The 843,029-nt window shown below is 66.8% G+C and carries 741 protein-coding genes, 7 tRNA genes and 14 pseudogenes (1 of these 762 only partly in view); 334 read left to right on the forward strand and 428 right to left on the reverse strand.

The genetic code is table 11. From position 1 onward, the window contains the following. The 4 genes in view from KB874_RS00560 to KB874_RS00575 are tightly spaced (at most 51 nt apart) and all read right to left on the reverse strand, a layout consistent with a single transcriptional unit that may run on beyond the window. Positions 1-233: the beginning of an amino acid ABC transporter permease gene (locus KB874_RS00560; RefSeq protein WP_212534586.1), read on the reverse strand. The gene continues 424 nt to the left of window position 1, outside the view; the window shows 233 of its 657 coding nt (coding positions 1-233); it begins with the start codon at positions 231-233; its stop codon lies beyond the left edge, outside the window. Between the two features lie 18 nt (positions 234-251). Continuing rightward, positions 252-899 (reverse strand): amino acid ABC transporter permease, encoded by a 648-nt coding sequence (locus KB874_RS00565; protein ID WP_212534587.1) that lies wholly within the window; start codon positions 897-899, stop codon positions 252-254. A gap of 9 nt (positions 900-908) precedes the next feature. Continuing rightward, positions 909-1,700 (reverse strand): creatininase family protein, encoded by a 792-nt coding sequence (locus KB874_RS00570; protein WP_212534588.1) that lies wholly within the window; start codon positions 1,698-1,700, stop codon positions 909-911. 51 nt (positions 1,701-1,751) lie between these two features. Then, the gene (locus KB874_RS00575; protein WP_212534589.1) at positions 1,752-2,537 is read right to left on the reverse strand and encodes a transporter substrate-binding domain-containing protein; all 786 of its coding nucleotides are present in this window, start codon (positions 2,535-2,537) and stop codon (positions 1,752-1,754) included. A 140-nt stretch (positions 2,538-2,677) separates the two neighbouring features. Between KB874_RS00575 and KB874_RS00580 the strand changes: the two genes are divergently transcribed. Continuing rightward, positions 2,678-3,634, forward strand: coding sequence for a LysR family transcriptional regulator (locus KB874_RS00580; RefSeq protein WP_212534590.1), 957 nt, complete (start codon positions 2,678-2,680; stop codon positions 3,632-3,634). A gap of 352 nt (positions 3,635-3,986) precedes the next feature. On the opposite strand, the gene KB874_RS00585 is transcribed toward KB874_RS00580, so the two are convergent. From KB874_RS00585 to KB874_RS00615, 7 genes are all read right to left on the reverse strand, one after another. Next, complete coding sequence (locus KB874_RS00585; RefSeq protein ID WP_212534591.1) at positions 3,987-4,238, reverse strand: hypothetical protein; 252 nt, start codon at positions 4,236-4,238, stop codon at positions 3,987-3,989. Positions 4,239-4,454: 216 nt separating this feature from the next. After that, positions 4,455-5,603, reverse strand: a complete 1,149-nt coding sequence (locus tag KB874_RS00590; RefSeq protein ID WP_249200200.1) for an alpha-hydroxy acid oxidase — start codon at positions 5,601-5,603, stop codon at positions 4,455-4,457. Beyond that, the gene (locus tag KB874_RS00595) at positions 5,603-6,346 is read right to left on the reverse strand and encodes an SDR family oxidoreductase (RefSeq protein ID WP_212534593.1); all 744 of its coding nucleotides are present in this window, start codon (positions 6,344-6,346) and stop codon (positions 5,603-5,605) included. Before KB874_RS00595 ends, KB874_RS00590 begins: the two co-directional genes overlap by 1 nt. 9 nt (positions 6,347-6,355) lie before the next feature. Next, positions 6,356-7,120 carry an SDR family oxidoreductase gene (locus KB874_RS00600; protein WP_212534594.1) on the reverse strand — a complete coding sequence of 255 codons (765 nt, stop codon included), beginning with the start codon at positions 7,118-7,120 and terminating at the stop codon, positions 6,356-6,358. Between the two features lie 2 nt (positions 7,121-7,122). Next, positions 7,123-8,421 (reverse strand): M24 family metallopeptidase, encoded by a 1,299-nt coding sequence (locus KB874_RS00605; protein WP_212534595.1) that lies wholly within the window; start codon positions 8,419-8,421, stop codon positions 7,123-7,125. Positions 8,422-8,491: 70 nt separating this feature from the next. Continuing rightward, positions 8,492-9,301, reverse strand: coding sequence for an SDR family NAD(P)-dependent oxidoreductase (locus tag KB874_RS00610; protein ID WP_212534596.1), 810 nt, complete (start codon positions 9,299-9,301; stop codon positions 8,492-8,494). Positions 9,302-9,317: 16 nt separating this feature from the next. Beyond that, positions 9,318-11,066 (reverse strand): ABC transporter substrate-binding protein, encoded by a 1,749-nt coding sequence (locus KB874_RS00615; protein ID WP_212535298.1) that lies wholly within the window; start codon positions 11,064-11,066, stop codon positions 9,318-9,320. A 306-nt stretch (positions 11,067-11,372) separates the two neighbouring features. On the opposite strand from KB874_RS00615, the gene KB874_RS00620 reads away from it, so the two are divergent. From KB874_RS00620 to KB874_RS00645, 6 genes are all read left to right on the forward strand, one after another. Beyond that, the gene (locus tag KB874_RS00620) at positions 11,373-12,323 is read left to right on the forward strand and encodes a sugar ABC transporter substrate-binding protein (RefSeq protein ID WP_212534597.1); all 951 of its coding nucleotides are present in this window, start codon (positions 11,373-11,375) and stop codon (positions 12,321-12,323) included. Between the two features lie 79 nt (positions 12,324-12,402). After that, positions 12,403-13,200 (forward strand): SDR family oxidoreductase, encoded by a 798-nt coding sequence (locus tag KB874_RS00625; protein ID WP_212534598.1) that lies wholly within the window; start codon positions 12,403-12,405, stop codon positions 13,198-13,200. Positions 13,201-13,264: 64 nt separating this feature from the next. Beyond that, positions 13,265-14,239, forward strand: coding sequence for an ABC transporter permease (locus tag KB874_RS00630; protein WP_212534599.1), 975 nt, complete (start codon positions 13,265-13,267; stop codon positions 14,237-14,239). A 13-nt stretch (positions 14,240-14,252) separates the two neighbouring features. Continuing rightward, on the forward strand, positions 14,253-15,254 hold the full coding sequence (locus KB874_RS00635) for an ABC transporter permease (protein ID WP_212534600.1): 1,002 nt from the start codon (positions 14,253-14,255) through the stop codon (positions 15,252-15,254). After that, positions 15,251-16,756 (forward strand): sugar ABC transporter ATP-binding protein, encoded by a 1,506-nt coding sequence (locus KB874_RS00640; protein WP_212534601.1) that lies wholly within the window; start codon positions 15,251-15,253, stop codon positions 16,754-16,756. Before KB874_RS00635 ends, KB874_RS00640 begins: the two co-directional genes overlap by 4 nt. Before the next feature lie 62 nt (positions 16,757-16,818). Continuing rightward, positions 16,819-17,676: a fumarylacetoacetate hydrolase family protein gene (locus KB874_RS00645; RefSeq protein WP_212534602.1), complete on the forward strand. Its 858-nt coding sequence runs from the start codon at positions 16,819-16,821 to the stop codon at positions 17,674-17,676. A gap of 224 nt (positions 17,677-17,900) precedes the next feature. Here the strand turns inward: KB874_RS00645 and KB874_RS00650 are convergent, their stop codons facing one another. Then, complete coding sequence (locus KB874_RS00650; RefSeq protein WP_212534603.1) at positions 17,901-18,524, reverse strand: recombinase family protein; 624 nt, start codon at positions 18,522-18,524, stop codon at positions 17,901-17,903. A gap of 99 nt (positions 18,525-18,623) precedes the next feature. Here KB874_RS00650 and KB874_RS00655 point away from each other — a divergent pair, with 99 nt between their 5' ends. Continuing rightward, positions 18,624-20,414, forward strand: a complete 1,791-nt coding sequence (locus KB874_RS00655) for an inositol monophosphatase family protein (protein WP_212534604.1) — start codon at positions 18,624-18,626, stop codon at positions 20,412-20,414. A 301-nt stretch (positions 20,415-20,715) separates the two neighbouring features. On the opposite strand, the gene KB874_RS00660 is transcribed toward KB874_RS00655, so the two are convergent. The 10 genes from KB874_RS00660 to KB874_RS00705 all read right to left on the reverse strand — a co-directional run bounded on the left by KB874_RS00660 (position 20,716) and on the right by KB874_RS00705 (position 33,374). Then, positions 20,716-20,940: a hypothetical protein gene (locus tag KB874_RS00660; RefSeq protein ID WP_212534605.1), complete on the reverse strand. Its 225-nt coding sequence runs from the start codon at positions 20,938-20,940 to the stop codon at positions 20,716-20,718. Between the two features lie 454 nt (positions 20,941-21,394). Continuing rightward, entirely contained in the window at positions 21,395-22,081 is a 687-nt protein-coding gene (locus KB874_RS00665) for a hypothetical protein (protein ID WP_212534606.1), read from the reverse strand. Next, the gene (locus KB874_RS00670; RefSeq protein ID WP_212534607.1) at positions 22,078-23,523 is read right to left on the reverse strand and encodes a PucC family protein; all 1,446 of its coding nucleotides are present in this window, start codon (positions 23,521-23,523) and stop codon (positions 22,078-22,080) included. The genes KB874_RS00665 and KB874_RS00670 overlap by 4 nt, the downstream gene beginning before the upstream one ends. Positions 23,524-23,623: 100 nt before the next feature. Then, on the reverse strand, positions 23,624-23,980 hold the full coding sequence (locus KB874_RS00675) for a light-harvesting protein (RefSeq protein ID WP_212534608.1): 357 nt from the start codon (positions 23,978-23,980) through the stop codon (positions 23,624-23,626). A gap of 12 nt (positions 23,981-23,992) precedes the next feature. Further along, entirely contained in the window at positions 23,993-24,148 is a 156-nt protein-coding gene (pufB, locus tag KB874_RS00680; RefSeq protein WP_212534609.1) for a light-harvesting antenna LH1, beta subunit, read from the reverse strand. 385 nt (positions 24,149-24,533) lie between these two features. After that, entirely contained in the window at positions 24,534-27,749 is a 3,216-nt protein-coding gene (locus tag KB874_RS00685) for an efflux RND transporter permease subunit (protein ID WP_212534610.1), read from the reverse strand. Next, a complete protein-coding gene (locus KB874_RS00690; protein ID WP_212534611.1) occupies positions 27,742-28,719 on the reverse strand; it encodes an efflux RND transporter periplasmic adaptor subunit in 978 nt (325 codons plus the stop codon). Before KB874_RS00690 ends, KB874_RS00685 begins: the two co-directional genes overlap by 8 nt. A gap of 119 nt (positions 28,720-28,838) precedes the next feature. Further along, positions 28,839-30,833: a CAP domain-containing protein gene (locus KB874_RS00695; protein WP_212534612.1), complete on the reverse strand. Its 1,995-nt coding sequence runs from the start codon at positions 30,831-30,833 to the stop codon at positions 28,839-28,841. Positions 30,834-31,021: 188 nt separating this feature from the next. After that, complete coding sequence (locus KB874_RS22770; RefSeq protein ID WP_249200234.1) at positions 31,022-32,746, reverse strand: methyl-accepting chemotaxis protein; 1,725 nt, start codon at positions 32,744-32,746, stop codon at positions 31,022-31,024. 55 nt (positions 32,747-32,801) lie between these two features. Then, positions 32,802-33,374 (reverse strand): hypothetical protein, encoded by a 573-nt coding sequence (locus tag KB874_RS00705; RefSeq protein ID WP_212534613.1) that lies wholly within the window; start codon positions 33,372-33,374, stop codon positions 32,802-32,804. A gap of 185 nt (positions 33,375-33,559) precedes the next feature. On the opposite strand from KB874_RS00705, the gene KB874_RS00710 reads away from it, so the two are divergent. Both KB874_RS00710 and KB874_RS00715 read left to right on the forward strand, forming a co-directional pair. Next, complete coding sequence (locus KB874_RS00710; protein WP_212534614.1) at positions 33,560-35,098, forward strand: trimethylamine methyltransferase family protein; 1,539 nt, start codon at positions 33,560-33,562, stop codon at positions 35,096-35,098. Between the two features lie 78 nt (positions 35,099-35,176). Beyond that, positions 35,177-35,506, forward strand: a complete 330-nt coding sequence (locus KB874_RS00715; protein WP_212534615.1) for an SMR family transporter — start codon at positions 35,177-35,179, stop codon at positions 35,504-35,506. A gap of 58 nt (positions 35,507-35,564) precedes the next feature. Here the strand turns inward: KB874_RS00715 and KB874_RS00720 are convergent, their stop codons facing one another. Then, on the reverse strand, positions 35,565-36,149 hold the full coding sequence (locus KB874_RS00720; protein WP_212534616.1) for an outer membrane protein: 585 nt from the start codon (positions 36,147-36,149) through the stop codon (positions 35,565-35,567). Between the two features lie 315 nt (positions 36,150-36,464). On the opposite strand from KB874_RS00720, the gene typA reads away from it, so the two are divergent. Together typA and KB874_RS00730 are read left to right on the forward strand one after the other, a co-directional pair. Next, positions 36,465-38,282, forward strand: coding sequence for a translational GTPase TypA (typA, locus tag KB874_RS00725; protein WP_212534617.1), 1,818 nt, complete (start codon positions 36,465-36,467; stop codon positions 38,280-38,282). 8 nt (positions 38,283-38,290) lie between these two features. Further along, positions 38,291-39,073, forward strand: a complete 783-nt coding sequence (locus KB874_RS00730; protein WP_212534618.1) for a DUF6639 family protein — start codon at positions 38,291-38,293, stop codon at positions 39,071-39,073. Positions 39,074-39,107: 34 nt separating this feature from the next. On the opposite strand, the gene KB874_RS00735 is transcribed toward KB874_RS00730, so the two are convergent. From KB874_RS00735 to recA, 3 genes are all read right to left on the reverse strand, one after another. Continuing rightward, positions 39,108-39,395 carry a DUF1330 domain-containing protein gene (locus KB874_RS00735; RefSeq protein WP_212534619.1) on the reverse strand — a complete coding sequence of 96 codons (288 nt, stop codon included), beginning with the start codon at positions 39,393-39,395 and terminating at the stop codon, positions 39,108-39,110. A 5-nt stretch (positions 39,396-39,400) separates the two neighbouring features. Next, positions 39,401-42,076: an alanine--tRNA ligase gene (alaS, locus tag KB874_RS00740; RefSeq protein ID WP_212534620.1), complete on the reverse strand. Its 2,676-nt coding sequence runs from the start codon at positions 42,074-42,076 to the stop codon at positions 39,401-39,403. A gap of 173 nt (positions 42,077-42,249) precedes the next feature. Beyond that, a complete protein-coding gene (recA, locus tag KB874_RS00745; protein ID WP_212534621.1) occupies positions 42,250-43,320 on the reverse strand; it encodes a recombinase RecA in 1,071 nt (356 codons plus the stop codon). 176 nt (positions 43,321-43,496) lie between these two features. Between recA and KB874_RS00750 the strand changes: the two genes are divergently transcribed. After that, positions 43,497-44,093 carry a gamma-glutamyl kinase gene (locus KB874_RS00750; protein WP_212534622.1) on the forward strand — a complete coding sequence of 199 codons (597 nt, stop codon included), beginning with the start codon at positions 43,497-43,499 and terminating at the stop codon, positions 44,091-44,093. Positions 44,094-44,096: 3 nt separating this feature from the next. On the opposite strand, the gene KB874_RS00755 is transcribed toward KB874_RS00750, so the two are convergent. The 8 genes from KB874_RS00755 to KB874_RS00790 all read right to left on the reverse strand — a co-directional run bounded on the left by KB874_RS00755 (position 44,097) and on the right by KB874_RS00790 (position 93,496). Further along, positions 44,097-46,370, reverse strand: a complete 2,274-nt coding sequence (locus tag KB874_RS00755) for an ATP-binding response regulator (RefSeq protein ID WP_249200235.1) — start codon at positions 46,368-46,370, stop codon at positions 44,097-44,099. Positions 46,371-46,494: 124 nt separating this feature from the next. Then, positions 46,495-47,646 carry an RsmB/NOP family class I SAM-dependent RNA methyltransferase gene (locus KB874_RS00760; protein ID WP_212534623.1) on the reverse strand — a complete coding sequence of 384 codons (1,152 nt, stop codon included), beginning with the start codon at positions 47,644-47,646 and terminating at the stop codon, positions 46,495-46,497. Continuing rightward, entirely contained in the window at positions 47,643-48,425 is a 783-nt protein-coding gene (locus KB874_RS00765; RefSeq protein ID WP_212534624.1) for an MBL fold metallo-hydrolase, read from the reverse strand. The genes KB874_RS00760 and KB874_RS00765 overlap by 4 nt, the downstream gene beginning before the upstream one ends. 218 nt (positions 48,426-48,643) lie before the next feature. Beyond that, positions 48,644-50,635, reverse strand: a complete 1,992-nt coding sequence (locus tag KB874_RS00770; protein WP_212534625.1) for a preprotein translocase subunit SecA — start codon at positions 50,633-50,635, stop codon at positions 48,644-48,646. Beyond that, positions 50,628-52,778 (reverse strand): PqqD family protein, encoded by a 2,151-nt coding sequence (locus tag KB874_RS00775; protein WP_212534626.1) that lies wholly within the window; start codon positions 52,776-52,778, stop codon positions 50,628-50,630. The genes KB874_RS00770 and KB874_RS00775 overlap by 8 nt, the downstream gene beginning before the upstream one ends. 1 nt (position 52,779) lies before the next feature. Next, positions 52,780-54,654 (reverse strand): efflux RND transporter periplasmic adaptor subunit, encoded by a 1,875-nt coding sequence (locus KB874_RS00780; RefSeq protein ID WP_212534627.1) that lies wholly within the window; start codon positions 54,652-54,654, stop codon positions 52,780-52,782. Between the two features lie 15 nt (positions 54,655-54,669). After that, a complete protein-coding gene (locus KB874_RS00785) occupies positions 54,670-55,002 on the reverse strand; it encodes a DUF3467 domain-containing protein (protein WP_212534628.1) in 333 nt (110 codons plus the stop codon). 34 nt (positions 55,003-55,036) lie between these two features. Beyond that, complete coding sequence (locus KB874_RS00790) at positions 55,037-93,496, reverse strand: putative Ig domain-containing protein (protein WP_212534629.1); 38,460 nt, start codon at positions 93,494-93,496, stop codon at positions 55,037-55,039. A 238-nt stretch (positions 93,497-93,734) separates the two neighbouring features. On the opposite strand from KB874_RS00790, the gene KB874_RS00795 reads away from it, so the two are divergent. Next, the gene (locus KB874_RS00795) at positions 93,735-94,463 is read left to right on the forward strand and encodes an efflux RND transporter periplasmic adaptor subunit (RefSeq protein WP_212534630.1); all 729 of its coding nucleotides are present in this window, start codon (positions 93,735-93,737) and stop codon (positions 94,461-94,463) included. Positions 94,464-94,521: 58 nt separating this feature from the next. On the opposite strand, the gene guaB is transcribed toward KB874_RS00795, so the two are convergent. Continuing rightward, positions 94,522-95,970, reverse strand: a complete 1,449-nt coding sequence (gene guaB, locus KB874_RS00800) for an IMP dehydrogenase (RefSeq protein ID WP_212534631.1) — start codon at positions 95,968-95,970, stop codon at positions 94,522-94,524. Positions 95,971-96,048: 78 nt separating this feature from the next. Further along, on the reverse strand, positions 96,049-96,342 hold the full coding sequence (locus KB874_RS00805) for a Dabb family protein (RefSeq protein ID WP_212534632.1): 294 nt from the start codon (positions 96,340-96,342) through the stop codon (positions 96,049-96,051). Positions 96,343-96,520: 178 nt separating this feature from the next. Here KB874_RS00805 and speB point away from each other — a divergent pair, with 178 nt between their 5' ends. The 3 genes from speB to KB874_RS00820 all read left to right on the forward strand — a co-directional run bounded on the left by speB (position 96,521) and on the right by KB874_RS00820 (position 99,229). Continuing rightward, on the forward strand, positions 96,521-97,474 hold the full coding sequence (gene speB, locus KB874_RS00810) for an agmatinase (RefSeq protein ID WP_212534633.1): 954 nt from the start codon (positions 96,521-96,523) through the stop codon (positions 97,472-97,474). Positions 97,475-97,583: 109 nt separating this feature from the next. Next, the gene (locus KB874_RS00815) at positions 97,584-98,738 is read left to right on the forward strand and encodes a CaiB/BaiF CoA transferase family protein (protein WP_212534634.1); all 1,155 of its coding nucleotides are present in this window, start codon (positions 97,584-97,586) and stop codon (positions 98,736-98,738) included. A gap of 71 nt (positions 98,739-98,809) precedes the next feature. Beyond that, a complete protein-coding gene (locus tag KB874_RS00820; protein ID WP_212534635.1) occupies positions 98,810-99,229 on the forward strand; it encodes an ester cyclase in 420 nt (139 codons plus the stop codon). A 25-nt stretch (positions 99,230-99,254) separates the two neighbouring features. Here the strand turns inward: KB874_RS00820 and KB874_RS00825 are convergent, their stop codons facing one another. Beyond that, complete coding sequence (locus KB874_RS00825; RefSeq protein WP_212534636.1) at positions 99,255-99,665, reverse strand: SufE family protein; 411 nt, start codon at positions 99,663-99,665, stop codon at positions 99,255-99,257. A 120-nt stretch (positions 99,666-99,785) separates the two neighbouring features. On the opposite strand from KB874_RS00825, the gene KB874_RS00830 reads away from it, so the two are divergent. The 4 genes from KB874_RS00830 (at position 99,786) to grxD (ending at position 101,212) form a co-directional block, all read left to right on the forward strand. Continuing rightward, a complete protein-coding gene (locus KB874_RS00830; RefSeq protein ID WP_212534637.1) occupies positions 99,786-100,289 on the forward strand; it encodes a hypothetical protein in 504 nt (167 codons plus the stop codon). A 64-nt stretch (positions 100,290-100,353) separates the two neighbouring features. Continuing rightward, positions 100,354-100,590, forward strand: a complete 237-nt coding sequence (locus tag KB874_RS00835; protein ID WP_212534638.1) for a BolA/IbaG family iron-sulfur metabolism protein — start codon at positions 100,354-100,356, stop codon at positions 100,588-100,590. Continuing rightward, entirely contained in the window at positions 100,590-100,838 is a 249-nt protein-coding gene (locus tag KB874_RS00840; RefSeq protein ID WP_212534639.1) for a hypothetical protein, read from the forward strand. Before KB874_RS00835 ends, KB874_RS00840 begins: the two co-directional genes overlap by 1 nt. After that, a complete protein-coding gene (gene grxD, locus KB874_RS00845) occupies positions 100,838-101,212 on the forward strand; it encodes a Grx4 family monothiol glutaredoxin (RefSeq protein ID WP_212534640.1) in 375 nt (124 codons plus the stop codon). Before KB874_RS00840 ends, grxD begins: the two co-directional genes overlap by 1 nt. A gap of 81 nt (positions 101,213-101,293) precedes the next feature. Here grxD and KB874_RS00850 read toward each other — a convergent pair whose 3' ends face one another. Beyond that, a complete protein-coding gene (locus KB874_RS00850; RefSeq protein ID WP_212534641.1) occupies positions 101,294-101,695 on the reverse strand; it encodes a cell division protein ZapA in 402 nt (133 codons plus the stop codon). Continuing rightward, the gene (locus KB874_RS00855) at positions 101,695-102,246 is read right to left on the reverse strand and encodes a hypothetical protein (protein WP_212534642.1); all 552 of its coding nucleotides are present in this window, start codon (positions 102,244-102,246) and stop codon (positions 101,695-101,697) included. Before KB874_RS00855 ends, KB874_RS00850 begins: the two co-directional genes overlap by 1 nt. A 260-nt stretch (positions 102,247-102,506) precedes the next feature. Here KB874_RS00855 and tkt point away from each other — a divergent pair, with 260 nt between their 5' ends. After that, positions 102,507-104,555, forward strand: coding sequence for a transketolase (tkt, locus tag KB874_RS00860; protein ID WP_212534643.1), 2,049 nt, complete (start codon positions 102,507-102,509; stop codon positions 104,553-104,555). Positions 104,556-104,707: 152 nt separating this feature from the next. On the opposite strand, the gene KB874_RS00865 is transcribed toward tkt, so the two are convergent. After that, on the reverse strand, positions 104,708-105,661 hold the full coding sequence (locus KB874_RS00865; protein ID WP_212534644.1) for a DUF808 domain-containing protein: 954 nt from the start codon (positions 105,659-105,661) through the stop codon (positions 104,708-104,710). A gap of 392 nt (positions 105,662-106,053) precedes the next feature. Between KB874_RS00865 and KB874_RS00870 the strand changes: the two genes are divergently transcribed. Continuing rightward, the gene (locus KB874_RS00870) at positions 106,054-106,866 is read left to right on the forward strand and encodes a calcium-binding protein (protein WP_212534645.1); all 813 of its coding nucleotides are present in this window, start codon (positions 106,054-106,056) and stop codon (positions 106,864-106,866) included. Positions 106,867-107,043: 177 nt separating this feature from the next. Then, positions 107,044-108,048: a type I glyceraldehyde-3-phosphate dehydrogenase gene (gap, locus tag KB874_RS00875; RefSeq protein ID WP_212534646.1), complete on the forward strand. Its 1,005-nt coding sequence runs from the start codon at positions 107,044-107,046 to the stop codon at positions 108,046-108,048. A 59-nt stretch (positions 108,049-108,107) separates the two neighbouring features. Here the strand turns inward: gap and KB874_RS00880 are convergent, their stop codons facing one another. The 7 genes from KB874_RS00880 to purC form a co-directional block, all read right to left on the reverse strand. Continuing rightward, complete coding sequence (locus tag KB874_RS00880; RefSeq protein ID WP_346346495.1) at positions 108,108-108,866, reverse strand: sulfite exporter TauE/SafE family protein; 759 nt, start codon at positions 108,864-108,866, stop codon at positions 108,108-108,110. 63 nt (positions 108,867-108,929) lie between these two features. Then, a complete protein-coding gene (gene pepT / locus KB874_RS00885) occupies positions 108,930-110,171 on the reverse strand; it encodes a peptidase T (RefSeq protein WP_212534647.1) in 1,242 nt (413 codons plus the stop codon). 110 nt (positions 110,172-110,281) lie between these two features. After that, positions 110,282-111,616, reverse strand: coding sequence for a sigma-54-dependent transcriptional regulator (locus KB874_RS00890; protein ID WP_212534648.1), 1,335 nt, complete (start codon positions 111,614-111,616; stop codon positions 110,282-110,284). A 4-nt stretch (positions 111,617-111,620) separates the two neighbouring features. Next, on the reverse strand, positions 111,621-113,399 hold the full coding sequence (locus KB874_RS00895; protein WP_212534649.1) for a sensor histidine kinase: 1,779 nt from the start codon (positions 113,397-113,399) through the stop codon (positions 111,621-111,623). Between the two features lie 37 nt (positions 113,400-113,436). Next, positions 113,437-114,102: a phosphoribosylformylglycinamidine synthase subunit PurQ gene (purQ, locus tag KB874_RS00900; protein ID WP_212534650.1), complete on the reverse strand. Its 666-nt coding sequence runs from the start codon at positions 114,100-114,102 to the stop codon at positions 113,437-113,439. Continuing rightward, a complete protein-coding gene (gene purS / locus KB874_RS00905; RefSeq protein WP_212534651.1) occupies positions 114,102-114,332 on the reverse strand; it encodes a phosphoribosylformylglycinamidine synthase subunit PurS in 231 nt (76 codons plus the stop codon). The genes purQ and purS overlap by 1 nt, the downstream gene beginning before the upstream one ends. A 61-nt stretch (positions 114,333-114,393) precedes the next feature. Further along, positions 114,394-115,155 (reverse strand): phosphoribosylaminoimidazolesuccinocarboxamide synthase, encoded by a 762-nt coding sequence (gene purC, locus KB874_RS00910; protein ID WP_212534652.1) that lies wholly within the window; start codon positions 115,153-115,155, stop codon positions 114,394-114,396. A 202-nt stretch (positions 115,156-115,357) separates the two neighbouring features. On the opposite strand from purC, the gene KB874_RS00915 reads away from it, so the two are divergent. The 5 genes from KB874_RS00915 (at position 115,358) to KB874_RS00935 (ending at position 120,813) form a co-directional block, all read left to right on the forward strand. Beyond that, complete coding sequence (locus KB874_RS00915) at positions 115,358-115,672, forward strand: DUF1476 domain-containing protein (RefSeq protein ID WP_212534653.1); 315 nt, start codon at positions 115,358-115,360, stop codon at positions 115,670-115,672. A gap of 164 nt (positions 115,673-115,836) precedes the next feature. After that, entirely contained in the window at positions 115,837-117,693 is a 1,857-nt protein-coding gene (locus tag KB874_RS00920; protein ID WP_212534654.1) for a phosphatidylglycerol lysyltransferase domain-containing protein, read from the forward strand. A gap of 58 nt (positions 117,694-117,751) precedes the next feature. Next, positions 117,752-118,630, forward strand: a complete 879-nt coding sequence (locus tag KB874_RS00925) for a DMT family transporter (protein ID WP_212534655.1) — start codon at positions 117,752-117,754, stop codon at positions 118,628-118,630. A gap of 111 nt (positions 118,631-118,741) precedes the next feature. Further along, complete coding sequence (locus KB874_RS00930) at positions 118,742-120,055, forward strand: outer membrane protein transport protein (RefSeq protein ID WP_212534656.1); 1,314 nt, start codon at positions 118,742-118,744, stop codon at positions 120,053-120,055. 137 nt (positions 120,056-120,192) lie between these two features. Next, positions 120,193-120,813: a nucleotidyltransferase family protein gene (locus tag KB874_RS00935; protein ID WP_212534657.1), complete on the forward strand. Its 621-nt coding sequence runs from the start codon at positions 120,193-120,195 to the stop codon at positions 120,811-120,813. Positions 120,814-120,970: 157 nt separating this feature from the next. Here the strand turns inward: KB874_RS00935 and KB874_RS00940 are convergent, their stop codons facing one another. From KB874_RS00940 to KB874_RS01045, 22 genes are all read right to left on the reverse strand, one after another. Then, positions 120,971-124,159: an Ig-like domain-containing protein gene (locus KB874_RS00940; protein WP_212534658.1), complete on the reverse strand. Its 3,189-nt coding sequence runs from the start codon at positions 124,157-124,159 to the stop codon at positions 120,971-120,973. 677 nt (positions 124,160-124,836) lie between these two features. Continuing rightward, on the reverse strand, positions 124,837-125,754 hold the full coding sequence (locus KB874_RS00945; protein ID WP_212534659.1) for a LysR substrate-binding domain-containing protein: 918 nt from the start codon (positions 125,752-125,754) through the stop codon (positions 124,837-124,839). Positions 125,755-125,758: 4 nt separating this feature from the next. Beyond that, on the reverse strand, positions 125,759-126,409 hold the full coding sequence (locus tag KB874_RS00950) for an aspartate/glutamate racemase family protein (RefSeq protein WP_212534660.1): 651 nt from the start codon (positions 126,407-126,409) through the stop codon (positions 125,759-125,761). Beyond that, positions 126,409-127,854 carry a dihydropyrimidinase gene (gene hydA, locus KB874_RS00955; protein ID WP_212534661.1) on the reverse strand — a complete coding sequence of 482 codons (1,446 nt, stop codon included), beginning with the start codon at positions 127,852-127,854 and terminating at the stop codon, positions 126,409-126,411. Before hydA (KB874_RS00955) ends, KB874_RS00950 begins: the two co-directional genes overlap by 1 nt. Positions 127,855-127,865: 11 nt before the next feature. Next, a complete protein-coding gene (locus tag KB874_RS00960; RefSeq protein ID WP_212534662.1) occupies positions 127,866-128,654 on the reverse strand; it encodes an SDR family oxidoreductase in 789 nt (262 codons plus the stop codon). Next, entirely contained in the window at positions 128,654-129,589 is a 936-nt protein-coding gene (locus KB874_RS00965) for a dihydrodipicolinate synthase family protein (protein ID WP_212534663.1), read from the reverse strand. The genes KB874_RS00960 and KB874_RS00965 overlap by 1 nt, the downstream gene beginning before the upstream one ends. 16 nt (positions 129,590-129,605) lie before the next feature. After that, a complete protein-coding gene (locus tag KB874_RS00970) occupies positions 129,606-130,220 on the reverse strand; it encodes a flavin reductase family protein (RefSeq protein ID WP_212534664.1) in 615 nt (204 codons plus the stop codon). After that, entirely contained in the window at positions 130,220-131,146 is a 927-nt protein-coding gene (locus tag KB874_RS00975; protein ID WP_212534665.1) for an N-carbamoyl-D-amino-acid hydrolase, read from the reverse strand. The genes KB874_RS00970 and KB874_RS00975 overlap by 1 nt, the downstream gene beginning before the upstream one ends. A 19-nt stretch (positions 131,147-131,165) precedes the next feature. After that, positions 131,166-131,831: an amino acid ABC transporter permease gene (locus KB874_RS00980; RefSeq protein WP_212534666.1), complete on the reverse strand. Its 666-nt coding sequence runs from the start codon at positions 131,829-131,831 to the stop codon at positions 131,166-131,168. A 3-nt stretch (positions 131,832-131,834) separates the two neighbouring features. Then, on the reverse strand, positions 131,835-132,518 hold the full coding sequence (locus tag KB874_RS00985; RefSeq protein WP_212534667.1) for an amino acid ABC transporter permease: 684 nt from the start codon (positions 132,516-132,518) through the stop codon (positions 131,835-131,837). Position 132,519: 1 nt separating this feature from the next. Next, positions 132,520-133,284 (reverse strand): amino acid ABC transporter ATP-binding protein, encoded by a 765-nt coding sequence (locus tag KB874_RS00990; RefSeq protein WP_212534668.1) that lies wholly within the window; start codon positions 133,282-133,284, stop codon positions 132,520-132,522. A gap of 72 nt (positions 133,285-133,356) precedes the next feature. Continuing rightward, entirely contained in the window at positions 133,357-134,190 is an 834-nt protein-coding gene (locus KB874_RS00995; RefSeq protein WP_212534669.1) for a transporter substrate-binding domain-containing protein, read from the reverse strand. A 147-nt stretch (positions 134,191-134,337) separates the two neighbouring features. Next, positions 134,338-135,267: a CobW family GTP-binding protein gene (locus tag KB874_RS01000; RefSeq protein ID WP_212534670.1), complete on the reverse strand. Its 930-nt coding sequence runs from the start codon at positions 135,265-135,267 to the stop codon at positions 134,338-134,340. After that, positions 135,260-135,553: a hypothetical protein gene (locus tag KB874_RS01005; protein ID WP_212534671.1), complete on the reverse strand. Its 294-nt coding sequence runs from the start codon at positions 135,551-135,553 to the stop codon at positions 135,260-135,262. The genes KB874_RS01000 and KB874_RS01005 overlap by 8 nt, the downstream gene beginning before the upstream one ends. Positions 135,554-135,556: 3 nt before the next feature. Continuing rightward, positions 135,557-136,459 (reverse strand): polysaccharide deacetylase family protein, encoded by a 903-nt coding sequence (locus KB874_RS01010; protein WP_212534672.1) that lies wholly within the window; start codon positions 136,457-136,459, stop codon positions 135,557-135,559. Positions 136,460-136,487: 28 nt separating this feature from the next. Next, the gene (hydA, locus tag KB874_RS01015; RefSeq protein ID WP_212534673.1) at positions 136,488-137,945 is read right to left on the reverse strand and encodes a dihydropyrimidinase; all 1,458 of its coding nucleotides are present in this window, start codon (positions 137,943-137,945) and stop codon (positions 136,488-136,490) included. 19 nt (positions 137,946-137,964) lie between these two features. After that, positions 137,965-138,903 carry an N-carbamoyl-D-amino-acid hydrolase gene (locus KB874_RS01020; protein ID WP_212534674.1) on the reverse strand — a complete coding sequence of 313 codons (939 nt, stop codon included), beginning with the start codon at positions 138,901-138,903 and terminating at the stop codon, positions 137,965-137,967. After that, positions 138,888-139,586, reverse strand: a complete 699-nt coding sequence (locus KB874_RS01025) for an aspartate/glutamate racemase family protein (protein WP_212534675.1) — start codon at positions 139,584-139,586, stop codon at positions 138,888-138,890. Before KB874_RS01025 ends, KB874_RS01020 begins: the two co-directional genes overlap by 16 nt. Before the next feature lie 3 nt (positions 139,587-139,589). Next, the gene (locus KB874_RS01030; protein ID WP_212534676.1) at positions 139,590-140,432 is read right to left on the reverse strand and encodes an ABC transporter permease; all 843 of its coding nucleotides are present in this window, start codon (positions 140,430-140,432) and stop codon (positions 139,590-139,592) included. A gap of 1 nt (position 140,433) precedes the next feature. Next, complete coding sequence (locus KB874_RS01035) at positions 140,434-141,378, reverse strand: ABC transporter permease (RefSeq protein ID WP_212534677.1); 945 nt, start codon at positions 141,376-141,378, stop codon at positions 140,434-140,436. A gap of 10 nt (positions 141,379-141,388) precedes the next feature. Beyond that, positions 141,389-142,669, reverse strand: coding sequence for an ABC transporter substrate-binding protein (locus KB874_RS01040; RefSeq protein ID WP_212534678.1), 1,281 nt, complete (start codon positions 142,667-142,669; stop codon positions 141,389-141,391). A gap of 65 nt (positions 142,670-142,734) precedes the next feature. After that, on the reverse strand, positions 142,735-143,718 hold the full coding sequence (locus tag KB874_RS01045) for an ABC transporter ATP-binding protein (protein ID WP_212534679.1): 984 nt from the start codon (positions 143,716-143,718) through the stop codon (positions 142,735-142,737). 314 nt (positions 143,719-144,032) lie between these two features. Here KB874_RS01045 and KB874_RS01050 point away from each other — a divergent pair, with 314 nt between their 5' ends. Together KB874_RS01050 and KB874_RS01055 are read left to right on the forward strand one after the other, a co-directional pair. Further along, the gene (locus KB874_RS01050; RefSeq protein WP_212534680.1) at positions 144,033-146,111 is read left to right on the forward strand and encodes a hydantoinase/oxoprolinase family protein; all 2,079 of its coding nucleotides are present in this window, start codon (positions 144,033-144,035) and stop codon (positions 146,109-146,111) included. Further along, positions 146,108-147,895 carry a hydantoinase B/oxoprolinase family protein gene (locus tag KB874_RS01055; protein WP_212534681.1) on the forward strand — a complete coding sequence of 596 codons (1,788 nt, stop codon included), beginning with the start codon at positions 146,108-146,110 and terminating at the stop codon, positions 147,893-147,895. The genes KB874_RS01050 and KB874_RS01055 overlap by 4 nt, the downstream gene beginning before the upstream one ends. A gap of 55 nt (positions 147,896-147,950) precedes the next feature. On the opposite strand, the gene KB874_RS01060 is transcribed toward KB874_RS01055, so the two are convergent. Further along, on the reverse strand, positions 147,951-148,931 hold the full coding sequence (locus KB874_RS01060; protein ID WP_212534682.1) for a zinc-binding dehydrogenase: 981 nt from the start codon (positions 148,929-148,931) through the stop codon (positions 147,951-147,953). Between the two features lie 225 nt (positions 148,932-149,156). On the opposite strand from KB874_RS01060, the gene KB874_RS01065 reads away from it, so the two are divergent. After that, positions 149,157-149,387 carry a hypothetical protein gene (locus KB874_RS01065; protein WP_212534683.1) on the forward strand — a complete coding sequence of 77 codons (231 nt, stop codon included), beginning with the start codon at positions 149,157-149,159 and terminating at the stop codon, positions 149,385-149,387. Positions 149,388-149,518: 131 nt separating this feature from the next. Here KB874_RS01065 and KB874_RS01070 read toward each other — a convergent pair whose 3' ends face one another. Continuing rightward, a complete protein-coding gene (locus KB874_RS01070) occupies positions 149,519-152,650 on the reverse strand; it encodes a beta strand repeat-containing protein (RefSeq protein WP_212534684.1) in 3,132 nt (1,043 codons plus the stop codon). 238 nt (positions 152,651-152,888) lie between these two features. Continuing rightward, positions 152,889-152,972 (reverse strand) — tRNA-Leu (locus KB874_RS01075). A 98-nt stretch (positions 152,973-153,070) separates the two neighbouring features. Here KB874_RS01075 and KB874_RS01080 point away from each other — a divergent pair. Both KB874_RS01080 and KB874_RS01085 read left to right on the forward strand, forming a co-directional pair. Continuing rightward, positions 153,071-153,649 carry a YqaA family protein gene (locus KB874_RS01080; RefSeq protein WP_212534685.1) on the forward strand — a complete coding sequence of 193 codons (579 nt, stop codon included), beginning with the start codon at positions 153,071-153,073 and terminating at the stop codon, positions 153,647-153,649. Then, positions 153,646-154,110, forward strand: a complete 465-nt coding sequence (locus tag KB874_RS01085; protein WP_212534686.1) for a disulfide bond formation protein B — start codon at positions 153,646-153,648, stop codon at positions 154,108-154,110. The genes KB874_RS01080 and KB874_RS01085 overlap by 4 nt, the downstream gene beginning before the upstream one ends. A gap of 3 nt (positions 154,111-154,113) precedes the next feature. On the opposite strand, the gene KB874_RS01090 is transcribed toward KB874_RS01085, so the two are convergent. Then, positions 154,114-154,314: a hypothetical protein gene (locus KB874_RS01090; protein ID WP_212534687.1), complete on the reverse strand. Its 201-nt coding sequence runs from the start codon at positions 154,312-154,314 to the stop codon at positions 154,114-154,116. A gap of 390 nt (positions 154,315-154,704) precedes the next feature. On the opposite strand from KB874_RS01090, the gene KB874_RS01095 reads away from it, so the two are divergent. Beyond that, positions 154,705-156,459: an acetolactate synthase 3 large subunit gene (locus KB874_RS01095; protein WP_212534688.1), complete on the forward strand. Its 1,755-nt coding sequence runs from the start codon at positions 154,705-154,707 to the stop codon at positions 156,457-156,459. A 113-nt stretch (positions 156,460-156,572) separates the two neighbouring features. Further along, positions 156,573-157,133: an acetolactate synthase small subunit gene (ilvN, locus tag KB874_RS01100; protein WP_212534689.1), complete on the forward strand. Its 561-nt coding sequence runs from the start codon at positions 156,573-156,575 to the stop codon at positions 157,131-157,133. A 78-nt stretch (positions 157,134-157,211) separates the two neighbouring features. Here ilvN and KB874_RS01105 read toward each other — a convergent pair whose 3' ends face one another. Then, complete coding sequence (locus tag KB874_RS01105; protein ID WP_212534690.1) at positions 157,212-157,523, reverse strand: hypothetical protein; 312 nt, start codon at positions 157,521-157,523, stop codon at positions 157,212-157,214. Positions 157,524-157,806: 283 nt separating this feature from the next. Here KB874_RS01105 and KB874_RS01110 point away from each other — a divergent pair, with 283 nt between their 5' ends. Then, positions 157,807-158,568: a helix-turn-helix domain-containing protein gene (locus KB874_RS01110; protein ID WP_212534691.1), complete on the forward strand. Its 762-nt coding sequence runs from the start codon at positions 157,807-157,809 to the stop codon at positions 158,566-158,568. Positions 158,569-158,623: 55 nt separating this feature from the next. Here the strand turns inward: KB874_RS01110 and KB874_RS01115 are convergent, their stop codons facing one another. From KB874_RS01115 to KB874_RS01125, 3 genes are all read right to left on the reverse strand, one after another. Further along, entirely contained in the window at positions 158,624-159,019 is a 396-nt protein-coding gene (locus KB874_RS01115) for a c-type cytochrome (protein WP_212534692.1), read from the reverse strand. 113 nt (positions 159,020-159,132) lie between these two features. After that, a complete protein-coding gene (locus KB874_RS01120) occupies positions 159,133-159,939 on the reverse strand; it encodes a DUF2189 domain-containing protein (RefSeq protein WP_212534693.1) in 807 nt (268 codons plus the stop codon). A 78-nt stretch (positions 159,940-160,017) separates the two neighbouring features. Beyond that, the gene (locus tag KB874_RS01125; protein WP_212534694.1) at positions 160,018-162,384 is read right to left on the reverse strand and encodes a calcium-binding protein; all 2,367 of its coding nucleotides are present in this window, start codon (positions 162,382-162,384) and stop codon (positions 160,018-160,020) included. A 328-nt stretch (positions 162,385-162,712) separates the two neighbouring features. Between KB874_RS01125 and KB874_RS01130 the strand changes: the two genes are divergently transcribed. Next, complete coding sequence (locus KB874_RS01130) at positions 162,713-164,113, forward strand: selenium-binding protein SBP56-related protein (protein WP_212534695.1); 1,401 nt, start codon at positions 162,713-162,715, stop codon at positions 164,111-164,113. A gap of 12 nt (positions 164,114-164,125) precedes the next feature. Next, positions 164,126-164,776 carry a hypothetical protein gene (locus tag KB874_RS01135; RefSeq protein WP_212534696.1) on the forward strand — a complete coding sequence of 217 codons (651 nt, stop codon included), beginning with the start codon at positions 164,126-164,128 and terminating at the stop codon, positions 164,774-164,776. A gap of 3 nt (positions 164,777-164,779) precedes the next feature. Here the strand turns inward: KB874_RS01135 and prfB are convergent, their stop codons facing one another. From prfB to KB874_RS01155, 5 genes are all read right to left on the reverse strand, one after another. Next, a complete protein-coding gene (prfB, locus tag KB874_RS01140; RefSeq protein WP_212534697.1) occupies positions 164,780-165,904 on the reverse strand; it encodes a peptide chain release factor 2 in 1,125 nt (374 codons plus the stop codon). Positions 165,905-166,027: 123 nt separating this feature from the next. Beyond that, positions 166,028-168,559 carry a penicillin-binding protein 1A gene (locus KB874_RS01145; RefSeq protein ID WP_212534698.1) on the reverse strand — a complete coding sequence of 844 codons (2,532 nt, stop codon included), beginning with the start codon at positions 168,557-168,559 and terminating at the stop codon, positions 166,028-166,030. 505 nt (positions 168,560-169,064) lie between these two features. Then, positions 169,065-169,187, reverse strand: coding sequence for a hypothetical protein (locus KB874_RS23085; protein WP_283053290.1), 123 nt, complete (start codon positions 169,185-169,187; stop codon positions 169,065-169,067). A gap of 223 nt (positions 169,188-169,410) precedes the next feature. Beyond that, the gene (locus KB874_RS01150) at positions 169,411-170,616 is read right to left on the reverse strand and encodes an N-acetylmuramoyl-L-alanine amidase (RefSeq protein ID WP_212534699.1); all 1,206 of its coding nucleotides are present in this window, start codon (positions 170,614-170,616) and stop codon (positions 169,411-169,413) included. A gap of 97 nt (positions 170,617-170,713) precedes the next feature. Then, positions 170,714-171,868, reverse strand: coding sequence for a pyridoxal phosphate-dependent aminotransferase (locus KB874_RS01155; protein ID WP_212534700.1), 1,155 nt, complete (start codon positions 171,866-171,868; stop codon positions 170,714-170,716). A gap of 54 nt (positions 171,869-171,922) precedes the next feature. Between KB874_RS01155 and KB874_RS01160 the strand changes: the two genes are divergently transcribed. From KB874_RS01160 to KB874_RS01170, 3 genes are read left to right on the forward strand one after another with little or no spacing between them, the layout of a single operon-like run. Beyond that, complete coding sequence (locus KB874_RS01160; RefSeq protein WP_212534701.1) at positions 171,923-173,236, forward strand: M48 family metalloprotease; 1,314 nt, start codon at positions 171,923-171,925, stop codon at positions 173,234-173,236. 35 nt (positions 173,237-173,271) lie between these two features. Then, a complete protein-coding gene (locus tag KB874_RS01165) occupies positions 173,272-174,051 on the forward strand; it encodes a DsbA family protein (RefSeq protein WP_212534702.1) in 780 nt (259 codons plus the stop codon). Then, positions 174,048-174,524 carry a hypothetical protein gene (locus tag KB874_RS01170; protein ID WP_212534703.1) on the forward strand — a complete coding sequence of 159 codons (477 nt, stop codon included), beginning with the start codon at positions 174,048-174,050 and terminating at the stop codon, positions 174,522-174,524. The genes KB874_RS01165 and KB874_RS01170 overlap by 4 nt, the downstream gene beginning before the upstream one ends. Before the next feature lie 13 nt (positions 174,525-174,537). Here KB874_RS01170 and KB874_RS23250 read toward each other — a convergent pair whose 3' ends face one another. The 4 genes from KB874_RS23250 to hemA all read right to left on the reverse strand — a co-directional run bounded on the left by KB874_RS23250 (position 174,538) and on the right by hemA (position 180,055). Next, on the reverse strand, positions 174,538-175,866 hold the full coding sequence (locus KB874_RS23250) for a sensor histidine kinase (protein WP_212534704.1): 1,329 nt from the start codon (positions 175,864-175,866) through the stop codon (positions 174,538-174,540). Position 175,867: 1 nt separating this feature from the next. Further along, positions 175,868-177,001 carry a flavodoxin-dependent (E)-4-hydroxy-3-methylbut-2-enyl-diphosphate synthase gene (ispG, locus tag KB874_RS01180; protein WP_212534705.1) on the reverse strand — a complete coding sequence of 378 codons (1,134 nt, stop codon included), beginning with the start codon at positions 176,999-177,001 and terminating at the stop codon, positions 175,868-175,870. Between the two features lie 94 nt (positions 177,002-177,095). Next, positions 177,096-178,703 (reverse strand): helix-turn-helix domain-containing protein, encoded by a 1,608-nt coding sequence (locus KB874_RS01185; protein ID WP_212534706.1) that lies wholly within the window; start codon positions 178,701-178,703, stop codon positions 177,096-177,098. A gap of 122 nt (positions 178,704-178,825) precedes the next feature. Continuing rightward, complete coding sequence (gene hemA, locus KB874_RS01190) at positions 178,826-180,055, reverse strand: 5-aminolevulinate synthase (protein ID WP_212534707.1); 1,230 nt, start codon at positions 180,053-180,055, stop codon at positions 178,826-178,828. A 306-nt stretch (positions 180,056-180,361) separates the two neighbouring features. Here hemA and KB874_RS01195 point away from each other — a divergent pair, with 306 nt between their 5' ends. From KB874_RS01195 to KB874_RS01215, 5 genes are all read left to right on the forward strand, one after another. Beyond that, a complete protein-coding gene (locus tag KB874_RS01195; RefSeq protein WP_212534708.1) occupies positions 180,362-180,694 on the forward strand; it encodes a 5-aminolevulinate synthase in 333 nt (110 codons plus the stop codon). A gap of 150 nt (positions 180,695-180,844) precedes the next feature. Continuing rightward, complete coding sequence (locus tag KB874_RS01200; RefSeq protein WP_212534709.1) at positions 180,845-181,138, forward strand: hypothetical protein; 294 nt, start codon at positions 180,845-180,847, stop codon at positions 181,136-181,138. A 98-nt stretch (positions 181,139-181,236) separates the two neighbouring features. Then, positions 181,237-182,610, forward strand: a complete 1,374-nt coding sequence (locus tag KB874_RS01205) for a M20/M25/M40 family metallo-hydrolase (RefSeq protein WP_212534710.1) — start codon at positions 181,237-181,239, stop codon at positions 182,608-182,610. Positions 182,611-182,854: 244 nt separating this feature from the next. Next, positions 182,855-183,385 carry a hypothetical protein gene (locus KB874_RS01210; RefSeq protein ID WP_212534711.1) on the forward strand — a complete coding sequence of 177 codons (531 nt, stop codon included), beginning with the start codon at positions 182,855-182,857 and terminating at the stop codon, positions 183,383-183,385. Continuing rightward, positions 183,382-184,269 (forward strand): alpha/beta fold hydrolase, encoded by an 888-nt coding sequence (locus KB874_RS01215; protein ID WP_212534712.1) that lies wholly within the window; start codon positions 183,382-183,384, stop codon positions 184,267-184,269. Before KB874_RS01210 ends, KB874_RS01215 begins: the two co-directional genes overlap by 4 nt. Here the strand turns inward: KB874_RS01215 and KB874_RS01220 are convergent. Continuing rightward, positions 184,254-185,126: a glycosyltransferase family 2 protein gene (locus tag KB874_RS01220; protein ID WP_212534713.1), complete on the reverse strand. Its 873-nt coding sequence runs from the start codon at positions 185,124-185,126 to the stop codon at positions 184,254-184,256. The genes KB874_RS01215 and KB874_RS01220 overlap by 16 nt on opposite strands. A 98-nt stretch (positions 185,127-185,224) precedes the next feature. Here KB874_RS01220 and KB874_RS01225 point away from each other — a divergent pair, with 98 nt between their 5' ends. Beyond that, positions 185,225-185,968, forward strand: a complete 744-nt coding sequence (locus KB874_RS01225; RefSeq protein ID WP_212534714.1) for a hypothetical protein — start codon at positions 185,225-185,227, stop codon at positions 185,966-185,968. Here KB874_RS01225 and KB874_RS01230 read toward each other — a convergent pair. Genes KB874_RS01230 through KB874_RS01240 form a run of 3 tightly spaced genes read right to left on the reverse strand, consistent with a single transcriptional unit; the run spans position 185,959 to position 188,434 of the window. Next, entirely contained in the window at positions 185,959-187,371 is a 1,413-nt protein-coding gene (locus KB874_RS01230; protein ID WP_212534715.1) for a carnitine 3-dehydrogenase, read from the reverse strand. The two genes, KB874_RS01225 and KB874_RS01230, sit on opposite strands and share 10 nt — an antisense overlap. Next, complete coding sequence (locus KB874_RS01235; protein ID WP_212534716.1) at positions 187,368-187,811, reverse strand: lipocalin/fatty acid-binding family protein; 444 nt, start codon at positions 187,809-187,811, stop codon at positions 187,368-187,370. Before KB874_RS01235 ends, KB874_RS01230 begins: the two co-directional genes overlap by 4 nt. Then, the gene (locus tag KB874_RS01240; protein WP_212534717.1) at positions 187,808-188,434 is read right to left on the reverse strand and encodes a GDSL-type esterase/lipase family protein; all 627 of its coding nucleotides are present in this window, start codon (positions 188,432-188,434) and stop codon (positions 187,808-187,810) included. Before KB874_RS01240 ends, KB874_RS01235 begins: the two co-directional genes overlap by 4 nt. A 142-nt stretch (positions 188,435-188,576) precedes the next feature. On the opposite strand from KB874_RS01240, the gene KB874_RS01245 reads away from it, so the two are divergent. Continuing rightward, positions 188,577-188,759: a hypothetical protein gene (locus tag KB874_RS01245; RefSeq protein WP_212534718.1), complete on the forward strand. Its 183-nt coding sequence runs from the start codon at positions 188,577-188,579 to the stop codon at positions 188,757-188,759. On the opposite strand, the gene KB874_RS01250 is transcribed toward KB874_RS01245, so the two are convergent. The 3 genes from KB874_RS01250 to KB874_RS01260 form a co-directional block, all read right to left on the reverse strand. Then, positions 188,756-189,466 carry an RlmE family RNA methyltransferase gene (locus KB874_RS01250; RefSeq protein WP_212534719.1) on the reverse strand — a complete coding sequence of 237 codons (711 nt, stop codon included), beginning with the start codon at positions 189,464-189,466 and terminating at the stop codon, positions 188,756-188,758. The genes KB874_RS01245 and KB874_RS01250 overlap by 4 nt on opposite strands. A 77-nt stretch (positions 189,467-189,543) precedes the next feature. Next, positions 189,544-190,656, reverse strand: coding sequence for a Ppx/GppA phosphatase family protein (locus KB874_RS01255; protein WP_212534720.1), 1,113 nt, complete (start codon positions 190,654-190,656; stop codon positions 189,544-189,546). Between the two features lie 37 nt (positions 190,657-190,693). Continuing rightward, on the reverse strand, positions 190,694-191,386 hold the full coding sequence (locus KB874_RS01260; protein ID WP_212534721.1) for a sulfotransferase family 2 domain-containing protein: 693 nt from the start codon (positions 191,384-191,386) through the stop codon (positions 190,694-190,696). 215 nt (positions 191,387-191,601) lie between these two features. Between KB874_RS01260 and KB874_RS01265 the strand changes: the two genes are divergently transcribed. The 5 genes from KB874_RS01265 (at position 191,602) to KB874_RS01285 (ending at position 196,638) form a co-directional block, all read left to right on the forward strand. Further along, on the forward strand, positions 191,602-191,898 hold the full coding sequence (locus tag KB874_RS01265; RefSeq protein ID WP_212534722.1) for a virulence factor: 297 nt from the start codon (positions 191,602-191,604) through the stop codon (positions 191,896-191,898). Positions 191,899-191,932: 34 nt separating this feature from the next. Continuing rightward, positions 191,933-192,859, forward strand: coding sequence for a methylenetetrahydrofolate reductase (locus KB874_RS01270; protein ID WP_212534723.1), 927 nt, complete (start codon positions 191,933-191,935; stop codon positions 192,857-192,859). After that, a complete protein-coding gene (locus tag KB874_RS01275) occupies positions 192,856-193,518 on the forward strand; it encodes an HAD family hydrolase (protein ID WP_212534724.1) in 663 nt (220 codons plus the stop codon). The genes KB874_RS01270 and KB874_RS01275 overlap by 4 nt, the downstream gene beginning before the upstream one ends. Then, complete coding sequence (locus tag KB874_RS01280; RefSeq protein WP_212534725.1) at positions 193,515-194,597, forward strand: methyltetrahydrofolate cobalamin methyltransferase; 1,083 nt, start codon at positions 193,515-193,517, stop codon at positions 194,595-194,597. Before KB874_RS01275 ends, KB874_RS01280 begins: the two co-directional genes overlap by 4 nt. Positions 194,598-194,691: 94 nt before the next feature. Next, entirely contained in the window at positions 194,692-196,638 is a 1,947-nt protein-coding gene (locus tag KB874_RS01285) for a calcium-binding protein (protein WP_212534726.1), read from the forward strand. A gap of 4 nt (positions 196,639-196,642) precedes the next feature. Here KB874_RS01285 and mfd read toward each other — a convergent pair whose 3' ends face one another. Beyond that, positions 196,643-200,113, reverse strand: a complete 3,471-nt coding sequence (gene mfd / locus KB874_RS01290; RefSeq protein WP_212534727.1) for a transcription-repair coupling factor — start codon at positions 200,111-200,113, stop codon at positions 196,643-196,645. A gap of 52 nt (positions 200,114-200,165) precedes the next feature. Next, positions 200,166-200,786, reverse strand: a complete 621-nt coding sequence (locus KB874_RS01295) for a helix-turn-helix domain-containing protein (RefSeq protein WP_212534728.1) — start codon at positions 200,784-200,786, stop codon at positions 200,166-200,168. A gap of 69 nt (positions 200,787-200,855) precedes the next feature. On the opposite strand from KB874_RS01295, the gene KB874_RS01300 reads away from it, so the two are divergent. The 4 genes from KB874_RS01300 to KB874_RS01315 all read left to right on the forward strand — a co-directional run bounded on the left by KB874_RS01300 (position 200,856) and on the right by KB874_RS01315 (position 204,771). After that, entirely contained in the window at positions 200,856-202,373 is a 1,518-nt protein-coding gene (locus KB874_RS01300) for a class I adenylate-forming enzyme family protein (protein WP_212534729.1), read from the forward strand. Positions 202,374-202,442: 69 nt separating this feature from the next. Continuing rightward, positions 202,443-203,087, forward strand: coding sequence for a DsbA family oxidoreductase (locus KB874_RS01305; protein WP_212534730.1), 645 nt, complete (start codon positions 202,443-202,445; stop codon positions 203,085-203,087). After that, positions 203,084-203,443: a potassium channel family protein gene (locus KB874_RS01310; RefSeq protein WP_212534731.1), complete on the forward strand. Its 360-nt coding sequence runs from the start codon at positions 203,084-203,086 to the stop codon at positions 203,441-203,443. Before KB874_RS01305 ends, KB874_RS01310 begins: the two co-directional genes overlap by 4 nt. A gap of 101 nt (positions 203,444-203,544) precedes the next feature. Further along, positions 203,545-204,771: a Bcr/CflA family efflux MFS transporter gene (locus KB874_RS01315; RefSeq protein WP_249200201.1), complete on the forward strand. Its 1,227-nt coding sequence runs from the start codon at positions 203,545-203,547 to the stop codon at positions 204,769-204,771. Between the two features lie 15 nt (positions 204,772-204,786). On the opposite strand, the gene KB874_RS01320 is transcribed toward KB874_RS01315, so the two are convergent. Together KB874_RS01320 and KB874_RS01325 are read right to left on the reverse strand one after the other, a co-directional pair. Beyond that, positions 204,787-206,331, reverse strand: coding sequence for a methyl-accepting chemotaxis protein (locus tag KB874_RS01320; RefSeq protein ID WP_212534733.1), 1,545 nt, complete (start codon positions 206,329-206,331; stop codon positions 204,787-204,789). Continuing rightward, positions 206,328-206,636: a hypothetical protein gene (locus KB874_RS01325; protein WP_212534734.1), complete on the reverse strand. Its 309-nt coding sequence runs from the start codon at positions 206,634-206,636 to the stop codon at positions 206,328-206,330. Before KB874_RS01325 ends, KB874_RS01320 begins: the two co-directional genes overlap by 4 nt. A gap of 198 nt (positions 206,637-206,834) precedes the next feature. Here KB874_RS01325 and KB874_RS01330 point away from each other — a divergent pair, with 198 nt between their 5' ends. Beyond that, positions 206,835-207,455 carry a YitT family protein gene (locus KB874_RS01330; RefSeq protein ID WP_212534735.1) on the forward strand — a complete coding sequence of 207 codons (621 nt, stop codon included), beginning with the start codon at positions 206,835-206,837 and terminating at the stop codon, positions 207,453-207,455. Here the strand turns inward: KB874_RS01330 and KB874_RS01335 are convergent. The 6 genes from KB874_RS01335 to pdxH all read right to left on the reverse strand — a co-directional run bounded on the left by KB874_RS01335 (position 207,452) and on the right by pdxH (position 214,745). Further along, the gene (locus KB874_RS01335; protein WP_212534736.1) at positions 207,452-208,321 is read right to left on the reverse strand and encodes a glycosyltransferase family 2 protein; all 870 of its coding nucleotides are present in this window, start codon (positions 208,319-208,321) and stop codon (positions 207,452-207,454) included. The two genes, KB874_RS01330 and KB874_RS01335, sit on opposite strands and share 4 nt — an antisense overlap. A 400-nt stretch (positions 208,322-208,721) precedes the next feature. Then, positions 208,722-212,378 (reverse strand): vitamin B12-dependent ribonucleotide reductase, encoded by a 3,657-nt coding sequence (locus tag KB874_RS01340; protein WP_212534737.1) that lies wholly within the window; start codon positions 212,376-212,378, stop codon positions 208,722-208,724. Positions 212,379-212,914: 536 nt separating this feature from the next. Further along, positions 212,915-212,991, reverse strand: a tRNA-Pro gene (locus KB874_RS01345). A gap of 43 nt (positions 212,992-213,034) precedes the next feature. Next, positions 213,035-213,499 carry a DUF192 domain-containing protein gene (locus KB874_RS01350; RefSeq protein ID WP_212534738.1) on the reverse strand — a complete coding sequence of 155 codons (465 nt, stop codon included), beginning with the start codon at positions 213,497-213,499 and terminating at the stop codon, positions 213,035-213,037. Next, positions 213,475-214,002: a cold-shock protein gene (locus KB874_RS01355; protein WP_212534739.1), complete on the reverse strand. Its 528-nt coding sequence runs from the start codon at positions 214,000-214,002 to the stop codon at positions 213,475-213,477. The genes KB874_RS01350 and KB874_RS01355 overlap by 25 nt, the downstream gene beginning before the upstream one ends. A 140-nt stretch (positions 214,003-214,142) precedes the next feature. Then, complete coding sequence (gene pdxH / locus KB874_RS01360) at positions 214,143-214,745, reverse strand: pyridoxamine 5'-phosphate oxidase (protein ID WP_212534740.1); 603 nt, start codon at positions 214,743-214,745, stop codon at positions 214,143-214,145. Positions 214,746-214,878: 133 nt separating this feature from the next. On the opposite strand from pdxH, the gene fabI reads away from it, so the two are divergent. From fabI to KB874_RS01405, 9 genes are all read left to right on the forward strand, one after another. After that, entirely contained in the window at positions 214,879-215,685 is an 807-nt protein-coding gene (gene fabI, locus KB874_RS01365; protein ID WP_212534741.1) for an enoyl-ACP reductase FabI, read from the forward strand. A 120-nt stretch (positions 215,686-215,805) separates the two neighbouring features. Continuing rightward, positions 215,806-216,408, forward strand: a complete 603-nt coding sequence (locus KB874_RS01370) for a LysE family translocator (protein ID WP_212534742.1) — start codon at positions 215,806-215,808, stop codon at positions 216,406-216,408. Positions 216,409-216,476: 68 nt separating this feature from the next. Beyond that, positions 216,477-216,980, forward strand: coding sequence for a xanthine phosphoribosyltransferase (gpt, locus tag KB874_RS01375; RefSeq protein WP_212534743.1), 504 nt, complete (start codon positions 216,477-216,479; stop codon positions 216,978-216,980). A gap of 5 nt (positions 216,981-216,985) precedes the next feature. Further along, a complete protein-coding gene (locus KB874_RS01380; RefSeq protein ID WP_212534744.1) occupies positions 216,986-217,447 on the forward strand; it encodes a DUF2127 domain-containing protein in 462 nt (153 codons plus the stop codon). A gap of 58 nt (positions 217,448-217,505) precedes the next feature. After that, a complete protein-coding gene (locus tag KB874_RS01385) occupies positions 217,506-218,702 on the forward strand; it encodes an aminotransferase (protein ID WP_212534745.1) in 1,197 nt (398 codons plus the stop codon). Between the two features lie 34 nt (positions 218,703-218,736). Further along, a complete protein-coding gene (locus KB874_RS01390; RefSeq protein WP_212534746.1) occupies positions 218,737-220,578 on the forward strand; it encodes a SurA N-terminal domain-containing protein in 1,842 nt (613 codons plus the stop codon). A 5-nt stretch (positions 220,579-220,583) separates the two neighbouring features. Further along, complete coding sequence (gene trpE / locus KB874_RS01395; RefSeq protein ID WP_212534747.1) at positions 220,584-222,098, forward strand: anthranilate synthase component I; 1,515 nt, start codon at positions 220,584-220,586, stop codon at positions 222,096-222,098. Positions 222,099-222,267: 169 nt separating this feature from the next. Beyond that, entirely contained in the window at positions 222,268-224,313 is a 2,046-nt protein-coding gene (locus tag KB874_RS01400; RefSeq protein ID WP_212534748.1) for an ASKHA domain-containing protein, read from the forward strand. 43 nt (positions 224,314-224,356) lie between these two features. After that, positions 224,357-224,430: transfer RNA gene (locus KB874_RS01405), tRNA-Gly, on the forward strand. Between the two features lie 5 nt (positions 224,431-224,435). On the opposite strand, the gene KB874_RS01410 is transcribed toward KB874_RS01405, so the two are convergent. Beyond that, positions 224,436-225,536, reverse strand: coding sequence for an acetoin utilization protein AcuC (locus tag KB874_RS01410; protein ID WP_212534749.1), 1,101 nt, complete (start codon positions 225,534-225,536; stop codon positions 224,436-224,438). 76 nt (positions 225,537-225,612) lie between these two features. Between KB874_RS01410 and KB874_RS01415 the strand changes: the two genes are divergently transcribed. Beyond that, entirely contained in the window at positions 225,613-226,686 is a 1,074-nt protein-coding gene (locus KB874_RS01415) for an AbrB family transcriptional regulator (RefSeq protein WP_212534750.1), read from the forward strand. Positions 226,687-226,770: 84 nt separating this feature from the next. Here KB874_RS01415 and KB874_RS01420 read toward each other — a convergent pair whose 3' ends face one another. The 3 genes from KB874_RS01420 to KB874_RS01430 form a co-directional block, all read right to left on the reverse strand. Further along, positions 226,771-228,600, reverse strand: a complete 1,830-nt coding sequence (locus tag KB874_RS01420) for an ABC-F family ATP-binding cassette domain-containing protein (RefSeq protein ID WP_212534751.1) — start codon at positions 228,598-228,600, stop codon at positions 226,771-226,773. A gap of 90 nt (positions 228,601-228,690) precedes the next feature. Beyond that, positions 228,691-229,425: a GNAT family N-acetyltransferase gene (locus KB874_RS01425; RefSeq protein WP_212534752.1), complete on the reverse strand. Its 735-nt coding sequence runs from the start codon at positions 229,423-229,425 to the stop codon at positions 228,691-228,693. A gap of 64 nt (positions 229,426-229,489) precedes the next feature. After that, on the reverse strand, positions 229,490-229,945 hold the full coding sequence (locus KB874_RS01430) for an outer membrane protein assembly factor BamE (protein ID WP_212534753.1): 456 nt from the start codon (positions 229,943-229,945) through the stop codon (positions 229,490-229,492). 85 nt (positions 229,946-230,030) lie between these two features. Here KB874_RS01430 and KB874_RS01435 point away from each other — a divergent pair, with 85 nt between their 5' ends. The 8 genes from KB874_RS01435 to KB874_RS01470 all read left to right on the forward strand — a co-directional run bounded on the left by KB874_RS01435 (position 230,031) and on the right by KB874_RS01470 (position 236,176). Further along, positions 230,031-230,597, forward strand: a complete 567-nt coding sequence (locus KB874_RS01435) for a YceD family protein (RefSeq protein WP_212534754.1) — start codon at positions 230,031-230,033, stop codon at positions 230,595-230,597. Positions 230,598-230,746: 149 nt separating this feature from the next. Then, entirely contained in the window at positions 230,747-230,953 is a 207-nt protein-coding gene (gene rpmF / locus KB874_RS01440; RefSeq protein ID WP_212534755.1) for a 50S ribosomal protein L32, read from the forward strand. A gap of 23 nt (positions 230,954-230,976) precedes the next feature. Continuing rightward, positions 230,977-232,083, forward strand: a complete 1,107-nt coding sequence (gene plsX / locus KB874_RS01445) for a phosphate acyltransferase PlsX (protein ID WP_212534756.1) — start codon at positions 230,977-230,979, stop codon at positions 232,081-232,083. Beyond that, positions 232,080-233,051 carry a beta-ketoacyl-ACP synthase III gene (locus tag KB874_RS01450; protein ID WP_212534757.1) on the forward strand — a complete coding sequence of 324 codons (972 nt, stop codon included), beginning with the start codon at positions 232,080-232,082 and terminating at the stop codon, positions 233,049-233,051. Before plsX ends, KB874_RS01450 begins: the two co-directional genes overlap by 4 nt. A 97-nt stretch (positions 233,052-233,148) precedes the next feature. Then, a complete protein-coding gene (gene ihfA / locus KB874_RS01455) occupies positions 233,149-233,451 on the forward strand; it encodes an integration host factor subunit alpha (RefSeq protein WP_212534758.1) in 303 nt (100 codons plus the stop codon). 4 nt (positions 233,452-233,455) lie between these two features. Further along, entirely contained in the window at positions 233,456-234,802 is a 1,347-nt protein-coding gene (locus KB874_RS01460) for a MerR family transcriptional regulator (RefSeq protein ID WP_212534759.1), read from the forward strand. A gap of 72 nt (positions 234,803-234,874) precedes the next feature. Beyond that, positions 234,875-234,951 (forward strand) — tRNA-Pro (locus KB874_RS01465). A gap of 145 nt (positions 234,952-235,096) precedes the next feature. Beyond that, a complete protein-coding gene (locus KB874_RS01470; protein ID WP_212534760.1) occupies positions 235,097-236,176 on the forward strand; it encodes a 2'-deoxycytidine 5'-triphosphate deaminase in 1,080 nt (359 codons plus the stop codon). A 3-nt stretch (positions 236,177-236,179) separates the two neighbouring features. Here the strand turns inward: KB874_RS01470 and scpB are convergent, their stop codons facing one another. The 8 genes from scpB to KB874_RS01510 form a co-directional block, all read right to left on the reverse strand. Next, complete coding sequence (gene scpB / locus KB874_RS01475) at positions 236,180-236,857, reverse strand: SMC-Scp complex subunit ScpB (protein ID WP_212534761.1); 678 nt, start codon at positions 236,855-236,857, stop codon at positions 236,180-236,182. Further along, positions 236,854-237,654 carry a segregation and condensation protein A gene (locus KB874_RS01480; protein ID WP_212534762.1) on the reverse strand — a complete coding sequence of 267 codons (801 nt, stop codon included), beginning with the start codon at positions 237,652-237,654 and terminating at the stop codon, positions 236,854-236,856. Before KB874_RS01480 ends, scpB begins: the two co-directional genes overlap by 4 nt. Then, entirely contained in the window at positions 237,654-238,655 is a 1,002-nt protein-coding gene (locus tag KB874_RS01485; RefSeq protein WP_212534763.1) for a glycoside hydrolase family 3 protein, read from the reverse strand. Before KB874_RS01485 ends, KB874_RS01480 begins: the two co-directional genes overlap by 1 nt. Further along, positions 238,652-239,599 carry an SPOR domain-containing protein gene (locus KB874_RS01490; protein ID WP_212534764.1) on the reverse strand — a complete coding sequence of 316 codons (948 nt, stop codon included), beginning with the start codon at positions 239,597-239,599 and terminating at the stop codon, positions 238,652-238,654. The genes KB874_RS01485 and KB874_RS01490 overlap by 4 nt, the downstream gene beginning before the upstream one ends. Before the next feature lie 103 nt (positions 239,600-239,702). After that, positions 239,703-241,445, reverse strand: a complete 1,743-nt coding sequence (argS, locus tag KB874_RS01495) for an arginine--tRNA ligase (RefSeq protein WP_212534765.1) — start codon at positions 241,443-241,445, stop codon at positions 239,703-239,705. An 83-nt stretch (positions 241,446-241,528) separates the two neighbouring features. Next, positions 241,529-243,367 (reverse strand): cation:proton antiporter, encoded by a 1,839-nt coding sequence (locus KB874_RS01500; RefSeq protein WP_212534766.1) that lies wholly within the window; start codon positions 243,365-243,367, stop codon positions 241,529-241,531. Between the two features lie 5 nt (positions 243,368-243,372). Then, complete coding sequence (locus tag KB874_RS01505) at positions 243,373-244,038, reverse strand: hypothetical protein (RefSeq protein ID WP_212534767.1); 666 nt, start codon at positions 244,036-244,038, stop codon at positions 243,373-243,375. A gap of 46 nt (positions 244,039-244,084) precedes the next feature. Continuing rightward, positions 244,085-245,272, reverse strand: a complete 1,188-nt coding sequence (locus tag KB874_RS01510; protein WP_212534768.1) for a deoxyguanosinetriphosphate triphosphohydrolase — start codon at positions 245,270-245,272, stop codon at positions 244,085-244,087. 78 nt (positions 245,273-245,350) lie between these two features. Between KB874_RS01510 and KB874_RS01515 the strand changes: the two genes are divergently transcribed. Then, the gene (locus KB874_RS01515) at positions 245,351-245,674 is read left to right on the forward strand and encodes a HesB/IscA family protein (RefSeq protein WP_212534769.1); all 324 of its coding nucleotides are present in this window, start codon (positions 245,351-245,353) and stop codon (positions 245,672-245,674) included. 61 nt (positions 245,675-245,735) lie between these two features. Here KB874_RS01515 and KB874_RS01520 read toward each other — a convergent pair whose 3' ends face one another. The 3 genes from KB874_RS01520 to KB874_RS01530 form a co-directional block, all read right to left on the reverse strand. Beyond that, entirely contained in the window at positions 245,736-246,605 is an 870-nt protein-coding gene (locus KB874_RS01520; RefSeq protein ID WP_212534770.1) for a DMT family transporter, read from the reverse strand. After that, on the reverse strand, positions 246,602-247,660 hold the full coding sequence (locus KB874_RS01525) for a DUF6902 family protein (RefSeq protein ID WP_212534771.1): 1,059 nt from the start codon (positions 247,658-247,660) through the stop codon (positions 246,602-246,604). The genes KB874_RS01520 and KB874_RS01525 overlap by 4 nt, the downstream gene beginning before the upstream one ends. 64 nt (positions 247,661-247,724) lie before the next feature. After that, the gene (locus KB874_RS01530) at positions 247,725-248,207 is read right to left on the reverse strand and encodes a DUF6749 family protein (protein ID WP_212534772.1); all 483 of its coding nucleotides are present in this window, start codon (positions 248,205-248,207) and stop codon (positions 247,725-247,727) included. Positions 248,208-248,509: 302 nt separating this feature from the next. On the opposite strand from KB874_RS01530, the gene xth reads away from it, so the two are divergent. Next, on the forward strand, positions 248,510-249,292 hold the full coding sequence (gene xth / locus KB874_RS01535; protein ID WP_212534773.1) for an exodeoxyribonuclease III: 783 nt from the start codon (positions 248,510-248,512) through the stop codon (positions 249,290-249,292). Positions 249,293-249,351: 59 nt separating this feature from the next. Here xth and rnd read toward each other — a convergent pair whose 3' ends face one another. From rnd to purM, 3 genes are all read right to left on the reverse strand, one after another. Further along, a complete protein-coding gene (gene rnd, locus KB874_RS01540; protein WP_212534774.1) occupies positions 249,352-250,509 on the reverse strand; it encodes a ribonuclease D in 1,158 nt (385 codons plus the stop codon). A gap of 84 nt (positions 250,510-250,593) precedes the next feature. Then, the gene (gene purN, locus KB874_RS01545; protein WP_212534775.1) at positions 250,594-251,184 is read right to left on the reverse strand and encodes a phosphoribosylglycinamide formyltransferase; all 591 of its coding nucleotides are present in this window, start codon (positions 251,182-251,184) and stop codon (positions 250,594-250,596) included. Continuing rightward, positions 251,181-252,227 (reverse strand): phosphoribosylformylglycinamidine cyclo-ligase, encoded by a 1,047-nt coding sequence (purM, locus tag KB874_RS01550; RefSeq protein ID WP_212534776.1) that lies wholly within the window; start codon positions 252,225-252,227, stop codon positions 251,181-251,183. The genes purN and purM overlap by 4 nt, the downstream gene beginning before the upstream one ends. Before the next feature lie 117 nt (positions 252,228-252,344). Here purM and KB874_RS01555 point away from each other — a divergent pair, with 117 nt between their 5' ends. Beyond that, a complete protein-coding gene (locus KB874_RS01555) occupies positions 252,345-253,019 on the forward strand; it encodes a hypothetical protein (RefSeq protein ID WP_212534777.1) in 675 nt (224 codons plus the stop codon). Positions 253,020-253,055: 36 nt separating this feature from the next. Beyond that, positions 253,056-253,132: transfer RNA gene (locus KB874_RS01560), tRNA-Ile, on the forward strand. A 293-nt stretch (positions 253,133-253,425) separates the two neighbouring features. On the opposite strand, the pseudogene KB874_RS01565 reads toward KB874_RS01560, so the two are convergent. Further along, positions 253,426-253,557: pseudogene (locus KB874_RS01565) on the reverse strand (integrase core domain-containing protein); the annotation flags it as partial. Positions 253,558-253,620: 63 nt separating this feature from the next. On the opposite strand from KB874_RS01565, the gene KB874_RS01570 reads away from it, so the two are divergent. Next, the gene (locus tag KB874_RS01570) at positions 253,621-254,028 is read left to right on the forward strand and encodes a hypothetical protein (RefSeq protein WP_212534778.1); all 408 of its coding nucleotides are present in this window, start codon (positions 253,621-253,623) and stop codon (positions 254,026-254,028) included. A gap of 923 nt (positions 254,029-254,951) precedes the next feature. Here the strand turns inward: KB874_RS01570 and KB874_RS01575 are convergent. The 14 genes from KB874_RS01575 to KB874_RS01640 form a co-directional block, all read right to left on the reverse strand. Further along, a complete protein-coding gene (locus KB874_RS01575; RefSeq protein ID WP_212534779.1) occupies positions 254,952-255,959 on the reverse strand; it encodes an IS110 family RNA-guided transposase in 1,008 nt (335 codons plus the stop codon). A gap of 186 nt (positions 255,960-256,145) precedes the next feature. Beyond that, positions 256,146-256,481 (reverse strand): carboxymuconolactone decarboxylase family protein, encoded by a 336-nt coding sequence (locus tag KB874_RS01580; RefSeq protein ID WP_212534780.1) that lies wholly within the window; start codon positions 256,479-256,481, stop codon positions 256,146-256,148. 45 nt (positions 256,482-256,526) lie between these two features. Beyond that, positions 256,527-257,462: an HAD-IIA family hydrolase gene (locus KB874_RS01585; RefSeq protein ID WP_249200202.1), complete on the reverse strand. Its 936-nt coding sequence runs from the start codon at positions 257,460-257,462 to the stop codon at positions 256,527-256,529. Then, a complete protein-coding gene (locus KB874_RS01590) occupies positions 257,449-258,966 on the reverse strand; it encodes a xylulokinase (RefSeq protein WP_212534781.1) in 1,518 nt (505 codons plus the stop codon). Before KB874_RS01590 ends, KB874_RS01585 begins: the two co-directional genes overlap by 14 nt. After that, positions 258,966-260,432 (reverse strand): iron-containing alcohol dehydrogenase, encoded by a 1,467-nt coding sequence (locus tag KB874_RS01595; RefSeq protein WP_212534782.1) that lies wholly within the window; start codon positions 260,430-260,432, stop codon positions 258,966-258,968. The genes KB874_RS01590 and KB874_RS01595 overlap by 1 nt, the downstream gene beginning before the upstream one ends. A 30-nt stretch (positions 260,433-260,462) precedes the next feature. Next, the gene (locus KB874_RS01600; RefSeq protein WP_212534783.1) at positions 260,463-261,473 is read right to left on the reverse strand and encodes an ABC transporter permease; all 1,011 of its coding nucleotides are present in this window, start codon (positions 261,471-261,473) and stop codon (positions 260,463-260,465) included. Between the two features lie 12 nt (positions 261,474-261,485). Beyond that, the gene (locus KB874_RS01605) at positions 261,486-263,015 is read right to left on the reverse strand and encodes a sugar ABC transporter ATP-binding protein (protein ID WP_212534784.1); all 1,530 of its coding nucleotides are present in this window, start codon (positions 263,013-263,015) and stop codon (positions 261,486-261,488) included. Between the two features lie 74 nt (positions 263,016-263,089). Then, the gene (locus KB874_RS01610) at positions 263,090-264,073 is read right to left on the reverse strand and encodes a substrate-binding domain-containing protein (RefSeq protein ID WP_212534785.1); all 984 of its coding nucleotides are present in this window, start codon (positions 264,071-264,073) and stop codon (positions 263,090-263,092) included. A gap of 66 nt (positions 264,074-264,139) precedes the next feature. Beyond that, complete coding sequence (locus KB874_RS01615; protein ID WP_212534786.1) at positions 264,140-264,814, reverse strand: 2-oxo acid dehydrogenase subunit E2; 675 nt, start codon at positions 264,812-264,814, stop codon at positions 264,140-264,142. 12 nt (positions 264,815-264,826) lie between these two features. Then, complete coding sequence (locus KB874_RS01620; protein WP_212534787.1) at positions 264,827-265,690, reverse strand: class II fructose-bisphosphate aldolase; 864 nt, start codon at positions 265,688-265,690, stop codon at positions 264,827-264,829. Between the two features lie 28 nt (positions 265,691-265,718). Continuing rightward, positions 265,719-267,383 carry a glycerol-3-phosphate dehydrogenase gene (gene glpD / locus KB874_RS01625; RefSeq protein WP_212534788.1) on the reverse strand — a complete coding sequence of 555 codons (1,665 nt, stop codon included), beginning with the start codon at positions 267,381-267,383 and terminating at the stop codon, positions 265,719-265,721. A gap of 70 nt (positions 267,384-267,453) precedes the next feature. Further along, positions 267,454-267,696, reverse strand: a complete 243-nt coding sequence (locus KB874_RS01630; protein ID WP_212534789.1) for a biotin/lipoyl-containing protein — start codon at positions 267,694-267,696, stop codon at positions 267,454-267,456. Then, positions 267,696-268,715 (reverse strand): alpha-ketoacid dehydrogenase subunit beta, encoded by a 1,020-nt coding sequence (locus KB874_RS01635; protein WP_249200250.1) that lies wholly within the window; start codon positions 268,713-268,715, stop codon positions 267,696-267,698. Before KB874_RS01635 ends, KB874_RS01630 begins: the two co-directional genes overlap by 1 nt. Before the next feature lie 5 nt (positions 268,716-268,720). Continuing rightward, positions 268,721-269,725: a thiamine pyrophosphate-dependent dehydrogenase E1 component subunit alpha gene (locus KB874_RS01640; protein ID WP_212534791.1), complete on the reverse strand. Its 1,005-nt coding sequence runs from the start codon at positions 269,723-269,725 to the stop codon at positions 268,721-268,723. Between the two features lie 262 nt (positions 269,726-269,987). On the opposite strand from KB874_RS01640, the gene KB874_RS01645 reads away from it, so the two are divergent. The 4 genes from KB874_RS01645 to KB874_RS01660 all read left to right on the forward strand — a co-directional run bounded on the left by KB874_RS01645 (position 269,988) and on the right by KB874_RS01660 (position 273,945). Further along, positions 269,988-270,956 (forward strand): sugar-binding transcriptional regulator, encoded by a 969-nt coding sequence (locus tag KB874_RS01645; RefSeq protein ID WP_212534792.1) that lies wholly within the window; start codon positions 269,988-269,990, stop codon positions 270,954-270,956. Between the two features lie 94 nt (positions 270,957-271,050). Then, positions 271,051-272,559 carry an FGGY-family carbohydrate kinase gene (locus KB874_RS01650; protein WP_212534793.1) on the forward strand — a complete coding sequence of 503 codons (1,509 nt, stop codon included), beginning with the start codon at positions 271,051-271,053 and terminating at the stop codon, positions 272,557-272,559. Beyond that, entirely contained in the window at positions 272,519-273,472 is a 954-nt protein-coding gene (lipA, locus tag KB874_RS01655; RefSeq protein WP_212534794.1) for a lipoyl synthase, read from the forward strand. Before KB874_RS01650 ends, lipA (KB874_RS01655) begins: the two co-directional genes overlap by 41 nt. A gap of 26 nt (positions 273,473-273,498) precedes the next feature. Next, the gene (locus tag KB874_RS01660; protein WP_212534795.1) at positions 273,499-273,945 is read left to right on the forward strand and encodes a 6,7-dimethyl-8-ribityllumazine synthase; all 447 of its coding nucleotides are present in this window, start codon (positions 273,499-273,501) and stop codon (positions 273,943-273,945) included. A gap of 71 nt (positions 273,946-274,016) precedes the next feature. Here KB874_RS01660 and KB874_RS01665 read toward each other — a convergent pair whose 3' ends face one another. The 8 genes from KB874_RS01665 to KB874_RS01700 all read right to left on the reverse strand — a co-directional run bounded on the left by KB874_RS01665 (position 274,017) and on the right by KB874_RS01700 (position 284,347). Next, on the reverse strand, positions 274,017-274,970 hold the full coding sequence (locus KB874_RS01665; protein WP_212534796.1) for an ABC transporter permease: 954 nt from the start codon (positions 274,968-274,970) through the stop codon (positions 274,017-274,019). Positions 274,971-275,035: 65 nt separating this feature from the next. Further along, on the reverse strand, positions 275,036-276,565 hold the full coding sequence (locus KB874_RS01670) for a sugar ABC transporter ATP-binding protein (protein ID WP_212534797.1): 1,530 nt from the start codon (positions 276,563-276,565) through the stop codon (positions 275,036-275,038). After that, on the reverse strand, positions 276,562-277,533 hold the full coding sequence (locus KB874_RS01675) for an ABC transporter permease (protein WP_212534798.1): 972 nt from the start codon (positions 277,531-277,533) through the stop codon (positions 276,562-276,564). The genes KB874_RS01670 and KB874_RS01675 overlap by 4 nt, the downstream gene beginning before the upstream one ends. A 92-nt stretch (positions 277,534-277,625) precedes the next feature. After that, a complete protein-coding gene (locus KB874_RS01680; RefSeq protein WP_212534799.1) occupies positions 277,626-278,774 on the reverse strand; it encodes a sugar ABC transporter substrate-binding protein in 1,149 nt (382 codons plus the stop codon). Positions 278,775-278,811: 37 nt separating this feature from the next. After that, positions 278,812-280,047: an epoxide hydrolase family protein gene (locus tag KB874_RS01685; protein ID WP_212534800.1), complete on the reverse strand. Its 1,236-nt coding sequence runs from the start codon at positions 280,045-280,047 to the stop codon at positions 278,812-278,814. 86 nt (positions 280,048-280,133) lie between these two features. Then, the gene (gene pepD, locus KB874_RS01690) at positions 280,134-281,600 is read right to left on the reverse strand and encodes a beta-Ala-His dipeptidase (RefSeq protein WP_212534801.1); all 1,467 of its coding nucleotides are present in this window, start codon (positions 281,598-281,600) and stop codon (positions 280,134-280,136) included. Between the two features lie 1,128 nt (positions 281,601-282,728). Further along, complete coding sequence (locus KB874_RS01695) at positions 282,729-283,094, reverse strand: RES family NAD+ phosphorylase (protein WP_212534802.1); 366 nt, start codon at positions 283,092-283,094, stop codon at positions 282,729-282,731. 482 nt (positions 283,095-283,576) lie between these two features. Beyond that, positions 283,577-284,347: an ABC transporter permease gene (locus KB874_RS01700; protein WP_212534803.1), complete on the reverse strand. Its 771-nt coding sequence runs from the start codon at positions 284,345-284,347 to the stop codon at positions 283,577-283,579. Positions 284,348-284,458: 111 nt separating this feature from the next. On the opposite strand from KB874_RS01700, the gene KB874_RS01705 reads away from it, so the two are divergent. Together KB874_RS01705 and KB874_RS01710 are read left to right on the forward strand one after the other, a co-directional pair. After that, positions 284,459-286,564 carry a 4Fe-4S binding protein gene (locus KB874_RS01705; RefSeq protein ID WP_428849220.1) on the forward strand — a complete coding sequence of 702 codons (2,106 nt, stop codon included), beginning with the start codon at positions 284,459-284,461 and terminating at the stop codon, positions 286,562-286,564. After that, entirely contained in the window at positions 286,561-287,430 is an 870-nt protein-coding gene (locus KB874_RS01710; protein WP_212534805.1) for an FAD:protein FMN transferase, read from the forward strand. Before KB874_RS01705 ends, KB874_RS01710 begins: the two co-directional genes overlap by 4 nt. A gap of 176 nt (positions 287,431-287,606) precedes the next feature. On the opposite strand, the gene KB874_RS01715 is transcribed toward KB874_RS01710, so the two are convergent. From KB874_RS01715 to pedF, 6 genes are all read right to left on the reverse strand, one after another. Further along, positions 287,607-288,398: an FAD binding domain-containing protein gene (locus tag KB874_RS01715; RefSeq protein ID WP_212534806.1), complete on the reverse strand. Its 792-nt coding sequence runs from the start codon at positions 288,396-288,398 to the stop codon at positions 287,607-287,609. A 99-nt stretch (positions 288,399-288,497) separates the two neighbouring features. Further along, positions 288,498-290,861, reverse strand: coding sequence for a xanthine dehydrogenase family protein molybdopterin-binding subunit (locus tag KB874_RS01720; RefSeq protein ID WP_212534807.1), 2,364 nt, complete (start codon positions 290,859-290,861; stop codon positions 288,498-288,500). Between the two features lie 99 nt (positions 290,862-290,960). After that, on the reverse strand, positions 290,961-291,446 hold the full coding sequence (locus KB874_RS01725) for a (2Fe-2S)-binding protein (protein ID WP_212534808.1): 486 nt from the start codon (positions 291,444-291,446) through the stop codon (positions 290,961-290,963). 73 nt (positions 291,447-291,519) lie between these two features. Beyond that, entirely contained in the window at positions 291,520-292,044 is a 525-nt protein-coding gene (locus tag KB874_RS01730; RefSeq protein WP_212534809.1) for an SRPBCC family protein, read from the reverse strand. A gap of 85 nt (positions 292,045-292,129) precedes the next feature. Then, positions 292,130-293,047, reverse strand: coding sequence for a substrate-binding periplasmic protein (locus KB874_RS01735; protein WP_428849226.1), 918 nt, complete (start codon positions 293,045-293,047; stop codon positions 292,130-292,132). Positions 293,048-293,082: 35 nt separating this feature from the next. Further along, positions 293,083-293,772, reverse strand: a complete 690-nt coding sequence (pedF, locus tag KB874_RS01740; RefSeq protein WP_212534810.1) for a cytochrome c-550 PedF — start codon at positions 293,770-293,772, stop codon at positions 293,083-293,085. 175 nt (positions 293,773-293,947) lie between these two features. Between pedF and KB874_RS01745 the strand changes: the two genes are divergently transcribed. The 6 genes from KB874_RS01745 (at position 293,948) to KB874_RS01770 (ending at position 298,880) form a co-directional block, all read left to right on the forward strand. Continuing rightward, complete coding sequence (locus KB874_RS01745; protein ID WP_212534811.1) at positions 293,948-295,120, forward strand: ABC transporter substrate-binding protein; 1,173 nt, start codon at positions 293,948-293,950, stop codon at positions 295,118-295,120. Positions 295,121-295,195: 75 nt separating this feature from the next. After that, a complete protein-coding gene (locus KB874_RS01750) occupies positions 295,196-296,158 on the forward strand; it encodes a YVTN family beta-propeller repeat protein (protein ID WP_212534812.1) in 963 nt (320 codons plus the stop codon). 26 nt (positions 296,159-296,184) lie between these two features. Then, the gene (locus KB874_RS01755; RefSeq protein ID WP_212534813.1) at positions 296,185-296,649 is read left to right on the forward strand and encodes a hypothetical protein; all 465 of its coding nucleotides are present in this window, start codon (positions 296,185-296,187) and stop codon (positions 296,647-296,649) included. A gap of 129 nt (positions 296,650-296,778) precedes the next feature. After that, on the forward strand, positions 296,779-297,492 hold the full coding sequence (locus KB874_RS01760) for an ABC transporter ATP-binding protein (protein WP_212534814.1): 714 nt from the start codon (positions 296,779-296,781) through the stop codon (positions 297,490-297,492). After that, a complete protein-coding gene (locus tag KB874_RS01765; protein WP_212534815.1) occupies positions 297,489-298,280 on the forward strand; it encodes an ABC transporter permease in 792 nt (263 codons plus the stop codon). Before KB874_RS01760 ends, KB874_RS01765 begins: the two co-directional genes overlap by 4 nt. Positions 298,281-298,349: 69 nt before the next feature. After that, positions 298,350-298,880 (forward strand): tetratricopeptide repeat protein, encoded by a 531-nt coding sequence (locus tag KB874_RS01770; RefSeq protein ID WP_212534816.1) that lies wholly within the window; start codon positions 298,350-298,352, stop codon positions 298,878-298,880. Between the two features lie 18 nt (positions 298,881-298,898). Here the strand turns inward: KB874_RS01770 and KB874_RS01775 are convergent, their stop codons facing one another. After that, entirely contained in the window at positions 298,899-299,552 is a 654-nt protein-coding gene (locus KB874_RS01775) for an ABC transporter ATP-binding protein (protein ID WP_212534817.1), read from the reverse strand. A gap of 3 nt (positions 299,553-299,555) precedes the next feature. Then, positions 299,556-300,521, reverse strand: a complete 966-nt coding sequence (locus KB874_RS01780; protein ID WP_212535304.1) for an ABC transporter substrate-binding protein — start codon at positions 300,519-300,521, stop codon at positions 299,556-299,558. 159 nt (positions 300,522-300,680) lie between these two features. Between KB874_RS01780 and KB874_RS01785 the strand changes: the two genes are divergently transcribed. The 5 genes and pseudogenes from KB874_RS01785 to KB874_RS01805 all read left to right on the forward strand — a co-directional run. After that, positions 300,681-301,082: a c-type cytochrome gene (locus KB874_RS01785; protein ID WP_212534818.1), complete on the forward strand. Its 402-nt coding sequence runs from the start codon at positions 300,681-300,683 to the stop codon at positions 301,080-301,082. A gap of 200 nt (positions 301,083-301,282) precedes the next feature. Further along, entirely contained in the window at positions 301,283-301,768 is a 486-nt protein-coding gene (locus tag KB874_RS01790) for a hypothetical protein (protein ID WP_212534819.1), read from the forward strand. A gap of 118 nt (positions 301,769-301,886) precedes the next feature. After that, on the forward strand, positions 301,887-303,653 hold the full coding sequence (locus tag KB874_RS01795; RefSeq protein ID WP_212534820.1) for a PQQ-dependent methanol/ethanol family dehydrogenase: 1,767 nt from the start codon (positions 301,887-301,889) through the stop codon (positions 303,651-303,653). 321 nt (positions 303,654-303,974) lie between these two features. After that, entirely contained in the window at positions 303,975-305,099 is a 1,125-nt protein-coding gene (locus KB874_RS01800; RefSeq protein ID WP_212534821.1) for a DUF6623 family protein, read from the forward strand. A gap of 33 nt (positions 305,100-305,132) precedes the next feature. Continuing rightward, positions 305,133-305,456, forward strand: a pseudogene (locus KB874_RS01805) (DUF6623 family protein); the annotation flags it as partial. Positions 305,457-305,684: 228 nt separating this feature from the next. Here KB874_RS01805 and KB874_RS01810 read toward each other — a convergent pair. Next, the gene (locus KB874_RS01810) at positions 305,685-307,229 is read right to left on the reverse strand and encodes a helicase HerA-like domain-containing protein (RefSeq protein WP_212534823.1); all 1,545 of its coding nucleotides are present in this window, start codon (positions 307,227-307,229) and stop codon (positions 305,685-305,687) included. A gap of 478 nt (positions 307,230-307,707) precedes the next feature. Between KB874_RS01810 and KB874_RS01815 the strand changes: the two genes are divergently transcribed. Beyond that, positions 307,708-308,346: an invasion associated locus B family protein gene (locus KB874_RS01815; protein WP_212534824.1), complete on the forward strand. Its 639-nt coding sequence runs from the start codon at positions 307,708-307,710 to the stop codon at positions 308,344-308,346. A 64-nt stretch (positions 308,347-308,410) separates the two neighbouring features. On the opposite strand, the gene lpxB is transcribed toward KB874_RS01815, so the two are convergent. The 11 genes from lpxB to uppS form a co-directional block, all read right to left on the reverse strand. Further along, the gene (gene lpxB / locus KB874_RS01820; RefSeq protein ID WP_212534825.1) at positions 308,411-309,568 is read right to left on the reverse strand and encodes a lipid-A-disaccharide synthase; all 1,158 of its coding nucleotides are present in this window, start codon (positions 309,566-309,568) and stop codon (positions 308,411-308,413) included. Then, positions 309,568-310,446 (reverse strand): LpxI family protein, encoded by an 879-nt coding sequence (locus KB874_RS01825; protein WP_212534826.1) that lies wholly within the window; start codon positions 310,444-310,446, stop codon positions 309,568-309,570. Before KB874_RS01825 ends, lpxB begins: the two co-directional genes overlap by 1 nt. 31 nt (positions 310,447-310,477) lie before the next feature. Continuing rightward, positions 310,478-311,266 carry an acyl-ACP--UDP-N-acetylglucosamine O-acyltransferase gene (gene lpxA / locus KB874_RS01830; RefSeq protein ID WP_212534827.1) on the reverse strand — a complete coding sequence of 263 codons (789 nt, stop codon included), beginning with the start codon at positions 311,264-311,266 and terminating at the stop codon, positions 310,478-310,480. Beyond that, positions 311,263-311,724: a 3-hydroxyacyl-ACP dehydratase FabZ gene (fabZ, locus tag KB874_RS01835; RefSeq protein WP_212534828.1), complete on the reverse strand. Its 462-nt coding sequence runs from the start codon at positions 311,722-311,724 to the stop codon at positions 311,263-311,265. The genes lpxA and fabZ overlap by 4 nt, the downstream gene beginning before the upstream one ends. A 72-nt stretch (positions 311,725-311,796) precedes the next feature. Then, positions 311,797-312,438 (reverse strand): OmpH/Skp family outer membrane protein, encoded by a 642-nt coding sequence (locus KB874_RS01840; RefSeq protein WP_212534829.1) that lies wholly within the window; start codon positions 312,436-312,438, stop codon positions 311,797-311,799. Continuing rightward, complete coding sequence (bamA, locus tag KB874_RS01845; protein WP_212534830.1) at positions 312,438-314,825, reverse strand: outer membrane protein assembly factor BamA; 2,388 nt, start codon at positions 314,823-314,825, stop codon at positions 312,438-312,440. Before bamA ends, KB874_RS01840 begins: the two co-directional genes overlap by 1 nt. Positions 314,826-314,929: 104 nt before the next feature. After that, a complete protein-coding gene (locus KB874_RS23090; RefSeq protein ID WP_283053411.1) occupies positions 314,930-315,061 on the reverse strand; it encodes a hypothetical protein in 132 nt (43 codons plus the stop codon). Positions 315,062-315,205: 144 nt separating this feature from the next. Further along, the gene (rseP, locus tag KB874_RS01850) at positions 315,206-316,552 is read right to left on the reverse strand and encodes an RIP metalloprotease RseP (protein WP_212534831.1); all 1,347 of its coding nucleotides are present in this window, start codon (positions 316,550-316,552) and stop codon (positions 315,206-315,208) included. Positions 316,553-316,597: 45 nt separating this feature from the next. Beyond that, positions 316,598-317,770: a 1-deoxy-D-xylulose-5-phosphate reductoisomerase gene (gene dxr / locus KB874_RS01855; RefSeq protein WP_212534832.1), complete on the reverse strand. Its 1,173-nt coding sequence runs from the start codon at positions 317,768-317,770 to the stop codon at positions 316,598-316,600. Continuing rightward, positions 317,767-318,555, reverse strand: coding sequence for a phosphatidate cytidylyltransferase (locus tag KB874_RS01860; RefSeq protein WP_212534833.1), 789 nt, complete (start codon positions 318,553-318,555; stop codon positions 317,767-317,769). Before KB874_RS01860 ends, dxr begins: the two co-directional genes overlap by 4 nt. Continuing rightward, positions 318,552-319,277: an undecaprenyl pyrophosphate synthase gene (uppS, locus tag KB874_RS01865; RefSeq protein WP_212534834.1), complete on the reverse strand. Its 726-nt coding sequence runs from the start codon at positions 319,275-319,277 to the stop codon at positions 318,552-318,554. The genes KB874_RS01860 and uppS overlap by 4 nt, the downstream gene beginning before the upstream one ends. A 121-nt stretch (positions 319,278-319,398) precedes the next feature. Between uppS and KB874_RS01870 the strand changes: the two genes are divergently transcribed. Then, positions 319,399-320,085: a M48 family metallopeptidase gene (locus KB874_RS01870; protein WP_212534835.1), complete on the forward strand. Its 687-nt coding sequence runs from the start codon at positions 319,399-319,401 to the stop codon at positions 320,083-320,085. Between the two features lie 7 nt (positions 320,086-320,092). Here KB874_RS01870 and KB874_RS01875 read toward each other — a convergent pair whose 3' ends face one another. The 3 genes from KB874_RS01875 to KB874_RS01885 all read right to left on the reverse strand — a co-directional run bounded on the left by KB874_RS01875 (position 320,093) and on the right by KB874_RS01885 (position 322,972). Then, positions 320,093-321,244: a hypothetical protein gene (locus tag KB874_RS01875; protein WP_212534836.1), complete on the reverse strand. Its 1,152-nt coding sequence runs from the start codon at positions 321,242-321,244 to the stop codon at positions 320,093-320,095. A 28-nt stretch (positions 321,245-321,272) separates the two neighbouring features. Next, the gene (locus tag KB874_RS01880; protein ID WP_212534837.1) at positions 321,273-322,082 is read right to left on the reverse strand and encodes a cobalamin B12-binding domain-containing protein; all 810 of its coding nucleotides are present in this window, start codon (positions 322,080-322,082) and stop codon (positions 321,273-321,275) included. Positions 322,083-322,192: 110 nt separating this feature from the next. Next, positions 322,193-322,972, reverse strand: coding sequence for an SDR family oxidoreductase (locus tag KB874_RS01885; RefSeq protein ID WP_212534838.1), 780 nt, complete (start codon positions 322,970-322,972; stop codon positions 322,193-322,195). Between the two features lie 127 nt (positions 322,973-323,099). Here KB874_RS01885 and KB874_RS01890 point away from each other — a divergent pair, with 127 nt between their 5' ends. Beyond that, positions 323,100-324,128 (forward strand): Hint domain-containing protein, encoded by a 1,029-nt coding sequence (locus KB874_RS01890; RefSeq protein ID WP_212534839.1) that lies wholly within the window; start codon positions 323,100-323,102, stop codon positions 324,126-324,128. Between the two features lie 76 nt (positions 324,129-324,204). Further along, a complete protein-coding gene (locus KB874_RS01895; protein WP_212534840.1) occupies positions 324,205-325,044 on the forward strand; it encodes a universal stress protein in 840 nt (279 codons plus the stop codon). On the opposite strand, the gene KB874_RS01900 is transcribed toward KB874_RS01895, so the two are convergent. Together KB874_RS01900 and KB874_RS01905 are read right to left on the reverse strand one after the other, a co-directional pair. Then, positions 325,038-325,292, reverse strand: a complete 255-nt coding sequence (locus tag KB874_RS01900) for a DUF7218 family protein (protein ID WP_212534841.1) — start codon at positions 325,290-325,292, stop codon at positions 325,038-325,040. The two genes, KB874_RS01895 and KB874_RS01900, sit on opposite strands and share 7 nt — an antisense overlap. 53 nt (positions 325,293-325,345) lie before the next feature. Continuing rightward, entirely contained in the window at positions 325,346-325,714 is a 369-nt protein-coding gene (locus KB874_RS01905) for a nuclear transport factor 2 family protein (protein WP_212534842.1), read from the reverse strand. Between the two features lie 126 nt (positions 325,715-325,840). Between KB874_RS01905 and KB874_RS01910 the strand changes: the two genes are divergently transcribed. Together KB874_RS01910 and KB874_RS01915 are read left to right on the forward strand one after the other, a co-directional pair. Next, complete coding sequence (locus KB874_RS01910; protein WP_212534843.1) at positions 325,841-327,448, forward strand: peptide chain release factor 3; 1,608 nt, start codon at positions 325,841-325,843, stop codon at positions 327,446-327,448. 46 nt (positions 327,449-327,494) lie between these two features. Continuing rightward, positions 327,495-328,163: a DUF6639 family protein gene (locus KB874_RS01915; protein WP_212534844.1), complete on the forward strand. Its 669-nt coding sequence runs from the start codon at positions 327,495-327,497 to the stop codon at positions 328,161-328,163. A gap of 6 nt (positions 328,164-328,169) precedes the next feature. On the opposite strand, the gene KB874_RS01920 is transcribed toward KB874_RS01915, so the two are convergent. Beyond that, a complete protein-coding gene (locus KB874_RS01920; RefSeq protein ID WP_212534845.1) occupies positions 328,170-329,420 on the reverse strand; it encodes a vWA domain-containing protein in 1,251 nt (416 codons plus the stop codon). Between the two features lie 77 nt (positions 329,421-329,497). Then, positions 329,498-330,406, reverse strand: coding sequence for an AAA family ATPase (locus KB874_RS01925; RefSeq protein ID WP_212534846.1), 909 nt, complete (start codon positions 330,404-330,406; stop codon positions 329,498-329,500). 191 nt (positions 330,407-330,597) lie between these two features. Here KB874_RS01925 and KB874_RS01930 point away from each other — a divergent pair, with 191 nt between their 5' ends. From KB874_RS01930 to pyrC, 7 genes are all read left to right on the forward strand, one after another. Continuing rightward, on the forward strand, positions 330,598-331,617 hold the full coding sequence (locus KB874_RS01930) for a glycosyltransferase family 2 protein (protein ID WP_212535305.1): 1,020 nt from the start codon (positions 330,598-330,600) through the stop codon (positions 331,615-331,617). Continuing rightward, positions 331,614-332,252: a sulfotransferase family protein gene (locus KB874_RS01935; protein ID WP_212534847.1), complete on the forward strand. Its 639-nt coding sequence runs from the start codon at positions 331,614-331,616 to the stop codon at positions 332,250-332,252. The genes KB874_RS01930 and KB874_RS01935 overlap by 4 nt, the downstream gene beginning before the upstream one ends. Continuing rightward, complete coding sequence (locus tag KB874_RS01940) at positions 332,252-334,597, forward strand: glycosyltransferase family 2 protein (RefSeq protein WP_212534848.1); 2,346 nt, start codon at positions 332,252-332,254, stop codon at positions 334,595-334,597. The genes KB874_RS01935 and KB874_RS01940 overlap by 1 nt, the downstream gene beginning before the upstream one ends. Position 334,598: 1 nt before the next feature. Beyond that, positions 334,599-335,279 carry an FkbM family methyltransferase gene (locus KB874_RS01945; protein WP_212534849.1) on the forward strand — a complete coding sequence of 227 codons (681 nt, stop codon included), beginning with the start codon at positions 334,599-334,601 and terminating at the stop codon, positions 335,277-335,279. Beyond that, entirely contained in the window at positions 335,279-336,322 is a 1,044-nt protein-coding gene (locus tag KB874_RS01950) for a glycosyltransferase family 2 protein (RefSeq protein ID WP_212534850.1), read from the forward strand. Before KB874_RS01945 ends, KB874_RS01950 begins: the two co-directional genes overlap by 1 nt. 100 nt (positions 336,323-336,422) lie before the next feature. After that, positions 336,423-337,361 carry a phosphoadenosine phosphosulfate reductase gene (locus KB874_RS01955; RefSeq protein ID WP_212534851.1) on the forward strand — a complete coding sequence of 313 codons (939 nt, stop codon included), beginning with the start codon at positions 336,423-336,425 and terminating at the stop codon, positions 337,359-337,361. Between the two features lie 141 nt (positions 337,362-337,502). Continuing rightward, on the forward strand, positions 337,503-338,540 hold the full coding sequence (gene pyrC / locus KB874_RS01960; protein WP_212534852.1) for a dihydroorotase: 1,038 nt from the start codon (positions 337,503-337,505) through the stop codon (positions 338,538-338,540). Here the strand turns inward: pyrC and KB874_RS01965 are convergent. Further along, positions 338,491-340,170 carry a winged helix-turn-helix domain-containing protein gene (locus tag KB874_RS01965; protein ID WP_212534853.1) on the reverse strand — a complete coding sequence of 560 codons (1,680 nt, stop codon included), beginning with the start codon at positions 340,168-340,170 and terminating at the stop codon, positions 338,491-338,493. The two genes, pyrC and KB874_RS01965, sit on opposite strands and share 50 nt — an antisense overlap. 123 nt (positions 340,171-340,293) lie before the next feature. Between KB874_RS01965 and KB874_RS01970 the strand changes: the two genes are divergently transcribed. The 3 genes from KB874_RS01970 to KB874_RS01980 all read left to right on the forward strand — a co-directional run bounded on the left by KB874_RS01970 (position 340,294) and on the right by KB874_RS01980 (position 343,257). Beyond that, entirely contained in the window at positions 340,294-340,764 is a 471-nt protein-coding gene (locus KB874_RS01970; RefSeq protein ID WP_212534854.1) for a DUF6647 family protein, read from the forward strand. Positions 340,765-340,871: 107 nt separating this feature from the next. Next, positions 340,872-341,546: an orotate phosphoribosyltransferase gene (locus KB874_RS01975; RefSeq protein ID WP_212534855.1), complete on the forward strand. Its 675-nt coding sequence runs from the start codon at positions 340,872-340,874 to the stop codon at positions 341,544-341,546. Positions 341,547-341,757: 211 nt separating this feature from the next. After that, positions 341,758-343,257 carry a replicative DNA helicase gene (locus KB874_RS01980; protein WP_212534856.1) on the forward strand — a complete coding sequence of 500 codons (1,500 nt, stop codon included), beginning with the start codon at positions 341,758-341,760 and terminating at the stop codon, positions 343,255-343,257. Positions 343,258-343,261: 4 nt separating this feature from the next. Here KB874_RS01980 and KB874_RS01985 read toward each other — a convergent pair whose 3' ends face one another. The 3 genes from KB874_RS01985 to KB874_RS01995 are packed head-to-tail and all read right to left on the reverse strand — an operon-like array spanning position 343,262 to position 345,515. Next, positions 343,262-343,765: a histidine phosphatase family protein gene (locus KB874_RS01985; RefSeq protein WP_212534857.1), complete on the reverse strand. Its 504-nt coding sequence runs from the start codon at positions 343,763-343,765 to the stop codon at positions 343,262-343,264. Continuing rightward, positions 343,756-344,523, reverse strand: coding sequence for an adenosylcobinamide-GDP ribazoletransferase (locus KB874_RS01990; protein WP_212534858.1), 768 nt, complete (start codon positions 344,521-344,523; stop codon positions 343,756-343,758). Before KB874_RS01990 ends, KB874_RS01985 begins: the two co-directional genes overlap by 10 nt. Further along, positions 344,520-345,515 carry a nicotinate-nucleotide--dimethylbenzimidazole phosphoribosyltransferase gene (locus KB874_RS01995; RefSeq protein WP_212534859.1) on the reverse strand — a complete coding sequence of 332 codons (996 nt, stop codon included), beginning with the start codon at positions 345,513-345,515 and terminating at the stop codon, positions 344,520-344,522. The genes KB874_RS01990 and KB874_RS01995 overlap by 4 nt, the downstream gene beginning before the upstream one ends. Before the next feature lie 124 nt (positions 345,516-345,639). Between KB874_RS01995 and alr the strand changes: the two genes are divergently transcribed. The 7 genes from alr to KB874_RS02030 are packed head-to-tail and all read left to right on the forward strand — an operon-like array spanning position 345,640 to position 351,099. Next, a complete protein-coding gene (alr, locus tag KB874_RS02000; protein WP_212534860.1) occupies positions 345,640-346,677 on the forward strand; it encodes an alanine racemase in 1,038 nt (345 codons plus the stop codon). Further along, a complete protein-coding gene (locus KB874_RS02005) occupies positions 346,674-347,456 on the forward strand; it encodes an MlaE family ABC transporter permease (protein WP_212534861.1) in 783 nt (260 codons plus the stop codon). The genes alr and KB874_RS02005 overlap by 4 nt, the downstream gene beginning before the upstream one ends. Then, positions 347,453-348,199, forward strand: coding sequence for an ABC transporter ATP-binding protein (locus tag KB874_RS02010; RefSeq protein ID WP_212534862.1), 747 nt, complete (start codon positions 347,453-347,455; stop codon positions 348,197-348,199). The genes KB874_RS02005 and KB874_RS02010 overlap by 4 nt, the downstream gene beginning before the upstream one ends. Next, positions 348,196-348,582, forward strand: coding sequence for a hypothetical protein (locus KB874_RS02015; protein ID WP_212534863.1), 387 nt, complete (start codon positions 348,196-348,198; stop codon positions 348,580-348,582). Before KB874_RS02010 ends, KB874_RS02015 begins: the two co-directional genes overlap by 4 nt. A gap of 34 nt (positions 348,583-348,616) precedes the next feature. Then, entirely contained in the window at positions 348,617-349,048 is a 432-nt protein-coding gene (locus tag KB874_RS02020; protein WP_212534864.1) for a paraquat-inducible protein A, read from the forward strand. Between the two features lie 53 nt (positions 349,049-349,101). Then, positions 349,102-350,466, forward strand: coding sequence for a DNA repair protein RadA (gene radA / locus KB874_RS02025; protein ID WP_212534865.1), 1,365 nt, complete (start codon positions 349,102-349,104; stop codon positions 350,464-350,466). Between the two features lie 60 nt (positions 350,467-350,526). Further along, the gene (locus KB874_RS02030) at positions 350,527-351,099 is read left to right on the forward strand and encodes a CvpA family protein (protein ID WP_212534866.1); all 573 of its coding nucleotides are present in this window, start codon (positions 350,527-350,529) and stop codon (positions 351,097-351,099) included. A 2-nt stretch (positions 351,100-351,101) separates the two neighbouring features. On the opposite strand, the gene KB874_RS02035 is transcribed toward KB874_RS02030, so the two are convergent. Continuing rightward, positions 351,102-351,449 (reverse strand): hypothetical protein, encoded by a 348-nt coding sequence (locus tag KB874_RS02035; RefSeq protein WP_212534867.1) that lies wholly within the window; start codon positions 351,447-351,449, stop codon positions 351,102-351,104. A 178-nt stretch (positions 351,450-351,627) separates the two neighbouring features. On the opposite strand from KB874_RS02035, the gene purF reads away from it, so the two are divergent. The 8 genes from purF to KB874_RS02075 all read left to right on the forward strand — a co-directional run bounded on the left by purF (position 351,628) and on the right by KB874_RS02075 (position 359,055). Then, entirely contained in the window at positions 351,628-353,106 is a 1,479-nt protein-coding gene (gene purF / locus KB874_RS02040) for an amidophosphoribosyltransferase (protein WP_212535306.1), read from the forward strand. 132 nt (positions 353,107-353,238) lie between these two features. Continuing rightward, positions 353,239-353,592, forward strand: coding sequence for an amidophosphoribosyltransferase (locus KB874_RS02045; protein WP_212534868.1), 354 nt, complete (start codon positions 353,239-353,241; stop codon positions 353,590-353,592). Positions 353,593-353,719: 127 nt separating this feature from the next. Continuing rightward, positions 353,720-354,181, forward strand: a complete 462-nt coding sequence (locus KB874_RS02050) for a YHS domain-containing (seleno)protein (protein WP_212534869.1) — start codon at positions 353,720-353,722, stop codon at positions 354,179-354,181. A gap of 8 nt (positions 354,182-354,189) precedes the next feature. Further along, positions 354,190-354,876, forward strand: a complete 687-nt coding sequence (locus tag KB874_RS02055) for an SDR family NAD(P)-dependent oxidoreductase (protein WP_428849221.1) — start codon at positions 354,190-354,192, stop codon at positions 354,874-354,876. Between the two features lie 96 nt (positions 354,877-354,972). After that, entirely contained in the window at positions 354,973-355,758 is a 786-nt protein-coding gene (surE, locus tag KB874_RS02060) for a 5'/3'-nucleotidase SurE (protein WP_212534870.1), read from the forward strand. Continuing rightward, the gene (locus KB874_RS02065) at positions 355,755-356,396 is read left to right on the forward strand and encodes a protein-L-isoaspartate(D-aspartate) O-methyltransferase (protein WP_212534871.1); all 642 of its coding nucleotides are present in this window, start codon (positions 355,755-355,757) and stop codon (positions 356,394-356,396) included. The genes surE and KB874_RS02065 overlap by 4 nt, the downstream gene beginning before the upstream one ends. 77 nt (positions 356,397-356,473) lie before the next feature. Then, on the forward strand, positions 356,474-357,655 hold the full coding sequence (locus KB874_RS02070) for a peptidoglycan DD-metalloendopeptidase family protein (RefSeq protein ID WP_212534872.1): 1,182 nt from the start codon (positions 356,474-356,476) through the stop codon (positions 357,653-357,655). Positions 357,656-357,741: 86 nt separating this feature from the next. Further along, the gene (locus KB874_RS02075) at positions 357,742-359,055 is read left to right on the forward strand and encodes an FAD-dependent oxidoreductase (protein ID WP_212534873.1); all 1,314 of its coding nucleotides are present in this window, start codon (positions 357,742-357,744) and stop codon (positions 359,053-359,055) included. Positions 359,056-359,064: 9 nt separating this feature from the next. On the opposite strand, the gene KB874_RS02080 is transcribed toward KB874_RS02075, so the two are convergent. Genes KB874_RS02080 through KB874_RS02095 form a run of 4 tightly spaced genes read right to left on the reverse strand, consistent with a single transcriptional unit; the run spans position 359,065 to position 361,543 of the window. After that, positions 359,065-359,901, reverse strand: a complete 837-nt coding sequence (locus tag KB874_RS02080) for an ATP-binding protein (protein WP_212534874.1) — start codon at positions 359,899-359,901, stop codon at positions 359,065-359,067. Beyond that, on the reverse strand, positions 359,898-360,869 hold the full coding sequence (gene tatC / locus KB874_RS02085; RefSeq protein ID WP_212534875.1) for a twin-arginine translocase subunit TatC: 972 nt from the start codon (positions 360,867-360,869) through the stop codon (positions 359,898-359,900). Before tatC ends, KB874_RS02080 begins: the two co-directional genes overlap by 4 nt. Continuing rightward, a complete protein-coding gene (gene tatB, locus KB874_RS02090; RefSeq protein WP_212534876.1) occupies positions 360,866-361,318 on the reverse strand; it encodes a Sec-independent protein translocase protein TatB in 453 nt (150 codons plus the stop codon). Before tatB ends, tatC begins: the two co-directional genes overlap by 4 nt. A gap of 6 nt (positions 361,319-361,324) precedes the next feature. Beyond that, positions 361,325-361,543 (reverse strand): twin-arginine translocase TatA/TatE family subunit, encoded by a 219-nt coding sequence (locus KB874_RS02095; RefSeq protein ID WP_212534877.1) that lies wholly within the window; start codon positions 361,541-361,543, stop codon positions 361,325-361,327. A gap of 159 nt (positions 361,544-361,702) precedes the next feature. On the opposite strand from KB874_RS02095, the gene KB874_RS02100 reads away from it, so the two are divergent. Next, entirely contained in the window at positions 361,703-362,353 is a 651-nt protein-coding gene (locus KB874_RS02100) for a helix-turn-helix transcriptional regulator (protein WP_212534878.1), read from the forward strand. 126 nt (positions 362,354-362,479) lie between these two features. Here KB874_RS02100 and KB874_RS02105 read toward each other — a convergent pair whose 3' ends face one another. The 5 genes from KB874_RS02105 to KB874_RS02125 all read right to left on the reverse strand — a co-directional run bounded on the left by KB874_RS02105 (position 362,480) and on the right by KB874_RS02125 (position 368,882). Then, on the reverse strand, positions 362,480-363,382 hold the full coding sequence (locus tag KB874_RS02105; protein ID WP_212534879.1) for a fructose bisphosphate aldolase: 903 nt from the start codon (positions 363,380-363,382) through the stop codon (positions 362,480-362,482). A gap of 90 nt (positions 363,383-363,472) precedes the next feature. After that, positions 363,473-364,825, reverse strand: a complete 1,353-nt coding sequence (locus tag KB874_RS02110) for a cytochrome P450 (protein ID WP_212534880.1) — start codon at positions 364,823-364,825, stop codon at positions 363,473-363,475. Next, a complete protein-coding gene (locus tag KB874_RS02115) occupies positions 364,822-366,060 on the reverse strand; it encodes a hypothetical protein (RefSeq protein ID WP_212534881.1) in 1,239 nt (412 codons plus the stop codon). Before KB874_RS02115 ends, KB874_RS02110 begins: the two co-directional genes overlap by 4 nt. Before the next feature lie 59 nt (positions 366,061-366,119). Continuing rightward, entirely contained in the window at positions 366,120-367,898 is a 1,779-nt protein-coding gene (locus KB874_RS02120) for an SLC13 family permease (protein WP_212534882.1), read from the reverse strand. Positions 367,899-368,129: 231 nt separating this feature from the next. Further along, positions 368,130-368,882: a cytochrome c biogenesis CcdA family protein gene (locus KB874_RS02125; protein WP_212535308.1), complete on the reverse strand. Its 753-nt coding sequence runs from the start codon at positions 368,880-368,882 to the stop codon at positions 368,130-368,132. 116 nt (positions 368,883-368,998) lie between these two features. Here KB874_RS02125 and KB874_RS02130 point away from each other — a divergent pair, with 116 nt between their 5' ends. After that, positions 368,999-369,229 (forward strand): sulfurtransferase TusA family protein, encoded by a 231-nt coding sequence (locus tag KB874_RS02130; protein WP_212534883.1) that lies wholly within the window; start codon positions 368,999-369,001, stop codon positions 369,227-369,229. An 81-nt stretch (positions 369,230-369,310) separates the two neighbouring features. Here the strand turns inward: KB874_RS02130 and KB874_RS02135 are convergent, their stop codons facing one another. Then, on the reverse strand, positions 369,311-372,190 hold the full coding sequence (locus tag KB874_RS02135) for an Rne/Rng family ribonuclease (RefSeq protein WP_212534884.1): 2,880 nt from the start codon (positions 372,188-372,190) through the stop codon (positions 369,311-369,313). Positions 372,191-372,579: 389 nt separating this feature from the next. Next, a complete protein-coding gene (pyrH, locus tag KB874_RS02140; protein ID WP_212534885.1) occupies positions 372,580-373,311 on the reverse strand; it encodes a UMP kinase in 732 nt (243 codons plus the stop codon). Between the two features lie 67 nt (positions 373,312-373,378). On the opposite strand from pyrH, the gene miaA reads away from it, so the two are divergent. The 8 genes from miaA to KB874_RS02180 all read left to right on the forward strand — a co-directional run bounded on the left by miaA (position 373,379) and on the right by KB874_RS02180 (position 383,101). Continuing rightward, the gene (gene miaA, locus KB874_RS02145) at positions 373,379-374,272 is read left to right on the forward strand and encodes a tRNA (adenosine(37)-N6)-dimethylallyltransferase MiaA (protein WP_212534886.1); all 894 of its coding nucleotides are present in this window, start codon (positions 373,379-373,381) and stop codon (positions 374,270-374,272) included. Further along, the gene (locus KB874_RS02150; protein ID WP_212534887.1) at positions 374,269-375,117 is read left to right on the forward strand and encodes a helix-turn-helix transcriptional regulator; all 849 of its coding nucleotides are present in this window, start codon (positions 374,269-374,271) and stop codon (positions 375,115-375,117) included. The genes miaA and KB874_RS02150 overlap by 4 nt, the downstream gene beginning before the upstream one ends. 231 nt (positions 375,118-375,348) lie before the next feature. Then, entirely contained in the window at positions 375,349-377,004 is a 1,656-nt protein-coding gene (locus tag KB874_RS02155; RefSeq protein ID WP_212534888.1) for an ABC transporter substrate-binding protein, read from the forward strand. A 108-nt stretch (positions 377,005-377,112) separates the two neighbouring features. Then, on the forward strand, positions 377,113-378,159 hold the full coding sequence (locus KB874_RS02160; protein ID WP_212534889.1) for an ABC transporter permease: 1,047 nt from the start codon (positions 377,113-377,115) through the stop codon (positions 378,157-378,159). Positions 378,160-378,172: 13 nt separating this feature from the next. After that, the gene (locus KB874_RS02165) at positions 378,173-379,615 is read left to right on the forward strand and encodes an ABC transporter permease (protein WP_212534890.1); all 1,443 of its coding nucleotides are present in this window, start codon (positions 378,173-378,175) and stop codon (positions 379,613-379,615) included. 97 nt (positions 379,616-379,712) lie between these two features. Next, the gene (locus KB874_RS02170) at positions 379,713-381,797 is read left to right on the forward strand and encodes a dipeptide ABC transporter ATP-binding protein (protein ID WP_212534891.1); all 2,085 of its coding nucleotides are present in this window, start codon (positions 379,713-379,715) and stop codon (positions 381,795-381,797) included. Between the two features lie 80 nt (positions 381,798-381,877). Continuing rightward, on the forward strand, positions 381,878-382,642 hold the full coding sequence (locus KB874_RS02175; RefSeq protein ID WP_212534892.1) for a bestrophin-like domain: 765 nt from the start codon (positions 381,878-381,880) through the stop codon (positions 382,640-382,642). A 240-nt stretch (positions 382,643-382,882) separates the two neighbouring features. Then, positions 382,883-383,101 (forward strand): hypothetical protein, encoded by a 219-nt coding sequence (locus KB874_RS02180; protein WP_212534893.1) that lies wholly within the window; start codon positions 382,883-382,885, stop codon positions 383,099-383,101. Positions 383,102-383,107: 6 nt separating this feature from the next. Here KB874_RS02180 and KB874_RS02185 read toward each other — a convergent pair whose 3' ends face one another. Further along, positions 383,108-383,713, reverse strand: coding sequence for a lytic transglycosylase domain-containing protein (locus KB874_RS02185; RefSeq protein ID WP_212534894.1), 606 nt, complete (start codon positions 383,711-383,713; stop codon positions 383,108-383,110). A 147-nt stretch (positions 383,714-383,860) separates the two neighbouring features. Between KB874_RS02185 and ssb the strand changes: the two genes are divergently transcribed. The 4 genes from ssb (at position 383,861) to KB874_RS02205 (ending at position 386,973) form a co-directional block, all read left to right on the forward strand. Beyond that, complete coding sequence (gene ssb / locus KB874_RS02190; RefSeq protein ID WP_212534895.1) at positions 383,861-384,388, forward strand: single-stranded DNA-binding protein; 528 nt, start codon at positions 383,861-383,863, stop codon at positions 384,386-384,388. Positions 384,389-384,483: 95 nt separating this feature from the next. Further along, complete coding sequence (locus KB874_RS02195) at positions 384,484-385,545, forward strand: site-2 protease family protein (protein WP_212534896.1); 1,062 nt, start codon at positions 384,484-384,486, stop codon at positions 385,543-385,545. Positions 385,546-385,639: 94 nt separating this feature from the next. After that, positions 385,640-386,296: a dienelactone hydrolase family protein gene (locus tag KB874_RS02200; protein WP_212534897.1), complete on the forward strand. Its 657-nt coding sequence runs from the start codon at positions 385,640-385,642 to the stop codon at positions 386,294-386,296. Continuing rightward, the gene (locus tag KB874_RS02205; protein WP_212534898.1) at positions 386,293-386,973 is read left to right on the forward strand and encodes a phosphoribosyltransferase; all 681 of its coding nucleotides are present in this window, start codon (positions 386,293-386,295) and stop codon (positions 386,971-386,973) included. The genes KB874_RS02200 and KB874_RS02205 overlap by 4 nt, the downstream gene beginning before the upstream one ends. Positions 386,974-387,048: 75 nt before the next feature. Here the strand turns inward: KB874_RS02205 and aroB are convergent, their stop codons facing one another. Both aroB and KB874_RS02215 read right to left on the reverse strand, forming a co-directional pair. Further along, the gene (gene aroB, locus KB874_RS02210; RefSeq protein ID WP_212534899.1) at positions 387,049-388,155 is read right to left on the reverse strand and encodes a 3-dehydroquinate synthase; all 1,107 of its coding nucleotides are present in this window, start codon (positions 388,153-388,155) and stop codon (positions 387,049-387,051) included. Continuing rightward, the gene (locus tag KB874_RS02215; RefSeq protein WP_212534900.1) at positions 388,152-388,724 is read right to left on the reverse strand and encodes a shikimate kinase; all 573 of its coding nucleotides are present in this window, start codon (positions 388,722-388,724) and stop codon (positions 388,152-388,154) included. The genes aroB and KB874_RS02215 overlap by 4 nt, the downstream gene beginning before the upstream one ends. A 101-nt stretch (positions 388,725-388,825) precedes the next feature. On the opposite strand from KB874_RS02215, the gene KB874_RS02220 reads away from it, so the two are divergent. Genes KB874_RS02220 through KB874_RS02230 form a run of 3 tightly spaced genes read left to right on the forward strand, consistent with a single transcriptional unit; the run spans position 388,826 to position 391,354 of the window. Beyond that, a complete protein-coding gene (locus KB874_RS02220; RefSeq protein WP_212534901.1) occupies positions 388,826-388,975 on the forward strand; it encodes a hypothetical protein in 150 nt (49 codons plus the stop codon). Continuing rightward, positions 388,965-390,425 carry a hypothetical protein gene (locus KB874_RS02225; RefSeq protein ID WP_212534902.1) on the forward strand — a complete coding sequence of 487 codons (1,461 nt, stop codon included), beginning with the start codon at positions 388,965-388,967 and terminating at the stop codon, positions 390,423-390,425. The genes KB874_RS02220 and KB874_RS02225 overlap by 11 nt, the downstream gene beginning before the upstream one ends. After that, a complete protein-coding gene (locus KB874_RS02230; RefSeq protein ID WP_212534903.1) occupies positions 390,422-391,354 on the forward strand; it encodes a site-specific tyrosine recombinase XerD in 933 nt (310 codons plus the stop codon). Before KB874_RS02225 ends, KB874_RS02230 begins: the two co-directional genes overlap by 4 nt. Before the next feature lie 130 nt (positions 391,355-391,484). Here the strand turns inward: KB874_RS02230 and KB874_RS02235 are convergent, their stop codons facing one another. Further along, positions 391,485-392,291 (reverse strand): metallophosphoesterase family protein, encoded by an 807-nt coding sequence (locus KB874_RS02235; RefSeq protein WP_212534904.1) that lies wholly within the window; start codon positions 392,289-392,291, stop codon positions 391,485-391,487. A 71-nt stretch (positions 392,292-392,362) separates the two neighbouring features. Between KB874_RS02235 and KB874_RS02240 the strand changes: the two genes are divergently transcribed. Further along, complete coding sequence (locus KB874_RS02240; protein ID WP_212534905.1) at positions 392,363-393,685, forward strand: HlyC/CorC family transporter; 1,323 nt, start codon at positions 392,363-392,365, stop codon at positions 393,683-393,685. Positions 393,686-393,706: 21 nt separating this feature from the next. On the opposite strand, the gene KB874_RS02245 is transcribed toward KB874_RS02240, so the two are convergent. Both KB874_RS02245 and KB874_RS02250 read right to left on the reverse strand, forming a co-directional pair. Next, positions 393,707-394,804, reverse strand: a complete 1,098-nt coding sequence (locus KB874_RS02245; protein WP_212534906.1) for a sensor histidine kinase — start codon at positions 394,802-394,804, stop codon at positions 393,707-393,709. Positions 394,805-394,874: 70 nt separating this feature from the next. Next, positions 394,875-396,086 carry a DUF2254 domain-containing protein gene (locus KB874_RS02250; protein WP_212534907.1) on the reverse strand — a complete coding sequence of 404 codons (1,212 nt, stop codon included), beginning with the start codon at positions 396,084-396,086 and terminating at the stop codon, positions 394,875-394,877. An 80-nt stretch (positions 396,087-396,166) separates the two neighbouring features. Between KB874_RS02250 and KB874_RS02255 the strand changes: the two genes are divergently transcribed. After that, positions 396,167-396,817 (forward strand): aldolase/citrate lyase family protein, encoded by a 651-nt coding sequence (locus KB874_RS02255; protein ID WP_212534908.1) that lies wholly within the window; start codon positions 396,167-396,169, stop codon positions 396,815-396,817. 98 nt (positions 396,818-396,915) lie between these two features. Next, positions 396,916-399,315 (forward strand): GcvT family protein, encoded by a 2,400-nt coding sequence (locus KB874_RS02260; RefSeq protein ID WP_212534909.1) that lies wholly within the window; start codon positions 396,916-396,918, stop codon positions 399,313-399,315. A gap of 180 nt (positions 399,316-399,495) precedes the next feature. On the opposite strand, the gene KB874_RS02265 is transcribed toward KB874_RS02260, so the two are convergent. Both KB874_RS02265 and KB874_RS02270 read right to left on the reverse strand, forming a co-directional pair. Beyond that, positions 399,496-400,467, reverse strand: coding sequence for an alpha/beta fold hydrolase (locus tag KB874_RS02265; RefSeq protein WP_212534910.1), 972 nt, complete (start codon positions 400,465-400,467; stop codon positions 399,496-399,498). A 1-nt stretch (position 400,468) separates the two neighbouring features. Then, a complete protein-coding gene (locus KB874_RS02270) occupies positions 400,469-401,410 on the reverse strand; it encodes a homoserine O-succinyltransferase (protein WP_212534911.1) in 942 nt (313 codons plus the stop codon). Between the two features lie 124 nt (positions 401,411-401,534). Between KB874_RS02270 and KB874_RS02275 the strand changes: the two genes are divergently transcribed. Beyond that, complete coding sequence (locus tag KB874_RS02275) at positions 401,535-402,119, forward strand: hypothetical protein (protein WP_212534912.1); 585 nt, start codon at positions 401,535-401,537, stop codon at positions 402,117-402,119. A gap of 148 nt (positions 402,120-402,267) precedes the next feature. Here the strand turns inward: KB874_RS02275 and KB874_RS02280 are convergent, their stop codons facing one another. Further along, positions 402,268-403,122, reverse strand: coding sequence for an ATPase (locus tag KB874_RS02280; protein WP_212534913.1), 855 nt, complete (start codon positions 403,120-403,122; stop codon positions 402,268-402,270). Positions 403,123-403,176: 54 nt separating this feature from the next. After that, the gene (locus KB874_RS02285; RefSeq protein ID WP_249200203.1) at positions 403,177-404,070 is read right to left on the reverse strand and encodes a DMT family transporter; all 894 of its coding nucleotides are present in this window, start codon (positions 404,068-404,070) and stop codon (positions 403,177-403,179) included. Between the two features lie 111 nt (positions 404,071-404,181). Here KB874_RS02285 and ppk2 point away from each other — a divergent pair, with 111 nt between their 5' ends. After that, entirely contained in the window at positions 404,182-405,051 is an 870-nt protein-coding gene (ppk2, locus tag KB874_RS02290) for a polyphosphate kinase 2 (protein ID WP_212534915.1), read from the forward strand. 29 nt (positions 405,052-405,080) lie between these two features. Further along, positions 405,081-405,698 carry a TetR/AcrR family transcriptional regulator gene (locus KB874_RS02295; protein ID WP_212534916.1) on the forward strand — a complete coding sequence of 206 codons (618 nt, stop codon included), beginning with the start codon at positions 405,081-405,083 and terminating at the stop codon, positions 405,696-405,698. Between the two features lie 51 nt (positions 405,699-405,749). Here the strand turns inward: KB874_RS02295 and KB874_RS02300 are convergent, their stop codons facing one another. From KB874_RS02300 to KB874_RS02320, 5 genes are all read right to left on the reverse strand, one after another. Continuing rightward, positions 405,750-406,571, reverse strand: coding sequence for a polyphosphate polymerase domain-containing protein (locus KB874_RS02300; protein ID WP_212534917.1), 822 nt, complete (start codon positions 406,569-406,571; stop codon positions 405,750-405,752). Next, positions 406,568-407,161 carry a DUF4956 domain-containing protein gene (locus KB874_RS02305; protein WP_212534918.1) on the reverse strand — a complete coding sequence of 198 codons (594 nt, stop codon included), beginning with the start codon at positions 407,159-407,161 and terminating at the stop codon, positions 406,568-406,570. Before KB874_RS02305 ends, KB874_RS02300 begins: the two co-directional genes overlap by 4 nt. Before the next feature lie 438 nt (positions 407,162-407,599). Next, positions 407,600-408,088 carry a 30S ribosomal protein S9 gene (rpsI, locus tag KB874_RS02310; RefSeq protein ID WP_212534919.1) on the reverse strand — a complete coding sequence of 163 codons (489 nt, stop codon included), beginning with the start codon at positions 408,086-408,088 and terminating at the stop codon, positions 407,600-407,602. Positions 408,089-408,090: 2 nt separating this feature from the next. Then, positions 408,091-408,549, reverse strand: a complete 459-nt coding sequence (gene rplM, locus KB874_RS02315; protein ID WP_212534920.1) for a 50S ribosomal protein L13 — start codon at positions 408,547-408,549, stop codon at positions 408,091-408,093. Positions 408,550-408,709: 160 nt separating this feature from the next. Further along, positions 408,710-410,113 (reverse strand): aminotransferase-like domain-containing protein, encoded by a 1,404-nt coding sequence (locus tag KB874_RS02320; RefSeq protein WP_212534921.1) that lies wholly within the window; start codon positions 410,111-410,113, stop codon positions 408,710-408,712. A gap of 96 nt (positions 410,114-410,209) precedes the next feature. Between KB874_RS02320 and KB874_RS02325 the strand changes: the two genes are divergently transcribed. The 4 genes from KB874_RS02325 to KB874_RS02340 all read left to right on the forward strand — a co-directional run bounded on the left by KB874_RS02325 (position 410,210) and on the right by KB874_RS02340 (position 412,973). Beyond that, positions 410,210-410,437, forward strand: coding sequence for a DUF1127 domain-containing protein (locus tag KB874_RS02325; protein WP_212534922.1), 228 nt, complete (start codon positions 410,210-410,212; stop codon positions 410,435-410,437). A 228-nt stretch (positions 410,438-410,665) separates the two neighbouring features. Beyond that, on the forward strand, positions 410,666-411,193 hold the full coding sequence (speD, locus tag KB874_RS02330; RefSeq protein ID WP_212534923.1) for an adenosylmethionine decarboxylase: 528 nt from the start codon (positions 410,666-410,668) through the stop codon (positions 411,191-411,193). A 63-nt stretch (positions 411,194-411,256) separates the two neighbouring features. Further along, positions 411,257-412,102, forward strand: a complete 846-nt coding sequence (gene speE, locus KB874_RS02335; RefSeq protein ID WP_212534924.1) for a polyamine aminopropyltransferase — start codon at positions 411,257-411,259, stop codon at positions 412,100-412,102. 76 nt (positions 412,103-412,178) lie between these two features. Next, on the forward strand, positions 412,179-412,973 hold the full coding sequence (locus KB874_RS02340) for a crotonase/enoyl-CoA hydratase family protein (RefSeq protein ID WP_212534925.1): 795 nt from the start codon (positions 412,179-412,181) through the stop codon (positions 412,971-412,973). 66 nt (positions 412,974-413,039) lie between these two features. Here KB874_RS02340 and KB874_RS02345 read toward each other — a convergent pair whose 3' ends face one another. After that, positions 413,040-413,462 (reverse strand): PaaI family thioesterase, encoded by a 423-nt coding sequence (locus KB874_RS02345; protein ID WP_212534926.1) that lies wholly within the window; start codon positions 413,460-413,462, stop codon positions 413,040-413,042. Between the two features lie 57 nt (positions 413,463-413,519). Between KB874_RS02345 and KB874_RS02350 the strand changes: the two genes are divergently transcribed. The 3 genes from KB874_RS02350 (at position 413,520) to KB874_RS02360 (ending at position 415,892) form a co-directional block, all read left to right on the forward strand. Next, positions 413,520-414,302, forward strand: coding sequence for an enoyl-CoA hydratase (locus tag KB874_RS02350; RefSeq protein ID WP_212534927.1), 783 nt, complete (start codon positions 413,520-413,522; stop codon positions 414,300-414,302). A gap of 327 nt (positions 414,303-414,629) precedes the next feature. Further along, positions 414,630-415,163 (forward strand): hypothetical protein, encoded by a 534-nt coding sequence (locus KB874_RS02355; protein WP_212534928.1) that lies wholly within the window; start codon positions 414,630-414,632, stop codon positions 415,161-415,163. A gap of 339 nt (positions 415,164-415,502) precedes the next feature. Beyond that, positions 415,503-415,892 (forward strand): hypothetical protein, encoded by a 390-nt coding sequence (locus KB874_RS02360; RefSeq protein ID WP_212534929.1) that lies wholly within the window; start codon positions 415,503-415,505, stop codon positions 415,890-415,892. A 33-nt stretch (positions 415,893-415,925) separates the two neighbouring features. On the opposite strand, the gene KB874_RS02365 is transcribed toward KB874_RS02360, so the two are convergent. Beyond that, positions 415,926-417,218, reverse strand: coding sequence for a PQQ-dependent sugar dehydrogenase (locus KB874_RS02365; RefSeq protein WP_212534930.1), 1,293 nt, complete (start codon positions 417,216-417,218; stop codon positions 415,926-415,928). Between the two features lie 191 nt (positions 417,219-417,409). Then, entirely contained in the window at positions 417,410-417,784 is a 375-nt protein-coding gene (locus KB874_RS02370; protein ID WP_212534931.1) for a c-type cytochrome, read from the reverse strand. Positions 417,785-417,961: 177 nt separating this feature from the next. On the opposite strand from KB874_RS02370, the gene trmFO reads away from it, so the two are divergent. After that, positions 417,962-419,335 (forward strand): methylenetetrahydrofolate--tRNA-(uracil(54)-C(5))-methyltransferase (FADH(2)-oxidizing) TrmFO, encoded by a 1,374-nt coding sequence (gene trmFO, locus KB874_RS02375; RefSeq protein ID WP_212534932.1) that lies wholly within the window; start codon positions 417,962-417,964, stop codon positions 419,333-419,335. A 16-nt stretch (positions 419,336-419,351) separates the two neighbouring features. Further along, positions 419,352-420,269, forward strand: coding sequence for a tRNA glutamyl-Q(34) synthetase GluQRS (gluQRS, locus tag KB874_RS02380; RefSeq protein ID WP_212534933.1), 918 nt, complete (start codon positions 419,352-419,354; stop codon positions 420,267-420,269). Positions 420,270-420,329: 60 nt separating this feature from the next. On the opposite strand, the gene hisI is transcribed toward gluQRS, so the two are convergent. Beyond that, on the reverse strand, positions 420,330-420,689 hold the full coding sequence (hisI, locus tag KB874_RS02385; RefSeq protein WP_212534934.1) for a phosphoribosyl-AMP cyclohydrolase: 360 nt from the start codon (positions 420,687-420,689) through the stop codon (positions 420,330-420,332). Positions 420,690-420,757: 68 nt separating this feature from the next. Between hisI and KB874_RS02390 the strand changes: the two genes are divergently transcribed. Further along, on the forward strand, positions 420,758-421,210 hold the full coding sequence (locus KB874_RS02390) for an iron-sulfur cluster assembly scaffold protein (protein WP_212534935.1): 453 nt from the start codon (positions 420,758-420,760) through the stop codon (positions 421,208-421,210). A 54-nt stretch (positions 421,211-421,264) separates the two neighbouring features. Further along, positions 421,265-422,668 carry a methyl-accepting chemotaxis protein gene (locus KB874_RS02395; protein WP_212534936.1) on the forward strand — a complete coding sequence of 468 codons (1,404 nt, stop codon included), beginning with the start codon at positions 421,265-421,267 and terminating at the stop codon, positions 422,666-422,668. Positions 422,669-422,812: 144 nt separating this feature from the next. Here KB874_RS02395 and KB874_RS23095 read toward each other — a convergent pair whose 3' ends face one another. The 5 genes from KB874_RS23095 to sciP form a co-directional block, all read right to left on the reverse strand. Further along, a complete protein-coding gene (locus KB874_RS23095) occupies positions 422,813-422,935 on the reverse strand; it encodes a hypothetical protein (protein ID WP_283053496.1) in 123 nt (40 codons plus the stop codon). A 146-nt stretch (positions 422,936-423,081) separates the two neighbouring features. Next, entirely contained in the window at positions 423,082-425,172 is a 2,091-nt protein-coding gene (gene recG, locus KB874_RS02400) for an ATP-dependent DNA helicase RecG (protein WP_212534937.1), read from the reverse strand. After that, positions 425,169-427,283, reverse strand: coding sequence for an NAD-dependent DNA ligase LigA (ligA, locus tag KB874_RS02405; protein WP_212534938.1), 2,115 nt, complete (start codon positions 427,281-427,283; stop codon positions 425,169-425,171). The genes recG and ligA overlap by 4 nt, the downstream gene beginning before the upstream one ends. Positions 427,284-427,344: 61 nt before the next feature. After that, positions 427,345-428,064 carry a response regulator transcription factor CtrA gene (gene ctrA / locus KB874_RS02410; protein WP_212534939.1) on the reverse strand — a complete coding sequence of 240 codons (720 nt, stop codon included), beginning with the start codon at positions 428,062-428,064 and terminating at the stop codon, positions 427,345-427,347. Positions 428,065-428,158: 94 nt separating this feature from the next. Then, positions 428,159-428,437, reverse strand: coding sequence for a CtrA inhibitor SciP (sciP, locus tag KB874_RS02415; protein ID WP_212534940.1), 279 nt, complete (start codon positions 428,435-428,437; stop codon positions 428,159-428,161). Between the two features lie 119 nt (positions 428,438-428,556). On the opposite strand from sciP, the gene mnmA reads away from it, so the two are divergent. Beyond that, positions 428,557-429,699 (forward strand): tRNA 2-thiouridine(34) synthase MnmA, encoded by a 1,143-nt coding sequence (gene mnmA, locus KB874_RS02420; protein WP_212534941.1) that lies wholly within the window; start codon positions 428,557-428,559, stop codon positions 429,697-429,699. Between the two features lie 45 nt (positions 429,700-429,744). Here the strand turns inward: mnmA and ccmE are convergent, their stop codons facing one another. From ccmE to KB874_RS02445, 5 genes are all read right to left on the reverse strand, one after another. Beyond that, a complete protein-coding gene (gene ccmE / locus KB874_RS02425; protein WP_212534942.1) occupies positions 429,745-430,194 on the reverse strand; it encodes a cytochrome c maturation protein CcmE in 450 nt (149 codons plus the stop codon). 77 nt (positions 430,195-430,271) lie between these two features. Further along, positions 430,272-431,300: an N-acetyl-gamma-glutamyl-phosphate reductase gene (argC, locus tag KB874_RS02430; protein WP_212534943.1), complete on the reverse strand. Its 1,029-nt coding sequence runs from the start codon at positions 431,298-431,300 to the stop codon at positions 430,272-430,274. A gap of 27 nt (positions 431,301-431,327) precedes the next feature. Then, positions 431,328-432,140: a glutamate racemase gene (murI, locus tag KB874_RS02435; RefSeq protein WP_212534944.1), complete on the reverse strand. Its 813-nt coding sequence runs from the start codon at positions 432,138-432,140 to the stop codon at positions 431,328-431,330. Positions 432,141-432,154: 14 nt separating this feature from the next. Next, positions 432,155-433,063 carry a lysophospholipid acyltransferase family protein gene (locus KB874_RS02440; protein WP_212534945.1) on the reverse strand — a complete coding sequence of 303 codons (909 nt, stop codon included), beginning with the start codon at positions 433,061-433,063 and terminating at the stop codon, positions 432,155-432,157. Positions 433,064-433,156: 93 nt separating this feature from the next. Beyond that, positions 433,157-436,573 (reverse strand): indolepyruvate ferredoxin oxidoreductase family protein, encoded by a 3,417-nt coding sequence (locus KB874_RS02445; RefSeq protein ID WP_212534946.1) that lies wholly within the window; start codon positions 436,571-436,573, stop codon positions 433,157-433,159. A gap of 165 nt (positions 436,574-436,738) precedes the next feature. Between KB874_RS02445 and KB874_RS02450 the strand changes: the two genes are divergently transcribed. Continuing rightward, a complete protein-coding gene (locus tag KB874_RS02450) occupies positions 436,739-437,644 on the forward strand; it encodes a LysR family transcriptional regulator (protein WP_212534947.1) in 906 nt (301 codons plus the stop codon). A 295-nt stretch (positions 437,645-437,939) separates the two neighbouring features. Here the strand turns inward: KB874_RS02450 and KB874_RS02455 are convergent, their stop codons facing one another. Both KB874_RS02455 and KB874_RS02460 read right to left on the reverse strand, forming a co-directional pair. Beyond that, complete coding sequence (locus KB874_RS02455) at positions 437,940-438,113, reverse strand: hypothetical protein (protein ID WP_212535333.1); 174 nt, start codon at positions 438,111-438,113, stop codon at positions 437,940-437,942. Between the two features lie 136 nt (positions 438,114-438,249). Further along, positions 438,250-438,504: a hypothetical protein gene (locus tag KB874_RS02460; RefSeq protein WP_212534948.1), complete on the reverse strand. Its 255-nt coding sequence runs from the start codon at positions 438,502-438,504 to the stop codon at positions 438,250-438,252. Between the two features lie 119 nt (positions 438,505-438,623). Here KB874_RS02460 and purL point away from each other — a divergent pair, with 119 nt between their 5' ends. Continuing rightward, entirely contained in the window at positions 438,624-440,783 is a 2,160-nt protein-coding gene (gene purL, locus KB874_RS02465) for a phosphoribosylformylglycinamidine synthase subunit PurL (protein WP_212534949.1), read from the forward strand. Between the two features lie 75 nt (positions 440,784-440,858). Here the strand turns inward: purL and frr are convergent, their stop codons facing one another. Beyond that, positions 440,859-441,425: a ribosome recycling factor gene (gene frr / locus KB874_RS02470; RefSeq protein WP_212534950.1), complete on the reverse strand. Its 567-nt coding sequence runs from the start codon at positions 441,423-441,425 to the stop codon at positions 440,859-440,861. A 341-nt stretch (positions 441,426-441,766) separates the two neighbouring features. On the opposite strand from frr, the gene KB874_RS02475 reads away from it, so the two are divergent. Next, positions 441,767-442,684, forward strand: coding sequence for a GlxA family transcriptional regulator (locus tag KB874_RS02475; RefSeq protein ID WP_212534951.1), 918 nt, complete (start codon positions 441,767-441,769; stop codon positions 442,682-442,684). 60 nt (positions 442,685-442,744) lie between these two features. Here the strand turns inward: KB874_RS02475 and KB874_RS02480 are convergent, their stop codons facing one another. Further along, positions 442,745-443,617: an NAD(P)-dependent oxidoreductase gene (locus KB874_RS02480; RefSeq protein WP_212534952.1), complete on the reverse strand. Its 873-nt coding sequence runs from the start codon at positions 443,615-443,617 to the stop codon at positions 442,745-442,747. A 104-nt stretch (positions 443,618-443,721) separates the two neighbouring features. Here KB874_RS02480 and KB874_RS02485 point away from each other — a divergent pair, with 104 nt between their 5' ends. Then, on the forward strand, positions 443,722-446,187 hold the full coding sequence (locus KB874_RS02485; protein ID WP_212534953.1) for a penicillin acylase family protein: 2,466 nt from the start codon (positions 443,722-443,724) through the stop codon (positions 446,185-446,187). A gap of 65 nt (positions 446,188-446,252) precedes the next feature. Here the strand turns inward: KB874_RS02485 and hflX are convergent, their stop codons facing one another. From hflX to dusB, 10 genes are all read right to left on the reverse strand, one after another. Next, complete coding sequence (gene hflX / locus KB874_RS02490; RefSeq protein WP_212534954.1) at positions 446,253-447,476, reverse strand: GTPase HflX; 1,224 nt, start codon at positions 447,474-447,476, stop codon at positions 446,253-446,255. Between the two features lie 47 nt (positions 447,477-447,523). Then, positions 447,524-447,763 carry an RNA chaperone Hfq gene (gene hfq, locus KB874_RS02495; protein ID WP_212534955.1) on the reverse strand — a complete coding sequence of 80 codons (240 nt, stop codon included), beginning with the start codon at positions 447,761-447,763 and terminating at the stop codon, positions 447,524-447,526. A 223-nt stretch (positions 447,764-447,986) separates the two neighbouring features. Further along, positions 447,987-449,501 carry a TrkH family potassium uptake protein gene (locus KB874_RS02500; RefSeq protein WP_212534956.1) on the reverse strand — a complete coding sequence of 505 codons (1,515 nt, stop codon included), beginning with the start codon at positions 449,499-449,501 and terminating at the stop codon, positions 447,987-447,989. Positions 449,502-449,504: 3 nt separating this feature from the next. After that, entirely contained in the window at positions 449,505-450,881 is a 1,377-nt protein-coding gene (gene trkA / locus KB874_RS02505) for a Trk system potassium transporter TrkA (RefSeq protein ID WP_212534957.1), read from the reverse strand. Between the two features lie 81 nt (positions 450,882-450,962). Beyond that, positions 450,963-451,595 (reverse strand): hypothetical protein, encoded by a 633-nt coding sequence (locus KB874_RS02510; RefSeq protein ID WP_249200204.1) that lies wholly within the window; start codon positions 451,593-451,595, stop codon positions 450,963-450,965. Next, on the reverse strand, positions 451,570-452,982 hold the full coding sequence (gene ntrX / locus KB874_RS02515; RefSeq protein ID WP_212534958.1) for a nitrogen assimilation response regulator NtrX: 1,413 nt from the start codon (positions 452,980-452,982) through the stop codon (positions 451,570-451,572). The genes KB874_RS02510 and ntrX overlap by 26 nt, the downstream gene beginning before the upstream one ends. A gap of 18 nt (positions 452,983-453,000) precedes the next feature. Beyond that, positions 453,001-455,295, reverse strand: coding sequence for a sensor histidine kinase (locus tag KB874_RS02520; RefSeq protein ID WP_212534959.1), 2,295 nt, complete (start codon positions 455,293-455,295; stop codon positions 453,001-453,003). A 92-nt stretch (positions 455,296-455,387) separates the two neighbouring features. Beyond that, positions 455,388-456,758, reverse strand: coding sequence for a response regulator (locus KB874_RS02525; protein WP_212534960.1), 1,371 nt, complete (start codon positions 456,756-456,758; stop codon positions 455,388-455,390). Next, complete coding sequence (locus KB874_RS02530; protein ID WP_212534961.1) at positions 456,758-457,843, reverse strand: two-component system sensor histidine kinase NtrB; 1,086 nt, start codon at positions 457,841-457,843, stop codon at positions 456,758-456,760. The genes KB874_RS02525 and KB874_RS02530 overlap by 1 nt, the downstream gene beginning before the upstream one ends. Beyond that, on the reverse strand, positions 457,840-458,829 hold the full coding sequence (dusB, locus tag KB874_RS02535) for a tRNA dihydrouridine synthase DusB (RefSeq protein WP_249200205.1): 990 nt from the start codon (positions 458,827-458,829) through the stop codon (positions 457,840-457,842). The genes KB874_RS02530 and dusB overlap by 4 nt, the downstream gene beginning before the upstream one ends. A 172-nt stretch (positions 458,830-459,001) precedes the next feature. Between dusB and KB874_RS02540 the strand changes: the two genes are divergently transcribed. The 4 genes from KB874_RS02540 (at position 459,002) to KB874_RS02555 (ending at position 462,436) form a co-directional block, all read left to right on the forward strand. Continuing rightward, on the forward strand, positions 459,002-460,132 hold the full coding sequence (locus KB874_RS02540) for a bifunctional 2-C-methyl-D-erythritol 4-phosphate cytidylyltransferase/2-C-methyl-D-erythritol 2,4-cyclodiphosphate synthase (protein WP_212534963.1): 1,131 nt from the start codon (positions 459,002-459,004) through the stop codon (positions 460,130-460,132). Further along, entirely contained in the window at positions 460,129-460,614 is a 486-nt protein-coding gene (locus tag KB874_RS02545) for a phosphatidylglycerophosphatase A family protein (protein ID WP_212534964.1), read from the forward strand. The genes KB874_RS02540 and KB874_RS02545 overlap by 4 nt, the downstream gene beginning before the upstream one ends. Further along, positions 460,611-461,084, forward strand: coding sequence for a CinA family protein (locus tag KB874_RS02550; protein ID WP_212534965.1), 474 nt, complete (start codon positions 460,611-460,613; stop codon positions 461,082-461,084). The genes KB874_RS02545 and KB874_RS02550 overlap by 4 nt, the downstream gene beginning before the upstream one ends. 170 nt (positions 461,085-461,254) lie before the next feature. Then, positions 461,255-462,436 (forward strand): ammonium transporter, encoded by a 1,182-nt coding sequence (locus tag KB874_RS02555; protein ID WP_212534966.1) that lies wholly within the window; start codon positions 461,255-461,257, stop codon positions 462,434-462,436. A 6-nt stretch (positions 462,437-462,442) separates the two neighbouring features. On the opposite strand, the gene KB874_RS02560 is transcribed toward KB874_RS02555, so the two are convergent. Both KB874_RS02560 and KB874_RS02565 read right to left on the reverse strand, forming a co-directional pair. Then, complete coding sequence (locus tag KB874_RS02560) at positions 462,443-462,616, reverse strand: hypothetical protein (protein WP_212534967.1); 174 nt, start codon at positions 462,614-462,616, stop codon at positions 462,443-462,445. 111 nt (positions 462,617-462,727) lie between these two features. Continuing rightward, positions 462,728-463,171 (reverse strand): type II toxin-antitoxin system RatA family toxin, encoded by a 444-nt coding sequence (locus KB874_RS02565; RefSeq protein ID WP_212534968.1) that lies wholly within the window; start codon positions 463,169-463,171, stop codon positions 462,728-462,730. Between the two features lie 81 nt (positions 463,172-463,252). Here KB874_RS02565 and hpt point away from each other — a divergent pair, with 81 nt between their 5' ends. Next, positions 463,253-463,792 carry a hypoxanthine phosphoribosyltransferase gene (gene hpt, locus KB874_RS02570; RefSeq protein ID WP_212534969.1) on the forward strand — a complete coding sequence of 180 codons (540 nt, stop codon included), beginning with the start codon at positions 463,253-463,255 and terminating at the stop codon, positions 463,790-463,792. Here hpt and KB874_RS02575 read toward each other — a convergent pair. Continuing rightward, positions 463,789-464,640 (reverse strand): LysR family transcriptional regulator, encoded by an 852-nt coding sequence (locus KB874_RS02575; protein ID WP_346346504.1) that lies wholly within the window; start codon positions 464,638-464,640, stop codon positions 463,789-463,791. The genes hpt and KB874_RS02575 overlap by 4 nt on opposite strands. Before the next feature lie 100 nt (positions 464,641-464,740). On the opposite strand from KB874_RS02575, the gene KB874_RS02580 reads away from it, so the two are divergent. Further along, complete coding sequence (locus KB874_RS02580) at positions 464,741-465,193, forward strand: c-type cytochrome (RefSeq protein ID WP_212534971.1); 453 nt, start codon at positions 464,741-464,743, stop codon at positions 465,191-465,193. A gap of 3 nt (positions 465,194-465,196) precedes the next feature. Next, entirely contained in the window at positions 465,197-466,069 is an 873-nt protein-coding gene (locus KB874_RS02585) for a cytochrome c (protein ID WP_212534972.1), read from the forward strand. Positions 466,070-466,132: 63 nt separating this feature from the next. Here the strand turns inward: KB874_RS02585 and lipA (KB874_RS02590) are convergent, their stop codons facing one another. The 3 genes from lipA (KB874_RS02590) to KB874_RS02600 form a co-directional block, all read right to left on the reverse strand. Beyond that, complete coding sequence (gene lipA / locus KB874_RS02590) at positions 466,133-467,083, reverse strand: lipoyl synthase (protein ID WP_212534973.1); 951 nt, start codon at positions 467,081-467,083, stop codon at positions 466,133-466,135. Between the two features lie 212 nt (positions 467,084-467,295). After that, on the reverse strand, positions 467,296-468,201 hold the full coding sequence (locus KB874_RS02595; RefSeq protein ID WP_212534974.1) for a LysR substrate-binding domain-containing protein: 906 nt from the start codon (positions 468,199-468,201) through the stop codon (positions 467,296-467,298). Between the two features lie 51 nt (positions 468,202-468,252). After that, complete coding sequence (locus tag KB874_RS02600; RefSeq protein WP_212534975.1) at positions 468,253-469,374, reverse strand: DUF6456 domain-containing protein; 1,122 nt, start codon at positions 469,372-469,374, stop codon at positions 468,253-468,255. Between the two features lie 238 nt (positions 469,375-469,612). On the opposite strand from KB874_RS02600, the gene KB874_RS02605 reads away from it, so the two are divergent. Beyond that, the gene (locus tag KB874_RS02605; RefSeq protein WP_212534976.1) at positions 469,613-469,918 is read left to right on the forward strand and encodes a DUF6477 family protein; all 306 of its coding nucleotides are present in this window, start codon (positions 469,613-469,615) and stop codon (positions 469,916-469,918) included. Here KB874_RS02605 and KB874_RS02610 read toward each other — a convergent pair. Beyond that, entirely contained in the window at positions 469,911-471,458 is a 1,548-nt protein-coding gene (locus KB874_RS02610) for a trimethylamine methyltransferase family protein (RefSeq protein ID WP_212534977.1), read from the reverse strand. The two genes, KB874_RS02605 and KB874_RS02610, sit on opposite strands and share 8 nt — an antisense overlap. Positions 471,459-471,777: 319 nt before the next feature. Here KB874_RS02610 and KB874_RS02615 point away from each other — a divergent pair, with 319 nt between their 5' ends. The 5 genes from KB874_RS02615 to bmt all read left to right on the forward strand — a co-directional run bounded on the left by KB874_RS02615 (position 471,778) and on the right by bmt (position 476,703). Further along, complete coding sequence (locus KB874_RS02615; RefSeq protein WP_212534978.1) at positions 471,778-473,037, forward strand: OmpP1/FadL family transporter; 1,260 nt, start codon at positions 471,778-471,780, stop codon at positions 473,035-473,037. 87 nt (positions 473,038-473,124) lie between these two features. Continuing rightward, complete coding sequence (locus tag KB874_RS02620; RefSeq protein WP_212534979.1) at positions 473,125-473,295, forward strand: hypothetical protein; 171 nt, start codon at positions 473,125-473,127, stop codon at positions 473,293-473,295. 51 nt (positions 473,296-473,346) lie between these two features. Next, positions 473,347-474,900: a glutamine-hydrolyzing GMP synthase gene (gene guaA, locus KB874_RS02625; RefSeq protein ID WP_212534980.1), complete on the forward strand. Its 1,554-nt coding sequence runs from the start codon at positions 473,347-473,349 to the stop codon at positions 474,898-474,900. Then, positions 474,897-475,526: a YdcF family protein gene (locus KB874_RS02630; RefSeq protein ID WP_212534981.1), complete on the forward strand. Its 630-nt coding sequence runs from the start codon at positions 474,897-474,899 to the stop codon at positions 475,524-475,526. Before guaA ends, KB874_RS02630 begins: the two co-directional genes overlap by 4 nt. Positions 475,527-475,686: 160 nt before the next feature. After that, a complete protein-coding gene (gene bmt / locus KB874_RS02635) occupies positions 475,687-476,703 on the forward strand; it encodes a betaine--homocysteine S-methyltransferase (protein WP_212534982.1) in 1,017 nt (338 codons plus the stop codon). Between the two features lie 9 nt (positions 476,704-476,712). On the opposite strand, the gene KB874_RS02640 is transcribed toward bmt, so the two are convergent. Then, positions 476,713-477,798: a PA0069 family radical SAM protein gene (locus KB874_RS02640; protein ID WP_212534983.1), complete on the reverse strand. Its 1,086-nt coding sequence runs from the start codon at positions 477,796-477,798 to the stop codon at positions 476,713-476,715. 178 nt (positions 477,799-477,976) lie between these two features. Here KB874_RS02640 and KB874_RS02645 point away from each other — a divergent pair, with 178 nt between their 5' ends. The 3 genes from KB874_RS02645 to KB874_RS02655 all read left to right on the forward strand — a co-directional run bounded on the left by KB874_RS02645 (position 477,977) and on the right by KB874_RS02655 (position 479,590). Continuing rightward, positions 477,977-478,678 (forward strand): corrinoid protein, encoded by a 702-nt coding sequence (locus KB874_RS02645; protein WP_212534984.1) that lies wholly within the window; start codon positions 477,977-477,979, stop codon positions 478,676-478,678. A gap of 101 nt (positions 478,679-478,779) precedes the next feature. Continuing rightward, positions 478,780-478,956 (forward strand): hypothetical protein, encoded by a 177-nt coding sequence (locus tag KB874_RS02650; protein ID WP_212534985.1) that lies wholly within the window; start codon positions 478,780-478,782, stop codon positions 478,954-478,956. Continuing rightward, positions 478,934-479,590, forward strand: a complete 657-nt coding sequence (locus KB874_RS02655) for a DUF1638 domain-containing protein (RefSeq protein WP_212534986.1) — start codon at positions 478,934-478,936, stop codon at positions 479,588-479,590. Before KB874_RS02650 ends, KB874_RS02655 begins: the two co-directional genes overlap by 23 nt. Positions 479,591-479,612: 22 nt before the next feature. On the opposite strand, the gene KB874_RS23100 is transcribed toward KB874_RS02655, so the two are convergent. Next, positions 479,613-481,217, reverse strand: a complete 1,605-nt coding sequence (locus tag KB874_RS23100; protein ID WP_212534987.1) for a divergent polysaccharide deacetylase family protein — start codon at positions 481,215-481,217, stop codon at positions 479,613-479,615. Positions 481,218-481,344: 127 nt separating this feature from the next. Here KB874_RS23100 and KB874_RS02665 point away from each other — a divergent pair, with 127 nt between their 5' ends. The 7 genes from KB874_RS02665 to lexA all read left to right on the forward strand — a co-directional run bounded on the left by KB874_RS02665 (position 481,345) and on the right by lexA (position 486,785). Then, positions 481,345-481,926 carry an anthranilate synthase component II gene (locus KB874_RS02665; RefSeq protein WP_212534988.1) on the forward strand — a complete coding sequence of 194 codons (582 nt, stop codon included), beginning with the start codon at positions 481,345-481,347 and terminating at the stop codon, positions 481,924-481,926. Further along, entirely contained in the window at positions 481,923-482,942 is a 1,020-nt protein-coding gene (gene trpD / locus KB874_RS02670) for an anthranilate phosphoribosyltransferase (protein WP_212534989.1), read from the forward strand. The genes KB874_RS02665 and trpD overlap by 4 nt, the downstream gene beginning before the upstream one ends. Next, positions 482,939-483,580 (forward strand): uracil-DNA glycosylase, encoded by a 642-nt coding sequence (locus tag KB874_RS02675; protein ID WP_212534990.1) that lies wholly within the window; start codon positions 482,939-482,941, stop codon positions 483,578-483,580. The genes trpD and KB874_RS02675 overlap by 4 nt, the downstream gene beginning before the upstream one ends. Then, complete coding sequence (gene trpC, locus KB874_RS02680) at positions 483,577-484,380, forward strand: indole-3-glycerol phosphate synthase TrpC (RefSeq protein ID WP_212534991.1); 804 nt, start codon at positions 483,577-483,579, stop codon at positions 484,378-484,380. The genes KB874_RS02675 and trpC overlap by 4 nt, the downstream gene beginning before the upstream one ends. After that, positions 484,377-484,850, forward strand: a complete 474-nt coding sequence (gene moaC, locus KB874_RS02685) for a cyclic pyranopterin monophosphate synthase MoaC (protein ID WP_212534992.1) — start codon at positions 484,377-484,379, stop codon at positions 484,848-484,850. Before trpC ends, moaC begins: the two co-directional genes overlap by 4 nt. Next, positions 484,847-486,013 carry a molybdopterin molybdotransferase MoeA gene (locus tag KB874_RS02690; RefSeq protein ID WP_212534993.1) on the forward strand — a complete coding sequence of 389 codons (1,167 nt, stop codon included), beginning with the start codon at positions 484,847-484,849 and terminating at the stop codon, positions 486,011-486,013. The genes moaC and KB874_RS02690 overlap by 4 nt, the downstream gene beginning before the upstream one ends. Positions 486,014-486,089: 76 nt before the next feature. Continuing rightward, positions 486,090-486,785 (forward strand): transcriptional repressor LexA, encoded by a 696-nt coding sequence (gene lexA, locus KB874_RS02695; RefSeq protein WP_212534994.1) that lies wholly within the window; start codon positions 486,090-486,092, stop codon positions 486,783-486,785. On the opposite strand, the gene KB874_RS02700 is transcribed toward lexA, so the two are convergent. Next, complete coding sequence (locus tag KB874_RS02700) at positions 486,779-488,872, reverse strand: ComEC/Rec2 family competence protein (RefSeq protein ID WP_212534995.1); 2,094 nt, start codon at positions 488,870-488,872, stop codon at positions 486,779-486,781. The genes lexA and KB874_RS02700 overlap by 7 nt on opposite strands. A 73-nt stretch (positions 488,873-488,945) precedes the next feature. Here KB874_RS02700 and gltX point away from each other — a divergent pair, with 73 nt between their 5' ends. Continuing rightward, a complete protein-coding gene (gene gltX / locus KB874_RS02705) occupies positions 488,946-490,361 on the forward strand; it encodes a glutamate--tRNA ligase (protein WP_212534996.1) in 1,416 nt (471 codons plus the stop codon). A gap of 94 nt (positions 490,362-490,455) precedes the next feature. After that, a complete protein-coding gene (gltA, locus tag KB874_RS02710) occupies positions 490,456-491,751 on the forward strand; it encodes a citrate synthase (protein WP_212534997.1) in 1,296 nt (431 codons plus the stop codon). Positions 491,752-491,896: 145 nt separating this feature from the next. Here gltA and KB874_RS02715 read toward each other — a convergent pair whose 3' ends face one another. From KB874_RS02715 to KB874_RS02735, 5 genes are all read right to left on the reverse strand, one after another. After that, positions 491,897-492,673, reverse strand: coding sequence for an enoyl-CoA hydratase-related protein (locus KB874_RS02715; RefSeq protein WP_212534998.1), 777 nt, complete (start codon positions 492,671-492,673; stop codon positions 491,897-491,899). 162 nt (positions 492,674-492,835) lie between these two features. Beyond that, positions 492,836-493,324, reverse strand: a complete 489-nt coding sequence (locus KB874_RS02720) for a cytochrome c-type biogenesis protein (protein WP_212534999.1) — start codon at positions 493,322-493,324, stop codon at positions 492,836-492,838. After that, the gene (locus KB874_RS02725) at positions 493,321-495,288 is read right to left on the reverse strand and encodes a heme lyase CcmF/NrfE family subunit (protein WP_212535000.1); all 1,968 of its coding nucleotides are present in this window, start codon (positions 495,286-495,288) and stop codon (positions 493,321-493,323) included. Before KB874_RS02725 ends, KB874_RS02720 begins: the two co-directional genes overlap by 4 nt. Before the next feature lie 94 nt (positions 495,289-495,382). Beyond that, positions 495,383-495,943, reverse strand: coding sequence for a holin family protein (locus tag KB874_RS02730; RefSeq protein ID WP_212535001.1), 561 nt, complete (start codon positions 495,941-495,943; stop codon positions 495,383-495,385). Further along, a complete protein-coding gene (locus KB874_RS02735) occupies positions 495,934-496,551 on the reverse strand; it encodes a holin-associated N-acetylmuramidase (protein ID WP_249200206.1) in 618 nt (205 codons plus the stop codon). The genes KB874_RS02730 and KB874_RS02735 overlap by 10 nt, the downstream gene beginning before the upstream one ends. 83 nt (positions 496,552-496,634) lie before the next feature. Between KB874_RS02735 and KB874_RS02740 the strand changes: the two genes are divergently transcribed. Beyond that, positions 496,635-497,051: a cupin domain-containing protein gene (locus KB874_RS02740; RefSeq protein WP_212535311.1), complete on the forward strand. Its 417-nt coding sequence runs from the start codon at positions 496,635-496,637 to the stop codon at positions 497,049-497,051. A 179-nt stretch (positions 497,052-497,230) separates the two neighbouring features. Here KB874_RS02740 and pgi read toward each other — a convergent pair whose 3' ends face one another. Genes pgi through zwf form a run of 3 tightly spaced genes read right to left on the reverse strand, consistent with a single transcriptional unit; the run spans position 497,231 to position 500,948 of the window. Further along, complete coding sequence (pgi, locus tag KB874_RS02745) at positions 497,231-498,814, reverse strand: glucose-6-phosphate isomerase (protein ID WP_212535002.1); 1,584 nt, start codon at positions 498,812-498,814, stop codon at positions 497,231-497,233. 5 nt (positions 498,815-498,819) lie between these two features. Further along, positions 498,820-499,497, reverse strand: coding sequence for a 6-phosphogluconolactonase (gene pgl / locus KB874_RS02750; protein ID WP_212535003.1), 678 nt, complete (start codon positions 499,495-499,497; stop codon positions 498,820-498,822). Continuing rightward, positions 499,494-500,948, reverse strand: a complete 1,455-nt coding sequence (gene zwf, locus KB874_RS02755; protein WP_212535004.1) for a glucose-6-phosphate dehydrogenase — start codon at positions 500,946-500,948, stop codon at positions 499,494-499,496. Before zwf ends, pgl begins: the two co-directional genes overlap by 4 nt. Before the next feature lie 203 nt (positions 500,949-501,151). Between zwf and KB874_RS02760 the strand changes: the two genes are divergently transcribed. The 6 genes from KB874_RS02760 to KB874_RS02785 all read left to right on the forward strand — a co-directional run bounded on the left by KB874_RS02760 (position 501,152) and on the right by KB874_RS02785 (position 505,893). Next, positions 501,152-502,093, forward strand: a complete 942-nt coding sequence (locus tag KB874_RS02760) for a radical SAM protein (RefSeq protein WP_212535005.1) — start codon at positions 501,152-501,154, stop codon at positions 502,091-502,093. Between the two features lie 65 nt (positions 502,094-502,158). Next, positions 502,159-502,518, forward strand: coding sequence for a YybH family protein (locus tag KB874_RS02765; protein WP_212535006.1), 360 nt, complete (start codon positions 502,159-502,161; stop codon positions 502,516-502,518). A gap of 95 nt (positions 502,519-502,613) precedes the next feature. Then, a complete protein-coding gene (locus KB874_RS02770; RefSeq protein ID WP_212535007.1) occupies positions 502,614-503,555 on the forward strand; it encodes a nucleoside hydrolase in 942 nt (313 codons plus the stop codon). Then, positions 503,552-503,998 carry a GNAT family N-acetyltransferase gene (locus KB874_RS02775; protein ID WP_212535008.1) on the forward strand — a complete coding sequence of 149 codons (447 nt, stop codon included), beginning with the start codon at positions 503,552-503,554 and terminating at the stop codon, positions 503,996-503,998. Before KB874_RS02770 ends, KB874_RS02775 begins: the two co-directional genes overlap by 4 nt. Further along, positions 503,995-504,465 (forward strand): GNAT family N-acetyltransferase, encoded by a 471-nt coding sequence (locus KB874_RS02780; RefSeq protein WP_212535009.1) that lies wholly within the window; start codon positions 503,995-503,997, stop codon positions 504,463-504,465. Before KB874_RS02775 ends, KB874_RS02780 begins: the two co-directional genes overlap by 4 nt. A gap of 9 nt (positions 504,466-504,474) precedes the next feature. After that, a complete protein-coding gene (locus KB874_RS02785) occupies positions 504,475-505,893 on the forward strand; it encodes a protein adenylyltransferase SelO (protein WP_212535010.1) in 1,419 nt (472 codons plus the stop codon). Positions 505,894-505,904: 11 nt separating this feature from the next. Here KB874_RS02785 and KB874_RS02790 read toward each other — a convergent pair whose 3' ends face one another. Further along, a complete protein-coding gene (locus KB874_RS02790; protein ID WP_212535312.1) occupies positions 505,905-506,822 on the reverse strand; it encodes a DMT family transporter in 918 nt (305 codons plus the stop codon). Positions 506,823-506,918: 96 nt separating this feature from the next. On the opposite strand from KB874_RS02790, the gene KB874_RS02795 reads away from it, so the two are divergent. From KB874_RS02795 to KB874_RS02805, 3 genes are read left to right on the forward strand one after another with little or no spacing between them, the layout of a single operon-like run. Beyond that, positions 506,919-507,797: a DUF533 domain-containing protein gene (locus KB874_RS02795; protein ID WP_212535011.1), complete on the forward strand. Its 879-nt coding sequence runs from the start codon at positions 506,919-506,921 to the stop codon at positions 507,795-507,797. Between the two features lie 3 nt (positions 507,798-507,800). Further along, a complete protein-coding gene (locus KB874_RS02800; protein WP_212535012.1) occupies positions 507,801-508,661 on the forward strand; it encodes a DMT family transporter in 861 nt (286 codons plus the stop codon). A gap of 57 nt (positions 508,662-508,718) precedes the next feature. Beyond that, on the forward strand, positions 508,719-509,132 hold the full coding sequence (locus KB874_RS02805) for a Fur family transcriptional regulator (RefSeq protein WP_212535013.1): 414 nt from the start codon (positions 508,719-508,721) through the stop codon (positions 509,130-509,132). A 7-nt stretch (positions 509,133-509,139) separates the two neighbouring features. Here the strand turns inward: KB874_RS02805 and KB874_RS02810 are convergent, their stop codons facing one another. The 8 genes from KB874_RS02810 to KB874_RS02845 all read right to left on the reverse strand — a co-directional run bounded on the left by KB874_RS02810 (position 509,140) and on the right by KB874_RS02845 (position 519,062). Further along, positions 509,140-509,856: an alanyl-tRNA editing protein gene (locus KB874_RS02810; protein ID WP_212535014.1), complete on the reverse strand. Its 717-nt coding sequence runs from the start codon at positions 509,854-509,856 to the stop codon at positions 509,140-509,142. Next, a complete protein-coding gene (locus KB874_RS02815) occupies positions 509,853-512,330 on the reverse strand; it encodes a DUF3772 domain-containing protein (RefSeq protein WP_212535015.1) in 2,478 nt (825 codons plus the stop codon). The genes KB874_RS02810 and KB874_RS02815 overlap by 4 nt, the downstream gene beginning before the upstream one ends. A 5-nt stretch (positions 512,331-512,335) precedes the next feature. After that, positions 512,336-513,361: a cysteine synthase A gene (locus tag KB874_RS02820; RefSeq protein WP_212535016.1), complete on the reverse strand. Its 1,026-nt coding sequence runs from the start codon at positions 513,359-513,361 to the stop codon at positions 512,336-512,338. 52 nt (positions 513,362-513,413) lie between these two features. Beyond that, positions 513,414-514,544, reverse strand: coding sequence for an NUDIX domain-containing protein (locus tag KB874_RS02825; protein WP_212535017.1), 1,131 nt, complete (start codon positions 514,542-514,544; stop codon positions 513,414-513,416). Then, positions 514,541-514,981, reverse strand: coding sequence for a TrgA family protein (locus KB874_RS02830; protein WP_212535018.1), 441 nt, complete (start codon positions 514,979-514,981; stop codon positions 514,541-514,543). The genes KB874_RS02825 and KB874_RS02830 overlap by 4 nt, the downstream gene beginning before the upstream one ends. A 3-nt stretch (positions 514,982-514,984) precedes the next feature. Continuing rightward, complete coding sequence (locus KB874_RS02835; RefSeq protein WP_212535019.1) at positions 514,985-516,193, reverse strand: SAM-dependent methyltransferase; 1,209 nt, start codon at positions 516,191-516,193, stop codon at positions 514,985-514,987. Positions 516,194-516,281: 88 nt separating this feature from the next. Then, a complete protein-coding gene (locus KB874_RS02840; RefSeq protein ID WP_212535020.1) occupies positions 516,282-517,703 on the reverse strand; it encodes a cryptochrome/photolyase family protein in 1,422 nt (473 codons plus the stop codon). Between the two features lie 159 nt (positions 517,704-517,862). Then, entirely contained in the window at positions 517,863-519,062 is a 1,200-nt protein-coding gene (locus KB874_RS02845; protein WP_212535021.1) for an aminotransferase class V-fold PLP-dependent enzyme, read from the reverse strand. Between the two features lie 551 nt (positions 519,063-519,613). On the opposite strand from KB874_RS02845, the gene KB874_RS02850 reads away from it, so the two are divergent. Then, positions 519,614-519,829, forward strand: a complete 216-nt coding sequence (locus KB874_RS02850) for a hypothetical protein (protein WP_212535022.1) — start codon at positions 519,614-519,616, stop codon at positions 519,827-519,829. Between the two features lie 26 nt (positions 519,830-519,855). On the opposite strand, the gene acuI is transcribed toward KB874_RS02850, so the two are convergent. The 6 genes from acuI to KB874_RS02880 all read right to left on the reverse strand — a co-directional run bounded on the left by acuI (position 519,856) and on the right by KB874_RS02880 (position 525,725). Next, positions 519,856-520,848, reverse strand: coding sequence for an acryloyl-CoA reductase (gene acuI, locus KB874_RS02855; protein ID WP_212535023.1), 993 nt, complete (start codon positions 520,846-520,848; stop codon positions 519,856-519,858). Positions 520,849-520,923: 75 nt separating this feature from the next. Further along, on the reverse strand, positions 520,924-522,030 hold the full coding sequence (locus KB874_RS02860; protein ID WP_212535024.1) for a dimethylsulfoniopropionate demethylase: 1,107 nt from the start codon (positions 522,028-522,030) through the stop codon (positions 520,924-520,926). Positions 522,031-522,073: 43 nt separating this feature from the next. Next, the gene (locus KB874_RS02865; protein ID WP_212535025.1) at positions 522,074-522,589 is read right to left on the reverse strand and encodes a DinB family protein; all 516 of its coding nucleotides are present in this window, start codon (positions 522,587-522,589) and stop codon (positions 522,074-522,076) included. Beyond that, complete coding sequence (locus tag KB874_RS02870; protein ID WP_212535026.1) at positions 522,586-523,293, reverse strand: DUF1326 domain-containing protein; 708 nt, start codon at positions 523,291-523,293, stop codon at positions 522,586-522,588. Before KB874_RS02870 ends, KB874_RS02865 begins: the two co-directional genes overlap by 4 nt. A 3-nt stretch (positions 523,294-523,296) precedes the next feature. Continuing rightward, the gene (locus KB874_RS02875) at positions 523,297-524,064 is read right to left on the reverse strand and encodes a DUF2182 domain-containing protein (protein ID WP_212535027.1); all 768 of its coding nucleotides are present in this window, start codon (positions 524,062-524,064) and stop codon (positions 523,297-523,299) included. Further along, the gene (locus KB874_RS02880) at positions 524,061-525,725 is read right to left on the reverse strand and encodes a thiamine pyrophosphate-dependent enzyme (protein WP_212535028.1); all 1,665 of its coding nucleotides are present in this window, start codon (positions 525,723-525,725) and stop codon (positions 524,061-524,063) included. Before KB874_RS02880 ends, KB874_RS02875 begins: the two co-directional genes overlap by 4 nt. A gap of 281 nt (positions 525,726-526,006) precedes the next feature. On the opposite strand from KB874_RS02880, the gene KB874_RS02885 reads away from it, so the two are divergent. Beyond that, complete coding sequence (locus tag KB874_RS02885) at positions 526,007-528,298, forward strand: arginine/lysine/ornithine decarboxylase (RefSeq protein ID WP_212535029.1); 2,292 nt, start codon at positions 526,007-526,009, stop codon at positions 528,296-528,298. Between the two features lie 104 nt (positions 528,299-528,402). Here KB874_RS02885 and katG read toward each other — a convergent pair whose 3' ends face one another. The 14 genes from katG to KB874_RS02955 all read right to left on the reverse strand — a co-directional run bounded on the left by katG (position 528,403) and on the right by KB874_RS02955 (position 543,124). Beyond that, positions 528,403-530,568 carry a catalase/peroxidase HPI gene (katG, locus tag KB874_RS02890; RefSeq protein WP_212535030.1) on the reverse strand — a complete coding sequence of 722 codons (2,166 nt, stop codon included), beginning with the start codon at positions 530,566-530,568 and terminating at the stop codon, positions 528,403-528,405. Between the two features lie 296 nt (positions 530,569-530,864). Continuing rightward, entirely contained in the window at positions 530,865-532,169 is a 1,305-nt protein-coding gene (locus KB874_RS02895) for a branched-chain amino acid ABC transporter permease (protein ID WP_212535031.1), read from the reverse strand. After that, positions 532,166-533,176, reverse strand: coding sequence for a branched-chain amino acid ABC transporter permease (locus tag KB874_RS02900; protein ID WP_212535313.1), 1,011 nt, complete (start codon positions 533,174-533,176; stop codon positions 532,166-532,168). Before KB874_RS02900 ends, KB874_RS02895 begins: the two co-directional genes overlap by 4 nt. Continuing rightward, positions 533,176-533,649 (reverse strand): hypothetical protein, encoded by a 474-nt coding sequence (locus KB874_RS02905; RefSeq protein WP_212535032.1) that lies wholly within the window; start codon positions 533,647-533,649, stop codon positions 533,176-533,178. Before KB874_RS02905 ends, KB874_RS02900 begins: the two co-directional genes overlap by 1 nt. A 4-nt stretch (positions 533,650-533,653) precedes the next feature. Further along, on the reverse strand, positions 533,654-534,487 hold the full coding sequence (locus KB874_RS02910) for an ABC transporter ATP-binding protein (RefSeq protein ID WP_212535033.1): 834 nt from the start codon (positions 534,485-534,487) through the stop codon (positions 533,654-533,656). Positions 534,488-534,667: 180 nt separating this feature from the next. Continuing rightward, complete coding sequence (locus KB874_RS02915; protein ID WP_212535034.1) at positions 534,668-535,447, reverse strand: ABC transporter ATP-binding protein; 780 nt, start codon at positions 535,445-535,447, stop codon at positions 534,668-534,670. A 70-nt stretch (positions 535,448-535,517) separates the two neighbouring features. Beyond that, a complete protein-coding gene (locus KB874_RS02920; protein WP_212535035.1) occupies positions 535,518-536,714 on the reverse strand; it encodes an ABC transporter substrate-binding protein in 1,197 nt (398 codons plus the stop codon). A 109-nt stretch (positions 536,715-536,823) separates the two neighbouring features. Beyond that, positions 536,824-538,065 (reverse strand): aminopeptidase, encoded by a 1,242-nt coding sequence (locus KB874_RS02925; protein WP_212535036.1) that lies wholly within the window; start codon positions 538,063-538,065, stop codon positions 536,824-536,826. Between the two features lie 124 nt (positions 538,066-538,189). Further along, positions 538,190-539,587 (reverse strand): pyridoxal phosphate-dependent decarboxylase family protein, encoded by a 1,398-nt coding sequence (locus KB874_RS02930; RefSeq protein ID WP_212535037.1) that lies wholly within the window; start codon positions 539,585-539,587, stop codon positions 538,190-538,192. A 59-nt stretch (positions 539,588-539,646) separates the two neighbouring features. After that, positions 539,647-539,892: a hypothetical protein gene (locus KB874_RS02935; RefSeq protein ID WP_212535038.1), complete on the reverse strand. Its 246-nt coding sequence runs from the start codon at positions 539,890-539,892 to the stop codon at positions 539,647-539,649. Between the two features lie 53 nt (positions 539,893-539,945). After that, positions 539,946-541,091: an amidohydrolase gene (locus KB874_RS02940; protein WP_212535039.1), complete on the reverse strand. Its 1,146-nt coding sequence runs from the start codon at positions 541,089-541,091 to the stop codon at positions 539,946-539,948. Beyond that, on the reverse strand, positions 541,088-541,885 hold the full coding sequence (locus KB874_RS02945; protein WP_212535040.1) for a metal ABC transporter permease: 798 nt from the start codon (positions 541,883-541,885) through the stop codon (positions 541,088-541,090). Before KB874_RS02945 ends, KB874_RS02940 begins: the two co-directional genes overlap by 4 nt. Next, positions 541,875-542,648, reverse strand: a complete 774-nt coding sequence (locus KB874_RS02950) for a metal ABC transporter ATP-binding protein (protein WP_212535041.1) — start codon at positions 542,646-542,648, stop codon at positions 541,875-541,877. Before KB874_RS02950 ends, KB874_RS02945 begins: the two co-directional genes overlap by 11 nt. Then, a complete protein-coding gene (locus tag KB874_RS02955; RefSeq protein ID WP_212535042.1) occupies positions 542,645-543,124 on the reverse strand; it encodes a Fur family transcriptional regulator in 480 nt (159 codons plus the stop codon). Before KB874_RS02955 ends, KB874_RS02950 begins: the two co-directional genes overlap by 4 nt. A 98-nt stretch (positions 543,125-543,222) precedes the next feature. On the opposite strand from KB874_RS02955, the gene KB874_RS02960 reads away from it, so the two are divergent. Continuing rightward, positions 543,223-544,188 carry a zinc ABC transporter substrate-binding protein gene (locus KB874_RS02960; protein WP_212535043.1) on the forward strand — a complete coding sequence of 322 codons (966 nt, stop codon included), beginning with the start codon at positions 543,223-543,225 and terminating at the stop codon, positions 544,186-544,188. A gap of 19 nt (positions 544,189-544,207) precedes the next feature. Here KB874_RS02960 and KB874_RS02965 read toward each other — a convergent pair whose 3' ends face one another. From KB874_RS02965 to KB874_RS03015, 11 genes are all read right to left on the reverse strand, one after another. Then, positions 544,208-544,996: a LamB/YcsF family protein gene (locus KB874_RS02965; protein WP_212535044.1), complete on the reverse strand. Its 789-nt coding sequence runs from the start codon at positions 544,994-544,996 to the stop codon at positions 544,208-544,210. 27 nt (positions 544,997-545,023) lie between these two features. After that, on the reverse strand, positions 545,024-546,268 hold the full coding sequence (locus tag KB874_RS02970; protein WP_212535045.1) for an aminotransferase class V-fold PLP-dependent enzyme: 1,245 nt from the start codon (positions 546,266-546,268) through the stop codon (positions 545,024-545,026). After that, a complete protein-coding gene (locus KB874_RS02975) occupies positions 546,268-546,471 on the reverse strand; it encodes a DNA gyrase inhibitor YacG (RefSeq protein ID WP_212535046.1) in 204 nt (67 codons plus the stop codon). The genes KB874_RS02970 and KB874_RS02975 overlap by 1 nt, the downstream gene beginning before the upstream one ends. After that, on the reverse strand, positions 546,468-547,502 hold the full coding sequence (locus tag KB874_RS02980; RefSeq protein ID WP_212535047.1) for a ribonuclease E/G: 1,035 nt from the start codon (positions 547,500-547,502) through the stop codon (positions 546,468-546,470). The genes KB874_RS02975 and KB874_RS02980 overlap by 4 nt, the downstream gene beginning before the upstream one ends. Then, on the reverse strand, positions 547,499-548,092 hold the full coding sequence (locus KB874_RS02985) for a Maf family protein (protein WP_212535048.1): 594 nt from the start codon (positions 548,090-548,092) through the stop codon (positions 547,499-547,501). The genes KB874_RS02980 and KB874_RS02985 overlap by 4 nt, the downstream gene beginning before the upstream one ends. 88 nt (positions 548,093-548,180) lie before the next feature. Beyond that, on the reverse strand, positions 548,181-548,399 hold the full coding sequence (gene infA, locus KB874_RS02990) for a translation initiation factor IF-1 (RefSeq protein ID WP_005978431.1): 219 nt from the start codon (positions 548,397-548,399) through the stop codon (positions 548,181-548,183). Between the two features lie 83 nt (positions 548,400-548,482). After that, positions 548,483-549,367, reverse strand: a complete 885-nt coding sequence (locus KB874_RS02995) for a carbon-nitrogen hydrolase family protein (protein ID WP_212535049.1) — start codon at positions 549,365-549,367, stop codon at positions 548,483-548,485. Positions 549,368-549,471: 104 nt separating this feature from the next. Then, positions 549,472-550,053 (reverse strand): GNAT family N-acetyltransferase, encoded by a 582-nt coding sequence (locus KB874_RS03000; RefSeq protein WP_212535050.1) that lies wholly within the window; start codon positions 550,051-550,053, stop codon positions 549,472-549,474. Further along, positions 550,050-550,445: a ketosteroid isomerase-related protein gene (locus KB874_RS03005; protein ID WP_212535051.1), complete on the reverse strand. Its 396-nt coding sequence runs from the start codon at positions 550,443-550,445 to the stop codon at positions 550,050-550,052. Before KB874_RS03005 ends, KB874_RS03000 begins: the two co-directional genes overlap by 4 nt. Then, entirely contained in the window at positions 550,442-550,888 is a 447-nt protein-coding gene (locus tag KB874_RS03010; protein WP_212535052.1) for an arsenate-mycothiol transferase ArsC, read from the reverse strand. Before KB874_RS03010 ends, KB874_RS03005 begins: the two co-directional genes overlap by 4 nt. A gap of 4 nt (positions 550,889-550,892) precedes the next feature. Continuing rightward, entirely contained in the window at positions 550,893-551,372 is a 480-nt protein-coding gene (locus KB874_RS03015; protein WP_212535053.1) for a UPF0262 family protein, read from the reverse strand. 178 nt (positions 551,373-551,550) lie between these two features. On the opposite strand from KB874_RS03015, the gene KB874_RS03020 reads away from it, so the two are divergent. From KB874_RS03020 to KB874_RS03030, 3 genes are all read left to right on the forward strand, one after another. Continuing rightward, entirely contained in the window at positions 551,551-551,922 is a 372-nt protein-coding gene (locus tag KB874_RS03020) for a hypothetical protein (protein ID WP_212535054.1), read from the forward strand. Positions 551,923-552,066: 144 nt separating this feature from the next. After that, positions 552,067-552,684, forward strand: a complete 618-nt coding sequence (locus tag KB874_RS03025; RefSeq protein WP_212535055.1) for a helix-turn-helix transcriptional regulator — start codon at positions 552,067-552,069, stop codon at positions 552,682-552,684. A 62-nt stretch (positions 552,685-552,746) separates the two neighbouring features. Continuing rightward, positions 552,747-553,337: a rhodanese-like domain-containing protein gene (locus KB874_RS03030; protein ID WP_212535056.1), complete on the forward strand. Its 591-nt coding sequence runs from the start codon at positions 552,747-552,749 to the stop codon at positions 553,335-553,337. 130 nt (positions 553,338-553,467) lie between these two features. Here the strand turns inward: KB874_RS03030 and hisD are convergent, their stop codons facing one another. Next, positions 553,468-554,769: a histidinol dehydrogenase gene (hisD, locus tag KB874_RS03035; RefSeq protein WP_212535057.1), complete on the reverse strand. Its 1,302-nt coding sequence runs from the start codon at positions 554,767-554,769 to the stop codon at positions 553,468-553,470. 167 nt (positions 554,770-554,936) lie between these two features. Between hisD and KB874_RS03040 the strand changes: the two genes are divergently transcribed. Continuing rightward, entirely contained in the window at positions 554,937-558,128 is a 3,192-nt protein-coding gene (locus tag KB874_RS03040; RefSeq protein ID WP_212535058.1) for a 4Fe-4S double cluster binding domain-containing protein, read from the forward strand. 2 nt (positions 558,129-558,130) lie between these two features. Here the strand turns inward: KB874_RS03040 and KB874_RS03045 are convergent, their stop codons facing one another. The 4 genes from KB874_RS03045 to KB874_RS03060 all read right to left on the reverse strand — a co-directional run bounded on the left by KB874_RS03045 (position 558,131) and on the right by KB874_RS03060 (position 560,639). Further along, positions 558,131-558,571, reverse strand: a complete 441-nt coding sequence (locus KB874_RS03045) for a hypothetical protein (protein ID WP_212535059.1) — start codon at positions 558,569-558,571, stop codon at positions 558,131-558,133. Positions 558,572-558,742: 171 nt separating this feature from the next. Continuing rightward, positions 558,743-559,204 carry a DUF2948 family protein gene (locus KB874_RS03050; RefSeq protein ID WP_212535060.1) on the reverse strand — a complete coding sequence of 154 codons (462 nt, stop codon included), beginning with the start codon at positions 559,202-559,204 and terminating at the stop codon, positions 558,743-558,745. Then, on the reverse strand, positions 559,201-560,472 hold the full coding sequence (gene murA, locus KB874_RS03055) for a UDP-N-acetylglucosamine 1-carboxyvinyltransferase (protein WP_212535061.1): 1,272 nt from the start codon (positions 560,470-560,472) through the stop codon (positions 559,201-559,203). Before murA ends, KB874_RS03050 begins: the two co-directional genes overlap by 4 nt. A gap of 5 nt (positions 560,473-560,477) precedes the next feature. Continuing rightward, on the reverse strand, positions 560,478-560,639 hold the full coding sequence (locus tag KB874_RS03060) for a hypothetical protein (protein ID WP_212535062.1): 162 nt from the start codon (positions 560,637-560,639) through the stop codon (positions 560,478-560,480). 92 nt (positions 560,640-560,731) lie between these two features. Here KB874_RS03060 and KB874_RS03065 point away from each other — a divergent pair. From KB874_RS03065 to KB874_RS03115, 11 genes are all read left to right on the forward strand, one after another. Next, positions 560,732-560,806 (forward strand) — tRNA-Thr (locus KB874_RS03065). A 260-nt stretch (positions 560,807-561,066) separates the two neighbouring features. Beyond that, positions 561,067-561,264 (forward strand): hypothetical protein, encoded by a 198-nt coding sequence (locus KB874_RS03070; protein WP_212535063.1) that lies wholly within the window; start codon positions 561,067-561,069, stop codon positions 561,262-561,264. Positions 561,265-561,273: 9 nt separating this feature from the next. Next, positions 561,274-562,485 carry a tyrosine-type recombinase/integrase gene (locus KB874_RS03075; protein ID WP_212535064.1) on the forward strand — a complete coding sequence of 404 codons (1,212 nt, stop codon included), beginning with the start codon at positions 561,274-561,276 and terminating at the stop codon, positions 562,483-562,485. Between the two features lie 216 nt (positions 562,486-562,701). Continuing rightward, the gene (locus tag KB874_RS23355; protein ID WP_428849227.1) at positions 562,702-562,956 is read left to right on the forward strand and encodes a helix-turn-helix domain-containing protein; all 255 of its coding nucleotides are present in this window, start codon (positions 562,702-562,704) and stop codon (positions 562,954-562,956) included. Beyond that, positions 562,937-563,386: a hypothetical protein gene (locus KB874_RS03085; protein WP_212535066.1), complete on the forward strand. Its 450-nt coding sequence runs from the start codon at positions 562,937-562,939 to the stop codon at positions 563,384-563,386. Before KB874_RS23355 ends, KB874_RS03085 begins: the two co-directional genes overlap by 20 nt. A gap of 291 nt (positions 563,387-563,677) precedes the next feature. Next, positions 563,678-564,928, forward strand: coding sequence for an urea ABC transporter substrate-binding protein (locus KB874_RS03090; protein ID WP_212535067.1), 1,251 nt, complete (start codon positions 563,678-563,680; stop codon positions 564,926-564,928). A 68-nt stretch (positions 564,929-564,996) separates the two neighbouring features. Then, a complete protein-coding gene (gene urtB / locus KB874_RS03095; protein ID WP_212535068.1) occupies positions 564,997-566,622 on the forward strand; it encodes an urea ABC transporter permease subunit UrtB in 1,626 nt (541 codons plus the stop codon). After that, on the forward strand, positions 566,622-567,743 hold the full coding sequence (urtC, locus tag KB874_RS03100; protein WP_212535069.1) for an urea ABC transporter permease subunit UrtC: 1,122 nt from the start codon (positions 566,622-566,624) through the stop codon (positions 567,741-567,743). The genes urtB and urtC overlap by 1 nt, the downstream gene beginning before the upstream one ends. After that, positions 567,740-568,510, forward strand: a complete 771-nt coding sequence (gene urtD / locus KB874_RS03105) for an urea ABC transporter ATP-binding protein UrtD (RefSeq protein WP_249200207.1) — start codon at positions 567,740-567,742, stop codon at positions 568,508-568,510. The genes urtC and urtD overlap by 4 nt, the downstream gene beginning before the upstream one ends. A 3-nt stretch (positions 568,511-568,513) precedes the next feature. After that, positions 568,514-569,209 (forward strand): urea ABC transporter ATP-binding subunit UrtE, encoded by a 696-nt coding sequence (gene urtE / locus KB874_RS03110; RefSeq protein WP_212535070.1) that lies wholly within the window; start codon positions 568,514-568,516, stop codon positions 569,207-569,209. A 25-nt stretch (positions 569,210-569,234) separates the two neighbouring features. Continuing rightward, positions 569,235-570,185, forward strand: a complete 951-nt coding sequence (locus KB874_RS03115; protein WP_212535071.1) for an acetamidase/formamidase family protein — start codon at positions 569,235-569,237, stop codon at positions 570,183-570,185. A gap of 436 nt (positions 570,186-570,621) precedes the next feature. Here KB874_RS03115 and KB874_RS03120 read toward each other — a convergent pair whose 3' ends face one another. Continuing rightward, positions 570,622-572,175, reverse strand: coding sequence for a bifunctional aminoglycoside phosphotransferase/ATP-binding protein (locus KB874_RS03120; RefSeq protein ID WP_212535072.1), 1,554 nt, complete (start codon positions 572,173-572,175; stop codon positions 570,622-570,624). A gap of 414 nt (positions 572,176-572,589) precedes the next feature. Here KB874_RS03120 and KB874_RS03125 point away from each other — a divergent pair, with 414 nt between their 5' ends. Continuing rightward, positions 572,590-573,009, forward strand: coding sequence for a helix-turn-helix domain-containing protein (locus KB874_RS03125; RefSeq protein ID WP_212535073.1), 420 nt, complete (start codon positions 572,590-572,592; stop codon positions 573,007-573,009). A gap of 553 nt (positions 573,010-573,562) precedes the next feature. Here the strand turns inward: KB874_RS03125 and KB874_RS03130 are convergent. The 7 genes and pseudogenes from KB874_RS03130 to KB874_RS03165 form a co-directional block, all read right to left on the reverse strand. Beyond that, the gene (locus tag KB874_RS03130; protein ID WP_212535074.1) at positions 573,563-574,795 is read right to left on the reverse strand and encodes a vWA domain-containing protein; all 1,233 of its coding nucleotides are present in this window, start codon (positions 574,793-574,795) and stop codon (positions 573,563-573,565) included. Further along, on the reverse strand, positions 574,792-575,889 hold the full coding sequence (locus tag KB874_RS03135) for an AAA family ATPase (protein WP_212535075.1): 1,098 nt from the start codon (positions 575,887-575,889) through the stop codon (positions 574,792-574,794). The genes KB874_RS03130 and KB874_RS03135 overlap by 4 nt, the downstream gene beginning before the upstream one ends. Continuing rightward, positions 575,886-576,578, reverse strand: coding sequence for a hypothetical protein (locus KB874_RS03140; RefSeq protein WP_212535076.1), 693 nt, complete (start codon positions 576,576-576,578; stop codon positions 575,886-575,888). Before KB874_RS03140 ends, KB874_RS03135 begins: the two co-directional genes overlap by 4 nt. A 201-nt stretch (positions 576,579-576,779) precedes the next feature. Continuing rightward, a pseudogene (locus tag KB874_RS03145) lies at positions 576,780-577,514 on the reverse strand (DUF6880 family protein). Between the two features lie 301 nt (positions 577,515-577,815). Next, the gene (locus KB874_RS03155; protein WP_212535079.1) at positions 577,816-588,540 is read right to left on the reverse strand and encodes an Ig-like domain-containing protein; all 10,725 of its coding nucleotides are present in this window, start codon (positions 588,538-588,540) and stop codon (positions 577,816-577,818) included. A 132-nt stretch (positions 588,541-588,672) separates the two neighbouring features. Further along, the gene (locus KB874_RS03160; RefSeq protein ID WP_212535080.1) at positions 588,673-589,746 is read right to left on the reverse strand and encodes a TIGR03032 family protein; all 1,074 of its coding nucleotides are present in this window, start codon (positions 589,744-589,746) and stop codon (positions 588,673-588,675) included. Between the two features lie 334 nt (positions 589,747-590,080). Continuing rightward, complete coding sequence (locus tag KB874_RS03165; protein WP_212535081.1) at positions 590,081-591,640, reverse strand: calcium-binding protein; 1,560 nt, start codon at positions 591,638-591,640, stop codon at positions 590,081-590,083. Between the two features lie 321 nt (positions 591,641-591,961). On the opposite strand from KB874_RS03165, the gene KB874_RS03170 reads away from it, so the two are divergent. From KB874_RS03170 to ptsP, 9 genes are all read left to right on the forward strand, one after another. Further along, the gene (locus tag KB874_RS03170; protein WP_212535082.1) at positions 591,962-593,602 is read left to right on the forward strand and encodes an AfsR/SARP family transcriptional regulator; all 1,641 of its coding nucleotides are present in this window, start codon (positions 591,962-591,964) and stop codon (positions 593,600-593,602) included. A 33-nt stretch (positions 593,603-593,635) separates the two neighbouring features. After that, positions 593,636-594,745 carry a phosphatase PAP2 family protein gene (locus KB874_RS03175; RefSeq protein ID WP_212535083.1) on the forward strand — a complete coding sequence of 370 codons (1,110 nt, stop codon included), beginning with the start codon at positions 593,636-593,638 and terminating at the stop codon, positions 594,743-594,745. A gap of 1 nt (position 594,746) precedes the next feature. After that, on the forward strand, positions 594,747-596,738 hold the full coding sequence (locus tag KB874_RS03180) for a S8/S53 family peptidase (protein WP_212535084.1): 1,992 nt from the start codon (positions 594,747-594,749) through the stop codon (positions 596,736-596,738). A gap of 657 nt (positions 596,739-597,395) precedes the next feature. Beyond that, positions 597,396-603,869, forward strand: a complete 6,474-nt coding sequence (locus tag KB874_RS03185; RefSeq protein ID WP_212535085.1) for a M10 family metallopeptidase C-terminal domain-containing protein — start codon at positions 597,396-597,398, stop codon at positions 603,867-603,869. A gap of 70 nt (positions 603,870-603,939) precedes the next feature. After that, positions 603,940-605,175 (forward strand): 3-deoxy-D-manno-octulosonic acid transferase, encoded by a 1,236-nt coding sequence (locus KB874_RS03190; protein ID WP_212535086.1) that lies wholly within the window; start codon positions 603,940-603,942, stop codon positions 605,173-605,175. 51 nt (positions 605,176-605,226) lie between these two features. Continuing rightward, the gene (locus KB874_RS03195) at positions 605,227-605,652 is read left to right on the forward strand and encodes a DUF1178 family protein (RefSeq protein ID WP_212535087.1); all 426 of its coding nucleotides are present in this window, start codon (positions 605,227-605,229) and stop codon (positions 605,650-605,652) included. A gap of 65 nt (positions 605,653-605,717) precedes the next feature. Further along, a complete protein-coding gene (locus KB874_RS03200; RefSeq protein ID WP_212535088.1) occupies positions 605,718-606,356 on the forward strand; it encodes an SDR family NAD(P)-dependent oxidoreductase in 639 nt (212 codons plus the stop codon). 123 nt (positions 606,357-606,479) lie between these two features. Then, the gene (locus tag KB874_RS03205) at positions 606,480-607,718 is read left to right on the forward strand and encodes an aspartate kinase (RefSeq protein WP_212535089.1); all 1,239 of its coding nucleotides are present in this window, start codon (positions 606,480-606,482) and stop codon (positions 607,716-607,718) included. A gap of 166 nt (positions 607,719-607,884) precedes the next feature. Then, entirely contained in the window at positions 607,885-610,125 is a 2,241-nt protein-coding gene (gene ptsP, locus KB874_RS03210) for a phosphoenolpyruvate--protein phosphotransferase (RefSeq protein ID WP_212535090.1), read from the forward strand. A 273-nt stretch (positions 610,126-610,398) separates the two neighbouring features. Here ptsP and KB874_RS03215 read toward each other — a convergent pair whose 3' ends face one another. Beyond that, on the reverse strand, positions 610,399-611,169 hold the full coding sequence (locus KB874_RS03215; RefSeq protein WP_212535091.1) for an EcsC family protein: 771 nt from the start codon (positions 611,167-611,169) through the stop codon (positions 610,399-610,401). Positions 611,170-611,224: 55 nt separating this feature from the next. Beyond that, complete coding sequence (locus KB874_RS03220; protein WP_428849222.1) at positions 611,225-611,761, reverse strand: GNAT family N-acetyltransferase; 537 nt, start codon at positions 611,759-611,761, stop codon at positions 611,225-611,227. 36 nt (positions 611,762-611,797) lie between these two features. On the opposite strand from KB874_RS03220, the gene KB874_RS03225 reads away from it, so the two are divergent. Continuing rightward, positions 611,798-612,403, forward strand: coding sequence for a flavin reductase family protein (locus KB874_RS03225; protein WP_212535092.1), 606 nt, complete (start codon positions 611,798-611,800; stop codon positions 612,401-612,403). 120 nt (positions 612,404-612,523) lie between these two features. Further along, positions 612,524-613,174 carry a CatB-related O-acetyltransferase gene (locus KB874_RS03230; RefSeq protein ID WP_212535093.1) on the forward strand — a complete coding sequence of 217 codons (651 nt, stop codon included), beginning with the start codon at positions 612,524-612,526 and terminating at the stop codon, positions 613,172-613,174. A 191-nt stretch (positions 613,175-613,365) separates the two neighbouring features. Here the strand turns inward: KB874_RS03230 and KB874_RS03235 are convergent, their stop codons facing one another. After that, positions 613,366-614,994, reverse strand: coding sequence for a SulP family inorganic anion transporter (locus KB874_RS03235; RefSeq protein WP_212535094.1), 1,629 nt, complete (start codon positions 614,992-614,994; stop codon positions 613,366-613,368). Positions 614,995-615,177: 183 nt separating this feature from the next. On the opposite strand from KB874_RS03235, the gene KB874_RS03240 reads away from it, so the two are divergent. Then, complete coding sequence (locus tag KB874_RS03240; protein WP_212535095.1) at positions 615,178-616,143, forward strand: calcium-binding protein; 966 nt, start codon at positions 615,178-615,180, stop codon at positions 616,141-616,143. A 45-nt stretch (positions 616,144-616,188) separates the two neighbouring features. Here KB874_RS03240 and kynU read toward each other — a convergent pair whose 3' ends face one another. The 4 genes from kynU to ccmA form a co-directional block, all read right to left on the reverse strand. Beyond that, positions 616,189-617,376, reverse strand: coding sequence for a kynureninase (kynU, locus tag KB874_RS03245; protein WP_212535096.1), 1,188 nt, complete (start codon positions 617,374-617,376; stop codon positions 616,189-616,191). After that, a complete protein-coding gene (locus tag KB874_RS03250; protein ID WP_212535097.1) occupies positions 617,373-618,206 on the reverse strand; it encodes a tryptophan 2,3-dioxygenase in 834 nt (277 codons plus the stop codon). The genes kynU and KB874_RS03250 overlap by 4 nt, the downstream gene beginning before the upstream one ends. 152 nt (positions 618,207-618,358) lie before the next feature. Continuing rightward, positions 618,359-619,015 carry a heme exporter protein CcmB gene (ccmB, locus tag KB874_RS03255; protein ID WP_212535098.1) on the reverse strand — a complete coding sequence of 219 codons (657 nt, stop codon included), beginning with the start codon at positions 619,013-619,015 and terminating at the stop codon, positions 618,359-618,361. Continuing rightward, positions 619,012-619,626, reverse strand: a complete 615-nt coding sequence (ccmA, locus tag KB874_RS03260; RefSeq protein ID WP_212535099.1) for a heme ABC exporter ATP-binding protein CcmA — start codon at positions 619,624-619,626, stop codon at positions 619,012-619,014. The genes ccmB and ccmA overlap by 4 nt, the downstream gene beginning before the upstream one ends. Positions 619,627-619,730: 104 nt before the next feature. On the opposite strand from ccmA, the gene der reads away from it, so the two are divergent. Next, positions 619,731-621,212, forward strand: coding sequence for a ribosome biogenesis GTPase Der (gene der / locus KB874_RS03265; protein ID WP_212535100.1), 1,482 nt, complete (start codon positions 619,731-619,733; stop codon positions 621,210-621,212). Between the two features lie 119 nt (positions 621,213-621,331). On the opposite strand, the gene KB874_RS03270 is transcribed toward der, so the two are convergent. The 4 genes from KB874_RS03270 to KB874_RS03285 form a co-directional block, all read right to left on the reverse strand. Next, positions 621,332-622,033 (reverse strand): hypothetical protein, encoded by a 702-nt coding sequence (locus KB874_RS03270; RefSeq protein WP_212535101.1) that lies wholly within the window; start codon positions 622,031-622,033, stop codon positions 621,332-621,334. After that, positions 622,030-623,322 carry a serine--tRNA ligase gene (gene serS, locus KB874_RS03275; RefSeq protein ID WP_212535102.1) on the reverse strand — a complete coding sequence of 431 codons (1,293 nt, stop codon included), beginning with the start codon at positions 623,320-623,322 and terminating at the stop codon, positions 622,030-622,032. The genes KB874_RS03270 and serS overlap by 4 nt, the downstream gene beginning before the upstream one ends. 71 nt (positions 623,323-623,393) lie before the next feature. Then, positions 623,394-624,029 carry a trypsin-like serine peptidase gene (locus tag KB874_RS03280; protein WP_249200208.1) on the reverse strand — a complete coding sequence of 212 codons (636 nt, stop codon included), beginning with the start codon at positions 624,027-624,029 and terminating at the stop codon, positions 623,394-623,396. Between the two features lie 68 nt (positions 624,030-624,097). After that, complete coding sequence (locus KB874_RS03285; protein ID WP_212535104.1) at positions 624,098-625,474, reverse strand: pentapeptide repeat-containing protein; 1,377 nt, start codon at positions 625,472-625,474, stop codon at positions 624,098-624,100. Between the two features lie 212 nt (positions 625,475-625,686). On the opposite strand from KB874_RS03285, the gene yajC reads away from it, so the two are divergent. The 5 genes from yajC to KB874_RS03310 are packed head-to-tail and all read left to right on the forward strand — an operon-like array spanning position 625,687 to position 629,741. Then, the gene (yajC, locus tag KB874_RS03290) at positions 625,687-625,974 is read left to right on the forward strand and encodes a preprotein translocase subunit YajC (RefSeq protein WP_212535105.1); all 288 of its coding nucleotides are present in this window, start codon (positions 625,687-625,689) and stop codon (positions 625,972-625,974) included. A gap of 6 nt (positions 625,975-625,980) precedes the next feature. Then, complete coding sequence (secD, locus tag KB874_RS03295) at positions 625,981-627,642, forward strand: protein translocase subunit SecD (protein ID WP_212535106.1); 1,662 nt, start codon at positions 625,981-625,983, stop codon at positions 627,640-627,642. Position 627,643: 1 nt separating this feature from the next. Beyond that, positions 627,644-628,612: a protein translocase subunit SecF gene (secF, locus tag KB874_RS03300; RefSeq protein ID WP_212535107.1), complete on the forward strand. Its 969-nt coding sequence runs from the start codon at positions 627,644-627,646 to the stop codon at positions 628,610-628,612. After that, positions 628,605-629,357 carry a sulfite exporter TauE/SafE family protein gene (locus KB874_RS03305; protein WP_212535108.1) on the forward strand — a complete coding sequence of 251 codons (753 nt, stop codon included), beginning with the start codon at positions 628,605-628,607 and terminating at the stop codon, positions 629,355-629,357. Before secF ends, KB874_RS03305 begins: the two co-directional genes overlap by 8 nt. A gap of 30 nt (positions 629,358-629,387) precedes the next feature. Next, positions 629,388-629,741, forward strand: a complete 354-nt coding sequence (locus KB874_RS03310) for an Mth938-like domain-containing protein (RefSeq protein ID WP_212535109.1) — start codon at positions 629,388-629,390, stop codon at positions 629,739-629,741. Positions 629,742-629,826: 85 nt separating this feature from the next. On the opposite strand, the gene KB874_RS03315 is transcribed toward KB874_RS03310, so the two are convergent. Next, the gene (locus KB874_RS03315) at positions 629,827-631,161 is read right to left on the reverse strand and encodes an outer membrane protein assembly factor BamB family protein (RefSeq protein WP_212535110.1); all 1,335 of its coding nucleotides are present in this window, start codon (positions 631,159-631,161) and stop codon (positions 629,827-629,829) included. A gap of 26 nt (positions 631,162-631,187) precedes the next feature. Further along, positions 631,188-631,844, reverse strand: a complete 657-nt coding sequence (locus KB874_RS03320; protein WP_212535111.1) for a hypothetical protein — start codon at positions 631,842-631,844, stop codon at positions 631,188-631,190. 335 nt (positions 631,845-632,179) lie between these two features. Between KB874_RS03320 and KB874_RS03325 the strand changes: the two genes are divergently transcribed. After that, positions 632,180-633,778: an efflux RND transporter periplasmic adaptor subunit gene (locus KB874_RS03325; protein ID WP_212535112.1), complete on the forward strand. Its 1,599-nt coding sequence runs from the start codon at positions 632,180-632,182 to the stop codon at positions 633,776-633,778. Beyond that, positions 633,775-637,512: an efflux RND transporter permease subunit gene (locus tag KB874_RS03330; RefSeq protein ID WP_212535113.1), complete on the forward strand. Its 3,738-nt coding sequence runs from the start codon at positions 633,775-633,777 to the stop codon at positions 637,510-637,512. Before KB874_RS03325 ends, KB874_RS03330 begins: the two co-directional genes overlap by 4 nt. Before the next feature lie 128 nt (positions 637,513-637,640). On the opposite strand, the gene KB874_RS03335 is transcribed toward KB874_RS03330, so the two are convergent. Next, positions 637,641-637,781, reverse strand: a complete 141-nt coding sequence (locus KB874_RS03335) for a DUF2256 domain-containing protein (protein ID WP_346346498.1) — start codon at positions 637,779-637,781, stop codon at positions 637,641-637,643. A gap of 11 nt (positions 637,782-637,792) precedes the next feature. After that, positions 637,793-639,292, reverse strand: a complete 1,500-nt coding sequence (locus KB874_RS03340) for an FAD-binding domain-containing protein (RefSeq protein WP_212535115.1) — start codon at positions 639,290-639,292, stop codon at positions 637,793-637,795. A gap of 85 nt (positions 639,293-639,377) precedes the next feature. Between KB874_RS03340 and pepN the strand changes: the two genes are divergently transcribed. From pepN to KB874_RS03360, 4 genes are all read left to right on the forward strand, one after another. Then, on the forward strand, positions 639,378-641,927 hold the full coding sequence (gene pepN / locus KB874_RS03345) for an aminopeptidase N (RefSeq protein WP_212535116.1): 2,550 nt from the start codon (positions 639,378-639,380) through the stop codon (positions 641,925-641,927). Next, the gene (locus KB874_RS03350) at positions 641,924-642,670 is read left to right on the forward strand and encodes an SDR family oxidoreductase (protein WP_212535117.1); all 747 of its coding nucleotides are present in this window, start codon (positions 641,924-641,926) and stop codon (positions 642,668-642,670) included. Before pepN ends, KB874_RS03350 begins: the two co-directional genes overlap by 4 nt. Further along, entirely contained in the window at positions 642,667-643,095 is a 429-nt protein-coding gene (locus KB874_RS03355; protein ID WP_212535118.1) for a hypothetical protein, read from the forward strand. The genes KB874_RS03350 and KB874_RS03355 overlap by 4 nt, the downstream gene beginning before the upstream one ends. Before the next feature lie 139 nt (positions 643,096-643,234). After that, complete coding sequence (locus KB874_RS03360) at positions 643,235-644,098, forward strand: lysophospholipid acyltransferase family protein (protein WP_212535119.1); 864 nt, start codon at positions 643,235-643,237, stop codon at positions 644,096-644,098. Between the two features lie 3 nt (positions 644,099-644,101). Here the strand turns inward: KB874_RS03360 and KB874_RS03365 are convergent, their stop codons facing one another. Beyond that, entirely contained in the window at positions 644,102-644,878 is a 777-nt protein-coding gene (locus KB874_RS03365; protein WP_212535120.1) for a transglycosylase SLT domain-containing protein, read from the reverse strand. Positions 644,879-645,143: 265 nt separating this feature from the next. Here KB874_RS03365 and KB874_RS03370 point away from each other — a divergent pair, with 265 nt between their 5' ends. The 4 genes from KB874_RS03370 (at position 645,144) to KB874_RS03380 (ending at position 648,954) form a co-directional block, all read left to right on the forward strand. Then, positions 645,144-646,358 carry a hypothetical protein gene (locus tag KB874_RS03370; protein WP_212535121.1) on the forward strand — a complete coding sequence of 405 codons (1,215 nt, stop codon included), beginning with the start codon at positions 645,144-645,146 and terminating at the stop codon, positions 646,356-646,358. 71 nt (positions 646,359-646,429) lie between these two features. Continuing rightward, complete coding sequence (gatB, locus tag KB874_RS03375) at positions 646,430-647,944, forward strand: Asp-tRNA(Asn)/Glu-tRNA(Gln) amidotransferase subunit GatB (RefSeq protein ID WP_212535122.1); 1,515 nt, start codon at positions 646,430-646,432, stop codon at positions 647,942-647,944. A 79-nt stretch (positions 647,945-648,023) separates the two neighbouring features. After that, positions 648,024-648,155: a hypothetical protein gene (locus tag KB874_RS23105; RefSeq protein ID WP_283053647.1), complete on the forward strand. Its 132-nt coding sequence runs from the start codon at positions 648,024-648,026 to the stop codon at positions 648,153-648,155. Between the two features lie 400 nt (positions 648,156-648,555). Further along, the gene (locus KB874_RS03380) at positions 648,556-648,954 is read left to right on the forward strand and encodes a DUF4177 domain-containing protein (RefSeq protein ID WP_212535123.1); all 399 of its coding nucleotides are present in this window, start codon (positions 648,556-648,558) and stop codon (positions 648,952-648,954) included. A gap of 3 nt (positions 648,955-648,957) precedes the next feature. On the opposite strand, the gene KB874_RS03385 is transcribed toward KB874_RS03380, so the two are convergent. After that, the gene (locus tag KB874_RS03385; protein WP_212535124.1) at positions 648,958-649,215 is read right to left on the reverse strand and encodes a BolA family protein; all 258 of its coding nucleotides are present in this window, start codon (positions 649,213-649,215) and stop codon (positions 648,958-648,960) included. A gap of 75 nt (positions 649,216-649,290) precedes the next feature. Between KB874_RS03385 and KB874_RS03390 the strand changes: the two genes are divergently transcribed. Further along, entirely contained in the window at positions 649,291-649,914 is a 624-nt protein-coding gene (locus KB874_RS03390; protein WP_212535125.1) for a J domain-containing protein, read from the forward strand. A 72-nt stretch (positions 649,915-649,986) separates the two neighbouring features. Here the strand turns inward: KB874_RS03390 and msrB are convergent, their stop codons facing one another. The 4 genes from msrB to KB874_RS03410 form a co-directional block, all read right to left on the reverse strand. Continuing rightward, the gene (gene msrB, locus KB874_RS03395; protein WP_212535126.1) at positions 649,987-650,454 is read right to left on the reverse strand and encodes a peptide-methionine (R)-S-oxide reductase MsrB; all 468 of its coding nucleotides are present in this window, start codon (positions 650,452-650,454) and stop codon (positions 649,987-649,989) included. A 147-nt stretch (positions 650,455-650,601) separates the two neighbouring features. Beyond that, a complete protein-coding gene (locus KB874_RS03400; protein ID WP_428849223.1) occupies positions 650,602-651,159 on the reverse strand; it encodes a fasciclin domain-containing protein in 558 nt (185 codons plus the stop codon). Between the two features lie 114 nt (positions 651,160-651,273). Continuing rightward, positions 651,274-651,966, reverse strand: coding sequence for an anti-sigma factor (locus KB874_RS03405; RefSeq protein ID WP_212535127.1), 693 nt, complete (start codon positions 651,964-651,966; stop codon positions 651,274-651,276). Further along, entirely contained in the window at positions 651,963-652,511 is a 549-nt protein-coding gene (locus tag KB874_RS03410; protein WP_346346499.1) for a sigma-70 family RNA polymerase sigma factor, read from the reverse strand. Before KB874_RS03410 ends, KB874_RS03405 begins: the two co-directional genes overlap by 4 nt. Positions 652,512-652,598: 87 nt before the next feature. On the opposite strand from KB874_RS03410, the gene cobS reads away from it, so the two are divergent. The 3 genes from cobS to KB874_RS03425 all read left to right on the forward strand — a co-directional run bounded on the left by cobS (position 652,599) and on the right by KB874_RS03425 (position 654,556). After that, positions 652,599-653,585 carry a cobaltochelatase subunit CobS gene (gene cobS, locus KB874_RS03415; RefSeq protein WP_212535128.1) on the forward strand — a complete coding sequence of 329 codons (987 nt, stop codon included), beginning with the start codon at positions 652,599-652,601 and terminating at the stop codon, positions 653,583-653,585. Between the two features lie 87 nt (positions 653,586-653,672). Then, on the forward strand, positions 653,673-654,080 hold the full coding sequence (locus tag KB874_RS03420; protein ID WP_212535129.1) for a hypothetical protein: 408 nt from the start codon (positions 653,673-653,675) through the stop codon (positions 654,078-654,080). Positions 654,081-654,187: 107 nt separating this feature from the next. Next, positions 654,188-654,556 (forward strand): hypothetical protein, encoded by a 369-nt coding sequence (locus tag KB874_RS03425; RefSeq protein WP_212535130.1) that lies wholly within the window; start codon positions 654,188-654,190, stop codon positions 654,554-654,556. Here the strand turns inward: KB874_RS03425 and KB874_RS03430 are convergent. Continuing rightward, complete coding sequence (locus tag KB874_RS03430; protein WP_212535131.1) at positions 654,553-654,759, reverse strand: hypothetical protein; 207 nt, start codon at positions 654,757-654,759, stop codon at positions 654,553-654,555. The two genes, KB874_RS03425 and KB874_RS03430, sit on opposite strands and share 4 nt — an antisense overlap. Before the next feature lie 472 nt (positions 654,760-655,231). Here KB874_RS03430 and cobT point away from each other — a divergent pair, with 472 nt between their 5' ends. Next, positions 655,232-657,106, forward strand: a complete 1,875-nt coding sequence (gene cobT, locus KB874_RS03435) for a cobaltochelatase subunit CobT (protein ID WP_212535132.1) — start codon at positions 655,232-655,234, stop codon at positions 657,104-657,106. Here cobT and KB874_RS03440 read toward each other — a convergent pair. Further along, positions 657,090-657,284, reverse strand: a complete 195-nt coding sequence (locus KB874_RS03440) for a hypothetical protein (RefSeq protein WP_212535133.1) — start codon at positions 657,282-657,284, stop codon at positions 657,090-657,092. The genes cobT and KB874_RS03440 overlap by 17 nt on opposite strands. Positions 657,285-657,477: 193 nt before the next feature. On the opposite strand from KB874_RS03440, the gene KB874_RS03445 reads away from it, so the two are divergent. From KB874_RS03445 to KB874_RS03475, 7 genes are all read left to right on the forward strand, one after another. Next, the gene (locus KB874_RS03445) at positions 657,478-658,638 is read left to right on the forward strand and encodes an alpha/beta hydrolase (protein WP_283053766.1); all 1,161 of its coding nucleotides are present in this window, start codon (positions 657,478-657,480) and stop codon (positions 658,636-658,638) included. Positions 658,639-658,644: 6 nt separating this feature from the next. Beyond that, positions 658,645-659,844 carry an alpha/beta hydrolase gene (locus KB874_RS03450; RefSeq protein WP_212535135.1) on the forward strand — a complete coding sequence of 400 codons (1,200 nt, stop codon included), beginning with the start codon at positions 658,645-658,647 and terminating at the stop codon, positions 659,842-659,844. 1 nt (position 659,845) lies between these two features. Beyond that, positions 659,846-661,054, forward strand: coding sequence for an alpha/beta hydrolase (locus KB874_RS03455; protein ID WP_212535136.1), 1,209 nt, complete (start codon positions 659,846-659,848; stop codon positions 661,052-661,054). A 1-nt stretch (position 661,055) separates the two neighbouring features. Continuing rightward, complete coding sequence (locus KB874_RS03460) at positions 661,056-662,231, forward strand: alpha/beta hydrolase (protein WP_212535137.1); 1,176 nt, start codon at positions 661,056-661,058, stop codon at positions 662,229-662,231. A gap of 138 nt (positions 662,232-662,369) precedes the next feature. Continuing rightward, a complete protein-coding gene (locus KB874_RS03465) occupies positions 662,370-664,142 on the forward strand; it encodes an aminopeptidase P family protein (protein ID WP_212535138.1) in 1,773 nt (590 codons plus the stop codon). 54 nt (positions 664,143-664,196) lie between these two features. After that, positions 664,197-664,538, forward strand: a complete 342-nt coding sequence (locus tag KB874_RS03470) for a DUF427 domain-containing protein (RefSeq protein ID WP_212535139.1) — start codon at positions 664,197-664,199, stop codon at positions 664,536-664,538. Positions 664,539-664,674: 136 nt separating this feature from the next. After that, complete coding sequence (locus KB874_RS03475; RefSeq protein WP_212535140.1) at positions 664,675-665,229, forward strand: GAF domain-containing protein; 555 nt, start codon at positions 664,675-664,677, stop codon at positions 665,227-665,229. A gap of 3 nt (positions 665,230-665,232) precedes the next feature. Here KB874_RS03475 and KB874_RS03480 read toward each other — a convergent pair whose 3' ends face one another. Continuing rightward, entirely contained in the window at positions 665,233-666,912 is a 1,680-nt protein-coding gene (locus KB874_RS03480) for a chloride channel protein (protein ID WP_212535141.1), read from the reverse strand. A 71-nt stretch (positions 666,913-666,983) separates the two neighbouring features. Between KB874_RS03480 and KB874_RS03485 the strand changes: the two genes are divergently transcribed. After that, positions 666,984-668,360, forward strand: coding sequence for an FAD-binding oxidoreductase (locus tag KB874_RS03485; protein ID WP_212535142.1), 1,377 nt, complete (start codon positions 666,984-666,986; stop codon positions 668,358-668,360). A 148-nt stretch (positions 668,361-668,508) separates the two neighbouring features. Here KB874_RS03485 and recN read toward each other — a convergent pair whose 3' ends face one another. From recN to ftsW, 13 genes are all read right to left on the reverse strand, one after another. Then, on the reverse strand, positions 668,509-670,161 hold the full coding sequence (gene recN, locus KB874_RS03490) for a DNA repair protein RecN (protein WP_212535143.1): 1,653 nt from the start codon (positions 670,159-670,161) through the stop codon (positions 668,509-668,511). Positions 670,162-670,203: 42 nt separating this feature from the next. Then, entirely contained in the window at positions 670,204-671,058 is an 855-nt protein-coding gene (locus tag KB874_RS03495; protein ID WP_212535144.1) for an outer membrane protein assembly factor BamD, read from the reverse strand. 144 nt (positions 671,059-671,202) lie between these two features. Next, a complete protein-coding gene (gene lpxC, locus KB874_RS03500; protein ID WP_212535145.1) occupies positions 671,203-672,123 on the reverse strand; it encodes a UDP-3-O-acyl-N-acetylglucosamine deacetylase in 921 nt (306 codons plus the stop codon). Between the two features lie 255 nt (positions 672,124-672,378). Continuing rightward, positions 672,379-674,004 carry a cell division protein FtsZ gene (gene ftsZ / locus KB874_RS03505; RefSeq protein WP_212535146.1) on the reverse strand — a complete coding sequence of 542 codons (1,626 nt, stop codon included), beginning with the start codon at positions 674,002-674,004 and terminating at the stop codon, positions 672,379-672,381. Positions 674,005-674,261: 257 nt separating this feature from the next. Next, complete coding sequence (ftsA, locus tag KB874_RS03510) at positions 674,262-675,590, reverse strand: cell division protein FtsA (protein ID WP_212535147.1); 1,329 nt, start codon at positions 675,588-675,590, stop codon at positions 674,262-674,264. Further along, a complete protein-coding gene (locus tag KB874_RS03515; protein ID WP_212535148.1) occupies positions 675,587-676,486 on the reverse strand; it encodes a cell division protein FtsQ/DivIB in 900 nt (299 codons plus the stop codon). Before KB874_RS03515 ends, ftsA begins: the two co-directional genes overlap by 4 nt. Continuing rightward, positions 676,474-677,385, reverse strand: a complete 912-nt coding sequence (locus KB874_RS03520) for a D-alanine--D-alanine ligase (protein WP_212535149.1) — start codon at positions 677,383-677,385, stop codon at positions 676,474-676,476. The genes KB874_RS03515 and KB874_RS03520 overlap by 13 nt, the downstream gene beginning before the upstream one ends. 105 nt (positions 677,386-677,490) lie before the next feature. Further along, positions 677,491-678,450: a UDP-N-acetylmuramate dehydrogenase gene (gene murB / locus KB874_RS03525; RefSeq protein ID WP_249200210.1), complete on the reverse strand. Its 960-nt coding sequence runs from the start codon at positions 678,448-678,450 to the stop codon at positions 677,491-677,493. 14 nt (positions 678,451-678,464) lie between these two features. Further along, positions 678,465-678,605: a hypothetical protein gene (locus KB874_RS03530; RefSeq protein WP_212535150.1), complete on the reverse strand. Its 141-nt coding sequence runs from the start codon at positions 678,603-678,605 to the stop codon at positions 678,465-678,467. Positions 678,606-678,756: 151 nt separating this feature from the next. Further along, positions 678,757-679,011, reverse strand: a complete 255-nt coding sequence (locus KB874_RS03535) for a DUF2484 family protein (RefSeq protein ID WP_212535151.1) — start codon at positions 679,009-679,011, stop codon at positions 678,757-678,759. 205 nt (positions 679,012-679,216) lie between these two features. Then, entirely contained in the window at positions 679,217-680,647 is a 1,431-nt protein-coding gene (murC, locus tag KB874_RS03540; RefSeq protein WP_249200211.1) for a UDP-N-acetylmuramate--L-alanine ligase, read from the reverse strand. A gap of 16 nt (positions 680,648-680,663) precedes the next feature. Beyond that, the gene (gene murG, locus KB874_RS03545) at positions 680,664-681,761 is read right to left on the reverse strand and encodes an undecaprenyldiphospho-muramoylpentapeptide beta-N-acetylglucosaminyltransferase (protein ID WP_212535152.1); all 1,098 of its coding nucleotides are present in this window, start codon (positions 681,759-681,761) and stop codon (positions 680,664-680,666) included. Positions 681,762-681,909: 148 nt separating this feature from the next. Then, positions 681,910-683,076 (reverse strand): putative lipid II flippase FtsW, encoded by a 1,167-nt coding sequence (gene ftsW / locus KB874_RS03550; protein ID WP_212535153.1) that lies wholly within the window; start codon positions 683,074-683,076, stop codon positions 681,910-681,912. 230 nt (positions 683,077-683,306) lie between these two features. On the opposite strand from ftsW, the gene KB874_RS03555 reads away from it, so the two are divergent. Then, on the forward strand, positions 683,307-684,488 hold the full coding sequence (locus KB874_RS03555) for a BaiN/RdsA family NAD(P)/FAD-dependent oxidoreductase (RefSeq protein ID WP_212535320.1): 1,182 nt from the start codon (positions 683,307-683,309) through the stop codon (positions 684,486-684,488). 7 nt (positions 684,489-684,495) lie between these two features. Here KB874_RS03555 and murD read toward each other — a convergent pair whose 3' ends face one another. From murD to mraZ, 9 genes are all read right to left on the reverse strand, one after another. Further along, the gene (gene murD, locus KB874_RS03560) at positions 684,496-685,905 is read right to left on the reverse strand and encodes a UDP-N-acetylmuramoyl-L-alanine--D-glutamate ligase (protein WP_212535154.1); all 1,410 of its coding nucleotides are present in this window, start codon (positions 685,903-685,905) and stop codon (positions 684,496-684,498) included. 123 nt (positions 685,906-686,028) lie between these two features. Further along, positions 686,029-687,249 carry a Coenzyme F420 hydrogenase/dehydrogenase, beta subunit C-terminal domain gene (locus KB874_RS03565; protein WP_212535155.1) on the reverse strand — a complete coding sequence of 407 codons (1,221 nt, stop codon included), beginning with the start codon at positions 687,247-687,249 and terminating at the stop codon, positions 686,029-686,031. A 221-nt stretch (positions 687,250-687,470) separates the two neighbouring features. After that, on the reverse strand, positions 687,471-688,553 hold the full coding sequence (gene mraY, locus KB874_RS03570; protein ID WP_212535156.1) for a phospho-N-acetylmuramoyl-pentapeptide-transferase: 1,083 nt from the start codon (positions 688,551-688,553) through the stop codon (positions 687,471-687,473). Between the two features lie 10 nt (positions 688,554-688,563). After that, a complete protein-coding gene (locus KB874_RS03575) occupies positions 688,564-690,000 on the reverse strand; it encodes a UDP-N-acetylmuramoyl-tripeptide--D-alanyl-D-alanine ligase (RefSeq protein ID WP_212535157.1) in 1,437 nt (478 codons plus the stop codon). Beyond that, positions 689,997-691,499 (reverse strand): UDP-N-acetylmuramoyl-L-alanyl-D-glutamate--2,6-diaminopimelate ligase, encoded by a 1,503-nt coding sequence (locus tag KB874_RS03580; RefSeq protein ID WP_212535158.1) that lies wholly within the window; start codon positions 691,497-691,499, stop codon positions 689,997-689,999. Before KB874_RS03580 ends, KB874_RS03575 begins: the two co-directional genes overlap by 4 nt. A 66-nt stretch (positions 691,500-691,565) precedes the next feature. After that, complete coding sequence (locus tag KB874_RS03585) at positions 691,566-693,353, reverse strand: peptidoglycan D,D-transpeptidase FtsI family protein (protein ID WP_212535159.1); 1,788 nt, start codon at positions 693,351-693,353, stop codon at positions 691,566-691,568. Beyond that, on the reverse strand, positions 693,350-693,694 hold the full coding sequence (gene ftsL, locus KB874_RS03590) for a cell division protein FtsL (protein ID WP_212535160.1): 345 nt from the start codon (positions 693,692-693,694) through the stop codon (positions 693,350-693,352). Before ftsL ends, KB874_RS03585 begins: the two co-directional genes overlap by 4 nt. Before the next feature lie 34 nt (positions 693,695-693,728). Continuing rightward, positions 693,729-694,706: a 16S rRNA (cytosine(1402)-N(4))-methyltransferase RsmH gene (gene rsmH, locus KB874_RS03595; RefSeq protein ID WP_212535161.1), complete on the reverse strand. Its 978-nt coding sequence runs from the start codon at positions 694,704-694,706 to the stop codon at positions 693,729-693,731. Beyond that, positions 694,707-695,216 (reverse strand): division/cell wall cluster transcriptional repressor MraZ, encoded by a 510-nt coding sequence (mraZ, locus tag KB874_RS03600; protein ID WP_212535162.1) that lies wholly within the window; start codon positions 695,214-695,216, stop codon positions 694,707-694,709. It lies immediately after the preceding gene. A 696-nt stretch (positions 695,217-695,912) separates the two neighbouring features. Between mraZ and KB874_RS03605 the strand changes: the two genes are divergently transcribed. The 4 genes from KB874_RS03605 to KB874_RS03620 all read left to right on the forward strand — a co-directional run bounded on the left by KB874_RS03605 (position 695,913) and on the right by KB874_RS03620 (position 699,616). Continuing rightward, positions 695,913-696,710: a TatD family hydrolase gene (locus KB874_RS03605; protein ID WP_212535163.1), complete on the forward strand. Its 798-nt coding sequence runs from the start codon at positions 695,913-695,915 to the stop codon at positions 696,708-696,710. Continuing rightward, positions 696,707-697,507 carry an MBL fold metallo-hydrolase gene (locus KB874_RS03610; RefSeq protein ID WP_212535164.1) on the forward strand — a complete coding sequence of 267 codons (801 nt, stop codon included), beginning with the start codon at positions 696,707-696,709 and terminating at the stop codon, positions 697,505-697,507. Before KB874_RS03605 ends, KB874_RS03610 begins: the two co-directional genes overlap by 4 nt. A gap of 185 nt (positions 697,508-697,692) precedes the next feature. Beyond that, positions 697,693-698,628, forward strand: a complete 936-nt coding sequence (locus tag KB874_RS03615) for an AEC family transporter (RefSeq protein ID WP_212535165.1) — start codon at positions 697,693-697,695, stop codon at positions 698,626-698,628. Positions 698,629-698,677: 49 nt separating this feature from the next. Next, complete coding sequence (locus KB874_RS03620; RefSeq protein ID WP_249200212.1) at positions 698,678-699,616, forward strand: DMT family transporter; 939 nt, start codon at positions 698,678-698,680, stop codon at positions 699,614-699,616. Here the strand turns inward: KB874_RS03620 and KB874_RS03625 are convergent. Next, positions 699,613-700,299, reverse strand: a complete 687-nt coding sequence (locus tag KB874_RS03625; RefSeq protein WP_212535166.1) for a thiamine diphosphokinase — start codon at positions 700,297-700,299, stop codon at positions 699,613-699,615. The genes KB874_RS03620 and KB874_RS03625 overlap by 4 nt on opposite strands. 139 nt (positions 700,300-700,438) lie before the next feature. On the opposite strand from KB874_RS03625, the gene KB874_RS03630 reads away from it, so the two are divergent. Continuing rightward, on the forward strand, positions 700,439-702,853 hold the full coding sequence (locus tag KB874_RS03630) for a prolipoprotein diacylglyceryl transferase (RefSeq protein ID WP_212535167.1): 2,415 nt from the start codon (positions 700,439-700,441) through the stop codon (positions 702,851-702,853). 125 nt (positions 702,854-702,978) lie between these two features. Here KB874_RS03630 and KB874_RS03635 read toward each other — a convergent pair whose 3' ends face one another. Then, entirely contained in the window at positions 702,979-703,200 is a 222-nt protein-coding gene (locus KB874_RS03635) for a DUF2842 domain-containing protein (protein ID WP_212535168.1), read from the reverse strand. A gap of 9 nt (positions 703,201-703,209) precedes the next feature. Continuing rightward, positions 703,210-704,505: an adenylosuccinate synthase gene (locus KB874_RS03640; RefSeq protein WP_212535169.1), complete on the reverse strand. Its 1,296-nt coding sequence runs from the start codon at positions 704,503-704,505 to the stop codon at positions 703,210-703,212. A gap of 137 nt (positions 704,506-704,642) precedes the next feature. On the opposite strand from KB874_RS03640, the gene KB874_RS03645 reads away from it, so the two are divergent. Further along, positions 704,643-705,041 carry a DUF6524 family protein gene (locus tag KB874_RS03645; protein WP_212535170.1) on the forward strand — a complete coding sequence of 133 codons (399 nt, stop codon included), beginning with the start codon at positions 704,643-704,645 and terminating at the stop codon, positions 705,039-705,041. Positions 705,042-705,066: 25 nt separating this feature from the next. On the opposite strand, the gene KB874_RS03650 is transcribed toward KB874_RS03645, so the two are convergent. From KB874_RS03650 to nthA, 3 genes are read right to left on the reverse strand one after another with little or no spacing between them, the layout of a single operon-like run. Next, complete coding sequence (locus tag KB874_RS03650) at positions 705,067-705,393, reverse strand: nitrile hydratase accessory protein (RefSeq protein WP_346346501.1); 327 nt, start codon at positions 705,391-705,393, stop codon at positions 705,067-705,069. Then, on the reverse strand, positions 705,390-706,067 hold the full coding sequence (gene nthB, locus KB874_RS03655; RefSeq protein WP_212535172.1) for a nitrile hydratase subunit beta: 678 nt from the start codon (positions 706,065-706,067) through the stop codon (positions 705,390-705,392). Before nthB ends, KB874_RS03650 begins: the two co-directional genes overlap by 4 nt. Next, complete coding sequence (gene nthA / locus KB874_RS03660; RefSeq protein ID WP_212535173.1) at positions 706,064-706,678, reverse strand: nitrile hydratase subunit alpha; 615 nt, start codon at positions 706,676-706,678, stop codon at positions 706,064-706,066. Before nthA ends, nthB begins: the two co-directional genes overlap by 4 nt. Before the next feature lie 117 nt (positions 706,679-706,795). Between nthA and secG the strand changes: the two genes are divergently transcribed. Together secG and pyrG are read left to right on the forward strand one after the other, a co-directional pair. Continuing rightward, a complete protein-coding gene (secG, locus tag KB874_RS03665) occupies positions 706,796-707,161 on the forward strand; it encodes a preprotein translocase subunit SecG (RefSeq protein WP_212535174.1) in 366 nt (121 codons plus the stop codon). Positions 707,162-707,328: 167 nt separating this feature from the next. Further along, positions 707,329-708,972 carry a CTP synthase gene (pyrG, locus tag KB874_RS03670; protein WP_212535175.1) on the forward strand — a complete coding sequence of 548 codons (1,644 nt, stop codon included), beginning with the start codon at positions 707,329-707,331 and terminating at the stop codon, positions 708,970-708,972. A 9-nt stretch (positions 708,973-708,981) separates the two neighbouring features. On the opposite strand, the gene KB874_RS03675 is transcribed toward pyrG, so the two are convergent. Beyond that, the gene (locus tag KB874_RS03675; RefSeq protein WP_212535176.1) at positions 708,982-710,250 is read right to left on the reverse strand and encodes a hypothetical protein; all 1,269 of its coding nucleotides are present in this window, start codon (positions 710,248-710,250) and stop codon (positions 708,982-708,984) included. A 312-nt stretch (positions 710,251-710,562) separates the two neighbouring features. Here KB874_RS03675 and KB874_RS03680 point away from each other — a divergent pair, with 312 nt between their 5' ends. From KB874_RS03680 to KB874_RS03715, 8 genes are all read left to right on the forward strand, one after another. After that, entirely contained in the window at positions 710,563-711,375 is an 813-nt protein-coding gene (locus KB874_RS03680) for a 23S rRNA (adenine(2030)-N(6))-methyltransferase RlmJ (RefSeq protein WP_212535177.1), read from the forward strand. A 21-nt stretch (positions 711,376-711,396) separates the two neighbouring features. Next, positions 711,397-711,840 (forward strand): tellurite resistance TerB family protein, encoded by a 444-nt coding sequence (locus KB874_RS03685; RefSeq protein ID WP_212535178.1) that lies wholly within the window; start codon positions 711,397-711,399, stop codon positions 711,838-711,840. 83 nt (positions 711,841-711,923) lie between these two features. Continuing rightward, complete coding sequence (locus tag KB874_RS03690) at positions 711,924-712,361, forward strand: tellurite resistance TerB family protein (protein ID WP_212535179.1); 438 nt, start codon at positions 711,924-711,926, stop codon at positions 712,359-712,361. Next, positions 712,358-713,101, forward strand: coding sequence for a phosphate/phosphite/phosphonate ABC transporter substrate-binding protein (locus tag KB874_RS03695; RefSeq protein ID WP_212535180.1), 744 nt, complete (start codon positions 712,358-712,360; stop codon positions 713,099-713,101). Before KB874_RS03690 ends, KB874_RS03695 begins: the two co-directional genes overlap by 4 nt. Positions 713,102-713,178: 77 nt before the next feature. Continuing rightward, the gene (locus KB874_RS03700; RefSeq protein WP_212535181.1) at positions 713,179-713,952 is read left to right on the forward strand and encodes an ABC transporter ATP-binding protein; all 774 of its coding nucleotides are present in this window, start codon (positions 713,179-713,181) and stop codon (positions 713,950-713,952) included. Between the two features lie 93 nt (positions 713,953-714,045). Next, complete coding sequence (locus tag KB874_RS03705) at positions 714,046-714,771, forward strand: transporter substrate-binding domain-containing protein (RefSeq protein ID WP_212535182.1); 726 nt, start codon at positions 714,046-714,048, stop codon at positions 714,769-714,771. A 47-nt stretch (positions 714,772-714,818) separates the two neighbouring features. Beyond that, positions 714,819-715,700 (forward strand): ABC transporter permease, encoded by an 882-nt coding sequence (locus KB874_RS03710; protein WP_212535183.1) that lies wholly within the window; start codon positions 714,819-714,821, stop codon positions 715,698-715,700. Then, positions 715,700-716,506 (forward strand): ABC transporter permease, encoded by an 807-nt coding sequence (locus KB874_RS03715; protein ID WP_212535184.1) that lies wholly within the window; start codon positions 715,700-715,702, stop codon positions 716,504-716,506. Before KB874_RS03710 ends, KB874_RS03715 begins: the two co-directional genes overlap by 1 nt. A gap of 4 nt (positions 716,507-716,510) precedes the next feature. Here the strand turns inward: KB874_RS03715 and KB874_RS03720 are convergent, their stop codons facing one another. Further along, on the reverse strand, positions 716,511-717,770 hold the full coding sequence (locus tag KB874_RS03720; RefSeq protein ID WP_212535185.1) for a SulP family inorganic anion transporter: 1,260 nt from the start codon (positions 717,768-717,770) through the stop codon (positions 716,511-716,513). A gap of 147 nt (positions 717,771-717,917) precedes the next feature. Between KB874_RS03720 and KB874_RS03725 the strand changes: the two genes are divergently transcribed. The 8 genes from KB874_RS03725 (at position 717,918) to KB874_RS03760 (ending at position 726,061) form a co-directional block, all read left to right on the forward strand. Continuing rightward, positions 717,918-719,264 (forward strand): glutamine synthetase family protein, encoded by a 1,347-nt coding sequence (locus KB874_RS03725; protein ID WP_212535186.1) that lies wholly within the window; start codon positions 717,918-717,920, stop codon positions 719,262-719,264. Positions 719,265-719,326: 62 nt separating this feature from the next. Further along, positions 719,327-720,010 (forward strand): type 1 glutamine amidotransferase, encoded by a 684-nt coding sequence (locus tag KB874_RS03730; RefSeq protein ID WP_212535187.1) that lies wholly within the window; start codon positions 719,327-719,329, stop codon positions 720,008-720,010. Beyond that, the gene (locus KB874_RS03735) at positions 720,007-721,368 is read left to right on the forward strand and encodes a glutamine synthetase family protein (RefSeq protein ID WP_212535188.1); all 1,362 of its coding nucleotides are present in this window, start codon (positions 720,007-720,009) and stop codon (positions 721,366-721,368) included. Before KB874_RS03730 ends, KB874_RS03735 begins: the two co-directional genes overlap by 4 nt. An 83-nt stretch (positions 721,369-721,451) precedes the next feature. Beyond that, positions 721,452-722,753 carry an NAD(P)/FAD-dependent oxidoreductase gene (locus KB874_RS03740; protein WP_212535189.1) on the forward strand — a complete coding sequence of 434 codons (1,302 nt, stop codon included), beginning with the start codon at positions 721,452-721,454 and terminating at the stop codon, positions 722,751-722,753. An 87-nt stretch (positions 722,754-722,840) separates the two neighbouring features. After that, positions 722,841-723,659 (forward strand): methyltransferase family protein, encoded by an 819-nt coding sequence (locus tag KB874_RS03745; protein WP_212535190.1) that lies wholly within the window; start codon positions 722,841-722,843, stop codon positions 723,657-723,659. Further along, the gene (ubiG, locus tag KB874_RS03750; protein WP_212535191.1) at positions 723,637-724,353 is read left to right on the forward strand and encodes a bifunctional 2-polyprenyl-6-hydroxyphenol methylase/3-demethylubiquinol 3-O-methyltransferase UbiG; all 717 of its coding nucleotides are present in this window, start codon (positions 723,637-723,639) and stop codon (positions 724,351-724,353) included. The genes KB874_RS03745 and ubiG overlap by 23 nt, the downstream gene beginning before the upstream one ends. Further along, complete coding sequence (locus KB874_RS03755) at positions 724,353-724,760, forward strand: DUF4149 domain-containing protein (RefSeq protein ID WP_249200213.1); 408 nt, start codon at positions 724,353-724,355, stop codon at positions 724,758-724,760. Before ubiG ends, KB874_RS03755 begins: the two co-directional genes overlap by 1 nt. A gap of 101 nt (positions 724,761-724,861) precedes the next feature. Next, a complete protein-coding gene (locus KB874_RS03760) occupies positions 724,862-726,061 on the forward strand; it encodes a DegT/DnrJ/EryC1/StrS family aminotransferase (protein ID WP_249200214.1) in 1,200 nt (399 codons plus the stop codon). A 61-nt stretch (positions 726,062-726,122) separates the two neighbouring features. On the opposite strand, the gene phaR is transcribed toward KB874_RS03760, so the two are convergent. The 7 genes from phaR to KB874_RS03795 all read right to left on the reverse strand — a co-directional run bounded on the left by phaR (position 726,123) and on the right by KB874_RS03795 (position 733,451). Continuing rightward, positions 726,123-726,683, reverse strand: coding sequence for a polyhydroxyalkanoate synthesis repressor PhaR (gene phaR / locus KB874_RS03765; RefSeq protein ID WP_212535193.1), 561 nt, complete (start codon positions 726,681-726,683; stop codon positions 726,123-726,125). Positions 726,684-726,777: 94 nt separating this feature from the next. Then, on the reverse strand, positions 726,778-728,319 hold the full coding sequence (gene xseA / locus KB874_RS03770; RefSeq protein ID WP_212535194.1) for an exodeoxyribonuclease VII large subunit: 1,542 nt from the start codon (positions 728,317-728,319) through the stop codon (positions 726,778-726,780). A gap of 79 nt (positions 728,320-728,398) precedes the next feature. Then, entirely contained in the window at positions 728,399-730,336 is a 1,938-nt protein-coding gene (locus tag KB874_RS03775; protein ID WP_212535323.1) for a beta-galactosidase, read from the reverse strand. A 10-nt stretch (positions 730,337-730,346) separates the two neighbouring features. Next, a complete protein-coding gene (locus KB874_RS03780) occupies positions 730,347-731,192 on the reverse strand; it encodes an SMP-30/gluconolactonase/LRE family protein (protein WP_212535195.1) in 846 nt (281 codons plus the stop codon). Then, a complete protein-coding gene (locus tag KB874_RS03785) occupies positions 731,189-731,794 on the reverse strand; it encodes a 2-dehydro-3-deoxy-6-phosphogalactonate aldolase (RefSeq protein ID WP_212535196.1) in 606 nt (201 codons plus the stop codon). The genes KB874_RS03780 and KB874_RS03785 overlap by 4 nt, the downstream gene beginning before the upstream one ends. Beyond that, positions 731,791-732,684 (reverse strand): 2-dehydro-3-deoxygalactonokinase, encoded by an 894-nt coding sequence (locus KB874_RS03790; RefSeq protein ID WP_212535197.1) that lies wholly within the window; start codon positions 732,682-732,684, stop codon positions 731,791-731,793. Before KB874_RS03790 ends, KB874_RS03785 begins: the two co-directional genes overlap by 4 nt. Beyond that, a complete protein-coding gene (locus KB874_RS03795) occupies positions 732,681-733,451 on the reverse strand; it encodes an SDR family NAD(P)-dependent oxidoreductase (RefSeq protein ID WP_212535198.1) in 771 nt (256 codons plus the stop codon). The genes KB874_RS03790 and KB874_RS03795 overlap by 4 nt, the downstream gene beginning before the upstream one ends. A gap of 179 nt (positions 733,452-733,630) precedes the next feature. Here KB874_RS03795 and KB874_RS03800 point away from each other — a divergent pair, with 179 nt between their 5' ends. After that, positions 733,631-733,867 (forward strand): Lrp/AsnC ligand binding domain-containing protein, encoded by a 237-nt coding sequence (locus KB874_RS03800; RefSeq protein WP_212535199.1) that lies wholly within the window; start codon positions 733,631-733,633, stop codon positions 733,865-733,867. Between the two features lie 150 nt (positions 733,868-734,017). Continuing rightward, positions 734,018-738,451 carry an ExeM/NucH family extracellular endonuclease gene (locus tag KB874_RS03805; RefSeq protein WP_212535200.1) on the forward strand — a complete coding sequence of 1,478 codons (4,434 nt, stop codon included), beginning with the start codon at positions 734,018-734,020 and terminating at the stop codon, positions 738,449-738,451. A 64-nt stretch (positions 738,452-738,515) separates the two neighbouring features. Here the strand turns inward: KB874_RS03805 and glgX are convergent, their stop codons facing one another. The 6 genes from glgX to KB874_RS03835 all read right to left on the reverse strand — a co-directional run bounded on the left by glgX (position 738,516) and on the right by KB874_RS03835 (position 748,228). Then, the gene (gene glgX, locus KB874_RS03810; protein WP_212535201.1) at positions 738,516-740,588 is read right to left on the reverse strand and encodes a glycogen debranching protein GlgX; all 2,073 of its coding nucleotides are present in this window, start codon (positions 740,586-740,588) and stop codon (positions 738,516-738,518) included. After that, on the reverse strand, positions 740,585-742,036 hold the full coding sequence (gene glgA / locus KB874_RS03815; protein WP_249200215.1) for a glycogen synthase GlgA: 1,452 nt from the start codon (positions 742,034-742,036) through the stop codon (positions 740,585-740,587). The genes glgX and glgA overlap by 4 nt, the downstream gene beginning before the upstream one ends. Beyond that, the gene (glgC, locus tag KB874_RS03820) at positions 742,018-743,268 is read right to left on the reverse strand and encodes a glucose-1-phosphate adenylyltransferase (protein WP_212535202.1); all 1,251 of its coding nucleotides are present in this window, start codon (positions 743,266-743,268) and stop codon (positions 742,018-742,020) included. The genes glgA and glgC overlap by 19 nt, the downstream gene beginning before the upstream one ends. Before the next feature lie 31 nt (positions 743,269-743,299). Further along, positions 743,300-745,474, reverse strand: a complete 2,175-nt coding sequence (gene glgB / locus KB874_RS03825) for a 1,4-alpha-glucan branching protein GlgB (RefSeq protein WP_212535325.1) — start codon at positions 745,472-745,474, stop codon at positions 743,300-743,302. A gap of 116 nt (positions 745,475-745,590) precedes the next feature. Continuing rightward, a complete protein-coding gene (locus tag KB874_RS03830; protein ID WP_212535203.1) occupies positions 745,591-747,204 on the reverse strand; it encodes an alpha-amylase family glycosyl hydrolase in 1,614 nt (537 codons plus the stop codon). 142 nt (positions 747,205-747,346) lie between these two features. Then, complete coding sequence (locus KB874_RS03835; RefSeq protein ID WP_212535204.1) at positions 747,347-748,228, reverse strand: hypothetical protein; 882 nt, start codon at positions 748,226-748,228, stop codon at positions 747,347-747,349. A gap of 74 nt (positions 748,229-748,302) precedes the next feature. Between KB874_RS03835 and KB874_RS03840 the strand changes: the two genes are divergently transcribed. Further along, a complete protein-coding gene (locus tag KB874_RS03840) occupies positions 748,303-749,955 on the forward strand; it encodes an ABC transporter permease (RefSeq protein WP_212535205.1) in 1,653 nt (550 codons plus the stop codon). Between the two features lie 65 nt (positions 749,956-750,020). Then, positions 750,021-750,096: transfer RNA gene (locus tag KB874_RS03845), tRNA-Thr, on the forward strand. Between the two features lie 80 nt (positions 750,097-750,176). Here the strand turns inward: KB874_RS03845 and KB874_RS03850 are convergent. The 27 genes and pseudogenes from KB874_RS03850 to KB874_RS03975 form a co-directional block, all read right to left on the reverse strand. After that, positions 750,177-750,440, reverse strand: coding sequence for a site-specific integrase (locus KB874_RS03850; RefSeq protein WP_212535334.1), 264 nt, complete (start codon positions 750,438-750,440; stop codon positions 750,177-750,179). A 103-nt stretch (positions 750,441-750,543) separates the two neighbouring features. Then, positions 750,544-750,726, reverse strand: coding sequence for a transposase domain-containing protein (locus tag KB874_RS23360; protein ID WP_212535206.1), 183 nt, complete (start codon positions 750,724-750,726; stop codon positions 750,544-750,546). Positions 750,727-750,871: 145 nt separating this feature from the next. Continuing rightward, positions 750,872-751,087: pseudogene (locus KB874_RS23365) on the reverse strand (hypothetical protein); the annotation flags it as partial. A 65-nt stretch (positions 751,088-751,152) separates the two neighbouring features. After that, positions 751,153-751,815 (reverse strand): annotated as a pseudogene (locus tag KB874_RS23260) (gamma-glutamylcyclotransferase); the annotation flags it as partial. Continuing rightward, on the reverse strand, positions 751,815-752,879 hold the full coding sequence (locus KB874_RS03865; RefSeq protein WP_212535208.1) for a dipeptidase: 1,065 nt from the start codon (positions 752,877-752,879) through the stop codon (positions 751,815-751,817). The gene KB874_RS03865 and the pseudogene KB874_RS23260, both read right to left, overlap by 1 nt. Next, positions 752,876-753,634, reverse strand: a complete 759-nt coding sequence (locus tag KB874_RS03870) for a gamma-glutamylcyclotransferase (RefSeq protein ID WP_212535209.1) — start codon at positions 753,632-753,634, stop codon at positions 752,876-752,878. The genes KB874_RS03865 and KB874_RS03870 overlap by 4 nt, the downstream gene beginning before the upstream one ends. After that, the gene (locus KB874_RS03875; protein ID WP_212535210.1) at positions 753,597-754,139 is read right to left on the reverse strand and encodes a GNAT family N-acetyltransferase; all 543 of its coding nucleotides are present in this window, start codon (positions 754,137-754,139) and stop codon (positions 753,597-753,599) included. The genes KB874_RS03870 and KB874_RS03875 overlap by 38 nt, the downstream gene beginning before the upstream one ends. 28 nt (positions 754,140-754,167) lie before the next feature. Then, the gene (locus KB874_RS03880) at positions 754,168-754,506 is read right to left on the reverse strand and encodes a cupin domain-containing protein (RefSeq protein WP_212535211.1); all 339 of its coding nucleotides are present in this window, start codon (positions 754,504-754,506) and stop codon (positions 754,168-754,170) included. A gap of 22 nt (positions 754,507-754,528) precedes the next feature. After that, on the reverse strand, positions 754,529-754,855 hold the full coding sequence (locus KB874_RS03885) for an ester cyclase (protein WP_212535212.1): 327 nt from the start codon (positions 754,853-754,855) through the stop codon (positions 754,529-754,531). Positions 754,856-754,956: 101 nt separating this feature from the next. Next, a complete protein-coding gene (locus KB874_RS03890; RefSeq protein ID WP_212535213.1) occupies positions 754,957-755,373 on the reverse strand; it encodes a cupin domain-containing protein in 417 nt (138 codons plus the stop codon). Between the two features lie 60 nt (positions 755,374-755,433). Beyond that, the gene (locus KB874_RS03895; RefSeq protein ID WP_212535214.1) at positions 755,434-756,240 is read right to left on the reverse strand and encodes a methyltransferase domain-containing protein; all 807 of its coding nucleotides are present in this window, start codon (positions 756,238-756,240) and stop codon (positions 755,434-755,436) included. Next, positions 756,237-756,620, reverse strand: coding sequence for an ester cyclase (locus KB874_RS03900; RefSeq protein ID WP_212535215.1), 384 nt, complete (start codon positions 756,618-756,620; stop codon positions 756,237-756,239). The genes KB874_RS03895 and KB874_RS03900 overlap by 4 nt, the downstream gene beginning before the upstream one ends. 1 nt (position 756,621) lies before the next feature. Continuing rightward, positions 756,622-757,395, reverse strand: a complete 774-nt coding sequence (locus tag KB874_RS03905; protein WP_249200216.1) for a sulfotransferase family protein — start codon at positions 757,393-757,395, stop codon at positions 756,622-756,624. Between the two features lie 183 nt (positions 757,396-757,578). Beyond that, entirely contained in the window at positions 757,579-758,004 is a 426-nt protein-coding gene (locus KB874_RS03910; RefSeq protein WP_249200217.1) for an ester cyclase, read from the reverse strand. Between the two features lie 223 nt (positions 758,005-758,227). Then, a complete protein-coding gene (locus KB874_RS03915; RefSeq protein WP_212535216.1) occupies positions 758,228-758,560 on the reverse strand; it encodes a GYD domain-containing protein in 333 nt (110 codons plus the stop codon). A gap of 130 nt (positions 758,561-758,690) precedes the next feature. Continuing rightward, on the reverse strand, positions 758,691-760,238 hold the full coding sequence (locus tag KB874_RS03920) for a winged helix-turn-helix domain-containing protein (RefSeq protein WP_212535217.1): 1,548 nt from the start codon (positions 760,236-760,238) through the stop codon (positions 758,691-758,693). Between the two features lie 225 nt (positions 760,239-760,463). Further along, a complete protein-coding gene (locus KB874_RS03925; RefSeq protein WP_212535218.1) occupies positions 760,464-761,861 on the reverse strand; it encodes a serine hydrolase domain-containing protein in 1,398 nt (465 codons plus the stop codon). 79 nt (positions 761,862-761,940) lie between these two features. Further along, the gene (locus KB874_RS03930) at positions 761,941-763,083 is read right to left on the reverse strand and encodes an alpha/beta fold hydrolase (protein WP_212535219.1); all 1,143 of its coding nucleotides are present in this window, start codon (positions 763,081-763,083) and stop codon (positions 761,941-761,943) included. 31 nt (positions 763,084-763,114) lie between these two features. Then, the gene (locus KB874_RS03935; RefSeq protein ID WP_212535220.1) at positions 763,115-764,542 is read right to left on the reverse strand and encodes an amidohydrolase family protein; all 1,428 of its coding nucleotides are present in this window, start codon (positions 764,540-764,542) and stop codon (positions 763,115-763,117) included. Next, entirely contained in the window at positions 764,539-765,549 is a 1,011-nt protein-coding gene (locus KB874_RS03940; protein WP_212535221.1) for a medium chain dehydrogenase/reductase family protein, read from the reverse strand. The genes KB874_RS03935 and KB874_RS03940 overlap by 4 nt, the downstream gene beginning before the upstream one ends. Before the next feature lie 19 nt (positions 765,550-765,568). Further along, positions 765,569-766,531, reverse strand: coding sequence for an alpha/beta fold hydrolase (locus KB874_RS03945; RefSeq protein ID WP_212535222.1), 963 nt, complete (start codon positions 766,529-766,531; stop codon positions 765,569-765,571). Further along, the gene (locus KB874_RS03950) at positions 766,531-767,685 is read right to left on the reverse strand and encodes a serine hydrolase domain-containing protein (protein ID WP_212535223.1); all 1,155 of its coding nucleotides are present in this window, start codon (positions 767,683-767,685) and stop codon (positions 766,531-766,533) included. The genes KB874_RS03945 and KB874_RS03950 overlap by 1 nt, the downstream gene beginning before the upstream one ends. Before the next feature lie 4 nt (positions 767,686-767,689). Continuing rightward, the gene (locus KB874_RS03955) at positions 767,690-768,541 is read right to left on the reverse strand and encodes a CPBP family intramembrane glutamic endopeptidase (RefSeq protein WP_212535224.1); all 852 of its coding nucleotides are present in this window, start codon (positions 768,539-768,541) and stop codon (positions 767,690-767,692) included. A gap of 201 nt (positions 768,542-768,742) precedes the next feature. Then, positions 768,743-769,045: a CPBP family glutamic-type intramembrane protease gene (locus KB874_RS23370; protein ID WP_212535225.1), complete on the reverse strand. Its 303-nt coding sequence runs from the start codon at positions 769,043-769,045 to the stop codon at positions 768,743-768,745. Between the two features lie 571 nt (positions 769,046-769,616). Further along, on the reverse strand, positions 769,617-770,294 hold the full coding sequence (locus KB874_RS03965) for a hypothetical protein (protein WP_212535226.1): 678 nt from the start codon (positions 770,292-770,294) through the stop codon (positions 769,617-769,619). A 73-nt stretch (positions 770,295-770,367) separates the two neighbouring features. Further along, the gene (locus tag KB874_RS03970) at positions 770,368-770,910 is read right to left on the reverse strand and encodes a sigma-70 family RNA polymerase sigma factor (protein ID WP_212535227.1); all 543 of its coding nucleotides are present in this window, start codon (positions 770,908-770,910) and stop codon (positions 770,368-770,370) included. A 37-nt stretch (positions 770,911-770,947) separates the two neighbouring features. Continuing rightward, a complete protein-coding gene (locus tag KB874_RS03975; RefSeq protein WP_212535228.1) occupies positions 770,948-772,108 on the reverse strand; it encodes a 2OG-Fe(II) oxygenase in 1,161 nt (386 codons plus the stop codon). Between the two features lie 244 nt (positions 772,109-772,352). On the opposite strand from KB874_RS03975, the pseudogene KB874_RS03980 reads away from it, so the two are divergent. The 4 genes and pseudogenes from KB874_RS03980 to KB874_RS03995 all read left to right on the forward strand — a co-directional run. Continuing rightward, a pseudogene (locus KB874_RS03980) lies at positions 772,353-772,607 on the forward strand (exopolysaccharide biosynthesis protein); the annotation flags it as partial. A gap of 4 nt (positions 772,608-772,611) precedes the next feature. Beyond that, positions 772,612-773,595, forward strand: a pseudogene (locus KB874_RS03985) (isocitrate/isopropylmalate dehydrogenase family protein); the annotation flags it as partial. Continuing rightward, entirely contained in the window at positions 773,592-774,647 is a 1,056-nt protein-coding gene (locus KB874_RS03990) for a Gfo/Idh/MocA family protein (RefSeq protein WP_212535229.1), read from the forward strand. The pseudogene KB874_RS03985 and the gene KB874_RS03990, both read left to right, overlap by 4 nt. Continuing rightward, a complete protein-coding gene (locus KB874_RS03995; RefSeq protein WP_249200218.1) occupies positions 774,644-775,324 on the forward strand; it encodes a GntR family transcriptional regulator in 681 nt (226 codons plus the stop codon). The genes KB874_RS03990 and KB874_RS03995 overlap by 4 nt, the downstream gene beginning before the upstream one ends. Positions 775,325-775,348: 24 nt before the next feature. Here the strand turns inward: KB874_RS03995 and KB874_RS04000 are convergent, their stop codons facing one another. The 6 genes from KB874_RS04000 to KB874_RS04025 all read right to left on the reverse strand — a co-directional run bounded on the left by KB874_RS04000 (position 775,349) and on the right by KB874_RS04025 (position 782,340). Beyond that, complete coding sequence (locus KB874_RS04000; RefSeq protein WP_212535230.1) at positions 775,349-776,494, reverse strand: iron-containing alcohol dehydrogenase; 1,146 nt, start codon at positions 776,492-776,494, stop codon at positions 775,349-775,351. Further along, positions 776,491-777,879 (reverse strand): aldehyde dehydrogenase family protein, encoded by a 1,389-nt coding sequence (locus tag KB874_RS04005; RefSeq protein ID WP_212535231.1) that lies wholly within the window; start codon positions 777,877-777,879, stop codon positions 776,491-776,493. Before KB874_RS04005 ends, KB874_RS04000 begins: the two co-directional genes overlap by 4 nt. Positions 777,880-777,907: 28 nt before the next feature. Further along, positions 777,908-779,272 (reverse strand): glutamine synthetase family protein, encoded by a 1,365-nt coding sequence (locus tag KB874_RS04010; protein WP_212535232.1) that lies wholly within the window; start codon positions 779,270-779,272, stop codon positions 777,908-777,910. A 75-nt stretch (positions 779,273-779,347) separates the two neighbouring features. Further along, positions 779,348-780,433 (reverse strand): twin-arginine translocation signal domain-containing protein, encoded by a 1,086-nt coding sequence (locus tag KB874_RS04015; RefSeq protein ID WP_212535233.1) that lies wholly within the window; start codon positions 780,431-780,433, stop codon positions 779,348-779,350. Positions 780,434-780,490: 57 nt separating this feature from the next. Further along, entirely contained in the window at positions 780,491-781,828 is a 1,338-nt protein-coding gene (locus tag KB874_RS04020; protein ID WP_212535234.1) for a TRAP transporter large permease, read from the reverse strand. Continuing rightward, positions 781,825-782,340: a TRAP transporter small permease subunit gene (locus KB874_RS04025; RefSeq protein ID WP_212535235.1), complete on the reverse strand. Its 516-nt coding sequence runs from the start codon at positions 782,338-782,340 to the stop codon at positions 781,825-781,827. The genes KB874_RS04020 and KB874_RS04025 overlap by 4 nt, the downstream gene beginning before the upstream one ends. Positions 782,341-782,621: 281 nt before the next feature. On the opposite strand from KB874_RS04025, the gene KB874_RS04030 reads away from it, so the two are divergent. From KB874_RS04030 to KB874_RS04040, 3 genes are read left to right on the forward strand one after another with little or no spacing between them, the layout of a single operon-like run. Beyond that, complete coding sequence (locus tag KB874_RS04030; protein WP_212535236.1) at positions 782,622-784,019, forward strand: NAD(P)/FAD-dependent oxidoreductase; 1,398 nt, start codon at positions 782,622-782,624, stop codon at positions 784,017-784,019. Continuing rightward, positions 784,016-785,221, forward strand: a complete 1,206-nt coding sequence (locus KB874_RS04035) for an NAD(P)/FAD-dependent oxidoreductase (protein ID WP_212535237.1) — start codon at positions 784,016-784,018, stop codon at positions 785,219-785,221. The genes KB874_RS04030 and KB874_RS04035 overlap by 4 nt, the downstream gene beginning before the upstream one ends. Further along, positions 785,218-786,681 (forward strand): FGGY-family carbohydrate kinase, encoded by a 1,464-nt coding sequence (locus tag KB874_RS04040; RefSeq protein ID WP_212535238.1) that lies wholly within the window; start codon positions 785,218-785,220, stop codon positions 786,679-786,681. The genes KB874_RS04035 and KB874_RS04040 overlap by 4 nt, the downstream gene beginning before the upstream one ends. Here KB874_RS04040 and KB874_RS04045 read toward each other — a convergent pair. The 4 genes from KB874_RS04045 to KB874_RS04060 all read right to left on the reverse strand — a co-directional run bounded on the left by KB874_RS04045 (position 786,630) and on the right by KB874_RS04060 (position 790,527). After that, positions 786,630-787,688 carry an ABC transporter ATP-binding protein gene (locus KB874_RS04045; protein WP_212535239.1) on the reverse strand — a complete coding sequence of 353 codons (1,059 nt, stop codon included), beginning with the start codon at positions 787,686-787,688 and terminating at the stop codon, positions 786,630-786,632. The two genes, KB874_RS04040 and KB874_RS04045, sit on opposite strands and share 52 nt — an antisense overlap. Beyond that, positions 787,688-788,470 carry an ABC transporter permease gene (locus KB874_RS04050; RefSeq protein WP_212535240.1) on the reverse strand — a complete coding sequence of 261 codons (783 nt, stop codon included), beginning with the start codon at positions 788,468-788,470 and terminating at the stop codon, positions 787,688-787,690. The genes KB874_RS04045 and KB874_RS04050 overlap by 1 nt, the downstream gene beginning before the upstream one ends. After that, a complete protein-coding gene (locus tag KB874_RS04055) occupies positions 788,467-789,333 on the reverse strand; it encodes an ABC transporter permease (protein ID WP_428849224.1) in 867 nt (288 codons plus the stop codon). The genes KB874_RS04050 and KB874_RS04055 overlap by 4 nt, the downstream gene beginning before the upstream one ends. 90 nt (positions 789,334-789,423) lie before the next feature. After that, on the reverse strand, positions 789,424-790,527 hold the full coding sequence (locus tag KB874_RS04060; protein WP_212535242.1) for an ABC transporter substrate-binding protein: 1,104 nt from the start codon (positions 790,525-790,527) through the stop codon (positions 789,424-789,426). 280 nt (positions 790,528-790,807) lie between these two features. Here KB874_RS04060 and KB874_RS04065 point away from each other — a divergent pair, with 280 nt between their 5' ends. The 6 genes from KB874_RS04065 to KB874_RS04090 all read left to right on the forward strand — a co-directional run bounded on the left by KB874_RS04065 (position 790,808) and on the right by KB874_RS04090 (position 797,229). Then, positions 790,808-791,713, forward strand: a complete 906-nt coding sequence (locus KB874_RS04065; RefSeq protein WP_212535243.1) for a LysR family transcriptional regulator — start codon at positions 790,808-790,810, stop codon at positions 791,711-791,713. 139 nt (positions 791,714-791,852) lie between these two features. Continuing rightward, complete coding sequence (locus tag KB874_RS04070) at positions 791,853-793,004, forward strand: ABC transporter substrate-binding protein (RefSeq protein WP_212535244.1); 1,152 nt, start codon at positions 791,853-791,855, stop codon at positions 793,002-793,004. Between the two features lie 66 nt (positions 793,005-793,070). Further along, on the forward strand, positions 793,071-794,063 hold the full coding sequence (locus tag KB874_RS04075; protein ID WP_212535245.1) for an ABC transporter ATP-binding protein: 993 nt from the start codon (positions 793,071-793,073) through the stop codon (positions 794,061-794,063). Continuing rightward, entirely contained in the window at positions 794,063-794,986 is a 924-nt protein-coding gene (locus KB874_RS04080) for an ABC transporter permease (protein WP_212535246.1), read from the forward strand. Before KB874_RS04075 ends, KB874_RS04080 begins: the two co-directional genes overlap by 1 nt. Beyond that, positions 794,976-795,782: an ABC transporter permease gene (locus KB874_RS04085; protein WP_212535247.1), complete on the forward strand. Its 807-nt coding sequence runs from the start codon at positions 794,976-794,978 to the stop codon at positions 795,780-795,782. The genes KB874_RS04080 and KB874_RS04085 overlap by 11 nt, the downstream gene beginning before the upstream one ends. A 22-nt stretch (positions 795,783-795,804) precedes the next feature. After that, entirely contained in the window at positions 795,805-797,229 is a 1,425-nt protein-coding gene (locus tag KB874_RS04090) for a gamma-aminobutyraldehyde dehydrogenase (RefSeq protein ID WP_212535248.1), read from the forward strand. 123 nt (positions 797,230-797,352) lie between these two features. Here the strand turns inward: KB874_RS04090 and KB874_RS04095 are convergent. Further along, positions 797,353-797,577: pseudogene (locus tag KB874_RS04095) on the reverse strand (integrase core domain-containing protein); the annotation flags it as partial. Between KB874_RS04095 and KB874_RS04100 the strand changes: the two are divergent. Further along, a pseudogene (locus tag KB874_RS04100) lies at positions 797,570-797,887 on the forward strand (IS21 family transposase); the annotation flags it as partial. The pseudogenes KB874_RS04095 and KB874_RS04100 overlap by 8 nt on opposite strands. A 215-nt stretch (positions 797,888-798,102) precedes the next feature. Here KB874_RS04100 and KB874_RS04105 read toward each other — a convergent pair. Then, positions 798,103-799,311, reverse strand: coding sequence for an MFS transporter (locus KB874_RS04105; RefSeq protein ID WP_212535249.1), 1,209 nt, complete (start codon positions 799,309-799,311; stop codon positions 798,103-798,105). A gap of 148 nt (positions 799,312-799,459) precedes the next feature. On the opposite strand from KB874_RS04105, the pseudogene KB874_RS04110 reads away from it, so the two are divergent. From KB874_RS04110 to KB874_RS04120, 4 genes and pseudogenes are all read left to right on the forward strand, one after another. Further along, positions 799,460-799,753: pseudogene (locus KB874_RS04110) on the forward strand (acyl-CoA transferase); the annotation flags it as partial. Between the two features lie 88 nt (positions 799,754-799,841). After that, a pseudogene (locus tag KB874_RS23375) lies at positions 799,842-800,004 on the forward strand (IS6 family transposase); the annotation flags it as partial. A gap of 305 nt (positions 800,005-800,309) precedes the next feature. Then, a complete protein-coding gene (locus KB874_RS04115; protein WP_212535250.1) occupies positions 800,310-800,510 on the forward strand; it encodes a hypothetical protein in 201 nt (66 codons plus the stop codon). A gap of 109 nt (positions 800,511-800,619) precedes the next feature. Continuing rightward, positions 800,620-801,924, forward strand: coding sequence for a DUF2254 domain-containing protein (locus KB874_RS04120; protein WP_283053772.1), 1,305 nt, complete (start codon positions 800,620-800,622; stop codon positions 801,922-801,924). Between the two features lie 10 nt (positions 801,925-801,934). Here the strand turns inward: KB874_RS04120 and KB874_RS04125 are convergent, their stop codons facing one another. From KB874_RS04125 to KB874_RS04135, 3 genes are all read right to left on the reverse strand, one after another. Next, positions 801,935-803,185, reverse strand: a complete 1,251-nt coding sequence (locus tag KB874_RS04125) for a cation:proton antiporter (protein ID WP_212535252.1) — start codon at positions 803,183-803,185, stop codon at positions 801,935-801,937. 6 nt (positions 803,186-803,191) lie between these two features. Continuing rightward, a complete protein-coding gene (locus tag KB874_RS04130; protein ID WP_212535253.1) occupies positions 803,192-803,536 on the reverse strand; it encodes a hypothetical protein in 345 nt (114 codons plus the stop codon). A gap of 86 nt (positions 803,537-803,622) precedes the next feature. After that, entirely contained in the window at positions 803,623-803,859 is a 237-nt protein-coding gene (locus tag KB874_RS04135) for a hypothetical protein (RefSeq protein ID WP_212535254.1), read from the reverse strand. Between the two features lie 151 nt (positions 803,860-804,010). On the opposite strand from KB874_RS04135, the gene KB874_RS04140 reads away from it, so the two are divergent. Continuing rightward, the gene (locus KB874_RS04140) at positions 804,011-804,739 is read left to right on the forward strand and encodes a Crp/Fnr family transcriptional regulator (RefSeq protein WP_212535330.1); all 729 of its coding nucleotides are present in this window, start codon (positions 804,011-804,013) and stop codon (positions 804,737-804,739) included. A 23-nt stretch (positions 804,740-804,762) separates the two neighbouring features. On the opposite strand, the gene KB874_RS04145 is transcribed toward KB874_RS04140, so the two are convergent. The 12 genes from KB874_RS04145 to KB874_RS04200 form a co-directional block, all read right to left on the reverse strand. After that, positions 804,763-804,927 (reverse strand): DUF3309 family protein, encoded by a 165-nt coding sequence (locus KB874_RS04145; protein ID WP_212535255.1) that lies wholly within the window; start codon positions 804,925-804,927, stop codon positions 804,763-804,765. Positions 804,928-805,005: 78 nt separating this feature from the next. Next, complete coding sequence (locus KB874_RS04150) at positions 805,006-805,146, reverse strand: hypothetical protein (RefSeq protein WP_212535256.1); 141 nt, start codon at positions 805,144-805,146, stop codon at positions 805,006-805,008. A gap of 114 nt (positions 805,147-805,260) precedes the next feature. After that, entirely contained in the window at positions 805,261-805,434 is a 174-nt protein-coding gene (locus tag KB874_RS04155) for a CsbD family protein (RefSeq protein ID WP_212535257.1), read from the reverse strand. Positions 805,435-805,526: 92 nt separating this feature from the next. Beyond that, complete coding sequence (locus KB874_RS04160) at positions 805,527-806,162, reverse strand: YiaD family glycine zipper/OmpA-like lipoprotein (protein WP_212535258.1); 636 nt, start codon at positions 806,160-806,162, stop codon at positions 805,527-805,529. A 375-nt stretch (positions 806,163-806,537) separates the two neighbouring features. Next, a complete protein-coding gene (locus tag KB874_RS04165) occupies positions 806,538-806,735 on the reverse strand; it encodes a hypothetical protein (protein ID WP_212535259.1) in 198 nt (65 codons plus the stop codon). Positions 806,736-806,861: 126 nt separating this feature from the next. Then, the gene (gene arcC / locus KB874_RS04170; protein WP_212535260.1) at positions 806,862-807,878 is read right to left on the reverse strand and encodes a carbamate kinase; all 1,017 of its coding nucleotides are present in this window, start codon (positions 807,876-807,878) and stop codon (positions 806,862-806,864) included. 1 nt (position 807,879) lies between these two features. After that, complete coding sequence (gene argF, locus KB874_RS04175) at positions 807,880-808,881, reverse strand: ornithine carbamoyltransferase (protein ID WP_212535261.1); 1,002 nt, start codon at positions 808,879-808,881, stop codon at positions 807,880-807,882. Positions 808,882-808,891: 10 nt separating this feature from the next. Then, positions 808,892-810,112: an arginine deiminase gene (locus tag KB874_RS04180; protein ID WP_212535262.1), complete on the reverse strand. Its 1,221-nt coding sequence runs from the start codon at positions 810,110-810,112 to the stop codon at positions 808,892-808,894. Beyond that, a complete protein-coding gene (locus tag KB874_RS04185) occupies positions 810,109-811,560 on the reverse strand; it encodes a YfcC family protein (RefSeq protein WP_212535263.1) in 1,452 nt (483 codons plus the stop codon). Before KB874_RS04185 ends, KB874_RS04180 begins: the two co-directional genes overlap by 4 nt. Before the next feature lie 276 nt (positions 811,561-811,836). Further along, positions 811,837-813,258, reverse strand: a complete 1,422-nt coding sequence (locus tag KB874_RS04190; protein WP_212535264.1) for a mechanosensitive ion channel family protein — start codon at positions 813,256-813,258, stop codon at positions 811,837-811,839. Between the two features lie 263 nt (positions 813,259-813,521). Further along, positions 813,522-813,884, reverse strand: coding sequence for a hypothetical protein (locus KB874_RS04195; RefSeq protein WP_212535265.1), 363 nt, complete (start codon positions 813,882-813,884; stop codon positions 813,522-813,524). A gap of 62 nt (positions 813,885-813,946) precedes the next feature. After that, complete coding sequence (locus KB874_RS04200; protein WP_212535266.1) at positions 813,947-814,363, reverse strand: hypothetical protein; 417 nt, start codon at positions 814,361-814,363, stop codon at positions 813,947-813,949. A 351-nt stretch (positions 814,364-814,714) separates the two neighbouring features. Here KB874_RS04200 and KB874_RS04205 point away from each other — a divergent pair, with 351 nt between their 5' ends. The 4 genes and pseudogenes from KB874_RS04205 to KB874_RS22795 all read left to right on the forward strand — a co-directional run. After that, positions 814,715-815,134, forward strand: a complete 420-nt coding sequence (locus KB874_RS04205) for a cupin domain-containing protein (protein WP_212535267.1) — start codon at positions 814,715-814,717, stop codon at positions 815,132-815,134. A 91-nt stretch (positions 815,135-815,225) separates the two neighbouring features. After that, positions 815,226-815,537: a DUF883 family protein gene (locus KB874_RS04210; protein ID WP_212535268.1), complete on the forward strand. Its 312-nt coding sequence runs from the start codon at positions 815,226-815,228 to the stop codon at positions 815,535-815,537. Between the two features lie 47 nt (positions 815,538-815,584). After that, entirely contained in the window at positions 815,585-815,926 is a 342-nt protein-coding gene (locus tag KB874_RS04215) for a phage holin family protein (protein ID WP_249200222.1), read from the forward strand. A 140-nt stretch (positions 815,927-816,066) separates the two neighbouring features. Further along, positions 816,067-816,362 (forward strand): annotated as a pseudogene (locus tag KB874_RS22795) (IS6 family transposase); the annotation flags it as partial. Between the two features lie 139 nt (positions 816,363-816,501). On the opposite strand, the gene KB874_RS04220 reads toward KB874_RS22795, so the two are convergent. From KB874_RS04220 to KB874_RS04235, 4 genes are all read right to left on the reverse strand, one after another. Further along, positions 816,502-818,373, reverse strand: a complete 1,872-nt coding sequence (locus tag KB874_RS04220) for a sensor domain-containing protein (RefSeq protein ID WP_212535270.1) — start codon at positions 818,371-818,373, stop codon at positions 816,502-816,504. Between the two features lie 280 nt (positions 818,374-818,653). Beyond that, positions 818,654-819,331 (reverse strand): ABC transporter ATP-binding protein, encoded by a 678-nt coding sequence (locus KB874_RS04225; protein ID WP_212535271.1) that lies wholly within the window; start codon positions 819,329-819,331, stop codon positions 818,654-818,656. After that, entirely contained in the window at positions 819,328-820,533 is a 1,206-nt protein-coding gene (locus KB874_RS04230; RefSeq protein ID WP_212535272.1) for an ABC transporter permease, read from the reverse strand. Before KB874_RS04230 ends, KB874_RS04225 begins: the two co-directional genes overlap by 4 nt. Next, complete coding sequence (locus KB874_RS04235) at positions 820,533-821,702, reverse strand: efflux RND transporter periplasmic adaptor subunit (protein ID WP_249200223.1); 1,170 nt, start codon at positions 821,700-821,702, stop codon at positions 820,533-820,535. Before KB874_RS04235 ends, KB874_RS04230 begins: the two co-directional genes overlap by 1 nt. Positions 821,703-821,910: 208 nt before the next feature. Here KB874_RS04235 and KB874_RS04240 point away from each other — a divergent pair, with 208 nt between their 5' ends. From KB874_RS04240 to KB874_RS04250, 3 genes are all read left to right on the forward strand, one after another. After that, on the forward strand, positions 821,911-822,855 hold the full coding sequence (locus KB874_RS04240; protein WP_212535274.1) for a DnaJ C-terminal domain-containing protein: 945 nt from the start codon (positions 821,911-821,913) through the stop codon (positions 822,853-822,855). Beyond that, positions 822,852-823,181 (forward strand): chaperone modulator CbpM, encoded by a 330-nt coding sequence (locus KB874_RS04245; RefSeq protein ID WP_212535275.1) that lies wholly within the window; start codon positions 822,852-822,854, stop codon positions 823,179-823,181. Before KB874_RS04240 ends, KB874_RS04245 begins: the two co-directional genes overlap by 4 nt. A 337-nt stretch (positions 823,182-823,518) precedes the next feature. Beyond that, a complete protein-coding gene (locus tag KB874_RS04250; protein ID WP_212535276.1) occupies positions 823,519-824,220 on the forward strand; it encodes a VIT1/CCC1 transporter family protein in 702 nt (233 codons plus the stop codon). Positions 824,221-824,381: 161 nt separating this feature from the next. On the opposite strand, the gene KB874_RS04255 is transcribed toward KB874_RS04250, so the two are convergent. Further along, a complete protein-coding gene (locus KB874_RS04255; RefSeq protein ID WP_212535277.1) occupies positions 824,382-826,325 on the reverse strand; it encodes an OmpA family protein in 1,944 nt (647 codons plus the stop codon). Between the two features lie 521 nt (positions 826,326-826,846). Between KB874_RS04255 and KB874_RS04260 the strand changes: the two genes are divergently transcribed. The 5 genes from KB874_RS04260 (at position 826,847) to KB874_RS04280 (ending at position 830,600) form a co-directional block, all read left to right on the forward strand. Beyond that, positions 826,847-827,326 (forward strand): hypothetical protein, encoded by a 480-nt coding sequence (locus KB874_RS04260; RefSeq protein ID WP_249200224.1) that lies wholly within the window; start codon positions 826,847-826,849, stop codon positions 827,324-827,326. Between the two features lie 361 nt (positions 827,327-827,687). Next, positions 827,688-828,494 (forward strand): transglutaminase-like domain-containing protein, encoded by an 807-nt coding sequence (locus tag KB874_RS04265; RefSeq protein ID WP_212535332.1) that lies wholly within the window; start codon positions 827,688-827,690, stop codon positions 828,492-828,494. A 132-nt stretch (positions 828,495-828,626) separates the two neighbouring features. Then, positions 828,627-828,764: a hypothetical protein gene (locus tag KB874_RS04270; RefSeq protein WP_212535278.1), complete on the forward strand. Its 138-nt coding sequence runs from the start codon at positions 828,627-828,629 to the stop codon at positions 828,762-828,764. Between the two features lie 76 nt (positions 828,765-828,840). Then, positions 828,841-829,374 (forward strand): hypothetical protein, encoded by a 534-nt coding sequence (locus KB874_RS04275; protein ID WP_212535279.1) that lies wholly within the window; start codon positions 828,841-828,843, stop codon positions 829,372-829,374. 257 nt (positions 829,375-829,631) lie between these two features. After that, complete coding sequence (locus KB874_RS04280; RefSeq protein ID WP_212535280.1) at positions 829,632-830,600, forward strand: transglutaminase family protein; 969 nt, start codon at positions 829,632-829,634, stop codon at positions 830,598-830,600. A 176-nt stretch (positions 830,601-830,776) separates the two neighbouring features. On the opposite strand, the pseudogene KB874_RS04285 reads toward KB874_RS04280, so the two are convergent. After that, a pseudogene (locus KB874_RS04285) lies at positions 830,777-831,553 on the reverse strand (tyrosine-type recombinase/integrase); the annotation flags it as partial. Between the two features lie 115 nt (positions 831,554-831,668). Here KB874_RS04285 and KB874_RS04290 point away from each other — a divergent pair. From KB874_RS04290 to KB874_RS04335, 10 genes and pseudogenes are all read left to right on the forward strand, one after another. Continuing rightward, positions 831,669-831,926 carry a helix-turn-helix transcriptional regulator gene (locus KB874_RS04290; RefSeq protein ID WP_212535281.1) on the forward strand — a complete coding sequence of 86 codons (258 nt, stop codon included), beginning with the start codon at positions 831,669-831,671 and terminating at the stop codon, positions 831,924-831,926. Beyond that, positions 831,926-832,165 carry a hypothetical protein gene (locus tag KB874_RS04295; RefSeq protein WP_212535282.1) on the forward strand — a complete coding sequence of 80 codons (240 nt, stop codon included), beginning with the start codon at positions 831,926-831,928 and terminating at the stop codon, positions 832,163-832,165. The genes KB874_RS04290 and KB874_RS04295 overlap by 1 nt, the downstream gene beginning before the upstream one ends. After that, positions 832,162-832,562 (forward strand): annotated as a pseudogene (locus KB874_RS04300) (VRR-NUC domain-containing protein). Before KB874_RS04295 ends, KB874_RS04300 begins: the two are co-directional and overlap by 4 nt. Continuing rightward, positions 832,559-833,578 (forward strand): helix-turn-helix domain-containing protein, encoded by a 1,020-nt coding sequence (locus tag KB874_RS04305; protein WP_212535283.1) that lies wholly within the window; start codon positions 832,559-832,561, stop codon positions 833,576-833,578. The pseudogene KB874_RS04300 and the gene KB874_RS04305 overlap by 4 nt, the downstream one beginning before the upstream one ends. Beyond that, on the forward strand, positions 833,575-834,246 hold the full coding sequence (locus KB874_RS04310) for a hypothetical protein (RefSeq protein WP_212535284.1): 672 nt from the start codon (positions 833,575-833,577) through the stop codon (positions 834,244-834,246). The genes KB874_RS04305 and KB874_RS04310 overlap by 4 nt, the downstream gene beginning before the upstream one ends. A gap of 58 nt (positions 834,247-834,304) precedes the next feature. Then, positions 834,305-834,718, forward strand: a complete 414-nt coding sequence (locus KB874_RS04315) for an MbcA/ParS/Xre antitoxin family protein (protein WP_212535285.1) — start codon at positions 834,305-834,307, stop codon at positions 834,716-834,718. Beyond that, entirely contained in the window at positions 834,715-835,404 is a 690-nt protein-coding gene (locus KB874_RS04320) for an RES family NAD+ phosphorylase (RefSeq protein ID WP_212535286.1), read from the forward strand. Before KB874_RS04315 ends, KB874_RS04320 begins: the two co-directional genes overlap by 4 nt. A gap of 108 nt (positions 835,405-835,512) precedes the next feature. After that, positions 835,513-838,461 carry a site-specific DNA-methyltransferase gene (locus tag KB874_RS04325; RefSeq protein ID WP_212535287.1) on the forward strand — a complete coding sequence of 983 codons (2,949 nt, stop codon included), beginning with the start codon at positions 835,513-835,515 and terminating at the stop codon, positions 838,459-838,461. Continuing rightward, the gene (locus tag KB874_RS04330; RefSeq protein ID WP_212535288.1) at positions 838,461-842,006 is read left to right on the forward strand and encodes a BPTD_3080 family restriction endonuclease; all 3,546 of its coding nucleotides are present in this window, start codon (positions 838,461-838,463) and stop codon (positions 842,004-842,006) included. Before KB874_RS04325 ends, KB874_RS04330 begins: the two co-directional genes overlap by 1 nt. 41 nt (positions 842,007-842,047) lie before the next feature. Beyond that, a complete protein-coding gene (locus KB874_RS04335) occupies positions 842,048-842,626 on the forward strand; it encodes a hypothetical protein (RefSeq protein WP_212535289.1) in 579 nt (192 codons plus the stop codon). Positions 842,627-843,029 lie beyond the last annotated feature (403 nt).

Genomic DNA, 843,029 nt, shown 5'->3' on the forward strand with positions numbered 1-843,029 from the left:
AGGCCGAAATAGATCAGGAAGAGCTGCAACAACAGCGGCGTTCCCATGAACAGCCACTCGAAGGCGCGGAAGGGCAGCCGCACGAACCACGGCGCATAAAGCGCTATGATTGCAAAGAAGATGCCGACGAAGAAACTCAGCACCGAGGCGCCGAGGGTGATCAGGATCGTCCAAAGTACGCCAAGCAGGATGACGTCGAGGAACTGGGGCACGACGGTGAAGTCAAGCGACATGATCGACCCTTTCCGGCATCACGTGATCCGCGCCCGGCGGTCGAGCCAAGCGATCCCGCGGCCGGTGGCGTAGATGATGATCATGTAAAGCGTCCCCGACAGCAGGAACATCTCGAAGGGTTTGTAGGTCGACCCGATATAGCGTTGCGCGGTATAGGTCAGCTCGACGACCGAGATCGCGGCTACCAGCGCCGTGCCCTTGATCAGTGCGTTGATGTTCACGCCCAAGGGCCGGATCATCAGCCGCGCGGCCTGCGGAAGAACGACGTATCTCATGCTCTGCCAACGGCTCAGGCCCAGGGTGCGCGAGGCCTCGGTCTGGCCACGGTCGATGGCGATGATCGCGCCACGGATCGTTTCGGTCATGTAGGCACCGATATTGACGCCCAGGCCGATCACCCCGGCCTCGAAGGCGTCCAGTTGAATGCCGATCTGCGGCCCGCCGAAATAGAGGATGAACAGCTGGATCAGCGCCGGCGTGCCGCGGAACAGGCTGACATAGACGGCGCCGATGATCCGGAAGATGCGCAGCCTCGACAGCCGCGCCGCCGCCCCGAGCGATCCGCAGGCGAGGCCCAGAACCGCCGTCAGCACGGACAGCTGGATCGTGACCCAGGCGGCCTGCAGGAAGAAGGGATAGACCCTGAGGATGAGATCGACGTCCAAGACCGGCCCCTAATGGTGATCCTTGCGCTGCAGGATCGGCAGCGCCCGGATTTCGCGAACCAGCGCCGCGGTTTCCTCGATTGCGGCCTGCAGGAACTTCGCCCCCGTTCCGGCATCCGCAACGGTCGGGTCGCCCATCGTGCCGTCGGGCGACACCTCGGACCACCAGCGCATCAGCATCGCCTTGCCGCCGCCCCGCGCGAGGTCGAGGTTGAAGAAGCGGCTGCCCGGATCATGCACGACCTGTGGCGTGGCCTTGCCCAGATCGACAAGGTCGGGATGCAGGTGCATGTAGATCGCGGCCTCGAACTCGCAGGCATGGGCGATCCCGCCCGTTTCGGACTTGCGGTGTTCGTTGATGCGGTCCGCGCAGAGGTTCCAGTACGAGGCCGAGACGCAGATCGCGCCGGTCTCGATCACCGTCTTGCGCGCCGCCAGGTCGAGGACCGAATGGTTCGACCCATGCGAATTCAGCAGCAGCATCCGCCGGAACCCGTGATGCGCCAGCGACTTGGTGATGTCGGTTACGAAGGCGATCAGCGTTTCGGGTTGGATCCAGATGACGCCGGGGAAATCCTTGTGATGCTCATTGAAGCCATAGGCGACCGGCGGCATCACGAAGACCTCGTCGGGCATCCGCTCGGCCACGCCATTCGCCACCGCCATGCCCAGCACCGTATCGGTATCCAGCGGCATGTGCCGGCCGTGATCCTCGGTGGCCGAGACGTTGAGGATGACGACACGATCCTTGTCGGCGTCGCGCACCTCTTCCCAGGTGAGTTTTCCGTAGTCGGTGGTCATGTCATCCCCGCGCGGCAAGGGCCCGCGCCGGGGCGCGGGCCGGTCTGCATGTCAGCGGATGTCGCCGCCCACCCATTCCTCGGCGATCTTCAGGTAGGTGCCGTCTTCCATCATGGCGTCCAGCGCAGCCTGCATTTCGGCCATGAGTTGTGGGTTGCCCTCGCGGATCGCGATGCCGGCACCGATCACGTCCGTCTCGAGATCGGGCACCATCACGAAGTCGTAGCCGATTTCCTTCATGGCCAGGATCGCGGCGATCGAGTCGTTGACGATCGCATCGACGCGGCCATTCTCGAGTTCGAGCAGAAGTTCGGGCAGCCCCTTGTAGGTCCGGATGGAATAGCCTTGCTCACGCGCCCATTGCTCGTGCGTCTCGCCCAGCGTCACGCCGACCCGCGCATCCCCAAGTTGCGACACGCTGGTGATGGGAGAGCCGCTCTTGGTAAAGACCGCGCGCTTGGTCGTGTAGTAGGGCCCGACGAAGTCGACGACCTTGTCCCGTTCCTCGGTGATCGACATCGAGCCGACGATGGCGTCGTACTTGTTGGCCAGCAGCCCGCCGATGATGCCGTCCCAGGCCGTGGTCACGATCTCGACCTCCAGCCCCATCCGCTTTGCGATCTCGGTTCCGACCGCCGGGTCGAAACCCACGACCTGGTTCTGCTCGTTGACGAAGTTGAACGGAGGATAGGCGCCGCTCATGGCGATGCGGATGACGCCCTTCTCGCGGATCGTGTCCAGCTCTTCGGCAGACGCGGCGGACGGCACGACGGATATCGTACCCAAGACGGTTCCGGCGGCCAAGGCCGCCATCAGCAGTGCTCTGCGCTTCAACATGGCTTACTCCCTGCGTTTTGATTGTTTGTGCGATGCAGGCCCCGGCCTGGACACCTGCGCGTTGAATTCCATGGAAAACTTGCAATGCGCAGCAGCATCATGCAAATAAATAATGGTAATCATCAATATAGACTTAGTCAATGCTACGCCCCTACGAACAGCGGTTTCCCTGGAACCTCGACTGGAACCTCCTGCGCACCTTCATGGTGATCGTCGAGCAGCGCAGCGTCACGCGTGCCGCGAACTTCCTCGGCCTCAAACAGCCGACCATCAGCAGTGCGCTGCGGCGACTGGAAGAGGCCGTCGGGCATCAATTGGTGATCCGCAAGCCGAACGAGTTCCTAGTCACTCCCTCGGGAAAAATGCTGTATGACCAGTGTCTTTCGGTTTTCGGCACCGTCGCGAAACTGCCCTCCATCCTCAATGCCGAGGAAGAGGCGCTGAACGGGCACATCAACCTCACGCTGGCCAGCCACGTCGTGTCGCCGCATTTCGACACGGTTCTGCACGACTTCGGCGCGCGCCATCCCCGGGTCACGTTCTCGATCTCGATCGCCGAGAGCGCCGAGGTGGTGAACCGCGTGCGGCAAAGCCGCGCCAGCCTTGGCATCTGCCTGATCGACCGCAGGCCCGCCGGGCTGGACCTTGAGCTGCTGTTCCGAGAGTCGTTCGGCCTGTTCTGCGGCCCCGCTCACCGGCTTTTCGGGCGCCGCGACATCCGGCTGGTCGATCTTGAAGGCGAGCCTTCGGTTTCGTTCCAGACCGAAACCGAAGGCGGGCCGCTCGACGCCGTCGCAAGGCTGCGCGCCCGCGCGCATCTCGCGCCTGGGCCGCGCGGCATCTCGTCCAACCTGACCGAAGTGCGCCGCATGATCGTCAGCGGCCTCGGCATCGGCGCCCTGCCGCTGCACGTGGCCAAACGGGATGTCGAGGAGGGCAGGCTCTGGCAGATCGCGCCCTATTCCAACCTGCCCTCGATCGACATCTACCTCGTGACCAACCCAAAGCGCCAGGCAACGGCGCCCGAAACAGAGTTCCTGTCTCTCTGCCGCGAGATGATTTCCCGCACGCCGATCGAGGAGCGAACTTATCTGTAGGACCGGTTCACGGCGAAGCAGTGCCACGTTTGCCCGATTGGCTGCAGGTGCGAGACATCGGGCGTTTTCCGATCCGGCTTCCAGTCCGGCTCGGAACACCGAGCAGCAACCGCGCCGCCCATGAAGCGTAACTTGTCCAGGCGATCGCGCAGCGCGTCACGGCCAGCCTTCGCACTTGTGACGCCTGTCCCGGCTGGTGGCGCTGGCGCCCAGGTTTCGACGGGATTACGGGAGCAGGACGGGAAAGAGAGCGGGGTGCCTGGAAATCCGTTTCTCTGATTGGGTCCACGTGTTGTCAGGTTCTGTACGGCGTCGAAACATCCCGCGAGCACGATGACCCGCTTTAACCGCGTCACATGGCATGCCGGACGGCGCGACCGGCCTTTTCGAAGTCGTGGCTGAACAGGAAGATCGGCTTCTTGCCGGCCTCATCGATGGGGAGGCAGGCCGTGGTCTTCGGCGCGTTCCTCAACACGTGGTTCGACGGCTCCACGCCATTTGTGGTGTGAATGAACTTTCGGAACGCCACGCCGCGCCTTTGGAACGATTTGACCTCGACGCAGTCCCGGCGCCAGGCCAGCTTGAACGAGGGGTCTTGTCCCACCTGCTTCCTCGAACGTGTCCATCAGGCGAGCAACCATCCGGGTGTCTCGTGCCGGGAAACCTGTGGCTGAGGCCACGGATCGTATCCACCACACGATCGATCGCATGGTCGCAACCAAGGCACAGGTCATTGGATCCGGTCAGCCGCACTCCGCCAGCCGGTCGAACCGCACTGATGCAGGCCAACCGGGTCGAAAGTCAGGCGACCCGCAGCTTGTCAGAACCCCGGCGCGCGCGCGGTCAGTTGGGACGGCCCGACGGCCTCGAAATCCGGGACGCCCAGCTGGCCAAGGGCGCGAACCAGCTCAAGCTTGAGGATCTCCATCGCGCGGTTGGCGCCGGCGCGCCCTCCGGCGCCGACGCCATAGGCCAACGCCCGACCGGCAAGGGCGAAATCCGCGCCAAGCGCCTTGGCCCGAAGCAGGTCCACGCCGCGCCTCACCCCGCTGTCGACGATGATCGCCATGCGTCCCTGCACCGCCTCGGCAATGGCCGGCAGCGCCTCGATCGTGGGCGGGCCAAAGGCGACCTGTCGCCCGCCGTGGTTCGATACCACGATCCCATCGCAGCCCATATCGGCGCATTGCACCGCGTCCTGCGGATGCAGGATGCCCTTGACCAGCAGCCTGCCCTTCCAGCGGTCGCGCAGGCGTTGCAGATCCTCCCAGGTGAAGCCCGGAGTGATCAGGGTCTTCTGCACATCGGCATAAGATGTCGCGGCCTTCAGCAGGTCGGCATAGTTGGCGATGTTGGGCTTGCCGTGACACAGCGTCTCCAGCGACCAGCGCGGGTGCAGCGCCAGTTGCAGCAGCACCTCGGGCGTGATCCGGAACGGCACGGCCAACTGGTTGCGGATGTCGCGGTCGCGCTTGCCTGCCGCCGGCACATCCGCCGTCACCATCATCACCTTGTAGTCGGCGGCCTCGGCGCGCGCGACAAGACCCTCGGTCACCTTGGGGTCACCCGAGACATAAAGCTGGAACCAGCCGTTGCCGTCCGCGGCCTCGGCCAGTTCTTCCAGCGTGGTCGAGGCGGCGGAACTGGCGACATAGGGGATGTTTTCGCGCTTGCAGAGCCGCGCGAGGGTCAGGTCGGCATCCGGCCAGAAGGCGTTCAGCATCCCGATCGGCGCCATGCCGAAGGGCGCGTCGAAATTCTGGCCAAGGACGGTTGCCCGCGTGTCGATCTTCGAGACATCGACCATGTAGCGGGGCGTTAGCGTCACCTCTTCGAAAGCCTCGGAATTGCGCCGCAGGTTGCGTTCCGATTCCGCCCCGCCATCGACAAGGTCGAAGGCGAAGCGCGGGATGCGGCGGCGGGCCATGCGCCGCAGGTCGTCGATCGAGGCCGCGCGGTCCAGTCCCATCAGGTCGACCACCCGCCATCGACGGCAAAGGCCTGTCCGGTAGTAAAGGCCGACAGGTCGCCCGCGAGGTAGCAGACCATCTCGGCGATCTCCTCGGGCTGGCCCAGGCGGCCCATGGGCTGGCGCGCCTGGAACGCGGCCAGAGCCGCATCGAAATCGCCGGTCGCCGCAAGCCGGTCGTTCAGCGAGGGGCTTTGCACCGTGCCGGGGCAGATCGCATTGCAGCGGATGCCGTCCTTCACGAAATCGGCGGCGATCGCCTTGGTCATGCCGATGATGGCGGCCTTGGATGCGCCATAGGCAAACCGGCGTGGCGCGCCTTTCAGGCTGGACACGATCGAGGCGATGTTGACGATCGACCCGCTGCCCTGCTCCAGCATGCCGGGCAGGACCGCACGGGTCAGCCGGAACATCGCCTTGGCATTGAGGTCGAATGACCGGTCCCAGGCCGCGTCGTCGCAGTCGAGTATGGTTCCGTCATGCACCCAGCCGGCGCAGTTCACCAGTATGTCGAGCGGCGGCAGCGAGGCGACCAGCGCCTCCACCGCCGCTGCGTCAAGCACGTCCAGCCGGTGCGCGGTGATGCCGGCGGTTCCGGCGGCGACGGCCTCGACCGCCGCGCCGTCGATGTCCGTGGCGATGACGGTCGCGCCCAACCGGGCCAATCCCTCTGCCGAGGCGCGGCCGATGCCGTTCGCGGCAGCGGTGACGAGGGCGGTCTTGCCTTCAAGGGTCTGTGTCATGGATCCTCCTCAGCGGGCCAGCCAGCCGCCATCCACGGCCAGGACGCTGCCATGGCAGTAGGCAGCAGCGTCGGAGGCGAGGAAGACGGCGGCGCCCGCGATTTCCGATGGGTCCGCAAAGCGGCCCGCGGGGATGCGTTCGAGCAGCGCGCGGGATCGTTCCGGATCGTCGCGCAGCGCCTGGGTGTTGTCGGTGGCGGTATAGCCGGGGGCGATGGCGTTGACGTTCACGCCCTGCCCCGCCCATTCGTTGCAAAGCGCCCGGGTCAGGCCGATCACGGCATGTTTGCTGGAGGCATAGGCGGGCACGCGCAAGCCGCCCTGCGAGCCCAGCACCGAGGACACGATCACGATCTTGCCCGATCCCTGCGCCACCATGCGCCGCCCAGCGGCCTGCGACAGCAGCCAGACGGAATCGAGGTTGACCGACAGCACGCGCCGCCAGTCATCCAGCGCCATCCTGGTCGACTCCTCGCGGTGGATGATGCCCGCGTTGTTCACCAGGATGTCGAGACCGCCCAGGGCGTCCGAGGCAAAACCGATCACCTTGTCCGCGGCGGCCTCGTCCATGCCGGCGAAATCCGCCTGCACGGCGGCGGCCTTGCGGCCCATGGCCCTGATTTTTTCAAGCGTCTCCTCGGGCTGGTGGCTGCGGCAGGTCAATGCCACGTCGGCACCGGCGGCGGCAAGGGCAAGGGCAATGCCCTCGCCGATGCCGGTCGCGCCGCCCGTCACCAGCGCCTTGCGGCCGGTCAGGTCGAACGGATTGGACATCGTCAGTACCGGTTCGCGATGGGCAGGTCCTCGGCCGGGAACAGGCTGATGACCTCGCAGCCGGTTTCGGTCACGACGACCTCTTCCTCGATCCGCGCGGCGGAATAGCCGTCCGTCGCCGGGCAGTAGGTTTCCAGCGCAAAGACCATGCCTGTCTTGATCTCCATCGGGTGATCCAGACTGATGGCACGGCTGATGATCGGGCGTTCGTGCAGGGCAAGGCCCAGACCATGGCCGAATTGCAGACCAAAGGCCGCATCCTCGTTCGGAAAACCAAGGCTTTCGGCAGTGGGCCAGACCTCGGCCACCTTGTCGGTGGTCACGCCGGGCTTGATCATCGCGATCGACGCGTCGATCCATTCGCGCGCCTTCACATAGGCGTCGTTCTGCGACGGCGTCGCACGACCCACGTTGAAGGTGCGGTAATAGCAGGTGCGGTAGCCCTGATAGCTTTGCAGGATGTCGAAGAACGCCTGATCGCCGGGGCGGATCAGCCGGTCGGTAAAGTTGTGCGGATGCGGGTTGCAGCGCTCGCCCGAGATCGCGTTGATCGCCTCGACGTCGTCCGAGCCCATCTCGTAGAGCATCTTGTTGGACAGGGCGACGATATCGTTCTCGCGCACGCCGGGTTTCAGTTCCTCGTAGATCATGTGGTAGACGCCATCGACCATGGCGGCCGCCTGGGTCAGCAGCTGGATCTCGTCCCAGTTCTTGATCTCGCGCGCCGCCAGCATGATCTGCTGGCCGTCCACGACATTGATCCCCTCTTCCTTGAGCGCATGGAACATCGCGGTTTCGGCATAGTCCACGCCGACTGGCATGTTGGCCATGCCCGCATCCTTGATCAGCTGGGCGATCATCTTGGCGTATTTCTGCATCAGGCCGAAGTCGGGCGGGATCGTGCCGCGCATCCCGACGACACCGGCAAGGCAGTGGTCCGGTTCCAGCCAGTCGGAATGCCGCTTGTGGTGGATCGCGGCCGATCCGAAATCCCAGACATAGGGACTGTCATCGCCGGTCAGCAGGCAGAAGCGGCACATCTTGTCCCGTTCCCATTCGCCGATCTTGGTGGCGGTGACGTAACGGATGTTGTTGACGTCGAACAGAAGCAGCGACCCGGCGTTCGAGTTCTGCAGCGACTGCCGGGTGCGCGCCAAACGGTAGCGGCGCAGGCGGTCATGGTCGATCCGACGTTCGAAATCCACCGATGTGTGACCCCAGGCGGGCAGGCGTTCACGCCATTCCCAGTTGGGTTCGAGGTCTTTCGGGGTAAGCAGGTTGGGCATCAAGGCGCGTGACATGGTGGTCTCCTTCGGATCGCGATGGCGACCCGTTGATTGTGCGTGACATGAAAAAGGGGCGGCCGTGGCGCTACTGGATGCACCAGCCGCCGTCGATATGGACCATCTGGCCGGTCATGTAGTCGCTGTCGTCGCTGGCGAGGAACGACGCGGTGCCGACGATATCCTTCGGGTAGGACACCCGCTTGATCTGGAGCGCGTCGCGCACGATGTCGTCATAGGCCTGCCCTTCGCGCTCCTTGAAGCCGATATCGACCAGATCCTTGTCCAGTTGTTCCCAGAGCGGCGTCACCACGACGCCCGGCGCATAGCCGTTAACGGTGATGTTATGCTCGGCCAGGCCGATCGCGCCGCAGTGGGTAAGCGCCAGACAGCCGTATTTCGAGGTGCAATAGACCGTCACATCCACCAGCGGCTTGCGCGAGGCGATGGAGCCAACGTTGATCAGCTTGTAGGGATGATCCTCCATCGGGCCCTGCGCGATCATCTGGCGGGCGGTTTCCTGCATGCCCAGCCACATCGCCTTGGTGTTGACGTTCATGATCATGTCCCAGTTGTCTTCGTCGATATCCATGAAGAACCGGGGCTTGTTGAGGCCGGCATTGAAAAGGCCCACGTTGATCGAGCCGAAGGCTGCGACCGTGGCGGCCACGGCGGCGGCGTTGTCGGCGCGTTTGGTCACGTCCATCTTGACCGCGATGGCGCGGCCGTTGCCCTTGGCGTTGATCGCGTCGGCCACCTTTTGCGCCTCGGCCTGATCGAGGTCGCCCAGGCACACGTTCGCGCCCTGCGCCGCAAAGGCTTCGGCATTGGCCGCGCCCATGCCGCGGGCGGCGCCGGTGATCAGGATGTTCTTTCCCTTCAGGCGGTTGGGGTCCATGGTCTCTCCTCCTCGTTCACGGTTTTCCGTCTGGTCGTATCAGCGCGTCGGCCCGTTTCTGGGCGGTGCGCAAGGCCTCGCGCGGGGACGTGATCCCGCGCAGCATGTCGTGGAATTCCTCGCCGCAGATGCGGATGATGTTGCAGATCTCGGGCACCGGCGGGCGGGGCCAGAATTGCAATTCGTCGCGCCATGACATGGCATCGACCGCCTCGAAGATCGTCGAGGCGCGGCGCACCTCTGGGTCTGCCCCGACCGAATAGCGCGGATTGGTCCGGCTGCCGTTCTGCACGAACAGCTTCTGCGCCTCGGGCGAGGTGAAGACGCACAGCGCCTCGACCGCGGCCGGAATGCGCTCGGGCGCGAGGTTGGCGGGGATGCCCATGACATAGCCGCCCACCGGCGCGACCTGGGCCGCGCCCTGCCCCGCCGGATGCGGCAGATAGCCTGTCTGGCCATAGGCGGGCGAGCTTTCGTCCATCTCGAAATACGGCGCCAGCAGGGTGTAGCCATAGGCCATCGCCACGGTTCCGGCGGCATAGGGGCGGACACGCTCGTACCAGGACATCGACAGGATGTCGGGGGGCGAGTATTGCAGCAGGTCCAACAGGAACTCGGCGGCGTAAAGGCCCGCCTCGGTGTCGATGGTCACGCGGTAGCCGCCCTGCGCCAGGTGATCCGTGCCAAAGCCGCCGGCGATGACGGGCAGGTCCAGGATCGGCTGGCCGAAATCGGCAAAGGCCATCAGCACCGTGTGCCCCAGCGCAGTGCCGCGCGCGGCGTTCCAGGCGATGCCGTGGCGGCCACGTTGCGGCTGGTGCAGCGTCCGGGCGGCGCGCAGCAGCGCGTCGGTGGTCGCGGGCGGTTCAAGCCCGGCCTCGGCGAACAGGTCGCGTCGGTAAAACAGCAGTTCGGGCGTGGTCTGGGCCGGGACGCCATAGGCGCGCCCGCCCCAATGCGCCGCCTGCCAGCCGGCCGTGTGGAAATCCGCCGGGTCCAGCCGGGCCAGGTCCATCACCTGGTCGAGCGGCATCAACACGTCGCGTTCGGCGAATTCGCCGATCCATGGCAGGTCCACCGCGACGATGTCGTAACGGCTGGTCTCGCGCGCCGCGTTGCGCAGCGCCTCTTCGCGCAGGCGGTCGATGGAAAAGGCGCGCTGGCTGATCTCGGTGCCGATGACCTGCTCGAACTGGCGCTTGAGATTGTCCATCACCATGAAGGTCGGGTCGCCATGCACCAGCACTCGGATGCCGCCCGGCACCTTGAGCGGTTCGCGGCGCACCCGTAGCGGCGGGATCGACTGCGCCGCCGCATAGCTGCCGCCGTAGTAGTAATCCTGGGTGTCCTGGCCCTTGGCCTCGCCGCCGAAATGGCCCTCGGCGAGGCGCCGCAGGCGGCCTGACAACTGCACCCAGCGCGCCAGCAGCGCATCGCTGGGATGCATCGAGAACGTCTTGCCCGTTCGGGTGCGCGGGCGTTGTTCGATCAGCCCGGCCTCGACCATCTCCTTGAGGCGGCGGTTCGCCGTGGCGTAGGGCACGCGACTGGCGCTGATAAGCGAGGTCGGCGTGACGGTCTTGGCATCGAGATGCCCGCGCATCAGATGCAGCGCCATGCGCAGATGCGCATTCGGCACCAGGATATCCAGCGCGTCCTCCAGCTCGTCGGTGAATTCCTCGAGAAAGGACAGAACCTCGAGCGTCTCGGTCTTCGCCTGTGGCGAAACCGGGCTGCCTTGGTTATGTCCTCTCATGGCGTTCATCGTGCCCGTGTGCCTTTTCACTTGCTGGTGCTTGCGCGGCTGTGCGGTGGTATCCGTTTTGGATGAGTTGGATTCGCTCACGGCTGCTGACCTCTAAAATGTCCAGAGTGGTGTTCAACGCGTATCGCAAAAATATCTGATCTGGATATTATAATATTCATTATGGATATTATTGTCGCGGTCCGATTGCCTGGAACACGGCACAGTGTCGTTCAATCGTTCGGTGCGCCGAGTGATCTGTCGGCGTCCTCGACGGGACGCCACTAAGAACCGAAGAAGACCAACACCATCGGGGAGGAGACCCACATGAAACTTCGCAACACCCTTGCAGCATCGACCGCCCTTCTGGCGCTCGCCGGCGTCGCGTCGGCCGAGACCATGAAGATCGGCATCACCCAGAACAATGTCGGCGTCGACAGCTACCAGACCACCTATGAAAAGGCCTTCATCGCGGCCGCAGAGGCCAATGCCGATGTCGAGGCCGTGGTGCTGGACGCCGGCGGCGACGTGGCACGCCAGATCGCGCAGATGGAGGACCTGATCCAGCAGGAAGTCGACGCCATCATCATCTGGCCGACCAACGGCGAAGCGGTGATCCCCGCAGTGCGCAAGGCCAAGCAGGCCGGCATTCCGGTTATCGTGACCAACTCGAACATCGCCGAGGCGGGCTTCGACTTTGTCGCGTCCTTCTCGGGCCCCGACAATATCACCCAGGGCGCGCGCTCGGCCGAGATCATGTGCGACAAGTTCAAGGAGATGGGCATCGAGAACGAAGCCCAGGTCGTGCACATCACCGGCCAGCCCGGCTATACCACCGCGATCGAGCGCGCCAAGGGTTTCGAGGATCGCCTGCCCGAGGTCTGCCCGGACGTCACCGTGGTCGATACCCAGCCGGGCGACTGGAACCGCGAGAAGTCGCAGCAGGTGATGGAAGCGTTCCTGGTCAAATATGACGACATCGACGGCGTCTATGCCGGCGACGACAACATGGGCGTGGGCGCCCTGAACGCCGCCAAGGCCGCGGGCCGCGAGGGCATCATCTTCGTCGGTGCCACCAACTTCGCCGTCGGCTACGAGGCGATGGCGGCGGGCGACTACTGGGGCTCGATCTACCAGTCGCCGGTCGATGACGCCGAGGCCGCGCTGAAGACGGCCATCGACGTGCTCGAGGGCAAGGACGTGCCGTTCCTGAACTACTTCGACACGCCGAAGATCACCCAGGATAACATGGCCGACTTCACCAAGCCGGTGTTCTGAGGCCTCCTCCCGGTGCGGGGCGCGGAACTTCTGCGCCCCGTGCATCGTTAATGTAATCGACTGTCAGGGGGGACGCGCCATGGGACGTGTTTCTGAACGCGTCTGCATCGTGACCGGCGCGGCGCAAGGCATCGGCCGCGCCATCGCCGAGGCGTTGCTGGATGAAGGGGCAAGGGTCTGCCTTGCCGACATCAACGGCGACAAGGTCGCCGAGACCGCCGACGCGCTGCGCAGCCGCCTGAACGGCCGGGCGCGCGACGTGACCTCGGCCCGGGTCGACGTGACAGACCGCGACCAGGTGCGGGCGATGATCGCCCACACGGTCGAAACCTTTGGCAGGCTGGACGTCAAGTTCAACAATGCCGGCGTGAACAAGCCGATGAACTTCATGGACGTGACCGAGAAGAACTGGCACTTCATCATGGATGTCAACGGCCTGGGCTGCCTGATCGGCATGCAGGAGGCCGCGCGCCAGATGATCGCGCAAGGCGGTGGCGGCAAGATCATCAACACCGCCTCGGTCGCCAGCCGTCAGGGCTTTGACAACGTCGCGCCCTACTGCGCCTCGAAATGGGCCGTGGTCTCGCTGACCCAGTCGGGCGCGCGCGATCTGGCCAGGCACGACATCACGGTGACGGGCTTTGCCCCCGGGGTGGTTGCCACCGAGATGTGGGAACAGGTCGACAAGGACCTGATGGAGATCGGCGCCGCCGATCGGCCCGGACAGGCGATGGAGGAATTCTCGGCCGAGATCCTCCGGGGCCGCGTGGCCAAACCGTCGGACATCACCGGGACGACGACCTTCCTTGCTTCGAAGGACAGCGACTACATGACCGGCCAGATCGTCATGATCGACGGAGGCATGACATTGGTCTGACGTCGAGGAGGAGGAACACGTGTCGGACGCATCGCGGAACGCCAGCGACCTTAGGGAGGGGATCATGGCAACACTCAGCAGGCAACAGGTCGGGGCCATACTGGCCCGGCAGGGCATCCTGATCGCCTTTGCGGTCTTCATGATCGCTTTCACCCTCGCCAATCCCAAGTTCCTGACTCCCGACAACGTGCTGAGCGTCGTGCGCTCGTCCGCGATCATCGGTGTCATGGCGCTGGGAGTGACCTTTGTGGTCATCAGCGGCAATCTCGACCTGTCGGTCGGCTCGATGATGTCCTTCTCGACCATCGTGGTTCTGGACCTGCATGACAAGATGGGGCCGCTGCTTGCCATACCGGCCATGTTCGCCATGACGCTGTGCCTGGGCGCCTTCATCGGGTTCCTCGTGGGATACCTGAGGCTCAACTCGCTGATCGTGACGCTGGGGATGCTTTCAGCGATCCATGGCCTGACGCTGACCTATTCCGGCGGGCAGAACATGGACATCGCCGACAAGGAGGGCACCTGGTTCAGCATCTTCGGCCAGGGCACGGCGCTGGGTATCCCGGTGCCGATCCTGATCTTCGTCGCGCTGGCCGCACTCCTGGGCCTGGCGCTGGCCAAGACACCCTTTGGCCGCAAGGTCTATGCGGTGGGCGGCAATGGCACGGCAGCCACCTTCTCGGGCATTCCGAGGGCGCGCACAGTGTTCACCTGCTACCTGATCTCGGCGGCCTGCGTCGCCACGGCAGGGCTCATCCAGGCCAGCCGGTCGCTAGGCTCGCAGAACACCGTCGGCCAGGGGCTGGAGCTCGAGGTGCTGGCCGCCGTCATCCTGGGCGGCGCCTCGCTGCTGGGCGGCTCGGGGACGATATTCAAGACCGTGATCGGCGTGCTGATCCTCGGCTTCATCCAGAACGGCCTGCTGCTGGTCGGCCTGCAATTCTACGTCCAGTTCGTCGTGACCTGGGTCATCATCATCCTTGCGGTCTGGCTGGATATTGCAGCCAAGCGCGGCAAGCTCTGGTCGCCGATCGCGTAAGGGAGGAAAAGCCATGCAACCGGGTGCACTGTCCAAGGCGCTGAAAAGCGGCGCGATCTGGGGCTTCATCGTGCTGGAACTGGCGTTCTTCAGCATCGCGGGCGAATTCCTGTCGCTCTCCGACAAGGCCTTCATGGACTGGGAAAACATGCTGCTGCTGCTCAAGCAGTCGGCGCCGATCGGGATCATCGCGATGGGTATGACGCTGGTCATGGTGAACGGCAACATCGACCTGTCGGTGGGCGCCACCTTCGCCATCGCCGCCATCGTGCTGCTGGACAGCATGACCTGGCCGATCTTTGCGGGCCTCGGCGACTGGGTGATCCCAGTGGCCTGGCTGCTGGCGCTGGCGGTCGGAACGCTTCTGGGCGCGCTCAACGGGCTGATCGTCTGGAAGACCGGCGTCGACGCGTTCATCGTGACGCTGGGCTCGATGCTGGGCTTTCGCGGTATCGTCTTCATGTTCAACGGCGAGAACCCGACCAGCCACCTCAACTGGACGCTGGTGGATTTCGCCGAGGCGCAATTCCTGGGCCTGCACACCGCGACGTGGTTCCTGCTGGGCGTGACGCTGGCGCTGTGGTTTGTGATGGCGCGCACCGTGCATGGCCGCAATGCCTATGCCATCGGCGACAACCGCGAGGCGGCGGTCAATGCCGGTATCCGCGTGGGTCCGCACATGATGATCAACTTCGCCATCATCGGCTTTCTCGCGGCGCTGTCGGCGGTGGTCTTCTATTCGGAAAGCGGCTCGGTGAACCCCAATGACGGGCAGCTCTACGAGTTGTGGGTGATCACGGCGGTCGTTCTGGGCGGCACCAAGATCACCGGCGGCGCGGGTAACGTGATCGGGACCTTCGGTGGCGTCATCGCCATCCAGTTGCTGCGCAAGGGGCTGGGCCATATCGGCGCGGACACGTCGACGGTGAACCTGGTGATCGGCCTGATCCTGATCGCCGTGCTGATCCTGGACCGCCAGCTCAACATCAAGGGCAAAGAGGAGTTGAAGGTATGACCGACCCGGTTCTTCGTCTCGAAAACATCGTCAAGACCTTCCCCGGCGTGCGCGCCCTCGACGGTGTCTCCTTCTCGGTCATGCCCGGCGAGGTGCACGCCCTGATGGGCGAGAACGGCGCCGGGAAATCCACCCTGATGAAGGTTCTGGGCGGCATCCACCAGCCCGATGGCGGCGCGATCGTCATGGGCGATACCCCGGTCGTGATGGCCGGCCCGCTAGAAGCAAAGGCCAAGGGGATCGTCTTCATCCACCAGGAACTGAGCCTGGCCGAGGAACTGTCCGTGGCCGAGAACATCTACCTGGGCGAGTTGCCGCGCAAGAGTTTCGGCCGCGTCGACTGGGCTCGGCTTGCCGAGCGGACAAACAGCATCCTGAAAAAGCTGAACGTGGGGTTCGACGCGCGGACCCGCGTGGGCGACCTGTCCATCGCCAACCAGCAGATGGTCGAGATCGCCCGCGCGCTGACGGTGGATGCCAAGGCGGTGATCTTCGACGAGCCCACCGCCTCGCTGACCGACGCGGAAAAGGTCGTGCTGTTCGACGTGATCGCCGACCTGAAGGCCAGCGGTGTCGGGATCATCTACATCTCGCACCGGATGGAGGAGATCTTCAAGATCACCGACCGCATCTCGATCCTGCGCGACGGGCAATACCAGGGCACCGTGAACACCGCCGAGACAACCGAAGAGGCCGTCACGCAGATGATGATCGGGCGCAAGCTGGACCTCAGCCGCAACGCGTCGCACCACGAACTGGGCAACGTCGCGCTGCAGGTGCGCGGGCTGAGTTGCGGCAAGCTTTACAGCGATGTCAGCTTCGAGGTGCGCCGGGGCGAGGTGCTGGGCTTCTACGGGCTGGTCGGGGCCGGCCGGACCGAGATCGCCGAGACCCTGTTCGGCCTGCGCGACCCGTCCTCGGGCCAGATCCTGCTGGACGGAGAGGAGGTGCGCATATCCTCGCCCGCCGACGCCATCGCGCGAGGCATCAGCCTTGTCCCCGAGGATCGCAAGGGCCAGGGCCTGGTGCTTGGAATGAACTGCCGGGACAATATGACCCTGCCCCAGGTCGACGACCTGAAGGCCGGCCCCTTCATGGCCGAGGGGGCCGAGGTCGCGATCTTCGACCAGTATCGCGACAAGCTGGACATCCGCACCCCGGGCTGGAAGCAGCGGGTCGGCAACCTGTCGGGCGGCAATCAGCAGAAGATCGTCATCGGAAAATGGCTGTCGATGCATCCCAACGTGCTGATCGTGGACGAACCCACGCGCGGCATCGATGTCGGCAGCAAGTCCGAGATCCACAAGCTGTTGCGCGACCTGGCCGCCCAGGGCTATGCGGTGATCGTCATCAGCTCGGAAATGCCGGAGGTTCTGCATGTCTCGGATCGGATCGTGGCCATGTATTCGGGCCGCATCATGCGCACCTTCACCTCCGAGGAAGTCACCGAGGACAGCCTGATCCAGGCCATCTCGGGCCTTGGCGGCGACAAGGCCGCCTGATGCGCCCGGCCGACCATGACCCGGCAGCCCTGCAATTCCAACAGACCTGAACTGGAGATCACATGAAACTTCTGCGCCATGGTGCCCCCGGAGCCGAGAAACCGGGGCTACTGGACGCCCAGGGCCGCGTCCGCGACCTGTCCGGCGTGGTGCCCGACATCGCCGGTGAGACGTTGCGCCCCGACGGGCTGCGCGCCCTGCGCGATCTCGATCCCGAAACCCTGCCGCTGGTCGAGGGCGTTCCGCAGCAGGACCTGCGTCTGGGCCCCTGCGTGGGTTCCGTGGGCAAGTTCATCTGCATCGGTCTGAACTATGCCGACCACGCGGCAGAAGCGGGCATGCCGATCCCGCCCGAACCGGTGATCTTCAACAAGTGGACCTCGGCCATCTGCGGACCCAACGACCCGATCCGGATTCCGCGCGGCTCGGTCAAGACGGATTGGGAGGTCGAACTGGGTATCGTGATCGGCGAGCCCGGCGTCTATATCGACGAGGCCGACGCCATGTCCCATGTCGCGGGCTTCTGCGTCATCAACGACGTATCCGAGCGGGAATACCAGTTGGAACGCGCCGGGACCTGGGACAAGGGCAAGGGATGCGACACGTTCGGCCCGACCGGCCCCTGGCTGGTGACACCGGACGAGATCGCCGATGTCGACGACCTGTCGATGTGGCTCGACGTCGACGGACAGCGGATGCAGTCCGGCTCGACCGCGACGCTGATCTTCAAGGTGCCGCATATCATCAGCTATTGCAGCCGCTTCATGAGCCTCCAGCCCGGCGACGTCATCTCGACCGGCACGCCCCCCGGCGTCGGCATGGGCCAGAAACCACCGCGCTACCTGAAGGGCGGAGAGGTCGTGTCGCTCGGCATCGCCGGCCTGGGCGAGCAGCGTTCGGCGGTCGTCGCGCCGTCCTGACCGGACAAGACTAAGACCGCGCGCCCGGGCAGGCAGGCAAGTTGTCTTGTCGCAGGCCTGGACGCCGGCGAACCGCCTTGCCGAAACCAGATTGGTGCGCCCTGCCGCCCCCAATGGGCTCGTCATTCAAATCACTGGTTACCGGGATCACAGCGGCAGGACGCAGATTCGGGTCTACCAGCCGTAGGTGACAAAAGCTGACAGGGGTTAGCAGCCGACGACCCTCACGGCGCCTTCTGTGGCCGCAGTTTCCGCACGGTTTCGGCGGTCCAGGGCTTGCCTGTCGCGCTGCGAATATCCCGGGCATTCAGCGCCTCGGCAATGTCCCTGTTGGTCAGCCCGTCGACGGAAAGCCGCTCGATGGCCGCGCGCGCCGTGGCGAGGCGATCCGCCTTGCCCTCGGACCACTCCCGCTGCCGCGCCCGCCAGTCCGAGAAATGCGCATGCGGGTCGAATACCTGGCTGTCGATCACGATCTCGCCGGGAAACACCGTCTCGACCCGGATACCGTGTTCGTCGGCCCAGTCCGCCAAGGGCGCCATGCTGCGCCAACCCTGCACTCTGGCGAAATCGACGTGGAGAAGGATCGCTTCCTCGGCCTGGCAGAGCGCCTTCAGCGGCTTGAGCACATCGAACACAGCCCTGCTGCTCCGGTCCGGCGCGATTTCCAGGAACACCTTTTCCGCCACCAACGCCAGTTTGTTCTCCTTCGCAAAGCGGCGGATGACCTCGCGCTGGTAGCGGATCGTGCGGCTGGCCTTCGCGGCGGCGTCGATATCCTCGGGCAGCGTGGTAAAGCGCGCCCAGGGCACGGGCAGCGTCCAGTAGAAGCCGATCGCCTTCTGCATTCCCATCCTCCGATCCGGGCCCAAGCGGAAAATCCCGAGCGATCCGCAGGGACACCGCTGGGACTGTATTCAGCGGACATGGAAGCAAAGGAGAATGCCATGATCCAGTCCCAAATCGCCCCCGCGACCCTGCTGCCCGCCGTCCTCGATGCGGTGGCCGACGCTGGCGCCCTGATCCGGGCCGAGTTTCACTGCCCCGGCGGCCCGCGCGGCCGCGGCGGCAAGGCCGCCGTCGACATCGAGGTCGAGACCCTGCTCAAGTCCCGGTTGTTGGCCCTGCACAGCTGCGGGTTTCTCGGCGAAGAAACCGCGCCGCGCCGCGCCGCGGGCGACGACCTTTGGGTGGTGGATCCGCAGGACGGCACCAGCGATTTCCTCGCCGGGCACCGGGGCTCGGCGGTCTCGGTCGCGCTGCTGCGACGGGAACGGCCGGTGCTGGGCGTGGTGTTTGCACCGCTTGCGCCTGACGATGGCGGCGACCTGATCGCCTGGGCAAAAGGCGCGGCGCTGACGCGCAATGGCCAGCCGGTGCGGCGCGCCGGACAGGGCGACCCCATCACCGTCGCGCTGAACGCTCAGGCCGCGGATTACGCGCGGCACAATCATGCCACCCTGCCCGGCCTGCGAATCCGCGCCCTGCCCAGCCCGGCCTACCGACTGGCGCTCGCCGCGGTGGGCGAGGTCGATGCGGCGGTCAGCCTGACGCAGGGTCTTGCGCCCTGGGACATCGCCGGGGGTCATGCGCTGCTGCTCGGCGCCGGCTGCACGCTGGTCGACCTCGCGGGCCGTCCGGTCGATGACGCGCGCGGAACGGCCAACGGCGTGATCGGCGGCGATCCCGTCACCGTGGCAAGGCTGGTGGCGCTGGCGCCCCGGCCCGGCCCGCGCGAGACGCGGCATGGCGCGCGGCCAAAGGCCCGCAGCGCCGATGCCGGGCGCCTGGCGCGGGCGCAGGGCTGCCTGCTGGGGCAACTGTCGGGCGACGCGCTGGGCTCGGCGGTGGAGTTCGGCTCGGCCGCCTCGATAGCCCGCAGCCACAAGCAGGGCGTGACACGCCTCGTCGATGGCGGCACCTGGAACCTGATCGCGGGCCAGCCCACCGACGACAGCGAGATGGCGCTGGCGCTCGCCCGCGCGCTGGTAGCGAAGGGCGGCTTCGACGCCGCGACCGTCGCGCAGGCCTATATCCGCTGGAGGGACTCTGCCCCTTTCGACATCGGCATGACCACCAGCGCCGGGATCGCGGCCCTTGCACGGGGCGCGGCAGCGCGCCCGGACAGCCAGTCGAACGGTGCGCTGATGCGCGTCAGCCCGGTCGGCATCCTCGCCGCAGGCGACCCGGCGCTGGCCGCGCGATTGGGGGCAGAGGATGCAAGCCTAACCCATCCGCATCCGGTCTGCGTCTCGGCCAGCGCCGCCCTTGCCGCCGCCATCGCCGTCGGCGTCGCAGGTGGCACGGCGGAACAGATGATGCAGGCGGCCGAGGCCCATGCCGGCGAAAGTGACGGCGCGGCAGCGGTCCGCGAACGGCTGGCCCTTGCCCGCCGCGCACCGCCCGCCGAGTTCCAGCGGCAGATGGGTTGGGTGCTGACCGCCTTGCAGAACGCGTTTTTCCACCTGCTGCGCGGCACACCCCTGCCCCAAGCCCTGCCCCAAGCCCTGACCGAGACCGTCGGACAAGGCGGCGACACCGACACCAACGCGGCGATCTGCGGCGCGCTGCTGGGCGCGGCTCAGGGGCGCGAGGCGATCCCGCTGCAATGGCGCAACGCGGTGCTGACCTGCCGCCCCATCAAGGGGCCGGGCATCCGTCACCCGCGCCCGCGCGAATATTGGCCGGACGACGCGCTCGACCTCGCCGAGGCGCTGCTGACGGCTCGCAACGCCTGAGGCCATCGAAGGCGCCTGCGGATGACGGGATCTGTCGCCAAGCGCGCTTGCGTTTGGCGACACCGGCACGACACCCTTCGAAAAACCACAGCCACAACCCGTTACCCCGACGGCCTGCCTGTCGTCGTGAGGATTGAAGCGATGCCTGCCGCGACAGGCGCCGCACGGTTCGTCGCATCACGCCATCGTCGCGCAGATCGCGGCGCCGGGCATGGGAACTCTCGCAGGATGCTGTTCAGAAAAGCAGGTGCGAGTCCTGTCGCCTAACCTGCCGGTCCCGCCGTCCCGAGCAAGGCCAGGATCAAGCCCGCATGTCCAGGCACTCGAAGCCGACGACCTCAAGCGATCCGGCATCCAGCAAGGGCTGGAAATGGACGGTGAATTCGTTGGCCTGCAGGCCGCGCATGACATCTTCGGCGATCAGCGCAGTGGCGACACTGTGCTCTCGCATCGATGGTTCAAATTCCACCACCGTGTTGCGGCCCCGTCCCTTGCTGGCGTTGAGCGCGACGTCGGCTTCCTGCATTGCCTCCTCGAGGCCGCGCAGGTCTCCGGACCGCCATTGGGCGACGCGGATGCTGGCGCCGATCCGGCAGACCTGCCCGTCGAAGGATACAGGCTTGGCGATCGCCTCGCGCAGCCGGTCGGCCGGCCGCAGCGGCGCCGCCAGCGTCCGGCAAAGGAGTCCCCCGGCCCCGCAGCGCGTCGATATGCGCGAAGGTCTCGGTATCGAACAGGTCGGCCAGGTAGCACAAGTGCAAGGTTTCGAGGTCGAGGTTGTCCAGTGCGCGGCGGTTCGCGTGAGGGAGTCGCCCGCTGTCCGGATCGATGCTCAGCACCTCGCAGGACGAGGCATCGAGGCTTGTCCCGCAAAGCTCATGAGAGAAACCAACACTCCCTTCACCGCCCAGATTGTCTGGAGGAAGATCGCAAGGGTTTCTTGCTCCGTCGTCCGTGCAGGATGGCGTGCGAGGCGACGCTCAGCGCCGCCGGATCACCGTGGGCCAGCCAAAGGCTTGCGACAACGGCAGCGCACCGCCCTGGATGACTGAGGGCCGTTTCGCCCGCGGCATCAGCAGGGGCATCGGCCAGAAAAAGCGCGACATGAACCGCGTCCCCGGCAGGACCGACCGCGACGCGCGATGCCGCACGACATGGGGCATCGGCCAGAACATCCGCGAAACAAGCGCCCCGCCCCGGATGACCGAATGCCGACCATGCCGGTCGATCAGCAGCGGAAGTCCGAGCCCGCCGGTGATCGGGCCGCGCGGCATGTCGCCGGGCCGCGGCGGCATGGTCAGGAAGCGCCGGTGGGCGATCCCCGCGCCAGTGCCCGTGCCGGGAGGCTCTTCCTTGACCTTGAATTCCTGCACGCTCTCGTCCAGCGGCAGAGTGTTGCTCTCGGCCACGATCTCGCGCGTGATGCGTGCGGCCCCCAGCGGCCGGTAGGTCGCCTGCACCACCAGCAACGCCTTTTCCGTGCCCATCGCCTTGACCAGCGCCTGCGCCCCGGCCTCGGGAACCAGCAGACGGGTGAGGGCCGCGGCTTCCACCCCGCCCGTGATCACGTGCACGGCACGCGGCGGAAGCCCCGCCTGCCGAACCTTCGCCGCGACCGCGCGGGCCGCCTCCTCCGTGGCGTAAAGCCGCGTGATGACGTTCGTCATGATACCTCCACCGGGTTGCGTTCCGTTGTCGTTGCCTGCGAGCGGATCTTGAGGTCATGGCGCCCTCCGCGCCAGGCCAGCGGCAGCAGAACAGCGCAAGCCAGCGCCAGAAAGACCATCTCGATCCCGAAGACTACAGTATAGGGCACGTGCACCGCCATGCCATCCATCGCGGGCCGTGCCAGGATGGCGTCGCGCACGATCCCCGCCAGCGCCACGCCGAGGCCGGCGGCGGTGGCCTGCACCGCGCCCCAGGTTCCCAGCGCAAGGCCGATCCCGTCGCGCGGCGCGGACCGGATGCTGGCGGTCAGTGTCGCATGGCCGAACAGGCCCGCGCCGATCCCCGTCAGCAGGGTTCCCGCGAGGAACACCGGCGCGCCGCCACCCAGCGAGGACAGGATGATCGCGGCAAAGCCCGGAATGCCGATCCCGGCACCCAGCAGGCCCAGGCGTTCTGCCGATCCGCCTGCCCCGAGAGTGCGCGAGGCATATGCGAAGCCGACCAGCGTGCCCCCGGCCAGCAGCGCGGTAAGCTTGGTCGTGTCGGCCACGCTCAAACCTAGCGCCTGCCCGCCATAAGGTTCCAGCAGCACGTCGGCCGACCCGAAACCCAGCGTGCCAAGCGCGATAACCGCCAGCAGCCAGGGCTTGCCCGGCGTGCGGATCAGCCGTGCCCAGGCAACGCGGAACGGCTCTGGCCGCGTCGTCATCATCCGGCGCGCCACGTCGCGATTGCGCGCCTCCTGCTTCCACAAGGCCAGCAGGTTCAGCGCAACCGTCACCACTGCCGCGCCCTGGATCACCCGCACCAGACGACCCGGCGAATAGGGCTCCAGCAGGGCGCCAAACACCAGCGCGCTGACGACCATGCCTGCCAGCAGCATGACATACATCAGGCCCACGACCTTGGGCTGATCCTCTTCGGCGACCAGGTCGGTCGCCAAGGCCAGGCCCACGGTCTGCACCATGTGCACCCCCGCGCCCACCAGCAGAAAGGCCAGCGCCCCCGAGGTCAGGCCGATCCAGCGCGGCGCGTCCACCGCCTCGCCAAAGCCCGACAGCACCAGGAGCGCGAAAGGCATGATCGCGAAGCCGCCGAACTGGTACAGCGTGCCTTTCCAGATATAGGGCACCCGGCGCCAGCCCAGCGCCGACACATGCACGTCCGACCGGTGGCCGATCAGCACACGAAGCGGTGCGAACAGCAGCGGCAGCGCCAGCATCCCCGCGACCAGCGTCGCAGGGACGGACAATTCCACGATCATCACGCGGTTCAGCGTCCCCACCAGCAGGACCACCGCCATCCCGACCGTGACCTGGAACAGCGACAGCCGCAGCAGGCGCGACAGCGGCACCTCGGCCGTCGCCACGTCGGCGAAGGGCAGATAGCGCGGCCCGATCGCCGCCAGCTTGCGCAAGGCATAGGTGCGATAGTCGAACATGAACCCAGCCCCTGTCCGGTTGTGGCCGATCCCGCAGGCCGGTCGCCCGCGGGTCTGCGAGTGCGAGGGACGGCAGCCGGCGCACCGGCCGCCGCGCCGCTCAGTTCTGGACGAGCTTGCCCGCAGGCGCTGACGCCGAGGCCAGCAACGCGCCGGGCGGTTGCAGCACCGCCGTCGCCGTGGTGCCGTCCGGCATGACGACCAGAACCTGTTGGCCACCGTCGGGCATCGGCATCGTGTAGGCTGCCTTGGCGCTGTCCGTATCCGGCAGCATCCGCGCGGCAGCCTCTTGGGTGTCGCCGGCGCCCAGCGGCTGGCCGCTGAGATAATCGTTATACCACGACACCTTGCTGAGGACCGCGACATGCACGGCAAAGGATCCCACCGCGACGGCCCCGAGGAAGATCGGGACACCGACAGAGGGCGAAACGACGAGCCACATCTTGGCGTTGTTCATGTCAGCCTCCCGTTATCCAAGCCACGGTGTCGAGACCGCGACGAGGAAATGCGCGACCAGCGCGATCGCCCCAAAGACGCGCGTGCCATCGATCAGATAGCTGTGCACCTCCTCGGCCTCCTGAAGGGTCAGGCCGGTCGGCCAAACCTTGTCTGGATCATCGGTCATGTGAAATCTCCTCTCATGCAGCGTTTCAAGCGAAGCACAGCGGCCGCGTCCGAAACCGAGGGTCGGAGCAACCCTGCAAATCAACGGTTCCGGCAGGTCTGGCACGGACCGTACCTCGATACTGTCAGATTAATTTGACATGACAACTGTAATCTATAGCTTACATTCAGACTCCGCTTTGCACCCTTTTGGGCAAACCCCGCAAAGTTTCGAAACGCCAATCGGTTAGGGCATTCCGACCCATCCTGGCCAGAGCCCGCATGAAACGGGAAAGCCGCCCGCTGCGGCGCGACACGCGGCGAAACAGGGTGAACGGAATGCAGATTGCGACGAATCAACGCGGCCAGGACCGGGCGCGGCCGATAACGCCGCGCCCGGTCGTCGCTCAGGTCTTGAACACCCGGTAGATCGCCGGGATCACCAGAACCGTGAGCACGGTGGACGAGATCAGGCCGAACAGCAGCGAAATGGCGAGCCCTTGAAAGATCGGGTCCGCCAGGATCACCACGGCGCCGATCATCGCCGCCAGCGCGGTCAGAACGATGGGCTTGAAGCGCGTGGCACCCGCCTCGATCAGCACGTCGATCGTCACCGCGCCGTCGGGCCGCGCGTGGCGGATGAAATCCACCAGCAGGATCGAGTTGCGCACGATGATGCCCGCAAGCGCGATGAAGCCGATCATCGACGTAGCCGAGAACGGCGCGGCAAACAGCCAGTGTCCCACCATGATCCCGAGAAAGGTCAACGGCACCGGCGTCAGCACCACCAGCGGCAGGCGGAACGATCCGAACTGCGCAACCACCAGGATGTAGATGCCCAGCAGCGCCACGCCAAAGGCCGCACCCATGTCGCGGAACGTGACCCAGGTGACCTCCCATTCGCCATCCCAGAGCAGCACCGGTCGATCGGTTTCGGCGGGCTGGCCGTTCAGGCGGATCTCGGGCTTGGGCACGGCCTCGGTCCAGGTCATGGCGTCCAGCGCCTCGGCCACGGCGAGCATACCGTAAAGCGGCGCCTCGAAATCGCCCGCGAGTTCGCCCGTCACCATCACAACGTCATAGCCGTTGTGGCGAAAGACCGGCCACGAGGCGCGCTCCTCGCTGACCCGGATCACGTCGCCAAGCTCGACCACGCCGCGCTCGCCGGGAATCGCGTTCGCCGGCACCGGGATCGACAGCGCGCGCTCGTCCATCCGGCGGTCGCCCTTGTCACGGGCGATGACGATGGGGATGGGCCGGCGCCCATCGCCGCGATGAGAATAGCCCACCGTGGTCGTGCCGTTCAGCAGGCGCAACGTCTGGAGCACGTCCGCCTCCTGCACGCGGTAGAAATCGAGGTCGCTGGGTGAAAGCTCGGCGCGCAGGCGGCGCGGCTGCTGTCCCAGGCTGTCGTCCACGTCGACGACAAAGGGCACGCCCTCGAACGCCTCGCGCACCCTCGCCGCGACCGCATGCCGGGTCTCGGCGTCGGGTCCGTAGATCTCGGCCAGCAGCGTCGCGATGACGGGCGGTCCGGGCGGCGGTTCCACCACCTTGATGACCGCGCCCTCGGGCAGGTCCAGCGCGCGCAGCCGCTCGCGCAGGTCCAGCGCGATCTCGTGGCTGCTGCGCTCGCGTTCCTCCTTGCCGGCGAGGTTCAGCTGCACCTCGCCCAGTTCCGGCGACTGCCGGAGGAAATAATGCCGGACGAGACCGTTGAAATTGAAGGCCGCGGCCGTGCCCGCGTGGGTCTGCGCCGAGTGCACCTCGGGCAGGTCCAGCGCGACATGCGCGGCGGCGCTCGCCACGGCGTCCGTCGCCTCGACCGAGGCGCCCTCGGGCATGTCGATCACGATGGCCAGTTCCGACTTGTTGTCGAAGGGCAGCAGTTTGACCGTGACGTCCTTGGTATAAAGCGCCCCGAGCGAGCCAAAGGACAGCACGAAGGCGACGATCAGGAACAGGCCCGACACCGCCTTGTTCGCCAGAAGCGGCCGCGCCACAGCGGCAAAGAGCCGTCCCAGCCAGCCGCCCTGCGCATGATCTCCATGAGCATGGGCGGCATGCGCCCGGCCCGCGATGCGCAGCATCAGCCAGGGCGTGATCATCACGGCGACGAAAAAGGAAAAGATCATTGCCGCCGAGGCATTGGCGGGGATCGGGCTCATGTAGGGGCCCATCAGCCCGGAAACGAAAAGCATCGGCAGCAGCGCCACGACGACTGTCAGCGTGGCGACGATAGTGGGGTTGCCGACCTCGGCCACGGCGGCCACGGCGGCATCCTGCGGGCCGCGCCCGCCGATCCGGCCGGCCCAGTGCCGCGCGATGTTCTCGATCACCACGATGGCGTCGTCGACCAGGATTCCGATGGAAAAGATCAGCGCGAAGAGCGAAACGCGGTTCAGCGTATAACCCATGATCCAGGCGGCAAACAGCGTCAGCAGGATGGTGACCGGGATGACCAGCGCCACCACGACCGCCTCGCGCCAGCCGATGGCGACCAGCACCAGCGCCACGATCGACACGGTGGCGAGGCCAAGGTGGAACAGCAGTTCATTGGCCTTCTCGTCGGCGGTTTCGCCATAGTCACGGGTGATTTCGACCGACACGCTGTCGGGGATCAGCCCGCCCTGCATCGCCTCGACCCGGTGCAGGATCTCCTCGGCCACCAGCACCGCATTGGCCCCGGCGCGCTTGGCCACGGCCAGCGTCACGGCCGGGCGGCGATGCACCGTTCCCGCCTCGTCGCGGTGAAAGCTGGAAACGCGGTGTTCCTCGAGATCGTCGGCCAGGCCCACGGTCGCCACGTCGCGGACATAGACGGTGCGTCCGTCCCGCGTGGTCAGTTCCAGGTTGGCGATCTCCTCGGGGGTGGCCAGCGTCTTACCGATCACCAGTCCCACCTGCTCACCGCCGTCCCGCAACAGGCCCGCTGGCGCCGCGCTGTTGGCGCCCTGCACCTTGCCGGCCAGTTGTTGCAGCGTGACGCCATACAGCGCCAGCTTTTCCGGGTCAGGGGCGACGCGCAAGGCCTCGTCCGTCTCGCCCACCAGGTAGGTGAGGCCGACATCGTCGATCCTGGCGAGTTCCACCTGCACCTCGCGCACGATGCGCGTGAGTGCCGCCGCTCCGATCCCGTCCTCGCCCGCAACCGGGGAAAAGGTCAGCGAAACGATGGCCACGTCATTGATGCCCCGCCCCACCACCAGCGGTTCGGGGATGCCGACCGGGATGCGGTCGAGATTGGCCATCAGCTTGTCGCGGACCCGCAGGATGGCGGTGTCGGCGGGAATGCCAACCTTGAACCGGGCCGTGACCATCACCCGGTCGTCGCGCGTGTCGGAATAGACATGCTCGACCTCGTCGATGGCCTTGACGACGGTTTCCAGCGGTTCGGTGATCAGCTTGACCGCGTCCTCGGCCCGCAGCCCGTCGGCCTGCACGTGGATGTCAACCAGCGGGACGGAAATCTGCGGCTCTTCCTCGCGGGGCAGGCTGACCAGGGCGATCATGCCCACGGCCAGCGAGGCCAGCAGCAACAGGGGGGTCAGCGGCGAGGCGATGAAGGCGCGGGTCAGGCGGCCAGCCAGACCCAGCGCTGTTGCGGGATTGCCTTCACTCATGGCCGATCACCACGGTCTCGCCGGGTTCAAGCCCGGTCAGGATCTCCAGCCAGATGGCGCCGTCGCGGGTGACGCTGCCGCCAGGTACAACGGCACGGGTGCGAGGGCCCGCCTCGGTCTCGACCGTCACGAGGTCGAGTCCGCCATGCCGGGTCAGCGCCGCCTCCGGCACGAGGATCGCATCGCGGCTGCCCACGGGCAGGCGCACAGGCACGCGACGCCCGACGAAACGCCCATCAAGCCCCGCGACCTCGACATCCGCCTGCACGCGGCCGCCCTCGATCTGCGGGTAGAGCTTGACCAGCGTGCCGCTGCCGCCGTCACCGATCTCGATCGCGTTGCCCTCGGCCAGGTCGCCGGCATGGCGTTCGGGGATCGACAGGCGCAGAAAGACGCCGCCCCCCGCGACCACGGCCGCAGCCTCGCCGGGATTGACCACCGAGCCGCGCGAGATCGGGACCGAGATCACGATGCCGTCGCCCGGCGACAGGATCGCGCCCTCGGCGATCTGCTGTTCGACCACCAGGCGCTCGGCGCCCAGGCTGCTGATCTGCCCCTCGATCACGTCCACCGCGGTCTGGAGCTGGTCCAGCCGCTGCGTCGTGATGACCCCGCGCTCGATCAAGGTGCGGCCGCGTTCCAGGTCTGCCGTCGCGGTCTCGCGCTGGGCGTTCAGGGAGGACAACTGGGCATCGAGCGCGTTGATGCGGAATTGCAGCTTGTCGTCCACCACTAGCGCGACGCGTTGACCGGCGGTGACGCTGTCACCCTCGGTCACGTCAAGCGCGACAACCGTGCCGCCGATCCGCGCCCGCGCGGGCACCCGGTCCCGCGCCTCGACCTGGCCAAAGACCGCCTTCCATTCGACGATCGGAGCGGCGGTCACGGTGACGGTTTCCGCCAGGATACCCTGCCCGGCGGCGATCAACCAGGCCAGCAGGAACAGGAAATGTGGCGTGCCGATGCGCATGGTGTCCTCCGGGGTGTTTCGCGTGTGTCCACGCCTTATCGGCCAACCCGGCGGCGCCTGCGTTGATGAAGATCAACAAACGGAACAGGTCTTGCGGACAGGGCGCTGTCCCGTCGACCTCAGACGAGGATGATGTCGTCCAGCAACCCGGTCGTGCTGGTCAGCCCCTCGAAGGTGAGGCTGTGACCATCCCCGAAGTCCAGCACGAGGCTGCCCGAGGACAGGTTGGACAATGCATCGAGCCGCGCCTGGCTCAATGCGCCGCCCCACAGTGTCGTGTCGATCTGGAGCGCGTCGATACCGACCTGGTAATCGGTGATCCGGTCGGCGTCGATCGCATCGGCGAAGATGAACACATCCGCCCCGGTGCCACCCGCTGCAGTATCGTTGCCGCCGCCCATGCGGATCGTGTCATTGCCGGAGCCGCCCACCACGAAGTCGTCGCCGAACCGGGTCTGGTCGTTGTCGAACCACTGGTCGTCACCGTCCCCCAGGAAGGCACGGTCGCGGCCGTTGCCCCCGGCAACCGTATCATTGCCGGCACCGGCGTTCAGCGTGTCGTTCTGGTCGCCGCCGAACAGCCGGTCGTTGCCCAGGCGCCCCAGGATCAGGTCCTTGCCGTGCTCACCAAAGAAGACGTCGTCGCCCGCGCCGCCGCCGATCGTGTCGTTGCCGACATTGCCGTACACGGTATCCCGGCCGTTCACGCCGCCCTGGGCATTGTCGACGAACAGGTCATCACCAATGCCCATGTAGACAAGGTCGCGGCCGTTGCCGGCAGTGACGGTGTCCGCGCCATCGCCAGCCTGCACGGTGTCAGACCCGGCACCGCCGAAAATCCCGTCGTCACCGTCGCCGCCAGAGATGCTGTCGGCCCCGTTCTGGCCATAGAAGACGTCGTTGCCGTGGCCGCCCAGGATCGTATCGTTGCCGCCATTGCCGAGCAGGATATCGTCGTCGTCGCCGCCCAGCAGCAGGTCGTCGCCGTCGCCCCCGGTCAGCGTGTCGCTGCCGCCAAGGCCGGTCAGCGTATCGGCGCCGTTGCCGCGCCCGGTCAGGCGGTTGGCGCCGTCATTGCCGGTGAGGGTCGCGTCCATTCCCAGCCCTGCGGTCAGGTCGCCATCGCCGGATCCCAACAGGACGGCCCGGGTGATCGGCATCGTTGCCGAGCCGCCCTCCGGCGTGCCGAAGGTCAGGCTGGTGGAGCTGCGCAGGATCCAGCCGTCTGACAGCCGGACGAAATCCAGCTTGGCATTCTCGCCGGCCATGTCGAGTGTCACCTGAACGCCACCGGCCAGGCCGGGCAGCGTTGCGGTAAAGGTGGTCGGGCCGGTTTCCTGTGTCGGGCGGAACTGGTAGCCACCGGACGACCAGCCATCGATCGTTCCGACCTCGGTCGCAAGACTGACGCCGCCCTGCCCTTCGCCCGACGTATACTGCCCGTCGCCATTGGCATCGGCAAAGACCACGCCGACGACCTGCGCCTTGTAGCTCCAGGTCGTGCCGAAGTTCTGTGTCACTACCCAGGGGCCGACCGACGTGCGCGCGTCGGTTTCGGCGATGACGGACATGCCGATTTCGGTATAGGTTGCGCTGAGCATCGAGTTGCGGTGGCCGGCGGGATCCTGCATGCCGTCACCGAGGCTGGCCCAGTTCGTGCGCAGCGTGTTGTTGGAAAAGTCGGTCGAATCATAACCCCAGTCGACATAGAACCCAGCATGGGCATGCAGCGGCGACTGGGAAAAGGCATAGACGTTCTCGCCGAGGGCGCTCCAGGTATAGCCGGCGGCCGTCACCCGGTTGCCAAGGGACGCTTCGCCCGGAACCTGGTGGCTTTGCAGATCTGCGTCAATCATCGCCGCGGTGTGGCCAGCAGCCGCGTCGGCCAGGCGATCGTTCCAGGCCAGTGGGGCCACGGCTGCATAGCTGTCGAGTTGCGCGCGAAAGGAGTCGAGATCGACACCGAAATAGCGCAGGGCCGTGGTGATGTCCCGGGTCGCGCCGGTGACGCTGGCCTCATCTGTTACCAGGAAGTCAAACTCACCTGCGGGGTCAAGCCTTGCACGGTTCAGAAGTTCCAGCATCTCTTGCTCGAAATTCGTCGGGCTGGGCATGGGTCTGGACTCCGTTCTGCGTGCGTCTGCGTCCCTGCAATGAGCATGGAATTCGGCCGATCTCGTGGCATTGAACCGGCGAAAAAAGGAAGAAACAACCGCAACCGGGTATCATCTGCGCGTGATTTCGCTCAAATGCGATCCGCTTTCGGTTGCGGCGCCGTTGCCCTCGGCAGGACCGGAGGAGATCACGCCGCCCGGGTCATCGCGGATGGCGCGGCCTCCGTCCCGGAAGAGAGTTCAAACCGCTCGACCTGACCGGACAGCCCCTCGGCCTGCTGACGCAGCATATGGGCTGCGGCGGTCGCCTCTTCGACCATCGCGGCATTCTGCTGCGTCACCTGGTCCAGGCTGGCGACGCCGGCATTGATCTGCGACAGGCCTTGCGCCTGTTCGTTTGCCGCCTTGGCGATGCCGGAAACCAGCTGCGAGATGTCGGCGACCTCGCGCACCACATCCTCGAGCGCCGCACCCGCGCGTTGGACAAGGTCGACCCCGCTCTTGACCTGCTCGGACGAGCCTGAGATCAGGTCCTTGATCTGGCGGGCCGCGTCGGAACTGCGCTGGGCCAGCGCGCGGACCTCGGAGGCGACCACGGCAAAGCCCTTGCCTGACTCGCCGGCGCGGGCGGCCTCGACACCGGCGTTCAGCGCCAGGAGGTTGGTCTGGAAGGCGATGTCGTCGATCACCGAGATGATCTCTCCGATCTGGCCCGAGGACGTCTCGATCGCGCTCATCGCGCTCATCGCCTGGCGCATGACCTCGTCGTTGCGCGCGGCCTTTTCTCGGGCGGTCTGGACGGCGCGATCGGCGTCATCGGCATTGGTGGCGGTCACCCGCACGCTCGACGACAGTTCGTCCAGGGCCGCGGCGGTCTGTTCCAGCGTCGCGGCCTGGGTTTCGGTCCGGCGCGACAGATCGTCCGAGGCCGCCGCGATCTCGTCCGAGCCGCTACGGATCGAGGAGGCGGTCTCGCCCACGGCGCGAATGGCGTCGCCGACGCTTGTCAGGGCGCGATTGAAATTGTCCCGCAGGGTTTCATACTCGGGCGGGAAGATGTCGGTGATGCGGCGCGACAGCAATCCATGCGACAGCGCGTCGAGCCCCTGCGCCAGGCGTTCGACCACCTGGGCCTGATCCTGGTGCGCGGCGGCCTGCGCCGCTTCAAGACTGCGCGCCTTCTTCAGTCCTTCGACCAGCTGCGCGAGATCGGCTGCGATACCTCCGATCTCGTCCCGGCGGTCCTGCATCGGAACGGGCTGATCATAGTCGCCCCGCGCAACGGCATCGACAGAGGCGCGCAGGGTCGCAAGCGGCCGCCCCAGTTGACGGCGCAGCAACCAAAGCACCGCCAGCGACACGATCCCGAGCACGGCGATTGCCTCGATGATGACCTGCCGATGCTCGGCCAGGGCCATCTCGACCGCGGTGTCGTCGCTCCAGGCCATGGCGACGATGCCGACTGCAGGCCCCTCGGGCGCGGCCAGAACCGGCACCGCAAGGCTGAGACCGCCATCGGCCACCGTGTTGCCAGCCTGCGACAGGCCCGAACGGGCGAGTTCGGTCAACGCGCCGAGCATGCCTTGGGCACCCTCGGCCGCGGCCGAGGACAGAACCGTGCCCTCTGCATCCAGCACCACGGCGGCAAGGCCCGAACTGCCAGCGGATTTCATCGCCGTATCCACGACGCCCTCGATCTGCGGCAGCGCCTTGAACCGGATCGGCTTGACGAGTTCCTCAGCCTTCAGCGTGACGGTGCGGTCCGCGGCATCGACGACCCGCTGGCTGGCAAGGCTGACGACAAGCCGGCCCGCCTCGAACGCGAGAACCCCGGCGACGAGTACCGTGGCCAGCACCATGACGGCGGCTGTCCGGACAAAGACGGAATGCCTGACGGTTCCGATCCAATGCATCGCTTTCACGTTTCTCTCCTCCTGGTCGCGATCGATCCTGCGGGCCGGGACGCGCTTACATCAGCGCTTCGGCGTCCACGCCGACGGTCATCGCGCCGATCGCTGCGCCGGTGGCGGGATCGACGATGGTGAACGAGATCTGCGCCTGGTAGCTCTGGCTGGATTCGTCGAATTCCACCTCGCTGATATGGACGGCGCCGACGCCCTTGCCGAAGGTTTCCTGGAACTTCGCCTCATCCCCCTGCCAGTAGTCGGAGGTCACGTCGGAGGCGGCAACGTTCAGGCCCAGATTGTCCATCACGAAGACCTCGGTGATGGCACCGCCGGTCGCGGCGACCTGCGTGCGCAGGAAATCGGCCGCGGCGTTAGCCAGAACGGAATCGACGTGCGGTGTCGCGGCGGTGCCGACCTCGGCCCGCCAGGCCTGGTCCAGCGCCTCGATGGCGGCGGCATCCAGACCGGTGTGTTTGACATTCTGCGCCTGGATCGCCTGGATCAGGACAGGATCCTGTGCCCAGGGCATGATCTGCGCGTCGAGATAGGACTGCATCGAGGATTTCACGTCGACGGCATGGGCGGCGGGGGCCATCAGTGCGACGGCGGCGGCGGCAAGAAGAAGACGGGGCATTGCAGACTCCGATTGTTTCAGAACTGCCCGCAGCCTAGGCACCGGTCTGCTTACAGGTGGTTAAGAACACCCGTTTCGCTCGCATTCGAAACAGTTTCCAGAAAGCGAATCCGGTGTCGCTTTCGGGCAAGACCGCACGCCACCCGCTGTCCGACACTTGCACGACAAGCAGATGGGAGGCCGCCATGACCGAAACGACCCTGCGCCGCTCGGGCGGCCGTGCCGCGCGCCTGAGTGCGCGCGCCTCCGTGGCGGAACCCGCGATGCGCCCGATCAGGCCCGGCTTGCGGGGTGGACAGTATCGCCCCCTCAGCGACGCGGACGTGCAACGCATCCACGAGGCCGCCCTGCGCGCATTGTTCGAGATCGGCCTGGCCGACGCGCCCGAAAGCGGCATCGCGGCGATGACGGCGGCGGGTGCGATCCTGGGCACGGACCGGCGGTTGCGGTTTCCGCCCGCGATGGTCGAGGACGCGCTGGCGCGGACGCGGCGCGACCTGGTGCTGTTCGGCCGCAGCCCCGAGAACGACCTCGACCTGTCGGGAACCCGCGTGCATTTCGGCACGGCCGGCGCCGCGGTGCACATGGTCGACGTCGAGACCGATCGCTATCGCGAAAGCACGGTCGCCGACCTGCATGACGCGGCCCGCATCGCCGATGTTCTGGACAACATCCATTTCGTGCAGCGCCCGATGGTCTGCCGCGACATTCCCGACAACCTGGAAATGGACCTCAACACGATCTATGCCTGCTGCACCGGCACGCTGAAACACGTGGGCACATCCTTTACCGACCCGGATTTCGTCGATGATGCGCTGGAACTGCTGCACATGATCGCCGGGTCCGAGGCAGCGTGGCGCGACCGGCCCTTCGTCTCGAACTCAAACTGTTTCGTCGTGCCGCCGATGAAATTCGCCACCGAAAGCTGCAAGGTGATGGAGGCCTGCATCCGCGGCGGAATGCCGGTGCTGCTGCTCAGCGCGGGCCAGGCTGGCGCGACCGCACCCGTCACCATCGCCGGCGCCATCGTGCAGGCGGTGGCGGAATGCCTCGCGGGCCTGTGCTATGTCGACGCGCTCGCGCCGGGGCATCCGGTGATCTTCGGCACCTGGCCCTTTGTCAGCGACCTGCGCACCGGCGCGATGTCCGGCGGTTCGGGCGAGCAGGCGCTGCTGACGGCGGGCTGCGCGCAGATGCATGCCTTCTACGGGCTGCCGGGCGGTGCCGCCGCGGGCATCGCCGACAGCAAACGTCCCGACATGCAGGCCGGGTGGGAGCAGATGTGCTCGAACGTCATGGCGGGGCTTGCGGGGCTGAACATGGTCTACGAGGCGGCGGGGATGCACGCCTCACTGCTGGGCTTCTGCCATGAAAGCCTGATCCTGGGCGACGACCTGATCGGACAGGCGCTGCGCTGCGTGCGCGGCATCGAGGTGGACGACGACACGCTGGCGCTGGACGCCATCCGCGACGCGTGCATCGGCGGCGTGGGCCATTACCTCGGGTCCAGTCAGACGCTGGCGCGGATGCAGCGGGACTATGTCTATCCCGCGCTCGGCGACCGGTCATCGCCGAAGGAATGGGAGGAACGCGGCAAGCCCGACCTGCTGGCGCAAACCACGGCGCGCAAGATGGCGATCCTGGCCACCACGCCCCGCGCAAGGCTGGACCCCGCCACTGACAAGGCTATCCGGGCGCGCTTCCGCATTCACCTGCCGGCCTGACCCAAGGGCGCGCATCGAGGGGGCTTCCCGGGACTCACCGGAACGGGTAGTGTCCCGGCCTCAACGAAAGCCTCCACCATGCCCTACATGATCCTTGCCCTCGCGGTCCTGGCCGAGACCATCGGCACGACTGCCCTTCAGGCCAGCCAGCAGTTCACCCGCCCCGGACCGAGCGTCGTCGTCGTCCTCGCCTATGGCGCCGCCTTCTACCTTCTGTCGATGGCGCTCAATCACTTCCCGGTTGGCATCGCCTATGCGATCTGGTCCGGCCTTGGCATCATGCTGATCGCGCTGATCGGCTGGACCGTCTTTGGCCAGCGGCTGGACTGGCCCGCAATCCTCGGCATGGGCATGATCCTGGGTGGAATCCTGGTGATCAACCTGTTCTCCTCGGCAACCCATCCCTGAAGGGAAAACCCCCGGCGGAAAGCGCCGGGGGTCCGTGCCTTGCAGGAGGGATCGCGCGTCAGAAGCGCAGGGTTCCACGCAGCGAATAGCTCTGCGCCTCCGCGTCGATGCCCGAACCGCCGATGTCGTCAAACCGGTGCATCAAGGCCTCGCTGCCGATCGAGAACCGGTCTGTCAGGCGGTACTCGACACCAACACCGCCGACCGGGCCGTTGGCCGTGCCCAGCGACGTATCGATGCGCGCCGCACCGGCGGTGCCGTAGATCAGCGTGCGGCCAGCGTCATAGCCCGCGCGCAGCTTGATACGCGCGACGTTGTCCACGTCGACGCCACCGATGTCATAGTCGTTGCCGGCCTGGACCTCGGCCTCGCCGCCCAGGACGAAGGCGCCAAAGTCGTAGTCATAGCCTGCATGAAGGCCGTAGACGCCGCCCGTCTCGGACGTGCCCGCGGCCTGGGTGTCGAGTCGGCCGAGGCTCAGGCCCGCGTAACCGCCGGTCCAGTCGCCACCCAGAGGTGCGGCGACCGGGGCCACCGGCGCCATCGGAACCGGATCGACCGGTGCGGCGTCGATGCTGCCGGCCATTGCGGGGGCTGCGGCCATTGCGGTTGCGGCCGCTAGGGCAAGAATGCTCGATTTCATGACTGTCTCCTTTATTGACTGTCTCCGCGCCCCCCTCGGGTTGCGCGGTCACGGGATACATGTGGCGACCCGTTGCAGCCGTTCAACCGGTTGAGCCACCCGCTGTTTCCCGCCCGGCCCCTGCCCCGGCGTCACCGGCCAAAGCCTGCCGGGCCTTGCTATCCCAACCGGCCGAAACCCGCCGGTTCCCGCAACCGCTCGCACGCTCGTGAAGCGTCGCCGGCTTGCAACAGCCGGTCGCCCGCCACATTTGCGCTGGTCTTTTCAGCCGGTCCCGGCTAGGTCCGCGCCAACTCCGATCAAAGGAACGATCCCATGGATTTGCGCAACGTCGCGATCATCGCTCACGTTGACCACGGCAAGACGACGCTGGTGGACGAACTGCTGAAACAATCCGGCGCATTCCGCGCCAACCAGGCCGTGGCCGAGCGGGCAATGGACTCGAACGACCTCGAGCGCGAACGCGGCATCACCATCCTCGCCAAGTGCACCTCGGTGGAGTGGAAGGGCACGCGGATCAACATAGTCGACACGCCCGGCCACGCCGATTTCGGCGGCGAGGTCGAGCGCATCCTGAGCATGGTGGACGGTGTGGTTCTGCTGGTCGACGCCGCGGAAGGGCCGATGCCGCAGACCAAGTTCGTGACCTCCAAAGCGCTGGCGCTTGGCCTGCGCCCGATCGTGGTGCTGAACAAGGTCGACAAGCCCGACGCCGAGCCCGACCGCGCGCTGGACGAGTGCTTTGACCTGTTCGCCAATCTCGACGCCGACGAGGACCAGCTGGATTTCCCGCATCTCTACGCCTCGGGCCGTGCCGGCTGGGCCGATACCGAGTTGGACGGGTCGCGCAAGAATCTCGACCCGCTGTTCAAGCTGATCGTGAACCACGTTCCCGCGCCCAAGCAGATCAAGCACCAGAACGAGGATTTCCGGATGCTGGCGACAACGCTGGGCGCCGATCCCTTTGTCGGGCGGCTCCTGACCGGACGGGTGGAATCCGGCAAGCTGAAGGTCGGCGCGACGGTGCAGGCGCTGTCGCGCATCGGCCAGAAGATAGAGCAGTTCCGCGTGACCAAGATCCAGGCCTTTCGCGGTCTCCAGATGCGGGACATCGAAGAGGCTCAGGCCGGCGACATCGTCAGCCTGGCCGGCATGTCCAAGGCGACCGTGGCAGATACGATCTGCGCGCTGGCGGTGGACAAACCGCTAAAGGCGCAGCCGATCGACCCGCCGACCATCACCGTGACCTTCGGCATCAACGACAGCCCGCTGGCTGGCCGTGACGGCAAGAAGGTGCAGTCGCGGGTGATCCGGGACCGCCTCTACAAGGAGGCGGAATCCAACGTCGCGATCAAGATCAAGGACACGCCCGGCGGCGAGGCCTTCGAGGTATCGGGGCGCGGCGAACTCCAGATGGGCGTGCTGATCGAGAACATGCGCCGCGAAGGGTTCGAACTGTCGATCTCGCGGCCGCAGGTCATCCTGAAGGAGACCGACGAAGGCATGATGGAGCCGATCGAAGAGGTCACGATCGACGTCGACGACGACTATTCCGGCGCGGTGATCGAGAAGGTGACCGGCGCGCGCAAGGGTGAACTGGTCGAGATGCGACCCTCGGGTGTCGGCAAGACGCGGATCATCGCGCATGTGCCGTCACGCGGTCTGATCGGCTATCACGGCGAGTTCCTGACCGACACGCGCGGCACCGGCGTGCTGAACCGCGTGTTCCACGGCTGGGCGCCGCACAAGGGTCCGATCCCGGGGCGGCGCGCGGGCGTGCTGATCTCGATGGAGAACGGCGAAGCGGTGGCCTATGCGCTGTGGAACCTCGAAGAGCGCGGACGCATGTTCGTCGAGCCGCAGGAGCAGGTCTATACCGGCATGATCATCGGCGAGCATTCGCGCGACAACGATCTCGAGGTGAACCCGCTCAAGGGCAAGAAGCTGACCAACGTGCGCGCCTCTGGCACCGACGAGGCGGTGCGCCTGACGCCCGTCAGCCGCATGACGCTGGAACAGGCCATCGCCTATATCAACGACGATGAACTGGTCGAGGTGACGCCGAACGCGATCCGGCTGCGCAAGCGCTACCTGGACCCGCATGAGCGCAAGCGGATGTCGAAATCTCTCTAAGATGGCGGATGGGCGCCCTGCCCCCGTTTGCTTTCGCGACTCTCCCAGCGGTTTCCGGGCAAGATGAAGCGGGGGGCCGGCGACATCCCGTCAGGTTGCGCCCGGCCGCGCGCCGGGTCACTCTGGCCGGCATGCGCCTGATCCCCCTCTTCGCCATACTCGCCGCTGGATCGCTATCGGCGGAACCTCAGCTTTGCGACAACCGGCTGTTCACGGTCGAGGCCGGGGATGCCGGGCTGCGGCGACAAATCTGCGAACAATCCGACAGCGCATTGACCGTTCTGGCTGATTGCGGCTTGCCAAAGCCCGATCCGGTCCGGGTTCGCGTCGTAGAGGCGTTCGAAACGGATTGCGTCGGGCTTTTCCACTGCGGCGTGGGCTTGATCGAAGTGCTGGCACCGGAACCGATGACGGAGCGGCAAGCGGATTTCGCCATCTTCGCCGAAATCCCGCCACGGGATTTCCAGGCGAGCATCCTGATGCACGAGGTCGCGCATGCGGTTCTGGAAAAGACGCCCTGTCCGGACCGCAATTGCCTCGTGACGGAGGAGTATTTCGCCTACATGCTGCAAATCCTGTCATTGCCGGATGCCGACCGCGACCGGCTTTCGACGATGCTGCAAGGCAAAGGCGTCGATCACGGCGCCTATCTGAACGAATTCATCCTGCTGATGGCGCCCGAGAAATTCATTCTGCACGCGTGGGCTCACCTGAGCAGCCGCCCGGATCCCTGCGCCCATTTGCGCCGGATCGCGGCGGGCGACTTGTCGTTCGACCAAGACGACAATTGACTGTCACGCAAGGGCCCCGCGCCCCGGCGACGCTTTACTCGGCGATTTCGACCACCATCAACTCGCGCTCGGATGCGCCGCGGGCGTGGTTTAGCGCGGCCTGGTAGGCGTCGGACTTGTAGCACTCCACCGCCGCCTCGAGCGAGGGGAAGCGCGCCACCACATTGCGCGGGCGTTCCTTGCCCTCGAGCTGCACGAAGCGCGCGCCGCGGGCGATGAAGGTGCCGCCATGCGCCGCGATGGCCGGGCCCGCAAGTTCGGCATATTTGCCGTAGGCCTCGGGGTCGGTGACGGTGACATGAGCGATCCAGAGTGCGGGCATGGGTGTTATCCTTCGATGATGGCTTCGGCGGCCTTGATCGCGGCATCGGCGCGGGTCGGGTCGCTGCCGCCGCCCTGCGCCATGTCCGGGCGACCGCCGCCGCCCTTGCCGCCCAGTTCGGCGACCGCCGCCTTGACGATGTCGACCGCCGAGATGCGCGCCGTCAGATCCTCTGTCACGCCTGCCGCCACGGCGGCCTTGCCGCCGGCATCGGCGATCAGCAGCACGACACCCGAGCCGATGCGCGCCTTGTGCTCGTCGATCAGCGCGGGCAGGTCCTTGCCAGAGACGCCGCTCAGCGCCTGCGCCATAAATTGCACGCCCCCGACGTCGCGCGCAGCGGCGCTGCCGCCTTGTCCCGCGCCGCCGCTCATCGCCAGTTCGCGGCGCAGTTGCGCAACCTCGTTTTCCAGCTTCTTCCGATCGTCGAGCAGGGCGCGGACACGCTCTACCGCGTTCTCTCCGCCAGCTTTCAGCAGGCTCTCGATCGCAGACAGCGTCTTGTCGCGGCCGCGCAGTTCAGCCATCGCCGCCTGCCCGGTCAGCGCCTCGATCCGGCGGACCCCGGCGCTGGACGCGGATTCAGCCAGCAGCGCGAATGTGCCGATATCGCCGGTCTGCGCCACATGCGTGCCGCCGCAGAGTTCCAGCGAATAGGTCTGGCCATCGCTCCCCTTGCCCGATCCGGTCAGCCGGCCCATCGACACGACACGCACCTCGTCGCCGTATTTCTCGCCGAACAGGGCCTGCGCCCCGATCGCGCGCGCGTCGTCCGGCGTCATGATGCGGGTGGAGACTGGCGCGTTCTGCCGGATGAAGGCGTTCACCTCGGCCTCAACCTGGGCGATTTCCGCATGTGTCAGCGCCTTGGCGTGGCTGAAGTCAAAGCGCAGCCGGTCCGGCGCGTTCAGCGAGCCGCGCTGGGCGACGTGATCGCCAAGCGCGCGGCGCAGGGCCTCATGCAGCAGGTGTGTCGCAGAATGGTTCGCACGGATCGCCCCGCGGCGGCCATGATCGACCTCGAGCGCCAGCGCGTCGCCCTTGGTGAATGTCCCACGTTGCACCGTCACCTGGTGGGCGAAGATACGGCCATTGGCCATCTTGTGCGTATCGGTGACCTGGGCCTGGTCGTCCTCGTCCTCGATCCGGCGAAGCCAACCGGTATCGCCGACCTGGCCGCCAGATTCGGCATAGAACGGCGTCTGGTTCACCACGATCCAGCCGCTTTCGCCTTCTTTCAGGGCATCGGTTTCCGCACCATCGCGGATCAGCGCGACGACCTGGCCCTCGGCGGCCTCGGTGTCATAGCCGAGGAATTCCGTCGCGCCCGCGCGTTCGGCGATGTCGAACCAGATGGCGAGGTCCGCCGCCTCGCCGGAACCGGACCAGGCGGCGCGGGCCTTGGCCTTCTGCTCGGCCATGGCGGCGTCGAAGCCCTTGGTGTCGACCGTCCGGCTCTTCTCGCGCAGCGCGTCCTGCGTCAGGTCCAGCGGGAAGCCGTAGGTGTCATACAGCTTGAACGCCGTCTCGCCCGGCAAGGTCGCATCCTCGGGCAGCGCCGAAAGCTCGTCATCCAGCAGGCGCAGGCCACGCTCCAGCGTCTGCTTGAAGCGCGTCTCTTCCAGCCGCAGCGTCTCTTCGATCAGCGACTGGGCGCGGGACAGTTCGCCGTAGTGCCCACTCATCTGGCGCACCAGCGCGGGAACAAGGCGATGCATGACCGGGTCCTTGGCGCCCAGCATGTGGGCGTGCCGCATGGCACGGCGCATGATCCGGCGCAGGACATAGCCGCGCCCGTCATTCGAGGGCATCACGCCATCCGCGATCAGGAACGAAGTCGAGCGCAGGTGATCGGCGATCACCCGGTGATGCATCTTGCCCGGGCCGTCCGGATCGGCGCCGGTCGCATCGGCGCTGGCCTCGATCAGGGCGCGCATCACGTCGGTGTCGTAATTGTCGTGCTTGCCCTGCAACAGCGCGCCGATCCGCTCCAGCCCCATGCCGGTGTCGATCGACTGCATGTCGAGCGCGCGCATCGAGCCGTCCTCGAACTGCTCGTTCTGCATGAAGACGACGTTCCAGATCTCGATGAACCGGTCGCCGTCCTCTTCGGGGCTGCCCGGCGGGCCGCCCCAAATGTGGTCGCCGTGATCGTAGAAGATCTCGGTGCAGGGGCCGCAGGGACCGGTCGGGCCCATCTGCCAGAAATTGTCCGACGTCGCGATGCGGATGATCCGGCTTTCGGGGATGCCGACCTTCTTCCAGATCTCGAAGGCCTCGTCATCGGTGTGGTAGACCGTGGTGTAAAGCCGGTCGCTGGGGATGTCGAAACCCTTGGTGATCAACTCGTAGGCAAACGGGATCGCCTCGGTCTTGAAGTAGTCGCCAAAGCTGAAATTCCCCAGCATCTCGAAGAACGTGTGATGCCGGGCGGTGTAGCCCACGTTGTCGAGGTCATTGTGCTTGCCGCCGGCGCGCACGCATTTCTGCGAGGTAGTGGCGCGCTTGTAGTCGCGCGTCTCGACCCCGGTGAACAGGTTCTTGAACTGCACCATGCCCGAGTTCGTGAACATCAGCGTGGGGTCGTTGCGCGGCACCAGCGGGCTGGAGGCGACGACCTCGTGCCCCTGCTTGGCGAAGTAATCGAGAAAGGTCGACCGGATGTCGTTCAGGCTGGGCATGGCGGGGGCCTCATGATCGTGTTCGGCGCATCATGTATCGCCGGGTTGACGCGGTGTCCATAAGCGGGAACGAGAACGGGGCGCCGCGTCCGACGCCCCGTCCCCGGGTATTCTCGGCCGCCCGTCGGCGACCGTGGGGGGCTGCTGTCCCCGTCAGCGGCTTTCGGGGGGCATCAGCCCTCCATCACCTCTTCGCCATCATCGTCACCCATGTGGAAGTCGAGCCCATGCGCGGCACGGATCTTGTCCTCGATCTCCATCGCGATCTGGGTGTTTTCCTTGAGATAGGTCTTGGCATTCTCGCGGCCCTGGCCGATCCGCTCGTCGCCATAGGAATACCAGGCGCCGGATTTCTCGACCACGCCCGCCTTGACGCCAAGATCCAGCAATTCGCCGGTCTTGGAAATACCCTCGCCATACATGATGTCGAATTCGACCTGCTTGAACGGCGGGGCGACCTTGTTCTTGACCACCTTGACGCGCGTGGCGTTGCCCACCACCTCGTCGCGGTCCTTGATCGAGCCGATGCGGCGGATGTCGAGACGCACCGAGCTGTAGAACTTCAGCGCGTTGCCACCCGTCGTGGTTTCCGGGCTGCCGAACATCACCCCGATCTTCATCCGGATCTGGTTGATGAAGATCACCATGCAGTTCGAACGGCTGATCGAGCCGGTCAGCTTGCGCATGGCCTGGCTCATCAGGCGGGCCTGGACGCCCACGTTGCTGTCGCCCATATCGCCTTCGAGTTCCGATTTCGGGGTCAGCGCGGCGACCGAATCGACCACCACCATGCTGACCGCACCCGAGCGCACCAGCGTGTCGGTGATCTCCAGCGCCTGTTCGCCGGTGTCGGGCTGCGAGATCAGCAGCTCGCTCAGGTCGATACCCAGCTTCTTGGCGTATTGCGGGTCCAGCGCGTGTTCGGCGTCGACAAAGGCGCAGACACCACCCTTCTTCTGTTCCTCGGCGATGCAATGCAGCGTCAGCGTGGTCTTGCCGGAAGATTCGGGGCCGTAGATCTCAATGATGCGGCCCTTGGGCAGGCCGCCGATCCCCAGCGCGATGTCGAGACCCAAGGAGCCGGTCGAGGTCGCCTCGATGTCCTTCATGGTGTGCTCGCCACCCAGCTTCATGATCGAGCCCTTGCCGAACTGCCGTTCGATCTGGGCCAAGGCGCTGTCGAGCGCCTTCTGCTTGTCTGCGTTGCGCTTGTTGTCCATGCTCAGAAGATCTGCCGTTGCCATGTTTCCAGCCCTTATTCCACACGCCGCCGGGCGCGTCCATTGCGGTTTTGTTCGCTTCTTGTTCTTCGCCCTGTATGAGATCAAAAAGAGAACATTTCAAGTCAAATCTGTTCTTTCCCAGAGTGGCGCAGCTTGGTTAAACAAAGGTTGACGAAGATGCGGGTGGAGGCTGGGCGATGATGATTTTCTGGAAGGCGAGGCTTGTCTTCCTCGCCGTGCCCAAGACCGGCACCACGGCCTACCAGGCGGCGCTGGGCCCACTGGCGGCGATCACGGTCGCGGACCCGCCCGAGCTGAAACACGCACCGGTCTATCGTTACAACCGCTTCTTCCGCCCCATGATGGAGAAGATGGGCGCGGATGACATGGACATCCTCGCCGTGATCAGAGAGCCCGTGTCCTGGCTGGGTTCGTGGTATCGCTATCGCCAGCGGTCCTTCCTGGATGGCAAGGCCGTCTCGACCCGCGATATCAGCTTTGACGATTTCTGCCGCGCCTGGGCAGGCGAGCGGCGGCCAGCCTTCGCGGACGTGGGCGACCAGTCGAAATTCGTCGAGGCGCGGCCCAACGGTGTCGCCGTGACCCACCTGTTCCAATACGAGGATCAGGCCCGCCTGCTGGGTTTTCTCGAGGAGCGGCTGTGCACCCGGATCGACCTGCCGCGCGAGAACGTTTCGCCCCGCCGCGACCTGGCGCTGACACCGGAAACGGAGGCGCTTCTGCACAAGACCCGCGCAGCGGAGTTCGAGCTGTGGCTGCGCGCCGGGGCGTGACGGTCAGTTCAGCTGGCTGTGCACGGTTTCCGTGAGTTCCGACAGCGAAAACGGCTTCGGCAGGAAGACCGAGTTCGGGATCGCCTCGCGCCCCTCGCCAAAGGCGTCCTCGGCATAACCCGAGACGAAGACCACGCGCACGTCGGGCCGGGTCAGCCGCGCCTTGCGCACCCAGGTGGGGCCATCCATGCCGGGCATCACCACGTCGGTCACGAAGACATCGACCGCCATCCCGTCATCGTCGAGCATCGCCAGCGCCTCTTCGGCGGTCTCGGCCTCGATCACCGTATAGCCGCGCAGGCGTAGCGCGCGGGCGGCAAAGGCGCGCACCGGCGCCTCGTCCTCGACCAGCAGGACAACGCCGGACCCTTTCTCGGGCAGCTTGCGCGCCTGTTCCTGGCGCACCGCGACCTCCGCCGAGGCCTGCTTTTCATGCGCCGGGAAGAACAAGGTGAAACAGGTGCCCTGCCCCAGCACGCTGTCGACAAAGACATAGCCGCCGGATTGCTTGACGATGCCGTAGACGGTGGACAGGCCAAGGCCGGTGCCCTCGCCGGTGTTCTTGGTGGTGAAGAACGGCTCGAACACCTTTTGCAGCTTGTCGGGCGGGATGCCGATGCCCTCGTCGCTGACGCGGACGCAGACATAGGTGCCCGGCGGCACCACGGCGCGATCGCGCGCGAGACGCTCGCGCAGAACCCGCCGCTCTGTCTCGATCACGATCTCGCCGCCTTCGGGCATGGCGTCACGGGCGTTCACAACAAGGTTCATCATCACCTGTTCCAGCTGCCGCCGGTCGCCCCGCACGGGAGGCAGGATCGGGTCGTGGCGCAGGGTCAGGCGCACCTTTTCGCCCACCAGCCGGTTCAGCAGATGGGTCAGGTCCGACAGCGTGTCACGCAGGTCGAGGATCTCGGGCCGCATCGTCTGCTTGCGGGAGAAGGCCAGAAGTTGGCCGACCAACGCGGCGGCGCGATTGGCGTTCTGGTTGATCTGCACCAGATCGCCATAGTCCGGATCGCCCTGGTCGTGGCGCAGCAACAACAGGTCGCAATGCCCTGAAATCGCGGTCAGAAGGTTGTTGAAGTCATGCGCTACACCGCCGGCCAGCTGGCCGATCGCCTGCATCTTCTGGCTTTGCACGAATTGCGCCTCGAGCGTCTTGAGCTCGGTCGCATCGTTCAGCACCGCGATCAGCGCCGGCGTGCCATCCTCGACGATGCGGTTCAACGTGACCTGGACAAACACCTCGCGGTCGGGCCGGGTCAGGCGCAGGAATTCGGACTTGTGCTGGCCGCGGCCCTCGGCCGCGTCCTCGAGCCAGCTGTGCAGCGCGCGGCCAAGCCCCTCCATGTAGTCGGCCAGGTTGGCGTCCTTGTCCTCGGCCAGGTCCAGCAGGCGGCGGGCCTGAGGATTGGCGCGCAACACCGTGCCATCGGAGGAAACCTTGACCAGCGGGACCGGAAGCGTGTCGAACCCGCCCTCGGCGCCATTGTCCGGCCCGTCAGCCTCGATCCGCGACAACACGATCTCCTGCCGGCCCGCACCGATGTCGGAGGCATGGACAAGCACGCGACGCGGCGCACCGCCATCCGCCGCCAGCAGATGCACGCCACCGGGGCGCAGCGGCATGTCCGTGATCACCTCGGACAGGTTGCGCACCCGCCCGCCAAGAAGCGCGCGGGCATCGGCGTTCATATAGAGGATCGCGCCATTGCGCCCGGTGGTCAGCGTCGGGTGATCACTGCGTCGCGTCGCGCCACGGCGGATCGCCTCGGGCTCCAGCCGCCAGAGCAGCAGGCCATGGGGCAAGCGGCGAACATGCACGCGGAACCCCTCGGCATGGCTGGTGATGTCCTCGAAAACCGGTTCGCCGGCGAGGCTTTTCTGCTGCAGGCGGAACACCACCCCCTCGGCATTTGCGAAGATTGCGCGCAGAAGCTCCGAGAGGGTCTGGCTGGACCCGGGGGCAAAACGATCCTGCGCAGCGCGGTTGACGTGCAGCAACCGGCCGGACTCATCGGCGAAGAAGCAATAGCCAGGGTCGTTTTCCATGATCGCCACGGCCAGCGCGCGCAGACCTCGGCGACGGCTGGCCTGCACAATGGCGATCACCGCCCAGCCCAGGCCCATCGCGCCAAGCGCCCCGGCACTGGACAGCGCCGCAATGCGCAGCCCCGGATCGGGCAGGAGCAGCGCCAACAGCGTCGCTGCCATGGCGAGCACGAACAGGAAAGCGGCCCCACGCCCGCCTGCCCGACGCTCGCCCGAAGGCATGCTTGCGATGGTCCGTTGCAACGATATCCCCTGACCGCGATCCGAATCCTTCGCGATTATGGTGCGCACAGTCCTTAAACAATGGTTAACCGAAATCGGCGCCGCAACCATTAGTTGTGCTCGTTTACGTTTCCCGGCGCAGAACCGCCACATATAGGCCATCGCCCTCGTCGGAGGGCAGGAACTGCCGGTCGTTGTCCACCGACCAACCCGTCACGCGGTCCAGAAACCCGTCGACCTGCGCCCCGTTCTCGTCTCGCAGGACGGAACAGGTCGCATAGGCCAGCGCGCCACCCGGTGCGACAAGGGCCGCGCAGGTGTCGAGAATCTCCGCCTGAACCGCCATAAGCCGCGTGAGGTCCACGGGCGTCAGGCGCCACTTGGCCTCGGGCGCGCGGCGCCACGCCCCGCTGCCGGAACAGGGAACATCGCAAAGCACCAGGTCGTATCCAGACGCTGGCGATGCGACGATGCGAATGTCGGCTTCGGCACGAAGGGCGCGCTGCGGCAGGTCGGCCATGCGACGGGGATCGGCATCGTGGGCCTCGACCGGGGCAAGCGTCCGTGCGGCCATGGCCAGGGCCTTGCCGCCGCCGCCGGCGCAATAGTCGAGCACACGCATCCCCGGCCCCAATGGAAGGGCATCGACCACCGCCTGGCTGGCGGCGTCCTGCAATTCGACCAGGCCCTCGGCATAGGCACGGCTGCCGGACAGGCGGCGCGCGCCCTCGACGACCCGCAGCGCGGTACCGGACAGCGCCGAGACCTGGGTCTCGATCCCTTCGGCGGCCAGCGCGGCGCGGGCCGCATCGCGGCCGCCGCGCAGCAGGTTGACGCGCAGGAAGACTGGCGCGCGGTGGCGCAGCGCCTCGGCCACGGCCCGTGGATCGTCGAGCGAGGCGGCAAGGCGGTCGAACAGCCAGTCGGGCAGGTCCAGCGCGCTGGCGCCCTGCGGCTCGATCCCGCCTGCCCGTTCCTCGACCGACAGCGGCGCGGGCGCATGGCCCTCGCCTGTGAACAGCGTGTCGGGGTCGGTTTCCTGCTGCCGCAACAGGCCGAGCATGCGTCCCCGCCCGGTCTCGGCGCCGCCCTGCGCGGCGGTGCTGCGCCAGCGCCGCAGCACATCGAACACGTGGTCCCGTACTGCGGCGCGATCCTTGGACCCGGCAAAGCGCGAGGCGCGCGCCCAGTTGGTCAGCGCGCGCTCGGCGGCGTCTCCGGCGGCAATGCGGTCGAGGATCTCGATGGCGGCCTGGATGCGGGCGCCGGGGGTCATGCGGGCACCGTCCGAAAGCCCCGGCCGTCGCGCTGTGCCCGAAGGAACCGCGCACCGATGCCATGGCTGCCGGACCAGACCGCGCCGGTGTCCGCCAGCCAGTCCAGCGCGGCGCGGCGGCTTTGGGCGGCCTGTGCCGCATCGACGTCGAACCTCGGGCCCAGACCGGGGTCCGGAAGTTGCACGGCAAAGCTGTGCAGGATGTCGGCCACGAGGGCGAACCCGTCTCCGATGTGCAGGCCGCAATGGCCCGGCGTGTGCCCGGGCAGGTGCCAGACGCGCAGGCCACCCGGCAGGATGTGGCCATCGGTCATCGGGGTGATGCGCCCGGCATAGGCGTTCAACATGACGGAAGCGGGCCCTTCGCCCGCGCCGAAATGCGCGATATCGGCGGGATGGACAAGGACCTGCGCGTTCGGAAAGGCGGGCTTGCCGTCCAGCACCGCACCGCCACAATGATCGCCATGCAGGTGGGTGAAGATTAGGGTGCGCACATGCTCCGCCGCGACACCCAGATCGGCCATCCGCGCGGGAAGATGCCCTGCGCCCGCGCCGAACAGCGTTCCACAGCCTGCATCGACCAGGTCCACCGCCCCGTCCGGGTGGCGCAGCAGGTAGACGTTGAAAGCCGTGTCCATCGTCTGCAGCCCCGCCGCCGCAAGCCGCGCCGCCCGCGTGGCGTCGTCGAGCGCCGGAAAGGTCGCGGCGTCAAAGCTCTTGGTGCCGTCCTCGAGGCACCAGACCTCGATCCCTTCGGCGATGAACCGCTGTGCCTGCATGAGACGATCCCGTGTTCTCGGCCCCGTGCGGGCGGTCCGCGCATCTGGCGCGGATCCCCTTGCCGATGGCCCCTGGTTTCCTTCAGCCTGTCGCCCGGCTCGCCTCGGTCGATGCCGGGTTCACGGCATCTGAGGCAGGGCGGTAGTCACCCCGGCTGTATCCGGCGCTGCCACGCAGGGTCAAGGATCTTGCCCCGGGTCGACGGGCCCGGCGCGGATCATTCCGTCGGGCCGGAAAAGGCGAGCGCGCGTTCCAGCTGGCGGTCGAGCGCGGTCTGTTCGCGCCGGGTCAGCGCGTGTTCCGCCTCGGCGCGTCCCTGCGCCCGCGCCCGCAGCGCCCACAGCACCGGCCGAACCGGCACCCGCAGCGCAAGGCGGCGAAGCCAGGGGGTAAAGCGGGTGAACAGCTCGTCGGACAAGGCGACGATCGCCTCGGTGCTGCCGGGATTGCCCTGCCGCCCGGTCCGTCCGAACAGCTGTCGGTCGATTCGGGCGCTTTCGTGGAACTCCGTCAGGATCACGTGCAACCCGCCAAGGGCCAGCACGTCTGCGCCGGGAATGATGTCGGTGCCCCGACCGGCGATGTTTGTCGCGACGGTGATTGCGCCGCGGCGTCCGGCCTCGGCCACGATCTCGGCCTCGGCCCGGTCCTGGGTAGCGTTCAGCACCTCGTGCGGCAGACCGCGCGCCTCTAGCACCGCCGCGCAGCGTTGCGACGCCTCGACCGAGCGGGTGCCGATCAGGACGGGCCGCCCGGCGCCATGCAGCGCCGCCACGCGCTCTGCCACGGCCTGCCATTTCGCCGGCTCGTCCCGGACAAAGGTCGCGCCCAGTTGTCGGGTCTTCAGCGGGCGGTGGCGCGGGATCCGCACCGTGGTCAGGTCGAACGTGTCGCGGAACTCGGCGGCCAATTCCATTCCGGTGCCGGTCATGCCCGACAGCCGCATGTAGCGGCGAAAGAAGCGTTGGTAAGTGATCCGCGCCAGTGTCTCCTTGCGGCCCGTGACCTCGACCGCTTCGCGCGCCTCGATCATCTGGTGCAGCCCGCCCTGCCAGCTGCGGTCGGGCATGATGCGGCCGGTGAACTCGTCCACGATCTGCACCTTGCCCTCGCGCACCACGTATTCGCGCCCCGACTCGAACAGGTGCAGCGCCGACAGCGCCTGCCGCGCCAGTTCCTCGCGCGCCAGCCGGATCGCCCAGAGGCCGGACAGCCGCGCGGCCCGCGCCCGTTCGGTCAGCCGCCGCTTGCCGGCCTCGGTCAGTTCCACCTGGCGGTTCATGCGGTCGATGCGAAAATCCGCGGGCTCGGTCAGCGACCGCGCCAAGGCCAGCGCGTCCGCGTAAAGCTGCGCGGCCTCGGGGTCGTCGGCGGTGGTCGACAGGATCAGCGGCGTGCGCGCCTCGTCGACGAAGACGCTGTCGGCCTCGTCGACGATGGCAAAGGCCAGACCCCGCAGCATCAGCGGCTGCCCTGCCCCGCCGCGCGTCAGCGCCAGCGCGCGGTGCCGCGCCTGTCCGCGCCGCGCCTTCAACGCGATCCGGTCGCGCAGGTAGTCGAAGGTCAGATTCGCGTTCGAGACATAGGTGATGTCGCAGCGATAGGCGTCGCGGCGTTGTTCGGGGTCCATGTCGCTGTCGATCACCCCGACCGTCAAGCCGAAGAAGCCGTAAAGCGGCCGTGTCTCCTCGGCATCGCGGGCGGCGAGGTAGTCGTTCACCGTCACCACGTGCACCGGGTCGCCCGCCAGCGCCGCGACAACCGCCGCCGGCGTGGCGGTCAGGGTCTTGCCCTCGCCGGTCGCCATCTCGACCATGCGGCCCTCGTAAAGCCCCAGCGCGCCCATCACCTGCACCTTGTAGTGCCGCTTGCCCAGCACCCGGTCCGAGGCCTCTCGAACCGCGGCAAAGGCCCGCACCAACGCCTCGACATCGCCGCGCCGTCGCGCCAGAAGGCGGGGCCGCAGCGCCTGCGCCGCGGCGCGCAGGGCATCGTCGGACAGGGCACGAAATTCCGGTTCCAGCGCCATTACCTGGTCCGCGCGGCGCAACAGGCGCCGGCGCAGCAGCGGGGCGCGCGCCTCGAGCCAGCCCAGCCGGCGTTCCAGCCACAGGTCCACGGCATTGCCGCGCGGGTCGCTGCGCTCGGCATAGGGTGCGATGCCGCGGGATGGGCGGCCAAAGCCCAGGAGGCCTTGCACCTCAGGCATTGAACTGCCGCAAGAAGAGCTGCCGCACCCGCCGCCAGATCTGCCAGCCCGCCGGCTCGAACCCGTGATCGAAGCGCACCAGGACCCGCATGCCAAAGGGCGCGTCGGCCAAGGCCTCGGGCAGCGCCAGGTCATAGAGAAAAGCCTGGCTCAGCAGCGTCGCGCCCTCGGGGTCCGCCGGGTCGGTCTGGAACCGGCCGCCCGCCACCTCGCCAAGCGCCGCCGCCGGCAGGACGGCAGTCGCCTGCGGCACGCTGCGCGCGAGGCTCGCCTCGTGGCGCTGATCCATCCGGCCCAGCAGACGCACTTCGACCGCGCGCGTCCGTTCCCGAACCAGCGCGATGTCTTCCTGCGGGACCAGAAGGCGCGCCACTTCAGCCCGGGGCGGCAGAACGTGGCCAACGATGTCACCTTCGCCGACCCAACGCCCGGCCATGTCGGAAATCGGGATCGCCGGGCGAAAGCGCCCCGCAACGCCGGCATGCAGGGTCTGACGCAGGCGCCGCTCGCGTTCGCGCTGCCATTGCGCCTCGGCTTCTGCCAGTTGCACGCGCGCCGCGGCGATTTCGCTCCGGTCCTCGGCCTCGGCCCGTTGCAGGCGTCGCCTGGCCTCGTCGACGCGGGCGGCGAAAACGACCACGCGTGTCTCGACAGGCGGATCGTCGAGCCGGGCAAGGATGGCGCCCCGGGCGACCTCGGCGCCTTCGGCGACCGGCAGATCGGCGATGAACCCACCTGATCCGGCGCGCACCACGGCGTCCTCGGGCAGCCAGATCACGCCCTCGGTATCGGTGCGCAGCGGCAGCGGCACCAACAGCAGCGCCAGAGCCAGCACCGCGATGCCGCCAAAGGTCAGGCCGACCGCGCGCTTGCGCACCTTGCGCAGGCTGGGCGAGGTCACGACATGGCGCAGGTGTTTGGCGATCGGCTTGACCACCGAATTGAACACCGACCAGATCGCCAGCAGCACGCCGAGGATGAAAAAACGCTGCGCCACCAGCAGGGCAATGCCGACCATGACAACCATCCGGTAGGCCCAGGCGGCGGGCGCATAGAACGCGAACCAAGCCTTTTCACCCGGCGTGGCCGGATCGGCCTTCAGCGTGCGGGCGTTGAACAGATAGCGCTGAACGACATGGCCCCACCACTTGTTCGCCCGCTGCGCCAGGTTCGGGATCTCGACCAGGTCGGTCAGCACGTAATAGCCGTCGAACTTCAGCAGCGGATTGCCGTTGATGGCCAGCGTCGACATGCCGCCGATCAGCACGAGGTTGAAGGCGATGGCGCGGACGAAACCGGGTTCTGCCGCGGCCCAGACCATGACCGCCACGGCGGCGACGAAAGTTTCGGCAAAGATACCGCCCGCCGACACCGCCGCGCGGTGCCATTTCGACCGGAACGCGGCTGCTGCCGAGGCATCGACGTACGGCACCGGGAAGAACACGAGGAACATGATCCCCATCTCGCGCACCTCGCCGCCGCGCGCGCGGGTCAGGTAACCATGGGTCAGTTCGTGGAATGCCTTGAGCAGCGGATAGGTCACCAGGCTGATGACCAGGTTCTGCGCCGCAAAGACCCGCTCGGCCAGGTTGCCGGTCAGCGCCGGCCAGTGCACCGCAGCCGTCGCCAGCCCCGCGACGACCACCGCCAGCCACAGGCAGAACCCCGCCCAGCCCGTCAGCCAGCGCACCGCCGGCAGGGTCCGGCGCAGAAAGGCGTCCGGGTCCCAGAGCGGGATGCGAAAGCTCATCGGGTTGGTCAGGTTCTGCTTGATGATCTGCCGCGCATTGCGCTCGTGCCGCTCCAGCAGGTCGGCCACGTCGGGACTGCCCTGGTAGCGGATCAGGTCGTTCTGGTGCAGCTGAGACAGCAGCCGGATCACGTCGTCCTGACCCGGCGCATGGTTGTCCTGCACATCAGCCAGCGCGCGCCAGATCTCGTCCACGCTGCGGCTGCCGTCGAACTGGCCAATCAGCATCCAGGCGCCTGGCGTGAACCGGTGGACCCGCCCCGAGGCGTGGTCGTGCAGCACGTACCAGGGTTGGCCACGATAGCGGTGGCGATGCACGCTGACATGCGGGCGCAGCCTGGGTTTCAGCCCTGCAACCCGATACCACAGCGTCGACAGGAAGCTTTCGGCCATCTCAGGGCTGCCATGTCCAGAGAGTCTCGCGCGCCCAGTCGATCAGGCGCCGCGACCAGACCCACGACACTAGCGCCTGCCCGGCATCCAGCTTGGCCACGCCCTGCATGCCGGGGCGCAGACCGCTGGCCACGGCGTCCAATGCGGCCTCGACCCGAAAGGTGTTGGCCCCGTTGCGCGCCTCGGCCATCGGCGTGATCCGCGTCACCGCCAGCGGCAACCCCTGGCTCGGTTGACCGGCCAGCGCCAGCCGTCCGGGCGTCCCCTCGGTGACGTAGCGCAGGTCGCGTTCGTCCACGAAGATGTCAACGCGGTAACGGTCGAGCGGCGCGACTTCGAACAGCACTTCGCCCAGCTGCACCGGCGCGCCGAGTTTCTGGCTCAGATCGCCCGAGACGATTACCCCGTCGATCGGTGCGCGCAGCTCGGCGCGCGCCAGTTGCGCCTCGGCCAGGTCGGCCTGCGCCCGCGCCTGCGCCACCTGCGCCTCCAGCAACGCGACCTGCGCCCGGTCCTTCTGCGCGAGTGCATCGCGCGACTGGCTGGCCAGCCGGTCCATCTCGGAGCGCCAGCGCAGCGCCTCGAGTTGCAGGTCGGCCTGGTCCAGCCGCACCAGGATATCACCGGCGGAGACCGTATCGCCGGCACGCAGCGGCGCCTCGGCGATGAAGCCCGCAAAGGGTGCGACCACGGCGCGATTGATCTCGCCGCGCAGGACGGCATCCGCCTGCACCCGGAACGGGCCGGTCACTGTCAGCGCGCCGGCCACCAGCCCCGCCAGCACCAGCGCCAGCAGCTTCCACGACAGCCGCCGCGGCCCCAGCAGGATCCCCAGCACATGCAGCGTTCCGTCGACAAGCCGCCCGCCGATCCAGCGGCGGTTGCGCCGCTTCAATTCGAGCGCGGGGCCGACAAGGGCGGCAATCGCCTCGGCCAACGACAGGTCCTCGTCCCCAAAGGGCTTGTCCTCGCGCCGCTCGAAGGTCATCGCCCCCACGGGACCGGAGGCATCCGACAGCGGCACGGTCAGGATATGCCGGGTGCGCGATCCCTTGACATGGTCGGCATGGGCGACTGCGATGGCGCGCGCCGTCGCCGTCAGGGCGGGCACCGCGACCGGCGCCACCTGGTCGAAACACTCCTCCATCGCCGTTTCCAGCGTCTCGGCCAGGGACGACCGGCGCCGGAACCAGGCGGCATGGGACAGGGCCAGCAGGCGGATCCGCGGGCTGGATGCCCGCCCCCGCACCATCCCGATCGAGGCCTGGTCCGCCGCCAGCGCCGCCTGCGCCTCGGCCAGGATCGCCATCGCCGCCGCCTCTGGCTTGGCATGCTCGGCGGTCACGGCGAGGATATCCAGCGCGATCTCGGCCCGCTTCAGGCGCTGTGCGGCATCGGTGGCCCGTTCGTCCGCCAGCCGCGCGGCGATCCAGCCGCTGGCCCAGTGCACCTCCTGGAGGGCGGCCTGCGCCGCGGCCTCGTCGGCGCCGGGCATGTCCAGCACGATCACCGCGGCGACCTGTGGGCCGGCATCGGGGCCGATCAGCACAGGGTAGCCGACATGGCGCCCGCCCTCGACCACCGGCACCGCCGGGCGGCCCGAACTCAGCACGCGTTCCGCCGTGGGCGCAAAGGCCGACAGGTCGCGGCGCGGGTCGGGCACCACGGCGACCGGCTGGAACACCCCCTCCTCGAGGTTGCGCTCCAGCACCACGCCCAGCGTCGCGCCGCGGCACCGCGCCACCAGCAGCGCCAGCCAGGCGGCCAGCCGCCCGGTTTCCGACCGCGCCCCGGCAAAGGCCGACCAAAGGCCCCGGTCCATGGTCGCAGGGGTCGCGCCCGGTTGCGACGGCTCGGGTCTGGCGGAGATCGTCATGGGGTCACGCCCGTGTCAGTCCCCCAGCTTGCCATAGCGCGTCTCGTGCTCGTCGATCAGCCGGTTCATCATGTCGCGCAGCCGCCTGGCCGCATGGGGCGACATGACGATGCGGTGATGCAGGTGAACCTTGAGCTTTTCGGTGCCCATGTCCCAGCTGTCGTTCACCCCGAAATTGATCACTACCTCCTCGCGGGTCGAGGTGCCGTTGCACACGTTGCAATAGCTGGATTTCAGCTGCGCGGTGTCGAACTGCACCTGGCTGGGCGGCACCGTGGCCGCCCTTGTGCGCGGCGCGGCCTTTTCGGCTCCGGTTTCCGGCGCGGCAGCTTTGGGGTCTTTCGCCATCGACAATCCTTCCCTGTCGGCGGTGCTGCCCGGCTCAGCGCTCGGGCATGTTGAGGCGCTCCGGCAGGGCGAAGGGAATCTTCAACCCGTTGGCCGAGCCGCCTTGCGTCAGAGTATAGGACTGCACCGGCGCGTCCATCCAGTCCGCGATCTCGTCGTCCAGCGGCACGTCCGCGCCGTCGATCACCAGTTTCTTCAGCTTGACCGTCCCGGTGCCGCGTCCAGTGCCCAACGGCCGGGCAAAGCCGACACAGGCCAGCACCGCCAGGTCAGCCAGCAGGCTGGGCAGGTTCGACACGCGGACCTCGACCTCGGACTGTTCCGGGCGATCCTCGACCGCCAACTCGCCGGATTCCAGCGTCGCCAGCCCGCCGATGGGCCGCAGCGCGGCGCCGTCATAGCCCAGGATCATCCGCACCTCGGAGGCCGAGGACAGGCCCGACATGCGCAGCCCGACATAGCCGCCCGACAGCGCGTCGGGATCGATCAGCAGCGGCCCCTGCACGCTGGCGCCAAAGCCGCCCAGGGCGATGTCGACACTGGCCGGCGGCAGGTCCGGCAGGGACAGCCCGACCCCGAGGTCGATCCGCACCGGGCCCTTGCCGCCATTGTCGGGCGTGACGACCGGCGCATCCGTCACCGGCTCGCCGTTGATCGTGACCGTCCTCACCTGCAACCCGGCGCCCGCGATCACGTCGCCCCGCAGCACGCGGATGCGGAACAGGTCGATGACCCCGGCGGGCAGCGGCTGCTCGCTGAAGACGCGGATCCGCATCACCGGGTTTTCGCCGTCGGGGTCGGTGATCGTGCTGTCGACGCTGACCCCGAACGGCAGACAGACCCCCAGCACCGCATCGAGCATCGACAGCTTGCCGGCCCGGTGGGTGACCTCCAGTTCGATCTCGCGCACGCCGCCCTCGGACTGGAACAGGACCGGGATCAGGTGCACACCGCTGCCGAAGGACGTGCCGCCGAAACGGGCGAAGGTGATCGGGTATTCCGGCAGGGTCGCGCGGGTCAGCCGGATCGGCGGCAGATCGACCTCGATCGGCGGCGACACCGGCCGGCTGCCGCCTCGACCGACGACCGGCAGGCGCGGGCCGCCCTCGATTTCCGGCGCGGCGATCCTGATCTGGACCGTCGCCTCATCGATCAGGCCGTCGGCATCCATGACCTCCAGCCGGGCCGTCACTGGCCCGAACCGGCCCGCGGTATTGCCCGTCAGGGTCTGCTTGGCCGGATCGAAGGCGATCCAGTCGGGCGCATCCAGCAGGCGCCAGGTCAGCGCGTCGGGCGACCCGTCGTCATCCTCGGCCTCCAGCGTGATCGACAGCGGCCGGCCCGCCAGCAGCGTCACCGTCCTGTCCCGCGCCACCGGCGGCGCGTTGACGTCCAGCAAGAACGACGCCTCGGCCGTCAGCCCGTCCGCATCGGTGACGGAGATCCGGACAATCGTCTCGCCGGCCTGCCCGGTGCTGTCGCCGGTGATGCGGCCCGTGGCCGGATCGACCACGATCCAGGCCGGGCCGGACAGCAGGCGGAAGGTCAGGCCGGAGGCCGGGGTATCGGCATCCGTCGCGTCGACCGCATGGGACAGCGCATCGCCCCGGACCAGAGTCACGTCCGCAACCGCAAGGGTCGGACGGGCATTGACGTCGATGGTCAGCGTCACCTCGTCGCTCAACCCGTCAGGGTCGGTGACGCGGAAGGTCGCGGAAACCGCGCCGGAATGGCCGGTGCTGTCACCGGTGACAAGACCCGTGACCGGATCGATGGCGATCCAGGCCGGGCCCGACACGATCGCAAAGGTCAGCGCGCCCGAGCCGAGATCGGCATCGCGGGCCGACAGCGGCAGCGACAGCGCCTGGCCTTCGACCAGGGTCACGCCGCTTCCGGACAGAACCGGTCGGGAATTGACATCGATAGAGACATCAGCCTCGTCCGACAAGCCGTTGGAATCGGTGACAGAAATTCGAACCGCAGTCTCACCCGGCGCTCCGGTCGAATCGCCGCGCAGGCGCCCGGTCGCCGGATCGACGGTGACCCAGTCCGGGCCGCTCATCTTGGCAAAGACAAGCTGCGCTGCCGGAGTATCGGCATCGCTCACCGAGGGCGTGAAGGCCAGCGCTTCGCCCTCGACCAGGGTCACCGACCCGCCCACAAGCACCGGCACGGCCAGCACGCGAATGGTCATCGTGGCGCGGGTCGCAAGGCCATCCGCGTCGACCGCCTCGACCACGACCGTGTGCCGACCGACCACCCCGGCGCTGTCGCCCGACAGCCGCCCGGTCAGCGGATCGACCGTGATCCAGTCCGGCCCCGAGATCGCCCGGAACCGCAGATCCTCGTCCGGCGCGTCGGGATCGGTTGCGCCAATGTCGAAATCCAGACCCTCGCCTTCGACAAGGATTGCCGTCCTGTCGGAAAGTTGCGGCGGGGCGTTCACGTCCAGCGTGAAGCTGGCCCGCGTTGTCAGGCCCTGCGCATCCGTTACGGCCACGGTCACCGTGACTTCGCCCGGCTGGTCGTTGCTGTCGCCTGTGATCCGGCCGGTCAGCGCATCCACCGAAACCCAGTCCGGCCCGCTCACCTTGGCAAAGCGCAGCGCGCTGGCCGGGCCGTCGGGATCCCCGGCGGTGACCGGGTGCGAAAGGGCCTCGCCCATGACCAGCGTGACATCGGCGATGGCCAGCGTCGGTCGGCCCTGCACGGTGATGCGCGCCTCGGCCTCGTCCGCGTTGCCCTCGGCGTCCGTCACGCGGATGCGGATCGTCGTCACGCCGACCTGACCAGTGCTGTCGCCAGCGATGCGGCCCGTTGCCGGGTCGACCGTGATCCAGTCCGGGCCCGCGACCTTGGCAAAGGTCAGCCTGTCGGCCGGGCTGTCCGCATCGCTGACGGCCGGTTCCAAAACCAGGCCCGCGCCCTCGGTCAGCGTGGTGTCGGCCAGCGAAAGGACGGGCACGCCCAGGACGCGCACGGTGAAATCGCCCTCGGAGGACAGGCCGTCGGGATCCTCGACCTTGACCGTAACGGTAAAGCGGCCGACCTGGCCGAGGCTGTCGCTGGTCACTGCACCGGTGACCGGATCGACGGTGATCCAGTCGGGGCCAGCCAGCTTTTCAAAGCGCAGGCTGGCGCGCGGGCTGTCCGCGTCGGTCGCATCGACGGAATGCACCAGCGCGGCGCCCTCGACCAGGACCGTGTCGGTCGCCAGCAGGACCGGACGCGCCCGGACGGTGACGGTGACCTCTGCCACCGCCGACAGGCCCGCCTCGTCCGTGACCCGGATCGAGAAGGTCGTCGGCCCCACCTGCCCGGTGGTGTCCCCGCTGACGATGCCGGTCGCCGGATCGATCGACAGCCAGGACGGCGCGCCGGGTTCCAGCGCAAAGACCAGGTCGGCTGGATCGGAATCGGGGTCGGTCACCACCGGCTCCAGCGCCAGCGCATCGCCCTCGACCACGATCAGCGCCCCGGCGGTGATGGCGGGCGGCACATTGACGTCCACGACAAAGCTGGCGGTATCGCTGAGCCCGTCCGGGTCGGTGACACGCACGCTCACCGTGGCCTCGCCCATCCGGCCGGTCGAGTCGCCGGTCACGGCGCCGGTCACGGCATCGACCAGGATCCAGTCGGGTCCGTCGATTTTCTCGAACACCAGGCCCGCCGCGCTGTCCTCGTCCGTTGCCGAAACCGCGTGGGACAGGGCCGTGCCCTGGACGACGGCGACGTTGTCGGCCGTCAGCACCGGCGCGGTGCGCACCCGCAACGTGAAGGTCGTCTCGCCAAAAGCGCCCTCGCCGTCCGTCGCGCGCAGGGTGAAGGACTGGTCGCCCAGCGTGGCGGGCGTCCAGGACAACCGGCCGGTTTCGGGATCGACGGTTGCATCCGCCGGGCCGGAAACCAGCGCAAAGACCAGTTCGCCCGGTGCGGCATCGGGATCGCGCGCCACCGGCGTCAGCGTCACCTCGGCCCCGCGCGGCACCGTCCGGTCGTCCAGCGGGTCGAAGACGGGGGCGTCGTTGACCGCCGAGATCGTGATGGTCAGATCCACCACATCGGACCGGTCGACGCCGTCGAACAGCCGGTAACGCACTACCGCCTCGCCGCTCACGTCGGGCGCGGGCGTGTAGCGGAAGACGCCGTTGCCCAAGGCGACCAGCGTCGCGCCGCCCAGGTCGCCGACAACCTCGAGGATCAGCGGATCGTTTTCGGCGTCGCTGTCATTGGCCAGCAGGTCGATGTCAACCGGCGTATCCTCGACCGTCGTGGCGGTCTCGCCGACCGCGACGGGGGCGGTGTTCGGCTCGGTGCCGAGCAGGCGCACGGTGCTGACCGTGACCTCGGCGCCCAGGGCCCCCATGCCGATCAGGTCGAAAGCCAGCGTCACGCCATCGGGCCGCGTGGCAAGACCGGTCAGGTCCAGAGTCACGATCAGGTCGCCGCCGATTTCAACCACCGAGACCGCCGAGGAGGCGAAGCGCGAACCATCAGCCTGGAAGTTCAGCACCGCGTCGGTGCCGCCCAGGCCCTCGATGGCGGGCAGAACCATCGCGCCCGTGCTCGCGTCGAACAGCGCCGCCTCGAACGCATCCGGTGCCGCGTTGCCGCCAGACCCCAGCGACAGGCCCGAGACCCGGAACTGGATCGCCGTAACCTCTGCGGGCAAGGCGAATGTCTGGCTGAGACCGGACATCGCGCCCCGCGTCTCGTGCAGGCGCGCGCCCGCGGCTGTGACGGTGACGTCGCCCACGGTCGTCCAGCCCGACAGGCCGCCCGAGAAGCCCCCGTTGGTGAAATCGGACGGCGTGCCACCCGACAGAGCCGCGGTTGCGCCTCCGGCAGAAGCGGATGCTGACCCGCCCGAGGTGGCCGCCCGGTTCATCACCAGCGGCCGCGCCTCCGGCCCTGCGACGGGCGGCGACAGGTCGCCGACATCCTCGGCCATTGGCAGGCGACGCAGGCCGGTGTCGAGGATGCTCGACATCACGTATCCGGGCGCGGTCGGGTCGATCAGGTCGGGCAGACCCATGACGTTGCCCATCTCGTGCAACAGCACGGTCAGCAGGTCGACCCGCCCATCCGCCGCACCGCCGGCAATCGCGCGGTAGACATGCGGCGCGCCATCGACGGGTTCGAATTCCTCCGCCTGCCCCGGCGTCGCGTCGATGAACCAGCCATTGCCGGCCGCATCGAGGTCGAGCGTGATGATCCGGCCCTCGGAATAGGCCAGCGCCTCGCCATCCAGATCCGCCACCCGCAGCTCGAACCCGTCGAGATAGTCGGCCGCCCCGCCCCAGAGTTCGGAGTCGATCCAGATGCCTTCTGCCACCTCGGCCAGCGCCTGTGCCTCGAACAGGCGCAGCTCTCCGACACCCCCCGCACCGATACCGGCGGCGGTCTGGTTCGAGCCGGGCTTCGCAAAGCGGATGTCGTCGACGACCATCAGAACCGACACACCGTCACCAAGGCCCAGCAATTGAACGCTTTCGAGGAAGTTCAGCACCGCCTCGCTGGGTGTCGCGGCAGCCGCACGTTCGAGGCCGATGTTCCTGATCGTGACGTTCGCCACGCGACCCTTTACCTCGGACGGGATGGTGAAGGTCGCCGTCTGGCTCGAGAAAAGGCCCGGCTGGAAGGCGAAATAGGGTGTGGTTACCGTCTGGCCGGTCTTGGGCGACTTGTAGGTGGCGTTGGCGGTGTAGGTCTGTCCGTCGATGGTGGTAAAGATCGCCTCGGCCCGGAAATCGTCGTTGAAGTTGACCGGGATGAAGGCGTCGAATTTCAGCGTTTCCATGGTCGGCGGGACGTAAAGGCGGTTATGCGTCAGCTTGTCCAGCTGCCCGACCTGGTCGATGAAGTCGATCATCGCCTGGCCCGGGTCGAAGTGACCCAGGAAGGGAACGCTAAAGCCGCCTTCGGGCGTGAAGGTCTTGATCAGTTCCTTCAGCGCCTGGCTGCCGCCCATCAGCAGGCCGTAATCGGGTTTCACGTCGACATTCGGGAACAGCTGCGACAGCAGCACGCCCAGGTTCTTCTGGATGATTGCCGTCACCTTGCCGATATCGGCCAGGCGAGAGTCGCGGTCGGCATTCTCGTTGGCGACGCTGTCGGTGCGGATCGGACGCCCGATGATCCAGGCCAGCGGGCCGATGCCCCCCGACAGCGAGAAGGCGGTGATGTCGAAGACAACGGCATTCGGATCCTTGGCCTTGGCGGCGTCGCTCTGCGCCTTGACGTCGGCGAGGAACGCCTTCACCTCGGGTTGTTCGATGATGTACTTGATCGTTTCGTCGATCACCTTGACCAGCAGGTCGACGATCACGCCGTCATCCACCAGGAAATTCACCAGCGAGCCGGACAGGCTTTCGAGTTGACCGGGTGTGAACAGGACCTTTGTCGGGTCATTGGCATCCACCACCGACAGGATCGGGCTGCCATCCGCGTTGGTTCCGGTCTGCTTGAGGACGCCGTCATTCGCCGTGGCGATGTTCTGCTTGGCACGGGCCGCCTTTTCGTCCGGGTTCAGGCCGGTATCCCAGGCCGGGTTGCGGAAGCGTTCGACGATGTTGTCCAGCACCCGGTCGATCAGCGGCTTGGCCACGCGGCCGACCACGTCCAGCAACTCGCCGATCCAGTTCTGGTTCACCAGGAACCGCCCGGTGATGTCGATGGGGCTGTTGAAGCCCCAGCTTTCGTCGAGCACATTCTTGAAGATGTCAAGGGTAAAGCTGACGCCCTCGTCGGTGAAATCCCCCGCACCGTGATCGATGCCGCCATGCATCGACCAGCCGGGGAGGTCGTAGCTGAGCGGAAAGCGGCCCAGTTCGGGCGGCAGGTCGGGGATCGAATCGATGGCCGATCCGATGGATTTCTTGGCGCTGGCGAAGATACCGCTGGCCGTGAGTTTCTCGGTCGCGTCCTTGACGGCCGCTTCCTTGGCCTCCTGGATGTTCAGCGTGTTCGCCAAATACTTGTTGTAGGCGCTGTCCAGCAGCCACTTGACGTAATCCGTCATGGCGTGACGCGTGCCGTGGCTGAAATCGCCGTTGAAGATGCTCGGCACCGCCGGATAGGCTTGGTCGATCTGCTGGGTCGGATTGTTTGGATCCTGGATCTTGGCCAGCTTGGGACGGTCGACCTCGGTGTTGTCGAAATCGAGCGAGGTGCGCGTCTTGCCAGTCACAGCCGACAGGATCTCGGGATCGCCCGCCACGGCGGAGAAGTAGAACCCGACGCCGACCGCCTCGTTTCGCAGCGAATTCGCGCTGGTGCCGTTGATCGGGTTGAAACCGGCGAACTCGAAATACTTGTCCAACTGACCCTTGATGCCCGACCAGTTGCCGTTGTTGAACGCGGACAGGTTGACGCCATACCAGGGCTGCTTGGTGAAGTTCTCGCCAAAGATGGCGCCGACCTGCTGGATCGCGCTGGGCATGGCAGAAGTGCCGACCACGATGCCCTGGTCGCCGGCGGTCCGCCAGACCGTCTCGCCGCCCATGAACAGCGCGTTCACATCCGCCGTGCCGAGATACCAGTTGGTGATCCGCGAATGCGGCGTCGCCATGATGTCGTCGCTGATGAAGCCCGGCACGTTCAGCGGCGACCCGCCCGCCGACTTGGTAAAGCTGATCTGGACGTCCGGCACGCCCTTGGGGCTGGGCACCTTGTCCGCGCCGTCATTCGTCGTCGGGATCGCCGTACCGTTTGGCGTGGTGGTCTGGGTGAAGGTGCCGACGATGCCGCTGAACAGGTTCGACACCGCCCCGCCGACGCTGCCGCTGCTGGTCGGCGGCTTGACAGTCTCCTGGTAGTAGTTGTCGGCGAAATCGACATTCGACCAGACCTGGACGTTCGGGTCCTTGAAATCGTCCCACGGGATTTCCGCCGCCTGAAGGCCAAGCAGACCGCCGACCTTGAAGAACAGCTTGGAGATGTCCTCCATGAAGCCGGCGATCTTCTGCAGGCCCGAGCCGATCATCGGGCCGGGCGGCGGAGCCAGCGAAATCAGGATGCCGGCAAGCTTGATGGCCTTGATGTAACTTTCGACCAGCGATTTCAGCGCGACCTTCAGCGAATCCTGCTTGAAGTCGTGCGGATCCAGCGTGGTCATGTGGATGTTCATGTCCTTGCCCTGCGGCACCTCGATCAGGGTGCCGAGGCGCTGGATGATCTCGGAGTTGACCACGGTGCCACGGCTGTGGCCGACGAAATGCATCGGGCTGTCAAAGATCCCGCCGACCCGGTCGAGTTCGACCAGAGAGGCAAAGAAGGCGTCGGCGGCGGCCTCGGAATATCCCGAATCCGAGATGTCGCTCTCACGATACCAGTCCATGACGAGGGTCAGCGCCTTGCCCTTGGGCAGGTCACTTGCGGTGATGGGCACGCCGCTGATCCGGTAACCCTCGACCTTGACGGGGTCGTATTCGTGGAACTTGCCGGTCTGTCGGTTGTAGACCGCGATCAGGCCGCCGCCTGCCGCCTCGTTCAGCACCTCGGCATTGGCCAGCCAGGCTGCCAGCGTCGCCTCGTTCAGCGGCGTATTGGGCGAGTCCGGCATCAAGGCGATCTGGAACCCGTGCGTGACGACCTGCACCGTGGCAAAGCCGTTGGGATTGGCCACGATCGGCGGCGTCTCGAAGGTCGCGTCGGCATAGATCGGGCCACCGCCGCGTGCTACGGCGACACCCCAGAAATAGTCCTGCCCGCCGGTCAGGACGCGGCTGAGCCCCTCGGCCACCTCGATGACCACCGCGTGTTTCAGCTGGACCCCGCCGTTGATGTCGGCCGCGGTCAGCGCGCGCTCTTCCTTGATCGACCCATCCGGCCCCAGCAGGTAGTAGTTGCCACTCTCAAAGGCATAGGTGCCGGCGGTCTGGCGGCTGTTGATCAGTCGCCACGGGTTATAGTCGCTGGTCTTTTCGGGATCGTTCGACGGGAAGTAGCGGGTGCGGAAGTCGTCGTTCGGGAACAGGCCCTCGCCCGCCTTCTGGGTGGACATGAACAGGTCCATCATGAAGGTCGACTGGCCGATCTTGCGCGGGTCGAGGTGCACCTCGAAGCGCAGCGGCTGCTTGCCCGTGCCGTTGACCTGGGTCACGCCGCTGGGCCGGATCAGCTCGACCAGTGCCTCGCCCTGGATATCGAGGCCGCGGCCCCAGAATTGCACGTCTAAGCCCGGCCCGTAGACGTTCTCGCGGTTGCCGGGTGCGATGGCGGTCTTGAGGCTCCAGTAGGGATAGTCGAGGTCGATCGGCACCTCGCGGTTGACCTGCCCCACCTTGCCGTTCGAGATGCCCTTTTCGGCTTCCTTGATTGCCTCGTCGACCCGCAGAGTGACGATGACACCGGCTTTGCGGAAATTCGCCAGCACCTGCGACCCGTCGGGCCGCATCGCCAGTTCGGTCAGATACTGGTCGGGGATCGGGCTGGTTGCGCCGACCAGGCCGGCGGTGCCCCACATGTGCTCGATCTCGGCCTTATCCCAATCCGCCTGCGATAGGTCGAACGGGTTGCGGATCAGGCCGATCTTGTTTCCAAGCTCATGATATTGCTCGATGTAATAGGCCAGTTCGGCATCGTTCATCGTCAGGTAGCGCGACAGGTCGTAGTCGGCGACGAAGGCATAGGACAGGTCCGGCGCGATCTCGACCGCGACCGGATAGCGGATGTCGAGGTCGTAGCGCTGGCTGGTGCCGCGAACGTAGCGATCAAAGATGTAGGGACCGAAGACGAAGGGGTCGTAGCGGACCTGGATCGGCTTCAGGTTCAGTTCCAGAGAGCGGCGCGTGTCGGATGCGCCATCGCTCAGCGTCGGCAACTTGGAAACCGTCGCAGCATAGCTGTCCGGGTTCGGGTCCGTGACACGGATCGTGTAGAAGCCCGAGCGGTTTTCACCGCGTGCCACGAAGACGAGCCGGTTCGGATCCGAGGTTGCGTCAATGTCATAAGGATCGACACCGGCATCGAGGATCTTGATGATCTGGTGGAAGGACGGCTTGCCCCGGTCGGCGGGATCCACGTTGATGACGACGATCTTGCCCTTCTTGGCGCTCAGCGGGCTGCGCGCCCAGCCGTCCTGTCCGAACATCGGCGCCAGCGGCACCGCGACATAGAGTTTCGACCCGTCCGAGGACAGTTCGATATCGTTGATCTTGCCCGCCAATCCGGGCAGGTCAAACTCTGCCGGCAGGGAAATCTGTTCGGCCTGGAGATAGGTGGACGATCCCGGACGCATGTCGATGACAAAGATCTTCCCGGTGCCGGCCGCATACAGGAAGCTGCCATCGCCGCTGATCGTCAGTTTCTGGACGTTGCCACCGGGAACCTTGATGATGTCGGCTCCGGGCGAGTCCGCGTCAGTGTCGTATTGGCGCAGCAGCGTCATGTCGACCACCGCGATACCGCTGGTCGTGGCGACAAAGGCCGCCGACAGGTCGGGCGCCATCAGAACGTCGTTGGGCCAGCCGCGCAGGTCGGTCAAACCGTCCTTGAGCAACACGTTTGCCACGAGCTCGGTACTTTCCGCGTCAGCGTCCGCGGTCGCGCCCTCGGCCAGCACGTCGAAGATTTGCAGCATGGTGTTGCCGGCCGCGTCCGACGCGCCCATGCCGCCGTAACCACGGGTGTTCTTGACCTGGATCGGCGTCGATTCCACCGCGCGCGTGCCATAGGACCAACCGTCCAGATCCCCGCCGGCGCCACCCGGTTGCGGCCGTTCAAAGGTTATGCGCGCGCGTCCCAGCAGGATGCCCTCGGGCGCGTCGATCACGAAGGTCGCCTTGCCCGAGGAGGCGTTGACAGAGCCGACGTCGAATGCGGCGCCGGTGACGTAGTGAAGGTTATTGCCGATGGCGAACTTGACCCGCGTGTCCTCGATATCCGATCCGAAGGCGCCGAACGCCGGCGAGTCGGTGCCGTAGATCGCGTTCTCGACGGTGAACTCGATGCGCACCTTACCGCCCTCGATCGTCGGCTTGGCGGAGCTGATATAGGGCGCGGCGCCGGCGGCGGGCGGGACGGAACCGGACGGGCGGGTGACGCTGAGCGTGACCTTTTCGGCGGGGTCGCCCGCGGGGATGTCGCGCTCCAGCGCCTTTTCCCAGTCCTTGCCGTCGAGATACTTCTTGTAGATCACCACGCGGTCGGCCTGGCTCTTGAGCAGGAACGCCGTGCCGACGCCCACCAGGCTCAGCCCTGCGACCGCCCCTAACAGGCCGCCGGTGGTGGCAAAGGCAATGCCGAGCCCGATCGACACGATCCCCGCCGCGGCCGCCAGGTCACTGCCCCAATCGAATGCCTGGCGCGTCGGCTGGTTGGCCTTGGCCACCAGGATCGAACCCTTCTCGGTCAGGCCCGGGAAGGGCGGCGAGGCGGTGCGCGCAATGCCGTTCTCGTCGACATAGCCGGTGTCGACCAGCCGCCAGATCTTGCCGAACTCGCCGCCCGATATCTCGGTGAAATCGTCGGCCACGAGGAACATCACCTGCTCGCCCGGGGCCGCGACCGAGGGATCGACCCGCGCGCCCATCTGGATCGGCCCGCCCAGCGTGCCGCCGATGATCTCGAGATCCGCCGCCGCGAGGAAGGTCAGCGCCTCGGGCACGACGATGTCGAGGTCCTGTTCAGCCACCGCCGTCACGGTCACGGTGGCGTCGCCGCCGGCGATCTGCCCGGCGCCAAAGGCGAATTCCATACCGTCAGCGGTGCGCAGGGCACCGCCCGCCGCGCCGATGGTGGCGGTGTTGCCCTCGACCGGCGGGGCGACCGTGACCTCCAGCACCTCCTCGGCGCCGCGATAGATCACCGTGACGGTGGTCACGCCGGGCGCCACCGCCTCGATCAGGCCATCGGCGGTGACGGTGACGACAGACTCGTTGCCCGAGATATAGACCACGCCCTGCTCGCCGCCGATGTAGTCCTGGAGGCCAGAACCCAGTTCCGTCACGATCTGGCGCCGGCCGCCCTCGGGCAGGATCGTGACCGTGTCGGGATAGGCATCGATGCCGAAGATCTGCGCAATCGCCCCGTCGCCGTCATCGGCGATGCCCACCGCCGCCGCGGTGGCGGCCGCAACCGCGCCGCGGCGCGCGATGACATAGGTGTCGCCTTCGCCGATTGCCGTCACGAGGCCGGTATCGGCCACGCGGATGACCGACGGATCGGCAGACAGGACGTCGACATAGTCGAAGGGCAGGATCACGTCGGCCTGGTCCTCGAACTGGCCAACGAGAACCATGCCCGAGACCTCGCCCGGCGCGTCGAACAGGTAGCGGCGCATCAGGAAGTCCATCTGCGTCAGCGCCGCGTCCGACACCGTCACGTCGATGGTGATCTCGGAGGTTGCCGCATAGCCGTCATCGGCCACCACCGTGACCGACCCGGCGCCGTGATAGCCATCCACCGGCCGCACGCGCAGGAACTGTCCATCCGGCGTGAAGGTGGCCGTCACGTTCTCGGTCGAGGCGATCCGGAAGAACACCGTGTCGCCATCGGGATCGGTGGCGATCTCGTCCAGACGCAGCAGGTAGGGCAGCTCGACATGGGTAAAGACCACAGGCAGCGTCGCCGCAACGGTTGGCGCCGCGTTCCGGCGCACCCCGAAGTTGACGTTCAGAACCTGCCGGTCCTGGGCATCGACGGCGCCATTGCCGTCGATATCCGTCCCCGCCCCGGCGTCGCGCAGCAACGCGCTGTCCGTGCCATCGACCGACCCGTCCGCGTTCAGGTCGCCGGCAAGGCCGACCGTCAGGACAAAGTCACCGGCCCCGGCCACGTTCAGCCGGTGCAGGCCGCCCGCCTCGAAGCTGTAAAGCGCCACGGACCCGTTCGAGCCCTGTTGGAGGCTCAGAAGGGCGGCGCCCTCGATGCTGGGCACTTGGGTCGCGGAATCGGTGGCGATCCGCAGGATCAACCGCCCGCCGGCCGCGCCGGCCACCTCGCTGTCGCGGATGGTCAGGGCATAGGTTGCGGGCCCGGTGCCAAGGATCATGCGCCCGGTGAAGTTGCCCACGCCGCCCAGGTCCTCGACGATGGGAACGAGGCGGGTGCTGCCGTCGGGGAGGTATTCGATGGCGTCACCGGCGCCACCGATCTCGGCGGCGATGCTCAGCCGGCCCTCGGAATCGTAGCCGTAGCGAACGCCGCTGCCATCCTGGAGCTGGCGTACCCCGGTCAGGCGGCCCGCGTCGTCATAGGTGTAGATCAGCGTGCGCCCGTCCGGCGCCGTGGCGCGAACGATCCGCCCTGCTTCGTCGCGCAGGAAGGACAGCACGTCGCCATTGGTCGCGGTGATGCCGCTCTGGCCGATGAACAGGCGCTCTCCGGCGACGCGGATCTCCTGCACTTCGCCCCCGGCGTTCAGCACGTATTGCGTGCCGCCCGGCGCGGTCAGCAGGAAAGGCTGCACGCCGCCAGACTGAGGATCGGTCGGGTTGTAGGGCAGCCCGTCCGAGGCGGCATAGAACCGCCCGCCGGTCTTGCGCAGGATCATGTCCGACGAGGCCAGCGTCCAGTCGCCCTGGTCGGCGACCCATTGTGGCCGCCAGAAGGTCGCCGGGCCCACCATCTGTTCGACCGGCGCAAAGGTGAAGCCCATGCGCACGCCCGTGGGCAGCGTCAGGTACAACCGGCTGCCGGCCTGAAGCGCGCTGTAGATGCCAAAGGATTCCCGCCCGGTGCGCGGCAGGTTCAGCGCGAGATCGGTGTCGAACCCGGCCGACCAGGTGCCGAAATCCGCATCCGCACCGGACAGCGCGTCGTAGCGGCGATCGAGGACAAGGCCGATGCCACCCAGCGTCACGGCCAGGTCGCTGCGGCGGTCGGTATGGCCGGTCAGCTTGTCCTGCCCGTTGATCTCGATCGTCAGGTCCGACCGGCTGGAGCGGCCGCCGATGTCGATGGCGCTCAGCCGCAGACGGTAGAAGCCGTTTTGCAAGCTCCGCGTGTCCAGCTGCGCCAGCACGCCGCCGGCCACGGCATCGCCCGAGGCCAGGCTGCGCAGGACGGCGCTGCCATCGGCGCGCATCAGGTCCAGCGTCCAGGTGTCGATATTGGCATCCGCCACGATCCCGGCGATGTCGACCACCCCGGACAGTTGCCGCGCCCGCAGGTCGTCATCGAAGAAGACCATCGGCGCCGACCGGTCGGCCGGATCGCGCACCTTGAGCGGCAGGTCCGCCACGCCCTCGATCCCGTCGGCATCCACGGCGACGGCGCGCAGCGCGACCTTGCCCGGCACGGTCGGCGTGATCGTCGCCCGCCCGCGCGCATCCAGCGCCGTTTCGACCCCGTCGACGAAGAACCGGATCCCGGTGATGTCGGCCAGGCTGTCTGCGACCACCGTCACCAGAACCGGCTGGCCCGGCGCAACCGGGAAGGAGGGGGTCAGCTCGATCCGCACATCGGGTTTCACTGGCTCCAGCGTCGCCCGCATCACGATGGTCTGCCGCGCGCTGCGCGCCCCGTCGGAGGCGATGAAGGTGACGTAGTATTCGCCCACCTGCCCCGGCCCCGGTGTCCAGGCGACCTCACCGGTCGTGGCGTCCAGCGTGGCCCCTTCCGGCAAGTTCAGCGCCTCGAAGGTCAGCGCCTGACCATCCGGGTCAGAGGCCTCGAGGGTAAAGCGCTTTTCCTCGCCCACGAGGAAGGCGCGGTCAGACGCTACCAGCTCTGGCACGCGATTGACGTTGGCGATGTCGATATCGACCGACAGGCGCGTGACAAGGCCGGTCGGGTCGGTCGCGGCGAAGGTCACGGTATAGGTGCCCGCCTGCTCGAAGCCGGGCAGCCAGACGAATTCGCCCCTTTCCACAGAGAAGGCCGCACCCTGGGGCAGGCCCGACACGACCGACAGTTTCACCGGATCGCCATCGGGATCGTCAGCGATCACGGAAAAGCGGATCTCGGCCCGCTCGCGGCCCAGTTGCGTCAGCATCGGCACGAAGACCGGCGCCCGGTTCTGCGGGTCGATGCGGATCTCGACCTTTTCGGTCGAACTGCGATTGCCGTCCGAAACCGTCAGCCCGATCGTGTAGCTGCCCGCCTGCGCGGCGTTCGGCGTCCAGTCGAGCCGCCCGGTGGCACGGTCGAACCGCGCGCCCAGCGGCAGGCCCTCGACGCTGAAGGTCAGCGCGTCGTCATCGTCGTCCGTGGCGCCGAAGGTGACGGTCAGCGGCGTGTCCTCGACCCCGGTGATCTGGCCAACCGGATTCAGGACCGGCGCCGCGTTGGCAGCGCGCACGGTGATACCCAGGGCCACGTCGGTCGTCGCGGGCGCGGTCTTGCCATCCGCCCCGGTATCGGTCGCGCGGATCGTCGCGGTATAGCTGCCCGCCTGCGAGGCGGTCGGCGTCCATTCCAGCAGCGCCCGTCCATAGACCAGCGGATCGGCGGTCAGCACGGCGCCGGCCGGCAGGCCAGTCAGCGCATAGGTCAGCGCGTCCTGGTCGAGGTCGCGCGCGGTCAGCGTCAGGCTCAGCCTTTCGCCGATCACCGCCACCACGTCGGACTGGTAGACCCATTGCGGCGGCTCGTTATCGGCCTCGACCTCGACCACGAAAGTGTGGAAATCGCCGCGCGGCAGGCCCTGCGCGCCACCATCGTCGGTCGCCACCAGCGTCAGCGCATGGGCGCCCCGGTCGCCGACCTGCGGCGCAAGCCGGATCGTCCCGGTGCCGTCACCATTGTCGGTGAAACTGACGAAGTCCGGCAGTGGAAAGCCCGGCTGTTCGTTCACCAGTTGCAGCGTGATCGGGTCGCCGTCGGGATCGACGGCGTTGACGGCGATCTCCTGCACGTCGCCCCGCGCCAGCGTGATCGTCGGCACATCCGCCACCACCGGCGCGAGGTTCAGTTCGCGCACCGTCAGGGTGAAGGTTTCCGTCACCGACAGCGGCACGCCGGTATCGACGCCATCATCGGTCGCCCGGACGGTGAAATCGTAGCTGCCCGCCTGGGTCGGACCGGGCGTCCACAGCAGCTGCCATGTCTCGGCATCGAAACTCGCACCCTCGGGAAGGTCGCCCAGCATCTCGACAGTGACGCTCTTGGGGATGTCGCCGCTTTCGACGAAATCGCCGTCGAGGTTGCGGTAGCCCGGTTCATAGAACGGGTTGTCCGGATCGAAGGCAAAGACACGCAGCGCGAACTGCTGACCCTCGTAGACCTGAAGCCCGTCGAACTCGTCGAAGACCGGCGCGCCATTGCTGGCCAGCACTTCGATCTCCATGCGCTGCACGGCGACGCCGGTGCCATCGGACACGGCAAAGAAGATCTCGTAGGTGTCGGCCTGAGTATAGCCCGGAATCCATTCGAATTCGCCGGTGGCCGCGTTCAGCGTCGCGCCGAAGGGCAGCGTCTGGTTGACCACGCCGAAATCCAGCGTCGCGCCCGGTTCCGCCTCGGCCCTCAGGACAAAGCGGATGCGGTCGCCCTCGGATGCGGTGATCCTGGCCGGAACCTGGAGCGTGACCGGGCGCAGCGCCTCGGCGACACGGATCTCGACCTCGGTCGCTGCCTCGCGGCGGCCGTCAGAGGCGCGCAGAACCACCTTATAAGTACCGGCCTGGCCATAGCCCGGCCCCCAGGTGAACTGGCGGGTCTGCGGATCATAGCTGGCCCCCTGCGGCAGGCCGTCGACCCAGGTGATGACCGCATCGGCATCGGGGTCCGAGGCTATCACGTCGAACTGGATCAACCCGCCCTCGCGGGCATCGACCGTCGCGGGCACGCCGGTAAACACCGGCGCCCGGTTGCCGCCCGTCACCGACAGGACGAAGCGTTGCAGCGAGACCGCGCCACGTGCGTCGAAGACCTGCACCGTCACCGGGGTTTCGGCGTTGGCGCCGGTCAGCGGCGTCCAGGTGATCAGGCCACTGGACGCATCGATTTCCATGCCATTCGGGGCCGACAGCAGCGAATAGACCACCACCTCGCCATCGGGATCCTCGACATCGACATCGTAGACAAAGGGCTGGCCAAGCTCGGCAATGGTCGGCGGCACGGTCAGGAAGACCGGCGCCGCGTTCGGCCCGGAGGATGCCGCGACGCCTGCGGTGAACTCGACCCGCAAGCGGTTCGGGGTGACGATGGCGACGGTCACGCCGGTGGTCGTCTCGCCTGCCCCCAGACGGCCGCCCGGCGGCAGGCTGTCGGTCAGGTCGATCAGCCACAGCCCGTCATCGGTGCGCCCATTGGCGGCGCTCGGCACGCCCTCGTAGCCCTGTGAGGGATCGAGCAGCAGCAGAACCGGCAGGACGATGTCGCGGTCGGTCTTGTTGGTCAGGCGCACCTCGTAGCTGACCGTCCCCGACGCTCGGTCATAGCGGGTGCGGAAGAATTCCACGTCGACCAGCGCCGACAGGTCGTCCAGCGCCTTGAAGGTCGTGACATGATCCGCCCCCATGCGGATCCCCTGGAGCGAGGTCAGCGCCGCCTTGACCGTCACGGTATAGTCGCCCTGGATCAGCCCGTCGGTGCGCAGCAGCGTGGTGCGGCTGGCGATGTCGTAGACCACCGCCGTTGGCGTCACGCGGGTGCCTTCGGCATCCGTGATGACGTAGTTTTCCGGGTTGATGACAGATGCGGGCTGATCCGCCGCGCCGACATACATGTCCTGGTCAAAGCGGATCGCCATGACCGGCATCGGCAGCGGCACCACCGCGTCGGCAGCGGGGTTGGTGAACACCACGCTGGGCGCATAGGCCGGCGAGATCACGTCGACCTGCCCGCTCTGGCTGACCAGGATGCGCCCATCGGCGGTGGCGATCACCACGTCGCCGCGGCTGCCGCCGGTGGCCAGCTCGATGCGGTTCAGCGTCTCGAGATCGACCATCGTCAGCGCCGAGCCTTCCGACGCCTCGCCGGTGCCCGAAACACGGCCCGTATTGGCCGAGACGAACAGCAGGTCCTCGAGGATGGTGCCCTGCTGGCCGAAAGCGATCGAGTCGATCTGGCTGTCGAACTTCAGCATCGTTTCGGCGCGCTGCCGGTCGGTAAAGCGCACGACCTGCGCGCGGTCGGGCCATGTCACCGCCCACAGGACTCCGCGCTGGTCGAAGGCCAGCGATCCGACACGCAGGTTCTCGTCCCGGCTCCACTGGGTGAACTGGCCGGTCTCGGGATCGAAGATCGAGACGCCCGCATTGGTGCCGACATAGATCAGGCCGGTCGCCGCCTCGACCGCAAGCCCCATCGTCAGGCCGTCGCCATGCCGTTCCAGCACCGCGCCGGTCAGCGGATCGAGGCGCAGCAGCGCGCCTCCACCGGTGGTGGCCCAGACCCGCCCCTCGGCATCCTGCGCAAGGTTGAAGATCGGATCGTCGAGCTCGGCCAGCAGCGTTTCCGCACCGGCCTCGCCGCCGAACGTGCCGAACCGGTAGAGCGATCCGCGATTGGCCCCGCCCGACACCAGGATCGACCCGTCAGCAAGTTCGAGGATCGCCATCGGGCCGATGCCGGCGTTTGACTGCACGAAACCGGTGGCAAAGGCGGACCCCGCCATCGGGCTGAGAACGCGTGTGTAGTCCGGCTGGTTGACCAGCGGATCGGCCGCCGGGACGTTCTGCGACGCCAGGCGGAACAATTCGTTGGTGGATGGCAGGTCGACCGGCGCGGGCGGCTGACCGAAATTCGGCGCCGTGGTCTGGTCAACCGTTGGCGTGCCGCCCAGGTTCACCGCCTGCCCGTCCGATGTGGTCACCGAGCCGTCGCGCGGCGCCTCGCGGTTGCCCGCGACATCCGTGGCGAGGGCGAGGAATTCATAGGCCTTGCCCGCAGCGCCGTCGAAGGTGGCAAGGCCCGATGTGCCCGCGACCCGGCGCTGCCAGATGCGGAAATCGCCGCCATCCTCGGCGACATAGACGGTGACATGCTTGACCCCCGACGCACCGGGATCGTCCGTCGCGCTCCAGCGCACGTCATAGCTGTCGGTCCCGGCGATCCGCTGCACGGTCAACGACGTCGTGGGTGCAGCCCCGTCCACCACCTGCACCAGTTCGTTGGTGGATTCCGGCGCGGCGGTATCGAACAGCACTCGTGCCGACGAGGTGATGCGCGTGCCGGTCTCGACGTCCTGCCGCGGCTTCACCGTCCAGGACACGAAGCCCGCGCCGATGTCTCCGGCCGTGTTCGGCGGCAGCAGGCCGCGAGTCACGTCCTGCAACACCTCGCCGGTCAGCGGGTCGACCGCCTGCAACACCCAACGCGCCGAGGCCGGGTCCTGGAACAGGTCGATGCCCGCGGAGACACGCAGGCGGAAGCCATGGCTCTGGCTGAAGTCGATCTCGTCCTGGTAGAACCAGCGCCCGTCCGGCACGTCGATCGTGATGTCGCCGATCTTGATGTCGCCCAGTTGGAAGCTGCGCGGATCGAGATCGGGATCGAGCTGCGTGACGATCTCGATCTGGTTGGCGTGGACTGGCGAATTCGCGTCGTTCTCGAATTTAACCGAAAAGGGCAGTTGCTCGCGCGCGGGCAGCCAGCCCATCGTCTCGAGCGTCTGCGGACCGGACAGGGATGCCAGCCCCGCCACGTTCGCCGGGTCGGCGAAGTAGCGCGAGAAATCCAGCGCCTCGAACTCGTCGCCATCGACCGGGGCGACGCCGTTGTTCATGAAGTCCGCCGGCAGCGCGGCGCCACGAAACTCGAACGGCACCCAGGGCGAATAGATGCGCACCGCCTCGAAATGGGTCTGGTTCGTCAGGCCGAGGTCGTAATCCTCGAACACCGGCAGTTGCGGCACCGGGATCTCGCCCTCGTAGCAGTCCGATTGGCGCGGATCGTAGTATTCGATGTCGGCCATCAGGTTCGGATCGTGGCCATACAGCGTGCGCAGCTGCTCGAAGAAGCCAAGGATGTCGCCGTCCGAGCGGATGTCCTGCCCCGCCGGGCCGAACAGGATGCCCGAGGCCAGCGTCGTCATCAGCGACAGGATTTCCTGGTGCGTCCGGATCGGCGGGATCGCGTCCTCGGCGCGCAGGATGCCCGCCTGTTCGAGGCCCGCCATGAAGATATCCACCCAGAGATCCGGATCGGCAACGATGGCAACCAGCGGCGCGGGCGCATCGTCGGAGGCGAGGATCGCATCGCGCAGCGCCAGCGCCTCGCGCGTCTGGAAGGCGATGAACTCGTCCCGCGTCATCGAGGTCGCGGCGGCGTAGATGTGGAAACGGAACGGGATGAACGGGATCTCGCACTCGCCCGGCTTGGCCACGTTCTGCTTGTAGAGTTCTTCAAAGGGGAAGGCAGACAGGGCCGCGCCCAGGCCGGCGCTGATCTCGGTCGCCTTCTCGGTCAGCGCGTCGAACCATTCGCCGATCTTGCCTTCGCCGCCTTCGAGAATGCCGTCGAGTTCGGGCAGGACATTCGCCATGCGCTTGCGGAACCCGTCGAACGCCTCGTCGGCCAGTTCCTTGAGGCCCGGATAGGCCGAGATGTTGAAGGTAAAGCCTGCGAAACCGTCGGCGGGCAGGTCGTAAAGGAAACCGCGCGTGGCCAGCTGGCCGTCCTTGTTGACGATGCTTTCCAAACCGTTCCAGAAGATGTCCGCGTTCGCGCTGCCGGCGGCGCCGTCCGGCGTGCCGCGCACGTTGGTGAAGAACTCCAGGAACGGCAGGCCGTAGACCCAGGGGTTGAGGTGCAACTCGGGAACGCCGACCTCGAAATAGGTATAGGGCGCATCCAGGTTGCCGAGGTTCTGAAGCGCGACGGAATAGGTCTCGGTCTCGCCGGGCAGGACGATGCGGCTGCCACCGATGCCGATGGTCACGTCGCCCTCGATGCTGCGTTCGATCAGAAAGCGGTAAGGGCTTATCGCCGCCGCGCCCGAGGGGTTGGTGACCAGCACGTCATACAGGCCGTGCGGCGCGTCGCCCAGGTCGAAGGTGGCGATGATGGTGCGGCTGTCGACCACCCGCCAGTCGACCGGGGCGAATTCGGCGATGCCCGGGCGGACCAGTTTCACCGTGGCAGCGTCCGAGAACTGCGCACCCGAGATCCTGGTCGTGACGAAGTTCGACGACCCGCCGCGATCCGTCTGCACGTCGGTGATGACCAGCGGCAGAAGCTCGGCCAGAACGGTCAGGTCGGTGCCCTCGGGCTTGCCCGAGAAGTTGCGCAGCGAGACGTAGTAGACTCCCGGCTCTGTCGACGGCACGAAGGCCACGAGGTCGGACGACAGCGCGCCCTCATAGGTCGCGTCAAAGGCGTTTGGCGTCGGCAGCGCGTCGTGGCGCAGGAATATCTCGTTCGAGGCCGTAGGGTCAGAGGACACGACCGTCACGCGCATCGTCTCGTCCGGCGGCACCTCGATCCGCCAAAGCTTTTCGCCCTTGGGCGTCAGCGTGACGGTTGTGGGCGTGCCGATCAGCAACTCGTCCACGGTGGTCTGCAACACGTCGGCCGAGGCGGTGGTGTTGTTGGCCTCCTGCACGCCCTCGTGGATCTGGTTGAAGATGTCGGTGCGCACGATCACCCGATACCCGCCCGGCGTCGCGGCCGGCATCGTGGTGACCAGCGTCAACGTGCGGCTTTCACCCGGATTCAGCGGGCCTTGCGTCGAGACCCGCCCGATCGGCACGTCGCGCAAATCCCAGATGCCGTCATCGGACAGGAAGACGCTGTCCGACCAGCGGCCCTCGGCCACCACGTCGTCGGACTGGTTGGTGACCGTCCAGCTGATGGTGATCGGCTCGCCCGCCCGCGCATTGGCCGGCAGGCTGATCGACGTCACCTCCAGATCGGTCGGCGGCGGCAGTTCGACGATCATCGGCGTCGCGGGCGAGGCCGCGTTGTTGCGGTCGTCCGCCTCGAAGATCGCGCCGCGCCCGCCGCCCTTGGGTGGGTCGGTCACGACGAAGACGTAATACGCCTCGGTCGCCAGGTCCGTGGGCACGGTGAAGCTGCGCGTGACGTCATAGCTTTCGCCCGTCGCTAGCGATTCCGTGCGTTGGATCGACCCAATGAAGCGGTCGGCCGTCAAGTCGAGGAACGGATCGCGGCTGAGATACACGAGGTCGTCCCAGCGGGCCTGCTGGAACGGGATCGGACCACCAAGGTTGGTGACGGTATAGCTGAGGTCGAACGCCTGCCCGCGCGTCGCGCGTTCCGATACCTCGATGCGCGAGACGGTCAGGTCGGGGGCGTTGTAGGGATCGACCGTGACCTTCTTGAAGGTCGTGTTGTTTCCCTCGCCCTGGAATTCCCGCACCACCCCGCCCGCGGCACCCGCCACACCGGCTAGGCGCGGCGAGATCGTGCTGCGCGAATAATAGCTGTCGCCAAGGTCGCTGTCGGCCACGGCGAGGATGTGGTAATCGCCTGTGACCTCAAAAGGCAGCGTGACCCGCACGGTCGCAAGATAGCTTTCGCCCGCCGCCAGCACGCCCCGCCGCACGTGCTCGGCCTTGATCTCGCGCCCGCCCTCCTCTCGCCGCAGCAGGAAGTCGCCACCGTCGAGCGAGCTGTCGAGCGACAGGTAGACCCGGTCCACCCAGACTTCCTCGCGCGTGGCGCGGGTGCCCACATTCGTCACCTCGAAGGTGATGTCGACGGTCTGCCCGGCTTGCAGCCCGTCGGGCACCGTGACCGCCGTCACCTGGAGGTCGGGCTCGTCGTATATGACCGGCAAGTCCGCCCGAAGCATCGTGCCCTCGGGATGCTCGAAGGCATAGCGGTTATGGAATGCGGCGTTGGCGGCGTTGTTGCCGTTCAACTCTGGCCAGGTCCGCTGTGCCTCGGTCAGGCCGCCATTGGTGTTGGTGAACACGTAGATGTAATAGTCGCCGTCGATGCCCGGCGGCAGAGTGGCCTCGAACGACCGTGTATAGGCGGCGCCGGCATCCAGCCCCGCGTCGTTCGCGATGGTCAGGGTTCCCAGCTGCACCGCGCGGTCGCGGATGAACTCGGGGTCGCGGCTGAACCAGACTTCGTCCTTCCACCAAGCGGTGTCGGCCCAGATCGCCGTGTCGCTGTCATTCTCGACCGTGTAGCTGATCGTGACCTTCTCGCCGGACCGCGCCTCGGGCGGCAGGACGATCTGCTTGACCCGCAGGTTCGGTTCGGGCGAGCGCACACGGGTTTCGGCGGTATCCAGGTTGTCGGTGCTATCGGAGTCCTGGAAGACCGTCACGATCCCGGACAGATAGGCCCCATCCAGCCCCGGAGCCAGCTTGACCACCTGGGTAAAGCTGCGGCTGGCGCCGACCGCGATGCTGTCGCCACTGTAGCGGCCGATCAACCAGCGTTCCTGCCCCGGCACGTTCAACCCCGGGGTCGAACTCAGGATCAGTTCGACGGAATAGCCCTCGGCGTCCTTGTCTCCCTTGTTGGTCAGGGTATAGCGGACCTCGAATTCGTTCTGTCCGTCCACTCCGGCGACCGCCTCGGCGGTCACGGCATCGATGGTGATGCCCAGGTCGGGGCGTGTCAGGTCGGGCGGGTTGCCGATGATCTGCAAGGCCCGGCCGGCACCGATGATGTCGCCGCCACCCGCCTTCCAGTTGCTGGAATTCAGCTCGGTCGGGTCGTCGGGGTTGACGTTCACCGCCAGCGCATCCTCGAGCACCGTGCCGTAGGGATCGACATAGGGCGTGATGTAGTAGGTGCCCGACACAACCGCATCCGGCAGCTTGACGGTCACCGTGCGATCATAGCCCTCGCCCACGTCCAGGACGCCGCCATTGTATTGCAGCGTGGTCAGCAGGATGTCACCCTGCCCCGGATGCGGGCGGTTCTTGTCTGTAGTCAGCCAGATCTGCTCGGCCCAGTTGCCGATGTTGCTGGCCCCGGCACCGCGGTTGGTGATCGAATAGGTGACCGTGACCTCGTTCCCCTCGAAGCTCTGCGAGGGTGTCACCACGTCATGCACGACGAGGTCGGCGAAGGGGATCGGCGTGATGTCGATCTCCTGCACCCAGAGGTTGTTGTTCTCGTTCGGCCATTCCTCGACCGCGTTGCCGCTGTCGGTCTTGACCAGCAGGAAGGCGGTGCCGCGGAAACGTTCGGGAATGCGGAAGCTGGCCTCGCGGCTGAGATATTCCTCCCCCGTGCCAAGCGCGGATTCGTTCTGGAAAGAGCCCAGCACGATGTCGTCCGAGGTGATCTTGTCATCCAGCGACAGGTAGACCGTGTCGGTCCAGTTCGGCACCGTGGTCGCCACGGGGCCCTGATTGATGACGGTCCAGCGCAGGCTGCCCGTCGCGCCCGAGGTATAGGTCGCACCGGTCTCGACCCCCGATACCTGGAGGTCGGGGCGCGGCAGGCGGCTGACGGTGATTTCCTGCGCGCCGCCGGATTCGTTGTCCCCCTCCTTCGTGTGCTCGTAGACGGCGTTACCGAAATCCGTCACCACGATCAGGTCGTAGCGGTCGTTGGTCTGGACCGGCAGCTTGATCTGTTCGCGGCGGGTATAGCTGGTCCCGGCCTGAAGCGGCCCGGTATAGCTGAAGGTGCCGATGGCGATATCGGGCGTCAGGCCGCCCGCCTTGCGCAGAAAGACGCGGTCCGTCCAGGTGCCTTCGGCCGGGCCGGTGCCGGTGTTTGACACGGTCCAGGTCACGTCGATGGACGATCCCTCGGGGGCGCTGGCGGGCGCACTGACGGCGGTCACGACCAGGTTTGGCGGCGGCGAGAGGGTGACGTTGGTCTCGGCCGAAGCCCCCTCGTTGCCCGCATCGGTAAAGACGAACTCGTAGGGCGTGGTGGAGCGGTGGTTGCCGCTGCCCGGCACCTTCACGAAGAAATAGGCCGGCCCTTCCCAGCCGTCGGGCAGGCGCACCGTCGCCTCGCGGTCATAGCTGCCCCCCGGCGCAAGGAATCCTAGGTGGTCGAAACTGCCGACCCGCACGCGGCCGGTGCCGGCGGCATTGTCGGCGATGAACACCTCGTCGAACCAGCGGCTGACCTGGGTCAGGCCGATGCCCTCGTTCGCCACCGTCCAGCGCAGCACCAGCTCGTCGCCAGACTGAGCCTCGGCCGGTGCGGTGACGGACGTCACCACCAGGTCGGCATAGGGGATCGGCGAGACGTCGAAGACGCCCGCAAGCGCGCGGGTGTTGTCTGCCTCCTGACCGTTCTCGAACACCGCCCCCGCCGAATCCGTGGTGACGTAGAGCGTGAAACGCCCGGTCAGCGCCGGCGGCAGCAGGAAGCTTTCGGTGCGGGTATACTCGGCATCCTTGTCCAACCCGTCGACATGGGTGAAGACCGCCAGCTGGATGTCGTCGGCATTGCCGCGAATGCCATCGCGGTCCAGCCAGACGCGATCGACCCAGGTCTCGGTGATGCCGCGCCCGGTGCCCGTGTTCGCCACCGTCCAGCTGATGTCCAGCCGCGCGGGGTCGTCGACCAGCAGGTTCGGGGCGCTGACCTCGGTCACTTCGAGATCGGCATAGGGCGCCAGCGTCACGTCCAGTGCGGCGAAGCCCAGGTTGTCGTCCTCGGCGCCGGGTTCGGACACCGACAGGCCGGCATCGACTCCGACCAGGATGAACCACGCCCCCGAGGCCGAGATCGGGATCGTCACGTCGGCAAAGGCGACGCCCGAGGCGCCTGCGGCCAGCCCGTCGCCAACCACCGTCTCGCCCAGCAGGATATCGGACGGATCGAGCGCGCCGTCGCGGCTCAGCCAGATCCGGTCGGTGCGGTCGCCGGTCGCGGCGCCCAGCCCCGCGTTCAGCGTTTCCCACGTCACGCGCAGGCTCTCGCCCGAGACCAGCGCTGCACGGTCAAGCGCAAGGTCGCTGACCGTCAGGTTTGGATGCAGCAGCCCCAGGTCGCCGGTCGCGCCGCTGTTGTTGCCGTCGCGGCCGCCCTCGAAGACCTGGGCGCGGAAGTCGCTGCGCACCTCGATCCGGTAATCGCCTTCTCCCACCGTCGGAATGGTCACGGCAAGGCTGGCGGAATACTCTGCCCCGACAGCAAGATCGAAGGTGCGGACAAGCTCACCAAGGAAGCGCCCGCCGCCCAGGCCCGGACCCACCATGTAGACCCCGTCCGACCACGGCCCGCGCGCCACGGCCTCGCCGCTGTTGCGCACGGTCCAGGCGACGGTTTCGGTCACGCCGGGCACCAGCGCGGCCGGGCCGTCGACATCCGTCACCACGAGGTCGGCCGAGGGCGCCGCCGCGATCGACAGGCTGCCTGCGGCCGCGCGGGCGTTGTTGGTCGCCGCGCCGCGCTCATAGACGCCGCCCGTGGCGTTCGTCTCGACGATCACCCGGTAAGAGCCGACAAAGCCCGGCGGCAGCGTCACCGTGGCCGACCGGCTGTAGCTGGCGCCCACCGCCAGCGGGCCGGAGCGGGGCAGTTCGGTCAGCAGGTAGTCTCCCGCGCCGACCGCGTCATCCGCCGACAACCAGACCCGGTCGATCCATCGCGCCGCAGTGCTCACCGGGTCAGGGCCAAGGTTGGCGACGCGCCACAGCACCTCGACCTGCTGGTTCGCGGTGAAAGAGCCCGACGGCGCCGTGACCGCCTGCACCGCCATGTCGGCAAAGGGCGAGGACAGCGTCAGCGCCGCATTGGTCTGGTTCGAGCCGCGGGTGTCGGGCTCCAGCACGGCCTGGGCCGCATCCGCGACGACGATGATCCGCACGTCGCCCTCGATGCCGGCAGGCAGCGTGATCGTGGCCAAACCGTCATAGAAGGCGCCGACACCCAGCGCGCCGCTGCGCGCCACCTCGGCCAGCAGCGTGTCCGACCCGTCCAGAACGCCGTCGCGCGACAGGTAGACCCGGTCCACCCAGGCCGCCGCGCCGGTGCCGGTCGCGCCGCGGTTCTCGACCCGCCAACCCACCGTGCCGGTCTCGCCGCCACGCGCGTCCGACGGCACGCTGGTGATCGTCGTCACCAGGTCGGCATAGGGGCGCGCGACGCTGCTGACCAGCGCCTGCGCGTAGTTGTTGTTCTCGGCCGAGACCCCGTCGCGGGCCTCGTTCAGGGCCGACCGGCCGCTGGTGTCGCTGTCGGCGCGGATCTCGGCGCGCAGGGTTCCGACCCCGGCGAGACCGTCGGGAACCGTGAAGGTGACGCTGCGCGTGACCTCCTGTCCCGGCTCCAGGCGCTGGCCCGGCCCGGCTACCGCGACCGAGTGGATCACCGTGCCCCGCGTCTGGTTGACCAGGCGCACCCAGTCGGTCCAGTCGCCCGGGGTCGCAGCGGTGCCCTCGTTGCGCAATGTCCAGGTCACGGTGACGGTGCCGCCCGCCGTGGCCTCGGCCACGTCGAAGACGACATCGCTCACCACCAGGTCGGGCGCCGATGCGATACGGCGGGTGGCGGCGTTGTTGCTTTCGCCGGTGCCGTCGATATTGGCCTCGGCGATCTCTCCGAGGGCATCCACCGTGACGGCGAAATCGTATTCGCCGGTCGACTCGATCCCTTCGGGCCAGCCGAACTCGATCCTTCGGTCGCGCGTCCCGTCCGCCGCGAGACCCGCGTCGCGTTCGCGGATGTCCTCGGCATAGACGATCCGTCCGGTCGCGCGGTTGGTGACGACCAGTCGCTCTGTCCAGGGCGCCGCGGCCAGCTTGCGCCCCTCGTTGGCGACGGTCCAGGTGACCGCGACCGTCTGGCCGGGCGTCCAGCCGACCGCGGGATCGGGGGCCAGGTCGCGCACCACCAGGTCGGGTTGCGCGGCCAGCACCGCCGTGACCGGCAGCACGACGCTGTTGTTGGTCTCGGCCGTGCCGGCATCGTTCTGCTCGTCGACCTCGTTGTTGGCATCGAGCCGCAAGGTGACGGTCAGCGCCCCGACCGAACGCGAGCCGACCGGCAACCGCAGGCTGGCCGTCTGCACCGCGTTGCCGCCTTGCGCGAGGGTTCCATCGAACGGCACGACAAGGTCGGCGAGGATCTCGTTGGTGTCGGCGCGCCGGATCGTGACACGGTTGCTGAACGCGCCGGTGAAATCAAGGTCGCCGGCGTTTCGCACCGTCCATGTGAGGGGCACCAACCCGCCGGACTCGATATCCTCAGCGGTGTCCAGCGTGAAGCTGTCGATCACGAAGTCGGGCGCGGGCACGTCCTCCAGCGTCAGCTTGACCGGCGCGGTGATCGGGTTGGCAAAGACGTTGAAGACAAAGTCGCGCGTGCCCGGATCGTAGATCCGTCCCTCGACCAGAAGCAGGTAGGTCCCGGTGTCCAGCAGTTCGATCGTGTCGATATCCTGGGCCGAGGTGTCGAAGACCTCGCGCCCGTACGGGTCGATCAGCCGCCATTGCGTGCGGGAATCCCCGGTGACGAGGTTGAAGAAATATCGGTCCCCGGCAACGGCATCAAAGCTGTAAAGCTTGGTTTCCGATCCCGGCGCCAACTGGTCGGATTCGGTTGTGCCAAGGGTCAGCGCCTTGGCCTTGCCGGCGTCGAGCAGGGCAAAGGAATAGTCCCCCGTCACCCCGTTCTGCGGCGCGATGGTCAGCACGTAGTCGCCCGCCACCAGGTCGAACAGCGGCGGCGTGCCCGTGTCGCGGCTGTCGGACTGGGTGAAGGCCCGGCTGGAGACCTGACCGCGCGGGCCGGTCAGCGTCCAGCGCCAGTTGCCGTCGGCCGGGGCCAGCACGTCGACGAACAGCGTCGTGTCCGCCGCCAGCGTGAAGGTGTGGTTGACCTGCTGACCGGGCAGCGCGACCGTGCCTTCCACCGTCTCGTCCAGCGCCGTCGCCACCTGGGCGCCGGTCAGCGGCACCAGGCGGAAGGCCGTCGACGGTGTGCCGGACTCGTAGGCATAGGGATCGAGGATCACGTAATGCGGGCCCGACGCGGTCAGGGTCAGGCCGGGCATGTCGGTGCGGATATAGGTGTGGTCGCCGGTCCGCTGACCGTATTGGTTGACCACCTTCCAGTACCCGTTCGGCGCCCCTTCGAGGAAATCGAGATAGAATTGATCGCCCGCCTGTCCGTCGAAACGGTAGATCTTCTGCGCCGGGCCGGGATCGAAGGTGTAGTCGACCCGTGTCGACAGCGGCAGCGCCTCGGCCGAGGCCAGGTCGCGCAGGGCAAAGCTGTAGCCGCCCGTCGCCGCGCCGCTGCCCGAGATCACCATGCGATAGCGGCCGGGCGCCAGCGTCAGCACCGCCGCATCGCCGCGCCAGTTGGAATCCACCCGCCGGATCCGGTCGGAATACAGCGTGCCGCCCTGCCCTTCGAGCGCCAGGAACAGGTCGTCGCGGTCGGTCAGCGTGTCGATCACGACCTGCCGCGTCTCGGTCACGGTAAAGGTATGCGCGACGCGATCCCCGATCCCCGCGAGGCTGCCGGTCACGATTGTGTCGAGGTCCAGCGCCGTCTCGGTCAGCGACGGCCGGTAGACCGTGACAGCCACTGTCGTGGGGGCCGTCTGTTCGACCTGGCCGTCATAGACCAGGTAATAGGTCCCCGCCTGCCCCAGCCGGTCGAGGCTGCTGTGGGTGCCGTCGTTCCTCTGCTGGAAATAGACCGTGCCATCCGGCCCGATCAGCCGGTAATAGCTGGTCGCGCCGCCCGTCCGCGCCGTGGCGATGTAGACCGGAGTATCGCCACCCGGCCAGTCGAACGCCAAGACCTGCTGGCGGTTGGCCGGGTCCAGAGTCACGACCGTCTCGACACCCAGGTCCAGCGTGGTCGCGTCCGCGACGTCGCGCAGCGCAAGCTGGTAGCTGCCCGTCGAGGTGTTGGCGAAATAGACCGCGACCTCGTAGGTGCCGGCGGGCAGGTCCCGGAACGGGGTGCCCCCGACGAAAAATCCGTCGGTCGAGGTAAAGCTGGTCGCCCCGATTCCGACCGGGCCGCTCAGGCTCCAGCGCAGGGAGCTGTTGTTGGTCAGTGAATCGAACGTCACCCGCGCCGCTTCGGTGAGCACGATCTGCCAGCGATCCACCGCGCCCGGCTGAGTCAGGTCGCCGGTCAGAACGTCGCCCGGCGCCGCGGATTTCGCGCTGCCCGCCGCGGTCGTGGCGATGGAGACGTCGTCGATCGCCAGCCCCATCGTGTTCGCCGATCCGTTCTCGGCATGGATCACCAGCCGCCGGTCGGCGAGTTCGAGCCCGCCGATGAAACGGCCATCGACCACCGTCACGGGGCCCGCGCCCATGTCGATGGTCACCGTCACCATCGCGCCACCGTCGACCCGCTGGGCAGACAGCGCGATCCGGCCGGCGCCGACCGCGTCAAGCCCGAGATCGCCCAGAGGCACCTCGACCAGTTCCGAGCCGAAATGCAGCGACAGGTGCGGCACCGCTCCGTCGCCCGAGGTCTGGACCAGGTCGATGCTGGCCGCCAGCACGTCCGGGACATTCGGCTCGAGCCCGAAGGAGGGCACCGCGCCCCAGCGCCCATAGACCGCCGTCGGCACCAGCAGCAGCGCGAACCCGTTCCCCGGAGCGCCCACCCCGGGCGCCGTCAGGTCAAAGTCGAACCCGGCCTGCAAGGTCTCGTAGCGGCCCGCGGCGGTCGCGCCGAAGGCTATGGTGTTGCGCATTCCCGCCGACAGAGGATCAAGCAGGCGCAAGCGGCTGTCACCGGCGCCGACCGGTTCCTCGGCCGCCGCGTTGCCGGCATGGTTGACCAGCACATGCGGAATGTGCGGCCCGGTCCCGAAGGCCTCTGTCGTCGCACCGCTGGCATCGATCGGGTTCGGCGAGACGAGGTTGAACCGGTACTGATTGGAATTGGCGGCATCCGCCACGCTGCCTTCCAGCAGCAGCAGGTAATCGCCGGTTTCCGGCAGCACGAACCCGCCCTCGTCATTCAGGCTCCGCACCCCGATCACCTGGGCGCCCGAAGGCCCGATCAGCCGCCAGGCGGTGTTTCCGCCGGGCCGCTGGATCATGTCCATGTCGAAGGCGCGGTGCCGCTCGCCGTTCAGCCGGAACACCGCCGTTCCCAGGCCGGTTGCGGGCAGATTGCCGATCTGCTCGTCGTTGAAGACGATTTCGGTCGCCGCCGCGTCGGCGTCGAACAGGCGGAAATCAACCGCGCCGGTGAAATCGCCGGTCGCCCAGACGGTCAGGGTGTAGTCGCCCGCGCCGAGGTCGATCAGAGGGTTGCCAGAGAACTGGCGCGCATCGGTCTGGTCGAACCGCCGCTCGTCCACGATGGTGCCCGAGGCGCCGGTCAGCGACCAGCGCAGGTCGGACCGGTTGTCGAACACGTCCATCAGCAGGCGCGCCGGGTCGCTCAGCGTGAACGCGAAGCTCCGGCGCTGGCCGGGCGTTTCGATATCGACCGTGGTGCGCGCCCCGGGAGTCAGCGCCTGCGGCGCGGGTGGCGTCTGGTCATGGATCGTGAAGGCATAACGCGAGTCCCCGCCCCAGTAATACAGCCCCTCGACCAGGAAGGTGTAGGTGCCGTCGATCGGCAAGGTCACGTCGCCCCGGTCCGCCGGGCTGGTCGAACCCAGCGTGACGCGGCCCAGCGGGTCGATCAGCCGCCAGCGCATGCCTCCATCGGTTGCCAGCGCGTCGAGATAGAGCGATTGCCCCGCGGCGCCGTCGAACCTGTAGGCCGCGGTCCGCAGCGAGGGCAGCAACTGCCCGTCGACCCGCGTTCCCAGCGTCAGGGGCGCAGCCTCGGCCAGGTCGAACAGCCGGAAGTTGTAATTGCCGCGCGCATCACCCGCGCCCTGCACCAGCAGCTCGTAATCGCCAGAGGGAAAGTCCAGCACCGGGTTGGGCATGCCCTCGGAATCGACCTGGGCGAAATGGCGGTCCAGCACGGTGCCCGCGGGGCCGCGCAGCAGCAGCCGGATGTCGCTGCGCTCTGTCAGGCTGTCGAGGTAGAGCTTTTTCGCGCTGTCCAGCGTGAACGTATAGATGACTTCCTGTCCGACGCCGCCGATCGTGCCGCTGATGCCGCCCGTCCCGGTGCCGTCCACATGCTGCGCGGCCAGACCGGCGGGCCCGGCATCGCCGGTCGTGCCATCGGCGGCAAAGGCGTCCAGCGGCAGGTAGAACGCCAGGCCATCCTCGGTGCCGGCAAGCGCCGACAGGTGCCCGTCGGCGATCTCGGCGCCGCTGCGCGCCACGGACCAGAGCCGAAGGTCGTCTATCGCGCCTTCGAACCCTCCGTAATTGCTGGAGTTCTCGCTGCCCTGCCCGATCAGCAGCGCCCCGCCCAGGTCGCGGCCGACCTGCGTGCCCATGCTTTCTTCGCGCAACAGGGTGCCGTTCACGTAGATGCGCTGCTGCCCGGCGCCGCGGTCATGGACGACCGCCAGATGCGCCCATTCGCCCGCCACCAGCGCGCCCGCCGCCGTCTGGATCGAGTCGACCCCGCCGTCGAACCGCACCGCCGAGGCATAGATCGACCCGTTGCCGTTGATCCAGATGTCGTGGTCGGCCTTGCCACCGTCGGGGTTGCTCTTGGACAGGAGCGGCATCCAGGTATCGCCGAAGCGGTCTATGCGCACCCAGGCCTCGACGGTGATGCTGCCGGTCCGGTTCAGGGCGGCATCCTGCGCAACGAGCCATTCCGCGCCGCGCAGGACCACCCCCTGTCCCGCAATGCCGCCCTCGGTCGTCAGCGGCCCGGCGGCAGGGTTCTGCCCGCCAAGGGTGATTGCGATGGGATCGGTATTCACCTTGTAGACGCCGAAGCGGTAGGGAACCGTGGCCATCGGGGTCTGTTGCCGGTCGCTTTCGAGTACCAGCGTGTAGGATCCGGCGACACCCAGTTCGAACGCGTCCACATCGCCGGCATTGGCGATCAGGATCTGCTGTCCGAAAGGATCGAACAGTCGCCACTGCGCCGAACTGCTCGACACGCCCAGCGACTCGACGTCGATGTAAATGCGGTCGCCGGCGGCCACGTCGAAGGTAAAGGCCCGCGCCGACCGGCGCATGTCGAGACTGCCGTCGACGACATCGCCCAGGGCCAGCGCCTCGACCGTGTCGAGCGTCATCAGGCGCAAACCATAGGCCGCCTGCACCGCGCCGTTGCCGTCCAGCGACAGGGTATACTCCCCGGCGGGCGCCAGGAAAAGCGGGCTGGTCCCGTTGCCGGTATCGCCCGTGTCGGTCAGCGCCCGGTCGATCCGGATGCCGTCCGGCCCGGTCAGCCGCGCCCTTATGTCGGACCGGTTCGACAGCGTGTCCCAGTAGAGCCAGGTCGGCGCATCCAGCGTGAAGCTGTAGACGTCGACCTCGCCCGCCTTCTCGATCCGTCCCTTGAAGACGCCGCCGAGTGCGCCCGAGAAATCGCGCACTACGGCGTCACGGCCGTTCGACCCGGCCAGCGCCGCCGATCCGGCCGCGTCGGTCATGGCAAGGTCAATGACGGGCACCGGCACAAGGCTGCCGTCGCTGTGCAACGCGGCGGCGTCCGCCTCGTCCAGGGCGGCGCCGAACAGGCGGAACCCGGCCATCGCGCCCTCGAACCCGATGGTGTCCTCCAGCGAGCGGCCAAGCAACAGCGGGCTGTCGATGGTCACGCTGGGCGCATCGCGAAGCGCCCCGGTCTGGACCAGCGCGCCGTTCAGGTAGAGCCGCAGTTCCTGGCCGGTGCGGTCGATCACGCCTGTCACATGGGTCCACTCATCCCAGGTGATCGAGCCCGAGGGCGAGTTGATCGAGATCTGCCCCGAGCTGTCGGCGCTGGTCAGGTGCAGGTAGCCGGAAGAGTTCAGCCACAGCGTATATTGCCGCGTCGCGACGCTGCCCGCCGCCTTGTAGACAAGCGGCTGCCAGGTCGCCTGCGGCTGATCTGCCTTGAACCAGAGGTCAAAGCTGACATCACCGGTGATCGCCGTCTCGGGCTGCGCCAGTTCGAGATATTCGTAACCGGTGAAGCCCTGCGCAGGCCCGTCTTCGGGCCCGATCGCCGCCACCAGCCCCGACCCGAGGCTGCCGGTCGCAAGATCCGTCGCAACGCTGTTCACGATGGCCGGTTGCAGGGTGAAACCGTAGGTGATGACGCCGGCCTCGGCCTCGCGTGTGCGGCCCTCGACCAGCAGCGTGTAGGTGCCCGTGCGCCGCAGGGTCCGCAGGTCGCCGTCCGACAGGCGGGTCGGGCCTATCTCCTGCGCGCCGGACGGGTCGATAAGGCGCCAGTAGACCCCTGTGGAATCGCCGTCCTCGCGCAGCACATCCATCAGGAAACTGTCGCCGACGCTGGCGTCGAAGCGGTAAACATCGGTTTCCCGAGCCGGATCGAGCGTCCCTGCGATGGCCTGGCCCAGTGTGATCGCCGTCGAATCCGCGCTGTCGCGCAGCGCGAAGGCATAAGGGCCTTGCGCACCGTTCACGCCGTAGACGGTCACTGTGTAGGTGCCGGCGCGCGCCGCGAAGACGGAATTGGCGTTGAAATCGGCGCTGTCGGCATCACGGAAATTGTAGGTGCGGTCCACGCCGCCCGGCCCCTGGATGCGGATCCGCAGGTTCGGGTCGCTGGTGAAACTGTCGAGGAACAGCCGCGCATCTGCCGCGACGGTCATGGTCATCCGGTGCACCTGGCCCGCGCGCAGCACCGCTCCGCTGACCCGATCACCCACCGCAATGGCGCGCACCGCCGGATCCTGCGGAGTCTCTAGGGTGAACCCGTAGTCGATGACCCGGTCGGTTCCCTCGTAGATCCGGCCCTCGACCAGAAGGATGTAATCGCCGTCGCGCGGCAGTTGCACCGGCTCCGACGCCTGGAGATAGCGCGGCGCCATGATCTGGGTGCCATGCTGGTCCAGGATCCGGACATAGGCGTTGTAGCTGCCGCCCGTGTTGGTCACAGCGGTGAAGGACACGCTGGTGCCCGCCGCGCCGGTGAACCGGTAGGCATGGGTGCCCCGCGACGGGTCGAGCCGCCCGGTCACCGCCGTGTCGAGGTCCAGCGCCTGCGCCAGCGCATCCAGATCGGACAGCATGAAGGAATAGGACGGCACCGTATTCCCGTTGCCCCGCACCACCAGTTCGTAATCGCCAGCAGGCAGGCGCTGGAACGGCGGGGTCGAGGTCTCGGCACTGTCCGAGGTCTGCACCCGGAAATCGCGCAGCAGCAGGCCGTTCCGGGTCAGCGCAACATAGGCGTCATTGCCATAGGCCAGCGAATCCCAGACCAGGTCGGTCTCTTCGGCCAGCGAAAAGCGATAGCGGTCCCGACCGTAGGCTGTGCCGATGGTGCCCGTCACCGTGTCGCCGACGGCGATGTCTGCGGTCGTGTCCGCCACCTCGGTCAGCGTGAACGCATAGGACGAGGTCGCCGAGGCACTGTCGTAGATCCGGCCTTCGACGATCATCGTCCAGGTGCCGGCCACGGGGATGTCGATCACGCCGGAATCGGTCAGGTTGACGTGCCGCCGCGACTCGCGCCCGAACGGATCGATGAAGCGGACCGACAGGCCGTAGGACAGGTTGGACCAGCTTGCCCGGTCCAGCACCAGCCGGTCGCCCGCCTCGGCGGCAAAGCTGTAGACCGCGCTGGCCCGGCGCGGATCCAGCGTGCCGGTTTCCTCGACGCCGAGGGTCAGCGCCTCGCCCTGCGACAGGTCCAGGACCCGGAAACTGAACGCACCGGTCACGCTGGCATCCTTCGAGATGCGCAGGCGGTAGGTGCCGGCGGTCAGCGTCAGGGCCGCGTTGGTGTTGAGTTCGTAGGAATCCGAGGAATAGAAGTTGCGGTTGACCACCTCTTGCCCGTGCGGGCCGACCAGCGTCCAGTAGGTGTTCTGCTCCTGCGTCTCGAGCGCGTCGAAATAGATCCGCCTGGTGTCCGTCAGGGTAAAGACGTAATCCTCGGTCTCGCCCGCGGTGCCGATGCTGCCGCCGACGGTAGGCCCCAGCGTGATCGCCGTTCCCGTCAGGCTGGCCAGCGGCACCTGGTCGTCGAGCCTGACGGTGACGCTGCCAGTGGCGCTGCCGGTGGCGGCCTGCGGATAGCCTTCGACCAGCAGCAGATAGGTGCCGCTTGCCTGTAGCGTGGTGCTGATGCCGCTGAAGAACTGGTTGGGCGCGATGATCTGGCGCCCGAACGGGTCGATCAGCCGGCCATAGGCGCCCACGCCGAACCCTTCGATCGAGATGACGTCGCCGCCCTCGGCGACAAATCGGTAGGCCGCCGTTGCCGACAGCGGATTCAGCGTCACCGGCGCGGCGGTGTCATAGTCGATCAGCGTGGCATCCGCAGGCGAGAACAGGCGGAACGCATAGTCGCCGGCCGCAACCCCGACCCCGTCGACGATCAGGGTATAGTCGCCGGCCGGCAGTGTCAGCGCGGTGTTGGCGTAGTTGCCGTAGCTGTCGGTCTGGTCGAAGCGCCGCGACGACACCTCGACCCCGCGCGGGCCGACCAGCGTCCAGGTGATGTCGGAGCGGTTGGAACTGAGCGTATCCATGAACAGCTGCGTCGGCCCGCCTAGCGTGAAGGCATAGGCGTCGGCCTCGCCCGCGGCGCTCAGCGTTCCGTCCACCCGCGAGCCGACCGACAGGCTCAGGGTCTGGCGGACCTCCGGCACCAGCAGCAGGCTGTAGGCGACGGCGCGGGACTCGAACGGATAGCCTTCGACCGAGACCATGTATTCGCCGGTCTCGGGCAGCACGAAGGGGTCGATCACGTTTGGATAAGACGGCCCATGGATCGTCTGCCCGGTCGGCGACAGGATCCGGATCTGGGCGTTGGCGTTCTGCGACAGGCCGAACACCAGCCGCTCGCCGGCGGCGCCGTCGAACCGATAAAGCCGGGTTTCCGTGCCCGGGCCGAGGGTCATCGTCCCGTTGCGCCCATTACCCGAGATGTCGGGCACCGCCCGCGTGTCGGTGGCGTCAAAGCCGAAGGCCAGTTCCAGCCCGCTTGCCGCACCGGCTTGCAAACGGTCGACACCGGCGGCGATCTCGGCGGCGTTCAGCGCGCGGCTCCAGAGGCGCAACTCGTCCATCTGGCCGTTGAAGATGTAGCTTCCGTTGGAGAATTGCCCGACATGCAGCGCCGTATCGGCATGGGCGATCGGCGTGGAAAGGGCCCGTTCCTCGGCCAGCGCTCCATTGACGAACAGGCGCAACGCCGCGCCGTCATAGGTCGCGGCAACATGCGTCCACGTCCCGGCCGTCAGCGCGGCGGACACCCGGTGCGCATCAGAAAACCATTCGTTGACGGCGAAATAGACCCGCCCCGACGAAGCATAGAGGCCGTAGCCGCCGCTGAACTGCCCGTCCTGGCTCTTGGCGGCCAGAACCTCGAAGGCGTTGGGATTGTCCGACCGGATCCAGGCCTCGAAGGTCAGGCTCTCCGGTTTCAGCCCGGCCGCGTCGGCGACGACGATCTTGGGCGACGATCCGTTAAAGAGCTGCGCGAGGCCCGCATCCGGCGACAGGCCGGCGCCCGACGGCACGCGGTATCCCGCGGCAAAGGCGCCCTGGTCATCCAACATCTCGTTGACCTGTGCGCCGCGCTCCAGTTGCACGGACGAGGCGCGCGTCAGCAGTTGCAGCGCATAGGAGCCCACGCCGCCTGAAATCCCCTCGACGATCAGCGTGTAATCACCCGCGATCAGGCGCACCGGCTCGCCATAGGCCCAGTCCGAATAGCGCAGCTGGTCCGTGGCGATCTCGATGCCACGCGGCCCTTCCAGGCGAAAGTTCAACGGCGACGCGGTCAGCGTGTCCATCCAGACCGTCGTCGCCTCGGTCAGCGAGAAGGTCAGGTTGTGGCGCTGCGCCGGCGCGTCGATGCGGCCCTCGATCACGCTGTCCAGCGCGATCGCGCGGGTCTGGTCGCTGACCTGGTTCACCGTGAAGGCATAGGAATAGTCCGAGCTGTTGTAGAGATACCCCTCCAGCAACAGCGTATAGGTGCCGTTCTGCGGCACCACGAAGCGGGCCGGATCGCTCGACGGGTTGAAATTGGTCGGTCCGAAGATCGTGGATCCGTCCGGCCCGACAAGCTGCCAGTAGGCAGTGCCACCGGACGCCGAGGTGGCGTCCAGGAACAGTTCCTGCCCCTCGACCGCCTCGAACTGGAACAGGTCGCTTTCGCGGCCAGAGCTTTCCAGCACGCCCGACACAGCGTCGCCGGTCGCGATCACGTCGGCATTGGCGATGTTGATCAGGCGGAACTGATATTCGCCGGTGACATCACCATCGGCGTCGATCGCCATGCGGTATGTCCCCGCCTCCAGCGCGATCAACTCGCCACCCTGCGCGGCGTCGGAACTGCTGAACGCGGTCGGGGCGATCAATTGCCCCCCGGCGCCCTCCAGCGACCAGGTGAACCGCGAATCCGGCGTCAGCGCATCGAACAGGATCGTGCGTTCCTCGGCCAGCTCGAACGTGTAGAAATCGGTCTCGCCGGGAACCTCGATGCTGCCCGCAACCGGGATGAGGTCGGCCGACAGCAGCAGCCTTGGTTCGAACGTTTCGGCATGCAGTCCGCGGGCCAGGGCGGTCCCGCCTTTCAGGGCGCCGATCCGGGCCCGAAGCGCAGCGTCCGGGACGTTGTCCCTGCGATGTCCAGGGACGCGCAGGCCATGTCCCGTTACCGCCCGATCGTCCCTCTCCAGAACTCGGCCAGACCACTTGGATAAACCCAGAACCTTCATAGCGGCTTCCCGAAAAAAACGAGACGCATCTCAAAACGGGGCGGAATAGCTCAAAAAATCTTGCGTACCCTCGTATCCTAACACACCATGATCACGCAAAATCAACGCAATTTTGATCATTCGAGGGGCTGACATGCTCTTGCGCTCCTTAGGCGATAAATCCCGGAGAATCGCACAACTGTCGATTGCCGCCGCTTGGCTCTTGGCAGGTTCGGCAGCGGCAGAATCACTGGCGCCGGTGTCCTGCCTGATCGAACCGCGCGAGGTCGTCCGCCTGTCGACACCCGTTGCCGGAATCGTGTCGGATGTCGCGGTGGATCGCGGCGACGTGGTGGCCGCGGGCGACCCCATTGCGCGACTCGACAGCCGGGTGGAGGAAATCCAGCGCGATCTTGCCGCGACACGCGCGCAGGACCAGTCCGGGATTCTCGGGCTCGAGGCGCGGATCGCCTTCCTGACGGAACAGGCGGACCGCACAGAGACGCTGGCCAAGCGGAACGCGGTTTCCGACACCACCGCGCGCGAGGCCGCGCTGGAAGCCGAGGTCGCGCGGCAGGAACTGGCGGAGGCCCGGGTCGCGCATGTGCTGGCCGGGCTGGAGCTGACCCAGGCAGAGGAACTGTTGCGGCAAAAACAGCTTGTGTCGCCGGTCGCGGGCGTCGTCACTGAACGCCTGCTCAATCCCGGCGAATACCGCGACGGACAGGCGCATATCGCCACCATCGCGCGCATCGACATCCTGCGGGTCGAGGCTTTTGCCCCGATCGCCTATTTCCCCCATGTGCAACTGGGCCAGCAGGTCCTGGTGACACCCGAGGCGCCGCTGGATACGCCACGCACCGCCACGATCCGCGTGATCGACCGGGTGTTCGACGCCGCGACGGCGACATTCGGCCTGCGGATGGAGATCGAGAATGCCGACCTGTCCCTGCCAGCCGGCCTGCGCTGCACGCTGAGTTTTCCCTGAAGCGGCGAGCGGAACCGCACGGCCGGATCGCCTGGACCCGGCCGCGGCCAGAGACCTGTCAGCCGATCCGGTAGTTCGGCGACTCGCGGGTGATCTGCACGTCGTGCACGTGGCTTTCCTTGAGCCCCGCGCCGGTGATCTTCACGAAATGGCAGTTGCGCCGCATCTCTTCGACCGTGGCGTTACCGGTATAGCCCATGGCGGCGCGCAGGCCGCCCACCAGTTGGTGGATCACCGTGCCGGCCGGCCCCTTGTAGGGCACCTGCCCCTCGATCCCCTCGGGCACCAGCTTGTCGCTGGCCGCGTCCTTCTGGAAATAGCGGTCGGCTGACCCGCGCGCCATGGCGCCAAGACTGCCCATCCCACGATACGCCTTGAAGCTGCGGCCCTGGTAGAGGATCACCTCGCCGGGGGACTCGTCGGTTCCGGCGATCATGCTGCCCACCATCGCGCAGGAGGCCCCCGCCGCGATGGCCTTGGCGAAGTCACCCGAGAACTTGATGCCGCCATCGGCGATCACCGGCACGTCGCCCGCCGCCTGCGCGCAATCCATGATCGCGGTCAGTTGCGGCACGCCGACGCCCGCCACCATCCGCGTGGTGCAGATGCTGCCCGGCCCGATCCCTACCTTGACCGCATCGGCGCCCGCGTCGATCAGCGCGCGCGTGGCCTCGGCCGTCGCCACGTTGCCCGCGATCACCTGCACGCCGTTCGACAGGCGCTTGACCCGCCGGACGGCCTCGATAACGCCAGAGCTGTGGCCATGCGCGGTGTCGATCACGACGATATCCACCTGCGCCTCGATCAGCGCCTCGGAGCGCTCGAACCCCGAGTCGCCCACACCGGTCGCCGCAGCCACCCGCAGGCGGCCCAGGTCGTCCTTGCAGGCCGAGGGATGCACCACCGCCTGCTGCGTGTCCTTCAGCGTCAGAAGGCCGGTCAGCTTGCCCCCCTTGTCGGTCACCAGCAGCTTCTCGATGCGACGCTGCTTCATCAGGCCGATGGCCTCGCCCCGGTCAGCCGGCTCCTGCAGGATGGCGAGGTTGGCGTGGGTCATCATCGCGTGCACCGGCGTGTCGTCGCGCTCGGCGAAACGCATGTCGCGGTTGGTCACGATGCCGACAACGCGGTGCTGGTCGTCCACCACCGGAAATCCGGTAAAGCCGTAGCGTTCCGTCAATGCCTTGGCATCGGCCAGGGTCTGGTCGGGGCGGAGCGTGACGGGGTTGTACACGATGCCCGATTCGAACCGCTTGACCCGGCGGACCTGGCGGGCCTGCTCGTCGATCGACAGGTTCTTGTGGATCACCCCGATGCCGCCGGCCTGCGCCATGGTGATGGCCATGCGCGACTCGGTCACCGTGTCCATTGCGGAGGACAGCAGCGGGATGTTCAGCGCGATGGAGCGCGTCACGCGGGTGCGGGTGTCGGCGGTGGAGGGAAGCACGCTCGATGCGCCCGGAACCAGAAGGACGTCATCGAAGGTCAGGGCCTCGCGAATCTCCATGGGGGCACTCCTTGGGAAGGTTCGGTTGGCGCGTCCCTATTGCATGGGGGAAGGGAAAAGGAAAGGGCGCGCCGTGCCTCAGTGCTCGTGCTGGATCGCGGCGATCCTGTCGACCACGTGGCGCGCGTGATCCGCGACATAGGCGCGGTGCATGTCCCCGTCGACATATCGGCGAAAGCTGGCAATGTCGGCGAAATCCGCCACCAGTGCCGCGTCGTGATGGTTCGGCCCGCTGCCGACGTTCATGCCCAGGGTATGGGACAGGACCTCGGGGCTGGTCTCGCAGAGGCCGGTGACGGCCTCGCGCCACGCCTCTCGCGCCTCGGCGCAGGCGGTCGGCTTGAAGGTCACGAGAACGATATGGCGCAGCATGGATCACCTCCGGTGGGTCACGGGATCGCAAGAGCCCGACGCCGGGAACGGTACAGGCCGCGCCGGTGCCGCCGCTCTTACCAGACGCCTTTTCCGACGGCAGCGCAACGAATAGTTCCGACGCCCCTTGTTGCCCGCGCAAGGCCCGATAGTCTGGCCTCACGCAAGGAGACGCCCCATGACCCACGGATACCAGACCGGCCGCCTGAACCTGCCTTTCACGGGCATCTGCACCTTTGCCAAGGCACCCCATGTCGCCGACTGGGACGCAATCGACGCCGACGTGGCGGTGCTGGGCGCGCCCTTCGACGCCGGAACGCAATGGCGGGCCGGCGCGCGCTTTGGCCCGCGCGGCGTGCGCGAGGCCTCGACACTCTTCAGCTTCGGCCATGCCGGGGCCTATGACCACGAGGACGACGCGGTCTACCTCGACGGCGTGCGGATCGTCGACATGGGCGATGCCGACATCGTCCACACCGATACGCTGAAAAGCCATGCCAACATCCGCGCGGGCGTCGAAGCCGCGCTGAAGGCGGGCGCCCTGCCCGTCACCATCGGCGGCGATCATTCCGTCAACATCCCCTGCATCGAGGCCTACGAGGGCCACGCGCCCTTCCACATCCTGCAGATCGATGCGCACCTGGATTTCGTGGACGAGCGCCACGGCGTGACGCGCGGTCATGGCAACCCGATGCGCCGCGCCTCGGAAAAGCCCTGGGTCAGCGGGTTGACGCAGGTGGGCATCCGCAACGTGTCGTCCACCGCCCGAGAGGGCTATGAGGATGCTCGCGCGCGCGGATCCGACATCCTGTCGGTGCGCCAGATGCGCAAGCTGGGGCCCGAGGCGACGGCGGCGCGCATCCCGGCGGGCGTGCCGGTCTACATCACCATCGACATCGACGCCTTCTGCCCGTCCATCGCGCCGGGAACCGGCACGCCCAGCCACGGCGGCTTCCTGTATTACGACGTGCTGGAACTGTTGCAGCACACCGTGCGCGCGCATGAGGTTGTGGGCATCGACCTGGTCGAGGTGGCGCCCGACTATGACCCCACCGGCTCCACGTCGATCCTGGCCGCGCAGGTTCTGCTGAACCTGCTGGGATTCATCTTTCACGCCCGAAAGACAGGCTGAGCGCCTGCCGTCGCGGCAGCAAGCCGCCTATTCCGCACTGCGGCACTGGACGTCACGCGCCGGACACGGTCCTGTTGTCTTCGAGCAGAAAAACAGCGGAATCGCACCCATGACCCAGCCCCTGGCCGGATACATCATCCTTGACCTGACCCACGTCCTGGCGGGTCCTTTCTGCACCATGACGCTGCTGGATCTCGGCGCCCGCGTCATCAAGGTGGAAAAGCCCGGCAGCGGCGACGACACCCGCGCCTTTCCGCCCTTCAAGGACGGCAAATCGGCCTATTTCGCAGCGCTGAACCACGGCAAGGCCTCGATCGCGCTGGACCTGAAGAAGGAAGAGGACTGCAAGACCTTCGAGGCGCTGCTGACGCGTGTCGACGTGATCGTCGAGAACTTCCGCCCCGGCGTGATGGACAAGCTTGGCTATGGCTGGGACGACCTGCACGCGGCCTTTCCCAAGCTGATCTATGGTTCAGTGTCGGGATTCGGCCATACGGGTCCGGATGCCAGGAAACCCGCCTATGACATGGTCGTGCAGGCGCGCGGCGGGGTCATGTCGATCACCGGCGAAAAGGGCCGCGACCCGGTGCGGGTGGGCGCCAGCATCGGCGACATCGTGGCGGGCATGTTCCTGGCGCAGGGCATCCTTGCCGCGCTGGTCGACCGCGAGCGCGGCGCCAAGGGGCGCAAGGTGGACGTGTCCATGCTGGACAGCCAATTGGCGATCCTGGAACACGCGGTGGCGATCACCACCGTCACCGGCAAGCCGCCCGGGCCCAGCGGCGCGCGCCATCCTTCGATCACCCCGTTCGAGACCTTCCACGCCTCCGACGGGCTGTTCGTGATCGCGGCCGGCAACGACAAGCTGTTCGAAAAGCTCTGCATCACGCTGGACCTGCCGATCTCGGACGATGCGCGCTTTGCCAGCAATGCCGCGCGCTGCGACAACGCGCGGCTGCTGAAACGCCTGATCGAGGCGGTGACGCTGGAACACACCCGCGCGCACTGGATCGCGAAACTGAGCGCGGCAGGCGTGCCCACCGGGCCGATCCAGACCGTTGCCGAGGCGCTGAAGGATCCGCAGATCCTGGCGCGCAACATGGTGGTGGACGTGCTGGACAAGAACGGGCGCGCGGCCTTCAAGGCAGCGGGCAACCCGATCAAGCTGTCCGACATGACCGACCCGACCACGCGCCGCCCGGCACCCGACCTGGACGGCAGCCGGGGCGAGATCCTGCGCTGGCTGGAGAACGGCCGGACATGAGGCTGGCGGATGTCTGTTGACGGCCAGGTGTCGGGACCCCACGCTCAGGATAACAAAGTGGAGGGCCCGTCATGCGCAAGACCGAAGAGATCGTTCGCCAGTTCCATGAATCCTGGGACCTGCGCGATCCGGAACGCAGCGTCGCCGTGATCGCCGAGGATTGCCAGTTCGAGGATGTGGCGCGCAGCGAACGCCAGATTGGACCCGATGGCTACCGGATGGACTATGAACGCTGGCGCAAGGCCTTCCCGGACGGAGAGGTCAAGGTGACGAACGTGATCGTCGACGGCGACCGGGCCGTGGTGGAATTCGTCAACCGCGGGACCCATACCGGGCCGCTGCAATCGTCGCTCGGCACCTTCGAACCCACTGGACGCCGACAGGAGCCGCGGTATTGCAGCGTGATGCGGGTCAAGGACGGCAAGGTCGTCGAAGGGCGCGACTATTATGACGCCACCACGATCGCCCGGCAACTCGGCTTGCTGGACTGAACCCCGCTTCGCCGCTCGGGCGCGCTCAGGCCGCTGCGGCGGCCTCTGCCCTGATCCGTTCGATCATCGCGCGCAGGCCGTTGCTGCGCTGGGCGGAGAGGTGATCGTGCAGGCCCAGCCGGCCTAGTTCGGCGCGGGCATCCACCCCGCCGACCTCGGCCAGCGGCAGGCCGTCATACAGCCGGTGCAGCAGCGCGATAAGACCCTTGACGATCAGCGCGTCGCTGTCGCCCTGGAAATGGAACGCACCGCCCTCGGGCGTCATGTGCAGCCAGACCTGGCTGGCGCAGCCCTCGACCTTTGTTGCCGGCACCTTCAGCGCGTCGGGCAGCGGCTCCATCGCCTTGCCCATCTCGATCACCATGCGATAGCGGTCTTCCCAGTCTTCGAGGAACTCGAAATCCTCGACCACCTCTTCGAAGGCTGCCTGTGCCATGCCACACCTCTCTTTCCGCTGTCGAGTTAGGCGCTGTGCGCGTGAAGGTCCAGCACCTCGCACGCTTTTCAAGCGCGACGGAATGGGTTAACCCAAGGCACAGGCAGGAAAGGCGACCTCATGGGCAGAGCGGCTCTCATCCTCATTCTTTCGGGCGCACTGGTGGCGGGCTGCGGCGGCTTTGGCGAGTCGCGGTTCAATCCGATGAACTGGTTCGGCCGCAGCGTGTCGACGCCGGTCGATCCCAACGCGACAGTCAACCCGCTGATTCCCCAGCGCAGCGAGTCGGTCCTGCGGCGGCCAAGGCAGGACGCGGCCTATGCCGGATCGCTGGTCGGCGAGGTGACAGAGTTGCTGGTCGAACGGCGGCCGGGCGGCGCGATCATCCGCACGACAGGTGTGGCCGACTACCAGGGCCCCTTCGAGCTGCGCATGGTCCCGGTCGAGGACGCCGGCGACGGCGTGCTGGCCTACGAGTTCCGCGCCTACCAGGCGCCCGGCCCACGCGGCACCGACCTGTCGCGCACCGTGACCGCGGCGGTCTGGGTGACCGACTCGGAGCTTGCCGGAATCCGCACGATCAGCGTCAAGGGCGCCCGCAACGAGCGCACATCGCGCCGCTGATCGTCTTGCAGCCCCGGCTGCGCGGCACTAGATTTCCTGCAAGACCACCAGCGGAGACCCGTTCATGCCGATGCAAGCCCAGCAAATCGAAGACCTCCTGCGCGAGAGCTTTCCCAATGCCCGCATCGTCGTCGAGGGAGACGACGGTGTGCACATGTCGGCGATGGTGGTGGACGAAAGCTTTCGTGGCCTGAACCGCGTGCAGCAGCAGCGCGCCGTCTATGCCGCGCTCAAGGGCAAGATGGACGGCCCGGCCGGCGAGCTGCACGCGCTGGCCCTGACCACCAAGGCGCCCGACTGATGGGTTCCCTGACCGGCATCGTGATCCTCTGCGCGCTGATCCTGGTCGTGGCCGGGCTGCGCGCGGTGCAGGCCGTGCGCGACGACCGCGAACGCGGCACGCGCGGATCCGAGCCGGGCAAGGGCTTTCACGTGATCGACGCCTCCTATCATTCCGGCGGCAGCGGGGGCGGGCATTCGACACAATATCGCGTGCCCCGCGATCCGCAGGACTACGCCCGCCTTTTCATTCCGAAGGACAAAAGCTGATGACCGACACCGCAACCGATGCCAAGACCAAGATCGATGAAACCGTGAAGTCGCATGACGTGGTGCTTTACATGAAAGGCACCAAATCCATGCCGCAATGCGGCTTTTCCAGCCGCGTGGCGGGTGTTCTGAACTACATGGGCGTCGAATTCCACGACGTGAACGTGCTGGCCGACGAGTCGCTCCGCCAAGGGATCAAGGACTATTCCGACTGGCCGACCATCCCTCAACTCTACGTCAAGGGCGAGTTCGTGGGCGGCTGCGACATCATCACCGAGATGACCCTGTCGGGCGAGCTTGACGCGCTGTTCGAACAGAACGGCGTGACCTATGACAAGGCGGCGGCGGAGAAGATCCGCGAAGCCAACGCCTGAGTTCGGACGACGGAAACTAGATACGGGCGGGAGAGATCCCGCCCGTTTCCTTTTGCCCCCATGCCGGCCGCGCGAGGCCGGTCAGACCGACAGCTTTTCCTCGATCGTCTCGGCCAGCGCCTCGGCGCGTGCGGTCAGTTCGGCCAGCGCGTCTGTCACGTCGTCGGGGATCACCGGCACCTCGACGCGCTCGGGTTCGGGCGGCGGCGCGTCGCGCAGCGCGCGCAGTTCCGCCGACAGCGCCGACAGCCGGTCCTCGGCCTCGCGCAGCCGTTCCTCCAGCCCGGCGGTCTTGTCCGCCAGCATCAGCCCCGCCATCAGCAGCATCCGCGCCTCGGGCATCCGCCCGATCTGCTCCACCAGCACCTGTGCCTCGGCGTCCAGCAGGCCGGCGGCGGCCTGGAGATAGGGTTCCTCGCCCTGCTGGCAGGCCACCTCGAAGGTGCGGTTGCCGATGGCGATCTCGACTTCGATCTGGGACATCAGACACTCTCCTCTTGGCCGTGGGATCCGGCGGCCTCGGCCAGGATCGGGGTCAGCGCACTCATCAGCGCCTGCGCCTCGGCGGCATCAACCGCGCGCGCGGCGCGCAGCGAGTCGAGTTCGGCCAGGATCGCCTTGTTGATCAGGTGCGGCTCGCCCACGCCCTTGGCATTGGCCTCGCGCAGCGCCTGGCTGACCTCGCGCAGGGCGTCGTTGGCCTGACGCAAGCGCTGCATTTCGGCATCCAGCCCCGCCACGGCCTCGCGCTGCGCGGCAATCTGTTCGCGCAACGCGGCGGTGTCTCCGCCCTCGCCGGTGCGGGCCTTGAGCAGGCGCACACGCTCTTCCAACTGAGCATTGGCGAGACGTTCCTCGTCCAGCGCCTCCTGCAAGGCGCGCAGTTCCTCCGGGTCGGCCTCGGGCGCGGCCGCGGGTGGCGGCTCTGCCACCGGCATCGGCGCGGCCCCCGGCGGCTCATACCCTTCCACCGTGCGGCCGATGCGTTCCAGCGCCTGCGCCAGTCGCGTTTGCAAGTTTTCGATGCTGCTCACATCCACCCCTTTCCGCGCCCCGCCGATGCGGCCGGGCGGCCTGTTCCCGCCTGTCCGGGGCCCTCGCCTGCGAATCGCCCCGTTCCTCTCTGGAAAAAAGTTTACCAAGCGCCGCCGGAAATTGCGCCCCCTTGCGTTCCAATGCCTTACGGCGCGGCTTTCACACGCCATCGGGGCGGACCCGCGCCACGCGCTTGCAACTGCGCGTCACGCTGGTATTGAGCCTGCACATCGCCATGCTGCCAGAGGATCCGCCTGTCATGGATATCCAAGCCCTCCGCTCCAAGAACCCCGATCACTGGATGCGCGCCACCGCGATCCGCGCGCTTGCGCTGGATGCCGTCGCGGCCGCCAACTCGGGCCATTCCGGCATGCCGATCGGCATGGCCGACGTGGCGACGGTGCTGTGGTCGAAACACCTGAAATTTGACGCCAAACGCCCCGACTGGCATGACCGCGACCGGTTCATCCTGTCGGCGGGCCATGGTTCGATGCTGCTTTACGGGCTGCTCTACCTGTCGGGCGATCCCGAGATCACCCTGGACGAGGTGAAGAACTTTCGCCAGTGGGGCGCGCGCACCGCGGGCCATCCCGAAAACTTCCACGCCAAGGCGATCGAGACCACGACCGGCCCGCTGGGCCAGGGCCTCTCGAACGCCGTGGGTTTCGCTATGGCCGAGGAAATGCTGCGCGCCCGCTTCGGCGCCAAGCTGGTCGATCACCACACCTATGTGGTCGCCGGCGACGGCTGCCTGATGGAGGGCATCAGCCACGAGGCGATCGGGCTTGCGGGCCGCTATGAGCTGGGACGCCTCGTCGTGTTCTGGGACAACAACGGGATCACCATCGACGGCAAGGTGAGCCTGTCGGACCGCACCGACCAGGTCGCGCGCTTCAACGCCGCGGGCTGGCACGTGCAGGAGATCGACGGCCATGACCCCGAGGCGATCGACGCCGCCATCGCGGCCGCCAAGAAGGACAAGCGTCCCTCGATGATCGCCTGCAAGACGCATATCGCGCTGGGCCACGCCGCGCAGGACACGTCGAAAGGTCACGGCGCGCTGACCAACGCCGATCAGAACGCGGCGGCGAAGCAGGGCTGGGGCTGGACCTCGGCCCCCTTCGACGTGCCGGCCGAGATCAAGTCCTGGTGGGAAACCATCGGGTCGCGCGGTTCAGCGGATCGCGAGGCCTGGGAGGCGCGGCTGGCCGCGACCTCTGGCGCACGGCAGGCGGAATTCGCCCGCACCATGGCGGGCGAGGCCCCCAAGAAGCTGTCGGCCACGATCAAGGCGCTGAAGAAGCAGATCAGCGACAGCCGCCCCAAGGTTGCAACGCGGAAATCCTCGGAAATGGTGCTGGAGGTGGTCAACCCGATCATGCCCGAGACCTGCGGCGGTTCGGCTGACCTGACCGGCTCGAACAACACGTTGACCGGCGACATGGGCGTGTTCGATGTCGACAACCGCAAGGGGCGTTACGTCTACTGGGGTATCCGCGAGCATGGCATGGCCGCGGCGATGAACGGCATGGCGCTGCATGGCGGCATCCGCCCCTATGGCGGCACCTTCATGGCCTTCACCGATTATGCCCGCCCGGCGATGCGCCTGGCTGCGCTGATGCGCATTCCGACGGTCTTTGTCATGACGCATGACAGCATCGGCCTCGGCGAGGACGGCCCGACGCACCAGCCGGTCGAGCACCTGGCGATCAGCCGAGCCACGCCCAACACGCTGGTCTTCCGGCCCGCCGACACGGTCGAGACGGCCGAGGCCTGGGAAATCGCGCTGCGCCAGACCGGGACACCGTCGGTGCTGTCGCTGACACGCCAGAACGTGCCCACGGTGCGCGTCGACCACAAGACCGCGAACCTGGTCGAGAAAGGCGCCTATGTGCTGGCCGAGGCCGAGGGCAAGCGGCAGGTCATCCTGATGGCCACCGGCTCGGAGGTCGAGATCGCGATGGCGGCAAGGACGCAGTTGCAGGCCCAAGGGATCGGCACGCGGGTCGTGTCCATGCCGTGCTGGGAGCTGTTCGAACAGCAGGATGAAAGCTATCGCCGCCGTGTGCTGCCAGCCGGCCCAGTGCGGGTCGCGGTCGAGGCGGGCATGCGCTTTGGCTGGGATCGCTGGCTGTTCGGCGAGCGCGGCCGCCGCGAGAAGGCCGGTTTCGTCGGTATGCACGGGTTCGGTGCCTCGGCCCCGGCGGAGGTGCTGTACGAGAAATTCGGCATCACCGCGGATGCGGTGACGCAGAAGGCCACCGACCTGGTTCTGGGCCGCTGGCAGCCCGATCCGCGCGTGGACTGATCCAGCGGCGTCGCTGACGCGACACAGGATACGCGGCCCTGTCGGGCCGCCGCGGGCGCCCGGTTCATCCCGAGGCGCCCGTTTCCTTGGGTCGCCCGGTTTTCGAGGTCACAGGGGGCCCTGCCCCCGCGCTGTTTGGAAACTAGCGACGGTCAGTGCGCAGCGTTCTTTCCGCCGAAAAGCGGCATGAGGATACGGGTGGCCAGCGGCACCAGAACCAGGCCAAGGGCCAGGCCGAGGATACCGTCGATCACCGCCTTGGCGATCCAGTCGCCCGCCGGGCTGCCGCCGCCGACCGTGTGGGCGAGATTGTGGATGGTGTCCTCGGGCCAGTGAAAGCCCATCTGGTGCAGCGAGTGCACGATGATCGACCCGCCGACCCAGAGCATGGCCGCGGTGCCTACGATGGAGAGCGCCTTGAGCAGCCAGGGCATGAAGCGCACGATGCCACGGCCCAAAGCGCGTGTCATTCCAAGGCGCCCGACCTTGGTCAACCAGAGGCCCACATCGTCCATCTTGACGATGATCGCAACCGCTCCGTAGACCGCCGCCGTGATCAGGATGCCGACCACCGCCAGCGTCACGCCCTGGATCCAGATCACGTCCGTCTCGATCACAGACAGGGCAAGCGTCATGATCTCGGCGGACAGGATGAAGTCCGTCTTGATCGCGCCCTTGACCTTCTGTTCCTCGAGATGGGCCGGATCGCCCACGTCATGCGAGCCGTCGGGGCCGCCGCTGTGGTCGTCATGCGGACCCATTGCATGCAGAACCTTTTCCGCCCCCTCGAAACACAGGTAGGCGCCGCCCAAGATCAGCAACGGGGGAACGAGCCAAGGTGCAAAGGCCGCCATCAGCATCGCGGCGGGCAGAAGGAACACCAACTTGTTCACCAGAGAGCCGCGCGCTATGCGCCAGATCATCGGCAATTCGCGGGCTGGCTCGAACCCCGTCACGTATTTCGGTGTGACGGCGGCGTCGTCGATTACCACGCCCGCCGCCTTGGAGCCGGCCTTGGCCGCGTTCGCAGCGATGTCGTCAACCGAGGCAGCAGCCAGCTTGGCGATGGCCGCCACGTCGTCGAGAAGTGCCAGAAGTCCGCTCATGCCCTACCCGTTTCCGCGATGTCCCGGCGCAAGGATAGCGCCTCGAAAGTGACGCTCAACCCCAATCGCGGCTGATCGCCAAACCCGTCCCCGTCGTCGTGATTACCGTAGGTGGGTGCCCGGGACCAGTGTAAGCTGGACCCATTCGGAACTTGCACCTTTCCGCACGGAATTGCGCCATGCCGATCGTTTCGTTCTGTCTGATCTACGAAATCCAGCCTGCCGCCGGGCCGCAGCACGACCATCCCTTCATGTCGCGGATCATGGACGTGTTCGGGGACAGCATGCCGTAACACTATTGGGATCAGTTCGGCAATCATTACCACGTCGTCGGCAGCGGCAATGCCCATATCGTCAGCGACCATATCCGGTCGATCTATGTCACCCGGACGGTGATCGCGGACGCGATCTCGGCCCCGGCATCGGGCATCACGGCCGGTTCCGGGTCGTTGCAGACCCAGGGCGGAACCGCTTCTGACGCATGGGACGCAGCGTTGCAGGCCGCCATCGACCAGACGGCGCTGGACATAGGCACCGCGGCCGAAACCGCGGCGGCGCTGTTCCTGTGCAGCGTGCTGGCCTCGGCGCCAGACCGCGCCGGTGTGGTGACCGAGCGCCTCTTGGGGGGCAGCGCCGATCTGGTCGGCGCCGACCTGGCCGACACGGCGCGCGGCGGCATCCTCCCCGACCGGTTCCTCCCGCTGGACGGGAACGAATTTGCCTATTCGGGGTTTGGCAACGATACCGTCGATGACGGCAAGGGCCATGACGCGTTGCTTGGCGGGCGCGGCCGCGACCTGCTGCTCGGCGGGCAAGGCAACGACCTGCTCGACGGCGACGACACGCTGCATGGTGGCAACGGCAATGACCGGATGCGCGGCTCCAACGGCAAGAACATCTTGTTCGGCCGCCAGGGCAACGACACGATGGAGGGAGGTGCAGGCAACGACACCCTGGCCGGCGGATGGGGAGCCGATGTCTTCGTCCTTGGCACAGGCACCGATCAGGTCACGGATTTCGGACTGGCCGCAGACCGGATCGCCGTATCGGGGCTCGGCGTTTCCGCCGTCTCGAACCTGGCGCTGCACCAGATGAACTGGGGGACCCTGCTGATGCATGACATCGATGGCAACGGCAGCACGGACCGCCTCAAGCTTCTGGGTATCGCGGCGATCGATCTGGACGAAACGCATTTCCTGTTCTGACCTGGGCCCGGCGTCTCAGGTCGCCGATCCGGGCGATTGTCCCGCGCTAACATGCCGGGCATTTCCGATCCAGGTTGAAGTTTATCGCTAACACATTGCCATACCACATGTTTTCGGCTTTGCAGTTGCAGCATACGCCGGTATACCGCAAGCAGATTAATATTTTAGGAGCCCGCCATGACCGTCACCGTCGGCATCAACGGATTCGGCCGGATCGGCCGCTGCACGCTGGCCCATATCGCCGAAAGCGCGCGCAACGATGTCCAGGTGGTGCGGATCAACGCGCCCGGCCCACTGGACACCCATGCCCACCTGCTGCGCTACGACAGCGTGCATGGCCGCTTTCCGGGCCAGGTAAAGGTGACGGACAATGCGATCGATCTCGGCCGCGGCCCGATCGACGTGATGTCGAGCTACGAGCTGGACGAACTGGACTGGGGCGGCTGCGACGTGGTCCTCGAATGCACCGGCCAGTTCAACGACGGGCTGAAGGCGGATGCGCATATCCGCAACGGCGCGAAATCGGTGCTGATCTCGGCCCCGGCGAAGAACGTGCAGCGCACCGTGGTCTACGGCGTCAACCATCGTGACCTGGTGCCCGGCGACACGATGATCTCGAACGGGTCCTGCACGACGAATTGCCTGGCGCCGCTGGCCAAGGTTCTGGACGAGGCGATCGGCATCGAGAGCGGGATCATGACCACGATCCACTCCTATACCGGCGACCAGCCGACGCTGGACCGCCGCCACAAGGACCTCTATCGCGCACGCGCCGCGGCCATGGCGATGATCCCGACCTCGACCGGCGCGGCCAAGGCGCTGGGCGAGGTGCTGCCGAACCTCAAGGGCAAGCTTGATGGCTCGGCCGTTCGGGTGCCGACGCCGAATGTCTCGGCGGTCGACCTGACCTTCTACGCCAGGAAGGACGTGACCGTAGCCGATGTGAACGAAGTGGTGGCCGAGGCTGCGGCGGGACGCATGGGCACGGTGCTGGCCTACGACCCCGAGCCCAAGGTCTCGATCGACTTCAACCACACGACGCAGTCCTCGATCTTCGCGCCGGACCAGACAAAGGTCGTCGGCGGTCGCATGGTCCGCGTGCTGGCCTGGTATGACAACGAATGGGGATTCTCGGCGCGCATGGCCGATGTGGCCGCCGCGATGGGCCGCCTGCTGCACTGATCTCGTCCAGCAAGAAAACGCGGAACGCCCGGCGCCGGTTGGCCCGGGCGTCTTGCGTTTCACGTCATCGCGTCAAAAACCAGCTTGACCGCCAGCACGCTCAGAAGCGCAAGGATCGCCCGGTCGAAGACCTGCGGCGGCCAGCGCCGCGCCAGCGCGGCACCCAGCGGCATCCCCGCCAGCAAGGGCGCAAGCGCCGCCACGGACCCCGCAACCCGTTCCGGCGTCAGCAACCCATACCAGAGCATCGTCGGCGCCTGCGCCAGAGTCATCGCCAGGAAAAAGACAGAGATCGTCGCCACGAAAACCGGCCGCGCCAGCCGCATCGCGTTGAGAAAGGTGATCGAGACCGGCGCGCTGACACCCGTTGCCCCTTGCAGCACACCTGCCACGCCCGCCACGGGCAACACGATCCGGCCGGCCAGTGCAGGGTCCAAGGCCCAGCCCGGCCGCGCCAGGCGAAAGCCGACATACAGGAACACCACCCCGGCCACCATCGCCAGCAGCAGCGACGGCGACACATGCGCCAGCATCAGCGTGCCGATCCAGGCGCCCAGCAGGCCGCCGCTGGCAAACAGCCAGGGAAAGGCACCGCGCGGCAGGTGCGACCAGAAGCTGCGCAGCTGGACAAGGTTTGTGGCGAAACTTGGCAGCACCATCACGACGACCGCCGTGGGCACGTCGAAATGCAACGCTATGACGGGCACCGCGACGATCGGCGCGCCCGCGCCCGTCGCCCCTTTCAGGACGCCGCCCAGCACCAGCGCCAGCGCCGTCCAGACCAGCCCGGCCAGATGCCCTTCTGCAAAGTGAATCACGAAACCCCTCCCTGTCGCACGGGCACCTTCGCCCCGAACGGCAGGGCGGACAAGGCCGCGCGCTCACGCGCGCTCGGCCGCCAGTTCGGACAGCGCCAGCATCAGCTCCGCGCCCTTGGCCATGTCCTGAACGGACACCCATTCCAGCGGTCCGTGCACGTTCTGCATGCCGCAGAACAGGTTGGGCGTGGGAACTCCCATCTCGGTCAGCTTCGACCCGTCGGTGCCGCCCCGGATCGGGGTCGAGACCGGCTCCACTCCGATGCGCCGCGCCGCCTCGAAGGCGAGGTCGACCGGCGTCATGTCCTCTTCAAGCCAGTAGCGCATGTTGCGGTATTGCGGCGCGATGGTGCAGGTCACCTGCGCGCGCGGCTCGGTGGCCTGAACCGCCTCGCAGATGGCGCGCAACATGGCGCCCTTGGCCGCCAGGCCCTCGCGTTCGAAATCGCGCAGGATCAGCGTGATCTCCATCCGGTCGGCATCGCCACTCATCCCCGTCACATGCACGAACCCGTCGCGCCCGGCGGTGGTCTCGGGCGCCATGGTCGCATGCGGCAGCATCGAGACGATCTTCGAGGCCAGCGTGGTCGCGTTCACCAGCTTGCCGGTCGCCCAGCCGGGATGGATCGAGACCCCCTTGACGACCACCTTGGCGCCATCCGCCGAGAAACTCTCGTAGGTCAGCTCGCCGACGTCGCCGCCATCGAACGTATAGGCGAAATCGCAACCCAGGTCGCTCGGCAGGTCGGCGTGCACGCCGCGCGCGATCTCCTCGTCGGGGGTGAAGGCGACGCGCACCGGCCCGTGCTTCAGCCCCGGCGTGGTCAGCATGTGCCGCGCGGCGGTCATCACGATACTGATCCCCGCCTTGTCATCCGCCCCCAGCAGCGTGGTGCCCGAGGCGGTCACGATGTCATGCCCGACCTTGCCTGCGAGATAGGGGAATTCCTCCGGTGACAACACCAGCTCAGGCGCGTCGGGAAAGGTGATGTCGCCGCCGTTGTATCCCTTGATGACGCGCGGCCTCACGCCGGTCGCGTTGAACTGCGGCGCGGTATCCACGTGGGCGAGAAATCCCACGGTCGGCCCCGCGACCGTGCCGGGGATCGTCGCCAGCACCGCGCCATACTCGGTTAGCACAACGTCCCGGGCGCCCATCGCCTCCAGCTCGGCCTTCAGCATCCACGACAGATCCAGCTGGCAGGCGGTGCTGGGCGTGCCGGGCTGCTCCGCGTCGCTCTGGGTGTCCACCGCCGCGTAGCGCACCAGGCGCTCTTCGAGTTCCTGGTCGAATTGGGTTTTCATGCAATGTCCCCTAGAGAGCGCGGCGCACCATGCCGCCCCTTCATCTGGCCCCTAAACTCCGAGGGTGTGGGGGCTGGCCCCCACATCCGTCCCGGCCACGGGCACAGATGTCAGAGATAATCCGCGCGCTGCAAGCCGTATTTTGCCATCTTCTCGTTCAGCGTCCGGCGCGGTAGGCAGAGCTCGTCCATCACCGCGCTGATGGAACCCTTGTGGCGCCGCATCGTGTTGTCGATAAGCATCCGCTCGAACGCCTCGACATATTCCTTCAGCGGCTTGCCCTCGGTGGTCATCACCGGCTGCATCTGGTCATGGTCGCTCATCAGCAGCGAGGCGATGGTCCCCTGTCCCCGGCGCGATTGCAGCACGGCGCGTTCTGCCATGTTGATCAGCTGGCGGATGTTGCCCGGCCAGGGCGCCTGCAAGAGCTGCGCCGCCTCCTGTGCCGAGACCTTGGGCGCCTCGCAGCCGTATTCGTCTGCAAACTGTTCCGACAGGCGGGTGAACAGCGTCAGGATGTCCTCGCCGCGCGCCCGGAGCGGCGGCACCACGATGCGCAGCGCGGCGAGGCGATAGAACAGGTCGGGCCGCATCGTGCTTTCGCAGGTCCGCCCCTCGTCCTGGAGGTTGCAGATCGCGATGATGCGGGTCTCGGGCGGGTTGCCCATGTCGTTGATCACCGATAGCAGGCGCGCCTGCGCGGCGTCGCTCAGCGTCTCGATATCCTCCAGAACCAGCGTGCCGCCACGCGCCTCTTCCATGGCGGGCAGGCGTGGGTCCTCGGGCTGGCTGGGGCCGAACAGGCGGCGCGTCAGCGCCTCTTCGTCGAAGGCCGCGCAGGAGACCAGCGTGAACTTCTTCCCCGCCTTGGCCCCCACCGCATGCAGCGCATGCGCCACCAGCGTCTTGCCGGTGCCGGTCTCGCCCTCGATCAGCACGTGTCCCTCGGCCTGGCCGAGGTCGAGGATATCCTCGCGCAGCCGTTCCATCGCGGGCGATGTGCCGATCAGCTTTTCCATGATCTGGCCGCCCTCGGCCAGGTCGCGGCGCAGCGCGCGGGTATCCAGCGTCAGCCGGCGCGCATTGGTCGCCTTCTTGGCCAGTTCCGACATGCGGTCGGGATTGAACGGCTTTTCGAGAAAGTCGAAGGCGCCGATCCGCATGGCCTCGACCGCCATGGGCACGTCACCATGGCCGGTGATCATGATGACCGGCAGCGCCGAATCCGCGCCCATCAGCTTCTTCAGCAACTGGATTCCGTCCATGCCCGGCATCTTGATGTCCGAGATCACGATGCCCGGGTAATCCGCACCGACCCGCCCGAGGGCTTCTTCGCCGCTGGAAAACGTTTCGGTGTCGTAGCCCGACAGCGCCAGCCACTGGCTGATCGACTGCCGCATGTCCTTCTCGTCGTCGACGATCGCGATTTTCATTGCCTTGGCCATGCGTTCACTCTGCCGCCTCTATCGTGTCGTTCGCCCCGGTGCCCTCGTTCAGCACCGGCAGCTGGATTTCGAACACCGCACCGCCATGCTCGCCATTGCGCGCGGTCAACCGCCCACCCAGTTCGGTAACGATCCCCGACGAGATCGCCAGCCCCAGCCCCACCCCGTCGCCGGGCGCCTTGGTGGTGTAGAAAGGCTCGAACAGCAGTTCGAGATCCTCGATCCCCTCGCCATTGTCGCGCACCGACACGGTGGCGGTCTCTCCGGCGGCGAGGATGATCTCGATCTCTGGGTGCTCCACGGACTTGGTGGCATCTAGCGCGTTTCGCAACAGGTTGACCAGCACCTGTTCCAGCCGCATCCGGTCTCCCATGATGCGCACGGGCTCGTCCGGCAGGATCTTGCTGATCCGCACGCGCCGCGCCTTCAGTTGCGGCTCCATCATCGACAGGCTCGAGGCCAGCGCGTCGCCCATGTTGACCGGGCTGAACTCGGCCTGCCCCTTGCGGGCATAGGATTTCAGCTGCTGGGTGATGGCGCCCATGCGTTCGATCAGGTCGTCGATGCGGTGGAAGGCGGTCAGCGCCTCTTCGGGGCGGTTGCGCCGCAGCAGCAGCCGCGCGCCAGCCAGGTAGGTTTTCATCGCGGCCAGAGGCTGGTTCAGCTCGTGGCTGACGGCGGCTGACATCTCGCCCAACGCAGCCAGTTTCGAGCTTTGCGCAAGGCTCTGTTCCGCCACGGCCAGAGTCTTCTGCACCCGCTCGCGTTCCGCGATCTCGCGTTGCAGCCGGGCGTTCAGCGCGCGCAGTTCCGCCGATTCCCGTTGGAACAGCGCCATGCGCAGCGCGGTCTTGCGGCTGAGCGCGTAGAAGGCCAGCGCCGCCAGCAAGGCAAAGCCCATGATCTCGAGCGCGAGGACCGCGTTCACCTTTTCGCGCACGCTGGCATAGGTGGTGAAAGTGGTCATCGTCCAGCCGCGGAACGGGATGCGCCCGTCGATCCGCATCACGGCCTCGCCGCGGATATAGGCGTCGGGCGGCTGCGCCGTCCAGTCGGCGGTGGCCTGTATGGCGCGCTCGATCGCGCCCGAGGCGGGTTGCGCCTGCAACGCCTCCTCGCGCGTCAGGCTGCGCCAGCGCGGCTCGGTCGCGAGGATGATGATGCCCTCGGAATTGGTCACCAGCACCGCGTCGGAAATGCCCGCCCAGGCGCGCTCGAACTTGGCGAGGTCGACCTCGACCACGATCACGCCGACCGTGTTGGACTGGCTTTCCACCCGCCGCGCATAGGTAAAGCTGAAACCGCCCGCCTCGCGCTGCATCACCGTGAACACGGTCGAGGCGCTGCGCACCGCGTCGACGAAATAGGGCGCGGTGCGGTGCGTCTCGCCCAAGCGGTTGCGGTCGGTGGCGGCCACGGTGCGCCCGTCGATGTCCAGCAGCATCAGCGAGGCCGCACCGATTTCCTCTACGAAGGAAATCAGGCGCTGCGACGACTGGCTGTAATCGGCCGAATTCAGCGCCCCGATCAGCGCCGGGTCGCGCGCCAGCAGTTGCGGCACGATGGCGTTGCGGCGCAGTTCGGACACCAGGTTGCCGGAATAGAGCGCAAGCCGCAGCTCGGCGCGGTTGCGAGTCGTCTCGGTAAAGCGATCGGTCAGCAGGCGGTTCGTGACCCAGACCGTCGCCACCGCCACAAGAAGCAGAAGCGCCAGTGCGGCGCGGACGCGCCAGCCCAGCGGGCCCGTGCGCCGTTGGCGCGATATGGTGCGGGGGGTTGCCATGGCCGACAGGATAGGCCCCCGCCCGCCCGCGCTCAAGTCACGCGGCCGTCAAGGCCGTCGTCAGATGCGCGAAAAGACGCGCACCGTCGGTATTGCCATGGGCGGGTTCCGCCGCCCTCTCGGGATGCGGCATCATGCCAAGCACGCGACGGTTCTCCGACAGGATGCCCGCGATGTCGCGGGCCGAGCCGTTGGGGTTGTCGGTATAGCGGACGGCGACGCGCCCCTCGCCCTCGAGCGTATCCAGCGTCGCGGGATCGGCAAAGTAGTTGCCGTCATGGTGCGCGATCGGCAGCGCGATCTCGGTCCCCGCGCCGTAGCCGTCGGTATAGACCGAGGCGCCCTCGACCCGCAGGCCCACCGTGCGGCAGATGTATTTCAGCCCGGCATTGCGCAGCAGCGCGCCCGGCAGCAGTCCCGCTTCGGTCAGCACCTGGAAGCCGTTGCAAACCCCTAGGACGTACCCGCCGCGCGCCGCGTGATCGCGCAGCGCACCCGAGATCGGCGCATTGGCGGCGATCGCCCCGCAGCGCAGGTAGTCGCCAAAGGAAAAGCCGCCGGGCACGCCGACGATGTCGATGCCCGCGGGCAGCGTCGTGTCCTTGTGCCAGACCCGCGTGACGTCCAGGCCCGCCCGCGCAAAGGCCACTTCCATGTCCCTGTCGCAGTTCGAGCCGGGATAGACGATGACGGCCGCGCGCATCAGAGCGTCTCGATCCGGTAGCTTTCGATGACCGTGTTCGCCAGCAGCTTTTCGCACATGGCGGCAATCTGGTCCTCGGTGGTGCCGTCGGCGAGGTCAAGCTCGATCACCTTCCCCTGGCGCACGCCGTTCACCCCCTCGAAACCGAGAGAGCCGAGCGCGTGGCGCACCGCTTCGCCCTGAGGGTCCAGCACCCCGTCCTTCAGCATCACATGCACCCGTGCCTTCATGGCGCCCTCCGATTGTCTTTCCCGGATTTGCGGAAACCGCCGCCCGTTGCCGGGCGGACGGTCAGTTGATCAGTTTCGGCTTGGCGATATGCGTCGCCTGCTTGGGCATGACGCCCAGCCGCCGCGCCACCTCGGTATAGGCGTCGGTCAGGTCGCCGAGGTCGCGGCGGAACACGTCCTTGTCCAGCTTGCGGCCGGTCTCGATGTCCCACAGGCGCATCGAATCCGGGCTGATCTCGTCGGCGACGATCAGGCGCTGGAAGTCGCCGTCATAGACGCGGCCGATCTCGATCTTGAAATCGACCAGCCGGATGCCGACGCCATACATCAGGCCCGTGAGAAAGTCGTTGACCCGCAGCGCCAGGGCCACGATGTCATCCATGTCGTGCTGGCTGGCCCAGCCGAAGGCGGCGATGTGTTCCTCGGTGACCAGCGGATCGCCCAGCTTGTCGTCCTTGTAGCAGTATTCCACGATCGGGCGCGGCAGTTGCGTGCCTTCCTCGATCCCCAGCCGCGTGGCCAGCGAGCCGGCGGCATAGTTGCGCACGATGATTTCCAGCGGCACGATCTCGCAGGCGCGCACCAGTTGCTCGCGCATGTTGAGACGGCGGATGAAATGCGTTGGCACGCCGATGGTGTTGAGGCCGGTCATGAAGAATTCGCTCAGGCGGTTGTTCAGCACGCCCTTGCCTTCGATCGTGGCCTTCTTCTGCGCGTTGAAGGCTGTGGCGTCGTCCTTGAAATACTGGACGATGGTGCCGGGCTCGGGGCCTTCATACAGGATCTTGGCCTTGCCTTCGTAGATTTTCTTGCGCCGTGCCATGCCAGCCCTTTCGAAACACCAAAGCCGCGCCTCCGGTTCGGGGCGCGGGTTTGGCGCCGTCATAGTGGAAGCCCGCCTCGCCCGCAAGCGCCGCAGCAGTGTCGGGGCGGGCGACGTTGCCGCAGATCGCCGCTTTGGCTTGCGCCGGGACGCGCGGGGCGGCATATCGAAAGAAACCCAACGCCATGACGGAGCGCCAACCATGTCCACTTTCGACGATCGCGAAAGCGCCTTCGAGAACAAGTTCGCCCATGACGAAGAGATGAAGTTCCGCGCCGAGGCGCGCGCCAACAAGCTGCTCGGCCTCTGGGCCGCGGCCCTCATGGGCAAGAGCGGCGACGAGGCCGACGCCTATGCCAAGGCGGTGATCAAGGCCGATTTCGAGGAAGCCGGCCACGAGGACGTGGTGCGCAAGGTGGCCGGCGATCTCGGCGACAAGTCCAACCCTGACGAGATCCGCGCCAAGCGCTCGGAAATGCTGGCGCAGGCCAAGGCCCAGCTGATGAAGGAAGTCTGACCCGGCACGGCATGACCGGACAGGTCGAGGGGCGCGCCCATGTGGCGCGCCCTTTGTTCACCTGCCGGATGGGCACAATTCTTCGCATTCCCCAACTGGGCCATTAACCCGCGGGCCACAAACGTCATGCGACGCTGCGCATGGGGTTTCGGCGGGAGAACGGCATGCAGGACAGGATCCCGGCGCGGATGCGCGCCGCGTCGCAAAGGGCGTTTCCCGTCCTCCTGGGCGCCGTCTGCGCCTGGCTGCTGATGCGCCAGGCCGGGACGCTGGACTGGTCCTCGGTCGGCGCGGCGATCCAGGCGATTCCGCCCGGCCGCTGGGCGTTGGCGCTGCTGGCGACGGCGGGCAGTTTCTGGGCGCTGGCGCAGTATGACGCGGTGGCGCATCGCCACCTTGAAACCGGCGCGCCCGACGGACCTGCGCGGCGCGCGGGCGCTGCCTCGATCGCGCTGGGCCAGGTGATCGGGTTCGGTCCTGCGGTGGGCGCCGCGGTGCGCTGGCGGTTGATGCCATCGCTCGGGCACGGCGCGATCCTGCGGCTGACCGGCTTTGTCACCCTGTCCTTCTTTGCCGCCTGGGGCGTGTGGGTGCTGGGGCTGGCGCTGCCGATGGTGGGCGGGGCGGCCTGGCTTGCGCTGCCCGTGCTGCCGGCGCTGGGCCTTGGCGGGGCCCTGGCCCTGTGGCGCTTCCCGGTGTTGCGGCTGGGCCGGGTGGCGCTGCGCCTGCCCTCCATCCCCGCCGCGGCCCGCCTGCTGGCGCTCTGCCTGCTGGACCTGGTCTGCGCGGGCCTCGCGCTGTGGCTGCTGCTGCCCGCCGGGACGGCCCCCGCGTTGCCGGTCTTTGTCGCGGCCTATGCGCTGGCGATGGGCGCGGGGCTGGTCGGCGGCACGCCGGGCGGCGTCGGTCCGTTCGAGCTGGCGCTTCTGGCGCTGCTGCCGATGGTCGATCCGGTGGCGCTGGCCGCGGCGATCCTCGGCTACAGGCTGGTCTACTACGCGGTTCCCGCGGTTCTGGGCGCGGTCTATGCCACCCTCGCGCGCCCGCTGGCGATGTTGCCGCAGCCCCGATCGGCGCCGGTGCACCTGTCCGGGCCGCGGGCCGAGGCGGCGGTCGCCGCGCAGGCCAGCGTTCAGGCCCTGCGCAGCGCGACGGCAGGCGCCTGCCTGCTGCGCACGCCGCACAGCCTGACGCTGTTCCTGGGTGCACAGCACGGACCGATCTCTGACCTGCTGGCACCCCTGCGGGCCGAGGCACGGCGGCAGAATCGCGTCGCCTGCCTCTACAAGGTTACTGCCCGCGACGCCGCCGCCGCGCGCCGCGCCGGATGGATCGCGGCCCCGCACAGCACCGAGGCGGTGCTGGACCCGCGCGCCTTCGATCTCGACGCGCCCGACCGGCGCCAGTTGCGCCGCGCGCTGCGCAAGGCCGACAGGGCTGGCGTCTCGGTCGAGCGGATGACCGCCCCGGACTGGCCCGCGCTGGCCGAGGTCAACACCGCCTGGGCGCAGGCCCATGGCGGTGAACGCGGCCTGACCATGGGCCGCTTCTGCTCCAGCTACCTGCGCGACAAGCCGTTGTTCGTCGCCCGGCATCAGGGCCGCATCGTGGGATTCGTCACCGCCGTCGCCGCACCCGGCGAACGCTGCCTCGACCTGATGCGGCACCGCCCCGAAGCGCCCGCCGGAACGATGCACGCGCTGGTCCATGCGTTGATCCGCAGCGCCGCGCGCGAAGGCTGCCACGAGGTCTGCCTCGCTGCCCTGCCCGCACCGCGCCTGATGCGCTTTGCGCCGGGCTCCGAGGGGCTGGCCCGGTTCAAGTCCAGCTTCGCGCCTTCCTGGCGCCCGCTCTACATTGCAGCGCCTGGCCGCACCGCGCTGCTGCTGGCCGCGCTCGACCTGTGGCGCGCGGTCTGCCGGCCAGAGCCCTTGCCGCCTCCCGCCCCATCCACCAGTGACTGGACCGGGCCACAGGCACCGGCGCAGGACGCGGACAGCGCAGTGCGCCTCGCGGGCTGAGCCCCCTTGCCATTTACCCGACCCATGGGCCAGATGCCGCCGAACCGGAGGATGACCCATGTCCGATACCCTGCGCGGCTGCCTGTGGATGCTGGGAGCCATCGTGTCCTTTACTGCCATGGCCATCGCCGGGCGGGCGGTCAGCCTCGACCTCGACACGTTCGAGATCATGCTCTACCGCTCGTTGATCGGCATCGCCATCGTCGTCGCCATCGCCCGGCTGGCCGGAACGCTGCCGCAGGTGCGCGCGCAGAAGATGGGCTGGCATTTCAGCCGCAACATCTTTCACTTCGCCGGCCAGAACATGTGGTTCTACGCGATCACCGTGATCCCGCTTGCGCAGGTCTTTGCGCTGGAGTTCACCTCACCGCTCTGGGTCATGGTTCTGGCTCCGTTCATCCTCGGCGAGCGGATGACGGTAAACCGCCTGATCGCTGCGGCGGTGGGGTTCGTCGGCATCCTGATCGTCGCGCGGCCCAGCCCCGAGACTTTTCACATCGGCCTCGTCGCCGCGGCGCTGGCGGCCGTGGGCTTTGCCGGTTCGGCTGTGTTCACCCGTCGCCTTACGCGAACGGAAAGCATCACGTCGATCCTCTTCTGGTTGACTGTCATGCAGGCCGCCTTCGGCCTGATCTGCGCCGGGATCGACGGCGACATCGCCCTGCCCGCGTCCTCCAGCTGGCCCTGGGTCATCGTCATCGCCTGCGCCGGACTCGTTGCGCATTTCTGCCTGACGACCGCACTCAGCCTCGCCCCGGCGACCGTCGTGATGCCGATCGATTTCGCCCGCCTTCCGGTGATCGCCCTTGTGGGCATGGCGCTTTACGCCGAACCGCTGGACGCACTCGTGCTGATCGGCGCCGCGATCATCTTTGGCGCAAACTATGCCAATATCCTGATCGAGACCCGCCGTCCGACCGCTGTTACAAAAACGTGACGCTACGTTCCGGGCAGGTCGTGTGACGTATGGTCAAAGATTGACCCGATTGCCCCACCGGCCATAGCGTGCAGGCAGGAGACAACCCCACACGCAGGGATTGAGGGACACATGAAAACCTATCTGATGAACGGGGCAGCCGCGCTGGCCCTGACGGCTGGCGCCGTGTCTGCTGGCGGCCTCGACCGCTCGGGCCAGAGCGTGATGTCCGTGTTCTCGCCGGACAACACCGTGACCACCACGGTGGGCGTCGTCATTCCCAGCTTCACCGGCTCGGACGTGGCCGGCTCAGGCGGCAGCGGCAGCTACGACGTGGGCGAAACCTATACCCAGTATGGGCTCAGCTACACCAACGCGCTGAACGACCGGTTCAACTATTCGGTCATCCTCGACCAGCCCTTTGGCGCGGACATCGACTACAACGGCAACCCGCTGACCGACAACCTCGCCGGCACCTCGGCCGACCTGAACAGCACCGCGCTGAGCCTTGTCGCCCGCTACCGCCTCGGCGACCGCATCAGCGTGTTCGGTGGCATCAGCGCGCAACGCATCAATGCCGACGTGACGCTGAACGGCCGCTCCTACACCGCGGCGATCGGCGCGCCGCTGGCGCTGAGCGGCGTTGCCCGCCAATTGAGCGCGCAGACCAGCAGCACGATCACCGCGCAGACGCTTGCCGGCGCGCTGGCCGGTCAGACCACGCTTGACGGCGTCTTCGGTGGCCTTGCCGGAGGCAACGTGGCGGCGGGCCGCAACGCCGTTCAGACGCAGGTCAACAACGTGCAGAACGCATTCGCCACCGGCGGTGGCTATGCGTTCAACCTCGAGAACTCGACCAAGCCGAACTACTTCATCGGCGCGGCCTACGAGATCCCGGAAATCGCCCTGCGCATCGCCGGCACCTACCGGTTCGAAACGACGCACAAGGCGGATTACTCCGAAAATTTCGGTGGCGGCCTACTGACCAGCAGCGGCTCGATGGAATTCAAGACGCCGGCCAGCTTCAACCTCGAGGCACAGACCGGCATCGCCAAGGACACGCTGCTGACCTTCAGCTATCGCTGGACGGATTTCTCGGCGGTCAACATCATCCCGGCGACGCTGGGCAGCGACCTGGTGAACCTCGACGATGCAGAGCGCTACACGCTGGGCGTGGCGCGCCGGTTCAGTGACAAGCTGGCGGGATCGTTCACCCTGTCCTACGAGCCGAAAGGTGACAAGCTGGTGTCGCCGCTGGGCCCGACCAACGGCCTGTTCGGCGTGTCGATCGGCGGTCAATACACCGAGGGCAACCTGAAGATCTCGGGCGGGATCAACTATACCCGCGTGGGTGACGCGGTCGCCGAAGTCGCCAGTGTGGGTGTCGCGAACTTCAAGAACAACCACCTGGTCGGCGTCGGCATCAAAGCCGAGATCAGCTTCTGATAGCACGCGCCCGTCATGACGGATTAAAGGGCCCGGGCACAACGCCCGGGCCCTTTTTTCTTGGGCTCGACGGCGGATTTCAACCAGAGGGCGAAAGGATTTTACCCGAAGGCCGCATTTTCGGCTATTCTCGCCGCATGCAGGATATCGCGATTCTCTTTCCGGCCGCCGGGGCCAGCCGCCGGATGCGTGGCACCGACAAGCTTCTGGAGCCTGTCGATGGCCTGCCGCTGTTGCGGCGGCAGGTGCAACGCGCCTTGTCGACAGGCGCGCATGTCGCCGTATCCATCCCCGATCACGACCACCCCAGGTCCGCGGCGCTGGCCGGCCTGCCGGTGCAACTGGTTGCAGTGCCGGATTCGGGCCTGGGCATGTCGGCCTCGCTGCGTCGCGGGATCGGGATGCTTCCGCGGGGCATGAAGGCGGCGATCATCCTGCCCGCCGACATGCCCGAGATCACAACGGCCGACCTGGCGACGCTGATCGCCGCGTTCCGTGCCCTGTCGATCCCGGTTCTGCTGCGCGGCTGCGCGGCGGACGGGACACCGGGCCATCCCGTGCTGTTTCCGGCCGACTGCTTTTCGGCTCTGCAACACCTGCAGGGCGACCAGGGGGCCCGCGACGTGTTGCGGGCGAATGCGCACCGCACCCGCCTCGTGCCCTTGCCGGACAACCACGCGCTGACCGACCTCGACACGCCCGAGGCATGGCAAGCCTGGCGGGCAGGCGCGCTGTCGGACCCAACCCCGGCCGAGTAAAACCGCCACATCAACAAAATCTCGCAACCAATTGAAAAAACGGAAAGGCTTTCACCTTTCCGTTTATGACCAACCCTGTGACAGGCGGGCTTCGCTGCATATTCCTTGGTCGGGCGGCCCTTCCGTCAGCCCACGGAATAATGGGCCGCCCACGATTTCATCCGACCAGAAGCTGCGCCTCGTGCCGCTTCAGCGACCGGCGCGCCGCCCCGTAGGCGCGCAGGCCTTCGGCCTGTTCCAGTTCCGGGAACAGCTCGAGGATTTCCTGCCGTTGGGCGTTACCGATGCCCTTCAGCGTGTAGTCGCCGGGCTGGAAGCTTTCGGTCCAGGCGCCGTTCGACAGGACGACCTCGTGCTGGTCGAACATGAAGTGGATATAGGCCACGCCGTTCGCCTCGACCGCGTCGACACCGTCGAGCCCGGTCAGGTGCTTGGCCGCGACCAGCACCTCGCGCTCTTCGAAGTAGAGGGCGGTCTTGTCGTTGGCCACCAGCACCCGGTGGTTCGGCGACACCAGCATGTCATGCTCGGGCAGGTTGTTCCCCAGCGCGCCCTTGCGGATCAGGACCGGGTTCATGTGCGGCTTGCGCGCCAGGTCGTGTCCGGTCAGGTCCTTGCGGCCGATCCAGCGGACTTGCTGGATTCCGTTATCGCGGGTGATCACACGGTCGCCGATCTTCAGATCCTCGACAAGGCGCTCACCCTGCGGCGTGGCAATCAGCGTGCCGGGGGTGAAGCAGGGCACGATCTCCTCGATCTCGAAGAAGTCGAAACCACCGGTCACCCCGCCGTCGCCATCGAGGAACTCGATGGTGCCGTCGATGCCGTTGCCGTTGCTGTCCGGGCGGTCGTTCACGATACGCCAGTCCACGTCCTTCTCGCCCGAGCCGGTCAGGTCGAGGATGTCGTAATCGTCACCCTCGGACCCGCCATCGACGGTGTCATCGTCGCCTTCGCGCAGGCCAGCCACCTGGATCACGTCACGATCCGCACCGCCCGAGACGCTGTCGGCACCGTCACCGCCATTCAGCGTGTCAGCTCCCTGCCCGCCGATCAACGTGTCGTCATCGCCGCCACCCAGCAGAAGGTCCTCGTCGATGCCGCCATCCAGCAGGTCGTTGCCCGACCCGCCGATCAGCGTGTCGTCATCGTCGCCACCGATCAGCGTGTCGTTGCCGAGCGCACCGGTGATGTAGTCGCGGTCGTTCTCCGGCACCGTGTCGATGTCGTCGGTAAGTTCCAGCGACGGGATGTTCGAGCCGTCGATGAAATCGTCGCCCTGCCCGCCATCCAGCGTGTCCGAACCGTGGCCGCCGATGATCGAGTCATCGCCCTGACCACCGAACACGAGGTCGTCGTCAATGCCCGCGTCGATCGTGTCGTTCTCGCCACCGCCGTCGATCGTGTCGCGGTCGTCGCCGGTAAAGATCAGGTCGTTGCCCCGGTTGCCCTGGATGCTGTCGCGGCCGTCTTCCTTGTTCGGGTCGCTGGTGAAACCAAGGATCGGCAGGTTCGGGTCGTCGCCCTCGTAATCCGAGAACGTGTCGATGCCGGCCAGGATCGTGTCATCGCCCGAGCCGCCCAGGATCGTGTCCGAGCCCTGCACGTCGAAGACACTGTCATTGCCGCCGCCCAACTCGACATAGTCGTCGTCGATGCCGGGGCGCACCACGTCGTCGCCGCCGCTCGCGATGATCGTGTCGCGGTCATCGCCCGTCTCGATCGTGTCGGCGCCCGAGGTGCCGTCGATGCTGTCGCGGTCATCCTCGGGATCGGGGTCTTCGTCGAGACCGTTCAGCGGGTCCAGCGGTTGCAGTTCCGGCGAGACGGGGAAGACATCGGTATCGATGCGCCCTTCGCCACCGTTGGTATCGTCACCCACCGTCACGGTGACGATGGCGCTGTCGCTCAGATCGCCGTCGGTGATGGTGTAGCCGATTGTCGCCTCGCCGGTGAAACCGTCGTCCGGCGTGAAGGTCACGGTGCCGTCGGGGTTGACCGTTGCGATGCCGTTCGTGGCGATTGCTGTCTCGACCGTAATCGGATCGCCATCCGGATCTGAATCGTTGGCCAGAACCGGAATGACGACCGGCGTGTTGACCGTGGTCGTGGCGGTGTCGTCCACCGCATCCGGCGCGGCGTTGTCGTCGCCGTCAGGCGTCACGGTGACGATGATCTCGCCGGTGTCTGTGCCGCCATTGCCGTCATCGACGGTGTAGGGAATCGTGTCCTCACCGGTAAAGCCGGTGTCGGGGGTATAGGTCACCGTCCCGTCCGGGTTCAGCGTGGCGGTGCCGTTGGTCGGCGTGCCGATGCTGGTCACAGTCAGCGGATCGCCGTCCACGTCGGTGTCATTGTCCGAGGGATCGGGAATGACGATGGCGGTATCCTCGGGTGTGGTCGCCGTATCCGGGTTTGCCACCGGGTCGTCGTTCACCGGCTCGACGGTCACCGCGACCTCGCCCGTGGCGCTGTTTCCGGCGGGGTCCTCGATCGTGTAGGTGATGGTTGCGGGCCCGTTGTAGTCGGCCGGCGGCACGTAGCGCAGCGTGTTGTCCGGATTCACGGTGACGGTGCCGATGTCGACGGTCGCCCCGGTCACGGTCAGCGCGTCGCCATCCGGGTCGCTGTCGTTCGACAGAACGTCGATGACGACGGCGGTGTCCTCGGGCGTGGTGGCAGAGTCATCCTCGGCCACCGGGGGGGCGTCCTCGATATCGACGGTCGAGAAGTTGATATCCGAGATGGTCACGCCCTGCTGGGCGAGGTCGCCATTCGCGTAGGAGATCTCGATGCGCGAGACCGGGCCCGCGATGGTCACAAGGACAGAGCCCGCGGCATCGGTGAAGGTCGTCTCGGAGGTGCCGGTCGCGGTGGCGCCGGTGACCGAGGGGCCGCCAGCCTCGGGCGTGATGGTCACGGGCACGGCATTGCCGTCTGCGTCGAAGGCCAGGATCGTCACGATGTCCTGAAAGCCCGAGGCGGCAGCCTCACCCAGGTCTCCGCCGGTGGCGGACATGTCGATGTCGTTCATCCGGAACGAGACGTTCTGGACCGAGTCCGCGTAGAGTTCGGTGTTGGACGCGCGGAAATCCAGCGTCGCCGAGGCAGTCCCCGGTTCGCCGTCATCGTTGACGTCGTCGAACAGCTTGAACCACGAGTTCGGGTTCAGGTTGTCCTCTGGCTCGACATAGCCGTCGGCGGCAAAGGTGAACGCGGTTGCGTAGGCATCCAGCGCCGAGAAATTCACGTCGACCGCGACACCGCCGGTCTCGATCGTCACCGACGCGCCATCGTCCAGCGTGGTAGGGGCGATATCCCGCCAGTTCAGAAGAAGATCTGCCATCTCAATCGACCCTTTTCACTCATGCGGCACGGACGTCCGCGCGTCAGACGACAGAGCCTCAGGCAATGCCGGTTTGCTCAATCTCGAGCCGTGCCTGCAAATATGCGAAAGGTTCGCGCCCCGCCGCCCACATCTGTAGTGGGCGAAGAATACCAAAGCGGCCGGGCGTTGTTCATCGCCCTCGCGTCCCTCGCATCCCGCGGGATGCACGACAGTTCAGCGGCCGCCCCCGTGGCCAATAGTCTTCGCCCATGGTGGGCTTGCGTGAATTCTTACTGCCCTTGGTCCGCTGCTCAAAGGAGAAAATGGCGGAAAGGGGGCGCAGGTTGGCCCTCAAACGTCCGAAATTGCGCCATTTTTCAGTTAATGCAGGTGGACGAAACGGGCGATTGTTTCAGGTTTTGTCACGACATTCCGGAAATTCATCAAGAATCTGCCCGTTTGTCCCCGCGTGCTGCAACCAGGGAGCGAAGCGTGCCCTGGCATTGTTCACGATTCGTGAACAAAGGCGATCGGCACAATTGCTCGGTTCGACCCGCGCGGCCTCGCCAGAATATGGCGAGTTTTGTTCAAACACGTGGATCAATCGCGGAAACTCCGCCGGGTTTGTTCACCGGTCTGCAAGAAGCCGGGGCGAATCGTGGCGCTGGACCGAGTGAACCGGCCACAGGGGTCGTTCAGCGCGGATCACCCTCGTGCAGCGCCGCCTCGAAGGCCTCGACAAAACCGGCCGCCAGCCGCGACAGGGGCACGTCGCGCCGGATCAGCAGGCAGGCGCCGATCTCGATCCGCGGCAGGAAGGGGCGCGCCACCAGCCCCTGGTCTCCCATGAAATCGGCGGTATGGCGGTCGACGATGGCGATCCCCATGCCGGCATTGGCCAGCACCGCCGAGGTATGGCAGTAGCGCACGACCACCCGTGGCAGGTAGGGCACCCCGGCGGCGTCAAAGGCGTTGCGCAGCAGCATCCCCAGGCGCGAGGCCTGGTCCAGCCCGATATGGTCATGCTCGAGGCAATCCTGCGGCGTCACCGCCTCGGCCCCGGCCAACGGATGTCCGGCCGGCACCAGCGCGACCATCGCGTCAAAGTTCAGCCGGCGCACTTCGACCGCCGGGTGGCTGTCCAGCGCCAGCACGATGCCCAGTTCGGCCGAACCGATCTCGACCTCCTGGATGACGTTCTCCATCCGGCGCACGTCATACTGGATCGTCACGCGCGGCCGGTCGGCCAGGAACCGGCGCAGCGCACGCGGCACAACGGAATGGCCCAGCGGCGGCGTCGCCATGATCCGCAGCTTGCCCGCCGTGCCCTTGCGCAGGTCGCCCACATGGCTTTCGACAGAGCGCAGTTGCAGCAGGATCGGCTCGATCTGGGCAAAGAGGCTGCGCGCCTCCTCGGTGGGCTGAAGCCGCTGGCTGCGACGCTCGAACAGGGAAAAGCCGATCTGGCTTTCCAGCTGTTTCAGCGCCAGCGATACGGCGGGCTGGCTGATCCCAAGCTCGTAGGCCGCGTCCACCGTGGTCTGGTGCAGCATCACCGCGCCGAAGATCTCCAGCAGGCGCAGCGACAGGTCGTTCTTGCGGTTGACCTTCATGGCGCTAGCCCGCCAGCAGCGTGCCCATCGCCATGGCGACCGCCGCCTGCGTCGGGTCGATGACGGGCACGCCGAGTTCCGCCTCCAGCCCCGGCCGGTGCCGCGCCATGCCGGCGCAGCCCAGGATCACCGCCCCCGCACCGCGCGCCTTCAGCGCGCCGCCGACTTCGACCAGCCGTTCGAACGTCTTCTCGCCGCGGGCGGATTCGTCGACGCTCATGTTCAGGGGAATTTCTGCCGCCAGCCGCCCCAGCACGCCCATGCGCGCCATGAACCGGCGGTGCCGCGCGACCGAGGCCTCGGCGATGGCGATGATCCCGAACAGGTCGGCCCGCGCCAGCGCGGTCAGCACGCCGCTTTCCTGGATGCCGAAAACCGGACGTTTCGTGACCGACCGGCAGGCGTCGAGGCCAGGATCGGAATAGCAGGCTATGACGAAGGCACCCGCGTCCGGGCGCCCCTGCACCAGCCGTGCCAGCGGCAACACCACGCTGTCGGAATCAAGCTGGCTTTCGATGCCGAACGGCCCCTCGGCAAGCGTCAGGCACTCGATCCCCGGACCGCCCGGCAAGCGGAACGCTTCCAGTGCCGCGTCCAGACCGTCCGTCACGGCCTGGTTCGAGTTCGGGTTGATGACGACGATGGGGCCGGGCATCACAGGATCTCCGCGCCGAAGTTGGTCGCCGGGTCGGTTTCCGGCAACCGCGTGCCGGTAAGCCCCGTCAGGTCCGTCCGCCCCCGCGCGACAAAGGCCCCGTCGCCCGGTTTCGCCACCAATTCCCCCCTGTCGATCACGCGCCGACCGCGCGTCAGAACGGTGACGGGCCAGCCGGTGATCTCCATCCCATCGAACGGGTTGTAGTCCATCGCGTCGTGCATCTTGCCCGCAACTCGGGTCTCGGTCGGGTCCCAGATGGCGATGTCGGCATCGGCGCCGATGGCGAGCGTCCCCTTCTTCGGGTGCATACCGTAAAGCCGCGCTGCGTTGGTCGAGGAGAGCGCGACGAACTGGTTCAAGCCGATCCGCCCCTTCACCACCCCTTCCGAGAACATCATCGGCAGGCGCATCTCGATCCCCGGCATGCCGTTGGCGATCTTGCGGAAATCGACATCGCGCCCCGAGGCGAACTTGCCCGTCTCGTCATAGCGGTAGGGCGCGTGATCCGAGGACACGACGCTAAAGGTGCCCGCCGCGATGTGGCGCCACAGCACGGCCTGCGTCGCGGCGTCCCGCACCGGCGGCGAGCAGATGTATTTCGCGCCCTCCATGCCCGGGCGGTTCAGGTCCTCGCGGGTCAGGAACAGGTATTGCGGACAGGTCTCGCCAAAGACATACGCGCCCTCGTGACGGGCCTTCGACACAAGCGAGGCACCGCCCGGGGTCGAGACATGCACGATCATCAGCGGCGCATCGACAAGCCGTGCGAGGCTGATGGCGCGGTTGATCGCCTCTTCCTCGGCTAGCGCGGGGCGTGCGGGCGCGTGGTAGCGGGGCTCGACATATCCGCCCTCGGCCAGTTTCGTAGCCATGTAGGTCAGCATGTCGTGGTTTTCCGCATGCACCATGGTCAGCCCGCCATGCCGCTGCGCGACCGCCAGGATATCCAGGAACTGCGCATCGCTGACCCGCGTCGCGTAGGTCATGAAGACCTTGAAACTGGTGATGCCGCGGTCGAACACGCCCGGCAGCTCCTCGAGCACCGACGGGTTCGGGTCGGTCAGGATCAGGTGATAGGAATAGTCGATCACCGATTTCGGCGCCGCCCGCCCGTCATAGGTGGCCAGCGTGTCGGCGACGCTTTGCCCCTTCTTCTGCGCGGCGAAGGGGACAAAGCAGGAATTGCCGCCGAACGCCGCCGAGATCGAGCCAGACTCATAGTCGTCGGCGGTCATCAGGCCCATGCCGCTTTCCTGCGCGATATGGCAATGCGCCTCGATCCCACCGGGCAGGACCAGTTTGCCGGTGGCATCGATCACGTCCTCGCCCGACAGGTCCTCGCCCAGCGTGACGATGCGGCCGTCGCGGATGCCGATATCGGCCGCGAAGGTTTCCGAGGCGGTGGCCAGCGTGCCGCCGCGAATGACGAGGTCGTGTTTCATGCCTGCCTCCCTCAGATGGACCGGATCAGCCCGCCGTCGCAGCGGACGAGACTGCCGGTGACGTAAGCGGCGGGAACGCTGCACAGGAAGGCCGCGACGGCGGCAAATTCCTCGACATCACCATAGCGGCCGGCGGGGATCGTGGCGATGCTGGCGGCGCGCGCGGCTTCGGGCGTGGTGCCGGTGCGTTTCGCCGCCGCCGCGTCGAGTTCGTCGACGCGCTCGGTATGGATGCGGCCGGGCAGCAGCATGTTCACGGTGATGCCGTCGGGGGCGAGGTCGTTCGACATGGACTTGGCCCAGCCCACCAGCGCCGAGCGCACGAGGTTCGACAGGCCGAGGTTGGGGATCGGCTGCACCACGCCCGAGGACCCGATGGCGACGATCCGGCCCCAGCCCTGCGCCCGCATGTGCGGCAGCAGCCGGTCTGTGACCTGCGCCACGCGCAGCACCATCGCCTCGAAATGCGCGGTCAGTTTCGACAGGTCGACCTCGGACATCTTGCCCGGCGGCGGGCCGCCGGTGTTGGCGATCAGGATGTCGGCGCCGCCCAGCTTGTCGGCCACGGCAGACGCCAACGCATCGACGCAAGCGGGATCGGCGAGATCGGCGCAGACATAGTCCGCCCGCCCTGCCCCTTTGGTGTTGATCGCATCGGCGACCTCGCGCAGCCGGTCCTCGCTCCGCCCGGTCAGCAGCACGTCGCAGCCCTCGGCCGCCAGCGCATGCGCAATGCCCGCGCCGAGGCCACGGCTGGACGACATGACCAGCGCCTTCTTGCCCTTCAGTCCGAAATCCATCAGCCCATCTCCCCCAGTTTCTTGTCCAGTCGGCTCATCAGGCGCGTCAGTTCCGCATGATCCGCCTTTGTCAGCGAAGGTCCCGGCGCGCGCACCTTGGGCGCGGCCAGCACGCCGCGACGGTGCAGGATTTCCTTGCGGATGGCGAGCCCGATGCCCAGCTGCTGTTCATAGCGCACCATCGGCAAGTAGGCGTCGAACAGGTCCTCGGCCCCGTCCACGTCGCCCGCCTTGTGGCGCTCGACCACCTGCACCAGCATCTCGGGATAGGCGAACCCTGTCATCGCGCCGTCCGCCCCGCGCTGCAATTCCTGCGGCAGGAACAGCGCCGCGTTGCCGACTAGGATCGACAGGCGCGGCATGTCGCCGGTGCCGGTTTCGGCGCGCACGCGCGACAGTTTGTTCAGGCCAGGCCAATCCTCGTGTTTCAGCATGACGACCTGCGGGTTCGCGCGGGCGATGTCGAGGATGGTTTCCACACTGAACTGCACGCCGGTGGTCTGCGGATAATCCTGCAGGCAGATCGGCACGTCCGGCCCCAGCGCGCCGCAGACCTGCGCGAAATAGCCCTTGAGCTTGGTTTCCGTCAGCAGGCCCGGCATCGGCGCCACCATGACGCCCGCCGCGCCCATGTCCATCACCGAGTGCGACAGCCGCGCCATGTTGTCGAGCCCGGCGCCCGAGACGCCCACGATGACCGGCACGCGGCCCGCGACGCGGTCCAGCACCCGGCGGGCGAAGACCTGCGATTCCTCGCCCGACAGCTTGGGCGCCTCGCCCATGATGCCGAGGATGGTCATGCCCGTCACGCCGCAGTCGAGGTAGAAATCGACCATGCGGTCCGTGCTGTCTAGGTCGAGCGCGCCATCCCCCGCAAAGGGCGTGGCGGCGATGATGAAGACGCCATCGGAGTGGCGGTGGATCAGGGTGCTCATTGTGTGTTCACCGATGTCATGGTCGCTTGGGTTGCGGGATCGCGTGGCGTGCGATCTCTTCGAGTCTTGCGTAGCGGTCCGCGAACAGGCGCGCGACAGGAAAATCGCCGCCCCAGTCCAGCCTCAGCGTGTCCGGGTCGACAAGCCCCTCGCGGCAGGACAGGGCCACCGCGCGTCCCAGCATGATCGAGCGTTCGGCACTCAACGACAGCGCCATCATGCGCACGCATTCGATGGCGACCGGGGCCTGCGCGAGGCGCGGTGGTGCGACCTTGGCTGATGGCGCGAGGTCGAGCCCCAGCGCCTCGGGTTCACTTTCGTCCGGGCCATAGGCGGCGGCGGTGCCCACCATCGCCTCGACCAGGTCGGGCGTCGCGATGTTGACCACGAATTCGCCGGTTTCGTCGATGTTGCGGGTCGTGTCCTTGGGCGAGCCGTCGGCGCGGTGTTCGAGGCCAAGGATGATCACCGCCGGGTCCTGCCCGAAGACGTTGAAGAAGGAATAGGGCGCGGCGTTCACCAGCCCCTGCGCGTTGACGGTCGTCACCCAGGCCACCGGGCGCGGGATGACCACCGCCGTCAGCAGCTTGTAGCGGTCCTTGGGCGGCAGCGCGTCGAGATCGATCTGCATCACGCGGACCGCTCGACGCCGGTCTGCGAACAGATGCGGCCGTAATGCTCGATCCGGCGGTGGCGGGCAAAGTCGAAGATCGTCGACTTGCCGAAGTTGCAGGCATCCATGTCGCAGGCATGCACGATCAGCTCGTCGCCTTCGCCCGCCGCGCGGGCCACGACATAACCGTTCGGGTCGACGATGATGCTGCCCCCCATCAGCGGGTGCCCATCCTCGTCCCCCGCCTTGGCGACACCGACGACCCAGGTCGAATTCTGGTAGGCCCCGGCGGTCATCGACAGGTCGGAATGATACAGCCGCTTTTCCAGCCCTTCATCGGCCATCTGGCTGTTCACAGAGGGCGTGTTGTAGCCCAGCATGACCAGCTCGACCCCTTGCAGGCCCATGACACGGTAGACCTCGGGCCAGCGGCGGTCGTTGCAGATGCACATGCCCATCAGCGCATCCATGTTGCGCCAGACCGGGAAACCCAGGTCGCCGGGCAGGAAGTAGCGCTTTTCGAGGTGCTGGAAGGCGCGCTCGGTGTCGAATTCCGAATGGCCCGGCAAATGCACCTTGCGATACTTGCCGACGATGTTGCCCTCGCGGTCGGTCAGGATCGAGGTGTTGAAGTGCTGGCCCTCGGGCGTGAGTTCGGCATAGCCGAAGCTGATGGCGATCCCCGCCTGTTTCGCCGCGTCGAAGAGCGGTTTCGTCGCGCCGTTCGGCATCTCGCGCTCGAACCAGAAATCGACCTCGGCCGGGTCTTCCATGTACCAGCGCGGGAAGAAGGTGGTCAGGCACAGCTCCGGGAAGACCACGAGGTCACAGCCCGCCCCCTTCGCCTGCTTCAGCAGGGCGATCATCCGCTCGACCACCGCCTCGCGGCTGTCGGCCTTCTGGATCGGCCCCATCTGGGCCCCGCCGATCACGATTTCCCGCATGTTGAACCTCCCTTTTCCGTCATGCGCCAAGACCCCGGCCAAAGCGGCTTACAAGCCGTACGAAGGGCCAGAGCAGAATGAGATAGACCAGCGCCGCCAGCACGATGGGCGACGCGTTGTAGGTGACAGACCGCGCCATATCGGCGGCATGCAGCAATTCACCTAGCGACACGACCGAGGCCAGCGAGGTCAGCTTGACCACCTCGATCGTGTTCGACAGCAGGTCGGGCAACACGTTGCGCACCGCCTGCGGCAGCACCACATGCGCCAGCGTTTGCGTGGCCGTCAGGCCGGTCGAGCGCGCGGCCTCGGTCTGGCCAAAGCCGACCGACTGGATGCCGGCGCGAAAGATCTCGCCGTAATAGGCCGAGTTGTTCAGGAAGAACCCGATAACCACGGCCGTGAAGGGCGAGATGCGCAAGCCCGCAAAGGGCAGGCCGGCATAGATGAAGATCAGCAGCACCAGCGGCGGCACCGCGCGGAAGAAATCCACGAAGAAGATCGTCGGCAGACGCACCCAGCGCGACCGCGCCAGCGACCCCAGCGCCGCCAGCAAGCCCCCCGCCAGCCCCAGTGGGATCACCGCAAGGCACAACAGCAGCGTCACGCCCAGCCCGTCCAGCAGCATCGGCCAAGCGGCGATCATGATTTCGACATTGAAGAATTGCTGGATGATCCGGTCCATCGCCTACGCCTTTCGCCAGGCAAAGCGGTTTTCCAGCCAGCGCGACAGGATCACCAGTGGCAGGAACAGAGCGACATAGACCACCGCCGCCAGCATCAGTGGCGAGGCGTTGCCGGAAAAGGATTGCGCCGTGGTCGCCTGGTTGAGGATGTCGGGCACGCCGATCACCGTCCCCAGCGCGGTCATCTTGGTGATCGCGATGGCGCGATTGGTCAGTGGCGGGATACCCATCCGCAGTGCCTGCGGCAGCACGACAAAGGCCAGCGACTGGCCGAAGCCAAGGCCGGTGGAGCGCGCGGCCTCCCACTGGCCCTTGTCGACCGAGGTGATGCCCGCCCAGACGATCTCCTCGGCGAAAGCGGCCAGCACCAGCGCCAGCACCACGAACAGCACGAAGAAGCTGGACAAGAAGATGCCCGCGTTGGGCAGGCCGAAGAAGACGATCAGGATTAGCACCAGCGGGGGCACCGCACGCATCACGTCGGCAAAGACCACGATCGCGAAGGAGGCCAGCCGCCAGCCGAAGGACCGGATCACCGCAAGCGCGACGCCCAGCCCGATCCCCGCCAGCACGATCAGCACCGAAAGCCAGACCGTCACCCACACGCCTTGCAGGATCGCGGGCGTGTATTTCGCCAGCACCGCGGCGTTGAAGAAGGTGTCGAGAAAACGCTCCCACTGGGTCATGTCAGTCGCCGGTCACGCGGGACAGAAAGGCGCGGGTGCGGTCGTGTTCGGGCGCCCCAAAGATTCGTTCGGGCGGACCCTGTTCCACGATGCGGCCCTGGTCCATGAAGATCACGCGGTCGGCCGCCTCGCGGGCGAATTTCATCTCGTGGCTGACGACCAGCATCGTCATGCCCGCCGCCTTGACCTCGCGCATGACGGCCAGCACGTCGCCCACCAGTTCCGGGTCCAGCGCCGAGGTGGGTTCATCGAACAGCATCACCTGCGGCTCCAGCGCCAGCGCCCGGGCGATGGCGACACGCTGCTGCTGCCCGCCTGATAGTTCGCTGGGATGGTTTTCCGACTTGTCGGCGAGGCCGACACGGGTCAGCGCCTCCATCGCGCGCGCATCGGCCTCGTCCCGGCTCATGCCGCGCACCTTGCGCAGCGCCAGCGTCACGTTCTTGCGGGCGTTGAGATGTGGGTAGAGGTTGAACGCCTGGAACACCATGCCAATGCGCTGCCGGATCGCGTTCAGGTTCACGCCCTTGCCGGTGACGGGATCCCCCTCGAGCAGGATCAGGCCGGAATCCGGTTCTTCGAGCCGGTTGCAGCAGCGCAGCATGGTGGACTTGCCCGATCCCGAAGGCCCCAGGACGAACACCATCTCGCGGTGCGCCACCGTCAGGTCGACACCCTTCAGCACCTCGACCGTCCCGAAGGACTTGTGCAGGCCGCGCACCTCGAGCGACGGGGTCGCCTGCGCCGCTTCAACGTCAGCAGTCATCGGAAGGCTCCGGTCAGAAAGGCCGGGCCGGGGCGGTTGCCCGCGCCCGACCCGGCCCATGTCAGTGTCGGATCAGCAGGACGGCTCGTGGCCGTTGTCCTCGTAGCCGTCAAAGCCCGGCTGGCCGAAGCCCGCGACCGGCGTAACGGCGGCGGAACCCGCGGCGGGCGCCACGCCGAACCACTTTTCATGCATCGCGGCGATGGTGCCGTCGATCTTCATGCACTCAATGACGCTTTCGACCTTGGCGCGCAGCTCCTCGTCACCCTTGCGGAAGGGCATGCCCCAGACGAGGCCGGTCGAGTAGAGATAGCTGAGCTTGATGTTCGGGTTCTGCTTGGCTGCCCAGGCTGCCACGGTGTTGCCTGCCACGTTGGCAAAGGCGCGACCCGAGATGACCGCCTGCACCGCGTCGGTGTTGGTGCCGTAGCTTTCCACGGTCCAGCCGATCTCGGCCTCGCGCTCGCGCGCCCAGCTGTCATAGGCCGAGCCCTTGTTGACCGCGATCACCTTGCCCGCGAACTCCTTCATGTCGGTGATGTCGGGCGCGTCGTTGGCTACGACGAACTGGAAGTCGGTGTTCAGGTAACCTTCGGAAAACAGGTAGTTGGCCGCACGTTCTGCGTTGATCGTGGTCGGCGCCACGACGAAATCGTAGGTGCCCGCCTGCAGGCCCGGCAGGATGCCCGAGAACTGCGTCGCGACGATGTCCATTTCCACGCCCAGCCGCTCGCCGATCGTGTTGGCGAGATCGACGTTGAACCCCTCGATGCCGCCGCCGAGCTTCGGCATGGCATGGGGTGCGAAAGTGCCGTCCAGTGCGACCGTGTACTTGTCCTGCGCGATGGCCGCGCCGCCGGCCAGAAGTGCTGCGCAGGACAGGCCCGCTGCGATGATCTTCCTCATGAGTGATCCCCCGTGTCGATGTTGTTCCTGCACCGAGGGTATAAGTCACACGATGGATCGCAAGGAAAACCGGGGGTGCTACTTATGAAATTGCTGATACCGGGATAAGTCAGGTGAATAAGCGGGCACATCCCGCGCCCGACGCAATCAGACCAGCTTTTGCAGCGACCGCCGCACCCGGTCGGCATCGATGTCGCGGCCGATCAGCACCAGCGTGTCGTCAGTCGGCGCGCCCGGGTCCGGCAGGATTTCCGGCGATTGCACGGTGCGCCGCACCCCTTGCAGCAAGAGCCGCCCTGCGGGGGTGCGCACCACGCCCTTTACCCGCACGATCCGGTCGCCATGCACGTGCAGCAGTGCCGACAGCCAGACGCTGAACGGGCTCCAGTCCATCCCTTCGGGCAGGGCTACGGGCACCGGCACCGGTGGCGCGACGTCGCCGGTCTCGACCAGATCCATCGGCAGTACGCCCGCGGGCAGCGGCGGCAGCGGCCAGTCGACGCCATGTGCCGCGGCGGTGACCTCGGCGCCCGGGTTGAGCCGCGCCAGCGTGGCGCGCAAGCGGTTCAGGTCAGGCGCGGCGTCCGGCTTGGTCAGGATCAGGCGGTCAGCCGCCTCGATCTGGTGTCGGCCCAGCGGGTCACTGGCCAGTTGTGCCGCGCCATGCAGCCCGTCCACCAGCACGATGATCTCGTCCAGCAGGATGTGGCGGGTCAGAACCGGATCGGCGCGGATCGCCTCGGCGATGGGCGCCGGATCGGCCAGCCCGCTGGTTTCCAGCACCACGGTATCCAGCCGCACCGCCCCTGCCCGGCTGCGCGCATCGCAAAGCCCGCGCAGCGCGGCGATCAGGTCGGCCCTTGCCGTGCAGCATACGCAGCCGCCCGCCAGCACGGTGACCTCCCCGGAACTGCGCAGGAAGGCGTCGTCGACCGGGATTTCCGCCGCCTCGTTTACGATGACATGCGCCTTGCCGAACCGCCCCTCGTAAAGCGCGTGGCGCAGCCAGGTCGTCTTGCCCGCGCCCAGATAGCCGCCAAGGATGGTCAGCCGCAGCCGGCCCTCGGCCTCAGTCATCGGCAAGGAAACGGTCGCCCAGCGGATCGACCGGTGTTCCGGTCATGCGTTCGGCAGCGGACCAGAGCGCGGCGAGGTCCGGCACGATCTCGCGCGCGCCGGTGCGCGAGGCCAGCTGGACACCGGGGATCACCCCGTCGTCATGGGCTGCCAGGCCATAGGGGCCCAGCAGCGTGTTCAGGGCCTTGACCCGCTGGAACCGCACCCGAAGCCGATCGCCGGGGCTGGCCGCCCCGGCATCCGTCCAGTGCCCCGGCGCCGCCGGATATCCGCAGGCAGAGCACATGGCTCAGATCACCTCGGGCCGCTTGTCGCTGTCGAAGGGATAGCGCTTGCGGAAATCGGCGGCGATGTCCTCGAAGGTCATCCACTCGACGCCCTCGTGCCCGCTGATGTATTCGATCAGCCTTTCCAGCATCAGCAGAACCTGCGGCCGGCCCGACACGTCAGGGTGAATGGTGAATGCGAAGACCGCGTAATCCATCTCGCGATAGACCCAGTCGAACTGGTCCTTCCACATCTGCTCGATGTCGCGCGGGCTGACGAAGCCGTGGCTGTTGGGCGACTTCTTGATGAACATCATCGGCGGCAGGTCGTCGGTGTACCAGTTGGCCGCGATGTCGACGAGGTCGACCTCCTTGCCGTGCTTGAGCGGCTTCATCCACTCGCCGGCGGTCTTGGTGTAGTCGATCAGCGTCCACTCGTCGCCCACGCGGGCATAGAACGGCTGGAAGTCGCGATACATCTGGCTGTGGTCATAGCTGAAGCCGTGCTTCGCCAGCAGCGCGGCGGTGGAGTTCGACATTTCCCACCAGGGCGCGACGTAGCCGCGCGGCGGCTTGCCGGTCAGCTTGTCGATCAGCTCGATCGACTTGACCAGCACATCCTCTTCCTGCGTCGGCGTCATCGCGACCGGGTTTTCGTGGCTGTAGCCATGCGCGCCGATCTCGTGGCCCCCGTCCACGATCATCTGCATTTCCTTGGGGAAGGTTTCCAGGCTGTGGCCGGGAATGAAGAACGTGGTCTGCAGGTCGTATTTCTTGAACAGGCGCAGCAGGCGCGGCACGCCGACCTCGGTGGCAAAGATGCCCCGCTGGATGTCGGACGGGGAATCCCCGCCGCCGTAGGACCCGATCCATCCGGCGACCGAGTCGATGTCGGTGCCGAAGGCGCACATGATTTTCTTGGCCATTTCGTCTCTCTCCCTCGCTGTGATGGTTTCAGACGCCGATCGGCATCATCTTGGGGTCGCGCAGCACGGGGCGCGGCGCGACCAGTTCCTTCCAGGTACTCAGCGCGCGGCCCACCGCCTGGTAGGTGGGACGGCCGACATGCGCCCCACGCCCCGGCTGCGGCTGGCTCTGCGACGTGCTGTCCCAGACCAGCGCGCCGCGCGACAGCGTGTAACGCGCCGTGGCCGAGACCTCGAACCCCTCGAACACGTTGTAATCGATGGCGGATTTCTGGGTTGCCGCCTTGATCGTCTTGCCTGCCTTGGGGTCCCAAACGACGATGTCGGCATCGGCGCCGGGGATCAGTGCGCCCTTGCGCGGGTAGACGTTCAGGATCTGCGCGATGTTGGTCGAGGTGACGGCGACGAATTCATTCGGCGTCAGGCGACCCTTTTCGACCCCGTAGGTCCAAAGCAGGGAAAGACGGTCCTCAAGCCCGCCGGTGCCGTTGGGGATCTTGGTGAAATCGCCCATCCCCATGCGCTTCTGCTCGGTGGTAAAGGCGCAGTGGTCCGTCGCCACCACGTGCAGGGAGCCTGCGGCCAGACCGGCCCAGAGGCTGTCCTGGTGCTTCTTGTCGCGGAAGGGCGGGCTCATGACACGCTGCGCGGCGTGGTCCCAGTTGGGGTTGGCGTATTCGGACTCGTCCAGCAGCAGGTGCTGGACGAGCGGCTCTCCCCAGACGCGGATGCCCTTCTGCCGCGCCCGGCGGATCGCCTCGTGCGCCTCTTCGCTCGAGGTGTGCACGATGTAGACCGGCACGCCCACCGCGTCGGCGATGACGATGGCGCGGTTGGTCGCCTCGCCCTCGACCTCGGGCGGGCGGGAATAGGCATGGGCCTCGGGGCCGCTGTTGCCCTCGGCCATGAATTTCTGTTGCAGGCTGGCGATCAGGTCGCCGTTCTCGGCATGGACCAGCGGCAGCGCGCCCAGTTCGGCGCAGCGGGTGAACGAGGCGTGCATCTCGTCGTCGTTCACCATCAGCGCGCCCTTGTAGGCCATGAAGTGCTTGAAGGTGTTCACGCCGCGCCCGACGACCGTGCCCATGTCCTGGAAGATCTGCTGCGACCAGCCGGTGACAGCCATGTGAAAGCCGTAGTCGATGCTGGCCTGCCGCGCGGCGCGTTCTTCCCAGGTGTCCAGCGCGGCGATCATGCCCTCATCGCCCGGAATGACGAAATCGACCACCATGGTCGTCCCGCCCGAGGCGGCGGCGAAGGTGCCGCTTTCCCAGGTCTCGGCGGTCTCGGTGCCCATGAAGGGCATTTGCAGATGTGTGTGCGGATCGATGCCGCCGGGGATGACATAGGCCCCCTCGGCGTCGATCACCTCGTCGCCCTTCAGACCCGGCCCGATGGCGGCGATCGTGTCGCCCTCGATCAGGATGTCGGCCTCATAGCTGCGGTCGGCGGCCACGATGGTGCCGCCCTTGATCACTTTCGACATGGTTCTCTCTCCCCTTGCGTCATTCCGGCGGCGGGATCGCGCCCGTCCGCTCGACGATCAGACCGTAATGTTCGGGCCGGCGGTGGCGGGCGAAATCGAAGATCGTCTCGCGATAGCGCTTGCCCATGTCGAGGTCGCACTTCGCCGTGATGACCTCGTCCTCGACGGTGACGCTCTGCGCCACGATCTCGCCCGACGGCGCGATGATGACCGACTGGCCCAGCATCTTGGAGCCTTCCTCGTTGCCGCACTTGGCCGTGCCCACGACCCAGGTCGCGTTCTGATAGGCGCCCGCCTGCATCGACAGGTGGTTGTGGAACAGCGACAGCGCGTCCATCGCCACCTCGCCCACGTGGTCGAAGGGCGTGTTGTAGCCCAGCATCACCATGTCCACCGCCTGAAGCCCCATCACTCGATAGACCTCGGGCCAGCGGCGGTCGTTGCAGATGCACATGCCCATGACGCCGCCGAAGGCCCGCCAGACCGGAAAGCCCAGGTCGCCGGGTTCAAAGTATCGCTTTTCCAGGTGGTGCAGCACGCGGCCCGGGATCGGCTCGCTGGTGCCGGGCAGGTGCACCTTGCGATACTTGCCGACGATGTTGCCGGTCCGGTCGACCAGGATCGACGTGTTGTAGCGGCGTTTCACCCCGTTCTCGACCACCAGTTCGGCAAAGCCGAGGTAAAAGCCGACGCCAAGTTTCTTCGCCTCGTCGAACAGCGGCATGGTCTGGGCCGAGGGCATCTCTGTCTCGTAGAACGAGTCGAGCTCTGCCTCGTCCTCGATCATCCAGCGCGGAAAGAAGGTGGTCAGCGCCAGTTCGGGAAACACCACCAGTTCGGAGCCGCGCGCCTTGGCCTCGCGCATCATCTCGACCAGGCGCTTGACGCAATCGGCGCGGGTCTCTGCACGGGCGATCGGCCCCATCTGGGCCGCTGCGGTCATCACGAAGCGGGACATGGGTGTTCCTTTCGGGTTGGTTTGGCAGAGGGCCCCAGCGCGACCAGCATCCGCGCCAGCCCGGTCGCGGCGGCGACGCCGTCGATCACCGGCACGCCATGCTCGGCGGCCAGTTCGGCGGCAAGATCGGCCATGCCCGCGCAGCCCAGCACGATAGCCCCGGCCCCGTCCTCGGCCAGCGCGCGGGCGATCTCGGCCGAGACCTTGCCGCGCGCATCCGATCCGGGTTTTTCGAGATCCAGCACCGGCACCTCACTGGCGCGAACACGGGCGCAGGCCGAAGCCATCCCGTAGCGGTCGATGTTGTCCGCGATCACCGGGACCGAGACTGACAGCGTCGTGACGACACTGAAGCGCGGGCTCAGCAGCATGGCGGCATGAAACGCCGCCTCGCCAATGCCGATCACGGGGATCGAGACGGCGGCGCGCGCTTCGGCAAGCGCCGTGTCGTCGAAACAGGCGATGATGCAGGCATCCGCCCCCTCGGCCTCGGCCCGTCTGACCTCGGCCATGACATGTGGCGCGGCAAGGTCGCCGTCCTCGGGGCCCTGGATCGCCGGCGGGCTGCCGGCACAGGTGCGCGCCTCGACCGTCACGCCGGGACCGGCAGCGATGCGCGCGGCTTCGGCGATCTTCTCGGTCATCGACACCGTGGAATTCGGATTGATGACGGCCAGTCTCATCGCTCAGACCATGCCCTTTCCGGCATCGGAGACCCGCCGTGCCTGCCGTTTCTGCCAGATGAGGGCGAAGACGATGAAGGTGCCGATCACGCAGAACGAGAACACAGTCGTCAACGTGCCAAGCGCGAAGATCACAGGCGTCGTGACGTTGGTCGTCATGCCGTAGATTTCCAGCGGCAGCGTATTGCGGCTGCCCGCGGTCAGCAGCGTGCGCGCGAATTCGTCGTAGCTGAGCGTGAAACCGAACAGCGCCACGCCGATCAGCGACGGCGCGATCAGCGGCAACACGATGTGACGGAACACCTGCCAGGGATTCGCCCCCTGGTCGCGCGCTGCCTCTTCGAACGACCGGTCGAAGCGGTTGAACACGGCAAACATGATCAGAAGGCCGAAAGGCAGCGTCCAGGTCAGCTGGGCGCCGAAGGCCGAGGTATACCAGTTGATGTTCCAGCCCAGCTGGTTGAACATCAGGCCCACGCCCAGCGACACCAGGATCGACGGGATCACCAGGCTGGCGATGATGACGTAGAACAGCACGGTCGATCCGGCAAAGCGCCGCCGGAACGCCAGCCCGCCCATGACCGACAGGACGATGGTCGTCACCATGACCATCATGCTCAGCGCCAGCGAGCGCCGGAACGAGCCCCAGATGTCGCCCACCGCCTGCTCGGCAAAGAGATCGCGGAACCAGTGCAGCGAGGTGCCGCGCATCGGGAAGGTCAGACCGCCTTCCGGCCCCTGGAAGCTGAGGATCGCGATGGTGATCGTCGGCCCGTAGAGGAAGATCAGGAACAGGATGAAGACGCCGGTCAGGATGTAGAAGGAAAGGCCGCGCTTGCCGTCCATGTCAAAGCTCCTTGCGGATGTCGACGAGGCGCAGCATCACCGCCACCATTATGAGCACGGTGATCAGCAAGACCACCGAGGTCGCCGCCGCGCCGGGATAGGCTAGCAGCGAGATGTCGTTCTGGATCAGCCGCCCCATGTTGGCAATTTGGCTGCCCGACATGAAGCGCACGGTGATGAAGTCGCCCATGACCAGCGTCACGACGAAGATCGAGCCGATCATCATGCCCGGCTTGCACAGCGGGATCACCACGTTGGTCAGGATCTGGAACCCGTTCGCGCCCGCGTCGCGTGCCGCCGCGATCAGCGATTTGTCGATGCGCATCATAGTGTTGAAGATCGGCACCACCATGAACAGCGTGTACAGGTGCACGAAGGCCAGCGTGACCGAGAATTCAGAGAACAGCAGCCATTCCAGCGGCTGGTCTATGACGCCCATGTTCATCAGCGACTGGTTGGCGATGCCATTGCGCCCCAGGAACGGTATCCAAGAGATCATGCGGATGATGTTCGAGGTCCAGAACGGAATCGTGCACAGCAGGAACAGGACGATCTGCCAGGTCAGCGAATGGATGTGGAAGGTGAGGTAATAGGCGATGGTAAAGCCCAGGACCAGGGTGATCGCCCAGGTCAGGAAAGCGAATTTCAGCGTCTGCAGGAACACGCTGTAGGTCACCTGCGACCCCAGCAGATACTCGTAATTGTCGAAGATGAAGGCCGGGTAGATCGAGAACGAGGTCGATCCCCAGAAACTGACCACGACGATCAGGGCGATCGGCGCGAGCAGGAAGAATGCAAGGACCAGCGTCACCGGGAGCGCGAGCGCCCAGCTGCTGAACCCGTCGCTGAGGATGCGACGGGCCAGTGAGGGTTTTCCGGCCTCGGTCCCCGGCGTTGCCGCCGAGGTGAGGGACGCACGCGGCGCCGTCTGGTCTTGGGATGACATCAAGCCGTCCTTACGCTGCGATGAACTCGTTCCACTTGCGGACCATGTACTGGTTCTCGTCCATGACGGCGTTCCAGCAGGCCACGGCGCCCATGCGGTCGTAGAACGAGCCGCCGTCGCGCACCGCGCCCACGTCTTCCATCTGCACGCCCTGCGGGTTGACGATCGGCGCGGTGGCTTCCTTGCCCTCGAACCAGTAGCCCCACTCGTTCTCGGACATGAAGTCCTTGGAGGTTTCCGGAACCGCCGAGTAATAGCCCTGGCGCATCAGGAAGCCGCCGACCCAGCCGGACAGGTACCAGTTGATGTATTCGTAGGCCGCGTCGAGCGCAGCGCCGGACAGGTTGGCGTTCAGGCCGATGCCGCCGCCCCACGAGCGATAGCCCTCTTCTAGCGGCTGGTAGACGCAGGGGATGCCCTGGCTGCGCACGGCGGTGATCGCGGGCGACCACATCGACTGAATCACCACTTCGCCCGACGCCATCAGGTTCACCGACTCGTCGAAGGTCTTCCAGAAGGCGCGGAACTGGCCGGCCTTCTTGGCTTCGGTGAAGATCGCGATGGTCTTGTCGATCTCCTCGCGGGTCATGTTGCCCTTGTCGCCATACTGGATCTCGCCCATCGACTCGCAGACCATGGCCATGTCCATGATGCCGATCGAGGAAATGTCGAGGATCGAGGCCTTGCCCTTGAACTCGGGGTTCAGCAACTCGGACCAGTTGTTGATCGGCCGGCCGATCAGGTCAGGGCGGATGCCCAGCGTGTCGGCGTTGTAGATCGTCGGGATAAGCGTCATCCAGCCGGATTCGTTGTTCACGAACTCGCGGCCGTCCACGCCCTCGACGAAGCCCACCGAATGCGGCGCGGTGCCCTGCGCGATGGTGCTTTCCGGCGTCAGCTTGCCGTCGCGGAAGATGCCGACGATCTTGTCGTAGTTGGCGATGCGGCTGGTATCCATCGCCTGGAGGTTGCCGATCGGCCAGACTTTCTTGCAGATCCAGTATTCGATGTCGGCGATGTCGAAGGAATTGGGCTGGGTCGCCACGCGCTGCGCGACAGCGTCCGAGTCGAGCGCCGTGATTTCCAGCGTGATGCCAAGGTCTTCCTTGGCCTTGGCCGCGATCTCGTTGAAGGCCGAGACGCCGGTGCCAGCCTGGCGCAGCACGATCTCGTTCTGAGCCCAGAGCATCGGTGCGCCGAGCGTCGACGCGCCCGCAGCGGTCACGCTGGCCGCAGCGCCCTTGAGCAGCGTGCGGCGGCTCAGGCCGTTGCGCTTGGTGAATTTCGTCATGTCCGTCTCCTTGTATTGGGCGCGGTTTTTTCGGTGCGCCGTTTCCCTGCTGGTCTTTCCTCGATCTACTGGGCGAGCGGGTGCAGATCCCGTTCGTGCCAGTTGATCCGAACCTGCGAGCCCTGTTCGAGGGGCTTCGCAAAGAACTCTTCCTCCGGCACCATTGCGTTGATCGCCGTGTCGCCGGGGCCGACAAGGCCGAGCGAGACATGTGTGCCAAGATATTCCACCGAGGCCACGGCGGTCTCGAGCCCGCCATCCGCCCCCGGAGCGATCTGCACCCGGTCAGAGCGCAGCGCAAAGCGCTTGCCGTTCAGCGCGATCACGTTGTGACCGCCGATGAAACGGGCCACGAACTCGGTCTTGGGTGCGTTGAACACCTCGCGCGCGGGGCCGGCCTGTTCGATGACCGCGTTGTTCATCACCACGACCTCGTCTGCCAGCGCCAGCGCCTCGTCCTGGCCGTGGGTGACATGAACGAACGTGATTCCAAGCTCTTGCTGGAGTTTCTTCAACTCGCTGCGCATGCGGATGCGCAGGAACGGGTCCAGCGCCGACAGCGGCTCGTCCAGCAGCAGCACCTCGGGGCCAGTAATCAGCGCGCGCGCCAGTGCGGCGCGCTGCTGCTGGCCGCCGGACAGCTGCGCGGGAACCCGGTCGGCCAGCGTGTCAAGCCCCACCAGTTCCAGCAGTTCGCGCGCCTTCTTGTGACGGGTCGCCTTGTCGATGCCCTTCATCTTCTGGCTGAACGCAACGTTGTCGAGCACCGTCATGTGCGGGAACAGCGCGTAGCTCTGGAACATCATCGCCGTGCCGCGCCTGGCCGGTGGCATCTGCGAGATGTCGGTATTGCCCAGCAGGATCGCGCCCTCGCTGACGCTTTCATGCCCGGCGATCATCCGCAGGGTCGACGACTTGCCGCAGCCCGACGGACCCAGCAGACAGACATAGCTGCCGTGGTGAAACAGGTGATTGATCGCGTTCACGGCAACGGTCGTGCCGTAGCGCTTGGTCACCGAAACAAGCTCCAGATCGAGTTTAGACCGCATGGCGTCCCCTCTGCCTCCCGCTCCCGCAACACGTCGGGCATCCACCGTTCACAGACAATCTGACCGACCGACCTACAACCTCCACAATACGGCGGATGGTGAAAAAGTCGGCATTTTATTTCTCGCTTGCTCAAAGACTAATCTAATAATTGCGCAACGCCAGTCCAGCTTGTCGTTGTCTTGCGAGATTCGACGCCTGATGCTCGGTCTGGCGCCACGACTGACCCTGCCGGCCCGCCACGAGGGCGGCACTGGCGACTCGGGGTCACCGACACAGCAAGCGCGACAGGCGCGATCTGAGAGGGGAAGCGGGGATGAAAACCATTGGTGTCGACGTGGGCGGAACCTTTACCGATCTCGTCTATTGCGACCTCGCCACCCACAAGGTGGCGATCCACAAGGTCGCGACCACGCCGGACGATCCGTCCGAGGGCGTGATGCTGGGTGTAACGGAACTTTGCGCCCAGGTCGGCGTGCCCCTGTCCGGGATAGAGCACGTCTTTCACGGCACCACCACGGCGACCAACGCGGTGCTGGAGAACGCGGGTGCGCGCGCCGGCCTGATCACCAACGAGGGGTTCCGCGACGTGCTGCATATCGGGCGTCACCAGCGCCCGCAGCATTACTCGATCCGGCAAGAGATCCCGTGGCAGGATCGCCCCCTGATCGCCCGCCGCTTTCGCAAGACGGTGGGCGGGCGGCTGGTGCCGCCGGACGGATCGGAGCTGGAGCCGCTGGACGAGGCGGACGTGCGCCGCGCTGCGCAGGAGCTGAAGGCGGCGGGCGTCGATTCGGTCGCCATCTGCTTTCTGTTCTCCTACCTGAACCCGGCGCATGAACTGCGCGCCAAGGAGATCGTCGAGGAGGTCATGCCCGAGGCTTTCGTCACCGCCTCGTCGCTGATCTCGCCGCAGTTCCGCGAGTTCGAACGGTTCACCACCGCCGCACTCGCCGCCTTCGTCGGCCCCAAGGTGCGCCGTTACATCGGCGGGCTGGAGGGCGCGCTGCGCCGCGCGGGCGTGCCCGGAGACCTGCGGATCATGGCGTCGAACGGCGGCGTCGCGACACCCGCGATGGTGCGCGAGCGCCCTGCCCTGACGCTTCAATCCGGCCTTGCGGCCGGCGTGCTTGGCGGTGGCTGGGTTGGCGCGCAATGCGGGCGCGACCGGCTCATCACCTTCGACATCGGCGGCACCTCGGCGGATATCGGCATCGTCGTGGACGGCACATATGCCGAGACCGACGCGCGCTCGACCTCGATCGCCGGTTTCCCGCTGCTGATGCCGATGCTCGACATCCACACGATCGGCGCGGGCGGCGGATCGATTGCGCATGTGGACCGGGGCGGCGCCTTTCGCGTCGGCCCGCAAAGCGCGGGCGCGGTGCCCGGGCCGGCCGCCTATGGCAAGGGCGGCACGGCGCCCACGGTGACGGATGCCAACCTCGTGTTGGGTCGGCTCGAGGCGCAGGACTTTCTCGGCGGCGCAATGGCGCTGGACGCCGAGGCCGCCGAAACCGTCATCGCGCGCCTGGCCGAAACGCTGGGCCTGCCGAGGCTTGAGGCCGCCGAGGGCGTGCTGACCATCCTCAACGCCAACATGGCCAATGCGATCCGCTCGCGCACGGTGCAGAAAGGCATCGACCCGCGCGGCTTTGCCCTTGTCGCGATGGGCGGCGCGGGGCCGCTGCACGGGGCCGAAGTGGCGCGGATGCTGTCCATCCCCGAGGTCATCGTGCCGCCGCATCCCGGCATCACCTCGGCCATGGGCCTGCTGACCACCGACCTGAAATACGACGCGATCAAGACGCAGTTCCAGGTCTCCAGCAAGGTCGACATGGCGCGCATCGCCGCCGATCTCGACGCCATGCGGAACGACCTCTCCGAACGGTTCGACGCCGACCACGTGCCGCCCGAGACGCGCAGTTTCGCCCGCATGGGCGACCTCCGCTATGTCGGACAAGGCTATGAGTTGCGCGTGCCGATCCCCGACGGGCCCATCGACACCGCCGCGATGGACGAGGTCTGGGAGGCGTTCCACGCCGCCCATGCCCGCGAATACGGCCACGCCTTCCGCGACAACCCGATCGAGATCGTCAACCTGCGCCTCGTCGGCACCGGCACGCTGGACAAGATCGAGCACATGGGCGCCACCGCCTCGGGCAGCGTCGAGGGCGCGCTGCTGCGCCGCAAGCCCTGCGTCTTCCGCACCGAAGGCGGGCTGGAAACGCTTGAGACCGCCGTCTACCGCCGCGACGCGCTGCCCGCCGGTGCGCGCCTGACTGGCCCCGCCATCATCCTGCAAAAGGACAGCACCACCGTCGTGCCGCCCGGCGCCACGGCCGAGGTCCATCCCTCGGGCAGCCTGATCCTCAGCCTTGGAGACATCGCATGACCCGTGCCCAGACCATCACCGCACAACGCGTCGATCCGGTCACCGCCGCCGTGATTCAGGGCGGGCTGGAGACCATTGCCATCGAGATGGGGCACAAGCTGATGCGCATGTCCTATTCCTCGATCATCCGCGAGTCCGAGGATTTCGGCGCAGCGCTGACCGACGCCACGGGTCGGCAGATGTGCGAATGCAAGATGTCGACCCCGCTGCAATCAGGGCCGATCCCCGGTTATGTGCGCAACATCCTCGAAGTGACGGCACGGCGCGGCGACCAGATCCGCCCTGGCGACGTCATCATGCACAATGACCCCTATGGCGGGGCCAGCCACGGGCCGGACGTGGCCTTTGCCGTGCCGGTCTTCCTGGATGACACGCTGATCGGCTTCTCGGTCACGACGGCGCATCACCTGGATATCGGCGCGCTGTCTCCCGGGTCCTGCGGCATCGTGGACGCGGTCGACACATATGCCGAAGGGTTGCAGTTCAAGGCCATCAAGGTCGTGGATCGCGGCGTGCGCAACGAGGCCGTCTGGCAGATCCTGCGCGCCAACATCCGTGCCGAGGAAATGGTCGTCGGCGACATGGAGGCCCAGATCGAGGCCGCCCGGATCGGCGCCGAACGCTTTCTGGCGCTGGTCGGTCAATACGGGCTGCCAACCGTGATGGACGCGTTCGAGGACCTGCTGGATTACTCAGAGCGCCTGATGCGCGACGCGATCCGCGCCCTGCCCGATGGCGCCTACACCGCCACCACGCATATCGACGGCTATCTCGACGATCCCGACCCGGCGCGCCGCGACCTGCCCATCGTGGCGACGATCCGGGTGCATGGCGATAGCCTGACCGTCGATCTGACCGGCACCGCACCGCAGGTCTCGGACAAGCCGATCAACATGCCGCTGGTCGGCACGGTGGATTGCGCGGTCTGGCTGACGATCCGCTCGATCCTGCTGGACAGCGCGCTTTATGGCGACATCCCGCAGAACACCGGGCTGACGCGGCCGATCGAAATCGTCGCGCCCGAGGGCTGCCTTGCCAACCCGATCTTCCCGGCGCCGGTCATTGCCCGCTTCTGCCCCGGAAACCAGCTGGCCGACACAGTGATGAAGGCGCTGAGCCAGGCGGTGCCGGGCCAGGTCTCGGCCGGGATCGGCAACCTTCGCGTCGTGGCCGTGTCCGGCCTCAGCAAGGGCCAGCACTGGGTCCACATGGAGATCATGGAGGGCGCATACGGCGGGCGTCAGGGCATGGACGGGATGGACGCAGTCGACACGCTTTATGCCAACACCCGCAACAACCCGGTCGAGGATATCGAAAGCCACATCCCCCTGCGCGTCGAATGCTATGAGCTGCGCGAGGACGCGATGCCCGCCGGGAAATGGCGCGGCGGGATCGGCACGCGCCGCATTTTCCGCTTTCTCGACGATGCCGGCATCTCGATCGAGGGCGAAGGGCACAAATACGCGCCCTGGGGCTTTGACGGCGGGGCCGAGGGCCGGGTCGCGGCCCTGACGCTGGAGGCCGGCGACGGCACGCGCCGCAGCCTGCCGTCGAAGCTGCCCTATCACAAGGTGCGCGCGGGCGATCGCCTGGTGGCCGAGGGGCCCTGTGGCGGCGGCTACGGCAACCCGCTGGAGCGTGACGCGCAAGAGGTGCTGGACGACGTTCTGGACGAGTTGATCGGGACGGACAGCGCCCTGCGCGACTTTGGCGTGGTGATCCGCGATGGCGCGCTGGACCTCGCGGGAACCGAGGCCGAGCGGGCGCGCCGCGCGGGCGGCTGACGCCGGGCGCTGCGCATCGGATGGGCGCCGCCCGGTTCCACGACCGGGCGGGGTTTCAGCCGATCCGCAGCAGCAGCTTGCCCGCCACGCGGCGCGAAGCCAGCGCGTCATACATCGCAAGGACGTCGTCCATCTCGAACACCGCCTCGACCGGCACCTGGATCGTGCCCGAGCGGATGCCGCCCAGCACCTCTTCGACGCCCTGCGCCCAGGACGGTGCCCTGTAATCCAGGTGGCCAAGGTGCATCCGGGTAAAGGTCAGCGACTTGCGCACCAGCCGTTCCCAGAGCGAGTCATAGGGCTTGCCCTCGGCCTCGCCGTAGCTGACCACGTGTCCCAGCGGCCGGATCGCGTCAAAGCTGCGGTCGAGGATCGAGGCACCGGTGGAATCGATCACCTTGTCGACGCCCCTGCCCTGTGTCGCCTCCAGCGCGACGCTGACGAAATCGGCCTCGGCCCGGTTGACCACGATATCGGCGCCGAATTCCAGCGCGCGCGCCTCCTTGCCGCTGGTGCCCACGGTGCCGATCACCGTCGCACCCGCCGCCTTGGCCAGTTGCGTCAGGAACAACCCAACGCCGCCGCCGATGGCATGGATCAGCAGCACGTCGCCCGGCGCGGTGCTGCTGACCCCGTGCAACAGGTTCCACGCCGTCAGGCCCTGGATGTAGAACGCCGCCCCGGTCTCGAACGACACGTCGTCCGGCAACTGGATCACCCGTTCGACCGGCACTGCGCAGAACTCGGCGAAGCCCCCCGCATCCTCGCTGAAGGCGGCGATGCGGTCGCCGACGGCCAGCCCCGTCACGCCCGGCCCCAGCGCCGCGACCGTCCCCGCCATCTCAAGCCCGGCGACCAGCGGATAGCCCTTGGGATGCGGGTAGATGCCGGTGCGCATCATGACATCCGCATAGTTCAGCCCCGCCACCGCGACCCGGAGCAGAACCTGACCCGGCCCCGGTTCGGGCACCGCGATGTCCCGGATCAGAACCGACTCGGGGCGCCCGTCGGGCTTGTCCAACACGACCGCTTTCATCTCTGCCACTCCCTGCGCTTGTCATTCCTTCCTGCGAGAAGACCGTCAACCGCGCCACTTGGAAAGCCTTATCGCATGAACCGGCGGCGCGACCGCCGTGCAATGCGCTCCAAGAGCCAATCCTTCGGCAGTTGCAGAAGTGCGCGCAGCCCGCGCGTCGGGTGTTGGTCCCCTTTGAAACCCCGCAGGAATCTTCGGCCTTGCCCTGCCGTTGACGCGTCCCCGGTGGCCCAGGACCACATCGGCTTCTACAGCACGCTTTTTGTCTGCCATACCGGCGACGCGGCGGATATCGTGCCGACGTCGTCCGACGGCTGGAACCGGGGCACATTTCCCTGTCCCGGGCGCAAGAAGAAGGGCGGCCAATGCCGCCCTTTTCGCTTTTTCGCTTTCGACCGGCTTTTCCCGATGACGGAACTGTTCCGCATCCGTTGGACCGTTTCCGGGACGATCTGAACCACTCTCTGTCCCGGCCAGTCGGCTTCGGTCGTGTGGACATGGCCCGTGGCGGGCAGGTGTCCGCCATGGGCGGCGTGCGGCCGCTGGTGGGTGCAGAAACCGACCCAGCGGCAGAGGGCGCGCCCCGCCTATACCAGCGTGATGTCGTCCAACAGCCCGGCATTCGAGGTCACGCCGAGGAAGGTGATGCTGTTGCCGGCACCGAAGTCGAGCACCAGCACGCCCGAGGACGTGTCCGAGATGCCGTCGAGGTGCGTTTGCGTCAGCGGACCGCCCCAGAGATTCGTATCGATCCGAAGCGCGTCGGTGTCCACGGCGTAGTCCGTTAGCGTGTCGTTGTCGATCGCCGCGGCAAAGACGAAGGTGTCGGCCCCCTGCCCGCCACTGGCCTCGTCATCGCCGCCGCCGAGATTCACCGTATCGTTGCCGTTGCCGCCAAAGACCGTATCGTGGGCGTTCGCATTGGACTGGGTGTTGTCCCAGAAGATGTCGCTGCCATCGCCAAGATAGACCAGATCGCGCCCGTTTCCGCCCCAGACGGTATCGTTGCCGGCGCCACCAAAGATCGTGTCAAAGCCATCGCCACCGCCAAGCCGGTCGTCACCGACGCCGCCGACCATCGAGTCGTTGCCGGCTTCGCCGAACAGCACCTCGTTGCCGCCGCCGCCATTCAGCGTGTCGTTGCCCGTGCCGCCGAACACCGTGTCATGGGCATGCACGTTCGATTGTCCGTTGTCCCAGAACACGTCGTTGCCATCCAGCAGGCGGACCTGGTCCCGGCCATTGCCGCCCCAGACCGTGTCGTTGCCGGCGCCGCCAAAGATCGTGTCGTAGGAATCCCCGCCGCCGATCAGGTCGTCGCCGTCACCGCCGAACAACAGGTCGTTTCCGACGTCGCCGTTCATGCTGTCATTGCCTTCGCGACCGTCCAGCGTGTCGTTCCCGGCCCCGCCGAACAGCGTGTCGTCCCCGGCAAGTCCGATCAACGTATCGTTGCCGTTGTTGCCGGACAGAAGGTTCGCGCCGTCATCCCCGGTCAGCCTGTCGTCGAGCGCCCCCCCGATGACATTCTCGATTCCGTTTTCGGAAATGTACCCGACGCCGACCGCATCCGGGTCGCCGCCCGGCGCGCCGACGTTCTGCCAGATTCCGCCCCCGTCGAGCGTGAAGGTCACGGTCGTGCCAAGGCCGCCGAAATCGACCGTATCGATGCCGCTGCTGCCCGAAAGGCGGGTGCCGAAAGTCGGGTCCGAGGCGGCGGTGAACCGGATCAGGTCATCGCCGCTCCCCGTGTCGATCAGCGAGGGACGCCCGGCCGCGACATTGACGGTGTCGCTGTCGTCGCCGGTCTCGATCGAACGGGCCCAGGAGGTGCCGTTCATGTTGACCGTGTCCATACCGCTGCCGGTCCTGATCGCCCCGGCGCCGTCCTCGATGTTGAGCACGTCGTCGCCATCGCTCGCGTGGATGAAATCGACGAATCCCTGCGCAGTCAGCGTATCGTTCCCACGGCCCAGGCCCACGCTGTGGCCTCCGCCAAGCAGGAGCACGTTGTCGGCGCCATCATCCGTGCGGACCGCGTAGACGAAGCTGCCGCTGGCGCTTTCGACCGTGTCGTCGCCGCCGCTGGTCCGGACAAACCCGGCCCCGCCAGTGCCGACACGCACGATATCGGCGTCGTCAAACGCCGTGATGATGTCCGTAAACTGATCCCCGGTCGTCACATCGTTGTTGCCGGACCCTGCCCGGATGACGTCGATCCGCCCCGTCGAAACCGAGATCGTGTCGTCGCCTTCATAGGTTTCGAGATTGTTGATCTGACCACCAATGACAGTGACCGTGTTGGCACCGTTGCCAAGGGTCGCGGTCGCGATCCGTCCGCCGCTGACGTCAAGCGTGTCGTCCCCCCCGTAGGCAAGGAGTTGTTCCACCTTTCCGTCGATCAGGTCGAAACGATTGTCACCGCTTCCCAGTTGCGCCGACTGCAAGTTGAAATCGGCATTGTCCAGGGTCACGGTATCGTTGTCGCTGTAGGCAACCACGGTATTGAGGTACTGGTCCGAGGTGATCGTCAGTTCGTTGTTTCCATCTCCAAGGTCGAGCGTGTTTCCCCGGGCCTGACCAGTCATCGAGACTTCGTCGTCGTTGCCACCGAGGGTCGCCGCATTGAATCGCCCTGCGACCGCCAGGTTGTCGACACCGCCCGAGGTGCCGATCGTGCGCACCTCGGCGCCATCGGCGATGGTGATCGTGTTCGTTCCGCTGTAGGACGTGAAATTGCCATGAAACCCGCCGGTGAAATCCACCGTGTTCGTGCCGTTCCCCAGCACCACCGAATCTGATCCGCCTGAGCCAAGGGTCAGATTGTGGGTAGAATTCGTTCCGCGCAGGCTCTCCACGTGGCCGGTGCCGGAATCGATGTTGAAGGTGCCTGCGCCATACAGTTTGACCATGCGCAGATCGCCCGATCCGCCATTGACGGTCGTCGTTTCGCCGGCGTCGGTGCCCAGTTCCAGGTGGTTGAAGGTTGTCCGGTTCACGTTGATCGTGTCGCCGCCCGCTTCCCAGGCAAAGAGCGAGTCCACGCGGCTGTCCGCCCCGGTCGATCCGTTGAACGTGTCGGCACCGTTGTCCAGATAGACCGACCCGATCAGACCGTTGTCGCCCAGCGTCAGCGTGTCGTTGCCGTTGCCCATATAGAGGCTGTCGACACGCCCGGCATTTCCGATCGTGGTGACGTCGGCGCCATTGTCCATCCGGGCCGCATATACCCGCCCATTGTCGGCGACGTTCAGCGTATTGTCACCACCCGACAGGTCGACATACTCCAAGCGTCCGGTGCGGGTCGTCACGCTGTCGTTGCCGTTTTCAAGGTCAATGGCTCGAGTCGAATTCTGGCCCAACGTCAGGGTCACATTCGAACTCGCAAGGTCGCCGCTCTGGCGGATGAACTTCACATCGACATACGGCAGGTCAATGACGAAATTGCCGTCGCCCAACCGGAGAGTATCGATGTCCCGTTCGATGCCGTCATCCGCCTCGGTGATCGTCACATCAATCCCGTTCAACGAGCCGACAAGCATCGTCTCGATTCGCCATGGGCCATCGCTGAGAGTCAGGTCAAGACTGTTGGGCCCGACTTCGTCGGTGAAGATGTTCACGAACTCTTGGTAATTGTTGCCACCTGACCAGTCGTAGGTCCGGCCCAGGATCGTGACGGGTGTGACTCCGTCGAGGATGTGGGATTCATTTACGGCCATTGTTGCTCTCCAATTGAAATTTTCGGATAAATACGAACTGACTGTGTCAGACATCGAAACAATAACACGAATCGGCTTTCCCGCCAAAACGCGGGTCGGCGCAGATGCCCGCCGGGCATGCGCGCCGAGAATCCTGAAACCCTATCGCCGAGTGAATCCAATGCTGTGCCGCACCGGCCCCGCACGAACGTGCGTCGTCGGAGGCCATGACGGCGGTTCCCGGATGCTGATCTGGTGGTGGTGCCCAAGGTGGGACTCGAACCCACACGCCTTGCGGCGGGGGATTTTGAATCCCCTGCGTCTACCGTTCCGCCACTTGGGCACGCATTCCGTCTAGCGCGAGGCAGCAAAGGCGTAAAGAGGGATTGCACCGTCGGCGCAGGCATGGTCTTTGCCCTGCGCAACAAACCCGGAGTGCCCATGCTGCGCCGTCTCTACGACTGGACCATGGCCAAGGCCGACCACCCCCGCGCGCTATGGATCCTCGCGGCGGTGGCCTTCATCGAGTCCTCGGTCTTTCCGATTCCGCCCGACGTGCTGATGATCCCGATGATCCTGGCCGCGCCGCATCGCGCCTGGCTGATCGCGGCGGTGGCGACGGTGTCCTCGGTGCTTGGGGGGATGCTGGGCTATGGAATCGGCTTCTTCTTCTACGAGAGCCTCGGCCAGCCGATCCTCGAGGCGCTGGGCAAGGGCGACGCCATGGCCGCCTTCAACGAGCAGTTCAATGGCGTGGGCTTCTGGGCAGTGCTGACGGCGGGCGTCACGCCCTTTCCGTACAAGGTCATCACCATCATGTCGGGCTGGACGGCGATGCCGCTGGCCACCTTTGTCGTGACCTCGATCATCGCGCGGGCGCTGCGCTTTTTCGTGGTGGCGGCATTGCTGCGCAGCTTTGGCGCACCCATTCGTGATTTCATCGAGAAGCGCCTTGGTCTGGTCTTCACCGTTTTCGTCGTTCTATTGATCGGGGGCTTCTTTCTGGTGAAATACCTGTGACACGCCAACGCCTGATGATCCTCGCCGCCGCCGGGTCGGCCGCCATGCTGCTGGCCGCCTTCGGGTTCCAGTATCTGGCTGATATGCCGCCCTGCAAGTTGTGCTACTGGCAGCGCTATGGCCATGGCGGCGCGGTGATCGCCGGGTTGCTGGCGCTGGTCGTGCCGGTGGCGCTGGTGGCGGTGCTTGGCGCGACCTCGGCGCTGGCCTCGGCCGGGATCGGCGCCTATCACGCGGGTGTGGAACAAGGCTGGTGGCAGGGTCCGACCACCTGCACCTCGGGCTCGATCGAGGGGCTGTCGGCGGACGAATTGCTGAACCAGATCATGGCCGCGCCGCTGGTTCGCTGCGACGAGATCCCCTGGCAGATGCTGGGCTTGTCCATGGCGGGTTGGAACGCGGTGGTGTCGCTGGGCCTTGCGCTGGTCTGGATCGCGGCGCTGCGGGCGCGCCGGGCCTGATCGTCAGAGACTCTTGCCGCCCCAGGCATCGACATGCTCCTGCACCGGCACGCTGGCACGGTTCAGCAGCGACTGGATCTCTGCCTCGTCGTCGGAGGGATGATGCGCCGGCCCCTTGCCGCTGATCCAGGCCAAGCCGATCAGCGCCGCCAGAACGGCCGCGCGGCACAGGTTGAAATCGCGATACAGGACGTTGTGGGCCATCTCGAATGCCTCCTACACGGAACGCTGCCAAGGTAACGCCGCGCCGCCCTCGCACGCAATTCACGTTGCCGCGCGGGATTGTTGCAGGCCAGTCGCCCGGTCGCCGAACAGGGCCGGCAGAAAGCCGCGCAAGATTTGCAAAGATTCTTGGCTTCGTCCGACATTTTTTCCGCAAACGCGGTTGACGCTCCCGGCCGTCGCTCATAAGGTCGCCGCGCATTCACGGAGCGGCGAAATGATCGACCTTCTGGTAATCGTAGGGACATGGCGCATGGGCCGGTGACGGAACCCCTTCAAGGACCCCATGCGCCCCCGATCCAGAACCGGGGGCTTTTTTATGCGCGGACGACGGAATGACACGAGCAATGTGTCCAGATCGGAGATGAGAACATGGCACAGACGATGACCGGTGCGAAAATGGTGGTTCAGGCGCTGAAGGATCAGGGTGTGGACACGGTATTCGGCTACCCGGGCGGTGCCGTGCTGCCGATCTATGACGAGCTGTTCCAGCAGGAGCATATCCGGCATTACCTGGTCCGGCACGAGCAGGCGGCGGTCCACGCCGCCGAGGGCTATGCCCGCTCGACCGGCAAGCCCGGTGTCGTTCTGGTCACCTCGGGACCCGGCGCGACGAACGCAGTGACCGGCCTGACCGACGCGCTGATGGATTCGATTCCGATCGTCGTCCTGACCGGCCAGGTGCCGACCTTCATGATCGGATCGGACGCCTTTCAGGAGGCGGACACGGTCGGCATCACCCGGCCCTGCACCAAGCACAACTGGCTGGTCAAGGACACTGACCGACTGTCGGCCACCATCCACGAGGCCTTCCATGTCGCCACCTCGGGCCGTCCCGGCCCGGTTCTGGTCGACATCCCGAAGGACGTGCAGTTCGCCAGCGCCATATATCAGCCCAAGCCCAAGACCATCGCACGCCATTATGCGCCGCAGGTGAAGGGCGACATGGCCCAGATCGAGGCGCTGGTCGCCGCGATGGAAAAGGCCGAACGCCCGGTCTTTTATACCGGCGGCGGCGTCATCAACTCGGGCCCGGCGGCAAGCCAGCTGTTGCGCGAGTTCGTCGAGGCGACCGGCTTTCCCATCACCTCGACGCTGATGGGTCTGGGTGCCTACCCCGCCTCGGGCAAGCACTGGCTGGGGATGCTGGGAATGCACGGCCTTTACGAGGCCAACCTCGCGATGCATGGCTGTGACCTGATGATCAACATCGGCGCGCGCTTCGACGACCGGATCACCGGGCGGCTGGATGCGTTCAGCCCGAAGTCGAAAAAGGCGCATGTCGACATCGACCCGTCCTCGATCAACAAGGTGATCAAGACCGATATCCCGATCATCGGCGACGTCGCCCACGTGCTGGAGGACGCGCTGAACCTGTGGAAATCGCGCGGCCGCCGGGTGAACACCGACGGCCTCGCCAAGTGGTGGCGCCAGATCGACGAATGGCGCAAGGTCGACTGCCTCAAGTTCAAGGCGTCCGAGAGCACCATCAAGCCGCAGCATGCCGTTGCCCGGCTCGAGGCGCTGACCAAGGGGCGCGACCGCTACATCTGCACCGAGGTCGGCCAGCACCAGATGTGGGCGGCGCAATACCTGGGCTTCGAAGACCCGAACCGCTGGATGACCTCCGGTGGCCTCGGCACGATGGGTTACGGTTTCCCGGCGTCGATCGGCGTTCAGGTGGCGCACCCGGATGCGCTGGTCATCAACGTGGCGGGCGAGGCATCCTGGCTGATGAACATGCAGGAAATGGGCACCGCGATCCAGTATCGCCTGCCGGTCAAGCAGTTCATCCTGAACAACGAGCGCCTCGGCATGGTGCGCCAGTGGCAGCAGCTGCTGCATGGCGAACGCTATTCGCATTCCTGGTCCGAGGCCCTGCCCGATTTCGTCAAGCTCGCCGAGGCGTTTGGCGCCAAGGGCATCTTTTGCTCGGATCCGAAGGACCTCGACGACGCGATCATGGAGATGATCGAGCATGATGGGCCGGTGATCATGGATTGCCTTGTCGAGAAGCACGAGAACTGCTTCCCGATGATCCCCTCGGGCGAGCCGCACAACAAGATGCTGCTGTCCGACGCCAAGGCGACCAACGCCATCGCCGGCAAGGGCGCCGTGCTGGTGTGATGCGGTTTCGGGCGGGCGCGGCCCGCCCGACCCACCGACCGGGGGCTCTGCCCCCAGCCCCAAGAGGTATTTGAGGCCCAAGGAACCCAAGGGCCGTTTGGAAGGAAGACCGGATGTCGCCACTGCATATCAAGAAGGGCTCGTCCAAGCACTCTGCCTACAACCTGCGGCCGTCGTTCTCCGACGTGCAGGAGCGTCACACGCTGGCGGTGCTGGTAGAGAACGAGCCCGGCGTCCTGGCCCGCGTGATCGGGCTGTTCTCGGGGCGCGGCTACAATATCGAAAGCCTGACCGTGGCCGAGGTCGACCACGAGGGCCACCTCAGCCGGATCACCATCGTCACTACCGGCACGCCGCAGGTGATCGAGCAGATCAAGGCGCAGCTGGGGCGGATCGTGCCGGTGCACGAGGTCCACGACCTGACCGTCGAGGGCGCCAGCGTCGAGCGCGAACTGGCGCTGGTCAAGGTGTCGGGCAAGGGCGACAAGCGGGTCGAGGCGCTGCGGCTGGCGGACATCTTTCGCGCCCATGTGGTGGATTCGACGCTGGAAAGCTTCGTCTTCCAGATCACCGGCACCCCGGAGAAGATCGACGCCTTTGCCGACCTGATGCGCCCGCTGGGCCTGATCGAACTGGCGCGCACCGGCGTCGCGGCACTGTCGCGAGGCTCCTGAGCGGGACGGACCGCCGGTGAAACGAAAACGGGCGCCCTCGGGCGCCCGCGTCGTTTCCGGCCGGTTGCCCTGAGGGGGTCAGGGACGGCGGAACGGGATCACCGTGGATTCAGGTTGCGGCGCATGGCGCGGCTGGTCGACCTTGAGCCGCGTGGGCAGTTCCGGTGCGAACCCGGAGCTGACACGACGCAAGTTGCGGGCCCGGCGACATTCGCTTTCTTCCCTGAGATCGAACTGGATCAGGTCGCCCGCATCGATTGCGCCCCCGTCATGCAGGCTGCATTCGGGGTCGTAGTAATAGGCAAGGTTTCCGTGATCCTCGCACCAGATCACTGCCTTGTTATCGCTTTTGTCTGCCCAAAGAACAACGCCGTACATGTGTTCGCCCATTCTGCGCAAATCTTCGTATTGCAATGCGATTTTGAAACAAAAAACCGGTCACAAACATGGTTTTCCCAGCGTCGGCGGCTTGATTTTTGTGTCGTCAGTCGGCAAGTCTGGTGCTGTAGAGCATCAGGTGTGACGCCAAGTGGCGTCAGCGCCTTTCGAGTATGTGACGGTCTGGTCAGTGACGACGGTTTTCCGGCAATATCGAGCGACACGCGAGGCACAAATGCCGACAAACGGCCGCAAGACGGCAAAGCGCCGACCAAGCCCCGCAGAATTGCGGAGCATGCTTGGTGCCAACCTGCGTCGGCTCTCACGCCAGGCGACCTCCATCTCGGCCCTGTGCCGCGACCTGGGGATCAACCGGACACAATACAACCGCTATCTTGCCGGAGAGAGCTTTCCGCGGCCGGACGTGCTGCACCGAATCTGCGATCATTTCGGCGTCGATGCGCGAATCCTGCTGGAACCGGTCGAGAACATCGGCCAGTCGGGCAACGACCTGCTGCGGCACGAGGCGGTGGCCGATTTCCTGGGACGCTCCGTCGAGCCGCTGACCGAAAAGGAGTTCCCCTCGGGGTTCTTCCGCTTCGTGCGGCGCAGCTTCATGGACGAGGCGCGCTTCGTCCAGGGCCTGATCTACGTGTTCCGGCGCGACGACCAGACCTTTCTTCGCGGCTTCGAGGCGAAGGAGGCGATGTCAAGCCAAGGGCTGGAGGCAACGCCGCCACATCGCGAGTTCCGCGGCGTGGTGATGCGGCAGGAAGAAGGCGTGGCGGCTCTGGTCAGCCGTCGCGGCACGGTCACGGCCTCTTTCAACTTCCTCGCCCATATTCCCAGTTTCGAGAACAATTACTGGGTGGGCTACGTCACGCGCCCGGTGCGCGAGAACGTGGCTGGCCGCCGGATCGAGCGGCTGATCTACGAGTATCTCGGCCGCGACACCCACAAGGTGCTGAGCGCAGCGCGGGCACAGGGCTTTTGCACGGCGTCCCAACTGGTGCCCTATCACCGGCAGTTGCTGGACCTGGACAAGCCGCTCACCTGAGGCGGATCGGGGGCGGCGTGGCCCTGACGGACGGACCGCCCCCGCAAGTGCCCGTCTATTTCTGGATGCCTTCCAGGAAATAGGCGATCGAAAGCACCTTGCCCCGGCTGTAGAGCACGTCGCCATACAGGGTGCCAGAGCCGCTTTCGGACATGAACAACGCGCCGTAGACCGGCATCGGGCCGCCATGCGACCGCACCCCCGTGCGTCCATCGATGACGTGGATCACGTCCAGCATCGGGAACTCGCCGTCATTCTTGGCCGACAGCCCGGTCAGGTCTGGCACCACGGCGGTCATCATCTCGGCCAGCGGACCGGCGCCGGTGCCGTCGGCACCGTGGCAGGTAGCGCAATACTGGTCGTAATACTGCCTGCCGTGGTCCGCGTCCTGGGCCAGGACCGCACTGGCGGCCACAAGCGCACCGGCCAGCGTCAGGGTTGCCGTCTTCATCATCTCATCCTCCCATGCGATCACAGTCACGCCGCCGCCGGGGATGCGATCGCATCCACGGATGAACGACACTCACATGGTACAGTCCGAATGCTTTCGGACCTTGATGCAGATCAGGCGGGCACGACCGCCTGCGCACCTTGTTCCGCCGGGCCGTAGGCCAGCATGGCGTAGAGGTGCCAGGTCGCGTGGCCGAAAAGCGGCAGCGTGACGAACAGGCCCAGGAACCCCGGCAGCATCGACAGCAGCGTGATCGAGGCGATGAACCCGGCCCAGAGGAACATCGGCACGGCATTGGCCTGCACATACTGGAACGAGGTGATCATGGCGGTTACGAAATCGATCTCGCGGTCCAGCAGCATCGGCAGCGACAGCACTGTGATCATGTAGAGCAGCGCGGAAAAGCCCGCCCCCACAGCCGTGCCCACCGCAAGCATCGTCAGCCCGTTGGGCGTCAGGTAGACCGCGAAGGAACTGGAGACGTTGGTCATCGTCGACAGGCCCAGGAATAGCGCAAAGATCATGTGGGCAAGGAAGAACCAGAACAGGAAAACCACGATGATGATCGCGCTGATCGAGGGCAGTTGACGCTTGGATTGCCGCCCGATCACGCTGACGATCTGCATCCAGTCCAGCGGTCGCCCCTGCTGGATCCGGCGCGACACATCGTAGAAGCCCACGCCGGCAAAAGGCGCGATCAGCGGAAAGCCGATGGCGGCGAAGACCAGCCAGTAGGTCTGGCCGGTGATCCAGGTGATCCAGACCATGATCCAGCCGCCCAGCACGTAGACGCCCGCGAACAGCAGGGCAAAGCCGGGTGCCCGGCGCAGGTCGGCCCAGCCCCGGCGGATCGCCTCGCGCAGCAGGGCCGCGTCGACGCTTGCCAAGTCCGGCACGCCGGGTTTCGGTGTATCGGGCATCCGCTCTCCTCCTCGCGATGGCCCGCGCGTTTCCCAAGGTCAAGTAAAGCGCGGGCCTCACGAGGGCGTCAAGCGGCGTCAGACGAAAAGGAAATCGTCGGCCGTCAGGATCAGACCGGAGTTGCTGTTGGACTCGAAGCGGATCTCGCCGCCATCGTAGCGGACGAAATGATAAGGCAGCGCGAACTCGCCGCCGACGCTCGCGTCGTTGATCGTCAGATCGGCAAACCCGCCCGTGTGACCCTCGATCACCATGACGTCGCTGCCCTGCTGGAAATCGTCGATGTAATCGACGTCACCGGTATTGGCCGTGAACAGGAACTGGTCACGTCCAGCACCACCAACCAGTGTGTCGCGGTCCGCTCCGCCCTCGAGCACGTCATCCCCGGCACCGCCCAGCAGGCTGTCCGACCCGGCGCCGCCACGCAGCGTGTCATCATCGTTGACGCCGCGCAGAACATCGTCGCCCGCGCCGCCCTCGAGCAGGTCGAACCCGTCGCCGCCCCAGACAATGTCGTTGCTCTGTTGGCCTTTCAGGGTGTCGTCGCCATTGCCGCCAAAGATCGTGTCCTCGCCCCAGCTGCCCTCGATCACATCGTCATCAGCGCCACCCAGCAGCGAATCCGCGTCGCCACCACCGAAGATCATGTCACTGCCGCCGCCGCCCAGGATCGTGTCGACGCCCGAACCGCCGTCAATCAGGTCATCGCCGGTGCCGCCGACGATCGAATCGTCGTCGTCTCCACCATGCACCGTGTCGTTGCCCTCGGCCCCCTTCAGAACGTCACCGCCCGCTTCGCCACGGATCAGATCCTCGCCATTGCCGCCAAGGACGAAATCGTCGCCCTCGCCGCCATCGAGAACATCATTGCCGTCGCCGCCATACAGTTCGTCATCGTCGTTTCCGCCAAAGAGAATGTCCTCATCGGCGCCGCCAAAGATCGTGTCCACGCCGTCGCCCCCGAACAGCAGGTCTGTGCCGGAGTCACCCTGGATCGAGTCGTCACCATCGCCGCCACCCAACTTGTCCGCACCGGACCGGCCCAGAAGCGTGTCCATCCCCTGACCGCCATAGACCACAAGCCCGTCGCTGCTGTCGGACAGGTGCGACAGGGAATCGTTGCCGTCGCCCATCCAGAGGATGCCCAGGTCGGTTCCGTCCAGAACCACGGAATCGTCACCGCCGCGCAGACCAAGCGCCAGGATCGCGCCGCCCAACGCATTCACGACGTCGCTGCCATCCCCCAATCGGATGGTGCCTGCGCCAAGCGCGCCGGTGGTCAGCGTCGTCGCCTGGTATCCATGCATGTCGATTGCTTCGACATAGCCAAGGACGGCATCGATGGTGTTGTCGATCGGCGGTGTCGGCTCCGGGCCGCTCAGGTCCGGCGTCGATGCCTGCGACTGGATCGCCCCGATCCCGCCCGCGCCCACCGTGATCGTCGCCGCGACATCGCGCAGCGTCAGGTCGGCCAAATTCTGGTCCGCCGTCGTCAGTGTCAGCGTGCCGTCGCTCAGCTCGGCGTTGCGCAGCCGCGCCGTGTCGCCGATGGAAATGTCGAACGCGCCGCCGGACAGGAACAGCGTATCGAGGCGCGACGAGCCAACCATGTCGATCGTCGCATCGGCATCGACATGGCGCAGCATGTCCATCCGCGCGTTGCCGTACAATTCGATGGCCAGCGCGCCGCCATTCTCACCACCCGCGCTGCGCAGGAACTCGAGCCGCGCGGAACCGCCGAGGTCGATGGTGCTGTCGGTGTCCGCGACCCGCAGTTCCGCCATGCGCGAGGCATCGCGCATTTCAAGCAGCATGCTGCCGCCAAAGCTGGCCGCGAAGAAGACGATGCCGGCGTTTTCAATCCGGATGTAGTCGTCGCCGCCGTTCATCACGGCCAGCCCGACACCGCCGTTCAAGACCTGAACGGTGTCATTCCCGTCATCCCCTGTGAACGCGTTGACGCTGCCGCCGTCGACCAGGACATAGTTGCTGGACCCAGACGCGTTGATCGAATTCACGTCGCCGTTCACCGCGATCGCGGCGGGCCCCGTCACATCGATCAGACCCACATTGCCCGATCCGGTGATGATCGTGTTGGAGATCGAGCCAAAGGCGCCAAGATAGCGGACCTCGGAGGCGCCGAGCGTGATGTTGCTGGTCGTACCGCCCCCCATGATGAACGGGATCGTGCCGCCGCCGGAAAGGTCGACATTGAAGGTGGTGGCCAAACCGCCGTTCAGCCGCTCGATCATGCCGCTGCCGCTTCCAGTTACCGACGCCGTGCCGCTGGTGACGAAGGTCAGCCCCCCCACCGTCCAGCCGCCACCTGTCATCGAGACGGCTTCCGCATTCAGGACCAGGTCCCCGATGTATCCGCTTCCACCCCAGGAAATCGGAAAGCCCACATTGTTCAAAACGTCGGTGCTGCCATCCAGTGTCGCCATGCGCCAAATTCCTCTTTCGGTCCGATCCAATCGAGGTTTCTTGGCATAGAGGCCCGGTCACGAAAACATCCCGGGCGGAAAATCGATTAATGACGTTGGGTAAACATCGCTTTCGTGGCGGGCATCGACTCGGCCTGCCGACGCTGTTGGCCGCGCGTTTCCGCCGCCAGAAAAGGCAATGGCCGGGACCGTGACAAGAGCGGCGTCATGCAGCGATTTCGTGTGCCGGCGTTGATCGACTCTGTCCACTGTGGCACCGTGCGGTATCGCGCCGCCTGGGTCCGCGACCTTCATGAAGAGCGGCCTGCGTTTATTGGGAGGACTTTTCATGACTCTGCGACCTGATCCGACATTTCACGCGACACCGAAACTGGCGATGCAGGCGCCTCCGGAAACGCTGGCCTTCACGCTGATGCTCAGCCCCGATGGGTCGCAGCCGGACGGGCTGGCCGTGGTGGACGTCGACCCCGGCTCGAAGACCTATGGCCAGATCGTCCATCAGGTCATCATGCCGAACACCGGCGACGAGTTTCACCATTTCGGCTGGAACGCCTGTTCGTCGTCGCTGTCGCCGCTGTCTGGGCATGCCTTCCTGGAACGCCGCTACCTGATCATTCCCGGCATCCGCTCGTCGCGGATCTACATCATCGACGTGAAGGAACCGCTGAAGGCGAAAATCCACAAGATCATCGAGCCCGAGGAGGTCTTTGCCAAGACCGGCTACTCGCGGCCGCATACCATCCATTGCGGCCCCGAAGGGATCTATGTCAGCACGCTGGGCGGCGGTGGCGCGGACGGTACCGACGGGCCTCCGGGCATCTTCATCATGGATTGCGAGACCTTCGAGATCCTCGGCCGCTACGAGATGGACCGCGGCAAGCAGGACAAGCACTATGACTTCTGGTGGAACCTGCCGCGCGACTACATGGTGTCGTCGGAATGGGGCCTGCCGCCGCAATTCGAGAACGGCATCGTCGCCGAGGACCTACTGTCCAACAAGTATGGCCATTCGATCCACTTCTGGAACCTGCGCCAGCGCAAGAACGTGCAGACCATCGACCTGGGCGCCAACCACCAGATGGCGCTGGAAATCCGGCCCGCACATGATCCGGCAAAGGATTACGGGTTCTGCGGCGTGGTGGTGGACACCACCAACCTGCAAGGCGCGATCTTTACCTGGTGGCAGAAGGACGACGGCACTTTCGAGGCCAAGAAAGTCATCACAATCGACCCGCAACCAGCCGATCCGGCCGACCTGCCCGACCTTCTCAAGGGCTTCGGCGCGGTGCCGCCGCTGGTAACGGATATCGACCTCAGCCTCGACGACCGGTTCCTTTACGTGGCCTGCTGGGGCACCGGCGAGATGCATCAATACGACGTGTCGGACCCGATGAACCCGACACTCGCCGGCAAGGTCGAGATCGGCGGCATCGTGAAGAAGACGAAGCATCCCAATGGCAAGACCTTCGGCTATGGCCCGCAGATGGTCGAGATCAGCCGCGACGGCAAGCGCGTCTACTGGACCAATTCGCTCTATTCCACCTGGGACGACCAGTTCTATCCGGGCGAGCGCGGGGCGGCGATGGTGATGGCCAACGCGGGCGAGAACGGCGGGCTGACCCTGGCCGAGGATTTCTGGGTCGACTTCCCGAAAGGTTATCGCAGCCACCAGATCCGCCTGGAGGGCGGCGACTGCTCGACCGACAGTTTCTGCTATCCCTCCGTCTGAGCCTTGGAAAGCATGACGAGCGCGACGGCCCTGTGGTGGGCCGTCGTCGCATCGGGGTTGTATCACGGGCTGAACCCGGGCATGGGCTGGCCGCTGGCTGTTTCGGCCGCGCTGATGGAACGGCGGCAGGCCGGGCTGTGGCGGGCGCTGACGGCGCTGGCGGCCGGGCACCTGCTGGCCATGGCGGCGATCCTGTTCCCCTTCTCGGCCCTGACCTTGCTGGCGGCCTGGCAATGGGAGATCCAGCTTGGCGCGGCGCTTCTGGTCATCGCGCTGGGGCTTTACCTGCTGGTCAACACGCGGCATCCGCGCTTTCTGGCGCGCGTGCGGCCCACGCAGCTGGTGCTGTGGTCGTTTCTTGCGGCGACGGCGCATGGCGCGGGGCTGATGCTGGTGCCGATCTACCTCGGCATCTGCCGGACCGTAGAGACCGACGCCGGCCATGCCGCGGCGCAGTCGCTGATGGCGGGCACCGCCGGGATAGCCGCGCTGGTCGCTCTGACGCATACCGCCGCCCAGACCGTGGCAGGTGCGGCGCTGGCCTATGGCGTCTATCGCTGGCTGGGCCTGCGGTTCCTGTCGCAGGCCTGGTTCAACCTGGATCGTGTCTGGGCCATCAGCCTGGTCCTGGTCGGGGTGGTCTCGATCCTCGTCCTGGTCTGAGGCTCAGTCCTCGGCGCGGGCATCGGCGCGGCTCTTGCCGGCCACCTGCATGGCCAGCGTGGCTTCCATGAAGGGGTCGAGATCGCCGTCGAGAACGCCCTGCGTATCGGCGGTCTCGTGCTGCGTGCGCAGGTCCTTCACCATCTGGTAGGGTTGCAGCACGTAGGACCGGATCTGGTTGCCCCAGCCGGCATCGCCCTTGGCCTCGTGCAGGGCGTTCACCTCGGCATTGCGGCGGTCAAGCTCCAGCTGGTACAGGCGCGACTTCAGCGCCTTCATGCACATGTCGCGGTTCTGGTGCTGGGACTTTTCCGAGCTTGTCACGACGATGCCCGTGGGAATGTGGGTGATCCGCACCGCCGAGTCGGTGGTGTTCACGTGCTGTCCGCCCGCGCCGGAGGACCGGAACGTGTCGATGCGGATATCAGCCGGGTTGACCACAACCTCGATATTGTCGTCGATCACCGGGTAGGCGCCAACGGCCGCAAAGGATGTCTCGCGTGTGCCCTTGCCAAAGGGCGAAATCCGCACCAGCCGGTGCGTGCCGGATTCCGATTTCAGCCAGCCATAGGCGTTCGATCCCTTGATCTGGTAGGTGGCCGACTTGATGCCCGCCTCGGCGCCTGCCTGTTCTTCCTGCAACTCGACCTCGAAGCCGCGCTTTTCCGCCCAGCGGACATACATCCGCGCCAGCATCTGCGCCCAGTCGCAGGCCTCGGTCCCGCCGGCACCGGCCTTGATTTCCAGAAAGGCGTCATTGCCGTCGGTCTCACCGTTGAGCAGCGCCTCGAGTTCCTTCTTGGCGGCGGTCTCGACCAGCGCCCCGATAGCGCGCTCGGCGTCCGCGACGATCTCCTTGTCGTCCTCCATCTCGCCCAGTTCGATCAGTTCGACCTGGTCCTTCAACTCCTGCCGGATGCTGTTGTAGGCTTCCAGCGCGTCGACCAGACCCTGACGGTCGCGCATCAGCTTTTGCGCGGCCTCGGGATCGTCCCACAGCTTGGGGTCCTCGACGCGGGCGTTGAACTCCTCAAGCCGGTGCTGCGCGGTTTCCCAGCCCAGGCGCTGCTTCAGCAGTTCCAGCGATTTCTCGATCTTGTCGACGTTGTTCTGGACTTCGGCACGCATGGGTTTTCCTGTCTAGGGACCTCAGGACCGGGGTCATAGCAATGGCCGGACGGTGGGGCAAGATGGCAAGCGGCCCGGGGTCGGTCCCCGGGCCGCCGGACGGGCGTTCACCCGCCCTGTCGCTCAGTAGAGACCGCCCGAGGAGAGCGAGCCGAAGCCCGCCTTCGGCCCCACCACGCCGGTGCGCCCGGTCGAGGTGGTGACCTGCCGCGCCTCGGTCGTGCCGTCGGGACGGATGATGTCGAAATTGCCCGTCATGGCAAAGCCGCCGTCGAACTGGATGCCGAAGATCGGCTCCTCGCCCTCGCGGAAACACTCGGCCACAACGTTGTCGCCGCTGGCGCCATCGCTCAGACGTGCGCCGGTGAAGCGGTCGATGTTGATGAACTGGCAGGCCTCGGGCACCTTGAACGCGCCGCCGCCATATTTTGCCACTGCCTCTTCCATGAAGCGCTGGAACACCGGACCGCACAGCCCCCCGCCCGAGGCGCCGCTGCCCAGGCTGCTTGGCGTGTCGAAGCCGATGTAGCAGCCCGCCACGATGTTCGAGGTGAAGCCCACGAACCACACGTCCTTGGAGTCGTTGGTCGTGCCGGTCTTGCCCGCCGTCGGCACCGGCAGGTTCACGGTGCGCGCCGCGGTGCCGCGCTCGACAACGCCTTGCAGCATCGAGGTCAGCTGGTAGGCGGTCACGGCGTTCATCACCCGCTCGCGCTCGTTCACGATGCGCGGCGAGCGGTCAGCCGGAAGGAGCGGGTCGGCGCAATCGACGCAGACGCGCCGGTTTCCCGCCGCCGCGTCATGGCTGTAGATCGTATTGCCGTAACGGTCCTGCACGCGGTCGATCAGCGTGGGTTCCACCCGCTCGCCGCCATTGGCGAACATCGCGTAGGCCGCGACCATCTGGTAAAGCGTCGTCTCGTCCGACCCCAGCGCGTTGGCCAGCACCCGGCCCATGTTGTCGTAGACGCCGAACTTTTCCGCGTAGGAGGCAACGATATCCATGCCGACCTCCTGTGCGAGGCGGATCGTCATCAGGTTGCGCGACTGCTCGACCCCTGTCCGCAGCGGCGTCGGGCCGTAGAACTTGTTCGATGCGTTCTTGGGCCGCCAGACGCCCTGCGGCGTGTCGATCTCGATCGGCGCGTCGACGACGATGGTCGCGGGGGAATAGCCGCTGTCCAGCGCCGCAGCATAGACGAAGGGCTTGAAGCTCGAGCCAGGCTGGCGCAGCGCCTGCGTCGCGCGGTTGAAGACCGAGTCCTGGTAGGAGAACCCGCCCTGCATGGCAATCACGCGGCCGGTGTTGACGTCCATCGCCATGAAGCCGCCCTGCACCCGCGGCACCTGCCGTAGAGTCCAGCGCACGAATTGCCCGCCCTCGGTGTATTCGCGCACATGCACCACATCGCCGGGTTCGAAATTCTCGGTCAGGCTGCCCTTGAACCAGCTCGTGTCGGCGCGCGGCACGCTCGTGCCCCGGGGATCGTCCAGGGCGATGTCCTCGATGCCGATCTCCAGCTCGTTCTCGCGCACCGCGCGCACCACTGCCACATGCCAGTGGCTGTCGAGGTCGATGTCCCGGGCGACCCGTGTCTCGGCAAGGGCCCCGCGCCAGGCCGCTTCGCTGGCCAGCGTGTCCAGCGGGATGGTCTTGCCCGTGCCGCGCCAGCGGCCAAAGCCGCGGTCGAAATCCTCCAGCGCGCGCTGCAGAGACTGCGCCGCGACGGTCTGCATGTCAGGATCCAGCGTGGCGCGCACGCTGTAGCCGCCGGAAAAGAACTGCTCCTCACCGAAATCGCGGCTCAGCTGGCGGCGGATCTCGTCGGTGAAATAGTCGCGCGGCGGCAGCGCCTTCTGGTAAGGGTCGAAATCGCCATTCTGGACAGAGCGCAGCGGCTGCGCCACCTCGGCCTCATAGACGGCCCGGCTGAGATAGCCGTTCTCGAACATCTCCTTCAGCACGAAGTCGCGCCGTTGCAGCAGCCGGTCTTTCTGGCGGACCGGGTGGTAATCCGAGGGCGCCTTGGGCAGCGAGGCCAGGAAGGCCGCCTCGTGCGGGGCAAGCTCGCCGAGGCTCTTGTTGAAATAGACCTGCGCCGCGGCGGTCACGCCATAGGCGTTCTGACCCAGGAAGATCTCGTTGAGATACAGTTCAAGGATCTTTTCCTTGCTCAGCGCGCCTTCGACGCGGGCGGCCAGGATGATTTCCTTGATCTTGCGCTCGGCCTGTCGGTCGCCCGATAGCAGGAAGTTCTTCATCACCTGCTGCGTGATGGTCGAGGCGCCGCGCACATCGCGCCCGCGCGAGCGCACCGCATCGACCACCGCCGCCGCGATGCCGCGGGGATCATAACCCTGGTGGACATAGAAATTCTTGTCCTCGGCGCTGATGAAGGCCTGCTTGACCAGGTCGGGGATTTGGTCCGCCGGAGTGAACAGGCGGCGTTCCTTGGCGAACTCGTCGATCACCTGCCCTTCGGTCGAATAGATCCGGCTGATCGTCGGCGGCGTGTATTGTGCCAGGCTTTCATGGCTGGGAAGGTCACGGCCATACATCCAGAACACGGCGCCGATGGTCAGAGCGACCATGAACAGACCCATCGTGATGACGCTGAAGATCGCGCCGAAGAAGGAAAAGATGAAGCGAGTCACGGATAAGTCCCAAGCCGTTCGGTCCGGAGGACTATAATGCAACCGCGCGGCGCCCGAAACACCACAACGAACACGGGGGCGCGAGTTCGCCGATTCTCAAGCATGGACCGATACGGCATTACCCGCCCTTGGTTAGCGCGGATGCGGGACGATGCCTTGTCATAAGAACCAGGCGTGATCCGGCACCGATCCACAGGGGTGAACCGGCGACAGGCCCAGTCGATGTCGGATGCCGCGGTGACTGCGACCGGGGTGCCGAGCGCACCAGGCACACCCGTGGCCATCGGCTTCGGTCCGGCCAGGTGATCGTCACCGAGTGATGTCCCTTAAGATGCGGCAGGTGCATCAATTTTAACGACGGACGCGATCTTGACCCGTGCAGACTGGAGGGATGGAGCCTCGACCGGCGTTACCCGCATCCTATAATTCTCGGTCAACCGCTCCAGAGCAAAGCTGTCTTCCGGGGTCAGATCAACCGACTTCGAACCCGCACGTCCCCGAGAAACTAATGCGGTTCGAACCGGATCACCATCTTCGGGTTGCCCGGGTGCGTCTCCATGAATACCGCGCGCTTTTCACGTTCGCCGAGGAATATCTCACAACCGGACAGCACTGCCAGCGACGCCATCGCACCCCCGACCATCTTCGCTATCTGTCCTCCGCCTCTCTTGACCTTGCGTGCCTTCAGCTGCGCGCAGGCGACCAAAACGCTCTGCGCTCAATGCCTTACCGCGCTTTCAAGAAAGAAATACCTTGCCTCGCTGAAGGCAGATCGGGTTTCGAGGCCCGAGACGGCACGCAAGCGTGCCATGTGTGTCACAGGCTCTGGCCGCGTCGGGCGGCGCACCCGCTCATTGGCGCCGCAGCCGCGACAGCGCGGCATCCTCCAGCGCCCACGCCTCGATCCCGTCGCGGATACCGGCGGCCATACCCGCGCGCCACGCCGGGTCCTGAAGGTTCTTCAGATCGCGCTCGGTCGACAGGAAGCCGAGTTCCACCAGGACCGAAGGGATGTCGGCGGACTTGAGCACCGAGAAATCCGCCTGACGCAGCGGCCGGCGATGCACGTGACCCAGCGCGCCCTTGATCCCCGCCACAAGGTGCCCAGCCAACGCCGCACTGCGTGGGCCGTTGTCCAGCCGGGCGAGGTCCATCAGCACCCGTGCCACCCGGTCGTCCGCCCCTGACAGGTCCAGCCCCGACAGCAGGTCGTCGCGGTCATGCCGTTCGGCCAGAGCGGCATCCGCCTCGTCCGAGGCGTCCTCGGAAAGGGTATAGACACTGGAACCATGCGCAATGCCCTCCTCGATCGCGTCCGCATGCAGCGACAGGAACAGGTCGGCGCCCGCGTCATGGGCCGCCGCCACCCGCGCCTCGAGCGAGACAAAGACATCGGTCTCGCGCGTCAGGACGACCTCGTAGCGCCCGGTGCGGCGCAGTTCGTCGCGCAGTTCGCGGGCGAATTGCAGCACGAGGTCGGCCTCGTCCACGCCGCCGCGCTGCGCGCCGGGATCGATGCCGCCATGACCGGGGTCCAGCACGACCATCAGCAGACCGGACCCGTCCGGCGCGGCGCGGCGCGCCCGCGGCGCGGGCAGGTCGAATCGCGGATCGGGCGGCGCGCCGGCGGCGGCGCGGGCCGCCTCTTCTTCCATATCGCGCAGGGTCAGTTCCAGCCGCGCCGTGCCGCCGTCGCCATCGACGCGCAGCGCCGCCGTGCCGATCGCGGCGGGCCGGTCCAGCAGCGCCACCAGCCGCGACCAGCCGGGCTGGAGCGGACCCATCCGCAGCTCGGAGACCCGCGCCGAGGCGTCCAGCGCGTCGGGCTCTGCCCCGGTCCAGTCGACTTCGCGGAAATCCAGGACCAGCCGCCAGGGATCGGCCAGCGTGTAGGCCCGCCACGGCACGCCCTGGCTGAGGTCGAGACGCAATTCGGCGCCGCCCTCCGCATCCTGCACCGCGCCCGCGACGAAGCGCGCAAGCCCGGCCGCATCCTGCGCCAGCGCCGCCCCGGCAGACAGCCAAAGGCCCGCCACCAAAAGAAGAATCCTGCTCATCCGCCCTGCCCGGCTGTTCTTTTGGCCCAGACTATCAGCCTTGCGGCGGATTCGCACCCGCGACCACGATCCGCGCCACGCTCCGAAAGGCGGGGTTTCACCCGGCCAGCCCCCGAGCGACCATGAAGCGCCGCAGCCGAGACAGACCTTCCTCGATATCCGCCGTGCTGCGGGCATAGGAAAAGCGCAGCGTGCCCGCCCCGCGCACCGGGTCGAAATCCAGGCCCGGCGTCACCGCGACACCGGCCTCATCCAGGATGGCGCGGGCAAAGGCGCGGCTGTCCTCGGTCAGGTGGCTGACATCGGCATAGACGTAGAAAGCGCCGTCGGGCGGCGCGATCCGGTCAAAGCCTGCCTGCGGCAGCCCCTCCAGCATCAGCGCGCGGTTCCTGGCGTAGACCGCCTTGTTGGCCTCCAGTTCGTCGGTCGCGTCCAGCGCGGCCAACGCCGCGACCTGGCTGGCATGCGGCGGGCAGATGAACAGGTTCTGCGCGAGCCGCTCGACCTGCCGCAGGCTACCCTCGGGCACCACCAGCCAGCCGACGCGCCAGCCGGTCATCGAGAAATACTTGGAGAAGGAGTTGATGACGCAGACATCGTCGCTGATCTCGAGAGCGCTGACCGCCCGGCGCTCATACTCGATGCCGTGATAGATCTCGTCCGACAGAAAAGCCGCGCCGCGCGCCTGCGCACAATCCACCAGCGCGCCCAAGGCATCCCGATCCAGCATCGTCCCGGTGGGATTCGCCGGCGAGGCCACCATCAGCCCCTGCCAGTTCAGCGGTTCGAGGTCGGCGGGCACAGGTTGCAGGCGGTTCTCCGCCGAGCTCTGCACCTCGACCGGTTCGAGGTTCATCGACCGCAGGATCTGCCGGTACGAAGGATAGCCAGGCGCCCCCAGCGCCACGCGCTCGCCCGCGTCGAAGAAGGCCGCAAAGGCGAGGATGAACCCGCCCGACGATCCCGGCGTGACCACCACCCGTTCTGGGTTCAGGTCGACACCGTACCACTCGCCGTATAGCCGCGCGATGCGGGCGCGCAGCGACGGCAGCCCCAGCGCCACGGTGTATCCCAGCGCATCACCGGCCATGGCCCGCGCCAGCGCGTCGCGTGCGGCGGCGGGCGCCGGCGTGCCGGGTTGGCCCACCTCCATGTGGATGACGTGGCGCCCCGCTGCCTCGGCCTGCCGCGCGGCCTCCATCACGTCCATCACGATAAAGGGATCGACCGCCCCGCGCCTTGAATTTCTCATGCCCAGCCTCTCTACTCGCGCCCGAGCCTTACGAGTGAACGAGGGACCGCGTCAATGATCCTGCCCCGGCTGATCGCCCTGGCCCTGGCCATGCTGACCGTGCTGGCGCTGCCTGTCCGCGCCGGCACGACGCTGCTGCGCGACGCCGATATCGAATACGCCCTGTCGCAACTTGCCGCGCCGGTGTTGCAGGCGGCGGGCCTGCCCGCCAGCGGCACGCGGATCGTTCTGATCGACGACAGTTCGCTGAATGCCTTCGTGGCCGATACCAGCCATATCTTCATCCATTCTGGCCTGATGATGAAACTGGAAACCGCCGCGCAGTTGCAGGCGGTCATCGCGCACGAGGCCGCCCATATCGCCAACGGCCATCTCAGCCGCCGGATCGCCAACATGCGCTCGGCGCGCACCGCGGCAGGGCTGGGCATGGTGCTGGCTGCGGCGGCGGCGGCATCGGGATCGGGCCAGGGCTCGCTGGCCATCGCGGCGGGCAGCGCGGGCTCGGCGATGCGGCTGTTCCTGTCGCACACCCGCGCCGAGGAAAGCAGCGCCGACCTCTCGTCGGTGCGCTACCTGGTGCGCGCGGGCATCGACCCGCGCGCCGCGATCCAGGTGCAGCGCCTTTTTTCAGGGCAGGAATCGCTTTCGGTGCAGCGGCAGGACCCCTACACGCGCACGCATCCCTTGTCCCGCGACCGTCTGCGCGCGCTGGAGAGCCTGGCAGCGGGCCAGGCCGCGACCCCGCCCAACGCCACCGCCGAATACTGGTTCGCCCGCGCGCGAGGCAAGCTGACCGCCTTCAAGCGCGCGCCCAGCTGGACACTGCGCCGCGCCGAAGACAGCGCGTCCCGCGACATAGCCTTGATGCGGCAGGCGGTGGCGCATCACCGCAACTCCGCCACCGGCAAGGCCATTGCGGCCATCGACGGCGCGCTGGCCCTGCGCAAGGGCGATCCCTACCTGATGGAACTCAAGGGCCAGATCCTGCTGGAATCACGCAATTTCGGCGCCGCGGTGCAGGTCTACCAGGCGGCCGCCCGCACCGCCCCGCGCGAGCCACTGATCCTGGGCGGGCTCGGACGCGCGATGCTGGCGGCGGGCGACTTCAAGGCCGCGCTACAACCGCTCGAGGCCGCGCGCGGGCGCGACGCCTCGGACGCACGGGTGCTGCGCGACCTCGCCGTGGCCTATGCCAAGCTGGGCCAGCCCGGCATGGCCTCGGTCGCGACGGCGGAACGTTATGCGCTGCAAGGCCGCATGGAAGACGCCGAACTGCACGCGAAACGCGCCATCGACCAGCTGCCGCGCGGCTCTGGCCCGTGGCAGCGCGCCGAGGATGTGCTATCAGCCGCCAAACGCGCCAAGTAGCGCTGACCCGAACACAACACCGGAGACGACGACACATGCCATTCAAGACCCCGATCCATGCCCTGCGCGGTGCCGCCGCCGCCCTCGCCCTGATGACCGCCTGTGGTGCCGCGTCAGCGCAGGATCTCGACCTGTCCGCGATGACACCCGAGCAGAAGGACGCCTTTGGCGCACAGGTGCGCGAGTATCTGCTGGCCAACCCGCAGGTCATCATGGAGGCGGTCGCCGTCCTGGAACAGCGCGAGCAGGCCCAGCAGGCCGAGGCAGACGTGTCGCTGGTGCAGGCGCACATGGACGCGCTAGTGAATGACGGTTTCTCCTGGGTGGGTGGCAATCCCGAGGGCGACGTGACCATCGTCGAATTCATGGACTACCGGTGCGGCTATTGCCGCAAGGCGCATCCCGAGGTCGAGCAGTTGATCGCCAGCGACGGCGACATCCGCCTGATCGTCAAGGAATTCCCGATCCTGGGCGAGGCCTCGGTCGTGGCCAGCCGCTTTGCCATCGCGACGCAGATCGTGGCGGGCGACGACGCCTACAAGGCCGTCCACGACGCGCTGATCACGATGGAGGGCAACCCGGGCAACGGCCCGCTGCGCCGCATGGCCGAGACGCTGGGCCTCGATGCCGACGCGATCATGGCCGAGATGGACAGCGACGAGGTCACCCGCCGCATCGCCGAGACCCGCGCCCTGGCACAGTCGATGCAGATCTCGGGCACGCCAAGCTTTGTCTTCGGCGACCAGATGGTGCGGGGCTATGCGCCGCTCGACATCATGCAGCAGATCGTGGCGGACGTCCGCGCCGGCGGATGATGCGCACCGCCTTGGCGCTGTTGCTGGGGCTGGGCGCCGCCCTGCCCCTGTCAGCGCAGGACGCGACCCCGCTGCGCGACCGGCTGCGGGCCCTAGCCGCGCCGCCTGCGCCCACGGGGCTCTATGCCGATGAGGCCGCCAGTGACCTTGCCCTGATCGCCGCCAACCGTGAGGCGCTGTTCGGCGCACATCGCCCGATGCTGGGCACTGGTGACGGCGCTGCGGCGATCGCGCTGTTCGTCGGGCGCGACTGTGCCGAGTGCGACGCGGCTCGGCAGGACCTTGAGGCGCTGGTGCAAAAGCTGGACCTGCGTGCCAGCCTGATCGATGTCGACGCCGATCCGGCGGATGCCGGCCTGATGGCGCGGATGACGCTGGACATCCTGCCCGCCTATGTCATGCCCGACCGGCTGATCCGGGGCGCCTTTCCGGCTTTTGTCCTCGAAGGATACCTGACCGGCGCGCGGCGCTGAGGCGCGCCGGGCGTCAGGCCGCGGGCAAGTGCATCAGGACCTCGGTGCCCTCGCCCGGGGTCGACTCGATCTCTATGCCGCCCTGCAACTGCTCGGCCACGCCCCGCGCCATCGGCAGGCCCAGGCCCGAGCCCGCGCCGACCTGCTTGGTCGTGAAATAGGGCTCGAACAGGTGCGGCCGCAGGTCGGGGGCGATCCCCCCGCCATGGTCGCGAACTCCGAAGGTGACGGTGGGCGCGTCCAGCGCGTCGGACAGGCGGGCCGATATCTCGATTTCTCCGCCGTCGGGCATCGCCTCGCAGGCGTTGCGCATCAGGCCGGCCAGCGCCTCGGCCACAAGCGCGGCATCCGCCCGCACCGCCGGCAGATCGGGTGCGACGATCACGCGGGTGGAATGGCGCGCCCCCTCGGGCAGGTCCAGCACAGCGACGGCGGCGGCGACGAGCCCCTCAGGGCGGCGCGGCGCGATTTCCAGGTGGGACCGCCCGGACAAGGCCAGCAGTTCGCGCGTCAGCCGGGCGCCGCGACGGGCCGACCGTTCGGCCTCGGACATGAGCTTGTCCTGTTCGCCGGGCTCCTTCGTCATCCGGGCGAGTTCGAGATTACCGAGAACTGCGGTCAGCATATTGTTGAAATCATGCGCTATTCCGCCTGTCAGGCGACCGAGGGCAGTCAGCTTGGCAGCCTCGATCTGGGTCTCGCGGGCATCGACGACCACCGCCCTGTAGCGAAAGGCGTGGTTCACCGCGGCAAGGTAGTAGACCGATACCAGCACCAGTCCGGCCGACACCGCGATTGCGCTGGGCTGCGCCGCGTCGGCCAACAGGCTCCAGCCGACGCGCAGCGCAATGCCCAGCATCACGCAACTCACCTCGACGCGCATCGTCGCCACGTCGCCGACGCGCAGGCTGACCGTGTTGAGCATCGTTGCGGCCATCACAACGCTGGACAGCAGCATCATCGATGCATCGGGCTGCATCCAGAGATAGAGACCGAGGGCGACATAGCCCAGCGAGTCGAGCACCGAACTGGCCAGGACAAGAACAAAGAGGCGCTGGCCCACCCGGTCCGGCAAGGCCCGCAAGAGCAACGCGTGCAGCACCGAGATCGCGGCGGACAGCGCGGCAAGCAAGAAGATCGTCCAGTCGTCCAGCACCCGCGCGATCAGCGCGCCGCCGCCCAGCATCAGCGGAAGCCGCAGCAGAAAGGCCGTCACGTGGACACTGTCGACGGTCTTTATGGTGGACAGGTCAAAGGTCCGGTCGCCACCGCTCGTCGGACCACCAAGGCCGCCCGGCGGGCTGCGGGCCAGGTCATGCCGATATGACCTCTGCCCTTCCACGCTATTCCGCCGCTTCGGTTTCCGACGCGGCGGCGCGTTCGAGTTCCTCGGCTTTCTTCTCGACCTGCGCGACGATGTGCTCGATCATCTGGTCGTTGCTCAGCTTGTGGCTCGACTTGCCCGCGAGATAGACCATGCCTGCGCCGTTGCCGCCGCCGGTAAAGCCCACATCGGTCATCAGAGCCTCGCCCGGGCCGTTCACGACGCAGCCGATGATGGACAGGCTCATCGGCGTCTTGATGTGCTCCAGCCGCTTTTCCAGCGCCTCGACCGTGCGGATCACGTCGAAGCCCTGTCGTGCGCAGGAGGGGCACGAGATGATGTTGACGCCGCGGTGGCGCAGGCCCAGCGATTTGAGGATCTCGTAGCCGACCTTGACCTCTTCGACCGGATCGGCGGAGAGGCTGACGCGGATCGTGTCGCCGATCCCCATCCACAGCAGGTTGCCCAGGCCGATCGCGCTCTTGATCGTACCGGACATCAGCCCGCCCGCCTCGGTGATGCCAAGGTGGATCGGCTTGTCCGTGGCCTCGGCCAGGCCCTGATAGGCGGCGGCGGCCAAGAAGACGTCGGACGCCTTGCAGCTGATCTTGAACTCGTGAAAGTCGTTGTCTTCCAGGATCTTGATGTGGTCGAGGCCGCTTTCGATCATGGCTTCGGGGCACGGCTCGCCGTACTTCTCCAGCAGGTGCTTTTCCAGGCTGCCGGCATTCACGCCGATGCGCATCGAACAGCCGTGGTCGCGGGCGGCGCGGATCACTTCCTTGACCCGGTCCTGCGAGCCGATATTGCCCGGGTTGATGCGCAGGCAGGCGGCGCCGGCCTCGGCTGCCTCGATGCCGCGCTTGTAGTGGAAATGGATGTCGGCGACGATCGGCACCGGGCTTTCGCGGACGATTTCCTTCAGCGCGCGTGAGCTGTCCTGGTCGGGGACCGAGACGCGGACGATATCCGCACCCGCCTCGGCGGCGCGCTGCACCTGCTCGATGGTGGCGCGCACATCTGTGGTGGGCGTGTTGGTCATGGTCTGCACTGTGATCGGCGCGTCGCCTCCGACAGGCACGTTGCCGACCATGATCTGGCGCGATTTGCGGCGATCGATGTTGCGCCAGGGGCGGATGTGATTCAGGTTCATCGCGTTCTCCGCAACAGAAATCGTTCCGGTGATCTAGCCCGACCGCCGGGACGAATTCAATCGTCCGAATGATCCGGCCCAGGCCGGGTTCGTGTCACTGCTGGCCGGTTTGCGACAGATCCAGTTCCGCGACGATCTTGGCCAACGCGACGTTACGCTGAAGATCGGCGACCTGGAGCGTCTGCATCACCTGTTCGGGCGACAGCGCCAGGTTGTCGGCGATGGCACCGCTGGAGCCATAGGGGCCGAAGGTCTGGCCGTTCACCGCGAAGTAGATCGCCCCGGCATTGCCGGTGCGAATGACTGGCGGCTGTTCGGTTTGCGGCACGTTGTAGGTGTCGCCCGCCTGCATGATCGCCTCGAAGAGGGTGGCACCCGAGGACGCTTTGACCCGCACCCAAGCCTCTCGCGCGGCGACGATGGTGACGCCCGGCGCGCTGTCGGCCAGGACCTTGGGCATGCCCGGCACGCCCGGCGCAGTCACCCGGGATGCGGCGGCAATGGCGGCTGCCACCGGGTCAGAGGTGGGGATGTCGAGTTCGGCCAGGACCGTGTCTAGGTCGCGGTCGGCGCCTGCGGTGGCGGGCGCGTAGCGCGCCATCAGCGTCTCGGCGTCCAGCGGCAGGTCGGACGTCACGGCGCCCCGCGCCCCGGCGGGGCCGTAGGGCGTGCCGTCGAGGGCAAAGTAGACCGCCGCGCTTTCGCCCACGTTGATCCGCGGAGACTGCGCGTCGGCGGGCACGGTCAGCGTGTCGCCCGCGTTCAGGATGCCGCTGAAGAACAGCTTGCCCGAGGCATCGTCCAGCTTGACCCAGGAGGGGCGCACGGCAACGACCGTCACACCCGGCCCAAGCGCGGGCGCGGCGTCGGCCACCTGGCTGCGGTCGAAGGGCGTCTGGTCGATCCGCGGCGCCATGCCGGCAAAGACACCGACGCTGTCGGGATCGAGGGTCGAGATCGGCGCATCGCGCGCCACCAGGACCGGCACATCGAGCGCCTGCGGCCGGTAGAGCCGGTCAAACGCTTCGCCCGAAGGCGGCGAGAACGGCCCGCTGCCGCCCATGGCAGCGGCCTCGTCCCCGGCCTGCGGCATGGCACCGTCCAGCGGGTCGAGTTCGCTCAGGACGACCGGGGTCTGGTCGACCGGCGCCACCTGCACGCGCTGCACTTCTTGCAGCACGGACCAGCCGCCATAGCCGATGCCCGCCATCAGCGCGACCAGCACAAGGGTCGATCCGATCGCGCCGGGTTCGATGCGCGAGAACAGGCTGTCATCCTTCGCGGCGAAGGGCAGCTTGGGCTCGGCCAGCGGGTCGCGGGCGCGCGGCCGCGCGGGCGTCAAGGCGCCATTCGGCTTGCGGATGGTCGAGGCCTTTTCAGACATGCCATGCGCGACGGAAAAGCCGCTCTCGGCGCAGAAATGGGCAAAGGCGCGGTCCGGGTCCATGCCCAGGTAACGGGCATAGGAACGGACATATCCGGCGATGAAACCGGGCGTATCAAAGGCGGAGGGGTCGCAGTTCTCGATGGCGGCGATGTAGCTTGCCTTGATGCGCAGTTCGCGCTGCACATCAAGCAGGGACTTGCCCATCGTGGCGCGTTCGCCCCGCATGATATCGCCAAGACGCAGGTCGAAAGCGTCGAAGCCTTGCGGCGCGACATGCTCCACCTCGGTCGTCCTGTCGGATTTCCGCCCGATCATCCGCCTGTCCCGTCTTCCCTGTTTACGCCAGCCTCAAGCGGTCGACGTTGTCCTCGATTCGTCGCCACCGTTATTGAATCGAGCTTAACACAATGGAAGAGGTTTCACAGGCGAACGCGATATCACGCCGACATTTCGGCGCGATTCAGCGCACAGTGGCTCCAGAGTTCATCCATCGCGCGAACCAGGCGATCCATTTCGTTCGGGCCGTGAACCGGCGACGGGGTAAAGCGCAGACGCTCTGTCCCTCGGGGCACGGTAGGGAAGTTGATCGGCTGGACGTAGATGCCGTAACCCTCGAGCAGCATGTCGGAAAGCTTCTTGGTGTGGACTGGATCGCCGACGATCACCGGCACGATATGGCTGCCGTGATCGATCAGCGGCAGGCCCATACCCTTGAGCCGAGTCTTGAGGATCGTCGCGCGTTCCTGGTGCAGGTTGCGCAGCTTTTGCCCCTCGGAGGTCTTCAGGAAGGCGACCGAGGCCGCTGCTCCGGCCGCTACCGCCGGCGGCAGCGAGGTGGTGAAGATGAAGCCCGGCGCATAGGAGCGCACGGCGTCGCACATCTTGGCGCTGGCGGCGATGTAGCCGCCCATCACGCCATAGGCCTTGGCCAAGGTGCCGTTGATAATATCGATGCGGTGCATCAGGCGGTCGCGCTCGGCCACGCCGGCGCCACGCGGGCCATACATGCCCACCGCGTGCACCTCGTCGATATAGGTCAGCGCGCCGAATTCATCGGCGAGGTCGCAGATGTCCTCGATCGGGCCGAAATCACCGTCCATCGAATAGATCGATTCGAAGGCGATCAGCTTGGGCGCGTCCGGGTCGTCGGCGGCCAGCAACTCGCGCAGGTGGGCCACGTCGTTGTGGCGGAAGATGCGCTTGGCCCCGCCGTTGCGGCGAACGCCCTCGATCATCGAGGCGTGGTTCAGCGCGTCGGAATAGATGATGAGACCGGGGAACAGCTTGGGCAGGGTCGACAGCGTCGCGTCATTGGCGATGTAGGCCGAGGTGAACAGCAGCGCCGCTTCCTTGCCGTGCAGGTCGGCGAGTTCAGCCTCCAGCCGCTTGTGCCAAACCGTTGTGCCAGAAATATTGCGCGTGCCGCCCGATCCGGCGCCGGTGGCGTCCAGTGCCTCGTGCATCGCGGCAAGGACCGCCGGGTGCTGACCCATACCGAGGTAGTCGTTGCCGCACCACACGGTGATCGGCTTTTCGGACCCGTCGGGCTTGCGCCACATGGCGTGCGGGAACTGCCCCTTCTTGCGTTCGATATCGATGAACGTGCGATAGCGGCCTTCCTGGTGCAGGCGGTTCAGGGCTTCGTCGAGCTTCGCGGTGTAGTCCACCGGGGTCCTCCTTCTTGCCGGGCCGGTCGTTCCTTGGCGAGCGCCCCACGTGCGGTATGCCTCCGCATTCAATTTCGTGAATAACTAGAGAGCCGCGTTCTGTCTGTCCACCTCTTTAGGGGTGGACCAACGGTCGCATCCTTGACCTGCATCAAGCGGACGGCCCCCACCACACGGATTTTGGCGCATAAAGGAAACATGTTTCCTGCACAACAGGGCAGTCAGGGATACCGGACTCGGACCGTCACCAGCCTTTTGGTAGAGTGATGCCAGTTCACTTCACGTTCGAATTTTCGGGTGACCATCATGTTCGCCATGACCGCAGCGGGTTTTTCCGCACCTGTCCTCGTTCTGGCCACCGCGCTGGGCTACCTGATCGCGACACTCGGCATGAAGGGTGCGGCCACGGGCCTCGTCGGTCCGGGACTGGCTTTGGCTTTCGGGGGATTCGCACTGGCCTTTGCCGCCGAGGTCGCCCTGATGCGCCTGACCAAACTGTCACTGGTCTACATCGCCATCCTCGGCGTCGAGACCGTTCTGGTGCTGGCCGTGGCCTTCGGCATCGGCGAGGGATTCACCCTGCGGCAAGGACTGGGCGCGGGCCTGGTGCTGGCCGGGCTGGCCATCGTCGCGGCCTGACGCCTGCCCGCACTGCCCGCCGGTTCGCTCGAATCCTAAACGTCTTTCTCCCCGAACGCCCAATTATCACATTCCACCTTATTTATATGTCAGGGGGACGCCCCTATCTTGCTCTTGGGAAACGCGCCCCATCGCAAGGAGCAACCGAGCATGAAATCCATTCTGACCCTGGCCGCCTCGGCCGCATTGGTGCTGGGCGCCACGGGCCTCGCCATGGCCGATCACGGCAACCCCTGGGCACAAGAGGGCGATACCGTCCTTTCGCAGAACCACGAGACCAACCAGGCCTTCAGCGCCGACCGACCCGGCGAGGACGAGATGCGTGGCGCGCTGACCCGCAACGCCTTCGGCAAGACCGGCGGCAGCTCTGGCAAGGGCGCGGACAAGGGCGGCAAGGGCAAAGGCCCGGGCGAAGGCAAGGGCGGCAAGGGCCGCGGTCACTGACCGGGGCCGGGCCGGGGCGGCCGCACGGTGCCCCGGCCCGCTCTGGACAGCGCGGGCGGCGGTGCTAGGCTCCGCCGCGAACGCTACAGGAGCCGCGCATGTCCCTTGACCCCGTCCTTTCCCGCATCGATTCCGATCTCGACGCCGCCATCGACCGCCTGATGGCGCTGCTGCGCATTCCGTCGATCTCGACCGATCCGGCCTACAAGGCCGAGTGCGACCGCGCCGCCGACTGGCTGGTGGCCGACCTGCTCTCCATCGGCGTGGACGCCAGGAAATGCCCCACGCCCGGACATCCGATGGTCATGGGCCATGTCGCGGGCGACGGACCGCACGTGCTTTTCTACGGCCACTATGATGTGCAGCCGGTCGATCCGCTGACCCTCTGGCACCGCGACCCGTTCGATCCCGCCATCGAGGAGACGGCGAAGGGCCGCGTGATCCGCGCCCGCGGCGCCTCGGACGACAAGGGCCAGCTGATGACCTTCGTCGAGGCCTGCCGCGCCTGGAAGGCGGTGCATGGCACGATGCCCTGCCGCATCACCTTCTTCTTCGAGGGCGAGGAGGAATCGGGGTCGCCCTCGCTGATCCCCTTCCTCAGGGAGAATGCCGACGCGCTGAAGGCCGACTTGGCGCTGATCTGCGACACCGGCCTGTTCGAAGGGCGCGTGCCCTCGATCATGACGCAGCTACGCGGGTTGCTGGGCGAGGAAATCGTGCTGACCGGCCCGGACAAGGACCTGCATTCGGGCCATTACGGCGGGCTGGCGCGCAATCCGATCACGGTTCTGGCGCGCGTCCTGGGCAACCTTCACGACGACAAGGGCCGCATCCAGGTGCCGCATTTCTATGACGGCGTGCTAGAGGTGTCGTCCGAGATGCGCGCCCAGTGGGAGGCGCTGAATTTCGACCACAAGGACTTCCTCGGCGATGTGGGTCTATCGATCCCCGCCGGAGAGGCCGACCGCACCCCACTCGAGATGATCTGGGCGCGCCCGACCGCCGAGGTCAACGGAATCACCGGCGGCTATACTGGCGACGGGTTCAAGACGGTGCTGCCGTCCCGGGCCTCGGCCAAGGTCAGCTTTCGCCTTGTTGGCGACCAGGACCCGCACGCGATCCGCGAGAATTTCCGCGCCTGGGTCAAGGCTCAGTTGCCCGCCGACGTGAAGGTAGACTTCCACGGACACGGCGCCTCTCCCGCCAGCCGCATGGCGACCGACCATCCCGCCTTCGAGGCCGCGCGCCGCGCACTGGGCGAGGAATGGGCGGACGAAGCGGCGTTCACCGGCGCGGGCGGCTCGATCCCCGTCGCGGGGTATTTCAAGACGATCCTCGGCATGGACACGCTGCTGGCCGGCTGGGCAAAGGACGACGACCAGATCCACTCGCCCAACGAGAAATACGACGTGGAAAGCTTTCACAAGGGGATCCGCAGCTGGGCGCGAATCCTCGACGCGATCAGCCGCTAGGGCCAACAGCATGGCGCCGCCGCCCGGCGTCGGCCGCGCCCGGGAATCGGTCCGGACAGGCGACGGCGTGGTTGACGGGTCCTGAAACTTCGCCCGAACTCGCGGACAGGGCGCAGACCGTCCGCGGCTGGGAGACAATCCGCAAGCTGCACCCATTATCGTTTCCGACAAATTCAAGGCGCCGCCGCAAAACCTGCCGCATTGCATCACAGCTTTGCCCAATTTGGTTCCTAAGTCTTACGTCATGGGCAGCATTCGCAAACAGACTCAGAACGACTTCCAGCAACGCCTCCGGCGCGTTGACCCGGCATTCCAGCGTCACGGTGGCCCGCTGGCCGACGCGACGCCGCGCAGGCCGTTCCTGTCGCTGCTGGCCGGCTTTGGCGGCGCCTACCTGGTCGTCATGGTCGCGTCGAACAAGCCGGTACTGGAAAGCTCGCTGCGCCAGGGCGCCCTGCCCGGTCACCTGCATGACACGGTGATGATGGGTCTTTCGGCGCTGCTGGCGATCAGTTTCGTCATGCTGGGCGTGCACCTGTTCCGGTTCCTCGTTGGCCGGCGCGGCAGCAAGAAATCCAATTCCGCCGCGCTGCTGACCGGTGTCGTGGGCGCGCTGGCGCTGGTCTATACCCCCACCTCGGTCTGGCAGACGGGCCTTGGCATGATGGACGACAACTCGCGCGCGATCGTCCTGGCGGCCTCGTCTTCCTTCTCCGAGGTCATGCCGGAGCTTGACTTCGGCACCGTGACGCTGGCCTCCTCCTTCGGGAAATGAGCCTCGATTTCCTCGGCCCCCTGGCCTTTTCCGACCTGGACGGGATCCGCATCGCCTTTCGCAAGGGCGGTGACGGGCCTCCGCTGCTGTTGCTGCACGGCTTTCCGCAGACCCACGCCATGTGGGCCCATGTCGCCCCGATCCTTGCCGACCGGTTCACCGTGATCGCATCCGACCTGCGCGGTTATGGCGACAGCACACTGCCCGGCACGCTGGAAGCGATGAGCTTTCGCGCCATGGGGGCCGACATGCTGGCCCTGATGACGGCGCTGGGATTTGACCGGTTTCACCTGGCCGGCCATGACCGGGGCGCGCGGGTGGCGCATCGCATGACGCTGGACGCGCCGGGGCGCATCGCCAGCCTCGCCCTGATGGACATCGTGCCGACGCTGCACCTGCTGGAAACGCTGACCCATCCGGTCGCGCGGGCCTATTACCACTGGTTCTACCTGGCCCAGCCCGCGCCCTTTCCCGAAACCATGATCGCCGCCGACCCGGATCATTTCTTCGAACGTTGCCTGCTGGGCTTTGGCAAGGCAGAGCTGTCGGATTTCGAAGCGGACCAACTGGCCGAATACCGGCGCAGCTGGCGGCGTCCGGCCTGCATCGCCGCGATGTGCAACGACTACCGCGCCGCCATCGACATCGACATCGGCGATGACCGCGCCGACCTGCACCGCCGCGTGACCTGCCCCACACTCGTCGCCTACGGCGCGGATGGTGCCATGGCCCGCGCGATGGACGTGCCCGCCACCTGGGCGGACCGCCTGGATGAGATGCGCAGCGTCGGCATCCCCGGCGGCCATTTCTTTCCCGACCAGTTCCCCGCCGAGACGGCACAGGCGCTCGCCGCGTTCCACGGTTCGGTTCAGATCAGCCCGTAGAACCGCTCCGGCAACTCGTATTGCACAGCCATCTCCGGCCGGTCGAACTGCCAGAATCCGGTGTCGCCGCGCGGCTTCCAGCTGTCCTGCATCTGTGCACGGACAGGCGACAGGTCGAAGCCCGGCTGCAGAGGCAGATCGGCAAAGCCCCGGAACAGCACGGCATCGTCGCCGCGCGCCTCGGCGAACCAGTGCCGTCCGATCGAGACCTCGGCGGGCGGCGCGCCGACCGCCGCCGTCACCGCGTTGCGCCGGTTCATCGCCTGCGCGTACTGGCCTAAATCGCAGTATTTCAGGTGCAGCAGATACAGGCCCTCGGGCACGATCAGTTTCTCGAACTGGGTGAAATGCCCGCCGCGGGCGATCTTGGTGCCGGTCGAGAGGATGCAGGGCTTGGAGTAATGCGGCGCGGGTCGGACAAAGCGGCGCGGGCCAAGGATGGCGTCGGCGATCGGCACCTCCTCGATGTCGATCCGGTGGATCACCTCGAGTCCGATGGGTGTCAGAACCCGCTTGCCCCGCGTCCGGCCCAGAAACTCGGCCAGAGTCTCGCCCCGCGCCGGGTCGAGCACCACCAACTCGTCCACGTCACCGACGATCACGTGGTCGTAGTAGCAGCGCAGCCCCTGCACGAGGTTGTTAAGCAGGCGCCAGCGTTTCATGTCGAAATTCGGATGCGGATCGCCCGGGATGCCGATCAGGTTGCATCCCTCGGCCAGCCGCGCGACCTCTTCGCCGCGTCCGTGATTGACAATGTAGCAGTTCTCGCGGCCCAGCAGGCCGCCGTAATGGCGCAGCCACGCCTTCAGGAAGAACGCATCGTCCCGCACCATGGTCAGCGCCGCTGCCCTGTTCATGCCGATTGCCTGCCTGCCTGCCGTCCTGTTTACTCGGTCTGACACTACCGCGCGCCGTCGCGCGGGGGAAACCGAAACGACAACCAGGGGCGGCCAGGGTGCTGCAAATCGACGAAACCGGCCTTTTCATCCGGCGACAGGACGCGCCGTTGCGGCAATTCCAGGTGCTGGGCGAACGCGGCAGCGGCACGAATGTCGTGCGCAAGACGATCCAGCGTCACCTGGCCATCGACAGGGTCGAGTCGCTGGGTTGGAAACACGGCTTTCCCGGCATGATCGCCATCCCGCGCGACCTTCTGGTGATCTGCGTGGTGCGCCACCCGTGGGACTGGGCGCGCTCGCTCTACGCGCGGCCCTGGCATGCGCATCCGGCGATGCAGGCGCTGGGTTTTTCCGATTTCATCCGCGCCGAATGGGTCAGCATCATCGACCGGCCCACCGATTTCGGCCTGCGTGCGGACTCGCCCCTGCAAGGCCAGCCGCTGCAACCGGATCGCGACCCGTTCAGCGGCCTGCCCTTTCCCAACCTCTTCGCCCTGCGCACGGCCAAGCTGCGTGCGCTGACCGGCATGGCGCGGCGTGGCTGCTCGCTGGCCTTCCTGCGGTTCGAGGCCTTCCTGAACGATCCCGAGGCGATGACCGACCGGATCGCCCGCGCCTTTAACGTCGACCGTCGGATCGAGGGGTTCTCGCCGGTCACGCGCCGCATGGGCACCCGGTTCAACCCCTCGGTCGACGATCGCCCGCCGCCGCCTGACCTGCCCACGCCCGAGGATGCCGCCTTCATCCGCAACTCGCTGGACGGCGCGCTGGAGGCCGCGCTGGGATACCGCTACGACTGAGCGCCATGCGCCGCCGCCAGCCGCTCGACCGCTTCGGCGACATGCGCCAGGGGCGGACAGCTGCGACGGGTCTCCAGCGAGACATGCAGCAGGAACTGGTCGCAGGTGGCAAGCGTCTCGCCATCCGCTTCGCGCTTCATCTCGTGCCAGAGACGCAGCTTCTTGCCCGCGCCCAGAGTCACGCGTGTTTCGACAAAAAATTTCTCTGCCGCGAGCGTTTCCGCCAGATACTTGATGTTCGTCTCGGCGGTGAAATAGCTGTTGCCCGCGTCGATATAGGCGCGGTCCGCGCCGACATGCGTCATCAGTTCTTCGGAGGCGTCCGAGAAGACCTGCCCATAGCGCCCCTCGTTCATATGGCCGTTCACGTCGGTCCAGTCGACCGGCACCGTGCGCCGCACGGTGACCAGCGGCACGCCGTCGCCCAGCGGCCCGCGCAGCAGCGCGTCGTGGTCGAGCACCAGCTTGCCTGCCGCCGCCTCGCGCCCCTTGAGCGCATGCAGGATCGCCACGAGGTTGTCGTCGCGCTGACGCTCCAGTTCGCGGATCGTGCGATGCCCCGACTGTTCGTCGGACTGTCCGGCGATCAGGTCGACAAGGTCGTCGTTGAACTCGGGCACGTCGGTCAGACGGGTCCAGGGCCAGGTCAGACAGGGCCCGAACTGCTCTAGGAAATGCCGCATCCCGGCTTCGCCGCCGGCGATCCGATAGGTTTCGAACAGGCCCATCTGCGCCCATCGCAGGCCAAAACCATAGCGGATGGCGTTGTCGATCTCCTCGGTCGTGGCGATGCCGTCCTTGACCAGCCACAGCGCCTCGCGCCAGACGGCCTCTAGGAAACGGTCGGCGATGTGGGCGTCGATCTCGGCCCGCACATGCAGCGGATACATGCCGATTCCCGTGAGGATTTCTTTCGCCTTGTCAACCGCTTCGGGCGCTGTCTTTACGCCCGGAACCAGTTCGATCAGCGGCAGCAGATAGACCGGGTTGAACGGATGCGCAACGACGATCCGGCTGGCGTCCGGCAACCCCTCCTGCAACTGCGAGGGCCGAAAACCGGAGGTCGAGGATCCAATCACCGCCTCGGATGAGGCATGAGACACTATATCCCGGTATATCTTCAGTTTCAGGTCCAGACGCTCGGGCACGCTCTCCTGAACCCAGTCGGCGCCCGCCACCGCCTCGGCGATGGTCGAAACGAAACGGATCGCCCCGCGCGGCGGCATCGGCGCCTCGTAGAGCATCGGCAAGGCGCGCTCGGCATTGGCCATGACGGCGGCTATCTTGCGTTCCGCCTCGGGATCGGGATCGAAGACCCACACCTCCCAGCCCATCAGGGCAAAGCGCGCCGCCCAACCCCCGCCGATGACGCCGCCGCCAATGATCGCTGCCGTGCCGCTCATGATCCCTCCATCCGTTCCAGATCGTAGCCATACCAGTCAAGGATCGTGCGCGCCGCAACCAGCCGTTCGCCCGGTCGCCCGCTGCGGTCCATGATCCAGACCCGTGCGCCGCCCGGATCCCCCAGCGCGGCGGTGCGCCCGTCGGCGTCGATCCAGTGGATCCAGATCTCTTCACCACCGATCCGCACGCGACCCGGCCCGGTCTGCACCACCGGCGAGACACCACCGACCAGGCTCACCCGATCCTCTTCGAAACGCAGCCGCGCGCCCGGCGCCATCCCCGCGCCCTGCACCACCACCCAGTCTCCGCGCAGCCGCTCGAGGGTTGCGTCGGCCTGCGACGCCACCGGCATCGTCAGGTTGCGCACAGGAATGCTCGCCGGCGGCAGCGGCGTCGCCGTGCAGGCGGACAGCAGCAGGATCAGTGCCAGATGTCTCACCCCAGACGATCCGCGACGATCCGCGCCATGGCCGCGCCAAGGGCCGCATGGGCCGGCGCATCCCAGTGAACGCCGTCGAAATCCGACACGGTGACATGCGCGCCTGCATCGGCGAAACCGAAACCCGACGCCTCGGCAAGGTCCCTCAGGACCCCGGCCAACCCGGCCTGCCGCGCCTCGGCACCGACAAAGACCTCGGCCAGGCAACCCGCCTCGCGCACCGGCGCGGGCGAGACGATTAGCACGTCCTGCACCACGGCCTCGGCCCGCGCCAGCAGCGCCAGGCGCAGCACCGACCGCGCGATTTCGTGCGCGGTGACGGAAAAGCGCGGCTTGAGGTCGTTGGTGCCCAGCATCAGCACCATCAGGTCCAGCGGCTTGTGGCTGTGCAGGATGGCGGGCAGCACGGCGAGGCCATTGCGTGCCCCGCCCTCGACCAGATCCTCGTGCACCGTGGTGCGGCCCGGCAACCCCTCGGCGATCACGCGATGGGCCGGCCCAAGGGCCGCTGCCATCACGTCGGGCCAGGGCACGCCGGGCGGATGCCGTTCGGACAGGCCCGCCACCGACATCGGGCGCGTGCCATGGGTGTTGCTGTCGCCGTAACAGAGGATCGTCGCCATGCGCCTGCCTCCCTTTCGCACACCACTCATGCAAGCGGCGCGGACGCGGTCAAGCGATGCCGCACAATTGCCCCAGTTCGCTCGCCGATTCCGCCGCTTTTCCGCGGCAGCTTGTGCCGGACATTATCTGTGAGTCCCCGTCATGCTGCCACTGCTACCAATTCAGACCCCAAGTTCCGGACGCTTCGACCGTCTCTTTGCCCTCTGCAAGCAAGAGGTCCGCCAGGCCACCCACAGCCGCCGGCAGGAAACCCTCGCCGACGACGAGGCCGAGGCGCTGCGCGCGTTCGCCATCCGGTCGCTGATGGGGCCGCGCGGCGCCTAGCCGCGAAACCCCGTCGCCACGACGAATTTTTCGGAGGAATCCGACCGGCTGGCCGGCGGCTTGACGTTGGCGACCTTGTCGAAACGCTGCTTGAGCAGTGTCTGCAAACTTGTCTCTGCGCCACCCGCCAGCACCTTGGCGACAAAGGCGCCGCCCGGTTCCAGAACGTCGAAGGCCAGTTGTGCCGCCGCCTCGCAGAGCGCGATGATCCGCAGGTGGTCGGTCTGCTTGTGTCCCGAGGAGGCCGCCGCCATGTCCGACATCACCACGTCGGCGCGCCCGCCAAGCCATTCCTTGACCTTTGCATCCGCCTCGTCGGCCATGAAATCCAGTTGATGGATCTCGGCGCCCGGGATCGGGTCCACCTCCTGGAGGTCGACCCCCAGCACCCGACCCACCGCCTTGCCGCTCTTTTCCCCCAGCGCGTTCACCCGCTTTACCGCCACCTGGCACCAGCCGCCGGGCGCACAGCCAAGGTCGACCACCCGCGCGCCCGGCACGAGAAAGCGGAACCGGTCGTCGAGTTCGAGAATCTTGTAGGCGGCGCGCCCGCGATAGCCATCGTCCCTTGCGCGCTTGACGTAGGGATCGTTCAACTGCCGCTGCAACCACAGCGTCGAGGACAGCTTGCGCCCGCGCGCCGTCTTGACCCGCACCTTCAGGTCACGCTGCCCGCGCCCCGACGAATTCTTCGGTCCCTTGCCCATGGCAGGCCTCGCGTCCGTTCTTCTCTGGTTCACAAATCCGCAGGGGTTCAGGTAAAAGCCCCCGTCCCGACACCGCCCTATAGCGGACCATCCTCCAGAACGCCATCCGCCGACATCTGCGCGTAAAGCAGCCCTTCGCGCAGGCCGCGATCGGCCACCGACAGCCGGTCCGTCGGCCAGAGCCGCAGCAGCGCCTGGAGGATCGCGGACCCGGACATGATCAGTGCATGACGGTCCGGGCCGATCCGCGGATCGCGTCGTCGCCCCACCGGCCCGAGGTCGAGATAGCGACGGATCACCGCCTCGATCTGGTCCGAAGTCATGCGCAGCCCGTCCACCTTGGACCGGTCATAGCGTTTCAGCCCCAGGTGCGAGGCGGCGACCGTTGTCACGGTTCCGCTGGTGCCGACGATCTGGAACCCCTCGCGCGCCTGCTCGTCCTTGTAGGGGGCAAAATCGGCCAGGTGCTCCTCGAAATACCAGCTCATCAGCGCATAGCGCGCCGAGTCGTCCTTAACGTCCGAGAACTGGTCGCGCAGCGTTGCGACCCCCAGCGGTACGCTGATCCAGTCGACGACCTTGGCCGCCGGAAATGGGCTTTCGGGCGGATGGAACCCGGCATGCAGCCGCATGATGGCGCGCGGCCTCTCGCGCGCCTCGACACCCGACAGGTCGATCCACACCAGCTCGGTCGAGCCGCCGCCGATATCGACGACCAGCAACTGTTCGGTCCGGGTAGAAACCAGAGGCGCGCAGGAAATGACGGCGAGGCGCGCCTCTTCCTCGGGTTGGATGATCTCCAGCCTCAGGCCGGTTTCCCGGCGCACGTCGCGGATGAAGGCGCCGGCGTTCTGCGCGCGGCGGCAGGCCTCGGTCGCGACGAGGCGCATGTTCTGCACCTGGTGGCGATCGATCTTCTGCTTGCAGACGCGCAGCGCCGCGATGGTGCGTTCCATCGAGGCCCGGGACAGACGCCCGGACTTTTCCAGCCCGTGCCCCAGCTGGACGGACTTGGAGAAGCTGTCAACCACATGGAACTGGCTGCCCTTGGGCTGGGCAATCAGCATGCGGCAACTGTTTGTGCCCAGGTCCAGCGCGGCATAAAGCGCGTCTGTATCGGGCCGGGACGGCGCGGGGCTCTCGACCGGTTGGGGAAATGCGCCCGCACCATTGGGACGCTTGGGCGCCATGACATCGCGCCTTTCCGGTATCGTGTTGGAACCAAGACTAATTGCCGCCGCCCGACCGCGCAAGCGCCATGAGGGGCGCGCCAAGGGGATTCTGATAAACCCCTGACAGGTAGTCGTATTCCTCGGCCAGCAGCGCGCGCAGCGCAGCCAGCGTCGCGGGGCGCAGATCGTCGGCACTCAGCCGCTCGGCCGAGCGGTTGCGCCGCGGCATGACCACCCAGCGCCCCGTCCTTTCGGTAAGCGCCGCCGCCAACGCATCCAGTTCCGCCACCCGGAACACCCGGTCGTAGTCGCGCAGCTCCGGGCCGAGGAAAACCCAGGCCGGAAAGGCATGGTGCCGGATCGCGGACGAGGCCAACCGATAGCGCGGCAGCTGCTGGAAGAACGTGTCGGGATCGGGATCGCGCGGCAGGTCTCGGAACGCCGGATCGTCGCGCAAGCGGCGACTGTTCCACAGGTCGCGATGCTGCACGACCCGGTTCGTGTAGACCGAAAGCAGCCGCTCCAGCGGGTCGCGCACCACGCAGAACCGCCAGTGATCGCCATACCCCTGCCAGCGATGCGGACGAAAACGCCGCGTCGGATAGATCTGGTGCCAGCTATGCGTCGTCGGGGCGTCGGGCACCGTCACGGCAGGGTCGATCCGCGCCAGCGCCTCCTTGACCGAGGAACACGCGGCCTTGGGAAGGGGCATCCAGGCGATGCGGTATGCGGCGAGGGCAACGACCATGCGGGCTCCTTTCCCGCCCGTTTTGCCACGGCGCGGTTTGCCAAAGGTGAATCCCGCTCATGCAGACCATGACGCATTCGATACTGCGCCCGCCTTCCGCCGGGCGCGCCGCCGCGATAGGCTGTCGCTCGTGGCGGGGTTTGCGTCGAATTCCGACCCGGAATCCGACCCCCGCCCGGCTAATGCTGCGTGCGATACGCGAAGGGGAATCATCCATGCCCGAGGTCACCATCGTCTACTGGCGCGACATCCCGGCCCAGGTCATCGTGGGCAAGGGCCGCCGTGGCGCCAAGGCCGTTCTGCCCGAACGGTTCGAGCAGGCGATCGACCGGGCTGCGATGAAGGTGGGAGCGTCGGAAACCGACGCCTATCTCGCCGAGTGGCGCAAGGCCGAGCCCTATACTGTCGAAGGCGACCCGCAGGACGTTGCGGCGGCCGAGGTGGCAAGGCTGGATGCGGAATTCACCCCCGAGCGGATCAAGGCACTGATCGCCAATGACGGCTGGGCCTGAGCGCCCTATGTTCCGCAGCATGAAGGAGAGGCTGATGGCCCTGTTGAATTTCCGCAAGCGTGAAACGACCCCGGCCCGCACCGGTGGCGCCCTGCCCGCCTTCTTGCAGGACTATTCCATCGAGGTGATGCCGCGCACCGCCGAGAAGGTCGAGGATTTCCGCGCCCTGCTGCCCGAGGGCACCCGCGTCTACATCGCCCATATCGACGGCACGCCGATCGAGGACATGGTCGCGACCGCCCGCCGCCTGTCGCGGGACGGCTTCAACGTCATGCCGCATTTCCCGGCGCGGATCATAAAGGATGCCAAGACGCTGGAAAACTGGATCGCCCTGTACCAGGGCGAGGCCGGGGTGAAGCAGGCGCTGCTGCTGGCAGGCGGCGTATCGCAGCCGCATGGCCAGTTCCACTGTTCGATGCAACTGATGGAAACCGGCCTGTTCGACAAGGCGGGCTTCGAGCGCCTGCACATCGCGGGCCACCCCGAGGGCAACCGAGACATCGATCCCGATGGCGGCGACCGCATGGTGATGGAGGCGCTGCGCTGGAAGCAGGCGTTCTCCGAGCGCACCGACGCCAGGATGGCGATGGCCACGCAATTCGCCTTCGAGGCCGGCCCCATCGTCGCCTGGGCCGACCGCCTGAAATCCGAGGGGATCGCCCTGCCGATCCATATCGGCATCGCCGGTCCTGCCAAGCTTCAGACCCTGATCAAGTTCGCCATCGCCTGCGGTGTCGGCCCCTCGCTCAAGGTTTTGCAAAAGCGCGCGATGGACGTGTCCAAGCTGCTGCTGCCCTACGAGCCGACCGAGGTGCTGGAAGGGCTGGCAGCGCACAAGGCCGCGCATCCCGACTGCCTGATCGAGCAGGTGCATTTCTTCCCGCTCGGCGGGATCAAGGCCAATGCCGAATGGGCGATGCAGAACGGTGGCGAAGCGGCCCGCCCCGCGGCCAGCGCATGACAAAGGCGCTGCTCTTCGATCTGGACGGCACCTTGCTGCACTCGGACCCACTGCATTTCGCGGTCTTCGCCGAGATGTTCGCCGAGCGCGGCCGCCAGATCGACGAGGCGTTCTATCTCGAAAACGTGCACGGCACGCATAACTTGGAAAGCTTTCCGCATCTCTTTCCCGGCGAGGACGCGCAAACGCTGTCCGACGAGAAAGAGGCGAGGTTCCGCGACCGCCTCGGCGCGGGCCATCCGCCGATGCCCGGCGCCGCGACCCTGCTGGACCGGGCCGAGGCCGAGGGCTGGAACGTCGCCGTCGTGACCAATGCGCCGCGCGTCAACGCCGAGCACATGTTGCGGGCCATCGGGCTGCGCGAGCGGTTCGAGGTGCTCGTGATCGGCGACGAATGCCGACGGGGCAAGCCCGCCCCCGACCCCTACCTGACCGCCATGGCGACGCTGGGCGTCGCGCCGGGCGACGCCATCGCCTTCGAGGACAGCGGCTCGGGCCTTGCCGCCGCGCGGGCCTCGGGCGCCTATACCGTCGGCATCCGCTCTTCCGCCGACGACGCCACGCTGCGCCGCCACGGCGCGCACACGAGCGTTGCAGATTTCACAGACCCCGCGCTGGACCCGATCCTTGCGCGCCTTAACGGAAAGGCCATGACATGACCCGCACCATCGTCGAGTCGAAGACGAAAACCGCCATCATCGGCTTTGACCAGCCCTTCTGCGTGATCGGAGAGCGTATCAACCCCACGGGGCGCAAGATCCTGAACGAGGAACTCGAGCGCGGCGATTTCAGCCGGGTCCAGGCCGACGCACTGGCGCAGGTGGCGGCGGGCGCCAACATCCTCGACATCAACTCGGGCGCGGTGTTTTCCAACAAGATGGCCGAAGACCCGCGCTACGCGGACAACAACTTCGTCGAACCGACGCTGATGAAGCAGCTGATCGAGTGCGTGCAGGCCGTCACCGACAGCCCGCTCTGCATCGACTCGTCGGTGCCCGGTGCGCTGGAAAACGGCTTGGCGGCGGCGCAGGGGCGCCCGCTGCTGAACTCGGTCACGGGCGAGGAAGAGCGGATGGAACTGGTCCTGCCGCTGGTCAAGAAATACAACGTGCCGGTCGTGGCGATCTCGAACGACGATACCGGCATCAGCGAAGACCCCGACGTGCGCTTTGCCGTGGCCAAGAAGATCGTCCAGCGCGCCGCCGATTTCGGCATCCCGGCGCATGATATCGTGGTCGATCCGCTGGTCATGCCGATCGGCGCCATGGCGACCGCCGGCCACCAGGTCTTTACCCTGGTCCGCCGCCTGCGCGAGGAACTGGGCGTCAACACGACCTGCGGCGCGTCCAACATCAGCTTTGGCCTACCCAACCGGCACGGCATCAACAACGCCTTCCTGCCGATGGCGATGGGCGCGGGGATGACCAGCGCGATCATGAACCCGATCGCCCTGCCCGTCGGCCCCAAGGCCATAGCCGAAAAGCGCGCCGAGATCGAGGCGGCGGGCATCATCCTGCCCGAGGGGCTGGACGACGAGACCTTCGTCACGCTGTTCGGCATGGGCAGCACCTTGCCCCGTCCGGGCAAGGAGATGGAGGCAATCCGCGCCGCGAACTTCCTGATGAACCAGGACGATGGCGGCGGTGCCTGGATCGCGTTCAACCGTCAGCCGCCGAAAGCGGGACAGGAAGGCCGCGGCCGCGAGGGCCGCACCGGGGGTCGCCGCCGCCGCGGCTGAGCCGCGCCTGACAGTTAACCTGTCCTTAACTTTTCAACATGCATTGGCCGCATCCATGCTAGGGTGCGGCCAAAATGCTTTTTGGAGGCCCCCCATGGCCACGTTTGATCAGACCGTCAATTTCAATTCGACTCTCGGCAATCAGGACGAACCCGACGCCGCTCGGCTGCTGAGCGGAGATGTCATCGTGGTCTTCACGTCCTCGACCGGCGACGCGAGCGGCGATGCCGTGCTGTTTCAGCGTTATGACCAGTATGGCTTGGCCGTGGGTTCCAATACGCGCGTGAATACCCAGACCGTGGACTCGCAGGACGATGCGCAGGTTACGGCGCTGGCCGATGGCGGTTTCGTGGTGGTCTGGACCAGCGCGCTCCAGGACGGAAGCGAGGACGGGATCTACATGCAGCGCTACAGCGCGACAGGATTCCGGATCGGCTCGGAAACGCGGGTCAACACATTCACCTCCGGCGCCCAGTACGAGGCACATGTCGCGGCGATGGCCGATGGCGGCTTTGTCGTGGTCTGGACATCAGCGACCGCCAGCAACGGTTACGAGATCAAGCTCCAACGTTACTCCGTGCTCAACCGCCCGGTCGGGGACGAGGTTTCGGTCAACACGACAACCACCGGAACACAGGATTCGGCGCAGGTCGCCGGCCTGGCGAATGGCGGATACGCCGTGGTCTGGCGCGACCTTTCCTCGGGCACTCATATCAAGCTGCGGATCTTCGATGCCAATGGAAACGAAGTGCTGACCGAGACGAATGCCGACGATACCGCGCCCGTGACCGGCTCGTATTTCTCGCCGGTCATCGCGGCCCTTCCCGGTGGCGATTTCGTCGTCGCATGGAACAACAATTCCTCCGGCGGGATCTGGTACCGGCAATTCGCAGCTGACGGCACACCGCGCTTCGACGTGCGCGAGGCGTCGAACCCGGCGGAACGCCCGGGCACCGGATATGTCGACATCTCCGTGGCCGAAGACGGCGGCTACGTGCTTGGCTGGCATGATTTCTCCAGCGCGGCCAGCGCCGACGGCTACTGGTACCGCAGTTTCAAGCCGAACGGAGAGCCGGGCGATGACCAGACTCTTGGCCTGTCGGAAATTCCGCCAGGCGGGTTGAGTGACCAAGGCAGTATCGTCGCCATGGCCGCTGGAGGCGTCATGCAGTTCGGCCTGCGCGACAACGGGTCGAATGATGATGTCGTCATGGCCATCAGCGGGCGTGGCACAGACCTGGACGACTACGAACTCCTCTCGGCGCCGACGGACTATTTCGCGCGGGCTGGAAACGACTGGGTGATCGGATCGAACGGAAACGACACGCTCCGGGGCGGCGACGGCATGGACACGCTGCACGGCGGCGCGGGCGACGACCTGATACAACTCGGATCGGAATTCTTCATCGGCGCGGTCGAGATCGCCACCGGCGGCGACGGCAACGACATCCTGATCGATTGGGCCGGCACCGCGCGCATGAGCGGCGGTGTGGGCGACGACATCCTGCGGGGCGGTGCGGACGACGACACGCTGCTGGGCGAGGCCGGTTTTGACCTGCTGAGCGGCGGCGACGGCAACGACAGCCTCGATGGCGGCTGGGGTGCCGACCGGATGTCGGGCGGTAACGGCGCGGACACGATGCTTGGCGGCCAGGGCAACGACGTCATGCAAGGCGACGATGGCGACGACCTGATGCACGGCCAGGACAACAACGACCTGCTGAACGGCGGCGCGGGCAACGACGAGCTGAACGGCGGCGGCGGCAACGACACGATCAACGGCGGGCTAGGCGACGACACGATGAGCAGCGGTTGGGGCGTCGACCGTTTCGTGTTCTCGGAAACCGGATTCGGCGACGACATCATCACCGATTTCCAGAACGGCTCTGACCGCTTCATCGTGTGGGACGCGGTGGCGCTGGACATGACCGGTGTTACCGTCACCAATATGGGCGCCAACGCGTTGATCGAGATGGGCGGCGGATCGGTGCTGGTGATGGGCGGCGGCGGGTTGATCGACGCCACCGACTTCATCTTCTGACGGCTCAGGTCGCTGTCTTCTCTGCCTTGCGCGCGGCCGCGACCTTTTCGGCGAGGTCGCGCGCGATGCCGAAGGCGCCCTGGATCTTGTCCTTCTCGGATTTCCAGTCGCGGCGGACGACGATCTTGTTGTCCTTGATCTTGGCCAGCCCCTTCTGGTCGTGGATGAATTCCACCAGACCGGCGGGCGATGCGAACTTGTCGTTGTGGAACTGGATCGTCGCGCCCCTCGGCCCGCCATCCAGCTTGGCGATCCCCGCCTTCTTGCACATCGCCTTGATCCGAACGACCAGCAGCAGCGTATTGACCTCGCGCGGCAGCTTGCCGAAGCGGTCGATCAACTCGGCGGCGAACCCCTCCAGCTCGACCTTGGTGGTCAGCGCCGAAAGGCGGCGATAAAGGCCCAGGCGCACATCGAGGTCGGGCACATACTCCTCCGGGATCAGCACCGGCACGCCGAGATTGATCTGCGGCGCCCACTGGTCGTCGGCTTCGGAGAGACCCTCCATCGCGCCGGAGCGGATCTTGGCGATCGCCTCTTCCAGCATGGATTGATAGAGTTCGTATCCCACGTCGCGCATCTGGCCCGACTGTTCCTCGCCCAGAAGGTTCCCGGCGCCCCTGATATCAAGGTCTTGCGAGGCGAGGTTGAAGCCCGCGCCAAGCGCGTCGAGCGAGCCCAGCACGCGCAGCCGCTTTTCCGCCTGCACGGTCAACTTGGCGCGCGGTTTCGTCGTGAGATAGGCATAGGCGCGGGTCTTGGACCGCCCAACACGTCCCCGGATCTGATACAGTTGCGCCAGGCCGAACATGTCGGCGCGATGCACGATCATCGTGTTGGCGGTCGGAATGTCGAGGCCGGATTCCACGATGGTCGTCGCCAGCAGCACATCATATTGCCCGTCGTAAAAGGCGTTCATCTTGTCGTCGAGTTCGCCCGCCGGCATCTGGCCGTGGGCCACGACATAGGTCACCTCGAGCACCTGTTCCTTGAGGAAGTCCTCGATCTCGGGCAGGTCGGTCAGGCGCGGCACGACGTAGAAGGATTGCCCGCCGCGATAGTGCTCGCGCAGCAGCGCCTCGCGCACCGTGACCGGGTCGAATTCCGAGACATAGGTGCGGATCGCCAGCCGGTCGACGGGGGGCGTGCCGATCACAGACAGGTCACGCACCCCGGTCAGCGACAGTTGCAGCGTGCGCGGGATGGGCGTGGCGGTCAGCGTCAGCACGTGGATATCGCTGCGCAGCTGTTTCAGCCGTTCCTTGTGCTGCACCCCGAAATGCTGTTCCTCGTCGATAATCAGCAGGCCGAGATTGTGGAACTTGATCCCCTTGGCCAGCAGCGCATGGGTGCCGATGGCGATGTCGACCGTGCCCTTGGCAATGCCCTCTCGCGTCAGCGTCGCCTGTTTTGCCGAGACGAATCGCGACAGCGGTGCGACCTGCACCGGGAAGCCGCGAAAGCGTTCGGCGAAACTCTTGTAGTGCTGGCGTGCCAGCAGCGTCGTGGGCGCGATCACAGCCACCTGCACACCAGACATGGCCGCGACAAAGGCCGCGCGCATGGCGACCTCGGTCTTGCCGAAACCCACGTCGCCGCAGATCAGGCGATCCATCGGCTGGCCGGAATGCATGTCGGCCATCACGTCCTCGATGGCGCGCAACTGGTCGTCGGTCTCCTCGTAGGGGAAACGCGCGGCGAAACTCTCGTAGGCGCCCACGGGCGGGTCCATCACCGGCGCCGTGCGCAGGGCGCGTTCGGCCGCGATGCGGATCAGCTTGTCGGCCATCTCGCGGATGCGTTCCTTGAGCTTGGCCTTCTTGGCCTGCCAGGCGCCGCCGCCCAGCCGATCCAGCAAGCCTTCCTCATGGCCGTATTTCGACAGCAGTTCGATGTTCTCGACCGGCAGATACAGACGCGATCCTTCGGCATATTCGAGGGACAGGCATTCATGCGCCGCACCCACCGCGGTGATGACCTCCATCCCCTGATACCGGCCGATTCCGTGGTCCACGTGAACGACAAGGTCGCCGGGCGTAAGGCTCTGGTGCTCGGTGAGGAAGTTCTCGGCCTTGCGGCGCTTTTTAGGCTGGCGGATCAACCGGTCGCCCAGCACGTCCTGTTCGCTGATGACCGTCAGGCGCCCGTCGCCAAAGGGCGCCTCGAACCCGGCCTCCAGCGCCCAGACGGCCAGATGCAGCCCGCGCTTGCCGATACGGGTGCCGTTGCGGATCGGGATGACCTCGGCCAGGCCCTCGTCCTCGATCAGGCCGGTAAGGCGCTCGCGCGCGCCCTCGGAGTAAGAGGCGATGACAACGGGACCACCCTTCATCCGCGCTTTCACATGCGCCGCCAAGGCACCGAAAAGACTGATGGATTCCTGCTGTCGCTCGGGTGCGAAATTGCGCCCGATCCGCCCGCCCGCATCCACCACGCCCGGCCCGCTGGCCTGCGGCAACGGATGGAACTGCATCACACGGCGCGTCCCCAGCGCGGCCGTCCAGTCGGCATCGTCGAGGTAAAGCTGCGCAGGCGGCACAGGCTTGTAGACCGAGCCCATGGTCTTCTTCTGCGCCATCGCGAGGCGGCGGGTCTCGTACTGGTCGGCGATGCTGTCCCAGCGCGCCAGCCGCGCGGGCGTCAACTGGTCGTCCATCAGAACCGGTGCGTCCGGCAGGTAGTCGAACAGCGTCTCCATCCGCTCGTGGAAGAACGGCAGCCAATGCTCGGCGCCCTGGTGTTTGCGGCCCGCGCTGACCGCCTCATATAGCGGATCGTCGGACGTGCCCGCGCCGAACTCGATCCGGTAATTCTGGCGAAAGCGGGTGATCGCCGCCTCGTCGAGGATCACCTCGGAGACCGGGGCGAGTTCCACCATGTCGAGCTTTTCGGTGGTGCGCTGGGTCGCGGCGTCGAAGCGCCGCGCGCCGTCCAGCACGTCGCCGAAGAAATCGAGCCGCACCGGCCCGCCCTCGCCCGGCGGGAAGATGTCGATGATGCCGCCACGGATGGCGTAATCACCCGGTTCCGACACGGTTGGTGCCTGACTGAAGCCCATCCGCACAAGGAAGGTGCGCAGCGCCTCTTCGTCCACCCGGTCGCCGACGCGGGCGGTAAAGGCGGCCTCGCGCAGCACCTCGCGCGCCGGGATCCGCTGCATCGCGGCCGAAAGCGTCGTCAGCAGCACGAACCGCCCCGGCATCCCGTGCACCAGCCCCGCCAGCGCGGCCATGCGCCCGGCCGAGATGTCGGGATTGGGCGACACCCGGTCATAGGGCAGGCAATCCCAGGCCGGGAAGGTCACCACCGGCATTTCGGGTGCGAAGAACGTCAGCGCGTCGCGCATCGAGGCCAGCCGCCGGTCGTCGCGCGCGATATGCACGACCGGGCCGCCAGCGCGGTCCACTTCCTTCAGGATCAGCGTCGCGTCGAATCCCTCGGGCGCGCCGCCCATGATGATCGGTTTGTCTGCCATGGCGCGCCACATGGCGCGCCGGGCGCGTCAGGTCAACAGCGCTTTGCGCCTGTCACCCCAGCGAAGTGACCCAGAGAATGGTGGCGTCATCCTCGCTGACCGAGATCACGTTGTGCCCCATGGTCGCGTCGTAATAGGCGCTGTCGCCGCGACGCATCTCGATCGGCTCGTAGAACTCGGTATACAGCCGAACCACCCCGGTCAGGACGTAGAGGAATTCCTCGCCGTCATGGCGCACCCAGCCGTCGAATTCCGACAGGTCGCGGGCGCGGATGCGGGCGCGGTAGGGCAGCATCCGCTTGCGCGTCAGGGTCTCGGCCAGCAGCGTGTGCTCATAGGTGGCGGTGGCGTGGTGGTTGCCCTCACCCAAGCGCGTGACCGCCATCCGCCCGTTGACCTTTTCCGCCTGCGGCGGCGTGAACAGCTGCGGGATCGAGATTTCCAGCCCCACCGCCAGCTTCTTCAGCGCGTCGTAGGTGGGCGACATCTGGCCGTTTTCGATCTTGGACAGGGTCGAGCGCGCTAGGCCGGCCTTTTTCGCCGCCTGCTCCAGCGTCCAGTCTTTCTGCTTGCGCAATTCGCGGACGCGAGCCCCCAGGTCGACGGGTTCACCGGCCAGTTCCTCGCCCTCGGCCCTAGCGATGCGGATCAGGGATTTCGGGTCCTTGCTCATGTGTTTGCGCTATAGGGTCGCGCGGACAGGCTTGCAAGCGCGGGGCTTGCGCTGGCATAGGCTGACCGCATGGAGTCCGTATTCCACGACGGCGCCTTTGCGCCCTGCCCCGCCCCGTTCAACCTGGCCGCGCATGTGCTCGCGGCGGGCGAACGCATGCCCGACAAGATCGCGCTGGCGCTGGTGAAACCCACCGGGGCAGAGCGCTGGTCCTATGCTCGCCTCATCGCGGCGGTGCGCGGCACCGCGACGGGGCTGTTGCAGGCGGGGCTGAAGCCGGGGGACATCGTGCTGCTGCGGCTGGGCAACAGCGTGGATTTCCCAATCGCCTACCTGGGCGCCATCGCGGCCGGAATCGTGCCCGTTCCGACCTCTTCCCAGCTGGTCGAGCGTGAAGTGACCGGAATCGTGCAACAGGTGACGCCCGCCGCGATCCTGCGTGCCAAGGGCGTGGCCTGCCCCGAAGGTCTTACCCCCGTCATCGCCGAAGATGTCTTCCGCCGCTGGCGCGACCTGCCGCAAGCCGATTACGCCATGGGCGACCCGGACCGGCTGGGATACATCGTCTTCACCTCGGGCACCTCGGGCACGCCGCGTGCCGTGATGCATGCGCATCGGGCGGTCTGGGCGCGGCAGATGATGATGCGCGACTGGTATGACCTGCACGAGGGCGACAGGCTGCTGCATGCGGGCGCGTTCAACTGGACCTTCACGCTGGGCACCGGGCTGATGGACCCGTGGGCGGCGGGGGCGACCGCGCTGATCCCGGCGCAGGGCACCGACCCGGCCCAGTTGGCGCTACTGCTCCGGCGCAACGACGCCACGCTGTTCGCGGCGGCGCCGGGCGTGTTCCGCCAGATGCTGAAATACCCGCTGCCTGCCATGCCCCGTCTGCGCCACGGCCTCGCCGCCGGCGAGAAACTGTCCGAGACGGTGCGCACCGGCTGGCGCGAGGCGACGGGGACCGAGATCTACGAGGCGTTTGGCATGTCGGAATGCTCGACCTTCGTTTCCGCAGCGCCGGGGCGCCCGGCGGCCGAGGGCTGTCTCGGCCTGCCGCAGCGCGGGCGGCACATGGCGATCCTCGGACCGGATGGCAGCCCGGTGCCGCGCGGCACGCCGGGCATCATCGCCGTGCACCGCGACGATCCCGGCCTGATGTTGGGCTATCGCGGCGCCGAGGCAGAGACGCGGGCACGCTTCTCCGGCGACTGGTTCCTGACCGGCGACGGTTCGGTGATGCGCGAGGACGGGCAGATCGCCTATCTGGGCCGCGACGACGACATGATGAACGCCGGCGGCTACCGGGTCTCGCCGCTCGAGGTCGAGGCGGCGCTGGCGGGCCTGCCCGGCGTGACCGAGATCGCCGTGACCGACATCGCCGTGCGCGCCGACGTGCGGGTGATCGCCGCCTTCTACACCGGCGCACCGCAGGACGAGGCCGTGCTGCTGGCTGCCGCCGCCGAACGGCTCGCCCGATACAAGCAGCCACGCGCCTTCTTCCATGTCGAGACGCTGCCACGCAATCCCAACGGCAAGCTGCGCCGCTCTGCGCTGCGCCGCCTCGCCGAAGGCGACCAGGGTTGAAAACACGGGTCACGGCCTGTCGCGTCCCGGCGTGAAGCCTGCTAAACCGGCCCCAAGGAGGCGCCTGCCATGATTCAGCTCGATATCTTTTCCGACCCGATTTGCCCCTGGTGCTATATCGGAAAGGCCCACCTGGACCGCGCGCTGGAGGCCAATCCGGACCACCCGTTCCGCATCCGCTGGCTGCCCTTTATGCTGAACCCCGACATGCCCGCCGAGGGCAAGGACCGCCGCACCTACCTCGAAACGAAATTCGGCGGCAAGGACGCGGCGGTAAAAGCCTACATGCCGGTGGCCGAGCATGCGAAAAAGGCCGGTCTTGACCTGAAGCTCGACAGTATCGCGCGCACGCCGTCCACGATCGACGCGCATCGGCTGATCCACTGGGCGGAGCTGGAAGGGGTGCAAACGCCGGTCGTCTCGGCCCTGTTCCGGGCCTATTTCATCGAGGGCCGCGACATCGGCGATACCGAGGTGCTGGCGGACATCGCCGACGCCTGCGGCATGGATGCCAGCGTGGTGCTGCGCCTGCTGGCCAGCGACTCCGACCGGCGCGAGATCGTGGAACGCGACGCGGCGGCGCGTGGCATGGGCGTGACGGCGGTGCCAACCTTCATCGTCGCGGGCAAGCACGCAGTGCCCGGCGCACAGCCGCCCGAACTGTGGACGCAGGTCATCGCCGAGCTGCGCGAAGGGGCGGATCCGGCGGCATGAAACGCCTGGGGCTGATCACCCTCTTCGCCACGCCAGTGGGGATCATCGCGCTGGGCACGGTGTTCTTCCACCTGGTCGAAGGGTGGTCGCTGCTCGATTCCTATTTCTTCACCGTGGTCACGTTGTCCACCGTGGGCTATGGCAACCTCGTGCCCGTCACCGTGGCAGGCAAGATCGCGACAACCGTCTTCATCTTGCTTGGCCTCGGCATATTCGCCGTCGCGATCCAGCAATTCGGTGTCTTCGCCATGCGAAAGCGCGAAGAACACGTGGAATGGCTGATCGGCCGGCTGGGCGAAGGCAAGGCCGCCAATGCTGACGATCCACCAGGCGAGGACAGGGACAGCCCGCGCTGACCCTGCGTTTGCGCAGGTCCGACCCTGCGGAAATGGCCCTGTTCGGCATGGCCGCACGGTGTTAGCTGCGGATCATGCACAGTCACGCGATCCCACAGCAGATGCCCGGACGGACCGAGTTCATCGCGCTTGTCGCGATGCTGTTCGCCACCATCGCCTTTTCCATAGACGGGATGCTGCCCGCCCTGCCCGCGATGGCCGAGCAGTTCTCGCCCGACGCGCCGAACCGGGCGCAGTTCGTGGTCACCAGCTTCGTGCTGGGGATGGGGATCGGAACGCTGTTCACCGGGCCGTTGTCGGATGCACTGGGCCGCAAGCCGGTGGTGCTGGGCGGCGCCGCGCTCTACATCGCCGGGTCGTTCCTGGCCGCAATGGCGCAGTCGCTGGAGATGCTGCTGCTGGCGCGGCTCTTGCAGGGCCTGGGCGCCGCAGGTCCCCGCGTGGTGGCGCTGGCGATCATCCGCGACCTCTTTGCCGGGCGCGGCATGGCGCAGATCATGTCCTTCGTGATGATGGTCTTCACCATCGTGCCGGCGCTGGCGCCCTCGATCGGGGCGGGGCTGATCGCGCTCTGGGGCTGGCGGGCGGTTTTCGGTGCCTTCATCCTGTTCTCGGCCATCTCGGCGCTGTGGCTGGCGCTGCGCCTGCCCGAGACCCTGCCCGAGGAACAGAGGCGCCCCTTTCGCCTTGCGCTGATCCGCGACGCCGCGCGCGAGATGGCTGCACACCCGATGGTGCGCCTGTCCATCGTCACACAGGGCCTGTGCTTCGGCATGCTGTTCACCATGATCTCGACCGTGCAGCCGATCTACGACCAGGCCTTTGGCCGGGCCGACAGCTTTCCGATGTGGTTCGGGATCGTGGCGATCCTCGCCGCCTCGGGCAGTTTCGTGAACGCGCGGCTGGTGATGCGGCTGGGCATGCGGCGGCTGGTCAGCCGGATGCTGCTGGCGCAGACCGGACTGAGTGCAGTGATGGTGTTGCTGACCCTTTCGGGCCTGTCGGGAGACCCGCTCTTCGCCGCCTTCGTGACCTGGCAGGTCTCGGTCTTCTTCCAGGCCGGCCTGACGCTGGGAAACCTGAACGCGCTTGGGATGGAGCCGATGGGCCATATCGCCGGCCTGGCGGCCTCGATCATCGGCGGTGTCGCGACGGTGGTGGCGGTGGTGCTGGCGCTGCCGGTCAGCCTGGCCTTTGACGGCACACCGCTGAGCACGGCCGTGGCCATCCTCGTCTATGCCGTCCTTGGCGTCGGGCTGAGCCGCCGCATGGCGCGGCTGGAGCGCGAGGGCACCGGGTCCGCGCCCATCACGCCCGCTGCGCCCTGACCCGGGCGCCTGCCGTCAGGCCACCCTGCGCCGTTGCGCCGGATGGCCCCGGCGGTTGCCGAAGGCCGCCATGCTGTCGCTCAGCGCATGGGCCTGTTCGCGCAGGCGCAGGCCCATCGCAGCCAGTTCCTCGCTTTCGCCGGCTGTGGCCTGCGTGCGCCGGTCAAGGTCCGAGATCGTCTGCGCCAGCTGTCCCATTCCGCCGGCCTGGTCCTGCGCCTCGTCGCGGATACGGCCGATCTGACCGCTGACCTCGCCGATCTGGCTGACGATCCGCGACAGCCGCTTGCCCGCCTCGTTGACCAGGTTCGCCCCCTCGGAAACCTGCGCGGCGCTGGTCGCGATCAGCGACTTGACGCCATTGGCCGCCTCGGCGGTGCGCTGCGCCAGCCCCTGCACCTCGCCCGCGACGACGGCAAAGCCACGACCCGAGTCGCCCGCGCGCGCCGCCTCGACCCCGGCGTTGAGCGCGAGAAGGTTGGTCTGGAAGGCGATGTCGTCGATCAGGTCCATGATCTGCGCAACCTCGGAAGAGCTCTTTTCGATCAGGTGCATCGCGGCGATGGCCTGTTCGGTCACCATGCCGCCCTGCTCGGCCTCGGAGCGAGTCGCGTCGGCGCGCGAGGCCAGGGCGCTGGCCTCGTCCGCGGTCCTGCGCACCTTGCCGGTGATGTCGGTCAGGGTCTCGGCCGCGTCGCTCAGCGCCTGGGCCTGCGCCTCGTTCCGGGTTGACAGCGAGGCAGTCATGGATTCGAGCGCGACCGCATCCTGGTTGAAGGACAGCGCCGCGTCCTGCGCCTGTTCCACCGCCTCGGCCAGCAACGCGACGGCCCGGTTGAAATCGGCGCGCAGCGCCTCGAAGCCTTCGGGCATGTCGGTCTCGATCCGGCAGTTCAGGTCGCGGTCTGCCATCTGGGAAAGGTGCGCCTGAAGACGGGTGACGACGGCCGCCGTCTCGTCCCGCTTGCGAGCGGCCTCGGCGCGGGCGGCCTCGGCCCGGTCGCTTTCCTCGGCCAGCGCGGCCCGCTGCGCCGCCATTTCACCGGCCATCGCGGCGCGCTGGAGGATCGCGATCGTCAGCAGGGCACCTTCGGCGACGACAGCGCCGCCATGGATCGCGGTGCGCACCACGTTCTCGGCCAGGTCGGCCGAGGGATAGACCAGCGACGGCAGCAGCACCGTCAGGCCCAAGTGGTGCAGCGCGACGACGCCACAACCGGTCAGCAACGGCCAGGGCGAGGGAAAGACCGACAGGATGGCAAGCGACACGAAAAAGATCATGTGTGCGTCGATCTGCCAGGGATGACCGGCAAAGGCCGCCGTCAGCAGCATCGGCTGCGCCACGCAGCACAGCGCCAACACGTAGTCCGTCAGCCGCGAGTCGAGCCGCAGTGCAAGCCAGCCGACCAGGCCTACCGTGCAGGCGGCCGCTGCCTCGACATACACGTCGCGTCCCAGCAAGACATCCACCAGCGCGATGAAGGGGATCATCAACCAGGTGCACGCGAGAACCGTCACCCGCTGGAATCGTGCCTCGCCATTCGAAAGAAACCGTTTCATGTTCTGTCCAGTCCGCAAAGGAGGGCCAGCGCCGAGCCGTCGCGCACCGCCCAGGCGCCCAGTTCATAGAGCACAGGCCGGGGATCCGGCCCGTCGAAGGTGGCAAGCGTGCCGAACGGCGCCGAAACCGGCCCCAGCGGCGTGCCACCCGCCTGCAGGACGATCGACGCCGCACCCGCCCCCCAGGGCGGTGCCAGGACCAGCACCGGTCCGCTGCCGGGCCGAGCATCGGGGCCGAGCGCCGCCGCCACGGGCACCGCCGCGATCAGCACCGCCACGACAAGCCCGAGCGCGAGGTTCGCCATTTCCGCCGTTTGTCTCTTCATGCTGCCGGAGTAGCAGCCAAACCTTACCGGGTGGTTGCCGGTCGCACGAAACCCGCGCGCCGAAGCTGCCGGATTTTCATGCAGATGCGGGCATGGGCGCGCGCAATCGGGGCATCGCGACCGCCGCATCCCGACCGGCCCTTGCGGCCCGCGGCACCATCCGGCACAGGCTGAATCATGCTGCTGCTGGACATGCCCCCTCCCGACCGCCACCGCCCGTGGGAAGACGCGCAGGGCATCGTCATCGGTGCGACTCTGGTGGCGCTGTCGATCCAGTTCCTGCGCGCCTCCGAGCTGTTTACCGGCCAGATCGCGGGCCTGTCGCTGCTGATCGCCTACCCGTCAGGCTGGTCCTTTGGCGCGGTGTTCTTCGTGCTGAACCTGCCGTTCTACGCGCTGGCGATCACGCAGCTGGGCTGGCGCTTCACGCTGAAGAGCTTTGCCGCGGTCACGCTGATGTCGACCATGGCCGAACTGCTGCCGCTGGTTCTGACGGTCAACACGCTGCATCCGGCGCTGGGCGCGGCGCTGTTCGGCGTGCTGGCGGGGGTGGGCCTGCTGTCGCTGTTCCGGCACGGCGCGACGCTGGGCGGAGTCGGCATCGTGGCGCTGTGGTTGCAGGACACGCGCGGCATCCGCGCCGGCAACACGCAATTGCTGTTCGACCTCTGCGTCTTTGCCGTGGCACTGGCGCTGTTCCCGTGGGAGCGCGTCGCCTGGTCGCTGCTGGGCGCGGTCATCCTGAATGCGATCATCACGATCAACCACCGCCGCGACCGCTATATCGCGCGCTCCTAGCCCTGCGCGGCAAAGCGTTCGGGCAGGACCGTCCGGACGGTCTGTTTCAAAGCGCGGGCCTTGACGATGCCGCGTTCCTCGATCCGCACCGGGTCATGCGCCAGCTGCGCACGGGCCTGCGCCTCGGCTTCCTCCCACGATACCAGCGGCTTGGCGGCGAAGGTGCGATGGAAGGTTTCGACATCGCGCCCGGCCTCTTTCCAGCCGCCGCCTGGCAGGCCGCGCGCGTCGGTGTTTCCCACCTCTTCGCGCACGATCGTGGCCTCTGCCAGGGCGGCGCCATTGGCGTATTTGAGATGCGCCAGGAAAAGTCCCGGCGGCATGGTGAAGGGGAAGTCAGCCAGGCGGCGCGGCGGCACGCGCACCCCGTGCAGGGCAAAAGGGATCGGGCGGCGCGCCGCCACCGCCTTGGAATAATGACCGGAAAACGACAGGTTGCGGCGCGATGTGAATGTCGGCTCATTGGCCAGCGCCGCGTCTCCGGGCATCTCGACCAGGTCGAATCCCAGCGCGGTCAAAACCGGCGCGTCACCCTGCGCGGCTACCGCCTCGGGAAGCGAGCGATAGCGGTCGGGATCGAAACAGACGAGTTCGTCGGCATCGGTTCGGATCACCCAGTCGTAAAGCTGCGCCAGTCCGGCATGGATGCCGTCCAGCAACGCGCCACGGCGGCGGTCGAAATGGCTGAGATCGTCGCGGGGCACGGTGATGATGCTGGCACCGGGACAGAGGTCCGGGAGGCGTGGATCGGGTCCGTGGGCCACGACATAGAGGCTCTGCGCGCCCAGTTGCGCAGCGTGATGGGCATACCAGCGCGACAGCGCCCAGTGGTCGCGATAGACCATGGTCAAGGCGCAGACTTCCATCCCCGGCTTCCCTCGTGACGTTCACACGACGGCGACAATGGCCGCCAAGCGTGGCGATTGTTGGGCAAGAAACCAAGAAAAAGGGCCCCCGAGGGGACCCTTTGAGTTTCGCTGACAAGGCTCGATGTTTCACCGCCCGAGTTTTTTCTGCCTGCGGCCATGTCCGCGCCTGGGGCCAGCGCACCGGCCCCGGAGGATGGCCTGTCCCACAGCCCACCCAGCATCGCGCGCCGCGCCGGTCTCAGGTCCGGCAGGATGCGCGTCACCCCCCAGGGGTGATTTCGTCGCCGCGGGGTCTGAAGACCTGAGAGGTCATCGGACCCCGCGACTTCGGAGCAGGGACGCGCCCTGCTCCGCATTTCCGTGCGCCCCGCCGCGATTCCGCGACAGGGCGGACCCATCAGCTACAGCCGCTCGTCGCGCCGCAGGTGTTGCACTTCATGCAGGTGCCGTTGCGCACCAGCGTGTAGTTGCCGCACTCGCCGCAGGCCTCGCCTTCGTAGCCCTGCATCTTGGCCTTGGTGCGCTCGTCCATCGTCATCGTGGCCGAAGCCACCGCAACGGTGGAGGTCGCCTGCGCCGCCGAGACCGAGGTGACGGGAACCAGCGTGTTCAGCGCAATCATCGGATCGGTGCCGGTCGCCATGCCGCCCTGAAGGACAACCAGTTCCTGCGGCAGGCGCTTGCGCAGGTAGCCGGTCGAGCTGATCTGCTTGAGCACTTCCAGGCTGCGCGACGCGGCGCTTTCGCTCAGTTCGCGGACGTTCGACACGCCCTCTTCCTCGCCGCGACCGATGTCATCAAAGGTCGCGCCCTCGGGCTTCACATGCGCGAGATCGGTGCGGTCCAGATAGGACACGGCCAGTTCGCGGAAGATGTAGTCGAGGATCGAAGTGGCGTTCTTGATGCTGTCATTGCCCTGCACCATGCCCGCCGGTTCGAACTTGGTGAAGGTGAAGGCATCGACGAACTCCTCCAGCGGCACGCCGTATTGCAGGCCGACCGACACCGCGATGGCGAAGTTGTTCATCATCGCCCGGAAGCCCGCGCCTTCCTTGTGCATGTCGATGAAGATCTCGCCCAGGGAGCCATCGGAATACTCGCCGGTTCGCAGGTAGACCTTGTGGCCGCCCACGATCGCCTTTTGCGTATAGCCCTTGCGGCGGTCGGGCATCTTCTGGCGATGCGCCTTGACGATCTCCTTGATGACAACCTTCTCGACGATCTTCTCGGCCAGGACCTGCGCCTTGGCGGCGGGCGATCCCGTCTCGAGGATTTCCTGCGCCTCTTCGTCGTCCTCGACCAGGGCCGAGGCGAGCGGCTGCGACAGTTTCGATCCGTCGCGATACAGCGCGTTGGCCTTGACGCCAAGGCTGTGCGACAGCTCGTAGGCGCGCTGGCAATCCTCGATGGTGGCGTCGTTGGGCATGTTGATCGTCTTGGAGATCGCCCCCGAGATGAAGCTCTGCGCCGCCGCCATCATGGTGATGTGGCTGTCCACCGAGAGGAAGCGCTTGCCCCTCTTGCCGCAGGCATTCGCGCAATCGAACACGTGGTAGTGCTCTTCCTTGAGGTGCGGCGCGCCTTCCAGCGTCATCGTCCCGCAGACATGGTCATTGGCCGCGTCGACGTCACGCTTGGCAAAGCCGAGGTGCTTGAGCATGTCGAAGGTCGGGTCGTTCAGCTTTTCCGCCGGGATGCCCAGCACCTCGCGGCAGAATTCCTCACCCAGCGTCCACTGGTTGAAGACAAAGCGGATGTCGAAGGCGGTGGCCAGCGCCTGTTCCACCTTCTCGATCTGCGCGGGGCCGAAACCGTGGCCGATCAGCGCCGTGTGGTTGATGCCCGGCGCGTTGCCCAGCGTGCCATGACCCACCGCGTAGGAGATGATCTCTTCGATCTGCGCCGAGCCATAGCCCAGCTTTTCCAGCGCCGCCGGCACCGAGCGGTTGATGATCTTGAAGTAGCCGCCGCCGGCCAGCTTCTTGAACTTCACCAGGGCAAAGTCCGGCTCGATCCCGGTGGTGTCGCAATCCATGACCAGGCCGATCGTGCCGGTCGGCGCGATGACAGAGACCTGCGCATTGCGGTAGCCGTGCTTCTTGCCCAGTTCCAGCGCCTCGTCCCAGGCCTGCTTGGCCAGCGCGGACAGGTCGGCGTCGGGGCAGTTGGCGTGATCCAGCGGCACCGGCTTCACCGCGAGATCCTCGTAGCCGACACTCTTGCCATAGGCGGCCGTGCGGTGGTTGCGGATGACGCGCAGCATGTGCTCGGCGTTGCGCTGGTAGCCCGGGAAGGTGCCCAGCTCTCCGGCGATCTCGGCCGAGGTGGCGTAGGAGACACCGGTCAGGATCGCGGTCAGCGCACCGCACAGGGCGCGGCCCTCGTCGCTGTCATAGCCCAGCCCCAGGTTCATCAGCAGGCCGCCGATATTGGCATAGCCCAGGCCCAGTGTGCGGAAGTCGTAGGACAGCTGCGCGATTTCCTTGGACGGGAACTGCGCCATCAGCACCGATATTTCGAGGGTCAGCGTCCACAGGCGGGTGGCGTGCATGTAGGCATCGGCGTCGAACTTGCCCTTCTTGAGGAAGGTCAGCAGGTTCATCGATGCCAGGTTGCACGCGGTATCGTCCAGGAACATGTATTCCGAGCACGGGTTCGAGCCGCGGATCGCACCGTCCTCTGGGCAGGTGTGCCAGGCGTTCACGGTGTCGTGGAACTGGATGCCCGGATCGGCGCAGGCCCAAGCGGCGTGGCCCACCTGTTCCCACAAATCGCGCGCCTTGATCGTCTTGGCGACGCCGCCATCGGTGCGGCGCAGCAGCTCCCAGTCTGCATCGTCCTTGACCGCCTGGAGGAAGGCGTCGGTCACGCGGATCGAGTTGTTCGAGTTCTGGCCGGAGACCGATGCATAAGCCTCGGAATCCCAATCGGTGTCGTAGGTCGGGAATTCGATGCTGGAATAGCCCTGCCGCGCATAGTCGAGCACGCGCTTGATGTAGGTCTCGGGGATCATCGCGCCCTTGGCGGCACGGATCGCACCCTTCAGCGCATCGTTCTTGGCCGGGTCATAGGCGTCTGCCTCGGCCCCGTCCCAGGTCTTGAGCGCCTGGAAGATGCCGTTGAGCATCTTCTCGTGCATCTTGGAGCCGGCGACGATGCTGGCGACCTTCTGCTCCTCGATGACCTTCCAGTTGATGAACTCTTCGATATCGGGGTGATCGACGTCGCAGATCACCATCTTGGCGGCGCGGCGCGTGGTGCCGCCCGACTTGATGGCGCCGGCCGCGCGGTCGCCGATCTTGAGGAAGCCCATCAGGCCAGAGGACTTGCCACCGCCCGACAGCGGCTCGCTAGCGGCGCGCAAGCTGGAAAAGTTGGTGCCGGTGCCCGACCCATACTTGAACAGGCGCGCCTCGCGCACCCAGAGGTCCATGATGCCGCCGTCGCCAACCAGATCATCCCTGACCGACTGGATGAAGCAGGCATGCGGCTGCGGGTGCTCGTAGGCCGAGTCGGACTTGGTCAGCTTGCCGGTCTTGTAGTCGACGTAGAAATGCCCCTGCGAGGGGCCGTCGATGCCGTAGGCCCAGTGCAGGCCAGTGTTGAACCATTGCGGGCTGTTCGGCGCCGCCATCTGGGTGGCCAGCATGTAGCGCATCTCGTCGAAATAGGACTGCGCGTCTTCCTCGGTCGAGAAGTAGCCGCCCTTCCAGCCCCAGTAGGTCCACGCGCCTGCGAGGCGGTCGAAGACCTGCTTGGCCGATTGCTCGCCGATGCGCGGCGTGTCGTCGGATTCGGGAACCGAGCGCCACAGGAATTCCGGCACGCCCTTTTCGCGCACCTTCTTCAGCGCCTCGGGCACGCCCGCCTTGCGGAAATACTTCTGCGCGATCACGTCTGATGCGACTTGGCTCCACTTGGCGGGAACTTCGAGGTTCTCCAGCCGGAACACGACCTTGCCGTCGGGATTGCGAATCTCCGACGTGGTGGTGGTGAAGGCAACGCCCGCATAGGCGTCCTGACCTGCCTTGGTGAATTTCCGTTCGATCCTCATTCCCGTGCCCCTATCAGATGTGACCCCAATCCACAGGCGACAGTCGCTGTCTCCCGCACCTGAGAATGCGGGCCCTGGCCTTGCTGGCTGGATTTGCAGAACTGTCCCTGTGCCGCCGGACACTATATGTTGTGGTGGCCCGACTGGCCCGCACAACCTGACGCAAGCCGACCTCTATCGTCAACGGCTTTTTCCTTAACTTGACCATATATTTTGTGTTGACCCAGGGGGTATCTACCACCGGCGGTAGGCGCCAGGCGATTCACCCCCCGGTCCCGGTCTGTCCGATCCCGCGGCGGATACAGGGAAAACGGAGGTAATCCTCAGAGTTATGCACAGACCCTGCGATGACGGTCGAATGTTAACCTTTTACGACGCGAAAACAACGCGCCCACCACATATTGCGGCAATGCCACAGGCAACCCGGCAGATGTGGCGTGAAAGGTCGAATCGAGCCGGCTGCCCACGCGATGCGCAGGCCGCTGCATCCACAGGCAGGTGGACGGTCAGGAACGATTTCAGAGATGCGGCAGGAATGGTCGGGGCGGCGAGATTCGAACTCACGACCTTCTGTACCCAAAACAGACGCGCTACCAGGCTGCGCCACGCCCCGACGCGGCGGGTCTACCCGCACCGCCCGGCTTTGGAAAGCCCTTTCAGCAGGGCCAGGCGGGCTCGTCGATGGAAGGGTGGCGCATCTGCGCGCCGGGACCGATCCCCATCTGCCGCGCCAGCCCGCCATTGATCTCGAGCACGTATTGCGCGGGCCCGCCGCTGGGCAGCCCGGTCAGGTCGCCGGGAATCGCGTTCTCGTGCACGCGGATCACCGTGCCGGTGTCGTCGGCAAACAGGATGTCGAGCGGGATCAGCGTGTTCTTCATCCAGAAGGCGACAGGACGGGCGACATCATAGACGAACAGCATACCGTTCGAGGTCGGCATGGTTTCGACGAACATCAGGCCCCGGGCGCGTTCCTCGGCATCGTCGGCGATCGAGACCGAAAATCGCGCAGTCCCGAAATCGCCGCGCAGCCAAAGCGTGTCGTCGCGGCAGACCTCGTCGGCCGCTGCTCCGGTTGCGAAACAGACGACGAACGTCAGCGCGGCAAGGCGGATTCCCATGCATGTATCTCCATCGCCATGCGCCCCCGTTTGCCCTGGATCACCCGGATCGCCAGCGCCTCGCCGGGCAGCAGGTCGGCCAGACCCGAGCGGCGCAGCACCTCGACATGGATGAAGACGTCCTCGGGCTTGCCGAAGACATTGGCAAACCCGAACCCCTTTGCCCTGTCGAACCATTTAACCCGCGCCGGTTCAAGCGGCGCATTGGCCATCTCCTCGGGGTCGATGTCGTCGAAATCCGCCAAGGGCACGGCGGCGGTTTCCTCGGGCGGCTCGATGCGGAAGACCACGGTCGCCTGCATCCCCCGCTCGGTGCGCTGGACCGCGATCTCGATCCGCGCGCCGTCAGCGACAGAACTCTGCCCGAAATTCCGTAGCACGTTGGCATGCAGCAGAATGTCCGAGCCCCCGGCTTCCGCCACGACGAACCCGAATCCCTTCGCTGGATCGAACCATTTGACCCGCCCCTTCAGGCGCGCGTCCGTGTTGTCTTCCTGTGTCACCGTGTCGCCCAGTCGACTGTCTTCTTCACGTTCGGTTGCGAACCAATGAAACTACCCCAGCGTTTTTTCAAGAAGCCAAGCTAATGCAATTTGTGTCAGGTCACACTGACACAGGTCAAGAACAGGCCCTGGTGGCAGGCTCAGGGATTGAGCCGCAGGACCTGCCAGCCGCCCGATCCGTCGCGCCGCCAGCGGAACCGGTCATGCAGTCGGAACGCGCCGTCGGCCCAGAACTCGATCTCGACCGGATCGATGCGAAAGCCGCCCCAGAAGGGCGGGCGGGACGGATTTGTCCCCTGCTGCGCGGTCACCTTCGCCACCTCGGCCATCAGCGCCGCGCGCGACGACAACGGCTGGCTCTGCTGCGAGGCCCAGGCGCCCAGGCGGCTCTTCATCGAGCGCGAAGCATAATAGTCGTCGGCCTTGGGCCCGTCCTCGCGGGTGACGGTGCCGCGCACCCGGATCTGCCGATGCAGCGACTTCCAGTGCATCACGAAGGCAGCCTTGCCCGCCTGCTCGATTTCCTGCGCCTTCACCGAGCCGTAATTGGTGTAGAAGACAAAGGCCGCGTCCTCGATCTCCTTTAGCAGCACCATTCGGACGTTGGGCAGCCCGTCGCCATCCACCGTCGCCAGTGCGATGGCGTTCGGGTCGTTGACCTCGGTCTTCTCGGCCTCTGCCAGCCAGCGCCGCGCGATGGCGAAAGGATCGTCGCCCGCGAAAATACCCGTTCTGTCGCTCATGCCCGTCACCTCCGTGTCGTGTTCGTGGCGCATCCCCGCGCGGGGCGCAAGCGGCCTGTCCGCAGGCTGCGTCTTGCCCGTCTGCCGGGGATGCCCTAAAGGAACCCGCGATGAAATGGGGGAAACGGCGCTCATGTCAAATACGTTGATGGCGGGAAAACGCGGCCTGATCATGGGTCTGGCCAATGACAAGTCGATCGCCTGGGGCATCGCGCGCGCCTGCGCCGATGCTGGCGCGGAGCTGGCTTTCTCCTACCAGGGGGACGCGCTGAAAAAGCGGGTCGAACCGCTGGCGGGTCAGTTGGGCAGCAAGATCGTGCTGCCCTGCGACGTGGGCGACGAGGACTCGATCGACGGGCTGTTCAAGGCGCTGCGTACGCATTGGAGCAGCCTCGATTTCATCGTGCACGCCATCGGCTTTTCCGACAAGAACGAGTTGCGTGGTCGCTACGTGGACACGACTCGCGGCAACTTCATGATGACGATGGACATCTCTGTCTACAGCTTCACCGCCGTGATGCAACGCGCCGAGAAGATGATGAAAAACGGCGGCAGCGCCGTGACCCTGACCTATTATGGCGCCGAGCGGATCATGCCGCATTACAACGTGATGGGTGTGGCAAAGGCCGCTCTGGAGGCATCCGTGCGCTACATGGCCGAGGACCTCGGCAAGGACGGCATCCGCGTCAACGCGATCAGCGCCGGGCCGATCAAGACGCTGGCAGCCTCAGGCATCGGCGATTTCCGCTACATCATGAAGTGGAACGAATACAACTCGCCGCTGCGCCGCAACGTGACAATCGAGGACGTGGGCAAGTCGGCGCTGTATCTGCTGTCGGACCTCGGTTCCGGCGTGACTGGCGAGACGCATCACGTCGACGCGGGATACCACGTCGTCGGGATGAAGGCTGTGGACGCGCCCGACATCACCAAGGGCTGAGCGCCCCCGGCGCCCGCCCCTCTCGCAGACGACACGCGCGCCGGCCTTTGTGCCGGGGCGTCTTCATTTGACGGCGGGCGCGGCGCGTGTGCAGATGGCGGCGACACCTCGGAGCACGCCATGGACTGGACCCATTTCCTTGCCTTCAACCTGACCCTGCTGGCGGCGATGGCCGCACCCGGCCCCGCGCTGCTGTATGCGCTGCGCCAGTCCATCGCCGGCGGGTTCCGCACCGGGGTTGCGACCGGCGCGGGGCTGGGTCTGGTGGCAAGCCTGTGGACGGCGGCCGCGCTGCTGGGGCTGGAGGCGGTCTTTCGCCTTGTCCCGGCGGCCTTCGTTGCGGTCAGGATCGCGGGGGCGTTGTATCTGCTGTGGATCGCCTATGGCCTCTGGCGGGACGCGCACCTGCCGGTGGCTGACAGCGCGCGGCCCGGCGCGCGGGCGTTCTTCGGCGGGATGCTGGTCAACCTCGCCAATCCGAAATCGGTGCTGTTCGCCGCCTCGGTACTGGTGGTGATCTTTCCGCCCGGCCTGACGCTGGCGGACAAGGCGCTGGTCGTGGCCAACCATTTCGCGGTGGAACTGACGGTCTACGCCCTGTTCGCCGCGCTTCTCTCGACGCCGCCCGCCCGTGCCGGCTACCTGCGGCTCAAACCCGCCATCGACCGCGCCGCGGCTGCGGTGCTGGGCGCGCTGGGGCTGCGGCTGCTGCTGGGGCGTTGAGACTTGCCCGCCGCGCCCGCGCTGGCGTATAGCCGGAACCCAGAGCGCCACCCGAGGAGACGAGCACGATGACCGACCGCCTGCCGCACGAGAAAGGCTTTCACGTCAGTTGGGACCAGTTGCACCGCGACGCCCGCGCGCTGGCGTGGCGGTTGCAGGGCCAGGGCCCGGACGAGGGCGCCTGGCGCGCCGTGGTGGCCATCACCCGCGGCGGCATGGCCCCGGCGATGATCGTCGCGCGCGAACTGGACATCCGCGTGGTCGACACGATCAGCGTGAAATCCTACAACCACCAGACCCAGGCCGCGCCGAAGATCATCAAGTCGCCCGACATGGACGTGATCGGCGATGGCACCGGCGTGCTGGTGATCGACGACCTGGTGGACACGGGCAAGACGATCGAGGCGGTGCGCCGGCACATGCCCAAGGCGCAGATCGCCACGGTCTATGCCAAGCCGATGGGCCGCCCGCAGGTCGACACGTTCATCACCGAGGTGAGCCAGGACACCTGGATCTTCTTCCCCTGGGACATGGCGCTGCAATACGTGAAGCCCTATCGCGGCACTGACTGAAACGCGTGGATCGCCTCGTCGAATACGCCTATCGCCTCAGCCTTGTGGGCAAGGGTGCACTCGGACTGACACAACTCATTGGGGCGCTGGGTCTCTGGCTTGCGCCGGAGAGCGCCCTGCCCGCCCTGGTCGATTGGCTGACACGACATGAACTGGCGCAAGACCCGGTCGACCCGATTGCGCTGGGCCTGCAACACTGGGCCGCGTCGCTGACGCTGGGCTCGGACCAGTTCTATGCAATCTACCTGCTCGGTCACGGGACGCTCAACTTCAGCGTTGTGGTCGCGCTACTGCTGTCGCTTCCCGGGGCTTTCCGGGTCTCGTTGATCGTTCTCGGCAGCTTCATCGCCTACCAAGTGTATTCCTACGGCATGGCGCCGGACCCCGCGCTGCTTGTGCTGACGGCGATCGACCTCGTCGTGATCGTTCTGGTCGTTCTGGAGCGGCGGATCGGCGCGCGACGCTAGCGATCACCGCACCGGGCTGCTAGTCCTGATGCGAACGAACCCAAGCCGAGAGATCCCGATGACGACCCGCACGGAATCGACCTTTCCCCCGCCCATCCCCGAGGCGAGACGCTGGACCGAGGGCGTGGTCTTTCCCGCCGACCGGCCACTGATCAATCTCAGCCAGGCCGCGCCGGTCGAGTCGCCGCCACCGGCACTGCGCCGCGCGATGGCCGAGGCGCTGGAGGATCCGGCGGCGCATCTCTATGGGCCGGTGCTGGGCAATTCCGACCTGCGCGCGGCGCTGGCGCGCAACTGGGCGGCGCATTACGGCGCGCCGGTCGCGGCCGCGCAGGTGGCGATCACCACGGGCTGCAACCAGGCCTTTGCGGCAACGATCACGGCCCTTTGCACCGAGGGGCACGAAGTGATCCTGCCGGTGCCGTGGTACTTCAATCACAAGATGTGGCTGGACATGAGCGGAGTCACGGCCGTGGCGCTGCCCACTGGCGACAGCCTGATCCCCGATGCCGCCGCCGCGCGCGCCCTGATTACGCCGCGCACGCGCGCCATCGCGCTGGTCACGCCGAACAACCCGGGCGGGGTCGAATATCCCGCGCAGACGCTGTCGGCGTTCTTCGATCTCGCGCGCGAGGCGGGCATCCGGCTGATCGTGGACGAGACCTATCGCGACTTCGACTCGCGGACGGGTGCGCCGCATGACCTGCTGACGCGGCCCGGCTGGGACGAGACGCTGGTGCAGCTTTACAGCTTTTCCAAGGCCTACCGGCTGACCGGCCACCGGGTCGGGGCCATCGTGGCGTCGCCCGGCTTGCTCTACGAGATCGAGAAATTCATCGACACGGTCACCATCTGCCCGCCGCAGATCGGCCAGCGTGCAGCCCTTTGGGGGCTCGAGAACCTCGGCCAGTGGCTGGCCGGCGAACGGGACGAGATACTCGACCGCCGCGCCACCATCCTGCGCAACATGCCGCGGCTCGAGGCACAGGGCTGGCGCCTGAAGGGGCTGGGCGCCTATTTCGCCTATCTCGAACATCCCTTTGCCCTGCCCGCCAGCGAGGCCGCGCCGCGGCTGGTGCGCGATGCGGGCATCCTGATCCTGCCCGCCACCATGTTCGTGCCCAAGGGCGACCCCAGCGGCGAGCGGCATTTCCGCGTCGCCTTTGCCAATGCCGACCGGGCCACGCTGACGCGGGTCTTCGACCGGCTCGTGGCGCTGGACTGGCCCCTTGCGGGGGGCGGACTGGACGGGTAGTCAGTCCCGGACCAGACGGGCGGGAGAGACAGGCATGACCAAGCGCAAGGGTTCCATCGGCAGAACGGCGATCTGGATTCTTCTGGGCCTGCTCATCGTGGGACTGGCGGGCTTCGGCACGACCAATTTCTCGGGCAATGTCCGCAGCATCGGCGCTGTCGGCGAGACCGAGATCGACATAACCGAATACTCCCGCGCCCTCGACAACGAGATGCAGGCGTTGCAGGCGCAGACCGGCCAGCCGGTGACCTTTCCGCAGGCGCAGACGCTGGGCCTGCCGCAGCAGGTGCTGGCGCAACTGGTCGTCACCGCCGCGCTGGAGGACGAGGCGCGGCGCATCGGGCTGTCCGCCGGCGACGAGCGGGTGGCAGAGCAGCTGTCGGGAATCCAGGCGTTTCGCGGGCAGGACGGGCAGTTCAGCCGCGACGCCTATGCCTTTGCCCTGCGCAATGCCGGCCTGACCGAGCAGGAATTCGAGGAATCGCTGCGCTCGGAGGCGGCCTCGGCCATTCTTCAGGGCGCGGTTCTGGCCGGAACCGCCCTGCCCGACACCTACACGAATACGCTGGTCTCCTACGCGCTCGAGGAACGCTCTGTCACCTGGGCGCGGCTTGGCGACGAGGCGCTGACCACCGGCCTGCCGGTGCCCTCCGAGGACGACCTGCGCGCCTATTACGAGGCGAATATCGACGCCTTCACCCTGCCCCTCACCAAGGTGCTGACCTTTGCCTGGCTGACGCCCGAGATGATCGTCGACAGCGTCGAGGTGGACGAGGCCGCGCTGCGCGCCGCCTACGAGGAGCGCGCGGCGGAGTTCAACCTGCCCGAACGGCGGCTGGTGGAACGGCTGGTCATGGCCGACGAGGCCGCGGCGCAGGCCGCGCTGGACCGGATCGCCGGCGGCGAGAGGTTCGAGGCACTGGTGGCGGAACGCGGGCTGCGCCTGTCGGATACCGACCTGGGCGACGTGACCCTGGGCGACCTGGGCGCGGCGGGCGACGCGGTGTTCGGCGCCGAGGTGGGTGCGATCGTCACCGGCCCGTCCGACCTGGGCCCGGCGCTGTTCCGCGTGAATGCCGTCCTGGCCGCGCAGGAGACGCCCTTCGAGGAAGCGGTGCCGATGATGCGCGACGAACTCGCGCTGGACCGCGCGCGCCGGGTGATCGAGGGCCAGGCGCAGAGCCTCGAGGACGAGTTGGCGGCAGGCGCCACGCTGGAGGATCTTGCGCAGCTGACCGACATGGACCTGGGCAAGATCGACTGGACCGGCGCCGAGGCCGAGGGCATCGCGGGCTACGAAGCCTTCCGGGCTGCCGCCGACGCGGTGGTCGCGGGCGATTTCCCGACGATCGCCGAACTGGGCGATGGCGGCGTCTTTGCCCTGCGGCTGGACGAGATCCGCGAGCCCGCGCCCGAACCCTTCGACGACGCCCGCGACCGGGTCGAGGCCGCGTGGGAGGTTCAGGTCCGCACCGACGCGCTGGTGACGCAGGCCGAGACGCTGCGCGCGCAACTGGCTGAAGGGGTGGAATTCGCCGCGCTGGGTCTGGCGTCCAGCGAGGCCCCGGCGCTGACGCGCAGCAGCGCGGCGGCCGGCTTGCCCGCCGGTCTGGTCGAACGCGCTTTCACGATGACGCCGGGCGAGGTTGCTGTCCTGCCGGGCAACGGCGCCGCAATCCTGATCCGGCTGGACAGCGTGACCGCCGCCGACCTGGCCAGCGAGGGCGCCGAGGCGGTCGCGCGCTTCTACGGCGACCAGGCGGCCAGCGCCGTGGCGCAGGACCTGTTCCGCGCCCTGGCCAGCGACATCCAGACCCGCGCGGGCGTGGTGATCGACCAGGCGGCGATCAATGCCGTCCACGCCAACATGCGGTAAGACAGATGGCGACGCTGATCCCCTCTTTCGACGATTTCGCGCCGGGCTACGAGGCAGGGCGCAACCAGGTCGTCCATGCGCGGCTGGCAGCAGACCTCGACACACCGGTGTCGCTCATGCTGAAGCTGACGGGCGCGGCGCGCGACGCCTTCATGTTGGAATCCGTCACTGGCGGCGAGGTGCGCGGTCGCTACTCGATCATCGGGATGAAGCCGGACCTGATCTGGCAATGCCATGGCAAGACCTCTCGGATAAACCGGCAGGCGCGGTTCGACGCGGATGCCTTTGTCCCGCAGCAGGCCGAGCCCCTGGCCGCCCTGCGCGCGCTGATCGCCGAAAGCCGGATCGACCTGCCCGCCGACCTGCCGCAGGCATCGGCCGGGCTGTTCGGATACCTTGGCTACGACATGATCCGGCTGGTGGAACACCTGCCCAACGTCAATCCCGACCCGCTGGGCCTGCCCGATGCGACACTGATACGCCCCTCGGTCGTGGCCGTGCTGGACGGCGTCAAGGGCGAGGTCACGGTGGTCTCTCCGGCCTGGGTGCAGGAGGGGCTCTCGGCCCGCGCCGCCTATGCGCAAGCGGCCGAACGGGTGATGGACGCCGTGCGCGACCTCGAACGCGCCCTGCCGCAGGCCAGCCGCGACCTGGGCGAGGCCGCCGACCTGGGCGAGCCGGTGTCGAATTTCTCTCATCAGGCCTACCTGGAGGCGGTGGAAAAGGCCAAGGATTACATCCGCGCGGGCGACATCTTCCAGGTCGTGCCGGCGCAGCGCTGGACGCAGGAGTTTCCGCTGCCGCCCTTCGCGCTGTATCGCTCGCTGCGGCGGACCAACCCCTCGCCCTTCATGTTCTATTTCAACTTCGGCGGTTTCCAGGTGATCGGCGCCAGCCCCGAGATCCTCGTGCGCGTCTTTGGTCGCGAGGTGACGATCCGCCCGATCGCCGGCACCCGCCCACGGGGCGCCACGCCGGAACAGGACAAGGCGCTGGAACTGGATCTGCTGGCGGACAAGAAGGAACTGGCCGAGCATCTGATGCTGCTGGACCTTGGTCGCAACGACGTGGGCCGCGTGGCCAGGATCGGCACGGTGCGCCCGACCGAGGAATTCATCATCGAGCGCTACAGCCACGTGATGCACATCGTGTCGAACGTGGTGGGCGAGCTGAGCGAGGAGCATGACGCGCTGTCGGCCCTGCTGGCCGGCCTGCCGGCGGGCACCGTGTCGGGCGCGCCCAAGGTCCGCGCGATGGAGATCATCGACGAGCTGGAGCCGGAAAAGCGCGGCGTCTACGGCGGCGGCGTGGGCTATTTCAGCGCCGGCGGCGACATGGACATGTGTATTGCGCTGCGCACCGCCATCGTGAAGGATGCAAAGCTGTATATCCAGGCCGGCGGCGGCGTGGTCTATGACAGCGACCCCGAGGCCGAGTACCAGGAGACGGTGCACAAGTCGAACGCGATCCGGCGCGCGGCGGCCGATGCCGCGCGGTTCACCGGCTCGGGCAACGGCTGAAACCGGGCTGGGGGCTCTGCCCCCGTCTCCCGTTCCGGCAGACTCCCCCGGAGTTTCCTCGGCAAGATGAAGCCGCGGGACGTTTTCGGCACGGGGGATGCCGTGGATCGGCTTTCCCTTGCGCCACGCGCCGCTATTGTCCGCCATGACAGACTGACAGGAGTTTTCGATGTCCGAGACCGATCCGCTCGTCGTGTTCACGCCTTCCGGTAAACGGGGGCGGTTTCCTGCGGGCACGCCGGTCCTGCAGGCCGCGCGTCAGCTGGGGGTGGATCTCGACTCCGTCTGCGGCGGTCGCGGCATCTGCTCCAAGTGCCAGATCACGCCATCCTACGGCGATTTCCCAAAGCATGGCGTGACGGTGCGCGACGGCGCTCTGACGGAATGGAACGCGGTCGAGCAGCGCTACAAGGACAAGCGCGGGCTGAAGGAGGGGCGGCGGCTGGGCTGCCAGGCGCGGATCGAGGGCGACGTGGTGATCGACGTGCCTCCCGAAAGCCAGGTGCACCGGCAGGTGGTGCGCAAGGCCGCGGACGCGCGCGCCGTGGCGATGGACCCGGCGACGCGGCTGCATTTCATCGAGGTGGACGAGCCCGACATGCACGAGCCCACCGGCGATCTCGAACGGATCGGCCGGGCGCTCAAGGCGCAATGGGACATCGCGCGCGTGACCGTCGCCATGCCGGTCCTGCGTGGCTTGCAGACGGTGCTGCGCAAGGGCAACTGGCAGGTGACGGTGGCGCTGCACACGCCGCGCGAGGGCGCCGTGCCGCAGATCACCGCGATCTGGCCTGGGCTGCGCGAGGGCGGGCTGCACGGGCTGGCGATCGACCTGGGCTCGACCACAATCGCGGCGCACCTGACCTCGCTGGAGACCGGGGCCGTCATCGCCTCGTCCGGCGTGATGAACCCGCAGATCCGCTTTGGCGAGGACCTGATGAGCCGGGTCTCCTACGCGATGATGAACCCCTCGGGCGCCGTGGACATGACCGCGGCCGTGCTCGAGGCGATCGACGGACTGGCCACCGCCATCGCGGCCGAAGCAGGGGTAGAGCGCGAGACGATTGTCGAAACGGTCTTTGTCTGCAACCCGGTGATGCACCATCTGCTGCTGGGGATCGACCCGGTGGAACTGGGCCAGGCGCCCTTTGCGCTGGCGACCTCGGACCCGGTCACGCTGGATGCCGCGACCCTCGGGCTGAAGGCACTGCCGGCCTCGGCGCAGATCTACATCCTGCCTTGCATCGCGGGTCATGTCGGCGCCGACGCCGCCGCGGTCGCGCTGTCGGAACAGCCGGGCCAGTCCGACGACCTCGCGCTGATCGTCGACGTGGGCACCAATGCCGAGATCCTGCTAGGCGACAAGACCCGCGTGCTGGCCTGTTCCTCGCCCACCGGACCGGCCTTCGAGGGGGCGCAGATCAGTTCCGGCCAGCGCGCCGCGCCTGGCGCCATTGAGGCGATCCGCATCGATCCGGTCACGAAGGAGCCGCGATTCAAGGTGATCGGCTGCGACAAGTGGTCGGACGAAGAGGGTTTCTGGCAGGAGACCGCCCAGAGCGGCATCACCGGAATCTGCGGCTCGGGCATCATCGAGGCGGTGGCAGAGATGCGCATGGCCGGTCTGCTGGACCCGTCGGGCCTGGTCGGCTCGGCCGCGGCGACGGGGACCGACCGCTGCATCCCCGAGGGGCGGACCCATGCCTACCTGATCCATGACGCCAGCGCCGCGGGCGGGCCGCGGATCACCGTGACACAAGGCGACATCCGCGCGATCCAGTTGGCGAAATCGGCGCTTTATGCGGGCGCGCGCCTGCTGATGGACGAGCGCGGCGTGGACAAGGTGGACCGCGTGGTGCTGGCCGGTGCGTTTGGCGCGCATATCTCGCCGCTGCACGCGATGGTGCTGGGGATGATCCCGGACGTTCCCCTCGACAAGGTCACGAGCGCGGGCAACGCCGCCGGCACGGGCGCGCGCATCGCGCTGTGTTCGCGCGAGGCCCGGGCCGATGTGGAGCGCATCGTGCGCCAGATCACCAAGGTCGAAACCGCGATCGAGCCCCGCTTCCAGGAGCATTTCGTCAACGCCAACGCCATTCCGCATGCCACCGACCCGTTCCCGGAACTGGCCAAGCTTGTGACGCTGCCGCATGTCGGCTTCAACACCGGTGGCAGCGGGGACGATGGCGGGCGGCGCAGGCGGCGGCGCGGCTGACCACTTGACGCGGGCGCGCACCGTGGATAGCTAATCGAGCGAAGCGGGTATGATGTAATGGTAGCCTGTCAGCTTCCCAAGCTGAACGCGCGGGTTCGATTCCCGCTACCCGCTCCAGCCCTTCACAGTCTTTGCCGCAGACGCGCCAGGTCGGTGCGGATCCCGTCGCGGATCGGGCCCTCGCGCGGTGCATCGATGAGGCTGTTCAGCAGCGCGGGCGCGGGCTTTCCCTTACGAGCCCAGACCTGCCGGGCCAGCACCTCGCTTGCCGCTTCCGGCAGATCCCTGGGCAGCGCCTGGCCCGAGAGTTCCGCCCAGACCCGCGTCCAGCACCGCGCCACTGTCCACGGATTGTAACCGCCCCCGCCGGATACGATCAGCCGCGGCGCCAGCCGGCGCAGGGCGCGCACCGCCGACACATGCGCATTGTTCGACAGCGCAAGGCGTGACAACGGATCCTCTGTCACCGCATCAGCGCCGGATTGCAGGAAGATCGCCTGCGGTCGGAACGCCTCGACGGCGGGCAGGATCAACTCGTTCAGGATCAGCGCGAACTCCGTGTCGTTGAAGCCGCGCGGAACCGGCAGGTTAAAGGCCGCGCCGCCTGCCTCATCCTCGACCCGGCCGGTGCCGGGCCAGCGCCCCGCCTCGTGCACCGAGACCAGCCGCACCTGCTCGGAACCGTGAAACGCCGCCTCGACCCCGTCGCCGTGATGCGCGTCGATGTCAACATAGGCCACGCGCGACAGCCCCATGTCCAGAAGGCGCAGGATCGTCAGGACCGGTTCGTTGAGATAGCAGAACCCGGCGGCACGGTCGGCCATGCCGTGATGCGTGCCGCCACCGGGGTTGAACACCACGCCGCCCTGCGCCACCAACTCTGCCGCCAACAGCCCGCCGCCCGCCGCCGTCGCCGGGCGGCGATACATCTCGGGAAAGACCGGGTTCGACAGCGTGCCCAGCCCGTGCCGCGCCCGCGTCGCCTCGGACACCGCGCCCTTGGACTCGGCCTGCATCAACGCCGCTACGTAATCCTCTGTATGAAAAGCATGAAGCGCGGCAGGCTTGGCACGTGGCGAAGTCCGATACAGGCGATCCGGCAGGATGCCGAGGGCACGCGACAAGTCGATCACGGCGGGCACCCGCTCGATCGAGAGCGGGTGCAGCCGGCCATAGCGCGAGCCGCGATAGATCGTCGATCCGATGAAAAGCGCCTGTTCCATACCGCGCAGGGTAATGCGCGCTGCGGCACAGCCAAGCCCGATTGCATGCGGCGTCGGACCGCCTTAAGCCTCTGGCATGATACTGCCGCAACCCCTGCCGCGTTTCGCCGCGCTGACCACCCTGATGATCGCCACGGGCGCCATCGGCGGTTTCGCGGCAAGCCAGGCGGGCCTGCCGATGCCGTGGATGCTGGGCAGCCTGCTGGCCAGCGCGCTGGTGGTGTTGCTCTGGGCGCCGCCGATGCTGCGCGACTACAGCTTTCCGAACCCGTGGCGATCCTTCTTCATCGCGCTGATCGGGGTCATGATCGGTAGCCAGGTGACGCCTGACGTGCTGCGGCAGGCGGCGTCGCTACCCTTAACGCTGCTGGCGCTGCTGGTGTTCATCGGGGTGGCGCATTGGGGCAACTACCTGATCTTTCGCCGGCTCGGCGGCTATGACCGGGCAACGGCCTTCTATTCCGGCACGCCGGGCGGGCTGATGGAAAGCATCATGCTGGGCGAAGGCGCGGGCGCCGACGTCCGTATCCTGACCGCGCAGCAATTCCTGCGCATCATTCTCGTCATCACGACGATTCCGCTGGCCCTGTCGCTCTGGACGGGCACGGCGGTGGGCAGCGCGGCGGGGCTCACCGGCCCGGCGGCAGAACCGGTCAGTCCGCAGAATCTCGCGCTGATCGCGCTGACGGCGGGATTGGGCCTCTGGGGCGGCCAGCGCCTCGGCCTGCCGGCGGCACAACTGTCGGGACCGCTGATCCTGGCGGCGGCGGCGACCATGACCGGCGCGCTGGACCTGCACCTGCCCTTCTGGCTGATCGCGACGGCACAGCTGGTGATCGGCATGACGCTGGGCCTGCGCTTCAAGGGCACGGATGGTGCGCTGCTGCGCCGCTGCCTGTGGCTCAGCGCGGTCTCCGTGGCCTACATGCTAATCCTCGGCGCCGTCCTGGCGGTGATCCTGCACGCGCTGACGGATCTCGGCTACCTGACGCTGCTGCTGAGCTTCGCGCCGGGCGGCGTGTCGGAAATGTCGCTGGTGGCGCTCTCGCTGGCGGTCAGCCCGGCGCTGGTCAGCCTGCACCACATCCTGCGCATCGTGCTGACCGTGCTGCTGCTCGGCTGGGCGGCGAAACGCTTTGGGTTCAACTGACGGGACCGGTCCGACCTTCTGCTGATCCAAAGTATCCCGGGCAGCGCGCGGGGCTGGCAACTCGCTCCTGCCGCTACCGCCGGATCAACCCGCCTCAGCCTTTTCGGCCAGGTCCAGCCATTCCTCCTCGGCGGCGATCAGCGCCTGCTGGCGCTGGGTCAGCCCCTCGGTCGCCTTGCGGAACTTGACCGGCTCGCGGCCGAACAAATCCGGGTCAGCCAGCAGCGCCTCGAGCTTGCCGATCTCGGCGGTCAGGCGATCGATCTCGGCGGGCAGCGCCTCCAGCCGGTGCTTCTCGGTGAAACTGAGCCCTTTGGAGGCTTTCGGCCCCGACGCCGCGCGGGTGGGTGCGGGTGCAGGCTCTGCCTTGTCCGCCGCGGGCTTGGCCCGGGCCACCGGCGCATCCGCCCCTGCTTTCTGGGTCTGGTAGTCGCTCCAGCCGCCGGCATAGACGGTGGCGCGGCCATCGCCCTCCATGGCGATCGTGGTATCGGCAACCCGGTCGAGGAAATCGCGGTCGTGGCTGACCAGCAGCACTGTGCCGTCATACTCGCCCAGCAGGTCCTGCAACAGGTCCAGTGTTTCCACGTCGAGGTCGTTGGTCGGTTCGTCCAGCACCAGCAGGTTCGAATCGCGCGCCATGATCCGCGCCAGCAGCAGCCGCGCCTTCTCTCCACCCGAGAGCGAGCGCACCGGCGCCCGCGCCTGCCGCTCGTCGAACAGGAATTCCTTGAGATAGCCTACCACGTGCTTGGGCTGGCCGCGCACCAGGACCTGGTCGGCCTTGCCCGACACGCGCATGTCCTTGTCGCCGGTCAGGCTTTCCCAAAGCGTCATGTCGGGGTCGAGCTGAGACCGCGTCTGGTCGAAGACTGCGGGCAGCAGGTTGGTCCCCAGCGTGACGCTGCCCTGATCCGGCGCCATCTCGCCGGTCAGGATTCGGATCAGGGTGGTCTTGCCCACGCCGTTCGGCCCGACCAGAGCCACCCGGTCACCACGCTGGATGGTGATCGAGAAATCCCGGACGATGGTCTTGTCGCCGAAGCCGTGGCTGACGCCCTTGGCCTCGATCACCTTCTTGCCGCTCTTGGACCCTGCGGCGAGATCCATCGCCGCGGTGCCCTGGCGGCGGATCTGTCCCGAACGCTCGGCCCGCAGCGCCTGGAGCGCGCGCACCCGTCCCTGGTTGCGCTTGCGCCGCGCGCTGATTCCCTCGACCGCCCATCGCGCCTCGGCCTTGATCTTGCGATCCAGCTTGTGGCGCTGCATGTCCTCGTCCTCGAAGATCTTGTCGCGCCAGTCCTCGAAGGCGGCGAACCCGCGCTCCAGCCGCCGCACCTCGCCCCGGTCGACCCAGAGCGTGGCGCGGCTGAGCTCGGTCAGGAAACGGCGGTCGTGACTGATCAGGACAAAGGCCGCGCGGGTCGCCCGCAACTCGTCCTCCAGCCAGCCGATCGCCTCGATGTCGAGGTGGTTGGTCGGTTCGTCCAGCAGCATCAGGTCAGGCTCCGCCGCCATCAGCCGGGCCAGCGCCGCACGCCGCCGCTCGCCGCCCGAGGCAGTGGCCACGGGGCGGGCGGGGTCGAATTTCAGCCCCTCACCCGCGCGTTCCACCCGATACATCTCGGCGGGCGGCAGGCCGGCGGCGGCGAAATCGCCCAGCGTGGCGAATCCCGACAGGTCGGGGTCCTGTTCCATGTAGCCGACGCTGGTGCCCGCGGGCACGACAACGGTGCCACGGTCGGGTTCGACCAGTCCGGCCATGACCTTCATCAGGGTCGACTTGCCCGATCCGTTGCGGCCGACCAGCGCGATCCGGTCGCCCTGCTGGACGGCCAGGGACAGGTCGGAGAAGACGGGATCGCCACCAAAGGTCAGCGAGATATCGGTGAGTTGGAGAAGTGGTGCGGCCATGGCGCGCAGCTATGGTGCGCGACGCGCGTCGTCAAGCGCCGCAAAAGCCTTTCAGGGCTTTTGCAAATCCCGTCGACGGAATTTGTCCCGCTACCCGGCCAGCGCGCGCAGCATCCGCTTGCGGGCCGGCGGAATCGCCGCGATCTCGACACCGGTGAAGACATGCAGCGTGTTCATCCGGCGATCCACCACCGCATGGTCGCTGACCCAGCCGCCCATCATCAGGTAGGTCCGCAACAGCGGCGGCATCCGCGACATGGCCTTCTTCGCATCCGGCTGGCGGCGCAGCCGCGCGGCAAAGCGGAACACGTCGGGCGCCTTGACCCGCGGCAGCCAGCGCAACGGCGCAAGGTGGCGCGCCTTGAGCATGGCGAACGCGTCGTAATAGGCGCGCGCATCGGTGCCGGCGAAACTGGTGCAGCCGAACAGCAACTCGACGCCGGTTTCATCGACGTAATCAGTCATCGCCGCCCAGGCGACACGCAGGATGTCGGGGTCATGCCAGTCGGGATGCAGGCAGAACCGGCCCAGCTCGACCATCCGTCCTTCGAAGGATTCGAGCCCCGACAACTCGTAATACTGCGCCGAATAGCTGCGCCCGATCTCGCGTCCCTGCGCCAGCGGCAAAAAGCGGCAGCAGCAGACCAGCACGCCGCTGCGCGTCTCCTCGACCAGCAGGTGATCGCAGATCGCGTCGAACCGGTCAGAATCAAGACCGTCACCCTCACCGTGAAAGGCAAGCGCCCGCAGGCGTTGAGCCGCGCGCAGGTCGCACGCGTCAGAGGCCAGACGTGCCCGGTATCGCCCGCGTTCCAGTCCGGTCATCGCGCCCTTCCCCGTATCCGCCGCGGCACGCTTGACCGAATTGTATGACGGCCCGACGACGGCGTCAGTTGTTCAGGAGATCCGAGGCCGAAAATCCGCCGATATTGCCGAAGAGCTGCCGGATAAAGCCGATATTGCCATCGCCCGACTTCGTCACACGGCGCGTCAGCGGCACGACCTGCCCATCCTCAAGACCGTATGTCACGATATTCTCCACAACGCCGGCACCGTCGAAGGTGATCGCCAGCACGGTGCGGTCGACCACTTCGGGACGCTGCCATGCGAAACTGCGCACCTGGCTTTCGACGTAATAGAACCCGCTGTCGTCCTGCACGCCCGCCGTGCTGGGCACGCCGACCACGTCCTCGACCGAGGCGCGCGTGTCGACGCCAGGAACGATCTGTTGCAGGTCTTCCTCGGGTGGCACATAGCCATGCACGCGATACTGCGCCGAGCAGCCCGCCAGTCCCAGCGCCACCGCCAGAATCAGCCCCGCACTTGCCTTGCTCAGACGCCGCATGCCCACCTCTTGCCTTGGTCTTCCATGCCTCCTATTCGGAATAGAGGCGAAAATCCAGCCATGCAAGCGATGGAAGGCAAAGCGCATGACCGAAGAGAGACAGGATGCCACGCGACTGCGGGTCGAGTCGCTTCGCCAGAGCGGCCCAACGCCCTTTGCACTGCTCCCCGACGCCCCGGCGCGCACCGCCCTGGCCGAGTCGCTGGGCGCGCAGGCGATCCGCAAGCTGCGCTTCGAAGGCCGGCTGGAGCCGCGCGGCCGCGACGGCTGGCACCTGAAGGCCACGCTGGGCGCCACGGTGGTGCAGCCCTGCGTCGTGACGCTGGAACCCGTGACCACCCGCATCGACACAGAGGTCGAGCGGCTTTACGTGCCCGCGGACCGCCTCGCGCGCGAGGCCGGCTCCGAGACCGAGATGGACGACGAGGACGACATCCTGGAACCGCTTGGCCCGGTGATCGACCTTGCCGCCGTGATGGCCGAGTCGCTGGCCCTGGCACTGCCGGCCTACCCGCGCAAGGAGGGCGCCGACCTGGGTGCCGCGCGTTTCGCCGAGGATGGCGTGACGCCGCTCTCGGACGAGGCGGTGCGGCCTTTTGCCGGGCTGGCGGGACTGCGCGAACAACTGGGAAAGGACGATGACGAGGGGTGATTTTCCCCCTTGCCAAGCGCGGCTTTCCGCGTATTTTCGCGCGCTCATGCGAATTGCCGGGTTGTGCCCCTGCCGGTCTATCCGGTAAGAGGCCGCAACCCCCGAAACAGCGGGCGAACGCGCCCCCCTAGGAAGATCGAGGACGAGAGATGGCTGTCCAGCAGAACAAGGTGTCGAAGTCGCGCCGCAACAACCGCCGCGCCCACGACGCACTGACCGCCGGCAATCCGAACGAATGCGGCAATTGCGGCGAACTCAAGCGCCCGCATCACGTCTGCCCGTCCTGCGGGCATTATGGCGAGCGTGAAGTGATCGCCATGAACGACGAGATCGACCTGGACGAAGACGCGGCCTGATTGCGCCGCAGGACACCCGCTGAATGGCCTCGATGAAGGATCATAACTCGGCGGGCAGCGGCAGGATCGTGATTTCCGTCGACGCCATGGGCGGCGACCGCGGGCCGGCGACAGTCGTCGCCGGCATTGCGCATTCTGCGCAACGCAATCCCGACATCCATTTCCTGCTGCACGGTCCGCGCGACGAGCTGGAGCGGCTTGTGGCCCGCCGCAAGGCACTGTCCGAGCGCTGCGAGATCTGCGACGCCTCGGGCGTGGTCCAGATGACGGACAAGCCCAGCCAGGTGATGCGCCACGGCAAGGACACGTCGATGTGGTCCGCGCTGGAATCGGTGCGCGCGGGCGAGGCCAAGGTGGCAGTCTCCTGCGGCAATACCGGCGCGCTGATGGCGCTCAGCATGGTGCGCCTGCGCAAGCTGCCCGGCGTCAACCGCCCCGCCATCGCGATCCTGTGGCCCTCGCGCAACCCGCAGGGCTTCAACGTGATGCTCGACGTGGGCGCCGACATCCGCGCCGATGCGCAGGACCTGCTGCAATACGCGCTGATGGGCGCCTCCTATGCGCGCAATGCGCTGGACATGCCGCGTCCGCGCGTCGGCCTGCTGAACGTCGGCACAGAGGAACACAAGGGCCGGACAGAGCTGCACGAGGCGCACGCGCTGATCGCGGCCCATACCGAGGACGGCAAGTTCGATTTCGTCGGCTTCGTCGAGGGCGGCGACATTCCGGGCGCGCGGTGCGACGTGATCGTGACCGACGGCTTTACCGGCAACGTGGCGCTCAAGACCGGCGAGGGCACCGCCTCGCTGATCGGCGACCTGCTGCGGCAGGCCTTCGCGTTCAGCCCGCTGTCGCGCCTCGCCTCGCTGCTGGCCTATACCTCGCTGCGCCGCCTGAAGAAGCGCATCGATCCGCGCCGCGTCAACGGCGGCGTGTTCCTGGGCCTCAACGGCACGGTGGTCAAGTCGCACGGCTCGGCCGATGCGACCGGTGTCTCGGCGGCGGTCAAGCTGGCCTTCGAGCTGGCGAAGTCTGGCTTTGGCGACCGGCTGGCGGCACGGGTTGCCTCTGCCGCGCAGCAGGCGCAGGATGCGACCGGGGTCGAGCGCAAGAAAGAAGAGAATCCATGACCACAAGGGCCGTCGTCATCGGCGCAGGGCATTACCTGCCCGAACGAGTCGTTGAGAATGCCGAGTTCGAGGCCTCGCTCGACACGACGGACGAGTGGATTCGTGCGCGCTCGGGTATCGAGCGCCGCCATTTCGCCGCAGAGGGTCAGACCACCTCGGACCTCGCCACCCGGGCCGCCCGCGCCGCGCTGAGCGATGCCAGGCTGGAACCCGACGATATCGATGCGATCATCCTGGCCACCTCGACCGCCGACCTGACCTTTCCCTCCGCCGCGACCATGGTGCAGGCCGCGCTTGGTATGACGCGTGGTTTCGCCTTCGACGTGCAGGCGGTCTGCGCGGGCTTCATCTTTGCACTGGCCAATGCCAACGCGCTGATCCTGTCGGGCCAGGCGAAACGCGTGCTGGTCATCGGCGCCGAGACATTCTCGCGCCTGATGGACTGGACCGACCGAGGAACCTGCGTGCTGTTCGGCGATGGCGCCGGAGCGCTGGTGATCGAAGCCCGCGACGGCGAGGGCACCACCGCCGATCGCGGCATCCTGTCGACCGACCTGAACAGCGACGGGCGGCACCGCGACATCCTGTATGTCGATGGCGGCGTCTCAACCGGCACGACCGGGCACCTGCGGATGGAAGGCAAGGAAGTCTTTCGCCACGCGGTCGAAAAACTGGCCCAGACCGCGCAGACCGCGCTGGACAAGGCGGGTCTGGACAGCGGTGACGTCGACTGGATCGTGCCCCACCAGGCCAATATCAGGATCATCGCGGGCACCGCGAAAAAGATGAACCTGCCGATGGACAACGTGATCGTCACCGTCCAGGACCACGGCAACACCTCGGCCGCGTCGATCCCGCTGGCGCTGTCCGTGGGCAAGGCGCGCGGCCAGATCAAGACCGGCGACCTGCTGGTGACAGAGGCGATCGGCGGGGGCCTCGCCTGGGGCGCCGTCGTGTTGCGCTGGTAGCCCCTCGCCCGGCTTTTCAGCTTCTTCCCCCAAGCCACGTTATTGACTTGCGAATTTCTTCTCGCCTATCGTTCGCACAACGTCGGGAGGGATGGAAATGGGCGAAAAGACACTGACACGCATGGACCTGAGCGAAGCGGTATTCCGCGAGGTCGGTCTGTCGCGCAACGAAAGCGCCGAACTGGTCGAGGCGGTGTTGCAGCACATGTCCGATGCGCTGGTGGATAACGAGCAGGTCAAGATCTCGTCCTTCGGGACGTTTTCCGTCCGGGAAAAGGCCGCGCGCGTGGGCCGCAATCCCAAGACCGGCGAAGAGGTTCCGATCCAGCCGCGCCGGGTGCTGACTTTCCGGCCCTCCCACCTGATGAAAGAGCGCGTCGCGGCCGGCAACAAGGCCTGACGCCATGAGCAAGTCCCGCGACGCGTTCCGCACGATTTCCGAGGTGGCCGACTGGCTGGACACCCCGGCGCATGTGCTGCGCTTCTGGGAAAGCAAGTTCAGCCAGGTCAAGCCGATCAAGCGCGCCGGTGGGCGGCGCTATTACCGGCCTGCGGACATGGCGTTGCTGGCAGGCATCAAGAAGCTGCTGCACGAGGACGGGCTGACCATCAAGGGCGCGCAGAAAGTGCTGCGCGAACAAGGGGTCAAGTATGTCTCAGGCCTGTCGACAATGGCGCTGGACACTGACGATGACCTGCATGAGGGCGACGCGCCCTATGTCGAGGTAGAGCCGCCCGAACCCGAACAGACGCTGGTCAGCTTCGCCGAGGCTTCGGCGGCGCGCGCCTCGGCTGCGCAGGCCGAGAACGCCGATGATGCCGAGGCGCCGGCGGTTGAGACGCCGGACTCAGAGCCGGTCGCTGAACCGATGACGATGGCCGGGGAAGAGACGGCAGCGGCCAGTGCCCCATTGCCGGAGGACGCCGCCGAGACCGCCGACGAGTGGTCGGCACCGCCGGACGAGCTCGCGGCACCAGTCACCCCCGAGCCTGCCGAGGCCGACAGTGCCGCCGAAGCCGCCACTGCGGTGACGGAGATGCCGCCTGACGTTGCGGCCGTCCCCGACGAGGCCACGGACAGCACCGCCGCCGACACGCCCGAACCCGACGAGCGCTGGGCCAACCCGCAGCGCGACATGTTCGAATCACCCGGCGCCATGGCGACAGAGCCCGCGACCGACCCGACGGAACCGCCCGCCGAAGCGGATACCGACGCTGATGCCGTCACGGACCCGCAGCTTGCCGCCGACATGAACGATGCGGCGCCCGAAACCGCCGACGAGCGGTCTGAGGTCTTTGCAACCGGCATCGTGGTCGAGGACATGCCGCCGCCGGAGGAACCCAGCGCAACGTCCGCAGCCGACGACACGCCACCCGCAATGGCAGATATGTCAGAGGCCAGAATGGACGAGCTGGAGCCGGAAACCACGATCACCGCTGATCCGGACTCGGAACCTGAACCGCTGCCGCAGGCCGCCATCGAGGCCGGGCCGGAATCCGAACCGGAGCCCGAAACCACCCGTGCCGACGAACCCAAGCAGGTCCCTGCCCCGCAGCCGCTGCCAGATGTGCCGCTGACCGCCCAGCAGCGGGCCGAGCGCATCATGGCCGGGGCGCATCCGCACGCGCCCGGCCCGCTGTCGCTGCTCGACCGCGTCGAGCGGCTGACGCCCGAGCAGGCCCAGGCGCTGCGCGCGGCACTGCCACGGCTGAAGGCGCTGCACGACCGGTTGACCGCGCCGCAAGACTGACCGGCAGGCGGGATTTGCCCACGAAAAAGGGGTTGCCCCTGCGGCGAAAACCAGTATGACGGCGGGACAAGTCGGGCTATGGCGCAGCCTGGTAGCGCGTCCGTCTGGGGGACGGAAGGTCGCAGGTTCGAGTCCTGCTAGCCCGACCAAAATCACCGACTTGATCCCCGCGATGCCTCCCTGCCCTACTTGGCCGGGACTGATGCACATGCGGTCGCTTTCACTGCCTTTCCCCCTCCCCCTCGTCCGCCTCGCTTGCTAAGACCGTCCGGAGGCCACGGGCGGAGAGGACGGATGACAGGGGTTCTGGCAAGCCAGCAGATCGCGGCGCTAAGCGACGCGGGCGCGATCCGCGCCGAAACACCCTTTGTCGAGGGGCAGATTCAGCCCGCCAGCCTGGACCTGCGGCTGGGCCACGTGGCCTATCGCGTGCGCGCCTCGTTCCTGGCGGGCGAAGGGCGCAGCGTGGCCGACCGGATCGCCGCTTTTGAAATGCACCACATCGACCTGTCGCAGGGCGCGGTGCTGGAAAAGGGCTGCGTCTATGTCGTGCCCCTGATGGAGCGGCTGGCCCTGCCGCAGGGCGTCCAGGCCATCGCCAATGCCAAGAGTTCGACCGGCAGGCTAGACCTGTTGACCCGGGTCATCGCCGATGGCGGGGTCGAGTTCGACCGCATCCCCGAAGGCTATGACGGCCCACTCTATGCCGAGATCTGCCCGCGCAGTTTCTCGGTACTGGTCCGGCCCGGAATGCGGCTGAACCAGATCCGCTTTCGCCGGGGCCGCGCGATCCTGGACGATGCGGAACTGCGCGCGCTGCATGCGCGCGAGACGCTGGTCTCGGGCGGACCCGCCGTGATCGGCGAAGGCCTGGGATTCTCCGTAGACCTGCGTCCCGGTCCGGGTGGGCTGGTGGGCTGGCGGGCCAAGCCGCATACCGGCGTGATCGATCTCGACCGGATCGGCCAGTATGAGCCCGCCGATTTCTGGGACCGGCTGGAAACCCATGACGAGCAACTGATCCTCGACCCCGGGGCCTTCTATATCCTTGTCAGCCGCGAGGCGGTGCATATCCCCCCCGGCTACGCCGCCGAGATGGCGCCCTACCTCGCCATGGTGGGCGAGTTCCGGGTGCATTACGCGGGCTTCTTCGACCCCGGTTTCGGCCATGCGGCAGCGGGTGGCACCGGCGCGCGCGGCGTGCTCGAGGTGCGCTGCCACGAGGCGCCCTTCGTGCTGGAGCATGGCCAGGTCGTGGGCCGGCTGGTCTATGAGCGGATGTCCGAGGTGCCCCAGCAGCTATATGGTGCTGGCATCGCATCGAATTACCAGGGCCAGGGCTTGAAGCTCAGCAAGCATTTCCGCGCGGGCTGAGGCTCAGTCCTCGAACAGCTCGCTCTGGCCTTCGTCGATCTCATCATCCGCGTCGTCGTCACCCGCACGCGGGGCGCCGCCCGGCAAGGGGCGACTTTCCAGCAGACCGGCGGCGCGCAGGTCGGCCAGGCCCGGCAGGTCGCGCGCCGATTCCAGCCCGAAATGATCCAGGAACTCCTGGGTGACGACAAAGGTCACAGGCCGCCCCGGTGTCATACGCCTGCGGCCAAAGCGGATCCACTCCATCTCGAGCAACTGATCCACCGTGCCGCGACTGACGCTGACGCCGCGAATTTCCTCGATCTCGGCGCGGGTGACGGGCTGGTGATAGGCGATGATCGCCAGCGTCTCGATCGCCGCGCGCGAGAGTTTGCGCTGCTCGACCGTTTCGCGCTGCATCAGGAAACCAAGGTCGGGCGCGGTGCGGATCGCCCAGGCGTCGCCGACGCGCACGACACGCACCCCGCGCCCCTCGTAGCGCTTGCGCAGGTAGACCAGCGCCTCGGCCGGGTCGCAGCCATGTGGCATGCGCTCGGACAACTCGCGTACCGACACGGGGTCTGCCGAGGCAAAGAGGATCGCCTCGACCATGCGTTCCTGTTCGGCGATCGGCGGCGCCTCGAACAGGCTGTCGCGCGGCGGTGCCTCGCCGGTTTCGTCCTGCATGGTCTCGTCACTCATGGACGCCCCTCGCGGCGGCGCAGCTGGATCGGGGCGAACAGTTCGGACTGACGCAACTCGGCCTTGCCTTCCTTGACCAGTTCCAGCGAGGCGGCGAAGGTCGCCGCTGTGGCCGAGCGCCACTTGACCGGATCGGCGTCCCAACCATCTGGCAGGTAAGAGGAAATGTCGGTCCAGGTCCCGGCAAAGCCGATCAGCCCGCGCATCCGTTCCAGCGCCTGTTCCATGGTGAAGACGCTGTCTCGGTCCAGCACGAAAGGGCGGAATTCGTCGCGCGTGCGGATGCGGGCATAGGCCTGCATCAGGTCGATCAGCGTGGCGCTGTATTGGATGCGGCGCACGCGCTCGACCCCCTCGGGGATGCCGCGGGAAAAGAAATCCTGCCCCAGTCGGTCGTGCGCCATCAGCCGCGCGGCTGCGTCGCGCATCGCCTGGAGGCGCTCCAGTTGAAAGGCCAGGTGCGCGGCAAGGTCCTCTCCCGACGGCCCCTCTTCGGTAGGATCGGGCGGCAGCAGCAGGCGCGACTTCAGAAAGGCGAGCCAGGCCGCCATGACAAGGTAGTCGGCGGCCAGTTCGATGCGCAGCGCCTTGGCCTTTTCGACGAAGAGCAGGTATTGCTGCGCCAGTGCGAGGATCGAGATCTTGCGCAGGTCCACCTTCTGCGTGCGCGCCATCATCAGCAGCAGGTCAAGCGGCCCCTCGAACCCGTCCACGTCAACGACCAACGCCTCGGCAGCCAGCCGGTCGGCGACGGAGATCGCGGTTTCCGCTTCGGTCCAGTCCTGTTGATCGGCCATCACGCGCCCTTGGGTTCAAGGGCCTCAAACTCGGCAAGGGCGGCGGCAATGTCAAGATTCGCAGGGTCGCCACGGCGGGCCAGCGCCGCCTCGGCCCGGTCTTGCGCGGCGTCCATCATCATGCCGACCTCGTCCATAAGCGCCCGCATCTCGGAAAGGTCGCCGTTACAATGCAGGACCAGGTCGCAGCCGGCCTCCAGCGCGGCGCGGCAGCGTTCCGGCACCGTGCCAGACAGCGCCTGCATCGAGATGTCGTCGGTCATCAGCAGCCCGGCAAAGCCGATCTCGCAGCGGATGAGGTCGATCATCACCGGCGATGTGGTCGCCGGGCGCGCATCAATCGCCTCGAAGACGAGATGCGCCGACATGCCCAAAGGCGCGTCGGCAAAGGCCGCGAAGGCCGCGAAATCCTGTGTCCTCAGCGTCTCGCGGTCGGCTGCGACGCGCGGCAGGTCCAGGTGGCTGTCCAGCGTGCCACGCCCGTGGCCGGGCATGTGCTTGATCACCGGCAGGACTCCCGCCGCCTCGCAACCCGCGATCACGGCGCGACCCATCGCGACGACCGTTTCCAGATCCTCGCCATAACAGCGGTTGCGCAGGACGGGATGCGTGTCTGGTCGCGCGATGTCCAGCGTCGGCACGCAATTGCCGTCCAGCCCCAGCGCCCGCAACTCGGCGCCGATGATCCGGTAGCGCAGTGCCATCGCCTGCTCGGCATTCGGTCCGAAGCGTGCCACGTCCTCCAGCGGCGGGCGCCATTCGGTCGCCAGCGGCGGGCACAGGCGCTGCACGCGGCCGCCCTCCTGGTCAATGAAGATGGGCGCATCATGCCCCGCCGCCTCGCGCAACTCGGCGCAGAGCGCGCGGATCTGGTCAGGCGCACGCAGGTTGCGGTCGAACAGGATGAAGCCGAAGGGGCGCGTCGCGGCGAAAAGCCGTTTCTCGGCATCGGTCAGAAGCGGTCCGGACGGCGCGAGGATCGCCGCGCCGAACCGACTCACCGCGTCACCACCGGGATACAGTCGACATTGCCCGCGACGAGGGCGGCGCAGAAGCGCCGCGCGTCGTTGAGATCGTCAAAGCCGTGCGCCCGCAGCCGGTAGAAGGTGCGCCCGCCGGAACTTGCCTGCTGGATCACCCGATCCTTGCCTTTCAGGTAATCGCCGAACCGCTGGTCCAGCTTGCCCCAGGCCGCGCGCGCATCCTCGGCGCTGTCAAAGGCGCCGATCTGCACCAGCCGCGTACCCAGCGGCAGCGTGTCGGCGTCGACCTCGCGCGTTTCGGCGGCGGCGGGCAGCACCGGGTCCAGCGAGGCGACCTGCAATCCGCCGGGTCGCATCCGGGGCCGAAGCGAGCGGCGCAGGCCCGGGCCGTCATCCACGAGGATCTCGGCCTCGGCACTGTCGGCGCCGTCCTGGGCTGCGTCGAGCGGGGCAAGCGGCTCAACGCCCTGGATCAGTTGCGCCACGACCTTGTCCACGTCCGACATATGCGCCAACGGGCTGTCCGGCGGAAAGCTGACCTGTGGATCGTCACCGAGGGCGGGCACGTCGCCTTCGCGCATCGAGACGGCCTGCAACATGGGCGGGACAGGCTGGATCAGGCCCAGCGCCACGTCCTCTTCCGCAAGACCCGCCGGGCTGGGCGCCAGAACAAGGCGGTCGGCCGGCGGCGCGGCGGTGCCGGTGCCCGCCACCGCGTTCACCGAAAGCCCCTGGTGGTCGGCCTGTTCGCCGCCGGGCTTTTCCGGTGCGATCCGCATCGGCCCCTGCATCGCCATGACCACCGGAACGCCGCTGACGTCTCGCGCGATCAGCTTGTATCCCCAGACGCCGATGCCCAAGACCAGCGTCAGTGACACCGCTGCACCGGCCCAGTTGGCCATTGTCGCCACGTTGCGCGCACGCGGGGCCTGCTGGCCCCCGTCAAAGCTGTAATCCGCCATTCTCCGCCTCGTCTCCCCCGTGCGATACGTGCCGCACGGGTGGTCTGCCCTGGTTCATGAACCCCGGTGGGGTGTGCCTGTCGGAACCGGCGGGGCGCCTTTGTCAGCGCATTTCCTCGACCGGTGTGACGCCAAGGATACCAAGGCCTGCGGAAATCACAACAGCCACCGCACGTGCCAGCGCGATCTTGCTCCGGGATGTGGCCGGATCGTCCTGGATGAAGCGCAGGCTGGTGTCGTCATTACCCATGTTCCAAAGCCCGTGCAGGTCCGAGGCGAGTTCCGTCAGGTAGGTCGCGACGCGGTGCGGCTCGTGGTTGCGGGCGGCGATCTCGACCAAGCGTGGCCATTCCGCCAGCTTGCCCGCCAACGCCAGTTCCGCCTTGTGGGTCATGCCGGACGTGTCCGCCGCCGCCAGCGTGGCGTCCGACACGTCGATCCCCTGCTCGGCCGCCTTGCGCAGCACCGAGCAGATCCGCGCATGGGCGTATTGCACGTAGAAGATCGGGTTTTCCTTGGACTGTTCCACAACCTTGTCGAAATCGAAATCCAGCGGCGCGTCGTTCTTGCGCGTCAGCATCTGGAACCGCGCGGCATCGGCGCCCACCATGTCGACCACGTCGCGCAGCGTGACAAAAGTCCCGGCCCGCTTGGACATCTTGAAGGGCTCGCCGTTCTTGTAAAGCTTGACCAGCTGCAACAGCTTGATGTCCAGCGGCACGCGGCCGTCGGACAGCGCCGAAACCGCCGCCTTCATCCGCTTGACGTAGCCGCCATGATCGGCGCCGAAGATGTCGATCAGCTGGTCGAAACCGCGGGTGATCTTGTCATAGTGATAGGCGATGTCGGGGGCGAAATAGGTCCAGCTGCCGTCCGATTTCATGATCGGGCGGTCGACATCGTCGCCATGCTCGGTGGACTTGAACAGGGTTTGTTCGCGCGGCTCCCAATCCTCGGGGGTCTTGCCCTTGGGCGGCTGCAACACGCCGCGATAGATCAGGCCCTTGGCGCGCAGGCTCTCGATGGCCGCCTCGATCTTGCCCGTGCCATACAGCGACTTCTCGGAAAAGAAGTGGTCCATGTGCACGCCAAGTGCGGCCAGGTCCTCGCGGATCAGGTCCATCATCGCGTCGGTGGCGAATTCGCGCACCGGCTCCAGCCAGACCTCCTCGGGGGCGTTCAGCCAGATGTCGCCCACCTTGGCCTTGAGCGCCTCGCCCACCGGCTCCAAGTATTCGCCGGGATAGGATTCCGCGGGCCAGTCCACCGTCAGGTCATGCGCCTCGAGATAGCGGTTGTAGACCGACCGGGCGAGGACATCGACCTGCGCGCCGCCATCGTTGATATAGTATTCGCGCGTCACGTCATAACCGGCATAGGCCAGCAGGCTGGCGATGGCGTCGCCCACGATGGCGCCGCGGGCATGACCGACATGCATCGGCCCTGTCGGGTTGGCCGAGACATATTCCACGTTGACCTTCAGCCCTGCGCCCAGGTCAGAGCGCCCGTAATCCCGGCCCAGCCGCAGGATCGCCGCAGGCAGGCCCTGCCAGACGGTGTTTTCCAGCCGCAGGTTCAGGAAGCCGGGCCCGGCAACCTCGGCGCTGGCGATGCGCGGGTCGTCCGCCAGCTTCGCGGCCAGCGTCTCGGCGATGTCGCGCGGCTTCAGGCCGGCGGGCTTGGCCAGCACCATCGCGGCGTTCGTGGCCATGTCGCCATGCAGCGGGTCGCGCGGCGGCTCGACGGTGACGGGATCGGTGTTGAGCCCCTCGGGCAGCGCGCCCTCTGCCTGCATCGCGGCGATGGCGCCCAGCACGGCGGTGCGGATATCGGAAAAGAGGTTCATGGATAGGCTCCTGCGTGACGGGCACCCTCTATCATGTGGATCGGGCGGGTCAAACAGGATCGGTTTTCTCACGCCCCCGCCAGTCAGCCCGCCTGTCCGCCCCCCTGCCGGCGCTCCTGCCGGGCTGGCATCAAGGCAATGAAGCGCGCGCCTTTGTTCGCCTTGGGCCGTTCTCCTTCCGCGAACAGGCGCAGCGTTCCGTTCGGGCCCATTTCGGCGGTGATGATGGCCTCGGGATGCTTGGCGATCCAGTCGTCCATGGTGAATTCCTCGGTCACGCGCGTGACGCGGAATTCCCAGCCCTCGGACAGGCGCGCGTTGGCGTCGAAGAAGGTGTCGTCGGCGCCGATCGCCCTTCCGCCCAGCGTGGCGGGCAGCGCGTGGCGGGTGCTGGACTGCTTGACTCGCTTGAGCTGAAAGATGTTCTCGCGGCCGAATTCCGGCGCGAGATCGGTAGCGGCCAGCGTGTTGTAGGCATCGTTGTCGGTGGCGCAGATCAGCTTTTCATAGGCCGCTAGTTCCAGCCGGTGTTCGGCCGCCTCGGACAGGATGTCGCCCCAGAAGACCGGCAAACCCGCCTCGCGCGCGGCGCGCAGATGGGCGTGGTTCGCATCGGCCACCATCACCGGCAGTTCCAGCTTGGTCAGCGCCTGGCCCAGCGCCACCGACCAGCGGCTGCCGCCCAGGATCAGCACGCCGGGCGCCTCGGAGGCCGACAGGCCCAGCAGCCGTGCCATCGGCGCAAGGGTGAATCCATGCAGCACCACCGTGGCCGAGACCAGCGCAAAAGCCAGCGGTGCGATGCGGTCGGCATCGGCGATGCCCAGGCTGACCAGCCGCTCGCCGAACAGGCCCGCCACCGCCACCAGCACCACGCCGCGCGGCCCGGTGAAGGCCACCAGCAGGCGTTCGCGCCACGGGATATTGGAAAAGGCCAGCGCGGCCAGAACCGGCAGCGGCCGCGCCACCAGGATCACGGCCAGGACAAAGGCCGCAGCCCGCCAATCCAGCGTCGACAGCACGTCCAGGCTCATCCCCGCCGCCAGCAGGATGAACACGCCCGAAACCAGCAGGATCGTCGCGTGTTCCTTGAAGCGCCGCATCTCAGCGTAGCTTGGCAGGTCGGCATTGGCGATCCACAGCCCCATGATCGTCACGGCCAGCAGCCCGGATTCGTGCAGCACGGAGTCGGACATCGCAAAGACACCCAGCATGACCACGAACAGCACCGGCACCTTCATGTACTCCGGCACCCAGGCCATGCGGAACGCCTTGGACAGGCCCCAGCCCGCTGCGCCGCCCAGCACGCTCGCCACCGCGATTCCGGTCAGCAGCGCACCCGCCGCCTCGGCCGGGCCGGTGGCGGTCTGCATCACGATGACCACCTCGAAGGCCAGCACGGCAGCCAGCGCGCCGACCGGATCGTTGACGATCGCCTCCCATTGCAGCAGGGCGGCGGGACGTTTCGACAGCCGCGCCTGCCTCAGGAGCGGCGCGATCACGGTCGGACCGGTGACGATCATGATGCCACCAAAGACCGCCGCCGCCTCGATGCTGAGGCCCGCAACATAATAGAGCGCGGCGGTCGAGGCCGCCCAGCCCAGCGGCCCGCCGACGATCACCAGCCGCCGCACGCCCTTGGCAGCGTCGGACAGCGACCGAAAGTTCAGCGTGAGGCCGCCCTCGAACAGGATGATCGCGACGGCGATGGCGACCATCGGCGCCAGCATGTCGCCGAACTGCTCCCGCGGATTGAGCAGGCCCAGCCCCGGCCCGATGATCAGACCTGCCAACAGCATCAGCACGATCGCCGGCAGGCGCAACCGCCAGGCCAGCCACTGGCTGCCGACGCCCAATGCACCCACCAGCGCAAAGGCCAGTGTCGCGTCCAGCCCGCTGGACGCAGCCTCGGTTACTGCCATTCTTGTTACCCCTCGTCCGTCAAACGGTCCTGCCCCAACGCTCCCGCCTCTTGCGGGTTCCATGACAGGATGACACCGCCCTTCAGCCCGCGCGAGGCGTTTTCCGACAGCGACAGGATCGCGTCGGCGGCCGAGTCGATCTCGGCCCCGGTCCAGTCCGGGTGCGGCGGAAAGGACAGGCCCAGCATCCGGCCCGGCCGAAGGTCGCTGTCCAGTTGCCGCACCAGCCCCTCGAAGCTGCGCGGCGCGGCATCGCTGCCCTCGATCCGCGGCACGGCGATCACGCCGCGCGCGCTACCGGCGCGGATGCCCTGCCCCAGCGCCGCGGCCAGCGCGGCGGCCCGCGCGATGCGTTCGCTGCCCTGCGCCTCGGGAGTCTCGGCCAGCGCCATCAGGTCGACATAGACCGTGACCGGCATGGCGCCCCAGGCTTCGCGCAGATGGGTGAAAAGCGCTCCGCGACCCGGGCGCAGCCCGAGGGTATCGACCATCGGGCCGACGGCGCGGGCGATATTCATTAGGCATTCCTCGTCGGCGCCGATTGCCACGCCGCGCAGGCCGCGCGCCACCAGCCGCTCCAGCAGGCAACGACCCACCGGGTGCTCGGCACCGCCGATCACGGCGACGGGTTCGGGCGGTATATCGCGTTTCCTGGTGGCGGGCTGGATCATGGCCGGTGTTCTGCCATAACCGCGCCGACGCGCCTAGCGCGCATCGTCAGCTTCCGTCCCGCATCACGTCCTCGCCGGTCAGGCGCGCGTGTTCCTGGAGTGCGAACCGGTCGGTCATGCCGGCAATGTAATCTGCGACCAGCCGCGCCAGCGCGGTTTCGGTCGTCGCGGCCTCGATCTCGGACTGCCAGCGCCGCGGCAGCAGCGCGGGGTCGTTCATGTATAGCGGGAACAGCGCTTCGAGCGCGCGGGTCACGCGGGCGCGCTGCTCCATGACGCGGGGCGCGCGATACATGTTGGCAAAGAGAAAGGCGCGGATGTCGCGGATCGCCGCGGTCATGCCCGAGGAAAAGGCGATCACCGGGTGGCCCAGGTCACGGATCGCCTGCGCGTCGGCACAACCCGCCGCCTGAAGACGGGCCCGCGATGTCTCCAGCACGTCGCCGACCATGGCGCCGAAGACCCGCCGCAGCGCCTCGTGCTGGCGGCGATAGGGATCGAGACACGGATAGCGCGCATCGACCTCGGCGTAGGCCGGACCGACCAGCGGCAGGTGGGCGATCTGCTCTTCCTCGAATAGCCCGGCGCGCAACCCGTCATGCAGGTCGTGGTTGTTGTAGGCGATATCGTCGGAAAGCGCCGCGACCTGTGCCTCGGCGCTGGCGTGACTGTGCAGTTCCAGGTCGTGCAAGGCGTTGTATTCCGCCAAGGCATAGGGCAGTGGGCCGAGGGAGATCGGCAGGCCATCCGGGCCGACGACCGGGCCGTTATGCTTGGCGATGCCTTCGAGCGTGTCCCAGGTCAGGTTCAGCCCGTCGAACTCGGCGTAATGGCGCTCCAGCCTTGTCACGATGCGGATGGTCTGCGCGTTGTGGTCGAACCCGCCATAGGGATGCATCAGCGCGTTCAGCGCATCCTCGCCGGTATGGCCGAAGGGCGTGTGACCCAGGTCATGCGCCAGCGCCACCGCCTCTGTCAGGTCGGTATCCAGACCCAGCGCGTTCGAGATCGTGCGCGCGACCTGCGCCACCTCGATCGAATGCGTCAGCCGGGTGCGATAGAAATCGCCCTCGTGTTCGACGAAGACCTGCGTCTTGTGCTTCAGCCGCCGGAAGGCGCTGCAATGGATGATGCGGTCGCGGTCGCGCTGGAAGCACGAGCGAAAGGCGCTTTCCTCTTCAGGATGAAGCCGCCCGCGCGCCTGCGCGGGATCGCATGCATAGGCCGCCGGCATTGCGCGCCGCTCCTTGTCGTCCGTCCCGATGCCTCATATATTCTTCATTGACGCGAAGATAAACCGCCGAGGATCGCCATGAACCTGCCACCCAAAGTCACCGAACGCGCCTTTGACCGCCTGGCCGAGATCGGCGCGGGCAACGAGGGCAAGGCGCTGCGCGTGGCCGTCGAAGGCGGTGGCTGCTCGGGCTTTCAATACGAGATCAAGCTGGACGATCCCGCAACCGAGGACCTTGTGATCGAGGGACAAGGCCAGCGGGTCGTCGTCGACCCGGTTTCGCTGCCTTTCCTCGCCGGCGCGGTGATCGACTTTTCCGACGAGCTGATCGGCGCGCGCTTCGTCATCGACAACCCGAACGCCTCAAGTTCCTGCGGTTGCGGCACGTCCTTCTCGATCTGACGGGTTTACCGGACAAGCCAAAGGGCGCCCCGAGGGGCGCCCTTGTCGTTGAACACGAGACTCAGGCCCGGGCGGTGCGGCCGCGCACCACGCTTTCCTCGGCCACCAGCCACAGGCCCGAGGCGATGACCAGCATCACGCCCAGCACCGTGCCCGTGCCCGGCACCTCGCCGAAGGCGGCCATGCCGATGGCGACCATCCAGACGAATTGCAGGTTCATCAGCGGCGTCGCGACATAGGCGGGCAGCAGGCGCAGCGCCTCGGCCACCACGTAACGTGCGCCGAACAGCGCCACCGCGTAGGCCATGACCCAGCCGAAATCCGTCGCGGTCATCGGCTGCCAGACAAAGGGCAGCGCCACGCCCATGGTCAGCATCAGGCCAAGATTGGGCCAGAAGACCTGCGCCAGCGGCTTGCGCTCCTGCCGCGCGATCACCCGCGCGGCCAGCATCGAGCCGCAGCCGGTCAGCGCCGCCAACAGCGCCCAGGCATGGCCTGCCTGCGCCGCGCTGAGACCGCCGGGCATCAGGAACAGGATTCCCCCTGCCCCAAGGCTCAGCGCCATCCAGGCCATCGGGCGCGGCGTCTCGCCCAGCACCGGGCCGGACAGGGCCGCGGCAAACAGCGGGATCAGCCCGATGAACAGGAACACGTCGGCGAAGGGCAGCAGCCGGAATGCCATGAAGAAGGCCAGCGACGCGATCACCGTCAGCCCCGTGCGCAACGCCATCACGCCCCGCGCCTGCACCCGCAGCCCCTCACCGGTCTGCCGGGCGGCGGCGGCGGAGAAGGCGCAGACCATCAGCGCCGAGAGCGCAAACAGCTGCGGCGCGGAATAGCCGCCGGCGATCAGCTTGGTGATGCCGTCGGCGGCGGCCATCATGCCGGTGTAAAGCACCACCAGCACGGCCCCGAGGGTCGCGCCCTTCATGCTGCACCCGCCCGGGCAAACCCTTCGAAGAAGGCGTCGAAATGCACGCTCGAGGCGGCTGCGATCTCGATCAGATCGACGGTTTCGGGAGACAGGTGTGGCGCCATGCGCCGTCGCATCACGGGCCACTCGCCGCAACGCGCGCCCTCGAGTTCCATCAGCGCAAGGCTGATCTCGCGCAGCGGCGCGGGGCGCGCGGCGCGGTCGAACCGCGTCCGTTCCATCGCGACCGGTATCCGGAACACCGGCGCGCCGACCGTCGCCGCGTGCCAGTTGCACACGAAGAACTCGTGGTAATCGTCCTGCAAGGGCACGCCGGGGCCGCTTTCGGTGGCAAAGCCGCGGGTCTGCGCGCCAAGCCAGTCGGTCCAGATCTCGGGCGGCGTCTCTCCGGCATGGATCAGCGCGATGCAGATCTCGGCCAGCAGGTCGGCATTCTGTTCGAGGAAGGCGGTCAGCCCGGCGAAATGCAGGCTGCGGACCGCCGATTGCGGCAGGCGCGGGTCGCGGCGACCGTATTCCGACAGGTAATAAGCGATATGGGTCAGCTCGTAGGCCGCTTTCTTGTTCGGCAGGGCAAAGGTGCGGTCGCGGGCAGCGAAGGCGCGCAGCCGGTCGTCCAGCCCCGGATCGTTCAGCGGATCGATGCCGCGCCGCATCATCAGCCGCCGCGCCTCGGCGCGTTGCAGGTCCGACAGTTCGGCATCGGCCAGGCCCTGGTCGGCGGCGAAATGCGCCATCCGTTCGCCCGCATCACCCTTCATGCCCAGTGCTTCGATATCCAGCGTCAAAGACAGGATAAAGCGGTAGTACTGAGGAAAGAAACGCAGGCGTTCCTCTGCCCGGGTGTAAAAACCCTCATGCACGGCAAGGGACGCCGGATCGACGGAGATGCCCGTGCATTCCAGGATGTTCAGAAGCTCGGCGTTTTCCTTCAGCCAGAACACGTCGTCCTCGACCCGCCGCTGCGTGGCGAAAAGCCCGATCAGCGCCGAGACACGCTCTGCCATTGGTGCGATTCGGGACGGAAGGGAAAGCTGGATAACGGTGCCCATGATCTGCTCCTGTCGATTGGTGTGGCGTCGGGGCGGCCTGGGCCGCCCCCGCACGGGGTGGGGATCAGGCCTTGACCGGGCCGGACCACGAGGTGAAGGCCTCGACATTGTCGCCGGTGCCACGCTCGCCGCGCGCCGGGCCGGACCAGGAGGTGAACGCCTCGACCGCGTCGCCTGCGTCGCGGGCGGTGGTCGACGGGCCGGACCACGAGGTGAAGGCCTCGACATTGTCGCCGGTGCTACGCTCGCCGCGCGCCGGGCCGGACCAGCTGGTGAACGCCTCGACCGCGTCGCCTGCATCGCGGGCGGTGGTCGACGGGCCGGACCACGAGGTGAAGGCCTCGACATTGTCGCCAGTGCCGCGCTCGCCGCGTGCCGGGCCGGACCAGGAGGTGAAGGCCTCGACCGAGCAGCCCGATGCCAGGTCACCCGCTGCGGGTCCCGACCACGAGGTGAACGCCTCGACGGCGTCGCCGGTCAGGGCCGCGGTGGTGCCACGGGTCGAAAGGATTTCTTCAGACTTCAGGTGCTTCTTGAGAGCGGTCATCGTGTTTCTCCTTTGTGGATGAGTGGTTTGATGACCAAACGATGCGCGCCCTGCATGAAATCTGGGAAGTGTTTTCTAGTTAAAGTTTATTAACTTTTGAATTATCCACATGAAGATTGATCACCAAAATTTGTTGCCAAAACGGAAACAAAAGATCTCCACAGGCACAAGTTTTCTGTGGATAACTGTTTTTCGCCCCAGGCAACGGCCATCGAACGCCCTTCATGCAACACGAATCGGGTCTGCTTGCGTCCCGGCGCGGCATGGGCGATAGCTGGATCAAACGTCCGGAGGCGCGCCAAATGAAGATCGCAACCTTCAACATCAACGGCATCAAGGCGCGGCTGACCGCCCTCACCGACTGGCTGGACGAGGCGCAGCCCGATGTCGTCCTGTGCCAGGAGATCAAGTCGGTCGACGAGGCCTTTCCCCGCGAGCCTTTCGAAGACCGCGGCTACAATGTCGAAACGCACGGGCAGAAGGGGTTCAACGGCGTTGCAATCCTGTCGAAACATCCGCTCGAGGACGTGACGCGCGGCCTGCCGGGCGACGACAGCGACGAACAGGCCCGCTGGATCGAGGCGACGGTGATTGGCGAGAAGCATGCCTGCCGGCTCTGCGGTCTGTATCTGCCCAACGGCAACCCGGCGCCGGGTCCGAAATACGACTACAAGCTGGCCTGGATGGAACGGCTCGAGGCGCGCGCGCGCGATCTGTTGGCGTCCGAGATGCCGGCGATGATGGCAGGCGACTACAACGTGATCCCGCAGCCCGAGGATGCCGCCCGCCCCGAGGCCTGGACCGAGGACGCGCTGTTCCGCCCCGAGACGCGCGCGGCGTTCCGGCGGATCGTGAACCTCGGCTTCACCGAGGCGTTCCGCGCCCGCGTGCAGGCGCCGGGACATTACTCGTTCTGGGATTACCAGGCGGGCGCATGGGAAAGAGACAATGGCATACGCATCGACCACCTGCTGCTGACGCCGCAGGCCGCGGACCTGATGACCGATTGCCAGATCGACCGCGCCGTGCGCGGCCGCGACAAGCCGTCGGATCACGTGCCGGTCTGGGTCGACCTGGATCTCTGAGGCCGGGGGGGGGGGCGAGGCGCACGGCGTAGGGCGGGATTTCGTCCCGCCCGGGTCGTTCAGATCTCGATGACCTTGACGGTCTTGCCTTTTGCCGCCAGCGCGATCCGCCCGTCACACAGCCGCAGCGCATCCTCGCCGAAGACCTCGCGCCGCCAGCCCGACAGCGCCGCCACGTCACGCGCGCCGCTGGCGATGCGGTCCAGATCGGCGGCCTGCGCGATCAGCTTGGACGCGACGCCGAAATCCTCGGTCTTGGCCTTGAGCAAGACCCGCAGCAGGTCGGCCAGCGCCGGGTTGACCTGAGCCTTGTCGGCTTCCTCCTCGACGCGGGGCAGGTCTTCCTTGGGGCAGTTCACGCCGCGATCCACAGCGGCGAGAATCCCGTCGGCGATCTCGCCCTTGCGCGCCTCGCGCAGCAACAGGCGCGAGCGGCCAAGGTCCTGGTGCGTCACAGGCTTGGTCGAGGCCAGCTCGACCAGCGCATCGTCCTTGAACACCCGGCTGCGCGGGATGTTGCGCGACTGGGCGAAATCCTCGCGGAACGCCGCCAGTTCCCGCACGATGGCCAGGAAGCGCGGGCTGGAGGACCGCGTCTTGACCCGCATCCACGCCTCATGCGGGCGGGTGATGTAGGTTTCCGGGTCCATCAGCACGCCCAGTTCCTCGGCCACCCAGCGGTCGCGGCCGGACTCGTGCAGCTTGCGGTTCAGAAACTCGTAGATCTGGCGCAGATGGGTCACGTCGGCCAGCGCGTATTTCTTTTGCGCGTCGGTCAGCGGGCGGCGCGACCAGTCGGTAAAGCGGCTGGACTTGTCGACCTGCGCCTTGGCGATGCGCTTGACCAGCGTCTCGTAGCCCACCTGCTCGCCGAAGCCGCAGACCATCGCGGCCACCTGGGTGTCGAAGAGCGGCGCCGGGATCACGCGATTGTCGATGAAGAAGATTTCCAGGTCCTGCCGCGCCGCGTGGAACACCTTGACGATGTTCGGGTCGCGGAACACCTCCAGCAGCGGCTCGAGTGACAGGCCGTCTTCCAGTGGATCGATCAGGACCGCGTCGGCATCGTCCTTGCCGGGCAAGGCCAACTGCACCAGGCAGAGTTTCGAATAGTAGGTCCGTTCCCGCAGGAATTCGGTATCCACGGAGACATAGGGCTGACCCTTGGCACGCGCGCAAAAGGCGGCGAGGGCGTCGGTCGTGGTGATGGTCTGCATAGGGTCGGATCTTCTTCTTTCGTTATTGTCGCGGCACCCCGTGTGCCAGTGTATACCATGCCATGCGCATAGGGAAAAGCACGCTCACGGCAGCAGAACGGCAGTTCGGTCCCCGGCGGCGAAGCGGCGCAGCACAGCCGGATACAGGATGTGCTCCTGCTCAAGAACGCGGGCGGCGAGCGTCTCGGGCGTGTCGCCCGGCAGGATCGGCACCCGCGCCTGGCCCAGGATCGGGCCATCGTCCAGAGCTGGCGTGACCTCGTGCACCGTGCAGCCGGCCTCGGTGTCGCCTGCTGCGAGCGCGCGGGCATGAGTGTGCAGCCCGCGGTATTTCGGCAAGAGCGACGGGTGGATGTTGAGCATTCGGCCCGCCCACGGCGTCACGAAATGAGCGGTCAGGACGCGCATGAACCCGGCAAGGCAGATCAGGTCGGGCTCATGCGGCGCCAGCGCCGCCTGTAGCGCATCCTCGAAGCCCACGCGATCACCCTTGAACGGGCGGTGATCCACAACCTCGGTCGGGACGCCCAGGGCGCGCGCCCTGGCTAGGCCGCCCGCATCGTCGGAATTGGCCAGCACCACGCAGGGCCGCGCCGGGTGGTCGCCTGTCATGTCTCGGGCAAGGGCCACCATGTTCGACCCGCCGCCCGAGATCAGGATCGCGACGCGCCTCAAACCAGCCGGCCCTCGTAGTGCATGCCGGGCGTGTCGGTGACATGGCCCAGGCGCAGCACCGTCTCACCCGCCTGCGTCAGCAGGTCCGTTAGCGCATCCGCCCGGTCGGCGGCGACGACGGCAACCATGCCGATGCCGCAGTTGAAGGTCTTGAGCATCTCTGCCTCGGCGATGTCGCCCACGCCGCGCATCCAGCGGAAGATGTCGGGCAGCGCCCAAGCCGAAAGGTCGATCGTCGCGCCCATGCCCTCGGGCAGCACTCGCGGCAGGTTCTCTGTCAGGCCGCCGCCGGTGATGTGGGCCAGGCCATGCACGCCGCCCGCCTTCACCGCCGCCAGCGCCGGCCGCACATACAGCCGCGTCGGCGTCAGCAACTGTTCGCCCAGCGTGCCCGCGCCCCAGGGACAGGCCGCATCCCAGTCGATACCAGACAGTTCCACCAACTTGCGCACCAGGCTGTAGCCGTTGGAATGCACCCCGTCCGAGGCCAGCCCCAGCAGCACGTCGCCCACCGCGACATCCGCGGGCAGCGCGCCGCCGCGTTCCATCGCGCCGACAGCGAACCCGGCCAGGTCGAAATCGCCCGCCGGATACATGCCCGGCATTTCCGCCGTTTCGCCGCCGATCAGCGCGGCGCCCGAGCGCAGGCAGCCCTCGGCGATGCCCTCGATCACCCGCGCGGCAACTTCTGTCTCCAGCTTGCCGGTGGCGAAGTAGTCGAGGAAGAACAACGGCTCCGCCCCCTGGCAGACCAGGTCGTTGACACACATGGCGACCAGGTCGATGCCGACGCCGTCGACCAGGCCGGTGTCGATGGCAATGCGCAGCTTGGTCCCCACGCCATCCGTCGCCGCGACCAGCACCGGGTCGTTGTAGCCCGCCGCCTTAAGGTCGAACAGCGCGCCGAAGCCACCGAGGCCCGATACCGTGCCCGGGCGGTCGGTGCGTTTCGCCGCCGGCTTGATCCGCTCGACCAGCGCATTGCCCGCATCGATATCCACGCCCGCCTGCGCGTAGGTCATCCCTGTCTTGCCGTTGGTCATTGCGCCCTCCGCATGTTGCGGGCCGCTTAGCCTATCCGCAGCCGCGCTGCAACGGCGAGGGTTGATGCGCGGCACCGGGCGCGAAAACCTCAACCGTGACGGGCTGAAGGGGACGTCGTGCCAGGAACATGGTTTCAGTGGTTCGATTGGGGGCTGATGATTGCTCTCGGCCTGTTCTCGGGTATCGCGGTCGCGCTCTGGCAGGGCTGGTGGCTGCGGCTCGAGGCGGTCATCGCCTCGCCCGACCATCGTGCGGCCCTGATCGACCCGCACGAATGCCGCGAGGCGGACGGCTACTACCTGACACTGGACGGGCTGCTGGGCTGGGTCGGGCGCGTCTATGGCCCGCCCCTTGGGTGGCGCGCCTTCAACCTGTGCCTGATGCTGGCTTTCCTCTACACGCTTCTGGCCGCCCTGATCGGGCTGCTGGAACTCTTGGTCATGATCCATCCGACCTCCCTGCCCTTTGACCGGCGTGCCTATTGGACCGCCGCGCGGGACAATCCGTGGAACGGCCTGGCACTTGTCCTGATGGCCTTCACAACGCTTCTGCTCACACTTGTCCATGTGGTCTGGGCCATCACCGTCTGGAAGGCGCAGAAATCCGATTTCACCCGACGCGCCGTCGCGCTCATGCACGATCTGGCGGATACCCCGACCAAGGCGCAACGGATCGAGATCGCAGACCTGATCAAGCGCGGCCAGCCGTCTGGCTTTCTGCGCGGCCTGATTTACGGGCTGCCGCTCATGGCGGCACTTGTCCTGCGAGTCTACACCTTGATCGCGTCTTGACCTGCCCGCGCCTGATGCTAGTCAAACATCCATGGTGGGCCTGTAGCTCAATTGGTTAGAGCAGGGCGCTCATAACGCCTTGGTTGGGGGTTCGAGTCCCTCCGGGCCTACCAAAATCCAATTTTATCATTGCTTTCATTGGACTTTTGTCAATTGTGGACCGCGCCAAAATCCTCGTGGTCCACATTGAGGCCTCAGAATCGAGTCATACCGGTTCGCGCAAGGAGGGCCCGCTCGACATTGCGGGTGTAGATCTCTGAGGTCTTGGCCTCGGTGTGCGACATGACGGACATGACTTCGTATTGTGAGGCGCCGCACTGCGCCAAAAGGTTTGACCTGCTCCCCTTTGAGTCCGCTAATTTTGGTTAGCTCTGTCCAGGTTTTCGTCTTATTCTGACCGGATAGCCTATTCGAATGGCGTCAGACCAGCGAGGCTGGAGTGAGGCCGTTGGTGATTGTAGTCAGTGCGCCATGCCACAATCGTGAGGCAGGCATGGCACAGAGACGGGAACAGGTGTTCGTTTAGGCATTCGGTCTTAGGTAGCAGATGCACCAAGTTGCCGGATGGACCAGGATTGCGGCTTGGGGTGCAATTGAGGGTATGAGCGAGCCCCTGATCGTCCAGACACTGAAGCACAAGCGCGCCGAGATCCTCGGGCAGATCAAGGCGTACGAGGCCCAGATCGCGCACGCCAAGCACGACCTCGCCCACGTGAACGCGACCATCGAGCTGTTCGCGGCGCCAGAGCGTCATCAGGCGCGCTATATTGTGAGCCATGGTTTCTTCAAGAAGGACGAGATCGCCGAGATCTGTGTGCGGCACCTCGGGGATGGGGCCGAGATGAAGACGCGGGAGTTGGCCGAACGGGTAATGATCGAGCGCGACCTCGAGATCACGGACACGGTGCCGCGGAACTCTGTGGTGTTCAAGGTCGTCCAGGCGCTGCGTCACGCCAAGCGCCGCAAGCTCGTGCGCATGTTGGAGAAGCGGCAAGGCATGTGCGTCTGAGCGGCAGGAGACGCTGTCACGCTGCACGTCGATGCCAGTAGCCCTTCCAGGCCCGACTAACCGGCGCGGCGAGCGCGCCGCCATGTCTATCTCCTGCCTGGTGACGCGCAGGAGATGGGCCTGCTTGCCCCCGTGCAAAAACCGCTTCACACCGTGCAAACAGCCGTCAGCACCGTACAAATGACCAACCCGCACCGCACAGACGCTGAAGCCCGCCGTGTGTGCGGCAGCAAATTCCGTGCAACTCGGTCGAGATTCCGGACTTTTCGACGCCATCACCGTGCAACGGGAGGCAAAATCCAGGTTTAGATCGGCGACAGCGACCCAACCCTCTGGCCCGGCTCAAGAATATCCCAAAAGAATGCCTTGGAACGTCAGAACAAGAGTGGAATACAAAAGAAGCGGCGCCAGAAAACAGCGACGAGACTGGGCTGGATCGCGACGACACAAGGAATTTTCCGCCGGGCAAGCCGTGCATACAAGTGTTCTTCATCAATCCAAAGCACACGAAAGGAGACCACTGGTGCCGATCGACAAAATTGAAACAGGGACGGCCGTCGAGAGATTGCTGCGCGTCGCAACAGTGACGTGTCGGCTGACGAGGAAACGGCTCTTTCGCATTCGTCTGCTCCTTCAAAGTTGGCGCAGACCCGACACCACGGTGAGGGATTTCGCGGGAGGCATGTATGAACTGCCTTCCCCTGCAAGCGATTTTTCGATGCACCGGTGACCCTGCTTCTATGTATTCGGTCTTTTTGCGGGGCATGCATTCGCCCCTGACCAAGATGGGAAGTCGCGCGGCGTGCGTCTGATTAGGTCATCGGCTCTCCCAGGCCATGCCCCCGTCAGACTTGCTCACCGCCGATCAGGTCGTTTGTCCATCTCCTTCTCGCCCGCAGATCCCTTCTCCGTTTCCGTTCAGATCACTCTGCCAGTAGAGCGCTCGGTCGGTACCGTTCGCCCTTGGTCAGCACGGCCCATGCGATCCGTGCCAGTTTGTTTGCCATGGCGACGCCGGCAACGTTGGCGTGCGCTCTCGATCTCAGCGCATCGACCCATCGCGCCAACGGCGTCGATCGGTGCAGGATAGTCCGGGCACCATGGATGAACAGCTTTCGAAGATAGCTGTTGCCGTGCTTGGAAATGCCAATGAGGCGCGCCCTGCCGCCGGTCGTGATCTGCCTCGGCACCAGTCTCAGCCAAGCGGACAGGTCCCTCGCACGTTTGAAACTGCCGCCGTCGCCGATTGCCGCGACGAGCGCAGTGGCGATGGTGGGGCCTACGCCCGGGATCTCCATGAGGCGTTGCATGTAGGCGTCGCGGCGCGCATGAGCACGGATCTCTGCATCGAGGCCGGTCACGCGTTCGTTGATCTCGGCCAATTCGACCGCCATGTCGGACGGGATGCGGATCTTGCCTGGCATCAGAGAGGCGTCGTCATCTTCCAGCAGCCTCGCCAGTTCGCGCTGAAAGACATGCCGGCCAGTGCCGATACGAATGCCTCGCTCCATCAGAAAGCCGCAGGCCTGGTTCACCAGGCGGGTCCGGTTCTGGACAAGACGTTCCCGCGCCCGATGGATCGCCTGAAGATCGAGTTGCTCGGGCGCTTTCAATGTCACGAAGGACATGGTCGGACGCGTGGCTGCTTCCGCGATCGCTTCGGCGTCTCGGTCGTCGGTCTTGTGGACCTTCACGTAGGGCCGAACATACAGGGGCGACATCAGGCGCGGCTCGTGTCCTTGCTCGACGCAGAAATGGCCGATGTGGCGAGCGCCGCCGCATGCCTCCATCGCTACTATGCAAGGTGAGAGAAAGGCCAACAAGCGATGGCGCTGAATGCGTTTGCGCACAACAACTGCGCCGTCACCATCCAGACCCGCAACACTGCAAGATGCCTTCCCCAGATCGATGCCCAAAACTGCGATCTCCATCAGGATGCTCCTTCCTCCTCCGCCGATCTCCACGACCATAGCCGCGGTCATGGCGGGAAGGCAGTTCATCCCATTAGGTCAGGTGGAACTTGCTATTGCTAAGTGACGCTGCGGCGTAAGCCGTCTGACCAAGGCCATTCAGTCCATCACGAACCGAAAAAACGCGCTCTGGACGCGTTGCAGCCCTTACAGGCCTCGAAACGTCTCCAGCGCCTTGCCGGCATACATCAGCGCGGGCCCGCCGCCCATCTCGACCGCGACTTCGAGCGCCTCGATGAGGTCGGCCTCTTCGGCGCCATGACGACGGGCGCCGTCGACGTGATAGAGGATGCAGTCCTCACAGCCTTTCGCGACGGCGATGGCTGTGGCGATCAGCTCCTTCTGCGCCGAAGAAAAGCGGCCCGCGGCCGTCGCGGTCTTCGAGACCTTTACGAACCCCTCCATCAAGCCGGGCGCGGCCTTGGCGAAGGCGCCCATGCGCGTCTTGGCGGCGGTCAGTTTGTCCTTGGTATCCGTGGCCATGTCCGTATCTTTCGTTTGGTGTGTCATGAGGAAAGGGCTCGCCAGTCAGATCGACGGCAGGGCGATGTCGGGAACGATGCCGCTGGCGGCGATGAAGGGCGCAGTGTCCTGCCCGGCGAAGAGCCCGTGGTCGGTGACCAGAATGGTCGCCAGCCCCGCCGCCTGGCCGCCGAGGATGTCGGTGTGCAGCGTGTCGCCGATCATCGCGTATCGGCCCGGCCCCATGTCGGACAAGGCGATCTCGAAGGCCTCTGGATAGGGCTTGCCGAAGAAACGCGGGACGATCCCGGTCCGGTCCTGCAGATCATGCGCCCAGAAGCCGGGCTCGACCGTCAGACCGCCTTCGCGTGGGGCGACAAGGTCGGGATTGCCGATCACCGCGGGCCGGGGCCGGCGCATGAGTGCCTCGGCAAGCCGGTCCTGCAAGGGGACGGTCCAGCGCGCCGAGGACAGGAAGACGAAACCCTCGACCGCGTCCCATGACACACCCGGATCAAGCAGGTCGACCATCGCATGTCCCACGGCATCGGCAAAGCAGTCGTCCTCGGCCGCGATGGCGCCCCAGCGCAATCCCTGGGCCACGCTGCCGAGATGGGCCAGGGTCACGTCCCGGCTGGACACGATCTCGTCGCGGGCGACGTCTAGGTTCATGCGGCGATACTTGGCCAGCGCGGCGTCGCCGGTATAGCTGGCGGCGTTGGTCAGGATGCGGATGCGCTTGCCCATCCGGCGCAGCGCCGTCAGGCACTCGGCGGCGCCGGGAATGGCGGTCTCGCCCACGTTCAGAACGCCGAAACTGTCGAACAGGAAGCCGTCGAATTCGTCGGCCACGTCCAGCAGCCCGGCCACCTGCCGGGTCCGGCCCGGCGCTCCGGCGGCGGGCAGGCGGTCGCGGATCGCCTCGTAGCGCGCCCAGGCCTCGGCCAGCGGCAGCATCGGCACCGCCGAGGCGGCGGTCATGCGTCGGTCAGGAAAGCTCATGCATCACGTCCTTGAGGCGCGCGAACTGGTCGCGCAGGGCCGGGTAAAGGTCCTTGTAGACCCCGAACAGGCGGTCATAGCGGGTGGTCTGGTCGGGGTCCGGCAAATGCTGGCGCCCACCCCCGCTCATCGCGTCCGAGGCCGCGCCGATGCTCGGGAACAGCCCGGCGCCCGCGGCGGCCAGCATGCCCGCACCAAGGCAGGTCGCCTCGGCCTCGCGGGCGATTTCCACCGGGCGATCCAGCACGTCGGCGACGATCTGGCTCCACAGCCGGCTGCGCGTGCCACCGCCCATCAGGCGAAAACGCTCGGTCCGCGTGCCCATCGCCGCCTCGGCTCCGGTGGTCGACAGCCGCTGTTCCAGCGCCAGCCCCTCGAGGATGGCGCGATAGACATGCGCCTTGCCGTGGCGCGGCGACAGGCCGAACAGCACACCGCGCGCGTTGCTGTCCCAGTAGGGCGTCAGCACGCCGGTCAGGTAGGGCAGCGCCAGCAGCCCCTCGGCCCCGGCGGGCAGGTCGGCGGCGGCGGCCTCGAGGATGCGCTCGGGCGACAGGTCCAACCCGAAGGGCTGCCCGCCGATGCCGGAAAAGCGCTCGGTGAACCAGGTGACGTTGTAGGTGCCGCCGCCGAAGAAGGTCTCGATCAGGTAGGTGCCCGGCACCCCGCCCGTCATGGTGCGAAAGGCGCGGTCGGTGCGATACTCGGCGCTGAACGTGCCCGAGACGATGCCTGTGCCGAGGTTCAGATAGGCCTCGCCCGGACGGGTGATGCCGACACCCAGCCCGGCCGCCTGCCCGTCACCCAGCCCCGCCACGACCGGCAGACCGGGGGTCAGGCCCAGCAGGTCGGCCACCTCGCGCCGCAGCGTTCCCAGAACGGTGCCGGGCGCATGGACGCTGGGGAATTGCGCCTTGGTCAGGCCGATCCGGTCGATCAGATCGTCATCCAGCGCGAAGGTTTCGAGGTCGAGTACGCCCAGCGGGTCGATACTGCCCCAGGAGGTCGCCCACTCGCCGGTCAGGCGGTTGACCAGGTAGGCATGCACGTCGGCGATCCGCGCGGTGCTGTCCAGCGTGCGGGGTTCGTGCGCCCGCAGCCAGAGCAGCTTGTACCAGCTGGTCGCGGTGTTGGGCGGCTTGCCGGTCTTGCGATGCACGGCATCCGAGCCAAATTGCGCGACCTCTTCCGTCGCGCGGGTGTCGAGCCACAGCATCGCGGGGCGTAGTGCATGGCCCGCCTCGTCGAGGCAGACGAAGGTCTCGCGCTGATGGGTGATCGACAGCGCGGCCAGGCGCGAGACGTCGATCCGCCCGCAAGCCTTGCCGATCGCCGTGACCGTCGCTGTCCACCAGTCGCCGGGGTCCTGTTCGCCCCAACCCGGCTGCGGCGCGGCGTGGCTGAACCCCGCATGGCCCATGCTGACCGCGCGGCCCTGCATGTCCCAGACGACCGCCTTGGACGCGGTGGTCGAGCAGTCGATGGCAAGGACGAGATCGCCCATCACGCCCCCCGTTCGGCCGCCACGCAGGCCGCCTCGACCCGGTCCAGCACGCGGGCGACGCCCGCCTCGTCCCACCAGCCCGCCAATGTCAGCAGGTCAGCCACGGTGAAACGCTCGCGCATGAACTGGCAATTCGCCACGACCCAGGCCAGCCGGTCTGCCGAAGGGGCGGGATCGAGATCTATGAAGCGCTTGGGCGATCCGGCGCGGTGCAGGTAGCGCGCGAGCCGGTGCGAACCGAAGACCAGCCGGTCATGCTCGGCCCGCAGCGCGCTCCAGTCCGCGAAGGTCGCCTCGATCCGTGCGCGGTTGCCATGCCAGGCGGTCATCTTGGCCTGGTAGCGACCCCAGCATTCCGCGCCGATCCGGCCCGAAGCGTCGAGCCAGGCAAAGCTGTCCTTCACCGCTGCCTCGCGCGTGCCGACCCCTGGGAACAGGCGGTCAGTGTCCAGCCCCTCTTCCTCGACACGCTCGCAGAACACTTCCCAGGCGGCGGCGCGGATGACCGAGCCGACTCCCACCTGCGCGCCGTGCAGGCCAGTGGGTTCGTGCAACTCGCCCGCGACCATGTCGAACATGTGGCTGACGAGATGCTCCATCCCCGACAGCGAGGCGGTGGTGCCGCCCACGCCGGTCACGATCCCGCGCATGGCGAGCGCGGTGGCCAGGCGGGCGCAGGCTTCGGGCTCTCCGGTGCCGACACCGGTCGACCACTCCTCGACGCCCTCTCCGCAGAGGCCCAGCATTTCCAGCAGGACGGGCGCGTATTTCGGGTCCATCCCCATGCGCGAGGCCAGATACCAGTCGCCCGGCGCGGCATACATCGACAGAAGCTCGCCAAAGCCCGAGGCGTTCAGGTAATGCGGCGCGTCGGCGATCACGCGGGTGTCGGTCAGCACGGCCTCGGGCCAGCGCGACAGCAGCGTGGTCTTGACCCCGTTCTGCAGGACCACGGCGAAGTTGTCGGTATAGCCGTCGACAGAGGCTGCGGTCTGCACCACAACGTGCACCGGCACGCCTGCCCGCTCGGCGGCGATCTTGGCGACGTCCGTTATGGTGCCGCCACCGACCGACACGATCACGTCGGCGCCTACCGAGGCGCGCGCGGCAGCGTCCAGCACGGGCTCATCCGCGTGCAGGATGGCATGGCCGTCATCCAGCGTGACGCGGGTCACGGCATAGCGCGCCCGCAGCAGAGCCTCGACCTCGGCCTTCAGGTCAGCCGCACCCCGCCGGATCGTCACGGGGTCCACGATCATGCGGACTTCGGTCGACCGGCTTGGCGGCCTGCCGGCGGTCAGCAGGTGGCGGTCGATCACCTCGGTCAGCTGCGAGAGCACCTCGTCCGAGATATGCACCTCGGCCATGTCGAGCGCGGCGAACTGGCGGTTCGGGTCGTTCTCGGCCAGCACCTGCCGCACGCGGTCGAGCCGGGAAAGATCGCTGAGGACGAGATCGAGGGGCATGGGAACCTCCGGTTTCCGGTTGTTGGGGCGTCAGCGCTGCGATCGGCGGTCGAGCATCACCGCGATGATGATGGCCACGCCGATCACGACGGGTTGCAGGTTGGGTGAGACGTTCAGAAGTGCCATGCCGTTGCGCAGCACGCCGATGATCAACAGGCCGATGAAGGTGCCGAACATGCCGCCCGACCCGCCCGACAGGCTGGCGCCGCCGATCACGACGACCGCGATGACAGAAAGCAGGTCCCCTGCCCCGGCCGTGGGATGCGCCGAGTCGAGCCGTGCGCCCAGGATCAGCCCGGCCAGTGCCGCCAGAAGCCCGGCGATGACATAGACCAGGATCTTGACCTTCTGGGTGTCGATGCCGGACAGCCGCGCCACTTCCTCGCTGCCGCCTATGGCATAGAGCGCGCGGCCCGTCGGGCGGAAGTTCAGCCAGAAGGCCACCGCCAGGTATACAGAGACGAGGATGATCATCTCGAGCGGGATGCCTGCCACGCGGATGGTCGCCAGCGCCGTGAACCACTCGGGGAACCCGGTGACCGGCCCGCCATTGGTGACGAACAGCGCGATCCCCGAACAGGCCGACATGGTGGCCAGCGTGGCGACGAAGGGCTGGATGCGCCCGTAGGTCGACAGGATGCCGTTGACGAAGCCCACCAGCGCTCCGACGCCCAGACCCACCAGAGTCGACAGGACGAAGGGCACGCCGAAATCGCGGTAGAGCCAGGCGTTGACCATCAGGCTGACGGCCAGCACGGCCCCCACCGACAGGTCGATCCCGCCGATCAGGATGACCAGCGCGGCGCCCGCCGCCATGATCCCGATCTCGGAGACCTGGCTGAAGATGTTGATGAAGTTCCGCGTCGTCAGGAAATAGGGCGAGAGCCACGAGAAGACGACGCAGACCAGGATCAGCCCCAGCAGCGGCCCGGGAATTGCGCCATAGACGGCCCGGATCACTCCGAACAGCCGGCCCGCGCCCATCGTCAGGCCCGTGCCCGCCGCCCGCGCCGTGTCCACGTTGTTGTTGAGTTCCGACATGACAGGCACCGCCTATGCTGAGGGTTCGAGTTGGGGCCGGACGGCCTTGCCGCCCACCGCGAGGGCCATGACGCTTTCGGGGGTCGCGTCCTTGCGGTCGAGGATGCCGGTCTGCCGGCCCTCGCTCATCACGAGCACGCGGTGCGACAGGCCCAGGACTTCCTCCAGTTCGGAGGACACGACGATCACGGCGATGCCGCTGGCGGCAAGGCCGCGGATGATCTCGTAGATCGCCATCTTGGCGCCGACATCGACGCCGCGGGTCGGTTCGTCGACGATGAAGACCTTGGGCTCCCTGACCAGCCACTTGGCCAGGAGAACCTTCTGCTGGTTGCCGCCCGACATCGAGCCCACAGGCAGGCCCATGCGGCCCCGGATGTCGAAGCGGTCGCGCTGGGCGCCGCCCATCTCGGACACGTCCGAGGGCCGGATCATGCCGAAGCGTTGCAACGTCCGCTCCCACGGCAGGGTGATGTTGGCCGCCGCCGCGCGGTCGAGGTTCAGGCCCAGGCCCTTGCGGTCCTCGGGCACCATGACGATGCCAGCGGCGATCGCCGCCTTGGGCGACACGGCATGGACCTTGACGCCGTCGACCTCGATTGTGCCCGTGTCGGCCCGGTCGGCGCCCGCGATGGCGCGGACGACATCCGTGCGCCCGGCACCGACAAGCCCGGCAAACCCCAGGATTTCGCCCTGGCGCAGCGTGAACGAGATATCCCCGAAGGCGCCGTCGCGGCCCAGCCCGTCCACCCGCATCGCGATCCGGTCACCGCTGGGCTGCGGCGCATGGTGTTCGAAGGTGAATTCGCGGCCGACCATCGCGTTGATCAGGTCCTGCTTGGCGACCGGCATCCGGTGCCACTCGGCCACCTTGTTGCCATCGCGGAAGCAGGCGACGTGATCGGCCAGCGTGGTGATCTCGTCCAGCCGGTGCGAGACATAGATCACCCCTGCCCCATCCTCGCGCAGGCGGTAGATCTGTTCGAAGATCAGCGCCGCGTCGGCTTCGCCCAACGAGGCGGTGGGTTCGTCGAAGATGATGTAGCGCGGGTCGCGCAGCAACGCCTTGGCGATCTCGATGCCCTGCTGGCGGGCCATCGACAGGCCACGCACCCGGCGGCGCGGGTCGATCCGCATGCCCAGGCGAGCCAGCACCGCGTGGCTCTGTTCCTCCATCGAGGCGCGATCGACGCGACCGCCGCGCATCGGCAGGCGACCGAGAAACAGGTTCTCGGCGACCGACAGTTCGGGCAGCAGGCGGATTTCCTGGTGGATCAGCGCGACACCGCGGGCCAGCGCGTCGGACGGCGACTGCGGCGCATAGGGCGCGCCGTCCAGCACCATCTCTCCGCCCGAAGGCGCGACGACGCCGGCGATGATGTTGTTGAACGTGGACTTGCCCGCGCCGTTCTCGCCGATCAGGCCCAGGACCGTGCCGGGGCGCAGCGTCAGGTCGACGGATTTCAGCACCTCGATGCTGCCGTAGGACTTGACGATCTTCCGGCAGACGAGGCCGGGCTCGGAATGCGCTGCGTCGAACATGTCCGTCTGGCTCCTCGGCGGGATTCAGGGGGTGGGCGGGCCCGGGTGGGAGAGAACCGGGCCCGTCCGGGGCGTCACATGTTGTTGGCGGCCGGACCGTAGAAGTCGGCGGCATTCACGCCGCCCACGGAGTCGCCCGTCACCAGCACGGCATCCTGGTATTGCAGTTCCGGGATGTCGCCGCCCTCGCCGTTGATGACCTTCACCGCCTGTTCGACGGCCATGTAGCCCATCGTGTAGGGGATCTGGGCCATCGTGGCCTGAGTCAAACCTTCCTGAATGGCCTTCAGCTGCGTCGGAAAGCCGTCGATGCCGACCGAGATCAGGTCGGTGCGGCCTGCCTGGCGCGCGGCCTTGGCGGCGCCCAGCGACATCGCATCGCTTTCGCCGAACACGGCATCCAGATCGGGATGCGCGGTCAGGATGTTCTGCGTCGCCTTGAAAGCCTCGTTCTCGTCCCAGTTCGCGGTCTGGATCGCCACGACCTCGATGTCGGGATGCGCGGCCAGCGCCTCTTCGCAGCCCTGGGTGCGCTGGATCTCGGCGGTCGAGCCCAGAACGCCCTTGAGGATCGCGATCTGGCCCTTGCCGCCCATCTGGCCGAACATCCAGGTGCACAGGTCACGCGCGGCCTTGACGCTGTCGGTGGCGATGTAGGTCACCAGGTCGCCGCTGCCCGTTTCCGGACGCTGGTCGACGGCGATGACCGGAACGCCCGACCGGTTGGCAGCCTTGACGCCGGCCGCGGCTGCGGTGCTGTCCTGCGAGATGAAGACCAGCGCACCGATCTGCTGGACGAGCAGGTTGTTCACCTGGTCGATCTGCTGGCGCGAGTTGTTGTTCGCGGCCTGCACGTTCAGCTCATAGCCCAGGTCCTCGGCCGCGGCGCGCATGCCGTCAACGGCGGCGATGTAGAACAGCGACTTCTGGTCGGCCACGGACACGCCGATCACCGGCTTGCTGTCGGCCATCGCCAGGGAAGGCGCCAGCGCCGCGGCGCAGGTCGCGCCGAGCAGCGCATTCAGAACGGCACGGCGTGCCAGGGTAAACGTTTTCATGACCGGGTCTCCTCCAGATGTGTCATGGTCTTCGTTGAGCGATGGGCGGGGCCTTGGCCCCGTCCGTCAGTGCGGGGCGCCCGTTTCCAGGCGGGTCTTGAGGTCTGCCAGGAACGCAGCCGCACGGGCCCCGTCCACGGCGCGGTGGTCGCTGGTCAGGGTGAATTCCGCGATCGGGCGCCACTCGGGCGCGCCGTCGTTCCAGACCTGGCGACGGGTGGTGCCACCGACGGCCAGGATGGCGACCTGCGGCGGGTTGATGATGGCGGTGAAGCGCGCGACGCCGAACATGCCGAGGTTCGACACGGTGAACGTCCCGCCCATCACCTCGGCGATGGCGATGCGCCCGGCCTTGACCTTGTCGACCAGAGCCTTTCGACGCTCGGCGATCCCGGCCAGGTCCAGCGCATCAGCACCGTGGATCACCGGGACGGTCAGGCCCCGGTCGGACGCCACGGCGAGGCCGAGGTTGACGGCGTCGTATTCGACCACGCATTCGTCCTGCCAATGCGCGTTCAGCGCCGGGTGCCGGGTCAGTGTCGCGGCCACATCGGCCAGGATCACGTCGGTCAGCGTCACGCCGGGGGCGCGGCGGGCCGTGGCCTCGGTCATGTCGATTTCGACCGTGACCGGGAACATAGGCGCGGTCCAGGCGGCGTTCATCGCCCGCACCATCAGCTTTTCGGTCTTGCCCAGGGCGCGGAGCCGGCCCTGCGGGGCGTCGTGAAGGGTGTCGGGCATGGCGGCGGCTCCTCAGGCGGCCTTGGCGTGCGCGGCTTTGCCCGCGCAGCCGTATTGCTGCATCTTGTGGATCGTCGCCTCGACCATGCGGGCGCGGCCCTCGGCCATCGCCTCTTCGAGCTGGCGGTCGCCGCGGGCGAACACCGCCTCGAGCCCGGCGCGGAAGGCGTGGCGCAGGTCGGTGTCGGCGTTGAACTTGTGCACACCGGCGGCGCGAGCCTCGATGATCTCGCGCTCGGTCAGGCCTGAGGCGCCGTGCAGCACCAGCGGGATGCCGGTCGCGGCCTTGATCTCGCGGATGCGCTGGATGTTGATCGGCGCCAGCGGAATGCCCGGGATGACGCCGTGCACGATGCCGACCGAGATGGCGAGATAGTCGATCCCGGTTTCGGCGACGAAGCGGCGGGATTCTTCGACATCGGTATAGTAATCCTCCCAGTCGACGCTTTCGCCGGCATCGGGGATCTTGCCCAGCTCCGCCTCGACGGGCACGCCGAAGGCATGGGCGATCTCGACCACCTTGCGGGTCGTCGCGATGTTTTCCTCGAAGGGCAGGTGCGCACCGTCATACATGACCGAGCTGAAGCCCAGCTTGAGCGCCTCCATCACCTCGTCCCAGGACCCGTGGTCCAGGTGGATGACGTACTTGGCATTCGACCGTTCGGCGATCCGGCGGGTCATATCGAAGGCGCGCGTGACGCCCATATGCGGGATGATGGCGCGGCCGACCTGCATGAACACGGGCGAGTCCGCCTGTTCGGCGGCCCAGAGCAGCGCCTCGGTCGTCTCTTCGTTGTGCATGTTGTAGGCACCCACGGCATAACCGCCGCGCCGCGCGTTCTCGATGATCTCTCTGGGGTTCGACTGGGGGTTCATGGCTGGTCTCTCCGGTTGTCGGGTGGGGTCACTGGGCCGCGATGGTGGCGGCGTGCGCCGTCTGGCCGGGCACGTCGAAGCGGCGGATGTAGGCGGTGTAGGTCTCGATCTCGCGGCGGCGGCGTTCGGCGCTCCAGCCTTCGCGGGTGGCAAGGATGTCGGCGGCGCGGTCCAGCGCCTTGCGGCCACAGGTGCCGTTCAGCCCGACCATGATGCGCCGGATCAGCGCGTCGGCCAGCGTGCGGCAGAACTCGGTCTCGAAGGTAAAGACCAGCTCGGCGGCGATCGCGCCCGAGTCCGGGTCGAACACCTCGAGCAGGGCCGGGTCTGCCCCGGCAAGCGCCAGGATGTCGCCAGCCCGCGACCCGTAGAGCGACACCAGCCGGGCGACGGTTTCGGCGCTGGCCTCGGTGGTTTCGGTCAGCCGCCGGCGATAGGCGTCGAAATCGTCGACACGGGCGCCGGGGAACAGGGTCTTCGCCGTGGTGCAGCGCGGCGCCTTGCGGCCCAGCCGGGCAAAGATCAGGTCGACGGTTTCCTCGGCCAGGCTGCGATAGGTGGTCAGCTTGCCGCCGATGATGGACAGCAGCCCCCGGCACTCCGGCGCGTGGTCATGGATGACGTGGCTGCGCGGCACTTTCCATTCGGATTTCTCCGGCACGTATGGCAGCGGGCGCACACCGCTGTAGGTGTAGAGGATGTCGGCCTCGGTCAGGTTCGCCTGGGGGATGAGGCTGTTGACCTCGCCCAGCAGGTACTCGACCTCGGCCTCGTCGGCCTTGGCAAGGTCGGGGTCCTCTTCGAACTTCTTGTCGGTGGTGCCGATCAGGTAACGCTCGCCCCACGGGATCACCAGGACAAGCCGGCCATCCTTGCGCGACTCGTAGTAGATCACGTCGCTGGGCGCGCCTGGGAACGGGTCGACCACCAGGTGGCTGCCCTTGGCGCCGCCGATATGGCGCTTGCCCCCGGCGGTCTGGCCCTTGAGCACAGCGTCGACCCAGGGACCGGCTGCGTTGACCGCAAGCCGGGTGTTCAGCGTATGCCGCGCGCCGGTCAGCTGGTCGGTGAAGGTCACGCCGGTCAGGCACTCGCCCTCCTGGACAAAGCCGTCGACGCGGGAATGGGTGAAGATGTGGCAGCCCTCGGCGGCGGCGGACAGCGCCACCTCGGCGCAGAGCCGCTCCGACCAGATCACCTGCCCGTCCATGAAGATGGCCGCGCCCTGCAGCCCGTCGCGGTGCATGCCGGGAAAGCGCCGCAGCGTCTCGTCCCGGGACAGAACCTTGTGGGCGTTCGTGCTCTTGTCGAAGGACAGCACGTCATAGGCGATCATGCCCGCCCGCACCGTCCATTTCGAGCGGCGGTTGTGGGCGTAGAACGGCATCATCAGCGGCACCGGCTTGACCAAGTGCGGCGCGAGGCGGAACAGGCGTTCGCGTTCGCGCAGGGATTCCCGCACCAGGCGGATGTCGCCCTGTTCGAGATAGCGCAGACCGCCATGGATCAGACGGCCCGACCAGCTGGACGTCCCGCTGCCGATGTCTTCCTTCTCGACCAACGCCACGCGCAGGCCGCGCGCCGCGGCGTCGCGGGCGATGCCCAGCCCGTTGATCCCGGCGCCGATCACGACGAGGTCGTAGACGGCCCCCGGTTCGGGGCTGCGTGCGGTCTTGGACTCCGGCTTGGTCATCGTGTCGCTCGCGCGTCGAAGGGTTGGGGAAAGCCGGGGGCGCAGGATGCGCCCCCAAGGCGGGTTTCGCTCAGTCGTCGGTCTCGATGATCGCGATCACGGTGCGGACCTTGGCGTCCTCGCCGTTCTGCACGAGGATCTCGGACAGGATGCCCGTTGCGGGGGATTCCAGTTCCTGCGTGGCCTTCTCGGCCTCGATCTCGGCCAGGGGTTCGTCCTCGGCGACGCGGTCGCCGACCTTCTTCAGCCACTCGGTGACCGTTCCTTCGCTCATGCCCATGCCCCACTGGGGCAGCAAAACTTCGACTTTCATCAGCCAACTCTCCGGTTTTCAGCGTTCAACTGGTCCGCACAGACCGCCTCGATGGCGGCGACGATGCGTTCCCTGGTGGGATAGATCTGGGCCTCCAGCGCGGGGCTGAAGGGCACCTGCATGTTCAGCGCGCAGACCCGCTTGATCGGGGCGACGAGCGCATGCTGCGCCTTGTCGGCGACGACCGCCGCGATCTCGGCCGCGGCGCCGCAGGTGCGGTGCGCGGGTTCCGCGATCACCAGCCGCCCGGTCTTGAGCACCGAGCGCACGATGGTCCCGGTATCCAGCGGCACCAGCGTGCGCGGGTCGATCACCTCGCAGGAGACGCCGCGCGCCGCCATGTCCTCGGCGGCCTGGAGCGCCAGCGGCAGGCTGCCCGACACGCCGACGACGGTCACGTCACAGCCTTCGCGGCGGGTGCGCGCCACGCCGAAGGGGATGCGGTATTCCTCGTCCGGGACCTCTTCCTTGGCGCCCCAGAGCGGCACAGCCTCGAAGGTCAGGACCGGGTCGTCGCTGTCGATCGCGCTGCGCAGCAGGCCCTTGGCGTCATAGGCCGAGGCCGGCGCCATGATCTTGAGCCCGGGGACGTTCATGAACATCGGATAGGGCCGGTCGGAATGGTGCGCCCCGGTGTTCAGCCCGTAGAACATCGCCGACCGGAACACGACCGGGATCGAGCTTTGCCCGCCGAACATGTAGCGGTTCTTGGCGGCCTGGTTCACGAACTGGTCCATCGCCATGTAGAGGAAGGACGAATAGGACAGGTCGACGATGGGACGCAGCCCGGTCATCGCCGCGCCGATGGCGGTGCCGACGATGGCCTCTTCGGAGATCGGCGTGTTGCGGATGCGGTTCTTGCCGAATTGCTGGACGAAATCGCCCTGCTCGGCCCGCTGCTTGCCGCCGCCGGTGGTGCCGTAGACGTTGGCCTCGACATCCTCGCCGATGATGATGACGCGCGGATCGGCGGACATCGCCTCCTGCTGGGCGGCGCCGATGGCGCCGATATAGGTCATGACACTCACAGGACGTCCTCCAGGTCGTATGCGTCGGTGAAGAGGTGCTCGAAGGCGACCGAGGGCTCGGGATCGGGGCTTTCCAGCGCGAAACTCGCGCAATCCTCGACCTCCTGCGCGATCTCGGCCTCGATGGCGTCCATTTCGGCCGCCGTGGCGATCCCGGCGGCGATCAGCGCCTCGCGGAACAGCACGATGGGGTCGCGCGCCGTCCAGAACTGCTTTTCCTCGGAGTTGCGGTAGTCGACGTTGATGCGCAGCCCTTCGGAATGCTCGCGGAAGCGGTAGGTCATTACCTCGACCAGCGAGGGGCCCTCGCCCCGGCGCGCCCGGTCGACGGCCTCGGCCACGGCGTCGTAGACCGCCATGACATCCTGGCCGTCATCCACCCGCACGCCCGGCATGCCGAAGCCCGCGGCGCGGTCGACGATCCGCCCGCCCGTCACCGTGTGCGACGGCGTCGACAGCGCGTAGAAGTTGTTCTCGCACAGGAAGATGACCGGCAGCTTGTAGGCCGAGGCGAGGTTCATCGATTCATAAAGCACGCCCTGGTTGGCCGTGCCGTCGCCGAAGAAGGTCAGCGCCACGCGATCTTCACCCAGCACCTGCGCCGACAGGCCCGCGCCGACGGCGATCGGGATCGACGATCCGGTGATGCCCGACTCGCCCAGGCTGCCGACCGCGTAATCGGCCAGGTGCAGCGACCCGCCCTTGCCCTTGCAGACACCGGTCGCCTTGCCGACGAGCTCCGCCATCAGCGGGCCCAGCGGCGAGCCCATGCCGATCGGGTGGCCGTGGCTGCGATGGTTGCCGGTCATGTGGTCGCCCGACTTCAGCGCCATGCAGGCGCCGACGACCTGCGCCTCCTGGCCGATGCTGGTGTGCACCGTGCCAGGGATGTAGCCGCGCTTGACCATCTTGGAGGCCCGCTCGTCGAAGAGGCGGATCCGCAGCATCCGGCGCTGCATCTCCAGCAGCGTCTCCCGGGCAAGTTTTTCGCTGATCTTCATGTTTTGCACCTTTTGATCTGGCTTGGATTATTTGTATCAAGTCAAAACCGATCAGGCAAGAACATTTGATACGCGTCAGCGCATTTGCTTCACGCAGCCATGGCCCACACTGCCGCATACATAAGGAGATTATGCCGCCCAACTTCGTTTATTCCTGTTTTCACAGGCGGATGACGGAACGGAACACCATGACCCACTGGACGAAACGGCAAACTTGATCCATATTTCAGGTCAACGAGCATATGTGGCAGAGGATTTCGCGATGAAAGATCTGGACAAGAAGTCGACCGATACGGCCCGCGCGGCGTGGCTCTACTACATCGAGGAGTTCACGCAGAGCCAGGTGGCCGACAAGCTGGGGGTCAGCCGCAGCACCGTGATTCGCCTTCTGCAGCGGGCGCGAGAGACTGGCCTGGTCACGATTTCACTGGGCGTCTCGCAGGAAACCTTTGAACTCGAACGCGATCTTGAACGGATCTTCGGGCTTCAGACCGTCCGGATCGTGCCAGAGGCAGAGGACGGAGAGACCCAGCGCCGCTGGCTCGGTCAGGCCGCGGCAGGGACGTTGCAGGAAATGGCGCGCAAGGATTCGATCCTCGCGGTCAGCTGGGGCCGCACCCTGCGGGCCATGGCCGACTCGCTGCAGGGCGAGGTCACGGTCCCGGGAATGAAGACCGTGGCGTTGATCGGCGGGCTTCACAACGCGGACCGCGGCACGAATCCCTATGAAGTGGCCGAGATCGTCGGCCAGTTCTTCAAGGCGCCGGCGCGGGCGCTCTATGCCCCGGTCTACGTCCGCAACGCGGAAACGGCCGCCGGGCTGATCAGCGACACCGGCCTGAACGAGGCGCTGGACATGGCGCGGCGTGCGTCGCTGGTGGTGTTCAGCGTGGGGTCGCTCAGCGAAAAGGCGACGATGCTGCAACTGGGCTATGTCAATGCCACGGAAAAGGAATTCCTGATGCGCAGCGGCGCGGTGGGCGACATCGCCTGCCGGTGGATCGACGCCAACGGCGCACCGGTGGAATTGCCGCCAACGATTCATCCGATCGGGATCTCGCTGAACGACATCAAGCGCATTCCCGAACGCCTGCTGGTGGCGGGCGGCGCGTCCAAGGCGCAGGCGATCCTGGCCAGCCTCAAGGGCGGCTACGCGACGCACCTGATCACCGACGAGGCCGTGGCCGCCACGCTGCTCGCCGAAGCCCGGGACCACGTCGACGCGAACTGAACCACTTGTGCATTATCAGAACATATGCTTCAATTGATCAAGTGAAGCATCACGGGCGGCACGGCGTGCGCCCGGTAGGGACCGGAAGAACGGCATGATACTGGGCATCGATCTGGGAACCTCGATGGTGAAGGCCGCGCTGTTTTCGGCCGAGGGCGACTGCCTGTCGGTCGCCTCGCGCCGCAGCAGCCCGCGCGCCCTCGGCGGTGGCCGGATCGAACAGGATTTCGAGGAAATCGTGACCGCGGTCGGCGCCGTGGTGGCCGAGGCCTGCGCCGGCCACCCTGCCCCACAGGCCATCGGCATCACCGGGCAAAGCGACGGCCTTTGGCTGCTGGACGAAGAGGCGCGCGGCGTGCGGCCCGCCGTGTCGTGGCTCGACGACCGGGGCAATCCCTATCTTCAGGGCTGGATCGACAGCGGCGCTTTTGCAGGCGTCTTTCGCCGCAACGCGAACGCAATCTTTCCGGGCAGCCATGCGCCGCTGATGGCGGCCTTGCGCGACGGCGACCCCGATGCGCTGGCGCGGGCGCATACCGCCAGCTACCTCAAGGATGGGATCCTGCAACGGCTGACCGGCGCGCGCGTCACCGACGCTTCGGACGCCTCGCTGCCCTTTCTCGACATCCGCAGGCGCGACTACGACGACGAGATCCTCGCCCTTCTCGGGCTGGAAGAGTACAGGCGGCTGCTGTCCCCCGTGATGCCCGCGCCGGGTCAGGCCTTTGCGCTGAACGCCGCCGGCGCCGCGCTGACCGGCCTGCCCGAGGGCATCCCGGTGCATGCCGGCCCCTTCGACCTGCCTGCCTGCGCGATGGGTGCGGGGGTGCGGGCGGTGGGCGACGGGCTGATCGTGATCGGCACGACGCTGGCCTGCGAGGTGCTGACCGACCGGATCGACACGACCGCCGACCCGGTGGGCATGACGCTGTGCATGCCGCAGGACGGGCTCTGGCTGCGGGCCATGCCGGCGACCGTGGGCACCGCGACGCTGGACTGGATCCTCGAGATGATCGGCGCGACCCATGCCGAGGTCGACGGGTTGCTGGCCCAGTCCCGCGCCGGCGCGAACGGCGCGAACGCCCTGCCCTTCTTCTCGGCCACCGGGGAACGCGCGCCTTTCGTCGACGTGCGCGCGCGCGGGCAATTGTCCGGTCTCAGCACCGCGACCACCCGCGCGGATCTGGTGATGGCGGTGTGCGAATCCGTGGCCTATGCCGCACGGCACTGCATCGAGGCAGCGGGCCTCTCGGGTCGCGTGTCGGTCTGTGGCGGCGGCTCGAACTCGGCCACCTGGAGCCAGATGGTCGCCGACGTGCTGCAACGCCCGCTGCACGTCGCCCGGCGCCCCGAGGTAGGCGCCCGGGGCGCTGCCATCGCCGCAATGGACGTGGCCGGGATCGCCTATGACCCAGCGGTCTGGACCCAGTCAGAGGCCGTGATCGAGCCGCGCCGCGAGACCGCCGCGGCTTACGCATCCGGCTTTGACCGCTATCTCGACACCGTGGCCTCGGCGCGCGCCCTGTGGAACCGCGCCCCGGCCAGACCGCAAAGGAATGCCCATGCCCCGCGACCTCAGCAACCCGTCCGAGCGACATCCTGAAAAGGCACGCCGCAGCGACACGCCACGCTTGCCGAAACCGGACTGGATCCGGGTCAAGGCGCGCGCCGGCGAAGGCTACAAGCGCACGCTCGACATCGTGCGCGAGCACAAGCTGACCACGGTCTGCGAAGAAGCCGGCTGTCCGAACCTGGGCGAATGCTGGAACCAGGGCCACGCGACCATGATGATCATGGGCGAGATCTGCACGCGCGGCTGCACCTTCTGCAACGTGGCGACCGGACGCCCGGACGCGCTGGACGTGTTCGAGCCGGGCCGGGTGGCGGACGCGGTCGCGAAGCTGGGGCTGAGCCACGTGGTGATCACCAGCGTCGACCGCGATGACCTGGAGGATGGCGGGGCGGCGCATTTCGCCCAGACGATCCGCGCGATCCGCCACCGTGCCCCCGGCACCACCATCGAGATCCTGACGCCCGACTTCCTGAAATGCGCGCCCGGCGCACTGGAAACCGTCGTCGCCGCGAAACCGGACGTGTTCAACCACAACCTCGAGACCGTGCCGCGCCTCTACCCCGAGGTGCGACCCGGCGCGCGCTATTTCCATTCGCTGCGGCTTCTCCAGCGGGTGAAGGACCTCGATCCGCAGATCTTCACCAAGTCCGGCCTCATGGTCGGCCTTGGGGAAAGCGCGGCCGAGGTGCGGCAGGTCATGGACGACATGCGCGCGGCGGATGTCGATTTCCTGACCATCGGGCAATACCTGCAACCGACGCCGAAACACCATGCCGTCGACCGCTTCGTGACGCCCGAGGAGTTTTCCAGCCTCGACAAGGTGGCCTGGGGCAAGGGCTTTCTCATGGTTTCGGCCAGCCCTCTGACCCGCTCGAGTCATCACGCCGGCGCGGATTTCGAGCGGCTCCGGGCTGCGCGCGAACAGCGGCTCGCCCGCCTCTGACGATCAATTAAAAAGGACGACAGGACATGACCAAGGCGCTTCGTTTCGCCTTTCTGAAGGCGCGTTGGCACGCGGATATCGTGGATCGGGCGCATGAGGGCTTTGTTGCCCGGATCGAAGAGCTGGCGCCGGGGACGCGCGTCGACGCCTTCGACGTGCCCGGCGCCTTCGAGCTGCCGCTGCTGGCGCAACGGCTGGCCAAGACTGGCGACTATGACGCCATCGCCGCGGCCGCGCTTGTGGTCGATGGCGGCATCTACCGGCATGATTTCGTGGCGCAGGCGGTGGTCTCGGGGCTGATGGAGGTGCAGTTGCGCACCGAGGTGCCGGTGCTTTCGGTGTCGCTGACGCCGCATCACTTCCAGCTCTCCGACGATCATGTCGGGTTCTTCCGGGCGCATTTCGTGCGCAAAGGGCGCGAGGCCGCCGATGCAGCGCTGGCCGTGGTGCAAGCCTTGGTTCCTCTCAGCTGATCGGCTGACGAACCGGCCATGAAAAAGGGCGGCCAAGGCCGCCCTTTTCGCTGTCTGACGGTCGCCCGGCTCTACTTGATGACCAGTCCGCGCGTCCGCGTCGTGGTCAGCGCCACCACGAGGATGATGAATATCCCATAGACGAGGCTTTGCGCCTGCGCGCTGAAGCCCAGCGCCTGGATCGCGATCGGCACGAAGGCCACGGTCAGCGCGCCGAAGATCACGTTCAGTGGGTTGGTCAGCCCGCCCGAGATCGAGGTCCCGCCGACCAGTGCCGCCGCGATGCCCGGCAGCAGCAGGTTGCTGCCCAGGCCGCTGGCCGAGGCCGAGCCGCCCTGCGCCACGATGCACAGGCCTGCCACCGCGCCAGTAAAGCCCGACACAGCGAAGGTGATCGTCTTGATCCGGCGGTGCGGCACCGCCGACAGGATCGCGCCGCTTTCATTCTTGCCGACCGCCGTCATGTTCTGGCCAACCACGGTAAAGCGCAGCAGCACCCAGTAGGCCACCGCCACCAGAACGCCGATCCAGAAGGTCAGCGGCACGAAGGCGAGGCTGGTGTTGTAGAAGGCCGTGACCAGCTCGCGGTTCTGCGTCAGGTAGATCGTCTGCGAGTCCGAGATCACCAGTGCGGCGGTCTGCAGGATGCCCAGCGTGCCCAGCGTCAGCGCAAAGGACGGCACCTGGGTATGCGCCAGGACAAAGCCGTTCAGCGCGCCCACAAGCGTCATCAGGACCAGCACGCCGAGGATGCCCGCCACGCCCAGCTGCGGCACCCAGAGCGCCAGCAGGATCGCCCCCAGCATGCTGATCGCGGCGTTGGACAGGTCGATCGAGCCGATGTTCAGCACCATCGCCTGCCCGACCGCCACCAGCAGGATCGGGGCCGCGGTCGCTGCGACGATCGAGATGCCGAAGGGACCGAGGTAATTTGGGTTGAAGATCCCCACCACCAGCAGCATCGCGAAGAAGACGAGCGGCGGCGCAATCGTGTGCCACGCCGCGAATTGGCGAAATGCCTTCATGGGGGCGATCCCCTTTGCCCTGCGCTTTTCAGCAGGAAAGTCGGAGGAATTTGCGAGTTCGTAGGTCATATCATCTCCGCCACGATTTCCTTGATTGCCAGGTCGCTTCCGCTGCTCAGGTCGTGGCGGGCGGATATCTGTCCGTCGCGCAGCACGAGGATTTCATCGGCCATGTCCAGCGCCTCCTCGATCGTGTCGGGGATCAGGACGACCGCGGTGCCGTTCTTGCAGGCCTCGCGGATCTGGGCGTTGACCGCCTGCGACACGCCCACGTCGAGGCCACGCAGCGGGTGGTCCAGCATCAGCACCCGCAGGTCCGGCGAGTTCAGCCACTTGGCGAGAACCACCTTCTGCTGGTTGCCACCCGAGAACTGGTCGAGCGGCTGCGTGATGTCGTTGGGGTTCACGTCGAGCCGGTCGAACCAGGTCTGCGCCGTGCGCGCCATGCGCCCGGGATGCAGCAGAGGGCCGACCATGGCCGTCTGGCGGTGCACCATGGCGATGTTGCGGGTGCCGGAATAGCCGCCGATCATGCCCTCGACCTTGCGCTCGGCGGGGACATAGGCCAGCCCGGCGGCGACCGCCTTGCGGATCGACCAGTTGCTGACCTCCTGGCCGTTCACCAGCAGCGTGCCCGCATCGGGCTTCCCGGCGCCAAACAGCGTCCGCATCAACGCCCCGCGTCCCGAGCCGTTGGTGCCCACCAGCGCGGTGATCCGGCCCGGGTGAACGGCGAAAGAGATGTCGCGAAACTTGCCGTTCACCGTCAGGCCGCGCGCCTCGATAGCGGGCGTTGATTGCGCCGGCGTGGCCGCGCGCGCCCGCGTCACGGCCACCGGCGCATCGTCCACCATCGCCTTGAACAGGTCCTGCTTGGTTACACCTTCGGTGCTGCGGTCACTGGTCAAAGAGCCGTGCCGCATGACCACGACCCGGTCGCAGATGCGCAGGACCTCGTCCAGCCGGTGCGAGACGAAGATGACGCTGGCAAAGCGGCGCAGCTTGCGGATCTCGCGTTCCAGCACCTCGACCTCGGCCTGTTCCAGAACGGCGGTCGGCTCATCGAGGATGATCAGCGGCGTCGCGTCCTTGCCCGGCTCGACACAGACCGCGCGGGCGATCTCGACCATCTGGCGGTCGACGAAGGACAGGTCGCCGACCCGCGCCCGCGGGCTCAGCTTGACACCGATCTTGTCGAGCACGGCCGAGGCGTTGCGGTTGATCTCGCCCCAGTTCCGGATGCCGAAACGGCTCAGGCCGCTGCGGTCCTGGTTCTGCAGCGCGATGTTCTCGGCCACGCTGAGGTTGGTGAACAGCGACTGTTCCTGGTGCACCACGCCGACGCCTGCGCGGAACGCGTCGTTCGGGCTGCGGAAGTTCGCGGGTTTGCCGTTGATCTCCATCGTGCCTTCGTCGGGGCGCTCGATCCCGGCGAGGATCTTGAGCAGGGTCGACTTGCCGGCGCCGTTCTCTCCGGTCAGGCCGATCACCTCGCCACGCGCGATGGTCAGCGAGACATTGTTCACGGCCTTGACCTTGCCGAAGGAGCGGCTGACGTTCGTCAGCTTCAGGACTGGGGGAATTGCACTGGTCATTTCGCCACCTTCAGGGCTCCGCGCGTGGGCCAGGCCACGGCGACGATTGCGACGATGAGGATCGCCCCGAACACGCCCGACTGGAAATCCGGATCGACACCGGCCAGCACCAGCCCGTTGTTCAGGATGATCAGGAGAAAGACGCCGAGGATCGAACGCAGGACACCGCCCTCGCCCCCGCCCAGCGCCGTGCCGGCGATGACCGCGGCGGGGATCACGGTGAAAAGCTGGCCGAACCCGATATCGGGTGAGCCGGAGCCCAGTTGCATCGTGGCGAGGATGCCCGCCAGACCGCTCAGGCAGCCAGCGACGGTGAAGGCTGCTATCTTGATCCGGTCGACGGCCATGCCGCCGCCGCGGGCGATGGTCTCGTTGTTGCCGACGGCCAGGACGCCGCGGCCGAAGCCGGTGTAGTTCGAGGCAAGGATGCCGCCCAGGATCACGACCGCCGCCAGCCAGAAGGAATTCGGCAGGCCCAGCGACAGGCGGCTCGGCCAGCGGGCGAGCGCCTCGCTGGTGAGGCTCGGCAGCATGCCGTTGCCGTAAAGCAGGATGGCGATGCCAAGGCCCACATACCACGTCCCCAGCGTCACCACGAAGGACGGCACCTTGAGCTTGGCATGCACGAGGCCGGACAGCAGACCCAGGCCAAGACCCAGACCGATGGCGATCACCCAGGCCCAGGGCCCGAGGTCGAGCGCGTGGCGTGTGTTGGGCGACAGCAGGATCCAGGCCATGCCCGAGGCGCCCATGACGCCCTCGACCGACAGGTCGATGGAGCCCATCTGGATCACCAGCGTCGCGCCGACCACCACGATCAGCGGCACCGAGGCCTGGTAGAGGACGTTCTGAAGGTTCTCGATGCTTCCGAACCTCGGGTTGAGGATCGAGAAGATCACGATCAGGACCAGGATCGAAACGATCAGGCCGATCGGGCCCTTGATGCTTCTGGACAGGATGCTTTGCATGATGGGTCTCGCTCTGGTTCCCGATGCGGTCTGGGGGCGACCTGGACTTTCCGGCCGGAACGGGGGGCTCCGGCCGGAAAGCGGGTCGGGTCTTACATGTTCGGCAGCACCTCGGGACCGGCGCCGACCAGCGGTACGGGCTGGGTATCCCAGGGGCCAGCCTCGACCAGGCGGGCGACAAAGGCGTCGGCGGCGCCGGGCTCGTCATACTGCAGGTACTGCTCGTAGTTCTGCGGCGTGACGCAGCTCAGCTTGAACAGGCTCTCGCGCTTTTCATCGGGCAGCTCGCTGGGCGTGATCTGGCCCGAGGCGGCGAGATAGGTGGTGTAAAGCCCGATGGCCGAGGCCATATAGCCGCGGTGGAAGGTCTCGCCGACGATGGCGTTGCCGCCGCGGCCCGAAATGATGTCCTCAAGCGTCTTGGGGTAGAGGCCGTCCGACGAGAACTTGACCTTGTCCAGCAGCCCGGCATTCTCGAACGCCTGCATGGCGCCGATCTGCATGCCGTCATCGGCCGCCCACACGCCCTTGATCTCGTCGCCATACTTGACGATCAGGTCCTGCGCGTTGCGGGCGCCCAGCTGCGGGTCCCAGTTCGACGGGCGTTCCTCGAGGATCTTGATGCCGGGATAGTTCTCGGCGATCTCGGCGCGGAAGCCGGCGACGCGGGTCTGGCTGGTGGTGCTGTCCTGCACGCCCGGCAGCATCACGACGCTGCCCTCGCCGCCCAGCGCATCGGCAAGCGCCTGCGCGCCGCAGCGGCCGGATTCGACGCCCGGGTGCTTCTGGAAGGCGACGAAATGGTCGCCCACGTTCTGCGGCTTGAACTCGTCGGGCTTGTTCCACCAGATCGAGACATAGCCGCGCGCGCGGCCCACGGCGTCGACGATCGGCGGCGCGTCCGAGCTGGCGACGGTGTTGACGAACATGATCGGCTTCTTGCCGCTGGCAAGGATCGCCAGGATGTTCGAGATCGAGGTCTGCGACGAGTTGTTCGAGTTGACGATCTCGAGCTTGATGCCCAGCGCCTTGGACACCGCCTCGGCGCCCTCGATGTTGGAGATCATGTAGGGGTTGGTGGTGTTGATCACCGAGGCGACCATCACCCACTCGTCGGGATTGAACCCTTCGGGATGGGCGAATTCGGCAAGCGCGGCAGTGCTGCCGAGGCTCGCGATCATGGCGGCGGCGACGGCGGCCGCGCCGAACTGGCGGCGGGTGGTCTGGAACAGCGTTTTCATCATGTCCTCCTCTGGGATGTTCTGGCTGTAGGGGGGGTTAGCGAAGGGTGGCGAAGAAGGTGCGGACGTCGTCCACGAACAGGTGCGGCACCTCGAGCGGGGCGAAATGGCCGCCGTCGTCGTGGACGCGATACTGCTTGAGGTTGAAATACTTCTCGGTCCAGGTCATGGGCGGCTTGTAGATCTCGCCCGGGAAGATCGAGACGGCGGTTGGCGCGCCCACGACCGGAAAGCGGTTGTGGCTGGGCTGCCAGGGATTGCCGCGGCATTCCCAGTAATACCGGCAAGACGTGCCGCCGGTGTTGGTCAGGAAGTAGACCGCCGCCGTGGTGACGAGGTCCTCTTTCGGCCAAACCCTCTCGAAGGCTTCGGTGCCCACGCCGCGCTCGGCCAGACCCCAGAAATACCGCTTCTCGGTGATCCAGGCGAGTTGCCCGGCGGGGCTGTCGGCGACCAGCGCGGCCAGGGTCTGAGGCTTGGTCAACTGGATCTCGCCGTAACCGCTCTCGCGTTCGACGAACAGCTTGCCACGCTCGAACCAGCCAGCCTCTTCTGGGCTGTATTCGCTGGCGGCGGGCAGGCCCAGGATCGGGTCGAACTTGACACCCTCGGGCTGGTCGGGATGGGCGGGCAGGTAATGGCTCATCTGCGCCGGGAAGTGCGTGTAGACGCCGATCACGTCCTTTTCGTACTTGTGGCCGTGCTGCTGGGCCACCAGCGCGCCCCAGTCGCCGCCCGCCGTGGCGTATTTCTCGTAACCGAGGACGTCCTTCATCAGCGCGTTCTCCAGGTCGGCTGTCTTCCAGAAGTTCCAGCCGGTCGTGTTCAGCGGCGAGGAAAAGCCGTAGCCCGGCAGCGAGATCAGCACGACGTCGAAGCTGTCCTCTTCGCGGCCACCATGCGCCACGGGGTCGGTCAGCGGGCCGATCACCTTGCGCAGGTCCCAGAAGGTCCAGGGCCAGCCGTGGTGGATCAGCAGCGGCATCGGGTTCTTGCCCTTGCCCTTGACGTGGATGAAGTGCAGCGGCACGCCCATCAGGTCGATCTTGTAATGCGGCAGCTCGTTCATCCGCCGCTCGACGTCGCGCCAGTCGTACTCGTTGATCCAGTAGTCGATCAGTTCCCGGTGATACGCGGTGTTATAGCCATAGCGCCAATCGTCGTTGGCATAGTCGTTCGGGAACCTCGTCCGCTTCAGCCGCGCCATCAGGTCGTCGAGCTGGGCCTGCGGGATGTGGATCTCGTAGCGGGTCGCGCTCTGGTCCAGGGGCATGTCGTGTCCTCCCTTGATTGGGCAAGCCGGTATCGGTCGCAGACTCTGCGTTCTCGGCCTTGTCCGGTGTGTGGTGTCTGGTTCGGTTACTGGTTGAGGCTGCGCATGACGTCCTTGATCAGCGGCCAGACGCGCGCTGCCGAGGTATGGTCCATGCTTTCTTTCGGGGAATGCAGGTCAAAGAGGTTGGTCCCGATGCCTATCGTGTCGAGCCCGTCGATCCGCTGGGTGAACATGCCCAGTTCGAGACTGCAGACCGACACCAGCACGTCGGGCTTGCACCCCATGACGCGCTCGTAGCTCTGCCTGGCGATCTCGAGCATGCGCGAGTTCGGGTTCCACGGGAATTCCGGCGCGTCGAGGCCGATTTGTTTCGCCCGTACGCCCTCGCCCGCGAGGTCCGCAAGCTGCATCATCTGGTCCAGCAGCAGGTGCTTGCGCGAGGTGACGGCACTGGTGATCGTGCTGGTGATCTCGACCCGGTCACCGGCGGTGATCATCAGGCCGATGTTGTTCGAGGTCTCCCAGTTGCCGGGAACCTCGAGGTTCTGGTTGGTGATGCCGTTGGGCAGCAGCGCAATGACCTGCACCAGGCGTTTCGCTGCCGCCTCCGACATGACACGCTCGGGGCGGGCATCGCTGCGGCTGATCTCGATGCGCATGCCGGGATCGGCGCGGCGGAACTCGGCCTTGATGTCGCCTGCCAGCGCCTCAACCGCCTTGGTGACGGTGGCAGCCTCGGTTTCGGCCACCAGCAGCGTCGCCTGCGCCTCGGCCGGGATCACGTTGTTCTGCACCCCGCCCGAGACCCGCGCGACGGCGACATTGCCCGCCTTCATCGCGGCCCGCAGCAGCCGGCCCAGTATGGCGATGGCGTTGCCGCGTTCGAGGTGGATGTCGAACTCGCAATGCCCGCCAAGCAGGCCGCGGATATCAACGATCAGCGCCAAGTGGCCCGCAGGCGCCGCCTGCCATTCGGTGTCGACGTCGATCCGGCAGGACACGTCGCCCGAACAACCGGCCAGCAGTTGCTTTTCCTCGATCCAGTTGAAATCGATCATGCGCTTGCCGGTGAGCTTGGTCAGGTCGACATTATCACCGCCGACCTTGCCCATCTCTTCCATCACCGTCATCACGCATTCCAGCGGCGGGTGCGGGATGTCGTCGGAGTCGAGCAGCGCCAGCATGTAGGAGATGCCCAACCCGTTGTCTGCGCCAAGGGTCGTGCCCTCGGCCCGGATGCGGTCGCCATCGACCTTGAGCGTCACGCCCTGGGTGGCGAAATCGTGGGTCACGCCTTCGTCCAGCTTGCAGACCATGTCGATATGGCCGTGCAGGATCACCGTGGGCGCAGCCTCATAGCCCGGCGTGCCCGGCTTCTTGACGATGATGTTGTCGAGTTGGTCGCGGTGATACTCCAGCCCGCGCGTCTCGGCGAAGGCGGCGATGTAGTCGGTCGCGTCCTTCTCGTGCTGCGAACAGCGATGCCGCGCAGAGAGTTCCTCGAAGAAAAACATCACTTCCTTCGGCTCGATAGTCTCCAGAACCCGCATCGTGTCCTCCCGGTTCTTCCCATGTTCTCCGGTCGGAGGCTGCCGACCGAAGCGATCCACACCCGTCGCGTCCCCGGCGCGCTACGCGCTCCTCCAACCGGGTTGCCGCGACTCACTTTACAAACTCGATATGCACCAAATGATCACAACATGATCATGTGTACCACAGACTTTTTTTTGGCAATGATGTTTTTAACTTCGGCTGGCTCCCATTTGTTGCCTGCTGAAAAACGTAGACATAAAATCACTTATTATCTTATAGTTAAGTAAATCCACGTCATCGTCTCGGCACACCCAAACCACAATGACACAAACCGGTTGTCATTCCGAAACTGCTGCAAGCACAGATGAGCCAGAGGAATCCAACACGCTTCATGCCCAGCCTGCTACACGCAAGGCACGGCCTTCAGTGTTGATCTCATCACTTGGACGAGCCTTCACGTCGCAGGGGATTAGAGAAACTGCGGACGTGTCGCATGCGATTGACCTCGCCCAGGTTTGCGGGATCGCCAGAACACCGTGCAAGCCGAGGGTCGCGATACTGTTTTTGAATGCGCAAGAAGGACAGAAGCCCGAAATCGAGCGGTCGGTCATCGTTGCGGCACCGCCCGAGTGACAACGACGGATCGGAAATACCGGTCTTCTCGACAAAGAACTCATGAGGTTGCTTGATGCGCTGATGGATCGGTTAGAGTTTCGCGGCGCCTTGCCGGGGTCCGCGGACCGACAGAAGACCCGCCTCCTGTGACAGCCCCGCCTTCCAGGAGCACGAATGAGCCAGACAGGAAGCCAACCATCAAGACTTGATCCGGTCGAGCCTTGGCGCGGCACTCAATCAGTCGGAGCGGCCGAGTGAAGGATCAGAATGCAACATTCGGTGCAACACGACTTCGGAGATGGGCAAAACGCCAGGAAAACAAGGGGTCCGGGGGCTCACACCATCCAGTGCATCATCGGCGCCACGGAAAGGCGCGCCGTGCGCTGCATGTCGGCGTCGTTCAGTGGTGTTGGCTGGCGATCAACGGGCATGCATCTTGCCGTCCTGCGTCTCTGCCGGACCTTGAATCCGCCCAGTGCGCCAAGGCGGTCGGCCTTGGACGCGCGTTTTGACACAGGCATGCCCCTCCGTCAAAGCCCTTCGACTGTGAACTCCGCCGATCCGGCCCAGACAAGCCGCCACCGTGCGCCGGGGCGGACGTTCTGCACGATGCCCCGATCGAAAGCGACAAGGCAACGCCCGCCGGGATGATGGACGGACGGGTAGACCAACCCGCGATGCCCATCGCCGCGCAAGTCGCGCGCCAAGCGCTGTCCTGCCGGGTAACCGGTTGCCGTGTCGGGATCGAGTGCAGGATGCGACTGACCGTGCAGGTCGGGAAAGTCACCGATGAAGTCCGCCAGCAACCCGACGTAGCGGGCCTCATGCTCGAAACGCCCGACGTAACCCAGTTCGCGGGTGCGGTGAAAGCCGACCTCCTGCGCGCTGGTCAGCATGTCCCATCGTCGTCTCCCTTGTCGGTTCAAGGTCTCACAACCTAAACCTTCTCCGAAGATCGGCGATGACCGCCAGCGTCACCCACGGCCGCGCGCTGCGCTACGCCGGAGGCTCCGCGCGCGGCCTCTTACACCGTCACCCGGGACATTGCCGTCGCGCTTGGACGCACGGAACACCGTGTGGCGCGCGGCCGTGTTCCGTCGCCCGTCGCTCGACCTCGTGCGCGTCGCAGACCGAGGCGAAAGGGTGGCTCTATGCGGCTGTGTCCAAGACGGTCTGTTTGTCGTTCCCGAGTGCGGAGGGCGCCTGGATATCAGGTGTGCGGGGTGAGGTGGCGGCCTCAAAGTCGCGGAGGCCCGTAGTCCACACCCATTATTAGCCATTGATCTCCACAGACCCATTTGGGTGACATCGTGGTCGACATCGGTCATATTTTGTTGGGTTTTTGACGGATTTTGGCAGTCCCTCCGGGCCTACCATCTTACGTCCCGGCCTGCGCGCGCCGCCAGGCTGTTGCGCGCCGTTCCCAGCGCTGCACGAGGCCGTATTCGATGGCCAGCATCACGGCGGTGAAGCTGAGCGCATAGGCCAGCACGGACGCCGTATCGAACATCTGGAAATACAGGTGGATCTGGAACCCCACCCCGTTCGAGCGGCCAAGGAACTCGACCACCAGGACGATCTTCCAGATCACCGCCAGCCCGCTGCGGGTCGAGGCGGCGACAAAGGGCATCAGCTGCGGCCAGATCACGTGGCGCAGCCGCGCCAGCGGCGACAGGCGGTAGACGCGCGCCATCTCGGACACCTGCGGGTCCATCGCGCGCACGCCCTCGCGGATCGTCACCGTCACCATCGCGGTCTTATTAAACGCGACCGCGACGATGGCCGCCACCTCGTTCAGCCCGATCCACAGGTAGCACAGCACGATGATCACCAGCGCGGGCAGGTTCAGGAACACCGTCACCCAAGGGTCCGCCCAGCGGTTCAGCCGCGGCATCAGGCCCAGCACGATCCCCAGCGCACAGCCCACGCCCATCGCCAGCGCAAAGGCCATGACCACGCGCCACAGCGTCCAGGACATGTGCAGCCACAGTTTACCACTGGCGGATTCGCGCGCCACCACCTCGGCCACGACCCAGGGCTGCGGCAGGATCGAGGGGTCGCCCCCCGCCCAGGCGGCCAGGATCCAGACCCCGACAAGCCCCGCCAGAGAGATCGCCGCAACCGGCAGCGCGCCGTCCCGTTCCGCCATGATGGATCCTCCCTGCAGCCAGCCTATACCGCGCGGGGGGCGCCCGCCAATCCTCCCCCCACCAAGGTCGCATTCACCGGCGCGAGGCCCCCGCCTAACCTGCCGCGCATGATGTCCCGGCTGCTTTCCGTCCTGCTGTTGATCCTGGCCGCCGCCCTGCCCGCGCGGGCCGAACCCGTCGACGTGGAAACGCTGTCCAGCCACATCTTTGCACCCATGTCGCTGGGGTCGCAGATCTCGGACGACGGGGTGTATGAGCTGCTGAATTCCGGCGGCGCGCATGCCGGATACGTTTTCCAGACCGAACCCATGGCCCCGCTGCCCGGCTTTTCCGGTGCGCCGATCAACATGCTGGTGGTGCTGGACCTCGACGGGCGCTTCCTGGACGTCAAGCTGCTGAACCACAACGAGCCGATCTTTGTCAGCGGGCTGGGAGAGGCGCCGTTCCACGCCTTCATGGAGCAATACAGGGGCCATTCGATTTCCGACAGCCTGGTGGTCGGCACGCCTTATGGTGGCGGGTCCGAGGGCAGCGGGCTGGTCTATCTCGACGGCGTGACCAAGGCTACCGCCAGCGTCCGAATCGCGCATGAATCGATCCTCGCCGCCGCCCTTCAGGTCGCGCGCGAGAAGATGGGCGGCGTGGCCAGCGGCCCGCCCGCCTTTCCCGACCCGACGGTCGACGAGGCGCTGACCTGGGATGACGCGGTGGCGCAGGGTCTCATCACCCGCCACACCGTCAGCAACGCCGAGGTGCAGGCCCTGTTTGCCGGCACGGTCTGGGACGATGACGACCCGGACGCACTGGACGAGCCCGAGGCCCCCTATCTCGACCTCTGGATCGCCGACCTTGGCCCCCGCTCCATAGCACGCGCCGTGCTCGCCCCCGGCACGCTGGCCGAACTTGACCGCTTCACCGAGATCAGCACCTTCGACGAGCCGATCCTCGTTGTGGAAACCGCGCGCCACGGCCTTGTCTCGCCCGATTTCGTGCGCAACACCGCGCCGGACTGGATCGGCGCGGAACAGAACGGCTTTCCCATTGCCCTGCGCGACGCCGACCTGTTCGTCGAACTGTCGCCTGACGCCCCCGAGGCGCTGCATGACGGGCGCGCGCTGATCCTGCGCACCGACCGGCGGTTGGGCTTCGACCCGGCCGCACCCTGGACGGTGAATGTGCAGTCGGTGCGCGAACACGGCATGTTCCAGCCCGAGATCGGCCATGTCACCCTGACCGCCCAACACCAGACGCCAGAGCGGTTTTTCACCCGCCCCGGCGTGGTCGAACGCCTGTCCCCCTTCGAGGAAGCGATCCGCAACCGCGAGGGCGACCTGATCGTGCTGGCGGGTTTCCTGACCCTGCTGCTGCCAGTGCTGTTCTTCGCCCAATCGCGCCTGGCGGGGCTGCGCGCCTTCACGCCGGTGCGCCTGATGATCCTCGCGGGCGTTCTGGGTTTCGTCGGCTGGTGGGGCCAGGGGCAGTTGTCCATCGTCACGCCGCTCGCCGCGCTGCAAACGGCGATGGCGGGCGGCAGTTTCGCCTTCCTGCTCTACGATCCGTTCGGGCTGCTGGTCTGGGCGGGCGCCATTGCGGGCTTTGTCCTCTGGGGGCGCGGGCTGTTCTGCGGCTGGCTTTGCCCCTTTGGCGCGATGCAGGAATTCGCGCATCACCTCGGCCGCCTGCTGCGCCTGCCGAAATGGGAGCCCTCGCGCGCCTGGGACCAGCGGATGAAGAAGGTGAAATACCTAGCCCTCTTCGGTCTGGTCGCCGTGACCGTGATCCGCCCCGAACACATGGACAAGGCCGCCGAGATCGAACCCTTCAAGACCGCGATTACCACCTTCTTCCTGCGCGAATGGTATTACGCCGCCTATGCCGCGCTCTGGCTGGCTCTGGGGATGTTCGTGTTCAAGGGCTTCTGCCGCTATCTCTGCCCGCTGGGCGCGCTGATGGCCATCGGCGGGATGCTCCGCTTGCGCCGCTGGATCCCGCGCCGGATCGAATGCGGCAGCCCCTGCCAGCTTTGCGCCGTGAAATGCCAGTATGGCGCCATCCGCAAGACCGGCGCGGTGCAATACGACGAATGTTTCCAGTGCCTCGACTGCGTGACGATCCATGACGACGAGACGCGCTGCGTGCCGCTGATCCTCAAGGGCCGCTCGGGCCAGCGCCGGCCTCGCGCCACGGGCCACCCCAACACGGTGCCAGCAGAATGAGACGCCGCCGTTTCCTGACCCTCGCTGCCGCCTTCGCCTGTGCCCCGCGGCTCGCCCATGCCAACACCTGGCAGGGCCGCGCGCTGGGGGCAGAGGTCTCGGTCACGCTCAGCGGCCCGCGCGAGGCGACCGAAACCGCGCTGGCCGCGATCCCCGCACGGCTGGAGCAGGTCGAGCGCCTGTTCAGCCTCTACCGCGCCGACTCGGCGCTGGTCCGGCTGAACCACCGCGGACGGTTGACCACGCCCCACCCGCTGTTCGCCGCGCTGATGGATCTGGCCGACCATGCCCACAGGCTTAGCGGCGGCCTGTTCGATCCGACGGTGCAGCCGCTCTGGCAGGCGCTGGCCCGCGGAGAAGACATCGATGCGGCCCAGAGGGCCATTGGCTGGGCCCGCGTCACAAGCGGCGGAGGCATCACCCTCGGACCAGGTCAGGCGCTGACCCTGAACGGCATCGCGCAAGGCTTCGCCACCGACCTCGTGACGAAGGATCTGCGCAGGCAGGGCTTTGTCCGCGCACTGGTCGATATCGGCGAGCAGGTGGCATTGGGAGGGCCTTACAGGCTCGGCCTTGTCGATCCGGAATACGGTCTTGTCGGCCAGCGCACGCTGACCGCCGGCGCCATCGCCACATCCAGCCCCGGCGCGCTTCGACTTGGCGAGGCCACACATATCCTGTCTCCCGACGGCCGCCCGCCGCTCTGGTCCACGATCAGCATCGAGGCGCCAACGGCCACGCTGGCCGACGCGCTATCGACCGCCGCCGTCTTCATGGACGAACCCGCGTTGAGAGCCCTCAAAAGCCGCGCTGCCCTGCACAGGATCACCGCGGTCGCGTCGAACGGCGATCTCCTCACGCTCTGAGGCTTCTACTGGTTCCAAATACTCCGGGGGGTGAGGACCGGTCCGCGCAGCGGCAAACCTGCCAGCAGCAGGTTTGAGGTCCGCACGAGGCGGAGCCCCGAGGCGCCACGGACCCGCCAAAAGGATATCCCCCGGGCGTTTCCACCCGGGGGATTCCACAAGCAGCAATCCGACGATCAGTGCGCGGCGGCAACCGCCCGCTTCGTCATCACGCCGACCAGGTGCGCCCGGTAGGCGCCTGTGCCATGCAGGTCCGAGATCATGCCATCGGCCGGAACCGTCAGCCCCGCCAGCGCGTCGGGCGAGAACTTCGACGACAGCGCCGCCTCGGCCTCGGTCCATCGGAACACCCCGCCTTCGGAAGCGCCGGTCACCGCGACGCGGACGCCATCCGCGTATTTCGCCACGAAGACCCCCGTCAGCGCAAAGCGCGATGCAGGCTGCTCGAACTTCATGTAGGCGGCCTTTTCCGGGATCGGAAAGCGGACCTCGGTGATGATCTCACCCTCGTCCAGCGCGGTCGTGAACATGCCCTGGAAATAGTCGTCCGCCGCGATCTGGCGCTTGTTTGTCACCACCGTCGCGCCCGAGGCCAGCACTGCGGACGGGTAACAGGCCGAGGGGTCGTTGTTGGCCAGCGACCCACCGATCGTGCCGCGGTTGCGCACCGCCGGATCGCCGATATTGCCCGCCAGCGCCGCCAGTGCCGGGTAATCCGCGGCCGCCTCGCGGGCCACCACCACGTGCTTCGTGCCGCCGCCGATCGCCAGCTTGCCATCATCGGTCTTGCACACGCCCTGGATCTCGGCCAGCCCGGACAGGCTGACCAGCACCGAGGGGCTGGACAGGCGCTGCTTGAGCGTCGGGATCAGGGTCTGGCCACCGCCCAGCGGCAGTGCCTCGTCCTGGGCCAGGGCCTCGATGGCGTCCGCCACGGTCGCGGGCCGCACCACGTCGAATGAATACATCTTCTTGTCCTCCCTTGGCAGACAGGGACCACTGCCCCTTCATCTTGCCAGATAAACTCCGGGGGTCCGGGGGCAGAGCCCCCGGTCCTGTCCTCTGGATCAGCCGTGCATCGCCGCCCAGACGCGTTGCGGCGAGGCGGGCATGTTGATGTGCTCAACCTTGTGGCCGCCCGATTGCAGCGCGTCGATCACCGCGTTGATCACGGCAGGCGGCGAGCCGATGGCCCCGGCCTCGCCGCAGCCCTTCACGCCAAGCGGGTTGTGCGTGCAGGGCGTGGCGCAACTGTGGTCCACGCTGTAGAACGGCACGTCGTCGGCGCGCGGCATCGCGTAGTCCATATAGGACGCGCTCAGCAGCTGGCCGTTCTCGTCATAGGCGCAGCTTTCCAGCAGCGCCTGACCGATCCCCTGGGCAAGCCCGCCATGGACCTGGCCCGAGACGATCATCGGGTTGACGATGTTGCCGAAATCGTCCGCCGCCGCGAACCGCTCGATCGTCACCTTGCCGGTCTCGGGGTCAAGCTCGACCTCGCAGGCATAGGCGCCGGCCGGGTAGGTAAAGTTCGACGGATCGTAGAAGGCCGTCTCCTCAAGCCCCGGTTCGAGGTCTTCCAGCGGGTAGTTGTGCGGAACGTAGGCCGCCAGTGTCACATCGCCCCAGGCCACCGACTTGTCGGTGCCCGCGACGCTGAACTTGCCGTCCTTCAGCTCGATATCGGCCTCGGAGGCTTCCAGAAGATGCGAGGCGATCTTCTTCGCCTTGTTGATGATCTTCTCGGTCGCCCGGACCATGGCCGAGCCGCCGACCGCCAGCGAGCGCGAGCCATAGGTGCCCATGCCCATCGGGATCTTCGACGTGTCGCCGTGCACGATGTCGATCATCGATTCGTCGATGCCCAGCATCTCTGCCACCACCTGCGGGAAGGCCGTTTCGTGACCCTGACCATGGCTGTGGCTGCCGGTATAGACGCTGATCGTCCCGGTGGCATTCACCCGGACCGTGGCGCTTTCGTACAGGCCCGCACGCGCACCCAGCTGCCCCACAAGGTTCGACGGCGCGATGCCGCAGGCCTCGATGTAGCAGTTGACGCCAAAGCCGCGCAGCTTGCCCTTCGCCTCGGACGCCTTGCGGCGCGCGGCGAAGCCCTTGATGTCGGCCATTTCCTCGAGCTTGTTCATCGTCGCGTTGTAGTCGCCCGTGTCATAGACCACGGCGACCGGGGTCTGGTACGGGAACTCGGTGACGAAGTTCTGCCGGCGCAGCGCAATCGGGTCGACGCCCAGTTCGCGCGCCGCCTTGTCGATCACCCGCTCCAGCTGGAAGGTCGCCTCGGGACGGCCTGCGCCGCGATAGGCATCAACCGGCACGGTGTTGGTGAACACGGCCTTCACGTTCACGTAGATGTTCGGCGTCTTGTAGTTGCCAGCCATCAGCGTGCCATGCAGCCAGGTCGGAACCGACGGCGCGAAGGTGGACAGGTAGGCGCCCATGTTCGCCAGCGTCTCGGTGCGGATGGCGACAAAGTTGTTGTCCTTGTCCAGCGCCAGCTCGATCTTGGTCACGTGGTCACGGCCATGCGCGTCCGACATGAACGCCTCGGAGCGCGATGCCGTCCACTTGACCGGGCGGTTGATCTTCCGCGCGGCGAAGGTGACAAAGGCCTCTTCGGCATAGTGGAAGATCTTGGTGCCGAAACCGCCGCCCACGTCGGGCGCCACAACGCGCAGCTTGTGCTCGGGGATGCCGAGGACGAAGGCGCCCATCAGCAGCCGGATCACGTGCGGGTTCTGGCTGGTGGTGTAGAGCGTGCTCTCGTCATTGGCGCGGCTGTAATCGCCCACGGCCACGCGCGGCTCCATCGGATTCGCGACAAGGCGCTGGTTCACCAGCTCCAGCGTCGTGACGTGCGCGGCGTTCTTGATCGCCTCGTCCACGGCGCCCTTGTTGTCCTCGACGAAGCCCCAGTCGTAGCAGAGGTTCGAGCCGATATCGTCATGCACCAGGGGTGCGCCGTCGCCCAGCGCGGCCTTCATGTCGACGGCTGCGGGCAGTTCCTCGATGTCGAGCACGATCGCCTCGGCGGCGTTGCGCGCCTCTTCGAGGCTGTCGGCCACCACGGCGGCGATGGGATCGCCCACGTGACGCACCTTGCCCTGCGCGAGCACCGGGTGACCCGGCTCCTTCATCGGCTGGCCGAACCGGTCGGTGACCTGCCAGCCGCAGGGCAGACCGCCCACGCCCTCGAAATCCTTGCCGGTGAAGATGCGGACGACGCCCGGCATCTTCTCGGCGTCCGAGGTGTCGATCCTGTTGATCTTTCCATGCGCCACGTCCGAGCGCAGGAAATAGCAATAGGTCTGGCCGTAGACGTTGATGTCGTCGGTATACTGACCGGCTCCGGTCAGGAAGCGGACGTCCTCGCGCCGCTTCGGGCTTGCGCCGATGCCATGATCCTTCGGCATTCTCGTGTCCTCCCTAAGGGTCGGTGCGTATCGGAACGCACCCTGTATCTGTCTGTGTTCAGTCGGCAGGGTGCGCGCGGACACGCACCGCTGTGCAAATCACTCGGCGGCGATGCCGCTGACGTCCTGGCCCGATGCGGCCATGATCGCCTTGACGATGTTGTGGTAGCCGGTGCAGCGGCAGATGTTGCCTTCCAGGTAATCCCGGATCTCGTGCTCGGTGGGCTTGGGGTTGTCCTTCAGCAGGGCTGCCGCCGACATCACCATGCCCGGCGTGCAGAACCCGCACTGAAGCCCGTGATGGTCCTGGAAGGCCTGCTGGATGACCCCGAGAGAGCCGTCTGCATTGGCCATGCCCTCGATCGTCGTCACCTCGGAGCCCTGCGCCTCGGCGGCGAACATGGTGCAGGCCTTGATCGCCTCGCCGTTCACGTGGATCACGCAGGCGCCGCACTGGCTGGTATCGCAGCCCACATGGGTGCCCGTCAGCCGCAGCTCCTCGCGCAGGAACTCGGTCATCAGCGTATTGCCCTTGACCGACTTGGTGACGGATTTCCCGTTCACCGTCATCGTCACTTCCGTCATCGTCTTCCTCCCTGGAAATTCCTGTTGTCCCTGCCCCGCGCATCGGCCGGGGCCTCAATCCATCCGTCGTCCGTCAGGACACGATCCGTTTCAGCCAGCTTTTCTTCTTGGTGCCGTCACCCTCGGCGCCCGCCTCGGGCGCGGCGTCGGGATCGGCCGGCCCCTCGACCGCCTGCTGGAAATTCTCGAAGAACTGGTCGGCCATCTTCTTGGCGAAGCCGTCGATGATGCGGCTGCCCAGCTGCGCCAGCTTGCCGCCGACCTTGGCCTCGACGTCGTAATGCAGCATCGTGCCGGCCTCGGTCGGCTCCAGCCGCACGGTGGCGCCGCCCTTGGCGAAACCGGCAGCCCCGCCCTTGCCCTCGCCCGACAGCGTCACCAGGTTGGGCTCGTCCATGTCCGACAGAGTGACCTGGCCCTTGAAGGTGGCCTTCACCGGCCCGACCTTCTGCACCACGGTCGCCTCGAAGCCTTCCTCGGCGCTGCCCGCCATCTCGGTGCAGCCAGGCACGCAGGCCTTGAGCACTTCGGGGTCGAGGATCGCGGACCAGACCACTGACTGCGGGGCCTTGATCTCTCGGGAATCGCTCATCTGCATGGGTGTGTCCTCATTCTCGGGCGCCAGCCTAGGCGCGCCGCCCCAAGGGGCATATTAGACCAATGGCCATAGCGGGCCACGCATTTCACCATTGCGGCGGATGATGCGTCAGCCCGTAGGCCTCGAAGATGCCGGCGATGCGACCGTCGGCCAGGGCCTCGGTCACCGCATCGCCCACGGTGTATGCCAGCGGACGGTAGGCGAAATGCACCGCAAGGCCTAGCGTCCATTTCGATTTCGCCAGGCCCGGCAGCGGCGGTTCATGCACCGCCACCCCCTCGCCCGCGAAGAACTCCAGCTGGGCCAGCGGCCCCATCGCGGCCATGACCTCGCCCGCGTTCAGCGCCGCCATCGCGGCCTGCATCGTGGGATAGCGCCGTACGCCCGCCGCCGTCTGACCGCCGGCGAAACCCGTCAGGTAGAAATCCGAGATCGCGTCGTTCTCGACGGCAACCGTGTCGAACCGGAAATAGGCCGGCACCGGGCCGCCATCGGGATAGTCGGCCTCGCGATAGGCGATGGCGATGCGTTCCTCCTGGTATTGGCCCGGAAAGACCACCTGCTCGACCCGGCACTGGAAGGTGCTGTCATAGGGCATGCGCAACATCGCGTTCGACACCGCGCCGCCCACGACCGGCCCCTTCCAGATGTTGTTGAGAAGGTCCGCCTCGAGGTTCTCGCCCGCCGCGACGAAGTGAAAGCGAGGCTCGACCCCGACATACTCGGCCACCAGACGCGCGATCTCGACATCGATGCCGCGCGGCTGGCCCTTGTCTTCCCAGCTGTAGGGGGCGAAATCCTCATACAGCGCAAAGGTCATGAAACCGCGCTCGACGATCGCGTCCAGGTCCTGCCCCACGATGTCGCGGCTGGCATTCTGTGGCCTCGCCTGCGGCACCCAGTCGGCGCAGGGATCGGCCGCCAGCGCGGGCGACATCGTCAGAACCAGCGCCAGGCCCGCGCGCATCATCCCGCTGCCAAAGCAGCGCAACACCCCCTGCATCACCGTCACGCTCTCCCCTTCGGTCCGACCTGCGCTCAGTGTGCCGCGGAAAGCCCGATGGTCAAGGCCTCTGCCGCCTGCCGGAACCCGTCCTGCGAGCCGTCGATCAGAACGGCGGCGCGGCTGGCGGCGCTGTCGGCCACCGGCGCGCCGGACAGGGTCGCGATCCCGGCGGCGATCTCGGTCAGCTGGGCCTTCATCCCGTCGCTGTCCGCGCCCGAGGGATCCTCGGACCAGGCGACCAGCGTGTCGCGCATGCCCTTCAGCTCGTCCGCCACCTCTTCCATGCTGGCATCGTCGGGGCGCGTCTCGATGTAGGTGCGGATCGCCCAGGCGGCCTCCTGCCCCAGCAACTCGCCGAAGGCCGGCATCTTGGTGATGCCGTTCTGGGTATAACCGACGCGGAATCGCTCGACATACCACTCGTCGCCATATTCCTCGGCCTCGAGAAAGCGCAGGTCGGGGGCCAGCCCGCCCGAGATCACCTCGAGCCCGTGGCACCGCGCGCAGTTCTGGTTGTAGCCCGAGGCGCCAATCTTGACCGCGGCGGCCCAGACTTCTTCACCCGCCGCTTCGGCGCGGTAGGGGTTCTCGGTCAGCCATTCCTCGCCCACCGTGGGCAGGCCTGCGGTATCGACCGCCTGCGGGGCCACGTCGCCATGGGCGAAGGCCAGCGCGGGGGCCAGGATGAGCGCGGCCGCAGCCGTGGTGATGATCGATTTCATGACATGTCCTCCCGGATCGTGTCCGTTCCCGTTGCCATGGTGATACTGCACACCGCCGTCGCGCGGCCATTGGACTTTCGTGGCGCGCGGGCGGCGCGGCCGGACAATCCGGGCAGACATTGGTCGTATTGAGCCCCGTCCCCCCGTGCATACAGTCACCCCAAGGGAGGACAGGATGACGCGTATCCGCACGACGATCGCGGCGCTGCTTGGCGCCGCCCTTGCCCTTGCCGCGCCCGCGATGGCGCAGGAGGTCAGGGTCCAGTATCTGAAACAGGCCGTGCCACAGCCGCCGGTCCTGTCGAATCTCGACCCGATCCCCGAGAATCTGGGACTGCAAGGCGCGATCCTGGGCCTCGAGGACAACCGCACCACTGGGCGTTTCCTGGGGCAGGACTGGATTCTGATGACCGAAACCGTGCCCGAGGACGGCGATTTCCTTGTGGCGATGCGCACGGCGCTGGCGCAGACCGACCTGCTGATCCTCGACGCGCCCGCCGCGACCCTGCTCGCCGCGGCCGACCTGCCCGAGGCGGCGCAGGCGCTGATCCTGAATGCCGGCAGCCCTGAGACGGCGCTGCGCGGGGCCGAGTGCCGCGCCAACGTGCTGCACACCCTGCCCTCGCGCGCCATGTTGGCCGATGCCCTGATGCAGTTCCTCGTGACCCGCCGCTGGGATCGCCTCGCCCTGATCGAGGGCGAAGGGCCGGGCGACGCCGACCAGGCCGCCGCCCTGCGCGCCAGCGCCACCAAGTTCGGCCTTCGCATCCGGATGGAAAAGACCTGGTCCTTCGACGCCGACATGCGCCGCAACGCCAGCCAGGAAGTACCGCTGTTCACCCAGGACCTTGGCGAATATGATATGCTTCTGGTGGCCGACGAGGCGAACGATTTCGCCCGCTACATCCCCTTCAACACCTGGCTGCCCCGCCCCGTCGCCGGCGCCGAGGGGCTGCGGCCCGTGACCTGGGACCGGGTGATGGAGCAATGGGGCGCCGCGCAGCTGCAATCGCGCTTCCTCGAACTCGCGGGCCGCCCGATGCTGGACCGCGATTACGCCGCCTGGGCTGCGATCCGAGCCATCGGCGAGGCGGTGACGCGGACAAAGGCCACCGACGCGCCCAGCTTGCGCGCCTACATGCTGGGGCCGGACTTTGAGCTGGCGGGCTTCAAGGGTCGCCCGATGACCTTTCGTAACTGGAACGGACAGATGCGCCAGCCGATCCCGCTGGTCGATCGCGGCGCACTGGTGGCACAGGCCCCGCTCGAAGGCTTCCTCCATCCGCGCAGCGAACTCGACACGCTGGGCCTCGATCAGCCGGAATCCGGATGCGAGGCCTTCGAATGACCCTTCATCTTGCCCGCTAAACTCCGGGCTCCGGGGCAGAGCCCCGGTCCCGCCCCCGCTACAAGGACCGACGCCATGAAATCCGCGCCGCTGATCGCCCTCCTGCTCCTCGCCGCGCCGGCCGGTGCCGACGAGATCTGGGTCACGAACGAAAAGGACGACACGATCAGCGTGATCGACATCGCCACGCTCGAGGTCGTGCGCACCATCCCGACGGGCGAACGCCCTCGCGGCATCACCTTCAGCCACGATTACTCCGTGGTCTACATCTGCGCCTCGGACAGCGATGCGGTGCAGGTGATGGACCCGGTGACAGGCGAGATCCTGCACGACCTGCCCTCGGGCGAGGACCCCGAGCAATTCGTCCTGCACCCCGACAACCGCCACCTCTACATCGCCAACGAGGACGACGCGATCACCACCGTGGTCGATGTCGAGACCCGCAGCGTGGTGGCCCAGATCGACGTCGGCATCGAGCCCGAGGGCATGGCCGTTTCTCCCGACGGAAAGATCGCCATCACCACCTCGGAAACCACCAACATGGCGCATTGGATCGACACGGAAACGCGCCAGCTGTTTGCCAACACGCTGGTCGACTCGCGCCCTCGTCACGCCGAGTTCGTCAAGGACGGGACCGAGCTCTGGGTCAGTTCCGAGATCGGCGGCACGATCACCATCTTCGACGTGGCGACGCAGACCGAAAAGGCCAAGATCGCCTTCGAGGTGCCGAACATGCATCCCGATCGGGTGCAACCGGTGGGATTCGAGTTCACCAACGGCGACACGCATGCCTTCGTCGCTCTGGGGCCGTCGAACCACGTCGCCGTCGTCAATGCCGAGACCTACGAGGTCGAGGACCTGATCCTGGTGGGCCGCCGGGTCTGGCACATGGCCTTCAACGCCGACCGCTCGTTGCTGTTCACGACGAACGGGGTCTCGGGCGACGTGACGGTGGTCGACGTGGCACGGCGCGAGGCGCTGAAATCCATCAAGGTCGGCCGCTTTCCCTGGGGCGCGGCCTTTCGCCCAGCCCAGTGACGTCCACCGACAGGAAAGGAACCGCCATGATCCGCAGACTGCTTGCCGCCTCGGCCCTGTGCCTGCTGCCCGCCATCGCCGCTCTGGCCGACAGCCATGCCACCGCCGATGACGACGACACGGGGTTCGGCCTTGCCGGCCTGCTGTCCGCCGGCAACAAGGCCGATCTCGAGCCGATCCAGTTGTCGGCCGGGATGCCGCTGACCTCGGCACCCTGGGTGCTGAAATCCGGCACCTATTACGAGTTCGAGATCCAGGGCGACGGCAGCCAGGAACTCGGGCTGGTCGGGCCGGAATTCTTTCGCGCCATCTGGATCGACGAGATCGTCGTCGAGGGACTGGAGATCCGGCCCCTGGGATTGGACAGCATCGAGTTCGACGAGGCAGGCGAGATGGAGATCGGTTTCATCGCGATCAAGCCCGGCCGATACTACCTGAAGGTGCCCGGCAGCACGGGCGAGACGCAGCGGCTGGAGATCGTGATTGAATGAGCATCTCGGTGGCAAGCGCGGCATGGGGGCTCTGCCCCCGCCCCTTCGGGGCTCCCCCGGAGTTTATCGGGCAAGATGAAGACGGGACCGGGGTTTTGACGCCACGCGGCAAGGCGCGAGTGTGAGGGCATGAGCCTTTCCGTCCAGGAACTGTCCTTTTCCTATGGCGCAAAACGCGCGCTGGACGCGGTGTCCTTCGAGGCCGCGCCGGGCCGGTTCACCGCCTTGCTGGGGCCGAACGGGGCGGGCAAGTCGACGCTGTTCTCGCTATTGACGGGGCTGTTCGTGGCGCCCTTGGGGCGGATCGTAGTGGCCGGGCATGACATGGCCAGCGCGCCGCGCGCGGCGCTGGCGGCGATGGGCGTGGTGTTCCAGCAGCCGACGCTGGATCTGGACCTGAGCGTGCGGCAGAACCTGCGCTACTTCGCGGCGTTGCATGGCTTGTCGGCGCGGGTGGCGGATGCCCGGATCGACGCCGCGCTGGACCGTCTGGACATGCGCGAGCGCGCCGGGGAAAAGGCGCGCGCGCTGAATGGCGGGCACCGGCGGCGCACCGAGCTGGCGCGGGCCCTTCTGCACGAGCCGCGCGTGCTGTTGCTGGACGAGCCGACCGTGGGACTGGATGCCGCCGCGCGCGCCGCGATCACCGTGCATGTGCACGATCTGGCGGCGGGCGGACTGACCGTGCTGTGGGCGACGCACCTGACGGACGAGGTCCTGCCGGATGACGACCTGATCCTGCTGCATCGCGGCAAGATCGAGGCCGCGGGGCGCGCGGGCGACCTGCATGGCGCAATGCCGCTGAAGGACTGGTTCCTGACCCGCACCGGAGAGCCCGCATGACCCGCTGGAGCGTGGCCTTTGGCGCCATCGCCTCGCGCGAGGTTCTGCGTTTCGTGCACCAGCGCGAGCGGTTCCTCGCCGCCTTGGTGCGGCCGCTGGTCTGGCTGCTGGTCTTTGCCGCCGGGTTCCGCGCCGCGCTGGGCCTCGCGATCACGCCGCCCTACCAGACCTACATCCCCTACGAGACCTACATCCTGCCGGGCCTGTGCGGGATGATCCTGCTGTTCAACGGCATGCAATCCTCGCTGAGCCTCGTCTACGACCGGGAAACCGGCTCGATGCGCCTTCTGCTGACTGCACCACTGCCACGGGGCTTCCTGCTGTTCGCGAAACTGTGCGGCGCGACCTTCATCGGCATCCTGCAAGTCTATGCCTTTCTCGGCATCGCCGCGGCCTTTGGCGTGGATGCGCCCGCCTGGGGTTATCTCGCGGTGCTGCCGGCGCTGGTGCTGGCGGGGCTGATGCTGGGCGCGCTGGGGCTGGCGCTGTCGTCCTTCATCAAGCAGCTCGAGAATTTCGCCGGGGTGATGAATTTTGTCATCTTTCCAATGTTCTTCCTCAGCTCGGCGCTCTACCCGCTGTGGAAGATGGCTGAAAGCTCGCGGCTGCTGCACGACATCTGCCTCGCCAACCCGTTTACTCATGCGGTCGAGCTGATCCGTTTCGCGCTCTACCTGCAATGGAACGGCTGGGCGCTCTTGTGGACCGGGCTGGCGACGGTCGCCTTCATGGCGCTGGCGCTGTGGGGCTATGATCCGGCGCGCGGGCTGGTGCGGCGCAAGGGCTGAGGGATACGACCATCGCGGTGCTGCGCGGCATGCCCCACCCGTGCTAGTCTGGCCGAAAGGAGACCGCTCATGCGACCGACCCTGACCCTTTTCTGCCTGCTCTGCGCCGCGCCGTTGCTGGCCGAGGACTATGGCACGCTGAATCCCGAGGAGATGACCTGGGGCAGCAACATTGCCAAGCTGGAACGGGGCGAGATCACCATGCCGCTTTGCGCCAGCGGCTACATGATGACGAAATCGGGCGACCACGACACTGCGCGCAAGATCTTCGAGGCCTGCGCCGCCGCTGGCTATACCGGCACGATGACCTGGATGTCCTACATGGAAAACAACGGCTTCGGTGGCGACTACAACCCGGACGCGGCCGCCGACTGGGATCGCCTTGCGGCGGAACGCGGCGACCCGGTGGGCCTGTTCAACCACGGGCTGAACCTGCTGCGCGGCCATGGCATCGCGCGGGACGAGGCCGAGGGCAAGCGCATGGTGGAGACCGCTGCAGAGGCGGGGCTGGACATCGCGCAGGCGCTGATCGCGGCGGAGTGGGACCTGGACGCGGTGACGCCAGACGCTGACAACTGGCGGTATGCGCCGTCCTTCTGAGCGACGGCTTGCAGGGGCTCAGCCAGTCTGCTGCGACGCCGCCAGCCGGGCCGGGTTGCCCTCCAGCAACAGGATGCGGTCCGCGAGGCGGCGCGCCTCTTCGGGCGCATGGGTGACCAGCAGCGTCGTGACCGTGCGCTTGGCGCGCAGCCGCTCGAACAGGCTCATCATCTCGTCCGCCAGCGCCGCGTCCAGTGAGACGAAGGGTTCGTCCATCAACAACAGGTCCGGCTCGCCGGCAAAGGCGCGGGCCAGCGCTATGCGGCGCTGCTGACCCAGGCTGAGTTGGCCGGGAAACCGGTCGCCGCGCCCGCCCAGACCCACCTCGGCCAAGGCAACCTCGGCCTTGTCAGCGGAAATGCGCAGCGGGATCAGCAGGTTGTCGCGCAAGTTGCGCCAAGGCAGCAAGACCGGTTCCTGAAAGACCATCGCCAGGCGTGCAGGCCGGTCGACCTGGCCGCGATGGCGCGTCTCGATCCCGGCGAGGACCCGCAGCAACGTGGATTTTCCGATGCCCGAAGGGCCGGTCAGCGCCACCGTCTCGCCCCGGCCCAGCGTCAGGTCGATGGGCCCGAGGATCGGCGTACCGCCCAGGCTGAGCCCGGGCAGCGACAGGCGCGCGACCGCGTCGCGCGCCGGGGCTGTTGCGTCATGCACCAGACGCAAGGCCATGGATCACGAACCCGGCTGCACGAACAGGCCCGCAGGCAGGTCCGTGGCATCGCCCACCAGTTCGGTGCCGCCCAGCTCGGCCATCAGGCGCAGCATCTTCGCCGCGGCGGCCTCGTCGACGGGACCTGGGGTCGGGATGCCCGCGCGATAACCCGCCTTCAGCGCGGAGAATTGCGCATCGTTCGCGGCGTTCATCAGCGGACGCAGGCGGTCCCACTCGGCATCCGAGTTGGCCAGCAGGTCCTTGGCGTCGCGCGAGGCGCCCGCCAGCGCGTCGACCAGCGCAGGATTGTCGCGCAGCATCTCGCCTTTCAGGACATAACCCAGCAACGGTGTCTGCGGATCCAGCCCCAGCGCAATGGCGGCCTCGTCCACAGTAACCAGCGGCCGCATCCCGCCGGCCTCCATCTTGGCCAGGAAGTGCCAGAAGTTGATCGCGCCGCCCAGTTCGCCCTGCAGCGCGGTCTTGAAGATCAGCGGCGGCGCGCCAAAGACCTGCTCGGTTTCGGCGGCCAGGTCCATGCCGTGCTCCTGCTGGGCATAGGCGCGCAGGATCAGCCAGGACTTGTCCAGCGGGCTGCCGGCGATTCCGATCTTTGCGCCCTTGAGGTCGGCCAGCGACTTTGCCGGGGAATCGCCCGGCACCATCAGCGCGCCGACCGCCCGGCTATAGGGAATGAAGACGTAATCATGCCCCGCCGCGCGCTGCCGCGCGACCCAGAGCCAGTCCGACACGATCACGTCCGCCGCGCCGCCCTGGAAGGCGACCTGCGCCGCAGGTCCCCCCGCAACGCCCTGCACGTCCAGCGAGAACCCGCGAGCCGTGTCGAAGCCGTTGTGCTTGATCGTGTCCAGTTCCCAATTCACCGTGCCGGATTCCAGCACCGCGGCGCGCAGCACCGGCACCTCTGCCAGCGCCAGCGACGACGTCGCGACAAGCGCGGCAACCGCCGCGCGGATGGTTTGCATCATAGCCATGTTGTCCTCCCGAACTTCGACATGACCCTATCAGCCCGGCGGCTGCGCTGAATACGACCATTGGACAGGGCCACCGTTGATCTGGATCAACACCGCGTGACGCTGCACGGGCCTAGCCTGCCCTCGTATCGCAACCAAAGGAGAGACCCCATGACCCGCCTGCTGAGCGCCGCGCTGTGCCTTGTCGCCCTGCCCGCCTTCGCCGACACGTTCGAACAGGTCAAGGTTGCGGCGGGCCAGAGCCTGTTCGAGGCCGAATGCCGCCGTTGCCACGCCACGGATTCCAGCGACCCGTCCTATGGCCCGCCGCTCGAGAACGTGCTGTATCGCGCCGCGGGAAGTGTTGCGGATTACGACTATTCGATTGCGCTCGAGGCCTCTGGCATCGTCTGGACCCCGGCCGCCCTGCGCGCCTGGATGGAGGACAATGACGGCTTCATGCCCGGCACCAAGATGCGCCATGTCGGCATCGAGGACCGCACGGTGCAGGACTTCATCCTAGCCTACCTCACGTCCATCAGCCCGCAGGACAACCGCGCGATCCAGAAATGATGCCGCCGCGCCCGGAGTGGTTGCGCCGCTCTGCGCGATCGGGTTGACCGCCCGGCGGACCCGGGGTTTGCATCAAGGTGCCCGCAACCAGAAAGTCGCAGAGGGGCGCCATGCCGAATGACAGTGCGAGCCCGGAACCGGGCGTCAGGCCGCCTCCAGACCCGCTTCCCGCAGGGGTTTCGGTCTGGCGGTACCAGTCGATGCCCCGGCTGCTGCGCCGGGGCAATCTGCGCGACCAGTACGATTTCCATCCCTCTGGCCTCGTGGTCTTTTCCTGCGCCGATCCCGATTGGCCCGTGCTGTTTCAAGCGGGCGAAGGCGACACCCACCGGTTCAGTGCGTCGCCCGACACGATTCGCCGGCTCATCGGCGTCCTGCGCGATCACGTCCCGCCGCTCGAGGCGGCGCGCCGGCGGATGCCCCGGCGCTGGGGCCTGTTCCCGCCAAGACCGCACCTGTCGTGCATCGAGGTCGGCGATGATATCCGCGTCACCTTTGAGCGCGGACGGTGGGGCATCCAGAAAAAGGGACTCTGGATGGGTGTGCACCGGCTGCACACGGCAGAGTTGCAGGCCCTGGCGGACGTTCTGGCACACCTGATCGGCGCGGACCGCCCCGGTTCCGACGATTCGGTTGAGGATGAGTCGGGTGATTCTCCTGCCATCCTGTCAAGTCGCCAGAAGTAGTACGACCCAAGTCGCGTATCGCCCCCGACCTTGCCCCGTATACTCCAGCCCCAGACCGGCCCCGACTGCCGCTTGCAGCCGAGACCATACCGAAGCCTTGTTCATGGGAGGAGACAGAATGAACAGATTCGTCGCCGCCGTCGCCCTGAGCCTGCTCGCCGCTACCGGCGTCCAGGCCAACGTGACGGAAGATATGCTGGCCAACGACCAGGCGAGTGCCGCCGATGTCGTCACGAACGGCATGGGTCGTCACCTGCAGCGGTATTCGCCGCTCGAAACCCTCAACAAGGAGAATGTCGGCAACCTCGTTCCCGCCTGGGCCTTCAGCCTCGGCGGCGAAAAGCAGCGCGGCCAGGAAACCCAGCCGCTGGTGCATGACGGGATCATGTACATCACCGGCTCGTATTCGCGGATGTATGCCATCGACGTGAAGACCGGCCGCGAGCTCTGGCAATACGACGCCCGCCTGCCCGAAGGCATCCTGCCCTGCTGCGACGTCATCAACCGCGGCGCAGCGCTCTGGAACGACAAGGTCATCTTCGGCACGCTCGACGCGCGCCTGGTAGCTCTGGACGCCAAGACCGGCGATGTGGTCTGGAACAAGAAGATCGCCGACTATAAGGCGGGCTATTCCTATACCGCCGCGCCGCTGATCGTGAACGGCCTCGTCGTGACCGGCAACTCGGGCGGTGAATTCGGCATCGTCGGCGAAGTGCAGGCCCGCAATGCCGACACCGGCGAGCTGGTATGGACCCGTCCGGTGATCGAGGGCCACATGGGCACACTCAATGGCCAGGAATCCACCATGACCGGCACGCTGAACGCGACCTGGCCGGGCGACATGTGGAAGACCGGCGGCGGCGCCACCTGGCTGGGCGGCAGCTATGACGCGCGCACCGACACGTTGATCTTCGGCACCGGCAACCCGGCGCCCTGGAACAGCCACCTGCGCAATGCGGGCACCCCGACGGACGGGAATGCAGGCGACAACCTGTATGCGGCCAGCCGCATCGGCATCGACCCGGCCACCGGCGAGATCAAGTGGCATTTCCAGACCACCCCGCGCGAGGGCTGGGACTATGACGGCGTGAACGAGGTCGTGGCCTACGACGCCCGCGACGGCAGCCAGCGCCTCGCCACCGCCGACCGCAACGGCTTCTTCTACGTGCTCGATGCGGCGGATGGCGGCTATGTCGGCTCTGTGCCCTTCGTCAAGGACATCACCTGGGCAAGCGGCATCGACGAGAACGGCCGCCCGATCTTCATCGAGGAAAACCGGCCCGGCAATCCCGCCGCGGCAGCCGATGGCAAGAAGGGCGATGTCGTTTTCTCGTCGCCCGGCTTCCTCGGTGGCAAGAACTGGATGCCGATGGCGTTCTCGCAGCGCACCGGCAATTTCTACGTCCCCTCGAACGAGTGGGGCATGGATATCTGGAACGAGCCGGTGACCTACAAGAAGGGCGCGGCCTACCTGGGTTCGGGCTTTACCATCAAGCCCAACTACGAGGACCACATCGGCAGCCTCAAGGCGATCGACCCCGACACGCTGGAGGTCAAGTGGGAGGTCAAGAACGAGGCTCCGCTCTGGGGCGGCGTGATGACCACCGCCGGCGGCCTGGTGTTCTACGGCACGCCCGAGGGCGAGTTCGTGGCGCTGGATGACGAGACCGGCGAACAGCTGTGGTCCTTCCAGACCGGCTCGGGCATCGTCGGGCAGCCGGTGACCTGGGAACAGGACGGCGAGCAGTATGTATCGATCGTGTCCGGTTGGGGCGGCGCGGTGCCGCTCTGGGGTGGCGAAGTGGCCAAGAAGGTCAACTACCTCAACCAGGGTGGCATGGTCTGGACATTCCGCCTGCCCAAGGAACTGGCCTCGGCCAACTGATCCCTCGCGGATCGAAACCAGAGCGCCCGGCGGTTTCCGTCGGGCGTTTTGGTTTTTTTGAGCCCATGGCCGCGCCCTGCTCAGGCCGGGCGCGCAGCAAGCACCTGTTACCCTCTCTTTCAAACCGCGAGAGCATCCGATCGATATTTCCACCCTTGGTTGATATGCGTCAAATTCATCCGCCGGAATGCGGCCCATAGTGCCCAAGCGCTTGCCCGGATCGGGGCGCGGAAACGGGCCAGGTTTCGATCGGCCCCGTGAATTCCGGTCATCGGGCCCGCACCGCGGCGCAGACTCAAGATCGCCCGCATGGAGGACAGGATGCCCGAAGAAGACACGCTCTTTACCGACGAGGAATTGCAGGACATCAGCACCGCGGCCGCGCTTGCGGCGGCGGGATGTTCCGCCGTATCCGCCGCGGCCGCTCCGACCTGCTGGGCGGTGGCCGGCGGTGCGATCAGCGCCTTGTACACGGCGGACTGGATCTGGGACAATCTCGTGCCTGATGCGGTCAAATCCTTCATCTACGACCACGTGGCGGCCGAGGGTGTGTTCGACTGGCAGACCCTCTATGACCCGATCTACAAGTTTTGCGTCGAAAGCCATGCGAAGGCTGTGCTGTCGGTCGATGCTGCCTGGGCCGAGATGCACGGCCAGCCGCCCGGGCCCTCACCCGCCGGGGCGTTCCTGAACGACTGGGTCAACCGAAACGGCTGGCGCAAGGCAGTCGAGGTCGATTTCAAGGTCGACGGCAAGATGCGCTGGATGAAGCTTCGCCCCGACCTGGGCCCCTGGGTGATCGAGTGGGGCCCAAGCATGCCGAAACGCGCCGACACCGGAGGCAAGGAGGCCTTTGCGAAGACGATCGTCAACATCCTGACGGCGCACCGGCTGTCCGTCCTTCAGCGCGCGGTGCAGGAAACGCTGGTTTTCACGGCGCTGTCGCTGACCGGCACGGCGTGGAAGGTCTATGCTGGCCCGGTCCGCGAAGCGGTTTGGGTGCATGGCAGTTCTGTCACGCCCGAACGCCGCGGCGACCTGTCTGCGGCGCAGGTCTTTGGCAGTGGCGCGCGCTATCACGCGAAACCGGGACAGCGGGCCTGGTTTCACGTCCAGGTGCCCACGCCTGCGCTGATCGACGACATCCGCCCGGTCTGCACCAAGATATTCCTGATGTTCCAGACCAGCGGCGCGCGGATGGAGGCGCTTCATGTCTATGACGGCGCACACAGGGTCGCGCAATTCGATGACCTCGCTTTCGATGGCGATCATCACATCGGTTTCGACGCGGCCAACGCCCGGCTGCTCTTTCCCTGCCCGACGATCCAGAGCGGGTTGAGCCTGTCGTCGCTGATTCATTTCGGTCCGGGCGTTGCCTCCGGACAGAGCACGGATCCCTGGGTGCACTTCACGACCGCAGGGGCGGATTTCAATCGTTCGGCCTGAGCGCCGCGACAACCGAAGATACGGAGCGATACCATGATCAAGCGTGCAGTCTGGGTTCACGGCAACGCCGTGGTCGCCGAACGCCCAAAGGACCTGACCGAGGAAATCCGGATCGGTTGGGGCAGCAAGTTCCAGCTGCGGGCCGGGACGAGGAACTGGTTCCATGTCTCGATTCCGACACCTGTCCTGATCGACGATGTCCGCCCGAAACTGGCGCGGGTCTTTGTGCTGTTCAAGACATCCAAGCCGGAAAGCGGCGGTGTCTTCATCGGCTCGACCCTGGAAAAGCTGCACGTCTATGACGGTCACAATCGCGTCGCTGCGATCACCGGAATGCGCACCGGGAACCACGCGAACGCCATCGACAGCGCCAACACCTGGGAATTCGACGCGCCGCTGTCGATCTTCAGCGGGCTTGGACTGTCGATGGAGATCAGCGCGGCACAGGTCGGCACGGACACGACGCCCCAACCGGTCGAGTTCGCGACCATCGGCGCCGACTTCGTTTAGACGGTCGCCCGAAGGCGGACCGGCGTGTGCCTTGAGAGCAAGGCCGGGGATCGCTGCCAGCGTCGGTCCTTGCCCTCAGCGGGCCTTGAACAGTCCGCCCAGGATACCGCGCACGATGCGGCGGCCCGTGGTGCCGGTGAGTTCCTTCATCACCATCGAGCCCACCTGTTCGCTCAGGCTTTTCTCGCTGCTCTTGCGGCTGCGCGGGGCGGGGTCGTCCACGCGGCTGCCGGAATAGCGGCGCGCCGCCTTGAACTCGCGTTCGGCTTCCTCGGCCTCAACCTCGCGCCGTTCCGCCTCGGCGGCCGCTTCGGCGGCCTTTGCGGCGCGGGCGGCCAGGATCTCGTGGGCCGAGTCGCGGTCGATCCGCGTGTCGTATTTCCCGGCGAGGTCCGAGCCCCTCATCACGCCGCCGCGCTGTGCCGGGCTGATCGGGCCGAGTTGCGACGAGGGCGGCCGCACCAGTGTCCGTTCGGCGATGCCGGGCACACCCTTCTTTTGCAGGAAGGACGTGACGGCCTCGCCGACGCCGACCTCGCGGATCGCCGCCTCGATGTCGAAGCGCGGGTTCTCGCGATAGGTCTCGGCCGCCAGCTTCAGCGCCTTGCGGTCGCGCGCGGTGAAGGCGCGCAGCGCGTGCTGCACGCGGTTGCCCAGTTGCCCGAGGATGTCCTCGGGGATGTCGTCGGGATTCTGGCTGATGAAGAACACGCCGACGCCCTTGGAGCGGATCAGGCGGGCCACCTGCTCGACCTTGTCGACCAGCGCCTTGGGCGCGCCGTCGAACAGCAGGTGCGCCTCGTCGAAGAAGAAGACCAGCCTGGGCTTGTCCGGGTCGCCCACCTCGGGCAATTCCTCGAACAGTTCCGACAGCAGCCACAGCAGGAAGGTCGCGTAAAGCCGGGGCGAGCCCATCAGCGTGTCGGCGGCGAGGATGTTGACCTGCCCGCGTCCGTCCGGGGCGGTGCGCATCAGGTCCGACAGGTCCAGAGCCGGTTCGCCGAACAGGTTGGCACCGCCCTGGTTCTCCAGCACCAGCAGCCGTCGCTGGATCGCGCCGACAGAGGCCGGAGAGATGTTGCCATAGCGCAGCGACAGGCCGTCGCGATTCTCGCCGACCCAGACCAGCAGCGCGCGCAGGTCCTCGAGATCGAGCAGAGGCAGCCCGTCTTCATCCGCCAGCCGGAAAGCGATGTTCAGCACGCCTTCCTGCGCCTCGGACAACTCCAGAAGCCGCGACAGCAGCAGCGGGCCCATCTCGGCCACGGTGGTGCGCACCGGGTGGCCCTGCTGGCCGAACAGGTCCCAGAAAGTCACCGGGTAATCGCGATAGGCGAACTCGTCAAAGCCGATCTTGGCGGCGCGCTCGGTGAAGGGGGCGTGCAGCTTGCCCGTTGGATCGCCCGGCATGGCAAGGCCCGACAGGTCGCCCTTGACGTCCGACATGAAAACCGGAACGCCCGCATCGGAAAAACCCTCGGCCAGGATCTGCAGGGTGACGGTCTTGCCGGTGCCGGTGGCCCCCGCGATCATGCCGTGCCGGTTGGCGTAATTCAGCGCCAGAAACTGCTTTTCACCATAGTCCGGGCCGCCCCCGCCCACGAAGATTCCATTTGTCAACAATCCGCCCTCCCAGCCGTGCGCACCCGAACATACTATCTTAACCAGTTGCTGCCAGTGTCATTCGTGCCCAAGGCGTCATGTCCTCTCCTGTCTTGGGCAGACTTCCTCCCTGTCAGACTGGCCGCGCCCTCGGGCGCGGCTTTTTTCATGTGCCCAATGCGCATGATTATTTGATCAAGAAGCCTGTTGACCGCCGCGCATTGTTTTCGTAGCGTTCGGGCAATGACAAAGTCGGCCAGTCCGGCAGGGAGAAAAAAGGAAGAGGGCCACAGGCCCTCTTCTGCATTTTCAGCATCCTGCCAGACCGTTGCGTGCCGTTCTTCAAGTGCCTCATTTTCGGAATGCCGGGTATCTGGGCCGGCTTTCGCCGATCCGGGGGCGGCATCGGGCAGCAGGTCTGGAATTCCTTCCTGACACTCGCCTAGTCCCGTGTTAATCGAATGCCAACCAGAACGCAGGCATGCAGAGGACACCCATGAAACATTCGCTCACGCTCCTGACCACCATCGCGGCGCTCGCCGCGGCCCCCGCTCTATGGGCACAGGAGACAGCGCCCGCAGACCCCGCTCAGCCCGCAGCCGAGGCGCCGGCCGATTCAACTGGCATCGAAGGCACCCCCGGCGGCACGCTGGACGTGGGCGAAGAAGTGGCAAACCCGAACCAGCCGCGGACCTACATCAAGGAGACCTTCAACGATTGGTCCCTGCAATGCCTCCAGGTGCAGGAAAACCCTGAGGTCTGCCAGATGTCCCAGCTGCTGAAGGAGCCCAACGGCGGCGGCGTGGCAGAGGTCAGCATTCTTCGGGTGCAGGACGCCGGCCAAGCCGTGGCGCAGGGCACGTTTATCGTGCCGCTGGAAACGCTGCTCAGCGCCAAGCTCACCATCCAGGTGGACAATGGCCCGGCACGGCGCTGGGATTACACCTACTGCGACCAAATCGGCTGTTATGCGATCGTCGGGTTCACCGCCGAGGATATCGACCGGTTCAAACGCGGCGCAAAGGCGCAGATCACGCTGATTCCCGTGCGTGCTCCGGACCAGCGGGTTGTCGTCGACATGCCGCTGTCGGGCTTCACCGCAGCCTATGACAGCGTGACGGCGATCACCCAGTAAAACCGGTTTCAGCTTTCGACAGCCCCCGGCCGTCCTCGGCCGGGGGTTTTCCTTTGTCGCAGGGTCAATGGCGCGTCGCCGCCGCCGCAATGCCGTCCAGCACGGCGCGCGCCGCGCGCTCGCCGGGATGGGGGCCACCCGCACCCAACCGCTCCATCGTCAGGCGCATGGCCTCGCGCTGGTCACCGGGATCGTCCAGCACGCGCAGCGCCGCCTCGGCGATCCAGTCGGCGCGGCAGCGGTTGCCGATGAATTCGGGCACCGCGCGGGTTTCCGACACCAGGTTCACCAGCGTCACGGAATCGACCCGCAGCATCCGTCCAATGATCTGCCGGCTGAGCCAGCTCATGTCATAGGCGATAACCATCGGCGTGCCATTGGCCGCCAGTTCGAGGGAAACCGTGCCCGAGGCCGCCACCGCCAGGTCGGCGGCGCGGAAGGCCGCGCGCTTGGCGCTGCCATCGTCCTTGCGCGGGTCGATCACCAGGGGCGTGCCGGGCCAGCGCGGCACCTCTTCGGCCAGTTTCGCCGCCACCGCGGGGGCGGCCGGCAGGACCAGCCGCAGGTCGGGGCGCGCCGCGTGCAGGCGCCGGGTCACATCCTGAAAGATCGGCAGCAGCCGCGCGATTTCCGACCGGCGCGACCCGGGAAGCAGCAGCACCATCGGTCCGTCGATGCCATGCGCCGCGCGAAAGGCGGCGACCTCGGTCTCGGTGGCGATCGGGTCGGTCACCACCGGGTGCCCGACGAAATCGCAGCGCATGCCCGCAGCCTCCATGTAGGGCGGCTCGAAGGGCAACAGCGCCAGGACCTGGTCCACATGCGCGGCCATCTTCGCCGCGCGCCCCGGCCGCCAGGCCCAGACCGTTGGGGCGACGTAATGCACCGTGCGCACGTCGCCGGCGGCCTTGACCAACCGCGCCACGCGCAGGGAAAACTCCGGCAGGTCGATGGTGATCAGCACGTCGGGGCGCTGCGACACCACCGCGTCGGCGGTCTGGCGGATGCGGGCCTTGAGATGGCGGTATTCGCGCAGGATCTCGGCCACGCCCATGACGCTGATTTCGTCCATGGGAAAGAGGCTGTGCAGGCCCTCAGCCTCCATCCGCGCGCCGCCGATGCCTGTAAAGGTCACGTCCGGCACCAGCCGCTTGAGCCCGGCCATCAGCGCCGCGCCCAGCTTGTCGCCCGAGGCCTCGCCCGCGGTGATGAAAACGCGCATCAGGCGCCCCTCTCGCGGATCCAGAGGAACAGGCCCGCCCGGTCGCAGGCGGCGATGACGCGGGCACGGTGCAGCACCATCACGCCGCCCGCCTCGATCACGATGCCCGACAGACCCGCGCGGGCCACCGTGTCGACCGTGTCAGGGCCGATTACCGGCAGATCGGCGCGACGATCCTGCTGCGGCTTTGGTGCCTTGAACAGGATACCCTGCCCTGGCCCGTCGATCCCCGACAGCCAGTCTGCCGCCGCGCCCAGCAGGGCGCCTGCATTGTCCATCAGCATCCCGACCGCATCGCCCGCGTCAGCGCTGGGCGACAGGCGGCGCAGCATGGCGTCGGTGCCGTCGGCCTGCTCGCGCGCGACCACGGCACCGCCGCGAACCACGCAGGCTTGGCCCTGGTCGAGTGCGCCCATCTGCGCCACGGTGGCCTCGCCCAGGGCGGCGTCTGTCGCGATCTCGGGTACGGGTTTCGCGCGGGTGGGCACGCCGGCGGGCGGCAGCAGCGCGGGTGCGGCATCCTGCGCGGCCAGCACGTCGAAACCGGCCTCGGCAAAGAGTTCCAGCACGATGCGCAGCGCGCCGTCGTCGCCCATCTCCAACGCCTGTAGGAAACGCGGGACAAAGGGTTTCGTCGCATCGTCCAGCGCCGCCGGGTCGAAATCGGGACGGCGGATATGACCGCAGAAACAGACCCGGTCCACGCCGCGCGCCTTCAGCCAGACCAGCAGGCTGCCCAGTGTCTCCAGCCGAAAGCGGATGTCGGGCACCAGCCCCTCGGGCTCGAAACCGTGCAGCGCGCAGATCACCGGCGACTCGGGCAAAGCATCGGCGATGGCGCGCGGCAGATCGCCCGCGCCACAGATCAGCGCCAGCATGGCCCGCACCCCGCAGATGCTGCCCGCACCATCAGCCCGGCGTCAGGAAATGGCGATCACTGTCGCCAAGAATGAAGTCGACGATCTCGCGCACATAGTCGCTTTGCGTCTCGTCGCCCAGCCGCCTTGCCCGGTCGGCGAAGGCCCCCTCGCCCTGCGCCAGCATCTGGAAGGCGGCACGCAGCGCGGTGATGTCGGCGCGCGACACGCCGCGCCGTTTCAGCCCCACCAGGTTCAGCCCGTCCAGCTTGCCGCGCGGCGCCTGGACGAGGCCGTAGGGGATCACATCGTTGGTCACCATCGTGACCGCGCCGATGATCGCACCGCGCCCGATGCGCACCCATTGGTGCACGCCGGACAGCCCGCCGATGATCACGTCGTCCTCGATCACGCAATGGCCGGCCAGTGCCGCGTTGTTCACGATGATGACCCGGTTGCCCACCTGCGCGTCATGCGCCACGTGGCAGCCCGCCATGAACAGACCGTCATCGCCCACGCGGGTCACGCCGCCGCCGCCCTCGGTGCCGGTATTCATCGTCACGTGCTCGCGGATGCGGTTGCGCTTGCCGATCTCGAGCCGGGTCTTCTCGCCCCTGAATTTCAGATCCTGCGGGATCTCGCCGATCACCGCGAAGGGAAAGATCGCCGTCTCGTCGCCGATGAGTGTGCGTCCGGTGACGGCGACATGGCTTTTCAGCTCGACGCCCGCGCCCAGCGTGACCTCGGGGCCGACATGGCAGAAAGGACCGATCCGGCAGCCCGGCCCGATCGTCGCGCCGTCCTCGATCACTGCAGAGGGATGGATCACGCTGTCGCTCACGCCGGGATATCCATCATCGCGGTGAACTCGGCCTCGGCCGCCATCTCTCCGTCCACCTCGGCGACGCCGCCGAATTTCCAGACCCGCGCGCCGGGCTTGCCGCGCAGCGTGGTCAGTTTCATCCGCAGCTGGTCTCCCGGCGTGACCTTGCGGCGGAACTTGCACTTGTCGATGGACATGAAATAGACCTTCATCTCCTTGTCGGCCATGTCCAGCGCGCAGCCCACCATGACCGCCGCCGTCTGCGCCATCGCCTCGACGATGGTGACGCCCGGCATGATCGGCAGGCCGGGAAAATGGCCCTGGAAATGCGGCTCGTTCATCGTGACGTTCTTGATCCCGACTGCGCTGGCATAGCCGTCGATCTGCTCGACCCGGTCGACCAGGAGGAACGGGTAACGATGCGGCAGGATGCGCTGGATCAGCTGGATGTCGGCGCGGGTGGGCGTGTCTGTCATGCGGTTCGGGCCTTCCTGTCCTTGATTGGCGAAACCCCTAGCAACCGCCGCCGCGCGGGGCAAGCGCCGCGCTCAGTCGGCGGCGGGCGCCGCTGGCGATGCCGGGGTCTCGGGCGGGGCGGGCTGCGCCGGGGATTCGGGCACAGCCTCGGGGGCCGGGGTCAGCGCACTGCCGTCGCCGATGGCGCCGTCGATAAGCTCGATAGCCTCGTCGGTGACATCGATCGCATCCGCCGCCACGAAGACCGCGCGCAGTTCCAGGATGACGGCGGCGCTGGCCTGCTGCATCAGGGTGCCCAGGACCGGGCGCGCGGCCTCGGCGAACTGGCGCCGGGCGGCCTCACTGCGCGCGCCGAGAGAGCGGGCCTTTTCATCCTGCTCGCGCCGAAGCCGCTGCACCTTTTCGTCAAAGGCCTCGGCCAACACGCGAAACGCGCCCGCCTCCATCGCGGGCCGGCGCTGGGTGAGGCTGCGCTCTTCCTCGACCAGTTCGGCCTCGATGCGGCGGTTCTCGGCGGCGATGGCCTGGCCCTCGGACTCAAGCTCGGCGCCGATCCGCGCGCCGAACGCGCTTTCCGAGAACGCGCGTTCGAAGTCGATCACCAGGACCGCGCTCTGTACGAAGCCGGATGAGACGGGCTCGCCCAGGGATAGGCCCTGGGCCACGCCCATCGCGGGCGCAAGGCACAGGGCCAGCGCCGCAAGACCCCGCATCAGAACTGGGTCGAGATGGTCAGGTCGAAGTTGAGCGCCTTGTCGAACGACCGTTTCTTGAGCGGCTCCGAGAAGTTCAGGCGCAGCGGCCCGATGGCGCTGTCCCAGAAGATCGAGAAGCCGACGACATGCCGCGCATCGAACCCGTCAGAGACGACAGAGCCCGTGGCATTCGACTTGGTCGCGCTCGACAGGCCCCAGACAGAGCCCACGTCGTAGAACAGGCCGCCGGAGATGCCGTATTCCTCGGGAAGGCCCAGCGGGAATTCGGCCTCGAACCGGGCCACGGCAAAATAGTTGCCGCCCAGCGGATCGTCGACGCCGGTGGCCTTGTTGATCTCGCGCGGGCCGATGCCGCCATATTCAAAGCCGCGCATGACGTTCGGCCCCATCAGGAAGCGATCCGTCACCCGGCCTTCGCCCTGGGAATAGTTCAGTGCCCCAGCCTCGACAGAGGCGCGCAGCGTGACTTCCTCGGACAGGACACGGGTCTGCGCGACCGCGCGCACCGTCGACTTGATGAAGGTCGTATCGCCACCAAGACCGGCGAAATCCTGGCCGAACTCCAGCAGCACGCCGGAATTCGGGTTCAGGCCCGCGCGGCGGGTGTCAAAGCTGTAGGTATAGCCGAGATAGCTGTCAAAGCGCTCGCCCTCGGCGGCCTCGGCCGTGACGATGCCGCCCACCGCGGTGCCGGTGTTCAGGCTGATGTCGGAATAGCTGAGGCCGTAGCGCAGTTGCAGGCGCCCGTTCTCGGAGACCGGAAACTCGAAGCTGGGGCTGAACAGGCCCGAGGTCGTATCGTAATCCGCCGCGAGGTTGTCGGTCTCGTTATAGCTGAGCCCGACGCCGAAGGTCACGTCGCGCGCCAGGAAGGCGGGTTCGGCAAAGCTGAAGCTGTAGGCCCGGGCGCTGCTGGACGTGTTGATCGACAGGCCCAGTTGCTGGCCCCGGCCGAGGAAGTTGCGTTCGGAAAAGCCGATCGCCGCGCCGAAGCCATTGGTGGTCGAGTAGGACCCGCCGAAGGACAGCGAACCGGTGGGCTGTTCCTCGACATCGACCTCGACGACGACCTGCTGCGGGGTCGATCCCTCGCGGGCGTTCACCTGCGCGTCCGCGAAATAGCCAAGCGCGCGGATGCGTTCGGCGGATTCGCGGATAGCGCGCGGGTTGAACGGGTCGCCCTCTACCGTGCTGAACTGGCGGCGCACGACGCGGTCAAGCGTGGTGGTGTTGCCCTCGATATCGATGCGCTCGACGAAGATGCGCTCGCCGCGCGTCAGCAGCAGCTCGACATCCAGCGTAAGGTCGCGCTCGTTGCGGTTGATGCGCGGCTCGACACGGACGAAATTGAGCCCCTCGCGGATGGCCAGCCGTTCCAGCCGCGCGATCTCGGATTCGACGAGCGCGGGCGAATAGACCTTGCCCGACTTGAGCTTGACCGCCGACCGGAACAGGTCGACATTGACCTCGGGCAAGTCGGAATCGACGGAAACCTCGCCCACGCGGAACTGCTGGCCCTCTTCGACGTTGAACGTCACGAAGAACCCGTCGCGCTCTTGCGAAAGCTCGGAATTCACCCCGGTGATGCGAAAATCGACATAGCCGCGCGAGGCGTAGAAATCACGCAGCAACTGCTTGTCGAACTCGATCCGGTCCTCGACAAAGGTGTCGCGGCGGATGATGGCGCGCAGCAGGCCGGCCTGCTTGGTGTCCAGCACCCGACGCAGGCGACGGTCGGAATAGGCGTTGTTGCCGACAAAGCCGATACGCTCGATCTCGGCGACGCCGCCCTCGAATATCTCGAAAACAAGGTCGATGCGGTTGTCGCTGCGGCGGATCACCTTGGGGGTGACGCGCGCCGCGATGCGGCCCTGCACGCCATAGGCCTCGGAGATCAGCTGGGCATCCTGCTCGGCAAGGCGCGGATTGAACACGCGGCGCGATTCGGACTTGATCAGCGGCAACAGGTCCTCGTCCTTGATGCGCGAGTTGCCCTCGAAGCTGATGCGGTTGACCGTTGGATACTCGACCACCTTGATGACCAGCCGCGAGCCCTGCGGAATGATCTCGACCTCTTCGAACAGGCCCGAGGCGACAAGGCGCTGGTAGGCGTCATTGAGTTCGGCCGCGCTGACCGGCTGGCCGCGCGCGATGCCGGCATAGGACAGGATCGTGCCTGCCTCGATCCGGGTATTGCCCTCGATCGCCACGGAACTGAAACTGTAGGATTGCGCCTGCACCTGTTGCGGGGCGCCCGAAACGCCAACCGAAAGTGCCAGCGCGATGGCCACGGCCTTCGCTGCGCCGGAAAGGTGTGCGGCGGCACGACCCTTGGTGCGGCGATTGTCTTCACGCGGCCCGCGCGTGTTCTCCACTGCCCACATGGTAACAACCCGATCTGAAATCCCTCGGAATGTCACTATCGGGAATGGGGGGCCTTGTCAAAACCGCGTGGCGCGGTTTTCCGCATCCGTGGCAGACGCGCCTCTCAGTGCAGGATCGAACCCAGCCAGGCACCGGCGAAAAGCGCGAAAACGATGGTGCAAATGTAAAGCAGCCGGTCCCAGTTGATGGTCACCAGGAGGCTCACGCTGCGGTATCCGGCGGCAATCGTCTGCATGGATTCGGTCCTTTCCTGCGTGCAGACAGGCTAGCGCGACATTCGGGCAGGAATTTGACGTGCATCGGGCGGATTGTGACCGAAGGGAACGACAATGCCCGGCACGGACCGGGCATTGTGGACATTCCGGCGACGATGACCCGCTCAGGGACAGAAAATGTCGTTCGACAGGGCAAAGACCATCAGGCCCAGGATCACCGTCAGCCCGATCGACATCAGCACGCGCAGCGCCTTGTCCGAGGGCGGACGGCCCGATACCGCCTCGTAGGCGTAGAAAACCAGATGCCCGCCATCCAGAACCGGCACCGGGAACAGGTTCAGCAGGCCCACGGCGGTCGACAGAACGGCGATGAACCAGATGAAGCTGGCGGTGCCTTGGCTGGCCATGTCGCCGCTGGTCTCTGCGATGCCGATGGGCCCGGACAGGTTGCAGCTGCTGATCCGGCCTGTCACCATGTGCCACAGACCAGAGATCGAGCCCTGCATGATCGCGCCCACCTGCTCGACCCCGCCCCACAGCGCCGCGCCAAATCCCAGCGACTGCGTCGCCGGCTCGAACGCCATGCCACCGACGATGCCGATGCGATAGAAGGTCTGGAAACTGTTGTCGGGCTGCGGCTCGTCCACGCGGCGCGGCGTCAGCGTCATGTCCAGAATCTCGCCGTCGCGCCAAACCGCGATGTCCAGCGGCGCCCCTGCAGAGCTTTCGACGCTGTCCTTGAGCTGGGCAAAGGCAAAGATCTCCTGCCCGTCGATGGCGGTGATCACGTCGCCCGGGCGCATGCCGATGTCACCCGCCGCCGAGCGCGGCACGATCTGCGTGGCGATGGGCGGCAGGACATACGGCCCGGCCACGTCGATCCGCGCGCCGTCGCGATCCACCGTGTAGGTCAGCTGCGGCGCAACCGGCAGGGACTTCAGGAATTCATCATAAGCGACGCCATCCTCGAACGAGGGTGGCGTGCGCCCCTCGATCGCCAGCACCGTATCGTCCGAGCGCAACTCCTGCGCCACAGGCAAGGTGCGCAACTCGCCCACGGTCAGCGGGTCGGCCACCTCGCCACGCATCATGAAGACGCCGGTGAAGATCACGATCGACAGGATGAAGTTGAAGATCGGCCCCGCCGCCACCGTCGCCGTGCGCGCCCAGAGCGGTGCCCCGGCCATGGTCGAGCGCCGCTGTTCCTCGGTCATGCCGGCCAGCGCCTCGGTGTCGGTGCTGGCCGAACTGGGATCGCCGTCGCCACGGAATTTCACATAGCCGCCAAAGGGAAGCGCCGCGAACTGCCATTTCGTGCCGTGCCTGTCGACGCGCGAGAACAGGACGGGACCAAACCCCAGCGAGAAGACCTCGGCGTAGATTCCCGACCACTTGCCCACGATGTAATGGCCGTATTCATGGATCGCGACGATCACCGAAAGGGCCACGACAAAGGCGACAAGCGTCCAGAGGACGCCGCCGAAATGCGGGATCAGGCTGGTCAGGTCCAAAACGTCGCGCCCCCTGTTATTGCGCTCTTCGGTCGGGCCGCGCCGTCAGGCCCCGCCCGCGATGATCTCGCGGGCCGTCTGCCTAGCGAGATGGTCCGCATGGTGGACGTTATCAAGAGTTATCGCGGCATCAATAAGGCCCGATTGGGCCGAAAGGCCGGAGAGCACGTCCTCGACGACACCCGCCATGCGTGTAAATCCGATGCGCCGCGCGATGAACCCGTCCAGCGCCTCTTCCTTGGCGGCGTTGAACACCGCGCCCGCCAGGCCGCCCGCCTGCATCACCTCGCGCGCCAGCCGCAGCGCCGGCCAGCGAACCTCGCAAGCCTTGCGGAAGGTCAGGCTGCCCAGCGCCGCCAGGTCCAGCCGCGCCACCGGCAGGTCGCGGCGTTCCGGGTAATGCAGGGCAAAGCCGATGGCGTGGCGCATGTCGGGCGGCCCCACATGCGCCATCAGAGCCCCGTCGCGGAAGCCGACCAGCGCGTGAATCAGGCTTTCGGGATGCACCACGGCCTCGATCTGACTGGGATCGACGCCGAAAAATTCACGGGTTTCAATCAGTTCCAGAGCCTTGTTGAACATGGACGCGGAATCGATGGTGATGCGCTGGCCCATGTCCCAGTTGGGATGGGTCGCGGCCTCTTCGGGCGTGGCATTCGCCAGCGCCTCAAGCGGCCAGTCGCGGAAGGCGCCGCCAGAGGCGGTGATGACGATGCGCTCGACCGTGGCGATATCCTCGCCGATCAGTGCCTGGAACACGGCGGAATGCTCGCTGTCCACCGGCAGGATGGTGGCGCCATGCGCCTTCGCCGTCTCCAGCATCAGGCGGCCCGCGCAGACCATGCTTTCCTTGTTGGCCAGCGCCAGCGCCGCCCCCTGCCTCAGTGCGCGCAGCCCCGGCTCCAGCCCGGCGGCGCCGACAATGCAGGACATGACCCAGTCCGCCGGCCGGTCCGCCGCCTCGAGCAGCGCCGCACGGCCCGCCGCGGCCTGGACGCCCGAGCCCGCCAGCGCGTCGCGCAGCGCGGGCAGTTGCGCCTCGTCCGCGGTGACGGCGACCTCCGCCCCCAGGCGGCGCGCGTCAAACGCCAGTTGCGACACGTTGCGCGCGCCGCTCAGCGCCACCACGCGATAGGCGTCCGGGTCGCGGGCGATCAGGTCTATCGTGTTCTGTCCGATCGAGCCCGTCGCGCCGAAGATCGAGATGGCACGCGTCATTGCACCCCCGGGGGAAAGCCCACGATCTGCCCGGCGATCAGGATGAACAGCGCCGCGCCCAGCATCCCGTCGAACCGGTCCAGCAGGCCGCCATGGCCGGGAATCAGGTGCGAGCTGTCCTTGACGCCCTCGCGCCGCTTCAGCGCGCTTTCACCGATATCGCCGATCTGGCTGGCCATGCTGACCGCGATGGAAATGCCCGCCAGCCCCGGCCCAGCAGCCGTCGCCTTGGCGAAGAGGATTCCGACCACCGCCGCGCCAATCCAGCCCGCCACCGTGCCCGACCAGGTCTTTTTCGGACTGACGAGCGGCCAGAGTTTCGGCCCCCCGATCATCCGCCCCGCGAAATAGCCCGCGACGTCCGTGACCACCACGACCAGTACCAGCCAGGCCATCCAGACCAGCCCGAAATCGTCGCGCACCGCCATCATGCCATAGCCCGCCAGCAGGATCAGTGCGGTAAAGACCGCGTAGGTCGCAGCGCGCCGCTCCATCCGGGCGAACCCCAGCATCGAGGGCAGCATCAGCAGCGGCAGGGCAAAGCCGGGCGGGATCTCGGCCGCGATCAGCGCGGCGGCGGCGGCGGCGGCACCGAGAATGTATTGCGAGGCCGAGCGCGCGGTATCCAGCATCGACACCAGCTCCCAAACCATCAGCCCGCAGATGACGGCGATCAGGATGTGGAACCACAGACCGCCGGCCCAGACCGCGGCCATGCCGACCGCCACCAGCCCCACGCCCGAGGCGACTCGGGCGGCCAGATCCTCCCAGCGTGGGTCGCTCATGCCGAGACGGCCCCGAAACGCCGGTCGCGACGGCCATAGCTCTGCGACAGGCGCGCCAGTTCCTCGGCGGTGAAATCGGGCCACAGCGTGTCGACGAACTCGTATTCCGCATAGGCCGATTGCCACAGCAGGAAGTTGGAAATCCGCGCCTCGCCGCTGGTGCGGATCACCAGGTCTGGATCAGGCAGAACGCAGGTGTCGAGATACTTTGGCAAGGTTTCCTCGGTCACGTCCTGGGGGCGCAGCCGGCCTGCCTGCACGTCCTCGGCCAGCCGCTTCGTGGCCCGCGCCACCTCGTCCCGGCCGCCATAGTTCAGCGCGATGGTCAGGTTGGTCCCGGTGCAATGCGACGTCATCTGCTCGGCCTCGTCCATCAGGGTCCGCAGCTTGGCGTCCAGGCGCGGTCGGTCGCCGATGAATCGAACGCGCACGTTTTCCTTCACGAAGGCCTGCATTTCCTTCATGATGTAGCGCCGGAACAGGCTCATCAGCCCGGCCACCTCGACTTGGGTGCGCTTCCAGTTTTCGGTCGAGAAGGCAAAGATCGTCAGATACTTGATGCCCAATTCGGGGCAGGCCTCGACGACCTCGCGGACGCGCTTGGCGCCGCGCTGGTGGCCGAACAGGCGCGGCCGGTTGCGCATCTGCGCCCAGCGCCCGTTGCCGTCCATGATGATGGCCACGTGATGCGGTCCATCGGTTTCACGGAAGGCTTTGGGCATGGTCTATCCTCTCGGGTTCTGCCCTGTGATAGCGCAAGCGCGCGGGAAGGACAAAGCGCAAAGTCGCAAAGCCGTGAACGCCCCCGGTTGCGCATCGCCGCAGGCGCGCCATATTCCCCCCATGCTCAAGTTCACGCCCATCCTTCTCGCCATCCTCTACGCGCTGGTGATGTATCGCTTCTCGGTCTGGCGCACCGCGCGCGAGCTCGACGCGCGGTCGACCGAGCTGGCCGATGCCGGGCTGAGGCGGCTGACCGACAGGATGGCGGCGGCCCTGTCGCTGCCGCGCATCCGCGTGCATGTCTACGAGATCGAGCCGATCAACGGGCTGGCCGCGCCGGATGGGCGGATCTTCATCACAAGGGGATTCTACAACAAGTACCGTGCCGGCGAGGTCTCGGCCGAGGAACTGGCCAGCGTGATCGCACATGAGATGGGGCACGTCGCGCTGGGCCACACGCGGCGACGGATGATCGACTTTTCCGGCCAGAACGCGCTGCGCACCGCGCTGGCCATGGTGCTGAGCCGGTTCCTGCCGGGCGTCGGCGTGGCGATTGCCAACATGCTGACCTCACTGCTGGCGGCGCGGCTGTCGCGGTCGGATGAATACGAGGCCGACGAGTATGCAGCAGCGCTGCTGGTCAAGGCGGGAATCGGGCTGGCGCCGCAGATCTCGATGTTCCAGAAGCTCGACGCCATGACGCAGGCGCGCGCGGGCGCCGTGCCCGCATGGCTGATGTCGCACCCCAAGACGGCAGAACGCATCGCCGCCCTGCGCGCGCTCGAGGACAAGTGGGAAAAGGCCTAGGCGGGCCTCACACCCCGTCCGCTGGCAGCAGTCGGAACGACGCCTCGGCCACGTCCTGACCGTTGACTTGCAGGATCACCGCGTGCGGACCGGGATGCAGGCGAAAGGTCGTTGCGTCCCCCTTCAGCCGATGCGCCTTTTCCAGCCGCAGCGCCGCGCCCGGCCCGACCTGCCCCTTGCCCAGCTTGAACACCTTTTCCGCCGCCCCCGTGGGTCGGTGAAAGCGCAGCCGGTAATCCGCCAGCACCGGCAGGTCGGCATCCGCGCCGATCTCGGCCACCACCGGCAGCGCCTCGCCGATGCGCACGGACCCTGGCAGGATCAGCCGCGCCCGCAGCGTGCCGTCTGTCCGGTAGCCCAGGAGCGCCAGCGCATCCGGCTCGCCCCGCTCAATCGCGGTGCGCAGTGCGTGCCGCGTGATCCAGGCCATTTCCCGCGCATCTTGCAGGCCGGCCCGTTGCCAGGCGGCCAGCCGCGCGGGCACAAGGTCCGGCACCAGTTTCCCGATATCGTTCATGTGGTTGGCCACCGACCGCGTGACATAGCGCGTGGGGTCCGCATGCAGCACGTCGAGGAAACGCAGCGGCACACGCGGGTCCAGCGTGATGTTGCGCGCCCAGGGCAGACGCGGCCGCGTGCCCTCGCTGACCAGCCGACGGACATGGTAATTGTCGTCCTGCGCCCACCGGTCCAGCCGCGCCAGGGTCTCGTCCGGCCAGCGGTTCAGAAAGGGACGGATGTAGAACTCCATCGAGAACCGCTGCGTCGCCGCGTGCAGCAGGTCCAGCGCCCGCTCGCGGTGATCCTCGAGTCCGTGCCTTGCGGCGAGGATGCCCGGCACCGCGTGGATGAAGCGCCCGAAATCGTCGTCGGTGCGCGACGGGTCGAGCGGCGGCGGCATCGCGGCCTCCAGCGCCTCGGCCATGGCAGGAAAATCGCGCGGCAACTGCGCCTCGATGCAATCGGCGATCCAGTCGAGTCGCTCCAGCAGGCCGCGCCCGGTCAGCCCGCCGACGGCCTGGGCACGAAAGCGCGCGGCGTCGAATCCCGACAACACGGCATAGTCCCGCGCCAGGTCGGCCACCGTTCCCTCGTTGAACAACTGGTCGGCAAGCGAGAACCCGGCCCCGCCGCCCTGCCCGTCCGGTCCGCGCGCCATCGGTGCCTCCTGTCCGGTCTCCGCCGCCTCAGCCCTTGCGCAGGTCGCCGCCCGAGAGCCGCGCCATCACGGCCAGCGCCTCTTCGACAGTCGCCACGGCGCTGTCCGGGGCAAGAAGGCGCACGAAATCGGGCTGGTCGCGCACGACCTGTCCGCTGATGACGACATGGATGGCCGGATTCGCTGCCCGGACCGCCAGCACCAGCCGCGCCAGCGCCTCGGCCGACGACTCGCCGCCAGATGACAGGCCCAGCACGACGCAGGCCAGCCTGTCGATCTCGGCAAGGATCTGGTCATGGTCGGCATTCACCAGCGTGCTCACGTCCCAGCCGTGCTGGCGGAACAGTTCCGCCGCCATCTCGACGCCAAGACTGTGTTCCTCGCCCGGCACCAGCGCGAACAGCACCTGCTCTGCCCTCGTGATCCGCGGCGGCGGCAGGCGGTCGCGCAGGTCATGGACCAGCTCGTAAAGCCGCCAGGCCGCGACCGTCACCTGCACGAAGCTGGCCTCGCTGTCTTCCCACATCTGGCCCAGACGCACCGCGGCCTCGGCGAGGTAGCCGACATAGAGCCGGTCCAGTGAAAGGCCGCTTTCCTGCAGATCGTTCAGGATGAACCGCGCGTCCGAAGGATCGTCTGACAGAACCGAGGCACAGAGGCGGTCGATGACCGCGCTCTGCGTCTGTTCCGCCGCACCCGGAACACGGGTGCGCGCCTGCGCCATGCGGATCACCACCTCTCGTGCGAGGTCGTTCAGCGCGTCCTCGGACAAGGCCGAGCGCAGCGCGGAGACCCGCGAGAGGGTGATAGTCAAGTCGGGGTCGGACTGATCCGGCATGTCCCCATCCGTTATTCTCTGGGCAGGCAAGCTATTGATTCATTCAAGATGTATCTTGCCTGGTCGTCCGGTGTCGATCCCTTTCGTCGGTTTCGGCGACCGGCTTGGCATCAGAGAGTAGCGTTGGTCGCGCCGCCGTCCAGCAGGATGTTCTGCCCCACGATGAAACCCGCATGTTGCGAACACAGGAACGCGCACATCGCGCCGAACTCGGCCGCGGTGCCGTAGCGGCGGGCCGGGATGGTAGCGGCACGGCGGGCGCGGGCCTCTTCGATCGGGATGCCCTCGGCCTTGACCACGCCGCCATCCAGAGCGTTGGCGCGGTCGGTGGCGTGGATGCCGGGCAGCAGGTTGTTGACGATCACGCCCTTTGGCGCCACCTGCCGCGCGGTGCCCGCGACATAGCCGGTCAGCCCGGTGCGCGCCGCATTGGACAGGCCCAGCTGCGGGATCGGCGCCTTGACCGATTGCGAGGTGATGTTGACCACCCGGCCCCAGCCCCGGTCGGCCATGCCCGGCATGAGGGCGGTCATCAGCGCGATGGGCGTCAGCATGTTGGCGTCGAGAGCGCGGATGAAATCCTCGCGCCCCCAGTCCGACCACAGGCCCGGCGGCGGGCCGCCCGCGTTGGTCACCAGGATGTCGACCGCGCCCGCGGCCTCCAGAACCCGCGCGCGTCCTTCCTCGCTGACGATATCCGCGGCAACGGTCGTCACCGACACCTGGAACCGGTCGCGGATCGCCTGCGCCGTGGCCTCCAGCGCCTCTGCGCCGCGTGCGTTCAGCACCAGGTCCGCGCCGGCCTCGGCCAGCGCCTCGGCACAGCCGCGTCCCAGCCCCTTGGACGAAGCGCAGACCAGCGCCCTCTTGCCGCGAATTCCCAGATCCATGCGCGTTTCCCCTCACGTCTTGTCCATCGCCGGCAAAAACCCGGCGCCGGTCCCAGTTGATGCCATATTTCCCTGCCAGACAACCCGCGCTAGCCTGCGACAGGACCGACCCGGGAGAGCAGACAGGATGACCGACCCGCGACCAGACGCCATCGCGCAACGCAGCGTTCAGACGCTGCGCCTGCTGCGCGCGTCGCACCTGACGGTCAGCGCGGGCGCGAACCTGAACGATCCGCTGGGCATCGCAGACGAACTCATGCCCGAGGACGTCTATCGCCTGTCGCCGCTGGCACGGGTCGAGCCGATGCGCGTCCTGGTACGCGCCACGCCACCCTTCGAGATCGCCCGCGACAGCGAGACCGGGATGCCGGGCGCGGCGCTGCATCTCGATGCGCGCGTGACGCTGATGGCCGCAGACGGCAGCACCGCCGAGGCCCTGGTCCTGGTCGAGACCGACAGGCAGGACGATGTCGCAGGCGTTTGGGTGCTGCCCATCTCGCCCTTGCAGCCGCGCAGCGATTACGTGCTGGTCAGCATCGACCGCGACGGCGGGCTCGACTGTTTTGCGCAGGTCGCCTGCGCCTCGTTCACGCGCGGCACGCGGATCACGATGGCGACGGGCGCGCAGGTGCCGGTCGAGGATCTCAGGCCCGGCGACCGCATCCTGACCCGCGACGACGGCCCGCAGCCCTTGCGCTGGATCGGCCAGCGCACGACCCGCGCCACCGGCCTGTTCGCGCCCGTCCTGATCCGTGCGGGCACGCTGAACAACGCCGGTGACCTGGTCGTGGCCCCTGACCACCGCCTGTTCATCTACCAGCGCGCCGACCGGCTGGGCGCGGGGCGGGCGGAACTGATGGTGCGGGCGCGGCACCTGGTCAACGGCACCAGCATCGTGACGCTCGAGGGCGGGCACGTGGATTACTTCCACATGCTCTTCGACCACCACCAGATCGTCTATGCCGAGGGAATCGCCGCCGAATCGACCCTGCTGGATACCGCCAGCCGCGCGCTGCTGCCCGAAGAGGCCGCGCCCGAACTGCTGGCGCTACTGCCCGCGCATCGGCGCAGCGATTTCCGCGCCATCGAGGTGCAGGAGAGCCTGCTGGACCGGCCCGACGCGGCCGACCTGCTGCGGAAATCCTCGCTGGGTTAGGCATCCTGTCGCATGCCTTGCGTCCCAAGCCCGAGATCCCGATGCTACGGAAGATCACGGGAAAGGGAGGCCCACCATGACCGATGCGATTCTCGTCGCCACCGACCTGTCGGAACGCTCGGACCGCGCGTTGCACCGCGCTGCCACGATCGCGCGCGCCACGGGCGCCAGGCTGCTCGCGGCGCATGTGGTGGACGATGCCATGCCCGAGGACATGCGCGACACGATGCTGTCGCGCGCCGAAAAAGGTCTGCACAAGCAACTTGGCCACCTGGCCGACGGCCTGGATTTCGAGGCGAAGGTCGTGACCGGCGACCCGACCGGCGCGCTCTTGCGCCTTGTGGCAGAGACACAGCCCCGGCTGCTGGTCGTGGGCACGCACCGACCCCGCCCCTTCCTCGACCTGGTGCGCGAGACGACTGTCATGCGCATCGTGCGCCGCGCCGCCTGCCCGGTGCTGATGGTGCGCATCCCGGGTGACACGCCCTACGCGACGGTGCTGTCGGCCTGCGATTTCTCACCGGCGTCGGACGCCGCGCTGCTTCTCTCGGCGCAGTTGGCCCCCGATGCCACCCGCCACCCCGTCCACGCGGTGCACGTGCCCTATTCCGGCATGATGGCCGCTTCGGGCGGCAGCGCCGACTTGGTCGTGGCCAGCTTCCTCCAGGAAGCCGAGCAACAGGCAGAGATCTGGCGCAAGAAGAAGGTCGTGCAGAGCGAAGAACTCAAGGTCGTCCATGGCCCGCTGGGGGCGGTGATCTGGCAGGAGGCGAACCGCCTGAACGCCGACCTGATCTGCGCCGGAGCCCATGGCCGTGTCGGTGCACCGCCCGCGCTGCTGGGCTCGCTGGCAACCGAGTTGTTGCGCGACGCCCCCTGTGACGTGCTGCTGGCGCGGCCTGCCGCGGATCAGTGATCGCGCAGCGCCGCGATCAGGTCGTCCTTGGTCATGCTCGACCGGCCTTCGATACCGATCTCCCGCGCGCGGTCATAAAGCGCGTCGCGGGTCCACTCCTCGTAGGGCGGCGCCTTGCCGCCTTTTTGCGAGGGATTCATCGACTCGTTGGCCTGCGCATTGGCGATGCGTGCAGCCTTTTCCCTGGACATGCCCTTGTCACGCAGGGCCTTGTAGGTGTCTTCGTCCTTGATCGACGGGGTCGGCATGGCGGGCCTCCTTTTACGCCTCAACGTCGCGACCCGCCCGACCGTTCCCGCGCTCACATGGCGTAGAAGAACTCCTCGCGCACGATCTTGCCATCCGCGACGTGATAGATCGCCACCTCCTTCATCGAGAAGGCCTTGCCGCTCGCCTTGTCGCGGCCCTCGGCCTCAAAGATCACCGCAAAGCGGTCGTCGCCATGCAGCAACGGGTCGCTGACGCTGCCGCCGGTCATCTCGTTGTTGGCGTTCCACCATTCGTGCTTGCCCCGGATCGCATCGAGGCCTTTCGCCTCGCGGCCCATGCCCTCCATGCCGACGGCTTCGACCGACACCGCGGTATCGGCGTAAAGCCTGCCCAGGTTCTCCATCTCGCGGCCGGTGCGGCATCCCTCGACCAGCGCATCCGCAATCGTCTTCAAATCCATGTCACATCTCCGACTATGCATATTTGTTCACGTTACGTTCGCAATTCTTTGCAGCCCGGCCCGAGTCGCACAAGCCTTTCCGTGCCACGCTTGCCAAGACCCGCCCTTCGCCCCTATACGCCGCCCATGCTGGACCAGTCGCCAAACCGCCCCGCCCTGCCCGCCGAGATCGCCCGCCGCCGGACGTTCGCGATCATCTCGCATCCCGATGCGGGCAAGACCACGCTGACCGAAAAATTCCTGCTGTTCGGCGGCGCGATCCAGATGGCTGGACAGGTTCGCGCCAAGGGCGAGGCGCGGCGCACGCGGTCGGACTTCATGCAAATGGAAAAGGACCGCGGCATCTCTGTCAGCGCCTCTGCCATGTCCTTCGACTATGGCAAGTTCCGCTTCAACCTGGTGGACACGCCAGGCCACAGCGACTTCTCCGAAGACACCTATCGCACGCTGACCGCCGTGGACGCGGCGGTGATGGTGATCGACGGGGCCAAGGGCGTGGAATCCCAGACGCAGAAGCTGTTCGAGGTCTGTCGCCTGCGCGACCTGCCGATCCTGACCTTCTGCAACAAGATGGACCGCGAGGCGCGCGAGACCTTCGAGATCATCGACGAGATCCAGGAAAACCTGGCCATCGACGTCACGCCCGCCAGCTGGCCGATCGGGATGGGCCGCGAGTTCATCGGCTGCTACGACATGCTGAACGACCGGCTGGAACTGATGGACCGGGCCGACCGCAACCGCGTGGCGGAATCGATCCGCATCGACGGGCTCGACGACCCGAAGATGGAACAATACGTGCCGCCGCAGTTGCTGGAAAAGCTGCGCGAAGAGGTCGAGATGGCGCGCGCGCTGCTGCCCGCGCTGAACCCGCAATCGGTTCTCGAAGGGCACATGACCCCGATCTGGTTCGGCTCGGCGATCAACAGCTTTGGCGTCAAGGAACTGATGGACGGGATCGGCCGCTATGGCCCCGAACCCCAGCCGCAAAGCGCGACACCCCGCCAGATCGCCCCGGAAGAGGACAAGGTCACGGGCTTCGTCTTCAAGGTGCAGGCCAACATGGACCCCAAGCACCGCGACCGCGTGGCCTTTGTCCGCCTCGCCTCGGGGCACTTCATGCGCGGCATGAAGCTGACCCATGTGCGCAGCAAGAAGCCGATGGCGATCACCAACCCGGTCCTGTTCCTGGCCGCCGACCGCGAACTGGCCGAAGAGGCCTGGGCCGGCGACATCATCGGCATCCCGAACCACGGCCAGCTGCGCATCGGCGACACGCTGACCGAGGGCGAGGCGCTCAAGGTCACGGGGATTCCAAGCTTTGCGCCGGAACTGCTGCAGGGCGTGCGCGCTGGCGACCCGATGAAAGCCAAGCACCTGGAAAAGGCGCTGATGCAATTCGCCGAGGAGGGTGCGGCCAAGGTATTCAAGCCGATGATCGGCTCGGGCTTCATCGTCGGTGTCGTGGGTGCCCTGCAATTCGAGGTGCTGGGATCGCGGATCGAGCTGGAGTACGGGCTGCCGGTGCGCTTCGAGGCGTCGCAATTCACGTCGGCCCGTTGGGTCCACGGCCCGCGCGAGGCGGTCGACAAGCTGGTGAACGCCAACAAGCAGCATATCGGCTACGACCATGATGGCGACGTGGTCTATCTGACCCGACTGCAATGGGACATCGACCGGATCGTGCGCGACTACCCCGAGATCACCCTGAGCGCGACGAAAGAGATGATGGTCTGATCCGCGCGGGTTTACGCCTCGGCCTGCTATGCCTAGGCTTGCACTTATGCGCCGTGTCTTTCGCTCCCTTTGGACCATAGCCCTCTGTGTCGGAACCGCGCAGGCCGCACCGCTGGCCTGCGGCAACGGCATCGTGACGGTCGAGGCTACGGACGCCGCACTTGCGGGTGCGATCTGCACCCGCTCGGACGAGACCTTGGCCCGCTTCGCCGCCTGCGATCTCGGTGCGCCGCCTCCCGTGACCGTCTCGGTGGTGGACAGCATCCCCGCCAATTGCGTCGGCGTCTTTCACTGCCACGAAAGCCGGATCGAACTGTTGTCCCCCGACGCGCTGGAGGCAAGACGCGACGATCTGGGCCTGTTCGACGGCCTCCCGCCCGAGACCTTGATCGGCAGCATCCTTCATCACGAATTGTCACATGCGCTGTATGACGGCACGCCCTGCCCCTATGCCAGCTGCGTCGCGAGCGCCGAATACTTTGCCTACACGCAGCAGCTGTCGGCCTTGACCGAGAGCCAGCGCGCGCCCGTCGCCGCGCGGGTGGCGCCCGGCGTTCCGGTGCCAAAAGCCCGGATCAACCCGTTCATCCTGTTCATGGATCCCGACCTGTTCGTGGCCACGGCCTGGGCCGATTTCACCACCCGCCCCGATCCCTGCACCCATTGGCGCGCGATGCTGGACGGCGACGTGATCTTTGACCGGGTGCATCCCTGAGGCGCATCACAGCAACGCCATCAGCCGCGCCTTTTCCCCGCTGTCGTCGGGGCGCGAGATCGCTTCGGCGAGTTGTTCCAGCGTGGCGATGCTGTGGCCCGCGCGGAAACTGTCCACGTGCGGCAGCATCGCGCGGATACCTGTCGCCTTGGGTGCGAACCCGTCCCAGCGCAGCAGCGGGTTGAGCCAGATCAGGCGGCGGCAGGACAGGTGCAGGCGCTCCATCTCCTTGCCCAGCGCGCCGGCATCGTCGCGGTCGAGCCCGTCGGTGATCAGCAGCACCACCGCCCCCTGCCCCATGACACGGCGCGACCAGTCGCGGTTGAAGGCGTGCAGGCACTGACCGATGCGGGTGCCGCCCTCCCAGTCCTGCGCCTCGGCGCCGGCAGCCTTGAGCGCGGCGTCCACGTCGCGGGTGGCGAGGTGGCGGGTGATGTTCGTCAGGCGCGTGCCGAAGGTAAAGGCATGCACCCTGGCCCAGCCCTGCCCCTTTTCATTGGCCACGGCGTGCAGGAAATGCAGCACCATGCGGCTGTATTGGCTCATCGAGCCGGAAATGTCGCAGAGCACAACGAGGTTTGGCCAGCGCGGGCGCTGTTTCGCCTGGGCGATGGTGCGGATCTCGCCCCCCTGGCGCAGCGCGGCGCGGATCGTGCGGCGATAATCGGTGCGGTGGCCCTGGGCGGACGCCATGCGCCGCCGCGACAGGATCGGTTTGACCGGCAGGCGCAGTTTCGCCAGCATCCTCTTGGCCTGCGCGATTTCCTCGGTCGACATCTGCTCGAAATCGAGGCTGCGCAACTTTTCCTGCGCGCTCATGGTCATCGAGGCGTCGATCTCGACCTTGGTGGCTTCTTCGTTCTCTTCCTGCTGGGGAAGTTCCGGGATCTTGTCGTCCAGCAGCGCCTGCGCCGCGCGTTTCTCGGCGGATTGGGCGAGTTTTTCCTCTTGCACGCCGCGGACTGCGGGCAGCATCAGGCTCATCATGTGTTCGAGAAAACGCGGGTCGCGCCAGTAGAGGCGGAAGATCTGCGCGAACACGACCCGATGCTCGGGGCGGTTCACGAAACAGGCGTGCAGCGTCCAGTAGAAATCCATCCGGTCGGTAAAGCCCGCCGCCTCGACCGCGCGCACGGCGTCGATGACCCGGCCCGGTCCCACCGGCAGCCCGGCGCGGCGCAGGGCGCGGGCGAAATGGATGATGTTCTGCGCGAGGCGCGGGTTCTCGGGGATCTCGATCGGGGCGTATTCGGGCATCGGTCAGGCCGCGCGGGGGCTCTGCCCCCGCACCCCCGGGATATTTATGGCCAGAAGAAACAGGGGACGTGCGCCCATCAGGCGGCCTCGATCTGTTTCTTCGCCTCGTCGAGGATGCGTTTCGCCTCGGAGCCCTGGATCTTCTGGATGTCGTCCTGGTATTTCAGGATCGCACCCAGCGTGTCGGAGATGACCTGCGGGCTGAGGTCGATCACGTCGAGCGCCAGCAGGCATTTCGCCCAGTCGATGGTTTCCGCGACGCCCGGCTTCTTGAAGATGTCCTCGGTGCGCAGACTTTGCACGAAGGCGACGATCTGGCGGCTGAGCGTGTCGGCCACCTCGGGGGCACGGGCATGCAGGATTTCCACCTCGCGGTCGAAGCCCGGGTAGTCGACCCAGTGATAGAGGCAGCGGCGCTTGAGCGCGTCATGCACCTCGCGGGTGCGGTTCGAGGTCAGGATGACGATGGGCGGTTCGGGCGCCTTGATCGTGCCGATCTCTGGGATCGTGACCTGGAAATCGGACAGCGCCTCGAGCAGGAAAGCCTCGAAGGGTTCGTCCGTGCGGTCAAGCTCGTCGATCAGCAGGATAGGCGCGCCGTTCTCGTCGGGGCGCATGGCCTGCAGCAGCGGGCGTTCGATCAGGAAATCCGGGCCGAAAAGCTCGCGGTTGAGGATGTCGCGGTCGGCATTGCCCTGCGCCTCGGCGGTGCGGATGGCGATCATCTGCGCCGGAAAGTTCCATTCGTAGACCGCGCTGGAGGCGTCGAGCCCCTCGTAGCATTGCAGGCGGATCAGGCGGCGGCCCAGGGCGGCCGACAGCGCCTTGGCGATTTCGGTCTTGCCGACGCCGGCCTCGCCCTCGAGGAACAGCGGACGGCCCAGCTTCAGCGACAGGAAGACGACCGTGGCCAGCGCCCGTCCGCAGACATAGCCCGTGTCGGACAGGACCTTCTGAACCTCGTCGATGGATGCGGGCACGGTCATGGGCTTTCCTCCTGTTCCGCCTTGGGTGCCTGCCCGCGCAGGCGGGGTCAATAGCGCCAAGGTCGCAGTGGCCTTGTTAAAATGCCTTGGAAAAGTTGACCGGCAGCCCCGCTGCCGTCATCTTTTCCTGAAGACTCCGGCGCTATGACCAGAACGGTCCGAGCTGGATCCAGAAGGAAATGACCGTGCCGATGCGGATCACGGCGGTGACATGCGTCAAGAACGAGGGCCCGTTCCTGCTGGAATGGATCGCCTTTCACCGCCTGCTGGGCGTGACGGATTTCCTGTTCTACACCAACGATTGCACCGACGGGACCGACGCGTTGCTGGACGCGTTAGGGGATTTCGGCGTGGCGCGCCTGCCCAACCCGGCCCATGGGCGCAACTACCAGATGGAGGCGCTGAAGGCCGCCGCGCATGAGGGTGTCGTGCGGGAGGCCGACTGGGTCTGGATCGCCGATGTGGACGAGTTCCTGAACATCCATGCCGCAGGGCACGACATCCCGGCGCTGATCGCGGCCTGCGGCGAACCGCAGGCGATTTCCGTGACCTTCCAGTTCTTTGCCAATGCCGGGGTCGAGCGGTTTCGGGACGCGCCCGTCATCGGCCAGTTCACCCGCAGCCACAATCCCGACCTGTGGTGCGACCAGAGCGCGATCGAGGTCAAGACCCTGGTACGGCGGGATTTCCCATTGCAGTATTTCGGCGCGCACCGGCCTTTCGTGGCGCGGCGCAAGGGCGTGCCGGTCTGGACGGACGGGTCGGGGCGGCCCGTGCCGGAAAAATACCTGCGCGCCGACAACCCACGCCGGATCAGGCGCTTTCCGGCGGCGGGGGCGCGGAACCTGGCAACGCTGCACCACTATGCCTTGCGCTCGCTCGACAGCTATCTCGTCAAGAACGACCGGGGCGACGTGAACCGCGAGAACCGCGAATTCGACTCGACCTACTGGCAGGAGCGAAACGACCAGTCGTGGACGGATGACAGCATCCTGCGCCACCTGCCCGCGCTGGAGGCCGCGCTGACGGCGATGAAGGCAGATCCGACAATCGGCGCGCTGCACCGGACCTGCGTCACGCGGCACCGGGCGCGGGCCGAGGCGCTGCGCGCCGATCCCGCCATTGCCGCGCTGGCCGAGGGACTGCGTGCCCTGCCGCCGCTACCGCCCGGCGAGGCGGAGTTGCGAGCAGACCTGGGGATCGCGTCATGAAGGGCGTGAAGCTGGTCAACCTGGGCCTGCCGAAATCCGGCACCTCGACGCTGTCGCGCGCCCTGTGGGAGGCCGGCTGGAAGGCCGCCGACCACAAGATCCGCAGGGGCCGGCCGCATCCGTCCAAGCTGGTCGGCAGCTTCGTGGCCGAGCACCTGTATCGCGGCTATTTCGACACCGGCAATCCGTTCAAATACCTGGGCTATTACGATGCCCTGACAGAGGTGAGCGTGCAGAACGCGGCGCTGTCGCTGTGGCCGCAATGCGACTACGCGATGATCCGGGCGATGCGGCTGGCACGGCGGCGGGTGCTGTTCGTCGCCACATGGCGCGAACCCGAGGAGATCGCCGACAGCATCATGCGCTGGCGCAACCTTGGCTCTGAACGGCTGCCCGCCGGTCACATTCCAGGCCTGCCCGCCGGCTGGGGCGAGACAGAGGCCCAGCGCCTGCGCTGGATCACCGGGCATTACACCATGCTGCTGGACCTGTTTGCCGGCGATCCGCGTTTCCTGATGCTGCCGGTGGCGGCGCGCGACGCACGGGCCCGGCTGGCGCGGTTCATCGGGCGCGACCTGCCGTGGTGGGGGCGCGAGAACGCGAACGCGGACAATCCCGCCGAGGCGGAGGACTGATGCGCATCCACCTGCATATCGGTCCCGACGCCGCCACGGCCGAGCGGGTGCAGCGCGTCTTCGACGCCGCGCGGGACCGGTTGACCGCGCAGGGCATCCGCTATGCGCAGGCCCCCGGCGCGCGCAACCACACGCGACTGTTCATGGCGGTCAGCGACCCGGACAGCCCGGATTCGCTGCGCTTTCATCGCGGCTTTGGCGATGCGCCGTCACAAGCGGCACTGCGCGCCGACCTGCTGAAGGATCTGGCAGACGAGGTCGCCACCCATGCGCCCCGCCACCTGGTGCTGTGCGCGGCGCAATTGGGGACTGGCCTGCACAACCGCAACGACCTGCTGCGGCTGCGGGACCTGCTGGCGGACCTCTCGGACGAGATCACCGTGCACCTGCATCTCGACGATCCCGCGCGCCTGCTGGCCCGGCGTTATGGCGCGCAGGTTCTGGAGGGGCGGATCCGGCCGCTGTCTCTGGAACAAAGCCTGCTGGAGCGGCCCGATTTCGCCGCCGCCGCGCGGGCGACATGGCCCACCCCTCAGCCCCATCGCAGCCTCTTTGCCGAGGCTCAGGGCGCGGGGTTCTGGCTGGACCTGCCCACGTTGGCGGCATCCTGGGCTGATGTGTTCGGCGCAGACGCGCTGCGCTGTCACACGCTCGACCCAGGGGCGCTGTTCGGGCCGCAGGGCGCGCGGGTGGCGCTGGCCGCGCTGGGAATCGAGGGCGATCCGGGCGAGGCGGGGGCCGAACCCCTGCCTGAAGAGCCCTCTGCCGTCTGGCTGGCGCGGGCGCGCATGATGAACGACGTGCTGTTGCGCTATGCCGCGAAACAGGGCGCGCCAATCCCCCGCGCGCTGTGGCGCAAACTGCTGGTCGAGATCAAGCGCCCCGGCCCGCCCATCGCACCGGGCAGCCTGCACCGCGTCTCGGCGCGCTTTGCCGAAGGTCTCGCGGCGCTGGCGACGGCGCATCCGGCGGTGGACCCCGCGCGTCTGCGCCCCGACACGCCGGCAGGCGACTGGCGCGAACCCGACCCCGAACTGGGCTTTCGCGCGACGCAATACCTGATGGCCTTCCGCTGGCGCATCGACGCCGCCATGAAGGATGAGCGCGACAAGGCCGCGCTGAGCGCCGCATTGCAGCCGGTCGATGGCGCCCAGCCGGTGGACCGGCTGCTGTCGCCCGGCGCGCAGGCCGCCCTGCCCGACAGCGCCAAGCAGGTCTTTCTGCGACTGCGCCGCTCTGCCTACGCGCCGCACAACCGCCTCGGCATGGTCGACGAAGAGGCGCTGGCCGCGCCCTTTTCCGCCGCCCAGAGCCGCATGGACGCGACCCGGCGCGTCATCGTCGCCTGCATGAAGAACGAGGCACCCTATGTGCTGGAATGGATCGCCCATCACCGCGCCTTGGGCTTCGACGCGTTCCTCGTCTACACAAATGATTGCGACGACGGCACAGACGCGTTGCTGGACAGGTTGCAGGCGCTGGGCCTCGTGCAACACCGCGACAACGGGGCGTGGAAAGGGCGCAGCCCGCAGCAGCACGCGCTGGACCTGTCGCTGAAAGAGCCGATGCTGCGCCAAGCGGACTGGATCGCGCATATCGACGTGGACGAGTTCGTCAACATCCGCTGCGGCAACGGCACACTGGACGATCTGTTCGCGCGGATTGGCGACGCGACCAACGTTGCGATGACCTGGCGGTTATTCGGCCATAACGGCGTGACCCGGCTGGACGACCGGCTGGTGATCGAGCAATTCGACCGCGCCGCCCCCCGCCACGTGCCGAAACCGCACACCGCCTGGGGGTTCAAGACGCTGTTCCGCAACATCGGCGCCTATGGCAAGCTGTCCTGCCACCGGCCGAACCGGCTCGACGCAGAGAAGGCGGGCCAGGTTCGCTGGGTCAATGGCTCGGGGCAGGACATGACCGACGAGGTACTGAGGAACGGATGGCGCAACTCGCGCAAGTCTATCGGCTACGACCTGGTGCAACTGAATCATTACGCCCTGCGCAGCGCCGAGAGTTTCCTGATAAAGCGGCAGCGGGGCCGCGCGCTGCACGTGGACCGTTCCATCGGGCTGAACTACTGGATCCGCATGGACTGGTCCTATGCCCGCGACATCACCATCCAGCGCAACATCCCGCGCGTCGCCGCCGAACGCGCCCGCCTGCTGGAGGATCCCGTGCTGCGCGCCCTGCATGACGAGGGCTTGGCCTGGCATCGCGCCAAGGCCGCCGAGTTGCACGCCAATCCCGAATTCGCCGCGTTGCGCGACCAGGCCCTCGCCCTCGACCTGACCGAGATGGAGCGCGTGGCCTACGCGCTTGCGCTGGACATGGACAGTTAAGTTGGGCGCCGATTTCATCGAATCCCGCGGCCTGCGCATCCCCAAGGATCCGATCCTGAATGCCGGCGGTGTGCGCGCCGCGCTGCGCAAGGACGCCTATGAACGGCGCGAGGTCGACGCCGTCGAGCGGGTCGTGCGCCGGCATGACCGGGTGCTGGAACTGGGCGGAGGGATCGGATTCATGTCGGCCTTTCTTTGCGCGCGCAAGCAGGTCGAACACGTCACCACATTCGAGGCGAACCCGACCCTGATCCCCTACATCCGGCGGGTCCATGCGGCGAACGGAGTGGACAACGCCACGCTGCACAACGCGCTGGTCACGCCGCTGGGTGGGCCACCCCTGCCCTTTCACCTGCGCGACAACTTCCTCGCCTCCTCGCTGGACCGCGACGCCGAACCCGACAGCGTCACTCAGACCGTGATGGTGCCACAGCGCCCCTTGGCCGAGGCGCTGGCCGAGGCGCGGCCAACCGTTCTTGTCTGCGACATCGAGGGGGCCGAGGCGACGCTGCTGCCCGCGGGCGACTGGTCGTGCCTGCGGCTGGCGGTGATCGAACTGCACCCGCAATGGATCGGCCAGGCGGGGGTGCAAGCGGTGTTCGACGCGATGCACCGCGCCGGGCTGACCTATTTCCCCAAGGCATCCGAGGGCAAGGTCGTGACCTTCCGGCAAGGCTGGTGATGCGGATCGTGGCGATCCTTTGCGTCCGCAACGAGGGCGCCTTCCTGCTGGATTGGCTGGCGCATCACCTCGCTTGCGGAGTGACGCATGTGGTCGCCGCGTCGAACGACTGCCAGGACGGCACGGATGCGATGCTCGACCGGTTGGAGGCGCTGGGCCATGTCACGCATATCCGCAACGACGCCCCGCATGACGCGCGCGGCATCCAGTTCACAGCGCTGGACCGCGCGGCGGAAACCAACGCTATGCGCGGGGCGGACTGGCTGCTGGCGCTGGACATCGACGAATTCGTCAACGTCCACGTCGGCGACCGGACACTGCCCGCGCTGATCGCGGCGTTGCCCCAGGCCACGGCGATCACGCTGACCTGGCGGCTGTTCGGCAATGCAGGAGTGGTGCGCTATCGCGACGCGCCCGTGCCGGCGCAATTCACCCGCGCGGCGCCGCCCGTCCTGCTCTGGCCCTGGCGTGCGGCGATGTTCAAGACGCTCTACCGCAATGACGGGACGTATCGCAAACCCGGCGTCCATCGCCCGCGCGCACCCGACCGCGAGCGGCTGAGCGCGGCGCACTGGGTTGACGGCGAGGGGCGCGACCTGCCGCCGCGCTACCGGGAAAAGGGGATCTTTTCCGACTATCGCCGTCCCAATCACCGGTTGGTGCAGCTGAACCACTACCCGCTGGGCGCGATGGAAAGCTACATCCTCAAGGCCGATCGCGGCCGGGCGGTGCACGGGGCCGACAGGCTGGGGATGGATTACTGGGTCGAGCGCAACTGGTCCGAGGTCGAGGACGACTCGATCCTCGCGTTGGCGCCTGCCGTGGCGGAACACCGCGCCGCGCTCGCCGCCGACCCGGAGCTTGCCCGGCTGCACGCGGTTTCGGTGGACTGGCGGCACGCGCGCTTCAAGACCCTGATGCGGGACGAGGCGAACCGCGCGCTTTTCGCCCGCCTGCTGATGACACCGCCGGCACGGCCGATTCCCGAACCGCTGGCCCGCCAACTGGCCGACCAGGCCCGCCGCGCCATGGACAATCCGTGACTTGGCCTCGAATTACCGCGCAATTTGCATAGAATTGCCCGAAAGCGGTGCCACACCGGACGCAAAGCCAGCGCCGCATGAACGGCGCAGAGGATCGAGCATGACCGGAGACGAATCCGTCTTTCCCCCCAACCTGTCGCGCCTGTCGCGGGCCGACTGGCTTGCTGCGCTCAAGCGCATCGGCGAGCAGAACGGCTTTACCGAACCGCTGGGCCGCGCCCATGCGGCCGTTTTCGTCGAACGCGGCGACACGCTGCTGGTCAGCTTCGAATCGACACCCGGCATCGAGGCGCTGTCGGAAACCCGCACGCCGCTGGGCTTCGAGATGGTGCGGCAGCACAATTGGTCGTCGCTGTCGGTGCTTTGCCATAGCGACACCTGGTTCCGCGATCCCCGCGTCTACGAGTTCTTCGACCACTTGCTGGACGACGGGTTCTTCGACGAGTTCGACTGCGTGCTGTTCTACGGCGCCGGTCCCTGTGGCTATGCCGCCGGGGCCTATTCGGTGGCCTCCCCCGGCGCACGGGTGCTGCTGCTTCAGCCACAGGCCACGCTGGACCCGCGGCTGACCGAATGGGACGACCGCTTTGCCGATCAGCGTCGGCGCGACTTCACCTCGCGCTACGGTTTCGCGCCCGAGATGCTGGACGCGGCGCTGCGCGCGCACGTGGTCTACGACCCGCGCGAGCCGCTGGACGCGATGCATGCGGCGCTGTTCCACAGGCCCGGCGTGACCCGGTTCCGCGCCCCCTTCATGGGCGGCGCCCTGCAGGCCGAGTTCATGGCGCTCGACTTGCTGCCCGCGATGCTGAAGGCGGTGGCCGAGGACCGGCTGGACCGGCAGGGCTTTGCCACCATCCTGCGCGCGCGGCGCGATCATCCGCCCTACCTGCGCCGCCTGCTGGCGCAGCTCGACGCGGACGGGCGCACGCACCTGGCGACGATGCTGTGCCGAAACGTGGTCAGCCGGATGCATGCGCCACGCTTCCGCCGGCGCCTGGCGCAGCTGGAGGCGGTAGAGGACGACACCGGGACCTGAGGCGCGGCACCCGGGACGGCCGCCGCATGGTGGCTCTGCCGCAGTCCCTGCGGGACTCCCCCAGGACATTTGTGGCCAGAGGAAACCGGGGCCTGTGCTGGTTACTGGCGCGGCGTGTCATGGCGTGCTAACGCGTCGAGCATGACCGAGATCACGCTTCCCCGCCCCGACGACTGGCACCTGCATCTGCGCGACGGCAGCATGTTGCGCGCCATGGCCCCCGAAAGCGCGCGCCATTTCGCCCGCGCCATCATCATGCCGAACCTCGTGCCGCCGGTGGTGACCGGCGCCCAGGCCGCCGCCTATCGCGACCGCATCCGCGCCGCCCTGCCCGACGGGAGCGGATTCACCCCGCTGATGACATTGTACCTGACCGAGGAAACCGACCCGGACGACGTGGTGCAGGCGCATCGCGACGGCATCGTGACGGCCGTCAAGCTGTATCCGGCGGGCGCGACCACGAATTCGGCGAGCGGCGTGCGCGATTTCGACAAGGTGCGCCCCGTGCTCGAGGCGATGGCCGAGGTAGGCATTCCGCTGTGCGTGCATAGCGAGGTGGTGGATTCCGACATCGACATCTTCGACCGCGAGGCGGTGTTCATCGACCGCGTGCTGGACCCGGTGCGCCGCGCCACGCCCGGCCTGCGCGTTGTGATGGAACATATCACCACGAAACAGGGCGTGGACTATGCCGCCTCGGGCGGCGCCGACCTGGGCGCGACGATCACCACGCATCACCTGGTGATCAACCGCAACGCCATCCTGGTGGGCGGGATCAAGCCGCATTACTACTGCCTGCCGGTGGCCAAGCGCGAGGAACACCGCCTGGCGCTGCGCCGCGCGGCCACCTCCGGCGACCCGAGCTATTTCCTCGGCACCGACAGCGCGCCTCACATCGACCCGCTGAAGGAGAACGCCTGCGGCTGCGCGGGGTGCTTTACCGCGACGAATACGCTGTCGATCCTTGCCGAGGTGTTCGAGCAGGAAGGCGCGCTGGACCGGCTGGAGGCCTTTGCCAGCCTGAACGGCCCGCGTTTCTACCGCCTGCCGGTGAACGAGGACCGCATCACGCTGGTCAGGGGGGATCCCGTGGCCTACCCGGCAAAGATCGACACCGGCGAGGGCCCGGTCACGGTCTTCGATCCGATGATGCCGCTGCATTGGCGGGTTGCGGACTGAGCCCGCCCGCGACCTCGTCCAGCCGGACCGGGATGTCCACCCTGCGGGCCGGCTCGGTCAGCGCCAGCATCGTGTCCGAGCCGGGCGGGATTGCCCCATGCAGGGACTCCAGCGCAAAGTCGGGCGCCAGCGTCATCAGCGCGTCCCGGGCACGCCGCGCCTGATCCATCCGCCCAAGCTGAACCAGCGCCAGCGCGCGGCACAACAGCGTCTCGACACTTTCCGGCGCCTGGGCGAGGATCTCCAGACTGCGGTCAAAGTCGCCGGAGGCAAAGGCGGCGACGCCATGCCCGATGGCGTGCCAGGCGGGGGCCGAGGGGTTCAGCACCGCCGCCCGATCCGCCCATGCCAGCGGCTCGGGGCCGAAGATCCCGACCGTGGGGGCAATCCATCCGGCAATCAGTAACACGTCGGCATCGTTCGGCGCCAAGTCCAACGCCCGCCGCAGATGGCGCTCTCCCCGCGCCCGGTCGCCCCGGGCCATGGTCACCGCCAGCGCCATCCCCCAGTTGACCGAAGGGTCGTCCGGGTCCAGCGCGTAGGCTTTCAGCGCCGTCGCCAGCTGCTGTCCACGCAGTCCGGCGGCTGCCTCGGGTGACGAAATGTCGGCCTGGAAGCCCAGCACCAGTGCAAGCGTGATCCAGGCCTGCGCGTAATCCGGGTCGAGGGCGACCGCCCGCCGCAGATAGACCAGCGCGTTTTCATAGGCTTGCGCGGTGAACCTGTGCTTTTCGTCCGACCCCAGCAGGAAGTTTTCGAAGGCGTCCAGATCGCTTGTGGGCCGCCTGCGCGCCTGCGCCTTGCCGTATTCCGCCAGAGTGCCGCTGTAGATCGAACTGAACTGAGCATCGATCGCATCGACGATCTCGTCCTGCACGTCGAACAGCTGGCTCACAGGGCGCTGCCACCGTTCCGACCAAAGCACCCGCGCCGTGGATTCGTCGCGCAGCGTTGCGGTGACCCGCAGCGTGTCGCCTTCGACCTGCAACCGTCCATCCAGCACGAAGCGCACGCCCAGATGCCCGGCGACATCGTCGGACGGCAGATGCCGCGCGGCCTCGGCCGAGACCGGCGCCGCAACATGGAGCCAGGAGTTGCGCGCCAGCACCCCGGCGATCTCGGCGGACAGACCGGCGCCCAAGCGCACCCATTTCAGATCGTCGTCCGGCGCATCGAACGGAAGGATCGCGATGGACGGCGGCGTGCTGACGGCGGCGGGACGCGGCCAGAGCCAAGCCGCGGCCGCCATGAGGACGATGACCGCGCACAGGGCGGCCAACGCAAGCCGGACCGGACGGCGCCGCAATGCCGCGTTTGCATTCGCACGGGTTTCTCCCCTGCGGACCAGCCGGTAACCGCGCCGCGGAACGGTCTGCAAGGCGAACTCCGGGTGGTCTTTCAGCGCGCGGCGCAGCTCCGACACCGCCTGGTAGAGCGAATTCTCGGTCACCGTTGTCGCCGGCCAGAGGGCGTCCATCAGAACGTCCTTGCCGACGACCTCGCCCTCGTGACCCCGAAGATAGTCGAGCAGGGCGGCCGCGTTCGGCCGCAGGTCGTCCAGCAACACCGCGCTTTCAGCCCCAAATTCGGGGCCAGACCCATTTGTCCGTTCGGCCACGAAATCCGTCAAACCAAACCCTCTCGCCTACATTAGTACCGATTCGGGGTTTTTCAGAAACAATTCAGAGCGGATTCAGGACTTTTTCGGGCCTGCCCGACACGCTTTGCGTGTTTTGCAACGGAGGCCTTGATCATGGAAATCCTGATTGACGCGCTGCTCGACTGGATCGGCGCGCGAACCGATTACCGCACGGAAGATCTGCCGAGACCAGTCGTTCTGCAACTGACGGCAGCGGATCTGACCCTCGAATACTATACCGGTGTCGCCCATCTGGTGCCGGACGACGGCGTGGACGAGCGGGTCAACGCGCTCTACGCGCCCGGTGACGGTCAGCACGGCACCATCTACATCATCGCCGCCGCCGCGATGGATGGCGCGGAGGATTTCGACGATCCGACCGACAACCCGGTGTGGCGCGAGATCCTGCTGCATGAACTGGTGCACCACGTCCAGCAGCGCAGTGGCGCCGCGGATGGCTGGGCTTGCCTGGCGCTTGGCGAAAAGGAAGCCTACAGGCTGGGCGGCATCTACCTGCGGGATCTGCGCGTGACCGATCCGCTGCCGAACCGCAATTTCTGGGGCGCGATCTACGCCCGCTGCTAGGCCCCGGGGCCGCGCGGGCGATGGCGTGCAAGCCCTGTCCTTGCGGGCCTTCAAACCGGCGCAAAAACCGGCTAAGGCGGCGCGAACCCTCAGCCGGAGCGCCGCCAATGATCCCCTCGACCTACCCCACTGCCGAAGAGATGGCCCGCCTGACCGCGCGCATGCTGTGGGAGATCGAGGCCGTCAACTTCATGTCGGACGAGCCGTTCAAGTTCGCCTCGGGCCAGCTGTCGCCGGTCTATGTCGACTGCCGCAAGCTGATCTCTTATCCGCGCATCCGCTCGACCCTGATGGATTTCCTGACCGTCACGGTGATGCGCGACGCGGGCTTCGAGGCCTTCGACAACGTGGCGGGCGGAGAGACGGCGGGCATCCCATTTGCCGCGCTGGTGGCGGAACGCATGGGCCTGCCGATGACCTACGTTCGCAAGAAACCCAAGGGCTACGGCCGAAACGCCCGGATCGAGGGCGTGATGGGCGAAGGCGACCGCGTGCTGCTGGTCGAGGACCTGACCACCGATGGCGGCAGCAAGCTGTCCTTTGTCGACGCGATCCGGGACACCGGTGCGACCTGCGCGCATACGGCGGTGATCTTCTACTACGGCATCTTTCCCGAGACCATCAAGACGCTGGGCGATCACGGCGTCAGCCTGCATCACCTCTGCACATGGTGGGAAGTTCTGGCCGAGGCGCCCGCGCGGCACAAACCGGTGCTGGGCGAGGTCGAATCCTTCCTGCGCGATCCGCATGGCTGGCGCGCCGCCCGTGGCACAATGACCTGACGGCATGCACACGGGCATTCCGCTTGCGCCGTGTCGCCCGTGCAACGGACCCGAGTCGCCCCCTGGGTATCCTGTCAAGATGTTGACCCGGGCCACGCCCTGATGCCAAGATGTGGGTTCAGGAAGGGTCCACAGCTTATCCCCAGAGATTTGCAGATTGCGACTCGGGGCTGCCGCCCGCTAAGCGGACGGCCTGCGGGTGAGGGACAGTATGAACGAGATCACGACGATCAATCCGACCGGCGCCGCCGCCGGCGCGCATATCGATGACGCCGAGACGATGCCGCATTCGATCGAGGCCGAGCAGCAGTTGCTGGGCGCGATCCTGACCAACAACGACGTCTATGACCGGGTGGCCAGCATCATCAACGCGGGGCACTTCTTCGATCCGGTCCATTCCCGCATCTACGAGATCGCCGCCGCGCGGATCGCCAAGAACAACCTCGCCTCGCCGGTCACGCTCAAGGCGTTCATGGAGGATGACGAGGGACTGAAGGAACTGGGCGGCGCGGCCTATCTCGCGCGGCTGGCGGCCTCGGCGGTCAGCAGTTTCGCGGTGCGCGACTATGCGCAGATGATCTACGACCTCGCGGTGCGCCGCGACCTGATCCGGCTGGGCCGCGACATCGCCGCCAAGGCGTCGAAGGTCGATGTGAAATCCGAGCCCAAGGAACAGATCGTCGAGGCCGAGCAGGCGCTTTACAAGCTGGCCGAGCAGGGCCAGTCGGAAAGCGGCTTTCAATCCTTCCTGCGCGCCGTCACCGACGCGGTGAACGTGGCCAATGCCGCCTACCAGCGTGAGGGCGGGCTTGCCGGCATCTCGACCGGGCTGATCGACCTGGACAAGAAGCTGGGCGGTTTGCACCCGTCCGACCTGCTGATCCTCGCCGGGCGCCCGTCGATGGGCAAGACGTCGCTGGCGACCAACATCGCCTTCAACATCGCCAAGGCCTACAAGAAGGGCACCAAGCCCGACGGCAGCGAGGGCGCGATCGAGGGCGGCGTGGTCGGCTTCTTCAGCCTGGAAATGAGCGCCGAGCAGCTGGCCGCGCGGATCCTGTCCGAGGCATCCGAAGTGCCCAGCGAGCAGATCCGACGCGGCGACATGACCGAGCAGGAGTTCCGCCGCTTCGTCGAGGCTGCAAAAAGCCTCGAGGCCTGTCCGCTTTACATCGACGACACGCCCGCCATCCCGATCGCCCAGCTGGCCGCCCGCGCGCGCAGGCTGAAGCGGACGCATGGGCTGGACGTGCTGATGGTCGACTATCTTCAGCTTGTGCGTGGCACCGCCGAGAACCGGGTCAACGAGATCGCCGAGATCTCGATGGGTCTCAAGGCCATCGCCAAGGAACTCAACATCCCCGTCATCGCCCTGTCGCAGTTGAGCCGCCAGGTGGAAAACCGCGAGGACAAGCGCCCGCAGCTCTCCGACCTGCGGGAATCCGGCTCGATCGAACAGGACGCCGACGTGGTCATGTTCGTGTTCCGCGAGGAATATTACACCGAGCGGGAAAAGCCCTCGGACCACGAACTCGACCGCATGGCCGAGTGGCAGCAGAAGATGGAACGCCTGCACGGCAAGGCCGAAGTCATCATCGGCAAGCAGCGCCATGGGCCGATCGGGTCGGTCGACCTCAGCTTCGAGGGCCGCTTCACCCGCTTCGGCAATCTCGTGAAGCCCTGGCAGCAGGACGGCGGCAGCGGGTTCTGAGGCGCTACAGCGACACCCAGCCGCCAAAGGGCAGCTGCGAGTCCCAGCCCTGCCCCTGCCCGCGGATCGCCAGCGCCGCCTTGATGCAGCCCATGTGGGTGACGATAAGCGCACCTTCGGGCGCGGTCGCCAGCCCCTTGCGCACGCGCGCCTCCAGCTGCGCCACGCTTTCCCCGCCATGATCGCGGTAGAGGTGGAAATCCTCGGCCCAGCCATCCAGTTCATCGCGCGGGATCGCGTCCCAGCGCGTCCCCTCCCAGCGGCCGAAATCCATCTCGCGCCAGGTCTGGTCCACGTGCAGCACGGCGCCCGACAGGGCCGCCAGGTGCTGCGCCAGGCGACGGCAACGGCCCAGCGGCGAGGTCACGATCACCCGCGCCGAAGCGGCCAGGTGTTCCACCGCCGCCGCCTCGGCCACAAAACCCTCGGCCAGGTCGAGGTCGGTCATGCCATAGCATGTGCCCTTTTCCACCGCTGGCGTCGTATGCCGCAACAGGGTCAGAGCCACAGCAGGATCCCCAGGTAGACGCCCAGTTCCGCCATCTGCTGCTCGGCCCCCAGGCAATCGCCGGTATAGCCGCCCAGCCGGGCGACGAACAGCGTGCGTACCGCCTGCCCCAAGGCAATGCTGCCCAGCACCGCCATCGAGGTCGGACCCGGGCCCAAGACCGCCACCAGCCCGATCAGCATGAGCAGCGTCGTCACCAGCGCCCAGCGATAGCCGTCCGGCGTGACCGACGGGGCGGGAAACTTGGTGCCCTTGGGGCGGGCGTAGTCGGTGGTGGCAATGATGTGCACCGACGCCATCCGGCCAAGCACGTGCCCGCCGACCAGCGCCCAGCCCGCGATCCAGGGCGGCAGGGCAGACAGCGCCGCCACCTTGACCGCCAACGACAGGCCCAGCGTGATCGCGCCATAGCTGCCGATGCGGGAATCGCGCATGATCTCCAGCGCGCGCTCGCGGTCGGCCCCGCCACCGATGCCATCGGCCATGTCGGCCAGCCCGTCCTCGTGAAAGGCGCCCGTGACCAGAAGCGTCGCCGCCAGCGACAGGAGCACCGGCAGCGGCGCCGGAAAGAACGGCTGCGCTGCCCAAAGAACCGCCGCGCCGATGCCGCCCACGACCAGGCCAACGGCGGGGTAATACTTCGTCGCCCGCACCGCCAGGTCGTCGGACCAGGGCAGGTTGCGCGGCACCGGCAGGCGCGTCAGCAGTTGCACCGCCAGCAGGAACAGCTGCCATTCGAGCCGCGGATCGGACCTCATGCGCGGCGGTCCGGCGACTGCGCGGGCGCGTCCGCCGCGTTCAGCACCGCCACCGCCGCGCGCAGGATCGGCCAGGCCAGCGCGGCGCCTGCCCCAGCGCCCAGCGCGATGTCCAGCGACAGGATCGGCTGCGCGCCCATGACCTCCAGCAGGACGCGGTGCCCCGGCTCGCGCGAGAGCTGGCAGAACACCATTGCTTCGCGCGTCGCGGGCACCATCTGCGCCGCCGCCAGCGCCGCCGCGCCGGGGATGAAACCGTCGATCAGCACGATCCGCCGTTCCGCCGCCGCACCGATGATCGCGCCCGTCATCATGGCGATCTCGAAGCCGCCGAATTCCATCAGTGCCGCCTCGGGGCCAAGTGCGCCGCTGACGCGGTCGCTGGCGCGGCTGAGGATGTCATGCTTGTGCATCAGCCCCTCGTCGCTGAGCCCGGCGCCGCGCCCGATCAGTTGCTGCAAGGCGACGCCGGTCAGCCGGTGCACGATCAGCGCCGCCGAGGAGGAACTGCCGCCCGCGATCTCGCCGAATGCGACGGCATCGGCGCGGCCCGAGGCGCCCAGCGCACGGCCCTGCGCCAGCGCCCGGTCGAGCTGCGCGCGGCTCATGGCCGGGCCGCGCAGGCAATTCGCCGTGCCCTCGCCCAGCGACAGGTCCTCGATGCCCGGCAGATCGCCCGCCCCGCCCCGCAGCCCGGCATTGACCAGCCGCAGGTCCAGGCCGTTTTCCCGCGCCAGCAGCGTGGTGGCGGACTGTCCGCGTGCCATCTCGGCCAGCATGTGTCGTGCCGCGCCCAGCGGCTGGCCCGACACGCCCGCCTCGGCGATGCCATGGTCTGCGGCGAGGACGATCAGCGCCGCCTGCCGCATCACCGGGTCGAGACGCCCTTGCAGGCGCGCCACCTGCGCGGCCAGCCGCTCGAGCCGTCCCAGAGCCCCCGGCGGCGAGACCGCCCGCTCCATCCGCGATTTCAACGCGTCCTCGAAACTCACGTCGCAACATCCCGAAAAACAGACTTGAAAACGGTGTAACGGTGCCTGCCCCATGCGGCAAGCTTGCATCGCCCGGGGCGCGATTTGGACTTGACCCGCGCCGCCATCGTGCGAAACACCGCCTATGGCACAGGCAATCCTTCGCATCGATCTGGACGCGCTGCGCGCCAACTGGCGCGCGCTGGCCGACATGAGCCGGGCCGAAACCGGCGCCGTGGTCAAGGCCGATGCCTATGGCCTTGGCATGGCGCGGGTGGCGCCCGCCCTGGCCGCCGAGGGCGCGCGCCGCTTTTTCGTGGCCATCGCCGAGGAAGGCGCAGCCCTGCGCCGCATCCTTGGCCCCGGCCCCGAGATCGCTGTCTTTTCCGGCCACATGGCCGGTGACACGGCGCTGATCCGCGAGGCGCATCTGACGCCGATGATCAACGATGCAGACCAGCTCCTTCGTCATCTAGAGGCGCTGCGGCACCATCCTTTCGGCGTCCAGCTCGACTCGGGCATGAACCGGTTGGGGATGGAGCCCGCCGAATGGGCCGCGCTGCGCGACATCGCGCTGGCGCAGGGTCCGGCCCTGGTGATGAGCCATCTCGCCTGCGCGGACGAGCCCGGCCACCCGATGAACGTCCAGCAGTTGCAGGCCTTCCGTGAAATGACGGATGGCATCGACGCGCCGCGATCGCTGTCGGCGACGGGCGGGGTGCTGCTGGGCGAGGCCTATCATTTCGACGTCACGCGCCCTGGCATCGGCGTCTATGGCGGCGATCCCTTTGCCGAGGCACGACCCGTCGCGAGCCTGCGCATCCCGGTGATCCAGGTCCGCGAGGTCGCGGCGGGCGAGACGGTGGGCTACGGCAACAGCTGGATGGCAGAGCACCCGACGCGCGTCGCCACCATCGCGGGCGGCTATGCCGACGGCATCCTGCGCGCCATGGGGCCGCGGGCCTGGCTGATGGCGGGCGACACCCGCTGCAAGATCCTCGGCCGCATCTCGATGGACCTGATCGGCGTCGACGTGACCGCGTTGGGCGACCGCCCGGAGACGCTCGAACTGCTGGGCGACGCGCAGACGGTCGACACGCTGGCAAGCTGGGCGGGAACCATCGGCTACGAGATCCTGACCTCGCTGGGCACCCGTTACGCACGGGACTACGTGGGCGGATGATCCTCCTGTCCCCGATCGGCACGCTGGGCCGCGCGGTATTGCAGACCCTGGCTTCGGTGGGGCGCGTGGCGCTGTTCGCGCTGTCCACCCTGACCCACATGCTGCGCCCGCCCTTCTACGGCCGCGAATTCGGACTTGCGCTGCTGAACATCGGCTGGCTGTCGCTGCCGGTGGTGGGACTGACGGCGATCTTCACCGGCGGCGCGCTGGCCTTGCAGATCTACGCCGGCGGCGCGCGCTTCAACGCCGAGGCCGTGGTGCCGCAGATCGTGGCCATCGGCATGGTGCGCGAACTGGGGCCGGTGCTGGTCGGCCTGATGATCGCGGCGCGCGTGACGTCGAGCATCGCCGCCGAGATCGCCACGATGAAGGTGACCGAGCAGATCGACGCACTGGTGACGCTGTCGACCAATCCGATGAAATACCTCGTGGCTCCTCGCGTGCTGGCGGCGCTGATCGTGGTGCCTCTGCTGGTCGCGGTGGGCGACGTGATCGGCATCGCGGGCGGCTATGCGGTGGCCACGGGTAGCCTGGGCTTCAACCCGGCGACGTATCTCAAGAACACGGTCGATTTCCTCGAGGCGCTGGATATCGTGTCCTCGCTGGTCAAGGGCTGCGCCTTCGGCTTCATCGCGGCGCTGATGGGCTGCTGGTTCGGCATGAACTCGGGCCGGGGCGCGCAGGGTGTGGGCCGCGCGACCAAGGGCTCGGTCGAGGCGGCGGCGGTGCTGATCCTGGCCGCGAACTTCCTTCTGACAGGGGCGTTCTTTTCGCTATGATCGACCTGTCCAGCGTCACGAAATCCTTTGGAACCAATGCCGTATTGCGCGGTGTTGATCTGACCATCGACAGCGGCACGTCGATGGTCATCATCGGCGGGTCAGGCACTGGCAAGTCGGTTCTGCTGAAATGCATCCTGGGGCTGGTGACGCCGGATGCGGGCACGATCACCCTCGACGGGCAGGACGTGACCACGCAGGACCGCGATGCGTTCCTTGCGCGCTTCGGCATGCTGTTCCAGGGCGGCGCATTGTTCGACAGCCTGCCGGTCTGGCAGAACGTGGCGTTTCGCCTGTTGCGTGGCAGCCTGAAACGCCCCGCCGCCGAGGCGCGCGCCATCGCCATCGAGAAGCTGCGCCGGGTGGGCCTGAAGCCCGAGGTGGCCGACCTGTTCCCCGCCGAACTGTCTGGCGGGATGCAGAAGCGCGTGGGCCTGGCCCGCGCCATCGCAGCCGAGCCCGAGATCATCTTCTTCGACGAGCCGACCACCGGTCTGGACCCGATCATGGCGGGTGTTATCAACGAGTTGATCCGCGAAATCGTGACCGAGATGGGCGCGACCGCCATGACCATCACCCATGACATGAGCAGCGTCCGCGCCATCGCCGACAATGTCGCCATGCTTCATGACGGCGTCATCAAGTGGACCGGGCCGGTTGACCGGATGGACAACAGCGGCGACCCCTACCTTGATCAATTCATCCACGGCCGCGCCGAAGGCCCGATCGAGGCGGTGCGATGAACAGCCTGTTCCAGCCCGATCCGGTCGTCATTGGCTTCCTGTTCGCCCGGAAATTCCTCTGGCTCGAGATGCTGGCCCTGCTGGCGCTGGCGCGAGCGATCGGCGGGCCGGGCAAAGCGCGGGCGCTGGCGCTGGGCGCGCTGGCCCTGTGCCTGGCCGGGATCGCCACCACCTTTTCTCCCGCGCTGGGGCTGAACGGCGGGCCGCTCTATGCCAGCGCGGCGCAGGTCATGGCGCAGGGCGGCGGGATGCTGGCGGCGCTGGTACCCTCGGCGGTGCTCGTCGCCTCTGGGCTGGTGCGGGACGCGCGCTGGCGCTGGATCGACGTGGTGCACGGCGTCGCGCTGGTGGCTTTCCTGTGGGTGTGGTGGTGGATTTCCTGAGACTGGGAGGCGGGACGAAACCCTGCCCCGTGCCATGCTGCGCTGGCTGAACCTGATCCTGTTGATCCTCTTCCCGGTTGCGTGGTTCGCGCCGCTGATGCGCGCGGGCCTGCTGCCGTTGTTCGGCCTGTCCGAGATCTCTGTCGTCTCGGGGCTGCAATCGCTGTGGGAAACGGACGTGTTCCTCGCCCTCGTGGTCACGGTCTTCGCCCTGTTCGCGCCGATCCTCAAGACGCTGGGGCTGGCGCTGATCCAGTTCCACTGGCTCGACGCCCGCGCCCTGCCCATGGTCACGCTGCTGGGCAAGCTGGCGATGGCCGACATCTTCCTGATCGCGGTCTACATCACGCTCGCCAAGGGTCTGGGCGTCGGCCGGATCGAGACCGCCTGGGGGCTTTACCTGTTCACCTTCTGCATCCTTGGCTCGCTGGCGCTGGGGATTGCCGAGGCGCGCAGACATCGGTGACTTGGCCCCGGCCGTCCTCTGGGGCATAAGCGCGAGGCAAAACCGGAGCAGTCATGGCCAAGGCCCCCCTCAACTTCGTCTGCCAGTCCTGCGGCGCCGGCTTTTCCAAGTGGTCGGGCCGCTGCGAGAATTGCGGCGAGTGGAATTCGATCCAGGAAGAGACGCCGCTGTCCTCGGGCCCGAAATCCAAGGCGCTGACGGCGCGGGGCCGAACCATCCCGCTGACCGACCTGGCCTCGAAAGAGGCGCCGCCGCCGCGCACCGCCTCTGGCCTCGATGAGTTGGACCGCGTGCTGGGCGGCGGGCTGGTGCCGGCCTCGGCCGTGCTGGTGGGTGGCGATCCGGGGATCGGCAAGTCGACGCTGCTGTTGCAGGCGGCCGCAAGCTTTGCCCGCGCGGGGCTTTCAGTGATCTACATCAGCGGCGAAGAGGCCAGCGCGCAGATCCGGCTGCGGGCGCAGCGCCTCGGGCTGGCCGACGCGCCGGTAAAACTGGCGACGGAAACCAACCTGCGCGACATCGTCACCACGCTGGACACAGAGCGACCCGACCTGGCCATCGTCGACTCGATCCAGACCATGTGGGCCGACAATGTCGACAGCGCGCCGGGCAGCGTCAGCCAGGTGCGCGCCGCGGCGCATGAATTGACCACCTTCGCCAAGAAGCGCGGCAGCGCGGTCATCATGGTGGGCCACGTCACCAAGGACGGCCAGATCGCCGGGCCGAGGGTGGTCGAGCACATGGTCGACACGGTGCTGTATTTCGAGGGCGAGCGCGGCCACCAGTTCCGCATCCTGCGCAGCGTCAAGAACCGCTTCGGCCCGGCGGACGAGATCGGCGTCTTCGAGATGACGGGCGCCGGTCTGGCCGAGGTCTCGAACCCCTCGGCGCTGTTCCTGTCCGAACGGGGCGGCCCGACGCCGGGATCGGTCGTTTTCGCGGGCATCGAGGGCACCCGCCCCGTGCTGGTCGAGTTCCAGGCCCTGGTCGCGCCCAGCCCGCATTCGCAGGCGCGACGGTCGGTTGTGGGCTGGGATGGCGGGCGGCTGGCGATGATCCTTGCGGTGCTCGAATCGCGTTGCGGCATCCCGTTTGCCGGGCTCGACGTCTACCTGAACGTGGCCGGCGGCATGAAAATCGGCGAACCGGCGGCCGACCTGGCCGTTGCCGCTGCGCTGCTTTCCGCCCGCGAAGATGCCGCACTGCCCGCCGAAACGGTTGTTTTCGGCGAAATCAGCCTGTCCGGCAGCCTCCGTCCGGTCGGTCAGACAGAAAACAGGTTGAAAGAGGCGCGCAAACTTGGTTTTTCCACCGCGATCCTGCCGCTCGGCGGCAAGGAAGGCGGCTCGGGCGGCATGAACCTCACACGGATGGGGGACCTGACCACCTTCGTGGGCGAGATTTTCGGCGCCGGCTAGGCGCCAGCAAGAAAGACAGGGCCGCCGCGCGGCACCGGCAGGCAAGAGGACGAGGGACGCATGGAAGGCTTCACGATCGTCGACGGCGCGGTGGCCGTCATCATCGTCATGTCGGCGCTTCTGGCCTATTCGCGCGGCCTCGTGCGCGAGGCCATGGCGATCGCGGGCTGGGTCGTCGCGGCGATCCTCGCCTTCATGTTCGCGCCGCAGGCGCAGCCCCTGATGAAGGAAATCCCCGTGGTGGGTGATTTCCTGCGCGACAGCTGCGAACTGGGCATCATCGCCTCCTTCGCGGCGGTGTTCACTCTGGCGCTGGTCGTGGTGTCGCTGTTCACGCCGCTGTTCTCGTCCATCGTGCAGCGATCCGCCCTCGGTGGGCTGGACCAGGCGCTGGGCTTCTTCTTTGGCGTGGCGCGGGGCATCCTGCTGGTTGCGGTGGGCTTCTTCGTCTACCAGACCGTCATCACCGCGCAGGACATTCCGGTGATCAACGACTCGCGTTCGGCGGCGATTTTCTCGCGCTTCACCGACCGGATCGAGGAACAGAACCCCGAGGCGGCGCTGGGCTGGATCACGACGCAATACGAGCAGTTGGTCGGCGTGTGCCAGGAACCGGGCGCGAACGACGCCTGAGCCTATTGCGCCGCGTCGTCCTCGGCCAGTACGGTGGGCAGGTCGTCGGCCTGCGCCGTGTCCGGCGCGTCCGGTTCCGGCATCTCGACCCAGGCAGAGCCATCCGCCGCCACTGCCATATCCCGCGCCGCCATGTGGTGATCGACCGAACCGAAATGCCGCACCATTCCGGGCAGTATGTCGATCAGGTCATGGCTCGGCTCCGGGGCGCGGCCGTCGAACCGGAATTCATCCTGCGACACGGCCTGCGCGCCGCCCGGTAAGGCCAGCCCGAGCAGGGGCAGCGTCACCTGCCCCCAGTTGGCGGCGGAAAACAGGCGTGGACGGCGGTGCGACGGATCCTGTGTCATACGCCGATCATGCCACGCCCGGCGCCCTGAAAAAAGCAAAAGCATGCAAATTCCCCCGAATCGGCCATGCAAACATGCAACATCGTGTGATCGTTTCGTGACATGGCGCGCCCCGTCGCTTATGTGAGGCCCTGACGCTGCCACCGGATTCGGGATGCCGCCCTTGACCAACCCCCTCATGCCCCCTGCCCACCCCTTCGATTTCGACGCCGTGACGGAGGATGGCGATACCCTGCACGAGGAATGCGGCATCTTCGGTGTCGTTGGCGTGACCGACGCCGCCAACTTCGTCGCCCTCGGCCTGCACGCGCTGCAACATCGCGGGCAAGAGGCGGGCGGGATCGTGTCCTACGCGCCCGACACCGGCTTCAACAGCGCGCGCCGCTTTGGCTATGTGCGCGACAACTTCACCAAGCAGTCGCTGATGGAGACGCTGCCCGGCACCATCGCCATCGGCCATGTGCGTTATTCCACCGCCGGATCGAAGGGCCAGACCGCGATCCGCGACGTGCAGCCCTTCTTTGGCGAGTTCAGCATGGGCGGCGCGGCCATCGCGCATAACGGCAACATCACCAATGCCAACGCACTGCGCCGCGAGCTGATCGAGCGCGGCTCGATCTTCCAGTCCTCCAGCGACAGCGAATGCATAATCCACCTGATGGCGCGGTCGTTGCAGCGCGACATTCCCGCCCGGATGGAGGATGCGCTGCGCCGGGTCGAGGGCGCGTTCAGCGTCGTCGCCATGACGCGGACCAAGCTGATCGGCGTGCGCGACCCGCTGGGCGTGCGCCCGCTGGTTCTGGGCAAGGTGGGCGACGGCTGGTGCCTGTCGTCCGAGACCTGCGCGCTGGACATCATCGGCGCCGAGTTCGTGCGCGAGATCGAGCCGGGCGAAATGGTCGTCATCACCGCTGCCAAGGGCGTCGAGTCGATCCGCCCGTTCCGCCCGCAGCCGCCGCGCTTCTGCATCTTCGAACATGTGTATTTCTCGCGCCCCGACAGCATCATCGGCGGCCGGTCGGTCTATGAGACGCGGCGCCAGATCGGTGTGGAACTGGCACGCGAGGCGCCGATGGACGCCGACCTCGTCTGCCCCGTGCCCGACAGCGGCACGCCCGCCGCCATCGGATTCGCGCATGAAAGTGGCATCCCTTACGGCATGGGCATCATCCGCAACCAGTACATGGGCCGCACCTTCATCGAGCCGACCGAGCAGATCCGCAACATGGGCGTCCGGTTGAAGCTCAACGTCAACCGTGCCCTGATCCAGGGCAAGCGGGTGATCCTGGTCGACGACTCGGTCGTGCGCGGCACCACCAGCCGCAAGATCAAGGAAATGATCCTCGATGCCGGCGCGGCCGAGGTGCACTTCCGCATCGCATCCCCTCCCACCGCCTGGCCGTGTTTCTACGGCGTGGACACGCCACAGCGCGAAAAGCTGCTGGCCGCCACCATGTCCGAGGACGAGATGCGCGTGCACCTGGGCGTGGACAGCCTGAAATTCATCTCGCTTGATGGGCTTTACCGCGCCGTGGGCGAGGCGCAGGGCCGCAACGCCTCCTGCCCGCAATATTGCGACGCCTGCTTCTCGGGCGAATACCCGGTGAAACCTGCGGACATGCTGGAGCAGGGCTTCAAGATGAAGGCGGCCGAATAGGCCGACCCGCAAGGACGATCACGCCGGATTGATCCGCGCCCTCGGCGAAAGCGCGCCGGCTGTTGCCCGTGACAGGCGAGACTATGCCGCACTGCAGCATGACCTCTTTCGCCCCCCGATGCCCGTCGCTAGATGCCGCACCGCAGCATCAACGACCAGGACATCATGCAACCGAAATTCCTTCGGGCCCACACGCGGCCCTCCTCGCGCCTCCTGCGCGCCAGCGCCGAGACCGCCTCGGGCGAGGCCACGGCCTTTGTGGCGCGCAATGCCACGCGCAGCGTCTCGCTGAACACCGGCGCGCCGCTGCTGCTGGGCGTCTTCGGCAAGGCCGAGGCGCCGCAGGCGTTGGTCCGCCTGCCCTCGGGCAAGACCGAACAGCTGCGCGTGGGCGACCGTCTCGGCGATGCAGAGGTGCGCGCCATCGACGAGACCACCCTGACGCTGGTCCGCGCGGGCCAGTCGCAGCGTCTGCGCCTGCCCTGAGGCAACCGGAGGGGTTTGTTACAGGCTTTCACGGAAGCGCCCGCGACGCTCACATCGCCGCCAGCCCCCTTTCGCGGCGGTGCGAAGGCGGCCACCTTGCGGGCACACACCCCGAGGAGGACCGACCATGACCGCCCTGACCCGCCGCCATGCCCTACGCCTTGCCATGGCCACGCCCGCGTTGCTGATCACCACCCGCCCCGCCCTGGCACGGGAGTCCGAGATCTACCAGGAAGGCGGTATCGCCATCGACGGGTCCGACGCGGTTGCCTATTTCGCCGGTAACGGCCCGGTGACGGGCGACGCTTACCACAAGGTCGACTGGATGGGCGCCATCTGGCAGTTTGCCAATGCCGAGAACGCCGCCGCCTTCGCCGCCACGCCTGAGGCATTCGCCCCGCAATTCGGCGGCTACTGCGCCTTTGCCGCCTCGCGCGGCTACCTTGCGCCGACGATGCCGGAGGCGTGGACGCTCTACGAGGGCAAGCTCTATCTCAACGCCAACCTGCGGGCCCGCGAGTTGTGGTTGCAGGACGTGCCCGGCAACATCGCCAAGGGCGAGGCGAACTGGCCCGGCATCCTGGGCTGAAGCGACCCATGCGCAAGGCGCTTGACCTTGCCGCGCCGGCGCTGCAAACCGCGCGCATGACCAAGCTCGCCCTCATCACCGGCGCGTCGCGCGGCCTGGGCTTTGCCCTGGCCGAGGCGCTTGCGCCCGAGTATCACGTCCTCGCCGTCGCCCGCACCGTGGGCGGCCTCGAGGATCTCGACGACCGCATCAAGGAAAAGGGCGGCGAGGCCACGCTTGCGCCCATGGACATCACCAACCGCGATGCGATGGCCCATCTGTGCCGCTCGGTGCATGATCGCTGGGGCAAGCTGGACCTCTGGGTCCACACGGCAATCCATGCCGCCCCGCTGACCCCGGCGGCGCACCTGGACGCGAAGGACTGGCAGAAATCCGTGTCGACCAATCTCGACGCGATGGGCCACATGATCCCCTTCGTCGCGGCCCTGCTGGGCGAGAGCGGCACCGCCGTCTTCTTCGACGACCCGCGTGGCGGCGAGCGGTTCTTTGGCCATTACGGCACGACCAAGGCCGGGCAGATCGCGCTGGCGCGCAGCTGGGCCGCCGAAACAGAGCGCACCGGCCCCCGCGTCCGCATCCTGACCCCGCAGCCGATGGCCACTGCCACCCGCGCGCGGTTCTTCCCCGGCGAGGATCGCGCCCCGCTTGCCACGCCCCGTGACGAGGCCGCGCGCCTGCTGCCGCAGATCGTCTAGGCCACACTCCGGCACCGGCGGCGCCGCACGGGCGGCGCCCCGCTTGCCCAGATGCCCCGGTTTCCCTATGGAGAAACAAACAAGGGGCACGGGCACATGCGCATTCTTCTGACCAATGACGACGGCATCAACGCTCCGGGCCTCGAGGTGCTGGAGGCCATCGCGCGCGAGATCGCCGGCCCGCAGGGCGAGGTCTGGACAGTGGCCCCCGCCTTCGAGCAATCGGGCGTCGCGCATTGCATCTCCTACGTGCATCCCACGATGATCGCGCAGCTGGGGCCCCGCCGTTTCGCGGCCGAGGGCAGCCCCGCCGACTGTGTCCTCGCCGGGCTGCATGACGTGCTCAAGGACACGCCGCCCGACCTGATCCTATCGGGGGTGAACCGGGGCAACAACTCGGCCGAGAACGCGCTCTATTCCGGCACGCTGGGCGGCGCGCTGGAAGGCGCGTTGCAGGGCTTGCCGGCCATCGCGCTGTCGCAATACCTGGGCCCGCGCACCGCGACGCTGAAGAACCCGTTCGAGGCCTCGGCCCGGCATGGCGTCGACGTGGTGCGCCGCATCCTTGCCGCCGATCCGCCCGGCCAGGACGGCTATCGCCTGTTCTACAACGTCAATTTCCCGCCCGTTCCGGCGGCCGAGGTGCAGGGCGTGCGCGTCGTGCCGCAGGGCATGCGCGAAAACACCCGTTTTGCCGCCGAGGCGCAGCTGTCGCCCACGGGGCGGCGCTTCATCTGGGTGCGCGGTGGCGACCAGCGCGCGCCGGTCGCGCCCGACAGCGACGCGGGCGTGAACCTGGCGGGCTATGTCTCGGTCACGCCGATGCGGGCCGACCTGACGGCGCATGATGCCCTGGACAGCCTGTCGCGGGCCTTCGGATGAGTTTCGACGCAGAGACCAAGATGCAGTTTCTTTTCACGCTGCGGTCCAAGGGCGTGACCGACAACCGTGTGCTGGACGCGATGGAGCGGATCGACCGTGGCCGTTTCGTGCAGGGCTATTTCGCCGACCGCGCCTATGAGGACATGCCCCTGCCGATCGCCTGCGGGCAGACGATCTCGCAGCCGTCGGTCGTGGGGCTGATGACGCAGGCGCTGGCGGTCAGCCCGCGCGACAAGGTGCTCGAGGTCGGCACGGGATCGGGCTACCAAGCGGCGATCCTCGCGCTGCTGGCGCGGCGGGTCTACACGGTCGACCGGCACAAGCGGCTGGTGGCATCGGCCCGCGCCGTGTTCGACGACCTGGCCCTGACCAACATCACCGCCTTCACCGCCGACGGCAGCTTTGGCCTGCAGGATCAGGCGCCCTTTGATCGTATCATCGTGACCGCCGCGGCCGAGGATCCGCCCGGGCCCCTATTGGCCCAGTTGAAGATTGGCGGTATCATGGTCTTGCCCGTGGGCCAGAGCGATGCCGTGCAAAGCCTGATCCGCGTGACCCGCCACGAGGGCGGGTTCGATTATGACGAGTTGCGCCCGGTCCGCTTCGTGCCGCTGGTCGAGGGTCTGGGCAAGGATTGAACGGCGCGTCCGGCGCGCCACCATGGCATGACGACCCGGCGAACAAGGGGTGCATGCGAGGACATCGAGAGGGTTCCATGACCGCCATTCCCGTGACGCATCGCCTGCGCCTTGGCTCTGCCCTGGCCGTGATCGCCGCCCTGTCGGCCTGTTCCGGCCCGATCGACCTGGACATGCGGGGGCGGATGGGAGGCAGCCTCGACACCGCGGCGGCGGCCCAGACCGCCACGGCCGACCGGCCGAGCCCCGACAATCGCGGCGTCATCTCCTACCCGAGCTACCAGGTCGCGGTGGCGCAGCGCGGCGACACGGTGGCCAGCCTCGCGCAGCGCGTCGGCCTGTCCGCGGCCGAGCTTGCCCGTTACAACGGCGTGCGCGAGACAGACCCCCTGCGTGGCGGAGAGGTTATCGCCCTGCCCCGCCGCGTGGCCGAACCCTCGCCCGCGACCGGCGCCGCGATCACCGGGCCGATCCGGCCGGCCAGCCAGGTCGATGTCACCACGCTGGCCGGTGCCGCAATCGACCGCGCCGCGCCCTCTGCCGCCGGGACCGCCCCGGTCCAGACCGGGCTGGAGCCCGTGCGTCACCGCGTCGAGCGGGGCGAGACCGCCTTTACCATCGCACGACTCTACAATGTCAGCCCGCGGGCCCTGGCGGAGTGGAACGGGCTGGACAAGGATTTCGCCCTGCGCGAAGGCCAGTTCCTGATGATCCCCGCCGCCGCCGAGGCGCCGCGCGCCACGCAGGCCGCAGCGACCACCACGCCGGGCAGCGGTTCCCCGACGCCGGTGCCGCCCTCCTCCACCAAACCGCTCCCGGCGGAGACGCCGCCCGCCGCGGCGGCCGCGAAACCCGCCCCGGCAGCGAAACCCGTGGCCGATATCGGCCAGAGCCAGACCCGAACCAGCAACGCCGCGATGGCGATGCCGGTCGACGGGCGGATCATCCGCGAATACGCAAAGGGCAGGAACGAGGGCATCGACATCGGCGCCAGCGCCGGCACGCCGGTCAAGGCCGCGGCCTCAGGCCAGGTGGCGGCGATCACCAAGAACACCGAGAACGTCAACATCGTGGTGATCCGCCACCCCGACGATGTGCTGACGATCTACACCCATCTCGACGGGCTGACGATCCAGAAGGGCGACCAGGTCAGCCGCGGCCAGAGCATCGGCAAGGTCCGCGCAGGCGATCCCGCCTTCCTGCATTTCGAGGTCCGCAAGGGTTTCGACAGCGTCGATCCAATGGGCTACCTGCAATAATCTCGGCACCGCTCGGCGGGCTTGCCAGGCGACCCTGACCGATGGTCTGATGACCGGACGCGGCGCACATGCAAAGGCAGGACGGGATGGGCAGCGACACGGACCGGCAGGAAGACACGGATGTCCTGGTTGTCGGAGGCGGCACCGCCGGGTTCGGCGCAGCCGTTTCCGCCGGGCGGCTGGGCCTGCGGGTCACGCTTCTCGAGGCGACAAGCAAGGTGGGCGGCGTCATGGCCTTCTGCCCCGGCATGCCTTGGGGCGGCGGCTATCCGGTCGGGCGCAGCATCGGCGGGCTCTTTGCCGAGTTGACCGACCGGCTGGCCGCGATGGAGCCACCCGCCGCCGAAACGCGCCCCTGCACTCTGGAAAACTTCGGGCCCGAGGTGATCTATGACCACGAACTCGCGACGCTCGAGATGTTCGAGATGCTGCGCGAAGCCGGGGTGCGGACGCGGCTGGGCGCCGTGGCGACGGCACCTCTGATGGACGGGCCACGCATTGCCGCCGTGCAGGGATATGATCGCAACGGGCCGTTCACCATCCGGGCTGCCATCGTGATCGACTGTTCCGGCGACGGCGACCTGTCGGCGAAGGCCGGCGTGCCCTGCACGCTGGGCGACGCGACGGGCGCCATGATGGCTGTCACCGTGTCCTTCCACATGATCGGCGCCGACTGGGACCGCGTCTTTGCCGAGCCTGACCCCTATTTCACCCGCCATGCCGCCCGCGGTGTGGCCGAGGGCCGCCTGCATCCCGACCTGGGGCGCATCTACCTGATGAAGGGGCTGCATCCGGGCGACGTCTTTTGCAACTCGGTCCATGTGCGCGGCGTCGATGGCACCGATCCGCAGGCGGTGACCGAGGCCACCCAGGAAGGCCGCCGCCGCTGCCGTGCGCTGGCCGCGTTCCTGCGCAGCGACGTGCCGGGCTTCGAGGCCGCGCACATGACGCAGTTGTCACCCACCATCGGCGTGCGCGAGACGCGCAAGCTGCACGGCGCCTACCGTCTGACCGGCGCGGACCTGGCGCAGGGCCGGAAATTCTCCGACGGAATCGTCGCCTGCGACAACCCGGTGGACGACGTGATGCGCGCGGGCTCTGGCATGACGCACGAGGCCGCGCTCGACAAGGGCGGCTACTACACCATCCCCTTCCGCAGCCTGCTGCCCGAAACGGTGCCGAACCTGATGTTCGCCGGGCGCATCCTTTCGGCAGACCCGGTGGCCTTCGCCTCGGTCCGGGGGATGCCGCAGTGCATGGCGATGGGCCAGGCGACGGGAACCGCCGCCGCGCTGGCGCTCAGTGCCGGTGTTCCTGTGCAGAAGGTGGATACCGCCGCGCTGGTGGCGGACTTGGCGCGGCAGGGCATGAACCGCCTGGCCAGCGCCGAGGCGACCTGAACCCGGGCCTCAGCCCAGCGCCACGCCCTCGCGCCCAGCCAGATCGACAAAGAATTGCCAGGCCACCCGGCCCGAGCGCGCACCGCGCGTGGCCTGCCATTCGATCGCCTCGGCGCGCAGGCGCGCCGGATCCACCGTCACGCCATAGGCCGCGCAATAGCCGTCGATCATCGCCAGATACTGGTCCTGCGTGCAGGGATGGAAGCCCAGCCAGAGGCCGAAACGGTCCGACAGCGACACCTTTTCCTCGACCGCCTCGGAGGGGTTGATCGCTGAGGACCGCTCGTTCTCGATCATGTCGCGCGGCATCAGGTGGCGACGGTTCGAGGTGGCGTAGAACACCACGTTCTCGGGCCGCCCCTCGACCCCGCCATCCAGCACGGCCTTGAGGCTCTTGTAATGTTGGTCGTCATGGCTGAACGACAGGTCGTCGCAGAACAGCACGAAACGGCAGTCGGACGCGCGCAGGAGGTTGAGCAGCCGCCCGACCGAGGGCAGGTCCTCGCGCTGTAATTCCACCAGTTTCAGGTCATGGCCCTCGGCGCGAACGGCGGCATGCACAGCCTTGACCACGCTGGATTTTCCCATCCCGCGCGACCCCCAGAGCAGCGCGTTGTTCGCCGGCAGGCCGCGGGCGAACTGGCGGGTGTTCTGCACCAGAGTGTCGCGCGTGCGCTCGATCCCCACCAGCAGGTCCAGCGGCACCCGGCTGACCTGCGCCACCGGCTCCAGCCGGTCGGGCGCGACATGCCAGACAAAGGCCTCGGCCGCAGAGAAATCCGGTGCCTCGAGCGGCGCCGGAGCCAGCCGCTCCAGCGCCGCCGCAATCCGTTCCAGGTCGGTCACTTGCGCGCGCCCTCCGGCTTGTCGTCCTCGTCGAACTCGCGCATCAGCGGGTCGTCGAATTCCTCGGGGTCGTCCTCGAACCACAGGCCCTGCGCGCGCAGGTCCTTCTCGCGCTTCTTTTCCACGCGACGGACAAGGATGATGGACACCTCGTAAAGGCCGTAGACGACGCTGAACAGGATCATCTGCGTCACCACGTCCGGCGGGGTCACGACCGCCGCCAGCACCAGGATGCCGACCATGGCGTATTTGCGCACGGCGCCCAGCCCCTGCGCCGAAACCAGCCCGGCCTTGCCCATCAGCGTCAGCAGCACCGGCAGCTGGAAACACAGGCCAAAGGCCATGATGAAGACCAGCGAGGTTTGCAGGCTTTCGTTCACCTTGCCGAAGAAGGTGATCTTCAGCCCGGAATCGGTTGTCGGCACCACGGCCGCCGCGCCGCCCGGCGCGTCAACGGACCCCGCCATGAGGTTCGCGAACAGCGACGGTGCATCGGTGAAACCCAGGAAAAAGGACATGGCCAGCGGCGTGACCACAAAATGCGCGAAACTCGCGCCCAGCAGGAACATCACCGGCGAGGCGATGACGAAGGGCAGGAAGGCGTTCTTTTCCGACTTGTAGAGCCCCGGCGCGATGAAGCGCCACATCTGGTGCGCGATCACCGGAAAGGCCAGCGCAAAGCCGAAGACCAGACCGATGCGGAACAGCACGAACAGGTATTCCTGCGGGCTGGTGTATTGCAGCGTCGGCGCCGGATCCCCCAGCGCGCGCAGCGTCGCCTCGATCGGCCCCAGCAGGAATCGCAGGATGTGCTCGGCGATGAAATCGCCCTGGATGGGGATGAAGATGATGCAGATACCGGCGAACAGCGCCAGCACCGACCGGATGAGCCGCGTGCGCAGCTCGGCCAGGTGCTCGATCAGCGGGGCGCTGCTGTCGTCGATGTCGTCCTGTGCGGGTCGGCTCATGCCTCACCCTCTTTCTTCGGCTGATCGGCCAGCGCCTTTTCCAGCGCCTCGGCCCGTTCCATCGCCTCGCGCGCCTCGCGCGTCTTGCGTTCGGCGGCGGCGCGCGCGGTGCTGGCCTCGATCTTGCGGCGGGCCTCCTCGCGCTCGGCCGACAGCTTGCCCGTAGCGCTATCCGGCTTGATGTCGGTCATCGCCCGGGCGGCATCCTTGACGCCGTCCATGGCCGAGCCTACCGGATTCGTCGCGGTCTTCAGCGTCTTCTGGATGTCCTTCACGCCCGCCTCGTCGGCGGCCTCGTTCATAGCGCGGCTGAACTCGCGCGCCATGCCGCGCGCCTTGCCCATGAAGCGGCCCACGTTGCGGAACAAAACCGGCAGGTCCTTCGGACCCACGACGATCAGCGCCACGATCCCGATGACCAGCAGCTCGCCAAAGCCCAGATCGAACATGCGGGGTTATCCCTTGTCTTTTTCCTCGGCGGGGGTCACGTCCTTCGCCGCGGTGGACTTCTGTTCCTCGATCTCCTGGCCGCCTTCGCTCACGCCCTTCTTGAAGGCGGTGATGCCCTTGCCGACCTCGCCCATCAGCGCCGAGATCTTGCCGCGCCCGAACAGCACCAGCACGACGACGGCGATCAGCAGAAGGCCCGGCAGGCCGATATTTCCGATACCCATGTGGTCTCTCCTTGCCAGCGGGCCAGCCGGCCCGCGATCATTTCCACTGCGGGTATCTAGTGGCTCCGCCCGCCATGGGAAAGCGCCAAAACGCATCGCGCGAGGCTGTATTTGTCATGAACTTGTCAGTTGACAGGTTTCTGTCAGAATAACCCCGACATGAAACGCAAGGACCGCCTCTACGCCCTGATGGACCGCCTGCGCGACGGCCGCCTGCACACGGCCGAGGCGCTGGCGCAGGATCTCGGCGTTTCCGCCCGCACCATCTACCGCGACATGGACGTGCTGGCCGCCTCGGGCGTGCCGGTCGAGGGCGCGCGCGGCTATGGCTATACGGTGCAGGCCGCGGTCACGCTGCCGCCGCTGAACCTGACTGTGGACGAACTGGATGCGCTGCACGTCGCGCTGGCCGCCCTCGGTGCCTCGGCGCTCGACGATCTGGCTCCCGCCGCGCGCAGCCTCTCGGCCAAGATCGACGCAGTGCTGCCCGCCGATGCCGGCCCCGCCCCGGCGCCTTTCGGCTTCGCGACAGAGGCCTTCGCCGATGCCGCGCGCGGGTTTGCCCACATGCCGCAGGTCCGCGCAGCGATCCGCGCCCGGCAGAAACTGCGCGTGACCCTGCCCGACGCGACCCACGACATCCGTCCGCTGCACATGGATTACTGGGGGCGGGTCTGGACCTGCATCGCCTGGTCCGAGACCAAGGGCGCCTTCCTGCGCTTTCCACTCGACCGAATCCGCAGCCTCACCCCCCTGCCTGGCCTGTTCGTGGACGAGCCGGGCAAGCGGCTGGCGGACTTCGCTCCTTGAGGTTTCCGTCCCGTCCGGCACCGGGCCGATACGCCACCCGCCAAAAGCAAACGGGACGAAGGGCCTGACACCTCTCCGTCCCGTCCCAGCATCCTGCGCGCGCAGCGCACAATTGGAAAAGTCAGGTCACACCGTCTTCGACGCGGCCGCGATCTTGTCGATGTTGCTGCCCAGGGCGGCGTCGAACTCGGCCTCGGACTGCTGCTTGGACAGGCCCTCGGTCAGCGCCCGGCTGAAGGAGGCGATCATCCTGGGTTGGCGCGCCAGCCGCTCGCAGGCCTCGTCGGTCGAATAGCCGCCCGACAGCGCCACGACCCGGATCACCTTGGGATGCAGGGCAACCTCGTCGTAAAGACCGTCCTCTGTCGGGATGGTCAGTTTCAGCATGACCTCGACACCGGCGGGCAGCTCGTCGAGATGCCGCATCAGGTCAGCCTTGAGCAGCGTCTCGGCCTGCGCCTTGTCGGGAGCCTTGATGCTGACCTCGGGTTCGAGGATCGGGATGAGACCCGCGGCAAAGACCTGCTTGCCGACTTCGAACTGCTGCGCCACCACGGCGGCGATCCCCTGTTCGTTGGCCTCGTGGATGACCGAGCGTTCCTTGGTGCCGAAGATGCCGAACCCCTTGGCCTCCTTCAGCGTGGCGTCAAGCCCGGTGATCGGCTTCATCAGCTGCACGCCATAGGCCGTGTCCTCCAGCCCCTTGTCGATCTTGAGGAAGGGAACGATGCCCTTGTCCTCCCACAGCAGTTGCGCCACCGGCTTGCCCTCGATCGTGCCGCGCATGGTGCGCTCGAACAGGATCGCGCCGATCACCTTGTCGCGGGTGAAGGTCGGCGACTGGATGATGCGGGCGCGCATCGCGTGGATCTCGGCGAACATGGCTTCTTCGCCGTCATACTCGCTTTCGTCCACGCCGTAGAGCTTCAGCGCCTTCGGGGTCGAGCCGCCCGACTGGTCGAGTGCGGCGATGAACCCCTGCCCGGTCTTCATCTGCTGCTTCATGGCTTCGAATGCGTCCTGTCCCATCGTGCTCTCCCGGCGTCTGAAAATCGTCGTATTTGTCTTAACGCAGCGATTTCGCCAGATATAGAGGCATGTCAGCCCGTTAGCGCTATTTCAGGCATCCCGCGCGGTCACGCGCAGCCAGATGCCGTCTTTTGCCCGCACCGTCAGGTGTGCCTGTGGCACCGGTTCACGCCCCGCAACAAGGTCGACCCGCAGGTTCCGCAGTAGTAGTGCCAGCAGAAGCACGCCCTCGGCCATGGCAAAGCCCGCCCCGGTGCAGACGCGCGGACCGGCGGAAAACGGCATGAAGGCCTCGCGCCCGCAACGCCGGCCCTCGTCGGTCTGCCAGCGCGCCGGATCGAAGGCGTCGGGCATGTCCCAGATGCGTTCGTGCCGGTGCAGGTGCCAGGGACTGAGCACGATCTGGCTGCCCCGGGGCACGGCGCGGTCGCGGAAGGTCTCTGGACAGGCCGCCTCGCGCACCATCATCGGCACCGGCGGGTAAAGGCGCAACGTCTCGCGGAATACATCGCGCGTGGCGCGCAGGTTGGACAGGTCACCGAATTCGCCGGTCAGCCCCGCGCCCTCGGCCGCCACCCGCGCCTGCCAGTCGGGGGCGCAGGCCAGCAGGTACAGCGCCCAGCCCAGGGCCGAGGCGCTGGTCTCGTGCCCGGCAAGAAAGAAGATCGCCACCTGATCGACCATCTCCTCGGTGGAAAAGGTCTGGCCGGTGACGGGATCGCGCGTCGTCATGATCTTGGTGGCCAGGTCGTCCGGCGCGGTTCCCGCATCGATGGCGCGCATCCGCTGCTCGGTGAGCCCGGTGATCAGCGCCCGGATGCGCCGGGCGGCGGCGCGGGTATCGCGGCGGAACAGGCGTGGCATCCAGCGTGGGCCGGGGATGAAGGCGGCCAGGTTCAGGATCGGCTGGCTGCGCTGGTAGGCGCGGAACTCGTGGAACACCGCCGAGGCCACCGCATCCTCGATCGGGATAGAGAACAGCGTGCGGAATATCACGTCGGCGGCGGCGTGGCTGGCGATCTCCTCGATCTCGACCACGCCGCCCGCCCTGTCGCGCAGCCGCGCCTCGGCGGACAGCGCCGCCTGCCACATGGCCGGAAAGGTTTCGCGCAGGCGCCCACCCTCGAAGGCGGGGTCGATGATGCGGCGCTGGCGCTTCCAGGTCTCGCCATTGGTCAGGAACACCGACTCTCCCAGAAGAGGCCGCAGCCCGGCGCCGATCCGGTCGGATTTCGGGAAATCGTCGGGCCGCGCCTTCAGCACCGTGTCGACAAGGTCGGGTTGGTTCACGAGGAAGGAACGGAAGAAGGGCGTGCGGAATTCGGCCATCCAGGCGCGATAAAGCCGCGCGGGCTGCGCCGACAGGATGTCGCGCCGGAACAGCCGCGCATACTGCAACAGCGACACGCGATCGGCGCGCGGTTGCGGTTTTGGCGGGATCATGCCGCGATCGAGGTGTATTTCGACACCGCCCGGTCGATCCGGCTGGCCGAGGCCGGCCGCCCGGCATAGCGCGCGCCCAGCGATACCGGCCCGGCGGTGATGGCGAAGTAATCGTAATCCAGCGGCCGGTCGAAGGCGCAGAGATACTGGAAATGCAGCCGGAAGAAGCGCCAGCGCAACGCTTTCCATTTCTCGGGAGAAAGCGACCTGGTGAACTGCGCCGAGAACACCAGCGGCCATTTCTTGTCCTCCGGCGCCACGCCCGAGACGCTCACCGGGTCGCAAAGCGCAAAGGCGCAGCCATCGCCCGGCGCGGTCACGTCGACCCAGGTCAGGTCCTCCCGCGCCGAGAGATACCGCAGATCGGCCCGCAGCCGATGTGCGTCGCGCAGGAAGCTGACCATCGGCACGACCTGCCCCAGGCTGAGCAATGCCAGTTTCGGCCCCAGCGCCGGCACCCGCCCTGCGCGGATCAGGTCCGCCAGGATCGACACCGCCAGGTGCGCGCCCGAGGAATGGCCGACGACCAGCACCTCATCCACGTCCTCGGTCAGCGCCTGCGCGATGATGTCCCCGAACTCGGCCATGCGCGCCTCGAGCTCGGGCGGGTTGGCGCCCCGGAACCGGGCGGAATAGGCATAGTCATGCATCAGGTAATAGGCAAAGAACTTGCCGTCCCGCTTGCGGAACCCGTTCAGCACGACCCAGGTCATCCCGGCGAAGCCGAGGGCGCCGGCGATCCGCGCGGCGATGCCCAGCCACGGCTCGACCAAGGCCGCCAGCGCATAGACCGTCCAGCCCGCCAGCAGTGCCAGCACCAGTTGCAGCAGCAGCATCCCCACCGGGTAGAGCGCCGCGATCACCGGCCCCTTGCGCAACCGCATCAGCCGGAACAGCGCACCGGTGGCGATGTATTCCCAGGTCGTACGGACAAGCTGGCCATAGGTGGCGGGGATGGAGTTCGACATGCTGTCGCGCACGATGTCGGACCAGACCAGCACCTCGATATCTGCGTGGGTCTGGCGCCCGTCCATCGTGCTTTCCACCTGCCAGCCATACGGCCCCTCGGTCTTCTTCGGCTTCAGCCCGATCCCGTAGCCCGAAATCGCCGCCTGCTCCGCGCCTTCCTTGCGGTAGAGCTCTCGGTAGCGGCGGGGATGAATCGGATCGTAGCCGGGAATGTAGAACACCCGGCGGCGATGGACATCCTGGACTGGCGGCTCTGTCGGGGCCATGCGCGTACCTCTGTTCCGTGCAGGCTAGCGCGCTTTTCCGGCAAGAGTAAGGCTTGGGTTCAGGGGGTCAGCGGCCAGATCAGCGGTGCCAGCAGCACCGTCACCGCCCCCGCCAGAATGTTCATCGGCAGGCCCAGCCGCAGGAAGTCGCCAAACCGGTAGCCGCCCGCGTTGTAGACCATCGTGTTGGTCTGGTAGCCGATGGGCGTGGCGAAACTGGCGCTGGCGCCGAACATCACCGCGACGACGAAGGCGCGCGGGTCAAGGCCCAGCTGCGTCGCGATGCCCACCGCGATCGGCGTCATGATGACGGCGACGGCGTTGTTCGTGACGACCTCGGTCAGGATCGAGGTCACGACATAGACCATCGCCAGCGCGAGGATCGGCGGCAGCCCGGCCATCGGACCGGCCAGCGTATCGACGATGAGGCGCATGGCGCCCGTCCGTTCCAGCGCGGTGCCCAGCACCAGCATCGCCACCACCAGCAGCAAAAGCCGGCCGTCGATGGCGCCGACACCCTCCTCGGGTTCGACACAGCGGGTGGCCAGAACCACCGCCGCGCCGATGATCGCCAGCGGCAGGATCGGCGCGAGGTTCAGCGCCGCGCCCAGCACGACCGCCGCCAGCACCGCCACGGCGATCGGCGCCTTGCGCCGCAGGTAGGCACGAGCCGTGACCGGGGCCAGCAGGATCAGCCCCTCCTCGCGGGCCAGCGTCTCGACCCCGTCGGGCGGGCCGTCCAGCAGCACGGTGTCGCCCCGCTGCAGGTGCAGGCCGGTCTCGGCCAGGTCCACCGCCACGCCGCGCCGATGCAGCGCGATGGGATAGACGCGATACTTGCGCCGCCAGCCGAGATTGGCGACCGGTCCCTTGTCGGCCGTCACCAGCGCCTCGATCACGTGGTTGCGGCGCGTGCCGGCCAGTTCTGCCCCGGCGATCTCGAGCCCGTTGGCGGCGCCGGTGCGAAAGCCCATCAGTTCGGCATCCGAGGTGCGCAGCACGATCCTGTCGCCAGCCGCCAGCACCTCGGAGACGAGGTCGCGGCGCAGCGAGACGTCCTGCCGGATCAGGTCGATCACGCGGGTGGACGAGCGGCGGAAATCCGGCACCGCCTGAACGCCCTTGCCGATCAGGGCCGAACCGGGCGGCACGAACAGTTCCACGGTCCAGGACTTGCGCTCTCCCAAGGCGGGCGACTCGGCCAGCGCCATGCGTGCCGGCAGCAGGCGCGGCGCGGCGAAGGCCAGGAACAGCCCGCCGATGATGGCCAGCGGCACGCCAAGCGGCGCGATCTCGAATAGGCCGAAAGGTTCGAGGCCGAGGTCTCGGGCCACGCCATCGACCAGGAGGTTGGTCGACGTGCCGATCATCGAGCAGGTGCCGCCAAGGATCACGATGAAGCTGAGCGGCATGAGAAAGCGCGAGGCGCTGGTGCCCATCTGCCGCGCCAGGCCGAAGACGACCGGGATCAGCACCATGACCACCGGCGTGTTGTTCATCACCGCCGAGGCCGCGCCCGCGGCGACGAAAAAGATCACGATGGTCAGGACGGGATGGGTTGTCAGCCCCCGGCTCATGTGGTCGGCCACCGCGTCCAGCACGCCGGTGCGCACCAGCGCCGCGCTGATGACGAACATCGCGCCGATCGTCGCCGGGGCCGGGTTGCCCAGCGCCCTGAGCACGTCCTCGACCGGGACCATGCCCAGGAACAGCGCCACTGCCACGCCGCACAATGCGACCACCTCGGCCGCCAGTCTTTCGGTCAGGAACAGCGCGAAGACCGCAAGCACCAGCAGCAGCGCCGCATAGGGCGCGTAGGCGCCAAGATCGAACAGCATCGGGCGCCTCACCCCGGGGCCGGTCTGGAACGCGCCGACGGCGAGGCGCAAGGCTATTTCGGGCGCGACTTTTCGGACGCGCTCACGATACCTGCGTAGCGCGGCGTCGGGCGACAGTAAATGCGCATTTGCGAGAGCGGCGCTCGGGCGATCAGTGCGCGACATCGCGGGCTCTGCCCCTGCCCCTGCGGGCCTCCCCCGGGATATCTGAAGCCAGAAGAAACGGGCAGGTCAGCCCAGCAGGCCAAGCGCCGGGAAGGTTTCCAGCAGCCAGAAGCTGAGCGCGGTGAAGGCGCCGGTGACAAGGGCGAGGCCCACCGCAATCAGCAGGACGCCCATGATTCGCTCGATCATCGCCATGTGCCGCTTGATGCGGTTCATCAGACCCATCGCGCGGCTCAGGAACAGCGCTGCCAGTAGAAAGGGCAGCCCAAGCCCCGCCGCGTAAACGCCCAGCAGCAGCGTTCCGCGGGCGACCGAGGCCTCGGAGGCGGCAAGGCTGAGGATCGCGCCCAGTTGCGGGCCGATGCATGGCGTCCAGCCAAAGGCGAAGGCCAGCCCAAGCAGGTAGGCGCCAAAGGCGGAGCCGCCGGTATCGCCCGCCTCGATCCGCGCCTCGCGGTCGAGGAAAGGAATGCGGAAGACATGCAGGAAATGCAGCCCGAAGACGATCACGACGACGCCCGACATTCGCGCCAGAAGCACCTGGTTCTGAAGGAAGAACGACCCAAGCCACGACGCGGTGAAGCCGAGCAGAACGAAGACCGTGCTGAGCCCCAGCACGAAGAACAGCGCGGCAATGCCGACCCGCGCACGCGCGCGCCCGCCGCCCTGCATTTCCGTGATCGTCATGCCCGACATGAAGGCCAGGTAGGGCGGCACGATGGGCAGCACGCAGGGGCTGAGGAAGGAAATGACGCCAGCGAAAAGCGCCACAAGCATGGCGGGCAGTAGCGACGCGTCGATGATCTCGATTCCGAACATGGCGAAGATGTAGGCGAAAGCCGCGGCGGCGTCACGCGGCAAGGCATCACATGACTGTGGACGTTTCGCCGCCGCCCGCCTAACTCTCGGCTCCGAGGACCGGCGAAGAGGATGGCATGGAACAGGACACCGAACTGGACGCGACCGGGCTGTTGTGCCCGCTGCCGGTGCTGAAGGCGCGCAAGCGGCTGATTGGGCTGGCGCCCGGCGCGGTGCTGTGCCTGCGCACCGACGACCCGGCGGCGGTGGTGGACGTGCCGCATTACTGCAACGAGGCGGGTCACGCGCTGCTGGACAGCCGCGAGGATGGCCCGGTCATGGTCTGGCGCATCCGCAAGGGGGATTGAGGCGGACAAGAAAGGTCGGGTGTAATGAAAAAGACCCCGGTCCTTGCGGGCCGGGGTCTTTTTCGTTGCATTCCGCAAGGTCTAGCTGCCCAGCGACCACCAGCCGCGGCGCTTCGGCGGGGCGTCGGCAGGTTCGGCCTGTGCCTCGGCCTCGGCCGGTTCCAGCGCCGGTTCCTCGTCGGCGGCGGGTGTCTCGGCGGCCGGCGTCTCTGCCGGAGCCGCTTCCGCCTCGGCCTCGGGCGTGGCCGGTTCCGGCGCGGGTTCGGCGACAAGCGCCGTGTCGGTCGTCTCCACCACCTCGGCGATCACCTCGGCAGCCTTGCGGCGGGTGCGGCGCGGTTTGGCCGTGCTTGCCGCAGCGGGTTCAGCGGTCTCGGGCGCCGGTTCGGCTTCCGGCGCAGGCGCAGCAGGCGTGGCCTCGGCGGCAGGTTCCTCCTGCGGGGCCTCGGTCGGTGCCTCTGCTGGTGCTTCGGCCTCGGCCGTCTTGCGCTTGCGCGGCGCGCGCTTGCGCTTGGGCTTTTCGGTGACTTCCGGTTCGGCCACCGGCTCGGCCTGCGCATCGGCAGCGGGGACTGCCTCGGCGGGCTGTACCTCTGCCTCTGTGTCTGCGCTCACCTCGGCCTCGGCCTCGGGCTTCTTGCGCGAACGCGACCGGCGGCTGCGCTTGGGTTTGGGCGCCTCGTCGGTTTCAGCGCCGGTGGTCTCGGCGACGGCCTCGCCGGTGGCTTCTTCGGCTTCGGGCATGGCGGTGTCGTCGCCCTCGTCGGAACCCTCGTCACCATTGTCGCCGTTTTCAACCTGTGCGCCATTCTCGGCGCCATCACGGCCCTTGGACTTGCGGCGGCGGCGACGGCGGCGCTTCTTGGGCTTGCCTTCGTCACCCTCGGCACTGGCGGCGGCGGCCGCTGCAACCGCGGCGGGCGTCTCGACGGCCTGCGCCTCTTCGACGTCCTCCTCCTCCTCGTCCTCGTCGGCGATGCTTTCCTCGTCGATCAGGTCCATCAGCGAGGTGTCGACCGACACCACGGGCGGCGCCTCGGGGACGGAGCGCGTGGCGGTCTTGAACTTCTCCATGGAGAAGTCGGGCGCGACAAGGTGCACGTCGGCCTCGATCCGCACGGCCATGCCATAGCGGGCCTCGATCTGGGCGACATGCTCGCGCTTCTGGTTCATCAGGTAGTTGGCGATGGCCACCGGGCACTTGACCAGCACTTCGCGCGAGCGGCGGCGCGTGCCCTCTTCCTCGATGGTGCGCAGCACGGCCAGGGCCATGTTGTCATCCGAGCGGATCAGGCCGGTGCCGTGGCAGGCGGTGCAGGGCTGGGTCGTGGCCTCGATCATGCCAGGGCGCAGGCGCTGGCGCGACATTTCCAGCAGGCCAAAGCCCGAGATCCGGCCCACCTGGATGCGGGCGCGGTCGGTCTTGAGCTTGTCCTTCAGCTTCTTCTCGACGGCGGCGTTGTTCTTGCGCTCGTCCATGTCGATGAAGTCGATCACGATCAGGCCGGCAAGGTCGCGCAAGCGCAGCTGGCGGGCCACTTCCTCGGCGGCCTCAAGGTTGGTCTTGAGCGCGGTTTCCTCGATCGAACCCTCTTTCGTGGCGCGGCCCGAGTTGACGTCGATCGCCACCAGCGCCTCGGTGACGCCGATCACGATGTAGCCGCCGGATTTCAGCTGCACGGTCGGGTTGAACATGCCCGAGAGGTAGCTTTCCACCTGGTGGCGCGCGAACAGCGGCATGCCCTCGGCGTAATGCTTCACGTTCTTTGCGTGGGACGGCATGATCATCTTCATGAAGTCCTTGGCGATGCGGTAGCCGCGTTCGCCCTCGACCAGGACCTCGTCGATGTCACGGTTGTACAGGTCGCGGATCGACCGCTTGATCAGGTCGCCTTCCTCGTAGATCTTGGCCGGCGCGATGGATTTCAGCGTCAACTCGCGGATCTGCTCCCACAGGCGCTGAAGGTATTCGTAGTCGCGCTTAATCTCGGTCTTGGTGCGCTTGGCGCCCGCAGTGCGGATGATCAGGCCCGCGCCTTTGGGCACGTCGATCTCGTTCGCGATGGCCTTCAGCTTGGACCGGTCGGCGGCGTTGGTGATCTTGCGGGAAATGCCGCCACCGCGCGCGGTGTTCGGCATCAGCACGCAGTAGCGGCCGGCAAGCGACAGGTAGGTGGTCAGCGCGGCACCCTTGTTGCCACGCTCTTCCTTGACGACCTGCACCAGCATGATCTGGCGCACCTTGACGACTTCCTGGATCTTGTATTTCCGGGCGCGCGGCTTGCGCGCCGGGCGGATGTCCTCGTGGGTGTCGTCGTCGGCGACGGATTCGATGCTGTCGTCGTCCGACTGCCGGTCGTCCTCATCGCCCTCGTCTTCATCATCGTGGAAGGCCTGGCCTGCGGCCGGCGCCTCGTCCTCGTCGGGTTCCTCGACCGGGGTATCGGCCACCGTCTCCATCGGCGACAGACCCTCGCCCGGATCGCCGACCTCGGGCGTCACGGTCTCGGCATCGGTGGCATCGGCCTCGTCGCCGAGGTCGATGGTCTCCATCCCGGCGGGGTCGGCCTGCACGACCTTGTCGCCATTTCCCGACGACTCGGCGCGGGGCGATTTGCGCGACCGCGAGCGCGAGCGTTTCTTGGGCTTCTCGTCCTCGTCCTCTGCCGCGGCAAGCCGGGCCTCTTCCTCCATCAACGCCTTACGGTCGGCGACGGGGATCTGGTAGTAATCGGGGTGGATTTCCGAGAAAGCGAGGAAACCGTGCCGGTTTCCGCCGTAATCGACGAACGCCGCCTGAAGCGACGGTTCGACCCTTGTTACCTTTGCGAGATAGATGTTGCCGGCAAGCTGCCGGCGGTTTTCAGATTCAAAATCGAACTCTTCGACCTTGTTTCCGTCAACCACCACGACGCGGGTCTCTTCCGCGTGGGTGGCATCGATGAGCATTTTCTTTGCCATGTTGTCCGTCTGCACGCGACCGGCCGCCTCGGATCCGGTGGATCAGGGCGGCGTGTCTCATGTCTTGTCTGGGCGATACGCGGCGCGTGTGCAGGGCGGGCGGAGTCGCCCGTGCTGTCCTGCTTTGTCACTGTCTCGCGCCTCATCGCGTTTCTTCTCCGACGCGCGCCCGGTAAACCGGTGCCTCGCGCCAATGATGGGCCCGTCGCGTGTCGCGGTCCGGGCAAGTAGATGGCCTTGCGGCCCGATCGGTCTGAGCCTGCGCGGGCGTTGCCCGCCGCGGTCTCAGCGAAACTGACATGGGCACATCTGCGATGCGCGCACCAAGTGAAGCATAAGGGAAGGCCCGGGCAAAAGACAATGGGCAAAACGCCGGGCCGTCCCGCGCGTCACTGGACGCGGGTATAGGTGCCCTCGCCCGCGAGGACGCCGCGAAAGCCGCCCGGTTCGTCCAGCGAGAAGACCATGATCGGCAGGTTGTTGTCGCGCGCCAACGCGATGGCGCTGGCATCCATCACCTTCAGGTTCTTCGCCAGGCAGTCGTCAAAGCTGACATGGTCATAGCGTTTCGCATCGGCATGTTTCTTGGGGTCCTTGTCATAGACGCCGTCGACGCCGTTCTTGCCCATGAAGATCGCCTCGCAGGCCATCTCGTTGGCGCGCAGGGCGGCGGCGGTGTCCGTAGTGAAATAGGGGTTGCCGGTGCCGGCGGCAAAGATGCAGACGCGCTTCTTCTCGAGGTGCCGAACAGCGCGGCGGCGGATGTAGGGCTCGGCCACCTCGTCCATGCGGATCGCGCTGATGACCCGGCAGAAGACGCCCAGCCCCTCGAGCGCGGATTGCATCGCCAGCGCGTTCATCACCGTCGCCAGCATCCCCATGTAATCGGCCGTGGTGCGTTCCATCCCCTGCGCGCTGCCCGACAGGCCGCGAAAGATGTTGCCGCCGCCGATCACCATGCAGATCTCGACGCCGAGATCGTGCACCGCCTTCACCTCCTGCGCGACGCGCTGGACGGTCGGCGGGTGCAGGCCGAACCCCTGATCGCCCATCAGCGCCTCTCCCGAGATCTTCAGCATGACGCGTTTGAAGGCGGGTTTGGCGGGGCTGTCAGGGGCCATGTTGCACTCCGATCTGGGCAAGGGATAGGATTGCAGGCACAAATGCCGCATTTCCGCCCGGGCTGCAATGGACGACCTGACCGCGCTCATCGACGATCTTGACCCGGCGCGCCCGGTTCTGGTCGCAGGCCCCACGGCCAGCGGCAAGTCGGCGCTTGCCCTGGCCATTGCGGAACGGCAGGGCGGCGTGATCGTGAATGCCGACGCGCTACAGGTGTTCGGCGACTGGCGGGTGCTGACCGCCCGCCCCTCGCCCGAGGACGAGGCCCGCGCGCCGCATCTGCTATATGGCCATGTCCCAGGGGATCGCCCCTATTCGGTTGGCGACTGGCTGCGCGAGGTGGCGCCGCTGCTGGACGGCCCGCGCCCGATCCTCGTCGGCGGCACGGGGCTGTATTTCACCGCGCTCACCGAAGGGCTGGCCGAGGTGCCCCCCGTCCCGCCCGAAATCCGGGCCGAGGCCGACGCGATGCTGGCCAAGGCGGGGCTGGCGGCGATGGTCGCCGCGCTGGACCCCGCGACGCGCACCCGCATCGACACGCGCAACCCGGCCCGCGTGCAGCGCGCCTTCGAGGTGCTGCGGGCGACGGGGCGCGGCCTGGCCGAGTGGCAGGCCGACACGCCCCCGCCCCTGCTGCCACTGTCACGCGCGCAGCCGGTGCTGTTCGACGCGCCGAAAGACTGGCTGACGCCAAGGATCGAGCGGCGTTTTCGCCTGATGATCGAGGCGGGCGCGCTGGACGAGGCGCGCGCCAACCTGCCCGGCTGGCGCCCCGATCTGCCCTCGGCCAAGGCCATCGGCGCGGCGGACCTGATCGCGCACCTCAAGGGAGACATCCCGCTGGAGCAGGCCATGACCCGCGCCATCATCCTCACCCGGCAATACGCCAAGCGCCAGCGCACCTGGTTTCGCGCCCGGATGGGCGACTGGACGCAACTGGCGGCGAGGCGCGCCGCATGAGCGGCCTGCCGGGTTTCCTGCGCGGCGCAACGCAGGCGCCGATCCAGACCGTGGCCGGTCCGGTGCGGGCGGGCTCCTTCGGGTTGATCGCGCAGGGGTCGGCGTGGAAATACACACTGCAACACGACCGGCCCGCCGATTTCCTGCTGCTGATGACCCGCGGCCAGGGCCGCGCGGTGATCGAGGGCGTCCGCCGTGGCCTGTCCACACATCATGCGCTGTTCGTGCCCGCCGGCACGCTGTTCTCGCTCGACCTGCCCACCGGCACACAGGCGCTTTACATGGAAAGCCCGGCGGGCCTCACCGACCGGCTGCCCGACTCGGCCCTGCTGATGCGGGTGCGCGACAGCATGGCTCAGGCCGAACTGACGGCAGAGATCGACGCCATGGCGCGCGAGATCGCGGGCCACCGGCCCCGCGCGCTCGAGGCGCTGGAGGCGCGGGTGCGGCTGGTCTCGGTCTGGCTGCACCGGCAGGTGGCGGCCGGCTCGGTCGAGCCCGGCGCCGATGGCGCCTCGCAACGGCTGGCGCGGCGTTTCGCAAGGATCGTGGTGCGCGCCTATCGCAACCCCGCGCCGATGGCCGACCATGCCGAGGCGCTGGACGTCACGCCCACGCACCTGACACGGGTCTGCAAGCAGACCTGCGGGCGCACCGCAGCCGACATGCTGGCCGAACGCCGCCTGCACGCCGCGCGCATGGCGCTGGAAACCGGCACCCAGCCGGTGCAGGCCATCGCGCAAAGCCTGGGCTTCGCGTCGGCGGCCTATTTCTCGCGTTTCGTGCAGGTCCAGACCGGCCACAGCCCCACCGCCCTGCGCAAGGCCGCGCGCAAGCGCGCCTGACCGCTGCGGCGCAGCACGGACGGAAAACCCGGTTGCAACCCCGGGCCTGTCGTTTTTGTATGGGCCCCATGTCGTTTTTGTTTTGCGAAATGACGATGCAGGTCGTTGACGTGAACGCCCCCACCGTGCCGAATGGGCGCAATGGAGCAAGGCGCCGCGATGGAACGCGGCCAGACGACGGCACAGCCCGCAAGACCCCGAAAGCCACCGACGTGTCACAGGGAGAAAGACATGACGATCAACCACCCGGCCAGCCGGATCCACCCCGCGGCGCAGATGTATGCCCGCGAACTGCAAGAGGGCCGGATCGGCCGCCGCGAATTCCTGACCCGTGCCACCGCGATGGGCCTGACGGCCGGCGCGGCCTATGCGCTGGGCGGCCTGACCCAGCCGGCGCAGGCCGCGGCCCATGCCCAGACGGGCGGCACGCTGCGCATCCAGACCAGCATCAAGGCGATGAAGGAGCCGCGCTCCTATGACTGGTCCGAGGTCGGCAACCAGAGCCGTGGCATCCTTGAATACCTCGTGGAATACAATGCCGACGGCACCTTCCGAGGCATGCTGCTGGAAGGCTGGGAGGTCAACGACGACGCCACGCAATACACGCTCAAGGTGCGTCCGGGCGTGAAATGGCATGACGGCACCGATTTCACCGCCGCCGATGTGGTGCGCAACATCGAGGGCTGGTGCGACGCCAGCGTCGAGACCAACTCGATGGCCTCGCGCTTGGGTGGGCTGATTGCGGACGGCAAGCCGCGCGAGGGCGCGATCACCGCGCCCGACGACATGACCGTGGTGCTGAACCTCAGCACGCCCGACATCGCGATCATCGCCAACATGTCGGACTATCCTTCGGCCATCGCGCACAAGGATCACGACCCCGAGGCGCCCTACGACACCTGGATCGGCACAGGTCCCTATCGCGGGGTCGAACTCAAGGTTGGCGAGCGCTGCGTGATGGAACGCACCGAACAGCCTTGGTGGGGCACCGAGGTCTTTGGCGGGCCTTACCTCGACCGGATCGAGATGCTGGACTACGGCACCGACCCCGCCGGCTGGCTGGCCGCTGCCGAGGCCGAGGAAGTCGACGTGCTGTATGAAACCGTGGGCGAGTTCATCGACGTGATGGACGCGATCGGCTGGACCCGGACCGAGGCGGTGACCGCCGCGACGCTGGTGATCCGTCCGAACCAGGTGGCGCAGGTGGGCGACATCGTACCCTACGCCACCGCGCCGGTGCGCCGGGCGCTGAACATGGCGGTCGACAACAATGTATGCCTGGAACTGGGCTACTCGGGCCGCGGCATCGTCGCCGAGAACCACCATGTCTGCCCGATCCACCCGGCCTATGCCGATATCGGCGCGCCGGAATTCGACCCGGCCAAGGCCAAGGCCGAGATGGACGCCGCCGGCATGGCCGACTTCACCCACGAGCTCATCACGCTCGACGACGATTTCGAGCGCAACACCGGCGCCGCCATCGTGGCCCAGTTGAACGATGCGGGGATTTCCGCCAGCCACAAGGTCCTGCCCGGCTCGACCTTCTGGAACGACTGGACGAAATATCCTTTCTCGGCGACCTCTTGGAACCACCGCCCTCTCGAGGTGCAGATCCTGGCGCTGGCCTATCGCACCGGCGAGGCATGGAACGAATCCGCCTTTTCGAACGCCGAGTTCGACGCCCTGCTCGACCAGGCGCTGGCCATCGCCGATGCCGACAAGCGGCGCGAGGTCATGGCGAAGATCGAGCAGATCATGCGCGACGAGGGCGTCATCATCCAGCCCTACTGGCGCGGCCTCTACAACCACCACACCCCGAACGTGGTGGGTGTCGAGAAGCACCCGTCGCACGAGTTCCACTTCTACAAGTTCGGCTTCGCCGCCTGATCGCCGGACCGGGCCGCGCCAACTTGCGCGGCCCGGTCCCAACGATGACGGGCGGGCACTACGCCCGTCCGTTCCGGCATCCCGCCGGACAGAGCCCGGAGGGCCACGATGGGACTTTTCATCCTGCGCCGCGTCGGCGTGATGCTGCTGACCAGCCTCTGCCTGACCTTCGTCGTCTTCTTCCTGACGAACCTGCATCCCAACCTCGAAAAACTGGCAAAGACGCAGGGCAACGTCCGGATGACCGACGAACAGGTCGAAGTCTGGCTGGAAAACCGCGGCTACATGCGCCCGGTGATCGTGAAATACGGCGAATGGCTGGGCGTCGCGCCCGGCTGGACGCGCACGACCGAGGACGGCACGGTGACAGGCCGCTGCGTTGCGCTGGCCGCGACGCCGGACGAGGCGTCCACCTTCTGCGGCGTGCTCCAGGGGTGGTGGGGCGGCTCGACCGTGTTCAAGGAACCCGTGCTGGGCATCGTCGGCGAGAAACTGGCGCTGACCGGGCGATTGATGCTGTGGGTCATGCTGCTGATGGTGCCCTCGGCGCTGATCGTCGGCGTGCTAGCGGGGATGCGCGAGGGCAGCCCGCTGGACCGCACGCTGTCGACGGTGTCGATCACCACGACGGCGACGCCGGAATATGTCTCGGGCGTGCTGTTCATCGCGATCTTCACGTCCAGCGCGGTGGGTCTGAAATGGTTCAAGGGCACCGCCGCCTCGGCGATGGACGCCCCGGATTTCGAGAATTTCTTTCTGCCGGTGCTGACCATCGCGCTGTATGGCATGGGCTATATCGCCCGGATGACGCGAGCGTCCATGGCCGAGGTGATGACCGCGCAGTACATCCGCACCGCCCGGCTGAAGGGCGTTGGGTTCCGCGCCATCGTGCTGAAACACGCGCTGCGCAACGCGCTGATCGCGCCCTTCACCGTCATCATGCTGCAATTCCCCTGGCTGCTGAACGGCGTGGTGATCGTCGAGACCCTGTTCAACTACAAGGGCTTTGGCTGGACGCTGGTGCAGGCGGCAGGGAACAACGACATCGAGCTGTTGCTGGGCGTGTCGGTCGTATCGGTCTTCGTGGTGCTGGTGACGCAGCTCATCTCGGACATCGGCTATGTCTATCTCAACCCGCGCATCAGCGTGACCTGACGGAGGCGAGACCATGGACCCGCTAACCTGGACAGGTAGCCTTGGCACCGTGCTGAACCCTGTGCTGTTCTTCCTCGTGCCGCTCTTCGGCGTCGCGGTAGCCGCGCGCATCCTGCTGAGCCTGGTGACGCCCGAAACCGCCGTGCAGAGCAATCCCGACGGCACGCTGGTGGCCACGGGCGGGATGCAGGGCGGCGCACGGATGGCATCGAACGGGCTGGGCCTGCTGCTACTGGTTGTGTTGCTGGCCTACCTCGCGCTGGGTGCCGTCATGGGCCCGCAGGCGGGCATCATCGGCGCCATGTCGCAGCAGTTCGTGCCTGTGTGGATTGCACTGGCCGCCACCTATGCCCTGTCGATCCGCTACAAACGCAGGCTGGGCCTTTACGGCAAGCTGTTCGATTCCACGATTGGGATGATCGGCTTTGGCATCGTGATGTTCTGGGTCTTCACCGCCTTCTTTGCCGGCGTGTTCGACTGGATCGCCACGCAGGATTCGCTGTCGCAGATGTCGGGAATGAAGAACAAGCTGCCCGGAGAACCGCTGGCGCAGCCCGAGGACGGGACCTATCCTTGGTATCTGCTGGGCGGCGACAACCTGGCGCGGGACGTCTTCTCGCGCATGGTCGAGGGCAGCCTGGTGGTGATCGCCATCGCGCCGCTGGCGACACTCTTCGCCTTCATGGTGGGGATCACGCTGGGCCTGCCGGCGGGCTATTACGGCGGGCGGCTGGACACACTGCTGTCCTTTCTCGCCAACCTGATCCTCGCCTTCCCGGTGATCCTGCTGTTCTACCTGCTGGTGACGCCCGAGATCGTGCTGACCGGCCTGCCGCAATACATGGCGGTGGTGCTGTTCCTGTTCCCGCTGATCTTTGCCGGGGTGCTGATCCACGCGCGATACCGCACCCAGCCGCCGCGAAACGCACTGTGGCTGTCCGTGGTGCTGGTGCCGATGGCGGTGATCTACCTGTCGGCGATCAACGAGCCGGAATCGAAGGTGACCTTCTGGCCGCTCGACCTGTTCGACATCCCGTCGGGCATCCTGACGGTCTTCGTCTCGGTTGTCTTCGTCAACGCTCCGACGGTCTTCCGCATCGTGCGGGGCCTGGTGATGGACATCAAGACGCGCGACTATGTCGCCGCCGCCCAGACCCGGGGCGAGCGCCCCTGGTACATCATGCTGTGGGAGATCCTGCCCAACGCGCGCGGCCCGCTGATCGTCGATTTCTGCCTGCGCATCGGCTATACCACGATCCTTCTGGGCACGCTGGGCTTCTTTGGGCTGGGCCTGCCGCCGGAAAGCCCGGACTGGGGCACGACGATCAATGACGGGCGGCGCCTGCTGTCGATCTACCTGCACCCCGCCCTGCCGCCGGCGCTGGCGCTGCTCAGCCTCGTGCTGGGGTTGAACCTGCTGGCCGACGGGCTGCGCGAGGAATCGTTGCGCGACTGAACGCGGGGCGGACCGGGGGCTCTGCCCCCGGCCCCCAGGATACTCGAGGCCAGAAGAACACAGGGCGCAGGCCCGTTGAACCGACCGGGAGAGAGCGATGAAGGACACCAGCCAGGAGCCCATCCTCGAGATCGAGAACCTGTCGATCTCGTTCTTCACCCGCCTGCGCGAGATCCCGGCAGTGATGGATTTCTCGGTCCGGGTCATGCCGGGCGAGGCGGTGGGGCTGGTGGGCGAAAGCGGCTGCGGCAAGTCCACCGTGGCGCTGGGGGTGATGCAGGATCTCGGCAAGAACGGGCGGATCGTCGGCGGATCGATCCGGTTCAGGGGGCGCGAGCTGAACACGATGGGCCCCGAGGCACTGCGGCGGATCCGCGGCTCGGAGATCGCCATGATCTACCAGGAGCCGATGGCGAGCCTGAACCCGGCGATGAAGATCGGGCGGCAGCTGATGGAAGTGCCGATGATCCACAAGGGCGCCTCGGAGAAGGAGGCGTTCGAGCGCGCGCTTCAGGTGGTGACAGACGTCAAGCTGCCCGACCCGAAACGCATCCTCGACAGCTATCCGCACCAGCTGTCGGGCGGCCAGCAGCAGCGCATCGTCATCGCCATGGCGCTGATGGCGGAACCGACGCTGCTGATCCTCGACGAGCCGACCACCGCGCTGGACGTCACGGTGGAGGCCGCCGTGGTCGACCTGGTGAAAGAGCTGGGCCGCAAGTATGGAACGTCGATGCTGTTCATCAGCCACAACCTCGGGCTCGTGCTGGAGACCTGCGACCGGATCTGCGTGATGTATTCCGGCGAGGCGGTCGAGACCGGCGCCATCGACGACGTGTTCGACCGGATGCGGCATCCCTACACGCAGGCGCTGTTCCGTTCGATCCCGCTGCCCGGCGCGGACAAGGCGGCGCGGCCGCTGGTGGCGATCCCGGGCAATTTCCCGCTGCCGCATGAACGCCCCCGGGGCTGCAATTTCGGCCCGCGCTGCGATTACTTCGAGGCCGGGCGCTGCGATGCGGGCGACATTCCCATGGCGAATGTCGAGGGCGACACGCGGCACCGCACCCGCTGCCTGAAATTCGACGAGATCGACTGGGACGCGCCACCCGCCAACGTCATCACGCATGAAAAGGCGCAGCCGGGGCGCGTCGTGCTCAAGATGGACGACCTGCGGAAATACTACGAGGTGGCGGCCAACGCGCTGTTCGGCGGATCGGGCGTGCGCAAGGTGGTCAAGGCGAACGAGACGCTGAGCTTCGAGGCGCGCGAATCCGAGACGCTGGCCATCGTGGGCGAGTCGGGCTGCGGCAAGTCGACATTCGCCAAGGTGCTGATGGGGCTCGAGACCGCGACCAGCGGCAAGATCATCCTCGACAACCGCGAGGTGCAGGACATCCCCATCGAGGCGCGCGACGCCCGCACCATCGCCGACATCCAGATGGTGTTCCAGAACCCGTTCGACACACTGAACCCCTCGATGACCGTGGGCCGGCAGATCATCCGCGCGCTCGAGGTCTTCGACGTGGGCAACAGCGACGCCGAGCGGCGCGAACGGATGCTGACGCTGCTGGACCTGGTGAAACTGCCGCGCGCCTTCGCCGAGCGCATGCCGCGCCAGCTGTCGGGCGGGCAGAAGCAGCGCGTGGGCATCGCGCGGGCCTTTGCCGGGGGCGCGCGGATCGTGGTCGCGGACGAACCCGTCTCGGCGCTGGACGTGTCCGTGCAGGCGGCCGTGACCGACCTGCTGATGGAGATCCAGCGCGAGCAGAAGACGACGCTGCTGTTCATCTCCCATGACCTGAGCATCGTGCGGTATCTCAGCGACCGGGTGCTGGTCATGTATCTCGGCCACGTGGTCGAGATCGGCGATACGGAACAGGTCTTTGCCCCGCCCTATCACCCCTATACCGAGGCGCTGCTGTCGGCCGTGCCCATCGCCGACACCTCGGTGCACAAGCAGCGCATCGTGCTGGAGGGCGATGTGCCTTCCGCGATGAACCCGCCGCCGGGCTGCCCGTTCCAGACGCGCTGCCGCTGGAAGGCGAAGGTGCCGGGCGACCTGTGCGAGCGCGAGGTGCCGCCGATGCTCCGCATGGCCGAGGGCCACCAGGTCAAGTGTCACCTGTCCGAGGCCGATTTCGCCAGCATGGAGCCGGTCATCACCATCGCGGCGGAGTGACATCCGCGCACGGTTGACAGGGCCGTTGCCGCTGCGTGTCATGGCCGGACACGTTCCGCCAGCCAGACGAGGACCGCGCCATGCCCCCTGTCCTGCTCGCCCCGGCCTTTATCCTGGGCACCGCGGCCCTCGCGCTGGCGGTCTATTTCCTGACCCGTCGCATCGTCGGGCAGGAGTTCGGCGACCAGACGGAAACGCTGGCCGGGTCGGTGATCTTCCGCGTGTCGGCGCTGCACGGGCTGATCCTGGCGCTGGTCTTTGCGCAGGAGCTGCTCGACTACAACAAGCTGCAGGGCAACCTCGTGCTCGAGGCGACCGCGGTGGCCGACATCTACAATGACATCCGCCGTTACGATCCCGACCAGGCGCCCGCGATTCAGGCGGCGCTGTCGGCCTATGTGCGCGAGGTCATCGACGAGGAATGGCGCGCCCTGTCCGAGGTCCGCCGGCTGGAGAGCGAGGGCTGGCGCCTGCGCGAGGTCGTCTATCTCGGCGTGCTGGACTTGGTGCCGCAGACCCCCCGGCAGGAGGCCCTGCGCCATCACATGCTGGACAAGGCGCAGCGGATCGCCGAGTTCCGGCAGGACCGCGAGAACACCGCCCTGCACCGGATCAGCCCGCTGTTCTGGACGGCCGCGCTGGCGGGCATCGTGCTGGTGACGGTGCCCTATTTCATCTTCGCGCCCTCGCGCCTGCACGTGGCGCTGCTGTCGGTCTATGGCGGGTTCACCGGACTCATAATGTACGTGATCTTTGCCTTCTCGGACCCGTTCGGCGGGCCGGGTGCCCTGCAACCCGTGGCTTTCGAGCGGCTGGCCGAACAGGGGATCGGCGCCCCGGGCTGATCGCCACCCGCGCTGTCACAAGGCGGCAACAGTGACGCAGCGTCACGTCATGGCGATCCTTTGACCGGATGGTCAAATTTCTGCACCTGCATTATGATTTTTTCGGGCCCTGATTGAGTCAGCCGGCTCAATTCGGGTGTGGGGATGGAACCTCCGGCCACATGCGGCATTTCCCCTGGTAGCACCGCGAACGCGCGTTCCGGGTGTCAGAAAGGGTGTTTGCGCGCGAGGATAGAAGCGATGAACGGCACCGACGTCTTGCTGAACGACATGTTGCGGCATCTCGACAGCCTAGAGCTGCAAGAGCGACTGACGCGCCTGCACGACCTGACCGTCACCTTGCTGGACAGGCTGGGCTATGAGCTGGCGCATCACGCCACGAACGAGCAGGCCCGCACCGCCTTCATCCTGTCGAGCGAATTGCGCAAACGGATCGCGCTGGACCGTGCCGGGGACTGAGCGCGCTCAGCTTCCCCAGATCTTCTTCACGTAGTCCTTGGTCTCGCGGAACGGCGGCACGCCGCCATGCTTTTCCACCGCGCCCGGCCCCGCGTTGTAGGCTGCCAGCGCAAGGCGCCACGAGTTGAACTTGCGGTATTGCATCATCAGGTAGCGCGCGCCGCCCTCGAGGTTCTGCTGCGGGTCGTGCGGATCGACGCCCAGCAGCTTGGCCGTGCCGGGCATCAGCTGCGCAAGGCCGATCGCACCCTTGTGCGACACCGCCCCCGCCTGAAAGCGGCTTTCCTGGTGGACCAGCCGCAGGAACAGGTCCTCGGGCACACCATGGCGGCGGGCGGCGGCGCGGGCCATGTCCTCGTAGGGGCCGCGATAGGTGCCGCGGTATTTCGGCACCGTGCCCTCGAGCACGCCGTATTTCGTCGGCGTGACGACGGTGGGCGGCTGAAGCCGGACGGAGTCGTTGTATTGCCGCGATGCGCGGGTATCCAGAACCTTGGTCTGGTTCGAGAACAGCCGCGCCCGGTTCTTGGTCGACAGAACGTCGGCGGGGGCGATGGTGGGCACCAACATGCCAAGGGCGCCGATCAATAACGCGCTGCGTGCGAACCGCATGAAATCCAGTCCCTGACAATCGATGACGGACGGACTATGCCGGATTCCGACACACATGACCAGTCCCCGCCCGCGCCCCTTTCCCGCAGGGCCATGGCTGGTATACCGTCCTTCCGATATCCGCCGACAGATTCGAAAGGAAAGTGCATGGCCGGTTCCGTCAACAAGGTGATCCTCGTGGGAAATCTGGGCCGCGACCCCGAGGTCCGCACGTTCCAGAATGGCGGCAAGGTCTGCAACCTGCGCATCGCCACCTCCGAGAACTGGAAGGATCGCAACACGGGCGAGCGGCGCGAAAAGACCGAGTGGCACTCGGTCGCGATCTTCTCGGAACCGCTGGCGCGGATCGCCGAGCAGTATCTGCGCAAGGGTTCCAAGGTCTATATCGAGGGCCAGCTGGAAACCCGCAAGTGGCAGGACCAGTCCGGCCAGGACCGCTATTCGACCGAGATCGTCCTGCGCCCCTACAAGGGCGAGTTGACGCTGCTTGACGGGCGCGGCGAGGGCGGCGGCGGTGGCGGCGGCCAAGGTGGCAGCTTTGGCGGCGGTGGCGGCGGCTATGACGACCGCGGCTATGACGACCGCGACTATGGCGGCGGCGGCTCTGGCTCCGGGTCGGGGTCAGGCCCGTCGCGCGCGCCCGCCGGCGATATCGACGACGAAATCCCGTTCTGAGACAGCGGCGCGGCGCCATGGCGCACGTCCCACATGGTGGCATGATGGCGCCGGGATGCCTATCTCGGGGTCAGGACAACCCTCGGGAGTGACACATGGCATGGTCCTTTTCCATCGGGCGGCTGTTCGGCTCGGAACTGCGCGTCCACGCAACCTTCCTGCTGCTGCTGCTGTTCGTCGCGGCCTCGGCATGGTCGACGGGCGGCGCGGCGGCGGCCATCGTGAACGTGGCCTTCATCTGCGCTCTGTTCGCCTGCGTCGTGGCGCATGAATACGGCCACGCGCTGATGGCGCGGCGCTATGGCATCCAGACACCGGACATCACCCTGCTGCCGATCGGCGGGATGGCGCGGCTGACACGGATGCCGGAAAAGCCCGGGCAGGAGGTCGCCGTGGCGCTGGCCGGGCCCGCCGTCAACGTGGTGATCTGGGCCGTGCTGTGGCTGGCGGGCGCGGGCACCATGCCCGACCTCGGCGCGCCGATGACCCTGTCGGGCTTCCTTGGCCAGCTGGCGGGCGTCAACCTGTTCCTCGCGCTGTTCAACCTGCTGCCGGCCTTCCCGATGGATGGCGGGCGGGTGTTGCGGGCGCTCCTGTCGCTGCGGATGGACCGGGTGCGCGCCACCCGCGTCGCCTCGGCGCTGGGTCAGATCGTGGCCTTCGGCTTTGCCTTCTGGGGGTTGAGTTCGGGCAACCTGATCCTCGTGCTGATCGCGGTGTTCATCTTCTTCGCCGCGCAGGCCGAGGCGAACGACGTGGCCGCCCGCGACATCGCCCGCGGGCTGAAGCTGCGCGACGCAGTCATCACCAGTTTCGAGTCGCTCTCTCCCTCCGACCCGATGCACGTGGCGGCGCAGACGCTGATCCGCACGACGCAGCACGAGTTTCCCGTGATGGATGCCGAGGGGCGGCTGGCCGGTTTCCTGACCCGCGACGCGCTGTTCCGCGCCATGGCCGAGGGGCACAACACGCACCCGGTGGGCGAGGCGATGACCACCGCCATCCCAGCCCTGCCCCTGGGCGCACCGTTGTCGGACGCGCTCGACGCGCTGGCCGAGGCGCCCGCCGTGGCCGCCACCGATGCGGCCGGCCGCGTGCTGGGCTATGTCACCCGCGAGAACGTGGGCGAGCTGATGGTTCTGCGCGCCCGCCGCTGAGCCGAACTTGACACGGCTCAAGGACAGGCGCCGCGCGCGCCCGGCAAGATGCCCGCATTTGTCACCTGCATTCGGCCTTCGGGGGGAGGACACCATGCCGGACAGCCAGACCGTCGCCACCGTCCGCGTCACGACTATCGGGCTGGAGGGGCACCTGCGCTGCCCGCCGGATCCCGCCGGGCTGATCGTCTTTGCCCATGGCGCAGGCAGCAGCCATCGCAGCCCGCGCAACAACCGCGTCGCCGGGGCGCTGGCCGCGCAGGGCTTCGCCACGTTGCTCTTCGACCTGCTGACCGAGGACGAGGCGCAGGACCGCGCCAATGTCTTCGACATCCCGCTGCTGGGCCAGAGGATGCTGGACGCGCTGGACTGGACCTGGTCGCAGCGTCCGCTGCGCCGCCTGCCCGTGGGGCTGTTCGGCGCCAGCACCGGTGCGGCGGCGGCGCTGGTCGCGGCGGCGCAGGCACCCGACCGGGTCGGTGCCGTGGTCTCGCGCGGCGGGCGGCCCGACCTGGCCGCCGGCGCCCTGCCACAGGTGCGCGCGCCGGTCCTGCTGATCGTCGGCGGGCTGGACGAGGTGGTCGTCCACCTCAACCTCACCGCTGCCGACCGGCTGACCTGCCCGCACCGGACAGAGATCGTCCCCGGCGCCACCCACCTGTTCGAGGAACCCGGCGCTCTGGACCGGGTCACGACTCTGGCCGGCGACTGGTTCACGCAGCACCTCTCCCATGCGGAGAGCCGGGCATGACGCTTTTTGCCGATCGCGCCGAGGCCGGCCGCGCGCTGGCCGCCCGGCTGGCGGCGCTGGCCCATGCCGACCCGGTGATCCTCGCCCTGCCCCGCGGCGGCGTCCCCCTCGGGATCGAGGTGGCGCGCCGCCTGCACGCGCCGATGGACCTGCTGATGGTGCGCAAGATCGGCGCACCGGGGCAGAAGGAACTGGCGGTCGGTGCCGTGGTCGACGGCGACGCGCCACAATACGCCACCAACCCCGAGGTCATGCGCGCCTTCGGGCTGAGCCGGGCGGATGTAGAGCGCCTCGCCCTGCCCGAACTCGCGGAAATCCACCGCCGCCGCGCGCTGTATTCCGGCGGGCGGGCGCCGGTGCCCATCGCGGGACGCACCGCGATCGTGGTCGATGACGGGATCGCCACCGGCGCCACCACCCGCGCCGCGCTGCGCGCCTTGCGGCGGCGCGATCCGGCGCGGATCGTGCTGGCGGTGCCGGTCGCGCCGCGCGACACGCTGGACAGCCTGCGCGGCGAGGTGGACCAGATCGTCTGCCTGCACACGCCCGAGCCCTTCCACGCCGTTGGCCTGCACTACCGCGATTTTCCGCAGACCGGGGATGACGAGGTGGTGCGCCTGATGGACGAGGCCGCGCGGATCGCCGGGCCGGAATGCGGGACGGCGCCGGGCGATTGAGGGGCCCTGCCCCTCTGGGCCTGCTGCCCTTTCACCCTGCGGTATTTGGGAACCGGAGAAGGCGCCGGGGCGGGTTCAGGCCAGCCCGTCGCGCAGCAGGCGCAGCACCGCGTCGCCCGGCACGTCGGAGGTGACGAAAGCCTGCCCGATTCCGCGCGCCAGGATGAAGCGGAGCTGGCCGTCCACCACCTTCTTGTCCTGCCCCATAAGGTCGAGCAGCGCCTCGGCCCCCGGCAGGTCGCCGGGAATGTCGGCGAGGTCGGTCTTCATCCCCATCGCCCTGAGATGCTGGCGCACGCGCGAGGGGTCCTCCTGGCTGCAAAGGCCAAGGCGTGAGGACAGCTCGAACGCCAGCGCACAGCCGATCGCCACGCCCTCGCCATGCAGCAGCCGGTCGGAATAGCCCGTCGCGGCCTCCAGCGCGTGGCAGAAGGTATGGCCAAGGTTCAGCAGCGCGCGGTCCCCCTGCTCGGTCTCGTCGCGCAGGACGATCCCGGCCTTCATCTCGACCGAGCGTTTCACCGCGTATTGCCGTGCCTCGGCGTCGCCCGCGGCGGCGCGGGGGCCGTTTTCCTCGAGCCAGTCGAAGAAATCCGCATCGCCCAGCAGACCGTATTTCACCACCTCGCCGTAGCCCGCCAGATAATCGCGCGGGGTCAGGGTCGACAGCACGTAGATATCGGCCAGCACCAGGCTGGGCTGGTGGAAAGCGCCCACCAGGTTCTTGCCCTGCGCAGTGTTGATGCCGGTCTTGCCGCCCACCGAACTGTCCACCTGCGCCAGCAGCGAGGTCGGCACCTGGACAAAACGCACGCCCCGCCGCAGCACGGCGGCGGCGAAGCCCACGAGGTCGCCGATCACCCCGCCGCCGAGTGCCACGACGATGTCGCGGCGTTCCACCTTCTGCTCCAGCAGCCATTCGACCGTCTGCTCGAACGGACCCCAGCGTTTCGTGGCCTCGCCCGGCGGCAGGGTCAAGGTGGCATGCGCGATGCCTTCGGCCTCCAGCGCCGCCGTCAGCGTGGCAAGGTGCAGGCCGGCCACGCGTTCGTCGCTGACGATGGCGACGCGGCGGCGCGCCAGCAGCGGCGCGATCTCGGCCCCGGCGCGGGACAGCAGGCCGGGCCCGATGCGCACGTCGTATTCGCGGCCGGGCAGCGGAACGGGAACGGTGTCGATCATGGGACGGTCTCCAGCACGTCGGGTCGGGTCTCGTACAGGCGCCGCGCCACGAGGCGCGCCATCTCGTCCAGCGAGCGGCCGGCCTCGGAGGGCACGGTGATGTCGGCCAGCGCGTAGACCGGCGCGCGCGTCTCGTGCAGGGCCTTGAGCGTCCCGTATGGGTCGGGCGTGCGCAACAGCGGCCGCGAATCCTTGTGGCGGACACGGTTCCACAGCACCGGCAGCTCGGCATCGAGCCAGACCGAGACGCCCTTGTCCGAGATCATCCGGCGGTTGCCTTCGGACATGAAGGCGCCGCCGCCGGTGGACAGGACCAAGGGCGTGCCATCCAGCAGCCGTTCGATCACCTGGCTTTCCTTGCGGCGAAAGAACGGCTCGCCGTCGCGGGCGAAAATCTCGGCGATGGACATGTTGGCGGCCTGCTCGATCTCGTGGTCCGAATCGCGGAACGGCACACCCAGATGCGCCGCCAGCGTGCGGCCCACCGCCGTCTTCCCCGCGCCCATCATGCCGACCAGCACGACGGTTTTCCGCAGGATCAACCGGTTGCGCGTGCTTTGATCGGCCATCCTTCGCCCATTTGCCCTATCCCGTTGCGTGAATGACGTGAACGGGACAAAAAGACTAGGTAGAAGATGAAAAAAACCTGGGGCAGAGGCATAATCCGGACATGGGGCGACTGATCAAACTGCTGTTCTACCTGGCCATCCTGGGCGCGCTGGCGCTGGTGGCCTATGCCTATGTCGGGCCGTTCTTCGGGGCCGACTTCAGCCCGCCGCAAGGCGAAATCCGCCAACCCGTCGACCTGGATGCGAACTGAGGCGCTGATCCTCGCCCTGGCGCTGGCGCTGGCGCCGGGCCTGTCACAGGCGCAAGGCGTTCCTTCCACGCGCGGGGCGCTGCCGCCGCAAGTGGACAGCGCCCCGCTGGGCGAGACCGATCCCGGCGCCGTGGGGCTGCTTTCGCCGCGCATGACCGGGCTTCCGGCTGCGCTGTGGCAGCGCTCGGACGGGGTCGCGCTCGAAGGGCTGATCGGCGCCATCGTCCCGGTGGTGCCCGCCCTGCAGGACCTGATGCACACGCTGATGCTGGCCGAGGCGCTGCCGCCCGAGGGGCATGGCATGGCGCATCTTGGCGCGCGGCTGGACTGGCTGATCGACAATGGCGCGGTGGACGAGGCGGCGGCCCTGCTCGAGATCGTGGGCCATGACCGGCCCGCTCTGTTCGCCCGCTGGGCCGATCTCGCGCTGTTGCAAGGTCAGCCCGAAAGCGCCTGCCGCACCCAGGCGGCGGAACCGCGCCTGTCCGGCGACTGGTCGCTGCGGGTGTTCTGCATCGCGCGCTCAGGCGACTGGACGCGCGCCGCGCTGGTCCTGCAAGGGGCGCGCACGCTGGGCACGATCCCGGAACGCCGCGTCGACCTGCTGGAACGCTTCCTCGACCCGGAGCTGGCCGAGGGCGCGCCGCCGCTGCTGCCGCCGGTGCGCCCGACGCCGCTGGAATTCCGCCTGTTCGAGGCGCTGGGAGAGCCGCTGCCGACCGCGCCCCTGCCGCTGGCCTTTTCCGTTCTGGACCTGACCGGCGACAATGGCTGGCGGGCGCAGATCGAGGCGGCGGAGCGTCTGGCGCGGGCGGGCTCGCTGCCCGCGAACCGACTGCTGGGGCTTTATACGCTGCGCGAACCGGCGGCCTCGGGCGGGGTCTGGGACCGGGTGGCGGCCTTTCAGGCCTTCGAAGCAGCGCTGGCCCGAGGGCGGCCCGACGCGGTCGGCCCGGCCCTGCAACGGGTCTGGCCGCAGATGGCCAGCGCGCGCCTGCTGGTCCCCTTTGCCGAACTGTTCGCCACCGGCCTCGCCGCGCAGCGGCTGGAGGGACGGGCGGCGCGCATGGCGCAGCGCGCCGCCTTCCTGTCGGCAGATTACGAGGGGCTTGCCCCGGCCGCCGGCGCCCCGACCGATGCCGAGACGGCCTTTCTCGCGTCGCTCGCGCGCGGCAAGGCTCCGGCCTCCATCCCCGACTTGCCCCATGCCGAGGCTGTCGCGGCGGGATTTGCCGGCGCGCCGATGCCCCCGGTGCTGGCAGAGCAACTGGCGGCGGGCCGGCTGGGCGAGGTCATCCTGCGCGCCGTGGCCCTGTTTTCCAGCGGCGCCGAGGGAAACGGCGCCGACCTGGCCGACGCGCTGGCCACGTTCCGCGCGCTGGGGCTGGAGGACGTGGCGCGGCGCGCCGCACTGCAACTGGTGCTGCTGGATGCGGAGCGCGCGCTGTGAGCGGCGACCGTCACTGGGTCGCGCGCTTTCTCGAGGCGATGGCCGCGGAACGGGGGGCGGCGGCGAACACGCTGGCCGCCTATGAGCGCGACCTCGCCCACGTGGCGGAATGGCTTGCCGACCGGGGCCGCGACCTGTCGGACGCCTCGCGCGCGGATGTCGAGGACTACCTCGTGGATTGCGACACCCTTGGCCTGTCGCGGGCGACCCGGGCGCGGCGGCTGTCGGCGGTGAAGCAGCTCTATCGCTTTGCCTTCGAGGAAGGTCTGCGCGAGGACAACCCGGCGGTGCAGATCGCCGGGCCCGGCCGCGACAAGCGCCTGCCCAAGACGCTGAGCATCGAAGAGGTCGACCGCCTGCTGGAGGCCGCCGCGAAACACGGCCGGACCGACGCCGACCGGCTGCGCAATGGCTGCCTGATGCAGGTGCTCTACGCGACTGGCATGCGGGTGAGCGAGTTGGTCTCGCTGCCGCTGTCTTCCGCGCGGGGTGATCCAAGGATGCTACTGATCCGCGGCAAGGGCGGCAAGGAACGGATGGTGCCTCTGTCGCCACCCGCGCGGGTGGCGCTGGCAGCGTGGCTTGCCTGCCGCGATGCCGAGGACGCGGCGGCGCGCGAGAAAGGCAGGCCGCCCTCGCCCTTCCTGTTCCCGTCGCGCGGCAAGGCCGGGCACCTGACGCGCCATGCCTTCTACATGGCGATCAAGGATTTCGCCGTGGCGGGGGGCGTCTCGCCGGACAAGGTGACGCCGCACACGCTGCGCCATGCCTTCGCCACGCATCTGCTGGCCAATGGCGCCGATCTGCGGGCGATCCAGACGCTGCTGGGCCATGCCGACGTGGCGACGACCGAGATCTACACCCACGTGCTGGAGGAGCGGTTGCGCGACCTCGTGCTGGAGCATCACCCGCTGGCCCGCGACGACTGATCCAGCGGGGCGCGCCTGCGGCGCGCACACGGATCTTGCGGCCTGCGGCCGGTTCGGGGGCTCTGCCCCCGTCGCGCTGACGCGCGACTCCCCCGGGATACTTGTGGCCAGAAGAAGACCCGGATGGCTTTCAGCGGCGGCGGAGGTCGGGGGGCAGAATGTCTTCGGAGGGCCACCAGCCGCTGCGCAGGGCAGCGTGGTAGCCTTGGATCAGCCCCGATACCTCCATCGCCGCTGCGGCGGTCTCATGGTCGTATTCGAGGCGGTGCAGCGCTGGGCTGCCATCGGCATCGAGCGTGGCGAAGGCCGTTTGGGGGCGGCCGTCATGCGGCGGCAGGCCGATGGCGCCGGCATTGACCCAGGTGACGCCGGCGACCTGCCGGATGAAAGGCATGCCGCAGTGGCCCGCGATCATGATGTCGACCGGGCCGGCGACTTCGGCCAGGGCGGCGATTTCCTGCGCCAGATCGGAGTCGGGTGAGGACGGCCAGAGAAAACGGGAGATGTCGGTCACGCCGCCATGGATCACCGCGCCGCGCCGACCGGCGTGGCGGAAAATCAGGATACCGGGAAGCCCTTCCATCCAGGCGCGGGCCGTCTCGTCGCAGGCCGCAGAGGCGTGGGCATACCAGGCGGCAGAGAGCCTGTCGCAGGTGCTGCCCGCACCGAAGCCGCAGCCGCAATCCCCGCCACCCGCCGCGATCTGGCGCTCGACATTGCCGGCGATGCAGGGGATCGCCTCGGCGCGCATCCGTGCGACGCAGGCAGCCGCGTCGGCGCCGTAGGCCACAACGTCGCCGGTACAGAGCGTTTGCGTTCGGGGGATGGCGCGACGGGCGCCCTCGGCCAGCACAGCGTCGAGCGCCTGGAAATTCGAGTAAGGCCCGCCGAAGGCCAGCACCGGCCCGCGCAATTCGCCCAAATCCCGCAGCCGCATGACCTTCCCCTTGAACCGCCGGGGTCCGCGCCCCATAACCAGCCACATCAGAATAAAGGAAACCCCGCCCTATGGAAGCCGAGTCCGGCCTGCTCGACGCCGCCTTCTGGATGACAGCCCTGTCGATCCTCGGACTGCTGATGATGTCGGCCTTCTTTTCGGGGTCGGAAACCGCGCTGACCGCGGCCAGCCGGGGCAAGCTGCGCGCCGCCCAGGACAAGGGCAACAAGGGTGCGGCGCTGGCGTTGACGATCACCGAGGACAGCGAGCGGCTGATCGGTTCGGTTCTGCTTGGCAACAACCTGGTGAATATCCTCGCGACGTCGCTGGCCACCGCGCTGCTGACGCGAGTGTTCGGCGAAAGCGGCGTGGCGCTGGCGACGCTGGTGATGACGGTGCTGGTGCTGATCTTCGCCGAGGTTCTGCCCAAGACCTATGCCATCACGAACCCCGAGACCGCCGCCGCCTATGTCGCGCGACCGATCACCGTGATCGTGAAGGTCTTTGCGCCCGTGGTCTCCGCGGTGCGGATGCTGGTGCGCGGCGTGCTGCGCATCTTCGGCGTGCGCACCGATCCCGACAGTCACATCCTGGCGGTGCGCGAGGAAATCGCCGGCGCCTTGCAGCTGGGCCATTCCGAGGGCGTCGTCCAGAAAGAGGACCGCGACCGCATCCTGGGGGCGCTGGACCTGGGTGACCGCACGGTCGAGGAGATCATGCTGCACCGCTCGGGGATCGAGATGATCAACGGCGATGCCGCGCCGCAGGAAATCCTGGAACAGTGCCTGGAAAGCAGCCATACGCGCCTGCCGGTCTATCGCGACGATCCCGAGAACATCATCGGCGTGATCCACGCCAAGGACCTGCTGCGCGCCATGTACAAGCTGGTGGGCGAGGATCAGGCCATGGCAACGGCCCTGGCCGAGTTCGATATCTCGCAGGTGATGATGAAGCCCTATTTCATCCCCGACACGACCTCGCTCGACGACCAGATGCGCAACTTCCTGCGCCGCCGGACGCATTTCGCGCTGGTGGTGGACGAATATGGCGCGCTGCAGGGGCTGATCACGCTGGAGGACATCCTCGAGGAGATCGTCGGCGAGATCACCGACGAGTTCGACCCGGATGCAGAGCACCCGATCAAGACCGCCGAAGACGGCCATTACTGGATTGACGGCGCGATGACGATTCGCGACTTCAACCGCGCGACGGACTGGGTGCTGCCCGATGACGAGGCCAACACCGTCGCAGGCCTGGTGATCCACGAGGCGCAGATGATCCCGACCGTCGGGCAGGTGTTTTCCTTCCACGGGTTCCGCTTCGAGGTGATCGCGCGCGAGAACAACCGAATCACCAAGCTCAAGGTGCGCCCGCTGGAGACCGTCGCGGCCTGACCGCCCGGCGCGCGCCGCGGCTCAGGCCACGGGCCGGGCGGGCACGATCAGCTCCAGGCGATAACCTTCGGGCCCGGGGCCGATGGTCAGGCTGCCGCCCAGCTGGTCGGCCGCCGCCTGCATCAGGCGCAACCCGATCCCGCCGCCCGTGTCACCCGCCTCTGGCGCGGCGGACCCGCCGGTATCGTGGGCCTCGAGAAGCAGCGCCCCGTCCTCGTCGCGCAGCGACACCCGCACCGCGCCCGCCTGTCCCGCGCCGAAGGCGTGCTTGAAGGCGTTCGCCGCGAATTCGCTGACGATCACCGCCAGCGCCTGCGCCGCCTCGGGGCTGGCAACCAGCGGCGCCAGGACCGCCTCGACGCGCACGCCTTCGGGCGCCTGCCGCGTCAGCAGCGCCACCACCCGGCCCAGGTAGTCGTCCAGCGGCACGGAGCCGGGCGTTCCGGCGCGGTAGAGTGCGCCATGCAGGTCCGCCACCGCGCCGATGCGGCGGGCCACGGCGTCGAGCACTTCGCGCGCCTCGTCACCCTGTGCCCGGGCCCGGTAGAGCCGCACCAGCGAGGCCACGGTCTGGAGCGAGTTCTTCACCCTGTGGTCGATCTCGTCGCGCAGCACCGCCTCGGCGCGCAACGCGCGCCGCAGGTCGAGTTGGCGCATCACCTGTGCCGCCATCACGCGCAGCGTGTTGCGCTGCAGGTCGGTCAGCACGCGCGGCCTTGTGTCCAGCACGCAGAGTGTGCCCAGCGCCTGACCGCCCGGCGCGATCAGGGGCACACCGGCGTAAAAGCGCAGGTCCACAAGCCCGCCGCAGCACAGCGGGTTGTCGATCGTGCGCCGGTCGCGCGTGGTGTCGGGGATCTCGAGCAACTCGGTGCCGAGGATCGCGTGGGCGCAGATCGACTGATCCAGTGGCGTCTCGGCCCTGTCCAGGCCAACCCGTGCCTTGAACCATTGCCGCTCGGCATCGACCAGGCTGACCAGCGCCACCGGCACGTCCAGCAGCCGGGAAACCAGGGCCACGACCTCGTCGAAGCCGGTCTCGGCCCCGCTGTCGAGGATGTCGTAATCGCGCAGCGCGCGCAGCCGCGCAGCCTCGTCCCGTGGTTTGTCAGCCTGCATGTCGCGCCCTCCTCCTGCGGCGGGCACGGTAGCAGGACGTCGCGGCGGGGCAACCCGGTTGCGGGCCGTGTCAGGCGTCTGCCGCAGCCATGTCCGCCGCCATCGCCGTGGCGGCACGGGCCATGTCGCGCGCGCCCTCCAGCGCGGCCAGCGCATCCAGCGCCTGCATCACCGCGCGCCGCACCTCGGGTGCGTCGGTCGCATGGCGCAGGATGCCGTCATAGGCGGCGTGCAGGCAGTCGACGGCGGTCACCGGCGGCGCCCAGAGCCGGTTGCAGGCGGGCGGATCGGCGGGCGGGTCGCGCGCCTCGGCCAGAACGCGCGACAGGCGGAAGGCCACGTCGATCGCAGTGCCCGGGTCGTTGATGCCGGGCGACAGTGCGCGCACTCCGACCTCGGCCAGAACCGTCACGCCGAACAGCGGATCCTGCTCGAAGCTGCGCAGCGCCGACAGGGGCAACGCCTCGGCCAGGACGGTGCGGGCGGCAAGGCCCAGCGCCTGTCCCACGTCGCCCCGGTCGGCGGCGACAAAGCCCAGCACCCCGCCTTCCAGAACGTGGCCGCCCACCGGGACGGTGACGAAGACGCGCAGGCCCTTGTCCTCCGCCTCTGTCTGGATCGCCTGTTCGAACACCTGTTGCAGGTAGCCGCTTCGCCGCGCCCGGATCGGCACCGCGTCCTCGGGAATCTGGTTGCCGGGCTCGGTCAGCGCGTGCCCGCCATGGCAGGGCATCCGTGCCGCCCGCCGCAGCGCGTCCGCCGCCTCGGCCTCCAGCGTGGCGGCGGTATCGGTCAGGCTGCCCAACCCCTCGAGATGCACGATCCAGCGGATCAGCGAGACCATCACCAGCGTGACCACGCCCAGCGTCATGAAGAACAGCAATACCACGCCCCGGTCATCGAACAGCCCCGCCGCACGCATCACGATCCCCACCAGCGAGAACAGAAACGCGCCAAGGAAATTCGCCAGCACTGAATGCGTCACCGCGTCCTCGCGCAGCACCAGGTGGCTGCGCGGCGTCCATTGCGCGGCGGCATTGTTCAGCGCCGTGACCATGACGGTCAGCGAGAAGATCGTCACCGCCAGCATCGACGAGGCCAGCGTCTGCAGGATCGCATCCACCGCATCGGCGCCCACGACCCGGCCCAGATCGGCCGGGATCATGTGGCCGAAGGCCATCGCCCCCGCCAGCGCCAGCAGCGCCAGAATCGCCAGCAGGATCACCCGCACATGGATGCGGCGTGACAGCTGGCGCAGGCGCCGCAGGATGCTCAGGATCATGGCGGGACTCCCTTTTGTCCGGCGCAGGAAGGCATCCGTGCGACGGTTCGCTCCAATCGAATTCGTTGAAGGATAGAGACATGAGCGCATTCCGCCAGCGCCTGCATGGCACGCAGGGCCGCATGACCGTACATGTCGTCACGATCCACTCGCCCTCCGTGACACAGGTGCATGCGATGATCGCCGCAACACAGGGCTTCGACTGTGCGCCGACGGTGCGCGTGGACCGGATCGACGCCGCAACCGTCAAGCGCGTGCCGGCCCCCGGCGCCGAGGGGGTCGTCTTTCCGCAGGTCCGCAACGCCGGGGATGCCCGCGCGGCGGTGGCCTCCATGCGCTATCCGCCGCTTGGCGTGCGCGGCTTCGACCCGTTCCTTGCGCATTCGCGATGGGGTCAGGCGATGCCGGAAAATGCAAGCGAGATCGAGGACAGGCTGATCTTCTGCCTGCTGGTCGAGACACGCGACGCGGTCGAGACCATCGACGCGATGTTCGACCTGCCCCCGGACACGGGCCTGATGGGGCAGTTCGGCCATCCCGACCTGCTGGCCGCGATGGCGCAGGTGGAACGGGCCGCACAGGCGGCGGGCAATCCGCTGGGCAATGTCGGGCCGACCGGGGCCCAGGCGCAGGGCCTGTTCGCGCGCAGCTATCGCGTCATCGCCGGTTTCGACGCGCTGTGGCCGAAGGCCATGGCGGCCGAGGCGCAGGCATGGTGCAGGCGCGGCTGAACGCGCGATCACCAAACGACACGACCTGTCGCAGACGGACAAGCCCGCGTGGACGAGCCTTGGTCCCCTGCCCGCATAGGCTGGCAACGGAGCGTTCCATGAAAACCACCACACGGGTCGTCGTGATCGGCGGCGGGGTCGTCGGCTGTTCGGTGCTCTATCATCTGACGAAACTCGGCTGGTCGGACGTGACGCTGGTGGAACGCTCCGAGCTGACCTCGGGTTCCACCTGGCACGCGGCAGGCGGGTTCCACACGCTGAACGGCGACACCAACATGGCGGCGCTGCAGGGCTACACGATCCGGCTCTATCGCGAGCTCGAGGAACTGACCGGCATGTCCTGCGGGCTGCACCACGTGGGCGGCGTGACGCTGGCGGACAATGCCGAACGCTGGGACATGCTGAAGGCCGAGCGCGCCAAGCACCGCTACATGGGCCTGCACACCGAGTTGATCGGCCCCGAGGAGATCGCGAAACTCTCGCCGCTCATCAACCTCGACGGCATCAGGGGCGCGCTCTACGACCCGCTCGACGGGCATCTCGACCCGTCCGGCACGACGCATGCCTATGCGAGGGCCGCGCGCATGGGCGGTGCTGCGATCGAAACGCATTGCATGGTGCACGAGACCACCCAGCGCCGCGACGGCACCTGGGACGTGGTCACCGACAAGGGCACGATCCACACCGAGCACGTGGTCAACGCGGGCGGGCTCTGGGCGCGCGAGGTCGGGGCGATGGCGGGCGTCTACCTGCCGCTGCACCCGATGGAACACCAGTATGTGGTGACCGACGACATCCCCGAGATCTATGAGCGCGAGGCAGAACATCCCCATGTAATGGACCCTGCAGGCGAAAGTTATCTCCGCCAGGAGGGGCGTGGCTTGTGCATCGGCTTCTACGAGCAGCCCTGCCGCCCCTGGGCGGTGGATGGCACGCCGTGGACCTTTGGCCATGAACTGTTGCCCGACGATTTCGACAAGATCGAGGATTCGATCGCCTTCGCTTATCGCCGCTTCCCGGTGCTGGAACGCGCGGGCGTGAAACGCGTGATCCACGGCCCCTTCACCTTTGCCCCCGACGGCAACCCGCTGGTCGGCCCGATCCCGGGCCTGCGCGGCTACTGGTCGGCCTGCGGCGTGATGGCGGGGTTCAGCCAGGGCGGCGGTGTCGGCCTGATGCTGGCGCAATGGATGATCGATGGTGAATGCGAGCGCGACACCCGCGCGCTGGACGTGGCACGCTTCGGCGACTGGATCACGCCGGGCTACACGCTGCCCAAGGTGATCGAGAACTACCAGACGCGCTTTTCTGTGGCCTACCCGAACGAGGAAAAGCCCGCCGCGCGCCCCAACCGCACGACGCCGATGTATGACCTCTTCGATCGTCTAGGCGCGGTCTGGGGCCAGCAATACGGGCTGGAGGTGGTCAACTACTTTGCCCAAGGCGACGAACCCCGGTACGAGACGCCGAGTTTCCGCCGATCGAACGCCTGGGAGGCGACCGCGCGAGAGGTGGCGGCGGTGCGCAGTGGCGTCGGCATCAACGAGTTGCAGAACTTCGGCAAGTATCGCGTGACCGGGCCGCGCGCACGGGCGTGGCTCGACCGGATCATGGCGGGCCGCATCCCGGCGCAGGGGCGGATCGCGCTGAACCCGATGCTGTCGCCCGCGGGCCGGATCATCGGCGATTTCACCGTGACCTGCCTTGGCGAGCAGAGTTTCCAGCTGACCGCCAGCTACGGCGCGCAGGCCTACCACATGCGCTGGTTCCTGCAGAACCTCGAGGAGGGCGTTTCGGTCGAGAACGTCAGCGACCGCATCACCGGCTTCCAGATCGCCGGGCCAAAGGCCGCCGAGGTGCTGGCCGCCTGCACCCGCGACCCGGTCGACCTGCGCTTCCTCGACGCGCGCGAGATGGTCGTCGGCATGACAGACTGCCTGGTGCAGCGCGTCTCCTACACGGGCGACCTCGGCTATGAAATCTACTGCGACCCGATGGGCCAGCGGCAACTCTGGTCGACCCTGTGGGAGGCGGGCAAGGCGCATGGCATGGCGCCCTTCGGGATGCGCGCGATGATGAGCCTGCGGCTGGATCGCTTCTTCGGCTCCTGGGGGCGGGAGTTCTCACCCGACTACACGCCCGCCGAGACGGGTCTGGATCGGTTCATCGCCTGGTCCAAGGGCGATTTCATCGGCCGCGCGGCGGCGGAGGCCGAGCGCGCGACACCCCCCGCGCGCAGGCTCGCGCCCTTTGCCGTCGACGCGCTGGATGCCGACGTACAAGGGTTCGAGCCGATCTGGATCGACGGCGCGGTGGCGGGTTTCTGCACCTCGGGCGGCTATTCGCACCACGCGGGCACATCGGTCGCTTTGGCGCTGGTTCCGCGTGAGCGCGCCGCGCCGGGACTGGAGGCCGAGATCGAGATCCTGGGAGAGATGCGCCCCGCCCGCCTGCTGACCGAGGCGCTGTTCGACCCGGAAGGAACGCGGTTCAGATAGGTCGGCAAGTCTGCTCCAATGTTTCGCGCGCGAAACTTTGGAGCATGATTTATTATTTATGATCAATATGTTGTTAACCAGATCGCAGCCGAGCGCGGAAAAAGGCGCGCAGCGCCGCCGCGCCATCGACGGGTCGCCCCCACGGCCGGGCGATGCCGGTCCCGGTCTGCTCCTTGCGCCTCAGCCCCCCGCCCGCGCCACCGCGCGGCGCACCGCCTCGATCACCGCGCCTTCGCGGGCGTGATGCGGCATGTGGCCGATCCCCTCCAGCACGGTCAGCCGCGCAGCCGGGATCAGCGGCGCCGCGCGCTCCGCATGGACCTTCAAGGGTACGATCGTGTCGGCATCGCCATGCAGGAATTCGACCGGCAGGGACAGGGATGGATAGCGTTCCGACATCGACACAACGTGCGGGCGCAGCGTGTTCACCTGCCGCGAATTGGCGCGCAGCGTCTCGCGCCGCAAGCTAAGCCCCGGCCCGATATGATCCAGATACCCCTCGGGTGCGCTCTGCGGCTCGAAGATCGAGTTCACGACCGACCCCGTCTGCATCGGATCGGTGAAGGCCGTGACGACCAGTGGCACCGCCGCGCCGCCGATCCCGGATCCCAGCACCTTGTATTGCGCCCCCAACGAGCCTGGCCACGGCATGACCGCCCCCGACAGGATCACCAGCCCCGAAGCCGGGTGATCCAGCCCCCAGGCCATCGCAACCGCACCGCCATAGGAATGGCCCAGCACGACCGGCGCCGCGACCCCCAGCGCCCCGGCCGCCCGCGCCAGCAGCGCCGCCTGCACCTGCGGGCTTTCGGCGCGCGGGTTGAACGCGCCCGTGACCGACGGATCGGGCCGTCCGGTATAGCCCAGCCCCGGCCGGTCAAACGCCGTCACGCGGTGGCTTTCCGCCAGTCGGCCCATCAGCGAAAAGGTGAAATCACGCAGGTTGCCGCCCGCCCCGTGGATCAGCACCACGTCGGGCCCCTGCCCCTGCTGCACGTAATGGACGCGCGTTCCGTCCACCTCGACAAAGCCGCCGACGGGCGGCCAGCGCCGCTCGGCCTCGGCCTCGGCACGCTCGGCCCGGGCACCCATCCAGAGGCTGCCTCCCGGCACCACCAGCGCGGCGCTCAGGGCCACGGCACGGAATAGCATGTCACCCCCTCAGGTCGGTCGATCTCATCCCAATGTCAGATAGGTCGAAGGGCGTCGTCTGGTAGATCTCGTTGATCCAGTTGCCATAAAGCAGGTGCGCATGGCTGCGCCAACGGTTCTGCGGCGGTTTGCCGGGATCGTCGTCGGGATAGTAGTTTGCCGGCACGTTGATCGGCTTTCCGGCCGCCACGTCGCGGTCGTATTCTTCCTTCAGCGTCAGGCTGTCATACTCGAAATGGTTGAAGACATAGAGAGCGCGATGCGCCTTGTCCTCGACAAGGCAGGGTCCGGTCTGATCGCTGTCGATCAGGATGGTCAGGCCAGCGGCCTCGATCTCGTCGCGCTTCAGTTCCGTCCAGCGCGAGACCGGGATCACCATGTCATCGGAAAAGCCGCGCAGATAGGGCGAGGCCGGCGCGAGGTTGCGATGCCGCACCGCACCGAAGGCCTTGCGATCCAGCAGATGCTTCTGCACGCCGTGGAAATGGTGGATCATCGCCATCCCGCCCCAGCAGACGCCGAAGGTGGAATGCACGTTGGTCTGTGTCCAGTCGAAGACCTGGCACAGCTCATCCCAATAGGTCACCTCCTCGAAGGGCAGGTGCTCGATCGGGGCGCCGGTGATGATCAGCCCATCGAATTTCTCGCCCGTCTCGGCCACCTCGGCGAAGGGGCGATAGAAATTCTCCATGTGCTCGGCGGCGGTGTTCTTGGTCTGGTGCTCGGTCATGCGGATCAGCGACAACTCGATCTGCAGCGGCGTCGCGCCGATCAGCCGGGCGAACTGGTTCTCCGTGGCGATCTTCTTGGGCATCAGGTTCAGCAGGCCGATGCGGATGGGCCGTATGTCCTGCCGCGAGGCCGCATCCTCGGACATGACCATGACACCCTCGCGCGACAGCACGGTATAGGCGGGTAGGTCGGCAGGCAGCTTGATGGGCATCGCAGGTGTCTCCGGTTTCGGCAGGCGCCATAGATAGGCCAAGCCCGGAAGGGGAACAAGCGTTGCGCGAGAACCGATTCGACGAGATGCTGGAGGCTCCATTCCCTTGACTGGAGCATTTGACATGAAACCCATTCGAACCGCCGTTGCGGCCTTGGCCGGCCTTGTGGCGCTGGCGGCACCAGCCCGGGCCCAGGAGGATCCCATGGCGCTGCAACGCTGCGTCTGGTCCTGCCTTTACGGGCCGGGCAAGAACGATCCGGCCAGCCCGGCCTACAGTGCCTGTGTCGCCCAGCGCTGCACCGGCGAGAGCGCCGCGACCACGCCGGCGCCGCCCGCCGACCCGACGCAGGGCTGGGCCGCGAGCCGCACCGGCGCGGGCGTCGGCTATGCCGGGGTCGACGGGGTGCCCGGTCAGACCGGGCTCTACTACTTCTGCGGCCAGGGACAGAGCTTTCTGCGGGTCATCGGCATCGACGGCGGCGAGCGCGGCATGATCGTCGAGATCGACGGGCGGCAATTTCCCCTGACCTTCCGGCCCAATTCCAGCAACGTCCCGGAATCCCACCTGCCCTACACCGCGCCAGTGATTCAGGCGTTGCAATCAGGCAGCCGCGTCCGGGTCCTGTCCTACGAGGCCGGCGTGGTGGTGGACGCCACGCTGGCGGGCTCGCGGCGGGCGCTGGCGCAGGTCATCTCGTCCTGCTGAGGCGGTCCGTCCGGCTCTTCCCGCGGCCGGGCCATGATAAGGCTTGGTGCCGCGCGGGCCTCTTTTGGCTGCAAACATCCAGAGGGGGCGCCAAAGGACTGGCGCAAAGCCCCCCGCAGGATTTTTCGCAAAGATCTTGCGCCCGGCCTCAGCCCAGCGCGGCAGCGATCACGTCGTCGAAATCGGCGGCGTCGCGCACCGTGGCCATGTCCTCGGCCTCGACGGTGACCCCCCAGTTGTCCGCCATCGCCTGGTACAGCGGCTGGCGATGGGCCATGGCGCGGGCATAGGTCCAGCGGATGAAGCCGTCGGGATCGACCGCGTCCTCGGCGCAGCCGGTCGCGTCCAGGTAGTCGCGCCAAGCACCGGTCAGGAACTCGGGCTGGTAGGCCATCGGTTTGGGCGCGCGGTCGAAGCGGCGGATGAGTTCCGCCGTATGCGCCTCCGATCCGCGGATCCAGACCATCAGCGCCACTGCGCCCAGATGCGTCAGGATCGGGTCGGCCTCGTCCTCGGGGTCGACCCATTCGCAGATGCTGCCACCGGTATCGCAGACGAAATGCGGATAGCCATAGAGGTCCTGCGCCCGATCGATGAAATAGCCGGTGTCCAGCAGCGCCTGCATCTCGGCCCTGCGGAATTGTTCCTGGCGGCGGCGATACTCGGCGATGGGCAGGCCGCCACGCGCGACATCGCCCGGCTTGCCCAGGTAGGCTGACACAGCGCTGAGGTTATGGAAGGTGATGTTGGAGCCGATATGGATCGAATCCGACATCAGCAACTCGCGCAGGAAGGGCACCTGCATCGCGTGCCGCTTGGCGTTGTCGGCGATGTATTCGCCCATGTAGCGGGTGCCGATGCGGTAATCGATCGAGTAGTGGAACCAGTTGCCGCTGTCACGCAGCATGGATGAGACATGCGTCTTGCCCAGCCCGGACATGGCGAACAGCACTACCCGCTTCTTCGGCGCCTCGCGCCAGTCCCGCGCGGACTCGTAGATCATGCCCCACCACCTCTCGCGTCTTTCGCACCGGATTACGCGGGCGCGGGGCCGCCGTCAAATCTTCGCGCGCTTGCGGCGGTTCAGCAGCATCAGCCCCGTGGCCAGCAGGGCCAGGCCGGCAAAGGCCTGCGGCGGCAGCGCCTCGTCCCGCACCCAGGCGCCCAGCGCGATCGCCATTGGCGGGATCAGCAGCGTGACCAGCAGCAGGTTTCCCGACCCCGCCATCGCCAGCACGCGGTAGTAAAGCAGGTAGGCCAGCGCCGTCGACGCACAGGCGGCATAGAGGATGCCGGCCCAGGTCGCGGGTTGCAGCGCGACCGAGGGCACGCCCTCGACCATCAGCGTCACCGGCACCATGACCAGCGTGGCCGCCGTCAGCATGCCCAGCGCGGCGGTCACGGGTGGCAGGCCCGACAGCCGCTTGCGCGCCCAGACACCCGACAGCGCATAGCACAGCGTCGCCCCCAGAACCGCCAGTTGCGCCGCCGACGTCAGGTCGAAGGCAAGCAGCGCCTCGGGGCCGATCACCGTCACCACCCCGGCGAATCCCAGCGCCACGCCCGCCGCGCGAGGTGCCGTCAGCCGCTCGTCCGCCAGCAGCAAGGCCGCCGCGAGCACGCCGAAGATCGCCGTGCTGGCGTTCAGGATCGAGGTCAGGCCGGTCGAGATGAACTGCTGCCCCCAGGCAAGCAGCGAAAACGGCAGCGCGGTGTTCATCACCCCCATGACCGCCAGCGGCGCCAGCGAGCGGCGCGGCGGCCAAGGCACCCCGCGCAGCGCGCACCACAACGCCAGCAGCACCGCTGCCAGCCCGGTGCGCCACAGCACGGCGGTGAAGGGCCCGATCTCGTCCAGCGCGGTGCGCACGGCGAGGAAGGATGCGCTCCAGATCACGGCGAGCAGGATCAACTCGGCCCAGGCGCGCAGGGAAAGCGAGGTCTGTGTCATGCGCCGTCTGTGCCGCAGGACGCGCGCCCGCGCCACCCGAAAGCTGCGCATTTGCCTCTGCCGCGCCGCCGTTCCATAGTGCGCCGCAGGACCGGACAAGAGGCAGACCCGATGACCCTTCCCTTCGACGGCGCGATCTCGCGCTTTCACGCTCAGGAGGCCCCCCAGGAGATCCGCGACGCCATCGCCCGCGCCGACAAGGACGCCATCCTGGACCCCGGCTTTCCCTATGCCGAGGAGATGAAGGGCAAGCATTACGACAAGACGATGGAGGCGCTGCAGATCGAGCTGGTCAAGATGCAAGCCTGGGTCAAGGAAAGTGGCGCCCGGGTTGCCATCGTCTTCGAGGGGCGCGATGCCGCCGGCAAGGGCGGCACGATCAAGCGCTTGCGCGAGAACCTGAACCCGCGCGGCGCGCGGGTCGTGGCGCTGTCCAAACCCTCGGACACCGAGGCGACGCAATGGTATTTCCAGCGCTACATCGACCACCTGCCCGCAGGCGGAGAAATCGTGTTCTACGACCGGTCCTGGTATAACCGGGGCGTGGTGGAAAAGGTCTTCGGCTTCTGCACCGACGCGCAGCGCGAACATTTCTTCGCCCAGGTTCCCGATTTCGAGAAGATGCTGGTCGAAGAGGGGATCGTCCTAGTCAAGCTGTGGCTGAACGTGGGCCGCGGAGAACAGCTGCGCCGATTCCTCGAACGCGAGGGCGATCCGTTGAAACAGTGGAAACTCAGCTGGATCGACGTCGAGGGGCTGAAGAAATGGGACGCCTACAGCGCCGCCATCGCCGAGACGCTGGAGCGCAGCCACACGGCCGAGGCGCCCTGGACAGTGATCCGGTCCGATGACAAGCGCCGCGCCCGGATCGAGTCGATCCGCCATGTCCTGACCCGGCTGGACTACTCCAACAGGGACGCAAAGGCCCTGGGCGCCTGCGATCCGAAGATCGTCGGCGGACCGGAGATCTGGCATGGTTGAGCGCACCCACGCCATCCCGGGCACCTGACATGGTCAAGCGCGGCTACCATCACGGCAACCTCCGGCAGGCGCTGGTCGAGTCGGCGCTGTCCCTGATCGAAGAGAAGGGGCCGGCAGGCTTTACCCTGTCCGAGGCGGCCAAGCAGGCGGGCGTGACCCCCGCCGCCGTCTACCGCCATTTTGCCGGCCGCGAGGACCTGATCGCGGAGGCAGCAAAGCAGGGCTACGAGATTTTCGCCGACGTGATGCAATTCGCTTATGACAGCGGCCAGCCCTCGGCTCTGGCGGCCTTCGAGGCGACGGGGCGGGCCTATCTGGCCTTTGCCCGCAAGCATCCCGGCCATTACATCGCCATGTTCGAAAGCGGCATCGGCGTGAACCGTTCGCCAGAGCTGGCTGCGGCGTCGAGCCGCGCGCGCAGTGTGCTGGAACAGGCCGCCGCCGATCTCGGCCGCCACATCCCGCCCGAGAAACGCCCGCCGCCGCAGATGTTTTCGGCCCATATCTGGGCGATGAGCCACGGCGTGGTGGAACTCTTCGCGCGCAATTCGCCCGGCACCCGTGCGCCCTTTCCGCCCGAGGACCTGCTGGAATCGGGCATCGGGATCTACCTGCGCGGGCTGGGCCTGCTGCCGCCGGACGGGTGACAGTGGTGCACGGCACGGTGTTGCGATCGCGCCGGAACGCCGATCACGGTCTCAGGCGCAACGCGCCATCGGCTGGTCGAAACTCGCCAGACGGTCAGCCAGATGTTCCGGCCCGTCCCGTGCCAGATGCGGCAGCAACCGGCGGAACGCCGGCATGAACTTGTTGTATCGCGGTGCAATGCCCAGGGCCGCCAGACCGATGCAATACTTGGAGCACGACCCCACCGGGTGATTCCCCTGGGCGCGCAGGACGGTGTCTGCAATGCCGCGCCCGAATGCGGATTTCGTTTCGATGATGACCATGTCGGCCGAGATCCGTTCGCTGCAGCGATCGTCCCAGAACTGAAGCGATCGGTCGATGGTCAACCGCTCTCCTCCGGTGCGCGCCACCAGGGTCATCCGTTCGTATTGCATCTGCATGACGGGATCATAGGCGGCAAGGCCCCCGCGCGCGTAGAGATGATGGTGTGCGTCATCGACAAATCGCGCCGCGGGCTCGTTCAGTCGGTCGAGCATGTCCGGGTCGTGCGCCATCCGTTTCTTGACGGTTATCTTGCGGCGGGTCTTCAGCTTGACCTCGACAAAGCAGATGTCCGCGTCGAGATAATGGCGGGTGCGCACCTTCGAGCGCCGCCGCCGCCCCTGCACATGGTGACGGAAGCTGCACAGGTCGGGCGTGTCGAAATACTGGGTCCGGTAGCCAAAGCTGCGTTTCCCGTCGATCTCGAGGATGTCGAAATGCTTGGCGAGGCGTAGGCTCGCCCGCTCGAGCACCTCCATCGGGACAACATACTTGTTATCCAGACGGGTGAGCATTTCCGCCTTGGCGTTCAGGTCGGCGAGCGAAATCGGTTCGAAGCGCCTCTCGATCATTCGGCATTTCCCCTCGGCTTCTTGTTGTAGGTCAGGTTCACGATGGCCAGTTCGTTCACGTAATTCAGGCTGACGATGTCATAGCCCGTCACGTTGACGCCAAGCCGTTCGGTCAGGACCCCGGTCATTTCGCGCTCGTCTTTCAGCAACTGGGGATCGATCCGGTCCAGCGTCACGGTCACGGCGCGAGACCCTCTGACAAGCGCAGGATGATCCACGACATAGACGCCGAGCAGGGCAAGCGCGGAAATCGCAACGACGTTGAGAATCGGGGTTCCCTGGATCGAGCAGATCACCGCGATCGCGATGGCACCGAAGAAATACGCGATCTCGATCCGCCCGATCTGTTCCGAACGCAGGTTGAACAACGCAAGGATCGCAAACAGACCAAAGCCGGCCGCCAACCCGAATTCGACGCTGGACAGCTTTCCCAGCACCGCGAAGGCGAAGATGTTGAACATCGCCGCCGTTGTCGCAAGGATCCTGTCCCCGTGCCGATTGTAATACAGGCCGAATACCAGGATCGCCATCGCCGTGCAGTTCACGCCGAAGCGCAGTCCAAGATCCATCAGGTCCGAGTAATCGGTCATCGAGAGCTGGCCCTTTCAGTTGCACCGGTGCGCTTGGCACGGCGCGTGTCACAATTCTGTTACAAATAGGAACCGCATATGGGATTGCCAGAGACAGGGCGCCTTCGAGGGCCATTCGTCGGTTTGATCGGATGCGCGAAATTCAAACAATTGTTTTTATTATATATTAAATCTTGAACGCCCTGCCGGGCAGGCATCTGGCGCGATTGACCAAGCAAGAAATCGCCGACCGATGGCATGGCAAGAGCGAGACACTGAAAATAGGCAGATGCAGGCCCTGCCCATGGCACACCCATGCGCGACCCTGCCGCCGGAAAAGAAGCCGCCCATCGCCCCGCAGGAGTCCGGCCCCGGCGGCGCGGACCGGTCTCTAGGGCGCGGCGAAACGAAAAAGGGCCGCCCCGAAGGACGGCCCCCTGAAGATCGCGAAACGTCGGATCAGCGCTTGGAGAACTGGAAGCTCTTGCGGGCCTTGGCCTTGCCGAACTTCTTGCGTTCCACGACGCGCGAGTCGCGGGTCAGGAAGCCCGCCGCCTTCAGCGCAGACCGCAGCGACGGGTCATACAGCTGAAGCGCCTTCGAGATGCCGTGCTTGACCGCGCCGGCCTGTCCCGACAGGCCACCGCCCTTGACGGTCGCCATCACGTCGAACTGGCCTTCGACACCGGCCACCGTGAAGGGCTGGCGCAGGATCATCTGGAGCACCGGACGCGCGAAATAGGCGTTGATGTCCTTGCCGTTGACGTTGACCTTGCCGGAGCCCGGCTTGATCCAGACGCGGGCGACCGCGTCCTTCCGCTTGCCGGTGGCATAGGACCGGCCCAGCGCGTCACGAACGGGCTCGCGCGGGGCTTCCACGACGGCGGGAGCGGCGGTGACGCCAGCGGCGGCACCCAGCTCTTCGAGGGAGTTGATCTGATCTGCCATGATTAAACCCGCGTGTTCTTCTTGTTCATCGACTTGACGTCCAGCACTTCGGGCGACTGCGCCTCGTGCGGGTGCGCCGCGCCTGCATAGATGCGCAGGTTGGTCAGCTGGCTGCGGCTCAGGCGGTTGCCCGGCAGCATGCGCTTGACGGCCTGGAACACCACGCGTTCCGGGTGCGTCCCCTCGAGGATCTGCGCCTTGGTGCGCGACTTGATCCCGCCGGGATGTCCGGTGTGCCAGTAGAAGTGCTCTTCGCGCTTCTTGCCGGTCAGCTGGACCTTGTCGGCATTGATGATGATGACGTTGTCACCCATGTCCATATGGGGGGTGAAGGACGGCTTGTGCTTGCCGCGCAGCCGCATGGCAACGATCGAGGCGAGGCGACCCAGAACGACGCCCTCGGCGTCGATCACGATCCACTTCTTGTCGATGTCTGCCGGAGTCGCAGAGAAGGTTTTCATCGTGTATCCCGTTCGATTGAAGCGGGCCGCACGCAAATGCGGACGGCCCGGAATCCGATTGCCGCGTTATAGCCGAGCGGATTTTGCCGTCAAGCGGCATGCTTTCGAAATAACCATTCAAAAACAATATCTTGAAATTAAGGTATTATTATACCCCACATCAGACAGCGATCCCCTCGGGCGGATTCTCCAGCAGCGCCCGGATACGCCCCACCGCGTCCTCGAAGGCGGCCAGCGGAACCTGGGCATTGACCGCGATGCGCACCGCGTGCGGCGCGTTGCCGTCGCGGGGCGCGAAATCGTCGGCGGCGCGCAGCTGAACCCCGGCGGCCTCGGCGGCGCGGACAAACTGCGCCGCGCGCCAGCCGGCCGGAAGGGTCAGCCAGAGGAACGGCACGTCCTCGCGCCAGCGCAGGTCATGGCCGCCCAGCTGGTTCACCGCGACGCGCACGTAACGGGTGTATTCCTCGCGCACTGCCGCCAGCACCCGCGGCAGGTCGGGGCGGCTCAGGACGTCGGCTGCAAGGTCGGCCAGCGGCTGCGCCAGCCCGAAGAAGCCGTGTTCTGCCACCCTGCGCAGGTCGGCCCGCGCGCCCTGCGGCGCCACGACAAAGCCGATGCGCAGAGCCGGCGTGATCGCCTTTGAAAAGGACGCGACCAGCCAGCCCTGTTCGGGCAACAACGCGCGATAACCGATGCCCACCCTTGCGCCGATCCGGTAGCAATCATCCTCCAGCACGTGAAAGCCGCGCCGCCGTGCCACCTCGGCGATCGCCTCGCGCCGATAGGCCGGGGTGACGATCGAGGTCGGGTTGTGCACCTCGGGCGAGGTGCAGAGCAGCTGCGCATCATGCCGCGCGGCAATCGCGTCGAGCGCCTCGGGGATCAGGCCGTGTTCGTCCATCGGCACCGGCACGACCACGGCGCGCAGCAGGTCGGCGGCGCGGCGAAACCCCGGATAGGACAGGTCCTCGACCAGAACCACCGGCCGCGGCCCCCGCAGCACCGCCTGCATCACAAGGCCGATGCCGTTCTGACCGCCATGGCTGAGGATGAGGTCTTCCTGCTCGACCGCGCCCATTGGCGTGTCCGACAACCAGGTCAGCGCCGCCTCGCGCGCGGGGCGAAAGGCGCTGCGGCTGGGATAGTTCAGCAGGCGTTGCGCCGGGTGCTCGGCCAGCCGGGCGAAGGCATCGCGCACAAGTTGCACCTGACCGCAATCGGGCAGCTTGGGGGCCGCAAGGCTGATGCGCATCTCCGTTTCGGTGGCCTCGACAGACCAGGGCGGATCGGGCAGCAGCGCGCGAGGTTTGATCGCCGGATCAGCGATGAAGGTGCCCCGCCCCACCTCGGCCACGGCCAGCCCCTGGTCGGTGAGGATCGTGTAGGCCCGGGCCACCGTGCCCGGCGTAATGCCCAGCCGCCAGGCGAGGTCGCGCACCGGCGGCAGGCGATCGCCCGGCGTCATCCGGCCCTGCCGCACGGCGGTCTCCACCGCCTGAGCCACGGCGCGATACTTGGGCAGATCGGCCCGCGACTCATAAAGATCCGAAATTGTATCCATGACAATCTTTCGTTCGACGGTCGCTTGGAGGCAATGTATCAATACAAATACGGCAATCAAGCCAATTGTGTCGATACAATTCACGAGGATATGCTCATGGCACAGACGATGCTCCACCCCGCACTCGCCTTTCTGGACCGGGCCGCCCCGCTGCCCGTGACCGCCGAGATCGCGCTGCGCGTGGCCGTCGTGCTGGCGCAATGGTCGCAACGCAACCGAACCCGCAAGGCCCTGGCCCAGCTCGACGATCACCTGCTGCACGATGTCGGGTTGAGCCGCGCCGAGGCCGGACTCGAAGCGGTCAAACCGTTCTGGCGCGGGTGATCCCTGCCCCGCCGGACACTCGCGGGCGCGGCGGCATGGCCCCGCGCCCGCTTTTTCATTTTTCGCGCGCTGCGTGAAATCCGCCGGAACGCCGGGAAAATCCTTGATCGAGTCGCGAGCGCCCCTTACGTCGATCTGACTTTCGGAACCGATCCCAACCCGGCACCGACCTCGGGGGGCGCTAAGGGACCGACTGGAACGCACTGCTGGATTGAAGGAGGACGTGTTATGACCGACGCCACCCTCTTCCAACTGGGGTACGGTCTGGAAACAGGCGCCCAGGAGGAAGACACCACCCCGGGCCCCGCCCCGACCGTCGAGCCCCCCGCAGCGTCACCGCGCGACCTGTTCGACGCGACCCGCGACGACCATTTCATCCGCCGCGACGGCACGGTCTTTGCCGGGACCCATCTGATCATCGAGGTGGTGGGCGGTCATGGGCTGGATGACGAGCCGCGCATCCAGCAGGCCTTTCGTGACTGCGTCGACGCCTGCGGAGCGACGCTGCTGCATATCCACACGCACAAGTTCAGCCCCCAGGGCATAAGCGGCGTGGCCGTGCTGGCCGAAAGCCATATCTCGGTCCACACCTGGCCCGAGATCGGCTATGGCGCCTTCGACGTGTTCATGTGCGGCGACGCGCGCCCGTGGATGGCGGTCGACGTGCTGGCCTGCGCCTTTGGGACCAAGGATGTGCGCGTCAAGGAACTCAGGCGCGGCGAGGGTGTGGTGTCAGAGGCGGGCATCGCCGCCTGACGCCTGCGCACACGACCGGGGCGCGGGCGCAGGCCAGCACCCTTTTGCACGGAGGGGCCCGACATGGCCGACTGGATCCGCGAACCGCTGCATGACGGCTGGGCGCAAGCGCTGCGCGCCGACGAGATGCTGTATGACAGCGCGACCGACCACCAGCGCCTGCGGGTCTTTTCCAACCCGCGGTTCGGCCGGGTGCTGACGCTGGACGACGTGGTACAGACTACCGAGGGCGACAATTTCATCTATCACGAGATGATGACCCATGTGCCGATCCTTGCCCATGGCGCCGCCCGGCAGGTCTGCATCGTGGGCGGCGGCGATGGCGGCATGGCGCGCGAGGTGCTGAAACACCGTCGCGTCGAAAAGGTCACGATGGTCGAGATCGACGCGGCGGTGGTGGACTTCTCGAAACGATACCTGCCGATGCTCAGCAAGGGCGCCTTCGACGACCCGCGGCTGGAGCTGGTCATCGCGGATGGCGCCGGGTTCATGCGCGACACGGCGGGCGGGTTCGACGTCATCATCGTCGATTCGACCGATCCGGCCGGACCGGGCGAGGTGCTGTTCAGCGACACGTTCTATGGCCATGCGAAACGCGCCCTGAGTCCGGGCGGCATCCTGGTGACGCAGAATGGCGTGCCCTTCATGCAGGGCGCGGAGTTGACCAACACGATGCGCGCCTTCAAGCCGCTGTTCGCGGATGCCACCTGTTACCTCGCGACGGTCCCCACCTATGCGGGCGGGCCGATGGCCTTCGGCTGGGGCACGGATGGCGACGCGCGGACGCTGCCGCTGGCAGAGCTTGCGGCGCGCTTCGCCGCCTCCGGCCTGGAACCCGGCTATTACACGCCCGAGGTGCACCTGGCTGCCTTCGCCCTGCCCGGCTATGTCCGCCGCCTGATGCCCTGAGCGCGTCACGCAACGGAACGGCTGCATCGCCGCCCGCCCGCGTCTAGTCTGACCCCGTCCAGACAGGGGAAGAGACATGACCGATACTGTCCTGATCCAGCGAAACGGCCCCGTGGCCGAGATCGTGCTGAACCGCCCCGACAAGCGCAACGCGCTGTCGTTGGCGATGTTCGACGCCCTCTCCGAGGCCGGGCGCACGATCGCCGCCGATCGCGCCATCCGCGCCGTGATCCTGCGCGCCGAGGGGCCGGACTTCTGCTCGGGGATCGACACGGCGGTGTTCACCGCCAATCCAGACCCCGCCGCCCTGATCGCGAGGCTGCACGAGGTGCCCGAGGGCGAGACGGCCAACCCGTTCCAGAAGCCCTGCACCGTCTGGCAGGAGATCGACGTGCCGGTGATCGCGGCGCTGTCGGGTGCGGTTTTTGGCGCGGGTCTGCAACTGGCGCTGGGGGCCGATATCCGGCTGGCCGCAGCGGATGCACGGCTGTCAGTGATGGAGATCACATGGGGCCTGATCCCCGACATGGGGATCGCCACCACCCTGCCCCGGCTGGTCCGCGCCGACATCGCCAAGGAGTTGCTGTTCACCGGCCGCAAGGTCGCGGCGGACGAGGCCGCGCATATCGGCCTGGTCACGCGCCTCGCCGTCGATCCGCTGGCCGAGGCCCGCGCGCTGGCGCAGGACATCGCCGGGCGCAACCCCGATGCGATCCGCCGCGACAAGCGCCTGATGAACGACGCCTGGCTCGCCTCTCGCACCGCGGCCCTGCGGCTGGAGGCCGAGTTGCAGGCCGAGGTGATCGGCCGCCCCAACCAGGTCGAGGCCGTCATGGCGCGGATGCAGAAACGCCCGCCGCGGTTTCGATAAGTCCGGCGCGGTTCCAAACGCGGCCCGCCCTTTCGCCTTGACGGGAAGACGTCGGGCCCACGCCGCTCAGCGCGCGGGCGGGATGGAATAGGTCAGGCTGGCATGGGCGACCGGCGCGCTCGTTCCATCGGAATACAGCAGCACATCCGTCACGCTCAGGCTGCGCCCCAGCTTGAGGATACGCGCCTCTGCCAGCAGGTCGACGCCCGAGACCGGCTTGCGCATGAAGTCGATCGAGCAATGCGTCGTCACCGCCAGCGCCTGCTTGCCGATCCGGCTCATCGTCGCCACGTAGGCCGCCACGTCCGCCAGACTGAACATGGCAGGACCCGACACGGTGCCGCCCGGCCGCAGGTGGCGCTCGTCCGCGACCAGCCGCATGACCACGCGGGTCTCGGAGATCTCGTCGATCCGGAACATGCCCCGCACCTGCGGAAACACCTCGTCGAGGTAGTGCGCCATCTCCTCCGCGCCGATCACGATGCTCATTCTTTCCTCCGTCGCATTGCGCCGCTATGGTTCGCGCAAGCCGAAGGGGGGAACAAGATGGAACTGTTGTTACGCCACGACCGCGAGGGGATCGCATTCCTGCACATGAACGCGCCCGAGCGCCTAAACGCGCTCTCGGACGAGATGCTGGCCGCGCTGCAGGCGCAGATAGACGCGCTGTCCGAGGATCGCGAGACGCGGGTCGTCGTGCTGTCGGGCGCGGGCAAGGCGTTCTGCGCCGGGCACGACCTGAAACAGATGCAGGCGGGACGCCAGGCCGAGGACAAGGGCCGCGCCTATTTCGCCGACCTGTTCTCGCGCTGCGCCCGGGCGATGACGGGCCTGACCCGCCTGCCGCAGCCGATCATCGCGCAGGTCCACGGCATCGCGACGGCGGCGGGCTGCCAGTTGGTCGCCTCCTGCGACATGGCAGTGGCGGCACAAGGCACGCGTTTCGGCGTGAACGGGGTGAATATCGGGCTGTTCTGCTCGACCCCGATGGTGGCGCTCAGCCGCAACATCCCGCGCAAGCGCGCCTTCGAGATGCTGACCACCGGCACCTTCATCGACGCCGACGAGGCGCAGGCGCTGGGGCTGGTGAACCGGGTCGTGCCGGCGGAACGGCTGGAGACCGAGACGCAGTCGCTGGCCGAGACGGTGGCGCAAAAGCTGTCGGCGGCGGTCAAGATCGGCAAGCGCGCCTTCTACGACCAGCTGGAACTGGATCTCGAGGCGGCCTACGATCACACCGCACAGGTCATGGTCGAGAACATGCTGTGGCGCGACACCGAGGAGGGCATCAGCGCCTTCCTGGAAAAGCGCAAGCCGGACTGGTCGTAACCGTTGAACAGACGGCGGCGGGATCGATTTGACCGTTCGCCTGGCGAGGGATCGCACTTTCTGGCAATGAGAGCCCGAAAGCGGCAAACGGCCCCGTGCGGACATTTGTCACGACATCACGCGCTGCCGCATGGCTTTTCCCGGCGGTCAATTCGCTACGCCGTGCAGGGACATCAACGCTTGTCGGACTTGCAGCCAAAGTGTCCCTTGCTGACCAAGCCACTTGGCGAAATGCGACCCACCGGTAGGCAAAGCCATACTTTACGAGGTGGTCATTGACCTGTAGCCACAAGAAATGACGATGTTTCTATCAAAAGGAACACTTCAATGTCTTTCAATACTGGGTATTTCGCAGTCGTAAACACCAGTCGTGGTGATGGTGACACCGCATTGTTGACTTATGTCGCCGGTGGAAGCGGATCTCAACATGGTCGAGGTCTGGCCCCGCGTGGCGCTACTTCTGGCGCCGGTCCGTTGCAACTTTACAGTACTCACCAGACGTCCATGCAACTACACTATCCGCTACGGCAAAAGTTCTTCTCCGGTGACATCACCGATTTTCGATTCCGCTATGATGCAGCCGCTGTGCCGCTTACGGTCAGTGGCCCGGCGGGATCGAGTGTTGTACCGTGTCGCCTGGAAACGGTCATTGGCGGCACGCGCCGCATTCATCAAAGTCATCTTGTCAAACTGGTCAATATCGGTGCGATCACAACGCTATCTCCTATGACACTTGGCATTCCGGTTGCCCAAGTCCCGATGTATCCGGTAGTTCGACGGATCATGGGACGCGCGCGTCAACTCGCCCAAACGGTGAACTCGCAAGCGCAGGAAATGCTTGTCGGCGTCTTGCTTGTCTAGCATCAGCACGCCGCCTGTCGCGGGAGATGCTGCCAGTCTGAACAAGGTCTGGCTTGGACTCGAATAGCCGGAGACAGCTCTGTCCCGCCAATCGCGGCTTACTTTCGGCGGACAACGCCGCGTCCTCTGCATCAGCGCCGTGACACAGGAGTCCACCTCGTTGCCGGCATTGGGGGCGTCAGAGGTCGCAGGGCACCGGACAGGCCGGATGGCGGCGGATCTGTGGAAACATGGTCTGCCTGATGATCGCCAAGCGCACCATGGCTGTCCCGGGTGGCGAGACGTTGCCCTGCCAAGGAAAAGCCGCCATGCTGACGGGGTGGGACGAGGAGGACCGCAATGCGTACAGACGTGCTGGCGACACTCGTGATCTTGGCCCTCGTTGCGCCAGCAATCGCTGCCTCGGACGCCATGACGGCGACCCAGCGCGCCAAGGCGCGCGCCTTCGACGCGACGGGCGAGGTCGGCTGTGCACAAGAGGTTGGCCAGTCGCTTGGAACATGCCGCGCGGCGGTTGCCCGCGCCGATGGGTCGGCGGCGGTCGTCGTGACATTCGCAAACGGCTTTTCCCGAACGCTCATCTTCTCGGACAGGGCGTTCCTGCGGGGCAATGCGACCATGTCGGGCGTGGGCACCGACACGGAGTGGCACCTGTCTGACGGGATCTACCACGTTCGGGTGGATGACCAGCGCTTCGAACTTTCCGAGGCGCTGGTCTTTGGGAAGTAGACCGCGCGACAGGGTCGCGCGGCACAAGGTGGCTCAGTTGCCGGGGGTCAGCTTGTAGATCGTGCCCTCGTCGATAGCCGTGTAAAGACCGCCATCCGGTCCCATGACGACCGACCGGAACCGTCCGGGTTCCATCGGCAGGGTCATCTCGGTCACGTCCTCGACGTCGGTGTTGTCATCGTTGAAGTGGATCACGTCGATCCGCTGACCGATCGGGGTGCCGCCAAAGCCGATCCCCATGATGCCGACGACCATCGCACCGTCCCAGTCCCCCCAGGCCTCACCACTCAGGAACGCAGCCGAAGACGTGCCCTGCGACCAGCCGTTGTTGTTCCAGATCGGCGGCATGGCGTCGGGATAGGTGTCGAAGTCGGTCATCGGCATGAAGGCCGCGCGCTCGTAGCGGTTCATGCCCTCTTCCTGGTTCGGGCTGTAGCCACAGTAGTTGTCCGGGCAATCGCCACGGCCTGCCATGTTCGGCCGCGGATCCCAGCCGGCATTGCCGCCGTTGCGCAGGATCGTGATCTCGTCCGAATGCCACGGCCCGTGCTCGGCGGTGATCGCCTGTCCGGTTTCAGGGTGGAAGGCGATGCCCTGCACGTTGCGGTGGCCGTAGGTGTAGGTCCGCTTGTCGAAACCTTCGGGCGGCGCGTTGTCGGGATGCGCGTTGCCATCCGTGTCCAGTCGCAGAACCTTGGAGCCCATCATCGTCGGGCTTTGCGGCACCATTCCGTTATGGGTGTCGCCGGTCGTCAGCCACAGCGCGCCATCGGGGCCAAAGCGGACGCGGCCGCCATTGTGGGCACCCGGACCGCCGAACGGGTGGTTCGACGCTGCCATCTTGTAGGGCACGTCATCGACGATGTCGGTCCGGTCGGCAACCGCGGTGAAATCCTCGTTCACGGTGAACCGCATCAGGCGGTTCGTGTGCGGGGTCGACATGTTCGACGTCGAATAGACGTAGATCCGGCGGTTGTTCGCGAAATCCGGATCGAAGGCGACGCCCATCATGCCGGCCTGGCCTTCGCAGAACAGGTCTGCTCCGTTCGATGCATAGCCCTCGGTCGCGCCGACGCCATAAAGCGCGTTCACGGTGCCGTCGGGCATGCGCACCGACAGGCCCTTGCATTTCTCGGTGAACAGCATCGTGCCGTCATCGAGGAAGGCCATGTCCCAGGGGTTGTCGAGACCGTCGAGGACGACCTCGGACTGCAGCATGGTGGTGTTCATGCCATTCTGTGCGAGCGCCGGCGAAGTGACCATCGCGGTCCCGGCAAGCAGGGACGCAACGACAGGCAGAGCGGATAGAAAGTTCACGCGTTTCATCTTTTCCTCCCAAAAAGCAGTCCTCTAGCCGCTTCCGAATGCGCCGGTTGCCACTGTCAATGTGGGTCCTGCGTCAAGTTCAAAATGCCCAGAGACTACCGTAACACGGTAGTTCTTGGGCCCCCGAACCGTCAACGCTTATCTCATGGGCGCCACTGAGCGCTTTCGCGCCACTTCGGATCCGGTCGTCGTCAGTCGAATGCCGTGGTGACGTAGACCGAGAGGCTCACGATGTCCGAATCGGACAGTTTCTTGGCGTGCTGGATCATCAGCACCGAATTCGGCCCGAACTTTTCGCCCGCCCGATAGCGTTCGAGCTTCTCCACGATATAGGCCGGCTCCTTGTCCGAGAGGCTGGGATAGCTCGACGCGCCTTGCGCCTTGTTGCCGTGGCAGGCCCGGCACGATTTGCGGAAGATCTTCTCGGCCGCCTCGAGGTCCACCTCCTGTTCCATCGTGACGGCTTCGGCCGTTTCGGCGGTCTTGGCGTCCGCCGCATGGCTTTCGGCCCAGGCCGAAAAACCGCAAAAGACCATCGCTGCGGTCAAGACAAAGGTTCTTTTCATCGGTTCCGTCTCCCCTGTTCGCTGTTCGCTCCCTTGTGTAAACCGTCGCAGCGTCACTTCCAATGACCCGCGGGTGGCGCGCGTGGCAAAACCAAAGGCCCGCTTTCCGGTTGGCGTGTAGCGACGCCCCCTGCCCGCCCCCTTGGCAGACTGCGCCTCATCCTCTACATCCGCGCCATGACACAGGAACTCCACATCGTTGGCGGCGGCATGGCTGGGTCCGAGGCCGCCTGGCAGGCGGCGAACCGCGGCATCCGGGTCGTGATCCACGAGATGCGCCCCAAGGTCGGCACCTTCGCCCACCAGACCGAAAAGCTGGGCGAAATGGTGTGCTCGAACTCTTTTCGCTCGGACGACCACAAACAGAACGCCGTGGGCCTGCTGCACTGGGAAATGCTGGCGGCGGACAGCCTCATCATGCGCACCGCCCACGCCCACCGCCTGCCCGCCGGCGGCGCGCTGGCCGTCGACCGCGAGGCGTTCTCGCAGGCCGTCACAGACACGCTGCATGCCCATCCGAACGTCACCGTCAGCCAAGAGGAAGTCACCGACCTGCCCGATCAGGGGCAATGGATCTTCGCCACCGGCCCGCTGACCTCGCCCGCGCTGGGAGAGGCGATCGCGACGGTGACCGGTGCCGACCGGCTGGCGTTCTTCGACGCCATCGCACCCATCGTCCATGCCGACAGCATCGACATGGGAACGGCCTGGATGCAGTCCCGCTACGACAAGGGCGAGACCGAGGACGAGCAGAAGGCCTATATCAACTGCCCGATGACCAGGGCGGACTACGAGGCATTCATCGACGCGCTGCTGGCCGCCGACAAGACCGAGTTCCACGAGGGCGAAACCGCGGGCTATTTCGACGGTTGCCTGCCGATCGAGGTCATGGCCGAGCGCGGCCGCGAGACGCTGCGCCACGGCCCGATGAAGCCCATCGGCCTGACCAACGCCCACACGCCCGAGCAGAAACCCTATGCCGTGGTTCAGTTGCGCCGCGACAACGCGCTGGGCACGCTGTTCAACATCGTGGGCTTCCAGACCAAGATGAAATACGGCGCGCAAAAAGAGGTGTTCCGCCTGATCCCCGGCCTCCAGGACGCCAGTTTCGCGCGGCTCGGCGGCATCCACCGCAACACGTTCCTCAACTCGCCCACGCTGCTGGATGCGCAGATGCGCCTGCGCGCCCGGCCCAACATCCGGTTCGCCGGCCAGGTGACGGGGGTCGAGGGCTATGTCGAATCCGCCGCGATGGGCCTGCTGGCCGGCCGCATGGCCGCCGCCGAGATCGCCGGTCAGACCCTGCCCGAGGTGCCGCAGGACAGCGCCCACGGCGCGCTTGTCCACCACATCACCGGCGGGGCAGAGGCAAAGACCTTCCAGCCGATGAACGTCAATTTCGGCCTGTTCCGCCCGCTCGACGACGTGCGTGGCGGCCGGCGGGGCCGCAAGGAGCGCTACAAGGGCTACACCGACCGCGCCAAGGCCGCCTGGACCGACTGGCTGGCGGCCCAGGGCGAGGGCCCGGCCCAAGGCGCGGCGGCGGAATGACCCGCGCCGGGGCCGGATGATCACCCGCTTCGCCCCCTCGCCCACCGGCCCGCTGCACCTGGGCCACGCCTATTCGGCGATCCTCGCGCATGACCGGGCGATGCAGGCAGGCGGCACCTTCCTTCTGCGGATCGACGACCTCGATCAGACCCGCGCGCGCCCGGAATGGGAGGCGCAACTGAAAGACGACCTGCGCTGGCTGGGTCTCTGGTGGCCCGAACCCTGCCGCCGCGAATCCGAACACATGGCCGAGTACGAGGCCGCGCTCGACCGGCTCTGGGAAATGGGCCTGCTCTATCCCTGCACCTGCACCCGCCGCGACATCCGCGAGGCGCTGTCAGCCCCGCAGGAAGGCATCCCCGTCGAGGGCCCCGACGGCCTCGTCTATCCCGGCACCTGCCGCGCCCGCTGGTCGATGGAACAGACCTTTCCCGAGGACCACCCCCGCCCGCAGGGTGTCACGCTGCGCCTCGACATGGACAACGCCACCCGCCTCGCCCCCGCCTTCACCCATCGTATAGAGACCCGCGATGGCGGCTGGCATCATGTCGCAAGCTTCACCGAAACCGGCAGCGGCCAAAGGGAAGAGTCCGGCTTGGTCGAGTTCACGTCACAGGAGATGATCGACACCATCGGCGACGTGGTTCTGGCACGCAGGGATTTCGGCGCCGCCTATCACCTCGCCGTGGTGGTCGACGACGCCGCGCAGGACGTGACCCACGTGATCCGCGGCCGGGACCTGTTCGAGGCGACGAAGATCCATGTCCTGCTGCAATCGCTGCTGGGCCTGCCCAGGCCGGTCTACCACCACCACCGCCTGATCCGCGACGACGCGGGCAAACGCCTCGCGAAACGCGACGACGCCCGCGCCATCGCCACCTACCGGGCCGAGGGCGCGACCCCAGCCGACATCCGCCGTCTCGTTGGGCTCTGAACCGTCCAGCCCCTTCATCTTGCCGGATAAACTCCGGGGTCCGGGGCAGAGCCCCGGTCCTCAACCCTCCATGGGCGCCATCAGCTCGGTCTCTTCACCGACCACAGAAGTATAGAAACACGACCGCCGGTTTGTATGACAGGCTGGCCCCTCCTGCTTCACCACGGCCAGCAGGCAGTCACGGTCGCAATCGACTCGCAGGTCCACCAGCGTCTGCGTATGGCCCGATGTCTCGCCCTTGACCCAGAAAGCCTGCCGCGAGCGCGACCAATAGGTGACGCACCCGGTCTCCAGCGTGCGCGCCACGGCATCGGCGTTCATCCAGGCCATCATCAGCACCTCGCCCGTCCCCTCCGCCTGCGCGATGCAGGGGATGAGGCCGCGCTCGTCATAGACCAAGGTCGCAGGATCGAAGGACATGGGAAAAAACCTGTTTGATGCGCGCGGATCAGACCCTATCTATGGGTCGCAATCGGAAAGGAAAAGCCATGTCGGGCGAAACGGATCTGATCAAGCTCTATTCCGGGCGCATCCTCGAACTGGCCGCGGACATCCCCCATCTCGGCCGGCTGGACGCGCCGCAGGTGACGGTGCGCAAGCGCTCTCCGCTCTGCGGCTCGACCGTCACCGTGGACCTCGCCATGCAGGATGGCCGCGTCGCCGAATTCGGCCAGGACGTGAAGGCCTGCGCGTTGGGCCAGGCTGCCGCCGCCATCGTCGGTGGGGCCGCGATCGGCCGTACGCCGGTCGAGCTCTGCGCCGCCCGAGACGGGTTGCGCGCCATGCTCAGGGAGGGCGGACCGACCCCGGCCGCGCCCTTCGACGGGTTCGAGGTGCTGCGCCCCGCGGCGGATTTCAAGAACCGCCACGCCTCGATCCTGCTGTCGATCGAAGCGGCCTGCGAAGCCGCCGAAAAGGCTGCCGAGGCACAATCCGCTTAACCGTTTCTTCGCCGCTTGCACTGTATCGCTGACCCGCAAGCGACAGGAGCAGCGATGCGCCCCGAACCTGAATTTCCCGTCCCGGATCACTCTGGAACCCTGACGGCGCTGACGCGGAACGCCTCAGGCCTCGGCCGCGAGGTGGTCGAGGTCAGCGCCTTTCTCACCGATCTTGACCGCCAGTGCCATGACCAGTCCGCGGCGCTCGGCGATGTCGCGCGGCATCGCGCCCGGCTCGACTCGGCGGTGGATCACATGCAGCAGGCCGTGGCGCGCATGGCGACGCAGTCGGCCGAGGCCGTGGACCGGATGCGCGACTCGAGCGCGGTCCTGGCCGAAAGCGGGCACGCCTCGCGCGGGCTGGCCGAATGGGTCAACGGCGTCCATGCCCAGGGCGAGACGGTGCAGCAGATGGTCATGGCCATCCGCAATTCCAACATCCAGATTTCCGACATCGCCAGCCAGGTCTCGATCCTCGCCGTGAACGCCAAGATCGAGGCAGCGCGCGCCGGTCAAGCGGGCAAGGGGTTTTCCATCGTCGCCGACGCGGTGAACGAGTTAAGTCAAAAGACCGCGCGCGCCGCCGAATCCGTCTCCGGCACGGTGTCGCACCTGTCGGACTGGCTTAACGGCTTGCAGGCGGGCGCCGCGCGCAACGCGCGCATCGCCGACGGAATCCTGTCCAACGCGACGCGTACCGACGCCGCACTGAACGAATTGCAGGCACGGATCGGCAAGGTGGGCGCGGACGCCCAAGGCCTTTCCGAAAGCGCGGCCGAAGCGCGCGGCGCGGCAGAGGGCTTGCGCCCGGTCCTGTCGGGGATGGATCGTTTCGTCACCGAAGTGACCCACGGCGTGGACGAGGCGGCGCGCCGGTGCCTGACGCTGGTCGACACGTCCGAGGAAATCCTCCAGCAGACGGTGGAACTGGGCGGCGACGGCGCCGACTCGCCGATGATCACGTTGGTGCAGGACCTGGCCGGTCAGATCGTGCTGGCCTTCGAGGATGCGATCGCGCGGGGGCGGATCACGCCGTCGCAGCTGTTCGACACCACCTATCGCCCGATCCCCGGCAGCGATCCGCAGCAGGTGCGCACCGCCTTCACCGACCTGACCGACGCGCTGCTGCCGCCGATCCAGGAGCCGGTCCTGCACCGCGACCCACGCGTGGTGTTCTGCGCAGCGGTTGACCGCAACGGCTTTTTGCCGACGCACAATCGCAAGTTCTCCCAGCCGCAGGGTAACGACCCCGTGTGGAACGCCGCCAACTGCCGGAACCGCCGGATCTTCGACGACCGTGTTGGACTCAAGGCCGGGCGCAACGAACGGCCCTTCCTGTTGCAGGTCTACCGGCGCGACATGGGCGGCGGCACTTTCGTGATGATGAAGGATCTGTCTGCCCCGATCCGGGTCCAGGGCCGCCACTGGGGCGGTCTGCGGCTGGCCTACCGGCTGTAAAAAAACCGCCGCACTCCTTTTGGGAGGCGGCGGAGGAATGCGCGTCTTGGAATCGCCGGGCCGGTTCGGCAGGCAGCGCCGAAGGGGGACAGGCAGTCGCATCGGGACAGGATGCGGGGCCCGGGCGGAACACGCAGGCAGAAATCAGATCAGGGCGGGCAGGTGCAGCGCACCGAACAGGATCACCGAAAGGCTGATGACGCCCAGCGCATCCTGCCAAAGGGTCGCCTTGTTGCGGCTCATGGCGTCGGTCACGGTCTGGATCATCTTCGTTCTCCGATGTTCTCGTCTGTTGACCCTTTGTTCTCACACCGTTAACCGTATGTAAAGAACTTTTTGAGAACATTTGAGAACAAATCAGCAATCCCCCGACTTGGGCGGTCCGGCTGACGGTGTTCCCGCTGCACACGGGATCATCCCACACCGATCAACCGGATCGCCTCGTTTTGCCGCATCAGCCACAGCAGCAGGCGGGCCGCCTGCCCGCGCGGAGTGTCGAGTTTCGGATCGTCCGCCAGCAGCCGTCGCGCGTCACTCTGCGCCACGGCCATCAACCCCGCCTGCCGTTCCAGGTCGGCGATGCGGAACTTCGGCAGGCCCGATTGCGCCGTGCCGATCACGTCACCCGCGCCACGCATTTCGAGGTCCACCTCGGAAATGCGGAACCCGTCCTCGGTCTCGCGCAGGGTGGTCAGGCGCTTCATCCCCGACTCGCCCAGCGGCGGCCGATACATGAGCAGGCAGGTGGATTCGGCGGCCCCTCGCCCGACCCGGCCGCGCAGCTGGTGCAGTTGCGCGAGGCCGAAACTCTCGGCCTGCTCGATCACCATGATCGAGGCGTTGGGCACGTTCACCCCCACCTCGATCACCGTTGTCGCCACCAGCACCGAGGTCAGCCCAGAGACGAAGCGCGCCATCGCGGCGTCCTTGTCCGCATGGGGCATCTGACCGTGGACCAGGCCCACGACATCCTCGCCCAGCGCCGCGCGCAGATGGCGAAAGCGCGCCTCGGCGGCGACCATGTCGCTGACCTCGCTTTCCTCGACCAGCGGGCAGACCCAATAGGCCTGCCGCCCCTCGGCCACGGCGCGGCGCAGGTGGCCCACCACCTCCTCCATCCGCTCGGTCGAGACCAGCGCGGTCTTGACCGGCTTGCGGCCGGGTGGCTTTTCATCCAGCACCGACACGTCCATGTCGCCGTATTGGGCAAGTGCGAGGCTGCGCGGGATCGGCGTGGCGGTCATCACCAGCACATGCGCGCCCTGCCCCTTCTTGCCCAGTTCCAACCGCTGGCGAACGCCGAAGCGGTGCTGTTCGTCGACGATGGCCAGCCGAAGATCGTGGAAATCGACGTCTGCCTGGAAAACCGCGTGGGTGCCGACGAGGATCTGAATGTCGCCCCGCGCCAGCGCAGCCAGCTTGGACTGCCGCTCGGCCCCCTTGTCGCGCCCGGTGAGGATCTCCAGCACGACGCCCGCCTGTTCGGCCAGCGGCTGCAATCCGTCCAGGTGCTGGCGGGCGAGGATTTCCGTCGGCGCCATCATAACGCCCTGCCCGCCCGCCTCGACCGCGACCAGCAGCGCCATGAAGGCGACCAGCGTCTTGCCCGCGCCGACATCGCCCTGCAACAGGCGGTTCATCCGCTCGGTGCGGCCCATGTCTGCGGCGATCTCGGCGATGGCGCGGGTCTGGGCGGCGGTGGGTTTGTAGGGCAGCGCGCGCAGGACCTTGTCGCGCAGCCGCCCGTGGCCCACCGTCGGCGTGCCGCGCGACCGGCGGCGCCGCACCCGGGCGAGGGCGAGTGTCAGTTGATGGGCGAAAAGCTCGTCATAGGCGAGGCGGCGGCGCGACGGATCCTCGGGCGCCAGCGCGGCGGCATCCTCGGGCTCGTGCGCCCGGCGCAACGCCTCGGCCCAATGCGGCCAGCCCTCGCGCGCCAGCAGCGCCGGATCGATCCATTCCGGCAGGTCGGGCAGGTCAGACAGGATGTCGGCCACCGCCCGCGCCATGAGTTTCTGCGTGATCCCGGCATGCAGCGGATAGACCGGCTCGAATTCCGGCAGGGTCGCGGCCTCGTCCACCGGCAGGATGTGATCGGGATGGACCATCTGCGCGATGCCATCGAACAACTCGACCTTGCCGGACAGGATCCGCTCCTGCCCGCTGGGCAGCATCCGCGTGAGATAGTCGGTGCGACCGTGGAAGAAGACGATCTGGAACCGGGTGCGGGCGTCGTCGGCCTCGATCCGGTAGGGCGCGCCTTTCTTGCGCGGCGGGCGGTGCTGTCCGATCCGTGCGCGCACAGTCAGCGTTCCAGGCAGGTCCGCGTCCTGCACCGTGTCGCACAAGCGGCGGTCGATCACCGCGTGCGGCAGGGTGAACAGCAGGTCGCGCGGCGCCTCGATTCCCGCCTGGACCAGAACATGGGCGGTCTTGGGGCCGACACCGTCCAGCCCCTTGAGGTCCGCGAACAGCGGCCAGAGCGGTTCAGGCCGTCCGCTCATCCGCCGATGAGGCTGAGCCAGCCATCCTCGTCCAGAACGGTCAGGCCCAGCTCTCGCGCCTTCTTCTCCTTGCTGCCCGCGCCCGGCCCGGCCACCACGATGTCGGTCTTGGCCGAGACCGAGCCCGCGACCTTGGCGCCCAGCGCCTCGGCCCGCGCCTTGGCCTCGGCCCGGGTCATGCGTTCGAGCGTCCCGGTAAAGACGACGGTCTTGCCCGCCACCGGGCTGCCCTCGGTCCGGGGGCGTTCGGCCGGTTGCACGTCCAGATGCGCCACCAGCCGGTCGATCGAGGCGCGCTCGGCCTCCTGGTTCATGGTCGAAACCAGCGATTGCGCCAGCACGGTTCCAACACCGTCGATCGACAGCAGGTCGTCCCAGGCGGGCCCCTCCATTGGGGCGGCGTCGCGCATCGCCTGCTCGAAGGCTTCCCAGCCGCCATAGTGCCGCGCCAACAGGGTCGAGACCTGTTCACCCACATGGCGGATGCCCAGGGCAAAGATCAGCCGGCCCAGCGGGATGCGGCGGCACTCGTCGATGGCAGCGAAGAGATTGGTCGCCGATTTCTCGCCCCAGCCCTCGCGGTTCTTCAACTGTTGTAGGCCAGAGCCGAAGCGGTCGCGCAGGGTGAAGATATCGGCCGGTTCGCGGATCCAGCCGTCGCGGTGGAACTGTTCGACCTGTTTCGCCCCCAGCCCCTCGATATCGAAGGCGGCACGGCTGACGAAATGTTTCATCTTTTCGACCGCCTGCGCCGGGCAGATCATGCCGCCGGTGCAGCGGCGCACGGAATCGCCCGCCTCGCGGATCGCGTCCGAGCCGCATTCAGGGCAGGTTTCGGGAAAGGTGAAGGGCTGCGCGTCCGCGGGCCGCTGCGACAGGTCCACGTCGGCGATCTTGGGGATCACGTCGCCCGCGCGATAGACCTGCACCCAGTCGCCCACGCGGATGTCCTTGCCGTCGCGGATCGGGTTGCCGGTGCTGTCGCGGCCGGCGATGTAATCCTCGTTGTGCAGGGTTGCGTTGCTGACCACGACGCCGCCCACGGTGACGGGCGTCAGCCGCGCGACCGGAGACAACGCGCCGGTGCGGCCCACTTGGATGTCGATTGCCTCGAGCCGGGTCCAGGCAAGTTCGGCGGGGAACTTGTGCGCGATGGCCCAGCGCGGGGTGGTCGAGCGGAACCCGAGGCGCTGTTGCAGGGCGAGGTCGTCGACCTTGTAGACGACACCGTCGATATCATAGCCCAGCGTGGCGCGCTGCGCCTCGATCGCGGCGTAATGCACCAGCATGTCGGCCAGTCCGTCACAGCGCTCGGTCAGCGGGTTGGTCTGGAAGCCCAGCGCGGACAGGCGCGCGATCGCCTGAATCTGCGTCTCGGCCAGCGGCTCCGACAGCGCACCCCAGCTGTAGGCGAAGAACCTCAGAGGCCGGGCGGCGGTGATCGCGGGGTCGAGTTGTCGCAGGCTGCCCGCTGCGGCGTTGCGCGGATTTGCAAAGGTCTTGCCGCCCCGCGCCGCCTGTCTCTCGTTGAGCGCTGCGAAATCGGCATGGCTCATGTAGACCTCGCCGCGCACCTCGAGCAGCGCGGGCGCACCGGTGAGGCGTTCGGGAATGTCGTCGATGGTGCGGGCATTGGCGGTGACGTTCTCACCCTCGGCACCGTCGCCCCGGGTGGCGGCCTGCACCAGAACCCCGTCTTCGTAGCGCAGCGACAACGACAGACCGTCGATCTTGGGTTCGGCCGTGTATGCCAGGACTGCGTCGTCGGACAGGCCCAGGTACCGGCGGATGCCACGGTCGAAATCGGCGACATCCTCGGCCGCGAAGGCGTTGGAGAGCGACATCATCCGGACCGCGTGCCGGACCTTGGCAAAACCCTCGGCCGGCGCGGCACCGACCTGCTCTGTCGGGCTGTCTTCGCGCTTTAGATCCGGGAAGCGCACCTCGATCTCGGCGTTGCGGTGCTTCAGCCGGTCATACTCTGCATCGCTGATCTCTGGCGCGTCCTCGGCGTGATAGGCCTGGTTGGCGCGTGCGATCAGGGCAGAAAGGCGGGCCAGTTCGGCCCGCGCCTGTTCGATGGAAAGGTCGTCGACCGGCGTTTCCGACATGTCCTGCCCCTGCGTTTCGGTTTCGCAGAGTGATAGGGCGGAGCCCCGCGCAGGTCCAGCCTCAGCCGTTCGCTGCGATCTTGCCGCCGCCCTGCTCGAGCGCGGGCTCGGGATCGCGCAGGACATAGCCGCGGCCCCAGACCGTCTCGATGTAGTTCTCGTCGCCGGTCGCCTCGGACAGTTTCTTGCGGAGCTTGCAGATGAAGACGTCGATGATCTTCAGCTCCGGCTCGTCCATGCCGCCGTAGAGATGGTTGAGGAACATCTCCTTGGTCAGAGTGGTGCCCTTGCGCAGGCTGAGAAGCTCCAGCATCTGGTATTCCTTGCCGGTCAGGTGTACGGCCTTGCCGCTGACCTCGACCGTCTTGGCATCCAGGTTCACCGCCACCTTGCCGGTACGGATGATCGACTGCGAATGCCCCTTGGACCGGCGGATGATGGCGTGGATTCGCGCGATCAACTCGTCCCGGTGGAAAGGCTTGGTCAGGTAGTCGTCGGCGCCGAAGCCGAACCCCTTGATCTTGTTCTGCGTGTCATCCTCGCCCGAAAGGATGAGGATCGGCGTGTCGATCCGGGACACCCGCAGCTGGCGCAGCACCTCGTACCCGTTGACGTCGGGCAGGTTCAGGTCCAGCAGGATCAGATCGTAGTCATACAGCTTGGCCAGATCGATCCCCTCCTCGCCAAGATCCGTCGAATAGACGTTCAGGTTGGCGTGGCTGAGCATCAGTTCGATGCTTTTCGCCGTGGTGGGATCATCTTCCACGAGCAGGATGCGCATTTGGCTTTCTCCAATAACCTTCAGGCTTGTTCGGACCCTGACGGATAATAGTTAACGCACCCTTACCATACGTATAAATCCTCCGGCGATCTACCTATGGTTGACGATATTTCTGAATGCGCGTCGCTTTCAACGCATCCTCGCCAAAGGTCTCGGCCGCGCGCAGCCATTCACCCATTTCCTCTTCGCTGAGCGCATAGCGTTCCATGGCCTGCGGCACCGTCAGCAGCCCGTTCTGCACCGCCTTCACCACCGCGGCCTTGCGCGAGGCGACCCAGCGCCTGGTGTCGGCCGGCGGCAGATCAGCGCGCGTCAGGTAGGTTCCGTCGGGCAATTGCACCGCCCTCGGACCGTCCACTTTCTTGAGATACATCGCATGCCTCGTCGTCTTGACGGGTGCATAAAACCGGAACGGACTTAACAGCCGATAAAACCGGCCCTTGTGGATAGGCGGGATTTTCCTATATTTCAGCCCATTCCACGGAGTTGCCCATGCCCCTCGATGCGCCAAAGCCGAACTCGCTTGGCCTGCCCAAGCCGCCGTCCGAAACGCGGGTCGTCGTCGCCATGTCCGGCGGCGTGGACAGTTCTGTCGTGGCTGCCATGCTGAAAGACGAGGGCTATGACGTGGTCGGCGTCACGCTGCAACTCTACGATCACGGCGCAGCCCTGGCCAAGAAAGGTGCCTGTTGCGCGGGCATCGACATCCATGATGCGCGGCGTGTTGCCGCAGAGATGGGCTTTCCCCATTACGTCCTCGATTACGAGAACATCTTTCGCGAATCGGTCATCGAGGAATTCGCCGACAGCTATCTGGGCGGCGCGACCCCGGTTCCCTGCATTCGCTGCAACGAGCGGGTCAAGTTCAAGGACCTGCTTGAAACCGCGCGCGACCTGAATGCCGATTGCATGGCGACGGGTCATTACATCCAGCGCAAGACGGGCGCGGCCGGGCCGGAATTGCACAGTGCCGCCGATTCGAATCGCGACCAGAGCTATTTCCTGTTCTCGACCACGCCCGAGCAGCTGGATTTCCTGCGCTTTCCGCTGGGCCACCTGCCGTCCAAGGACGCGACGCGTGCCCTGGCGGCGAAATACGGGCTGGCGGTGGCGGACAAGCCCGACAGCCAGGACATCTGTTTCGTCCCCGACGGCAATTACGCGGCGGTGATCGAGAAACTGCGCCCCGGCGCGGCCGAGCCGGGCGAGATCGTGCACGCGGACGGCCGTGTGCTGGGCACGCATCGCGGCGTGATCCACTACACGATCGGCCAGCGCCGCGGCCTGGGCATCGGCGGGCTGACGGAACCGCTTTACGTGGTCAAGCTCGACGTGGATGCCAAGCGCGTCGTGGTCGGGCCCAAGGAGATGCTCTCGACCCGCACCATCCCGGTGCGCGAGATCAACTGGCTGGGCGACGAACCGTTCACCAGCCGCAAGGAATGGAATCTTTCGGTCAAGGTCCGCTCGACCCGCCCACCCCGCGAGGCGGTGATCCGACCGACCTCGGCGACCGAGGCCGAGGTTGACCTGCTGACGCCGGAAGAGGGCGTCAGCCCGGGACAGGCCTGCGTATTCTACGATCCCGAAGGCACGCGGATCTACGGCGGCGGGTGGATCTGGCGCGGACGCTGAGCCACGCGGTGACGCGCGCCCCGGCCTTGTGCCGGGGCCCCTGCCTCAGCTGCCCGGTTCCTTGTAGACGCCCTGTTCCTTGAGCGCGTCGACCACTTCCTTGGGCATGTAGGTCTCGTCATGCTTGGCGAGGATCTCGGACGCCTCGAACACGCCGTTCACGTAGCGCCCGGTGCCCACCATGCCCTGATTCTCTCCGAACAGATCAGGCAGCACGCCGCCATAGACGACCGGAACGGTCGCGCCGCCATCGGTGACGTTGAAACGGATCTGCTCGCCCTGCCCGCGGATCAGGCTGCCTTCCTCGACCAGCCCACCGATGCGGAAGGTCTCGTTGGCGGCTGGCGGCTCGGCCACCACCTGGCTGGGGGAGCGAAAGAAGTTGATACCGTCGCGCATCGCGTAGCCGATCAGCACGGTCGAGACGACCAGCGCCACGGTGGCGAGTGCGACGACCTGTATGCGCCGCTGTTTCTTGAGCGATTTCAGCGCCATGTGTTTCCTCCCGCAATCTTCGCGAAATATAGGGGTTGCCGGGACCGTTGTTTAGCCCCGGCGCACCATGTCGCAGGTCAGGGAAAGCAGGGCGCCAGCATCAAGCCCGCCGCCTCGTCCTCGCCCAGCATCAGGTTGGCGTTCTGCACCGCCTGCCCCGACGAGCCCTTGAACAGGTTGTCGAGCGCCGCCACCACGATCGTCCGCCCCGGCAAGCGGTCGGCCACCACGCCGATATGGCAGAAGTTCGAGCCGCGCACATCATGCGTGCTGGGCGTCTGGCCCTTGGGCAGGACGTGGATGAAGGGTTCGTCCGCGTAGGCGGCCTGAAGCGTCGACAGCACCGCGTCGGCCTCTCCCCGGACATAGGCCGTGGCCAGGATGCCGCGGTTGAACGGGCCGAGATGCGGGGTGAACTGGATCTTTACCTCGCGGCCAGCCAGCGCGCTGAACTCCTGGTCGAATTCGCCCAGGTGCCGATGCACGCCGCCGACCGAATAGGCATTCGTGCCCTCGGACAACTCGGCATGCAGCAGGTTCTCCTTGAGCGAGCGACCCGCGCCGGACACGCCGCATTGCAGGTCGAGGATGATCTCGTCTAGGTCGATGACGCCCGCAGAGATCAGCGGGCGCAGGATGTATTGCCCGGTTGCCGCGTTGCATCCCGTGCCGGCGACCAGCCGCGCGCCGCGGATGACGTCGCGGTAGAATTCGGTCAGGCCATAGACGGCCTCTGCCTGCATCTCTAGCGCGGCATGGGGATTGCCGTACCACTTCTGATAGGCCGCCGGGTCGCGCAGGCGGAAATCGGCGGAGAGATCCACGATCTTCAGCGACTTGGGCAGCTGGGCAATGACCTCCTGGCTGGTCTTGTGCGGCAGGGCGCAGAAACACAGGTCGATGCCGGAAAAGTCGATCTCTTCCCAGGTAACCATCTTGGGCAGGTCGAGGTGGCGCAGGTGCGGAAAGACCTGCGCAATGCTCTGCCCGGCCTTGGAATTGGCGGCCAGCGCCTTGATTTCAAAGCTGGGATGGGTGGCGATGATGCGGATCAACTCGGCCCCGGTATAGCCGGACGCGCCGATGATGGCGATGGAATGGGTCATGTCGTGCCTTCCTTTGAAACAGTCGGATCAGGCGGCGCTGAAGGTGATCTTGCGGCGCAGGAACTGCGTGGCGTTCTGCGACACCTTCACCGGGTTGCCAGTGGTGAGGAATCCGCCCTCGGTGCCCTTGCCCAGCATGCCGGGATGCCGCTTGAGATAGTCGGCCAGAGACTCTGCCACGAGGTTGGCCTGCGAATAGACGGTGACACCGGGGCCGAGCGCCTCCTGGAACGCGTCCTGCATCAGCGGGTAATGGGTGCAGCCCAGGATCGCGGCCTCGGGTTCCGGCATCTTTCGCTTCAGCGCATCCACGTGGCTGCGCACCAGCGCCTCGGCGAGGATCATGTCACCTTCCTCGATCGCGTCGACCAGCCCGCCGCAGGCCTGCGCCTCGACATCGACGCCGATGGCGCGAAAGGCCAACTCGCGCTGGAAAGCGCGGCTGCGCACCGTGGCCGGCGTGGCGAACAGCGCAACATGCTTCACCGCGACCTCGCGCGGGGGAGAGTTGTCGCCCCAGCGGCGTTCTGTCAGCGCCTCGATCAGCGGAACGAAGACGCCCAGCACGCGCTTGTCCTTGGGCACCCAGCTTTCCTGCATGCGGCGCAGCGCCGCCGCCGAGGCGGTGTTGCAGGCGAGGATGACCAGGTCACAGCCTTCCGCCCACAGCCGCTCGACCGCGGCGCAGGTCAGGTTGTAGATGTCGTCGGCATCGCGTACGCCGTAGGGCGCGTGCTTGCTGTCGGCGAAATAGACAAAGGGCACGTCCGGCAGCCGGCGCGTCAGCGCGTCCAGCACCGTGAGGCCGCCCAGCCCCGAATCGAACACGCCCACCGCCATGCATGCCTCCGCCGTCAGTAAGGCCGGTGCGATTGACGGGCCTCACGCCTGAGATGTTTCGCCTCGAACTCGAATCCGAATTCCTCGGATCGAAGCGGGATTGGCGACAGGTCATACGTCGCCTTGCGCAGGAAATCCATCAGGCTTCTTGGATCCTTGGCGCGCGAGTCGATCTCGGACCGGGGGATCGGCTGGCCGATGGCGACGCGCACCGGCGTGTCCACGCGCTTGCGGAACTCCTGGATCAGCAGGCCCATGCGCAGCGTCATGTGCAGATGGCTGGCCAGCTGGAACAGGCGCGAGGTATGGCCGTCGAAATAGATCGGCACGACAGTGGCGCCGGATTTCGCGATCATCTTGGCGGTAAAAGTGCGCCAGCCCGGGTCCAGCGGCCGCGAAAAGGGCCGCGCGGCGGTCGCGACGGTGCCGCCGGGAAAGATTCCGATGCAGCCGCCCTGCCCGAGGTAGCGCAGCGCCTCTTTCCGCGTCTCGAGATTCTGCTGCACCGCTTCCTTGCTTTCCTCGAAGCTGATCGGCAGCACGATCTTGTCCAGTTCCTCGGCCTTGCGAAAGACGTGGTTGGCGAGGATGCGGAAATCGCCCCGCACCACGGACAGGATGTGGCCCATCATCAGACCGTCGAGAATCCCGTAAGGGTGGTTGGCGATGACCACCAGCGGCCCTTCGCGCGGGATGTCGTCGAGGCTGCCCGCGATGACCTCGAGTCCCAGACCATAGCGTTCCACCATCACCTGCCAGAAGTCGCGCCCCTGCGCGACCTCGGAATCATAACCCTCGGCGCGCTTGATCAGGCCAAGCCGGCCGGTAGCATTCTCCATCAGGCGGATCATGGTTCGGCCGCCGCGGGTCGCGGCGGAATAGGAATAGGAAATGTCACGGGCGACCTGACGCCGATCAGGCATCTGGCAAGTCCTCCTCCGGATCGCGTCGCTACGGGCGCCGCCTCAGTCTTGCACGGAACTGTAACGGATCGGTTGCGGATTGGCGAGACGACGTCATTCCGCCGCCTTCGCCATTGCCCGCCCGCCGTCGCGCAACACCGCCAGCAATTCCTCGCGGCGCTTTTCGGCCTTGGCGGCGTTGCCGTGCTTGACCGGGCCGAAACCGCGAATCTGCAAGGGCAGTTCGGCCAGCGCCACAAGCGCGTCCATGCGTTCGGGCGTCGCCTGTTTCAGCCATTCGGCCATGTCGGTCTCGTACTGGCGGATCAGCGCGCGTTCCATCCGGCGTTCCTCGGTCCGGCCGAAAATGTCGAAAGGCGTACCGCGCAGCCGCTTCATCCGGGCCAGCAGGCGGAACCATTTCACCATGCCCTCGCCATATTGCTTCTTGGCCGGGCGGCCGTCGGGCCCGGGTTTCGACAGCAGCGGCGGCGCCAGGTGGAAGGACATGCGGAAGTCGCCGTCAAAGGCCTCTCGCGCCTTGTCACGGCTTTCCAGGTGCAAGCGGGCGACCTCGTATTCATCCTTGTAGGCCAACAGCTTGTGATAGCCTTTTGCGACGGCTTCGCGCAGGTGCGGATCGGTCACGCCGTCCACCAACTTGCGATAACGCTTGGCCAACCGCTTGCCCTGGTATTTCACCAGGTGGTCGGCACGAAAGGCGATCCTTTCGTCCAGCGACTTCGGCAGCGCCGTCACGTTGGGCGCGATCAGGCGCTCAGCCTCGTCCGCATGCAGCACGGCCCAGCGGCCGATCTCGAAGGCGCGCCGGTTCCTTTCCACCGCCGCGCCGTTGAGGTCGATCGCGTCGTGGATCGCCTCGCGCGTCAGCGGGATCAGCCCCATCTGCCAGGCCGCGCCAAGGATCATCATGTTGGAAAAGATCGAGTCGCCCAGCGTCACGCGCGCCAGTTCCGAGGCGTCGAAGAACGCCACGCGATCCCGCAAACGCGCCTGAAGAGAGACGCGCAACCGGTCACTTGGCAATGAGAATTCTGTGTTGCGGGTGAAATCCCCGGTGATGATCTCGTGGCTGTTGACGATGCCGCCGGTGCGGCCTGTGCGCATCAGGCCCAGCGTCTTGGCGCCCGCGCTGACCACCAGGTCGCCACCGATCAGCGCATCGGCCTCGCCGGTTGCCACCCGCACGGCGCTGATGTCGTCGGGTTTCTCGGCGATGCGCAGGTGGATGTGCACCGCGCCGCCCTTCTGCGCGAGGCCCGCCATCTCCATCATGCCGGCGCCCTTGCCGTCGATCTGCGCTGCCTGTGCCAGCACCGCCCCGATGGTCACGACGCCGGTGCCGCCGACGCCGGTGATGACCACGTTATGCGTTCCACGGATCGCCGGAAGCGTCGGTTCGGCCATGTCGGGCAGCTCCAGCGAGGCGGTCGCGGGCTTCTTGAGAGTCGCCCCCTCAATCGTGAGGAACGACGGGCAAAACCCCTTTATGCAAGAGAAATCCTTGTTGCAGCTCGACTGGTCGATGGCCCGCTTGCGGCCCAGTTCGGTTTCCGCTGGCACGATCGACACGCAGTTCGACTGAACCCCGCAATCGCCGCAGCCCTCGCAGACATCGGTGTTGATGAAGACCCGCTTGTCGGGATCGGGAAACTGGCCCCGCTTGCGACGGCGGCGCTTTTCGGCGGCACAGGTCTGGACATAGACGATGGCGCTGACGCCCTCGATCCTCGTGCAGCGGGCCTGCACATCGGCAAGCTGCGCACGCTCAAAGGTTTCAATGCCTTGCGGGAAGGACTTGAGATCGACATCTTCCTTCTCGTCGTAGACGACAAAGACCTGCGCGACACCCATCGCCTTCAGTTCCGAGGCGATCCGCTGCGGCGTCAGGCCACCATCGTTCTTCTGCCCGCCGGTCATGGCGACCGCGTCGTTGAACAGGATCTTGTAGGTCATGGTCGTCCCGGCAGCCAGCGCCGCCCGGATCGCCTGCACGCCGGAATGGTTGTAGGTGCCGTCGCCGAGGTTCTGGAAAACGTGACCGCGCTTTGAGAACGGAGCCTCGCCGATCCAGTTCGCGCCCTCGCCGCCCATATGGGTAAAGCCCAGGGTCGAGCGGTCCATCCACTGCACCATGTAGTGACAGCCGATGCCCGCGTAGGCGCGGCTGCCCTCGGGCACCTTGGTCGAGGAGTTATGCGGGCAACCCGAGCAGAAATAGGGCAGACGCGCGGCAATCTCTTCGGCGTTGTCGGCTTTCGCCGCCTCGTCTACCGCCTGCAGGCCGGCCTTGATGCTCTCGGTGCCGCGCCCCTCCTCGATCAGGATGTCTCCCAGCTTGCGCGCGATCCAGACCGGGTCGAGCGCGCCCTTGGTGGGGAAAAGTTCCTCGCGGTGCATTCCGCCCGCGCCGCCCTTGTACCAGCCGTAGACGCGCACGCGGTTGTCGTCGAACAGCGCCTCCTTGATCTGCACCTCGATCAGCTTGCGCTTTTCCTCGACCACCACGATCAGGTCGAGCCCCTCGGCCCAGTCGTGGAACCCCTTCATGTCCAGCGGGAAGGTCTGGCCGATCTTGTAGGTGGTGATCCCCAGCCGCTCGGCCTCGGCGGCGTCGATGTTCAGCAGGCTCAGCGCGTGCACCAGGTCGAGCCAGTTCTTGCCCGCAGCGACGAAACCGATCTTGGCCCCCGGCTTGCCCCAGACGCGTTTGTCCATCTTGTTGGCGTTGGAAAACGCCTCGGCTGCAAACCGCTTGTAGTCGATCATGCGCGCCTCTTGCGCGTGGGGCGTGTCGACCAGGCGGATGTTGAGGCCACCCTCGGGCATGTCGAAGGGTGGCAGGACCAGGGTCATCCGGTCGACCCGGCCATCCACCACCGCTGTCGCCTCGACCGTGTCCTTCATCGTCTTGAGGCCGACCCAGAGACCGGAAAAGCGCGACAACGCGTAGCCGTAGATGCCGTAATCGAGGATCTCCTGCACGCCAGCGGGCGAGACGATGGGCAGGTAGGCGTCCATCAGCGCCCATTCCGACTGGTGCAGCACGGTGCTGCTTTCGCCGGTATGGTCGTCGCCCATCGCCACCAGCACGCCGCCGTGCTTCGAGGTTCCGGCCATGTTGGCATGGCGGAACACGTCGCCCGTGCGGTCGACGCCCGGCCCCTTGCCGTACCAGAGGCCGAAAACACCATCGAACTTGCCCTCGCCACGCAACTCGGCCTGCTGGGCGCCCCAGAGCGCGGTGGCGGCCAGGTCCTCGTTCAGACCTTCCTTGAACAGGATGTCCGCCTCGGTCAGGAATTTCGCGGCGCGGTTCATCTGCATGTCGACCGCACCCAGCGGCGAGCCGCGATAGCCGGTGACATAACCCGCGGTGTTCAACCCCGCCGCCCGGTCGCGGGCCTTTTGCGTCAGCATCAGGCGGACCAGCGCCTGCGTTCCGTTCAGCAGGACCTGGTCCTTGGACAGGTCGAACCGGTCGTTCAGCGAAATCTGCGTCTTGCTCATCTGCGCCTCCCCAACGCGGGCTGATGCCTGTTATAGAGCAAATTTAGGTCAAGAAGGCTGACCTGAACAGGGAAATTTTCGTGATCCATGGCGCTTGCGCAATGACGCGGGCGACATTTCTTAATATGACAACCAGCAACGCGTGGAAGGAAAGATGTGATCGGCATGGATTGGGACAAGCTACGAATCTTTCACGCGGTGGCCGATGCCGGCAGCCTGACCCATGCGGGCGATGTCCTGCACCTGTCGCAATCGGCCGTGTCGCGGCAGATCCGGTCGCTGGAGGAATCGCTCAACACCACACTGTTCCACCGCCACGCGCGGGGACTGATTCTGACCGAACAGGGCGAATTGCTGTTCGATGCCACGCATTCCATGCACAAGCGCGTCGAGGCCGCGACAGCCCGCATCCGCGACAGCGAGGAAGAGGTGTTCGGGCAATTGCGCGTCACCACCACCTTTGGCTTTGGCGCGCTGTGGCTGGCGCCGCGGCTGACCAAGCTCTACGAGAAATACCCCGAGCTCAACATCGACCTGATGCTGGAGGAGCGTGTGCTGGACCTGCCCATGCGCGAAGCCGACGTCGCCATCCGCATGAAGGAGCCCAGCCAGGCCGACCTGATCCGCAAGCGGCTGATGGGCATCCGCATGCGCCTCTATGCCTCGCCGGAATACCTGGCATCGCGCGGCACGCCGCAAAGCATGGAAGAGATGCGCGACCACAGGTTGATCTGCCAGAACACGCGCTCGGCCCAGGTCAGCGCCGGCATGCAGCTGATCCAGGAGCTGATGACCTTTGACATCCACTCGACGCTGACGGTGAACAACTATTTCGGCGTGCTCCAGGGGGTAATCTCGAATCTCGGGATCGGCGTGCTGCCCGACTACATCATCGAGGATTTCCCCAATATCGTGCGCGTTCTGCCCGAAGTGGAATCCATCGAGGTGCCGGTGTTCCTTGCCTACCCCGAAGAACTGCGCCAGTCCAAGCGCGTCGCGGCCTTTCGCGATTTCGTCCAGGAAGAGATCATCGCGCATCGCCGTTCGTTGCGGGCGATGGGCGCGGAATAGGACCGAAATCCGAACTGAACCGTGTGGTATGCATATCACGCATAGCGGGAATGCTGCACGTGCGGCACGGTTTTCCTTGATCGACTCGGGACTGCTGCCATATTCGGCACATGAACGGTGCAACGCTTAGCAGCTACGCATCTTCATACCTCCCTGTTGGACTACGGCCGAGCTTTGTGCTCGGCCTTTTTTTGGCCGCTTGCATGCTTGGCCGCCTGCACGGATCCGTCGATGCGCAGCCCCAAAAAAAAGGCCGCCCTCGTAAGGGCGGCCCTGCCGTGTGGGTCCAGCCCAGTCACTGCGTCGCGTTCTGCGCCGCCGCCAGCCGTTCGCGAATTCCATCCTCGGACAGCGCCGATTTCGGTGCGCCCGATTTCATGTGCTTCTCGACGGCGCGTTTGTTGATATACGCAAACGCCACCACGAAACCCAAAGTGCCGAAAGTCAGAATTCCAAGTCCGAAGTCCATGTCGTCTCCTTTCGCGTTGATGTTCTGTCTACGCTGCAACACGAAAGATGGATCAAACATGCGGAAAAATTTTTAAGTGAATTCAATGGCATACAAAAGCATACTTTGCAAGCCGCCCAAAGGTTGGGCACGGCGGTCAGGAGATGATCAGAAATACCGCAGCAAGGAACAGCGCCATCCCGACAAGACCGAACTGCGCGGCAAACAGGCTGACCAGGAACAGCAATCCCAGCACGCCGGTCAGCACCCCGGCCTGCGCCCGCATCGGCAGGCGCTCGATGCGCTGTGCCACTTCCGGCCCGCTCTGCCCGGGCCAGAACGCGGCAATCAACTCGGCGGCGACGATGCGCGCCTGACGGATCATCACGGCGAATGTCGAACCCTGGGCCATGCTGCTCTCTTGTTCACCGTGGTATGCCTAACACGCCGGTCTCGCGGCAGGCAAGCGATGCCCTTTTCCCCCCCGCGCACTTGGCATAAACAGCGCCCAAAGGAACCCGAGGGGACGACATGCAGGAACCGGCCATCACCGAAGAGCTGATCGCAGCGCACGGCATCAAGCCCGACGAATATGCCGAGATCCTGCGCATCCTGAACCGTGCGCCGAACTTCACCGAACTCGGCATCTTCTCGGCCATGTGGAACGAGCATTGTTCCTACAAGTCATCCAAGATCCACCTCAAGAAACTGCCGACCACCGGCCCGCAGGTGATCTGCGGCCCGGGCGAGAATGCCGGCGTCGTGGATATCGGCGACGGGCAGGCCGTGGTCTTCAAGATGGAAAGCCACAACCACCCCTCGTATATCGAGCCCTACCAGGGTGCTGCGACCGGCGTGGGCGGCATCCTGCGCGACGTCTTCACCATGGGCGCGCGCCCCATCGCGGCGATGAACGCCTTGTCCTTCGGCACCAAGGATCACCCCAAGACGCGTCAGTTGGTGCATGGCGTGGTCGAGGGGATCGGCGGCTATGGCAACGCCTTCGGCGTGCCGACCGTGGGGGGCGAGGTTCGCTTTCACCCTGCCTATAACGGCAACTGCCTGGTCAACGCCTTTGCCGCGGGCCTCGCCGATGCCGACGGGATCTTCTACTCGGCCGCCTCGGGCGTGGGTCGTCCCGTCGTCTATCTCGGTGCCAAGACCGGGCGCGACGGCGTCGGCGGCGCCACCATGGCCAGCGCCGAGTTCGACGAGACGATCGAGGAAAAGCGCCCCACCGTGCAGGTCGGCGACCCGTTCACCGAAAAGCGCTTGATGGAGGCCTGCATGGAACTGATGCAGACCGGCGCGGTGATCTCGATCCAGGACATGGGCGCGGCGGGACTGACCTGTTCGGCGGTGGAAATGGGCGACAAGGGCGGGCTGGGCATCCGGCTGGACCTTGAAAAGGTGCCGCAGCGCGAACGCAACATGACCGCCTACGAGATGATGTTGTCGGAATCCCAGGAGCGGATGCTGATGGTTCTGGATCCGGCCAAGGAGGCCGAGGCCAAGGCGGTCTTCGACAAGTGGGACCTGGATTTCGCCATCGTCGGCGAAACGATCCCCGAGGACCGTTTCCTGATCATGCACAATGGCGTGTGCAAGGCCGACCTGCCGCTGTCGAAACTGTCCTCCTCGGCGCCGGAATACGACCGGCCCTGGGTGGCGACGGCAGAGCCCGCCCCGCTGGGGGACGTGCCCCATGTCGATCCCGTGGATGCGCTGAAAATCCTGATCGGCAGCCCGAACTATTGCGCCCGCAACTGGGTGTTCGAGCAGTATGACAGCCAGGTCATGGCCGACACGGTCCGCGTCCCGGGTTTCGGCGCGGGCGTGATCCGGGTGCATGGCACCGACAAGAAGCTGGCCTTCACCTCGGACGTGACGCCGCGCTACGTCAAGGCGAACCCCGTGCAGGGCGGGCGGCAGGCGGTGGCCGAGGCCTTCCGCAACCTCGTGGCCGTGGGGGCGAAACCGCTGGCGACCACCGACAACCTCAACTTCGGCAACCCCGAAAAGCCTGAGATCATGGGCCAGTTCGTCGGCGCCCTGCAGGGCATCGGCGAGGCCTGCCTTGCGCTCGACATGCCCATCGTGTCCGGCAACGTCTCGCTCTACAACGAGACCGACGGGCAGGCGATCCTGCCGACGCCGACCATCGGCGCCGTGGGCCTGATCGGCGCGGATCAGGAGCCGATCCTGGGCTTTGCCCGCGACGGGCATGTGGCGCTGGTCGTGGGGGCCTCTGCGGGCCACCTCGGCCAGTCGGCCCTTCTGGCCGAGGTGTTCAACCGCGAGGATGGCGACGCGCCTCATGTCGACCTCGAGGCCGAGCGGCGCAACGGCGACTTCATCCTCGCGCAGCGCGACCTGGTGCGCAGTTGCACCGACCTGTCCGACGGCGGACTGGCACTGGCCGCCTTCGAGATGGCCGAGGCCTCGGGCGTGGGTGTGCAGATCGACACGGACGAAACAGCCGCGCTGTTCGGCGAGGATCAGGGGCGTTACCTGGTCGCGTGCAATTTCGACCAGGCCGAGGCGCTGATGGTCGCGGCGTCGCACGCCGGCGTGCCGGTTTCGACGGTGGGCCGGTTCGGTGGGGACATGGTGCGGTTCGGCAAGGCCGCGGCGCCGCTGGCCGAGTTGTCAGCGTTGTATCGCGGGGCATTCGCCGGGCATTTCGGCTGATCCAGCATAGCTTTCCAAAACGAGAAAGGCCGCACCAAGACGGTGCGGCCTTTTCCATTTCTCCAGCGGGGTCAGTCAGACCTGCATGATCTCTTCCTGCTTGGTCTCAAGCGCGGTGTCGATCTTCTTGATGTACTTGTCGGTCAGGTCCTGAACCTCGGATTCCCAGAGTTTCTGATCGTCTTCGGACATATGGCCGTCGTTCTTGGCCTTCTTGATCTGGTCCATGCCGTCGCGGCGGACGTTACGCACGGAGACGCGGGCGCTTTCGGCGTACTGACCGGCAACCTTGGTCAGCTCGCGGCGGCGTTCCTCGTTCAGCTCGGGGATCGGCAGCATGATGATCGTGCCGTTGAGCTGCGGGTTGATGCCCAGACCGGATTCGCGGATGGCCTTTTCGACCTTGCCGACAAGACCCTTGTCCCAGACGTTGATCGTGACCATGCGGGGTTCCGGCACGTTGACCGTGCCGACCTGGTTGATCGGGGTCATCTGACCATAGGCCTCGACCATCACCGGTTCCAGCATCGAGGCCGAGGCGCGTCCGGTGCGCAGCGAGGCGAATTCAGTGCGCAGCGAGGCCATCGCACCTTCCATGCGGCGCTTGAGGTCGTCGGTGTCGAGTTCGAAATCGTCGGACATGTCTGCATCCTGCCTGTTAGTGGCCTGAGGCTTAGCGCGCTCGCCGTTGCAATTCAATGCATCAAAGACCGTGCGAGGGAAAGCCCCGCGAAGGGGGCGAGGTTCGTATTTGCCGGAAAGAAAAGGCCCTAAATGATGCGACAAACGCCCTGATTACGGCGGTTACTGCCAGAAACGACGTGTTTGAGGCGTGAAAGACCGCCTTGCCGTGTTGGCGCCTGCCGCCGACCGGCCAGCCGTTCACCCTTACGCTTGGTTTACCTTTTTCGTGCATGAAAAGACGAACATATCGGCAATCTCGCCTCAAGTGACGCAAATCAGACCGAAAAGGACGACACGTCATGCAGATCCGCTTCGTCCTCTTTCCCGGCTTTCCGCTGCTGCCCTTCGCCCTGGCCCGCGAGACGCTGGATTGCGTCAATCGCTGCGCGGGCCGTCCGATCCTGTCCTTGGCGCTGCACAGCCCCGATGGCAATCCGGTCATGGCGCAAGAGGGCCTGGGACTGACACCCGACGCGACCGACTGGCCCGAGGCGCCAGGACTGGACCTCATCCTGCTGTTCGCGCCTGTAGGCACCATGCTCACCGTTCCGATGGGGCTGCGCGCCGCACTGCACCGGGCAGATCGCGGCGGCGCCACGCTTGGCGGGCTGGCGGGCGGCGGCCTGATCCTGGCGCGGCTGGGCCTGCTCGAGGGGCGCAGCGCCGTGCTGCCCCCCTGCCCCGACGCCGCGCCCCTGCCCGGGGGCATCGCCCGGGCCGAGGCGCGCTTTGCGCTGGACAGGCGCCGGCTGACGGTGGTGGGCGGGATGGCCACGGCCGAGGCAATACTGGCCTGGATCGCGCGCTCGGTCGGCGGGGATCTTGCCGCCGCCACGGCCCGGACGCTGGAGGCCGGGACCACAGTGTTGCCCCTGACCGGCGGTTCGGTCAGCGACCCGATCCTGTCACGGATGCGCACAATCATGGCCGCCCACATGCAAGATCCGCTGCCGCTGGAGGAGGTCGCCGAGGCGCTGGACCTCAGCCCCAAGCAGCTGCGCCTGCGTTGTCACAAGGCGCTTGGCCGCACGCCGATCCAGGCCTATTCCGACCTGCGCCTGGACCATGCCCGCGCGCTGGTGGCAGGCACCGGCCTGTCGGTGAACGACATCGCCGAGGCGACTGGCTTTGCCTCGGCCTCGGCCTTTACCCGCAGCTTCCGGGCACGCTTTGGCGACACGCCGCGCGACATGCGCGCGGCACAGCTGGGCAGGTAGCGAAAGGCGCGGCCGGGCCCAAATGGAACCGGCGGCGCGATCCGCGCCAGCGCGCTCGGCTCAGCCCATCGCGTTGAGGCGCTTGATCAAGCTCGACGTGTCCCAGCGCCCGCCACCCAGCTTCTGCACGTCCTTGTAGAACTGGTCGACCAGCGCGGTCACGGGCAGTGAGGCGCCGACCTCGTCCGCGGTCATCAGGCAGATGCCCAGGTCCTTGCGCATCCAGTCGACCGCGAACCCATAATCGAATTTGTCTTCGAGCATGGTCTGGTAGCGGTTGACCATCTGCCAGGACCCGGCCGCCCCACCGCCGATCACATCGACCACGGAGCGACCATCGAGGCCCGCCTTCTGCGCGAAATGCAGCCCCTCGGACAGGCCCTGCACCAGGCCCGCGATGCAGATCTGGTTGACCATCTTGCACAGCTGGCCAGAGCCGCTGTCGCCCAAGCGCTTGCACATCTTGGCATAGGCGTCGATCACCGGCTCGGCGCGCGAATAGATGTCCTCGGCGCCACCGCACATGACGACCAGCTGGCCGTTCTCGGCCCCCGCCTGCCCGCCCGACACCGGCGCATCGACAAAGCCGATGCCTGCGCCCGCCGCCACGTCGTGCAACTCGCGCGTGACCAGGGCCGAGACCGTGGTGTGGTCGACAAAGACCGCGCCCGACGCCATGCCGGCAAAAGCGCCGTCCTCGCCGAGGCAAACGCCGCGCAGATCGTCGTCATTGCCGACGCAGGACATGACGAAATCCGCGCCCGCCGCCGCCTCGCGCGGGGTCTTGCCCAGCGCGCCGCCGTGCTGGGCGACCCAAGCCTCGGCCTTGGCAGTGGTCCGGTTGTAGACCGTCACCTCATGCCCCGCCTTCGCCAGATGCCCTGCCATCGGGTATCCCATCACGCCCAGACCCAGAAACGCAACCTTCGCCATATCTTGCCTCCCTCGCGTTGTCCCCGCCCGGCAGCCCTTGGAAATCTGGCGCAGGCGGGATAATCCCGTGCAACCCCAGTTAGCGCACAGGGCGGGCGAGGGAAATGGCAGTTCTGTTCCGATGGCTTTTCCGGCTGGTCTCCGGCGCGCTGGTGCTTGGCGTGCTGGCGATTTCGCTGGTCTACTACCTCGGGTCGCGCTCCCTGCCCGTTTACGACAAGACGCGGGCCATGGCGGGAATCACCGCCGATATCGAGATCGTGCGCGACAATGCGGCGGTGCCGCACATCATGGCGCTGAGCGACCGGGACGCGTTCTTTGGCCTGGGCTATGTCCATGCGCAGGATCGGCTTTGGCAGATGATGATGATGCGCCGCACCGCGCAGGGACGCCTGTCCGAGGTGTTCGGCGTGCGCACGCTCGAGACCGACACGCTGCTGCGGCGGCTCGACCTGTATCCGCTGGCGGTGCAGTCGGTGCCGTTCCAGGACGCGCGCACGCTGGACGCGCTGGAAAGCTACGCTGCCGGGGTGAATGCCCGGATCGACGAGATCAACGAAGGCGGACTGGGCCGTGGCGCGCCGGAATTCTTCCTGTTCAATCAGCCCATCGCGCCGTGGCAGCCGGCCGACAGCATCGCCATCGTGAAACTCATGGCGCTGCAACTGGCCGGCCACTTGCAGGACGAGGTGATCCGGGCGCGCACCTCGCTGGCGCTGGAGGATGCGGCGCGGCTGGCCGACATCCTGCCCGACATGCCCGGCGCGGGTATTGCCGCCCTGCCCGATTATGCCGCGCTGGTGCCGGGGCCTCTGCCGCGCTTTGCCGAGACGCCGGCGCGCGACCATGCCTTCCTGATGCCGGTCGCGCCGCGCGGCCTGGCCGGGGCCTCGAACGCCTTTGCCGCCGCGCCCGACCGGTCCGCCGGCGGCGGCACGTTGCTGGCCAACGACCCGCACCTGGGTCTGACCGCACCCTCGACCTGGTATCTGGCGCGGCTGCAACTGCAATCGGGCGGCGTGATCGGCGGCACGGTTCCCGGCATTCCGGCGGTCATGGTGGGCCGGTCCGAGCAGTTGGCCTGGGCCGTGACCTCCAGCTACATGGACGACCAGGACCTCTATATCGAGGAGCTGAACCCGGACAATCCGGAGCAATACCGCGCCCCCGACGGCTGGGCGGAGTTCCGCAGCCGCCGCTCGATCATCGAGATCAAAGATTCCGCCCCCGTCACCGTCACCCTGCGCTGGACCGACAACGGCCCGGTCCTGCCGCGCTCTGTCTACGACCTCGAGGCGATCACGCCGCCCGGGCACGTGGTCTCGCTGGCCTGGACGGCGCTCTCGCCGCAGGACACCTCGGTGAGCGCGGCAGTGGGCCTGATGATGGCCGAGGACGTGGACGCGGCACTGGCGGTTTCGGACGGCTACGTGGCGCCCAGCCAGATGCTGACCCTGATCGACCGGTCCTCGATCGCGATGAAGCTGGTCGGAGCCATGCCGCGCCGCGATTCCGCCCACCAGAGCCAGGGTCGCCTGCCCAGCCCCGGCTGGCGGCCCGAGAACCGTTGGCAGGGGATGTTGCCGCGCGACGCGAACCCGACCTTCATCCGCCCGGTCGGCGGGATCGTGGGCAACACCAACAACAAGGTGATCGACCGCCCCTTTCCGCTGCATGTCAGCTTTGACTGGGGCGACAGCCAGCGGGTGCAACGCTGGCAGGCGCTGATGCAGGGCCGCGAGGTGCACACCCGCGAAAGCTTCATCGAGGCGCAGCTGGACACTGTCTCGCCCGCCGCGCGCACGCTGCTGCCGCTGATCGGCCGCGACCTGTGGTTCACCGGAGAGGCCGCGCCCGGCGGCACGCCGGAACGCCAGCGCCAGCGCGCGCTGGCCCTGCTGGCCGACTGGAACGGCGAGATGAACGAGCACATGCCCGAACCGCTGATCTATGCCGCCTGGCTGCGCGCCTTGCAGGACCGGTTGATCCGCGATGACCTGGGCCCGCTGGCGGACGATTTCGACCATGTCGAGCCGCTGTTCGTCGAACGCGTGTTCCGCGACATCGACGGCGCCTCGGAATGGTGCGACATCAAGCGCTCGGCGCGCGAGGAAACCTGTTCAGACATCTCGCGGCTGGCGCTGGACGACGCGCTGGTCTGGATCGGCGAGACCTATGGCACGGCGCTGGAATCGCTGCGCTGGGGCGATGCGCACCAGGCGATGCACGATCATCCCGTGTTGGGCGAGGTCCCGCTGCTGCGGCATTTCGTGAACATCAGGCAGAGCACCTCGGGCGGGGACCACACGCTGCAGCGCGGGCGGACGTCGGGGCGCGACCCGCACCCGTTCCGAAACGTGCACGCAGCGGGCTATCGCGGGGTCTATGATTTCGCTGACCCGGATTCGTCGGTCTTCATCAATGCGACCGGGCAATCGGGACATTTCCTGTCGCGCCATTACGACGACCTCGGGCAGTTGTGGCGGCGCGGCGAATACATCCCGATGTCGCTGGACGTGGACCTGGCGCGCGCTGCCTCGGTCGGGGTCACGCGTCTGGTCAAGCCCTGAGGGCGGAGGGGGCTCTGCCCCCGCGCCTTCGGCGCCCCCCGGAGTTTATCGGGCAAGATGAAGGGTCAGAGCGTCTCGAACCGTGCCCGGTCGCGTGCTGACCATTCGACGGTCAGACGATAGCCGTCCTCGGTCTGGCTCTCGTCCTTGACGAGGCCTTTCTCGAACAGCCAGGCGCGGCGGCGACCGGCGTCGAAGGGCAGATCGATCACCTCCTGCCGGGTCTGTTCGCCCAGAATGTCGGTGACGGTCTGCAGGAAGGCATCCAGCCCCTCGCCGGTCAGCGCCGAGACGGCGAAGACGCCCGCATCGCGCATGGCGCGGATGCGCACGGCCTCGGACTCTTCCGGCGGCAGGCGGTCGAGCTTGTTCCAGAGTTCGATCTGCGGCGTCTCTTCATCGACACCCAGGCTGTCGAGAATGTCGCGCACGTCGCGCGCCTGTTCCTCGGTCTCGGGATGCGAGATGTCGCGCACATGCACGATGACATCCGCCGCCAGCACCTCTTCGAGCGTGGCACGAAAGGCCGCGACCAGTTCGGTCGGCAGGTCGGAAATGAAGCCCACCGTGTCCGACAGGATCACGTCCGCCCCCGTGGGCAGACGCACCGCCCGCATCGTCGGGTCGAGCGTGGCGAACAACATGTCCTTGGCCATCACCTCGGCGCCGGTCAGCCGGTTGAACAGCGTCGACTTGCCCGCGTTGGTATAGCCCACAAGCGCCACGATCGGATAGGGCACCTTGGCGCGCGCCTTGCGGTGCAGTTCACGCGTCCTGACCACCTTGTCGAGCTGGCGGCGCAGCCGCACCAGCTGTTCGTCGATGGCGCGGCGGTCCGCCTCGATCTGCGTCTCGCCGGGGCCGCCGACAAAGCCCAGCCCGCCGCGCTGGCGTTCCAGGTGGGTCCACGCCCGCACCAGGCGCGTGCGCTGGTAGCTGAGATGCGCCATCTCGACCTGCAACACGCCCTCGCGCGTGGCGGCGCGGTCCGAGAAGATCTCCAGGATCAGGCCGGTGCGGTCGAGCAGCTTGACCTTCCATTCCTTCTCGAGGTTGCGCTGCTGCACCGGGGACACCGGCCCGTCGACCAGCACCAGTTCGACCTCGGCATCGTGGAATTTCTGTTTCAGCTCGGCGATCTTGCCCGAGCCGAAGAGCATCCCGGCATGGGGTTTCGGCAACGGCACGACAGTCTGGCCCACGACCTCGAGGTCGGGCAGCGCTGCGGCCAGCGCAACGGCTTCGGCCAGCCCCATCGCGGCGTCGCGACGATGGGGGTGCGATTTCATGTCAGGATGCAGCACCCACGCGCGGGTTGCCTGCGCGCCGTGTTCCTTCAAGCGCCCTCTTCGCCGTCATAAAGATTGATCGGCTGGCTTGGCATGATCGTGCTGATGGCGTGCTTGTAGACAAGCTGGGACTGCCCATCGCGACGCAGCAGCACGCAGAAATTGTCGAACCAGGTGATGACACCCTGCAGTTTCACACCGTTGATGAGAAAGACGGTGACGGGAACCTTGGTCTTGCGGACATGATTCAGAAACGCGTCCTGAAGGTTCTGTCTGTCGGAAGCCATTGAATTGCCTTTGTTCTTATCTTGCACCGACTGGCGGCACGCCCTCGTTCAGGCAGAGTATGAAACGGCGCGCCGGCGGATTCCAGAGCCTTTTTCGCACTGGGCCCGGGTTCGGCCGTTCTCTCCCCTGCCTTGGTGATACGCGGGTTCGCCCTTGCCTTGCAACCCGCACCAAAGGTTAATTTTCAGGCATAAGGCGAAAGTCGCAGCGGCGCACACGCGATCAGTCGCGCCAGATGTCGGGGTTGAGCATGACGACGATGGCCAGCAGTTCCAGCCGGCCCAGCACCATGCCGGCACAGATCAGCACCTTGGCCGCCACCGGAAGACCCAGCAGCGCGATGGGCTCTGCCGCCGCCACGGCGGTCAGCGGCCCGGTGTTGGACAGCGTGGCGATGGTCAGAACCATGGATTGTTCAAAGGCGATGCCCGCCAGCCCCAAAAGGATCGACAGCGCCGCCAGCGTCACCGCCACCATCATGAAGACGACCCAGGCGATGAAGCCGCCCTCGCGCCGGATGCGGCGGCTGACCAGGTTCGCGCGGCCCACCGAGTGCGGATAGACCAGCCGCTCGATCTCGCGTGCGCCGTTGAGATAGAGCGCGTAGACCCGCATCAGCTTGACCCCGCCGGCGGTGGTGGCGACCCCGCCGCCGATCAGCGCGAGGCCCATGAGGATGATCCCGGGTGTCGCCAGGCCCGACCAGTCACGCGCCGTGACCCATTCGGTGCTGACGAACCCGGTGGTCGACAGGAAGGACAACGCGGTGAACAGCGCGCCCCAGAAGGCGCGCAGCCCCGCCATGAGGTTCTGTTCGTCGCCGATCTCGAGCGCGGCGATCCAGTGGCGGACGAACAGCATCACCGGCACCGCCGCGACGATCAGGATGCCCAGCCGGAATTCCGGGTCGAACCATAGGCCCGGCCCCTTGCCTGGCGTTGTGTCGCTGGAAAACGTCTGGCGCGACAGGGCGAACAGCAGGAAGGCAAAGACGATCATCTCGCCCGGCAGGCCGCTGGGTGAGGCCGCCTGCAAGGGCAGCGGCGAGATGCCCGAGGTCGCCATGGTCGACATGGCGTGGATCACCGCCACCAGCGGCGGGTCGCCCGCAACCAGCAGCATGACGCAGAGCGCGCCCGTCAGGCCCACGTAGACCGGGGTCAGCCCGGTGATGCTGCGCCACAGCCGCGCCGCGGGGTCGGTCTGGGTTCCGCCGGCGACACCCTCGGCCATCGACTGGCCGGGCTCGCCGCCCGCCGTCACCTCGAACCCGCCCAGCGTCAGCGGCGCCAGGATCGCGGCGGCCGAGACCCAGATCATCCAGCCGCCCATCCAGCCCACCATGCCGCGCCACAGGTGCTCTGCCCCCGACAGGCGGGCGGGCTCGAACAGCGGCAGGCCCGTGGTGGTCAGCGCCGAGAGCATCTCCATGTAGGCGGACAGGAAGGCGGTGGTGCGCAGCGCCTCGAAGAACGGCACCGCGAGGAACAGCGGCAGCAGCACGAAGGCCGCCAGCAGCGCCAGCAATTGCCGCAGCGCGTTGCGGTTGTGGCGACGGTTGCCCAGCGCGACACCCACAAGGGCGGTCACGACAAGCCCCAGCAGCGCCGAGTAGAAGAAGGACCGCGCATCGTGGTGCTCGCCCACCGCCAGCGCATAGACCGCCGGCGGCAGCATCGCGACCGAGAACAGCCCGGTGAGCAGCAGCAGAAGCGGAAGGCGGTGAATCGCGCCCATCGGTCAGAAGAAGTCGATCGAGACCTGGAGCAGGCGCTCGACCTCGGCCACGTCGCCCGCAAGCGAGAAGATGACGATCTGATCGCCCGCCTCGACCCGAAGCGCACCGGTTGGCTTGACCACCTTGCCGCCCTTGCGCAGCGCCCCGACCAGAACGCCTTCGGGAAAGTCGATCTCGCGGATCAGGCGGCCCGCCATCGGCGAGGTCGACATGACCTCGGCCTCAATCACCTCGGCCTCGGCGTCGCCGATGGAATAGACCGCGCGCACCTTGCCGTGCCGGATGTGGCGCAGGATCGAACTGACGGTCGTGGACCGCGGGTTGATGTAGGCGTCGATGCCCAGCGGTTCCATCAGAGGCACCAGCGAGGGGTCATTGATCAGCGCGATGGCCATGGGACAGCCCGCCGCCTTGGCGCGGACCGCTGACAGCATGTTCACCTTGTCGTCGTCGGTGACGCAGAGCACCGCGTCGGCGCGGTCGATCCCCGCCTCGGCCAGCAGCGCCTGGTCCAGACCGTCGCCATGCAGGACGATGGTGCGCTCCAGCGCCTCGGCGGCGCGCTCGGCGCTCTTGCGGTTGCGCTCGATGATGCGGGCACGGATGCGGTCACGGCTTTCTTCCAGCTTGCTCGCGACCATCAGGCCGACATTGCCGCCGCCGATGATCACGACGCGCTCCTGCTTGCGCACCTCCTTGCCGAAGATCTCCATCGTGCGGCGCACGTCCTCGGCATGGGCCATGACATAGCAGGCATCGCCGGCAAAAAGCTGGTCGTCGGCTTCGGGCGCAAAGAGCGTGCCTTCGCGCCGCACGCCCACCACGACCGAGCGCAGGGTCGAGAACAGGTCGGTCAACTGCTTGAGCGGCGTGTTGACGATGGGGCAATCCTCGTCCAGCGTCAGGCCCAGCAGTTGCACGCCACCGTCGAGGAAGGTCTCGGTGTCAAAGGCGGCGGGCGCCGACAGGCGTTGCAGCGCTGCCTCGGCCACTTCCTTTTCGGGCGAGATCACCACGTCGATCGGCAGGTGGTCACGGCGGTACAGATCGGAATAGATCGCCGTCTGGTAGGATTGCGCGCGCAAGCGCGCGATCTTGCGCGGCACCGAAAAGACCGAATGCGCCACTTGGCAGGTGACCATGTTGACCTCGTCGGAATGGGTCGCGGCGATGATCATGTCGGCGTCGCGCGCGCCCGCCCGTTCCAGCACGTCCGGGTAAGAGGCAAAGCCCGCGATCCCCTGCACGTCCAGCGCGTCGGTCGCGCGGCGCACCAGGTCGGGGTTGTTGTCGACAACGGTGACGTCGTTGCGTTCGCCTGCCAGATGCCGCGCGATCTGCCAGCCGACCTGCCCGGCGCCGCAAATGATGACCTTCATCGCCCTTCCCCAAGGTTGCGCCCTTGGCATGACACGGGGGCGCGGGGCGGTCAACGCCTGCCGCATCCCGCCCACGCGGCGTCACCGGGGCGTCAGCGCCTCTGCATGCCACTGGCGTTTCCAGGCGCGCACCGCCTCGCGCGCTTCCCAGACATAGCGGTCGTCCTGCAACACCGGCCCGAAATAGAGCCGCCCCTGCCCGATCCGCCAGGGATCGAGGATGATCCCCTGGTCCATTGGCTGGCCGCGGGCGGTGGCGATCACCGTCGCATGTTCCAGCTGGATGTTGCGGGCGTTGGCGAGGGCGCGGTGTAGCTGCAAGGTCCGGAACCGTTCCGCCGTCAGCGCGATTTCCATCGCGTCGGCCCAGTCCTGGCAGACGCCCTTTTCGCGGATGCCATGCACGACCTTGAAGTTGTGGGCCAGCGGTGGATCGACCACCTGCCATTCGCGGGCCCAGGCCAGCGGCTGCGTGACCGCGACATGCGCCGCGCGGGCCGCCTCGGCCGGGCTCACGCCGGGCGACAGGCCGCGCAGCGCGGCGGTCAGCGCGGCGATCTGCGCCTGCTGTTCCGCCTGCGAGGGGGCGGGCGGCACCAGCGCCGCGCCCTCGGGCAGGGGCGCGCAGCCCGCCAGCAGGCCCAGCCCCAGCCCTGCCAGCACCCTGCGCCGCGTCAGGCCCACGGCGTCAGCCCGCTTCGCGCACATCGTCATCCAGTTGCGCGATCCGGCCGCCGGATTTCTGTGCCGTCACGACGCCCAGCGACTTGAGCTTGCGGTGCAGGGCCGAGCGTTCCATGCCAACGAAATTCGCCGTCCTCGAGATGTTCCCGCCAAAGCGGTTGATCTGCGTCAGCAGGTATTCGCGTTCAAAGGCCTCGCGCGCCTCGCGCAGGGGCAGCGTGGCCAGCGTGCCCGACAGGATGACCCGATCCTCCTCGCCGTCGCCGCCGCCCTCCTGCGGCAGTTCGCGCGCCTCGATGGGGCCGCCGCCATCGCCCAGGATCAGCACCCGTTCCACCAGGTTCTTGAGCTGGCGCACGTTGCCCGGCCAGGCCATGGTCTGCATCAGGGCGACCGCCTCTTCGGTGATGTCGCGCAGCGGCAGGCCCTGGGCACGGTTGAACTCGCCGATGAAATGCCCGGCCAGAACGGGGATATCCTCGCGCCGCTCGGCCAGCGAGGGCACCGGGATCGGCACCACGTTCAGCCGGTGATACAGTTCTTCGCGGAATCGGCCGGCGGCGATCTCTGTCTTGAGGTCGCGGTTGGTGGACGAGATTACGCGCAGGTCAACGCGCACCTTGTCGGCGCCGCCCTGTCGGGTGAATTGCTGGTCGACGAGAACGCGCAGAATCTTGGATTGCGTGCCGACAGGCATGTCGGCCACCTCGTCGAAATAGATCACGCCGCCATGCGCCTGTTCCAGCAGCCCCGGCTCGACCCCGCGCTTGGAGGATTCGCGGCCGAACAGCATCGCTTCCATCATGTCCGGTTCGACCCCGGCGCAGTTGACGGTGACGAAGGGGCCGCTGGCCCGGTTCGAACGCGAGTGGATGTAGCGCGCCGCCACTTCCTTGCCGCAGCCGGCGGGGCCGGTCAGCATGACGCGGCCGTTCGACTTGGTCACCTTGTCGAGCTGGCCGATTAGCGCGCGGAAAGCCGGGCTTTCGCCGATCATCTCGGCGGAGCGCGTCTCGCCCCGCTTCAGCGTCGCATTCTCGCGACGCAGCCGCGAAGTCTCCATCGCGCGGCGGATCACCACCAGCAACTGGTCGATGTTGAAGGGCTTCTCGATGAAGTCATAGGCGCCCTGCTTGATCGCCGCGACTGCGATCTCGATATTGCCGTGGCCCGAGATGATGACCACGGGGATGTCGGGATTGTCGCGCTTGACGGTCTTGAGAATGTCGATCCCGTCCATCTTGCTGTCCTTCAGCCAGATGTCGAGGATCAGCAGCGCCGGCGGTTCGGCGTTGATCGCGGCCATCGCCTCGGACGAGTTGCCGGCAAGCCGCGTGGTAAAGCCTTCGTCCTCCAGGATGTCCCCGATCAGTTCGCGGATGTCGCGTTCGTCGTCGACGATCAGAATGTCGCTCATGCGGATGCCCCTACCTGTTCAATTCTGTTCCAACTTCGCGCGGGCAGCGCGCGCCGCGCCCGCATCGGCCTCCAGCGGCAGCTGGATGACCGCCATGGCGCCGCGATGGGCGCCCTCAGAAAACGGTGGTGCGTCGTCGAGCGAGAGGCTGCCGCCATGTTCCTCGATGATCTTCTTGACGATGGGCAGGCCCAGGCCCGTGCCCTTGTCGCGGGTCGTCACGTAGGGCTCGAACAGCCGCGCGCGGTCCTCGGGCAGGCCGATGCCATTATCCATGATGCGGATCGTGGCGCGGCCCTCGGCGGCCCCGGCCAAAACGCGGATTTCCGGCACATGGCCCTCTGGCGCGCCCTTTTCCTGCAAGCTCTCGATCGCCTCGCCCGCGTTCTTGATGAGGTTCGTCAGCGCCTGTCCGATCATCGTGGCGTCCAGATGCGCCGGCATCGGCGCGTCAGGAATGGTGGTGACGAAACGCACGCCGGGCTGGCCGGTTTCCTGCAACAGCACCGCGCCGCGCAACAGTTCGGCCAGATCCTCGGGCTTGCGCTCGGGCTCGGGCATGCGGGCGAACTTGCTGAACTCGTCGACGATGCGGCGCAGATCCTCGGTCTGGCGGATGATGACGCCGGTCATGCGCTCGAGCGCCTCGGCGTCGTCCCCCTGCACCACGCGGCCGAACTTGCGCCGGATGCGGTCGGCCGACAGCTGGATCGGCGTCAGCGGGTTCTTGATCTCATGTGCGATGCGCCGCGCGACATCGCCCCAGGCGGCCATGCGCTGCGCGCTGACCAGGTCGGTGACGTCATCGAAGGCGACCACGTAGCCTTCCAGCGACCGATCCTCGCGCCGCCGCGTGGACAGGCGCACCAGCAGGTTTTCCAGCCGGCCCTCGCGGCTGACCTTGACCTCTTCCTGCGCGGTTTCCAGACCGGCAGCACGCAGCCGGTCGAACAGCGGCCCGAATTCCGGCACCGCCACCCAGATCGGGTCGGCGCGATGCGTTTCCTGCCACCCCAGCAGCCGTTCTGCCGAGCGGTTGACGAAGCTCACCCGCCCCTCGGCATCGAGGCCCACCACCCCGGACGTGACCGAGGACAGCACGGAATCGAAGAGCCGCTGGCGGCGTTCGATCTGGCGGGTGTTTTCCAGCAGCGTGTCGCGCTGGACCTTCAGTTGCCGGGTCATCTGGTTGAAATACCGCCCGAGCATGGAGATTTCGTCATCGCCCTGCTCCTCGGGCACATGCACGTCCAGGTCGCCGCCGCCGACGCGCTGCGCCGCGCCGGTCAGGCGCCCCACCGGGCGCGACAGGCGTTCTGCGAACCACAGGCCGGCAAAGGTCGCCGCCAGGATCAGCAGCACCGCAAAACCGAGATAGAGCAGCGCAAAGTCGAACAGACGGCGGCCGCGCTCGTTCTCCTGCTGCTGGTAAAAGCGGGCAGTTTCCTGCGTCTCGTCCAGCAGGCCCAGGATGCGACCGTCTACATCGCGGCTGACATAGAGATAGCGGTCGACAAAGGCGATCAGCGGCACCAGCGCGCGGTATTCGTTGTTATCCCAGTCTGGGATCAGCGCCACGCCCTCTTCCTGGGCGGCGGCAAAGGCGGCGGCCGAGGGCCGCTCGTAGTCGAACAGGTAGGATCCCTCGCCCCGCGCCCGGATCTCTCCGGTGCCGTCGATCACGTAGGCTTCGCGCAGGCCGCGCTGGATCTGCGCCTGCCCCTGCCCCAGCACCTGCCGCAGGTCGCCGCCATCCATGACGAAACTCGCCCGGCGCGAGGCGTCGAGAAAGCGCCCTAGCGCCTGCACATCCTGCACCAGTCCCTCGGCCGTGTCGGCCTCGTATGCCTCGGCCGCAGCGAGCGAGGCGCCGACCACGTTCTGCACGCGCGACGAGAACCAGGTCTCGAGGCCGATGTTGATGGTGAGCACGGCAAAGATCGCGACCGTGACCGTGGGCAGCAGCGCCATCATCGCGAATGCGCCGGTCAGCCGCAGGTGCAGGCGTGACCCCGCCGACTGCGCCCGCCGGTCGGCCACCATGCGGACCACCCGCGCCAGCACCAGCGCTGCCAGCAGCAGCACGTAAACCAGGTCGGCCAGCAGCACCAGCCGCAGTGACAGGGCACCCGCACCGCTGTCCAGCGGGCCGAGCACAAGGAAGGTCAGGACGGCAAGGATAGGCCCCAGCGCCACCAGCAGCAGGGCTGCGGCGTTCTGGACCCGGCGCTGGCGGCGCAAGGCGTCCAGCCGCGACAGGGAAATGCCGGAAAGTCCGCGCCCCAAGGCGCGTGCCCGCGTGGCCACAGCCATCCCTCACAAATTGCCGCCTCAAGGGCAGCGACCGCCATATCTTGTGGTCTGATTGCCGCCAATGGCAGCACCGCCACAGTTATGTGGCCCTTTTACATCAATTTGCGGCGGCGTGTCACGCGAATATCGAGGTCGGTGATCTTCTTCCGCAACGTATTGCGGTTGATTCCCAGAAGATCGGCACATTTGGCCTGGTTGCCGCCCGTCGCCTCGAGCGCGATCTCGATCAGCGGCGCCTCGACCTCTTTCAGGATGCGCGTATACAGGCCGGGAGGCGGCAGCATCGCACCGTGCAGGTCGAAATACCGCCGCAGGTGGCGGCCGACCGACGTTGCCAGTTTTTCGCTGTCGCCGCCGCGCAGGACCGGCCCGGTCTCGGGCTGGTTGCCCAGCACGCCCTCGACCTCGGCGCGGGTGATCTCGTCGGCGCGGCTGGTCAGGCTGAGGCGGCGCACGGCGTTTTCCAGCTGCCGCACGTTGCCCGGCCAGCTGTAGACGCGGAACAGTTCGGCCGCATCCTTGGACAGCCAGCGCTTGGAGGCACCGTCGCGCTCGGCCCGCAGGAAGAAATGGTCGGTCAGCAGAGAGATATCCTCGACTCGCTCGCGCAGCGAGGGCACGGCGATGGTCGCGCCCGAGAGGCGATAGAACAGGTCCTGCCGCACCCGCCCATCATCCATCAGCGAGCCGGGATCGTATTGCGAGGTGGCCATGAAACGGGGCACGTGGTCGCCCGGTACGTCCATCATGCGCACGATGCGGGCCTGCACCTCGTCGCTGACATCGGCGATCTCGTCAATCAGCAGCGTGCCGCCCTTGACCCGCGCCAGAATCCGCGCCGGGCCTTCGAGGTCAGACAGGTCCGAGCCGGTGACGGTCACGAAGGGCAGCGTGCGGCGGTCGGAGAAGTCGTGGATCGCACGGGCGATCAGGCTTTTCCCGGTGCCGCTCTCGCCGGTGATCAGCACCGGCAGGTCGGTGTTCATCACCTTGGCGACGAGGCGATACAGCGCCTGCATCGCAGGCGTCTTGCCGACCAGCGGCAGTTCGTCGGGCTCGTCCGCGCCCAGCGTCGGCTCGTCCCGGCGCGGCGTGCGGTTGCGGTTTTCCAGCGCCTTCGCCGTGCGCTTCATCAGGTCGGGCAAGTCGAACGGCTTGGGCAGGTAATCATAGGCCTCGGCCTCGGCCGCTTGGATCGCGGTCATGATCGTGTTCTGCGCCGAGATCACGATCACCGGCAGGTCGGGCCGATCCTGCTGGATCTTGGGCAGCATCTCCAGCCCGTTTCCATCGGGCATCATCACATCCGAGATCACCACGTCGCCCTTGCCCTCGGCCACCCAGCGCATCAGCGTCGTGAGGCTGGACGTGGCATGGACCTTGCAGCCCGCGCGGGTCAGCGCCTGCGTCAGGACCGTGCGGATCGTGCGGTCGTCATCGGCGACAAGAACGGTGCCATCCATTACTGCGTCTCCTCGGTTATGCCCTTGGCGCGGGGCAGCGACATGCGAAAGACCGTGCGGCCCGGGACGCTGTCCACGGAAATCCAGCCGCCATGGTCGGAAATGATCTTGCTCACCAGGGCGAGGCCCAAGCCTGTGCCGTTCTCGCGGCCCGACACGAACGGGTCGAAGATGTCGCCGCGGATGTCGTCGGGCAGGCCAGGGCCGTCGTCGATGACCTCGACCTGAAGCGGCAGCGATTGCCCCGTGCCGTCGGCGCGGCGCAGGCGGAAACTGTGCTCGTAGAAGGTGTGCAGCCGGATCGTGCCGCCCCTGATCGGGTCGGCGGCCTGGCTGGCGTTCTTGAGCAGGTTCAGCACCACCTGCAACAACTGGTCGGGATCGCCCAGCGCCATCGGCAGCGAGGGATCGTAATCCTCGACGATCTTCATGTGCGCACCGAACCCCAGCAGCGCCGAGCGGCGGGCGCGGTCGAGGACGTCATGGATGTTGACCGGCTTGCTTTCCGGCGCCGAGAGGTTGCCGAACTGCTCGACCTGCTCCAGCAGCTTCACGATGCGGCGGGTCTCGGCCACGATCAGGTCGGTGAATTCGAGATCTTCCTTGGGCAGGCTCATGGACAGCAGCTGTGCCGCGCCGGTGATGCCCGCCAACGGGTTCTTGATCTCGTGCGCCAGCATCTCGGCCATGCCAATAGCGGATTTCGCCGCCGATTTCACCGAATGGCTCTGCGTCATGCGGCCCGCCAGTTCGCGCGGCGAGATCAGCATGACCATCCAGCCCGGCTTGCCCTGCAAGGGCGCGATCTGGAGGTTGCAGACCAGCGGCGGACGCGACCCGGTGCCCACGTCGACATCGTTGACGAACAGCGGCGTGCCGTGCTGGCGGGCGCGGGCCAAGCTTTCTTCCAGCGGCGCGTCCACCGCCAGCCGATCCCAGATCGGCTGGCCGCGCAGCCACTTGGCGGAATTGTTCAGGAACCCCTCGGCGGCGGGGTTGAGGTCGCCGATCCGCTCGTTCTCGTCGATCAGGATGGCCGGAACGGGAAGAGAGGACCAGATCATCGCTTCGGTGTCTTCGGTCATGCCGCATATGCCTTCGGCGCGGGTCGGTCCAGGGCTTCGGACAAGCGCGCCAGAACGGTTGCGGGATCGGTTGCGGTCAGAAGGGCGTGGCGCAGGGATCCAGGCGTACCGGCCCGATCCATGTACCAGCCAAGGTGCTTGCGCGCGACGCGGAGGCCGAGGTCGGCGCCATAGAAGGCCAGCATGGCCTCGTAGTGCCCGGCGACCATGTCGACCAGCGCCGCGCCGCGCGGGATGACGGGCGCGTCGGTTCCGTAGAGCGCATGCGCGATCTCGGCCAGCCGCCAGGGCGCACCCTGCGCCCCCCGCCCCACCATGACACCGGCTGCGCCGGATTGCGTCAGCGCCTGCCGCGCGGTTGCGGCGTCGGTGATGTCCCCGTTTGCGATCACCGGGATCGACACGGCATCGCGGACCGCGCGGATCGCCGCCCAGTCGGCGCGGCCCTTGTAGAACTGGCAGCGCGTACGGCCGTGGATCACCACCATCCGCACGCCCGCCGCCTCGGCCCGGCGGGCAAGGTCGGGCGCGTTCAGGCAGTCCGTGTCCCAGCCCAGCCGGGTTTTCAGCGTCACCGGCACGTCGACCGCGCCAACCACCGCCTCGACCAGGCGCAGCGCGTGGTCGGGGTCGCGCATCAGCGCGCTGCCGGAATAGCCGCCCGTCACCTTCTTGGCCGGGCAGCCCATGTTGATGTCGATGACGCGCGCCCCCATGTCGGCGACCATGCGCGCCGCCTCGGCCATCGGCCCCGGCTCTCGCCCGGCGATCTGCACCGAGGTGTTCTCGACCTGCGCACCCAGTTCGGCCTTTTCGCGCGTGCCGGGGCGCGCCGTCAGGAATTCACCCGACGCGATCATCTCGGACACGACAAGACCCGCGCCGAACGAGCTGACAAGCGTGCGGAACGGCAGGTCCGTGATGCCCGCCAGCGGAGCCAGCAAGACCGGGGGGGAAATGAGCCTGTCGGACAGGGTCAGATGCAATCGCCTATTCCTTGTGCAGATAAACCCGAAGTAACCATGACGTTGCACCGGTTCAACGGTTCGCGCGCATTGCGCAAGCAGGCAAAGCGCACATGCCCAATAAATAGGCAAAATCGCCCGGGCGATTGCGCAGACCATGCGCCGCGCCTATGACAAGGCAAAGGAAAAGTCCATGACAACAGCCGCCCTCATCGTCGCCGCCGGGCGCGGCACCCGTGCCGGCGGGACCTTGCCGAAACAGTGGCAGAGCGTGGCCGGCGCCCCCGTCGCGCGCTGGACGCTTCAGGCCTTCGCCCATCTCGACCGCGTGGTGCTGGTGATCCACCCCGACGACCGCGCGCTGGCCCTGTCGGCTGCACAAGGCATGGACGTGACCCTGGTCGACGGGGCCGACAACCGGGCCCGATCGGTCCTTCACGGGCTTCAGGCGCTGGCAACCGACCCGCCCGACCTTGTGCTGATTCACGACGTGGCGCGGCCCTGCATCTCGGCCGCCTGCATCGCGGCGGTGATCGGCGCGCTCCGCGACTCTCCCGGGGCGGCCCCTGCCCTGCCCGTCACCGACGCGCTCTGGACCGGTGCAGAGGGCCGCGTGACCGGAACACGCGACCGGACGGGCCTATACCGGGCGCAGACGCCGCAGGGTTTCCGTTTTGCCGAGATCCTCGCCGCACACCGGACCCATCCGGGCAATGCCGCCGACGATGTCGAGGTCGCCCGGGCCGCGGGGCTGGACGTCGCCATCGTTCCGGGCGAAGAACGCAACCTGAAGATCACCGGCCCGCGGGATTTCGCCCGCGCGGCCGAACTGCTGGAGCCGCAGATGGACATTCGCCTTGGCAACGGGTTCGACGTGCATGCCTTCGAGGAGGGCGACGCCGTCATCCTCTGCGGCGTGCGCGTGCCGCATGATCACGCGCTCAAGGGGCATTCGGACGCCGATGTGGGGATGCATGCGGTGACGGACGCGCTTTACGGCGCGCTGGCGATGGGCGATATCGGCCGGCACTTCCCGCCCAGCGACCCGCAATGGAAGGGCGCGGCAAGCGAGATATTTCTCCGCCACGCCTGCGACCTGGCGCGTACCACGGGCTTCGAGATTTCGAACGTGGACGTGACGCTGATCTGCGAACGGCCCAAGATCGGCCCTCATGCCGACGCTATGATGCAGAAAATGTCCGAAATCATGCAGGTTTCACCCGACCGCGTCTCGGTCAAGGCAACGACAAGCGAGCGGCTGGGCTTTACCGGCCGCGAAGAAGGGATCGCGGCCATCGCTACCGCGACGCTGGTGAAACCATGAAATGGGTGGCCTCCCTGGGCGGCGTCGGCTTCCTGCGGCCCGGTCCTGGCACCTGGGGCTCGGCGCTGGCGGTGGTGCTGGCCTATGGGTTGGCATCCGTGGCGGATGTCTGGCTGTTCTTGAACCTGACGGTCTTTGCCTTCGTCACCGGCTGGATCGCGACGCAAAAGCTGATCGCCGGCAAGGACGACCATGACCCGTCCTGGATCGTCATCGACGAGTTGGTCGGCCAGTGGATCGCGCTGCTCCCCGTGGTCTATGGAGTCGGCATGATGGGGGTCGAGCCGTGGAAGCTCTATCCCGGCTGGATCGCGGCCTTTGTCTTGTTCCGCCTGTTCGACATCTGGAAACCCTGGCTGGTGGGCCGCGCCGACCGCATGGGCGGGGCACTGGGCGTGATGCTGGACGACGTTGTGGCGGGCGTGTTCGCCGCATTGGGCACGATTGCGCTGGCAGCCTTGTTCCACCTGGTGCTGATGTGACCGAGGCGCTGGCGCAGGCGATCCTGACCGCCGCGCGGGCCAGGGGCTGGACCGTGACCGCCGCCGAAAGCTGCACCGGAGGCAAGGTCGCCGCGGCGCTGACCGACTGCCCCGGCAGTTCGCATGTCTTCGAGCGCGGCTTCGTCACCTATTCCAACGCCGCCAAGACCGAGATGCTCGGCGTCTCGCCCGAAACGCTCGCGGCGCATGGCGCGGTGTCCGAGCCCGTCACGCGCGAGATGGCGCAGGGCGCGCTTGCGGCGGCGGGGGCCGATCTGGCGGTCGCGGTCAGCGGCATCGCCGGACCCGGCGGGTCAGAGTTCAAGCCCGAGGGACGTGTCTGCTATGCGCTGGCGACCCCGGCGGGCGTGACCAGCGAGACCGTCGAACACGGCGCGCTGGGCCGCGCCGAGGTACGGCAGGCGGCGACGGACCATGCGCTGCGGTTGATCCTGTCTGCGATGGTCTGATTTTTTCAAGACGCCCAAAAAACGGGCTCTATCGCCGAATAAAGCCCAACGAATCTGCATTTGGCAAACCGCCCATGATCTGACCGCCTCACGGCGTGATTGCCTCTTTTTTCCGCACCCGAATCCCGCTTTGTGCCGCGAAAACCGGAAAACCGAGGGAAGGAAGAAGAATGAACGGAGCGGATACCGCATGGATCATCGTCGCGACGGCGCTGGTCCTGTTCATGACTTTGCCGGGGCTGGCGCTGTTCTATGGCGGGCTTGTCCGGGCACGGAACGTGCTGAGCGTCTTCATGCAGTGCTACGCCATCGCCTGCCTGATGAGCGTGCTGTGGCTGGTGGTGGGCTATTCCATCGCCTTCGGCGGCAGCGAAAGCGGCTATTGGGGCGGCTATGACAAGATGTTCCTCGCGGGCGTCACGGCCGACTCGCTGTCGGGCAGCCTGCCCGAGGTGCTGTTCTTTGCCTTCCAGATGACCTTTGCCATCATCACCCCGGCGCTGATCGTCGGCGCCTACGTGGAACGCATCTCTTTCGGCTTTGTCCTGACCTTCTCGGGGCTCTGGATGCTGCTGTGCTATGCGCCGGTGGTGCATTGGGTCTGGGGCGGCGGGTTCCTCGCCGATGGCGGCATCTTCGGCGAGACCGGGGTCCGCGATTTCGCGGGCGGCATCGTGGTGCATGAAACGGCCGGTCTCGCCGCGCTGGTGATCGCGGTGTTCCTGGGCCCCCGGCGCAACCGCACCACCCCGCCGCACAATCCCGGCTATGTCATGATCGGCGCGGCGATGTTGTGGGTCGGCTGGTTCGGCTTCAACGGCGGCTCGCAACTGGCCGCCGATGGTGGCGCGGCGATGGCTCTGACGGTCACCCATATCTCGGCCGCCACCGCCTCGCTGACCTGGGCGCTGTGGGAAAAGATCAAGTTCGGCCGGGCCTCGCTTGTGGGCCTGGTCACGGGAACCATCGCGGGCCTCGCGTCGATCACGCCGGCGTCGGGTTTCGTCGGCCCGGTCGAGGCGCTGATCATCGGCGCGATCGCGGGCATCCTGTGCCAGGAGGCAGTGAACGTAATCCGCAATGTGCTCAAGATCGACGACACGCTGGACGTCTTCGCCGTGCATGGCGTGGGCGGCATCTTCGGCACGATCATGATCGCGGTCTTCGGCGCGGGCAGCGTGGTCGCGCAACTGGGCAGCCTGGCCATCGTCGGTATCTTCACCGTGGTCGTGACCGTGGTGCTGGTGCTGGTGACGAAGGCGACTATCGGGCTGCGCGTGGACGAGGAAACCGAGGTGACCGGCCTCGACATCTCGGTCCATGGCGAACGCGCCTACGATCACGCCAGCTGAGGCGGCTCAGGACAGGCTGTCCACCTCCGGGCTGTCCTCGTCGGCCAGCACGATGCGGGCAAAGACATAGCCTTCGGCGGCGGCGGGCCCTGCATCGGCAGGAGCCCACCGTTTCCTTTCGGCAGCGTCGGGCGCGGCGCGGTCAGGCGGCGGCAAGAGGGCAAGGGGCGGCATGGACATGAAAGGTGACGGGACGACCGAGGTTCACCCCATCCCCTGCCGTGCCATGATGGCCAAAACCCGGCGCCTGCCGGGCGGCCGGGCGGAACTCTGATGCGATTTTCCGAAAACTCAGCCGTAAAGCTGCGCCGCGCGGCGCTCGAAGGCGCGCACGATGCGCTGCATCGCCTCGTAGAAGAACATCCCCGCCGCGCCTTGCAGGATGCGGTTGCGGAACTCGAAATCGACGAAGAATGCCACCTCGACTCCGCCCTCGACATCGCGGAACTGCCATTTCGAGTGCATGTGCTTGAACGGGCCGTCGAGATACTCGGTATCGATCCGGTTCTCGGCAGGCCACAGCGTCACCCGCGAGCCGAACCTCTCGCGGAACACCTTGAAGGATATCACCAGGTCCGCGAGCATCACCTCGTGGTCGCCGCGATCCTCGATACTGCGGATGCGCGCCGCTGCCGTCCAGGGCAGGAATTTCGGATAGTTCGCCACATCCGCCACGAGATCGTACATCTGCTGCGCGGTATAGGGCAGCGTGCGGGTTTCCGAGTGCGTCGGCATGGCGCCCCTCTGGCTTGGTGACAACGGGGGGCCATGTCGTATAGGAAGCCGGGGAAATCAAGGCTTCTCCGGGACCAAACGATGACAGAGCGTCCATATGTCGTAGACCGCATGATCTCGGCCAAGGCCATCGCCGCCCGGATCGAGGCGCTGTCGGACCAGATCGAGGCCCAGTTCGCCGGCACCGAACAACTGGTCGTCGTGGGCCTGCTGCGCGGCAGCTTCGTCTTCATCGCCGACCTCGTGCGCGAGTTGCATCTGCCGGTCGAGGTCGATTTCCTCGAGGCGTCCTCCTACGGCAACGCCATGCAGTCGAGCCGCGAGGTGCGCATCCTCAAGGACCTGCGCAGCGGTATCGAGGGGCGCGACGTGCTGGTGGTCGAGGACATCATCGACACTGGCCACACGATGAAGCATGTGCTGGGCCTGCTGGCCTCGCGCAACCCGCGCAAACTGCGCTCGATCGCGCTGCTGGACAAGCCGTCGCGCCGCGAGGTCGACATCCGGGCCGACTGGACCGGCTTCGAGATCCCCGACGAATTCGTGGTGGGCTACGGCATTGACTATGCGCAGCGCAACCGCAACCTGCCCCATATCGGCAAGGTCCGTTTCACCGACTAGCCCTGCCCCCGCATCGGCCCGCCCTGCGCCCGCAACGCGGCGGCCACCGCCTCGATCAGCGTCTCGATCATGCGGATTCCGGCCAGGTCGCGGTGGCAGCCCACCCAGACCGGCGTGATCGGCATCGGCATCGGGTCGGGCAGCCGTTCCAGCCCGGGGCGGTTGTCACCCAGGATGCAGGGCAACAGCGCCCTGCCCCGCCCGGCCTCTGCCAGCGCGCGCAGAACCAGAAAGCTGTCGGCATGGGCGACGGGCGGCTGACCCTGGGCCAGTTGCTGCATCGTCTCGGCCGCCAGCGACGCCGAAAGCGGCCCGGCAAAGCCCAGCCATGCGTCGTCGCCCCCCGGTGCAGCGTAGACGGCAAAGCCGATCTCGCCCGACCGCCGTCCGATCATGCTGTCTGGCAGCGCCGGCGCCGGCCGCACACAGACATCCGCCTGGAGGCGCGCGAGGTCAAGCCGCTGGTTCGACGACACGATTTCCAGCCGGTGCGGCGCGATGCGGCGAGCGATCCGGCCATGCTCGGTCGCCAGAACCGTGGTGCAAAGCGTGTCAACCGAGGTCAGCCGCAGCACCCGCCCGCCCTCGGCTGTCTCTGGGCGCATCATCCGCGCGGCGCGGTCCAGCGCCTGCGCCGCTTCGCGCGCGGCCTCGACCATGGCGACCCGGTCGGGCCGCAGGCGATAGCCCTGCGCGTGGCGTTCAAAGACTGGCGCGCCTGCGGCCTCCTCGAAGGCGGCGATGCGGCGCAGCACGGTCGCGTGGTTGACTCCCAGCGCCCGCGCCGCCGCGCCGACCGATCCGTGATCGACGACCCCCAGCACGAAGCGCAGGTCGTCCCAATTCACCTTGTGCAAGAATCGAACCCCGTTACGCTATCTTTGTGAATGTATTTGAGACGTCATGGATGGCGACTATGTCATGATTACATCAAACAGGGAGTCCGCAATGAAGATCACGCTTACCACCCTCGCATTGACCACGGCGATGGCCACCAGCGCCGTTGCGCAGGAATTGCCCGCCGAGGTCAAGGCACGGCAGGGCCAGTTCCGCATCATGGCGATCAACCTGGGCATCCTGGGAAGCATGGCCAAGGGTGAGACGGAATACTCCGCCGAGGCCGCGCAGGCCGCCGCCGATTCGCTGGTCGGCGTGTCGATGGTGAACCAGGCGCCGCTCTGGCCCGCCGGCACCGACGCCATGTCGATCGACGGCACCCGTGCCCTGCCCGCGATCTGGGAAAACCTCCCCGACGTGCTGGACAAGTGGAGCGCCTTCGGCACCGCCGCGGCCGAGTTGCAGACGGTCGCCGCCACGGGGCAAGAGGCACTCGGCCCGATGCTGGGCAAGCTCGGTGGCGCCTGCAAGGCCTGCCACGACACCTACCGCGAACCGCAGTAAGCCATGCGGCTTCTCAAGCTGCTTGTTCCGGCGGCGCTGGTCGCCGCCGGGGCCGGGTTCTGGCTGACCGCGCCGGACCGGGTCGATCCCGGCCGGTTCGCGGCGTTGGCGGGAGACGCAGCGAGCGGCGAGTCGGTATTCACCGCCTCGGGCTGCGCCTCGTGCCACCACGCTCCCGAAAGCGATGACAATCTGGCGCTGAGTGGCGGGCAGGCCTTCCCATCGGATTTCGGCACGTTCCACGCGCCCAACATCTCTCCCGATCCCGAACACGGCATCGGCGGCTGGACCCTGGCGCAGTTCGCCGACGCGGTGACGCGCGGCGTCTCGCCCGAGGGCGCGCATTACTACCCCGCCTTTCCGTATACCGCCTATATCCGCATGACCGACGGCGACCTTGCCGATCTCTGGGCCTACATCCAGACGCTGCCACCACAGGCCGTGCCCTCGAAACCGCACGAGGTCGGCTTTCCCTTCAACATCCGGCGGTCGGTGGGCGGGTGGAAGCAGCTGTACCTCGATGATGGCTGGGTGCTGGACGTTCCGCCAGAGCTGGAGCGCGGCCGCTACCTGGTCGAGGCGCTGGCCCATTGCGCCGAATGCCACACGCCGCGCGATGCGTTGGGCGGGCTGGACACGGCGCGCTGGATGGCGGGGGCGCCGAACCCCTCGGGGCGCGGCACGATCCCGTCGCTAACCCCGGACCAGTTCGACTGGTCCGCTACCGACATCGCCTACTACCTGGAAACCGGGTTCACGCCCGATTTCGACAGCGTCGGCGGCCACATGGCCGCGGTCGTGTCGAATTTCAGCCAGTTGACGGCCGAGGATCGCGCCGCCGTGGCCGCCTATGTCAAGGCGCTCAAGGCGCCCTGACCCCGGGCAGGCGGGATCACCCGCCGCTGGCTGAATGAAAGCGCGCGGAAGCGCGCCGCTGGATCAGCCCCGGCCCAGTTTCGCCTCGCGAGCGCCGCGCAGCCGGGCGAAATCGTCGCCCGCGTGATAGCTCGACCGGGTCAGCGGCGTGGCCGACACCATCAGGAACCCCTTGCCCCAGGCGGCCTTCTCATAGGCGGCGAATTCCTCGGGCGTCACGAACCGGTCGACCCGGTGGTGTTTCGGCGTGGGTTGCAGATACTGGCCGATGGTCAGGAAATCGACATCCGCCGCGCGCATGTCGTCCATCACCTGCCGCACCGCCTGCGCATCCTCGCCCAGGCCCACCATGATGCCCGACTTGGTAAAGATCGACGGATCGATCTCCTTCACCCGTTGCAGCAGGCGCAGCGAGTGGAAATAGCGCGCGCCGGGCCGCACCTCGGGATAGAGGCCGGGCACGGTCTCGAGGTTGTGGTTGAACACGTCCGGTTTCGCGGCAACGACCGCCTCCAGCGCGTCGGGCCCGCATTTCAGGAAATCCGGCGTCAGGATCTCGATCGTCGTCTCAGGGCTGCGGTGCCGCACGGCGCGGATCGTCTGGGCGAAATGCTCGGCCCCGCCATCGTCCAGGTCGTCGCGGTCGACCGAGGTGATGACCACGTGGTTCAGCCCCAGCTTTTGCACCGCATCGGCAACCCGGCCCGGTTCGAACACGTCGAGCGCCCGCGGCTTGCCGGTGGCGACGTTGCAGAAGGTGCAACCACGGGTGCAGATCTCACCCATGATCATCATGGTGGCGTGACCCTGGTTCCAGCATTCGCCGGCGTTCGGGCAACCGGCCTCTTCGCAGACCGTCACCAGCTTGTGCTCGCGCATGATGCGGCGGGTCTGGTTATAGCCTTCTCCGCCGGGCGCCTTTACGCGGATCCAGTCCGGCTTTTTCGGCTGGGCATTGTCCGGGCGGTGCGCCTTTTCGGGATGGCGCTGGTCGGGCAGTTTGAGGTCGCGCACGTCGGTTTCCCCGCGAAGCTGCTGCGTTGGGCCGATACTAGCGGGCAGAGGGCAGGTTGACCAGTCTCGCGCGATGCGGCGGATGGCGCCGACCTTGGCCGCGACCCGCACGGATAACCGTTTGAATCCAGCGCGGTGGACGGCGCAATAAAACCAGCGCCGCACAGCGGGACGCGGCGTTGCAGCGCATGCAGGGCTGCGGCGCGGGGCGATCAGGCGCCCGACAGGCCCGCACCGGCGGCGCGCAGCGTCTCGGACAGACGGGTGAACCAATCCGCCGCCTCGGCCCCGGCCCGCCGGACAAGCCCGATGGTGCGGCTGGGTTCGGGCGGCGCGAAGCGACGCAGCGCAAGGCCGGGCGCCGCCGCCCGCTCCGAGGCCGCCGCGAGTTCCGGCATCAGGGTCAGGCCAAAGCCCGCCGCCACCAGCCGCGACAACGTGGCCAGCGACGAGGCGCCCATGTCGATCCGCGCATGCCCCCGCCCGCGCCCGCAGACCGCCAGCGCCTGGTCGGTCAGGCAATGCCCGTCCTCCAGCAGCAGAAGCGGGCTGTCGCCCAGCAGGTCGGGCCGCGGCATCGCACCCAGCGCGTCCAGCCGCGCCTCGGTACCCGCCAGCAGGAACCGGTCCTCGAACAGCGCCGCCGCCTCCAGCCCGTCGCGGTCGGCGGGCAGCGCGATCACCGCCGCGTCGAGCGCGCCCTCGGCCAGCATGTCGAGCAGACGCTCTGTCTTGGCCTCGGAAATCTGCACGTCGAGCGAGATGTCCGACGCCCGCAGCGCCGCCAGCGCGGGCGGCAGCAGGTAGGGCGCGACAGTGGGAATCATGCCAAGGTTGAGTGTGCCGCCCAGCCCCGCGCGCAGACGCGCGCGCTCTTCCAACTGGGCCATTTCCGACAGCACGCGGCGCGCGGTGTCCAGCACCTCGCGCCCCAGCGGTGTCAGCAGCAGGCGCCGCGTCCGCCGTTCGACCAGCGGCCCGCCCAGCGCCTTTTCCAGTTCCTGGATCTGCACGGACAGCGCGGGCTGGCTGACATGGCAGAACTCGGCCGCGCCGCGAAAGCTGCCCTGTTCGGCCAGCGCGCGAAAATAGGCCAGTTGTCGAAAGGTGATTTTCATAAGTCCGGCCTATATCCCGACGCCAGGATATAGGCCAGACCTATCAGTGTTTCAGCCGATCAGGTCGCCGCCAGAGGCGCGCAGCTCCTCGTAGTGGCGGCGCAGGCGCTGCAAGGCGATGCGCAGCACGATCTTGCCCGATCGCGCCGACCATCCCAGCCGCTTTTCCGTGGTCTCAAGCCCCTCGAGATAGCAGCAACAGCGCAGCGCCACGTCGCCCAGGCCCGGGCCAAGATCCCGCAGCGCGGCCTCCAGCCGGGCGCGTGCCGCCTCGGACCCGCTGCCCGACAGCGCGCGGTCGGGCGCGCCCTCTGTCCCGGCGATCAGGAACTGATCCCAGTTCTGCGTGGCGCGCGGCCCCATCTGCGCCAGCTCGAAATCCTCGCGCAGCCGTTCGCCCGCGGCAACCAGCGCCTCGGGCAGAAAGGGTGTGCCGTCAGGATCGCGGCGTCGGGCCAGCGCCGTGAGCGGGCTTTCGGCCAGCATGTAGCGTCCCTTGCGCGCCCGCGGATCGCGGTCGATCTCGTCCAGTGCGGCCTCGGCGTCGCGCCCGGTCTCGAACCCGGCCTGCGCCTCGGCAAAGCCGCGCAGGCGGTTTTCCTGTTCCGCCATCAGGCGCGACAGCGCGGCCCGGCCGGCGGCCGTGATGCGATAGCGCGAGATCCGCGCCGGCGCGTCGCAGGCGATCCAGTCCTTCAGCGCCATGGCCTGCGCCACGGAATTGTCGACGATGGCGGTGCGGGTGTTGCCGCCCTCGCCCGTGTCCCGCACGACCACCGCCTTGTCCATCTCGGCGGCCACGGCCAGCACCGCGCCGCTTTCGCACAGGCGGCGCAACACACGGCGCGCCTCGCGGGCCAGCGTGATTTCGTCCGGCGTTTCCTGAAACTTCGGAAGAGCAGTCATCCCATCGGCTTCCTTGTATACCCGCGCGTCAGTCCCCTCGTCCGGTGACGATCCAAGCCGGCGCAGGGCGGCGTCTACCAATGGATCATCCCGTCGCGTTTCTATCCTCCTGACCTGGCGCAGAACGGTGGAGGCATGGCAGCCCGCCTCCCGCGCCAGTTCCCTGATCGGCGTTCCGTCTTCGGTATGGGCCAGGTAGACGCGGGCCGCATGCGGCACCCATCCAGGCAGCCTGGCCCGGCCTTCGCTGTTCTTGCACTCAATCATCGCTCCGATCCCCCGGATGCCAGCCCTGTTTTTTGCACAGTTTTATCCACATGGGCCGATTGCAACCTAGACGTGTAAGAGTTACACCTTGGTTAAGATCGCATTCAATCCGAAGTATTTGACGAGGTTTGATAAACACTCCTGATACCAGCGCGCGCCGCTTTCCGAATCGGCGCAACACGCGTGCAGGCTGTGCCAGTGTCGGCGAGGGAATCGGGGAAAACCGAGGGACAGACCGATGCAAGACATTCTAAGCATGGTGCAGGCGCTGCGCCGCCCCCGCCTCTTGATCCGTGCCGCACGGATCGGGGCCACCGATTATCGCCGCGAGGCGCATCTGCCGCGGCTGCTGGGATATGGCGCGCTGCCGCGGCCGGGTGCCGCCGTCATGCGCCTGATGGAGATGGAGGCCGATCTGAACGATCGGCGCAAGGCGCAGGACGCCAGCTATGCCCTCACCACCCATGTCGAGGTGCTGTCCGCCATGATGGGAGAGACGCGCCTGCTGCGCGAGACGGCCCCTCCCGTTCAGCCAATCAGGTGAAGCTGTCGGGCATCGATGCCTTCTTCTGTGCGACATAGGCGTTCAGCGCCTCTGCGATGGCCGGGTCGAGCATGGGTTGCTGGTAGGTGTCCAGTTGCCGGCGCACGCGGGCATTGGCCAGCGCAATCGTGTCGCGCGCGCCTTCCTCGGCCCAGGTCTCGTAGGGCTTGTAGTCGAGCAGGTCGGTTCGCCAGAAGGCGGATTTGAAATTGGCCTGGGTATGCGCGCAGCCCAGGTAGTGCCCACCCGGGCCGACTTCGCGGATCGCGTCCATCGCCTGCGCGTTCGCGTCCATCGCGATGCCACGGGCCAAGTGGTGCAGCCCGCCCAACTGGTCGGCATCCATGACGAATTTCTCGTAGGAGGACACCAGCCCACCCTCGAGCCAGCCACAGGCATGCAGCATGAAGTTGACGCCCGACAGCAGCCCCATGTTCAGCGAGTTCGCGCTTTCATACGCGGCCTGCGCGTCGGGCAGCTTGGAGCCGTTGAACGCCCCCGCCGAGCGATACGGCAGCCCCATGCGCCGCGCCAGCTGGCCCGCGCCATAGGTGATGAGCGACGCCTCGGGCGTGCCAAAGGTCGGCGCGCCGGAGTTCATGTCGATCGAAGTCACGAAGGCGCCGAAGATCACCGGCGCGCCCTTGCGCACTAGTTGGCTGTAGCCGACCCCCGCCAGCACCTCGGCCAGAACCTGCGTCAGCGTGCCCGCGACCGAAACCGGCGCCATTGCGCCGCCGACGATGAAGGGCGACACGATGCAGGCCTGCCCGGCCTCGGCATAGACCTCGAGCGCACCCATCATCACGTCGTCGAAGGTCAGCGGCGAGTTGATGTTGATGAGCGAGGTCATCACCGTGTTCTCGTGGACAAAATCCTTGCCGAACAAGATCTCGCACATCTCGACGCTGTCGCGAGCCCGGCTGGGTTCGGTCACGGACCCCATGAAGGGCTTGTCGCTCAGTTGCATGTGCGCCAGCAGCATGTCGAGGTGCCGCTTGTTCACAGCGACATCGGTGGGTTCGCAGACCGTGCCGCCGGAATGGTGCAGCCACTTGGACATGTAGCCCAGCTTCACGAAATTGCGGAAATCCGCGATCGTGGCATAGCGGCGCCCCTTGTCGAGGTCGTGCACGAAAGGAGGGCCGTAGACCGGCGCAAGGACCAGGCTCTTGCCGCCGATCTCGACATTGCGTTCGGGGTTGCGGGCGTGCTGGGTAAAGGTCGAGGGCGCCGTGGCGCATAGCGACCGGGCCAGCCCGCGCGGCATCCGCACGCGTTCGCCGTGCACGTCGGCGCCGGCTTCGCGCCAGCGGTCCAGCGCGGCAGGGTTGTTGACGAAATTGACGCCGATCTCTTCGAGAATCGTCTCGGCGTTGTGTTCGATGACCTCGAGCGCCTCGGCGTTCAGCACCTCGAAATTCGGGATGTTGCGCTCGATATAGCGGGCGGTCTCGACGGACACCGCGCTGCGTTCGGCCCGGCGGGCGGCACCGCCCCCTGCCCCGCGACCCCGTTTGCGCGCCTCAAGCTCTGCCATCGATGTTCCCCATGCCTGGTCGTCTGAAGATGGCACTTCATATCCCAGCCCCCCGCGGGCCCTTGGCGCTTTTGCGGCGGTTTGCGTGAAAAAGCGACACGGGTCCTGGCGTGCCCCAGCGCTGCACCGCAGCAACGAAAACGCGTGACATGCCACATTCCGCAATCCTAATATCTGAAAACAGGAATACGGAAACGGAACAGGCGGCGCGCCCACGACACGGGCAGAAATCCAGCGACAACAAGGCCAAGGCGCCACGCGCGCCGGAGAATCGAGCCAGGGAAACGGCGCGCATTCTCCATCAAGGGAGGGATAATACATGATCGGAACAGTCGCGCGCAGGCTTGCCGCCGGCGCCCTGGCCACGGCTTGCCTTGCGGCAGGCCCGGCACTGGCCACGAACGGCTATATCGCCAACGGCTATGGCGGCGCGTCAAAGGGCATGGCGGGCGCCGGGGTCGCGGTGCCGTCGGGCGTACTCGGCCTCGCGCAGAACCCCGCGATGGGGCACATGGTTGGCAACGAGGCGGGGCTCTGCCTGACCAGCTTCCTGCCCGACCGCTCGGTTACCGTCAGCCCGGGCGGCCCGCTGACGCCAGGCACACACGAAAGCAACAACGAGTTCTTTCTGATCCCCTGCGGCGGCGCCAACTGGGTGCTGAGCGACCGCCTGTCCTTCGGCGCCTTCCTGTTCGGCAACGGGGGCATGAACACCGAATACGACACGAACTTCTTCTCGGGCCTGGGCGCGGGGTCGTCGCCGCTGGGTGTGAACCTGGAACAGGCCTTTATCGGCTTGAACCTCAGCATCAAGGCGACCGAGCGGCTGTCCTTCGGCATCGCGCCCATCATTGCGATCCAGCGTTTCAGTGCCACCGGGCTCGAGGCCTTTGCCGGCATGTCCATCGCCCCGGGCAACGTCACGAATCGTGGTGAGGACTGGTCGACCGGGGTCGGCGTGAATCTGGGCGTGCTGTGGCAGCCGACATCCGAACTGACCTTCGGCGCGTCCTACCGCTCGCGCATCGACATGGAGGCCTTCGACAAGTATTCGGGTCTCTTCGCGGAGGGCGGCGATTTCGACATACCCGCCGTCGCCACGCTAGGCGTCGCCTATACCCCGGCCAGCATCCAGAAACTGACCCTGACCGCCGAATGGCAGCGCATCTTCTATGGCGACATCCGTTCGCTGGCCAATCCGAACGCCCCGCCGAATGGCCCCCTGGGCGCGCCAAACGGAGTCGGATTCGGCTGGAAGGACATGGACGTGTTCCGTGTCGCCGCGATTTATCGCCACGACGACCGCTGGACGTTCCGCGGCGGCGTCAGCCACGCCTCGGCCTTCATCGACGACGACTCGGCGGTGATGAACACGCTCGCCCCGGCCACCCCGCAATGGCACGCCTCGCTGGGCGCGTCGTACCGGATCAACGACCGCTGGGGCGTCACCGGGTCTTGGACCCATGCCTTCGACAACAGCGTCACAGGCAGCAACCCGGCCCTGACCGGAGTCGCGCAGCCGGTCAAGATCCGCATGTCGCAGAACGAGTTCGCGCTGGGTCTCACCTATCGCTGGTAAGACCGCGTCCGGGCGCCCTGATTGAGGTCAAGGCGCCCGGACCGCCACCCCGCCAGACTGTTTTCCCATCGCATCGGAGGGCACGGCATGGACTGGCTCAGAAAGAAGAAACCGTTGATGGGCCTCGTCGGCGGGCTGGGCGTGGTCGCGGCGATGGGCGGATTCATCGGCGGCTGGTATCCCGTGGGCACCACCATCGTGTTGACTTTCGCCATCTGGATCATCGGCGCCCTGCTGGTGAACCTGCTGGCGGACTGAGCCCCGCACGGCGGATATTGCACTTTTCCCGGCCCCTGCCTATCAGGGCGCATGACCCAGCATGACACCCTGCTCATCATCGATTTCGGCTCTCAGGTGACGCAGCTGATCGCGCGCCGCCTGCGCGAACTGAACGTCTACTGCGAAATCCGCCCCTACCAGGCCGTGACGATGGACATGGTCCGCCAGTTGGCGCCGCGCGCGGTGATCTTTTCCGGCGGCCCTGACAGCGTCACCCGCGAGGGCAGCCCGCGCGCGCCGCAGGAAATCTTCGACTATGGCGTGCCGATCCTCGGCATCTGCTATGGCCAGCAGGTGATGATGACCCAGCTGGGCGGTCGCGTGGTCTCGGGCGAAGGCACGGCGGAATTCGGTCGTGCCTATGTGCAGCCAAAGACACCCCTGCCGCTGCTCGACGGCTGGTTCGAGGACGGGCGCGAGCAGGTCTGGATGAGCCACGGCGACCACGTGGCCGAGATCGCCCCGGGCTTTGAGGTCTACGGCACCTCGCCCGGCGCGCCCTTTGCCATCACCGCCGACGTCTCGCGCCACTTCTACGCGGTGCAGTTCCACCCAGAGGTGCATCACACGCCAAAGGGCGCGAAACTCTACGAGAATTTCGTGCGCCTCGCAGGCTTCAAGGGCGACTGGACGATGGGCGCCTACCGCGAAGAGGCCGTGGCCCGAATCCGCGAGCAGGTGGGCGACGCAAAGGTGATCTGCGCGTTGTCCGGCGGGGTCGACTCATCCGTCGCCGCGGCCCTGATCCACGAGGCGGTGGGCGATCAACTGACCTGTGTCTTCGTCGATCATGGCCTCTTGCGCCTGAACGAGGCCGACGAGGTCGTGGCCATGTTCCGCGACCACATGAACCTTCACGTGATCCACGCCCAGGAGCAGGAGCTGTTCCTCGGCGCGCTCGAAGGCGTCAGCGACCCCGAGACCAAGCGCAAGACCATCGGCCGCCTGTTCATCGACGTGTTCCAGAAATACGCCGACCAGATCGACGGCGCGCGCTTCCTCGCGCAGGGCACGCTCTACCCGGACGTGATCGAATCCGTCAGTTTCTCGGGCGGGCCGTCGGTCACGATCAAGTCGCATCACAACGTCGGCGGCCTGCCTGAAAAGATGGGCCTGAAACTGGTCGAGCCGCTGCGCGAACTGTTCAAGGACGAGGTCCGCGCGCTGGGCCGCGAACTGGGCCTGCCGGCGCATTTCATCGGCCGGCATCCCTTCCCTGGCCCGGGCCTTGCCATCCGCTGCCCCGGCGAGATCACCCGCGACAAGCTCGAAATCCTGCGCAAGGCCGACGCGATCTATATCGACCAGATCCGCAAGCACGGCCTTTACGACGAGATCTGGCAGGCCTTTGCCGCGATCCTGCCGATGCGAACCGTGGGCGTCATGGGCGACGGTCGAACCTATGACTACGCGCTCGCCCTGCGCGCGGTGACCAGCGTCGATGGCATGACCGCGGATTACTACCCGTTCAGCCACGACTTCCTGGGCGAAACCGCAACCCGCATCATCAACGAGGTCAAGGGCGTGAACCGCGTGTTCTACGACTGCACCTCCAAGCCGCCGGGCACCATCGAACTGGAATGAGGTGGCTGGCCGTCTTCGCGCTCGGCTATGCCGGTCTGTGCGGGACGCTGACCGGCCTGTCGACCGCGCTGGTCCCGGCCTGCCTTCGGGTCACCGAGCCGGCGGATGTCGCCATCGTTCTGGGTGCCGCGCTCAAGGGCGACCTGCCGACGGGCGAGACGCTGGCGCGGATCGATGCCGCCATTGACCTGCACGACCGCGGCCTCGTGTCTCGCCTCCACGCCACCGGCAGCCGCCCCGACGGGTCCATCCCCAGCGCTGGCGGCCTGATGCGGGCCTACGCGATTCTCAACGGCGTGCCCGAGGGCGCCGTCACCGCCGAGAACGCCTCGCGCTCGACCCTCGAGAACGCGCTGTTCTCGCGCCCGGCCCTGCCACCGGGCGAGACGCGGATCGTCGTCACCAATGGCTATCACGGGCTGCGCAGCATGCTGTCCTTCGCCTGGGCAGGCCGGCCGGCATCCGCCTGCGCCTCGCAGCCGATCGCCCGGAGCCTGACCGAACGGTTGCGCGACCCGCTGCGGGAAACCGCGGCCTGGGCCTACAACCTGCCCCGCGCCGCGCTCTGGAGCCTCGCCTGGCTGGGCGGCGTCGAACAACGCCTCGGCGCGCGGTTTCTCCAGTGAAGCGGGCCCGCCTCGCGACGCGCGGACATGGGACGGCGGGCGGGGCGATGTGAGCAAAGCGAACGAGCGCCGGTCCCGTCCCTCATAACCATCATGCAGATTATGAATTTGCGTCCTGTTCCGTCGCATGCGAGACGCGTGGAAACAGAAAGGCTGACCCATGTCCGATGCATTGACCCGCGCCCTCGCCACCCGCGACTGGCTGCTCGCCGACGGGGCGACCGGCACCAACCTCTTCAACATGGGGCTGATGTCGGGCGATGCGCCGGAATTCTGGAACGAAACCGAACCGGACAAGATCCGCAGCCTGTACCGCGGCGCGGTTGAGGCGGGCTCTGATCTGTTCCTCACCAACTCCTTCGGCGCCAACGCCTCGCGGCTGAAACTGCACGACGCGGGCCACCGCGCCTATGCGCTGTCGAAGCTTGCAGCCGAACTGGGCCGCGAGATCGCCGACGCCTCTGGCCGCGAGGTCATCGTCGCGGGGTCGGTCGGCCCGACGGGCGAGATCATGGGCGCCGCCGGAACCCTCGGCCACGAGCGCGCCGTCGAGATGTTCGAGGAAACCGCGAAGGGCCTGATGGATGGCGGCGCCGACGTGCTCTGGGTCGAGACGATCTCCTCGCCCGAGGAATACCGCGCAGCGGCCGAGGCCTTCGGCAACATCGACGCGCCCTGGTGCGGCACCATGAGCTTCGACACGGCGGGCCGCACGATGATGGGCGTCACCTCCTCCGACATGGTGCAGATGGTCGAAAGCCTGCCGAACCCGCCCATTGCCTTCGGCGCGAATTGCGGCGTCGGTGCCTCGGACCTGCTGCGCACCGTTCTGGGCTTTGCCGCCCAGGGCACGGACCGCCCGATCATCGCCAAGGGCAATGCGGGCATCCCGAAATATGTCGATGGCCACATCCACTATGACGGCACGCCCGACCTGATGGCAGAATACGCGGTGCTGGCGCGCGATTGCGGCGCGCGGATCATCGGCGGCTGCTGCGGCACCATGCCGGTGCATCTCAAGGCGATGCGCGCCGCGCTGGAAACGAGGCCCAAGGGCCCGCGCCCGACACTCGACCAGATCACCGCGGCGCTTGGCGGCTTCTCCTCGGCCAGCGATGGCACCGGCGCGGATGCCGGCGAAGGCCGCGAACGGCGCAGCCGGCGCCGACGCGCCTGAGGCCCGATGTCAGAACAGGCTCAACTGGTCGCCCAGCCGCGGCGGCGGGCGGAACAGGTCGCAGCGCAGCGCGGGCTGGTCACAGTCGAGTCCCAGCGCCCGGGCCGCCCGGTCGAACCGTTGTGCGACCAGCGCGGCATAGGGCCCCTCGCCCCGCATCCGGACATGCCAGCGCGGGGAATAGTCCTGCCCGCCATGCATCGCGCGCAGATGGCCCATGACGCGGGCCTTGGCGTTCGGGCGATGCTCCTCCAGCCAGTCCTGCCACAGGGTCGAGACCTCCAGCGGCAGGCGCAGCATGATCCAGCTGGCCGCCACCGCGCCGGCCTCGGCCCCCGCCTCGAGGATCGGCTCGAGCTCGTGATCGGTCAGGCCGGGGATCATCGGCGAGGCCATGACGCGCACCGGGATGCCCGCTGCGGCGAGGCGGCGGATCGTCTTCAGGCGCCGCGCTGGCCGGGGTGCGCGCGGCTCCATCCGGCGCGACAGGTCGTCGTCCAGCGTGGTGACCGAGATCCCCACCCGCGCCAGGCCCCGCGCCGCCATGTCGGACAGGATATCGATGTCGCGTTCGATCAGCGTGCCCTTGGTGACGATACCGACGGGATGGCCGAAATCGCGCAGCACCGACAGGCAGGCGCGGGTGATTCCCCGGTCGCGTTCGACCGGCTGATACGGGTCGGTGCCCGTGCCGATGGCCAGCGGCGCAACGCGGTATCCAGGGCGTCGCAACTCGCGCGCCAGGACCTGCGGCGCCTCGGGCCTTGCCACCAGCTGCGTCTCGAAATCGAGGCCGGGCGACAGGCCCAGATACGCATGCGTGGGCCGGGCGAAACAGTAGATGCAGCCATGCTCGCAGCCGCGATAGGGATTCAGCGTCCGGTCGAAGGGAATGTCGGGCGAGCGCACGTAATTGATGACGCTGCGCGGGCGTTCCTCGGTCACGGTGGTGCGCAGCGGCGGCAGGTCCTCGGGGATGTCCCAGCCATCGGCCTCATCGGCACGGGTCAGCCGCCCATACCGGCCGCCGTCGCGGCTGGCGGCGCCGCGGCCGCGGCGCAGGTCGGCGGGAACGGGTCTGTCGCTGGATCGCATATGGGCAGACTAGAACGTAACAGGAACATTGGAAAGGCACCACCGCCCGCCCCCGGCAAGGTCGGAACCCGCGCGCGCCATGTCGCAATCGGCCAAGTCCGCAACGCACAAAGGCCGCATTAGGATTCTCAACCACAGGCGCGGTCCGGCGCCCCCGGGCCATGCAAAGGAAACGCACATGTCCGACGAAGACGATATCATCCTCTCCGAACTCGACGACGAGGAACTTGTTCTCCAGATGATGGACGACCTCTACGACGGTCTCAAGCCGGAGATCGAAGAGAGCGTCCGCATCCTGCTGGACCGCGGATGGGAGCCCTACCGCGTGCTTACCGAACCGCTGGTCGGCGGCATGACCATCGTCGGCAAGGATTTCCGCGACGGGATCCTGTTCGTCCCCGAGGTGCTGCTGGCCGCCAACGCGATGAAGGCCGGCATGGCGATCCTCAAGCCGCTGCTTGTGGAAACCGGCGCACCGCGCATGGGTTCGATGGTGATCGGCACCGTAAAGGGCGACATCCACGACATCGGCAAGAACCTGGTGTCGATGATGATGGAGGGTGCGGGCTTCGAGGTGATCGATCTCGGCATCAACAACGCGGTCGAGAACTACCTGAACGCGATGGAACAGCACAAGCCCGACATCCTCGGCATGTCGGCGCTGCTGACCACCACCATGCCCTACATGAAGGTGGTGATCGACACGATGATCGCGCAGGGCATTCGCGACGATTACATCGTGCTGGTCGGCGGCGCACCGCTGAACGAGGAGTTCGGCCGCGCGATCGGGGCCGACGCCTATTGCCGCGACGCGGCCGTTGCGGTCGAGACGGCCAAGCAGTTCATCGCGCGCAAGCACAACCAGATGGCCGCCGGCTGAGCGGAAGATGCATCGTCGCCATCACAAGGCCCCCATTCCGCGCGGATGGGGGTTTTTCTTTACCCGAATCTGTCCCATATTGATCGGGAAAGGAGAAAGGTATGCCTGTCACATCCTTCGCGCTCATGCTGTTTTCCGTCATCGCCGCCGCGGCCCTGACGGTCTGGGCTTTCAGCGCGTGGGGGGCTGGGACGATGCTGCCGATCCTGCTGGCGCTTGCGCTGTTTGCCCGATGGGCGCTGGCGCATGTTCCGCATGACGACAACAGCCGCACCTGACGACGCGACCCTCACGCGCGACGGCCTGGCGCCCTCGGGCGAAGGCCGGGTTCTGGTGATCGCCTGCGGGGCTCTGGCGCGCGAGATTCTCGATATCCGCGACGCGAATGGCTGGGCCCATCTCGACCTCGCCTGCCTTCCCGCCATCCTTCACAACCATCCCGAACGGATCACCGGCGCAGTGCGCGAGGCGGTGGCGAAGCATCGTGCGGAGTACGCGACCATCGCCGTCGCCTATGCCGATTGCGGCACCGGCGGGCAGTTGCAGGCCGCCTGCGCCGAGCTGGGGGTCGAGATGATCGCCGGCCCCCATTGCTATGCCTTCTTCGACGGGGTCGAGCGGTTCGCCGCACGGGACGAGATCACCGCCTTCTACCTGACCGATTTCCTGGTTCGCCAGTTCGACGCCTTCGTCTGGCGGCCGCTGGGCCTCGACCGGCATCCGGAGTTGCGGGACATGTATTTCGCCCATTACGAGACGCTGGTCTACCTGGCCCAGACCGACGATCCCGATCTGACCGACAAGGCCCGCGCGCAGGCAGAGCGTCTGGGCCTCGCGTTCGAGCGGCGGCTGACCGGCTACGGTGACCTGCGCGACGCGCTGGCAGGCTGGGCCGGACCGGGCGGGACATAGCTCGCACCCTGCGGCGTGGAGCCTATTCGGCCGCCGCCTCGCGCAGCACGACCGACACGGGCACCAGCGCAAGGCTGCCCTCGCGGTCCTGCAAGCCCCACAGAACAAGCGCCGAGATCGTATCCGCCCGCAGCCGTCCCAGCATGACGACCCCGCCCTCCTGCCGCGCCCGGAAAGCGGCCTGGTCCAGCGTGCGGCGGATGACCGTGGCATCCTGTCCTTCGCCGTCGAAATCGCGGAACAGCGTCATTGCGGGCACACCTTCGCGCGCGGCGAATTGCTGCGCGGTGTTCAGCCCCCTGGGCATCAGAACCAGCCCATGCCCCGACCGCGCCAGGTAGGCCGCTGCCTGAGAGATCACGGCACGGTCGCTGCCCAGGCCCGCGCCGTCAGGCGCCTCGAGCACCGCGACCGACTGCGGCACCGCCGCCAGCGCACCCGCCAGCGTCACATCGACATCCGACGCCGTCGCCCCCTCAGGCGGGCGGGCGATCGACAGCACCTCGAAACCGAGCGCGCGATAGGCCTCGGCAGCGCCCGCAGGATCGGGATGCGCGGGGTCGATGGCAAAGCTGACCGGAAAGGGAAAGGCCTGCAACGTGGCGGGCCCCAGCGGCCCGCGCCCGTCGTCGACCAGCACCACCGCCATGCGCGGCACACCGTCCGGCACCGAGACCTCGGCGGCATTGGCCAGCAGCGGCGTGTCCGCCGCGATTTCAGCGTCCGGGGCGGTCTCGGCGATCCCGGCGGCCTCGTCGGGCGCATCGCCGATCCGTGGCAGGCGGTCCTGTTGCACCGCGCCATCGCGTTCCACCAGCGACACCGCCGGCTGGCCGATCGCCGGGGCATCCTCGGTCACGTCAGCGGTCGGTGTGGGCATGGCAGGCTCGGCGGACTCTGCCGCAGGCGTGTCCGTCGTCGCCTCGTCGGACGCCACGGACGCAGCCCCGGCAGGTGCCCCGGCGGCGTCCGGCACCAACGGGCTCTCGACGGAGGGAACCGGCGGCGCGGGCGGTTGCGCCGGGGCGGCATCGGCCAGCGGCGGCGCATCGGGAGACACCGCGCCGGGCGCCTCTGCCTGAGCGCCGGGCATCACCGGCGCCTCGGTCGTCACCGTCACCGGCGCCGGGCGGCCGGTTGCCGTCTCTGCCTGCGGGGCCTCGGGGGCCTGGCCGACAGCCGGCGGCGCGGGCGGCGCAGTTTCGGCGCCGACGCTGCCGGGCACGGCCTGCGATGGCAGGCCCGCATCCGGTGCGGCTGGGCGGTCGACGGCGCTGTCGGGCTCTGGCCGGCGCCCGGCGCTGTCGGGGTCCTCGGTGGGAACGGCGGCGGTTTCGGCGACCTCGGGGGCCGGGACAGGCTCCGGTTCGGCGGTCTCCTCGGCCTCGGGCTCTGGCATGGTGGTTTCGGCGGACGGCGGTGCCGTTGCCGGTTCGGGCGCGGGCGCCGTCGCCTCGGCATTCCCGGGCGCAGGCTCCTCGGCGGTTGCGGGCGCGACAGTCGGCGCCTCGGCCACCGGGCGCGGCATCGAAGGGCCGGGCGCATCGCTGAGGACCGACACTGCGCCAACGCCAACCACGGACGCCACCGCGCCCCAGATCATGCCTGCCAGAAATCCGCGTGCCATGCCCTGTCCCCTGCCCGTTTGCCCGATGCGGCGCGGCGTCTGTCCCGCCGCCCTTGACGCCACCGCGCCTGCCTGCGCATGTATACCGCGACCCGCGGCACCGCCGCCACCCCCGAGGCGCAGACCGATGCTTCTTCTGATCGATAATTACGACAGCTTCACCTACAACCTCGTTCATTTCCTTGGGGAACTGGGTGCCGAAGTGGTGGTGCGCCGCAATGATGCGCTCGACGTGCAGCAGGCGATGGCGATGAACCCGTCGGCGATCGTGCTGTCGCCCGGCCCCTGCGATCCAGACCAGGCGGGCATCTGCCTCGCTCTGACCCAGGCCGCCGCCGAAACCGGCACGCCCCTGCTGGGCGTCTGCCTCGGCCACCAGACGATCGGGCAGGCCTTTGGCGGCAAGGTGGTGCGCGCCGACCAGATCGTGCATGGCAAGACCGACGAGATCCACCACGAGGGGCGCGGCGTGTTCGCAGGCCTGCCCTCGCCTTTCCGCGCAACCCGCTATCACAGCCTCGTGGTACGGCGCTCCGACCTGCCCGACTGCCTCGAGGTCACGGCGGCGCTGAAGGATGGCACGATCATGGGCCTGTCGCACCGGACGTTGCCCATCCACGGCGTGCAGTTCCACCCGGAATCCATCGCCTCGGAGCATGGCCACGCCCTGCTCAAGAATTTCCTGACCTTCGCCGCGGAGCCTGCATGAGCGACGACATCAGACCCCTGATCGGCGCCGCCGCCGACCGACCCATGACCCGCGCCGAGGCCGAAACCGCCTTTACCATCCTGTTCGAGGGCGAGGCCACGCCGGCCCAGATCGGCGGCTTGCTGATGGCGCTGCGCACGCGGGGCGAGACGGTGCAGGAATACGCCGCAGCCGCCGCCGTGATGCGCGCCAAGTGCCACAAGGTCGCCGCCCCCGCCGGCGCCATGGACATCGTCGGCACCGGCGGCGATGGCAAGGGCACGCTGAACATCTCGACCGCGACAGCCTTTGTCGTCGCGGGCGCGGGCGTGCCGGTGGCCAAGCACGGCAACCGCAACCTGTCGTCGAAATCCGGCGCGGCGGATGCGCTGGGGCAGATGGGCATCAACGTGATGGTCGGCCCAGCGGTCGTGGAAAAGGCGCTGGCCGAGGTCGGCATCGCCTTCATGATGGCGCCGATGCACCACCCGGCCATGGCCCATGTCGGCCCGGTGCGCGCCGAGCTTGGAACGCGCACGATCTTCAACATCCTCGGACCGCTGACCAACCCGGCAGGCGTGAAGCGCCAGCTGACCGGCGCCTTCACCCGCGACCTGATCCGTCCCATGGCCGAGACGCTGGCCGCGCTAGGGTCCGAACGGGCCTGGCTGGTGCATGGCGGCGACGGCACGGACGAGCTTTCGATCGCGGGGATCAGCTGGATCGCCGCGCTGGAAGAGGATGGCACGATCCGGGAGGCCGAGTTGCATCCCGAGGATGCCGGCCTGCCCGCGCATCCCTTCGAGGCCATTCTCGGCGGCACGCCGGAACAGAACGGCGCGGCCTTCCGGGCGCTGCTGGACGGCGCGCCCGGCGCCTATCGCGACGCGGTGCTGCTGAACGCCGCGGCCGCGCTGGTCATCGCGGGCAAGGCCAGCGACCTGCGCGGGGGCGTGGCGATGGCGCGCGAGAGCATCGACAGCGGCGCGGCCCGGACCAAGGTTCAGGCGCTTGCCGCGGTGACGCAGGCCGCATGACCGTTCCCTTGGGCTGGCGCCATCTGCCGTTTTTCGTGCAGAAATGGCCCGACCTTTCGCGCGCGATTTCTGGCGATCCACGCACGATCCTGCCACCCGAGAACCAGCGCTTTGCCGCGCTTCAGGCCTGCCCGCCCGACCGCACCCGTGTCGTGATCCTGGGCCAAGATCCCTATCCGACGCCCGGCCATGCGCATGGTCTAGCCTTTTCCGTGGCGCCGGGCGTGGCGCTGCCGCGGTCGCTCGCCAATATCTACAGGGAAATGACCGACGATCTCGGCGTCTGCCCGCCCGATGGCGACCTGCGTTTCTGGGCAGATCAGGGGGTGCTGCTGCTCAATACCGCGCTGACCGTTCCGGCCGGAGAGGCCGGGGGCCATGCGAAACTCGGCTGGGCGCAACTGACCCGCGAGGTGCTGGAGGCACTGTCGGACCGCCCGCGCGCCTTTGTCCTCTGGGGCGGGCACGCGCAGGGCTTTGCCCCCTGCATCCGGGGCGACGGCCACTTGGTCCTGACAAGCGCGCATCCCTCGCCCCTGTCAGCGCGAAAGGGCTTTTTCGGCTCGCGCCCCTTTTCCCGCGTGAACGACTGGCTTAAAGCGAAAGGCGACACGCCGATGAACTGGACGGACCGATGACCGAAACCATCCTCGACAAGATCAAGGCCTACAAGCTGGAAGAGGTCGCCGCGGACAAGGCCGCGAAACCGCTGGCAGAGGTCGAGGCTGAGGCCCGCGCCGCCGGTCCCGTCCGTCCCTTTGCCGCCGCGCTGATGGCCGCCGCCGAAACCGGCTATGGCCTGATCGCCGAGGTCAAGAAGGCGTCGCCCTCCAAAGGCCTGATCCGCGCCGATTTCGATCCCGCGACGCTCGCCCGGGCCTACGAGGCGGGCGGTGCCACCTGCCTGTCGGTCCTGACCGACACGCCGTCCTTCGAGGGGGCCAAGCCGTTCCTGACGCAGGCGCGCGCCGCGACTGGCCTGCCAGCCCTGCGCAAGGACTTCATGTATGACACCTACCAGGTGGCCGAGGCGCGCGCCCTTGGCGCCGACTGCATCCTCATCATCATGGCCAGTGTCTCGGACGCGCAGGCGAAGGAACTCGAGGACGCGGCGCGTTCATGGGGCATGGATGCGCTGATCGAGGTGCATGACCGCGCTGAACTGGACCGTGCGTTGGAACTCGACAGCGCCATGATCGGTGTGAACAACCGCAATCTCAAGACTTTCGCGACCACTCTTGAGACAACACGAGAACTGTCTCGCGCAATCCCATCGGATCGCTTTCTGATTTCCGAGTCAGGGCTGAATACGCCTGCCGACCTGGCAGACATGGCCGCCCATGGTGCGCGGGCCTTCCTGATCGGCGAAAGCCTGATGCGCCAGGCCGATGTCGAGGCCGCGACCCGCGCCCTGCTGAAAGACCCGGTGACCGCATGAGCCTGACCCATTTCGACGAGCGCGGCAATGCGCACATGGTGGACGTGTCGGACAAGGCAGTGACCTCGCGCATCGCCACTGCCGAAGGCCACGTCACGATGGCGCGCGAAACCTTTGATCTTATTACCGAAGGCCGCGCGAAAAAGGGCGACGTGATCGGCGTCGCGCGGCTGGCCGGGATCATGGGCGCAAAAAAGACTCCGGATCTGATCCCGCTGTGCCACCCGCTGCCTGTGACCAAGGTCAGCGTCGACCTTGTCGCCGATCCGACCCTGCCGGGCCTGCGGATCGAGGCCACCGTCAAGACCACCGGCCAGACCGGGGTCGAGATGGAGGCGCTAACCGCCGTCAGCACCGCCGCGCTGACGGTTTATGACATGGTCAAGGCCGTGGACAAGGGCATGGTCATCGGCGGAATCCGCGTGATCCTGAAGGATGGCGGAAAATCAGGGCGTTACGAGGCGACATGATAACCGTCGCCGAGGCCCTGGACCATCTGTTCGCGCTGGCCGCACCGCTGGAGGTCGAGCGTGTTCCGCTGCTTGACGCAGAAGGCCGCGTGCTGGCCGAACCCGTCGCCGCCCGCCGCGACCAGCCACCTTTTCCGGCCTCTGCGATGGACGGTTACGCGGTGGTCGAGGCGATCCCCGGCGCGACGTTGACCGTCATCGGCGAAAGCGCGGCGGGACATGGCTTTGACGGGGCGGTGAGCGCGGGCCAGGCGGTGCGGATCTTTACCGGCGCGCCGGTGCCGCCCGGCGCTGCCCGCATCGTCATCCAGGAAGACGTGACACGCGATGGCGACCGCATCACGATCGGCACGAATCTGGACGAAAACGCCTATATCCGTTCCGCCGGAACCGATTTCCGCTCTGGCGACCGGGTAGAGGCGCCGCGCCGCCTGACCCCGCAGGACATCGCCCTGCTGGCCTCGATGAACATCCCCGAGGTTCCGGTGAGGCGCCGCCCCGTGGTCGCCCTGATCTCGACCGGCGACGAACTGGTCATGCCCGGTGAGGAGCCCGGCCGCGACCAGATCATCGCATCGAACACGTTCGGGCTGCATGCGCTACTGCGCCAATTGGGCGCGAAACCGCGCCTTCTGCCCATCGCACATGACAACGTGGCCTCCCTCGAAACCGTGCTGGGCCTCGCAGAGGGCGCCGACCTGGTCATCACGATCGGTGGCGCCTCGGTCGGGGACCATGACCTGGTGGCGCAGGTGGCGGCCGGGATGGGGATGGAGCGCGCCTTTCACAAGGTGGCGATGCGGCCGGGCAAGCCGCTCATGTCGGGGCAGCTGGGCGGCGCGATGATGATCGGCTTGCCGGGCAACCCGGTTTCCGCCATGGTCTGCGGCCATGTCTTTGTCGCACCGGTGATCCGCGCCATGCTGGGCCTGCCGAAGGCGCCGACCCCACGCAGCCGGGCGCCTCTTGCCGCGCCGCTGGGCGCCAACGGCCCGCGCGAGCATTACATGCGCGCCCGGCTCGACGCCTCGGGCCTGACCGCGTTCGAACGACAGGACAGCAGCCTTCTGTCCGTGCTGGGCGCCGCCAATGCGCTGATCGTGCGCCCGGTGAGCGACGGCGCACGCGCTGCGGGCGACATCGTGGACTATATCGCGCTCTGACTTATCCACAGCCAGGTTGACACAAAACGGGAACATGCGTAGAACAAAACAAAACGCATGACCCGAGGGGCACCCGATGTTGACCAAGAAACAACTGGATCTGCTGGATTTCATCAATCGCCGCATGGCGCGCGACGGTGTTCCGCCCAGTTTCGACGAGATGAAGGACGCGCTGGACCTGCGGTCGAAATCCGGCATCCACCGGCTGATCACCGCGCTCGAGGAGCGCGGCTTCATCCGGCGTTTGCCGCACCGCGCACGCGCGCTCGAGATCGTCAAGCTGCCAGAGGCACTGGGCGGCACCGCGCGTGGCTTTGTTCCCTCGGTCATCGACGGCGACCTGCCCGACAGCACGCCGGCAGACGCAATCAGCCTCGGCGCTGCCCACTTGGCCGAACTGCCGCTTCTGGGCCGCATCGCCGCCGGCGTTCCGATCGAGGCGATCAACGACACGCCGCCGGGCGTATCGGTGCCGGGGCAGATGCTTCACGGTGGCGGGCGCCACTATGCGCTCGAGGTCAAGGGCGACTCGATGATCGAGGCGGGCATCAATGACGGCGACGTGGTTGTGATCCGCGAAACCAGCCATGCTGACGATGGCGATATCGTCGTGGCCCAGGTCGATGGCTACGAGGCGACGCTGAAGCGCTATTACCGCAAGGGCGGGATGATCGTGCTCGAAGCGGCGAATCCGGCCTATGAGCCGCGCGTCCTGCCCGCGGGCGAGGTCGCCGTTCAGGGCCGCCTTGTCGGGCTTATCCGCACCTACTGACCGGTCTGCGCCAGCCGCAACGGGGCGTCCTGCGCCGCGGGGCGGCGATGCCAGAGCCTGTCCCCGGACAATTCCCGGTCGGTGACGACGCGCAGGCCGTCGGGCCGCGCGCTCACGGCGACGGCGCCGGTCGCCCCGAGCGTGTCGGGGTCGAACCGTAGGCAGGGACCGGACAGGGCCAGCGCCTCGCTGGCGACCACGATCTGGTCCGCCCGGCATTCCGCGAACCCCCGTGAGGCGATCTTGCCCTGAAGGTGGATTACCTCCCAGGAACCAAGGCGGCCACGGGCGACCCGGCCTTCCGCCTCGCCCGGCCAGAGCCCCGCAGCCCCCGCTTGATCCAGTCGCGAGCCGTCGTTTTCCAACCAGACCTCGGCTATGAAGCCCGACCCGCGCGGGCGCGACAGGGCGCGGCCCTCGGGGGTCATCAACCCGACCAACGCGCCACTGTCGGCGATCAGCAGCGCAGGCCGCTCTGCCCCGACCCAAAGCGCCAGCGCCAGCGCGGCGGGGACCATCCCGGCCAGCCGGCCACGCCCGCGCCACAGGCACAGGATCAGCCCGCCCATCGCCATCAGCGGCAGAACACCGGGGCCGGGCGCCGGGATCGGGCGCACCGCCCCCTCCCACGCCGCGACAGTGCGCGCCACCAGCAGGATCCAATCCAGCCCCCAGCCCATCACCGCCAGCGCAAGCCAGTCCAGCCCCAGCGGCGACAGCAATGCCGCGACCACCGCCGCCGGCACTACCATCATCCCCATCACCGGCACCGAGACGAGATTTGCGATCAGCCCGTAATGGGTCATCCGGTTGAAATGCGTCATGGCGACCGGCGCCGTGGCGAAGCCCGCCACCGCCGAGGATACCAGAAGGGAAATCACCGGGGCGGCCCAGCGTGGCAGGCGGCGTTCCCGTTGCAGACCGCTGACTTGCTCGAACACCGCGACCAGCGCGGTTGTCGCGGCAAAGGACATCTGAAAGCCTGGGCCGAGCATCGCCTCGGGTTGCAGGACCAGGATGATCAGCGCCGCCATCGCCACCGCCCGCAACGACAGGGCACGCCGGTGCAGCATCACCGCCGTCAGTGCCACCGCCGCCATGACAAAGGCGCGTTCCGTGGCCACGTTGCCGCCGGACAGCAGCAGGTAGCCGAAGGCCGCCACCAGCGCGCCCGCCGCCGCCAACCGCTTGACCGGCCAATGATGGCGCACAAGCGGCACCAGCAGCAGGCCGACCCGCAGCGCACCGAACACGAACCCCGCGAGAAGCCCCATGTGCAGGCCGGAGATCGCCAGCAGATGCGCGAGGTTCGTATCGCGCAGCGCGTCCAGCGTTTCCTGCCCCATGCCGCTGCGGTCTCCGGTTGTCACGGCGGCGGCAAAGGCGCCCGTCTCACCCGGTAACGCCTTCTGCACATACTGCGACAACGCCATCCGCGCGGCGAACACGGCCTGCCCCCCACCCGGTTCCTCCAGCAGCAGCACGGGATTGCGCGTATAGCCCACCGCGCCGAGCCGCAGGAACCAGGCATGGCGGCGAAAGTCGAATCCGCCCGGCTCCACCGCGCCGCCCGGCGGGCCGAGGTGGCCGGTCAGGATCACTACGGCATCCGGTTCCAGCGGGGCGAATCCCTGCTCGCCGTGCAGCGAGACGCGAACGCGCGTCGGCGTGTCCTCGGGCGCCATGCGCTCCAGCACCACGCGGTCCAGCGTCAGCCGCACCGCATCGCTGGCCGAGCGGTCGATGCCCACGACCCGCCCTTCGATCGATCCGTAGTAGCGGAAGTCCAGCACAGGCCCGGCGACGCCATGCGACCGTGCCCCGGCCAGCCCGATCCCCAGGCAGGCCAGCGCCACAGCGGCAACCAGCGGCCCCGCCACGGCGTTCATGCGCGCCTGCGCGACCAACCCCGCCAGCCCGGCCAGCGCCGCCAGCCACAAGGCCCATGTCGGCGGCTCTACCCGGAGCAGGAAATACAGCCCGATCCCCACGCCAAGGCAGACCGGCGCCCACGGGAACAGAAATCCGCGCTGGCCCAGAACGAGGCCCGCGGCGCGGTCGATCAAGGCTGTCGCGGCTGGCGCCATGCTTGCCCCTTCACAAGCCTCCCGGTAAGGAACGCGCAAGCTTTGCCATCCCATTCTTAGGAAAAGGTTAACCATGTCCGACCAGATGATCGTCACGCGGTTCGCCCCCTCGCCCACCGGCTACCTGCATATCGGCGGCGGGCGCACGGCGCTGTTCAACTGGCTTTTCGCCCGCGGTCGTGGCGGCAAGTTCCTGCTGCGGATCGAGGACACCGACCGAGCCCGCTCTACCCCCGAGGCGACCGAGGCGATCCTCAAGGGTCTGGCGTGGCTGGGGCTCGACCATGACGGCGAGGTGATCAGCCAGTTCGACCGCGCCCCCCGCCATGCCGAGGTCGCCCACCAGCTGCTGGACATGGGCAAGGCGTACAAGTGCTTTGCCACGCAGGACGAGATCGAGGCCTTCCGCGAGAAGGCCCGCGAGGAAAAGCGCTCCACCCTGTTCCAGAGCCCGTGGCGCGACGCCGACCCCGCGACCCATCCCGACGCGCCTTACGTGATCCGGCTCAAGACCCCGCTGGAGGGCGAAACGATCATCCGCGACCGCGTGCAGGGCGACGTGCGCATCGGCAACGACCAGCTCGACGACATGGTACTGCTGCGCTCGGACGGCACGCCCGTCTACATGCTGGCCGTGGTGGTGGACGATCACGACATGGGCGTGACCCACGTGATCCGCGGCGACGACCACCTGAACAACGCCGCCCGCCAGATGGGCATCTATACCGCGATGGGCTGGGACGTGCCGGTCTGGGCGCATATCCCGCTGATCCATGGGCCGGACGGCAAGAAACTGTCCAAGCGCCACGGCGCGCTGGGTGTCGAGGAATACCAGGCGATGGGCTATCCGGCGGCGGGGATGCGCAACTATCTCGCGCGGCTGGGCTGGAGCCACGGCGACGACGAGTTCTTTACCGATGCGCAGGCGCAGGCCTGGTTCGATCTCGATGGAATCGGCAAGGCGCCGGCGCGGCTCGACTTCAAGAAACTGGAAAATCTCTGCGGCCAGCACATCGCCGCCGCGGACGATGCTGCGCTGCTGCATGAGATCGTGGCCTACCTCGATGCCGCAGGCCTGCCCGCCCTGGCCCAGGCACAGGCGGACGGCCTGCATCGTGCGATGTATTGCCTCAAGGAACGCGCCCGAACCTTCCCGGAACTCCTTGAAAAGGCGCACTTCGTCCTGGCCGCAACGCCGATCGTGCCGGATGATGCGGCGGCGAAGGCGCTGGACACTGTATCCCGTGGTATACTGGCCTCGTTGACGCCGCAGTTGCAAAATGCTAGCTGGACGCGGCATGATCTGGAGGCGATCTTGAACCGCTTCGCAGAGGAACAGGGAACGAAATTCGGCAAGCTGGCGGGGCCGTTGCGCGCCGCGCTGGCCGGGCGCACGGCGACGCCCAGCGTGTTCGACATGATGCTCGTCCTCGGGCGCGACGAAACGCTGGCGCGACTGGCCCATGCTGCGGCCGACGGGCAGGACTGATCCGGTCCCGGGCCATGTGAGATCGATGATGCGGCCGGCACCCGGCCGCGCCGCAATCCGGGCCCCAGCGGCCCAGCTAGAAGGGATGACAAGCATGGCTGACGAGACGAGAAAAGCGACCCTCATCATCGGCAACGAGAACTACGATCTTCCGATCTACTCGCCGACCGAAGGCCCGGATGTCATCGACATCCGCAAGCTTTACGGGCAGGCGGGCGTCTTTACCTATGACCCCGGCTTTACCTCGACCGCGTCCTGCGACAGCACCATCACCTTCATCGACGGCGACGAGGGCGTGCTGACCCATCGCGGCTATCCGATCGACCAGCTGGCCTCCAAGTCGCATTACCTCGAAGTCTGCTACCTGCTGCTCTACGGCGAGTTGCCCACCGCCGCCGAGCTGGAAAAGTTCGAGGACACGATCACGCACCACACGATGATCCATGAGCAGATGCACAACTTCTTCCGCGGCTTCCGCCGCGATGCGCATCCCATGGCGACGATGGTGGGCGTGGTCGGCGCCATGTCGGCCTTCTACCATGACAGCACCGACATCAGCGACCCGCACCAACGCGAGATCGCCAGCCACCGCCTGATCGCCAAGATGCCGACCATCGCGGCGATGGCCTACAAGTATTCGATCGGCCAGCCCTTCGTCTATCCGCGCAACGACCTCGATTACGCAGCGAACTTCCTGCACATGTGCTTTGCCGTGCCCGCCGCGGAATATGTCGTGGACCCGATCCTGGCCCGTGCGATGGACCGCATCTTCACCCTGCATGCGGATCACGAGCAGAACGCCTCGACCTCTACGGTGCGCCTCGCTTCGTCCTCTGGCGCCAACCCCTTCGCCTGCATCGCCGCCGGCATTGCCTGCCTCTGGGGCCCGGCCCATGGCGGCGCCAACCAGGCCTGCCTCGAGATGCTGAAGGAGATCGGCAGCGTCGACCGCATCCCCGAATTCATTGCCCGCGCCAAGGACAAGAACGACCCGTTCCGCCTGATGGGCTTCGGCCACCGCGTCTACAAGAACTTCGACCCGCGCGCCAAGGTTATGAAACAGTCCGCCGACGAGGTGCTTGACCTGCTGGGGGTCGAGAACAACCCGATCCTTCAGGTCGCCAAGGAACTGGAAAAGCAGGCGCTGGCGGATCCGTATTTCGCCGACAAGAAGCTGTTCCCGAACGTCGACTTCTACTCGGGCATCATCCTCGAGGCGATGGGCTTCCCGACCTCAATGTTCACCCCCGTCTTCGCTGTCAGCCGCACCGTCGGCTGGATCAGCCAGTGGAAGGAACAGCTGGCCGACCCGCAGATGAAGATCGGCCGTCCGCGTCAGCTCTACCGTGGGCACAAGCAGCGCGACTATCGCGACATCGAAACGCGCTGAACCGGTTCCGCTCCGGCTTCGGGCCCGTCCCTCTCCGGGGGGCGGGCCTTTTCATTCGCCACAGGCACCCGCTGCCTGATCCCCGGCAAACGAAAAAGGCGCGCCCATCGGCGCGCCTTCGCTTCTGCCTTCTTCAGTGTGCTGGTCAGCGCCCCTCGTATTGCGCCGGGCGCTTTTCCAGAAAGGCGAGGACACCCTCCTGGAAATCGCGGGTCTTGCCGCATTCGCCCTGAAGCTTCGCCTCGATCGCCAGCTGTTCTTCCAGCGTGTTGTCCAGCGAGGTGCGCATCGCCTGTTTCACCCGCGTGTAGGCGGCGGTCGGCCCCTTCGCGAGGTGCGTGGCCCGCGCCTTCCAGACCGCCTCGAACTCGGCCGCAGGCACCGCCTCCCAGATCATGCCCCAGTCCGACGCCTGCCGCGCGCTGATCTTCTCGGCAAACAGCGCCGCACCCATGGCCTTGGCCAGACCCATCTGCCGCGGCAGATACCAGGTGCCGCCCGCATCCGGGATCAGCCCGATCCGGGTAAAGGCCTGGAGGAAGAACGCATCCTCCGAGGCGATGACCACGTCCGCCGCCAGCGCGAGGTTCGCCCCCGCCCCCGCCGCCGGACCGTTGACCGCGCTGATCGTCGGCACCGGGCAATCGAAGATCGCTTGCAACATGGGCACGTATTCGTCACGCAGCGTGCGCTCGAGGTCGATATTGGCGGCATTGGCGCGGTCGCCCAGATCCTGCCCCGAGCAAAAGGCCCGCCCCGCCCCGGTCAGCACGACCACCCGCGCCTCACGCGCCGCGCGTCGCATCGCGTCGGTGATCTCGGCGCGCATCTGGGTGTTGAGCGCATTCATCACGTCGGGGCGGTTGAGCGTGATCGTGGCCAGGTCCTCGACCACGGAATAGGCGATCATGTCATACTGCATCGCAGGCTCCCTCTTTGCGTCGCCGCATCAAACACCGCGCCCCGGAAAATGGCAAAGCGAAACGCGGCGTCACCCGCGCCCGCGTCCCGTCTTCTTCTTGTTCAAAATACTCAGGGCAGTCTCGCCGAAGGCGAGACGGGGCAGAGCCCCATACGTCGCGCCCTACTCGCCCAGAAGTTCCTTCAGGCGCTGACGCTCGGCCTCGCTCAGCCCCGCCTCGCCCGGTGCGACGGCGCTGGCGCGGCGGCGCACATAGACGATGCCGATCCCCAGCGCCATCACGAACAGTGCCGGCCCCGCCGCCCAGAGCAGCACGTTCCAGCCGCCCGTGGTCGGTTTCAGCAGCACGAATTCGCCGTAGCGGTCGACAATGAAATCAACCACCTCGGTGTCGCTGTCGCCTTCCATGATCCGCTCGCGCACCAGGATGCGCAGGTCACGCGCCAGTGAGGCGTTCGACTCGTCGATGCTCTCGTTCTGGCAGACCAGACAGCGCAGCCCCTCGGAAATCTCCCGCGCCCGCGCCTCCAGCGCCGGATCGGACAGCATCTCGTCGGGCTGCACAGCCGGTAGCGGCGCGCCCGACAACGCCAGGCAAACCGCCAGGACAAGAGCCGGAGTCTTGCCCCGCAATCCGCGCAACGGGTTCATTCCGCGGGCACTCCCAGCTTGGGCTCTGTCCGTGCCGCGCCGGCCGCCACACGATAGCGGCGGTCGGAGAGGCTCAGCAAGCCGCCCAGCGACATGATGATGCAGCCCGCCCAGATCCAGTTCGCCAGGGGCTTGATATAGGTCCGCATGACCCACCCGCCATTGTCCTGCGGATCGCCGATGACGACATAGACATCGCGCATCACGCGATAGTCGATCGCCGCCTCGGTCGTGGGCATCTGCGCCACCGGGTAGTTCCGCTTTTCCGGGTAGAGATGCGCGATCTCGACCCCGTCCTTGCGGACCGACACCTCGCCCATGGTCGAGATGTAGTTCGGCCCCTGCACCCGCTCGACGCCCTGCAACTCCAGTTCGAAGGCACCTACGGTAAACGGCTCGCCTACCCGGGCGACGCGGATGTCCTCTTCCTGCCACGCCATCAGCCCGGCAATACCCAGCATGGTGATGCCCATCCCCGAATGCGCCACCGCCTTGCCCCAGTCGGCGCGCGGCAGTCGCAGCAGGCGTTTCAGATCGCGGTTCTGACCGGTACGGCTGATCAGGTCGGTGATCGCGCCGGCGACCAGCCAGGTGCCCAGGAACACGCCCACCGGCCCCATCAGGCTGCGGCCGGTCTGCATCGCCCAGACGAACCCCGCCAGCGCCACCGCCAGCATGAAGGCCGGCGCCAGCTGACGGATGACTCGATCCAGCTTCGCCCGCTTCCAGCTCAGCATGGCGCCCACGGGCAGGATGATGCCAAGAACGATCATGAAGGGCGTGAAGGCCGCGTTGAAGAAGGGCGGGCCGACCGACAGCTTGCGGTCAAAGAACATCTCGGCCACCAGGGGCCACATCGTGCCGACGAAGACCACGAAAGACGACACCGCCAGCAGGATGTTGTTCGCCACAAGCGCGCTTTCGCGGCTGACCACGCCGAAGACGCCCTTGGCCTCCATCGCACTCGCCCGTGCCGCGAACAGCATCAGCGCGCCGCCGGTGAAGAAGACGAGGATCATCAGGATGAAGACGCCGCGTTCGGGATCGTTGGCAAAGGCATGGACCGAGGTCAGCAGGCCCGAGCGCACGATGAACGTGCCGATCAGCGAGAAGCCGAAGGCGAGGATCGCCAGCAGGATGGTCCAGCTTTTCAGCGCCTCGCGCTTTTCCACCACGATGGCCGAATGCAGCAATGCGGCGGCGAAAAGCCAAGGCATGAACGAGGCGTTTTCCACCGGGTCCCAGAACCAGAACCCGCCCCAGCCCAGCTCGTAATAGGCCCACCACGATCCCAGCGCGATACCTATGGTCAGAAAGACCCAGGCCGCCAGTGTCCAGGGCCGCACCCAGCGCCCCCACGCCGCGTCGACCCGCCCCTCGATCAGCGCAGCAACGGCAAAGCTGAAGCAGATGCTCAGGCCGACATAGCCGAGGTAGAGGAATGGCGGATGGAACGCCAATCCGGGGTCCTGCAACAGTGGGTTCAGGTCTTGGCCGTCGAACGGCGGCACCACCAGGCGCAGGAACGGGTTCGAGGTGAACAGGATGAAGGCCAGGAAGGCCACGCCGATCGCCCCCTGCACCGCGATCACGCGGGCGCGCAGCGTGTGCGGGATATTCCCCCCGAACCAGGCTGCGCAGGCGCCGAACAGCGCCAGGATCATCACCCAGAGCAGCATGGAGCCCTCGTGGTTGCCCCAGACGCCCGAGATCTTGTAGAGCATCGGCTTGGCCGAGTGGCTGTTCTGATAGACCAGCTGCAACGAGAAATCCGACGTCACGAAGGCATGCGTCAGCGCCGCAAAGCTCATCCCGATCAGCAGGAATTGCGCGGTGGCGGCAGGTTCGGCGACGGCCATCCAGCCGGGCCAGCGTTTATGCGCGCCGATCAGCGGCACGGTCATCTGAATCAGCGCCACGAAGAAGGCGAGGATCAGGGCGATATGTCCAAGCTCTGTAATCATGGTCAGGACTATAGGGCGACGCAAAACCCGGGCCAATGGGATTCGGCCCGGGTGCGCGTTCACATTGTCGCAACGGCATGGGTGGCCGAGCGGCTCAGCGCGTGGCGCGCCAGTCATCCAGCGCGGGGTTCCGCTCGGTGGTTTCCACGGCCGGCTCTCCGGCAGGGGTAGGCTCGGCCGGGCTCACGTCGCGAAGCGCCTCGACGTCGCGTACCGTCTGCACGACCTGCGGCACGGCGGCGATGGTGGCGGCCAGGTCGCGCTGGAAATCCTGCCCCTTGGCCTGGTGCCGCGCGCCGAAGTAGAAACTGACGATGGCCGCCAGCAGCCACCACAGCGGCTCGGGCACCAGCGCGATGCCCGCCATGCGCGCGGCGAACCAGACCGGGTCCACCATCGCCGCCACGAACAGCCCCATCGTGCCCAGCGCCATCGCCGGGCGCGGCACCCGGTTCAGCGCGTCCATGAACCGGTCAAAGCGCGAGCGGCGTTCCAGCCGGAATTCCTTGGCGAACTGCTCCAGCGAGGCATGTTGCAGCGTCAACTCGCGCCCCGCCTCGGCCTCGGCATTGACGCGGAAAACCTCGGCGGTCTCACGCACCACGTTGCGTCCGCCGCCGAACAGCCCGTTCAGCAGGATTTCGATCATCCCCATGCCGCAACCCTCCGCTGGAACTGCACGTCCGTCAGGTGATAGCGGGACGAGATGAACTCCTCGGCGCGCTTGATCCAGCCGCCCTTGCCGCCCGCGCGGCTGCGGGCATACTTGCGCGACGCGGGCCGCGCATCGGCGATGGCGAAGTAATAATTCCGCCGCGCGATGCCGTATGCGTCGGCAATATGGCCGGGCGCCCGCGCCGCCGCCCGTGCGGCTGCCGCGACGGTCTGCGGGCCGATGGCGCCATCAACGGCCACTTTTTCGCCCATCTCGACCAGCAGCCGTTGCAGGATCTTCACCGCGTTGGCGCCGGCATTCACATACATGTCAAAGACAGTCGCATGCAGCATCTCAGGCAATTCCGCGATGCGCGGCTTCAGGAAATAGTGCTGAAGAAAGATCTCAACCGCCTGCGCACGGCTCAGCCGTTTCACATCCTCGGCGGTCACGCTGCCGTCGCCATCAAGGTCGATCCCGAGGCGCCGCATGGTGTGGATGGTGACGCCGTATTTCGTGGCCCCGCCGGGATCGTCGGGGTCGTTGACATAGCCACCCTCGCGGGCGACGATTTCCTCGGCCATCTGCCGGACCGATGCACTGCTCATCTCTGCCTCCTGTGTTCGAGACGGTTTTCGAGTGGGCAGAGGGTGGGCAAAGACGGTTAACGAAACCCGAGGGGGGCGCGCGCCTGGACGCCGACGACATCATCGCCATGCTGGACCTCGCCCCGCATCCCGAGGGTGGGCATTATCGCCAGACTTGGGAGGCCGAGGGCGAGGGTCGCCCGGCGGGCACCTGCATCTATTTCCTGCTGAAGGCCGGAGAGCGTAGCCACTGGCAACGGGTCGATGCCGCCGAGATCTGGCATTTCTACGCGGGCGCCCCGCTGATCCTGTCGATTGCCGAAACCGCGGCCGGCCCGCGCGCAGACCATGTCCTGGGCCCTGACCTGGCCGTGGGCCAGCGCCCGCAGATTCTCGTTCCGCCGCATCACTGGCAGGCGGCCCGCGGCATGGGCGGCTGGACGCTGGTGGGCTGCACCGTAAGCCCCGGTTTCCGCTTCGATGGGTTCGAACTGGCCATGCCGGATTTCGACATTCCCTGACGCGGCGCCGTTACAGACCGTGGATTGAGGGGTTTGCCCCTGCTCCCCTCGGTCGCTTCCCCCAGTATGTTTCCCGCCAGAAGCAAGATTGGGGGCCTGTCATGCGACCGCTTCATCTTGCCCGACAAACTCCGGAGGAGTCGCGGAACGCGACGGGGGCAGAGCCCCCATTCGACGCCTCAGCCGCCGTGACGGTGGATGAAGTCAAGCAGCGCGCGCGTTGAGCCGTCCTTGCCCGCGCTATCCTGCTCGCCCGACACCATCGGCCCCAATGCCGTGGCCAGTTCCTTGCCCAGTTCGACCCCCCACTGGTCGTAGGAGTTGATGTTCAGGATCACGCCTTCGACAAACACCCGATGCTCATAGAGCGCGATGATCCTGCCCAGCGTCTCGGGATCGAGGCGCGGATAGATCAGCGTGGTCGATGGGCGGTTACCGGGAAAGACGCGGTGGCGCGCCTGGCGTTCCAGTTCATCGCCGGTGAACTGACCCGCCACCTTGGCGCGCGCCTCGTCCAGGCTGCGGCCCCGCATCAGCGCCTCGGACTGTGCGAGGCAATTGGCGACCAGCAGGTGGTGATGGTGGCGCAGGTCGTCCTCGTGGCCGCGCGCGGCGACCATGAACTCGCAGGGCACAACCCGCGTGCCCTGGTGGATCAGCTGGTAGAACGCGTGCTGGCCGTTGGTGCCGGGCTCGCCCCAGACCACCGGGCCGGAATGGCAGGCCAGGTCCGCACCGTCCATGCTGACGCCCTTGCCGTTGCTCTCCATCTCCAGCTGCTGGAGATAGGCGGGCAGCCGCGCGAGGCGATTGTCATAGGGCAGAACGGCGCGGGTGGCGTGGCCCAGCACCTGGTTGTGCCAGATCCCCACCAGCGCCAGCATGACGGCCATGTTCTCGTGCGGGGGGGCGTTGCGGAAATGGTTGTCCATCGCCTGCCCGCCGGCCAGGAAGGCGCGGAAATTCTCCGGTCCGATCGCCACCATCAGCGACAGGCCGATCGGCCCCCACATGGAATAGCGCCCGCCTACCCAGTCCTCGAAGCCGAAGACGCGGGACTCCAGGATGCCGAATTCCGCCGCCTTCGCCACGTTCGAGGAAAGCGCGATGAAGCGGCCCTCGGCGCTGACGCCCTTCTCCACAAGCCAGGCTTTGGCCGTCTGCGCGTTGGTCATTGTCTCGATCGTGGTGAAGGTCTTGGAGGCGACGATGAAGACCGTGCGCTCGGGGTCGCAGAGTTTCAGCGTGTCGGCGATGTCCGCACCGTCCACGTTGGACACGAAATGACAGCGCGGCCCGTCGTGGTAAGGCGCCAGCGCCCGCACCGCCATCGCCGGACCGAGGTCGGAGCCGCCAATGCCGATGTTGACCACGTCCGTCACGTCGGACGCGCGCAGCGCACGGGCCTCGGCCTCCATCCGGCGCAGCGTGTCCAGTACGCCGGGCATCACGTCGGCCCCGTCGACCGGCACCGCGCCGCCGTCGAGATTGCGCAAGGCGGTGTGCAGCACCGCGCGCCCCTCGGTCTCGTTGATCTTTTTCCCTGTGAACATCGCCTCGCGCCGCTGCGCCACGCCCGCGCGCTCGACCAGCGCCAGCAGCGCACCGCGGATCTGCTCGTCCAGTTGCGTCTTGGAATAGTCAAACACCATCCCCAACGCCTCGGTGCTGAATTCGGTGGCGCGGTTCGGGTTGTCCTCGAACAGCGACAGGATGCGCCGGTCGCCGATCCGAGCAGCATGGTTCTTCAGGTCGTCCCACATGGTCTTCACTCCGCCCAATGCACCACGGCGCCGTCCAGCACCGCGTTGATCGGCGCCTCATGCGCCGGTTTGCCCCGCGCGCCTTCCAGCGCCGCACGTTTCTCGGCGCCGAAGATCAGCACATGCTTGTGCAGCGCGCCGTTCAGAACAGGACCGCTCAGCGTCACGCGCGGCTCGGGTGCTCCGGGTGCGCGCATCGGCACCAGCACCGGCGCATCGCGCGACAGCGCCTCGTCCAAACGATCTGCGCCGGGAAAGAGCGAGGCGGTGTGCATGTCTGCCCCCATGCCCAGCAGCACCACCGCCAACGGCAGTTCCGGCGCGATGGTCTCGGCCAGGGCCGCCGCCGCCGCGTCGCATTCCATGTCCGGCCGGTAGAGCGGCAGCAGACGCGCCGCCGCTGCGCGGTCGGTCAGCAGGCGCCGCCGCAGCAGCGCGGTGTTCGAGCGCGGGCTGTCCTCGGGCACCCAGCGTTCGTCGGTCAGCAGCACGTCGACGCGGCTCCAATCGAGGTCAGCGGCGCAGAGATCGTCAAAGACCGGCCCCGGAGATGTTCCCCCCGGCACAGCCAGCGTCACGCGGTCCGCATGGGCCAGCGCCTGCCGCAACTCGCCCGCCAGGCGGTTGGCCAGGTCGATCGCCAGCATGTCACGGTCAGGGTAGGCGACAAAGTCGTAGCTCATGACCGGATCTCCCGCCACTTGCGGCCGTCCTTGTGCATCAGCATCAGCGAATCATCCGGCCCGCTCGACCCGACGTCGTAGGGTTTCGGCACCTCGTTCCGGGCAATCCAGCCCTCGATGATCGGATCGGTCCAGGCCCAGGCGGCCTCGACCTCGTCGCCCCGCATGAACAGCGTCTGGTTGCCCCGGATGACGTCCATGATGAGGCGTTCATAGGCATCGGGTACGTCCTCGACATCCGGGCCCAGCGCATCGGCAAAGGTCATGTCCAGCGGCACGTCCACAAGGCGCATGCCCCCCGGCCCCGGTTCCTTGATCGTCACGCCCAGCGTGATTCCCTCGTTCGGCTGCAAACGGATCGACAGCACGTTGCGGTGCCGCCCGGCATCGGCGCCAAAGATCGAATGCGGCGCGTCCTTGAACACCACCGCGATTTCCGAGGTCCGCGCCCGCAGCTTCTTGCCTGTCCGAAGGTAGAAGGGCGTGCCCGCCCAACGCCAGTTCGAGACATGGCATTTCAGCGCCACGAAACTTTCCGTGCGCGACCGCGGATCCTCGACATCGTGGCGATATCCCGGCGTGTCGCCGTCCGGCGCATACTGGCCGCGCACGATGTGGTGCCAGTCGACCGGGTCGAGCGCGCGGATCACCTTCAGCTTCTCGTCCCGGACCGAGTCGGGCTCGAATCGGGCCGGCGGCTCCATCGCGATCAGGCAAAGCAGCTGCATCAGGTGGTTCTGCACCATGTCCCGCATCGCGCCCGACTTGTCGTAATAGCCGCCGCGCCCTCCGACACCCACGGTTTCCGCCACCGTGATCTGGATGTGATCGACGTATTGCGCGTTCCACAGCGGCTCGAACAGCATGTTGCCAAAGCGCACCGCCATCAGGTTCTGGACGGTCTCCTTGCCCAGGTAATGGTCGATCCGGTAGATCTGCTGTTCGCTGAAATGCCGCGCCAGCGTCGCGTTCAGCGCCCGCGCCGATTTCAGATCGTGGCCAAAGGGCTTTTCCACCACCACCCGGCTGTCATCATCCGCAAGGCCGAAACCGCGCAGCCGCTCGGCCAGGTCGCCGAACAGGCTCGGCCCGACCGAGAAGTAGAAGGCCCGAACCGTGCCCGGCCGCAACCGTGCCTTGAGCGCGGTCCAGCCGCCATCGCCCGTGGCATCCACGGTTTCATAGCTGACCCGCTCCAGGAAGGCCGGCAGCTGGTCTTCATGCGGGTGCCGCTTGTCGCCGAATTCGTGGATCGACTCGGCCACCATCTGGCGAAAGCCCGCATCGTCCATGTCCGATCGCGCGGCGCCGATGATGCGCGCCTCGGGCGGCATCTGGCCGCCGCAGAAGCGGCGGAACAGGCCCGGCAGGATCTTGCGCCGGGCCAGATCGCCCGTGCCGCCGAAAATCACGAGGTCGAACGGATCGACCGGGATCACGCGTGAGACCATGGGACGCCCTTTCTTGCCTTTCCTGCGCCGGCCGCACCCGATGCGCGGCTGCGGCGTTAGCGCTAACGCGGCTTCCTCTAGCTCATAATGACGCCGGAGTCTAACAGCAAGAGGGGGCTTCACAATGGCGTCAGGGAAAAATTACACCTCTGGTCAGCCCGCAGGCAGACCCCTAGCACTCGGGGGCAACAGAGGAGAGCCCGATGAAGGACACCGCCAATCTCGGCAAGTTCGTGGACCCCGCCGTCACCGCGAAGGGCGAGCCGCGCGCCACCGTCGCGCTGACCAATCCGCAGACGCTGTGGTTCAACACCGGGACGCTGTGCAACATCACCTGCGCCAATTGCTACATCGAAAGCTCGCCCGAGAATGACCGTCTCGTCTATCTGACCGAGGCCGAGGTCGTAGACTACCTCGACCAGCTGGAAACACGCGGCTGGGGCGTGACCGAGATCGGCTTTACTGGCGGCGAACCCTTCATGAACCCCGAGATGATCGGCATGGCGCGTGTCGCTCTGGACCGCGGATACCGCGTGCTGATCCTGACCAACGCGATGCGCCCGATGATGCGCCGAAAGATGCGCGAGGGGCTGGTGGCGCTGCGCGAGGCGCATGGCGACCGGCTGGTGCTGCGCGTGTCGCTCGACCATTGGGACGCCGCCCGCCACGAAGAGGAACGCGGGCCCGGCAGTTTCGACAAGACCCTGCAGGGCATGCGCTGGCTGCGCGACGCAGGGGTTCGCATGGCCGTGGCCGGGCGCACCCTCTGGGATGAAAGCGAAACCGAGTCGCGGCAGGGCTATGCCCGCCTCTTCGCCGAGGAAGGCTTTGCCATCGACGCCTTCGACCCGGGCGCCTGCGTGCTCTTCCCCGAGATGGACGAAAGCGTCGAGGTGCCCGAGATCACCACCGCCTGCTGGGGCATCCTCAAGAAATCACCCGACAGCGTGATGTGTTCTTCGTCGCGCATGGTCGTGAAACGCAAGGGCGCCGCACGCCCCACCGTGCTGGCCTGCACGCTTCTGCCCTACGACCCGGAATTCGAGCTGGGCGAGACGCTGGAAGAGGCCGAGCGCCCCGTTGCGCTCAACCATCCCCATTGCGCGAAATTCTGCGTGCTGGGCGGGGCAAGCTGTTCCGCCTGAGCGCTTGCCATGCCGGCGCATGCCGATAGGCTTGACCGGAAACGGGGCTGAAAGGACGGCACAGCATGACCACAAGGGACGAGATACAGGCCGTCCTGAACGCCTATGTAGCGGCCTATCGGGCCGGCGATGCCAAAGGCTGTGCCGCGATCTTTGCCGAGGATGCACAACTGCATTCTCCTTACGCCCCGCCCGCCATTGGCCGCGCCGCCATCGCGGCACTGCATGTCGACTGGGTGCAGGATGGCGGGAACAAGACCCTGACGGTCGAAGAGGCGGGCGCATCCGGCGACCTGGCCTGGTGCCTTGCCCGTTTCGCCGAAGGGGCCGAGACCGGCGACGGGACGACGCTGGCCGTGCTGGAACGCCATGGCGAAGATTGGTTGATCCGCATGTGCTGCCTGAACGAGGCACCCGCCGGGTAAACCCGCTACGGGCAGAAAAACGCCCACGTGCGCGATCCGCTTGAACCGCTTGGCGGCCCGTGTCACCACGGGAAGGCGCGAAAACAGGATTGCCCATGCCCCCCCGCAAGATCATCATCGACACCGATCCCGGTCAGGACGACGCCGTCGCGATCCTGCTGGCCCTCGCCTCGCCCGAAGAGATCGAGGTCCTGGGCATCACCGCCGTCGCCGGAAACGTGCCGCTGCCGCTGACACAGCGCAACGCCCGCATCGTCTGCGAACTGGCCGGGCGGCCCGACACCCGCGTCTTCGCCGGCTGCGACAAGCCGCTGCGCCGCCCCCTCGTCACCGCCGAGCACGTGCACGGCAAGACCGGCCTAGACGGGCCGTCCCTGCCCGAACCCACCATGCCCCTTCAGGACGCCCATGCGGTCGACTTCATCGTCGAAACCCTGCGGCAGGAACCGTCCGAAAGCGTCACGCTCTGCCCGCTGGGACCGCTGACCAACATCGCCAGCGCCATGATGGCCGCGCCCGACATCGTGCCGCGCATCCGTGAGATCGTGCTGATGGGCGGCGCCTATTTCGAGGTGGGCAACATCACGCCCGCCGCCGAGTTCAACATCTATGTCGATCCCGAGGCGGCGGATGTCGTCTTTTCCTCCGGCGTGCCGCTGACCGTGATGCCGCTCGACGTGACGCACAAGGCGCTGGTGACGAAGGATCGCAACGACGCCTTCCGCGCCCTGGGAACCACCGTGGGCGTGGCCGTGGCACAGATGACCGAGTTCTTCGAGCGGTTCGACAAGGAGAAATACGGCTCCGAGGGCGCGCCCCTGCACGACCCCTGCGTGACGGCCCATCTCATCTGCCCCGACCTGTTCGCGGGCCGGCACGTCAATGTCGAGATCGAAACGAACTCGCCCCTGACGCTGGGCATGACCGTGGCCGACTGGTGGCGCGTGACGGGGCGCAGCCCGAACGCGATGTTCATGGGATCGGTCGATGACGAGGGCTTCTTCGCCCTGCTGACGGAACGGCTGGGGCGGCTATGAAATCGCTTCACCTCGCCGGGCCTGACGATGCCGACCGCCTGTTGCCGCTGGTCGCCGCCTACCATGCCGAGGCCGGTTTCGACAGCGACGACAACCATCGCGCCGCGGCCATCCTGCCGCTGCTCGACGGCTCGCCGCATGGCGCGGTCTGGCTGATCGGACCACGCCGTGCGCCGGTGGGATATATCGCCCTCAGCTTCGGCTGGTCGCTGGAGTATGGCGGGCTCGACGCCATCGTGGACGAGCTTTACATCCGCCCCGCCGTGCGCAAGCGCGGCATGGGCGGCGAGGCGCTGGACGGCGTCGCCAAAGCGATGCGCGAGGCCGGCGTCAAGGCGCTCCACCTCGAGGCAGACCTGAACGACGAGCGCCTGCACGGCTTCTACCGCCGGGCGCGTTTTGCGCCGCGCAATGGCTACGCGCTGTTCAGCCGGGTGTTGTGACGCCGCGCCCCGCGCCTGCGGAATTCGATGACTGGGCCGCGCTTCTGGCGCTGCTCCAGGCCAGTTTCGCCTACATGGCGGGCCGGATCGACCCGCCCTCGTCTCTGCATCGGCTCGATGCCGCCGCGCTGCGGGACAAGGCGCGGGACGAACATCTCTGGATCGCCGGGCCGCCGTTGCTGGGCTGCGCGTTTTTCCGCAACGACCGGGACGCGCTTTACATCGGCAAGCTGGCGATCCATCCCGACGCGCAGGGGCGCGGCCTGGGCCGTGCCTTTGTCGCGGGTGCCGAAGGAATGGCGCGCCGCCTCGGCCTGCCCTGCCTGCGGCTTCAGACGCGGGTCGAGCTGACCGGCAATCACGCCGCCTTCGCCGCGATGGGCTTTGTCCGCGTGGCCGAGACCTGCCATGCCGGTTTTGACCGCCCGACCTCGATGACCATGGAAAAACCCCTCGGGAACGGCTAGATCACGGCCATGACCCTGCACATCCCCTTCGACAATTCCTATGCCCGCCTGCCCGAAGGCTTTGGCGCAAGGCTGGCCCCAACGCCGGTCAAGGCGCCCTCGATGGTCGCCTTCAACGCGCCCCTGGCCGAAGATCTGGGCATCACCGGCACGCAGGATCCACGCCTTGCCGCGATCTTCGCCGGCAACACCCTGCCCGAGGGGGCGGAACCGCTGGCGCAACTTTATTCTGGGCACCAGTTCGGCCATTACAATCCGCAACTGGGCGACGGACGCGCGATCCTGCTGGGCGAGGTGGTCGGGCGCGACGGCATCCGGCGCGACATCCAGCTGAAGGGATCGGGCCGCACGCCGTTTTCGCGTGGTGGCGACGGGCGGGCCTGGCTGGGCCCGGTGTTGCGCGAATACGTCGTCTCCGAGGCGATGCACACGCTCGGCGTGCCGACGACCCGCGCGCTGGCAGCCGTGCGCACGGGCGAAGAGGTGATCCGCGAGCGCGCCCTGCCCGGCGCCGTGCTGACCCGTGTCGCCAGCAGCCATATCCGCGTCGGCACCTTCCAGGTCTTTGCCGCCCGCCGTGACACCGAAGCCCTGCGGCAGCTGTTCGACTACACGGTTGACCGGCACTATCCCGGCGTGACCGGGCCGGACGGCCTGCTGCAAGAGGTCATCGACCGGCAGGCCGCGCTGGTGGCTCACTGGATGAGCCTTGGCTTCATCCACGGGGTGATGAACACCGACAATTGCGCCATCTCGGGCGAAACGATCGACTATGGCCCCTGCGCCTTCATGGACGAGTACGACCCCGAGACGGTGTTTTCGTCGATCGACCATCACGGGCGCTACGCCTATGTGGCGCAGGCCGACGTGATCGTGTGGAACATGGCGCAGCTGGCCACGGCGCTGGTCGCCCTGATGCCCGAAACGGACGCGGCGATCGAGCGATTCACCGCGCAGATCAATGCCATGCCTGACCTGATCCGGGCCGAATGGCTGCGCCGCTTTGCCGCCAAGATCGGGATCGGCGCACCACGGGCCGAGGATGCCGATCTGGTGGCCGATTTCCTCGACCTGATGCAGGCGGGAAGCTCGGATTTCACCAACAGTTTCCGCGCCCTGGCCGAGGGCACTGCCCGCGACCAGATCGCCGATATCGCGGGATACGATGCGTGGCACGCGCGCTGGCAGAAACGGATCGCAGTCGAGGACGCGCCGGACACCCGGATGCGAGCGGCGAACCCGGCCTTCATCCCGCGCAACCACCGCGTCGAGGAAATGATCGCGGCGGCGGTCGAGGGCGACGACGCGCCGTTTCATCGGCTGAACGCGGTGCTGGCACGCCCGTATGAGGATCAGCCCGAATCCGCCGACCTGCGCCGCCCGCCGCAGCCCTCCGAACAGGTCACCGCCACCTTCTGCGGTACCTGAGGGACGCGCGGCTAGATCCCGCCTGCCTCCGGCACCACCACGGGCCGTCGCCGACGCACCGTCACCAGCACGATCCCCACCGAAACCAGCGCCAGCGCGCCCAGGAACCCCGGCCCCACCGGCTCGTCCAGCAGCGCCCAGCCCAGGCCCACCGACAGGACCGGCGACAGGAACGAAAACGCCGCGATGTCCGAGGCCGGGTAGATCGTCATCAGGTGCAGCCAGAACAGGAAGCCGAGGCTGGCGACAAAGACCGCCTGCGCGCCCAGTCCCGCCCAGTGCCACCATTCCGGCCCGCGCAGCATCGGCCCGAATAGTGGCGCCACGAGGCACAGCACCACCGCCGAGACGGTGAGTTGCCAGAACAGCTGCGTCTCGGCTGGCGCATGCGCCAGCCGCGTCAGGCGCACGGTCAGCGCGATGCCGATCCAGGCGAAACAGGCCAGCAGCGCCAGCCCGTCGCCCAGCCAGTTGCCCGCATCCCGGCTCTGCGGATCGGACAGCGCCCAGACCACGCCGGCCATGGCCAGCCCGAGACCCAGCAGGCGACGCGGCGTCAGGCGCTCTCCCGGCAGGAAGAGATGGGCGATGACGGCGAACCAGACCGGCATGGAGTAGAACAGGATCGCGCTGCGCGAGACCGTCGTCAGGTCCAGCGCGACGAACAGCACCAGGAACTCGAAGCTGAACAGCCCGCCCAGCAGCAGCCCTGGCCACAGCGTCCGCGTGATGCCGCGCGGCCGCCGGCCCGTGGCCAGGCACCACAGCGCCAGCACGACCAGCGCCAGGACAGAGCGCAGCCCTGCTCCCCAGACTGGCGCGATGCCGGCATTGGTCAGCTTCACCACCACCTGGTTCGCGGCCAGCAGCGTGGCGAAAACCACCATGCCTGCCGCCCCTGCCCTGTCCATGCTGTCCTTGCGTGCCATGCCGCCCAAGGACATGCTGAGGCCCGCGCCGTCAATCCCTTGCGTCACGGCGGATATCTGTCAGTCTCTCGACAAGCGAAAAGGGAGGATCGTAACATGAGCCTGATGGGAACTCTGGCGAAGGTCGCCATCGGATACGCCGCCGCGCGCGGGGTCGACCGCCTGTCGGGCGGGGCGGGCCTGCCCGGCCTCCTGGGTGGCGGGGCGCAAGTTCCGGCACAGACCGAGGCTGCCAGGATCCAGGCGCAGGCCGGCCGCGCCATGGCGGGCGAGATGCCGAAGGGCGTCGAGAACCCGATGGCGGGCATGATGGAGCAGTTCCAGCAAGGCGGGCTTGGCGCGCTGATGGGCAGTCTCGGCGGCGGCGCCGGAGGCGCCAACCCGCTGGCCGAGATGATGCAGAAGATGCAGGCGCAGGGCATCGACCTTGCGGCGATGATGGGAGGCGGCGCCGCGCAGGGAGACCGGTCGGCGGGGCTGCTCTCGGCGCTGTCGGCAGGCGGCACCGGCGCGGGGCTGGCCGGGCTTCTGGCGATGATGGGCGGCACCGCCGCCAAGGCGCAGGGCCAGGGCGCGGCGGCGATGCTGGACGCACTCGACACCGGAAAGACCGCGCCCGACGCAGAAAAGGCCGCCGGTCTTATGCTGCGGGCGATGATCATGGCGGCCAAGTCCGACGGCGGCATCGACTCTGCCGAACAGGCCAAGATCCTCGAGACCGTGGGCGACGCCTCGGCCGAGGACATGGCCTTCGTCCAGGCGGCGCTGAAGGCGCCGGTCGATCCGCAGGCACTGGCCGCCGACACGCCCGAGGCGCAGCGCGGCCCGGTCTATGCCGCCTCGCTCATGACCATCCGCGTCGATACCGAGGCCGAGGCGCAGTATCTCGACCGGCTGGCGCGCGCGCTTCAACTGGACGAGAGCACGGTCAACACGCTGCACATGCAGATGGGCCTGCAACCGCTTTACGGCTGAGCCATGCCCGATACGCGACGGGGCGTGACGCTCGCCCTATTCGGCGCGCTGGTGCTGACGCCGGACGCGCTGCTGCTGCGCCTGTCCGGCATGGACGGGATGCAGATGCTGGGCTGGCGCGGGCTGTGCATGGGCTCTCTGTTCGTGCTGGCCTGGGCGCTGACCAGCCGCCACCGCGCGGCTGACCTGGCGGCGCTGGCCAGCGGAGGGACTCTGCTGGTGATCGCCAACCATGCCATGAACGCCACGCTGTTCCCGGTGGGGATCGCGGCGGCACCGGTCTCGGTCGTGTTGCTGGCGGTGGCAACGGTGCCGGTCTGGGCCGCGCTTCTGTCGCATGTCTTGCTGGGTGAACGCGCCAGTCGCGTCACCTGGGCCACCATCGCCGCCGTGCTGGCAGGCATTGCACTGGCCGTCACCGACACGGGCGAGGCGGCCCTGGATGCGCGCGCGGTGCTGGGCGCGGCCTGCGGGCTGGGTGTCGCGGCGGCGTTGGCGCTGAACTTCGTATGCCTGCGGCGCAGCCCGCAACTGCCTCTGTTGCTGGCGATCGGGCTGGGCAGCTTGCTGGCTGGGTCGCTGGGCTGGGGCGTCACCGGCCCGGCACGGATGACCGATGGCGCCGTGCCGATGGTCCTGGCCACCGGCCTGCTGATCCTGCCGCTCGCCTTCTTCTCGCTCAGCGCCGCCTCGCGCATGGCGCCCGCCGCCACGGTAAGCCTGCTCATGCTGCTGGAAACCGTGCTGGGGCCGCTCTGGGTCTGGTTGGGCACCGGCGAGGCGCCGACGACGCGGATGCTGGCGGGCGGCGCCATCGTCATCGGCGCGCTGGCGCTATACCTTGCGCGGCCTGCGGCGCGCTGAAGGCTTGGCCTCGGCCCCTACATTTGGCAATACAGGGCGGCACCGCCGGAGTAGACGATGTCCGACACCATAACCGAACGCTGCGCCGCCAAGGGCCTGCGCATGACCGGACAGCGCCGCGTCATCGCCGACGTGCTGGACGCCGCCAGGGACCACCCCGATGTCGAGGAACTGCACGCCCGCGCCAACGCGCGCGATTCGCGCATCTCGCTGGCGACGGTCTACCGGACGGTGAAGCTGTTCGAGGAATCGGGCATCCTGGAAAAGGTCGATTTTGGCGACGGCCGCGCCCGCTACGAGGATGCCGAACGCGACCACCACGACCACCTGATCGACATGACCACCGGCAAGGTGATCGAATTCGTCGATCCCGAGATCGAGGCGCTGCAGGAACGCATCGCCGCGCGGCTGGGCTACCGGCTGAAAGGTCACCGGATGGAACTGTATGGCGTGCCGGTGAAGAAACGCTGAGTGCCCCTCAGCCGAGGGTGATGTTCACCCGGCGGTTCTGCTTGCCCTTGTTCTCGATCTTGCCCAGCGCGATGACACCGATCTCGCTGGTGCGGGCAACATGGGTGCCGCCGCAGGGTTGCAGGTCGACCTGTCGGGTCTGGGTGCCGATCCGCACCAGCCGGATGCGCCCCGCACCGCGCGGCGGCTGCACCGACATGGTCTTGACCAGGCCCGGATTGGCGTCGAGTTCCGCCTCGTCGATCCAGAGGTCGCTGACCGGCAGGTCCTGGTCGACCATCGCGTTCAGCGCGCGTTCCAGCCCCTCGCGGTCATCCGGCGGCTCTGGCATGGCGAAATCCAGCCTGCCGGTCCCGGCGCCAATATTGCCGCCCGTCACCGGCAGCGGGATCACCACGCTGAGCAGGTGCAGCGCGGTATGCACCCGCATGTGCCTGTGGCGCCGCTCCCAGTCCAGCACCTGCAACACGTGCGCACCCTTGGGCGGCAGGCGCGCAGGCTCCGCCGCGACCAGCACCGAGGTGCCACCCTCGCCCTTGACCGTGGTCGCGATGGGCAACGAGCGGCCGTCCCATTCCAGCCAGCCGCTATCGCCCGGCTGACCGCCCCCCTGCGGATAGAACAGCGTCGGCTCGACGATCACGCCGCCCTCCTCGGTGTGGCCGATGACCACGCCGGGCGCCTCGCGGCGGTAGGGGTCGGTGCGGTAGAGGGGGTCGCTCATCGGTCGTCTCCGGTCTCGTTCATCTCGGCGAAAGGGTTCTCCTGTCCCGCTGCCTCTTCGTCGGGCGGCGTGGACGGCCTCCTGGCGGGCGGTTCCGGCGCGGCGGGGTCTGCCGGCGTCGCGGCGCGCAGCGCCTCGGGGTTGCGCAGCCAGACGTCGCGCTGCGCAAAGGGAATCTCGATCCCCTCCTCGGCAAAGCGTTCGACGATGCGGTGATGCATCTCGGTCTTGACCGCGATGAGCTGGTTCACGTCCCGCAGGATGGCGCGGATGCGGAAATCCAGCGAATCCGCCCCGAACCCCATGAAATCGACGCCCGGTTCCGGATAGCGCGCGACGACGGGATGCTCACGCGCGATTTCCTGCAGGATCTCCTGCACGCGGCGCGTGTTGGTGCCATAGGCCACTCCCACCGTGACGATGGCCCGGCCCACCGTGTTTCCGCGCGTCCAGTTGGTCACGGTTCCCGAGATCAGGTCGGCATTCGGGATCACGACGTCCGTCCGGTCGAAGGTCTCGATCCTTGTCGAGCGGACCGAGATCGACTTGACGATGCCCATGTTGCTGCCGACCTCGATCCAGTCACCTTCCGAGATCGGACGCTCGATCAGCAAGATCAGACCCGAGACGAAGTTGTTGACGACGTTCTGAAGACCGAAGCCGATGCCGACCGACAGCGCGCCCAGCACGACGCCCAGCGCGGTCAGGTCGATCCCGGCCGTCGTCACCGCGATCACCAGCGCCAGCGCGATGCCGACATAGCCGACGCCGGAATTGACCGCATTGCGCGCGCCCACATCCAGTTTCGTGCGCGGCAGGACGGTGGATTTCAGCGCCCCCTGGAACAGCCGCGTGGCGATCAGGCCAAGGGCAAAGACGATCGCTACCGCCGCCACGTTGCCCGGCGTGATGCGCCCTTCGCCGACCGGCACCCCCTCCCAGAAGCGGGCATAGATCTCACCCAGTTCTTCCGGGCGAATGCCCCAGGTCAGCGCCAGCAGCGGCAGCGCGCCGAAGGCCAGCGCAAAGTTCACCAGCACCGGCAGCAACGCCTGCCCGGCATCGTCATGCGAGGTGCGGAAGATCAGTGCATACAGGTCGCGCACCACCGGTTGCAGCGCGATGAGCACCCCGAGGATGGCCAGGCTTACCCCGGTCGGCACCATGATCGCCTCGGCGGCGTTGACGAAGCCGATCAGCGACAATGCCGGACCGACGATGGCGACGATGGTCAGCGCCTGCTGCAGCACGCTCAGCACCCGCCGCATGAAGCCCAGGCCGCTTTCCTCGGTGGCCTCGGCGCGCCCCGCCTTCAGCTGGCGCGCCCCGCGCAGGTAGAACAGGGCGAGGCCCAGGTAGAGCGGGAATTGCAGCACGCCCTTGGCGACCGGCTGCACGATGTCGAGTCCGGCGATCTGCTGGGCGACGACCGACAGGCCCAGAAAGACCCCGATGGCCACGACGGTCCGCCTTGCCGCGGCGCGTTGCTTGTCGTCCAGTTCCAGAACGCCCAGCGGCAGGTCCTCGCCGTCGGGGAACAGCCGCCCTGCCAGCCAAAGTGCGAAATAGACCGCGATCGTCAGCGCGCCCAGCGCCTGCAGAAGGGTGATGCCAACTTCGCCGATCACCCCCGAGGTCCCGACCGCGGCAAAGATCAGGATCACGCCCAGCAGCGGGATCACCAGTTGCAACAGCGAACTGAGAAAGACCAGAGCGGCCCGCCCCCGGACATGCAACCTGCGACCCAGCCGGCGCGTCAGGCGCTCGGTCCAACGCCGCCCCCGGACCAGCGCCAGAAGAGCCAGCGCCAGCATGAACACGACCACGGGCGCGGTCTCGGCCATCTGGGTGCGCCGCTCAGGATCGGACAGGCTGTCCGACAGGTCGCGCCGCAGCGCCTGCACGACATCGCGCAGTCCGACCAGCGCCGGTTCCCAGCGGACCGGATTGGCCGGACTGGGCGAAAGTTCCAGCAATTGCTGCTGCTTGCGCGCGTTCAGCAACGCGTCGATTTCAGCTATCAACCGGTCGACGCGCGCATAGGCCTGGCTGGCGTTGAGCCGCGGCAGCTGCGCCTGCGAGAGCTGCTCGTTCAGCACGGTGCGCCGTTCGGCCACCGCCGCGGTCTCGGTCGCGCCGTCAGCGGGTGGTGAGCCAAGATCGGCGATCTGCGCCTCGATCGCGGCGATCCGGCTGGCATTGGCGTTTTCCGCCGCCGTGAAGCGCCCCCGCCATTCGGCGAGCGAGGCGCGCACCTCGTCGAACAGCGCAGACGAGGCCGTGCCGGTTTCCAGCAGGTTTTCCGCCTGTTCCGCCTCGGCCTCCCAGCGGGCATAGTCGATCGCCGAGGCCGTGCGTTCCGCCGTCACCTGCTGCGCGACCGAGGCCACTGGTAGTCCCAGCGCCGGCAGCAGCGCCAGCACCAGCGCCAGGATGGCCAGCTGGGCGCGCGCCTTCTGTCCGAGACGGCTCATAGGGATCACCCCTCGAACACGCCCGGGATCGAGGCCGGCGCGCGGTCGAGCCAGCCGGGCACAGGCAGGCCCTTGGATTTCAGGAAATCGGGGTTCCACACCTTGGACTGGTAGCGGGTGCCATAGTCGCACAGGATGGTGACGATCGTGTGCCCCGGCCCCAGTTCCCGCGCCAGCCGGATCGCCCCGGCGACGTTCACGCCGGTCGAGCCACCCATGCAAAGGCCCTCGTCGGACAACAGGTCAAAGACAATCGGCAGCGCCTCGGCATCAGGGATGCGCCAGGCGAAATCCGGCGTAAAGCCTTCGAGGTTGGCGGTGATGCGGCCCTGGCCGATCCCCTCGGTGATCGAGTCGCCGGGATTGGGCTCTCCGGTATAGAGCTTGAACAGCCCTGCTCCCTCGGGATCGGCCAGCCCGATCTTGACGCCCTTGGGTTGCAGCGCCTCGGCCACCCCTGCGAGCGTCCCGCCCGAACCCACCGCACAGATGAAACCATCCACCTTTCCGCCGGTCTGTTCCCAGATCTCGGGGCCGGTGGTTTCCACATGCGCCTGGCGGTTCGCCACGTTGTCGAACTGGTTGGCCCAGATCGCGCCGTTCGGTTCCGTCTTTGCCAATTCCTCGGCAAGGCGGCCGGAATAGCGGACATAATTGTTGGGGTTGGAATAGGGCGCGGCCGGAACCTGCACCAACTCGGCCCCTGCCAGCCGCAGCATGTCCTTCTTTTCCTGGCTCTGCGTCTCGGGGATGACGATCACGGTCTTGAAGCCCATCGACGCGCCGACCAGGGCAAGCCCGATGCCGGTATTGCCCGCCGTGCCCTCGACGATGGTGCCGCCGGGCTTCAGCAGCCCCTTCGCCACAGCGTCGCGGATGATGAACAGCGCCGCGCGGTCCTTGACCGACTGGCCGGGATTCATGAACTCGGCCTTGCCGAGGATCTCGCAGCCCGTCATCTCGGAGGCCTTGCGCAGGCGGATGAGCGGGGTGTTCCCCACGGCGTCGGCAAGATCGCTGGCAACACGCATGATGCGTCCTTTCCTTCCTTTTGATCCGGTGTAGGCGCGGCGCGGGCCGAACTCAAGCCGATGCGCGGTGCCGGTCACGCCAGCGCGACAGCCACAGCAGCATCGAGGCCAGCGGGATCGCCGTCACCTCGCCGCTGTCGAGCAGCGCCATCGCATCGTCGAAAGGCAGGACATGGCTGAGGATGTCCTCGTGTTCCGCGTCCAGCCCGCCGAGCCCGCCCCTGACCTGCGACAGGTCGCAGAGCGCGAGAAAGCAGTGAAAGAACTCGGTCGAGTAACCGGGCGAGGCATAGCCTCGCATCATCGGGATCAGGTCGCCCAGCGCCAGCCCTGCCTCCTCCATCGCCTCGCGCCGGGCGGCATCGGCCGGTTCCTCGCCCGCATCGACCAGGCCCGCGACGGGCTCCAGCACCCAAGGGGCGGGATCGCCGCGCAGGATCGGGCCATAGCGCAACTGCTCGATCAGCAGCAGCCGGTCAGTGACAGGATCGTAGGGCAGCACCAGCGCCGCGTCGAAGGCGATGAAGCTTTCGCGCCGGACCATCGGGCTCCACTCGCCGTCAAAGCGGCGGTGGCGCACGTCGAAGACGCGCAGGCCGAAAAAGCCGTCATATCCGGCGCCCGGAACCGGCTCGACCTGAAGGGCATCCGGGTCGGGCGCCTTCCGCCGGGTCGCGGGCGCACCGCGCGCCGCGATCTGCCGCGCCCAGGCGCGCGACCGCAGGAACGGCAGCAGCGACATGACATGGGCCGAGTCCTGCACGCCATGGCGCGCCATCACGTCGCGCGCGGCACCCAGGGTGATCTCGCCCCAGCGCGCCGCCCAGTCGTCGAGCGACCAGGGCGCACCGGCCTGCCACAGCCCCTCCTGAGGAAAGAACACGCCCGCTGCGACCGCGCCATGCGCGGTCTGCACGCTCACCGCACGAGTCGCATAAGCAAAGCCGCCCTCGTAAAAGTTGAGCCGCGCGATGGCCGCGTCGGTGAGACCTTCGGCCAGCAGCCCCTCGGCCTCGGCGCCCGGTTCGGGCAGGATCATCGGAAAGGGCTGATCCGCCACCCAATGCACCGCGTGATCCGCAAGCAGAGCCGGAGTCAGCCGCAGGTCGGGCGCGCTGTCGCGCAGCACGATCTCGAGCAGCGGGCGGTAGCGCAGCGTGCCGTAGAAGAACAGCGCGCTCATCGCCAGCGTTTCGCCGCGATTTCCGTCAGAACGCCGGCGATGATGCCGCCGACCAGAAGCAGCGTGATCACCTTCAGGTCCAGCATCTGCCCGGCATAATCCGTCATGATCTGGAAGATCGCCACCAGCGCCTCGAACGGGCCGTCATAGCGGCGGCTCATGGCAAGATCGACCATCTCGTTCACGCCCTGGATGAACAGGCCCCAGAGTACCAGCGCGGCCATGCCGGTGAACCCGTTCGAGATCGCCGCCGACATGCCGCGCCCGGCGCGCTTGCCCATCACCACCCAGCCCAGGACAAAGCCCAGTGCCGCATTGACCAGCGAGAAAGCGCCAAAGTCGATGCTGGCGGGCAGGATGGTTTTGATGACCTCGGACACCGCGAAGCCGAGCGCCGCAAGGCACAAGGCAGCAACAAGTTTCGCGGCAGTGGGCATCGGTCAACCGGGCCTTGTAATCGTGATCTGTGTCACATCACAGTTACCGGAGTGGAAGGTCGCGGCGCAAGACGCAAGGTAAAAGTTCCACATCCGCCGGAACCGGTCGTCGAAACCCAGGCCGCGCACCTCTTCCCAGCGATCGTTGAACGTATCGTGCCAGCGCCGCAACGTCTGGCTGTAGCTTTCGCCGAACTCGATCGACCGCGCGACGCGCAGGCCGGCCTTTTCCACCTCCTGTCGCAGCACCACCGGACTGGGAAGCATGCCGCCTGGAAAGATGTATTTCTGGATGAAGTCAACACCGCGCTTGTAGACCTCCCAGCGGCGATGCTGGACGGTGATGATCTGAAGCGTCGCGTTGGCGCCGGGCTTCAGCCGTTCGCGCACCGTTTCGAAATAGACCGGCCAGTATTTCTCGCCGACCGCCTCGAACATCTCGATGCTGGCGATGCCGTCATACTGGCCGCGCTCGTCACGGTAGTCCTGCAGCTTGAACGTCACGAGGTCCGACAGGCCCGCCTTGGCAATGCGGTCCTGCGCATACTTGAACTGCTCCTGGCTGATCGTCAGGCCGGTCACCCGCAGCCCCCGCTCTTTTGCGGCATACTCCGCGAAGCCGCCCCAGCCGCAGCCGATTTCCAGCACATGGTCGCCGGGCTTGGCGCCCATCTGGTCGACCATGCTGGCGTACTTGGCGATCTGCGCCTTTTCCAGGCTTTCCTGCCCGCTTTCGAACAGGGCAGAGGAATAGGTCATCGTGTCGTCCAGCCACAGCCCGTAGAAATCGTTCCCAAGGTCATAGTGATAGCTGATGTTCTTCTTCGCCTGCCGCCGCGAATTCGATTGCAGCCAGAAGCGCAGCATCTCGTAGGCGCGCGCCAGCTTCATCCCCGGAAAGCCGTCATACAGCTCGTCATTGTCGGCATGAACCAGGTCCATGAAGGCCATCAGGTCCGGCGTCGACCACCAGCCATCCAGATAGGCCTCGCAGAAGCCGAGGTCGCCCTCGCGGATCAGCCGGCCGAAGATGTCTGCGTTATGGATGTCGAGCTCGGCCACGGGGCCGGCATTGCGCCCCTCGGCCCTGAAGCGCCTCCCGTCCGGCAGGACAAAGTCGAGCCGCCCCCGGTTCATCGCGCAAGCCGCGTCGAAAACCCGCGAAAAATATCTGGGAAGGCCGGTCTGGCCTTCTGTGCTGGTCAGGATCATGCAGTCCCCACTGTCCCGTCTGGCCAGACAGTCTAGAGTCATTGGCGGGTCTGACAAGCGTCCGCCGACCGAAAACCCCGTATGCGTGTCAGAAGCCACGGTTTTCATAGGCCGAAAGCGCCCTTTGCCGCCCCTCGTCCGCCGCGACGATCGGCTCGGGATAGCGGTCGGCGGGCGCCATGCCCCAGCTTTCGGGGATCGCCTCGAAATAGGCCAGCGCATCCTTGCCGGGGGTGCGCTGCCCCTCGGCGATCCAGCGGTCGACATAGGCGCGGCGGGGATCGAACTTGTCGCGCTGCGTGACCGGGTTGAAGACGCGGAAATAGGGCGTCGCATCGGGGCCGGATCCTGCCGACCATTGCCAGCCCATCGCGTTCGCCGCCGGATCCCAATCGATCAGGCAGTCCTCGAACCAGCGCAGGCCGATCTTCCAGTGGGTCAGCAGGTGCTTGGTCAGGTAACTGGCGACGATCATCCGGGCGCGGTTGTGCATCCGGCCGGTGACATACATTTCGCGCATCCCCGCATCGACGAAGCGGATACCGGTGCGCCCGCGCTGCCAGGCGATCACCTCGGGCCGGGTGTCATCGGTGTTCCACGGAAAGGCGTCCCAGTCCTCGCGCCAGTTGCCGGTCAGGATGCGCGGTGTGTGCCACATGAGGTGATAGGCGAACTCGCGCCAGACCAGCTCCTTGAGAAAGGTCTCGGCTCCGGGCTTACCCTCCTCCATGGCGCGGCGGCCCGCGTGCCAGCAGGTGGCCGGGCTGATCTCGCCCAGGCTCAGGTTCTCGGACAGGCAAGAGGTGCCATCGGTCCAGGGCAGGTCGCGCGCCTCGTCGTATTGCGCCACCTTCGACGCCATGAAGGCCCCGAGGCGCCCCTGCGCCGCCGCTTCGCCCAGCCGGACGAAGGGCTCCACCACTGCGGCGCCCCGCCGCATCGCCGCGCCAAGCCGCCAGTCCGCCAGCGCCTCGCTCTGCGGCCAGGCCTCGGGCGCGGGAATGCGCGATGGCGCCGGCAGCGGTTCGGCCACGTCGCGGCTGCGCACCGCCTTCCAGAAGGGCGTGTAGACCTTGTAGAACCCGCCCGTCTTGGTCTCGGTCGTCCAGGGTTCGAACAGCAGGTGCCCGGCAAGGGATTTCGTATCCACCCCCTGCCCCTTCAGCGCCTCCTTGACGCGCGTATCCCGGGCCACGCTGTCGGGGTCATAGGCCCGCATCCACCAGACCGCCCCCGCCCCTGTCTCCTTGACCAGCGCCTGCAAGACCTCCAGCGCGTCGCCCGAGCGCAGGATCAGCCGCGCGCCCTTCTGCTCCAGCGCCGTCGCGTGGTGGCCCAGCCCCAGACCCAGCCGCCATTTCGGCGCAGCGCCCAGCCCGTCCACCAGCACGTCGCGGACAAAGACCGGGATCACCGGCCGCCCGGTTTCGACCGCCGCATGCAGCGCGGCGTGATCGCTCAGCCGCAGGTCGCGGCGGAACCAGAGCAGGATGGGGGTCTTTTCGGTCACGTCTCGTCTCCCTTGCCGAGGCCGCAACCTAGCGCGCAAGCCCCGGGGTCAATGCCCGCGCCCTGCCCCTGTTTGGTTTCCGAATACCGTGGGGAGCCCCGCAGGGGCGGGCGTGAGGCCCGGGCCGCGCAAGGCGCAACCAGCGCACCGTTCCTGCCGTCACAGCACCGCGTCCAGCGCCTCGATCAGTTGCGCCACCTCTGCAGGGCTGGTGTAATGGGTGAAGGACAGGCGCAGCACGCCCTTCTCGAGGTCCACGCCCATCGCCTGCAAGGGCCGCAGCGCATAGAAATCGCCGCCACCCGCCATGATCCCGTGTGCCGCAAGCTCTGCCGCCACCGCTTCTGCCGGCCGGTTCAGCGCGAGGGCTATGGTGGGCGCGCGCCGCTCGGCCTCGACCGGGCCAATCACCCGGACAGAGTTCCGCCCCTGCACCGCCTCCAGCAGCGGGCGCAGCACCGCCTCCTCCTGCGCGCGCATCAGCCCGGCCACCTCACCGGGTGCTGTGCCGTGATGCGCGGCCAGCGCCTCGACGTAGTCGACCATCCCGGCACAGGCCGCGACCTGCGCATGATCCGGCCCCGCGGGCGTGAAGCGCTTGTACAGCGTGCCGCCGTTGAAATGGTGTCCCTGGTTCGGCAGCGCCTCGGCCAGCGCGCGGCGCACCACCATGATGCCCTGGTGCGGGCCATAGGTCTTGTAGGCCGAGAACAGGTAGATATCCGCCCCCAGCGCCCCCACGTCGGGAAAGCCATGCGGCGCATAGCTGACCCCGTCGACACAGACAAAGGCCCCCGCCGCATGGGCCAGCGCGGTGATCTCGGCCACCGGGTTGATCTCGCCCACCACGTTCGAGCAATGCGGAAAGCACACCAGCCGCACACCATCGTCCAGCAGCGCGGCCAGGCGCTCGGGGTCGAGATGCCCGGTCTCGGGATCGATCTTCCACTCTCGGATCACGATGCCATCGGCCTCCAGCCGCCGCCACGGGCCGGAATTGGCCTCGTGATCCTGGTTGGTGACGATGATGACCTCGCCCGGCTGCATCATCTGGCGAAAGGCCTGCGCCAGGACATAGGTATTCTGCGTGGTCGAGGGGCCGAAACTCAGTTCGTCCCGCGCCACGCCCAGCAGCGCGGCCAGCCGTGTCCGCGCCTCGTCCATTTCCTCGCCCGCCAGGCGAGAGACGGGATAGGGCGCATAGGGCTGCACCTTGCGCTCGCGGTAGAAGCGGGTCAGCCGGTCCACCACCTGCGCGCAAGGGTATGACCCGCCCGCATTCTCGAAAAAAGCCTGCCCCTGCAAGTCCGGCACCGAAAAGGCCGGAAACTGCGCCCGAACGAAATCGAGATCCAGCATGTATCCCCTCATTTTTGTCCGACAAGACAGCGCGGCGCGGTCGAGGTCAAGCGGCAGAAGAGGCGCGCCGGAACACGCCCTGATACCACCCAACCCTGCGATGCGCATCTGGTTTCGCCGCCCGGCCCTTGCGCGCGATGGCAAGGCTCGGAACCGGCAAGACAACCGGGCAAAAGGCGCGTCGGTCGACGGCAAGATGGAAAGACCGACCCTTTCCGACAGGTCGGCAGCAGGGTGGCGTCAAGGCCAGCCGCGACGCGCCGTTCTGCCGACGAGGCGCGTCGGGATGATGCCGGCGATTTCTTACCGCGCCCGGCCCAACGACGTGGCCCAGGAAACCGGGCGCCGTGCTGCAAGCCCGGTATCGCCCCCCTTTTCAGGACTGCCGACCCAAGGAACGTCTTGGTTTCGGACGCGCGCACCGCGCCCAACACCGTTCGCGGCCAGCGGCGCCGCCCGGCGTATCAGGCATCGGCGCGCCCGCCATATTGCCGCCCGAATTTCTGGTTAACCTTTTCGAAAGTCGAGCAAGCAACCAGCGGAACGCCCCCATGCGCACCGACGATGCCAGAACCCAGATGCGGCCCACGTTGCAGCAGCAGCGCGCCAACCTCTTTCGCATCTGGGCACAGACGGAAGATGGAGAGAAGCCGCGCGCACCTGTCTCGCGGCCTCCAAGGCCACAAGCCCGCGAGACGGTTACACCGCAGCTCGCCGCCGAATGGATCCTCGGCAACGCGCTCGCGGACACGTTCGTCTTTTCCTGACGAGCCCGCCCGCAGGCGGGCGCAGTTCAGGCGTTCACGTCGACCACGACGCGGCCGCGCACCTGGCCCTTGAGGATGTCCGCGCCCAGTTGCGGCAGGTCGGACAGAGTGGCGGGGTGGATCATCGCCTCGAGCCTGTCCATCGGCAGGTCCTTGGCGATGCGGCCCCAGGCGCGCACACGGTTCTCGTAGGGCTGCATGACGCTGTCGATGCCCAGCAGGTTCACGCCGCGCAGCAGGAAGGGAATGACCGTCGCGGGCAGGTTCGCGCCCCCCGCAAGGCCCACCGCCGCAACAGAGCCGCCGTATTTCACCTGACCCAGCACGCGTGCCAGCATCGGCCCGCCCACGGCGTCGACGCAGCCCGCCCAGGTCTCGGCCTCCAGCGGCCGTTTGACCGGCTCGGCGATCTCCTCGCGGGCGACGATGCGCGTGGCGCCCAGGCCCTTGAGATAGCCCTCCTGCTCGGGTCGCCCGGTGACACCCGCCACCTGGTAGCCCAGATGCGCCAGGATCGCGGTGGCGACCGATCCCACGCCGCCTGCGGCGCCCGTCACCAGAACCTCGCCCTTGTCGGGGCTCAACCCGTGATCCTCCAGCGCCATGACCGCCAGCATCGCGGTGAAACCGGCGGTGCCCACGGCCATCGCCGCCCGCGTGTCGAGCCCCTCGGGCAACGGCACCAGCCAGTCGGCCGACACCCGCGCCTTTTGCGCGTAGCCGCCCCAATGCACCTCGCCGACGCGCCAGCCGGTCAGCACGACCTTGTCGCCGGGCTTGTAGCGCGGATCGTCCGACGCCTCGACCGTCCCGGCGAAATCGATGCCCGGCACATGCGGATACTTGCGCACAAGGCCCCCGCCCGGCCCGATGCAGAGCCCGTCCTTGTAGTTCACGGTGGAGTATTCCACCGCCACGGTCACATTGCCCGCAGGCAGATCGTCAAGGCCGATCTGCTCGACCGATGCCGACGTCTTGCCGCTTTCCTCGCCCTTGCGGACCACCAGCGCGTTGAACATGTCAGTCTCCCTTCATCTTGCCAGAACAACGCCGGGGGTCCAGGGGGCGGGCCCCCGGGCGTCTCCACCCGGCTCTCAGACCCAGAAATTCTCGCGGACGCGAGCGGGCAGCCGCATGCCGTCCGGCGTCTCCACCCTCAGTGCCGTGCCCGCCTCCCAATGCGTCATGCGCACCATGCCGATCGCCACGCCGCAGCCGAAATCCGGCGACACCGCCGCGCTCGACACGCGCCCCACAATGCGGTCGCCGTCCAGCAGCCGCCAGTGCCGGTCGCAAGGCGGCAGGCTGTCGGCCTCGATCTCGATGGCGCGGACCTGGCGCACCGGCCCCTCCTGCGCGACCCGCAGCAGCGCGTCGCGCCCGACGCAGCCGATCGCGGTCGCCGTGTTGCAGAACTTGCCCAACCCGCATTCATGCGGCGTGTTCGAGCGGTCCATGTCGTTGCCGTAACTCAGCAGCCCGCCCTCGATCCGCTCGATCAGGTTGGGGCAGCCTGCACGCACGTCAAGGTCGCGGCCCGCCTCGAACAGCGCATTCCAAAGCGGCATGCCGATGTCCCCGCCCTCGACATAGATCTCGAAGCCGCCCTGCTTGGAATAGCCTGAGCGCGCCACCAGCATGTCGCGGCCCTGGAACCGGAACCAGCCGAAGCGGAAGAAGCGCACGGCGCGCACCGAATCGCCAAAGACCCGCGCCATCAGCTCGTCCGCTTGCGGCCCCTGCACCGCCAGGGGAGAGACGTCTGGCTCGTCCACCAGCACGTCCAGCCGGTAGCCATAGGCGATCCCCTTGATCCAGTGCAGCAGGTCGCTGTCGGCCAGCGAGACCCACCAGCGGTCCTCGGCCAGCTTGACCAGGACCGGGTCGTTCAGCATGCCGCCGGTCTCGTCAACCACGGGCATATAGTAGCATTGGCCCGGCAACATGCCGCGCAGGTCGCGCGGGGTCAGCATCTGGACCAGGCGGGCGGAATCGGGCCCGCGCACCTCGACCTGCCGTTCGCAGGCCACGTCCCAGACCTGCACGGCCGTCTTGAGATGGCGGTAATCCTCGACCACCGAGGCGAACATGGTGGGCAGAAGCATGTGGTTGTAAACCGTGTAGCCCTTGACCCCGGCAGCCTCGACGCCTTCGGAAAAGGGCGTGCGCCGCAGGCGCCGCGACGGTGCGATCATGGCCATGTCGACGTCTCCCCCAAGGCCGGCCTGCGGGTGCCGGGTCGCTTCACAGCCACGGCCCTTCGTCCGGCAGCACGAACAGATCGCTGACCGGGGCCTCGGCCCCGGCAGCGGTCAGCATCGCGTGGATCTGCCCGCGGTGATGGGTCTGGTGGTTGAACATGTGCGTCACGCAAAGACCCACGGGCTTGACCATCTCGCGACCGGTGACGCCGGACTGCCAGCGCAGCGGCCCGGCCAGGTCGACCTGTTTCAACCCGTCGGCCCAGCGCAGAAGTGCACTGTCGACGCGGAACCGCTCCAGCGCCCAATCCTCGCGCGAGGTTGTCAGGCCGACGCTCTCGGCGATGCTGCCGACCGGCGGCTCGCCTCCGGTGAACCGTGACAGCCAGATCCGGTCGCCCCACAGCAGGTGGTTCGCCGTGGCCAGGATCGAGCCGAAGAACGCCCCCCGGTCGCGCGTCAGGTCTTCCGGCGAAAGCGCCTCGAAGGCGGCTTTGACCTGCCGGTTCTGCCACGCGTTGTAGCGCGCCATGGTCACGCAATAGCGCGGTGTGATCATCCCGCGGCGCCCTTCCAGTCGATGGCGCAGATCTCGCCCGACTTGCCCGACAGGTCCCAAACCCGGCCATAGTCTCGCACCTTGGACTTGCCCGCCTGCGCCACGATCACATCCGGCCCCATCCAGTATTTTGTGTTCGACACCATCACCGGATGATCCTTTGAGGCGCCACCGATCATCTCGATCTCTCCCTGGATCTTGCGCCCGATGTAAAGCCCGCGCTTGCGACCGTCGCGGACGATCTCGACCTTCTCGCGTTCATGCCCGATGATGGTGCTGACGAGCATGGTGAACAGGCCGGTGGTGCCGCCCGCCTCGCCCGAGAGGATCTTGAGCAGACCGTTGTAGGCTCCGGGCGTCGCGCTGTCATCGATATAGACGGCCACGCGCCAGTCGCCCTCGGCCATCTTGCCGGGGATCTCGACCATCAGGCCCACGTTGACGCCGGTGAGGTCATGGTTCTCGTAATGGCCCTCGTCGATGGCGATGGCCATCCAGGCCTTGCAGGTGCCGTCTGTCGGGTCGTGCTTGCCCAGGCTGACGACGCAGGGGCAGAACACCGTGCAAGAGCAGTTGAGGAACAGTTCGCCCTTGATCGCCCAGTCGGTGGGGCGCATCTGGCGCCGCTTGGGGTTCGGCATCCGCTGGTCGATCCGCTGGCTGACCGGCAGGCGATCCGCGTCCGGCTTGCGTTCAAGTCCCATTTCTCATCCTCCCGTAAAGCCTTGCAGCGCGACCCACGCTCCGCTGGCCACCAGAACGCCCCCGGCGGGCCGGGTCAAGACCCGCCCGACCTGCGGCAGTTTTTCCAGCACCATGAACAGCGTGGCGAGCCCCATCCACGCCAGGTTCATCACCCCGCCGACAAAGCCCAGCGCCATGATCGCCCAGCAGCAGCCGACGCAGAGCGCGCCCAGTTCCAGCCCCATGCGAACCGCGCCACGCGTGCCTGGCCGATAACGCCCGATGAAGAAGGACATCGGCGACAGGCAAGCGCTTTGGCACGAATCCTTGTACTGGCTGAACTGGTAGAGCCCGGCGATCACCAGCAACCCGCCCTGCACCGCCGCCAGTGTCACCGCGCCCGAGGCGTCGAGCCAGCCCAGTGCCGACAGCCCCACCTGCGCGCCGGCGGCCAGAACGGCAAAGCCCCCCCATATGGCCAGGTATCCGCCGATCAGCCCTGCCATGCCGTGTGTGTCGGCCACCGGAAGGCGCTGATAGGTGCGCAGCACAGGCAACATCGTGGGCAGCATCATCGCCGCCCCCATCGCGGCCCACATCGCCCAGACCGCCGCGAACCCCGCGACCGAGGCCCCCGGCCCGGTACACAGCGCCGCCAGCGTTTCGGCCCAGAGGCCGGGCCGTCCCAGCCAGTCCACATCCGCCGCCCGCGCCATCAGGTAAAGCCAGCCCCACGCGGCGAGAATCGCCGCGAAGAACCCCAGCCAGAGCGCGTCGCGGGCGCGGATCATGCCTGTTTCGCCAGCGCCGCCTCGCGCATGGCGCTCAGCGTCACGCGCGGGGTCAGCGCCTCGGCCGACACGTTGAGGTCCAGCACCGCCCCGGTCTTCGATGCCAGCGCGCGGGCAAAGGCCGCGGCGAAATCCTCGGTGCGCTCGACCCGCTCGCCATGAAAGCCATAGGCGCGGGCCAGCATCGCGAAATCCGGGCTGACCATGTCGGTGCCCGACACGCGGGCGGGATAATGCCGCTCCTGGTGGGCGCGGATCGTTCCATAGGTGCCGTTGTTGACGATCAGGATGACCGGTTGGGCCCCCGCCTGCGCAGCGGTCGCCAGTTCCTGCCCGGTCATCTGGAAATCGCCGTCGCCCGCGATGCAGACCACGGCCCGCCCCGGATGCGCGACCTTTGCCGCCACCGCCGCCGGCACGCCGTATCCCATCGCCCCCGATTGCGGCGCAAGCAGCCGGTGGCGCGCGCCGTATTTGAAGAAATACCCGGGCCATACCGCGAAATTCCCTGCGCCATTGGTCAGGATCGCATCCTCGGGCAGAACCTCTTGCAGATGGGCGATGACCTTGCCCATGTCCACCGGCGACGGCTGATCCGGCAGGGCAAAGCCCGCCTCGAACGCCGCCCGCGCCGTAGCCCGCCAGCCGGCCCAGCCGCCCGAGACGGGCGCGGCCGCCAGCGCCTGCGCCATGGCGGAAGGGTCGGCATGAATGCCAAGCTCGGGCACATAGACCTTGCCCAGTTCGTCGTCCGAGCCGTGCACATGGATCAGCCGCTGTTTCGGCTGCGGCACGTCGAGCAGGGTATAGCCATCGGTCGAATTCTCGCCGAAGCGCACGTTGATCCCCAGGATCACGTCGGCCTCGGCGATCAGCCGTTTTGTCGAGGGCCACATCCCCACCCCGGCATGGCCGCAGAAGGACTGCGAATCGTTGTCGAACTGATCCTGGTAGCGGAACACGGCCACCGCCGGAATGTCGCTTTCCTCGGCAAAGCTTTGCAGGGCGGCGCGGCCCTCTGGTGTCCAGTTGCTGCCGCCCAGGAAGATCAGCGGGCGTTCCGCCCCGGCCAGCAGTGCGCGCGCCTCGGCCAGCGCCGTTGTCGAGGGCGCTGCGGGAACGATCCTCGCCGGGCCACGCAGCGGCGCCGCGTCGGTGCTGTCGGTCAGCATGTCCTCGGGCAGCGCGATGACCACCGGGCCGGGCCGGCCCGTGGTGGCGACGGTCCAGGCGCGGGCGAGGATTTCGGGGATGCGCTCCACCCGGTCAATCTCGGCGGCCCATTTCGCCATCGTGCCGAAGACGGCGCGGTAATCCAGTTCCTGGAAGGCCTCGCGCCCCTTCATGTCGGTGCCCACCTGGCCCACGAACAGGATCATCGGCGAAGAATCCTGCATCGCCGTATGCACCCCGATCGAGGCATTCGTCGCCCCCGGGCCCCGCGTCACGAAGCAGATCCCCGGCGCGCCGGTCAGCTTGCCCCAGGCCGCAGCCATGAAAGCCGCGCCGCCCTCCTGCCGGCACAGCACGAAATCCAGCCGTCCGCGCGTGTCATGCAGCGCATCCAGCACGGCCAGGTAACTTTCCCCCGGCACGCCGAAGGACTTCGTTGCCCCCTGCGCCACCAGGCAGTCGACCAGCAACTGTCCGCCGTTCCGCATCCCGTTCTCCCCGTTTTTCCAAGGCGTAGCGCAGGTAGACCCCGAACCGAAAGACCCGAATTGCGCAAAACCGCCGCCAGACCGCCGCCCGCCGCCCGCGCAGCAGGGGCCATTCCCCGGCTGTCGGTGGACGGTTCGGGCCCGCCCCGTTACCCCCCGCGCGGCCTGCCGGAGAGGAAACGGGACTGCGTGGGATCCTGCCGGGGACAGGAACGACCCTTGCTGCTCCCTGCCGTGTCGTTATGAAAAGGGAAAGCCGTGCTCAACCCGAGGAGACGTTCATGAAGTTCCGCTTTCCCGTCATCATCATCGATGAGGATTTCCGTTCGGACAACACGTCTGGCCTCGGCATCCGCGCCCTCGCCCAGGCAATCGAGGCCGAAGGCTTCGAGGTGCTGGGCGCAACAAGCTACGGCGACCTGTCTCAATTCGCCCAGCAGCAGAGCCGCGCCTCGGCCTTCGTGCTGTCGATCGACGACGAGGAATTCACCCCGGGGCCCGACCTCGATCCCGCCGTGCTGAACCTGCGCACCTTCATCGAGGAGGTGCGCTGGAAGAACGCCGACGTGCCGATCTACGTCTATGGCGAGACCAAGACCTCGCGCCATCTGCCCAACGATGTCCTGCGCGAGCTGCACGGGTTCATCCACATGTTCGAGGACACGCCGGAATTCGTGGCCCGCCACGTCATCCGCGAGGCCAAGACGTATCTCGAAGGCATCCAGCCGCCCTTCTTCAAGGCGTTGCTCGATTACGCGGAGGACGGGTCCTATTCCTGGCATTGCCCCGGCCATTCCGGCGGCGTGGCGTTCCTGAAATCGCCCATCGGTCAGATGTATCACCAGTTCTACGGCGAGAACATGCTGCGCGCCGATGTCTGCAACTCGGTCGAGGAACTGGGCCAGCTGCTGGATCACAACGGCGCCATCGGCGCGTCGGAACGCAACGCGGCGCGGATCTTCAACGCCGATCACTGCTTTTTCGTCACCAACGGCACCTCGACCTCGAACAAGATGGTCTGGCATCACACGGTCGCGCCCGGCGATGTCGTCGTGGTCGACCGCAACTGCCACAAGTCGATCCTGCATTCGATCATCATGACCGGCGCCATCCCGGTCTTCATGCGGCCGACGCGCAACCACTGGGGCATCATCGGCCCGATCCCGCGATCCGAATTCGAGCCCGAGCAGATCAAGGCCAAGATCCGGGCCAACCCGCTGCTCGAGGGGGTCGATGCCGACACGGTCAAGCCGCGCATCATGTCGCTGACGCAATCGACCTATGACGGGGTTCTCTACAACACCGAAGAGGTCAAGAGCCTGCTGGACGGCTATGTCGACAACCTGCATTTCGACGAGGCCTGGCTGCCACATGCCGCCTTCCACCCGTTCTACGGCACCTATCACGCGATGGGGCGCAAGCGGCCGCGCACGAAGCATTCCGTCACCTACTCGACCCAGTCCCTGCACAAGCTGCTTGCCGGCATCAGCCAGGCGAGCCACGTGCTGGTGCAGAACTCGGAGACGACGCCGCTGGACCCGCAGCTGTTCAACGAAGCCTACCTGATGCACACCTCGACTTCGCCGCAATACTCGATCATCGCGTCCTGCGACGTCGCCGCCGCGATGATGGAGCCGCCGGGCGGAACCGCCCTCGTCGAGGAAAGCCTGGTCGAGGCGCTCGATTTCCGCCGCGCAATGCGCAAGGTCGACGAGGAATTCGGCAATGACTGGTGGTTCCAGGTCTGGGGGCCGGATGCGCTGGCCGAGGAAGGGATCGGCCGCGCCAAGGATTGGGAACTCAAGAAGACCGACAGCGAGGGCGTCGAAAGCTCGGGCGCGGATGCCTGGCACGGCTTTGGCGACATGGCGCGCGGCTTCAACATGCTGGATCCGATCAAGGCCACGATCATCACCCCCGGGTTGAACATCGACGGCCGGTTCGAGGAAAACGGCATCCCGGCTTCGATCGTCTCGAAATACCTGACCGAACATGGTGTCGTGGTGGAAAAGACCGGGCTTTACAGCTTTTTCATCATGTTCACCATCGGCATCACAAAGGGCCGGTGGAACACGCTGCTGGCCGCATTGCAGCAGTTCAAGGACGACTACGACAGGAACCAGCCGCTGTGGCGGGTCATGCCGGAGTTCTGCGCCAAGCAGCCGCGCTATGAAAGCATGGGGCTGGGCGACCTCTGCCAGCACGTGCATGCGCTTTACGCGAAACACGACGTCGCGCGCCTGTCGACCGAGATCTACCTCACCGACCATCACCCGGCGATGACGCCGACCGAGGCCTTTTCCCATATCGCGCGGCGCAAGACGGAACGGGTGGCCATCGACGATCTCGAGGGCCGCGTGACGACCAGCCTTGTCACCCCCTACCCGCCGGGCATTCCGCTGCTGATCCCGGGCGAGGTCTTCAACGGAAAAATCGTCGAATACCTCAAGTTCAATCGCGAATTCTCTCTCCAGTGCCCGGGGTTCGAGACGGATATTCACGGTCTGGTGCAGGAGAAGGATGCATCCGGAACCGTGCGTTACTTCGCCGATTGCGTGGCAGAGACGGCCTGACCACAACAGTCGCACGGCTGCCGCGCAATGGCACGGCAGCCGTCGCGGAAAAGAAAAGGCGCGGCCCCCGAGGGGACCGCGCCATGTGCCGGATGGGCGGTGGATCACTTCACGTCGAAGCGGTCCGCCTCCATGACCTTGGTCCAGGCCGCCACGAAATCCTTCACGAATTTCTCCGGCGCGTCGTCCTGGGCATAGACCTCGGCATAGGACCGCAGGATTGAGTTCGAGCCGAACACCAGGTCCACGCGGGTCGCCGTCCACTTGACCGCGTCGGCCTTGCGGTCGCGGATCTCGTAGGTTCCGTCGCCCTTGGGCACCCACTTGTAGGCCATGTCGGTCAGGTTGACGAAGAAGTCGGTCGTCAGCGCGCCCGCCCGGTCGGTAAAGACGCCATGCGCCGTGCCGCCGTGGTTGGTGCCCAGCGCCCGCATGCCGCCGATGAGGCAGGTCATCTCGGGGCCGGTCAGGCCCATCAGCTGCGCACGATCCAGCAGCATTTCCTCGGGCGTGACGACGTAGTCTTTCTTGACGTAGTTGCGGAACCCGTCTGCCAGCGGCTCCAGCACCGCAAAGCTGTCGGCATCCGTCATCTCGTCGGTCGCATCGCCACGGCCAGGCGTGAAGGGCACGGTCATGTCGAACCCGGCGGCCTTGATCGCCTGTTCCAGGCCGACATTGCCGGCCAGCACGATCACGTCCGCGATGGACGCGCCGGTCTCGGCCGCGATGGGTTCCAGCACCGACAGGACCTTCTTCAGGCGGGCGGGCTCGTTGCCCTCCCAGTCCTTCTGCGGGGCAAGGCGGATGCGCGCGCCATTGGCACCGCCGCGCAGGTCGGACTGGCGGAAGGTGCGGGCGCTGTCCCACGCGGTCGAAACCATCTCGGAGACCGACAGGCCGCTGGCCGCGATCTTCGCCTTCACCGCGTCCACGTCATACGAGGTCGAACCAGCGGGGATCGGATCCTGCCAGATCAGGTCCTCGGCCGGCGCATCCGGTCCGATATAGCGGTTGCGCGGGCCCAGGTCGCGGTGGGTCAGCTTGAACCAGGCGCGGCCAAAGCAATCGTCGAAATAGGCCGGGTCGGCCATGAATTTCTGGCAGATCGCATTATAGGCCGGGTCCATCTTCATCGCCATGTCGGCGTCGGTCATCATCGGCATGACACGCTTGGTCGGATCGGTGGGATCGACCGGCATATGCTCTTCCTTGATGCCGATCGGCCGCCACTGGTTGGCACCGGCGGGCGACTTGGTCAGTTCCCAGTCATAGCCGAAGAGCAACTCGAAATAGCCCATGTCCCACTTGGTCGGGTTGGTCGTCCAGGCGCCCTCGATGCCCGAGGTGATCGCGTTCGACGCCTTGCCGCCCATGTTCGGGTTCATCCAGCCAAAGCCCTGGTTCTCGATCGGGGCGCCTTCGGGCTCTGCCCCCAGCGCACCGGCATCGCCGTTGCCATGCGCCTTGCCGACGGTGTGTCCGCCGCAGGTCAGCGCCGCGGTTTCCTCGTCGTTCATCGCCATCCGGGCAAAGGTCTCGCGCACCTGGGCCGCGGTCTTGAGCGGGTCGGGCTTGCCGTTCACGCCTTCCGGGTTGACGTAGATCAGGCCCATGTGCACGGCGGCCAGCGGGTTTTCCAGCGTCGAGGGATCGTCGAGATCCTCGTAGCGGTTCTCGCTCGGGGCCAGCCACTCGCGCTCGGCACCCCAGTAGACGTCCTTCTCGGGATGCCAGATGTCCTCGCGGCCAAAGGAGAAGCCGTAGGTCTTCAGGCCCATCGATTCATAGGCCATGTTGCCGGCAAGCAGGATCAGGTCGGCCCAGCTGAGCTTGTTGCCGTACTTTTTCTTGACCGGCCACAGCAGGCGGCGGGCCTTGTCGAGGTTGCCGTTGTCAGGCCAGCTGTTGAGCGGGGCAAAGCGGATGTTGCCCGCGCCGCCGCCGCCACGGCCATCGGCCAGGCGGTAGGAGCCGGCCGAATGCCACGCCAGGCGGATCATCAGGCCGCCGTAATGGCCCCAGTCGGCCGGCCACCAGTCCTGGCTATCGGTCATCAGCGCCTTGACGTCGGCCTTCACGGCCTCGAAATCCAGCGACTTGACCGCGTCGCGATAGCTGAACTCCTTGCCCAGCGGAGTCACCTTGCTGTCATGCTGGTGCAGGATGTCGAGGTTCAGCGTCGCCGGCCACCAATGCACGACCGAAGTGCCGACCTCGGTATTCCCGCCATGCATCACCGGGCACTTGCCGATATCGTTTCCGTCCATGGGTCTCTCCCTTTGTTTGCAAGCCTGTCAGGCGGCAAAGGCGCCACACCCAGCACCCGCGCGACTCATGTCGCGCCGCGCCGCCCTGAAAGTGGAATCGTTCTAACAGAGGGAAGGCATTTGTATAAGTTGCATTTTCGGATGCAGTTCATAACCAAATCCTATCAATGGCACAGGCCCGCGCGGGATGGCGGGCGGGGCGATGTCCGCGCAGCGGACGAGCGGCGTCCGACACCCCGTACACGGAGAAGGGGCGCCGAAGCGCCCCTCCCCTGACCCGTCCCAAGGGACCGGTCTCATTTCTCGGGGATCAGCCCGCGAGGCGAAAAGCGCAACACCAGCAGAAGCACGATCCCCATGGTCAGCAGCCGCATATGCGCCACGCTGTCCAGCAGGTGCGCCTTGAGCGCCGATCCATCCGCCATGCCCGCCGTGATCCCCTGCATCAGCAGCGCGCCCAGCGGCTCCACCTGCACCCAGAGGAACCAGATCAGGAACCCGCCCAGCACCGCGCCCAGGTTGCTGCCCGACCCGCCGACGATCACCATCACCCAGACCAGGAAGGTAAAGCGCAGCGGCTGGTAGCTCGACGGGGTCAGCTGGCCGTCCAGCGTGGTCATCATCGCGCCCGCCAGCCCGCAGATCGCCGAGCCCAGCACAAAGACCTGAAGATGCCGGCGCGTCACGTCCTTGCCCATCGCCCGCGCCGCGGTCTCGTTGTCGCGAATGGCGCGCATCATGCGCCCCCAGGGGCTTTTCAGCGCCAGTTGCAGAGCGACGAAGATCACCACCAGCACGATGGCGAAGAGCACACCATACTGCGTCTTGACCCAGAGCCCCGAGGCGGTGACCGCGTCCAGCCCCAGCCCCGCCGCCTGCTCGACGAAGGCCGGGTCGTTCTGGAGGTCGACCTCGTAGGGCACCGGCCGAGGCAGGCCGATCACGTTCTTCACGCCCCGCGACAACCAGTCCTCGTTCTTCATCACGGCGATGATGATCTCGGAGATCCCCAGCGTCGCGATGGCGAGATAGTCAGACCGCAGTCCCAGCGCCGTCTTGCCGATCACCCAGGCCCCGCCCGCGGCCAGCAGGCCGCCAACCGGCCAGGCCAGCAGCACCGGCAGGCCCAGCCCGCCCAGGTAACCCGTCAGCGCCGGGTCCACCGCCTCGACCGCCTGCACGCCACTGTCGAACACCGCGCGAAAGGCGAAGAAGCCCACCAGGCCCAGCGCCAACAAGGCCAGCCCCCGCGCCCGCCCCGGCGACATCCGCTGCCACAGAAGGATCGCCCCCGCGATGGTCGCAGCCCCCAGCACCAGCCCGGCAAGAATGCCCAAGCCCCCCGCCTGCCAGGCCGCGCCCACCGGCGGCATCGAGACCAGCACCACCGCCAGGCCGCCCAGCGCGACAAAGCCCATGACGCCCACGTTGAACAGGCCCGCAAAGCCCCATTGCAGGTTCACGCCCAGCGCCATGATCGCGCTGATCAGGCCGAAATTCAGGATCACCAGCGCCGTGTTCCAGCTTTGCAGCATGCCCGTCCCGACGATCAGAGCTGCTACCAGCGCAAACAGCCCCGCGTTTCTCAACCCGTCGCTCATACCGCCTTCCCCTTGAACAGACCCGTGGGCTTGAACAGCAGCACCACGACGAGGATCATGAAACTGACCGCGAACTTGTACTCGGTCGACATGAGCTGCATCAGCCCCTCGGGCGCCAGCGCCTCGGGCAACGCGTATTCCAGCACCTTCTTCCAGGCATAGGTGACCGTCACCTCGGAAAACGCGATGATGAAACCGCCTGCGATCGCGCCCAGCGGGCTGCCCAGGCCACCGACGATGGCCGCCGCGAAGATCGGCAGCAGCAGCTGGAAATAGGTGAAGGGCTTGAAGCTCTTGTCGAGCCCGTAGAGCGTGCCCGCGATGGTCGCCAGCGCCGCCACCAGCAGCCAGGTCACCGCCACCACCTTTTCCGGGTTGATGCCGGACAGCAGCGCCAGGTCCTCATTGTCGGAAAAGGCGCGCATCGACTTGCCGGTGCGGGTCCGGTTCAGGAACCAGAACAGCGCCGCCACCACGATCACCGCCGTCACCACGGTCAGCGCCTGCGTGCTTCGGATGCCAAAGCCCTCGTCCAACCCGCTCCAGTCGCGGAACTCGCGCACGGTGAACAGGAACCGCGCCCCGTCGGCGAAATTCTGATCGTCCGGCCCGATGATGAAGCGCGTGATGCCGTTGTAGATGAACATGACGCCCATCGAGACGATCACAAGGATCACCGGTTTCGCCTTCTGCGTCCGGTAGAAACGATAGACCACCCGGTCCGTCCCCAGCATCAGCGCCGCCGCCGCCGCGATGCCGAAGGGCAGCGCCAGCAGCGCCGTCGGCACCGGGCCCAAGCTGATCCCCAAGGACTGGAACCACCAGGTGAACAGGATCACGGCGGTCGTGCCCAGCGCCATCCCGTCGCCATGAGCAAAGTTGGAGAACCGCAGGATGCCATAGACCAGCGTAACCCCCAGCGCCCCAAGCGCCAGCTGGCTGCCATAGGTCAGCGCCGGGACGATGACGAAATTCATCAGCACCATCAGTGCGTTAAGAAGCTCCATCATTTCGCCTCCAGGGATTCGGCCTCGATGGCGCAGGTGCCTTCTGAACTGAAGGCCCGCATCCCGCCGTAGATGATGTCATGGGTTGTAACCGCGATCTCGCCGCTCGACCGGATCGAGACAAATCCCGGCCCAAAGCCTTCGACCCAGCCGCCATAGCGGCTTTCCGCTGTTTCCCCTCCGGTGAATTTCGCGGTTGCGGGGCTGTACCAGAAATGCACGCTAGACTGCGCGCCATCGGCAAAGCCGTGAATGATCGACAGACCTTTTCCGTTGCCGTTGGGCCAAGTCAGGCGCGCAAGACACGCATCCCTGTTCCAGACGATGCTGAACCGCCCTTCGCTCGCGGTCTGCCCCTCCTCCGCGCAATCGAAATGCCACACCTGAGCCTGGTTGAAGTCCTGTGCGGCGACCGCCTGCGGTCCCAGTGCCGCCGCGAAAAGGCAGGCCGACAGTCTCGTTCGATATGACACCCCCTTACCCCCCCAGGAAACTCTTGCGCACCTCGGCATCGGCCAGCAGACCCTTGCCCGTGCCGGTATGCGCGTTCGCCCCCTGAACCAGCACATAGCCCTTGTCGGCGATCTCCAGCGCCTGCCGCGCGTTCTGTTCCACCATCAGCACCGGCAGGCCGGTGCGGGCCACCTCGATGATCCGGTCGAAAAGCTCGTCCATGACGATGGGCGACACGCCCGCCGTCGGCTCGTCCAGCATCAGCACCTTGGGCTGCGTCATCAGCGCCCGGCCCACCGCCACCTGCTGCCGCTGCCCCCCCGACAACTCGCCTGCATTTTGCCGCCGCTTGTCCTTGAGGATCGGGAACAGGTCATAGACCTGCTCCATCGTGCCACGGTAATCGTCGGTGCGGATGAAGGCCCCCATCTCGAGGTTTTCCTCCACCGTCATAGTCGGAAAGATGTTGTGCGTCTGCGGCACGAACCCCATTCCCGCGCGCACCCGCGCCTGTGGCGTCAGCGCCGTGATGTCCAGCCCGTCGAGCGTGACTTTCCCCTCGCGCAGGTCCAGCATGCCGAACAGCGCCTTCATCGCCGTCGACTTGCCCGCGCCATTGGGCCCCACGATCACCGCGATCTCGCCCCGGTCCACCGCGATGGTGCAGCCGTGCAGGATGTCCGGCCCGGACTTGCCGTAGCCGCCCGTCATCGCCCGGCCCTCCAGGAAAGGCCCGCCCGGCGAAACCGCCACCGGCCCGTCGCGCCGCGTCACGTCCACGCTCGCGCCCGCCCCGTCAGCCGTGATCGACCGATCCCGGTTGCCCCGGTCGTCCTGATAAGGGTTCTCACCGCCCATGAACCAAGCCCATCTTCATCTTGCCAGATAAACTCCGGGGGTGAAGGCGCGTCAGCGCCGAGGGGGCAGAGCCCCCTCGCCCACGGATTGCCGCGCTGTGCGCGGCGGGGGGAGCAGAGCCCCCTGCCGCGCGCTGCAGGCGCGCGGCCCCCGGGCGACGGCGGCAGCCGGCGCAACCGCTCATCCCACCTGCTCCTTGTTCTTGAGCCCGGTGCCCAGGTAGGCCTCGATCACCCGCTCATCGGCCTTGATCTCGTCCAGCGTGCCCTCGGCCAGGACCTTGCCCTCGGCCATGCAGATCACCGGGTCGCAGAGCCGGCCGATGAAATCCATGTCGTGCTCGATCACCACGAAGGTATAGCCGCGCTCCTTGTTGAGCCGGATGATCGCATCCCCGATCGTGTTCAGCAGCGTCCGGTTCACGCCCGCGCCGACCTCGTCCAGGAAGACGATCTTCGCGTCGACCATCATCGTCCGGCCCAGTTCCAGCAGCTTCTTCTGCCCGCCCGAGACCTGCCCTGCCTTGTGATCCGCCAGGTGCGAGATCGTCAGGAACTCCAGAACCTCGTCCGCCTTGGCGCGCAGCGCGCGTTCCTCGTCGGCAATGCGCTTGCGGCCGAACCAGGTGTTCCACAGCACCTCGCCCGACTGGCCCGGCGGCACCAGCATCAGGTTCTCGCGGCAGGTCATCGAGCCGAATTCATGCGCGATCTGGAAGGTGCGCAGCAGCCCCTTGTGGAACAGCGCGTGCGGCGGCAGGCCGGTGATGTCCTCGCCCGCCATCGTGACCCGACCCGAGGTCGGTTCCAGCACACCGGCGATGACGTTGAAAAGCGTCGTCTTGCCAGCGCCATTGGGGCCGATCAGCCCGGTTATCGAGCCGGGCTCGATCCGCAGGCTGGCCCCGTCCACCGCGCGGAAACCGCCGAAATGCCTGTGCAGGTTCTCTACCGTGATCATGCCCGGGTATCCCATGCAAAACAGCCCGGGCGCAATGCCCGGGCTGCCTGTCGATGTCAAGAAAGGCGTCTCAGCGGAATTCGACCGTCTCGAAGGCGCCACCGGTGATGGTGTATTCGCGGTAGGTGCCGGCGGCCTCGCCCGGCCCGATCAGTTCCACGTTGGTGGCGCCGACATAGTCGACATCACCGCCGGCCGCGATGATTTCCATCGCCTTGCCCAGCTCGCCCGGCAGGATGGGCTCGCCCGGTGCGTTGGCCACGTCCAGCACGTTGGCCGCGATGCCCGCCGCGTCGGTCGTGCCGGCCTTCATCATCGCCATGGCCAGCAGCGCCGCTGCGTCATAGCTCTCGCGGGTATAGGGGCCGTCGCCGTTGACGCCACCTGCCGCCGCCACCGCGCCGAAGGCCTCGGTGCCCTCGCCTTCGGACCACGGAACCGTGCCGAAGGAGCCTTCCATGTCGGCGCCGAGATCGGCCAGCAGCGCATCGGAATACATGCCGTCGCCCAGCGCGAAAGTTTCGAAGGCGCCGGTGTCCAGCGACGCCTGGATGATGCCCTTGCCGCCCTGGTCGGAATAGCCGAGCACCACCAGCACGTCGCCGCCGGCCGAGGCCAGAGCGCCGATCTCGGCCGAGTAGTCGGCCTTGCCGTCTTCATGCGGCGCGTTGATCGTCACCTTGCCGCCGGCCGCCTCGAAGGCCGCGATGAAAGCGTCCGACAGGCCCTTGCCGTAGTCGTTGTTGGTATAGGTCACAGCAACAGCGGTCACGCCGCGCGAGCCCATCACGTCGGCCAGGACCTGGCCCTGGCGCGCATCGGACGGCGAGGTGCGGAAGAACAGGCCGTTGTCCTCGGCGGCGGTCAGGCCCGGCGAGGTCGCGGAGGGAGAGATCATGGTGACGCCGTTCGGCACCGCCACGTTGGCCAGCACGGCGCCGGTCACGCCCGAGCAGTCGGCGCCCATGATGGCGCTAACGCCTTCGGCAGTGATCAGGCGTTCGGCTGCCGCCGTGGCCGCCGCCGCGTCGACACAGGTCGAGTCTGCGCGCACCGGCGCCAGCGTCACGCCGTCGAGGAACTTGCCGCTGTCGTTGACTTCCTTCAGCGCCAATTCGGCCGCGGCCGCCATGTCGGGGGTCAGCGATTCGATGGGGCCGGTGAAGCCCAGGATCACGCCGATCTTGGCTTCCTGGGCGTGGCTTGCCGCGAACGCGGCACCCGCCAGCAGCGATGCTGCTGCGGTGGAAAGCAGAAACTTCTTCATGGATTGCTCCCTTGGTTGAGGCGCGCCCATCTGCCGCGGGCTGGCCGGTCATGGCCCGCTAAAGTGCGCATTCCGCAGGCGGCGTCAATGGAAACCGCGCGGAAAGCGGTCAGGATACCCATTCACCCGCACGGAACACCGGAACGCGCGCGCCCGTCTCGGTGATGCCGTCGATGTCCGTATCCGGGCCTCCGATCATCCAGTCGACATGGATCAGGCTGGTATTGCCGCCCTGCGCCGCGATCTGCCCGGGCGACAGGCTCGCGCCATCGAGGAAGCACTTGGAATAGCACTGGCCCAGCGCGATATGGCAGGCCGCGTTCTCGTCATAAAGCGTGTTGTAGAACAAAAGCCCCGAGGCCGAGATCGGCGAGCCATGCGGCACCAGGGCCACCTCGCCCAGGCGCCGCGCGCCCTCGTCGGTATCAAGCAGTTTGTGCAGCACCGCCTCGCCCCGGCTGGCGCTGGCCTGTACGATCTTCCCGCCCTCGAACCGCACGGCGATGTCCTCGATCAGTGTGCCCATGTGCGACAGCGGTTTGGTCGCGCGCACGGTGCCATCGACCCGCGCGGCGTGGGGCGTGGTGAACACTTCCTCGGTCGGGATGTTGGGATTGCAGGTGACGCCGTTCTGCGCGGTGCTGGCCCCGCCATGCCATTCGTGCCCGTCGGCCAGCCCGACCGTCAGGTCGGTCCCGTCCGAGCGGAAGTGCAACGCGGAAAAACGCTGGCCGTTCAGCCATTCGGTCCGCGCCCGCAGCGTCGCGTTATGCGCCTGCCACTCGGCCACGGGGTCGGACCCGGTGACGCGCGAGGCGGCAAAGATCGCCTCGGCCAGTTTCGCCACGGCCTCATCCTCGGGCAGGTCCGGGAACATGCGCCGCGCCCAGGCGGCACCGGGATAGCTGGCGATGTTCCAGTTGATCGCAAAGTTCGAGATCTTTTCCAGCGCGGGCTTGTAGGCGATGGAATTGGCCTTGTTGGCACGGGCAACGTGCTCGGGGTCTTCCTCGGACAGCAGCATCGGGTCGTCGCCGGTGATCGCCATGCGCGCCGCGCCGCCCTCGAAGGCCGCCGCCATGCCGTCGAACAGCCAGTTCGGTGCGCGGTCAAAGCTGTCCTCATGCGCGTTTCGATACCGCGCCAGCGCCACCTCGGGGTCGGACAGGATCGGCGTCACCACGCCCGCGCCCGCCTTGTAGGCATGGGCCGCGATGCGGCGCACCAGCGGCAGTGCCTCGGCGGGCGCGGTCAGCACCAGATCCTGCCCTTCCTGAAGGTTGAGACCCACGCGGACCGAGACTTCGGCCAGCCGGTCGAGCAGGATCGGGTCGATGGGATTGTCGTTCATGGCATATCTCCGTCGTTTGGGGCGGAGAGTTGCGGCGCAGGGCGGGAATGTCCAGAGCCTGGAGCATGTGCATCAGGGCGCGCAGCACCGCCGCTGGCGCGATCCGATACGCGTCTGAACGGGCCTACAGTCCGCGCGCCACCTCCGCGATCACCTCGAACGCCGTGTCGGCATCCTCCTCGCGCATCGAAAAACTGCCCGCCTGGAACCGGATGACCAGCCGCCCCGCGACCCGTGTCTGGGTCAGGTAGATCCGCCCGTCGCGGTTGATCGCCTCGATCAGGCGCAGGGTCGTGTCGTCGTCGCCATACCGGAAGGTCCAGAGCGACAGGATGGGCTCTGTAACGATCTCGAAGCCCGGCTCGGCGCGCAAGCGTTCGCACAGCGCCTCGCTCCACGCGACATGGTTGCGGATCATCGCCCGCAGCCCCTCGAGCCCGTGAAAACGCAGCAGGAACCACAGTTTCAAGGCGCGGAACCGACGGCCCAGCGGGATCGACCATTCCGAGTAGTTGATGATCCCATCCGCGCCGTGGGTCTTGAGGTATTCCGGCTGGATCGCCAAGGTTTTGACCAGCGGTTCGGGATCGCGCAAGAAATGCGCCGAGCAATCGAAACTGGCGCCCAGCCATTTGTGCGGGTTGAACACAACCGAGTCGTAATCGCCCGCCCCCGCCCACGGTCCGCGCAATTCGGGACAGATCATCGCCGCGCCCGCCCAGGCGGCGTCGAGATGGGAGTAAAGCCCCTCCTCACGCGCGACCGCCGCCACCTCGGCCAGCCGGTCGGTCGACCCGGTGGATGTGCTGCCAAAGGCCGCGATCACGCCTGCGGGCACATGTCCCGCCGCGCGATCCCCGGCGATGGCACGGCGCAGGGCGGCCACGTCCATCGACCGCATGGGATCGGCGGGATCGACCGGAAGTTTCACCAGGTTCTCTTGCCCGATCCCCGCGATCCAGATGGCGCGGTCGATGCTGGAATGCACCTCTTCCGAGCAATAGACACGCAGCCGTCCCTGTCCGCTCAGCCCGGCGCGGTTGCCCGCCCAGTTCAGCGCGCGTTCCCGCATCACCAGCACCGCCGCCAGCGTCGCCGACGAGGCGCTGTCCTGGATCACGCCGCGAAAACACTCGGGCAGGCCGATCGCCTCGCGCAGCCAGGTCATCATGCGGGTTTCCAGTTCGGTCGCCGCCGGCGAGGTCTGCCACAACATGCATTGCGCGGCCATCGCGGTAACGGCGTACTCCGCCACGACCGAGACCGGCGCCGCATTGGCCGGGAAATAGGCGAAGAAGCGGGGGTGCTGCCAATGGGTCATGCCGGGCAGGACGATACTCTCGAAATCCTGCCAGATCGCCTCCATCCCGCAGCCCTGCTCGGGCACGGTTTCGGGCACGGCGGCCAGGATCGAGCCCGGCGTCACATCGGGGCGCACGGGGCGGTCTGCCAGCGTGCGGCGATACTCGGCCCCCCAGTCCGCCACGCGGCGCGACCATGTCTGGAACTGGTCCGGTGTCATCGAGGTCCTCCTGTATGCCGGACCATTAAGACCGGGCAGGCTCGGGCCGCAAGTCCGCATCAGAGGATGACGTTTCGGGCGTCTAGGCTGGCGATGGCGAACCCGTCGCTCAAGATCGTGCCAGAGCCGACGCCGAAGACACCCTGCCCGTCCGGGCCGGGGTTCGTGAAACTGTCATTGCCTTTACCGAGGTTGACCAGGCCAAGGATCGTGCCGTGGTTCGTGACGGCCGCATTCTCATTCCGGATCGAGACGCCGTTCAACTGCCCCGGATAAGCCCCCTCGTCGACCACCGCCGCGGTCATCAAGGCGTTGTCTTTCAAGCCAAGGATCGAGATGCCGTCCATGACCGGCGCGGTCAGGCCGGGTCGGTCAAGAGCCGGTCGAGGATCGCGCCGAACAGCGCCACCCCGGGCCCGATCAGCGCGTCGGGAAAATCGTAGTCGGGCGCGTGCAGCGGCGGGCAGTCCTGACCGGCGCCGAGAAAGATCATGGCGAGATCCACGCCATCGCCGCCAAAACCGCCAAAATCCTCGGACGGACGCATGGGCAGGGTCATGCCGGCCGTCTCCAGCCCCGCCTGTTCGGCCGCCCGCCGGACTATGTCGGTCGCGGCCGGCGTATTGTGGCAGGCGACGAAGATGTCGTGCCAGTCGATGCGGGCGATCATGCCATGGCCAGCCGCGGCGTCGCCGACCAGCTCTCCCGCCGCTTCCACCAGCGCGGCCATCGCGTCGTCGCGGGCGGCGCGCAGGGTCACGAAGAGATGCGCCTCGCCGGGCGCGATGCCAAAGACCGGCTCGCCAAGGCGGGCATGGGTGACGGTGGCCAGGCGGAATTCCGGATCGGTCACGACACCGAGGCTGAGAGCCTTCATCGCCGGGATCAGCTCTGTCAGCGCGAGATCGGGCGACACGCCCTTTTCCGGCTCGGATGCATGGGCGGTGCGCCCGGTCAGCGTCACCGCCATCCCGCGTGAGGCGCAGGTCATCGGCCCCGCATGCAGGGCGATGGAGCCCAGGGCCAGCCCAGGCATGTTATGGATCGCAAAGGCGAAATCTGGCCGGATCTCGGCATAGCGCGGATCGGCTGTGACGGCGGCGGCGCCCTGCCCCGTCTCCTCGGCGGGCTGGAACATCAGCACCACCTCCCCGCGCGCGGGCCGGTTCGCAAGACGTAGTGCAAGACCGGCAAGGAAGGTCATGTGCCCGTCATGGCCGCAGAGATGCGCCTTGCCCGCAACAGTCGAGCGCCACGGCGCCGCGCCCGTCTCGACGATGGGCAGCGCGTCCAGTTCGGCGCGGAACAGCACCCGCGGCCCCGGCGCGCGGCCGTGAAAGACACCCGCCACGCCATGCCCGCCAAGGCCCGTCAGCACGGCATCCGCGCCGCAATCGCGCAGCAACGCAGCGATGCGGGTCGCGGTTCGCGCCTCGTCGCCCGAGACCTCGGGCAGGCGATGCAGATCGCGGCGCAGCGCGGTCAGGTCCAGCTGCGCGGTCATGCCATGCTCTCCCGCAGGGCCGAGGCGCCGCGCGTCAGGGCAAAGACCAGCGCCGCGGCAACGACGATCGAGGGACCGGCGGGTGTGTCCAGCGTCCACGATCCCCATAGCCCGCCCAGCGCGGCGAGACAGCCCACCAGCGCGCCAAGCGCCAGCATCGCCTCGGGCGTGCGGGCGAAGGGGCGCGCGGCGGCCACCGGCACCACCAGCAGCGCGCCGATCAGCAGCGCGCCGACAACCTTGATCGCCACCGCCACGACCAGCGCCAGCGCGACGGTCAGGATGCGCCCCTCGCGGCCCGGATCGATTCCCGAGGCCCGCGCAAGGTCGGGCGACACGGTGGACAGCAGCAGCGCCTGCCAGCGCCAGGCGACCAGCGCGCCGATGACGGCAACGCCGCCCCAGATCACCGCGAGGTCGCCCACCGAGACAGCGAGGATGTCGCCGAACAGGTAGGAGGACAGGTCGAGCCGCGCCGTGGGCACGAAGCTGACCGCCACAAGGCCCAGCGCCAGCGCCGAATGCGAGGCGACGGCCAGGATCAGGTCGGCGCCATGACCGCGCCCGCCCAGCCCCGCCACCGCCCAGCCCATGACCAGCGCCACCGCCAGCGCGCCCAGCACCACCGGCCCCTGCAACGCCAGCGCCAGCGCCACGCCCAGGATCGCCGCGTGGGCTGTGGCATCGCCGAAGAACGCCATGCGCCGCCACGCCATCAGGCAGCCCAGCGGTGCGGCGGCCAGCGCCACGCCCAGCGCCGCCAGAACCGCGCGGGTCAGGAAATCATCCAGCATGGGCGTGTTCCTTGTCGGCGTCGCCATGCGCATGGGGATGCGGATGGGCGTGATCGTGGCTGTGATGGTGTTCGTGGCGATAGAGCGCCAGCGCGCCCTGCGTGCCGGTGCCGAACAGCGCGCGGTATGCTTCGGCCTGCGCCACGACCTCGGGATGGCCCTCGCAGCAGACATGGCCGTTGAGGCAGATCACGCGATCAGAGGCGCTCATCACCACGTGCAATTCATGGCTGACCATCAGCACGGCGCAGCCGGTGCGGTCGCGCAGCGCCTCGATCTGGCGGTAGAAAGCGGCGCTGCCGGGTTGGTCCAGCCCCTGCGTCGGTTCGTCCAGCAGCAGGATCTGCGGCTCGTTCAGCAGGGCGCGCGCCAGTAGCACGCGCTGCAACTGCCCGCCCGACAGGTCGTTCAGCTGGCGATTTTCAAGCCCCGCCGCACCGGCTTCGGCCAAGGCCTGCGCCGCGGCTTGCGCCGGAACCCGGCGCGGCAGCGACAGGAAACGCGCGACGGACAGCGGCAGGCTGGGATCCAGCGGCAGTTTCTGCGGCACGTAGCCCAGCCGCAGGCCCGGCGCGCGGCGCACCGATCCGCTGGCCAGCGGCTGCGCCCCGATCAAGGCCCGCAAGAAGGTGGACTTGCCGGAACCGTTGGGCCCAACCACAGTGACGATCTCATGCGCGGCGATGGTGAAATCGACGTCCTCCAGAACGATGCGCCCGTCCAGCCGCACCGACAGGTCGCTTGCCTCGATCAGCGCGCTCATGGCTTGCCCACCGCGCAGGCCGGGCACAGCCCCTCGGCCTCGATCGCCACGCGCTCGGTGACGAAACCCAGCGGAGCGGCGGCCGCGCGCAGCGCCTCGGCCACCGGGCGACCCGGCGCCTCGGCGACGGCGTTGCAGGCGCGGCAAATCAGGAAACAGGGCGCGTGCCGCTCGCCCGGATGGGCGCAGGCGATGAAGGCATTCAGCCGCTCGATCCGGTGGGCAAAACCGTGTTTCGTCAGGAAATCCAGCGCCCGGTAGGCGACCGGCGGCTGTGAGCCAAGGCCCTCGTCCCGCAGCCGGTCGAGCACCTCGTAGGCGCCCATCGCCCGGTGTTCGGCCAGCAACAGTTCCAGCGTGCGGCGGCGCACCGGGGTCAGCTGCAGCCCTTCCTCTGCGCAGGCCTGTTCGACCGTGCCCAGCACCGTCTCGATGCAGGCCGCGTGGTCATGCTGGTGGAATCCGTTGGCCGTCATGCTGCCCCCTTCGCGGTGCCCCGCATTCGAGGGGTTGATATGTTATACTGTTACGCTTATCAAGCCTGCGATGTTATAGCATAACACCCGGAGATTCCATGCTGCGCCCCGTTCTCGCCTGCCTGATCCTCGCCGCGCCTGCTCATGCCGAGGGGCTGCTCGTGACCGCCGACATCGCCCCGGTCCAAAGCCTCGTCACGCTGGTCCTGGGCGAGGCTGGCGAGGCCGCGACCCTTCTGCCACAGGGCGATTCGGCACATCACCTGTCGTTGCGTCCCTCGCAGGCGCGCGCGCTGACCGAGGCCGATATCGTGATCTGGACCGGCCCCGCACTGATGCCCTCCCTCGGCGAGGCATTGCAGATGCTGGCCCCCGACACGCCGCGCCTGACCCTTCAGGACGTGCCCGGCACGCTGGCCCTGCCCTATCGCGACGCCGAGGATTTCGGCGGGCATGACCACGCGGACGATCACGAGCATGGCGACGAGCACAGCCACGATGAGGCCGCCAAGGACGAAGCCGGGCATGATGTCCACGACCATGCGGGTGGCATCGACTCGCACCTGTGGCTTTCGCCCGACAATGCGCGGCTGTGGCTGAACGCCATCGCCGCCGCGCTGGCCGAGCAGGATCCCGGGAACGCCGCGACCTTCCGCGCCAATGCCGAGGCCGCCCGCGCCCTGGTCGATCAGGCAGCGGCAGAAGCGGCGGCGAGCCTGGCCCCGGTGGCGGGCCTGCCGCTGGCAGTCGATCACGACGCCTTCCAGTATTTCGAGGCGCATTTCGGCCTGACGGTGATCGGCGCGATTTCCGACAGCGAGGCGGCCCCCGCCGGACCCGCGACCCTTGCCGCGCTGCGTGACCGCGTGGCCGAGGCAAAGCCCGTCTGCGTTCTGGTGGAACCGGACGCGCGGCCCGGCCTGATCGAGGCGATTGGCGCCGCGGGCCTGCCGCGCGCCACGCTGGACCCGCTGGGCAGCGACCTCGAGCCCGGCGCGGACCTTTACCCGGCGCTCATCCGCGCGATGGCGAACCGTATCGCAGCCTGCGCCACGGGGTCCTGACCCTGCGCAGGGCCGGGTTTCACCCTGCCTGCGAGCCGAACGCGCCGCGCCGCCCCTCGAAGGTGCGCACAGCGATTCCCGCACCTTCCAGCGCAACCCTCACTGCGCGGGCCATGGGCAGCGCGGTGGGCCCGTCGCCATGCAGGCAGATCGTGTCGATGGCGGCGGGGATCGGATCGCCGGTCTCGGGCAGGATCGCACCCGCCTGCACCATCTTGACAATCCGCTCGGCCGCCGGTCCCGCCTCGTGCAGGACCGCGCCGGGCAGGCGCCGGTCGACCAGCGTCGCGTCCGCGTTGTAGGCGCGGTCGGCAAAGATCTCGCCCGCCCAGAGACAGCCGAGCTTTTCCACCACGCGCTGCTGCGCCGTGCCCGCCAGAACCATCACGATGATCTCGGGTGCGACCTCGAGCGCGGCGCCATAGCAGGCCTCGGCCATGCCTTCGTCCTCGGAAGCCATGTTGGAGAGCGCGCCGTGCAGCTTGAGGTGCCGCACCTCGGACCCCGCCGCCCGCGCCATGCCCAGCGCCGCGGCCAACTGGTATTGCACCATCGCGCGCAGGGTCTTTTCCGGCAGGTGCATCCGCCGCCGCCCGAACCCCTGCAGATCGGCAAAGCCCGGATGCGCGCCGATGCCCACGCCGCGCGCCGTGGCCGCGCGCATCGTCGCCGCCATCACCTCGGGGTCGCCCGCGTGAAAGCCGCAGGCCACGTTGGCCGAGGTCACGACGTCGAGCAGCGCCTCGTCCTGCCCCATCACCCAGGGACCAAAGCTTTCGCCCATGTCCGCGTTCAGATCGACCTGCATCGGCTGTCCTCCCCGTTGTCAGGCCTGTCAGCCCAGCCGCGCCATCGCCGCCAGGAAGGCCCGGACCTCGTCCATCGAATTATAGTGACACAGCGACACCCGCACGCAATCGTCCTGGCCCAAGGGGTGCAGCACATTGCCCGAGTAGTGATCGGCCTTGCGCAGGTGAGTGCGGATGCCCTCTTCGTTCAGCGTCGTGACGATCTCGGCCGAGGGGCGCCCCTCGATCCAGAAACTGACCAGCCCCTCGCGCGCCGCGTTCTCGGCCCCGCCGATCACCCGAACACCCTCGATCTCTGTCAGGCCCTTGAGGTTGCCGGTGCCGAACAGCATCGCGTCAGTCAGCGCGCGTTCATGCGCCTTGATCGCGGCGCCCGCCGCCACCAGCCGCGCGCGCTGCTCTGCCGTGTCGGACATCTGCCCGCCCAGCCAGTCGAGATAGCCCACCACGTCGGACATCGTGGCATAGGCGCCGGTGTCGCGCGTGCCCAGTTCCCAGTTGCCCGCAGGCCCGCCCACCAGCGAGTCATGCGCCAAGGCCGTCAACCGGTCCGAGGCCCAGGCGACACCGTAGCCATGCCGCGAAAACACCTTGTAGGGCGAGATCACGTAGCCATCGACACCCGCCGCCGCCACGTCGATCAGGCCGTGGCTGGCGTGCTGGATGCCGTCAGCGATGACGAAACAGTCGGGCGCGACGGCGCGGATCGCGGCGACGATGGCGGGCAGGTCGTTGCCCATGCCGGTCACGGGCGAAGTGTGCACCACGGTGGCCACCCGCGTGTCGGGGGTCACATGGGCGGCATAGGCCTCGGGCGTAACGGTGCCGGTGGCGTCATCATGCGCGACCAGAACGTGCGGCCGCCCGCTTTCGGCCGCCCAACGGTGGCAGGCGCTGCGCGAGGCGGGATGTTCCATGGTCGATCCCAGCACGATCCCACCCTCGGCCGCGCCAAGGCAGGCGTCGCGCACCAGCCGGAACAGCAGTTCGGTGCCGGACTCGCCCACCAGCACCGACCCGCCGGACGCGTTGAAGAACCGCCGCACGTCGTCGCGCGCGCGGTCGATCACCTGTTGCAGCGCCTTCGAGGCCGGGTTGTCGCGGCCCTGGTTGTCGGGAATGGCGGCAAAGCGGGCCGACGTTTCCACCACAGAGTTCAGCGTCAACGCGCCGCCGGCATTCTCGAAGAAAACGCGCTGTCCGGTGAACGGGCAGCTTTCAACATGGGCAAATCGGTTGCGGATCTCGGTCAGGAGGGCGTCGGAAAACATCAGTGTGGCTTGTCCTTTTGGGCTTCGGGATCGTTCAGCCATTGCTCGAAGGCTTCGGCGGCCTTCTCCATGTCCTCGGGATCGGTCGAGGGGATGGCATAATCGCCGCCCATCCAGCGCCCGAGGTCGATATCGGCGCAGCGTTTCGAGCAGAAGGGGCGGAATTTCGCCTCGGTCGGCTTGCGGCAGATCGGGCAGCTCATGCCAGAACCTCTGACAGCGGCACGCGATCGCGCTGGCGCTGGATTTCCAGCAGGCCAAGGTTGGTCCAGCCGGCCACCACGGTCTCGGTCTCATCCTTGCGGAAGCCCGAGCGCAGCAGGCTTTCCAGCTGGCGGCGTTCCTTTTTCGGGAAGGGCGCGGGATCGACGATGATCTGGCCCGCAAGCCCGCGCAGGCGGATCTGGCGCGGCAACTCGCGGAAGGCGGCCAGGGTCGCCTTGAGCCCCGCCGCCGGAGAGGTATCGCCGCCGGTGTTCACGTCGACCGCGACCAACGCCGAGGTCTGCTCGATCATCATCCAGGCACCGCCGGACAGCGGGACGCGGGGCGACAGCAGCGCCTCGACCATGCCGCCCACCTCGTGCCGGTCAAAGGCGCCTTCGCTCTCGTCCACATCCGCGGGTTCCACCCAGTCGCGCCAGGCCAGCGCATGCGGCCCGTCCCCCTCCAGCAGCAGTTCCTCGGCGCCCTCGGCATCGGCCAGGACCTGCGCCGCGAGGCGGGTCATCAGGGCCACGTCGCCGATGATCTCGGCCTCGTCGGCATCGGTGCAGGACGAGCGCAGGATCAGGCCCGCCCCCTCGGGCAGCGGCGCATCCTCGAGCGCGTCATGCGCGGCCTCGAGGATGGTGTCGCGGATGTCGTCGTCCTTGATCCGGCGCGAGACGTTGATGCCCGGCGCACCAGGGGTGACGATGGCGTAGCGAGACTTGAACAGGAGGCGGGTGGTGACGGGGATCGCCTTGCCTGGCTCGGCCCGGCCCGTCACCTGGACCAGCAGCGCCTCGCCCGGCGCAATGCCGCGGGTCTGGCGTAGAAAGGCGTTGCCGTCGGGGGTGCGCAGGAACAGCCCGCCCTGCCCCTTCATCGGGCGGTCGGCCACGGCGCGGTAGATGCTGCCGGGACGCGGTCCGTCGGCGTCGATCAGCAGCCCCTCCAACCGTCCGTCGACGATCAGCGCCGCCGCCTCGCGGCCCTGCCATTGGTCTAGAATGATGCTGCGGCCCTTCATGGGATGTCCTTGTAAAGCGGATAGCCCGCGGCGAGAAGAAGGTTGGCCGTCTCGGCCAGCGGCAGACCGACGACGGCGGTGAAACTGCCGTTGATCCACGGGATGAAGGCACCGGCCAGGCCCTGGATGCCATAGCCGCCCGCCTTGCCCTGCCAATCGCCAGAGGCGAGGTAGGCGTTCAGCTCCTCGTTCGAGAGGGCCTTCATCGCGACCTGCGTGACCACGTCGCGCTGCCAGGTCTTGTCGCCCCGGCGCAGCGCGATGGCGGTGATCACCTTGTGGCGACGGCCCGAGAGCATGGTCAGGAACTGCGCCGCCTCGCCCGCGTTTTCCGGCTTGCCCAGGATCCGGCGGCCGAGCGCCACGGTGGTGTCGGCGGAAAGCACGATATCGTCGGTCTCGGCCTGAACGGCCTGCGCCTTTTCCAGGGCCAGCCGCACGCAATAGGGGCGCGGCAACTCGCCGGGACGGGGATCCTCGTCGATCTCGGGCGGGCGCACGGCGTCGGCCACGACACCCAGCTGCGCCAGCAGTTCGCGGCGGCGCGGGCTGCCGGAGCCGAGGATCAGGCGCGGGCGGGCAAGGGTCATGACGGGGTCCCGTGTTTAACGTGCCCCCGTGAACAGCAAAACGCCGGGCACATCAAGGCCCGGCGTCGCGGTCGCGGTCCGTTCGGACTTACTTGAAGCGGTAGTTGATCCGCCCCTTGGTCAGGTCGTAGGGGGTCATTTCGACCTGCACCTTGTCGCCTGCGAGAACCCGGATGCGGTTCTTGCGCATCTTTCCTGCCGTGTGTGCGATGATCTCATGGCCGTTTTCCAACTCGACCCGAAACGTCGCATTCGGCAGCAGTTCCTTCACGACACCGGGAAATTCGAGCGTATCTTCCTTGGCCATGGTCTCTCCTTGCTACAACGCCCGACCGGTCTGCCGGGCGTGACGTCATATGGGACCAGACGCGCAACAAATCAAGGCGCAATTCACCGCAGGGGAACGAGCGGCGGCGCGACGTCGCGGCCCGACTGGTCGTCCCAGTGGGTGCGGTTCAGCACCACGCCGTCGCGGCGGACATGGGCGATGGCCTCGAGGTCCACCTCGGCATAGACCCAGCCGGGGTCGTTCAGCGCCCCCTCTGCGAGGACGCCTGTCGGAGGGAAGCCGGTGTCGGGCGGGCCGAAGACCGCGCCGCGCCCGGTCGAGACGTCGATCGCCTCGGACCAGTCGGCCTGTCCGACCACAGAGGCCATGACGGTCACGCACTGGTTTTCCAGCGCGCGGGCCTGCGCGCCGATGCGCACGCGGCTGTGCCCGGCCAGCGCCTCGGTGACGGACGGCACGAGGATCAGGTCGGCCTCCTTGAGGGCACGGCCCAGCAGCGGAAACTCGCTGTCGTAGCAGATCAGGACGCCGATGCGGCCCAGGGAAGTGTCGAACAGGCGCAGCGGCCCGCCGGGAACGATGTCCCAGGTCTCGCGCTCGAACCGGGTCATGATCTGCTTGTCCTGCACGCCCATGGCACCCGTGGGCGTGAAAAGACGCGCCCGGTTGACCGGGCGCAGCGCGATCGCCGGGTCGAGCACCGGGGCCGAGGCGGCGAGGATGTGGACGCGGAAGCGGCTGGCGAGGTCGGAATGCAGTGCGTCGGCCTGCGGGATCCGGTCGGAGACGGCGTGGATCGACGCCTCGAGATCGAGGGCCGTCGCGCGGCCCTCGATCGTGGCCAGTTCCATCGCGCCGTATTCTGGAAAGACCAGCAACTCGGCGCCCTGCCCGGCGGCCTCGGCGACCCATCGGGTGATCTTGTCGGCGTAGGCGTCGAAATCGGCCAGGAAATCGGGCGGGTAGCTGGCGGTCGCGATTTTCATCGTGGGGCGCTCCTGTCGGGCGGGGAATCGGGGCTCAGCCCCCGACGCGTGCCGCGCCTCCCCCGGGATGTTTGTGGCCAGAAGAAACCCCGGCTGGGGTTTCACTACAGTGGGCGGATCCAGAATTGCAGCGGTTTCGCGGTTTCCCCGGGCTGGTCGACGTCCTTCCAGCGAAACTGCGCCACGGCGCCCGCCAGCGGGTGGTAGCCGCGCTTGCGCCAGAACGGGTCGAGCGGGGCATAGGCGGCGGGGCGCAGCGGATGGTCATGCGGGCGCATCACGGCACAGAAGGCCGAGAACCGAAGGCCCAGGGTGCGGGCGTGATCCTCGCGTAGGTCGAAAAAGCGGTGGCCGAGGCCACGGCCGCGATACTCGGGCAGCAGCACGGATTCGGCGCAATAGAAGATGTCCGCGACGTGGTATCCGCTGCCGTCGAAGGCGTCAGTGAAATCCTCGGCATGGTCCTGCATCGGCGTGCCGGTGGCCGCGCCGACGAGTTTTTCACCATCGAAAGCGCCGACGAGGATCGCGCCGGGGCTGTCGCGGTAGGTCTGGATGTAGCTGCGTTCATAGGCGAGATCGCCGTCGTAGAGGTAGGGATAGGCCCGGAACACCGCGATGCGCAACCGCGCCAAGTCATCCAGCGCCGCGTCGAGCGCCGCACCTGTCAGCGCCGCGATCCTCACGAGACCTGCCGGATCCAGTCGGCGAGATTGTAATAGGTCACGACGCGGGCGATCCTGTCGTCACGGATCGAGAAGAAGGACCCTGCGGGCAGGCGATAGCCTTGGGCGCGCGCCTCGGGCAGGCCGGGATCGGTTTCCAGGTAGGTGCCATTGACCATGTATTCGGCGGCAGCGCGGGCCCCGCCCTCTGCCTCGAACAGCACCATCTCGGTCAGGGTCTCGTCATAGCAGCGCGCCATGTGGGCGCAGAACTCGGCGAAGGCGGTCTTGCCGATGCGCACCTTTCCCTCGTTGACGTGATGCGCCACGTCATCATGCAGGCAGGCCAGCATGCCGTCGATGTCCCTGGCGTTGAAGGCGTCGAAATACGCCTGAACGATGTCCTTGCTCATGCCGTTCCCCATTTTCCCTTCAGCTGGCCCACCAACTGGTCGCGCGTCTGCCGATAGGCATTCATCTTGGCCTCGCGCGTCTCGCCCAGGCCGGTGGGGTCCATGATCGGCCAGTATTCGACCGTCAGGTGGTAGAAGCGCGTCAGGTCCAGCGCCATGCGCTGCGACGCTGGCGACAGCGCCACCACAAGGTCGAAGCCCGAGAGCGCCTCGCCCATCTGTTCGAGTTCGTCGAAACTGCGCGCGCGGTGGCGTTCCAGTTCGACCCCGATCTCCTTGCAGACGGCGATGGCGAAACCGTCGATCTCGAGGTCGTTCACCACGCCAACGGACTGCACGTAGACGTCGGTGCCGTAGAGCTTTTTCATGATGCCCTCGGCCATGGGCGAGCGCACCGCGTTGTGATCGCAGCAGAACAGGATCGACTGAGGCAGCTTGCCCAAACGGTCAGCCCCCGAAATGCAGCACGCAGATCAGGGTGAAGAGACGGCGCGCGGTGGCGTCGTCGACCTCGACCTTGCCCTCGAGCCGTTCCTGGAGGATGCGCGCGCCCTCGTTGTGGATACCGCGCCTTGCCATGTCGATCGTCTCGATCTGGCTGGGCGGCAGGGACTTCACCGCGTCGAAATAGCTTTTGCAGATCGCGAAGTAATCCTTGACCACCTGCCGGAATGGCGACAGGGACAGGTGGAATTCAGCCGCCTTTTCGTGGCCTTGCGTGGTCACGTCAAAAACGAGCCGCTTGTCCCGGATCGACAGGCCGACGTTGTAGGGGCCGGGCGGCACCGGCCTGCCGTCGCGGGGCGGCAGCGCAAAGGTGTTGTCCTCCATCAGGTCGAACATCGCGACGCGCCGTTCCTGCTCGATCTCCGGCGTGGGCGGCGGCAGGTTCGCGTCGTCCAGTTCGATATGCGCGATGCGGGTCATGGGCGCGTTCCTTGAGCGTTGGGGCAGTCATTACCGCGCCCGGCCAGTTGCGGCAATCTCTGGACGCCGCAGCGTGCAGCCAGCAGACACATTTTTTCCTTTGCATGTGGCGCGACAGAACGTCTAGCCTGAACGCGCCGTCGCGCCACAGGCAGATGGCACAGTGCGACGATTGGCCATGCTGAAACAGTTTCAAGCCGAGGCCCTGGACTGCATTTACGAAAGCGTCACCGATCCCGACGCCCTGACGCGGTTCATGACGGCCATGATCTGCCGGTTCGGTGGCACGGCGGGCGATGTCGTGACGGAACACCCGGCCTTGCGGCGCATCGAAACCCACGCCAGCTTTGGGTTCGATCCGGCGTTCCGTGCCAGCTACGACGAGGATTACCTCGGTCGCAACCGGTGGGTCGATGGCCTGGCCCGTATGCCCGCCGGCGGATGCCATGTCGTCGAGACCGTGACGCCGGCCTTTCGGGAAACGCCCTATTACCGGGACTGGGCCTTGCCGCAGGGCCTCGCGCAATCCCTCGGCGCACTCGTCGAATGAGGCCAGGCGCATCACACCTGGATCGGGATCGCCGGCGCCGGATGGCCCGAGGCGCAGGCCGAACGCGTTCGTGGCGCACTTGATCCGCTTTTGCCGCATCTGCGGCGGGCACTGCGGATCGCGCGCAGTCAGGCTTCGCTGGCCTTGCGCAACGACGATTTCGAGACCGCGCTGGACCGGTTGAATCCGCCGATCCTGCTGCTCGACTCGCGACGCCGGATCCGGTTTCAGAATGCCGCCGCCACAGCGCTCTTTCGCACCGACGACAGGTTCCGGGTCGACCACGCCGGCCGGCTGAAGCTGTCCGGCTCCCACGATGACGCCCGGCTGCGCCGCACGCTGGCCGTCGCGCTGAACGAAACAGCCCCCGAGAGCAAGGCCGACTCGATGTCCTGCGTTCTTGGCGAAACGGGGCGATTCGTGGTCCACGCCGTGCCGATCCGTCGCGGCGGGCGGCTGCACGGTTCACGGGTCCTCGTGGCGATCTGCGGCGCGATGCCCGAGGCCTGCCCCTCGGTCCAGGGCGCGGCGCTGGCGCTGGGCCTGACCCGGACGGAATGCGCGCTGGCAGAAGCGTTGGCACGGGGCGAACCGCTGGCCGATTTCGCCGAGCGCCATGGCATGAAAATCGGCACGGCGCGCTGGCATCTCAAGAATATCGAGTCGAAGGCCGGCGCGCACCGTGCCGAGCAGCTGGTCGCCCTGCTGCACGACCTCGCCTCGCCGCTCTGCCCCCCCCAAATGGGCGGCGACACGCGCTGAACCATACTCGATGATCCGTGTCACCCGCCATTTTCAGGCGGTTTTTCCCAAAGGAGGAAGACATGACACGTTTCATTTCCTGGATTTCAGCAGTTTTCGTATTCGCGGTGCTCGGCGCAGGCGCGCCCGTCCTGGCGCAGGACATACCCAAGGGCAAGCAGACCCGCGCGGGACTCTATCTGACCGCGGCAGAGGCGGCGGCGTTTCTCGAGAAGCAGGACGCGCTCTTCGTCGATGTGCGCACCCGCTCCGAGGTTGCCTTCCTGGGCCTGCCCGAACAGGTCGACGTGCACATCCCCTATATGGAGATGCCGCTGCTGCCGACCTATGACGACGAGGCGAAGGGCTACGCACTCGAGATCAACCCGGATTTCCCGATGGTCTTTCGGGCCTATGCCGAAGAGCACGGGGTCGCACCGGATACTCCGATCATGCTGATCTGCCGGTCCGGGTCGCGCAGCGCACGGGCCGCCGATGCGCTGGCCGAGATGGGCTTTACTCAAGTCTATTCGATCATCGACGGGTTCGAGGGCGACAAGGCCAAGGACGGCCCGCACAAGGGCGAGCGCGCCGTAAACGGGTGGAAGAACGCGGGCCTACGCTGGACTTATGCCGTGCGCCCCGATCAGGCCTACCCGGCCGACAGGATGTGACCGCATCGCGTCGGACGGGCAGCGGGGCCGGGCAGTCCCTTCCGCCCGGCCCCATCGCTTTCCCGGTTTCCGGCGCAAGCCCGCCATCGCCATCCAGACCGCTGCCGGTGAGTGCCGGACCGAATGCGTCTCAGCGGTTCAACCGGTCGAGACGCGCGGTCACGCTGAGGCCATGCGCCTCGAGGCTTTCAGAACGGGCGAGGGTTTCCGCCGCGGGGCCGATGGCACGCAGGGACTCGGGTGTCATGCGCGCCAGCGTCGTGCGCTTGACGAAATCCAGCACCGACAGGCCCGACGAGAACCGCGCCGAGCGCGCCGTGGGCAGCACGTGGTTCGGCCCGCCGACATAGTCGCCGATCGCCTCGGGCGTCCACTGGCCGAGAAAGATCGCGCCGGCATGGGTGATCCTGGCGCTCAGCGCCTCCGGGTCGGCGACGCAGAGTTCCAGGTGCTCCGGCGCGATGCGGTCGGACAGCGCCGCCGCCTCGTTCAGGTCGCGCACCGTGATGACCGCCCCGAAATCGCGCCAGCTGGCGCCGGCGATGGCGCGGCGCTCCAGCGTTTCAAGCCGCTTGTCGACCGCCGCCGCCGCCGCCTGGCCAAAGGCTGGATCGGTGGTGATGAGGATGGACTGCGCGCTTTCGTCGTGCTCCGCCTGGCTGAGCAGGTCGAGCGCGATCCAGTCGGGGTCGTTGTCGCCATCGGCGATCACCAGGATCTCGGAGGGACCGGCGATCATGTCGATCCCCACCTTGCCGAAAACGCGCCGTTTCGCGGCGGCAACAAAGGCGTTGCCCGGCCCGGTGATCTTGTCGACCGGGGCGATGGTTTCGGTGCCATAGGCCAGCGCCGCCACGGCCTGCGCCCCACCGATGCGATAGATCTCATCGACGCCCGCGACGCGGGCGGCCATCAGGACCAGCGGGTTCACCACGCCGTCGGGCGTGGGCACGGTGATCGCAAGCCTCCCGACCCCCGCCACCTTGGCGGGAATTGCGTTCATCAGCACCGAGGACGGATAGCTGGCCAGACCTCCGGGCACGTAGAGACCGGCGGCAGAGACCGGCGTCCAGCGCCAGCCAAGGCTCGCCCCCTCGGGGTCGGTCCAGCGCGCGTCCTCGGGCATCTGGCGGACGTGGTAGGCACGGATACGCTCGGCGGCCTGTTCCAGCGCGCGGCGCTCGGCCTCGGGAACGCGGGCGACGTGCTGTTCGATCTCGGCCTCGGAAAAGCGCATCGTCTCGGGGGTCAGCGTCAGCCGGTCGAATTTCGCGGTCAGCTCCAGCACGGCGGCGTCGCCACGGGCGCGCACGTCGGCAATGATGCCCGCCACGATGTCGTCCACATCGGGGCTGTCCTCGCGCTTCGCGCCCAGCAGGCGGGTAAAGGCGGCCTCGAAATCGGTATCATCGGTGTTCAGAAAGACGGGCATGGCGGCTCTCCTTGGCTTCGGGCTGGCGCCCGCGTCTGGCGGCGCACATAGCCCGCGCGGCCGCTGGCCTCAAGCGTCGGGTCGGAGTGGGGCAATTGTCTTCGACGACATTTGCAAATTCCATCAGTGGAATTTGCCCGCTAGGGTCCGCCGGAGGGAGGACCATCATGGCGCTGCGCATCTTTTCGGACCGGACCCGGCCCGTGCATCTCGGCCCCTACCCGCTGGAGCGGCTGGCGCGCGGGCCGATGCCCGATCTCGCGACCCTGCCCCGCTGGCAACCCTTGCGCTTTCACCGCGACGCACCCGATCACATCGTCAACGCCATGGCAGAGCACCAGGCGATGATGGACGCGATCCGCGACGGGCTGGTGAACCGGGTGCGCTCTGCCATCCCCGAGGATCCCGGCGAACGCGCGCGGCACCTGAAGGCGTTCGGCACGTTCTCGGACGCGTCGATGGTGGGGATCGGGCCGCTGGACGCTGCCTTGCGCCTGCCCGAGCCGGTGGTGAACCCCGGCATCGACGCGCTGGCCCGGGCGCTGCGCACCCGCCAGACCAAGACGCTGGCCGCCGGGATCGACCTCATCATGGCGGATCTCAAGGACTCGATGGAGGCGCCGCCCGCCTCGATCGACGGGCACACGCAGGTCATCGTCTTTCTCTACGAGTTTCCGCGCGATCCGCGCATGGACGAGCCGGGATGCGACTGGATCATGGATGCGCAGGCGGAGCGCGCCTGCCTGCGAGCATCCGAGACGGCGGTGGTCATCGCCAATTACATCCGCCTGCTGGGCTGGGACGCCAAGGCGCATACCGGCACCTCCTCGGATATCGACCTGCACCGCGCGGCGGTGGCGGCGGGGCTGGCCTGCGCGGATGGCACGGTGCCGTGGCTGGGGACGCGCTGGAGCGTCGCGGTGGTGACGACGACCCTGCCGTTGGCCCATGACGCGCCCCTGCGCCCGATGGATGAACAGCCTGCTGCCCTGCTGAGTGGCCTGGCCTGGAAACTGGGCTTGCACTCGGCGAAATCCGGCCGCACGCAGGATCCCTTTGCCCGCCGCGATTTCCGCGACGGCCCGCACCCGTTCGAGACGCTGAAACGGGTGGAGAAACCCACAACCTTCATCGACGAGCCCAACGTGCCCCGCGTGCCGAAACGCACCGACATGTTCGCCCGCGCGCAGTTCGGCGACATGGGCAAGGCGGTGCAGAAGGGCGCGACAGGCGGGCATTATGCCCGCAAGGCGCCGACCAGCATGGCGCAGCGCCGGATGCTGGGGGCCTTTGTCCTGTTGCAGGATGGCCCTCCCGCCGGCGACCGCCGCGTAACCGACCCGCAAGCCTTGGCCGACGCGATCAAGGCCACGTCCTACTGGCTGGGCGTCGACGCGGTCGGTATCTCGCGCTGCCCGGACTGGGCGTGGTATTCTCACGACGCCACCGGCGCACCCATCGACCCGCCGCATGACCAGGCGATTTCGATGATCGTCGACCAGGGGTTCGAGACGATGGAGGGCGCCTCGGGCGACGACTGGATCAGCGTGGCGCAGTCGATGCGCGCCTATCTGCGGTTTTCCCTGCTGGGCGGCGTGATCGCGGCGCAGATCCGGCGGCTGGGATGGTCGGCCAAGGCTCACACGGTGCTGGACGGTGAGGTGCTGCAACCACCGTTGCTGCTGCTGTCGGGCCTGGGAGAGGTCAGCCGAATCGGCGAGGTCATCCTCAACCCCTTCCTCGGGCCGCGGCTGAAATCCGGCGTGGTCACGACCGACATGCCGCTGGCGCATGACAAGCCGATCGATTTCGGCCTGCAGGCGTTCTGCGAAAGCTGTCGCAAATGCGCCCGCGAATGCCCTTCGGGCGCGATCACGGCAGGGCCGAAGCTGATGTTCAACGGCTACGAAATATGGAAATCCGACAGCCAGAAATGCGCCACCTACCGCATCACGACCGAGGGTGGTGCAATGTGCGGGCGTTGCATGAAGACCTGCCCCTGGAACCTCGAAGGGTTGTTTGCCGAAGCGCCCTTTCGCTGGGCGGCGATGAACATGCCCGGCGCGGCACCGCTGATCGCGAGGCTCGATGACATGGCCGGGCGCGGCGGACTGAACCCGGTCAAGAAGTGGTGGTGGGATATCGAGCTGGCCGAGGACGGCGCCTATTATCCGACCGAAAAGCCCGTGAACGCGCGCGGCCTGCAAAAGGAACTCGACTTGAAGTACGAGGACCAGACCCTGGCTGTCTATCCCGCGCCGCTGGCCCCGCATCCCTGGCCCTACCCGTTCCCGATGGACCGCGAAGCGGGGATCGAGGCCTACCAGGCAATGATCACCGCCGAGGAATATCAGCGTCGCCAAGCCGAGGGCGACAACAGCCATCTGCACCGTTACAAGAACGCGGACGAAAGCCCTGTCCTGCGGGTAATCGTTTCCAATGTGGAACAAATGGCCGAGGGCGTCACGAAGTACGAGTTCCGCGATCCTCAAGGCGCCGACCTGCCGGAATGGCAGGCGGGCGCGCATCTGGATATCGTCGTGGCGCCGGAATACCTGCGGCAATACTCGATGTCGGGCGATCCGGCCGACCGCAAGACCTACCAGATCGCCGTGCTGCGCGAGGATCACGGGCGCGGCGGATCGAAACTCCTTCACCGGATTTTTGCCGAGGGGCGTCGGGTCTTCCTGTCACGTCCGATCAACCATTTCCCTCTGGCCGAGGAGGCCAGCCACTCGTTCCTGATGGGCGGCGGGATTGGCATCACGCCGATGATCGCCATGGCGCACAGGTTGCACGCACTGGGACGGAGTTTCGATCTGCATTACTCCTTTAGATCAAGGGCTTCTGCCGGTTTCCTGAAAGACATGGCTCAGGTGGGCTGGGCCGACAGGGTGCATCTTCATGTCTCGGACGAGGGCACACGCGCCGACCTCTCGCGCGTGCTGCGCCACCGTCCCGGCGCGCATGTCTATACTTGCGGGCCCGATGCCTACATGCAGTCGGTCCTAACCGCGGCCGAGGCGGCAGGCTTTCCCGACGAGGCCCGGCATTTCGAGTATTTCTCGGTCCCCGAGCAACCCGATTACATCGATCAAGACTTCATATTGAAACTCAAGGATGGCCGTGAAATTACTGTTTCAAAAGAAGAAAGAGCAACCGATGCCCTGGCGCGCGCGGGCATCCACGTGGATGTGAAATGCGCCGACGGAATCTGCGGGGTCTGCCAGTGCGGCCTGGTTTCGGGCGCGGTCGAGCATCGCGATTTCGTGCTGTCCAAGGCGCAGCGCCAATCCCGCATCATCTTGTGCCAGAGCCGCGCCGCAGAACCCGGCGGGGTGATCGAGATCGACCTCTAGGCTCAGACCAGCCAGTCGCCGGAGGTGCTGCCGCGCCGGTCGGCGATCGCGGCAATCTGTTCCAGCGCGCGGCCGCGACAGTCGCAGCAGACGATCTCGACCGTCCCGATGCAGCTGCGGGGCGGCTGGACACCGTCGCCTGGATGGTCGGCTTGCGGTGCGCAGCAGATGCCGCAGCGCACCGGCGGACCATCTGCCACGGGCACAAGCCGGTCTTGCGGCGCGCGGGACATCAACTCGAGAAGCACCGTGATCCGGCCCTGCCCCCGTGGCAAGACCGTCATGCGGTAGTCGCGGCGCTCGTGCGGCGAATCGCAGTTCAGCGGCAGAGTCAGCGACAGCCCCTTGGCCCGCACGGTGAAAAACAGCGCGTTGAGATACCGTCTTACCGCCTCGCCCTCGATGCAGGTCCAGAGGCTGCGGCCGGCCAGATGCTGCGCCATGGCGCGGTCGCCGCCATTCACGCGCGCGAAGTCGTCCCATGCGCCGCCGACCTCGACGACGCAATCCTAACGATCCAGCGTGTAATACGTCCGCTCCGCCAAGCGCGACCTCCAGCCGACGAGTCATTTTTCGGCAGGATTCGTTAACGAAGGCTTACGCAGGGTCCAGGTTCAGACTTCGTGGTCGGGCATCTTGCCCGAGGGCGCCATGTAAGGCCGCGTCACGTCGCGCAGCGTGACGTCCAGCGCCTCGACCTCGGCGCGCAGGGCGCCGTCTCCGGCGAGGATAAGCGTCACATGCCCGCGTGGCGAATCGGCCGCCTCGAACCCGACCGAGAGCACGGACAGCACCGTGTCCGGGTCACGCCGGTCGATGCCTTGGCTGGAGACCCGCAGGACGTTGTCGATCACCAGCAGAGAGCGCACCCGCTCGACCGTCCCGCCGAGCCGCTCGCGCCGCAGCCGGTTCAGCAACAGGCCCAGGCGGCGCTTCTTCGGCTGCCAGGCGATCTCGGAGGCCGGCAGGACCGCATCCTGCACCAGCGCCGAGATCACCCGCAGGTCATCCGCATCCAGTGCGCCCAGGTTCAGCGGACGTTCGGCCCCGTCCTCGAAGGTCGCGTCCCGGGTCATTGCGCACGCACCCGTTCGATCCGGGCCCCCACCGCAGACAGCTTGTCCTCGACATGCTCATAACCGCGATCCAGGTGATAGACCCGGTTCACCACCGTCTCACCCTCGGCCGCAAGCCCCGCCAGGATCAGCGAGACCGAGGCCCGCAGGTCGGTCGCCATCACCGGTGCGCCGCGCAGGCGTTCGACCCCGGTCACGGTGGCGGTGCCGCCATGCACGTCGATTCGCGCACCCATCCGCATCAGTTCGGGTGCATGCATGAACCGATTCTCGAAGATCGTCTCCTCGAGTCGCGAAGTGCCCTCGGCGGTGCAGAGCAGCGCCATCATCTGCGCCTGGAGGTCGGTCGGAAAGCCGGGATAGGGCTCGGTCACCACGTCCACCGCGCGCACCCGCCCGTTCCGGCAGGTCACGGTCAGGCCCCGCGCATCCTCTGTCACCGAAATCCCCGCCGCATCCAGACGCTCGCAGAAGGCGCCGAGCAGATCGATCCGCCCGCCCAGGCAGGTCACGGCGCCGCCGCAGATCGCGGGCGCCAGCATGTAGGTGCCCAGTTCGATCCGGTCGGTCACGACGCGATGCGTCGCGCCGCCCAGCCGGTCGACGCCCTGCACGGTGATCTCGGATGTGCCCTCGCCCTCGATCTGCGCGCCCATGCGGCGCAGGCATTGCGCCAGATCGACAATCTCGGGCTCGCGCGCGGCGTTGCGGATCACGGTCGTGCCGCTGGCCAGCGTCGCCGCCATCAGCGCGTTTTCCGTCGCCCCGACAGAGACGAAGGGAAAGTCGATCACCGCGCCCTTCAAGCCGCCCGAGGGCGCCTTGGCATGGACATAGCCGTCGCGCAGGTCCAGGTCGGCGCCCATCGCCTCGAACGCCTTGAGGTGCAGGTCGACGGGCCGCGCACCGATCGCGCAGCCCCCCGGTAGCGAGACGACCGCCTGACCCATCCGCGCCAGCAGCGGCCCCAGGACGAGGATCGACGCGCGCATCTTGCGTACGATGTCGTAGTCGGCGCGCAGGTTCGACACGTCATGGCTGGACATGGCCAGCACCTGCCCGCCTTGCAGCGACTGCACCTCGGCGCCCAGCGACTGCAACAGTTGCGTCATGGTGCGGATGTCCGACAGGCGCGGCGCGTTGGTCAACGTCAGCGGCTCGTCGCTGAGCAATGTCGCGGGCATCAGCGTCAGGCAGGCGTTCTTGGCCCCGGCGATGGGAATGTCCCCGTTCAGCGGGCCATTGCCGGTTACGATGATCGAATCCATGCCTGTCAGTCCTTCCTGTCGCCGGTCTGGCCGGCCTTGTCCGCCCCGGGCGCCTGCCGCGCCCGGGCCTGCGCCTTGCGGCGCGCCAGGTTCGCCTTGAGAGCCGCCTTGAGACGGTCCTCGCGCGGCTGCGCGGCGGGTTTCGTTTCGGGTGTCTTGCGCTCCATGACCCCTCTCTATCTCAGGGTCGAAAAAGGGTCCAGATTGGGCTTGCACCCTCGGGATTTTGCGTCTAATCACCCGCCACATCGCGAGGCGGGCTGCCGTAGCTCAGGGGTAGAGCACTCCCTTGGTAAGGGAGAGGTCGAGAGTTCAAATCTCTCCGGCAGCACCATAACAACTCCCTGAAAACAAATGAACCCCTTGCCATCTTAGGGTGATTTACGTTTTCCTTTACATATTCGCTTACAAAACCGCTTACAAAATGGTGCGAGTATGGCTGGCAAGGTCCGGTATCTGCAATGCCTCGACGGACGCTACTACACGCGGATCGTCATCCCGGTGGAGCTGCGAAAATAGTTCGACGGCAAGGCCGAACTGCGTCAACCATTGGGCGCTGATCGCGTCGTTGCGATCAGCAAGCACCGTGTTGTCTTGGCCGAGCTAACGCATAAAATCACGCTCGCAGAGCGCCGCCTCGCTGTGGAGAAGGACATCCCACAACCTGCCGGTCGCTACCCCCTGACCGAGCAGCAGATCGCCTGGCGCAGCTACGAAGATCGGCTCGCGCAGGACGCCGACGGCCGCAAACAGCACCGCGCCTATGCACGCCTGACTATCGACGACGGCTAGGTCGCCCTGTTGCGCGCCGGAGTGGCAGGCGCAGCGTCCGACGCCGAGCTGCATGACTTGGTCGGGCACCGGATCGAGCACTTCAGGACAATCGGCAACACCACCGTGCACGAGGGCACCCAGGAATGGCGTAGCTTGGCCATGGCGCTCTGTGTCTCGGAATACGAAGCGCTGGCCCGAGTTATCGAGCGCGACGAGGGCATATTTTCAGGCATGCCTGAGCATAGGCTGCTCAAAGACGCCACGCCGACCGAAGACGAGCTGCCGCCGGTATCGCTCCGGGGTCTGTTCCGCGACTACCTTGCCTCCCGGCACGCCCTTGGCAAAGGTTACGAGGCCGGCAAACGATGGGAACCCGTAATCGAGAACCTGCGCACGTTTGTGGGCCATGACGATGCGCGCAAGATTACCAAGGCCGAGTTGCGGGACTGGCGTGACGCGCTCTTGAAGTCCCGCTCGGCACGCACTGTTTCAAATACCTACCTTGCATCCGTGCGCACAATCTACAACTGGACGATCCGCGAGGATCGACTGACTGAGAACCCGGCCGAGAACGTCCGGCAGGAGCGCGAGAAGCAAGTGCGCATCAGGCCCAAGGGCTACAGCGACGAAGAAGCCCTGCGCATCCTCAAGGCGAGCACCGCCTATGCTCCCGCACCGTTCATGGGCGGCAATATGCGCGAGTTCCCTGAGACCACGGCGGCAAAGCGGTGGCTGCCACTGCTCTGCGCCATGACCGGCGCGCGGGTTGCAGAGATGGCGCAGCTTCGCAAGCAGGACATTCGCCTCGAGGATAGCCGCTATGTCCTACGGATCTCGCCCGAAGCTGGCACGGTCAAGACCGGCCAGTTCCGCGACGTGCCGCTACACAGGCAGATTGTCGAGTTGGGCTTCATCGATTTCGTCGCGTCTTCAGCTGATGGTCCGCTGTTTTACCGAGCGCAGAACGCTAAGCAGAGCCTGCACGCGGCACGCACGGTCTCAGACCGCGTCGCCAAGTGGCTAAAGGCGCAGAAGCTGGTGCCTGAGGGCGTCAGCCCCAACCACGGCTGGCGCCACCGTTTCCGGACCCAGGCGGGCGAGACCGACGTATCCGACAGGATCGCCGACGCGATCTGTGGCCATGCCGGAAAAACTGCCGGCGACGATTATGGCGACGTGACCATCACGGCGAAATCGCGGCTGATCGATCAGTTGTCATCCTACAAAATAGGCGATTGACGTGGCACCAAAAAACTCCTCTCGTTGCGCTCAAAAGCAGGACTATCGACTGCCTGTCGTTTTTCGGCACGCCCGCGATCACAGAACTTACAACACTGTTCAAGACCAACCCGCCGCCGTCGCGAACTTGAACTGACATTCCGTTTAACATGGCTGTTCAAGACTGCGCAGGCTGCACTAGTCATGAACAACGCCGAGCATCCAAGTAACACTCTGATGTTAGACGATGAACCCTATTCGCCACTACAGAACAACAGCGACGAAAACGAAAGCAATAACCTCACCAAAACTAAGAGACGGTTCGTGGGCTACGCCCGCGTGTCCACAAGGAGGCAGGAGCAGAAAGGCCTTAAGCGGCTACGGGAAGAGAAGGGTATGGGAGCGACCGAGATCGCCCGTCGGTTGGGTATAGCGCGGACGTCTGTCTACAGGGTCCTCGAAGGAGAGCAGGATGCCTCAGCCGCTCACTAAGTTCGACCCACAGTTCTCAAAGTCAGGAAAAGGACTGTCATTTGGCCACATGGGCGCAACCAAAGGCATGGTGGCACACAAGACTTTTCACTGTCAGCATCAGCACTTTGGCAGCTTGGCAATGGAAGTCATTGCGAAGTGGTCATTCGCCGAAAACCAACTGCTCATGACTGTTTCTCGATTTGTCGGCGGCCCCGAGCATGAAGTCTACCTCGGCTTCTCAGCGCTTCGAGCAAAGACATCGAAACTCGAAGTCTTCAGAACCATTTCAGAGCTGCTGATTGACCCCACCGTTCGGAGCCTTGTTGCGAGAGTCCTTCGCTTCTACGCGTCCTGTCAGAAGCGCCGCGATGCCGTAGCGCATCATGCCTGGGGCTTCCTTCCTGACAGAGATGACGTTGCCCTGGCCTCGGCTTCGCGACGAGATTGAACTGTATCTCTCGGAGGACTGAGGCGGGTCCTCTAAGCTGATTGCCTGTTGTGGTTGGTTGGCCTGTGCTCGAGTCGCTACGCTCGTCCTGTTGTTCGGCGTGCGTAGCTGCCCTTAAGTCAATCCCGCCGAAAATACTGGCAGACCCTTGTTGAGCAGATGATTAATTATGCATCTCACCGACTCATCCAAAAAGATTGCGATAACAAAAACTTCCTCACTGGAAGGCGCGAGGCCACGGCCCTCTCTAACGGCCTGCATCACCATGATGCCCGTCAACAGGAGAGCAACATGAAACGGCGTAGTTTCGTAAAAGGGCTGATCACGGCAAGCGCCGGGTCGGTCATCGCGTCCCCCTGGGTCGCCCGCAAGGCCTTTGCCGCGGCGCACTCGGATACCGTGAAACTGGGGTGCCTCTTTTCGTCTTCCGGCACGATGGCCAACATCGAGGGCCGTCTGAACTACGTGGCCCGCATGGCCGCCGAAGAGCTCAACGCCAAGGGCGGCGTTCTGGGCAAGATGGTCGAGGTCGTCACCACCGACCCCGGTTCCGACTGGCCGCTCTACGCCCAGCTGGGCCGCCAGCTGATCCAGCAGGAAGGCGTCGCCGCCACCTTCGGCTGCTGGACCTCGGTCAGCCGCAAGTCCGTCCTGCCCGTGGTCGAGCAGAACGACGCGCTGCTGTATTACCCGCTGCATTTCGAGGGTGAAGAGAACTCCAAGAACGTTGTCTACCTGAACTCGCCGCCGTCCTCGTCGGTTCTGCCGGCCGTCGAATACTTGATGAGCGAAGAGGGCGGTTCGGCCAAGCGCTTCTTCATGCTGGGTTCGGACTATGTCTGGCCGCGCACGATCAACCAGCAGCTCAAGGGCTACTGGGCGTCCAAGGGCATCGAGGCAGACGCTTGGCGCGAGGAATATGTGCCCGTGGGCCACTCGAACTTCCAGACGCTGATCAACGAGATCCGCGCCTTCGCCGACCAGCCGGGCGGTCAGCCCGTGGTCATCCTGACGGTCGTCGGCAACTCGATCCCCGACTTCTTCCGCGAATACGTCAACCAGGGCATCAGCGCCTTTGACGTGCCGGTTCTGGGTCTCGACGCGCTCGAGGCGGATTTCGAGGGTCTCGACACGACCGCATTGGTCGGCCACCTGAACTGCTGGGCCTATCTGCAGAACGCGCCAGGCGCGCGGAATCAGGAATTCCTGTCGGCCTGGGCGAACTACGTCAACGCCAACGGCGTGCCCTACCGCCCGGACGTCGCCATCGACCCGATGGTATCGACCTATGACGGCGTGCACCTGTGGGCGCTGGCGGCGGAAAAGGCCGGGTCCTTCGATGTGCCTGCCGTGCGCGAGGCTTCGGCCGGCCTGACCTTTGCCTGCCCGTCGGGCTACGAGATCTCGATGACCGCCGAGAACACCTATGTGAAGCGCGGCGTCTTCATCGGGTCGCTGAACGAAAGCCAGGGCTTCGACATCCTGTGGCAGTCGCCCGACACGCCCGATCCGGTGCCCTTCAGCCCTTACATGAACGCGTAAGCGTGTCTTTGGCGCGGTCCCCCATGGCGGGGTCCGCGCCATCCTTCCGAACGCAACCGGAGCAGGTCATGCCTTTCCGCTTCCTTCGTCTGCAGGGCTTCCTTGCCGCCGCAATCCTGCTGTTGGCGACGCTGGTTGCGCTGCCCGCCGCCGCGCAGGACCGTGCCGACATCGTGGCCGAGATCTGCTCGGGCGACTTCGCCGCCCAGCAATCGGCGCTGAGCCGGCTCGCCGGGGCCGGGGTCGAGGCCGGGTCCGAAGGCGCGCTCTGGGCGCGCCGGATCGTCGAGGCCTTCGAGGGACGCAGCCTGCGCTGTGGCGACGGGCTGGCGGTGATCGATACGCCCGATGGCCCACTGCGCGCCAGCACGCTGGAGCCTGCCGAGGGCGTAGACACGTCCACCCTGTCGGCGCCCTCCGTCAACCTGCGCCTGCGTGCCGTCGCGGCCAGTGCCGGTGCCGTGCTGCGCCTGTTCACCGAGGAGAGCGTCGCCGCCCGGGCCGAGGCCGCCGCCTATGTCGACCGCCGCCGCGAGGCGCTGACCCCGGAAATCTTGGCCGCCGCCGTCGAGCGCGAGACCGACGCTGCCCTGCGCGACACGCTGTCGACGCTGCGCGCGAGCCTTTTGCTCGCCGATCCCGACCCGGTCAACCGTATCGCCGCCATCGAGGCCATCGCGCAGGACGCCACACTGCGCAACCGCACCGCCATCGCCGAGGCGCTGGCGGGCGAGACCGACGCCGCCGTGCTGGCAGCCGGTGAAAAGGCGATGGCCGGCATCGACCGGACGCTGGCGCTGGGCAAGGTGCTGGCCACGCTCTATAGTGGTGCCAGCTATGCCAGCGTTCTGTTCCTCGCCGCGTTGGGGCTTGCAATCATCTTTGGCCTGATGGGGGTCATCAACCTCGCCCAGGGCGAGCTCATCATGATCGGCGCCTATGCCGCCTGGTTTACGCAAGAGGCGATTCGCGCCGCGCTGCCGGGCCTGCTGGACTATTACCTGATCCTCGCCATCCCCGTGTCCTTCCTCGCCGCCGCGCTTGTAGGGCTGCTGATGGAGGTGCTGGTGATCCGCCGGCTTTACGACCGGCCGCTGATGACGCTGCTGGCGACCTGGGCAATCTCGTTGCTGCTCATCAACACCGTCCGCGTGACCGTCGGCTCGCAGAATCTGGAATTCTACCAGCCGGCCTATGTCTCGGGCGGCTTCCCCGTGCTTGGTGATTTCATCATGACTTCGAACCGGCTGTTCGCCATCGCGGTGGCGCTGTTCGCCTTCATCGCGGTCGTGATCCTGCTGCGCCGGTCGCTGTTCGGGATGAACGTGCGGGCGGTGACGCAGAACCGCGCAATGGCGGGGGCGGCAGGCATCGACACGCGCCGCACCGACATGATGGCCTTTGCGCTGGGGTCGGGGCTGGCAGGCCTGGCCGGGTTGGCGCTGTCGCCACTCTACAACGTCAACCCGGGCATGGGCACGGGCTTCATCGTCGACAGTTTCATGGTCGTCGTGCTTGGCGGGGTGGGCAGCCTGGTGGGCGCCATCGTAGCGGCCCTTGGCATCGGTCAGATCAATGTGGTGATCGAGCCGATCTATGGCGCCGTCGCCGCCAAGGTGCTGGTGCTGCTGCTGGTGATCGTCTTCATCCAATGGCGCCCCGAAGGCCTCTTTGCACCGAAAGGACGCCGCTGATGGCAAAGATACAGTCCGACGCGCGGGTCGACCGCCCGCTGCTGTTTCGCATCGTCGCCATCTGCCTGCTGGCGCTGATCGTGGCCGTGCCCCTGCTGGGCGGCCCGCTGTCGGGCAGCGCGCTGGGCCTGACGCCCTACCTAGCCAACATCATCGGCCAGATCGCCACCTTTGCCCTGCTGGCGCTGGCGCTGGACCTGATCTGGGGCTTCGGCGGCATCCTGTCTCTGGGACACGGCCTGTTCTTCGCGATGGGCGGCTATCTGATCGCCATGCACATGCTCAAGGCAGGCTACGTCTACGGCGGCGTGACGCCCGACATCATGACCTTCATGGGCTGGACCGAGCTGCCCGCCTACTGGTTCGGGTTCGAGAGCTTTCCCTACGCCTTTGTCCTGATCCTGCTGGTGCCGGGGCTGGTCGCCTTCCTCTATGGCTGGATGTCGTTCCGCAGCCGGGTGTCTGGCGTCTATTTCGCGATCATCACGCAGGCGCTGACCTATGTCGCCATGCTGCTTATGTATCGCAACGACACCGGGTTCGGCGGTAACAACGGCATGACCGGTTTCAGCACGCTTCTGGGCGTGCCGGTGGGGGCGCCGGGCATGGTGACGGGCCTTGCCACCGCCTCGCTGGTGGTGCTGTTACTGGCCTTCCTCGCCTGCGGGGCGCTGATGCGCTCGCCCTTTGGGCGGTTGCTGATCGCGATCCGCGACGACGAGGCGCGGCTGCGGTTCCTGGGCTACGACACCCTCTGGCCGAAACTGGCTGCCTGGTGCCTGTCGGGCGTCCTCGCCGCCATTGCAGGTGCGCTTTACGTGCCGCAGGTGGGCATCATCAACCCGCGTCTTCTGGCGCCCGAGGTCTCCATCGAGATCGCGGTCTGGGTCGCGCTGGGTGGGCGCGGCGCACTGTCGGGCGCCGTAATCGGCGCCATCATCATCAGCGCGCTGAAGTTCTGGCTAACCGGCTTCGTCCCCGAAGCCTGGCCCTTCATCCTTGCGGGTGTCGTGCTGGTGGTGGTGACCCTGCTGCCCAACGGCCTGCTCGACCTGAAGCCGCAGCGGCTGCTTGCGCCACTGCGCCGCAACCGAAAACCCGCCCCGGAGCCCGCAGAATGAATGCTGTCACCATGACCGCCCCCGGCGCGCAGGCGATCCAGATCGACGGGCTGCGTGTGTCGTTCGGCGATTTCGTCGCCATCCCGCAGCTGACCTTCATCGCGCGCTACGGCGAGGTGCATGGCGTGATCGGCCCGAATGGCGCGGGCAAGACCACCATGCTGGACGTCATCACCGGCAAGACGCGCCCCAAGGCCGGCACAGTGCGGCTGGACGGCAAGGTCGACCTGCTGGGTATGGACGAACCGGCGATCGCCTTGGCAGGCGTCGGGCGCAAGTTCCAGAAACCTTCGGTCTTCGAGGCTCTAAGCGTGCGCGAGAACCTCGAAACCGCGTTGCGTCTGAAACCCCGGTCGATCCTGGCCGAGATCCGCAGCTGGGCCGATCCGCGCCGCGGCACCCGCGTGGCCGAGGTGCTGGAGGAAATCGGGCTGAGCGACCTCGCCGACACGCCTGCCGGGATTCTCGCCCATGGGCAGAAACAGTGGCTGGAAATCGGCATGCTGCTGATGCAGCGGCCCAAGCTGCTGATGCTGGATGAACCCGTCGCCGGCATGACCGAAGAGGAAACCCGCCACACCGCCGACCTCGTGCGCCGCCTGCGCTCGCCGGAACGCGCGGTGCTGGTGATCGAGCACGACATGGCCTTCGTCGAGGAAATCGCCGACCGCGTGACCGTGCTGCACGAGGGCAACCCGATCTTCGAGGGCCGCATGGCCGACGCGCGCCAAGACCCGCTGGTGCGCCAGGTCTATCTGGGACGATAGGACATGCTTCTGACCATATCCAATCTTTCGCAACACTACGGCTCGGCCCGGGCGCTGGATGGCGTGGGCTTTTCCGTTGACAAGGACAGCTGCACCGCCGTTCTGGGCCGCAACGGCGCGGGCAAGACGACGCTCTTGCAGACGCTGATGGGGCTTATGCCCGCCACCGGCGGGCGGATCGAACTGGACGGCGCCGACATCACCACCGCGCCGCCGCACCGTCGCGCCCGCGGCGGCCTTGGCTATGTTCCGCAGGGGCGCGAGATCTTTTCCGATCTCAGCGTCGGCCAGAACATCGAGATCGTGCTGCGCAACCATCGCGTGTCCGAACCCGACGCCCTCCGCGACGAGATCGTTACGCTTTTCCCGGTGCTGGGCGAGATGTGGCACCGCCGCGGCGGCGACCTGTCGGGCGGCCAGCAGCAGCAACTGGCCATCGGCCGGGCGCTGGCCTCGCGGCCGAAAATGCTGATCCTCGACGAGCCGACCGAGGGCATCCAGCCCTCCATCGTGCAGGCGATCGAGGACGCGATCCGCGACCTCAAGGGGCGCATGGCGATCCTGCTGGTCGAGCAATACTACGATTTCGCGCGCTCCGTCGCCGACGCCTATGTCGTGCTGGACCGCGGGCGCGTGGTCAAATCCGGCAAGGGCGCCGACATGGAACGCGACGGCGTCGCCGACCTTCTCACAGTCTGACAACCAACAAGAGCGAGGGTAAGACATGGCAAGTCATGAAATCGACTGGAGTCCCGAAAACGTCTTCTGGGGGTACTTCGACCCGGCGCGCAAGCCGGTCGCGCGCGTCGCCTCGGGCGACGAGGTGATCCTGCACTGCCTGCCGGCCTGCGATCCGCCCGACCTGCCGCCCAAGGGCAAGGGCACCGTCCTGCCCGCGCACCTGGCCGCGATGGAGGCGCACAAGGGTGACAAGGGCGCAGGCCCGCACATGGTCACGGGACCGGTCTATGTCGAGGGCGCGATGCCCGGCGACGTGCTGCAGGTCGACATCCTCGAGGCTGTGCCGGCGCAGGACTGGGGCTTTACCGCGATCATGCCGCTGCTGGGTGCGCTGCCGGACGAGTTCACCGACTACGAACGCCTGCACATCGCCATCGACAAGGACGCGGGCGTCTGCCGCCTGCCCTGGGGGCTGAACCTGCCGCTCGATCCATTCTTCGGCATCATGGCCGTCGCACCGCCCGCCGAATGGGGCCGCATCGGCACGCCCGAGCCGCGCGCCATGGGCGGCAACATGGACAACAAGGAGCTCAAGTCGGGCACGACGCTGTATCTGCCGGTGTTCCACGAGGGCGCGCTTTTCAGCGCGGGTGACGGCCACGGGCGGCAGGGCGACGGCGAGGTCTGCATCGCGGCGGTGGAAACCGCGCTGACCGGCAAGTTCCGCCTGACCGTGCGCAAGGACATGAGCCTCAAGACGCCCTTCGCCGAGAACGACGAATACCTGATCTCGATGGGCTTCGACGAGGACCTGGACGAAGCGATGCGCAAGGCGACGCGCGACATGATCGACGCCGTGGCCCAGCGGTCGGGCCTGACCCGGAACCATGCCTACATGCTGCTGTCACTGGCTGGCGACCTGCGGATCACGCAGGTGGTCGACGGCGAGAAAGGTGTGCACATGATGTTCCGCAAGGAATGGATAAAGCCCTGACATTAATATTAAATAGCTGGGGCAATGTTGCCCCAGCTCGAGAAAGCATTCGAGGTTTGGCCAAGAGAATGGGCTGGCCACCGTCGTGAAATCGACAGCCGATACGCAACGGACGCCGTAGATATGATAAGGCAGGTGTCGCACTGCCTCGCCCTCATTCCCGGCGTGTTGACCATGACCCGCGCTGAGCAGGTCAATATCCTGGAACAGAACAGCGTGACCCGGCTGATGAGCCCGCGCACGGAGAGGAGGGTGCCATGGACAGCCCGCGCCCTGACCGATGCGTGGCCTCGGGTTCGAAACGAGATCGAACCGTATCTCTCGGAGGACTGAGGCGTCGCCTCTCGGGCGACCCTATGTTGGGATTGGCTGGTTGCGGCAGGGTCATGCAGGGCAGAGGCCACAACCCAGCGGCGGCTTGTGGGCCCACGCGCCTTTACCGCACCGTGGACCGGACGGCTGGGGAAGGATCGAGACCCTCTTGCGCCTCAAGAGTTGCCTTCGCGTGCCGGAGCGAAGACCGGGGATCGCCGGACGCATCGACAACCGCCCATGTCATTTCCCCTCGCTCGGCGGACAGTTGCTTTCTCAGAACGTCTACATCCGCGTCTGAGGCATCACCCTGCCTCGAACGCAAGCGCGCCTCGAGAACGGGTTCAGGCGCTTCCAGCCAAAGGCCATGAAACGGCAGGTTCGCGCGGGTTGCCACCGCTTCAGCGGCGGCCCTCAGCTGTGGGTCCACGAAGGTGGCGTCAAGGACAACCGAATGCCCCGCGGCCAGCAGCGTCGCTGTGCGCGCGAACAGATCGTGGTAGACGGCTTCGCGGCGCTCCGCGGCATAGGCTTCCGGATCGAGCGTCGTCCCGGCCGGCAGGCCGGCTTTCCGTTCGAGGTCAGAGCTGAGCAGCGCCGCCCCGGGCAGGGCTCCAAGGCCTGGCGCCAGCGCGCGGGCCAGAACGCTTTTTCCGCTTCCCGAATACCCGCCCACGGCGATCAACCGCAGTTCCTCGGGCTGCAACGCAGCGCAGGCAAGCTCCATATAGGCTGCCACCTCAGCCGCGGATTGGCCCGGTTCTCCACGCGCCTGATCGGTCTGAAGCAGCACCATGGCACGGATCGCGGCCCGAACCGACAAGAACAACGGCAGCGCCGCCATTCCGGCATCCTGACCGCCGCGTGCCGCGCGTAGCCAGGCGTCCAGCACCCGGCATCCCTGCCGGTGAAGACCGCGGTGACACAGGTCCATCACGAGAAAGGCGATGTCATAGAGCACGTCGCATGTTCCCAGCGTCTCGTCGAACTCCAGCGCGTCATAGAGCACAGGCCGCCCATCGATGAGGACGAGGTTGCGCAGGTGGAGGTCCCCGTGGGCGCGGCGCACGTCGCCTTTCCTGCCGCGGCTGTCCAGAAGCGATCCGTTGGTGTCCAGACAAGCTGCCACCGCCCTTTCCCATTCCCCGACCCGGGCGGTCGCCGCAGCTCCGGGAAACTCGGCGAAAACGCGCCCCAGCTCCGCCAGGATATCCGCAATCAGTATGCGACCCGGACGCCGTTGCACGGGGGCCACGGCGTGATAGGCCGCAATCGCTTCGCCGACCGCGCTGGCTGTGTCATCGTCGAGCGCGCCGCGCTCAGTCACACGCACCAGTTCGTTTTCCGCCGGGAACCGCCACATCCTCAGGACCCAATCGACAACCTCTCCACCGCCGTCCAGGGCAAGCCCGGCCTCGGTCCGCGTCACCGGCAGCATGTCACGGTAGATCTCTGGCGCGACCGGTTGGTTCAGCTCCAGTTCGCGTGCGATAAGGCCCTTGCGAAGCGCGACAGTGCTCAGGTCCATGTAGTCGTATTTAACGGCGCGTTTCAGCTTCAGCGCGGTGTCGCCGCACAGGAACACATAAGCGCCATGGGTCTGGATGACCTCGACGGGATCTTCGGCGGCGAAGGCATCGCCCGAGGACAGGAATCTGATCGTTTCCGCCTGGTCCATTCAAAGCCTCCATCGACAATCGCAGTATCGCCGTGGACATGCCCTCGCCGCATTGACACAGCGCAATGCTCCGCAGCGTTCAACATATGGTTGTGATAGTGATTGGGGTCATGTCTGCACGCGGTCAGCGTGCCGGTGCACCCGGAACAGGCGCTTGCGGCGGTGACCCATGACCAGAGCCTGAGTAACACAGTGAACAAGGACGTGACGCGAATGACATCGGCACCGAATGAGGCGCGACCTTGAGCATTGGCATTCCCGACCGCGCGCAGGTGGAGACCGTAAAGGCGAGATCCTGCATTCCGTCGAGAATGAATAAATCAAGCATAAATATCTGATTTCCAAAGTAAATCCGCATCGCACCTCGCTATAACTATGTCAGAGAAACATGCTGACTCAAAGAGGATCCCAGCCATGCCCACCCCCAGAAACGTTCACAAGAACCCCCACGCAAACACCCGGCTCGCCAAGTTCGTGGAGCATCGCATCCTCGGACCATCCGGCGTGAAGACGCAGAAGGAAATCGCGCGTGAAGCCGGATTCACAAACGCAAACGTTCTCAGCATGATCAAGTCCGGCGACACCAAACTTGCCATCGACCGCGTCCCGGCTCTCGCGAAGGCACTTGACTGCGATCCGAAGGTGCTGTGCCTCATGGCGCTCGAGCAGACCGGTCTTGAAACGACGCTGGCCGCCGTGAGAGAGATCTTCGGCACGATCGTGACCGCCAATGAAGTCGCCTGGATCGAGGAACTCCGCGACGCCAGCGACCATGCCGATCCCCGGCTCACGCAGCGCGCCCGTGCCGCGATCCGCGGGATTTTCGGCAAATGAGCCGCCGTGTTGTTGAGGGCTTCCACCTGCCTGACCGCTCGCCAGAACTGACCGAAGCTGAACTGACGTGGGTCGCCTATCTTCGCGACATCTATCCCGGGCCGCTAAAGCCACCCACGCTGCGTGCGATACAGGCGCTCAGGGAAGGTCTGGCGCCCCTTCGGCCCGAGACGTAGCGACCATTTGGGGACGCGCTACACGGCGCCTCTGCAGGGCGCTGGAAGGGCGTAATGCTATATGGTCAGGAGGGCGGGCGGCAGATTTGTCCCGGCAAGATGAACGAGGAGATTTTGATAAAAAAGAGCTGTTTCACCCTGAACCAGATCGTGGGCGTCGTGCGCGGCGCCGAGGCCGACAACTTCGATCACTCAAATGTGGTGCGTCCATCTTCCGCCGCTCTCCACGAAGCCCGTGATGCGGGGGCGGCGTCTTTGGTTGCAATCCGTGCTTTTTCCGTCGATCCAGCAATGTATTGCTGCTCTGCATACGGGGCATATCGTCGGTGGAATTCGGGAAACCTTCGGCGTGAATGCCCCTCAGGGTTTGGGCGTGCTCACGCCGCGCCTTCGTCGAGACGCAGCACACGCCCGAAGGGCGGCGACGGCGCCGCCCGCGGCACAGCCCAGAGCACGGGAAAGCGTGGCGCGGCGCCAGTCGGACCCTCGAGATCGGTCAGGATGACGGCGATCGATGGCGCGATCTGCCCGGCCCGTGCCAGAACCGGGCGGAAGTCCGTGCCGCCGCCGCGGCGCAGGGGCTGCCCTTCGATCTGTGCGCGCCAGGCGCCGGGCGTCAGGACCAGGTCGGCATCAAGCTCGGTATCGAAGGTCAGAAGATGCGCCTCGGCCCCGCTGCGGGCCACGATCCCGCCGATCTCGGCGCCGAACAGCCGCAGCGTCGGCGTGTCGATGGAGCTGGAGAGGTCGAGTGCGACGACGACGCTGGGGCGCGGGTTCAGAAGCCGGTGCTGCGGTGCAAAGACCGGAACCGGCCGGCCCGAGGCGCGGGCCTGGGCCTCCATCGCGACCCAGCGACCGGCGGGACGGTGCCAGACCGGCTGCGGCCGCGCGGTCACGGCGCGATCGACAAGGCCGCGCAACCGCCTTTCCCATGCAACCCGCGGCGGCGCCAGGTCGGCGAGCGGCACGCCGATGGCGCCGATCCCGATGCCGGCGCGGCGGCCAGCGTGCATCGCGCGCGACAGCCGGCCCTGCCAGTCGGCGGCATCGGCCGTGCCCGCGTCGTCCCGGGCGACCTGCCCGTCCTCGCCGGACAGGTCGGGTTGCCAGCCCCGTTCCGCGCCGTGCGCACACGCCGCGCGTGCCACGGTCTCATCGCCCGCGAGCCGCAGGTAAAGACGCTCGGCATCCCAGGCGGCAAGCGCCCCGGCCGGCGACTGTTGCGGCAGGCCCGCCGCGGCGACAAGGCCGGTGACGGTGACGGCCGGGCGTGGCAGGCCGTGCTCGGCCAGCAACAGCGTCTCGTTGATCAGCGCATCCGCCACCAGCCCGAACAGGCCGGCATCGAAGCCCGGCCCGAAGCGCAGCGCCATCGCCGCCTGCCGCGCCGGATGGCGCAGCGACACGTGCAGGACGTGGTGGCCGACGGTGCCGATCTGCTCGGCGAGCGTCAGGGAGTCGAACTCCGGGCCATAGAAGATACGCGTTCCGCGCGTCTCGGTCCGGTCTCCGTCGCGATGTGCGCACCAGAGTGCCAGCACCGACAGCGCCGGGTCGCGTTCCGCCAGGTGCGCCAGCGCGCGGGCGGCGCGCACCGAATGGCTCACAGGCCCGCCTGCTGCCGCGCGGCGGCATAGGCGGCGTAAGCGTCGGACCCGGCAAAGGCATCCTCCCAACCCTGGTCCAGCGCGCGCGCGATCAGCGCCTCGAAGCCGAAGGCGGCCAGTTCCGACAGCGGCAGGCGCGAGAACCGGTCGCCGCCGAGATGGCGCATGTCCTCGAGGATCTCGATGCCGGCAGGCAGGGTGGCGCGGTCAACCGCCTGTGGCAGGGCGCAGGCCAGCGCGGTCAGGCCGTGCAGCGAGGCCGGATAGAGCGCCGTGCGCTGGCGGCGCGGGCAGGCCAGCATGTCGGCGATCTGCACCGAGGCGGCGACATCGTCAGCGACCAGCGCGAATTCCGCCGCCGCCGCCGCACCGACCGTCCCGGCGATCATGGCGTCACGGATCCGGCGCGCCGGCGCGGCCACCATGATCTGCGAGACGCGCTCCCAGCTTCGCGGGGTGCAGGCCACCGTCTCGCCCCGGCGCAATGCCTCTTCAGTGGTCTCCAGCAGGTCGGGACGCGTGCGGATGAAGGCTGTGACCGCCGGGTGCAGGCCGCGCGGCAGCGCGAAGCCGCGCAGCCAGTCCTCGGCCTCCGCCGTCACCACCAGGTGGATCAGCCGGTCGGAAAGCGCCGTGCCCATCTCGTAGGCCAGCGCGCCGTCCTCGACCATGTTGCCCGCCGCGACCAGCAGAACGTCATCGGGCAGACGGTGGCCGCCGACGCGGCGCTCTTGCAGCAGGCCGTAGACCACCGGCTGCAGTTGCGGCGCGGCGGCGGTCAGCTCGTCGAGGAACAGCACGGCGGGCCCGGTGTCAGGCAGGTCCTCGGGGCGATACCAGACTGTGCGCCGTGTCTCGTGGTCGTAATAAGGCAGGCCGCGCAGGTCCTGCGGCTCGATCGTGGTCAGCCGCAAGTCGAAAAGGAGCGCGCCGATTTCGGCGGCGAGGTCGGTGACGATTTGCGTCTTGCCGACGCCGGGGCGGCCATGCAGCATCCAGCTGGCCGTCAGCGCGCCCGCGGCCTGCGCCTGCCAGGCATGCCGCAGCACCTCCAGCGCGGCGCCGGCGGGCAGGTGTCGGGCATTCACGGTCATGCCGGTGCCTCCGCTTCGGCCCGCTTCTCCAACCTCGCGGCCAGCCGCTGGTGCGCCGAAACGCTGCGCGCCTCGACCGCGACCATGCGCAGGAAGGTGTCGGTGCGCAGGTTGGCGCGCTGCAGGTCGCGCTCGGTGAACCGGTCATCGAACAGCCGCGCCAGTTCGGCGCGGTCGCCCGCGTCCAGCCGCAAGACGCGCGCCGGTGCCTCGGCCTGCACCGAGACCAGGGTCAGCGGCGGCACCCGCGCCATTCCGGATTGCTCGATCACGAGGTGCAGTTCACCCTCGTCCAGGCCCTGCCGGGCGGCGATCCGCGACAGGCAGCGCCGAGCCCGCAGCCGCATCGTGTCGAGGATTCGGTCAGCCTCGTCCGACGACAGGAGACGCTCGCGCGCGCCCGGGGACAGGGCGAGCAGACGGACCTCGACGAGGGCGATCACGACAATCATCGCCAGCGGTGCCTGGGCGAGCGGAAACGCGAGCTCGGGCCAGACCAGCATCGCCCCGACGAACGGCAGCAGGACCGCGAGGTAGCGCAGCAGCTGGATCTCGAACACCAGCCGCAGCGAGACACGCCAATCGGCCTGCCGCGGCCAGGGCATGACCCGCCCGAGGAAACGCCGCGGAAGGCTGCGAACCTCGAGGATCGCCGGATTGCGCAGGGTGTCGTGTGTCAGGATCAGCATGGCGTTGCAAAGGTATCGCGACCGGCCACCATGTCCATCGCCGGACTCGCGCCTCCTGTCTCTCCGATCGCGGCGCGCCCGGTGGCGCGGCCGAAAGTCCAGGCGGAGCAGCGGAGGCCGCTTAGCCGGCCACACCAACCGTAGCTCTCTGACCCGTCACACTCCAAGACTGAAACCGGACCACTTGATTGGGGAAGGTCACTACCCCACCCGGCTCCAGAATACCGACTTTCGCCCATGCGCCCCGCGCAAACCCGCAATGAAGGCCTGATGGTCCGGATGCCCTGAATAGTCATCGATTGCCGCATCGGCCTGCGCGCAGGATGTCAGATGGCGCGATGCGTGGCCGTAGCGCCCCGACCGAGCCTTTTCCAGCGCAAAGCGGATCATCGCCCGCCAGACCAGAACCGCAGCCAAGGGATGTTCCGGTGCGAGGATCTCGGCCGCCGGGGTCAGGACTTCATAGGTGTCCCCATCCAGATCCTCAGTGCGCGACAGAACCACCTTTGCCCCAAGCGCCGGATCAGGCCAGGACAGGCAGAACGCCAGCCCAGTGACGACGTCCGGGAAGGCCAGCACATGGGCCTGTGCCCTGAGCAGCGCCTCCTCGTCCTCGAAATCCGGCAGCCGTGCCAGGTAGCGCCGCAGGGTCGGGGCACAGAGCCGTCCTTCGAACCTGCTCCATTGGGCGGCGCGCAAGGCCTCTTCCTATCCCAGTGCCTCGAGGCAGTCGAAATGGACCTCGTCAAGGTCGGGCATGTCAAACCAACGGTCCCTGACGTCCTGCCGCGCAAGGCAGTTCTGCACGATGCGTAGCGCGTCCTCGGGCCGTCCGGCCGCCAGCAGTCTCTGCTCAGCCTGCGGGGCGACCGAGTATGCAGCCATCCAGCGCCGCTGGGTCGCCCTAAATGCCAAACCGGGTCCAATCCCGCTCATACAGATCGTCAGCCTGGCGGGACGGGTCTTTCGTCTCGCTGACCCCGGCCTTTCCGCAGATCTCTGCGACCCGCGCTTTGCTCACCCCGCTTCAGGACAAACGCCTTCCGCGATTCCGTGAACTTCGACGCCTTTCTTCGTTTCCGCTCCTCTCCCAGCAAGGAAAACCCAGCGGAAAGCTCCAGCCTCAAACGATCCGGTTTTCAGAGCTTGAGCACATCAGCGATGGTCCTGAACCCGGGTCGCATCGCGTTCACACAAAGATTTCTCACGAGTCTTTCAGAATGCACTCTATGACAGGCTAGAATATCTGATCATCGCCCCATACCAAGTCTTGCAGGCAATCCAGTGCCTTGTCCGGCCCCGTTCCGATTATCCCCACATCACTGATCGTTCCGTCGAACACGTCCCGGAACCCGGGCTGTCCGGTTGCACTGGCCCAGCCGTTGGCGCCGATCTGCAGGAACTCGCCATTGTCGGTCCAGTCGATGTCGAACGCCTCTTCGCCGACAAGGGCGCCGTTCAGCCACAACGCGACCCGGCCATCGCCGAAACTCGTCACCACGTCGTAGTCGGTGCCGGCCTGGATGCCCGCGACCTTGAAGACCGCCGAGGCCGCATCCTCCTGGAACCGCACGAACAGCGTGCCTTTCTGGATGTAGCTCGTGAAGTGACCGTCGTTGACCTCGAGCCCGTAGGCATCCTTCGACACAAGGCCCTGCCGCCCTGACACCGTGTCGGCGTTGAACGTGAACGCGATGGTCGCGGCCTCGACCCGCAACGCCTCGTCCGGCCCGAACTCCAGCACCGAGGCGCCCGACCCGTCGAACGTCATCGCGCCCGGGGCCGAGAACAGCAGCGGGCACGGCGGCGTGGTGCCGTCCTCGACCGTGATCGCCACCGAGGCCGTGTCCTCGCCGCCATTGCCGTCGCTGACGCGGTAGACAAAGCTGTCGCTCCCGAAGAAGCCGGCATTCGGCACGTAGCGGAAGGAGCCGTCCGGGTTCAGCGTCAGCGTCCCCGAGGTCGGCCCGCTTTCGAGCGCCGCGCTCAGCGTGTCGTCTTCGGCATCCGTGTCATTGGCCAGCACGCCGGCCGGGGAAACCACCAGCGCGGTGTCGGCGGTCGTCGAATACGCATCGTCCGCCGCCATAGGCGCGTCGTTCACGGGATCGACCGTGATCGATGCGGTCGCGATATCGCTGCCGCCGAAAACGGTCGATACCTCGTATGCAAAGCTGTCCACGCCGAAGAAATCCGAATCCGGCGTGTAGGTGAAACTGCCGTCCGGATTGAGAACAAGCGTCCCGTTGGCGGCATCCGAAACCAGTGTCGCCCGCAACACGCCACCAAGGGGATCGGTGTCATTCGACAGGACGTTGCCGGCCAGGAGCATGTCTTCATCCGTGGCGAAATCGTCGTCCATGCCAACGGGCACCGCCTGCGAGAGCAGATCGTCAGCATAACATCCCAACACCGCCACATCACTGATCGTTCCGTCGAACACGTCCCGGAACCCGGGCTGTCCGGTTGCACTGGCCCAGCCGTTGGCGCCGATCTGCAGGAACTCGCCATTGTCGGTCCAGTCGATGTCGAACGCCTCTTCGCCGACAAGGGCGCCGTTCAGCCACAACGCGACCCGGCCATCGCCGAAACTCGTCACCACGTCGTAGTCGGTGCCGGCCTGGATGCCCGCGACCTTGAAGACCGCCGAGGCCGCATCCTCCTGGAACCGCACGAACAGCGTGCCTTTCTGGATGTAGCTCGTGAAGTGACCGTCGTTGACCTCGAGCCCGTAGGCATCCTTCGACACAAGGCCCTGCCGCCCTGACACCGTGTCGGCGTTGAACGTGAACGCGATGGTCGCGGCCTCGACCCGCAACGCCTCGTCCGGCCCGAACTCCAGCACCGAGGCGCCCGACCCGTCGAACGTCATCGCGCCCGGGGCCGAGAACAGCAGCGGGCACGGCGGCGTGGTGCCGTCCTCGACCGTGATCGCCACCGAGGCCGTGTCCTCGCCGCCATTGCCGTCGCTGACGCGGTAGACAAAGCTGTCGCTCCCGAAGAAGCCGGCATTCGGCACGTAGCGGAAGGAGCCGTCCGGGTTCAGCGTCAGCGTCCCCGAGGTCGGCCCGCTTTCGAGCGCCGCGCTCAGCGTGTCGTCTTCGGCATCCGTGTCATTGGCCAGCACGCCGGCCGGGGAAACCACCAGCGCGGTGTCGGCGGTCGTCGAATACGCATCGTCCGCCGCCATAGGCGCGTCGTTCACGCCGGTCACCCGAACGGCAACCTCGGCGCTGCTGGTCAGCGCACCGTCGGAAACCGTGTAGCGGAAAACCTCGATGGCCGTCTCGCCGACGCCGAGATCGTCCAGCGCCCCCGCCGGATCGTATGTCACCGATCCATCGCCCCCCAAGCTCACCGTGCCCCGCAGGTCCAGCGCATCGATCGCGACAATGGACAGGCTGTCGCCGGTATCCGGATCGGTGTCGTTGGCCAGCACGTCGGGCAGAACCACGGCCGCTTCTTCGGTCGTGGCAAAGCCCGTGGAGCCGGCCTGACCATCCGCGACGGCCACGGGGGCCTCGTTGTAAGGCGCGACGTCGAAAGGGACGGACACGTTTTCCAGTGCCAACCCGGCTTCGTCACGAACCGTGACAGAGAAGCTGTCCTGCCCTGTGAAGTCGACAGGCGTCCGGATTTCGACACGACCATCGCCAAGGAACAGCAGCGCCGCGCCCTGGACGGTTGTGGCCGGCACCTCGAACGTCAGTGGCCGTCCTTCGGGATCGCGCAGCACTTCGTTGAGATCGATGACCGCGACCCGGTCCTCGAGAAGCTGGAAGGGATCGCGGGCGATTGCCTCGGGCGCCTGGTTCTCGTCGTCGTCTAGGATCAGGACGGAGGCATCGCGCGTCGCAACCGTGTAGTCGCTGCTGTCCAGCAGCCGCAGGGCAAAGCCTTCGTCGATCTCTTCGGCCAGGTCGCCCGCGATTTCGACCGTCAGGACGAGACTGGATTGACCCGCGTCGAAGCGCGCGGTGCCGCCCGGCAGGCCGCCACCGACGAAATCGCCGCCCGTCACCGGCGCATGGAACGCGCTCGGCACGACGATCCAGGAGACGTCCAGCGCGCCGGTCAGGTCGCCCGTCCGGGTGAGCGTGAAGGATGCTGTCGCAGCGACGCCATCCATTTCGTCGACCGTTTCGGCATCGGCTGCGACCGAGACCGCCGGCAGCGCGGGCCGATCGTCGTCAAGGATCTTGACCGTGGCCCGCCGCGACAGCATCACGTGCGGTGTGGCGGCATCCACCGCGATCTCGACCGTCAGCGTCTCGTCCGTCTCGGCCTCGGCATCGCCGAGAACGGCAACCGAGACGGTCGCGCTTTCCTGCCAGGCCGCCAGCGTGACGGTCTCGGGCAGCGCGGTGCCGATTTCATCGTCCGACAGGCTCCCCGTGCGGGACAGGGCGACGACAAGCGCCTCGCTCAGGTCCCCCAGGCGGAAGATCCGGAACTCCGCAAGGCCCTCCTCGCCGGGTGCGCCTTCGCCCAGTTCCGGGACCGCGGTCGTGATGCCGACCGCAGGGCCGAGGGCGGGCGCGTTCTGCACCGTGATCTTGTCCGCGATCCGCACATCGGTGCCACGGGCCGACTCGATGAAGGCCGGGTTGCCGGTCAGCGCGAAATCGAGGATCGCGGCCTCGCGTCCGGCGCCGGCCGGGATGCCGGCAGCGTCGACCGCCGCCTCTGCCGCCGCGCGCAGGTCGGCCGGCAGATCGTCGATCGAGATGTTCCCGCGCGGGAAGCTGCGGTCGGTGAAATCCTCGGTGCCCAATCCCGGCGCGTAGTCGAAAAGGCTCGTCGCATCAGTCAGGCGCCATGCTTCGGCATAGATGCCGTAGAGCGTATCGAAATCCGGGCTGTCCGACAGAACCGTGCCGTCCGGCAGGGCCAGGTCGTTGCTGGCGTCGCCGTCGGCATTGCCGAGAAGACCGCGCACCTCGCCCGGTGCGCGCGCCGGGTCGAGCAGCAGGCCGACATCAAGGAACCCGTCGCGGACGTCGACGAATATCCTTTCCTCGTTCGGCATGACGAACGTGTACCGGTCCCCGTCGAAAAGGACGCGGCCGGCACCGACTTCGATCATGCCGACATCCAGCGGCACATCGACCGCCACGCCATCAACCTTGAGAGGGGTGTCGGACAGCACGTCCAGCATGACCCGATGCCCGTCGATCTCGGTCGCGACAGCAGTGATGACCGAAAGCAGGTCGGAGCCGGGCTGCGGACTCATCCGGGCCTGCAACGTAAGGGGCGCGCCGGAGACGGCCTCGAGCATGGTGAACTCGCCCACCGCCATGAAGCTGTAGGACAGCCCGTCGGCGGTGGCCAGGTGCGGGTCGCCCCAGAACCTGAACAACCGGATGAATTCGACTTCGCTGCGCGTGAAGAGATCGTCGTCATTGACGATCATCGACGCCTCGTCGACCCGCAATTCGGCGGCACCCGTGATCGCGTTGGCGCTGTCGAGGCGCAGGTTCACGGTGCCGTTCACCTCGGGAATGCGATCGCCGCTCACCGGAACGCGGATGATCTTCTCGGTCTCGCCCGGCCGGAAGGTGATCGCGCCGAAGAGCAACGCATCGTCGGGAGCGGGCGCCGGCAGGACCGGGATCGAGAAATCCAACATCACAGGATCGAAGGTTCCGGGGGCCACGTCGAAGGTGACAGTGGATTCGAGGATCGGATCGAGTATCCCGTAAGGGCCGCCGATGAGCGATCCTTCGACAAGCGGCCCGAACTCGCCGCTCAGTTTCGCACCTGTGAAGGTGTCCTTCAGTTCGAAAGCGGCCTGGAACAGCCTGCTTGTCACGTCGACAACCGGGACCAGCGACGTGATCACCTTGATCGCCCCACCAAAGGCGAAGGATGCGGTGCCGAGAAGTTCCGACATGCCCACGGAAGTCGGGATCAGCGTGCTTTCATCGAAGCTGAGTTCGTTGTTGTTGATCGTGACCGTGGGAATGCCGGGCAGGAACACGAACTCCTGCTGAAGCATCAGGTCGAATGTCAGATCCGCGTCGAAGATCGCGTATTCGCCGGTCAACGCGAAATTGCCCAGCCTGATCGCGTTTTCGTCGTCCAGGTCGTTGCTCAGGAACCGCAGTCCCTGCAGGCCCGGGATCAGGCTGGCAAGGTTGAGAAGATCGGTATTGAACGAAAGCAGCGGATCCTGGACCGTCGCTTCGAGCACGGGTATCGAGGCTCCCGGCAACGCCACGCTGGTGGCCTTTGACCCTGTGGGCAACTTGGCCGAAAGCCCGAAGATCTCGAGCGGGTCCTCCACGTCGAAACCCAGGCCACGCGTGATCTCGAACAGGTCCACGCGGTCGATATCGGAAACGTCGACGGCCAGGTCGTCGATCCGGGCCAGTTCAGCCCCGAAGAAACCGGAGAGGACCACGTCCTTCGCGCCGAATTCGCCAACCCCAAAGGCAAGGTCGATATCGATCGAACCGTAGTTGAGGGATTCGGCGATCAGCTTCGGGGCAACCGCCTGCAGGCCGAAAGTCCCGACGCGGGCATCCTCGCCCGCCACGACATAACCGGGCATGCGCAAGTCGGTGCGCACCGGGTAGCTCATCGACACGTCGCCCAGGGTCGGGCCATCGATTTCGACCTCGAGGGCGACATCGGGCCAGACGAGATCGTATTGCACCAGCCCGTCGCGGAACGCGCGCGTGTTCCCATCGAGCAGGTTGAAGCTGCCCAGCGGGATCGTCAGGTTCGGCAGGCTGCCGTCCAGCGCCGTCACCGCGACCTCGTCAAAGCGGAAGGTCGGCGTGACGGTCTGGAACACCGGAGAGCCGTCGCGCGGCAGGACGTCCTGGCGCGACAGGATTTCGCCCGTCGACACCTCGCGCGCATCCTCTTCGATGCGGAAGCCGACGATCCTGTCGTTCCACGACCACCATCTGCCGAAAACGGTGATCTCTCTTTCCGTTATCCATTCGTCGACCAGCCGGGGCGGGCCGAGGGTCTCGGTCGCGGACCAGCCGACCGTGATGGTGTTGTCGGTCTCGCCAGCCCGGGTGACGATGAACTCGGCATAGCTGACACCGCTGTTGCCTTCGTCCATCCGGTCGCGCGCGGCGCGGACGGACAGCACCGCCGGTTCGTCGTCATTCCTGATTTCGATCCGCGCGCCATCGCCGCTGACCTCGGCATCGATGCCGTCGGTGGTGCGGGCGCTCAGGATTTCCAGCGTCAGGCTTTCGTTCGCTTCGGGATCAAGGTCGCCGAACACGTCGACCGGGATCACCGCAGACGTATCGTCCGGCCCGAGTGTCAGGCTGCCCGCCACGTTGACCGGGGTCGCATCGCTGCTGTCGGCGGTGGTGGACGTGATCCGGTATTCGACCTCGACAGTCTGCCCCTCGCCGCGCGATCGATCGATGGTGAAACCCGTCCGCGTCGTTCCGGCATCCCCTTCGTCCAGTGTGGCTCCCTGGATGACCAGACGCGGGGGGAAATCATCCGTCTCGATCACGCCCAGCGCGGTTGCCGTGCCGATCACCACCTCGTTGCCGCTGTCGGACGTGGCAGACGAGATGGTCAATTGCAGCGTCTCGTCAGGTTCGATATCCAGATCGGCAAGGATGCCGACGGGGATTTCCGCCCGGGTCTGCCCGGGTTCAAAGCGCACGGTTCCGATCAGCGGGAAGGAGTCGGTGATATCCGCCGAATTGGCCGGGTTGCCGCCGGCGGGATCGATCCGCCATATCGCGTCCACACCGTCCTTGGTGCCGCCGCTGCGTTCGATGGCCATGACCAGAGTCCGCGTGCCGCTGTCGCCCTCTGTCACCCGCGCGCCACTTGCTGTCAGGACGGCCAGTTGATCGTCGTTGAGGATCACCGCAGTCGCGCTGGAAGCTCCGAGCGATGTGTCCCCGCCGCTCGAGGCGGACGCTCCGGTGATGGCGAGAACCAGCGACTCGTCGGGTTCGAAAAGCAGGTCGGAGGCGATTGGCACCCGCACCTCGCGCGAGGTCTGCCCTTCGCCAAGAACGACACGGCCCGCCCCCAGAAGCCCGGGCAGGAGGTCGTCCGCATCGACCGGATTGGCGCCGGAGCCGCGGATTTCGTAGTCGACCGTCATGCTGCCCTGCGTGTCGCCCGTGCGCGACACGGAGAAAATGACCTCGGCCCCATCGCCGGGATCGCCTTCGAGGAAGAACCCCGAGGTGGTGACGTTGACGGTTTGCGGTCCCGGTTCTCCACCACCGCCACCGCCCCCTCCACCGCCGCCGCCAGTATCCACCGGCGGCAGGGACGGTACCGCGCGATCCAGCAGCGCGATGTCGATCACGCCATCCGCCGCGCCGTCGAGCAGATCGAGAACCTGCGCGCGGCCGCCGAACACGATCTGGGTCTTGTCGCGTCCGTCGGCGAAAACGATGTCGGGACGCCCGTCGCCATTCAGGTCCTCGCCGCCGGCGATGGAGCGCCCGGTGAAGAACGCATAATCCTGTTCCGCGAAGATGGTCAGCCCCTGTGCGGGCGTCAGCGCGCCGAGGTCCAGCGCAGCCGGCCAACCCTCGTCCTGCCCATAAAGGACCGTGATCCTGTCCCGGCTGGCCACAAGCAGGTCGTCCAGCCCGTCGTCATTGAAATCTCCCGCACCCGTGACCGACAGGCCAAGGCGGGCATCCGCGTTGCCGCCATACAGGACGAAGCCGTTGCTGCCATCCAGGGACGCCACATCGACCGGTCCGTTGGTGCCGCCGAACACCACCCCCACCGCGCCTGCCGAGGCATCGCCATCGAGGTTCGCAGCGCTTGGGATACCGATCGCGATGTCGCCAAAACCGTCGCCGTTCACGTCTCCGATTCCAGAGACTCCGTTGGGCAGGCTGGCAAACCCAGGGTATGTACTTGTGGAAACGGCCGAAATCTCGAAGCCCCGCGTGGGTGAGAGGTTCGACAGGTCCAGTCCGGCAAAGCCGGTCCTCGATCCGCCGTAGACGACATAAGCCAGCAGGTCGAAACGGCCCGGTTCGACCGACCGGACACCCGACAGCAGCAGGTCGTCGATGCCGTCACCATTGACATCCCCGGCAGACACCGCGCCGAGTCCGCTTGCGAATGCCCCCGAATGCAGAAGCTGGCTGGCCACGCCAGCACCCAGCACGAGTTCCGAACCGCCGCCGGGGCGGCCCCACACCACGTGCGCCTCGGCGTTGGTTGTCCGGGTAGTCAGGGCATTGAAGAAACTCGAACTGGGTTCGACGGGTATCTCTTTCAGAACCAGCAGCAGGTCGTCGAACCCGTCTCCGTCGAGGTCTCCTGCGGCAGAAACGTCGGTTTCAAAGCCCTCGGTGAAACTGGTCGGAACCCCGGGCAGGATGGCCACGCCCCCGGCACCCGGCGCATCGAGGCCCGCCTGGGGCGTGAACCCGTCCGGACCTCCCAGCAGCACCCCGGCATAGCCATCACCGACGGCGCCCCATTCGCGGCCAAAGAACTCCTCTTCGTCGAAGAACACCGAGTGGTCGCTGCCAAAGGCGATATCCGCGTGACCGTCGCCGTTGAAATCGCCGAGGCCTGCAATCGTCAGGCCGCGTCCACCATAGGGCAGATCGCCTGCGATCAGCGTTCCTGATCGTTGCAGGTCGGGCGCCAGTTCCCATTCCTGCTGTGCGGAACCGGGAACAAAGCTGACCGCGCCGACGACGTCATACACAAAACGATCGCTGGAACTGAGGTAAGAGCCCAAAACGAGATCGCCGATTCCGTCGCCATCGACATCGCCCGCCAGCGCCACGTCGTGGTAAAAGGCCCAGTACGTATCCGAGTTCGTCAGGGTCGCGCTGGCGAACGCGCCTTTCACGCCCACCCTTGCCGTGCCCGTCGCTTCGAGACCCGTGGCATCCTGCACCGTGTAGGTGAAGGTATCGTCCGTGGCGAAACCCGCGCCGGGCGTATAGCGGACCTGGCCGTTCTCGATCACGACATCGCCTGCCGCCGCGCCGCCGACCCCGGTCAGGGTCAGGGCGTCGCCCTCGGGGTCTGTGTCATTGGCCAGAACGTCGATGAGGACCGATCCGGTCGCCGCCACGGTCGCATAGTCGTCGGTAGGCTCAGGCGCGTCGTCCGTGCCCTCGGCCGTATAGGTGACCGTGGCGATTGCGGTCTCGATCCCGTCCGTGACGGTGTAATCGACCGTGTCGGTCAGGGTTTCGCCGGCGCGCAACGCGCCGATGGCCGCCTTGCCTGCTTCGGTTGTCTCGGCCCGAATGCCCCCGGACGCTCCGCTGCCGTCGCGCGTCACGGTAATGAAGCCGTTGGTGCTTGGGCCAAAACCGGTCACCGCGAGGTGCGCGGCAAAGGGCGATCCCGCATCGTTGATCGTGATCGACCATCCCGCCGCATAGGACCCGTTCAGCCCCAGCGACAACGCATCGTCGCCAGGCGACAGGAAACTGCGCGGCAGGCTGGCCAGCGTGTCTGCGATCTCGATCCGGCCGTCGGTACCAAGCGACAGGCGATCCATCTCGAAGAAACGCCGGAACCCGCCCTCTATGCCATAGCCGCCATCCGTCGTGCCGATGAACAGGTCGTCGATCCCGTCGCCGTCGAAATCCCCAAGAGATTCAACCGCAAGGCCGACACGATCCCCTGTTTCGCCCACGAAGCGCACCGCTTCGAAGAACGTGGGCAAGGCGGTCAGACTGCCCGAGCGCACGCCGTCCCGGTCGCCATAGATGACATAGACCTCGCCCGCCGATGTGCTGCTTGTTCCCGGAAGGCCGATGGCGAAATCGTCGTAGCCGTCCCCGGTGACGTCGCCGAGCGCCGCAATGGACAGCGGATCGCCGGGCGCGACATCGAGGCCGGTCAGGCGCGCGCCCTGCGAGGGTTGCAGGTTCGCCAGATCGATGGCTGGGAACGGGCCGCCAAAGCGCGGAGCATAGAGGACGTAGATCTCGGCCAGACCGCCGTTGAGCGGGTCGATGGCTGCAATGGCCACATCCTCGGCACCGTCGCCGTTCACGTCGCCGATGGCCTCCATCTCGAAGCCAAGTTGCGCCCCGCTGATCGGCCCCGCGATGGTGACAAGGCTGGCAAGATTGACCTGGCTGAGCGTCAGGGTCTGGTCGCCATCGTCCGGGTCGAAGTCGAACAACTCGGCCGTGTCGACGATATGCACCGCCCCGGCCCCGCTGCGGCCCAGCGCGTCGGCGTCCGGCGCCGCAATGACCAGATACCCAGTGTCGCCATAGAACCCGCCGTCGATGGGATCCAGCAGGGCGACCCGCGTGCCAAAGCCGTCGCCCAAGTCATCGGACTCGATGGTCAGATCGCCGAAGGCTTCATTCGGCAGTCCCAGCGCATAGGAACTGAAAACCACCTCGACCGATCCAGTGCCGAGTTCATCTGGCCGTCCGAGCGCGATGAAGTCCCGGCCAAAATAGGTCTGCTGGTTCACGTCGGCATCGACGACACCAACACCCAGCGTCTTGCCGGCACTTTCGTATTCCGGCGGAAGGGAAATGCCGTCCCGATAGGTCTCTTCCGACCCGAAGATCACATAGGCCGGTCGACCGTCTGCCGTCACCGTGCCGGAATAGGGATCATAGCCGTAATAACCGCCGTAATACCCGTAATAGCCACCATAAGGCCCATTGCCACCGGCATCATATCCGGCGCGCCCCAGCAAGACGACATCGTCAAATCCGTCGCCATTAAGATCGCCCGCGAGGAGAACTGCCGATGTTCCGGGATTGGTGTTCGCGAACTGCGCGATGATGCGATCGTCATAGTAGGGGTTTCCCCCACCAAAGGTCAGATCGCCCTGTGCAAGTCGCGATCCATCCAGCAGATAGGCGCGACCGTATGGTTCAGCAGAGCCATAGTCTCTTTCGACCTGTAGCGCATAATCGTCGAACCCATCGCCATTGATGTCCCCGACCGATGTCAGACGCGTTGCGCCGCCAGCGGAATCGCTTACCCGAAAACCCATATCAACCGTCCCTGAACACGCATTCCGAAAATGAATTTTTCGTCAGTGTCCGCGATGATGGCGATTCGGTAAATAGTTAATGATCCGTCATTCACCGCGATGCGGGCTGGCAGTGAGTGGCCGCCCTGCCCTCTATCGCTTCTGTGCCAGCGGACCTGGCCGGATCTGAAAGCGGATCTCCGGTGTCGCGAAGCCCAGCAGCTTCGGTCGGCGCACACGCGGGATGATCGCGACATCGTAGAGTTCGCGCACGACACCCTCGATGACAAGAGAATGGGCAATTTCGCCGGAATGCAGGTCAACGACTGCGATCATGCATTGCGGCTCCTGGCCGGTCCGCCCAAGGCGGTCCTCCAAGGCCAAGCCTTCAAAGGCAGCCTGACGGCGCGGACGCGAAACCCCGATGATGGCATGCGTCCCGGTCAGCGCTATCCCCCGCGCGAAACCGGGCAGAAAGCAGATCGGTTCGAACCTGCCAGTCGCAAGGTCCATTCGGCCAAATTCCCCGCTGCCCGATTGCAGTACGTAAAGTGTGCCATCGTGCCAACGCGGCGAATGCGGCATGCTCAGCCCCGAACCGACGATGGCACCGCTGTCTACGTCGATGACGATACCCCCGTCGCGTCGGTGGTCCCTCCAGGCGCCGGCCGTATTGCCGGCCGCGACACAGGTGACGAAACCCGGCTTGCCCCCACGCATCGCAAGCCCGTTCAGGTGGCACCTGTCCTCCGGAACGATCCGGTCGATGAACGGCGGATGCCAGAGGGGTTGGAAAGACGCGTTGCGGGCGAGAGTCGCAAGGCAATTGAAGCGGGTCGCAACGAACAAGGGATCCGGGTCTGAAACGCGCGGGCAGATATCATGCACGTCGATCTCGCCGGTCGTGTGGCCGACGAGAGGGACAAAGACCGCGTCAAACCCGTCCTCTGTCTGTCCCTGGTCTCCGAGCAGGTCCTGAAAGCGCCACAACTGAAAAAGTGTGGAAACCCAAAGGCCCGTCTGGCCGTTCGAGTTTTCCACGGCCAACCCCATGCATTTCGGAAACGATCGCTCGAAGACCGAAAGATCTTCGGTATCCGGATTGATCCCGACGGTGAACAACTTTCCCACCTGATAGGTTGTAAAGGCAATCGAACCGTTCTCGGCGTGCAGCCAGTCCCTGAAGCCGTTGGAAGGTGTTATTGAGAATGGAGGGAACTCATCCATTTCGGGAGCCTTTGTCAAAACGCGCTCAGAGCCCCAAAAGAGCAGTGAACTTTCCTGCCATGTAAACCCTTTCAGGTCCTTTGGATGCAGTTTTGACCAGCCATGCCGAGTTGGATACCGTGTCTCGAGCTTTGCAGACCCGACGTGGGCTTGCCCGGTTCTGGTGGCGAGGACCAATTGACGAACCAGCAATTCTCCATTGCCCAGACCCCGGTATCCGTCCGGTAGGTGCTGACGTCAGACACCTGTGGCAGCACTTCGAACGGACTTGGTGTTTTCCGGAAGACGGCATGTGCCGCCCGCACGATCCATGGTCGCGGCGGGCGGCACCGTTTCAAAGGATGTCCAGGTAGACACCTGCACGATCGGCGATATCGATGCTAAGCACATCTTCAAGCATCAAGTCGCCCGTGGCGCCATGAAAGGTCAGATCGCCGACATACATCCACGCCTGTCCATTGAAGACCAGTTGCTGGTTCTCGACTGTCCAGTTGTCGTCCTGCCCCGTGATGAAGCCATCTCCGTTGGTGTCGAGGTCCGAGATCGCGTCGATGTCCGCGCCGTTTTCGCCGCGGGCGTTGCGGAACCGAAGGATGTCTTCGCCGGCCGTGAAATCGGTGATTGTGGTCACGTCGCCCACGGCATTGCGCAGCTGCGCCGCGTCGAACTCGAACGTGTCGGCATCCGCGCCGCCGGTCAGCGTGTTGTCTCCTGCCCCGCCGCGCAGCGTGTCCTCGCCATTGCCGCCGACCAGCACGTCGTCACCGTCGTCGCCATAGGCATAGTCGTCGCCGTCGTTGCCATAGAGGCTGTCGTCGCCGTCGTTGCCATGAAGGTCATCGTCACCGTCGCCGCCATAGAGCCGGTCGTCGCCGCTGTAGCCGCGAAGCCAGTCGTTGCCGTCGCCGCCCCAGATGCTGTTCGCCCCAGCCGTGCCGAAGACCTGATCGCGCCCACCGGACCCGACGTAGTTCTCGATGCTGACCAGCGTCTCGCTGCCGCCGACATCCAGGTTGGTCGCAAAGCCGTTCTCGAGGTTCACGTTCCACCTCTGGTCGCTGTAGGAGTAGTCGACAGTGTCGTTGCCGTTGCCCCCGTTCAGCATCCCGTCGGCTCCGAGACCACCAGAAAGCCAGTCGTCGCCGTTGCCGCCCCACAGGTAGTCGGTGCCGCCTTCGCCGAACATCCGGTCGTTGCCGTCACCGCCGAACAGGTTGTCGTTGCCGCTGCCACCCAGCAGGCGATCGTGGCCCGCCCCGCCGTTGAGGACGTCGTTGCCGGCGTTGCCATACATCCAGTCGTTGCCGTCCTGTCCATAGAGCCAGTCGCTGCCGCCGTCGCCGCGCAGGTAATCGTCGCCATCGCCGCCCTCCAGCCGGTCGCGGCCGCGCCCGCCATACAGACGGTCCTGACCGTCGCCGCCGACAAGCGTGTCCTGGCCGCGGCGGCCATGCATCGTGTCGTCACCGTCGCCACCTTCCAGCCTGTTGGCAAAGTTGGTGCCCGCGATCCTGTCGTCACCGCGCGAGCCGATGGCGCTTTCAAAGCTGACCAACGTCTCGGTGCCCGGCGCCGTCAAATTCTCGGCGGTGCCGGACCGCAGGTCGATCCGGAATGCGTTCGTGGTGTAGCTGTAGTCGATCGTGTCGTGATCGGCCCCGCCGTTCAGCACGTCGTCCTGGTCGAAGCCGCCCCGGATCGTGTCATTGCCCGACCCGCCGTAGATCGAGTCGATGCCGTAGCCGCCGTCGATGAAGTCGTCGCCCGATCCGCCAAAGATCAGGTCATTGCCCGACCAACCATAGATGGTGTCGTTCCCGGCCTGTCCAAAGATCAGGTTCTCGCCGGTGATGTCGTTGAGGAAGTCGTTCCACGCTGTGCCAACAAGTGCCATCGTTCTTCTCCTAAGGAATTTGTTCGAATGCGTCTTTCCGACGTCCGAATACCGGACGACACAGAAAGGCTAACCGGTCCGCCGTCATCCGGGCGTAAGGTCGGGGTCAGGCAGCCGTCAGGCTCGGCATCAAAATGCGTCAGACAGGCGTGATTTCGCCGGAATACCGCCAGGCACCGGCGGCAGGGTGGCCGCGCGGGAAACAACCTTGCCAAGTGAGCGGGCCTCACGCACACTCACCTTTAAGCTGTATCGCCACTTGCTCCCACGATTGCGGGGCGCATTCCGTGTTTCTTCCATTGGTTCGAAAGTTCTTTCGCCATGGCCGATCTGCAAGAGTCCACGCTGGTGCTCCGAATGTTCGGGACGATGTCCGCCGGTCTCGGCGACGGGCGCGCCCTGCGCCTGCCGGGCTCGCGGCAGCTTGCACTGATCGCTCTGGTGGCGACGGGGCCGGACATGCGGCGCAGCCGGATGTGGCTGATCGACAAGCTCTGGTCCTCCAGCGACGCCAGCCGCGGCCGCGCGAGCCTGCGGCAGTTGCTGCACGACATGCGGCAGCGGCTGGGGCCCCTCTTCGACGAGGTGTTCGACGTGACCGCCGACAGCGTTGCGCTGCGGCCGGCGCGCGTGGTGCTGGAGGGCTCGCCTGAGGACGGCGAGTTTCTCGAGGGCCTCGACCTGCCGCAGGAAGGATTCGAGGACTGGTTGCGGGACCAGCGGCTTGGCGACCCTGTGCGGATCAGGACCGCGCCCGCGTCCATATCCTACCTGCCCCGCATCGCCGTCCTGCCCTTTGCCGAGATCGGCGACGCGCAGGCGGCGGGGATCGGCGATTGCCTCGCGCACGAGATCACCTCGGTCTTTGCCCGCTCGCGGCTGGCCGACGCGATCTCGCATTTCTCGGCGCGCGCCATCGGTGTCGCAGCCCGCAGCCCCGGCCAGGTCGCCGAGCAGCTGCGCCCGGATTACCTGTTGCAGGGTTTCTGCCGCGTCTCGGACGGGCGCATCACCCTCGACGCATCTCTGCTGGACGTCGCCAGCGACACGGTGATCCTGTCCGACAGGCACCAGTTCGACCTGCGCGCCTTTCTGGCAGGGGACGATCCGGCGACCGCGACGCTGGCGGGGCAGGTGCTGCGGCTGGTCATGTCGCGCTCGATCGCCATGACGGCGCATCGCCCTGTGTCCGAACTGGCCGCGCATGAACTGATGATGTCCGGCGTCGGCCTGATGCACGCCTTCGAGCAGCGCCATTTCGATCGCGCCCGCGCGCAGTTGCTGACGGTGATCGAACGGTGCTCCAGCCATTCCGAGCCGCAGGCATGGTTGGCCCAGTGGCACCTGCTGCGGATCTTCCAGAAATGGTCCGACGACGTGTCGGCCGACCACGCGGCGGCCCGCGACACCATCGCGGCGGCGCTGGATCGCAACCCCAGCTGCCCGCTGGCGCTGGCCATCGACGCCAACATCCTGACCGTGCTCGACCGTGACTTCGACCTGGCCGAAAAGCGCTTTGCCGCCGCGCAGGCGATCAATCCCTCCAGCGCAATGATCAGCTACCTCGCTTCGGTGCTGGCGACCTTTCGCGGCGACGGCGCGCGGGCGGTCGAACTGGCCGACCGCGGATATGCCCTGTCACCCCGCGACCCCCGCGAGCCTTTCTTTCAGACCCTGAGTGCGGGAAGCTACGTGGCGGGCGGTCGCTACGACCGCGCCGTTGAGATGGCCGAGGCCTCGATCCGCCACAACCCGAACCACCTGTCAGCCCATCGCTGCCGGGTGATCGGCCTGCAACTGGCCGGGCGCGGGAACGAGGCCCGCGTCGCCGCGAAAGAGCTGATGCGGCTCGATCCCGACATGTGCGTCTCTGGCTATTTGCGCCAGCATCCAGCGGGCCATACCGAAGCCGGTCGCCTGTGGGCCGACGCGCTGGCCGAAGCGGGTGTGCCCGCGGCCTGACCGAACCAACCCGAACCGAACCGGAGAAAGACGATGCCTTTCCTGCAAAGCCTTCAATCGCTCCAGTCGCTTCAATCCCTGCAGTCGCTTCAGTCGTTGCAATCCCTGCAAAGCCTTGGCGGCAGCTCTGTCAGCGGCAGTGCGTCCGGGTATCTGACAGCGCGCGACGGGATCTCGAGCCTGTGGCCCGAGGACGCACAGGTGCCCGCGCAACGCGAATTCAACGACCCGGGCAATCTGCGTGCGTGGTCCGCCTCCTCGGTTCGGGCCGTGCTCTCGGGGGAGGTCACGTCACGCCTGGCATTCGGTGCCGTCGAGGGAGAGCGCACCGTCCTCGTCCACCTCTTGCGCGCCGAAGGCACGGATACCGAAACCCCGACGCTCGGCGTGGACGTGCTTGCACGACTGACCGCCCCGGCCCCCGAGGATTTCCTGGCACAAGCGCGACTCGTCTACGACTATGCCGAATTGAGGCCGGACCGGATGGTCGAGATCCTCGACCAGACCGTCGGGATGCTTGGCTACTTCGCGCGCCTCTTGCCGTTGGATCCCGCCCGGATGCCCCAATGCCTGCACATCCTGACACTGGCCCAGGATTGTGCTGCCCACGTCGCGCAGCACTGCAAGCACGTGCTGGCCTGCCGCCGACCGGACGCGGTCTCGGCCTCGATCCAGCCGATGATCGACACGCCGGGACACAGCACCCTGCCCAGCGGCCACGCGACCGAGGCCTTTGCCATCGCCGCGACGCTGGATCACCTCGTTCCGGTCGAGGCCCGCGCCGCCGACCTGCAGGGTCAGCTGATGGCAATGGCTGCGAGGATCGCCGTGAACCGCACGGTGGCAGGGCTGCACTTCCCCGCCGACAGCTTTGCCGGGGCCATTCTGGGATTTGCGGTGGCCGACGTGATCGCCGCGCGCGCGGGGCAACTGGATCGCGCACAGGCCGTGCAGTTTTCCGGAAAAGGCATGGGTCCCGAGGATTTCTTCACCGCGCGTGTCTGGCAAGACGGCACACGGCACAGCTTTTCGACTCCGGATGGGATCGGCATCACCGAATTCGAGCAGGCCGGGCCGACCACCGACGTCTCGACGATCCTGGACAGGGTCTGGCAAGAAGCCCGCGCCGAATGGAGCCTTTGAAATGGGCTATTCCCTTGTTCCGGAGCCTGCCGAAGAAGCACCCCATCCCAGGTTAGAGCCGGTCAGCGCATGGCTGTTTCGTGGACGCTCTCGATTTCTCAAGGCCGCCGGGTTGCAGCAAGCCGAGACCGCGCTTTTCACCATGCCGGTCGATGCACGTGGCTTCGATCCGTCGATCGGGGGCATGTGGCGAAACTACGCGCTGATGGACCTGCCTCTCGAGGAGAAGGCGCACTACTTCGCGGCGGAACCGCTGGAGGACAACCTGCAGCTGCTGGCCAGCGACATCCCGGCTCCGCGGGTCTACGTGCTGCCTCTGCCGCGCGACAGCATCAATCCCGATCACACCGGACTGGAACGGCCGGATATCGGGGCGCCGCTCACGGGCCGCGAGGCGCTTCCGGACACTCCGCCGAAAGCGATCATCGGGATCATCGATCACGGCATCAACATCTTTCACCGGCGCTTTCGAACCGGCCGGTTCGGCAGCCGCATCGCCTCGGCCTGGATGCAGAGCGCGCCACGCGAAGGCGACCGCCTGCCGTTCGGCCACGAATGGCTTCGGCGTGATATCGTTGCCGCGCAGGAGGCTCACGGCGACGACGAGGACGCGCTGCTTCGACTGATCAGCCGGGGCGCTGCTGGCATGGACCGCAGCCTTGAACACCGCGTCAGCCACGGAACCCACATTCTGGATCTTGCCGCCGGGATGGCACCGGACGACCCGCGCGGCGATGCATATCCCATCATCGCCGTGACATTGCCGCCGTCCGTCACGCGTGAGACGAGCGGTTCGATGCTGGCCCTGCCTTTTGTCCTGGGACTGGAATACATCCTCGATCGCGCCCGACGCTACATGACTGAAATGGCAGATCCGGCACCGGTCTTCGTGAATGTCAGCTTCGGCTTGTCGGGCGGCCCGCGTCGCGGCTTGCACCGTTTGGAACAGTCCATTCACCGCATCGCCGAACGCCATGTTTCGGAACTGGCAAAGAGCCACTCGAATGGCGGACCACCCCCGCGCATTCTCGTGGCTGCGGGCAACCGCAACCGGGCCCGCGGCCATTCTCAGGCTGCGCCGGAAACCGCGCAGATGGCGGTTGTCTGGCACCTTCCACCCGCGGACCGCACATCGAATTTCCTCGAATGCCGGATCGAGACAAGGGCAAACCGGCCGCCGAGTGCGATCACCGTGCGGCTGAAACCGCCGGATCGCGATCAGGAATTGGTGCGCCGGATGGAGCGGAGCGGCGGCACCGGTTGGAGTGAGGCCAGCCTGATCACTCGCAAGGGTGCCGCGATCGGGCGCGTCTCGATACAGGATGAGGGCGGGCAACCGACAATCGTGACGGTGGCCCTCGGACCGACCGATCCCGGCCCCGGTTCGGAGGCTGCGGCCTTGCCGGGCGACTGGCGGATCGGCGTCGAGGTTCATGGCGCCCGGGTTCTGAGGATCGATACATGGATCCTCAGAGACGATGTGCCGCCCGGATTCCGAGACAACGGACGTCAAAGCACGTTGGTGGATCAGGCCTACAGGGACCGCGACGATCGAGGGTTCCCGTTGGATGACGATCCTGAGCAGCCCTTCAGTCAGATTCGCCGGACGGGCACGCTGAACGCGCTGGCGACGGGTGCTCTGCCCCAGGCACCGGCAACCATGCAGATCCTGGAGACTGTCGGCGCCTATCGCGGTCGGGACCCGGGGGCGATCCTGCCCAGCGGATACTCGGCTACGCCCGATTTTCTTCAGGCCGAACGCATTGACAGCAGCGCGCAGGCCGATCGCTCGGCGGTCCTGCCCGGAATCCGGGCGGCAGGCTCCCGTTCGGCGACGACCGCAGTCCTTGACGGGACAAGTGTATCCACCCCTCAAGTCCTGAGACAGCGCGCCCTCGGAGAGGGAGAATGGCTGCGCAACATGATCGATGCCGGAAACCATCGGTTGGGTGCAGCGATCCTTTCGCCCCGCCAGGAACGTGGCCGCCGGTAAGGTGGCACGTCCGTCGTAGAAATCGCCGAACTCCACCTCGACCATGCATCTCGGCGGCCATCCGGGATTGCACAGCTTGCGTCAGTGGGATCGTTCCAACTCCTCGGATACTGGCGCACTGGGCTCCGGGCGTCGCTTTGACCGCTTTGGCGACTCCGTTATCCGCTGCCTTGCCGGACTGCGAGAGCTCTGGCGTGACCTGGTTGGCACAGGCTCGGCGGTCTGGGTCGCAGGAGACGAATGCGATGCGTTGTCGATGCGGATCGGCTTCGGGCATGCATGACAGTGAATGATCCGCGTCTCGCCTGAGCGCTTCTTTCGTCAAAGGGACGAAACGGCGCTTCTTACGATCTTCGCTCCGAGCAAGCCTGAACTTCGGCATATAAACATATGACAATCATATACAAAGAGAATAGATGGCCACTCTCGCAGCCCCATCTGGCCTGCGGATTTCCTTTTTCCGACAGACGACAAACCCTGCCACAGAGCGGGTCATTCTGCCCGGACTGCTGCGGCGAAGGTCCGAAATACCCGGCTTGACGCGAAAAAACTGCGGCGGATACCCTTTCCCAGCGCCAAGCATAAGACGAACGCCGGCCCGCGCAGCCGGTCGGGAAAAAAGTCTTTCATCGGTCAAGCACCGCAAGGAATTTCGACATGATCACGCAATCCCAGCTGTTGTCGCTGGCCGACGGAATTGACCAGTCGCTGAACACCACGCAGGGCCGCATCGCGGCCGAGGTCCTGGCCGAGAGTTTCCCGCTGATCGCCGATGGCATGGCGGATGCCGCGCAGGCCGGCGAACAGGCGCTGGAGGCGACGCGCCGCCTGGCCGAGGCGCTGCATGACGCGCTCACGCTGCTCGCCGCTGCCACCAGCCAGACCGAACAGGCGGTCGAGATCCAGTTGAACACGGCACTGGCCAATGCCGGGTTCCAGGGCACGGCGCTGTCGGTCACGGTGGTGGGCGACGAGGTGCGCATCAGCCTCGCGACCGACGCCTTCGGCAGCTATGTCCAGGACCTCGCCCCCGACCTTGGCCTCGGCCAGTTCGGCCTGGCGGGCGGCGGCACCGGGACGCTGGAGACCGTGTTCGGCTTCGACATGGATTTCGCCACCGATTCCTCGGGCTTCTTCATCGACACTTCGGCGGCGGCGGAGATCACAATCGACCTGGCCCTGTCGGACACGCTGTTCGACCAGGTGCTGAACATCAACGGGCAGGATTTCGTCTCGGCCGATGCGGGAACGACCTTTGTCGGCAGCATCGCCATCGACATCCAGGCGGCCGCGAACCGGCTGGGCACCGCGCAGGTGGCCAGCGCCACGATGGACGCGACCCTGACCGGCAGCGCGGGCGTTCAGGTGGGCCTGACCGCCGCCGACCAGGGCGCCATGAGTCTGCCCATCGGCGCGACCCTGTCGGTGGACTGGGATTTCGACGCCGCCGAGATCGACCCGTTCGATACCAACGCTGGCTTCGGCGACCGGCCCGACGTGCGCTTCGACACCGTCACCATCGGCCTTGGCGATTTCATGGAAGATTTCGTCGCCCCGCTGATCGAGCGCATCGACCAGCTGCTGGAACCGATCCGCCCGATCCTGACCGTGCTCACGACCTCGATCAAGGTGCTGGAGGATTTCCCCGGCCTCGGCAGCCTGTTCGATGTCACCAATGACGGCAAGGTCAACCTGCTCGACATTCTCAAGGTGCTGTTCCCGTCGACGAACTTCACCGCCGTGAACGCCATCGTCGACCTGGCCGAGCAGGTCGTGTCCTGGGCGGATTTCCTGGCCTCGACCGGCTTTGCCGATGGCGAACTGATCCTCGGCGACATCGACCTTGGCAATATCGACATCCGCCTGCCCAGCTTCGACCTCGACTCTGTCTCGGGGCAGCTGGCGGGGATCGCCGACAACCTTCAGGACGTGCTCGACACGCTGTCCGGCGCGGGCTGGGACACCGCGGATGGCGGCAGCGGCGATACCGGCCTCGATATCCTGCAATCCATCGTCGACAACGACATCTTCGACCTGCCGGTGCTGGACGATCCGACGCAATGGATCAACCTGATCGTCGGCAGGCCTGCCGACCTGATCTATATCGACCTGCCGGAACTGGTTCTTGGCGACCGCAGCGATCCCATCGAAATCCTCTCCCTGCCGATCATCCCGCTGGTCTTTCTCAAGGTGACGGCCGCGGTCGAGGCGGTCATCAACTTCGACTTCGGCTTTGACACGCGCGGCTTGCTGGACCCGGCGCGCCCGGCCATCGACGGCTTCTACATCGTCGATCTGCCCGACGAGTCCGAGATCACGCTCTATTCCTCGATCGGGCTGGGCGTATCGCTGGACCTTCTGCTGGCCGAGGCCTATGGCGGCGGCGACATCGCGGGCGAGATCGAGCTGGACCTGAACTCGGGCAGTACCGAAGGCAAGCTCTACTACGACGAATTCATCGCGGCGGTGAATTCCAACCCCTTCGCGATCTTCGACGCCTCGGGCTCGATCACTGCGGGGTTCACCGCCTATGTCGACACGCTGTTCGGCGAGATCTGGCGCTGGGAAAGCCCGCGCATCACGCTGGGCGGCTTCGGCTTCGACGAGACGGGGACGGCCGTGGTCGGCACTGTCTCGGGCGGGACGCTGACACTCTTTACCGGTGGACGGGCGGATCAGCGCACGAACGGCGCGCTGATCGGCGACGTGGCCGAGATCATCACCATCGCGCCCAAGGTGACCGGCGGGATCGCGGTGACGGTCCTTGGCATGTCGCAGGAATTCACCGGCGTCACCGACATCACCGGCAACGGCCAGACCGGCGACGACCAGCTTGTCGTCGACCCGACGCTGGTCATCCCGGTCAACTTCTGGGGCGGCGAAGGCAATGACGGCCTGTCGGGCGGCGCGGGCGACGACACGTTCTTCGGCGGCTTGGGCGACGACGCGCTGATCGGCAATGATGGCGACGATTCCCTGACCGGCGCCCTGGGCGACGATTATCTCGAGGGCGGCGCCGGGGCCGACACGATCAACGGCGGCGAAGGCAACGACTGGGTCAGCTATCGCACCAGCGACGCGGCCGTGGATATCGACCTGTCCGCAGCCACCCAGTCGGGCGGCGATGCGCAGGGCGACGAGCTGTTTGCCATCGAGAATATCGACGGCAGCGAGCACGGAGACAGCATCGTGGGCTCGCAGGGCGCCGGCAGCTTCTTTGGCCGGGGCGGCGACGACCTGATGACCGGCGGCACCCACGTGCAATACCTGTTCGGCAATGATGGCGACGACACGATGGAGGCCTCGGTCGCGGGCAGCGTTCTGGCAGGCGGCGAAGGCGACGACCTCTACATCGTGCGCGCTGCAGGGATGCTGGTGGGCGAGAATTTCCTGTCCGAGATCGCCGCAGGATCAGACAGCGGCCATGACAGCGTCGAGGCCTATGTCAGCATCGACCTGCGCGGCACCGACGAGCACATCGAGGACATCCAGCTTTTCGGGTCGGCCCTGACCGCCCATGCCAACGGCCTGGACAACCTGATCGAGGGCAACAGCCGCGACAACGGTCTTTACGGCTATGGCGGCGACGACACGATCCGCGGCTATGCCGGCAAGGACACGCTGTATGGCCATGACGGCAACGACCTGCTGGCGGGCGGCGACGGCGATGACGAGTTGCGCGGCGGTTCCGGCGACGACATCCTCAACGGCCTCGATGGCGAGGACAATCTCTTCGGTGACGACGGCGACGACACGGTCACGGGCGGCTTCGGCTTTGACACGCTGCGCGGCGGCGCGGGGGCCGACGAGCTGCTGGGCGGGTTCGACGCGGATTTCTACATCGTCGACAGCGACGACACGGTCTACGAGATCAACGGCGGCGGCATCGATTTCGTCTGGGCGGACGAGGATCACGCCCTCTTGGCTGGGCAGGAAATCGAGGTCCTGTCGGCCTATTCCTGGGAGGGGATCCTTGCCGCGATCACCGCGACGCTGATCAACGACACCCGCACGGGATACGAGGGACTGGCCCAGTTGATCGGCGTGAACGGTATCCTCGGCGCCACGCCGACCGTGGCGCTGACCGGTAACGAACGCGCGCAGCTGATCATCGGCGAGACCGGCGACAGCGACATCGTCGCCTTCCGCAACGTGCTGGAGGGGATGGATGGCGCCGACACGATCCTGGGCGACGACCGGGACGACGTGGCGCAATACCTGGCCTCGGACGCCGCGGTGCAGATCGACCTGTCGCAAGAGATCCAGTCCGGCGGCCATGCCGAGGGCGATCGGCTGATCCGCATCCACAACATCATCGGCTCGGCCCATGACGACACCATCCTGGGCGAGGATGCCGCCGCCTCGGGCGGCGCGATCCCGGCCGCCGACAACCTCTTCGAGGGGCGTGGCGGCAACGACCTGCTCGAGGGGCTCGACGGGTTCGACACGCTGCTGGGCGGCTGGGGGGCCGACACGCTCAAGGGCGGCAACGAAGACGACGACCTGCAGGGCGAAGGCGGCGCCGACAGCCTCGAGGGCGGCAACGGCAACGACACGCTGGACGGCGGCGCGGGTATCGACGTGCTGGATGGCGGGGCCGGAGACGACCTCTATTACGTGACGCTGCTGGACGACATCTTCGATTCCTCGGGCGACGACACGGCCATCGCAACCACCGACTACACGCTGAACGCGGGGGCCGAGGTCGAGCGGCTGGAGGCCTCGACCGACACCGACGACGACCTGATCCTTTTCGGCAACACCTTTGCCCAATGGATCGCGGGCAATGCGGGCGACAATTTCCTGCATGGCGGCGCCGGGGCCGACACGATCCAGGGCCGCGCGGGGCAGGACACGGCGGGCTACACCCTGTCGCTGGCCCCGGTCGATGTCGACCTGAACCGTGCGGTGCAATCGGGCGGCCACGCCGAGGGCGACGAACTGATCGGGATCGAGAACCTCTCGGGCTCGGGTTTCGGCGACGTGCTGGTGGGCCTGACCACGGTGCGCGGCGACGGGCTGGAGGACAACCGCCACGCGGGCCTGGCGGGCGACGACTGGATCGAGGACACGATCGGCACCAACACGCTCGAGGGCGGGTTCGGCGACGACACGCTGGTGGGCAGCGGCACCGAGGCGCTGGTGGCGGGCGCAGGCAGCCTGCTGCTGGGCGGCGCGGGCAACGACAGTCTCGATGCCGGGGTCTCGACCAACACGGGCGGCGACACGCTGGCGGGCGGCATGGGCGACGACATCTACCGCGTGACCTCGGCGGGCGACGTGGTGGACGAGAACTGGGCCGGCGACATCGCCGAGGGTGCCGATGGCGGGCACGACACGCTCATCAGCGACGTGACCGTCTGGAACATGGAGACCCCCGGCCAGGCCAGCATCGAGGATGCCGAGCTGGGCCTGGGCCGCGACCTTCTGGCCAACGCGCTGGACAACCACGTCACCGGCAACGACCTCGACAACGATCTGACCGGGCGCGAGGGCAACGACACGCTGCTCGGCCGGCTGGGCAACGACACGCTGCGCGGCGGCCTGGGCGACGACAACCTGAATGGCGGCGCGGGCGACGACCAGATGATCGGCTGGGCGGGCGACGACCTCTATATCGTCGACTCGGCGGGCGACGTGGTGATGGAGGCGGCGGGCAACGGCACCGACACGGTGCGCTCCAGCGTCGATCACACCCTGGCCGACGAGGTCGAGGTGCTGGTCCTCACCGGGACCGACGACATCGATGGCACCGGCAACGCGCTGGACAACCGGCTGGAGGGCAACACGGGCGCCAACCTCCTGAGCGGCGGCGAAGGCAACGACACGCTCAACGGTGGCGCAGGGGTCGACACGCTGCGCGGCGGGTTGGGCGACGACGTCTTTGCCCCCGAGGGGCTGGACGAGATCGACAGCATCACCGGCGGCGACGGCATCGACCTGCTGGACATGACGCTGCACACGGGCGGCGCGCTGACCGCCGACCTCGCGGCAGAGACCTATACCGTCGGCGGCCCCGGCGGGGTGCAGACCATCCGCAGCGTCGAGAACATCATCGCCACCGGCGAGGGCGACGCGGTGACCGGAAACGAGGCCGCCAACCGCTTCGAGGGGCGCGCGGGCGCCGACACGATGGCGGGTGGCGCGGGCGACGACTGGCTCGACGGAGAGGCGGGGACGGATTCGCTCGATGGCGGTGACGGCAATGACACCATTCTTGGCGGCAATGGCCACGACACGCTGTTCGGCCGGGCGGGCGACGACTCGCTGCTGGGCGGCGGCGGCCGCGACGAGATCCGTGCCGGCGACGGGTTCGACAGCCTCTATGGCGAGGACGGCGACGACTGGCTGATCGGCGGCAACGACGCCGACTTCGCCGAGGGCGGCACGGGCGACGACACGCTCAGCGGGAATGACGGCAACGACAATCTGATCGGCGGCGAGGGCAACGACCTGTTCTACGGCGGCAGCGGCAACGACACCCTGACCGGCGAGGCCGGAGACGACACCGCCTATGGCGGCGGCGGGCGCGACCGGCTGACCGGCCTCGACGGCAATGACACTCTGTTCGGCGGCAACGGCCAGGATTCGCTGTATGGCGGCGCGGGCACCGACAATCTGGTTGGCGGCGGCGGACAGGACCTGATTTTTGGCGGCGACGAGGACGACACGCTCTTGGGACAGGCCGGGCGCGACACACTGTTCGGTGGCGCGGGCGACGACCTGCTGTCCGGCGGGACCGAGGCCGACAGTCTGACGGGCGGCGACGGCGACGACAGCCTGCATGGCGGCACCGGGCCGGACGTGCTGACCGGCGGCATGGGGGCGGATGTCTTCGTCTTCAGCACGGTGGCCGACAGCCCGCCGACGCAGGCCGACCGGATCACCGATTTCGAGACCGGGATCGACCGGATCGACCTGGCCGCGATCGACGCCGATATTGCTACAGGCACTGACGACTCCTTTGCTTTCATCGGCACCGGCGCCTTCACTGCCGCGGGGCAGCTGCGCTTTGGTACCAACGGCACGGACGGGCTGTTGCAGGGCGACGTTGACGGCGACGGGAACGCCGACCTGTCCATCCTGCTCGAAGGCGTGACGGCACTGACCCCCGGCGATGTAATCCTTTGAGGCAGCCGGGCACCTTGCCAAGCGCCCCCTGCCCGGCCTATGCCCGCGCCATCCCGACCGGAGCCGCGTCTTGCCCCTGTATCGCCTGCTCGTCAGCCTCTTCGCCCTTGTCGTGGCGGTGGGCGCCCTGCGCAAGGGCGGCTGGCCGATGCTGAGCGCGCGACTGGGCCTGATCGCCCCGGAGAAAGACGCCCCGCATGTCTGGTGGCATGGCGCGTCGAACGGGGAATTGTCCTCGGCCCGCCCTGTCCTGACCCGGATCGTGCAGCAAAGGCCCGATCTGCATGTCCTGGTGACCTGCAATTCCGACACCGGGCAGGCGCTTGTCACCGGCTGGGGCCTGCCCCGCGTCACCGCCCTGCCCGCCCCGGTCGACCTGTCCCGGGTCACGGCACGGGTTCTGCGGCGCTGGCGGGTGGTGGCGCATGTCGCTCTGGAATCCGAGATCTGGCCGCATCGGTTCCTGCAATGTCGCGGCCCGGTGATCCTGCTGGGTGCGCGGATGCGGCCCGGCACCGCACGGGTCTGGCGGACTCTGCCTCGCCTGGCCCGCCGTGTCCTGTCATGCTGCACGCTGGTCTCGGCGCAGGACGCCGCCAGCCTCGACCGGTTGCGCGCCCTGGGCCTGCCCGAGAATGCCATCGGCCCGCTGACCGACCTAAAGGCACTGTATGATCCCGCCGCGGCGCCCATGCCGGATGCTGCGTTACAGGCGGCCTTGCCGCGCGCGCAGACCTGGCTCGCGGCCTCGACCCACGAGGGCGAGGAGGAAACCGTGCTGGAGGCCCACCGCCTCGCCCGCGCGGAACAATCCGACCTGCGCCTGATCCTGGCCCCGCGTCATGCCGCGCGCGGCGACGCGGTCGAGGCAATGGTGCGGGGCGCAGGGCTGGGCGTCGCCCGCCGCAGCCGGGGCGAGGCGCCGGGGGCCGCAGCGGTCTACCTGGCTGACACGATGGGCGAGATGGCGCTGTGGTATCGGCTGGCCGGACGGGTCTTCATCGGCGGCACGCTGACCGACCGGGGCGGTCACACGCCCTACGAACCTGCGGCCTTCGGCAGCGCGCTGATCCACGGGCCGGACGTGGCGAATTTCGCCGACCCCTTCGCCCGGCTCGACGCCGCCGATGCGGCACTCCGCGTGACGGATGCGGCCGAACTGGCCGAGGCGCTGGCACGCCTTGCACAGCCGGAGTCGCAGGCACAGGCCGGCGCCCGTGCGGCCGAGGCGCTGCGCACCGGGACGGATGTCGAAACGCTATGCAACCTCGTGCTGGAAACGCTGCCGGCGTTCAGGGAAACTTGAACCCTGCCGTGGCATGGTTATGTTCCATGCAACACAATGCGGGCAGCAGGGATGATCCGATACAACCTCAAATGCGCCGAGGGCCACGGCTTCGATAGCTGGTTCCAGTCGGCTGGTGCCTTCGACAGCCTCAAGGCGTCGGGTCACCTGGCCTGCGCGGTCTGCGGCACATCCCAGGTCGAAAAGGCGTTGATGGCGCCCCGCGTCGCCGCCTCCGAGACGGCCGAACCCGAACGCCCCCTGTCGCAGCCCGCAAGCCCCGCGGAGCAGGCGCTGGCCCGATTGCGCGCCCATGTCGAGGCCAACAGCGACTATGTGGGCCGCGATTTCGTGCGCGAGGCGCGCGCGATGCACCTTGGCGAGACACCCGAACGCCCGATCTGGGGTGAGGCCCGCGGCGACGAGGCCGCCGCCCTGGCAGACGAGGGCATTCCCATAGCCCCCCTGCCCTTCACACCCAGCCGCAAGAGCAACTGACCCCGCCTCTGGACGCCGCGCGCCCCGGCGCTACGGTAGCGACGAGCAGAGCAAGGGGACAGGACATGACCATTCTCATCACCGGTGCGAACCGGGGTATCGGTGCGGCGCTGGCCGCGGAACTGGCCGGACAGGGCCACAACGTGATCGGCACGGCGCGCAGCGGTGACTGGCCGCTCGAGGTCACAGACCCCGCCTCGCACGCGGCGCTGGCACAGCGGCTGGCAGGCAAGCCCGTCGAGGTTCTGGTCTGCAACGCCGGCGTCTATGCCGACAAGGGACAGAGCCTCGAGACCGGCTATCCAGCGCAGATGTGGGCCGACACCTTTGCCGTGAACGTGACCGGCGTCTTCCTGGCGGTGCAGGCGCTGCTGCCCAACCTGCGCGCGGCCAGGCGCCCGCGCATCGCGATCATCTCCAGCCAGATGGCTTCGGACACCAAGGCGCCGGGCGGGTCCTATATCTACCGCGCGTCCAAGGCCGCCGCGCTGAACCTGGGCCGCAACCTCGCCGCCGACCTCAAGCCACAGGGCATCGCCGTAGGCATCTACCACCCCGGCTGGGTGCGCACCGACATGGGCGGGTCTTCGGCGGATATCGGCACCAACGAGGCGGCCAAGGGCCTGGCGCAGCGGCTCGACGACCTGTCGCTGGCAATAACCGGATGTTTCCAGACCTGGGACGGGCGCGACCATCCCTATTGAGGCGCCGCGCGCGCACGCCCATTGAGGCGCCAAGGGCGCAGGCCCGGCCTGCGCCAACACGCCGCCCTTGCCCTTTTCCCCGACCCCGCGTAAGCCACGCGCGATCTGACCCGGGGAAATGTCATGCCCGTTCTCGTGATGAAATTCGGCGGAACCTCCGTCGCAACGCCTGACCGCATCCGCCGCGCCGCCAAGCGCGTCGGCGTCGAGGTGGCCAAAGGCTATGACGTCATCGTCATCGTCAGCGCCATGGCCGGCGAGACCAACAAGCTGGTCGGCTATGTCGACGAGATCTCTCCGCTTTTCGACGCGCGCGAATACGACGCCGTGGTGAGCTCGGGCGAGAACGTGACCGCCGGCCTGATGGCACTGACGCTGCAGGAAATGGACGTGCCCGCGCGCAGCTGGCAGGGCTGGCAAGTGCCGGTGCAGACCACCGACGCCCATGCCAATGCCCGGATCGAAGCCATCCCCAGCGACAACATCAGCCGCAAGTTCGCCGAAGGCATGAAAGTGGCCGTGGTCGCCGGGTTCCAGGGCATCAGCCCCGAGGGCCGCATCACGACTCTGGGCCGCGGCGGCTCGGACACCACCGCCGTCGCCTTTGCCGCCGCCTTCGACGCGGAACGCTGCGACATCTATACCGACGTGGACGGCGTCTACACGACCGACCCGCGGATTTGCGAAAAGGCCCGCAAGCTGGATCGCATCGCCTTCGAGGAGATGCTGGAACTGGCCTCGCTGGGCGCCAAGGTGCTTCAGACACGCTCGGTCGAACTGGCGATGCGCTACAAGGTCAAGCTGCGGGTGCTGAGCAGCTTCGAGGAAATGGACGACGCGGCCGGGACGCTGGTCTGCGACGAGGAGGACATCATGGAAAACAAGGTCGTGGCCGGTGTGGCCTATTCCCGCGACGAGGCCAAGATGACGCTGGTCTCGGTCGCGGACCGTCCCGGCATCGCCGCCGCGATCTTCGGCCCGCTGGCCGAAGCGGGCGTGAACGTGGACATGATCGTACAGAACATCGCCGAAGAGGGCCGCACGGACATGACCTTCTCCTGCCCGACCAATCAGGTGGCGCGGGCCGAGAAGGCGATGAACGACGCCAAGGCATCGGGCGCGATCAACTTCAACGAACTGGTCGCCGATACCGGGGTGGCCAAGGTCTCGGTCGTCGGCATCGGCATGCGCAGCCATGCGGGCGTCGCCGCCAAGATGTTCAAGGTGCTGGCCGGCGAAGGCATCAACATCAAGGTCATCACCACATCCGAGATCAAGATCTCGGTCCTGATCGACCGGAAGTACATGGAACTGGCGGTGCAGGCGCTGCACGACGCGTTCGAACTGGAAAAGGCTGGCTGATCAGGGCCTTCCGGAGCACAGTTGCGGCACGGCTCGAGCAAGCCGTGCCTGTTTTCTGCCTGCGATGCAGGCTAGAGCAGGAAGGTGGCACAGGCGCTGCGCGCTTGCCCTTCCCCTGCGCCACCGATCTCGCCTATAGGTGGCACTGGGAGATCGAGAGGGCGAAATGCCGAACGGACTGGAATCGGAAAGCCGCAAGCTGCTTGGCCGGTTGCGCGACACGATGGCCGAAGAGGCCGCGGGTCAGGCGCGACTGGACAAGATCACCCATCTCACTGCCGACTCGATGGGCAGCGAGGTCTGCTCGATCTACCTGTTCCGCGACGAGAACACGCTGGAACTCTGCGCCACGCAGGGTCTCAAGCCCGAATCCGTGCACGAGACGCGGATGAAACTGGGCGAGGGCCTGGTGGGCCGTGTCGCCCGCACCGGGCAACTCATCAACACCGCAGACGCGCCATCGGAACGCGGGTTCCGCTACATGCCCGAGACCGGCGAGGAAATCTATTCCAGCTTCCTCGGCGTGCCGATCCAGCGGCTGGGCGAAAAGCTGGGCGTGCTGGTCGTGCAGTCCAAGGAGGCGCGGCGCTTTACCGACGACGAGATCTATGCGCTCGAGGTCGTGGCGATGGTGCTGGCCGAGATGACGGAACTTGGCGCCTTCGTCGGCGAGGGCGCGGCGCTGAAGGCGCGCCACACCCGCCCCGTCATGCTGCGCGGCACCACCGGGCAGGAAGGCGCCGCCATGGGCCATGTCTGGCTGCACGAACCGCGCGTCGTGGTGACGAAACTGGTGGCCGACGATCCCGAAAGCGAAAGCCGGCGGCTGCGCGACGCGGTGGACAAGCTGCGCATCAGCGTCGACGAGATCCTGGCCGGCGCGGGCGAGGACGGCGAACAGGTGCAGGTGCTCGAAGCCTACCGGATGTTCGCCAATTCCAAGGGCTGGCTGCGCCGCATGGAAGAGGACATCGCCCGCGGTCTATCGGCCGAAGCGGCCGTGGAAAAGGAACAATCCACTGCCCGCGCGCGGATGGAACAGGTCACCGACGCCTACCTGCGCGAGCGGCTGCACGATCTCGACGACCTCAGCAACAGGCTGCTGCGCATCCTGACCGGACAGGGCAAGGAGACCGGCAGCGAGATGCCGGAAAACCCGATCCTGATCGCGCGCAACATCGGGCCGGGCGAATTGCTGGAATACGGCCGCAACCTGCGCGGGATCGTGCTGGAAGAGGGCTCGGTCGGCAGTCACGCGGCGATTGTCGCCCGCGCGCTGGCGATCCCGCTGGTGGTCCATGCGGAACGCATTATCAACGAGGCGCTGAACGGCGACCGGATCATGATCGACGGCGATCAGGGCATCGTGCACCTGCGTCCCGACGAAAGCGTCGCCTCGGCCTTTCGCGACAAGCTGGCGATGCAGGCGCAGGCGCTGGAACGCTATGTCTCGATTCGCGACGTGCCCTGCGTGTCGGCCTGCGGCCAGCGGGTCGAGTTGTTCATGAACGCGGGCCTGATGGCCGACCTGCCTTCGCTGGCCAGTTCCGGCGCCGAGGGCGTGGGCCTGTTCCGCACCGAGTTGCAGTTCCTTGTCCGCAACAAGATGCCGACCCGCACCGAGCTGGCCGCGCTCTATGCGCGGGTGCTGGACGCGGCGCAGGGCCGGCGCGTGGTGTTCCGCACGCTCGACATCGGGTCGGACAAGGTTCTGCCCTATATGAAACCGCAGGACGAGCCCAACCCGGCGCTGGGCTGGCGGGCGATCCGCGTGGGCCTCGACAAGCCCGGCGTGATGCGGATGCAGTTGCAGGCGCTGCTGCGCGCCGCCAAGGGCCGGCCTCTGTCGCTGATGTTTCCCTTCGTTGCGCAGTGTGACGAGTTCACCCGCGCCAAGGCTGAGATCGACAAGGCGCTGGCGCGCGAGCGCAAGCTGGGCCATGTCCTGCCAGAGCGGCTGGAAGTCGGAGCGATGCTGGAAACCCCCAGCCTCGCCTACGCCTCGAAACGCTTTTTCGACGAGGTGCAGTTCCTGTCGGTGGGCGGCAACGACCTGAAACAGTTCTTCTTTGCCGCCGACCGCGAAAACGAGCTGGTGCGTCGCCGCTACGACACGCTGAATGTCAGCTTCCTGACCTTCCTGGAAAACATCGTCGACCGCTGCGAGGCCTCGGGCACGCAGCTGAGTTTCTGCGGCGAGGACGCGGGCCGGCCGATCGAGGCGGTCTGCCTTGCCGCCATCGGGTTCCGCGCCCTGTCGATGCGCCCCGCCTCTGTCGGGCCGGTCAAGTCGCTGATCCTGCGCACCGATCTGCGCGCCTTGCGAAAGGTCATCCACGCGGTCCGCGACGCCGGTGAGCAGAGCGTCCGCCAGGCGGTGATGGAGCACCTGCGCGGCGCCGACTGACAGGTGCGAAGGAAACGCCCGGCAGCGGCGTTCTGCCGGCCACCGGGCGCAAGTCTGCTCAGTTTTCTGGACCGCGATCCTTTTGAACCGCGGCACCACACGCGCCTTTGACACGCAGGCGGGCCCTGTCTGATCCGGCGGGCGGGGGCGCTCGCGTTTTGCGCGCGTCCCCGCCCTGTCAGTTCTTGAGATACGGGCCTTTGCGGCGGGTCGTTTCGGACTCCGCACGACTCGTTGATACAGGCTTAAGGTTAATCGCAGGTTAAACGCGGATCACGAGGCATCCGACAGCGGCAGGGTTTCCGCACGGCGGCGCAGCTGCTGCCCCAGTTCGTCGAAGGGCAGGCCGCTTTCCTCGGACAGGCGGCGCAGGCCGAACACGACCCCCGCCATGTCGCGGTAATACCCGGCATAACTGGCGTTGACCGCCGCCCCCGTGGCGGCGCCCAAGACCGGCACGGCGCGGGTGGCCAGGCTGCGCCCGATCAGCGCCGCCACGCGCGGCGCCACCATGCCGATGCCGGCGCGCACGCTGGCCCCGGTCAGCGTCAGACGCGTGGCGAGAAAGCCCAGGTCGGCCCCGTCGCGCCCGGCTACCGGCCCCTCTGCGGCAAAGGCCAGCAGGCAGTCGCGCCGTGTCTGCATCTCGTCCGGGTCATAGCCATGCGCCCGCGCCTGCCCCTGCACCACGCGCGCCATCAGCGTCACGGTGACCGGCAATTCCACCAGCGCCGAGGGCAGTCCGCCAAGGCCGCCCAGCGCCCCTGCCGCCGCCAGCGAGGCGGTATCGGCCCAAGGGTGACGCGACAGAATACCCTGGCTGGCCGAAGCCGCGTCCATCGCGCGTTCCAGCGCCTTCGCGGTCAGGCGTTCCAACTGTTCTTGTGTGCCCTGCGGCAGGCGGGAAATGGCGCGCTCGGTCGGTCTGTTGATCAGGCCGATCACCTTCAACCCGGCATTCCCGGCCCCGCTCAGTCGTCGCGCCAGCGCTTCCAGCGCGGCGTCCAACTCGGCCCCGTCGGTGCAGATCACGGCATCGGCCATCGGTGCGCCCCTTCCATCCCTTGCCGGACAAAGGTGGGACTGCCGGGCGCCGCGATCAAGCCTCTTGTTGCCAGGAGGTGACTTCTCCGGTCACGCCGTCCCAGGCGCCGGGTCGCAGTGCGAAGCCCAGCACGCGGTCCGGGTTGGTCGGCGGCGGCATCACCACCCCGTCCAGGCGTTCGAACCCGAACCGCGCGTAATAGGGCGCATCGCCCACCAGCAGCACGCGGTCCTCGCCCAGTTCCTCGGCCCGCGCCAGCGTATCCCGGATCAGCGCCGCGCCCAGCCCCTCGCCCTGCGCCGTCGGGTGCACCGCGACCGGCCCCAGCAGCAGCGCCCGCGCGCCGCCTACTCGCACCGGCCAATACCGGATCGCGCCGCCGATCATCCCCTGCGGATCACGCGCCACCCGGCACAGCGCCGCCACCGGCGCCACGCCCTCGCGAAGCCGGTAGGAGGACAGCAGTGTCCGCCCCGGCGCAAAGCAGGTGTCGTAAAGCGCCTCGACCTCCCACCAGTCGTCGGGCCGTTCGTCCGATAGCGTAAACAGCGCGCAACCCCCCGTGCATTCCGGCGCGATGCCGCCTATCACGGGGGCGACAGACGCGCAAACAGCAAGGAGACGGGCATGTTCTACCGCCCCGAAGACGGCCACGGCCTGCCGCACAACCCGTTCAACGCCATCGTCACGCCCCGGCCCATCGGCTGGATCAGCACGCGCGGCGCGGACGGCCACGACAACCTCGCGCCGTATTCGTTCTTCAACGCTGTCGCCTACGTGCCGCCGCAGGTCATGTTCGCCTCGACCGGCGCCAAGCCCGACCGCAGCGGCACCAAGGACAGCGTCGAGCAGATCCGCGAGACCGGCGTGTTCTGCGTCAACGTGGTGGAATACGCGATGAAGGACGCGATGAACCAGACCTCGGGCGCGTGGGAGCGCGACATCGACGAATTCGCCCTCGCCGGCATCGACAAGGCCGAGTGCGAGACCATCCCCTGCGCCCGCGTGGCCAACGCCCCCGCCAGCCTCGAATGCAAGCTGACGCAGATCGTTCAGTTGCCCGGTGCCGCCAATTTCGTCGTCTTCGGCGAGGTCACAGGCGTGCACATGCGCGACGATTGCCTGAAGGACGGCACGTTCGACGTGCTCAGCTTCAGCCCGCTCGCGCGCATGGGCTACAAGGATTACACCGTGGTGCGCGACAAGTTCGCACTCGCCCGCCCCGGCGAGTGACACTCCCGCAGGGTGGTCCTGGCGGCGCCGCCCTGCTAAACTACTCGAACGTCGATGGAGAGCGAGATGAACCAGCCCCTTTGAACCCGTGACCTGAAACCCGGATTCCCAGGAGGCCCCATGCCCTTCTCCCTGCCCGACGCCACGCGCGTCCACCCCATCACCCTGCCGGATGGCACTGCCCACCAGGGCACCGTCCACCTCTCCGCCGTGATCCGCCATCCGCGCATAGAGGTGGGCGAATTCACCTATGCCAGCGATTTCGATCCGCCGCCGCCCGACGGCTGGGCGGCACGCCTTGCGCCCTACCTGTTCGACTTCTCGCGGGAAAGACTGACCCTCGGCCGCTTTTGTCAGGTCGCCCACGGCGTGCGCTTCATCACCGCGTCGGCCAATCACGACACGCGCGGCATCAGCACCTACCCCTTCGCCGTCCTCGACCCCGAGACCATGGCAAGCTACCAGCCCGACAGGCGCGACACCGTGATCGGCCATGACGTCTGGCTGGGACATGGCGCGCAAGTCATGCCTGGCGCGCGCATCGGCAACGGCGTGATCGTCGGCGCGGGCGCCGTCGTGCGCGGCACGATCCCGGATTATGCCGTCGTCGCGGGCAACCCGTCGCAGCGGATACGGATGCGCTTCACCCCCGACGAGATCGACATGCTGAACGCTCTCGCCTGGTGGCACTGGCCGCCCGAGTCCATCGCCCGCGCCCGCTCTGCCCTCGAACAGGGCGACATCGCGGCGCTCAAAGGTCTCGCGCCGTGATCTTCGCCGGTTTTCAAACACCGCGGGGAGCGTGAGGGGGTCGCCAAGTCGCGCCATCGGTCCGAGCGACGATGGCGACGCCGCTCACCGGCCAAGCCGCAGGCGAGGCCCTAGGCCACAGGCGCAGCCGGCGGCCGAAAAATCCTGAGCGCGGCGCAGCCGCGCCCCGCCGGATCAGGCTCTGAACAGGCTCAATGCCCGCCGAGGATCCCGGTGCGCACGCCGTAATCCACCGCCAGCTCGTAATCGGGGTCGTCGTCGCTGTCGATCATCAGGTGGCCCGCCTTCTGCAACAGGCGATGGCAATCGCGGCTGAGATGGCGCAGCTGGAGCGTCTTGCCCGCAGCCTCGTATTTCCCCGCCACCGCCTCGATCGCCTGAAGCGCTGACTGGTCGACTACCCGGCTGTCGGCGAAATCAACCACCACGACCGATGGATCGCCCTCGATGTCGAACAGTTCCACGAACCCATCGCTCGATCCGAAGAACAGCGGCCCCTGCACCTGGTAGACCCGCGCGCCCTCGGGCGTCACGTAGCTGCGCGCATGGATGCGGCGCGCGTTGTTCCAGGCATAGGCCAGCGCAGAGACGATCACGCCCACGACCACCGCGACGGCCAGGTCCTCCAGCACCGTGACCACGGTCACCAGCAGGATGACGAAGGCATCCATGCGCGGCACCCGCGCCAGGATGCGGATCGAGTTCCAGGCGAAGGTGCCGATCACCACCATGAACATCACCCCCACCAGCGCGGCCAGCGGGATCAGCTCGATCAGCGGTGCCGCGAACAGGATGAAGACCAGCAGGAACAGCGCCGCGGCGATGCCCGCGACCCGCGTCCGCGCGCCGGATTTCACGTTGATCATGCTCTGCCCGATCATCGCGCAACCGCCCATGCCGCCAAAGAAACCGGTCAGCAGGTTGGCCGCTCCCTGCGCAATGCACTCCTGGCTGGCGCCGCCGCGCTGGCCGGTCATCTCGCCCACGAGGTTCAGCGTCAGCAGCGATTCGATCAGCCCGATGGCGGCCAGGATCACCGCGTAGGGCAGGATGATCTGGAACGTCTCGAGCGTCAGCGGCACCGCGGGAATGTGGAACGGCGGCAAGCCACCCTGGATCGAGGCCATGTCGCCCACCCGCGGCACATCGAGGCCCAGCCCGATCACCAGCGCCGCGACCACGCCGATCCCCACCAGCGGCGCCGGCACCGTCTTGCTGATGCGCGGCATGACCCAGATGATCGTCATGGTCAGCGCCGTCAGCCCCAGCATCAGATACAGCGGCAGGCCCGACAGCCATTCGCCGCCGCCCATTCCATGCCCGGTATTCTCGACCGAGCCCGGCACCTTGAACTGACTCATCTGCGCCAGGAAGATCACGATGGCGAGCCCGTTGACGAAGCCCAGCATCACCGGATGCGGCACCAGGCGGATGAACTTGCCCCATTGCATCACGCCCGCCAGCAGTTGCAGCACGCCCATCAGCACCACGGTCGCAAAGAGGTATTCCACGCCGTGCTCGGCCACCAGGCTGACCATGACGACTGCAAGCGCCCCGGTCGCACCCGAGATCATGCCGGGCCGTCCACCGATCAGCGCCGTCACCAGCCCCACAAGGAAGGCGGCGTAAAGGCCGACAAGCGGATGCACCCCGGCGACAAAGGCAAAGGCCACGGCCTCGGGCACCAGGGCCAACGCCACGGTCAGACCCGCCAGCAACTCGATCCGCAGCCGGGCGGGGGTCAGCCGCTCGGTCGGAGCCAGAGACAGGTCGGGCAACGAGATTCGGTTGGCGAAACTCGCCAGAATGCCGGTTTTCATGTCGGGTCCTTCTTGATCTGACGGGATCGGCCGCGTCCGGCAGCAGCCCACGCGACGATCCGAAGGCCGCCGGGGCGGCCGTTTGGCGCGCTTATGGCAAAGATCGGCGACGGATGCACGGATTTCCTCGGCACACGCCTGCGCGACTCATGGTAGGATGGCGCATCATTCACGGGAACGATCATGCCCCGCATCCATTTCGAACCGGGAATCCAGCCTGCCGTTTCCGTGATACCGGTCTATTTTCAGAGGCTTCTGGACCGCGCCACGCTGGAAGGCGCCAGCGGCCCGCCGGACACCTGGCGGTTCAGCGATGGGGCACTCGATTATCACGTGCGGATCGAGACCCTGATCACAGAGGAGGTCGGCGGCCGCACGGTGATCGCCGGCGGCACGATCACCGCCCTGCGCGCCAACATCGTCGTGCCGGATTACGACGTGACGATCAGCGACCTGTCGCTGGACGTGGCAGAACTGCGCGCCGCGCAGGCGACCGACACGGCCACCCCCTCGGGCGCCGTGATCCGCCTGCTGCTGGAGCAGGACTGGACCTGGATCGACAATTACTCCTCGACCACGCTGGACGGCACCAGCACCGAGCCGGCCAGCGGCCAGCGCATCGCGCTGTTGGGCCATGACCGGGTGTTCCTGCGCGAGGGCAACGACCGCTTCTGGCTGGCCACGGGCGACGATTTCGCCGCCGGTCAGCGCGGCGACGATTCGCTGGCCGGCGAGGAGGGTGCCGATACGCTGTTCGGCAATCGCGGCCGCGACACGCTCGAGGGCGGCGCGGGCGACGACCGGCTGTTCGGCGGCAGGGCCGCCGACAGTTTGGTGGGCGGCACGGGCAACGACCTGCTGCTGGGGGGCGGCGGGGCCGACTGGCTGGAGGGCGGCGCGGGCGATGACACGCTGCGCGGCGGGGCGGACGCGGACGATTTCGTGTTCCGCGCGGTCGGGTCCGACGGCGATGCCGACGTGATCCGCGATTTCCTGCCCGGCACCGACCGGCTGCACCTTTTCGGCACCGCGGGCGCCAGCCTTAAGGCGCAGGGGGCCGATACGCTGGTGACCTGGGAAGGCGGGACAATCCTGCTGGAAGGGGTTGCGGACGCGCTGCTGGGCCGGGATATCCTGATCCTCGCCTGACCGCCGCAGCCGATGCACAGGGCACGGTTTCAAGCCGCCAGGCGCTCAGGTCACGCGGGCGCGCGCGTGGTAGTCCGGCGCATCCCACAGCCGGTCGCGCATCACCGCCTCAAGCACATCGACCGCCGCGCGCACGTCGCCCTCGTCGATATAGAGCGGCGTGAAGCCGAAGCGCATGATGTCGGGTGCGCGGAAATCGCCGATGACCCCTCGCGCGATCAGCGCCTGCATCGCGGCGTATCCGTGCTCGAAGGCGAAACTGACCTGGCTGCCGCGCTGGCCTACGTCACGCGGCGAGGCCAGCCGCAGGCCGGGGCAGCGCGCCTCGACCTGCGTGATGAACAGCTCGCACAGCGCGACCGAGGCGGCGCGGACATCGGCCATCTCGACCCCGTCCCAGACCGACAGCGCCGCGTCCAGCGCGGCGATCTGCAACACAGGCGGTGTGCCGACGCGCATCCGCTCGATCCCCGGACCGGGGCGATAGCCGGGCTCGAAGGCAAAGGGCGCGTCATGGCCCAGCCAGCCGGACAGCGCCGGCTGCACGCTCTCGGCAATGTCGGGCCGGACGTGGATGAAGGCCGGTGCGCCCGGCCCGCCGTTCAGGTACTTGTAGGTGCAGCCCACCGCGAATTCCGCGCCCGACCCGGCGATATCCACCGGCACCGCGCCGGCGCTGTGCGCGAGGTCCCAGATCATCAAGGCGCCCGCGGCATGGGCTCTTGCGGTGATCGCATTCATCTCGTGCATCCTGCCGGTGCGGTAATCGACATGGGTCAGCATGACGACCGCCACGTTGTCGTCGATGGCCCCGGCCACGGCCTCGGGCGCGACGACACGCAATTCGTGCCCCTGGCCCAGCTGCGCGATCAGACCCTGCGCCATGTAAAGGTCGGACGGGAAATTGCCGCTGTCCGACAGGATCACGCGGCGATCCGGGCGCATCTGCACCGCCGCCGAGAGCGCCTGGTAGACCTTGACCGACAACGTGTCGCCCAGCACGACCGATCCAGCCGGGCAGCCGATCAGCCGCGCGATGCGGTCGGCCACGGTGACAGGCTGCGCCATCCAGCCGTCCACGTTCCAGCCCCGGATCAGGTGCTGACCCCATTCCTGCGCCGTCACCTTCGCAATGCGTTCAGGCACCGCCCTTGGTAGCGGCCCCAGCGAATTGCCGTCGAGATAGATCACGCCGTCGGGCAGGTCGAAAAGGTGTTTTCTCGGCAGGTTCACAACTGTCCCCTCACGTCCCAGAGTTCCGGAAAGAGCCGCACCTCGAGCAGGCGGCGCAGGTAGGTCACGCCCGAGGTGCCGCCGGTGCCGCGCTTGAAGCCGATCACGCGCTCGACCGTGGTGACATGGTTGAAGCGCCAGCGGCGGAAGTAATCCTCGAGATCGACCAGCTTTTCCGCCAGCTCATACAGCGGCCAATGCGCCTGCGGGTCACGATAGACCGTCTCCCACGCGTCGGTCACGGCCGGTTGTGGCGCGTACGGCCGGTCACCGGGCATGTCGGCCAGCCCAAGGTCGCGGCCAAGCCCCTGTTCCAGCGCGCGCAGCGCCACGTGGTAGAGCGAGGGCCGCACCAGTTCGTCGGTCAGCCGCGCGTGCAGGTCCGGGCGATGCTCGAACACCCGCATCATCGCCGAGTTGCGGTTGCCGAGGGTGAATTCGATCAGCCGGTATTGATGCGACTGGAAGCCCGAGGACTGCCCCAACGCGGCACGGAAGGCTGTGTAGTCACTGGGCGTCATGGTGCGCAACACGTCCCAGGCGCCGTTCAGCTGCTCGAAGTTCCGGGCGACGCGGGCCAGCATCTTGAAGGCGGGCGGGAAGAGGCCGTGATGCAGCGCCTCGCGTGCGGCGTGCAATTCGTGCAGCGCCAGCCGCATCCAGAGCTCGGATGTCTGGTGCTGGACGATGAACAGCAGCTCGTCATGCGCCTGCGACAGCGGCTGTTGCGCAGACAGGATCGCGTCGAGCGACAGGTAGTCGCCATAGCTCATGGCATCGGCGAAGGCGGTCTTCGCGCCGTCCTGGGCGGGATCGTATGCGTCACTCATGGCGGCTGGATAATCGACGCGCCGGGCGGGCACCAGAGGCTGCATGCGCGGTCAGGGTTCGCCGCGGCTGGCGCCGCGCCGACCCGCCGGGGGCTCTGCCCCCGGACCCCCGGAGTTTAAGGGCAAGATGAAGCCGGGGGACGGTTGGCCCTTCAGCGCAGGTTGATGCGCAGGACGGCGGCGCTGGCGAAGGGCAGCAGTGCCAGCGCGCCGAAGCTGATCCCTGCGAGCATCAGCAGCGGGGTTTCCACCGCCAGCCCCTCGGCCCCGCGGCGGGCGACCTCGGCGCCGAAGATGAGCGTCGGCACGTAGAGCGGCAGGACGAGCAGTGACAGCAGCAGGCCGCCGCGTTTCAGACCCACGGTCAGCGCGGCGCCGAAAGTGCCGATCACCGACAGCGCGGGCGTGCCCAGCGCCAGGCTGACCAGCACCCAGAGATAGCCGCCCGCGGGCAGGTTCAGCAGCACGCCCAGCGCAGGCGCGGCCAGCACCAGCGGCAGACCTGTGGTGATCCAGTGGGCCAGCGCCTTGATCGTGACGATCCCCTCCATCGGCAGGGGTGCGGTGGCCAGCAGGTCGAGGCTGCCATCCTCCCAGTCGAGGGCAAAGATGCGGTCGAGCGACAGCAGGCAGGCGAGCAGCGCGCCGATCCAGAGCACACCGGGCGCGATCCTTCCCAGCAGGGCGGTTTCCGGGCCGACGCCGAAGGGCACCAGGACGACCACGATCAGGAAGAAGGCGAGGCCAAGGCCAAAACCCCCGCCCGCCCGCACCGCAAGCCGCAGGTCGCGCAGCAGCAGCGCGATCACAGGAAGGCCTCGTCATGTGCGGCGACGCGAGGGGTCGCGCGGAAAGGCGTGACGTCGAGCGCGTCGGCTTCGGCCAGGCCCAAGTCGATATGCGTCGCCATCAGCGCCGATCCGCCCTGTGCCAGGTGGCGGCGCACCGCTTCGGCGAAGAGCGCGACGGAGGCCACGTCGAGCGAGACCGTCGGTTCGTCCAGAACCCAGACCGGCCGCCCGGTGACCATGAGCCGGGCAAGGCCCAGCCGGCGTTTCTGCCCGGCCGAAAGCGTGCCGGCGGGCCGATCCTCGAGCCCGCGCAGGTCGAAGGCGTCGAGCGCGGCCTCGACCCCGTCATGGGCAAAGACACGGGCCCAGAAGGTCAGGTTCTCGCGCACCGTGAGTTGCGTCTTGAGCCCGTCCGCGTGGGCGGCGTAGGCGATGCGATCTCCGGCGCCTTCGATGCGGCCCTCGAGCGGTGGCTGCAGCCCGGCCACGGTGCGCAGGAGCGTGGTCTTGCCCGACCCGTTCGGGCCGCGCAGAACCAGCGCACGGCCGGGCGACAGGGTGAAATCCACCCCGTCAAGCACCGGCACGCCGCCGCGCGCCACCATCAGATCGGACACTTGCAAATCCATGGCCGCAGGATTAGCGCGGCCTGCTGCGGGACGAAACCCGCAAACGGGCTTTCGGCGGCGCGGCAAATGCGCTATGCGCCGCGCTTGATCTTGTGGAGCGTTCGATGTCCTTCTCTCTCGCCATCGTCGGCCGGCCCAACGTGGGCAAGTCGACCCTGTTCAACCGTCTCGTGGGGCGCCGCCTGGCGCTGGTCGACGACCAGCCGGGCGTGACGCGCGACCTGCGCGAGGGCGAGGCGCGGCTGGGCGACATCCGCTTTACCGTGATCGACACGGCAGGACTGGAGAACGAGACCGACGACTCGCTGCCTGCGCGGATGCGGCGGCTGACCGAGCGCGCGGTGGACATGGCCGATATCTGCCTGTTCCTCGTGGATGCACGCACCGGCCTGCTGCCCGACGACCGGGTCTTTGCCGAGATCCTTCGCAAGCGGGCCAAGCACGTCATCCTCGCCGCAAACAAGGCTGAGGGCAACGCGGCGGACGCGGGCGTGCTGGAGGCCTACGAGCTGGGCCTTGGCGAGCCGATCCGGCTGTCGGCCGAGCATGGCGAGGGCATGAACGAGCTGTATTCGGTCCTGCTGCCGCTGTCGGACGAATACGAAGAGCGCGCCGCCGAGGAGGCGCCCGCCGTCGAGGTCTCGCTGACCGAGGAAGAGGCCGAGGCGGGCGAGACGCAGGTGCCGGTGCCGACCCGGGAAAAGCCCTTGCAGATCGCCGTGGTGGGCCGGCCCAACGCGGGCAAGTCGACGCTGATCAACGCGCTTCTGGGCGAGGAGCGGCTGCTGACCGGGCCCGAGGCGGGGATCACACGCGACGCGATCTCGGTCACGATGGACTGGGGCGGCGTGCCGGTGCGGGTGTTCGACACGGCGGGTATGCGCAAGCGTGCCAAGGTGCAGGAAAAGCTGGAAAAGCTGTCTGTCTCGGACGGCATCCGCGCGGTCAAGTTCGCCGAGGTGGTGGTCGTTCTGCTCGACGCGGCCATCCCCTTCGAGACGCAGGACCTGAAGATCGCCGACCTCGCCGAACGCGAGGGGCGCGCGGTGGTCGTGGCCGTGAACAAGTGGGACATCGAGGACCAGAAGCAGGAAAAGCTGCGCTGGCTGCGCGAGCAGTTCGAGCACGTCCTGCCGCAACTGCGGGGAGCGCCACTGGTCACGGTCTCGGCGCGGACCGGGCGCGGGCTGGACAAGTTGCAGGAGGCAGTGCTCCAGGCCCACGCGGTCTGGAACCGCCGGGTGCCGACCGCCCAGTTGAACCGCTGGCTGAGCCAGATGGTGGCGCATCACCCGCCGCCGGCGCCGCAGGGCAAGCGGATCAAGCTGCGCTACATGACGCAGGCCAAGACGCGGCCGCCGGGTTTCGTGGTGATGTGCAGCCATCCCGACAAGCTGCCGGAAAGCTATTCGCGCTACCTGGTGAACGGTCTGCGCGAGGCATTCGACATGCCCGGCACCCCGATCCGGCTGCACATGCGTGGCCAGAGCGACCGCAACCCCTTCAAGGGGCGTCGCCAGAAGAACGCGGGCGCGCTGAAGAAGCACCTCGGGAGCCTTCAGGGCAAGAAGGGCGGCGAGCGCTGATCCATCGGAGGCCCTGGCGGGCCACATCCCCCCGCCGGGGGCTGGCCCCCGGACCCCCCTTGGGGAGGGCGCTGCCCTCCCCCACCCGCGCGCGGGACAGTTCGGGCGAGAAGAAACGCCTACTCGGTATCGGTGCCGCGCAGGCCGAGAATGGCAATGATGCCGATCAGGGCAAGGCCGGAGACGGCGGCATTGAAGGGCTGTGAATTGGCCACGATGACCGCCACCAGCGCCCAGATCACGGTGATGCCGTATTCCGGTGCGCGGTGCAGGAAATACTGCGATGCCAGCGCGATTGTCAGGGCGATGGCCAGCGCGACCAGCGCAGCGGGCGTATCCGGCAGCCAGCCATATCCCGCCAGCATCAGCCCCAGCGCCACGCAGGACGCGGCGGTGAGCCAGCCGGCATAGATCGCCACGGGCGTCTGTTGCAGCCAGCGGTCGGTGTCACCCACCCGAAACAGCGCCAGCAGCGCGGTGGCGAGCATGACCCAGATCATCACCGTGGCCGCCAGCGGCGAGACCCGGGCGACCGGCAGCCAGAAAGCACCGATGGCGAGCGAGGCGAAGAGTGGCGGACGCATCGGCGCCCAGTCGGGATCGCTCAGTCGCCGTGCCGCGCCGAAGCCCGCGCCGACCAGCAGCCAGGCATAGATCAGCCCCCAGATGGCGAAGGCGTAGCCGGCGGGCTGCACAGCCGGGCTTTGCTGCGGCACCGGGAACTGGCCGGCCTCGAACCCGTCGAAGCCGGGCACCAGCACCGGCGAGGCGGCAAAGGCGATCGCCGCCAGCAGGACGAGGATGGCCCAGGCGCGCGTCATGCCAGCGTGCCATCCGCCAGCAGCCGCGTCTTACTGCCGAGCCAGGGGTGCAGCGCCTGCGGCAGGTCGACCGAGCCGTCCGCCTGCTGGCCGTTCTCCAGCACCGCGATCAAGCAGCGCCCCACGGCGAGGCCCGAGCCGTTCAGAGTGTGGACGAACTCCGGCTTGCCGCCGCCTGCGGGCCTGAAGCGCGCGTTCATGCGCCGCGCCTGGAAATCACCGCAGACCGAGACCGAGCTGATCTCGCGATAGGTGTCCTGGCCCGGCAGCCAGACCTCGATGTCATGCGTCTTGATCGCGCCGAAACCGATATCGCCGGAACACAGGACCACCGTGCGATAGGGCAGGCCCAGCTTTTCAAGGATCGCCTCGGCGCAGCGGGTCATGCGCTCGTGTTCTTCCATCGAGCGGTCGGGATGCGTGACCGAGACCATCTCGACCTTCTCGAACTGGTGCTGGCGCAGCATGCCGGCGGTGTCCTTGCCGGCCGAGCCGGCTTCGGACCGGAAACACTGTGTGTGGGCCACGTAACGGCGGGGCAGATAGTCCTCGTCGACCGTCAGCCCGTTGACGATATTGGTCAGCGTCACCTCAGCGGTGGGCACCAGCCACCAGCCGTTCGTGGTCTGGTAGCTGTCCTCACCGAACTTGGGCAGTTGCCCGGTGCCCAGCATCATGTCCTCGCGCACCAGAACGGGTGTCCAGGTCTCGGCCAGGCCGTGATCGGTGATGTGCGTATCCAGCATGAACTGCGCCAGCGCGCGGTGGAGGCGGGCGATGCCCGAGGACAGCACGACAAAGCGCGACCCCGACAGTTTCGCCGCCGTCTCGAAATCCATGCCGGGCTTCACGCCGTCAATCTCGAAATGCTCCTTCGGCTGGAAATCGAAGCCGCGGGGCGTGCCCCAGCGGCGGATTTCCACGTTGTCGGTTTCATCCGCCCCGTTCGGCACGTCACCGTGCAGCAGGTTGGGCAGGGTCATCAGGATTCCAGCCAGCTGCGCGTCGAGATCCTTGGCGCGGGCCTGCATCTCGGCGACCTCGGCCTTCTTCTCGGCCACAAGGGCGCGCAGGCGCTCGAACTCGGTCTCGTCACCGCTGGCCTTGGCCTTTCCGACCTCTTTCGACGCCTTGTTCTGCTCGGCCTGGGCGGTCTCGGCAGCGTGGATGGCGGCGCGGCGCTGTTCGTCGAGCGACAGGATGGACGACGACACCGGGTCGGCCCCGCGCCGGGCGAGGTTCGCGTCGAAGGCGGCCGGGTTTTCGCGGATGGCGCGGATGTCGTGCATCTTGCTCTCCTGAAGGCATGCGAGTCGGGGGCGTTATGCCCCAACTTGCCGGGCGAGTGTAGTGCCGGCGGTCAGCGGCTTTGCGCGATGGCCCGACGCAGCCAGCTGTCCACCGGCACGGCCAGCCCGGCGCCGGGAAGACGCCCCACCACGACCGCGACGACGCGCTGCGCATCGCCCTCGCCATAGACGACGGGCCCGCCGGAAAGCCCCTGTTCGACCGCGCAGGCGACGCGCAGAAGCGGGCCCAGGCTGTTGCCCACGCAGCCGGTATCGACCGACAACCGGTGCGAGCGTGACCCGCGATAGCCCATGATGGTGAACGGGCCCTGAGGGGCGGCACTGCCAATGGGCAGGCCCGGCACGTCCAGCGACTCCTGCAGGACGATCAGCGCCATGTCATGGGCGATGTCCAGCCGTCCCTGCGCGAAGGCCAGCGGATGCACCTCGACCGAGGCCGCCCGCGCGGCGCCCGCGTGTCCCTCGCCATTCCAGCCGGCGACAAAGACCATGTCCTTGATCGGATGGGCGTAGCCATCCTCGGCATTGGCGACGCAATGGGCGGCGGTCAGCACGAGGTCGGGCCGGATCAACGTGCCCGAACACATCGACCGGGAGTGATACCCCCCGAGATTGACCCGCCCCACGGCGTCTTGTGCGAAGGCGGGCAGGCAGGTGAGCAGGATCAGGGCAAGGGCAAGGCGCATGGGCTTGGTCCGGATAGCGGTTCGCTTTCGAAGGTAGGTCCGCGTGGCGGCACCGTCCATGCGCGGGATCACTCGGGAGTGCCGGGGTCGAAACCGATGGCGCGCTGCCAGGCGCGCCAGCCGGTTTCAAATCCTAGGTCGCCCAAAGGACTATCAAACCAATGTTGAGGACGCTCTGCTTTCAGCGTCGATGGTTGAGCATCAGAAAAAATCTCTGACCATTTTTCTTCAGCTATTGGGAAATTTCCGAGCACGTGCTGAAACGCTGATCCTTGCAGTGAAGCAAAGGCGAAATTTTCGCCGCGAAGACTGACTTTGACAAAGTATGATCCATCGAAATTTGTGAATATGCAGCCCGCCCCATCGAGGTAAACACGCGTAAATCTAGAACTCCGAAAATCAGCCTTGGCGAGATTGGCGCCCTTGAAACTCGAACTATTGATTCTCGCTCCCTGCATTTTCGCGCCAACAAAAGAAGCACCATCAAAGTTAGCACGCCGAATAAAAATACTCTCAAAGTGAGCCCCGGAAAATTTGGCACCCTGACATGACGCACCGCTAAGCTTTGTTTGCGAAGGAAAAACAAGATCGGCTAGGTCGAAACCTTGAAGATTGCAATTCCGCAGGTCGATGGTCAGGTCGCCGTCCAACACGCCATCCACGGCGGACAGTCGTCCAAGCACCTGCACCGCATTTTCCATGTCCGAGCGCACCGGCGACAGGCCGCTCACCCAGGCCTTGATCTTTCCAGTGTCATCGGTCTGCGGGGCGGCTTTCGCAGGAAACTCCCGGCTCAACTCGCGGACATAGACGCTCAGCAGGCGCGACACGCGCCCGGCCTCAGAGGGTTGTTCCTGCACCAGCCCATGCAGCCGGTCGATCGCCGCGTTGCGGCGGGTAACGTCATCCTCCCACTCGTCTACAAGCCGTCCGTCCGCGTAGCGCCGCGTGACCCGGCGCTGCGCATGGAGGTCCCGCGCCGCCTCGGCGATCTTGTCGTTGAAAAGCGAGTCGCGCGCCGTCTCGGTCGCCTCGCGGGTCAGGCGCAGGTTATTCAGCGTGATGGGCAGTGCCACCACCGCACCCAGCACCGTGGTCAGCGCCACCATCTGCGCCAGCAGGAAGCGGAAGTTCCACGTCGCCTCGCCCCGCGTCTCCGCCCCCGGCACCGGCACCGGATGGAGAAGCACGTCGAGGACCAGCGCGAACAGCCCGACCGACAGGACACCGGCCAGACCGGCCCACAACGCGGCGGCAAACCAGAACAGCGCGGGCGGCAGGCCCGCCAGGCCGATGCGGCGTTGCAGCGCGCCCGCCCCCGCCTCCGACGATGACCCCACCGACCAGAGCAACAGCAGCACCAGTGCAGCCGCCAGCGCGAGGCCGGCAAGCCCCGCAACGTCCCGGGAGATCTCAAGTGTCAACGGCAGAACGGTCTGATCCATACCCGGCCTCACTCTTTACCTCGGCGCAGCCTATGCGTGCGCCGCGCACCCGTCTAGCCGGAGCGGCGCCCACGGCACGGGCATCAGACCGCCCGGGTCGCCCGAAACCCGCCCGCTTCACCTTGCATCCGCCCTGCCCCGCGCATAGGTTCCGCGCAATTCGCGGGCGGGGTAGAGCCGCCTCGCAGCCATTCTGACAAGGAGCGCCCCGCATGGAAGGCAACGCCATCGCACAGTTCGTCCCGCTGATCCTGATCTTCGCGATCATGTATTTCCTGCTGATCCGTCCGCAGCAGAAGAAGATGAAGGAACACCAGAAGATGGTCGAGGGGCTGCGCCGGGGAGACCAAGTCGTGACCCAGGGCGGGCTGATCGGCAAGGTCTCGAAGGTCAAGGAAGGCAACGAGATCGAGGTCGAACTGTCCGAGAACGTCCGGGTTCGCGTGGTCAAGTCCACCATCGCGCAGGTCCTGTCCAAGACCGAACCCGCCGAAGGCTGATCCGACATGCTCCAGATCGATCCGTGGAAGCGCGTCGGCATCTGGCTCACCCTCGCGGTGGGCGTTGCGCTGGCGATGCCGAACCTGTTCTACAGCCGCGTCGAGCAGCACAATGATGCGGCAGCCGCGATCGAGATGGGGCTCGACACCGCCGAGAACCGCGAGGCGGTCGGTGCCTGGCCGTCCTTCCTGCCCTCGGGGCTGGTGAATCTTGGCCTCGACCTGCGCGGCGGGGCTCACCTGCTGGCCGAAGTGCAGGTGCAGGAGGTCTACGAGGCGCGGATCGAGGCGCTGTGGCCGGACGTGCGCGACGTGCTGCGGGCCGAGCGCGCCGCGGTGGGCACCATCCGCCTGCAACCGTCCGACACCGGCGAATTGCGCGTGCGCATCTCGGAACAGGCGGGCATGCCGCAGGCGCTGGAGGCCGTGCGCCGCCTGGCGACGCCGGTCGTGTCGCTGACCGGGGCCGGCTCTACCGATCTGGACATCAGCGCCGACGGGTCCGACATCGTCGTGACCCTGTCCGAGGCCGAACGCCAGGCCACCGACGAACGCACGATGCAGCAGTCGCTGGAGATCATCCGCCGCCGCATCGACGAGGTCGGCACCCGCGAACCGACGATCCAGCGCCAGGGCGCCGACCGCATCCTGATCCAGGTGCCGGGCGTCGGCAGCGCGCAGGAACTCAAGGACATCATCGGCACCACCGCGCAGCTGACCTTTCAGCCGGTGGTCGGTCGCACCACAAATGCGGGCGACGTGCCCGGCGTCGGCAACGAGTTGCTGCCCTCGCTGGACGAGGAAGGCGCGTTCTACATTCTCGAGACCGCCGCCGTCGTCACAGGCGAGGAGCTGGTCGACGCGCAGCCCTCCTTTGACCAGAACGGGCGGCCGGCGGTCAACTTCCGCTTCAACCCGGCGGGCGCGCGCAAGTTCGGCGACTACACGGCGGCCAATATCGGCAACCCCTTCGCCATCGTGCTCGACAACGAGGTGATCTCTGCCCCCGTGATCCAGAGCCACATCCCCGGCGGATCGGGCATCATCACCGGCAACTTCACCGTCGAGGAATCGACGCAACTCGCCGTCCTGCTGCGCGCCGGCGCCCTGCCCGCGGGCATGGAGTTCCTCGAGGAACGCACCATCGGCCCGGAACTGGGCCAGGACAGCATCGATGCCGGCAAGATCGCAACCACTGTCGCCTTCACCGCCGTGCTGCTGTTCATGGGCGCCGCCTATGGCCTGTTCGGGCTCTTCGCCAACATCGCGCTGATCCTGAACATCGCGCTGCTGTTCGGTGCGCTGAGCCTGATCGGCGCCACGCTGACATTGCCCGGTATCGCCGGGATCGTGCTGACCGTCGGCATGGCGGTGGACGCCAACGTGCTGATCTTCGAGCGTATCCGCGAGGAACTGAAAACCGCGCGCGGCCCGGCCCGTGCCATCGAACTTGGCTATGAAAAGGCGCTTTCGGCCATCATCGACGCCAACATCACCACCTTCATCACGGCGGTGATCCTGTACGTCATGGGATCGGGTCCGGTGCGCGGCTTCGCGATCACTCTGGGCCTTGGGATCATGACATCCGTCTTCACGGCGATCTTCGTCACGCGGCTGCTGATCGTAATCTGGTTCGAACGCCGCCGCCCCAAGACTCTGGAGGTCTGAGATGCGCCTGAAGCTGGTCAAGGACGACACGAATTTCGACTTCTTCTCGCGCCCGACCCTGTGGCTGGGCATCTCGGTCTTCCTGATGGTGCTCGCCTTCGGATCGTTCATGGTCCGCGGGCTGAACTACGGCATCGACTTCCAGGGCGGCACGACCATCCGCACCGAAAGCGCGCAACCCGTCGACGTCGGCGCCTACCGCGCCGCGCTGGGCGCGCTGGATCTGGGCGACGTTGTGATCTCCGAGGTCTTCGACCCGAACTTCGGCCCCGATCAGAACGTCGCCATGGTCCGCATTCAGGCCCAGGAAGGGCAGGAGGCCGTCTCGGGCGAGGTCATAACCCAAGCCGAGGCCGCGCTGGTGGCGATCGTGCCCGACATCAAGTTCGTCTCGGTCGAGTCGGTTGGTCCCAAAGTGTCCGGAGAGCTGATCTGGACCGCCGCCATCGCCGTGTCGCTGGCGATCTTCGCGGTCCTTGTCTACATCTGGCTGCGCTTCGAATGGCAATTCGCGGCGGGCGCGGTGCTGGCGCTGGTGCATGACGTCATCCTGACCATCGGCATCTTTTCCGAGTTCGGAATCCGCTTCGACCTGTCGATCATCGCGGCGCTGCTGACCATCGTCGGCTACTCGCTGAACGACACGGTAGTGATCTTCGACCGGGTGCGCGAGAACCTGATCAAGTACAAGTCGCGCGACCTGAAGGAGGTGCTGAACCTCTCGATCAACGAGACGCTCAGCCGGACCTTCATGACCTCGGGCACGACGCTGCTGGCGCTGATTGCGCTGCTTGTTCTGGGCGGCGACGTGATCCGCGGCTTCGTCTTCGCCATGACCTGGGGCATCATCGTCGGCACCTATTCGTCGGTCTTCGTCGCCTCGGCCTTCCTGCTGTGGCTGGGCGTCAAGCGCGACTGGACCAAGCCCACCGACACCACCGGGAACCAGTTCGGCGACGTGGATGCCTGACGCGCTGGCCCAGGCGTTCTCGACGCCCGGGCTGGCATGGGTCGCGCTGGCCGCCCTCGTCGCGGGAACGGTGCGCGGCTTCGCGGGCTTCGGCACGGCGATGGTCTTCCTGCCCGTCGCGGGACAGGTCCTCAGCCCGCTGGCCGCGCTTGTAGCGCTGGTCGTGATGGACGCGGCGGGCCCCGTGCCCAACCTGCCGCGGGCCTGGCGCGACGGCCAGCCCGCCGACATCGCCCGGCTGATGCTGGGGATGACGCTGGCCCTGCCCTTCGGCCTGATGCTTCTGGCGCTGCTGGACCCGACGCAATTCCGCATCATCGTCTCGGTCATCGCACTGACGCTGGTGACTTGCCTGGTGCTCGGGCTGCGCTACCGCGGGCGGCTGCGCCCGCCCATGGTCTACGGGATCGGCGGCGTTTCGGGCATCCTCGGCGGCGTGGCGGGCATCCCCGGCCCGCCGGTCATCCTGTTCTACATGGCCAGCCCCTTGCCCGCCGCCGCGATCCGCGCCAACACGATGATGTTCCTGTTCCTGTTCGACCTGGTCTTCCTGTCCATGCTGGGAGTGCGTGGCAGCCTGAACCTTGACATGGTGCTGCTTGGCGTCACCCTGATGGCGCCGGTGGTGCTGGGCAACGTGGTCGGTGCGGCGATCTTCCGCCCCGAGCGCGAGCGCGCCTACCGCATCGCAGCCTATGTCATCATCACGGCCTCGGCCCTGTCGGGCCTGCCGTTCTGGCACTGAACACTGCCACCTGGAGAAGGGAGCCCACCCATGCGCATCAACGAGATCCAGTTCACCGACGCCATGCCCGTCGACGGCTATGGCCCCGGCTTCTTCCGCGTCGCGGGCGCTGTGCATGAGGGCCCGATGCTGATGGCAGGCGGCACGCCCCGGCCCTGGGGCGGCCTGCCGGATGAGCCGGCCTTGCTGGAGCTTGCTGGCACTGTCGATGTGCTCTTCGTCGGCATGGGGGCCGAGATCGCCCACCTTCCCGCTGCGCTGCGCGCCCGGCTTGAGGCCGCGGGTCTTGGCGTCGAGGTGATGAACTCCCCCGCCGCCTGCCGCACCTACAATGTCCTGCTCAGCGAAGGCCGCCGCGTCGCGATCGCGGCCCTCCCGGTCTGACGACGCGCACCGCCTGCCGCTTCATCTTGCCCGATAGGCTCAGGGCGCGTCGCGCAGCGGGCGACGAGGGCAAAGCCCCCATCCCTCAGCGGAAGGCGTGGAGCACGCCCTTGGTCGACACGACATAGAGCACGCCGCCGGCCACCACCGGCCGGGTCGTCGCGCCGCCGGGCACCGCGACCTCGGCCGTGAGGCTGCCATCCTCGGGCGAGAAGAAGCGCAGCGCGCCATCTGAACTGGCAACCACCAGCCGTCCGCCCGCCAGGACCGGGCCCATGTTGGCATAGGCCTCGTCACGCCGCCGGTTCGGGTTGCGGCTGGGCAGGTAGCCGGGCAGGTCCACTGCCCAGATCCGTTCACCACTGTCGGCGTCCAGCCGCACCAGCTGGTTGAGGTCAGAGACAAAGAAGACGGATCCGCCCACCGGCCAGATCGGACCCAGCGCACCGTCGCGCGCGGTCCAGATCCGCTCGCCGTCAAAGACCGACAGGGCGGCCACCCGGCCCGAATGTGTGCCGACATAGACCCGGTCTCCATCGATCAGCGGATCGCCGGTGATGTCGTTGATATTCGCCCGGGCCGACCCGTTGCGGCGGCCCAGCAGGTCGGCGTTCCACAGCCGCAGCCCACCCTCTCGGAAGGCCGCCTGCACGCTGCCCGAGCCATAGGCAAAGATCACCGCCTTGTCGCCCACCGCCGGCGCAGGGGCACCCGCGACATTGGACACGTCCTCGACGCCGTCCACCTGCCAGCGCACCCGCCCGTCCTCGGCCTCGACCGCCCAGCCGCTGCGATCCCCGCCGGTGACATAGACCACGCCGTTCGCCACGCTGGGGGCGCCGGTCGCGGTAGCGGAAAGACGCTGCGTCCAGAGCTCGGCCCCGTTCGAGACGTCGAGTGCCGTCAGCGTGCCAAAGCCCGACGCGACGAACACCCGCCCGCCCGCAACCGCAAAGCCGCCACCCTGTGCCTGCTCCGACCCCTCGCGCAGCGGCGTCAGGTCGTGGGACCACAACGGCGCGCCGCCGGTCGAGGTGGCACGCACCACGTTGGCGCTGTCCATGGTAAAGATGCGCCCGTCGGCGACCACCGGATCGGCGTTCAGTCGCTGGCGACGCGTGTCGCCCGCCCCGATCGATACCGACCAGGCCGGCTGCGGTGCCGGGGACAGGCGGGCATGGGTCACGCGGGCAAAGGGCGAGACAGGGCTTTGCGCCCAGTCGGCATTGGCGCTTTGCGCGGGCAACGCGATGCCCCGCGCCGCGTTCGACACCGTGACGTCATCCGCCGAGGCCCGGGTCTGAAGCACCTCGCGGATGCCCAGCCGTTCGCCCGGCAGGATGGCCTCGCGCTCGGTGCAGCCTGCGACCAGCACCGCCAATGCCACGATTCCCAGACCGGTTGCCCTGCTGCCTGCCATATCTGCCCCTTCCCGTTCCGGTGCGATCAGCCTTCGTCCAGCGTTCCGCCCAAGGCCACAATCACCTGTTGCGCGCGACGGCGCAAGCCCGTCGTCGCCGCCGAATCCGCCGCGATGGCGCGCAGCCGCTCGGTCGCGGCGGCGGTATCGCCGGCCTCGATGTCGAGCAGCGCAAGCTGTTCCTGCGCCAGCAGGTTCAGCGGTTCACCGGGCACGGCCAGCGCCTCGAACCCGGCACGGCGCGCGGTGGCGTCCATCCCGGAATCGGCACGCGCCAGCGCCTTGAACTGGGCGATCTGGCGATAGATCGCCGGCACCTCGGTGTTGCCGGACACAGCGCCCAGCCGCTCGGCCGCCGCAGCGCCTTCGCCCGCGCTGCCCTGTTCCGAGGCGATCAGCAGGTTGAGGATCGCCTCACCCTCGGGCCCCGGCGCCGCGACGGCGCCCAGCGCCGCGATACGCGCCTGCGGCTCGGCCTCGTCCAGCGCCCTCATGATCGCGTCACCAAAGGCCTGCGCCCGCGACTCGGCCTGTGCCCGGCTGTATTCCCGCCACGCGGTGCCGCCGACGATCAGCACCACCAGCAGGATGCCGATCCAGCCATAGCGCCGCATCAGCCCGAAAAGGCGGTCGCGGCGGACCTCTTCGGTCACCTCGTCGATGAAACTGTCGGTATTGCTCACCCGTGCCTCCCGTTCGGGGTCGCCCCCCGTCTTGCGGCCTCTCTTAACGCGCCCCCGCGGCGCTGCCAAGGCGCGACCGACCCGCACCAGCGCCCCTCCGCCGCCCGAAATGACGCCAAAATGCCCCGCAGAGGCCACACCGCGCGCGAAAATCGACGGGAAACGCAACTGAACCGCGCGGTTCATCTTGAAGGCCCCGGGGGCGCGCCCTAAACTGAACCGCACGGTTCAGCCTGGGCCGCGGCGAGACATCATGCCCCGTTTCCCCGCCGGGCGGACCCGTACAGACAAAACGCGCCGCGCGGCGGCGGAAAGACGAGACGGTAAAAAAGCGCATGCGACTGTTCCCCATCCTGACGGCCATCATCGTTGCCGGCCTGCTTTACGCCCTGGTGATGCAGCGCGACGCCCTTCTGGAGTTCGCCCGTGGCGGCGCCCCCGTCGCGTCCGAGGCCACCCCGGCCGCGGCGCCGGCCGAAACCGCCGATGCCACGCCCGAGACCGAGACTGACGGCCTGCCCGAGGGCACCGTTCGCGTGATGGCCACGCGCTCGGTCGCGCAGGAAGTCGGCAGCGCGGTGGTCCTGCGCGGCGAGACCGAGGCGCTGCGCGAGGTCGAGGTGCGGGCCGAGACCAGCGGCAAGATCGTCTCCGAACCGCTGCGCCGGGGCGTCCTGGTCGAAGCCGGGCAATTGCTGTGCGAGATCGATCCAGGCACCCGCGCCGTGTCCTTGCAGGAGGCGCAGGCGCGCCTGGCCGAGGCGCGCGCCCGCGTGCCCGAGGCCGCCGCCCGCCTGCTCGAGGCCGAGGCCGCCGTGCCCGCCGCGCAGGCGCGCATCGCCGAGGCCGAGGCAGCCATACCCGCCGCCCAGGCGGGCCTTTTGGAGGCGCGCGCGCGCATCCCTGCGGCACAGGCCGCGCTGGGCCAGGCCGAGGCCGGCGTGCCGGAGGCCGAGGCCCGCCTCAGCGAGGCGCGCTCGCGCGTCAGGGAGGCCGAGATCAACCTGACCGCCGCCAGCGAACTGGCCCGCGACGGGTTCGCGGCGCAAACCCGGCTTGCCGGGGCCGAGGCCGGATACGAGTCGGCCAAGGCGCAGGTGCAGACCGCGCTTTCGGGCGTCAAGGGCGCCGAGGCCGATGTCGAGCAGGCCAAGAGCACCGTCGAGGGCGCCCGTGCCGCGCTGGAATCGGCGCTGAGCCAGATCGAGGGCGTCAAGGCCGCGGCGATCTCGGCGAAATCCGCCTACGAGGGCGCGCTGGCTGGCGTCGAATCAGCCAAGGCCGCCGCAGAAAGCGCGCGTTCGGCCATCCAGTCGGCCGAGGCCGCCGTCGCCTCTGTCGAGAACGACATAGATCGGCTCACCATCACCGCGCCCTTCGCCGGCCTGCTGGAAACCGACACCGCCGAACTGGGCGCGCTGATGCAGCCGGGGTCGGCCTGCGCGACGGTGATCCAGCTGGACCCGATCAAGCTCGTGGCCTTCGTTCCCGAGACCGAGATCGCCCGCGTCGAGCCGGGCGCCCGCGCCGGGGCCGAACTGGTCGACGGCCGCCGCGTGGCGGGCACGGTCAGCTTCGTGTCGCGCAGCGCCGATCCGGTCACGCGCACCTTCCGCGTCGAACTGACGGTCGCCAATGGCGACCTCACGATTCGCGACGGCCAGACCGCCGACATCGCAATCGAGGCCGAGGGCGCCCCCGCCCACCTGCTGCCCGCCTCGTCCCTGACGCTGGACGATGACGGCACGCTGGGCGTGCGGACCGTGGCCGAGGACGGCACCGCGCAATTCATGGCCGTGACCCTGCTGCGCGACAGCCGCGAGGGCGTCTGGGTATCGGGCCTGCCAGACATGGTGGATGTCATCACCGTCGGGCAGGAATACGTCACCGACGGGGTTCCGGTGGAACCCAGCTTCGAGGAGGTGATCCAGTGACCGGCATCGTCGACTGGGCCGCCGCGCGCGCCCGCATGATCCTGGCCTTCATCGCGCTGTCTCTGATGGTGGGCGGCTATGCCTACGTGTCGCTGCCCAAGGAGGGCGAGCCGGATATCGAGATCCCGGCGCTGTTCATCTCCGTCCCCTTCCCCGGCATTTCCGCAGCCGATTCCGAGACCCTGCTGGTCAAGCCAATGGAGGCCGAGCTGTCGGACCTCGACGGGCTGAAGACCATGACCGGCACCGCCTCCGAGGGCTATGCCGGCCTGGCGCTGGAATTCGAGTTCGGCTGGGACAAGACCGCCACCATGGCCGAGGTGCGCGAGGGCATGAACAATGCCGAGGCGAAATTCCCCGATGGCGCCGAGCAGTATTCGATCAACGAAATCAACTTTTCCGAGTTCCCGATCATCATCGTGAACCTGTCGGGCCCGGTGCCGGAACGCACCATGGCGCGCGTCGCCAAGGACCTCCAGGAACGGATCGAATCCATCGACGCCGTGCTCGAGGCCGGGATCGCGGGCAACCGCGACGAGATGCTCGAGGTCACGATCGACCCGCTGAAGCTGGAAAGCTACAACGTGACGGCAGGCGAGTTGATCGGCGTGGTGCAGAACAACAACCAGCTGATCGCCGCCGGCGAGGTCGAGACCCAGCAGGGCACGTTCAGCGTCAAGATCCCGTCCAGCTTTACCGAGGCGCGCGACGTCTATGACCTGCCGGTCAAGGTGAACGGCGATCGCGTGGTGACGCTGGGCGACCTCGCCACCATCAACCTGACCTTCGAGGACCGCATCGGAACGGCGCGTTTCAACGGCGAGACGACGGTTGCGCTTCAGGTGGTCAAGCGGAAGGGCTTCAACATCATCGACACCGTCGCGGCGGTCACGGCCGTCGTGGACGAGGCCGAAAGGACATGGCCCGAAGGCCTGCGCGCGGTCATGGACGTGGGCACCTCGAACGACCAGAGCCGGCAGGTGGCCAGCATGGTCAGCCAGCTCGAGGGCTCGGTCCTGACCGCCATCGCGCTGGTGATGATCGTGGTGCTGGCGGCGCTGGGCGCGCGGCCCGCGCTGCTGGTCGGTTTCGCCATCCCGACCTCGTTCCTGCTGTGCTTTGCGCTGCTGGCGGTGATGGGCGTGACGGTGTCCAACATCGTCATGTTCGGCCTGATCCTGGCCGTGGGGATGCTGGTCGACGGCGCCATCGTCGTCGTGGAATACGCCGACAAGCGCATCGCCGAGGGCTCAGGCCCTATGCATGCGTATGTCGAGGCGGCCAAGCGGATGTTCTGGCCGGTCGTATCGTCCACCGCGACAACGCTTTGCGCCTTCCTGCCCATGCTGTTCTGGCCCGGCGTGCCGGGGCAGTTCATGGGGATGCTGCCGGTGACGCTGATCTTCGTGCTGTCGGCCTCGCTGGTGGTCGCCCTGGTCTACCTGCCGGTGATGGGCGGCGTGTCGGGCCGCTGGTCGCGCCAGATCCACCGCGCTGCCGAGGCCTTGCGGGCCGGCACGCCCTGGGCACTGCGCGCCGCGCTGGTGCCGGTGTCGCTGTTCGGCCTGTTCGTCGGCGCGATGATGGTGCTCAACCCCAGCTACCTGTTCCCGAACCCGGCGCAGGGCTTCCTCGCCTACCTGCCGGGGATCGTGGTCTTCCTCGCCTTCTCGGCCATGGCCTCGGTCGTGCTGGATGCCGCAGAGATCCGGCGCGCGCCCAAGCGGATCGACGCCGGCTATCGTCGCACGCCCTTCGGCTGGGTGATCCACATGATCGCCGCCAACCCGGTCATGCCGCTGGTCAGCGCCGCCGCCGTGATCGGTTTTGTCGTGATGACCTTCGGCTACTACGCGCAGAACAACAACGGCGTGGAGTTCTTCGTCGATTCCGAGCCCGAGCAGGCCATCGTCTATGTCCGCGCGCGGGGCAACCTGTCGCTCGAGGAAAAAGATGCGCTGGTCAAGCGGGCAGAGGCGATCGTGCTGGAGCAGCCCGGCGTGCAGTCGGCCTTTGCCTTTGCCGGCGAGGGCGGGCTGAACAACAACACCGGCGGCGCGCAGGCGCCCAAGGACACGATTGGCCAGGTCCAGCTGGAGACGATCCCGTGGGAGGATCGCGCCGAGTATGCCCGGACACATCCGACCGAAGTGACGCTGGCGCAGCTGGACGGCGACTTCATCATCGACGACCTGACCGCCAAGCTGGGCCGCATCCCCGGCATCGAGGTCGAGATCCTGGCACAGGCGCGCGGCCCGGCCTCGGGCAAGCCGGTACATCTGCGTCTCAAGGGCGACGACTGGGACGCGCTGGTGGCGGCGACCGCCACGGCGCGGGCACGGTATGATGCGACGCCGGGCCTGACCCTGATCGAGGACACGCGCCCCCTGCCCGGCATCGACTGGCAGATCGACGTGGACGTGGAAAAGGCCGGCCGTTTCGGCGCCGACGTGGTGACCGTGGGGGCGATGGTGCAGTTGGTGACGCGCGGCATCCTGCTGGACACCTACACGCCCGCAGGCTCCGACGAGGAGATCGAGATCCGCGTCCGCCTGCCCGAGGAGGACCGCGTCCTGTCGACGCTCGACACGCTGAAGGTTCGCACCAACGAGGGTCTTGTGCCGCTGGCGAACTTCATCACGCGAGAGCCGGTGGCCAAGCTGGCCGAAATCAACCGCATCGACCAGAAGCGCTATTTCGACATCAAGGCGGACGTGGCGCCGGGCCTGGTCAAGCTGATGGACGGGAACGCGACCCGCGCGACCCTGCGCAGCCTCGACCCCGGGGCAGAGCCGCATGGCGGCGCAGTGCTCGACGGCCCCGAGGGCGCGCGGTTCGAGTTGATTGCGCTGGAGGACGGCGTGGACCGGGATTCGGTCGCGCAGGCCGTGGCGTCCGGCGCAACGCTGGTGCCAGTCAATGCCAACGAGCGCATCGCAGAGCTGACCGCCTGGTTGCAGACCGGGCCGCTGGGCCCCGGGATCGAGTGGGAGTGGACTGGCGACCAGGAGGAGCAGGCCGAAAGCGCGGCCTTCCTGCAATCGGCCTTCGCCGGGGCGCTGGGGCTGATGTTCATCATCCTGCTGGCGCAGTTCAACAGCTTCTACAATGCCACGCTGGTGCTGCTGGCGGTGGTGCTGTCCACCGCGGGCGTGCTGATCGGGATGCTGGTGATGGACCAGTATTTCAGCATCATCATGACCGGCACCGGGATCGTTGCGCTGGCCGGGATCGTGGTGAACAACAACATCGTGCTGATAGACACATACCAAGAATACAGCCGCTACATGCCCCGGATCGAGGCCATCGTGCGCACCGCCGAGGACCGGATCCGCCCGGTGCTGCTGACAACGATCACCACCATGGCGGGCCTGGCGCCGATGATGTTCGGCCTGAGCCTCGACTTCTTCGCCGGGGGCTATTCGGTCGACAGCCCGACGGCGCTGTGGTGGAAGAACCTGGCGACGGCGGTGGTCTTTGGCCTGGGCATCGCGACGGTGCTGACGCTGGTCTTCACGCCCTCGATGCTGGCGCTGCGGGTCTGGTTCTGGCGCTATGTGTTTGCGCTTGCCCGCCTGCTGGCGCGGCTGGGCGCGGGCCGGTCGAGCCGGCTGGCGCGGGATTGGGCCTTGCTGCGCGAGGCGCGGCGGATCAAGGCGCCCGAAATCATCTGGGTCGAGTTGGAAGAGGCCGAGACCTTGCAGCCGGAACTGCCGCTGCGCGCTGCGGAATAGGGTTTCGGCCCGGGCCATGCCCGGGCCGACCCGCGCGGCGGCCTTGCCGCCGCGCAAGGGGCTCTGCCCCCTCGGCCCTTGCGGGCCTCACCCCCGGAGTTTACCGGGCAAGATGAAGCAGGGACTGCTCAGCGGCGCTTTGGCCTGTCGCCCTTGCACCGCTCGGAGCAGTAGCGGACCTCGGCCCAGACCTTTTCCCATTTCTTGCGCCAGACAAAGGGCTTGCCGCAGGTAGCGCAGGTCTTCTGCGGCAGGTCGATCTTTTTCACGCCCCTGGGCATCAAAAATCGAAGCTCCCTTGTCGTGCGTCCTGCCTGCGCTTCTCGGTGCGCGGCGCACGGTCGTTGACGAAATGGCGATCCTTGCGCGACGCGTGGCGGTCGATCACACGGGCGGCGTGGTCGCGGAAATCCTCGCCTTTGCGAACCGCCCAGATCGCCTCGCGCGCCTGTCTTGCCGCGTCGGCCACGTCGATGATTGGGCGCGGATAACGCGTGGGCCCGTCCCAGCGCCACGGTTCCTGCAACAGGGCGTCCGGCACGACTTCAAGCTCTGGCACCCAGCGGCGGGTGAAGGCGCCGGTCGGATCCTGGTCGTGGCCCTGTTTCACCGGGTTGTAGATGCGCAGCGTGTTGATGCCGGTCGTGCCGGATTGCATCTGGCACTGGCTCCAGTGGATGCCCGGCTCGTAGTCGGTAAACAGGCGAGCCAGGTGGCGGCCCGTGACCTGCCAGGGTAGCCAGAGATGGTAGGAGGCGACCGCCATCAGCATCGAGCGCATTCGGAAATTCAGCCAACCCGTCGCGTGCAGAGACCGCATGCACGCGTCGAGAAACGGCAAGCCGGTTTCGCCCCGCGCCCAGGCGTCGAGGCGCTCGTCGTCCGGCGCATCGCGGAGACCGCGATAGGCGGGGTGCATCTCGCGCCATTCGATCGGCGGCTCGTCCTCGAGCTTCTGCATGAAATGGTCGCGCCAGGCGAGGCGGGACTGGAAGGAGGACAGGCTGCCGGACCAGCCCTCGCGCGTGCCGCGGACCTCGCGCTGACGGGCGGCGGTGGCCTGCGCCACCTCGCGGACGGAAAGCGAACCGAGGGCGAGATGCGGGCTGAGTCGGGAACAGGCGGTCGCGCCCCCGAGCGGGGTGGACATGGCGCGGCGGTAGTCGCGGCCGCGTTCGGTCAGGAAGCCGCCAAGCAGGCTGAGGGCTTGGTTTCGCCCGCCCCTCTGCCGTTCGGGGCAGGTGTCGGAGACGCCCAGCGCGGCGGCATCGGGCAGGGGATCGGACCGCAACGCCAGCGCGTCGATCCGGTTGGGCGCGGGCAAGGGCGGCTCGGCGATCCAGCGGTTGCGTTGCTTCGACCAGTCGTCGCGGTCGTGCCGGCCCCGGCGGACAGCGCATTGCGGCAGTTCCGCCCAGCGCACGCCCTGCCCCCGCGCCCAGGCCCCAACTGCGCGGTCGCGGGCATAGGTCCACGCGTTACCAGTTTCCTCGAGGCTGAAAAGCCGCGACGCGCCGGTTTCCTGCCGCAACGCCTCGAGCAAGGCAACCGCCTCGCCCACGCGCAGCACGAGGTCGGCGCCGCGCGACCGCAGGGCCGCGCGCAGGTCGTCGAGGCTTTCGCGCAGGAAATCATACTGGCGGCCCGAGACATCCGGCAGGCGCCAGTAGTCCGGCTCGACGATATAGACGCAGACCACCGGGCCGTGGCGCTGCGCCGCCGCCAGCGCCGGATGATCCGCCAGTCGCAGATCGCGCTTGAACCAGAGGATCGACACCATACCCTCACCCGATGAGTTGCCCCCGCCCCGAAGGCGGCCTAACACTTTAGCGCGCGCCGCGTGCCCATCAACCGAAGGACCAGCGATGAAAGACGCCGCCCCCCAAACGGTCTATCTCAAGGACTACACCCCGTTCGGCTGGATCGTGGAGGAGGTGCACCTGACCTTCGTCCTCGCGCCGCGCGCAACGCGCATCCTGTCGCGCATCCGGTTTGCGCCGAACCCGCAGGCGCCCGCGCAGGACTTCCTCCTGCATGGCGAAGAGTTGCGGTTGATCCGGGCGGCGATCGACGGGGAAAAGGTCGAGCCAGAGATGGTCGAGGGCGGGCTGCGCGTGGCGGTGCCGGGCACGCCGTTCCTTTGGGAGGCCGAGGTCGAGATCGCGCCCGAGGCCAACACCGCGCTGGAAGGGCTTTACATGTCGCGCGGAATGTATTGCACGCAATGCGAGGCCGAGGGCTTCCGCAAGATCACCTATTACCCGGACCGGCCCGACGTGATGGCCACCTTCACGGTGCGGATCGAGGCGGACCTGCCGGTGCTGCTGTCGAACGGCAACCCAATAGGTGCGGGCGACGGCTGGGCGGAATGGCACGATCCCTGGCCGAAACCGGCCTACCTGTTCGCGCTGGTGGCGGGCGATCTGCGCAACCACGCCGACACGTTCGCCACGAAATCGGGCCGCGCCGTGGAACTGAACCTCTGGGTGCGACCCGGAGACGAGGGCAAATGCGCCTTCGGCATGGAGGCGCTGAAGAAGTCGATGACTTGGGACGAGGAGGTTTACGGCCGGGAATATGATCTGGACGTGTTCAACATCGTTGCCGTGGACGATTTCAATATGGGCGCGATGGAGAACAAGGGGCTGAACATCTTCAACTCGGCCGCCGTCCTCGCCTCGCCCGAGACCAGCACGGATGCCAATTTCGAGCGCATCGAGGCGATCATCGCGCATGAGTATTTCCACAACTGGACCGGCAACCGCATCACCTGCCGCGACTGGTTCCAGCTGTGCCTGAAAGAGGGGCTGACGGTGTTCCGCGACGCGCAGTTCACCAGCGACATGCGCGGGGCCGAGGTGAAGCGGATCGGCGACGTGATCGACCTGCGCGCGCGGCAGTTCCCCGAGGACCAGGGGCCGCTGGCGCATCCCGTCCGCCCCGAGAGCTTTGTCGAGATCAACAACTTCTACACGGCGACGGTCTATGAAAAGGGCGCCGAGGTGATCGGCATGCTCAAGACGCTGGTCGGCGACGATGCCTATGCCCGCGCGCTGGATCTGTATTTCGACCGGCATGACGGCGATGCCGCGACCATCGAGGACTGGCTGAAGGTCTTCGAGGATGCGACGGGCCGCGACCTGACGCAGTTCAAGCGGTGGTATGCGCAGGCAGGCACGCCCCGGCTGTCGGTCGCGGAGGATTGGCAGGACGGCACCTATACACTGACCTTCACGCAGCACACGCCGCCCTCGCCCGGCCAGCCGGTCAAGGCGCCCTTTGTCATCCCGATCGCCGTGGGCCTGCTGAACCCGAACGGCGACGAGGTGGTGCCGACCACGATCTGCGAGATGACCGAGGCCACGCAGAGCTTCCGCTTCGACGGGTTGTCGTCGAAACCGATCCCCTCGATCCTGCGCGGCTTCTCCGCCCCCGTGGTGCTAGAGCGCGAGGCCAGCCGCGAGGAGCGCGCCTTCCTGCTGGCGCATGACACGGATGCCTTCAACCGGTGGGAGGCTTCGCGCAGCCTCGCCCGCGACGGTCTGCTGGCGCAGGTCACAGACGCGAGCGCGCCGGATGCCGTCTGGATCGACGCGCTGGAGCGGGTCGTGCGGGACGATACGCTCGATCCGGCCTATCGCGCGCTGATGCTGGACCTGCCCACGCAATCAGAGCTGGCGCAGGCACTGTTCGAGCGCGGCGTGACGCCCGATCCGGATGCGATCCACGCCGCCGCCAAGGCGCTGGGGCAGGCGATGGCGGAGCGCTGGCGCGGGTTCCTGCCCGGGCTGCTGGCGCAGATGAGGATCGACGCGCCCTACAGCCCCGATGCCGATCAGGCAGGCAAGCGGGCCCTGGGCGGCACGGTCCTGGCGCTGCTGCGGCGGATCGACGGCGGCGACGCGGCGCAGGCGCAATATGACGCCGCCGACAACATGACCCTGCAACTCTCGGCGCTGACGGCGCTGATCCGGGCGGGCCGGGCCGAACCCGCGGTCAGCCGCTTCTACGAGCAATGGAAGGACGACCGGCTGGTGATGGACAAGTGGTTCGCGCTGCAGGTCGCGGCCTCGGACCCGTCCGAGACCGTCGAGGTCGCGCGCCGGCTGACGCAGCATCCGCTGTTCGACTGGACGAACCCCAACCGCTTCCGTGCGGTGATGGGCAGTCTTGCCGGACACCACGCGGGGTTCCATCGTGCGGACGGCGCGGGCTATGACCTGCTGGCCGACTGGCTGATCCGGCTGGACGAGAAGAACCCGCAGACCACGGCGCGGATGTGCTCGGCCTTCCAGACATGGCGGCGCTACGACGAGGGGCGGCAGGCGAAGATGCGCGCGGCTTTGGAGCGGATCAAGGCCCGCCCCGGCCTGTCGCGCGACGTGAACGAAATGGTGACAAGGATCCTGACATGAGCCGAGTTCTGATCGTGACCGGCGCCTCGGCCGGCATCGGGGCCGCGACCGCGCGCCTCGCCCCCGCGCGCGGATGGGACCGCATCGTGGTGCATTACGGACGTGACAAGGCGGGGGCCGATGCAGTTGCCGCCGCCGTGACCGCTCAGGGCGCGAAGGCGCATGTGATGCAGGCCGACGTCTCGGACATGCAGGCGATCTCGGCGCTGTTCGCGCAGGTGGCCGCGCTGGAACCGGGCGCCATCGACCTTGCGAACAACGCGGGTGTCGTGTCGCCCGCCGACAGCAAGCTGGCCGACCTGACGCCGGATCGCGTGCGCAAGGTCTTCGAGGTCAATGTCTTCGGCGCGCTCGAAGTGGCGCGGCAGGCGGTTCTGCTGATGCGAAAATGGGGCCAGGGCGGCAATATCGTCAATGTCAGCTCGGCCGCGTCGCGGTTGGGCAGCGGCAACCAGTATGTCGACTACGCCGCCAGCAAGGGCGCGATCGACACGATGACGCTGGGTCTGGCGGATGAACTGGCGCCCGAGGGCATCCGCGTCAACGCCATCCGCCCCGGCCTGATCGCCACCGACCTGCACGCCAAGGGCGGCCAGCCGGAACGCCTTGCCCAGATCGGCCATACCCCGCCGATGGGCCGGCCCGGCACGCCGGACGAATGCGCCGAGGCGATCCTCTGGCTGCTGTCAGGGCGCGCCTCCTACGTGACCCGGGAAATCATGGACGTGGCCGGCGGGCGGTGACGCCGCTGGTCCACCAAAGCACCGGGCGAACCTTGCGGGCGGGGCTGATCCTGCTGGCGACGTGGAGCGTGGTCCTGTGCCTTTGGCTGTGGATCGCGCTGTCGCCCTGGATCGCGGCGCTGATGCTGGCCACCACCCTGCCCGCGGCCTGGGACTTCGTCATCGCGCGGCGGGCCTGGCTGCGGCTGGACGACGGGGTGCTGGACTGGGGCTCGGGCCGGGCGCGCGGCACGGTCGCCCTCGACCGGATCGAGACCGTCCGGTTCGAAACACGGCTGGACCTGTCACCCCGGGTGCGGCTGGTGCTGCGCGACGGGCGGCGCCTGACCTTGCCGCAGGATGCGCTGCCTCCCGGGGGCATCCTGCAAACCGCCCTCGAGGCGCGGGGCGTGCATACGGAACGGCATCCGTTCGCTGGGTTCTAGCCCCTGGCCGGCAGGCAAACCGCCGCGCATTCAGATGACACGAGCCGGGCCACAGATGCAATTCCAAGCCAAAATGACTATACTCATAGGGAGCCCGCGCGTCACATCGCCGTTACGCTTGCGTGTTCAGGGTGGACCCATGAAAGACCGCATCGACCCGTTGATTGCCGAACGCGCGCCGTGGCTCTTCGCCTCGCGTCCTGAAACCCGCCTGGCCCGCGCCGCGCTGGACCGGGTCCTGGGCTATGACTGGACCATAGCCCTTGGCGAGACCCTGCAAGCGCTGCCCGCCGACACGATCATGCAGCGGCTGGGGCAAATGCTGGCCCGCGATGTCGAGGTCCGCGGGCTGGAGAACCTGCCGCGGCAGGGTGCCGCGCTGATCGTGGCGAACCACCCCACGGGCATCGCTGACGGGATCATGCTGCACCATGCCATCAGCCCGCTGCGGCCTGATGCCTTCTATTTCGCCAATCACGACATCCTGCGCGTCCTGCCGCAGTTCGAGGCGATGATCGCCCCCGTCGAATGGCGCAAGGAAAAGCGCAGCCACGCCAAGACGCGCGAGACCATGGCCTACACGCGAAACGCAGTCGAGGCCGGTCGACTGGGCGTGATCTTTCCCTCGGGACGGCTGGCGAAACGGCGCGGCCTGTCGCTGCATGAACGGCCGTGGATGGCCTCTGCCGCGATGATCGCGCGCAAGTTCGACCTGCCGGTGATCCCGGTGAACATCCGGGCGCGCAACTCGGTGCTGTTCTACCTGTTCGACCTGGTCCACCCGACGCTGCGCGACATCACGCTGTTCCACGAGACGCTGAACAAGGATCGCCAGCCCTACCGCATCACCATCGGAGAGCCGATCAGCGCCTCGGCCCTGCCGGCGAAATCCGAGGACGGGATCGAGATGCTGCGCCGCGCCACGCTGGCGCTGGGAGGCGCACGCGCGCCCGCCGTATCGCTGGTCGATGCGACCCGGCGGCCGGGCTGGCTGCGGGCCTGACGCCTAGCCTTCGCTGCGGGTGGACATGACCGGCATCTTGGATGGCGGCAAGTCCCTGGTCTTTGCCTCGATGCCGATCCCCGCGGGACGCGCAACCGGGCGCAGCGAGGGGGGCATGCCGGTGCAATACTCCTGCGAGCGGACCCAGGCGCGCATGTCCTCGCGCTTGCGCTTGGAATGGAACGGGCCCCAGTCGGCGGCGACGCCGCGCATGCCGGCGCTGATGACGCCGTCGCGCGGCACGGTGCGCGCCATGATGCGCAACGCGCAGGACAGGTTGTCCTCGGGGTCCTTCAGCGCCTCGCCGCTTTTTGCCTTGCAGCGATAGAGCCGCGCGGTCGAGGGCAGGATCTGCGTCAGGCCGTACCATTGCCCGCCGCCACCCACGGCAGCCGGGCGATGGGTGCTTTCATGCCAGGCCAGCGACGACACCAGCCCGACCCAGAACGCCTCGCGTTCCTCGCGCGAGGCGGTGGGATAGCCGGGGCACCAGGTGGCGATGTCGCGCGGCACGGTGTCGGGAAGGCTCGCGGCATGGGCCCGCAGCGCCCGGACGATGGCAAGGGTCCAGCCGCGCCGGTCCCCCTTGTTCGCCCATCGGGCATCGGGCAGCACGACTGCGCGCCGCGCCACCGGACGCAAAGAGCGGTCGACCGCAAGCGGCGAAACAGCCTCTGTCGCAAGCGCGGGCGCCGTTGTCCCGTTGCCCTGCGGAAGCGGGGTCGGGTTGGCGATGGCAGCAGTGCCCAGAAGCGTGAAAAGAATGGCAGCACGCAACATGATGGGCCGTGCTTGCCGCAAATTCGAGCATTTTTCAAGATGGCCAGGGTCGGCCCGATTGTCGCGACAGGCGGAACGCAGCGTTCCCATCGGCGGATCATTGCCTAAAACCGGCACGGAAGGGTCGGCAAGCTTTCCCCTTCCGGCCCCGTTTTCGCCGGAAAGGGGCGTCAGTGTAGAGCGTAAATCGACGAAAGTGCTGCCACACATGCGCGTCTTCACAAACCGACTCGGTCCACTGCTGCGGCGGGGGGCCACCCAAATCATGCGGCCTGAAAGCCCCGCTTCCCGGACCGCGGACGACCAGATCGTCTGGAAGTCCGCCGCGCCGGCGGCCGTGCCCCCGCTGCGCCCGCGCGTCGAGATCGCGATGCGCGATCCCTCGGACGAGGATGACCTGCGCCAGACCCTGCGCAACCGCGGACGCCATCTGGCGCGGCAGGACGCCTGGGATACGCTCGCCGCCGAGATCGAGGCCGCAGACCGCGCGCGCCTCATGACCACCGGCCTGATGCCGCAGGCGGAACTTCTGGCCCAGGGAGCCCGCGCCGACGTGGTGCAGGCGGCCCACGCCGCGATCATGCGGGGCGAACCGCGCCAGGCCAGCGCCGCGCTGACCGCCTTCCAGGCCAATCTCGAGGATCTGCCGGACAGCGCGGCGCTGGGCTATGTGGTGGGGGCGGCCCATGTCGATGCCGCGCGGGTCTGGCGCGGCGCGTCGCAGCCTGATGTCCTGTCGCCGCAGCGCCGCGGTGGCTGGTTGCGGCACATGCAGGCCGCCGCAAGGCTGGCCGAACGCTTTGACCCGTTCGAGACCGACAGCGCCCTGATGGCGCAGTTGCGCTGCGCGGTGCTTGATGTGGACCCGGCTCCGGCCCAGCGCGTTGAAGACGATTACGAGGACCTGATTGATCTCGAACCCCGCTGTCCCGACCACATGCGCGCGCTGGGGCGCGACCTGCTGCCGCGCCGCTACGGCACGTTCGAGCGGCTGGACGCGCAGGCCCGCCGCACCGCCCACCGCACCCGCGACATCTGGGGCATGGGCGGCTATGCCTGGATCTGGCTGGGCGCGATGGAGACCGACCCGCAGGCGCAGCGCCGCGCAGATGCCGGCCTGTTCCGCGAGGGGCTGCGCGACATCCTCGACCGGTTCGGCGACCAGCACATGGTCAACCGTCTTGCCGCCTTCACCGGCGTGACCCTGCCCTCCGGCGGCGAGGTGGACGACCCCGCGATGCGCCTTTCGGCGGAATTCGACTGGATCGCGGGCGAGCGGCTGGCCGAACTGCATCCCCGGGTCTGGGCCGACGCCGCCGCCCCCGGCCGCGCCGTCAGCACCACCGCCGAACCGGAACCGGGCAGCCTGGTCATGATCGGCAAGGCCCGCGCCCTGTCGACACTGGCCGAACGCTTTGCCCCGGAAATGGGCCGTTCGGGCCAGCTCACCTTTGGCGACGGAGGTTTGCTCCGGACCTAGGCCGCGCCGCTCTTGCCCCGCGCGCGGGCCTGACGTAGACCGACGCCCAATCGGACAAGAGCGGAGCGGCCATGCTGGACCTGACCTATGAGACGCCCAAGCCCAAGGTGATCGCGGGCGCAAAGCATGATTGGGAACTGGTGATCGGGATGGAGGTGCACGCGCAGGTGGCCTCTCAGGCCAAGCTGTTCTCGGGCGCATCCACGAAATTCGGCGCCGAGCCAAACTCGAACGTGTCTTTCATCGACGCGGCGATGCCGGGCATGTTGCCGGTCATCAACGAATACTGCATCGAACAGGCAGTGCGCACCGGGCTGGGCCTGAAGGCTAAGATCAACCTGACCTCGGCCTTCGACCGCAAGAACTACTTCTACCCCGACCTGCCGCAGGGCTACCAGATTTCGCAACTGTATCACCCGCTGGTGGGCGAGGGCGAAATCCTGGTGGACATGGAGCCGGGCATCGCCCGCCTCGTGCGCATCGAGCGCATCCACGTCGAACAGGACGCGGGCAAGTCGATTCACGACATGGACCCGAACATGTCCTTCGTCGACCTCAACCGCACCGGCGTGGCGCTGATGGAGATCGTCAGCCGCCCCGACATCCGCGGTCCCGAAGAGGCTGCCGCCTACATCGCCAAGCTCCGCCAGATCCTGCGCTATCTCGGCACCTGCGACGGCAACATGCAGAACGGCAACCTGCGCGCGGACGTCAACGTCTCGGTCTGCCTGCCGGGCCAGTACGAGAAATACCAGGCGACGCAGGATTTCAGCCATCTCGGCACGCGCTGCGAGATCAAGAACATGAACTCGATGCGCTTCATCCAGCAAGCCATCGACTACGAGGCGCGGCGCCAGATCGCAATCCTCGAGGCCGGCGGCAAGGTCGATCAGGAAACCCGTCTGTATGACCCCGACAAGGGTGAGACTCGCAGCATGCGGTCCAAGGAAGAGGCGCACGACTACCGCTACTTCCCCTGCCCCGACCTCCTGCCGCTGGAGATCGAGCAGGGCTGGGTCGACGACATCAAGGCCTCGCTGCCGGAACTGCCGGACCAGAAGAAGGCCCGTTTCGTCACCGAATTCGGCCTGTCCGAATATGACGCGGGCGTGCTGACCGCTGAAGTCATCAACGCCGACTATTTCGAAAAAGTCGCGGCGGGCGCCGGAGACGGCAAGCTGGCGGCGAACTGGGTCATCAACGAACTCTTCGGCCGTCTCAAGAAGGACGACCGCGACATCACCGACAGCCCGGTCGATCCCGACCAGCTGGCCGGCATCATCCGCCTGATCAAGTCTGACGCCATCAGCGGCAAGATCGCCAAGGACCTGTTCGAGATCGTCTATACCGAGGGCGGCGACCCCGAGAAAATCGTCGAGGACCGCGGCATGAAGCAGGTCACCGACACCGACGCCATCGAGGCCGCGGTGGACGAGATCATCGCCGCCAACCCCGCGCAGGTCGAAAAGGCCAAGGCCAACCCGAAACTCGCGGGCTGGTTCGTGGGCCAGGTGATGAAGGCGACCGGCGGCAAAGCCAACCCGAAGGCGGTGAATGACCTGGTCGCCTCGAAGCTGGGACTGTGACCGCGGACTTCGCGTATTGCCGGATTGAACTCTGTCGCGGCGCCATTACATTAGGATCAGGAAACCGAAAGGCTTGTCCATGATTGTCATCGCCGCCGCCGCCCTTCTTGGCCTGCTCGCCGCTCTTGCTGCCAAGCGCGGCACGCCGGCGCGCCAGCGAGTCGCTCAGCGCGCCGAGCCGCGTAAACGCCACCCGCTCGACCGCCGGTGATTCGCCAGTCTGGCGGCACATAGCATCGACGACGGCAAACACGACTTTCGGCTTACTTCGGGCTCAAAGGCGATTTTCCGCCGAAACGTGCAGACTTAGCCACGTCAAAGCGCTTTCATGCGATTCTCGCGACGTATGGTTTCCCATACTTCCGCCACGTCACGAAAAATGTTAATATTTTGTTACCGTCATTGTATTGGGCGGCAGCCTCCTTGTTGGTCGAGGCACAAGCAATCAGATTGAACAGGGGGTTTTTATCCGTTTGTTCAGAAATCACCGGGGCGGCTCCGCAGGGGCCGCCCCGTTTTCCTTGTCCCCTTTCGGGCGTCGCCACTCTGGACCATCCCGACGCCTGCTGTATCCTGCGTTTCCGCACATTCGCGCCGCGAGGAGCCAACCCATGCCCTATGAATACAAGGTCGTCCCCGCACCGGCCCGCGGCGCCAAGCGCAAGGGCGCCCGGACCGCCGAGGACCGCTTTGCCCTCACGATCGAGGCGCAGATCAACACACTGGCCGCCGAGGGCTGGGAATACCTGCGCTGCGACACGCTGCCATCCGAGGAACGCTCGGGCCTGACCCAGACGCAGACGGTCTGGCGCAACCTGCTGGTGTTCCGACGCGGAACTGCGGCGCAGGCCGACGCGCCAACCCCGCCCCGCATGCTGACAGCACCCAGGACCGATGAGGGCGACGATCTCGACACTGCCGAGGACACGACCCCGGACGGGCAGGACACGAACACGCCCCTGCCCGGCATCCTGCGCGCGCGGGCGCGGCAGGCAACCGGCCAGGACTGACGCTCAGGTGTCCAGGTCCAGCGCCAGCGCGTGGATCTGCGCCACCAGGTCGGCACCCAGTGCCTGGTGCACAGCACGGTGCCGTGCGATGCGCGATTGACCGGCAAAGTCCGGGCTGCGCAGCATCACGTGGAAATGGCTTTCGCCGCCGTCCTGATACCCGGCATGGCCGCGATGGCTCTCGCTGTCGTCCCGCACGCTCAACTCGTGCACGGTGAACGCCGCCCTAAGGCGCGCCTCGATCTGATCCGCTCTCGACATTTTTGCTCTCCTGCCCCCTGTAAGTCTGACGCGTTTCGTCTAAACTCTGGCGTCCGAGTCGAAAAGAGGTGAGCCATGAGCAGACCAGACCCCTTCGGTTTCGACATGTCCGTCAGGTCGTCGAAGAAGAAGAACCCGCGCGGACGGCGTGGGATGTCCGGTGAACAGGAAACATCGACCCGCCTCTGCGACCATGACGGCTGCGAGGAACCGGGCAAGTTCCGCGCGCCCAAGGCCCCGGACGTGCTGGATGATTTCTTCTGGTTCTGCAAGGACCACGTGCGCGAATACAACGCCAAGTGGAACTTCTACGAGGGCAAGACCGAGGCAGAGATGAACGCCCAGACCTCGTCGGACAAGGTCTGGGAGCGGCGCACGAAGGACTGGCGCGACCCCGAGGCCAAAGCCTGGGCGCGGCTGGGCATCGAGGACCCGCATCAGGTGCTGGGCGACAATGCGACGCGCAACCCGGGCAAGAAGGCGGGCGGCACGCGCAAGCTTCCGCCGACCGAGCGCAAGGCGCTCGAGATCCTCGAGGCCGAGGACACGCTGACCAAGGCCGAGTTGCGCAAGATCTACAAGTCGCTGATCAAGGTGCTGCACCCCGACATGAACGGCGGCGACCGCAGCCAGGAAGACCAGCTGCAACAGGTCGTCTGGGCCTGGGACCAGATCAAGGACTCGCGCTCGTTCAAGTGAGGCCGCGCGAGACATGGAAAAAGCGCCCGAGGGAGACCACGGGCGCTTTTTCGTCTGTGCCGTTCACCCGTGTCAGGCCGCGCGGAAAGTCAGCGAGACACCGTTGAGGCAGTGCCGCAGGCCGGTAGGCTGCGGGCCATCGTCAAAGATGTGGCCCAGGTGCGAGCCGCAATTCGAGCAGTGGCATTCGGTCCGCGTCATGAAGAAAGAGCGGTCGGCCTGCGTGCCGATGGCGTCGGCCCGGATCGGCTGCCAGAAACTGGGCCAGCCGGTGCCGCTGTCATATTTGTGCGCCGAGGAATACAGCGCCTGGTCGCAGCCGCGGCAGTGATAGGTGCCCGCGCGCGTGTTCTTGTCCAGCGGCGAGGAAAAAGCGCGTTCGGTGCCGTGGTCGCGCATGACGTGGTATTCGGCGTCGCTCAGCATGGCGCGCCACTCCGCCTCGGTCCGGGTCAGCGGGAACGTGCCGCCAGCCGCCCGCCCCTGCGAGGCAAGGCCCAGCGCGGCGGCGGCGATGCCCAGGAAACTGCGTCTTTGCATGGTCTGTCCTCCTTGATTGTCAGCATGATCCGGCAGGACGAGCCTGCCAAGTCCGGGCTCTGCACGATTGCGCGAGCCGCCAGGGGCCCGCGCAATCGCGGGGCGCGCGTTGGTTCGGGGATCCTGCGCGCACCAGTCTGGCCGCTCTTACTGCGACGGCAGAAGAACCCGGTCGATGACGTGGATCACGCCGTTCGACTGGCGCACGTCTGCGATGGTCACGCGCGCCTCGCGGCCGTTCTCGTCGGTCAGGACAAGGTCGTTGCCCTTCATCGAGGCCTGCAAGGTGCAGCCGCCCACGGTCTGCACGGAATGCGTGCCGCCCGAGTCGGCAATCATGCCCGCGATGACGTCGGACATGGCGTTGGCCGCGACCACGTGGCAGGCGAGGATCGTGGCCAGCTGCGCCTTGTTCTGGTCCATCATCAGCGCGTTGAGGCTGGATTCGGAGATCCGGCCAAAGGCGGCGTCGGTCGGCGCGAAGACGGTGAAGGGCCCGGCCGAATTCAGCGTGTCGACCAGCCCGGCCTGCTGAACGGCGGCGACCAGCGTCTTGTGATCGGCCGAGTTCACGGCGTTCTCGACGATCGTCTTGTTGGCGAACATCGGCGCGCCGCCGACCATCGGGTTCTGCATCTGGGCGCTGGCCGTGCCTGCGGCGAGGGCAAGCAGGGTGGCGGTCGTCATGGAAGTAAAGCGGTTCATGTCGGTCTCTCCTGATGTTGTTTCCCTCGCCGTCCCGGCAAGGTCACAGGAAGACACGCAGCCCCGTTTCAGACAGTTTCGCCACATTTCAAAGGCTCACGCGGTCGTGACCGATCAGCCCCGAACCGCCAAAGTGCCCAGCGCCAGCACCGGCCCGGTGGGCTGGCCGGTGGGGGAGCCGCCCGGCGGCTCGAGCGAGATCGCCACCGTCGCACCGTCGGTCATCAACGGCACCAGGGCCTCGGGCACCGGGATTTGCGTCAGCGTGTCGGGCGTCATCAGCCCGACCGAGACGGGTGCGGCGCCCGCATCGGCGATCAGCCAGATTTCCAGCGCCGCGTCCTGCGGCACCCCTCCGGCATCGCGCCGCAACATGAAGGTCTGGCTGTCGGGTGCCCAATGCGCCAGCAGCCGATAGCCCTGCTCGTCGGCCACGAGATCGGCATAGAGATGCGGCCGGGTCGGGCCCAGCAGGTCGGTGCCCACCACCACCCAGGCCAGCAGCGCCGCGGCGACCGCACCGCCCAGGTAGGGCATCAATTGCCGCCAGATCGACGGTCGCGGCGTCGAGAACAGACGCTGCTCGATCCGGTTCAGCACCTGTGGCGGCGGCGCAACCTCGGGCAGGTCGTCGGTCATGGTGGCGAAATACTCGGTCCAGGCGGCGACGTCCTGTTCGAGGTCCGGATCGGTCGCCATCTGGCGCTCGAAGGCGCGGACCTCGTCCTTGGACAGCAGGCCCAGGACATATTCCGCGGCCATCGCCTCCCAGCCGCCGGACAGATCGGTGTCTTGCGGATCGGTCATCGGCTCAGGCACTCCCTCAGCTGCATCAGACTGCGCCGCAGCCAGGTCCGCACGGTGTTGAGCGGGGTTCCCGACGCCTCGGCGATCTCGGCATAGCTCAGCCCGTCAAGGTAGGCGCCGCGCACCATGCCGGCGCGGTCGGGCGGCAATTCGCGCAGACACAGGTCCAGCATCCGCGCCATGTCGCTGGCCACCGCCTGGGCTTCAGGACCGGGGCCGGGATCGGCGATCAGGTCGGCCGCGTCCAGCGGCGCCGCCCCGCCCTGCGCGCGCAGCCGGCGCAGGCGGTCGATGGCGGCGTTGCGCGAGATGGTGATGAGCCAGGTCATCGGCGAATATCCGTTGGCGCGATACTGGCCGGCGCGGTTCCAGATGCGCAGGAACACCTCCTGCAAGACATCCTCGGCGGCGGCCTCGTCGGACAAGACACGCAGGCAGACGCCATAAAGTTTCGCCCCGGTCCGCGCATAGAGGGCACGGAACGCCTTGCGGTCCCCCATCGAGACGCGCGCGATCAGGGACTCTATCTCGTCCTGCGGTGTCACGGATGGCTTCCCCGGCGCGCTTCCCCTTGCCCCTCTCCGCGTTATGTTGCACCAAGCGCAGGATAACCGGATGAGGATGGGTGCAGCATGGCCGACGGGACGATCGATATCAACGCGAAACCGACCGAAGAGATCTCGGTGCGCGAGGTCTTCGGAATCGACAGCGACATGATCGTTCACGGATTTCCAGACCGCACGGACCGGGTTCCGGATCTCGATTCGACCTACAAGTTCGACCCCGACACGACGCTGGCGATTCTGGCGGGCTTCCGCAACAACCGTCGCGTGATGATCCAAGGCTATCACGGCACCGGCAAATCGACCCATATCGAACAGGTCGCGGCGCGGCTGAACTGGCCGGCAGTGCGGGTGAACCTCGACAGCCATATCAGCCGGATCGACCTGATCGGCAAGGACGCGATCAAGCTGGTGGACGGCAAGCAGGTCACGCAATTCCAGGAAGGGATCCTGCCCTGGGCGCTGCGCAACCCCTGCGCCATCGTCTTCGACGAATACGACGCCGGCCGTGCCGACGTGATGTTCGTGATCCAGCGCGTGCTGGAAACCGACGGCAAGCTGACCCTGCTGGACCAGAACATCGTCCTGACCCCGCACAAGTATTTCCGCATCTTCGCCACGGCGAATACCGTGGGCCTCGGCGACACGACGGGCCTTTATCACGGCACGCAGCAGATCAACCAGGGCCAGATGGACCGCTGGTCACTGGTGGCGACACTGAACTACCTGTCGATCGACGCCGAGACCGCGATCGTCCTGGCCAAGGCGCCCCACTACAATACGGAAAAGGGCCGCAAGACGATCCGCCAGATGGTGACCGTGGCCGATTTCAGCCGCCGCGCCTTCATGAATGGCGAGCTGTCGACGGTCATGTCGCCCCGGACGGTCATCGCCTGGGCCCAGAACGCCGAGATCTTCCGCAACGTGGGCTATGCCTTCCGGGTGTCGTTCCTGAACAAGTGCGATGAACTGGAACGGTCCACCGTGGCCGAATTCTACCAACGCTGCTTCGATGAGGAATTGCCGGAATCGGCGGCGAGCCTGTCGCTGGGCTGAGCCTCGCCGCACCAGATCGGTAAAGCTTTAACCGCCGCGCGCGGTGCCGTCAGGACTTGGTAAACCTTGCAGGCGCACCCTGTCTGCATGGGACGCCTGACCGCACATATCCTCGCGTTAGCCCTGATCGCCGCGCTGCTTCCCCGGACGGGGCATGCGGGCATGGCGTCCCGTCCCGACGATCTGACGGTGGCCTTCGCCACCTGCGCGGGCCGTCTCGCCGCGTTTCGCAACGAGGGCTGGACCGTTCCGGGCCAGCGCCTCGACAGTCGCGCCGCCTACCAGGGGTTTACCGACCTGCTTGCGGCCGTCGGCCCCTCTCCCAGCGACAGCAGCCCCGCCGCCGTGACGCTGCGCGCGATCCGAGCGCAGGCGCGGACGGAAACCGCGCGGCTTTTGTCCATCGCGCGCTACGGGTCCGACGCCCGCCGCACGCGGCTAGCCGCCGCGACGCTGGCGCAACGCCTGCTGGCCTGCGAGAGCCTGCTGCCGTGACAGGCTGTGGCCGTTTCGACAATACGGCTCAAAAGTTTTCATACCGCCCGTATTTTTAGCACATTTGTGTGCCTAAAGTCGGATTCATGGGCGATCTAAAAAAATTCTTGGCCGCGATCGTTGCCATGGCCTGCCTGGCGACAGGGGTCCTCGCCGAGGGTCCGCAGGATCGCGCAACCAGTTTTGCCACCTGCACCGGGCGCTGGTCCGCCGTCATGGAACACGAATGGCTGATGGGCCGCGACGGCTCCGAGGCCGAGATGCGGCGCGCCACCTTCGTCACGTTGCTGGAGGCCGCGATGCCCGATCCGGCGGTCGACGCGCCCGACCTGCTGCACCTGCGCATCGCGGCGAAACACGCACTCGCCCACCTGCTGCAACAGGCTGACCTGGGCACCGATCCGGCCACCGCGCGGCGTGCCCGCGCGATGGCCCGCAACCAGCTTGCCCCCTGCCGGACGCTGCTGTTGGGCTAAGCCGCGGCACAGGCGAAATCCGCCGCCGACAAGCCCCGCATCTTGACGCCGCGCAGGGTGATCCCGTCTAAGGCACCGAGATCGATCACCGTAGAGTGTCCCGCAAGCGCCGCGGCTACCAGCACGTCGGCAACCGAGCCGCCATCCAGTCGGACGGCACCTGTGACGACCACGTCATCCCCGCCGCCCGCATCGACCAACACGCCGGACCTGGCAGTGCCGGAAAATGCCGTGAGCGTCGTGACAGGCGGCGCCGTTCGGCGTGCAGACGGCGGAATTGATTGCGTCGACATGAGTCGCGCCCGGCCTGGTCATGGCCCGACAGCGCCGGGTATGTGAGTCCACCATCCGAGAGATAGCCATTACCGTCGAAGACCAGCGTGACTTTGGGCGCGACACTGGCGGAATCGAAATTCGCGGCGACGGACGGATCGATCCCCGGCATCGGAGACCTGCATGAAAGCGCGTGTCTCAGGGTCAAGCCCGCGCGGCAAACCGCGCAACTGGCATCGTTGCCAGAGCTTCCCGTGACAAACCTCTGTAAAACATGGAAAACTGTCACCCCTGACAGGGACTGGCATTCTACCATCGCCCGGACGGCAAGCCCCCCGCGCGGCTCTGGTCAATCCCGCGCGTCGGGGCTAGTTTGCGCAAGAGACAAGCAAGGCACGTGGCATGGCACAGCAATCCGACAATCCGGCCGACCCGTTCAAGAAGGCGCTCGCCGAGGCGACCAAGGTCATGGCCGATGACCGCGAGTTGACGGTCAGCTACACGGTCGATCCCTCGGGCGTGTCCGGCGACTCGATGCGCCTGCCGCAGGTCAGCCGCCGCATGACCCGCGACGAGGTGATGCTGGCGCGCGGCACGGCGGATGCGCTGGCGCTCTATCGCCGCTATCACGACAACGGCGTGCATGCCCGCTACGCCCCGCAGGGCGAGATGGCGCGCGAACTCTACGAGGCGATGGAAACCGCCCGCTGCGAGGCGATGGGTGGCCGGGACATGCCCGGCACCTCGGGCAATATCGACGCCAAGATCGCGCACGAGGCCGCCCGCCGCGGCTATGGCCAGATCCGTGACAAGGCGCAGGCGCCGCTGCCCGTGGCCGCCGGATACCTGATCCGCCATCTCGCCACCGGCCGCGACCTGCCCGCAGATGCCGCCAACGTGATGGAGCTGTGGCGCGGCTACATGGAGGAACAGTCCAGCGGCACGCTGGAGAATCTCGACCGGACGCTGTCCGACCAGACCGCCTTTGCCAAGTTCGCGCGCCAGATCATCACCGACCTCGGCTATGGCGATCAGCTGGGCGACGATCCCGACGACCTGGACGACGAGTCCGAGGAAGACGGCGGCGAATCCGAGGATGACCAGCAGCCAGACAGCACCGGCCAAGACGACGAGGAAGGCGAAGAGGCCGACGCCAATCCCGACCAGTCCCAGGACGAGACGATGGACCCCTCGCAGGCCCAGGTCAGCATGGAGGATTCCGCAGACCAGGAAAGCGGCGACGAGGTCGAGATGCCCGAGGGCGAGGCCCCGCTCGAGCCCCCCGCCCCGCAGCCAATCTCGGAGGCCGACCCCGACTACAAGGTCTACATCACCGATTTTGACGAGGAAATCGCCGCCGAGGACCTCGCCGAGCCGGTCGAACTGGAACGCCTGCGCGCCTATCTGGACCAGCAACTGGAACCGCTGAAAGGGGCGGTGTCGCGCCTCGCCAACAAGCTGCAACGCAGGCTCCAGGCGCAGCAGAACCGCAGCTGGGAGTTCGACCTCGAGGAAGGCATCCTGGATGCCGGGCGTCTTGCCCGCGTGGTGGCGAATCCCACGACGCCGCTCTCCTTCAAGGTCGAGAAGGATACCGAGTTCCGCGACACGGTGGTGACGCTGCTGCTGGACAATTCCGGCTCTATGCGCGGCCGCCCGATCTCGATCGCGGCGATCTGCGCCGACGTGTTGGCGCGGACGCTGGAACGCTGCTCGGTCAAGGTCGAGATCCTGGGCTTCACGACCCGCGCCTGGAAGGGCGGGCAGTCGCGCGAGGCTTGGCTGAACGCAGGCCGCGAACAGCAGCCCGGTCGCCTGAACGACCTGCGCCACATCGTCTACAAGTCGGCCGATTCACCTTGGCGGCGGACCCGCGACAACCTTGGCCTGATGATGAAGGAAGGCCTGCTGAAGGAAAACATCGACGGCGAGGCACTGGAATGGGCACACCGCCGGATGATACACCGCCCCGAAGCGCGCAAGATCCTTATGGTGATCTCGGACGGCGCGCCGGTGGACGACTCGACCCTGTCGGTCAACCCCGCGAACTACCTGGAAAAGCACCTGCGCGACGTGATCGCCATGGTGCAGCGCAAGAAGCAGGTGGAACTGCTGGCCATCGGCATCGGCCATGACGTGACGCGCTATTACGACCGCGCCGTGACCATCACCGACGTGGAACAGCTGGCTGGTGCGATGACCGAACAACTGGCCGCGCTGTTCGACAGCGACCCGCGGGCGCGGGCGCGTTTCATGGGGATCAAACGCGCGTCGTAACGGGCTTGACAGGGGCCGCGTGACGCGGCGCCTGGGCAAAGACCTGCGCGACGAAGGCGTGGAACGCGGCACGGCGGGCGGCCCGGCGCTGGCGGTTTGCCTCGCGCGTGGCCGCATCGGCGGCACCGTGGCGGTCGGCGGTGTGGGTCAGGTGGGCGGTGTCGAAGGGGGTGAACATCGGGTCTCTCCTCTGGCTGATGTCCCATCCTCGCGCAACGGCGAAGGCCGCGCTTGAAGGTCTTCCTGTGTTTTCCCTTGGAAACCCCTGAGAAACGATCCGAAGCTTGCGGAAACCCCTTTCGCCGGGCTTACTTGCCGTCATGCGCCATGCCTTTGCCGATTGCCTGCTGGATACCGAGACCCTGACGTTGATGCGGTCGGGCAGCCTAGTGGCGGTTGAGCCGCAGGTCTTCGACCTGATCCGCCTGCTGTTGGAAAACGCGGGCCGCGTGGTGACGCGTGACGAAATCGTGGAGCATGTCTGGAAGGGCCGCGTCGTGTCGGAGTCGGCCATCTCCGCCCGCATCGCCGCCGCGCGCAAGGCACTGGGCGACGACGGCAAGACGCAGGCGGTGATCCGCACCGTGGCGCGGCGCGGGCTGCAATGCGTGGTGCCCGTTCTCAAGACTACAACTCCGGGCGACCGCCAGGCGGAACAGGACAACGGCGCGGCGAAGCGCAGCACCGAGGACCCGCCGCGCGTCCGGTACACGCGCAACGGCGCCGGACAGATCCTTGCCTGGACCATGTGCGGAACAGGGACACCCATCCTGAGGATCGGCGCACCTCTGGTCAACGTTTCCGATCAATGGATGCTGCCGTCGGAAAGGACCCTGATGGAGATCCTTTCGGCCAGTCACAGGCTGATTCACCTCGACGGTGTCGGCTTCGGATTGAGCGAGGCGACGGACGAGCCCATCGATCACGTGCGCATGGTCGACGATTGCATTGCCGTGGCCGACGCCGCCGGGATCGACCGGTTTTCCTTAATGGCTGAATCGGGCGCATCGCTGATCGCGGTGCGGCTTGCCGCGCTTTACCCGGAACGCGTCGACAAGCTGGTGATGGTCGGCGGCTATGTCGACGGGCGCGCGCGGCGCGGCCAGCCGTCACCCCCGGATCCGATCCGCGGGTTGATCGAAGAGGGCTGGAAAACCAGTGGTGGCGGCCTCGCCCTGGCCTTCATGCTCAGCTATTTCCCCGAGGGCCCCATCGAAGACATCCAGCAGGTCGTGCTGGCCGAGCAATCGGCCGCAAGCGAAGCCCAGATGCTGAGCCTCCGCGATGCCGTGAACCATGACAGCGTTGCCGAATTCCTGCCGCGAGTGAAATGCCCTACCCTGATCGTGCAGGGCCGGGATAACGCCGTGCATCCGCTGAGCGAGGCGCGCAAGCTGGCCGCCGGTATTCCGGATGCCGAACTCGTGATCCTGAAAACCGCCAACCATGTGCCGATGCCCGGCAATGCCGTCTGGCCAGGATACATCGACGCCTTGCTCGCCTTTCTCGATGACGCCGAACCGGGAGCATGATCGAGAATGCGCCACGCCTTTGCCGATTGCCTGCTGGACACCGAAACGCTGACGCTCACACGTGCGGGCACACCCGTGCCCGTGGAGCCACAGGTCTTTGACCTGCTCCGCCTGCTGGTCGAAAACGCGGGACGCGTGGTGACCCGAGACGAGATCGTCGAGACCGTTTGGAAAGGCCGCATCGTGTCCGAGTCTGCCATCTCTGCCCGCATCGCCGCCGCGCGCAAGGCGGTGGGCTGTGACGGCAAGACCCAGGCCGTGATCCGAACCGTGGCGCGCCGTGGGCTGCAACTGACGGTTCCGGTCTCGGAACAGTCCGAACCGCCCGCCGCCCTCCCCGTCGCGCCCCAGCCAGCGCTGCAACGGATCCGCTATTGCCGGACGCCTGAGGGGCACCGGATCGCCTATGCGCTGTCGGGCAGCGGACCGCCGGTCATCCGGTCGAACCCGGTTGTCGCCTCCAACGTCGAGGCCGAGTTGAAGATCGACGCGCTGCGGGACTTCTTCGGCGCGATCTCGGCCCACAACACCCTGCTGCGCTTCGACGCGGTGGGCGTGGGCTGTTCGGACCGCGAGGGCGCGCGCATCGACCTCGACGGCCTTACGCAGCAGATCGGCCTCGTCGCCGATGCCGCCGGGATGGACCGCTTCGCTCTCTATGCCGAGTCCGGCGGAACCCACCGCGCGATCGCCTATGCCGCGCAGAACCCCGAGCGCGTCAGCCGCCTCGTGCTCGTGGGCGGCTACGTCGACGGCCGCCTGCGCCGCGGCGGCTTCGACGGGCCCGAACCGATCCGCGCGATGATCGAACAGGGCTGGGACACGCCGCGCGGTGGCCTGGCCGCGGGATACCTGCTCAGCTACTTCCCCGATGGCCCGCTGGAAACGGTCCGGGCCTGGGTCGACATGATGCAGACCTCGACGCCCAAGGCGTTTGCCCTAGCCAAGCGCGAATGGGTGAACAACGGGTCGATCGCCGAGTACCTATCACGGGTCCGCTGCCCGACCCTGGTCGTTCATGCCCGCCACGACGCCGTACACCCTCTGTCGGAGGCGCAGAAACTCGCCGCCGGCATCGCCCAGGCCGAACTCGTGGTGCTGGACAGCGGCAACCACATGCCCCTGCCCGGCACTCCGGTCTACGAGCCGTTCCTGGAAACCCTGCTGGCGTTCCTGGCCGAGGACGACATAGGGGGCGCGGTCTAGGATGCGCCACGCCTTCGCCGATTGCCTGCTGGACACGGAAACCCTGACGCTGACTCGCGCAGGCAGCGCGGTGCCCGTGGAGCCGCAGGTCTTTGACCTGCTCCGCCTGCTGGTCGAAAACGCAGGACGCGTGGTGACCCGAGACGAGATCGTCGAGACCGTTTGGAAAGGCCGCATCGTGTCCGAGTCCGCCATCTCCGCCCGCATCGCGGCGGTGCGCAAGGCGGTGGGAGACGACGGCAAGACCCAGGCCGTGATCCGCACCGTGGCGCGGCGCGGACTGCAGATGGTGGCGGAGGTGCACGACGCAGCCGAGCCAGCCACGCCGCCCGCGCCGCAGGCGCAACCACCTCGGACCACGGCCGCGCCGCACGTGCGCTACACCCGCAACGGCGAGGGCCATACCCTGGCCTGGACCGCCACCGGAACGGGTCCACCGGTGCTGCGCATCGGCGCGCCCTTCATCAATATCGTGCAGCAATGGACCTTTCCGCTCGAACGCGCCGTGATCGAGACGGTTTCGGCCCGTCACCGGCTGGTGCGCTTCGACGGTGCGGGGTTCGGGCTGAGCGAGGAGATCGCCGAATCCTTCGAACTCATGCGCCTCGTCGGCGACTGTCTGGCAGTGGCGGATGCCGCGGGGCTGGACCGCTTCGCCTTCATGGCCGAGTCCGGCGCCTCGCAGATCGCCGTGCGACTCGCCGCCCTCTGCCCGGAACGCATCAGCAAGCTGGTGCTCGTCGGCGGCTATGTCGACGGGCGGGCGCGGCGAGATCCTTCGCCGCCGCCCGACCCGATCCGCGGCCTCATCGAGGAAGGCTGGAAGACGCGCGGCAGCGGCCTCGCGCTGGCCTACCAGCTGAGCTACTTCCCCGAAGGTCCGATGGACGCGCTGCACGAACTGGCGAAGCTCGAGCAGGTGGCAATAACCGAGACCATGATTCTTGACATGCGGGACAAGGTGAACAACGACAGCATCGCCGAGTTCCTGCCCCGCGTGCGCTGCCCGACCTTGATCATCCAGGGCCGCGACAACGCCGTGCACCCGCTGGGCGAGGCGCGCAAGCTGGCCGCCGGCATCCCGGACTCGCAGCTGGTGGTGCTGGACACCGCCAACCACGTGCCCCTGCCCGGCAATGCCGTCTGGCCGAACTACATCGAGACCCTGCTCGCCTTCCTCTCCGAGAACGCGCAAGGGGGGGATGGCTGACATGCGCCACGCCTTCGCCGACTGCATCCTCGACACTGAGACCCTGACGCTGCACCGCAAGGGTCAGGCGGTATCGGTGGAACCACAGGTCTTCGACCTGATCCGCCTGCTGGTAGAGAACGCGGAACGCGTGGTGACGCGCGACGAGATCATCGAGACGGTCTGGAAAGGCCGCATCGTGTCGGAGTCGGCCTTTTCCGCCCGCATCGCCGCCGCCCGCAAGGCTGTTGGCGACGACGGCAAGGCGCAGACCGTAATCCGCACCGTCGCCAGACGTGGGTTGCAGATGGTCGCCCCGGTCACGCCAGGGACCAGCGCAGCTTCGCCCCCCCTGGTCCCGAACCGGACGGCGACGCCCCGCCTGCGCTACACGCACAGCGACTCGGGAGAGGCGCTGGCCTGGGCCGCGAACGGCGATGGACCGCCCGTCGTCTATTGTGGCTACAGCCAGACCGACGTGGAACTCGACTGGCACTGCGCCGCCTTCCGCCCGCTTTTCGACGCACTGGGGACCAGGCATCGCCTTCTACGCTATGATCCAATCGGCACCGGTCGCTCTGACCTGAGCCTGAAAGATGTCGATTTCGGCCGCGAAGCCGAAGACCTGCGCGCCGTCGCCGATGCCGCCGGGCTGGACCGCTTCGCGCTGTTTTCGCAAAGCGGCGGCTGCCTGACGGCAATCCGCTTTGCCGCGCAGTATCCCGACCGCGTCACCCGGCTCGTCATCAATGGCGGCTACGCCCAAGGCCGCTCGCGGCGCGAAGATTCGCACGGAACCGAAACAATTCGCGGCCTGATCGCAGACGGCTGGAACAAGCCGGAAAGCAGCTTCGCGCTGGCCTTCTCGCTGCTCTACTTGCCCGAAGGTCCGCTCCAAATGGCGGAGGAAATGGTCGCGCTGATGCGCCGGGCCTGCCCGACGGAAAACATGCTGCGCTTCCGCGATGCGGTGAACGACGCGGACGTGACCGATGTGCTCCCCCGCATCGCGTGCCCTACGCTGATCCTGCACAGCCGCCACGACACCGTTCACCCGCTGGCGCAGGCGCAGAAACTGGCCATGGGCATTCCAGGCGCCGAACTCGCCATCCTGGAAACCGCAAACCACGTGCCGCTGCCCGGCAACCCGGTCTGGGAAGACTTCCTCGCGCTGCTGCTGGACTTTCTTCCCGAGTGAACGCACCACGGTATCGAGAACCCGCCGCCCCTTCATCTTGCCCGACGAACTCCGGGGGGCGCGGGGGGCTGGCCCCTCGCATCCCGGCGCTTGCCACGGGCGGTCCGCGCGATATTGTCCGCCCCAAAGGAGACCGGCATGTTCCAGCGCTTCACCGAAACCGCCTCGCCGCAACCCGGCCCCGCGCGCCTCGCCGCGCTGCGCGCCGAACTCGACAGGGAGGGGCTCGACGGGTTCATCATCCCGCGCGCCGACGCGCATCAGGGCGAATATGTCGCCCCCCGCGACGAGCGGCTGTCCTGGCTCACCGGCTTTACCGGTTCGGCGGGCTGGTGCGTGGCGCTGCGCGACCGCGCGGGCGTGTTCGTCGACGGGCGCTATCGCGTGCAGGTGAAACGCCAGGTGGCCGATGTCTTCACGCCCGTGGACTGGCCGGAAACCAGCCTGGCCGACTGGATCGGTCAGGCCCTGCCTTCTGGCGCCGTGGGCTTCGACCCATGGCTGCTCAGCGTCGAACAGTTTCGCGGCCTGACCGACAAGCTGGACGGCGTCGAGATCCGCCGCTGCGCCAACCTGGTCGACCGGATCTGGGCCGACCAGCCCGCGCCGCCTTGCGGCAAGGTCATCGTCCAGCCCGTCGACCTCGCCGGCGAGGCGCATGGCGACAAGATCGCGCGCCTTGCCGCCGACCTGGGCAAGGCGCGCGGCGCGATCCTCACCCTGCCCGACAGCATCGCCTGGCTGCTGAACATCCGTGGCAGCGACATCCCGCGCAACCCGGTGCCGCATGGTTTTGCCATCCTGCACGCGGATGCCACGGTCGACCTGTTCATGGACCCGGCCAAGCTGACCGACCTGGGCGACCACCTGGGCGCACGCGTGCGCTGCCATGCCCCCGACGCCTTCGCCGGCGCGGTCGCCGCGCTGGAGGGGCCAGTGCGGATCGACCCGGCCTCGTGCCCGGTGGCGGTGGCCGACGCGCTGGCCGGCAAACCTGTCGAGGCACCCGATCCCTGCCTTCTGCCCAAGGCGCGAAAAAACACTGTGGAACTGGACGGCGCCCGCGCCGCCCATCTGCGCGACGCCGCGGCGATGGTCCGTTTCCTCGCCTGGCTAGACGCCACGGCGCCCGGCACCCTGACCGAGATCGCAGTGGTCAAGCGGCTCGAAGAGGAACGCCGCGCCACCAATGCCCTGCGCGACATCAGCTTCGAGACCATCGCCGGCAGCGGCCCCGACGGCGCGATCGTGCATTACCGGGTGACCGAGGCGACAGACCGGCCGCTGGCCTCGGGCGAATTGCTGTTGGTCGACTCGGGCGGGCAATACGTGGACGGCACCACCGACATCACCCGCACCATCGCTATCGGCCCCGCGGGCGACGCGGAACGCGACGCCTTTACCCGCGTCCTCAAGGGCGTGATCGCCCTCTCGCGGCTGCGCTTCCCCGAGGGGCTCGCCGGGCGCGACATCGACCCGTTCGCGCGCCTGGCCCTGTGGGAGGCCGGGCTCGACTATGGCCACGGCACCGGGCACGGCGTCGGCGCCTACCTGTCGGTGCACGAAGGCCCCGCGCGCATCGCCCGCACCGGCACCGTGCCGCTGGAACCGGGCATGATCCTGTCGAACGAACCCGGCTTCTACCGCGAGGGCGCTTTCGGCATCCGCATCGAGAACCTGATCGTCGTGCAGGAGGCGCCCCCCCTTCCGGGCCAGACCGTGCCGCGGATGCTGTCCTTCGAGACGCTGACCCTTGTGCCCATCGACCTTCGCCTGATCGACCCCGAACTGCTGACCACGGCCGAACGCGAGTGGCTGAACGCCTATCACGCCACCGTCGCGAAAAGGGTCGGGCCATTGGTCGAGGGACCCGCGCAGGAGTGGCTAAAGGCCGCGTGCCGGGCCATCTGACTTGAAACCGTCATGAAAGCCGTGTCTTACAGGGCCGAACGATTGGGGGATACCATGAACACCATCACCATCCGTCCCGCCGAGGGGACCTGGGTCGTCCGCGCCGGCGGTGCCGTCATCGGCGAAAGCAGCCGCGCGCTGGAACTGACGGTCGGCGACGCGCCGTTCGTCATCTATTTCCCGCGTGAGGATATCGCGATGGCGTTTCTGGACCATAGCGAACACAAGACCACCGATCCGCAGCTTGGCGAGGCGAGCCATTTCTCGATCATGTCCAAATCGCACACCTACCGGAACGCCGTCTGGTCCTACGAGGCGCCCAATGCAGCGGCGGCACAGATCGCGGGTTATCTGGCTTTCGCCGTGCAGGAGGGCGTGGCTGTCGAGCAGGTCTGATCGGCCGCGCGCGCCGCACGAAGGGCAAAGGCGAGCTTGAAACGCCTATTTCTCGCAGTAATTGTGCCGCGAACAAATCGCTTGCCTTGAATGTCGAACGCTCCATACGCTTGCGCAGGAACGCAGGGAATTGCGCATGGAGTATCGCAAGTCAGTGGCGATTTGCCACCTGAGCGAACTGGTCAACGCATCCACCGATCCCCTTGATCTGGCGGCGTCGACCTTCCGGCATTTGCATGACCGGCTGGGTTATCGCCGGGCTGGCATCCTGCTGCTGCGAGAGGGCGCATCGCGACCGCAGGTCTATGCAAGATGCCCCGGCACCCTGACCGAGGCCGAGGCAACGGCCGAGATGGATCGCGTCGATGCGCTGTTGCGGACCGAACGCCCGGGTGTCGTTTCGATGGTGCTCGACTCGCACCGGCCGATGGTGGTGAACGACGTCAGCGACCAGATCCCATACCTTGCCGCCGATCCGGCGATGCGGTCCGAGGCCTGTTTCCCGCTCTGCGCCGACAACCGATGTTTCGGCGTGTTCGACGTGGAATCCGAGGAAACGGACAAGTTCGACTGGGACGATTTCACCCTGCTCTCGGCGATCACCGCGCAGATCGGCCAGATGCTGGCCCGGCACTGGCCCGCGGTGGATGCCAGGCTGGCGGCGCGGCAGGCAGGCATGACCCCCTGCTGAGGGTCAGGAATGCTCTTCCTCCGCGGTCGCGGCAAGCGCGCGATTGTAAGCCTTCAGCGCGTCGACATGGAACAGCGCCCCTTGCAGGACGGGCTTGTCCTTCTCGATCGTGACCACCGGCAGAAAGGCCACGCCGGACTTGTCGAACATCGGCAGCGCGGTTTCCAGCGTCGCCGTGGTGCGCAGATACAGCCCCTGTTCGATCATCCGCAGGCAGGCGTCCTGGTCGGCGGCGCCCTCGTCTGTCGGGCGGCGCATGACGCCCTGCACGCGGAACATCGCCAGGAGATAGGCCTGCGGCCCGGCGGCCAGGTGCACGTTGCGCCGTTCCAGCTGCGTCAGGAAGAAGGACCGGTCCACCAGCCGCGAGGCCAGCGCCGTCGACATCGACACCGACACCATCACCGCAAGGCCCGTCTGCCAGTCGCCGGTCAGTTCAAACACGATCAGCGTGGTCGAGATCGGCGCGCCCAGCACTGCGGCCGCCACCGCGCCCATGCCCGCCAACGCATAGAGGGTAAAGACCGACGAGACCTCGGGGAACAGTCCTGTCGCCACGTGGCCAAAGGCCAGCCCCGTCAGCGCCCCCACCATCAGCGAGGGAGAGAACACGCCGCCCCCCATCCGGCCCGCCATGGTGATCGCCACCGCCGCCACCTTGACCACGGCGTAGAGGATGGCCGCCTGCAGACCCAGCGCCCCGGTCAGCGCCAGCGAGGTCGTCTCGTATCCGACACCGATGATATGCGGGAATTGCAGCGCGATGGCGCCCAGCAGCACCCCCGCCAGCGCCGGACGCAACCAGTTGGGTAGGCCGAGCCGCTTTTGGAACCGGGTTTCTACGTCGTCGGCCCAGAAGATCGCCTGCATCATCACCACGGCGACCAGCCCGCAAAGCAGGCCCAGCAGGAAGAAGGCCGGCAGTTCGAGGTAGAATTCCACCGTTGTCGTGCCGGGCAGGACGAATTCGGTCACGTCGCCATAGACCAGCCGGTTGATGACCGTGCCCGCCGCGCTGGCCACCACGATGGGCGCAAAGGCGTGAAAGGCGAAATGGCGCAGCACCACCTCCAGCGCGAACAGCGCCCCGGCGATCGGCGCGTTGAAGCTGGCCGAGACCGCCGCAGCCACCGCGCAGCCCAGCAGGTCGCGCCCGGTGATCCCGTCCACCCGCAGCGCGTTCGACACCCAGCTGGCGATCAGCCCCGCGATATGCACCACAGGCCCCTCGCGCCCGGTCGAACCACCCGTCGACAGCGTGATCCAGGAACAGACCGCCGAGGCGATGCCGGCCCGCGTCTCGATCCGGCCGTCGTTGAGAGCCGCCCCCTCGATCACATCCGACACGCTGCGCACCCGCCCATCCGGGGTAAAGCGATGCAGGATGATCCCGACGGCGATGCCGCCCAGCGTCGGGATGGCCAGGACCCAGATCCAGGGCAGGCTTTTCGCGTAGCTGTACAGCAGGTTCGGGTCCTCGACCCCGTAAAGCAGGGTCTGGAGCCATTCGATCGCGCTGCGGAACAGGATCGCTGCCAGGCCCGCCGCGATGCCGACCGCCAAGGCGATGAACCAGAAGGCCACCTGGCCCGGCGCCTTGTGCCGCAGCAGATCCCAGCCGCGCGACGCCCGGCCCCGCAGGCCGTCCCAGTTCGGTCGCAGCGCAGTCACCGGCCAGAGCATCCCTGTTCTCGCGGGTTTCCAGCGGCGCGGCGCTTGTCTAGAGTGGCGCGCAAAAGATTGGATCCCCTGTCATGTCCCATCACCAGGCGCTCGAGGCGCTGTCTTCTGTCCTAGGCGAACGGCTGACCCGTTCCAAGGCCGATCTCGAGGCGCATGCGCGCTCGGAGTCCCATTTTCGCGCCCCGCCGCCCGATGCGGTCGCCTATCCGCAATCCACCGCCGAGGTCGCCCGGATCATGGCGATCTGCGCCGAGCACCGGATGCCGGTGGTGGGCTGGGGCGCGGGAACCTCGCTCGAGGCCCATGCCCTCCCGCTGCATGGTGGGCTGGTGGTGGATTTCACCCGCATGAACAAGGTGCTGGAAATCCGCAGCGCCGACATGGACGTGACGGTGCAGCCCGGCGTGACGCGCGAGGCGCTGAACGAGGAGTTGCGCGCCACGGGCCTGTTCTTTCCGGTCGATCCGGGCGCCAACGCCTCGCTGGGCGGGATGGCGATGACACGCGCCTCGGGGACGACGACGGTGCGCTATGGCTCGATGCGGGACAACGTGCTGGGGATGGAAGTGGTTCTGGCCGACGGAAGGGTGATCCGCACCGGCAGTCGCGCGCGCAAGTCCTCGGCAGGCTACGACCTGACGGCGCTGATGATTGGGTCCGAGGGCACGCTGGGCCTCGTCACGGAACTCACCCTGCGCCTGCACGGTATCCCCGAGGCGGTCAGCGCCGGGATCTGCGCCTTTCCGTCGATGGCCGCGGCGGTGGATGCGGTAACCGAAACCATCCAGATGGGCATTCCCATGGCGCGGATCGAATTCGTCGACGCCGCGACGGCGCGGGCCTTCAACGCCTATGCCGGGGTAGATATGGACGCGGTGCCGCACCTGCTTGTGGAATTCCACGGCTCGCCCGACAGCGTCGCGCAGGATGCCGAGCGCTTCGGCGAGATCCTGGCCGATCACGGCGGCGGCGCGTATCGCTGGTCGACCCGGCAGGAGGAACGCCGGGCTCTCTGGGCGATGCGCCACAACGCCTATTACGCCGTGCTGGCCTCGCGCCCCGGCGCGCGCGGGCTGGTCACGGACATCTGCGTGCCGATCTCGCGGCTGGCGCAGGCGGTCGAGGAAACCGCCGGCGACATCGCCGCCAGCACGATCCCCGGCCCGATCCTGGGCCATGTGGGCGACGGCAATTTCCACGCGATCCTGCTGGTCGACCCGGACAGGCCCGAGGATCTGGACGAGGCAAAGCGCCTGTCCCACCGGATGGCCGAACGTGCCCTGCGGCTGGGCGGCACCTGCACCGGAGAGCATGGGGTGGGCATCGGCAAGCTGCCCTACATGGCAGCCGAGCATGGCGAGGGCTGGCAGGTGATGGGCACGCTGAAGGCGGCGCTGGACCCGCTGAACATCCTCAACCCTGGCAAGCTGGTTCCGCCGCGCGGGTAAGGGGGCTCTGCCCCCGTTGCGCTGGCGCCCGACTTCCCCGGGATATTCGAGGCCAGAAGAAACGCAAGACCCCGGCGGTGGCAGCGCGGCATGGGACGGCGGGCGGGGCGATGCGCCCGAAGGGCGCGAGCGCCGTTGGCCGTCCCCCCTACCCCGCCAGCAGCGCGCGGGCGGCCGCACGCGCCTCGTCCGTCACCGTGTCGCCCGAGATCATGCGCGCGATCTCGCCCTCGCGGGCACCGGCATCCAGCGGCACGACTGTCGAGGTCGTCATTTCACCCTTGACGCGCTTTTCCACGCGCCAGTGATGCCCGCCCAGGGCGGCGACCTGCGGCGAATGGGTGACGACCAGGACCTGCCCGCCCTCGGCCAGCGCCTTGAGCCGCCGGCCCACCGCGTCCGCCGTGGCGCCGCCGACGCCACGGTCGATCTCGTCGAAGATCATCGTGACGCCGCGGTTGCGCTCTTCCGACAGGCAGACCTTGAGCGCCAGCAGGAATCGGCTGAGTTCCCCGCCCGAGGCGATCCGGTTCAGCGGGCCAGAGGGTGCGCCGGGATTCGTGGCCACGGTGAACTGCACCGCGTCCACCCCCTCGGGGCCGGGGGGCGCCGTGGCGATCTCGGTCACGAAGAGCGCGCGCTCCATCTTGAGCGGCGCAAGCTCCGCCGCCAGTGCCGCATCCAGCCGCGCCGCCGCCGCGCGCCGCGCCTCGGTCAGCGCCCTGGCCGCCGCGTCATAGGCCGCATCGGCCTCGCGCACCGCACGCTCCAACTCCGCGATGCGCGCCTCTCCGGCGTCGAGCGCGGCCAGCCGTTCGGACAGGTCCGCAGCCAGCGTCGCCAACTCATCGGGCAGAATGCCGTGCTTGCGCGCCAGACCGCGCAGGGCAAACAGCCGCTCCTCTGTCTCGTCCAGCGCCAGCGGGTCGAAATCCAGCGCGTCGAGGCAATCGGCGACGCCGCGCGCCGCCTCGTCGAGTTCCGCCATGGCACGGGCCAGCGCGGCGATGGGCGGATCGAGACGGCCCTCGGCGCGCTCCGCCGCGCCTTCGAGCCAACGCAGGGCGTTGGCCATCGCGCCCTCGGCGCCGTCATAACCCAGTGCGCTGGAGGCCTGCGCGATATCCTCGCGGATCTTCTCGGCGGCCTGCATCATGCGGCGGCGCGCGTCGAGATCGGCCTCCTCGCCCGGTTGCGGATCGAGCTTGTTCAATTCGGCGACGGCGTGACGCAGGAAATCCTCCTCGGCGCGCACGGCCGCCAGGGCCTTTTGTGCCGCGTCCAGCGCCTTGCGCGCATCCGCCCGCGCCCGCCACGCGGCGCGCACCGTGTCGCGCGGAGCGTCGAGCGCGCCGTAATCGTCCAGGATCGCGCGATGGCCCTTCGGGTCCAGCAGGCCGCGGTCATCATGCTGACCGTGCAATTCCACCAGCACGTCCGACAACTGGCGCAGAACCTCGCCGGTCACGCGGCGGTCGTTGACCCAGCCGGTCTTGCGCCCGTCAGCGGTGTTGACCCGGCGCAGAATCAGCTCGTCGTCTTCGGGAATGCCCGCCTCGGCCAGCACGGCCCGCGCCGGATGGCCGGGCGCCAGCGAAAAAACCGCCACGACCTCACCCTGCGCAGCGCCCTGACGCACCAGTTCAGCCCGCCCCCGCCAGCCCAGGACGAAGCCCAGGCTGTCAAGCAGGATCGACTTGCCCGCCCCGGTCTCGCCAGTCAGCACGTTGAGACCCGGCTGGAATGCAAGGTCCAGCCGGTCGATGATGAGGATATCGCGGATTTCCAACGCGCGCAGCATCGTGAATGTCCGTAGGACGGGGTTACACCCCGCCTCCCGCGTTCAAAGCCACTCGCCCTTGACCATCTGGCGATAGACGGCGCCCAGCCAGTTGTTCTCGAACACCTTGGGTTCCAGGCCACGGCCGGTCAGCAGCGTGTAGCTGTCCTTGTACCAGTCCGACGACTGATAATTGAAGCCCAGCACGGCCGCGGCGGTCTGCGCCTCTTCGGTCAGGCCCAGCGACAGGTAAGCCTCGACCAGACGGTGCAGCGCCTCGGGCGTGTGGGTCGTGGTCTGGAAATCCTCGACCACCACGCGGAAGCGGTTGATCGCCGCGGCAAAGTGATCGCGCTTCAGGTAGTAGCGTCCGACTTCCATTTCCTTCGCCGCGAGATGGTCGAAGGCGAGGTCGAATTTCAGGATGGACGAGCGGGCATATTCGCTGTCGGGATACCGCTCGATTACCGTGCGCAGTGCCTGGAGCGCCTGGAAGGTCAGGCCCTGGTCGCGGCCGACTTCCTCGATCTGGTCGTAATAAGACAGCGCCAGGAGGTATTGCGCATAGGCCGCATCATCATCAGCCGGGTAGAAGTCGATGTACCGCTGCGCGGCGGCGCGGGCATTCTCGTAATCCCGGTCCTGGTGAAAGGCGTAGGCCTGCATGATCAGCGCGCGCTTGGCCCAGTCGGAATAGGGATACAGCCGCTCGACCTCGGAGAAGTAAAAGGCCGCGTCCTCGGGGTCCTTGACCGACAGTTCGTATTCGCCGCGCTCATAGATCTGCTGGGCGGTAAAGGCTTCGAGAGGCTGTCCGCCGGGGCCGACATCCCTGCGCTGCAATTCGTCACATCCCGAAAGCGTCAGGGCCATCAGCCCCGCCGCGATCCAAAGCTTGTGCGACATGCCCGCTGCCATGCTCGACCTTCCCTCGACCCTGTGCCGGGATTGCGCCGTTTCCGGCCCCCCGTTGCCGGTTGGTCTAGCACAGAAAAATCCGGTGCAAAACGGCTTAACGACAGTTTGCCGGGGGGTGCCGCGGGAATGCGCCACAGGTCCGCCTCAGGCGACCGCGGGAATCTCGTCGCGCCCGACACCGGCACCGGGCAGGCGCGCTGCCTGGGACGGCGTACAGGTGATCATGCGGAAGGCGTCCGGCGTGGCGAAGAGTTCGCGCAGCAGCGCGTTGGTCAGCGCGTGACCGGCCTTGTGACCCTCGTAATGGCCAAGGATCGGTGCACCGGCCAGCGCGAGGTCGCCCAGCGCATCCAGCATCTTGTGCCGCACCGGTTCGTCCTCGTGGCGCATCCCGCCGGGGGTAAGAACCGTGTCGCCATCGACCACCACGGCGTTTTCCAGCGTTCCGCCCAGCGCCTTGCCCGCGGCGCGCATCGCCTCGACATCGGCGTTGCGGCAAAAGGTGCGGCTGTCACAGAGTTCACGCACGAAGGCGCCGTTGGCCAGGTCCATGTGCCGGGTCTGGCGGCCGATCGCCTCGTCGGCGAAGTCGATGTGGAAATCCATCACCATCCCCTGAGCCGGGCTCAGACGGGCCCAGCCCTGGGCCGTGTGCACCGACACCGGCAGAAGCACCTCGATCGCCCGGACCGGGGCCGCCAGCGTGCGGACGCCGCGAGACAGGATGCCGCGCACGAAGGGCGCGGACGAGCCATCGAGGATCGGGCATTCCGGTCCGTCGATTTCGACCAGGGCGTTGTGAACACCGCAACCCGCCAAGGCTGCCATCACGTGCTCGACTGTCGAAACGGAAACGCCCGCACGATTAACAAGCATCGTGCAGAGCGGCGAGGTCTCGACCACGTCATAGCGGGCCGGGACCAGGGAATCGCCCAAAACGATATCGGTGCGCTTGAACCAGATGCCGTGCTCGGCGCTGGCCGGACGGATGGTGAGCGTCGCCGGCCGGCCGGAATGCAGGCCGACGCCGGTAAAGCTGACGCTGGATCGGATCGTTGTCTGCACGGTAGGCTCCGGTTTCTGGCCTGGGTCTTGTCGGCACAGGGGCTGCTCGATCCCGCTGTTAACCCGGCGTTTACTGCCACAGGAAATACGGAAGGGAACCGCGCGGCTCAAATCAAAGATTGTAACCAAGTGAAACATGGCGCACCCGGCATAGGCGCGGCACCGCTTACCGCCGGGAAGACGCTTTCAACACATTGTTTTCAATAGAAAAGCGCCCTCCGAAACGGAGGGCGCTTAATCTGTGAAGTGACCGGCTCAGTTCGCCTGGCGGCGCAGGAAAGCCGGAATTTCGATCTTTTCCTGATCCGGATCGGGCTCGACATCCTTGACCGGCGCGGGGCGCTGGGCCTGAACCGGCGGCTGCTGGCGGCGCGGTGCCGGCTCGGGCGCGGCGGCGTGGCCACCGGTCATCCGGCCGATCAGCGAATTCACGCTGAAGCGCGGCTTGTCCCCCTCCGGCGTTGCCGGAGCGGCGGGCGCGCGGGATGCGGTCGAGGCCTGCCGGGCTGCCGCCGCGCGCAGGCGGGCCAGCGTTTCCTGGCTGGGCGTTCCCGGCGCGGGAGCGCGGGGCGCAACATAGTCCTCGGCCGGGTGCGCCTCGATCGTGTCGGTGCGCGGCTGGAACTCTGCCACCTGCGGCTGATAGGCCGGCGGCGGCAGGCCGTCGTCATCCGCGACATCGTCGTACATGGCATCCGATCCCGTGTCGTGAGCGCCGGTCGGCTCGAGATCCTCGAACAGCGAGGGCTCTTCCTCGTCATACTGCTCGACCCGCTGGGCGGCCACGGGCTGCGGTTGCGGCGCCGGTCGCTGCGCCGGCTTCGGAGCAGGCGCGGACTCTGCCGCCGTGTGCTGCGGCAACGGAGAGGCCATCGAGCGGCGCGGCAGCGGCATGTCGGCATGCGAGGTGGCGGCGTCGATGCCGGTCGCCACGACCGACACGCGCATCATGCCCGCCATGCCATCGTCCAGCGTGCTGCCGACGATGATGTTGGCGTCCTGGTCCACTTCCTCGCGGATGCGGTTGGCGGCCTCGTCCAGTTCGAACAGGGTCAGGTCGTGTCCACCAGTGATGTTGATCAGCACGCCCTTGGCGCCCTTGAGGCTGATCTCGTCCAGCAGCGGGTTCGCGATGGCCTTTTCGGCGGCCTGGACCGCACGATCCTCGCCCTCGGCCTCGCCGGTGCCCATCATCGCCTTGCCCATCTCGTCCATCACCGCGCGCACGTCGGCGAAGTCGAGGTTGATGAGACCCGGGCGCACCATCAGGTCGGTCACACCCTTGACGCCCTGATACAGGACGTCGTCGGCCATGCTGAACGCCTCGGTGAAGGTCGTCTTTTCGTTGGCCAGCCGGAACAGGTTCTGGTTCGGGATGATGATCAGCGTATCGACCACCTTTTGCAGCGCCTCGACACCGTCCTCGGCCTGGCGCATCCGCTTGGCGCCCTCGAACTGGAACGGCTTGGTCACGACGCCGACAGTCAGCACGCCAAGCTCACGCGCGGCCTGCGCGATGATCGGTGCGGCCCCCGTGCCGGTGCCGCCGCCCATGCCCGCGGTGATGAAGCACATGTGCGCCCCCGCGAGGTGATCGACGATCTGCTCGATGCTTTCCTCGGCGGCAGCGGCGCCGACAGAGGCCCGCGCGCCCGCGCCGAGCCCCTCGGTCACCTTCACGCCGAGCTGCACGCGGTTCTGCGCACGGCTCTGCTGAAGCGCCTGGGCGTCGGTGTTCGCAACAACGAAATCGACCCCCTCCAGCTGCTTTTCGATCATGTTGTTGACCGCGTTGCCGCCCGCGCCCCCGACACCGAACACGGTGATGCGAGGCTTGAGTTCGTCGGCGCTGCCGCCGGGCATGGAAAGGTTCAATGTCATCGATCCGTCCGCCTGTCTGATTTGTCCGTTGCCGGCCTCTAGCAGGGCCGTTTTCCGCCTATTCCCCGCAGTATTAGCGATCCAATAGCGACTCGTCACGTTAAAAACACGATTTCACCGCAAAATATGGGCGAATTCACGCCGAAACCTCGCGGATTTCGTCGTGTTGACCAGATATCGGGGAATGAAAGGGACGCACCACTAGCGTCGGCAGGGCGCCGCTCTGGCCTTGTCCCCGGAATGCGGCGCGTCGCGCGCTACCAGTTGTCCCTGAACCACTTCACCGCGCGTCTGAAGCTGCGCGCAGGCAGCCGGTCCACCGGGATCTCGAAATCCCACCATTCGTCCTGCGGATGCGCCGCGAACAGGCACAGGCCAACCGCGCTGGCAAAGCCGGGCCCCGTGGCCGCCTGCGGCAGCCCGTGCACCCGCAAGGGCCGCCCCAGCCGCACCTGCTGGCCGAGGATCTTGGCCGCGAGGCCGTCAAGGCCGGGGATCTGGCTGGCGCCGCCGGTCAGCACGATCTGCCGGCTGGGCAAATGGTCGAATCCCGCCGCGTCCAGCCGTGCCCGCACCTCTTCGAGGATCTCTTCGACGCGGGGGCGCATGATGCCGATCAGCTCGGCCCGGCTGACGGTGCGGCGATCATGTTCCCAGTCGCCCGTCTCGCCCCCCGTTTCGATCATCTCGCGGTCGTCCATGCCCGTCGCCACGACGCCGCCGTAGAAGGTCTTGATGCGCTCGGCATTGGCCATCGGCACCTGGAGGCCCATGGAAATATCGCTGGTCACGTGATCGCCACCCATGCGCACCGCATCGGCGTAGATCATGTGCTTCTTGATGAAGATCGAGACGCCCGTCGCGCCGCCGCCCATGTCGATGCAGGCCGCGCCCAGTTCCTGTTCATCCTCGACCAGCGCGGAAATGCCGCTGGCATAGGCAGACGAGGCGATGCCGGCCAGTTCGAGGTCGCAGCGTTTCACGCAATGGGCCAGGTTCTGGATCGCCTGCGCGTCGACCGTCAGCATGTGCATGTCCACCGACAGGCCGTTGCCGATCTGGCCGCGCGGGTCGATCAGGCCGCTGCGGTGATCCAGCGCGAAATTCACCGGCTGGGCGTGCAGCACTTCGCGCCCGTGGCCAAAATCCGGCACATCGCAGGCCGACAGCACCCGGGCCACGTCCTGCTCGTCCACCGTGACACCCCGCACCTCGACCTCGCCCGCAAGGCCATAGCTGCGCGGATCGGAGCCAGAAAAACAGGCGATGACGTGATCCACGCGGATGCCCGCCATCTTCTGCGCCGCCTGCACCGCGGTGCGGATTGCGCGCTCTGTTTCGGCCATGGTCGCGATCTCGCCGAACCGGACCCCGCGGCTTCGGGTCGTGGCGGCGCCGATCACCCGGAACCCGGACTGCCCGGCAAGGCTGCCGATGCCATCCTCGCTGGGGTCGGTGCCGTCGAAGCGCAGCACCAGGCAGGCGATCTTGGACGACCCTACATCGAGGATCGCCACGACGCCCCGCTGCATGGCCGCCTTGCGCATGTTGCGCATCGCCCGTTGGGATTCGTATAGCTCGATCATTGTCCGATCACTCCACCTGCCTCGATCGCCTTGAAGTCCCGCATCGCTTCCGCGGCCTTCTCGGTCATTCTGATTGTCGGTCTGTGCGGCAGACGCAGATCCACCGCGACCACGTCGCGCGCCAGCATGTCCACCGCCTGGTCCATCGCGATCGCGCGTTCCAGCGCCTGCACCGCGCCCGCCTCGGGCAGCAGGATGCGCTGGCCGCGATCCAGCACCACGTCCCAGCGCCGCGCGCCCATCCGTTCCAGCCCGCGCAGGCGGCCGCGGATCGGTTCGGCCACCGCGTGCAGCGCCAGCGCCTCGGCCACCGCGAGTTCGGCGCTTTCGCCCGCGATCACGGGCAGGTCGGGAAAATCGATGCGCGCCGGGGCCGGGCCCACCAGCACGCCGCCCTCGTCCAGCAGGTCGAGCCCCGCCTCGTGCCGCCACAGCACGGCGGGGATACGCTCGACCACGTCGACCTGAAGCACCCCGCCCTGCCGGATTCGCAGCCGCGCGCTGCGCACCGCGTCGAGGCCGATCACCGCCTCCTGCATCCCGTCAAGGTCGAGGTCGAAGGAACTGACCGGGAAATCCAGCGCCAGGATCGTGCGGATATCCTCGGCCGTGCCGGGCGCCGCCCCGTCGATCGCCATCAGCTTGACCTGGAATTCAGGCCGGCTTTCGACCTGAAGGCGCACATCCTCCACCATCGTGACGAAGCCCTCACGGTTCTCGGGCACCGCGAACCAGGCCGACACCGCGCCAAAGCTGATCGCCATGGGCAGGACCACCCGCAGCGTAAAGCGGAACAGCGGCGTCAGCATCAGCCGCTCGAGCCGGTAGCGCAGCCGCGACACCCGCGGGTCCAGCCGCGCCATCTGCGGTGCACTGTCTTCCCCTAGCGGCCGCATGAGGCGTCCTCCACCATCCAGGCGCAGAACTCGCCGAAACTCATCCCCGCCAGCGCGGCGTGTTCCGGCGACAGCGATGTGGGAGTCATGCCCGGCTGTGTGTTGGTTTCCAGCAAGATCAACCCGGCGGCGCCCTGAGCCTCGTCCCAGCGAAAATCGGTGCGGCTGACACCCCGGCAGCCCAGCGCCCGGTGCGCCCGCAGCGCATAGTCCAGGCACAACACGGTGATCTCGTCGGGGATGTTCGCGGGGCATTCGTGGCGCGACCCGCCCGCCTTGTATTTCGCGTCGTAGTCGTACCAGCCATCAGTGACGATGTCGGTCACGCCCAAGGCGCGGTCGCCCATCACCGAGGTGGTGAGCTCTCGCCCCGGCACATAGGTTTCAACCATGACGATATCAGGCATGTCGTCGGCCAGCACCGGCGGCGCATCGCCTTCGCGCACCAGATATACCCCGACGCTCGAGCCCTCGTTGTAGGGCTTCACCACATAGGGCGGCGCCATCACATGGGCCGCCATCACCTCGGCCTTGCCGAAAAGCCCGCTCTCTGCCACGGGCAGGCCCGCGTCGCGATAGACCTGCTTGGTCTTTTCCTTGTCCATCGCGAGGGCCGAGGCCAGCACGCCGGAATGCGTGTAGGGGATGCACAGCCATTCCAGCAGGCCCTGCACGCAGCCATCCTCGCCCCAACGGCCATGCAGCGCGTTGAAAACGACATCGGGGCCCAGCGCCCGCAGGCGCTCGGCCAGATCGACGCCCGCGTCGATCTCCGTCACATCATAGCCTTCTGCCCGCAAGGCGGCGGCACATTCCCGCCCGGAACTGAGAGACACCTCGCGCTCGGACGAGGGACCACCCTTGATTACCGCCACCTTTCGGGATGCCCTGCTCGACATTCCCAAAACCGCCTTGTCTGCCTCAACGGGGATTACGGCCTTGCGCCGTCCCCTTTTCGTTATGGTTGAACCCGCCTCGGGTCCGGGCGGCCGTTTTCGGCCTTGTTATTCAGTCCCTTGCGCATCGGTCTCCGGCACGGCCGGTTCGCCTATACGCATGATTTCCCACTCTAACTCTATTCCACTGTGTTGGAAAACCCTTTTTCGCACCTCTTCCCCCAGTCCCTCCAGATCAGCCGCCGTGGCGCCGCCCGTGTTGACGAGAAAGTTGGAGTGCTTGGGGCTCATCTGCGCACCGGCCAGCGTCGCGCCGCGCATGCCGGCATCGTCGATCACCTTCCAGGCCTTGAGCTCATGGGTGTCGTCCGCCTGCCCCGTGCTGGAGAACCCCGCCGGGTTGCGAAAGGTGCTGCCCGCGCTGCGGTCCTTCGTCGGCTGGCTGGCGTCGCGCCGGGCAATCTGGTCGGCCATCTTCGCCTCCAGCGCCGCCGGATCGCCCGCCGCGCCTTCAAAGGTCGCCTCGACCAGAACCCAGCCCTCGGGCAGATGGCTCTGCCGATAGGCAAGGCGCAGGTCGTCCGGTGTCAACGTCACCAGGTCGCCCGCCCGCGTGACCGCCTTGGCCTCGACCAGGTGATCGGCGACATATGAACCATAGCAGCCCGCGTTCATCCGCACCGCGCCACCGATACTGCCCGGAATGGTGCGCAGAAAGGTCAGATCGACGCCCGCCTCGGCCGCCTTCTTGGCTACATGCGCATCCAGCGCCGCCGCCCCCGCCGTCACCCGGTTTCCCTCGACCGCGATCCCGTTGAACCCCCGCCCCAACCGGATGACCACCGCCCGGATCCCGCCATCCCGCACGATCAGGTTCGAGCCGACGCCCATCGGGAACACCGGCACGTCAGGCGGCAGGTCCCGCAGGAAGTCGCACAGATCATCGAGGTCGGCGGGCTGGAAAAACCAGTCCGCCGGCCCACCGACCCGCAACCAGGTCAGGTCGTCGAGTGGGCGATGCGGTGTCAGGCGTCCGCGCGGGGTGGGCATATCAACCGAAGATTTCATGCTCGATTTCTTGGTCATGGTTTCAGGTGCAGCAGGACCTTTACCAGCAAGCCCGCAACGAAGGCCACCACCGAAACACCAAACAGCACCACAAGGAAACCAAGCAGGATACCGAACCCGATCCGACTGCCATCATCCCCAACTCCCGCTGCCATCGCCGGTCGCAACGTCCAGAACCAGTGCGCGGCAGCAAGCCCTCCGGACAGCGCCAGTGATCCACCAAGACCAAGCGCAAAGACCCGATGCCACCCTTTTTCCCAAGCGCGAAGCAGCCCAGTCCTGCCAGAACAAGCAGAGCAGGGCCGCTCATTGACCGCCCCCAAACAACCCCCGCACCCAGCGCAGCAGATACCGCACCGGCCAGCGCAGGACGCTCATCCCCGCCAGCAGGAACACCGCCGCCAGCACCCAGCCGTTCTGCCACCAGATCCAGCCCAGCAGCGGCAGGCCCACGGCGATCAGCACGTAGGCGCGAAACCAGTGATTGTCCTTCGACGGCAACATCGCCAGCACGTTGGCCGCCAGCAGCCAGGCGAACCCGGCGATCAGCGATGGTGTCATGCACGCCTCTCCGCATGGAAAAGGGCCGGGCGGATGCCGGCCCCTGACTTCATCTTGCCGACAAACTCCGGGGGAGTCGACCGAAGGGAGACGGGGGCAGAGCCCCCTTCCTCAAAACCTAATGCGCTGTGCGCAACGGAAGCCGAGCCCCCTTCCTCACAACCCGTTGCGCTGTGCGCAACGGGGGCAGAGCCCCCAACCGCCCTCAGCCCTTCAGCCGCTCCGCCAGGCCATAGGCCCAGGCGCTGATCGTGCCGGCGCCCAGGCACACCACCATGTCACCCGCCTGGGCCTGCTCGCGCACCAGGCGCTCCAGGTCGTCCTCGTCGCGGATCGCGCGGGCGTGCCGGTGGCCATGCCTGACCAGCCCCGCCACCAGGTCGTCGCGCGTGGCGCCCGGAATGGGATCCTCGCCCGCGGCATAGACCTCGGCGATGGCCACCACGTCGGCCTCGTTGAAGCAGGTGCAGAAATCCTCGAAATGATGCGACAGGCGCGTGTAGCGGTGCGGCTGGTGCACGGCGATCACCCGGCCCTCGCAGGCTTGCCGCGCGGCCTTGAGCACGGCGGCGATCTCCACCGGGTGATGGCCGTAGTCGTCGATGATCGTGACGCCGCCCACCTCGGCCACCCTGGTAAAGCGCCGGTTGACGCCGCCGAAGCCTGCCAGCGCGTCGCGCACCTCGTCGCCGGTCATGCCCAGGTGCAGCGCCACCGCGATGGCCGACAGCGCGTTCGACACGTTGTGATCGCCCGGCATCGGCAGGGTGCAGCCCTCGATCCGCTGGCCGCTGGCCTGCAGCACCACGTCGAAATGCGCCACGCCCTTTTCATAGCGCAGGTTCACCGCGCGAACATCCGCCTGCGCGTTGAAGCCGTATGTCACCACGCGCCGGTCCGTGACGCGGCCGACCAGCGCCTGCACCTCGGGATGGTCGGTGCAACAGACGGCCAGCCCGTAGAACGGAATGTTCGAGACGAACTCGTAGAAACCGCGGCGCAGGTTCTCGATCGTGCCCCAGTGCTCCATGTGCTCGGGGTCGATGTTGGTGACGATGGCGATGGTCGCGGGCAGGCGGTTGAAGGTGCCGTCGCTCTCGTCGGCCTCGACGACCATCCACTCGCCCTGCCCCATCCGGGCGTTCGAACCGTAGGCATGAATGATCCCGCCATTGACCACGGTCGGGTCGAACCCGCCCTTGTCCAAAAGCGTCGCCACCATCGTCGTGGTGGTCGTCTTGCCATGCGTCCCCGCGATGGCGACGTTGGATTTCAGCCGCATGAGCTCGGCCAGCATCTCGGCCCGGCGCACCACCGGCAGGCCGCGGCGGCGCGCCTCGTCCAGTTCCGGGTTGCCAGTCTTGATCGCCGACGAGATCACCACGACCTCGGCACCCTCGAGGTTCTCGGCCCGCTGGCCTTCGAACACGATGGCGCCCAACTGCTCCAGCCGGTCGGTGATCTTCGATGCCTTCAGGTCAGAGCCCTGGACGCGATAGCCGTGGTTCAGCAGCACCTCGGCGATGCCGGACATGCCGATACCGCCGATGCCGACAAAATGGATGGGCCCCACGTCGCCCGGCAGTTTCGTCGGTCCCATGGTCACCGCCGCCCTTTCCAGTTCCAGATCCTTCATGTCCCGCCTTTCCTTGTTATGCCTGTCCGGCCAGTTGTTCCACCAGCGCCGCCAGGTCTCCCGCCGCGTCGGGCCGCCCCGTCGACAACGCCGCCGCCGCCATCTGCGCCGCCCCCTCGGGATTGTCGAGAACCGCGAGGATCGCCTGCGTCATCGTCTCGACCGTCAGCTTGCTTTCCGGGATGCGGATGGCGCCGCCTGCATCAACCAGCGCCTGCGCGTTCGCGTGCTGGTGATCGCCCGTCGCAAAGGGATAGGGCACCAGGATCGCCGGCCGTCCGATCGCGCCGATATCCGCGACCGAGGACGCCCCCGAGCGCGAGATCACCAGCTGCGCCTCGGCCATGCGCTCGGGCAGGTCCTTGAAGAAGGGCTGCACATCGGCGCGGATGCCGTTTTCGGCATAGAAGGTCTCGACCCGCGCCTTGTCCTCGTCCCGCGCCTGGTGCGAGACGCGCAGGTAGTGCAGGGCAGCCTCGGGCAAGGCAGCGATGGCCTCCGGCACGATGTCGGACAGCGCCCGCGCGCCCTGGCTGCCGCCGATCACCAGGACGGACATCGGGTAAAGCCCCGGCGCGATATAGGGCGCCCCGGCCCGCTCGCGCACCGCGAGCCGCACGGGGTTGCCCACATGCACGCCCTCGACCCCCTCGGGCAAATTCGTCGGCCAGGTGCCGCAGGCCATCACGTCGACCCGGCGCGCGAAGAAGCGGTTAACCTTGCCCAGCACGCCATTCTGCTCGTGCACCATGCGCGGCAGGCGCAGGATCACCGCCGCCGACAAGGCCGGGATCGACGGATAGCCGCCGAAGCCCACCACCACGTCCGGCCTGTCGCGGCGAAAACCTGCTACCGCCTTGGCCACGCCGCCCGCGATGCGGAACGGCACCAGCGCCTTGGCCGCGACACCGCCGCGCGCGAAGGTGGCAGAGGGGATCTGCTCGATTTCGACGGAATGCGGGAACCCGCCGGTATAGCGTGCGCCGCGCGCGTCGGTGGTCAGCTTCACCCGCCAGCCCCGGCGCAGCATGGTCTCTGCCAGCGCCTGCGCGGGGAACATGTGCCCGCCCGTGCCGCCGGCCGCCATCACCAAGAGGGGCTTTCGTCCTGCCATCGCTCAAATCCCGCGCTGCAATTTCCGCGCCGCCTACATCAAACCCTTTGCCTCGTCCACGCCACACCAGCGAAACCTTGCGCATCGCCGCAGGGGACGGCGGGCGGGGCGCCTTCCGGCGCAGCCGGAACAGCGCCGCACGGCCGTCTCACCGGCCGCGCCCGCGCAGGATGTCCCCGATCTCGCCCTGGGGCCGGCTGCGGGTGAAGGCCAGCAGCATCCCCACCGCGATCCCCGTCGCGATCAGCGACGAGCCGCCGTAACTCACGAAGGGCAGCGTCATCCCCTTGGCCGGCAGCAACCGCACCGCGACACCCATGTTGATCATCGCCTGCACGCCGACCATCGCGCAGAGGCCCGTTCCCGCCAGCCGGATGAAGGGGTCGCGCTCGCGCATCAGCCGGACCAGGCTGCGCACCACCACCGTCGTGTAAAGCGCGATGATCACCAGCACCAGGATCAGCCCGTATTCCTCGGCGGCGACCGCGATGATGAAATCGGTATGCGCGTCTGGCAGTGACCATTTCACCTGCCCCTCGCCCACGCCCACACCAAAGAAGCCGCCCTCGCGGATGGCGTTGGTGGCATAGCCCAACTGCGTCGTCGGATCGACCTCGGGTGACAGGAACCCGTCGATGCGGCGGGCGAAATGCTCGGAGTTCGAATAGGCGAATGTGCCGCCCAGAACCACCAGCCCCGCCAACCCGATCAGCAGCAGCATCGGCGCGCCACCCACGAACCACATGACGCCCCAGCCGAACAGCACCAGCGCCGCCTGGCCGAAATCCGGCTGCATCGCCAGCATGAGAACGATCGCCACCATCAGGAAAAAGGACCACAGCCGCCCCGGCGGGCCTCCCAGGTCCTGCGCCGCTGCCATCATCCAGGCCACGACGATCACGAAGAGCGGCTTGAGAAATTCCGAAGGCTGCACGCTTGCAAAGCCAAGGCCATACCAGCGCACCGCGCCCTTGCCAAAATCGGTGCCCAGGAACGGCAGCAGCGCCAGCGCCACAAAGGCCACGAGGAAGCCCAGAACCGACAGCCGCCGGACCATGACTGGGCTCATCATCGAGGTCAGGAACAGCGCGATCAGCGCCATGCCGCCAAAGAAAGCCTGCCGCTGCACGTAGTGGAATGGTGCGAGGCCATTGCGCTCTGCCAGCGGCGGCGAGGCCGCGAGGCCCAGCAGCAGGCCCGCCCCGAAGAGCATCAGGATGCAGGACAGGCTCCACCTGTCCACGGTGCGCCACCACCTGGGCAGCACGGCTTCGCCCGGCTTCACGGGGACCGTGCCATAAACCATCTCTGTCATTGAAACACCGCTCGGCTGCCTGTAAATCGCCCGTTTGCCGGGTCTGACGCGAATGTTAGCCAAATCCATCCAGTCAGGCCAGAGATTTCCGGGGCAGCGTCGGAAATCGTCCGGCGGACCTTCAGGCCCTGATGCCAGATGGTTGGCGAAACACGATACAATCACGACGAAACCGCAAATAGTGTTTCGGTTTCATGCACAAAAGGAACAAAATGACCCAAACCCGGATCATGAGCAAGCGGACGCTGATCCTCGGCGCCGGTGCCGCCGGGATGATGGCCGCGGTCCATGCAGGGCCAGGTGTGCTGGTGATCGACCACGCGAAGCGCCCGGGCGAAAAGATCCGCATCTCGGGCGGCGGGCGCTGCAACTTCACCAACCTGCATTGTGACGCGGGCGCCTTCCTCGGCCAGAACCCGCATTTCCACAAATCCGCACTGGCGCGCTACACGCAATGGGACTTCATCGAGCTGGTCGACCGCCACGGTATCGACTGGCACGAAAAGACGCTGGGCCAATTGTTCTGCGACGGCAAGGCCACGCAGATCGTCGCGATGCTGCTGGACGAGATGCAAAAGGCAGGCGCCGAACTGTGGCTGTCGACCCGTGTCGAGAGCGTCCGGCACACCGAAGGCCGCTTTGTCACGCGACTGAGAAAGGACGGTCAGGACATTGAAATACAGTCAGAAAACCTGATTCTTGCGACCGGCGGAAAATCCATCCCCGCGATGGGCGCCACGGGCCTGTCCTACGACATCGCCCGCCAGTTCGGCCACGCCGTCACCGACCTGCGCCCGGCGCTTGTGCCTATGACCTTCGACAAGGGGCGCTTTGCCGAACTCTCCGGCCTGTCCTGCCCGGCGCGCGTTGCCGGGGGCGGCGCCAGTTTCGACGAGGGGCTTCTGTTCACCCATCGCGGCCTGTCCGGCCCGGCCATCCTGCAAGTGTCCAGTTACTGGCACGAAGGCGAGGAAATCGCCGTAAACCTCTTTCCAGAAACGGATATCGCCGGCAGCCTGCGTGACCGGCGCCGACAGGAAGGCAAGCGCGCCCTGACCACCGAACTGGCGACGCACTTGCCCAACCGCCTGATCGCTTTCCTCGGCGCGGAAACCGACCTGACCGGCAATCTGGGCGATCTGTCGGACCGCAGGATCGACGCGCTGACAACCGCACTGACCGACTGGCGGCTGAAGCCCACCGGAACCGAGGGCTATCGCACCGCCGAGGTCACGCTGGGCGGGATCGAGACCGACGGGTTCGACTCGCGCTCCATGATGTCAAAGACCGTCCCCGGCCTCTTTGCCATCGGCGAATGCCTCGACGTCACCGGCTGGCTGGGCGGCTACAATTTCCAGTGGGCCTGGGCCTCTGGCGTGGCCGCGGGCCGCGCCATCACCGCGCGGAAATAGGGCGGGTCTAGCCCGCCTGCCCCAGCGCGGCCTTGACGCGCGCGGCGAAATCCTCGCCCCGCTTTTCGAAATTGTCATACTGGTCGAAACTTGCCGCTGCCGGTGCCAGCAGCACCACCTCGCCCGGCTGCGCCTCGGCCACAGCCTGCGCCACGGCGCGGTCCATCGTGGTGCAGATCTCGGCCTCGACCCCTGGCAGGCCCAGCGCGAACCGGTCCGCCTCGCGTCCGATCACGTAGGCCTTGGCCACGTGCGGCAGGCCGCGGGCCAGCCCCTCCAGCCCGCCATCCTTCATCAGCCCGCCACAGATCCAGCGGATCCGGTCGAAGGCCAGCAGCGCCTGCAGCGCCGCGTCCACGTTGGTCGCCTTGCTGTCGTTGACGAAACGGATGTCACCCAGTTCCGCGACCAGCTGGCTGCGATGCGGCAGGCCCTGATAGCTGCGCAGCCCTGCCTCGATGTCGCGCGGGGACAGGCCCAGCGCACGAGTCGCGGCATAGGCGGCGCAGGCGTTCTGGTGGTTGTGCGCGCCCGGCAGCCCCTTGATGTCGCGCAGGTCGATGGATGCCACCTGCCGCCCCTTGCGCCATTCCGCCAGGAACCCCTTGCGCGCGAACACCATCCAGCCCGGACCCGCCAGCTTGCGCCCCGAGGCGATGCGGATCACCCGATCATCCCCCGGCCCCTCGGCCAGTTGGTTGGCAAGGAACCGCCCTTCGACCTCGTCCACGCCGATGACGGCGCGGTCCGGCCCGCCCTCGGCAAAGAGCCGGCGCTTGGCCGCGAAATACCCGCCCAGGCCGGCATGGCGGTCCAGGTGATCGGGCGAGAGATTGGTGAACACCGCCACGTCCGGCGTCAGCGCGCGCGCCAGCTCGGTCTGGTAACTCGACAGTTCCAGCACCACCACGCCGCCATCGCCCGGCGGGTCGATATCCAGCACACCGCGCCCGATATTGCCCGCCAGCTGGCTTTCGCGCCCTGCGGCCGTCAGGATGTGATGGATCAGCGCCGAGGTGGTCGACTTGCCGTTCGACCCCGTGACGGCCAACACCTTCGGCGCCCGGTCGAACCCGTCCCAGGCATCGCCCCCCAGCGAGCGGAAGAACAGCCCGATATCATTGTCCACCGGCACACCCGCCTCCAGCGCGGCCGCGATGACCGGGTTCGGCTGCGGATAGAGATGCGGGATGCCGGGGCTCGTCACCAGGCAGGCGATGTCGTCGAAGACACCGGCGCGCAGCAGGTCGACCGTCACGAACCCTTCGACCTCGGCCTTTTCCCGCGCGCCCGGATTGTCGTCCCAGACCAGCACCTCGGCCCCGCCCGCACGCAGCGCCCGCGCCGCCGACAGGCCCGACCGCCCCAGCCCCAGAACCGCCACCTTGTGCCCGTCGAAGCCCTGAACCGGGATCATGCCTGCCTCCACGCTTGTGCCCGCGATGGAGCTAACGCAAAGCCGGCAGGCCGAAAAGCCCCTTCATCTTGCCGAAGAAACTCCGGGGGAGGCTCCCGGAACGGGAGGTGGGGGCAGAGCCCCCTATTCCCGCCGTTCGCCCGGCTGCGGAACAAGCCCATAGCGCGCCGCCACCCGCCAGACATGCTCCGGCACCATGTTCTTCATCTTGGCCGGATGGGCACGGCGCAGGTGCAGCACCGTCTCGATCGCCTTCATCTCGACCCGCGCCCGGGCGAATTCCAACCCCCGCGGTCCGGTGCGCGGCTGGAGCCAGGCCACGATCGGCCGCACCCAATCAGGCATCCGCCGCAAGGGCAACCCGCCCGCCGCGCGCTCCGTATTGGCAAGAAACCCCTTCACCGCCGCCTCGCGCCGCCCCTCGTCGGTCAAGCCACGCAAGACCACCCGGTCGCCCAGACGGTCCAGCAGCCGCGCCCCGCGATCATTTCGCACGATCAGCCACTGGTCGCCATCGCCGCCCATATAGCCCACGGTAATGTCGGCCAACCGGTTGGTGTAGTCGACGCAGGTCTTGCAGGTCATCGGAAAGAAATCCGAAGGCAGATCCGAGATCGGCAGCTTGAGAAAGGGCACGAAGCGCGGCTTGCGCCCGTCATCGAACCGCAGTTCGACCCGGTAATCGGCCCGGAACTCGAGGTAGGACACCGTCTCAGGCTTCTCGTCCAGCAAGGCGAGGAACTGGTGAAAGCGATCGGTCGTCGTGTTGTCCGAACAGGGCGTGCCGATCACGGTGATCTCGTCAAAGCCCAGTTCGGCCTCCAGGGCGCGCAGCGCGTATACCTGGCAGGGCACGCCAACCACCGCGATGCGGCGATGCCCGGCCGCCCGCGCCGGCTCCAGCAGCGCCAGCAGCGGCCCGAACCCCATGCGCATGCCCCGGCAACGCGCCATGTCCGCGGCCTCGGTCACGATCACCGGCATCGGTTTCCAGCGGTCCAATGGGTCGGGCGCCGTCGCCAGGACCGCATCCACCGCCCGCGCCCGCAGCAATTCCGCCGCCAGCGCCGTGGTCAGGCCCGTCCACTGCGCCCCCTCCGCCGCCGGCACCAGCCGGGCCCGAAACATCACCTGCGCAACCCCAAAGAACGCCTCGTCGCCCTTCCCGGCCACCCGGCCATGCACGGATCGCTCCAAGGCGGGATAATCCGGCGCGATGAACTGGCAGGCCCGCCCGCAAGCCCGCCCGTCGCCCGTCCGCGAAATCCCGCAATCGGTGCACAGGCCCGAACGCGGCGCGCCGCCGATCTCCGGCACCGTCAGGCCACCATATCCGCCATCCATGACCCGACTCCCGCCAATCCAGATGTGTCAACTGTAGTTGACACATCGCGATCGGACCAGTCCCTTCTTCGGTTCACAAATGCCGCTGGGAACACGAGGGGCAAAGCCCCTCGTCGGCCAGCCGCGCAGCGCGCTGGCCCGAGGACGACGGCGCAGCCGGAGGACGAGACATCCTGCGCGCGCCGCAGGCGCGCCCCTTGTGACAAGGACGTGTCGCGGGTTTACCGCACCTTCAGCGTCGCAAGACCGATGATCGCCAAGATCAGCGAGATGATCCAGAACCGGATCACGATCGTGGGCTCGGCCCAGCCCTTCTTCTCGTAGTGGTGATGGATCGGCGCCATCAGGAAGACACGCTTGCCGGTGCGCTTGAAATACAGCACCTGGATGATGACGCTCAGCGCCTCCACCACGAACAGACCGCCGACGATGCCCAGCACCAGCTCGTGCTTGGTGACCACGGCGATCGCGCCGAGCGCGCCGCCCAGCGCGAGCGAGCCGGTATCGCCCATGAACACCGCCGCCGGGGGCGCGTTATACCACAGAAAGCCCAGACCGCCGCCCACCACCCCGGCGGCAAAGATCAGGATCTCGCCCGTTCCGGGGACGTAGTGAACGTCGAGATACTCGGTAAAGTCCACCCGCCCCACTGCGTAGGCGATCACGCCCAGCGTCGAGGTCGCGATCATCACCGGCATGATCGCCAGGCCGTCCAGGCCGTCGGTCAGGTTGACCGCGTTGGCCGCACCCACGATCACGAACATCGCAAAGGGGATGAACAGGAAACCCATGTACAGCAGCGCGTCCTTGAAGAACGGGAATGCCAGCTGATAGCTCAGGTCGGCCGGATGCGCCCAGGCCGACAGGAACCCGGCGATCCCGGCAATGACAAAGCCGAGGATCAGCCGCACCCGCCCCGAGACACCCGCCGTGGTCTGCTTCTTGACCTTCGCGTAATCGTCGGCAAAGCCGATCAGCGCGTAGGAGATTGTCACGAACAGCACGATCCAGACAAACAGGTTGTCCAGCCGCGCCCAGAGCAGCGTCGAGGTGACCAGCGCGCCGATGATCAGCAGCCCGCCCATGGTCGGCGTGCCGGCCTTGACGAAATGACCCTCGGGCCCGTCGCTGCGGATAGGCTGGCCCTTGCCCTGCTTGCGGCGCAGCACGTTGATCAGCGGCCGCCCGAACAGGAAGCCGAAGATCAGCGCGGTCATGAAGGCGCCGCCAGCGCGAAAGGTGATGTAGCGGAACAGGTTGAAGAAATCCCCCCCGTCGCTCAATCCCGTCAGCCAATACAGCATCGCGCAGCCCTCACCCGTCGCTATCCGCGGGGGCTTGGCCCATTTTGCGAATGGCGTCAACCACGCGCCCCAGCCCGGTCGAGAGCGAGCCCTTGACCAGCACCACGTCGCCGGCGTCCAGTTCATGCGCGACCCGCTCGGCCATCTCGGCGGCGGTCTCGGACCAGCGCCCGCGCCGGTCGCGCGGCAGGCTGTCCCAGAGGTGCCACATCAGCGGCCCGACGCAATGCACCTTGTCGATCTGCGCCATGGCCGGGTGGTCGGCCAGCGCCTTGTGCAATGCCACCTCGGTCGTGCCCAGCTCCTTCATGTCGCCCAGGTAGGCCACCCGCCGCCCGTGGCTGACGCGGCCCAGCCCGTCCTGCGGATGCGCCGCGGCCAGCACCTCCAGCGCGGCGGTCAGCGAGGCGGGATTGGCGTTGTAGGCGTCGTCGATCAGTTCGATCTTCTGGCGGGCATCGACGATGTCCAGTTGCACGATCTCGCGCGCGCCGCGGCCCGACCCGGCACTCCACTGGCCCAGCGCCATGACGCCAAGCGCGCGGTCGAGATCCAGCGCATGGACCACTGCCAAGACACCCATGCCGTTGACCGCGAAATGCCGCCCCGGCGCCATCACCTTGTAAAGCACCGGCGACCGCCAGCAGCGGCCCTCGGCGACGCTGCAATCGTCATGTGTCGTGATCCGCGTGACGCGGTGATGGTTGCCCTCCGCCTGTCCGAATGAGATGAGCGTCGCCGCGTAACGCCCTGCGATCTCATGAAGGATCGGGCTGACATCAAGGTCGCCGTTGTAGATCGCGGTGCCGCCCGGCTCCAGCCCCTCGAAGATCGAGGCCTTTTCGCGCGCGATGCCTTCGAGGCTCTCGAAGGCGGCCAGATGGGCCGGGGCGACGATGGTCACCAGCGCCACATGCGGTCGGGCCATGCGTGCCAGCGGCGCGATCTCGCCCGGGTTGTTCATGCCGATCTCGATCACCGCGAAATCGGCGTCTTTCGGCATCCGTGCCAGCGTCAGCGGCACACCCCAATGGTTGTTGTAGCTTTTTTCCGCCGCATGGACCGTGCCCTGCGCGCCCAGAACCGTGCGCAGCATCTCCTTGGTCGAGGTCTTGCCCACGCTGCCCGTCACCGCCACGACTCGCCCCGTGAATCGCGTCCGCGCGGCGCGCCCCAAAGACTCGAGCCCGGCCTGCACCTCTTCGACCACCAGCAACGGCGCGTCGGGCGCGACGCCCTCGGGAACGCGGCTGACCAGCGCGGCCGCCGCGCCCTTCTCCAGCGCCTGCGCGACGAAATCATGCCCGTCGCGCGCGGCCTTCAGCGCCACGAAAAGCTCGCCGGGTTGAATCGTCCTGGTGTCGATCGACACGCCGCACGCTTGCCAGTCCCGCGTCGCCCGCCCGCCGGTGGCGGCGGCGGCCTCGTCCGATGTCCAGAGCGTCACAGCCCCCTCCCGTCCAGTGCGGCCACGGCGATGCTGGCCTGTTCGGCATCGTCGAACGGATAGACCGTATCGCCCACGATCTGCCCGGTTTCGTGCCCCTTGCCGCAGATCAACAACGCGTCGCCCGGGCGTAGCGCGTCGACACCGCGCAGGATCGCCTCGGCACGGTCGCCCACCTCGGTCACGTCGGCGCCCGCGACCTCGTGCGCGCCTGCAAGGACGGCGGCGCGGATCGACGCCGGGTCTTCGGAGCGGGGATTGTCATCGGTCACGATGACCATGTCGGCGGCTTCGGCGGCAGCGCGGCCCATCAGAGGGCGCTTGCCCGCGTCGCGGTCGCCGCCGGCGCCGACGATCGCCACCAGCCGGCCCATCACATGCGGGCGCAGCGCCTCGCAGGCGGTGGCCACCGCGTCGGGCGTGTGGGCGTAATCGACAAAGACCGCAGCCCCGTTGTCCCGCGTCGCGGCCAGCTGCATCCGGCCGCGCACGGTGGTCAGCATCGGCAGCATGTCGAACACGTCGTCGGGGTCAGAGCCGCAGGCGATCACCAGCCCGGCGGCGACCAGCACGTTTTCCGCCTGGAAGCCGCCGATCAGCGTCAGCCGCTCCTGCCGGACCTTGCCCCGCCAGGACAGGCGCAGGTCCTGCCCCGTCGCATCGAAGCGCTGCGCCTCGAGGCACAGGTCGGCGGCATCGCGGCCCACGGTGATGACCTCCTGCCCGCGCGCCTTGGCGATGGCCAGCATGTCGACGCCGCGCGCATCGTCGATATTGATGACCGCCGTCCCGTCCTCGGGCAGGACGCGGGCGAACAGCCCGGCCTTGGCGGCGAAATACTCGTCGAAGTTCCGGTGATAGTCGAGGTGATCCTGGGTAAAGTTGGTAAAGCCCGCGGCGCGCAGCGTCACCCCGTCCAGCCGCCGCTGGTCGAGCCCGTGCGAGGACGCCTCCATCGCCGCATGGCTGACACCGGCGCGCGCCGCCTCGGCCAGCGCGCGGTGCAGGGTGATCGGCTCGGGCGTGGTATGGCCCAGCGGCGCCTGCCAGTCGCCCTCGACGCCCGTGGTGCCAAGGTTGATCGCGCGAAAGCCCAGTTCCTGCCAGAGCTGGCGGGTAAAGCTGGCGACGCTGGTCTTGCCGTTGGTGCCGGTCACGGCAACCATCGTCTCGGGCTGGGCGCCGAACCACAGCGCGGCGGTGTAGGACAGCGTCTGGCGCGGATCCTCGGCGACGATCACGGCCGCGGGGCTGGAGGCCAGCGCCCCGGCGGCCAGTTGCGCGCCTTCGGCATCGGTCAGGACGGCGGCCGCGCCACGCTCCAGCGCGGCAGGGATGAAAGTCGCGCCATGCACCTTGGTGCCCGGCAGCGCCGCAAACAGATGACCGGGCGCCACCGCCCGGCTGTCCACCGACAGACCTGTAACACGAGGCTCACGGCCGCCGCGCGCGGTCAGCCCCAGATCCGCCAGACTTCTTTCCTCGCGCGTCTTGGCCATGCCCGCCTCTCTGCCCCTGCTTCGTCCGACCCCAGATACGCAAATGGCGCGGCGGGGACCAGAGGGCTACTCGCTTGTGCTGGTCAGCGTCTGCTCCAAGGGGTCGCGGTAGTCGGGCCGCAGGCCCAGCAGCGGCGCAATCCGCGTCACCATCTCGGCGGCGACAGGAACAGCCGTCCAGCCCGCGGTGCGGCGCGGCTTTTCGCCCGAGGTCTCGACCGGCTCGTCCAGCGTCACAACCAGCGCATAACGCGGCGCATGGGCCGGGAAAATCGCGGCGAAGGTGGCGATCACCTTGTCCTTGTAATAGCCGCCGCCCTTTTCTTTGGGCTTGTCGGCCGTGCCGGTCTTTCCGCCGATGTGATAGCCGGGCACCTCGGCAAAGCTTGCCGTGCCTTCGGTCACGACCTTGCGCAGCATCACGCGCGAGGCCTCTGCCGCCTCTGGGGACATGACGCGGGTGCCGCTGACCGGCCCGGCCTGTTTCAGCAGCGTGGGCTTCACCAGGATGCCGCCATTGGCGATGGCGGCATAGGCCGCTGCCAGGTGCAGCGGCGAGGTCGAGATGCCGTGGCCATAGGAAATCGTCACCGTCGACAGGTCGCCCCAGCGTTGGGGGATCAGGGGCTTGCCACCGCGCGCCTCGACAATCTCCAGCGGGACCGGGTCGAACAGACCCATCGACTTGAGGAACTCCTGCTGCCGCGTCGGGCCGATGGCCAGCGCCATCTTGCCGGTGCCGCGGTTCGACGACTTGACGATGATCTGTTCGACCGTCGCCTTGCCGTAATTCTTGTTGTCGAATTCACCGATGCGGAAGCCGCCCACCTTGAAAGGTGGCGATGTGTCGATCACCGTTTGCGGCCCGACCAGGCCCAAGTCCATCGCCTGCGCGGCGGTCAGGATCTTGAAGGTCGAGCCCAGTTCGTAGACGCCCTGCACCGCGCGATTGAACAGCGGGCTGTCCGAGGGCAACCCCTGCGTCGGCGGGTTGGGCCGGTCGTTGGGGTCGAAATCGGGCAGGCTGACGATGCTGATGATTTCGCCGGTCTGCACGTCCATCAGGACAGAGGCCGCGCCCCGCGCGTTCATCATCACCATGCCGGCATGCAGCACGCGCTCGGCGGCAGCTTGCACCGACAGGTCCAGCGACAGTTCCAGCGGCGCGCCCTCGCGCGCCGGATCGCGCAGCAGGTCATCGTGGAATTTCTCGATCCCGGCGGTTCCCACCACCTCGGCGGAATGCACGCCTTCGCGGCCGAAACCGGCGCCGCCCAGCACGTGGCTGGCCAGCGCGCCATTGGGGTAAAGCCGCATCTCGCGCGGGCCGAACAGCAGGCCGGGCTCGCCGATATCGTGCACCGCCTGCATCTGTTCCGGGCTGAGTTTCCGCTTGACCCACAGGAACTTGCGGTCGCCGGAGAAATCCTTCAGCAGGCGCTCTTCCTCGAGGTCGGGAAAGATGCGGGCGAGTTCACGCGCCGCGCGCTCGGGCTCGACCATCTGCTGGGGATGGGCGTAAAGGCTGTGCGTCTCCATGTTTGTGGCCAGCACCCGGCCCCGTCGGTCGACGATGTCCGCCCGGCTGGCGATGATCGAATGGCCCGAGGCCTGCGCACGGGGTTCCTCGGGTTCCGAGGCGGCCAGCATCCCCATGCGGGCGCCAATCACGCTGAAGGCACAGAAGAACATCACCGCCAGCATCAGCAGACGCCCCTCGGCCCGGCTGCGGGCGCGGTCGCGCATGTCCTCGTGGCGCAGGCGGCGGTTCTCGCGCTCGATGGCGTCGGGGTTCTCGCCCCGCTCGCGGGCTTCGAGGATGCGCGCCAGCGGGCGCAGCGGCTTGCGGATCATGGTTTCATCTCCGCGGTCGAGACGTCGACGGGCTGGGTGAACTCGATCTCTTCCGGCTGCGGATAGACGACCTGATCAACGTTGCCGAACTGCTCGGGCAGCAGCGGCAGCAGGCCAAGGCGGTCGAAATTCAGCTCGGCCAGGTCGCGCAGCCGATCGGGACGGTTCAGATAGGCCCATTCGGCGCGCAGGATCGCCAGCCGTTCGCGCGCCTCGCCGATGTCGCGGCGCAGGGTCTCGACACGATCCAGCTCTGCCTGTGTGGTATAGTTCTCGCGATAGGCCCAGAAGCCCGAGGCGATGACCGCGCAGGCGGTCAGCAGGAAGAGAAGCGAGCGCATGGGGCAGTCTCCTTGCGTGTGCCTTGTGTCGCGGTCACGTCCAGTCCCCCGTGACCATGGGCATGTCGAGGTCGCCAGCTGCGATGGCCTCTGCCGGCACGTCGGTCCGCCGCGCCACGCGCAGCTTGGCCGAACGCGCCCGAGGGTTGGCGGCCAGTTCCCCGGCATCGGCGCCGACAGCCTTTTTCGTGATCATCTCGAACGGCCGGGTGATTTCCGGTGTCTCGTCGGAATAGCGGTTCACATGGGTCTTTTTCTCGGCATGGGCCTGGAAGAAGCGTTTCACCATCCGGTCCTCGACCGAGTGGAACGTCACGACGGCCAGCCGCCCGCCCGGTTTCAGCACGCGTTCGGCGGCCATCAGCCCCTGCCACAGCGCCTCGTATTCACCGTTCACCGCGATGCGCAGCGCCTGGAAACTGCGGGTCGCCGGGTGGCTCTGCCCCGGCTTCTGGCGCGGCAGGCACGAGGCGACGATCTCGGCCAGTTGCCCGGTCGTGGCGATGGGCGCCTCGGAGCGCGTCCGCACGATCGCCTTGGCGATCCGGCGCGAGGCGCGTTCCTCTCCGTAGACATACAGGATGTCGGCCAGGGCGGTTTCCCCGGCGGTGTTCACCAGGTCGGCGGCCGAGGGCCCCTGCTGGCTCATCCGCATGTCGAGCGGCCCGTCGCGCATGAAGCTGAAGCCGCGTTCCGCCCGGTCGAGCTGCATCGAGGACACGCCGAGGTCCAGCACAACGCCGTCGACCGCGTCGGCGACGGTGTCCATCCGGGCAAAGTTGCCCTCGACCACCGTCATGCGGTCGGCATAGGGGCCGATCCAGTCCAGCGCCATGTCCAGCGCGTCGGGGTCGCGGTCGATAGCGATCACCCGGTCGGCGCCGGCATCCAGAAGCCCGCGCGTATAGCCGCCCGCCCCCATCGTGCCGTCGATCCAGATGCCTTCTACCGGGGCGACAGCCTCGAGCAAGGGTCCGAGAAGAACGGGGATATGCGGCGCGGCGCCGGCCACCTAGGCCTCCTCCTCTTCCTCGTCGAGCAGCTGGAGCGGATCGAAATCCGCGGGCAGCTCGTCCAGGTAATTCTCGGTCGCGTCCAGTTCGGCCTCGTAGGTCTCGGGATGCCAGATCTGGAACGTATCGACGTTCGACGCGAAATAGGCCTCGCCCTCGATGCCGATCTTCTCGCGCAGGCGCGCGGGCAGGACGATGCGGCCGGTATCGTCCACGCTGGTCGTCACGGACTGGGTCGAGAACAGGCGCTCCAGCAGGCGGCGCTTCTGGCTGCCGCGCGGCATGCCAGAGATGCGATCCTCGACCTTTTCCATCTCTTCGATGGTGTAGCATTCCAGGTATTTGCGGCGATGATCGCCATAGACGATCACGAAATTGGGGCTCAGCCCGTCGGTCCAGTCGGGATCTCCAGCCTCGAGGACACGGCGAAACGAGGCGGGTATGCTGACCCGCCCCTTGCCGTCCACCTTGTGACGGCCTTCGCCTCTGAACCTCAGCCTGCGGCCCACACTGTTGTCCCTCTGGCCCTTCGGACCTTGTTCCTGCCCCCGAAACGAAATGCGGCGGGTTGATCAGCTGCCATTGATCAACCCGCCGCCTGACCCGCTGAGCGGGTGTCTCCGACTGCGCGCGCCATCTGGGGGGATGTCTGCTCGCCCGCGCGCCGGATCCTGTTGTCACGATGAAGGGCGGTGCCTGTATGAAGCCTGCTCTTGCTTTGTTTTTTGGATCGTTGCGGGGTCGTTTGCTGCCCCTGTCCGTCCCTCATCGTGTGAACAAGGGATGGCATGGGAATTCATGGTAATCAACTGTTATTTTCGGGAATTCGACACTTCATGTTGTCCACAGCCCCTGTGGAAAACTAGATGTTGCGACAAGTTTTCGTGAAAACTTGGCACCAATGGTGGATAAACTTTAGTTTATACACAATATGTAGATCTCGATCCGGAAAAGCCGCCCGCCCACGAAATCCCGAAAAAAACCTGGGCAGACGTGGAGCACGGGTAGGAAACGCAGGCCGATGCGCCCTGAAATCAGGCATTTTCGGTCGAATCAATGCTGAATCCGGGTGAGGCCCGGCATTGCGCCCATGATTTCCCATGACACCGCCCCATGAAATCCGGCGACCCATGCAATCCCATCGGCGCGCCGCTCTCTTGACCCTCACGCGCCTGCCCGATACCTCCCGCTGCGGAGGGCGCGCCATGATCACCGACAGCCACTGCCATCTGGATTTTCCCGATTTCGACGACACGCGGACGCAGGTCGTCGAAAACGCCGTGGCGGCGGGGGTGACACGGATGATCACGATCTGCACCCGCCTGCGCAAGGAACCCCAGGTCCGCGCCATCGCCGAGGCGCATGCCCCGGTCTTCTACGCCGCCGGGACCCACCCGATGAGCGCCGCCGAGGAACCGATGGCCACGGTCGACCAGTTCAAGACAATCGCGCAGCACCCAAAAATGGTTGGCATCGGCGAGACCGGGCTCGACTATCACTATACGGCTGACAGCGCCGAGGTGCAGCGCCAGAGCCTGCGTGTCCATATCGAGGCGGCGCAGGAAACCGGCCTGCCGCTGATCATCCACGCCCGCGACGCCGACGCCGACATGGCGCGCATCCTGACCGAGGGATTCCGCGCGCAGCCCTATTCTTGTGTCATGCATTGTTTTTCGTCCTCCGCCGAATTGGGGCGGGCCGCGCTCGACCTCGGCTTCTACCTGTCCATGTCGGGCATCGCCGCCTTCCCCAGGTCGCAGGAGTTGCGCGACATCTTCGCCGCAGTCCCGCTGGACCGCGTCCTGGTGGAAACCGACAGCCCCTATCTCGCGCCGCCACCCTATCGCGGCAAGCGCAACGAACCCGCCTACGTGGTACACACCGCGCGCGTCGGCGCAGAGATCTTCGGCCTGGACCTCGAGGATTTCGCCGCTGCGACCGAGGCCAATTTCGACCGGCTCTTCGCCAAGGCCGCCGCCTGGACGCCGGAGGCGACCGCATGAGTGGAGAATTGCGGTTCATCATCCTCGGCTGCGGATCGTCCGGCGGCGTGCCACGCCTTGGCGGCCACTGGGGCGAGTGCGATCCGAAAAACCCAAGGAACCGCCGCCGCCGCTGTTCCATGCTGATCGAACGCGAAACCGAAGGCGGCATCACCCGCGTACTGATAGACACCTCGCCCGACATGCGCGAGCAACTGCTCGACGCCGGCATCGGCACGCTGGATGCGGTGATCTGGACGCACAGCCATGCCGACCACGTGCACGGACTCGACGACCTGCGGCAGGTCGTCTTCAACACCCGCAAGCGGCTGAACGTCTGGGCCGATGGCGCCACGCAGAACGACCTGTTCTCGCGCTTCGGCTACGCTTTCGTGCAACCCGAAGGGTCGCCCTATCCGCCGATCCTGCGGATGCACACGATCGACGGGCCGGTGACGATCGAAGGCGCGGGCGGCGCGGTCACGCTGACCCCCTTCAAGGTCAACCATGGCAGCATCGACGCGCTGGGTTTCCGGATCGGACCCCTCGCCTACCTGCCCGACGTGGCCACCATCCCCGACGCGGTCTGGCCGATGCTGGAAAACCTCGACTGCTGGGTGCTGGATGCGCTGCGCCGCAAGCCGCATCCGACCCACGCCCATCTCGACCTTTCGCTGGAATGGATCGCCCGCGCCGCACCGCGCCGCGCCGTGCTGACCAACATGCACCTTGAACTGGACTACGCCACGGTCGAGGCCGAAACCCCCGACAATGTCACCCCGGCCCATGACGGCATGGTCATCCGCTATGCGCTCTGACGCAGGGCGCATCGGACACGCCCGCGCCGCCGCCAGCCTCGTCAGCGGGATCGATGCGCGACGCCCCCCCGTTCATCCTGCCCGGAAAACTCCCGACGCAGGCCCTCGCACAAGCCACGGGCAGGCCGCCGGAAGGCGGGGCGCAACGCTGCCACCGAGACAATCCGCCGGCGCGGCCCGCTGACATGCAGGCCCTGCTCGAGGTCATCATGCCCGTCTTCCTGTTGATCGGCGCGGGCTATGCCGCGGTCTGGCGCGGCTGGTTTCCCGACAGCGCCATCGACGGGCTGATGATCTTCACGCAGAACTTTGCGATCCCCTGCCTGCTGTTCCGCGCGATCTGGACGCTCGACCTCGGGCCTGATTTCGACCCCTGGCTGCTGGTCAGCTTCTACACCGGCTCCGCCACGAGCTTTGCCGTCGGGCTGCTCGGCGCGCGCATCCTGTTCGGCCGCGACTGGCAGGATGCCGTTGCCATCGGCTTCTGCTGCCTGTTCACGAATTCCCTTATCCTTGGCCTGCCGATCACCGAGCGCGCCTATGGCGCCGATGCGCTGGCCGCCAATTACGTCATCATCGCGATGCATTCGCCCTTCTGCTACGGCGTCGGTATCACCGCGATGGAACTGGTGCGCGCCCGCGCCGCCGGAACCCCGAACCGGCACCTGCCGGGCACCGTGGCCAAGGCGATGTTCCGCAACGCGCTGGTCATCGGGATCGGGCTGGGGCTGATCGCCAACCTCGCGAACCTGAGCCTGCCCACGACCGCGACCGACGCGCTCGACATGATGATCCGCGCCGCCCTGCCCACCGCGCTGTTCGGCATGGGCGGAGTCCTGTGCCGTTACCGGCCGCAGGGCGACGGGCGGGTGATCGCCTTCATCTGCGTCGTGACACTGATTCTGCATCCGGCGATCACATGGACGATGGGCGCGCTTGGCGGGCTGGCGCAGCCGGCCTTCCGCTCGGCCGTTCTGACGGCGGCCATGGCGCCGGGGATCAACGCCTATGTCTTTGCCAACATGTATGGCCGGGCCCGCCGGGTTGTCGCATCGGCCGTCCTGCTGGCCACCGGGCTGTCGGTGCTGACCGCGTGGGTCTGGCTGAGCCTGCTGCCATGAGGTCGTTTTCGGGCCAGACCGATCGGCGCGGCCGGGGCAGTTTGCTGCCATGACAGCCGTCCCGCACACTCCCGAACACGACCGCACCGCGCTTGGCATCCTCTGCATGCTGGGATTTTGCATCCTCGCCCCGATGATGGACGCCTTCGCCAAGGCGACCCCGTCCGAGGTGCCGCTGGGCCAGATCCTTGCCGCACGCTTTACCGTGCAGGCGGCAATCCTCGTGCCGCTGGCCTGGCTGGCGGGCCTGGGCGGCTGGCCGTCGCGGCGCGACATCATGCTCCACCTGGGACGAGGGTTCGCGCTGCTGGCGGCGACGGGCTGCTTTTTCGCCGCGATCCGGCATATGCCCATCGCCGATGCGCTTGCCATCTTCTTTGTCGAGCCCTTCATCCTGACGCTGATGGGCGCGGTCTTTCTCAAGGAGGCCGTGGGCTGGCGCCGCCTGGCCGCCTGCGCCACGGGCTTTGCCGGGGCGCTGCTGGTGATCCGCCCGGGGCTGGGCGATCTGGGCCTCGTCACCCTGCTGCCACTGGGCACCGCGCTGCTGTTCGCGGTCTACATGCTGCTGACCCGCTCGATGTCGCAACGGCTGCACCCGGTCGCTTTGCAGGCGCATACCGCGCTGGCCGCCTGCCTGCTGATCCTGCCGCCGCTGGTCCTGATGGATGGCAGCGGCAGCGCGCTGTTCGATCCGATCCTCCCCGAGGGGCGCGCGCTCTGGACGCTGGCGGGCGTCGGCGTGATCGCCACCGTGTCGCACCTGTTCATCACACTTGCACTGCGCTTTGCCCCAGCGGCCACCGTCGCGCCACTGCAATACTTGGAAATCGTGGGCGCCACCGTGATCGGCTTTTTCGCCTTCGGGGATTTCCCCGAGCCACTGACCTGGGTGGGCATCGCCGTGATCGTGGCCTCGGGTCTTTATGTCTTTGCGCGCGAACGGGCCCGGGGCACCCCGGTCGACCGGCCGCCGCCGGCCCCCTAGGACCGCGCGGGCCAGCCCTCCGGCGCGTCTTTCAGCGCAGCGCGCAACTCGTCCAGCGCCGTAACCGGCAGGATCAGCGCCATCAGCGCCGCGTCCATCTCCAGCAGCACCGGCCCAGAGACCGCGTTCGACGTGCCCACCCGGCCACCGGGGGCAAAGCGGATCCCGTCGATCGGCCAGCGCAACCCCTCGGACCGCCCGCCGACCGGACCCAGCGGCCAGAGAGACAGGCGCGATCCGGGTTCGATCGCAAGATGCAGGGACGGCGGGCACAGCATGACTACATCCTCGCGCCCGACCAGGATGCAGCGCCGCTCGGGGCGTCCCGCCAGCACGGTCAGCGCCGCCAGTTGGTGATCCAGCCGCGCGCCGAGAAAGCCGTAGCCGAGGATCAGCGGCGCCTCGATGTTACGCAGGCACTTGTCGAAATCGGTGCTGTCCTGCTCCTCTATCCGGTGCACGACGCCCGGCGGCAGGCCGTCCAACGCTGCAGTCGCCAACGAGTCCATGTCGCCGATCACCGCCTCGGGGACCAGCCCGCGAGACAGAAGCCGGGCCGCGCCACCGTCCGCCGCGACCGCGGGCAAACCCTCGGTCAAGGCCGCATTCAAGGCATCTTCCGGGCAGTCCCCGCCCCCGACCAGCAGGACTGGCGTCGATTTGCGAACAATTGCTGGTTTCATGGCCTATTAATGGCAAAGGGGGAAACAGACCACAATCAGGCCACGAAATGATACGCTCGTGTTCACAGATTCGGTCAGCTTTGGTCTAGGTAAGCGTGGTAAACACACTGTTGCACGAAGAAACAAAGTGAGCAGTCCCATGGTCAGTTCGAGCAAGATCCTCACGGTCTCCTACGGCACCTTTTCCTGCACGGCGGAAGGGTTCGAGGATCCGTTGGCCGTGGTGAAGGATACCACGCATTTCTTTAGAAGCGTCATCCGAGAGGACCGGTTCTTTGGCGCCGAACCACCGCAATTCGACCCCGAGATGGCCGGAGAGCTGATGCGCGCCCAGATCGCAGCCGAGGAACAGGGTGGCAAGCTGACCCTGCGGCCCGCGGTGAGCGCCGCATCCGCCGGGGCGCTCGCCGCCGCGCTGACCGCCGGGCCGGCGCGCCGCGCCCCCGAACCGGTCGCACCCGAGGCGCAGGATACCCTGCCCGATGACAGCGTGCTGGAAACCGCCGCCCGAGAAGCCGCAGAGGCCGCCACAGAGGCCGCGGAAGAACCGGTGATCGTGGCAGAGGCGCCCAATGCCGCCGAACCAGAAATCATCGAACCGCAGGCCGAAACGCCTGCCTCGGCTGGGATCGCGCCTGCTCCGCGCCCCGCCGAGCCCGACAGCATCGCCGCCCGACTGCAACGCATTCGCGACGTGGTCTCCGAGCAGCCAGCCGCAGAGCAGGCCGCCATCGACGATGACGCGGTCGAAGCCGCCGAGGACGCCGATTTTGACAGCGCCGCCCTGACCGCGATGCTCGAGGGCATGGGCCAGGCGTCGCCTGCCGAGGCGATGCCGGAGGCACAGGCCAGGGCAGAGCCGGCGGACGATCTCGACGACGAACTTGACGCACTGATCGCCGGGTCGCTGCTGTCCTCCGTCGAGGAGGACGAGGAACCGGCCGAGCCCGTCGCCACCACCGCGCCTGCAATGACCGAAGACCCGGATGACGCCTGGGACGATGCCGAGTGGGACGATGAACTCGAGTCCGTGCTCGGCGACACCGTGCGCGTCACCGACGAGGACGACCTGCTGGCCGAGGACGACGATGCGTTCGACCTCGCCGAGGACGAGGCCCTGGCCGAGGAGCCAATCGACGAGGATGAGATCTTTGCCGAGGCTGCCCTCGCCGAGGGTCAGGACGAAGCAATGGCCGAGGACGCCCTCGACGAGGACGGGGCCTTTGCCGAGGACGCCATTGGCGAGGATCTGGACGAGGCTCTGGCCGAGGACAAAACCCTGGCCGAAGACGTCATCGACGAGGCGGCACCGGCGCAGCCCGAAGAACCCGCCGCCATCGCCGAGACCGAGCAGGCCCCGGCCCGCCCGGCGCTGCGTGCCCGCGTTGTCAAGGTCAAGCGCGCGGTGTTCGAGCAGGCCATCGCCTCTGGCCGGATCGAACCCGCCGAAGACATGCCCGCCGAAGGCAGCCTGTCGCCTGACGAGGAAGATGAACTGGCCCGCGAACTCGAGGCCGTGAAGGCCGAGCTCGACAGCGGCCTCGACGATTGGGACGAAGACGAGGACAGTCTGGATGACGCCGCGCCGCAGGCCGTGACCGGCATCTGGGACGACGCGGATGAGGACGAAGAAGAAATCGCGCCGCCTGCCGCCGCCGGGACCGAAACCGACGACGCCGCAACGTCCGACGACGATTGGGACGACTGGGACGAGGACGCAGCCGCCGACCGTGCCGCACCTTTGCGTCTCGACAATCCCTTGCCGCGCCAGGAAGCCCCGGAAGAGACGGGTGCGGGCTCGCGCGGCACCGTCGCCGGCGCGCTGGACAGCGTCCGCAAGGCCGTCAAAATGGCCAGCCCGGCCCGCGCCATGCTGACCGAGAACAAGGTCGAGGACGACGATGCCTCCCGCATCCTCGACCAGACAAACACGCAGCTGGAAGAGCCCGAGGGCAACCGCCGCCGCAGCGCGATCGCGCATCTGCGCGCCGCCGTTGCCGCGACCCGCGCCGACAAGCTGCTGGGCCGCAAACCCGACGCCGCCGAACAGACCGAGCCCTATCGCGAGGATCTGGCCAGCGTCGTGCGCCCGCGCCGCCCGCAGACCGCCGGCGCCGTCCGCACCGAGCGGCCCGCCACCGAAAGCCAGCGCCCCGCTCCGCTGAAGCTGGTCGCCGAACAGCGCGTGACCGATGCCGAGTCGCAGCACGCTGCCGTCCGCCCGCGCCGCGTCAGCGTGGCCGAGGAACCGGCCCCCCTGCCGGGCGCCGATGGCGGTTTCGCGGATTACGCCGAAAGCGTGGGCGCCCGCGAATTGCCCGAACTGCTCGAGGCGGCGGCGGCTTACATGTCCTTCGTCGAGGGCCGCGACCAGTTCTCGCGACCGCAGCTGATGACCACCGTGCGCCAGGCAGAGCAGCAGGAATTCAGCCGCGAGGATCGGCTGCGCAGCTTTGGCCAGTTGCTGCGCGAGGGCAAGATCGAGAAGACGACCGGCGGCCGCTTCACCGCGTCCGACCGGATCAGCTTCAAGCCGGACCGCAAGGCCGGCTGACCTGCCAGGTAACGACCGCAACGCAGGGCGGCCCCAGACGGGGCCGCTTTTTCATGTGGAGCGCCGTTGTATGGGACGGCGGGCGGGGCGCCTTCCGGCGCAGCCGGAACAGCGCCGCTCCGCCGTCACTTGCCCTGGTCGGGATCGGCCTGGCCGACGCCGCGAAAGATGAAGCGGAACGGGATCGCCCAAAGGAACCCCAGCGCCACGTAGACGACGAATTCCAGCCAGATCGGCGGACGATCCAGCCAGTTGACGACCGTGACGGCCGCCACGACATACAGCGGCATGCCGACCAGCAGGATCAGCAGCGACAGGCGCTTTCGGGTTTTGTAACTCAAAGCCATGCGGCGCAGTTAGTCCGCAAAGGGGTCGGTGACAAGGATGGTGTCGTCGCGTTCCGGCGACGTCGACAGCAGCGCCACCGGGCAACCGATCAATTCCTCGATCCGGCGAACATACTTGATCGCCGCGCCGGGCAGGTCGGCCCAGCTGCGGGCGCCCTCGGTCGACTCGGCCCAGCCTTCCATTTCTTCGTAGACGGGGACGCAGCGCGCCTGCTGGTCGGCGGCGGTGGGCAGGTAATCCAGCCGCTGACCGTCGAGGTCGTAGCCGACGCATATCTTGAGCCGCTCGAACCCGTCGAGTACGTCCAGCTTGGTCAGCGCGATGCCGTTCACGCCCGAGGTCGCGCAGGTCTGGCGCACCAGCACCGCGTCGAACCAGCCGCAGCGCCGCTTGCGCCCCGTCGTGGTGCCGAATTCATGCCCGCGCGCGCCTAGCCGCTCGCCATCTGCATCGTGCAGCTCGCTGGGGAACGGCCCCTCGCCCACGCGCGTGGTGTAGGCCTTGACGATCCCCAGGACAAAGTCGATCGCCCCCGGCCCGATGCCCGTGCCGGTGGCGGCCTGCCCGGCGATCACGTTGGACGAGGTGACAAAGGGATAGGTGCCGAAATCCACGTCCAGCAGCGCGCCCTGCGCGCCCTCGAACAGGATCCGGCTACCGGCGCGGCGACGCTCGTTCAGCACCTTCCAGACCGGCGCGGCATATTGCAGGATCTCGCCCGAAATCGCCTCGAGCTGCGCGATCAGGGCCGCGCGGTCCACCGGCTCCAGTCCCAGGCCGCGCCGCAGCGCGTCGTGATGCGCCAGCGCCCGGTCCACCCGCGCCTCCAGCGTCGGGCGGTCGGCAAGGTCCGCGACACGCACGGACCGGCGCCCCACCTTGTCCTCGTAAGCCGGGCCGATGCCGCGCCCGGTGGTGCCGATCTTGGCGCCCTTGCTGGCGGCCTCTTCGCGGGCGCGGTCCAGTTCACCATGGATCGGCAGGATCAGCGGCGTGTTCTCGGCGATCATCAGCGTCTCGGGGGTGATCTCGACCCCCTGCGCGCGGATCGTCTCGATCTCCTTGACCAGGTGCCAGGGGTCCAGCACCACGCCATTGCCGATCACCGACAGCTTGCCGGACCGGACGACGCCCGAGGGCAGCGCGTGCAGCTTGTAGACAACCCCGTCGATCACCAGCGTGTGGCCCGCATTGTGCCCGCCCTGGAAGCGGCAGATCACGTCGGCCCGGCTGCTCAGCCAGTCCACGATCTTGCCCTTGCCCTCGTCGCCCCACTGGGCGCCCACGACCACCACGTTTGCCATGTTCCGGCCTCTGTCCTGCTGTCAAACACGCGCGGTATAGCGGCCCTGCCGGGCGGGCGAAACACCCTTTTCGCCGCAACCGGCTGGACAGCCGCCCTGTCACCCGGCACAGATCGGATAATCGAAAGGACCGTTCCATGAGCTTTTTCCTGCGCTGGCTCTTTGCCCTGTTCCTGGTTGGCGTGACCTACAACCCGACGCCGGTGAACTTTGCCCGCTGGGCCGAGGCAAACTGGCAGGCGCAGATGCCGCTGACCGCGCTGTTCGGCGTGCTGCTGCTGATCGGCTGGATCATCTACCTGCGCGCGACGCTGCGCTCGATCGGTCCCCTCGGGATGATCCTGGTGCTGGCGCTGGTGGGGACGATCCTCTGGGTGCTGTGGGATTACGGGCTGATCGACCTGAGCGATCCGCGTTTCGCCACCTGGATCGGCATCCTGGCGCTGTCGCTGGTGCTGGGCGTGGGTCTCAGCTGGTCGATCATCCGGCGGCGCCTGTCGGGACAGGCCGACGTGGACGACGTGGACGAGACCTGACCTGCAGAACAGGCCGTGTGCGGGCCTAGCCGCCCTGCCCGGCTAGCCGCACCGGATGTCCGTGGGGCGTGGCGAGGTAGGCCGCCTCCCAAGCCGCCTTCAGGCGCGACAGCGCCTCGGCCTCGGCCAGGCCCTTGTCGCGGCACAGCGTCTCCAGCGCCGCCACCCAGGCAAGGAAATAGTCGTCGCCACCATCCTGCGCCCGCGTCGCCCCGCGCCGCGCCAGTTCGGCGCCAAACGCCTCGGTCCATTCCGGCCAGCCGAAATGCCCGCGTTCGTTCAGGTGCACCGCCAGTGCAAAGGCCTGTGCGTGCCACGGCGCCTCAAAGACCGGCTCGGGCGCGGCGGTCACGCAACCGGCTCCAGGTAGCTTTCCCACAGGTCGCAGCTGACCGTGTCGCCCGCACGCTCCGGCGCGCCCCACAACTCACCCGCGTCGAACCGCACGGTATACAGCGGCTCTGGCGCCTCGCCCATGTCATGCGCGTTGGTGTCGGGGAAGACATGGCAGCCATGCAGCAGCACGACCTCGCCCACCGCGCCCGCGGCATAGGCCGGCAGGCGCGTATGGCCGCCCGGCACCGCGACATTGCGCGCAGGACGCATGGCGCGCACCCGGTCGCCCACGGCGAACCGTGGGGTTGGCCCATCGCGCCCCGTGGGCCCGCCCGAGGCCAGGACCCGGGGCACCGCCGCCACCGGCAGACGCCGCCCGGACAACGGCGAGGGCGCGGGTTCGGCCCGCCCGGCCAGTTCGTCCCGCGTCACAACGCCCTGTTCGACGAGCAGAGCGGCCAGCCCGCCCAGCCATTTCTCGTAATAGGAGAAGGCGGTGTAATCCTTTGGCGACAGGCACTCGCGCGCATGGCGCGAGCGGTCCAGCGTCCATTGCCCCAGCGCCCCCGCCGCCAGCGTCACCGCCAGCGCCCGCCCGTGCCAGTCCTCGGCGAAGACCGGCGCATCTTCGGGGTCGGGCCGCACTGGGCCATCGCCGAACCGGCCGCCCATGTCATGCACCCGGGTCATGCCGGCACCCGTGCAAGGCCGGTGCCGATCATCGAATCCCGCGTGACCAGCGCGGCCAGCCTGTCGGCATCCCAGCCCTCTGTTCCCCCGGGCCGTTCGGGGATCACCAGATAGCGGATCTCGGCGGTCGAATCCCAGACATGCACGCGCGTGTCCTCGGGCAAGTGCACGCCGAACTCGGCCAAGACCTGCCGCGGCTCGCGCACCGCCCGCGCGCGGTAAGCGTCGGACTTGTACCAGCCCGGCGGAATGCCGAGCAGCGGCCACGGATAGCAGGAGCACAGCGTGCAGACGACCATGTTGTGCGTCTCGGCCGTATTCTCGACCGCGACAAGGTGTTCGCCCTGCCGCCCGGCGAATCCCAGCTCGGCGCAGGCCGCCGTTGCATCCTCCATCAGCCTCGCGCGGAATTCCGGGTCGTTCCAGGCCCGCGCCACCACCTGCGCGCCATTCCTCGGCCCCACCTTGTGGGCGTAGGTGTCGATGATCGCATCCAGCGCGCCAGGATCGATCAGACCCTTGGCCTCGAGCAGCGACTCCAGCGCCTTGACCCGCAAGGCGGGGTCCGGCGGCAGCAGGGAATGCGGGTGATCGTGATCGTCATGGGGCATGATCCGACTGTGCCAATCCGCGTGCGGTCGCGCAAGCGCGGGATTGGCGGGTTGCGCGCGACCCCGCGCTGACATAGATACCGCCGAAATCGACAGACCTCAGCCGCCGGATCCTTCATGGAAAACGTTCTGCTCATCGTCCTGCTTCTTCTCGCGCTCGCGCTCGTCGGCGTGGTGCTTCTCCAGCGTTCCGAGGGCGGTGGCCTGGGCATGGGCGGCGGTGGCGGGGCGATGTCGCAACGCTCGGCCGCGACGGCGCTGACCAAGCTCACCTGGGTCTTCGGCGTGGCTTTCATGGCCATATCGCTGACGCTGACGGTGATCTCGGCGCGCAATGCCGAGGGAACCTCGGTCATGGACCGGATCGGCGCGGGCAGCGCCACCGAGACGCAGGACGGCCCGGCGCCCATCGACACCGATGCGCTGCTGCCGCCGCCGGCAGCGACGGACTCCGACACGCCGCTGGTGCCGCGCGCCGACTGACATACAAAGACTTGAGACAGCCCGACCGACCGCAACAGCATCTTGCGGTCGGCTGGACAAGATTTTGCGAATCCGGTAAAGGTCGAACCCCGTGATGCTGCGGTCCGCAAGGGCGGCGGGACGGCCATTAACAGGCTGAAACAAAACGACAATCACGGGGCAGCGACATGGCGCGATTCATCTTCATCACCGGCGGCGTGGTCTCGTCCCTGGGCAAGGGGCTGGCATCGGCGGCGCTGGGGGCGCTGTTGCAGGCACGCGGCTTCTCGGTGCGGCTGCGGAAACTCGACCCCTACCTGAACGTCGACCCCGGCACGATGAGCCCGTTCGAGCATGGCGAGGTCTTCGTCACCGATGACGGCGCCGAAACCGACCTCGACCTTGGCCATTACGAACGCTTCACCGGTGTTCCCGCCCGCAAGACCGACTCGATCTCGTCTGGCCGGATCTACATGAACGTGCTCGAGAAGGAGCGTCGCGGCGACTACCTGGGCAAGACGATCCAGGTGATCCCGCACGTCACCAACGAGATCAAGGACTTCATCTCGATCGGCGAGGACGAGGTCGATTTCATGCTGTGCGAGATCGGCGGCACGGTGGGCGACATCGAGGGCCTGCCCTTCTTCGAGGCGATCCGCCAGTTTTCACAGGACAAGCCGCGCGGCCAGTGCATCTTCATGCATCTGACGCTGCTGCCCTACATCAAGGCCAGCGGCGAGTTGAAGACCAAGCCGACGCAGCACTCGGTCAAGGAACTCCGCTCGATCGGCATCGCGCCGGATATCCTCGTCTGCCGCTCCGAAGGGCCGATCCCGCAGAAGGAGCGCGAGAAACTGGCGCTGTTCTGCAACGTGCGGCCCGACGCCGTGATCGCCGCGCAGGACCTCTCGACCATCTACGATGCCCCGCTCGCCTATCACCGCGAGGGGCTGGACCAGGCCGTCCTCGACGCATTCCAGATCACCCCGGCGCCCAAGCCGAACCTCTCCAAGTGGGAGGACGTGAGCGACCGCATCCACAACCCCGAGGGCGAGGTCAACATCGCGATTGTCGGCAAATACGTCCAGCTGGAAGACGCCTACAAGTCTATCGCCGAGGCGCTGACCCATGGCGGCATGGCCAACCGCGTCAAGGTGAACGTCGACTGGGTCGATGCCGAGATCTTCGAACGCGAGGACCCGGCCCCGCATCTGGAGAAATTCGACGCGATCCTCGTCCCCGGCGGGTTCGGCGAGCGTGGCACCGAAGGCAAGATCAAGGCGGCGCAGTTCGCCCGCGAGCACAAGGTGCCCTACCTGGGCATCTGCCTGGGCATGCAGATGGCGGTGATCGAGGCGGCGCGCAACGTCGCCGGCGTGACCCGCGCCGGATCCGAGGAATTCGACCACGAGGCCGGGAAAAAGCGGTTCGAGCCGGTGGTCTACCACCTCAAGGAATGGGTGCAGGGCAACCAGCGGGTCAACCGCTCGGTCAAGGACGACAAGGGCGGCACGATGCGCCTGGGCGCCTATGACGCGGTGCTGAAAGAGGGATCGAAGGTCGCCGAGGTCTATGGCACGCTCGCCATCGACGAACGCCACCGCCACCGCTACGAGGTGGACATCAAGTATCGTGAGGCACTGGAAAAGGGCGGGCTTTGTTTCTCCGGCATGTCGCCGGACGGCCGCCTGCCCGAGATCGTGGAATGGCCCGACCACCCGTGGTTCATCGGCGTGCAGTTCCACCCCGAGCTGAAGTCGAAACCGTTTGACCCGCATCCCTTGTTCAGGGATTTTGTGCGGGCGGCTAAAGAGGTCAGTCGGTTGGTGTAAGGCGCCCACTTATCGCAAAGGAACCAAACCTGTCCCCTCACCACGCCATCCGGACATACGGCGACGGTCTGCCATCAACCCACGATAACCAACAACAAAAAAGCTAAATATCTCCACTAACCATTGAGACATTCTCCATGTCTCCTCAAGTTCTATGCCCGTCAATCGAAAAGACTTGTCGGAGTGAACAATTGAATTCCGGCACTCTGCCAAAGCTGCATACCCGTCCTTATCGCTGAATGACTTAAGCTTGGCCTGCGTATTGCTTGCATGCTCAAGCGGATCAACAGCTAAATGAATGAATGCAGCTGCCGCCCGCAACTTGTCTGAAAACGCATTTTTATTAAGAAGATCCTTCGACCAGCCAGCTTTTTCACGAAGAATAAAGTGCACTAATATCTCGAGGCTACTATAGGAGGCCACAATCGCCAACTCTAGACTAGTCGATCGCGCAGCGTTAGAGGCGCGATAAAAATCTAAAGAATAAGTCAAAGGTCGCGTGGATGGCTCATCTTCTAAGTATCGATGGAATGCCCCCGCAAAACTCGAAAACCCATTTACAACCTCCAGATCAAACCAATTATTGGGCTGAAAGAACCCATCGCAACGAGAAAATCCCAACATCCGAAACGCAACATCGTCGCCGTTCGTAGCCTCTACATGGCCGACAGCCACTCCGCCACCAGTAGTGAAGGACAAAACTTTTGCTGCCCTATGAAAGTGCTTCCATAGAGCCTTATCGTCCTCACCCTCCGTGACAGGCGTTAGGGATAGAACGCCCGTAGGTATCCTATCGTAGGCATAAGCCTTCTTGTTTTCAAAGTAGTCGCGCGCCTGATCGAATGCCTTGTAAACAAAACGCCCGGCGCTCGACTCCCAACTTAACCCTGGTTTCTCAAAAAACGTATTAGGACCATTGACTACAACACACCGCGCCTGAGAATAACTTGAGACTTCTCCGTACAGGAAGGGTTCCCGCATTGGGCCGAACTCGGCTTGCCCATTTGATCCCAGAGAAAGCCGAGCCTTGAAACACAAAAATTCTTCTGTCAGTTCATTAGTAGAAAACTTGATCGCTCCGTCAAAAACATCATTAAAAATATCCAAAGCATGGAAATCAGAAAACTCACAGTGCAACCTTGGAGAAAAGTCATCGTGATAACGAAAGGACATTGAAGCTGGCGTCAACGTATGCTGACCTCGTCTAATCTCCCAATTAGGCAAATTGATCTTTGCCTTACGAACTTCTGGGATTGCAAAGTCGTCAACGGTAAGCATAGAGGCACTTTTCTTAACCCAAAGACAGGCTGCCACAATCGTATGTTACGGGAAAGTATCTTTTTCATTTGGAGCAATCAGCCGCGCGAGAGCCGACCCGCGGGGTGGCGGTTGCTCCCGTTGAACGGCGCGCTTTATGCCCGCCAGACCCGGATGACCTCGGAGCGTTCAGCCAACGGCAGCCAAAGAGCCGCCCCGGGGGGCGGGTCGGCTCTCGCGCGGCGGCCTTCGGCCTTGATTCCGCGCGTCTGAAGCACCGATCAAACCGCGCTGACCCTTGCCCTTCGCCCCGTCCCCTGCCACATCCCACCCATGCTGTCCTACCAACACGCCTATCACGCCGGGAATCTCGCCGATCTGCACAAGCACGCGCTGCTGGCGGTAGCGCTCGACTATCTGACGCAGAAGGACAAGCCGCTCTCGTATATCGAGACCCATGCGGGGCGCGGCCTCTATGACCTGACCAGCGAGGAGGCGGCCAAGACCGGCGAGGCGTCCAAGGGGATCGGCGCGCTGGCCGATGCCTTTGCGGCCGACCATCCCTACATGCGGGCGCTGGCGGCGACGCGGGCGAAACACGGGGCCAATGCCTATCCCGGCTCTCCGCTCATCGCGCAGCACCTGTTGCGCCGCGACGACCGGCTGCACCTGGCCGAACTGCACCCGCAGGAATACGCGCATCTGCGCCGGGTGACCCACGCGCCCAACATCCGCGTCTACCGGCAGGACGGCATGGACCTGGCAGCCAGCCTCTGCCCGCCCGACCCGAAACGCGGCCTGATGCTGATCGACCCGAGCTGGGAGGTGAAGGACGATTACCGCACCATGCCCACCCGCATCGGCCAGATCGCGAAGGCGTGGAACGTCGGCATCGTGATGCTCTGGTATCCGATCCTCGACGGCGAACCGCACGGGCCGATGCTGCGCGCGCTGGAACAGGCGCACGGGGACGCGCTGCGCCATGAGGTCCGCTTTCCCCCCGTCCGGCCCGGGCACCGGATGGTCGGATCGGGCATGTTCGTCGTGAACCCGCCCTATGGTCTGCGCCCCGAGGCCGAGCGCCTCACGCGTCTCTTTCAAACCCGTTTCCCCCGTGGACAGCGCCCCGGCGCACGGCCACAATAAGGAAAAAAAAGGGAGGCAGCCTTGTTCGAGCGGCTGAAACGATTCTTCACCCATCCCGCCCCGCCGCAGCGCCCGCTGCCGGAGCCCGACGCGCGGCATGCGCTCGGCACGCTGCTGGTGCGCGTGGCGCTGGCCGATGGCGCCTACCTGTTCGAGGAAGTCGAGCAGATCGACCGCATCCTGGCCCGCGCCTACCGGCTGAAACCGCTGGAGGCGGCGAAGATGCGCGCTGAATGCGAGCGGCTGGCGCTTCATATCGACGACGACACCGAGATGGCCCGGCGCATCCGCGAGGCGGTGGATTACGACCACCGGCTCGAGAAGGTCCGCGCGCTCTGGGCTGTGGTGATGGCGGACGGTGTGAGCGACGAGAAGGAAGAGGCGCTGGTCGCGCTGGTCGAGGACACGCTGGGCGTGGCGCGCCCCGACAGCGAGGCCGCGCGGGCGGCAGCGTCGATCCCCTGAGATCGCCGGCCCACGCGGGAATTTGAACCAATGCCGCGCGGGACGGGTTTCCTTTTTCCCTCGGGACGCCTTATCTGACATTCATGTTTGCCGATTTCATCAAGCGCCTGACGGCGCCCGATCCCTCCCCCCTGCCCGATGCCGACGCGCGCCTGGCGCTTTGCGCGCTTTTGGTGCGCGTCGCCCGGTCGGACGGAACCTATGACCAGGCCGAGCGCGACCGGATCGACCGGATCGCCGCCACGCGCTATGCCCTGTCGCCCTTCGAGGCGGCCAAGTTGCGCGGCGAGGCCGAGGCGCTGGAGGCCGAGGCGCCTGATACGGTGCGGTTCACCCGCGCGATCAAGGATGCGGTTCCCTACGAGGCGCGCATCGGCGTGATCGAGGCGTTGTGGCAGGTCGCGCTGGCCGATGGCGTGCGCGAGGCGCATGAGGATGCGCTGTTGCGGCTGGTGGCGAACCTGCTGGGCATCAACGACCGCGATTCGGCGCTGGCGCGGCAGCGGGTCGAGCGGGGATGATCGCCAGCCTGCCGATGTATGACCTGCCGCCCTTGCAGCAGGCCAACGATCGGCTCTGGCAGGCGATCCGCGCGGCGCTGTGCTGGGGGCCGCCCCGGCTCGATCGGTTCATCGGAGTGTGGGAAGCGTGGCGCTCGCCGGTGCTGGTGCTGTCGCAGACGTGCAGCCTGCCCTACCGGACGGCGCTGCACGGCCAGGTGGCGCTTGTCGGCAGCCCGGATTTCGGCCTGCCGGGCTGTGCGCCCGGGCAATACAATTCCGTGCTGGTCGCGCGCGAGGATGACAACCGGCCGCCGGCTGTGCTGCTGGCTGCGCGGGTGGCGGTGAACGAGCGGCTGAGCCAGTCGGGCTATGCCGCGTTATGGCAGGCAGCGCAGGCGCATGGCGCGCGGCCGTCCGAGGTGGTGCTGACCGGCGCGCATGCCGCCTCGGTCAAGGCTGTGGCGGAGGGGCGAGCCGACATCGCGGCCATCGACGCGCAGACCTGGCGGCTGTTGTCGCTTTACGATCCGGGGGCACAATGCTTGCGCGAGATCGAGCGCACACAGCCCACACCCGCCATGCCCTATATCACTGCGCTCCGGCATGATCCGGCCGAACTGCTCGCGGCGATGCGGCAAGCCGTCGACGCACTCGATGCGCCCACGCGGATGCGACTGGGCCTGCGCGGGGTCGTACCGGTCCAACCGATGGATTTCCTCGCGCTCGAAACGCCGCCACCACTGTCGCAACGAGGGTAAACGCGACAAGGGTCATTCGCGATTGCATTGCCCGCTCGCTTCGCGTCATTCTGCGCCGGATTGAAACCGGAGGCCCCATGTCCGACGCGCCCGTGATCGAGATCCGCAACCTGCACAAGGCCTACGGGTCGCTCGAGGTCATCAAGGGCGTCGACATCACCGCGCCGAAGGGCTGCGTGGTGTCGCTGATCGGATCGTCAGGGTCGGGCAAGTCGACCATCCTGCGCTGCTGCAACCTGCTGGAGGACAGCCAGCAAGGCGACATCCTGTTCAAGGGCGAGCCGGTGAAATGGCATGGCACCGGGCATGGCCGCCGCCCGGCCGACCCGAAACAGGTTCTGCGCATCCGCACAAACCTGTCGATGGTGTTCCAGCAGTTCAACCTGTGGTCCCACCTGACCATCCTTCAGAACGTGATGGAGGCGCCGGTGACGGTGTTGGGCCGCGACCGCGACGAGGTCGAGGCAAAAGCGCGCCACTATCTCGACAAGGTGGGGATCGGCGACAAGGCCGACGCCTGGCCGGCGCAACTGTCGGGCGGCCAGCAGCAGCGCGCAGCCATCGCCCGCGCCCTGTGCATGGAGCCCGAGGCGCTGCTGTTCGACGAGCCGACCAGCGCGCTTGACCCCGAACTGGAACAAGAGGTGGTGCGCGTCATCAAGGCGCTGGCCGAGGAAGGGCGCACCATGCTGATCGTGACCCATGACATGAAGATGGCGGCGGACGTATCCGACCATGTCGTCTTTCTGCACCAGGGCCTGATCGAGGAACAGGGCGCGCCAGACCAGCTGTTCGGCAGCCCGAAATCCGAGCGTTTGCAGGGGTTCCTGCGCTCGACCACCCATGGCTGACGTGGCGGCCCCCTTGCGCTTGCCGCGGAATCCCATAAGCGTTCCGAAATCAGACGCGCCCGGAAGAGGCGCGGACCGAATGGGAGACACCATATGAAGAAACTGATCCTGACCACCACCGTCCTGACGCTTGCCGCGGGCGCCGCCCTTGCCGGCAGCCACTCCGTCGTGCGCCTCGGAACCGAGGGCGCCTATCCTCCGTTCAACTTCCTCAACGACAAGGGCGAAGTCGACGGGTTCGAGCGCGAATTGGGCGACGAGCTGTGCGCGCGCGCCGAGCTGACCTGCGAATGGGTCACCAACGACTGGGACTCGATCATCCCGAACCTCGTGTCCGGCAACTACGACGTCATCATCGCCGGCATGTCGATCACCGAAGAACGCGAGGCCGTGATCGATTTCACCCAGAACTACACCCAGCCCGACCCCTCGGCCTTCCTGGCTGCGGAGGGCAGCGAGATTGACCTGACCGGCGCGGTGATCGCGGCGCAGGCCAACACGATCCAGGCATCTTACGTCGCCTCCAGCGGCGCGACGCTGGTGGAATTCGCCTCGCCCGACGAGACCATCGCCGCCGTGCGCAACGGTGAGGCCGACGCGGTCCTGGCCGACAAGGCCTTCCTGTCGCCGATCGCCGAAGAAAGCGCCGAGCTCGACTTCGTCGGCGAGGACGTGCTGATCGGCGGTGGCGTGGGCATGGGCCTGCGCGAATCCGACAACGATCTGCGCGACAAGTTCGACGCCGCCATCCAGTCGATGAAGGATGACGGATCGCTGAACGCGCTCATCGAAAAGTGGCAAATCGGCGCCACGTTCTGATCGGACCGGGCCGGGCGGGCTGAAACCCGCCCTGCCCGACACAGCGCATGGCCAGCTTCTGTTCCGATCCCTCCACCCTGTCAGGCCTTTCCTGGCTGTTGTGCTACCTGACAACGGGTAAGCACGTGGCGCTCTACTGGTCGGTGGGGACCGTGCTGCTGCTGCTGGCGATCACGGCACCAGCGGCGCTGGCCTTCGGCTTTGGCGGGGCGACGGCGGCGCGGTCGCGGTTCCTGCCGCTGCAATGGCTGGGACGGGGCTATATCGCCGTGGTGCGCGGTGTGCCTGACATCGCCTTCTTCCTGTTCTTCGTGATCGCGCTGGACCAGTTCTTTGAATGGGCGCGACACAAGGTGAAATGCCCCGACTGGGACCAGCCGATCCGGCAGGGCAGCGATTTCGTCGTCTGCCCCGAGGCCAAGCTGCCGCTGGGCAACGCCGCGCAATGGGTGCATGAGACCTATGGTTTCATGCTGGCGGTGCTGACCTTTGCCATCGTCTTCGGCGCCTTCGCGGCCAACGTGCTGTATGGCGCGATGCGGGCCGTGCCCCATCCGCAGCTGGAAACTGCCGAGGCCTATGGCATGAGCCCGCGACAGACCTTCTGGCGCATCCTCGTGCCGCAGATGTGGGTCTATGCCCTGCCCGGCCTCAGCAACCTGTGGATGGTGCTGATCAAGGCGACCCCGCTGCTGTTCCTGCTGGGGATCGAGGATATCGTCTACTGGGCGCGCGAACTGGGCGGCGCCAAGACGGCGCGCTTTACCGATTATCCGCATGGCGACTGGCGGGTGTGGTATTTCCTGGCGCTGCTGATCTTCTACCTGGCCTTCACGCGGGTGTCCGAGATCGTGCTGGACCGCATCATGGGCCGGTTGACCCATGGCCAGGCCACGCTGGCGGGCGACGCCCAGAGGAAGGCGGTCTGATGTCCTGCTGGGAAACCATCGCGGATTACGGGCTGCGGTCGATCGGGATCGGAGAACGGCTGCTGCCCCGCGACAACTTCACCCTCTGCCAGCAGGTGGTGCTGATCGGCTCTGGGCTGATCTGGAACATCTATTTCGGCACGCTGGCGCTGATTTCCGGGTTCTTCCTGGCGACGGCGGTGGCATTGGGCAAGGCGTCGCGCCTGAAGCCGGTGCAAAAGCTGAGCGCCTGGTTCATCTTCGTGTTCCGCGGCTCGCCGCTCTTCATCCAGTTCTTCTTTGCCTATTTCCTGTTCCTGTCCCTGAAATCGGTCTCGCCGATCTTCGACCCGTTCACGGCGGCCTGGCTGGGCGCGCTGATCGTGCTGTTCCTGAACACCGCCGCCTATTCCGGCGAGATCTTCTACGGGGCGCTGCAATCGGTGCCGCGGGGCGACCTGGAAGCGGCGGATGCCTATGGCTTTGCCGGCTGGACCAAGTTCCGCCGGATCACCTGGCCCACCATGCTGCGACTGGCCTGGCCGGCCTACACGAACGAGGCGATCTTCCTGTTTCACGCCACGACGCTGGTCTACTTCAGCGGCTTCCCGGCCTGGCAGCAACGTGGCGACGCGCTGTATTATGCCAGCTACTTTGCCGACAAGACCTTCAACCCGTTCGTGCCTTACCCGATCCTTGCCGGGTATTTCATCCTGCTGACGCTGATCGTCATCGGCCTGTTCGGGCTGGTGAACCGGAACCTGAACCGGCACCTGCCGCAGGCGTCGCGCGCCCGGATGACCTTTCGCCCCACCCTTCTGCGCTAAGCCTTCAGCGGTCGGGCGGGGTCCAGTCGGCACCGGGCACCTGGCGGCGGCGCAGGCGCAGGGCAAGGCCCAGGCCGACGCCCACCCCGATGGCCACGGTCAGGTCGGCCACCACCGTCAGCACCAGCGTGAGCAGCAGCAAGAGGCGGTCCTCGGGCCGGGCGCGGGCATATTCGGCCCAGCGATGCGGCTCGGACATGTTCCAGGCGGTCAGGATCAGCAGGCCCGCCAGCGCGGGCATCGCCAGTTGCCCGGCCAGCGGCGCGGCGACCAGCATCGCCAGCAGGATCGCCATCGCATGCACGAGGCCTGCGACCGGCGTGCGCGCCCCGGCGCGGACATTGGTCGCGGTGCGCGCGATGGCCCCCGTGGCGGGCAGACCCCCGAACAGCGCCGAGGCGACGTTGGCCGCGCCCTGGGCCAGGATCTCGGCATTGGGCTTGTGCCGGTCGCCGATCATGCGGTCGGCGACCATGGCCGAAAGCAGCGACTCGATCCCTGCGAGGAAGGCGATGACCAGGGCCGAGGGCAGCAGGTCGCTCAGCCGTTCGAGCGTGATCACTGGCAGGTGCGGCAGGGGCAACGTGCGCGGCAGTTCACCGAACCGGCTGCCCACCGTGTCGATCCCGCCCAGAGCGGCGGCCGCGGCCGAGCCCAGCGCCACCGCCACGATCAGCCCCGGAAAGCGGGGAAAGGCACGGCGCAGGACGACGATCAGCACCATGGTCAGCAGGGCGACCGCGAGGCTTTCAAGGCTCAGCCCGTCTCGCGCCGCCCAGAGCGCCGCGATCTTGGCAAGGAACTCGGCCGGGACCTCGGCCATCGACAGGCCCAGCGCGTCCTTGACCTGGCTCGTGGCGATGATGATCGCGATCCCGATGGTAAAGCCGTTGATCACCGGTTCCGGGACCAGACGGATCAGGCTGCCCGCCCGCAGGAACCCCGCCAGCAGCAGGATCAGCCCCGCCATCAGCGTCGCCAGCACGAGGCCGTCATAGCCGTGCTGCGCGATCACGCCGTAGACTACGACGATGAAGGCGCCGGTCGGTCCGCCGATCTGCACCCGGCTGCCGCCCAGCGCCGAGATCAGGAAGCCGCCGACGATGGCCGTGATCAGGCCATCCGCCGGTGTCGCGCCCGAGGCGATGGCGATAGCCATGCTCAGCGGCAGCGCCACCATCGCAACCGTGATGCCCGCCAGCGCATCGGCTGCGAGGTCGGCGCGGGAGTATCCCGGCAGGGTCGAGATCAGCTTGGGGGTCATCGGGCGGCCTTTCGCCAGCACTTGCCCGGAATTTCGCCATGACGCATCCTGTTGCGCAAGCGCGGCATTGCCGCAGCCGAGGCCCCCCTTGCCAAACCACGGCGCACCGGGCTATGAATTTGATCAAATTCCAGAAGTGAGGCCCTCATGCCCCCCCCTACCATCGAATGGTTGCGCCGCAATCCTGCCGTGCGCACCGTCCGTGCTGCCGCTTGCGACCTGAACGGAATCCCGCGGGGCAAGCGGATGCCCTCGCGCGCCGCCGAACGGATGCTGAGCGAGGGCACGCGGTTTCCGATGTCGGCGCTGAACCTCGACATCTGGGGCGAGGATATCGACGACAGCCCGCTGGTCTATGAATCCGGCGACCGCGACGGCGTGCTGATGCCCACCGAGCGCGGCTTTGTCCCGATGCCCTGGCTCGAGGCGCCGACCGCGCTACTGCCGATCTGGATGTATCACGAGGATGGCCGCCCCTATTACGGCGATCCGCGCCACGCGCTGTCGCGGGTGGTGAAGGCCTATCGCGACAAGGGGCTGACCGCGGTTGTCGCGGTCGAGCTGGAATTCTTCCTGATCGACGATTCGGGCCGCAGCCTGCAGGTGCCGATCAGCCCGCGCTCGAACAAGCGCCGCAAGGCCGCCGAGATCCTGTCGATCCGGGCGCTGGATGCCTTCGACACGTTCTTTACCGACCTCTACGATGCCTGCGAGGCGATGGACATTCCCGCCGATACCGCCATTTCCGAGGCGGGCCTGGGCCAGTTCGAGATCAACCTCGTCCACCAGCCCGACGCGCTGAAGGCGGCGGATGACGCCTGGCTGTTCAAGATGCTGGTCAAGGGCTTGGCGCGGCGGCACGGATTCGCCGCCTCGTTCATGGCCAAGCCCTACCAGGATTACGCCGGCAGCGGGCTGCACACGCATTTCTCGATCCTCGATTCCGCGGGCGGGAATATCTTCAACGATGGCGGGAACAAGGGCACGGACGCGCTGCGCCACGCGGTTGCCGGCTGCCTGAACGCGATGCATGACAGCACGCTGATCTTTGCACCGCACCTGAATTCCTACGACCGGATGGTGCCGGATTCGCACGCCCCCACCGGACTCGGCTGGGCCTACGAGAACCGCACGGCGGCGATCCGCATCCCGTCGGGCGCGCCAGCGGCGCGGCGGATCGAGCATCGCGTGGCCGGGGGTGACGTGAACCCCTACCTGATGCTGGCCGCCATTCTCGGCGCCGCGCTGACCGGGATCGAAGACGGAAAGGAACCGCCCGAGCCGATCACCGGCAATGCCTACGCGCAGGACTTGCCGCAGATCCCGACCGAATGGGGCGACGCGATCGACGCGTTCGAAAAGAGCGCGACGATGCCGCGCATCTTCGGCGCGGACCTGATCCGCAACATGGTCATGACCAAGCGCCAGGAACGGCATTACATGGAAGAGCTTGATCCGCAGGAACGGATCGACATCTATCTGGATACGGTCTGACGGCGCGGCCGCCCGTCCTGGGCGGCGCCCCTCGGCCGAAGCAAGAACGAAACAGGTGTTTCATGAAAATCGGTATTCTCCAGGCAGGCCATCTGCCGGATGCCATGATCGAAAGGACCGGCGACTATGACACGCTGTTCTCCAACCTGCTGGGACGGCATGGCTTCGAGCTGCAGTTCTGGCCGGTGGTCGACGGCGTCTTTCCCGACAGCGCGGAAGAGGCGGACGGCTGGCTGATCACCGGATCGCGGCACGGCGCCTATGACGACCTGCCCTGGATCCCCCGGCTCGAGGACTTCATCCGCGCCATCGTCGCGGCGGACAAGCCGCTGGTCGGCGTCTGCTTTGGCCACCAGGTCATCGCGCAGGCGCTGGGTGGCAAGGTCGAAAAGTTCGGCGGCGGCTGGTCGGTTGGCCCGACGGAATACGACTTCAACGGCGCACCGCTGCGGATGAACGCCTGGCACCAGGACCAGGTGGTGGAAAAGCCCGAGGGCGCCGAGGTGGTGGGCGAAAGCGATTTCTGCCGCTATGCAGCGCTGCTCTATCCGGGCAAGATCTATACCGTGCAGGCTCATCCCGAGTTCACCGACGAGGTGGCGGGCCTGCTGATCGAGACCCGCGGTCGCGGCGTCGTGCCCGACGACCGCCTGACCAACGCGCTTGCGGCGCTGGGCACGCCGCTGGACAGCGCCGGGATCAGCGATCAGTTCGCCCGTTTCTTCCGTGAAAGGCGGATCGCATGAGTGAGTGGATACAGAACCTGCCGCAACCGGCTCAGGACTATCTCGAGGGGCGGCGGCTCGACGAGGTGGAATGCATCATTTCGGACCTGCCCGGCATCGCCCGGGGCAAGGCCGTGCCCGCGTCGAAATTCCAGCGCCAGGCCTATTTTCACCTGCCCGACTCGATCTTCTTCCAGACGATCACCGGCGACTGGGGCGAGGCGGCCGACGAGGACGAGGGCTTCATCGAGCGGGACATGATCCTGCGGCCCGACTACACGACCGCGACGGCGGCGCCCTGGACCGCGGACTGGACGCTGCAGATCATCCATGATGCCGAGGACCGCCACGGCAACCTGATCCCCTACAGCCCGCGCAACGTGCTGAAGCGCGTCGTGGCGCTGTATGAGGCGCAGGGCTGGAAGCCGGTCGTGGCGCCCGAGATGGAATTCTACCTGATCGCGCGCAACCTCGACCCGGCCAAGAAGATCGAGCCGATGGTAGGCCGTTCGGGCCGCCCGGCGGCAGCGCGGCAGGCCTATTCGATGACGGCGGTCGACGAGTTCGGCCCGGTGATCGACGACATCTACGATTTCGCCGAGGCGCAGGGCTTCGAGATCGACGGGATCACGCAGGAAGGCGGCGCGGGCCAACTGGAGATTAACCTGCGGCACGGCAACCCGGTCAAGCTCGCCGACGAGGTGTTCTACTTCAAGCGGCTGATCCGCGAGGCGGCGTTGCGGCACGACTGTTTCGCCACCTTCATGGCAAAACCGATCGAGGACGAGCCTGGCAGCGCCATGCACATCCACCATTCGGTGATCGACAAGGAGACGGGGCGGAACCTGTTCGTCGGCCCGCAGGGCGGCGAGACCGATGCGTTCTTCAACTTCATCGGCGGGCTGCAGACGCACCTGCCCTCGGCCATCGCGGTGCTGGCGCCCTATGTGAATTCCTATCGCCGCTACGTCCGGGACCACGCCGCGCCAATCAACCTCGAATGGGGCCGCGACAACCGCACCACGGGCATCCGGATCCCGATTTCTGGCCCGGACAGCCGGCGCGTGGAAAACCGGCTGGCGGGGATGGATTGCAACCCCTATCTCGGCATCGCCGCCTCGCTGGCCTGCGGCTATCTCGGCCTGATGGAGGAACGCCGCCCGTCCAAGCAGTTCCGCGGCGACGCCTATGAAGGTGAGGGAGACATTCCCCAGGTCCTTGGCCAGGCGCTGGAGTTGTTCGAGGGCGCCAAGGCGCTGCACGAGGTGCTGGGGCCGGAGTTCGCCCGCGTCTACTCCATCGTGAAGCGCACGGAGTACGAGGAATTCCTCCAGGTCATCAGCCCGTGGGAGCGTGAGCACCTGCTGCTGAACGTCTGATCGCCTTTGCGAGGTGGTGACGAGGGGCTCTGTCCCGCGCGCTTTCCGGGATACTTTTGGCCAGAAGCAACGAGGACGCGGTCTTGAATCTGCTGTTTTCCAACGACCGGCGCGGGCACTATCCAGACAGCTGGTATGCGGCGACGGCCGATGACCTGTCGCCTTTCCCGCCCCTGAAGGGGGCGCAGCGGGCCGATGTCTGCATCGTGGGCGGCGGCTATACCGGGCTGTCGGCGGCGCTGCACCTGGCCGAGGCTGGGCTGGACGTTGTGCTGCTGGAGGCGCATCGCGTCGGTTTTGGCGCCTCGGGACGCAATGGCGGGCAACTGGGGTCGGGCCAACGGCAGGATCAGGTGACGCTGGAGAAGATGGTCGGGCGCGATGCCGCGCAGACCATGTGGCGGTTGGGCGAAGAGGCCAAGGCGCTGGTGCGCGATCTTGCGAACCGGCACGGCATCGACTGCGCGCTGCGGCCGGGGATCGCCTGGGCGGGGACATCGGAGGCCTCGGTGCGCGAGTTGCATGACTATGCCGGGCACATGGCGACGCACTACGACTACCCGATGGAGGTGCTGGGGCGCGAGGCGTTCCACGCTCTGTGCCCGTCGCCCGCCTATCGCGGCGGCATCCTCGACATGGGGGCGGGGCATCTGCATCCGCTGCGGCTGGCGCAGGGGCTTGCGCGGGCCGCGGCGGGGGCCGGGGCGCGGATTTTCGAACAGGCCTGGGTGCATGACATCCGGCACGGGGCCAAGGTGCGGGTGGCCACCGAAAGCGGCCATGTCGAGGCCGATCACCTGATCCTGGCCTGCAACGGATATCTCGGCGGGCTGGAGCCGCGCGTGGCCTCGCGCGTCATGCCGATCAACAATTTCGTCGTCGCGACAGAGCCTCTGGGCGCGCGCACGGCCGAGGTGCTGACTCGCGACGTGGCAGTGGCCGACGACAAGTTCGTCGTAAACTATTTCCGCCTGTCCGAAGACGGGCGTCTGTTGTTCGGTGGTGGCGAGAGCTATGGCTACCGGTTCCCGCGCGACATCCGTGCGGTGGTCTCGAAGCCGATGCTGGAGGTCTATCCGCATCTGAAGGACGTGAAGCTGGACTACGCCTGGGGCGGGACGCTGGCCATCACCATGAAACGGCTGCCGCATCTGGAACGGGTCGCGGCCAACGTGCTGTCGGCCTCGGGCTATTCCGGGCACGGCGTGGGCAATGCCGTGCAGGCGGGCAAGCTGCTGGCCGAGGCGGTGCGCGGCCAGTCGGCGGGCTTTGATGCCTTTACCGCGTTGCCGACGCCGCGTTTTCCGGGCGGGGTCGCGTTGCGCAATCCACTCCTGGTGCTGGCCATGACCTGGTTCGCGTTGCGCGACCGGCTGGGGATCTGACGCGCCCGCTGCGACGCATCGTCAAAGGCACTGGAAGGCCGCACGGTCCCGACTAGGTCCGGGGTCATGACGCAACCCGAGACCCCCATGACCCGCCTTCTAACACTGGTGCGCGGCGCTTTGACGCCGCCGCCGGGGCGAAGGCGTATTCTGCTGGCCCTGGCCTATGGCGCGGTCTGCCACGCGGTCTTTGCCGCCGCCGTGCTGGCGATGATGGTCGCGCTGTTCTTCGGCATGAGCGAGAGCCTCGGTCGCGTGCCGGCACCCTGGTATCCGCTGGTCAACGCGTTGTTGCTGCTGCAATTCCCGCTGACCCATTCCCTTCTGCTGACGCGCCGCGGCGGGCGGTTGCTGGGCCGGCTGGCGCCGGGTGGCCACGGCGCCGTGCTGGGCACCACCACCTACGCAATCATCGCCTCTGTCCAGCTGCTGGCACTGTTCGCGCTCTGGACGCCCAGCGGCATCGTCTGGTGGCGGGCCGAGGGCGCGGCCTTCGCCGTCATCTGCACCCTGAATGCCGCCGTCTGGCTGATGCTGGTCAAGGCCAGCTACGACGCCGGGGCCGAAGTGCAGTCAGGCGCGCTGGGCTGGATGTCGCTGATGGCCGGCCGGGCGCCAGTCTTTCCCGGCATGCCGGTGGACGGGCTGTTCCGCGTCATCCGCCAGCCGGTCTACGTGGCTTTTGCGCTGACGCTCTGGACCGTGCCGGTCTGGACGCCGGACCAGCTGGCGCTGGCCGTGGCGCTGACCACCTATTGCCTGCTGGCACCCCGCCTGAAGGAGCGCCGTTTCGCCGCCCGCCACGGCGCCCGGTTCGAAGCCTACCGGGCGCGCGTGCCCTATGCGCTGCCGCGCCCAATCCCCCGACGAACAGGAGACCTGCATGACGCAGACCGCGCGCAATGACCTGACGATCTACGACGCCGTCGCGGATGACTGGTGGTCGGACGAGTTGCGCTGGGTGCGCACGCTGAAGAACATGGTGCCGGGGCGGCTGGCCTGGTTCGACCGCCAGATCGACTGGCAGGGCAAGGCGGTGCTGGACCTTGGCTGCGCCGGCGGCTTCATGGCCGAGGCGATCCATGACCGGGGGGCGACCGTGACCGGCATCGACCCGGCCCGGCGCGCCATCGCCGCCGCACGCACCCATGCCGAGGCGACGCTCCGCGCCATCCGCTACGACACCGGCGTCGGCGAACGCCTGCCCTATCGCGACGCCAGTTTCGACGCGGTGGTCTGCGTCGATGTTCTGGAACACGTGCGCGATCTCGACCGCGTGCTGGCTGAGGTGGCGCGCGTGCTGAAACCCGGCGGGCTGTTCCTGTTCGACACGATCAACCGAACGCTGCTGGCACGGCTGGCCGTCGTGACGATGGCCGAGGACGTGCTGCGCCTGTTGCCGCGCGGCACGCATGATCCGCGCCTGTTCATCAAGCCGGCCGAACTGCGCGAAGGGCTTGCGGCCGCTGGGTTGCAACCGGGGCGGATGACGGGGCTTGGGCCGCGCGGGTTGACGCGTCGGGGCGATTTCACCTTTGGCCCCCTGCCCCTGCGCAGCATCATCTACATGGGGCTTGCGCACAAGCCAGACCGGGCATGATGACCGCGCTGGCCCTGCTGGCGACCGCGCTGCTGTTCGGCGGCATGATCCTGTATTCCTTCGGTTTCGCGGCCTTCGTGTTCAATGCGCTGCCGGCGCAGACCGCCGGGCCGCTGATCCGCCGCGCCTTTCCGTGGTTCTACCTTTTCGTCATCGCGGTCTCCGCGCTGGCGGGGTTGCTTGCGCTGGAAAATGACCGTCTGTCGGCGGGACTCCTCGCGGCGATCGCGGCCACGACGGTCTGGGCGCGGCAGGGGCTGATGCCGGCGATCAACCGGGCCACCGACGGTGGCGACCGGCGGCGGTTCAAGGCGCTGCACACCCTGTCGGTCCTGGTGACGCTGGCGCATATCGGGGGCACCGGTTTCGTGCTGCTGCGCCTTGCGGAACAAGCGGCAATCCGGTGACAGGCGGGTGGCGAATTCGCGCGCGTCGCGCACTTGTCACTTGGCTGTTACAGGCAAGATAGATTAAGCATTCTGAAAGCACCAATTCAGGATTGCGAAATATGCTGCCCAACATGCACGACGCCGAGCCCATCCCCGAAGCCGCCCGCGCCGAGATCGACAGGCTGCTGCAATCGGGCGACCTGTTCCGCTACACCGCGCCGCAGGACGCGCCCGTGGCGTTGCTGGAACGCGAGTTCGCGGCGCTGATGGGTACGCGCTATGCGCTGGCGGTGTCGTCCTGCTCGGCCGCGCTGTTCCTGTCGCTCAAGGCGCTGGACCTGCCAAAGGGTGCCCGGGTGCTGATGCCCGGCTTTACCTTTGCCGCCGTTCCGTCCTCGGTGGTGCATGCCGATTGCGTGCCCGTCCTGTGCGAAGTCGGCGAGGATTACCGTATCGACATCGCCGATCTCAAGGCGCGGCTCGACGGCGTGGACGCGGTGATCGTCAGCCACATGCGTGGGCACACGTCCGACATGGACGCGATCCTGGCCCTGTGCGACGCACGCGGCATCCCTGTCATCGAGGACGCGGCGCACAGCCTGGGCACCACCTGGCACGGCCGCAAGATCGGCACGCTGGGCCGCGTGGGCTGTTTCAGCTTTCAGTCCTACAAGCTGGTGAACGCAGGCGAAGGCGGCATCCTGGTCACCGACGATGCCGACCTGGTGGCGCGGGCTGTGATCCTGTCGGGCGCCTATGAGCACAACTGGCGCAAGCACATGGATCATGGCGACAACGCCCTGGCCGAGGCCTTTGCCCGCTGGCAGAACCGCCTGCCGCTCTACAACCTGCGCTTGTCGAATCTGTCTGCGGCGGTGATCCGCCCGCAACTGGCCGAGATTGCGCGCCGTGTGCGCGACGGGCGGCGCAACCACGACCGCGTGGCGGCAGCGCTGAACCGAAGCCCCTGGATGGTCGTGCCGGACAAGCTGCCGCCAGAGGAACGAGCGCCGGATTCGCTGCAGTTCAACCTCTGCGGCATGAGCGACGAGGACGTGCGCGCCTTTGTCGACGCGGCCGGGGCCGAGGGCGTCAAGGTTCAGGTCTTCGGCCTGACGACGGACAATGCGCGGGCCTACTGGAACTGGGGTTTCCTGCCAGAGATGCCGGAGCTGCCGCGCACCCGTGCGATGCTGATGCGCGCCTGCGACACGCGCTTGCCGGCCCGGCTGACGCCAACCGAATGCGACGCGGTGGCGGATGTTCTGCTGCGCGCGGCGCACAGCGTCATGGGGACGGACCGGGCCTACGGCACCTGATGACATGACAACGCCCCGGGTCTGACCCGGGGCGGCCTTCGGGCTCAATGGCCGGTGCGGCCTACTTGTCGAACTTGTTCAGCTTGGCCTGAAGATCGGACAGCTGTTTCTTTATGGCATCGAGGTCTTCGCCTTCCTTGGGCGCCTCGTCGCGGCGCGGGCCGGTGCCGAAGCTGCCCATGCCGCCGGTCATGGCCTTGAGGAACGCCTCCTGCTGCGCCTGCATCGCCTCGAAACCCGGCATCTTGGCGATCGGGTTGATGGCGTTCATGTTCTCCATCCACTTGGACTGGCTTTCGCGGAACGCCTCGAAACTGGCCGCCAGGAACTGCGGCACCATCGTGCCGGCCTGCGTGGTGTAACTACGCACGAGATCGGTCAGCACGTTCACCGGCAAGACGCTTTCGCCCTTGCTTTCATGCTCGGCCACGATCTGCAACAGATATTGGCGCGTCAGGTCGTCGCCGGATTTCAGATCGACGATCTGGACCTCGCGCCCGTCACGGATGAAGCCGGCGATATCCTCGAGCGTGACGTAGTCGGACGTCTCGGTATTGTAGAGCCGGCGGCTGGCATAGCGCTTTATCAGCAAGGGCTTGTCGGTCTTGTCCTTATCGGCCATGCGCGGTCCTCTCCCCGTGGATGCAGCAGTGCAGCAAAGCCTATGCGAGCGCAGCAGAAAAGGAAAGCCTCGTGAACTGCCGGGGCCGCGTGCCTCAGAACAGGCTGCCCTGTTCGGGCGGTTTCGGTTTTTCGCTGCGTTTCGGCGCCGTGCCGCCCAGCTTCAGCGTGCCATCGGCGAACTCGATTTCCAGCCCCGAGGCAGCCTCGGCCGCGGCGCGGGTCGTGACCACCTGCCCGTCGCCGCGCACCACCGCGTAGCCGCGGCGCAGCGTCTCGCGATAGCCCAGCGTCTCGCGAAGGCGGTCAAGGGAGTCGAGCCGTTTCGACAGCGCGTCGAGCCGCGCGCGCTGCGCCTCGTCGAGGCGGCGCGACAGGGTGGCCAACCGGTCGGTCCCGGCGCGGATCTCGCGCAGGATGGGGCGCGGCGTCAGGCGGTCGCCGCGGCGGGCCAGCGCCTCGCGCCGGGTTTGCAGCAGCCGCTCGAGCGCGGGGGCAAGCCGCGCGGCGCGGTCGTCGAGCCGCGTGCGTTCATGGGTCAGGGCCCGCGCCAGCGTGGCGGGACGCAGACTGCCTGCCTGTTTCGCCAGACACAGGCGCTGGCGGTCCACCAGACGGGTCAGCGCGCCGGGCAGCCGGTCACCCAGCACATCGAGCCGCTGGCGCGGGCCGTCGAGCAGGCTGTCCGGCCGCGGCAGGGCACGCGACAGGTCGCGCAGGCGCTGGCCGCGGGTCTGCAAGCGTTGCCCCATCGCATTGGTCATGCGGCTACCCTGCTGCGCGACCCAGGACAGCAGGTCCAGCCGCACCGGCACGGCGCGTTCGGCCGCCCCGGTAGGCGTCGGTGCGCGGTAATCCGAGACGAAGTCGATCAGGGTCGTGTCGGTCTCGTGCCCAACGGCCGAGATCAGCGGAATGGCACTCGCCGCCGCCGCACGGGCGACGATTTCCTCGTTGAAGCCCCACAGGTCCTCGACCGAGCCGCCGCCGCGCGCCACGATGATCAGGTCGGGCCGCGGCAGCGCGCCGCCGGGCGTCATGCTGTTGAAGCCCTCGATCGCGCGGGCCACCTCGGGGGCGCAGGCCTGCCCCTGCACCGCGACGGGCCAGACCAGGACCTTGCGCGGAAAGCGATCGCGCAGCCGGTGCAGGATGTCGCGGATCACCGCGCCCGAGGGCGAGGTCACGACGCCGATGATCTCGGGCAGGAAAGGCAGCGGTTTCTTCCGGGCCGGGTCGAAAAGCCCCTCGGCCTGCAACTGCGCCTTGCGCTTTTCCAGCATCGCCATCAACGCGCCCATGCCAGCCGGGCGGATGTCGTCAATGACGATCTGGTATTTCGACTGGCCGGGGAAGGTGGTGAGCTTGCCGGTGGCGATCACCTCCATGCCTTCCTCGGGCTGGGATTGCAGGCGCTGGCTGACGCCCTTCCAGATCACGCCGGAAATCACGGCGTTGTCGTCCTTGAGGTCGAGATAGATATGGCCCGAGCGCGGACGACTGACGCGCCCGACCTCGCCGCGCACGCGGACAAAGCCGAATTCGCCCTCGATGGTGCGTTTCACCGCGCCCGAGAGTTCCGAGACGGTGTATTCCGGCGTGTTGCCCGGGGCTGCGTCGTCGTCGAGGAGGTCCATGTCTGCTCCGTTGTTCTTGCCCGCAGGATAGGGGATCGCGCCGGCGGTTGGAACCGGGGTTTCAGATCGCGCGACGCGATCAGAGCGGTTGGCGAAGCACCCCGGCAGGGGGGATCGGGCCCGCGGGCGTGTCGGCAGTTTCGCTGCCGTAGTTGAACCAGAACCGCTCGGCGGCAGTATCGCGGATGCGCAGACCGTCGGGCAGCGCGTGGCAGGGCAATCCCGCCCGGGCGCAAAGCCCGGCGACCAGGCGGTCGAGGCCCGGCTCATCGAGCCAGGCGCCGCAATAGGTGACGCGGCCTTCGCGCATCGCGACCGGCGTGCCATCCTCGAGCGCCATGAGGGAGTCTGCGGTGCCCTCCAGTGTCTCGATCCAGTATTGCGCCGCGCCGCCGCCCGCGAGCGGGCGCGGCATATCCGGGCGCAGGGTTTCCAGCCGCGCCACCGTGACGTCGAGCCCGGGCCAGGCCGGGGGCAATGGCACGGGAATGCGGAAATCGTCGGTGCGGGCGGCGCTGCGCGGGCCGACCAGGATCTCGGCGCCGCTTGTGTTCAGCGCCGTCTTGAGATCGTCGGACATTTGCATCATGCCCGGCGCAAGGATCACCCGGTAGCCGGTGAAGTCTCGCGCCGCGGTTGACAGGATGTCGATGGACAGGCCCGCCCGGCGCAGCGCGCGATACAGATCGAATACGAGGCCGAAATAGCTGAGGCCCCTGCCCTGCGGCTGCACCCTCCACGCCCAGTCCGAGGCATGGTCGAAGATCAGCGCGACCGCGGCTTGGGCCTGCGTGACAAGCGGCGCATCTGCCAGCTCCCGCGCGACCTGCGCGGCCTCGGTCAGACCCGGCGCCGCCGCGCTGTCGGGGCGCAACAGGCCCGCATGCAGCTGCTCCTGCCCGAATGGGGCCTGCCGCCAGCGGAAATAGAGCACGGCCTCGGCGCCATGGGCGAAGGCCTCCCATGTCCAGAGGCGGACCATGCCGGGCAGCGGTGCGGGGTTGTAGGGCGCCCAGTTCACCGGGCCCGGCTGCTGTTCCATCACCCACCAGCGCGGGGTGCCGCCCGCCGGGGCCAGTGTGGCGGCAGCGCGGTAAAGGTCGTGATGGAAGGCCTGGAAATCCGGGTCGCCCTGCCGGGCATAGCGACGCTGGCGCTCGGGCGGGGCGCCGACGCGGTCCTCGAGAAAGCCCAGCGGGTAGCTGTCCCACGAGGCGATATCCAGGTCGCCGCCCAGCGCGAAATGATCCACGTCCGTCTCGCGCCCCATGTGGTTATGCGCGATGGGCGCCTCGGAAAAGGCGCGGATGATCTGCACCTGTGCCCGGTTGAAGGCCACGACCTGATCCGAGGAAAAGCGCCGGAAGGCCAGCCAATGGCCGGGTGCAGCCTCTGTCACGGTCAGGTTGGGCAGGTCGATCTCGTCGAAATCGCGGTACTCCATCGACCAGAAGACCGTGCCCCAGGCCGCGTTCAGCGCCGCGATGTCGCCGCCATTCGCCCCACCGTAGCGCGCCCGCAGCCAGCCGCGAAAGGCGTCGCGCGCAGCCTCGGAATAGCTAAGCACGGTGTCATGGCAGCCGTATTCGTTGTCGGTCTGCCAGGCGGCGAGACACGGGTTGCGGCCATGGCGTTCGGCCAGCAGGGTCACGATGCGGCGGCATTCCTCGAGATAGCCGGGATGCGAAAAGCAGTAGTGGCGGCGCGACCCGAAGCCGCGCGGGCGGCCCTGCAGGTCGCGCGCCAGCATGTCAGGGTGACGATCCAGCATCCAGCGCGGCGGCGTGGCGGTTGGCGTGCCCAGCACCACCTTCAGCCCCGCCGCGCCCAGGGTTTCGATCGCGCGATCGAGCCAGTCCCATCGCAACACGCCCGGTTCCGGTTCCAGCCGCGACCAGGCAAATTCGCCGATCCGGACAAGGCTGAGCCCCGCCTCCGCCATGCGGCGGGCATCCTCGGGCCAGAGGGTCTCGGGCCAGTGTTCGGGGTAGTAGCAGACGCCCAGCCTGCGGATCATCCCGCCCATGTCAGAGGATTACCCGGTGTTCTTCCTGGCCCTTCGCCTCGGTCTGGATGGCAAAGGTGCGACCCGCCTGCGGCTCGTCCGTCAGCCCCTCGGCGGCGCTGGTGACGTAGAGCGTCGAAAGGTCCGCCCCGCCGAAGGCCGGGCAGGTGATCTGCGAGGCCGGCAAGTCCACGGCATGGCGAAAGGCGCCATCCGGCCCGTGACAGGCGACGCGCCCGGCGCCCCATTGCGCGTTCCACAGGTTGCCTTCGGCGTCTATCACCGCCCCGTCGGGGTTCAGCGCCTCGTCACGCAAGTCGATCCAGGGTTCGGGTTCCGCTTTGGGCCAGCCGTCACGGTCCAGCGCCACCCGGCGGATGATGCGGTCGGGCGTGTCGGTGAAGAAGGCATGCCCGCCATCGGGCGAAAAACACTGCGCGTTGGGGATGCTGATGCGGTCATAAAGACGGCGCAACTCGCCCTTGTAGTAGCGGTAGATCGCGCCGAGGCCCGGCTCCAGCCTCATCCCCATCGTGCCGATCCAGAATCCGCCCTGGGGGTCGGCGCGGCCGTCATTGCTGCGGGTGGCGGGATTGTCGGCCTCAAGCGCGACAAGACGATCCTGAGCGCCGGTCTCGAGGTCGAACTGGACGAGGTCGGTCGCGGTGGCGATCAGCAGGCGGTCGCGGTCGATCCGGCCCGCCGCAGACACGCAGCGGTCGAAGGACCAGTGGCGCTCGCCGTCTGGCGCGGCCTCGTAAAGCCGTCTTCCAAGGATGTCGAACCAAAGGAAACTGCCCCGGTCGGGATGCCAGAAGGCGCCCTCGCCCAGAATGCAGGCGGTGGTCGAGACGGTGCTGACGGTCATGGCGCGGATTCCTCGTCATAGGCGGCAACCAACTCGTGGGCGCGGGCGATCACATCGGCCACGGATCGGCCCGGCACGTAGAGTCCGGTGCCGATTCCAAAGCCCGTGACGCCGGCCGCGAACCAGTCGGCGAAATTGTCGGGGCTGACGCCGCCCACCGCGTAGGTGCGGGTACCGGGCGGCAGGACGGCGCCCAGCGCGCGGAGCCCCGCCGGGCCGATCAGCGGCGCCGGGAACAGTTTCAGCCCGTCGGCACCGTTGCGCAGCGCGGCAAAGGCCTCGGTCGGGGTCAGGATGCCGGGAAAGCAGGCCAGCCCCGCCGCCTTGGCCGCGACGATGACGCGCGGGTTGGTATCGGGCGAGACGATCATCTGCGCGCCGATCCCCTTGAGGCGCAGCACCTCCTCGGGGGCCAGAACGGTGCCGGCGCCGATCATGCCGCGCCCTCCAGCGGCTTCCAGCATCCGGCGGATGCTGTCGTAAGGATCGGGCGAGTTCAGCGGCACCTCGATCCGGTCGATGCCCGCGTCAAGCAGCGCCTCGGCCATCGGCCCGGCCTCGGGCGGGGTGATGCCGCGCAGGATGGCAATGATCTCTCTCATTCTGTTCCTTTCATGGCCCGGTGCGCGGCCTTGAGCCCTTCGAGCGTCATGCGTTCGGCATCCGCCAGGGTGACGGGAACGCCCTGTGCCTGCAACGCGGCACGATAGGGCCCGGCGATCTGCGGCGCGCCCAGCACGGCGACAGGCTGGCCCAGCCAATAGGGTTTCGCGGCGGCCAGTTCCATGCCGATCAGCAGGCCCGACAGGCGCGCCCGCGCGGTGTCCGGCGAAAGCCCATGCAGCAGCCCCTCGGCCCGGAGCGAGAACAGGTCGGCGGCTACCGCCGCCGGCCGCGTCTGGGCGCGCGCCACCGCCTCGGCAAAAGCCGCGTCGTCCCAGCCCTCGGCGGCGACCGAGTGGCGCAGGACGGATTGCGTCGAGAGCAGCGCGAACAGTTCACCGGTCAGGAAGGTGCGGAACGAGACGATTTCCCCGGCGCTGACATGAACCCACTTGGTATGCGTGCCGGGCAGGCAGATCACGCCATCGAAACCCGGGTTGAGCGCGAGGAAGCCCGCAACCTGCGTTTCCTCACCGCGCATCACGTCGGCGGGGCTGCCCTGCATGATCCCGGGCAGGATGCGCACGGCAAGGCGCGTGTCCCGCGCGGGCACGGCAATCGCCTTGACCGGTGGCGCGCAGGGAACCGCAATGTAAGGCGCCTCGCGCCAGCCCTGCCGGCTGCCCGCCATGCCGCAGATCAGCACTGGCAACGGCGCGTCGGGCAGGTCGGGCAGCAGCGCCAGCAGCACGGGCTCATACCCGTCGGGCTCCAGCCGCCCCATGCCTGCATCGGAGGTCCGGCGAAAGACGACCGCGTCGCCCGCCATGCCCCAGACCCGCAGATGCGAGCTGCCCCAGTCCACCGCGATCCAGTCGATACCGCTCATGCAGAGACCGTCACCACGCCGCCATCCACGGCGATCACCTGCCCTGTCATCATGGCGCTGACGTCCGACGCCAGGAACAGCACCGGCCCAACCATGTCGGCGGGGTCGAGATGCCGTTTCAGGCATTGCCGGTCCATCATCGCGGCCAGCGCCTCGGGCCTGGCCCAGAGGCGTTTCTGCCGCTCCGTCAGGACCCAGCCCGGTGCGACGCCGTTGACGCGGATGCCGTCACCGCCGAATTCCCGCGCCCAGCCCCGCGTCAGCGCGGTGATCCCGGCCTTGGACGCGACATATAGGGGATAATCCCCCAGCCCCATCATGTAGCTGATCGAGCTGAAATTGACGATCGCGCCCCGCCCCGCCGCGCGCATCCCCGGCAGGACCGCCTGCGTGGCGAAGAAGACCGCGCGCAAGTTCACGTCCACCACCTTGTTCCAATAGATCTCGTCCACGTCCGCCGTGGCGTGGCGGTCGTCCCAGGCGGCGTTGTTGACCAGCCCGGCAACCGGGCCATGCGCCGCAGCGACCTTGGCCACGGCGGCGCGCAAGGCATTCGTGTCGGTCAGGTCGCAGCGCAGGCCCAGCGGCCGGTTGCCGGTGCGCGCCTCGATCGCAGAGCACAGATCGTCAGGCTCGAGCAGGTCGATAAAGGCCACGCGCGCGCCCTGCGCGGCAAAGCCCTCGACCAGCGCGGCGCCGATGCCGCTGCCCCCACCCGTGACCAGCACAGAGGCACCGTCGAGATCGGGAAACCGCGCGCCCGTCATCGCGTCCTGCCCTTGCCGTCCGACATCCGCCGCCTCCGTTCCGCCCTGTTGCCCCCCTGAGTCTTGCAGCGCCGCGCGCATCCGTCCAGAGGAATGCGAGGCCGAGCGTCTTGCGAATGGGGCTGGAAAAGCCCGCCGATTTGCGGTCTTTTCCGAAGGGCAAGAAACGGGAGGGTGCGATGCAGTGTGTCTTTGTCCAGATCCGGTGCAAGCCCGGCACGGGCTATCGCGTCGCCGGCGACATCGCCCTGCGCGAGATCCATTCCGAGCTTTATTCCACCAGCGGCGAATTCGACCTGCTGATGAAGATGTATATCCCGCAGGGCGAGGATGTGGGCAAGTTCATCAACGACAACCTGCTGGACATCCCGGGCATCGAACGCACGCTGACGACGCTGACTTTCCGCGCCTTCTGACGCCGGAATCGGCCTGCCTGACCGGCGAACAGCCGCGCCTTGCGGCTTCGGGCGTTAGTCATGTCATGCTTGCGTCATGGGTTTCGATGATTAACGATTGGCGGAGCGATGTTGCAGAACGCCTGTCACAGCCGCCAACAGGAGAGTCCCATGCCCCGGAAACAGCCCAAGACGACCGGCAGCGATTTGCTGACCGGAGACGATTTTCGTAATATTATCATCGGATTTGACGGAGATGACACGATCCTCGGCCTCGGTGGGGACGATATCCTGATCGGCGGTCGCGGCGATGACGAGATCGACGCGGGCGACGGCGACGACATTGCCTTTGGCGGATTCGGAAACGATCTGATCCGTCTCGGGATTGGAAACGATCGCGCCTTTGGCGGGTTCGGAAACGATACAATCGAAACCGGGTCTGGAAACGATCGCGTCTTTGGCGGCCATGGCACCGACCGGGTCGTGGTCGAGGGCGGGTTCGACGCCTACGACCTGTCCTTCAGGGGCAATCCGTCGAAACTGATCGTCCTGAACCTGCTGGACGAGAGCGGCGCGGCGGTCGAGACCAAGCGCCTGCACCGGGTCGAAGAGATCGCCTTTGACGATGTCACCCTGCTGCTTGACGGACGCAACAACGCGGCCTTTGCCCGCGACGACACCGCCGCGACAGACGAGGACAGCGCGCTCACGCTGAACGCTGCCGACCTGCTTGCCAATGACACCGATTTCGACGGCGATGCGCTGAGCGTGACCGCGGTCGATGCCCTCAGCGCCGCCGGCGCGGCGGTCACGCTGTCGGGTGGGCAGATCACCTATGACCCGGCAGGCCGGTTCGACGCATTGGCGACCGGAGAGACCGCAACCGACAGTTTCGACTACACGGTCGATGACGGGCGCGGCGGGATTTCCACCGCCACCGTCACCGTGACCATCACCGGCGTGAACGACGCGCCGGTTCTGAGCGGCCCGGAAACGGCGGATTTCGCCGAGAACGGCACCGGCGACGTGGCCCTGTTCAGCGCCACCGACGCCGACGATGGCACGCTGACCTTCGCCCTGTCGGGCGACGATGCCGCGCTGTTCACGATCGATGCGGCGGGCGCCCTGCGCTTTGTCGCCGCCCCCGATTTCGAGACGCCGCTCGATGCCGATGGCGACAACGCCTATGACCTGACCGTGACCGTGTCGGATGACGAGGGCGCCGAGGACAGCGCGGCGCTGCGCGTGACGGTGACGGACATCCTGGAACTGCCCGATGTGGATGCCCGGATCAACGAGTTGCATTATGACAACGAGGGCACCGACGCGGGCGAATTCGTCGAGGTCCGGGTGCGTGCCGGCGACGACGTGTCCCTGCTTTCGGTCGAACTGGTGAACGGGTCGGGCGGCGCGGTCTACAACACGCTTGCCGTCTCGGGCGGTGTGATGACCAGCGACGGTTCGTGGGATTACTACGTGTTGTCCCTGCCCTCGAACGGCTTGCAGAACGGCGCACCGGACGGGGTCGTGCTGGCGAACGGGCCCGAGGTGATCGAGTTCCTGTCCTACGAGGGCAGCTTTGCCGCGACCTCCGGCACGGCAACGGGATTGACCTCGACCGACATCCTCGTGGCCGAGGCCGGCGACACGCCGCATGGCTTCTCGCTGCAGCGGTTGGACGGCGACATCTGGGATGCGCCGCGCGAGAACACCGCGGGCGCCGACAACACCCCGGCGCCGGAGCCGTTGGTGGCGCGGATCAACGAGTTTCACTACGACAATGCCGGCACGGATGCGGGCGAGTTCATCGAGATCAGGGTGAATGCGGGCGGCGATGCCTCGGGGCTGTCGGTGGAACTGGTGAACGGCTCGAATGGCACCGTCTATGGCACCCTGGCCATCGCCGACGCCACGATGACCAGCGACGGCACCTGGGACTACTACGTGTTCGACCTGCCCTCGAACGGGCTGCAGAACGGGTCGCCCGACGGGATCGTGCTGGCCAATGGCGGCGCGGTCGTCGAATTCCTGTCCTACGAAGGCGCGTTCACGGCAACGTCCGGCGCGGCGAACGGCCTGACCTCGACCGATATCGGCGTGACCGAGCCCAGTGACACACCGCTGGGCTTCTCGCTGCAGCGGGCCGAAGACGGCAGCTGGTACGAGGCGGGCGAGAATACCTCCGGCGCCGAGAACCAGGCCCCGCCGATGCCGTTCGAGGCACGGATCAACGAGTTCCACTATGACAATGAAGGCGCCGACCAGGGCGAGTTCATCGAGTTGCGCGTGACCGCGGGCGCCGATGCCTCGGGGCTGGCCGTGGAATTCTACAACGGTTCGAACGGCGCCGTGTATGGAACACTGGGCATCGCCGACGCCACGATGACCAGCGACGGCACCTGGGATTACTACGTCTTCAACCTGCCGTCGAACGGCCTCCAGAACGGCGCGCCGGACGGCATCGCGCTGTCCAATGCAGGAACGCTGATTGAATTCCTGTCTTACGAAGGACCAATGACGGCAGTTGGCGGCGCTGCGGACGGCGTGACCGCGACCGATATCGGCGTTGCCGAGGCCGGCGACACCCCGGTGGGCTTCTCGTTGCAAAGGCTGGAAGGCGACACCTGGGACGCGCCGCGCCAGAACACCTCGGGCGCCGACAACGCTGGCGGCACACCTCCTGGCCCGACCACGACGGTGATCAGCACGATCCAGGGCAGCGGCGCGGCCTCGGCACTGGTCGGGCAGACCGTGACCGTGACCGCCATCGTCGTCGGCGACTTCCAGAACGGCGACGGTGACGACATGCGCAACCTCAACGGCTTCTTCCTCCAGGAAGAGGCCGCGGACCACGACGCCGATGCCGCCACCTCCGAAGGCCTCTTTGTCTTCGACGGCGGCGTGGGCGTGAACGTGGCGCTGGGCGACCGCGTGACCGTGACCGGCACAGTGTCGGAATTCTTCGGCATGACCCAGATCAGCGCCACCACCGTGACGGTGGTCGAGGCGGGGGCCGTGGCGGATGTCAACACGATGGCCACCATCGTCGACCTCGACGCCGCCACGGCGATTTCGGACGGCGCGGGCGGCTACGTGGCAGACCTCGAAGCGTTCGAGGGCATGCTGATCACCATCCCCGAGACGCTGACAATCTCGGAGGCATTCAACTTCGACCGGTTCGGAGAGATCCGCCTGTCTGCCAACGGCCAGCCCTCGCAGTTCACGCAGGACAACGACCCGGATGCCGCAGGCTACGATGCGCATCTGCGCGAGGTCTTCTCGGACAGCATCGTCTACGACGACGGCCGCAGCATCCAGAACCCCGCCCAGGTCATTCCCGAGGCGGACATGAACGGCGACGGGGTTTTCAACACGGCCGACCCGTTCGGCATGGGCGACACGATCACCAACGCGACCGGCGTGATGGAGTGGCGGTTCAGCGAATACCGGATGCATTCGGTGTCTGACGGCACCAACAGTTTCGTCGACACCCGGACCCGCGACGCGACGCCGCCCTCGCTGGACGAACCGGGCGGGCGCAGCGCCGAGGTGGTGGTGGCCAGCTTCAACGTGCTGAACTTCTTCACCACGATCGACGATGGTTTCAACACATCCGGCCCCACCGGGCTGGAACCGCGCGGCGCCGACACCCCCGAGGAATACACCCGCCAGTTTGAAAAGCTGATCACCGCGCTGACCGCGATGGATGCCGACATCTTCGGCCTGGTCGAGCTGGAGAACGAGTTCCAGTCCGACCAGAACGGTGACGGCACCTTTGCCATCGAGGCCATCGTCGACGGGCTGAATGCCAGCTACGGCGCCGATCTCTGGGCCTATGTCGATCCGGGCCGCACCTTTGTGGACGTGTCCGATGCTATTTCGGTGGGCATGATCTACCGCACCGACGTGGTGTCTGTTTCCGGCCCGGCGCAGATCCTCGACGACAGCGTGCTGGCCTCGCTGCCGGGCAGCTACGGAACCGATGCGCTGTTCGACGGAGACAGCACGAACCGCGCGCCGCTGGCGGCGAATTTCGTCTATGACTACACCGACCTGTCCGGCGCGCCAGCGTCCGAGACCTTTACCGTCGCGGTCACGCACATGAAGTCCAAGGGGGGCGCAGGGCTAGGCGGAGACGCCGATGCCGGTGACGGCGCGGGTGCCTACAACGAGACCCGCACCGAGGGTGTGCAGGCGCTGACCGACTGGCTGGACCCGACCCGCGCGGGTGCTTTCGCCGATGCCGACCAGATCGTGCTGGGCGATTTCAACGCCTACGCGATGGAGGATCCGATCGACGCGATGAAGGCTGACGGCTATGCCGATCTCGAAGGCACATTCAATCCCGGCGCCTCGACCTACGTCTTCGACGGGCAGACCGGCACGCTGGACTACGCCTTTGCCAGCGCGGCGATCCTGGACCGGGTGACCAACGCCTCGGCCTGGAACATCAACTCGCCCGAGCCGGACATCTTCGACTACGACACCTCGTTCCGTCCGCCAGAACAAATCGATGTCTTCGACGGCACGGTGCCGTGGCGCAGTTCGGATCACGACCCGATGCTGGTGGGGTTGAACTTCTCGGGCGACGCGCTGCTGACCTGAGCCACGCCTGCAAGAACGACACGGCCCGCGCAGGACACTGCGCGGGCCGTTTTCGTTCGCCGTCTCAGTCAGCCACGGAGCGCAGGACAAAGGCCACGACACTGTCGGCGGCGACGTGATCGGGCGTTGCAGGGGCCGTGTCATTCGTGTCGAAGCCGCGCTGCCACTGGCGGCCCTTCTCGGCCTCGGGCAGAGTCACGGTGACCGCCTCGCCGGCGTTGAACACCGCATAGATCGCGCCCATGCGCGGTTCGTAGGCGGGCGTGCCGCGGGCCATCCGCATCTCGACGCCGAGAAAGCGCAGGTCGGGCGCCTCCCAGTCCTCGGACGACATCGGCGCACCGTCGGCGCGGCGCCAGGTCAGGTCGTGCTTGCCGTCGACGAAGCGCTGCTGCGCGTGCAGGAAGCGCCGCTGACGCAGGATCGGATGGGCGGCGCGAAAGGCGATGGCGCGGCGCACGAACTCGAGGAAGGCGGGATCGGCATTCGACCAGTCGACCCAACCCACCGGGTTGTCCTGGCAATAGGCGTTGTTGTTGCCGCCCTGGCTGTTGCCCAACTCGTCACCGGCAAGGATCATCGGTGTGCCCTGGCTCAACATCAGGGTGGCCAGCAGGTTGCGGCGCCGCCGGTCGCGGCGGGCGAGGATCCCGGGGTCGTCGGTCAGCCCCTCGACCCCGCAATTGTCGGAAAAGTTGTGATCGTGGCCGTCGCGGTTGTCCTCGCCATTCTCGATGTTGTTCTTGCGGTCGTGGCTGACCACGTCCATCAGCGTGAACCCGTCATGCGAGGTCAGGAAATTGACCGAGGACGTGGCCCGCCGCCCGTCATGGTCGAATTGCATGGCCGATCCGGCGACCCGCCGGGCCAGCTTGCGCGCGATGCCCTCGTCGCCCTTCCAGAACCGGCGCACCGTGTCGCGATACTTGTCGTTCCATTCCGAGAAGGGCGCGGGATAGGCGCCCAGTTGATAGCCTCCCGGTCCCACGTCCCAGGGTTCGGCGATCAGCTTGACCCTGTTCAGCACGGGGTCCTGCCGCACGGCGCGCAGGAACGGCCCGTCGCGGTCGAACATGCCGCCCGTCCGCGCCAGCGTCGAGGCCAGGTCGAACCGGAACCCGTCCACATGCATCACTTCGACCCAGTAGCGCAGGGAATCCATGACCAGCCGCAGGGTGAACGGGTGATCCATGTTCAGCGCATTGCCGCAGCCGGTGTCATCGACGTAGTAGCGCCGGTCCGGCGCCAGCCGATAGTAGCTGGCATTGTCGAAACCGCGGAAACACAGGGTCGGCCCCATCTCGCCGCCCTCGGCGGTGTGATTGTAGACCACGTCTAGGATCACCTCGATCCCCGCCGAGTGGAACCGCGCCACCATCTGCTGGAACTCGGCGATGTCGCCGCCGGTCATGTAGCGGGGTTCCGGCGCGAAGAACCCGTAGGTCATGTAGCCCCAGTAGTTGCGAAGACCGCGTTCCACCAGGAACCGGTCGTCGACAAAGGCCTGCACCGGCAGCAACTCGATCGCGGTGACGCCCAGCTTCGTCAGGTGGTCCAGCATCGGGTCCGAAGCCATCGCAAGGTATGTGCCCCGGTTCGAGAGGTCCTTGCGCCGTGCGGTCAGCCCCTTGACATGGGCCTCGTAGATCACGGTTTCCGACCAGGGCCGCTCAGCGATCGCGCCATTGCCACCCCAGGTGAAGGCAGGATCGACCACGACCGAGCGCGGCATGAAGGGCGCGCTGTCGCGGCGGTCAAAGGACAGGTCACCCAGCTTGTGCCCGACCTCGTAGCCATGCAGCGCGTCGTTCCACAGCGGCTTGCCGGTCAGCTTTTTCGCATAGGGGTCGATCAGCAGCTTGTGCGGGTTGAACCGATGGCCCTCGTCGGGAATGTAGGGGCCGTGCACGCGGTAGCCGTATTGCTGACCCGGCCGCATCCCCGAGATGTAGCCGTGCCAGACATGGCCATCGCGTTCCGCCAGGTCGACAAGGAAGATCTCCTTGCCGCTGTCGTCGCACAGGCACAGCGTGACCCGCGTGGCGTGCTGCGAGAACACGGCGAAATTGACGCCCTCCCCGTCGAAGGTGGCGCCCAGGGGAAACGGCAGACCAGCCGTCAGTTGAAATCCGTTCATGCCTGTCCTTCGGCGAGACCCTCGTAAAGCGCCGCATAGGCCCGGGCGGACACGTCCCAGCCCACCGGATGCGCCATGGCGTTGCGTTGCATCCGGGACCAGATTTTGGGCTGCTCGTAAAGGGTGCAGAGGCGGGAAAGCGCATTTCCCAGCGCCTCGGCGGTGACGGGATGAAATTGCAGGCCGGTCGCGACCTCGCGTGCCAGTGTTGCGGGCGTCGCGGGAATGACGGTGTCGGCCAGCCCGCCGGTCAGCGCGACCAGCGGGATCGTGCCATAGCGCAGACCGTATAGCTGTGTCAGGCCGCAGGGTTCGAAGCGCGACGGCACAAGGATCGCATCGCCACCCGCCATCATCCGGTGCGACAGCGCCTCGTCATAGCCCATGCGGACAGAGACGTTCGGGTGCACGCCAGCCTCCTTGAAGGCGTATTCGAGGGCAGGATCACCCGAGCCAAGCAATGCCAGTTGCCCACCCCGCCCCAGCAACACCGGCAAGGCCTGCAACAGCAGGTCGAGCCCCTTCTGCCCGGTCATGCGCGAGATCACGATGCAGAGCGGCCCGTCGGATTGCGGCAGGTCGAATTCTGCCTGGAGCGCGCGTTTGTTCTCGGCCTTGCCCTTGGCCGCCTTGTAGGTTTTCGGGATCAGCGGGTCAGCCGCGGGGTTCCAGACCGCCTCGTCGATACCGTTCAGGATGCCGGACAGACGGCCGCTGCGGGCGCGCATCACGCCGTCGAGGCCCATGCCGAATTCCGGTGTCATCAGTTCCTCGGCATAGGTGGGCGAAACGGTGGTCAGCCGGTCGGCGAACATCAGCCCGGCCTTCAGCGCCGAAAGCTGGCCGAAATACTCGACCCCCTCTGGCGTGTAGTCGGCCGGGTCGATCCGCAGCGCGCCGCAGCGCGAGGCGGGCGCAAGGCCCTGGAAGGCGATGTTGTGGATGGTGACGACCGTTCCGACATGCCCACCGGCCGGCCCGCGGGCGATGTAATAGGGCGCAAGCCCCGCCTGCCAGTCGTGGCAATGGACGATGTCGGGGCGCCAGTCGGCCAGCCCGCCCTCGGCAATGCGCGCGGCGGCATGGGACAGCGCGGCATAGCGTTCGGGATTGTCCGGCCAGTCGCGCCCGTCATCGCCCAGGTAGATTCCCGCACCCCGGTCGAACAGGTGCGGCGCGTCCAGCACGAGCAGGTCCAGCCCGCCGCCCTGCCCCGCCAATACCCGCCCCGCACCGCCGAAACAGTCGGGCAGGTCCAGAACCCTGCGCGCGCCTTCGAGCGCGGCCATGATCTGCGGATAGCCCGGCAGCAGCGTGCGCATCTGCACGCCCAACCCTGCAAGGGCCCCGGGCAGCGCCCCGGCCACATCGGCCAGGCCGCCGGTCTTGACCAGCGGCGCGCATTCCGACGCGACCGAGAGAACCCGCATCACCGCGCCGCCAGCCATTTGTCGACCATCTCGCGGGTAATCAGCGTCGTGCCTTTCTCGGTCACGCGGAAGAATTTCGCATCTTCCACCGGGTCCTCGCCCACGACCATGCCGCGCGGAATCTCGACCCCGCGATCGATCACGCATTTGCGCAGCCGGGCCGAGCGGTGGACCACCACGTGCGGCAGCACCACCGTATGATCGAGCACGGCATAGGAGTTGGTATGCACCTGGGTGAACAGCAGCGAGTTGCGCACCTCGGTCCCCGAGATGATGCAGCCGCCCGACACCATCGAGGAAATCGCCACACCGCGGCGATCCTTCTCGTCATGGATGAATTTCGCGGGCGGGACGCTTTCGGAATAGGTCCAGATCGGCCAGTCGGTATCCCACAGGTCGAGTTCCGGGGTGAAATCGGTCAGGTCGATATTGGCCTGCCAGAAGGCGTCGATCGTCCCCACGTCGCGCCAGTAGCTGGGGCCGCCCTCGGCCCGCACGCAGCTGTCGTCGAACCGGTGCGCCACAGCCTTGCCGTTCTTGACGATCTCGGGGATCAGATCGGTGCCGAAATCGTGGCTGGAATTGGTGTCCTCGGCGTCCCGGATCAGCAGGTCGCGCAGGAATTTCCACGAAAACACGTAGATCCCCATCGAGGCCAGCGCCTTGGTCGGATCCTCGGGCGTGGCTGGCGGGTCCTTGGGTTTTTCGAGGAACGAGGTGATGCGCGACTCCGTGTCCACCGCCATCACGCCAAAGGCCGTTGCCTCTTCGCGCGGCACGGTCAGGCAACCCACCGTGACGTCGGCGCCGGATTCGACATGCTGGCGCAGCATGATCTCGTAATCCATCTTGTAGATGTGGTCACCCGCGAGGATCACGATGTAGTCGATGCCGTAGCTGTCGACGATGTCGATGTTCTGCGTTACCGCATCGGCCGTGCCGCGATACCACATTTCCTCTGAGACCCGTTGCGAGGCGGGCAGAATGTCGAGGAATTCATTGCGCTCGGCGCGAAAGAAGTTCCAGCCGCGCTGGCAATGCCGGATCAGGCTGTGCGCCTTGTATTGCGTAGCGATGGCCATCTTGCGGATGCCCGAGTTCAGCGCGTTCGACAGCGCAAAGTCGATGATCCGCGTCTTGCCGCCGAAATAGACCGCGGGTTTCACCCGGCGGTCCGTCAGTTCCTTGAGGCGCGAGCCACGCCCGCCCGCCAGCACGAAGGCCACCGAGCGCTGTGAAAGTCTGGTCATGTCGGTCATGTTCCCCCCTGTCCGTCCGGCGTCATGGATCGCGCCGGAACATCACTGTCGAAAGCGGCGGCACGGTGATGCGGATCGACCGGTCAAGGCCGTGGCATCCCTCCTCCTCGGTCGTAACCCCGCCCGCATTGATCCGGTTCCCCCCGCCATAGGTCTCGGCGTCGGTGTTCAGCACCTCGGACCACGACCCATCGCCGCCGGGCACGCCCAGCCGCACGTCGTGCCATTCCATCGGCGTGAAGTTGCAGACGACGATCACGGGCGCATCCCCCGGCCCGCCAAAGCGCGCAAAGGCGGTCAGCGAGCGTTGCGGGTCGTTCATGATCCAGCGGAACCCCGCCGGATCGCAATCATTGACATGCAGCGCGGGCGTTTCGCGGTAGAGGTGGTTCAGGTCGCGCACCAGCGCCTGAACCCCCCGCTGGCTGTGACCGCGCAGCGCGTCCCAGTCGAGCGAGACGTCGTGGTTCCATTCCTGCCACTGGGCGAACTCGCAGCCCATGAAAAGCAGTTTCTTGCCCGGAAATCCCCACATGTAGCCGTAATAGGCGCGCAGGTTGGCGAATTTCTCCCACTCGTTGCCGGGCATCTTGTCGATCATGCTGCCCTTGCCGTGCACCACTTCGTCATGGCTGATCGGCAGGATGAAATTCTCGGTCCAGGCCCAGTCGATCGGGAAGGTGATCAGGTGGTGTTCCCAGCTGCGGTGAACGGGATCCTTTTCCATGTAACGCAGGGTGTCGTTCATCCACCCCATGTTCCACTTGAAGCCGAAACCCAGCCCGCCCGCATCCACCGGGGTCGAGACGCCGGGAAACGCAGTGCTTTCCTCGGCCACGGTCATGATTCCCGGAACCTCGCCATAGGCCACCGTGTTCATCTCGCGGAGGAAGGCGATGGCCTCGTAGTTTTCGCGCCCGCCATCCTTGTTGGGAACCCATTGGTCATGCGGGCGGGAATAGTCGCGGTAGAGCATCGACGCCACCGCATCCACGCGCAGCCCGTCCACGTGATACTCCGACAGCCAGTAGACGGCGTTGGCCGTCAGGAAGTTCCGCACCTCGGTCCGGCCGTAATTGTAGATCAGCGTGTTCCAGTCGTGGTGGAACCCCTCGCGCGGGTCCTCGTGCTCATACAGCGCCGTGCCGTCGAACTGCGCGAGTCCATGCGCGTCGGTCGGGAAATGCCCAGGCACCCAGTCCAGCAGCACGCCCAGCCCGGCGTTATGCGCGGCCTCGACCAGGTCGCGGAATTCGTGCGGCGGGCCAAAGCGGATGGTGGGTGCATACATCCCCACCGGCTGATAGCCCCACGACCCATCAAAGGGGAATTCCGACACCGGGAGGAATTCGAGGTGGGTAAAGCCCATGTAGGTCGCGTAATCCACCAACTGCGTGGCCAGTTCGCGATAGGACAGCATCCGCCCGTCCGCCGCGCGCCGCCACGATCCCAGGTGCACCTCGTAGATCGAGATGGGCCGGTCGCGTCGGTTGCGCTCGGCCCGCGCCTGCATCCAGGCGTCGTCCGTCCAGCCGTAGCCGGAAATGTCGCGCACGACCGAGGCCGTGGCGGGCGGGTGCTGGGCGCCGAACGCCACCGGGTCGGCCTTCTGGAACGCCGCGCCATGTTGCGGGGCGATCTCGTATTTGTAGAGCGTGCCCTCGGCCATGCCGGGCATGAAGATTTCCCAGCAGCCGGTCTGGCCGACGCGACGCATCGGGTTGCGGTGCCCGTCCCACACGTTGAAATCACCCACCAGCGAGACATGCGCGGCATTGGGCGCCCAGACCGCGAAATGCGTGCCCGGCACGCCCTCATGCTTGGTCACATGCGCGCCCAGCGCCTGCCAGAGACGACGGTGCGTGCCCTCGCCGATCAGGTGGCGATCCATGTCGCCCAGCACCGGGCCAAAGCGATAGGGGTCGTCGAACGCCCAGTCATCGCCGCCCGGATACGTGGCGTTCAGCGTGTAGCCGAGTTTCGAATTCGGCACCGGCCCGGCAAAGATCGGTCCGTCCAGCCTCGGGATTTCAACGGTCTTGCGACCGAACCGCGCCGAAAGCGTCTCTGCGTCCGGCACCAGCGCAACCAGCCAGGACTTGCCCCCGACCTTGTGCAGCCCCAGCACGTCGAAGGGCGCATCATGGCGCGCGGCCAAAAGCGCCTGGACGTCGTCGGCGTTCATGTGCGGCGGCATCGCGGGCAAGTCTGCTCTCCTCTTTCGTTCAAAGCGGTTTGGCCGGTCCTTCCGGCATACACGATCCCGCGCAGGATTTCACGGTCTGCTGCCAGACGCGCTTCGTCAAGCTTGGATCAGGCCGAAGCGCGTCGCGCGATGACAAAGCCGTTGGGGCCCAATTTGACCGTCTTGCCGCTGATCGTCGCCGCCTCGGCCAGCGCCGCTGTCACCGGCTGCTTTAGCGAAACCTCGGCCGCCTTGGCCGACAGATTGAACAGGCAGACGAACCCGTCGCCGCGTTCATAGCCCAGAACCGGCTCGGCCAGGTCAAGAAAGCGCTGGTCGCCGGTGCGCAGGTCGGGCTCTGCCCGGCGCAGCGCCAGCATCGCGCGGTAGAAGGCCAGGACACTGTTCTTGACCCCGTCCTGCGTCGAGACCGACCGCGTCTGCTGCGGCGGCTTCACCGGCAGCCAGGTGCGGTTCGCATTCGAAAACCCGGCATTCGGCGCCTTGGCATCCCAGGTCATCGGCGTGCGGCAACCGTCGCGGCCCACTGGTTCGGGCCAGAAGTTGATGCCTTGCGGGTCCGTCAGTTCCTCGAAGGCCAGTTCGGTGTCGACCTGGCCCAGTTCCTCGCCCTGATACAGGCACACCGAACCCTCGAAGCTCAGCAGCATCGCCGCCGAGAGTTTCGCCAGCGCGTCCTGGTTGGTGCCATGCTTGGCCCAGCGGCCGACATGGCGGGGCACGTCATGGTTGGAAAACGCCCAGCAGGGCCAGCCCTCGGGCGCGCCGTCAAAGAAGGCCTGCACGCGAGAGCGGAAATGCGCGGGCGAGAAATCCGGCCCCAGCAGCTCAAACGAATACGCCATGTGCAGCCGCTTGCCGCTGGTATACTGGCCCATCAGCTCGATCGAGTGGTGCGTGTCGCCAACCTCGCCCACCGTGGTGCGGGCGCCGAATTCGTCCAGCAGCGCGCGCAGCCGTTCGAGGAATTGCAGGTTCTCGGGCTGGTTCTTGGAGAACAGGCAGTATTGCATGTCGTAGGGCCGCGCCGCCGTCGGCCCCCACGGCAGGTAGTTCGCCGGGTTGTCGCGCAACAGCTTGTCCTGGAAGTAGAAGTTCACGGTGTCGAGGCGGAACCCATCTACCCCCCGCTCCAGCCAGAAACGCATCGTGTCCAGCAGCCAGTCCTGCACCTCGGGATTGTGAAAGTTGAGGTCGGGCTGTTCCTTGAGGAAGTTGTGGAAATAATACTGCTTCCGCCGCGTGTCCCATTCCCAGGCCGGCCCGCCGAAGATCGACATCCAGTTGTTCGGCGGACTGCCGTCGAGCTTGGGATCGGCCCAGACATACCAGTCGGCCTTGGGGTTCGTCCGCGAACTGCGCGACTCCTCGAAAAACGGATGCTTGTCCGAGGAATGCGACAGCACCTGGTCGATCATCACCTTCAGGCCAAGGCCATGCGCCTTGTCCACCATCGCGTCGAAATCCGCCAGCGTGCCGAAACTGGGATCGATGTCGGTGTAATCCGACACGTCATAGCCCATGTCCTTCATCGGCGACGGAAAGATCGGCGACAGCCAGATCGCGTCGACGCCCAGAGAGGCCACGTGATCCAGTCTGCGGGTGATGCCCTTGAGATCGCCGATCCCGTCCCCGTCGCTGTCCTGGAACGAACGCGGGTAGATCTGGTAGATCACCGCACCGCGCCACCAGTCGCTTTCGGCCTTCGCACTCTTTGCCATGATCGCCCCGCTTATGTTAGCCCTAACACTTGCCTCTCTCTATCCATGGGATCGCATTGAAGCTCAAGCCCTGCCAGAAGGATCGCACAGGATGCGGGCGCATCGGCCACAGCCTGCCCTGTTTTCAGGCAAAGCGGCGTGGTCAGGGGCGGATCAACGTGACATCCTCTATCTCGGCGATCACCTCGAGGTCGTCCTCATACAGCTCGGTCAGCATGTCGACATAGGCCGCGTCCCAGCCCGGCAGGTCGAGTTCCTGCTCGATCACCTCGTCCAACGCGAACCGGTCGAGCAGGACCATCATCGCCTGCCGCTTCTGGTCCTCGTTGATCGTCGGGTTCTCGGCAAGGAAGGCACGGAACCGCTGCATCCCCTCGCGCGAGATGATCGAGGCGAACATGTCGAAGGCGCCGGTGATCTTGCGGTCCAGCGGCACGCCCCCCATCCGCCGCAGGATCTCGCCCCAGATGAAGGGCGTGTCCTCGTTGGCCCAGATGGTCACGGGCACCTCGGGCGCGATGATGCGGATGCGGCGGATCAGGTCGGACCAGCGCAGATGCATCGGATCGGCGCCTTCCATCAGGACGGCCATGTCATGCGCCGGCGTATCGGCCAGCAGCGCCGGGATGAAGGTCGCCGGGTTGCGCAGCCCGATGAAGATTTCGACCTCGTCCTGGTCGAACAGGTCGCAGAACGTCTCAAGTCGCCGTTCTGCCCAGCGATAAAGATAGCCACCGGCAAAGGTCAGCTTCGGCACGGAAAAGAAATTCGCGTGGCTCAGGATCAGCCGGTCGACCTTGTCGGGATCGTCCGACAGGATCGCGTCAAGCACCACCTCGCGCGCCTCCGGGCTGGGCGGCGTGTCGGCCAAGGCCGAGATCGTGTCGGACAGCAGCGTGCGATAGCGCGAGGGGCCGGGAATCGCCACGCCCTCATGCCGCCAGGTATCGGCATTGCGCAGGAGCGTCTTGAGAAGACGGTCCTCGTCGGTGCAATGCACGCCGAGATGTAGGATGACCTGCATGGTTGGGTCTTTTTGTCGGGTTTTCGATGCACTATACCCGGCCGGGAGGAAAACGTAACCACCGGGCCGCGCGCATGACCGCCATCGACACCGCAAGGACACACCGCCGTCTCCGCCCGCCCTCGCTCTGGTCGGCGGGCGCGGTGGCGATCGCGCTGGTCGTCCTGGCGCCGATCCTCGCGGTGTTCTGGATCGCACTGAACCCGTCCGAGAACATCTGGCCACACCTGGTGGCCACCACCCTGCCCCGCTACCTGTCCAACACGGCGATCCTGATGGTCGGCGTGGGCATCCTGGCGGCGGTGGTCGGCACCTCGACGGCCTGGATGGTGGCGCGCTACGACTTTCCCGCGCGGCGCTGGCTGGAATGGCTCTTGCTTCTGCCGCTGGCAATCCCGGCCTATGTCGGCGCATATGCGCTGGTGGACTTCCTCGAATATGCCGGGCCGGTGCAGACCGCCCTGCGCGGCCTTTTCGGCTGGCAGAGCGCACGCGACTACTGGTTCCCCGAGATCCGCTCCATCGGGGCGGCCATCATCGTTCTGGCGGCGGCGATGTATCCTTACGTCTACCTGCTGGCACGCGCCGCCTTTCGCGAACAGTCGGGCGCAGCCGAGGAAGTGGCGCAATCGCTGGGCGCGGGCGCCTTCGCGCGGTTCTGGCGCGTCGGCCTGCCACTGGCCCGCCCGGCCATCGCAGCCGGCGTGGCCATCGTGATGATGGAATCGGTCAACGATTTCGGCACGGTCGATTATTTTGCGGTGCAGACCCTGACCACCGGCATCTTTTCCGTCTGGCTGGAGGGCTACAATGCCGGTGGCGCGGCACAGATCGCGACGGTCGTTCTGGTGCTGGTCATCGTCCTGGTCCTGCTGGAAAAGATCTCGCGCCGCCGGATGCGGTTCTTCAACCTGTCGACGCGGCACCGCCCGATCCTGCGCAAGCGCCTGCGTGGCCGCGCGGCCTGGGGTGCGTTCGCGCTCTGCGCCCTGCCTTTCGCCATGGGCTTTATCCTGCCGGCGGGCGTGATCCTGCGCCACGCGCTGTCGAACGCCGAGGCGTGGCGCGACCCCGAACTGTGGCGCGCCGGGCTGCACACGCTGAGCGTGGGCGGGCTGGCCGCCGGCATCACCGTCGCGGGCGGCATCTTCCTTGTCTATGGCGTGCGGCTGTCCGGCCGGAAACTGCCGCGCCTGCTGCTGCCGGTGACGACGATCGGCTATGCCGCGCCGGGGGCGGTGCTGGGCGTCGGCATCCTTATTCCACTGGCGGCGTTGGACAATGGCCTGGCCGACGCCGTGCAGGCGCTGACCGGAGTCGATATTGGCCTGGTCCTGACCGGCTCGGCCTTTGCCCTCGTGCTGGCCTATTCGGTACGCTTCTTTGCCATCGCGCAGGGTGCCGCAGATGCCGCGATGGGGCGCGTGTCGCCCAACCTGGCGCTGGCCGCGCGCTCTCTGGGCCGGACCGAAGGGCAAACGTTGGGCGCCGTCTACTACCCCTTGATGCGCGCCTCGGTCGCCTCGGCGCTGCTTCTGGTCTTTGTCGACTGCGTCAAGGAACTGCCCGCGACGCTGCTTTTGCGCCCCTTCAATTACGACACCCTGGCCACGCGCGTGCATGAACAGGCGAGCCTTGAAAACCTGGGCGACGCCGCCCCGGCGGCAATGCTGGTGATCGGCGTCGGCCTGCTGGCGGTGGGTCTGCTGGCACGCGCCAACCGCTAGCCGAAGCATATGGACAGCGCGCGGCGACTGTGCCAATACCGTGCCGCAGACCGCGCACTGGTCACGCCCCTATAGCTCAGCTGGTAGAGCAACTGATTTGTAATCAGTGGGTCGGGAGTTCGAGTCTCTCTGGGGGCACCAAAAATACTCAAATAAATCAATGACTTGAAGTGGGGACCCCTGCCAAACAGTATGTCAGAGCATACTGTGCCGTATTTGTGTCATTCGTTTACGATCCGGTGTGCCACTTCGAAGATATCCGCAGACACAAGGTGCGAATACTTCTTCGTCGTTTCGGTGCTGCTGTGACCAATCAAGAGACCGATCTGACCCTTGGTGAGTCCCTTTGCTTCCATGCGGGTAACATAGGTATCTCTGAGGGAATGAACGGTTGCAGAACCGCGCTGGGCGTTGAGGGTGGGGATGCGTTCCTCGAGATCGACGTAGCTGAACAACGATCCCGTCACCTGGTCCGATCCGCGCATCGCCACCTCCGTCTCCGCAGTGGCAACCGTGAATCATGTTCCGCGACAGGCGTCGAGGCCGGAGTTTTTCAGCAGCCTATTAGATAACCCGGCACCATCGCGTTCATAGGTAAGCGCGACGGTCTGGCCCCATGCGGCGAGGCTTGAAGGCTGCGCAGCGCCACGGCACGAGGTCCTCGATGCGGGATCTGGGGTGTCCGTCGAGGATAGCCCAGCGGGTATCGGCGAGGTAGTCGACGGGGTTCAGGCCTGACAGCTTGCAGGTGGCGACCAGCGAGGCCAGCATGGCCCAGGTCTCGGCGCCGATCTCGTTTCCGGCGAAGAGAGCATTTCTCGGGGTCAGCGCGATCGGACGGACTAGGTTTTTTTATCGGGTTGGTGTCGAACTCGAGGGTTCCATTGTCGAGGAAGCGGATCAGGCCGGGCCAGTGCGCGAGGATATAGCGGATGTCCTCGGCCAGCAGGGATTTCTGCGGGATGCGGGACAGCTGAGTTTCCAGCCAGGGCTTGAGCGCCGCGATGATCGGGGCGGAGTGCTCACGTTGGGCGGCGAGGCGGTCGGCAGGGGCATGGCCGCGATCGTCGGACACGACGGCCCAGAAGTAGCCGCTCTTGGTGGGGGAGTGCTTCGGTCTGCGGCGTGGCATTCGTGAACAGCGCCAAGAGCGGCAGACACAGGGTCCGGCAGCCGTTCCAGACGCTCCGCCACCATCTCCTGCAGGCGCCACAGATGCAGGTCATGGACACCGGCCCGCTCCAGTTCAGTGACGGTGTTCAGCAGGTATTCGGCCATCGTGCCGATGTGCCCTACGGCAGAGGCGAGCATGTCGGCCAGCTCTTCCATTGCGGGCTCAGGACGGTAGAGCGGAAAGCCGGCATCGGCGGCGAAGAGTATCGCCTCGACCGGGCCGGTCTCGGTTTCGGCGGTCACGTGTTCGGGCGGCACCGGGGGCTCTTTCCGCAGAAGGCTCACCAGCGCGACCGGCGGGTCGTCGCCGGTGTCCATCCGCAGGACGACACCGGAGCAGGCCCCGCCTCGGTCGAGGGACATCATCAGCCCCGGCGTCGACGGGCAGCCCCGGAAGCGCCGGTCGGTCAGGCAAAACGCCCGCCGCCACCCGGTTACTTGCGCGGCCCGGCGTTCGGCCACCTCCATGCGTGGGTTCCAGATCAGGGATCCTGCGGCGAAGACCCAGACCGCACCTTGCGTGTCGAGCCGCTCAAGGATCCCAGCCGCAGTCCGGTGGTAGAACTCCGGCGGGGGATCCTCGAGCATCACGGGCCCGCGTTCATCGACGCGCGGCGGCAGCCGGTCGACAAGGGTGCGGGTGAGGCGCAGGGGCGGGACGATGGGCGAATGCTTCAGGCCAAACATCAGTTCAGGCACCGGTCGATACAGGCGAGCCAGTTCTCGTGCGCGAGCTTCCGGATCAGGTCATCGCCGTAGCCATGCGCGGCCATCGTCTCGAACAGGCGTCGCACGCCGGTGACGTCGCCGATCAGGTCGGGCAGGACGCAACCGTCGAAATCCGACCCCAGACCGACGTGGTCCTCACCCGTCTGCGCGATCAGATGATCGAGATGGCGCAGCATCACTTCCCATCTGGTGCCCGTGTCCGCCGTGCCGTCGGCGTTCAGGTAGAAGGTGGCGAAGTTGAACCCCACCATGCCACCGCGCTCACGGATCATGTGCAACTGCCGGTCGGTCAGGTTGCGCGGGCTGTCACAAAGCGCGTGAGCGTTCGAATGCGTGGCGACAAGTGGTGCGGAAGAGACACGGGCCACATCGTCGAAGCCCTTTTCGTTCAGATGCGACAGATCGATTATGATGCCAAGCTGGTCGCACAGGCGCACCAGGTCCTTGCCCTTTTCCGTCAGGCCCGGCCCGGTATCAGAGCCGCCCGGAAAGGCCATCGGAACGCCGTGCCCGAAGATCGTCGGTCGGCTCCAGACCGGACCGAGCGAGCGCAGACCCATGTCGTGGAACAGGTAGAGCGCATCGAGGTCGGGGCCTATCGCCTCGGCCCCCTCCATGTGCATCACGCCCGCGATGACGCCTTGCACCATCGCCGCGCGGATCTCGGCCACCGATCGGCAAACGCGGAAGTCATTGGGTGCCGAGCGTTCCATCCAGTGCAACAGTCCCGCCATGGCCAGCGCGTTGGGCTGCGCCTGCGCATGGGTCATCTCGGGCGGCATCGGCAGGGCGTAGGGTGGATTGGCCATCAGCGCCTTGAAGTCGGGCGGTGGGCCGCTGGACGCGGGTGGGACAAAGATTGCGAACAGCCCGCCTGCAAAGCCCGCGTCCTTCATCCGCGCGAGGTCCAGATGGCCGCGGCCCGTCGCGCCCAGCCAGGTCTCCTCTCGCGGGGCGGGGGTTTTCAGCAGGCGCAGCAGAAAATCGTTATGGCCGTCGAAAAAGGGCGTGGGTGCGGTCATTCGGAAGATTCCTTATTTGTCAGTGCGGCGAGGTGGGCATCCACCGCGCATAACAGGTCGCTGCAATGCGCATCGGTAATCCCAAGATGCGTGAAATGCCCGACGATGTTGGCCAGATAGTCTCGGCTGGTGCCAAGATCGCCCGCCCCATGGGCGACGTAGCGGATCTGTTCCTCGTAGGTCAGGTCGGGGCGCACGTCCGGCACGTCGTGGTCCGCGATAAAGGCCAACACGCGGATGTCCGCATCGCCGATCCGGGCCGGGACGAACCGGGCGAGGTAGCCGGGCGCGATCATCTCGCGCCGGAACAGGATCTCGGTCTCTGCCTCGACATCCGCCGCCGCGATCCGAAAGGCCAGCCCCTCGCACGCGTCGCACCCTTCGACAGTATCCAGCGTCGCGAACAGGCCCGGTGCCTCTTTCGTGCCGCGGCCGCCCCTGGTGTCTACGAGGATCAGGCGGCGGGCATGACCCGCGACATAGGCGCGCCGTACCTCAGCAAAGCGCAGGGCCGGATCCCACATCAGCGACCCATAGCCGAAGATCCAAAGATCGCCGGAATGGTCGTCCAACGCCTCGGCCCGGATCGCCTCGCGCTGCGCGTCGGTGTGGACCCAGTCGCGAAGCGCCTCCTGTTGGGGGTCTGCTGCGATGATCGCCTCAACGCTGAACGTTCGAAAGTAGGACGTCTCGGTGTCGGCAATCCGGTCGCGCAATTCAGGGTGATGGGCAAATGGATCGGTCAGTCCAGGCAAGGCGGCTCTCCTCTTTGGTCTCGCGGACCGGTATCATTTCCATGCAGATGTCGACGCCTTCGACGATGCCCGGAAAATCCGGTGAGCCGGGCACGTCGCGAAATCCGGCGCGCCGGTAGAGCGACTGGGCGGCGTGCAGTTCGTGATGGGTGGACAGACGGTAGCGGACGTATCCGGCGGCCTCGGCCTCGGCCAGCAGCACTTTCAGCATCCGCGCACCGATCCCTTGACCCCAGGCATCGGGGCGCACGAACATGCGCTTGATCTCCATCGTCGCGGCGTCCTGCCCATAGAAGGCGACACAGCCCACCGGCGCGCCGTCAAGCCGCGCCAGCAGCAGACAGCCCGAGGGCGGGCCGAAGCGTCCCGGCAGGCCGGCAAGTTCGGCTTCGAGGTTGGCGAAGACCGACGGGTTGGGGTCCTTTTCGCCCTTCGCCACATTCTCCATCGCCCAGGCGAAGAAGTCGCGGATCAACGCCCGCGCTGCGTCGAGGTCTTCGGGCATCTCGGCTCTGGCGATATCGACCCCCATCTCAGCGTGCCTTCTGCGGGTAACGGTCGGCCTCGGCAAAGACGTCGATGGCGATGGTGCCCGCCTTGACGGCGACGGCATGTTCGACACCTGCGGGAATGTCGTAGCTCATCCCCGGACCATGGCGGCGAGTCAGCCCGTCGATGGTCAGCGCCACCTCGCCCACGACCACGGTGCCCCATTCTGGACCGTGCGCATGCGGCGGCAGGCTGAAGTCCTGATGGAAGTGGAAAAACACCACCAACCCCGCCTCCGAGCGAACAGCATGGGAGGTGACGACCGTTTCGGGAAAGGGAACGTCGAGCGCGGGCATCGCGTCGAAGAATTCGGGTAGCTGCATTGGTGTATCCTTTCGAGTCCGGTCAATCCACCAGGCCAAGCTGGCGGGCGATGCTGGCGCTGTCGAAATAGTCGCGGCCCTCGACCACCTTGCCGTCCTGCACCCGCATGACGCTACAGTAGCGCACTTCCATCCGGCGACCCGAGCGCGGGAATTCCCCAAGGGTGGAGTGAAGAGGTCCGGTCTGCGTGCCGCGATTGAGGAACTCGACGACAGCCCAGCCATCGGGTCCGTCGCCTCCGGTGATGACATTGACGACCTTGACCTGGCCGTCGGGGAAAGCCGCGCGCCAGCGGTGGTAATCGGCAAGGTAGCCTTCAGGGCCGATTTGCGCCTCGCCGTGCGCCACATCCTAGAATTGGCAATCCGGGGCGATGACGGCAGCGCCGCGTTCCGGGTCGCGCAGATCCCAGGATTCGTGGAACTGTCGGATAGTTTTTTCGATACTGTTCATTTGGCTTCCTCCCCTGTCGGGTCGCCCGGCTGTGGCGGCAGTTGCACAATCGCGAGGCGCACATCGTCATCTCCGAGAACTGTAGTTGTGTGACCTGCACCCGCCACATCCTCCATCCGCCAGATCGCGCCCGCACCGAATTCGCGCACCTCGCCGTCACCCGCCTCGACCCGCAACCGGCCCGAGAAGCAAAACGCCACCTGCCGTCGCGGCGACGGGTGCTGCGCGCCGCCCCAACCCGCAGGCAGGATCAGGTAGAGCAACCCGGTCGCCTCTTCGGTGGCGGAGATTGGCATGGCGGGTGCGGGTGGGGCGAAGGCGTCCGCGTCCAGCGGGACGGCGAGATCGGCAAAGTGGGAAATCCCGGCTGCATCCTCGGTCAGATGGAGAACCAGCATGGTGTTCTTGGGCAAATGTCTATCTCCTCATGTCGGCTTGATAGCATGTCTTTTTCTGGCTGGATGTCGGTAGCCTCAGCCCGCGGGTTTCGTGGCGATCATCGTCACGAAGGGCAGGAAGCCGTAGAGCGTCCCGGCCTCGGCGCGGCGCAGGTATTCGGCCTCCAGCGCGTCGGCCAGCGGCTGGGCGATCACGCCTTCGGCCACCAGTCGCGCCGATGCCATTCTGACCCAGACGAGGTTACCCATCCCGTCCGTCACCACGCGGTTGGCTGTGTCAAAGTGGTCGACCGTCAGTTCGGCCGCGCGGGCCAGCGGCTTGAGCTTGCCCGCAAGCCATGCGTCGGTCACCGACCCGGCCACGAAGGCCTGAGCGCAGGCCCCCAGCGGATCGCCGGGTCCGAGTCCCAGCGAAGCCTTGGAAAAATCGGCGTCGCAGACGACAAGTGTGCCGCCCGGTCGCAGGATGCGCGCGGCTTCGGCGACCAGCGGGGCTGGGTCGGCGACATGGGATAGCACCGTGTGCAGGATGGCGATGTCGGCGCTTGCGTCCGCGAGGCCGAGCGCCGCACCGTCGCCCAACCGGAATTCGAGGTTCGCCCGGTCGCCCACCAACGCCCGTGCCTTGTCCGTCAAGGCATTGGACGGCTCTATACCAAGGACCGAGGCCTGACCGAAGCGGTCGGCGATGCGCCGGGTCACGCCACCGGTGCCGCAACCGATATCGACGATCAGACCACCCTCGGGCGGGTCGAGCCTGTCGAGATAGGCGTCGATCAACGGCAGCATGGTCGGATCCGCCGCCCTGGTCTCAAGCCCTGCGACGATGATCTCGATGATGTCTGGCGACGCAGCATCTACATCGGCGAAGGGGTCGCTCATCCCGTCAACTGCCGAGCGTAATCCTCCGCATCGAACCATCCCCGCGAAGCCGCGACCTTGCCGCTCGCGTCAATCTCCCATTCCTCCCAACCCGTGATCCGCAGCGGCTTGCGGGTCTCTGAATGGTGGCCGGTGAAGGTCCAGAGATACAGGACATGATTGCCGGCGACGCGCAGCCCGTCGCAGACAAGGTTCAGGTCCGGCACATCGGCGAAGAAACCCGCCGCCATCGCGGCGACGCCCTGGCGCCCCTCCCGGGGCGTGCCACGGTTGATGACGATGCCGCCGTCTTCGGCGTAAAAGGACGCGACCGCCTCGGCCGAGCGACTGTTCCAGGCGGCGGTGTAGCCCGTGGCGATGGCGTGGATGTCAGTCGTCATGTCAGGCTTCTTTCCGTTCGGCATCCGCCGGCTCGCCGCCGAACATCGCCCAGAACTCGTCGCGGGCATTGCTGCGCGGGAACGCTGTGCCTGGTGTCGGCACATCGAGGAAGCGGCAGAGCGGTTCCCAGCCATCTGACGGTGTGAATACCAGCAGCCGATCGGCTGGCACGGTGGCGCGGACCTTTTTGTTATTGCGACGATAGGCAGCGATCGAACTTTCGCGATCTAGGCCGCCGAACACCCCGTCGACCAGCAGGATCTCCATGGTCCCGAACAATTCGATCATGGTCGGTGGCACTGGAAGCGATTTGTAATGCGCAAAGAACTTGCCGATGGTCTTGGAATAGCTGGCCCACCAGTCATCTTCCGGGCGCTCCGTGTGGATCACCTTCGCGTCGGGAAAGGCCACACGCATATCCTGCCAGTAGGCGGCACCGGGAAAATCCACCTGCGACGTGTACCCCGCGAACACCTGTGCCCACTCGACATCATGCCCTGCGGCAAGGGCATGCCAATGCGCGGGCTGGTCTGGGTTGCCCATGACCTCGACCATGTGGTGGCATGGGCCGAAGCCCAGCTGTTCCAGCGCCATCTTGGTTGACATGGTTCCAGTCCGGCCAAATCCGGAGCCGATGATCTGAAGCGTCATTGCATCATCCCCTTGCTTGTTGTCGCTTGTTTTCGAAGAATTCGAGGCAAACGGGTCACCGTCCCAGCCGCCGTGGCTGCGCACGGCGCGCAGGCGGGTGAAGGACGAATAACCCATCAGCATGCGCTGGCTGTATTCGTCGACGCACTCCCGGTACCGGCCGCGTTTGTAGGCGGCTGCGCGCTCCTCCTGCTCTCCCTCGAGCGCGGCGGTGCCGACTCTGACAACCCAAGTGCGCACAACTTGGGCCGCTGCGGCGGCATCCGCGACACGCGAGCGTCGACACGCGCGCCGGCGCCGGTGGCGTCAGGTCCAGCCGAGGGCGCGCATCGACTGGGCGTCGTTCCAGATCTTGGTCATGTGCTTGATCTTCGGGCCGTCGAACGTCATCGCATAGACGTAGTCGGCCGCCACGCTGCGCCCGGTCGGCGGCACCGGCCCGCCCTCGGCCGTGTGGGTCCCGTGGAACACTGCGAAACCCAGCACCGTGGCGCGCGCCTCGTCGGCGGCGAAGGCCTTCATTTCATAGCGGCCGTCCGGCGCCAGCTTCAGCAGACCCTCCATCCAGCCGGCATAGGCCTCGATCGTGCCAATCTCCGCCAGGGCGTCTGACTGGCAGGAGAAGGTGGCGCCCGGCGTGCAGAAAGGCGCGCAGGCGGCCCAGCCCTTGCCCGTCTCGATAGTGTCGAAGAACGCGGCGGCGGTGTCGGTCATCGTCATGGACTTGTTCATGGTGTCTCTCCCTGTCAGGTGGCCGCGATCTGGGGCGGCTTTTTCCAATGGGGCAGGTTTGCGCGTTGCTCGCTACACCACCGGCTAAAAAAACTTCTAAAGCTGATCTACGCGGACCGGCTCAGCATAGCGATATGGCGTCTTCGGGCGTCGCAAGGCCCGCAGCGTTGTGCTGGCCGAAAAGGACCGTACGACCGATGCCGTTCCGCCCCCCCGGAGCCACTCACCCGTGCGGCGGTTGGTATGCACCCGTGACCTCGCCCGCCTTCGTCATCGCGGCCATCGCGTCGGCCGAGGTCATCAGCTTCGTCGTCGCCGATTTCGAAACCGTACCGGCGGAGGCGACGGCGGCGGCCCCCGCCATCATGAACTTGTCGTCGGGGCCTTCGATCAGGCAGACGACGTCGTACTCGCCGAAAGCGAAGAACAGGTGGTGCAGTTTGCCGCCCAGCGCCTCGACCAGCTTGCGCGCTGCGGCTTCGCGATCGCTCGGATTGGCGACCATGCTCTTGATGGCGTCGGCGGAGTAGCTCAGTTGATATAGATAAAATGGCATGGCGCGGTCCTCCCTCAGACGGGGTCGCGGCACCGTTGCCGTTCATCCCCTTTCACATGCTGGGCGGCTCGACAGGGCGGTGTCTACAAGAGCCGCTAAAAAGATATAAATCCGCTTCATCTTGCGGATGCTACCGCAGCGCCTGCGCAGCCTCCGGCGGTGCGAGGCCCGCGGCGATGCGAAAGAACAGGTCCGCGCGGGCGAGGTAATCGGGGTTCGAACTCAGCCATCGGCCGCCAAGGCGCACCGCGACCAGGGCCGGTGCGATCGCCTCGACCCTGCGAAAGGCGGATTGGGCGCGGTCGATCTTCCCCGCGCCAACCCAGGCGATGGCGCCAAGAATCAGCGGCGTGGCGCTGTTGGCAGCCTCGGCCAGTGCCGCCTCGGACGCCTCGGCGGCCTCGGCATAGTTGCGCACCGCGAAATGCGTGAAGCCGAGCGCGGCCAGCATCGAGCCACGCGCGGGGTCGCGCGGGCTGCGCCGCAGCGCAGCCTCGGCCAGCGGCACCCCCCTTGCGGCATCCCCGTGGAGCCCCTCATAGAGCCCCAGCCAGCCCAGCGTCACCGCACAGTTGGGGTTCATCTCGTGGGCCAGCCGCAATTCGGGCAAGCCTACACTCGGGTTCTGGCTCATGAACTGCAAGAGCGCCCGGATGCGCCGCGCGTGGTGATCTGTCGGGTCGGCCGCGATGGCGCGGGTCGCCGCCGCGATGCCGTCGGACAGCGTCTTCGGCATGGACGGAGTCGTCGCGTGGTAGGCGTGCCACCAGTTCACCCAAGCCAACACGCGCCAAGCCAGCGCCGAGCCGGGATCGCGCGCCAGCGCCTGGCGCGCCAGTTCCGCCGCCTGCTCCCGCGGATCTGGATCGTAGGCCATCTCGCCAGCCGAAATTGCCGCCCAGCCTCTCTGCGCCAAACCGTGGGCCGTCAGGTCCTCAGGCGCGCAGATGCGGTTCCGCCTGGCCTCGGCCCGGTCGATCTGCGGCGCGAGGCAGGTGACGACAGCACGCGCGACCAGCGCCTGCGTCTCGAAACATTCGGTCATGGCACGGTCGAAATTTTCCGCCCAGACATGCCCGCCGGTCGTCGCATCGATGAGCTGGGCAGTGACACGAACCCGGTCAAGCGTCGGCCTTACGCTCCCCTCCACGACATAGCGCACGCCCAGAACGCTTGCGACTTCGCGCAGATCACGCGGCATGTCGCGATAGACGAAGGCCGAGTTGCGCGCGACGACGAACAGGTCGCGAAACCGCGACAGTTCGGTCGTGATATCCTCGACGAACCCGTCGGCCAGCCAGTCGAGGCCAGGATCGCCGCCCATGAGCGTGAAGGGCAGCACGACGACCGACGGACGGTCGGGAAGGGCCAGCGGCGGCGGATCCGGCGCGACATCAAGCGCAAAGCGCAGGCCCCGGCCGGCCACCGTGACAATGGCGTGTGTGCCGAGGACGCGGCGCAGGTTGGCGACCTGCACGTTCAGATTGTTCTCGCCCACCACTGCTCCGGGCCAGACCGACGCCATGATCTCGTCCCGCCCGATGACCCTTTCCCGGTTCACGACCAGCAGTTCCAGAAGATCGAATGCCCGCGCTCCAAGTGCAACGACATCGACACCGCGACGAAGTTGCCGCGCCTGGGGCTCGAGGGTGAAATCTGAGAAGCGAAAGTTGTTCATCTGGTTCCGGAATGAAAAGTTGAATCAACTCTACCAACGATTCTTGTAGAACCATGCTTTTTTTGACCGTTGAGGCAGAGGATGAACTCTATCCAAGTCTCTTTGTTCAGCAACGGCCGGTGAATGAAGATGCTCGGCGAGAAACCATTTTGCCAATATCTATATTAATTTCAATGCAGTACGGGCCAGATAAGGTTGGTTGTCAGGCCCATCCCCTCCGCCGGTTCAGCCAGACCGCCGAGGCCCCAGCGCGACCGCGGCAAGGCCCACCCCCGCCAGTCCCGAGGCCGCTCCGAGCCATGGCCAGAGGCCCGGCAGGATCGAGAAGAGGAAGAGGTAATTCTGGGCCGCCGCCCAGAGCGGCCAGAGGATCAGCGCTGCGGCGATCCCGCCCGCCCCGATCCGCGTTGCGGGGCCGCCGCGCCGGCCCCGCAACGCGATCCCGAGGCCGAGCGCCGCCACGACGAGGCCGAGGGCGATGCCGACACGCGCGGCCTTTTCGGCCCAAAGCACGCGCGCCATGCCGACCGGTGCCACGCCAAGGCTCTCCGACCAATCCCGCAAGACGGCGGCGAAGAGTGGCCAGGCGCGCTGGCTGTTGGACAGGATCACGATGCCGTCGCCGGTTTCCGGAACGAGGTGCATGTGGCTCATCCAGCCGTAGCCCTGGCCACCATGCCAGGCCGCCGCGCGCCCGTCCGAGAGCGTCTCGGTGAAATGGCCCAGCCCGTAGCTCTCGGCGGCGAAACCGAACAGGCCGCCGACGGCGATCACGGGACGGTGCAATGCCTCTAAGCCGTTGGACGAGAGTACATCCTGTGCTGCGCCCGCCATTCCCGCCACGGCGAAACGCGCGATGTCGGTGGCGGTGGCGTGCAGCCCGCCCGAGGCGCGACCGGGATAGACATAGGGCGCAACCGGCCGTCCGCGCAGGTCGTGGCCCACAGGCATCGGCGCACCGGTCCAGTCGAAGCCGGACGTCGTCATCCCGAGGGGCGCGAGAACCTCGTGCGCCATCAGCTTGCCGAAATCCTCGTCCGTGCAGTCCTCGATCACGAGTTCCAGCAGGACATAGCCCGTGTCGGAATAGGCAAATCCCGACCCGGGGGCGGCGATCAGCGCGAAGTCCCGTGCGATATGTTCGGGCAGGTCGGGCCTCGGCGCTTCGGGCTGGTAGCGCGCGGCATAGTCACCGAGGCAGATACCGGCGCTGTGGCTCAGCAGCATGCGCGGCGTGATCCGGTCCGCGCCTTCGGGCAGAAGCCAACGCCTCAGGCAATCGCCGATGGGTGCGTCGAGGTCGAGCCGCCCGGTCTCGGCCAGCCGCATCGCACACCAGGCGGTGACGGGCTTGGAGATCGACTCCACCCGGAACAGCGCCTCGGCGGTCATCGGCGTGCCTGCTGCGGGGGCGGCCATGCCGAAGACCCCGGTCCAGACCGGCGCGCCGCCCTCGATCAGCACGATCACCGCGCCTGGCACACCGTCGCGGGCCATCCGTTCGGGCACTGTCTGCGACAGGCGGAGCGCCAGCGGCGGACCGTCCTGCGCGGCCAGATGCGAGGGCATTGCCGTCAGCAGAAGGACGACAAGACGTCCGATCCGACCCGGCAGAACAACCATGGAGCAGATCAGAGACCGCTTCGGGCTGGCGCGCGGACATGCGTATGCGGCGGGCAACTTCACGGCAGATCGTCCCGGGTCAATCATCGGCATCCACCATTTCCGCGCTGCCGTTCAGGACGTCGTTCACAAGGATGGACGTTGCCCGTTCGGGTTCCTCGAAGAGCGGGCTGTGAGCGGAGTTCTCGAAGATGTAGAACCCCTTAACCGGTGCCTCGATCGCATCGAACCAGGCGCGCGAGAGGTCCGGGTGCGCGGTCCGGTCGTGGCGGCCGACGAAGATGTAGACCGGCAGCTCGAACCGGGTCAGCCGCGCACTCAGGTCGTCCCGAAGCAGGTCCTCCCAGAAGAACGGTCGCGACCAGATCTTGCCGCGCCAGACGTTGATCTTGTCCATCAGCGTATAGGCCCGCACCCGCCAGACCGGCAGGAAGATGCCCGTGATGACGGAGTCCATGTCGCGGGTGTGGCCGACGCCGGCCCGGTGCATGGCCGCATCGCGCAGCCGCATCCATTCTGGCGACGTTCCCGCCTCCATGCTGACCGGAGCGGCCTCCAGCCTGCCGACCATGACCGCGTCGCCGCGCGCGCGATAGAAGTCGAGCAGGTAGGCATGCGCCATGACCTCGGACCGCAGTTGATGGGCGATTTGGGCCATTCCGACATAGGCAAGGAACCGGTCCGGCGCGGCGGCGGCGACCTGGACGCCGAGGTAGCTGCCCCATGAATGGCCGAGAAGCAGGATCCTGTCCTGACCGAAGCGATCGCGCAGGTAGTCTGCCACTTGAATCGTGTCGGCGATCATCTGCTCCATGGTCATGGTCTCGGGCGGAATGTCGCCCGAGAACGACATGCCGGCCCCGCGCTGTTCCCACCAGACCATGGTGAAGTGGCGTTCCAGCCCCGTGGGATAATCCAGTTCCATGAAGACCTCGGTCATGCCGGGGCCGCCGTGCAGGAACAGCAGGACCGGGTTCGCGGGGTCGACGCTCTGGATGATCATGCCTTGCGGGATGCCGCCGATCTCGATGGTGACACGCTCGGACAGGCTGCCGGGAATCACGTCGCCCGCCGCATCGCGCAGCGGGTCCGGTCGGCCGGGGCTGATGGCGACGAGCCAGGCAAGGCCGAGGGCGAAGCCGAGCAGAAGGATCAGGCCTGCCACCATCATGGCCTTGCCGAACCTGTTGGCGAGAGACCGGCGTTTGGTGCGTGATGCCATGGCGGTGCGCCTTTTCCAGCAGAGCCCATGCCTAATGCCCGCGGTCCAGAAGCATGGTTTCCAGGCCGTCCAGCGCGGCACGATCCAGCACATGCCCGCCGACGATGACCAGTTGCGGCGCGCGAAGTGTCGAAAGGTCTTCCAACGGGTTCGCACCCAGAAGGACGAGGTCGGCCCGCCGTCCCGGCGCGATGGTGCCGTCCTGATCGGCCAGCCCGAAGAAGCGCGGCGGCGCGACGGTGGCGGTGTAGAGCGCCTCGCGGGGCGTCAGGCCGATCGTCACGTAAAGGTCCAGTTCGTCGAGCAGCGAGAAGCCGTGGAAGAGGTAGGGGTTGGCGAAGGAGGCATCGGTGGAGGCGAGGATCGGCACACCTGCCCTATGGGCCATGAGGAACGTCCGCCGGTCGAGCGCGATGCTGTCCTCGGCCAGAGCGCGCACCTCGTCAGTCATCGCCTCGAGCCGGAAATCCGGGCGGCCCCAGGCTTCGCGAACCTCGGCCGGGATCATGCGCATCCGCGGCGCGTCTTGTGCGGGCCAGTTGCCTGTGTAGAAGTCCGCCACGCCCAGCGTTGGGCTGACATGCATGCGCGCCTCGGCCATCCGCGCCAGCACCGCGTCGCACAGGCTTTCGTCCCAGGTTTCCAGGATGATGCGGTTGCGCGATGCCATGATCTCGAAGATGTGGGCCAGGTCCGCGCCCTCGGCCATGACGGTGCGCAAGCTCTCCAGCATGCCGTCTTCGACGGTCGAGCAGGCCATGGCGACCCGTCCGAAATGCTCGATCCCGTCCTGACGCGCCTCGATGGCGGTGCCGAGCGCGACCCGTTCGGGGATGTGGCCCACGAAGGGCAGCCGGGCGCTATGGGCCGCCTCGGCCAGCGCCAGATAGGTCGCTCCATCGAGCATCGAATAGGCCTTCACGGCGGCCCAGCCTTCGGCGGCGATCCGGTCCACGACGCCTCGTGCCTCGTCCGGCGTATCGGCTAGGAACATGCCGGGCCATGATCCGGGCGATGCGTCGACCCAGGCCCCGGCGAGGATCAAGCGGGGGCCAAGAACCTCGCCCGCCTCGATTCGGGCCTGCAGCGCCTGCTGCTCGGCGATGGGCCAGAGCGCGCCCATGTCGCGGATGCCGGTGACGCCGTTGACAAGGTAGAGCGGCAGCGCCGTGTCGGGTTCGTTCGGCGTTGAGAAGATGTGCACATGGCTGTCCCAGAGCCCCGGGATGAGATAGCCGCCCCCGCCGTCGAGGCGGGTCGCCGAAGCCGACGAGATCTCGGCGCCCACTTCCGCGATCAGACCATCCCGGATCAGCACCGATTGGCCGGAGGTGAGGGTGCCATCGATCACATCGACGATGGTCACATCGCTCAGCAGGGTCGCGGATTGCGCGCGGACCTCTGCGGCGACCAAGCTACCCAGGGCCAATGCCAGTAGGATCTTGAAACTGTGCATCATGGCTCGGTCACCCGCAGGACCAGTTTCCCTTCAACCTCTCCCGCTTCCAACTGTTCATGCGCGCGCCGCACGTCGGCCAGCGGCAGCACCTCGGCAACCACGGGGTCGATCCGTCCCGCGGCCAGCATCTCGAAAAGCCTGCCAAGATCCTCCCGAAACCAGTCGGGATGCCTTCGCCGCATCGCGCCGATGGAATAGAACGCGGTCGCGTGGCCGTTCGGCAGCCAGTCCCAAAGCTTCAGCTTCACGAAATCCATCGGGATCGAGCCGCCCCGGCCAAGCACCTCGTTCTGAAAACCGAAGGCCACTAGCATGCCGCCGGGCCTCAGCGCGTGCAGGGAGCGCGACAGGCTGTCGCCGCCCAGCGGGTCGAAGGCGGCGTCGACCCCGCCACCCGTCGCCTCCAGCAGGGTCGTCTCGGGCGCGTCCGCGTCGATCGGCGTGGCGCCGAGGCGACGGATCAGATCGTGCTTGGCGGCAATATCGGTGCCGAAGGCGGCGATTCCGGCATCGCGCGCCAGTTGTAGCATCGCCGTCCCGACGGCGCCGCCCGCGCCGTGGATCAGCAGGCTCTGGCCCGCCTGCATCTTTGCGACACGGGTCAGCATCTGGTAGGGCGTGACGGCCGACAGGATCATGCCGAGCGCATCGACATCCGACACCCCCTCGGGCACCGGCGTCAGCCGATCCTCGGGCAGGCAGATGTACTGCGAATAGGCGCCGATGGTGGTCAGGTCCGCCACTCGCTCGCCCGGCTTGAAGCGCGTCGCGCCGGGGCCGGTGGCGTCGACGATCCCTACCATGTCGTAGCCCGGGGTGAAGGGCGGCTTGTCCTTCACGTCCGGATACATCCCCTTGCGGATCATCACGTCGGTGAAGGCGGCGCTTGTCACCAGTACGCGCACGCGCACCTCGCCAGCCGCGGGCTCGGGCCGGTCCGGGACCGTCTCCACCACAAGGTTTTCAGGGCCGCCGAAGGCTTTCAGTGAGACACGGGTGTAGGGCATCAGGCTTCTCCTCGATGGGTCAGGGACGGGATGTTCCGGTGATGAAATCCCGAATGGCCTGCGTCAGGTCGCCATCGTGGCCGAGCCAGATGTGGCCTCCCTCCGGATAGACGATCAGCCGCGCGTCGGGCATGCGCCCCGCCAGCAACCGGGCGGTTTCGGCCGTGCCGAAGAGATCGTCCTCGCAGGACAGGATCAGGGTGGGCGCGGCGATGTCCTCGAAGGCCGTCTGGGTCGGGGTTCCCGTCCAGACTCCGTCGTTCCGCAATCCGTCCACCTTTCGGCCGATCGGCGTCAGGCCTTCGCGGATCAGGTCGCCCCGCCGCCGTTCTTCCGGCGAAACCCGGTCGAGCAAGGCCGGGTCGGTCGCGAGCAGCGTGCGCAGAGCCATGTTGGGGGCGAGAGTCGCGAAGCCCCAGAACCAGGTGTCCGAGGTCAGGACGCGCTCCACCGCCACGCGCTGCATAGCGGTGAATGCCACCGGGTCGCGCCCCGTGAGGTTCGCCGCCGGCACGATGAGGACGAGATGAGAACACCGGTCGGGGTGGCGCAGCGCGAGTTCCGCCGCCGTGAGCACCCCCGCCGAGCCGCCAGCGACGGCGATCCGCTCGAGGCCGAGATGGTCGAGCAAGTCGACAAGCACATCCGCCTGGTGTGCAGGCGAGGCATCGTCGGGGAAGGCGCTGCGCAGGTATCCGAAGCGCGACGGCGCAACGATCCGGAAGCCGGCCTCCAGCAGGCCATGGGCGAAGAGCAGCACCTGATCGAACCCGCCGCCGGTGCCGTGGATCATCATCAGCGCCGGCCCGTCGCTGGCCACAGCGTATTCAAGAGGCCCGGCGTCTGTCGGGATCACGCTGCTGAGCCGCGCGATGCGGGCCTCTGCCCCCGCCGCCATCGTGGCGCGGCAGGAGCCGACGCTCCATGCTCCACCTGCGAGCGCGATGCCGGCAAGGCCGGTCAGCAGGGTGCGCCGCGCCATCACCGGACGGCCTCGATCGCAAGGTCTGCCAGCTCCGCTTCGAGCGCAGGGACTAGATCGCTCGAGTTGTCCATGACGCCGATGTCGGTGTTGATCTGGAAGGCGAGGGTGACGCCGTGATCGGGATAGTGGCGCAGGCTGGAGACATAGCCCGGAATCCACCCGCCATGCCCCCAGACCGGCCCGCGCGGCGTGTCGGCGTAGATCGCCACGCCCGCGCCATAGATGATGCCGGGCGCGTCCGGATCGACCGGTACGCCATCGAGCAGCCGGTCGAGATAGGGGGCGTCCATCGCCTCGCCGCCGAACAGCAGATGCCCCCAACGCGCAAGATCGGCCGAAGTCGAGGCGAAGCCTCCGCCCGCGGATTCCACCGCCGGGTCCCACAGCAGCCGCCTCTCGGCATCGGCGGTGCGCGCGGGCAGGCCGAAAGGATTGTCGGGCGCGACATAGCCCACCGCGAGCCCGGGCAGGTCGGGGCGGTTCGACGGGATCGTGCCGCCAAGATCGAGCGGATCCACCAAGCGGGTGCGGACGGCTTCGTGCCACGCCTGTCCTGTTACTGCCTCGATCACGAGGCCCAACAGGACATAGCCCGTATCGCTGTAGGCCCAAGCCTCACCGGCCTCGAACAGCGGCTCGCGTCCGGCCACGAAGGTGATGAGGCGCTCGGGCTCGAAGTCCCCTGCGTCCGTCGTCAGTAGGGTCCACTCTTCCTGGAACTCCGGCAGATGCACATGGTCCGGCAACCCGGAGGTGTGGTGCAGGAGGTGATCGATGGTGATGGTGCCTGCATTGGGTAGCGCGTCGAACCACGGGCGATCACCACCATGGACGGCGAGCAGATCGTCGCGCGACAGACGCCCCTCGCTTTCCAGCGCCAGAACCGTCGCTGCGACGAAGCTCTTGCCGATGCTCGCGGCCAGCATCGGCGTCTCCGCCGTTATGGCGCGCCCTGCCTCTACATCGGCCAGGCCGGTGGCCGCTGTCATCACCGTGCCGTCCGGCAGGGCGATCGCCGCTGTGGCGCCGGGAAAGGCGTAGCGCTCACGGAACTCGCCCAGCTTGGCGGCCAGCCAGCCATCCTGCGCCGCCACGGGCGCCGCGAACCCACCAAGAGCCAAAGTGAAGGCGAGAACAAGGCCCCGGCGCATCCGCCTACTCCGCCAGGTGCGGCACGGCGCCGCGCGCGGCCGGGATGACCTCGGTCACCGCGCCGTCGCGGCTGAACATCGTCTTGCGGTTCAGCCAGACAACGACCACGGCCACGACGACCAGGATGCGGGTGTCCCAGGGTTGCGCGTCGGGCCAGAACGGGATGATGAGCTGCCAATGGAACAGCATCGGCAAAGCCAGGCTGCCGCGCGCGCTGTTGAAGATCGGCGTGACCAGGATCGCAAGCGTCATGTTGCCGATGAAGAACGGCAGGAAGGACCAGTTCTCGTAAACGACACCCGCTAGATAGAAGGCGGGCAGATGCCAGACGCCCCAAGCCGCCCCGATGATGCCCCCGGCCCAGAAAGGGGCCACATGGCGCTGCAGGAGCGGCTGGGCGACGCCCCGCCAGCCGAATTCCTCCATCGGCCCGAGAAACAGCATCATGACCATGAGCGCGACCATGGCGCCAACGCCTCCCGGGGGAATCGGCGCAAGGAGCGGCCCGCCCTTGATCAGCGATCCGGCTATGAAGACGACGGGGATGCCGATCAGGATGAAGGCCCACCAGACCGGGGCGCAGCGCCAGTAGAGGAGGCGCGAGAGAAAGGCGCGCAGGCCATGCAAACCGCCGAACGCCAGCACCAGAAGAATGCCCGCGATGCCGGGCGCCCACGTGGCGAGGAAGTAGAGGGGGTGGCTGCCGCTGATCTCGCCAAAGGCCGCGGCGGCGAGCTCCGGGAAGTAGATGTAGCCGCCGATCACGCTCCAGGTGATACCGAATGTGAGCAGTGCGAAGAACAAGAGCGCGAGGGAAGGCACAATCGACCGCGGTCTGCTCACGATGGAAGACATGTGTGAGCCCTCTCGAAACGGGATCTTTTTGAATTGGGCGCAACATCGCCCAAATCGCCCGCCCGTTCGCTGATCGAGATCAAGCTGGAGGACGTCAGGCAAACATGGGTTCGGGGCATAGTCTTTCTGTCAGGGAAATGTGCCCCTTGCCCGGCCGCTTCGTCGGCGCGGCGAACGTGCCGGCCGGCTGGCCGAATAGCTCTAGACCATGGAAAGGGCCCATGATGCGCAACGACGGATGCTCGAGACGGCGGTGCGTCGCCCCCGTTCTCGCAACCATCTGGCTGAGCGGCTGCGCGACGGACGCTTCTGACTTCGGCGGCCTCGATGCATGACCGCCGGGAGGTGCGTCGCCGCGAAGGCCAGAGCGGCGATTAGGGTGGCACTCCAGATGGCACGCGCGCTGGACATAAGGCAAAGCATCCAGACGGCGAGCAGCGACATGAGCCCCCAACGCAGCATCACCTCCTCGGTCAGGCCACCATAGAGAACGCCGATCAGCATGTCCGGCAGAGTCCTGTCCCCTCCGCCACATTCAGATACTGAACGCGTCCAAGGACCCCGATTGGGGACTTTTTTGTTTCAAAGGGCTTTGGCAGGGCCATCCGCCCTTGCGAGACTGGGCGCTTGACGCCGAATGGGTCTCCGAATGACCCGCGTCTCTCTTCGAGCGCTCATCGATGGTCACGGGACTGCGAAAAACATCCTCGCATTTCCAATGAGTTGCGGCATTCACGGGTTCGCCCCGCCCGCGAAATAATCTGGTGACGGAGACCGACACGAAGGCGCAGGGCGGCCAGAAGGACGGACCCGTGGCGGCCGATCTGGCGCATCGCAAACGCTTGCAGCGTCGCGAAATGTTGCAACCTCTGGCGACGAGTGAGAGTGGCCAGACGCCCGCCGTCCCTTGTGGATCTCGCCTCGAAATTCTGAACAAGGCCCTCTTTGGCGGGATGTTGCTCTGTTGTCGCCGCATTGGTCGTACGGTCACCACTTCGGACATCCGATTGATGATCCGCACAAACGGGATCATTCGAGCAGATGGTCATCCGGCTTCCACGAGGACCGCATCAGCTCAGTTGCCCGGCCTCATTAGCCGGTCGGCGCCGAGCGCCAGTTGCTCTGGATGACCGGACACATCGACCAACACGAAAGACGACCGGCCGCGCTCGAACAAGGCTATGGTTTGACCTTCGTATTCAAAGGCTGTCGGTGGCTCCTCGGCATCTTCCGGGCTTCGTGCGACGGCCATCAGCAGGAGCCTTCCGAGGTCGGGCGCGTCAACGGTGATGGCGACAGCGGGGCGTTCGGGGGTCGCAACAACCTGGACATCCCGCACCTTCCAGTCTGGCGGCAGCTGCGGCAGCTCGATTCCAAGTGCCGCGACGATCTCCTGCGCGTTCAACTCCGTGCTCTCGGGCTGCGACACCATCCAGTGCCGCAACTCCAGCGCAGCCTGCGCGTCGAGCGCCGCCTCGACCAGTGGCGATGCAGGGGCGGGTCCGGCCACCTGCCACGCGACATGGCTGGCCCAGCCCGCCGAAAAAAGCACCAACGCCGCTGCAACGGACGCATAACGACGCAGCAGGCGTTGTCCGCGCAGGCTATCCCGAAGACTTCGCGCCTCGGCGACAAGCTGCGGCGGCACCGGATCGCTTGATGTCGAGAGGGCAATCCGCAGCGTCGCCGTGTTGCGCGCATCCGCCAGCAGGTCCGCCATCCGCTCCGGGCGTTTGGCCAGATAATCCGCCACGGCAATGGTGCGATCGGGGTCCAGACGCCCTTCAAGAACGGCCAGAAGCTCCGCCTAGACCTCCGGATCGGCCTCAGTCCTGTCGCCCATCGCGTCCTCCAACAATTCTCAAGGGTTTCGCCCATCCCTCATCGGTCCGACCATCCTCGAACGCCCGGAGCACCGCGCGCGCCCGGCCGACTCGGGACATCACCGTTCCCACCGGCACGCCCAGTATCTCGGCCGCTTCGGGCGGTCCAAGACCCTCCACCGCGACAAGGTGCAGGGTTTCACGTTGTTCTGCGTTCAGCGCGAGAAACGCATTGCGCAGTTGCGCGAACCGCACCGCGATGTCGCCGGATGGTTCGACGAAGGCCGGACGTGTCTCGGCCCAGACCTTCTCACGTGCTTCGGCAGCCTTCGCGCTCCGGCGACCGTCGATGAAGAGGTTGTGCAGGATCGCCATCAGCCACACACGCACATCCGCTCCGTCGTGGAAAGTCGCACGTCGCTCCCTCGCCCGCACGAAAGTCGCCTGGACGAGATCGTCCGCCGTTTCCGGGTCGCGGGTCAGCACCCGTGCGTAGCGCCGCAAAGACTCCAGTTGATCGACGATGTCGAGGTCGTCGCTGGCCATGGGGCTCAGATCTCCGATGTCGTGTGTGTCATGCCGTCTATTCCGCTGCATTCTGATGGCTCGCCCGGTAACCTGAACCGGTCTCGCCAATATAGCGGGCGTTTTCCTCCCGAATGCGTGCTGCGGCGTCGTCGTACAGGAAGGGCAGAAAAGCAAAACGCCTGCCCTTCGTCACCTTGCTGACCTTGTGCAGAAGCGAGCAGGAAAACACCACCGCACCGCCAGCCGGGGCCTTGAAGCTGCGCGGACCGTATCCCGGAAAGCTGACCTCGCCGCCGTGGAAGTCGTCGTTGAGATTGACTGAAACGGCGAAGCGCCGATGCGCCGTGCCCTTGGTCGTGTTGTCACGGTGGGCAGAGAAGTGACCGCCATCCTCCGCCGCGTAACAGGAGACGATGTAGCGCTCCATCCGCGTCACCTTGAACTGGTGCACCTTTGCGATCTCGGGCACCACACGGCGCAGGAACCGTGCCTGAAGGGCCGCGATCAACTCTCGGTCCTCGATGTCATAATCCTTGCGCCGCTTGAAGCCTGGATCTGCCACGCCGACAGTCCGGCCGCCGACCTCGCGCATGAAACCGCTTTCCTGGCCGCCCCGGGCTTCGTAGAGCCCGATCAGATGGCGACACAGTTCGGGCTCGAACACGCGTGGCAGAAACAGGATCGGAGCCATGATCTCGACGCCGGCGAACCGCGCTGGCGGCGGCAGATCGTCCGGGATGCGCATTACCTCGGCAAGGTCGCTCTGGTCCTTGCGAAAGGGGACCGCGGCGACCACGCGCATCGTGGGATCGATCACGACCCATTGCCGAGCCAACGCGACAGGCCGGCTGGCGGCGCCTACATCCTTTGCTGACACGCCGTAGCAGTGCGACACGGTCAGATCGAAATCCCAGAAGTGCCGGTAGCCGGGGATGCGGTTTGCCACCCTTCCGCTCGCTTCATCCGCCGGGTCGGTGCTCACTCCAAAAAAGCAGGCCCGGTTGTCGTCGAAGATGTCCGGCCTGCCGTGGTCAGCCCGAAGCGCGGCCTGCGCATGGGGATCGCCCGCGCTGCCGTAGAAGCAGAGCACCAAGTACCGGCCCGCCGCGCTGTCGAAGGCGTATCGCGGATTCGTGGCACTCCTCTGGATGAAGCTGGACGCAGGGTCGCCGGGCGTCAACAGGGTCGTAACATCGATCTGCAGAGTTGAATCCATTGGGAGTACTCGCGTTGTTTTTCTTCACTACGGAGTCCTTGGACAATTCCATCCCAAGTTTCGAAAAAATATCTCGCGGTGCTCATGTCGTGGATGAGGGCGGTTGACGGCTCCGTACATGGAACAAACAGCACGCCGCGCGTCCAACGGCACGGCCCCTTCCGTGAGGACAGCAATGACCGACCATATTACTCAGTGGTCAGCCGACAATGCTGACCCATGCGGCTCGCCACGCCTGACCGAAATGCTCACTGGAAGCGCGCGGCAGACTTGTGGTGACCGTGTTTCAGTGCGCAAGCTCGTCGAGAAGTTCCGCTACCGGGCTTCGGGGGCGCTGCTCTTCCTATTTGCCGTGCCCAATGTCATTCCGATGCCACCGGGGACCTCCGGCATACTTGGCCTGCCACTGGTCATCATCGCGTTTCAGCTGATGGGAGGGCGGACGTTGATCCTCCCGGACTTCATCCTCGAGCGATCCATTTCAGCACAACACTTCGGCCGGATTTTCGCTGCGGTTCACGTCGCTGCCCGCCGGCGCAGCACACTATGCAAAGACCGGCGAATCTCTGCCCGTCGCCTCGCTGAAGGCCGCGGGGGCGGCCGATGCGATCCTGCTGTCGGCCATGGGCCTGCCGCAGGTGCGCTACCCCGACGGGACCGAGATTTCGCCCCAGATCGAGTTGCGCAAGGCGTTCGGCCTGTTCGCCGGCTTACGCCCGGTGCGCGTGCGAGCAGGGCAGCCCGGCCCCCTGACCCTGCCCGAGGGGCGCGAGATCGACTTCGTCCTGATCCGCGAAAGCGCCGAGGGCCTGTTCCACTCGCAGGGCCGCGGCGAGGTCAGCGGTGATGCCGCGACCGAAACGCTGCGCATCACCCGCGCGACCTCGGAAAAGCTGTTCCGTTTTGCCTTTGCCCTGGCCGCCAGCCGCAAGGCCACGGGACGTGGCCCCGGGCGCGTCACCTGCGTCGACAAGGCCAACGTGTTCCGGGCCTTTGCCTTCTTCCGCGGGATCTTCGACGAGGTCGTAAGCGATCACACCGACCTGGCCGCCGACCATGCCTACGTCGACGCCACCGCCCTTTGGATGGTGCAGAAGCCGTGGGATTTCGATGTGCTGGTGACCGAAAACATGTTCGGCGATATCCTGTCGGACCTCGGTGCCGGTCTGATGGGGGGCCTCGGCCTTGCGCCCTCGGCGGACATCGGGCTGGAGCACGCAGTGTTCCAGCCCTGCCACGGCTCGGCCCCCGACATTGCCGGTCGCGGTGTCGCAAGCCCGCACGCGATGATCCTGTCGGCGGCGATGATGTTGGACTGGCTGGGCGAGCGGCACGGTAACGACCCGCTGCGGGACGATGGTCGCCGCCTGCGCGAAGCGGTCGAGAGCGTGATCGCCCGCGGCAAAAGCCTGACGCGCGACCTCGGCGGCAGCGCCGATACCACCGAGGCGGCGGGCGCCGTCATGCGCGCGCTGTTTCCGCAGTGACCGCCCCGGCCGCAGAGTCCGACCCGCCGATCCGCGTTGCCGGGGTCGGTGCTGGCTATTTCAGCCGATTCCACTATGACAGCTGGGCGCGGATGCTTGGCGCGGTGCCGGTCGCCGCCTGCGACCGCGACATCGCCCACGCCCGCGCCACCGGCCTGCCCGCCTTTGACGACCTGCCCCGGATGCTGGCAGAGGTGCGGCCGGACCTGCTGGACATCATCCTGCCCCCGGCCGGCCATGCGGAAACGATCCGCGCCGCGCTGGCGGCAGGCATAAAGCACATGATCTGCCAGAAGCCCTTCTGCCTGAAACCAGACGAGGCCCACGCCATCACCGCCGAGGCAGAGGCCGCGGGCGCGCTGCTGGTGGTGCACGAGAACTTCCGCTTTCAGCCGTGGTATCGCGCGATCAAGGCCGCGCTGGACAACGGGCTGGTCGGAGAATTGCAGCAGGCCACGTTCCGGCTGCGCCCCGGCGATGGCCAGGGGCCTGACGCCTACATGACCCGGCAACCCTATTTCCAGCGGATGGAGCGGTTCCTGATCCATGAAACCGGGGTGCACTGGATCGACACCTTCCGCTTCCTGATGGGCGCGCCGACCCATGTCTATGCCGACCTTCGCCGCCTCAACCCCGCGATCCGGGGAGAAGACGCAGGTCTTGCGATCTTCGATTTCCCCGGCGGCGTCCGGGCGCTGTTCGACGGCAACCGGCATCTCGACCATGCTGCCGACAACCTGCGCCGCACGATGGGCGAGGCGCTTTTCGAGGGCACAGGCGGCACGCTGACGCTTAACGGCGACGGGTCGGTGCGCCTGCGCCGATTCGCAGAGATCGAGGACGAGGTTCTCTTGCCCGCCAACACCTGGACTGGCTTTGGCGGCGATTGCGTGCATGCCCTGCAAAGCCACGTCATCGCGGCGCTGCGCGGTGCCGGGGCGCTGGAAAACACCGCCCGCGATTACCTGCCGGTGCTGGGCATCGAGCAGGCGCTCTATTCCTCCGCCGAGACCGGCCGCAAGATCGCTCTGAGCACGGGGGGCACATCTTGACACCCTCTGGCAGGAAGACCACCGGCTCGAACGCCCGGCGCGCGGTTCAGGCGTTGCGGGCGATGATCTTTTCCGGCGAGTTGCCCGCCGGGTCGGACCACCTGGAATCCGAACTTGCGGAGCGTCTCGGCATGTCGCGCACGCCGGTGCACGAGGCGGCATTGATGCTGCAAGGCCAGGGCCTGCTGGAGGTGCGGCCGCGCAAGGGCGTGCGCATCCTTCCGGTTTCCGCCGAGGACATGCGCGAGATCTACGACGTGCTGACCGAACTCGAAAGCCTTGCCGCCGAGCGCGCCGCCGAGGCGGGTCATTCGGCAAGGGACCTCGCGGCGCTGGATGCCGCGATCCGTGACATGGACCTTGCGCTGAAGCATGACGACCGCGAGGCCTGGGCCCGCGCCGACGACCGCTTTCACGCCGAACTGGTGCGGCTGGGCGGGAATATGCGGGTGGTTGCCATCGTCGGCATGATAGCCGACCAGGTGCGCCGGGCGCGGGCCGTGACCCTGTTCATGCGCCCCCTGCCGGTCCAGTCGAACGAGGACCACCGCGCCGTGCATGACGCGATTCTGGCGGGCGACGCCGAGGCCGCGCGCCGCATTCACCGCGCCCACTGCCAGCAGGCGCGCGACATGCTGACCGGGCTGCTGGAACGGCACCGGCTGCGCAGCCTCTGAGGGCCGCGCAACCGGCGTCGCGGATCACATCGCCGCGTCGAACAGCGCGCGGGTGTTCTCGCGCGTCATCTTGACCGGGTTGCCGCCGACGCTGGGGTCTTCCAGCGCCATCTCGGTCAACTCGGCCAGCCGCGAAGCATCGACGCCCATCGCCGCCAGCCCCTTGGGCATGGCGAACATCGCGTTCAGCTCGCGCACGCGGTCGGCAAAGCCGTCGAACCCGCCCTTGATCCCGAGGTAGGCCGCCGCCTGCCCAATCTTCTCTTCGATGGCGGGGCGGTTGAAATCGAGGCAGGCGCTCATCACCACGGCATTGGTCGTGCCGTGATGGGTGTTGAACACCGCGCCGACCGGGTGGCTGAGGGCGTGGATCGCGCCAAGCCCCTTCTGGAAGGCCACAGCCCCCATCGCCGCCGCCGCCATCATCTGGCCCCGCGCCTCGATGTCCGTGCCGTCCGCGTAGGCGCGCGGCAGGTAGGTGTTGACCAGCCGCAGCCCCTCCAGCGCGATGCCCTGGCTCATGGGATGGAAGAAGGGCGAGGAATAGGCCTCGAGGCAATGGGCAAAGGCATCCATGCCGGTGCCTGCGGTGATGTGCTTCGGCATGCCGACGGTCAGTTCGGGGTCCGAGATGACCACGCTGGGCAGCACCTTGGGGTGGAAGATGATCTTCTTCACATGGGTCACGGAATTGGTGATGACGCTGGCGCGCCCCACCTCGGAGCCCGTCCCGGCGGTCGTCGGCACGGCGACGATGGGGGCGATGCCCGCCGGGTCCGCGCGCGTGTACCAGTCGCCGATATCCTCGAAATCCCACAGGGGCCGCGTCTGCCCCGACATGAAGGCGACCATCTTGGCGAGGTCGAGGCCCGAGCCACCGCCGAAGGCGATCACCCCGTCATGCCCGCCCGCCTTGTAGGCGGCAAGCCCCGCGTCGAGGTTGACCTCGGTCGGGTTGGGATCGACCTCGGCGAACATGGCGCGGCCAAGGCCCGCCGTCTGCATCAGGTCCAGCGTGTCCTGCGTGATCTTCATCGAGGCAAGGCCCCGGTCCGTGACCAGCAGCGGGCGCTTGATGCCCGCCTGCGCGCAGGCCGCGCCGATTTCCTTGATGCGTCCGGCTCCGAACTTGATGGCGGTGGGGTAGGACCAGTTTCCGACGAGGCTCATGGCTTGGCTTTCCGAAGGTGGTAGGAGCGCGGCCGCGTGACCGCATGATAACCCAGGACCGACATGGCGCCGCCCCGGCCGGTATCCTTGGTGCCGGTCCAGCAGATGCTCGGGTCGACATAATCGGCGCGGTTCAGGAATACCGTCCCGGTGTCGATCCGCCGCCCCAGCGCCAGCGCGCGTTCGGGGTCTTTCGTCCAGAGCGAGGCGGTCAGTCCATAGGGCGAGTCGTTCATCAGGCGCAGCGCCTCTTCATCATCGCTGACCGGCATGATGCCGACGACGGGGCCGAAGCTTTCCTCGGTCATGACGCGCATGGAGTGGTCCACGTTCACCAGAACCTGCGGCATCAGGTAGGCGCCGCCATCGTCAGCGGGAAAGTTCTGTCTTTCGATCAGGGGTTTGGCCCCGGCGGCGATGGCCTCGGCGGTCTGGTCGCGCACGGTCTTTGCAAAGCGCACATTGGCCATCGGGCCCAGCGTCGTGTCGGCGTCGAAAGGATTGCCCAGCTTGAGGCCGTTCGTCCACTTCACCGCCTTTTCCACGAAATCGTCGAAGTGGCGGCGATGCACGTAGATCCGCTCGATCCCGCAGCAGCACTGGCCCGCGTTATACATCGCGCCGTCCATCAGCACGTCGACCGCCCAGTCGATGTCGGCATCCTCCATGACATAGCCCGGGTCCTTGCCGCCCAGTTCCAGCCCGGTGGGGGTAAAGGTGCCTGCCGCCGCGCGCTCGATCGCCTGCCCGCCCGCCACCGACCCGGTGAAGTTCACGAACCCGAAGGAGCGTTTCGCGATCAGCCGTTCGGTCCCGGCATGGTCCAGCACGATGTTCTGGAACACGTCCTGCGGCACGCCGCCCGCGTGCAGCGCCTCGGCCATGAGTTCGCCGACCAGCAGGGTCTGGCTGGCGTGTTTCAGGATCACGCTGTTGCCCGCGATCAGCGCCGGAACGATGGTGTTGAAGGCGGTCAGATAGGGATAGTTCCAGGGCGCGATGACAAAGACCACGCCCACCGGCGCGCGCTCGATCTGGCGCAGGAAGCCGGGGCTGTCCTCGGACACCAGCGGGGCCAGCGCCTGCTCGGCGATGCCCGCCATGTAAGTGGCGCGTTCGTTCACGCCGCCGAATTCGCCGCCAAAGCGCGTCGGCCGGCCCATCTGCCAGGCCAGTTCCTCGACCACGCGGTCCTTCATGCCGCCCAGCATCTCGATGCCCTTGAGCACCAGCGCGCGGCGCTCGTCCAGCGGGCGGGCGGCCCAGGCGGTCTGCGCGGCGCGGGCGCGGGCGACGGCGGCATCCGCCGCCTCGGGCGTCAGCGCCGGGCGCTCGGCATAAAGGCTCCCGTCGACGGGAGAAATGCATTGGATCATTGTCGTCATGTTCATCCTCCGGCGCCGGGCGCGCCCGTCAGAGCCGCTCGAACCCGCGTTTCAGTTCCCAGTCCATCACCACGCGGTCCTGCTCCGCGATTTCCCACCGCGCGGCGTGCACGTAGTGGTCGATCACGGCGTCACCAAAGGCCGCCCGCAGCATGTCCGACCCGTCCAGCACCCTCACCGCCTCGCGCAGGTTGCGCGGGATCTGGCGGGCGTTCGGGTCGGCGTACATGTCGCCTTTCATCTCGGGCTCCAGATCCAGCTTTCGCTCGATCCCGTCAAGCCCCGCCGCAAGCTGCGCGGCCAGTGCGAGATAGGGGTTCAGGTCGGCCCCGCCGACCCGGCATTCGACCCGCACGCCGCGGGTCCCCGCGCCGCAGACGCGGTAGCCGGCGGTGCGATTGTCTGTCGACCAGACGGCCTTGGTCGGCGCGAACATGCCCACGGTGAACCGCTTGTAGCTGTTGATGTTGGGGGCGAGGAAATACGTCACCCCGCTGGCATGGGCCAGCAGCCCGGCGAGGTAGTGCCGCATGGTCTGCGACATGCCGTGCTCGGCATCCGGGTCGAAGAAGGCGGGCTTGCCGCCCGACCACAGCGACTGGTGGATGTGGCTGGAACTGCCCGCCCGGTCGGTGGCGTATTTCGCCATGAACGTGACCGAGACATCGTGCTGGTCGGCCATCTCCTTGATGCCGTTCTTGGTGATCGAGTGCATGTCGGCGGTGTCGAGCGCATCCGAATAGCGGATGTTGATCTCGTGCTGGCCAGCCTCGGCCTCGCCCTTGGAGTTCTCGACGGGGATGCCCGCGCCATACAGCCCGTTGCGCACGTCGCGCATCAGGAATTCTTCCTTGGCGGTGCCCATGATGCCGTAATCGTTGTTGAAGCGCACAACAGGCGTCATCGCGCGATAGCCCTCGTCGCGCAGCTCGGCGAAACTTTCCTCGAAGATGTAGAATTCCAGCTCGGTCGCCATCATGGCGTCGAAACCCATCGCCTTGGCCCGCGCCACCTGGCGCTTGAGGATGGCGCGCGGGGAATGCGGCACCTCTTCGTGGGTGTGGTGATCCAGCAGGTCGACCATGACCATGGCCGTCGCGGGCAGCCATGGCACGCGGCGCAGGGTCGAGAGGTCGGGCTTGTGGACATAGTCGCCATAGCCGCGCGCCCAGTTCGACGCCTTGAAGCCTGGCACGGTCGTCATGTCGACATCGACCGCCAGCAGGTAATCGCAGCCGTGGGTTTCCTCGTAGCCGCTGTCGACGAAATGCTGCGCGTGAAAGCGCTTGCCCATCAGGCGTCCCTGCATGTCGACGGCGCAGGTCAGGACGGTGTCGATCTCTCCGGCCTTCACGAGGTCGCGGAGCGCGTCGAGGGTCAGGTTGGCGGGCATGTCTGGTCCAGTTCCTTGAAGTCCGAATCGTGAAAGGCGGCGGCACGCGGCCGCCGCCCCCAATCTGCGGCAGGCTCAGCGATAGGGATAGCCGGCCTTTTCCATGTTCGCGGCGTAGCGCTTGAACGCGTCCACGACCTTGCCCGCGCGCGGGCTGGAGGCCGCGACCTCGTCCCAGAAGCCGTTGGCGTCGGCGACCACGGTGGCCCATTCATCCTGCGGGATCGAGGTCAGCTCCATCTTCTCGCCCTCGACGCGCAGCTTGGCCTCGCCGCCCCAGTACCAGCCGAGACGGTAGTAATGCGACTGGTCGATGGTGATCTTGAACAGCTCCTGCAGGTGCGGCGGCACGTTGGCCCAGCTGTTCGAGTTGGCGAAATAGCTGCCGAACCATGCGCCGGTGACGGAGTTGGTCAGCGCGTAGTTGCAGACGTCCGCCCAGCCGACCTCGTAGGCCTCGGTAAAGCCGCACCACGCCACGCCGTCCAGCTCGCCGGTCTGCATCGCCACCTCGACGTCATCCCACGGAACGGTGACGGGGATCAGGCCGTATTTCGACAGGAACTTGCCTGCCGTGGGCACGCCGAACACGCGCAGGCCGTTCATGTCGGCCAGGCTGCGGATCGGCTTGTCGACGGTGAAGATGTGCAGCGGGTCCCACGAGCCGGTGGACAGCCAGGTGACGTTCTCGACCTCGTCGTAGGCTTCCTTCCAGATCTCGTCCAACCCGTAGTAGCGGAACATCGCCGTCACATCGAGCGGGTAGCGCGTGGCGAAGGGGAAATAGCCGCCGAAGACCGAGATATCGACCGGCGAGGCCATTGTCGCCTCGTCCGACTGCACCGCGTCCAGCGTGCCGTTCTGCAGCGCGCGGAACAGGTCGGCGGTGGGCACCAGTTGATCGGCGTAATACAGCTCGATCTCCATCTCGCCGTTGGCGGCGGCGTTGAAAGCATCGATCTGCGGCTTGATCACATGCGCGCCCAGCGGTGCGCCGGAATAGGTCTGAAGCCGCCAGCGGATCGGCGACTGCGCGTTGACATAAGGCGCGCTGAGGGTCGAGGCGGCAACCGCCGCGCCACCGATGCCGGCGGTGCGCAGGAACTTCCGGCGCGAGGCGAGAATTTCCTCGGACGGGGACGGTTTTATCACTTTGGTCATGTCAGTCTCTCCAGTTGGTCAAGGGTCGGTCGGCCTCTTGGCGGGCCCGTTGAATTGTCATCCGCGCAGGCGGATCTGCGACGGCAGCCAGAGCGCGATCTGCGGAAACGCCATGATCAGCGCGATGGTCAGCGCCATCATCAGCACGAAGGGCCAGATCGACTTGTAGATATCGATCAGCGTGATCTCCTTGGGCGCGAGGCTGCGCATCAGGAACAGGTTGTAGCCGAAGGGCGGCGTGATGTAGGCGATCTGGCAGGTGATGGTGTAAAGCACACCATACCACACGATCTGGTTGGAAAATCCCAACTCCAGCGCCTTGACGATCGGGATGTACAGCGGCGCGACGATCACCAGCATGGCGGTGTCGTCGAGGAACATCCCCATCAGGATGAAGGACAGCTGCATCATGATGATGATCGTCCAGGGGTTCAGGTCCCACTGGCCGATGAACAGGTTCTCGATGGCGCGGCTGGCGCCGATCCCGTCAAAAATCGCGCCGAAGGCCAGCGCCGCGAGGATCAGCCACAGGAACATGCAGGAGACGGCCAGCGTCTTGCGGGCGGTCTCGTGGAACATCCCCCAGCTCATCTTGTGCTTGTAGAGCGCGGCGGCGGTGGCGGCCGTGGCGCCCACGGCCGAGCTTTCGACGAGGCTGGTGTAGCCCATGACGAAAAGCCCGGTCATCAGGAAGAAGATCAGGATCGGGATGATGCCCGCGCGCAGCAGCAGCAGCTTTTCGCGCAGCGGCATGTTAAGGTCTTCCTCGCTGACGGTGGGCGCGAGGCCGGGGTTCAGCTTGCAGCGCACCCAGATGTAGACGATGAACATGGTCGCCATGATCAGGCCCGGGAACACCCCGGCCAGCCACAGCTGGCTGACCGGCGCGCGGGCGATCATGCCGAACAGGACCAGCACGACCGAGGGCGGGATCAGGATGCCGAGGCTCGATCCACCCTGGATCACCCCGGTGATCAGCACCTTGTCGTAGCCCCGCCGCAGCATCTCGGGCAGCGCGATGGTCGCGCCGATAGCCATGCCCGCCACCGACAGCCCGTTCATCGCCGAGATGATGACCATCAGCAGCACCGTGCCGATGGCCAACCCGCCAGAGATGCGCCCGAACCAGACGTGGAAGGCGCGATACAGGTCCTCTGCGATGCCGGCCTCGGACAGGACATAGCCCATGTAGATGAACAGGGGCAGCGTCAGCATCGGGAACCAGTTGAACAGCTTGAACGCCTGGCTGAAGGGCAGCTCCACGCCGCCCGTGCCATACAGCAGCAGCGCCGCGATCGAAGCGACCGCGCCGATGGCGCCAAAGACCCGCTGCCCCGTCGACAGCATCAGCAGCATCGACAGGAACATCAGGATCGCGATCAATTCATAGCTCATTCCGCGGCCTCTCCGGCGCGGAGCGCGCTGGCATGCTTGATGAATTCGGCGATGATCTGGAGGATCATGAGAACGATGCAGACCAGCATCAGCGCCTTGATCGGGATCACGCTGGGGTTCCACATCGAAAAGCGCCGCTCGTCGGTCTCGATGGCGTAACTCAGCGACGACCACGACCCGATCAGCAGCACCACGAGATAGAGCATCATGAATGGCAGCGTGGCGACGTCCATCCGGTGCTTCCCCATCCGGCTGAAGCCGGCATAGAACAGGTCCATCCGCACATGCGCGTCATCGCGCAGCGTGACCGGCCCGCCGAGGAAATAGTAGGCCGCCAGCGTGAACTGCGAGAACTCAACGCACCAGTGCAGCGGGATATCCAGCACGTTGCGCGTGACCGCATCCAGCAGCAGCACCGCCACCATCACGAAGATCAGGTACATCGCCACGATGCCGATCCAGCCGGAAATCCGGTCCATCGTCCGCACATAGGCGCCGATCAGTTTCGGCATGTGGTCGTTCCCCCGTCGTGGTCCGGCCTGTCTTGCCGGCCGGCGGCGGTCCTCTGGCCGCGGGACGGGACGCTTGAGCCCCCGAACGGTGCATGGCGGGCGGCTTGTGCCATCCTCGCCTCCAGGGACCGTTGCCGACGATGCTAGCCGAGGCCTTCCGGGGGCTGTCAACAAGTTTTATCACTTGGTCAAACCATGGCATCGTGTGGCGACGGCGGGTTTGACGCCGCATCGGGCCGCGTGCAACAAATTGCCGGGAAAACAGGCGGCTGGAGGTTGGATTGGTCAGGGCGCAGGACACGGACGACCTCTTTGACGCGGCGGTGATCGGCGGCGGAGTGATCGGCTGCGCAATCGCGCGACGGCTGACCCTCGAAGGCTGGCGGACCGTCCTGATTGAAAAGGCCGCCGATATCCTCGACGGCGCGTCCAAGGGCAACAGCGCCATCCTGCACACCGGCTTCGACGCCCCGGAGGGCTCTGTCGAGCAGGCCTGCATCGTCGAGGGATATGCCGAATACCGCGCCATCCACGAGCGCCTGAACCTGCCCCTGGACGAGGCCGGCGCGCTGGTGATCGCCTGGACAGACGCCGAAGCGGCGTCGCTGCCCGCGCTCATCGCGCAGGCGCGGACCAACGGCGTGACCGACGTTTCGCCCCCGCTGACCCCGGCGCAGGTCCTGGCGTTGGAGCCGAACCTGAACCCAAGCCTGCGCAGCGCCTTCCGGGTCCCACGCGAGTCGCTGATCGACCCCTGGTCGGCGCCGCTGGCCTACATTCTGCAGGCGGTTGAGAACGGCGCGGTCCTGCTGCGCGGGACCGAGGTCACGGGCGGCGCCTTCGACGGCTCGGAATGGCGTCTGGAGACCACCTCCGGTGTGGTCCGGGCGCGCGTCGCGATCAACTGCGCGGGCAACTGGGGCGACGTGGTGGACGAGCGCCTGTTCGGCGCGCGCGATTTCACTCTTCGACCGCGCAAGGGGCAGTTCGTCGTCTACGACAAGCCCGCCAGCCGCCTTGCCCGCCACATCCTGCTGCCGGTGCCGAACAAGATCACCAAGGGTGTCGTCGTCTGCCGGACGGTCTTTGGCAACCTGCTGGTCGGCCCGACCGCCGAGGACCAGGACGACCGCGAGGCCGCGACGCTGGTCCCCGAGACGCTGGAGGCCCTGAAACGGCGCGGGGCGGAAATCCTGCCCGCGCTGGCGCGGGAAGAGGTCACGGCGATCTATGCGGGCCTGCGCCCGGCGACCGAGTTCAAGGACTATCGCATCAAGGCGCACGAGGGCCGCAACGCGGTGACGGTGGGCGGCATTCGGTCAACCGGCCTGTCCTCGGCGCTGGGAACGGCAGCGCATGTCTGGCGGCTGTGCGCGGGGCTGCTCGACCGCGCGGCCCTGCCCGACCCGCTGTGGCCCCGCGTGCCGAACCTGGCCGAGGCCCTGCCCCGCGGCTGGCAGGCCCCCGACAATGGCGGCATCCTCTGCCATTGCGAGCGCGTGACCCGCGCCGAGGTCGAGGCCGCGCTGTCCGGCCCGGTCCCGGCAGGCAGCCTTGCGGGCCTGAAACGCCGGACCCGCGTCACGATGGGCCGCTGCCAGGGCAACTGGTGCGCCGCGACGCTGGCGCAGGTCACGCGGGGCCGCCTGCCCTGCCCGATGGCCGAGGCGGTGGAATGAGTGCGCCACGCGTCGCCATCGTGGGCGGCGGGCCGGCGGGCCTGTCGGCGGCCATCGCGCTGCGCCGCACCGGGATCGGCCCCGTCATAGTGATCGACCGCGATCCCGCGCCGGGCGGCATCCCCCGCCATTGCGGCCACTATCCCTTTGGCTGGCGCGAGTTCCGCCGCCTCTATCGCGGTCCCGACTATGCCCGCCGCCTGGTGGCCGAGGCGCGTGCGGCGGGCGTCACGATCCTGTCCGCCACCACCGTGACCGCGATCCACGCCGGGCCCGTCCTGGAGCTATCAAGCCATGACGGATTGTCCAGCCTGTTGCCCGAACGGGTGCTGCTGGCGACCGGCTGTCGCGAGACGCCGCGCGCGCCACGCGCCGTCGGCGGCACGAAACCGGCGGGGATCGCCACGACGGGAACGCTCCAGACGATGGTCTACGGGTCCGGCTTGCGCCCGTTCCGCGCGCCGGTGATCCTGGGCACCGAACTGGTGGCCTTTTCCGCGCTGATAACCGCCACCCATGCGGGCATACGCCCCGTGGCGATGGTCGAGCCCGGACCGCGCGCCACGGCGCGCTTTCCGGCCGCGCTGTTTCCCTCGTTGCACGGCATTCCCCTTCTGACTGGCACGTCGGTCGAGGCGGTAGAGGGGCACGACAAGGTCGAGGCCGTCATCTTGCGCGACCGGAACGGCACACGGCGGCTGGTCTGCGACGGGCTGTTGGTGACAGGACGCTTTCGCCCAGACGCGGTGCTGCTGCGAGACAGCGGGATCGAGGCCGATCCGGCCACCGGCGGCCCCGTCGTCGATGCCTGGGGGCGTACCTCGCTGGACGGGGTCTTTGCCGCCGGCAACCTGCTGCGCCCGGCCGAAACGGCGGGCTGGTGCTGGGACGAAGGCCGCCGCGTCGCCGGCGCCATCGCGGCGTCCCTGGCCGGCGGCCTGCCCGCTCCGCCGCCACGCCTGACGCTGGCCGACCCCGTGCTGGGCTGGGCGATGCCGCAGCGACCTTCGGCAGCGGGCACCGAGCCGCGCCTGCACCTGCGCTTGTCGCGTCCCGCGCGCGGCCAGGTCGTCGCCACCGGGGGCGCGGGCGATCGAGTGGGTTTTGCCGTCGACAGCAGGCCCGAGCGGCGCATCGTCCTTGAGGCCGCTACGCTTCCCGCTGGCCCCGTCACCCTGACCTTTCGGGAGGATCCCGCATGACCTTCCTCGCCGTCGACCAGGGCACCACCTCGACCCGCGCAGTGCTGGTCGGCGAGGACGGGTCGGCGCGGGTGATCTTCAGCCGCGACCACGCCCAATCCTACCCCGCGCCCGGCCAGGTCGAACACGACGCGACCGAGTTGCTGGCCCATGTGCGTACGGCCTTCGAGGCTGGTGCAGCGGCGGGCGCGGTCGCCGTGGGCCTGGCGAACCAGGGCGAAACATGCCTGGGCTGGGATGCGCAAACCGGTGTCCCGGTAGGACCGGCGATCGTCTGGCAGGACGACCGCACCGCCGCCGCGCTGGCGCGCCTGGGACCGGAGGCGTCGGCGCTGGTGCGGGATCGCGCCGGTCTGCCGCTCGACCCGTATTTCTCGGCCTCCAAGCTGGCGCTCATCGCCGCCATCCCCGAGGCGGACAGGCTGCGCGACGCCGGACGGCTGCGGCTGGGCACCACTGACGCCTACTTTCGCGACCGCTTGGCGGGACGGTTCGAGACCGATCCCACCACCGCCTCGCGCACGTCGCTGATGCGGCTGGACAGGTTGGACTGGGACCCCGAGCTGTGCGCCCTGTTTGGCGTTCCGATCGAGTGCCTGCCAGCGATCCGCCCGAGCACGGGCGACCTCGGTCAGGTCGGCGGGCTGCGCCTGTCGGCTTCGGTCGTCGACCAGCAGGCGGCACTGTTCGGCCATGGCTGCCGCCGCGCAGGCGACGCCAAGATCACTTTCGGGACCGGCGCCTTCGCGCTGGCGCTGACCGACCGCCTGCCCGCCGATACGGGCGGCGTTCTGCCCACCGTCGCCTGGGCCGAACACGACGAACCGCCCGCCTATGCGCTGGATGGCGGCGTCTATGCCGCCTCGGCCGCGGTGAACTGGGCGCGCGGGCTGGGCCTGTTCCGCGACTATGCCGAGATCGGCCGGTTCGACGGCCTGCCCGCCATCGCGCGCGGGCTGGCCTTTGTGCCCGCGCTCGCGGGGCTGGCTGCGCCGCATTGGGACCGCCGCGCGCGGGGCGCCTGGATGGGGATGGACCTGGCCAGCGGCCCGCGCGACCTGATGCGGGCGCTGCTGGAAGGCGTGGCCTTCCGCGCCGCCGAGGTGGTGGCCGAGATGGACAGGGCGCAGCCGCTGGGGACGCGGATCTCGGTCGACGGCGGCATGTCGGCCAACGGCTATTTCCTGCAATTCCTGGCCGATGCATTGGGCCGCGAGGTCGCGGTGGCAGGCACGCCCGAACTGACCGCCGTGGGCGCGGCGGCGCTGGCGGCGCACGGGATCGGCGAACGGATCGTCACTCCGCCGCCCGCGCGGGTCATCGCTCCGCGGCCATTGGCGTCCGAGTGGGCAGAGGCCTTTGCCGCCGCCCGCGACGCGGTGCAGCGCTATGGCGCGGCACGGCAGGCTCAGTCGACCAGCACCAGCACATCCTCTGCCGCCGCCGACAGAGTCACCTGAGAGCCCGTCTGGGGCAGGTGCGCCCCCGCGCGGTTGAACGCGTCGAGCGACAACGGCGCGCCGCCCAGATCGACGACGATACGCTGCACCGCCCCGAGGAACTGCGTCTCGACCACGCGCGCCGACAGTCCGACCTCGCCCGGGCCCGGCGCGCCGATGCGCAGCGCCTGCGGCCGCACCGCCAGCGCGACGCGCGCGCCCCGTGCCCGGCCCAAAGCGCGCCCCAGCACCAGCCGCTGCCCTCCGACCTCAACCGTGCCGTTGGCCGGATCCTCGACCACGGCATCGACCTGATTCAGCGTGCCGATGAAGCTGGCGACAAAGCGGGTCGCCGGGCTGTTGTATATCTCGGACGGGGTTCCGACCTGGTCGGCGATGCCCTTGTGCATGACCACGATCCGGTCGGACATGGAGAGCGCCTCTTCCTGATCGTGGGTCACGTAGATTGTCGTGATCCCCAGTTTCTGCTGGATCGCCCGGATTTCCGACCGCAGCGAGACGCGAATCTGCGCGTCGAGCGCCGAGAGCGGTTCATCCAGCAGCAGCACTTGCGGCGCAGGGGCCAGAGCGCGGGCCAGCGCCACGCGCTGCTGTTGGCCGCCCGACAGCTGGAACGGATAGCGCCCGCCAAGGTCCGGCAGGCCGATCATTGCCAGCATCTCGTCGACCCGGGCCGCGATGCGGTCGCGCGGCGCGCCCGAGACCTTCAGCCCGAAGGCCACGTTCTGCGCCACGGTCAGGTTGGGAAAGAGCGCGTAGGACTGGAACACCATGCCGATGTTGCGGCGGTTGGGCTTGACGTTGACCACGTCCTGCCCGCCGATCCGGATCGCGCCCGAGGTCGGCGTCTCGAACCCCGCGATCATCCGAAGGGTCGTGGTCTTGCCGCAGCCCGATGGGCCGAGGAACGAGACGAATTCGCCCTTCTCGACCGACAGCGAGAAGTCGCGGACCACGCGCGTCTCGTTGAAGCTCTTTTCGAGCCGGTCGAGGTCGAGAAATCCCATCAGCGTTTTGCCTGCGTGTGTCGTGAAAACCGGTTGACCAGCCCGATCAGTCCCATGCAGGCCCAGGTGATGCCGAAGGCGATCACCGCCAGCGCGGCAGGCTCGTACGCGCGGTTGGCGCCGAGGATCTGCATGTAGGGGCCGAAGGCCGGCCGGTCGAGAAGGGCTGCCATCGTGAATTCCCCGATCACGATGGCAAAGGTCAGGAAGGCGCCGGACAGGACCGAGGCCAGCACGTTGGGCAGGATCACCCGCCCCAGGATCGTGACCCAGCCGGCGCCGAGGCTCTGCGCCGCCTCGGTCAGGGTGGCCACGTCGATGGTGCGCAGACCCGTATCGACCGAGCGATACATGTAGGGCAGAGCCAGCGTCGCATAGCCGAACATCAACAGCAGGTTGGTGCCCATGACCGAGCCGGTCAGCGGTAGGACCGAGGACGTGTTGTAAAGCCGGATGTATCCAAACACGACCACGATGGCCGGGATCACCAGCGGCAGGAGGGTGATGAACTCGACCCAGGGCCGCGCCTTGGGCAGTTTCAGCCGCACCCAGTAGGCGGTCGGCACCACCAGCAGCACGCCGAAGGCGATGGTCACCAGCGCCATCACCACCGAATAGGCAAAGGTCGCCTGGAAGCGCGGGTCTGCGAGGACCACGCGGTAGGCGTCGAAGCTGTATTCGCCGCGCCGCATGGACAGCGAAAACTCGGTCATGCCGATCAGCGGCAGCGCAAAATACATGCAGCCGAACAGCAGCGCCCCCCAGGCCCAGACGCGCATCATTTGAGCCACCTCTCGGAGCGGGTGCGCAGCCAGATATACAGAGCATTCGCCAGCCCGGTGATGACGATCATGCCCAGCGCCAGCGCGTATCCCAGGTTGGGCGAACCCAGGACGTCGCCCCGGATCTGCGCGAACAGCAGGATCGGCGCGATGTTCAGCGAGGGGCCGGTCAGGGCGATGGCGGTGGCGACGGCGCCGAAGGCGTTGGCGAACAGCAGCGCCATCGTGCCCAGCAGCGAGGGGAACAGGATCGGCAGGCCGACCATGCGCCAGTATTGCCATGCGCTTGCGCCGAGGATCGAGGCCGCCTCGCGCCACTCGCGGCGCAGCCCGTCCAGCGCGGGCGTGATGATCAGCACCATCAAGGGGATCTGGAAGAACAGGTAGGTGACGATCAGCCCCGGCGTCGACAGCAGGTTCCAACCATAGGCACGCAGGTTGATGCCGAAGTCCTGGCGCAGCCACAGCGTGATCAGGCCCGCCGGGCCGATCGTGGCAATGAAGGCGAAGGCCAGCGGCACCCCGGCAAAGTTCGAGGCAACGCCGGAAAAGGTCAGCAGAGGCTCGCGGATGCGTTTCGGCAGGCCGCCCACGGTGATCGCCGCCGCCATGCCGAAGCCGATAAGGCAGCCGAACAGCGCCGACAGGAAGCTGACCTTGATCGACACCCAGTAGGCCGAGCGAATGCTGGGCGTGTTGAGGTCGAGGATGTTCTGGAAGGTGAACCCGCCCTGCGGCGTGCGGAACGCGCCCACGACGATGTAGAGGGTCGGCAGGATCAGGAACAGGCCCGCGAAGACGGCGAAGGGCAACAGCCCCACCCAGCGCAGGTCGATCCGCCTGCGGCTTGCGGCCCGGTTCACCATCCCTGTCCTTTCGTTCGCGCGGGCTCTGTCGGCCCGTCTGAGGGCGTCGGCCCCCGGGATCATCCCGGAGACCGGCCGATATCGGGTTTACTGCACGTTGGCGCCCACGACGCTGTCCCAGCCGGCCACGACGGTTTCCTTGTTGGCGTTGACCTGCTCGACGGTCGGGAAGACCGCTTTGGCATAGCCCTCGGCGGGAGGCAGCTTGTCCATCATCTCCTGCGGGATGACGCCGCGGGCCGCAAGGTCGTTGAAGCGGATCGGGTGGCAGTAGCCGTTCAGCCAGCCGAGTTGGCCCTCGTCCGAATAGAGGTATTCCATCCACAGCTTGGCCGCGTTCGGGTGCGGCGCGTAGGCGCTGATCGCCTGCACGTAGACCCCGGCCAGCACCGCGTCGGACGGCACGATGACATCGACAGGCGGGTTGCCGGCCAGCGTGTCCCGGGCGGCGAGCGCGTTATAGTCCCACTCGATGATGATCGGCGTGGTGCCCTGGGCCAGCGTGCCGGCCTTGCCGATCACGGGCACGAAGTTGCCGGCCGCGTTCAGCTCGGCGAAGAACTCCAGCCCGGCCTCGGCGGCATCGGCACCAGGTGCCGCGCCGCGCGCCATGCCGGCGGCCATCACAGCGAGAATCGCCTGGTTCGAGGCGCGCGGATCGCCCGCCAGCGCGACCATCCCGGCATACTCGGGCTTCAGCAGGTCGGCAAAAGAGGTCGGCACGGTGTCGACCAGGTCCTTGTTCACGATGAAAGCCATGACGCCGTAATAGTCGCCATACCAGTAGCCCTCGGCGTCCTTGGCGTCGGCGGGGATCGTGTCCCAGGTCGAGACCTTGTAGGGCTGGATCAGCCCTTCGTCCTTGCTTGCGGGCCCGAAGGCGAGGCCAACGTCGATCACGTCGGGCGCCTGCGGGCCGGTGTTGCCCTTGTTGGCGCGGATCGCCTCGAGCTCGTCCGCCGAGCCGGCGTCGGGGTTGAGTTCGTTCACAGCGATGTCGGGATACTTCGCCTTGAAGCCCGCGATCACGTCGCCATAGCCGCACCAGTCGTGCGGCAGCGCGATCGTGGTCAGCATGCCCTCGGCATTTGCGGCGGCGACGAGGTCGCCATGCGACTCGGCAAGCGCGGCGTGCGTCGTCACGAACGCGACGGCAGACGCCAGGAGCGCGGTTTTCAATCTCTTGGTCATGACCAGTCCCTGTTGTATCGCCCGCCGGCCGCCCGGATCAGCCTGGGCATGGTCGGCAGGGGCGTTGTTCCGAGGACGACTGCATCGCTCCGCTGCTGCGGTCGTGCCGTCCCCCCGATACCGAGGATGGGAGACTGAACACCTGAGTCTCGCAAGTGAAATTTTTTTGACGGTCGCCCGCGGATCGAAGCGGGCCATTTCCGCGACGGCAGCGCCCGTCTTTCCCCGAACGGGCATTTCTGCTTCATTCGGCCCATCCACGCGGGCTTCGGAAAGAGACATGGCCTTCACCCTCCGGCAACTCCAGTTCTTTGTCGCTGCCGCCGAACATGGCAGTGTCAGCGCCGCCGCCAAGGCGCTGACGATTTCGCAATCCTCGGTCACGGAGGCGATCAAGGCACTGGAGGCCGACCTCGGGATAAGGCTGTTCGAACGCCGGGCCCGGGGGTTGGAGATCACGGTGGCCGGGCACCAGTTCCTGCGCCATGCGCGCAAGATCCGCGACGACGTGTCGGACGCGAGGCGGGCCTTCATGGTCGACAGCGAGGCGCGCACCGGAGAGATCCGGCTTGGCGTGACCTCGCTGGTGGCGGGTTACGGCCTGTCGGACGCGATGGGCCGGTTTCGCCGGACCTTTCCCGGCGTGCATATAAGCGCGGTCGAGGACAGCGGCGAATACCTCGAACACCTGCTGATCGGCGGCGAGATCGACGTCGCCTTCCTGTTTGTCTCGAACCTGCACAACCGTGCCGCCTTCCAGGTCGAAAGCATCGCGGCCTCGGCCATGCGGCTGTGGCTGCCGCTTGGCCATCCGCTAGGCGCCGAAGAGGCGGTCAGCCTGGCCGATGTCGCGCGCGAACCGCTGATCATGCTGTCAGTCGAGGAAATCGAGGAAAGCACGCAAGAATTGCTGTCGTCGCTGGGCGCGCGCCCCGAGGTGGCGTTCCGCACCCAGTCGGTCGAGGCGGTGCGCTCGCTGGTGGCGACGGGCATGGGCGTGGCGATCCTGCCGGACCTGATCTACCGCCCGTGGTCGCTGGAAGGCGACCGGATCGAGATCCGCGACGTCTCTGGCGATCTGCCCACGGTGCAGGTCGGCATGGCGTGGCGGCGGGGCGCACCGCTTTCGGACAATGCGCGGGATTTCATTCGCCTCGCGCGCAGTTCCTTTCAGGCATCGTCCTGAGCTTTCTGCTTTTCCGATACCTTGTGCCAGAATTTTGAGTTTGCGATTAGTCACCGGCAGGCGGACACTTTGCGTCAACCGAAAGAGCCCGAAAAAACGAATGGGCCGACTCACTGGACAACCGATAGGGAGACTCGGAATGACTGCACGCTTTCTCATGACGGCAGCAATCTCGGCCATCGTCGCCGCGCAGCCTGTCGTCGCGCAAATGACCACCATCGGCGCGGGCGAAGGCCAGGTCGATATCGTCGCCTGGCCCGGCTATATCGAGCGAGGCGAGACCGACCCCAACTTCAACTGGGTGACCAAGTTCGAAGAGGCCACCGGCTGCAAGGTCAACGTCAAGACAGCCAACACCTCGGACGAGATGGTGGCGCTGATGAACGAGGGCGGGTTCGACCTTGTGACCGCGTCGGGCGATGCCTCGTTGCGGCTGATCGCGGGCAAGCGGGTCCAGCCGGTCAACACCGACCTAATCCCGTCGTGGTCGACGGTGGACGAGCGGCTCAAGAATGCGCCCTGGCACACGGTGGACGGGGTGCATTACGGCACGCCCTACATGTGGGGGCCGAACGTGCTGATGTACAACACCGAGGTCTTCCCGGAGGCACCGACATCGTGGAACGTGGTGTTCGAGGAAATGACCCTGCCCGACGGCAAGTCGAACTCGGGGCGCGTTCAGGCCTATGACGGCCCGATCCACATCGCGGACGCGGCGCAATACCTGATGACGCACAAGCCCGAGCTGGGCATCACCTCTCCGTACGAACTGAACGCCGACCAGTATGCCGCCGCGCTCGACCTGCTGCGCACTCAGCGCACGCTGGTAGGGCGCTACTGGCATGACGCCTTCATACAGATGGACGATTTCAAGAACGAGGGTGTGGTTGCCTCGGGCTCGTGGCCGTTCCAGGTGAACATCCTGAAAAGCGAGGGGCTGCCCATCGCCTCGGTCATCCCGGCCGAGGGCGCGACTGGCTGGGCCGACACCACGATGATGCATGTCGATGCAGCGCATCCGAACTGCGCCTACATGTGGATGGAGCACACGCTGTCCTCGAACCTGCAATCCGACCTGTCGGTCTGGTTCGGCGCGGTGCCCTCGGTGCCGGCGGCCTGTTCGGACGGGCGCGGGATGCAGACTCAGGAAGGCTGCGACGCGAACGGTCTGGCGGACTTCGAGAAGATCCGCTTCTGGACCACCCCGGTCAGCAAGTGCGAAAGCCAGGGCGAATGTGTGCCCTACTATCGCTGGGTGTCGGACTACATCGGCGTGATCGGCGGACGCTGATCGGCTCCACTCACGGAACGCCAATGCCGGCGGCGCCTGACGGGCGCCGCCGATAGGGGATCTGCAATGACTGATGCGGTGGAATTCGACCGGGTCTCGCGCCATTTCGGGACGGTGCGCGCGGTGGACGAGGTGACTCTGACCATCGCCGAGAGCAGCTTTTTCGCCATGCTCGGGCCTTCGGGATCGGGCAAGACAACCTGCCTGCGGCTGATCTCTGGCTTCGAGCGGCCAAGCTCGGGACATGTGCGCATCTTCGGCGCGCAGTCCGACGACCTGCCGCCGAACCGCCGCCCGGTGAACACCGTCTTTCAGGACTACGCGCTGTTTCCCCATCTGAACGTCCGCGACAACGTGGCCTACGGGCTGATGGTGCGCGGCGTCGACAAGCGCGCCCGCCACGCCGCCGCCGAAGAGATGCTCGCCCTGGTCAAGCTGGAAGGCTACGGCGACCGCAAGCCCGCGCAGCTGTCGGGTGGGCAGCGGCAGCGCGTGGCGCTGGCCCGCGCGCTGGTCAACAAGCCCAAGGTGCTGCTTCTGGACGAGCCGCTGGGTGCGCTGGACCTGAAGCTGCGCGAGGCGATGCAGGACGAGTTGAAGGCGCTGCAACAGCGGCTTGGCATCACCTTTGTCTTCGTCACCCACGACCAGGGCGAGGCGCTGTCGATGGCCGACAAGGTCGCCGTTTTCAACGACGGCAGGATCGTCCAGATCGGGTCGCCGGAGGAGATCTACCAGCGCCCGCGCACCCGCTTCGTCGCGGATTTCGTCGGCTCGGCCAACGTGTTGCCGCCCGAGTTCTGCGCCTCTGTCGGGGCGCCCAAGACGTGGGCCAGCCTGCGCGCCGAAGTCATCGGTCTGACCGCGCCGGGCGCAGGCCGGATCGATGGCACAGTGGCGGGCCGCCGCTATCTTGGCCCGGTCAACCGCGTCACCGTGATGGCGGGCGGAACCGCACTGTCGGTCGACCTGCCCGCAAGCGCCGCCGCGCCCGAGCCGGGCGCATCCGTCGGCCTGACCTGGGACGAAGGCGCGCTGCACCGGATGGAGGAAGGCTGATGGCCGCCCTCGCCCGCCTGACCGATCCGCTCTCGGACCTGTTCTGGCGCCGCCCGCGCGTGCTGCTGGTGCTGCTGCTGGCGCCGCCGCTCTTGTGGCTGGTGGTTGTCTACATCGGCTCGCTCGCGGCGCTGCTGGTGCAGAGCTTCTTCTCGATCGACGAGTTCACCGGCCTCATCAAGCACGAGTTCACGCTCAAGACCTATGCCGAGCTCTTTCGCCCGGCGAATTTCGACATCGTCATCCGCACGACCGTGATGGCCGCCGCCGTCACCATCGCCGCCGCGATCATCTCCTTCCCCATCGCCTACTATGCCGCGCGCTATGCCCGGGGCCGGATGAAGGCCTTCTTCTACCTCGCGGTGATGCTGCCGCTGTGGTCGAGCTACCTGGTCAAGGTCTACGCGTGGAAGCTGATTCTCGCCAAGGAAGGCATCCTGACCTGGGCGGTGGACGGGATCGGTGCCAGCGCCGTGCTGAACGCAATCCTTGCGCTGCCGGTGATCGGGGGGAACTCGCTGTCGGTCAGCTACATCGGCACGTTCCTCGTGTTCCTCTATGTCTGGCTACCCTACATGATCCTTCCCTTGCAGGCCTCGCTGGAACGCGTGCCACAAAACCTGCTGGAAGCCTCGGACGACCTCGGAGCCTCGCGCCGCCAGACCCTGCGCCATGTGATCCTGCCGATGGCCATGCCGGGGATGATCGCCGGGTCGATCTTTACCTTCTCGCTGACGCTGGGCGACTACATCATTCCGCAGATCGTGGGATCGTCGCGCAACTTCATCGGACAGGCGGTCTATGCCCACCAGGGCACCGCGGGGAACATCCCGCTGGCCGCCGCCTTTGCCGTGGTGCCCATCGTCATCATGGGTTTCTACCTGTGGGTGGCCAAGCGGAAAGGGGCCTTCGATGCCCTCTGACCGCGCCTCGCTGGGGCTGAAGATCGCGGCCTTTGCGGGCCTGCTGTTCCTGCACCTGCCGATCCTGCTGATCTTTGTCTACGCCTTCACCACCGAGGACCGCACCTACCAGTGGCCGCCGCCGGGGCTGACGCTGAAGTGGTTCGGCGTGACCTGGAACCGCCCCGACGTGTGGGAGGCGCTGACGCTCTCGCTGAAGGTGGCGGCCATCTCGACCGCGCTGGCGCTGGTGCTGGGCACGCTTTGTGCCGCCGCGGTCAGCCGGGCGCGCTTTTTCGGCCGGGAAACCGTGTCGCTGCTGGTGATCCTGCCCATCGCGCTGCCCGGCATCATAACCGGCATCGCGCTGCGCTCGGCGTTCAACCTGGGCGGCATCCCGTTCTCGACGCTGACCATCATCCTCGGCCACGCGACCTTTTGCATCGTCGTGGTCTACAACAACGCGGTGGCGCGGTTCCGGCGCATTTCCGGCCCGATGCTGGAGGCCTCCGCAGACCTCGGTGCCAACGGCTTCCAGACCTTCCGCTACATCGTGCTGCCGAACATCGGCACCGCGTTGCTGGCGGGCGGGATGCTGGCCTTTGCGCTGTCCTTCGACGAGGTGATCGTGACCACCTTTACCGCCGGTCAGCAGGCCACCCTGCCGATCTGGATGCTGGAGGAACTGGTGCGCCCGCGCCAGCGCCCGGTGACCAACGTCGTCGCCATGATGGTGGTGCTGGTGACCTTCCTGCCGATCCTCGGCGCCTATTACCTGACCCGCGGCGGCTCCGAGACCGCCGGGGGCGGCAAGTGACCCAAAGACGTGGAGACCTGACATGGACACCCAATTTCTGATCAACGGCGCCTTCACCGCGGGCACCGAGACGCCCGAGGCGATCCTGAACCCGCGTACCGGCGAGACGATCCTCGACCTGCCCGAAGCCTCGCCCGAGCAGGTCGATGCCGCCGTCGCCGCCGCACATGAGGCCTTCGACGGCTGGTCCCGCACCTCGCCCGCCGAACGCTCGGCCGCGCTGCTGCGGATCGCCGACCGGATCGAGGCCGAGGGCGAGGCCTTTGGCGCGCTCGAGGCGCTGAACTGCGGCAAGCCGATCAACGCCGCCATCGGCGACGAGGTGCCGGCCATCGTCGACACCTACCGCTATTTCGCCGGGGCCGCGCGCAACATGCACGGGCCCGTGGCAGGCGAATACCTGCCCGGGTTCACCTCGATGATCCGACGAGACCCGGTGGGCGTGATCGCCTCTGTCGCGCCGTGGAACTACCCGATGATGATGATGGCGTGGAAACTCGCCCCGGCCCTCGCGGGCGGCAACACGGTCGTGTTCAAACCCTCCGAGCAGACGCCGCTGACGGCGCTGAAATTCGCCAAGATCCTGGCCGAGGAGCTGCCAAAGGGCGTGGTCAACGTCCTTACCGGGCGGGGTGAGACGGTGGGCAACGCGCTGGTGACGCACAAGGGCGTGGACATGATCAGCCTCACTGGGGACGTCGCTACGGGCAAGAAGATGCTTCAGGCGGCCTCGAAGACGGTCAAGCGCACGCACCTGGAACTGGGTGGCAAGGCCCCGGTCGTGGTGTTCGACGACGCCGATATCGGGGAGGTCGTCGAGGGACTTCGTGCCTTCGGCTATTACAATGCCGGGCAGGACTGCACCGCCGCCTGCCGGATCTACGCGTCGAAGAAGGTCTATGAGACGCTCGTGGCCGACCTGACCTCGGCGGTGTCGTCCATCGTTTTCGACAATGCCGATGATACGCAGAACGAGATCGGGCCGCTGATCTCGGCCCGCCAGCGCGACCGAGTCGCCAGCTTTGTCGAACGCGCGCGCGACGTGAACCATATCGAGATCACCACTGGTGGCGCGGTGCATGGCACGCGCGGCTACTACTATGCGCCGACCGTCATCGCGGGCGCGCAACAGCATGACGAGATCGTGCAGCGCGAGGTCTTCGGCCCGGTGGTCTCGGTCACGCCGTTCAACGACGTTGACGACGCGGTGGCCTGGGCCAACGACAGCGACTATGGTCTGGCGTCCTCGGTCTGGACCCGGGACATCGGCCGCGCCATGTCGACTGCGGCGCGGCTGCGCTATGGCTGCACCTGGATCAACACGCATTTCATGCTGACCAACGAGATGCCGCATGGCGGGCTCAAGGCCTCGGGCTATGGCAAAGACATGTCGATGTACGCACTCGAGGACTACACCGTCGCGCGGCATGTGATGGTCAAGCACTGAAGCGTCGGTTTGGTATGTCCTGTGACCTGCCCCCCGGTGGTCCCTCAGTCATAACGAGAGTCTGCGGTTTTTTTCGCTGCTCGCCCTCTTTGGACCGCCGGAAGCTGGAACATCCGGGCTCGTTCACGATGGCGGGCTGGCTGCGCCATCGGGATAATGCATGGCAATCGGCACGTTGTATCCGATTGCGCTGTGGGGTCTGACCTCGTTGTAGTCCCTACGCCAAGCATCCAGCTTTTCGCGTGCGTCGGCAAGGCTCATGAACCAGTGGGCATTCAGGCATTCCGCCCGGAGCTTGCTGTTGAACGCTTCGATGAAACCATTATCCGTCGGCTTGCCGGACCTCGCCTACGAGCGGACCATTCAGTCGTTGCCGAAGATCGGACCCTGGAAAGACATGCTCGACGGGATGCTGGCGGTGAACGCGCGGAAGCCCAATCGCGAGCGACTGACCCGCATCCGCATCTTCGAGGGGCTCAGGACCCGAGGTTATGATGGCGGTTATGAAGCGGTCCGGCGATACGCGGCGACGTGGTCCAAGGATGAAGGGGTGGCATCTGCCGCCGCCTATGTGCCGCAGCGCTTCGATCCGCGCGAGGCCTACCAGTTCGGTTGGAGCCACGAGATCGCAGTGATCGATGGCGCGACGACCACGGTGAACCGCGGCGATTTTGTCCCTCGTCCCTCCTGTCAGGCTGCCGAAGCAGTTGGACGTCGGCCTGGACGCCAAGCGCACACGAAACCGTGCCGTGGCTTATCGTGGCGAAGAGGGTTAATGGACGGACGGGCTGGGGGTCACGCTTCGGGCCCTCAACGACTGCCATCTCACATGATTTCCTTCACGCGAGAGCCCCTGACGGCCAGTTCCCCGGATCAAGTTCCGGCGCCGTCCTCGATCCGCGGTAGAAACCAGGCCAGCAAACCCGCGAGTGGAAGGAACGAGCAGAACCGATAGACCGCTTCGACGCCATAGCTGTCGGCCAGAAAGCCAAGCAGCGCGGCCGCGATCCCGCCCAGCCCGAAGTTCAGCCCGTAGAACAACCCGCCGATCAGACCGATGCGATTGGGGAGAAGCTCCATCGCATAGATCAGGATCGACGCGAAGGCGCTGGCCATGATCAGGTTGATCATGATCGTCAGAACGCCGGTCCAGAAAAGATCCGCATAGGGCAGGATCAACGTCAGTGGCAGCGGTCCCAGCACGGAAATCCAGATGATCCGGTATCGACCGATCCGGTCGCCCACGATCCCGCCGACCAGGACCCCCACCGCCGCGGCCAGCAGGAAGACAAAGAGCATCATCTGGGCCGACGGGATGGACAGGCCGAAGCGATCCATCAGGTAGAAGGTGTAGAATGAACGAAAGCTCTCGCTATAGGCGTTCTTGACGAACATCAGCAGGGTCAGGACGACGAGGCCGATGCCGATGGTCAGCGGCGCGTGCCTGACGACAACACCCCCCTTCTTGCTGGCCACGTCCCGCATGATCATGAACTCTGCCCTGATCTGGCGCTGCTTGCTGCCGATCCAGGTCAAGAGCATCATCGCCACGAGCGCAGTGGCTGCGAACCAGGCGAGGCTCGGCTGCCCGAAGGGAACGATGATCAGCGCGGCGAAAACCGGTCCGAGTGCCCCACCAGCCTGCCCGCCGACCTGGAAGATGCCCTGCGCGAGCCCATGCCGGCCCCCCGCGGCATAGCGCGCTATGCGCGTCGCTTCGGGGTGAAAGATCGACGATCCAATGCCGATCAATGCCACCGAGACCAGGATGATCGAATAGCTGGGCGCGAAGGCAAGGCTGACCAAGCCGGACAGGGTGAACATCATCCCGATCACCGGCGAATAGGGTGCGGGATACCGATCTGTCACCATGCCCATCACCGGTTGAAGCAGCGATCCGGCGATCTGGAACGTCAGCGTGATCATCCCGATCCTCGCGAAATCCAGCGCATAGGCCTCTTTCAGGATCGGATAAGCCGCCGGAATCAGCGATTGCATCAAATCGTTCAGCAGATGTGTCAGGCCCAGCACCACCAGGACCGTCAGATATGTGCCGGAGTGCGTTGCGGTCTTCACGGTCATCTGTCTTCGACTGGTCCGGTTTCAGGTGGCGATCCTGTCAATTGTTCACAGCGCCTTGGCAGCCGCAAGGGGCGCTGGAGACCGCAACAATTCACCTGCTGTTCCGGACCTTCTTCGCGGCGTGTCGCCACAGTCTGGTCGAACCAATATGCCCACCCCAAGCGAAACCATCCTCGCCGCGCTGCACGCTCGGCTCTTATCGCTGTCCGCCACGCCCCTGCGCGGTGAGGCGCTTCCCGAGCGCGTGCCGGCCGAGGGTTTGCTGATCCTGCGCGACGGCGAGCCAGAGAAGCCCGAGGTGTCAGTGTCGCCGATTGCCTATCACTACCAGCATCGCGCGGAGATCGCAGCGGTGGTGCAGCGCGCCGACCGAGATCTGACCTCCGCCCCCCTCTGCGCCGGTATCGGCACAGCACTCGCCACTGACCAGACGCTGGGCGGGCACTGGTCTGCCCCACTTGAGTGGTCCGGTTCGCAAGTTGGTGCATGATGTGCGAAGATCCGCTGCCAGATGACGCCGAAGCCAGCGGTTCCGACGACGAGAGCGCGCGTTGCTCGCCTTGTGTCGAATGCGAAGTCTTCAGAAACTTGCTTCCGTCCATGCCTTCGTCTCGAACCTCTTCGACAGCGAGCGCTGCGTCTCCAGCAGCCCCGTTCAAGGCCAACCGCGCCGCCGCTCTTGCCGCGTGGCGTCGGTCTCTGCGCGGCATCTCGGGCGGTGTTGCTGTCGATTCCGAGACTGTTTGGCATTCGTATGACACCACTCCCAAAAGGCACTGCCACACGCAGCGCATTGATCCGTGTCAGTACGGCAGGAGTTCCGATGTACTACACTTAAAGATGTAAGCGCCGATTGAACACGCTCAGAGTAGATAGGAACGCAATGAACCGGATCATATACATCGTCGGTCTCGTAGTCATCATCATGCTTATCTTGGGCTTTTTCGGCCTGCGCTGAGTGCAGAGATTTTCGCAACCCGACAACTGGAGACAAACTGATGGCCCGTGAGAAAACCCCGAAACCCGACGACGCCGACCACGCCCTTGGTGCTAAAGGCACCATCTCCCAAGCAGGGCGTTCAGGTGGACGTTTGCCGCGTGACATCGGCACGCGGGACGAGTTGAAACGTGCCAACGAACGTCCCGCAGGCAAGACCCGCGTCACCAAATCCGACGAAAAAGACGAGCAGCCGGAGTAACTGCGAAGCCTCGCGGATCGTATGATCAAAGCGTTCGAAGCTGTCATGTCGTTCGCGCGACAAGGTGAGATGAGCCCATGAGAGTATCCCGACCGGGGTGCCGAATATGATGCGCGGTCATCTCGAATTCGTTCCAAGGACATGGGACCGACTGCACAGCAGTTTCTGGTTTCTGCCGTCGGTCATGGCAATCTCGGCCATGGCAACGGCTATCTTGTTGATCCTGCTCGACTCCCTAGAGGCCGCATGGCTCGGATGGATCGACGAATGGACCTATGCCTTCGGACCAGAAAGCGCGCGCGCGATCCTGTCGGCGATTGCGGGGTCCATGATTACGGTTGCCGGCGTCACATTCTCGATGACGATGCTGACCCTGCAACTGGCATCTTCACAGTTCGGCCCCCGAATGCTGCGCAATTTCATGCGCGACCGCGGTAATCAGCTTGTGCTGGGCACATTCCTGTCCACCTTCGTCTACTGCCCGCTGGTCCTTGCCTCCGTTCGGGGAAGCGGCGATTCCTACTTCGTGCCAGTGATCGCAGTAACGTTCGGTATGATCCTGGCCGTCGCAAGCCTTGCGACGCTCATCTACTTCATCCACCACATCGCGACCTCAATCCGCATCGAGACCATTCTTGCCAAGCTTGCGGTCGAGGCCCGCAAGACCGCAGAGCGAGTCTTCCCCGAGCACGGCCATACCTCTGTCCCGTTTCCCGGGAAACCAATGGCCGAGGCGCTGCCGCCAGCTTTTGACGACGACAGTCGATCCGTGGTTGCGTCGGTCGGCGGCTACATACAATCGATCAATCTGGACCGGCTGAGGCGCGTCGCCAGCGACAACGATCTCGTTGTCCGGGTGGAGACACGGGTCGGAGATTTTGTTCCCGGCAGCGGGTCACTTGTCGTTTCCTTTCCCTACGGCCGGGTCTCGGATGCCGTTGCCGACGACCTGTCCAATGCGTTCTCGTTTGGTCAGGAGCGCACGCCCGACCACGATATCGAGTTCTCGCTCAGGCGGATCGTGGAAATCGCGCAACGTGCCTTGTCGCCGGGGGTGAACGACCCGACAACCGCGCTTTATTGCCTGGATCGCCTGGGCGAGGTGCTTGGCATCTTGGCGGGTCGGCATTTCCCCTCTGGCCAGATCTGGGATCAGGACATGAAACTGCGGGTCGTTTTTGATCCGGTGACATTCGCGGAATTGGCCTGTTCGACGTTCGCGGCCATTGCCCGATACGGAAACAGGGACGCCGACGTGGTCGGGCGACTTCTTGATGTCATGGAGAGATGCAGCCGCAGCGCGCCCGCATCGGATCGTGAGAAGATCATGCGTCTTCGCGAAGCGATCAGGGCAGGAATCGCTGCCTCGGATTTCGAAGACGTGATCAAGGCGACGCAACCGGCCCGTTCGTGAGCGGCTCCGCCTAGCGCGACGCGGGTTCTCGGCTCAGAAAGCGGGCCAGGGGCGCGATCGTAAGCCCTTGCACGATGATCGAGAACACGACGACGATAAAGGTCGCGGTGAGGATCAGCGGCTTCCAGTCGCTGTCCGGCAGGCTGAGCGCGAGGGCGACGGATATCCCGCCCTTGAGCCCGCCCCATGTCATGACTGGAATCACGCCGCGCGAATACTCCCGGAACGGCTTGATCAGCATGACCGGCAGCGCAACCGCGACAAGGCGACCGATCAGCGCCAGGCCGATCGTGGCGATCCCGGCCGAAATCGTCTCGACATTCAGGGTGACGACGAAGACTTCGACGCCGATGAGCAGAAAGAGCACGGCATTGAGAATCTCGTCGATGACGGTCCAGAACCCGTTCAGATGCGTCCGGGTTTGTTCGGACATGCCGTGCTTGGCGCCGACATCGCCGATGAACAGCCCGGCGACCACGGCCATGATCGGCCCTGATACCGTCAGGGCGACCGCGAGTTGGTAGCCCCCCAGGGCCAGGCCGAGCGAGAGCAGGATCTCCAGAGGATAGTCGTCGATCCGACGCATGACCCGGTAGGTCAGAAATCCGAGGACGCCGCCGATCAGCGCGCCGCCACCGACCTCCTTCACGAAAAACATCAGGATGCCGACCGGATCGGCAACCACATGCCCGCCGACCGGCTGGAAAGCCAGACCGGCCAGCACGAGGAAGACCACATAGCCGACGCCATCGTTGAACAGGGATTCCCCGATGATCTTGGCCTCGAGCGACTTCGGCAGGTTGGCTTCGGTCATGACGCCGAGCACCGCCACCGGATCGGTGGGAGAGATCAGCGCGCCAAAGACCAGTGCCGCCAGCAAAGGCATGCCGGTGACCCAATGAAAGCCGAAGCCTACAACCGTGACAGAGAGCGCCACCCCCAGCGTCGCCATGAGTGCGATCGTCCAGGCCTGTTCGCGCAGGTCCTCCACACGGACATGCAGCGCCCCTGCGAACAACAGGAGGCCGAGCATTCCTTCGAGCAGGGTCCGCGAGAACTCGGCGTCAGTCACGAAACGCCGCATTTCCATGGCGACACCGAGATCGGGGCGCAGCGCCTCGAGGCCAAGAACGCAAATGGATGCAGCAAGGGCGACAACCAGGATGCCGATGGCCGATGGCAGGCGGAATAGAATGTGATTCACAGCGCCGAACGCACCGGCGAAAACGATCAGAAGCGTACCGATCTGCAGCGCGTTCATCGAAACCTACGTCTTGCGGCCTGACGGTTTCCTGGCAGGCTTGGTCATGCCTTTTGGCTCAGGCCCGCCCCAGCGAGGGATGGTCAGCTTGTTGTCGGGCCGACGCCCGGGAAGCCGCCTGTCGCCCGCCGTGTCCGATGCATCCTGTCCCAGGCCCAAACCTGTACCGGCATGGGTTTCGCCAGAAGACCCGCCCAGATCAAAGCCCGGACGGTCGATCTTTGCGCCGCTGTCGTCAAACGCGCGTGGTTCTTCCAGTGCGGGCTTTTCGGGCCTCTGCTTGCTGGCGACGCCCCTTGGTCCTGGCGATGTCGGTGGATGAGAAGAAACTGATTTTTCGTTATGTTTCATGATTTTCTCATTTCATCACAAGTGGGTTGTGCTGTTTGATCCGCCGGCGCACTACAATGGTCCGATCCAGGAGAGACCGCGCGAAGTCACGCCCGGCGGACAGAGTTGCCTCCGGCGATGATCCGCCGGATCAGTGCCCCCGCAGCCCTGTGCCTTTCGATCTCGGCCTCGGATCCGACCGCATTCTCATGCGTGGCCGCGGCATCCATGAGAACGCCCATGATTTCCTTTTCGGGCAAGATCCCGGCGTCGTTCAGGGCGAGAAGCAGGGCTTCGCAGATCGAGAGGGCTGCCATGCCTGTAAACGTACGATCGTCCGTCATTGGGTCCTGACCTTTCCGGCATGTGTGACGCCGGGATGCGCCCGGGGCTTGGTGACAGATTGGCAAGGAACCTGCTACGGTGCGCTGATCGACATCAGTCGTCGTTGCGTTTTCCTTGGGTAGAACTGCGGCACGCGCCGGAGGTCGAAGCATTATAGACACCACTCCCCTCGTCAAAAAGCTCGGCGCATTCGTCGCCCTGTCGGATGCCGAGCTTTCCGTGCTTGCAACGTTGCTCAAGCGTCGGCGCAGCTTCGTGGCCGGGCGGGATCTGGTCCATCAGGGGCAATCGGACCAGGCCGCCTATATCCTCGCCTCTGGCTGGGCCTGTTCCTACAAGTTGCTGGAGGATGGGCAGAGGCAGATCGTGGATTTCCAGATCCCCGGCGATTTCCTCGGGCTGCGCAGCGTCCTGCTGCACGTGTCGGACCACAGCATCGAGCCGGTGACCGACATCGAGGTCACGGAAATCCACGTGGCCGACCTTCTGGAGGCGTTTGCGCACACACCCCGACTGGCGACCGCGGTTCTGTGGGCCGCGTCCCGTGACGAGGCGATGGTGGTAGAGCATCTGGTGGATGTGGGGCGTCGGAATGCCGCCGAGCGCATGGCGCATTTCCTGCTGGAACTGGCCGCCCGGCTGTTCCTGATCGGACAGGGTGACAGGACGGGCTTTGCCTGTCCGCTCACGCAATATCACCTGGCCGACGCGCTGGGGCTGAGCGCGGTCCATGTCAACCGCGTGCTGCGGCAGTTGCGCGAAGAGGGCATGGTCACGTTTCGCGACGGGCTCGTCACCTTCGACGACTATGCCCGATTGGCGGAATTCGCCCAGTTCGATCCGTCCTACATGGATCAGGCGAACCCGCTGCTTCGTTGACGTTTCGGGTCTGGCGTCTGCGGTCAGATGCGGCCAAGCAGCATCAGGATGACCACGATGATCAGAACCGTGCCCAGCACGCCGACGCCGGCGTGACCGAAGCCGTAGCCATAGCCTCCGATGCGTCCGCTGAACCCTCCCAGAAGGAAGACGATCAGGACAATGACGAGGATCGTGCCGAGTGACATGGTGATTTCTCCTTCGTTCGGGTGCCGTCTGTCGCGACGACGGCCCGGATTGCAGACTTCCGGCGGGGGCCGCCGGTTTCAATTGCCCTCGATGGTCACGCCACGCTCGTCGATCTGGATTTCGACGCCGCTCTGGCGTTCCTGGTAGTAGAGATAGCCTGCGCCGATCGCGCAGATGGCGAGCACTCCGACCAGGATGAGCAGCACGTTCCGGCTCATTCCCGTGCTCCTTGCGGGCTTGCCGGACGCGCCCACATGCTCCGGCGGCGGACTGATTGTCCCGCCGCCGGGGCATGCGCTCCCGAAGGCAGGCGCGCGCACGGTGCGGGGGGTCTAGGCATCACGGATCGTGTCCTTGATGCTGCCGACCGCGTTCTGCACCTTGCCCTCGACCTTGTCGGCCTGACCCTCCGCTTCGAGCTTGGCGTCGCCGATCGCCTGGCCCACCGCAACCTTGACCTTGCCCTTGACCACCTTGGCGGAGCCGATCACACGATCCTTGTCCATTCCATATTCCTTTCCCAGGATAAGTGGCCACCAAAGCCATGGTGACCTTGAAACAATCTGCAGGGTTTTCCGTGCCTGCGCATTGACGCACGTTAGCGCGTCGGAGTGATCACGATTTCGACCCGACGGTTCTGCGCCCTTCCGGCAGCCGTGGCGTTCGAGGCAATCGGCTCGTTGTAGCCGCGACCGGTATAGGTGATCCGCGACGAAGATACGCCGTCCCTGACCAGGATGCGCGCAACGGCCAGAGCGCGGTCCTGGCTCAGCTGTTGATTGAAGGCAGCAGTTCCGACGGTGTCGGTATGACCCACGACACGGACCGTCGTGTTCGGATGCGCGTTCAGTGAACGCGCAACTTCGCGCAGGGCAGGCAGGAAACTGGAAGCGACGGTGGCGGATCCTGTCGGGAAGGTCACGCCTTCGGGCAGGATGACACGCAGCTGGTCACCGGTATTGGTGATGACCGCGCCGCTGCCCGCCAGCTGCTGGTTCAACTCGCGTTCCTGTCGGGCCATGTCGGCCCCGATGGCGCCGCCCACCGCGGCCCCGATGGCGCCGCCGATGATCGTGGAGCGCCTGTCATCCCCGATGGCGTTGCCGATGGCCGCCCCTGTCACGCCTCCGATGATTGCGCCCGTTGCCGGCTGGTTCGCCGTGCCATCGTTGTAGGTGCAGCCGGCCAGGGCGATGGCGCTTGCCGTAGCGAGAATTCCAGTGACTTTGAACATGGTTTTTGTCCTTTTGGAGTGCAGCCTTTCCCGAGTTGGCCTTTGGCCATTTCAATACGGGAGGCGATGGAGTCCTTTCTCGCCTGCCGGCCCGAAAACCGCACTAACACCGGTCAGTCTTTGAGAAAGAATACTCTTGCATCGATAAAGCAATTCCAGGGGAACGGTGGTAGATAGCCAACTTCTGAAGATCCTGGATATACGGAAAGACTGTGCAAAAAATACGATGGGCGGCGCGGCGAAATGGCCGGCCACCCAGGGAATGCAATTTACTCGTCTTCACGAAATGGTTGCGAAGGGTTGATCCGGAATTCCTGGATTGACTTCCCGCGCCAGCCTGCCCGGAATGAATGTCCGGGCAGACGATTCATCACGTCATGCGAGAGCGTGGGTCGCGGCGTCCAGTTCCTTGTTCGCGGCGGTGTCGTCTTTGGCCGTATGGGCCTTCTGGGCCGCCTGATAGTGCTTCAGCGCAGCCTCCTTCTTCGGGCCGGAGGGCGCCTTGTCCCATGCAGCTTTCACGGATTGCATCTTGTCGGCGACGTTGGTCGGTTTGTTGGTTTCGGGTGTCATTGGATTGTCCTTTCATGGACGGTCCAGAAACGAGAAACACGCGGGACAGCAGAATAAGGGACAGGCTGCCCCACGTGTCTCAGGCTCACTCGGACTGGTACATGTCCACCGAGATCCGGCGGACATTCAAACTATGGCACCACCATCATCGAGCCACACTGATACAGATTGGTCCGCGCCGGTTAATCCGGATGTCTTTCGCCCCGAAAGCTTGTGCCGGCGGGTTTTCGCCTTGCCCGGAATCACCCGTGTGCCCGCCCGTCCCTCAAGGATCGCGCGGGCGTCACTCAATTGGCCGATGCCGGCAAGCGTGCCGCCTGCGCTGACGAACGCAATCGCAGCACTGACCTTTGGCCCCATCGACCCCGGTGCAAGGTCGAGGTCTTCCAGCGCCTCGGGCGTGGAATCGCCGATCGCGGTCTGATCCTTTGTGCCGAAGTGACGGAAGACCGCCGGCACGTCGGTCAGCAGCAGAAGCGCGTCGGCCTCGACGCCCAGGGCCAGCAGGGCCGCCGTCCGATCCTTGTCGATCACCGCTTCCACGCCGGTCATCCGTCCATCCGCGGTCCGCATGACGGGGATGCCACCGCCCCCGGCGCAGATCACGGTGTGCCCGGCGCCCAGAAGGACCTTGATGGCATCCAGCCCCACGATCCTGAGCGGCAGCGGGGAGGGAACCACGCGCCGACGACCACCGGATGCCTCGGTCACCATGGTCCAGCCATGGTCGCGCGCCGCCCGCTCGGCCTCCTGGGCCGTGTAGACCGGCCCGATCGGCTTGCTCGGATTTCCGAAGGCGGGGTCCTTCGGATCCACCTCCACCCGGCTGAGCAGGGTGGCGCATCTGGATCCCTCCGGCAGGGCGTTCATCAGCTCCTGCTCGATCAGGTAGCCGATCATGCCTTCTGTCTCGGCGCCCAGCACATCCAGCGGCCAGGGCGTGGCGGGATCGTAGGCAGCCCCTTGCAGCGCCAGCAGGCCGACCTGCGGCCCGTTGCCATGCGCCACGACGATCTGGTGGTCGCGGGCCAAGTCAGCCAGCGCGGTCGCAGCGATCCGCACATTCGCGGCTTGGGCGTCTGCCGTCATCGGCTCGCCTCGCTGCAGAAGTGCGTTGCCGCCAAGGGCTACCACCACGCGCACCTCAGGCCCCCATCGTGGCGACCAGAACGGCCTTGATTGTGTGCATCCGGTTTTCCGCCTGGTCGAAGACGACCGAGGCGGGAGACTCGAATACCGCTTCGGTCACCTCCATGCAGTCGATCCCGAATTTCCGGAAGGTTTCTTCGCCGACCTGCGTGTCGCGGTTGTGGAAGGCGGGCAAGCAATGAAGGAACTTGGCATGTGCGTTGCCTGTCATCTCCATGACCTTCGCGTTGACCTGATAGGGTGACAGGAGGGCGATCCGCTCTTCCCAGACCGCGTCGGGTTCGCCCATGGAAACCCAGACGTCGGTATAGACGAAGTCCGCCCCTTCCAACCCTTCGGCGTGCTTCTCGGTCAAGGTGATCCGGGCGCCCGTCGCTTCGGCGATCTTGCGGCACCGCGTGACGAGGGCGTCGTCGGGCCAGCACATGGTCGGGCCGCACATGCGGATATCCATCCCGATCAGGGCTGCGCCCACCAGCAGCGAGGCGGCGGTGTTGTTTCCCACGTCGCCCATGAAACAGATGGCGATGTCCGACAGGTGCTTATGCGTGAATTCGCGCATGGTCATCAGGTCGGCGAGAATCTGCGTGGGGTGGAAATCGTCGGTCAGACCGTTGAACACCGGCACGCCCGAGAACTCGGCCAGGACCTCGGCATCCTTCTGACCAAAGCCGCGATACTCGATCCCGTCATAGAACCGGCCGAGCACGCGGGCCGTGTCCTTGATGGATTCCTTGTGACCGATATGGCTGCCCGACGGACCGAGATAGGTCACATGCGCGCCCTGATCGTGGGCCGCGACCTCGAACCCGCTGCGGGTGCGGGTGCTGTCCTTCTCGAAGATCAGGGCAATGTTCTTGCCTTCCAGTCGGGGCTGCTCGTAGCCGCCGTTCTTTGCCATCTTCAGGCTGACTGCCAGTTGCAGCAGGTGTCGGATCTCGTCCGGGGAAAAGTCGAACAGCGTCAGGAAAGAGCGGCCGGACAGGTTCTGTGGCATGGGGATGTCCTCAAATGGGATCGCGGATCAGGGGGCAGGTCATGCAGTGCGATCCACCGCGCCCGCGCCCGAGTTCGGATCCGGGGATGGTGATGACCTCGACACCCGCCTTGCGCAGAAGGGTGTTGGAGTAGGTGTTGCGCTCGTATCCGACGACGACGCCCGGCTCGAGGCAGACCACATTGTTGGCGTCGTCCCATTGCTCGCGCGCGGACTCGTAGGCGTCGCCGCCGGTCGGCACGGTTCTGAGCGCCTTGAGGCCGAGGGCGCCAGCCACGACCTTCAGAAACGGCTTCGTCTCGGCCTCGACGACGACGTCCTCGCCATCTCCGGGCCGCAGGCTGTAGCAGCGGATGGCATCCGTGACCTCGGCAAAGATGGTCACTAGGTCGCGGTCGCAGAAGGTAAAGACGGTATCGAGGTGCATGGAGCTGCGCGCGCGGGGAAACTGGCAGGCGATGACACGCGTGGCGCCGCCCCCGGCGAAAAGCCCCCGGGCGATCTGGCCGACGGCCTGCGGTGTCGTGCGTTCACCCATGCCGATCAGAACGATGCCGCCGCCGATGGGCATGACATCACCGCCCTCGACCGTCGCCGGGCCATGATCCCGTTTTGGGTCGCCCCACCAGACGGGAAAGCCCGCATCCTTGAAGTCGGGATGGAAGCGATAGATCGCGGCGAGGTTGAGCGTTTCCAGCCGCCGCGCGGGCCAGTGCATCGGGTTCAGCGTGACGCCGCCATAGATCCATGCCGTCGTGTCGCGGGTGAAGATGTGGTTGGGCAGCGGCGGCAGGATGAAATCGGCGGGCTCCAGCATGGGCGCCAGCACACCCTCGACCGGGATCGGCAGTTCGGCCCGGCTCATGCCGCCGATCAGGATGGTGGACAGAAAGTCGGCGTCGACCTCCATCAGGTGCGCCATGAGATCATCGGCGAGGCCGACACCGACAGTGTCGTCGCTGATCCGCACCTCGAGCAGCCATCGGCGCGCGTCCATGTCCTTCAGTGTTTCCATCAGCAACTGCCGCAGGAACACGACCTCGACCCCGCGATTGCGCATCGCATCGACGAAGGTCATGTGCTCGATCCGCGCCTGCTTGACCCAGATGACGTCATCGAACAGCAGTTCGGCGCAATTGGAGGGCGTCAGCCGCGCCATGGCGGCACCGGGCTTGTGAACGAGAACGCGGCGCAGCTTGCCCGCCTCGGAATGGACGCCGTAGGTGATCATGTCGGTGTTCCTTGCAGAAGGACGCCAAGGCTGAGGGCGGCCATGACGATGATCGTGAGGACAAGCAGCACCGGCCAGACGAAGCGCAACCAGCGCTCATAGGGCACCCGCCCGATGGCGAGGCCGCCCATGACCACCGCAGAGGTGGGGGTGACCAGATTGACCACGCCTTCCGCCGACTGGAACGCGGTCACGACGAGGCTGCGCGATACCCCGGCGAAATCGCCGACAGGGGCGAGGATCGGCATGGACAGGACGGCAAGGCCCGAGGTCGATGGCACGAAGAACGACAGGACGACCTGGATCCAGTACATCACGTTGATGAAGACGACCTCGTTCAGGCCCGCGACGGTGCCTTCGGCCCAGTGCAGGATCGTGTCAGTGATGTGGCCCGCGTCCATCACCACGACGATGCCGCGCGCAAGCCCGATGATCAGCGCCACGCCAAGCAGGTCGCGCGCACCGCCGACGAAAGCGTCGACCACCCCCTTTTCGCCCAGCCGACCCACGATACCGATGCCGATGCCGGCGAACAGGAACAGCCCGCTCATTTCGGCCATCCACCAGCCGCCCAGCGAGACGCCCCAGATCATCACTGCAAAGGTCGCACCGAAGAGAAGCAGGACGATCTTGTGCAAGGTGGTGAACTCGGCGGGTCCGGCCTCGGCCGTACCTCGGAAATGCGCCTCGTTCTCGGCCTTCCTGTCGAAGACCAGCGACCGCGACGGGTCTGCCTTGACCCGTGCGGCGTAGCGCATGACGTAAGTGACGGCCGCGGCGAAAGTGAGCGCAAGCAGGACCAGCCTCAGCGTCAGCCCGTCGGTGAAGGGCACTCCGGCGGCGTCCGACGCGATCACGGTCGAAAAGGCGTTCACGGTCGAGCCGAGCACGCCCACCCCGGCACCCAGCAGGATCACCGCCACGGCGGTCAGCGCGTCATAGCCCGCCGCGATCATCACCGGAGTCAGGATGACGTAGAAGGCCAGCGTCTCCTCGGCCATGCCATAGGTCGTGCCGCCGATCGCGAAGAGCGCCATGAGGATCGGGATCATCCACTTTTCCCGCCCCTCCAGTCGCGCCATCGCGCGCTTGATCCCGGCGTCGATGGCTCCCGTGGCCGTCACCACGCCGATAAACCCGCCGATCATAAGGACGAACAGAGCGACGTCGATGGCATTCGCGCTGTAGCTGCCCGGATCGTAGAACCCGGCGATTGGGGCCAGGATGACGTCGAAAAATCCCTGCGGGTTGGCCGCAGTGGGCGCGTAGGTTCCCGCCACGGGAACGTCCTTGCCCAGCGCCTCGGACGCGACGCGCTCATACTGGCCGGCGGGGATGACCCATGTAAGGCCCGCGATGATCACGATCAGCGCGAAAAGAATGGTATAGGCGGAGGGGAAGCTGAACCGAGAGGTGGTTTCGGGAGCGGGAGGTGTGGGTTTTGCCATGGGATGTCCCTAGCCAGCAGGGCCGCGATATCGGGCGCGGCGGTCTCGAAGAGGGTAGGCGAGAGGGGCAGGCGGCGGACTGACCCAGGTTAGTGGGACCCGCCAGTGCGAAGAATTCGCCAAGCGGGGCAGACCAGACGCTGACTGCAAGCGCAGGACCTGCGAACTGGCCGAAGGGGCACCTGCAAGGGCGGGTCAGCTACGGGCATTGACTGCGGCATGATCGATTTGCCGCTTTGGGGCGCCCACGGCGAGAATTCAGTTCTGTGTTGTCTGCTATCTCTTTTCGGGAGCAAGCAGATTTTCGCCGGTGTCGGACAGGTCTGCGCCTTCGGCCTGACGCTCGAGTTCGTCCCTTTCGGAAAGAAGCTCACCTTCACCGGGTGTGACCATCGCAGCCTCCCCGCTGGACGGAACTGGCCCCTGCGGAACGCTGTCCGCCTCACGGTCTCCAGTCGGCACTTGTCGCACAGGCACTCCGTCCGGGAATATGATTTCGCGCGCCGCATCGGGCATCGAGATACCCGCGTCCTGCAACGCTCGCTTGACCTGCCGCATGAGGGCCGAACGCACCTTGAACACTGAATACGCTCTTCCGTCGAACCAGAATTGTACCCGAATATTGACCGTCGAAGGCCCGAGTTCATCGACCAAAGCGCCCGGTTCAGGGTCGTCGAGGACAGCGGGATGCTTTCGGAGCGTCTGAATGATGACGTCCTGCGCCTTTTGAGCAGAGTCATCGTAGCCGATGCCGACGATGAAATCCGAGCGCCGGTTTGGATTGGTCGAGAAGTTCTCGATCACGCTGCTGTAAACAAGCGCGTTCGGGATCTGTACATGGTTTCCATCCAGCGTAAGCAGGACAGTGGTGCGCATGTTGAGGTTTTGCACAATGCCCTGATGCTGGCCTACCCTTATCCAGTCGCCTGCGCGGAACGGGTTTCGGATGCTGAGAAGAATGCTGGCAAGCGAGTTTGCCGCAATCTCCCTGAACGCGAGACCCAATACGATGCCGACAAGCCCGGTGCCCCCCAAGACGGTAATGGCCAGTCGGGTGAGGCCTGCCACCTGAAGCACTATGTAAAGGCCGATCAGAATCACGGGTATCGACAACGACCGCGCTACAAGTTGGAGCAGCAGCGGCGAGGTAATACGCCGGTGCAGCAACTTGCGCGCCAAGGCCGTTACTCCGCGCGATACGATCCATGCGAACAGAAGGATGACCAGTGAAACGACCGTAAGTGGGGCAAGCCATTGAACGCGGTCGGCAAGTCTCTCGATTTCGCGCCAGGTCGGAGTAAGATCCCAGCTGATTTGCGGTTTCACCTCAATTCGGTTCACGACCGCGACCACACCTTCGGTTCTGAGGGCCAGTTGTCGTGCCCACTCCTTCCGCTCGTCGGATTCTGTTTGACCGTCGAGAAAAACGATGCCTTCACGCACCGAGACGGCCAGAGGCTCGAACCATTGGCTGGCAACCAGAATCCGCGTCAGACGGTCTGCAATCTCGGAGTCACGTACATCCGGTGCGACAGCTATCTCTTTCGGTGGATCGCTTACAGTGGAATCGATTGTGCCAGGGGATGTCTGCGCCTGGACAGGTTGGCTCGCCAGCAGAAGCGCGAGTGCAGACAGGCTTGCGAGGCACCTGCAAACAGCCCGGATGTTCTTCAGAAACAGTCTGGCGCTTGGCGTCATCTACCTGCCTGGCCGTTGAGGGATGGCGGCTACATTTTCCAATGCGGCAGAGTTCTCAGACCAAGCTGATTACCCCCGCGATTTCGATCCTCGCATGGTCCGATCATACCGGCATTGATCCTGATCAGGCCCGGCCCAGCGCGCCCTCCCGATGGAATTGCTAAGTGTCCGCTCATGGCAAAGCAAGGTGCAGCACTTGCTGCATGAGCTTCGAACGTGATTGCGCTGCGACCGCTTTGCGTTCGTAGCTGGCCCTCACGAGGTCACCCTTCCCGCGTATCCCAAACCGGCGTCTGTTGATGCGCAAGGCGCAGCCACTTGCCATCGTCGTTCAGGTAGGTCGAGGTGCAGAATGCTTCATAGATCGGCTCGTCGCTCCGTTCGGCGGAAATGCGATAGGCCAGAACGGCAATGTCGTCCTTGCGTGAGAGGTATTGCTCGCTCATCTCGACCGAACGCCACCGCTGGGCGACGTCTTTTTCTCTCCAGAGCGCATCGCCTTGAAGAATGCCGGCCGGGAGAGGCAACACGAAAACGGCGCCCTTTGCGGTCGCCTGACGCACACTGTCAGCGCCTTGTGTCCAGAAGCGTTCTTCCAGATCCCAGAGGGTGTCATCTGTTGTCATTCCAGGCTCCTTTCAGGATTGACGGTCTTTTTGAGTATGGCTGTTTCGGGCAAGGGCGCCTCTCACTGGCCTTGGGCCAGCAAGGTCACCCAGCCAAGAAACAGGGCCGCTGCGATGATCCAGTAGAAAGCGGCCCCCTGCACCGGGAACACGCGCGCGGCTGACGCGCCGCCGAGCGAGGTTCTTGCCGGTTGCGGCTGTCGGGGCAGGAAGGCGACGAGCCTCGAGACGACCCTGCCGCGATCGGCAACATGGGTTGTCACGTCATGGAACCGGTCCATCAGCGCCTGCAGCCTTTGCCGGGCCGCCCCATCGGGCAACTTTGCAAGGTCCGAGGCCTCACCCCAGGGATCGAGGCCGAGCCGGGCGAGCATGGACAGAACGGTGACGCTGGCGCCACGGCGATCCTCGCCTACGGGCGCGAAGAGAAATCGTTCGTACTTCGGGTCTTGTCCAAGTTGTGTCAGGGCATCTGCCATTGTGGGATCCTTCCTGGCGCCGTCTGCATGGGCCGAATTGGCCGATGTCATGGCGCCGGTCGAACCGAAGCGGGCGGATGCCGCGACTTCGGTTGTGGCCAGAATGACGGAATACGAGCCGCCTTGTGCTGACGCAGATCAATGCGGGCCCATGAGGGCCGGCGCAGACTTGGATTGTGAAGCTTGTCGGTGCCCCTGCGGCCTGGCTGCCGCGAGCGCTCACGGCCACGTGAACCGATCGGCGGTCAGCCCCGAGGGATCGCTGACCCAGATTAGTGCGCCGGGCTTCCGTCTCCGGCAGACAGGGTCCTGTCGCCAGTCCAGACGACGCAACAATTGGAGAGGTGCCACATGATAGGCTATGTCGCCAATATCGAAGACCTGACGGAAAAGAACACCGATTTCAGGCGCGTGCTCTATTCAGGATCGAAGCTGCAGCTGGTCCTGATGTCCATCAAGCCGGGCGAAGAAATCGGCGGCGAGATTCATGCCGATACCGACCAGTTCTTTCGCATCGAGGACGGCAAGGGCATGGTCGTGATCGACGGCGTGACCCACAAGGTCAAGGCCGGCGATGGCGTCGTCGTGCCGGCGGGGGCGCATCACAACGTGATCTGCACAGGGCATGACGTGCTCAAGCTCTACACGATCTACGGACCTCCGCATCACCGCGACAAGCTGGTTCAGAAGACAAAGGCCGAGGCGGATGCCGCAGAAGAAGCTTTCTCGGGCGAGACCAGTGAGCAGGCGCCCGAGGTCGTTCGGGTCTAGGCTAATCCGGCCAGCCACCTTGCGCTCTGCCAGCCCCGCCGCAAGCGCCGTGGATTGGCATCCGAACCACTAGAAACCAACGGAGGACAACATGGGAAACGACAGCAAGACGACCAAGGATGCATCCGCTACCGGTGATTACGAGGCGATCAGCGAGCAACTGGCCGCCCTGCGGGAAGACATGTCGCGGCTGGCAGAGACCGTCAGCGCGATCGCGGAACGTCGCGGCAGAAGCATGGCCGCGGACATCGCGGAAGGCCTTGGCGAAGCAAAGCATTATGCCGAGGCGAGGGGTCGCTCTGCCGAGACGCAGCTGGAGGAGTCCGTTGCGGCACACCCTTTGATGACGATCGGCCTCGCGGCGATGGCGGGGTTTCTGGTGGGCGCCCTGTCGCGACGTTGATGGGTATTCTCGATGACATGGTGCACAGCATTGGCCGAGATGTCCGGATGGACGTTCGGAAACTGCTGTTGCCGGTCCTGCTGGCCCTGGCCGGTGGACTGATCGGCGCCACCGGCGTCGGGTTCCTGACGGCCTGGGCCTATCTCACGCTCGGCCCGGCCATCGGGCATGGATCCGCGGCACTCGTGATTGGCCTCGGATACCTTGTGCTGTCGGCGGGCCTCGTGTTCCTCGCGCACAGGCAGTTGTCGAAACATGACCCGGATGACCCGTCGATGAAGCAACCCGGGGCACAGGGAAAGGAGGCAACCGATGCCGCCTCCGAGATCGCCTTCACCGCAGCGTTCGTCCTGGCCCGATACCTTGGCGCAGGCAAGCGAGACGGATAACGCTCCTGCCGGCACCTGTTCGACGGTGAGGCGTCGGGGGCGGCGCTTTCGCCCGGGCCCGGAAAGGCCAAGCAGATACGAGGATCTTATCAGACAAACCCGGCTTGAGGCTGGATGGGTCGCCGGGTGGCGTCCCGCACATGACCAAACCCAGCCCATTCAAGTGGTTCAAAACGAGTCAAGAAATCATCCGGCGCGCGGTGATGCTGTACGTCAGATGTCTGCTGTCGCTCCGGAATGACAAAGACCGCTGCACGAACGCGGCGTCGACATAAGCCACGAAACCGTCCGGTTCTGGTGGCACAGGTTCGGTCCGATCTTCGCCTCCGAGATCCGAAAAAGTCGGATCGAAGGTATGAAATCCAACCGATGGCGGTGGCACCTCGACGAGGTGTTTGTGAAGATCAACAGCCAACGGCACTATCCATGGCGGGCCGAGCCGCAGCTCTCGCTGAGGGGCGTGGTTTCTGCTCGCAGTAAAGCAGCCCCTTCTGCCAAAGCGGAGACGAATTCGAATTCGTCTGACAGCACAATCACATGTCCTGTTTCGGTCGGGCTGCACCGGAAAACAGAATTTATAGTGCCGTCTTGGCGGAAGCCCCTACCCCAAGATTTTTGTTGATGCACCATAGCTGCCCACCGGTTTTCAGCAAGATTTGATGCAGATCGTATGCGCACATCGGCTTTCCGAAAAAATACCCTTGTAGATACTGGCAACCCAATTCGCGCGCGAGTTGAGCGTGTGCCTCGGTCTCGACGCCCTCGGCAACGATATTCATTCCAAGACTTTTCCCAATACCCATGATCGCAGCGAGCAACTCTTTGGAATCGTCATTGTCCAGAACAGGGCGAATGAAGTCCTTGTCGATTTTCAGAATGGACGGCTTGATCTTCAGCAGCCCCTGCACCGAAGCATGCCCCGTGCCGAAGTCGTCGACCGCGATCGTGACGCCCAGTTCGTTGAGTTCATCAAGAGCCCATCTGACCGTTTCGCTCATGCGTTCAAGATAAACGGATTCGAGGATTTCAATGACGAGCCGCCCGGGGTCGAGTGCAGAGCTCTTGATGTCATGAATGAATGATGGGTCTTCCAGTCGGCCCGCAGAAACATTGATCGAAACACGGGGCAGCATTACGCCGGTTTCGTCGAAATGCTGCATCTCCTCTCTGAGAGCGCTGAAAACGATCCGATCGATCCTGTTCATGATCCCCATGGCCTGTGCGACATGAAGAAAATCACCAGGCAGAAGCAACCCCCGTTTCGGATGTGACCAACGAACAAGAACCTCTGCACCGGCGATGTGACCGCTTTTTGCATCGATTATCGGCTGGAAATAGGGAACGAACTCATTCCTATCACAGGCAACCAGGAGTTCCGTTGCCAATTGTTTGGTGGCTATGGAGTCGCTGTGCATTTCAGCGGTGAAGAAAGACCAACGCCCTCGGCCATGCGCTTTGGCGTGGTAAAGCGCCTCATCGGCATCTGCGACCACTTGCTCGGGGCTTGCCATCTTTGCATCGGCCAGGGCGACGCCCACGCTGGCGCTGCACAGGATCGACTTTCCCTCGAACGTGAAAGGCTTTCGCATTTCGTGCACGATTTCATCTGCAAGCCCGCTGATCTTCAATGCGCTGTCGCCCAAGGGTTTCAGTATGACGAATTCGTCTCCGCCCATGCGCGCGATCAGGTCCTCTTGACCACTGAGCCTGCGCAAGACACCGGCAGCGTGAACCAGCAACCTGTCCCCTGCCCCATGACCCAAGGTGTCGTTCACTGACTTGAAGCGATCGAGGTCGACATAGAGAACAGCAAAGCTCGCCCCCCCTTTGCGAAGGGCAGCGACCCAAGCCTTTAACTGAACCTCGAAATGACGCCGGTTTGACAAGCCGGTCAACGCGTCCTCTGTCGATTCCCGTGCAACGGTTTTTGCGAGGTCAAGCAGGCGTCGATTTTCCTTCTCGAGCCGCACGAGTTCTTCGGAGTACTTGGCAAGGATTTCCTGATCTGCAACGCCATGCGTCGGAGCATACCGGCTCCAGGCCTCCAAAGGCTGGCCCTCCAGTTCGATCAGCGAGCATAGCCACCAGCGGTTGCCGGTGATCGGGTCCGAGAGAGGATTCCATGTCATCTGGACCCTGTACGGTTCGCCGGTCTTCCTGTTGGTGGTCGTCTTGACCGAGAACCGCTCCCAGTTCATCAGCTTGTCGATGATGAGCAGGTGCATGCCCTGCTCCATGTCCTGCCCGATCAGGATCGTCCCGCGCCGCCCGACAACCTCATCGTGCGGGTATCTTGTTATTTCGCTGAAGGCCTTGTTGCACCAGTGAAACACCATCACGGCGCCATCTTCGTCATCCGCCAGAGCAAGACCCAACCCCTCGCTGCATTTCAGTGGCAGCTGTTCCAGTACCTTTGCCGGAATGTTGGACAGGGCGCGCGAGTTCATGCAGCTACTTCACACTGTTTCCGTTGCTCAGGGAAGAACTTGGACCTCAATGGTAAAACTGCGGTGTACGTCCTCAAGCTGAAGCTGCGCGCGTGACCAGACCCGGGAGATGATCGCGGCCTTCTGCCATAGCGGAGACGAGTTCGCCTTCGTCTGCCCGCATGTCATGGATCAATCGCCTGACAGATGGATCTTGTGTCCGGCGACCAGGCCAGGACAACTGACCGCGCCCGATTCCAGACGCTGCCAGAGGGCTCCGCAGCAGGGTGAAACAAGCGTTTCATCCCGTTACCACCCCATCTGCGACCTCGATCTGCCGCCGGCAGGAGGCCGCGATCTTTTCATCATGGGTCGAGATCAGAAAGGTCGTCCCCTCCTCGCGGTTGATCTCTCCGATCAGGTCCATCACCTGCTTCGCCGAGGCGCGGTCGAGGTTGCCGGTGGGTTCGTCCGCAAGCACCAGTTCCGGTCGGTTCATGAGGGCGCGGGCGACGGCGACGCGCTGCTTCTGCCCGCCCGACAGGTTGGCAGTGGGGAAATCGATCCGGTCCGCCAGCCCCATGCGCTCCAGCAGATCGCGGCCCCGCGTGCGGGCAGTGGGCGTCTCGCGTCCCTCTCGCACGGCGGTGGGAAAGATCACGTTCTCCAGCGCGGTGAAATCGGGCAACAGGTTGTGGAACTGGAACACGAAACCGATATGGGCGTTGCGAAAGTCCGTCAGCGCGCGATCGTCCGCCGAGATCATGTCCTGGTCCAACATCTCGTAACTGCCGGATGTGGGTTTCATCAACGTGCCGAGGATCGTCAGGAGCGTGCTTTTTCCCGCGCCCGACGGTCCGAGAAGGGCCGCCATCTCGCCCGCCTCGAGGCGCAGCGAGAGGCCGCGCAGCACACGGGTCTCAGCCTCGCCGGTGCCGTAGGTCTTGAACAGGTCGCGGACCTCCAGAAGCGTGCTCATTGGCCGATCGCCGTGACCGGATCGACCCGGGATGCGGCGCGCGCGGGAAGGATCGAGGCGAGGATCGCGCCGATCACCGTCAGGGTGATGGCGAGACCGTAGGACCCTTGCGTGATGTCCATGGGCAGCGTGCCTGGCTCAAACGCCTCACGCGAGGGGAAGGGCAGCAGGGCGAGGTATCCCAGCGCCGCGCCCATCACGCCCCCCATCAGCCCGATCAGCGCCCCTTGCGCGACAAAGACGAAAACGACGAAATTCCGCCCCGCGCCCATCGCCCGCATGATCCCGATCTCCGGCCGTCGCCGATAGGTGGAGAGCATGAGCGCCGAGGCGACGCCAATGACGATGGTGATGAGCGCGAAGGTCTTCAGGAAATACCCGGTCTGCGCCTGCGCGTTCAGCGCCTCCATCAGCTGTTCCGCCCCGTCTGTCCAAGGCACGGCATCGAGACCGGTCAGGGCGCGGATGCGCAGCGCCGTGGCGTCCGCCGCGTTCAGGTCGTCGAGCTTGATCTCGATCCGGGTGACGCCCTGCGGCATGGCGAAGAGTGTCCGTGCCACGGGCAGGCTGACGAAGGCGCGGGCCCCGTCCATCGCGCCATTGCCGGTCTCGAAGACGCCCGAAAGCGTGAGAAGCGCCGTGATCCCACCCGAACTCTGGAGCCGCACCGTCTGGCCGAGGGACAGCGCGAGGTCGTCGGCCAGGTCGCGGCCCAGCACGATCAGGCCGGAGCCGGTCCGGGCAGAGCCTTCGACCATGTAGCCGTCGAGGTCGAGGATCGCGGATTCCCGCCCCGGCATGACCCCGGTCACGCTGACCTGCGACACCTGCGCCCCACGGGTGAGAAAGCCCGCGCCGGTGATCTGCGGCGAGACGGCACGGACGCCGGGCACCGCCTCGATCAGGGGAAGCCACGTCTCGGCTTCGGCCAGTGTCGCGTTCCGCGTCCGGCCCCGCTCCGTCACCGCCAGGACGTGGCCCGCAGGAGCGATCAGCAGGGAGGGATCGGGATCCTCTGCCTCGATCGTGACATGGCTGAGGTCCCCGACCGTGCGCGACAGGATGAACTCGGCCAGCCCGCCGATCAGGGCTGACATGAAGATGAAGATGAACACGCCCACCGCGACGCCCGTGATCAGAAGCGCTGTCTGCGCCTTGTTGGCCGTCAGGTAGCGGGTCGCGATCTTGAGCGCGTAGAGCATCAGGGCCGATCCGCGGCGACGGTCTGACCATCGACGATGCCCGCCGCATCGGTGATCACCACCTCGCCTTCGATCAGGCCCGATGTGACGATCAGGCGTGCGGCAGGCCAGTCGACGACCGTCACTGGCCGGAACTGCGCCGCACCGTCCGCCACGACATAGACTCCTGTCACAGCCCCGTTGGCGTGCAAGGCGGTGCGCGGCACGGTCAGCGCCGCGTCGCGTGTGTCCACGATGATGTTCGCGGCCACGGTCAGTCCCACCGGGGCGGCAACCGGATCGTCGAAGCCGATCCTCACGGTAAGCCCGCCGGTCGCCACGTCCACCAGACGCGACACGAAACTGACATGGCCGTCGCGGGTGTCCGTCTCGCCCGCAAGCTGCATCACCGCGCGCTGACCCTCGCCGATCTGCGTCGCATAGGCCTCGTCCACATCGGCCTCGACCACAAGCACGCTCAGATCGGCGAGGGTCAGCAGCGGCGTGGCCCGATCGACGATCTGACCGACCTCGGCATCCATTGCGAGGATCGTGCCATGCATCGGGGCACGGACCGTGTGATCGCGTAACACGACCTGCGCCTGTTCCAGAACGGCGGTCAGACGCGCGACGTCCTGCTCGGCGGATTGCACCGCACGCGCCTGGGTCTCGAGCACGCTGCGCGCGACATTGACCCCGAGCGCAAACGAGCGGTCATAGGTCTCGCGGGCTTCGTCTCGGGTGATCAGCGCGGCGTCCAGTGCCGCCATCGCCTGCCGGACAACGGCGTTCTGAGCCTCGGCGTCGATCCGGGCCAGGACCTGACCTGCCTCGACCATGTCGCCCTCGGCCACGGGCAGGACCACGAGAGCGCCGCCGACTGATGGGCGCACGTCAACCGAATGCATGGCGGCGATCCGGCCATTGACCGCGAGCACACGCGTCACCGGCGCGGGCATGACCAGCTCCACCGGAACCGGCGTCGGCCGCGCCATCCAGAACTGGGACCAGGCAAGGGCGGCGCATGCCAGCACGAGGAGTCCGGCCAGCCCCCAAAGCCACCAGCGCCGCTTGCGCGCGGGTGTGGGCGGGACCGGTCGCAGGGCCGGAACCCGCGCATCCTGCACGACCGTCTGTCTTGGCGACGGACCGTGGTTCGCCTGAACTTTCGGTTGCCCGGTGGTCGACAAGAAAGACATCCTCCAGAATTCGCCGGCGCGACCCGAACAGACCGTCGTTTCCGGCCGGACGACCGCTGGTGCAGCATATGTCCGAGGGGCTGGCCCGCGTTGATATGGATCAGCGACGACCCCTCTTCGCCGTTGTAATTCCTGCGTATTGACATCGCTCGCGAGCCATTCCCCAGCCGTGCGCGGGAGCGGAAGAGAAGGAGGCTCGATGCTCAACGATCCGTACGAAGCCCTCGGCCTCAAGAAGACCGCCACGGCAGACGACATCAAGAAAGCGTATCGCAAGCTGGTGCGGACCAGCCACCCTGACTTGCATCCGGACGACGCGGATGCCGAGGCACGGTTCAAGACAATCTCCGCCGCCTACGATATCCTGAAAGACCCCGAGACCCGCGCGCGCTACGATGCCGGCGAGATCGACGGCCTCGGCGCAGAGCGTCCGCAGCGCCAGTATTACCGCGATTTCGCGGATGCTGCGGACAATACCTACCAGCAAAGGCGCGGGTTCGGACCGGATGCGGATCCGGCGGATATCTTCGCGGAATTCCTGCGCAATCGCGCGCGGCAGCCCGGGAACGATTTTGGCGGCGGCGGGTTTTCGGCAGCAGGCCCGGACATGCGCTATTCGCTCGAGGTGTCCTTCCTCGATGCGGCGCGGGGCGCCGAGACCCGGATCACCTTGCCGGATGGCCAGAGTCTTGCGGTCAGGATCCCGCAAGGAACCGAAGACGGCCAGACGCTGCGGCTGCGCGGCAAGGGGGCGCCAGGCCTGGGTGGCGGGCCTGCCGGGGATGCGCTGATCACCGTCTTCGTCCAACCGCATCCGGTGTTCCGCCGCGAGGGCGACGATATCCTGCTGACGCTGCCGATCACCATCGACGAGGCCATTCTCGGCGGCAAGGTGCCGGTTCCCACGATCGACGGCCGCGTGAGCCTGACGGTCCCGCCCGGCGCAAGTTCCGGTCAGACGCTCAGACTGCGCGGACGTGGCGTCGCGCATCCGAGGAGCAAGACGAAAGGCGATCAGAAGGTCGAGCTTAGGATCGTCGCGCCACCGCAGACCGATGACGGCCTGCGCGATTTCCTCGCGGAATGGCGCAAGACGCACGCCCATGACCCGCGGGTCGACCTGATGAAGAGGGCCGGGACATGACAGACCTGTTTACCGAGGCAGACGTCGTCGCCACCGTAACGCGGCTGACGCGCGCCCAGCTTTACCAATTCGTGCAGAGCGACCTCGTCCGGCCGCAGCGTGACGCCAGCGGCTATGTCTTTCGACACATCGACATCGCGCGCCTGGAACTGCTGTGCGACCTCTCGCAGGATCTCGAACTCGACGAGGCGGGGCTCGGCATCGTGATCTCGCTCATCGACCAGTTGCACGCCGCGCGCCAGGAACTCGCAACCCTTGCCCGCGCGATAGATGCTCTGCCGCAAGACCTGCAAGCCAGGCTCAGGGCCGAGCTGGGGCGGCTGTGAATGGTCTCTTTCGGCATCCAGATCCCTGACCTGGCCGTTTGCCGCGGAGACCCGGCATCGGAAATGCGGACTGGAGGAGATCCCGCTCGACGCGATTGCGCCCGGCGACCGGCTCCTGATCCGGCAGGCGACGTAGTGCTCGTGGACGGCAATGTGGCGTCCGATGCGAGCTGTTGCCGTGCTGGTCGTCGTCACGCGCTGTCCGCTGGTCCTGGCCGTGCCCGTCGCGTTGCCGGCCCGCCTCTCGCGCGCGGCGCATCGCGCTGAAGGAGCCGGCTGCTCCGAAACCACAGCCTGTCCTCTCAGTACAGGCGGACATTGCACAAGGAACCAGGCCATGAGCCGCCTCTCGCATTCCGAAATTCACATGGTGCATCGCATCGGTTGGCTGCGGGCGGCCGTTCTCGGAGCCAACGACGGTCTCGTCTCGACCGCGAGCCTGATTGTCGGCGTGGCGGCGGCCGGGTCGGGAAAGCCCGAAGTGTTGATCGCGGGGCTTGCCGGGCTCGTGGCCGGTGCGATGTCCATGGCGGCGGGCGAATACGTCTCGGTCAGTTCCCAGACCGACGCAGAGCGAGCGGACATCGCGCGCGAGACCCGAGAACTCGAGGAAACGCCGGAGGCCGAACTCGAGGAACTGACCCGGATCTATGTCGACCGCGGGCTTGACCGCGACCTGGCCGCGCAGGTGGCCCAACAGTTGACAGAACGCGACGCGCTCGGATCGCATGCCCGTGACGAACTCGGAATATCGGAAACCGTGACCGCGCGCCCGATCCAGGCGGCGCTGGTATCGGCGCTTACCTTCGCCATGGGCGCCGCGCTTCCGCTGATCGTCGCGCTGCTTGTGCCGGAAGCTCGGATCGGTCTTCTGGTGGCGGCATCGTCGATCGTTGGCCTCGCGATCCTCGGTGGATTGGGCGCGTCTGCTGGTGGAGCCGGAGTGGTTCGCGGAGCCATGAGGGTCACGTTCTGGGGTGCGCTGGCCATGGCCGCGACAGCCGCCATAGGGGCGGTGTTCGGGGTTACCGTGGGGTAGCCGCTTCGGTCTCAGGATAGAGATGGGGTGGCCGTCGCCAATGCTTTCTTGTCACAAAGGCTCAAGCCCTGGACCGGCAAGTGAGGCATGGAATGATCGAACGTCACCACCCCACGCTGTCGATTGGGGCAAAAGGCCGCCTGCCGCTGGTGCGCAGCGCATCAGTAGCGATACAGAAGCCGCGTGATGCGGCGGACAGCCACGCGTCGGTTCACCCTTTCAGCCTCCAGGGTAGGAACCTGCAGAAAGCTCTCGCCATAACCTTGAACGACCATGTTTTCGGTGGGAACCCCGAAATACTCGCTGAAGGCCAGCGCCACCGACTCCGCCCGCCGATCCGACAGAAGCAGGTTGTAACTTGCGCTTCCCACCGCATCGGTATGGCCTTCGACGAGGAACAACTCGGTCGGATCCTTTGCGATCAACTCGCGCATCAACAGACCCATCTCCCGCAGTTGCTCTGCCTGCGACGGCTGAAGGGCGGCAGAGTTCGTTGCGAAAGTGATGGCCTGCAGGTTGATCACAGGCGCCAATGCGCGCACTTCGGCATATTCCCGCACCTGGCGCAGGCTGAAACTGCGGTCGATGTCGCGCCTCTCGGCAGCAAGCAGTGCCAGGCGCAGGCTTTCGGCGTCGGATGCCTCCCGATAGTCGTAAGCGTCCTGGGCAGGACTGGGCAATTTGTGGACGATCACAGGCTCGAAGCTGCGGGTGTCGTCGATCAACAGATATTCGCGCCCGTCCGGGTCGATGCGCACGCGGTGCAGCGCGCGTCCCGTGGAATCGCGGATCGTGACGATCCGGGTGCCATCGGCACGCGTCACCATGGTGCGGGTCGACCCATCGTTGAAACGTTCCGTGCGCACCTCCGATCCCGGCTGGCGAAGCAGCGCATCGTCATCCTTCAGAACCCGGAAGGACCCATCGTCCTCCTTCACGATCACCCGATCGCCGGTGTTCGTTTCCACCCGCTGACCGTTGGACAGGATCGCCCCGACCGCAACAGCGCCCAGGAAGATCAGGCCCGCCTTTTCAAGATCGCTCAGACCGGTGTCGGGTTGCGCCGTGGCCGCATCGCCAGACGTGGTGGCGCCTGTCTCTTCGCCCGCTGTTTCCTCAACCGGACTGCTGTGGTCGAATTCCTCGCTGCTGGAGCGGTGCGTGCTCTCCGTGACGGTCTCGGTGATCACCTCGGCCTTTGCCTCGGTCCCGGCGTCGGACCCGGCCGCAATCGCCGCAATAGCATCGGACGTCAGCGCATCGACGCAACGGATTGTTCCGTCCGAATCGATGACCTGGGCCGGGCAATCGTCCGCGCTTGCGGCAGGAGCGGGTTGTTCAGACGCTGCGTCGGAGGTGTCCTCAACGGTTTGTTGGTCGACAGCAAGGGCTTCTGCTTCCGTGGCGGCCTTGGCGTCCGCCATGTCCTTTGCCTTGGCCTCGGACCGGGCTTGCTCATCCGCGTCAGCCGCGGCCTTGGCATTCACCTCGGCCTGCGCATGTGCGGCAGCTTCGGCCCGTGCTTGCGCCTCGTCATCCGCGGCTTGTGCAGCGGCAGCCGTGGCGGCCTCGGCTTCGGCATCAAACCGCGCCTGCTCGGCGGCGGCGGCAGCCGCGGCAGATTCTGCGGCCTGTGCAGCCGCTTGTGCCTGGGCCGCCAGCATTTCGGCGGTTTCAGTCGCCACCTTGGCCTGGCCTGCGGCGACATCCGCCTCGCGGGCAAGCCTCGCTGCCTCTGCCTTGGCCTCACCTTTTTCAGCGCCCTTGGCCTCATCCGCCAGTTTTCCCGCAGCCTCGGCTTCGATCGCGGCCTGTCCGGCTTTGTCGGTCGCTGCTCGGGCTTCGACTTCGGCCTTTGCCTGAAGGTCGCGGATCAGGGTTTCGCAGGCGCGCGGATCTGCAACTATTGCCTCGGCGCAAATCTCTTCGAACGAACCGGCCTCGACACGGTCGCGGCGCTCTTTCCGGTCCGACATCGCTCCGTTTTCGTTATCTTTGGCGTCCGTAACGATCTGCGTCGAAGCCGGCAACGGTTGCATCAGCGACAACACCGCGAGAATTGCCGTGGTTGTCTTGCGCGATTTGGAAGTCATCATCTCGGCCATCCTTGAATGTTGCGACTGTCTGAAAACCCTGTGGTCATCTTGGTGGGCCTGGTACTGCCTCTGGTCCGGATGCAGCGTGTCCATGCGTCCAGGCACCAGGCGAAGACTGGAAACGAAACCTCACCCGATCATCCCAATAGCCGGGAACGCCTCCTTCAAGGCTGATCTGGGTTTGTCTTCTGGGCCATTTTGTCGGTCGCGGTTCACCCCGCCACCAAGGCAGACGCAGCAAGAACTTATGGGAGGGCGACGTCAGAAGGCGTCACGTCGAACACCCGATGGGTGCGCCCTTTGTCAACATGTCCTGATGACACTTGGACAGCCGAGGCCGGTTTCTTTCCGCTTCTGAGCAAGACACACCCACTTAATTTCCGTGCCCCTAACCTGCGTCAGCACCCAATGTCCGCCTCGCTGATAGGTGGATGGCAAGAGTTGGATCGCGATGAAGCGATGGCCTGCCTGCCCGCGCTCGAACGCACGACATCCAGCGTCGCGACGCGCAGCGCAAAGGATGATTAGCCATGACATCAGATGAGTACCTTACCGAGACGGCAGTAGAGACGACCGATCTCGAACGGCGCGTGCTGGCCCATGAACGGATCCTGCAGGCCCTGATCGCCTACATGGCCCGTACCGAGCCGCGTTTCGTCGACCATCTGCGGGAACGGTTCGTGGAGCCGATGAGACGGACCCGGCGCGAACACGACCACCGCGAAACAGACGATTACGCGGAAGAATTCATTCGCGCCGTGATGCTCCTCGCAGAAGCGCGCGCGCCCGAAGCAAAGGAGCCGGACGTGTCCGACCATCAGCCGTTGCCGCCTAGAAGCAAAGACGAAAAGGACTCTTCCATGAACCGGCCACCGCAGCGCGGTGGGGTTCAGGTGCGCGAAAGAAACGGCATCTGGGAGGTGCAGGTCGATGGCGAGTTCCGCGGCGACTACCACCAGAAGGAACATGCTCTTGCAGCTGCGGCCTTGCACAAGTTGTCCCTGGGATGACCGGTAGCACCCACCCGACAGTCCTGCCGGACTTCGCGATCCAGGTGGCCGAGAACGAAGGCATGCCAACGAGATCGAATTCCAGGGGCTCCTCGCCACCGCCCGCTCGACGGCTGACCGGAACCCTCAGGCTTGGGCTGTCCAGGCCTCACGCGCCGACCGGCGGGCTCTGGTCCGCCAAGGAGAAAGCCGCGATGAGGCTTCCTCGGGAAAGGTCGATCTCGAGGCTGGCCATTGTGGCTGGAGTGATAGCGTTCGTGGCCTTCCCCGTCCTTGCGCAGGATGGCACCGGCCCGATGCCTCGGAACGCGCATCCTTGCAAGATGATCATGACATGACCGGGCGCGGCCGTGTGTCCGGCATGCGCGTCAGCATCGGCTGCCGTCTGCGCTACAGCTTCCCGCAACCGACGCCGCTGATCGCGCTGCTGAACGTCCACTACTCGCGGTTCGGCGATCTGGAGCGAGCCGATTATCTCGTGACGCAGCCGAGCGTGCCGCTCGAAAGCTACCGGGACGGCTTCGGCAACTGGTGTACGCGGATGGTGGCCCCGGCGGGGGACTTCACCCTGTCCACCGACGGGATCTTCCGCGACACCGGACTGCCCGATCCGACAGCGACCGAGGCCGCGCAGCACGCCGTTCAGGACCTGCCCTTCGAAACCCTGGTCTATCTTCTCGGCAGTCGTTACTGCGATACCGATCTTCTTTCGGAGGAGGCGTGGCGGCTTTTCGAGGCCACCGAACCCGGATGGTCTCGCGTTCAGGCAATCTGCGATTTCGTGCACGGGCATATCCTCTTCGACTATATGCAGGCGAAAGCGACGCGCACCGCATCGCAGACAATGGCAGAGCGACAGGGCGTCTGCCGTGATTTTCCCCATCTCGCCATCGCGCTGTGTCGTTGCATGAACATTCCGGCCCGCTATTGCACCGGATATCTGAGCGACATCGGTGAACCTCTGCCTCATCCGCCTGGGGACTTCGCCGCTTGGATGGAGGTCTTTCTCGCTGGAGAATGGCACATGTTCGACCCGCGGAACAACAAGCCGAGGTTTGCGAGAATCCTGATCGCGCGCGGTCGCGATGCTGCCGATGTCCCTCTGACCCAGACCTTCGGCCAGAACACTTTGACGGAATTCATGGTCTGGACGGATGAAATGGCCTGACTGACTTTGGCGACCTTTTCGATGCACCATCGTAAATCGGGTCGCCAATCCCCATATAGATAGCACCGATGCCAGATATCCCGGTCCGACATGGACGAGGAGTTGGCGTCGACCAATCAAAGGATCGATGACATGTCCTTCAAGGACCTGACCGCCAGGGCTGCGGCTGCAATGAAGCCGAAGCCTGCGGAGACCCCGAAGACGTCTGCCAAGGAGACCGAGCCAAAGGCCGCCTGTAAGGAAGCACCCGCGAAATCCAAGACATCTTGAGACGTGCAAAGGTTATGCCCCTCATTCCGATGAGGGGCGCGGACCACCCACAGCAACAAGGGAAAGGATCACGCCAATGGAAGATCTGACGAGCAAGACCGTCGCGGTTTTTTCCCGGTCGTTCACCGTACCGGGCTTTGCCGAGACGCTCCCGGCGGGTGAGTACGAGATCGAAACGGAGGTGGCTTCACCCCCGGATCGACAGGATCCCGCAGCCTGGAAAGCCTCGGTTCTGGTAAAGCTTCATCCCAGGGCATCGCATCCTGGCCTTGCGAGGACGCTCACCCTTTCTCTTGCCGACCTGGACCAAGCACGCGCCAGGGACAAGCTCACGGGCAAGGCGTTGTCCGACTTCTTCCTTGAAGAAATGCTGGCTGATCCGATGGTACAGCTCGTGATGCAGGCCGACGGGGTCACCGAGGCGCACCTGCGACATCTCTATTCCGGGTCCGGGACGCCTGATCCGAACCTGGCTGCGCCGTCTTCGAAGACGACCGCCCGAGGAGCGCGGGACGAAGAGTCGATCCGGACCGCCGAAAGCGAAGGCATGCCTTCGCGACCGGACGCGCCGCCGCCCTTGCGCACCGGTCCGGCAGCGGGAAAAACGTGATGGCGGACAAGGCCATCGCCGAAAGTGCAGCGCCGGACATCGAGACCGCAAGGGCCTTGGGCGATGTAGCGCAAGAACGCCGATGCCTGCGATGCGAAACCTCGTTCTGGAGCGAAGGTTTCGGAGAACGGATTTGCCGACGCTGCAAGGGGTTGAATGCCTGGCGGAACGCCGTGTCCGTCAGCCCGGGCGCATCGCGCCACCGCTGATCCCCACAGCCGCGCGCCGTCTTCTTCAAATCGAACTGGAACATCACTTTGGCCTGCCTCGACATCGTTCACACCACGACCTACAGATACCGCAACAAGGTCCCTCTTGGGCCCCATCGGTTGATGCTACGTCCCCGAGAAACCAGGGAACTGCGACTACTGGCGCATACCCTCTCCATTTCTCCGATGGCGACGGTGACTTGGTCGCATGACGTGGCCGGCAACTCCGTCGCCACCGCCGTCTTTGACGGCCCGACAGATCATCTGGTGATCGAGAGCCGTGCCACGGTGGAGCTCACCGCGCCAGACTGGCCAGTCTTTGCCATCGCTGCCTCGGCCGCCCAGTACCCCTTTGTCTACGCCGCCGACGAATGGATGGATCTGGGGGCGTTGACGGTACCGCAATACAGCGACCCAGACGGTCGCCTTGCACGATGGGTCGAGGGATTCGTCATGGCGCGCCCGACCGATACGTTGACTTTGCTGAAGGATGTCAGCAATGGCGTGTTCACCCAGATTTCCTACCAGAGCCGAGACACTGAAGGCACCCAGTCACCGATCGAGACGCTAGACCGGCGATGGGGCTCTTGCCGTGATTTCGCGGTCCTGCTCGCCGAAGCTGCGCGAACGCTTGGACTCGGTTCCCGCATCGTGTCCGGTTATCTGTCCGATCCGGAGGAAAGCCTCCTTGGGTCTGCAGGTTCCGGGTCCACCCATGCCTGGGTCGAGATTTTTGTGCCCGGTGCCGGCTGGATTGCTTTCGATCCCACGAACCGTAGCGTCGGATCCCGGAACCTGATACCGCTCGCCGTAGCCCGAAACATCGCACAAGTCACCCCGGTGGCAGGCACCTTTCTTGGAACAAACGTCGATTTGTTGTCGATGGAGGTGCTCGTGAGAGTCGAAAGTGCTTCGGTTCAAGACGGCTCGCTTGCTGGCCCCCAAAAGCGGCGCGGACATCGCGCTTGCCTGATGGCGCCAAATTGGGAATGGATTGCGCCGCCTGAACTAAACTGATTTATATCAGTGATTTAATGGCCAGAGAACGTTGGGCCCTAGTCCCGTTCCCTCCGCGATTTGCCCATGCAAATTGATCTTCCGCGAAAAGCCAACGCTCCGTTCATTCGGCCGGTATTCCTGACCGGGGCGGGACAGGCCGACGTTGATGGGTGACCGAGTCGCGCAAACCCGGCCAGCCGTGCGCCGGTCAGCATGCACAGGCGAATGATGTCTGCCGCCCGCCGATCTTCCGCGGCGTCGAGTGCTGCGGCGAGGCGGGCGATTTCCTCCTTCGACAAAAACCTCTCGCGCGGTGTCTCGGTGCGGCGGTGGAAGCGCTGGGCGGGATTGTCCTCGCGCCAGCCCCACTGGACGGCCAGCGTGAACATCTTCCGCAACACCTCACCGATCCTGTTGGCGCGCACCGGGGTCGGCTTCGCCCCCTGCAGTTTCCGCGCACGGTTGTTCGGCTTTTCCTTGTGCGGCCGCGCCCTGCCTTCGGCAATCTTCGTCAGGAGCTTGTCCACATCGGTGGGCGTGATTTCCGTCACGAGCTTGCGGCCCCAGACCGGCGCGACCAGTTTGGCCAGCGCCGACCGCTGATCGGCCGCGCTGCGTTCTGACAGCTTCGGCAGATGCTCGGCACAATAGCGTTCGATCAGATCGGTCACGCGGGGCGCCTCCCGTTTCGCCTCGCGCTGGGCGAGAGGATCAGACCCCGCATCGATCTCCCGCCGCAATTCCTTCGCCCGCTCCCGTGCCGCCGATACCGACCATTCTGGCCAGCGTCCGAAGGTCATCCGGCGCTGCCGGCCGGCATGGCGATAATCCAGCGTGAAGGCGCGCCCGCCGCCGCGGTAGATGCAGACCGCAAAGCCGCGCACGTCGGCGTCGAATATCTGGTAATCCCGCCCCGGTACAGGCTGGGCGTCGCGGAGCACTTTCTCGGTCAGTTTGATGCGTTCCGGCATGAACTCAGTCCTTGTTGCATCCGACACCCTCTGCCTCGCCGCCACCCTGTCGGCTCTGCGCTCACTGGTTCTGCAACACGCCCCTGATTTCGGGGCCAGGACCAGGGAGACCCCGATGCCGCATCCCGGATCGATGCCAGAACCGAAAGACAAACCCCGCACCTTGCTGGTCGGCTGGATCAGCCGCCTTGACCTCGCCCTGGAGCTCGGCCTGTCGGTCGACACCCTGCGCCGCTGGGAGGCTCAGCGCACAGGACCGCCGTGCGTGCGTGCCGGCCGCAAGGTCTTCTATCGCCGCGCCGCTGTCGAGGAATGGCTCGAAGAGCAGGAGCAGGCCGCACCGCGCCGCCGCCGTTCCGGGGGACGCCGGTGATGTCGCGATTTGACCGTACATCCGCGTGGCCCGCCGATCGTGTCGCCGAGGCGCGCGCCGTCATCGCGGATGCCGCACATCACAGCGATCACCTCATCAGGCTCGCCTGTGCCGTCCTGTCCGCCCATGGCGAGACGCTTACCGAGCGCGAAGAGGCGCAGCGTCTCCTCGTGGTGATCGATGCGCGCCGGCCGGTACTCCGCGCCCAGCGCGAGGACCAGGCGAGGAGCGCACGATGACGCGGCGCGGCACACCCGAGGCCGATCTGCAGCGTTCGGTCGTCCAGGCCCTGCGCGTAGCCCTGCCCTGCCCCGCACCGCGATCATCCATCACTGCGCCAACGAGGTGACCGAGGGCGGGCCGCGCGGGGCAAAGCGTCAGGCGATCCTCGTCGGCATGGGCGTTCATGCCGGCTTCGCCGATCTGATGATCCTGTGCGAAGGCCGCATCCTGTTCCTCGAGCTGAAGGCACCGAAGGGCCGGCTGCGCCCCCAGCAGCAGGCGTTCCGCGATGCAGTTCTCGCACAGGGCTTCGGCTGGGCGCTCGTCCGCAGCCTCAACGACGCGCTGGGCGCGCTCGCGGAGCACGGTTTCACCACCCGCATTGCCCCGGCCCTGCGGAGACCTGCGCCATGAGCCACGAGGCGACCAACTGGGCCATCAAGCAGCGCGGGTTGAAGCCCACGACGAAAATCGTGCTCTGGCATCTCTGCGATCGGTTCAACCCGGACTATGGCTGTTTCCCCTCCCAGGAGCGGCTGGCGCATGATTGCGAGATCAGCCGTTCCACGCTCAACACGCATCTCGGCCAGCTGGAGGCCGCAGGCCTGCTGCGGCGCGTGCCGTGGATCGATCCGGTGACCAGGCGCCAGCTGCCGACCCGCTACATCCTGGGCTTTGAGCCGGGCTTCACACCTTTGGATGTGGTTCCGTGTCCGAATACCGGACACGGCGACGAGACGCGTATGGACATCGTCGACGATGCCGGTTGCATGCCCCTCGACGCAGACATCGACGCGCTGCCGTGTCCGGAATTCGGACACGGGATCGAGGCCGGAGCCGTGTCCGATTTTGCGCCCGAGCCGTGTCCGGAAAATCGCGAAAGCCGTGTCCGAAATCCGGACACTAACCTTGTAAGAGAACCTCTAAGTAAACCAGTAAAGGAGGAGGAGGGCGCGCAGACGCGCACGGCGATCTCTGATCGGTTTTTCGGGGAGCTGCTCCAGGCGCTGGGCCTCGATCCCGCCGCCTTGCCCGGCTGGTGGCAAGGCTGGCCACCCCAGCTGCACGTCCAGCGCTGGCGGGACGAGCTGGGGCTGACCGAGGCCGAGATCGTCGCGGTGGCGAAGGCGACCCGTCAGGACCACCCCGAACCGCCCGATGGGCCAAAAGCGCTGGACCGCGCCATGCAGCGGGCCGCCCAGCGCCGGATGCAGACCGACGCGGCAAAGGCGGCGCATGGCGAAACCCGTCGCCGGAAGCGCGCTGACGGCCCGCGGCACAGCGAAGACGAGCTCGCCGCTTTCTACGCCGAGTTGGTGAACTCCGACCGGTTCCTGCCACCAAACACGATCAGCAACACCATGCGCGATGCCATGCTGGGCCGGGGCCTGGTCACGGTCGAGCGGCTCCGACTGAGAGGCGTGCGATGAGCCTGCCTCGACACATCACCCGCGCCGGCGGCACGACGGTGAAACGCGCGCTGGGCGTTCAGGCGGCGCTGGAATGGGCGTTCCGGGTCGAGAAGGCCCAGCTGGATCTTCCGACGCCGCAGGACGCGACCGACGAAGGGTTCGGCTTCGGCCTCGAATACGTCCTGCTGCAACGCGCCGCGCTAGGCTGCAAGGTCGACGGTGGCCAGCACAAGATCGGCAGCTATACCCACGAGGACGCCGAGGTGATCGCCGCCACTGTCGCCGGGATTCCCGAGAACCTAGGCGGAAGGCGCATGGCAATCCGCGTCGCCGAACTGGCCCGCGCCGGGCTGACCCCCGACTGGATGCCCGGGGCCGTCCCGCACTGCGTCCCGCTCGAGGTAAAGCGCAATCAACATGGCGAACGGGCGACCACCATCGTCGTCGGGACCGAAAGCATCCTTGTCCGCGGGAGGTGGCGCACGGTCGAGGTTCTGGCCTGCCCGGTCACCTACGTCCCGCATCCGCATCAGATCGAAGCCGCACGCCGCGCCTACGAGGATTGGTGGCAGGCGCTGGGCTGGATCCGGGATGGGCTGATCGAAGGAGGCCTGCTGCGCGCGGTCGTGGTGACGGCGGCGATGCCGATACCAAAACCTTGGAAGCGGGCGCACGCACTTGGGTAATAGATTGCCATTGCCATTTGGCATTATTATTCTATATTAATGCCAAAGGAGATCAGCCATGCAGTTCGCTACGGTCCAATCAATCACAGCACGCCCGGATCTACCTGTCATCACGGATGACGAGGCGGCGGCACTAGCGCGCGCAACAGTCAACTTATTCCGCGCTTGGGATCTAACGGATGTAGAAGCTCGCGTATTGCTCGGCGACATGGCCCAGCGCACATGGGCACGCTGGAAGACCGGTGACATCGGCCGCATCGACCGCGATCTGCGAGCCCGGATGGCGATCCTGATGGGCATCCACAAAGCGCTGCGCTACCTCTTCACCGAACCAGCCCGCGGCTACGCGTGGATCCGCAAGCCCAGCGTGGCTTTCGGAGGGCGCAGCGCGCTGGACGTCATGATGCGGGGTGAGATTACGGACCTGATCGATCTGCGCAGCTATCTTGATGCAGAACGGGGTGCCTGGTGAATGCACCTGTCCGCCGCGTGACATGGCCACGCACTGTCCGCATCATCCGCTCCATCCACCCGCCTATCGACCTCTTCGAGGACATAGCCGATCCTGCAGATTGGGAAGCGTTGGCCTCAGCCGAAGCCAAGTTCAATCCCCGCATCCGGGACAGTATCGGTGATCTGTCCAAGGTACCGGTCGCGCGCCGCGTGACTGGACCCGGCGCAAGTTGGGTCATGGCACCGTTCGTCCATTGCTCGCCCCTTCGGCCTGGGCGGTTCTCGGACGGCAGCTTTGGCCTGTACTACGCAGGCGACAGCACCGAGGTAGCAATTGCAGAAACCATCCACCACCACGCTCGGTTTATGCGCGCAACCAATGAGGCGCCCGGCTGGACGTCGCAGTTCCGCGAACTGACTGGGTCCATCGATGCAGATCTCGACGATGTGGCCGGCAACGCCGATCTTCTGCACCCAGACGACTACGGCCCCTCGCAGGTCTTCGGCGCCGAGCGGCGCGCGGCCGGGTCAAACGGCATCACCTGGCCCAGCATCCGTTATCCCAACGGCCAGTGTATCGCTGTCTTCTGGCCCGACGTGATCCCGATCCCCACGCAGGGCGCGCATTTTGCCTATCACTGGAACGGCGCCGCGGTGGATTTCGTTAAGCAGCTGGACAGTGGCGAGGTGTGGCACGTCACATGACCCTGTCAAAGACGGTCAGCCTCAATCCGCATTCATCAACTTTGGGCTGCATTTCGCCTGAAAACTACTTAGCTTGGCCGCAAAAGCCGATGTCCCCGAAGGTACCCTATGTCCGAATCCCTGCGTGATCTCATCCTTTCCCTTATTCCCGAAGACGGCTCCACCATCGGCAATCGCGCCATTATCGCACGGCTCCGCGAAGACATGCCGAATCTGACGGACGAGGACTATCACGAGGTGCGTGACCAGTTGATCGCCGAAGGCTTGCTTGCCAAAGGGCGCGGCCAGGGTCGCTCGGTCGCAAGGACGCATGGTGACGCGCCCAAGGCACAGCAGTCCGCCAAGCCCAAAGCCGCGCCCATCGCATCGGCGGCCGGGTCAGCCGCCTATGCGCATGCCGACGAGGCCGTGCTGCGGCCGGATGTGGGCGTCGAGGCGCAGTTCTCGCATCGCAAGCCGCCGAAGACCTATCGCTACGACTCCAGCCTCGCGCCGGAACTAGCATGGGATGAGAATGGCGAGCGGCCGTTTGCGGAATGGCTGCTCAACTTGGTGGCCGAGGCGGCGGAGAAGGGAGAGGCCACGGTCTTTGCCGAGCCGCAGGTCTGGCAGGGCACGGATGAGCCTTTCACCTCGCTCTGGCAATGCGCGGCGCGGCTGCGCAGCCTGACCAAGCCCTTCCTGAACTGGGCGGGCAAGGCCGAGCGGCAGCAGATCGCCGTGCCGACGCTGCCCCTGTTCGTGCACGAGCGGCATTCGACTCAGGCGATCCTCGAGACGCTGAAGTCGCATAAGGCGCGCGGCCAGACGCTCGACCTGTTTGGCGATCTGGACCTCGACATCGCCGACCGGCTGGACGCCTACGAGCACAAGGGCCCCTGGACCAACCGCCTGATCCTTGGCGACTCGCTGCAGGTGATGAACTCGCTTCTCGAATACGAGGGGATGGGCGGCCAGGTGCAGATGATCTATTTCGACCCACCCTATGGCGTGAAGTTCGGCTCTAACTTCCAGCCCTTCGTCCGGAGCCTCGCAGTCAAGGACAAGCACGGAAATGACGATCAGATGAGCCGTGAACCCGAGATGGTGAAAGCCTATCGGGACACTTGGGAATTAGGGCTGCATTCTTACCTCTCGTATCTGCGTGACCGGCTGAAACTTGCGCGTGAAATGCTCACACCGTCCGGGTCAATTTTTGTTCAGATGTCGGACGACAACGTTCATCATGTTCGTGAAGTACTTGATGAAGTTTTCCCGGGTGGTTTCGTTTCACAGATCAGCTTCCAGACGACATCAGGATTTGACTCCTCCACAATGCCGACAGTCGGCGACTACTTGCTGTGGTACACACGCGACCCGAAGCTTGTGAAATACAACAAGGTGTTCAGACCCCAACCAGTCGAACCCGGAAAAGGCAACGCACGCTGGGTCCTTTTTCCTGATGGCACTTATCGAGGAGTGACAAAGGCTGAGGAACGCGGCGAGGTCGATCTCCCGCCCGATGTTAGGCTTTATAAGCCGGGTGACCTGCAGTCACAGGGCGCGGCTTCGGAACCTCAGCCTTTTGAACATGAGGGGAAGACTTACAAGCCAGGCGCAAATTCGCATTGGAAGGCAAATTATCCCGACGGGATGGAAAAGCTAGCCAAGGCGGGCCGTATCCATGTCGCGAAGAACAGCATTCAGTATCGGCGTTTCTCAGATGACTTTCCTTTTGAGCAAATCGGGAACATCTGGACCGATACGATTACGGGGAGCTTCACCGAAAAGAAGTCTTACGTTGTCCAGACAAGCACAAAGGTTATCGAACGCTGCATACACATGACGACCGAACCAGGTGATATCGTCATGGATATCACCTGTGGCTCTGGCACCACGGCGGTGGTGTCCGAAGAATGGGGTCGTCGGTGGATTACCGTGGATACCTCACGCGTTCCAATCGCCCTAGCTCGACAACGCCTCCTGACGCGCGCATTCCCATGGTACCGGCTCAAGGAGCCTTCGAAGGGACCTGCCGGTGGGTTCGTCTACGAGCGCAAGCGCAACAAGAAGGGCGAAGAAGTTGGCGGCCTGGTCCCGCGCATTACCCTCAAGTCGATTGCGAACGACGAAGACCCCAAGATGGAGGTCCTCGTCGAGCAAGCTGAAGTAAACGACAAGATAACGCGGGTCTGCGGCCCCTTCACCGTCGAGGCCACGATCCAGGCCGCGATGAGCATGGAGGAGGATGCCGAGGGCGCCTCGACGCAGCCGCAGTCCTCCAGCCCGCGCTCTTATCTCGACCGGATGATCGAAGTGCTGCGGCAGAGCAAGTCGCTCAGCCTGCCGGGCAACGAGACGCTGCAGCTCGAGAACGTCCGTCCGCTGGCCGACCGCGAATACCTGCATGCCGAGGCCGTGGCGAAGAACGGCAGCGAAAAGACCATCGCCATCGCCTTCGGCCCCGAGGACGGCGCTATCGGCTCGGACTACGTGTTCAATGCCGCGATGGAGGCCATGCAACAGGGCTTTGGCCAGCTGTTCCTGTTCGGCTTTGCGATCCAGGCCAAGGCTCGTGAGCTTCTGGAAAAGATGAAGATCCCCACGGCCTATATCGCGGTGACGCCAGATGTGGTTATGTCGGACCTGCTGAAGACGTCAAAGAACAGCGAAATCTTCTCGATCACCGGCCTGCCGGATGTGAAACTGAAGAAAGCAGGGCAGCGCGCCGATGGCACGCCGCTCTATCGCGTGGAGCTGCGCGGGCTCGACATCTTCATGCCGCATCTGATGGACACGGATCACATCGACGCCGAAAACCTGCCCTGCTGGATGCTCGACACCAATCACAACGGCATGGCGTTCTATGCCAGCCAGGTGTTCTTCCCGAAGACCAGCGCCTGGGACAACCTGCAGAAGTCGCTGAAGGGCCAGTTCGAGGACAGCGTCTGGTCGCATCTGGCTGGGACGGTCAGCGAGCCCTTCGCGCTGGGTGACAAGAAGCGGATCGCGGTGAAGGTGATCGACGAGCGCGGCAACGAGCTGATGGCGACCCGCAGCGAAGAGGATGCCGTCTGATGTCCGTCGCCGCAGAACAAGACGCACCGCAACCGATCCCCGAGGATCAGCCGGTCATCATCAACTCGCCGTTTCGCGAGCCACAGGTTCACTGGAAAGTCGAGAAGGCCAAGCCCCCTTACAAGGCAGAGGGCCGTCGGCGCGCGAGCTATTTCTACCGCGTGCCGGAACACTCCGGCCGGGGCCGCCGCGACCGCAATCAAGCCGAACTGTTTGAAAGCCAAGCAGGCGAGGAGGTCGAGCTCGAGATCGTCAACGCGATCCGCGGCCGCGTGAAAGATTGGCGGGCGGGCATCCACAGCGGTGGCGTGGCCTATGACGGTGCGTCGCCTGTGACAAGGGAACTTCTGGAGCTTTGGCGCGGTGATCAGCGCATGCAGCGGCTGTTCTTTGCGCAAATCGAAGCGGCTGAAACGATAATTTTTCTCGTTGAGGCAAAGGACGCCTACCGCAAAGGCGTTCCCGAAATCCCCCGCGACGAGCCTGGACTGGAGGCAAAGGCGGCAGGCATCCGCGCCTTCATCCGCTACGCCTGCAAGATGGCGACAGGCAGCGGCAAGACGACAGTAATGGGCATGCTGGCCGCCTGGTCGATCCTGAATCGCGTCGCTTCACCACGAGACGACCGGTTTTCGGACACGGTTCTGATCGTCTGTCCGAACGTCACGATCCGCGAGCGGTTGCAGGAACTGGATCCAGCGCTGGGCGATATCAGTCTCTATCGGACGAGGCAGCTCGTCCCGCCACACCGCATGGAAGAGCTGCGCCGCGGCGAGGTGATGATCGCGAACTGGCATCGTCTGGCGAAGAAGGAGACCAACACCGTCAACGGCGATAGCGCCAAGGTCGTGAAAACCGGCGAACCGGTCGAGGTCGTCAAAAACGCTGGCAAGGCCAACGAGAGCGTGGAGACGAAGTACTTCGAGTCTGATCCGGCATGGTTCAAGCGCATCCGGCGAGAGCTGGGCAGCGGCAAAGGGCGGAGCCCGCATTGGTTGATCTTCAACGATGAGGCCCACCACGCTTATCGCCGAGGTGATGCGGCTAGCGAGGAAAGCCTCGACGAGGACAAGGATCTCGCCAGAAAGAACGCCCGGGAAGCGACAATCTGGGTTGAGGCGCTGGACAGGATCAATAAGCTGGCTGGTGGTGGCCGCAGGCGCGGGATCAACCTGTGCGTCGATCTGTCTGCAACGCCCTTCTACATCCAGGGGTCGGGCAACGAGGTCGGGAAGCCGTTCCCTTGGATCGTATCCGACTTCAGCCTGCTCGACGCCATCGAATCGGGCCTAGTGAAGATCCCGCAGCTGCCCGCTCGAGATGTATCGGGGGCGGAAGAAGCGGCGTATTTCAACATCTGGCGGTGGGTGCAGGCCAAAGCCAAGGAAGATGGACTAGGCACCAACATCACGCCTGAAATCGTGATGAACTATGCGTCGGCACCGATCAATCTGCTGGCTCAAGAATGGTACCAGCGGTTTTCGGAGTGGGAGCAGCAGTCCAAGCAGCAGCAGAAGCACCCGGTGCCGCCCGTGTTCATCGTGGTCTGCCGCGACACAGCAGTCGCCAAAGAGGTCCACGGTTGGATGGCGAACGGCAATGATAGCTACGGCGTCGCGCCAAGCTGGTTCAGGAACGCGCCAGGACAGGAAGTCACGGTTCGCATCGACTCGAAGGTGATGGAGGATATCGAGGACGGCGGCTCAAAGGACGAGACAAAACGCCTTCGGTTCATCCTCGACACCGTAGGCAAACCGACTTGGCCAGGAGGCAGGATCCCTGAAGATTGGTCAGAACTAGTCCGCAAGCACAATGACAAGGTCGCAAGCGACGACAACGACGGTTCACTGAAGTGGATCGATGAGCGCATTCCGCCCGGTCGCGATGTGCGGTGTATCGTTTCTGTCGCTATGCTGGCGGAAGGGTGGGACGCGAACACTGTCACGCACATTGTTGGCCTTCGGCCATTTGGGTCTCAGCTCCTGTGCGAGCAGGTCGTCGGCAGAGCACTGCGCCGCAAGAGCTACGCGTTGAATGAAGAAACACAGATGTTTGCAGAGGAGACCGCAAAGGTCTTTGGGGTTCCGTTCGAACTGATACCTTTCAAAGTCAAACCGGCTGGGCCGCAGCCGCCTCAGCCTGACCCAAACCACATTTTTTCCGTCCCAGAGAAAGTAGACTACGAAATCACATTCCCGATTGTGTCTGGCTACCATCAAACGGGGCAGTTCGACGTTCACCTCGACTGGTCCAAGGTATCCAAGGTCACGATTGACCCGATGAAGGTTCCGCAGACGGTCGAACTCACGCCGCTGACTTCACCGGATGGCTCACTGGCAGTTTTCGGGCCGGGCGAACGACCTGTCTTGTCCTTAAAAGACTGGCGAGCGCGATTCCGCGATCAACAAGTCGCATTTAGGTTGGCTCGGGAGGTCTGCGCCCGTTGGCAAGCGGACAACGGCGCAGAAGCTGTCCCGGTTCAACAACTGTTTCCGAAGGTTGCGTTCGCATCAAAGCGGTTCCTCGACGAGAAGCTTGATCTCAAGGGCGATAGTCTTCCGAGGGACTTGCTGCTGGTAGGCGAGTACATGCAGGCCGCGATCAGCTCTCTGCTTGAAGCGATCAAGAAAGGTTCGAGAACGGGAGAGCGCGAGGTCGCGGTGATCCCCACAGGCGCTGCCGGGCGTGGGAGCACTTTGAACGTCGATTTTCATACGACCAAGCCAATCTACCCGGTCAACCTGTGCCACCTCAACGCAATGGTGGCCGATACTGAAAAGTGGGAACAAAGCGCCGCATTCCTGCTCGACAGCCATCCTGGGGTAAGGCGTTGGGTCAAGAACGACAGGCTCGGCTTCACTGTTCCTTACCGACATCGAGGCGTTGTCTCACGATATGTTCCTGACTTCATCGTTGTCACCGACAAAGATCTGAATGTGATCATCGAGATCAAAGGTCGAGTGAATGACGACGCTGACGCAAAAGCAAAGGCAGCTGAGCGCTGGGTCGAAGCTGTAAACCATACAGGCGGACACGGGACGTGGCACTACATATTGGTGGATGACCCAGGCAAAGTCGGACTGGCCATCAATGGTCTGACAAGTCAGAAGTGGGATTTGGAACAGCAGAGTGCCAACTTGCCACTGTTCAACGATGATCAGCTTTCGAACGAGCTCAATGGAACCCTGCTCCAGCACTTTGGTGACATGCCAAACATGGTTGAGATAGGCCGAATACTGTTTGAAAGGGCGCGGCACGAGCACAGAGATTTCTTTCAGCTAGAGCATATTGAATCTGCTGCAAAAGCCGCATCATGCGAAGGAATTCAAGGGCTGTCTGTTGTTTCGGCATTGACAGACTATGATCGCCCACTCTTGCGCATGAAACTATTTCCGGTTTCCGCACCGACCAGCACTGCAGACCTAGCCGATCTATTTAAAATGATGGCCGCTTGGAAACAAGGCAGGGTTACTGAATCTGAATGGCGAAACTGGGCAAATAGCATCGAAATACGGTGGGAGTTAAGGGAAGGGCTTGTGCAGTGACTGTAAACCCTAACTCAGTTCTCGCCTTTGCAGAATTGCTAATGAAGAAGTCACCAGACTTCGTTGACCTCATTTGTGCCAGCACAGATGATCAGTTCGACAAAGCCTTTGACGCTTTCGTCGAGGGGGCGGTTGAGCATTTGGAAGTGAATAAGAAGAACTTCGCAACCCTAAACGAAGTAGGTCTGTCAGGTGTATTTACTGCATCGCTTAAAATTCCTGGTGTATCAGTATGTCAAGAAGCACATTCGAATGGCCATGTGGACATCACTGTCCATTTGAACTACTGCACACCCGTCAGAAAGAAACTCTTCGAAGCCAAAATATATGGTGGACCAAGCTATCATATAAGTGGGCTAGAACAGCTCCTCAGCCGATATACAACTGGAAGAGAAGGGCGAGGCGTTGTTCTTTCATATGTTAAGAATAAGAACATCGCGCAACTAGTAAAATCCGTGAGAGCAAAGATGGATGAAGATTTGCCCTGCAGTCAGCAGGGCCATACTTCAGACCACACCCTCAAATGGTCTTTCTTGTCGCACCATGCGCACTCCTGTGGCGAAGAGCTCGCGGTTGCGCACGTGAGCTGCAATCTCTTCCTGGAGGGTTCCGACAAATAGCTTCTTGCTGGGCCTTGACCTCGGCCCAGCGTTTTTTTGCCGTACGACTTTGAGCTTCTCAGCCATTTGACTTTGATCGGGCTCCCCCTCCTCTGGTTCCTCCCCGGCGTCTAACGTATGCGGGGGGGCGCAGCGCAGCATTTCGCTAGCGTCAGGCATTTTCACCGGGGAAGCCACCGGGAAGCCACCCCGCGAAGCTCGCGCAAAATTGCTGAGTCAGATCAGAGGCTTGTGAAATCACCGCCTGACCAGGGTGGATTCCCGACGGGAAGCCAGGGAATGTGAACAGGCATGCAATTTTGACCCCGTAGCGGGGTAATCGGCGCCCAAAAATGACCCCCTTACACTGATGGTCATGATGCTCCCGAGGTCATCGGGGAGCGCAGTGTGGGATGTTGATCGT

The sequence above is a fragment of the Thetidibacter halocola genome (genome assembly GCF_018224955.1).
GTDB lineage: Bacteria > Pseudomonadota > Alphaproteobacteria > Rhodobacterales > Rhodobacteraceae > Thetidibacter > Thetidibacter halocola.

Bases quoted from the DNA above. Each gene is read 5' to 3' on its own strand.
- KB874_RS02030 (WP_212534866.1), top strand. From the start codon at position 350,527: ATGGAAGGCTTCACGATCGTCGACGGCGCGGTGGCCGTCATCATCGTC.
- KB874_RS02815 (WP_212535015.1), bottom strand. From the start codon at position 512,330: ATGAGCCGTCTCGGACAGAAGGCGCGCGCCCAGCTGGCCATCCTGGCG.
- KB874_RS00925 (WP_212534655.1), top strand. From the start codon at position 117,752: ATGTCCGATACCCTGCGCGGCTGCCTGTGGATGCTGGGAGCCATCGTG.
- KB874_RS00850 (WP_212534641.1), bottom strand. From the start codon at position 101,695: ATGTCCCAGATCGAAGTCGAGATCGCCATCGGCAACCGCACCTTCGAG.
- KB874_RS01315 (WP_249200201.1), top strand. From the start codon at position 203,545: ATGCCCGGACGGACCGAGTTCATCGCGCTTGTCGCGATGCTGTTCGCC.
- KB874_RS01630 (WP_212534789.1), bottom strand. From the start codon at position 267,696: ATGAAAGTCGAAGTTTTGCTGCCCCAGTGGGGCATGGGCATGAGCGAA.
- KB874_RS02305 (WP_212534918.1), bottom strand. From the start codon at position 407,161: ATGACCGATTACTCGGACCTGATGGATCTTGGACTGCGCTTCGGCGTG.
- KB874_RS02050 (WP_212534869.1), top strand. From the start codon at position 353,720: ATGACCGCCCTGACCCGCCGCCATGCCCTACGCCTTGCCATGGCCACG.
- glpD (WP_212534788.1), bottom strand. From the start codon at position 267,383: ATGACCAAGCCGGAGTCCAAGACCGCACGCAGCCCCGAACCGGGGGCC.
- KB874_RS04010 (WP_212535232.1), bottom strand. From the start codon at position 779,272: ATGCCCGCCAACCTGACCCTCGACGCGCTCCGCGACCTCGTGAAGGCC.
- KB874_RS01480 (WP_212534762.1), bottom strand. From the start codon at position 237,654: ATGGCCGATCAACAGGACTGGACCGAAGCGGAAACCGCGATCTCCGTC.
- KB874_RS03645 (WP_212535170.1), top strand. From the start codon at position 704,643: ATGAGCTTTTTCCTGCGCTGGCTCTTTGCCCTGTTCCTGGTTGGCGTG.
- KB874_RS01775 (WP_212534817.1), bottom strand. From the start codon at position 299,552: ATGGCCTTGCGTCTGGTGCATGACGCAACAGCCCCGGCGCGCGACGCG.
- KB874_RS03305 (WP_212535108.1), top strand. From the start codon at position 628,605: ATGCCTGACGCGCTGGCCCAGGCGTTCTCGACGCCCGGGCTGGCATGG.
- KB874_RS02020 (WP_212534864.1), top strand. From the start codon at position 348,617: ATGCTGCGCTGGCTGAACCTGATCCTGTTGATCCTCTTCCCGGTTGCG.
- urtD (WP_249200207.1), top strand. From the start codon at position 567,740: ATGAATGCTGTCACCATGACCGCCCCCGGCGCGCAGGCGATCCAGATC.
- KB874_RS01875 (WP_212534836.1), bottom strand. From the start codon at position 321,244: ATGGCGCGCGGACCGGACGGGCAGGGCGGCGGGGCCGGGTTCTCGCTT.
- KB874_RS03915 (WP_212535216.1), bottom strand. From the start codon at position 758,560: ATGCCATTTTATCTATATCAACTGAGCTACTCCGCCGACGCCATCAAG.
- KB874_RS04325 (WP_212535287.1), top strand. From the start codon at position 835,513: ATGTCCGAATCCCTGCGTGATCTCATCCTTTCCCTTATTCCCGAAGAC.
- KB874_RS03165 (WP_212535081.1), bottom strand. From the start codon at position 591,640: ATGGCACTTGTTGGCACAGCGTGGAACGACTTCCTCAACGACATCACC.
- KB874_RS02525 (WP_212534960.1), bottom strand. From the start codon at position 456,758: ATGGATGGCACCGTTCTTGTCGCCGATGACGACCGCACGATCCGCACG.
- KB874_RS02595 (WP_212534974.1), bottom strand. From the start codon at position 468,201: ATGAAAATCACCTTTCGACAACTGGCCTATTTTCGCGCGCTGGCCGAA.
- tkt (WP_212534643.1), top strand. From the start codon at position 102,507: ATGGATATCCAAGCCCTCCGCTCCAAGAACCCCGATCACTGGATGCGC.
- KB874_RS00930 (WP_212534656.1), top strand. From the start codon at position 118,742: ATGAAAACCTATCTGATGAACGGGGCAGCCGCGCTGGCCCTGACGGCT.
- KB874_RS03700 (WP_212535181.1), top strand. From the start codon at position 713,179: ATGTCCGACGCGCCCGTGATCGAGATCCGCAACCTGCACAAGGCCTAC.
- ptsP (WP_212535090.1), top strand. From the start codon at position 607,885: ATGCCGAACGGACTGGAATCGGAAAGCCGCAAGCTGCTTGGCCGGTTG.
- KB874_RS01570 (WP_212534778.1), top strand. From the start codon at position 253,621: ATGAGCGAGCCCCTGATCGTCCAGACACTGAAGCACAAGCGCGCCGAG.
- KB874_RS03380 (WP_212535123.1), top strand. From the start codon at position 648,556: ATGCCCTATGAATACAAGGTCGTCCCCGCACCGGCCCGCGGCGCCAAG.
- KB874_RS04125 (WP_212535252.1), bottom strand. From the start codon at position 803,185: ATGAACGCGCTGCAGATCGGTACGCTTCTGATCGTTTTCGCCGGTGCG.
- KB874_RS02100 (WP_212534878.1), top strand. From the start codon at position 361,703: ATGAAACGCAAGGACCGCCTCTACGCCCTGATGGACCGCCTGCGCGAC.
- KB874_RS00580 (WP_212534590.1), top strand. From the start codon at position 2,678: ATGCTACGCCCCTACGAACAGCGGTTTCCCTGGAACCTCGACTGGAAC.
- surE (WP_212534870.1), top strand. From the start codon at position 354,973: ATGCGCATTCTTCTGACCAATGACGACGGCATCAACGCTCCGGGCCTC.
- KB874_RS00665 (WP_212534606.1), bottom strand. From the start codon at position 22,081: ATGACGAACGTCATCACGCGGCTTTACGCCACGGAGGAGGCGGCCCGC.
- KB874_RS04065 (WP_212535243.1), top strand. From the start codon at position 790,808: ATGGCCTTCACCCTCCGGCAACTCCAGTTCTTTGTCGCTGCCGCCGAA.
- KB874_RS00815 (WP_212534634.1), top strand. From the start codon at position 97,584: ATGACCCAGCCCCTGGCCGGATACATCATCCTTGACCTGACCCACGTC.
- KB874_RS02715 (WP_212534998.1), bottom strand. From the start codon at position 492,673: ATGCAGTATGACATGATCGCCTATTCCGTGGTCGAGGACCTGGCCACG.
- KB874_RS01575 (WP_212534779.1), bottom strand. From the start codon at position 255,959: ATGGAGATCGCAGTTTTGGGCATCGATCTGGGGAAGGCATCTTGCAGT.
- KB874_RS01450 (WP_212534757.1), top strand. From the start codon at position 232,080: ATGACCACAAGGGCCGTCGTCATCGGCGCAGGGCATTACCTGCCCGAA.
- KB874_RS02295 (WP_212534916.1), top strand. From the start codon at position 405,081: ATGGTCAAGCGCGGCTACCATCACGGCAACCTCCGGCAGGCGCTGGTC.
- KB874_RS02615 (WP_212534978.1), top strand. From the start codon at position 471,778: ATGATCGGAACAGTCGCGCGCAGGCTTGCCGCCGGCGCCCTGGCCACG.
- KB874_RS01385 (WP_212534745.1), top strand. From the start codon at position 217,506: ATGACGACCCGCACGGAATCGACCTTTCCCCCGCCCATCCCCGAGGCG.
- gluQRS (WP_212534933.1), top strand. From the start codon at position 419,352: ATGATCACCCGCTTCGCCCCCTCGCCCACCGGCCCGCTGCACCTGGGC.
- KB874_RS03755 (WP_249200213.1), top strand. From the start codon at position 724,353: ATGACCGCGCTGGCCCTGCTGGCGACCGCGCTGCTGTTCGGCGGCATG.
- cobS (WP_212535128.1), top strand. From the start codon at position 652,599: ATGGCCGACGGGACGATCGATATCAACGCGAAACCGACCGAAGAGATC.
- KB874_RS01115 (WP_212534692.1), bottom strand. From the start codon at position 159,019: ATGAAGACGGCAACCCTGACGCTGGCCGGTGCGCTTGTGGCCGCCAGT.
- uppS (WP_212534834.1), bottom strand. From the start codon at position 319,277: ATGCCCAAAGCCTTCCGTGAAACCGATGGACCGCATCACGTGGCCATC.
- KB874_RS02950 (WP_212535041.1), bottom strand. From the start codon at position 542,648: ATGAGCGCGCTGATCGAGGCAAGCGACCTGTCGGTGCGGCTGGACGGG.
- KB874_RS03720 (WP_212535185.1), bottom strand. From the start codon at position 717,770: ATGACCCCCAAGCTGATCTCGACCCTGCCGGGATACTCCCGCGCCGAC.
- KB874_RS03910 (WP_249200217.1), bottom strand. From the start codon at position 758,004: ATGAACAAGTCCATGACGATGACCGACACCGCCGCCGCGTTCTTCGAC.
- KB874_RS02175 (WP_212534892.1), top strand. From the start codon at position 381,878: ATGCCCCCTGTCCTGCTCGCCCCGGCCTTTATCCTGGGCACCGCGGCC.
- KB874_RS03530 (WP_212535150.1), bottom strand. From the start codon at position 678,605: ATGGCAGCGGGAGTTGGGGATGATGGCAGTCGGATCGGGTTCGGTATC.
- KB874_RS00825 (WP_212534636.1), bottom strand. From the start codon at position 99,665: ATGGCACAGGCAGCCTTCGAAGAGGTGGTCGAGGATTTCGAGTTCCTC.
- KB874_RS02350 (WP_212534927.1), top strand. From the start codon at position 413,520: ATGGAACTGTTGTTACGCCACGACCGCGAGGGGATCGCATTCCTGCAC.
- KB874_RS04025 (WP_212535235.1), bottom strand. From the start codon at position 782,340: ATGCCGAAACTGATCGGCGCCTATGTGCGGACGATGGACCGGATTTCC.
- KB874_RS01185 (WP_212534706.1), bottom strand. From the start codon at position 178,703: ATGATCGGGCGGAAATCCGACAGGACGACCGAGGTGGAGCATGTCGCG.
- KB874_RS03280 (WP_249200208.1), bottom strand. From the start codon at position 624,029: ATGCGCCTTGCCCTTGCCCTGATCCTGCTCACCTGCCTGCCCGCCTTC.
- KB874_RS03695 (WP_212535180.1), top strand. From the start codon at position 712,358: ATGATCGCCAGCCTGCCGATGTATGACCTGCCGCCCTTGCAGCAGGCC.
- KB874_RS03895 (WP_212535214.1), bottom strand. From the start codon at position 756,240: ATGAGCGACCCCTTCGCCGATGTAGATGCTGCGTCGCCAGACATCATC.
- KB874_RS02555 (WP_212534966.1), top strand. From the start codon at position 461,255: ATGAACGGAGCGGATACCGCATGGATCATCGTCGCGACGGCGCTGGTC.
- KB874_RS04200 (WP_212535266.1), bottom strand. From the start codon at position 814,363: ATGGCAGATGCCCTGACACAACTTGGACAAGACCCGAAGTACGAACGA.
- KB874_RS01170 (WP_212534703.1), top strand. From the start codon at position 174,048: ATGATGCGCACCGCCTTGGCGCTGTTGCTGGGGCTGGGCGCCGCCCTG.
- KB874_RS01650 (WP_212534793.1), top strand. From the start codon at position 271,051: ATGATACTGGGCATCGATCTGGGAACCTCGATGGTGAAGGCCGCGCTG.
- dxr (WP_212534832.1), bottom strand. From the start codon at position 317,770: ATGACGCGTGCCATCTCGATCTTCGGCGCGACGGGCTCGATCGGACAG.
- KB874_RS02975 (WP_212535046.1), bottom strand. From the start codon at position 546,471: ATGAGCTGCCCGATCTGCCGCAAGCCGACCGAGGCGAAATTCCGCCCC.
- KB874_RS02475 (WP_212534951.1), top strand. From the start codon at position 441,767: ATGCAGATCCGCTTCGTCCTCTTTCCCGGCTTTCCGCTGCTGCCCTTC.
- KB874_RS02560 (WP_212534967.1), bottom strand. From the start codon at position 462,616: ATGTCCATGCCGCCCCTTGCCCTCTTGCCGCCGCCTGACCGCGCCGCG.
- KB874_RS00770 (WP_212534625.1), bottom strand. From the start codon at position 50,635: ATGCCTGAGGTGCAAGGCCTCCTGGGCTTTGGCCGCCCATCCCGCGGC.
- ftsL (WP_212535160.1), bottom strand. From the start codon at position 693,694: ATGCGCTCGCTTCTCTTCCTGCTGACCGCCTGCGCGGTCATCGCCTCG.
- KB874_RS03935 (WP_212535220.1), bottom strand. From the start codon at position 764,542: ATGATGCACAGTTTCAAGATCCTACTGGCATTGGCCCTGGGTAGCTTG.
- purC (WP_212534652.1), bottom strand. From the start codon at position 115,155: ATGGCACGGCGCAAGAAAATCTACGAAGGCAAGGCCAAGATCCTGTAT.
- KB874_RS00685 (WP_212534610.1), bottom strand. From the start codon at position 27,749: ATGAGTGAAGGCAATCCCGCAACAGCGCTGGGTCTGGCTGGCCGCCTG.
- KB874_RS02985 (WP_212535048.1), bottom strand. From the start codon at position 548,092: ATGACCCTTGCCCGCCCGCGCCTGATCCTCGGCTCCGGCAGCCCGCGC.
- KB874_RS01780 (WP_212535304.1), bottom strand. From the start codon at position 300,521: ATGCAAACCATCCGCGCGGCGGTTGCCGCGCTTGTCGCGACGTCGTCG.
- KB874_RS04150 (WP_212535256.1), bottom strand. From the start codon at position 805,146: ATGAGCCGGAACGTGCTGCTCATCCTGGTCGGAGTGCTCGCCATCTGC.
- KB874_RS03050 (WP_212535060.1), bottom strand. From the start codon at position 559,204: ATGACCCGGGACGCGACCTTCGAGGACGGGGCCGAACGTCCGCTGAAC.
- KB874_RS02480 (WP_212534952.1), bottom strand. From the start codon at position 443,617: ATGGCGAAGGTTGCGTTTCTGGGTCTGGGCGTGATGGGATACCCGATG.
- guaB (WP_212534631.1), bottom strand. From the start codon at position 95,970: ATGGAGATTCGCGAGGCCCTGACCTTCGATGACGTCCTTCTGGTTCCG.
- KB874_RS02055 (WP_428849221.1), top strand. From the start codon at position 354,190: ATGCGCAAGGCGCTTGACCTTGCCGCGCCGGCGCTGCAAACCGCGCGC.
- msrB (WP_212535126.1), bottom strand. From the start codon at position 650,454: ATGCAAAGACGCAGTTTCCTGGGCATCGCCGCCGCCGCGCTGGGCCTT.
- KB874_RS00980 (WP_212534666.1), bottom strand. From the start codon at position 131,831: ATGGACCGGATCATCCAGCAATTCTTCAATGTCGAAATCATGATCGCC.
- KB874_RS03140 (WP_212535076.1), bottom strand. From the start codon at position 576,578: ATGCTGATCCTGACACACGACACCCTGCGCAATCCGGCGATCCTCGAG.
- KB874_RS01035 (WP_212534677.1), bottom strand. From the start codon at position 141,378: ATGTCATCCCAAGACCAGACGGCGCCGCGTGCGTCCCTCACCTCGGCG.
- KB874_RS01260 (WP_212534721.1), bottom strand. From the start codon at position 191,386: ATGGTCGTTGCCCTCGCCGCATACCGCATCGCCTGGATGCCCCTTCCC.
- KB874_RS03520 (WP_212535149.1), bottom strand. From the start codon at position 677,385: ATGTCGAGCAGGGCATCCCGAAAGGTGGCGGTAATCAAGGGTGGTCCC.
- KB874_RS02965 (WP_212535044.1), bottom strand. From the start codon at position 544,996: ATGCAGGTCGATCTGAACGCGGACATGGGCGAAAGCTTTGGTCCCTGG.
- KB874_RS01990 (WP_212534858.1), bottom strand. From the start codon at position 344,523: ATGAGGTCCGATCCGCGGCTCGAATGGCAGCTGTTCCTGCTGGCGGTG.
- KB874_RS00995 (WP_212534669.1), bottom strand. From the start codon at position 134,190: ATGAGGAAGATCATCGCAGCGGGCCTGTCCTGCGCAGCACTTCTGGCC.
- KB874_RS03610 (WP_212535164.1), top strand. From the start codon at position 696,707: ATGAGTGGAGAATTGCGGTTCATCATCCTCGGCTGCGGATCGTCCGGC.
- alr (WP_212534860.1), top strand. From the start codon at position 345,640: ATGGCACAGGCAATCCTTCGCATCGATCTGGACGCGCTGCGCGCCAAC.
- KB874_RS00765 (WP_212534624.1), bottom strand. From the start codon at position 48,425: ATGCAGGCACAGCGGTTCATCGCCGAAGGGATCGAGGTCTGGTGCCTC.
- KB874_RS03640 (WP_212535169.1), bottom strand. From the start codon at position 704,505: ATGGCAAACGTGGTGGTCGTGGGCGCCCAGTGGGGCGACGAGGGCAAG.
- phaR (WP_212535193.1), bottom strand. From the start codon at position 726,683: ATGGCCGATAAGGACAAGACCGACAAGCCCTTGCTGATAAAGCGCTAT.
- KB874_RS03465 (WP_212535138.1), top strand. From the start codon at position 662,370: ATGTTCCAGCGCTTCACCGAAACCGCCTCGCCGCAACCCGGCCCCGCG.
- KB874_RS03830 (WP_212535203.1), bottom strand. From the start codon at position 747,204: ATGGCAAAGAGTGCGAAGGCCGAAAGCGACTGGTGGCGCGGTGCGGTG.
- KB874_RS02010 (WP_212534862.1), top strand. From the start codon at position 347,453: ATGATCGACCTGTCCAGCGTCACGAAATCCTTTGGAACCAATGCCGTA.
- pufB (WP_212534609.1), bottom strand. From the start codon at position 24,148: ATGACCGATGATCCAGACAAGGTTTGGCCGACCGGCCTGACCCTTCAG.
- frr (WP_212534950.1), bottom strand. From the start codon at position 441,425: ATGTCCGACGATTTCGAACTCGACACCGACGACCTCAAGCGCCGCATG.
- murI (WP_212534944.1), bottom strand. From the start codon at position 432,140: ATGGCGGTGGGCGTGTTCGATTCGGGGCTGGGCGGCCTCACGGTGCTG.
- KB874_RS02460 (WP_212534948.1), bottom strand. From the start codon at position 438,504: ATGGCCCAGGGTTCGACATTCGCCGTGATGATCCGTCAGGCGCGCATC.
- KB874_RS03785 (WP_212535196.1), bottom strand. From the start codon at position 731,794: ATGAGAGAGATCATTGCCATCCTGCGCGGCATCACCCCGCCCGAGGCC.
- prfB (WP_212534697.1), bottom strand. From the start codon at position 165,904: ATGCGTGCCGAAGTCCAGAACAACGTCGACAAGATCGAGAAATCGCTG.
- KB874_RS01045 (WP_212534679.1), bottom strand. From the start codon at position 143,718: ATGCGGTCTAAACTCGATCTGGAGCTTGTTTCGGTGACCAAGCGCTAC.
- KB874_RS02880 (WP_212535028.1), bottom strand. From the start codon at position 525,725: ATGCGGAACGGCGGACAGTTGCTGGTCGACTGCCTGGTGGCGCAGGGG.
- KB874_RS01120 (WP_212534693.1), bottom strand. From the start codon at position 159,939: ATGCCCGATACACCGAAACCCGGCGTGCCGGACTTGGCAAGCGTCGAC.
- KB874_RS04165 (WP_212535259.1), bottom strand. From the start codon at position 806,735: ATGACACCCGAAACCAACAAACCGACCAACGTCGCCGACAAGATGCAA.
- KB874_RS03460 (WP_212535137.1), top strand. From the start codon at position 661,056: ATGCGCCACGCCTTCGCCGACTGCATCCTCGACACTGAGACCCTGACG.
- KB874_RS03180 (WP_212535084.1), top strand. From the start codon at position 594,747: ATGGGCTATTCCCTTGTTCCGGAGCCTGCCGAAGAAGCACCCCATCCC.
- KB874_RS03875 (WP_212535210.1), bottom strand. From the start codon at position 754,139: ATGCCCGAAGACCTCGACGCAGCGCGGGCGTTGATCCGCGACTTCTTC.
- KB874_RS02445 (WP_212534946.1), bottom strand. From the start codon at position 436,573: ATGAGCAAGACGCAGATTTCGCTGAACGACCGGTTCGACCTGTCCAAG.
- KB874_RS02285 (WP_249200203.1), bottom strand. From the start codon at position 404,070: ATGACACAGACCTCGCTTTCCCTGCGCGCCTGGGCCGAGTTGATCCTG.
- KB874_RS01880 (WP_212534837.1), bottom strand. From the start codon at position 322,082: ATGCCGGATCAGTCCGACCCCGACTTGACTATCACCCTCTCGCGGGTC.
- KB874_RS02260 (WP_212534909.1), top strand. From the start codon at position 396,916: ATGAAAACCACCACACGGGTCGTCGTGATCGGCGGCGGGGTCGTCGGC.
- KB874_RS23360 (WP_212535206.1), bottom strand. From the start codon at position 750,726: ATGCTGGCCTCGCTGGTCGCCACCTGCAAGCTGTCAGGCCTGAACCCC.
- fabZ (WP_212534828.1), bottom strand. From the start codon at position 311,724: ATGACAGACACGCCCACCCGCGCCGACATCCAGCTGATCCAGCGCATC.
- KB874_RS02130 (WP_212534883.1), top strand. From the start codon at position 368,999: ATGGAACAGGACACCGAACTGGACGCGACCGGGCTGTTGTGCCCGCTG.
- KB874_RS01600 (WP_212534783.1), bottom strand. From the start codon at position 261,473: ATGTCGGAACTCAACAACAACGTGGACACGGCGCGGGCGGCGGGCACG.
- KB874_RS02775 (WP_212535008.1), top strand. From the start codon at position 503,552: ATGAAATCGCTTCACCTCGCCGGGCCTGACGATGCCGACCGCCTGTTG.
- KB874_RS00575 (WP_212534589.1), bottom strand. From the start codon at position 2,537: ATGTTGAAGCGCAGAGCACTGCTGATGGCGGCCTTGGCCGCCGGAACC.
- ftsA (WP_212535147.1), bottom strand. From the start codon at position 675,590: ATGATCGAGCTATACGAATCCCAACGGGCGATGCGCAACATGCGCAAG.
- lexA (WP_212534994.1), top strand. From the start codon at position 486,090: ATGTTGACCAAGAAACAACTGGATCTGCTGGATTTCATCAATCGCCGC.
- KB874_RS02730 (WP_212535001.1), bottom strand. From the start codon at position 495,943: ATGGGGATGATCGAAATCCTGCTGAACGGGCTGTTCGGCGGCGGACGC.
- KB874_RS03850 (WP_212535334.1), bottom strand. From the start codon at position 750,440: ATGCGCGGATCGGACCAGGTGACGGGATCGTTGTTCAGCTACGTCGAT.
- KB874_RS02875 (WP_212535027.1), bottom strand. From the start codon at position 524,064: ATGATCCGCGCCCGCGACGCGCTCTGGCTGGGGTTCTTCGCGGCGATT.
- KB874_RS03205 (WP_212535089.1), top strand. From the start codon at position 606,480: ATGCCCGTTCTCGTGATGAAATTCGGCGGAACCTCCGTCGCAACGCCT.
- KB874_RS02545 (WP_212534964.1), top strand. From the start codon at position 460,129: ATGAAATGGGTGGCCTCCCTGGGCGGCGTCGGCTTCCTGCGGCCCGGT.
- KB874_RS03115 (WP_212535071.1), top strand. From the start codon at position 569,235: ATGGCAAGTCATGAAATCGACTGGAGTCCCGAAAACGTCTTCTGGGGG.
- KB874_RS03480 (WP_212535141.1), bottom strand. From the start codon at position 666,912: ATGCTCTGGCCGGTGACTGCGCTGCGACCGAACTGGGACGGCCTGCGG.
- KB874_RS01435 (WP_212534754.1), top strand. From the start codon at position 230,031: ATGACCGAAGAGAGACAGGATGCCACGCGACTGCGGGTCGAGTCGCTT.
- KB874_RS00965 (WP_212534663.1), bottom strand. From the start codon at position 129,589: ATGAGCACCCTGATCCACCGCCACTCCGATGGCGTCTTCATCATCGCC.
- KB874_RS00950 (WP_212534660.1), bottom strand. From the start codon at position 126,409: ATGCCCGGCCCCATCGTCGTCATCAACCCGAACTCGAACCAGGCCGTG.
- der (WP_212535100.1), top strand. From the start codon at position 619,731: ATGTCCTTCTCTCTCGCCATCGTCGGCCGGCCCAACGTGGGCAAGTCG.
- KB874_RS03455 (WP_212535136.1), top strand. From the start codon at position 659,846: ATGCGCCACGCCTTCGCCGATTGCCTGCTGGACACGGAAACCCTGACG.
- KB874_RS01700 (WP_212534803.1), bottom strand. From the start codon at position 284,347: ATGGCGGAACGGGACGGCGCGCTGCCGGTTGCGGCGATCTCTCTGGCG.
- KB874_RS00595 (WP_212534593.1), bottom strand. From the start codon at position 6,346: ATGACACAGACCCTTGAAGGCAAGACCGCCCTCGTCACCGCTGCCGCG.
- moaC (WP_212534992.1), top strand. From the start codon at position 484,377: ATGAGCCTGACCCATTTCGACGAGCGCGGCAATGCGCACATGGTGGAC.
- KB874_RS02970 (WP_212535045.1), bottom strand. From the start codon at position 546,268: ATGTTTTCCGACGCCCTCCTGACCGAGATCCGCAACCGATTTGCCCAT.
- KB874_RS03250 (WP_212535097.1), bottom strand. From the start codon at position 618,206: ATGAGTGACGCATACGATCCCGCCCAGGACGGCGCGAAGACCGCCTTC.
- KB874_RS02770 (WP_212535007.1), top strand. From the start codon at position 502,614: ATGCCCCCCCGCAAGATCATCATCGACACCGATCCCGGTCAGGACGAC.
- KB874_RS02920 (WP_212535035.1), bottom strand. From the start codon at position 536,714: ATGAAGAAGTTTCTGCTTTCCACCGCAGCAGCATCGCTGCTGGCGGGT.
- KB874_RS00570 (WP_212534588.1), bottom strand. From the start codon at position 1,700: ATGACCACCGACTACGGAAAACTCACCTGGGAAGAGGTGCGCGACGCC.
- KB874_RS01840 (WP_212534829.1), bottom strand. From the start codon at position 312,438: ATGCGGGGTCTTGCGGCGCTGGCCCTGTGCCTTGCGCCCGCGATGGGC.
- KB874_RS00865 (WP_212534644.1), bottom strand. From the start codon at position 105,661: ATGAGCGGACTTCTGGCACTTCTCGACGACGTGGCGGCCATCGCCAAG.
- KB874_RS02720 (WP_212534999.1), bottom strand. From the start codon at position 493,324: ATGAACCCGTTGCGCGGATTGCGGGGCAAGACTCCGGCTCTTGTCCTG.
- KB874_RS00650 (WP_212534603.1), bottom strand. From the start codon at position 18,524: ATGCAGAAGGCGATCGGCTTCTACTGGACGCTGCCCGTGCCCTGGGCG.
- KB874_RS03135 (WP_212535075.1), bottom strand. From the start codon at position 575,889: ATGACCGTGAATGCCCGACACCTGCCCGCCGGCGCCGCGCTGGAGGTG.
- KB874_RS00915 (WP_212534653.1), top strand. From the start codon at position 115,358: ATGTCCACTTTCGACGATCGCGAAAGCGCCTTCGAGAACAAGTTCGCC.
- hydA (WP_212534661.1), bottom strand. From the start codon at position 127,854: ATGAAACACGACCTCGTCATTCGCGGCGGCACGCTGGCCACCGCCTCG.
- KB874_RS02500 (WP_212534956.1), bottom strand. From the start codon at position 449,501: ATGGGCGCGATTCACCGCCTTCCGCTTCTGCTGCTGCTCACCGGGCTG.
- KB874_RS02045 (WP_212534868.1), top strand. From the start codon at position 353,239: ATGCCGCACCGCAGCATCAACGACCAGGACATCATGCAACCGAAATTC.
- KB874_RS02870 (WP_212535026.1), bottom strand. From the start codon at position 523,293: ATGGGACTTGAACGCAAGCCGGACGCGGATCGCCTGCCGGTCAGCCAG.
- KB874_RS01720 (WP_212534807.1), bottom strand. From the start codon at position 290,861: ATGCCGAAGGATCATGGCATCGGCGCAAGCCCGAAGCGGCGCGAGGAC.
- KB874_RS03155 (WP_212535079.1), bottom strand. From the start codon at position 588,540: ATGGGTTTTCGGGTAAGCGATTCCGCTGGCGGCGCAACGCGTCTGACA.
- KB874_RS03040 (WP_212535058.1), top strand. From the start codon at position 554,937: ATGGCGCTGCGCATCTTTTCGGACCGGACCCGGCCCGTGCATCTCGGC.
- KB874_RS03005 (WP_212535051.1), bottom strand. From the start codon at position 550,445: ATGAGCAAGGACATCGTTCAGGCGTATTTCGACGCCTTCAACGCCAGG.
- KB874_RS03160 (WP_212535080.1), bottom strand. From the start codon at position 589,746: ATGGATGAGTTCCCTCCATTCTCAATAACACCTTCCAACGGCTTCAGG.
- hpt (WP_212534969.1), top strand. From the start codon at position 463,253: ATGACAGAGCGTCCATATGTCGTAGACCGCATGATCTCGGCCAAGGCC.
- pyrC (WP_212534852.1), top strand. From the start codon at position 337,503: ATGACCGAGATCACGCTTCCCCGCCCCGACGACTGGCACCTGCATCTG.
- KB874_RS02035 (WP_212534867.1), bottom strand. From the start codon at position 351,449: ATGACACAGGATCCGTCGCACCGCCGTCCACGCCTGTTTTCCGCCGCC.
- KB874_RS00820 (WP_212534635.1), top strand. From the start codon at position 98,810: ATGCGCAAGACCGAAGAGATCGTTCGCCAGTTCCATGAATCCTGGGAC.
- KB874_RS02845 (WP_212535021.1), bottom strand. From the start codon at position 519,062: ATGCTGGATCTCGATTTCGTTCGGGCGCAGTTTCCGGCCTTTTCGGTG.
- KB874_RS03360 (WP_212535119.1), top strand. From the start codon at position 643,235: ATGAAAGACCGCATCGACCCGTTGATTGCCGAACGCGCGCCGTGGCTC.
- KB874_RS02605 (WP_212534976.1), top strand. From the start codon at position 469,613: ATGCAAGACATTCTAAGCATGGTGCAGGCGCTGCGCCGCCCCCGCCTC.
- KB874_RS02925 (WP_212535036.1), bottom strand. From the start codon at position 538,065: ATGAACGACAATCCCATCGACCCGATCCTGCTCGACCGGCTGGCCGAA.
- KB874_RS02225 (WP_212534902.1), top strand. From the start codon at position 388,965: ATGCGAACTGAGGCGCTGATCCTCGCCCTGGCGCTGGCGCTGGCGCCG.
- xseA (WP_212535194.1), bottom strand. From the start codon at position 728,319: ATGGACCTCCTCGACGACGACGCAGCCCCGGGCAACACGCCGGAATAC.
- KB874_RS03930 (WP_212535219.1), bottom strand. From the start codon at position 763,083: ATGGCATCACGCACCAAACGCCGGTCTCTCGCCAACAGGTTCGGCAAG.
- KB874_RS02345 (WP_212534926.1), bottom strand. From the start codon at position 413,462: ATGAGCATCGTGATCGGCGCGGAGGAGATGGCGCACTACCTCGACGAG.
- KB874_RS02325 (WP_212534922.1), top strand. From the start codon at position 410,210: ATGGCACAGACGATGCTCCACCCCGCACTCGCCTTTCTGGACCGGGCC.
- KB874_RS01750 (WP_212534812.1), top strand. From the start codon at position 295,196: ATGAAATCCGCGCCGCTGATCGCCCTCCTGCTCCTCGCCGCGCCGGCC.
- ssb (WP_212534895.1), top strand. From the start codon at position 383,861: ATGGCCGGTTCCGTCAACAAGGTGATCCTCGTGGGAAATCTGGGCCGC.
- KB874_RS01415 (WP_212534750.1), top strand. From the start codon at position 225,613: ATGATACTGCCGCAACCCCTGCCGCGTTTCGCCGCGCTGACCACCCTG.
- KB874_RS03795 (WP_212535198.1), bottom strand. From the start codon at position 733,451: ATGACGGGCGCGCGGTTTCCCGATCTCGACGGTGCCTCTGTGCTGGTC.
- KB874_RS01160 (WP_212534701.1), top strand. From the start codon at position 171,923: ATGATCCTGCCCCGGCTGATCGCCCTGGCCCTGGCCATGCTGACCGTG.
- KB874_RS03620 (WP_249200212.1), top strand. From the start codon at position 698,678: ATGACAGCCGTCCCGCACACTCCCGAACACGACCGCACCGCGCTTGGC.
- KB874_RS00970 (WP_212534664.1), bottom strand. From the start codon at position 130,220: ATGCAGATCGATCTCGACGCGCTGCCGCCCAAGGACCGCTACAAGCTG.
- KB874_RS00960 (WP_212534662.1), bottom strand. From the start codon at position 128,654: ATGGATTTCGGACTGAAGGGCAAGAAGGCGCTGGTCATGTCGTCCAGC.
- KB874_RS00835 (WP_212534638.1), top strand. From the start codon at position 100,354: ATGCCGATGCAAGCCCAGCAAATCGAAGACCTCCTGCGCGAGAGCTTT.
- KB874_RS23085 (WP_283053290.1), bottom strand. From the start codon at position 169,187: ATGGCGTCGCTGGCAGTGCTGTCCGGTTGTGAGATATTCCTCGGCGAA.
- KB874_RS01335 (WP_212534736.1), bottom strand. From the start codon at position 208,321: ATGGAAGTCTGCGCCTTGACCATGGTCTATCGCGACCACTGGGCGCTG.
- murG (WP_212535152.1), bottom strand. From the start codon at position 681,761: ATGGCAGGACGAAAGCCCCTCTTGGTGATGGCGGCCGGCGGCACGGGC.
- KB874_RS04260 (WP_249200224.1), top strand. From the start codon at position 826,847: ATGACATCAGATGAGTACCTTACCGAGACGGCAGTAGAGACGACCGAT.
- KB874_RS03440 (WP_212535133.1), bottom strand. From the start codon at position 657,284: ATGTTCACCCCCTTCGACACCGCCCACCTGACCCACACCGCCGACCGC.
- KB874_RS02180 (WP_212534893.1), top strand. From the start codon at position 382,883: ATGAACGGCACCGACGTCTTGCTGAACGACATGTTGCGGCATCTCGAC.
- KB874_RS01270 (WP_212534723.1), top strand. From the start codon at position 191,933: ATGGCCCTGTTGAATTTCCGCAAGCGTGAAACGACCCCGGCCCGCACC.
- KB874_RS03235 (WP_212535094.1), bottom strand. From the start codon at position 614,994: ATGAAAACCGGCATTCTGGCGAGTTTCGCCAACCGAATCTCGTTGCCC.
- ubiG (WP_212535191.1), top strand. From the start codon at position 723,637: ATGACGCAGACCGCGCGCAATGACCTGACGATCTACGACGCCGTCGCG.
- KB874_RS02540 (WP_212534963.1), top strand. From the start codon at position 459,002: ATGACAACAGCCGCCCTCATCGTCGCCGCCGGGCGCGGCACCCGTGCC.
- KB874_RS02565 (WP_212534968.1), bottom strand. From the start codon at position 463,171: ATGCCGACGCACTCGGAAACCCGCACGCTGCCCTATACCGCGCAGCAG.
- KB874_RS01755 (WP_212534813.1), top strand. From the start codon at position 296,185: ATGATCCGCAGACTGCTTGCCGCCTCGGCCCTGTGCCTGCTGCCCGCC.
- KB874_RS01585 (WP_249200202.1), bottom strand. From the start codon at position 257,462: ATGAGCTTTCCTGACCGACGCATGACCGCCGCCTCGGCGGTGCCGATG.
- KB874_RS00790 (WP_212534629.1), bottom strand. From the start codon at position 93,496: ATGAAGGTTCTGGGTTTATCCAAGTGGTCTGGCCGAGTTCTGGAGAGG.
- KB874_RS03780 (WP_212535195.1), bottom strand. From the start codon at position 731,192: ATGACCGTCAGCACCGTCTCGACCACCGCCTGCATTCTGGGCGAGGGC.
- KB874_RS04275 (WP_212535279.1), top strand. From the start codon at position 828,841: ATGGAAGATCTGACGAGCAAGACCGTCGCGGTTTTTTCCCGGTCGTTC.
- KB874_RS01905 (WP_212534842.1), bottom strand. From the start codon at position 325,714: ATGGATTTGAAGACGATTGCGGATGCGCTGGTCGAGGGATGCCGCACC.
- KB874_RS01790 (WP_212534819.1), top strand. From the start codon at position 301,283: ATGCCCCGGCTGCTGCGCCGGGGCAATCTGCGCGACCAGTACGATTTC.
- KB874_RS02125 (WP_212535308.1), bottom strand. From the start codon at position 368,882: ATGTTCGGAATCGAGATCATCGACGCGTCGCTACTGCCCGCCATGCTT.
- KB874_RS01080 (WP_212534685.1), top strand. From the start codon at position 153,071: ATGCTGCGCCGTCTCTACGACTGGACCATGGCCAAGGCCGACCACCCC.
- KB874_RS00720 (WP_212534616.1), bottom strand. From the start codon at position 36,149: ATGAAATCGAGCATTCTTGCCCTAGCGGCCGCAACCGCAATGGCCGCA.
- KB874_RS01095 (WP_212534688.1), top strand. From the start codon at position 154,705: ATGGCACAGACGATGACCGGTGCGAAAATGGTGGTTCAGGCGCTGAAG.
- serS (WP_212535102.1), bottom strand. From the start codon at position 623,322: ATGCACGACATCCGCGCCATCCGCGAAAACCCGGCCGCCTTCGACGCG.
- KB874_RS02980 (WP_212535047.1), bottom strand. From the start codon at position 547,502: ATGAAGGGCCGCAGCATCATTCTAGACCAATGGCAGGGCCGCGAGGCG.
- KB874_RS00655 (WP_212534604.1), top strand. From the start codon at position 18,624: ATGATCCAGTCCCAAATCGCCCCCGCGACCCTGCTGCCCGCCGTCCTC.
- KB874_RS03515 (WP_212535148.1), bottom strand. From the start codon at position 676,486: ATGCGGCCGCTAGGGGAAGACAGTGCACCGCAGATGGCGCGGCTGGAC.
- KB874_RS00830 (WP_212534637.1), top strand. From the start codon at position 99,786: ATGGGCAGAGCGGCTCTCATCCTCATTCTTTCGGGCGCACTGGTGGCG.
- KB874_RS03045 (WP_212535059.1), bottom strand. From the start codon at position 558,571: ATGGCGCAGCATCTGGCCGGCCGCAGCCTCTGGACCTGCATCGAGGGC.
- KB874_RS02065 (WP_212534871.1), top strand. From the start codon at position 355,755: ATGAGTTTCGACGCAGAGACCAAGATGCAGTTTCTTTTCACGCTGCGG.
- KB874_RS01275 (WP_212534724.1), top strand. From the start codon at position 192,856: ATGACAAAGGCGCTGCTCTTCGATCTGGACGGCACCTTGCTGCACTCG.
- KB874_RS01325 (WP_212534734.1), bottom strand. From the start codon at position 206,636: ATGGCGAACCTCGCGCTCGGGCTTGTCGTGGCGGTGCTGATCGCGGCG.
- urtE (WP_212535070.1), top strand. From the start codon at position 568,514: ATGCTTCTGACCATATCCAATCTTTCGCAACACTACGGCTCGGCCCGG.
- KB874_RS02700 (WP_212534995.1), bottom strand. From the start codon at position 488,872: ATGGCGCCAGCCGCGACAGCCTTGATCGACCGCGCCGCGGGCCTCGTT.
- KB874_RS01135 (WP_212534696.1), top strand. From the start codon at position 164,126: ATGACGAGCGCGACGGCCCTGTGGTGGGCCGTCGTCGCATCGGGGTTG.
- KB874_RS04005 (WP_212535231.1), bottom strand. From the start codon at position 777,879: ATGACGACAATGATCCAATGCATTTCTCCCGTCGACGGGAGCCTTTAT.
- KB874_RS01350 (WP_212534738.1), bottom strand. From the start codon at position 213,499: ATGGGAATCCGCCTTGCCGCGCTGACGTTCGTCGTCTGTTTCGCAACC.
- KB874_RS00710 (WP_212534614.1), top strand. From the start codon at position 33,560: ATGACCGAAACGACCCTGCGCCGCTCGGGCGGCCGTGCCGCGCGCCTG.
- murD (WP_212535154.1), bottom strand. From the start codon at position 685,905: ATGATCCCGGTTCAGGGCTTCGACGGGCACAAGGTGGCGGTTCTGGGG.
- KB874_RS03085 (WP_212535066.1), top strand. From the start codon at position 562,937: ATGCCTCAGCCGCTCACTAAGTTCGACCCACAGTTCTCAAAGTCAGGA.
- KB874_RS01765 (WP_212534815.1), top strand. From the start codon at position 297,489: ATGACCCGCTGGAGCGTGGCCTTTGGCGCCATCGCCTCGCGCGAGGTT.
- hfq (WP_212534955.1), bottom strand. From the start codon at position 447,763: ATGGCTTCCGACAGACAGAACCTTCAGGACGCGTTTCTGAATCATGTC.
- KB874_RS03805 (WP_212535200.1), top strand. From the start codon at position 734,018: ATGCCCCGGAAACAGCCCAAGACGACCGGCAGCGATTTGCTGACCGGA.
- KB874_RS01715 (WP_212534806.1), bottom strand. From the start codon at position 288,398: ATGTATTCATTCGACGTGGTGCGGCCCGCGACCGTGGCGGACGCCATC.
- KB874_RS03625 (WP_212535166.1), bottom strand. From the start codon at position 700,299: ATGAAACCAGCAATTGTTCGCAAATCGACGCCAGTCCTGCTGGTCGGG.
- KB874_RS01760 (WP_212534814.1), top strand. From the start codon at position 296,779: ATGAGCCTTTCCGTCCAGGAACTGTCCTTTTCCTATGGCGCAAAACGC.
- KB874_RS04315 (WP_212535285.1), top strand. From the start codon at position 834,305: ATGCAGTTCGCTACGGTCCAATCAATCACAGCACGCCCGGATCTACCT.
- KB874_RS02070 (WP_212534872.1), top strand. From the start codon at position 356,474: ATGACCGCCATTCCCGTGACGCATCGCCTGCGCCTTGGCTCTGCCCTG.
- KB874_RS03495 (WP_212535144.1), bottom strand. From the start codon at position 671,058: ATGGCAGCGGGCATGTCGCACAAGCTTTGGATCGCGGCGGGGCTGATG.
- KB874_RS01040 (WP_212534678.1), bottom strand. From the start codon at position 142,669: ATGACGAAATTCACCAAGCGCAACGGCCTGAGCCGCCGCACGCTGCTC.
- KB874_RS02795 (WP_212535011.1), top strand. From the start codon at position 506,919: ATGAGCCTGATGGGAACTCTGGCGAAGGTCGCCATCGGATACGCCGCC.
- zwf (WP_212535004.1), bottom strand. From the start codon at position 500,948: ATGGTCTCACGCGTGATCCCGGTCGATCCGTTCGACCTCGTGATTTTC.
- speB (WP_212534633.1), top strand. From the start codon at position 96,521: ATGACCCACGGATACCAGACCGGCCGCCTGAACCTGCCTTTCACGGGC.
- KB874_RS01900 (WP_212534841.1), bottom strand. From the start codon at position 325,292: ATGCCGACCCCGTCGATCAAGGACGAAGACACCTACAAGGCCCTGCGT.
- KB874_RS02600 (WP_212534975.1), bottom strand. From the start codon at position 469,374: ATGATTGAGTGCAAGAACAGCGAAGGCCGGGCCAGGCTGCCTGGATGG.
- KB874_RS01645 (WP_212534792.1), top strand. From the start codon at position 269,988: ATGAAAGATCTGGACAAGAAGTCGACCGATACGGCCCGCGCGGCGTGG.
- KB874_RS00840 (WP_212534639.1), top strand. From the start codon at position 100,590: ATGGGTTCCCTGACCGGCATCGTGATCCTCTGCGCGCTGATCCTGGTC.
- KB874_RS01400 (WP_212534748.1), top strand. From the start codon at position 222,268: ATGTCCGAGACCGATCCGCTCGTCGTGTTCACGCCTTCCGGTAAACGG.
- KB874_RS03745 (WP_212535190.1), top strand. From the start codon at position 722,841: ATGACCCGCCTTCTAACACTGGTGCGCGGCGCTTTGACGCCGCCGCCG.
- hisD (WP_212535057.1), bottom strand. From the start codon at position 554,769: ATGCCCGTCTTTCTGAACACCGATGATACCGATTTCGAGGCCGCCTTT.
- KB874_RS00895 (WP_212534649.1), bottom strand. From the start codon at position 113,399: ATGGCAACCCCCCGCACCATATCGCGCCAACGGCGCACGGGCCCGCTG.
- KB874_RS02800 (WP_212535012.1), top strand. From the start codon at position 507,801: ATGCCCGATACGCGACGGGGCGTGACGCTCGCCCTATTCGGCGCGCTG.
- KB874_RS03485 (WP_212535142.1), top strand. From the start codon at position 666,984: ATGTCCCATCACCAGGCGCTCGAGGCGCTGTCTTCTGTCCTAGGCGAA.
- KB874_RS00985 (WP_212534667.1), bottom strand. From the start codon at position 132,518: ATGACCCAGTGGGAGCGTTTTCTCGACACCTTCTTCAACGCCGCGGTG.
- KB874_RS01390 (WP_212534746.1), top strand. From the start codon at position 218,737: ATGACCAAGCGCAAGGGTTCCATCGGCAGAACGGCGATCTGGATTCTT.
- KB874_RS01825 (WP_212534826.1), bottom strand. From the start codon at position 310,446: ATGCTGGCGCTGATCTGTGGCGCGGGCGATCTGCCGCGCGCCATCGCC.
- recN (WP_212535143.1), bottom strand. From the start codon at position 670,161: ATGCTGCGCGCGTTGGAAATCCGCGATATCCTCATCATCGACCGGCTG.
- KB874_RS01205 (WP_212534710.1), top strand. From the start codon at position 181,237: ATGTCCCTTGACCCCGTCCTTTCCCGCATCGATTCCGATCTCGACGCC.
- ilvN (WP_212534689.1), top strand. From the start codon at position 156,573: ATGTCGCCACTGCATATCAAGAAGGGCTCGTCCAAGCACTCTGCCTAC.
- murC (WP_249200211.1), bottom strand. From the start codon at position 680,647: ATGAAGGATCTGGAACTGGAAAGGGCGGCGGTGACCATGGGACCGACG.
- KB874_RS23090 (WP_283053411.1), bottom strand. From the start codon at position 315,061: ATGCAGACGATTGCCGCCGGATACCGCAGCGTGAGCCTCCTGGTGACC.
- ihfA (WP_212534758.1), top strand. From the start codon at position 233,149: ATGGGCGAAAAGACACTGACACGCATGGACCTGAGCGAAGCGGTATTC.
- KB874_RS03090 (WP_212535067.1), top strand. From the start codon at position 563,678: ATGAAACGGCGTAGTTTCGTAAAAGGGCTGATCACGGCAAGCGCCGGG.
- purL (WP_212534949.1), top strand. From the start codon at position 438,624: ATGCAGGAACCGGCCATCACCGAAGAGCTGATCGCAGCGCACGGCATC.
- KB874_RS00670 (WP_212534607.1), bottom strand. From the start codon at position 23,523: ATGTTCGACTATCGCACCTATGCCTTGCGCAAGCTGGCGGCGATCGGG.
- hisI (WP_212534934.1), bottom strand. From the start codon at position 420,689: ATGTCCTTCGATCCTGCGACCTTGGTCTATGACGAGCGCGGCCTCATC.
- speD (WP_212534923.1), top strand. From the start codon at position 410,666: ATGACCGACGCCACCCTCTTCCAACTGGGGTACGGTCTGGAAACAGGC.
- ispG (WP_212534705.1), bottom strand. From the start codon at position 177,001: ATGAACCTGAATCACATCCGCCCCTGGCGCAACATCGATCGCCGCAAA.
- KB874_RS00625 (WP_212534598.1), top strand. From the start codon at position 12,403: ATGGGACGTGTTTCTGAACGCGTCTGCATCGTGACCGGCGCGGCGCAA.
- KB874_RS00945 (WP_212534659.1), bottom strand. From the start codon at position 125,754: ATGAAGGTCAACCGCAAGAACGACCTGTCGCTGCGCCTGCTGGAGATC.
- KB874_RS01130 (WP_212534695.1), top strand. From the start codon at position 162,713: ATGACTCTGCGACCTGATCCGACATTTCACGCGACACCGAAACTGGCG.
- KB874_RS01195 (WP_212534708.1), top strand. From the start codon at position 180,362: ATGTTCGCCATGACCGCAGCGGGTTTTTCCGCACCTGTCCTCGTTCTG.
- KB874_RS02820 (WP_212535016.1), bottom strand. From the start codon at position 513,361: ATGCGTGTTGCCAGCGATCTTGCCGACGCCGTGGGGAACACCCCGCTC.
- KB874_RS03675 (WP_212535176.1), bottom strand. From the start codon at position 710,250: ATGCTTACCGTTGACGACTTTGCAATCCCAGAAGTTCGTAAGGCAAAG.
- grxD (WP_212534640.1), top strand. From the start codon at position 100,838: ATGACCGACACCGCAACCGATGCCAAGACCAAGATCGATGAAACCGTG.
- KB874_RS01930 (WP_212535305.1), top strand. From the start codon at position 330,598: ATGCGGATCACGGCGGTGACATGCGTCAAGAACGAGGGCCCGTTCCTG.
- lipA (WP_212534794.1), top strand. From the start codon at position 272,519: ATGCCCCGCGACCTCAGCAACCCGTCCGAGCGACATCCTGAAAAGGCA.
- KB874_RS04265 (WP_212535332.1), top strand. From the start codon at position 827,688: ATGCGCGTCAGCATCGGCTGCCGTCTGCGCTACAGCTTCCCGCAACCG.
- KB874_RS00705 (WP_212534613.1), bottom strand. From the start codon at position 33,374: ATGCCCCGTCTTCTTCTTGCCGCCGCCGCCGTCGCACTGATGGCCCCC.
- KB874_RS02200 (WP_212534897.1), top strand. From the start codon at position 385,640: ATGCCGGACAGCCAGACCGTCGCCACCGTCCGCGTCACGACTATCGGG.
- KB874_RS01490 (WP_212534764.1), bottom strand. From the start codon at position 239,599: ATGGCGGATTACAGCTTTGACGGGGGCCAGCAGGCCCCGCGTGCGCGC.
- KB874_RS00975 (WP_212534665.1), bottom strand. From the start codon at position 131,146: ATGCGGGAAATCGTGATCGGCGGGGCCCAGATGGGGCCGATCCAGAAG.
- KB874_RS03270 (WP_212535101.1), bottom strand. From the start codon at position 622,033: ATGACGCGCGCCTGGGCCATCCTCGTCCTGCTGGCGGCGATCGCCTTT.
- KB874_RS02690 (WP_212534993.1), top strand. From the start codon at position 484,847: ATGATAACCGTCGCCGAGGCCCTGGACCATCTGTTCGCGCTGGCCGCA.
- KB874_RS01520 (WP_212534770.1), bottom strand. From the start codon at position 246,605: ATGAAGGGCGCGACCCTCGGGGCCGTGCTGGTGGTGCTTTACACCGGC.
- recG (WP_212534937.1), bottom strand. From the start codon at position 425,172: ATGAGCGGACGGCCTGAACCGCTCTGGCCGCTGTTCGCGGACCTCAAG.
- argS (WP_212534765.1), bottom strand. From the start codon at position 241,445: ATGAACCTCTTTTCCGATATCCGCACCGCCGTGCTGGGCGCCATCGCC.
- KB874_RS02910 (WP_212535033.1), bottom strand. From the start codon at position 534,487: ATGGGCGGTGAGAACCCTTATCAGGACGACCGGGGCAACCGGGATCGG.
- KB874_RS01055 (WP_212534681.1), top strand. From the start codon at position 146,108: ATGACCCGTGCCCAGACCATCACCGCACAACGCGTCGATCCGGTCACC.
- KB874_RS02485 (WP_212534953.1), top strand. From the start codon at position 443,722: ATGGCAGTTCTGTTCCGATGGCTTTTCCGGCTGGTCTCCGGCGCGCTG.
- glgC (WP_212535202.1), bottom strand. From the start codon at position 743,268: ATGACCAGACTTTCACAGCGCTCGGTGGCCTTCGTGCTGGCGGGCGGG.
- KB874_RS02735 (WP_249200206.1), bottom strand. From the start codon at position 496,551: ATGAGCAGTGCATCGGTCCGGCAGATGGCCGAGGAAATCGTCGCCCGC.
- typA (WP_212534617.1), top strand. From the start codon at position 36,465: ATGGATTTGCGCAACGTCGCGATCATCGCTCACGTTGACCACGGCAAG.
- KB874_RS02530 (WP_212534961.1), bottom strand. From the start codon at position 457,843: ATGACCGAAGACACCGAAGCGATGATCTGGTCCTCTCTTCCCGTTCCG.
- cobT (WP_212535132.1), top strand. From the start codon at position 655,232: ATGGCACAGCAATCCGACAATCCGGCCGACCCGTTCAAGAAGGCGCTC.
- KB874_RS03605 (WP_212535163.1), top strand. From the start codon at position 695,913: ATGATCACCGACAGCCACTGCCATCTGGATTTTCCCGATTTCGACGAC.
- KB874_RS01940 (WP_212534848.1), top strand. From the start codon at position 332,252: ATGCGCATCCACCTGCATATCGGTCCCGACGCCGCCACGGCCGAGCGG.
- KB874_RS01885 (WP_212534838.1), bottom strand. From the start codon at position 322,972: ATGGATCTGGGAATTCGCGGCAAGAGGGCGCTGGTCTGCGCTTCGTCC.
- KB874_RS01685 (WP_212534800.1), bottom strand. From the start codon at position 280,047: ATGCCCCTGGACCAGAGCGCGACCCGCTACGAGATCCACATCCCGCAG.
- ppk2 (WP_212534915.1), top strand. From the start codon at position 404,182: ATGACCCTTCCCTTCGACGGCGCGATCTCGCGCTTTCACGCTCAGGAG.
- KB874_RS01975 (WP_212534855.1), top strand. From the start codon at position 340,872: ATGATCCCCTCGACCTACCCCACTGCCGAAGAGATGGCCCGCCTGACC.
- argC (WP_212534943.1), bottom strand. From the start codon at position 431,300: ATGACCCATTCCATCGCCATCATCGGCGCGTCCGGCTATACCGGGGCC.
- KB874_RS04075 (WP_212535245.1), top strand. From the start codon at position 793,071: ATGACTGATGCGGTGGAATTCGACCGGGTCTCGCGCCATTTCGGGACG.
- KB874_RS04085 (WP_212535247.1), top strand. From the start codon at position 794,976: ATGCCCTCTGACCGCGCCTCGCTGGGGCTGAAGATCGCGGCCTTTGCG.
- KB874_RS01105 (WP_212534690.1), bottom strand. From the start codon at position 157,523: ATGGGCGAACACATGTACGGCGTTGTTCTTTGGGCAGACAAAAGCGAT.
- KB874_RS01220 (WP_212534713.1), bottom strand. From the start codon at position 185,126: ATGAACAGGGCAGCGGCGCTGACCATGGTGCGGGACGATGCGTTCTTC.
- pyrG (WP_212535175.1), top strand. From the start codon at position 707,329: ATGGCGCGATTCATCTTCATCACCGGCGGCGTGGTCTCGTCCCTGGGC.
- KB874_RS04190 (WP_212535264.1), bottom strand. From the start codon at position 813,258: ATGACGCCAAGCGCCAGACTGTTTCTGAAGAACATCCGGGCTGTTTGC.
- KB874_RS04290 (WP_212535281.1), top strand. From the start codon at position 831,669: ATGCCGCATCCCGGATCGATGCCAGAACCGAAAGACAAACCCCGCACC.
- KB874_RS01950 (WP_212534850.1), top strand. From the start codon at position 335,279: ATGCGGATCGTGGCGATCCTTTGCGTCCGCAACGAGGGCGCCTTCCTG.
- KB874_RS02340 (WP_212534925.1), top strand. From the start codon at position 412,179: ATGACCGATACTGTCCTGATCCAGCGAAACGGCCCCGTGGCCGAGATC.
- katG (WP_212535030.1), bottom strand. From the start codon at position 530,568: ATGGACGGAAACGATATCGGCAAGTGCCCGGTGATGCATGGCGGGAAT.
- pgi (WP_212535002.1), bottom strand. From the start codon at position 498,814: ATGTGGGACGACCTGAAGAACCATGCTGCTCGGATCGGCGACCGGCGC.
- KB874_RS02850 (WP_212535022.1), top strand. From the start codon at position 519,614: ATGCGCACCGACGATGCCAGAACCCAGATGCGGCCCACGTTGCAGCAG.
- KB874_RS02620 (WP_212534979.1), top strand. From the start codon at position 473,125: ATGGACTGGCTCAGAAAGAAGAAACCGTTGATGGGCCTCGTCGGCGGG.
- ccmE (WP_212534942.1), bottom strand. From the start codon at position 430,194: ATGGCGCTGAAATCGCTCAAGAAACAGCGGCGCATACAGGTCGTCGCA.
- KB874_RS02235 (WP_212534904.1), bottom strand. From the start codon at position 392,291: ATGCGGCTGCGGGATTTGGGCGAATTGCGCGGGCCGGTGCTGGCCTTC.
- KB874_RS01870 (WP_212534835.1), top strand. From the start codon at position 319,399: ATGCTCAAGTTCACGCCCATCCTTCTCGCCATCCTCTACGCGCTGGTG.
- KB874_RS01915 (WP_212534844.1), top strand. From the start codon at position 327,495: ATGCGCCGTGTCTTTCGCTCCCTTTGGACCATAGCCCTCTGTGTCGGA.
- KB874_RS04305 (WP_212535283.1), top strand. From the start codon at position 832,559: ATGAGCCACGAGGCGACCAACTGGGCCATCAAGCAGCGCGGGTTGAAG.
- KB874_RS04185 (WP_212535263.1), bottom strand. From the start codon at position 811,560: ATGGCAAAACCCACACCTCCCGCTCCCGAAACCACCTCTCGGTTCAGC.
- KB874_RS02075 (WP_212534873.1), top strand. From the start codon at position 357,742: ATGGGCAGCGACACGGACCGGCAGGAAGACACGGATGTCCTGGTTGTC.
- miaA (WP_212534886.1), top strand. From the start codon at position 373,379: ATGGACGACCTGACCGCGCTCATCGACGATCTTGACCCGGCGCGCCCG.
- KB874_RS03015 (WP_212535053.1), bottom strand. From the start codon at position 551,372: ATGACCCGCATCGCGCATATCGAACTGGACGACGCGAACCTGCCGCCG.
- trkA (WP_212534957.1), bottom strand. From the start codon at position 450,881: ATGAAGGTCATCATTTGCGGCGCCGGGCAGGTCGGCTGGCAGATCGCG.
- KB874_RS01595 (WP_212534782.1), bottom strand. From the start codon at position 260,432: ATGCCCCTCGATCTCGTCCTCAGCGATCTTTCCCGGCTCGACCGCGTG.
- KB874_RS00675 (WP_212534608.1), bottom strand. From the start codon at position 23,980: ATGAACAACGCCAAGATGTGGCTCGTCGTTTCGCCCTCTGTCGGTGTC.
- KB874_RS02860 (WP_212535024.1), bottom strand. From the start codon at position 522,030: ATGGCCATGATCGCACCGTCGCGGCGCCTGCGGCGCACGCCCTTTTCC.
- KB874_RS02640 (WP_212534983.1), bottom strand. From the start codon at position 477,798: ATGCGATCCAGCGACAGACCCGTTCCCGCCGACCTGCGCCGCGGCCGC.
- KB874_RS02835 (WP_212535019.1), bottom strand. From the start codon at position 516,193: ATGATCCTGACCAGCACAGAAGGCCAGACCGGCCTTCCCAGATATTTT.
- KB874_RS02455 (WP_212535333.1), bottom strand. From the start codon at position 438,113: ATGGACTTCGGACTTGGAATTCTGACTTTCGGCACTTTGGGTTTCGTG.
- KB874_RS01860 (WP_212534833.1), bottom strand. From the start codon at position 318,555: ATGAGCGACCCACGCTGGGAGGATCTGGCCGCCCGAGTCGCCTCGGGC.
- KB874_RS03710 (WP_212535183.1), top strand. From the start codon at position 714,819: ATGGCCAGCTTCTGTTCCGATCCCTCCACCCTGTCAGGCCTTTCCTGG.
- KB874_RS01030 (WP_212534676.1), bottom strand. From the start codon at position 140,432: ATGGACGGCAAGCGCGGCCTTTCCTTCTACATCCTGACCGGCGTCTTC.
- fabI (WP_212534741.1), top strand. From the start codon at position 214,879: ATGTCAAATACGTTGATGGCGGGAAAACGCGGCCTGATCATGGGTCTG.
- KB874_RS01460 (WP_212534759.1), top strand. From the start codon at position 233,456: ATGAGCAAGTCCCGCGACGCGTTCCGCACGATTTCCGAGGTGGCCGAC.
- bmt (WP_212534982.1), top strand. From the start codon at position 475,687: ATGTCCGATGCATTGACCCGCGCCCTCGCCACCCGCGACTGGCTGCTC.
- KB874_RS04105 (WP_212535249.1), bottom strand. From the start codon at position 799,311: ATGACCGTGAAGACCGCAACGCACTCCGGCACATATCTGACGGTCCTG.
- KB874_RS03230 (WP_212535093.1), top strand. From the start codon at position 612,524: ATGCCCTTCTCCCTGCCCGACGCCACGCGCGTCCACCCCATCACCCTG.
- mnmA (WP_212534941.1), top strand. From the start codon at position 428,557: ATGCCCCTCGATGCGCCAAAGCCGAACTCGCTTGGCCTGCCCAAGCCG.
- KB874_RS03215 (WP_212535091.1), bottom strand. From the start codon at position 611,169: ATGGCCGATGCCGTGATCTGCACCGACGGGGCCGAGTTGGACGCCGCG.
- KB874_RS01785 (WP_212534818.1), top strand. From the start codon at position 300,681: ATGACCCGCCTGCTGAGCGCCGCGCTGTGCCTTGTCGCCCTGCCCGCC.
- pepN (WP_212535116.1), top strand. From the start codon at position 639,378: ATGAAAGACGCCGCCCCCCAAACGGTCTATCTCAAGGACTACACCCCG.
- KB874_RS00695 (WP_212534612.1), bottom strand. From the start codon at position 30,833: ATGCCCAGCCCGACGAATTTCGAGCAAGAGATGCTGGAACTTCTGAAC.
- KB874_RS02760 (WP_212535005.1), top strand. From the start codon at position 501,152: ATGAAGGACACCGCCAATCTCGGCAAGTTCGTGGACCCCGCCGTCACC.
- KB874_RS03400 (WP_428849223.1), bottom strand. From the start codon at position 651,159: ATGAACCGCTTTACTTCCATGACGACCGCCACCCTGCTTGCCCTCGCC.
- KB874_RS04250 (WP_212535276.1), top strand. From the start codon at position 823,519: ATGAGCCGCCTCTCGCATTCCGAAATTCACATGGTGCATCGCATCGGT.
- murB (WP_249200210.1), bottom strand. From the start codon at position 678,450: ATGAAATCTTCGGTTGATATGCCCACCCCGCGCGGACGCCTGACACCG.
- KB874_RS02160 (WP_212534889.1), top strand. From the start codon at position 377,113: ATGGGACTTTTCATCCTGCGCCGCGTCGGCGTGATGCTGCTGACCAGC.
- KB874_RS00615 (WP_212535298.1), bottom strand. From the start codon at position 11,066: ATGAACGCCATGAGAGGACATAACCAAGGCAGCCCGGTTTCGCCACAG.
- KB874_RS00755 (WP_249200235.1), bottom strand. From the start codon at position 46,370: ATGCCTTCGGGCGAGCGTCGGGCAGGCGGGCGTGGGGCCGCTTTCCTG.
- KB874_RS04295 (WP_212535282.1), top strand. From the start codon at position 831,926: ATGTCGCGATTTGACCGTACATCCGCGTGGCCCGCCGATCGTGTCGCC.
- KB874_RS03555 (WP_212535320.1), top strand. From the start codon at position 683,307: ATGAGCAAGCGGACGCTGATCCTCGGCGCCGGTGCCGCCGGGATGATG.
- trpC (WP_212534991.1), top strand. From the start codon at position 483,577: ATGACCGAAACCATCCTCGACAAGATCAAGGCCTACAAGCTGGAAGAG.
- pdxH (WP_212534740.1), bottom strand. From the start codon at position 214,745: ATGAGCGACAGAACGGGTATTTTCGCGGGCGACGATCCTTTCGCCATC.
- KB874_RS04040 (WP_212535238.1), top strand. From the start codon at position 785,218: ATGACCTTCCTCGCCGTCGACCAGGGCACCACCTCGACCCGCGCAGTG.
- KB874_RS00600 (WP_212534594.1), bottom strand. From the start codon at position 7,120: ATGTCCAATCCGTTCGACCTGACCGGCCGCAAGGCGCTGGTGACGGGC.
- pepD (WP_212534801.1), bottom strand. From the start codon at position 281,600: ATGCGGGTTCTGGAGACTATCGAGCCGAAGGAAGTGATGTTTTTCTTC.
- KB874_RS02940 (WP_212535039.1), bottom strand. From the start codon at position 541,091: ATGACCGCGCAGCTGGACCTGACCGCGCTGCGCCGCGATCTGCATCGC.
- KB874_RS00935 (WP_212534657.1), top strand. From the start codon at position 120,193: ATGCAGGATATCGCGATTCTCTTTCCGGCCGCCGGGGCCAGCCGCCGG.
- KB874_RS01615 (WP_212534786.1), bottom strand. From the start codon at position 264,814: ATGCCCGACACCCTTCACGACGCCCCGCAGGGCCGGCTCCGCGCCCTG.
- KB874_RS04135 (WP_212535254.1), bottom strand. From the start codon at position 803,859: ATGACGGACGATCGTACGTTTACAGGCATGGCAGCCCTCTCGATCTGC.
- KB874_RS03775 (WP_212535323.1), bottom strand. From the start codon at position 730,336: ATGATCCGCAGGCTGGGCGTCTGCTACTACCCCGAACACTGGCCCGAG.
- KB874_RS00940 (WP_212534658.1), bottom strand. From the start codon at position 124,159: ATGGCAGATCTTCTTCTGAACTGGCGGGATATCGCCCCTACCACGCTG.
- alaS (WP_212534620.1), bottom strand. From the start codon at position 42,076: ATGCCCAGCCTGAACGACATCCGGTCGACCTTTCTCGATTACTTCGCC.
- KB874_RS00760 (WP_212534623.1), bottom strand. From the start codon at position 47,646: ATGACCCCCGGCGCCCGCATCCAGGCCGCCATCGAGATCCTCGACCGC.
- KB874_RS03760 (WP_249200214.1), top strand. From the start codon at position 724,862: ATGCTGCCCAACATGCACGACGCCGAGCCCATCCCCGAAGCCGCCCGC.
- KB874_RS02240 (WP_212534905.1), top strand. From the start codon at position 392,363: ATGGAAGCCGAGTCCGGCCTGCTCGACGCCGCCTTCTGGATGACAGCC.
- KB874_RS02805 (WP_212535013.1), top strand. From the start codon at position 508,719: ATGTCCGACACCATAACCGAACGCTGCGCCGCCAAGGGCCTGCGCATG.
- KB874_RS03120 (WP_212535072.1), bottom strand. From the start codon at position 572,175: ATGGACCAGGCGGAAACGATCAGATTCCTGTCCTCGGGCGATGCCTTC.
- KB874_RS04070 (WP_212535244.1), top strand. From the start codon at position 791,853: ATGACTGCACGCTTTCTCATGACGGCAGCAATCTCGGCCATCGTCGCC.
- KB874_RS01745 (WP_212534811.1), top strand. From the start codon at position 293,948: ATGACGCGTATCCGCACGACGATCGCGGCGCTGCTTGGCGCCGCCCTT.
- KB874_RS01215 (WP_212534712.1), top strand. From the start codon at position 183,382: ATGAGCCTCGATTTCCTCGGCCCCCTGGCCTTTTCCGACCTGGACGGG.
- KB874_RS02665 (WP_212534988.1), top strand. From the start codon at position 481,345: ATGCTTCTTCTGATCGATAATTACGACAGCTTCACCTACAACCTCGTT.
- scpB (WP_212534761.1), bottom strand. From the start codon at position 236,857: ATGAGTGACGAGACCATGCAGGACGAAACCGGCGAGGCACCGCCGCGC.
- KB874_RS01795 (WP_212534820.1), top strand. From the start codon at position 301,887: ATGAACAGATTCGTCGCCGCCGTCGCCCTGAGCCTGCTCGCCGCTACC.
- KB874_RS02765 (WP_212535006.1), top strand. From the start codon at position 502,159: ATGACCACAAGGGACGAGATACAGGCCGTCCTGAACGCCTATGTAGCG.
- KB874_RS02270 (WP_212534911.1), bottom strand. From the start codon at position 401,410: ATGCCCATCAAGCTGCCTGCCGACCTACCCGCCTATACCGTGCTGTCG.
- KB874_RS03705 (WP_212535182.1), top strand. From the start codon at position 714,046: ATGAAGAAACTGATCCTGACCACCACCGTCCTGACGCTTGCCGCGGGC.
- KB874_RS23105 (WP_283053647.1), top strand. From the start codon at position 648,024: ATGATTGTCATCGCCGCCGCCGCCCTTCTTGGCCTGCTCGCCGCTCTT.
- KB874_RS02885 (WP_212535029.1), top strand. From the start codon at position 526,007: ATGAAGTTCCGCTTTCCCGTCATCATCATCGATGAGGATTTCCGTTCG.
- KB874_RS01705 (WP_428849220.1), top strand. From the start codon at position 284,459: ATGTCCCGGCTGCTTTCCGTCCTGCTGTTGATCCTGGCCGCCGCCCTG.
- KB874_RS00610 (WP_212534596.1), bottom strand. From the start codon at position 9,301: ATGGACCCCAACCGCCTGAAGGGAAAGAACATCCTGATCACCGGCGCC.
- KB874_RS03200 (WP_212535088.1), top strand. From the start codon at position 605,718: ATGACCATTCTCATCACCGGTGCGAACCGGGGTATCGGTGCGGCGCTG.
- KB874_RS03365 (WP_212535120.1), bottom strand. From the start codon at position 644,878: ATGTTGCGTGCTGCCATTCTTTTCACGCTTCTGGGCACTGCTGCCATC.
- mraY (WP_212535156.1), bottom strand. From the start codon at position 688,553: ATGCTGTATTGGCTGACGGGATTGAGCGACGGGGGGGATTTCTTCAAC.
- KB874_RS01925 (WP_212534846.1), bottom strand. From the start codon at position 330,406: ATGACCGTGCCCGCATCCATCGACGAGGTTCAGAAGGTCCTGTCCGAC.
- KB874_RS03470 (WP_212535139.1), top strand. From the start codon at position 664,197: ATGAACACCATCACCATCCGTCCCGCCGAGGGGACCTGGGTCGTCCGC.
- KB874_RS00920 (WP_212534654.1), top strand. From the start codon at position 115,837: ATGCAGGACAGGATCCCGGCGCGGATGCGCGCCGCGTCGCAAAGGGCG.
- pepT (WP_212534647.1), bottom strand. From the start codon at position 110,171: ATGAAAACCCAATTCGACCAGGAACTCGAAGAGCGCCTGGTGCGCTAC.
- sciP (WP_212534940.1), bottom strand. From the start codon at position 428,437: ATGTATCTCAAGAAAGTGGACGGTCCGAGGGCGGTGCAATTGCCCGAC.
- KB874_RS02510 (WP_249200204.1), bottom strand. From the start codon at position 451,595: ATGACGATGTGCGCGAAGCGGGCTGACGCCGTGGGCCTGACGCGGCGC.
- KB874_RS04060 (WP_212535242.1), bottom strand. From the start codon at position 790,527: ATGACCAAGAGATTGAAAACCGCGCTCCTGGCGTCTGCCGTCGCGTTC.
- KB874_RS03420 (WP_212535129.1), top strand. From the start codon at position 653,673: ATGGGACGCCTGACCGCACATATCCTCGCGTTAGCCCTGATCGCCGCG.
- KB874_RS01580 (WP_212534780.1), bottom strand. From the start codon at position 256,481: ATGGCCACGGATACCAAGGACAAACTGACCGCCGCCAAGACGCGCATG.
- KB874_RS02185 (WP_212534894.1), bottom strand. From the start codon at position 383,713: ATGCGGTTCGCACGCAGCGCGTTATTGATCGGCGCCCTTGGCATGTTG.
- KB874_RS03905 (WP_249200216.1), bottom strand. From the start codon at position 757,395: ATGCTGATGGGTTATTCGTCCTTCACCCGCCTGCGCGCCGTGCGCAGC.
- KB874_RS02655 (WP_212534986.1), top strand. From the start codon at position 478,934: ATGACGACAACAGCCGCACCTGACGACGCGACCCTCACGCGCGACGGC.
- KB874_RS03975 (WP_212535228.1), bottom strand. From the start codon at position 772,108: ATGGATTCAACTCTGCAGATCGATGTTACGACCCTGTTGACGCCCGGC.
- KB874_RS04195 (WP_212535265.1), bottom strand. From the start codon at position 813,884: ATGACAACAGATGACACCCTCTGGGATCTGGAAGAACGCTTCTGGACA.
- KB874_RS04050 (WP_212535240.1), bottom strand. From the start codon at position 788,470: ATGATGCGCGTCTGGGCCTGGGGGGCGCTGCTGTTCGGCTGCATGTAT.
- ctrA (WP_212534939.1), bottom strand. From the start codon at position 428,064: ATGCGCATCCTGCTCGTGGAAGATGATCCCACCACGGCGAAAAGCATC.
- KB874_RS01815 (WP_212534824.1), top strand. From the start codon at position 307,708: ATGAAACATTCGCTCACGCTCCTGACCACCATCGCGGCGCTCGCCGCG.
- KB874_RS01295 (WP_212534728.1), bottom strand. From the start codon at position 200,786: ATGAGCAAGGACCCGAAATCCCTGATCCGCATCGCTAGGGCCGAGGGC.
- aroB (WP_212534899.1), bottom strand. From the start codon at position 388,155: ATGATCGACACCGTTCCCGTTCCGCTGCCCGGCCGCGAATACGACGTG.
- KB874_RS03020 (WP_212535054.1), top strand. From the start codon at position 551,551: ATGCTGAAACAGTTTCAAGCCGAGGCCCTGGACTGCATTTACGAAAGC.
- KB874_RS03970 (WP_212535227.1), bottom strand. From the start codon at position 770,910: ATGGCCAGCGACGACCTCGACATCGTCGATCAACTGGAGTCTTTGCGG.
- rpsI (WP_212534919.1), bottom strand. From the start codon at position 408,088: ATGGCAGATCAGATCAACTCCCTCGAAGAGCTGGGTGCCGCCGCTGGC.
- KB874_RS02015 (WP_212534863.1), top strand. From the start codon at position 348,196: ATGAACAGCCTGTTCCAGCCCGATCCGGTCGTCATTGGCTTCCTGTTC.
- urtB (WP_212535068.1), top strand. From the start codon at position 564,997: ATGCCTTTCCGCTTCCTTCGTCTGCAGGGCTTCCTTGCCGCCGCAATC.
- KB874_RS04160 (WP_212535258.1), bottom strand. From the start codon at position 806,162: ATGTTCAAAGTCACTGGAATTCTCGCTACGGCAAGCGCCATCGCCCTG.
- glgA (WP_249200215.1), bottom strand. From the start codon at position 742,036: ATGGCTGGCGGCGCGGTGATGCGGGTTCTCTCGGTCGCGTCGGAATGC.
- KB874_RS03940 (WP_212535221.1), bottom strand. From the start codon at position 765,549: ATGCCCTACACCCGTGTCTCACTGAAAGCCTTCGGCGGCCCTGAAAAC.
- KB874_RS01620 (WP_212534787.1), bottom strand. From the start codon at position 265,690: ATGAACCCCCAGTCGAACCCCAGAGAGATCATCGAGAACGCGCGGCGC.
- KB874_RS03680 (WP_212535177.1), top strand. From the start codon at position 710,563: ATGCTGTCCTACCAACACGCCTATCACGCCGGGAATCTCGCCGATCTG.
- KB874_RS03880 (WP_212535211.1), bottom strand. From the start codon at position 754,506: ATGCAGCTACCCGAATTCTTCGACGCGATGCCCGCGCTCGACGTTCCC.
- KB874_RS01320 (WP_212534733.1), bottom strand. From the start codon at position 206,331: ATGAAACGGTTTCTTTCGAATGGCGAGGCACGATTCCAGCGGGTGACG.
- KB874_RS02135 (WP_212534884.1), bottom strand. From the start codon at position 372,190: ATGGCAAAGAAAATGCTCATCGATGCCACCCACGCGGAAGAGACCCGC.
- KB874_RS01665 (WP_212534796.1), bottom strand. From the start codon at position 274,970: ATGAAGGCATTTCGCCAATTCGCGGCGTGGCACACGATTGCGCCGCCG.
- xth (WP_212534773.1), top strand. From the start codon at position 248,510: ATGAAGATCGCAACCTTCAACATCAACGGCATCAAGGCGCGGCTGACC.
- KB874_RS03835 (WP_212535204.1), bottom strand. From the start codon at position 748,228: ATGCAGGTCATCCTACATCTCGGCGTGCATTGCACCGACGAGGACCGT.
- KB874_RS01070 (WP_212534684.1), bottom strand. From the start codon at position 152,650: ATGGCCGTAAATGAATCCCACATCCTCGACGGAGTCACACCCGTCACG.
- KB874_RS02830 (WP_212535018.1), bottom strand. From the start codon at position 514,981: ATGCCCACTGCCGCGAAACTTGTTGCTGCCTTGTGCCTTGCGGCGCTC.
- KB874_RS04270 (WP_212535278.1), top strand. From the start codon at position 828,627: ATGTCCTTCAAGGACCTGACCGCCAGGGCTGCGGCTGCAATGAAGCCG.
- KB874_RS03310 (WP_212535109.1), top strand. From the start codon at position 629,388: ATGCGCATCAACGAGATCCAGTTCACCGACGCCATGCCCGTCGACGGC.
- KB874_RS02895 (WP_212535031.1), bottom strand. From the start codon at position 532,169: ATGAGCGACGGGTTGAGAAACGCGGGGCTGTTTGCGCTGGTAGCAGCT.
- KB874_RS03390 (WP_212535125.1), top strand. From the start codon at position 649,291: ATGAGCAGACCAGACCCCTTCGGTTTCGACATGTCCGTCAGGTCGTCG.
- KB874_RS01430 (WP_212534753.1), bottom strand. From the start codon at position 229,945: ATGCGGCGTCTGAGCAAGGCAAGTGCGGGGCTGATTCTGGCGGTGGCG.
- infA (WP_005978431.1), bottom strand. From the start codon at position 548,399: ATGGCCAAGGAAGATACGCTCGAATTTCCCGGTGTCGTGAAGGAACTG.
- KB874_RS02095 (WP_212534877.1), bottom strand. From the start codon at position 361,543: ATGGGTATCGGAAATATCGGCCTGCCGGGCCTTCTGCTGATCGCCGTC.
- KB874_RS04245 (WP_212535275.1), top strand. From the start codon at position 822,852: ATGACAGACCTGTTTACCGAGGCAGACGTCGTCGCCACCGTAACGCGG.
- KB874_RS00605 (WP_212534595.1), bottom strand. From the start codon at position 8,421: ATGTCACGCGCCTTGATGCCCAACCTGCTTACCCCGAAAGACCTCGAA.
- KB874_RS01155 (WP_212534700.1), bottom strand. From the start codon at position 171,868: ATGAGAAATTCAAGGCGCGGGGCGGTCGATCCCTTTATCGTGATGGAC.
- KB874_RS03715 (WP_212535184.1), top strand. From the start codon at position 715,700: ATGTCCTGCTGGGAAACCATCGCGGATTACGGGCTGCGGTCGATCGGG.
- ntrX (WP_212534958.1), bottom strand. From the start codon at position 452,982: ATGAGCGACATTCTGATCGTCGACGACGAACGCGACATCCGCGAACTG.
- KB874_RS02580 (WP_212534971.1), top strand. From the start codon at position 464,741: ATGAAGATCACGCTTACCACCCTCGCATTGACCACGGCGATGGCCACC.
- gatB (WP_212535122.1), top strand. From the start codon at position 646,430: ATGCTGGACCTGACCTATGAGACGCCCAAGCCCAAGGTGATCGCGGGC.
- KB874_RS01530 (WP_212534772.1), bottom strand. From the start codon at position 248,207: ATGACCGCTCTCAAGAAGCACCTGAAGTCTGAAGAAATCCTTTCGACC.
- KB874_RS01305 (WP_212534730.1), top strand. From the start codon at position 202,443: ATGATTCAGCTCGATATCTTTTCCGACCCGATTTGCCCCTGGTGCTAT.
- KB874_RS02220 (WP_212534901.1), top strand. From the start codon at position 388,826: ATGGGGCGACTGATCAAACTGCTGTTCTACCTGGCCATCCTGGGCGCG.
- mfd (WP_212534727.1), bottom strand. From the start codon at position 200,113: ATGGCAGACAAACCGATCATCATGGGCGGCGCGCCCGAGGGATTCGAC.
- KB874_RS01910 (WP_212534843.1), top strand. From the start codon at position 325,841: ATGCTGGACCAGTCGCCAAACCGCCCCGCCCTGCCCGCCGAGATCGCC.
- KB874_RS02900 (WP_212535313.1), bottom strand. From the start codon at position 533,176: ATGGAGCTTCTTAACGCACTGATGGTGCTGATGAATTTCGTCATCGTC.
- KB874_RS01525 (WP_212534771.1), bottom strand. From the start codon at position 247,660: ATGGGCACCGTTATCCAGCTTTCCCTTCCGTCCCGAATCGCACCAATG.
- KB874_RS03385 (WP_212535124.1), bottom strand. From the start codon at position 649,215: ATGTCGAGAGCGGATCAGATCGAGGCGCGCCTTAGGGCGGCGTTCACC.
- KB874_RS02945 (WP_212535040.1), bottom strand. From the start codon at position 541,885: ATGCTGGATGATTTCCTGACCCGCGCGGTTCTGGCGGCGCTGGGCGTG.
- KB874_RS01340 (WP_212534737.1), bottom strand. From the start codon at position 212,378: ATGAGGATCGAACGGAAATTCACCAAGGCAGGTCAGGACGCCTATGCG.
- KB874_RS02115 (WP_212534881.1), bottom strand. From the start codon at position 366,060: ATGGCCCCGACAGAGCCGCCAGTCCAGGATGTCCATCGCCGCCGGGTG.
- KB874_RS01895 (WP_212534840.1), top strand. From the start codon at position 324,205: ATGACCGATGCGATTCTCGTCGCCACCGACCTGTCGGAACGCTCGGAC.
- KB874_RS02955 (WP_212535042.1), bottom strand. From the start codon at position 543,124: ATGACGGCCAACGGATTCCACCAGCATGACCACGCGGCCTGCATCGAG.
- KB874_RS00775 (WP_212534626.1), bottom strand. From the start codon at position 52,778: ATGGCCGAAAGCTTCCTGTCGACGCTGTGGTATCGGGTTGCAGGGCTG.
- KB874_RS04180 (WP_212535262.1), bottom strand. From the start codon at position 810,112: ATGATCACCTACGGCGTCCATTCCGAGGCGGGCAAGCTGCGCCGCGTT.
- KB874_RS03405 (WP_212535127.1), bottom strand. From the start codon at position 651,966: ATGACCGATCCGCAAGACACCGATCTGTCCGGCGGCTGGGAGGCGATG.
- KB874_RS02645 (WP_212534984.1), top strand. From the start codon at position 477,977: ATGTCCGACGAAGACGATATCATCCTCTCCGAACTCGACGACGAGGAA.
- KB874_RS00805 (WP_212534632.1), bottom strand. From the start codon at position 96,342: ATGCTGCGCCATATCGTTCTCGTGACCTTCAAGCCGACCGCCTGCGCC.
- KB874_RS04155 (WP_212535257.1), bottom strand. From the start codon at position 805,434: ATGGACAAGGATCGTGTGATCGGCTCCGCCAAGGTGGTCAAGGGCAAG.
- KB874_RS04220 (WP_212535270.1), bottom strand. From the start codon at position 818,373: ATGAACTCGCGCGCCCTGTCCAACATTCCGGCAAAGGTACTGGAACAG.
- KB874_RS04240 (WP_212535274.1), top strand. From the start codon at position 821,911: ATGCTCAACGATCCGTACGAAGCCCTCGGCCTCAAGAAGACCGCCACG.
- KB874_RS02610 (WP_212534977.1), bottom strand. From the start codon at position 471,458: ATGGCAGAGCTTGAGGCGCGCAAACGGGGTCGCGGGGCAGGGGGCGGT.
- urtC (WP_212535069.1), top strand. From the start codon at position 566,622: ATGGCAAAGATACAGTCCGACGCGCGGGTCGACCGCCCGCTGCTGTTT.
- KB874_RS03950 (WP_212535223.1), bottom strand. From the start codon at position 767,685: ATGCGCCGGGGCCTTGTTCTCGCCTTCACTTTGGCTCTTGGTGGGTTC.
- KB874_RS03030 (WP_212535056.1), top strand. From the start codon at position 552,747: ATGACACGTTTCATTTCCTGGATTTCAGCAGTTTTCGTATTCGCGGTG.
- KB874_RS04020 (WP_212535234.1), bottom strand. From the start codon at position 781,828: ATGAGCTATGAATTGATCGCGATCCTGATGTTCCTGTCGATGCTGCTG.
- KB874_RS01310 (WP_212534731.1), top strand. From the start codon at position 203,084: ATGAAACGCCTGGGGCTGATCACCCTCTTCGCCACGCCAGTGGGGATC.
- KB874_RS04080 (WP_212535246.1), top strand. From the start codon at position 794,063: ATGGCCGCCCTCGCCCGCCTGACCGATCCGCTCTCGGACCTGTTCTGG.
- speE (WP_212534924.1), top strand. From the start codon at position 411,257: ATGGCCGACTGGATCCGCGAACCGCTGCATGACGGCTGGGCGCAAGCG.
- KB874_RS01280 (WP_212534725.1), top strand. From the start codon at position 193,515: ATGACCCGCACCATCGTCGAGTCGAAGACGAAAACCGCCATCATCGGC.
- KB874_RS02110 (WP_212534880.1), bottom strand. From the start codon at position 364,825: ATGATCCCGCCAAAACCGCAACCGCGCGCCGATCGCGTGTCGCTGTTG.
- acuI (WP_212535023.1), bottom strand. From the start codon at position 520,848: ATGTTCAACGCGCTGGTGGTCCGCAAGGGCGAGGAAAGCGGCAAGACG.
- KB874_RS02245 (WP_212534906.1), bottom strand. From the start codon at position 394,804: ATGCAGGCTGACAAACCACGGGACGAGGCTGCGCGGCTGCGCGCGCTG.
- KB874_RS02275 (WP_212534912.1), top strand. From the start codon at position 401,535: ATGAAACCCATTCGAACCGCCGTTGCGGCCTTGGCCGGCCTTGTGGCG.
- rpmF (WP_212534755.1), top strand. From the start codon at position 230,747: ATGGCTGTCCAGCAGAACAAGGTGTCGAAGTCGCGCCGCAACAACCGC.
- KB874_RS02650 (WP_212534985.1), top strand. From the start codon at position 478,780: ATGCCTGTCACATCCTTCGCGCTCATGCTGTTTTCCGTCATCGCCGCC.
- KB874_RS22770 (WP_249200234.1), bottom strand. From the start codon at position 32,746: ATGCATTGGATCGGAACCGTCAGGCATTCCGTCTTTGTCCGGACAGCC.
- KB874_RS04000 (WP_212535230.1), bottom strand. From the start codon at position 776,494: ATGAGCCTCGTCGGAAACTGGTCCTACCCCACCGCCATCAAGTTCGGA.
- KB874_RS02790 (WP_212535312.1), bottom strand. From the start codon at position 506,822: ATGGCACGCAAGGACAGCATGGACAGGGCAGGGGCGGCAGGCATGGTG.
- KB874_RS03535 (WP_212535151.1), bottom strand. From the start codon at position 679,011: ATGACACCATCGCTGATCGCCGGGTTCGCCTGGCTGCTGGCGGCCAAC.
- yajC (WP_212535105.1), top strand. From the start codon at position 625,687: ATGGAAGGCAACGCCATCGCACAGTTCGTCCCGCTGATCCTGATCTTC.
- rplM (WP_212534920.1), bottom strand. From the start codon at position 408,549: ATGAAAACCTTCTCTGCGACTCCGGCAGACATCGACAAGAAGTGGATC.
- KB874_RS04225 (WP_212535271.1), bottom strand. From the start codon at position 819,331: ATGAGCACGCTTCTGGAGGTCCGCGACCTGTTCAAGACCTACGGCACC.
- KB874_RS03900 (WP_212535215.1), bottom strand. From the start codon at position 756,620: ATGACGACTGACATCCACGCCATCGCCACGGGCTACACCGCCGCCTGG.
- tatB (WP_212534876.1), bottom strand. From the start codon at position 361,318: ATGTTCGATCTGGGCTTTGGCGAGCTGCTGGTCATCGGGATCGTGGCG.
- KB874_RS01695 (WP_212534802.1), bottom strand. From the start codon at position 283,094: ATGCTGACCAGCGCGCAGGAGGTCGGCTTTCACCGCACCCGCGAACTG.
- KB874_RS01250 (WP_212534719.1), bottom strand. From the start codon at position 189,466: ATGGGCAAGGGACCGAAGAATTCGTCGGGGCGCGGGCAGCGTGACCTG.
- KB874_RS00785 (WP_212534628.1), bottom strand. From the start codon at position 55,002: ATGGCGAAAGACCCCAAAGCTGCCGCGCCGGAAACCGGAGCCGAAAAG.
- KB874_RS04090 (WP_212535248.1), top strand. From the start codon at position 795,805: ATGGACACCCAATTTCTGATCAACGGCGCCTTCACCGCGGGCACCGAG.
- KB874_RS01125 (WP_212534694.1), bottom strand. From the start codon at position 162,384: ATGGCGACACTGGATGGCAGCACCGACGTTTTGAACAATGTGGGCTTT.
- KB874_RS03580 (WP_212535158.1), bottom strand. From the start codon at position 691,499: ATGGCCAAGACGCGCGAGGAAAGAAGTCTGGCGGATCTGGGGCTGACC.
- KB874_RS02170 (WP_212534891.1), top strand. From the start codon at position 379,713: ATGAAGGACACCAGCCAGGAGCCCATCCTCGAGATCGAGAACCTGTCG.
- KB874_RS02675 (WP_212534990.1), top strand. From the start codon at position 482,939: ATGACCGTTCCCTTGGGCTGGCGCCATCTGCCGTTTTTCGTGCAGAAA.
- pyrH (WP_212534885.1), bottom strand. From the start codon at position 373,311: ATGGCCCCTGACAGCCCCGCCAAACCCGCCTTCAAACGCGTCATGCTG.
- purF (WP_212535306.1), top strand. From the start codon at position 351,628: ATGCCCCCTGCCCACCCCTTCGATTTCGACGCCGTGACGGAGGATGGC.
- KB874_RS01505 (WP_212534767.1), bottom strand. From the start codon at position 244,038: ATGATCCAGCCCGCCACCAGGAAACGCGATATACCGCCCGAACCCGTC.
- KB874_RS00645 (WP_212534602.1), top strand. From the start codon at position 16,819: ATGAAACTTCTGCGCCATGGTGCCCCCGGAGCCGAGAAACCGGGGCTA.
- KB874_RS02150 (WP_212534887.1), top strand. From the start codon at position 374,269: ATGAGCGGCCTGCCGGGTTTCCTGCGCGGCGCAACGCAGGCGCCGATC.
- KB874_RS02390 (WP_212534935.1), top strand. From the start codon at position 420,758: ATGTCGGGCGAAACGGATCTGATCAAGCTCTATTCCGGGCGCATCCTC.
- KB874_RS01425 (WP_212534752.1), bottom strand. From the start codon at position 229,425: ATGACCGGACTGGAACGCGGGCGATACCGGGCACGTCTGGCCTCTGAC.
- gpt (WP_212534743.1), top strand. From the start codon at position 216,477: ATGACCGACCGCCTGCCGCACGAGAAAGGCTTTCACGTCAGTTGGGAC.
- plsX (WP_212534756.1), top strand. From the start codon at position 230,977: ATGGCCTCGATGAAGGATCATAACTCGGCGGGCAGCGGCAGGATCGTG.
- KB874_RS01670 (WP_212534797.1), bottom strand. From the start codon at position 276,565: ATGACCAGTGCAATTCCCCCAGTCCTGAAGCTGACGAACGTCAGCCGC.
- KB874_RS03240 (WP_212535095.1), top strand. From the start codon at position 615,178: ATGCCCCGCATCCATTTCGAACCGGGAATCCAGCCTGCCGTTTCCGTG.
- KB874_RS03125 (WP_212535073.1), top strand. From the start codon at position 572,590: ATGCCCACCCCCAGAAACGTTCACAAGAACCCCCACGCAAACACCCGG.
- KB874_RS00620 (WP_212534597.1), top strand. From the start codon at position 11,373: ATGAAACTTCGCAACACCCTTGCAGCATCGACCGCCCTTCTGGCGCTC.
- gap (WP_212534646.1), top strand. From the start codon at position 107,044: ATGACCGTCACCGTCGGCATCAACGGATTCGGCCGGATCGGCCGCTGC.
- KB874_RS02520 (WP_212534959.1), bottom strand. From the start codon at position 455,295: ATGGCTGTGGCCACGCGGGCACGCGCCTTGGGGCGCGGACTTTCCGGC.
- KB874_RS04130 (WP_212535253.1), bottom strand. From the start codon at position 803,536: ATGAAACATAACGAAAAATCAGTTTCTTCTCATCCACCGACATCGCCA.
- KB874_RS02195 (WP_212534896.1), top strand. From the start codon at position 384,484: ATGGCATGGTCCTTTTCCATCGGGCGGCTGTTCGGCTCGGAACTGCGC.
- KB874_RS03635 (WP_212535168.1), bottom strand. From the start codon at position 703,200: ATGGCTTTGAGTTACAAAACCCGAAAGCGCCTGTCGCTGCTGATCCTG.
- murA (WP_212535061.1), bottom strand. From the start codon at position 560,472: ATGGATTCGATCATCGTAACCGGCAATGGCCCGCTGAACGGGGACATT.
- KB874_RS02395 (WP_212534936.1), top strand. From the start codon at position 421,265: ATGCGCCCCGAACCTGAATTTCCCGTCCCGGATCACTCTGGAACCCTG.
- KB874_RS23370 (WP_212535225.1), bottom strand. From the start codon at position 769,045: ATGCTGATCGGCGTTCTCTATGGTGGCCTGACCGAGGAGGTGATGCTG.
- KB874_RS04330 (WP_212535288.1), top strand. From the start codon at position 838,461: ATGTCCGTCGCCGCAGAACAAGACGCACCGCAACCGATCCCCGAGGAT.
- KB874_RS03615 (WP_212535165.1), top strand. From the start codon at position 697,693: ATGCAGGCCCTGCTCGAGGTCATCATGCCCGTCTTCCTGTTGATCGGC.
- KB874_RS04335 (WP_212535289.1), top strand. From the start codon at position 842,048: ATGAAGAAGTCACCAGACTTCGTTGACCTCATTTGTGCCAGCACAGAT.
- KB874_RS03945 (WP_212535222.1), bottom strand. From the start codon at position 766,531: ATGGCGCGGCGCACCCTGCTGACCGGCCTTGCCGGCATCGCGCTCGCA.
- KB874_RS03170 (WP_212535082.1), top strand. From the start codon at position 591,962: ATGGCCGATCTGCAAGAGTCCACGCTGGTGCTCCGAATGTTCGGGACG.
- KB874_RS03185 (WP_212535085.1), top strand. From the start codon at position 597,396: ATGATCACGCAATCCCAGCTGTTGTCGCTGGCCGACGGAATTGACCAG.
- radA (WP_212534865.1), top strand. From the start codon at position 349,102: ATGGCCAAGGCCCCCCTCAACTTCGTCTGCCAGTCCTGCGGCGCCGGC.
- KB874_RS02370 (WP_212534931.1), bottom strand. From the start codon at position 417,784: ATGAAAAGAACCTTTGTCTTGACCGCAGCGATGGTCTTTTGCGGTTTT.
- KB874_RS01635 (WP_249200250.1), bottom strand. From the start codon at position 268,715: ATGACCTATATCGGCGCCATCGGCGCCGCCCAGCAGGAGGCGATGTCC.
- KB874_RS02440 (WP_212534945.1), bottom strand. From the start codon at position 433,063: ATGCCTGATCGGCGTCAGGTCGCCCGTGACATTTCCTATTCCTATTCC.
- KB874_RS01725 (WP_212534808.1), bottom strand. From the start codon at position 291,446: ATGACGGAAGTGACGATGACGGTGAACGGGAAATCCGTCACCAAGTCG.
- ftsW (WP_212535153.1), bottom strand. From the start codon at position 683,076: ATGACAGAGATGGTTTATGGCACGGTCCCCGTGAAGCCGGGCGAAGCC.
- KB874_RS01150 (WP_212534699.1), bottom strand. From the start codon at position 170,616: ATGAGCAGGATTCTTCTTTTGGTGGCGGGCCTTTGGCTGTCTGCCGGG.
- nthA (WP_212535173.1), bottom strand. From the start codon at position 706,678: ATGCCCCATGACGATCACGATCACCCGCATTCCCTGCTGCCGCCGGAC.
- KB874_RS01610 (WP_212534785.1), bottom strand. From the start codon at position 264,073: ATGAAAACGTTTACCCTGGCACGCCGTGCCGTTCTGAATGCGCTGCTC.
- KB874_RS01010 (WP_212534672.1), bottom strand. From the start codon at position 136,459: ATGGCCAAGAAAATCATGTGCGCCTTCGGCACCGACATCGACTCGGTC.
- KB874_RS01255 (WP_212534720.1), bottom strand. From the start codon at position 190,656: ATGGCGCCCAAGCGTCCCAATGGTGCGGGCGCATTTCCCCAACCGGTC.
- KB874_RS02205 (WP_212534898.1), top strand. From the start codon at position 386,293: ATGACGCTTTTTGCCGATCGCGCCGAGGCCGGCCGCGCGCTGGCCGCC.
- KB874_RS01470 (WP_212534760.1), top strand. From the start codon at position 235,097: ATGACAGGGGTTCTGGCAAGCCAGCAGATCGCGGCGCTAAGCGACGCG.
- KB874_RS02450 (WP_212534947.1), top strand. From the start codon at position 436,739: ATGGATTGGGACAAGCTACGAATCTTTCACGCGGTGGCCGATGCCGGC.
- KB874_RS02865 (WP_212535025.1), bottom strand. From the start codon at position 522,589: ATGATCACACCGCGCTATTGCGTGACCATGGCGCGCTACAACGCGTGG.
- KB874_RS01920 (WP_212534845.1), bottom strand. From the start codon at position 329,420: ATGCCCGAATACGCCCCGATCGAGATCCCCGAGAACCCGCGCCTCGCG.
- KB874_RS00690 (WP_212534611.1), bottom strand. From the start codon at position 28,719: ATGCGCATCGGCACGCCACATTTCCTGTTCCTGCTGGCCTGGTTGATC.
- KB874_RS04115 (WP_212535250.1), top strand. From the start codon at position 800,310: ATGGCCCGTGAGAAAACCCCGAAACCCGACGACGCCGACCACGCCCTT.
- KB874_RS04310 (WP_212535284.1), top strand. From the start codon at position 833,575: ATGAGCCTGCCTCGACACATCACCCGCGCCGGCGGCACGACGGTGAAA.
- KB874_RS03585 (WP_212535159.1), bottom strand. From the start codon at position 693,353: ATGATCCGCAAGCCGCTGCGCCCGCTGGCGCGCATCCTCGAAGCCCGC.
- KB874_RS02995 (WP_212535049.1), bottom strand. From the start codon at position 549,367: ATGAAAATCGCGACCGCCAGCTACCCGCCCGATTTCCTGGCCGATTTC.
- KB874_RS04035 (WP_212535237.1), top strand. From the start codon at position 784,016: ATGAGTGCGCCACGCGTCGCCATCGTGGGCGGCGGGCCGGCGGGCCTG.
- KB874_RS03325 (WP_212535112.1), top strand. From the start codon at position 632,180: ATGCGACTGTTCCCCATCCTGACGGCCATCATCGTTGCCGGCCTGCTT.
- KB874_RS04215 (WP_249200222.1), top strand. From the start codon at position 815,585: ATGGACGTTCGGAAACTGCTGTTGCCGGTCCTGCTGGCCCTGGCCGGT.
- KB874_RS01210 (WP_212534711.1), top strand. From the start codon at position 182,855: ATGGGCAGCATTCGCAAACAGACTCAGAACGACTTCCAGCAACGCCTC.
- KB874_RS01640 (WP_212534791.1), bottom strand. From the start codon at position 269,725: ATGAAGATCAGCGAAAAACTTGCCCGGGAGACGCTGCTGGAGATGCAG.
- KB874_RS02105 (WP_212534879.1), bottom strand. From the start codon at position 363,382: ATGGGACAGGACGCATTCGAAGCCATGAAGCAGCAGATGAAGACCGGG.
- KB874_RS03285 (WP_212535104.1), bottom strand. From the start codon at position 625,474: ATGGATCAGACCGTTCTGCCGTTGACACTTGAGATCTCCCGGGACGTT.
- KB874_RS00735 (WP_212534619.1), bottom strand. From the start codon at position 39,395: ATGCCCGCACTCTGGATCGCTCATGTCACCGTCACCGACCCCGAGGCC.
- KB874_RS02725 (WP_212535000.1), bottom strand. From the start codon at position 495,288: ATGATTACAGAGCTTGGACATATCGCCCTGATCCTCGCCTTCTTCGTG.
- KB874_RS01730 (WP_212534809.1), bottom strand. From the start codon at position 292,044: ATGCAGATGAGCGATTCCCGAGAGATCAAGGCCCCGCAGTCAGTGGTC.
- purQ (WP_212534650.1), bottom strand. From the start codon at position 114,102: ATGCGCGCGGCCGTCATCGTCTATCCCGGCTCGAACTGCGACAGGGAC.
- KB874_RS01800 (WP_212534821.1), top strand. From the start codon at position 303,975: ATGCCCGAAGAAGACACGCTCTTTACCGACGAGGAATTGCAGGACATC.
- KB874_RS01770 (WP_212534816.1), top strand. From the start codon at position 298,350: ATGCGACCGACCCTGACCCTTTTCTGCCTGCTCTGCGCCGCGCCGTTG.
- KB874_RS03450 (WP_212535135.1), top strand. From the start codon at position 658,645: ATGCGCCACGCCTTTGCCGATTGCCTGCTGGACACCGAAACGCTGACG.
- nthB (WP_212535172.1), bottom strand. From the start codon at position 706,067: ATGACCCGGGTGCATGACATGGGCGGCCGGTTCGGCGATGGCCCAGTG.
- KB874_RS01005 (WP_212534671.1), bottom strand. From the start codon at position 135,553: ATGTGCTCTGCCTGCGGATATCCGGCGGCGCCGGGGCACTGGACGGAT.
- KB874_RS01935 (WP_212534847.1), top strand. From the start codon at position 331,614: ATGAAGGGCGTGAAGCTGGTCAACCTGGGCCTGCCGAAATCCGGCACC.
- KB874_RS01590 (WP_212534781.1), bottom strand. From the start codon at position 258,966: ATGGGCGATCTCGTCCTTGCCATCGACTGCTCGACCACCGCGTCCAAG.
- KB874_RS02785 (WP_212535010.1), top strand. From the start codon at position 504,475: ATGACCCTGCACATCCCCTTCGACAATTCCTATGCCCGCCTGCCCGAA.
- KB874_RS03175 (WP_212535083.1), top strand. From the start codon at position 593,636: ATGCCTTTCCTGCAAAGCCTTCAATCGCTCCAGTCGCTTCAATCCCTG.
- KB874_RS03225 (WP_212535092.1), top strand. From the start codon at position 611,798: ATGTTCTACCGCCCCGAAGACGGCCACGGCCTGCCGCACAACCCGTTC.
- KB874_RS03920 (WP_212535217.1), bottom strand. From the start codon at position 760,238: ATGAACAACTTTCGCTTCTCAGATTTCACCCTCGAGCCCCAGGCGCGG.
- KB874_RS02585 (WP_212534972.1), top strand. From the start codon at position 465,197: ATGCGGCTTCTCAAGCTGCTTGTTCCGGCGGCGCTGGTCGCCGCCGGG.
- KB874_RS01735 (WP_428849226.1), bottom strand. From the start codon at position 293,047: ATGCAGGGGGTGTTGCGCTGCTTTGGCAGCGGGATGATGCGCGCGGGC.
- KB874_RS02360 (WP_212534929.1), top strand. From the start codon at position 415,503: ATGCGTACAGACGTGCTGGCGACACTCGTGATCTTGGCCCTCGTTGCG.
- ligA (WP_212534938.1), bottom strand. From the start codon at position 427,283: ATGTCGGAAACGCCGGTCGACGACCTTTCCATCGAACAGGCGCGGGCC.
- ccmA (WP_212535099.1), bottom strand. From the start codon at position 619,626: ATGGATTTGCAAGTGTCCGATCTGATGGTGGCGCGCGGCGGCGTGCCG.
- KB874_RS01680 (WP_212534799.1), bottom strand. From the start codon at position 278,774: ATGAAAACGCTGTTCCAGACCACCCGCCGCCAGTTCGGCGCGGCCGCC.
- KB874_RS01000 (WP_212534670.1), bottom strand. From the start codon at position 135,267: ATGACTGAGGCCGAGGGCCGGCTGCGGCTGACCATCCTTGGCGGCTAT.
- KB874_RS02005 (WP_212534861.1), top strand. From the start codon at position 346,674: ATGATCCTCCTGTCCCCGATCGGCACGCTGGGCCGCGCGGTATTGCAG.
- KB874_RS02280 (WP_212534913.1), bottom strand. From the start codon at position 403,122: ATGATCTACGAGTCCGCGCGGGACTGGCGCGAGGCGCCGAAGAAGCGG.
- KB874_RS02120 (WP_212534882.1), bottom strand. From the start codon at position 367,898: ATGCTGTTCGATCTTGGCGCCTACGCGCCCTATGCGGCGCTGCTGCTG.
- KB874_RS03565 (WP_212535155.1), bottom strand. From the start codon at position 687,249: ATGGATGGCGGATATGGTGGCCTGACGGTGCCGGAGATCGGCGGCGCG.
- KB874_RS04045 (WP_212535239.1), bottom strand. From the start codon at position 787,688: ATGGGATTTCTCGACCTCGACCGGCTCGAAAAGAGCTTCAACGAGACG.
- KB874_RS03735 (WP_212535188.1), top strand. From the start codon at position 720,007: ATGAGTGAGTGGATACAGAACCTGCCGCAACCGGCTCAGGACTATCTC.
- bamA (WP_212534830.1), bottom strand. From the start codon at position 314,825: ATGTGGGCAGTGGAGAACACGCGCGGGCCGCGTGAAGACAATCGCCGC.
- KB874_RS03315 (WP_212535110.1), bottom strand. From the start codon at position 631,161: ATGGCAGGCAGCAGGGCAACCGGTCTGGGAATCGTGGCATTGGCGGTG.
- KB874_RS01675 (WP_212534798.1), bottom strand. From the start codon at position 277,533: ATGCAAAGCATCCTGTCCAGAAGCATCAAGGGCCCGATCGGCCTGATC.
- KB874_RS01660 (WP_212534795.1), top strand. From the start codon at position 273,499: ATGACCAAGGCGCTTCGTTTCGCCTTTCTGAAGGCGCGTTGGCACGCG.
- KB874_RS03340 (WP_212535115.1), bottom strand. From the start codon at position 639,292: ATGGTGTCGATCCTCTGGTTCAAGCGCGATCTGCGACTGGCGGATCAT.
- KB874_RS02825 (WP_212535017.1), bottom strand. From the start codon at position 514,544: ATGAGCGCGCTGTTCTTCTACGGCACGCTGCGCTACCGCCCGCTGCTC.
- KB874_RS01370 (WP_212534742.1), top strand. From the start codon at position 215,806: ATGGACTGGACCCATTTCCTTGCCTTCAACCTGACCCTGCTGGCGGCG.
- KB874_RS01245 (WP_212534718.1), top strand. From the start codon at position 188,577: ATGCTGCCACTGCTACCAATTCAGACCCCAAGTTCCGGACGCTTCGAC.
- KB874_RS23100 (WP_212534987.1), bottom strand. From the start codon at position 481,217: ATGGCACGCGGATTTCTGGCAGGCATGATCTGGGGCGCGGTGGCGTCC.
- trmFO (WP_212534932.1), top strand. From the start codon at position 417,962: ATGACACAGGAACTCCACATCGTTGGCGGCGGCATGGCTGGGTCCGAG.
- KB874_RS01605 (WP_212534784.1), bottom strand. From the start codon at position 263,015: ATGTTCGACGCAGCGCATTCCGAGCCCGGCCTCGTCTGCCGGAAGATC.
- KB874_RS01025 (WP_212534675.1), bottom strand. From the start codon at position 139,586: ATGAGACTGGCCGTCATCAATCCGAATTCCACGGTGTCGATGACCGAG.
- KB874_RS00890 (WP_212534648.1), bottom strand. From the start codon at position 111,616: ATGGCCAAGGCAATGAAAATCGCGATCGTCGACGACGAGAAGGACATG.
- KB874_RS01020 (WP_212534674.1), bottom strand. From the start codon at position 138,903: ATGTCCCGCTTCGTGATGACCGCAGCGGCCCAGATGGGGCCGATCGCC.
- KB874_RS03800 (WP_212535199.1), top strand. From the start codon at position 733,631: ATGCAGTGTGTCTTTGTCCAGATCCGGTGCAAGCCCGGCACGGGCTAT.
- KB874_RS02355 (WP_212534928.1), top strand. From the start codon at position 414,630: ATGTCTTTCAATACTGGGTATTTCGCAGTCGTAAACACCAGTCGTGGT.
- KB874_RS02155 (WP_212534888.1), top strand. From the start codon at position 375,349: ATGACGATCAACCACCCGGCCAGCCGGATCCACCCCGCGGCGCAGATG.
- KB874_RS03790 (WP_212535197.1), bottom strand. From the start codon at position 732,684: ATGAGCGGTATCGACTGGATCGCGGTGGACTGGGGCAGCTCGCATCTG.
- KB874_RS01090 (WP_212534687.1), bottom strand. From the start codon at position 154,314: ATGGCCCACAACGTCCTGTATCGCGATTTCAACCTGTGCCGCGCGGCC.
- KB874_RS03690 (WP_212535179.1), top strand. From the start codon at position 711,924: ATGTTTGCCGATTTCATCAAGCGCCTGACGGCGCCCGATCCCTCCCCC.
- KB874_RS03925 (WP_212535218.1), bottom strand. From the start codon at position 761,861: ATGGTTGTTCTGCCGGGTCGGATCGGACGTCTTGTCGTCCTTCTGCTG.
- KB874_RS01230 (WP_212534715.1), bottom strand. From the start codon at position 187,371: ATGAGCGGCACGGCAGCGATCATTGGCGGCGGCGTCATCGGCGGGGGT.
- KB874_RS03865 (WP_212535208.1), bottom strand. From the start codon at position 752,879: ATGACCGCACCCACGCCCTTTTTCGACGGCCATAACGATTTTCTGCTG.
- KB874_RS02300 (WP_212534917.1), bottom strand. From the start codon at position 406,571: ATGATCGAGAGGCGCTTCGAACCGATTTCGCTCGCCGACCTGAACGCC.
- KB874_RS00715 (WP_212534615.1), top strand. From the start codon at position 35,177: ATGCCCTACATGATCCTTGCCCTCGCGGTCCTGGCCGAGACCATCGGC.
- KB874_RS00590 (WP_249200200.1), bottom strand. From the start codon at position 5,603: ATGGGACTGGACCGCGCGGCCTCGATCGACGACCTGCGGCGCATGGCC.
- lpxB (WP_212534825.1), bottom strand. From the start codon at position 309,568: ATGCGCGTTTTCATCACCGCGGGCGAGGCCTCGGGCGACAAGCTGGGC.
- KB874_RS03370 (WP_212535121.1), top strand. From the start codon at position 645,144: ATGCGGCCTGAAAGCCCCGCTTCCCGGACCGCGGACGACCAGATCGTC.
- KB874_RS02265 (WP_212534910.1), bottom strand. From the start codon at position 400,467: ATGCTATTCCGTGCCGTGGCCCTGAGCGCCGCGCTGGTGGTGCCGGGA.
- KB874_RS01980 (WP_212534856.1), top strand. From the start codon at position 341,758: ATGAACGAGATCACGACGATCAATCCGACCGGCGCCGCCGCCGGCGCG.
- KB874_RS03445 (WP_283053766.1), top strand. From the start codon at position 657,478: ATGCGGTCGGGCAGCCTAGTGGCGGTTGAGCCGCAGGTCTTCGACCTG.
- KB874_RS03195 (WP_212535087.1), top strand. From the start codon at position 605,227: ATGATCCGATACAACCTCAAATGCGCCGAGGGCCACGGCTTCGATAGC.
- KB874_RS01970 (WP_212534854.1), top strand. From the start codon at position 340,294: ATGGAAATCCTGATTGACGCGCTGCTCGACTGGATCGGCGCGCGAACC.
- KB874_RS01515 (WP_212534769.1), top strand. From the start codon at position 245,351: ATGAACCTGCCACCCAAAGTCACCGAACGCGCCTTTGACCGCCTGGCC.
- ftsZ (WP_212535146.1), bottom strand. From the start codon at position 674,004: ATGACATTGAACCTTTCCATGCCCGGCGGCAGCGCCGACGAACTCAAG.
- KB874_RS02810 (WP_212535014.1), bottom strand. From the start codon at position 509,856: ATGAGCGACCCCCTCTACCGCACCGACCCCTACCGCCGCGAGGCGCCC.
- purS (WP_212534651.1), bottom strand. From the start codon at position 114,332: ATGAAGGCACGGGTGCATGTGATGCTGAAGGACGGGGTGCTGGACCCT.
- KB874_RS00630 (WP_212534599.1), top strand. From the start codon at position 13,265: ATGGCAACACTCAGCAGGCAACAGGTCGGGGCCATACTGGCCCGGCAG.
- KB874_RS00990 (WP_212534668.1), bottom strand. From the start codon at position 133,284: ATGACTGCTGACGTTGAAGCGGCGCAGGCGACCCCGTCGCTCGAGGTG.
- KB874_RS00660 (WP_212534605.1), bottom strand. From the start codon at position 20,940: ATGCAGGAAGCCGACGTCGCGCTCAACGCCAGCAAGGGACGGGGCCGC.
- KB874_RS01240 (WP_212534717.1), bottom strand. From the start codon at position 188,434: ATGGCGACGATCCTCTGTTACGGCGACAGCAACACCCATGGCACGCGC.
- KB874_RS01420 (WP_212534751.1), bottom strand. From the start codon at position 228,600: ATGGCCGCACCACTTCTCCAACTCACCGATATCTCGCTGACCTTTGGT.
- KB874_RS01955 (WP_212534851.1), top strand. From the start codon at position 336,423: ATGACCGGAGACGAATCCGTCTTTCCCCCCAACCTGTCGCGCCTGTCG.
- KB874_RS04255 (WP_212535277.1), bottom strand. From the start codon at position 826,325: ATGGCCGAGATGATGACTTCCAAATCGCGCAAGACAACCACGGCAATT.
- KB874_RS04145 (WP_212535255.1), bottom strand. From the start codon at position 804,927: ATGTCACTCGGCACGATCCTCGTCATTGTCCTGATCGTCTTCCTTCTG.
- trpE (WP_212534747.1), top strand. From the start codon at position 220,584: ATGGCGACGCTGATCCCCTCTTTCGACGATTTCGCGCCGGGCTACGAG.
- KB874_RS04205 (WP_212535267.1), top strand. From the start codon at position 814,715: ATGATAGGCTATGTCGCCAATATCGAAGACCTGACGGAAAAGAACACC.
- KB874_RS02630 (WP_212534981.1), top strand. From the start codon at position 474,897: ATGAGGTGGCTGGCCGTCTTCGCGCTCGGCTATGCCGGTCTGTGCGGG.
- KB874_RS00635 (WP_212534600.1), top strand. From the start codon at position 14,253: ATGCAACCGGGTGCACTGTCCAAGGCGCTGAAAAGCGGCGCGATCTGG.
- glgX (WP_212535201.1), bottom strand. From the start codon at position 740,588: ATGAACGGATTTCAACTGACGGCTGGTCTGCCGTTTCCCCTGGGCGCC.
- KB874_RS01165 (WP_212534702.1), top strand. From the start codon at position 173,272: ATGCCATTCAAGACCCCGATCCATGCCCTGCGCGGTGCCGCCGCCGCC.
- tatC (WP_212534875.1), bottom strand. From the start codon at position 360,869: ATGAGCCGACCCGCACAGGACGACATCGACGACAGCAGCGCCCCGCTG.
- KB874_RS01890 (WP_212534839.1), top strand. From the start codon at position 323,100: ATGACCGACCCGCGACCAGACGCCATCGCGCAACGCAGCGTTCAGACG.
- KB874_RS02935 (WP_212535038.1), bottom strand. From the start codon at position 539,892: ATGACCGCGGCGGTGGTCGACGAGGGGGCTTATCCGGGGCAGTTGAAC.
- KB874_RS03840 (WP_212535205.1), top strand. From the start codon at position 748,303: ATGACCGCCATCGACACCGCAAGGACACACCGCCGTCTCCGCCCGCCC.
- KB874_RS02915 (WP_212535034.1), bottom strand. From the start codon at position 535,447: ATGATCACGGTAGAGAACCTGCACAGGCATTTCGGCGGTTTCCGCGCG.
- KB874_RS00640 (WP_212534601.1), top strand. From the start codon at position 15,251: ATGACCGACCCGGTTCTTCGTCTCGAAAACATCGTCAAGACCTTCCCC.
- KB874_RS00750 (WP_212534622.1), top strand. From the start codon at position 43,497: ATGATGATTTTCTGGAAGGCGAGGCTTGTCTTCCTCGCCGTGCCCAAG.
- secG (WP_212535174.1), top strand. From the start codon at position 706,796: ATGGAAAACGTTCTGCTCATCGTCCTGCTTCTTCTCGCGCTCGCGCTC.
- KB874_RS04230 (WP_212535272.1), bottom strand. From the start codon at position 820,533: ATGCTCTACGCGCTCAAGATCGCGACCCGCTACCTGACGGCCAACAAG.
- hflX (WP_212534954.1), bottom strand. From the start codon at position 447,476: ATGAAATCGCACCCCCATCGTCGCGACGCCGCGATGGGGCTGGCCGAA.
- KB874_RS01500 (WP_212534766.1), bottom strand. From the start codon at position 243,367: ATGGCAGTAACCGAGGCTGCGTCCAGCGGGCTGGACGCGACACTGGCC.
- purM (WP_212534776.1), bottom strand. From the start codon at position 252,227: ATGACCAACGGCAAGACAGGGATGACCTACGCGCAGGCGGGCGTGGAT.
- KB874_RS04120 (WP_283053772.1), top strand. From the start codon at position 800,620: ATGCGCGGTCATCTCGAATTCGTTCCAAGGACATGGGACCGACTGCAC.
- KB874_RS01265 (WP_212534722.1), top strand. From the start codon at position 191,602: ATGCCCGAGGTCACCATCGTCTACTGGCGCGACATCCCGGCCCAGGTC.
- gltA (WP_212534997.1), top strand. From the start codon at position 490,456: ATGGCTGACGAGACGAGAAAAGCGACCCTCATCATCGGCAACGAGAAC.
- glgB (WP_212535325.1), bottom strand. From the start codon at position 745,474: ATGCCGCCGCACATGAACGCCGACGACGTCCAGGCGCTTTTGGCCGCG.
- recA (WP_212534621.1), bottom strand. From the start codon at position 43,320: ATGGCAACGGCAGATCTTCTGAGCATGGACAACAAGCGCAACGCAGAC.
- KB874_RS03475 (WP_212535140.1), top strand. From the start codon at position 664,675: ATGGAGTATCGCAAGTCAGTGGCGATTTGCCACCTGAGCGAACTGGTC.
- KB874_RS00780 (WP_212534627.1), bottom strand. From the start codon at position 54,654: ATGACGATCTCCGCCAGACCCGAGCCGTCGCAACCGGGCGCGACCCCT.
- KB874_RS02250 (WP_212534907.1), bottom strand. From the start codon at position 396,086: ATGATCCTGAGCATCCTGCGGCGCCTGCGCCAGCTGTCACGCCGCATC.
- KB874_RS02165 (WP_212534890.1), top strand. From the start codon at position 378,173: ATGGACCCGCTAACCTGGACAGGTAGCCTTGGCACCGTGCTGAACCCT.
- KB874_RS03955 (WP_212535224.1), bottom strand. From the start codon at position 768,541: ATGTCTTCCATCGTGAGCAGACCGCGGTCGATTGTGCCTTCCCTCGCG.
- guaA (WP_212534980.1), top strand. From the start codon at position 473,347: ATGACCCAGCATGACACCCTGCTCATCATCGATTTCGGCTCTCAGGTG.
- KB874_RS23095 (WP_283053496.1), bottom strand. From the start codon at position 422,935: ATGATCCAGACCGTGACCGACGCCATGAGCCGCAACAAGGCGACCCTT.
- KB874_RS01510 (WP_212534768.1), bottom strand. From the start codon at position 245,272: ATGCCGGCGGCCTATGCATGCGATCCCGCGCAGGCGCGCGGGCGGCTT.
- KB874_RS01200 (WP_212534709.1), top strand. From the start codon at position 180,845: ATGAAATCCATTCTGACCCTGGCCGCCTCGGCCGCATTGGTGCTGGGC.
- KB874_RS03730 (WP_212535187.1), top strand. From the start codon at position 719,327: ATGAAAATCGGTATTCTCCAGGCAGGCCATCTGCCGGATGCCATGATC.
- KB874_RS03060 (WP_212535062.1), bottom strand. From the start codon at position 560,639: ATGGAGCGCAAGACACCCGAAACGAAACCCGCCGCGCAGCCGCGCGAG.
- trpD (WP_212534989.1), top strand. From the start codon at position 481,923: ATGAGCGACGACATCAGACCCCTGATCGGCGCCGCCGCCGACCGACCC.
- KB874_RS04210 (WP_212535268.1), top strand. From the start codon at position 815,226: ATGGGAAACGACAGCAAGACGACCAAGGATGCATCCGCTACCGGTGAT.
- pgl (WP_212535003.1), bottom strand. From the start codon at position 499,497: ATGAGCTACGACTTTGTCGCCTACCCTGACCGTGACATGCTGGCGATC.
- secF (WP_212535107.1), top strand. From the start codon at position 627,644: ATGCGCCTGAAGCTGGTCAAGGACGACACGAATTTCGACTTCTTCTCG.
- KB874_RS01285 (WP_212534726.1), top strand. From the start codon at position 194,692: ATGGCCACGTTTGATCAGACCGTCAATTTCAATTCGACTCTCGGCAAT.
- KB874_RS02320 (WP_212534921.1), bottom strand. From the start codon at position 410,113: ATGGATACAATTTCGGATCTTTATGAGTCGCGGGCCGATCTGCCCAAG.
- KB874_RS01050 (WP_212534680.1), top strand. From the start codon at position 144,033: ATGAAAACCATTGGTGTCGACGTGGGCGGAACCTTTACCGATCTCGTC.
- KB874_RS02215 (WP_212534900.1), bottom strand. From the start codon at position 388,724: ATGGCCGATCAAAGCACGCGCAACCGGTTGATCCTGCGGAAAACCGTC.
- KB874_RS01410 (WP_212534749.1), bottom strand. From the start codon at position 225,536: ATGGAACAGGCGCTTTTCATCGGATCGACGATCTATCGCGGCTCGCGC.
- hydA (WP_212534673.1), bottom strand. From the start codon at position 137,945: ATGTCGAAAGTGATCAAGGGCGGCACCATCGTGGCCGCCGACCGCAGC.
- rnd (WP_212534774.1), bottom strand. From the start codon at position 250,509: ATGCAGACCATCACCACGACCGACGCCCTCGCCGCCTTTTGCGCGCGT.
- KB874_RS02255 (WP_212534908.1), top strand. From the start codon at position 396,167: ATGAGCGCATTCCGCCAGCGCCTGCATGGCACGCAGGGCCGCATGACC.
- KB874_RS03630 (WP_212535167.1), top strand. From the start codon at position 700,439: ATGGTCAGTTCGAGCAAGATCCTCACGGTCTCCTACGGCACCTTTTCC.
- pedF (WP_212534810.1), bottom strand. From the start codon at position 293,772: ATGAAATCGATCATCACCACGGCTGCGGCCGCGCTCATCCTGGCCCCC.
- KB874_RS01110 (WP_212534691.1), top strand. From the start codon at position 157,807: ATGCTTGGTGCCAACCTGCGTCGGCTCTCACGCCAGGCGACCTCCATC.
- KB874_RS02930 (WP_212535037.1), bottom strand. From the start codon at position 539,587: ATGACACCGGACCAGTTCCAGACATGGTCGCGCCGCGTGGCGGACTGG.
- KB874_RS00730 (WP_212534618.1), top strand. From the start codon at position 38,291: ATGGGCGCCCTGCCCCCGTTTGCTTTCGCGACTCTCCCAGCGGTTTCC.
- KB874_RS01710 (WP_212534805.1), top strand. From the start codon at position 286,561: ATGAGACGCCGCCGTTTCCTGACCCTCGCTGCCGCCTTCGCCTGTGCC.
- KB874_RS01060 (WP_212534682.1), bottom strand. From the start codon at position 148,931: ATGAAAGCGGTCGTGTTGGACAAGCCCGACGGGCGCCCCGAGTCGGTT.
- KB874_RS03350 (WP_212535117.1), top strand. From the start codon at position 641,924: ATGAGCCGAGTTCTGATCGTGACCGGCGCCTCGGCCGGCATCGGGGCC.
- KB874_RS01330 (WP_212534735.1), top strand. From the start codon at position 206,835: ATGCTGCTGCTGGACATGCCCCCTCCCGACCGCCACCGCCCGTGGGAA.
- secD (WP_212535106.1), top strand. From the start codon at position 625,981: ATGCTCCAGATCGATCCGTGGAAGCGCGTCGGCATCTGGCTCACCCTC.
- gltX (WP_212534996.1), top strand. From the start codon at position 488,946: ATGTCCGACCAGATGATCGTCACGCGGTTCGCCCCCTCGCCCACCGGC.
- KB874_RS02365 (WP_212534930.1), bottom strand. From the start codon at position 417,218: ATGAAACGCGTGAACTTTCTATCCGCTCTGCCTGTCGTTGCGTCCCTG.
- KB874_RS04015 (WP_212535233.1), bottom strand. From the start codon at position 780,433: ATGACCAAAGTGATAAAACCGTCCCCGTCCGAGGAAATTCTCGCCTCG.
- KB874_RS03725 (WP_212535186.1), top strand. From the start codon at position 717,918: ATGCCCCCCCCTACCATCGAATGGTTGCGCCGCAATCCTGCCGTGCGC.
- KB874_RS23355 (WP_428849227.1), top strand. From the start codon at position 562,702: ATGTTAGACGATGAACCCTATTCGCCACTACAGAACAACAGCGACGAA.
- argF (WP_212535261.1), bottom strand. From the start codon at position 808,881: ATGCCACAGAACCTGTCCGGCCGCTCTTTCCTGACGCTGTTCGACTTT.
- KB874_RS01300 (WP_212534729.1), top strand. From the start codon at position 200,856: ATGGAGTCCGTATTCCACGACGGCGCCTTTGCGCCCTGCCCCGCCCCG.
- KB874_RS02960 (WP_212535043.1), top strand. From the start codon at position 543,223: ATGCTGCGCCCCGTTCTCGCCTGCCTGATCCTCGCCGCGCCTGCTCAT.